General features: G+C 73.6%; 744 protein-coding genes, 10 tRNA genes, 6 rRNA genes, 1 other RNA gene, 24 pseudogenes and 1 riboswitch (2 of these 786 running past the window's edge). Of the genes and pseudogenes, 305 read left to right on the top strand and 480 right to left on the bottom strand.

Annotated features, from left to right (window positions below; translation table 11 throughout):
• A protein-coding gene (locus ACVWNX_RS22735; RefSeq protein ID WP_454409465.1) for a hypothetical protein crosses the window boundary here: on the top strand, window positions 1-173 show its 3' portion. 106 nt of this gene lie to the left of the window's left edge; the window shows 173 of its 279 coding nt (coding positions 107-279); its start codon lies beyond the left edge, outside the window; its stop codon occupies window positions 171-173.
• Entirely contained in the window at window positions 170-421 is a 252-nt protein-coding gene (locus ACVWNX_RS22730; RefSeq protein WP_454409463.1) for a type II toxin-antitoxin system RelE family toxin, read from the top strand. The genes ACVWNX_RS22735 and ACVWNX_RS22730 overlap by 4 nt, the downstream gene beginning before the upstream one ends.
• A gap of 228 nt (window positions 422-649) precedes the next feature.
• On the opposite strand, the gene ACVWNX_RS22725 is transcribed toward ACVWNX_RS22730, so the two are convergent.
• From ACVWNX_RS22725 to ACVWNX_RS22695, 7 genes are all read right to left on the bottom strand, one after another.
• The gene (locus tag ACVWNX_RS22725) at window positions 650-1,624 is read right to left on the bottom strand and encodes a CU044_5270 family protein (protein WP_454409462.1); all 975 of its coding nucleotides are present in this window, start codon (window positions 1,622-1,624) and stop codon (window positions 650-652) included.
• Window positions 1,617-2,216: an RNA polymerase sigma factor gene (locus tag ACVWNX_RS22720; protein ID WP_454409460.1), complete on the bottom strand. Its 600-nt coding sequence runs from the start codon at window positions 2,214-2,216 to the stop codon at window positions 1,617-1,619. The genes ACVWNX_RS22725 and ACVWNX_RS22720 overlap by 8 nt, the downstream gene beginning before the upstream one ends.
• Window positions 2,217-2,370: 154 nt before the next feature.
• Complete coding sequence (locus ACVWNX_RS22715; protein WP_454409458.1) at window positions 2,371-3,279, bottom strand: helix-turn-helix transcriptional regulator; 909 nt, start codon at window positions 3,277-3,279, stop codon at window positions 2,371-2,373.
• A gap of 84 nt (window positions 3,280-3,363) precedes the next feature.
• Window positions 3,364-3,648, bottom strand: coding sequence for a hypothetical protein (locus ACVWNX_RS22710; RefSeq protein WP_454409457.1), 285 nt, complete (start codon window positions 3,646-3,648; stop codon window positions 3,364-3,366).
• 287 nt (window positions 3,649-3,935) lie between these two features.
• Window positions 3,936-5,009 (bottom strand): LLM class flavin-dependent oxidoreductase, encoded by a 1,074-nt coding sequence (locus ACVWNX_RS22705; protein WP_454414890.1) that lies wholly within the window; start codon window positions 5,007-5,009, stop codon window positions 3,936-3,938.
• Window positions 5,010-5,513: 504 nt separating this feature from the next.
• Window positions 5,514-6,782: a hypothetical protein gene (locus ACVWNX_RS22700; RefSeq protein WP_454409455.1), complete on the bottom strand. Its 1,269-nt coding sequence runs from the start codon at window positions 6,780-6,782 to the stop codon at window positions 5,514-5,516.
• Between the two features lie 305 nt (window positions 6,783-7,087).
• Window positions 7,088-8,056, bottom strand: a complete 969-nt coding sequence (locus ACVWNX_RS22695; protein WP_454409454.1) for an aspartate racemase/maleate isomerase family protein — start codon at window positions 8,054-8,056, stop codon at window positions 7,088-7,090.
• Between the two features lie 248 nt (window positions 8,057-8,304).
• Between ACVWNX_RS22695 and ACVWNX_RS22690 the strand changes: the two genes are divergently transcribed.
• The 8 genes from ACVWNX_RS22690 to ACVWNX_RS22655 all read left to right on the top strand — a co-directional run bounded on the left by ACVWNX_RS22690 (window position 8,305) and on the right by ACVWNX_RS22655 (window position 16,276).
• The gene (locus tag ACVWNX_RS22690; RefSeq protein ID WP_454409453.1) at window positions 8,305-9,654 is read left to right on the top strand and encodes a DUF418 domain-containing protein; all 1,350 of its coding nucleotides are present in this window, start codon (window positions 8,305-8,307) and stop codon (window positions 9,652-9,654) included.
• A gap of 112 nt (window positions 9,655-9,766) precedes the next feature.
• The gene (locus ACVWNX_RS22685) at window positions 9,767-11,308 is read left to right on the top strand and encodes an amidase (RefSeq protein WP_454409452.1); all 1,542 of its coding nucleotides are present in this window, start codon (window positions 9,767-9,769) and stop codon (window positions 11,306-11,308) included.
• Between the two features lie 563 nt (window positions 11,309-11,871).
• Entirely contained in the window at window positions 11,872-12,741 is an 870-nt protein-coding gene (gene ehuB, locus ACVWNX_RS22680; protein ID WP_454414889.1) for an ectoine/hydroxyectoine ABC transporter substrate-binding protein EhuB, read from the top strand.
• On the top strand, window positions 12,738-13,427 hold the full coding sequence (ehuC, locus tag ACVWNX_RS22675; RefSeq protein WP_454409450.1) for an ectoine/hydroxyectoine ABC transporter permease subunit EhuC: 690 nt from the start codon (window positions 12,738-12,740) through the stop codon (window positions 13,425-13,427). The genes ehuB and ehuC overlap by 4 nt, the downstream gene beginning before the upstream one ends.
• 125 nt (window positions 13,428-13,552) lie before the next feature.
• A complete protein-coding gene (ehuD, locus tag ACVWNX_RS22670; RefSeq protein WP_454414888.1) occupies window positions 13,553-14,215 on the top strand; it encodes an ectoine/hydroxyectoine ABC transporter permease subunit EhuD in 663 nt (220 codons plus the stop codon).
• Between the two features lie 73 nt (window positions 14,216-14,288).
• A complete protein-coding gene (gene ehuA, locus ACVWNX_RS22665; protein WP_454414887.1) occupies window positions 14,289-15,044 on the top strand; it encodes an ectoine/hydroxyectoine ABC transporter ATP-binding protein EhuA in 756 nt (251 codons plus the stop codon).
• Window positions 15,045-15,383: 339 nt separating this feature from the next.
• Entirely contained in the window at window positions 15,384-16,133 is a 750-nt protein-coding gene (locus tag ACVWNX_RS22660) for an IclR family transcriptional regulator domain-containing protein (RefSeq protein ID WP_454409448.1), read from the top strand.
• A gap of 69 nt (window positions 16,134-16,202) precedes the next feature.
• Window positions 16,203-16,276: transfer RNA gene (locus ACVWNX_RS22655), tRNA-Lys, on the top strand.
• A gap of 129 nt (window positions 16,277-16,405) precedes the next feature.
• Here the strand turns inward: ACVWNX_RS22655 and ACVWNX_RS22650 are convergent.
• From ACVWNX_RS22650 to ACVWNX_RS22630, 5 genes are read right to left on the bottom strand one after another with little or no spacing between them, the layout of a single operon-like run.
• The gene (locus tag ACVWNX_RS22650) at window positions 16,406-17,200 is read right to left on the bottom strand and encodes a DUF2785 domain-containing protein (RefSeq protein WP_454409446.1); all 795 of its coding nucleotides are present in this window, start codon (window positions 17,198-17,200) and stop codon (window positions 16,406-16,408) included.
• Window positions 17,201-17,211: 11 nt separating this feature from the next.
• Window positions 17,212-17,718, bottom strand: coding sequence for a GNAT family N-acetyltransferase (locus ACVWNX_RS22645; RefSeq protein WP_454409444.1), 507 nt, complete (start codon window positions 17,716-17,718; stop codon window positions 17,212-17,214).
• On the bottom strand, window positions 17,715-18,560 hold the full coding sequence (locus ACVWNX_RS22640) for a serine/threonine-protein kinase (RefSeq protein WP_454409442.1): 846 nt from the start codon (window positions 18,558-18,560) through the stop codon (window positions 17,715-17,717). Before ACVWNX_RS22640 ends, ACVWNX_RS22645 begins: the two co-directional genes overlap by 4 nt.
• Complete coding sequence (locus tag ACVWNX_RS22635) at window positions 18,524-19,180, bottom strand: hypothetical protein (protein WP_454409440.1); 657 nt, start codon at window positions 19,178-19,180, stop codon at window positions 18,524-18,526. Before ACVWNX_RS22635 ends, ACVWNX_RS22640 begins: the two co-directional genes overlap by 37 nt.
• Entirely contained in the window at window positions 19,177-19,599 is a 423-nt protein-coding gene (locus tag ACVWNX_RS22630) for a hypothetical protein (RefSeq protein WP_454409438.1), read from the bottom strand. The genes ACVWNX_RS22635 and ACVWNX_RS22630 overlap by 4 nt, the downstream gene beginning before the upstream one ends.
• 201 nt (window positions 19,600-19,800) lie before the next feature.
• Here ACVWNX_RS22630 and ACVWNX_RS22625 point away from each other — a divergent pair.
• From ACVWNX_RS22625 to ACVWNX_RS22615, 3 genes and pseudogenes are all read left to right on the top strand, one after another.
• Window positions 19,801-20,019 (top strand): annotated as a pseudogene (locus tag ACVWNX_RS22625) (helix-turn-helix transcriptional regulator); the annotation flags it as partial.
• Window positions 20,020-20,211: 192 nt separating this feature from the next.
• Window positions 20,212-21,162, top strand: coding sequence for an XRE family transcriptional regulator (locus ACVWNX_RS22620; protein ID WP_454415049.1), 951 nt, complete (start codon window positions 20,212-20,214; stop codon window positions 21,160-21,162).
• Entirely contained in the window at window positions 21,159-21,971 is an 813-nt protein-coding gene (locus ACVWNX_RS22615) for a class I SAM-dependent methyltransferase (RefSeq protein WP_454409437.1), read from the top strand. The genes ACVWNX_RS22620 and ACVWNX_RS22615 overlap by 4 nt, the downstream gene beginning before the upstream one ends.
• Before the next feature lie 25 nt (window positions 21,972-21,996).
• On the opposite strand, the gene ACVWNX_RS22610 is transcribed toward ACVWNX_RS22615, so the two are convergent.
• The 4 genes and pseudogenes from ACVWNX_RS22610 to ACVWNX_RS22595 all read right to left on the bottom strand — a co-directional run bounded on the left by ACVWNX_RS22610 (window position 21,997) and on the right by ACVWNX_RS22595 (window position 26,558).
• The gene (locus ACVWNX_RS22610; protein ID WP_454409436.1) at window positions 21,997-22,464 is read right to left on the bottom strand and encodes a DUF3592 domain-containing protein; all 468 of its coding nucleotides are present in this window, start codon (window positions 22,462-22,464) and stop codon (window positions 21,997-21,999) included.
• Between the two features lie 91 nt (window positions 22,465-22,555).
• Window positions 22,556-23,158 carry a lytic polysaccharide monooxygenase auxiliary activity family 9 protein gene (locus ACVWNX_RS22605; RefSeq protein WP_454409434.1) on the bottom strand — a complete coding sequence of 201 codons (603 nt, stop codon included), beginning with the start codon at window positions 23,156-23,158 and terminating at the stop codon, window positions 22,556-22,558.
• 194 nt (window positions 23,159-23,352) lie between these two features.
• A pseudogene (locus ACVWNX_RS22600) lies at window positions 23,353-24,480 on the bottom strand (SPFH domain-containing protein); the annotation flags it as partial.
• A 386-nt stretch (window positions 24,481-24,866) separates the two neighbouring features.
• A complete protein-coding gene (locus ACVWNX_RS22595; protein ID WP_454409433.1) occupies window positions 24,867-26,558 on the bottom strand; it encodes a peptidoglycan-binding protein in 1,692 nt (563 codons plus the stop codon).
• A gap of 618 nt (window positions 26,559-27,176) precedes the next feature.
• On the opposite strand from ACVWNX_RS22595, the gene ACVWNX_RS22590 reads away from it, so the two are divergent.
• The 4 genes and pseudogenes from ACVWNX_RS22590 (at window position 27,177) to glxA (ending at window position 32,801) form a co-directional block, all read left to right on the top strand.
• A tRNA-Lys gene (locus tag ACVWNX_RS22590) sits at window positions 27,177-27,250 on the top strand.
• An 83-nt stretch (window positions 27,251-27,333) separates the two neighbouring features.
• Window positions 27,334-28,017: a FadR/GntR family transcriptional regulator gene (locus ACVWNX_RS22585; protein ID WP_454409431.1), complete on the top strand. Its 684-nt coding sequence runs from the start codon at window positions 27,334-27,336 to the stop codon at window positions 28,015-28,017.
• 292 nt (window positions 28,018-28,309) lie between these two features.
• Window positions 28,310-30,301 (top strand): annotated as a pseudogene (locus ACVWNX_RS22580) (glycosyltransferase family 2 protein); the annotation flags it as partial.
• Between the two features lie 562 nt (window positions 30,302-30,863).
• Entirely contained in the window at window positions 30,864-32,801 is a 1,938-nt protein-coding gene (glxA, locus tag ACVWNX_RS22575; RefSeq protein WP_454409429.1) for a radical copper oxidase GlxA, read from the top strand.
• 232 nt (window positions 32,802-33,033) lie between these two features.
• Here the strand turns inward: glxA and ACVWNX_RS22570 are convergent, their stop codons facing one another.
• The 6 genes from ACVWNX_RS22570 to ACVWNX_RS22545 all read right to left on the bottom strand — a co-directional run bounded on the left by ACVWNX_RS22570 (window position 33,034) and on the right by ACVWNX_RS22545 (window position 38,203).
• Entirely contained in the window at window positions 33,034-33,441 is a 408-nt protein-coding gene (locus ACVWNX_RS22570; protein WP_454409427.1) for an ATP-binding protein, read from the bottom strand.
• A 304-nt stretch (window positions 33,442-33,745) separates the two neighbouring features.
• The gene (locus ACVWNX_RS22565; protein WP_454414886.1) at window positions 33,746-34,750 is read right to left on the bottom strand and encodes a glycoside hydrolase family 6 protein; all 1,005 of its coding nucleotides are present in this window, start codon (window positions 34,748-34,750) and stop codon (window positions 33,746-33,748) included.
• A gap of 401 nt (window positions 34,751-35,151) precedes the next feature.
• Window positions 35,152-35,808, bottom strand: coding sequence for a class F sortase (locus ACVWNX_RS22560; RefSeq protein ID WP_454409425.1), 657 nt, complete (start codon window positions 35,806-35,808; stop codon window positions 35,152-35,154).
• Entirely contained in the window at window positions 35,805-36,479 is a 675-nt protein-coding gene (locus ACVWNX_RS22555) for a hypothetical protein (protein WP_454409423.1), read from the bottom strand. The genes ACVWNX_RS22560 and ACVWNX_RS22555 overlap by 4 nt, the downstream gene beginning before the upstream one ends.
• Window positions 36,480-37,055: 576 nt before the next feature.
• Window positions 37,056-37,835, bottom strand: a complete 780-nt coding sequence (locus tag ACVWNX_RS22550) for an HAD-IIA family hydrolase (RefSeq protein ID WP_454409422.1) — start codon at window positions 37,833-37,835, stop codon at window positions 37,056-37,058.
• 221 nt (window positions 37,836-38,056) lie between these two features.
• Window positions 38,057-38,203, bottom strand: a complete 147-nt coding sequence (locus ACVWNX_RS22545; protein ID WP_454409420.1) for a hypothetical protein — start codon at window positions 38,201-38,203, stop codon at window positions 38,057-38,059.
• Between the two features lie 407 nt (window positions 38,204-38,610).
• Here ACVWNX_RS22545 and ACVWNX_RS22540 point away from each other — a divergent pair, with 407 nt between their 5' ends.
• Window positions 38,611-40,350: an MFS transporter gene (locus ACVWNX_RS22540; RefSeq protein WP_454409419.1), complete on the top strand. Its 1,740-nt coding sequence runs from the start codon at window positions 38,611-38,613 to the stop codon at window positions 40,348-40,350.
• A gap of 246 nt (window positions 40,351-40,596) precedes the next feature.
• Here ACVWNX_RS22540 and ACVWNX_RS22535 read toward each other — a convergent pair whose 3' ends face one another.
• On the bottom strand, window positions 40,597-41,337 hold the full coding sequence (locus tag ACVWNX_RS22535) for an LPXTG cell wall anchor domain-containing protein (RefSeq protein WP_454409418.1): 741 nt from the start codon (window positions 41,335-41,337) through the stop codon (window positions 40,597-40,599).
• 937 nt (window positions 41,338-42,274) lie between these two features.
• Between ACVWNX_RS22535 and ACVWNX_RS22530 the strand changes: the two genes are divergently transcribed.
• Window positions 42,275-45,112, top strand: a complete 2,838-nt coding sequence (locus ACVWNX_RS22530) for a dienelactone hydrolase family protein (protein WP_454409417.1) — start codon at window positions 42,275-42,277, stop codon at window positions 45,110-45,112.
• A 224-nt stretch (window positions 45,113-45,336) separates the two neighbouring features.
• Complete coding sequence (locus tag ACVWNX_RS22525; RefSeq protein ID WP_454409416.1) at window positions 45,337-46,425, top strand: Gfo/Idh/MocA family protein; 1,089 nt, start codon at window positions 45,337-45,339, stop codon at window positions 46,423-46,425.
• Between the two features lie 478 nt (window positions 46,426-46,903).
• On the opposite strand, the pseudogene yidC reads toward ACVWNX_RS22525, so the two are convergent.
• Window positions 46,904-47,623 (bottom strand): annotated as a pseudogene (yidC, locus tag ACVWNX_RS22520) (membrane protein insertase YidC); the annotation flags it as partial.
• 472 nt (window positions 47,624-48,095) lie between these two features.
• Window positions 48,096-48,380, bottom strand: coding sequence for a DUF6412 domain-containing protein (locus tag ACVWNX_RS22515; RefSeq protein WP_454414885.1), 285 nt, complete (start codon window positions 48,378-48,380; stop codon window positions 48,096-48,098).
• A gap of 396 nt (window positions 48,381-48,776) precedes the next feature.
• On the opposite strand from ACVWNX_RS22515, the gene ACVWNX_RS22510 reads away from it, so the two are divergent.
• Complete coding sequence (locus tag ACVWNX_RS22510) at window positions 48,777-49,862, top strand: SEC-C domain-containing protein (protein ID WP_454409414.1); 1,086 nt, start codon at window positions 48,777-48,779, stop codon at window positions 49,860-49,862.
• A 120-nt stretch (window positions 49,863-49,982) separates the two neighbouring features.
• On the opposite strand, the gene ACVWNX_RS22505 is transcribed toward ACVWNX_RS22510, so the two are convergent.
• Complete coding sequence (locus ACVWNX_RS22505; RefSeq protein WP_454409413.1) at window positions 49,983-50,453, bottom strand: MarR family winged helix-turn-helix transcriptional regulator; 471 nt, start codon at window positions 50,451-50,453, stop codon at window positions 49,983-49,985.
• A gap of 77 nt (window positions 50,454-50,530) precedes the next feature.
• On the opposite strand from ACVWNX_RS22505, the gene ACVWNX_RS22500 reads away from it, so the two are divergent.
• Both ACVWNX_RS22500 and ACVWNX_RS22495 read left to right on the top strand, forming a co-directional pair.
• A complete protein-coding gene (locus ACVWNX_RS22500; protein ID WP_454409411.1) occupies window positions 50,531-50,851 on the top strand; it encodes an HGxxPAAW family protein in 321 nt (106 codons plus the stop codon).
• Between the two features lie 343 nt (window positions 50,852-51,194).
• Window positions 51,195-51,581, top strand: coding sequence for a very short patch repair endonuclease (locus ACVWNX_RS22495; protein ID WP_454409410.1), 387 nt, complete (start codon window positions 51,195-51,197; stop codon window positions 51,579-51,581).
• Between the two features lie 34 nt (window positions 51,582-51,615).
• Here ACVWNX_RS22495 and ACVWNX_RS22490 read toward each other — a convergent pair whose 3' ends face one another.
• Window positions 51,616-52,851 carry a DNA cytosine methyltransferase gene (locus tag ACVWNX_RS22490; RefSeq protein WP_454409408.1) on the bottom strand — a complete coding sequence of 412 codons (1,236 nt, stop codon included), beginning with the start codon at window positions 52,849-52,851 and terminating at the stop codon, window positions 51,616-51,618.
• Between the two features lie 213 nt (window positions 52,852-53,064).
• Entirely contained in the window at window positions 53,065-54,444 is a 1,380-nt protein-coding gene (locus tag ACVWNX_RS22485; RefSeq protein WP_454409406.1) for an SGNH/GDSL hydrolase family protein, read from the bottom strand.
• A 676-nt stretch (window positions 54,445-55,120) separates the two neighbouring features.
• Here ACVWNX_RS22485 and ACVWNX_RS22480 point away from each other — a divergent pair.
• Window positions 55,121-56,467 carry a DUF445 domain-containing protein gene (locus ACVWNX_RS22480; protein ID WP_454409404.1) on the top strand — a complete coding sequence of 449 codons (1,347 nt, stop codon included), beginning with the start codon at window positions 55,121-55,123 and terminating at the stop codon, window positions 56,465-56,467.
• Between the two features lie 344 nt (window positions 56,468-56,811).
• On the opposite strand, the gene ACVWNX_RS22475 is transcribed toward ACVWNX_RS22480, so the two are convergent.
• The 4 genes from ACVWNX_RS22475 to ACVWNX_RS22460 form a co-directional block, all read right to left on the bottom strand.
• On the bottom strand, window positions 56,812-57,573 hold the full coding sequence (locus tag ACVWNX_RS22475; protein ID WP_454409402.1) for a DUF1707 SHOCT-like domain-containing protein: 762 nt from the start codon (window positions 57,571-57,573) through the stop codon (window positions 56,812-56,814).
• Between the two features lie 485 nt (window positions 57,574-58,058).
• A complete protein-coding gene (locus ACVWNX_RS22470; RefSeq protein WP_454409401.1) occupies window positions 58,059-59,105 on the bottom strand; it encodes an ABC transporter ATP-binding protein in 1,047 nt (348 codons plus the stop codon).
• A gap of 173 nt (window positions 59,106-59,278) precedes the next feature.
• Window positions 59,279-60,379 (bottom strand): ABC transporter permease, encoded by a 1,101-nt coding sequence (locus tag ACVWNX_RS22465; protein WP_454409400.1) that lies wholly within the window; start codon window positions 60,377-60,379, stop codon window positions 59,279-59,281.
• On the bottom strand, window positions 60,372-61,187 hold the full coding sequence (locus ACVWNX_RS22460; RefSeq protein WP_454409398.1) for an ABC transporter permease: 816 nt from the start codon (window positions 61,185-61,187) through the stop codon (window positions 60,372-60,374). Before ACVWNX_RS22460 ends, ACVWNX_RS22465 begins: the two co-directional genes overlap by 8 nt.
• Before the next feature lie 2,043 nt (window positions 61,188-63,230).
• Here ACVWNX_RS22460 and ACVWNX_RS22455 point away from each other — a divergent pair.
• Window positions 63,231-65,588, top strand: a complete 2,358-nt coding sequence (locus ACVWNX_RS22455; RefSeq protein ID WP_454414884.1) for a transglycosylase domain-containing protein — start codon at window positions 63,231-63,233, stop codon at window positions 65,586-65,588.
• 183 nt (window positions 65,589-65,771) lie between these two features.
• Here the strand turns inward: ACVWNX_RS22455 and sugE are convergent, their stop codons facing one another.
• The 3 genes from sugE to ACVWNX_RS22440 all read right to left on the bottom strand — a co-directional run bounded on the left by sugE (window position 65,772) and on the right by ACVWNX_RS22440 (window position 67,033).
• A complete protein-coding gene (gene sugE / locus ACVWNX_RS22450; protein ID WP_454409397.1) occupies window positions 65,772-66,092 on the bottom strand; it encodes a quaternary ammonium compound efflux SMR transporter SugE in 321 nt (106 codons plus the stop codon).
• Between the two features lie 37 nt (window positions 66,093-66,129).
• Window positions 66,130-66,189, bottom strand: a riboswitch (guanidine-III (ykkC-III) riboswitch).
• Between the two features lie 65 nt (window positions 66,190-66,254).
• Window positions 66,255-66,557, bottom strand: coding sequence for a GroES family chaperonin (locus ACVWNX_RS22445; protein ID WP_454414883.1), 303 nt, complete (start codon window positions 66,555-66,557; stop codon window positions 66,255-66,257).
• Between the two features lie 143 nt (window positions 66,558-66,700).
• Window positions 66,701-67,033, bottom strand: a complete 333-nt coding sequence (locus ACVWNX_RS22440) for a DUF3618 domain-containing protein (RefSeq protein ID WP_454409395.1) — start codon at window positions 67,031-67,033, stop codon at window positions 66,701-66,703.
• A gap of 193 nt (window positions 67,034-67,226) precedes the next feature.
• On the opposite strand from ACVWNX_RS22440, the gene bcp reads away from it, so the two are divergent.
• Window positions 67,227-67,694 carry a thioredoxin-dependent thiol peroxidase gene (bcp, locus tag ACVWNX_RS22435; protein WP_454409393.1) on the top strand — a complete coding sequence of 156 codons (468 nt, stop codon included), beginning with the start codon at window positions 67,227-67,229 and terminating at the stop codon, window positions 67,692-67,694.
• 53 nt (window positions 67,695-67,747) lie between these two features.
• Window positions 67,748-67,831, top strand: a tRNA-Leu gene (locus tag ACVWNX_RS22430).
• Between the two features lie 93 nt (window positions 67,832-67,924).
• Here ACVWNX_RS22430 and rdgB read toward each other — a convergent pair.
• The 4 genes and pseudogenes from rdgB to ACVWNX_RS22410 all read right to left on the bottom strand — a co-directional run.
• Complete coding sequence (rdgB, locus tag ACVWNX_RS22425; RefSeq protein ID WP_454409391.1) at window positions 67,925-68,527, bottom strand: RdgB/HAM1 family non-canonical purine NTP pyrophosphatase; 603 nt, start codon at window positions 68,525-68,527, stop codon at window positions 67,925-67,927.
• Between the two features lie 144 nt (window positions 68,528-68,671).
• Window positions 68,672-69,061: a prefoldin domain-containing protein gene (locus ACVWNX_RS22420; RefSeq protein WP_454409389.1), complete on the bottom strand. Its 390-nt coding sequence runs from the start codon at window positions 69,059-69,061 to the stop codon at window positions 68,672-68,674.
• 128 nt (window positions 69,062-69,189) lie between these two features.
• The gene (gene rph / locus ACVWNX_RS22415; protein ID WP_454409388.1) at window positions 69,190-69,918 is read right to left on the bottom strand and encodes a ribonuclease PH; all 729 of its coding nucleotides are present in this window, start codon (window positions 69,916-69,918) and stop codon (window positions 69,190-69,192) included.
• A 175-nt stretch (window positions 69,919-70,093) separates the two neighbouring features.
• Window positions 70,094-70,348 (bottom strand): annotated as a pseudogene (locus ACVWNX_RS22410) (glucose PTS transporter subunit EIIB); the annotation flags it as partial.
• A gap of 126 nt (window positions 70,349-70,474) precedes the next feature.
• Between ACVWNX_RS22410 and ACVWNX_RS22405 the strand changes: the two are divergent.
• Complete coding sequence (locus tag ACVWNX_RS22405; RefSeq protein WP_454409386.1) at window positions 70,475-71,788, top strand: PTS transporter subunit EIIC; 1,314 nt, start codon at window positions 70,475-70,477, stop codon at window positions 71,786-71,788.
• Between the two features lie 73 nt (window positions 71,789-71,861).
• Here the strand turns inward: ACVWNX_RS22405 and ACVWNX_RS22400 are convergent, their stop codons facing one another.
• On the bottom strand, window positions 71,862-72,614 hold the full coding sequence (locus ACVWNX_RS22400; protein ID WP_454409384.1) for an MBL fold metallo-hydrolase: 753 nt from the start codon (window positions 72,612-72,614) through the stop codon (window positions 71,862-71,864).
• A 448-nt stretch (window positions 72,615-73,062) separates the two neighbouring features.
• Between ACVWNX_RS22400 and ACVWNX_RS22395 the strand changes: the two genes are divergently transcribed.
• Window positions 73,063-73,371: an NIPSNAP family protein gene (locus ACVWNX_RS22395; protein WP_454409382.1), complete on the top strand. Its 309-nt coding sequence runs from the start codon at window positions 73,063-73,065 to the stop codon at window positions 73,369-73,371.
• Here the strand turns inward: ACVWNX_RS22395 and ACVWNX_RS22390 are convergent, their stop codons facing one another.
• The 8 genes from ACVWNX_RS22390 to clpS all read right to left on the bottom strand — a co-directional run bounded on the left by ACVWNX_RS22390 (window position 73,372) and on the right by clpS (window position 82,477).
• A complete protein-coding gene (locus ACVWNX_RS22390; protein WP_454409380.1) occupies window positions 73,372-76,911 on the bottom strand; it encodes an nSTAND1 domain-containing NTPase in 3,540 nt (1,179 codons plus the stop codon).
• A 319-nt stretch (window positions 76,912-77,230) separates the two neighbouring features.
• The gene (locus tag ACVWNX_RS22385; RefSeq protein ID WP_454409378.1) at window positions 77,231-78,181 is read right to left on the bottom strand and encodes a PLP-dependent cysteine synthase family protein; all 951 of its coding nucleotides are present in this window, start codon (window positions 78,179-78,181) and stop codon (window positions 77,231-77,233) included.
• A 5-nt stretch (window positions 78,182-78,186) separates the two neighbouring features.
• Window positions 78,187-78,465 (bottom strand): MoaD/ThiS family protein, encoded by a 279-nt coding sequence (locus tag ACVWNX_RS22380; protein ID WP_454409376.1) that lies wholly within the window; start codon window positions 78,463-78,465, stop codon window positions 78,187-78,189.
• A gap of 173 nt (window positions 78,466-78,638) precedes the next feature.
• Entirely contained in the window at window positions 78,639-78,743 is a 105-nt protein-coding gene (locus tag ACVWNX_RS22375; RefSeq protein WP_445401394.1) for a putative leader peptide, read from the bottom strand.
• A 103-nt stretch (window positions 78,744-78,846) separates the two neighbouring features.
• Window positions 78,847-79,269 (bottom strand): M67 family metallopeptidase, encoded by a 423-nt coding sequence (locus ACVWNX_RS22370; protein WP_454409373.1) that lies wholly within the window; start codon window positions 79,267-79,269, stop codon window positions 78,847-78,849.
• 165 nt (window positions 79,270-79,434) lie between these two features.
• On the bottom strand, window positions 79,435-80,910 hold the full coding sequence (locus ACVWNX_RS22365; RefSeq protein ID WP_454409371.1) for an amino acid permease: 1,476 nt from the start codon (window positions 80,908-80,910) through the stop codon (window positions 79,435-79,437).
• Between the two features lie 632 nt (window positions 80,911-81,542).
• A complete protein-coding gene (locus tag ACVWNX_RS22360; protein ID WP_454409369.1) occupies window positions 81,543-82,148 on the bottom strand; it encodes a DUF2017 domain-containing protein in 606 nt (201 codons plus the stop codon).
• An 11-nt stretch (window positions 82,149-82,159) separates the two neighbouring features.
• On the bottom strand, window positions 82,160-82,477 hold the full coding sequence (gene clpS / locus ACVWNX_RS22355; protein WP_454409368.1) for an ATP-dependent Clp protease adapter ClpS: 318 nt from the start codon (window positions 82,475-82,477) through the stop codon (window positions 82,160-82,162).
• Window positions 82,478-82,583: 106 nt separating this feature from the next.
• Here clpS and ACVWNX_RS22350 point away from each other — a divergent pair, with 106 nt between their 5' ends.
• Both ACVWNX_RS22350 and ACVWNX_RS22345 read left to right on the top strand, forming a co-directional pair.
• A complete protein-coding gene (locus tag ACVWNX_RS22350; RefSeq protein ID WP_454409366.1) occupies window positions 82,584-83,912 on the top strand; it encodes a nicotinate phosphoribosyltransferase in 1,329 nt (442 codons plus the stop codon).
• A 262-nt stretch (window positions 83,913-84,174) separates the two neighbouring features.
• A complete protein-coding gene (locus ACVWNX_RS22345; protein ID WP_454409365.1) occupies window positions 84,175-84,762 on the top strand; it encodes an isochorismatase family protein in 588 nt (195 codons plus the stop codon).
• Window positions 84,763-84,769: 7 nt separating this feature from the next.
• Here the strand turns inward: ACVWNX_RS22345 and ACVWNX_RS22340 are convergent, their stop codons facing one another.
• Both ACVWNX_RS22340 and ACVWNX_RS22335 read right to left on the bottom strand, forming a co-directional pair.
• Window positions 84,770-85,372 (bottom strand): dihydrofolate reductase family protein, encoded by a 603-nt coding sequence (locus ACVWNX_RS22340; protein ID WP_454409363.1) that lies wholly within the window; start codon window positions 85,370-85,372, stop codon window positions 84,770-84,772.
• A gap of 204 nt (window positions 85,373-85,576) precedes the next feature.
• Window positions 85,577-86,275, bottom strand: coding sequence for a DUF998 domain-containing protein (locus ACVWNX_RS22335; RefSeq protein ID WP_454409362.1), 699 nt, complete (start codon window positions 86,273-86,275; stop codon window positions 85,577-85,579).
• Between the two features lie 211 nt (window positions 86,276-86,486).
• Here ACVWNX_RS22335 and ACVWNX_RS22330 point away from each other — a divergent pair, with 211 nt between their 5' ends.
• Window positions 86,487-87,065: a hypothetical protein gene (locus ACVWNX_RS22330; protein WP_454409360.1), complete on the top strand. Its 579-nt coding sequence runs from the start codon at window positions 86,487-86,489 to the stop codon at window positions 87,063-87,065.
• A gap of 323 nt (window positions 87,066-87,388) precedes the next feature.
• On the opposite strand, the gene ACVWNX_RS22325 is transcribed toward ACVWNX_RS22330, so the two are convergent.
• Entirely contained in the window at window positions 87,389-87,814 is a 426-nt protein-coding gene (locus ACVWNX_RS22325) for an ATP-binding protein (RefSeq protein ID WP_454409359.1), read from the bottom strand.
• Window positions 87,815-87,992: 178 nt separating this feature from the next.
• On the opposite strand from ACVWNX_RS22325, the gene ACVWNX_RS22320 reads away from it, so the two are divergent.
• Together ACVWNX_RS22320 and ACVWNX_RS22315 are read left to right on the top strand one after the other, a co-directional pair.
• Window positions 87,993-89,276: a Tat pathway signal protein gene (locus ACVWNX_RS22320; RefSeq protein WP_454409357.1), complete on the top strand. Its 1,284-nt coding sequence runs from the start codon at window positions 87,993-87,995 to the stop codon at window positions 89,274-89,276.
• Window positions 89,273-89,824, top strand: a complete 552-nt coding sequence (locus ACVWNX_RS22315; protein ID WP_454409355.1) for a GNAT family N-acetyltransferase — start codon at window positions 89,273-89,275, stop codon at window positions 89,822-89,824. The genes ACVWNX_RS22320 and ACVWNX_RS22315 overlap by 4 nt, the downstream gene beginning before the upstream one ends.
• Before the next feature lie 73 nt (window positions 89,825-89,897).
• Here the strand turns inward: ACVWNX_RS22315 and ACVWNX_RS22310 are convergent, their stop codons facing one another.
• The 3 genes from ACVWNX_RS22310 to ACVWNX_RS22300 all read right to left on the bottom strand — a co-directional run bounded on the left by ACVWNX_RS22310 (window position 89,898) and on the right by ACVWNX_RS22300 (window position 93,716).
• Window positions 89,898-90,587: an alpha/beta hydrolase gene (locus ACVWNX_RS22310; RefSeq protein ID WP_454409354.1), complete on the bottom strand. Its 690-nt coding sequence runs from the start codon at window positions 90,585-90,587 to the stop codon at window positions 89,898-89,900.
• A 166-nt stretch (window positions 90,588-90,753) separates the two neighbouring features.
• The gene (locus ACVWNX_RS22305; protein ID WP_454409353.1) at window positions 90,754-91,122 is read right to left on the bottom strand and encodes a hypothetical protein; all 369 of its coding nucleotides are present in this window, start codon (window positions 91,120-91,122) and stop codon (window positions 90,754-90,756) included.
• A 176-nt stretch (window positions 91,123-91,298) separates the two neighbouring features.
• A complete protein-coding gene (locus ACVWNX_RS22300) occupies window positions 91,299-93,716 on the bottom strand; it encodes an immune inhibitor A domain-containing protein (protein ID WP_454409351.1) in 2,418 nt (805 codons plus the stop codon).
• Window positions 93,717-94,152: 436 nt separating this feature from the next.
• On the opposite strand from ACVWNX_RS22300, the gene ACVWNX_RS22295 reads away from it, so the two are divergent.
• Window positions 94,153-94,572, top strand: coding sequence for a hypothetical protein (locus tag ACVWNX_RS22295; RefSeq protein ID WP_454409350.1), 420 nt, complete (start codon window positions 94,153-94,155; stop codon window positions 94,570-94,572).
• A 108-nt stretch (window positions 94,573-94,680) separates the two neighbouring features.
• Here ACVWNX_RS22295 and ACVWNX_RS22290 read toward each other — a convergent pair whose 3' ends face one another.
• On the bottom strand, window positions 94,681-95,502 hold the full coding sequence (locus tag ACVWNX_RS22290; RefSeq protein ID WP_454409348.1) for an RDD family protein: 822 nt from the start codon (window positions 95,500-95,502) through the stop codon (window positions 94,681-94,683).
• Window positions 95,503-95,907: 405 nt separating this feature from the next.
• Window positions 95,908-97,428 carry an RDD family protein gene (locus ACVWNX_RS22285; RefSeq protein ID WP_454409346.1) on the bottom strand — a complete coding sequence of 507 codons (1,521 nt, stop codon included), beginning with the start codon at window positions 97,426-97,428 and terminating at the stop codon, window positions 95,908-95,910.
• Between the two features lie 405 nt (window positions 97,429-97,833).
• On the opposite strand from ACVWNX_RS22285, the gene ACVWNX_RS22280 reads away from it, so the two are divergent.
• Window positions 97,834-98,319, top strand: coding sequence for an SsgA family sporulation/cell division regulator (locus ACVWNX_RS22280; RefSeq protein WP_454409345.1), 486 nt, complete (start codon window positions 97,834-97,836; stop codon window positions 98,317-98,319).
• A gap of 305 nt (window positions 98,320-98,624) precedes the next feature.
• On the opposite strand, the gene ACVWNX_RS22275 is transcribed toward ACVWNX_RS22280, so the two are convergent.
• Window positions 98,625-99,995 carry an FAD-binding oxidoreductase gene (locus ACVWNX_RS22275; protein WP_454409343.1) on the bottom strand — a complete coding sequence of 457 codons (1,371 nt, stop codon included), beginning with the start codon at window positions 99,993-99,995 and terminating at the stop codon, window positions 98,625-98,627.
• A gap of 97 nt (window positions 99,996-100,092) precedes the next feature.
• Here ACVWNX_RS22275 and ACVWNX_RS22270 point away from each other — a divergent pair, with 97 nt between their 5' ends.
• A complete protein-coding gene (locus ACVWNX_RS22270) occupies window positions 100,093-101,643 on the top strand; it encodes a tetratricopeptide repeat protein (RefSeq protein ID WP_454409341.1) in 1,551 nt (516 codons plus the stop codon).
• 444 nt (window positions 101,644-102,087) lie between these two features.
• Here the strand turns inward: ACVWNX_RS22270 and hppD are convergent, their stop codons facing one another.
• Window positions 102,088-103,242 (bottom strand): 4-hydroxyphenylpyruvate dioxygenase, encoded by a 1,155-nt coding sequence (gene hppD / locus ACVWNX_RS22265; protein WP_454409339.1) that lies wholly within the window; start codon window positions 103,240-103,242, stop codon window positions 102,088-102,090.
• 121 nt (window positions 103,243-103,363) lie between these two features.
• On the opposite strand from hppD, the gene ACVWNX_RS22260 reads away from it, so the two are divergent.
• The 3 genes from ACVWNX_RS22260 to ACVWNX_RS22250 all read left to right on the top strand — a co-directional run bounded on the left by ACVWNX_RS22260 (window position 103,364) and on the right by ACVWNX_RS22250 (window position 104,824).
• Entirely contained in the window at window positions 103,364-103,831 is a 468-nt protein-coding gene (locus ACVWNX_RS22260) for an Lrp/AsnC family transcriptional regulator (protein ID WP_454409337.1), read from the top strand.
• A 94-nt stretch (window positions 103,832-103,925) separates the two neighbouring features.
• Window positions 103,926-104,567, top strand: a complete 642-nt coding sequence (locus ACVWNX_RS22255) for an ArsR/SmtB family transcription factor (RefSeq protein WP_454409336.1) — start codon at window positions 103,926-103,928, stop codon at window positions 104,565-104,567.
• A 74-nt stretch (window positions 104,568-104,641) separates the two neighbouring features.
• Window positions 104,642-104,824 (top strand): hypothetical protein, encoded by a 183-nt coding sequence (locus tag ACVWNX_RS22250; RefSeq protein WP_454409335.1) that lies wholly within the window; start codon window positions 104,642-104,644, stop codon window positions 104,822-104,824.
• 141 nt (window positions 104,825-104,965) lie between these two features.
• On the opposite strand, the gene ACVWNX_RS22245 is transcribed toward ACVWNX_RS22250, so the two are convergent.
• The 4 genes from ACVWNX_RS22245 to ACVWNX_RS22230 form a co-directional block, all read right to left on the bottom strand.
• A complete protein-coding gene (locus ACVWNX_RS22245; RefSeq protein WP_454409333.1) occupies window positions 104,966-105,754 on the bottom strand; it encodes a S16 family serine protease in 789 nt (262 codons plus the stop codon).
• Between the two features lie 47 nt (window positions 105,755-105,801).
• Complete coding sequence (locus ACVWNX_RS22240) at window positions 105,802-106,443, bottom strand: IclR family transcriptional regulator (RefSeq protein WP_454409332.1); 642 nt, start codon at window positions 106,441-106,443, stop codon at window positions 105,802-105,804.
• A gap of 791 nt (window positions 106,444-107,234) precedes the next feature.
• The gene (locus ACVWNX_RS22235; protein WP_454409330.1) at window positions 107,235-109,025 is read right to left on the bottom strand and encodes a DEAD/DEAH box helicase; all 1,791 of its coding nucleotides are present in this window, start codon (window positions 109,023-109,025) and stop codon (window positions 107,235-107,237) included.
• A gap of 323 nt (window positions 109,026-109,348) precedes the next feature.
• A complete protein-coding gene (locus ACVWNX_RS22230; protein WP_454409329.1) occupies window positions 109,349-111,079 on the bottom strand; it encodes an MFS transporter in 1,731 nt (576 codons plus the stop codon).
• A 395-nt stretch (window positions 111,080-111,474) separates the two neighbouring features.
• On the opposite strand from ACVWNX_RS22230, the gene ACVWNX_RS22225 reads away from it, so the two are divergent.
• On the top strand, window positions 111,475-112,434 hold the full coding sequence (locus tag ACVWNX_RS22225) for an N-acetyltransferase (protein ID WP_454409328.1): 960 nt from the start codon (window positions 111,475-111,477) through the stop codon (window positions 112,432-112,434).
• 166 nt (window positions 112,435-112,600) lie between these two features.
• On the opposite strand, the gene ACVWNX_RS22220 is transcribed toward ACVWNX_RS22225, so the two are convergent.
• Both ACVWNX_RS22220 and ACVWNX_RS22215 read right to left on the bottom strand, forming a co-directional pair.
• A complete protein-coding gene (locus ACVWNX_RS22220; protein ID WP_454409326.1) occupies window positions 112,601-113,800 on the bottom strand; it encodes an alpha/beta hydrolase family protein in 1,200 nt (399 codons plus the stop codon).
• A gap of 326 nt (window positions 113,801-114,126) precedes the next feature.
• Window positions 114,127-114,657: a HEAT repeat domain-containing protein gene (locus ACVWNX_RS22215; RefSeq protein WP_454409324.1), complete on the bottom strand. Its 531-nt coding sequence runs from the start codon at window positions 114,655-114,657 to the stop codon at window positions 114,127-114,129.
• Between the two features lie 169 nt (window positions 114,658-114,826).
• On the opposite strand from ACVWNX_RS22215, the gene ACVWNX_RS22210 reads away from it, so the two are divergent.
• Window positions 114,827-114,901, top strand: a tRNA-Cys gene (locus ACVWNX_RS22210).
• Between the two features lie 237 nt (window positions 114,902-115,138).
• Window positions 115,139-115,705, top strand: coding sequence for a nucleoside/nucleotide kinase family protein (locus tag ACVWNX_RS22205; RefSeq protein WP_454409323.1), 567 nt, complete (start codon window positions 115,139-115,141; stop codon window positions 115,703-115,705).
• Between the two features lie 393 nt (window positions 115,706-116,098).
• Here ACVWNX_RS22205 and ACVWNX_RS22200 read toward each other — a convergent pair whose 3' ends face one another.
• From ACVWNX_RS22200 to ACVWNX_RS22155, 10 genes are all read right to left on the bottom strand, one after another.
• Complete coding sequence (locus ACVWNX_RS22200) at window positions 116,099-117,445, bottom strand: SUKH-4 family immunity protein (RefSeq protein ID WP_454409322.1); 1,347 nt, start codon at window positions 117,443-117,445, stop codon at window positions 116,099-116,101.
• A gap of 161 nt (window positions 117,446-117,606) precedes the next feature.
• On the bottom strand, window positions 117,607-119,925 hold the full coding sequence (locus ACVWNX_RS22195) for a xanthine dehydrogenase family protein molybdopterin-binding subunit (protein WP_454409320.1): 2,319 nt from the start codon (window positions 119,923-119,925) through the stop codon (window positions 117,607-117,609).
• Window positions 119,922-121,877 (bottom strand): (2Fe-2S)-binding protein, encoded by a 1,956-nt coding sequence (locus ACVWNX_RS22190; protein ID WP_454409318.1) that lies wholly within the window; start codon window positions 121,875-121,877, stop codon window positions 119,922-119,924. The genes ACVWNX_RS22195 and ACVWNX_RS22190 overlap by 4 nt, the downstream gene beginning before the upstream one ends.
• Entirely contained in the window at window positions 121,874-122,767 is an 894-nt protein-coding gene (locus ACVWNX_RS22185) for an FAD binding domain-containing protein (RefSeq protein ID WP_454409317.1), read from the bottom strand. The genes ACVWNX_RS22190 and ACVWNX_RS22185 overlap by 4 nt, the downstream gene beginning before the upstream one ends.
• 470 nt (window positions 122,768-123,237) lie before the next feature.
• Window positions 123,238-124,938, bottom strand: coding sequence for a beta-N-acetylhexosaminidase (locus ACVWNX_RS22180; RefSeq protein ID WP_454409316.1), 1,701 nt, complete (start codon window positions 124,936-124,938; stop codon window positions 123,238-123,240).
• Between the two features lie 256 nt (window positions 124,939-125,194).
• Window positions 125,195-126,037 (bottom strand): carbohydrate ABC transporter permease, encoded by an 843-nt coding sequence (locus ACVWNX_RS22175; RefSeq protein ID WP_454414882.1) that lies wholly within the window; start codon window positions 126,035-126,037, stop codon window positions 125,195-125,197.
• A 227-nt stretch (window positions 126,038-126,264) separates the two neighbouring features.
• Window positions 126,265-127,239, bottom strand: coding sequence for a carbohydrate ABC transporter permease (locus tag ACVWNX_RS22170; protein WP_454409315.1), 975 nt, complete (start codon window positions 127,237-127,239; stop codon window positions 126,265-126,267).
• Window positions 127,240-127,256: 17 nt separating this feature from the next.
• Window positions 127,257-128,594 carry an extracellular solute-binding protein gene (locus ACVWNX_RS22165; RefSeq protein ID WP_454414881.1) on the bottom strand — a complete coding sequence of 446 codons (1,338 nt, stop codon included), beginning with the start codon at window positions 128,592-128,594 and terminating at the stop codon, window positions 127,257-127,259.
• Between the two features lie 470 nt (window positions 128,595-129,064).
• Window positions 129,065-129,364 carry a DUF3039 domain-containing protein gene (locus tag ACVWNX_RS22160; protein ID WP_454409313.1) on the bottom strand — a complete coding sequence of 100 codons (300 nt, stop codon included), beginning with the start codon at window positions 129,362-129,364 and terminating at the stop codon, window positions 129,065-129,067.
• 81 nt (window positions 129,365-129,445) lie between these two features.
• A complete protein-coding gene (locus ACVWNX_RS22155; RefSeq protein WP_454409311.1) occupies window positions 129,446-130,015 on the bottom strand; it encodes a YqgE/AlgH family protein in 570 nt (189 codons plus the stop codon).
• A gap of 289 nt (window positions 130,016-130,304) precedes the next feature.
• Between ACVWNX_RS22155 and murA the strand changes: the two genes are divergently transcribed.
• Window positions 130,305-131,651, top strand: coding sequence for a UDP-N-acetylglucosamine 1-carboxyvinyltransferase (murA, locus tag ACVWNX_RS22150; RefSeq protein ID WP_454409310.1), 1,347 nt, complete (start codon window positions 130,305-130,307; stop codon window positions 131,649-131,651).
• A gap of 427 nt (window positions 131,652-132,078) precedes the next feature.
• Here the strand turns inward: murA and ACVWNX_RS22145 are convergent, their stop codons facing one another.
• From ACVWNX_RS22145 to ftsE, 13 genes are all read right to left on the bottom strand, one after another.
• The gene (locus ACVWNX_RS22145; RefSeq protein ID WP_156726700.1) at window positions 132,079-132,360 is read right to left on the bottom strand and encodes an HU family DNA-binding protein; all 282 of its coding nucleotides are present in this window, start codon (window positions 132,358-132,360) and stop codon (window positions 132,079-132,081) included.
• 489 nt (window positions 132,361-132,849) lie between these two features.
• Complete coding sequence (locus ACVWNX_RS22140; RefSeq protein ID WP_454409308.1) at window positions 132,850-134,268, bottom strand: NAD-dependent malic enzyme; 1,419 nt, start codon at window positions 134,266-134,268, stop codon at window positions 132,850-132,852.
• 529 nt (window positions 134,269-134,797) lie between these two features.
• Window positions 134,798-137,098: a HelD family protein gene (locus ACVWNX_RS22135; RefSeq protein ID WP_454409306.1), complete on the bottom strand. Its 2,301-nt coding sequence runs from the start codon at window positions 137,096-137,098 to the stop codon at window positions 134,798-134,800.
• 860 nt (window positions 137,099-137,958) lie between these two features.
• Window positions 137,959-138,747, bottom strand: a complete 789-nt coding sequence (locus tag ACVWNX_RS22130; RefSeq protein ID WP_454409304.1) for a zf-HC2 domain-containing protein — start codon at window positions 138,745-138,747, stop codon at window positions 137,959-137,961.
• Complete coding sequence (locus tag ACVWNX_RS22125; protein WP_454409302.1) at window positions 138,744-139,268, bottom strand: sigma-70 family RNA polymerase sigma factor; 525 nt, start codon at window positions 139,266-139,268, stop codon at window positions 138,744-138,746. The genes ACVWNX_RS22130 and ACVWNX_RS22125 overlap by 4 nt, the downstream gene beginning before the upstream one ends.
• A gap of 440 nt (window positions 139,269-139,708) precedes the next feature.
• Window positions 139,709-141,013 carry an acyltransferase family protein gene (locus tag ACVWNX_RS22120; protein WP_454409301.1) on the bottom strand — a complete coding sequence of 435 codons (1,305 nt, stop codon included), beginning with the start codon at window positions 141,011-141,013 and terminating at the stop codon, window positions 139,709-139,711.
• A complete protein-coding gene (locus ACVWNX_RS22115; RefSeq protein ID WP_454409299.1) occupies window positions 141,010-143,193 on the bottom strand; it encodes a bifunctional polysaccharide deacetylase/glycosyltransferase family 2 protein in 2,184 nt (727 codons plus the stop codon). The genes ACVWNX_RS22120 and ACVWNX_RS22115 overlap by 4 nt, the downstream gene beginning before the upstream one ends.
• A complete protein-coding gene (locus ACVWNX_RS22110) occupies window positions 143,193-143,942 on the bottom strand; it encodes a hypothetical protein (RefSeq protein ID WP_454409298.1) in 750 nt (249 codons plus the stop codon). Before ACVWNX_RS22110 ends, ACVWNX_RS22115 begins: the two co-directional genes overlap by 1 nt.
• A gap of 490 nt (window positions 143,943-144,432) precedes the next feature.
• Window positions 144,433-144,802: a transfer-messenger RNA gene (gene ssrA, locus ACVWNX_RS22105) on the bottom strand.
• A 182-nt stretch (window positions 144,803-144,984) separates the two neighbouring features.
• Entirely contained in the window at window positions 144,985-145,464 is a 480-nt protein-coding gene (gene smpB / locus ACVWNX_RS22100) for an SsrA-binding protein SmpB (RefSeq protein WP_454409296.1), read from the bottom strand.
• Between the two features lie 92 nt (window positions 145,465-145,556).
• Window positions 145,557-146,843: a S41 family peptidase gene (locus ACVWNX_RS22095; protein ID WP_454409294.1), complete on the bottom strand. Its 1,287-nt coding sequence runs from the start codon at window positions 146,841-146,843 to the stop codon at window positions 145,557-145,559.
• A gap of 240 nt (window positions 146,844-147,083) precedes the next feature.
• On the bottom strand, window positions 147,084-148,004 hold the full coding sequence (ftsX, locus tag ACVWNX_RS22090; protein WP_454409292.1) for a permease-like cell division protein FtsX: 921 nt from the start codon (window positions 148,002-148,004) through the stop codon (window positions 147,084-147,086).
• Window positions 148,005-148,061: 57 nt separating this feature from the next.
• Window positions 148,062-148,751: a cell division ATP-binding protein FtsE gene (gene ftsE, locus ACVWNX_RS22085; protein WP_454409290.1), complete on the bottom strand. Its 690-nt coding sequence runs from the start codon at window positions 148,749-148,751 to the stop codon at window positions 148,062-148,064.
• Window positions 148,752-149,171: 420 nt separating this feature from the next.
• On the opposite strand from ftsE, the gene ACVWNX_RS22080 reads away from it, so the two are divergent.
• On the top strand, window positions 149,172-149,363 hold the full coding sequence (locus ACVWNX_RS22080) for a hypothetical protein (protein WP_454409289.1): 192 nt from the start codon (window positions 149,172-149,174) through the stop codon (window positions 149,361-149,363).
• A 239-nt stretch (window positions 149,364-149,602) separates the two neighbouring features.
• On the opposite strand, the gene ACVWNX_RS22075 is transcribed toward ACVWNX_RS22080, so the two are convergent.
• The 4 genes from ACVWNX_RS22075 to ACVWNX_RS22060 form a co-directional block, all read right to left on the bottom strand.
• The gene (locus ACVWNX_RS22075; RefSeq protein ID WP_454409287.1) at window positions 149,603-150,649 is read right to left on the bottom strand and encodes a hypothetical protein; all 1,047 of its coding nucleotides are present in this window, start codon (window positions 150,647-150,649) and stop codon (window positions 149,603-149,605) included.
• A 426-nt stretch (window positions 150,650-151,075) separates the two neighbouring features.
• Window positions 151,076-152,182: a peptide chain release factor 2 gene (prfB, locus tag ACVWNX_RS22070; protein ID WP_454409285.1), complete on the bottom strand. Its 1,107-nt coding sequence runs from the start codon at window positions 152,180-152,182 to the stop codon at window positions 151,076-151,078.
• A gap of 119 nt (window positions 152,183-152,301) precedes the next feature.
• Window positions 152,302-153,534, bottom strand: a complete 1,233-nt coding sequence (locus tag ACVWNX_RS22065) for a serine/threonine-protein kinase (RefSeq protein WP_454409283.1) — start codon at window positions 153,532-153,534, stop codon at window positions 152,302-152,304.
• A gap of 137 nt (window positions 153,535-153,671) precedes the next feature.
• The gene (locus ACVWNX_RS22060; protein WP_454409282.1) at window positions 153,672-155,468 is read right to left on the bottom strand and encodes a serine/threonine-protein kinase; all 1,797 of its coding nucleotides are present in this window, start codon (window positions 155,466-155,468) and stop codon (window positions 153,672-153,674) included.
• A gap of 1,054 nt (window positions 155,469-156,522) precedes the next feature.
• On the opposite strand from ACVWNX_RS22060, the gene ACVWNX_RS22055 reads away from it, so the two are divergent.
• Window positions 156,523-159,702: an FHA domain-containing protein gene (locus ACVWNX_RS22055; RefSeq protein ID WP_454409281.1), complete on the top strand. Its 3,180-nt coding sequence runs from the start codon at window positions 156,523-156,525 to the stop codon at window positions 159,700-159,702.
• A 367-nt stretch (window positions 159,703-160,069) separates the two neighbouring features.
• Here ACVWNX_RS22055 and ACVWNX_RS22050 read toward each other — a convergent pair whose 3' ends face one another.
• A complete protein-coding gene (locus tag ACVWNX_RS22050; protein ID WP_454409280.1) occupies window positions 160,070-161,518 on the bottom strand; it encodes an FG-GAP repeat protein in 1,449 nt (482 codons plus the stop codon).
• Window positions 161,519-161,976: 458 nt separating this feature from the next.
• Here ACVWNX_RS22050 and ACVWNX_RS22045 point away from each other — a divergent pair, with 458 nt between their 5' ends.
• From ACVWNX_RS22045 to ACVWNX_RS22015, 7 genes and pseudogenes are all read left to right on the top strand, one after another.
• Window positions 161,977-163,380 (top strand): ABC transporter substrate-binding protein, encoded by a 1,404-nt coding sequence (locus ACVWNX_RS22045; protein WP_454409278.1) that lies wholly within the window; start codon window positions 161,977-161,979, stop codon window positions 163,378-163,380.
• A 7-nt stretch (window positions 163,381-163,387) separates the two neighbouring features.
• The gene (locus ACVWNX_RS22040) at window positions 163,388-164,746 is read left to right on the top strand and encodes a carbohydrate ABC transporter permease (RefSeq protein ID WP_454409277.1); all 1,359 of its coding nucleotides are present in this window, start codon (window positions 163,388-163,390) and stop codon (window positions 164,744-164,746) included.
• Entirely contained in the window at window positions 164,743-165,795 is a 1,053-nt protein-coding gene (locus tag ACVWNX_RS22035; protein WP_454409275.1) for a carbohydrate ABC transporter permease, read from the top strand. Before ACVWNX_RS22040 ends, ACVWNX_RS22035 begins: the two co-directional genes overlap by 4 nt.
• 270 nt (window positions 165,796-166,065) lie before the next feature.
• A pseudogene (locus tag ACVWNX_RS22030) lies at window positions 166,066-167,223 on the top strand (glycosyltransferase 87 family protein); the annotation flags it as partial.
• A gap of 338 nt (window positions 167,224-167,561) precedes the next feature.
• Entirely contained in the window at window positions 167,562-169,202 is a 1,641-nt protein-coding gene (locus ACVWNX_RS22025) for a glycosyltransferase family 2 protein (protein WP_454409274.1), read from the top strand.
• A gap of 269 nt (window positions 169,203-169,471) precedes the next feature.
• Window positions 169,472-170,530 (top strand): UDP-glucose 4-epimerase GalE, encoded by a 1,059-nt coding sequence (gene galE / locus ACVWNX_RS22020; protein WP_454414880.1) that lies wholly within the window; start codon window positions 169,472-169,474, stop codon window positions 170,528-170,530.
• Between the two features lie 203 nt (window positions 170,531-170,733).
• Window positions 170,734-171,624 carry an NAD(P)-dependent oxidoreductase gene (locus tag ACVWNX_RS22015; protein ID WP_454409272.1) on the top strand — a complete coding sequence of 297 codons (891 nt, stop codon included), beginning with the start codon at window positions 170,734-170,736 and terminating at the stop codon, window positions 171,622-171,624.
• An 82-nt stretch (window positions 171,625-171,706) separates the two neighbouring features.
• On the opposite strand, the gene ACVWNX_RS22010 is transcribed toward ACVWNX_RS22015, so the two are convergent.
• From ACVWNX_RS22010 to ACVWNX_RS21990, 5 genes are all read right to left on the bottom strand, one after another.
• Window positions 171,707-173,626: a glycosyltransferase family 2 protein gene (locus ACVWNX_RS22010; protein ID WP_454409270.1), complete on the bottom strand. Its 1,920-nt coding sequence runs from the start codon at window positions 173,624-173,626 to the stop codon at window positions 171,707-171,709.
• A complete protein-coding gene (locus ACVWNX_RS22005; RefSeq protein ID WP_454409268.1) occupies window positions 173,623-175,887 on the bottom strand; it encodes a CDP-glycerol glycerophosphotransferase family protein in 2,265 nt (754 codons plus the stop codon). The genes ACVWNX_RS22010 and ACVWNX_RS22005 overlap by 4 nt, the downstream gene beginning before the upstream one ends.
• Before the next feature lie 271 nt (window positions 175,888-176,158).
• Window positions 176,159-177,682: a hypothetical protein gene (locus ACVWNX_RS22000; RefSeq protein ID WP_454409266.1), complete on the bottom strand. Its 1,524-nt coding sequence runs from the start codon at window positions 177,680-177,682 to the stop codon at window positions 176,159-176,161.
• Window positions 177,679-178,293: a GtrA family protein gene (locus ACVWNX_RS21995; protein ID WP_454409264.1), complete on the bottom strand. Its 615-nt coding sequence runs from the start codon at window positions 178,291-178,293 to the stop codon at window positions 177,679-177,681. The genes ACVWNX_RS22000 and ACVWNX_RS21995 overlap by 4 nt, the downstream gene beginning before the upstream one ends.
• A 591-nt stretch (window positions 178,294-178,884) precedes the next feature.
• A complete protein-coding gene (locus tag ACVWNX_RS21990; RefSeq protein ID WP_454409263.1) occupies window positions 178,885-183,834 on the bottom strand; it encodes an NAD-glutamate dehydrogenase in 4,950 nt (1,649 codons plus the stop codon).
• Between the two features lie 636 nt (window positions 183,835-184,470).
• Between ACVWNX_RS21990 and ACVWNX_RS21985 the strand changes: the two genes are divergently transcribed.
• Window positions 184,471-185,031: a DJ-1/PfpI family protein gene (locus ACVWNX_RS21985; protein ID WP_454409261.1), complete on the top strand. Its 561-nt coding sequence runs from the start codon at window positions 184,471-184,473 to the stop codon at window positions 185,029-185,031.
• A gap of 634 nt (window positions 185,032-185,665) precedes the next feature.
• Here ACVWNX_RS21985 and ACVWNX_RS21980 read toward each other — a convergent pair.
• Together ACVWNX_RS21980 and ACVWNX_RS21975 are read right to left on the bottom strand one after the other, a co-directional pair.
• Window positions 185,666-186,328 (bottom strand): HAD family hydrolase, encoded by a 663-nt coding sequence (locus ACVWNX_RS21980; RefSeq protein WP_454409260.1) that lies wholly within the window; start codon window positions 186,326-186,328, stop codon window positions 185,666-185,668.
• A gap of 52 nt (window positions 186,329-186,380) precedes the next feature.
• Entirely contained in the window at window positions 186,381-186,890 is a 510-nt protein-coding gene (locus ACVWNX_RS21975) for a DUF6912 family protein (protein ID WP_454409258.1), read from the bottom strand.
• A gap of 340 nt (window positions 186,891-187,230) precedes the next feature.
• Here ACVWNX_RS21975 and ACVWNX_RS21970 point away from each other — a divergent pair, with 340 nt between their 5' ends.
• Window positions 187,231-188,043, top strand: coding sequence for an Rv3235 family protein (locus ACVWNX_RS21970; protein WP_454409257.1), 813 nt, complete (start codon window positions 187,231-187,233; stop codon window positions 188,041-188,043).
• A gap of 470 nt (window positions 188,044-188,513) precedes the next feature.
• On the opposite strand, the gene secA is transcribed toward ACVWNX_RS21970, so the two are convergent.
• Window positions 188,514-191,333: a preprotein translocase subunit SecA gene (secA, locus tag ACVWNX_RS21965; RefSeq protein ID WP_454409255.1), complete on the bottom strand. Its 2,820-nt coding sequence runs from the start codon at window positions 191,331-191,333 to the stop codon at window positions 188,514-188,516.
• 233 nt (window positions 191,334-191,566) lie between these two features.
• Here secA and ACVWNX_RS21960 point away from each other — a divergent pair, with 233 nt between their 5' ends.
• From ACVWNX_RS21960 to ACVWNX_RS21950, 3 genes are all read left to right on the top strand, one after another.
• Entirely contained in the window at window positions 191,567-192,205 is a 639-nt protein-coding gene (locus ACVWNX_RS21960) for a GNAT family N-acetyltransferase (RefSeq protein ID WP_454409254.1), read from the top strand.
• A gap of 359 nt (window positions 192,206-192,564) precedes the next feature.
• Window positions 192,565-193,743 (top strand): winged helix-turn-helix domain-containing protein, encoded by a 1,179-nt coding sequence (locus tag ACVWNX_RS21955; protein WP_454409252.1) that lies wholly within the window; start codon window positions 192,565-192,567, stop codon window positions 193,741-193,743.
• A gap of 253 nt (window positions 193,744-193,996) precedes the next feature.
• Window positions 193,997-194,311 (top strand): DUF6980 family protein, encoded by a 315-nt coding sequence (locus tag ACVWNX_RS21950; protein ID WP_454409251.1) that lies wholly within the window; start codon window positions 193,997-193,999, stop codon window positions 194,309-194,311.
• A 127-nt stretch (window positions 194,312-194,438) separates the two neighbouring features.
• Here ACVWNX_RS21950 and ACVWNX_RS21945 read toward each other — a convergent pair whose 3' ends face one another.
• The 6 genes and pseudogenes from ACVWNX_RS21945 to mtrA all read right to left on the bottom strand — a co-directional run bounded on the left by ACVWNX_RS21945 (window position 194,439) and on the right by mtrA (window position 202,843).
• Window positions 194,439-195,179: a response regulator gene (locus tag ACVWNX_RS21945; protein ID WP_454409249.1), complete on the bottom strand. Its 741-nt coding sequence runs from the start codon at window positions 195,177-195,179 to the stop codon at window positions 194,439-194,441.
• A gap of 212 nt (window positions 195,180-195,391) precedes the next feature.
• Window positions 195,392-196,087 carry a ribosome hibernation-promoting factor, HPF/YfiA family gene (gene hpf, locus ACVWNX_RS21940; protein ID WP_454409247.1) on the bottom strand — a complete coding sequence of 232 codons (696 nt, stop codon included), beginning with the start codon at window positions 196,085-196,087 and terminating at the stop codon, window positions 195,392-195,394.
• 347 nt (window positions 196,088-196,434) lie between these two features.
• On the bottom strand, window positions 196,435-197,277 hold the full coding sequence (locus ACVWNX_RS21935) for a ComF family protein (RefSeq protein WP_454409245.1): 843 nt from the start codon (window positions 197,275-197,277) through the stop codon (window positions 196,435-196,437).
• A gap of 470 nt (window positions 197,278-197,747) precedes the next feature.
• Entirely contained in the window at window positions 197,748-199,523 is a 1,776-nt protein-coding gene (locus ACVWNX_RS21930; protein WP_454409243.1) for an LpqB family beta-propeller domain-containing protein, read from the bottom strand.
• An 841-nt stretch (window positions 199,524-200,364) separates the two neighbouring features.
• Window positions 200,365-202,152: pseudogene (gene mtrB / locus ACVWNX_RS21925) on the bottom strand (MtrAB system histidine kinase MtrB); the annotation flags it as partial.
• 1 nt (window position 202,153) lies between these two features.
• Window positions 202,154-202,843 (bottom strand): two-component system response regulator MtrA, encoded by a 690-nt coding sequence (mtrA, locus tag ACVWNX_RS21920; RefSeq protein ID WP_454409241.1) that lies wholly within the window; start codon window positions 202,841-202,843, stop codon window positions 202,154-202,156.
• Between the two features lie 304 nt (window positions 202,844-203,147).
• On the opposite strand from mtrA, the gene ACVWNX_RS21915 reads away from it, so the two are divergent.
• From ACVWNX_RS21915 to ACVWNX_RS21895, 5 genes are read left to right on the top strand one after another with little or no spacing between them, the layout of a single operon-like run.
• Window positions 203,148-204,416, top strand: a complete 1,269-nt coding sequence (locus tag ACVWNX_RS21915) for a glycerophosphoryl diester phosphodiesterase membrane domain-containing protein (protein ID WP_454409239.1) — start codon at window positions 203,148-203,150, stop codon at window positions 204,414-204,416.
• Window positions 204,417-204,450: 34 nt separating this feature from the next.
• Window positions 204,451-205,149, top strand: coding sequence for a DUF4129 domain-containing protein (locus ACVWNX_RS21910; protein ID WP_454409238.1), 699 nt, complete (start codon window positions 204,451-204,453; stop codon window positions 205,147-205,149).
• Window positions 205,146-206,396: a DUF4350 domain-containing protein gene (locus ACVWNX_RS21905; protein ID WP_454409236.1), complete on the top strand. Its 1,251-nt coding sequence runs from the start codon at window positions 205,146-205,148 to the stop codon at window positions 206,394-206,396. Before ACVWNX_RS21910 ends, ACVWNX_RS21905 begins: the two co-directional genes overlap by 4 nt.
• Window positions 206,396-207,385 (top strand): AAA family ATPase, encoded by a 990-nt coding sequence (locus ACVWNX_RS21900; RefSeq protein WP_454409234.1) that lies wholly within the window; start codon window positions 206,396-206,398, stop codon window positions 207,383-207,385. Before ACVWNX_RS21905 ends, ACVWNX_RS21900 begins: the two co-directional genes overlap by 1 nt.
• 14 nt (window positions 207,386-207,399) lie before the next feature.
• Window positions 207,400-208,710: a DUF58 domain-containing protein gene (locus ACVWNX_RS21895; protein ID WP_454409233.1), complete on the top strand. Its 1,311-nt coding sequence runs from the start codon at window positions 207,400-207,402 to the stop codon at window positions 208,708-208,710.
• A gap of 154 nt (window positions 208,711-208,864) precedes the next feature.
• Here ACVWNX_RS21895 and rrf (ACVWNX_RS21890) read toward each other — a convergent pair.
• From rrf (ACVWNX_RS21890) to ACVWNX_RS21875, 4 genes are all read right to left on the bottom strand, one after another.
• Window positions 208,865-208,981 (bottom strand): 5S ribosomal RNA (gene rrf / locus ACVWNX_RS21890).
• A gap of 93 nt (window positions 208,982-209,074) precedes the next feature.
• Window positions 209,075-212,202, bottom strand: a 23S ribosomal RNA gene (locus tag ACVWNX_RS21885).
• 325 nt (window positions 212,203-212,527) lie between these two features.
• Window positions 212,528-214,055, bottom strand: a 16S ribosomal RNA gene (locus ACVWNX_RS21880).
• The 16S, 23S and 5S rRNA genes sit together here, the layout of an rRNA operon.
• 576 nt (window positions 214,056-214,631) lie before the next feature.
• Window positions 214,632-215,639, bottom strand: coding sequence for a stage II sporulation protein M (locus ACVWNX_RS21875; protein ID WP_454409231.1), 1,008 nt, complete (start codon window positions 215,637-215,639; stop codon window positions 214,632-214,634).
• Between the two features lie 100 nt (window positions 215,640-215,739).
• On the opposite strand from ACVWNX_RS21875, the gene ACVWNX_RS21870 reads away from it, so the two are divergent.
• A complete protein-coding gene (locus tag ACVWNX_RS21870) occupies window positions 215,740-216,798 on the top strand; it encodes an RDD family protein (RefSeq protein ID WP_454409230.1) in 1,059 nt (352 codons plus the stop codon).
• Window positions 216,799-216,819: 21 nt separating this feature from the next.
• Here the strand turns inward: ACVWNX_RS21870 and ACVWNX_RS21865 are convergent, their stop codons facing one another.
• The 8 genes from ACVWNX_RS21865 to ACVWNX_RS21830 form a co-directional block, all read right to left on the bottom strand.
• Window positions 216,820-217,434, bottom strand: a complete 615-nt coding sequence (locus ACVWNX_RS21865) for a hypothetical protein (RefSeq protein WP_454409228.1) — start codon at window positions 217,432-217,434, stop codon at window positions 216,820-216,822.
• 179 nt (window positions 217,435-217,613) lie between these two features.
• Window positions 217,614-219,071, bottom strand: coding sequence for an adenosylhomocysteinase (ahcY, locus tag ACVWNX_RS21860; protein WP_454409227.1), 1,458 nt, complete (start codon window positions 219,069-219,071; stop codon window positions 217,614-217,616).
• Between the two features lie 257 nt (window positions 219,072-219,328).
• A complete protein-coding gene (locus ACVWNX_RS21855; protein ID WP_454409225.1) occupies window positions 219,329-220,303 on the bottom strand; it encodes a cation diffusion facilitator family transporter in 975 nt (324 codons plus the stop codon).
• Window positions 220,304-220,549: 246 nt separating this feature from the next.
• Entirely contained in the window at window positions 220,550-221,812 is a 1,263-nt protein-coding gene (gene manA, locus ACVWNX_RS21850; RefSeq protein ID WP_454409223.1) for a mannose-6-phosphate isomerase, class I, read from the bottom strand.
• A gap of 97 nt (window positions 221,813-221,909) precedes the next feature.
• A complete protein-coding gene (locus tag ACVWNX_RS21845; protein WP_454409221.1) occupies window positions 221,910-223,136 on the bottom strand; it encodes an SIS domain-containing protein in 1,227 nt (408 codons plus the stop codon).
• A gap of 225 nt (window positions 223,137-223,361) precedes the next feature.
• On the bottom strand, window positions 223,362-223,532 hold the full coding sequence (locus ACVWNX_RS21840) for a Trm112 family protein (protein WP_454409219.1): 171 nt from the start codon (window positions 223,530-223,532) through the stop codon (window positions 223,362-223,364).
• Window positions 223,533-224,065: 533 nt separating this feature from the next.
• Window positions 224,066-225,433 (bottom strand): phosphomannomutase/phosphoglucomutase, encoded by a 1,368-nt coding sequence (locus ACVWNX_RS21835; protein WP_454409217.1) that lies wholly within the window; start codon window positions 225,431-225,433, stop codon window positions 224,066-224,068.
• Window positions 225,434-225,991: 558 nt separating this feature from the next.
• Window positions 225,992-226,414: a DUF3499 domain-containing protein gene (locus ACVWNX_RS21830; RefSeq protein ID WP_454409215.1), complete on the bottom strand. Its 423-nt coding sequence runs from the start codon at window positions 226,412-226,414 to the stop codon at window positions 225,992-225,994.
• 330 nt (window positions 226,415-226,744) lie between these two features.
• Here ACVWNX_RS21830 and ACVWNX_RS21825 point away from each other — a divergent pair, with 330 nt between their 5' ends.
• The gene (locus ACVWNX_RS21825) at window positions 226,745-227,194 is read left to right on the top strand and encodes a metallopeptidase family protein (protein ID WP_454414879.1); all 450 of its coding nucleotides are present in this window, start codon (window positions 226,745-226,747) and stop codon (window positions 227,192-227,194) included.
• A gap of 215 nt (window positions 227,195-227,409) precedes the next feature.
• Here ACVWNX_RS21825 and ACVWNX_RS21820 read toward each other — a convergent pair whose 3' ends face one another.
• The 3 genes from ACVWNX_RS21820 to ACVWNX_RS21810 form a co-directional block, all read right to left on the bottom strand.
• On the bottom strand, window positions 227,410-228,897 hold the full coding sequence (locus ACVWNX_RS21820) for a DUF5719 family protein (RefSeq protein ID WP_454409214.1): 1,488 nt from the start codon (window positions 228,895-228,897) through the stop codon (window positions 227,410-227,412).
• A complete protein-coding gene (locus ACVWNX_RS21815; protein ID WP_454409212.1) occupies window positions 228,894-232,757 on the bottom strand; it encodes a glycosyltransferase in 3,864 nt (1,287 codons plus the stop codon). Before ACVWNX_RS21815 ends, ACVWNX_RS21820 begins: the two co-directional genes overlap by 4 nt.
• A gap of 1,069 nt (window positions 232,758-233,826) precedes the next feature.
• Window positions 233,827-234,111: a WhiB family transcriptional regulator gene (locus ACVWNX_RS21810; RefSeq protein ID WP_454409210.1), complete on the bottom strand. Its 285-nt coding sequence runs from the start codon at window positions 234,109-234,111 to the stop codon at window positions 233,827-233,829.
• 756 nt (window positions 234,112-234,867) lie between these two features.
• On the opposite strand from ACVWNX_RS21810, the gene ACVWNX_RS21805 reads away from it, so the two are divergent.
• From ACVWNX_RS21805 to ACVWNX_RS21790, 4 genes are all read left to right on the top strand, one after another.
• Window positions 234,868-235,365, top strand: a complete 498-nt coding sequence (locus ACVWNX_RS21805; protein WP_454409208.1) for a cysteine dioxygenase — start codon at window positions 234,868-234,870, stop codon at window positions 235,363-235,365.
• Window positions 235,366-235,519: 154 nt separating this feature from the next.
• Complete coding sequence (gene cofD / locus ACVWNX_RS21800; protein WP_454409206.1) at window positions 235,520-236,503, top strand: 2-phospho-L-lactate transferase; 984 nt, start codon at window positions 235,520-235,522, stop codon at window positions 236,501-236,503.
• The gene (locus ACVWNX_RS21795; protein ID WP_454409204.1) at window positions 236,500-237,837 is read left to right on the top strand and encodes a coenzyme F420-0:L-glutamate ligase; all 1,338 of its coding nucleotides are present in this window, start codon (window positions 236,500-236,502) and stop codon (window positions 237,835-237,837) included. The genes cofD and ACVWNX_RS21795 overlap by 4 nt, the downstream gene beginning before the upstream one ends.
• A 521-nt stretch (window positions 237,838-238,358) precedes the next feature.
• Complete coding sequence (locus tag ACVWNX_RS21790) at window positions 238,359-239,372, top strand: DNA-3-methyladenine glycosylase family protein (RefSeq protein WP_454409203.1); 1,014 nt, start codon at window positions 238,359-238,361, stop codon at window positions 239,370-239,372.
• Between the two features lie 259 nt (window positions 239,373-239,631).
• On the opposite strand, the gene manB is transcribed toward ACVWNX_RS21790, so the two are convergent.
• Together manB and ACVWNX_RS21780 are read right to left on the bottom strand one after the other, a co-directional pair.
• On the bottom strand, window positions 239,632-240,714 hold the full coding sequence (gene manB, locus ACVWNX_RS21785; RefSeq protein WP_454409201.1) for a mannose-1-phosphate guanylyltransferase: 1,083 nt from the start codon (window positions 240,712-240,714) through the stop codon (window positions 239,632-239,634).
• A gap of 108 nt (window positions 240,715-240,822) precedes the next feature.
• On the bottom strand, window positions 240,823-242,322 hold the full coding sequence (locus tag ACVWNX_RS21780) for a peptidoglycan recognition protein family protein (RefSeq protein ID WP_454409199.1): 1,500 nt from the start codon (window positions 242,320-242,322) through the stop codon (window positions 240,823-240,825).
• Window positions 242,323-242,516: 194 nt separating this feature from the next.
• Here ACVWNX_RS21780 and ACVWNX_RS21775 point away from each other — a divergent pair, with 194 nt between their 5' ends.
• From ACVWNX_RS21775 to ACVWNX_RS21765, 3 genes are all read left to right on the top strand, one after another.
• Window positions 242,517-243,272, top strand: a complete 756-nt coding sequence (locus ACVWNX_RS21775; RefSeq protein WP_454409197.1) for a TIGR03089 family protein — start codon at window positions 242,517-242,519, stop codon at window positions 243,270-243,272.
• A 712-nt stretch (window positions 243,273-243,984) separates the two neighbouring features.
• Entirely contained in the window at window positions 243,985-245,877 is a 1,893-nt protein-coding gene (locus tag ACVWNX_RS21770; RefSeq protein WP_454414878.1) for an LCP family protein, read from the top strand.
• Between the two features lie 84 nt (window positions 245,878-245,961).
• Entirely contained in the window at window positions 245,962-247,950 is a 1,989-nt protein-coding gene (locus tag ACVWNX_RS21765) for an LCP family protein (RefSeq protein WP_454409195.1), read from the top strand.
• Window positions 247,951-248,045: 95 nt separating this feature from the next.
• Here the strand turns inward: ACVWNX_RS21765 and ACVWNX_RS21760 are convergent, their stop codons facing one another.
• Window positions 248,046-248,675, bottom strand: a complete 630-nt coding sequence (locus tag ACVWNX_RS21760) for a class I SAM-dependent methyltransferase (RefSeq protein ID WP_454409193.1) — start codon at window positions 248,673-248,675, stop codon at window positions 248,046-248,048.
• A gap of 37 nt (window positions 248,676-248,712) precedes the next feature.
• Between ACVWNX_RS21760 and ACVWNX_RS21755 the strand changes: the two are divergent.
• Window positions 248,713-248,982: pseudogene (locus ACVWNX_RS21755) on the top strand (transposase); the annotation flags it as partial.
• Window positions 248,983-249,062: 80 nt separating this feature from the next.
• Here the strand turns inward: ACVWNX_RS21755 and ACVWNX_RS21750 are convergent.
• Window positions 249,063-250,081, bottom strand: a pseudogene (locus ACVWNX_RS21750) (IS5 family transposase).
• Window positions 250,082-250,522: 441 nt separating this feature from the next.
• Between ACVWNX_RS21750 and ACVWNX_RS21745 the strand changes: the two are divergent.
• Window positions 250,523-251,989, top strand: coding sequence for an LCP family protein (locus ACVWNX_RS21745; RefSeq protein ID WP_454409191.1), 1,467 nt, complete (start codon window positions 250,523-250,525; stop codon window positions 251,987-251,989).
• 779 nt (window positions 251,990-252,768) lie between these two features.
• Here ACVWNX_RS21745 and ACVWNX_RS21740 read toward each other — a convergent pair.
• The gene (locus ACVWNX_RS21740) at window positions 252,769-254,103 is read right to left on the bottom strand and encodes an LCP family protein (RefSeq protein ID WP_454409190.1); all 1,335 of its coding nucleotides are present in this window, start codon (window positions 254,101-254,103) and stop codon (window positions 252,769-252,771) included.
• A 449-nt stretch (window positions 254,104-254,552) separates the two neighbouring features.
• Between ACVWNX_RS21740 and ACVWNX_RS21735 the strand changes: the two genes are divergently transcribed.
• Both ACVWNX_RS21735 and ACVWNX_RS21730 read left to right on the top strand, forming a co-directional pair.
• A complete protein-coding gene (locus ACVWNX_RS21735; RefSeq protein WP_454414877.1) occupies window positions 254,553-255,077 on the top strand; it encodes an acyl-CoA thioesterase in 525 nt (174 codons plus the stop codon).
• A gap of 196 nt (window positions 255,078-255,273) precedes the next feature.
• The gene (locus tag ACVWNX_RS21730; protein ID WP_454409188.1) at window positions 255,274-255,651 is read left to right on the top strand and encodes a VOC family protein; all 378 of its coding nucleotides are present in this window, start codon (window positions 255,274-255,276) and stop codon (window positions 255,649-255,651) included.
• Here ACVWNX_RS21730 and ACVWNX_RS21725 read toward each other — a convergent pair.
• The 5 genes from ACVWNX_RS21725 to ACVWNX_RS21705 form a co-directional block, all read right to left on the bottom strand.
• Window positions 255,643-256,188, bottom strand: coding sequence for a hypothetical protein (locus tag ACVWNX_RS21725; protein ID WP_454409186.1), 546 nt, complete (start codon window positions 256,186-256,188; stop codon window positions 255,643-255,645). The two genes, ACVWNX_RS21730 and ACVWNX_RS21725, sit on opposite strands and share 9 nt — an antisense overlap.
• 75 nt (window positions 256,189-256,263) lie before the next feature.
• A complete protein-coding gene (locus ACVWNX_RS21720; protein WP_454409185.1) occupies window positions 256,264-256,386 on the bottom strand; it encodes a hypothetical protein in 123 nt (40 codons plus the stop codon).
• A 199-nt stretch (window positions 256,387-256,585) separates the two neighbouring features.
• On the bottom strand, window positions 256,586-257,428 hold the full coding sequence (locus ACVWNX_RS21715; RefSeq protein ID WP_454409183.1) for a helix-turn-helix domain-containing protein: 843 nt from the start codon (window positions 257,426-257,428) through the stop codon (window positions 256,586-256,588).
• Window positions 257,425-257,967 carry a DUF6879 family protein gene (locus ACVWNX_RS21710; RefSeq protein WP_454409181.1) on the bottom strand — a complete coding sequence of 181 codons (543 nt, stop codon included), beginning with the start codon at window positions 257,965-257,967 and terminating at the stop codon, window positions 257,425-257,427. Before ACVWNX_RS21710 ends, ACVWNX_RS21715 begins: the two co-directional genes overlap by 4 nt.
• Window positions 257,964-258,167: a hypothetical protein gene (locus ACVWNX_RS21705; protein WP_454409179.1), complete on the bottom strand. Its 204-nt coding sequence runs from the start codon at window positions 258,165-258,167 to the stop codon at window positions 257,964-257,966. The genes ACVWNX_RS21710 and ACVWNX_RS21705 overlap by 4 nt, the downstream gene beginning before the upstream one ends.
• Window positions 258,168-258,490: 323 nt before the next feature.
• On the opposite strand from ACVWNX_RS21705, the gene ACVWNX_RS21700 reads away from it, so the two are divergent.
• Window positions 258,491-259,039, top strand: a complete 549-nt coding sequence (locus ACVWNX_RS21700) for a DUF5753 domain-containing protein (RefSeq protein WP_454409178.1) — start codon at window positions 258,491-258,493, stop codon at window positions 259,037-259,039.
• A gap of 97 nt (window positions 259,040-259,136) precedes the next feature.
• Here the strand turns inward: ACVWNX_RS21700 and ACVWNX_RS21695 are convergent, their stop codons facing one another.
• From ACVWNX_RS21695 to ACVWNX_RS21675, 5 genes are all read right to left on the bottom strand, one after another.
• The gene (locus ACVWNX_RS21695; protein WP_454409176.1) at window positions 259,137-260,126 is read right to left on the bottom strand and encodes a malate dehydrogenase; all 990 of its coding nucleotides are present in this window, start codon (window positions 260,124-260,126) and stop codon (window positions 259,137-259,139) included.
• A gap of 571 nt (window positions 260,127-260,697) precedes the next feature.
• On the bottom strand, window positions 260,698-261,834 hold the full coding sequence (locus ACVWNX_RS21690; protein WP_454409175.1) for an XRE family transcriptional regulator: 1,137 nt from the start codon (window positions 261,832-261,834) through the stop codon (window positions 260,698-260,700).
• 360 nt (window positions 261,835-262,194) lie between these two features.
• On the bottom strand, window positions 262,195-263,475 hold the full coding sequence (locus tag ACVWNX_RS21685) for an NADP-dependent isocitrate dehydrogenase (protein WP_454409173.1): 1,281 nt from the start codon (window positions 263,473-263,475) through the stop codon (window positions 262,195-262,197).
• Between the two features lie 220 nt (window positions 263,476-263,695).
• On the bottom strand, window positions 263,696-264,364 hold the full coding sequence (locus ACVWNX_RS21680) for a DUF3017 domain-containing protein (RefSeq protein WP_454409171.1): 669 nt from the start codon (window positions 264,362-264,364) through the stop codon (window positions 263,696-263,698).
• Window positions 264,354-265,217 (bottom strand): bifunctional methylenetetrahydrofolate dehydrogenase/methenyltetrahydrofolate cyclohydrolase, encoded by an 864-nt coding sequence (locus ACVWNX_RS21675; protein WP_454409169.1) that lies wholly within the window; start codon window positions 265,215-265,217, stop codon window positions 264,354-264,356. The genes ACVWNX_RS21680 and ACVWNX_RS21675 overlap by 11 nt, the downstream gene beginning before the upstream one ends.
• Before the next feature lie 512 nt (window positions 265,218-265,729).
• Between ACVWNX_RS21675 and ACVWNX_RS21670 the strand changes: the two genes are divergently transcribed.
• Entirely contained in the window at window positions 265,730-266,407 is a 678-nt protein-coding gene (locus ACVWNX_RS21670) for a hypothetical protein (protein ID WP_454409167.1), read from the top strand.
• A 183-nt stretch (window positions 266,408-266,590) separates the two neighbouring features.
• Here the strand turns inward: ACVWNX_RS21670 and purH are convergent, their stop codons facing one another.
• Window positions 266,591-268,171 carry a bifunctional phosphoribosylaminoimidazolecarboxamide formyltransferase/IMP cyclohydrolase gene (gene purH / locus ACVWNX_RS21665; protein WP_454409166.1) on the bottom strand — a complete coding sequence of 527 codons (1,581 nt, stop codon included), beginning with the start codon at window positions 268,169-268,171 and terminating at the stop codon, window positions 266,591-266,593.
• Entirely contained in the window at window positions 268,168-268,785 is a 618-nt protein-coding gene (gene purN, locus ACVWNX_RS21660) for a phosphoribosylglycinamide formyltransferase (RefSeq protein WP_454409165.1), read from the bottom strand. Before purN ends, purH begins: the two co-directional genes overlap by 4 nt.
• Before the next feature lie 444 nt (window positions 268,786-269,229).
• On the opposite strand from purN, the gene ACVWNX_RS21655 reads away from it, so the two are divergent.
• The gene (locus ACVWNX_RS21655) at window positions 269,230-270,159 is read left to right on the top strand and encodes a hypothetical protein (RefSeq protein ID WP_454409164.1); all 930 of its coding nucleotides are present in this window, start codon (window positions 269,230-269,232) and stop codon (window positions 270,157-270,159) included.
• A 95-nt stretch (window positions 270,160-270,254) separates the two neighbouring features.
• On the opposite strand, the gene ACVWNX_RS21650 is transcribed toward ACVWNX_RS21655, so the two are convergent.
• The gene (locus ACVWNX_RS21650; protein ID WP_454414876.1) at window positions 270,255-272,162 is read right to left on the bottom strand and encodes a cell division protein PerM; all 1,908 of its coding nucleotides are present in this window, start codon (window positions 272,160-272,162) and stop codon (window positions 270,255-270,257) included.
• A gap of 63 nt (window positions 272,163-272,225) precedes the next feature.
• Between ACVWNX_RS21650 and ACVWNX_RS21645 the strand changes: the two are divergent.
• Window positions 272,226-272,474 (top strand): annotated as a pseudogene (locus ACVWNX_RS21645) (helix-turn-helix transcriptional regulator); the annotation flags it as partial.
• Window positions 272,475-273,323: 849 nt separating this feature from the next.
• A pseudogene (locus ACVWNX_RS21640) lies at window positions 273,324-274,079 on the top strand (sigma factor-like helix-turn-helix DNA-binding protein); the annotation flags it as partial.
• A gap of 92 nt (window positions 274,080-274,171) precedes the next feature.
• Here the strand turns inward: ACVWNX_RS21640 and sucD are convergent.
• From sucD to ACVWNX_RS21615, 5 genes are all read right to left on the bottom strand, one after another.
• On the bottom strand, window positions 274,172-275,053 hold the full coding sequence (sucD, locus tag ACVWNX_RS21635) for a succinate--CoA ligase subunit alpha (protein ID WP_454409162.1): 882 nt from the start codon (window positions 275,051-275,053) through the stop codon (window positions 274,172-274,174).
• A gap of 18 nt (window positions 275,054-275,071) precedes the next feature.
• Window positions 275,072-276,250, bottom strand: a complete 1,179-nt coding sequence (gene sucC / locus ACVWNX_RS21630; RefSeq protein ID WP_387000095.1) for an ADP-forming succinate--CoA ligase subunit beta — start codon at window positions 276,248-276,250, stop codon at window positions 275,072-275,074.
• A gap of 336 nt (window positions 276,251-276,586) precedes the next feature.
• Entirely contained in the window at window positions 276,587-277,876 is a 1,290-nt protein-coding gene (locus ACVWNX_RS21625) for a vWA domain-containing protein (RefSeq protein ID WP_454414875.1), read from the bottom strand.
• 431 nt (window positions 277,877-278,307) lie between these two features.
• Window positions 278,308-281,391 carry a DUF5682 family protein gene (locus ACVWNX_RS21620; protein WP_454409160.1) on the bottom strand — a complete coding sequence of 1,028 codons (3,084 nt, stop codon included), beginning with the start codon at window positions 281,389-281,391 and terminating at the stop codon, window positions 278,308-278,310.
• A complete protein-coding gene (locus tag ACVWNX_RS21615; protein ID WP_454409159.1) occupies window positions 281,388-282,620 on the bottom strand; it encodes an ATP-binding protein in 1,233 nt (410 codons plus the stop codon). Before ACVWNX_RS21615 ends, ACVWNX_RS21620 begins: the two co-directional genes overlap by 4 nt.
• Before the next feature lie 179 nt (window positions 282,621-282,799).
• On the opposite strand from ACVWNX_RS21615, the gene ACVWNX_RS21610 reads away from it, so the two are divergent.
• Window positions 282,800-283,906, top strand: a complete 1,107-nt coding sequence (locus ACVWNX_RS21610) for an SWIM zinc finger family protein (RefSeq protein ID WP_454409157.1) — start codon at window positions 282,800-282,802, stop codon at window positions 283,904-283,906.
• Window positions 283,907-284,168: 262 nt separating this feature from the next.
• Window positions 284,169-285,782, top strand: coding sequence for a DUF5691 domain-containing protein (locus ACVWNX_RS21605; protein WP_454414874.1), 1,614 nt, complete (start codon window positions 284,169-284,171; stop codon window positions 285,780-285,782).
• A gap of 101 nt (window positions 285,783-285,883) precedes the next feature.
• Here ACVWNX_RS21605 and ACVWNX_RS21600 read toward each other — a convergent pair whose 3' ends face one another.
• A complete protein-coding gene (locus ACVWNX_RS21600) occupies window positions 285,884-286,300 on the bottom strand; it encodes a cobalamin B12-binding domain-containing protein (RefSeq protein WP_454409156.1) in 417 nt (138 codons plus the stop codon).
• Between the two features lie 647 nt (window positions 286,301-286,947).
• Here ACVWNX_RS21600 and ACVWNX_RS21595 point away from each other — a divergent pair.
• Window positions 286,948-287,784 (top strand): annotated as a pseudogene (locus ACVWNX_RS21595) (esterase/lipase family protein); the annotation flags it as partial.
• 792 nt (window positions 287,785-288,576) lie between these two features.
• Complete coding sequence (locus ACVWNX_RS21590; protein ID WP_454409155.1) at window positions 288,577-290,310, top strand: M23 family metallopeptidase; 1,734 nt, start codon at window positions 288,577-288,579, stop codon at window positions 290,308-290,310.
• Window positions 290,311-290,544: 234 nt separating this feature from the next.
• On the opposite strand, the gene ACVWNX_RS21585 is transcribed toward ACVWNX_RS21590, so the two are convergent.
• A complete protein-coding gene (locus tag ACVWNX_RS21585) occupies window positions 290,545-293,166 on the bottom strand; it encodes an ATP-dependent DNA helicase (RefSeq protein ID WP_454409153.1) in 2,622 nt (873 codons plus the stop codon).
• 94 nt (window positions 293,167-293,260) lie between these two features.
• Window positions 293,261-293,614 carry a hypothetical protein gene (locus ACVWNX_RS21580; protein WP_454409152.1) on the bottom strand — a complete coding sequence of 118 codons (354 nt, stop codon included), beginning with the start codon at window positions 293,612-293,614 and terminating at the stop codon, window positions 293,261-293,263.
• Window positions 293,615-294,379: 765 nt separating this feature from the next.
• Here ACVWNX_RS21580 and ACVWNX_RS21575 point away from each other — a divergent pair.
• Window positions 294,380-295,453, top strand: coding sequence for a C40 family peptidase (locus tag ACVWNX_RS21575; RefSeq protein WP_454414873.1), 1,074 nt, complete (start codon window positions 294,380-294,382; stop codon window positions 295,451-295,453).
• A gap of 138 nt (window positions 295,454-295,591) precedes the next feature.
• Here ACVWNX_RS21575 and ACVWNX_RS21570 read toward each other — a convergent pair whose 3' ends face one another.
• The 4 genes from ACVWNX_RS21570 to ACVWNX_RS21555 all read right to left on the bottom strand — a co-directional run bounded on the left by ACVWNX_RS21570 (window position 295,592) and on the right by ACVWNX_RS21555 (window position 299,758).
• Window positions 295,592-296,329 carry a hypothetical protein gene (locus tag ACVWNX_RS21570; RefSeq protein ID WP_454409151.1) on the bottom strand — a complete coding sequence of 246 codons (738 nt, stop codon included), beginning with the start codon at window positions 296,327-296,329 and terminating at the stop codon, window positions 295,592-295,594.
• A gap of 370 nt (window positions 296,330-296,699) precedes the next feature.
• Entirely contained in the window at window positions 296,700-297,521 is an 822-nt protein-coding gene (locus ACVWNX_RS21565) for a hypothetical protein (protein ID WP_454409150.1), read from the bottom strand.
• Between the two features lie 159 nt (window positions 297,522-297,680).
• Entirely contained in the window at window positions 297,681-298,466 is a 786-nt protein-coding gene (locus tag ACVWNX_RS21560; RefSeq protein WP_454409149.1) for a LuxR C-terminal-related transcriptional regulator, read from the bottom strand.
• Window positions 298,463-299,758: an ATP-binding protein gene (locus tag ACVWNX_RS21555; RefSeq protein WP_454409147.1), complete on the bottom strand. Its 1,296-nt coding sequence runs from the start codon at window positions 299,756-299,758 to the stop codon at window positions 298,463-298,465. Before ACVWNX_RS21555 ends, ACVWNX_RS21560 begins: the two co-directional genes overlap by 4 nt.
• Before the next feature lie 200 nt (window positions 299,759-299,958).
• Between ACVWNX_RS21555 and ACVWNX_RS21550 the strand changes: the two genes are divergently transcribed.
• The 4 genes from ACVWNX_RS21550 to ACVWNX_RS21535 all read left to right on the top strand — a co-directional run bounded on the left by ACVWNX_RS21550 (window position 299,959) and on the right by ACVWNX_RS21535 (window position 303,006).
• On the top strand, window positions 299,959-301,362 hold the full coding sequence (locus ACVWNX_RS21550) for a PspC domain-containing protein (RefSeq protein WP_454409145.1): 1,404 nt from the start codon (window positions 299,959-299,961) through the stop codon (window positions 301,360-301,362).
• Window positions 301,349-301,633, top strand: a complete 285-nt coding sequence (locus ACVWNX_RS21545; protein WP_454409143.1) for a hypothetical protein — start codon at window positions 301,349-301,351, stop codon at window positions 301,631-301,633. Before ACVWNX_RS21550 ends, ACVWNX_RS21545 begins: the two co-directional genes overlap by 14 nt.
• 222 nt (window positions 301,634-301,855) lie before the next feature.
• On the top strand, window positions 301,856-302,410 hold the full coding sequence (locus ACVWNX_RS21540; RefSeq protein WP_454409142.1) for a DoxX family protein: 555 nt from the start codon (window positions 301,856-301,858) through the stop codon (window positions 302,408-302,410).
• 131 nt (window positions 302,411-302,541) lie between these two features.
• On the top strand, window positions 302,542-303,006 hold the full coding sequence (locus ACVWNX_RS21535) for a hypothetical protein (protein WP_454409140.1): 465 nt from the start codon (window positions 302,542-302,544) through the stop codon (window positions 303,004-303,006).
• 76 nt (window positions 303,007-303,082) lie between these two features.
• Here ACVWNX_RS21535 and ACVWNX_RS21530 read toward each other — a convergent pair whose 3' ends face one another.
• The gene (locus ACVWNX_RS21530; RefSeq protein WP_454409138.1) at window positions 303,083-304,120 is read right to left on the bottom strand and encodes a helix-turn-helix domain-containing protein; all 1,038 of its coding nucleotides are present in this window, start codon (window positions 304,118-304,120) and stop codon (window positions 303,083-303,085) included.
• 110 nt (window positions 304,121-304,230) lie between these two features.
• On the opposite strand from ACVWNX_RS21530, the gene ACVWNX_RS21525 reads away from it, so the two are divergent.
• Window positions 304,231-305,133 carry an alpha/beta hydrolase gene (locus ACVWNX_RS21525; protein ID WP_454409136.1) on the top strand — a complete coding sequence of 301 codons (903 nt, stop codon included), beginning with the start codon at window positions 304,231-304,233 and terminating at the stop codon, window positions 305,131-305,133.
• Window positions 305,134-305,285: 152 nt separating this feature from the next.
• Here the strand turns inward: ACVWNX_RS21525 and ACVWNX_RS21520 are convergent, their stop codons facing one another.
• The 3 genes from ACVWNX_RS21520 to ACVWNX_RS21510 form a co-directional block, all read right to left on the bottom strand.
• Complete coding sequence (locus ACVWNX_RS21520) at window positions 305,286-305,903, bottom strand: hypothetical protein (RefSeq protein WP_454409134.1); 618 nt, start codon at window positions 305,901-305,903, stop codon at window positions 305,286-305,288.
• Window positions 305,904-306,044: 141 nt separating this feature from the next.
• Window positions 306,045-307,301, bottom strand: coding sequence for a cytochrome P450 (locus ACVWNX_RS21515; RefSeq protein WP_454409132.1), 1,257 nt, complete (start codon window positions 307,299-307,301; stop codon window positions 306,045-306,047).
• Window positions 307,302-307,707: 406 nt separating this feature from the next.
• Window positions 307,708-308,979, bottom strand: a complete 1,272-nt coding sequence (locus tag ACVWNX_RS21510) for a hypothetical protein (protein ID WP_454409130.1) — start codon at window positions 308,977-308,979, stop codon at window positions 307,708-307,710.
• A gap of 718 nt (window positions 308,980-309,697) precedes the next feature.
• Between ACVWNX_RS21510 and ACVWNX_RS21505 the strand changes: the two genes are divergently transcribed.
• The 3 genes from ACVWNX_RS21505 to ACVWNX_RS21495 all read left to right on the top strand — a co-directional run bounded on the left by ACVWNX_RS21505 (window position 309,698) and on the right by ACVWNX_RS21495 (window position 311,962).
• Window positions 309,698-310,003, top strand: coding sequence for a hypothetical protein (locus ACVWNX_RS21505; protein WP_454409128.1), 306 nt, complete (start codon window positions 309,698-309,700; stop codon window positions 310,001-310,003).
• 128 nt (window positions 310,004-310,131) lie between these two features.
• Window positions 310,132-311,523, top strand: coding sequence for an amidase domain-containing protein (locus ACVWNX_RS21500; RefSeq protein WP_454409126.1), 1,392 nt, complete (start codon window positions 310,132-310,134; stop codon window positions 311,521-311,523).
• Between the two features lie 34 nt (window positions 311,524-311,557).
• Complete coding sequence (locus ACVWNX_RS21495; RefSeq protein WP_454409125.1) at window positions 311,558-311,962, top strand: hypothetical protein; 405 nt, start codon at window positions 311,558-311,560, stop codon at window positions 311,960-311,962.
• A 51-nt stretch (window positions 311,963-312,013) separates the two neighbouring features.
• Here ACVWNX_RS21495 and ACVWNX_RS21490 read toward each other — a convergent pair whose 3' ends face one another.
• The 3 genes from ACVWNX_RS21490 to guaA form a co-directional block, all read right to left on the bottom strand.
• Complete coding sequence (locus ACVWNX_RS21490; RefSeq protein ID WP_454409123.1) at window positions 312,014-312,511, bottom strand: HAD domain-containing protein; 498 nt, start codon at window positions 312,509-312,511, stop codon at window positions 312,014-312,016.
• 318 nt (window positions 312,512-312,829) lie between these two features.
• Window positions 312,830-314,404: an alpha/beta hydrolase gene (locus tag ACVWNX_RS21485; RefSeq protein WP_454409121.1), complete on the bottom strand. Its 1,575-nt coding sequence runs from the start codon at window positions 314,402-314,404 to the stop codon at window positions 312,830-312,832.
• A 498-nt stretch (window positions 314,405-314,902) separates the two neighbouring features.
• Complete coding sequence (guaA, locus tag ACVWNX_RS21480; RefSeq protein ID WP_454409120.1) at window positions 314,903-316,489, bottom strand: glutamine-hydrolyzing GMP synthase; 1,587 nt, start codon at window positions 316,487-316,489, stop codon at window positions 314,903-314,905.
• A 415-nt stretch (window positions 316,490-316,904) separates the two neighbouring features.
• Here guaA and ACVWNX_RS21475 point away from each other — a divergent pair, with 415 nt between their 5' ends.
• Both ACVWNX_RS21475 and ACVWNX_RS21470 read left to right on the top strand, forming a co-directional pair.
• Window positions 316,905-317,297 (top strand): chorismate mutase, encoded by a 393-nt coding sequence (locus ACVWNX_RS21475; RefSeq protein WP_454409119.1) that lies wholly within the window; start codon window positions 316,905-316,907, stop codon window positions 317,295-317,297.
• 681 nt (window positions 317,298-317,978) lie between these two features.
• Window positions 317,979-319,163 carry an LAETG motif-containing sortase-dependent surface protein gene (locus ACVWNX_RS21470; RefSeq protein ID WP_454409117.1) on the top strand — a complete coding sequence of 395 codons (1,185 nt, stop codon included), beginning with the start codon at window positions 317,979-317,981 and terminating at the stop codon, window positions 319,161-319,163.
• Between the two features lie 99 nt (window positions 319,164-319,262).
• Here ACVWNX_RS21470 and ACVWNX_RS21465 read toward each other — a convergent pair whose 3' ends face one another.
• The 6 genes from ACVWNX_RS21465 to ACVWNX_RS21440 form a co-directional block, all read right to left on the bottom strand.
• A complete protein-coding gene (locus ACVWNX_RS21465) occupies window positions 319,263-320,912 on the bottom strand; it encodes a succinic semialdehyde dehydrogenase (RefSeq protein ID WP_454409115.1) in 1,650 nt (549 codons plus the stop codon).
• A 618-nt stretch (window positions 320,913-321,530) separates the two neighbouring features.
• Window positions 321,531-323,954 (bottom strand): serine/threonine-protein kinase, encoded by a 2,424-nt coding sequence (locus tag ACVWNX_RS21460; RefSeq protein ID WP_454409113.1) that lies wholly within the window; start codon window positions 323,952-323,954, stop codon window positions 321,531-321,533.
• A gap of 34 nt (window positions 323,955-323,988) precedes the next feature.
• The gene (locus ACVWNX_RS21455; RefSeq protein WP_454409111.1) at window positions 323,989-325,968 is read right to left on the bottom strand and encodes a serine/threonine-protein kinase; all 1,980 of its coding nucleotides are present in this window, start codon (window positions 325,966-325,968) and stop codon (window positions 323,989-323,991) included.
• Between the two features lie 76 nt (window positions 325,969-326,044).
• On the bottom strand, window positions 326,045-329,290 hold the full coding sequence (locus ACVWNX_RS21450) for a protein kinase (protein WP_454409109.1): 3,246 nt from the start codon (window positions 329,288-329,290) through the stop codon (window positions 326,045-326,047).
• Window positions 329,291-329,829: 539 nt separating this feature from the next.
• Window positions 329,830-331,998, bottom strand: a complete 2,169-nt coding sequence (locus tag ACVWNX_RS21445) for a serine/threonine-protein kinase (protein ID WP_454414872.1) — start codon at window positions 331,996-331,998, stop codon at window positions 329,830-329,832.
• Window positions 331,999-332,810: 812 nt separating this feature from the next.
• Window positions 332,811-334,520: a glycerol-3-phosphate dehydrogenase/oxidase gene (locus tag ACVWNX_RS21440; RefSeq protein WP_454409107.1), complete on the bottom strand. Its 1,710-nt coding sequence runs from the start codon at window positions 334,518-334,520 to the stop codon at window positions 332,811-332,813.
• Window positions 334,521-334,806: 286 nt separating this feature from the next.
• On the opposite strand from ACVWNX_RS21440, the gene ACVWNX_RS21435 reads away from it, so the two are divergent.
• Window positions 334,807-336,057 carry a nucleotide sugar dehydrogenase gene (locus ACVWNX_RS21435; RefSeq protein WP_454409105.1) on the top strand — a complete coding sequence of 417 codons (1,251 nt, stop codon included), beginning with the start codon at window positions 334,807-334,809 and terminating at the stop codon, window positions 336,055-336,057.
• Between the two features lie 138 nt (window positions 336,058-336,195).
• Here the strand turns inward: ACVWNX_RS21435 and ACVWNX_RS21430 are convergent, their stop codons facing one another.
• The 4 genes from ACVWNX_RS21430 to ACVWNX_RS21415 all read right to left on the bottom strand — a co-directional run bounded on the left by ACVWNX_RS21430 (window position 336,196) and on the right by ACVWNX_RS21415 (window position 341,079).
• On the bottom strand, window positions 336,196-337,320 hold the full coding sequence (locus ACVWNX_RS21430) for a GuaB3 family IMP dehydrogenase-related protein (protein WP_454409103.1): 1,125 nt from the start codon (window positions 337,318-337,320) through the stop codon (window positions 336,196-336,198).
• A gap of 114 nt (window positions 337,321-337,434) precedes the next feature.
• On the bottom strand, window positions 337,435-338,943 hold the full coding sequence (gene guaB / locus ACVWNX_RS21425; protein WP_454409102.1) for an IMP dehydrogenase: 1,509 nt from the start codon (window positions 338,941-338,943) through the stop codon (window positions 337,435-337,437).
• 281 nt (window positions 338,944-339,224) lie between these two features.
• Window positions 339,225-339,800: a sigma-70 family RNA polymerase sigma factor gene (locus ACVWNX_RS21420; protein ID WP_454409101.1), complete on the bottom strand. Its 576-nt coding sequence runs from the start codon at window positions 339,798-339,800 to the stop codon at window positions 339,225-339,227.
• A gap of 667 nt (window positions 339,801-340,467) precedes the next feature.
• The gene (locus tag ACVWNX_RS21415) at window positions 340,468-341,079 is read right to left on the bottom strand and encodes a response regulator transcription factor (protein ID WP_003948568.1); all 612 of its coding nucleotides are present in this window, start codon (window positions 341,077-341,079) and stop codon (window positions 340,468-340,470) included.
• Between the two features lie 523 nt (window positions 341,080-341,602).
• Here ACVWNX_RS21415 and ACVWNX_RS21410 point away from each other — a divergent pair.
• Window positions 341,603-341,944, top strand: coding sequence for a WhiB family transcriptional regulator (locus ACVWNX_RS21410; RefSeq protein ID WP_454409100.1), 342 nt, complete (start codon window positions 341,603-341,605; stop codon window positions 341,942-341,944).
• Window positions 341,945-342,082: 138 nt separating this feature from the next.
• On the opposite strand, the gene ACVWNX_RS21405 is transcribed toward ACVWNX_RS21410, so the two are convergent.
• The gene (locus ACVWNX_RS21405; RefSeq protein WP_454409099.1) at window positions 342,083-343,006 is read right to left on the bottom strand and encodes a LysR family transcriptional regulator; all 924 of its coding nucleotides are present in this window, start codon (window positions 343,004-343,006) and stop codon (window positions 342,083-342,085) included.
• Between the two features lie 100 nt (window positions 343,007-343,106).
• Between ACVWNX_RS21405 and ACVWNX_RS21400 the strand changes: the two genes are divergently transcribed.
• Window positions 343,107-343,775, top strand: coding sequence for an MOSC domain-containing protein (locus tag ACVWNX_RS21400; protein WP_454414871.1), 669 nt, complete (start codon window positions 343,107-343,109; stop codon window positions 343,773-343,775).
• 311 nt (window positions 343,776-344,086) lie between these two features.
• Window positions 344,087-344,860 (top strand): SDR family NAD(P)-dependent oxidoreductase, encoded by a 774-nt coding sequence (locus ACVWNX_RS21395; protein ID WP_454409098.1) that lies wholly within the window; start codon window positions 344,087-344,089, stop codon window positions 344,858-344,860.
• A 157-nt stretch (window positions 344,861-345,017) separates the two neighbouring features.
• Here ACVWNX_RS21395 and groL read toward each other — a convergent pair whose 3' ends face one another.
• The 3 genes from groL to ACVWNX_RS21380 all read right to left on the bottom strand — a co-directional run bounded on the left by groL (window position 345,018) and on the right by ACVWNX_RS21380 (window position 348,264).
• A complete protein-coding gene (gene groL / locus ACVWNX_RS21390; RefSeq protein ID WP_454409096.1) occupies window positions 345,018-346,640 on the bottom strand; it encodes a chaperonin GroEL in 1,623 nt (540 codons plus the stop codon).
• Between the two features lie 128 nt (window positions 346,641-346,768).
• On the bottom strand, window positions 346,769-347,077 hold the full coding sequence (gene groES, locus ACVWNX_RS21385; protein WP_454409095.1) for a co-chaperone GroES: 309 nt from the start codon (window positions 347,075-347,077) through the stop codon (window positions 346,769-346,771).
• Window positions 347,078-347,355: 278 nt separating this feature from the next.
• Complete coding sequence (locus ACVWNX_RS21380; RefSeq protein WP_454414870.1) at window positions 347,356-348,264, bottom strand: polysaccharide deacetylase family protein; 909 nt, start codon at window positions 348,262-348,264, stop codon at window positions 347,356-347,358.
• 420 nt (window positions 348,265-348,684) lie between these two features.
• Here ACVWNX_RS21380 and ACVWNX_RS21375 point away from each other — a divergent pair, with 420 nt between their 5' ends.
• Window positions 348,685-349,899 (top strand): class I SAM-dependent methyltransferase, encoded by a 1,215-nt coding sequence (locus ACVWNX_RS21375; RefSeq protein WP_454409093.1) that lies wholly within the window; start codon window positions 348,685-348,687, stop codon window positions 349,897-349,899.
• A 190-nt stretch (window positions 349,900-350,089) separates the two neighbouring features.
• Here the strand turns inward: ACVWNX_RS21375 and ACVWNX_RS21370 are convergent, their stop codons facing one another.
• From ACVWNX_RS21370 to ACVWNX_RS21360, 3 genes are all read right to left on the bottom strand, one after another.
• Window positions 350,090-350,596 carry a hypothetical protein gene (locus ACVWNX_RS21370; RefSeq protein WP_454409092.1) on the bottom strand — a complete coding sequence of 169 codons (507 nt, stop codon included), beginning with the start codon at window positions 350,594-350,596 and terminating at the stop codon, window positions 350,090-350,092.
• A complete protein-coding gene (locus ACVWNX_RS21365; RefSeq protein ID WP_454409090.1) occupies window positions 350,593-350,814 on the bottom strand; it encodes a hypothetical protein in 222 nt (73 codons plus the stop codon). The genes ACVWNX_RS21370 and ACVWNX_RS21365 overlap by 4 nt, the downstream gene beginning before the upstream one ends.
• Before the next feature lie 315 nt (window positions 350,815-351,129).
• Window positions 351,130-352,350, bottom strand: a complete 1,221-nt coding sequence (locus ACVWNX_RS21360) for a helix-turn-helix domain-containing protein (protein WP_454409089.1) — start codon at window positions 352,348-352,350, stop codon at window positions 351,130-351,132.
• Window positions 352,351-352,671: 321 nt separating this feature from the next.
• Here ACVWNX_RS21360 and ACVWNX_RS21355 point away from each other — a divergent pair, with 321 nt between their 5' ends.
• Entirely contained in the window at window positions 352,672-353,166 is a 495-nt protein-coding gene (locus tag ACVWNX_RS21355; protein ID WP_454409088.1) for an NUDIX domain-containing protein, read from the top strand.
• A gap of 89 nt (window positions 353,167-353,255) precedes the next feature.
• Here the strand turns inward: ACVWNX_RS21355 and ACVWNX_RS21350 are convergent, their stop codons facing one another.
• Together ACVWNX_RS21350 and ACVWNX_RS21345 are read right to left on the bottom strand one after the other, a co-directional pair.
• Window positions 353,256-354,515 (bottom strand): helix-turn-helix domain-containing protein, encoded by a 1,260-nt coding sequence (locus tag ACVWNX_RS21350; RefSeq protein WP_454409087.1) that lies wholly within the window; start codon window positions 354,513-354,515, stop codon window positions 353,256-353,258.
• A gap of 111 nt (window positions 354,516-354,626) precedes the next feature.
• The gene (locus tag ACVWNX_RS21345) at window positions 354,627-355,157 is read right to left on the bottom strand and encodes a DinB family protein (RefSeq protein WP_454409084.1); all 531 of its coding nucleotides are present in this window, start codon (window positions 355,155-355,157) and stop codon (window positions 354,627-354,629) included.
• 424 nt (window positions 355,158-355,581) lie between these two features.
• Here ACVWNX_RS21345 and ACVWNX_RS21340 point away from each other — a divergent pair, with 424 nt between their 5' ends.
• Window positions 355,582-356,442: a tetratricopeptide repeat protein gene (locus ACVWNX_RS21340; protein WP_454409083.1), complete on the top strand. Its 861-nt coding sequence runs from the start codon at window positions 355,582-355,584 to the stop codon at window positions 356,440-356,442.
• Window positions 356,443-356,484: 42 nt separating this feature from the next.
• On the top strand, window positions 356,485-357,729 hold the full coding sequence (locus ACVWNX_RS21335; RefSeq protein ID WP_454409082.1) for a glycosyltransferase: 1,245 nt from the start codon (window positions 356,485-356,487) through the stop codon (window positions 357,727-357,729).
• 28 nt (window positions 357,730-357,757) lie between these two features.
• Here the strand turns inward: ACVWNX_RS21335 and rfbD are convergent, their stop codons facing one another.
• From rfbD to rfbA, 4 genes are all read right to left on the bottom strand, one after another.
• Entirely contained in the window at window positions 357,758-358,714 is a 957-nt protein-coding gene (gene rfbD / locus ACVWNX_RS21330; protein WP_454409081.1) for a dTDP-4-dehydrorhamnose reductase, read from the bottom strand.
• Complete coding sequence (gene rfbB / locus ACVWNX_RS21325; protein ID WP_454409080.1) at window positions 358,711-359,691, bottom strand: dTDP-glucose 4,6-dehydratase; 981 nt, start codon at window positions 359,689-359,691, stop codon at window positions 358,711-358,713. The genes rfbD and rfbB overlap by 4 nt, the downstream gene beginning before the upstream one ends.
• On the bottom strand, window positions 359,676-360,299 hold the full coding sequence (rfbC, locus tag ACVWNX_RS21320) for a dTDP-4-dehydrorhamnose 3,5-epimerase (RefSeq protein WP_454409078.1): 624 nt from the start codon (window positions 360,297-360,299) through the stop codon (window positions 359,676-359,678). Before rfbC ends, rfbB begins: the two co-directional genes overlap by 16 nt.
• Window positions 360,300-360,441: 142 nt before the next feature.
• Window positions 360,442-361,371 carry a glucose-1-phosphate thymidylyltransferase RfbA gene (gene rfbA / locus ACVWNX_RS21315; RefSeq protein WP_454409077.1) on the bottom strand — a complete coding sequence of 310 codons (930 nt, stop codon included), beginning with the start codon at window positions 361,369-361,371 and terminating at the stop codon, window positions 360,442-360,444.
• A 341-nt stretch (window positions 361,372-361,712) separates the two neighbouring features.
• Between rfbA and ACVWNX_RS21310 the strand changes: the two genes are divergently transcribed.
• Window positions 361,713-363,161: a collagen-like domain-containing protein gene (locus ACVWNX_RS21310; RefSeq protein WP_454409075.1), complete on the top strand. Its 1,449-nt coding sequence runs from the start codon at window positions 361,713-361,715 to the stop codon at window positions 363,159-363,161.
• Window positions 363,162-363,447: 286 nt separating this feature from the next.
• Here the strand turns inward: ACVWNX_RS21310 and ACVWNX_RS21305 are convergent, their stop codons facing one another.
• Genes ACVWNX_RS21305 through tsaB form a run of 4 tightly spaced genes read right to left on the bottom strand, consistent with a single transcriptional unit; the run spans window position 363,448 to window position 366,215 of the window.
• The gene (locus ACVWNX_RS21305; protein ID WP_454409073.1) at window positions 363,448-363,765 is read right to left on the bottom strand and encodes a hypothetical protein; all 318 of its coding nucleotides are present in this window, start codon (window positions 363,763-363,765) and stop codon (window positions 363,448-363,450) included.
• Complete coding sequence (gene tsaD / locus ACVWNX_RS21300) at window positions 363,762-364,904, bottom strand: tRNA (adenosine(37)-N6)-threonylcarbamoyltransferase complex transferase subunit TsaD (RefSeq protein WP_454409071.1); 1,143 nt, start codon at window positions 364,902-364,904, stop codon at window positions 363,762-363,764. Before tsaD ends, ACVWNX_RS21305 begins: the two co-directional genes overlap by 4 nt.
• Window positions 364,897-365,544 (bottom strand): ribosomal protein S18-alanine N-acetyltransferase, encoded by a 648-nt coding sequence (rimI, locus tag ACVWNX_RS21295; protein ID WP_454414869.1) that lies wholly within the window; start codon window positions 365,542-365,544, stop codon window positions 364,897-364,899. Before rimI ends, tsaD begins: the two co-directional genes overlap by 8 nt.
• Window positions 365,545-365,561: 17 nt before the next feature.
• Window positions 365,562-366,215, bottom strand: a complete 654-nt coding sequence (gene tsaB / locus ACVWNX_RS21290; RefSeq protein WP_454409069.1) for a tRNA (adenosine(37)-N6)-threonylcarbamoyltransferase complex dimerization subunit type 1 TsaB — start codon at window positions 366,213-366,215, stop codon at window positions 365,562-365,564.
• A gap of 149 nt (window positions 366,216-366,364) precedes the next feature.
• On the opposite strand from tsaB, the gene ACVWNX_RS21285 reads away from it, so the two are divergent.
• Window positions 366,365-366,913: a hypothetical protein gene (locus tag ACVWNX_RS21285; protein WP_454409067.1), complete on the top strand. Its 549-nt coding sequence runs from the start codon at window positions 366,365-366,367 to the stop codon at window positions 366,911-366,913.
• 267 nt (window positions 366,914-367,180) lie between these two features.
• On the opposite strand, the gene ACVWNX_RS21280 is transcribed toward ACVWNX_RS21285, so the two are convergent.
• From ACVWNX_RS21280 to ACVWNX_RS21255, 6 genes are all read right to left on the bottom strand, one after another.
• Window positions 367,181-367,477 (bottom strand): hypothetical protein, encoded by a 297-nt coding sequence (locus tag ACVWNX_RS21280; RefSeq protein WP_454409066.1) that lies wholly within the window; start codon window positions 367,475-367,477, stop codon window positions 367,181-367,183.
• 119 nt (window positions 367,478-367,596) lie between these two features.
• Window positions 367,597-368,136 (bottom strand): tRNA (adenosine(37)-N6)-threonylcarbamoyltransferase complex ATPase subunit type 1 TsaE, encoded by a 540-nt coding sequence (gene tsaE / locus ACVWNX_RS21275; RefSeq protein WP_454409064.1) that lies wholly within the window; start codon window positions 368,134-368,136, stop codon window positions 367,597-367,599.
• Entirely contained in the window at window positions 368,093-369,481 is a 1,389-nt protein-coding gene (locus ACVWNX_RS21270; protein ID WP_454409062.1) for an alpha/beta fold hydrolase, read from the bottom strand. Before ACVWNX_RS21270 ends, tsaE begins: the two co-directional genes overlap by 44 nt.
• Window positions 369,478-370,773, bottom strand: a complete 1,296-nt coding sequence (gene alr, locus ACVWNX_RS21265) for an alanine racemase (protein WP_454409060.1) — start codon at window positions 370,771-370,773, stop codon at window positions 369,478-369,480. The genes ACVWNX_RS21270 and alr overlap by 4 nt, the downstream gene beginning before the upstream one ends.
• A gap of 70 nt (window positions 370,774-370,843) precedes the next feature.
• Window positions 370,844-372,319: an NAD(P)H-hydrate dehydratase gene (locus ACVWNX_RS21260; protein ID WP_454409059.1), complete on the bottom strand. Its 1,476-nt coding sequence runs from the start codon at window positions 372,317-372,319 to the stop codon at window positions 370,844-370,846.
• 412 nt (window positions 372,320-372,731) lie between these two features.
• A complete protein-coding gene (locus tag ACVWNX_RS21255; protein ID WP_454409058.1) occupies window positions 372,732-373,100 on the bottom strand; it encodes a holo-ACP synthase in 369 nt (122 codons plus the stop codon).
• Window positions 373,101-373,281: 181 nt separating this feature from the next.
• Between ACVWNX_RS21255 and coaA the strand changes: the two genes are divergently transcribed.
• Window positions 373,282-374,271 (top strand): type I pantothenate kinase, encoded by a 990-nt coding sequence (gene coaA / locus ACVWNX_RS21250; protein ID WP_454409056.1) that lies wholly within the window; start codon window positions 373,282-373,284, stop codon window positions 374,269-374,271.
• A gap of 58 nt (window positions 374,272-374,329) precedes the next feature.
• Complete coding sequence (locus ACVWNX_RS21245; protein ID WP_454409055.1) at window positions 374,330-375,271, top strand: DUF389 domain-containing protein; 942 nt, start codon at window positions 374,330-374,332, stop codon at window positions 375,269-375,271.
• Between the two features lie 116 nt (window positions 375,272-375,387).
• On the opposite strand, the gene ACVWNX_RS21240 is transcribed toward ACVWNX_RS21245, so the two are convergent.
• The 4 genes from ACVWNX_RS21240 to rplM form a co-directional block, all read right to left on the bottom strand.
• Window positions 375,388-377,325 carry a protein-arginine deiminase domain-containing protein gene (locus tag ACVWNX_RS21240; protein ID WP_454409053.1) on the bottom strand — a complete coding sequence of 646 codons (1,938 nt, stop codon included), beginning with the start codon at window positions 377,323-377,325 and terminating at the stop codon, window positions 375,388-375,390.
• Window positions 377,326-377,485: 160 nt separating this feature from the next.
• Window positions 377,486-378,859 carry a phosphoglucosamine mutase gene (gene glmM, locus ACVWNX_RS21235; protein ID WP_454409051.1) on the bottom strand — a complete coding sequence of 458 codons (1,374 nt, stop codon included), beginning with the start codon at window positions 378,857-378,859 and terminating at the stop codon, window positions 377,486-377,488.
• Window positions 378,860-379,162: 303 nt separating this feature from the next.
• On the bottom strand, window positions 379,163-379,684 hold the full coding sequence (gene rpsI / locus ACVWNX_RS21230) for a 30S ribosomal protein S9 (RefSeq protein WP_454409049.1): 522 nt from the start codon (window positions 379,682-379,684) through the stop codon (window positions 379,163-379,165).
• Between the two features lie 42 nt (window positions 379,685-379,726).
• Complete coding sequence (gene rplM, locus ACVWNX_RS21225; protein WP_385493593.1) at window positions 379,727-380,170, bottom strand: 50S ribosomal protein L13; 444 nt, start codon at window positions 380,168-380,170, stop codon at window positions 379,727-379,729.
• Between the two features lie 304 nt (window positions 380,171-380,474).
• Between rplM and ACVWNX_RS21220 the strand changes: the two genes are divergently transcribed.
• Window positions 380,475-381,344 (top strand): hypothetical protein, encoded by an 870-nt coding sequence (locus tag ACVWNX_RS21220; RefSeq protein ID WP_454409047.1) that lies wholly within the window; start codon window positions 380,475-380,477, stop codon window positions 381,342-381,344.
• A gap of 60 nt (window positions 381,345-381,404) precedes the next feature.
• On the opposite strand, the gene truA is transcribed toward ACVWNX_RS21220, so the two are convergent.
• The 31 genes from truA to rpsJ all read right to left on the bottom strand — a co-directional run bounded on the left by truA (window position 381,405) and on the right by rpsJ (window position 399,866).
• A complete protein-coding gene (truA, locus tag ACVWNX_RS21215) occupies window positions 381,405-382,277 on the bottom strand; it encodes a tRNA pseudouridine(38-40) synthase TruA (protein ID WP_454409046.1) in 873 nt (290 codons plus the stop codon).
• Between the two features lie 108 nt (window positions 382,278-382,385).
• Window positions 382,386-382,898 (bottom strand): 50S ribosomal protein L17, encoded by a 513-nt coding sequence (gene rplQ / locus ACVWNX_RS21210; RefSeq protein ID WP_454409044.1) that lies wholly within the window; start codon window positions 382,896-382,898, stop codon window positions 382,386-382,388.
• A gap of 398 nt (window positions 382,899-383,296) precedes the next feature.
• The gene (locus ACVWNX_RS21205; protein ID WP_003966937.1) at window positions 383,297-384,319 is read right to left on the bottom strand and encodes a DNA-directed RNA polymerase subunit alpha; all 1,023 of its coding nucleotides are present in this window, start codon (window positions 384,317-384,319) and stop codon (window positions 383,297-383,299) included.
• Between the two features lie 149 nt (window positions 384,320-384,468).
• Window positions 384,469-384,873: a 30S ribosomal protein S11 gene (gene rpsK, locus ACVWNX_RS21200; RefSeq protein ID WP_003948617.1), complete on the bottom strand. Its 405-nt coding sequence runs from the start codon at window positions 384,871-384,873 to the stop codon at window positions 384,469-384,471.
• A 64-nt stretch (window positions 384,874-384,937) separates the two neighbouring features.
• Window positions 384,938-385,318, bottom strand: a complete 381-nt coding sequence (gene rpsM, locus ACVWNX_RS21195) for a 30S ribosomal protein S13 (RefSeq protein ID WP_148010033.1) — start codon at window positions 385,316-385,318, stop codon at window positions 384,938-384,940.
• A 195-nt stretch (window positions 385,319-385,513) separates the two neighbouring features.
• Window positions 385,514-385,627 carry a 50S ribosomal protein L36 gene (gene rpmJ / locus ACVWNX_RS21190; protein WP_003974245.1) on the bottom strand — a complete coding sequence of 38 codons (114 nt, stop codon included), beginning with the start codon at window positions 385,625-385,627 and terminating at the stop codon, window positions 385,514-385,516.
• Window positions 385,628-385,705: 78 nt separating this feature from the next.
• Window positions 385,706-385,927 (bottom strand): translation initiation factor IF-1, encoded by a 222-nt coding sequence (gene infA, locus ACVWNX_RS21185; protein WP_003948620.1) that lies wholly within the window; start codon window positions 385,925-385,927, stop codon window positions 385,706-385,708.
• 207 nt (window positions 385,928-386,134) lie between these two features.
• Window positions 386,135-386,971: a type I methionyl aminopeptidase gene (gene map, locus ACVWNX_RS21180; RefSeq protein ID WP_454409042.1), complete on the bottom strand. Its 837-nt coding sequence runs from the start codon at window positions 386,969-386,971 to the stop codon at window positions 386,135-386,137.
• A 929-nt stretch (window positions 386,972-387,900) separates the two neighbouring features.
• Window positions 387,901-388,557: an adenylate kinase gene (locus ACVWNX_RS21175; protein WP_454409041.1), complete on the bottom strand. Its 657-nt coding sequence runs from the start codon at window positions 388,555-388,557 to the stop codon at window positions 387,901-387,903.
• Entirely contained in the window at window positions 388,557-389,870 is a 1,314-nt protein-coding gene (gene secY / locus ACVWNX_RS21170) for a preprotein translocase subunit SecY (RefSeq protein ID WP_454409040.1), read from the bottom strand. Before secY ends, ACVWNX_RS21175 begins: the two co-directional genes overlap by 1 nt.
• A gap of 190 nt (window positions 389,871-390,060) precedes the next feature.
• Window positions 390,061-390,516, bottom strand: a complete 456-nt coding sequence (gene rplO / locus ACVWNX_RS21165) for a 50S ribosomal protein L15 (RefSeq protein ID WP_351244500.1) — start codon at window positions 390,514-390,516, stop codon at window positions 390,061-390,063.
• A gap of 2 nt (window positions 390,517-390,518) precedes the next feature.
• Window positions 390,519-390,701: a 50S ribosomal protein L30 gene (gene rpmD / locus ACVWNX_RS21160; protein ID WP_005313525.1), complete on the bottom strand. Its 183-nt coding sequence runs from the start codon at window positions 390,699-390,701 to the stop codon at window positions 390,519-390,521.
• On the bottom strand, window positions 390,701-391,306 hold the full coding sequence (gene rpsE, locus ACVWNX_RS21155; RefSeq protein WP_016645168.1) for a 30S ribosomal protein S5: 606 nt from the start codon (window positions 391,304-391,306) through the stop codon (window positions 390,701-390,703). The genes rpmD and rpsE overlap by 1 nt, the downstream gene beginning before the upstream one ends.
• Before the next feature lie 40 nt (window positions 391,307-391,346).
• Entirely contained in the window at window positions 391,347-391,730 is a 384-nt protein-coding gene (gene rplR, locus ACVWNX_RS21150; RefSeq protein ID WP_454409039.1) for a 50S ribosomal protein L18, read from the bottom strand.
• A gap of 3 nt (window positions 391,731-391,733) precedes the next feature.
• Complete coding sequence (gene rplF, locus ACVWNX_RS21145) at window positions 391,734-392,273, bottom strand: 50S ribosomal protein L6 (protein ID WP_454409038.1); 540 nt, start codon at window positions 392,271-392,273, stop codon at window positions 391,734-391,736.
• Between the two features lie 24 nt (window positions 392,274-392,297).
• Entirely contained in the window at window positions 392,298-392,696 is a 399-nt protein-coding gene (rpsH, locus tag ACVWNX_RS21140) for a 30S ribosomal protein S8 (RefSeq protein ID WP_043443042.1), read from the bottom strand.
• A 238-nt stretch (window positions 392,697-392,934) separates the two neighbouring features.
• Window positions 392,935-393,120, bottom strand: coding sequence for a type Z 30S ribosomal protein S14 (locus tag ACVWNX_RS21135; RefSeq protein ID WP_003948630.1), 186 nt, complete (start codon window positions 393,118-393,120; stop codon window positions 392,935-392,937).
• 5 nt (window positions 393,121-393,125) lie between these two features.
• Window positions 393,126-393,683: a 50S ribosomal protein L5 gene (gene rplE, locus ACVWNX_RS21130; protein ID WP_454409036.1), complete on the bottom strand. Its 558-nt coding sequence runs from the start codon at window positions 393,681-393,683 to the stop codon at window positions 393,126-393,128.
• On the bottom strand, window positions 393,683-394,006 hold the full coding sequence (gene rplX, locus ACVWNX_RS21125) for a 50S ribosomal protein L24 (RefSeq protein ID WP_454409034.1): 324 nt from the start codon (window positions 394,004-394,006) through the stop codon (window positions 393,683-393,685). The genes rplE and rplX overlap by 1 nt, the downstream gene beginning before the upstream one ends.
• A gap of 2 nt (window positions 394,007-394,008) precedes the next feature.
• Window positions 394,009-394,377: a 50S ribosomal protein L14 gene (gene rplN / locus ACVWNX_RS21120; protein ID WP_003998823.1), complete on the bottom strand. Its 369-nt coding sequence runs from the start codon at window positions 394,375-394,377 to the stop codon at window positions 394,009-394,011.
• Window positions 394,378-394,475: 98 nt separating this feature from the next.
• Window positions 394,476-394,760: a 30S ribosomal protein S17 gene (rpsQ, locus tag ACVWNX_RS21115; RefSeq protein WP_282546404.1), complete on the bottom strand. Its 285-nt coding sequence runs from the start codon at window positions 394,758-394,760 to the stop codon at window positions 394,476-394,478.
• Window positions 394,760-394,984, bottom strand: a complete 225-nt coding sequence (gene rpmC, locus ACVWNX_RS21110) for a 50S ribosomal protein L29 (RefSeq protein ID WP_059079052.1) — start codon at window positions 394,982-394,984, stop codon at window positions 394,760-394,762. Before rpmC ends, rpsQ begins: the two co-directional genes overlap by 1 nt.
• Window positions 394,984-395,403: a 50S ribosomal protein L16 gene (gene rplP / locus ACVWNX_RS21105; protein ID WP_188276384.1), complete on the bottom strand. Its 420-nt coding sequence runs from the start codon at window positions 395,401-395,403 to the stop codon at window positions 394,984-394,986. Before rplP ends, rpmC begins: the two co-directional genes overlap by 1 nt.
• 3 nt (window positions 395,404-395,406) lie before the next feature.
• Window positions 395,407-396,249 carry a 30S ribosomal protein S3 gene (rpsC, locus tag ACVWNX_RS21100; protein WP_454409032.1) on the bottom strand — a complete coding sequence of 281 codons (843 nt, stop codon included), beginning with the start codon at window positions 396,247-396,249 and terminating at the stop codon, window positions 395,407-395,409.
• The gene (rplV, locus tag ACVWNX_RS21095; RefSeq protein ID WP_351244511.1) at window positions 396,249-396,596 is read right to left on the bottom strand and encodes a 50S ribosomal protein L22; all 348 of its coding nucleotides are present in this window, start codon (window positions 396,594-396,596) and stop codon (window positions 396,249-396,251) included. The genes rpsC and rplV overlap by 1 nt, the downstream gene beginning before the upstream one ends.
• A 49-nt stretch (window positions 396,597-396,645) precedes the next feature.
• Window positions 396,646-396,927 (bottom strand): 30S ribosomal protein S19, encoded by a 282-nt coding sequence (gene rpsS, locus ACVWNX_RS21090; RefSeq protein WP_010036728.1) that lies wholly within the window; start codon window positions 396,925-396,927, stop codon window positions 396,646-396,648.
• Window positions 396,928-396,939: 12 nt separating this feature from the next.
• Window positions 396,940-397,776, bottom strand: a complete 837-nt coding sequence (gene rplB, locus ACVWNX_RS21085; RefSeq protein ID WP_351244514.1) for a 50S ribosomal protein L2 — start codon at window positions 397,774-397,776, stop codon at window positions 396,940-396,942.
• Between the two features lie 38 nt (window positions 397,777-397,814).
• Window positions 397,815-398,231, bottom strand: coding sequence for a 50S ribosomal protein L23 (gene rplW / locus ACVWNX_RS21080; RefSeq protein WP_454409031.1), 417 nt, complete (start codon window positions 398,229-398,231; stop codon window positions 397,815-397,817).
• Window positions 398,231-398,887, bottom strand: coding sequence for a 50S ribosomal protein L4 (rplD, locus tag ACVWNX_RS21075; protein WP_454409029.1), 657 nt, complete (start codon window positions 398,885-398,887; stop codon window positions 398,231-398,233). The genes rplW and rplD overlap by 1 nt, the downstream gene beginning before the upstream one ends.
• Window positions 398,888-398,895: 8 nt before the next feature.
• Window positions 398,896-399,540, bottom strand: coding sequence for a 50S ribosomal protein L3 (rplC, locus tag ACVWNX_RS21070; RefSeq protein WP_351244520.1), 645 nt, complete (start codon window positions 399,538-399,540; stop codon window positions 398,896-398,898).
• Window positions 399,541-399,557: 17 nt separating this feature from the next.
• Window positions 399,558-399,866, bottom strand: a complete 309-nt coding sequence (gene rpsJ, locus ACVWNX_RS21065; RefSeq protein WP_003948644.1) for a 30S ribosomal protein S10 — start codon at window positions 399,864-399,866, stop codon at window positions 399,558-399,560.
• 741 nt (window positions 399,867-400,607) lie between these two features.
• On the opposite strand from rpsJ, the gene ACVWNX_RS21060 reads away from it, so the two are divergent.
• The 5 genes and pseudogenes from ACVWNX_RS21060 to ACVWNX_RS21040 form a co-directional block, all read left to right on the top strand.
• Window positions 400,608-402,011: a hypothetical protein gene (locus ACVWNX_RS21060; RefSeq protein WP_454409027.1), complete on the top strand. Its 1,404-nt coding sequence runs from the start codon at window positions 400,608-400,610 to the stop codon at window positions 402,009-402,011.
• A 419-nt stretch (window positions 402,012-402,430) separates the two neighbouring features.
• Window positions 402,431-403,360, top strand: coding sequence for a class I SAM-dependent methyltransferase (locus ACVWNX_RS21055; RefSeq protein ID WP_454409025.1), 930 nt, complete (start codon window positions 402,431-402,433; stop codon window positions 403,358-403,360).
• 172 nt (window positions 403,361-403,532) lie between these two features.
• Window positions 403,533-404,444 (top strand): hypothetical protein, encoded by a 912-nt coding sequence (locus ACVWNX_RS21050; RefSeq protein WP_454409023.1) that lies wholly within the window; start codon window positions 403,533-403,535, stop codon window positions 404,442-404,444.
• Between the two features lie 47 nt (window positions 404,445-404,491).
• Window positions 404,492-404,767 carry a hypothetical protein gene (locus ACVWNX_RS21045; protein ID WP_454409021.1) on the top strand — a complete coding sequence of 92 codons (276 nt, stop codon included), beginning with the start codon at window positions 404,492-404,494 and terminating at the stop codon, window positions 404,765-404,767.
• Window positions 404,768-405,223: 456 nt separating this feature from the next.
• Window positions 405,224-405,499, top strand: a pseudogene (locus tag ACVWNX_RS21040) (helix-turn-helix domain-containing protein); the annotation flags it as partial.
• A 761-nt stretch (window positions 405,500-406,260) separates the two neighbouring features.
• Here ACVWNX_RS21040 and ACVWNX_RS21035 read toward each other — a convergent pair.
• A complete protein-coding gene (locus ACVWNX_RS21035) occupies window positions 406,261-407,244 on the bottom strand; it encodes a helix-turn-helix domain-containing protein (RefSeq protein WP_454409019.1) in 984 nt (327 codons plus the stop codon).
• A gap of 161 nt (window positions 407,245-407,405) precedes the next feature.
• Here ACVWNX_RS21035 and ACVWNX_RS21030 point away from each other — a divergent pair, with 161 nt between their 5' ends.
• Window positions 407,406-408,917: an MFS transporter gene (locus tag ACVWNX_RS21030; RefSeq protein ID WP_454409017.1), complete on the top strand. Its 1,512-nt coding sequence runs from the start codon at window positions 407,406-407,408 to the stop codon at window positions 408,915-408,917.
• A gap of 165 nt (window positions 408,918-409,082) precedes the next feature.
• On the opposite strand, the gene tuf is transcribed toward ACVWNX_RS21030, so the two are convergent.
• The 15 genes from tuf to ACVWNX_RS20955 form a co-directional block, all read right to left on the bottom strand.
• A complete protein-coding gene (gene tuf, locus ACVWNX_RS21025; protein ID WP_454409015.1) occupies window positions 409,083-410,276 on the bottom strand; it encodes an elongation factor Tu in 1,194 nt (397 codons plus the stop codon).
• Between the two features lie 153 nt (window positions 410,277-410,429).
• Window positions 410,430-412,550, bottom strand: coding sequence for an elongation factor G (gene fusA / locus ACVWNX_RS21020; RefSeq protein WP_454409013.1), 2,121 nt, complete (start codon window positions 412,548-412,550; stop codon window positions 410,430-410,432).
• A gap of 39 nt (window positions 412,551-412,589) precedes the next feature.
• The gene (gene rpsG, locus ACVWNX_RS21015; RefSeq protein WP_073792897.1) at window positions 412,590-413,060 is read right to left on the bottom strand and encodes a 30S ribosomal protein S7; all 471 of its coding nucleotides are present in this window, start codon (window positions 413,058-413,060) and stop codon (window positions 412,590-412,592) included.
• A 2-nt stretch (window positions 413,061-413,062) separates the two neighbouring features.
• The gene (gene rpsL, locus ACVWNX_RS21010) at window positions 413,063-413,434 is read right to left on the bottom strand and encodes a 30S ribosomal protein S12 (protein ID WP_007823146.1); all 372 of its coding nucleotides are present in this window, start codon (window positions 413,432-413,434) and stop codon (window positions 413,063-413,065) included.
• A 359-nt stretch (window positions 413,435-413,793) separates the two neighbouring features.
• On the bottom strand, window positions 413,794-417,705 hold the full coding sequence (locus tag ACVWNX_RS21005) for a DNA-directed RNA polymerase subunit beta' (RefSeq protein ID WP_454409010.1): 3,912 nt from the start codon (window positions 417,703-417,705) through the stop codon (window positions 413,794-413,796).
• A 94-nt stretch (window positions 417,706-417,799) separates the two neighbouring features.
• Window positions 417,800-421,285 carry a DNA-directed RNA polymerase subunit beta gene (rpoB, locus tag ACVWNX_RS21000; RefSeq protein WP_454409008.1) on the bottom strand — a complete coding sequence of 1,162 codons (3,486 nt, stop codon included), beginning with the start codon at window positions 421,283-421,285 and terminating at the stop codon, window positions 417,800-417,802.
• Window positions 421,286-421,915: 630 nt separating this feature from the next.
• Window positions 421,916-422,299 (bottom strand): 50S ribosomal protein L7/L12, encoded by a 384-nt coding sequence (gene rplL, locus ACVWNX_RS20995; protein ID WP_454409006.1) that lies wholly within the window; start codon window positions 422,297-422,299, stop codon window positions 421,916-421,918.
• A gap of 131 nt (window positions 422,300-422,430) precedes the next feature.
• The gene (rplJ, locus tag ACVWNX_RS20990; protein WP_366114088.1) at window positions 422,431-422,967 is read right to left on the bottom strand and encodes a 50S ribosomal protein L10; all 537 of its coding nucleotides are present in this window, start codon (window positions 422,965-422,967) and stop codon (window positions 422,431-422,433) included.
• A 363-nt stretch (window positions 422,968-423,330) separates the two neighbouring features.
• The gene (locus ACVWNX_RS20985; protein WP_454409004.1) at window positions 423,331-424,200 is read right to left on the bottom strand and encodes a DUF1396 domain-containing protein; all 870 of its coding nucleotides are present in this window, start codon (window positions 424,198-424,200) and stop codon (window positions 423,331-423,333) included.
• 94 nt (window positions 424,201-424,294) lie between these two features.
• The gene (locus ACVWNX_RS20980) at window positions 424,295-425,209 is read right to left on the bottom strand and encodes a hypothetical protein (protein ID WP_454409003.1); all 915 of its coding nucleotides are present in this window, start codon (window positions 425,207-425,209) and stop codon (window positions 424,295-424,297) included.
• A gap of 200 nt (window positions 425,210-425,409) precedes the next feature.
• A complete protein-coding gene (gene rplA, locus ACVWNX_RS20975; RefSeq protein ID WP_454409001.1) occupies window positions 425,410-426,138 on the bottom strand; it encodes a 50S ribosomal protein L1 in 729 nt (242 codons plus the stop codon).
• Window positions 426,139-426,291: 153 nt separating this feature from the next.
• Window positions 426,292-426,726: a 50S ribosomal protein L11 gene (rplK, locus tag ACVWNX_RS20970; RefSeq protein WP_007384044.1), complete on the bottom strand. Its 435-nt coding sequence runs from the start codon at window positions 426,724-426,726 to the stop codon at window positions 426,292-426,294.
• A gap of 191 nt (window positions 426,727-426,917) precedes the next feature.
• Window positions 426,918-427,856: a transcription termination/antitermination protein NusG gene (gene nusG / locus ACVWNX_RS20965; protein WP_454409000.1), complete on the bottom strand. Its 939-nt coding sequence runs from the start codon at window positions 427,854-427,856 to the stop codon at window positions 426,918-426,920.
• A 91-nt stretch (window positions 427,857-427,947) separates the two neighbouring features.
• Window positions 427,948-428,235: a preprotein translocase subunit SecE gene (secE, locus tag ACVWNX_RS20960; protein WP_454408999.1), complete on the bottom strand. Its 288-nt coding sequence runs from the start codon at window positions 428,233-428,235 to the stop codon at window positions 427,948-427,950.
• A 112-nt stretch (window positions 428,236-428,347) separates the two neighbouring features.
• Window positions 428,348-428,420 (bottom strand) — tRNA-Trp (locus ACVWNX_RS20955).
• 239 nt (window positions 428,421-428,659) lie between these two features.
• Between ACVWNX_RS20955 and ACVWNX_RS20950 the strand changes: the two genes are divergently transcribed.
• Together ACVWNX_RS20950 and ACVWNX_RS20945 are read left to right on the top strand one after the other, a co-directional pair.
• Window positions 428,660-429,886, top strand: coding sequence for a pyridoxal phosphate-dependent aminotransferase (locus tag ACVWNX_RS20950; RefSeq protein WP_454408998.1), 1,227 nt, complete (start codon window positions 428,660-428,662; stop codon window positions 429,884-429,886).
• A 143-nt stretch (window positions 429,887-430,029) separates the two neighbouring features.
• The gene (locus ACVWNX_RS20945; RefSeq protein WP_454408996.1) at window positions 430,030-431,061 is read left to right on the top strand and encodes an adenosine deaminase; all 1,032 of its coding nucleotides are present in this window, start codon (window positions 430,030-430,032) and stop codon (window positions 431,059-431,061) included.
• 313 nt (window positions 431,062-431,374) lie between these two features.
• On the opposite strand, the gene ACVWNX_RS20940 is transcribed toward ACVWNX_RS20945, so the two are convergent.
• The gene (locus ACVWNX_RS20940; protein ID WP_454414868.1) at window positions 431,375-431,920 is read right to left on the bottom strand and encodes a TetR/AcrR family transcriptional regulator; all 546 of its coding nucleotides are present in this window, start codon (window positions 431,918-431,920) and stop codon (window positions 431,375-431,377) included.
• A gap of 207 nt (window positions 431,921-432,127) precedes the next feature.
• On the opposite strand from ACVWNX_RS20940, the gene ACVWNX_RS20935 reads away from it, so the two are divergent.
• Window positions 432,128-432,772, top strand: a complete 645-nt coding sequence (locus ACVWNX_RS20935; RefSeq protein ID WP_454408995.1) for an NAD(P)-dependent oxidoreductase — start codon at window positions 432,128-432,130, stop codon at window positions 432,770-432,772.
• The gene (locus ACVWNX_RS20930; RefSeq protein ID WP_454408993.1) at window positions 432,769-433,434 is read left to right on the top strand and encodes a GNAT family N-acetyltransferase; all 666 of its coding nucleotides are present in this window, start codon (window positions 432,769-432,771) and stop codon (window positions 433,432-433,434) included. Before ACVWNX_RS20935 ends, ACVWNX_RS20930 begins: the two co-directional genes overlap by 4 nt.
• 161 nt (window positions 433,435-433,595) lie before the next feature.
• On the opposite strand, the gene ACVWNX_RS20925 is transcribed toward ACVWNX_RS20930, so the two are convergent.
• The 7 genes from ACVWNX_RS20925 to ACVWNX_RS20895 form a co-directional block, all read right to left on the bottom strand.
• A complete protein-coding gene (locus ACVWNX_RS20925; RefSeq protein ID WP_454408991.1) occupies window positions 433,596-434,651 on the bottom strand; it encodes a UDP-N-acetylmuramate dehydrogenase in 1,056 nt (351 codons plus the stop codon).
• Window positions 434,652-434,742: 91 nt separating this feature from the next.
• Complete coding sequence (locus tag ACVWNX_RS20920) at window positions 434,743-436,239, bottom strand: DHA2 family efflux MFS transporter permease subunit (protein ID WP_454408990.1); 1,497 nt, start codon at window positions 436,237-436,239, stop codon at window positions 434,743-434,745.
• 129 nt (window positions 436,240-436,368) lie between these two features.
• Window positions 436,369-436,806, bottom strand: coding sequence for a MaoC family dehydratase (locus ACVWNX_RS20915; protein WP_454408989.1), 438 nt, complete (start codon window positions 436,804-436,806; stop codon window positions 436,369-436,371).
• 2 nt (window positions 436,807-436,808) lie between these two features.
• Window positions 436,809-437,261 (bottom strand): FAS1-like dehydratase domain-containing protein, encoded by a 453-nt coding sequence (locus tag ACVWNX_RS20910; RefSeq protein ID WP_454408988.1) that lies wholly within the window; start codon window positions 437,259-437,261, stop codon window positions 436,809-436,811.
• A gap of 164 nt (window positions 437,262-437,425) precedes the next feature.
• A complete protein-coding gene (gene rpmG, locus ACVWNX_RS20905) occupies window positions 437,426-437,590 on the bottom strand; it encodes a 50S ribosomal protein L33 (protein WP_003948671.1) in 165 nt (54 codons plus the stop codon).
• Between the two features lie 90 nt (window positions 437,591-437,680).
• Window positions 437,681-437,753 (bottom strand) — tRNA-Met (locus ACVWNX_RS20900).
• Window positions 437,754-437,803: 50 nt separating this feature from the next.
• A tRNA-Thr gene (locus tag ACVWNX_RS20895) sits at window positions 437,804-437,876 on the bottom strand.
• A 497-nt stretch (window positions 437,877-438,373) separates the two neighbouring features.
• Here ACVWNX_RS20895 and ACVWNX_RS20890 point away from each other — a divergent pair.
• Window positions 438,374-439,645 (top strand): amidohydrolase family protein, encoded by a 1,272-nt coding sequence (locus ACVWNX_RS20890; RefSeq protein ID WP_454408987.1) that lies wholly within the window; start codon window positions 438,374-438,376, stop codon window positions 439,643-439,645.
• A 669-nt stretch (window positions 439,646-440,314) separates the two neighbouring features.
• Window positions 440,315-440,971, top strand: coding sequence for an NAD(P)H-binding protein (locus tag ACVWNX_RS20885; RefSeq protein ID WP_454408986.1), 657 nt, complete (start codon window positions 440,315-440,317; stop codon window positions 440,969-440,971).
• 319 nt (window positions 440,972-441,290) lie between these two features.
• Here the strand turns inward: ACVWNX_RS20885 and ACVWNX_RS20880 are convergent, their stop codons facing one another.
• The 3 genes from ACVWNX_RS20880 to ACVWNX_RS20870 all read right to left on the bottom strand — a co-directional run bounded on the left by ACVWNX_RS20880 (window position 441,291) and on the right by ACVWNX_RS20870 (window position 442,819).
• Window positions 441,291-441,503, bottom strand: a complete 213-nt coding sequence (locus ACVWNX_RS20880; RefSeq protein ID WP_454408985.1) for a hypothetical protein — start codon at window positions 441,501-441,503, stop codon at window positions 441,291-441,293.
• A gap of 256 nt (window positions 441,504-441,759) precedes the next feature.
• Window positions 441,760-442,587, bottom strand: a complete 828-nt coding sequence (locus ACVWNX_RS20875; RefSeq protein WP_454408983.1) for a hypothetical protein — start codon at window positions 442,585-442,587, stop codon at window positions 441,760-441,762.
• 150 nt (window positions 442,588-442,737) lie between these two features.
• Window positions 442,738-442,819: transfer RNA gene (locus ACVWNX_RS20870), tRNA-Tyr, on the bottom strand.
• Between the two features lie 190 nt (window positions 442,820-443,009).
• Here ACVWNX_RS20870 and ACVWNX_RS20865 point away from each other — a divergent pair.
• Entirely contained in the window at window positions 443,010-443,498 is a 489-nt protein-coding gene (locus tag ACVWNX_RS20865) for a YajQ family cyclic di-GMP-binding protein (protein WP_454408982.1), read from the top strand.
• A 227-nt stretch (window positions 443,499-443,725) separates the two neighbouring features.
• Here ACVWNX_RS20865 and ACVWNX_RS20860 read toward each other — a convergent pair whose 3' ends face one another.
• From ACVWNX_RS20860 to ACVWNX_RS20805, 12 genes and pseudogenes are all read right to left on the bottom strand, one after another.
• On the bottom strand, window positions 443,726-444,121 hold the full coding sequence (locus tag ACVWNX_RS20860) for a YccF domain-containing protein (protein ID WP_454408980.1): 396 nt from the start codon (window positions 444,119-444,121) through the stop codon (window positions 443,726-443,728).
• A complete protein-coding gene (gene htpX, locus ACVWNX_RS20855; protein ID WP_454408979.1) occupies window positions 444,118-444,984 on the bottom strand; it encodes a zinc metalloprotease HtpX in 867 nt (288 codons plus the stop codon). The genes ACVWNX_RS20860 and htpX overlap by 4 nt, the downstream gene beginning before the upstream one ends.
• Before the next feature lie 381 nt (window positions 444,985-445,365).
• Window positions 445,366-447,015, bottom strand: coding sequence for an NADH-quinone oxidoreductase subunit N (locus ACVWNX_RS20850; RefSeq protein ID WP_454408977.1), 1,650 nt, complete (start codon window positions 447,013-447,015; stop codon window positions 445,366-445,368).
• Entirely contained in the window at window positions 447,012-448,598 is a 1,587-nt protein-coding gene (locus ACVWNX_RS20845; protein WP_454408976.1) for a complex I subunit 4 family protein, read from the bottom strand. Before ACVWNX_RS20845 ends, ACVWNX_RS20850 begins: the two co-directional genes overlap by 4 nt.
• A 6-nt stretch (window positions 448,599-448,604) precedes the next feature.
• Window positions 448,605-450,599 carry an NADH-quinone oxidoreductase subunit 5 family protein gene (locus tag ACVWNX_RS20840; protein WP_454408975.1) on the bottom strand — a complete coding sequence of 665 codons (1,995 nt, stop codon included), beginning with the start codon at window positions 450,597-450,599 and terminating at the stop codon, window positions 448,605-448,607.
• The gene (gene nuoK / locus ACVWNX_RS20835; RefSeq protein ID WP_454408973.1) at window positions 450,596-450,991 is read right to left on the bottom strand and encodes an NADH-quinone oxidoreductase subunit NuoK; all 396 of its coding nucleotides are present in this window, start codon (window positions 450,989-450,991) and stop codon (window positions 450,596-450,598) included. The genes ACVWNX_RS20840 and nuoK (ACVWNX_RS20835) overlap by 4 nt, the downstream gene beginning before the upstream one ends.
• A gap of 455 nt (window positions 450,992-451,446) precedes the next feature.
• Window positions 451,447-451,992: pseudogene (locus ACVWNX_RS20830) on the bottom strand (NADH-quinone oxidoreductase subunit J family protein); the annotation flags it as partial.
• On the bottom strand, window positions 451,989-452,672 hold the full coding sequence (locus tag ACVWNX_RS20825) for a NuoI/complex I 23 kDa subunit family protein (protein ID WP_454408971.1): 684 nt from the start codon (window positions 452,670-452,672) through the stop codon (window positions 451,989-451,991). The pseudogene ACVWNX_RS20830 and the gene ACVWNX_RS20825, both read right to left, overlap by 4 nt.
• A gap of 2 nt (window positions 452,673-452,674) precedes the next feature.
• A complete protein-coding gene (locus ACVWNX_RS20820; protein ID WP_454408970.1) occupies window positions 452,675-453,640 on the bottom strand; it encodes a complex I subunit 1/NuoH family protein in 966 nt (321 codons plus the stop codon).
• Window positions 453,637-454,992 (bottom strand): NADH-quinone oxidoreductase subunit C, encoded by a 1,356-nt coding sequence (locus ACVWNX_RS20815; protein WP_454408968.1) that lies wholly within the window; start codon window positions 454,990-454,992, stop codon window positions 453,637-453,639. The genes ACVWNX_RS20820 and ACVWNX_RS20815 overlap by 4 nt, the downstream gene beginning before the upstream one ends.
• Window positions 454,989-455,630: an NADH-quinone oxidoreductase subunit B gene (locus ACVWNX_RS20810; protein WP_454408967.1), complete on the bottom strand. Its 642-nt coding sequence runs from the start codon at window positions 455,628-455,630 to the stop codon at window positions 454,989-454,991. Before ACVWNX_RS20810 ends, ACVWNX_RS20815 begins: the two co-directional genes overlap by 4 nt.
• Complete coding sequence (locus tag ACVWNX_RS20805) at window positions 455,621-456,022, bottom strand: NADH-quinone oxidoreductase subunit A (RefSeq protein WP_454414867.1); 402 nt, start codon at window positions 456,020-456,022, stop codon at window positions 455,621-455,623. Before ACVWNX_RS20805 ends, ACVWNX_RS20810 begins: the two co-directional genes overlap by 10 nt.
• Before the next feature lie 555 nt (window positions 456,023-456,577).
• Here ACVWNX_RS20805 and ACVWNX_RS20800 point away from each other — a divergent pair.
• The 6 genes from ACVWNX_RS20800 (at window position 456,578) to rarD (ending at window position 465,280) form a co-directional block, all read left to right on the top strand.
• Entirely contained in the window at window positions 456,578-457,825 is a 1,248-nt protein-coding gene (locus ACVWNX_RS20800) for a sensor histidine kinase (protein WP_454408965.1), read from the top strand.
• A 514-nt stretch (window positions 457,826-458,339) separates the two neighbouring features.
• Window positions 458,340-459,686: a sensor histidine kinase gene (locus ACVWNX_RS20795; protein ID WP_454408963.1), complete on the top strand. Its 1,347-nt coding sequence runs from the start codon at window positions 458,340-458,342 to the stop codon at window positions 459,684-459,686.
• A gap of 383 nt (window positions 459,687-460,069) precedes the next feature.
• On the top strand, window positions 460,070-460,729 hold the full coding sequence (locus ACVWNX_RS20790; RefSeq protein WP_454414866.1) for a LuxR C-terminal-related transcriptional regulator: 660 nt from the start codon (window positions 460,070-460,072) through the stop codon (window positions 460,727-460,729).
• A gap of 229 nt (window positions 460,730-460,958) precedes the next feature.
• Window positions 460,959-462,914, top strand: a complete 1,956-nt coding sequence (locus tag ACVWNX_RS20785) for a 2-oxoacid:acceptor oxidoreductase subunit alpha (protein ID WP_454408961.1) — start codon at window positions 460,959-460,961, stop codon at window positions 462,912-462,914.
• Window positions 462,907-463,986 (top strand): 2-oxoacid:ferredoxin oxidoreductase subunit beta, encoded by a 1,080-nt coding sequence (locus ACVWNX_RS20780; RefSeq protein ID WP_454408959.1) that lies wholly within the window; start codon window positions 462,907-462,909, stop codon window positions 463,984-463,986. The genes ACVWNX_RS20785 and ACVWNX_RS20780 overlap by 8 nt, the downstream gene beginning before the upstream one ends.
• 415 nt (window positions 463,987-464,401) lie before the next feature.
• A complete protein-coding gene (gene rarD / locus ACVWNX_RS20775) occupies window positions 464,402-465,280 on the top strand; it encodes an EamA family transporter RarD (protein ID WP_454414864.1) in 879 nt (292 codons plus the stop codon).
• Between the two features lie 192 nt (window positions 465,281-465,472).
• On the opposite strand, the gene ACVWNX_RS20770 is transcribed toward rarD, so the two are convergent.
• Window positions 465,473-466,936 carry an MFS transporter gene (locus ACVWNX_RS20770; protein ID WP_454414863.1) on the bottom strand — a complete coding sequence of 488 codons (1,464 nt, stop codon included), beginning with the start codon at window positions 466,934-466,936 and terminating at the stop codon, window positions 465,473-465,475.
• A 147-nt stretch (window positions 466,937-467,083) separates the two neighbouring features.
• Here ACVWNX_RS20770 and ACVWNX_RS20765 point away from each other — a divergent pair, with 147 nt between their 5' ends.
• A complete protein-coding gene (locus ACVWNX_RS20765; protein WP_454408957.1) occupies window positions 467,084-467,584 on the top strand; it encodes a winged helix-turn-helix transcriptional regulator in 501 nt (166 codons plus the stop codon).
• 7 nt (window positions 467,585-467,591) lie between these two features.
• On the opposite strand, the gene ACVWNX_RS20760 is transcribed toward ACVWNX_RS20765, so the two are convergent.
• Window positions 467,592-468,152, bottom strand: a complete 561-nt coding sequence (locus tag ACVWNX_RS20760) for a hypothetical protein (protein WP_454408956.1) — start codon at window positions 468,150-468,152, stop codon at window positions 467,592-467,594.
• 689 nt (window positions 468,153-468,841) lie between these two features.
• Between ACVWNX_RS20760 and ACVWNX_RS20755 the strand changes: the two genes are divergently transcribed.
• On the top strand, window positions 468,842-471,196 hold the full coding sequence (locus ACVWNX_RS20755; protein ID WP_454408954.1) for a hypothetical protein: 2,355 nt from the start codon (window positions 468,842-468,844) through the stop codon (window positions 471,194-471,196).
• Window positions 471,197-471,359: 163 nt separating this feature from the next.
• Here ACVWNX_RS20755 and ACVWNX_RS20750 read toward each other — a convergent pair whose 3' ends face one another.
• The gene (locus ACVWNX_RS20750; RefSeq protein WP_454408952.1) at window positions 471,360-471,782 is read right to left on the bottom strand and encodes an SRPBCC family protein; all 423 of its coding nucleotides are present in this window, start codon (window positions 471,780-471,782) and stop codon (window positions 471,360-471,362) included.
• Window positions 471,783-472,013: 231 nt separating this feature from the next.
• Window positions 472,014-472,775: a CGNR zinc finger domain-containing protein gene (locus ACVWNX_RS20745; protein WP_454408950.1), complete on the bottom strand. Its 762-nt coding sequence runs from the start codon at window positions 472,773-472,775 to the stop codon at window positions 472,014-472,016.
• Between the two features lie 21 nt (window positions 472,776-472,796).
• Between ACVWNX_RS20745 and ACVWNX_RS20740 the strand changes: the two genes are divergently transcribed.
• The 6 genes from ACVWNX_RS20740 (at window position 472,797) to ACVWNX_RS20715 (ending at window position 479,349) form a co-directional block, all read left to right on the top strand.
• Window positions 472,797-473,261 carry a VOC family protein gene (locus ACVWNX_RS20740; protein WP_454408949.1) on the top strand — a complete coding sequence of 155 codons (465 nt, stop codon included), beginning with the start codon at window positions 472,797-472,799 and terminating at the stop codon, window positions 473,259-473,261.
• Between the two features lie 155 nt (window positions 473,262-473,416).
• Window positions 473,417-474,388, top strand: coding sequence for a M28 family metallopeptidase (locus ACVWNX_RS20735; RefSeq protein WP_454408948.1), 972 nt, complete (start codon window positions 473,417-473,419; stop codon window positions 474,386-474,388).
• 687 nt (window positions 474,389-475,075) lie between these two features.
• Window positions 475,076-476,146 (top strand): iron ABC transporter substrate-binding protein, encoded by a 1,071-nt coding sequence (locus ACVWNX_RS20730; RefSeq protein WP_454408946.1) that lies wholly within the window; start codon window positions 475,076-475,078, stop codon window positions 476,144-476,146.
• Window positions 476,147-476,249: 103 nt separating this feature from the next.
• Window positions 476,250-477,944 (top strand): ABC transporter permease, encoded by a 1,695-nt coding sequence (locus ACVWNX_RS20725; RefSeq protein ID WP_454408945.1) that lies wholly within the window; start codon window positions 476,250-476,252, stop codon window positions 477,942-477,944.
• Window positions 477,941-478,189, top strand: a complete 249-nt coding sequence (locus ACVWNX_RS20720) for a hypothetical protein (RefSeq protein WP_454408943.1) — start codon at window positions 477,941-477,943, stop codon at window positions 478,187-478,189. The genes ACVWNX_RS20725 and ACVWNX_RS20720 overlap by 4 nt, the downstream gene beginning before the upstream one ends.
• Window positions 478,186-479,349 (top strand): ABC transporter ATP-binding protein, encoded by a 1,164-nt coding sequence (locus ACVWNX_RS20715; RefSeq protein WP_454408941.1) that lies wholly within the window; start codon window positions 478,186-478,188, stop codon window positions 479,347-479,349. Before ACVWNX_RS20720 ends, ACVWNX_RS20715 begins: the two co-directional genes overlap by 4 nt.
• 114 nt (window positions 479,350-479,463) lie before the next feature.
• Here the strand turns inward: ACVWNX_RS20715 and ACVWNX_RS20710 are convergent, their stop codons facing one another.
• From ACVWNX_RS20710 to ACVWNX_RS20690, 5 genes are all read right to left on the bottom strand, one after another.
• Window positions 479,464-480,387, bottom strand: a complete 924-nt coding sequence (locus ACVWNX_RS20710; protein WP_454408939.1) for an ABC transporter permease — start codon at window positions 480,385-480,387, stop codon at window positions 479,464-479,466.
• Window positions 480,374-481,363: an ABC transporter ATP-binding protein gene (locus tag ACVWNX_RS20705; protein WP_454408938.1), complete on the bottom strand. Its 990-nt coding sequence runs from the start codon at window positions 481,361-481,363 to the stop codon at window positions 480,374-480,376. Before ACVWNX_RS20705 ends, ACVWNX_RS20710 begins: the two co-directional genes overlap by 14 nt.
• A 201-nt stretch (window positions 481,364-481,564) precedes the next feature.
• Window positions 481,565-482,872, bottom strand: coding sequence for a LolA family protein (locus tag ACVWNX_RS20700; RefSeq protein WP_454408936.1), 1,308 nt, complete (start codon window positions 482,870-482,872; stop codon window positions 481,565-481,567).
• Between the two features lie 516 nt (window positions 482,873-483,388).
• Window positions 483,389-484,399 (bottom strand): polyprenyl synthetase family protein, encoded by a 1,011-nt coding sequence (locus ACVWNX_RS20695; RefSeq protein WP_454408935.1) that lies wholly within the window; start codon window positions 484,397-484,399, stop codon window positions 483,389-483,391.
• A gap of 398 nt (window positions 484,400-484,797) precedes the next feature.
• Window positions 484,798-485,700 carry an HAD family hydrolase gene (locus ACVWNX_RS20690; protein WP_454408933.1) on the bottom strand — a complete coding sequence of 301 codons (903 nt, stop codon included), beginning with the start codon at window positions 485,698-485,700 and terminating at the stop codon, window positions 484,798-484,800.
• A gap of 392 nt (window positions 485,701-486,092) precedes the next feature.
• On the opposite strand from ACVWNX_RS20690, the gene fahA reads away from it, so the two are divergent.
• Complete coding sequence (gene fahA / locus ACVWNX_RS20685; protein WP_454408931.1) at window positions 486,093-487,451, top strand: fumarylacetoacetase; 1,359 nt, start codon at window positions 486,093-486,095, stop codon at window positions 487,449-487,451.
• Window positions 487,452-487,502: 51 nt separating this feature from the next.
• On the opposite strand, the gene recQ is transcribed toward fahA, so the two are convergent.
• Entirely contained in the window at window positions 487,503-489,689 is a 2,187-nt protein-coding gene (gene recQ / locus ACVWNX_RS20680) for a DNA helicase RecQ (RefSeq protein ID WP_454414862.1), read from the bottom strand.
• 251 nt (window positions 489,690-489,940) lie between these two features.
• Between recQ and ACVWNX_RS20675 the strand changes: the two genes are divergently transcribed.
• From ACVWNX_RS20675 to ACVWNX_RS20665, 3 genes are all read left to right on the top strand, one after another.
• Entirely contained in the window at window positions 489,941-490,525 is a 585-nt protein-coding gene (locus ACVWNX_RS20675) for a TetR/AcrR family transcriptional regulator (RefSeq protein ID WP_454408930.1), read from the top strand.
• 234 nt (window positions 490,526-490,759) lie between these two features.
• The gene (locus ACVWNX_RS20670; protein ID WP_454408928.1) at window positions 490,760-492,148 is read left to right on the top strand and encodes an MFS transporter; all 1,389 of its coding nucleotides are present in this window, start codon (window positions 490,760-490,762) and stop codon (window positions 492,146-492,148) included.
• Window positions 492,145-492,903 carry an SDR family NAD(P)-dependent oxidoreductase gene (locus ACVWNX_RS20665; RefSeq protein ID WP_454408927.1) on the top strand — a complete coding sequence of 253 codons (759 nt, stop codon included), beginning with the start codon at window positions 492,145-492,147 and terminating at the stop codon, window positions 492,901-492,903. The genes ACVWNX_RS20670 and ACVWNX_RS20665 overlap by 4 nt, the downstream gene beginning before the upstream one ends.
• A 118-nt stretch (window positions 492,904-493,021) precedes the next feature.
• Here ACVWNX_RS20665 and nuoN read toward each other — a convergent pair whose 3' ends face one another.
• Genes nuoN through ACVWNX_RS20595 form a run of 14 tightly spaced genes read right to left on the bottom strand, consistent with a single transcriptional unit; the run spans window position 493,022 to window position 509,081 of the window.
• Window positions 493,022-494,671 carry an NADH-quinone oxidoreductase subunit NuoN gene (gene nuoN, locus ACVWNX_RS20660; protein WP_454408926.1) on the bottom strand — a complete coding sequence of 550 codons (1,650 nt, stop codon included), beginning with the start codon at window positions 494,669-494,671 and terminating at the stop codon, window positions 493,022-493,024.
• A complete protein-coding gene (locus ACVWNX_RS20655) occupies window positions 494,668-496,269 on the bottom strand; it encodes an NADH-quinone oxidoreductase subunit M (protein WP_454408924.1) in 1,602 nt (533 codons plus the stop codon). Before ACVWNX_RS20655 ends, nuoN begins: the two co-directional genes overlap by 4 nt.
• A 5-nt stretch (window positions 496,270-496,274) precedes the next feature.
• Window positions 496,275-498,173 (bottom strand): NADH-quinone oxidoreductase subunit L, encoded by a 1,899-nt coding sequence (gene nuoL, locus ACVWNX_RS20650; protein ID WP_454408923.1) that lies wholly within the window; start codon window positions 498,171-498,173, stop codon window positions 496,275-496,277.
• Between the two features lie 14 nt (window positions 498,174-498,187).
• Window positions 498,188-498,487 (bottom strand): NADH-quinone oxidoreductase subunit NuoK, encoded by a 300-nt coding sequence (gene nuoK / locus ACVWNX_RS20645; RefSeq protein WP_454408922.1) that lies wholly within the window; start codon window positions 498,485-498,487, stop codon window positions 498,188-498,190.
• Window positions 498,484-499,296, bottom strand: coding sequence for an NADH-quinone oxidoreductase subunit J (locus tag ACVWNX_RS20640; RefSeq protein ID WP_454408921.1), 813 nt, complete (start codon window positions 499,294-499,296; stop codon window positions 498,484-498,486). Before ACVWNX_RS20640 ends, nuoK (ACVWNX_RS20645) begins: the two co-directional genes overlap by 4 nt.
• Window positions 499,293-499,994: an NADH-quinone oxidoreductase subunit NuoI gene (gene nuoI, locus ACVWNX_RS20635; protein ID WP_454408919.1), complete on the bottom strand. Its 702-nt coding sequence runs from the start codon at window positions 499,992-499,994 to the stop codon at window positions 499,293-499,295. Before nuoI ends, ACVWNX_RS20640 begins: the two co-directional genes overlap by 4 nt.
• Window positions 499,987-501,381, bottom strand: coding sequence for an NADH-quinone oxidoreductase subunit NuoH (gene nuoH / locus ACVWNX_RS20630; protein WP_454408917.1), 1,395 nt, complete (start codon window positions 501,379-501,381; stop codon window positions 499,987-499,989). Before nuoH ends, nuoI begins: the two co-directional genes overlap by 8 nt.
• Window positions 501,378-503,885: an NADH-quinone oxidoreductase subunit G gene (locus ACVWNX_RS20625; RefSeq protein WP_454408915.1), complete on the bottom strand. Its 2,508-nt coding sequence runs from the start codon at window positions 503,883-503,885 to the stop codon at window positions 501,378-501,380. Before ACVWNX_RS20625 ends, nuoH begins: the two co-directional genes overlap by 4 nt.
• Window positions 503,882-505,243 (bottom strand): NADH-quinone oxidoreductase subunit NuoF, encoded by a 1,362-nt coding sequence (gene nuoF / locus ACVWNX_RS20620; protein ID WP_454408913.1) that lies wholly within the window; start codon window positions 505,241-505,243, stop codon window positions 503,882-503,884. The genes ACVWNX_RS20625 and nuoF overlap by 4 nt, the downstream gene beginning before the upstream one ends.
• Window positions 505,240-506,043, bottom strand: a complete 804-nt coding sequence (nuoE, locus tag ACVWNX_RS20615; RefSeq protein WP_454408911.1) for an NADH-quinone oxidoreductase subunit NuoE — start codon at window positions 506,041-506,043, stop codon at window positions 505,240-505,242. Before nuoE ends, nuoF begins: the two co-directional genes overlap by 4 nt.
• Window positions 506,044-506,072: 29 nt before the next feature.
• The gene (locus tag ACVWNX_RS20610; RefSeq protein ID WP_454408910.1) at window positions 506,073-507,395 is read right to left on the bottom strand and encodes an NADH-quinone oxidoreductase subunit D; all 1,323 of its coding nucleotides are present in this window, start codon (window positions 507,393-507,395) and stop codon (window positions 506,073-506,075) included.
• Complete coding sequence (locus ACVWNX_RS20605; RefSeq protein WP_454408909.1) at window positions 507,395-508,135, bottom strand: NADH-quinone oxidoreductase subunit C; 741 nt, start codon at window positions 508,133-508,135, stop codon at window positions 507,395-507,397. The genes ACVWNX_RS20610 and ACVWNX_RS20605 overlap by 1 nt, the downstream gene beginning before the upstream one ends.
• On the bottom strand, window positions 508,132-508,686 hold the full coding sequence (locus ACVWNX_RS20600) for a NuoB/complex I 20 kDa subunit family protein (RefSeq protein WP_385494988.1): 555 nt from the start codon (window positions 508,684-508,686) through the stop codon (window positions 508,132-508,134). The genes ACVWNX_RS20605 and ACVWNX_RS20600 overlap by 4 nt, the downstream gene beginning before the upstream one ends.
• 35 nt (window positions 508,687-508,721) lie before the next feature.
• Window positions 508,722-509,081, bottom strand: a complete 360-nt coding sequence (locus ACVWNX_RS20595) for an NADH-quinone oxidoreductase subunit A (RefSeq protein ID WP_073792966.1) — start codon at window positions 509,079-509,081, stop codon at window positions 508,722-508,724.
• Between the two features lie 1,187 nt (window positions 509,082-510,268).
• On the opposite strand from ACVWNX_RS20595, the gene ACVWNX_RS20590 reads away from it, so the two are divergent.
• Window positions 510,269-511,207, top strand: a complete 939-nt coding sequence (locus ACVWNX_RS20590; RefSeq protein ID WP_454408908.1) for a C40 family peptidase — start codon at window positions 510,269-510,271, stop codon at window positions 511,205-511,207.
• A 180-nt stretch (window positions 511,208-511,387) separates the two neighbouring features.
• Here ACVWNX_RS20590 and ACVWNX_RS20585 read toward each other — a convergent pair whose 3' ends face one another.
• The gene (locus ACVWNX_RS20585) at window positions 511,388-512,671 is read right to left on the bottom strand and encodes a geranylgeranyl reductase family protein (protein ID WP_454408906.1); all 1,284 of its coding nucleotides are present in this window, start codon (window positions 512,669-512,671) and stop codon (window positions 511,388-511,390) included.
• Between the two features lie 100 nt (window positions 512,672-512,771).
• On the opposite strand from ACVWNX_RS20585, the gene ACVWNX_RS20580 reads away from it, so the two are divergent.
• Together ACVWNX_RS20580 and ACVWNX_RS20575 are read left to right on the top strand one after the other, a co-directional pair.
• The gene (locus ACVWNX_RS20580; RefSeq protein WP_454408904.1) at window positions 512,772-513,407 is read left to right on the top strand and encodes a GNAT family N-acetyltransferase; all 636 of its coding nucleotides are present in this window, start codon (window positions 512,772-512,774) and stop codon (window positions 513,405-513,407) included.
• Window positions 513,408-513,693: 286 nt separating this feature from the next.
• Window positions 513,694-513,987 (top strand): PASTA domain-containing protein, encoded by a 294-nt coding sequence (locus tag ACVWNX_RS20575; protein ID WP_454408902.1) that lies wholly within the window; start codon window positions 513,694-513,696, stop codon window positions 513,985-513,987.
• A gap of 323 nt (window positions 513,988-514,310) precedes the next feature.
• Here ACVWNX_RS20575 and ACVWNX_RS20570 read toward each other — a convergent pair whose 3' ends face one another.
• The 5 genes from ACVWNX_RS20570 to ACVWNX_RS20550 all read right to left on the bottom strand — a co-directional run bounded on the left by ACVWNX_RS20570 (window position 514,311) and on the right by ACVWNX_RS20550 (window position 519,762).
• Window positions 514,311-516,398: a hypothetical protein gene (locus ACVWNX_RS20570; RefSeq protein WP_454408901.1), complete on the bottom strand. Its 2,088-nt coding sequence runs from the start codon at window positions 516,396-516,398 to the stop codon at window positions 514,311-514,313.
• 171 nt (window positions 516,399-516,569) lie between these two features.
• On the bottom strand, window positions 516,570-517,265 hold the full coding sequence (locus tag ACVWNX_RS20565; RefSeq protein ID WP_454408899.1) for a demethylmenaquinone methyltransferase: 696 nt from the start codon (window positions 517,263-517,265) through the stop codon (window positions 516,570-516,572).
• A 106-nt stretch (window positions 517,266-517,371) separates the two neighbouring features.
• On the bottom strand, window positions 517,372-517,842 hold the full coding sequence (locus tag ACVWNX_RS20560) for an imidazolonepropionase-like domain-containing protein (RefSeq protein ID WP_454408898.1): 471 nt from the start codon (window positions 517,840-517,842) through the stop codon (window positions 517,372-517,374).
• Between the two features lie 8 nt (window positions 517,843-517,850).
• On the bottom strand, window positions 517,851-519,050 hold the full coding sequence (mqnC, locus tag ACVWNX_RS20555; RefSeq protein ID WP_454408896.1) for a cyclic dehypoxanthinyl futalosine synthase: 1,200 nt from the start codon (window positions 519,048-519,050) through the stop codon (window positions 517,851-517,853).
• 67 nt (window positions 519,051-519,117) lie between these two features.
• Window positions 519,118-519,762, bottom strand: coding sequence for a prepilin peptidase (locus ACVWNX_RS20550; RefSeq protein WP_454408895.1), 645 nt, complete (start codon window positions 519,760-519,762; stop codon window positions 519,118-519,120).
• An 839-nt stretch (window positions 519,763-520,601) separates the two neighbouring features.
• Between ACVWNX_RS20550 and ACVWNX_RS20545 the strand changes: the two genes are divergently transcribed.
• On the top strand, window positions 520,602-521,270 hold the full coding sequence (locus ACVWNX_RS20545) for a hypothetical protein (RefSeq protein WP_454408894.1): 669 nt from the start codon (window positions 520,602-520,604) through the stop codon (window positions 521,268-521,270).
• A gap of 367 nt (window positions 521,271-521,637) precedes the next feature.
• Here ACVWNX_RS20545 and ACVWNX_RS20540 read toward each other — a convergent pair whose 3' ends face one another.
• The gene (locus ACVWNX_RS20540; protein ID WP_454408893.1) at window positions 521,638-522,549 is read right to left on the bottom strand and encodes a menaquinone biosynthetic enzyme MqnA/MqnD family protein; all 912 of its coding nucleotides are present in this window, start codon (window positions 522,547-522,549) and stop codon (window positions 521,638-521,640) included.
• Between the two features lie 478 nt (window positions 522,550-523,027).
• Here ACVWNX_RS20540 and ACVWNX_RS20535 point away from each other — a divergent pair, with 478 nt between their 5' ends.
• Window positions 523,028-523,231 (top strand): cold-shock protein, encoded by a 204-nt coding sequence (locus tag ACVWNX_RS20535; protein ID WP_351246629.1) that lies wholly within the window; start codon window positions 523,028-523,030, stop codon window positions 523,229-523,231.
• 209 nt (window positions 523,232-523,440) lie between these two features.
• Here the strand turns inward: ACVWNX_RS20535 and ACVWNX_RS20530 are convergent, their stop codons facing one another.
• The 7 genes from ACVWNX_RS20530 to ACVWNX_RS20500 all read right to left on the bottom strand — a co-directional run bounded on the left by ACVWNX_RS20530 (window position 523,441) and on the right by ACVWNX_RS20500 (window position 530,951).
• Window positions 523,441-525,078 (bottom strand): alpha/beta hydrolase, encoded by a 1,638-nt coding sequence (locus ACVWNX_RS20530; RefSeq protein ID WP_454408891.1) that lies wholly within the window; start codon window positions 525,076-525,078, stop codon window positions 523,441-523,443.
• A gap of 153 nt (window positions 525,079-525,231) precedes the next feature.
• Window positions 525,232-526,587: a dicarboxylate/amino acid:cation symporter gene (locus ACVWNX_RS20525; RefSeq protein WP_454408890.1), complete on the bottom strand. Its 1,356-nt coding sequence runs from the start codon at window positions 526,585-526,587 to the stop codon at window positions 525,232-525,234.
• A gap of 535 nt (window positions 526,588-527,122) precedes the next feature.
• On the bottom strand, window positions 527,123-527,482 hold the full coding sequence (locus ACVWNX_RS20520; protein WP_454408888.1) for a DUF4229 domain-containing protein: 360 nt from the start codon (window positions 527,480-527,482) through the stop codon (window positions 527,123-527,125).
• 172 nt (window positions 527,483-527,654) lie between these two features.
• Entirely contained in the window at window positions 527,655-528,179 is a 525-nt protein-coding gene (locus ACVWNX_RS20515; RefSeq protein ID WP_454408886.1) for a GNAT family N-acetyltransferase, read from the bottom strand.
• 192 nt (window positions 528,180-528,371) lie between these two features.
• Window positions 528,372-529,535, bottom strand: coding sequence for an aminofutalosine synthase MqnE (mqnE, locus tag ACVWNX_RS20510; protein WP_454408884.1), 1,164 nt, complete (start codon window positions 529,533-529,535; stop codon window positions 528,372-528,374).
• A 109-nt stretch (window positions 529,536-529,644) separates the two neighbouring features.
• Window positions 529,645-530,100, bottom strand: a complete 456-nt coding sequence (locus ACVWNX_RS20505) for an Lrp/AsnC family transcriptional regulator (RefSeq protein WP_454408882.1) — start codon at window positions 530,098-530,100, stop codon at window positions 529,645-529,647.
• A 161-nt stretch (window positions 530,101-530,261) separates the two neighbouring features.
• Window positions 530,262-530,951 (bottom strand): UbiX family flavin prenyltransferase, encoded by a 690-nt coding sequence (locus ACVWNX_RS20500; RefSeq protein ID WP_454408881.1) that lies wholly within the window; start codon window positions 530,949-530,951, stop codon window positions 530,262-530,264.
• Between the two features lie 940 nt (window positions 530,952-531,891).
• On the opposite strand from ACVWNX_RS20500, the gene ACVWNX_RS20495 reads away from it, so the two are divergent.
• Window positions 531,892-532,494: a rhomboid family intramembrane serine protease gene (locus tag ACVWNX_RS20495; RefSeq protein ID WP_454408879.1), complete on the top strand. Its 603-nt coding sequence runs from the start codon at window positions 531,892-531,894 to the stop codon at window positions 532,492-532,494.
• 589 nt (window positions 532,495-533,083) lie between these two features.
• Here the strand turns inward: ACVWNX_RS20495 and mqnP are convergent.
• Together mqnP and ACVWNX_RS20485 are read right to left on the bottom strand one after the other, a co-directional pair.
• Window positions 533,084-534,007, bottom strand: coding sequence for a menaquinone biosynthesis prenyltransferase MqnP (gene mqnP, locus ACVWNX_RS20490; protein ID WP_454408878.1), 924 nt, complete (start codon window positions 534,005-534,007; stop codon window positions 533,084-533,086).
• A gap of 46 nt (window positions 534,008-534,053) precedes the next feature.
• Complete coding sequence (locus ACVWNX_RS20485) at window positions 534,054-535,505, bottom strand: menaquinone biosynthesis decarboxylase (RefSeq protein WP_454408876.1); 1,452 nt, start codon at window positions 535,503-535,505, stop codon at window positions 534,054-534,056.
• A gap of 89 nt (window positions 535,506-535,594) precedes the next feature.
• Here ACVWNX_RS20485 and ACVWNX_RS20480 point away from each other — a divergent pair, with 89 nt between their 5' ends.
• The gene (locus ACVWNX_RS20480) at window positions 535,595-535,990 is read left to right on the top strand and encodes a PLD nuclease N-terminal domain-containing protein (protein WP_454408875.1); all 396 of its coding nucleotides are present in this window, start codon (window positions 535,595-535,597) and stop codon (window positions 535,988-535,990) included.
• 193 nt (window positions 535,991-536,183) lie between these two features.
• Here ACVWNX_RS20480 and ACVWNX_RS20475 read toward each other — a convergent pair whose 3' ends face one another.
• Complete coding sequence (locus ACVWNX_RS20475) at window positions 536,184-537,125, bottom strand: CU044_5270 family protein (RefSeq protein WP_454408873.1); 942 nt, start codon at window positions 537,123-537,125, stop codon at window positions 536,184-536,186.
• On the bottom strand, window positions 537,122-537,769 hold the full coding sequence (locus ACVWNX_RS20470) for an RNA polymerase sigma factor (protein ID WP_454408872.1): 648 nt from the start codon (window positions 537,767-537,769) through the stop codon (window positions 537,122-537,124). Before ACVWNX_RS20470 ends, ACVWNX_RS20475 begins: the two co-directional genes overlap by 4 nt.
• A 348-nt stretch (window positions 537,770-538,117) precedes the next feature.
• On the opposite strand from ACVWNX_RS20470, the gene ACVWNX_RS20465 reads away from it, so the two are divergent.
• A complete protein-coding gene (locus ACVWNX_RS20465; RefSeq protein ID WP_454414861.1) occupies window positions 538,118-538,663 on the top strand; it encodes a hypothetical protein in 546 nt (181 codons plus the stop codon).
• A 101-nt stretch (window positions 538,664-538,764) separates the two neighbouring features.
• On the opposite strand, the gene ACVWNX_RS20460 is transcribed toward ACVWNX_RS20465, so the two are convergent.
• Window positions 538,765-538,974, bottom strand: a complete 210-nt coding sequence (locus ACVWNX_RS20460) for a DUF397 domain-containing protein (protein WP_454408871.1) — start codon at window positions 538,972-538,974, stop codon at window positions 538,765-538,767.
• Window positions 538,971-539,981, bottom strand: a complete 1,011-nt coding sequence (locus ACVWNX_RS20455) for a helix-turn-helix domain-containing protein (RefSeq protein WP_454408870.1) — start codon at window positions 539,979-539,981, stop codon at window positions 538,971-538,973. Before ACVWNX_RS20455 ends, ACVWNX_RS20460 begins: the two co-directional genes overlap by 4 nt.
• Before the next feature lie 77 nt (window positions 539,982-540,058).
• Here ACVWNX_RS20455 and ACVWNX_RS20450 point away from each other — a divergent pair, with 77 nt between their 5' ends.
• Genes ACVWNX_RS20450 through ACVWNX_RS20440 form a run of 3 tightly spaced genes read left to right on the top strand, consistent with a single transcriptional unit; the run spans window position 540,059 to window position 540,701 of the window.
• Window positions 540,059-540,292, top strand: a complete 234-nt coding sequence (locus ACVWNX_RS20450) for a hypothetical protein (RefSeq protein WP_454408869.1) — start codon at window positions 540,059-540,061, stop codon at window positions 540,290-540,292.
• On the top strand, window positions 540,289-540,426 hold the full coding sequence (locus tag ACVWNX_RS20445; protein WP_454408867.1) for a hypothetical protein: 138 nt from the start codon (window positions 540,289-540,291) through the stop codon (window positions 540,424-540,426). The genes ACVWNX_RS20450 and ACVWNX_RS20445 overlap by 4 nt, the downstream gene beginning before the upstream one ends.
• Window positions 540,423-540,701, top strand: a complete 279-nt coding sequence (locus ACVWNX_RS20440; protein ID WP_454408866.1) for a hypothetical protein — start codon at window positions 540,423-540,425, stop codon at window positions 540,699-540,701. The genes ACVWNX_RS20445 and ACVWNX_RS20440 overlap by 4 nt, the downstream gene beginning before the upstream one ends.
• Before the next feature lie 105 nt (window positions 540,702-540,806).
• Here ACVWNX_RS20440 and ccsB read toward each other — a convergent pair whose 3' ends face one another.
• From ccsB to hemL, 8 genes are all read right to left on the bottom strand, one after another.
• Window positions 540,807-541,883, bottom strand: coding sequence for a c-type cytochrome biogenesis protein CcsB (ccsB, locus tag ACVWNX_RS20435; protein ID WP_454408864.1), 1,077 nt, complete (start codon window positions 541,881-541,883; stop codon window positions 540,807-540,809).
• Window positions 541,880-543,763 (bottom strand): cytochrome c biogenesis protein ResB, encoded by a 1,884-nt coding sequence (resB, locus tag ACVWNX_RS20430; RefSeq protein WP_454408862.1) that lies wholly within the window; start codon window positions 543,761-543,763, stop codon window positions 541,880-541,882. Before resB ends, ccsB begins: the two co-directional genes overlap by 4 nt.
• A gap of 3 nt (window positions 543,764-543,766) precedes the next feature.
• A complete protein-coding gene (locus ACVWNX_RS20425) occupies window positions 543,767-544,489 on the bottom strand; it encodes a cytochrome c biogenesis CcdA family protein (RefSeq protein ID WP_454414860.1) in 723 nt (240 codons plus the stop codon).
• Window positions 544,490-544,652: 163 nt separating this feature from the next.
• Window positions 544,653-545,345 carry a TlpA family protein disulfide reductase gene (locus ACVWNX_RS20420; protein WP_454408861.1) on the bottom strand — a complete coding sequence of 231 codons (693 nt, stop codon included), beginning with the start codon at window positions 545,343-545,345 and terminating at the stop codon, window positions 544,653-544,655.
• Window positions 545,346-545,666: 321 nt separating this feature from the next.
• Window positions 545,667-546,953, bottom strand: coding sequence for a polysaccharide deacetylase family protein (locus tag ACVWNX_RS20415; RefSeq protein WP_454408860.1), 1,287 nt, complete (start codon window positions 546,951-546,953; stop codon window positions 545,667-545,669).
• Window positions 546,954-547,286: 333 nt separating this feature from the next.
• Entirely contained in the window at window positions 547,287-547,598 is a 312-nt protein-coding gene (locus tag ACVWNX_RS20410) for a hypothetical protein (protein WP_454408859.1), read from the bottom strand.
• Window positions 547,599-547,710: 112 nt separating this feature from the next.
• The gene (locus tag ACVWNX_RS20405; protein ID WP_454408858.1) at window positions 547,711-548,403 is read right to left on the bottom strand and encodes a histidine phosphatase family protein; all 693 of its coding nucleotides are present in this window, start codon (window positions 548,401-548,403) and stop codon (window positions 547,711-547,713) included.
• Window positions 548,400-549,728, bottom strand: coding sequence for a glutamate-1-semialdehyde 2,1-aminomutase (gene hemL / locus ACVWNX_RS20400; RefSeq protein ID WP_454408856.1), 1,329 nt, complete (start codon window positions 549,726-549,728; stop codon window positions 548,400-548,402). Before hemL ends, ACVWNX_RS20405 begins: the two co-directional genes overlap by 4 nt.
• A gap of 1,259 nt (window positions 549,729-550,987) precedes the next feature.
• On the opposite strand from hemL, the gene ACVWNX_RS20395 reads away from it, so the two are divergent.
• Window positions 550,988-551,602 (top strand): hypothetical protein, encoded by a 615-nt coding sequence (locus ACVWNX_RS20395; RefSeq protein ID WP_454408855.1) that lies wholly within the window; start codon window positions 550,988-550,990, stop codon window positions 551,600-551,602.
• Between the two features lie 918 nt (window positions 551,603-552,520).
• Window positions 552,521-553,879 carry a glycosyltransferase family 4 protein gene (locus ACVWNX_RS20390; protein WP_454408853.1) on the top strand — a complete coding sequence of 453 codons (1,359 nt, stop codon included), beginning with the start codon at window positions 552,521-552,523 and terminating at the stop codon, window positions 553,877-553,879.
• Window positions 553,880-554,054: 175 nt separating this feature from the next.
• On the opposite strand, the gene ACVWNX_RS20385 is transcribed toward ACVWNX_RS20390, so the two are convergent.
• The 3 genes from ACVWNX_RS20385 to ACVWNX_RS20375 all read right to left on the bottom strand — a co-directional run bounded on the left by ACVWNX_RS20385 (window position 554,055) and on the right by ACVWNX_RS20375 (window position 556,975).
• Window positions 554,055-554,741 (bottom strand): FMN reductase, encoded by a 687-nt coding sequence (locus ACVWNX_RS20385; RefSeq protein ID WP_454408851.1) that lies wholly within the window; start codon window positions 554,739-554,741, stop codon window positions 554,055-554,057.
• Window positions 554,738-555,859, bottom strand: a complete 1,122-nt coding sequence (locus ACVWNX_RS20380) for an LLM class flavin-dependent oxidoreductase (protein WP_454408850.1) — start codon at window positions 555,857-555,859, stop codon at window positions 554,738-554,740. The genes ACVWNX_RS20385 and ACVWNX_RS20380 overlap by 4 nt, the downstream gene beginning before the upstream one ends.
• 243 nt (window positions 555,860-556,102) lie before the next feature.
• Window positions 556,103-556,975 carry a TIGR03086 family metal-binding protein gene (locus tag ACVWNX_RS20375; RefSeq protein WP_454408849.1) on the bottom strand — a complete coding sequence of 291 codons (873 nt, stop codon included), beginning with the start codon at window positions 556,973-556,975 and terminating at the stop codon, window positions 556,103-556,105.
• Between the two features lie 83 nt (window positions 556,976-557,058).
• Here ACVWNX_RS20375 and ACVWNX_RS20370 point away from each other — a divergent pair, with 83 nt between their 5' ends.
• Window positions 557,059-557,904 (top strand): AraC family transcriptional regulator, encoded by an 846-nt coding sequence (locus ACVWNX_RS20370; RefSeq protein WP_454408848.1) that lies wholly within the window; start codon window positions 557,059-557,061, stop codon window positions 557,902-557,904.
• Window positions 557,905-558,050: 146 nt separating this feature from the next.
• Here ACVWNX_RS20370 and ACVWNX_RS20365 read toward each other — a convergent pair whose 3' ends face one another.
• Complete coding sequence (locus ACVWNX_RS20365) at window positions 558,051-558,806, bottom strand: hypothetical protein (protein WP_454408846.1); 756 nt, start codon at window positions 558,804-558,806, stop codon at window positions 558,051-558,053.
• A 296-nt stretch (window positions 558,807-559,102) separates the two neighbouring features.
• On the opposite strand from ACVWNX_RS20365, the gene ACVWNX_RS20360 reads away from it, so the two are divergent.
• The 3 genes from ACVWNX_RS20360 to ACVWNX_RS20350 all read left to right on the top strand — a co-directional run bounded on the left by ACVWNX_RS20360 (window position 559,103) and on the right by ACVWNX_RS20350 (window position 560,728).
• Window positions 559,103-559,441, top strand: coding sequence for a YnfA family protein (locus tag ACVWNX_RS20360; protein WP_454408844.1), 339 nt, complete (start codon window positions 559,103-559,105; stop codon window positions 559,439-559,441).
• Window positions 559,442-559,706: 265 nt separating this feature from the next.
• Complete coding sequence (locus tag ACVWNX_RS20355) at window positions 559,707-560,504, top strand: SDR family NAD(P)-dependent oxidoreductase (protein WP_454408843.1); 798 nt, start codon at window positions 559,707-559,709, stop codon at window positions 560,502-560,504.
• The gene (locus tag ACVWNX_RS20350) at window positions 560,501-560,728 is read left to right on the top strand and encodes a hypothetical protein (RefSeq protein WP_454408841.1); all 228 of its coding nucleotides are present in this window, start codon (window positions 560,501-560,503) and stop codon (window positions 560,726-560,728) included. The genes ACVWNX_RS20355 and ACVWNX_RS20350 overlap by 4 nt, the downstream gene beginning before the upstream one ends.
• A gap of 43 nt (window positions 560,729-560,771) precedes the next feature.
• On the opposite strand, the gene ACVWNX_RS20345 is transcribed toward ACVWNX_RS20350, so the two are convergent.
• Complete coding sequence (locus ACVWNX_RS20345; protein WP_454408840.1) at window positions 560,772-561,965, bottom strand: RtcB family protein; 1,194 nt, start codon at window positions 561,963-561,965, stop codon at window positions 560,772-560,774.
• A gap of 225 nt (window positions 561,966-562,190) precedes the next feature.
• Between ACVWNX_RS20345 and ACVWNX_RS20340 the strand changes: the two genes are divergently transcribed.
• From ACVWNX_RS20340 to ACVWNX_RS20325, 4 genes and pseudogenes are all read left to right on the top strand, one after another.
• Window positions 562,191-563,069 (top strand): DUF3558 domain-containing protein, encoded by an 879-nt coding sequence (locus ACVWNX_RS20340; protein ID WP_454408839.1) that lies wholly within the window; start codon window positions 562,191-562,193, stop codon window positions 563,067-563,069.
• A gap of 122 nt (window positions 563,070-563,191) precedes the next feature.
• Window positions 563,192-564,064: a DUF3558 family protein gene (locus tag ACVWNX_RS20335; protein WP_454408837.1), complete on the top strand. Its 873-nt coding sequence runs from the start codon at window positions 563,192-563,194 to the stop codon at window positions 564,062-564,064.
• 892 nt (window positions 564,065-564,956) lie between these two features.
• Window positions 564,957-565,790 (top strand): DUF4231 domain-containing protein, encoded by an 834-nt coding sequence (locus ACVWNX_RS20330; protein ID WP_454408835.1) that lies wholly within the window; start codon window positions 564,957-564,959, stop codon window positions 565,788-565,790.
• A gap of 110 nt (window positions 565,791-565,900) precedes the next feature.
• A pseudogene (locus tag ACVWNX_RS20325) lies at window positions 565,901-566,387 on the top strand (DUF2637 domain-containing protein); the annotation flags it as partial.
• 1,081 nt (window positions 566,388-567,468) lie between these two features.
• Here the strand turns inward: ACVWNX_RS20325 and ACVWNX_RS20320 are convergent.
• Together ACVWNX_RS20320 and lysS are read right to left on the bottom strand one after the other, a co-directional pair.
• Entirely contained in the window at window positions 567,469-567,678 is a 210-nt protein-coding gene (locus tag ACVWNX_RS20320) for a hypothetical protein (protein WP_454408834.1), read from the bottom strand.
• 466 nt (window positions 567,679-568,144) lie between these two features.
• A complete protein-coding gene (lysS, locus tag ACVWNX_RS20315) occupies window positions 568,145-569,878 on the bottom strand; it encodes a lysine--tRNA ligase (protein WP_454408832.1) in 1,734 nt (577 codons plus the stop codon).
• Between the two features lie 385 nt (window positions 569,879-570,263).
• Between lysS and argS the strand changes: the two genes are divergently transcribed.
• Together argS and ACVWNX_RS20305 are read left to right on the top strand one after the other, a co-directional pair.
• Window positions 570,264-572,039 carry an arginine--tRNA ligase gene (gene argS / locus ACVWNX_RS20310; RefSeq protein WP_454408830.1) on the top strand — a complete coding sequence of 592 codons (1,776 nt, stop codon included), beginning with the start codon at window positions 570,264-570,266 and terminating at the stop codon, window positions 572,037-572,039.
• A gap of 394 nt (window positions 572,040-572,433) precedes the next feature.
• The gene (locus ACVWNX_RS20305; RefSeq protein WP_454408828.1) at window positions 572,434-572,919 is read left to right on the top strand and encodes a beta-class carbonic anhydrase; all 486 of its coding nucleotides are present in this window, start codon (window positions 572,434-572,436) and stop codon (window positions 572,917-572,919) included.
• A gap of 21 nt (window positions 572,920-572,940) precedes the next feature.
• Here the strand turns inward: ACVWNX_RS20305 and ACVWNX_RS20300 are convergent, their stop codons facing one another.
• The 7 genes from ACVWNX_RS20300 to ACVWNX_RS20270 all read right to left on the bottom strand — a co-directional run bounded on the left by ACVWNX_RS20300 (window position 572,941) and on the right by ACVWNX_RS20270 (window position 581,150).
• Window positions 572,941-574,137: an aminotransferase-like domain-containing protein gene (locus ACVWNX_RS20300; protein ID WP_454408826.1), complete on the bottom strand. Its 1,197-nt coding sequence runs from the start codon at window positions 574,135-574,137 to the stop codon at window positions 572,941-572,943.
• Between the two features lie 123 nt (window positions 574,138-574,260).
• Window positions 574,261-574,995: a hypothetical protein gene (locus ACVWNX_RS20295; RefSeq protein WP_454408824.1), complete on the bottom strand. Its 735-nt coding sequence runs from the start codon at window positions 574,993-574,995 to the stop codon at window positions 574,261-574,263.
• A 529-nt stretch (window positions 574,996-575,524) separates the two neighbouring features.
• The gene (locus tag ACVWNX_RS20290; protein ID WP_454408822.1) at window positions 575,525-576,412 is read right to left on the bottom strand and encodes a hypothetical protein; all 888 of its coding nucleotides are present in this window, start codon (window positions 576,410-576,412) and stop codon (window positions 575,525-575,527) included.
• A 652-nt stretch (window positions 576,413-577,064) separates the two neighbouring features.
• Window positions 577,065-578,369 carry an ABC transporter permease gene (locus tag ACVWNX_RS20285; protein ID WP_454408821.1) on the bottom strand — a complete coding sequence of 435 codons (1,305 nt, stop codon included), beginning with the start codon at window positions 578,367-578,369 and terminating at the stop codon, window positions 577,065-577,067.
• Complete coding sequence (locus ACVWNX_RS20280) at window positions 578,366-579,289, bottom strand: ABC transporter ATP-binding protein (protein ID WP_454408819.1); 924 nt, start codon at window positions 579,287-579,289, stop codon at window positions 578,366-578,368. Before ACVWNX_RS20280 ends, ACVWNX_RS20285 begins: the two co-directional genes overlap by 4 nt.
• On the bottom strand, window positions 579,286-580,608 hold the full coding sequence (locus ACVWNX_RS20275) for an efflux RND transporter periplasmic adaptor subunit (protein WP_454408817.1): 1,323 nt from the start codon (window positions 580,606-580,608) through the stop codon (window positions 579,286-579,288). Before ACVWNX_RS20275 ends, ACVWNX_RS20280 begins: the two co-directional genes overlap by 4 nt.
• Entirely contained in the window at window positions 580,608-581,150 is a 543-nt protein-coding gene (locus ACVWNX_RS20270; RefSeq protein ID WP_454408816.1) for a hypothetical protein, read from the bottom strand. The genes ACVWNX_RS20275 and ACVWNX_RS20270 overlap by 1 nt, the downstream gene beginning before the upstream one ends.
• Before the next feature lie 305 nt (window positions 581,151-581,455).
• On the opposite strand from ACVWNX_RS20270, the gene ACVWNX_RS20265 reads away from it, so the two are divergent.
• From ACVWNX_RS20265 to ACVWNX_RS20250, 4 genes are all read left to right on the top strand, one after another.
• A complete protein-coding gene (locus tag ACVWNX_RS20265) occupies window positions 581,456-582,112 on the top strand; it encodes a response regulator transcription factor (RefSeq protein WP_454414859.1) in 657 nt (218 codons plus the stop codon).
• Entirely contained in the window at window positions 582,109-583,431 is a 1,323-nt protein-coding gene (locus tag ACVWNX_RS20260; RefSeq protein ID WP_454408814.1) for a sensor histidine kinase, read from the top strand. The genes ACVWNX_RS20265 and ACVWNX_RS20260 overlap by 4 nt, the downstream gene beginning before the upstream one ends.
• Before the next feature lie 81 nt (window positions 583,432-583,512).
• Window positions 583,513-584,505 carry an NAD(P)-dependent oxidoreductase gene (locus ACVWNX_RS20255; protein WP_454408813.1) on the top strand — a complete coding sequence of 331 codons (993 nt, stop codon included), beginning with the start codon at window positions 583,513-583,515 and terminating at the stop codon, window positions 584,503-584,505.
• Between the two features lie 132 nt (window positions 584,506-584,637).
• A complete protein-coding gene (locus ACVWNX_RS20250) occupies window positions 584,638-585,075 on the top strand; it encodes a hypothetical protein (RefSeq protein ID WP_454408811.1) in 438 nt (145 codons plus the stop codon).
• Between the two features lie 348 nt (window positions 585,076-585,423).
• On the opposite strand, the gene hemB is transcribed toward ACVWNX_RS20250, so the two are convergent.
• The 6 genes from hemB to ACVWNX_RS20220 all read right to left on the bottom strand — a co-directional run bounded on the left by hemB (window position 585,424) and on the right by ACVWNX_RS20220 (window position 592,522).
• Window positions 585,424-586,419: a porphobilinogen synthase gene (gene hemB / locus ACVWNX_RS20245; RefSeq protein ID WP_454408809.1), complete on the bottom strand. Its 996-nt coding sequence runs from the start codon at window positions 586,417-586,419 to the stop codon at window positions 585,424-585,426.
• 282 nt (window positions 586,420-586,701) lie between these two features.
• Window positions 586,702-588,396 (bottom strand): bifunctional uroporphyrinogen-III C-methyltransferase/uroporphyrinogen-III synthase, encoded by a 1,695-nt coding sequence (locus ACVWNX_RS20240; protein WP_454408808.1) that lies wholly within the window; start codon window positions 588,394-588,396, stop codon window positions 586,702-586,704.
• Window positions 588,393-589,352 (bottom strand): hydroxymethylbilane synthase, encoded by a 960-nt coding sequence (gene hemC / locus ACVWNX_RS20235; RefSeq protein WP_454408806.1) that lies wholly within the window; start codon window positions 589,350-589,352, stop codon window positions 588,393-588,395. Before hemC ends, ACVWNX_RS20240 begins: the two co-directional genes overlap by 4 nt.
• The gene (locus ACVWNX_RS20230; protein ID WP_454408805.1) at window positions 589,349-590,902 is read right to left on the bottom strand and encodes a glutamyl-tRNA reductase; all 1,554 of its coding nucleotides are present in this window, start codon (window positions 590,900-590,902) and stop codon (window positions 589,349-589,351) included. The genes hemC and ACVWNX_RS20230 overlap by 4 nt, the downstream gene beginning before the upstream one ends.
• Window positions 590,899-591,705 (bottom strand): redox-sensing transcriptional repressor Rex, encoded by an 807-nt coding sequence (locus tag ACVWNX_RS20225; RefSeq protein WP_454408804.1) that lies wholly within the window; start codon window positions 591,703-591,705, stop codon window positions 590,899-590,901. Before ACVWNX_RS20225 ends, ACVWNX_RS20230 begins: the two co-directional genes overlap by 4 nt.
• A 538-nt stretch (window positions 591,706-592,243) precedes the next feature.
• Entirely contained in the window at window positions 592,244-592,522 is a 279-nt protein-coding gene (locus ACVWNX_RS20220) for a glutaredoxin family protein (protein WP_454408802.1), read from the bottom strand.
• Window positions 592,523-592,775: 253 nt separating this feature from the next.
• On the opposite strand from ACVWNX_RS20220, the gene ACVWNX_RS20215 reads away from it, so the two are divergent.
• The 3 genes from ACVWNX_RS20215 to ACVWNX_RS20205 all read left to right on the top strand — a co-directional run bounded on the left by ACVWNX_RS20215 (window position 592,776) and on the right by ACVWNX_RS20205 (window position 596,662).
• Entirely contained in the window at window positions 592,776-593,765 is a 990-nt protein-coding gene (locus ACVWNX_RS20215) for an HAD family hydrolase (RefSeq protein WP_454408801.1), read from the top strand.
• A 312-nt stretch (window positions 593,766-594,077) separates the two neighbouring features.
• Complete coding sequence (locus ACVWNX_RS20210; protein ID WP_454408800.1) at window positions 594,078-594,944, top strand: ECF subfamily RNA polymerase sigma factor, BldN family; 867 nt, start codon at window positions 594,078-594,080, stop codon at window positions 594,942-594,944.
• A 413-nt stretch (window positions 594,945-595,357) separates the two neighbouring features.
• The gene (locus ACVWNX_RS20205; RefSeq protein WP_454408798.1) at window positions 595,358-596,662 is read left to right on the top strand and encodes a DUF5667 domain-containing protein; all 1,305 of its coding nucleotides are present in this window, start codon (window positions 595,358-595,360) and stop codon (window positions 596,660-596,662) included.
• 90 nt (window positions 596,663-596,752) lie between these two features.
• On the opposite strand, the gene ACVWNX_RS20200 is transcribed toward ACVWNX_RS20205, so the two are convergent.
• The 11 genes from ACVWNX_RS20200 to ACVWNX_RS20150 form a co-directional block, all read right to left on the bottom strand.
• Window positions 596,753-597,829, bottom strand: coding sequence for a lysophospholipid acyltransferase family protein (locus ACVWNX_RS20200; protein WP_454408796.1), 1,077 nt, complete (start codon window positions 597,827-597,829; stop codon window positions 596,753-596,755).
• A 39-nt stretch (window positions 597,830-597,868) separates the two neighbouring features.
• Window positions 597,869-598,927: an NAD-dependent epimerase/dehydratase family protein gene (locus tag ACVWNX_RS20195; protein WP_454408794.1), complete on the bottom strand. Its 1,059-nt coding sequence runs from the start codon at window positions 598,925-598,927 to the stop codon at window positions 597,869-597,871.
• A gap of 340 nt (window positions 598,928-599,267) precedes the next feature.
• Window positions 599,268-599,366, bottom strand: coding sequence for a 30S ribosomal protein bS22 (locus tag ACVWNX_RS20190; RefSeq protein WP_003948845.1), 99 nt, complete (start codon window positions 599,364-599,366; stop codon window positions 599,268-599,270).
• A gap of 139 nt (window positions 599,367-599,505) precedes the next feature.
• Window positions 599,506-599,715 (bottom strand): helix-turn-helix domain-containing protein, encoded by a 210-nt coding sequence (locus ACVWNX_RS20185; protein WP_351249121.1) that lies wholly within the window; start codon window positions 599,713-599,715, stop codon window positions 599,506-599,508.
• 129 nt (window positions 599,716-599,844) lie between these two features.
• Entirely contained in the window at window positions 599,845-600,660 is an 816-nt protein-coding gene (locus ACVWNX_RS20180; RefSeq protein WP_454408792.1) for a phosphatase, read from the bottom strand.
• 76 nt (window positions 600,661-600,736) lie between these two features.
• Window positions 600,737-601,909 (bottom strand): acetoin utilization protein AcuC, encoded by a 1,173-nt coding sequence (locus tag ACVWNX_RS20175; RefSeq protein WP_454408790.1) that lies wholly within the window; start codon window positions 601,907-601,909, stop codon window positions 600,737-600,739.
• A gap of 37 nt (window positions 601,910-601,946) precedes the next feature.
• The gene (locus tag ACVWNX_RS20170; RefSeq protein WP_454408789.1) at window positions 601,947-602,591 is read right to left on the bottom strand and encodes an HAD family hydrolase; all 645 of its coding nucleotides are present in this window, start codon (window positions 602,589-602,591) and stop codon (window positions 601,947-601,949) included.
• Between the two features lie 95 nt (window positions 602,592-602,686).
• A 5S ribosomal RNA gene (gene rrf / locus ACVWNX_RS20165) occupies window positions 602,687-602,803 on the bottom strand.
• 93 nt (window positions 602,804-602,896) lie between these two features.
• Window positions 602,897-606,024: ribosomal RNA gene (locus ACVWNX_RS20160) — 23S ribosomal RNA — on the bottom strand.
• 325 nt (window positions 606,025-606,349) lie between these two features.
• Window positions 606,350-607,877: ribosomal RNA gene (locus tag ACVWNX_RS20155) — 16S ribosomal RNA — on the bottom strand.
• A 635-nt stretch (window positions 607,878-608,512) separates the two neighbouring features.
• On the bottom strand, window positions 608,513-609,469 hold the full coding sequence (locus ACVWNX_RS20150) for a GlxA family transcriptional regulator (protein WP_454414858.1): 957 nt from the start codon (window positions 609,467-609,469) through the stop codon (window positions 608,513-608,515).
• Window positions 609,470-609,664: 195 nt separating this feature from the next.
• Between ACVWNX_RS20150 and ACVWNX_RS20145 the strand changes: the two genes are divergently transcribed.
• Window positions 609,665-610,270 (top strand): cysteine hydrolase family protein, encoded by a 606-nt coding sequence (locus ACVWNX_RS20145; protein WP_454408788.1) that lies wholly within the window; start codon window positions 609,665-609,667, stop codon window positions 610,268-610,270.
• A gap of 4 nt (window positions 610,271-610,274) precedes the next feature.
• Here the strand turns inward: ACVWNX_RS20145 and ACVWNX_RS20140 are convergent, their stop codons facing one another.
• Window positions 610,275-611,300, bottom strand: a complete 1,026-nt coding sequence (locus ACVWNX_RS20140; RefSeq protein WP_454408786.1) for an ArsR/SmtB family transcription factor — start codon at window positions 611,298-611,300, stop codon at window positions 610,275-610,277.
• A 297-nt stretch (window positions 611,301-611,597) separates the two neighbouring features.
• On the opposite strand from ACVWNX_RS20140, the gene ACVWNX_RS20135 reads away from it, so the two are divergent.
• Window positions 611,598-613,085 carry an MFS transporter gene (locus tag ACVWNX_RS20135; RefSeq protein ID WP_454408784.1) on the top strand — a complete coding sequence of 496 codons (1,488 nt, stop codon included), beginning with the start codon at window positions 611,598-611,600 and terminating at the stop codon, window positions 613,083-613,085.
• Window positions 613,086-613,563: 478 nt separating this feature from the next.
• On the opposite strand, the gene proC is transcribed toward ACVWNX_RS20135, so the two are convergent.
• From proC to ACVWNX_RS20115, 4 genes are all read right to left on the bottom strand, one after another.
• Window positions 613,564-614,376 (bottom strand): pyrroline-5-carboxylate reductase, encoded by an 813-nt coding sequence (gene proC, locus ACVWNX_RS20130; protein ID WP_454408783.1) that lies wholly within the window; start codon window positions 614,374-614,376, stop codon window positions 613,564-613,566.
• Between the two features lie 158 nt (window positions 614,377-614,534).
• Window positions 614,535-615,314, bottom strand: coding sequence for an ABC transporter permease (locus ACVWNX_RS20125; RefSeq protein ID WP_454414857.1), 780 nt, complete (start codon window positions 615,312-615,314; stop codon window positions 614,535-614,537).
• 237 nt (window positions 615,315-615,551) lie between these two features.
• Window positions 615,552-616,337: an ABC transporter ATP-binding protein gene (locus ACVWNX_RS20120; protein WP_454408782.1), complete on the bottom strand. Its 786-nt coding sequence runs from the start codon at window positions 616,335-616,337 to the stop codon at window positions 615,552-615,554.
• Window positions 616,338-616,595: 258 nt separating this feature from the next.
• Entirely contained in the window at window positions 616,596-617,075 is a 480-nt protein-coding gene (locus tag ACVWNX_RS20115) for an EamA/RhaT family transporter (protein WP_454408781.1), read from the bottom strand.
• A 221-nt stretch (window positions 617,076-617,296) separates the two neighbouring features.
• Here ACVWNX_RS20115 and ACVWNX_RS20110 point away from each other — a divergent pair, with 221 nt between their 5' ends.
• Window positions 617,297-619,681 carry a protein kinase domain-containing protein gene (locus ACVWNX_RS20110; RefSeq protein ID WP_454414856.1) on the top strand — a complete coding sequence of 795 codons (2,385 nt, stop codon included), beginning with the start codon at window positions 617,297-617,299 and terminating at the stop codon, window positions 619,679-619,681.
• 814 nt (window positions 619,682-620,495) lie between these two features.
• Here ACVWNX_RS20110 and ACVWNX_RS20105 read toward each other — a convergent pair.
• The 5 genes from ACVWNX_RS20105 to ACVWNX_RS20085 all read right to left on the bottom strand — a co-directional run bounded on the left by ACVWNX_RS20105 (window position 620,496) and on the right by ACVWNX_RS20085 (window position 626,109).
• Complete coding sequence (locus ACVWNX_RS20105) at window positions 620,496-620,813, bottom strand: SH3 domain-containing protein (RefSeq protein WP_454408780.1); 318 nt, start codon at window positions 620,811-620,813, stop codon at window positions 620,496-620,498.
• A gap of 238 nt (window positions 620,814-621,051) precedes the next feature.
• Entirely contained in the window at window positions 621,052-622,902 is a 1,851-nt protein-coding gene (gene ilvD / locus ACVWNX_RS20100) for a dihydroxy-acid dehydratase (protein WP_454408779.1), read from the bottom strand.
• A gap of 404 nt (window positions 622,903-623,306) precedes the next feature.
• Window positions 623,307-623,939, bottom strand: a complete 633-nt coding sequence (locus tag ACVWNX_RS20095) for a TetR/AcrR family transcriptional regulator (protein WP_454408777.1) — start codon at window positions 623,937-623,939, stop codon at window positions 623,307-623,309.
• Window positions 623,936-624,856, bottom strand: coding sequence for a sugar phosphate isomerase/epimerase family protein (locus ACVWNX_RS20090; RefSeq protein WP_454408776.1), 921 nt, complete (start codon window positions 624,854-624,856; stop codon window positions 623,936-623,938). The genes ACVWNX_RS20095 and ACVWNX_RS20090 overlap by 4 nt, the downstream gene beginning before the upstream one ends.
• 287 nt (window positions 624,857-625,143) lie before the next feature.
• On the bottom strand, window positions 625,144-626,109 hold the full coding sequence (locus ACVWNX_RS20085; protein WP_454408774.1) for a Ppx/GppA family phosphatase: 966 nt from the start codon (window positions 626,107-626,109) through the stop codon (window positions 625,144-625,146).
• Window positions 626,110-626,182: 73 nt separating this feature from the next.
• Between ACVWNX_RS20085 and ACVWNX_RS20080 the strand changes: the two genes are divergently transcribed.
• Complete coding sequence (locus ACVWNX_RS20080; protein WP_454408772.1) at window positions 626,183-627,301, top strand: hypothetical protein; 1,119 nt, start codon at window positions 626,183-626,185, stop codon at window positions 627,299-627,301.
• 826 nt (window positions 627,302-628,127) lie between these two features.
• Here the strand turns inward: ACVWNX_RS20080 and ACVWNX_RS20075 are convergent.
• The gene (locus ACVWNX_RS20075; protein WP_454408770.1) at window positions 628,128-630,440 is read right to left on the bottom strand and encodes a BACON domain-containing protein; all 2,313 of its coding nucleotides are present in this window, start codon (window positions 630,438-630,440) and stop codon (window positions 628,128-628,130) included.
• An 840-nt stretch (window positions 630,441-631,280) separates the two neighbouring features.
• Between ACVWNX_RS20075 and radA the strand changes: the two genes are divergently transcribed.
• Together radA and disA are read left to right on the top strand one after the other, a co-directional pair.
• The gene (gene radA, locus ACVWNX_RS20070; protein WP_454408768.1) at window positions 631,281-632,690 is read left to right on the top strand and encodes a DNA repair protein RadA; all 1,410 of its coding nucleotides are present in this window, start codon (window positions 631,281-631,283) and stop codon (window positions 632,688-632,690) included.
• A gap of 68 nt (window positions 632,691-632,758) precedes the next feature.
• Window positions 632,759-633,883: a DNA integrity scanning diadenylate cyclase DisA gene (gene disA, locus ACVWNX_RS20065; RefSeq protein ID WP_454408766.1), complete on the top strand. Its 1,125-nt coding sequence runs from the start codon at window positions 632,759-632,761 to the stop codon at window positions 633,881-633,883.
• Window positions 633,884-634,355: 472 nt separating this feature from the next.
• On the opposite strand, the gene ACVWNX_RS20060 is transcribed toward disA, so the two are convergent.
• A complete protein-coding gene (locus ACVWNX_RS20060; protein WP_454408765.1) occupies window positions 634,356-635,249 on the bottom strand; it encodes a hypothetical protein in 894 nt (297 codons plus the stop codon).
• Between the two features lie 418 nt (window positions 635,250-635,667).
• Between ACVWNX_RS20060 and ACVWNX_RS20055 the strand changes: the two genes are divergently transcribed.
• From ACVWNX_RS20055 to cseC, 6 genes are all read left to right on the top strand, one after another.
• Entirely contained in the window at window positions 635,668-636,525 is an 858-nt protein-coding gene (locus ACVWNX_RS20055; protein ID WP_454408764.1) for a hypothetical protein, read from the top strand.
• Window positions 636,526-637,016: 491 nt separating this feature from the next.
• Complete coding sequence (locus tag ACVWNX_RS20050) at window positions 637,017-637,964, top strand: HhH-GPD family protein (protein WP_454408763.1); 948 nt, start codon at window positions 637,017-637,019, stop codon at window positions 637,962-637,964.
• 335 nt (window positions 637,965-638,299) lie between these two features.
• Window positions 638,300-638,839 carry a SigE family RNA polymerase sigma factor gene (locus ACVWNX_RS20045; protein ID WP_454408761.1) on the top strand — a complete coding sequence of 180 codons (540 nt, stop codon included), beginning with the start codon at window positions 638,300-638,302 and terminating at the stop codon, window positions 638,837-638,839.
• Between the two features lie 164 nt (window positions 638,840-639,003).
• A complete protein-coding gene (locus ACVWNX_RS20040) occupies window positions 639,004-639,705 on the top strand; it encodes a hypothetical protein (protein WP_454408759.1) in 702 nt (233 codons plus the stop codon).
• A 22-nt stretch (window positions 639,706-639,727) separates the two neighbouring features.
• Entirely contained in the window at window positions 639,728-640,438 is a 711-nt protein-coding gene (cseB, locus tag ACVWNX_RS20035; RefSeq protein ID WP_454408758.1) for a two-component system response regulator CseB, read from the top strand.
• Window positions 640,439-640,443: 5 nt separating this feature from the next.
• A complete protein-coding gene (cseC, locus tag ACVWNX_RS20030) occupies window positions 640,444-641,775 on the top strand; it encodes a two-component system sensor histidine kinase CseC (protein WP_454408756.1) in 1,332 nt (443 codons plus the stop codon).
• A gap of 504 nt (window positions 641,776-642,279) precedes the next feature.
• Here cseC and ACVWNX_RS20025 read toward each other — a convergent pair.
• The 5 genes from ACVWNX_RS20025 to ACVWNX_RS20005 all read right to left on the bottom strand — a co-directional run bounded on the left by ACVWNX_RS20025 (window position 642,280) and on the right by ACVWNX_RS20005 (window position 648,007).
• Complete coding sequence (locus tag ACVWNX_RS20025; protein WP_454408754.1) at window positions 642,280-646,020, bottom strand: tetratricopeptide repeat protein; 3,741 nt, start codon at window positions 646,018-646,020, stop codon at window positions 642,280-642,282.
• A gap of 69 nt (window positions 646,021-646,089) precedes the next feature.
• The gene (locus ACVWNX_RS20020; protein WP_454408752.1) at window positions 646,090-646,419 is read right to left on the bottom strand and encodes a trypco2 family protein; all 330 of its coding nucleotides are present in this window, start codon (window positions 646,417-646,419) and stop codon (window positions 646,090-646,092) included.
• Window positions 646,420-646,608: 189 nt separating this feature from the next.
• On the bottom strand, window positions 646,609-646,827 hold the full coding sequence (locus tag ACVWNX_RS20015) for a DUF397 domain-containing protein (RefSeq protein ID WP_454408751.1): 219 nt from the start codon (window positions 646,825-646,827) through the stop codon (window positions 646,609-646,611).
• 119 nt (window positions 646,828-646,946) lie between these two features.
• Window positions 646,947-647,168 (bottom strand): DUF397 domain-containing protein, encoded by a 222-nt coding sequence (locus tag ACVWNX_RS20010; protein ID WP_454408750.1) that lies wholly within the window; start codon window positions 647,166-647,168, stop codon window positions 646,947-646,949.
• Window positions 647,168-648,007 carry a helix-turn-helix domain-containing protein gene (locus tag ACVWNX_RS20005; protein WP_454414855.1) on the bottom strand — a complete coding sequence of 280 codons (840 nt, stop codon included), beginning with the start codon at window positions 648,005-648,007 and terminating at the stop codon, window positions 647,168-647,170. Before ACVWNX_RS20005 ends, ACVWNX_RS20010 begins: the two co-directional genes overlap by 1 nt.
• Window positions 648,008-648,111: 104 nt before the next feature.
• On the opposite strand from ACVWNX_RS20005, the gene ACVWNX_RS20000 reads away from it, so the two are divergent.
• The 6 genes from ACVWNX_RS20000 (at window position 648,112) to ACVWNX_RS19975 (ending at window position 650,504) form a co-directional block, all read left to right on the top strand.
• Window positions 648,112-648,366, top strand: a complete 255-nt coding sequence (locus ACVWNX_RS20000; RefSeq protein WP_454408749.1) for a hypothetical protein — start codon at window positions 648,112-648,114, stop codon at window positions 648,364-648,366.
• 2 nt (window positions 648,367-648,368) lie between these two features.
• Complete coding sequence (locus ACVWNX_RS19995; RefSeq protein WP_454408747.1) at window positions 648,369-648,644, top strand: hypothetical protein; 276 nt, start codon at window positions 648,369-648,371, stop codon at window positions 648,642-648,644.
• Entirely contained in the window at window positions 648,641-649,063 is a 423-nt protein-coding gene (locus tag ACVWNX_RS19990; RefSeq protein ID WP_454408746.1) for a hypothetical protein, read from the top strand. Before ACVWNX_RS19995 ends, ACVWNX_RS19990 begins: the two co-directional genes overlap by 4 nt.
• 13 nt (window positions 649,064-649,076) lie before the next feature.
• Window positions 649,077-649,844: a radical SAM protein gene (locus ACVWNX_RS19985; RefSeq protein ID WP_454408745.1), complete on the top strand. Its 768-nt coding sequence runs from the start codon at window positions 649,077-649,079 to the stop codon at window positions 649,842-649,844.
• 79 nt (window positions 649,845-649,923) lie between these two features.
• Window positions 649,924-650,298 (top strand): hypothetical protein, encoded by a 375-nt coding sequence (locus ACVWNX_RS19980; protein WP_454408744.1) that lies wholly within the window; start codon window positions 649,924-649,926, stop codon window positions 650,296-650,298.
• Window positions 650,295-650,504 carry a hypothetical protein gene (locus ACVWNX_RS19975; protein WP_454408742.1) on the top strand — a complete coding sequence of 70 codons (210 nt, stop codon included), beginning with the start codon at window positions 650,295-650,297 and terminating at the stop codon, window positions 650,502-650,504. Before ACVWNX_RS19980 ends, ACVWNX_RS19975 begins: the two co-directional genes overlap by 4 nt.
• 72 nt (window positions 650,505-650,576) lie before the next feature.
• Here ACVWNX_RS19975 and ACVWNX_RS19970 read toward each other — a convergent pair whose 3' ends face one another.
• Complete coding sequence (locus ACVWNX_RS19970) at window positions 650,577-651,269, bottom strand: M23 family metallopeptidase (protein ID WP_454408740.1); 693 nt, start codon at window positions 651,267-651,269, stop codon at window positions 650,577-650,579.
• 725 nt (window positions 651,270-651,994) lie between these two features.
• Between ACVWNX_RS19970 and ACVWNX_RS19965 the strand changes: the two genes are divergently transcribed.
• On the top strand, window positions 651,995-654,880 hold the full coding sequence (locus tag ACVWNX_RS19965) for an NACHT domain-containing protein (RefSeq protein ID WP_454408739.1): 2,886 nt from the start codon (window positions 651,995-651,997) through the stop codon (window positions 654,878-654,880).
• Window positions 654,881-655,029: 149 nt separating this feature from the next.
• Here ACVWNX_RS19965 and ACVWNX_RS19960 read toward each other — a convergent pair whose 3' ends face one another.
• Complete coding sequence (locus tag ACVWNX_RS19960) at window positions 655,030-657,558, bottom strand: ATP-dependent Clp protease ATP-binding subunit (protein ID WP_454408737.1); 2,529 nt, start codon at window positions 657,556-657,558, stop codon at window positions 655,030-655,032.
• Between the two features lie 444 nt (window positions 657,559-658,002).
• Here ACVWNX_RS19960 and ACVWNX_RS19955 point away from each other — a divergent pair, with 444 nt between their 5' ends.
• Window positions 658,003-659,016 carry an SCO3374 family protein gene (locus tag ACVWNX_RS19955; RefSeq protein WP_454408735.1) on the top strand — a complete coding sequence of 338 codons (1,014 nt, stop codon included), beginning with the start codon at window positions 658,003-658,005 and terminating at the stop codon, window positions 659,014-659,016.
• Here the strand turns inward: ACVWNX_RS19955 and ACVWNX_RS19950 are convergent.
• From ACVWNX_RS19950 to ACVWNX_RS19900, 11 genes are all read right to left on the bottom strand, one after another.
• Window positions 658,989-659,330: a histone-like nucleoid-structuring protein Lsr2 gene (locus tag ACVWNX_RS19950; protein ID WP_454408733.1), complete on the bottom strand. Its 342-nt coding sequence runs from the start codon at window positions 659,328-659,330 to the stop codon at window positions 658,989-658,991. The two genes, ACVWNX_RS19955 and ACVWNX_RS19950, sit on opposite strands and share 28 nt — an antisense overlap.
• 228 nt (window positions 659,331-659,558) lie before the next feature.
• Complete coding sequence (locus ACVWNX_RS19945) at window positions 659,559-660,155, bottom strand: amino-acid N-acetyltransferase (protein WP_454408732.1); 597 nt, start codon at window positions 660,153-660,155, stop codon at window positions 659,559-659,561.
• A gap of 9 nt (window positions 660,156-660,164) precedes the next feature.
• Window positions 660,165-660,653 (bottom strand): BlaI/MecI/CopY family transcriptional regulator, encoded by a 489-nt coding sequence (locus ACVWNX_RS19940; RefSeq protein ID WP_454408731.1) that lies wholly within the window; start codon window positions 660,651-660,653, stop codon window positions 660,165-660,167.
• A 154-nt stretch (window positions 660,654-660,807) separates the two neighbouring features.
• Complete coding sequence (locus tag ACVWNX_RS19935) at window positions 660,808-660,984, bottom strand: hypothetical protein (protein WP_454408729.1); 177 nt, start codon at window positions 660,982-660,984, stop codon at window positions 660,808-660,810.
• Between the two features lie 19 nt (window positions 660,985-661,003).
• Window positions 661,004-661,894, bottom strand: coding sequence for a serine/threonine-protein kinase (locus ACVWNX_RS19930; RefSeq protein WP_454408727.1), 891 nt, complete (start codon window positions 661,892-661,894; stop codon window positions 661,004-661,006).
• A 262-nt stretch (window positions 661,895-662,156) separates the two neighbouring features.
• Window positions 662,157-662,954 (bottom strand): type III pantothenate kinase, encoded by a 798-nt coding sequence (locus ACVWNX_RS19925; RefSeq protein ID WP_454408725.1) that lies wholly within the window; start codon window positions 662,952-662,954, stop codon window positions 662,157-662,159.
• 5 nt (window positions 662,955-662,959) lie between these two features.
• Window positions 662,960-663,988, bottom strand: a complete 1,029-nt coding sequence (gene nadC, locus ACVWNX_RS19920; protein WP_454408724.1) for a carboxylating nicotinate-nucleotide diphosphorylase — start codon at window positions 663,986-663,988, stop codon at window positions 662,960-662,962.
• Window positions 663,989-663,991: 3 nt separating this feature from the next.
• Window positions 663,992-666,361 (bottom strand): L-aspartate oxidase, encoded by a 2,370-nt coding sequence (locus ACVWNX_RS19915; RefSeq protein ID WP_454414854.1) that lies wholly within the window; start codon window positions 666,359-666,361, stop codon window positions 663,992-663,994.
• A gap of 245 nt (window positions 666,362-666,606) precedes the next feature.
• Window positions 666,607-667,563 (bottom strand): pantoate--beta-alanine ligase, encoded by a 957-nt coding sequence (panC, locus tag ACVWNX_RS19910; protein ID WP_454414853.1) that lies wholly within the window; start codon window positions 667,561-667,563, stop codon window positions 666,607-666,609.
• 331 nt (window positions 667,564-667,894) lie between these two features.
• Window positions 667,895-668,818, bottom strand: a complete 924-nt coding sequence (locus ACVWNX_RS19905; RefSeq protein WP_454408723.1) for a Rossmann-like and DUF2520 domain-containing protein — start codon at window positions 668,816-668,818, stop codon at window positions 667,895-667,897.
• 215 nt (window positions 668,819-669,033) lie between these two features.
• The gene (locus ACVWNX_RS19900) at window positions 669,034-669,261 is read right to left on the bottom strand and encodes a hypothetical protein (RefSeq protein WP_454408721.1); all 228 of its coding nucleotides are present in this window, start codon (window positions 669,259-669,261) and stop codon (window positions 669,034-669,036) included.
• A 321-nt stretch (window positions 669,262-669,582) separates the two neighbouring features.
• Between ACVWNX_RS19900 and ACVWNX_RS19895 the strand changes: the two genes are divergently transcribed.
• On the top strand, window positions 669,583-670,704 hold the full coding sequence (locus ACVWNX_RS19895) for a DUF5937 family protein (RefSeq protein WP_454408720.1): 1,122 nt from the start codon (window positions 669,583-669,585) through the stop codon (window positions 670,702-670,704).
• A 799-nt stretch (window positions 670,705-671,503) separates the two neighbouring features.
• On the opposite strand, the gene ACVWNX_RS19890 is transcribed toward ACVWNX_RS19895, so the two are convergent.
• Together ACVWNX_RS19890 and ACVWNX_RS19885 are read right to left on the bottom strand one after the other, a co-directional pair.
• Window positions 671,504-672,181, bottom strand: coding sequence for a response regulator (locus tag ACVWNX_RS19890; protein ID WP_454408718.1), 678 nt, complete (start codon window positions 672,179-672,181; stop codon window positions 671,504-671,506).
• Window positions 672,182-672,468: 287 nt separating this feature from the next.
• Entirely contained in the window at window positions 672,469-673,698 is a 1,230-nt protein-coding gene (locus ACVWNX_RS19885; protein WP_454408717.1) for a sensor histidine kinase, read from the bottom strand.
• A 316-nt stretch (window positions 673,699-674,014) separates the two neighbouring features.
• Here ACVWNX_RS19885 and ACVWNX_RS19880 point away from each other — a divergent pair, with 316 nt between their 5' ends.
• Entirely contained in the window at window positions 674,015-675,178 is a 1,164-nt protein-coding gene (locus ACVWNX_RS19880; RefSeq protein WP_454414852.1) for an SAM-dependent methyltransferase, read from the top strand.
• Between the two features lie 97 nt (window positions 675,179-675,275).
• Here ACVWNX_RS19880 and ACVWNX_RS19875 read toward each other — a convergent pair whose 3' ends face one another.
• Window positions 675,276-676,448: an NADH-quinone oxidoreductase subunit D gene (locus ACVWNX_RS19875; protein ID WP_454414851.1), complete on the bottom strand. Its 1,173-nt coding sequence runs from the start codon at window positions 676,446-676,448 to the stop codon at window positions 675,276-675,278.
• A 220-nt stretch (window positions 676,449-676,668) separates the two neighbouring features.
• Here ACVWNX_RS19875 and ACVWNX_RS19870 point away from each other — a divergent pair, with 220 nt between their 5' ends.
• Window positions 676,669-677,181, top strand: coding sequence for a PH domain-containing protein (locus ACVWNX_RS19870; protein WP_454414850.1), 513 nt, complete (start codon window positions 676,669-676,671; stop codon window positions 677,179-677,181).
• Between the two features lie 14 nt (window positions 677,182-677,195).
• Window positions 677,196-678,749 (top strand): PH domain-containing protein, encoded by a 1,554-nt coding sequence (locus ACVWNX_RS19865; RefSeq protein WP_454408715.1) that lies wholly within the window; start codon window positions 677,196-677,198, stop codon window positions 678,747-678,749.
• Window positions 678,750-678,802: 53 nt separating this feature from the next.
• On the opposite strand, the gene ACVWNX_RS19860 is transcribed toward ACVWNX_RS19865, so the two are convergent.
• Window positions 678,803-679,063, bottom strand: a complete 261-nt coding sequence (locus ACVWNX_RS19860; protein ID WP_454408713.1) for a DUF7848 domain-containing protein — start codon at window positions 679,061-679,063, stop codon at window positions 678,803-678,805.
• A gap of 242 nt (window positions 679,064-679,305) precedes the next feature.
• Here ACVWNX_RS19860 and ACVWNX_RS19855 point away from each other — a divergent pair, with 242 nt between their 5' ends.
• The 3 genes from ACVWNX_RS19855 (at window position 679,306) to ACVWNX_RS19845 (ending at window position 680,620) form a co-directional block, all read left to right on the top strand.
• Window positions 679,306-680,142, top strand: coding sequence for a helix-turn-helix domain-containing protein (locus ACVWNX_RS19855; RefSeq protein ID WP_454408711.1), 837 nt, complete (start codon window positions 679,306-679,308; stop codon window positions 680,140-680,142).
• Entirely contained in the window at window positions 680,135-680,338 is a 204-nt protein-coding gene (locus ACVWNX_RS19850) for a DUF397 domain-containing protein (protein ID WP_454408709.1), read from the top strand. The genes ACVWNX_RS19855 and ACVWNX_RS19850 overlap by 8 nt, the downstream gene beginning before the upstream one ends.
• 84 nt (window positions 680,339-680,422) lie before the next feature.
• On the top strand, window positions 680,423-680,620 hold the full coding sequence (locus ACVWNX_RS19845) for a DUF397 domain-containing protein (protein ID WP_454408707.1): 198 nt from the start codon (window positions 680,423-680,425) through the stop codon (window positions 680,618-680,620).
• Between the two features lie 20 nt (window positions 680,621-680,640).
• On the opposite strand, the gene ACVWNX_RS19840 is transcribed toward ACVWNX_RS19845, so the two are convergent.
• The 3 genes from ACVWNX_RS19840 to ACVWNX_RS19830 all read right to left on the bottom strand — a co-directional run bounded on the left by ACVWNX_RS19840 (window position 680,641) and on the right by ACVWNX_RS19830 (window position 682,150).
• Window positions 680,641-680,934 (bottom strand): hypothetical protein, encoded by a 294-nt coding sequence (locus ACVWNX_RS19840; RefSeq protein ID WP_454408705.1) that lies wholly within the window; start codon window positions 680,932-680,934, stop codon window positions 680,641-680,643.
• A gap of 116 nt (window positions 680,935-681,050) precedes the next feature.
• The gene (locus ACVWNX_RS19835) at window positions 681,051-681,455 is read right to left on the bottom strand and encodes a hypothetical protein (protein ID WP_454408703.1); all 405 of its coding nucleotides are present in this window, start codon (window positions 681,453-681,455) and stop codon (window positions 681,051-681,053) included.
• Entirely contained in the window at window positions 681,452-682,150 is a 699-nt protein-coding gene (locus ACVWNX_RS19830; protein ID WP_454408701.1) for a TetR/AcrR family transcriptional regulator, read from the bottom strand. The genes ACVWNX_RS19835 and ACVWNX_RS19830 overlap by 4 nt, the downstream gene beginning before the upstream one ends.
• Before the next feature lie 195 nt (window positions 682,151-682,345).
• Here ACVWNX_RS19830 and ACVWNX_RS19825 point away from each other — a divergent pair, with 195 nt between their 5' ends.
• A complete protein-coding gene (locus tag ACVWNX_RS19825) occupies window positions 682,346-682,990 on the top strand; it encodes a dihydrofolate reductase family protein (protein ID WP_454408700.1) in 645 nt (214 codons plus the stop codon).
• 102 nt (window positions 682,991-683,092) lie between these two features.
• Here ACVWNX_RS19825 and ACVWNX_RS19820 read toward each other — a convergent pair whose 3' ends face one another.
• Window positions 683,093-683,791: a TetR/AcrR family transcriptional regulator gene (locus tag ACVWNX_RS19820; RefSeq protein WP_454408698.1), complete on the bottom strand. Its 699-nt coding sequence runs from the start codon at window positions 683,789-683,791 to the stop codon at window positions 683,093-683,095.
• Between the two features lie 98 nt (window positions 683,792-683,889).
• Between ACVWNX_RS19820 and ACVWNX_RS19815 the strand changes: the two genes are divergently transcribed.
• Entirely contained in the window at window positions 683,890-684,579 is a 690-nt protein-coding gene (locus ACVWNX_RS19815) for a DUF4386 domain-containing protein (RefSeq protein WP_454408696.1), read from the top strand.
• 145 nt (window positions 684,580-684,724) lie between these two features.
• Here ACVWNX_RS19815 and ACVWNX_RS19810 read toward each other — a convergent pair whose 3' ends face one another.
• Window positions 684,725-685,105 (bottom strand): VOC family protein, encoded by a 381-nt coding sequence (locus tag ACVWNX_RS19810; protein WP_454408694.1) that lies wholly within the window; start codon window positions 685,103-685,105, stop codon window positions 684,725-684,727.
• A 309-nt stretch (window positions 685,106-685,414) separates the two neighbouring features.
• Here ACVWNX_RS19810 and ACVWNX_RS19805 point away from each other — a divergent pair, with 309 nt between their 5' ends.
• Window positions 685,415-686,065 (top strand): DUF6518 family protein, encoded by a 651-nt coding sequence (locus tag ACVWNX_RS19805; protein WP_454408692.1) that lies wholly within the window; start codon window positions 685,415-685,417, stop codon window positions 686,063-686,065.
• On the opposite strand, the gene ACVWNX_RS19800 is transcribed toward ACVWNX_RS19805, so the two are convergent.
• From ACVWNX_RS19800 to ACVWNX_RS19780, 5 genes are all read right to left on the bottom strand, one after another.
• Complete coding sequence (locus ACVWNX_RS19800) at window positions 686,040-686,891, bottom strand: hypothetical protein (RefSeq protein ID WP_454408691.1); 852 nt, start codon at window positions 686,889-686,891, stop codon at window positions 686,040-686,042. The genes ACVWNX_RS19805 and ACVWNX_RS19800 overlap by 26 nt on opposite strands.
• Before the next feature lie 343 nt (window positions 686,892-687,234).
• Complete coding sequence (locus ACVWNX_RS19795) at window positions 687,235-689,286, bottom strand: hypothetical protein (RefSeq protein WP_454408689.1); 2,052 nt, start codon at window positions 689,284-689,286, stop codon at window positions 687,235-687,237.
• Between the two features lie 71 nt (window positions 689,287-689,357).
• Window positions 689,358-690,410: an ABC transporter substrate-binding protein gene (locus ACVWNX_RS19790; RefSeq protein WP_454408688.1), complete on the bottom strand. Its 1,053-nt coding sequence runs from the start codon at window positions 690,408-690,410 to the stop codon at window positions 689,358-689,360.
• A 121-nt stretch (window positions 690,411-690,531) separates the two neighbouring features.
• On the bottom strand, window positions 690,532-691,212 hold the full coding sequence (locus ACVWNX_RS19785) for an ABC transporter permease (RefSeq protein ID WP_454408686.1): 681 nt from the start codon (window positions 691,210-691,212) through the stop codon (window positions 690,532-690,534).
• Window positions 691,209-692,039: an ABC transporter permease gene (locus ACVWNX_RS19780; RefSeq protein ID WP_454408684.1), complete on the bottom strand. Its 831-nt coding sequence runs from the start codon at window positions 692,037-692,039 to the stop codon at window positions 691,209-691,211. The genes ACVWNX_RS19785 and ACVWNX_RS19780 overlap by 4 nt, the downstream gene beginning before the upstream one ends.
• 321 nt (window positions 692,040-692,360) lie before the next feature.
• On the opposite strand from ACVWNX_RS19780, the gene ACVWNX_RS19775 reads away from it, so the two are divergent.
• The 6 genes from ACVWNX_RS19775 (at window position 692,361) to ACVWNX_RS19750 (ending at window position 696,892) form a co-directional block, all read left to right on the top strand.
• A complete protein-coding gene (locus tag ACVWNX_RS19775) occupies window positions 692,361-693,575 on the top strand; it encodes an ABC transporter ATP-binding protein (protein WP_454408682.1) in 1,215 nt (404 codons plus the stop codon).
• Window positions 693,576-693,689: 114 nt separating this feature from the next.
• The gene (gene folP / locus ACVWNX_RS19770; protein ID WP_454408681.1) at window positions 693,690-694,550 is read left to right on the top strand and encodes a dihydropteroate synthase; all 861 of its coding nucleotides are present in this window, start codon (window positions 693,690-693,692) and stop codon (window positions 694,548-694,550) included.
• Window positions 694,547-695,149: a nuclear transport factor 2 family protein gene (locus ACVWNX_RS19765; protein ID WP_454408679.1), complete on the top strand. Its 603-nt coding sequence runs from the start codon at window positions 694,547-694,549 to the stop codon at window positions 695,147-695,149. The genes folP and ACVWNX_RS19765 overlap by 4 nt, the downstream gene beginning before the upstream one ends.
• 139 nt (window positions 695,150-695,288) lie before the next feature.
• Window positions 695,289-695,648, top strand: a complete 360-nt coding sequence (folB, locus tag ACVWNX_RS19760) for a dihydroneopterin aldolase (protein WP_454408678.1) — start codon at window positions 695,289-695,291, stop codon at window positions 695,646-695,648.
• Window positions 695,645-696,286 (top strand): 2-amino-4-hydroxy-6-hydroxymethyldihydropteridine diphosphokinase, encoded by a 642-nt coding sequence (gene folK, locus ACVWNX_RS19755; RefSeq protein WP_454408676.1) that lies wholly within the window; start codon window positions 695,645-695,647, stop codon window positions 696,284-696,286. The genes folB and folK overlap by 4 nt, the downstream gene beginning before the upstream one ends.
• Before the next feature lie 111 nt (window positions 696,287-696,397).
• Window positions 696,398-696,892 (top strand): DUF3180 domain-containing protein, encoded by a 495-nt coding sequence (locus ACVWNX_RS19750; RefSeq protein WP_454408674.1) that lies wholly within the window; start codon window positions 696,398-696,400, stop codon window positions 696,890-696,892.
• 170 nt (window positions 696,893-697,062) lie between these two features.
• Here ACVWNX_RS19750 and folE read toward each other — a convergent pair whose 3' ends face one another.
• From folE to dacB, 6 genes are all read right to left on the bottom strand, one after another.
• Window positions 697,063-697,668, bottom strand: a complete 606-nt coding sequence (gene folE / locus ACVWNX_RS19745) for a GTP cyclohydrolase I FolE (RefSeq protein ID WP_454408673.1) — start codon at window positions 697,666-697,668, stop codon at window positions 697,063-697,065.
• 226 nt (window positions 697,669-697,894) lie between these two features.
• The gene (gene ftsH, locus ACVWNX_RS19740; protein ID WP_454408671.1) at window positions 697,895-699,931 is read right to left on the bottom strand and encodes an ATP-dependent zinc metalloprotease FtsH; all 2,037 of its coding nucleotides are present in this window, start codon (window positions 699,929-699,931) and stop codon (window positions 697,895-697,897) included.
• A 265-nt stretch (window positions 699,932-700,196) separates the two neighbouring features.
• Window positions 700,197-700,757 carry a hypoxanthine phosphoribosyltransferase gene (gene hpt / locus ACVWNX_RS19735; protein ID WP_454408669.1) on the bottom strand — a complete coding sequence of 187 codons (561 nt, stop codon included), beginning with the start codon at window positions 700,755-700,757 and terminating at the stop codon, window positions 700,197-700,199.
• Between the two features lie 43 nt (window positions 700,758-700,800).
• Window positions 700,801-701,913 carry a tRNA lysidine(34) synthetase TilS gene (tilS, locus tag ACVWNX_RS19730; RefSeq protein WP_454408667.1) on the bottom strand — a complete coding sequence of 371 codons (1,113 nt, stop codon included), beginning with the start codon at window positions 701,911-701,913 and terminating at the stop codon, window positions 700,801-700,803.
• A gap of 258 nt (window positions 701,914-702,171) precedes the next feature.
• Window positions 702,172-703,305, bottom strand: coding sequence for a zinc-dependent metalloprotease (locus tag ACVWNX_RS19725; RefSeq protein ID WP_454408665.1), 1,134 nt, complete (start codon window positions 703,303-703,305; stop codon window positions 702,172-702,174).
• Between the two features lie 1,025 nt (window positions 703,306-704,330).
• On the bottom strand, window positions 704,331-705,887 hold the full coding sequence (dacB, locus tag ACVWNX_RS19720; RefSeq protein ID WP_454408663.1) for a D-alanyl-D-alanine carboxypeptidase/D-alanyl-D-alanine endopeptidase: 1,557 nt from the start codon (window positions 705,885-705,887) through the stop codon (window positions 704,331-704,333).
• Between the two features lie 228 nt (window positions 705,888-706,115).
• Between dacB and ACVWNX_RS19715 the strand changes: the two genes are divergently transcribed.
• Together ACVWNX_RS19715 and ACVWNX_RS19710 are read left to right on the top strand one after the other, a co-directional pair.
• On the top strand, window positions 706,116-706,607 hold the full coding sequence (locus ACVWNX_RS19715) for an inorganic diphosphatase (protein WP_454414849.1): 492 nt from the start codon (window positions 706,116-706,118) through the stop codon (window positions 706,605-706,607).
• 562 nt (window positions 706,608-707,169) lie between these two features.
• Window positions 707,170-708,807 carry a threonine/serine exporter family protein gene (locus ACVWNX_RS19710; protein ID WP_454414848.1) on the top strand — a complete coding sequence of 546 codons (1,638 nt, stop codon included), beginning with the start codon at window positions 707,170-707,172 and terminating at the stop codon, window positions 708,805-708,807.
• A 55-nt stretch (window positions 708,808-708,862) separates the two neighbouring features.
• On the opposite strand, the gene ACVWNX_RS19705 is transcribed toward ACVWNX_RS19710, so the two are convergent.
• Window positions 708,863-709,606, bottom strand: coding sequence for a DedA family protein (locus ACVWNX_RS19705; RefSeq protein ID WP_454408662.1), 744 nt, complete (start codon window positions 709,604-709,606; stop codon window positions 708,863-708,865).
• Between the two features lie 225 nt (window positions 709,607-709,831).
• On the opposite strand from ACVWNX_RS19705, the gene ACVWNX_RS19700 reads away from it, so the two are divergent.
• Window positions 709,832-710,197 carry a YbjQ family protein gene (locus ACVWNX_RS19700; RefSeq protein ID WP_454408660.1) on the top strand — a complete coding sequence of 122 codons (366 nt, stop codon included), beginning with the start codon at window positions 709,832-709,834 and terminating at the stop codon, window positions 710,195-710,197.
• A 141-nt stretch (window positions 710,198-710,338) separates the two neighbouring features.
• Here ACVWNX_RS19700 and ACVWNX_RS19695 read toward each other — a convergent pair whose 3' ends face one another.
• Window positions 710,339-711,097: a MerR family transcriptional regulator gene (locus tag ACVWNX_RS19695; RefSeq protein ID WP_454408658.1), complete on the bottom strand. Its 759-nt coding sequence runs from the start codon at window positions 711,095-711,097 to the stop codon at window positions 710,339-710,341.
• Between the two features lie 166 nt (window positions 711,098-711,263).
• On the opposite strand from ACVWNX_RS19695, the gene ACVWNX_RS19690 reads away from it, so the two are divergent.
• Window positions 711,264-712,676 (top strand): glutamate decarboxylase, encoded by a 1,413-nt coding sequence (locus tag ACVWNX_RS19690; protein WP_454408656.1) that lies wholly within the window; start codon window positions 711,264-711,266, stop codon window positions 712,674-712,676.
• 65 nt (window positions 712,677-712,741) lie between these two features.
• Here the strand turns inward: ACVWNX_RS19690 and ACVWNX_RS19685 are convergent, their stop codons facing one another.
• From ACVWNX_RS19685 to ACVWNX_RS19665, 5 genes are all read right to left on the bottom strand, one after another.
• The gene (locus ACVWNX_RS19685; protein WP_454414847.1) at window positions 712,742-713,614 is read right to left on the bottom strand and encodes an ABC transporter permease; all 873 of its coding nucleotides are present in this window, start codon (window positions 713,612-713,614) and stop codon (window positions 712,742-712,744) included.
• A gap of 62 nt (window positions 713,615-713,676) precedes the next feature.
• Window positions 713,677-714,606, bottom strand: a complete 930-nt coding sequence (locus tag ACVWNX_RS19680) for an ATP-binding cassette domain-containing protein (RefSeq protein ID WP_454408655.1) — start codon at window positions 714,604-714,606, stop codon at window positions 713,677-713,679.
• Window positions 714,607-714,862: 256 nt separating this feature from the next.
• Window positions 714,863-715,504 carry a PadR family transcriptional regulator gene (locus ACVWNX_RS19675; RefSeq protein WP_454408653.1) on the bottom strand — a complete coding sequence of 214 codons (642 nt, stop codon included), beginning with the start codon at window positions 715,502-715,504 and terminating at the stop codon, window positions 714,863-714,865.
• A gap of 218 nt (window positions 715,505-715,722) precedes the next feature.
• On the bottom strand, window positions 715,723-717,189 hold the full coding sequence (locus ACVWNX_RS19670; RefSeq protein ID WP_454408651.1) for an aldehyde dehydrogenase family protein: 1,467 nt from the start codon (window positions 717,187-717,189) through the stop codon (window positions 715,723-715,725).
• Between the two features lie 66 nt (window positions 717,190-717,255).
• A complete protein-coding gene (locus tag ACVWNX_RS19665) occupies window positions 717,256-718,143 on the bottom strand; it encodes a helix-turn-helix domain-containing protein (protein WP_454408649.1) in 888 nt (295 codons plus the stop codon).
• Window positions 718,144-718,427: 284 nt separating this feature from the next.
• Between ACVWNX_RS19665 and ACVWNX_RS19660 the strand changes: the two are divergent.
• Together ACVWNX_RS19660 and ACVWNX_RS19655 are read left to right on the top strand one after the other, a co-directional pair.
• Window positions 718,428-718,766 (top strand): annotated as a pseudogene (locus ACVWNX_RS19660) (ATP-binding protein); the annotation flags it as partial.
• Window positions 718,767-719,009: 243 nt separating this feature from the next.
• Window positions 719,010-719,129: pseudogene (locus ACVWNX_RS19655) on the top strand (ATP-binding protein); the annotation flags it as partial.
• Between the two features lie 338 nt (window positions 719,130-719,467).
• Here the strand turns inward: ACVWNX_RS19655 and ACVWNX_RS19650 are convergent.
• Window positions 719,468-719,689, bottom strand: coding sequence for a DUF397 domain-containing protein (locus ACVWNX_RS19650; RefSeq protein WP_454414846.1), 222 nt, complete (start codon window positions 719,687-719,689; stop codon window positions 719,468-719,470).
• A 347-nt stretch (window positions 719,690-720,036) separates the two neighbouring features.
• Between ACVWNX_RS19650 and ACVWNX_RS19645 the strand changes: the two genes are divergently transcribed.
• Complete coding sequence (locus tag ACVWNX_RS19645; protein WP_454408647.1) at window positions 720,037-722,730, top strand: FUSC family protein; 2,694 nt, start codon at window positions 720,037-720,039, stop codon at window positions 722,728-722,730.
• A gap of 196 nt (window positions 722,731-722,926) precedes the next feature.
• Here ACVWNX_RS19645 and ACVWNX_RS19640 read toward each other — a convergent pair whose 3' ends face one another.
• Window positions 722,927-723,187 carry a bL28 family ribosomal protein gene (locus tag ACVWNX_RS19640; protein ID WP_454408645.1) on the bottom strand — a complete coding sequence of 87 codons (261 nt, stop codon included), beginning with the start codon at window positions 723,185-723,187 and terminating at the stop codon, window positions 722,927-722,929.
• 93 nt (window positions 723,188-723,280) lie between these two features.
• On the opposite strand from ACVWNX_RS19640, the gene rpmG (ACVWNX_RS19635) reads away from it, so the two are divergent.
• Window positions 723,281-723,445 (top strand): 50S ribosomal protein L33, encoded by a 165-nt coding sequence (gene rpmG, locus ACVWNX_RS19635; RefSeq protein WP_454408643.1) that lies wholly within the window; start codon window positions 723,281-723,283, stop codon window positions 723,443-723,445.
• A 128-nt stretch (window positions 723,446-723,573) separates the two neighbouring features.
• A complete protein-coding gene (locus ACVWNX_RS19630) occupies window positions 723,574-723,828 on the top strand; it encodes a type B 50S ribosomal protein L31 (RefSeq protein ID WP_454408642.1) in 255 nt (84 codons plus the stop codon).
• A gap of 136 nt (window positions 723,829-723,964) precedes the next feature.
• Here the strand turns inward: ACVWNX_RS19630 and ACVWNX_RS19625 are convergent, their stop codons facing one another.
• Complete coding sequence (locus ACVWNX_RS19625) at window positions 723,965-725,380, bottom strand: DUF2786 domain-containing protein (protein WP_454414845.1); 1,416 nt, start codon at window positions 725,378-725,380, stop codon at window positions 723,965-723,967.
• Between the two features lie 570 nt (window positions 725,381-725,950).
• Between ACVWNX_RS19625 and ACVWNX_RS19620 the strand changes: the two genes are divergently transcribed.
• The 4 genes from ACVWNX_RS19620 to istB all read left to right on the top strand — a co-directional run bounded on the left by ACVWNX_RS19620 (window position 725,951) and on the right by istB (window position 733,347).
• Complete coding sequence (locus tag ACVWNX_RS19620; protein ID WP_454408640.1) at window positions 725,951-727,663, top strand: bifunctional 3'-5' exonuclease/DNA polymerase; 1,713 nt, start codon at window positions 725,951-725,953, stop codon at window positions 727,661-727,663.
• A gap of 140 nt (window positions 727,664-727,803) precedes the next feature.
• Window positions 727,804-729,252 carry an HNH endonuclease gene (locus ACVWNX_RS19615; RefSeq protein WP_454408639.1) on the top strand — a complete coding sequence of 483 codons (1,449 nt, stop codon included), beginning with the start codon at window positions 727,804-727,806 and terminating at the stop codon, window positions 729,250-729,252.
• Window positions 729,253-729,644: 392 nt separating this feature from the next.
• Window positions 729,645-731,693, top strand: a complete 2,049-nt coding sequence (locus ACVWNX_RS19610) for an LCP family protein (protein WP_454408638.1) — start codon at window positions 729,645-729,647, stop codon at window positions 731,691-731,693.
• A 70-nt stretch (window positions 731,694-731,763) separates the two neighbouring features.
• A complete protein-coding gene (istB, locus tag ACVWNX_RS19605) occupies window positions 731,764-733,347 on the top strand; it encodes an IS21-like element helper ATPase IstB (RefSeq protein WP_454408637.1) in 1,584 nt (527 codons plus the stop codon).
• Between the two features lie 29 nt (window positions 733,348-733,376).
• Here the strand turns inward: istB and ACVWNX_RS19600 are convergent, their stop codons facing one another.
• On the bottom strand, window positions 733,377-733,796 hold the full coding sequence (locus tag ACVWNX_RS19600) for a pyridoxamine 5'-phosphate oxidase family protein (RefSeq protein ID WP_454414844.1): 420 nt from the start codon (window positions 733,794-733,796) through the stop codon (window positions 733,377-733,379).
• 292 nt (window positions 733,797-734,088) lie between these two features.
• On the bottom strand, window positions 734,089-736,071 hold the full coding sequence (locus ACVWNX_RS19595) for a serine/threonine-protein kinase (protein ID WP_454408636.1): 1,983 nt from the start codon (window positions 736,069-736,071) through the stop codon (window positions 734,089-734,091).
• A 928-nt stretch (window positions 736,072-736,999) separates the two neighbouring features.
• Here ACVWNX_RS19595 and ACVWNX_RS19590 point away from each other — a divergent pair.
• From ACVWNX_RS19590 to ACVWNX_RS19565, 6 genes are all read left to right on the top strand, one after another.
• Window positions 737,000-738,427 (top strand): polysaccharide lyase 6 family protein, encoded by a 1,428-nt coding sequence (locus tag ACVWNX_RS19590; protein ID WP_454408634.1) that lies wholly within the window; start codon window positions 737,000-737,002, stop codon window positions 738,425-738,427.
• A 110-nt stretch (window positions 738,428-738,537) separates the two neighbouring features.
• Window positions 738,538-739,611: a CdaR family transcriptional regulator gene (locus ACVWNX_RS19585; protein WP_454408633.1), complete on the top strand. Its 1,074-nt coding sequence runs from the start codon at window positions 738,538-738,540 to the stop codon at window positions 739,609-739,611.
• Between the two features lie 199 nt (window positions 739,612-739,810).
• Window positions 739,811-740,938, top strand: a complete 1,128-nt coding sequence (locus ACVWNX_RS19580; protein ID WP_454408632.1) for a glycerate kinase family protein — start codon at window positions 739,811-739,813, stop codon at window positions 740,936-740,938.
• 227 nt (window positions 740,939-741,165) lie between these two features.
• Complete coding sequence (locus tag ACVWNX_RS19575; RefSeq protein WP_454408631.1) at window positions 741,166-742,593, top strand: GntP family permease; 1,428 nt, start codon at window positions 741,166-741,168, stop codon at window positions 742,591-742,593.
• Between the two features lie 59 nt (window positions 742,594-742,652).
• Window positions 742,653-744,710 (top strand): PhoX family protein, encoded by a 2,058-nt coding sequence (locus ACVWNX_RS19570; RefSeq protein ID WP_454408629.1) that lies wholly within the window; start codon window positions 742,653-742,655, stop codon window positions 744,708-744,710.
• Between the two features lie 138 nt (window positions 744,711-744,848).
• Window positions 744,849-745,220: a cupin domain-containing protein gene (locus ACVWNX_RS19565; protein ID WP_454408627.1), complete on the top strand. Its 372-nt coding sequence runs from the start codon at window positions 744,849-744,851 to the stop codon at window positions 745,218-745,220.
• A gap of 5 nt (window positions 745,221-745,225) precedes the next feature.
• Here the strand turns inward: ACVWNX_RS19565 and ACVWNX_RS19560 are convergent.
• The 3 genes from ACVWNX_RS19560 to ACVWNX_RS19550 all read right to left on the bottom strand — a co-directional run bounded on the left by ACVWNX_RS19560 (window position 745,226) and on the right by ACVWNX_RS19550 (window position 747,354).
• Window positions 745,226-746,040 (bottom strand): IS5 family transposase gene (locus tag ACVWNX_RS19560; protein ID WP_454408625.1). Its coding sequence is split into 2 segments (ribosomal slippage): window positions 745,226-745,711 and window positions 745,714-746,040, totalling 813 coding nucleotides; the frame shifts between segments, so codons are not numbered across the junction.
• Window positions 746,041-746,133: 93 nt separating this feature from the next.
• Window positions 746,134-746,691: an EF-hand domain-containing protein gene (locus tag ACVWNX_RS19555; protein ID WP_454408623.1), complete on the bottom strand. Its 558-nt coding sequence runs from the start codon at window positions 746,689-746,691 to the stop codon at window positions 746,134-746,136.
• 207 nt (window positions 746,692-746,898) lie between these two features.
• On the bottom strand, window positions 746,899-747,354 hold the full coding sequence (locus tag ACVWNX_RS19550) for a hypothetical protein (RefSeq protein WP_454408621.1): 456 nt from the start codon (window positions 747,352-747,354) through the stop codon (window positions 746,899-746,901).
• A 105-nt stretch (window positions 747,355-747,459) separates the two neighbouring features.
• Between ACVWNX_RS19550 and ACVWNX_RS19545 the strand changes: the two genes are divergently transcribed.
• A complete protein-coding gene (locus tag ACVWNX_RS19545; protein WP_454408620.1) occupies window positions 747,460-749,412 on the top strand; it encodes a translation initiation factor 2 in 1,953 nt (650 codons plus the stop codon).
• Between the two features lie 47 nt (window positions 749,413-749,459).
• On the opposite strand, the gene ACVWNX_RS19540 is transcribed toward ACVWNX_RS19545, so the two are convergent.
• Window positions 749,460-751,478 (bottom strand): tetratricopeptide repeat protein, encoded by a 2,019-nt coding sequence (locus ACVWNX_RS19540; protein ID WP_454408618.1) that lies wholly within the window; start codon window positions 751,476-751,478, stop codon window positions 749,460-749,462.
• Window positions 751,479-751,907: 429 nt separating this feature from the next.
• Here ACVWNX_RS19540 and ACVWNX_RS19535 point away from each other — a divergent pair, with 429 nt between their 5' ends.
• The 5 genes from ACVWNX_RS19535 to ACVWNX_RS19515 all read left to right on the top strand — a co-directional run bounded on the left by ACVWNX_RS19535 (window position 751,908) and on the right by ACVWNX_RS19515 (window position 757,542).
• Window positions 751,908-753,215, top strand: a complete 1,308-nt coding sequence (locus tag ACVWNX_RS19535; protein ID WP_454408616.1) for a sensor histidine kinase — start codon at window positions 751,908-751,910, stop codon at window positions 753,213-753,215.
• Between the two features lie 86 nt (window positions 753,216-753,301).
• Window positions 753,302-755,506: an MMPL family transporter gene (locus ACVWNX_RS19530; protein ID WP_454408614.1), complete on the top strand. Its 2,205-nt coding sequence runs from the start codon at window positions 753,302-753,304 to the stop codon at window positions 755,504-755,506.
• A gap of 153 nt (window positions 755,507-755,659) precedes the next feature.
• Entirely contained in the window at window positions 755,660-755,866 is a 207-nt protein-coding gene (locus tag ACVWNX_RS19525) for an MbtH family protein (protein WP_062754308.1), read from the top strand.
• A 4-nt stretch (window positions 755,867-755,870) separates the two neighbouring features.
• Window positions 755,871-756,824, top strand: a complete 954-nt coding sequence (locus ACVWNX_RS19520) for an ATP-binding cassette domain-containing protein (RefSeq protein WP_454408613.1) — start codon at window positions 755,871-755,873, stop codon at window positions 756,822-756,824.
• A gap of 4 nt (window positions 756,825-756,828) precedes the next feature.
• Window positions 756,829-757,542 carry a 4'-phosphopantetheinyl transferase family protein gene (locus tag ACVWNX_RS19515; protein WP_454408611.1) on the top strand — a complete coding sequence of 238 codons (714 nt, stop codon included), beginning with the start codon at window positions 756,829-756,831 and terminating at the stop codon, window positions 757,540-757,542.
• Window positions 757,543-757,556: 14 nt separating this feature from the next.
• On the opposite strand, the gene ACVWNX_RS19510 is transcribed toward ACVWNX_RS19515, so the two are convergent.
• Window positions 757,557-758,255 (bottom strand): AfsR/SARP family transcriptional regulator, encoded by a 699-nt coding sequence (locus tag ACVWNX_RS19510; RefSeq protein WP_454408609.1) that lies wholly within the window; start codon window positions 758,253-758,255, stop codon window positions 757,557-757,559.
• Window positions 758,256-758,795: 540 nt separating this feature from the next.
• The gene (locus ACVWNX_RS19505; RefSeq protein ID WP_454408607.1) at window positions 758,796-759,839 is read right to left on the bottom strand and encodes a hypothetical protein; all 1,044 of its coding nucleotides are present in this window, start codon (window positions 759,837-759,839) and stop codon (window positions 758,796-758,798) included.
• A 463-nt stretch (window positions 759,840-760,302) separates the two neighbouring features.
• On the opposite strand from ACVWNX_RS19505, the gene ACVWNX_RS19500 reads away from it, so the two are divergent.
• The 7 genes from ACVWNX_RS19500 to ACVWNX_RS19470 all read left to right on the top strand — a co-directional run bounded on the left by ACVWNX_RS19500 (window position 760,303) and on the right by ACVWNX_RS19470 (window position 766,955).
• Window positions 760,303-761,232: a 3-oxoacyl-[acyl-carrier-protein] synthase III C-terminal domain-containing protein gene (locus ACVWNX_RS19500; protein ID WP_454408606.1), complete on the top strand. Its 930-nt coding sequence runs from the start codon at window positions 760,303-760,305 to the stop codon at window positions 761,230-761,232.
• A 28-nt stretch (window positions 761,233-761,260) separates the two neighbouring features.
• Window positions 761,261-762,658 carry a preATP grasp domain-containing protein gene (locus ACVWNX_RS19495; RefSeq protein WP_454408604.1) on the top strand — a complete coding sequence of 466 codons (1,398 nt, stop codon included), beginning with the start codon at window positions 761,261-761,263 and terminating at the stop codon, window positions 762,656-762,658.
• A gap of 14 nt (window positions 762,659-762,672) precedes the next feature.
• Window positions 762,673-763,962 carry a diaminopimelate decarboxylase gene (gene lysA, locus ACVWNX_RS19490; protein WP_454408602.1) on the top strand — a complete coding sequence of 430 codons (1,290 nt, stop codon included), beginning with the start codon at window positions 762,673-762,675 and terminating at the stop codon, window positions 763,960-763,962.
• Window positions 763,963-764,030: 68 nt separating this feature from the next.
• Window positions 764,031-764,303, top strand: a complete 273-nt coding sequence (locus ACVWNX_RS19485) for an acyl carrier protein (protein ID WP_454408600.1) — start codon at window positions 764,031-764,033, stop codon at window positions 764,301-764,303.
• 68 nt (window positions 764,304-764,371) lie between these two features.
• Window positions 764,372-765,181: a beta-ketoacyl-[acyl-carrier-protein] synthase family protein gene (locus ACVWNX_RS19480; RefSeq protein WP_454408599.1), complete on the top strand. Its 810-nt coding sequence runs from the start codon at window positions 764,372-764,374 to the stop codon at window positions 765,179-765,181.
• Window positions 765,178-765,810, top strand: coding sequence for a hypothetical protein (locus ACVWNX_RS19475; protein ID WP_454408597.1), 633 nt, complete (start codon window positions 765,178-765,180; stop codon window positions 765,808-765,810). Before ACVWNX_RS19480 ends, ACVWNX_RS19475 begins: the two co-directional genes overlap by 4 nt.
• Complete coding sequence (locus ACVWNX_RS19470) at window positions 765,807-766,955, top strand: acyl-CoA dehydrogenase family protein (protein ID WP_454408596.1); 1,149 nt, start codon at window positions 765,807-765,809, stop codon at window positions 766,953-766,955. Before ACVWNX_RS19475 ends, ACVWNX_RS19470 begins: the two co-directional genes overlap by 4 nt.
• A 26-nt stretch (window positions 766,956-766,981) precedes the next feature.
• Here ACVWNX_RS19470 and ACVWNX_RS19465 read toward each other — a convergent pair whose 3' ends face one another.
• Complete coding sequence (locus ACVWNX_RS19465; RefSeq protein WP_454408594.1) at window positions 766,982-767,629, bottom strand: LuxR C-terminal-related transcriptional regulator; 648 nt, start codon at window positions 767,627-767,629, stop codon at window positions 766,982-766,984.
• A 271-nt stretch (window positions 767,630-767,900) separates the two neighbouring features.
• On the opposite strand from ACVWNX_RS19465, the gene sbnA reads away from it, so the two are divergent.
• The 3 genes from sbnA to ACVWNX_RS19450 all read left to right on the top strand — a co-directional run bounded on the left by sbnA (window position 767,901) and on the right by ACVWNX_RS19450 (window position 785,042).
• Entirely contained in the window at window positions 767,901-768,881 is a 981-nt protein-coding gene (gene sbnA / locus ACVWNX_RS19460) for a 2,3-diaminopropionate biosynthesis protein SbnA (protein WP_454414843.1), read from the top strand.
• Window positions 768,882-768,990: 109 nt separating this feature from the next.
• Window positions 768,991-776,985, top strand: coding sequence for an amino acid adenylation domain-containing protein (locus ACVWNX_RS19455; protein ID WP_454408592.1), 7,995 nt, complete (start codon window positions 768,991-768,993; stop codon window positions 776,983-776,985).
• Complete coding sequence (locus tag ACVWNX_RS19450; protein WP_454408590.1) at window positions 776,982-785,042, top strand: amino acid adenylation domain-containing protein; 8,061 nt, start codon at window positions 776,982-776,984, stop codon at window positions 785,040-785,042. Before ACVWNX_RS19455 ends, ACVWNX_RS19450 begins: the two co-directional genes overlap by 4 nt.
• A 272-nt stretch (window positions 785,043-785,314) precedes the next feature.
• On the opposite strand, the gene ACVWNX_RS19445 is transcribed toward ACVWNX_RS19450, so the two are convergent.
• The 11 genes from ACVWNX_RS19445 to bldG all read right to left on the bottom strand — a co-directional run bounded on the left by ACVWNX_RS19445 (window position 785,315) and on the right by bldG (window position 803,174).
• Window positions 785,315-785,388, bottom strand: a tRNA-Thr gene (locus ACVWNX_RS19445).
• Between the two features lie 93 nt (window positions 785,389-785,481).
• On the bottom strand, window positions 785,482-787,155 hold the full coding sequence (locus ACVWNX_RS19440) for an alpha/beta hydrolase (RefSeq protein ID WP_454408588.1): 1,674 nt from the start codon (window positions 787,153-787,155) through the stop codon (window positions 785,482-785,484).
• Between the two features lie 116 nt (window positions 787,156-787,271).
• Window positions 787,272-788,525 carry a DNA polymerase III subunit delta' gene (locus ACVWNX_RS19435; protein WP_454408586.1) on the bottom strand — a complete coding sequence of 418 codons (1,254 nt, stop codon included), beginning with the start codon at window positions 788,523-788,525 and terminating at the stop codon, window positions 787,272-787,274.
• A 278-nt stretch (window positions 788,526-788,803) separates the two neighbouring features.
• Window positions 788,804-792,244, bottom strand: coding sequence for a dTMP kinase (gene tmk, locus ACVWNX_RS19430; RefSeq protein WP_454408584.1), 3,441 nt, complete (start codon window positions 792,242-792,244; stop codon window positions 788,804-788,806).
• Window positions 792,245-792,436: 192 nt separating this feature from the next.
• Window positions 792,437-795,295 (bottom strand): type I DNA topoisomerase, encoded by a 2,859-nt coding sequence (gene topA / locus ACVWNX_RS19425; RefSeq protein ID WP_454408582.1) that lies wholly within the window; start codon window positions 795,293-795,295, stop codon window positions 792,437-792,439.
• Between the two features lie 458 nt (window positions 795,296-795,753).
• The gene (locus tag ACVWNX_RS19420; RefSeq protein ID WP_454408580.1) at window positions 795,754-795,951 is read right to left on the bottom strand and encodes a hypothetical protein; all 198 of its coding nucleotides are present in this window, start codon (window positions 795,949-795,951) and stop codon (window positions 795,754-795,756) included.
• Between the two features lie 417 nt (window positions 795,952-796,368).
• Window positions 796,369-797,934, bottom strand: coding sequence for a DUF7059 domain-containing protein (locus tag ACVWNX_RS19415; RefSeq protein ID WP_454414842.1), 1,566 nt, complete (start codon window positions 797,932-797,934; stop codon window positions 796,369-796,371).
• A gap of 587 nt (window positions 797,935-798,521) precedes the next feature.
• Window positions 798,522-799,109, bottom strand: coding sequence for a small secreted protein (locus ACVWNX_RS19410; protein ID WP_454408579.1), 588 nt, complete (start codon window positions 799,107-799,109; stop codon window positions 798,522-798,524).
• A 350-nt stretch (window positions 799,110-799,459) separates the two neighbouring features.
• Window positions 799,460-801,916, bottom strand: a complete 2,457-nt coding sequence (locus ACVWNX_RS19405) for a sodium-translocating pyrophosphatase (protein ID WP_454408577.1) — start codon at window positions 801,914-801,916, stop codon at window positions 799,460-799,462.
• A gap of 414 nt (window positions 801,917-802,330) precedes the next feature.
• Window positions 802,331-802,735: an ATP-binding protein gene (locus tag ACVWNX_RS19400; RefSeq protein WP_454408576.1), complete on the bottom strand. Its 405-nt coding sequence runs from the start codon at window positions 802,733-802,735 to the stop codon at window positions 802,331-802,333.
• Between the two features lie 97 nt (window positions 802,736-802,832).
• A complete protein-coding gene (gene bldG / locus ACVWNX_RS19395) occupies window positions 802,833-803,174 on the bottom strand; it encodes an anti-sigma factor antagonist BldG (RefSeq protein WP_454408574.1) in 342 nt (113 codons plus the stop codon).
• Window positions 803,175-803,368: 194 nt separating this feature from the next.
• Between bldG and ACVWNX_RS19390 the strand changes: the two genes are divergently transcribed.
• The gene (locus ACVWNX_RS19390) at window positions 803,369-805,885 is read left to right on the top strand and encodes a DEAD/DEAH box helicase (protein WP_454408572.1); all 2,517 of its coding nucleotides are present in this window, start codon (window positions 803,369-803,371) and stop codon (window positions 805,883-805,885) included.
• A 308-nt stretch (window positions 805,886-806,193) separates the two neighbouring features.
• Here ACVWNX_RS19390 and ACVWNX_RS19385 read toward each other — a convergent pair.
• From ACVWNX_RS19385 to ssd, 7 genes and pseudogenes are all read right to left on the bottom strand, one after another.
• Window positions 806,194-806,415 (bottom strand): annotated as a pseudogene (locus ACVWNX_RS19385) (Rv3654c family TadE-like protein); the annotation flags it as partial.
• Window positions 806,416-806,549: 134 nt separating this feature from the next.
• A complete protein-coding gene (locus tag ACVWNX_RS19380) occupies window positions 806,550-807,068 on the bottom strand; it encodes a TadE family type IV pilus minor pilin (RefSeq protein ID WP_454408571.1) in 519 nt (172 codons plus the stop codon).
• Window positions 807,055-807,342 (bottom strand): DUF4244 domain-containing protein, encoded by a 288-nt coding sequence (locus ACVWNX_RS19375; protein WP_454408570.1) that lies wholly within the window; start codon window positions 807,340-807,342, stop codon window positions 807,055-807,057. The genes ACVWNX_RS19380 and ACVWNX_RS19375 overlap by 14 nt, the downstream gene beginning before the upstream one ends.
• 146 nt (window positions 807,343-807,488) lie before the next feature.
• Window positions 807,489-808,040, bottom strand: a complete 552-nt coding sequence (locus ACVWNX_RS19370; protein WP_454408568.1) for a type II secretion system F family protein — start codon at window positions 808,038-808,040, stop codon at window positions 807,489-807,491.
• Between the two features lie 364 nt (window positions 808,041-808,404).
• Entirely contained in the window at window positions 808,405-809,271 is an 867-nt protein-coding gene (locus ACVWNX_RS19365; protein WP_454408566.1) for a type II secretion system F family protein, read from the bottom strand.
• 206 nt (window positions 809,272-809,477) lie between these two features.
• Window positions 809,478-810,638: a TadA family conjugal transfer-associated ATPase gene (locus ACVWNX_RS19360; RefSeq protein WP_454408564.1), complete on the bottom strand. Its 1,161-nt coding sequence runs from the start codon at window positions 810,636-810,638 to the stop codon at window positions 809,478-809,480.
• Window positions 810,635-812,038: a septum site-determining protein Ssd gene (ssd, locus tag ACVWNX_RS19355; protein WP_454408562.1), complete on the bottom strand. Its 1,404-nt coding sequence runs from the start codon at window positions 812,036-812,038 to the stop codon at window positions 810,635-810,637. The genes ACVWNX_RS19360 and ssd overlap by 4 nt, the downstream gene beginning before the upstream one ends.
• A 999-nt stretch (window positions 812,039-813,037) precedes the next feature.
• On the opposite strand from ssd, the gene ACVWNX_RS19350 reads away from it, so the two are divergent.
• A complete protein-coding gene (locus ACVWNX_RS19350; RefSeq protein ID WP_454408561.1) occupies window positions 813,038-813,880 on the top strand; it encodes an HAD family hydrolase in 843 nt (280 codons plus the stop codon).
• 526 nt (window positions 813,881-814,406) lie between these two features.
• Here ACVWNX_RS19350 and ACVWNX_RS19345 read toward each other — a convergent pair.
• Window positions 814,407-815,228 carry a Fic family protein gene (locus ACVWNX_RS19345; protein WP_454408559.1) on the bottom strand — a complete coding sequence of 274 codons (822 nt, stop codon included), beginning with the start codon at window positions 815,226-815,228 and terminating at the stop codon, window positions 814,407-814,409.
• A gap of 100 nt (window positions 815,229-815,328) precedes the next feature.
• Between ACVWNX_RS19345 and ACVWNX_RS19340 the strand changes: the two genes are divergently transcribed.
• On the top strand, window positions 815,329-816,333 hold the full coding sequence (locus tag ACVWNX_RS19340; protein WP_454408557.1) for an ATP-binding protein: 1,005 nt from the start codon (window positions 815,329-815,331) through the stop codon (window positions 816,331-816,333).
• Between the two features lie 211 nt (window positions 816,334-816,544).
• Here ACVWNX_RS19340 and ACVWNX_RS19335 read toward each other — a convergent pair whose 3' ends face one another.
• Window positions 816,545-817,819: a polysaccharide deacetylase family protein gene (locus ACVWNX_RS19335; RefSeq protein ID WP_454408556.1), complete on the bottom strand. Its 1,275-nt coding sequence runs from the start codon at window positions 817,817-817,819 to the stop codon at window positions 816,545-816,547.
• Between the two features lie 510 nt (window positions 817,820-818,329).
• On the opposite strand from ACVWNX_RS19335, the pseudogene ACVWNX_RS19330 reads away from it, so the two are divergent.
• The 6 genes and pseudogenes from ACVWNX_RS19330 to ACVWNX_RS19305 form a co-directional block, all read left to right on the top strand.
• Window positions 818,330-819,238, top strand: a pseudogene (locus ACVWNX_RS19330) (carbonic anhydrase); the annotation flags it as partial.
• Window positions 819,239-819,746: 508 nt separating this feature from the next.
• The gene (gene acs / locus ACVWNX_RS19325) at window positions 819,747-821,705 is read left to right on the top strand and encodes an acetate--CoA ligase (protein WP_454408554.1); all 1,959 of its coding nucleotides are present in this window, start codon (window positions 819,747-819,749) and stop codon (window positions 821,703-821,705) included.
• A gap of 358 nt (window positions 821,706-822,063) precedes the next feature.
• Window positions 822,064-823,458, top strand: a complete 1,395-nt coding sequence (gene nhaA, locus ACVWNX_RS19320; RefSeq protein WP_454408553.1) for a Na+/H+ antiporter NhaA — start codon at window positions 822,064-822,066, stop codon at window positions 823,456-823,458.
• A 117-nt stretch (window positions 823,459-823,575) separates the two neighbouring features.
• Window positions 823,576-824,061, top strand: coding sequence for a phage holin family protein (locus ACVWNX_RS19315; RefSeq protein WP_454408551.1), 486 nt, complete (start codon window positions 823,576-823,578; stop codon window positions 824,059-824,061).
• Window positions 824,058-825,002 carry an alpha/beta fold hydrolase gene (locus tag ACVWNX_RS19310; RefSeq protein ID WP_454408549.1) on the top strand — a complete coding sequence of 315 codons (945 nt, stop codon included), beginning with the start codon at window positions 824,058-824,060 and terminating at the stop codon, window positions 825,000-825,002. Before ACVWNX_RS19315 ends, ACVWNX_RS19310 begins: the two co-directional genes overlap by 4 nt.
• Window positions 825,003-825,136: 134 nt before the next feature.
• Entirely contained in the window at window positions 825,137-825,328 is a 192-nt protein-coding gene (locus tag ACVWNX_RS19305; protein ID WP_454408547.1) for a hypothetical protein, read from the top strand.
• Window positions 825,329-825,982: 654 nt separating this feature from the next.
• Here the strand turns inward: ACVWNX_RS19305 and ACVWNX_RS19300 are convergent.
• The 3 genes from ACVWNX_RS19300 to nth form a co-directional block, all read right to left on the bottom strand.
• On the bottom strand, window positions 825,983-827,185 hold the full coding sequence (locus ACVWNX_RS19300; protein WP_454408545.1) for a MarP family serine protease: 1,203 nt from the start codon (window positions 827,183-827,185) through the stop codon (window positions 825,983-825,985).
• Between the two features lie 144 nt (window positions 827,186-827,329).
• On the bottom strand, window positions 827,330-828,109 hold the full coding sequence (locus ACVWNX_RS19295; protein WP_454408543.1) for an NUDIX hydrolase: 780 nt from the start codon (window positions 828,107-828,109) through the stop codon (window positions 827,330-827,332).
• 93 nt (window positions 828,110-828,202) lie between these two features.
• Window positions 828,203-829,207, bottom strand: coding sequence for an endonuclease III (gene nth / locus ACVWNX_RS19290; protein ID WP_454408541.1), 1,005 nt, complete (start codon window positions 829,205-829,207; stop codon window positions 828,203-828,205).
• 182 nt (window positions 829,208-829,389) lie between these two features.
• On the opposite strand from nth, the gene ACVWNX_RS19285 reads away from it, so the two are divergent.
• Complete coding sequence (locus tag ACVWNX_RS19285; RefSeq protein WP_006382668.1) at window positions 829,390-830,064, top strand: Crp/Fnr family transcriptional regulator; 675 nt, start codon at window positions 829,390-829,392, stop codon at window positions 830,062-830,064.
• A 416-nt stretch (window positions 830,065-830,480) separates the two neighbouring features.
• On the opposite strand, the gene ACVWNX_RS19280 is transcribed toward ACVWNX_RS19285, so the two are convergent.
• From ACVWNX_RS19280 to ACVWNX_RS19265, 4 genes are all read right to left on the bottom strand, one after another.
• Complete coding sequence (locus ACVWNX_RS19280) at window positions 830,481-831,323, bottom strand: MBL fold metallo-hydrolase (protein ID WP_454408538.1); 843 nt, start codon at window positions 831,321-831,323, stop codon at window positions 830,481-830,483.
• Window positions 831,320-832,201, bottom strand: coding sequence for an NUDIX hydrolase (locus ACVWNX_RS19275; RefSeq protein WP_454408536.1), 882 nt, complete (start codon window positions 832,199-832,201; stop codon window positions 831,320-831,322). The genes ACVWNX_RS19280 and ACVWNX_RS19275 overlap by 4 nt, the downstream gene beginning before the upstream one ends.
• 275 nt (window positions 832,202-832,476) lie before the next feature.
• Window positions 832,477-832,950 (bottom strand): RidA family protein, encoded by a 474-nt coding sequence (locus tag ACVWNX_RS19270; protein ID WP_454408534.1) that lies wholly within the window; start codon window positions 832,948-832,950, stop codon window positions 832,477-832,479.
• Window positions 832,947-833,108, bottom strand: coding sequence for a DUF4177 domain-containing protein (locus ACVWNX_RS19265; RefSeq protein ID WP_385484375.1), 162 nt, complete (start codon window positions 833,106-833,108; stop codon window positions 832,947-832,949). The genes ACVWNX_RS19270 and ACVWNX_RS19265 overlap by 4 nt, the downstream gene beginning before the upstream one ends.
• 70 nt (window positions 833,109-833,178) lie before the next feature.
• Here ACVWNX_RS19265 and ACVWNX_RS19260 point away from each other — a divergent pair, with 70 nt between their 5' ends.
• Entirely contained in the window at window positions 833,179-834,168 is a 990-nt protein-coding gene (locus tag ACVWNX_RS19260) for an ArsA family ATPase (RefSeq protein ID WP_454408532.1), read from the top strand.
• Window positions 834,165-835,910 (top strand): ArsA family ATPase, encoded by a 1,746-nt coding sequence (locus tag ACVWNX_RS19255; protein ID WP_454408531.1) that lies wholly within the window; start codon window positions 834,165-834,167, stop codon window positions 835,908-835,910. Before ACVWNX_RS19260 ends, ACVWNX_RS19255 begins: the two co-directional genes overlap by 4 nt.
• A gap of 639 nt (window positions 835,911-836,549) precedes the next feature.
• On the opposite strand, the gene ACVWNX_RS19250 is transcribed toward ACVWNX_RS19255, so the two are convergent.
• Window positions 836,550-836,912, bottom strand: a complete 363-nt coding sequence (locus ACVWNX_RS19250) for a WhiB family transcriptional regulator (RefSeq protein ID WP_454408530.1) — start codon at window positions 836,910-836,912, stop codon at window positions 836,550-836,552.
• A gap of 585 nt (window positions 836,913-837,497) precedes the next feature.
• Between ACVWNX_RS19250 and ACVWNX_RS19245 the strand changes: the two genes are divergently transcribed.
• Window positions 837,498-839,738, top strand: a complete 2,241-nt coding sequence (locus ACVWNX_RS19245; protein ID WP_454408528.1) for a transglycosylase domain-containing protein — start codon at window positions 837,498-837,500, stop codon at window positions 839,736-839,738.
• A 340-nt stretch (window positions 839,739-840,078) separates the two neighbouring features.
• Here the strand turns inward: ACVWNX_RS19245 and ACVWNX_RS19240 are convergent, their stop codons facing one another.
• Window positions 840,079-840,543: a GatB/YqeY domain-containing protein gene (locus ACVWNX_RS19240; RefSeq protein ID WP_454408526.1), complete on the bottom strand. Its 465-nt coding sequence runs from the start codon at window positions 840,541-840,543 to the stop codon at window positions 840,079-840,081.
• Between the two features lie 210 nt (window positions 840,544-840,753).
• Here ACVWNX_RS19240 and ACVWNX_RS19235 point away from each other — a divergent pair, with 210 nt between their 5' ends.
• Window positions 840,754-841,689, top strand: coding sequence for a metallophosphoesterase (locus ACVWNX_RS19235; RefSeq protein WP_454408524.1), 936 nt, complete (start codon window positions 840,754-840,756; stop codon window positions 841,687-841,689).
• A gap of 97 nt (window positions 841,690-841,786) precedes the next feature.
• Window positions 841,787-841,860, top strand: a tRNA-Pro gene (locus tag ACVWNX_RS19230).
• Window positions 841,861-841,954: 94 nt separating this feature from the next.
• Here the strand turns inward: ACVWNX_RS19230 and ACVWNX_RS19225 are convergent.
• From ACVWNX_RS19225 to ACVWNX_RS19160, 14 genes are all read right to left on the bottom strand, one after another.
• Window positions 841,955-843,169, bottom strand: coding sequence for a site-specific integrase (locus ACVWNX_RS19225; protein ID WP_454408522.1), 1,215 nt, complete (start codon window positions 843,167-843,169; stop codon window positions 841,955-841,957).
• A 64-nt stretch (window positions 843,170-843,233) separates the two neighbouring features.
• The gene (locus ACVWNX_RS19220; protein ID WP_454408521.1) at window positions 843,234-843,443 is read right to left on the bottom strand and encodes a helix-turn-helix domain-containing protein; all 210 of its coding nucleotides are present in this window, start codon (window positions 843,441-843,443) and stop codon (window positions 843,234-843,236) included.
• Between the two features lie 187 nt (window positions 843,444-843,630).
• Window positions 843,631-844,842, bottom strand: coding sequence for a DUF3631 domain-containing protein (locus tag ACVWNX_RS19215; protein ID WP_454408256.1), 1,212 nt, complete (start codon window positions 844,840-844,842; stop codon window positions 843,631-843,633).
• 116 nt (window positions 844,843-844,958) lie between these two features.
• Window positions 844,959-845,873, bottom strand: coding sequence for a bifunctional DNA primase/polymerase (locus ACVWNX_RS19210; RefSeq protein ID WP_454408519.1), 915 nt, complete (start codon window positions 845,871-845,873; stop codon window positions 844,959-844,961).
• 100 nt (window positions 845,874-845,973) lie between these two features.
• Window positions 845,974-846,162 carry a hypothetical protein gene (locus tag ACVWNX_RS19205; protein ID WP_454408517.1) on the bottom strand — a complete coding sequence of 63 codons (189 nt, stop codon included), beginning with the start codon at window positions 846,160-846,162 and terminating at the stop codon, window positions 845,974-845,976.
• 149 nt (window positions 846,163-846,311) lie between these two features.
• Window positions 846,312-846,785: a hypothetical protein gene (locus tag ACVWNX_RS19200; RefSeq protein ID WP_454408516.1), complete on the bottom strand. Its 474-nt coding sequence runs from the start codon at window positions 846,783-846,785 to the stop codon at window positions 846,312-846,314.
• Between the two features lie 212 nt (window positions 846,786-846,997).
• A complete protein-coding gene (locus ACVWNX_RS19195) occupies window positions 846,998-849,115 on the bottom strand; it encodes a hypothetical protein (protein WP_454408514.1) in 2,118 nt (705 codons plus the stop codon).
• A 1-nt stretch (window position 849,116) separates the two neighbouring features.
• A complete protein-coding gene (locus ACVWNX_RS19190; protein WP_454408513.1) occupies window positions 849,117-849,902 on the bottom strand; it encodes a hypothetical protein in 786 nt (261 codons plus the stop codon).
• Between the two features lie 847 nt (window positions 849,903-850,749).
• Window positions 850,750-851,106 carry an RRQRL motif-containing zinc-binding protein gene (locus ACVWNX_RS19185; RefSeq protein WP_454408511.1) on the bottom strand — a complete coding sequence of 119 codons (357 nt, stop codon included), beginning with the start codon at window positions 851,104-851,106 and terminating at the stop codon, window positions 850,750-850,752.
• On the bottom strand, window positions 851,103-852,194 hold the full coding sequence (locus ACVWNX_RS19180) for a DUF2637 domain-containing protein (protein WP_454408510.1): 1,092 nt from the start codon (window positions 852,192-852,194) through the stop codon (window positions 851,103-851,105). The genes ACVWNX_RS19185 and ACVWNX_RS19180 overlap by 4 nt, the downstream gene beginning before the upstream one ends.
• A complete protein-coding gene (locus ACVWNX_RS19175) occupies window positions 852,191-852,661 on the bottom strand; it encodes a Pycsar system effector family protein (RefSeq protein WP_454408508.1) in 471 nt (156 codons plus the stop codon). The genes ACVWNX_RS19180 and ACVWNX_RS19175 overlap by 4 nt, the downstream gene beginning before the upstream one ends.
• Entirely contained in the window at window positions 852,658-853,053 is a 396-nt protein-coding gene (locus tag ACVWNX_RS19170; RefSeq protein ID WP_454408506.1) for a hypothetical protein, read from the bottom strand. The genes ACVWNX_RS19175 and ACVWNX_RS19170 overlap by 4 nt, the downstream gene beginning before the upstream one ends.
• Window positions 853,050-853,307, bottom strand: coding sequence for a DUF6284 family protein (locus tag ACVWNX_RS19165; protein WP_454408505.1), 258 nt, complete (start codon window positions 853,305-853,307; stop codon window positions 853,050-853,052). The genes ACVWNX_RS19170 and ACVWNX_RS19165 overlap by 4 nt, the downstream gene beginning before the upstream one ends.
• Before the next feature lie 737 nt (window positions 853,308-854,044).
• Complete coding sequence (locus tag ACVWNX_RS19160) at window positions 854,045-854,170, bottom strand: hypothetical protein (protein ID WP_454408503.1); 126 nt, start codon at window positions 854,168-854,170, stop codon at window positions 854,045-854,047.
• Between the two features lie 18 nt (window positions 854,171-854,188).
• Between ACVWNX_RS19160 and ACVWNX_RS19155 the strand changes: the two genes are divergently transcribed.
• From ACVWNX_RS19155 to ACVWNX_RS19140, 4 genes are all read left to right on the top strand, one after another.
• Window positions 854,189-855,043: a GntR family transcriptional regulator gene (locus ACVWNX_RS19155; RefSeq protein WP_454408502.1), complete on the top strand. Its 855-nt coding sequence runs from the start codon at window positions 854,189-854,191 to the stop codon at window positions 855,041-855,043.
• Window positions 855,040-855,768 (top strand): HAD family hydrolase, encoded by a 729-nt coding sequence (locus ACVWNX_RS19150; RefSeq protein WP_454408500.1) that lies wholly within the window; start codon window positions 855,040-855,042, stop codon window positions 855,766-855,768. The genes ACVWNX_RS19155 and ACVWNX_RS19150 overlap by 4 nt, the downstream gene beginning before the upstream one ends.
• Before the next feature lie 335 nt (window positions 855,769-856,103).
• Window positions 856,104-856,436 (top strand): type II toxin-antitoxin system PemK/MazF family toxin, encoded by a 333-nt coding sequence (locus tag ACVWNX_RS19145; RefSeq protein WP_454408499.1) that lies wholly within the window; start codon window positions 856,104-856,106, stop codon window positions 856,434-856,436.
• Window positions 856,437-857,136: 700 nt separating this feature from the next.
• Window positions 857,137-858,894, top strand: coding sequence for a hypothetical protein (locus tag ACVWNX_RS19140; protein WP_454408497.1), 1,758 nt, complete (start codon window positions 857,137-857,139; stop codon window positions 858,892-858,894).
• On the opposite strand, the gene ACVWNX_RS19135 is transcribed toward ACVWNX_RS19140, so the two are convergent.
• Window positions 858,834-861,191, bottom strand: coding sequence for an ATP-binding protein (locus tag ACVWNX_RS19135; protein ID WP_454408496.1), 2,358 nt, complete (start codon window positions 861,189-861,191; stop codon window positions 858,834-858,836). The genes ACVWNX_RS19140 and ACVWNX_RS19135 overlap by 61 nt on opposite strands.
• A 232-nt stretch (window positions 861,192-861,423) precedes the next feature.
• Here ACVWNX_RS19135 and ACVWNX_RS19130 point away from each other — a divergent pair, with 232 nt between their 5' ends.
• A complete protein-coding gene (locus ACVWNX_RS19130; protein ID WP_454408495.1) occupies window positions 861,424-861,966 on the top strand; it encodes a hypothetical protein in 543 nt (180 codons plus the stop codon).
• 282 nt (window positions 861,967-862,248) lie between these two features.
• A complete protein-coding gene (locus tag ACVWNX_RS19125) occupies window positions 862,249-863,541 on the top strand; it encodes a lipase family protein (protein ID WP_454408494.1) in 1,293 nt (430 codons plus the stop codon).
• Between the two features lie 125 nt (window positions 863,542-863,666).
• On the opposite strand, the gene ACVWNX_RS19120 is transcribed toward ACVWNX_RS19125, so the two are convergent.
• Window positions 863,667-864,404 (bottom strand): hypothetical protein, encoded by a 738-nt coding sequence (locus ACVWNX_RS19120; protein ID WP_454408493.1) that lies wholly within the window; start codon window positions 864,402-864,404, stop codon window positions 863,667-863,669.
• Between the two features lie 539 nt (window positions 864,405-864,943).
• Here ACVWNX_RS19120 and ACVWNX_RS19115 point away from each other — a divergent pair.
• The 5 genes from ACVWNX_RS19115 to ACVWNX_RS19095 all read left to right on the top strand — a co-directional run bounded on the left by ACVWNX_RS19115 (window position 864,944) and on the right by ACVWNX_RS19095 (window position 869,178).
• Window positions 864,944-865,477: a hypothetical protein gene (locus ACVWNX_RS19115; protein ID WP_454408492.1), complete on the top strand. Its 534-nt coding sequence runs from the start codon at window positions 864,944-864,946 to the stop codon at window positions 865,475-865,477.
• Window positions 865,478-865,604: 127 nt separating this feature from the next.
• Window positions 865,605-866,447 carry a DUF4097 family beta strand repeat-containing protein gene (locus ACVWNX_RS19110; RefSeq protein WP_454408490.1) on the top strand — a complete coding sequence of 281 codons (843 nt, stop codon included), beginning with the start codon at window positions 865,605-865,607 and terminating at the stop codon, window positions 866,445-866,447.
• Between the two features lie 133 nt (window positions 866,448-866,580).
• On the top strand, window positions 866,581-867,633 hold the full coding sequence (locus ACVWNX_RS19105) for an ATP-binding cassette domain-containing protein (protein WP_454408488.1): 1,053 nt from the start codon (window positions 866,581-866,583) through the stop codon (window positions 867,631-867,633).
• Window positions 867,630-868,418 (top strand): ABC transporter permease, encoded by a 789-nt coding sequence (locus ACVWNX_RS19100; protein WP_454408486.1) that lies wholly within the window; start codon window positions 867,630-867,632, stop codon window positions 868,416-868,418. Before ACVWNX_RS19105 ends, ACVWNX_RS19100 begins: the two co-directional genes overlap by 4 nt.
• Before the next feature lie 157 nt (window positions 868,419-868,575).
• Window positions 868,576-869,178, top strand: coding sequence for a YwqG family protein (locus ACVWNX_RS19095; RefSeq protein WP_454408484.1), 603 nt, complete (start codon window positions 868,576-868,578; stop codon window positions 869,176-869,178).
• Here the strand turns inward: ACVWNX_RS19095 and ACVWNX_RS19090 are convergent.
• Complete coding sequence (locus ACVWNX_RS19090) at window positions 869,165-869,929, bottom strand: CbtA family protein (RefSeq protein WP_454408482.1); 765 nt, start codon at window positions 869,927-869,929, stop codon at window positions 869,165-869,167. The genes ACVWNX_RS19095 and ACVWNX_RS19090 overlap by 14 nt on opposite strands.
• A 20-nt stretch (window positions 869,930-869,949) precedes the next feature.
• On the bottom strand, window positions 869,950-870,171 hold the full coding sequence (locus ACVWNX_RS19085; protein ID WP_454408481.1) for a CbtB domain-containing protein: 222 nt from the start codon (window positions 870,169-870,171) through the stop codon (window positions 869,950-869,952).
• Between the two features lie 629 nt (window positions 870,172-870,800).
• Here ACVWNX_RS19085 and ACVWNX_RS19080 point away from each other — a divergent pair.
• Window positions 870,801-871,532 carry a histidine phosphatase family protein gene (locus ACVWNX_RS19080; protein WP_454414841.1) on the top strand — a complete coding sequence of 244 codons (732 nt, stop codon included), beginning with the start codon at window positions 870,801-870,803 and terminating at the stop codon, window positions 871,530-871,532.
• A gap of 164 nt (window positions 871,533-871,696) precedes the next feature.
• Window positions 871,697-872,548: a hypothetical protein gene (locus ACVWNX_RS19075; protein ID WP_454408480.1), complete on the top strand. Its 852-nt coding sequence runs from the start codon at window positions 871,697-871,699 to the stop codon at window positions 872,546-872,548.
• 245 nt (window positions 872,549-872,793) lie between these two features.
• Here ACVWNX_RS19075 and lysA (ACVWNX_RS19070) read toward each other — a convergent pair whose 3' ends face one another.
• The 3 genes from lysA (ACVWNX_RS19070) to ACVWNX_RS19060 all read right to left on the bottom strand — a co-directional run bounded on the left by lysA (ACVWNX_RS19070) (window position 872,794) and on the right by ACVWNX_RS19060 (window position 875,973).
• A complete protein-coding gene (lysA, locus tag ACVWNX_RS19070) occupies window positions 872,794-874,299 on the bottom strand; it encodes a diaminopimelate decarboxylase (protein WP_454408478.1) in 1,506 nt (501 codons plus the stop codon).
• On the bottom strand, window positions 874,296-874,634 hold the full coding sequence (locus tag ACVWNX_RS19065) for an SAV_915 family protein (protein ID WP_454408476.1): 339 nt from the start codon (window positions 874,632-874,634) through the stop codon (window positions 874,296-874,298). The genes lysA (ACVWNX_RS19070) and ACVWNX_RS19065 overlap by 4 nt, the downstream gene beginning before the upstream one ends.
• A gap of 889 nt (window positions 874,635-875,523) precedes the next feature.
• Entirely contained in the window at window positions 875,524-875,973 is a 450-nt protein-coding gene (locus tag ACVWNX_RS19060; RefSeq protein ID WP_454408475.1) for a DUF7848 domain-containing protein, read from the bottom strand.
• 217 nt (window positions 875,974-876,190) lie between these two features.
• Between ACVWNX_RS19060 and ACVWNX_RS19055 the strand changes: the two genes are divergently transcribed.
• On the top strand, window positions 876,191-877,144 hold the full coding sequence (locus tag ACVWNX_RS19055; protein WP_454408473.1) for a helix-turn-helix domain-containing protein: 954 nt from the start codon (window positions 876,191-876,193) through the stop codon (window positions 877,142-877,144).
• Complete coding sequence (locus ACVWNX_RS19050) at window positions 877,062-877,238, top strand: DUF397 domain-containing protein (RefSeq protein WP_454414840.1); 177 nt, start codon at window positions 877,062-877,064, stop codon at window positions 877,236-877,238. Before ACVWNX_RS19055 ends, ACVWNX_RS19050 begins: the two co-directional genes overlap by 83 nt.
• A 130-nt stretch (window positions 877,239-877,368) precedes the next feature.
• Here the strand turns inward: ACVWNX_RS19050 and ACVWNX_RS19045 are convergent, their stop codons facing one another.
• Window positions 877,369-877,581, bottom strand: coding sequence for a hypothetical protein (locus ACVWNX_RS19045; RefSeq protein WP_454408471.1), 213 nt, complete (start codon window positions 877,579-877,581; stop codon window positions 877,369-877,371).
• Between the two features lie 172 nt (window positions 877,582-877,753).
• Here ACVWNX_RS19045 and ACVWNX_RS19040 point away from each other — a divergent pair, with 172 nt between their 5' ends.
• The 6 genes from ACVWNX_RS19040 (at window position 877,754) to ACVWNX_RS19015 (ending at window position 883,563) form a co-directional block, all read left to right on the top strand.
• Entirely contained in the window at window positions 877,754-878,647 is an 894-nt protein-coding gene (locus ACVWNX_RS19040; RefSeq protein WP_454408469.1) for a haloalkane dehalogenase, read from the top strand.
• A gap of 92 nt (window positions 878,648-878,739) precedes the next feature.
• Entirely contained in the window at window positions 878,740-879,339 is a 600-nt protein-coding gene (locus tag ACVWNX_RS19035; protein ID WP_454408468.1) for a cysteine hydrolase family protein, read from the top strand.
• 207 nt (window positions 879,340-879,546) lie between these two features.
• On the top strand, window positions 879,547-879,951 hold the full coding sequence (locus tag ACVWNX_RS19030) for a TOBE domain-containing protein (RefSeq protein WP_454408466.1): 405 nt from the start codon (window positions 879,547-879,549) through the stop codon (window positions 879,949-879,951).
• A 76-nt stretch (window positions 879,952-880,027) separates the two neighbouring features.
• Window positions 880,028-880,888 (top strand): molybdate ABC transporter substrate-binding protein, encoded by an 861-nt coding sequence (gene modA / locus ACVWNX_RS19025; RefSeq protein WP_454408465.1) that lies wholly within the window; start codon window positions 880,028-880,030, stop codon window positions 880,886-880,888.
• A 155-nt stretch (window positions 880,889-881,043) separates the two neighbouring features.
• Window positions 881,044-883,077: an ABC transporter permease gene (locus ACVWNX_RS19020; protein WP_454414839.1), complete on the top strand. Its 2,034-nt coding sequence runs from the start codon at window positions 881,044-881,046 to the stop codon at window positions 883,075-883,077.
• 222 nt (window positions 883,078-883,299) lie between these two features.
• Window positions 883,300-883,563 (top strand): chaplin, encoded by a 264-nt coding sequence (locus ACVWNX_RS19015; protein ID WP_454408464.1) that lies wholly within the window; start codon window positions 883,300-883,302, stop codon window positions 883,561-883,563.
• 147 nt (window positions 883,564-883,710) lie between these two features.
• Here ACVWNX_RS19015 and ACVWNX_RS19010 read toward each other — a convergent pair whose 3' ends face one another.
• Together ACVWNX_RS19010 and ACVWNX_RS19005 are read right to left on the bottom strand one after the other, a co-directional pair.
• Window positions 883,711-884,577 (bottom strand): tyrosinase family protein, encoded by an 867-nt coding sequence (locus tag ACVWNX_RS19010; protein ID WP_454408462.1) that lies wholly within the window; start codon window positions 884,575-884,577, stop codon window positions 883,711-883,713.
• 19 nt (window positions 884,578-884,596) lie between these two features.
• Entirely contained in the window at window positions 884,597-885,019 is a 423-nt protein-coding gene (locus ACVWNX_RS19005) for a tyrosinase family oxidase copper chaperone (RefSeq protein WP_454408460.1), read from the bottom strand.
• Window positions 885,020-885,460: 441 nt separating this feature from the next.
• Between ACVWNX_RS19005 and ACVWNX_RS19000 the strand changes: the two genes are divergently transcribed.
• Window positions 885,461-887,008, top strand: a complete 1,548-nt coding sequence (locus ACVWNX_RS19000) for an alpha/beta hydrolase (RefSeq protein ID WP_454408458.1) — start codon at window positions 885,461-885,463, stop codon at window positions 887,006-887,008.
• A 96-nt stretch (window positions 887,009-887,104) separates the two neighbouring features.
• Here the strand turns inward: ACVWNX_RS19000 and ACVWNX_RS18995 are convergent, their stop codons facing one another.
• From ACVWNX_RS18995 to ACVWNX_RS18975, 5 genes are all read right to left on the bottom strand, one after another.
• Window positions 887,105-887,605 (bottom strand): hypothetical protein, encoded by a 501-nt coding sequence (locus tag ACVWNX_RS18995; RefSeq protein ID WP_454408457.1) that lies wholly within the window; start codon window positions 887,603-887,605, stop codon window positions 887,105-887,107.
• A gap of 137 nt (window positions 887,606-887,742) precedes the next feature.
• The gene (locus tag ACVWNX_RS18990; RefSeq protein ID WP_454408455.1) at window positions 887,743-888,243 is read right to left on the bottom strand and encodes a DUF5949 family protein; all 501 of its coding nucleotides are present in this window, start codon (window positions 888,241-888,243) and stop codon (window positions 887,743-887,745) included.
• A gap of 176 nt (window positions 888,244-888,419) precedes the next feature.
• Window positions 888,420-888,704: a hypothetical protein gene (locus ACVWNX_RS18985; protein WP_454408453.1), complete on the bottom strand. Its 285-nt coding sequence runs from the start codon at window positions 888,702-888,704 to the stop codon at window positions 888,420-888,422.
• A gap of 357 nt (window positions 888,705-889,061) precedes the next feature.
• Window positions 889,062-889,574 carry a hypothetical protein gene (locus ACVWNX_RS18980; RefSeq protein WP_454408452.1) on the bottom strand — a complete coding sequence of 171 codons (513 nt, stop codon included), beginning with the start codon at window positions 889,572-889,574 and terminating at the stop codon, window positions 889,062-889,064.
• A 265-nt stretch (window positions 889,575-889,839) separates the two neighbouring features.
• Window positions 889,840-890,079, bottom strand: a complete 240-nt coding sequence (locus ACVWNX_RS18975; RefSeq protein ID WP_454408451.1) for a chaplin — start codon at window positions 890,077-890,079, stop codon at window positions 889,840-889,842.
• Window positions 890,080-890,417: 338 nt separating this feature from the next.
• Here ACVWNX_RS18975 and ACVWNX_RS18970 point away from each other — a divergent pair, with 338 nt between their 5' ends.
• From ACVWNX_RS18970 to ACVWNX_RS18925, 10 genes and pseudogenes are all read left to right on the top strand, one after another.
• A complete protein-coding gene (locus ACVWNX_RS18970; protein ID WP_454408449.1) occupies window positions 890,418-891,683 on the top strand; it encodes a DUF3344 domain-containing protein in 1,266 nt (421 codons plus the stop codon).
• Window positions 891,673-892,266 (top strand): annotated as a pseudogene (locus ACVWNX_RS18965) (glycosyltransferase family 4 protein); the annotation flags it as partial. The gene ACVWNX_RS18970 and the pseudogene ACVWNX_RS18965, both read left to right, overlap by 11 nt.
• 522 nt (window positions 892,267-892,788) lie before the next feature.
• Window positions 892,789-893,361: pseudogene (locus tag ACVWNX_RS18960) on the top strand (glycosyltransferase family 4 protein); the annotation flags it as partial.
• A gap of 1,430 nt (window positions 893,362-894,791) precedes the next feature.
• Window positions 894,792-895,619: pseudogene (locus ACVWNX_RS18955) on the top strand (sugar transferase); the annotation flags it as partial.
• Window positions 895,620-895,654: 35 nt separating this feature from the next.
• Window positions 895,655-897,094 (top strand): O-antigen ligase family protein, encoded by a 1,440-nt coding sequence (locus tag ACVWNX_RS18950; protein WP_454414838.1) that lies wholly within the window; start codon window positions 895,655-895,657, stop codon window positions 897,092-897,094.
• Complete coding sequence (gene murJ / locus ACVWNX_RS18945) at window positions 897,091-899,391, top strand: murein biosynthesis integral membrane protein MurJ (RefSeq protein WP_454408448.1); 2,301 nt, start codon at window positions 897,091-897,093, stop codon at window positions 899,389-899,391. Before ACVWNX_RS18950 ends, murJ begins: the two co-directional genes overlap by 4 nt.
• A 160-nt stretch (window positions 899,392-899,551) precedes the next feature.
• A pseudogene (locus tag ACVWNX_RS18940) lies at window positions 899,552-900,220 on the top strand (polysaccharide deacetylase family protein); the annotation flags it as partial.
• Window positions 900,221-900,459: 239 nt separating this feature from the next.
• The gene (locus ACVWNX_RS18935) at window positions 900,460-901,647 is read left to right on the top strand and encodes a glycosyltransferase (protein ID WP_454408447.1); all 1,188 of its coding nucleotides are present in this window, start codon (window positions 900,460-900,462) and stop codon (window positions 901,645-901,647) included.
• A gap of 199 nt (window positions 901,648-901,846) precedes the next feature.
• Window positions 901,847-902,503, top strand: a complete 657-nt coding sequence (locus ACVWNX_RS18930; protein ID WP_454408445.1) for a lipopolysaccharide biosynthesis protein — start codon at window positions 901,847-901,849, stop codon at window positions 902,501-902,503.
• The gene (locus ACVWNX_RS18925) at window positions 902,500-903,771 is read left to right on the top strand and encodes a GNAT family N-acetyltransferase (RefSeq protein WP_454408444.1); all 1,272 of its coding nucleotides are present in this window, start codon (window positions 902,500-902,502) and stop codon (window positions 903,769-903,771) included. The genes ACVWNX_RS18930 and ACVWNX_RS18925 overlap by 4 nt, the downstream gene beginning before the upstream one ends.
• Before the next feature lie 307 nt (window positions 903,772-904,078).
• Here the strand turns inward: ACVWNX_RS18925 and ACVWNX_RS18920 are convergent, their stop codons facing one another.
• Window positions 904,079-905,500: a glycoside hydrolase family 26 protein gene (locus ACVWNX_RS18920; RefSeq protein ID WP_454408442.1), complete on the bottom strand. Its 1,422-nt coding sequence runs from the start codon at window positions 905,498-905,500 to the stop codon at window positions 904,079-904,081.
• A 169-nt stretch (window positions 905,501-905,669) separates the two neighbouring features.
• Between ACVWNX_RS18920 and ACVWNX_RS18915 the strand changes: the two genes are divergently transcribed.
• The 3 genes from ACVWNX_RS18915 to ACVWNX_RS18905 are packed head-to-tail and all read left to right on the top strand — an operon-like array spanning window position 905,670 to window position 908,760.
• The gene (locus ACVWNX_RS18915) at window positions 905,670-906,947 is read left to right on the top strand and encodes a carboxylate--amine ligase (protein ID WP_454408441.1); all 1,278 of its coding nucleotides are present in this window, start codon (window positions 905,670-905,672) and stop codon (window positions 906,945-906,947) included.
• Complete coding sequence (locus tag ACVWNX_RS18910; protein ID WP_454408440.1) at window positions 906,947-908,218, top strand: NAD(P)-binding domain-containing protein; 1,272 nt, start codon at window positions 906,947-906,949, stop codon at window positions 908,216-908,218. The genes ACVWNX_RS18915 and ACVWNX_RS18910 overlap by 1 nt, the downstream gene beginning before the upstream one ends.
• 38 nt (window positions 908,219-908,256) lie before the next feature.
• Window positions 908,257-908,760, top strand: coding sequence for a tetratricopeptide repeat protein (locus ACVWNX_RS18905; RefSeq protein ID WP_454408439.1), 504 nt, complete (start codon window positions 908,257-908,259; stop codon window positions 908,758-908,760).
• Between the two features lie 26 nt (window positions 908,761-908,786).
• Here the strand turns inward: ACVWNX_RS18905 and ACVWNX_RS18900 are convergent, their stop codons facing one another.
• From ACVWNX_RS18900 to ACVWNX_RS18890, 3 genes are all read right to left on the bottom strand, one after another.
• The gene (locus tag ACVWNX_RS18900; RefSeq protein WP_454408437.1) at window positions 908,787-909,845 is read right to left on the bottom strand and encodes a chaplin; all 1,059 of its coding nucleotides are present in this window, start codon (window positions 909,843-909,845) and stop codon (window positions 908,787-908,789) included.
• Between the two features lie 143 nt (window positions 909,846-909,988).
• Window positions 909,989-910,246, bottom strand: coding sequence for a chaplin (locus ACVWNX_RS18895; protein WP_454414837.1), 258 nt, complete (start codon window positions 910,244-910,246; stop codon window positions 909,989-909,991).
• 368 nt (window positions 910,247-910,614) lie between these two features.
• Window positions 910,615-911,025 carry a rodlin gene (locus ACVWNX_RS18890; RefSeq protein WP_454408436.1) on the bottom strand — a complete coding sequence of 137 codons (411 nt, stop codon included), beginning with the start codon at window positions 911,023-911,025 and terminating at the stop codon, window positions 910,615-910,617.
• Window positions 911,026-911,343: 318 nt separating this feature from the next.
• On the opposite strand from ACVWNX_RS18890, the gene ACVWNX_RS18885 reads away from it, so the two are divergent.
• The 14 genes and pseudogenes from ACVWNX_RS18885 to ACVWNX_RS18820 all read left to right on the top strand — a co-directional run bounded on the left by ACVWNX_RS18885 (window position 911,344) and on the right by ACVWNX_RS18820 (window position 922,604).
• On the top strand, window positions 911,344-911,796 hold the full coding sequence (locus ACVWNX_RS18885) for a hypothetical protein (RefSeq protein ID WP_454408434.1): 453 nt from the start codon (window positions 911,344-911,346) through the stop codon (window positions 911,794-911,796).
• Window positions 911,797-911,999: 203 nt separating this feature from the next.
• Entirely contained in the window at window positions 912,000-912,413 is a 414-nt protein-coding gene (locus ACVWNX_RS18880) for a rodlin (protein ID WP_454408433.1), read from the top strand.
• A 654-nt stretch (window positions 912,414-913,067) separates the two neighbouring features.
• Window positions 913,068-913,475, top strand: coding sequence for a rodlin (locus ACVWNX_RS18875; RefSeq protein ID WP_454414836.1), 408 nt, complete (start codon window positions 913,068-913,070; stop codon window positions 913,473-913,475).
• 128 nt (window positions 913,476-913,603) lie between these two features.
• Window positions 913,604-914,737 carry a PucR family transcriptional regulator gene (locus ACVWNX_RS18870; protein WP_454408432.1) on the top strand — a complete coding sequence of 378 codons (1,134 nt, stop codon included), beginning with the start codon at window positions 913,604-913,606 and terminating at the stop codon, window positions 914,735-914,737.
• A 46-nt stretch (window positions 914,738-914,783) separates the two neighbouring features.
• Complete coding sequence (locus tag ACVWNX_RS18865) at window positions 914,784-915,128, top strand: DUF6191 domain-containing protein (RefSeq protein WP_454408430.1); 345 nt, start codon at window positions 914,784-914,786, stop codon at window positions 915,126-915,128.
• Window positions 915,118-915,957, top strand: coding sequence for a helix-turn-helix domain-containing protein (locus ACVWNX_RS18860; RefSeq protein ID WP_454408428.1), 840 nt, complete (start codon window positions 915,118-915,120; stop codon window positions 915,955-915,957). The genes ACVWNX_RS18865 and ACVWNX_RS18860 overlap by 11 nt, the downstream gene beginning before the upstream one ends.
• Before the next feature lie 121 nt (window positions 915,958-916,078).
• On the top strand, window positions 916,079-916,714 hold the full coding sequence (locus tag ACVWNX_RS18855; RefSeq protein ID WP_454408426.1) for a class I SAM-dependent methyltransferase: 636 nt from the start codon (window positions 916,079-916,081) through the stop codon (window positions 916,712-916,714).
• 360 nt (window positions 916,715-917,074) lie between these two features.
• On the top strand, window positions 917,075-917,281 hold the full coding sequence (locus ACVWNX_RS18850; protein ID WP_454408424.1) for a hypothetical protein: 207 nt from the start codon (window positions 917,075-917,077) through the stop codon (window positions 917,279-917,281).
• Window positions 917,265-917,789 (top strand): DUF6879 family protein, encoded by a 525-nt coding sequence (locus tag ACVWNX_RS18845; protein WP_454408422.1) that lies wholly within the window; start codon window positions 917,265-917,267, stop codon window positions 917,787-917,789. Before ACVWNX_RS18850 ends, ACVWNX_RS18845 begins: the two co-directional genes overlap by 17 nt.
• Entirely contained in the window at window positions 917,779-918,627 is an 849-nt protein-coding gene (locus ACVWNX_RS18840; protein ID WP_454408421.1) for a helix-turn-helix domain-containing protein, read from the top strand. Before ACVWNX_RS18845 ends, ACVWNX_RS18840 begins: the two co-directional genes overlap by 11 nt.
• Window positions 918,628-918,763: 136 nt before the next feature.
• Window positions 918,764-918,994 carry a DUF397 domain-containing protein gene (locus tag ACVWNX_RS18835; protein ID WP_454408420.1) on the top strand — a complete coding sequence of 77 codons (231 nt, stop codon included), beginning with the start codon at window positions 918,764-918,766 and terminating at the stop codon, window positions 918,992-918,994.
• 97 nt (window positions 918,995-919,091) lie between these two features.
• Window positions 919,092-919,550, top strand: a pseudogene (locus ACVWNX_RS18830) (hypothetical protein); the annotation flags it as partial.
• Window positions 919,551-919,641: 91 nt separating this feature from the next.
• Complete coding sequence (locus ACVWNX_RS18825) at window positions 919,642-921,519, top strand: S9 family peptidase (RefSeq protein WP_454414835.1); 1,878 nt, start codon at window positions 919,642-919,644, stop codon at window positions 921,517-921,519.
• Between the two features lie 164 nt (window positions 921,520-921,683).
• Window positions 921,684-922,604: an SURF1 family cytochrome oxidase biogenesis protein gene (locus ACVWNX_RS18820; protein ID WP_454408419.1), complete on the top strand. Its 921-nt coding sequence runs from the start codon at window positions 921,684-921,686 to the stop codon at window positions 922,602-922,604.
• Here the strand turns inward: ACVWNX_RS18820 and ACVWNX_RS18815 are convergent.
• A protein-coding gene (locus ACVWNX_RS18815) for a hypothetical protein (protein WP_454408417.1) crosses the window boundary here: on the bottom strand, window positions 922,574-922,746 show its 3' end. It continues 1,498 nt past the right edge of the window; the window shows 173 of its 1,671 coding nt (coding positions 1,499-1,671); its start codon lies off the right edge, out of view; it ends in the stop codon at window positions 922,574-922,576. The genes ACVWNX_RS18820 and ACVWNX_RS18815 overlap by 31 nt on opposite strands.

Genomic DNA, 922,746 nt, shown 5'->3' with positions numbered 1-922,746 from the left:
CGTTCGACCGGGAGATCGGGGCCGCGCCGATCACCGATGTCCCCCTCATCGCGGCCCGCTGGTCGCTGCCCCCGGAAGCCCGGGACGAGGAGGAGGCCATGCTCCAGCGGCTCAAGAGCGGCGACTTCGGCGGTTTCACCGGCCTGGACGGATCGATGGAGGCAATCAGTTGAGCGCGGGCCCCTACCGGGTGCAGTACTCGGACGTGGCACGCGCATCCGTGGCGGCCCTCCCCTCGGGGGTCCGCCGGTCCTTCGACACGGAGGTCCGCAAACTCGCGACGGATCCGTACGGCGCCGGGTCAAGAGCCATCAAGGAGCAGGACTACCGCCAGGCGTTGGTGGGGGGCTGCGTCGTCTCCTACTACGTCTCGACCACCGTCCGCATCGTTTCCGTCACCCGGGTCCAGGGACCGCCCTGATCCGGTACGACGAACGGTGCTGGTGCGTGAAGGCCCGGCAGCACGGCTTGAGGCCGCCTTGGCGGACGCGCACCCGCCAGGGCGGCCTCCGCGGCGGAGGGGTCCGCTTTCCCCGGCCCCCCGACCGGGGAAAGCGGACCCGGCCCCGTGACGCAGTCGGGTCGTCCACCGGCCGGGGGTCTCAGCCGCGCGGGACCCACCGGCTCCACGACGGCTCGGCGGGCGCGCTCAGGAGGTCTGACCGGGCTTGTCGACGATCCTGGAGACGTTCGCGACGGCGCTGATCAGGTCGCCCTTCTTGACGTTCTTGACCAGGCCGTTCCAGGTGAACGACTCGGCGGCGACGATCCGGCTTCCCAACGGCTCGTACGACTTCGGGTCGAGCAACACTTCGTGCCGCTTGCGATCGTTGAGGTCACCTGTCTTGGGGCGGATGAAGGTCACGGCGATCGCCTTGCGGCCGAGCGCGTCCTTGACCAGGCGATCGGCGGTCCGCACCCCCGGGATCCGGGCGAGCGCCCGGTACAGGGCCGCGTGCACGTCCACCGGCATCGCGGCGGAGTTGCCGAGCAGCACCCGGATCTCGGTGAAGTCCCGCTCCGCCTGGGTCTTCCCCTTCGGGTGGATGATGCTCTTCGCCCGCAGGGTGCGCAGCAGGGCCTCCGGGTCCTGCGGGAGCGAGTCGAGGAGCGCGTACCACTCCTGCGGGGTGCGCTCGTCGTCCTTCAGCTTCATCTTCCTGATCGTCATCTCGCCCTTGAAGGGCGAGACGAAGGCCACCTTGGCGCCGTCGTAGCGAATCCACTTGGTGCTGGCGATGCTTGAGCCGATGGTGAGGTGGCCCGCTCCGTGGGAGTCCTTCGTGTAGACCCACTGGTCCGGCCGGGGCTCCGGACGCCGGGTGCCCTCGATGGCGGTGGCGGCGGCCTCCAGGACCGCCGCCGCGTTGTCCAGCCGGAGTTCCCCGCCGCCGGGCGGGTTCCCGTCGCCCGACGGGTTCCCGGTGAGCTGGGTCAGGGTGAGCGCCACGGCCACCACGGCGGCGGTGGAGGCGGTGACGGCGGCCCAGCCGCCGAGTCGCCGCCCGCGCCGGGCGGTGCCGGTGGTCTCGTCGAGCAGCCGGTCGCGACCGGCCACGAGGTCGGCGCGGGCCGGGGTCGGGGCGTCCGCGCGGAAGGCGCGCACCGTCGTCATCTCATCCATGGCTGATCGCCTCCGTGGCGTCGTATGCGAATGCGGGGTCGGCGCCCAGCGCCGAACGGACCTTGCGGCGGGCCCGGTTGAGGCGGGAGCGGACCGTGCCGAGCGGGATGCCGAGTGCCTCCGCGACCTCGGCGTAGCCGAGGTCGGCCCAGGCCACCAGCAGCAGCACGTGCCGGTCACCGGCGGAGAGCGCGGCGAGCGCTCCCGCGAGGGGGCCCCGGGTCGCCTCGGCGACGACCCGGCTGTCGGCCCGCTCCACCCAGGACTCGGCCACCGGGTCGGTGCCGGTCCGGGACAGTGCCCGCAACGCCCTCACCTCGGAACGGCGTTGCTTGCCGATGAGCCGGGCGGCGATGCCGTACAGCCAGGGCCGGGCGTTCCCGCGTGTCAGGTCGTAGCGGGCGCGGGAGCGGAAGGCGATCAGGAAGGTCTCGGCGGTGAGGTCGTCGGCGCTCCCGTCGCCGAGCCGCCGGGCGACGTAGCGGTGGATGTCGGGCGCGTACCGGTCGTAGAGGAGCGTGAAGGTCTCGGGGTGTTCCAGGGACCGGCGGACGACGTCCGCGTCGCCCTCGTCCGGGGGCGGTCCGTTCACTTGGTCTCCGGGATGCGGATGCGTGTCGGTGTGCACGCCCCTTGTTGCCCGTTGGGCCGGAAACGGTTCACGCGTCGGTCGTCGGGGGTGGTCCGGCCCTGTTCCCGGACGGGGAGGCACCCGGTCCCGTGCCGGGCTCCCGGTCCCGGAACGCCTACGCGGCGATCGCCAACCGCCGCTGGATGGAGGGGACTTCCCCCTCGGTCGCCGTCGCGCGCTCCAGGGCGAAGGCGGCCTGCGGGTTCTTCTGCACCAGGTCGAGCCAGTCGCCGACCGTGGCGTCGCCGGGCACGGTGACGATCCTCGCCGGTCTCGGGCGGGCGTAGGTGGACAGCACGCTGGCCAGGAACTGGTCGGCCGCGGTGATGAGGACGACGTCGTGGCCGATGGTCGAGACGCGTTCCATCACGCCACGGGCGGGCTCGGCCGGGTCCGCGACGACCAGGACGTGGGACCCGTCCTGGTCCTTGGTGTGGTCGAGGCCCGCCAGGAAGTTCATGAACCCCGGGATGTGGCGGTGGAGGTCCTCGATCACCTTGTCCCGGCCCGCCTGGAAGCCCGGGGTGTCGGCGGCGGTGAAGTGGAGGGTGACGGCGTTGGCGAGCGCCACGTCGATCTCCGCCGTCTCGGCCCTGGTGGGGTACGCGGCCCCGTCGTCGAGGCCGTGCGTCGCGAGCCACTGGTTGACCTCGCTCCACAGCCAGGCCCGTGACCTGCCCACCGTGCCCTCGGCGGTCGGGAAGGGCTCGCCCTTCGCCTTGCGGTCACCGGCGATCCACTGGCTGACGTTCTGCCGGGTGCGCCCCGTCCGCTCGGCGATCTCGTGGACGCCCACCAGATCGCGGTCCAGTCGGAGCGCCCGCAGGTGCGGCACGACGGCGCGGGCGGCGGCCACCGCGTCCAGGGCCGCCCGCAGGGCGGAGTCGCCGGAGCCGGTGACGCTCAGCAGGTCGACGCCACCGGCCCGGGCCAGCAGCGCGTCGCAGCGCTCCAGCAGGGCGTCGACGGCGGCCCGGTCGTCCACGTCCACACCGGAGACGACGAAGGTGAAGTCGTAGTCCATGGTCGGTCGGCCCCCTAGGTCGTCGCCACGTTCCCAGACCTGTTGACATCCGTCAACGGTGGAATCGGGGCGATGGGAAGGAAATCACCGCGACCGGTCCCGCCGTTGCCGGGCGGGGCCCCGGCGGGGCGGTTCGGGAGGAGGGGAGGGGCAGCGTGACGCCAGGCGGTCGATCTTGCGGGCGTGGTGCCCCTCGCTCCGGGGGGAGCCCGCGACCGGGATGACGGTGCATCCGGCGCCGCACGGACAGGAGAGTTTGCCCCAGTGGCCTCCCCGTTGGAGCGTCCACCCCCGGCCCACCCACTTCTCCAGGATCCGGCGCACGTCCTTCTTGGAGTGGTCGGAGGGCTTCAGTTCGCGACCCGCCATCCCGGCGACCACCCCCGCTCACGGCCGGGGAGCGGTGGAGCCGAGCGGGCGCGGGCGTGGGCCACGGGGGTTCGGGCTCCTCCGGCGTCGGCCGCGCGAGGGCCGGACTCCCCCACGGGCGGGATCACCCACGCCCCGGAGCGAGTGACGCTCCGGGGCCGGGACTGGCGTCCGCACGATACTCCAACCGGTGGACGTTCCGTCAGGTCGCACGGGGCGGCCCACCGGTGCACCGGTCCGCTCCCGCTCCGGCCGGTCCGGAGCGGTCAGCCGTCAGCCGTCAGCCGTCAGCCGCGCGGCAACCCGTAGGCGTCGGCGATGAGTTCGTAGGAGCGGAGCCGGGCCGCGCCGCCGTGGGCGTTGGAGACCAGCATCAACTCGTCGGCGCCGGTGCGCTTCTGGAGTCCGTCCAGTCCCGCCCGAACCTCGTCGGCCGTGCCGTGCACCACGTCCGCGTTCCAGGTCTCGACGAACTCGCGCTCCATGGGGGTGTACGGATGGTGCTCCGCCTCCTCCGGGGTGGGCACCAGGCCCGGGCGGCCGGAGCGCAGCCGGAGCATGCTGAGGGCGGCCGTCATCACCTGGCGACGGGCCTCGCGGGCGTCGTCGGCGGCGAGGGCGGAGACCCCGATCAGGGCGTAGGGCTCGGAGAGCGTCGCGGAGGGCCGGAACGCCTCGCGGTAGAGGTCGAGCGCGGGGATGGTGTTGCGGGCCGAGAAGTGGTGGGCGAAGGCGAACGGCAGCCCGAGCGAACCGGCGAGACGGGCGCTGAAGCCGGAGGAGCCGAGCAGCCAGACCGGTGGCCGGTGCGGGGACTGGGTTCCGCCGGGCGCGGTGGCCTGCACCGGGCCGGGGACGGCGTGGATCCGGGCGTAGGGGTGGCCGGGCGGGAAGTCGTCGTCCAGGAACCGGATCAGTTCGGCGGCCTGCCGGGGGAAGTCGTCGGCGCCCTCGCCCGGCAGGTCGGTGCGGCGCAGCGCGGCGGCGGTGGCGCCGTCGGTGCCCGGCGCGCGACCCAGGCCGAGGTCGATCCGGCCGGGGGCCAGCGCCTCCAGGGTGCCGAACTGCTCGGCGATCACCAGCGGGGCGTGGTTGGGCAGCATGACGCCGCCCGAGCCGAGGCGGATGCGGCGGCTGTGCGCGGCGAGGTGGGACAGGATCACGGCGGGGGACGAGGACGCCACCCCGGGCATGGAGTGGTGCTCGGCCACCCAGTAGCGGTGGAAGCCGCGCCGCTCGGTGGCGCGCACCAGGTCCACGCTGGTGCGCAGCGCGTCGGTGGCGGTGTGTCCGGCGCCGACGGTCACCAGGTCCAGCACCGACAGCGGGACGGGGGCGGTGCCGTACCGGACGCCCACGATGCCCTCGGCCTCGGCGGGGGTGAGGAGGTCGGCGGGGCTGGCGGGGACCGTTCCCTCCGTCCAGGGACCACCGGGACCACCAGGACCACTGGGGCTTCCGGGGCCACCGGGGCTTCCGGGGCTTTCCGGGGTTCGGGGACCGCCGGGGGTCTCCGGCCTCCGGGGGCCACGGATGCCGTCCGGGCCGCCGGGGCGGTCGTCCGGCGCGCCCCGCGTGCCGTGCGTGCCGTGCGGATGTCCTTCGCCGTCGCCGTTCGCCGCCACTGCCCCTGTCACCTGTGCCCTCCCGGGGAGCCGCGCACCGGGCGGCCCCGTCGTCGTCCTGCGTCCGGGGCCTGGTCCTGGTCCCGTCCTCGACAGGGCACAACAGGAGGGTGACTCCGGTTGTTCCCCGGTTCCGCGTCCGTCCGCCGGTCCGTCGCCACCCGCCGGTTCCGTCGCCGCTCGTCACCGTCCGCCGGTCCGTCGGCCCCGCTCCTCCCCGTCGCCCCGGACCCCGCCGGATCAGATCGCGTACTTCCAAATCACCAGCATGTGCGCCCCGTACCAGGCGCCGAAGAGGCCCCCGGCCGTCAGCACCGGGACCAGTCTCCGGCGCGGCAACCGGCTCAGGGCGAGCGCCAGCGGCACCAGGAGCAGCAGCGCGGGGACCAGCAGCCGGGGTTTGGAGTGGTAGAAGTTCGACTGGCCCAGCGTCAGCACCAGCATCGCCGTCCCGTACACCAGCAGCGGCGGCCAGCCGCCCCGCCACCAGGCCAGCGCGGTCAGCGCGCAGGCCGCGAGGAGCAGGAACGCGATGCTGAGCGGCACCCAGCCGTCCCCGCCCAGCAGGGTGTCCACCAGGAAGCCGACGGTCGCGGCGCCGTTGTCCCACCGGGTGCCCCAGCCCGCCTCCTGGACGACGAAGTACCCGTCGAAGCGGCCGGTGCGGTGGGCCACCCACAGCAGGTACGCGGGGGTGCCCGCGCAGGCCAGCGCCAGTCCCGCCAGCGGCCGCCAGCCGGGGCGGCGGGTGCGCCGGAGTTCCGCCACCACCGCCACCGCGAGGGCGAGGGCCAGGGCGGCGGCGGCCGGGCGGGTCAGTCCGGCGAGCAGTCCGAGGGACCCGGCCGTCAGCCAGGAGCCCCGCCGGGCGGCGAGCAGCGCCCCGGCGGCCAGCGCCAGGAACAGCGCCTCGCTGTACGCCATGACGAGCGCCACCGCCATCGGCTGGGCCATCGCCACCAGCACCAGGGTGACGTCCGCCGCGCGCCGTCCGTGGAGCGAGGAGACCAGTCCGTGCACCGCGAACAGCGCCCCGAGGAAGGCGAGATGCGTGACCAGCAGCGCCGAGGAGTCCACGTCGAGCCCGGTGCTCCGGTGCAGGACGCGGACCAGCAGCGGATAGAGGGGGAAGAACGCGAGGTTGTTGCCGAGGGGTTCGCCGTCGGGGCCGTGGCTGATCCCGTCCGGGTAACCGGCGGCGGCGATCTCCGCGTAGAGCCTGCCGTCCCAGGACAGCAGCCGCTCCCGGACGGCGGAGCCGGTGCCACGGGCGGTGGTCATCGCGAACAGGGCGGTCAGATGGGCGGCGGTGGCCACGGCGTACACCGCGAGGACGGTCCGCGCGGTGCGGGGGTCGCGCCACACCGGGGCGGTGGCGCCGGTGGCGCCGGCGGGGGCCGGACCGCCGTCGTCCGGGGCGGCGGGGCCGGGGACGGGGAGGGAGTCACGCGGCCGGAGCGGGGACGGCGGTACGGCCCGGGGTATTCGGGGGCGGGTGTCGGCGGCCATCTGGTGTCTCCTCGCACGGTCGGCGTCCGCCATCCTCGCGCACCGCGCCGACCGGGCGCCGCCCGCCGTCCGGCCCCCGGAAGCCGTCGCGTCCCGAGGAGGCGCAGGTCAACGGGGAGGCGCGGGCGTCGGGGAGTCCGGGCGGGAGACAGGGAGGTGACACGCGTCACCTTGAGGGGTGGGCGGCCCGCCCCGGACGGCCGGGTCAGTCCACCGGGGTCCGGGGCGCCGGGCTCGGTACGCCGGGGTTCAGTACGCCGGGTCTGGTACGCCAGGTCCGGTACGCCGGGTCCGGTACGCCGGGTTCAGTCCACCGGGACCTGCACCAGGGGTTCGCGGGTGAAGAGCGCGCCGAGGCCGGGGGCGTTCACCCGGCGGTCCGCCAACCGCAGCGCCTCCCAGACGGTGACCTGGTTCGCGGTGAGCACCGGCTTGCCGATGAGCCGCTCCAGGGCGACGACGTGGGAGACGGTGGCCAGCGCGGTGCCGGGGACGAGGACGGCGCCCGCGTCGGGGTGGTCGGCGGCGCGGACCAGGGCGGCGAGCCGCCGCCCGGCGTCGGGGGCGTCCGACGCGCCGGGTGCGTCCGGCACGTCCGGTGCGTCTGGTGCGTCTGGTGCGTCTGGTGCGTCCAGCACGTCTGGTGCGTCCGGTGCGCTTGGCGCGTCCCGCCCGTCCGGTGCTCCCCGTCCGTCCCGGGCGCTCTGTCCGTCCCGGGCGTCCTGTGCGTCCCGCGTGCCCCGTCCGTCCTCCGTCACGGACACCACCGCCAGGCCCGACTCCGCCACCAGGAACTCGGTGAACCGCGCGGTCGGCCCCGGCCCGTACACGGAGGCGACCGCCACCCGGCGCGGCGCGAGTTCCGCCAGGGCGTGGACGAAGCCGAAGGAGGTGCTGGAGGCGGGCAGTCCGGCGGCCAGGGCCAGCGCGCGGACCTGGGCGTGGGCGCCCTCCGCGCCGAGCGCGAAGCCGGGGCCCGCCCAGACGACGGCCTCGGCGCCGGACAGCCGCAGTTCCTCGGCGAGCGCGGCGAGCCGGTCGCCGTCCGGCGGCACCGGGACGGCGTCCGTGGTGAGACCGGGGCCGTCCGGGCTGACGGGGGCGGTGAGGGCGGTGGGTCCCGTGGGGGCAGCGGGCCCGGTGGAGGTGATGGGTCCGGTGGGGGCGCCGTCGGCCCGGACGGCGTGGAGCCTGACCCCGCCGAGGAGCTGTTCCGCGCGGACGTAGTCGTCCGCCGCGGTCCCGCCCGGGTACAGGAATCCCAGTGAGGTCACGTCGTGCCTCCTTCGCGGCCGGGCGGGGGTGCGCCCTCCTCCCAGGATGCCCCGGGGGCGGGCCCGGCGCGACGGCCACCGGGGTGGCGCGCCGCCCGCGCACACCCGCGCACCACCCAGGCGCCGCCCGCGCACCGCCCGGGCACCACTTGGGGCTGACACCCAGGTGTCGGGTACATCCTTTGGTGTACGGCCGGTTCGTCGCTGATCACGACGTCCTCGCGCACCGGGGCCGAAACGATGGTCACATGACCGAGACACTGCCCTCCCGTCCGTCGGACCGGAGCGCGTCCGCCCCGCCGGAAGCGGCCCCCGGCACCTCCGGCCCCCCGGGTTCCCCCGGCACCTCAGACGCCTCAGACGCCTCCGGCACTCCCGACGCGTCCACCGCTTCCGGCACCCCGGCCACCACCGGCACGGCCGACCCGTCCGCTCCGAAAGCCGCCCCGACCGCGCGGGCGCGCAATCCGCTGCTGGACGTCCTGCGGGGGGTGGCGATCCTCGGCACCCTCGCCACCAACGTGTGGATCTTCGCCTCCCCGGGAGCGGAGGGCGGGGTCATGGCGGACACCGACGGCTCCTCGCCGGACTCCTTCCCGGAGATCGTCGAGAGCGTGGTGCGGCTGCTGGCCAACGGCAAGTTCCTGTCCCTGCTGACCGTGCTGTTCGGGGTGGGGCTCGCCATCCAGTACGCCTCGGCCGCCCGGCGCGGCCAGCCCTGGCCGGGCCGGTACAAGTGGCGGGCGCTGTTCCTGTTCGCCGAGGGGACGGTGCACTTCGCGCTGGTCTTCGCGTGGGACGTGCTCATGGGGTACGCGGTCACCGCGCTGTTCGTGGCCTGGCTGCTGACCCGCTCCCAGAAGGCCCGCGACCGGGTGATGTGGTGGGCCTTCGGCCTGCACCTGACGGCGATGACGGTCCTCACCGTCGGGCTGTTCCTGATCGAGGACGAGAAGCGGGACACCCGCGCCGAGCAGGACGTCATCGACCTGTACGCGCATGGCGGCTACCTCGACCAGATCGCCTACCGGATGGAGAACGTCCTCGAACTGCGGCTGGAGCCGGTGCTCTCCTGCGCGCTGCTGGTCTTCCTGTTCCTGCTGGGCGTGCGGCTGATGCGGGCGGGCGCCTTCGCCGCCGACGAGACCGGGCGCCGCATCCGGGGACGGCTGCTGCGCTGGGGGCTCGGCGTCGGCATGCCGCTGTCGGTGGCGCTGCCGCTGGCGGGCTCCGAGTTCATCCTGCTGGACCGGTACGTGGCCGGACCGCTGACCGCGCTCGGCTACCTCGGACTCATCGGCGTGCTCACCGAGCGGGCGACCCGCGCCGGCCGCGACGGTCCGCTGCTGCGGGGGCTGACCAACGTCGGCCGCACCGCCCTGTCCGGATACGTCCTGCAGAACGTGTTGTGCGTGCTGGTGGCGTACGGGATCGGGCTGGGCCTCACGCACCGGCTCGGGGACGACGCGTGGCCGTGGTACCCGCTGGGGCTGTGGGCGTTCGTGTGCGCGGTGCTGATGGTCGGTTCGTCGCTGTGGCTGCGGCGCTTCTCCACCGGTCCGCTGGAGGCGTTCCAGCGGTGGGCCCTGCGCCGCTGAACGGGTCCGTCCGGGACGTCCGCCGGGGCGTCCCGGACGGGGTGGATCGAAGCGTCCGGGGCTGGGTATGCCTGTCGCGGGACCGGGGGGCGTGGTGACCGGGAGGGGTGTCATGCGTCAGCTCGCGCGGCTGTCGGCGGTACGGATGCTGGAGGGGTACCGGACGGGTGAGTTCAGCCCCGTCGAGGTGACGGAGGCGGTGCTGCGGAGGGCCGAGGAGATCCAGCCCGCCGTCAACGCGTACGTCCGGCTGGACGCGGAACGGGCGCTCGACGCGGCCCGGGCCTCGGCCGGCCGCTGGCTGCGCGGGGAGCCCGCCGGGCTGCTGGACGGGGTGCCGGTGAGCGTCAAGGACATCCTGCCCCAGTACGGGGTGCCCACCCTGCGGGGCTCGCGCACGGTCGACCCGGCGGCCCGGCTCGCCGACGACGACGCCCCGGCGGTGGCCCGGCTGCGGGAGCACGGAGCCGTGCTCACCGGCCGGACGACCACCCCGGAGTTCGGCTGGAAGGGCGTCACCGACTCCCCGCTGACCGGAATCACCCGCAACCCGTACGCCGTGGACCGCACCCCGGGCGGTTCCAGCGGCGGCAGCGCGGCGGCCCTGGCGGCGGGCGCGGGGCCGCTGTCGGTGGGCACCGACGGAGGCGGCAGCGTCCGCATCCCGGCCGCGCTGTGCGGGGTCGTCGGGGTGAAGCCCACGTACGGGGTGGTTCCGGCGTATCCGGCGAGCGCGTTCGGCACCCTCTCCCATGTGGGTCCGATGGCCCGGGACGCGGCCGACGCGGCGCTGCTGCTGGACGTGCTGAGCGGCGCGGACCCCCGCGCCTGGGACCGGTCCGCGCCCGCCCGGGAGCCGTTCCGCCCGGTGGGCGACCCGGACCCGGTGGCGGGGGTGCGCGGGCTGCGGGTCGCGTTCTCGCCGACGCTCGGCGGACAGGTCGCGGTGCGGCCGGGGGTGGCCGCGGCGGTGCGGCGGGCGGTGGAGCGCCTCGCGGGCCTCGGCGCGTACGTGTCGGAGGCAGACCCTGACCTGGCCGACCCCGTGGACGCCTTCCACACCCTGTGGTTCAGCGGCGCCGCCCATGTGACCCGGGGGCTCGGCGCCGCGCAGGTGGAGCTGCTGGACCCGGGGCTGCGGGCGGTGCGGGCCGCCGGGGCGCGGGTGTCGGCGGCGGCGTATCTGGCCGCCCGGGACGTCCGGGCGGACCTGGGACGCCGGATGGGACTGTTCCACCAGCGGTACGACGTGCTGGTCACGCCCACCCTGCCGCTGACCGCGTTCGCGGCGGGCGTCGAGGTGCCGCCGGGCAGCGGGCTGCGGCGCTGGACGGGGTGGACCCCGTTCACCTACCCGTTCAACATGACCACCCAGCCCGCCGCGAGCGTCCCGGTGGGGCTGGACGCGGACGGGCTGCCGGTCGGCCTGCAGATCGTCGCCGCCCGGCACGCGGACCGGACCGTGCTGCGGCTGGCGCACGCCCTGTTCGCGGCGGGCGTCGCCGGGGTCCCCGCACCCTCCGGACCCGGTTCCGTGGACGCCCCCGCCCTCCACGACGGTCCGGCCCTCGGTGACGGCACCGCCCCGCACGGCGCTCCGGCCCGCCACGACGGCGACGGCACCCGGACCGGCGCCGACCACGCCACGGGCTGAACGGCCCGGGGGACGGGCCGGGCCGCACAGGGACGGAACGGACGACGGACCCGGGGACCGGACGAGGGCGGGCCGGGCGACAGGCCGGGGAGCGGGCCACGGTCCCAGGGGCGGGCCGGGCGGCAGACCGGGGAACGGTCCTGGAACGGACCGCCGCCGGACCGGGCGACGGATCGGGGACCCGGCCTGGGGACGGACCGGGGACGGACCGGACGGCAGACCGGGTAACCGGCCACGGTCCCAGGGCCGGGCCGGGCGACAGGCCGGGGTAACGGGTCCCGGCGCCGGACCGGGAACGGCCCCTGGAACGGCCCGGGGACGGGCCGGACGGCGGACCGGGGCGTGATCCCGTCCGCATGGGACGGGCGGAACCGGGTAGCCGCGCGCCCATGGCCCCACCGCAACGAGACACCCCGGCGCACGGACGCCCGCCCGGTACCGGTTCCGGTTCCCCCACCGGCACCGACCCCGGGCCGGGCGCCGCCCCCGGCTCCCGTACCGGCCCCGCCCGGCGCGCCTCCTCGGCCCGGGCCCCGGCGGCGGAACCGGAACCGGGGCCCGGGATACCCGGGCCCCGACCGCGTCGCCGGGCCCTGCTCGCCGGGGCCGCCGGGCTCGGCGCGGCCGGGGCGCTGGGCGCGGCGGGCTGCTCCCGGGTGCCCACCGGCGACACCCTGGCCCGGCTGCGCTCCCAGGGCTCGGCCCGCCTCGGGATCGCGGGCGAGGTGCCGTACGGGTACGTCGACGAGGAGGGCGAGTTCACCGGGGAGGCGGTGGAACTCGCCAGGATCATCTTCCGGCGGCTGGGGGTGCCCTCGGTCCGCCCGGTGCCCACCGACTTCGGCTCGCTGATCCCCGGGCTGAAGGCCCAGCAGTTCGACGTGGTCTCGGCCGGGATGTACATCAACCGGGAGCGCTGCCAACAGGTGATCTTCGCCGACCCCGAGTACCAGATGCTGGACGCGTTCATCGTCCGCCGGGGCAATCCGCTGGGGCTGCGCGACTACCCGGACGTGGTCCGCCGCCGGGCGCGGTTCGGGACCGGCGCCGGATACGCGCAGGGCGGCAACGCGGTCGCCGCCGGGTACCCGGAGCGGGACGTCGTCGTCTTCCAGGACCAGGTGGCCGGGTTGAACGCCGTGGAGTCGGGCCGGATCGACGCGTTCGGCGCCACCGCCCTGACCGCCCGGCAGGTCACCCGGCGCAGCCGCCGCGCCGAGGCCACCGGGGCGTTCGCCCCGCTGGTGGACGGGAAGCGGCGGGTCGACGGCGGCGGCTTCACCTTCCGCCCCGCCGACACCGCCCTGCGGGACGCCTTCAACCGGGAGATCCACGCGATGCGCGGGAGCGGCGAGGTCTTCCGGGTGCTGCGGCCGTTCGGCTTCACCAAGGCAGAGATGACCGACCTCACCGCCGCGGAGCTGTGCTCATGACCGGCGGACTCTGGCAGAACTGGATGCTCCCCGGCATCTGGACCACCCTCCAGCTCACGGCGTACAGCGCCGCCCTGGCCGTCGTCGTCGCCTTCGGGGCGGGCGCCGCCCGCGTCCACCGGCTGCGGACCGTGCGGTTCCTCGCCGGGTTCTTCATCGAGGTGTTCCGGGGCGCCTCCGCGCTGATCCTGATGTTCTGGCTGTTCTTCGTGCTGCCCCAGCTGACCGGCTGGTCGCTGGTGCCGATGTGGGCCGCCGTCCTCGCGCTCGGCCTCTGCTACGGGGCGTACGGGGCCGAGGTGGTGCGGGGCGCGCTGAACGCGGTGCCGTCCGCGCAGGCCGAGGCGGGGCTGGCGCTCGGCTTCACCCCCTGGCAGCGGCTGCGGCTGGTCCTGCTGCCGCAGGCGCTGCCCGAGATGCTCCCGCCGTTCTCCAACCTGCTGATCGAACTGCTGAAGGGAACCGCCCTGGTGTCGCTGCTCGGCATCGGCGACGTGTCGTTCGCCGCGTACCTGGTCCGGCTGGCGACCCAGGACAGCGCCCGGGTGTACGGGATCACCCTGGTGGTCTACTTCGTGATCGCGTTCGTCCTGGCCCGGGGCATGACGGCCCTGGAGCGCCGGGTCCGGGCGACCACCGGCCGGACCCCCGTACCGGCCGCCACGGACGGGGGCTCCCCCCGATGACCGCGCCCGTCACGTCCGCCGTGCCCACCGGTCCCGCCACGTCCACCGGGCCGACGGGCTCCCCCGAACCGACCGCGCCGACCGCGCTGGCCACGCCGACCGAGCCGACCGAGCCGACCGAGCCGATGGCCCGGCCGGACGCCTGGGACTGGTCCGCCGTGGCGGACTTCCTGCCGCACTTCCGGGACGGGGTCCTCACCACCCTCCAGGTGCTGGCGCTCGGCTCGCTGATCTCGTTCGCCCTGGGACTGGTGTGGGCGCTGGCGCTGCGCGCGCCGACCCGCTGGGTCCGCTGGCCGGTCGGGGCGCTGACCGGGTTCGTCCGGAACACCCCGCTGCTGGTGCAGCTGTTCTTCCTGTTCTTCGTGCTGCCGGAGTGGGGCGTCCAGTTCCCGGCGCTGACCACCGGCGTCCTCGCGATCGGACTGCACTACTCCACGTACACCGCGCAGGTGTACCGCGCGGGCATCGACGGCGTGCCCGCCGGGCAGTGGGAGGCGGCCCGCGCGCTGAGCCTGTCGCGCCGCAGGACGTGGACGGCGGTGATCCTGCCGCAGGCCGTGCGCCGGGTCGTCCCGGCCCTCGGCAACTACGTCGTCTCGATGCTGAAGGACACCCCGCTGCTCGCCGGGATCGGGGTGCTGGAACTGCTCCAGCGGGCCCGGCTGGAGGCGGCCGACACCTTCCAGTACACCGAGGCGCTGACCGTCGTCGGGATCGCGTTCGTCCTCATCTCCTATCCGTCCTCCCTGCTGATCCGCACCCTGGAGCGCCGCCTTGTCCACTGATGACTCCACCGCTTCCACCGCGTCCGCCGCGTCCACCGGGGGTCCCGCCGCCGACGGGCCGGACGGCGAAGGGCTGGTCCGGTTCGAGGGGGTCACCAAGCGGTTCGGGGACACGACCGTCCTCGACCGTCTCGACCTCACGGTCGGCCGGGGCGAGCACGTCACCCTGATCGGGCCGTCCGGCTCCGGCAAGACGACGATCCTGCGGCTGCTGATGACCCTGCTCGCCCCGGACGAGGGCCGGATCCGGGTGGGCGGGAGGTGGCTGACCCACGAGGAGCGCGGCGGGCGGCTCGTCCCGGCCCGGGAGAAGCACCAGAGGGAGGTCCGCAAGGACATCGGCATGGTCTTCCAGCAGTTCAACCTGTTCCCGCACATGAAGGTGCTGCGCAACCTCACCGAGGCCCCGGTGACCGTCCTCGGGCTCTCCCGGGACGAGGCCGAGCGGCGGGGCCGGGAACTCCTGGACCTGGTCGGCCTCGCGGACCGCTGCGACGCCTACCCGGGCCAGCTCTCGGGCGGCCAGCAGCAGCGGGTCGCCATCGCCCGGGCCCTGGCGACGCGCCCCCGGGTGCTGCTGCTGGACGAGGTGACCTCGGCGCTCGACCCGGAGCTGGTCGCCGGGGTGCTGGACGTGCTGCGGGACGTGGCGCGCTCCACCGACGTCACCCTGCTGTGCGTGACGCACGAGATGGCGTTCGCCCGGGACGTCTCCGACCGCGTGATGATGTTCGACCGGGGGCGGATCATCGAGTCCGGACCCCCGGAGCGGATCTTCACCGCCCCGGAACACGAGCGGACCAGGGAGTTCCTGCGGGCGGTGCTCTGAGCCGGACGTCTCGGCGCCTCCCCCAGGCCCCGTGCCACGGGCACCGCCACGGGCTCGCGCCCGGTCGCACCGGGGCTCCGGACGGCACCGGACCACACCTGACCGGACCCGGACCCGGACCGGATCGCACCGGACCGCCCCGGGTCACTCCGGGTCACTCCGACGAGGGGCGCGGACCATGCCACCGTCCCGTGCCGATGGACCATCGCCGCTGATCGGAGCGTTCGGACGGCGTCAACTCCGCTCCCCGATCTCCCCGAGACCCCCCTTCGGCACTGCCCCGGCGGCTATCGTGGACCGTGCCCAGCAGCATGACCGGGACCCGTCCAGGGGGACGCAGTGGCGCTTCAGCACGAGCCGACCGCCCCGTACCGCTCGGTGCAACGGGCCCTGCGGATACTCGATCTGCTCTCCCGGCGGCCCGGCGGGGTCACCGAGGCGGAGCTGTCCCGGGCGACCGCGTCCGGAGGTCCCCCGCTCACCGGACTGCTGCGGATGCTCCGCCGCGAGGGGTACGTCCTGCAGACCGCCGACGGGGCGTACGTCCCCGGTGCGGCCCTCGGCCGTCTCGGCGGCGGGCCCGGCGACGGCCGGGTCCCCCTCCAGGACACCCTCGACCGGCTGCGGACCACCGTCGGCGCGGCCGTGTACGTCGGCCGCTACCAGGACGGGGAGATCCGGGTCCCGCACCGCGCCGACGGCCCGGACACCCCCGGCGCCAACGAATGGGTGGACTTCCGGTCCTCCGGGCACGCCAGCGCCGTCGGCAAGTGCCTGCTGGGCCAGCTCGACGCCGAGGCCCGCCGCGACCACCTCGCCCGGCACCGGCTGCCCCGGCTCACCTCCCGGACCGTCACCGACGAACGCGTCCTGGTGACCCGGCTGACCTCCCAGCCCGCCACGGTCCCCGTCCTCGACCTCCAGGAGTACGCGGTCGGCACGGTGTGCGCGGCCGTCCCCCTGACGGCGGGCGCCGCCGTGGGCTGCCTGGCCCTCTCGCTGCCCGTCGAGCGCACCCATCTGCTGCGACCGGCGGCGGACGCCCTCAACACGGCGGCCGCCTCGGTACTGCTGGCGCTCACCCTCTGACCCCGTCGGCCCCGTCCACCGGCGGGCGGGAGCACCCCCGGGGACCGGGTATGATTTTCCCGTCAGCAGGCGCCGCTAGCTCAGTTGGTTAGAGCAGCTGACTCTTAATCAGCGGGTCCGGGGTTCGAGTCCCTGGCGGCGCACATGACCTGGGCGTCCTTCCTTCGGGAAGGGCGCCCAGTTGGTTTCCCCGGCCGTTTCCCTAGCGTTTCCGCTGGTGAGCGGGGGTACGTCCCCGCGAAAGCCCCGCGCCCACCAGCGGTGGTACGACGTCAGCCGAGGTACTTCACATCGCTCGCCAGCGCCTCGACGATCCCCCGCTTGACGCGCTCGCGGTGCGGGACCGGGAGCGCGGGCCGCTCCGGACACGGCGGGACCCCGAGGTCGACCAGGACGTAGAGCGCCCGCAGGGTGCGCAGCGCGTTGGAGACGTACGCCGGGGTGGGGCCCCTCGGCACGGACCGCAGCGCGGCGGCGACCCCGTCGAGCCAGCCGACGGAAGCGTCCTCGCCGAGTCCGGGGTGGGTGAGGGTCAGCGCGATGCCCCGGGCGAGCCGCTCGTCCTCCCGCTCGGCGTACAGGTGGTCGGTGGGCACCGTGAGCCGCGCGGCCGCGATGTCCAGCACCCCGACCGGATCGATCCCGGGATGGCGGCCGAGGGCACCCAGCAGATCGGCGCCGTGCGCCACGGCGTGCAGCCACCCCAGCCGGGCGTCGTACCCGCGCGGATCGCTCTCCGCCGGGTACCAGCGGGCGAACGCGTCCAGCCACTCCCGGCGGACGGCCCCCCGGCTGACGATCATGTCCAGGACCAGCGGCGCGAAGGCACGGGCCTCGGTCCGCGCGTCGGTGAGACGGGCCGCCATGGTGTCGCCCAGCCGGATCAGACGGTCGCCGTCGATGACGCCGCGCTCGATCCAGGTCTCCAGCACGACGTACGGATACCCGTCGCGGACCTCCGGATCAGGGTCCCCCAGACACTCCGCCAGCTCCGCGACGAGCGCGTCCGGATCACCCCCGGCGGGCAGCGCGCAGTCCTGTGCGCATATCTCGTACCAATCAGTCACGATCGGGGAGATTAGCCCGCTTCGGTGGGTGTGACCAGCGAATATCCAGGGCGACGGCATACCGCCGGTCGGATCTCGTACAGGGCGGAGCCCCTCTCCGTCCTGATGTGTGAGAACCCGGCTTTGAGGAGTACCCGTCCGGACGCGGGATTGTCCTGGTGGTGTTTGGCCCTCACCACCGTGAGGGGGCGGACGTCCTGGACGAGCGCCAGGAGGCCGGACACCGCCCGGGTGGCGTACCCCTTGCCCCAGGCATCCGGTCTGAGGAGGTAGCCCAGCGACCCCTCGTCGCGGACGACGCGCAGTTTGACCACCCCCACCAGACCGACAGCCGTCTCGACACCGAGGGCGAACCGGGTACGGGGAGACTGACCCACCGCTGTGACCGCGCTCTCCACGAAGGACCGCGCCTCGTCCGCGCCCATCGGCCCCCTGCCGAGGTACCTGACCGTCTCGGGGACGTAGATCCGTTGGACAGCCCCTTCGTCGCCCCGTCTCAGTTCCCGCAACCGGATCATCTGGTCACCCCGTCCAACGCGGCACCGAGTTCGGCCGCGGTGGGCCGATCGGCCGCACCCGACATCAGCACGGAACGGAGGACCTCCTGGAACCCGGGCCACGGTGACGCCTTCGTGAGGGGCAGCCTCCCCGTCGCGATGGCATCACGCAGACCATCGGGTCCGGCCGCCCTCCTGTCGACTCCGAACGCCCGGTAATCAAGCGGCCAGTCCCCGGTCGCGCAAGTCCACAACACTCCCGCCAGGGCGTACACCTCGGCGGAACGGGACGTGGTGACCGGCTGCGGCCCGGTGGAGATCCAGGCGGCAAGCTCCGGTGCCATCAGATGGACCATGGTCCCGGAGAAGGCCGTCCAGGGGCGGGTCCCCTCCCGGTGCGACCAGGCGAAGTCGATGAGCCTCACGCCCGCCACACCGTGGAGTCCGTGCGTGGGCTGCACATCTCCGTGGACCCACCCCAAGGCGTGGAGACCAGCGACCGCGCCGCACAAGTCGACCGCACCGGTCAAGGCGAGGGGGCTTCCCTCGTTTCCCGCCCGGACGCTTCGGAACAGCTCCCATGTCGACGGTCCGGTGAACCACGGGGAGACGAACCAAACGGCGCCATCCGCCTGCCCCGTCATCACGGTGTACCCCGGCAGCTGATCCAGGACGGACGCCTCACGTGCCGTCGCCTCGATGGCCTCCCCCGTCCCGGCCTTGATGACGACAGCCTCCTTCTCCCCGGTGGCCTTCCACACGGTGGCACCACGCCGACGGGTGACCTCCCTCAGCTCCACCGGTCCACAGACGGCTTCGGCAGCCCTCACCGCGTCCTGGGGGCAGGAAGCGATCTCGCCCATGCCCGTACCGCCTTCCAGTCACAGGGGACGTCGGCGAACACGTCCCGTCCGTCGTCCTCCGCGGTGGCCAGGGCCTCGGCGAGGACCGGTGTGTCCTTCAGGAACCACGGATCGCGGCCGCGCACCGCCGCCCGCACCGAGAGGAAGGAGAACGGAGAAGGCGGAACGCTCCGTCCCCGCCGGTCCCTCTCCTGGCCTCCCTCGGCGAACTTGCCGAACATCACGCCAACAGGACCGTAGAGGTTTTTGAGGGCCCAGTGCGGCCACGCCATCAACGCGGAGGGAGGGAATCCGGCGTTCTCCCCCATGATGACCACGTTCTCACAGGCGAGGGCCCCACCGGACCGGCCCGTCAGAGAACGCAGCCGCTCCGCCGCCCGCACTCCGCCGTGGAACAACTCCGCCTCGACCGCGTACGCGGATGCTCCAGGGACGATCTCGTAGACGGCCCAGACGGTCATACCCCCGGCGCGGGAAGGACCGAGGAACGGACAGTGCCGGGCCATCGCCTCGACGTAGTCCCGCACGTCGACGCTCCGTGGTGCCTCCGACCCGGACTCCACGAGGCGGAGCGCCCCGGCCGTGGGCCGGGACACTCCGCCCTCAGGCGCGGTGTTCACCCGTCGTTCCGCTCCGGTGCCGTGTCGTCCCCGTCGCCGGGGCCCGGGTGGGGCGCGCAGTCCCACACGGCGACCACGGTGCCGTCCCTCCAGTACCGTGCCAGGGCCCCGGTGTCCAACGTGCCGTCCACGTCCGTGAACCAGAGCTCGGGAAGCGGTCCGTACTCCTCCTCGTACTCCCGCACCCAGGTGACCGGGCCCTGACCGGACCGCTCTTGGTGGAAGAGCTCCCGTCCCGCGTGCTCACGGGTGAACTCCCGGTGCTCCGGAGCGTCCCCAGCGAGTAGGTGCCATACGGCGTCGATCGCACCGGAGAACATCTCAGGCGCGGTGAGCCCGGCGTCGAAGCGCCGACCGGCGATCCTGAAGAACCTTCCCAGCTCGACCTTTTCCAGGTCGCGTTCGGTGACACCAGTCATACGATTCCTCCCACAAGGCCGGGAGCACGCTCACCGGTAGAAGTCCGGGGCATGCGGGACAGGGATCCTCCTGTGGTTCCTCCACCGCGAAAGGAGGACGTGCTCCACGAAACCGCCTCCTGACGACCGGGAACAGAGCAGAATCGTGGAGTCGGTGCCGCATGCGTGCCGCACACCCCGGCGTGAGCTGGGGGAACACGGGTGGCAGACCCAACGGCGCAGAGGGGGCGGGCACCGGTGCCGGGTAGACGGACTCGGTTCATCCAGCGAAGGAAAGCCGTTGGCCACACCCAGGAGTCACTGGCCGAGGCCCTCGGGGTCGACCGCACGACGGTCGGGCGATGGGAGAGCGGGCGGGTCGCTCCTCAACCGTGGCTGAGGCCCGGACTCGCCCGGGTCCTCAAGGTCGACCTCGACGAGTTGGCGGCATTGCTCCCCACGGACACCCGTCCGAGCGGTCGAGTCGACTCAGCCCACGCGGAACACCCGGAACTCGCTGACGCACCGTCAAGATCCACGGCACCCGCTCCGGTGGGCGCGGGGCTGTTCGAGGCCGTGCGGACGGACGCCGCCGACTCCGCGTCGTTCATACGCTTCGCCAGCCTGACCAATGTGGACCCCCTCGCTCTGGAACAGATCGACGCTGACATCGCGCGGCTGGCCAGGCGTCTCGTCAGCCAGCCGGTCACCACGCTCTTCCCGGAGATCTCGACGTTGCGCCACACGGTGTTCACGCTCCTCCAAGGGCGTCAGCGGCCCGGCGAGACGCGTCGTCTTTACCTGGCCGCCGGGCGGCTGTGTGGACTGGCAGCACATGTCGCTCTCGATCTGGGTCAGTTCGCCGTCGCCACCACGCACACCCGTACGGCTTGGCAATGCGCCGAGTCCGCCGACGACAACGCGTTGCGGTCCTGGGTGCGTTCCGTCCAGTCCCTGCTGGCCTACTGGCAGCAGGACCACGATCGGGCCGCCGACTTCGCGTGGTCCGGCCTCCAGCACGCGCGGGCCGGTACGGTCAGAGCCCGGCTGCTGAGCCTGTCCGCGCGGGCCGACGCCGCCCGTGGCCACCGGCCGGAAGCCCTGTGGGCGATCGAGGCGGCCAAGGACGCACGGCAGGGGCACACCGATCCGCCCGAGCTACCCGGGGTCTTCGCCTTCCCCGAGGCCAAGCAGTGGACCTACGCCGGAACCACCTTGCTGACGGTCGGCGGCCGACGCCGGACGCGAGACGCGGTGGAGGCGTCGACGCGGGCGATCGTCGCCTACCGCACCGCTCCGGAAGAGGACCGTTCGTCGGGCGACTTGCTCGCGGCCCGCCTCGACCTCGCCACCGCTCACCTCGCCCATGGTGACCTCGACGCGGCGGGTGACGAACTGGCCGTGGTGCTGGACGCCCGGCCGGAACGGCGCACGGCGAGCATCTCCCGCCGGCTGCGCGCTTTCGGCGCCCTCCTGGACGGACCCGCCCACACAGGCTCGACGGCTGCCCGCAGCCTTCGCGACAGCGTCGAAGCGGCGGCTCGCCGTTCCCTCCCCACGGACCACCCGGAGAGCGTTCAGTGACCTCAGCGGAACCATGGAATCCCGACGTGACCGATCACGGGGTGCTGACCCGCGCCGCCTACGGCGATCAGCGGCATCTGGCCGCACGGCAGTCCCTCTACCGATGGCAGCGGCCGCGCCACGACCTGCCGGGCATCGTCGTCCGGGAACTGACGGGCGTCGACGGCCCGGTGCTGGACGTGGGATGCGGCAACGGACGGTACGTCGAGCGACTGCGCCGGGAGCGGCCCGGGGCACCGGTGGTGGGGCTCGATCTCGCCCCGGGCATCCTGGCCGGAATACCGGGGCCGGTGGTCGTCGCTGACGCCGCGGCGCTCCCGTTCCCCGACGACGCCGTCCGGGGCGTCCTGGCGATGCACATGCTTTACCACGCGCGGGACGTGCGCGGCACGGTCACCGAGCTGGCCCGGGTCCTGGAGCCGGGCGGCGTCCTGATCGCCTCGACCAACAGCGGCCACGACAAACCGGAGCTGGACGCGCTGTGGCGGCGGGCGGCGGGAGACGTGCTCGGCGTTCCGGACGGCCCCGCCCGGGTCTCGCTCAGCGCACGCTTCACCCTGGAAGACGCCCCCCGGATCCTCGGCGCGGCCTTCGACGACGTCCGGGTCCGGGAACTGCCCGGGGTGATCGAGGTCACCGACGCGGAGCCGGTCGTGGCACATCTGGGCTCGTACGCGGCCTGGGCCGGGCAGGTGGGCGTGCCGTTCGGTGAGACCGTCGACCGGGCCCGCGAACTGGTCACCGCCGCCATCCGGCGGGAGGGCCGGTTCCGTGTCACGTGTCTGGGCGGAATCCTCGTCTGCCGGTGACCGGACGGGACCGACGGCCGTCCCGTCAGCCCGCCACGGAGCTGGCGACCCAGATGAACACCCCGCCGAACGCGACGATCAGCCCGCAGAACGCCAGCAGCGCCACCGCGCCGAGGGTGTTGGCGACGGGGGACGGCCGGTCGGCCGTGGCCTTCTCCGGGTCCTCGGGGTCGTAGTGGACGGGGACGATGTCGCCCTCGACGATCAGCCGGGAGGCTCCGACCTCCTCGAACCGCACGGTGCGGCCGTCGGCGGTGGTGAACTCCAGGAGGTAGTGGTGGAGGGTGCTCGTCCGCTCGCCCCCGCGGACGCTCGTGTGGACGCGCAGGCATCTCGCCTCGGCGACCAGCCCGTCCCAGGCCCGGCTGCGGGCGCGGGCCCGCTGGACGACCGTCGCCGCGATGAAGACGGCCACGCCCGCGATGAAGAACGGAATGATGTAGAAGAACAGTTCCATGAGGGTCCCCCCGTGCTGGTTTCTCGTGTACGTCACGCGGCCACGGGTGACGTACGGGACCAGCCTAGGCGTGGGGGGTCACGGGGGGACCCGGGGAAGGTACGGATCACGTACCGGTGTCAGAGCGTCAGAACGTGACGTCCGAGCAGGCGTAGAACGCGTTCGGGGTGTCGTTCACCGTCCACACCGCGAGGATCACGTGGTGGCCGGACTTGCCGGAGGGCACCTGACCCGAGTGGGAGAGGGTCCACGGCGGACGCTGACCGTTGTACGGCACCGTCAGGAACGGGGTGGATTCGAGGGCCGCCCGGGTCAGCGGGGCGTTCTCGTTCCAGCCGTCCTTGGTGATGTAGTACTTGAAGTCGGTCGTGGCGTGCGCGGCGGTGAACTGCCAGCGGAAGTTGTAGCTCTGGCCGCCGGTCAGCTTGGTGGTGGGCCAGGCGTTGCCGTTGGGCTGCTTGGGGTGGTCGAGGGCGCTGAAGCCGCCGATGCCCGCGGAGCAGATCTTCCCGTCCTGCGGTCCGCGCGCGGGGAAGCCCTTGAGCCCCTCGACGCTCTGCGGCTCGTACTGGATCGAGCCGCAGCCCTTGACGATGCCGCCGTTGCCGCAGGCCTTCTGACGGCTCAGCGGCTGGTCGGTGTATCCATGGCTGCTCGCACTACCGGTGGCGAAGGACATCGCGCCGACGGTGGCGAGGCCGAGCATGGCCGCGTAGATCTTTTTTCGCATGCTGCCGCTCCTGAAGAACGTGGGGGTTCCGTGAGGCGTACGCACTGTTGCTGTGGTTTTGCGGTCTAGACCAAGTCCCAGGTTATGAGCGTTAGTTGAACATGTCCATACCAAGGATGGCGTCAATCCGGTCACCCGTGGTCACGGCCGTGGGAGAGTCCCGGAACGCCCCGGAACCCCCCACGGCCCCGCCGCTACTGGGGGTCGACCGCGCCCCGGCCGGTGTAGAAGGCCACCGTCAGGTCCTTCACCAGCGCCTTGCGCTCGTAGTCGTCCAGCTCGACCAGCCCCCGCACGGTGAGCCGGGTGACCGTGTCCTCGACGGAGTCCACCACCGAGGTCAGCACCGAGTCCCGGTGCTGCGCGTCGAGCGCCGCGATCCGCCGCCGCTGCATCGCCGCGGCGACCTCCGGGGCGTACTCGATCCGGGTGGGCTGCGCCGAGAACACCTCGATGCCCACCGGCAGGGCGTCCGCCGCGATCCGCCGGGTCAGGGCGTCCCCCACCGCCTCCGCGTCGCGCAGCGTCGGCGCGTCCTCGTGGAAGGCGTCGGCCGGCAGCTGGGACAGCACCCGGGCCATCGCCGCCTCGACGCACTCCCGCAGGTACTCCCGGTGGTCCTCCACGGCCAGCGCGGCCCGCGCGGTGTCCCGGATGCGCCACACCACCAGCACCACCACCCGCAGCGCCACCCCGTGGGCGTCCACCACCGGCATCGGCTCGCTGCGCCAGTGCCGCAGCCGGACGTCCACCCGGCGGCGCAGCAGCAGCGGGTTCACCCACACCAGCCCGGTGCGCCGGACCGACCCCCGGTACCGCCCGAAGAGGGTGAGCACCCACGCCTGGCCGACCCGGCCGCGCGCCAGCCCGCCGAAGCCGAACAGCGCGAGCGCCCCGGGCAGCGCGATCAGCGCCCAGTGCCCGGGGCCCAGCACGGCGGGGGCCCCGGCGGCGTCGGTGCCGGAACGGGAGGAGACGGCGTCCAGCGCCCGGCCCAGCGGACCGGCCCCGGTCCCGTAGCCGGGCAGCCCGAACAGGTCGACCGCCCCGGACGGCAGCGCGCCCGCCCACCACAGCCCGAGGACGAGCCCGACCGCCCCGACGGCTCCGCCGAGCACGCCGAGCACACCGGGCAGCGCCCGGCCCGGCCGGTCCACCAGCGTGGGATCGGGTGCCGGTACCGGCCGTCCGCCGTCCCCCCAGGCGTCCTCCGCCCGGGCCGCCCGGCCACGGGACCCGGTCGGCCGCCCGGCGCGGGCGGCGGGGGCGCGGTCCGCGGGACCGTCGGCACGTCCGCCGTCCCGGTCCGCGCCGGGCCGCTCGCGGTCGCGGTCGGCCGGGGCGGCGCCCGCCGGGGTGCGGGGCTGCTCGCCGGTGCCCCGGCGGCGGCCCACCACGGCGGGGGCCGCCGGGACGGGCGTTCCGGTGACGTCCTCGCGGAACAGCAGATGGACGGGGATCTCGGTGGTCGACTCGTTGTGGATCAGCCGCGCCGGACGGGGTCCCGCCTCCTCCGGGCGGACCGGGCGCGAGGGACGCGCGGGGCGTGACGTACCTGCCCCTGCCGCCCGGACCGGCTCCGGCGACGCGGGCGGCTGGGAGGCCGGAGCGGGCGCCGCCGACCGGGAGGACGGTGCGGGCGCCGTCGGCCCGGAGGCCGGGGCGGGCGCGGGGGGCTGGGGGGTCGCTGGACTCATCCGTGCCTCCGTCATGAGAAGAGCCGCCGCCAGGTCTCCGGCCCGGGGTAGCCGTCGGCGTCCCGGCCGCGCCAGCCCTGGGCGCGCTGGAACGCCTCGACGTTGCGCCGGTCGCTCTCGCCCCAGCGCGGTCCCGGACCCCGCGAGTAGTGCGCGCCGAACCCCTTCCGCTGGAGCTGCTTCCCCAGCCGGGTGACGTGCGCGTTGCTCTGCCCGGGGCGGAAGTGCCCCCGGCCGGGGAACGCCCGGTCGTCCGTGCCGGGCCGCGCCGAGGCGCCCGGACGGGAGCCGCCGCCACCGCCCGTGGGAGCGGTCCCAGCGGCCCGGGGGATGTCCCGGCCCTTGCCGCGCTTCAGATAGTCCCAGGTGGCGGGGCCGGGGATGCCGTCCGCGGCCGGGCCGGTCCAGCCCTGGGCGCGCTGGAACGCCCGGGTGGCCCCGCGGTCCGCGTCGCCCCAGTCCGGACCCGGACCGCTGCGGTAGAAGCGGGCGCCGCCGCGCTCCACCAGCATCCGGCCCAGCTCGGTGACATGGCGGTTGCGGGCGCCGGGGCCGAAGCTGGCCGCGCCGGGGAACGCCGTCCCGCCCGGCGGGGTGGTGGCCGTCGGACCCGACGCCCCGCCGCCGTCCGGCTTCACCCCCCGGTAGCGGTAGGGGACGTAGCGGTCCTTGTTGTTCCAGTAGGGGTAGGGGGTGGACCGCTTGACGGTCCTCGGCGGGGTCTGTTCGTAGGCGATGTAGTGCTGACGCGTGTAATCGGTCCAGCCGCCGAAGATCGTGACGTGTGATCCCCGGTTGGGGTTGGCCGGGTCGTGGAACAGCAGCATGTCGCCGGGCTTCAGCTGGTCCTTGGTGATCCGGTCGGCGAACCGCGCCAGACTGCCCGTCCACTCGTTGCTCTTGAGGCCCCAGACCATCGAGACGAACCCCGAGCAGTCCTGGCGGTAACCGTCGGGCCAGTACTTGGTCATGCTGTACGGGACCCGGGCGTCGACCCAGGTCTTGGCCCGTCTGATGATCTCGGCCCGGGTGACGGCGGGGTAGCCCGTCGCGACGGGCGTGGCGGACGGTTCCGGGGTGGTGGCCAGGGGGCCGAAGAGCGGGCTGACGGCACCCTGCGGAGCCGGGCCGCCCACCGCCCCCTCCACGTCGGCCGCCGCGTCGGGGGCGTCCACCCCACCGACGCCGTCCGGGGCGTCGACGCCGTTCGGGGCGGCCGGCCCGTCCGGCACGCCGTTCGGGTCGCCCGGGTCGACCCCGTCACCGGTGCCGTCCGTGCCGTGCCCGCCGTCCGCGTCCGTCGCGCCGGGGGCGGGGACCCCCGGGGCGGGGGCCGGGGCCGTCGGAACCGTCGGGGAGGCCGCCGTGACGCGCGGGATGTACGGGACGGCGGGGTCCTCCGGCGGGGCGGGGGCCAGCGCGGCCGCTCCGGCGCCGCCGAGGAACGCGGTGGCCTCCCCGGCCGGGCCGGTCCCCCGGTCCAGCGGGCGGTACTCGGCCGCCACCGCGGTCAGCTGCGAACCGCTGAGGACCGTTCCCGCCGCCGCCGCGAGGACCAGCGCCTGACGCCGCGCCCCGTGCGCCGCCGGGTCGCCGCCGAGCCGGACCGGCACTCCGCGCGCCGCGGCCCGCCGCCGGTCGGCGCAGCCCGGACAGTGGCAGTCGCTCGCGGGCGCCACCTCTTCGAAGACGGGAGCGTCCATTCGATTCCCCTCACACACCGGATTGACCTCCGCGCGCATCCGCACAGGGCGTCAGCTTCTCAACTGTCCGGACATATCGCATGTTGACCGCCAAATGATGCGCCGTCAGACATACAATATTTCAACACCATGAGGGTACGTCAGATTCCGCTTAGCTCGACCCGTGGGCAAGCCACAACACAAGGGTCAAAGGTCACTTGCGGGCAGGGTTGATCCAGAAGGGGCAAGTGTGATCAAGTGATAACGGAAGCGGCGTACGCACCGATCATTCCTGGACTTCCCCCCGGGTCCCCGACGGGCTCCGGCCCGCCCCCCGGAACCAGGGACGCGCCCGCGCCGCGCCACCCCGACACCGGACACCCCCCGTCCGGAGCCGGGCCCGCCACCCGCCCCCCGGGAACCGGACGCCCCCCGTCCGGACGGCGCGGCCCCGGCGATCACGACCCCGGGGCTCCCCCGCCCCGGGGTCGCCCCCGCCGGGCGTGATCCACGCCACCCACCAGGCCGGACACCACCCCCGGAGGCCGCCGGAGGGCCCGTGGGGCCGCCGGACCGGGCCGCCCCGAACGGTGGTCCGGACCACCGCCGGGCATCGGGTAGAGTTCTCCAGGTCAGCAGGCGCCGCTAGCTCAGTTGGTTAGAGCAGCTGACTCTTAATCAGCGGGTCCGGGGTTCGAGTCCCTGGCGGCGCACAGACACCACGAAGCCCTCCGGCATGGCCGGAGGGCTTCGTGCCGTTCCGGGCACCCGGCGCCCGGCCGCTACGGTGAGCCCCATGGCGCGCGACATACCGGAGCGGATCAAGAGGTTCATCATCGACCGACGGCTGCGCTCCGGCGCGGTGCTGCCGCCCGAGCCCGAGCTGATGGAGTTACTCGGCGTCAGCCGCAACTCACTGCGCGAGGCGCTCAAGGGTCTCCAGGCCATGGGAATCGTGGAGATCCGGCATGGTTTCGGCACCTATGTCGGACCGATGTCGATGGCCCCGATGATGGAAGGGCTCGTCTTCCGCACCGTCGCCGGGCACTACCGGGGCGAGGAGAGCCTGCTCCAGCTGCTGGAGCTGCGCGCGGCCCTGGAGACCGGTCTGGTCTCCCGGCTCGCCGGGCGGCTGCCCGCCGGGGACCTCGCCGAGCTGGAGGAGCTGACCGCCCGGATGGAGGTCCTCGCCGAGGCCGGGGAGTCCCTCTTCGAGACCGACCGCGCCTTCCACGCCACGCTGTACCGGGGACTCGGGAATCCGCTGCTCGGAGAGGTGCTCGAAGCCTTCTGGGAAGCCTTCCACCGGGTCCGCACCGATCTGGTCAAGGTCCCCCGCGACGCCCGGACCACCTGTCGCCAGCACCGGGAGATCCTCGACGCCGTCCGCTCCGGTGACGTCCTGCGCGCGGAACAGGCCGTACAGGACCACTTCGGGCACATCCGTGACCGTCTCAACGCCTCCCTCGCCAACGGCTGACCCGACCCCCGCGCACCCCGCCCCTCGGCCGTCCCCGCGCCCCGTCCGCCCCGGGCCCCGCAACCACTCCTGGTGAGCGCGCGACCACCCGGCGCCCCGGAGCCGGGCGGGGTGGGGGGACCCCGGTGTACCCGGGCGGACCAAGGGGGGCATCATGCAACCGGAAGGCCCTCGTCACTGTCTAAGGTGAGAGCGGCCGCCACTGGCGCGCCCGGCACCGGTAGGGGAACCGGACCGGGCGGAGGAGAACGAGGCAACACGCGCCCGGGGCGCGTGTTTGGGGGGATGACTCATGACGTCGCCGCCGTCAGGCGCGGGGCAGGACTTCGACCCGTCCGAGACGACACAGCTGCGCGTGGCCCGCACCGGCGGGCTGCGCCGCATCAAGAAGTCCCTGCCGCGCTACGACTACGAGCACTACAGCAGGCTCGCGGGTCCCCTCACCCAACCCGATCCCCACCAGCCGTACAAGGTGCGCTACCGCTCCCTGCTCTCCCAGGAGCCGCACCGGGTGCGCGCCGCGCTGATGCTGGGCGCCGCCCCGGTGGTCTCGCTGGTCCTGCTGTTCTGGCTGCTCCAGCCCGAGCACTGGACCGAGCGCGACCACCCCGCCTACGACTTCCTCCCCACGCTGGACGTCGTCATGCTGGTCTCGATCGGTCTGATCGAGTTCTTCCGCTGCATGAACGTCCTCTCCAACGCGCACGCCACGATCGTCGCCCGGGACCCCATACCCGTGGTCCCCGAGACCGGCACCCGGGTCGCCTTCCTCACCTCCTTCGTCCCCGGCAAGGAGCCGCTGGAGATGGTGACGAAGACGCTGGAGGCGGCGGTCAAGATCCGCCACCGCGGCGTGATGCACGTCTGGCTGCTCGACGAGGGCGACGACGACGCGGTCAAGGCGGTCTGCGAGCGGCTCGGGGTGCGCCACTTCTCCCGCAAGGGCGTCGCCAAGTGGAACACCGTCAAGGGCCCGCACCGCGCCAAGACCAAGCACGGCAACTACAACGCCTGGCTCGACGCGCACGGCGACGACTACGACTACTTCGCGTCGGTCGACACCGACCACATCCCGCTCCCCAACTACCTGGAGCGGATGCTCGGCTTCTTCCGGGACCCGGACGTCGGCTTCGTCATCGGCCCGCAGGTGTACGGCAACTACGACAGCTTCGTCACCAAGGCCGCCGAGTCCCAGCAGTTCCTCTTCCACGCGCTGATCCAGCGCGCCGGGAACGCGTACGGGGCGCCGATGTTCGTCGGCACCTCCAACGCGGTGCGGATCAAGGCCCTCCAGCAGATCGGCGGGCTGTACGACTCGATCACCGAGGACATGGCCACCGGGTTCGAGATCCACCGCCACAAGAACCCGGTCACGGGCAACAAGTGGCGTTCCGTCTACACCCCGGACGTGCTCGCCGTCGGTGAGGGCCCCAACGCCTGGACCGACTTCTTCACCCAGCAGCTCCGCTGGTCGCGCGGCACCTACGAGACGATCCTCACGCAGTACTGGAAGGGCTTCACCTCGCTGCCCCCGGGCAAGCTCTTCAACTACACGATGATGATCATCTTCTATCCGATGTCCGCGCTGAACTGGATCCTCGCGGCCCTCAGCTGCGCCCTGTTCCTCGGTCTCGGCGCCTCGGGCGTGAACATCGACCCGACGATCTGGCTGATGCTCTACGGCAACGCCTCCGCGCTCCAGATCGGCCTCTACGTCTGGAACCGCCGCCACAACGTCTCCCCGCACGAGCCGGAGGGTTCCGGCGGCGTCGCGGGCATGGTGATGTCGGCGCTGTCGGCGCCGATCTACGCCCGGTCGCTGATGGACGCGGTACTGCGGCGCAAGAGCAAGTTCGTGGTGACGCCCAAGGGCGACTCGGCCAGCCCCGACACCCTGTTCGGGACCTTCCGCATCCATCTGTTCTTCATCGCGGTCTTCGGCGCCTCGATGATCGCCTCGTTCTTCCTGGGCCATGCCCATCCCGCCATGATCATCTGGGCCTCGTTCGCCCTGCTGATCACCGCCGCGCCGATCTTCGCCTGGCAGTGGACGATGCGCCAGGACCGCAAGAAGGCCGCCGCCGGTCCCGCCGCCCCGGCGGCCGGGGCCCCGGACTCCCCCGCAGGTGCGGACGGCGGCGAGGGCCGGGACGACGGCCGGACCGGCGGGGAGCCCCCGGCCGGTGCGGGCGCCCCGCGCGGACGGCACGCGGCGGGCACCGGTCCGCACGTCCCCCAGCAGCGGCCCACCTGGGCCGCGGGTGACGACCAGACGATGCGCATCCCGGTCGCGCGCCCCCTCCCCCGGGAGGAGCCCCGGTGGACCCCGGAGGCCCGGGACGTCCACGACGCTCCGGCCGTGCCCGGCCCCCGGGACCCCGAGGACGTCCGGGACGCGCCCCGCGCCGATCCGACCGTCACCCAGCCGCTCTCCGACACCCACATCCTGCCCGGCTCGTACGGGGCGGACGAGGTGTACCGGACGCGCGGCGCGCACGGCCCGTCCGACGGGTACGGCGCGCGCGGGGTGTCCGACGGGTACGGGGTGCCCGGTGGGTACGGGACGCACGGGGTGTCCGGTGAGTACGGGGTGTCCGGGGCCTACGAGGTCCACGACCCGTACGGGACGCCCGGGGCGCCCGGCACGCACGGAACCCCGTACGCGCCCCCGCCTCCCCTGCCGGGCGGCGGCCCGGGGCCCGGCTCCGGGTTCCCCCTGCCACCGGCCAACTGACCGGCGCCGCACGTTCCCCGGGGCGCCGTCCCGTACCGCGCCCCGGCCGCCGTCCTCCGCACGTCCTCCGCCACCTCCCGCACACCACCTACCAGTCACATCGGGGTAAGCCGTGAAAGACCGTTCCAGCCGCCGCCGCGCCCGCCGCATCGCGATAGGCGCGGCGGTGGTGGTCGCCCTGACCGCCATGAACGGTCCGGCGCTCTACCGGTTCGGAACCGAGACGTACCACGAGTACAAGATCAACCAGCCGGAGTACAAGGCCGCCAACGGGCACTGGAAGATCGTCGAGTTCCCCGAGGAGTACCGCCAGAACACCGTCCACGCGGCGCTGCTGCACACCGGCAAGGTGCTGATGGTCGCGGGCTCCGGGAACAACCAGGAGAACTTCGACGACCAGCGGTTCGACACCCGGCTGTGGGACCCCGAGACCAACGAGATCAAGAAGATCGACACCCCGACCGACCTGTTCTGCGCCGGTCACACACAGCTCGGCAACGGCAACCTGCTGATCGCGGGCGGCACCAAGCGGTACGAGACGCTGGAGGGCGACGTCACCAAGGCGGGCGGGCTGATGGTCGTCCACAACGAGAACCCGGACAAGCCCATCACCGTCCCGGCGGGCACCCGCTTCGTGGGCAAGGACAACGGCAAGACGTTCATCTCCAAGGACCCGGTGGTCGTGGAGCGGGCCGAGAAGGTCTTCGACAAGGAGACCGGACGGTACCTGCGCAACCAGCCCGGACTGGGCCGGATCTACGTGGAGGCCGCCAAGAGCGGGGCCAAGTACGAGACGGGCTCCCAGGACAACTACCGGATCCAGGGGCTGAAGGGCGCCGACGCCCGCAACACCTACGGCCTGGCGGAGAAGCTCGCCCTGGACAAGAAGGACTTCCAGGGGATCAAGGACGCCTTCGAGTTCGACCCGGTGGCGGAGAAGTACGTCCCGGTCGACCCGATGAACGAGGCCCGCTGGTACCCGACGCTCACCACCCTCAGCGACGGCAAGGTGCTCAGCCTCTCCGGGCTGGACGAGATCGGTCAGCTCGTCCCCGGCAAGAACGAGGTCTACGACCCGGAGAAGAAGGACTGGACGTACACCAAGGGCGTACGGCAGTTCCCCACCTACCCGGCCGTCTCGCTGATGCAGAACGGCAAGCTCTTCTACTCCGGCTCCAACTCCGGTTACGGGCCCGCCGACAAGGGCCGGGACCCCGGGGTGTGGGACCTGGAGTCCAACAAGTTCACCAAGGTGCCCGGGCTGGGCGACCCGGACATGATGGAGACCTCGCAGACGGTGCAGCTGCCGCCCGCGCAGGACGAGCGGTTCATGGTGGTCGGCGGCGGTGGCGTCGGGGAGTCCCGGGACGCCAGCCGGAAGACCCGGATCGTGGACCTGCTGGCGGACGAGCCCCGCTTCGAGGACGGCCCCGAGCTGTCGGAGGGCACCCGCTACCCGCAGGCGTCGATCCTGCCCGACGACACCGTCCTGGTCTCGGGCGGCTCCTCGGACTACCGGGGGCGCGGCGACTCGGACGTCCTCCAGGCCCGGCTCTACGACGCCAAGGACGACACCATGAAGCGGGTCGCCGACCCGCTGGTCGGCCGCAACTACCACTCCGGTTCGGTGCTGCTGCCCGACGGACGGCTGATGTTCTTCGGCTCGGACCCGCTCTACGACGACAAGGCCAACACCAAGCCCGGCACCTTCGAGCAGCGCGTCGAGATCTACACCCCGCCCTACCTCTTCCGCGACGAGCGGCCCTCCCTCAGCGGCGGCCCCGAGACCGTGAAGCGGGGCGCGTCGGCGACCTTCGACACCCGGGACAGCTCCTCGCTGAAGGCCGCCCGGCTGATGCGGCCGAGCGCCTCCACCCACGTCACGGACATCGACCAGAAGTCGATCGCCCTGGAGCTGGAGAAGGGCGAGGGCGAGGTCACGGTGACGGTCCCGAAGAACCGCAACCTCGTCCCGTCCGGCTGGTACATGCTGTTCGTCACCGACGAGCGGGGCACTCCGAGCAAGGCCCAGTGGGTGCGGGTGCCTTAGGGGCTGTCTGACAATTCCCCCGCGGCGTCACGGCGCCCGGCACGCCCTCCCCCAGGCTTCGCCCGGGGGGACCCCCAGCCGCGTTGCCGAAAAGCCCTAGTAGCTCCGCTACGAGGACTCTCCGGCGCCTTGCGATCGCACGCACCGGACACCGCTCCTCACTCCACGGGGAATTATCAGACACCCCCTAGGCCCTCTCTTACGGACCGAGCCGTTCACCGGCTCTCCTCCTTCACCCGTCGCCTCCGTCCGGGCGGGTGAAGGACACCCACACGTCCTTGCCGTCGGCGGTGGGGACGGCGCCCCAGTCGTCCACGGTGGCGACCAGCAGCCACAGACCGCGCCCCCGCTCGCTGTCCCAGTCCGGCTGACGGACCACGGGCAGCTCGGGGCTGCGGTCGCTGACGGTGATCCGCAGCTCGGCGGCGGTGGCCCGGATCGTCAGCACGCACCGGGGGGACCCCGCGTGGTGCCGGACGTTCGTCAGCAGTTCCGTGACGCAGCCGGCGACCGGACCGCTGAGGCCGTGCCAGCCCCAGGACCGTATCCGCGCGGTGACGGTGCGCCGGACGAGGGCGAAGTCCCTTGGATCGACGGTCAGTTCCTCCCGGTACAGCCGTGTCGCTTCCGTGTCCGGCATGACGCCCATCGCCCCTCCAGCGGCGCCGTCCGCACGGCGCGTCGATCGGTCCCCACCACGCCGTCCCTCCGGACGGCACCGGAAACGACGACGGGCATCACTGTGGACCGGACGCTCCTCCCGGGGCAACGACTTCCGGGGAAGTGGGGGAACCGAGGTGCGCCGAGGGGCACTTGGGGGTGGGGAGGGGAGGGAGGGTGAAAGCCGGGGAGGGAGGGGCGGCCGGGCGGGAAGTGCGACGGAGGCGGGGTGTCCCGTCCGTCACTTCGCGGCGGCGAGGTGGGCGGGACGGCGGCCCCGGCCGTCACTTCGCGGCGGAGCGGGCGAGGCCCAGCGCGTAGTCGGGCCACCAGTCGCCCGCCTTGGGGCCGCCCTTGCACTCGCCGTCGGACTCGCCGGGGCGCTTGATCCACAGGAAGGCGTGGACCAGCGGGTCCCCCGTCCTGACGGTCGGCACCTCGCCGAGCGCGCGGCCCGGCGGGTTGCACCAGCGCTCCGACGGATCGCCTTCGGCGTAGGGGCCGTTGCCGTTGCGGCTGGTGTCGATCACGAACGGCTTGCCGCCGACCTTCGCGGACAGCTCCTTGCCGTAGCGGACGCTGTCGGCGGTGGAGTAGAAGTTGGAGACGTTCACCGCGAAGCCGTCCGCGTTCTGCACGCCCGCCCGCTTCAGCGGTTCGAAGATCTGGTCGGGCTTGCCCCAGCCCGCGTTGCCCGCGTCCACGTACACCTTGGTGGTGCCGGACGCCTTGAGCTTCTCGACCGCGCCCCACAGCAGGTGGTAGCGCTCCTCGTGGAACTCCTGGGGGGTGCAGCCGTCCACCAGGTGCAGGACCGCGTCGGGTTCCAGCACCACCGTGGTGGGGCGGTCTCCGATGCCCCGGACCACGCCGTCGATCCAGGCGCGGTAGGCGTCGGCGTCGGCCGCGCCGCCGCCGGAGTACTGGCCGCAGTCGCGGTGCGGGATGTTGTAGAGCACGATCAGGGCGTCCCGGTCGGCCTTCTCGGCGGCCCGGGTGATGGACCGCACCTCGGCCTCCGGGTCCTCGGGGCCTATCCAGTCGGCGGTGGGCTGGGACGCGATCTCCCGGATCAGCTCCGCCTCGTCGTCCTTGCCCTCCCGCTCGTAGGCGGCGAGTTGGTCGGCGGCCTTGCCCTCGGGGTTGACCCAGTACGGGTCCTTGCCCTTCGGCTGCTGGCCGACCGGCCGGGACGTGCCCTCCTCGGAACCGCTCCCGGACGAGAAGCACCCCGTCAGCAGCAGCGCCGCCGCCGCGACGGCGACCGACGCCCTCACCCTGCCGTACATCCGCTCCCCCTCGGTGCGCCGTTCCGCGCCCAATCCTGACATACGCGACCCGACGACTCCCGGGCCACCCGTCCCGGCAACGGGCCGGGGGCCGTTCCGGTTCCCGGTCGCCCGCCGACCGGGCCCGGCAGCCCCGCGCGTGGGTCCGTCCGACGGTCGGCCGTCGGTCCGGCAGCCCCGCGTGGGGGACCGGCCGTCGGTCCGTCAACCCGTCGTCCGGCCCGTCGTTTCCGTCGTCGCGTCGTCGCGTCGGCCCGGCAGCCCGGCAACCCGTCGTCCCTGCCGTCCGCCCGGCCGTCGGTCCGTCGCCCGGCCCGTCGTCGCGTCGTCCCGTCGTCGCGTCGGCCCGGCGGCGTGTCGTCCCGGCCGTCGGCCCGCCGGTCCGTGCGGCGGCCCGCGCGTCAGCCGCGCCGCGCGTCCGTCAGGTACGCGGACACCACGACGTTGGCGCTGTAGGTGCCGCTCGCCCGGTCGAAGGTGCCGCCGCAGGTGATCAGCCGCAGTTCGGCCCGGCCCGGCCGGTCGGGGCCGTACACCCGGGCCGCGTCGAAGCGGTCGCGTTCCACCATCCGCACGTCCTCGACGGTGAACCCGGCCGCCGTGCCGTCCGCGCGGTACACCCGGACCTCGTCGCCGGGCACCAGGGTCCGCAGCCGGTGGAAGACGGCCGGGGCGCTGCGGCCGTCGGCGTGCCCCACCAGCAGCGCCGCCCCGGCCGAGCCCGGCGCCGGTCCGGTGCCGTACCAGGCGACGGTGCCCGGCTGGTCCAGCGGCGGGGCCTCGACGGCGCCCGTCCGGTCCAGGCCCCGGGCGACCACCGGGGCCCGGACCCCCGCCAGCGGTACGTCCACCCGTTCGGGACGGGCCGGGGCGAGCGGGCGGTGCGGGGCGGGGAGTCCGCCGCCCAGCGGGCGTCCCACGGCGGCCACGTCACCGCGCACCGGTCCCGCCGGGCCGGTGGTCGGCACGGAGGTGATCTCCCGTCCCCACAGCCAGGCCCCGGAGAGCAGGACGGCCCAGGCCGTCACGGTGGCGAGACGGCCGGTGGCGGTGGTCACGAGGGTTCCCGGTCGCCGTCCGGGTGCCGGGCGCGCGTCCCGCGCAGCGCGACGACCAGTCCGGCGGCGCACACCAGGCCCAGTCCGACGAGGGCTTGGCGCAGTCCCGGCCCGGTGTCCTCCGGGTTCCCGGCCTCGGGGCCGGGCGCCCCGCCGCCGCCCGCGCCGACCGGGGCGGTGGGGGTGGCCGCCGGGAGGTCGCCGGGGCCCGCGACGCGGACCGCGCCGGGCGCCGGACGCTCGCGTCCGGCGCAGCTGACGGTGACGTCGTACGGTCCCGGCGGGGCGCCCGAGCGGAGCCGGGCCTCCGCGAACAGGCCGCCGCCCCGGGGGGCGGGGGCGAGGTCCGCCGGGGCGACGAACGCGGGGGACACCGCGCGCGCGGTGGCGGCCGGGCAGCCGGTGACGGTCAGGGTCACCTCGGTGCCGGGGAGGGCGGTGGCGGGGTGGACGGCGACGGAGGTCGCCGGTTCCGGCGCGGTGGCGACGGTGCCGGGGCCGAGGCCGGTGGCGACGGTGCCGGGGCCGGTGGCCGCGCTTGCGGTGCCGGTTCCGGTACCGGTTCCGGTGGCCGCGAGGGCGGCGGTGGCGGTGGCGGTGGCGGTCAGGGCCAGGGTCGTGAGGGTGACGAGCACCCCGGCGGAACGCTGTGCGAGCGGTCGAGTGCGCATCGTGAACCTCCTGGTGCCTCCAGGTTCACGCCCCGACCCCTCCCCCGCCTCGTGACCCCGCCCCCGCTCCTCCGTTCAGGCGACACATTCCGCCCGGCGGCCCGGGTTCCCCGCCGGGTCGCGTCCCGGTGTCACCGGGACGCGGGGCGGGGCCGGTGCGCGTTCCGTACCGACGCCGGGTGCCCGTTCCGACCGGTGCCCGTGCAGTTCCGGTGCCGGTGCCATGCCGGTGCCGGGTGCGGGTGCCATGCCGGTGCTGGGTGCGTCCACCGTGCCGGACGGGGTTCCGGGGCGGTGCGTCCGGGGTGCGGCCACCCGGTGGGGGTGCGCCCTTTGTCGCCGGGTGCGGGTCCGTCGGGGTTGCTCGCGCAGTTCCCCGCGCCCCTGACGGGGCGCACCGAAGGGGCGCGGGGAACTGCGCGGGTGACCCACCACCGGCCCGCGGCCGACAACGGACAGGCGGAAGCGCACCCGAAGGGGCGCGGGGAACTGCGCGGGTGACCCTCCACGACCGGAGGCCGGGAACCGCCGGGAGCGCCCCGCCCCGGCGCCCCGCCCCCGACGGATCCGAATCCGTCAGATCCGTTCGACGAGGTCCGCGATGGAGTCGACCACCGACGAAGGCCGGAACGGGAACTTCTCGATCTGGTCCCGGGTGGTGAGCCCGGTCAGCACCAGGAACGTCTGCATCCCCGCCTCCAGTCCGGCGAGGACGTCCGTGTCCATCCGGTCCCCGATCATCGCGCTGGTCTCGGAGTGCGCGCCGATCGCGTTCAGCCCGGTCCGCATCATCAGCGGGTTCGGCTTCCCAGCGAAGTACGGCTCCTTGCCGGTGGCCTTGGTGATGAGCGCGGCGACGGACCCGGTCGCGGGCAGCGGACCCTCGGTGGAGGGACCGGTCTCGTCGGGGTTGGTGCAGATGAAGCGGGCCCCGGCGTTGATCAGCCGGACGGCCTTGGTCATCGCCTCGAAGGAGTAGGTACGGGTCTCGCCGAGCACCACGTAGTCGGGGTCGTGGTCGGTGAGGACGTAGCCGATGTCGTGCAGCGCGGTGGTCAGACCGGCCTCGCCGATGACGTACGCGGTGCCGCCGGGCCGCTGGTCCTCCAGGAACTGGGCGGTGGCCAGCGCCGAGGTCCAGATGTTGCGGACGGGCACGTCGAGGCCCATCCGGGCGAGCCGCGCGTGCAGATCGCGGGCGGTGTAGATGGAGTTGTTGGTCAGCACCAGGAAGGGCCGGTCGGTGTCCCTCAGCTTCCTGATGAACGCGTCCGCGCCGGGAATCGGCACGCCCTCATGGATCAGGACCCCGTCCATGTCGGTGAGCCACGATTCGATGGGCTTGCGCTCTGCCATGTGCCGGTCTCCTGGGATTGGCGTGACTGCGGTGCTGGTTGGGGCCGCCGGAACGACACTGTGCCGACGCCGCCCAGGGTAGTCACCATGGCCGAATCCCGATCCCCCCGGTCACCGGCGGATCCACGTCCGTCCCGGTCGTGGATCCGCCGCCCGTGCGTCCCGGGTCCGCTCGCGCGCGTCGCGGGCCCGGTCGCGTACGCGTCCGCTCACGCGCGCGGTCAGCGGCGGCCCCGCAACTTGCCGAGCAGTCGCTGGGCCTGGGCCCGGCGCTGGGGGTCGGCCGCGGCGCGGCGCACCTCGGCCACCGCGCGCTGGCCCTGCGGGCTCCGCACGAACAGCATGATCTTGTTCAACAGTCCGGCCATCTTCGTTCCTCTCCGCTTCCTGTCCGCTCAACACCGGCCACGTCCCGTCGATTCCACCGACCGGGGGGGCGACCCCGCTCCGGGCCGGTGGAAGGACCGTATCCGTACCCGTGTCCTCGTCCCGCGCCTGCCCCGTGACGGGCCCTCGCTCACCTCCGGGGACGGAACCGTGTCCAGATGGTGAAGAACCACCGTCGGCACGCGCCGCCCCAGTCGGTACGAGCCGGTACGAGCCGGTCAAAACGGCTGGAAACCGTCGTGCGGGACCGGCCGGGTCCCCGTCCCGGGACGGTACAAGTGCCCTGGCCCGTGCCCCCTCCCGGGACCGGACCCGCCCCGGCGGCCCCGGCGCCGCCCGCACCCGCGCGTCCGCGCGCACCCGGCACCGACCCGACGGAGGAAGACCCGTGACGAGCAGCCAGCCACCCGTACCGGCGGGGCGGCGGCAGTGGGCCGGACTCGCCGTCCTCGCCCTGCCCACCCTGCTGATCTCGATGGACGTGACCGTCCTGTACCTGGCGGTCCCGCAGCTCAGCGCCGATCTCGGCCCCTCGTCCACCGAACTGCTCTGGATCATGGACGTGTACGGCTTCCTCATCGCGGGCGCCCTGGTGCCGATGGGCGCGGCGGGCGACCGCTACGGGCGGCGCCGACTGCTGCTGGCGGGCGCGGCGGTGTTCGGTGCGGCCTCCGTGCTCGCCGCGTACGCGGACACCCCGCAGACCCTGATCGCGGCCCGGGCCCTGCTCGGGCTCGCGGGCGCGACCCTGATGCCGTCCACGCTCTCGCTCGTCCGGGTGATGTTCGCCGATCCGGCGCAGCGCGGGATCGCGGTCGCCGTGGTCATGACGAGCTTCTCGCTCGGCACGACCATCGGCCCGCTGCTGGGCGGGCTGCTGCTGGAGTACTTCTGGTGGGGGTCGGTGTTCCTGCTGGGGGTCCCGGTGATGGTGCTGCTGCTGATCATCGGCCCGGTGCTGCTGCCCGAGTACCGCGACCCCGACAGCGGACGGGTCGACCCGCTGAGCGCGCTGCTGTCGGTGGCCTCGATGATCGGCGTGGTCTACGCCGTCAAGGAGACCGCCGCGCACGGCCCGGGGACGACCGCGCTGGTCGCCGGGGCGGCCGGGCTGGCGCTCGGCACCTGGTTCGTCCGGCGGCAGCTCACCCTCGCCGAGCCGCTGCTGGACCTCTCCCTGCTGCGGAACCGGGTCATCAACACCTCCCTCGGCACCTATCTGCTGGGGCTGTTCGCGATGGGCGGCGTCCAGGTGTTCATCGCCCTCTACCTCCAGGAGGTGCTGGGGCTCTCGCCGCTGCTGGCGGGGGTGTGGATGGTCCCGGCCTCCCTGGGGACGGTCGTGGGCTCGCTGCTCGCCCCGCTGCTGGTGCGGCGGTGGCGTCCGGCGGTGGTCGTCGCGGCGGGACTGGCCCTGGCGGCGGTCGGGTTCGCGGTGCTGGCCACGGCCGGGACGGACTCCCTGGCGGTGCTGGTGACGGGGTACCTGCTGGTGGCGCTGGGGCTCAGTCCGATGATCACGGTCTGCACGGACCTGGTGATCGGCACCGCGCCGTCCCGGCGGGCCGGGGCCGCGTCGGCGCTGTCGGAGAGCAGCGGGGAGCTGGGGGTGGCGCTCGGCGTCGCCCTGCTCGGCAGCCTCGGCACCGCCGTGTACCGGGCGGCGGTCGGGGACCGGCTGCCGCCGGGGCTGCCCGCCGGGGCCTCGGAAGCGGTGCGGGAGACCCTGGGCGGGGCCAGGGCGGTGGCGGCGGAGCTGCCGGGCGACCTCGCCGGCCCGCTGCTGACCGCCTCCCGCGAGGCGCTGACGGTCGGACTGGACGTGACGGCGGCGACGGCCGGCGTCGTCGTCCTGCTCACCGCCGGATGGGCGGGACGACGACTGCGGAGCGTCCCGGTCACCCGGCCGGGCGGAACGGACACCCCGGCCGGACCGAACCGGCCGGACTCCCCGAACGGGCCGACCCGATCGGCCGGATCAGACAGATCAGACGGATCAGACGGATCGGGTGGGGCGGGTGGGGCGGAGGCGCTGGACGGGCCGGACGGACCGGACGGATCCGTCGGGGGCCCAGCGGAGTCCGGGGCCGCCGAGGAGGAAGGGGAGACGGCCCGACGGACGGTGTGAGCAGTTCGGCGGGGGCGGTCCCGACGGACAGGCAAGGGGGGAAGGACGGATGGGGAGCCGGGCGGCAGACGGGCAAGGCCGACGGACGAGCCGGGCGCGGCGTACGAGCAAGGCCGACGGACAAGCAGGGCTCGGCGTACGGGCAAGGCGCGGCGTACGGGCCGGGGCAGTGGCTGCGGACGGACGGGCCCGGGTGAGGGCTACTGACGGACGGGACCGGGCGGGGGCGGCAGCCGGGGTAGGGGCTCAGCGGCCGGGGCCGGGCGGGTGGCGGCGTCGCATCGTCAGATAGAGGGCGGTCCCGGCCAGGAGCAGCGCCGCCGCCCCGGCGACCAGGGCGGAGGCGCGCTGCCCGGTCATCGCCAGCTCGTGCGGGGCGGGCACGGGGCTCGCGGTGCCGTACGGGCCGGTCGGGAACCCGTCGGGGGCGGTCGCGGCGGCGCCGGGGGACGGTCCGGACGACGGGGGGTCCGCCGGAGGGTCCGCCGGGGCGGTCACCCGGAAGGCGTGCCGGGGCGCCGCGCCCACCCAGTCGCCGTCGTCGCCCCGGCGGTGGACCACCACGGTGTCGGCGGTCACCTCGTCAGGTGCCGCGCCGGGGGCGAACGCCAGCCGCAGCCGGACGGTGAGGGTGCCGCGCGGGCCGACCGCGTACCCGGCGAAGCCGTCGTCGGGCACGGCCACGTGCTCGTCGCGGTCGGTGCGCGCGATCCGGGCGGGCCGCCAGCGGGAGCCGTCGTGCAGCTCCAGCCGGACGTCCCCGGGCCGCAGGGCCCGCCGGGCGTCCGCCAGGACGACGACCGGGTACACCGGACGGAACGCGGTGGCCGTGCGGTTGACGACGGTGAGCGACCATTCGGCGGGCGGCGCCCCGGACCGGTACGCGGCGGGGGCGCCCTCGGTCCGGACGGTCAGCGGGAACGCGTCGGGGCGGGCGCCGTCCCCGGGCAGCGGGAGGCTCCCGGCGGGTCCCGGGGCGGTGGGCACGGTTCCGTCCCCGCTCCGGGGCGGGGACCCGTCGGTGGACGTGGACGGGAGGGTCGCGGCGACCGCCGGGGGCGCGCCCGGGGCGGGGGTGAGGACAGGGGCCAGGGCGAGGACGAGCGCGAGGAGGGCCGTACGGAGGGGGCTGCGGAGGCCACAGGGCCCGTGGAGGTCACGGGGGCGGAGCGGACGGAACGGACAGGACGGGCTGGACGAGCGGGACGGGTAGGACCGGTAAGGCGGGTGGGACGGGTGCGGTGACGGGGTCATGGCGCGGCCTCCGGGTCGTGGCGTCGGAAGGTTTCCAGCGGGGCGCCCGGGGCGAACGGCGGTTCCCGCATCCCCACCCGTTCAGCGTCGGGCCGTCCCCTGAACACCGGGCCCGCGACCGGTGTTCGGGTGGTTCCGCCACCGCACCGCCGCACCGCCGCACCGCCGCACCGCCGCACCGCCGCACCGCCGCACCGCCGCACCGGGCGACGCGACCATCCCGGCCCGGGGTTCCGACCACCGGGCCGGGGGCGGGGAGGTGACCGCCCCCGGCGCGGGGCGTCTCCGCCGCCGGGCCGGTGGACCGGGCGACACGGCCGTCCCGCACCGGGCGTTCCGGCCACCGGGCCGATGGGCCGGGGACAAGGCTGCCCGCCCCGGTTGTTCCGCCGGGCCGGTGGGGCTGGTGGGACTGGTGTGGCTGGTGGGCCGATGGGGCCGGGCACCGCGACCGTCCCGCCCCCGGCAGTTCCGGCCAGGCCGGTGGGCCGGTGCGCCGGCGCACCCGTGCGCCGGCGGACCGCCGCCCGGGCGGCCCGGCCGCCCCCTCGCGGAACGGTTCCGCCGCCGGTCACCGCCCCGGGGAACGCAACCGTCCCGCCGTCCCGGCCGTCCTCCGGTGGGGGGTCCGTGCGCACGGACCCAGGATCGTGGACCAAGGGGGGATCACGTGATCCGTGTCTCGCGCGCCGGAGCCGCCACCGTGGCGGCCCTCGCGCTGACGGCGGGGGTGCCGGGACTCGCGTCCGCCGCGCCCGGTACGGCACCGGTGACGGCACCGGCCGCTCCGGTCGCGGGCGATGTCCCGTACGCCGGGGAACGGCTGCCGGAGGGCTGGCGAATATCCGGGACGGGGACCGGGCGGCAGTTGGTGTGGACCCCGGACGAACCCGTCCCGATCGGTGACTCCCGCGTCGAGTTCCACGCCGGTGACCGGCTGCTCGGCGTCCCCCGGTCCGACAGCCGGCAGAGCGTCTTCCGCCTCGACCTGGACACGGTCTCCCTCGATCCCGGCGCCGAGCTGAAGGCCGTCGCCAGCGGCCGCCGACTCGACCGGGCGGGCCGCGCGACGGACGGTTCCGGTACCGGGGCCGAATCCGGGTCCGGGTACGGCACCGGGGCCGAGGCCGGGCCCTGGGCGGCACAGGCCGCCCGGCCGCCCGCGAACCCCGTCGACCCGGGGGTGAAGGGCCGCTACCGCACCACCAGCGGGGAGTACGCCCTGCCGTCGGTGAAGCTGCCGGGGCTGCCGGAGAAGGTCGAGATGAAGGCGACCGTGGTCGGCCCCGTCGGAGCCACCGGCGCCCGGCCCGTCGTCCTCTTCCTCCACGGCCGCCACGCCACCTGTTACAAGGGCCGCGACGAAACCATCGACTGGCCGTGTTCCCGGGGCTACCGGCAGGTCCCCAGCTACCGGGGATACCTGCACGACCAGAAGCTGCTGGCCTCCCAGGGGTACGTCACCGTCTCCGTCTCCGCCAACGGGATCAACGGCCAGGACAACTCCCAGAGCGACTACGGGGCCCAGGCGCGGTCGTCGTTGGTGCGGCAGCACCTGGCGCGGTGGGCGGGCTGGGCGGCGCGTCCGTCCACGGCCCCCGCCGCCGTGAAGCGGCTGCCGAAGCGGAACCTGGACAAGGTGCTGCTGGTGGGGCACTCCCGGGGCGGCGAGGGCGTCAACCGCGCCGCCATGGACACCCTCCACCCCGCGCCCGCCGCCGTCGACGGCTACCGGGGACCCGTCCGCTGGAAGATCAAGGGCACCGTCCTCATCGGCCCCACGATCTTCGCCCAGAACCCGGTCCCCGACGTGCCCTCGATGACGATCCTGCCCGGCTGCGACGGAGACGTCTCCGACCTCCAGGGCCAGATCTACGTGGACGGGACCCGTCAGGTGGGCCGGGGCACCGCCCTGCACAGTTCGGTGTACCTCGTCGGCGCCAACCACAACTACTTCAACACCGAGTGGACGCCCGGCCAGGCCCAGGCGCCCGCCCAGGACGACTTCTGGACCGGGGGCGGCGACCGTGACCGCGTCTGCTCCCCCGGGACGGCCACCCGGCTGACGGCGCGGCAGCAGCAGAAGGCGGGCTCCACCTACATCGCCGCCGCCGCACGCCTCTTCGTCGCCGGCGACGACAAGGTCCGCCCCCTCCTCGACGGCACCCACCGCCGCGCCCCCTCCGCCGGACCCGCCCACGCCCTCACCCACGCCACCGGCGCCCACCGCCGACCCGCCGTCCTCCCCACCGACACCACCCGCGTCACCGGCGGACGGGTCTGCCACCAGGTGGACGAGAACGCCTCCCGGGCGTGCCTGTCCGGGGGGAGCGGCTTCTCCTCCCCGCACTTCGCCTGGTGGGCGATGATGTCGGAGCCGGGCCGGTACGCGGTCGCGGCCCGCTGGAGCCGTGCCGGGGCACCCGTCAAGGTCACCCCCGACCGCCCCTTCTCCGTCAAGGGCTCCGACGCGCTCGCCCTGCGCGTCATCGTCCCGCCCAACTCCACCGGCACCGCCTTCGACGTCCGCGTCACCGACACGAACGGACGCCGCGCCCACCTCGGCCGGGCCACCGTCGACGGAGTGCCGGGCACCTCGCGCACCACGTCCGGCTGGGCCCGCGAGACCCGGGTCACCCTGAAGCCCGCACTCCGCGCCGGACTCGACCTCACCCGCCTCAAGAACCTCGAACTCATCCCCCGCACCACCAAAGGACGCCTCTGGCTGATGGACGCCTGGGGCTGGCGCCCCGGCACCCCCACCGTCCGCCCCACCCCCCTCCCCCGGATCGACCTCGGTCACCTCACCGTGAAGGAGGGCGACACGGGCACCCGGACCGTACGGGTGCCGGTGAAGGTCTCCGGGCAGGGCGAGGGGCGGGTCAGGGTCTTCCTGCGGAGCACCCTCACCGGTGAGCCGACGTCCTGGACGGCGACCGTGCGGCCGGGGACCACGGGCCTCGACATCCCCGTCGAGGTGAACGGCAACACCCGGTTCGGGCTGGACGGGGAGTGGGTCGCGCACGCCAAGGCGGTGCGCGGCGCGGTGATCGGCTCCACCTCCGGATCGCTGCTGGTCGAGGACGACGACCCGCTGCCCCGGGTCACCGTGACACCGGTCGCCGACCGGGTCGTCGAGGGCCGTCCGCTGACCTGGCGGATCACCCTGTCGGAGCCCACGGACCTGGAGCACTCCTTCGTCAGTCTGATGGCGCAGCGGGTCACCCGGGGCACCGAGCTGTCCACCCGGGACGTCCCCGCCGCCTGGCTGATGGAGCACTTCGGCGTCGAACCGACCCCGGTCCTGCCGCTGTCGGGCGTCCCGTACGAGCCCCGGATCTGGGTGACGGTGCCGCGCGGGGAGGCAAGCACGGAGGTGTCCGTGCCGACGGTCAGGGACACCGTCGCGGAGTCCGAGGAGTCCGTCCGGCTGCGGGTGTTCACCCACGATCCGGAGGGCGAGACGCTGCCGGGCACGGCCCACACGGGCTCGGTACGGGACTCCTGACCGTCCGGCGCCGCGCGGCGCCCACCCGGACGGGTGCCGGACCGCCGGTCGGCGGCGCGGCACCCGGGCCCGGGACCACCCTCTCCGGTGGCCCCGGGCCCTTTCCGTTCCCGCCGCGTCGGAAGGCGTCCCTCCCCGTCCCGTCGGCCGGTGCCGGAGGCGTCCCGGTCCCGTCGCGCCGGTCGCCCTTGCGGCCGGGCACCGGCGTTGGTTGAGTGATCCACATGACGACAGCCGCCAGCCGTTCCCCCCTCCGTGTCGGGCTCATCGGCTACGGGGTCGCGGGCTCGTTCTTCCACGCCCCGCTGATCGCCGCCGACCCGGGGCTCGTCCTCGACACCGTCGTCACCGCGAACCCGGAACGCCAGGAGCACGTCCGGGCCCGGTACCCGCAGGCCCGCACGGTCGACGCGGTGGACGCGCTGTGGGCGCGGGCGGACGCGCTGGACCTGGTGGTCGTCGCCTCGCCCAACCGGACCCACGTCCCGTACGCCACCACCGCGCTGAACGCCGGGCTGGCGGTCGTGGTGGACAAGCCGGTCGCCTCCACGGCGGCGCAGGCCCGGACGCTGGCCGCGCTCGCCGAGGCCCGGGGGCTGGTGCTCTCCGTGTTCCAGAACCGCCGCTGGGACGCCGACTTCCTCACCCTGCGACGGCTGCTGGCGGGCGGCGAACTGGGCGAGGTCTGGCGGTTCGAGTCCCGCTTCGAGCGCTGGCGCCCCCAGCTGAAGGGCGGCTGGCGCGAGTCCGGGAACCCCGTCGAACTGGGCGGGCTGCTGTACGACCTGGGCAGCCATGTGGTGGACCAGGCACTCGTCCTGTTCGGCCCGGTGACCACCGTCTACGCGGAGACCGACGTCCGCCGTCCGGGCGCCGAGGCCGACGACGACACGTTCCTCGCCCTCACCCACCGCGGCGGCGTCCGCTCGCACCTGACCGTCTCCGCGACGACCGCCCAGCTCGGCCCCCGGTTCCGGGTGCTCGGCTCCAGCGCCGGATACGTGAAGTACGGCCTCGACCCGCAGGAGGCCGCGCTCCGGGAGGGCGCGCGGCCGGTGCCGGGCCAGCCGTGGGGCGTGGAGCCGGAGGCGATGTGGGGACGGGTCGGGTCCGGCGAGTCACCGCTGACCGGCGGGGGCCGCCCCGAGCCCAGCGAACCCGGGGACTACCCCGCCTTCTACGCGGCGGTCGGGGCGGCGGTGCGCGGCGGGGCGGCCAACCCGGTCAGCGCCTACGAGGCCGCCGACGCCCTGGACGTCCTGGAGGCCGCCCGCCGGTCCGCCGAACTCGGCGGACCGGTGGCCGTCGGGTGAGCGGTGGCCGTCGGGCGACCGGCCGGGCCCGGGTCTAACGGCCGCGCGAGCCGGACCTCTTCGACCTATTCGACCTCTTCGACCGCTTGGACGGATTCGACGGCTGGACTCGCTTGGACCGCTGGGCTTGCCGGGACGGCTGGGACACCTGAGACCCCTGAGCCTGGTCGGCCGACCCGGAGGACGGGGAGGACTGCGAGGGCTGCGAGGGCTGCGAGGACGGGGACGGCTCGGCGGATGTGGACCGCTCGGCCGTCGCGGCTGTCGCGTCCGACGCGTCCGGCACGGACCCTACGGACTTGGCGACCTGGGCGGACTTGGCAGGCTTGGCAGGCTTGGCAGGCTTGGCAGGCTTGGTGGACGACGTGGACTTGGTGGACGACATGGGCTTGGCGGGGGCCACGGACTTGGCGGGCGCCGAGGAGTCGGTGGGGGCCACGGACTTGGCGGGGGCCGGGGAGTCGGTGGGCGCCGGGGTCCGGTACAGGTAGGCCCGTTCGGCCACCGTCCACGCCGCGCTGGTGACCACGTACAGCGCGGCGGCCAACGGCACCACGGCGGCCGTCACCAGCGTCAGGAACGACACCAGCGGCAGGAAGCGGTGCACCGCGGCCATTCCGGGCAGCGCCCCGGCGTCCGGCGCGGCGACCGCAGGGGCCGCCGCGAGCTGGGCCTTCGTCAGCCGGTAGCCGAGCGTCGCGACGACCGCGACCACCAGGAACAGCACGAGGTAGACGGTCCCGGCGGCGCCGAGGAGCCCGCCGTCGGCGAGGGCGTCCGTCCAGCGGCCCCCGAGCGGGGCCCCGCCCAGCGAGTGGTCGAGCAGGGCGTTGGGCTCCCCGTCGATCCGGGAACTGGAGAACAGGTGGTAGAGCAGGAAGAACGCGGGCACCTGGAGCAGACTCGGCAGGCATCCCGACAGCGGGGACACCCGCTCCTTGGCGTGCAGGTCGAGGACGGCGCGCTGGAGCCGCTCCGGGTCGCGGCGGTACCGCGTACGCAGCTCCGCGACGCGGGGCGCGAGCGCCGCGCGGGCCCGCTGGCCACGGGCCGCGGCCCGGGACAGCGGATGGACGAGCAGCCGGACGATCGCGGTGAACAGGACGATCGCGGCGGCGGTGGCGGAGTCCCCGGACAACGGACCGAGCAACTCGGCGAGCCGGACGACGAGATCGGAGAACAGGGCGGGTACGGACACGGTGCTGGGCCTTCCTGACGGAACCGTCCGGGCGCGCTGGCGACCACGGGCACACAGCACGGCACACGGCGGCACACGGCACGAGCGCGCGTACGGGCACGCCGGTCCGCACGGGCACCCTGGCGCTCGGGGCACACGGGGTACGCGAGTGGACGGGTGCGGCGTGGTGGCCGGTACGGGCCGTGCCGGGCGCGGTCGCGGACGCGCGCGGACCGGACGGAACGGAGTGACGGGGTGATGGAGGCGGGGCGACGGCGCGGCGCTACCGGCCGCGTCGGCCCCGGCGGGGCGACGGCGGCGCGGCACCGGTCGGCGGACTCCACGGGCTGACGCCGGGAGAGCGCACGGCACGGACGCGGGCACGCCGTCGCGACGGTCCGTCAGGGTGTGCGGGGGCGCGGCGGCTCCCGGAAGGGGCGACGCGCGGTTCCGCGCCCGGGTGGAGGACCCGGGTCCGGGGGACGACCCCGGCTCAGACGGCCGTCAGGAGGGAGCGGCCGGGGGCCCGGGGGCGGGGACGGCCCGCCGCGTCGGGGTCGCGTTGCGGAAGGAAGGCGGTACGGCGTTCCCGCTCGCGCAGGGCGGTGCGCACCCGGGTGCGGGGCACGACGGGCACCAGCCGGGCGGCCAGCAGCGATCCGGCCGCGAAGGCCGTGACGGCGGCGGCGGTCGCCGCGAGGGCGACGGCGGCGGAGAGGCCGCCGGTGTCCGCGAGGTGGAGGAGCAGCAGTTCGAAGAGGGCGAGCAGCGGCACCAGGGCGAGCGACCACGACGCGCCCGGCGTCCACCGCCGGCCCCGTACCGCGAAGTCGCCCGTCCGCACGTCCCGTTCCTCCCCCGTCGTCCCGACGGACCCGCCGTCGCGGCGCGGCCCGTAGGAGCCGTTATACAGCCCACCGGCCGTCCGGACCACCGTACGGGACGGAGCCGGGTACCGGGGAGGGGCGCCCACCGGACCGTCCCGGACGGACGGGGACGGGCCGTGCTCCGGCCGGGACGGACGGGGACAGGCGCGCGGCGCGGCACGGCCCCGAGCGCGGGTACGGCACGGGCACGGGGGCACCCGGGCAAGGGACCCCGGGCACGGGTACGGGTATGTGCCGTGTTGGACAGCTCGCCCGCCCGGCGCGCGGGCCGCAGTACGGTGTGGGGCATGCGCCCCGACACGCCTGCCGAGCACGCTGGTTCCCCCGCTGCCCACGCCGCCGCCGACGCCGATCCCGCCGCCGCCCTCGACGCCGCCGACCACGTGGCGGAGGCGGACCGTCTGGAGCGCACCGCGGAGCGGTACCCGGAGGACGCCGAGCACCTGCTGTCGCAGGCCGCCGCCCATCTGGAACTGGCGGGCGAACGCGCCCGGGCCAGCGCGCTGTACGACCGGCTGCTGGCGTCCGACGGGCCGGGGACCCCGCTGGAGAACCCGGCGCTGGTGCGGGCGCTGAAGGCGGCCAACCTGTGGGAGTACGGCCACGAGGCGGAGGCGCGGGCCATCATCGACGGCGTCCGGGCGGCGGCCCCGCGCACCGTGGAGCCGTGGGTGATCGTGGCGGAGGCGCTGGAGGCCCACGACGAACTGCGGGACGCGCACGAGACGTTCACCCGGGCGGCGACCGTCCTGGTGGGCGGGGAGGGCGGCCAGGCCCCGGCGGGGGTGCTGCCGGTGCTGTCGGGACGGCACCGGGTGCGGCGGATGCTGGGGCTGCCGCACGACGCGTGGGACGCGCGGGCGGACGAACTGCACGGGGGGCCGGTGCCGCTGGACGAGCTGCACGACCCCAAGCGGGTGTGGTCGCTGGGGTCGGACAACCCGGCGGAGCTGAGGGCGGAGATCTCCCGGCTCCGCGCCGAACTGGGCGGCTACCGAGAGCGGTTGTCGCGCCCGTTCCCGGTGGCGGTGCTGCACTGGCCCGCCGACGAGCTGGCCGAACTGCTCGGGGCGTACCCGTCGCTGGCCCGGGAGTACCCGTCCCACGAGGAGCACCTGGCGACGGTGGAGGCCGCGCTGCGGGAACTCGCCGCCTCGGGCACCCAGAACCTGGGCATCGTCACGGCCACGGTCCCCTCGTACGAGGCGTTCGCCGCCTCCGAGGGCACCACCCCCGCCGACACCGCCCTCCTCCCCCAGTACGCCACCACGCTGGCCTCCCGGGGCCGCGCCCGCACCTGGCCCCCGAACGCCACGGACCCCTGCTGGTGCGGTTCGGGGCGGGGGTACGGGGAGTGCCACGGGACGGTGTGAGGGGCCCTGCGGGGGGGCGGTCCACGGAACTGTCACCGGGGCACCAGGCCCCTCCGGAACTCCCGCGAGACACCGGCCCGGACGCCCCGCACAGCTCCCGCGCCCCTCGCACGGGTTTTCCTAACAGGAATCCTCCAGGTACGCGTCGGCCAGCGCCCCGGCGCGCCGGAGCCAGTCGCCGATCACGGCCAGTTCCCCCGACGAGTAGTCGGCGCAGAGCGCGGTGAGCAGCGCGGCGTAGGGGTCGTGGACGGCCCGCACCCGTTCCGCGGCGTCCGGGACCGCGGTGACGAGCACCCGGCGCCGGTCGGCGGGGTCGGGTTCGCGGACCACGAAGCCGCCGCTCTCCAGCCGGTTGAGGATGCCGGTCACCGCGCCGGTCGTCACCCGGGCCCTCCTGGCCAGGTCCCCGGCGGTGACCGGGGCGCCACCGGCCTCCAGGACGTGGGCGAAGCAGACCAGGTCCTTGACGCTGATCCCCAGGTTGCGGGCGAACTCCTGGCGGCCGATGAGGTTGGTGGCGACGAGGTCGTCCAGCGCGCCGATCACGTCCGCGGCGCTGGCGGCGGGACGCGGGGTGCCCTGCTGCATTGAATTCCCTTAGTAGCTAAGATAGATTCCTCACTCGCTAAGAGATCTTACGGTCCCGACAGCGAGGGGGCGGACGCGTGAGCGGACAGCACGACGGCGGGCACACCGTCGCGGGATGGGCCGGGTTCACCGGCACCACGGTCGGGAGCCTGGTGATCGGCACGGGTGTCGTGGGATGGCGTCCGGGGATCTGGCTGGGACTGGCCGTCCTGGCCGCGACCGCCGCGCTGACCTGGGCCCTGCACCTCGCGGGCTGGGGCAAACCGCCCGGCCCGCGCCCCACCGGGCGCCGCCGGCTGACGGCCCGGGACCCCGCCGCCCGCGAGGGCCACCCGAACTGCCTCGGCTGCCGGCTCGCGGGGCGGAGTGGGGCGGGGACGGACTCGATGGGCCGCTAGCCGGCGTCCGGCGCCGTTCGCCGTCCCTCCGGCACTGGCGCGGGAACACCGTGCGGGGCGGAAAGGCGTAGGCTCCGGGGCCACCGTCCCGGACCGAACGGGACGCCGACGGCCCGCCCGCCGGACCGTCCCGACGACCCCGGAGGTCCAGACACCGATGCCGCCCGCCCCGGCCCCGAGCGCCTCCCCAGGCGGACAGAGGGGACCCGGCTCCTCCGGAACGGACGGAGGCCCGCCGTCCCCCCGTCCGCCGCACACCCCCGGGAGCCCCGCGGCGACCGGCGCGGAGGAGTGGCAACCGCCCGAGGGCTCGTGGGCGTCGTCCGCGGCGAGACGGCGCAACATGCAGGCGATCCGTGGCCGGGACACCACGCCGGAGCGCCTCGTCCGCGCGCTGGTACACGCCCGTGGACTGCGTTACCGGGTCTCGGCCAGACCGCTTCCGGACCTGCGCAGAACCGCCGACCTGGTGTTCCGTCCGTCGAAGGTCGCCGTGTTCGTCGACGGCTGCTACTGGCACGGCTGCCCGGAGCACTACGTGCGGCCGAAGACGAACACCGGCTACTGGTCCGACAAGGTGGCCGTGAACGTAGCGCGGGACCGGGACACCGACGCGCGGCTCCAGGAGGCCGGATGGCTCGTCCTCAGGTTCTGGGAACACGAGCCGCCCGAGGAGTGCGCGGTGCGGATCGCCGCGGAGGTCGAGCGGCGGCGTGCCCGCCCGGTCTGAGCGCCCGCCCCGGCCCGGGCGGGGGCGGGTTGACTCAGCCCCGGTCCGGCCCACCGCCCTCGGAGGCGTCCCGCTCGTCCGCCGCTTCGAGCACCTCCGCGATGGCCCTCCCCACGGCCGCGGCCACGGGCGGCGGAAAGGCGTTGCCGACCTGCCGGTAGCGGGCGGTCTTCCCGCCCTCGAACTTCCAGTCCGCGGGGAAGCCCTGGATGATCGCGGCCTGCTGCACCGTCAGCATCGGGCCCTGAGGGCGGAAGAGGTCACGGTCCTCGCTCTTCTTCTCTGCGCAGATATCGGGGTCGTTGGCCACGCCCAGACCGCTGACACCCAGCTCCAGCCAGGCCGTCTTGGCCCGGCTCGGCCCCAGATCGGCGCCACCGTGCTTCTTCGAACCGCCGACCAGGGTGGGCGCGATGCCGCCGCTCTTGTCCTGGAGTTCCGCGTGCCGCCGCGCCGCCTTGTCCCGCCACTGGTCGTACGCCGCGCGGGCCCGTTCCCCGTACGGTCCTCCGAAGTACGCGGCGTACCGGTCGCGCATCGTGTCCGCGAGGGCGTCCACCACGGGAACCGGGTCCTCGTGGGTCGCGGTGGGCCACTCGAACTTGAGGTCTCGGATGACGTCGTTCCGGAAGGCCACCAGGAGCGCGCGGGGGCGCAGCTGAGGGACGCCGAAGTCGCTGGCCTCCAGCACCTTCCACGGCACGACCGTGTACGGCTCGCCCGGGGTGTCCTCGTCGCCTTCGCGGGCGAGGCCACCCCGCTCCAGCCCCTCCCTGATCCACTCCCGGTATCCGTCGAACTTGGCGTCCATGATCCCCCGGACGTTCTCGATGAGGACCGCCCGCGGCCGGAGGTCCCGGACCAGCCTCAGCATCTCTGGGAACAGGTCCCGCTCGTCCTCGTCACCGAGTTGCTTGCCCGCGTGTGAGAACGGGGGGCACGGCACCCCCCCGGCCAGCAGGTCGAGCTCCCGTCCCGCCAGCGCCGCCCGGCCGCGTTCCAGATCCCGTTCCGGCCGGAAGTCCTTGACGTCCCGCACCAGGACGTCGCAATGCTCTTTCTCCCACTCCCAGCCCTTACGCTTCGCCACGTTGCGGACGAGTGTCTGTCCGGCCCACCGGTCGATCTCCACCAACGCGAGGTGCCGGAATCGGGCCTCGTGCAGACCGATCGCCTGGCCCCCCGCGCCGGCGCAGATCTCGATGGAGGTGAAAAATCCCCTCAGGGTGCCCGGGGAATCCTCCGGAACCCGCTCCTCAGCGCCCGCCATGCGTCCTCTCCTTTACCGCGATCCCGCTGACGCCCTACAGCGCCACCGTCACCGAGGGTGACAGACGCCACTGACAAACGCCGACTTCACAGTGTGCGGCATACCGCGCGCACCACACGCCACACGCGACGACGCTCCGGAAGCGGTGCTTCCATGGGCCCGGCTCCGGGCCGGGTCCCGAGCGGCGGGGAACGGGCTCCACCGCCCCACCCCTCACAGCTCCGCCGGCGCCCGCCCCCGCAGCGTGTCGATGTCGAGGGACTCGGCCAGCCGTTGGAAGCCCGCGTCGCTGAGGTGCAGGTGGTCGCCCGAGTCGTAGTGCGGGTGGAGGGCGGTCGGGTGGTACGGGTCGCGGACCGCGCGGTCGAAGTCGGCGACCGCGTCGAAGACGCCGCCCGCGCGGATCTCGGCGTTCACCGCCCGTCGGACCTCCTCCCGTTCGGGACGGTGGCCCCGGTGGCCGTGGAAGGGCATCAGGGTGGCGCCCACCGCGCGCAGACCGTGGGCGCGGGCCCGGACGGTCAGCTCCCGCAGCCCGCTGGTGATGCGGGTGGGGTCGGTGACCCGTGGGGGGCGCAGGATGTCGTTGATGCCGAGGGCGATCACCACCGCGCTGACCCCGCTGCGGTCCAGGACGTCCCGCTGGAAGCGGTGGGCACCGCTCGGGTTGGCGGCCGGGTCGCCGGGCCCGTCGGTCAGCACCCGGTTGCCGCTGATCCCGAGGTTCGCCACCGCGTAGCGGGGAGCGTGCGGGTGGGCGCGCAGCCGGTCGGCGAGGAGGTCGGGCCAGCGGGCGGCGGCGTCTGCGGTGGCGGTGACCCCGTCGGTGAGCGAGTCGCCGAACGCGACCAGCGTGCCCTGCGCGTCGCCGCCGCGGACGTCCAGCGCGACCGCGTACCGCCACACCGACGTCCGCTCGGCGTACGCCTCGCCGTCGACCGCCGCCGCGTGGTCGCCCCGGGCGAGGTACGAGGTCTGGCGGGACCTGGGGTGGCAGGTCGCGGGGCCCTCGACGACCGGGGCGTAGGTGGTGATCAGCACGTCCGCGTCGGCGGGCACCGCCAGCGGCACCGGGTCGGAGAGCACGTGGGCGCCCGGCGGGACGGCCACCGTCGGGCGGCCCCCGAAGGTCAGCCGTCGCACGGTGCCCTCGACGGCCGCCGCCGAGCCGGGTCCCGCCGCCAGGGCGAGCGTCGCGTGGGTGAGGCGCAGCGGGGCCGTCCCGTACAGGTTGGAGAGGGTGACCCGGGCGCCGGTGCCGCCGACGCTGGTGTGCACGACGTTGCGGACCGAGTGGTCGGAGAGATCGCCGGACGCGAGGTCGGACGGGTGGGGCTCGGGACCGACCGGCGCGGTGGCCCAGGTGGCGACCCAGCGCCCGGCCGAGGCGGAGTCCGCCGCGGGGTCCTGACCGGTGCGGGCGCGGGGACGGGACGCGGTGGGCGTACGGGGGCGGGCGTCGTCCCCGGCCGGGCCCGCCCCGGTCCACACCCCGCCGGACGCCAGCAGCGCGACTCCGCCGCCCACCGTGGTCAGCAGGACGCCTCGGCGGGTCCGGCGCGCCTCCGGTGCCCTGTCGGGACGCTCGGTCATACGGCGCTCGCTCCTCGGACGGGGAGCCCCCGTGGCTCCGGTGTGATCACCTCATCATGCGTCACGGGACGGACGCGCGTGCGGGGAGCCCGGTGAAACCCCGCTTCCGGTGGGCGGGCCCGTCCTCCGGCGCCCCGGGCGCCCCGTCCGTCGCCGTCCGCGCGCTCCGGGACGGCGCCTCCGGGAACTCATGGGACCTCCCGGGAGTACCTCAGGGAGGAGGAACCGGCGGACGGCCGGGAGCGGGGACCGGGCGACGGGCGCCCACCCGGCGGACGGGCCCACCCCGGCCCGGGCGCCGCACCACCCGGCGGACGGACCGCCGGGCGGACGGAAGGGCGGACGGACCACCCGGCGGCGGCTCCCCCTGCGGGGACAATGACCAGCAGGGATCACGGGCGGCTGCCGCCGGACGGACGGAACGGACCGGACCGGGCCATGGGTCCCGGGAGCACGACGTCTGACGGACCGGACCGTTCCGGCCCCGGGAGCACGGCGCCGGTCGGTCCGGACCGGCCCGTCGGGTCGGACGGACCGGCCCGACCCGGACGGACCGGGAGCACGGGGCCGGACGGACCAGGAGCACGACGCCGGAACGGACGCGGGACCGGAACGGGAAAGACGCGGGACCGGAACGGAACGAGAACGGGAACGGAAACGGGAGCGGATGGAGCGCATGGAACGACCCGAGGGGGCGCAGGAGCCCGGCGGTCCGGAACGGACCCGCCTGGCGGGCGGGGACACCGGCACCGGGCGGGGCGGCTTCGCGTTCGGCGCGGCCGACGCCGAGCGGCAGCGCGGGGTGCGGCGGATGAAGCTCACCGCGACCGGGCTGCTGGTCTTCGTCGCGGTGGTCTACGTCCTCGCCAAGTGGGCGCAGAGCAGCGGCGCGGGCGCCTGGACGGGCTATGTCGCCGCCGCGGCCGAGGCGGGGATGGTCGGCGCGCTCGCGGACTGGTTCGCGGTGACCGCGCTGTTCCGGCACCCGCTCGGGCTGCGCATCCCCCACACGGCGATCATCCCGACCAAGAAGGACCAGCTCGGAGCGTCCCTCGGGGAGTTCGTGGGCGAGAACTTCCTGTCCCGGGAGGTCGTCCGCTCCCGGCTGCGGGCGGTCGGGATCGGCGGTCGGCTCGGAAGCTGGCTGGCCCGTCCGGAGCACGCCGACCGGGTGACAGCCGAGCTGGCCACGGCCCTGCGCGGGGCGCTCACCGTGCTGCGGGACTCCGATGTGCAGGCCGTCGTCGGGGAGGCCATCACCCGGCGGGCCGACGCCCAGGAGATCGCGCCGGGCATCGGCAAGACCCTGGAGCGGATCGTCGCGGACGGCGGCCACCGGCGGCTGGTGGACCTGGTGTGCGTCCGCGCCCACGACTGGCTGGTGGAGCACGGCGACTCGGTGATGCACGCGGTGCAGGGCGGGGCGCCCGGCTGGACGCCCCGGTTCGTGGACCGCAAGGTCGGGGAGCGGGTCTACAAGGAGCTGCTGCGGTTCATCACCGAGATGCGGGACATGCCGGACCATCCGGCGCGGGGCGCCGTGGACCGGTTCCTCACCGACTTCGCCGCCGACCTCCAGTCGGACACCGACACCCGGGCCCGGGTGGAGCGGCTGAAGCGGGAGGTCCTCGCCCGTGACGAGGTGCAGGACCTGATCGCCTCCGCGTGGTCGTCGGTCCGGGCGATGATCGTCGCCGCGGCCGAGGACGAGCGCAGCGAGCTGCGGCTGCGGGTGCGCACCGCCCTGCTGTCGCTGGGGGCGCGGCTGTCCGGCGACTCCGCCCTCCAGGGCAAGGTGGACGGCTGGATCGAGGGCGCGGCGGTGTACGTGGTCAGCACCTACCGGGACGAGATCACCTCGCTGATCACGGACACGGTGGCGGGCTGGGACGCCGAGCACACCTCGCGCAAGATCGAGGCGCACATCGGCCGGGACCTGCAGTTCATCCGGATCAACGGCACGGTGGTCGGCTCCCTGGCCGGGCTGCTGATCTACACCCTGTCGCACGGACTGTGGCCGTAGCCCGTCTCTAACGGTCTGCCCCCTCCCCCGTGCCCGTCCCCCGGGGCGGCCTGAAACCCCGGCGGCCTCCCGTTCGAGGCCGACGGCCCGGCAGGACGGCCGGTCGACGGAGGCCGAGCTGGCCGGGCGGCCCGGCCCTGGCGGCTCGGCCTCCGGCGACCGGCCCCGTCAGACGCTCCCCGGGCGAACGGCCAGCCCATCGGGGGGCGGTCTCCACCGGGCGGTCCCCCGTCAAGCAGCCCCATGGACCGGTCCAGGGCAGCCCCGCCAGCCGGTCCCGACCCGCCCTCCCCCTGCCGGTCCCGACCGGACCTCCCCCACCGGGCGCGACGGGTCGGTCCCGGTCAGTCCCCGTCGGTCAGTTCGCCGCGGCGGCGGGCGGCGCGGCGCTCCAGCTTCTCGCGCCGCCGCTCGGCCTTCAGCCGTTCCTTCTCGGCGCGGGTGACCTTGCGGCGGACGCCGACCCCGCCCCAGAAGGCGAGCCCCGTGACGATGACGCGGGGCGCGCCGGGGGCGGGGAGGTCCTCCGGGTCGGGGTGGTCGAAGCCGCCCATGATCCCGATGCCGCGCACCACGACCTCGACGCCGGGCGGCACGATCACGTCGACGCCGCCCATCACGGCGACGCAGTTGACGACGATCTCGGTGTCCTGGAAGTCCGCGTCCCGCAGGTCGATCTCGGCCCCGCCCATCAGCACCAGGGCGTTGAACCTGCGGGGCGCGGTCCAGCGGCCCTTGCGCTCGAAGCCGCTCATCACCGCGACGCCCAGCGAGGAGGTGGGTTCGCCGCCGATCCGCGCGGGCCAGTCGACGGCTCCGGGGGCGGGCGACTTGACCATCGACACCCTGGACGCGGGCGTCGTCCCGGTGTCGGGGAGGTCCCGGACGAGCGGTTCGAGTTCGCCGTAGGTGCGGGCGGCGTAGGTGGCCTCCAGCCGCTCCCCGAACTCGTCCAGGTCGAGGCGCCCCTCCGCGACGGCGTCCCGCAGTCGTTCCACGATCCGTTCCCGGTCCGCGTCCGACGCCCGCAGCCGGGCGGGGCCGGGCGGCTCGTCGCGCGGAACGGGGGCGTTCACGGGTTCCCGTGCGGGATCGGCGTCCGTCATGCCCTCAGCCTACGAGCCCGGGCCCCCGCGCACGACGACGGACGACCCTGAACTGACCCGGAGAACGGGGCGCGGGGGCTTTCCCCGAGCGCACCGGACCGGTACCGTCCGCCGCCCGGTCACCGACCCCGTCGGCCCGGCGTCCGGGTCATGAGTCCCGGGTGTGTCCGGCCGGACAGATCCACAAGGTGCCGTTGCCGTTGGGCAGTGGCTGCATCTGTTGACCACATTGCGGACATTCCATCTCCAGCCTCCCTAGCTGTGGATGTGGTAGCCGCACCCGCATTCCCACTTGACGAGCTGCCCGTCCTTGGTTCCCGTCATGTATCGACCACACTGACGAGGGCACGCCATGCGCGCGACGTCACCGTCCAACTGCCGGTACGGGTTCCAGTACGACTGCCGGCCGCTCGCCGGGGACTGCTGGTCCATGGGGCTCAGGGTACGGCAGAACGCACGCCGGGGAGCGTCCTCCGGGGCCGCCGTCACGAGACGCCGGGCCCCGCCGCGTACATCCGGGCGATCACCGCCTCGATGTCCGGTTCCCGTACCGACAGGTCGGCCAGGGGGTACTCGGCGGCGATCCTGGCGACCAGGGGGGCCGCCGAGTCGTCCGAGGGGAAGGCGAGCCACTGGCGGGGGCCCTCGACCCGGACGACCCGGGCGGCGGGGCCGAGGTCGATCGGCGGGAGTTCCCGCTCCAGGTCGACCACCAGGGTCCGTTCGCTCCCGCCCGCCGCGTGGAGCCCGGCCAGGGAGCCGTCGTACATCAGACGGCCGTGGTCGATGACCATGACCCGGTGGCACAGCCGCTCGATGTCGGTGAGGTCGTGGGTGGTGAGCAGGACGGTGGTGCCGAGGTCCGCGTTGAGGTCCCGGAGGAACTCCCGGACCCGCGTCTTGGAGACGACGTCCAGCCCGATGGTGGGTTCGTCGAGGTACAGCACCTCGGGGTCGTGCAGCAGGGCGGCGGCGATGTCCCCGCGCATCCGCTGTCCCAGCGACAGCTGACGGACGGGCACCTCCAGCAGGTCCCCGAGCTGGAGGAGTTCCACGCAGCGGTCGAGGTTCTCGCGGTAACGGGCGTCCGGCACCCGGTACATGCGGTGCGCCAGCCGGTAGGAGTCGATCAGCGGCAGGTCCCACCACAGGGTGGTGCGCTGCCCGAAGACCACGCCGATCCGGCGGGCCAGCCGGGTCCGCTCCCGGGACGGGTCGACGCCCGCCACCCGGATGCGCCCGGAGCTGGGGGTGAGGATGCCCGTCAGCATCTTGATCGTGGTGGACTTCCCCGCGCCGTTGGGCCCGATGTACCCGACGACCTCGCCGCGCGGCACGGTGAACGACAGTCCGTCCACCGCCCGCACCTCGGTGCGCTCCCGGCGCAGGAAGCCGGTGCGGCGGCGGACGTCGAAGACCTTCGCGACCCCGTCCACGGCGATCAGGGGCTCTCCGTCCGGCGCCGGGGGTCCGGGGGGTCCGCCCGTCACGGGGCCGGGCTGCCCGGGGACGCTTCCGGTGCTCTGTGCCATGGTCTTCCCGTCCTGCCCTTTCTCATCGGTCGCTCTGCCTTGTTCCTCGTTCGGGCTTGCCTTGTCATGCCTTGACTTGTCTTGCCTTGCTTTGCCCCGTTTTGTCCGGACGGGGGTGGTGGACGGCGGACGGTGGACGACGGGCCAGGTAACGGCTCCTCCTCCCCCACCCCCTAGCTGCCGGTGCTGCGGTACGTGCGCAGTCCCGCCCGCCAGGCCAGCCCGGCGAGGGCGCAGCACGCCACGGCGACCAGTGGCGGGGCGAAGGCCAGCCAGCGCGGGAGGTCCAGCGGGTACGGGCGGTCGAGCAGGTACAGCGCGGGCAGCCAGTTGACGAAGGCGAGCGGGAAGACGAACGTCACCCCGCGCACCAGCTCCTGGGCGAAGACGGTCGGCGGGTACTGGAGCAGGGTGACCCCGCCGTAGGTGAACGCGCTCTGCACCTCGGCCGCGTCCTTGGCGACGAACTGGAAGGCCGCCCCGGCGACGAACACCGCGCCGAAGATCGCCGCCCCGCTCAGCACCATCAGCGGGACCATCAGCACCGCGAGCGGGTCCCAGTCGACGTCCACCGCGCCGAGCCCGTACCCGAGGACCAGCAGGCCCTGGGTGACCCGGCCGATCCGGCGCAGGGCGAAGCGGTCGGCGGCGACCTGGGCGAGCACCGGCGCGGGCCGGACGAGCAGCGCGTCCAGAGTGCCGTCCCGCACCCGCCGCCCGAGCCGGTCCACCGTGCCGAGCGCGAGGTCGACGAGGCCGAACGAGGTCGAGGCCGCCCCGTACAGCAGGGCGATCTCGGCGAGCGAGTAGCCGCCCAACGCGTCGACCTGGGTGAACATCAGCAGGATCGCGACGAAGTCGAGGACCGTGGCGGCGAAGTTGCCGAGCAGGGTCAGCGCGAACGACACCCGGTAGGCCATCGTCGAACGGATCCACATCACGGTGATCAGCCGGTAGGCGCGCAGTCCGTCCCGTAGCCGGTCCCGGCCGCCTCGGGCCGGGAGGGTGCCGGGGCGCGCCGTCCCGGCGCCGTCCGCGTCGCCGGGAGGGACGGGTCCGCGCGGCGGGACCGCCGTCCCGGGGCCCCGGGGTGCGGCGTCCGGAAGTCGGGCGCCCGGGGCTCCGGCGCCCGGAGATCCCGTGTCCAGGGGTCCCGTGTCCAGAGATCCCGCGTCCAGGGGTCCGGCACCCAGGGGCCCGGCGTCCAAGGACCCGGCGTCCAGGGGTGCGGCGCCCGGCGGACGGGCGCCCCGGGGATCGGCCGCCTCAGCCACCCTGGACCACCACCCGCCGGGTCGCGACCGACTGGAGCAGCCGTCCCAGCAGGAGCAGCGCCACCGCCCACCCTGCCTGGAACGCGTAGGCGCCGAGGAGTTCGGCACCGGGGTAGCGGCCCAGGAGCACATCGGCGGGCACCTGGATCAGCGCCGACCAGGGCAGCGCGCGGGCGACCTCCCCGAGGGCGCCCGGGAAGACGTTGAGCGGCAGCAGCATCCCGGAGAAGAAGATCCCGGCGAGGAAAGCGATCTGCGCCACACCCGCGCCGTCGAGCAGCCAGAACGCGGTCAGCGCGACCAGGTAGCGGATCGCGAAGCTGACGACCGCCCCGAGGAGGACGGCGAGCAGGAACGCCAGCCAGCGGCGCGGGTCCCCGGGCAGCACCAGCGGGAAGGCGAGCGCTCCGGCCACCATCGGGACGACACCCCGTCCGACCAGCTGGAACGCGGCCCGTCCCAGGTCTCCCGCGAGCCACCAGGACTGGAGGTCCACGGGCCGGTAGAGGTCGATGGCGATGTCACCGGTACGGATCCGCTCGATCAGCTCGTTCTCGAAACCGCCGCCCATCGTGGCCATCACGGCGAGCAGTCCCTGGCTGATCCAGACGAAGGTCAGGGCGTCCGAGACGTCGTAACCTCCGAGTCCCGGACGTTCGTCCCACAAAGCGACGAACGTATAGGCGAGAATGAAGCCGAAGACGGTGTTCGTGAACACCCCCGCGGCCGTGGCCGTGCGGTAGGTCGCGTAGCGGCGGAATCCACCGGCGCAGACTCCCGCGTACAACCGCCCGGTGTGCACGTACAACCCCTTCCGTCTCTGCGTCGTCTCCTGTTACGGGCCGAAGTCCACGACCTTAGTGTCCTGCGTCACACGTCACCACCGGGTTTCCGGTCCGGTGCGTGCCGGGTCACCGGCATCCGATCAGAAGTGCGAAAGTTGTGGACCGAAGGGGCGCGGAGGTTTACGGGGCGGGCAACCCTGTACGAACCTTTACGGGGCTTATGAGTCGTATGAGGCGTACGGGTCACATGTTCCCCGTGAGCACTCCACCGGTCGGTCGGCCCACCGGTCAGCCGGTCCAGCACGTCCGGCACGTCCGGTGCCACGACCGCGGTGGCGGGCGCGGCGACGGCGGCGGTCACCACCGTGGCGGCGACGACGGCGGCAGTAGCAGTAACGGCGACACCAGCAGCATCCGCAGTACCAGAAGTATCCGGCGCACAAAGTGAATCGGGAGTTCCGCGAACCATGAGCGACGAGCCGCAGCAGCACGATGAGGGGACTTCGGGCCCGCAGCCCGAACGCCCCGCGGCACCGCCGTCCGGCGCGGGTGGGCGGAGCTCCGGCGGCCCGTCCGGCGCCGCCGCGAAGCCCTCGGGCGGCGCGTCCGGCACCGGGGGCACGCCCTCCGGCCCCGCCGGACGGTCCGGTCGGCCCGGCGGCCCGGAGCGGCCCGCCCCGGCCGCGAGGCCCGGCGCCACCGGCCCGTCCGCCCCCGACGGCAAGACCCCCTTCGACGCCTTCGCCCGACGCCCCGCGTCCGCGAGCCGGCCCTCCCAGGGCGCGGCCCCGGGTGCCGGGGGCGCGCGGAAGGACGGCACCGGCCCGGGCGCGGGCGACGCGCGGAAGGTCGGCGCCGAAGGCGGCGGCCCCCGGAAGGACGCCCCCGCCGCGCGCGAGGACGGCCCGCAGCCGCGCCGGAACGCCCCCGGCGCCCGGAGCGGCGGCCAGGACGACGGCCCGAAGAGCGGCCCGGACACCCGGAAGCCCGGCACCCAGGGCGCTACCGGCGGCGCGGGCGCCAGCGGTTCCCGTGACGCCGGTGGCCCCACGACCGGCGCCTCCGGCGCGTCCGCCAAGGCGGGACGGCCGGACCAGGGCCAGCAGAACCAGAAGGGGCGGGGCCAGGACGGCGACCGCCCGGGCGCCCCGAAGCAGCGGGACGGCGAGACCCGGCGCAACGGGACGGGCGCCCCCGGCGCGACGGCCCCGGCCGCCCCGACTTCCAAGAGCGGCCCCGCGAAGCAGGACGGCCCGGTCGGCGGCACCGGCAAGGCCCCCGGTACGAGCACGGACCCCGGCACGGGCACGACCAGCGGCACCGCCAAGGCGACCGGCGCCGGACCCGGAACAGGAACCGGAACCGGCAAGTCCGGTCCTGGTTCGCTCTCCTCGCGCGAGCCGGGCGCCACCCTGCGCCGCCCCGGCAAGGCCACGGGCCCCGGTGTGGCCGGTGCGGGAGCCTCCGGAGCGGCGGCGGCAGGAGCGGCGGAAGCCTCCCGTACCGGCGGACCCGCCTCCGGCACCCCGAAGCGCCCGGGTGACACCGGCGGCGCCCCGAAGCGCCCCGGCGGCCCGAAGCGCCCCGGCGCCGAGGAGTCCCCGGCGGAACGCACCACCCAGCTCGGCACCGTCCGCCCCGGAAAGCCCGGCAAGCCCGGCGGCACCAGCGCCACTGGCAGCACCGGCAGCACCGGCAGCCCCAGTGGCGCCGGCAAGCCGAACAGCCTCAAGAAGCCCAACGGCCCCGGCGGCCCCAACGGCCCGGGCAGGCCCGGCGGCGCCTCCCCCGACGAGTCACCGGCCGAACGCACCACCCAGCTCCGCGCGCAGAAGCCGGCCGCCGCCCCCGGCGCCACCGACCGCACCACCGCCTTCGCCGCGGCGGGCGGCCCCGGTGGCCCCGCCGGAACCGGCCCCGGTGGTCCCGGCGGCCCGGGAGGCCCCGGCGGCGGAACGGGCGGCAAGAAGCAGAAGCGCAAGCGGCCCAAGCGCAAGGGCTGGCGCCGTCTGGTGCCGACCTGGCGGTTCACGCTGGCCGCGGCGTTCACCGTGCTGCTGCTGGGCATGGGCGCGTTCATCGCCGGATACATGATCGTGGAGATCCCCGCGGCCAACGCGGCGGCCACCAAGCAGAGCAACGTCTATCTGTACGCGGACGGCTCCCAGCTCGCCCGGGACGGCGAGGTCAACCGGGAGAACGTGCAGCTCGCGCAGATCCCGCTGGACGTCCAGCGCACCGTGCTCGCCGCCGAGGACCGCGACTTCCACAGCCAGTCGGCGGTGGACCCGAAGGCCATGGTCCGCGCCGGGTGGAACACCATGACCGGCAAGGGCAAGCAGTCCGGTTCGACGATCACCCAGCAGTACGTGAAGAACTACTACCTGGCGCAGGAGCAGACGCTCTCCCGCAAGGCGAAGGAGTTCTTCATCGCGATCAAGCTGGACCGCGAGCAGTCCAAGGACGAGATCCTGGAGGGCTACCTCAACACCAGCTTCTTCGGCCGCAACGCGTACGGCATCCAGTCCGCCGCCCAGGCGTACTACGGCGTCGACGTCGAGAAGCTCACCGTGGAGCAGGGCGCGTACCTCGCGTCGCTGCTGAACGCCCCGAGCGCGTACGACGTGATCGCCCACCCGCAGAACAAGCCGCAGGTGGAGGCCCGCTGGCGGTACGTCCTCGACGGCATGGTCAAGGAGGGCTGGCTGACCGACGAGAAGCGGGACGCGATGAAGTTCCCGATGCCCCGCGAGGCGAAGGGCTCCATCGGGATGTCCGGCCAGCGCGGCTACCTCGTCCAGGCCGTCAAGGACTACCTGTTCGAGAACGACATCATCAGCGAGGACGTCCTGAACGCGGGCGGCCACCGGATCACCACCACGCTCCAGAAGAAGAAGCAGGACGCCCTGGTCAAGGCCGTGGACGACCAGCTGATGTCCCGGGTGGACAAGAAGGCCCGCAAGATCGACAAGAACGTGCGCGCGGGCGGCGTCTCCATCGACCCGGCGACCGGCCAGGTCGTCGCGATGTACGGCGGCATCGACTACACCAAGCAGTTCGTGAACAACGCGACCCGCCGGGACTTCCAGGTCGGCTCGACGTTCAAGCCGTTCGTGTTCACCGCGGGCGTGGAGAACGACTCGGTGACCCAGGACGGCCGTCCGATCACCCCGAGCACCATGTACGACGGCACCAGCAAGCGTCCCGTGGAGGGCTGGAGCGGCGGCCGGTACGCGCCGGGCAACCAGGACTACGTCAACTACGGCCCGATCACCGTGCGGGAGGCCACCGACAAGTCGGTGAACTCGGTGTACGCGCAGATGGCCGTGGACGTCGGCCCCGCGAAGGTGGAGCGGACCGCGGTCGCGCTGGGCGTGCCGAAGAAGACCCCGGACATGCACCCGTACCCGTCGATCGCGCTGGGCGCGGCACGGGCCAGCGTCCTGGACATGACGGGCGCCTACGCCACCCTGGCGAGCCACGGCAAGCACCGCGACTACACCCTGGTCGCCAAGATGACCAAGGACGGTAAGCCGATCGCCCTGCCGAAGCGGACGGCCAAGCAGGTCGTCAGCCGGCAGGCGGCGGACACCACCACCTCGCTGCTGCGCAGCGTCGTCGACAGCGGTTCGGGTACGGCCGCGCTGGCGGCCGAGCGCCCGGCGGCGGGCAAGACGGGTACCGCCGAGAACGACAAGGCGGCCTGGTTCGCGGGCTTCACCCCGGACCTCGCGACCGTGATCGCGGTGATGGGCCAGGACCCGGTGACCGCCAAGCAGACCCCGCTGTACGGGGCGCTGGGCGAGACCCGGATCAGCGGTGGCGGTCCCCCGGCGCAGATCTGGGCGCAGTACACCAAGAGCGCGCTCAAGGGCAGCGAGCCGGAGGACTTCGAGCTGCGGATGCAGGACGGTTCCGACAAGCGTCTGGACCTGCCCGGCGCCTCCGGCAGCGCCGACCCGAGCGGCAGCCCCGACCAGGGCGGGGACGAGACCGAGGGCCCGGGCGAGGAGCGGCCCGGCGGCGGCGAGTCCACCCGGGGGAACACCCCGGACCCGGGCCAGTCGGCGGACCCCGGCACCACGGGCGGCGGCGGGACGACCGGCACCACCGGCGGCGGGACCACCACCGGCGGCTCCACCACCGGGGGAGGCACGACCGACGGGGGCACCACCACCGGCGGCGGCACCACCGACGGGGGCACCACGACCGGCGGTCCCACCACCGGGGGCGGCACCACCGGCGGTCCCACGACCGGTGGGCCCACCACCGGCGGCGGCACCTCGACGGGCACCACCACCGGTGGGCCCACCACCGGGGGCGGCACCACCGGCGGACCCGTCACCGGCGGCGGCACGACCGACGGGGGCACCACCACCGGCGGCGACACGCTGGGCGCCACCACCGGCGGAACCACCCAGTGACCGCCCGCTGAGCACCGGACGAGCACCGGACGAGCGTGGTCACCGGCCGTTGACCGGTCGGTGACCACGCCCCCGGCGCCCGGCACGCCCCGCGCGAACGGACACGACACGACCCCCGGGTACGGGTACCCGGGGGTCGTGTCGTGTCATGCCGTGTGCCGTGTCCGGCGCGCGGTGCGGGGCTCAGTGCCCGGAGGTGGCCTTCAGTCCGATGACGGCGACCAGCAGCAGGGCGATGAAGAAGATCCGCGCGGCGGTCGCGGGCTCACCGAGCATCACCATGCCGAGGATCGCGGCGCCGCCCGCGCCGATGCCGACCCACACGCCGTAGGCGGTGCCGATCGGGAGGGTCTTCGCCGCGTACGAGAGCAGGAACATGCTGGCGACGATCCCGGCGCCCGTGAACACACTGGGCCAGAGCCGGGTGAACCCCTCGGTGTACTTCATCCCGATCGCCCAGCCCACTTCCAGCAGACCGGCGATCGCGAGCAGGACCCATGCCATGACGGCACCTCCGTGGTTTCCATGACGGATCAACAGGGGTGCGTCGTCTTTGCGTGGCCCGGTACGGCGCGTCTCGTCGGGGTGGTCCCACCGTAGCAAAGAACGGCGGAGGGGCTGGTGACCCGGGTCACCGGCCAGGAAAGCCGGAAGACCGGGCGCGGGCTACAGATAGAGCCCGGTGGAGTCCTCCGAGCCCTCGAAGCGGTCGGCGGCGACGGCGTGCAGGTCCCGCTCGCGCATCAGTACGTAGGCGACCCCGCGCACCTCGACCTCGGCCGGGTCCTCGGGGTCGTACAGCACCCGGTCACCGGGCTCCACGGTGCGCACGTTCTGGCCCACCGCGACGACCTCGGCCCACGCGAGGCGCCGTCCGACCGCCGCCGTCGCGGGGATCAGGATGCCGCCGCCGGAGCGCCGCTCGCCCTCGGCGGTGTCCTGGCGCACGAGCACCCGGTCGTGCAGCATCCGGATGGGCAGCTTGTCGTGCGGGGGGTTCAAGTCCTTGTTGACGCTCACCCCCCGAACCTACCTGTCCGGGCCCCGGGTACGCCGGTGGGGTGGCGGGTCCGCCCCCGTCCGCTCCCGGCTCCCGGGGCACGTCCGGACGGTCAGTCCCCGCGCTTGCGGGAGCCGCCGAGGGTCAGCAGTCCGACGACCCCGACGACGACGATCGCGACCGGCACGATCCGCTCCAGCCGGGGGCCGCCGTCGTCGGTGGTGAACTTGCCCGTCACCCGGGAGACCGTCCGGTGGGCGCCCGCGTAGGCGCGGCCCAGGGTGCGGTCGACGGCGGCGGCGGCCTTGGCCTTGGCGTCCCCGGCGATCGTCCGGGGGTGGACGCGGACGCCGATCTCGTCCAGGGTCTCGGCGAGGCGCTGTCGGCGGCGTTCGATGTCCGCCTCGATCTGCGCCGGGGTCCTCGTATCCGATGTCTCCGACACCGCGCTGCCTCCGTGCTCGTCGTGTCCGGCGTGGGCGGGGACGTCCGGTCCGGCGGGAGCCGGAAGGCCCTGGGACGTCTCCGTAGGGGTACGTACGGTCAACAGTCTGTCAGCTTCCCGCGCGACCCACCCCACGGCACCCCCATTACGCTCGTTTCCGTACATCGCACCGAACCGCGAGGAGAGCCCCGACATGAGCGAGCGACTGCAGCCCGGCGACCCGGCCCCCGCCTTCACGCTGCCCGACGCCGACGGCCGGGAGGTGTCGCTGGCGGACCACCTGGGCCGCAAGGTCATCGTGTACTTCTACCCGGCCGCCCTCACTCCCGGCTGCACCAAGCAGGCCTGCGACTTCACCGACAACCTGGACTTCCTCGCCGGGCACGGCTACGACGTGATCGGGGTCTCCCCCGACAAGCCGGAGAAGCTGGCGAAGTTCCGGGAGGCGGAGGAGCTGCGGGTCACCCTGGTGGGCGACCCCTCCAAGGAGGTCCTGGCGGCGTACGGCGCGTACGGCGAGAAGAAGCTGTACGGCAAGACGGTGACGGGCGTCATCCGGTCCACGGTGATCGTGGACGAGGAGGGCAAGGTCGAGCGGGCCCTGTACAACGTGAAGGCGACCGGGCACGTGGCGAAAATCATCAAGGACCTGGGGCTGTAACGACCGCCGCCGCCCGCCGCCGCGGCCCCGCCCACTACGATGGGCGCGGACGAGCGGCCGTGGTGGAACTGGCAGTCACGCTGGGTTTAGGTCCCAGTGGGGTAACACCCGTGAGGGTTCGAGTCCCTCCGGCCGCACGACGAGGGCCCGTCCCGGCGAACGATGCCGGGGCGGGCCCTCTCGCGTGTCCCGGGGACCCGCGCGCGGTCAGGGTCCGTACGGCTCCGGACTCAGGGGAGCAGTTCGCGCAGCACGGGGACCAGCGCGCGGAACGCCTTGCCCCGGTGGCTGATGGCGTTCTTCTCGGCGGCGGTCAGCTCGGCGGTGGTGCGGGTGTCGCCGTCGGGCTGGAAGACCGGGTCGTAGCCGAAGCCGCCGGTGCCCGCCGGGGAGTGCCGCAGTACGCCCGTCAGCCGTCCCTCGACCACCCGCTCGGTGCCGTCGGGCAGGGCGAGCGCGGCGGCGCAGGTGAAGTGGGCGGCGCGGTGCGGGGCGTCGATGTCGGAGAGCTGGGCGAGCAGCAGGTCGAGGTTGGCCCGGTCGTCGCCGTGCCGCCCGGACCAGCGGGCGGAGAAGATGCCGGGGGCGCCGCCGAGGACGTCGACGCAGAGCCCGGAGTCGTCGGCGACGGCGGGCAGTCCGGTCGCGGAGGCCAGGGCGTGCGCCTTCAGCAGGGCGTTCTCGGCGAAGGTGACGCCGGTCTCCTTGACGTCGGGGATCTCCGGATAGGCGTCGGCGCCGACCAGTTCCAGGTCGAGCGCGGCTCCGGCGAGGATCTCCCGCAGTTCGGTGAGCTTGCCGGGGTTTCGGGTGGCGAGGATCAGGCGGGTCATGACGGGATTATGCCTGGTGGGGCGGGGTGGCCCGGAGCGGGGCGGCACCGCGTGGAGCGCGGGGCGCGGGTACCGGGCGCGGGGGGCGTGGTCCGCCACGCGTACGGTGGCGGACCGGCCGGGAGCCCCGTGCGGCCCGGAAGGCTAGGAGGTGCAGACCTCGGTCAGCTCGCCCGCCGCGTCGGCGACCGGGGTGATGTCGGGGGTCTCGTCGCCCTTCTCGATGGCGGTGCCGACGTTGTCGACGGCCTTGGCGAGGTCGTCCACGGCGTTGCCGACGTCCGCGTTGTCGGCGGTGTCCCCGATCTCGTCCAGGCTCTTCTCGATCTCGCGCAGCGACTCCTCGGCCCGGGTGGGGTCGGTGGCGACGTTCTCCATGGCCTGCTGGAGGTCGTTGACGCTGTCGGCTATCCGGTCGGCGGTCTTCACGCAGTCCAGCGCCTTGTCGAGGGCGCTGCAGCCGACGGTGACCGGGGCGATGAGCGTCACCCCGGCGATGGCGAGAGCGGTGATGGTGCGGCGGCGCGCGGCCATGTGGGCGTTCCCTCCCGAGAGTCGTGGACGGGCGGGCGGGCGTCGGGCCCGCCGCCCGTACTGGGGAACACGCCTGGCGGGCCGGTTTGGTTGCCACCACCGGCCCGCCGGATCACCGGCTCAACGGGTCACAGCCCGCCCAGGGCCTCGCGCTGGAGCCGGGCCAGCTCGTCGCAGCCGCCGACGGCCAGGTCGAGCAGGGTGTTGAGTTCGTCGCGGGCGAAGGGCTCGGCCTCGGCGGTGCCCTGCACCTCGACGAACCGGCCGTCGCCGGTGCAGACGACGTTCATGTCGGTGTCGGCCTTGACGTCCTCCTCGTAGCGGAGGTCGAGCAGCGGGACCCCGCCCACGATGCCGACGGAGACCGCCGCGACGGTCCCGGTGAGCGGCTGACGCCCGGCGCGGACCAGCTTGCGCTCCCGGGCCCAGCCGATGGCGTCGGCCAGGGCGACGTAGGCGCCGGTGATCGCGGCGGTGCGGGTGCCGCCGTCGGCCTGGAGGACGTCGCAGTCCAGGACGACGGTGTTCTCGCCGAGGGCCTTGAAGTCCACGACGGCGCGCAGGGAGCGGCCGATCAGCCGGGAGATCTCATGGGTGCGGCCGCCGATCCGGCCCCGGACGGCCTCGCGGTCGCCCCGGGTGTTCGTGGCGCGCGGCAGCATCGAGTACTCGGCGGTGACCCAGCCCTCCCCGCTGCCCTTGCGCCAGCGGGGCACGCCCTCGGTGACGGAGGCCGTGCAGAAGACCTTGGTGTCGCCGAAGGAGACGAGGACGGAGCCCTCGGCGTGCTTGCTCCAGCCCCGTTCCAGGGTGACGGGACGGAGCTGGTCGGGGGTGCGGCCGTCGATACGTGACATGGGCCCGAGCCTATCGCCCGCGTCCCGGGCGGAAGCGGGCGGTGGGCGCCGCCCGGGCCCGGGCGGCGGGCGCCGCCGACGGGCCGGGAACCCCTCCGGACGGACGGACGGCGCCGCCCGCGCGGGAGGGGGACCATCCGGTGGACCCCGGGGCTCCCGGAGGGCGGCGGGAGGGTCACATCATGTCCTCGATCTCCCCGGCGATGGGGTCGGCGTCGGTGCCGATGACGACCTGGACGGCGGTGCCCATCTTGACGACGCCGTGGGCGCCCGCGGCCTTCAGCGCCGCGTCGTCGACCTTCGAGGGATCGACGACCTCGGTCCGGAGACGGGTGATACAGCCCTCGACCTCTTCGATGTTCTCGATCCCGCCGAGCCCCGCGACGATCTTCTCAGCCTTGCTGGCCATGTTGCCTCCTGACGCCTCACTGACTGCTTTGTCACGTTAACCCACTGTTGGCCCAACTTCGCGAGCGGTGATCGGCTCCGTACCGAATGATGACGATCACGACGCGCCACCCGACCGGGTGGTGTCCGTCATCCCAGGAGGTCGCCCATGAGCGCGCAGAGCGCGGCAGCAGCAACCGGCCGGACGCGGTGGAACGCCCTGTTCCAGGGGCTGCAGAAGATGGGCCGCAGTCTTCAGCTGCCCATCGCCGTGCTGCCCGCCGCAGGCATCCTGAACCGGCTCGGCCAGCCGGACGTCTTCGGCGACGACGGACTCGGCTGGACGGACGTCGCGAAGGTGTTCGCGGCGGCGGGCGGCGCGCTGCTGGACTCCTCGCTGGGTCTGCCGCTGCTGTTCTGCGTGGGGGTCGCCATCGGCATGGCGAAGAAGTCGGACGGCTCCACGGCGCTCGCCGCGGTGGCCGGTTTCCTCGTCTACTACGCGGTGCTGCGGGCCTTCCCGGACACCTGTCCGCCGGGCGCGGACTTCTCCGGGGCGGGCATCTGGAGCGGGCTGTGCGTGGCGGAGGACGGCACCTCCGCCCAGGCGGGCTACCAGAACCCGGGGGTCTTCGGCGGCATCGTCATGGGCCTGCTCTCGGCCTACGTGTGGCAGCGGTTCCACCGCACCAAGCTGGTGGACTGGCTGGGCTTCTTCAACGGGCGGCGGCTCGTCCCGATCCTCATGGCGTTCATCGGGCTGGTCTTCGCCGGGCTGTGCGTCTGGGTGTGGCCGCCCATCGGTGACGCGCTCACCAGCTTCTCGCAGTGGCTGTCGGACCTCGGCGCCTGGGGTTCGGGCATCTTCGGGGTGGCCAACCGGGCGCTGCTCACGGTGGGGCTGCACCAGTTCCTGAACACGTTCGTCTGGTTCCAGTTCGGCGACTACACCAAGCCGGACGGCACGATCGTGCACGGGGACATCAACCGGTTCCTGGCGGGCGACCCGACGGCCGGACAGTTCACCACCGGCTTCTTCCCGATCATGATGTTCGCGCTGCCCGCGGCGGCCCTGGCGATCACCCACTGCGCCCGTCCCGAGCGCCGCAAGATCGTCGGCGGGCTGATGCTGTCGGTGGCGCTGACCTCGTTCGTCACCGGCATCACCGAGCCGATCGAGTACTCGTTCCTGTTCATCGCCCCGCTGCTGTACGCGATCCACGCGGTGCTCACCGGGGTGTCGATGGCGGTGACCTGGGCGCTCGGGGTGAAGGACGGGTTCAGCTTCTCGGCCGGTCTGATCGACTACGTGATCAACTGGAGTCTGGCGACCAAACCGTGGCTGATCATCCCGATCGGCCTCGGCTTCGCCGTCGTCTACTACGTGGTCTTCCGGTTCGCGATCATCAAGTTCGACCTCAAGACCCCCGGCCGGGAACCCGAGGAGGAGTCGGAGGCGGAGGACCGCGAGAACGTGAAGTAGCCCCGCTCCCCCGCTCTTCCCCCGCCGTCCCTCCCGGGCCGGGTCCGGCTCCGTCCGGTCCCGGCCCCGGGCGTCAGACGCTGTAGGTGACGCCGGGGGCGGCGAGGTCCACGGGTCCGGCGAAGACCTCGCGGGCGTCCAGCAGGTTGACCTGGGCGTCGGTCCACGGGGGGATGTGGGTGAGCAGCAGCCGCCCGGCCCGCGCCCGGTGGGCGGTCTCCCCGGCCTCGCGGCCGTTGAGGTGCAGGTCGGGGATGTTCTCCTTGCCCGCCGTGAACGCGGCCTCGCACAGGAACAGATCGGTGTCGGAGGCGAGTTCGTCCAGCGCCTCGCAGACCCCGGTGTCCCCCGAGTAGGTCAGGGCCCGGCCGTCGTGCTCGACGCGGATCCCGTACGCCTCGACGGGGTGGGCGACGCGTTCGACGCGGACGGTGAAGGGGCCGATCTCGAAGGCGCCGGGCTTGACCGTGTGGAAGTCGAAGACCTCGCTCATCGAGGAGGCCGAGGGGGTGTCGGCGTACGCGGTGGTCAGCCGGTGCTCGGTGCCCTCCGGGCCGTACACGGGCATGGGGCCGCACCGTCCGCCGTCGTGCCGGTAGTAGCGGGCGACGAAGTACCCGCACATGTCGATGCAGTGGTCGGCGTGGAGATGGCTGAGGAAGATCGCGTCGAGGTCGTAGAGACCGCAGTGGCGCTGCAGCTCGCCCAGGGCGCCGTTGCCCATGTCGAGGAGCAGCCGGAAGCCGTCGGCCTCGACGAGGTAGCTCGAACAGGCCGAGTCCGTGGACGGAAACGACCCCGAGCAGCCGACGACGGTGAGCTTCATAGGAGCTGGAACCTCCGCGCTGACAGGACTGGAGGGACGGGTGCGGCCCCTCCGGCGGGCGGAGGGGTGGGTCCCCGGGGTGGGGAACGGGTTGGTGCGGTCTGTCGAGCGTAAGGCGCGAAAGGGTCGGGCGCTCCCCCGTCACAGACCGTTGTGGGCGAACTCACCTGAGAGACGCTGCCATCCGGGTTACCGGGCGGTCGTCCGTCCGGCCGGGAGGCGTGAACCCGTCGGGATCCGCCCCGCCGTTTCGGACGGGAACCCCACGGCGGCCGCCCTCCCCCCTCGCCTCCGCCGTACGGTCCGAGGTGGGCGGCCCGGTCCAGTGGCGGGTCCGGGCGGGCCGTCGGACGCTTCCCCGGACCCCGGTTCCACGGCGCGGGCACCGCTCCGGCCGCTTCGCCGCGCGTACGCTGCGACCCGGGAACTCACCTCGGGAGGTACTCGTATGCCCAGGACCACCCAGCTGCGCACCTACACCGTCCGGGACGGCATGCTCGACGAATGGGTGGAGCGGTGGCGTACGGAAATCGTGCCGCTGCGCCTGGAGTTGGGCTTCGCCATCGGCGGTGCCTGGATCGACCGGGAGCGCAACCGGTTCCTCTGGCTCATCTCGTACGAGGGCCCGGAGACGTTCGCCGAACGGAACGCCCTCTACTGGGCCTCGCCGGAGCGGGAGGCGATGGGCCTCGACCCGGACGAGTACCTGGTGCGCACCGATGACCGCACGGTGGAGACGGTCGACCCGCAGGGGTGATCACGGGTTCGGCGGCAGCATGTGGTGGCGGCGCTCGTCGTCGTCGAGGACCCGGAAGACCCGGCCTCGGGCCTCCGCTTCGAGACGGTCGTAGTCGGGCTCGGCGGGCCACACCCGGGCGGTGCCGTCGAAGGAGCCGGTGAGCAGGCGGGTGCCGTCCCGGGACCAGGCGACCGAGGCCACCCGGTCCTGGTGCACACCGACGATCGCGACCTCCTCGAACGTGGCGGACGACCAGAGGCGCACCGTGCGGTCGTCGGATCCGGTGGCGAGGAGCCGTCCGTCCGGGGACCAGGCGATCGCTCGGACGCGGCCCTCGTGTCCCTTGAGGACCTCGACGCGACGGCCCGTGGTGGTGTCCCACACGGCGGCCGTCCAGTCCCCCGAGGCGGTGGCGACCCGGTCCTCGCCCGGGGACCAAGCGATGTCCTCGACGTAGTTGTCGTGCCCGCGCAGCACGGTGAGCTGTCGGCATTCGGCGACGTCCCAGAGGCGGCACGTGCGGTCGTCCGAGGCGCTGGCCAGGAGACGGCCGCTGGCGGACCAGGCGACCCCGCCGACCCAGTCCTGGTGCCCCTCCAGACGGACCAGCTCGACTCCGGTGCGGGCCGACCAGACCCGGACCGCGCCGTCGTGGTCCCCGGTGGCGACGCGGGCGCCGTCGGGGGACCACGCCACCGACTCGACCACGGGTCCCCGGTGGTCGAATCCGCTGGCCCGGTCTGCCAGGAGGAGACGGAACGCCCCGTCGTGGGTACTGATGGCCAGGCGGTCGTCGAGCGGCGACCAGACGGCGCTCCACACCCGGTCGGTCTGTTCGATGACGGGGGCGGCCGGGGCTCCGGTGACGGCGTCCCAGACCCGGACCGTCCCGTCGTCCGAGGCGGTGGCGACGCGGGTGTCGTCGTACGACCAGGCCGCCTGGTTCACGGGACCGAGGTGCCCGTGGAGGAGGAGGTGCTCGGCGCCGCTGGGGCGCAGGTCCCAGACGCGGCCCGTGCCGTCGGTGGAGCTGGTGGCGAGCCGGTCGCCGCCGGGCGACCAGGTCACGCCCCACACCGTGTCGGAGTGTCCGCGCAGGACGGCGATGACCTTCGCGTCATGGGCGTCGACGATCCGTACGCTCTGGTCGGAGGAGGCCGAGGCGAGCATCCGCCCGTCGGGCGACCAGGCGATGTTCCACACGTAGTCCGTGTGGCCACGGACCAGGAGCCGCTGGGCGCCGCTTCCGGCGTCGAAGACGCGCACGGTGTGGTCACCGGAGCCGGTGGCGACGAGACGCCCGTCCGGGGACCAGGCGACGCCTTCCACGAAGTCGGTGTGGCCGGACAGCGTCGTCACCGCCGTGCCGGTGGCCAGGTCCCACACGAGGGCCGTCTGATCGTGGGATGCCGAGGCCAGCCGTGTACCGTCCGGGGACCAGGCAAGGCCCCAGACGTCGTCGCGGTGTCCGCGCAGCTCGTGGCGGAGGTCTCCCGTCGCGGCGTCCCACACGTGTACCGTCCGGTCGCGCGAGCTGCCGGCGATCCACCGGCCGTCGGGGGACCAGGCGACCTGCCGCCCGATGTCGGAGGCACCGGTGAGCGGGCGCGCGGGCGCACCGGACGCGACGTCCCAGACCCGTACGACGCGGTCCCGGCCCGTGGTGGCGAGCCGGGAGGAGTCGGGAGACCAGGCCACGCCCTCGACCATCACGCCCTCGGACGGCAGGACCCGAACGGAGCGGCCCGACCCGGCGTCGAAGATCCGGGCGGTGCCGTCCCTGGAGGCGGTGGCCAACAGCGCCCCGTCCGGGGACCAGGCGATGTGCCGGACGGTGTCGGTGTGACCGTCGAGCTGGACGCGCAGATGGCTGGAGGCCAGGGCGGTCATCAGGCCGCGCCGGGCGGACGGGGTCGGCGCGCATTCGCCCAGCGCGGCCAGGCTCAGCAGCAGGGACTGTTCGGGCCGCTGCTCCACGGCGCCGAGGACGTGCTGACCGATGCCGTCCGAAACCCGGCGCAGGAACGCGAGGTCGCGCCGTTGCGAGGACTCGACGAGTGACCGCGCCGCCTCCGACGCCCGTCCGGTCTCCCGCAGCGCGAGCAGCCACCGCTGGGCCAGGGCGAGCCGCTCGCCGGTGAGCAGGTAGTCGGCGCCGCGCCCGGAGCGCTCCCAGTCCTCCGCCCACCGTTCGAGCTCCGCCCGGCGCCGCAGTTGTTCCGCACGGGCCTCGACCTCCTGCCTCAGGGGTGCCCACTGGCGGAACAGCGCCTCATGGGTGACCTGGGCGTAGGGCTCCTGCCCGGCACGGACGTCGGACATCAGCAGACGGGCCTCGACGAAGGCGTCCACGACACGTCGTTCCCCCGCCGTCAGCTCGGCCAGCGGCACCCGGCGCCGGGCCACCTCCTGGCCCCGGACGGTGACGAACCTCAGCAGCACCCGCAGCACGGACTCGACGCCCTCGCCCGTGGACCCGAGGTCCGCCACCACGTGGTCGGCCTGCCGGGCGAGGGCCCCGACCACACCGCCGTGGTCGCGGTACAGCTCCTCGGTGACCGTCTGGCCGGGGCCGGAGGCGAAGTACAGCTCCTGCAGCAGATAGGCGAGCAGCGGCAGGGCGTCGTCGGTGCCCGCGTCGTCGAGGACGGCCTCCACCACGCCGGGCTCGAAGGAGAGGCCGACGAGGGCGCCCGGCCGCTCGACCGCCTGGGCGAGCTGACTCCTGCCGAGCGCGCCGATGGCGACCGGGTGCTGGAAGAGGTCGGCGTGCCCCGTGGCGAGCAGCGGCCCCAGGAAGTCCACGCGCAGGGTGGCCAGGACACGGATCCTCGCGTCCCGGGTCACACAGAGGCGCAGGGCTTCGAGGAACTGGTTCCGTTCCCGTTCCCCGGCGAGGGTGATCAGCTCTTCCAGCTGGTCGACCACGACGAGCATCCGGCGGAACCCGCCGCCGCGCAGCCGGGACAGCTCCCCGAGCAGTGCGGCGGGGTCCTGCCTCAGGCGCCGCAGCACCGCGCCCACCGGCTCGTGCCGCCCGTCCGCCTCGGCGATCGCGGCGGCCACGGCCGCCAGCGGGTTGGGGCCCGGGGAGAAGACGGGGAGGACCGCCCAGCGCCGACCGCGCACCCGTGGCATCACCCCCGCCCGCACCAGCGACGACTTCCCGCTCCCCGAGGCGCCCACGAGGACGAGGAACCGGTCGGCGGGCCGGTCCCGCGTTTCGTGCAGCCGACGCGTCAGGTCCTCGGACTGGGCCTGCCTGCCGAAGAAGACGGCGGCCTCGTCCTCCACGAACGCGTCCAGCCCGGGGTACGGGACCCGGTCGCGGGGCCAGTCCGCCGACGGGGGCGCGGGGTTCTCCAGCCGGTGGACGGCGATCTGCGCCACCACCATGGTGACGATCAGCAGCCCGATGGCCGGAACCGCGACCCGCTGGAGCAGGTGCAGGAGCCACGGCACGTCGTCGGCGTTGGTGGCGTAGTTGGTGACGATCCCCAGCAGGCTCGCGACGAGCACCAGCAGGACCTGGACCAGGAGTTGCGCACGGTTCCTCATGACGCACCCGCAGTGCGCCGTAAACGCCGCAGCACTCCACGCCCCCGCTCCGCCGCCACCGGTACCGGGCGCCGGACCGCCGACGCCCGTGGACATCATCCGGGGCCGACCGGACGTTCTCAACAACCACCGGGAAAACCAGTCACGGCAGCGGTACCCGTCCCCTCTCGCGCTTCCCCGTTCCGGTGTGCCCCGCTGCGGGCGCCTGGTCGGGGGAGGCCGCGCGGGAACGGCCGCGGCCCGGCCGGGGCCCTGAGCGGGCGCCCTGCCGGGCCGTGGGGTGGAGCGGGGCCCCGGGGGATGTCCCGGGGCGGGGTGGTCAGGCCCAGAGCTGGCCGTGCAGCCGCTCGATGGCCTCCTCGGTGGTGGCGGCCGTGTAGACGCCGGTGGAGAGGTACTTCCAGCCGCCGTCCGCGACGACGAAGACGATGTCCGCGCTCTCGCCCGCCTTGAGGGCCTTGCGGCCGACGCCGATGGCCGCGTGCAGCGCGGCGCCGGTGGAGACGCCCGCGAAGATGCCCTCCCGCTGGAGCAGTTCCCGGGTCCGGGCCACCGCGTCGGCGGAGCCGACCGAGAACCGGGTGGTGAGGACGGAGGCGTCGTACAGCTCGGGCACGAACCCCTCGTCGAGGTTGCGCAGACCGTAGACCAGGTCGTCGTACCGGGGCTCGGCGGCGACGATCTTGACGTCCGGCTTGTGCTCGCGCAGATAGCGGCCGACGCCCATCAGGGTGCCGGTGGTGCCGAGGCCCGCGACGAAGTGGGTGACGGACGGCAGGTCGGCGAGGATCTCCGGCCCGGTGGTGGCGTAGTGCGCGCCCGCGTTCCCGGGGTTGCCGTACTGGTAGAGCATGACCCAGTCGGGGTGGGTGGCCGCCAGTTCCTTGGCCACCCGCACCGCCGTGTTGGAGCCGCCCGCCGCGGGGGACGGGATGATCTCCGCCCCCCACATGGCGAGCAGTTCCCGCCGCTCCCGCGAGGTGTTCTCCGGCATCACGCACACGATCCGGTAGCCCTTAAGCCGGGCCGCCATCGCGAGGGAGATGCCGGTGTTGCCGGAGGTCGGTTCGAGGATGGTGCAGCCCTCGGTGAGCCTCCCCTCCTTCTCCGCCTGTTCGATCATGTGGAGCGCGGGGCGGTCCTTGATCGAGCCGGTCGGGTTGCGGTCCTCCAGCTTGGCCCAGATCCGCACGTCCTCGGAGGGCGACAGCCGCGGCAGGCGGACGAGCGGAGTGTTGCCGACCGCGGCGAGCGGGGAGTCGTAGCGCATGCCGGTCAGGCCATCCCGCCGGCCACCGCGGGCAGGATCGTGATGTTGTCGCCGTCGGCGAGCTTGGTGTTGATGCCGTCGAGGAAGCGGACGTCCTCGTCGTTCAGGTAGACGTTCACGAAGCGGCGGAGCTGGTCGCCGTCCACCACCCGGGCCAGGATGCCGGCGTGGCGGGTCTCCAGGTCGGCGAGGAGGGCGGCGAGCGTGTCACCGGTGCCCTCGACGGCCTTCTCCCCGTTGGTGTAGGTGCGGAGGATGGTCGGGATGCGGACCTCGATGGCCATGGCGTGGGCTCCTGTCGGGATGCGAAGGGCGAGCGGGTGACCGGCGGACCGAGCGGACCTCGGCGGTGGGGCGGTGGGACGGGGCGCCGTGGTGGCGGGCGGTCCGGGGCTCAGCCGCCGGTCAGCGGCCACGGGGGCGCCCGCCGGGGCTCAGGGCCGGACGGCGGTGGGGGTCAGCACGGACAGATCGCGCTGTCGGACCGGCACAGGTCGACGTGCAGCCGCGCCACGAGCAGCGGCGTGCCCGGCGTCTTCTCGCTCACGTCAGGGGGAACCATGCGGTCATCGTATCGATTCCCGGTACGGCTCCCGGAAGAGTGTTTCGTATCGTGGACGTTTTTCGCCCGCGATACGGACATACTCCCGGAGCGGGGCGCCCGGTCAGTACGCCTCGACGACCCTGACCTCCTCCTCCGTGACCACACCGTCCACGATCCGGAACGAACGGAACTGGAAGGGCCCCGCGTCGTCCGCGTCGGCGGTGGAGACCAGGACGTAGTGCGCGCCCGGCTCGTTGGCGTACGTGATGTCGGTGCGCGAGGGGTACGCCTCGGTGGCGGTGTGCGAGTGGTAGACGATCACGGGCTCCTCGTCGCGGTCGTCCATCTCGCGGTACAGCTTGAGCAGGTCGCCCGAGTCGAACTCGTAGAAGGTGGGCGAGCGGGCGGCGTTGAGCATCGGGATGAACCGTTCGGGCCGTCCCGAGCCGACGGGTCCGGCGACGACCCCGCACGCCTCGTCGGGGTGGTCCTCGCGGGCGTGGGCCACGATCCGGTCCCGCAGCTCCTGGGTGATGGTCAGCATGCGCCCAGGATAAGCAGCGGCCCCTCCCGTACCGGAGTGCGGTACGGGAGGGACCGGATGTTGGACAGAACCCTTGCGGGGACCGGGTTGTGGCGTCCAGCCGCCGGTCCGTCCACCTACCCGCCGCCGTCTGGTGAGCCCGCTCCCCCGCGGGCGCGCCTCGGGTCAGTCGCGGGTCGCTCCCGCCCCCCGGCCGTCCCGGTGGAACGCCGCCGCGTCCGGGGTGCGCCGCTTGAGCACCAGATAGGAGACGCCGAGCAGCAGCGCCCAGACCGGGGCGCAGTAGAGCGAGATCCGGGCGTCCTCGTCGACCGCCATCATCGTGATCACCAGCCCGATGAAGAGCAGCGCGAACCAGCTGGTGTAGGGGGCGCCGGGGGCCCGGAAGGAGGAGCGCGGCAGCTCGCCCCGGTCGGCGCGGGCCCGGTAGCGGATCTGGCTGACCAGGATCATGATCCAGGCCCACATGCCGGAGATCGTCGCGAACGACACCACGTAGTGGAACGCCTCGCCCGGCCAGCGGTAGTTGATCCAGACCCCGACCATCATCAGCGCGGCGGAGAACGTCGTCCCAGCCAGCGGGATGCCGTTGGACGTCAGCCGGGTGAACAGCTTCGGGCCCTGGCCGTTGAGGGCCAGGTCGCGCAGCATGCGGCCGGTGGAGTACATCCCGGAGTTGCAGGACGAGAGCGCGGCGGTCAGCACGACGAAGTTCACGACGGCGGCGCCGAGCGCGAAGCCCATCTTCTCGAAGGCGGCGACGAAGGGGCTGACCCCGGGCTGGAACTCGGTCCAGGGCACCACCGACAGGATCATGATCAGCGCGCCGACGTAGAAGACGGCGATCCGCCACGGGACGGTGTTGATCGCCTTGGGCAGGTTCTTCTCGGGGTCCTTGGACTCCCCCGCGGTGACGCCGACCAGCTCCACGGCGAGGAAGGCGAACATCACGATCTGAAGGGTCATCAGGGTGCCGCCGACGCCCTCGGGGAAGAAGCCGCCCTGGTTCCAGAGGTGGGCGACGGTCGCGGTGTCGCCCGCGTCCGAGAAGCCGACGGTCAGGATGCCGGCACAGATGAGGATCATGCCGATGATCGCGGTGACCTTGATCATCGAGAACCAGAACTCCAGCTCTCCGAAGAGCTTCACGGAGATCAGGTTCGCCCCGTAGAGGACGAACGTGAAGACCAGCGCGGACAGCCACTGGGGGATGTCCCACCAGTACGTCATGTAGGTCGCCGCCGCGGTCACCTCGGTGATGCCGGTGACGACCCAGAACAGCCAGTACGTCCAGCCGGTCACGAACCCGGCGAACGGACCGACGAACTCGCGCGCGTACTCCGAGAAGGAGCCCGACACCGGTCGGTACATCAGGAGTTCGCCGAGCGCCCGCATGATGAAGAAGATGACGAGGCCCGCGAGGGCGTACGCCAGGATGAGGCTGGGTCCGGCCTTGGAGATGGCCTTGCCCGCGCCGAGGAAGAGCCCGGTGCCGATCGCTCCGCCGATGGCGATCATCTGGATCTGCCGGGCACCGAGCCCGCGCTGATAGCCCTCGCCGTGGCCGTCCGCCACGGAGGGGGAGCCGGTGGGGGGACGCGGAACGCCGTCGCCGTCCTTGCCGACCTGCGTCGAGGTCATGGTGGTGAACACCTTTCGCCGGGTGAGTGGGGGCCCGTCGGGTCCGGCAGATCTATCACGCGGCCGGGAGGGATCGACCGAGGCGCGTGTGAGCCGCGCCACAGGGAAAACCGGAGGAAGGGCCCCTCTCCCGGCAAACGCCGCGAGGGTGGTGACGGGATCGTTATGCGGATTTGAGCACCCGCTGAGCGAACACCCGGCCCGCACGGCACCCCCGGACGGCGGGGCGCGGAAGGGTACGGAGGGGTGCGGAGGGGTGCGGGCGGGCGGGTGGCGACGTTCCCCGCCGGTTCCCGGGCCGCCGCTCCGGCCGTTCCCCGCCTCGACCACCCCTCGCTCCGGCCGTTCCCGTCCCGGCCGTTCCCCCGTCCCATCGGTCCCCGCGCCCTGGATCGCCGCCGGACCCGTGTGACGGACCGCGGATGACGGCCGGGGCGCCCACAAGCCGCGACGGCCACGAGGACGCGGGCAGCGGGCAGCGGGCAGCGGGCAGCGGGCAGCGGGCAGCGGGCAGCGGGCAGCGGCACGGTGGCGCGGGGGCGCGGCGCGGAACAGTGGCGCGGGGGCGGCTCCTACGGCATCAGGGCGCAGGCGCGGGGGCCGGGCGTCACCGCGTCACCGACGCCGCCGTGTCACGGCATCAGGGTGGTGACCAGGGTCTCCTGGAGTCCGCCGAGCCACAGGTACGCCATCACCATCGGCTTGCGGGGGTCCTCGTCGGGCAGCCGGTAGAGCAGGTCGGCGTCGTCCTCGTCGGAGATCTCCAGCCGGGCGCCGATCGCGAGGCGGAGGTCGTTGAGAGCGCCGAGCCAGCGTCTGCTGTCCTCGGCGGTGAGCCGCAGCACCGCGCCGCCGTCCCCGGCCGGGTCGAGTCCGTCCAGGCAGCGGACCACCGCGAGGGCGTCCTCGCGCTTGCGGGCCCGCAGGTCGTTCTCGGTGAAGCGGCGGAACTCGGAGGAGCGCTCGACGAGTTCGGCGGCCTCCTCCGGGCGGGTGGGGGCGACGCCGGGGCCGCCGTAGGCGTCCGGGAAGAGCCGTCGCAGCACCGGGTCGGCGGGCGGCTCGGTGGGGCCGTCCACGAAGAGTTCCGCGAGCGGGTCGGCGGGGGCGTCGCCGCCCGGGCCGGGGCCGACCAGTTCCAGCAACTGGACGGCGAGCGAACGGATGATGGAGATCTCGACCTCGTCGAGCGCGACGGCCGCGCCGCCGCCCGGGGTCGGTTCGAAGTGTCCTGGCATGGAGTCAGTCGCTACTTCCGGTCCTGCTGGAGGGTGGCCCACAGCCCGTACCCGTGCAGGGCCTGCACATCGCGTTCCATCTCCTCGCGGGTTCCGCTGGAGACGACGGCGCGGCCCTTGTGGTGGACGTCCAGCATCAGTTTCGTGGCCTTGTCCTTGGAGTACCCGAAGTACGCCTGGAAGACGTAGGTCACGTAGCTCATCAGATTGACCGGGTCGTTGTGGACGAGCGTGATCCACGGGACGTCCGGCTCCGGTTCGGCGAACACCTCTTCCGCCGATTCGGGTTTATCGATCTCTAGGGGAGCTGGAGCCGTCACACCGCCCATGCTGCCACCTCGCGCGGACGTCCGCACGAACGCCCCCCGGGGAGCCGCCGGAGACCACCCGTTCCCGAAATCGTCAAACTGACGAAATGGGGGTAGCATCGCCGTCATGAACACTGCGGATCTCGGGCTGCCGGTGGACGTGCCGTCGACCGCGCTCTTCACGGACCACTACGAGCTGACCATGCTCCAGGCCGCACTCGCGGCGGGCACCGCCGAGCGGCGCTCCGTCTTCGAGGTCTTCACCCGACGGCTGCCGGAGGGGCGCCGCTACGGAGTCGTCGCGGGCACCGGACGGGTGCTGGACGCCGTGGAGAACTTCCGGTTCGACGAGCCCGTCCTCGGCTTCCTGCGCGAACGCGGCATCGTGGACGAACGGACCCTGGAATGGCTTGCGGAGTATCGTTTCTCCGGAGACGTCTGGGGCTACCCGGAGGGCGAGGTCTACTTCCCGGGCTCGCCCGTGCTGCGGGTCGAGGGCTCGTTCGCGGAGTGCGTGCTCCTGGAGACGGTCGTCCTGTCGATCCTCAACCACGACTCGGCGATCGCCGCCGCCGCCTCCCGGATGGCCTCCGCCGCCGGTGACCGGCCGCTGATCGAGATGGGCGCCCGCCGCACCCACGAGCTGGCCGCGGTCGCCTCCTCCCGCGCCGCGTACATCGGCGGCTTCGCCACCACCTCCGACCTCGCCGCGGGCTTCCGCTACGGCATCCCCACCGTCGGCACCTCCGCGCACGCCTTCACCCTGCTGCACGACAGCGAACGGGACGCCTTCCGCGCCCAGGTGGACTCGCTCGGCGCGGGCACCACCCTGCTGGTGGACACCTACGACGTGGCCGAGGCGGTCCGCGCCGCCGTGGAGATCGCCGGACCGGAGCTGGGCGCGGTCCGCGTCGACTCCGGGGACCTGCTCCTCGTGGCGCACCGGGTCCGTCAGCAGCTGGACGAGCTGGGCGCCGACCGGACCAGGATCGTGGTCACCTCCGACCTGGACGAGTACGCCATCGCCTCGCTCGCCGCCGCCCCCGTCGACGCCTACGGGGTGGGCACCCAACTGGTCACCGGCTCCGGTCACCCGACCTGTTCGATGGTCTACAAGCTGGTCGCCCGCGCCGCCTCCGCCGACCCGAAGGCCCCGCTGGTGCCCGTCGCCAAGCGCTCCAGCGGCGGGAAGACCTCGATCGGGGGACGCAAGTGGGCCGCCCGGCGGCGGGACGCGCTGGGCGTCGCGGAGGCCGAGGTCATCGGCACCGGGCCGGTCCCCGCCGACCTCGCGGACCGTCAGCTCCTGGTCGAGCTGATCAAGGGCGGCACGGTGCTCCACCGGGAACCCCTGGACACCGTCCGCGACCGGCACGCGGCGGCCCGCGCGGCGCTGCCGCTGTCGGCCACCCAGCTCTCCCGGGGGGACGCCGTCATCCCGACGGAGTACGTCTGAGCGGCGTGGCGTGATTCGACCGGCGCCCCCGGGGTACCTGCGACTACAGGACGCCCCCGTGACGCGCGGGACGCCCTGACCACGGCTCCGGGGAACGCGGACGGGGGAGGCGGACGCTTCGGCGCCCCCTCCCCCACCCGACCGGAACCGACCGCCCCGGCCCCCGGCCGGACCAACCGGACCAACCGGACCGATCGAGCAGACCGGCCGGACCGGCCCCACCGGCCGGACCCGCCGGACCGAACCGACAAGGACAACCGACATGCGCCGCGCCCTGATCGTCGTGGACGTGCAGAACGACTTCTGCGAGGGCGGCAGTCTCGCCGTCACCGGTGGCGCCGACGTGGCCGCCGCCATCACCGAGCTGATCGGGCAGGCGCCCGCGGGCTACCGGCACGTGGTCGCCACCCGTGACCACCACATCGACCCCGGAGCCCACTTCTCGGACCATCCCGACTACGTGGACTCCTGGCCGGTGCACTGCCTCGCCGGGACCGAGGGCGTCGGCTTCCACCCCAACTTCGCCCCGGCGGTGGCCTCCGGCGCGGTGGAGGCCGTGTTCGACAAGGGCGCGTACTCCGCCGCGTACAGCGGCTTCGAGGGTGCCGACGAGAACGGCGTCACCCTGGCCGACTGGCTGCGCGACCGGCAGGTGACCGAGGTGGACGTGGTCGGGGTCGCCACCGACCACTGCGTCCGGGCCACCGCGCTGGACGCGGCCCGCGAGGGCTTCCGGACGAACGTCCTGCTGGACCTCACGGCCGGGGTCTCCGCCGCGACGACGGAACGGGCCCTCAGCGACCTGCGCGACGCGGGCGTCACCCTGAGCGGGACGCCCGTCGTCGCCTAGGCCGTCCCTACGGCCTGGCGGCCGTCGTCGGCCGGTAGACGCACACGTGCACACCCGTGCCGCTGACCACGGTCGAGACGAGTTCGAACGCGCGCAGCGCTCCGTCGGTGGGGTAGATCGTCTTTCCGCCGCCGAGGAGCACCGGCATGATCATGAGCCGCAGTTCGTCGACCAGTCCCTCGGCCAGGAGGGTGCGGGCGAGCGAGAGGCTGCCCATCACCACCAGGTCCCGGCCCTCGGTGGCGCGCAGCCTCCGGATCCCCTCCAGCGCCTGGTCCCCCGGGATGAGGGTGGTGTTGTTCCAGGTCAGGTCGGATTCGCCCAGCGTGCCGGAGACGACGTGCTTGGGGACCGAGTTCATGTGATCGGCGAAGGGGTCACCGGCCCGCCCGGGCCACGCCGCGGCCATGACCTCCCAGGTGCGGCGCCCGAAGAGCAGGGCCTCGGTGTCGGCGGCCCACTCGGCGAGGGCGCCGCCCATCACCTGCGGGTCGAAGAACGGGTGGGTCCAGCCTCCGTGGACGAACCCTCCGTCGGTGTCCTCGTCCGGGCCGCCCGGGCCCTGCATGACTCCGTCCAGACTGACGAACTCACCCAGCACGATACGCATCGAACCGTCTCTCTTCCTTGCTCAGTTGATTAGTTGTTGATTACTGCTCAGCCGGGTCCGCCGCGCCCGTCGCGTTCGTCGCGTTCGTTGAGGGCCCGGCGGTCCCGGTGGTCTCTTCCGCCCGCCCGGCGAACGCGCGCGGGCCGGGACGGGGCGCCTGCCCGGGCCCGTGGGGCCCCGGGCGGACGGCGGACGGCGGTGTCGTCAGACGGTGCGGCGGTAGTGCAGGGCCACGTACGCGAGCAGCGCGAACATCACGGTCGTGCCGGTGGCTATGGTCACCGGGCCCGCCTGGCCGCCGCTCATCGCCCAGGCGTCGCCGGTCAGCTTCACGGTGGCGGCGACCCGGGAGGCGATGGCCAGCTTCCGGTTCCCGAGCCGGGAGAAGTGCCGGCCGAGCAGATAACCGGCCACGATCATCGAGACGAAGGTGACCGACCCGGCGAGCATGTGCCCGTACGCGTGCCAGCTCATCGTCTCCGGGATGCCCTCCGGCGTGCCCACGGGGAAGCCGTCCGCCGGGTCCATCGTCAGCAGCCCGGCGGCGACCATGCCGATGCCGATCGTCCGGACCAGCCGTGGGACCGCACGGCCGCCCGCCGTCCCCCGCATGACCCGGCGCAGTCCGGCCGCGCCGGCGGTGGCCAGGACTCCGGCGATCACGAAGTTCACGATCTGCAGCCAGCCGAGCGAGCCGGTGGCCAACTGGCTGAGCGGGTGCCGGGTCGGCTCGAAGCCCTCACGGGTGAGCACCTGGGCGATGGACACGCCCACCCACAGCGGACCGGCGACGGCGACGCAGGCGAGCAGTTCGCGGGTACCGACCGCGCCGCGCCGGTGGGCGGCGGAGGCCCGGCCGGTGGTGGCCGCGGTACGCGGGAGGCGGGTGGCGGTGGTGTTCACGGCGGGCTCCTTCGGGAGGCGGGCTTCGGGCTTCTTCTGTGGGGCTCACCTCTACGTCGATCGGCCGATGTGACAGGGAACGGCCGAATTCCCTGTCACATCACCGGGTCGGGGGCGGGCACGGAGCGCGCGCCGCCGCCGGGCGCGCCGCGTGGACCCGCCGCCCGGAAATTCCCCCGGCGGTCCTCACCGACCGTGCCAGGGTGGGGACATGACGGAGACCGGGACGAGGACGGCGGACGTGTTCGAGGGCGGGCCGGGGCCACTGCACACGTACCGGATACGCGGGCGGGGGCGGAGCGCGCTGGTGCTGTGGGTCGGCGGCACGGGTGAGGACCCCGACCGGGTGCTGACGCTGCCCGGCGCCGGACGGCGCCGGGTCCCCGTCTTCGTGACGGCCCGGCAGGCGCGGCGGTACGCGGAGCGGCGGGGCCGCGAGTCCGTCGTCCCCGGGGCCGACGTCCTCGACCTCGCCCCCGTCCAGCGCTGGCTGGCGGACCCGGCGCGCCGACGGCTGCCCCAGCGGGACGTCCTGGACGCGTGGAACTTCTTCGAGGACCTGGACCGGGGGGTCGGGGGCGCCGACCTGCCTCGGCAGGGCCCGGCGCACAACAGCGCCTACCGGAAACTGTTCGACGGCGAGTGCGCGAGGTGGACCCCGGACGAGCGGCGCGCGGTGCGGGAACTGCTCACGGCCGGAACGGAGTTGTGGGAATCCTGCCCGGTGGCCGTGAATCCCCCCTCCCCCGGCCGCCGACGGGACGAGGCCCGGGGACGTTCACGGGCCTGAGCGCCACGGGCGGCGAACGGGACGGACCCGGCGGGCACGGCACGAGCAGGCACATCCGCCGCGCCGACGGGGTACGCGGGCGTCGTGGCAGCCGTGGAGCGCCCGGCCCAGGACACGGGCCGTCACGCACCCGGCGCAGACGATCGTCCAGGCCCGCGCGCACCGGCGGTGCAGGGCCGACGGGCCGCCGCCGTCCGGCCGGGAGGCCAGGACGTCGTACCGCCGCCGGGCGCGGCGGTGCCACCAGCGCAGGGGGTGCGCGCAGTAGGCACAGCGGCGTGCGCTCCCGTCGGTGGCGCGTCCCGTGGAGCCCTCACGGCGGGTCACGCGGGCACCAGGAGCGCGCGGGCCGTCTTGCCGTTCTCCCCGGGGAGCCACGAGAGCGCGGCGAGGGCCCGGACGAGCGCCAGCCCCCGGCCACCCTCAGCGTCCGGCCCCACCGCCGTGTCCGGGGCGTCCGGCGGACCGGGCACCGGGTCGCTGACGTCCACCAGCAGGGCGCCGTCGGCGAGCACCGCGAGCCGCAGCCCCAGTGAACGGGCCGGGGCGGCTGCGTGGACCACGGCGTTCGTGGCCAGTTCGGAGACCACGAGGACGGCGGCGTCCCGGTCGCCCGGCCAGCCGAGCAGGTCCAGGGCCCGGCCCGACCGCCGCCGGACCAGGCCGACGGCCCGGGGGGTCAGCGGACAGGTCATCGACCATTCGCCGGTCACCGCGAGGTCGGCGGGCAGGTGGTGCGTACGGCCCATGGACCGCCCTTCCTGACAGGGGCCGACGCGAGCGGCCCGGGGAGTGGGGTGCGCTCAATGAAACGAGCCGTCCGACGGGCCCGGCAGGCAATCGGGAACCGGCTTCCGGGGCCACCGACCGGTAATTCCCGCACCCCACTCCGTCACGCGAACGGCCTCATGCGGCTACGTTGGGCGCATGGCGCGGAACGTCCTTCTGGCCGCCCGACTCAGGGAAGACGGCCGGACACAGCAACAGATCGCCGAAGCCCTCAACCGCCGCGTCGCCTCGCACACGGGGCGGTACGGAAAGCTCCTGGACCGGCACATCCGGAACTGGGTGACAGGAAAGACGACCTGGCCGCAGGCGAGATACCGGCGCGCCCTCGAAGAGGAATTCGGCTGTACGGTCGCCGAACTGGGTTTCTACCCGTCTCCTCCCAGGAAGGCGGCACCCAGCCAAGCCTCCGTGGAGGACACCGTGAAGCGTCGTCAGTTCACCGCCTCGGCAGGAGCCCTGGCGGCCACCACAGCGCTGCCCCGCACGACCACCTCGTCGACGCCACGCATCGGCATGACCGACGTCAACCGGCTCGAAGAAGCCTTCACTCAGGTCATCACCGATGACGACGCACGCGGCGGGGGCGCCCAACTGGAATCCAGAGCGATCGATTTCGCGAAAATCGCCATCGGCATGCAGGAGAACGGCGTCGCCAGCCAGCGGGTACGCCAGCGCCTGTACTACTTCGCGGCGGCCTTCACCGGAAGTGCCCTATGGGCCGCGATCGAGGATCAAGCGACCGAACGGGCTCGGAACCACCTCGACCGTGCGATCCGGCTGGCCGGAATGTCAGGGGCCGAAGACATCCAGCTCCGACTCTGGGGCCATGCGGCCTTTCTTTTCTCTCAACTGGGAAACCCGCACGACGCCTCAGCCGCCGAGCAGGCCGCCAAAGCATCACCACTGTGCCGTCGCGACCCCTTGTACCGCTCCTTGATCACCGCTCGCATCGCCGGTACCCAAGCACACATGGGTGAACGCACACTGGCCCGTCGCAGTGTGGAAGCGGCCGTCAAGGCATTCGACCGGGCAGAACCAGAAGCCCCTCGGGCACCCTGGATCGCCTTCTTCGACCGAGCCGAGCTGGAGGGCCTCTCCGGCCTCTCGATGGCGCGCCTCGGGTGTCATGACGAGGCGGAGGCACACTTCCACCGCACACTGGCCCAGCTCCGTCCAGGCTACGAACGCAATCGGAAGTACTACACCGCGCAACTCGCGCTGTGCCAGCTACGGCAGGGAGACGTCGAGCTGGCGTGCGCGACGGCGTCCGCCGCGTTCTCCGACAGGTCGGGAGCCCCGTCAACCGGACGCCAGCGGAAACTTCTGGCCGCCTTCGAGCGGGGGCTGACCCTCATCGCGCCGGACGCTCGGGCAACCACCACATGGCGGGAACACCAAACGGATGAAAGGAACTCCCGATGATCGACCTCAGGCATCACACGGCCGCCACCCTGCCCGAAATCCGACAGACCATCCTCGACATCCACATCGAGGTGCGGCATCGAGACTTCGGTCTCACCGGGCCCTTCTACACCGTGGAGCGGTATGACGAGCGGCTGGTGGCCTACGCGTCCCGCCCGGGTTGGAGCGCCGTCGTGGGATACGAGGACGGAGCACCCGTCGGATTCGCGTTCGGTATGCCGCTCGGACCGGACACCCAGTGGTGGAGGTCGATGACCACTCCCCTGCCCCCCGGATACACCGACGAGACCGGCTCCCGCACCGTCGCCCTGAACGAGATCGTCGTACGGAAGGAGTGGCGAGGGCAGGGGGTCGCCCAGTCGATTCACCGGGCGTGGCTGGAGCGGCGTACCGAGGAGCGGGTGACACTGCTGGTCAACCCGGCGGCGGGGGACGGCTCCGTCCAGGCGGTGTACGAGGCGTGGGGGTACGCGAAGGTAGGCGAGCAGCAGCCGTTCGCTGATTCACCGGTGTTCGCCGCGATGACCAGGCCAGTACGTACAGGCTGAACCCCAGTGGCCAAACGGCTCCGGCCCTCACGGACGCGCTCCTTCGCCAACGCGCGTCCGTGAGGGGACGGGTTCAGGATTCGCCGGCCGCCTTGAGGATGAAGTCGGTGATCTCGACGGGGCGGGAGGCCAGGGACGCGTGGCTGGCGTCGAGTTCGATGATCTCGCGGGGGTTCATCCGCTGGGACATCTTGTGCTGGTTCTCCGGGTTGATCATGCGGTCCTGGGTGGAGATCTGGTACCAGGTCGGCTTGTTGCGCCAGGCGGGGGCGGTGATCGCGTCGCCGAAGGTGCTGCCGAGGGGGGCCTTCTGGGTGACCGCGAGGACGAACGCCTCGTCCTCGGTGAGGTCCTGGCAGAAGCTCTCGTGGTACTTCTCCGGCTTGACCCAGAGGTAGCCGTCGGAGTCGGGCTCGATGTTCGGGAAGGCGGCGGGCGGGATCTCCTGGCTGATCTGGCCGGGGCTCTCGCCCGCGTCGGGGGCGAAGGCGGCGACGTAGACCAGGCCGGTGACGTTGGGCAGGTCGCCCGCCTCGGTGAGGACCGCCCCGCCGTAGGAGTGGCCGACCAGCAGCACCGGGCCGTCGATCTGCCTGACCATCTTGCGGGTGCGCTCGGCGTCCTCGGCGAGGGAGGTCAGGGGGTTCTCGACGGCGTGCAGCGCGGTGTGGCCGCGTCGCTTGAGTTCGAGGATGACCTTGCTCCAGTGGGCGGCTCCGCCCCAGAAGCCGTGCACGAGGACGATCGCGGGCGTGTCAGCCATGACGTGGGCCTTTCGGTGCGGTGCTGGTGCCGTGCTGTGCCGTGCCCCCGGTTCACCGTAGGACCGGGGCACCGGCCCCGCCACCGGACCCGCCACGCCCGGACCCGTCACCGGACCCGGGGCCCGCCACCGGACCCGTCGCCGTCATCCGCCCCGGGACGGGCCCTCAGGCGCTCCTCGGGTACGCGGGCGGGGGCCCGCCCCGGGCGGTGCGCAGCAGGCTGCGGATGGGGTGCCACAGCTCGGCCGCGTCGTCGGGGGCGGTGCGCCAGACCAGGCCGTCGGGGTGGTGCAGCACGGCGGTGACCTCGTCGGGGGTGGGGGGCTCGGCGTTGCCGCGCAGATAGACGGAGCGCAGACCCAGGTTGCGCAGCCGGGTGAGGGCGCGGGCCCGGTTGCGGGCGACGACCAGGACCCGGACCCGGTCCCCGCCGTCGGGGTCGGAGGGCGGCGCCCCGGGGGCGACCGGACTGGGCAGGTTCAGGGCCACGACCACGTTCCCGTCGGGCAGTCTGCAGAAACCTCCCGCGCTCATCCGGTCACGCTCCGTAGGACACCGCGACTCCCCTTGTGAGACGTCGCGTCAACAAGAACCGTATGGACGCACCTAAACACGAGCGGCCGCCACCCCGCTAGGGGTGACGGCCGATCATGGTTTGACCTGCGGAAACGGCGCCGGGCACGCGCCCCGGAGCGGTACCGGAGGCGTTACTACCGGGTGGAGCGGTCCACCTGGACGGTGATCGTCGAGCCGTCGCGCGGCTGCTTCACGATCTTGATCCGGGTGTTGGTGTCGGGCACCTTGACGCCGGCGCCCGGGGTGGCCGCGTCCCAGTAGACGCCCTTGCGGTCGTCGAAGACCGGGACGCCCCGGTGCGACGGGATCTTCGTCGGGACGCCCGCCTTGTGGAGCGTGAGGGCGTCCGAGCGGCGGTGGGTGAAGGTCGAGTCGAACGACTGGATGCGGTTGCGCATCACCGTGCCGTCGGCCCACTTCAGCGGCGCCGGGCTGGCGTCCACCGGGAGGATCAGGCCCTCGCCCGCGTGCTGGCTGGTGTTGTTGTCCTTCTGGGAGGTGTCCCAGAGCCAGATCAGCAGACCGCGCTGGTAGCGGTAGTGCTCCACCCAGTCCGGACGCTCCGGCGCGAAGCCGAAGTTGTACGGGCCGGTGGCCAGGGTGCGGTCGTACGAGACGTACTGGCGGTTCTCCGCTATGTAGTACTGCTCGTACTCGTTGGTGAAGGACTCGCCGATGCGGGAGAAGCCCTTGGTGGTCCAGCCGCCCGCGTCGGTCTCGGCGCCGTCGGAGAAGACGGTCGCGCCGTCCGCGGTGACCTTCAGCGCGTCACCGGTGAAGCCGAGGCCGCCGGTGCCGCCGTCGGTGGCGTAGCGCAGCCGCAGGTCGACCTTCTTGCCCGCGTAGGCGTTCAGCGAGTAGACGAGCGGCTTGTAGCCGCCGGAGACGCCGCTGAGCGCGGGGCGGTCGGCGCCGTCCCGGGAGAGCGGGCCGCCGTCGGCGGTGCCGTCCAGCGCGTTCCAGTTGGCGCCGCCGTCGGTGGACACCTCGGCGTACAGGTAGTCGTAGTTCGCCTCGATGTCCCACCAGCCCTGGAGGGAGAGTTCGGCGGTGGTGCGGCCGGTGAGGTCCAGCGAGCGGGTCAGGGTGTTCTGGAGGTCGTCGCCCTGGCCGCTCCACCACTGCCGGGTGCCCTCGGCGGGCTTGGTGACGGTGGTGGTCCGGGTCTTCTTCGGCAGCTGGACGACGAGCGCCTGCGGGTTCTTGGTGTTGTACGCCGCGACGCCGAGGCGGTGCGTCGACTTGGTCGCCGCGCGGGCCAGGTCGTAGTCGAGCCAGCCGAGCTTCAGCTTGTCCCAGGCGGTCATGTCGCCGGGCAGGTCGCCGATGGACTGCTCGCCGCGGCCGAGCCAGGAGCCGCTGGACATCAGCGACCAGTAGCCGGTGGAGTTCTCGCCGCCGCCGGAGGTGTCGTACAGGTCCGGCAGACCGAGGTCGTGGCCGTACTCGTGGGCGAAGACGCCGAGGCCGCCGTTCTCCGGCTGGACCGTGTAGTCGCCGACCCAGACGCCGGTGTCGCCGATCTGGGCGCCGCCCGAGCGGTTGTCGGCCGGGCCGGTGCGGCCCGCGTCGCTGCCGTACGCGTACCAGCGGTGCGCCCAGATGGCGTTGGGGCCCTCGGCGCCGCCGCCCGCGGACTCGTCCTCGCCCGCGTGGACCAGCTGGAAGTGGTCGATGTACCCGTCGGGCTCGTTGAAGTTGCCGTCCTGGTCGAAGTCGTACCGGTCCCAGGCGTCGTAGGCGGCGAGCTGCTCCTTGATCTGCGCGTCGGTGCGCCCGGCGGCCTTCTGGTCGCGGACCCAGGCGTTGACGCCGTCGCGGACCGCGTCCCAGACGTTGACGCAGTTGGACGAGCCGCAGTAGTTGGAGCCGTAGCGGGCCTCGTTGTAGTCGACCTTGACCCAGTCGGAGACGGTGCCCTCGACGGAGTAGCGACCGGAGGACGCCTTCTCGTAGTACGTCTTCAGGGACTCCTTCTGGCGTCCCTGGGCGTCCCGGCCGGAGCCGAAGTAGAGGTCCTCGAAGTGCGCGCGGTTGTAGTCCGCCTTCCACGCCGTCGAGTTGTCCTTCGCCCGGTCGGGCTGGGCGATCTTGTTGTGCGCCGGGCCGGGCGTGCCGCCGTACTTCTTGACGGGGGGCTTGGGGCCCTCCGGGCCGTCCGGGTCGTACTGGGTGGTGTCGTCGACCTTGTCGCCGAACTCCAGCAGGATCGTGAAGATCTTGTCGGTCTTCTCGCGGCCCAGCTCCACGTACTTCTTGTCGTCGAGCTTGACGACCTTCGAGGCGCCGCGCTTCTGGACGGTCGCCTCGCCCGCGAGGACCTGCTCCAGCGCGGCCTCGCGCTGCTCGGCCTGGGCCTCGCTGTAGGGGCCTTCGAGGTCGTGGTCGACGTGCCCCTTCGCCGGGGCCGGGTCGTGCCGGTCGGCGGCCGGGGCGGGGGCGGGGGCCCCCTGGTCCGGAGCGGCCAGGGCCGGGCCGGTGTACGCGGCCGCGGCCGCGGCGAACGCCACGGCCACGGCGGCGGCCCGGAACGTCCTGCTTCTTCTGGTCACGTGACGGTGTCCTCCCCTGCGCCCCGCGTGCGCGGCCGTCGGGGGGTCCCAGGGCAGGGAGGGCCGTGCGCGGTGTGCGCGTCACAAGTGCGGTCATTGGATCGGAGTTACAGAAGAAAAGACAGATCTTGACTTGAACACTTCAAAGCACTATGCAGGGCGACGAGTCCGTTATCCGAACACCCCGTACGCCGTCCGGCCACCCCGCACTACCCGAACCCCTTGGCGGGAAAGCCCAGTTGACGGATGGATGACCCCGTGCGCCCCCTCGTGCACCGGGTGCCGTGGGCAACGTCACGCTTACCGTTCGGACCCGGGGGGCATGGAGGCGGTGGAGCCGCCCGTGCCGGTCCCCCGTACGCTGCCACCGCGTCCGGGACCGACCGTGACCCGCCCGATCCGACCCCGTACCCGATCGTCCCGAGGACTGATACGGATGCCTCGTCCGACCGCCGCACAGATCGCCTACGGAACGGCCACCGTCGTCTGCTCGACGCTCGCCATGCTGCTGCTCTCCCGGACGACCTCGGGCATCGCGGTGACGGTGATCGCCATCGCCGCGCTGGGGCTCGGCCTGCTGGTGGCCGTCACCCTCCCGCTGTCGGCGTCCCGGACGGGGGCCGCTCCCGTCCTCGCCCGGGCCGCGGACCCCACCGACCGGTCCCGCGTTCCCGGACGGTCCGCCGGACGGACGACGCCGCCCGCCGCGCCCACCGCTCCCGGTGACACCGGGACCGACGCGGTGACGGTGTCCTCGGCGTCCTCGGCGCCTTCCGCGCGGGCCGGGGCCGTACGCCGGGACGTCACCGCCACGGCCGCCGCCAGCCCGCCGGAGCGGACGACCGGGCCCTCCTGAGGGGCGGGCCCTCCGGTGGGGCCGGTGGGCGAGCCCTTCGGCGGGGCCGGTGCCGGTCAGCCAGTCGGTCGGCCGGTCAGCCGGTCGGCCGGTCAGCCAGTCGGCCGGTCAGTCGGTGCCGACCTCGACCGTCTTCGCCGCCTTGTCGTGCAGGCCCTGTTTGTACGGCTTGTCGAAGAAGCTCCAGCCACCGGCGATCGCGGTCCACACACAGGCGCAGCAGAACGCGAACGGCAGCCACAGCACGGCCGCGCGGACCAGCGAGGTCTGCAGGGACGGGGTCGCGCCGTCGGAGAGGTTGGCGACCCGCATCTTCATCAGCCGCTTGCCGACCGTCTGCCCGGTACGGGAGATCATCACCGTGTCGTAGCCGATGTAGAGGACGGCCGCGAGCAGGGAACGCCCGAAGGACTCCCCGTACTCGACGCTGTCCGGGTCCACCGAGTAGTCCCCGACGCCGAACGCCCAGGACAGCAGGCCGACCACGATCCCGACGAGGACCATGTCGATCAGCCGGGCCACGACGCGCTTGCCGCTGTCGGCGAGCGGGGGCATTCCGGCGAGGGGGTCCGCGGGGCCGCCGTAGCCGCCGGTCCCGCCTCCGGCTCCGTAGGGGTCGCCGCCGTACGGGGAGCCGCCGCCCGCCGGGGGCGGTGGTGCGCCGTACGGGCTCTGGGGACCGCCGGGGGCGCCCGGGCCGTAGGGATCGCCGGAAGCGCCGGGACCGCCCGGGCCCGGTGGGCCGCCCGGTGCGCCCGGGGTTCCCGGGGGCGGTGCTCCGGGCGGGGGTTCACCGGGGCGGGGGGCGTCGCCCGAGGGGGGGTCGTAGGGGGAACCGCCCCGGGGGGTGTCGCCCCGTGACGGGGGCTGCTTGCTGAACGGGTCGTCTTCCGGCTGTCCGGGCCCGGGCCGCGGCGGTTCGCTGCTCATGGCCCGAGTGGACCGCGAACCCCGCGCACCCGCATCCGGCACGCATCCGTCCGGGCGACCGTCCGGGGGTCGGGACGGCCGTCCGTTCGCCGTCGGGGCGCCCGTCCGTTCGCAGTCCGTTCGCCGTCGGGACGTCTGGCCCGTTCGCCGTGGGGACGGCTGGCCCGTTCGTCGTCGGGACGGTTGCCCGTTCGTCGTGGGGACGGCTGACCGTTCACCGTCCCGGCCGCCGTCCGTTCGCCGTCGGGTCGGCCGTCCGCGCACCGTCCGGACGTCCACGCACCGTCCGGGCGTCCGGCCCCGCCCGTCACCACCGGGGTCCGCCCGTCACCACCCGGGGTCCGCCCCCCTCCACCCGGGACGGGGACGGACGCCGTACCGGGACGTGCGCCGGGGAGGGCAGGATCAGCGGGCGACGAACGTCCGGGCCGCCTTGTCGTGCCAGCCCTGGCGCCACGGGCGGTCGAAGACGGCCCACAGCGCGCCGACCGCTCCGATCAGCAGCAGCCCCGGCATGGTGAACACCAGGAACCGCCGCAACGCCGCCCCGAAGGAGGGCGGTTCGTGGCCCTCGATGTCCTCGACCCGCACTCCGCACAGCCGCTTCCCCAGGGTGCGGCCCCACTTGGCGGTGGGCAGCACCTCGTACACGATCCCGGCCAGCAGCAGCACCGCGAGGACGACTCCGAGGTACACGCCCGTCGTCCCGTCCAGGAGCCACACGGTGACCGTCCGGCCGGACAGCCGCGCCGCCTCGATCTTGTCGTCGAGGTGGTCGACGGCCCGGATGCCGAGCGGCACGGCGGCGGCGCCGGTGACCAGCGCGATGACCGCCGTGTCCAGCAGCCGGGCCACCAGCCGTCGGCCGAGCCCGGCGGGCCGGGACGCGGCCTGGGCCTGGGCGGCGGCCAGGAACGGGTCGGTGACCGGGGGCTTCCACGGGATGACCGGGCCCCCCTCACCCGGGGCCCCCGGACCGCCGGGGCCGCCCGGGCCGGTGGCGGCGGGCTGCGGCGCGGACGCGGCGGGGGGCTGGGCGAGCCGGTGCACCTGCTGGGCCCAGGAGGGCTGTTCGGGCAGGGGGGCGGGGGCGGCGGGCGCCGGGACGGCGGCCCGGGCGGGCGGCTCGGGGGTCCGGGGCCCGGGAGCCCCGGGGTTCGGGGGCCGGTGCCCGGGGGCCCCGGGTTCGGGGGCGCGGGGTCCGGGGGCCGGGGCGGTGGTGGCGGCCGGGAGGGCCGGGGGCCGGGGGGCCGCCGGGTGGGGCGGGGCCCCCGCCGACGGGAAGGGCGCCGCCTCGGGGGACGTCCTCGGGGCCGGGGCGGCGGGCGCGGCCGGGGGCGTCGTCTGCTGGTGCGGGACGGGCGCCGGGGCGGTGCCCGTGCGCGGCGCGCGCGGGAAGGTGACGGTGCCCCGGTCCGCCGGAGCGGGGGCGGCCGGGTCCCCGACGCCCTGGCCCGGCGCGGCGGGGAAGGCGGACGCGGCGGGAACCGTCGGCGCGGTCGGCGTCGCGGGGGCGGGCGGGGCGGTGCGGGGGTCGGGCACGGACGGGTCCGGCGCCCCCCAGGACACCTTGCGCTCCTGGTCGCCGTAGCCGGGGCCCTGGTGGGCGGGACCCCGGTGGGCGGGGCCCGGTCCCCAGGAGGGCGCGGGTTCCGGGTGGGCGGCGGCCGGGGCGGACGGCTCCTCGTCGAAGAAGACCGGTCCGGTCTCCTCCACGGGCGGGGCGGAGAGGGGCGGCGGTCCGGCCGCCGGGGCGGCCGGGCCGGTGGCGACGGCCGGGGCGGCGCCGCCGACGGGTGCGGGACGGCTGGTGCCGGGCACCCAGGCGGCCCCGTTCCAGTACCGGACGTAGCCCGGGATGGAGGGGTCCGGATAGTAGCCCTCGCGGGGCGTCTCTTCGCCGGGTGCCGGGGTTGGGGCGCTCATGTCCGTCGTCCCGTATCTCTCGGTGGTGGTGGTGAGGTCCCACATCTATCAGACCCGTGCCCGCGCCCGCCCGGGTCCGGCGTGACACACCCCTTTCCGGGCAACCCGTCCGGCGCGGCGGCCCCCTGACGCGTCGACGGACGCATCCGGACGGGTGACGCCGGGCGGCGCGGGTACGCGTCCCCCACGGCACCGGACACGGCACCGGCACCGGCACCGGCACCGGTCAGCACCGCACCGGACGGGCAGGGCGCCGGGTCGGGTCCGGCAGCGCGTCGGGAGGGCCGGAAGGGAGGGTCCGGGAAAGCCGCGAAAAAACTTTCCGGAAGTCGCGTAATGCTCCCGGGCGGGCGCGCTCTCCCTCGTGACGGACCCGCTCCGGGTCCGCGTGAGAGAGGACGAGACATGCACACCGTGGTGGAACGCGAACTGGAACTGCGACTGGTCCTGTCGCCCGAGCGCAGCATCCCCGTACCGGCCCGGCTGACCTACCGGCCCGACGATCCGTTCGCCGTGCACATCGCCTTCCACATCGGCAGCGAGCACCCCGTGAACTGGACGTTCGCCCGGGAGCTGCTGATCGAGGGGGTGTTCCGGCCGTGCGGGCAGGGGGACGTGCGGGTGTGGCCGACGAAGGTGGGCGGGCGCTCGGTCGTCCTGGTGGCGCTCAGCTCCCCGGACGGGGACGCCCTGCTGGAGGCGCCCGCCGCGCCGGTGTCGGCGTGGCTGGAACGGACCCTGCGGATCGTCCCGCCGGGCAGCGAGACCGGGCGCCTCGGCCTGGACGAGGAACTCGTCGCGCTGCTCGCGCCCACCCCGGGGCGGGGGACGGACGAGCTGTGGCCGCGCGACTCCGCCGCCGGTTCGGACGAGTGCCCGGAGACCGAGTGACCGGCCGCCGTCGTCCCGGGGGCGGGACCGCCGTGACCACGACCGGGACCACCGTGACCACGGCCGGGGGCGTCGCGACCACGGCCGGGCGGGAGCGCTGGCGGTGGTGGCCGTCGGAGCGGCGGGCCGGGAGCCGTCCGTCGGCGTCCGCCCCTGCCCCGTCACCACGCCCCGCCCCCGGCCCGGTCGCCACGGACCGCCCGGGTTCCGTCACTGCGGCCCGCCCGGGTTCCGTCGCCACGACCCGTCCGGGTTCCGTCGCGACGGACCGCCCGGGTCCGGGGAAAGGGTCGGCCCGGGTGCCGTCAGAACAGCTTGCCCGGGTTGAGGATGCCCAGCGGGTCGAAGGCGTGCTTGACCGCGCGCTGCGTCTCCAGCCCGACCGGGCCGAGTTCCCGGGCCAGCCACTCCTTCTTGAGGACGCCGACCCCGTGTTCGCCGGTGATGGTGCCGCCCAGTTCCAGTCCGAGCGCCATGATCTCGTCGAAGGAGGCGCGCGCCCGCCGGGCCTCGTCCGGGTCGGCGGGGTCGAAGCAGATGACGGGGTGGGTGTTGCCGTCGCCCGCGTGGGCGCACACCCCGATGGTCACCGCGTGCCGTTCGGCGATCCGGTCGACCCCGGCGAACAGCGCGGCGAGGCGACCGCGCGGTACGCACACGTCGTCGATCATCGTGCCGCCCTTGACGGCCTCCAGGCCGTGCAGGGCCAGCCGCCGGGCCTGGAGCAGCGCCTCGGACTCGGCGCGGTCGGCGGCCGGGACCACCTCGGTGGCGCCCGCCGCCTCGCACAGCGCGCCCACGGCGGCGAGGTCGGCGGCCGGGTCGGCGGTGTCGAAGGCGGCCAGCAGCAGGGCCCCGGTCTCCTCGGGCAGTCCCATCCGGGCGAGGGAGTTGACGGCGCGGACCGTGGTGCGGTCCATGAGTTCCAGCAGCGAGGGCGTGTGACCGGCGGCCATGATCCGGCAGACCGCGTCGCACGCGGCGGCGGCGGTCGGGAACTCGGCGGCGGCCACCAGCCGTTCGGGCGGCCGGGGCACCAGTGCCAGGACCGCGCCGACGACGATGCCGAGGGTGCCCTCGGAGCCCACGAACAGCCGGGTGAGGTCGTACCCGGCGACGCCCTTGGCGGTGCGGCGTCCGGTGCGCAGCAGCCGTCCGTCGGCGAGGACCACGTCGAGGCCGAGGACGTACTCGCTGGTGACGCCGTACTTCACACAGCACAGGCCGCCCGCCCCGGTGCCGATGTTGCCGCCGATGGTGCAGCTCTCCCAGCTGGACGGGTCGGGCGGGTAGGCGAGGCCGTGGGCGGCGGCCGCGCGGTCGAGGTCGGCGGTGACGACGCCGGGTTCCACCACGGCGATCCGGTCGACGGGGCTGATCTCCAGGACGCGGTCCATCCGGACCAGGGACACCACCAGGCAGCCGTCCACGGCGTTGGCGCCGCCGGAGAGTCCGGTGCGGGCGCCCTGCGGGACGACCGGGACCCGCAGGTCGGTCGCGGTGCGCAGGACGTGCTGGACCTGTTCCACGGTGCGCGGCAGCACCACGGCGGCGGGGCTGCCCGCCGGGCAGAAGCCCGCCGTGTCGCGGGCGTAGGAGGCGGTGACGTCCGGGTCGGTGAGGACCGCGTTCGCGGGCAGTCCCTCCAGCAGTCGGGAGACCAGTGCGCTGCTCATGATCCCAGCCTCGCACCCGGGGCCATCGGTGTGAACCCGGGCGCGCTCCCGGTCGCCCGCCGGGGCGGTGTCACGGGCGCGGGCCACAGTGAGCCGCATGAAGGCCGGTACAGCCAGCACAGCGAGCGCCGCCACCGGGACCGGATGGAGCGCGATCAAGGCCCTGGAGGACCCGGGGGCCGCGCCCCCGCCGCCGCCCTCCCGCTGGCGGCGGGTCCGCCGGGCGCTGCGGGCGGCGCTCGTCGCGGGGCTGGCCGTGGCGGGCGCGGCGGCGCTGGTGCTGTGGCCGCAGCAGCGGGCGGCGGGGCCGCCGCCCGCGCCGGGCCCCGGGGCGCGGGCGCTGAGCGCGGTGGAGGGCGGGGGCACCGCCACGACCGCCGAGTTGACCGCGCTGGTCGCGGAGCGGGAACGGCATCTGAAGGCGCACCCCGGTGACGACGCCTCGTGGACGGTGCTGGCCGCCGCCCTCACCGAGCGGGGGCGGCGGACGGGCGACTCGGCGGACTTCCCCCGCGCCCGGCGGGCCCTGGACGCGGCGCTGCGGGCCCGGCCGAAGGGCAACGCCCCGGCGCTGACCGGGCTGGCGGAACTGGCGGTCGCGCGCGGCGACTTCCCGGCGGCCCGCGCGTGGGGCGGGCGGGCGGTGCGGCTGGCGCCGAAGCGGTGGTCCGGCTATCCGCCGCTGATCGACGCGCACCGGGGGCTGGGCGACTTCGCCGCCGCCGGGACGGCCCTGGACGCGCTGCGGGAGCTGCGGGCGCCCGAGGCGGCGGTGTGGCTGGTGACGGGACGGCTGTACCAGGAGCGGGGGTGGCGGGAGGACGCGACCGCGCGGCTGACCGACGCGGCGGTGGCGGCCCGGACGCCCGCCGAGGAGGCGTGGGCGCGGCAGGCGCTCGGCGAGGTCGCCGGGGACCGGGGCGAGGCGGAGGGCGCGCTGCGGCACTTCGACGCGGCGCTGCGGGCCGATCCCGGGCGGTACGAGGCGCTGGCCGGGCGGGGCCGGGCGCTGGCGGCGCTGGGCCGGGGCGGGGCGGCCGTGGCCGCGCTGCGGGAGGCGTCGGCGCGGCGGCCGGTGCCGGAGTACGCGCTGGAGCTGGGGGAGTTGCACGAGGCGCGGGGCGAACGGGACGCGGCGCGGGAGCAGTACCGGGTCGCCCGGCAGCGGCTCCGCGACCGGGCCGGGCACGGGGTGCGCGCCGAGCTGACGCGGGCCCGGCTGGAGGCGGACCACGGGGACGCGGCGGGTCGGGAGGCGGTCGTCGCGGAGCTGGAGGCGGAGTCGCGCCGGGCGGTGCGGCCCGCCCTGCTGGACGCGCTGGGGTGGACGCTGTTCCGGGACGGCGACGCGGAGGGGGCGCTGGCGCGGGTGCGGGAGGCGCAGGAGAAGGGGCCCCGGGTGGCGCTCGTCTCGTACCACCGGGGGGAGGTCGAACGGGAGTTGGGGCGGGACGCGGCGGCGCGGCGGCACCTCGGGGACGCGCTGCGCTGGAACCCCGGCTTCTCGCCGCTGTTCGCGCCCCGGGCGCGGACGGCGCTGGCCGGGCTGGGGGCTCCGGCGCCGGGCGGGCCCCTCGAAACGCACGGCCCCGCGCAGCCGTTGACCTCGCCGTCGCCGTCGTCTTCGCCGTCGGAGGCCGGTAGCTGACGACACCGGAGGCCGGTGGCTGACGGGGCGGGAGGCCGGTGGCTGACGGGGCGGGAGGCCGGTGGCTGGCAGGTCCGGGGACGGGCGGCTGACGGGGTCGTGGGCGGGTGGCTGACGGGCCGTGGGCGGGTGGCTGAGGGGCCGCGGGTGGCTGAGGGGGCGCGTCCGGGCGGCTCACAGGCGGGGGCGAGGGCGGGGCTGGCCGGGCGGACGGTGGGGCTGGCCGAACGGTGCGCGGTGGGGCCGGACGGGGGCGCTCCCGCCGCCCCGGGCTCCTCGACGGGAGTCCGGGGAACGACGGGAGCCGTGGGGGTACCCGTGGGGGGGGTGCGGGGGTGGGGGGTCAGTGGGGGCGGAGGTGAGGGTAGGGGTGGAAGTACCGGTGGGGGTGGGGGTGGTGAGGGGGACGGGGGCGTCCGGGGTGGTGGCGGGGGACGGCCGGGGTCAGAGGTTGCCCCGCTTCTCCTGTTCGCGCTCGATGGCCTCGAACAGCGCCTTGAAGTTGCCCTTGCCGAAGCCCATCGAGCCGTGGCGCTCGATGATCTCGAAGAACACCGTCGGCCGGTCCTGCACCGGCTTGGTGAAGATCTGGAGCAGATAGCCGTCCTCGTCCCGGTCCGCGAGGATCTTCAGTTCGCGGAGGGTCTCGACCGGCACCCGGGTGTCGCCGACCCACTCCCCCAGCGTGTCGTAGTACGAGTCGGGGGTGTCGAGGAACTGGACGCCCGCCGCCCGCATGGTGCGGACCGTCTCGACGATGTCGTTGGAGGCGAGGGCGATGTGCTGGACCCCGGCGCCGCCGTAGAACTCCAGGTACTCGTCGATCTGGGACTTCTTCTTCGCGACGGCGGGCTCGTTGATCGGGAACTTGACCTTGAGCGTGCCGTCGGCGACGACCTTGGACATCAGGGCGGAGTACTCGGTGGCGATGTCGTCGCCCACGAACTCCTTCATGTTGGTGAAGCCCATGACCTTGTTGTAGAACGCGACCCACTCGTTCATCCGGCCGAGTTCCACGTTGCCGACGCAGTGGTCGATGGCCTGGAAGGTCCGCTTCGCGGGCGGGGCGACGATGGGCGCGGCGGCCGTGTAACCGGGCAGGTAGGGCCCCTCGTAGCCGCGCCGCTCCACGAGGGTGTGGCGGGTGCGTCCGTAGGTGGCGATCGCCGCGAGGACGACGCTCCCGTGCTCGTCGGAGACCTCGTGCGGCTCGGTCAGGCCCCGGGCGCCGTGCTCGACGGCGTACGCGTAGGCCGCCCGGACGTCGGGCACCTCGATGGCGAGGTCCACGACCCCGTCACCGTGCTCGGCGACGTGCTCGGCGAGGAAGCGGCCCCGGTCGGAGGACGCCTTGATCACCGAGGTGAACACGAACCGGGCCGAGCCGTTCTCCAGGACGTAGGAGGCGGTCTCCCGGCTGCCGTTCTCCGGGCCCGAGTAGGCCACGAGTTTCATCCCGAACGCGGTCGAGTAGTAGTGGGCGGCCTGTTTGGCGTTGCCCACGGCGAAGACGACCGCGTCCATGCCCTTCACGGGGAAGGGGTCGGCGCCCCGCGCGGTGGTGGGGGCGGGGTTCAGGTGCGCAGAAGTAGCTGCCATGTCCGCAGGCTCCCGCCGTTCCACAAGGTGCGCAATAGTTTGCGTTTTTAGTGGGCATTCTGCTTAGGCAGAAGCCAGTCAGACCGGCCTTTCTGTACAAGATGACCATGTGGGAGGTCTCATGGCGATCGATCATCTGGACGGTCGGCTGATCGTGCTGCTGGCCCGTGAACCCCGGATCGGGGTGCTGGAGATGTCCCGCCGCCTCGGGGTGGCCCGGGGCACGGTGCAGGCCCGGCTGGACCGGCTCCAGGCGAAGGGCGTCATCCGGGGGTTCGGCCCCCAGGTCGACCCGGCGGCGCTCGGCTACCCGGTGACCGCGTTCGCGACCCTCCAGATCCGGCAGGGGCAGGGGGCGGACGTCCGGGCGCACCTGGCGACCGTCCCGGAGGTCCTGGAACTGCACACCACCACCGGCAGCGGGGACATGCTGTGCCGACTGGTGGCCCGCTCGAACGCGGACCTCCAGCGGGTCATCGACCGGGTGGTGGGCATCGACGGGATCGACCGGGCCGCCACGGCGATCGTGATGGAGAACCCGGTACCGCTGCGGATCATCCCCCTGGTGGAGCAGGCGTCCCAGGAGTGACCGCACCGGACCCGGGAGGGACCGGAGACGCACGCAAAGAATTCTTTGCACAAAAGCTTTGCATCGAACTCTTTGCAAGGCTATCTTTGGACGCATGGACGAGAAGACGCCCCGGGAGCGCATCCCCGACGAGGTCGCCACCGACGAGACCGCCGTCGAACGCGGGCTGCGCCGGCTCGACGCCCGGACGCTGCGCGGTCTCGCGCATCCGCTGCGCATGGAGATGCTGAGCGCGCTGCGCCGGGGCGGTCCCGCGACGGCCTCCCAACTGGCCGCCCGGCTGGGCGAGTCGAGCGGGGCCACCAGCTACCACCTGCGCCAGCTCGCCGCGTACGGCTTCGTGGCGGACGCGCCGGACCGGGGCAAGGGACGCGAACGCTGGTGGCAGGCGGTGGACGAGGGCATCGACTTCGGACACGAGCTGATGTTCGACGCCGACCCGGAGACCAAGGGCGCGGTGGACGTCTTCCTGCACGAGCTGGCCAACACCCACGCCCGTGAACTGTCCACCTGGGTCGCCACCCGGGAGGAGTGGCAGGCGGAGTGGGCGGGCGCCACCGACATGAGCGACTTCACGCTACGGCTGACGCCCGAGCTGAGCCGGGAGCTGTCCCGGCGGATGCACGAACTCGTGGGCAGCTACCAAGGGTTGGCGGACGAGGACACCACGGTCGACGGCGCCCCGACCGCGCGCTTCCGGATACACCTCCACGCCTTCCCCCAGCGGGAGAGCTGATCCCGGGCGCCGCGATCCGGCAGCCCGAACACCGAACCCCGAACCCGAACCGCGAGCTCCGGGAGGAGACCGTCATGCACGCCGACATCCATCTGATGATGCATCACCAGCGCGCCGCCGAACTGTGGCGGGAGGCCGCTCCCCGACGGGCGTCCGCGCCCCGGGGGCCGGACCTGCGGACCCGGCTGGGCTGGGCCCTGGTCGAGGTGGGACTGCGGCTCGCCACCGCGCCCCGGCGACTGGGGCACAGCATGTGACCCGGCGCCGGGCCCGGCGCCCGGCAGTGGCTGGTGGCTCAGCGGCCCACGACCTGGCGACCTGGCGACCTGGCGACCTGGCGACCTGGCGACCTGGCGACCTGGGTCCGAACGGCCGGGACCCCTCGGCGAAACGGGGCCTCAGCAGCTGGGGACCTCGCCGCCCTTCTCCAGCGCCTTCAGGGAGTTCACCGCGCCCTTGAGGTCGGTGACCGGGATCAGTCGCAGCCCCTTGGGGAGGTCGGTCCGGGCGTCCCCGCACTCGGCCTTCGGGACGAGGAAGACCGTCGCGCCGTCGCGCCGGGCGGCCTGGGTCTTCAGCGAGACCCCGCCGACGGGCCCGACCTCGCCGTCCGGGGTGATCGTGCCGGTGCCCGCGACGGTCCGGCCGCCCGTGAGATCGCCGCCGCTCCCGTCACCGTCCAGCTTGTCGATCACGCCGAGCGAGAAGAAGAGGCCCGCGCTCGGTCCGCCCACGTCCTCCAGCCGCAGGGTGACCTCGACGTCCTTCGCGCTCTCCCCCAGATAGTTCAGCGCCGCCCGTACCGCCGTGGTCTGGGACTTCTCCATCTCCTGGGTGTTGTGCCGTTCGATCTCCCGGGTCGACTCCCCGTCCGGGTACACCGCGTCGCGCGGCATCACGGCCCGGTCCTCGCGGAACCAGCTGTCCCAGACCGTGCCGAAGCGCACCTCGGTGCCCGGGCCCGTCGCCTCGATCGTCGTCATCCGCAGCTGGCCCTCGGTCGCCCGGACCGGAGCGCCCTCGATGCTGATGACGGGCGTGCCGTCGTTCTTGCCGAGGACGTCCGCCGTGAGACCGGGCTGGGCGATGACGAACGGCAGCGGGGCGAAGAGCGCGGTGGCCACCAGGGCGACGACCGGGACCGCGCAGACGGCGGTGGCCTGAAGACGTGTGAGGCGTGAGAGCACCCTGCAACCTTACGGGCACGGGGTGCTCCCCCGGCGTCCCGGCGCCGTCAGCGCAGGGCGTCGGCCACCTCCCGGGCGGCGTCCACCACCCTCGGGCCGACCCGCTCCGGCACGGAGTCGGACAGCATGACGACGCCGACGCTGCCCTCGACCCCGGTCACCCCCAGCAGCGGAGCCGCCGCCCCGCTCGCCCCGGCCTCCAGCTCGCCGTGGGTGAGGGTGTAGCCGGGGTGGTCCAGCGGCCCCTGGCGGGCCGTGAGGATGGCCTTGCCCGCGGCCCCCCGGTCCAGCGGGTGCCGGAACCCGGTGCGGTAGGCGACGTGGTAGTCCGTCCAGGTCGGTTCGACCACCGCCACGGCGAGGGCCTCGGCGCCGTCGACCAGGGTGAGGTGGGCGGTGGCCCCTATGTCCTCGGCGAGGGCGCGCAGCGCGGGCAGCGCCGCCTCCCTGACGAGGGGGTGCACCTGGCGGCCCAGGCGCAGTACGCCGAGGCCCACCCGGGCCCGGCCGCCGAGGTCACGTCGGACCAGGGCGTGCTGTTCCAGGGTGGCGAGCAGCCGGTACACGACCGTGCGGTTCACCCCGAGCTTGGTGGACAGCTCCGTCACGGTCAGCCCGTGATCGGTGTCGGCGAGCAGTTTGAGGACGCGTAGTCCCCGGTCGAGCGTCTGAGAAGTCTCCGCGGTCACGACGCCCACTCCTTCGGTGATGAGGGGTCGCGGCGTCCTCCGTCGACGAGCGCCGCCCGTCCCGGGGCGATGCGTGGTGGAGGTTGCCGGCAGCCATGGCGACCCGGGGCCCGGGCGAAGCCCAGCGGCACACCGGCTGCGCTCCGCGGCGGCGCTGCCACGGGGCGTGTGCGTTGCGGGGACACTAGCGACCCGGTCCGCTGAGCGGAAGGCTCCGTCCAGAATCCGGTCCCCGACTGGCGGGTAGCGTCCGGTTGTTACCGGTTCGCCCGGTGGTTCGATACCGCTCCGACGCGATTCCGGCCGTCGTGGGACGGCGGGGGCGGCCGGTCCGGCGGGGGCGGGCACGACGGATGTCCCCTGGTGCCAGCGGTGCTGATGGGGTGCGGCTGGCCTGAGTGACCAGGGAGATCATCTGGTCGGGAGTGGCTGTGTACTCGGGAGTGACGGCGCACCGGCCCACGGGACGCGTGGAACTCCAGGGACGCACGGAACCCTGGGGGCGAGCGGGCCCCTGGGGGCGAGCGGGCCCCTGGGGGCGAGCGGAACCCTGGGGGCGAGCGGAACCCTGGGGGCGAGCGGAACCCTGGGGGCGAGCGGAACCCTGGGGGCGAGCGGAACCCCAGGGATGCACGGAAGAACCCCAGGGGCGGGAACCCCAGGGGCGTGCGGAACCCCGGGGAAGCACGGAACCCCGGGGGCGGGTGGGCCCCCGGGGTTCCCGGGACGCTACGGAACGCGGAACGCGGGCGGAACGCGCGGGTGGGACGCGGGACGGACGCGGGCGGGCGTCACCGCATCCGGGTGGCCCACTCCCGCACCTTGTCGACGCGCTGGCGGAGCTGGCCCGCCGTGGCCTCCGCGCTGGGCGGCCCGCCGCAGACCCGCCGCAGCTCGGTGTGGATCACCCCGTGCGGCTTGCCGCTCTGGTGCGAGTACGCGCCGACCAGGGTGTTGAGCTGGCGGCGCAGCTCCAGCAGCTCCTTGTGGGAGACCACCGGCCGCCGCTCGGCGGGCAGTTCCAGCAGATCGGCCTCGGTGTCGGGCTTCTTGCGGGAGTGCGCGATCTGCCGCGCCTGGCGCTTCTGGAGGAGCATCTGCACCTGGTCGGGCTCCAGCAGGCCCGGGATGCCCAGGTAGTCCTGCTCCTCCTCACTGCCGGGATGCGCCTGCATCCCGAACTCGGCGCCGTCGTAGAGGACCCGGTCGAAGACGGCGTCGGACTCCAGCGCCTCGAACGGCAGGCTGTCCTGTTCCCCGGTGTCCTCGTCCTGCTCCCGGTTCGCCTCCTCCATCTCCTTCTCGGACTCGGCGTACGGGTCCTCCTCGCCCTCCTTCTTCGGCTTGTCGAGGACGTGGTCCCGTTCCACCTCCATCTCGTTGGCGAAACCGAGCAGGTCCGGGACGGTCGGCAGGAACACCGACGCGGTCTCGCCCCGGCGCCGGGAGCGCACGAAGCGGCCGACGGCCTGGGCGAAGAACAGCGGGGTGGAGATCGTCGTCGCGTAGACGCCGACGGCCAGCCGGGGGACGTCCACGCCCTCCGACACCATCCGCACCGCGACCATCCAGCGGTCGTCGTTGTGGCTGAACTCGTCGATCCGGTCCGAGGCGCCCGAGTCGTCCGAGAGGACCAGGGTGGCCTTGTCGCCGGTGATCTCCCGGATCAGCTTGGCGTAGGCGCGGGCCGAGTCCTGGTCGGAGGCGATCACCAGACCGCCCGCGTCGGGGATGCCCTTGCGGACCTCGTTCAGCCGGCGGTCGGCGGCCCGCAGCACGTTCGGCATCCAGTCGCCGCGCGGATCGAGCGCGGTGCGCCACGCCTGCGAGACCGCGTCCTTGGTCATCGGCTCGCCGAGCCGGGCGGCGATCTCGTCCCCGGCCTTGGTGCGCCAGCGCATGTTGCCGCTGTAGGAGAGGAAGATGACCGGCCGCACGACGCCGTCCCCGAGCGCGCTGCCGTATCCGTACGTGTAGTCGGCGGAGGAGCGGCGGATGCCGTCGTTGCCCTCCTCGTAGGTGACGAACGGGATGGGGTTGGTGTCCGAGCGGAACGGCGTCCCGGTGAGCGCGAGGCGACGGGTCGCGGGCTCGAACGCCTCCAGGCACGCCTCGCCCCAGGACTTGGAGTCGCCCGCGTGGTGGATCTCGTCCAGGATGACCAGCGTCTTGCGCTGCTCGACGCGGTTGCGGTGCAGCATCGGCCGGACGCCGACGCCCGCGTAGGTCACGGCCACGCCGTGGTACTCGCGGCTGAGCGGACCGGCGCTGTACTCGGGGTCGAGCTTGATCCCGATCCGGGCGGCGGCCTCCGCCCACTGCTTCTTCAGGTGCTCGGTGGGCGCGACCACGGTGATCTGCTGGACCACGTGGTGGTGGAGCAGCCAGGAGGCGAGGGTGAGCGCGAAGGTGGTCTTCCCCGCGCCGGGGGTCGCGACCGCGAGGAAGTCCCGCGGCTGTTCCTGGACGTACTTCTCCATCGCCCCTTGCTGCCAGGCTCGCAGCTTGCTGGCGGTTCCCCAGGGGGCACGGTTGGGGAACGCGGGCGACAGGTGATGGGAGTGGGCGGCGGTGGTAGTCACGGTCTCCGGTTCGACGGTGGTCCGGGTGGCGGCGGGCCTGCTGACCCGCCCGCACGGGTATGACAACCGGGCCACCCTACCGGGGGCCGACGCCCGGTCCGGGCGGGACGGGGTCACCCCCACGGGGGTGAGACCCGCTTCACATCACGCGCCGGAACCACCCCTGACACGGCCCGTGCACGGCCTGCGCACGGCCCGGACCCGACGCCCGTCCAGCCCGTGCGCGGCCCCGCGCCCAGCCTCGCGCGGGGCCCGCGCGCGACCCCGTCCGGCTCCGGACGGCCGGTCGTCCGGAAAGCGACGGGAGAGCCGGTCCGGAAGCGTCAGCGGGGTTCCACGGGCCGTACCCGGGTGGCCACCCACACCCCCACCAGGGCCACCACCGCCATCGGTACGAACACCACCACGAAGGCCCCGGTCTGCGCCGCGCCCTGGCCCGCCGCGGCGGACGCCCCGTGCCCGGCGCCCACCGCGCCGCCGCCCAGCGCGGCGAACGCCGCCCCGCCCAGCGCGAGCAGCATCACGTTCGACAGCCCGTCCGAGATCTGGAGCGCCGCCGAGTTGCTCCCGGTCTCCCGGGGCGCCGACAGCTCCAGCAGCAGCACGCTGGTGGACGAGATCACCAGTCCCATCCCGAAGCACCCGAACGCCCAGGCGACCGCGATGATCCACACCGGCACCGCCGGGACCAGCACCGTCGGCGCGGTCGCGATGGCCGCCGCCACCAGCACCATCCCGAAGGCCATCAGCCGCTGGCGGTGGGAGGCCGACCGGCCCCGCGACTGCACGAAGCTGCCGAGCGCCCAGGTCGCCCCGCCCACCGCCAGGGACAGCCCCGCCATGGTCGGCGACAGTCCGCGCTGGGTCACCAGCATCAGCGGGACGAAGGACTCCGCCGCGATGAACGACCCCGCCGCCACCCCGCGCAGCAGCACCACCGAGGGCAGTCCCCGCGCGGCCCGGTACGTGCCGCGCGGCAGCAGGCCCAGCACCGCCGGGACGAGCAGGGCGAAGCCGAGCGCGGCCGGGAGCAGCGAGAGCCAGCGCAGGTCCTGGGCCGCGTACTGGAGCAGACCGGCCCCGGCCGAGATCATGAACGCCAGCCGGATCCGCCGCCCCTTGGGCTCCCCGGCCCCGGAACCCCGACCGCCCTCGCCCCGGCCGTCCCCGACCTGACTGTCGCCGACCTGCCTGTCCTCGACCTGGCCGTCCTCACCCCGGACCTCGTCGGACCGGACCTCGGCGGACCGGTCGCCGTCCCGGTCGTCGGCGGGCGGCGGGCCCGACGCCCGCTCGCGTATCCGCGGCAGCGCGAGCGCCAGCGGTATCAGGACCAGTACCGGGATGCCCAGGAACACCCAGCGCCAGCCCAGCTGCTCGGTGACCGTCCCGGCCGCCAGCGGCCCCACCACGGAGGGGATCACCCAGCTCGCCGCGAACGCCGCCATGATCGCCGGACGGAGCCGTTCCGGATACGCCCGGCTCACCACCACGTACAGGGCGACGATCACCAGTCCGCCGCCGAACCCCTGCACGGCCCGGCCGAGGATGAACGGCCACATCGACTGGGCCGTCCCCGAGAGCGCCAGCCCCGCCCCGAAGGCGAGGATCCCGGAGGTCAGCGGGCCGAGCGGGCCCCGCCGGTCCGCCCACTGGCCGGACAGCACCATGCCGAACAGGCTGGTGGTGAAGTAGCCGGAGAAGGCGAACGCGTAGAGCGAGACGCCGTCCAGTTCCCGGGCCGCCACCGGCATGGCCGTGCCCACCGCCGTCGCCTCGAAGGCGATCAGCAGCACCACCGAGACGATGCCGACGCTCAACGCCCGGTACGACCGCCCGAGCACCCCGTCCCCGTCCCGGACCGCGTCCCCCTTCCCGGCCCCGGGACCGACGCCGGGGCCGACCCCAGGACCGGCGCTCCCGTCCGGGACGGTGGCCGTTCCCGGCACGGCGGCCGTCCCGGACGGGGCGGCGGTCCCGGACCGGGGGCTCACCACATCGGTGCCGGAGCCGTCGGGCGCTGTCGTGTGATCACTGGGGTCGAAGGGACTCATGACAGCCAACGTAAGAGGTGAACCGGGGTGGTGGCCATTGCCGGGGGACAGGGATCGCCTCGGTCCTTGGTCGTACGACCCCGCCGGGACGTCCCTCCGCCCGGACGCCTCCGCCCCGGACGTCCCTCGCCCCGGGTCGGGCACCCCCGACCCCGGCCGTCCGGGCCGTGGCACGGACCCGGCGTCCCGAGCCACAGCCCCGGCTCGGCGTCCGGACCACACCCCAGGGCTCCGAGGGCTTCCGGACCATGACGCGGGCCGCGGGTCCGAGCCGTGGCAGGTGCTCAGGGGACGTCCGGACCGTGCGCGCTGTTACAGTGCTGATGTACCGCACCTCATGGCGGCCTCCCCGTTCGTTCCTTCACGGAGGCATCGTCGTGCCCGTTCATCCCGTTGTGCGTACCTTCCACCGCGAGGACCGCGATCAGCTCACCGATCTGGTCAACGCCCATGTCGCCGCCGTCGTCCCCGGAGCCGGGGTCTCGGTCAACACCGTCCTCAGCAGCCTCGAACGCCAGCCCGGCGAGTTCGTGCTCGACCCCTGGGTCGCCGAGCGGGTGACCCTCGTCGCCGAACACCGGCACCGCGTCGTCGGCGCCGCGCACCTGCTGCGCTACCGCGACGACCGGGAGGTCGGCGAGGACTACCGGGGCACCGGCCACCTCCAGTGGTTCATCCACCTCCCCGCTGACCCTGACGCCCCCTCCGACCGGTCCGGCGGCGAGGAGTCCGGTGCCGAGGGGGCCGCCGCCGGGCCGCACGGCGACCCGGTGGCCGACACCCTGATGTCCGCGTGCCTCGCCCAGCTCGCCCGCTGGCGGGTCCGGGCCCGGTACGCCGACGGGCAGCTGCCCTCCCCCGGGGTCTACGGGGTGCCCGCGCCCTGGCCGCACGTCCGCGCGACGCTGGAGCGCGCGGGCTTCGTCCACACCGGGGACACCGAGGTCCTGCTGCTGGCCACCGTCGCCGGTCTGCCGGACCCCGACCGGCCCGCGCCGCTCCCCGGACTCACCTCGCACCGGGTCCTCGGACCGCTCGGCACCCGGCTGACCGCCCGGATCGACGGGACGGACGTGGCGTACGTGGAACTGGACACCTCGCTCGACCGGCCCGAACGGCACGCCCGGCCCGGCGGCACCGCCGACCTCGCCGACTTCGCCCTGCCGGACGACGCGCACCCGGACCTCTTCCCCTGGCTCCTCGGCCGGGCCCGCGCCTGGCTGACCCTCTGCGGGATCGACCGGGTCCTCGCCTACGCCGCGCCGGACGAGACGGAGGACCTGGCGCTGCTCGCGGCCGGGGGCTTCCACGAGCTGACCCGGACGGCACGGGGCTGGGAGCACCGCCCGTCCTGATCTGCGGAAAGCGGACGGGGCCCCGCGCGACGCGGGGCCCCGCCTCGGATCGCTCCGGCACGCCCCGGATCACTACGGCGCGCCCCGGACCGTTCCCGCACGCCCCCCGCACCCCGGCGCGGTCGGCGCCGGGGTGCGGGGGGCGGCTGAGCTCGGGGCGATGGCGTCAGGGGTTGTAGAACTTCACCTCCGGGTTGCGGGGGCTGGGCCCGTCGAGGACGGGACGGTCGGCGCCGCGCAGGTGCCGGTCGAAGTAGGCGGCCACATAGGTACGGGTGATCTTGAGCATCCGGTCGGCGCCGAAGGGCTCGCGGTCGGGCAGCCCGTAGTGCTCGGAGAGGACCGGGGTGTCCGAGAAGCTGCCGTGGTTGGCACCGACGACGGTGATCCAGCGCTTCCAGCCGCCCAGCTTCGGCCAGGTCTCGTCCCAGCTGCGGTCGAGGCCGCCGGGCCGGTGGTACTCGTCGTCGGCGCCGAGCATCACGAACGGCCTGCCGTTCAGCCCCCGGGCGGGCAGGTCCTCCCAGAAGGCGCCGTCCATGTTGAGCCCCGCGCGGACCCGCTTGTCGCCCACCATCGCGGAGGCGGCCGCCGCGCCGCCTATGGAGTGGCCCGCCATGCCGATCCGCTTCTTGTCGATCGACTTGGCCTGCTTCCAGACCGGCTTGGCGGCCGTGAGGCGGTCGAGGAGGAAGGACACGTCCTTCGCCCGGGTCTGGGTGACCAGGGCGATCGGGACGCCGTTCTCGTCGACGGCCGTGCAGGAGGCGCAGGTCAGGGTGCGCCCGTCGGGCATGGAGACGCCGTACGACTCATAGGCGTGGTCCACGGAGGCCACCACGTAGCCCCGGCTCGCCAGGTCCTCCGCGAGGTTGGTCTGGGTGAAGCGGGAGGCGCCGAAGCCCGGCGACAGCACGACCAGCGGGTGCTTCCCCTTCGCCACCGGGACGTCGACCTTGCTGTGGGTCCGCATCCGGCTCATCTGCTTCGCCGGGGTGTCGTCGGTGCCGTCCGACATCCCGAAGCCCTTCAGCATCAGCCGGGCTTCCTTCAGCGTGGAGTACCGCGCGGGGGCGCCCTTGGCCTTGCGGGACGCCGGATAGTGCATCGTGACCATCAGCTCCCGCCCGTCGGCGGTGGGCACCCAGGGGTCGGTGCGCGCACGGTCGACGAGGTGCAGGACCGTGCTCCCCACCCCGTACTTACCGGTGGGCTTGGGGAGTTGAAGAGCGCTGGCGGGGGCCGCGGGGGCCGCCGCGCGGGGCTTCGACGACTCCTGGGCGACGGCCGTGCCCGCCAGGCCCAGGGGCGCGGCGAGGGACATCGCGAGGGCGGCGGCGGTGGCCGCCCGGCTCATTCGGATCATGGGGCCACGGTAGGGGCGGCGGCCGGAGCCCGCCATCACCCTGCGGTAGCGGATCGACCCCGAGACGACTCCCACCCCAGCCCGATGGACGGTCACCCTGAAGTATCGCCCCCACCCCGAAACGTCCCTGTGGCCAAAGGTGTTCGCCCCCTACGTCTTCCGACCCGCTACCGACGGCCTTCCGGCGCCCCTCTCCCTCCCCACGGGCCCCTCCGACCGGCCTCAGACGACCACGCGGCCCCACTCCTCCGTCTCCCCCGTCTCCCCGTCTCCCCGTCTCCCCGTCGGGAGTTGGGCCGCCTGCCCCTCCCCTCTCCCCTCTCCCCTCAACCACCGTCGTCTTCCAGCCACTCCAGCAGCTCCCCCGCGCCCCGGCGCACGGCGTCCTCGGGGTCCGTGAGCCGCTCGCGGACCGCCGCGAGGTACCGGGCGGGGCAGGGGACGGCGGACGGGACGGGCTCCGGGCCGGAGTCCCGGGCGGGGTGGTCCGGGCCGGAGTCCCGGGCGGGGTGGTCCGGGCCGGAGTCCGGGGCGGGGTCCGGCGCACCGTCCCCTCCGGCGAACGCGTCGTGGATCCCGGTCCGCAGCCATTCGGCGTCCTCGTCGTCGGCCCCGGCGACCGCCCGGGCCAGGAGTCCGACGGCGGCCGCCGTCCCCACCCGGGCCAGCGCCTCCGCCGTGCGGCGGATCACCGCCGTGTCACCGGCGTCCAGCAGCAGCCCCGCCAGCGCCCCGTCCGCCGTGGGCACCCCGGCGAAGGGGGCGAGGGCCCGTCCGGCACGGGCCCTCAGCGCCCACGAAGGGGACGCGGCCCCGGTCAGGGCCCGCCTCGGCACACCACGCGTCGTCCCGGTCACCGACGGACCGTCTCACACCCACGGTCACCGGGGCGGGGGCGGACACCCCTCGTTCCCGTGGTGTCCAAGGGGCCTTTGTGAACGGGGCATTGCGGTCCCGTGGCGTGACGCGATCACATCTTGAGCGGGGCCCGCCCCGCCTCGTACGGTGAGGGAGTCAACAGCACACGGCCGTGTGCCCGAGTGGTTTAGGGACTCGCCTGCAAAGCGAGTTACGTGGGTTCGATTCCCGCCACGGCCTCCATCCGCCCGAGCGGGCGGCACGACGGCACGGACCCACCTACCCGGGTCCGTGCCGTCGCCGTTCCCGTACCCGCTTCGCGTTCCCACCCGTAGCCACCGGCATCGCGTTCCCGTGCGGGTGCCGCCCGTTCCCGGTCCCGTCCCGGTCGGCCGGACGGGGACGGGCGTCGCGCGCCGCCCGTCGGACCGGGTCGAAAACCGATCGCCCGGCGCCCGGACGCGCTGGCACGCTGCCGCCATGGACCACAGTGACCGCGCCGAGGCGCTGCTCATCGGAGGACGGGCCGGGGTCGGCAAGACGACCGTGGGGTGGGAGGTGTCGGCGCTGTTGCGCAGCGCGGCCGTCGCCCACGTCGTCGTCGACGGGGACTTCATGGCGCAGGCGCACCCGGCCCCGGAGGGCGACCCGCGCCGTTCGGAACTCGCCGAGGCCAATCTGACCGCCGTGTGGGCCAACTTCGCCCGGCGCGGCTACCACCGGCTGGTGTACACCAACACCGTCAGCGTGCTGCCCGGGTCCACCGGCATGTTCCGGCGGGCCCTGGGCCCGGGGACGCGGATCGTCCGGGTCCTCCTCACCGCCTCCGACGCCACCGTCCACGAACGGCTGACGCGCCGGGAGATCGGCTCGGAGCTGGAACGGGAACTCGCGAACAGCGCCCGCAAGGCACGTCTCCTGGAAGGGGGTTCCGATCCGGACACGGTACGGGTGGCGACGGACGGGAGGACCGTCGCCGACATCGCGAGGGAGGTCGTGGCCGCCACCGGCTGGTCCGGAACCCGGGACCGGCCGCCCCGGCCGTGACGGCCCCGCCGTGACGGCCCCCGGCACGCTCCCCCGCGCGGGGCCGGTGGCGGAACGCCCGTGGTCGGTGGCCAGCCAGACGCCCAGCCCCGGCGCCCACGGCCGGCACCGGCCCGGTGGCACCCATGACCGGCACCGGACCAGGTACGCGGCCCCGCACCGCCGCCCGGCCCGCCGAGACCCACCGTCCGGCCCGCCGAGACCCACGGCCCGGCATCAGTGGACCGCGCCCCGGCGCCGGCGGGTCCGGCCCGGCCCGGCCCCGGAGCGCGGCCCGACGGCGGTACGTGTCCGGCGACGGCACGCGGCGGAGTGGAGCGGGGCGGACGACGGCGTCCGGCCCGGCTCCGTGCCGGGCGGAGCGCCCCCGGCGGCAGTGGGCGTCCGGCCCGGCTACCCCCATGCCCCGACCGGGGTCCGGGGCCCGGACGACCGGTGGAGGGCCGCGCCCCGGCCCGTCCGGTACGGCGTCCGGCGCCGGGACGGATCCGTCCAGACGGTGACCGGGGAACGGGCGGACACCGGGTCGGTGGCCTTCAGGACGGCGCGGACCGCGTCGGAGAGCAGGCTCCGGGCGGGCGTGGTGAGACGGCGGTCCTCCGCCTCGTCCAGGTACCGGGCCCGGTGGCACAGCCAGGTGGTGAACGCCAGGGTCGAGACGTCCGCGCTGAGGGGCAGCGGTCCGGGGTCGTGCCAGTGCCAGGAGAGGACCTCGCCGGTCGGACCGTCCACCACCACGTCCGTGTCCGGCGTGAGGTGGCCGATCGGGACGAGACGGGCCGCGCCCGGGGGCAGGCCGTCCGGGTCGCCGGTGACCGGATGGACCCGGCCGTGGTGGTCGGCGAGGGTGCGCAGCGGCTGCCGGGCCGAGACGTAGGGGCCCTCCCGCTCGGGGAGTCCGATGTCCCCGAGGAAGCGGCGGGTGGGCTCGTGGGTGAGCGCGGCGGGCAGGTCCGCGTCCTCGCAGCGGGCGACCGCCCCGGCGCCGAACTCGTCGGCCAGCAGCCGTCCCGGCAGGTCCAGCCGGAGGTGCAGACCGGGCGCGGGGACCCGGGCCAGCGGGCGTATCAGGGCCGCGATCCGCCAGAACACCGGGACCGGGGCGCCGTCCAGGCCCTCGCGGAACAGGGCGAGGAGGCCGTCCCGGCTCTCGGCCGCGGCGGACGGTCCGTAGCGGGCGCCCTCCCGGCCGCCGGGCGTCCCGTACGGGTCCGGGGGCTCCGCCGCCTCGCGCACCGCCCGTTCGAAGCGGAGCAGGGTGGGGAGGTCGGGGGCGAGCGGCTCGGCGGGGGCCGGGTCCCGGACGCCGTACCGGACGGTCCCCGAACGGAACGGATCAGGGCGGACGGGGCGCGGAGCCAGGTACGGAACGCCGGTGGCACCGTCCAGGACGACGAGGAACCCCGGTCCGTGCTCGCGGAGTTCACCGATGACGACGAGCGGTGCGTCCCCGGCTCCCGGCGGACGCCCCTCCTCCCCCGCCGGGTGCCACGGCGCCACCCGTTCCCCGCGCGGGTGCCCCGCTTCCGCCGGGGCTCCCCCGGCCGCCGGGACGGCCCCGGCCGTCGCGTCGGGTGGCGGCCCGGGCCACGCGGGGACGGCGCGCGGCGGGCCGAAGGTGAACAAGTGCCCCCGCCCCCGGGGCAGTCCGTCCCGGAGGAGGTGGCGCCGGGTGGCCCGGTGGGTGAGGGAGGGCGGCAGCTCCGTCCCGGTGAACCTGAGCGTCTCGGTCGTGGCCATGGAACCCCCCGTGGCGTGTCGACGAACGGCCGGGCCCACGGCGGCGGTCGCCCGGCCGTGACCCATCGCCTTCGACGGTACGCGCCACCACTGACAGCCACCCCCGACGAGGACGGTGGCGGGGACGGCGGCCCCCCGTCCCAGCGGACGGTGAGGGTCCGTCAGCCCGTCGGGCTGGTGACCACCGCGGCCTGGGGGCGGATCGGTAGCCGGGCCACCGGGCGGCCGGTCGCCGCGCGGACGGCGGAGGCGATGGCGGCGGGGCTGGTGACCACCGGCACCGCGCTGACGGCCTTCGCGCCGAACGGGGCGACGACGTCCCGTTCCTCGATCAGGCTGACGATCCGGATGTCCGGGGCGTCGAGGGCGGTGGGCAGGACGTACCCGGTGAGGTCGGGGTGGCGGACCAGGCCCCGGGGGGTGCGCAGGTTCTCGGTGAGGGCGGCGCCGAGGCCCTGGGTGACCCCGGCCTCGATGCGGGCCCTGAGCTGCGCCGGGTTGAGGACGCGGCCCACGTCCTGGGCGACCGCGAGTTCCACGACCCGGATGGAGCCGAGTTCGACGTCCACGTCGACGACGGCGCGGATCGCGCAGAACGCGAGGCCCACGAAGGCGTCGCCCTGGCCGTGCTCGTCGAGGGGTTCGGTGGGGTGCGGGCGGCACTGGGCGGTGGCCCACAGCTCCTTGCCGTCGAGGGCCTCGGTGACGGTGGTGGACAGCACCCCGTCATAGGAGGTGATCTTCCCGTCGGCGATCTGGAGGAGTTCGGTGGACATCCCGAACTTGTGGGCCAGCGGCTGGAGGAGCTGGGTGCGGACCATCTTGGCGGCCCGTTCCACGGCGCCGCCGGAGACCCAGGTGTGCCGTCCCCGGCAGGCCGCTCCGGCGGGCGGCTGGTCGGTGTCGACGGGGGCGATGTGCACCTCGTCGACGCCCAGGACCTCCTGGACGATCTGCCGGGCGAGGGTGCTGAAGCCCTGGCCGGTCTCGACGGCGGCGCAGATGACGGTGGCGGCGCCGTCCTGGACCTTGACGGTGGCGGTGGAGACCTCGTCGGTGCCCTCGGCGCCGAGCATGTGGACCATGCCGAGGCCGTAGCCGACGCCCCGGCGGACCGCGGAGGGGTCCCCGGCGCCCTCCGGGCCGCCGGGCAGCAGCCACTCGTCCTCGGGGGTGTCCATGGGCAGCGGCGGCAGCGGGGCCTCGCGGACGGCGGTGAGGAGTTCGGCGACGGGGGCCGGGCAGGTGACGGTCTGCCCGGTGGGCAGGACGTCCCCGGTGGCGAGGACGTTGCGCATCCGTACCTCGGCCGGGTCGGCGCCGAGCTTGCGGGCCAGCTTGTCCATCTGGGCCTCGTAGGCGGCGCACACCTGGAGGGCGCCCTCGCCGCGCACGTGCCCGGAGGGCGGGTTGTTGGTGCGCACCGCCCAGCCCTCGACGAACGCGTTGGGCACCACGTAGGGGCCGCACGCGAAGGAGACGGCGGCGGCCAGCGCCTCGGCGGAGGTGTCGGCGTAGGCGCCCGCGTCGAGGAGCACCTGTGCCTCGACCTTGACCAGGCGGCCCTCCTCGTCGGCGTGGTGGCGGTAGCGCAGCAGGGTGGGGTGGCGGTGGGCGTGGCCGAGGAAGGACTCCTCGCGGGTGGCGGTCAGCTTGACCGGGCAGCCCGTCTTCAGGGCGAGCAGTCCGAGGGGGAGCTGGAAGCCGGGGTCGTCGCGGTCGGCGGTGGCGCCGGGCACTCCGGTGACGACGACCTTGACGCGTTCGGGGTCGAGTCCGTAGCAGGCGGCGGCGAGGTCGCGGTCCCCGTGCGGGTCGGTGGAGGCCACGTACAGTTCGACGCCGCCGTCGGGGCGCGGCACGGCCAGTCCGGCCTCGGCGCCGATGGGGGCGGGGTCCTGGCGGCCGACCCGGTAGACGCCCTCGACGACGACGGCGCCGGTCGCCCCGGGGTCGCCGTGGCTCAGCGGGATGTGGCGGATGAGGTTGCCGTCGGGGTGCAGGGGTTCGGCGGAGAACGCCTGCTCGGGGTCGGTGACGGGGTCGAGGATCTCGTACTCGACGAGGACGGCGGCGGCGGCCATCCGCGCGGTGTCGGGGTGGTCGGCGGCGACGGCGGCGATGGGCTCGCCGTGGTGGCGCACGATCTCGGAGGCGAACACGGGACGGTCCTGGACGCGGCGTCCGTGGACGGTCCGGCCGGGGACGTCCTGGTGGGTGACGACGGCGCGGACGCCGGGCATCACGCGCGCGTGGGACGTGTCGATCGAGACGATGCGGGCGTGCGGGTGCGGGGAGCGCAGCACCGCCGCCCACAGCAGTCCCTCGGCCCACAGGTCGGCCGCGTAGGGGAAGGTGCCCTCGGTCTTGGCGCGCGCGTGGGGCGACGGCAGGGAGGAACCGATGCCGTGCGGCGGGCCGTCGGGGGCGGGCGCGGGACTGGCGGAGGTGGTGACCATGGACGCCGCTTCGTTGCTCACGCCGGGGCTCCGTCCTGGCCGTACGGCCCGTAGGGCTCGTGGGCCGCGGGGTTGACGCCGCCCGCGCCGGGGCCCGCCTGGTGCGGGATGCGGGGTTCCCCGGCGGCGCCGGGGACGGACGGGGCGCCGGGGAACCCGTCGCCGGGCTCCCCGGGGGGCGCGGCGGATCCGGGTTCCGGTTCGGCGGCGCGGGCCTCGCGTTCGGCGACGACCTCGCGGACGGCCTCCAGGACGCCCCGGTAGCCGGAGCAGCGGCAGAGGTTGCCGCAGAGCGCCTGGCGGGCCTCCCGGTCGGAGGGGTCGGGGTTGCCCTCCAGCAGGTCGTGCACGGTCATCGCCATGCCGGGCACGCAGAAACCGCACTGCACGGCGCCGCAGCGGGCCAGGGCCCGTTGGACGTCGGAGGGGTGGCCGTCGGCGGCGAGGCCCTCCACGGTGCGGATCTCGCTGCCCGCGGTGGTGGCGGCGGGCACCAGGCAGGAGGCGACGAGACGCCCGTCGACCTGGACGTTGCAGGCCCCGCACTCGCCCTGGGAGCAGCCGTCCTTGGCGCCCGCGAGGCCGAGCCGTTCCCGCAGCACGTAGAGCAGCGATTCGCCGATCCACGCCTCGGTGACGGGCCGCTCCACGCCGTTGACGCGCAGGGCGTAGGAGATCACGGGGTGTTCGTCGTGGTGGATGACGGGCAGCGGGTCCGCCGGGGGGGCGTCGGCTCCGGGGGGCGTCGGCTCCGGGTCGGTGCCGTCGCCCTCCCCGGACACGGGCTCCGGGGCACCGGCCCCGGACCCGCCGTCGTGATCGTGGTCGTGATCGTGGCCGTGCGGGTCGGCGTCGCCGGGGTGCTGGGCGTCACCAGGGTGCTGGATGTCGCCGGGGTGCTGGGCGTCGCCGTCCGCGTCTTCGGCCAGGTCGGAGGCGACGGCTTCCGACGGGTCCGGTGCGGGCTCCGGCTCCGGGGCCGTCTCCGGGGCGTCGTCGGCCGGTCCGGCCGTGGCGTCGGGGGCCACGGAGTCCGCGTGGTCCACGGGGCTCTGGGGAGGCGTTCCCGGGCCCGTGGCCGGTTCGGCGGGGTGGTGGGCCTCCGGGGCGTCGAACGCCTCCCGGGGGGCCTCCTCGCCGCCCTGGACGGGGAACGGGCCGTCGGGCGCCGGGTAGGCGTCGGGGACGGAGGGCGCGGGGTCCGGATGACCGGCGGCCTGGGGCGCCGCGTCCGGGCCGTGGCCGGGGGCGCCGGTGACGCCGTCGGGGGACCCGTGGTTCCCGGGGGCGGGCTCCGTGCCGTGCGCCGGGGTGCCGTACTCCGGGGCCGGGTCCGGCTGGGGCCAGGCGGGGTCCGGGCCGGTGGCCCAGGGCGCGGGGGCGCCGCCGGGCAGGGTGGCGGGCGGGGCGCCCCACTGGGAGGCCAGCGTGGAGGTGGTGAACTCGCCGGACTCGTCCGGCAGATCGCTCTCGGCCAGCGGGATGGACCACTGTCCGGTGGCGCCCTGGGTGGGCTGCGGGGCGCGCACCTCGTCCGGGAACGACCAGTGGGCGGTCTGTCCGGGGTCGTAGCCGCCGGTGCCGGACGCGGGGTGGCCCGGCGCGGGGTCGTGCCCGGACGGCGTCCCGTGGTCGTGCGCGGGGTCGTCGCCGGGTGCGGGGAAGTGGCCGGTGTCCTCGCCCTGGACGGGGAAGCGGCCGGTGTCGTACCCGGTGTCGTGGCCCGGTGCGGCGGGCCACTCGGCGGAGCCGTGCGGGACCCAGTCGGCGGCGCGGGGCCCGGCCTCCGGGGCGGTGGCGATCGGCGGCGGGACGTACCCGTGGCCGGGCGCGGCCAGCGGGGAGCCGCCCGGCAGGTCGAGGAAGCCCTCGGGGAGCTGGACGAAGGCGGTGGCGTCGGCGCCCGCCTCGGGGTCGTGGTCGCCGCGCGGGATCGGCTCCCAGCCGCCCGCGCCGCGCTGTCCTTCGGTCACGACAGTGCCCTCCCCAGTGCTCGTCGGGCCAGCACCGCGACGGTGCGCCGCAGGTGGAGTACGGCGGGCGGCAGCGGCGGCGAGACGCCGTCCGCGTCGGGCGCCGCGTCGGGGACGCAGGCCGCGGCCACGTACTCGCCGAACGCTTCGAGGGCCTCGGGGGCCAGGGTGCGGCTGCCGTCCCAGTCGATCAGGGAGGCCACCCAGCGCTCGGCGTCGAGGGGGCGCAGCGGCATCGGCGCGACGGCGCCCACCGCGCAGCGCACCCCGCGCCGGGCCGGGTCCAGGACCAGGGCGACGGAGGCGGTGGCGCGGCCGGGGCCGGTGCGGCCGGTGGCCTTGAGGAAGACCTGCGGGGCGTGCAGCAGCGGGACCCGTACGTAGCCGATGAGTTCGCCGCCGCCGAGCCCGTCCATGCCCGCGAGGAGGTGCGAGACGGGGATCTCCCGGCGGGCGCCGCCGGGTCCGGCGGCGACCACGGTGGCTTCGAGGGCGGCGAGCACGGGCAGCGCGTCGCCGGTCGGGGCGCCGGTGGCGATGTTGCCGCCGAGGGTGCCCGCGTTGCGGATCTGGGGCGGTCCGGCGGCGCGCGCGGCGGCGGCCAGGGCGGGGATCAGCGCGGCGAAGTCGGGGCGGCCCATGCGGGCGTGGGTGAGTCCGGCGCCGAGGAGGGCGTGCCCGTCCTGGTACTGCCAGCCACGGATCTCGCTGATGCGGCCGAGGCCGACGAGCGCGGCGGGGCGCAGCTGGCCGGAGTTGACCGCGGCCATCAGGTCCGTGCCGCCCGCGACGGGTACGGCGGCGGGCGTCCCGGCGAGTACCGCGACCGCTTCGTCGAGTGTGCCCGGCAGCGTCACGGAGCGCGCCGCCCGCGGTGCGTGCGTGGTCAAACCGGCTGTCCCTTCCCGCTGTCCCGCCCGGTCGTCCTGTGGGCCGTACGGTACGTGCTCACCGACCGGACGTGGCAACTCTGGCACATCTTCACCGGAGCCCGACGCGGGGGTCCGCTAGGAGGTTTTCCTCCGAACTCCGGGGGAATGGTCCAGTTTCTGGGCTTGTTGGCGACATGCTCGCGTTGCCACTCTTTTGGCGGGAGACCTCCGCCGTCGCGGTGGAGCCTGGTGGAGCGCGGCGGAAGGACGCCGTCCGCCCGGAACGACCGCGCCGGGGCCGGTCGGAGGCGGGCCGGAGGCCGTTCCGGGCGCGGTCCGGCACCGGACGGCCACCGGTCCGGGGGCGGCGGCGCGACGGCGGCGGCCCGTACGGGCGGCGCCTCCCGTCGCGCTCCGGACACGCCCCGGACACGCCCCCGAAACACCGCGGGGCGGTCACCCTGAGGTGACCGCCCCGGGCGGGAAACTCACACGTTCGGCGGCGGGCCCTCGATCGGACGGCCGATCAGACCGGGCCGGCGCTGCCACGGCAGCGGACCGCCGGGCGGCCGGTACTGGACGCCGAGCGCGTCCAGCCGCCGGTAGTGCTCCGTCATCCGGGCCTCGAAACCGGCGAAGTCCCGGTCGGCGGAGGCGGGCAGCTCGCTCCAGGCGACCTCGGCGAACGCGGCCAGCCGGGGGAAGACCTGGTAGTCGATCCGGGAGGCGCTCTCCATCACCTCGGTCCACACGTTGGCCTGGGTGCCGAGGACGTGCCGGGCCTCCTCGGGGGTCAGCTCCGGCGGCACCGGCTCGAAGCGGTAGACGTCCTCCAGGGTGCGGACGAAACCGATCGGCACCGGCTCCTCGGGGGCCCCGTGCTGGCGGTGGTCCAGGTAGACCTGCTGCTCCGGGCACATGACGACGTCGTGTCCGGCGCGGGCGGCGGTGATGCCGCCGCCGTAGCCGCGCCAGGAGGAGACCGCCGCGCCGGGCGCCAGACCGCCTTCGAGGATCTCGTCCCAGCCGATGAGACGGCGTCCCCGGGCGGCGACCCAGGTGTCGAAGTGGCGGATGAACCAGGACTGCAGCTCGTCCTCGTCCTTCAGCCCCAGTTCCTTCATCCGGGCCTGGGCGGCCGGGGACTCGCGCCACTGGTCCTTGGGGCACTCGTCGCCGCCGATGTGGAGGAAGGGCGCGGTCTCGGCCGGGAAGAGGTCGAGCACCTCCTCCAGGACGCCCTCGAAGAAGCGGAGGGTGTGCTCGGTGGGGGCGAGGACGTTGGGGCTGACGCCCCAGTTGTCCCACACGGTGAGGGCGGCGGTGTCGACGACGTCGGTGTTGCCCAGCTCCGGGTAGGCCGTGATGGCGGCCTGCGAGTGGCCCGGGATATCGATCTCGGGGATCACCCGGATGTGCCGGGCGGCGGCGTAGGCGACGATCTCGCGGATGTCGTCCTGGGTGTAGAAGCCGCCGTGCGGCTTGTCGTCCCAGAGCGGGGAGGCGCGGTGGCCCCACTTGGTGCGCGAGCGCCAGGCGCCCGCCTCGGTGAGCTTGGGGTAGCGCTTGATCTCGACGCGCCAGCCCTGGTCGTCGGTGAGGTGGAAGTGGAAGACGTTCAGCTTGTGCGCGGCCATCAGGTCCAGGTAGCGCAGCACGCCCTCCTTGGGCGTGAAGTGGCGCGACACGTCCAGCATCATGCCCCGCCAGCCGAACCGGGGCGCGTCCTCGACGGTGACCGGGGGCAGCGTCCAGACGCGCTCCGGGTCGAGCGGGGCGCGGCGGTGGGCGTCGGCGCCGAGGAGCTGGCGCAGGGTCTGGGCGCCCCAGAACACCCCGGCCGGGCCGCCGCCCTCGATCCGGGTGACGGGCGCGGCGACGGTCAGCCGGTAGCCCTCCTCCGGCAGCGCGGGGTCGAGGGCCAGGACCACGCGGTCGATCCGGCCGTCACCGCCGCCCTCCGCGCCCGGGTACGCCTCGCCCAGCGGGAGCCCGGTCGCCGGGCCCAGGTGGGTGCGCAGCCAGCGGGCGGTGGTCTCCGTGCCCGGCCCGGTCTCCAGCAGGGTCCCGGTGTGCAGCGCGAGGGGCTCCCCCTCGGCGCGCTCCCGCCGCAGCGGGGCGGGGATCAGGGCCCCGTCCGCCGTGGGGGCGTCCTTGGGGGTCCCGTCGGTCGCCTGGTCGTCCGTCATCACGTCACCCGTTCCCGAGTCGGTGGTGGGTCCGCTCGTGTTCGTCTGTCGTCTGTCGTTGGTTGTCAATCGTGGCCGCCGGTCGTCGGCCGCCGGTCGGCCGCCGTCCGTGGTCCGGCCGCCCGTCACGGGGCGTTTGGCCCTCGCGAGGGCCGTCACGGTCCCGGACGCTCCACGGCCCGGCGGGCCGCGGGGGCTCGCCGGGGGCGCGTGGAACGGTTCCGTCCGCCCCGGCGCGGGGCGGTGTGGACAGGTGTCAGTCCTTGACGGCTCCCCCCAGTCCGGACACCAGTCGGCGCTGGACCAGGACGAAGAAGACCAGGACCGGAATCGTCATCACTGTAGACGCCGCCATGATGCCGCCCCAGTCGTTCTCGTCCGGCTTGAAGAAGACGAGCAGCGCCATGGGCAGGGTGGACTGCGAGGTGTCGCTGATGATGAAGGACTTGGCGAAGAGGAAGTCGTTCCAGGCGGAGATGAACGAGAAGACGCTCGTCGCCACCAGGCCCGGGAAGACCAGCGGGAAGAGGATCTGCCAGAGGAACCGGCTGCGGCTCGCCCCGTCGAGGGCGGCGGCCTCCTCCAGGGCCTCCGGGACGGCCTTGACGAAGCCCCGCAGCATCCAGATCGCGAAGGGCAGCGAGAAGGCGATGTGCGGCAGGATCAGCGCGCCCAGGGTGTTGAGCTGGTTGAGGTCCCGCATCAGGAAGAACAGCGGGATCGCCAGGCCCTCGACCGGCACCATCTGCGCGACCAGGAACATGATCAGCAGGGTGGTGCGGAACTTGAAGCGGAAGCGCGTCACGGCGGTCGCCGCGAGGAACGCGATCACGGCGGAGACCAGGACGACGGTGACCGCCACGATCAGGCTGTTGAGGAAGTAGCGGCCGAACTCCTGCTGCCCGAAGAGCCGCTGGAAGGAGTCCAGCGAGGGGTTGAGCGTCCAGGGCCGGGGCTCCGTCGACTCGATCTCCCCGGCGGGCTTGAACGCCGACAGGACCATCCAGTACAGGGGGAACGCGACCACCACGGCGACGACCAGCGCCGTCAGCTCGGCGGCCAGCCGCCAGGGGCGGCGGATCAGCCCGGCACCGGGCAGCCGGCGCGGTCGCCCGGCCGCCGCGTCCTTGCCGGTGACCACGGCGGCCGGGGCCGCGTCCTTCGTGACGGTCGCGGTGGCCGCGTCCTTCACGGTGGTCCCGGCGGCCACGGCCTTCGCCGTGGTCCCGGCGGCCGGGGAACCGGCCGCGCGGTCCGCGGCGGTGGGCGCGGGGGCGTCCTCGCGCGGGGCGTCCGGGTGGCCTCCGCCACCCACGGCGGTGCCGCTCACAGTTCCTCCCCCTGGCGCCGCAGCAGCCGCAGATAGACGAGCGTGACCACCAGCAGGATCAGCAGCATGACCACGCCGATGGCGGAGCCGAGGCTGTACTGGGAGGACGCGAACGCCTTTTGGTACGCGTACACGTTGAGGACCATGTTCTGGCCGGCGATGCCGCCGCCGTTGGTCATCACGTAGATCTGGGTGAAGACCTTGAAGTCCCAGATGATGGACTGGATGGTGACGATCACCAGGATCGGGCGCAGCATCGGCGCGAGCACCGACCGCCAGATCCGCCACTGTGAGGCGCCGTCCAGGGAGGCCGCCTCCAGCACCTCGGTGGGCACCGCGCGGATGCCCGCGTAGACGGTGACCATCACGAACGGGAACGAGCACCAGACGACCTCGAACAGCACCAGCGCGAAGGCGCTGAACCGTCCGTAGGTCCAGGAGAAGTCGCCGAGTCCGAAGAGCTTGTTGACCGGACCGAAGTCGGGGTCGAAGAGGAACATCCACACCGTGGAGCCGGTGACCGCGGGGGTCGCCCAGGCACCGAGCGCCGCCATCATCAGGACGAACCGGGGCACCGCCCGGATCCGGGTGAGCAGCACGGCCAGCGCGCAGCCGACGGCGAGGGTGGACACCACGCAGGCCGTGGCGAACAGCACGGTGGCGAGGAGCACCTGCCAGAACTGTTCGTCGCGGAACAGGGTGACGTAGTTGTCCAGGCCCTTGAAGGTGGCCGGTTCGCCACCGCTGACCTGCGACTGGGTGTACTCCAGCAGGGATATCAGCCCGAGCTGGTAGATGGGGTAGGCGAGCAGCGCGGCCAGGATGACCAGGGCGGGCGCGAGGTACAGCCACGGGGTCCAGCCGGAGCGGCCGGGGCGCAGGGCCGACCCGCGGGCGCCGGACCGGTCAGGTCGGCGCCCGCGCCCGCGGGCCGCCACGGAGGGCTCGTCCACGGTGGTGTCGTGCGTCATGGGTCAGGACTCTCGGTTCAGCCTACGGAGGTGAAGGCGTCGTCCATCTTCTTCGCCGCGTCCTTGGAGGCCGCGTCGACGTCCTTGCGGCCGCTGACGACCTCCTGGAACATCGTCGGCAGCACCAGGGAGGCGTCGATCTGCCCCCAGGCGGGCGAGGCGGGGACGAACTTGGCGCCCGCGGCGAGGGTGTCGATGAAGGGCTTGATGAACGGCTTCTTGGAGGCCGCGTCCTGGCGGACGTCGGTGAAGGTCGGCAGGAAGCCCATCGCGTCGAACAGGCTCGCCTGGGTCTTCTTGCCCGCCAGTTCCTTGACGAGGTCCACGGCCAGGCTGCGGCGCTCGGTGCTCTTGAGGACGCCGAGGTTGTTCCCGCCCGCGAAGGCCGGGGCGATCTCGCCCTCCTTGACGCCGGGCAGCGGGACGACCGCGTACTTGCCCTTGACCTTGCCCGCCTCGACGGCCGCGTGGCTGAAGTCGCCGCCGATCGCCATGCCGGCCTTCCCGGACGCGAAGGCGGTGACGGTGTCGTTGCCGCCCATGCCCGCGCACTTGGCGGCCGGACAGTTGTCGTCGCCGAAGAGGGAGGTGTACGCCTTGATGCCCTTCTGGGCCTCGGCGCTGTTGAGGGCGGAGGTGTACTTGTCGCCGCTCTTGGTGGCGATCTCGCCGCCGTTGGACCACAGGAACGGCATGGCGCCGTAGGTGTAGGCGCCGCCGACCGCGAGGCCGTACAGCTCCGGCTTGGCCTTGCGGATCTTCTTGGCGGTGCTGATCAGCTCGGCCTGCGTCTTGGGGACGTCGAGCTTCAGCTCCTTGAGGACGTCCGTGCGGTAGTACAGGGCGCGGACGCCGACGAAGTAGGGGGCGCCGTACACCTTGCCGTCGACGGTGACCGACTCGCGGGCGGCGGGGGCGGTGTCCTTGCCGTCGTCCCAGGCGCCGAACTCCTTGGTGATGTCGGCGAGGCCGCCGTCCTTCACGTAACCGGCGGTGTCGGTGTTGCCGTACTCGATGACGTCCGGGGCGCTCTTCGGGTCGTTGAACGCGGCCTTGATCTTCTCGGCGCGGGTCTCGACGGGGATGTACTCGATCTTGACGTCGGCACCGTCGTTGGCCTTCTTGAACGCGGCGACCGCGTCGTTGACGACCTTCTCCTTGGGCCCGTTGTTGACCTCCTGGAAGAGCCAGACCCGCAGCGTGCCGGTCTTCTCGTCCTTGCCGGAGCCGCCGCCCGAGGACTGCGGGGCGCAGGCCGTGGCGGTGAGGGCGGCGACGGTCAGGGCGGCGAGGGCGGCGGACCGTCGGCGCTGGGCGGGCGTCGCCCGGTTCACGAACTTCTGCGGGAGCTTCATCGAGCGGTCCTCCGAGTTCACGTTGCAATATGTGCAACGAGTGTTTCGCGGTGCACAACACAACGGAGGCTAGGGCGGTTCCCGGGGTTCATCAAGGGTTCGACGGACGGTCTCAACCAGTCCGTGACCGGCGGAAGCAAGGGACGCAACGGAGTGGGGTGATTTGCGGCATTTTCCGGCCGACAGGTCTGGACCATTGGGGACAGGTCTCCCCGGCGCGAGGGTGTCGGGGGGTGCGGAGCGCCCGACCCGGAGCCGGGGGCGGACCTCCCGGCGCGGGGGCGGGGCGCGGGGGCGCGGCCTGGCGGGGGACGGATCACTGCGGCGTCATCCGGACCCGCGCACACGCCGGAGGGCGGGGCCGTCGGTGAGGACGGCCCCGCCCTCCGGGGACGCGGTCGCGCGAGGGAGCGGCGGACCGTCACGGCCTCGCGCGGGGCCGGTGACGGGAACGGGTCGGACCGGGCGGACTACTTCTTGCCCTTGCCGTCCTTGCCGTTCTTGTCGTTGCCGCCGGCGCCCATGGACTCGTAGATCTCCTTGCACATGGGGCACACCGGGTACTTCTTGGGGTCGCGGCCCGGCACCCAGACCTTGCCGCAGAGCGCGACGACGGGGGTGCCGTCGAGCGCGCTCGCCATGATCTTGTCCTTCTGGACGTAGTGGGCGTAGCGCTCGTGATCGCCGTCACCGTGCGAAGTCTGCGGCGTCGGCTCGACGAGGGTCCCCGTACCAGTCCCGCGCTCGGGCTCGGGCTCAAGAGTGCTCATAGCTGCCAAGGGTACTGAAACCCGGGGCTTTCCGGTCCCACGGGATCCGGGCGCGGACCGGCCCGGACGGGACCCCGCGGCTCAGTTGAGCGAGGGGTCGTCCGGGTAGGTCGCGATCATCGCCAGCTCGCCGCGCTGGCGCCGCAGCACCGCGCGCCACAGCCGTTCGGGGGTGGGCGAGGACACGTCCCCGGGCTCCGACTCCACCAGGTACCAGGCGCCCTCGCGGAGTTCGGCCTCCAGCTGGCCCGGCCCCCAGCCCGCGTACCCCGCGAAGATCCGCAGCGAACCCAGCGCGGCGGCCAGCAGCTCCGGCGGGGTCTCCAGGTCGACCAGGCCGATCGCGCCGTGCACCGGGCGCCAGCCCAGCGGGGCCGTCTCCCCCGAGCCGCCGGGGACGACCGCGAGGGCGAGCGCGGAGTCCAGCGAGACGGGCCCGCCCTGGAAGACGACGCCGGGTTCGCCCGCGAGCGCCCCCCAGTCCGCGAGGACGTCGCCGACGTCCACGGGCGTGGGCCGGTTGAGGACCACGCCGAGGGAGCCCTCCTCGTCGTGGTCGAGGAGCAGCACCACCGCGCGGTCGAAGTTGGGGTCGGCCAGGGCGGGCGTTGCCACGAGGAGCCGCCCTGTGAGCGAGGACACCTCGGTCATGCACGACATGATCCCGCATCCCGCTCCCGGGCGGGGGCCGACTCCCGTACCCGGCCGGGACCCGCCCCGGCGGCGGGCGGGCCCGGGACCCGCGAGGGCCCCAGCGCGCGGGCCGCGCGCCCCCGGGACGCGCCCCCGGAACGGTCACCCCCCGCGCACGTCCGACCCCGGTGCGTGTTGTGGCCGAGTCCTGACCAGCCCGAGGCCCCGACGGGCTTACGGAAGGGGGGGTTACGGCCATTACGCTTGCTGCTCGGCCCCTGCCCTTCTCACTCGGAACGCGAGATACATGACCGTCAACGACGATGTCCTCCTTGTCCACGGCGGAACCCCGCTGGAGGGCGAGATCCGTGTCCGCGGCGCGAAGAACCTCGTGCCCAAGGCCATGGTCGCCGCGCTGCTCGGCAGCGGTCCGAGCAGACTCCGCAACGTTCCGGACATCCGCGACGTCCGGGTCGTGCGCGGCCTGCTCCAGCTCCACGGCGTGACGGTCCGCCCCGGCGAGGAACCCGGCGAGCTGGTGCTCGACCCGACCCACGTGGAGAGCGCCAACGTCGCGGACATCGACGCCCACGCGGGTTCCTCCCGGATCCCGATCCTGTTCTGCGGCCCGCTGCTGCACCGGCTGGGCCACGCGTTCATCCCGGGCCTCGGCGGCTGCGACATCGGCGGCCGTCCCATCGACTTCCACTTCGACGTGCTGCGCCAGTTCGGCGCGCGCATCGAGAAGCGCGACGACGGCCAGTACCTGGAGGCGCCGCAGCGACTGCGCGGCACCAAGATCCGGCTGCCGTACCCGTCGGTCGGCACCACCGAGCAGGTGCTGCTGACGGCGGTGCTCGCGGAGGGCGTCACCGAGCTGTCGAACGCCGCCGTGGAGCCGGAGATCGAGGACCTGATCTGCGTGCTCCAGAAGATGGGCGCGATCATCGCCATCGACACGGACCGCACCATCCGGATCACCGGTGTGGAGAAGCTCGGCGGCTACACCCACGCGGCCCTCCCGGACCGGCTGGAGGCGGCGTCCTGGGCGTCCGCCGCGCTGGCGACCGAGGGCAACATCTACGTCCGCGGGGCGCAGCAGCGCTCGATGATGACGTTCCTGAACACCTACCGCAAGGTCGGCGGCGCCTTCGAGATCGACGACGAGGGCATCCGCTTCTGGCACCCGGGCGGCACGCTCAACGCCATCGCGCTGGAGACCGACGTGGCCCCCGGTTTCCAGACCGACTGGCAGCAGCCGCTGGTGGTGGCGCTGACCCAGGCGACCGGGCTGTCGATCATCCACGAGACGGTGTACGAGTCGCGGCTCGGGTTCACCTCGGCGCTGAACCAGATGGGCGCGCACATCCAGCTCTACCGGGAGTGCCTGGGCGGTTCGGACTGCCGGTTCGGGCAGCGCAACTTCCTGCACTCCGCGGTGGTGTCCGGGCCGACCCGCCTCCAGGGCGCCGATCTGGTCATCCCCGATCTGCGGGGCGGCTTCTCGTATCTGATCGCGGCGCTGGCCGCGCAGGGCACGTCCCGGGTGCACGGCATCGAGCTGATCAACCGGGGCTACGAGAACTTCATGGACAAGCTCCGGGACCTCGGGGCCAAGGTGGAGCTGCCGGGGAAGGCGCCGCTCGGCGGCTGACCCGGCCGGTTCCGGCGGCGACGCCAGCGGCCCGTGCGCTCCCCCGGTGCTCCGGGGGAGCTGCGGCGGCCGGCGGGCGGGGCCGTGGACGACGTGCAAGGCCGTGTGACGGGCCCTGGTGGCCCTGGACGGTCCCGGTGGTGTCCGGGGCGCTCCGGGGCCGCCGGGGCCCGTCCCGTGTCCGTCCATGACCGTCCGCGTCCATCTGTGTCCGACCGCGTCCGCCACTGTCCGTCCGCGTCCGCCTGTGTCCGTCCGCGCTCACTCATGCCCGTCGATGTCCGTACCTGCCGGAAACGGCAGGGGAAACGACGCGGGAACCGACAGCGGGCGGAGGCCGGGAACGCGAGGGGGCGGCACCCTGGCCCGGGTGCCGCCCCTTGCGCCTGTGTGCCCCGCGCCGTCTCCGGCGCGGGAGCGGGCCGCCTTACTTGCCCTTGGCGGCTTCCTTCAGCTTGGACCCGGCGGAGACCTTCACGCTGAACCCGGCGGGGATGTCGATCGGCTCACCGGTCTGCGGGTTGCGGGCGGTGCGAGCGGCACGGTGGGTGCGCTCGAAGGTCAGGAAGCCGGGGATGGTGACCTTCTCGTCGCCCTTGGCGACGATCTCGCCGACCGTCTCGGCGAACGCGGCCAGCACGGCGTCGGCGTCCTTGCGGGTCACCTCGGCGCGGTCGGCCAGCGCGGCCACCAGCTCACTGCGGTTCATGTTTGTACTCCCGTGTTCATCTTGCCGTTGAGGCGTGAGATCGAAGCCGATGCTGCCAGGGTCCTCGGTCGGGCCCCTGACCCGGGTCCGTCGCCAGACCCTCGCGCCCAGAGAGGCATCCTGCCCCCACCTGCGGCGGGAACGCCAATCCGGCACCCCTGGGAGTCACACGAAAAGCGCCACCGGTACGAAACGGTGACGCTCCGTTCGGTCCCGGAAGCGGAGCGCAGGGGGGTGCGCGGAGTGATCGTCCTGGCTGGCGCCGACCTCGTCACGCTGGTCACGCCCCCGCTGGGCGTTCAGCCTAGGGCGGACGGCGCCGGTCGTGGAGCGCGACGCGCCGGTGTCCGGGGGTGGGGGTTCCCGGGAGCTTCCGGGGGCTCCTGACCGCTCTTGAGCGCTCTTGGGGGTTCGCCGGACGGCGCGTGCGCGGGTGCGGGCACGCCGCGAGGGGCGCCCCGCGCGGGACGCCCCTCATCGGTGTTCCGTTCAGCGACCGGCGGTGGTGACCGCCTTCGCGGCGTGGCGCACCGCGCCCGCCACGGCCCCGGCGACCTTGTCGTTGAAGACGCTGGGGATGATGTAGTTCGGGTTCAGCTCGTCCTCGGTGACGACGTCCGCGAGGGCGCTCGCCGCGGCCAGCATCATGTCCGTGTTGACGGTGTGGGACTGCGCGTCGAGCAGACCGCGGAAGACGCCCGGGAAGACCAGCACGTTGTTGATCTGGTTGGGGAAGTCGGAGCGGCCGGTGGCGACCACCGCGGCGGTCTGCCGGGCGATGGAGGGCTCCACCTCGGGGTCCGGGTTGGCCAGGGCGAAGACGATCGCCCCGTCGGCCATGGCGGCCACGTCGTCCCCGTCGAGGACGTTGGGGGCGGAGACGCCGATGAAGACGTCCGCGCCGCGCACGGCCTCCTTCAGGGTGCCGGTGAGGCCCTCGGGGTTGGTGTTGTCGGCGATCCAGCGCAGCGGGGACTCGGCGTCGGCGGCGACGAGGTCCTCACGGCCGCCGTGCACCACTCCGTGGATGTCGGCGACGACGGCCTTCTTGACCCCGGCGGCCAGCAGCAGCTTGAGGATGGCGGTACCGGCGGCGCCCGCGCCGGACATCACCACGCGCACGTCGCCGATCGCCTTGCCGACCACCCGCAGGGCGTTGGTGAGGGCGGCGAGGACCACGATGGCGGTGCCGTGCTGGTCGTCGTGGAAGACGGGGATGTCCAGGGCCTCCCGCAGCCGCGCCTCGATCTCGAAGCAGCGGGGCGCGGAGATGTCCTCCAGGTTGATGCCCGCGAAGCCGGGGGCGATCGCCTTGACGATCTCGACGATCGCGTCGGTGTCCTGGGTGTCCAGGCAGAGCGGCCAGGCGTCGATCCCGGCGAAGCGCTTGAAGAGGGCGGCCTTGCCCTCCATCACGGGCAGCGCGGCCTTGGGGCCGATGTTGCCGAGGCCGAGGACGGCGGAGCCGTCGGTGACCACGGCGACGGAGTTGCGCTTGATGGTGAGCCGGCGGGCGTCCTCGGGGTTCTCCGCGATGGCCATGCAGACCCGCGCCACGCCCGGCGTGTAGACCATGGAGAGGTCGTCGCGGTTGCGGATGGGGTGCTTGGACTGCATCTCGATCTTGCCGCCGAGGTGCATCAGGAACGTCCGGTCCGAGACCTTGCCGAGGACGACGCCCTCGATGGTCCGGAGCTTGCCGACGATCTCCTCGGCGTGGGCGGTGGAGGTCGCGGCGATGGTGACGTCGATGCGCAGCTTCTCGTGGCCCGAGGCCGTGACGTCGAGGCCGGTCACCGAGCCACCGGAGGACTCGACGGCGGTCGTGAGCTGCGACACCGCGGTTCCGCTGGCCGGCACCTCCAGTCGGACCGTCATCGAGTAGGAGACGCTGGGCGCCGTTGCCATGCCGACTTCCTCTACTTCCCTCTGTTCCGCGTGCACGTCGTCGTGTCACGTGCACGCCACCCGGCGGGGCCGGGCGGCGCCTTCCGATGGTCGCACCTACTGTCGGGTACGTGCTAGCCGCCCCGTATTGCGGAGCTTTTGTTCACGGAGCCGGACCATTGTTTACGGAAGGTTTGTTCCAGAATACGGAAAACCGGTGGAACGCGGAGAGGTCCCCGTCACAGCCCGCCCGGCGGCACAGCCCGCCCGGCGGCAGGCCCCCGCCCGGCGGACGGGGCCCGGAACGGCGGAGAGGCCCGTGCCCCTGGTGTTTCCGGGGCACGGGCCTCTCGCGTGGTCTGGACGACACCGGCCCGCCATGCTCGCCTCGCGGCAAGTGGTCGCTCGTAGCGACGAAGGTTGGGCCCGGGGGCTTGGATCGGGCCGGTGTCACGTCCACGGTAACAAACGATCCCCGCAAGGCAATTCCCGTCGCCCAGGTCGGTCCCCGGTGGGGCCGAACGGGGGCCGGGGACCACCCGGGGGGAGGTCAGTCCCGCAGCAGGTCGGGGACGCCCTCGGCGTCGGGTTCGTCCCGGGGGCCGGAGACCACGGTGAGCCGCCGGGTGGCCCGGGTGAGCGCCACGTACAGCACCCGCAGCCCGGCGGGCGACTCGTCGGCGATCTCCGCCGGGGAGACCACGACCGTGGCGTCGTACTCCAGGCCCTTGGCCTCCAGGCTGCCGAGGGCGACCACCCGGTCGCCGAGTCCGGCGAGCCAGCGGGCGGCCTCGGCGCGGCGGTTCATGGCGACGACCACGCCGACCGTGCCCTCCACCTCCCCGAGCAGCCGTTCGGCCTCGGCCCGCACCGCCGTCCCCCACCGGGCGTCCCCGAGGGCCGCGAACCGGGGCGCGAGGCCGGTGGAGCGCACGGCGGACGGGGAGACCGCGCCGGGCATGGCCAGGGCGAGCACCCGGGAGGCCACCTCGGCGATCTCGGCCGGGTTGCGGTAGTTCACGGTGAGCGCGAAGCGGCGGCGGGGGCGGTGGCCGAGCGCCTCGTCCCGGGCCTCGGCCGCCTCGTCCACGTCCGACCAGGAGGACTGCGCGGGGTCGCCCACCACCGTCCAGGTGGCGTGCCGTCCCCGGCGGCCCACCATGCGCCACTGCATGGGGGTGAGGTCCTGGGCCTCGTCCACGATCACGTGCGCGTACTCGACGCGTTCGGCGGCCAGCCGCTCGGCGCGCTCGCGGCGGCTCTCCTCGCGGACCGGCATCAGCTCCTCCAGCCCGGTGAGCTGGTCCAGGGGGTCGGCCTCGCGGCGCTGGCGGGGGCGGGCCGGGGCGCCGAGCACCGCGTGGAGTTCGTCGAGGAGCGCCACGTCGTGGACGGAGAGCTCCTCGCGCTGGAGGGAGCGGGCCACCCGGCGGGTCTCCCCCGGGTTGAGGATCCGGCGGGACCAGCGGGCCAGCCGCTTCTCGTCGCCCATCGCCGCCAGCACCCGGCGGGGCGTCAGCTCGGGCCACCAGGCGTCCAGGAAGGAGAGGAACGAGTCCTCGGAGGTGACGTCCTCGTCGAAGGAGGAGCGCAGTTCCGCCGCCAGCTCCGGGTCGGTGTGCCGGGACGCCGAACCCGACTGGGACCACAGCGCGTCCAGCAGCAGCCGCCGTGCGCGCGGGCGCAGCAGGTTCACCGGGGCGGTGCCGCCGAGCGCGGCCTCCCGGACCCGGGCCAGCCGGTCGGCGTCGAGTTCCAGACGGCGGCCGTGGACGACCACCCGCAGCCGGTCGGTGCCCTCGGCCCGGGACTCCAGCGCCCCGCGCGCGGCCTTGCGCAGCACCCGGACCATCCGGGACGAGCCCTTGACCCGGGCGGTGGCCGGGGTGTCGTAGACGGTGGCCTCGGCCCCGTCCACCAGGGAGCCCAGCGCCCGGATGGCGACCTGGCCCTCCTCGCCGAGCGAGGGCAGCACGCCCTCGGTGTAGGCGACGAGCAGCGGGGTCGGGGAGATGATCAGGATGCCGCCGGAGTAGCGGCGCCGGTCCTGGTAGAGCAGGTAGGCGGCCCGGTGCAGGGCGACGGCGGTCTTGCCGGTGCCGGGGCCGCCCTCGACCAGGGTGACGGAGGCGGCGGGGGCCCGGATGACCAGGTCCTGCTCGGCCTGGATGGAGGCGACGATGTCCCGCATGGTGTGGCCGCGGGCCTGGCCGAGCGCGGCCATCAGCGCGCCGTCCCCGATCACCGGGAGTTCCCGGCCGTCCAGGCGGGCGGTCAGCTCGGGGCGCATCAGGTCGTCCTCGACGCCGAGCACCCGGCGGCCCTTGGAGCGGATCACCCGGCGGCGGACCACCCGGCCCGGTTCGACGGGCGTGGAGCGGTAGAAGGGCGCGGCGGCGGGCGCCCGCCAGTCGATGACGAGCGGGGTGTAGTCCGCGTCGAGGACCCCGATCCGCCCGATGTGCAGGGTCTCCGCGATGTCGGCGAGCTGCCGGGCGGGGTCGGCGGGGTCAGGGCTGACGGCGCCCTCGGCGGGTTCGACGGAGGTGTAGGCGCCGTCCGGGCCCTTCTCGCCGTCCTTGCCCTCCAACAGGTCGATCCGGCCGAACAGGAAGTCCTCGAACTCGCTGTTGAGGCGGTTGAGGTGGACTCCGGCGCGGAAGACCTGCGCGTCGCGTTCGGCGAGCGCGCCGGGGGTGCCGACCTGGCTGAGCCGGGCCGCGTCCCGCATCAGGAACTCGGCGTCCTGGATCTTCTCCTCAAGGCGTCGGTAGACCTGGTCGAGATGGTCCTGTTCGACACCGATCTCGCGTTCACGGACCGAGTCGAGAGCGGCGTGCTGAGCGGCCACCGGGCCCCCTTCTGACGTGCATGGCAGCCGTCCACCGTACGCCACCGAAGTGCGGGCGCGCCACGCGTCGTCCCGCCGGGGGCGCGGGTCCCCCCGGCCGGCCGCCGGGATCCGGGTCCGGGTGGCTCCCCGGGGCGGTGGGCGCCGGCCTCCCGGGGCCCGGCGGTCGGCTTCCCGTCCGGGTCGGTCGCTCGCGCAGTTCCCCGCGCCCCTTCGGTCCGCTCTGTCCGGGGCTCGTGGTCGTCTGCGGGTGCGCCGTGGTCGTTCGCGCAGTTCCCCGCGCCCCTGACGGGGCTGCCACCTGGGGTGCGTTGTTTCCCCGCGGGTTGTCGGGGGTTGGCCGCGCCGTTCCCCGCGCCCCTTTCGGGGCGCGTCCTGCGGGTGGGGCGTGGCTTCTGCCGGGCCCCGTCAGGGGCGCGGGGAACGGCGCGAGCAGCCACGACGGACCCGCACCGGACAACGCACCCGAACCGGAGCGCACCCGAAGGGGCGCGGGGAACTGCGCGAGCACCCGAAGCGCACCCGCACCGGCCAACGCACCCCAGCCAGGGCACGCCCTGCGTCAGGCGGGCCCCGTCAGGGGCGCGGGGAACTGCGCGAACGGCCACGACGGACCCGCGCGGGGCTCCGGTGGCGGGGACTCCGGACGGCGGGCCCGGACAGCGAGAAAGCCCGGAGACCGCCCCGCGTAACGGGTTGCGGAGGTTCCGGGCGTACGGAGTGGCGGGTGTACGGGGTGTGACGGGGCCCGGTCGCCGGTGGGCGGGGCGGAGGGACTCGGGGCCGGGACCAGGGCACGGAGCCGGGGGCTCAAGGGCGGCCGGGTGAGGGAGCCCGGGCCGCTGGAGGGGGTGCCGGGGCTAGACCCGGACCTTCACCAGTTCCTTTCCGTCCAGGGTGCGGACCTCGAAGTGGCTGATGTCGTCCCGGGCCATGGCCGCGCCCCCGTGCACGTACAGCGGGTGGCGGGCCTCCTTCCGGGGGGCGTCCGCGATCCCGTAGCCCCGGGTGGGCACGGACCAGGTGGTGACGGTCTCGCGGGCGCCGTCCTTGCCGACGGCGATCAGACTGCACTTGCGGGGGCCCTTGACGTTCTTCAGCTCCAGGACGGTGTGGGTGCCCCACGCCTTGCGTTCCAGGCCGATCGTGGCGGTGACCCGGGACGCCGGGCCGGTCGCCGCGATCTTCTCCTCCATGTGGTGGAAGAAGGCGTCCTCGGCGGGGCTCGTCGGGTGCGGGTCCAGGGCGGCGGGCGGACGGTCGTCCCGTCCGCCCGTGACGGTCACGGCGGCGAGCGGTCCGCCGACGATCAGCACCGCCGCCGCGGCCGCCAGGTACAGCCCCCGGCGCTTGGCGCGGACCCGGCGGACGGTGACCTCGCCGACGAGCCGTTCCGCGAGGCGCGGGGTCGGCCGCGCGCCGAGCGCGCCGCCGGTGTCCGGGGTGCCGCGCCGGGTGCCGGGGGCGCCGGGCAGGTCGGCGAGGGCCGCGAGCACCGGTTCCAGGCCCGCGAGTTCGTCCAGTTGTCCGGCGCACCAGGCGCAGACCGCGAGGTGGCCCTCGAAGGCGGCGGCCTCGCGCGCGTCCAGGACGCCGAGCGCGTAGGCGCCCACCGTCTCGTGGATGTCGTGGCCCTCGTCCGGTGTCATGCCGTCACCCCCCGCTCCTCCAGTGCCAGCTTCATCGAGCGGAGGGCGTAGAACACCCGTGACCGCACGGTCCCGCTGGGTATGCCGAGGGTCTGGGCCGCCTCGTTGACCGTGCGCCCCTTGAAGTAGGTCTCGACGAGGACCTCCCGGTGGGCCGGTGTCAGGTCGTCGAGCGCGTCCGAGAGTGTCATCAGCCACAACGCCTTGTCGATCTCGTCCTCCGCGGGGATGACCTCCAGGGGGGACGGCTCGACCTCCTGCGGCCGGGCCTGTCGGCTGCGGTGGCCGTCGATCACGATACGCCGGGCCACGGTCACCAGCCAGGGGCGTACCGAACCCGTCGCGTTCCCCAGTTGACCGGCGTTCTTCCAGGCCCGGATGAGGGTCTCCTGGACGACGTCCTCGGCCCGCTGCCGGTCCCCCGCGACCAGCCGCAGCACATAGGCGAGCAGGGGGCCCGCGTGTTCCCGGTACAGCGCGCGCATCAGCTCCTCGTCCGGCTCGGACGGGGGCTGGATCATTCGATGTCGGGCCCTCGGCGGGCGGTCATCGGCCACGGCTGAATCCTTGCGCACGCCTACCTCCGCTGTCCCCGATTCGCCCGGACAGGGTCCGGCCGCTCGTGTGCACCCGGGGATACGGGCGGGGACAGGAGCCCGTTCAGAACGGGGACCAAGTGGGGCTCTCCGTACGGGACTTGTAGCGTCCGGGTCACCCTGGGTGAGATCGGGGACGGAGTATGTCCGGCTATGGCGGGGCCTGTCGCCGGAGGGCCGGGTGGGGCGGACACCCGTTGGCGGGGCGGGTGTTTCCGGCCATCGCGCCGCCCGGGACGGAGCGGACGGCTGGTCGGTTGATCGAAATCAGGCCAGCCCGACGCCGGTTCCCGCCCACCGGGACGGCGGACGGGAACCGGGAGGTACGGGGACGGGACGGACGGGAACGGACGGACGGGCGGGCGTCAGTGGCGGCGGGTCCGGCGGGGGGCCGGGGTGGTGGGCCAGAGCCGGGGGCGGCGGCGGGCGGCCACGTCCTCCAGCCAGCCCACCGCGAGGATCGCCAGCGCGATCAGCGGCCAGACCAGGACCACCATCCACAGTTGGAAGGTGGCCGTGAGCACCCGCATCGACCCCTCCGTCATGAACGGGAGGTCGTACAGCTTGGAGATCATCGGGATGGTGGCGAGGATCAGGGTGTTGTGCCACAGGTAGATCGTCACGGCCCGGTTGTTGAACAGGGTGACGAGCTTGTCCCAGCGGGCCAGCCGTCCGGGCAGGTGCCGCCAGGAGGGCGCGTACACCAGGAGGATCGCGACCGCGCCGAACGACCAGGTGGCCTGGGCGAGCGGGATCTCGTTGAGGTCCATGCCGAACTCGGTCTGGTGGCCGGAGGCCCACCACAGTCCGAAGGCCATGACGAACGCGGCGACCGAGACGGTGACGTAGCGCGGCAGCCGCTGGAGGACGCCCTCCTCGTGGGCGAAGCCCAGCAGCCAGCAGCCCGCGTAGACGGAGAAGCCCTGGATCGCGTACCCGGTGGAGCCCGGGATCTCGACGAACCCGGAGCCGAACACGAAGGCCAGCCCCAGCGAGGCCGCCACGGTGCCCCAGGGCAGTCGGCGGAACGCCCACAGCAGCAGCGGCGAGGCCACCACCAGCCAGAGGTAGGTGCGCAGGTACCACAGGGGGGCCGCCGCCTGCATGGCCCAGGTGGCGTCCAGCAGTCCGCCGTCCTCGCCGAGGCTCAGCGGATAGACGGGCGAGCCCACGGGCAGCAGGTAGTTGAGGAGTTTGATCCAGCCCCAGTTGCCGGTCTGGTTCGGGTCGCTGCCCGGGTCCCAGCCCGCGAGGAACATCAACGGCACCAGGAACGCGCCGAAGAGCCACAGCGGCGGCAGCAGCCGTCGGATCCGGCCCTTGATCACGCCCCACGCGGGGCGCTTGAGGGAACGGGCCATCAGGGCGCCCGCGAGCGCGAACATCACGCCCATGGACGGGAAGACGATGGTCAGCCAGGCCCAGCCGTAGACGTGGTAGACGACCACCCGGACCAGGGCGAGGGTGCGCAGCAGATCCAGATAGCGGTCCCGGCCCGCGGCCCGCCCGGTGGCCGGGGCCGCCGCCTCGGCGGTGGGCTCCGGGTCGGTGACCGGGGCGGGCGGGCGCTGGGGAACGGGTGCCGCCTGGTGGGTGTCCCAGCCCCGGGTGACCCAGTCGGGCGCGCCGGTGGCGGGGCCCGGTCCGGGACCCTGCGGGGGGTACGTCATGCCACCGGCCTCCGGTCGCCGCCGGGGACGGGTTCGGCGGGGCGCGGGGCGCCGCCGGGGGCCGAGCCGACGACCCCGGTGCGGCGCAGCTTCTGCCAGCGCAGCCGTCCGCCGGTCAGCGCGGTGATCCAGGACTGGAGCAGCACCACGTACATGAGCTGCCGGTAGAGGATCTGCTGGAGCGGCAGCGAGACGAGGTGGACCATCTTCTCGCGGTCGAGCCGGAAGGCGTAGGCGGCGCAGGCGGCCTGGATGGCGAGGACGCCGAGCCAGGCGGTGACGGTCTTGCCGGTGGGCCCGAAGACCAGCCCGTACAGCAGGAACACGTCGATCAGCGGGGCGAGCAGCGGGCCGAGCACCATGAACAGCGAGACCAGCGGCAGTCCGACCCGGCCGAAGCGGCCGGAGGGTCCCCGTTCCACCAGGGCGCGGCGGTGCTTCCAGATGGCCTGCATGGTGCCGTAGGACCAGCGGTAGCGCTGGGACCACAGCTGCTGCACGGACTCGGGGGCCTCGGTCCAGGCGCGGGCCCTCTCCGCGTAGACGACGTGCCAGCCGTCGCGGTGCATGGCCATGGTGATGTCGGTGTCCTCGGCGAGGGTGTCCTCGCTCATCCCGCCGACCCGCTGGAGGGCGGTGCGGCGGAAGGCGCCGACCGCGCCGGGGATCGTCGGCATGCAGCGCAGCACGTCGTACATCCGGCGGTCGAGGTTGAAGCCCATCACGTACTCGATGTGCTGCCAGGCCCCGATGAGGGAGTCCCGGTTGCCGACCTTGGCGTTGCCCGCGACGGCGCCGACCCGGGGGTCGCCGAAGGGCTGGACCAGTTCGCGGACGGTGGACGGCTCGAAGACGGTGTCGCCGTCCATCATCACGATGAGGTCGTGGCTGGCGTTGGCGATGCCCCGGTTGAGGGCGGCGGGCTTGCCCGCGTTGAGCTGGCGCACCACCCGGACGTTGGGGATCCGCATGTCCTCGACGATGCGGGCGGTGCCGTCGGAGGAGCCGTCGTCGATGACCAGGATCTCGATCGGATGGTCGCTGTCGACCAGCGACCGGACGGTGTTCTCGATGCACTTGGCCTCGTTGTACGCGGGCACCAGCACCGAGACGGGTTCGGTGATCGCCGGTCCCCAGCGGAAGTTCCGGGCCCGGACCTTGCGGGCGTGCAGGAACGACAGCAGGAGCATCAGTCCGAAGCGGACGATGACGAGGAACCCGATCACCGCGAGACCGGCGGCGAGGACCGTGGTGAGGTGCTCGGCGGCCTGCACCAGCAGGATCCACGCCTTGCCCTTCCACAGGTCCAGACCGCTGACCGGGGTGTGGGCGCTGGGCATGCCGAGGGCCTGGGTCAGGTTGGTGAACTCGTACCCGTCGTCCTTGAGGTCCGGGATCATCCGGTCGAGCGCGGCGACGGTCTGCGAGCGGTCGCCGCCGGAGTCGTGCATCAGGACGATGGCGCCCTTGCCCGGCTTCGGCAGGGACTTGCGGATGATCGCGTCGACGCCGGGGCGCTTCCAGTCCTGGCTGTCGGTGTCGTTGACGACGGTGAGGTAGCCGTGGCCGCCGATGTACTGGGTGACCGGCCAGTTGCGGTTGTCGAAGGCGTGCGCGAACGACGAGTACGGGGGCCGGAACAGCGAGGTGCGGATGTCGGCGGCGCCCGCGAGGGCGAGCTGGTTCTGGGACAGCTCCCAGTCGATGCGCCGGGTGGACTGGAGCGACAGGTCGGGGTGGTTGAAGGTGTGCAGCCCGATCTCGTGGCCCTCGTCCACCATCCGCTGGACCAGCTCGGGGTGGCGGGAGGTCATGGTGCCGGTGACGAAGAAGACGCCGCGCGCGTCGTGCTTCTTCAGCACGTCGAGGACCTTCGGGGTCCACTCGGGGTCGGGGCCGTCGTCGAAGGTGAGGACGACCTTGTCGTCGGGGACGCCGTGGGTGCTGAGCTTGCCGCCCCGCACGTCGATGACGGGCTTGCCTTTCCGGATCGCGTCGGGCACCCGCTCGTTGGCGGTCGACGGGGCGATGCGGTGGTCGGCGAGGATCTCGCTGTGGACGTAGCCGCGCAGCATCAGCATGGCCATCAGCGCGGCCAGCACCAGGACGGGCAGCAGATAGCGCAGGGGAAGACGGCGGCGCCGGGGTCTGGCCCGACGGCCGCGGTTGCGGGAACCCATTACGGAGCGTCCTCCGGTGCCGCGAGGGGCTGGCCGTCGTCACCGGCCGGGGGCGGTGACGCGTCGGTCGGGGGCGCCGAGGGGCTCCCGGGCGTGGTGGGCGGGGTGGAGGCGGGGCCTTCGGTGGCACCGGGGTCCGCGTCGGGCCCGCCGCTGGGCGGGATCCGGGTGGGCAGCGCGGGGGCGGTGGAGCGGCCGGGCGCGCTGGCGGTGCGCGAGGGCTCCCCGGGCCCGGGGGCCTCGGCGGACTCCTCCGCGGTGGCGGTTCCGGCGCCCCCGCCGGTGACCGGGGCCCGGGAGCCGCCGGTGACCGGGGTCGTGTCCCGGGCGGGCGCGGACTCGGTGACGGCGGTGTCCGAGGGGGACGGATCGGCGCTGGTGGAGGCCGAGGGGCGGGCGGAGGCGGACTCCTCGGGACGCGGGGAGGGCTTGACCTTCCCGGCGGGCTCGGCCTGCGTCTCGGGGACGGGCAGCCAGGGCGCGCTGGAGTTTCCGGAGACGACCGTCGCCACGATGACGCACGCGTAGACCGCGCAGCCGGTGACGACGGCCATGCCTATCCGCCGGTACAGCCTGCTGCGGCGTCCGGTCTCGTCCACGAACACCGGACCGTCGGGTGACGCCTCCCCCGGCGAGGCCGCCGCGGCCTTCAGCTCGCCGAGCTGTCTGCCGAGGCCGTCCATCTGGACGGTGACCTCATTTGGATCATGCGTCTGCCCAGGTTGGGCGTCTTCTCGCCAACTTTCCATGCGTGCGCGCATCCCCCCACGAACTCCATGAGCGCGCCGACGGCGCTGAGCACACGCCGCTGTCACCAGGCCCCCACCCGGTCCGAGCGCCCCCACAACCACCGATGTGCTCAGGCGACGAATGTAGCGCACGTGAGCGAAGGTGGAGGATACAAGCCAGAACGTGGACACACACCCCGCCTCGCCCCCTGTCCGGAAACCGCCCCCCGTGTCCCTCCGGGCACGGGGGAAACCGGGCCGGACGGCCGGTCCGGGGCGGGGGGACGGCACCGGACCGTCACGGAAGCGGGACGGCACGGGACGCCGGAGGGCCGGTCGCGCCGGGCCCGGGTGGGCGTCCCGGAGGACATCGGTGCTCGTGGGAGGGGGTGCGGAGGCACCCGCCGGTTCACCGAGGGCACCGCCCGCCGTCCGGGGGAGGCGTCCACCGGGGCCGGAGAACGCGAAAGGGCCCCCGCACCGCTCGCGCGGTACGGGGGCCCTTTCAGGGATGTGGAGATGGCGGGAATCGAACCCGCGTCCAACGGTGCGGAATCAGGGCTTCTCCGTGTGCAGTCCGCTGCGCTTTTCTCGGCCCCGGAGATCACGCGGACAAGTCTCCGACGGGCTCAGTCACTGTGAGATTTCCTCCTCGACCCCGTGACCGGGCCTAGGAGTTTAGTTCCCTAGCTGATGCCAGGATCCGGGTCGGGAACACCCCCGGGCTGACACTTCGCAAGTCGCTACTTAGGCAGCGAGGGCGAAGGAATCGCGCTTGGTTTCGGCGATTATTGGTTGCGACATATGGTTTACGAGATCATTGCCGCTTCCTCGACACGCTTCCCCTGCTTCGACAGCCGCTGTCGAAACCGATCATCCCCATGTGTTTTTTTCAAGGTCCACACCCCGTCGCCCTCGCGGTGGGGTGCGATCACCATCGTACGGGAACAGCGCCGCGCGGTGCCAGCGCATTAACGGCGGGCCGGACCACGGGTGCCTGATCGCGGGACTGACCCGCGAGGTCGGGCCCCGGGACCGGGCTTCCAGGAGCCGGTCGCCGGGATCAGGCGCGCTGACGGCGGCGGGCCGCCGAGATCGCCCGGTCCGTCTCGCGGCGGTCCTGCTTCTCCCGCAGGGTCTGCCGCTTGTCGTACTCCTTCTTGCCCTTCGCCAGCGCGATCTCGACCTTCGCCCGGCCGTCCTTGAAGTACAGGGCGAGCGGCACGATCGTGTGGCCCGTCTCCTGGGACTTGGCGAACAGCTTGTCGATCTCGTCGCGGTGCAGCAGCAGCTTGCGCTTGCGCCGCGCCGAGTGGTTCGTCCAGGTGCCCTGGCTGTACTCCGGCACGTGCACGTTGTGCAGCCACGCCTCGTTGTCGTCGAGCTGCACGAAGCCGTCGACGAGGGAGGCCCGCCCCTGGCGCAGCGACTTCACCTCGGTGCCCGTGAGGACGAGACCGGCCTCGTAGGTGTCGAGCACGAGGTAGTCGTGCCGCGCCTTCTTGTTCTGCGCGATCAGCTTGCGCCCTTTTTCCTTAGCCATAGTGCGGACATTTTCGCACCACCCAGGGGGGTCGCGGCCAGCGAATTCACGGAGCGGAACGGGAAGGGTGGGTCGCGGGGGCCGCGAGGGGCTCAGGAGCCGCCGTCGCCCAGTCCGCTCAGCACCGTCTCGCCCCGCCGGGCGACCGGATCGTCCGCCGCACCGCCCGGCGGACCGTCCGCCGGGCCGGAGCCGGGGTCCGGGGCGCCGTCCGGGCCGGGGCCGTCGTCGGCCGCCTCCAGGTCGGGGGTGATGCCCTCGCCGTCGACGCCGCGCCCCGAGGGGGTGCGGTAGTGGCCCACGGTCAGCTCGGCGACCGAGCCGTCCGGCAGCGCGCTGGGGAGCTGCACCGCCCCCTTGCCGAAGGTCCGCGAGCCGACGACCACCGCGCGGCCCCGGTCCTGGAGCGCCCCGGTCAGCAGTTCGGCGGCGCTCATCGTGCCGCCGTCCACCAGGGCGACCACCGGGCGGTCGGTGTCGCCGCCGGGCCGGGCGTGGACGGCGCGCTCCTCGCCCCGGACGTCGTAGGTGGCGACCAGTCCGCCGTCCAGGAAGGCCGAGGCCGCCTCGGCCGCCTCGCTGACCAGCCCGCCGGAGTTGCCGCGCAGATCGAGCAGGATGCCCGCGCCGGGCGGGGCGGCGCGCACCGCGGAGCGGACCTCGGCGCCGGAGCCCTGGGTGAACGCGGCGACCTTGATCATGACGCGGGGGTCGGCGGCGGTGCCCAGCCGTTCCACCGTCACCGTCTCGGTGGTGAGGACCGTCCGGCGCAGGGTCCGTGTCCACCGCCGTCCGTCGCGCTGGAGCCGCAGCCGGACCTCCGTCCCGGCCGCCGCCGGGGTGCCGCCCCGGGCGGCGTCGTCCCCGCGCAGCAGGGCGACGACCTCGGTGACGGGACGTCCGTCGACGCGCGTGGAGCCGATGGCGCGGATCAGGTCCCCCCGGCGCACCCCGGCCCGTCCGGCGGGGCCGCCGGGGCGGACCCGGGTGACCTCGATCAGTCCGCCGTCGGCGCGCCGGGCCCAGAGGCCCACCCCGGTGTACTCGCCGTCGAGGGCGCGGGCGTACTCGGCGTACTCGCCCTCGGAGTAGACCGCGCCCCAGCGGTCGCCGCTGCGGCTGACGGCGCGCTCGGCGGCCTCCAGCACCTCGGAGGGCGACTTGCCGTCGGCGAGGGCGGTGACGGCCGCGTCCACGATCCGGTCGGGGTCGGCGGGGGCCGCCGGGCCCGCGGCGACCGGGCGGACCTCCTCGGCCGGGTCGGTGCCGGTCCAGGAACCGGCTGCGGCGCCGGTCACGAGCACGCTGGTGAACACCAAGGTCAGAGCCGCGCCACGGCGGACGCGGCGGGGATCGCTGAACAGGTCGGGGCCCGACATGCCGGTGAGTCTAGGACAACGCCGGGTATCGCACGGCGGGTTGACGGGACGGCGCCCGGGGTGAATGTCACACCGCGGGACTCCCCCCGCCCCTGGACACGAGCCCGCGCCCGGGGTCCCCGCCGTGGCGCGCGCACCGCGCCCGGGACGACGGCCGCGCCCCCCGTCGGCGGCGACGGGGGGCGCGGTGGGTGGTGACGGGGGACGCGGTCGGCGGTGACCGGAGACGCCGCCGGGCGGTCAGACCTTGAGGTATTTGCGGAGCGCGACGAACGCGGCGAGCGCGGGCATCAGCACGCTGATCGCGAGGATCAGCGGGAGCGTCTTCAGGACGGCGTCCCAGCCGATGAAGTTGATCAGGGTGAGCTTGTCGGCCAGCGCCAGCCCGTTGTCGATCATGAAGTAGCGGCCCAGCAGCAGGAATCCGCAGGCCACACCACCGCCGATGAGCCCGGCCACGGCGGCCTCCATGATGAACGGCGCCTGGATGTAGAAGCCGGACGCGCCGACCAGCCGCATGATCCCGGTCTCCCGGCGCCTGCTGAACGCCGAGACCCGCACGGTGTTGACGATCAGCATCAGCGCCACCACCAGCATCAGCGCCATCACCGCGAGCGCCGCCTTGCGCATCCCGTCGAGGAGTTCGAAGAGGCTGTCCAGCGTCTCCTTCTGGTCCTCGACCGAGTGGACCCCGTCCCGTCCGGCGAACGCGGTGGCCACGACCTGGTACTTCTGCGGGTCCTTGAGCTTGACCCGGTACGACTCCTGCATCTGGTCCGGGGTCAGCGTGGCGGCCAGCGGCGAGTCCCCGAACTGCTCCTTGTAGTGCTTGTACGCCTCGTCGGCCGACTCGTAGAGGACCTGGTCGACGACCGGCATCTTCTCCAGGTCGGCCTTGATGGCCTCCTTCTGCGCGCTCGTCACCGCGCCCTTGGAGCAGGCCGTCTCCTCGGTCTCGGCGTCGGTCTTGTTGCACAGGTAGATCGAGACGTTGACCTTGTCGTACCAGTAGCCCTTCATCGAGCTGACCTGGTCCTGCATCAGCAGGGAGCCGCCGAACAGGGCGAGCGAGAGGGCCACCGAGACGACGACCGCGAAGGTCATCGTCAGATTGCGGCGGAGACCGACGCCGATCTCCGACAGGACGAACTGGGCGCGCATCGCGTGCTTTCTGCCTTTCGGTACGTGATGTGTGTCGCGTACGTCGCGTACGTAGGGTCAGTGCTGGTAGCCGTAGACGCCGCGCGCCTGGTCGCGGACGAGACGGCCCTTCTCCAGCTCGATGACGCGCTTGCGCATCTGGTCGACGATGTTCTGGTCGTGGGTGGCCATCACGACGGTGGTGCCGGTGCGGTTGATCCGGTCGAGCAGCTTCATGATGCCGACGGAGGTCTGCGGGTCGAGGTTGCCGGTGGGCTCGTCCGCGATCAGCAGCTTGGGGCGGTTGACGAACGCCCGGGCGATGGCGACGCGCTGCTGCTCACCGCCGGAGAGTTCACCGGGCATCCGGTCCTGCTTCTCGCCGAGGCCGACGAGGTCCAGCACCTGGGGCACCGACTTGCGGATCTCGCCGCGGGAGCGGCCGATGACCTCCTGGGCGAAGGCCACGTTCTCGCCGACGGTCTTGTTGGGCAGCAGCCGGAAGTCCTGGAAGACCGTCCCCAGCTGGCGGCGCATGTGCGGCACCTTCCAGTTGGACAGCCGGGCGAGGTCCTTGCCGAGGACGTGCACCTGGCCGTGACTGGCCCGCTCCTCGCGGAGGATGAGCCGCAGGAAGGTGGACTTGCCGGAGCCGGATGACCCCACGAGGAAGACGAACTCGCCGCGTTCGACCTCCAGGGTCACATCCCTGAGGGCGGGGCGGTTCTGCTTGGGGTAGCTCTTGGAGACGTTGTCGAATCGGATCACGGATGCACCACGGGTCGCCGGGGGTAGGTGTCGTGACCATACGCGACGCGGGGGGACCGCCGCAGGCGACGGCGTCCGTTCCCTAGGTCCTTGCGCGGGTTTGTCGGTGAACGGGATGACCCGGGGGACGGCGATCGGCCGGGGCGCGGCCGGTTCCGTACGGTTCCGGACCGTCCCTGACCGGTTCCGCGTGGTGACCGGCCTCAGAGGGGGGCGGAGAAGAGGGCGGTGGGGGTGCGCCGGGGCGCGGACGGTCCGCCGGGAGCCGGGTGCGTGCCCCCGGAGACCGGGGGATACGCCGGGTCGCGCCGAAATCCCCGGAAGCTGGCACAGTGGTAAGGGGAACGCTCGCGTTTCCCTGAGCGTTGCGCGGAGAGAACGTCGTTGCGGCAGGCTCCGCCGCGCGGGAGGAGGAAGGGCATGACCTACGACCGATTGGTGTGCGCGAACTGCGCGGCCCCGGTCAGCGAGGGCCGCTGCCCGGTCTGCCGTGCCAGCAGGGAGCGCCTCCAGCAGGGCGGCCTCTGGTCCGGTGTGCACCCCGCGGCCCTGATCGCGCTGCTGGCCGTCCTGGTCACGGCGCTGGCCCTGCTGGCCCGCCAGTCGATGTGAGCCCGGTGTGAGCTCGGCGTGAGCCGCTGACGGCCGGTGGGCCGGAGCGGCGGCCGCCGTGAACGGAAACAGGGCCCGGAGCATCCGCTCCGGGCCCTGTCCATGGTGCTGGTGTTCCTCACCCGTGCCGTGCGTCCCCCGCGTCACACCCGGCCGGTGTGCGCGTACGGTCCGTCACGTCGGGTGACCGTCCGTCCTGACCCCGCCGGGCGCCAGGACGGTCGTCCCCTGGACGGGGATCAGGCGGCGCGGGTGCCCGAGGCGAGCCGGGGCAGCAGCCGGAAGCCGATACCGCCCGCGATCATCGTCGCGGCGCCGATCAGCAGGAACGTGGTCTCCATGGCGCCGGTCTCGGCCAGCTCGTCCTTGGGCGCGCCCTGTCCGGCCTTGCCCTGCCCGCCGCCGGCCTGTCCGACCGCCTCGGAGCCGGTGTCGGTCAGGCTGGTCTTGCCCTGACCCTGCGGGATCGGGCCGGAGCCGCTGTCGGGGCTGGTGCCGTCGCCGCCACCGGTACCGCCGGTGCCGCCGCTGACGCCCTCGCCGTCGTCACCACCGTCGTCGCCACCGGTGGTGCCGCTGGTTCCGGTGGAGCCGGAGTCGCCGCCGGTCGAGCCGCTGGTGCCGGTGGAACCACTGGTGCCGGAAGTACCGGAAGTTCCGCTGGTGCCAGAGGTACCCGAGGTGCCACTGGTCCCGGAAGTACCACTCGTACCGGAGGTGCCGCTGGTCCCGGAAGTGCCGGTGGAACCGCTGGTGCCGGAGGTGCCACTGGTGCCGGAAGTACCAGAAGTGCCGCTGGCGCCAGAGGTACCCGAGGTGCCACTGGTCCCGGAGGTTCCGCTGGTGCCGGAGGTGCCACTCGTACCGGAAGTGCCGGTGGAACTGGCGTCGCCACCGGTCGTCCCGCTGGTACCGGAGGTGCCGCTGGTCCCGGAGGTGCCGGAGGAACCCGCGTCGCCGCCGGTCGACGAACCGCCACCCGTGGTGGTGACCCCGTTCTCACCGCCGCCGATGGTGGTCTCGCCGGTGCTTCCGCCGGTGGTGGTCGTCCCGCCGTCACCACCGCCGATGGTGGTCCCGCCGTCGCCGCCGCCGATGGTGGCCTCGCCACCGGTGCCGCCCGTGGTGCCGGAGCCGCCGGTGGTGGTGTCGTCGTCCTGGGCACTGGCGCTGACGCCGGTGCTGTTGAGTGCCTGGGCGGCGCCCGCGGCGGTGAGGGAGGCCCCCGCCGCGATCAGCGCGCCCGCCGCGATCCGTGCCACACGGACCCGGGTCTTCTTGGTCATCTGGTTGCTACCCCCAGTAGCTCATCGTCGATGGAGCAGCGCCGGGGCGGTGGACGCCAGGGGGAAGTACCGCGCGGCGGCGTTTCCTCACGCGCCGCGCACCATCGCCCCCGTTCTCACACACGCCCCGAAGACACGCATGCCGCGTTCACCCTTCCCACTTTCCGGAAAGCCGTCAAGGCCATTGCGCGCACGATGCCCGAAATAAGGGCAGTTGGGGGCGGCACCTTTATATGACAGTGACGCAGAACACCGGCGGATACGACAACTGCCGCCCCGAAGGCGGCAGTCAGGCCCGGATTCCCGGGCCGGGCGCGCCCCCCGGCCTCCGGAGAAGGTTCCCGGAATTCATCCGGAAGAGGAAGGGAGGGCTCCGTCAGGGGCGGTTACCTTGTCGACAAATACGCAATCCCGTGAACGGGCGCGTCACTTCTCCCGCTGCTTGCGCCAGCGAATTCCGGCTTCCAGGAAACCGTCGATCTCGCCGTCGAGCACCGCCTGCGGATTGCCGACCTCGTGTTCCGTGCGGAGGTCCTTGACCATCTGGTACGGGTGCAGGACGTAGGAGCGCATCTGGTTGCCCCAGGAGTTGCCGCCGTCGCCCTTGAGCGCGTCCATCTTGGCCTGCTCCTCCTGGCGGCGGCGTTCGAGCAGCTTCGCCTGGAGGACGTTCATCGCGGTCGCCTTGTTCTGGATCTGCGAGCGCTCGTTCTGGCAGGAGACGACGATCCCGGTCGGCAGGTGCGTGATGCGCACCGCGGAGTCGGTGGTGTTGACGCCCTGGCCGCCGGGGCCCGAGGAGCGGTACACGTCGATCCGCAGCTCCGACTCGTCGATCTCGACGTGGTCGGACTGCTCGACCACGGGCAGCACCTCGACGCCCGCGAACGAGGTCTGGCGGCGCCCCTGGTTGTCGAAGGGCGAGATCCGCACCAGCCGGTGGGTGCCCTGCTCCACGGAGAGGGTGCCGTACGCGTACGGGGCCTGGACGGCGAAGGTGGTGGACTTGATGCCCGCCTCCTCCGCGTACGAGGTCTCGTACACCTCGGCCTTGTAGCCGTGGCGCTCGGCCCAGCGCAGGTACATCCGCTGGAGCTGCTCGGCGAAGTCGGCGGCGTCGACGCCGCCCGCCTCGGCCCGGATGTTGACCAGGGCCTCCCGGGCGTCGTACTCGCCGGACAGGAGGGTGCGGACCTCCATCTCGTCCAGCGCCTTGCGGACGGCCGTCAGCTCGCCCTCGGCCTCGGCGCGGGTGTCCGCGTCGTCCTCGGCCTCGGCCAGCTCGAACAGGACGGACAGGTCGTCGATCCGGCCGCGCAGCGTCTCCGCCTTGCGGACCTCCGCCTGGAGGTGGGAGAGCTTGCTGGTGATCTTCTGTGCCGCGTCCGGGTCGTCCCAGAGGGAGGGGGCCGCGGCCTGGTCCTCCAGCACGGCGATGTCCGCCCTCAGCTTGTCGAGGTCCAGGACGGCCTCGATCGACTCCATGGTCGAGGAGAGGGACTTGAGCTCTTCGGATACATCGACGACTGCCACGGCTCCAGCGTAACCGCTCGGGTCCCCCGCCGGGCCCGTCGGGCGCCCGGGCCGGGAGCGGGGCCCGCCCCGGGCGGGAGCGGGGCCCGCCGGGGGCCCGGGGCGGGGCGCGGCCGGGGCTACGGGGTGGTGGAGGTGCCCGGTGGGCGGGCGGGGGTGTCGTCGGTGACCGCCCAGGCGGTCAGTCCGGCCGCGGCGGCGAGCACCGCGGCGGCGGCCCCGAGCACCACCCGGCGGCGCCGGGTGACGGCCGCCCGGTTGCGGGCCGAACCGGGCCGGGGCGCCCCCGGGGTCCGGGGCACCCGCGCGGTGCCGTGCGCCCCGCCGTCCAGCTCGTCCGGCTCGGGCACCCGCATGCTGGTGTGGGTGTCCCGGTTGGAGTCGGGCGCGGGCCCGGAGACCAGCGGGACGGCCCCGCGCCGCACCGGCGGCGGTCCGCCGTCCCCGTCCGTCCCGGGCTCCTCCTCGGGCGGGGCGGACCCGTCCGCCTCCGCCGTCTCGGGCTCGTCCACGTCCAGCGGGGGCATCCCGGCCAGCGAGGGCAGCTGCTCCCGCAGCCGGGCGCAGAGTTCCGAGGCGCGCAGCCGGGAGGCGGGGGCCTTCGCCAGGCACTGGACGATCAGCTGCCACAGCTCGTCGGGGATGCCGGGCAGCGGGGCGACCCGCTCGGTGACGTGGCGGCGCAGCACCGCGCCGGGGTGGCCCCCGCCGAACGGGGTGAACCCGGCGAGCAGCTCGTAGAGCACGGTGGCGAGGGCGTAGATGTCGACGGCGGCGCGCGGCGGCAGGCCCTCGACGATCTCGGGGGCGAGGTAGTCCGGGGTTCCGATGATCTTCGTGGCGCGGACCAGGCGGGGCGCGTCGATGAGCTTGGCCACGCCGAAGTCGGTGAGCAGGGCGCGGTGGCTGCCGCCGGGGCCGAGGGGGCCCCGCATGTCGAGGAGGACGTTCTCGGGCTTGACGTCGCGGTGGACGATCCCGGCGGCGTGCGCGGCGGCCAGCCCGTCGGCCACGTCCGCGACGATGGCCACGGCGGCCTCGGGGGCGAGTCTGCGGTCCCGGTCGAGGCGGGAGCGCAGATCGGTGCCCCGGACCAGGTCCATGACGAGGGCGAGGTCGTCGCCGTCGACGACGAGGTCGCGGACGGCGACCACGTTGGGGTGGTGGAGCCCCAGCAGGGCGGTGCGCTCCTGGACGAAGCGGCCCACCAGTTCCTGGTCGGCCGCGAGGTCCTCGCGCAGGAGTTTGACGGCGACGGGACCCTCGGGCCCCTCGCCCAGCCACACCGTGCCGGCGCTGCCGCGGCCCAGGATCTGGTTCGCGGTGTACCGGCTGCCGATCTTCCGTGCCAAGGCTGCTCCTACGGACGCGTGTTGGCGACAAAACTACGCGGCCGGATCGGTGACCGGCACACCACGGGGCGGAATCACCCCCTGGATGTCGACAAGTCTCCAGCACCCGGCCGTCGTAACGGACCGCTCGGCTCCCGTCAGTTCCCGGTGCCGCCGCCCGAGCCGGAGCCGGAGCCGCCGGTCCCACCGCCGCTGTCGCCGCCCAGTTCGGCGAACCAGCCGGTGACCGTGCCGAACCAGTCGCTGAGCTGTTCCCAGTAGCCCTTGCCGGTGCCGATCCAGTCCTGGAGCGGGCTGAGCTCCCAGACCAGCCAGCCCGCCACGAACAGGATGAGGACCGTGAACAGGCAGCCCTTGAGGCAGCCGAGGCCGGGAATCCGCATCGGGCTGGCGCTGCGCCTCGGCTCGCGCGGCGGGCGCGGCTCGCGGGGCGCGGGCTCCCTGGGCGGGGCGTAGTGCTGCGGCTGCCGCTCCGGCACGGGGGCGGGGGCGTACCGCTGGGGCTGCGGCGGGGGCGGCGGCGCGTACTGCTGGGGCGGCGGGGCCTGGTGCTGCGGGGCCTGACGCTGGGGTGCCTGGTGCTGCGGAGGCGCCTGGTGCTGGGGCGCGTACCCCTGCTGGGGCTGCTGCCGCGGGGGCTGCTGGGGGCGCGGGGCGACCTGGCGCTGGGGGCGGCGGCGCAGCGGGTCCTCGTCCGGGTCGAGGTACTGGACCTGCGTCTGCTCGTTGCGGTCGCGGGCGGCCCGCAGCTGGTTCTGCCAGGGGTGCGGGTCGTCGGGTCCGCCGGGGGCGCGGTCGGGGACCGGCGGCAGCACCGCGGTGGGGTCGGCGGCGCCGCGCGGGCCGGTGTTCGGCAGCACCGCCGTCGGGTCGGCCGCGCCGGGGACGCCGCCCGGGGCGTACGGGAGGAAGCTGGTGGCCGCCTGGGGGTCGTGGACGCCGTCGAACGGGGCGGGGGCCCCGGTGTGCGGCAGCACGGCCGTCGGGTCGGCGGCGCCCGGCACCTCGGGGACGGCGGTGGGCGCCGGGTCCGGGGCGAGCAGCGCGCCCACGCCCTCGGCGGCGGCGATCTGCGCGGAGGTGGCGTGCACGCCGACGCCCGCGGCGACGGTGCGCAGGGCCCGGGCGAGGCCCTCGGCGCTGGGCCGCTCGTCGGGGTTCTTGCGCAGGCAGCGCTCTATCACCGTCCACAGCGGCTCGGGGACGCTGGACGGGCGGCGCGGCTCGGCGCTGAGGTGCTGGTGCAGCACTTCGAGGGCGGAGCCGCCGGAGAACGGGGGCCGCCCGGTGACCAGCTCGTACAGCAGGATCCCGGCGCCGTAGATGTCCACGGCGCTGGTCTGCGGACGGCCCTCCGCCGACTCGGGGGCGACGTAGGCGGGGGTGCCCACGAACTCGTGGGTGCGGGTGAGCCCCGGGGAGTCGGCGAGCCGGGCGATGCCGAAGTCGGTGAGCAGCGGGTGCATCTCGCCGTGCTCCTGCCGCAGCAGGACGTTGGCGGGCTTGAGGTCGCGGTGCACCACCCCGTCGGCGTGGCTGGCGGCGAGCGCGTCGGCGATCTGCGCGGTCAGCAGGGAGCCCGCGACCGGGGAGAAGGGGCCGTTGTCGCGCAGGTAGCGGTGCAGGTCCGGGCCCTCGACCAGGTCCATGACGAGCGCCAGCAGATCGCCCTCGACCACCAGGTCGCGGACCCGGACGATGTTGGGGTGGGTGAGCCGGAGCAGGACGGAGCGCTCGCGCAGGAAGCGCATCACGATGTCGGAGTCGTTGGCCAGCTCCTCCTTGAGGACCTTGATGGCCACGGTCTCGCCGGGCTGGCCGGGGACGGCCGCCTCGGCGCCCGCCGTCTCGCGCTGACGCGCCCGCCAGACGGTGCCGGTGGCACCCCGTCCGAGCGGCTCCTCAAGGAGGTACTTGCTTCCTACCGGCCGCACGTCATGCGCTCCTTGCTCCGCTCGGGGCCCTGGAGGCCCGGCTCTGGTTCGGTCCGGCCGAGCTGGTCGGTCGGGTGTCGGCCTCCCGGTCCGGTCGGACCGTCGGTCTGGGGTGTCTGGGGTGTCTGGGGTGTCTGAGTGGTGGGGGTGGTCGGGTGTCCTGCGGGGCGGGTGGTCGGGGGCGGGTGCTCCGGGTCGGACGTTATGGGTGGTGTACCGGTCCGGCCCGTGCCGTGACCGGTCGGAACCGGTCGGGCGGAACCGTTCGGCGGCCCCGGCCCCCTTCGGACTACCCGGGTCCGCCCCGCGTCATCCGGACCGCTCCGTCCGGCTCCACGGGGTACCGAGGACCCGGTCCGCCGCGCCCCCGTCTCCGGTGCCGCGCGGGCCCGGCCGGGGGCCCGGGGGCGCCGGGCGCTCCGCACCACTGTAGTGCCGACCGTCCTTCCCGCCCGGTTTCCGGGGTATCCGGGGGCCCGGACCGCACCGGGCGGCAGGCGTCCGCGTCCCGTTCACCGGCCGGGGGCGGCCCGGGGGCGGCCCTGTGGTGAGACGTGCGTCCGGGTCCGGATGGTTGCTCCCGGTCCGCCGGTTCCCGGGCGGCACGCTCCGGCGCTTCTCCGCGTCCGCGCGGGCGCGGACGTACGGACAGCCACCCGCGCACGGCGGACGGACGGCCACCGGCCGCCGTTGACCTGGGCACAGCGGACGGACGGCGCGGCGGTTGGACGGCGCGGAGAACGGAGGGCGCGGAGAACGGACGGAGACCGGAAAACAGTCCGGAGGAACGTCAATCGAACACGATCGGGCGCGAACCGGGCGGCAACGGGCACGTGACGATGCGGTAGGGGCACTGAACAGGAAGTTTTCCGAGCAGAGCCAGCCAATCAAGATCACGAACCGGTGGCGGCCGGGCGTGTTGTCGGTGGCAGGTGCGAGGATGCCCCCGTACTGGTCTACGTGCCCGCCGCGCGGTGGGGGGAATCACAGCACGGCCCCCGGTCGATCCGTTCGATCCGTGCCGGGCCGTCCGCAGAAGGGACCGCTGACGGCGATGCAGATCCGGTTGACCGTCCTCGGGACACGCCCCGAAAGCACGGGGCGCGCCACCGCGCGGGACGTCCTGGTCACCGCGCCCGGGGGCACCCCGCTGGCCGCCGTGGCCTCGGGTCTCGTCTCCGCCGTCGCGGGCGGCGACGGCCCGGTGGGCCTCTACGCGGGCACCCGGCGGCTCGATCCGCAGCGGGCCGTCATCGGGGAGCCGCCGCTGATCGACGGGGCGGTGCTGTCGCTCGGCGCCCCCGCCGCCGCTCCCCCCGACCCCGGCGCGGACGCCACCGGCGCCGTCGCCCAGCTGCGGGTGGTCGGCGGACCCGACGCGGGCGGGGTGCACCTGCTGCACGGCGGACCGGTCCGGATCGGCCGCTCCGCCGACGCGGAGATCCCCCTCGACGACCCGGACGTCTCCCGGCTGCACTGCGCGGTCACCCTCACCGAGGACGGCCGGGTGACCGTCGCGGACCTCGGCTCCACCAACGGCACCCGGCTCTACGGCGCCGCGCTCGGCCAGCGGCCCGTCCCCCTGGAACCGGGGGCGCCGCTGCGGCTCGGGGAGTCCACGCTGCGGCTCGCCGACCCCCGCGAGTCCCCCGCCCCGCTGCCCACCGCGCCGGACGGCGAGGGCTTCGTCAAGGTGGGCGGCGAGGAACCGGCGGACGGCGTTCCGGCCGCCGCCGTCCCGAGGGCCCGGAGCGGTGGACCGGCCGCCCCCGGACCGGCCGCCGGACCCGGCCACGGCACCACCGCGTGGCCGCCGCCGTCCCCGCACGCGCCCTCCCCCGACGGGCACCCCGCCGACGTCGGAACCGGGCCCGGACTCGGCCCCGGCGTCCCGGAGCACGGCACCGGCACCGGCACCGATTTCAGCACCGGTTTCGGTACCGGCCCCGGGTACGACCCGGGCTCCGGACGGGCGGAGGGACGCCGCCGGGGCGGGCTGTCCGCGTGGGCGCGGCGACTGCGCGGCGGGCGCGGCGCGGACCACGGCACCGACCCGTACGCCGACGACGACCTCCCGGGCGCCGTCCGGCCCGACGGGGTCACGGCCGGACCGGACGAGGTCACCGGGTACGGCGAGGGGACCTTCACCGTCGACCCGGCCGCCACCCCCGAACTGTGGCCGGACCCGGCGGCCCTGCTGCTCACCGCGCTCGGTCCCGGCCCACGGCTGTGGGAACGCGACCGCGAGCACCCCGAGGCCCTGACCGTCCGGCTCGGCACCACCGACCGGCCCGCCCCGGGCGGTACGGGCGTCCTCGCGGGCGTCCCGGTGACGGTCGCGCTGCGCGAGGTCGGGGCGCTGGGCCTCGCCGGGCCCCGGCCCCGGCTGACCGGGGCGGCGCGGGCGGTCCTCGCCCAGCTCGCCGCGCTGCACGCGCCGGAGACCCTGGAGATCGTGCTGCTCGGCGCGGACCGTTCCCGGCCGGTGGCCGAGCGGATCGCCGAGTGGGCCTGGCTCGGCTGGCTGCCGCACACCCGTCCCGGCCGGGGCCAGGACTGCCGGCTGCTGCTCGCCTACGACGCCGACCAGGCCGCCGCCCGCGCCGCCGAGCTGACCCGGCTCCTCGACGCCCCGGACGGCACCGGGGACGACCCGGCGGACGCGGTGCTCACCGTGCTCGTGGTGGACGGGGACCCGGGCACCCCCGCGACCCGGGAGGCGGTGGCCCGGCTGACCGCGCACGGCCCGGCGGCCGGGGTGCACGTGGTGTGCCTGGCCGAGACGGCCGCGCTGCCCGCGTCCACCGCCACCGGACCCGCCGGGACCCCGGCGCCCGGTCTCCACGAGGGGTACGCGGCGGCCGTCGCGGCACAGCCCGCGGTCGCCGGGTGCGGGGCCGTCGCCCTGCTCAGCGGGGACGTGGCCACCGAGGTCCGGCTGGTGCGGACCGCCGCCGGACGGGTCGCGGGCGAGGGCACCACGGCCTCGGTGGACGCCGTGTCGGACGCCTGGGCCGAACGGTTCGCCCGGGCGCTGGCCCCGCTGCGCGCGGAGGGCGTCGGCGGTCCGCGCAGCGCGGCGCCGCTGCCCCCGTCGGCACGGCTGCTGGACGAACTGGGGCTGGCCCGCGCCACCCCCGCCTCCCTGCTGGCCCGCTGGGCCGACGCCGCCGACGACCCGGAGGCCGCGGGCGGACGGGCCCGGGCCGTCCTCGGCGCCGGGACCCGGGGGCCGGTCGGGATCGACCTCGTCGGGGAGGGCGTCCATCTGCTGGTGGAGGGCCCGGCGGGCAGCGGGCGCACCGAGCTGCTGCGGTCCGTCGCCGCCTCGCTGGCGGCGGCCGAACGCCCCGACCGGCTCTCCCTGATCCTGGTCGACGGCCGGGACACCACCGGGGGGCCCACCGCGCCGCCGCCCGGCGCCGGACTCGCCGTCTGCGGGGAACTCCCGCACGTCACCACCCATCTGGAGGCCCACGACCCGGTCCGCATGCGGGAGTTCGCCCAGGCGCTGAGCGCGGAGCTGAAGCGCCGCGCCGAACTGGTCGGACTGCTGGACTTCGCCCAGTGGCACCAAGGGGAGCGGCCGGGCGGCCGGGTCGTCGCCCAGCGCGGTCCGCTGTCGCCCGTCCAGGAGTCCGGGGCGGGCGACCTCGACCCGCCGCCCAGCTCCACCCTGCGGCTGCGGCCCGCGCGGCAGCGCGCCGCCGCGCCCGGACCCGCGCTGCCCCGGCTGGTGGTCGTGGTGGACGACTTCGACGCGCTGCTCTCGCCCGCCCTCGGCTCCACCGGGCGGCCCTCGGCCGGGTCCGTGGTGCGGGCGCTGGAGGCGGTCGCCCGGGACGGCGAGCGGCTGGGCGTGCACCTGGTCGCGGGGACGACGGGCGGCGCCCGGGTCGAGGCGAGCGAGGCCGCGCGGCGCGCCGGGGCGCGGGTCGTCCTGGACGCGGTGCGGGTCGGCCCCGAGGAGCCCGGTCCCGGGCGGGGGTCGCTGCGCACGCCGGACGGCCGGGTGGTGGCGTTCCAGGGGGGCCGGGTCACCGGACGGATACCCCGGACGGCGACGTTGCGGCCCACCGTGGTGGTCGTGGAGTGGGAACGGATGGGCGACCCGCCCGCCCAGCGGTCGGTACGGGAGCTGGGCAACGGGCCCACCGACCTGGCCCTGCTGGCCAGCGCGGTGGAACGGGCCGCCCGCTCCGTCTCGGCGGAGGCGGTTCCCTCGCTGCTGTAGGGCCCCGCTCGCGTGGACCCCTGTCTCGCGGCCGGGAACGGAGCCGGACGGCACGGCGGATTCACCGGGGGCGCTGGCCGGTTCGTACCGGGGGCGCGAGCCGACCGGCCGCTTCGGCCGGACGGCGGTCCCCGGCACCCGGGCACCGGGACGGCCAGAGCCCGGGGCCGCCCGGTGGGCCGGTCAAGCCGGTGGGCCGGTCAAGCCGGTGGGCCGGTCAAGCCGGTGGGCCGGTCAAGCCGGTGGGCCGGTCAAGCCGGTGGGCCGGTCAAGCCGGTGGGCCGGTCAAGCCGGTGGGCCGGTCAAGCCGGTGGGCCGGTGCGCGGGGGCCGTGGCCCCGCGCGGCACCGGCGCGCGGCCTACGCGGTCAGCCCCCCAGCACCTCCCCGTACCCGGTGGCGGTGTGGGGTCGCAGGGCGAAGCCGAACGGGGTCAGCGACTTGCCCTTCGGGTTCTGCTCCGTGGCGCTGCTCGGGGCGAACCAGACGCCGCCCGGGTACCGCTCGCCCGCGTTCTCCCCGGGCGCGCTCACCGCCGTGTCCCACAGCCCGTCGAGGTTGTGGTCGCCGACGGTCACCTGGGCGCCGAAGCGGTCGCCCGCCTCGGCCGCGCCGGGCACGTTCGGGGTGCTCTGGCTGCGGGCCTGGCCGCCCCGGGGGCCCTGGGCGGTGCCGTTCATGACGACGTATCCGCCCGCGTCCTTCAGGCTGCCCACGTCCTCGCCGGGCACGCCGACCACCAGTTCCGGACGGTCGTCGGCGTTGAGGTCACCGGCGGCGAGCGCCGCGCCGAAGTCGTCGCCCGCCTCGGCGGCGCCGCCGACCCCCGGGCTGGACTGGGTGAAGCAGTCGTGCGCGGTGCCGAACGGCGCGCTCTTCGAGCCCTTGAGCAGCAGCACCGCGCCGCCGGACCGGTCGGCACAGCGCGTGGTGCCCACCTCGGGGTGGGGCTGGACGAGGCCGACCGCGAGGTCGTCGGTGCCGTCCCGGTCGAAGTCGGCGGCGGCGAGCGCCTCGCCCCGGTCGGAGTCGGTCCACCACTGGGCGGGCTTCGCCCGGTCGTCCCAGCGGGTGATGAAGGTGCCGGAGTCCTCCATGGCCCGCCAGGTGGTGGCGAGGTCGTCGCGCCCGTCGCCGTCGAAGTCGCCGGTGGCCAGGGCGCGGGTGGCGCCGCCCAGGGGGTAGCCGCGCAGGGAGGTGGTGGTCACCGGGGCTGCGGTGAGCGGGCCGGGACGGAACCGGAGCGTGCCGCTCTCCTCGCCCTTCTCCCCGTACACGAGGTCGGTGTCGCCGTCGCCGTCGTAGTCGCCGGTGGCGAGGGTGTGGCCGACGGCGCTGTACCAGGAGGTGCCCTTGGCCACGACGGTGCCCTGGACGTTCCACCCGTAGCGGACGACGGTGACGGTGCCCTCGTTCTTGTCCTGGTCGGAGGTGAGGGACTCGCCGCTGGCGCCGACGACGAGTTCGTGGACGCCGTCGCCGTCCACGTCGACGGGGGCCACGGAGGAGCCGAAGCGGTCGCCCGCCTCGGCCGTGCCGGGGACGCCCGGCTCGTTCTGGCTGATGACGCCGGTGGACGAGCTGGGGCTCTCCCGGCCGCCGAAGATCACGCTGATGAACCCGGCCTTGGCCTTGCCGTCCACCGTGCCGTTGGGCACGCCGACCGCGATGTCCGCGTATCCGTCCCCGTTGAAGTCGAACCTCGGGGCCACGGCGGGCCCGGCGGCGGCCGAGGCGCTCCCGGCGAGCGGCAGGGTCAGACCGGTGGCGGTGAGCGCCGCCACGGCGGCGGTGGCGGCGAGGGTGCGTACGCGCACGGGTAACTCCCTTGGTCGGAGAAGAGGACGCGGGGCGGAAGGCGTCCACCGCGTCCGGGGGTGTGACTCACGGGACGGGCGAAGAGTTGTGCGACGCGACGGCCGCCGTTCCCCGCGCGTCTTCGGGTGCGTTCCGGGTGGGGTGCGTGGTCCGGCTCGGGAACCGGGCGTTCGCTTCCGCCGGTTCTTCGTCCGGCTTTCCGTGGTGGTGGGTTGCTCGCGCCGTTCCGCGCGCCCCTTCGGGGCGCCCCCTGGGCGGGTGGGTACGGGGGGCGTCGGGGGCCTGCCGGGCGACGGGTCAGCGGGGGCGGCGCGTGTCGGCGGTACGTCACGAGGGCGTCACGATCGGTGAGTTCGGGGCGTTGGGTCCCTTGTCGGGCGAACCGCCCCGGCGTACACAGAGCCCACGGGAGCGTTCGCGAGCACGCGCCACGGCGCGTCAGGAGGACGGGGCAGTGATGCGCAGCACGGACAGGACGACCGGGAGCCGCCGTGACCGTCGGCTCCGGCCCGCCAGCCGTACGGGACGGCTCGCCGCCGTCGCCGTGGCCGGGGCGCTGACACTGGTGACGGCCGCCTGCGGCGGCGACGGGGAGGGCTCGGGCGGGAAGGACGGGGGCGGGGACCGGAACGCGTCCGGTCTGCGGCTGCCGGACCTGGACGGGAAGAAGCTCGACGTCGCGGCGGTCTGGACGGGGCCGGAGCAGGAGAACTTCAAGAAGGTGCTGGCGGAGTTCGAGGAGCGGACGGGCGCCGAGGTGACGTTCGTCCCCGCGCAGGACCCCGTCCTCAACTTCCTGGGCTCGAAGATCGCGGGCGGTGACCCGCCGGACGTGGCGCTGCTCCCGCAGGTCGGCGCGGTGCGGCAGGCCGTGGAGCGGAAGTGGGCCAAGCCGGTGGGCGAGGACGCCAAGCGGCAGCTCGCGAAGAACTTCGCCCAGGGCTGGCAGGACCTCGGGGCGGTCGACGGCGAGCAGTACGGGGTGTACTTCAAGGCCGCCAACAAGTCGCTGGTCTGGTACAACACCGCGGTCTTCGAGAACGCGGGCGCCGAGGAGCCCGCCACCTGGGACGAGTTCCTGGCGACCGCGCGGACGGTGTACGACTCCGGGGTGACCCCGGTGTCGGTCGGCGGGGCGGACGGCTGGGTGCTCACCGACTGGTTCGAGAACGTGTACCTGTCGCAGTCGGGCCCCGAGGAGTACGACCGGCTGGCCCGGCACGAGATCCCGTGGACGGACCCCTCGGTCAAGCGGGCCCTGACCACCCTGGCCGAACTGTTCGGCGAGGAGGACTACCTGGCGGGCGGCGCGGACGGGGCGTTGCAGACGGAGTTCCCGCGCTCGGTGGAGCAGACCTTCACCGGTGGCGACCAGCCGAAGGCGGGCATGGTCTTCGAGGGGGACTTCGTCGGCGTCAACATCGCCCAGGCGAAGGCCGAGGTCGGCACGGACGCCAAGGTGTTCCCGTTCCCGGCGGTCGGCGACGAGGCGCCGGTGGTCAGCGGCGGTGACGCGGCGGTCCTGCTGAAGGAGTCGGAGGCGGGCCAGGCCCTGCTGACGTTCCTGGCCTCCCCGGACGCGGCGCGGGTGTGGGCGGAGGAGGGGGGTTTCCTCTCCCCGAACAAGAACCTGGACCCGGCCGCGTACCCCAACGACGTGCAGCGGGACATCGCGAAGGCGCTGATCGGGGCGGGCGACGACTTCCGGTTCGACCTGTCGGACCAGACCCCGCAGGCGTTCGGCGGCACCCCGGGCAAGGGGATGTGGAAGGAGCTCCAGGACTTCCTGAAGGACCCGGACGACGTGGCGGGGACGCAGCGGAGACTGGAGGCCGCGGCGGACCGGGCGTACGAGGACTGATCCGGCGATGACGTCGGCGACGACGGACGGCACCGGTTCCGGCTCCGGCCCGGTGCCCGTCCGGCCCCCACGGCGCGGCGGGGCGCTCGGCACCCGCAAGGCGGTGGCGGCGCTGTTCCTGCTGCCCGCCGTGGTGCTACTGGGCGCGCTCGTGGTCTACCCGGTCGGGTACTCGCTGGTCCGCAGCTTCGTCGGGGACTCCGGCGGCGGTTTCGCCGGGCTGGACAACTACCGGGAGCTGTTCACGGACGACGGCGTCCGGACGGCGTTCCGCAACAACGTGTTCTGGATCGTGTGCGCCCCGGCGGTCGCCACCGCCCTCGGGCTGGTCTTCGCGGTGCTGACCGAACGGATCCGCTGGGGCACCGCGTTCAAGCTCGTGGTGTTCATGCCGATGGCGATCTCGATGCTGGCGGCGGGCATCATCTTCCGGCTGGTGTACGACCAGGACCCGGACCGGGGCGTGGCCAACGCGGTGTGGGTGGGCGTCCACGACACGTTCGCCGCGTCGTCGGCGTTCCCGAAGGCGCACCCGGGCCGTGAGTCGCCGCTGCGCGAGGCGGGCGGCGGGGCGTTCGTCACCCGGGAGCCGGTGCGGGCGGGCGAGCCGGTGGCACTGCCGCTGGTGGGGGTGGCCCCGGATCTGATGCCGGACGGGGCGAAGGCGGCGCGGGCGGCCCCCGCGGACCCGGCGAAGGTGACCGGGACGACCTGGCAGGACTTCACCCGGGGCGAGGGCGTGGGCACCCTGAACGGGGTGGACGGCGGGGAGTCGGGCTATCCCGGGATGCGGATCGAGGCGGTGCGGGACGGCACGGTGGTGGCCCGGACCGAGGCGGCGGCGGACGGGACGTTCACCCTGCCGAAGGAGGCGGACGGGGCGCTGCTGCGGCTGCCCGCCGACAACTTCCGGGAGCCCTACCGGGGGGTCGACTGGCTGGGCCCGGCGCTGGTGACCCCGGCGGTCATCGTCTCGTACGTGTGGATGTGGGCGGGCTTCGCGATGGTGCTGATCGCGGCGGGGCTGGCGAGCGTGCCCCGGGAGCTGCTGGAGGCGGCCCGGGTGGACGGCGCCACGGAGTGGCAGGTGTTCCGCCGGATCACGGTGCCGTTGCTCGCCCCGGTGCTCGCGGTGGTCCTGGTGACGCTGATGATCAACGTCCTGAAGGTCTTCGACCTCGTCTACGTCATCGCCCCCGGCTCCTCGCAGGACGACGCCAACGTGCTGGCGCTCCAGCTGTACCGGTCGGCGTTCAGCGACGGCAGACCCGGGGTGGCCAGTGCGATCTCGGTGGTGCTGCTGTTGCTGGTGATCCCGGTGATGGTCTTCAACATCCGACGGCTGCGACGGGAGGGCGGACGATGAGAGCGGACGGAACCGACGACGCCTCCGGGACCGGCGCCTCGGGGGAGCCCGCCTCCGGGACGGACGTCTCGGGGGAGTCCGGGGCTGGGGCAGCCGGGGCGGTCGTCGCGGGGCCGTCCGGTGTGGCGGACTCCCCCGGCCCGGCCCCGGACGCGGCGCGGGACCGGCGGGTCGGGGTCGCGGCGAAGGCCCGGCGGACTCCGGTCGCGGCGCGGCTGGCGCGGGCTGTGAGCGGTGGGCTGGTGCGGGTGTTCCTGCTGGTGACGGCGGTGTTCTGGCTGGTGCCGACGGTCGGGCTGCTGCTGTCCTCGCTGCGCGGGACGGAGGACCTGGCGGAGGGCGGCGGCTGGTGGACCGTCCTCACCGAACCCGCCCGGCTGACCGTCGACAACTACACCCGGCTGCTCGACGACTCCACGATCACCGAGGCGCTGCTGAACACCGTGCTGATCGCCGTGCCCGCCACGGTGCTGGTGGTGGTGATCGGGGCGCTCGCCGGGTACGCCTTCGCCTGGCTGGAGTTCCCCGGCCGCGACTGGTGGTTCCTCGGGGTGGTCGCCCTGCTGGTGGTGCCGGTGCAGGTGGCGCTGCTGCCGATCGCCCGGCTCTACGGGGACATCGGACTGTTCGGGTCGGTGACCGGGGTGGTGCTGTTCCACGTGGGGTTCGGGCTGCCGTTCGCGGTGTTCCTGCTGCGGAACTTCTTCGCGGAACTCCCCCGGGAGCTGCTGGAGGCCGCGCGCCTGGACGGCGCCGGTGAGCTGCGGCTGTTCGCCCGGGTGGTGCTGCCGCTCGGCGGGCCCGCCCTCGCCAGCCTCGGCATCTTCCAGTTCCTGTGGGTGTGGAACGACATGCTGGTCGCGCTGATCTTCACGGACGCGTCCAACCAACCCGTCACCGTGGCCCTCCAGTCCCAGGTGCGGCAGTTCGGGAACAACATCGACGTGCTGGCGCCCGGGGCGTTCCTGTCCATGGTGATCCCGCTGGCCGTGTTCTTCGCCTTCCAGCGGCAGTTCGTGACGGGGGTGACGGCCGGGGCGGTGAAGTAGCCCCCGGCCCTCCGCGCACACGGGACGGCCGACTCCCCCGCGTACCGGGGAACGCCCGGCTCCCCGCGTACGGGGGACGGCCGCGCGACGCACCAGGGAATTGCCGGGTTATCACCCGTTACGGGAAATACGCTCCCGTTGATGACCACTCAGACGACCGCGCCGGACGGCACCGGCGGCTCCGACGGCTCCCCGGTCCTCCCGACGGCCGCGCCCGGCCGTCACCTCCCCCTGGCGTACGCCGTCGGCTGGCTCGTCACCCGGGCGGCGATGGTCCTCGTCCTGGTCCACAGCGGGGCGGGGCTGCTGGGCTCCGGCGGGGTCCCCCGCGAGGTGTACGGACTGTACGCGCACTGGGCGGGACGACTGGCCGAGGGCAGCTTCCCGGTGGGCGATCCGATGTGGCAGTACCCGCCGGGCGCCGGACCGGTGCTGCTGGCGCCCGCGCTGGTGCCGGGGGTCAGCTACTTCGAGGCGTTCGTGGGGCTCACCCTGCTCGCGGACGCGCTGGTGCTGGCGGCCCTGCTGCGCGCGGGCACCCGTCCGGGGCGCGGCATCGGCGGCGCCCGGCTGTGGCTGTTCGGACTGCCGCTGATGCTGCATCTGCCGCTGGCCCGCTACGACGTCCAGGTCACCGCGTTCGCCGTGGTGGGCCTGTTGTCGCTGGCCCGGACGCCCCGGCTGGCGGGGGCCTGCGCGGCGGTGGGCGCGGCGGTGAAGATGTGGCCGGGGCTGGTGCTGCTGGGCACCCCGCCCGGCCGGGTCACCCGCCGGACCTGGGCGGCCGCCGCCGTGACCGGCGGACTGCTGCTGACCCTGCTGGCCGTCACCTTCCGCGAGCCGCTGGGGTTCCTGCGGGAACAGGGCGCGCGGGGGGTGCAGATCGAGTCGCTGGGCGGCACCGTGCTGGGCTTCGCGCGGCACGCGGGCTGGCGGGGCACCGTCCACTACCGCTACGGGGCGATGGAGTTCACCGGGCCGTACGTGACCTTGGTCGCCGTGGTCTCGCTGGCGCTGACCGCCGTCGCGGCGCTGCTGCTGGTGGCGTGGCGGCTGCGGGCCCGGCGCTGGACGGAGGCGACCGCGTTCGACGCGGCGCTCTGCGCGGTGCTGCTGTTCACCGTGACCAGCCGGGTGATCAGCCCCCAGTACATGGTGTGGCTGCTGGGGCTGGCGGCGGTGTGCCTCACCTCGCGCCACACCACCCAGCGGCCGGTGGCGGCGCTGGTGGTGGCGGCCACCGCGGTGAGCACGGTCGTCTACCCGATGGCGTACGGGGAGGTGATCGGCTCGACCTGGCCGGGCTGTCTGCTGATGCTGCTGCGCAACGGGCTGCTGGTCGCGGCGGCCGTCCTGGCACTGCGACGGCTGTGGCGGGCCACCACCGGCCCCCGGCCGGGCACCCCGGGGCCCGACGGTCACGCGGACCGCCCCGCACACGACGGCACGGTCCGTCCGGCGGACGACGGCACGGTCCGTCCGGGGACCGCCGTCTCCGTCCCGGCCCCGCCCGCCGGAGCCACGACCGGTACGGGCGCCGGTGCCGGAGCCGGTACGGGTGCGGGAACGGGCCCCGGAGCCGGGACGGTCGCCGGTGCCGGAGCCGGGACGGGAACGGCGACGGGCCCCAAAGCCGGAACGGGCCCCCGCGCCGAAGCCCGCGCGAGTACGGCCGCCGGACCCGGAGCCGGTGGTTCCCGTACCGGCCCGGCCGCCGGAGCCACGACCGGGACCGGGGCCGCGACCGGGGACCCGAGGGGAGCCGTGTGGACCACGCCCAGGTGAGCGTGGTGGTCATCGGCCACGACGACGCCCGGCACCTCGGCGACGCGGTGCGCTCCGCGCTCGACCAGGGGCCCGCCGTCCGGGAGGTCGTCGCCGTCGACGACGCCTCCACCGACGGCTCCCCCGGGCTGCTGGAGGCGCTGGCCGCCCGGGAACCCCGGCTGCGGGTGCTGCGCCGCGCCGTCAACAGCGGCGGCTGCGGCACCCCCCGCAACGACGGCCTCGCCGTCGTCACCGCCCCGTACGTGATGTTCCTGGACAGCGACGACGTGCTGCCGCCCCGGGCCGCCGGACGGCTCCTCGCCGCCGCCCGGGAACACGGCGCCGAGGTGGCGGCGGGGCTCTGCGTGCGCCGGGAGCTGCCGCACGGCCCGGACCGCCCCTGGCGGCCCAGGCTGTACGCGCCGCCCGCCGCGCCCGCCGTCCTCGCCCACCCCGCCGAGCGCCCGGAGCTGGTCCGCGACACGCTCTGCGTCAACAAGCTGTACCGCGCCGACTTCCTGCGCGCCCACGGCGTCCGCTTCCCCGACGGGCGCTACCCCTACGAGGACTTCGTGTTCGGCGCCCGGGTGCTCGCCGCCGGGCCCCGGATCGCGCTGGTCCCCGACGCGGTGTACGTCTGGCACGTGCGGCGCGCGGCGGCCCGGCCGTCGATCTCGCTGGACCGGGCGGGCGTCGGCAACTGGGAGGCCCGCGTCCGGGCGCACCGGGAGTCGGTGGAGGTGCTGCGGGCGGCGGGGCAGCCCGCCCTGGCGCGGGCCAGCCGGGCCGCGTTCCTCGATCTGTCGCTGCGGCTGTACGCCCGGGAACTCGACCGCCGCACCCCGGAGTACCGGGCGCGCTGGTGGGAGGGCACCCGCGCCTACCTGGAGACGTTCGACCCGGCCGACCTGGAGCCCGTGGACGGCCCCGGGCGGATCCTCGCCCGGGTGGTGCTCACCGCGCCGGAGCCCCGGGACCTGGAGCGGGTGCGGGAACTCGCCGCCCGTCCGGCCCGGTTGCTGCCGCCCTACGTACGCGCCGCCGACGGCACCCCCGTCTGGTCGGCGGCGACGCCCGCCCCGCTGGGCCGGGTGCTGGTCCGTCCGCTGCGGACGCTGCCGCTCGCGGTGGACGCCGTGCTGCTCCCCCGGGCCCGGGGGACGGTGCTCCGGCTGCGGCTGCACGAGCTGTACGGGCGGGTGGCGGCGGCCGGGCCCCCGGACGCGGAGGCCGAGTTCCGGGACCGGCTGACCGGACGGGTGGGCGCCCGGTGCGTCCCGGTGTTCGCCCCCGAGCCGGACGGCACCGCCTGGACGGCCGAGGCGCCGGTGCCGCTGCGGGGGCTGGCCGACGGGACCTGGGACCTCCGGGTGCGGCTGCGGTTCCCGGACGGCTCCGGGCGGGAGGTGACCGCCCACGCGGTGCGCGACCCCGGTCCGCCGCGCCGCCGGGTGCTGCCGAACGTCCGGCACGGGGTGCTGCTCGTCCAGCCGTACGCCACCCACGCGGGGGCGCTGGCGGTGCGGATCGCGCGCGGACCGGGCGGCGCGCTAGGGGTGCTGCGCCGCCGGGCGGCCCGGCTGCCGGGACTCCGCGCGCTCCTCCGGAACCGGACCGAACGGGCCCAACCAGCCTCCTGAGCACCGCTGTTCACCACCGCACCACCGCCACATCAGCCATGGGTGCCCCAAAGAGGGCTCTTGCGCGGCCTATTGACGCGAAGTCAGAATATGGGGAATCCGGTGACGCGTTGTCCCACGGCACAGCGCGGCGGCGGCGCGCTCTGACAGACTGCGCCCCGGACGCGTGAACGCCCTTCGCGCGTCCGTGCGATCCTTTCCCTCCCCCGCACACCTCCGCGCCCACTCCGCTGCGCGCACGACCACAGGACAGGGTGACCGAGCAGACCATGACCTGGCTGATCACCGGCGGTGCCGGCTACATCGGGGCGCATGTCGTCCGCGCGATGCGCGCGGCGGGCGAGCGGACCGTCGTCTACGACGACCTGTCCGCCGGGAACGCCCAGCGCGTACCCGACGGAGTGCCGCTGGTCGTGGGCTCGACGCTGGACCCCAAGCTGGTCGCCCGGGCGCTCAGCGGCCACCGGATCACCGGGGTCGTCCACCTCGCCGCCCGCAAGCGGGTGCCGGAGTCCGCCGAGCGGCCGCTGCGCTACTACCACGAGAACGTGGAGGGGCTGCGGGTGCTGCTGGACGCCGTGGTCACGGCGGGCGTGTCCTCGTTCGTCTTCGCCTCCTCCGCCGCCGTGTACGGGGCGCCCACCGCCGACCTCATCACCGAGGACACCCCCTGTCAGCCGGTGAGCCCCTACGGGGAGACCAAGCTCGCCGGGGAGTGGATGGTGCGGGCCGCCGGACGCGCCCACGGCATCGCCACCGCCTCGCTGCGCCACTTCGACGTGGCGGGCGCGGCCGTCCCCGAACTCGCCGACTCCACCGGCACCGGACTCGTCCCCCGGGTGATGGCCCGGCTCTCCGAGGGGCTGCCGCCGCAGGTCTTCGGCGCCGACCGCCCCACCCACGACGGCACCTGCGTCCGGGACCACGTCCATGTGGCGGACCTGGCCGAGGCCCATGTGGCCGCCGCGCGACGGCTCAGCGGCTCCCACGGCACCGGGGCCGGACTGACCCTCAACATCGGCCGGGGCGAGGGCGTCTCGGTGCGGGAGACGATCGCCGCGCTCACCGCCGCCTCCGGCCGCGACCTCACCCCGGAGGTGCTGCCCCGCCGGGCCGGTGACCCCGCGCGGCTGGTCGCGGGGATCGACCGGGCCGCCCAGGTCCTCGGCTGGCGCCCCCGGCGCACCCTGGACGACATCGTCACCTCGGCCTGGGCGGGCTGGCTGCGGGACCACCCCGAGGCCGACCGGCGGCGCGACCGCGAACTGGCGGGACACGGCCCGGCCCGGGGCGGCGCGCGGACCGCGCACGGGGCCCGCCAGCGCTGACGGGCCACCGGCTGAAGCCGACGGGCACTGACGGGCACTGACGGGCACTGACCTCAGGGTGCGTATCCCACCGGATAGTCGGTACTTGTGGGGACGGCGGGCGGCGACGAGCCTGGTGGGACGCCGTCCAGGCCGCGCACCGCGCCGGACGGACGCCCGGGCGCGCTTCCGCGGGCCCGGCCCCCAGCGCAGTGGAGTGAAGCATGCCCGCGAAACAGTCGGTCACCGTCGTCGGGCTCGGCCTGATGGGCCGGGCGCTCGCCGCCGCCTTCCTCGCCGCCGGTCATCCGACCGTGGTGTGGAACCGCACCCCCGACAAGGCCGCGCCCCTGGTGGCGAAGGGCGCGCGGCACGCCCCGTCGGTGACCGAAGCGGTCGCCGCGAGCCCCCTGGTCGTCACCTGTCTGACCACCTTCGAGGACACCCGTGCCGCCCTCGCCCCGGCCGCCGGGGCGCTGCGCGGCCGGGACCTCGTCACCCTCAACAGCGGCTCCCCCGCCGGGGCCCGCGCCACCGCCGGATGGGCCGCCGGGCACGGCGCCCGGTTCCTCGCCGGGGCCGTCAAGGACGTGCCCCCGGCCGTGGGCGCCGCCGGGACGCTGCTCTACTACAGCGGGGACGGGGCGGTGTTCGACGCGCACCGGCCGGTGCTGGAGGCGCTCGGCGGCGACACCGTGTTCCTCGGCGCGGAGCCCGACCTCGCCGCGCTCTACGAGATGGCGGTGGGGGCGATCCTGCTGCCCGCCCTGACCGGGTTCTTCCAGGGCGCCGCCGCCGTCCAGGCACGTGGACTGCCCGTCGCCTCGATGGTCCGCTTCGCGGGCAAGTGGCTCGACATGATCAAGGACCTGCTGCCCGGTTACGCCCGGGAGATCGACGCCCGCGACTACTCCGACCCCCAGTCCACCGTCGGGCTGTTCCTCGCCGGAGCCGCCCACGACGAGGAACTGGGCCGGGAACTGGGCGTGGAGACCGCCTGGCTGGCCCCGATGAACGACCTGGTGCGCCGGGCCGCCGAGGCGGGGTACGCGGACCAGAGCGTCTCCGCGCTCACCGAGGTGCTGCGCGGACCCGTGGACCGGACGGCCGTCTGACCGTCCGTCCGCGCGGGCGCGCGGGCGCGCGGGCTCACGTCCACAGGTCCGCACGGGCTCACGGGCTCACGGGCTCACGGGCTCAGCGCAGCAGCGGTGCCACCCGGCCGGCGACCGGGCGGGTCACCCGGGCGGTGACGCCGGTCGGAGTCCAGCCGATCTGGAGGCGGCCCGCGCCCCGGGGCTCGGGTTCGACGGTCACCAGGTGCGGGGCCAGCCCGTGCCGGTAGTCGATCCGGGCCCGCAGCGGGGCGAAACCAAGCGGCGCGAGCAGCAGTCCCGTGTTGCGCAGCCCCCGCTGGGCGAGGACGAGCACCGGGTGCCGCACCCCGGGGAAGCCACGCAGCGGGACGGGGGCCGCCGCGAGGTCCAGCCGCACCCGGCCCTCGAACACCCCCGGCCGCACCGGGTCGATCCGGAACGGCACCTCCAGCCGTCCCCCGCCGGGCGCCACCGCGAGCGTCGCGGCCTGCGGCCCGACCGGCAGCCGCAGCCCCGGGTCGTAGGTGCGGACCACCAGGTCCACGGCGGCGCCCGGGGCCCGGCGCAGCGAGAGGATCTCGTGCCGGAACAGGGCGCTGGGGAACGGGCTGGTGTCCACCCGCTGGTCGGCGAGGTCCAGTTCGCGGCGGCCCGTCGAGGACGCGGGCACCCGGTCGCCCCAGTAGACCCGGCCGCCGGGGCCCGCCGTCACGGTGCGGGGCGCCACGCCCTGGCCGAGCCCCCGGGCCGCCACCCGCGCCTCGGCGAGCCGTCCGTCCCGCACCAGTTGGAGCACCACCCGCTCGGCGCGGGGCAGCCGGGCGTACGCGGCGGGGGCGAGGGTCGCCAGATAGGGGTTGACCAGGTCGGCGAAGGCGGCCAGCCAGGCGTCGTCGCGGTACGGGAGGTCGCCCGCGTACATCCGGAAGTCGTGCTTGAGGAACTTGTAGTCCTTCTCGGGGCGCAGCCCGCCGTGGCCCGCCTCGGTGAGGAACGCGTCGATGAGCCGCTGGACGCGGACCCGGTCGCGGACGTTGCCGAGCAGATGCCGCTGGTTGGAGATGGAGGCGGCACCGGCGGCGGCGTGCGGGGTGACGTACCAGCGGTAGACGGGGTCGGTCAGCACGGTGAACTCGCGGGCCAGCCCGTACGCCTGGGCGGAGAACAGCTGGTCCTCGTAGTGGATGCCCTCCGGGAAGCGCAGCCGGTGCCGGTCGAGGAAGTCCGCCCGGTACATCTTGCTGGTCGCCAGGTGCTCGAAGAGCAGCCGGGGTTCGGCGGCGATGCCCGGGACGGTGCGCCGTTCGGCCACCAGGTGCGGCATCCAGGTGGACACCCGTCCGGTGTCGGTGCGCACCCGCTCCACCGCGCCCATCACGAAGTCCACCGGGCGCTCCCGGTGCGCGGCGAGCAGGGTGGCGACGGCGTCCGGCGGCAGTTCGTCGTCGCTGTCGAGGAACATCAGGAACGGGGCGCGGGCGATGTCCAGGGCCCGGTTGCGGGGGGCGCTGCACCCGCCGCTGTTCGCGGGCAGCCGCAGCACGGTGATCCGGTCGTCGGCGGCGGCCAGTTCCCGGGCGACGCGCGGGGTGTCGTCGGTGGAGTGGTCGTCGCTGATGACGATCTCGACGTTCCGGTGGGTCTGGCGGCGCACCGACTCCACGGCGCGCGGCAGCCGGGCCGCGTCGTCGTGGACGATGACGGTGACGGTGACGTCCGGCGCGGCGGGCGCGGTGGCGGTGCGCACGGCGTACGGGGAGCGCGGCGCGGGACCGGCGGCGTCGGTGACGGCGCCGGGGGCGGGGGCGGGGGCGGTGCCCGGGCTCGCGTCGGGGGCGGTGTCCGGGCCGTTGCCGGTACCGGGGGCGGCGTCGGGGGTGACGCCGGTGCCGGGGGCGGTGTCCGGGCTCGCGTCGGGGGTCGGGCCGACGGCGGACGAGGGGGTGTCCGGGCCGCCGGGGGGCGAGGGGGCGTCCGGGGGCGGCGGGGTGTCGGGTCCGGTGGCGTCCGGCGGGGTCATGTGGCGTCGGCCTCCTGGGGGGTGGGGACGGGGGGCCGCTCGTCGACCGGGACCACGGGCGGCAGCTCCGCCCCGGCCTCGCCGAGGAAGACCCGGCGCACCACGCGTTCGGCGGCCCGGCCGTCGTCGTAGGCGCAGAACCGGCGGCGGAAGGCGGCCCGGGTCTTCGCGGAGGCCGCGTCCCGCCAGGCGCCGGAGCGGATGACCTCGGTCAGCTCGTCCTGGGTGCGGACGACCGGGCCGGGCGCCTGGGCGGTCAGATCGAAGTAGACGCCCCGGGTCCGCGCGTAGGTCTCCCAGTCGTCGGCGTAGATCACCACCGGCCGGTCGAGGTTGGCGTAGTCGAACATCAGGGACGAGTAGTCGGTGATCAGACCGTCGGCGGCGAGCTGGAGGTCCTCCACCGGTTCGTACGCGGAGACGTCGACGACCCGGCCGTCCCGGCGCAGTCCGGCGAGTTGCGCGGGGGCCCCGGCGCCGCCGTAGAAGTAGTGGCCGCGCACCAGCAGCACGGTGTCCGGGCCGAGGTCGTCGGCGAGCGCCGCGAGGTCGAGCCGGGGCGTCCAGACCGCCTCGTAGTCGCGGTGGGTGGGCGCGTAGAGGAACGCGGTCCGGCCGCGCGGGATGCCGAGCCGTTCGCGGATCTCCCGGATCCGGGCGGGGGTGGCGCGGTACAGGGCGTCGTTGCGGGGGTAGCCGTGGTCCAGGGACTCGTACCGGGAGGGGTAGGCGCGCTCCCAGGTCTCGGTGGAGTGGGGGTTGGCGGAGACGCTGTAGTCCCATTTGTCGACCCGGGCCAGCAGCGCCCGGAAGTTGAGGCCCTTGGCGGCGGCCGGGTACTCCAGCTGGTCCAGGCCCATCCGCTTCAGCGGGGTGCCGTGATGGGTCTGGAGGTGGACGGCGTCCGGCCGTTTGACCACCGCGCCGGGGAAGTTGACGTTGTTGACGAGGTACCCGGCGCGGGCCATGACCTCCCAGTAGCGGGGGGTGCCGGGCACCACGTACGCGGTGCCCGGCGGCAGCAGCGGCACCCGGCCCCGGGCCACCACCCACACCCGGCGGACGTCGGGCGCCAGTTCGGCCAGCTGCGCGGCGACGGCCGCCGGGTTGCAGGCGACGCCCCGGTCCCAGTAGGCGGAGAACACCGCCAGGTCCCGCTCCACCGGCCGGTCGAGGTCCCGCCGGTAGCGGTGGTCGCGCAGCCGGGCGGCGGCCCGGCGACCGCGCCGCCGCAGTTCGCCGTGGACCTCGCGGCGCTTGTGGTTGACGCCCCGCACCACCCGGTACTCCTGGTAGGCGTCCCGGGCCAGCAGCCGGTAGCGGACCCCGTCGAGGCCGTCGGGCGGACGGTGGCCGGGCGGCCGGTGGCGGACGGTGGCCAGGGCGGCGCGGCGGAAGAACTCCCGGGCCACCGGCTCGGGCCCCTCGCCGCGCGCGACGGTCCGCAGCAGCTCGCGCACCATCACCCCGTACAGCGCGTCCCGGACGGCGGACGGCGCGCCGTCGCGGTCCAGCAGCCGCAGCAGTTCCTCGTACCGCTCCACGACCGCGTACCGCCCGTCGGGGGTGGGCGGCGGCAGGCTCGCGGGGCGCAGCCGCCGGTCCTCGACGGCGACCAGGTCGAGGGCGGCGATCCGGCGGGCCCGGACGAGGAGCGCGTACGCCAGGAACTCCGGGTCGGCCCCGGCCCACTCCGGGTGGGCCCGCCACAGCGCGGTGCGCGCCACGCGGGTGCCGAGCAGGGGGGTGGCCTCCAGCAGGTCCGGGCAGTCGGCGAGGGGCAGCGGGGCGCTTCCGGCGCGGGCCAGGAGGGTGCCGTCGGGGGACGGGTGGCCCACCCCGCGCCAGGTGGAGTGGACGTGGTCGAGGAGGAGGACGTCCACGTCGGAGGGCTGGGCGGCGGCGAGTTCGGCCACCGCCCGGGGCGCGCCCGCCGGGAGCCGGTCCTTGGCGGGGACCGCGTGCAGCCAGGGCGCGGTGGCCCGGTCCGCCCCGGCGGCCCGGGCGGCGGCGTCCGGGGTGCCGTCGGGCAGCGGCAGCGGGACGATCCTGGGGTCCCGCGCGGCGAACCGTTCCGCCAGCCGGTGGGCGGCGGCGTCGGTGGTCGCCACGATCACCTCGACGGGCGCGTCCGGGCCGTCCGCCAGCCCCGCGAGGGCGTCCTCCAGGTGCCCCTGGGTGTTCCTGCCGTACACCACCACGCTCAGCCGGGGCGGCGCGTCCGCCGCGCCCCGCACCGGACCGTTGCCGTTATCCGTCACCACGTGCCTCCTCGTCGTCCGGACCTCTTCTTCCCGGACCTCGTCCCCTTCGGACCGGGGCGCCGGGGCCAGGACCCGGTGTCCGGGACCTGGTGTCCGGGACCCGGTGTCCCCGGCCTGTCCTCCCCGGGTCCGGTGTTCCCGGCCCGTCCTCCCCGGGTCCGGGTGTCCCCGGCCCGCCCCCAAGCCTGCTCCGCGCTGCCCCGGCCCGGGGTCCCGGGGTCCCGGGGTCCCCGAGGACCGGGAGTCTCCGCCGCGCCCGTCGCCCGGCTCACGGTCCCACCCGGTACAGCGGCTCGCCGCCCGGGCCGACCGCGACCCGGTGGAGTCCGTCCCCGGGCCACCGGGGGCCGCCCAGCACCCAGCGCACCCGGTACCCGGCCAGGATCCGGGCCCGCTCCCGGCCGTCGGTGCCGGGGGCGTAGTACCGCTCGGTGTCGGCGGTCCGCCGGTCCTCGTCGGACAGCAGGACGTCCGGATAGCCGGGGGCGACGGTGTACGGGCCGTGCGCGGGGATCTGCCGGGCGGGCCAGCGCGACGCCATCACCACGTCCCCGTAGCGCGTCCAGGGGGTGATCCAGCGGTAGCCGTGCCACGGCTCCCGGGCCTTCTGGGCGATCGCCGGGGGCAGCAGGTCGCGGGGCACCGCGTAGCCGAGCGTCCCGGACTGCGCCCAGGCCCCGGCCGTCAGCGCCGCCGCCAGCGCCGCCGCGTACCCCGCCCGCCAGCGGCGCGGACCGTGGGCGAACGGCTCCAGCGCCGCCGCGAGTTGCGCGGGGACCAGCACCGCGGGCAGCGCCCGTCCCCAGGCGAAGTGGCCGCTCGCCCCGCCGAGGACGACGACCGCCAGCCCCAGGGCGAAGAACAGCGCCAGCGGATCGCGGCGGTCGCGCGACCACCGGGCGGCCAGCGCCGGCACCCCGAGCCCGGCCAGCCCGAACCGGACGGCGGTGTCCCGGTACAGCGACCGGTGGATCGGGTCGAGCCCGTCCGAACCGAGCAGTTCCAGCACGTCGTAGTACGGCCACAGCACGACCAGCGCCACCCCCAGGGCGGCGCTCCCGGCGAGCCGGAGCCACCCCGCCCGGCCGGGCGCGGGACGGGCCCCGGCCACCAGCGCCAGCGCCCCCAGCGCGGCGACCACCCCGGTGAACTGGTGCACCAGCGCCACCGTCCCCCACAGCGGCCCCAGCCACAGGAGCCCGGGCCCGGACGCACCGGCGGCGAGCGCCCGCCGCAGCCACGCCCACAGGTGGAAGGCGAGTCCGAGGGCGAGGGTGCTCGGGTAGGAGACGGTCAGCGCCAGCGAGCCGAGCCCGGTGAACCCGCTCCACGCGAAGACCCCGGTCCCCCACAGCAGGGTCAGGCACAGCACGGCCACCGGAACGGCCGCCGTGCGGTCGGTGAGGGTGCGGACGAACCGCCACACCCCGCTGAGCAGCGTCCCGAGCCCGATCAGCGCCGCCACCCGCAGCGCCCCGAAGGTGGACACCCCGGCGAGTTCGGCGCCCACCGCGAGGAGCACGGTCCACGGCGAGTAGTAGGGGCTCGGGGTGTCCGCCGCGACCAGCGGGTTGCCGGGGTGCGGAAGGTCGTGGCGGAGGCGTTCGAGGGTCGCGGCGTGCATCCCGAGGTCGCCGATCCACGGCAGCCGCGCGCCCACCACGACCAGCAGCACCACGAGCACGGCGGCGCTCCCCCAGGCCAGCCGCCGGGCCGCGGCGGCGACGTCCGCCGCGCGCGGGCCCCGGGCCGCCGGGCCGGAGGCCGTCGCGCGCTCCCGGAGCAGGGTCATCGTCCGGCGCGGGCGGCGCGCTCGGCGGGGCGGCGGCTGCCGGGGAGGGTGTCGGGGCCGGGGGTCGCGGGGCGGCGGGTCCCGGTCGGACGGGGGCGGCGGCGCGGGAACACCCAGGTCCGGTAGACCAGGAAGCGGAAGGCGGAGGCGAGGCCGATGGAGAGCGCCTTGGCCGCGTTGGAGGCGAGCGGGCCGGTCATCCCGGCGCCGTGGTAGGCGGCGGAGAACAGCACGCTCTCCAGGAACACGCCGAGTCCGCTGAAGACGAAGAAGAGGGTCACCTGGCGGGGGGTGCGGGCGGCCCGGTCCCGGTAGGCGAAGAACCGGAAGCCCAGGTAGTTGCCGCACATCGCGGCGCAGCTGGCCAGGACGGTGGCGGTCATCGGCCCGGTGCCGAGCGCGTGCAGCAGCAGGTTGAAGACCACGAGGTTCACCGCGACGCCGGTTCCCCCGACGATCCCGAACTTCGCGACCTCCACGGTGAGTCGGCGCAGCCGCCCGGGTCCGCCGGGCCGGGCCCCGGGGCGTCCCGGGGCGGACCGGGCGGCGGGGGGACGGGCGGGAGCCGGGCGATGGGGGCCGGGCGGGCTGCCGGAAACATGGACGGTCACGAACGCACCCCTCGGTCTGACAATCAGCTCCACCATAGACCCATAAGTCACAAATCCCAGTGATTGCACCTATTTGCCCACCCCGGCCCCGCCGAACGCGGTCCCGCGCGGGGTTCACCGCCCCACTCGCGCCGTTCCGGCCGGGGCCCACCGCCTTCCTCAGCCCGGTGGTGGGTCGCCCGCGCAGTTCCCCGCGCCCCTGACGGGGCCCGTAAGGTTCCCACCCACCCCCACCAGGGCGCCCCAAAGGGGCGCGGGGAACGGCGCGAGCAACCCCCGACAGCCCGCAGCGAACAACGCACCCCAGACACCAGCCCCGCCAGGGGCGCGGGGAACGGCGCGGCCAACCCCCGACGACCCGCAGGAAACAACGCACCCCAAGCGGCACCCCCTCAGGGGCGCGGGGAACTGCGCGAGCAACCCACCACCCACCCGCACCGGGCAGGGGCGGACCCCCAGGACCCCAAAAACGCCAACGGGCGCCCACCGCACCGAAAGGTGCGAGGGCGCCCGACCCCGGGGACCGAACCCCAGGGACGACCCCGGAACCGCCCGGGGCGAGGCGGGACCACCGGGGCGGCCCCGCCCCGGTCAGCTGTGCGTGCGCAGCAACGTCCGCATCGTCCGCATCGCCACCGAAAGGTTCGCCAGGTCGAAGTCCTCCGACCCCTGGATCTCCTCCAGCGTCGCCCGGGCCCGCCCGAGGATCGCCGCGTTGGTCTCCTCCCACGCCTTGAACCGCTCCTCCGGCGAGGAGGTCCCGTTCCCCGCCGACAGCACCTCGGAGGTCAGCGCCGCGTGCGCCGCGTACAGGTCCTCGCGGATCGCGGCCCGGGCCATCGACTGCCAGCGGTCGGCCCGGGGCAGCTCGATGATCCGGTCCATCAGCTGGGTGATCCGCAGCCGGTCCGCGAGGTCGTAGTACACCTCGGCGACCGCCAGCGGGTCCTTGTCCACCCGGTCCGCGACCGCGACGATGTCCAGCGTCGGGAAGGCGGAGGAGAACCCGGCGACCCGGGCCGCCAGTTCCTCCGGCACGCCCGCCCCGACCAGCTCCTCGCGGATGCCCTCGTACCACTCCAGGTCCGCGCCGCGCAGCAGCGTCGGCAGCTGCTCCCACACCCGGGCGACCCGGTCGCCGAAGAACTCGATGGTCCCGGCCAGTTCCAGCGGCTGGTGCCGGTTGTTCAGCAGCCAGCGCGTACCGCGCTCGACCAGCCGCCGCGAGTGCAGCCGGATCCGGGTGAGGACGTCCGCCGGGACCCGGTTGTCCAGCGCCTCGACCGCGTCCCACACCGCGCTCAGCCCGAAGATCTCCCGGGCCGAGAGCTGCGCCCGGACGATCTCCTCCAGGGACGCCCCGGTCTCCTCCCGCAGCCGGTGCAGGAAGGTCGACCCGCCGGTGTTCACCGTGTCGTTGACCAGCAGCGTGGTGACGATCTCCCGGCGCAGCGCGTGGCTGGCGATCCGGTCCCCGAACCGCTCGCGCAGCGCCGCCGGGAAGTAGGCGTGCAGCAGCCGCTGGAGGTACGGGTCGTCCGGGAGGCCGCCACGGATCAGCTCCTCCGCCGCGGTGATCTTCGTGTAGGCGAGGAGGACCGCCAGCTCCGGCTGGGTCAGCCCGCGGCCCTGGTTCAGCCGCTCCCGGATCTGCCGGTCGCTGGGCAGGAACTCCAGGCCCCGGTCCAGCTCGCCGTCCCTGGTGAGACGGCGCATGAACCGCTGGTGCGCCTGGAGCAGCGAGGCCGACTGGGCCTGCCCGTTGGCGAGCGCCACGTTCTGCGCGTAGTTGTTGCGCAGCACCAGACGGCCGACCTCGTCGGTCATCTCCGCGAGCAGCTTGTTGCGCTGCTTCAGGGTGAGGTCGCCGTCCGCGAGCACCGCGTTCAGCAGGATCTTGATGTTGACCTCGTGGTCGGAGGTGTCGACGCCCGCGCTGTTGTCGATGGCGTCGGTGTTGACCCGGCCGCCGTTCTCCGCGAACTCGATCCGGCCCAGCTGGGTCAGCCCCAGGTTGCCGCCCTCGCCGACGACCTTGGCCCGCAGCTCGGCGCCGTTGACGCGGATCGCGTCGTTGGCCTTGTCGCCGACCTCGGCGTGGGTCTCGGCGGTCGCCTTGACGTAGGTGCCGATGCCGCCGTTCCACAGCAGGTCCACCGGGGCCGTCAGGACCGCCCGCATCAGATCGGCGGGGGTCATCTTGGCGACGCCCGGGTCGATGCCGAGGGCCTGGCGGATGTGCTGGTTGAGCGGGATGGCCTTGGCCGTGCGCGGGAAGACCCCGCCGCCCGGCGACAGCAGCTCCTGGTCGTAGTCGGCCCAGGAGGAGCGGGGCAGCTCGAACAGCCTGCGGCGCTCCGCGAAGGAGACGGCCGCGTCCGGGTCCGGGTCGATGAAGATGTGCCGGTGGTCGAAGGCGGCCACCAGCCGGATGTGCTCCGACAGGAGCATGCCGTTGCCGAACACGTCACCCGACATGTCCCCGACGCCGACGGCGGTGAAGTCCTCGGTCTGGGTGTCGTGGCCCAGCTCCCGGAAGTGCCGCTTCACGGACTCCCAGGCGCCGCGCGCGGTGATGCCCATGCCCTTGTGGTCGTAGCCCGCGCTGCCGCCGGAGGCGAAGGCGTCCCCGAGCCAGAACCCGTACTCCCCGGCGACCCCGTTGGCGATGTCGGAGAACGTCGCGGTGCCCTTGTCGGCCGCGACCACCAGATAGGTGTCGTCCTCGTCGTGCCGGACCACCCCGCTCGGCGGCACGACCTCCCCGCCGACCAGGTTGTCGGTGATGTCGAGCAGCGCCGAGATGAACGTCTTGTACGAGGCCACGCCCTCCGCGAGCCAGGCGTCCCGGTCGACCGCCGGATCGGGCAGCTGCTTGGCGACGAACCCGCCCTTCGCGCCCACCGGCACGATCACCGTGTTCTTCACCATCTGCGCCTTGACCAGGCCGAGGATCTCGGTGCGGAAGTCCTCGCGCCGGTCCGACCAGCGCAGTCCGCCGCGCGCGACCTTGCCGTAGCGCAGGTGCACGCCCTCCACCCGGGGCGAGTACACCCAGATCTCGTAGGCGGGCCGGGGCGCCGGGAGGTCGGGGATCGCCTGCGGGTCGAACTTCATCGACACGTAGGCGTGGTGGCCGCCGTCCTCGCCGCGCTGGAAGAAGTTGGTGCGCAGGGTCGCCTTGATGACGGTGAGGAACGAGCGCAGGATGCGGTCCTCGTCCAGCGAGGCGACCTGGTCCAGGGCGCCGTCCAGCTCCTCCAGCAGACCGTCCGTCAGCTCCGTCCCGGCGCGCTGCCGCTCCGGCGACATCCGCGCCTCGAACAGCGACACCAGCAGCCGGGTGGTGTGGACGTTGTTGCGGAGGGTGTCCTCCATGTAGTCCTGGCTGAAGGTGGAGCCCGCCTGCCGCAGGTACTTGGCGTAGGCGCGCAGCACCGTCGCCTCGCGCCAGGTCAGCCCGGCGCTCAGGACCAGCGCGTTGAAGCCGTCGTTCTCGGCGGCGCCCGTCCAGGTCGCGGCGAACGCCTCCTGGAACCGCTCCCGGCCGTCCTCGCCGAGGTAGTCGCCGTTGCCGCCGCTCACCGACCTCGGCAGCCGCAGCCCGAAGTCGTAGATCCACGCGGTGGTCCGGTCGGCGCACCGCAGCTCGTAGGGGCGCTCGTCGATGACCTCCACGCCGAGCCGGTTGAGCACCGGCAGCACCGCCGACAGCGAGACCGGCTCACCGGTGCGGTAGATCTTGAAGCGGCGCTCCTCGGGGGCGCTGCCCACCGGCTCGTACAGGCTGAGCGAGAAGTCGTTCGCGGACCGCTTCAGGGCGTCGACGTGCCCGAGGTCGGCGACCGCGGCGCGCGGCGAGTGGTCGGCCTTGTACCCCTCGGGGAAGGCGTTGCCGTAGACGCGCAGCAGCTCCGCCGCGCGCTCCTCGCCGCACTCGGCGTTCAGCGCCTCCGCGAAGCCGTCGGCCCAGGACCGGGCGGCCTCCACCAGCCGCGCCTCCACGCGCTCCCGGTCCGCGTCGCTGAGCACCGGCAGCTCGGTGCCGGGGGCGACCCGCACCACGAAGTGCAGCCGGGACAGGATCGACTCGGTGTTCCACGCGGTGAAGTCGACGCTGGCCCCCGACAGCTCCTCCTTGAGGATGTCGATGATCCGCAGCCGCACCCCGGTGGTGTACCGGTCGCGGGGCAGGTACACCAGCGCCGAGTAGTAGCGCCCGTACTCGTCCTTGCGCAGGTACAGCCGCAGCCTGCGGCGCTCCTGGAGGTACAGCACGCTGGTGGCGATGGCCCGCAGCTCGTCGGGGGGCGTCTGGAACAGCTCGTCGCGCGGGTAGGTCTCCAGGATCTGGAGCAGGTCGCGGCCGTCGTGGCTGTTGGGCGAGAAGCCCGCGCCCTGGAGGACCTCCTCCACCTTGCGCCGCACCACCGGCACCCGGCGCACCGACTCCGTGTACGCGGCGGACGAGAACAGCCCCAGGAAGCGGCGCTCCCCGATGACGTTGCCCTCGGCGTCGAACCGCTTCACGCCCACGTAGTCCAGGTACGACGGCCGGTGCACGGTCGCCCGGCTGTTGGCCTTGGTCAGCACCAGCAGCCGGTGCTCGCGGGCCTTGGCCCGGGCGTCGGCGGGCAGCCTGCTGAACGAGGGGCTGACCGGGTGGTGGTCCTCGGCGCCGTGCCGGGGGTCGGCGCGGAGGATGCCGAGCCCGGTGCCCGCGACGGGCGCCAGCGAGTCGTCGTCCCGCAGGTCGTACTCGCGGTAGCCGAGGAAGGTGAAGTGGTCGGCGGCCAGCCAGCGCAGCAGCTCGCGGGCCTCGTCGACCTCCTGGTCGCGCAGGTCGTCCGCGGTGGGCTCGGTCGGCAGCTCGTCGGCGATGCGCAGCGCCGCCTCGCGCATCTTCTCCCAGTCCTCGACGGCCTCCCGGACGTCGGACAGGACGCGCAGCAGATCGGTGGTGATCTGCTTGAGGTCGGCGCGGTCGGTCTCCCGGTCGATCTCCACGTGGATCCACGACTCGACCAGCGCGTCGTGCGGCAGTCCGGCGCGCGAACCGCCGCCCCGGGCGCCGGGCAGGATCTCCAGCAGCCGTCCGGTGACGTCGCGGCGGACCACCACCTGCGGGTGAATCACCACATGGATGCCGCGTCCCTGCCGGGACAGTTCGTTGGTGACGGAGTCCACCAGGAACGGCATGTCGTCGGTGACGACCTCCACCACGGAGTGGCTGCTCGTCCAGCCGTTCTCCTCGACGGTGGGGGTGTGCACCCGGACGTTCGCCGTGCCCTGCGGACGGTTCTCGGCGAGCCGGTGGTGCGAGTAGGCGGCCCCGAAGACGTCGACCGGGTCGCGGTCGGCGAGGTCCTCGGGAGCGGTGTGCAGGTAGTAGCGCTGGAGGAAGGCGAGCAGGGTCTCCCGGTCCGGAGCCCCCTCCCCCGCCGTCCCGGTCGGCAGCGTGCCCCCGACCGGACTGTTCTCAGCTACCCGGGCGGCCCGTGTGAGCAGCTCGGCCTTGGCTTCGTCCAGCTTGGTCTGCATTGTCCTCTGGCTCCTGTCGCGCGCCGTTGCGTGACGTAGAAAAAGGTGAAGCGGCCCGGCGCCACGGACCGGGGTGCCCGGTCGGGGGTGACGTCGTGCCGCGCCGCGCGATCCGAGGGGCGGGAACAGCAGCCGGATCGGCCACGCTCGTGGTGGCCGGGCGCCCGTCCCGTGCGCGAGGACCAGCGACGGCCCGGGCACGGATGTCCTCCGCGTGCACCGGGCGCAGGGCAGGGGCTACGACGCCCCCGCGGGATATCGCGCTGATCACGGGTCCAGGCTATCGCCCCGGACGGGGGAGCCGTCATGAGCCGTATGTGTACAAAACCGGGGCCCGAACTTTGACACTCCGCACACCTCCTTCCGTGACGGCCCCGGCACCGGCCCGACACGGGCAGGGGGGCGCGCTCCGGCCGTGGTCAGCCGCCCGTCGTCCGCCCGGTGTCCGCCCCCGCGTGTCCCCCGCGCGCCCCCGGCGTTCCCCTGGTGACCCCTTGGCGGGGCTCCCCGGGAGCGGCAGCGTGAGCGGAAACACACCGGCACGGCCCCGGACGCGCGACAGCGACAGCGACAGCGACAGCGACAGCGACAGCGACAAGAACGACGAGTGGACAACAGGACGGAGTGAGGACCCCGATGCCAGCGAAGATCCTGATCGTGACGGGCGACGCAGCGGAGTCACTGGAGGTGCTGTACCCGTACCAGCGGCTCCTGGAGGAGGGGTACGAGGTCCACATCGCCGCCCCCGAGCGCAAGAAGCTGCGGTTCGTGGTGCACGACTTCGAGCCCGGGTTCGACACGTACACCGAGAAGCCCGGCTACACCTGGCCCGCCGACCTGGCGTTCTCCGAGGTGGACCCCGGTGAGTACGCGGCACTGGTGATCCCCGGCGGCCGGGCCCCCGAGTACCTGCGCGGCAACGGGGAGCTCCGCAAGATCCTCAAGGCGTTCTTCGACGCCGACAAGCCGGTGGCCCAGATCTGCCACGGCCCGCTGCTCACGGCGGCGATCGGTTCGCTGCGGGGACGCCGGGTCACCGCGTACCCGGCCCTGGAGCCGGACATGGCGGTGAACGGGGCGGAGTTCCAGGACGCGGAGGCCGTCGTGGACGGCACCCTGGTGTCCTCCCGGGCCTGGCCGGACCACCCGGCGTGGATGCGGGAGTTCCTGAAGGTGCTCAGGAACACCACGGAGTAGCCCTCGCCGGGCCCGGGGCTTCGGGCGTCCGCGCACCTCGCGGTGCGGGGGCGCCCGTTCGGGTTCTCCGGCTTCCCGCCGGTCTGGGTCGCTCGCGCAGTTCCCCGCGCCCCTTTCGAGGCTGCCACCTGGGGTGCGTTGTTTCCCCGCGGGTTGTCGGGGGTTGGCCGCGCAGTTCCCCGCGCCCCTTCGGGGCGCGTCCTTCGGGCGCGTCCTGCGGGTGGGGCGTGGCTTCTGCGGGCCCCGTCAGGGGCGCGGGGAACTGCGCGAGCAGCCACGACGCACCCGCACCGGACAACGCACCCCAACCGGAGCGCACCCGAAGGGGCGCGGGGAACTGCGCGAACAACCACGACGCATCCGCGGACAACCACGAGCCCCGCACAGAGCGGACCGAAGGGGCGCGGGGAACGGCGCGAGCGGCCACGACGTACCCGCGGGGGCACGGGCAAGTGGTGCGCGACCCGTCACCCACCGGTGGGACCCGAGCTTCGGGTACGGGGAACAGCGCACGTCGTCCACGGCACACGCCCGTACCCACGTCGATCCGCCCCGCGCGCACGCCCGCCGAACCCGCGTGAGCCCCGCGCACGCACCCCCAGGGGAACCGACTACGCACCCCCAGGGGAACCGACTACGCGAGGATGCGTTCCGCCTCGGCGACGGCCTCCGCCAGGGTGTCCACCACGGGCACCCCCATCCCCTCCAGGCTCTCCCTGCGGTGGGAACCCCCGGTGTACAGCACGGCCCCGGCCCCCACGGCACGGGCCGCCGCCGCGTCGTCCGCCGCGTCCCCGATCACCACCACCCGGGACGCCGTCACGTCCCCCAGCGCGTCGAGGTGGCGGGTCATCGCCGCGGCCTTGGTCCCGCCGGAGGGGCCCGTCCGGCCGTCCACCCGGGCGAACCACGGCTCGATGCCGAACCCCCGCACCAGCGGCACCAGTTCCTCGTGCCCGTACATGCTCAGCAGCGACTGGCTGCGTCCGGCGTCCCGCCAGCCCGCGAGGAGCCCGGCGGCCCCCTCGGTCAGCGCGCACCCGGCGAGCCGGTCGGTGTAGTGGCGGTGGAAGGCGTCGTCCATGGTCAGCCACTCGTCCTGGGTGGGTATCCGCCCCATCAGCCGCTCGTAGAACCGGGGCACCGGTACGCAGTACAGCTCCCGGTAGCGCTCCACGGTGATCGGCGGCAGCCCGATCTCCGCGAACGCGGCGTTGCTCGCCGCGACGACGGCGTCGACGTCGTGGAACAGCGTGCCGTTCCAGTCCCAGACGATGTGTGCTGACCGGTTCCCCATACCCGCCAACGTACCTCCCGCCACTGACAGCGAGCGGTCCGGTCACCCACGGTCACCGGTCGAGGAGGCCGGGGATCTCCTGCGTCGCGTACCAGAGCAGCTCGTGGTCCTCGGCCCCGTCCACCACGAACCGGGCGTCGTCGTCACCGAGGTCCGCGGCGCCGAGCGCCCCGGCCGCCGCGACGACGTCCGCCTCGGCCTCGTCGGAGTCCACGTGCACGGCGGCGGCCTTCGCCAGCGGCACGGCCCGCTCGATGCGGACCTCCCCCAGCGCCCCCGGATCGAGCCCCCGGTCCGGATCGGGCAGGGCGGTGCCGTCCGGCACGTCCACCGCGACGACGACCCGCCGCCGGGGGCAGCCCGGGTCGACCGCGAGCAGGCGCAGGGAGGCGGCGGCGGCCCGGTTGAGCGCCGCGTACTCCAGCTCCTCCAGGTCGTCCGAGACGTACCACTCGCGCAGCGCGGGGGTGACGGCGTACGCCGTGAGCGGGCCGGGCCCCAGCTCCCCCGTCCTGTGCGCCTCGGCGAGTCCGGGGAGGGTCAGGGGAACGTACACACGCATGGCTGGCCGCTTTCTGGGACGGGGCTCCCTCGTGCGGGGCTCCCGGAAGGCTGATCCACGGGGACCGGTTGACCCAGGATACGTGCGGGCGTCCCCGATCGGACCGGGCGGCGCCCGCGCCCGCCCGGCCCCGGGGTCGGCCCGCGCGCCGGTGCGCCGCCCGTCCGGCCCCGCCCACCTGCGCCGCCGCGTCCGGGCGTCCCCCTGATAGGTGAATCCGGGGCGGTCGCCTCCGGCGGGCCCCGGGCGTTGCGCCCCCGTTTCCCCGCCGCGTACAAGATCCGCACCAGAAGCTACCGCCGGGTAGCCCCGTCGGGGACCGGCGATCGGGGGTTCCACCATGCACAAGGTCATGAACCGGGCCGCCGAGGGGCAGCAGTCCGCCGCGCCCCTCCCGGCCTTCACCGTGCCCGCCCAGGGCGGCCGGGGACCCACCGGGGGCGGCGGCCGGGCCACCGGGGGCGAGGGCCGGGGAACCGCCGGGAGCGGCGGCCGGCCCTCCGAGGGCGGTGGTCAGGGAACCGCCGGGGGCGGCGGCCGGGACCCCTTCGGGGGTGACGGCCACGGGCCCTCCGGGCGCGGCGACCGAGGCCCCGCCCGGGGTGACGACCGGGAACCCGCCCGGAGCGGCGGCCGAGGACCGGCCCGGGGTGACGGCCAAGGACCCGCCGTCGCCCGTCCGGCCGCCCGCACCGGACCGCGCCCCGTCCCCCGGGCCGCCCGCTCCCGGCCGCCGGGCCGTCACGATCCGCGCCGCCCCCAGGCCACGGCGGCCGTCCGCGCCGCCACCGGCGGCGACGCCTCCCCGCCCCGGCCCACCGATCTGTTCGCGGACCGGCTGCTGGCCGTCCTCACCGGCCGCCGCCCGGTCCACTCGATGCTGCGGCACACGGCGGGCGGCGCCTACGACGAACTGGCCCGGCTCGCCGAACGCGGTCCGCTGCGCGGCCCGGGCCCCGCCCCCGTGGTCCGCGACGTCGGCTACTGCGTACCGCGCCCCGGAGCCGTCGAGGTGTTCGCCCGGATCGCCACCGGCGACCGGCTCAGCGCGATGGCGTTCCGGCTGGAACGGTCCGGGGACCGCCGCTGGCGCTGCACCGCCGTCGACCTGGGCCCCCGCCCGTCCCCCGGGTCCCCGCGACGGGAGAACTGAGCGGGACGGGGGACGGCGACAGCGGGAGGCGGGGCGGGAAGCCTTGGAGGCGGGCGGTCCCGACGACGGGAGGCCGCACGGGCGCCGACGCCCCGCGAGGGCCAGAGGCGGCAGACGGCAGACGGCAGACGGCAGACGGCAGACGGCAGACGGCAGACGGAGGGTGGCAGACGGAGGGTGGCGGGTGGCAGGGAACGCCGGAAGCCACCGGGCCGGGAAGCCACCGGGTACGGAAGGCCACCCGGCCGGACTCCGACGGGTCCGAACACATCCGGGACTCCGACGGGCTCGACGGGTCCGACGGGTCCGACGGGTCCGACGGGTCCGACGGGTCCGACGGGTCCGACGGGTCCGACGGGTCCGACGGGCTCGAACGCGTCCGGGCTCCGGCGGGAACGCGCGACGGGCCGGTCCCCGTCAGGGAACCGGCCCGTCGTCGTCCGCGCGCCGTCCGGCGCGCGGGGCACGCGTTACTTCTTGCGGCGGCGCCCGCCACGCTGCTGCTTGCGGCGCTCCGCACGGGTCAGACCGTCGGCCTCCGAACGGACCGGCTCGTCGTCACCCGTCTCGAAGTCGCCCTCCACGACACCGCCCTCACCGTCGACGGTGGGCGCCGAGAAGTGCAGGCGGTCCGGGCGCTGCGGGGCGTCGAGGCCCTTGGCGCGGATCTCGGGACGCGCGGCCGCGGGAACCCGGTCCTCGGCGGCGCCCTTCTCCAGGGAGGGCGCCGCGTCCTGCACCGGCACCTCCTCGACCTGCTGCTCCACCTGGACCTCCAGGTTGAACAGATAGCCGACGGACTCCTCCTTGATGCCGTCCATCATGGCGGTGAACATGTCGAAGCCCTCGCGCTGGTACTCGACCAGGGGGTCCTTCTGCGCCATCGCGCGCAGACCGATGCCCTCCTGGAGGTAGTCCATCTCGTAGAGGTGCTCACGCCACTTGCGGTCGAGGACCGACAGCACGACCCGCCGCTCCAACTCCCGCATGATCTCCGAACCCAGCTGCTCCTCACGGGCCTGGTACTGGGCGAGGACGTCGTCCTTGATGGAGTCGGAGATGAACTCGGCGGTCAGACCGGCCCGGTCGCCCGCCGTGTCCTCCAGCTCCTCCACCGTGACCTTCACCGGGTACAGCTGCTTGAAGGCGCCCCACAGCCGGTCGAGGTCCCAGTCCTCCGCGAAGCCCTCGGCGGTCTCCGCCGCGACGTACGCGTCGATGGTGTCGTCCATGAAGTGCTGGATCTGCTCGTGCAGGTCCTCGCCCTCCAGGACGCGGCGGCGCTCGCCGTAGATGACCTCGCGCTGCCGGTTGAGGACCTCGTCGTACTTGAGGACGTTCTTGCGGGTCTCGAAGTTCTGCGTCTCGACCTGCGACTGGGCGGACGCGATCGCGCGCGTCACCATCTTGTTCTCGATCGGGACGTCGTCCGGCACGTTCGCCATGGCCATCACCCGCTCGACCATCTGCGCCTTGAACAGCCGCATCAGGTCGTCACCGAGCGAGAGGTAGAAACGGGACTCGCCCGGGTCGCCCTGACGGCCGCTTCGACCGCGCAGCTGGTTGTCGATCCGCCGCGACTCGTGGCGCTCGGTGCCCAGCACGTACAGCCCGCCGAGCTCCTTGACCTCCTCGAACTCCGCCTTCACGGCCTCCTCGGCGCGCTCTAGGGCGGCGGGCAGCGCGGCGGCCCACTCCTCGACGTGCTCGACCGGGTCCAGACCCCGCTGGCGCAGCTCCGCCTCGGCGAGGTCGTCCGGGTTGCCGCCGAGCTTGATGTCCGTACCGCGACCGGCCATGTTCGTGGCGACCGTGACGGCGCCCCTGCGGCCCGCCTGGGCGACGATCGTCGCCTCCCGGTCGTGCTGCTTCGCGTTCAGCACCTCGTGCTGCACGCCCCGCTTGGAGAGCTGCTGCGAGAGGTACTCGGACTTCTCGACCGAGGTGGTGCCGACGAGGATCGGCTGGCCCTTCTCGTGCTTCTCCGCGATGTCGTCCACCACGGCCGCGAACTTCGCGACCTCCGTGCGGTAGATCAGGTCCGACTGGTCCTTGCGGACCATCGGGCGGTTGGTGGGGATCGGGACGACGCCCAGCTTGTAGATCTGGTGGAACTCGGCGGCCTCGGTCATCGCCGTACCGGTCATCCCGGACAGCTTGTCGTAGAGGCGGAAGAAGTTCTGGAGGGTGATCGTGGCGAGGGTCTGGTTCTCGTCCTTGATGTCCACCCCCTCCTTCGCCTCGATCGCCTGGTGCATGCCCTCGTTGTAGCGGCGGCCCGCGAGGATACGGCCCGTGTGCTCGTCGACGATCATGACCTCGCCGTCGATGACGACGTAGTCCTTGTCGTTCTTGAACAGTTCCTTCGCCTTGATGGCGTTGTTCAGATAACCGACGAGCGGGGTGTTCACCGACTCGTAGAGGTTGTCGATGCCGAGCCAGTCCTCGACCTTGGCGACACCGGACTCGTGGATCGCGACCGTGCGCTTCTTCTCGTCGACCTCGTAGTCGCCGGTCTCCTCGATGCCCTTGAGGGTGTTGCCCGCCTCGCCGCGCTTGAGGCGCTTCACCAGCTTGGCGAAGTCGCTGTACCACTTGGTGGCCTGGTCCGCCGGACCGGAGATGATCAGCGGCGTACGGGCCTCGTCCACCAGGATCGAGTCGACCTCGTCGACCACCGCGAAGTTGTGGCCGCGCTGCACCAGCTCGTCCTGCGACCACGCCATGTTGTCGCGCAGGTAGTCGAAGCCGAACTCGTTGTTGGTGCCGTACGTGATGTCGCACTCGTACTGCTCGCGGCGCTGCGACGGCGTCATGTTCGCCAGGATGCAGCCGACGGAGAGCCCCAGGAACTTGTGGACGCGGCCCATCAGCTCCGAGTCGCGCTCGGCCAGGTAGTCGTTCACCGTGATCAGGTGCACGCCCTTGCCGGAGAGCGCGTTCAGATACGTGGGCAGGGTGCCCACCAGCGTCTTGCCCTCACCGGTCTTCATCTCGGCGACGTACCCGAGGTGGAGCGCCGCGCCGCCCATGAGCTGCACGTCGTAGTGGCGCTGGCCCAGGACGCGCTTGGCCGCCTCCCGCACCGTCGCGAACGCCTCGGGGAGCAGGTCGTCCAGGGACTCGCCGTCCTGGTACCGCTGCTTGTACTCGTCGGTGAGGGCGCGCAGCTCGGCGTCGGAGAGGGAGACGAAGTCCTCTTCGATGGAGTTGACCTGGTCCGCGATGCGGTGCAGCTTGCGCAGGATCTTGCCTTCGCCTGCACGCATGAGCTTCTGGAGGACGGACACGGGGGTAGATCTCCTTGCCGGTCGGGCCTGGCACGGTCGGATTTCCGTTGGGCAACGGCCATCGTATGCGAGGACCGCGTCGCACCGGGAGGTCCGTGGCCACGACGGCCACCAGGACAACGGACCGGCGGCCCGGAAGGTGCCGCGCCTCCGCGCCAATTGTGATCAGTTGCTCACATCCACCCCGGTAAATCATCTGGCCGCCGCCCCGTCCGCCCGGGCATGATCCGGTGATGGAGCACGTCACCCTCACCACCGAACGCCTCTCGCTGCGTCCGCTCGCCCCCTCCGACACCGACGAGGTCTTCGCCGCCTGCCAGGACCCGGAGATCCAGCGGTGGACCGCCGTTCCGGTGCCCTACGCGCCCGAGGACGCCGTCACCTTCGTCCAGCGGATCGCCCCGCAGGCGTGGCGCGACGGCACCGAGTACGCGTTCGCGGTCCGGACGCGCGCCTCCGACGGCCGGGGCGAGGGTCCCCTGGTCGCCGTCATGGGCGTGCACCACCCGCGCGAGAGCACCCGGGAGATCGGCTACTGGACCGCCGCCGGGCACCGCCGCCGCGGCTACACCGTGGAGGGCGTGCTGGCCGTCGCCCGCTGGAGCTTCGAGGCCCTCGGCTGCACCCGGCTGGAATGGCGCGCCGAGGTCGGCAACACCGCGTCACGGGCCGTCGCGGAACGCGTCGGGTTCACCCTGGAGGGCACCCAGCGCGCGGGCCTCACCAGCCGGGGTGTCCTGCGGGACTGCTGGACCGGCGCCCTCCTCCCCCACGACCTCGGGCTCTCCGGGGCCCTCCCCTACCTGCCCGCCGGAAGCACCCCGGAGACGGCCGCCGCGGGCACCTCGGGGGGCGGCCCCGAAGGGGTCTAGTACGGAGCTGGAAAGGGGCCCTGGGTGGGAAGGGCCCGGGCGGAGGGCCTCGGACGCAACGCCGGGACGGCGGGCGGAGGGTTCCGGACGCGCCGCCGGGACGCCGAGGCCCGGGAAGGTGCCGCCGAGGTGCCGGAGAGCCCCGGAAGCCGCCGCCGAGGTGCGGAGGTCCGCAGTCCCGGAGTCCCGGAGGGGCGCCGCCGGAGAGGGAGCGCCGCCCCGGGCACCCCAGCCACCCCAGGGGTATCCCAGCCGCCCCAGGGTCGCCCCGACGCCGCCGGACGGGGCGCGGCGCACCCCGTCCCGCCGTCAGCGCCGCTGTCGGCGCGGTGTCAGTGCCGCCGTCTATCGTTCGACCCATGACCGCCCTGCCCCGTCCCGCCACCGAGCTCTCCGCCGACGAGGCCCGCCGGATCGCCCTGCGCGCGCAGGGCCTCCTGGGCGCCCCCGACCGCCGGGCGGGTGTCCAGGGGGTGCTGCGTCACCTGGGCGCCGTCCAGCTCGACACGATCTCCGTCCTGGCCCGCTCCCACGAACTGGTCCCGTACGCGCGTCTGGGAGCCGTCGGCCGCGCCGCCGTGGACCGCGCCTACTGGACGCCCGACGCCCAGGGCGCCCCCCGCGCCTTCGAGTACTGGTCGCACGCCGCGTGCGTCCTCCCCATCGAGGAGTGGCCTCACTTCGCGTTCCGCCGCCGCGCCTACCGCGACCGTCCGCACTGGGGCCACGACCTCCCGGACGGCGCCTACGAGCAGGTGGTCAAACAGCTCCAGGCCGAGGGACCCCTCACCGCGACGGAGCTCGGCGGCGCCAAGAACGGCGGCGAGTGGTGGGACTGGTCGGCCTCCAAGGTCGCCGTGGAGCGCGCCCTGATGCACGGCGAGGTGGTGTGCGTGGAGCGGCGCGGCTGGAAGCGGGTCTACGACCTCGCGGAACGCGCGATCCCGGACGCCCTGTTCCACGACGGGCTGGACGACCGCGCCTGTCTGCTGCGGCTGGTCCGGCTCGCCGGTGAGGCCCTGGGCGTGGGCACCCGCTCCGACATCGCCGACTACCACCGCCTCAAGGGCGAACAGGTCGACTCGGTGATCGCCGACTCCGGGCTGGTACCGGTGACGGTCGCCGGCTGGGACCGCCCCGCCTGGGCCGACCCCGCCGCGCTGGAGACCGCCCCGCGCGGGCGGCACCGCACCACGCTGCTGTCCCCGTTCGACTCGCTGATATGGGAACGCGCCCGGACGGAACGCGTCTTCGGCTTCACCCACCGGCTGGAGGCGTACGTTCCCAAGCCCAAGCGGGTGCACGGCTACTTCGCGATGCCGCTGCTCTCCGGCGGACGGCTCCTCGGCCGCGTCGACCCGGCCCGCGACGGCCGGGTGCTCGTCGCCAAGCAGGTGTCCCTGGAGTCCGCGAAGGCCGTCGCCCCCATGGCGCTGGCCCTGCGGGAGGCCGCGGAGTGGGTGGGCTGCGACGACGTCCGGGTGGAACGGGTGGACCGCCCGGAGTGGGCCGCCGCGCTGACCGCCGCGCTGCGCTGAGACCACGCGGCCCCGGGGGCGGGAGACTCGGGGCGGCCACCGGAGGCGGGCCCGGCACACGGCGGAGCCGACCGGTCGGCCGCCGCCCGGCCCGTTCCGCCGGACGGCCCGGCCTCCCGGGCCCCTTGGACAACACCGGTTCCAGCCGGGCCCGTTGCGCATCCGCCGGACCTCCACACGCCATCCGGCGACCAGCGCTGACCGTGATCTACTTCCGGGCGTACACCATGCCGAGGAACGGGGATCCGGGGCCGTGACCCACCACTGCTGCGAGGCGATGAGCCATCAGGTCGACGTACGCTGCGACCAGCACGACGATCCCTTCGCCTGCCCGGACGCGCTGATCGACTTCAACGCCACGTTCCAGGAGTACGGGCTGATCGTCCACGACGGCGGCACGTCGAGCGTCACCGTCGCCTTCTGCCCCTGGTGCGGACAGCGGCTCCCCGAGTCGCAGCGGGACCGGTGGCACGACGAACTCGAACGCCGTGGGATCGATCCGTCGGAGGACGAGGTTCCCGCCGTTTTCCAGGACGACCGCTGGCTCGCCGCCCCGCCTCGCGACTGACGCCCCGCCGCGCGGCCGACCGACCGGCAGCCGCCGTGGAGGCCGCGACCGGTGCGGTGAGCGAGGCGGATGAGACGGGCGGGCCCGGTGACGCGGACGGGCCCGGTGGTACGGCGAGGCCGTGGAGTCAGCGGATCTCCAGGATCTTCTCGCGCATCGCGTAGACCACGGCCTCCATCCGGGAGTGGAGCTGGAGCTTCTCCAGGATGTTCCGCACATGGTTCTTCACGGTGTTCTCACTGATGAACAACTCCTTGGCGATGTCCCGGTTGTTCATCCCCGTGGCCACCAGCTTGAGCACCTCCAGCTCACGGTCGGTGAGCCGGGGCGCGGGCACCAGCCGACGCTCGTCGGTGCGCTGGATCATCGACTTGAACTCGGTGAGGAGCTTCGACGCCATCGAGGGGCTGATCTGCGACTGCCCGTCCGCCACCGCGCGGATCGCGGTCGCGACCTCGTCCGTGGAGATCTCCTTGAGCAGGTACCCCGTGGCCCCCGCCTTGATCGCGTCGTAGAGGTCGGCCTCCTCATCGCTGATCGTCAGCATGATGATCTTCGCGCTGGGGGCCACCTCCTTGATGGAGGTGCACGCCTCGATACCGCCGCGTTTGGGCATCCGGACGTCCATCAGCACGATGTCGGGCAGCAGGTCCGCCGCCTTGTCCACGGCCTCCGCCCCGTCCCCCGCCTCCCCGACGACCTGGATGTCCTCCTCGGCGTGGAGCACGATCTCCAGCCCCCGGCGGAACAGCGCGTGATCGTCGACCACCAGCACCCGGATGGGTTCCCGGGGGGATTCCCCGGCCGGGACCATGCCGACGGCGCCGTGGGCGTCCGCGCCACGCATCGGTCCGAAGCTGTCCGCCATCGTTCCTCCCCCTGAAGGCCGTGGCCCGTCTGGGTGCCGCCCGGCTGCGCCGCCAACCCGGGGCGGCAGCAACCCGATTGACGTATCGGACATGATTTCATGCCCGGACGGCCCCGCGGTGACAGTGGCGTTCACCGACTCGTAGCACACAGGTGCCCCCGGGGGCGCACACGGCTCCCCGGGGGCACACCTTCCTCTGGGTCGGGGCCGGATCAGCCGCCCAGCGCGCCGCCCGCGCCCGCCGACTCGATCCGGGTGACCATCGTGTCCGTCGTCAGGTGGATGACGCCGTAGTCATAGGCGTGCCGCCGGTAGACGACACTGGGCTCCTTCGTCTCGGAGTCGACGAAGAGGTAGAAGTCGTGCCCCACCAGCTCCATCTCGTAGAGCGCCTGGTCGAGGCTCATCGGGGCCGCCACATGGGTCTTCTCCCGGACGACGAGGGGGCCGTCGCCCTGGACCTCCAGCGAACCGATCTTCTTGGTGGGCACCCCGCCGTCGGGCTCGTCGTCCCGGGCGATGGTGCCGTCCCCGTTGAGGTGCGCGGCGTCGGGAACCCGGTCGGCGACCTCGGCGGCGGAGAGACGGCCGTTGCCCCGGCGGGTGCGCCGCTTGTCGTGCTCCTTGCGCAGCCTCGCCTCGAGCTTGTCCGTCGCCAGGTCGAGTGCCGCGTACGGGTCGCTGGCCGCCGCCTCCGCCCGGATCACCGGGCCTCGGGTCCGGAGCGTGATCTCCACCCGGTCCGACCGGTCGGCCTGTCGGGGGTTGGGCTCCTTGGACACCTCGACGTCGAGGCTCATCACCTTGCCGTCGAGCTTCTGGATCTTGTCCAGCTTCAGCTTCTCGGCCACGTGCTTCCGGAACCGCTCGGGCACCTCGGTCTTGCGGCCCTTGACGACGATGTCCACGCAGAACTCCGTTCCCGGATGGCTCCGCCCGCTCGGCGGAGCGTCTCCCACTTGCACCAGGCCCCGGCGACTCCCGAGGCCACGGACTAGGTGACCTTCACCTCCTCCTCCGGGGGACTCCTCCCCCGAGGACAAGATCTCCACCCGTTCCCTCCACGGGATTCCGGAAATCCCGGACCCGGGAACTCACGAGCAGGACACGGCATTCCGATATACGGGGTCCGGCAACCGCCTTTCCCTCTCCATCGAACATATCCCGCCCGGACGGATGGCGTCACCCTCTCTGCCGCTTTCCCTCCGTTCTCCGCTCCGAACCTCTCACTACCTGCAACGAAGCGCGTTCCCCATCAGTTCCGGATCATTTCAAAACAATCCGGAGGGGCGGCCACCACGGCGGCAGTCAGATCCTTTACCCCCTTCACGGCGGATAATGCGCGAGCGGCTTCCGCCAATGAAGATCCGGTCGTCATCACATCGTCCACGATCACCACCCGTCCGCCTTCCACGAACAAAGCGTCACCTCCCGCGACCACGTACAGAGCGCCCCGCAGATTCGCCAGCCGCTCCCGTGGACCGAGCCCCACCTGGTCCACCACACCCGGCCGCTGCCGCAGGACCGGCACCACCCGCGCCGCCCACCCCGCCCGCCGCAGCTCCCCGGCGGCGGCCCGCGCGATCCGCGACATCGGATCGTGCCCCCGGGCCCGCGTCGCCGCACGGGAGGACGGCACGGGGACCAGGAGCAGGTCACGACCGGGACGGGACGGGAGGGGGGAGACGGAAGGGGAGGGCCGGGGGGAAGGCGGGAGCGGGAGGGGGGACGGGGCTTGGGGTTGGGGGTGGGATCGAGGAGGGAGCTGGAGACGGACGTGGGCGGGGTTCCGGGGGGCTCCCCCCACCCCCTCCCCTCCCCCCACCGCCCCCGCCAGCGCCTCGCCCAGCGGTCTCGCCAGGCCCAGCGCGCCGCGCTCCTTGTGCGCGAGCACCAGTTGGCGCACCGCGCCCAGGTAAGGCGCCGCCGCGCGTACCGACGGCAGTCCGGGCGGCTCCGGCCGCGGCCGTACCCGTTGTGGTACTCCGCCGCACAACCCGGTACGGCACCGTGCGCACAGAGCCGTACGAGGGGTACCGCAACCACCGCATCCTGTCGGCAGTACCAAGTCGGTGAAGTCCTGCCACCAGCGCCGCATGACTCCACTGTGCCAAGCGTCCGGGAAGTCGGCCACCCCTGTGGACAACGCCTTGTGGATAACTCAGGTCTACTGCTCTGACCTGCGAATACGCCAGATGGGTCGTCTATCGTCCCCATCCGGATCACCCTGAGTGCGCGATGGGCGCCCACCCCCGGCGGGACCACGCCCCGGGCCCGCCTTCCGGCCGCCGGACCTCCCGCCCGTCCGAGTGGGCCGTCCGGGTCCGGCAGGGGCCGACGGCATCCGGGCCGAGCGGGGAGCCGGACCGTCCAGGCCACCCCGGACACGGGCACCCCGGAAGCCCCGACCAACCAGACCGCCCCCAGCCGCCCCGGGGCACCCCGGACAACGAGACCGCCCCGACACCCCCGACACCCCCGACACCCAGCAGACAACCAGCCCGCCCCCGAGCCCAAGCCAAGTCAAGCCAAGTCCAAGTCCAAGTCCAGCCGTACGCCCCGGACGACTCACCCCGGGTAAACCGGCGAGCTCCCGGTCTTCAGCACCGTCCGCCAGGGCTCCCCCGGGGGCAGCCGGACGATCCCGTCGTCGGAGTGGGCGACCAGCGGGAGCCGGTCGTCGTCGCTCGCCGCGATCTCCTTGACCCCGGTGAGGCCGGGCAGCGTCCCGCTGGCGGGGGTGGAGCCGTCCGTGTGGACGTACCGGATCTGCTGCACCCCGCCGCTCTCCCGGCCGACCACGACCAGACGGCTGCCGCCCGCCCACGACATGGCGGTGACCTCCTCCAGTTGGGGCGCCACCGAGCGGGGGTCCACGACGGAGACGAGGGCCTCGGCACCGCCACGGGGCCCGTCGGACCGACCGGCGGGGTCCCCGCCGTACGACTCGCGCTGGACCCGGCCGATGCGCAGCGTCCGCTTGCCGTCGTCGCCCTCCACGAGGAGCGCGATGCGCACCCCGTCCGCAGCGATCCGGACCGCTTCGATCCGCTTGCCCTCCAGCGCCGCGATCTGCACCGGGACCGGCGTCCCCTCGCCCTTGGGCAGGACGTAGAGACGGGGGTCGTCCGGGTTCTTGTCGGCGATCCACAGATCGCCGCGACCGTCCCAGCTGGGTGTGGTGAGGCGGTCCTTCTCCGCCTTGGCCTTGCTGCGCAGGACGGGCTCGCCGAGGGTGGCCCCGGCGGCGAGCGGGCCGACGTAGAGGTTGCGGCCATCGAGCGAGACCCCGGCCGCCTCGTCCTCGTCCCGTGCCACGGCGGCCGTGCCGAGCGGCTGTTCCTGGGTGCCGAGGGGGCCCGGTACCGGCTCGGGGTCGGCGCCGGTGCTGACGCCGGGGAGCCGGACGAGCCGCTTCTTGGCGTCGATGAAGTACTGGTAGTCGGGACGCCCGGCGGTGCGGTGCGGTGCGATGGTCTCGGCGCGGTCCGCGGTGAGGCGGCAGAGCGGGGATCCGTCGGCGCGCTGGATCTCGACTTCCTCGATGCCGTTCGCGGCCCAGCCCTGGAGGGTGAAGATGAGCTGCGCGGCCATCTTGGTGCAGCGGGGCTGCCCGATGCCGTTGGCCGCGGGCTCCAGGGGCACCTTGAGGATGTTGTGGCTGTCGGGGGCCAGCGACTCGGTGCCGGTCTTGAGCCGCATCCGGCCGGGGAACGCGGACTGGACGACCGGGGAGAGCCACTGGGTCGGGCCCTCCATCAGCAGCCGTACCGTCTGGGTGACGGGATCGACCCGCTGGCGCACGTAGACTGGGTCGGCGACGAGGCGTTCCTGTCGCTGGCCGGGGGTGGTGTCGACGGCGAAGTAGTACTTGTTGACGGGCCGGTAGATGCGCAGGAAGTCGGACTCGCCGAGGACGATGCCCCGGGGCGGCCGGTCGATGCGCCACTGGTTGCCCGACGCCCGGTCCCTGACGAGGTGGACGGGCTGGCTGTAGGTGCCGCTGGCGGTCTTGTAGGCGTGCTGGACGTCGACGGTGGCGACCCGGGTGCCGGTGAGGGTGAAGACCCGGGCCCCTTCGTCGTCGGACGGCTCGGCGGAGGTGTTGGGGCCGTCCGCGAGCACGGAGGTCGACACTTCGGGGCGCCACTCCCCGGACGCCTCCTTGGTGAGGTACTTGCGGGCCATCTCGAACTGCGGGTCGTCGCTGGTCAGGGACTCCAGGAAGCCTTGGACGATCTCCGAGGGCCGGGCGTTCTCGCGGGGCGGCATGGCGAACACCCTGACCTGCGACTCGGGCAGTTGGGAGGCGTCGACGCCCCGGAGGTCGCCGCTGTCCGGCATGGAGGCGCACCCCGCCAGCAGGGCTCCGCAGCACACGAGCACCGCACCACGCCGCCAGGGTCCCGCGAGCCCCGCGAACACCACGCCACGCCGCCGGGGCCCCGCGCTCGGCGCACCGCGCCGCCGGGTCCTCCCCGCCGCCCGTCGCCGTCCGGACTCATCCACGGGACCCCTCCCGTCCGCTCTCCGCGCGGTCCGCCACCGCGCCCACCGCACCCGTCGTGCTCACCGTGCCCGGCCCTCCGGCTCCCGTCCGGTCGCGCCCGGGCCGTCCCGCCCCGGTCTCGCGCGCGCCCCCGGCGCCACCCGTCAACTCTTCATGTATCGCTTCACCTGTGCGGGGGACGACACGCGCCCCGCCACCGGGGAGCGCCGCGGGGTCCACCGAGGGACCGCACCGGGGTGGTGTGGACGGCGGAACGGAGAGGCCCGGTATCCCCGGCAGGACGGGACGCTCGCCCCCGCCACCGATCCCGCCGATCGCGACGGCACCGCTCGTTCCACCCGGGCCCCCGGCACCGCGTCCCCGGCCGCCCCCACCGGCTCCCGCGCCCCCGGCACCGGCGACCGGCTGCGCCGGAACGGACGTGAGCATGCCCCCGGCGGACGGCGTACCTCCGCCCACCAGGCCCCCCGCGCCGACACCGGCCGCCCCCCGAGGAGCAGCTCCGGAACCGGAACCGGCACCCCCGTCAACCCCACCCGCGCTCAGGGCACCCCCCACCGCACCACTCAACCCACCGACACCATGATCCTCACCGAAACCACCGAAACCGCGGTCCTCACCAAAGCCGTCCGCCGGACCCGGGACGCCCCCGCCCCCGCCCGAGGCCGCGGCGTCCCGGTTGCGCCGCGAGTCCTCCGGCTCCAGGGGTATGGGCGACCCGCGCAGCGCCTCGTCGGCGGTGCGCGGCAGGGTGAGCCGGAACTGGGAGCCGCCGCCCGGCTCGCCCCACGCCTGGAGCCAGCCGCCGTGCAGCCGCGCGTCCTCCAGGGCGATGGACAGCCCGAGGCCGGTGCCCCCGGTGGTGCGGGCCCGGGCCGGGTCGGCGCGCCAGAAGCGGCTGAAGACCCGGGTGGCCTCGCCGGGCTTGAGGCCGACGCCGTAGTCCCGGACGGCGACAGCGACCGCGCCGCCCGCGGCGGCGAGCCGGACCACGACGTCCCGGCCCTCACCGTGCTCGACGGCGTTGACGACGAGGTTGCGCAGCACCCGTTCGACGCGGCGGGCGTCGGCCTCGGCGACGACGGGCTGCTGGTCGCCGACGACCTGGACCCGGGTGCCCTTGCGTTCCGCGAGGGGTTCCGCGCCGCCGACGACCCGCCGGACGACCTCGCGGAGGTCTATCGGCTCGGCCTCCAGGGCGGCGGCGCCCGCGTCGAACCGGCTGATCTCCAGCAGATCGGCCAGCAGCGACTCGAACCGGTCGAGCTGGTCGGCGAGGAGTTCCGCCGAGCGCGCGGTGACGGGGTCGAAGTCCTGGCGTGCCTCGTGGATGACGTCGGCGGCCATCCGCACCGTGGTCAGCGGGGTGCGCAGTTCGTGGGAGACGTCCGACACGAACCGGCGCTGCATCCGGGAGAGCTCCTCCAGCTGCTGGATCTTGAGCTGGAGGCTCTGCGCCATCTTGTTGAACGCCTCGCCGAGCCGGGCGATGTCGTCCTCGCCGGTGACCTTCATCCGTTCCTGGAGGCGTCCGGCGGAGAGCCGTTCGGCGATGCCCGCGGCCATCCGGACGGGGGTGACGACCTGGCGGACGACGAGCCAGGCGATGGCGCCGAGCAGCACGACGACGAACAGCCCGGCGGTGGCCAGGGTGGTCTTGACCAGGCTGAGCGACTTCTCCTCCTGGGTCAGGGGGAAGAGGTAGTACAGCTCGTAGCGGTCGGTCTGGGGGCTGGTGAGCTGTATGCCGATGGCGAGGCCGGGCTGGGCGGGGCGGCCGTCGCTGTAGCGGATGCTGGTGTAGCTGCGGGAGGCGCCGGTGTGGGCGTCGACCCGGTCGCGCAGGCTCTGCGGGACGCTGGCGGAGGCGTCCACGTTGCCCGACCCCCGGGGCGCGCGGGCGCTGCCGGCGCCCGTGCCGGTGCCGCCCTCCTCAAACGGGGAGAGGGTGACGACGTGGAAGGCGCCCTGGCCGCTGGCGGACAGCTGCTGGACGAGGTCGTTGAGCCAGATCGCGGCGTTCTGCCCGGACGGGCCCTCGCCGCCGGTGCCGTCGGGGGCTGCTTCGAGGACGGACCGGGCGCGGGTCTCGGCGTCCTGGAACCCGCCGGTGGCCTGGCTCTGGGAGGCGTTGGCCTTGGCGTCGAGGAGCCCGTTGCGGACCTGGCCGATGACGACGAAGCCGAGCAGCAGCACCACGCCGAGGGACATCAGCAGGGTGGTGACGACGACCTTGAGCTGGATGTTGCGCCGCCACAGCCGCAGCGCGGGCAGCAGCGGACGGCGGACCCAGCGGGTGAGGAGCCGCAGGACCGGGCTGCCCTTGACGCCGCCCTGGAGCAGCGCGCTGTCGAGGAGGCGCCGGAGCCGGGCCCGGACGGGCCCGCGGCCGACAGGCCGCCGCGCCCCCGGGCCCGGGGTGCCGGGCGCGGGGGACGGGACGGCGCTGTCGCGGCCGGGCATGTCAGCTCGGCCCGGCCTTGTAGCCGACGCCGCGTACGGTCACCACGATCTCCGGGCGCTCCGGGTCCTTCTCGACCTTGGAGCGCAGCCGCTGCACATGGACGTTGACGAGCCGGGTGTCCGCGGCGTGGCGGTACCCCCAGACCTGCTCCAGCAGGACCTCGCGGGTGAACACCTGCCACGGCTTGCGGGCGAGCGCGACCAGCAGGTCGAACTCCAGCGGGGTCAGCGCGATGGACTGGCCGTCCCGCTTCACCGAGTGCCCGGCGACGTCGATGACGAGGTCGCCGATGGCGAGCTGTTCCGGCGCGGGCTCCTCGGAGCGGCGCAGCCGGGCCCTGATCCGGGCGACCAGTTCCTTCGGTTTGAAGGGTTTGATGATGTAGTCGTCGGCACCGGATTCCAGTCCGACGACGACGTCGACCGTGTCGCTCTTGGCGGTGAGCATGACGATCGGTACCCCGGATTCCGCCCTGATCAGACGGCACACCTCGATGCCGTCGCGGCCGGGGAGCATCAGATCGAGGAGGACCAGATCCGGCTTGGCCTCCCGGAAGGCGGCCAGCGCCTTGTCACCGTCCGCTACGAACGACGGCTCGAAACCTTCACCACGCAGCACGATGCCGAGCATCTCGGCCAGTGCTGTGTCGTCGTCGACGACAAGGACTCGTCCCTTCATAAACGACATCATCCCATTAGCTCATCGTTACCTGGCGTGACCTGACACACAGCCCGGCGCGTGCCGGGGCTGTGACGGTGGGCGACACGGCGCCCGTCCCCTTTCCTTCCCGCTCCTTTCCGCACCGCGCCTACGCTCCGTGTCCGCGTGTCCACGTATCCCGATCGACAGGTGAAGGTCTACCGGTCACGGGCCGTCCGGTCCACCCGGTGAGCCCGGTCCGCCCGGTCCGCCCGGGGGTGGGCCGTGGCACGATGGCTGCCGACCGGCCTCCGCGTCCGCGGAGCACGGCGAACCGCACGAACGAGGAGCGACGATGAACGACACTCCGGGCTGGGCCTCGCCCGGAGCCGCCCCCGGCGGCGACGACCAGGGCACTCCGCGCCCCGGCGAGCCCACGGACCGCCCGGCGGACGCCACCGGTCCGGCCTCGAAGTGGTCGAAGGAGCAGCCCCCGGCCGGTGACTGGTCCGCCCCCGGGGGCGGCCACGACCCGGCGCGCACCCCGCCCCCGCAGTCCGGCGGACAGCCCGGCTGGGGCGCCCCGCCGCCCGCGGGCCCCGGCGGCCCGGGCTGGGGCGGCTGGCAGGGCGCTCCCCGGTCGGCGAAGCCCGGGGTGATCCCGCTGCGTCCGCTGGGCGTCGGCGAGCTGCTGGACGGCGCGGTCTCCACGATGCGCACCTACTGGCGCACGGTCCTGGGGATCTCCCTCACGGTCGCCGTGGTCACCCAGGTCGTGGCCGTCCTCGTCCAGGGCACATTCCTGGACGATGTGGACACGGGCGCGCTGGACGACCCGAACGCCTCGCTGTCCGAGGTCGGAGAGGCCCTGACCGGGGCCCTGCTCGGCATCGGCGTGCTCCTGGTGATCACCCTGCTGGGGACGATCGTCGCCACGGCGCTGCTCACCACGGTGACGAGCCGCGCGGTCCTCGGCCGCCCGGTGTCGACGGCCGAGGCGTGGGCGGACGCCCGTCCGCAGCTGCCGCGCCTGCTGGGGCTGACGCTGCTGATGCTGCTGATCCCCACGGCGATCGTCTGCGTCGGGCTGCTGCCGGGCGTGCTGGTCGCCGTCACCGGCGGGGACGGGGCGGCGCTCACCGTCCTCGGCGGGCTGGCCGCGCTGGTGGTCTCCGTGTGGCTGCTGATCCGGCTCTCGCTGGCCTCGCCCGCCCTGATGCTGGAGAAGCAGGGCGTGGGCAAGGCCATGGGCCGTTCCCTGAAGCTGGTGCGGGGTTCCTGGTGGCGGATCTTCGGGATCACCCTGCTCGCCGCGGTCATCGCGAACGTCCTCGCGTCGATCATCGCCATCCCCTTCACGGTCCTGGCGACCGTCGCCGAGGGCGGAGCCTCGTCCGGGCTCCTCGCGGCCTCCGGCGAGGGCTGGACGTTCCTGATCATCAGCGGGGTGGGTTCGGTCATCGCGTCGACGCTGACGTTCCCCGTCACGGCGGGCGTCACCGTGCTGCTCTACATCGACCGGCGCATCCGCCGCGAGGGCCTCGACCTGGAGCTGGCGCGCGCGGCGGGCGTCCCCGGCCACGAGGCGCCCGGCGCCCCCCACCACCGGCCCCCGGGGAGCTGACCGGGTGGGCGCGACGGGGGGAACGTCCGTCCTCATGGCGCCGGTCACGGCCACGACCGCGACCGGCGACGACGGGCCGCCGCTGACGGTCCCGCGCGACCCGGCGCGGGAGGCCGCCGAGGACGAGCTGTCGAAGGAGATGTACCGGGAGCACGAGCCGAGCCTGGTGCAGCGCGCGCTGGACGCGTTCCTCGACTGGATCGGCGACCTGTTCGCGGCGGCGTCCGGCGCCACGCCCGGCGGGACCGCCGGTCTGGTGGTGGTGCTGCTGGCGGTGACCGCGCTGGTGGCGGCCCTGTGGTGGCGGCTGGGCACGCCCGTCCGCCCGCCCGTCTCCCCGTCCGCGCTCTTCGAGGACCGGCCGCGCACCGCCGCCGAACACCGTTCCGCCGCCGAGGCGCACGCCGCCCGGGGGCACTGGAACCAGGCCCTCCAGGAGCGCACCCGCGCCATCGTGCGCTCCCTGGAGGAGCGCGCGCTCCTCGACGCCCATCCCGGACGCACCGCCGACGAGGCCGCCGCGGACGCGGGCCGCGCCCTGCCCGGCCACGCCGACCGGCTCCGCGCGGCGGCCCGCTCCTTCGACGACGTGACGTACGGCGGCCGCTCCGCCGACCGCGCCGCGTACGAGCGGACGGCGGAGCTGGACACCGATCTCGCCCGTGCCCGGCCGCAGCTCACGGGGCCCGCCCCGGCGCCCGGCCCCGGCGGATTCCCCGGGAGCGCCGCATGACCCAGGCCACCGCCCCACCGGCGCCCTCCCCGGCCCCCGCCACCACCTCCCTCGCCCCGACCGCCCGTCAGCGGTGGCGACGCGTCAAGGGCCCGCTGATCGCGCTGGTGGCCGTCCTCGTCACCGTGATCGTCGTCGGTCTGCTGGGCTCCGGCACCGCACGCGGACGGCTCGACCCCCGCTCCGCCGAGCCCACCGGCAGCCGCGCCGTCAGCGCGCTCCTCGCCGAACGCGGCGTCACCACCCGGGTGATCACCACCCTCGACGAGGCCGTCGCCGCCACCGGCCCCGACACGACCCTGCTCGTCGCCCGCCCCGACTACCTCGACCACGCCCAGCAGCGACGGCTGCGCGCCGCCACCGAGGACGCCGGCGGACGCACCGTCCTGGTCGCCCCGGGGGCGACCATCGGCATCCTCGCCCCCGGTGTCACCTCCGACCCCGACCGCGCCCTCGACAAGACCCTCACCCCCCAATGCCGGCTGCCCGCCGCCGAACGCGCGGGCGATGCCGACACCGGCCTCTTCCGCTACCGCGTCACCGCCCCCGGGGCCCTGACCTGCTATCCGGACGACGGCCTGCCCACCCTGGTCCAGGTCCCGGAACCACGCCAGGACGGCGCGACCGCCGGAACTCCCCCCGCCGACACGGTCGTCGTCGGCGCCCCGGACCTCCTCTACAATGACCGGCTCGACGAACACGGCAACGCCTCCCTCGCGTTGGGCCTCCTCGGTTCCCGCCCGCATCTGGTCTGGTACCTCCCCTCCCTCACCGACGCCTCCCCCGACCGGGACGACCGCTCCTTCGCCGAACTCATCCCGTCCGGCTGGCTGTGGGGCACCCTCCAACTCGTCGTCGCCATGGTCGTGGTGGCCCTGTGGCGGGGGCGCCGCTTCGGACCGCTGGTCCCCGAACGCCTCCCCGTCGTCATCCGCGCCTCGGAGACCACCGAGGGCCGCGCCCGCCTCTACCGCCGGGCCGGTGCCCGCGACCGCGCCGCGGCCACCCTGCGGGCCGCCACCCGCACCCGTCTCGCCCCCCTCCTCGGTGTCCCGCCCTCCCGGGCGCACACCCCCGAATCCCTGCTGCCCGCACTGGCCGCCCGCACCGCGCGCGCCCAACCGCCCGGCAGCACCCCGGCCGACCCGCACGCCCTCCTCTTCGGCCCGCCGCCCGACGACGACGCGGCCCTGCTCACCCTCACCGACCAACTCGACGCCCTTGAAAGAGAGGTACGCGCTTCATGATGGACCCGACCACTGACAACGCCGGTACCACCGACGGTCCGCAGGACGCCCGCGCCTCCCTGGAGGCCCTGCGCGCCGAGATCGCCAAGGCCGTGGTCGGTCAGGACCCCGCCGTCACCGGCCTGGTCGTGGCCCTGCTGTGCCGTGGCCACGTCCTCCTCGAAGGCGTCCCCGGCGTCGCGAAGACCCTGCTGGTCCGCGCCCTCGCCGCCGCCCTCGACCTCGACACCAAGCGCGTCCAGTTCACCCCCGACCTGATGCCCGGCGACATCACCGGCTCCCTGGTCTACGACGCCCGCACCGCCGAGTTCTCGTTCCAGCCCGGCCCTGTCTTCACCCACCTCCTCCTCGCCGACGAGATCAACCGCACCCCGCCCAAGACCCAGTCGGCGCTGCTGGAGGCCATGGAGGAACGCCAGGTCACGGTGGACGGAACCCCCCGCCCGCTGCCCGACCCGTTCCTCGTCGCCGCGACCCAGAACCCCGTCGAGTACGAGGGCACCTACCCCCTGCCGGAAGCCCAACTCGACCGCTTCCTCCTCAAGCTGACGGTCCCCCTGCCCGACCGCCAGGACGAGATCGACGTCCTGCGCCGCCACGCCGACGGCTTCGACCCGCGCGACCTGCGCGCCGCGGGCATCCGCCCGGTGGCCGGCGCCGCCGCCCTGGAGACCGCCCGCACCGCCGTCGCCAAGACGACCGTCTCGCCCGAGATCGCGGGCTACGTCGTCGACATCTGCCGCGCCACCCGCGACTCGCCGTCCCTCACCCTCGGCGTCTCCCCGCGCGGCGCCACGGCCCTCCTGTCGACGGCCCGCGCCTGGGCCTGGCTCACCGGCCGCGACTACGTCATCCCCGACGACGTGAAGGCCCTGGCCCTGCCGACCCTGCGGCACCGCGTGCAACTGCGCCCCGAGGCGGAGATGGAGGGCGTCACCGCGGACTCCGTCATCAGCGCGATCCTCGCCCACGTCCCCGTCCCCCGCTGAACGGGACGGCACCCGTGGCCCCCACCGGACGCGCCGCCCTCCTCGCGGCCCTCGGCACCCTGCCCGTCGGCCTCTGGGAGCCGAGCTGGACCGGCGTCCTCGCCGTCAACGCGCCCCTGGCACTCGCCTGCGCCTGCGACTACGCCCTGGCCGCGCCGGTCCGCCGCCTCGGCCTCACCCGCTCGGGCGACACCTCCGTACGCCTCGGCGACCCCGCGGACGTCACCCTGACCATCACCAACCCCGGCGGACGCCTCCTGCGCGCCCGCCTCCGCGACGCCTGGCCACCGAGCGCCTGGCGCCCCGGCACCGAGTCCACCGCGTCCCGGCACCGCCTCACGGTCCCGCCCGGCGAACGCCGCCGGATCACCACCCGGCTGCTCCCCACCCGCCGGGGCGACCGCCACGCCGACCGCGTCACCATCCGCTCCTACGGCCCCCTGGGCCTCTTCACCCGCCAGGGCTCCCACCAGGTCCCCTGGACGGTCCGCGTACTGCCCCCGTTCCACAGCCGCAAGCACCTGCCGTCCAAACTGGCCCGGCTGCGCGAGATGGACGGCCGCACCAGCGTGCTGACCCGTGGCGAGGGCACCGAGTTCGACAGCCTCCGCGAGTACGTCCCCGGCGACGACACCCGCTCGATCGACTGGCGCGCGACCGCCCGCCACTCCTCGGTCGCCGTCCGCACCTGGCGCCCCGAACGGGACCGGCACATCCTGCTGGTCCTCGACACGGGACGCACCTCCGCGGGCCGCGTCGGCGACGCCCCCCGCCTGGACGCCGCCCTGGACGCGGCACTGCTCCTCGCCGCCCTGGCCTCCCGCGCGGGCGACCGCGTCGACCTCCTCGCCTACGACCGCCGCGTCCGCGCCCTGGTCCAGGGCAAGGCAGCGGGCCAGCTCCTCCCGGCCCTGGTGAACGCCATGGCCCCCCTGGAGCCTGAACTCATCGAAACGGACGCCCGGGGGATGACGGCCGCCGCACTGCGCGCCGCCCCCCGCCGCTCGCTGATCGTGCTGCTGACCGGCCTGGACACGGCCCCCGTCGAGGACGGACTCCTGCCGCTCCTCCCCCGGCTCACCCGACGCCACACCGTCGTGGTGGCCTCCGTCGCGGACCCGCACATCGCCACCATGGCCACCGGCCGCGGCACGGTGGACGCGGTGTACGAAGCGGCCGCCGCCGCCCGCACCCAGACGGAACGCCGGCAGACCGCCGACCGCCTCCGCCGCCATGGGGTCACCGTCGTCGACGCCTCCCCCGAGGCCCTGCCCCCCGCGCTCGCGGACGCCTACCTGGCCCTGAAAGCAGCAGGCCGCCTCTGACCCACCCTTTTCTCCGGGGGTCCGGGGCAGGACGGCCTGACTCGGACCCCACAGAACAGAGAAGCAAGAGGAGAACCCCCAGGGAAACGCGAAAAAGCCGTGTTTCCCGAAGAGAAAAACTTCTCTCCGGGACACACGGCTTCATGCAATTTTAGTTCGGCGGCGTCCTACTCTCCCACAGGGTCCCCCCTGCAGTACCATCGGCGCTGAAAGGCTTAGCTTCCGGGTTCGGAATGTAACCGGGCGTTTCCCTAACGCTATAACCACCGAAACACTACGAAACACACACCAAGCACACCCCATCTGTGGGAAGGGATGCTGGTTGTTCGTGGTTTCAGAACCAACACAGTGGACGCGAGCAACTGAGGACAAGCCCTCGGCCTATTAGTACCAGTCAACTCCACCGGTCACCCGGCTTCCATATCTGGCCTATCAACCCAGTCGTCTACTGGGAGCCTTACCCCATCAAGTGGGTGGGAGCCCTCATCTCGAAGCAGGCTTCCCGCTTAGATGCTTTCAGCGGTTATCCCTCCCGAACGTAGCCAACCAGCCATGCCCTTGGCAGGACAACTGGCACACCAGAGGTTCGTCCGTCCCGGTCCTCTCGTACTAGGGACAGCCCTTCTCAAGACTCCTACGCGCGCAGCGGATAGGGACCGAACTGTCTCACGACGTTCTAAACCCAGCTCGCGTACCGCTTTAATGGGCGAACAGCCCAACCCTTGGGACCGACTCCAGCCCCAGGATGCGACGAGCCGACATCGAGGTGCCAAACCATCCCGTCGATATGGACTCTTGGGGAAGATCAGCCTGTTATCCCCGGGGTACCTTTTATCCGTTGAGCGACGGCGCTTCCACAAGCCACCGCCGGATCACTAGTCCCGACTTTCGTCCCTGCTCGACCCGTCGGTCTCACAGTCAAGCTCCCTTGTGCACTTACACTCAACACCTGATTACCAACCAGGCTGAGGGAACCTTTGGGCGCCTCCGTTACTCTTTAGGAGGCAACCGCCCCAGTTAAACTACCCATCAGACACTGTCCCTGATCCGGATCACGGACCCAGGTTAGACATCCAGCACGACCAGAGTGGTATTTCAACAACGACTCCACAACCACTGGCGTGGCCGCTTCAAAGTCTCCCACCTATCCTACACAAGCCGAACCGAACACCAATATCAAACTGTAGTAAAGGTCCCGGGGTCTTTCCGTCCTGCTGCGCGAAACGAGCATCTTTACTCGTAGTGCAATTTCACCGGGCCTATGGTTGAGACAGTCGAGAAGTCGTTACGCCATTCGTGCAGGTCGGAACTTACCCGACAAGGAATTTCGCTACCTTAGGATGGTTATAGTTACCACCGCCGTTTACTGGCGCTTAAGTTCTCAGCTTCGCCACACCGAAATGCAGCTAACCGGTCCCCTTAACGTTCCAGCACCGGGCAGGCGTCAGTCCGTATACATCGCCTTACGGCTTCGCACGGACCTGTGTTTTTAGTAAACAGTCGCTTCTCGCTGGTCTCTGCGGCCACCCCCAGCTCAAGGCGCGAAGCCCATCACCAGAAATGGCCCCCCTTCTCCCGAAGTTACGGGGGCATTTTGCCGAGTTCCTTAACCATAGTTCACCCGAACGCCTCGGTATTCTCTACCTGACCACCTGAGTCGGTTTAGGGTACGGGCCGCCATAAAACTCGCTAGAGGCTTTTCTCGACAGCATAGGATCATCCACTTCACCACAATCGGCTCGGCATCAGGTCTCAGCCTATTGAGTAGCGGATTTACCTACCACTCGGCCTACACCCTTACCCCGGGACAACCACCGCCCGGGCTGGACTACCTTCCTGCGTCACCCCATCACTCACCTACTACCACCTCGGGTCACCGGCTCCACCACTCCCACCCACAGCAAAACTGGAGGCAGGCGGCTTCACGGGCTTAGCATCAGAGGATTCAATGTTTGACGCTCTACAGCGGGTACCGGAATATCAACCGGTTATCCATCGACTACGCCTGTCGGCCTCGCCTTAGGTCCCGACTTACCCTGGGCAGATCAGCTTGACCCAGGAACCCTTAGTCAATCGGCGCACACGTTTCCCACGTGTGTATCGCTACTCATGCCTGCATTCTCACTCGTGAACCGTCCACCACTGCCTTCCGGCGCGGCTTCACCCGGCACACGACGCTCCCCTACCCAACCCAGCGGGCGTTGGCCCTATATGCTGGATTGACACGACTTCGGCGGTACGCTTGAGCCCCGCTACATTGTCGGCGCGGAATCACTAGACCAGTGAGCTATTACGCACTCTTTCAAGGGTGGCTGCTTCTAAGCCAACCTCCTGGTTGTCTCTGCGACTCCACATCCTTTCCCACTTAGCGTACGCTTAGGGGCCTTAGTCGATGCTCTGGGCTGTTTCCCTCTCGACCATGGAGCTTATCCCCCACAGTCTCACTGCCGCGCTCTCACTTACCGGCATTCGGAGTTTGGCTAAGGTCAGTAACCCGGTAGGGCCCATCGCCTATCCAGTGCTCTACCTCCGGCAAGAAACACACGACGCTGCACCTAAATGCATTTCGGGGAGAACCAGCTATCACGGAGTTTGATTGGCCTTTCACCCCTAACCACAGGTCATCCCCCAGGTTTTCAACCCTGGTGGGTTCGGTCCTCCACGACCTCTTACAGCCGCTTCAACCTGCCCATGGCTAGATCACTCCGCTTCGGGTCTTGGGCATGCTACTCAAACGCCCTATTCGGACTCGCTTTCGCTACGGCTTCCCCACACGGGTTAACCTCGCAACACACCGCAAACTCGCAGGCTCATTCTTCAAAAGGCACGCAGTCACGACACAAGAAAGCAAGCTTCCCTGTGCGACGCTCCCACGGCTTGTAGGCACACGGTTTCAGGTACTATTTCACTCCCCTCCCGGGGTACTTTTCACCATTCCCTCACGGTACTATCCGCTATCGGTCACCAGGGAATATTTAGGCTTAGCGGGTGGTCCCGCCAGATTCACACGGGATTTCTCGGGCCCCGTGCTACTTGGGTGTCTCTCAAGCAAGCCGTCAATGTTTCAGCTACGGGGGTCTTACCCTCTACGCCGGACCTTTCGCATGTCCTTCGCCTACATCAACGGTTTCTGACTCACCTCACAGCCGGCAGACTGTAAAAGAGAGATCCCACAACCCCCTGCATGCAACCCCTGCCGGGTCTCACACATACAAGGTTTAGCCTCATCCGGTTTCGCTCGCCACTACTCCCGGAATCACGGTTGTTTTCTCTTCCTGCGGGTACTGAGATGTTTCACTTCCCCGCGTTCCCTCCACATGCCCTATGTGTTCAGGCAAGGGTGACAGCCCATGACGACTGCCGGGTTTCCCCATTCGGAAACCCCCGGATCAAAGCCTGGTTGACGACTCCCCGGGGACTATCGTGGCCTCCCACGTCCTTCATCGGTTCCTGGTGCCAAGGCATCCACCGTGCGCCCTTAAAAACTTGGCCACAGATGCTCGCGTCCACTGTGCAGTTCTCAAACAACGACCAACCACCCGTCACAGCCCGCCGAAACAGACCTTTACCGGGGTCGGCAACCGAAGACCCAGCCATCACGGCCGTGCCCTCAGACACCCAACAGCATGCCCGGCCCGTACCCGTCCGAAGATCACGCGTTCCACACTCCGAAGAGCAGTACTAGCGGCCTCCGGCCCGAATAACAGGCCGAATAGTCAACGTTCCACCCATGAGCAACCAGCACCGGACATTCGCCGGTGTACTGGCCTCTGACCGGGATCATCCGAAGACGACCACGGTAAGAAGTGCTCCTTAGAAAGGAGGTGATCCAGCCGCACCTTCCGGTACGGCTACCTTGTTACGACTTCGTCCCAATCGCCAGTCCCACCTTCGACAGCTCCCTCCCACAAGGGGTTGGGCCACCGGCTTCGGGTGTTACCGACTTTCGTGACGTGACGGGCGGTGTGTACAAGGCCCGGGAACGTATTCACCGCAGCAATGCTGATCTGCGATTACTAGCGACTCCGACTTCATGGGGTCGAGTTGCAGACCCCAATCCGAACTGAGACCGGCTTTTTGAGATTCGCTCCACCTCACGGTATCGCAGCTCATTGTACCGGCCATTGTAGCACGTGTGCAGCCCAAGACATAAGGGGCATGATGACTTGACGTCGTCCCCACCTTCCTCCGAGTTGACCCCGGCGGTCTCCCGTGAGTCCCCAACCGGCCGAAACCGTTGCTGGCAACACGGGACAAGGGTTGCGCTCGTTGCGGGACTTAACCCAACATCTCACGACACGAGCTGACGACAGCCATGCACCACCTGTACACCGACCACAAGGGGGGCACCATCTCTGATGCTTTCCGGTGTATGTCAAGCCTTGGTAAGGTTCTTCGCGTTGCGTCGAATTAAGCCACATGCTCCGCCGCTTGTGCGGGCCCCCGTCAATTCCTTTGAGTTTTAGCCTTGCGGCCGTACTCCCCAGGCGGGGCACTTAATGCGTTAGCTGCGGCACGGACAACGTGGAATGTTGCCCACACCTAGTGCCCACCGTTTACGGCGTGGACTACCAGGGTATCTAATCCTGTTCGCTCCCCACGCTTTCGCTCCTCAGCGTCAGTATCGGCCCAGAGATCCGCCTTCGCCACCGGTGTTCCTCCTGATATCTGCGCATTTCACCGCTACACCAGGAATTCCGATCTCCCCTACCGAACTCTAGCCTGCCCGTATCGACTGCAGACCCGGGGTTAAGCCCCGGGCTTTCACAACCGACGCGACAAGCCGCCTACGAGCTCTTTACGCCCAATAATTCCGGACAACGCTCGCGCCCTACGTATTACCGCGGCTGCTGGCACGTAGTTAGCCGGCGCTTCTTCTGCAGGTACCGTCACTTTCGCTTCTTCCCTGCTGAAAGAGGTTTACAACCCGAAGGCCGTCATCCCTCACGCGGCGTCGCTGCATCAGGCTTTCGCCCATTGTGCAATATTCCCCACTGCTGCCTCCCGTAGGAGTCTGGGCCGTGTCTCAGTCCCAGTGTGGCCGGTCGCCCTCTCAGGCCGGCTACCCGTCGTCGCCTTGGTGAGCCGTTACCTCACCAACTAGCTGATAGGCCGCGGGTTCATCCTGCACCGCCGGAGCTTTCCACCCGCCCCCATGCAGGGGCAGGTCATATCCGGTATTAGACCCCGTTTCCAGGGCTTGTCCCAGAGTGCAGGGCAGATTACCCACGTGTTACTCACCCGTTCGCCACTAATCCCCGGCCGAAACCGGTTCATCGTTCGACTTGCATGTGTTAAGCACGCCGCCAGCGTTCGTCCTGAGCCAGGATCAAACTCTCCGTGAATGTGTACCCGTAATCGGGTGAACACCACGAGAGCGGAACAAACCGGGGAGGAATATCCCCGACTGTTCACAGCGTCCTCGCTGTGTATTTCTTCAAAGGAACCTCATCACCAGACCGAGTGGTCTAGGTGACGGGGTATCAACATATCTGGCGTTGACTTTTGGCACGCTGTTGAGTTCTCAAGGAACGGACGCTTCCTTTGTACTCACCCCAGCCTCTCGGCTGAAGCTTTCCTCCGGGCGCTTCCCTTCGGTGTTTCCGACTCTATCAGATCTTTCCGATCCGATTTCCTCGGTGCTTTCCAGTCCAGCGCTTCCGCGCTTTCCTTTCCGGCGGCTCCGACTTTATCAGAGGTTTTCCGGCGGTTCGTACCACCGGATTCTGATGGAGTCAGAATGCTTTCCCGATATTCGCCACTCAGGACTCTTCGGGGAAGCTTGGTAGATCTTCCGGCCACCTTACAGGACTGAACCTGTTTCTAGGCAACTGTTCGAATCTACCTCCCCAGCGTCTCCGTGTCAACGGTTTTCCCTGGGGCGAGGAGGACACTAGCAGGTGAACGGGGGGCTCCGCACATCAGGCGGCGAGGGGGACGGAGGCGCTGCGCTCCTGGTCGTCCAGGTCGCCCGTCGCTCCTTCGCGGACCGCGCGGCGGCCCAGGATGTAGACGTAGGCGAGGAAGAGGAGCTCGGCGACGACGCCGATGCCCACGCGGGCCCAGGTCGGCAGGCCGGAGGGGGTGACGAAGCCTTCGATGGCGCCCGAGACGAAGAGCACCAGTGCCAGGCCGATCGCCATGCCCAGCGCGGCGCGGCCCTCCTCCGCCAGCGCGGTCCGGCGCGGGCGGGGGCCCGGGTCGATGACCGTCCAGCCCAGGCGCAGGCCCGTGCCCGCGGCGACGAACACCGCCGTCAGCTCCAGCAGGCCGTGCGGGAGGATCAGGCCCAGGAAGACGTCGAGCCGTCCGGCCGAGGCCATGAGGCCGATGCCCACGCCGACGTTCGCCATGTTCAGCAGCAGGATCCACAGCACCGGTACGCAGAGGAAGGCGCCCAGGACCAGGCAGAGCGCGGCGGCCTGGGCGTTGTTCGTCCAGACCTGTGCCGCGAAGGACGTCGCCGGGTCGCTGGAGTAGTACGTCTCGTACTCGCCGCCCGGGCGTGTCATCTCGCGGAGGTCGGCGGGGGCGCCGATGCTCGCCTGGACCTCGGGGTGGGCCGCTATCCACCAGCCGATGAGCACCGCGACGAGCGTGGAGAGAATAGCGGTGGGCACCCACCAGCGGCGGGTGCGGTAGAGCGCGGCGGGGAAGCCGTGCGAGAGGAACCGGGTCACGTCCCGCCAGGAGGCGCGTCGGGTGCCGGTGACGGTGGTGCGCGCGCGGGCGACCAGCTGGGTCAGACGGCCGACGAGCTGGGGGTCGGGCGTGCTGGACCGGATCAGGGAGAGATGGGTGGCGGCGCGTTGGTAGAGGGCGACGAGTTCGTCGGCCTCCGCCCCGGTCAACTTGCGGCGGCGACGCAGCAGGGCGTCCAGCCGGTCCCACTCGGCCCGGTGGGCGGAGACGAAGACGTCGAGGTCCATCGGATCAGCTGCTCCTCACCTTCTCGTACTGCGGCGACGCGCTTCAGCTTGGCAGACTGGCCGTTCCCGGAGCGGGTCAGGGCAGTGGAAGGTGGGAGAGATGAGTGATCTCGTGACGGGCGAGGCGGTGGCTCTGGAGCTGCGGCCCGCCAAGTTGCCGAGTCGTGCCCTGGCGGTGCTGATCGACCTGGTCGTCGCGCTCACGGTGTACGTCGGGGGGATGGTGGGGCTGCTCGCGGCGACCGCCTCGCTGGACGCGGCGGCGCGGGCGGCCGTGTCGGTGGCGGGGTTCGTGCTGCTGTTGGTGGGGCTGCCGATAGCCGTGGAGACGCTGAGTCACGGGCGGTCGCTGGGGAAGTTGGCGTTCGGGTTGCGGGTGGTGCGGGACGACGGGGGGCCGATCCGGTTCCGGCACGCACTGGTGCGGGGCGCGGTCGGGGTGATCGAGATCATCGTGACGTTCGGGACGGTGGCGGCGATCGCCTCGCTGGTGTCCGAGCGGGGGCGCCGGGTGGGCGATGTGCTCGCGGGGACGCTGGTGGTGCGGGAGCGGGTGCCCGGGGCGCGGGGCGGATACGTTCCGCCTCCCCCGCCGTGGTTGACGGGGCGGTTCGCCTCGCTCGATCTGTCGGGGGTGCCGGACGGGTTGTGGCTGGCGGTGCGGCAGTACCTGACGCGGATGTCGCAGTTCGACGAGCGGGTGGCCTGGGACATGGGGCGGCGGCTGGCCGACGAGCTGGTGGCGCGGACCGGTGCGGCGGTGCCGCCGGGGGTGCCGCCCGCCGCCTTCCTGGCGGCCGTCGTGTACGAGCGGCAGTCGCGGGACGCGGCGCGGATCGCCGGGGGCGGCGTGGAGGGGTTCGGGGCGGGGGGTCCGGGCTCTGCGGGGTTCGCGGGGGGCTCGGGGTTCGCGGGGGTTACGGGGGCTTCGGGACTCGCGGGGGGCTCGGGGGGGTCGGGGTTCTCGGTGCCTCCCGCTTCCCCCGCTTTCCCTGGTCCCCCCGCTTCCCCGGCGGTCCCGGCGTCCTCGTTCGGGGCGCCGGTCGCTCCGCCCGTGGTGCCGGGGGTTCCCCCGGTGGAGGCGGCGCCGGGGGGCGGGGGGTCGGCGTCGGGCGGTTCCGGCTCCGGTTCCGGGACGGGGTTCGCTCCGCCCTCCTGAGTCCGTGTGTCCGGGCGCGGGTCAGGGGAACGTCGACGGGGGCGTTTCCAGGTGTTCCAGCTCGATGCCCGGGGCGGACAGGACGACGTCGCCCGCGAGGTGGACGGTGTGCCGCTCGCCGGTGTCCAGGGCGGTGACCTGGTACTCGTCCACGGTCAGGGGGGCGTTGTCAGTGGGGTGTGTTTCGCTGTTCACCAGGGCCCAGGACTGGTCGACGGTGCGGGGTGCCAGTACCGGATCGGTGAGGGTCACGAGACGGACCCTGGTGACGGGGGACGCGGTGGTGAGCCGGAGGAGGCGGGCGGTGGCGACGAGGAAGGCCGGGGAGGTTCCGGCGAACGCGTGCGCGGGGGCGTTGCCCTCGGTGGCGTGGGCGCCGGTGGGGTCGGTGCGGACCCAGGTGACGCCGTCGAGCGCGCCGCCGCGGACCTGCCAGCCCCCGGCGTTGAGTTCGAGACGCAGCGGGCGTCCGAGGGCGTCCAGCGTGAGGTCGACGGAGCCGGAGTGGGCGCCGGAGGCGGTGACGCGTTGGGCGACGTAGCGCCAGCCGGAGGGGCCGGGGGCGCAGTGGAAGTGTTCTTCGCCGAGGGGGGTGTGATCGTGCGTGTCGTGGAGCGAATAACGGCCTCGGGGCATACGGGGTCCTGGTTCTCGGTGCGTTGAGTCCCGGCGGGCCGGTGGGCGTTCACCGGTCGTCGCCGTGGGCCGGTGATCCGGTCCGGCGCGGTACGGGGCAGGCCCCCGACACGGGGGTGCGGGGGCCTGCCTGTGCGTCGCTCGCCGGTGGTCCGCCGTCGCGGGCGGACCGGGGCGGGTCAGTACCGGTAGTGGTCCGACTTGTACGGGCCCTCGACCTCGACGCCGATGTACGAGGCCTGCTCGGGGCGGAGGGTCGTGAGCTTCACGCCGAGCGCGTCGAGGTGGAGCCGGGCGACCTTCTCGTCCAGGTGCTTGGGCAGCGTGTAGACGTCGGTCGGGTAGGCGTCGGGCTTGGTGAACAGCTCGATCTGGGCCAGGGTCTGGTCCGCGAACGAGTTGGACATCACGAACGACGGGTGCCCGGTGGCGTTGCCGAGGTTGAGGAGGCGGCCTTCGGACAGCACGATGAGGACCTTGCCGTCGGGGAAGGTCCAGGTGTGGACCTGGGGCTTGACCTCGTCCTTGACGATGCCGGGGATCTTGGCGAGGCCGGCCATGTCGATCTCGTTGTCGAAGTGGCCGATGTTGCCGACGATGGCCTGGTGCTTCATCTTGGCCATGTCCGCGGCCATGATGATGTCCTTGTTGCCGGTCGTGGTGACGAAGATGTCGGCCTTGTCGACGACCTCGTCCAGGGTGGTGACCTGGTAGCCGTCCATGGCGGCCTGGAGGGCGCAGATCGGGTCGATCTCAGTGACGATGACCCGGGCGCCCTGGCCTCGCAGGGACTCGGCGCAGCCCTTGCCGACGTCGCCGTAGCCGCAGACCACGGCGGTCTTGCCGCCGATGAGGACGTCGGTGGCGCGGTTGATGCCGTCGATCAGGGAGTGGCGGCAGCCGTACTTGTTGTCGAACTTCGACTTGGTGACGGCGTCGTTGACGTTGATCGCCGGGAAGAGGAGGGTGCCGTCGCGGTGCATCTCGTAGAGACGGTGGACACCGGTGGTGGTCTCCTCGGTGACGCCGCGGATCTCGGAGGCGAGCTCCGTCCACTTCTGGGGGCTCTCGCCGAGGGTACGGGTGAGGAGTTCGAGGATGACGCGGTGCTCGTCGGACTCGGCGGTGTCGACGGAGGGGACCTTGCCGTCCTTCTCGTACTCGACGCCCTTGTGGACGAGGAGGGTGGCGTCACCGCCGTCGTCGAGGATCATGTTGGGGCCGCCGGTGGGGCTGTCGGGCCAGGTCAGGGCCTGCTCCGTGCACCACCAGTACTCCTCCAGCGTCTCGCCCTTCCAGGCGAAGACGGGGACGCCCTTGGGGTCCTCCGGGGTGCCGTCGGGGCCGACGGCGATGGCGGCGGCCGCGTGGTCCTGGGTGGAGAAGATGTTGCAGGAGGCCCAGCGGACCTCGGCGCCGAGGGCGACCAGGGTCTCGATGAGGACGGCGGTCTGCACGGTCATGTGCAGGGAGCCGGTGACACGGGCGCCGGTCAGCGGGCGGGTCTCGGCGTGCTCGCGGCGGATGGCCATCAGACCGGGCATCTCGTGCTCGGCGAGGGTGATCTCCTTGCGGCCGTAGGCGGCGAGGGAGAGGTCGGCGACCTTGAAGTCCTGTCGGTTGTCGACAGTGGTCATGGAGAGCTGCTCCTCGTGATCGGGTCTCGGGTCGAGGTGGGTACGGCTGGTCTGCGCACGGCGGCCGGACGTTTCACCCGGCGCGCGGGGCGCAGCGCAGTCCGTCGGAGGCCCTCTCTCCCTCGGTCGGCCCGGCGTGCGGGCCGCCCGACCGCCATCAGCAGCGACGTCTGGCTCTGGTCACGAATCTAACACCGTGGGGCCCCGGGCCCCAGGGTGCGAGCGGGTTCGGCCGGATCTTGAGGGGTGGCGCGGGGTCAGTGCGCGGGGGTCGCGGGGCCGCCGGGGGTGGCGTCGGGGTCGGGGCCCTTGGCGGCGTCGGTCTCGCTGTAGAGGTCGGGTTCGAGGTAGATGACGCGGGCGATGGGGCAGGCGGCGCGGACGCGGGACTCGGCGGCGTCGATGGCGGTGGCGACGCGTTCGGCGGTGCTGTCCCGGGGGACGGCGATCTTGGCGGCGACGAGGAGTTCCTCGGGGCCGAGGTGGAGGGTGCGCATGTGGATGACGCGGGTGACGGTGGTGCCGTCGACCAGGGCGGTCCCGATGGCCTTGAGGTCGTCGGGGCCGGCGGACTCGCCGAGGAGGAGGGATTTGGTCTCCACGGCGAGGACGAGGGCGATGAGGATGAGCAGGACGCCGATGCAGAGGGTGCCGATGCCGTCCCAGAGGCCGTCGTCGGTGGCGAGGGAGAGGCCGACGCCGAGGAGGGCGAGGACCAGGCCGACGAGCGCGCCGAGGTCTTCGAGGAGGACGACGGGGAGTTCGGGGGCCTTGGAGCGGCGGACGAACTCCTTCCAGGAGAGGGTGCCGCGGACCTGGTTGGACTCCTTGATGGCGGTGCGGAAGGAGAAGACCTCGGCGACGATCGCGAAGACGAGGACGCCGACGGGCCAGTACCAGTGCTCGATGGGGTGGGGGTGCTTGATCTTCTCGTAGCCCTCGTAGATGGCGAACATGCCGCCGACTGAGAAGAGGACGATGGAGACGAGGAAGGCGTAGATGTAGCGCTCGCGGCCGTAGCCGAAGGGGTGCTGGGGGGTGGCTTCGCGCCGGGCGCGCCGTCCGCCGAGGAGGAGCAGGCCCTGGTTGCCGGAGTCGGCGAGGGAGTGGACGCTCTCGGCGAGCATGGACGAGGAGCCGCTGAAGACGAAGGCGACGAACTTGGCGACGGCGATGGAGAGGTTGGCGGCGAGTGCCGCGACGATGGCCTTGGTTCCGCCGGAGGCGCTCATCTGGTGGTGGTGTCCCTTCGCCCGGTCGGCGCCCGTGCGGTGGCGCCGGTGTCTGGTGGTGTTCCCGCGCCTGGTGTGACGGCTGTGGTGGTGCGGTGCCGTGTTCTTTGGTGCGGGCCGGGGCGGGACGCCGATGCGGGATCGTACGGGGCGGAGGGGGCCCGCGCAGCGGGTTGGGCACATGTGTCGCCCGTACGGGAGAACCGTTCGCCGTACGGGGGACGGAGGCGGGGCCGGGGGTCGGGGTCAGACGAGGACGGTGGCGCGGAAGAGGGTGCCGGTTCCGGTGGCCTCGACGGGTTCGTCGGCGGGGACGAAGACGGAGGTGCCGGGGGTGAGGGTCTCGGTGGTGGCGCCGCGCAGGGTGACCGTGCCGGTGGTGCAGAGCAGGATCTGGGGGGTGTGGGTGGTGAGGTCGCCGGGCGGGGCGGCTTCGGTGCGGGTGAGGCGGGAGAGGCGGAACTCGTCGATGGGGGTGTCGTAGACCTCTTCCTCACCGGGGGCGGCCTCGGGGCGCAGTACGGCGGGGTCGGCGGCTTCGAAGCGGACGATCCGGAGCAGTTCGGGGACGTCGACGTGTTTGGGGGTGAGGCCGCAGCGCAGGACGTTGTCGGAGGTGGACATGATCTCGACGCCGAGGCCGTGGAGGTAGGCGTGCGGGACTCCGGCGCCGAGGAACAGGGCCTCGCCGGGCTGGAGCCGGACGTGGTGGAGGAGGGTCGCGGCGAGGACGCCGGGGTCGCCGGGGAAGTGGTGGGCGAGGTCCGCGTAGGCGGCGTAGGCGGCGGCGCGGGCCGTGTCGGGGTCCGCCGCCACCGGGGTGGTGGCGACCGGGGTGCCGGGGGCCACCGGGGTGGTGGCGGCCGGGGTGCCGGGGGTGAGGGCGCGGGCCAACCGGGCGCACGCTTCGGCGGTCTCGGTGACGGTGGTGGCGATCCCGTCGCGGTCGGCGGTGAGGATCGCGGTGAGGACCTCGCGCAGGGCGGCGTCCTCGGGGGTGGCGCGCAGCAGGTCCACGTAGGGCTTGAGGGAGTCGACCGCCAGGGCTTCCAGGAGGTCGGCGGTGGCGTGCGGGGCGCGGAAGCCGCAGAGGCCCTCGAAGGGGGTGAGGGCGCAGATCAGCTCGGGTTTGTGGTTGGTGTCCTTGTAGTTGCGGTGGGCGGCGGTGAGGGGGATGCCCTGGCGCTCCTCGCGGGCGTGGCCCTCGCGGGCCTGGGCGAGGTCGGGGTGGACCTGGAGGGAGAGGGGGGCGCCCGCCGCGAGGATCTTGAGGAGGAACGGCAGATGGGGGCCGAAGCGGGTGACGGCGGGGGTGCCGAGGGTGCCGTGCGGGTCGGCGTCGATCAGGTCGGCGAGGGTGCCGCGCGGGGTGAGCGAGGGGGCCCCGGGGTGGGTCCCCATCCACATCTCGGCCTGGGGTTCGCCGGTGGGTTCCGTCCCGAGGAGGGCGGGGATGGCGGTGGGCGAGCCCCAGGCGTAGGGGCGGACGGGGTTGGCGAGGCGGTCCATGCGGTTCCTTCGGGGTGCGGATTCGGCGTCGGAGCCGCCGGGGTCCGCCGGGTGGCGGGCGTGGGAGGGGCGGCCGGGGCGGGGCCCCGGGTCAAGGTCAGGCCCCTGAGGCGAGCGCCAGGTAAACGGCGGCGAAATCCGTGACGGCGATCAGTTCCGCGAGGGCTTCGAGTTCGTCCCCGGGGCGGGCGCGGTCGCCGGGCGGGGGGCCGTCGGGGGTGGTGCCGTCGGTGTCCGGGCCGGTGGGCGCGGGGTCTTCGGGGCCGTCCGCGCGGTCGGCGGCGCCGGATTCGAGTTCGCTGACGGCGGTGTCGTGGCCGAGGGCGAGTTCGCGGGCGGCGGGGGCGGCGCTGAGGACGCCGGTGGGGCGGTCGCGCAGCAGGACGACGCGGGCGCGCAGGGCCTGGGCCTCTTCGACGCGGTCCCGGAAGAAGTCGTCGGGGTCGGCGCCCGCGGCGAGGTCGCCGGTGAGGAACGCGCCGTGGGCGGGGAGGGCCTCGGGGAGCTGGGCGGCGAGGGCGGGGCGGCCGGCGAGTTCGCCGATGGCGGCGGCGAAGCGGCGCCCGGCGGGTCCGGCCGAGGGGCCTTCGGTCCAGATCAGGGGGAGGGCCTCGGCGAGTTCGGCGGCGAGGGTCTTGGCGGGGTTGGCGTAGGTGGCGGTGGCGGGGCCGCAGCGTTCGGCGGTGCGGTCGAGGCGGTCGGCGACGCGTTCCAGGGCCTCGGTGGGGGCGGTGACGAGTCCGGTGCGGTCGAGGAGCATCAGCAGCGGGGTGAGCAGGGCCCACAGGGCGCCGGGGGAGGCGGCCGCGGCGGGTTCGTCCTCCTCGTAGGGGGCGGTCGCCATGGGGAGGGTGAGGCCGTGGACGCCGTCGACGGTCTCGCCGAGGGGGGTGCGGTCGGGGGCGACGGCGACGACGGTGCAGCCTCGGCGGTACGCCTGTTCGGCGAGGAGCGCGAGGCCGGGTTCGGTGCCGTCGGGGGTGGCGATGAGGAGGAGGTCGACGGGTCCGGCCCAGCCGGGGAGGGTCCAGCGCAGGGCGCCGGGGGCGGCGGCGACGCCGGTGGCGTCGAGGCGGACGACGGGGCAGCCGCCTCCGGCGAGGGTGCCGAGGACGTCGGCGGCGGCGTGGGCGGCGGCGCCGGGGCCCGCCATCAGGACGGCGCGGGGGCGGCCGTCGGGGCGGAGGTCGTCGACGCCCGCCTCGGTGGCGTGCCGGACGGCGGTGCGGACCCGGGCGCCCGCTTCGGCCGCGCCCCGCAGCAGGCGGCGCCGGTCGGCCCTGGCGAGTGCCTCGGGTTCGTCCAGCAGCGATTCGTCGAGCATGGGGGGCGACCTCCGATGCGCTGTGCGGTGGTGCGGGCTGCGGGCGGTCCGGCGGGCGTGCCGGGGCGGGGTACCGGGGCCGTCGGGTGCGGGGCGGCCCGGCGCGGGACGGCGGTGGCCGGGCCCGGAGGGCGGTGGCCGGGCGCGGGAGGCTGTGGTGGCCCTCCTGGGCGGCGGGTCCGCGGGGTGCGCCGGAGGCGCGGTGGCGGGCCTCCGGGCGGCGGCCTACTCGGGGCGGCGGGCCTCGTCCACGAGGAGGACGGGGATGTCGTCCCGGACGGGGTAGGCGAGGCCGCAGTCCTCGCCGGTGCAGATCAGCTCGGCCTCCGCCTCGGTGAGGGGGGCGTGGCAGGCCGGGCAGGCCAGGATCTCCAGGAGTCCGGCTTCGAGCGGCATGAGGGTGGTTCCTTCCGGCATGGGCGGGCGGGGGCGGGTCCCCGCCCGCTGGTCAGCGTACCGCCGTGGCCCGGGCGCCGCCGGGTCGGCGGGGTGCCCGTCCGGGGCGGGCTGTTCTGGCCCGTCCGGGTGGGGTGCGGGTGCGCTTCGGGTGCCCCGCGCCGTTCCCCGCGCCCCTTCGGGTGCGCTCCGGTTCGGGTGCGTTGTTCTGTGCGGGTGCGTTGGGGTTGTTCGCGCAGTTCCCCGCGCCCCTATTGGGTGCGCCCTGGCCGGGGTGCGTTGTCCGGTGCGGGTGCGCCGTGGTTGCTCGCGCCGTTCCCCGCGCCCCCTTCGGGTGCGTTGTTCGGTGCGGGTGGGTTGGGGTTGCTCGCGCCGTTCCCCGCGCCCCCTTCGGGTGCGTTGTTCGGTGCGGGTGGGTTGGGGTTGCTCGCGCCGTTCCCCGCGCCCCTTTCGGGTGCGTCCCGGTTGGGGTGCGTTGTCCGGTGTGGGGCGGGTACCGGACGGTTGTCGTCCGGTACCCGTGGTGGGCGGGGTCAGGCGCGGATGAGGGTCAGGACCTCGTCGCGGATCTTGGTCATGGCGGCCTCGTCGCGGCCCTCGGCGTTGAGGCGGAGCAGCGGTTCGGTGTTGGAGGGCCGGACGTTGAACCACCAGTCGGCGGCGGTGACGGTGAGTCCGTCGAGTTCGTCGAGGGTGACGTCGTCGCGGTCCTGGTAGGCGGCACGGATCGCGGCGAGCCGGGCGGCTTGGTCGTCGACGGTGGAGTTGATCTCGCCGGAGCCGGTGTAGCGGTCGTACTGGGCGACCAGTCCGGAGAGCGGGCCGTCCTGTTCGCCGAGGGCGGCGAGGACGTGGAGGGCGGCGAGCATGCCGGTGTCGGCGTTCCAGAAGTCGCGGAAGTAGTAGTGGGCGGAGTGCTCGCCGCCGAAGATCGCCCCGGTGTTCGCCATCTCCTGCTTGATGAAGGAGTGGCCGACGCGGGTGCGCACGGGGGTGCCGCCCTGTTCGCGGACGACCTCGGGGACGGACCAGGAGGTGATGAGGTTGTGGATGACGATGCCCTCGCCGCCGTTCTTGGCGAGTTCGCGGGAGGCGACCAGCGCGGTGATCGCGGACGGGGAGACGGGGTCGCCGTTCTCGTCGACGACGAAGCAGCGGTCGGCGTCGCCGTCGAAGGCGATGCCGAGGTCGGCGCCCTCGGCGCGGACCCGGGCCTGGAGGTCGACGATGTTCGCGGGGTCGAGGGGGTTGGCCTCGTGGTTGGGGAAGGTGCCGTCGAGCTCGAAGTAGAGGGGGACGAGGTCCAGGGGGAGGCCCTCGAAGACGGTGGGGACGGTGTGTCCGCCCATGCCGTTGCCCGCGTCGACGACGACCTTGAGCGGGCGGATGCCGTCGAGTTCGACGAGGGAGCGCAGATGGGCCGCGTAGTCCTTCAGGGTGTCGCGGCGGGTGAGGGTGCCGGGGGCGGCGGCCGGCGCGGGGGTCTCGCCGCTCTCGGCCCAGCCCTCGACGAGGACGCGGATCTCGGTGAGTCCGGTGTCCTGGCCGACGGGGGCGGCTCCGGCGCGGCACATCTTGATGCCGTTGTACTTGGCCGGATTGTGGGAGGCCGTGAACATCGCGCCGGGCAGGTCGAGGGCGCCGGACGCGTAGTAGAGCTGGTCGGTGGAGCAGAGCCCGATCTCGGTGACGTCCACGCCGAGGGCGGCGGCGCCCCGTGCGAAGGCGTGGGACAGTCCCGGGGACGAGGGCCGCATGTCGTGTCCGACCACGATCGCGTGAGCGCCCGTCACCTGGGCGAAGGCCGCGCCGAACAGTTCGGCGAGCGGTTCGTCCCACTGGTCCGGAACCACTCCGCGGACGTCGTACGCCTTCACGATGTGCGACAGGTCAACAGCCACGGCAAACCCTTCTGGAGGTCTCTGAGGTTCCCCAAACTACCCGTAGGGGGGTGGGCGGCGGCAGGCGGCGCGGGGGGTGGTGGGAGGTGGGACCGGTTTCGGCCGGAACGGTGTCGCCGCTGGTCGGGGGCGGGACGGTGGTCCGGCGGGGGTGCGGTGGGGCTCCGGCGCGGGCCGGGCGGCCGGGTGCCGCCGGAGGTGGCCTCTTGGTGCCCGGGGTGGCCTCTTGGTGCCGGAGGTCCGGTGGGAGGGCGGGCCCGGCCACCGGGGCCCAGCCACCGGGGCCGGTTGCGGGTGGGGTCCGGTCACCGGGTCCGGTGGGCGGGTGGACCCGGTCACCAGGTCCGGCGGCGGGTGAGGCCCAGTCGCCAGGTCCGGCGGCGGGTGGGTTCCGGTCGCGAGCCCGGGTCGGGAGTCCTGGGTCGGGAGTCTGGTTCAGGAGATCTGGCTCGGGGTCCGGGCCGTCAGGGGCTCGGGCCGGTGTACGGGCCGGAGGTCCGGGTCAGGGGCTCGGAGCGGGGGTCCGGTTCGGAGGGCCGGTCCGGGGCTGGGTCCGGGTCAGGAGTCCGGGGAGCGCAGGACGCGGAGGTGGCCCCGGCGGCCGACCTCGACGGGGTCGGCGCCGGACCGGCCGCCCGCCTCGGCGGAGCGTTCGTGCGGGCGGGCCGCCTCGCGGACGGCGTTGGCGAGGGCTTCGAGGTCGTCACCGGTGGGCCGGGCCGGGCCGCTGGCCTCGGCGAGCCGGACGACCTCCCAGCCACGGGGCGCGGTGAGGCGCTCGGAGTGCTCGGCGCACAGGTCGTAGCAGTGGGGCTCGGCGTAGGTGGCGAGGGGGCCGAGGACCGCGGTCGAGTCGGCGTAGACGTACGTCAGCGTCGCGACGGCGGGACGGCCGCACGCGGTGCGCGAACAGCGACGTACAGGGCTCACGATGATGGACGGTACCGCACTCTTGAGCGGGCCGCGACGACTCCTCCGCACGCCACCCCACCGTGTCGTGGCGTGAACACGACCCTCACGGTTTCCGATACCCGCCCCCGGACTTCCCGTATGACCTCAGGTCAGAAGGTCGGAGCGGGTGACGAGTCGTCAGCAGTAGGGGCATTTCCCTCGCCGGGCACCTGATCGCCGGGCGGAATAAATGATCATTACTGATCATGATCTTGGCTGGAATGGTCAACAAGTGACATGGCCTACATCGGGCCGCCGGGCGTGCCGGAGGACCGCTTCCCGGTCGGCGGCCGGTCCCGGTGACACGGGCCGGGCGGGCGGCGGCCACGCGGGGCCCCGGAGGACTACGCTTCGTCGGTGATGGACAACCCCGTGCCCCCCGACGCCGCGAACCGTGGTCCCCGTCGCCGTGACCGGCACGGCCGGGGGATGCGCGGCCCCGTGGCCCCGCCGCAGGTGCCGCTCGCCGCCAGCCGGGCCGAGCTGTTCACGGATCTGGTGCAGGACTCCGTCGAACGGCTGGAGCGGCGCTGGCCGCAGCTCGCGGACTTCGACTTCATGGTCCTGGAGGTGCCCCGGCTGGACCCCCCGGAGGGCGACTGGGGCGACGACCCGGTGCCGCTGGGCGGGATCGTCCCGGCGCGCGAGGGGCGGCGGGCCCGGGTGGTGGTCTACCGGCGGCCGGTGGAGATCCGCACCAAGGGGCGCGACGAGCGGGCCGCGCTGGTGCACGAGGTCGTGGTGGAGCAGGTCGCCGAGTTGCTGGGGCTCACCCCGGAGACCGTCGACCCCCATTACGACGAGGACTGAGCGGCCGGCCCCCGAGCCCGGGGAACGGTCGGTCCCGGTCTGGTGAAGCGGTCGTTCGCGGGGGCCGGTCCGGAGAGCCGACCCCACCGTTGCGCCGGTCCGGAGAGCCGATCCACCGGTCCGGCTGGACGGTCCGCCGGGACGGGACCGCCGCCGTGGAGGTGACCCGTCGCCCCTCCTGAGGCGCGGTCACCTCCGGACGGCCGGACGGGCGGTCACCTCTGGAGGATGGAGAGGTCCTCCTCCGCCTCCGGGACGAGGACGGTGCTCCGGTCGTCGGAGAGCGTCTGGACGGTGAACATCGGGACGCCGCCCCCGGGGACCTCCAGGGTGCGCGCGGCGTGCACGGGTCCGCCGGAGAGGGTCTCGACGGTCAGCGCGTACGTCCCCTTCAGCCCCTCGGGGACCAGTGGCCCCGTCGCCAGGGTGGTACCCCCGCGCACCGTGAACGTCTTGGTGACGGGGGTGCCGCCCCTGCTGCCCGCCGAGGCGGTGACCCGGACCCTGGCGTCCTCGCCGGGGGCGGTCAGGGCCAGCGAGGTGCCCTTGGCGCGGTTGTCGGCGGCCGTGGCCCGTCGCCCGACCGCGGTGCTCGCCGGGATGAAGGCGGTCTCCGCGCGGGCGCCCTCGCCGCGCACCACCCGCAGGGCGGCGACGACCGGGGCGCTGGTGCGGTCCTTGGGGGTGAGGAGCAGGGAGCCCGCCTCTCCCCTGGTGAGGTCCCCCAGGTCGACGGCGGCGGTCATCCCTGCCTTGACGTGCAGGCTCTCGTTTCCGGCGGGGGTGATCGGGCCGTTCGGGGAGGCGATGCGGACGGAGAGTTCGGCGTCCTGGTCGCCGGGCGCGAAGACGACGAGCCGGGCGGCCGTGACGTCGTCGGGGACGCCGGGCACCACCACGGCGGGGGCGGGGTCGGCGGACGGGGGAAGCCAGTCGGCGCCGTGCCGGGCGTGGGTGGCCCGTACGGCGGCGGCGACCCGGCCGCTGCGCACGGTGACGTGGACCGTCAGATCGCCCTGCGGCTCGTCGGTGAGGGTGGACAGCAGGACGGGCACGCTGGCGCGCGGCCGGACCTGGATGCCCTCGCCCAGGGCGGACACCAGGGCGCCGCCCCGTCCGTACAGCTCGATGTCCACGACGGCCGCCGCGTCGTCCGGGTTGGTCAGGTGGACGTAGTCGGTGCGGTCCTTGGCGGTGCTGGCGCCCGGCAGCCAGAACTCGGTGTCGGGGGCGGCGCAGGTGAGGCCGAGGAGGCCGCGGCCCTCGCCGCCGGGGACGACGGTGGTCTGCTGGACGGTCCAGCCGGGGGCCAGCCGTCCCTCGGCGGCGCCGATCAGGGCGGGGGCGTCGGCGTCCGACGTCACGGCGGTGACCGGGGTGCCGGGGGCCTTCGGGGCGAGCACCGGCGCGGGGCGGTCGCCGGGCTTCCCCGGGCCGCCGGACTTCGGGTCGGCGGGGCTCAGCCGGGCCCGGCCGCCGTCGGGTGCCCCCTCGGTCCCCGGGGTGTACGAGGTGTGGGCGGTCCTGGCGGGGCCGGAGTCGCCGGGGGCGGGGCAGAGCGCTCCGGAGCGCTCCACGGGGAGCCGCTCGGCGACCGGGGCCGCCCCGGCGCCGGTCTCCTCGGGCAGGGTCGCGGTGGCGAGCCCGGTGACGGCGGCCAGCGCGGCGGTGACGGCGAACAGGGACAGGGTGGTGCGCTTCACTGCTGGCTCCCGTCGGGGCGCTCGCGGTCGGTGCGGTACGGGAGCGGCGGCGCCCCGGCGCCGGGGCGCCCGTACCCGGGGGCGGGGCCGTCCGGGCCTTCGTGACGGTGGGCGGTGCCGGTGCCGTGTCCGGGCTCCGGGGCGTACGACCCGTACCCCGGTGAGCGGGCGGGGTTCCGGTGGTCCGGTCCCTCCGGTCCGTCCAATCCGTCCAATCCGTACGGGGTGTTCGGGGCGGGGGGCGACGGGTACGGGTCGCGGGCGTCCGGGCCGTAGGCGCCTCGGTCAAAGGCGCCCCGGCCGGGGACCTCTTGGTCGGGGGCGTCCCGGTCGGCGGTGCCCCGGCCGTGGTCACCCCCGTCGTGGGCCTCCCGGTCGTAGCCGTCCCGGTAGGGGTCACCGGGGGCGGGGCGCCGGGGTGGATTCGTTCCGGGGGCCGCCAGCGGGGGTGCGGAGGCGTGCCGTTCCGGGGTCTCCCGGGCGGGTCTCGGGGCGGGGACGGCGGGCTGTCCGGCGGCGGCCGGGGCGGGCGCCGGGGAGCGCGGGCCGTCGGGCGCGGGGGGCTGGTCGCCCAGCCGTCGGGCGTGGCGGCCCTCGGCTGCGGGCGCGGCGGCGGACGGTTCCCCGTCGGGGAGGTCGTCGTCCACGTCGCGGCGGCGGCCGGGCAGGGCGAGGACGACGAGGACGACGGCGAGCGCGCCCTGGGCCCACCGCCAGGCGGTGTGGGTGGCGGGCGGGACGTGGGTGACGTCGAGGCGTCCGCCGGAGGTGGGCAGGGCGAAGCCCTGGGCCCAGCCGTCGACGGTGACCCGGGTCAGCGGCTTCCCGTCGAGGGTGGCGCGCCAGCCGGGGGCGGCCCGGTCCGCGAGGCGCAGCACCCGGCCTTCGGGGCCGGGCGGGAGGTCGGTGTGGACCTCGACCGGACCGGCGGCGACCGGCAGCGGGTCGCCGGACTCCGGGACCACGGCGACGCGGGAGACCTGGCGGTCGACGCGCCACAGGGCGTTGCCGTCCTGCTGGCTGAGCCGGGACAGGCCGGGGGTGGTGTCGAGGACCCGGCTCATGGCGCGGGGGGCGCCGTCGCGGACGAGGACGTAGCGGACGGCGTATTCGCCGAGCTGGTCGGCCTGGTCGGCGCCGGAGCCCGCGACGAGGTGGGCGACGACGTCGTCGAGGCGGGGGTCCTCGGGGGCCGAGGCGGCGAGTTCGGCGTCGCCGAGGCGGGCGCCGGAGCCCCGGACGAGGGTGTGGGCGACGCGGGAGGTGCCGTCGCCGTCGATGACGAGGGTGCGGGCCTGGTCCTGGGTGCGGCTCTCCTCGGCGACGAACGCGGGCACCTGGACGGGGTCGCGGCGTTCGAGGGGGCCGTGCGCGCCGCCGATCAGCCAGCCCGCGGCGGCGAGGAGGGTGCCCCCGGCGGTGGCGAAGGCGATGAGCGCGGCGACCGGCTGGCGCCAGCCGAAGCTCTGTTCGGCGACGCGGTGGCGGGCGCCGTCGGCGCCGAGGACCGCGGCGCCGAGCAGGGCGAGGCCGTAGACGAGGGTCGCGGGGCCGGTCCACACGGTGCCGCCCGCGAGGACCGCGAGGACGAGACCGGCCAGCGCGGTGGTCCAGGCGGTGAGGACGCCGGTGCGGCGTTCGGTGCGCAGGAGGGCGGCGAGGGCCGCCAGGAGGATGCCGGTGAGCAGCAGGCCGCCGACGGTGCCGGGGCCGCCCGGGGAGGCGCCGAGCAGGTCGAGCGGGTTGGCGGGGGCGCCGTCGTACTCCAGCCCGGCTTCCTGGAGGAAGCCGGTGGGCGGCAGGGTCAGCGACCAGGGCGCGAGGACCAGCAGGGGGGTGGCGAGGGCGGCGAGGACGCGGGCGCCGTACGCGAGGGCGTCGCGGCGGCGCACGGCGAGCAGGGCGGCTCCGAGGACCAGCGCGAGGGGCCACACCACGGGGGTGAAGGCGGTGGCGACGGTCAGCAGCAGGGCGAAGGTCCAGGTGGCGCGCCAGGGGGCGCGGGTGGTGGAGCCGTGCGGCAGGGCGAGGCCGGAGGCGGTGACGGCGGTGCGGGCGAGCGGCGGCAGCAGTACGGCGAGCACGGCGGTGCCGATCCGGCCGCCCGCGACCGCGCCGGTGACGGCGGGCAGCAGCGCGTAGGCGACGGCCGCCCAGGCGCGCAGCAGCCGGGACATGACCAGGGGCCGGGAGGCGAGGTACGCGCTGGCGCCCGCGAGCGGTACGGCTCCGACGAGCAGGACGGTGACGGCGAGTCCGGGGGAACCGAACAGGACGCTTCCGAGCAGGGCGACGAGCGCCAGGTAGGGCGGCGCGGGCTGGGTGCCGCCGGTGCCGACGGGGTGCCAGGCGTCGGTGTAGCGGGCCCAGAGGTCGGCGGCGTCGGCGGGCGCGGGCAGCAGCGCTCCCCCGGCGAGGCTGCCGCCGAGCAGGGACCGGCAGGCGATCAGGGTGAGGATCAGCAGGACCGCGAAGAGCACGGGACCGGGTTTGCGGCCGACGCGCTTGAGGCGGGCGAACTGTTCGACTTCGAGGAAGTCGGCGTCGTCGCCGCCGGGTCCGGACTCGACGGCGCCGTGGCGGCCTCCGGAGTCGGGTTCGGAGCCCCGGACGAGGTTGCCGGTGAGCTGTTCGACGGCGGCGCGCAGGGTGGCGCCGGGCGGCGGGAACAGCGGTCTCAGCTCGCCCTTGTCGGCGCGGGAGCGGCCCCGGGCGCGGCGGGCGGCGAGGACGCGGCCGGGGCGCAGCAGGGTGGCGGCGAGTCCGGTGACCTCGTTGAGGGCGCGTCCGGGCACCTTGCCGACGAGGTAGGCGAGGGCGCGCAGGACGGTGCCGAGGACGAGTCTGACGAGGACCCAGGGCAGCGATCCGGCGGGGGTGTTGACGAGGAGGGCGTAGGAGGCGCCCGCCTTGTCGGTGCGGTGGGGGGAGCTGGTGCCACGGCCCGCGCAGTCGATGCCGCGACGTTCGCGGGAGGCGGCCTCGGCGTGCCGGACGACGGCCTCGGGGGCGACCAGGACGCGGTGGCCCGCGTGGTGGGCGCGCCAGCACAGGTCGACGTCGTCGCGCATCAGGGGCAGGTTGCGGTCGAAGCCGCCGAGCGCGTCGAAGACGTCGCGGCGGATGAGCATGCCCGCGGTGGAGACGGCGAGGGCGGGGTGGACGTGGTCGTGCTGGCCCTGGTCCTGTTCGCGGCGGTCGAGTCCCGTCCAGCGGCGGCCGCTGGGGGCGATGGTGACGCCGACCTCCAGGAGCTGGCGGCGGTCGTACCAGCCCCGGAGCTTGGGGCCGACGACGGCGACCTCGTGGCCGAGTTCGCGTTCGTTCTCGACGGCGCGCAGGAGGTGGGCGAGGGCGTCCGGTTCGGGGGCGCAGTCGTCGTGGAGGAGCCACAGCCACTGCTCGGGTTCGCCGTGGGGCAGGGCGGGCAGGTCGTAGGCGTCGTCGTGCCAGCTGCGGGTGACGGGGTCCCAGCCGCTGGGGCGCTTGAGGTAGGGCAGGTCGTCGGGGGTGAGGACGGGGGCGGTGCGCGCGACCTCGTCGACGGCCTGGCCGAAGCCGGTGCGGCGGGCGAGGTGGAGGACGCGGTCGGGGCCGAGGGCCTCGGTGACGAGCCGCGCGGAGTCGTCGGCGCTGCCGGTGTCGGCGGCGAACGCGTTCTGCACGGGGCGGGACTGGCCGAGGAGTCCGCTGAGGGCGTCGGGCAGCCACCGGGCGCCGTCGTGCGCGACGACGACGGCGGTCACGACGTGCCGGGGGTGCTCGGGCGGACTGGTCGGGTCGGCCAGGGCCGGTCGCGGGGACGCGGGGAAGCTGGCCGTGACGGCGGGGTGGCCTGTCGGCCGGCTGTGCAGGGACATCGAGGTGCGGGCCCCGGTTCGCTGGACTGTGGTCGACGCGCACGAGACTCCGGTGGCCGTGGGTCACGGGAGGTCGAGGGTCTCGGACGAGCGACCACATTAACGGCTGGGCGCCGGACCGGTCGCCGCCTGTGGACAACCGCCTGTGGATAACCGGGAACCCCGTCCGTGTCCCCCATACCGTGGCCGTGGGTGACGGGGAAAGAGGTGGTGGGGGCCCGGGACGGTCGGGGGGCGGGGCGTCCCGGCGTTGTGGGGACGCCCGGGAGCGGGGGGCTCGGGAGCACGGAAGGCCCGGCCGGTGGGGGTGGGTGGTGTAGCGGGTGGGGGTGCGAGTGCGCGGTGGTGGGATGGGAGTGGATGGGTGAGCGGGGGGCTCGGCACCACGGACGGGCGGCGGGGAGGAGGGCGCCGGGCCGGGCGCGGGTCAACCCCGGGGTGCCGGACCTGCCCGGCCACCCGGCGGTCGGCGCCCGGCAGTCGGCAGTCGGCAGTCGGCGCCCGGCAATCGGCAGTCGGCAGTCGGGGGCTGCCCGTGACAGTCGGACTGCCTAGGTCACCGGTGGCAACCCGGCCGCCGAAGCCGCCGGGGCCGGCAGAACCGTCAGGACCGGCGAACCCGCACCGCCGGGGCTGGCGAGCCTGCCGGTCCGCGTACCGCACCGGACTCGCGGCTCATCTGCCCCATCGGCTCTTCTGCCCCATCGGCTCATCGGGCTCATCGGGCTTCTCTGGCTTGTCCGGCTCATCGGAGCCATCCGGCTCGTCCGGCTCACCGGGTCCGTCCGGCCCGGAGGGTTCGCCCGGCCCGGAGGGTTCGCCCGGCCCGGAGGGTTCGCCCGGCCCGGAGGGTCCGTCCGGCTCACCGGGTTCGCCCGGCGCCACGAGGCCGCCCGGCCCTGCGGGTCCTCCGGCTCAGCGGGCCACGTCAGCCGGAGGGGCGGATCCGCCGGAGCCACCGGAGACGGCTGGAGGCGGCCGGATACCGGCGGAGCGGACGGAGGCGGCCGGAGCCGGGGAGGGAGGCACCCGGAGCAGCCGGGGCCACGGGACCGTGGTGGTCCGGGTGTCAGACCGCCGCCTTCTTGAGGCGGCGGCGCTCGCGTTCGGACAGCCCGCCCCAGATGCCGAAGCGTTCGTCGTTGGCGAGGGCGTATTCAAGACATTCGGACCGGACCTCGCAGGCCAGGCAGACCTTCTTGGCCTCGCGGGTGGAGCCGCCCTTCTCGGGGAAGAAGGACTCGGGGTCGGTCTGGGCGCACAGCGCGCGCTCCTGCCAGCCGAGTTCCTCTTCGTCCATGCCCTCGACGGTCTCCACTGATTCGATCAGCAGGTGCTGGAACAGCTCGGTCATGTAGCGCCCCTCGTCTGTTTTTGCGTCCCCTGTGATGCGGCCGCCGACCGTTCCCAGCCGAACGACACGAGTGAAATTACAAGTGTGCCGATCCGAGCCAGTCAAGCCGGGATCTGCTATTGGGCCCCTTATTCACTCTGCGGAACCAAGGGTATACGGTAAGTGTTCAAATCCGCATAAATCGTGACAGCACTCGACGTCCACTGCCGCTCGGGCCGTCTCACTAGGAGAGACGGGCCCGAACGGGGTCCCGTTGCCGCCACGGCGCGGAAGCGAAACGGATCACACGGGGGGCGCGGTACCGCAACCCCGGGGGTCGTGCGACGCGTTGCACGCGCCGTCCGGTCAACGCGCACGCAAACCTTTCGGCAACGGGCACCACTGGAACCGGTGAATCCCGGCCACTCGACCGGCGGCACGGTTGACATCGCAGGTGTGAACCGGTTGCCTGGTGGGCATGCTCGCGAACTTGGCGCTTTCCGTGACCCGCCCCGGGTCCCTCGGTGCTGCCCGCTCGCGCTGTAGCTGTTGTCTCCCCTGCTGTTGAGCCCACCGCGCTCCAGCCGCTCCACCGCCGCGTCCCGCCCCGCCCGTACCGCCCGCATCCCGGGCGCCCCGGCGCGCGGAACGTTCCCCCACCGTCCGTGACCCGGGCGGACCACGGCCGGACGGAGCCCCACGGGAAACCGTCACCGCGCACGGACCCCCGTACCCACCCCCCGCCCCCTCACCGCCGCCGAGGACACACCGCAGCCCATGAACAGCGACAGCGACCTCCAGATCGCGGGCGACATCCTTGAGGTGCCGCACCTCCTGCAGCCCGCGCGTGAACACCCCGTCACCGTGGCGGAGTTCGCCGGACTCGCCCGCTCCATCGCCGCCGACCGCGCCCAGTGGGAACACCTGGTGCGCTACGACGCCACCAGCCGCTGGTACCACCGGCTGCGCACCGGACCCGGCTACGAGGTGTGGCTGCTGTCCTGGGTGCCCGGCCAGGGCAGCGGACTCCACGACCACGGCGCGTCCAGCGGGGTGCTCACCGTGCTGGAGGGCGCCCTCACCGAGCACACCGGACGGACCTCGCGGACCCTGCGGCCGGGCGCGCAGCGGGTCTTCGCCCCCGGCTACGTCCACGAGGTCGCCAACGACGCGCTGGAGCCCGCGGTCAGTCTGCACGTCTACTACCCCGGCCTGACCGAGATGCCGATGCGCGCGGCCCGGTGCGCCGGAGCGAGCGCCCCGGCGACCGCCTGACCCCGGTGGGCGCGCGGGGCGACGGCGAACGCCTCGGGTCAAGGGCGGGACGGGGACGGGAGACGGGCCGGGGGAACGGGATCGCGCCACGGTGCGCGCCCGGCCCGGTGGGAGGCCGACGGGAGTGTCGGACCCGCCTGACAGACTGGCCCGCATGCGCATCGTGGTACTGGCAGGCGGCATCGGCGGCGCCCGGTTCCTCCGGGGTCTCAAGGAGATCGCGGAGGACCGCGGGGTCACCGACATCACCGTCATCGGCAACACCGGGGACGACATCCACCTCTTCGGTCTGAAGGTCTGTCCGGACCTCGACACGGTGATGTACACCCTGGGCGGCGGCATCGACGAGGAGCGGGGCTGGGGGCGCGAGGACGAGAGCTTCCGGGTCAAGGAGGAGCTCGCCGCGTACGGGGTGGGGCCCGAGTGGTTCGGGCTCGGCGATCGGGACTTCGCGACGCACATCGTGCGGACCCGGATGCTGGCCGCCGGATACCCGCTGAGCGCCGTCACCGAGGCGCTGTGCGACCGCTGGCGGCCGGGCGTGCGGCTGCTGCCGATGTCGGACGACCGCGTCGAGACCCATGTGGCGATCACCGTCCCGGAGGGCGAACCGGAGGCCGGTCAGCGCAAGGCGGTGCACTTCCAGGAGTACTGGGTGCGGCTGCGGGCCTCCGTCGAGGCGCACGCGGTGGTTCCGGTGGGCGCCGAGGAGGCCAAGCCCGCGCCCGGTGTGCTGGAGGCGGTCGCCGCCGCCGACGTGGTGCTCTTCCCCCCGTCGAACCCGGTGGTCAGCATCGGCACGATCCTCGCGGTGCCCGGGATCCGGGAGGCCGTCGCGGACGCCGGGGTCCCGGTGGTGGGGCTCTCCCCCCTCATCGGGAACGCCCCGGTGCGCGGGATGGCCGACAAGGTCCTCGCGGCGGTCGGGGTGGAGTCCTCCCCGGCGGCGGTCGCCGAGCACTACGGCTCCGGGCTGCTGGACGGCTGGCTGGTGCACACCTCCGACGCGGACGCCGTCGCGCGCGTGGAGGCCGCGGGCATCCGCTGCCGCGCGGTGCCGCTGCTGATGACGGACCTCGACGCCACCGCCCGGATGGCCGCCGCCGCGCTGGACCTCGCCGAGGAGGCGCGCGGATGAGCGCGGAGCGCGACGCGGCCCCCGGGTTCCACGTGTGGGCGGTGCCCGGCATCGGCGAGGTGGCCCCCGGGGACGACCTGGCGAAGCTGATCGCCGCCGCCGAACCGGGGCTGGCCGACGGGGACGTCGTCCTGGTCACCTCGAAGATCGTCTCCAAGGCGGAGGGCCGGATCGTCGCCGCCGCCGACCGCGAGGCCGCCATCGACGCCGAGACCGTCCGCGTGGTCGCGCGGCGCGGCGCGCTGCGGATCGTGGAGAACCGGCTGGGGCTGGTGATGGCCGCCGCCGGGGTCGACGCCTCCAACACCCCGGGCGGCACGGTGCTGCTGCTGCCCGAGGACCCCGACGCCTCGGCGCGGGCCCTGCGCGACGGGCTGTACGACGCCCTCGGGGTGCGGGTGGGCGTCGTCGTCACCGACACCTCGGGCCGCCCCTGGCGCTCCGGCCTCACCGACATCGCCATCGGCGCGGCGGGCGTCCGCGTCCTCGACGATCTGCGCGGCGGGGTCGACACCCACGGCAATCCGCTCGCCGTCACCGTCGTGGCCACGGCGGACGAACTCGCCGCGGCGGGCGACCTGGTCAAGGGGAAGACCGCCGGACTGCCGGTCGCCGTGGTGCGGGGGCTCGCGCGCGTCGTCCACCCGGACGACGACGGCCCGGACCCGGCCGTGGACCGGGGGGCACGGGCGCTGGTGCGCGAGGCCCGGGACGACATGTTCCGGCTCGGCACCTCGGAGGCGGTCCGCGAGGCCGTCACCGGGCGGCGCACCGTACGGGCGTTCACCGACGAGCCCGTCGATCCGGGGGCGGTGCGCAGGGCGGTCGCCGCCGCCGTCACCGCGCCCGCGCCGCACCACACCACGCCCTGGCGGTTCGTCCTGCTGGAGGACCCCGCGACCCGGCTGCGGCTGCTGGACGCCATGCGGGACGCCTGGATCGCGGACCTGCGGCGGGACGGCAGGTCGGAGGAGTCCGTCGCCCGGCGGGTGCGGCGCGGGGACGTGCTGCGCGGCGCGCCCTATCTGGTGGTTCCGTGCCTGGTCAGCGAGGGCGCCCACCACTACGGGGACGTCCGGCGGGACACCGCCGAGCGGGAGATGTTCGTGGTCGCGACGGGCGCGGGGGTGCAGAACCTCCTGGTGGCGCTGGCCGGGGAGCGGCTGGGCTCGGCCTGGGTGTCGTCCACGATGTTCTGCCGTGACGTGGTGCGCGAGGTGCTGGAGCTGCCCGCCGACTGGGACCCGATGGGCGCGGTCGCCGTGGGGCACCCGGCGACGGCACCGGCGGAGCGGGCGCCTCGCTCGGCGGAGGCGTTCATCGCGGTGCGCTGAGTCCGGACGGGTCCGGCGGTCTGGTGGTCCAGCGCTCCGGCGGTACGGCGGTCCGTCTGTCGGGTCGGCAGTCCACCTGTCGGACCGGCGGGTCGGCGGTCGGTCCGGCGGTCCGGCGGTCCGGCGGTCCGGCGGTCCGGCGGTCCGGCGGTCCCCCCATCGTCCGGTGGGCCGGGCGTCGGGTCGGCCGGGGCGGACCGTCGGTCATCGGATCGGCCCGGGCGGCCGGGTCGTCCGGGCGGGCGGGTCGTCGAGGCGGGCGGGTCGTCGAGGCGGGCGGGTCGTCGAGGCGGGCGGGTCGTCGAGGCGGGCGGGTCGTCGAGGCGGGCGAGGCACTATGGAAGGCGGTGGCGCGGCCGTCGGGTGTCGCTCCGGGCGCGCGGCGGCGGCCAGTGGCGGGCGGGTGCGCGGAACGCGGGGCGCACCCGGTCGTACAGGACGTAGGCGTGGACGGGGAGCACAGGAACGTACGGGGCACAGGGCCGTACAGGACACGGGAACGGGAGCGCGAGGCACCGGCGATGGCAGGACGTTTCGAGCAGCGGCCCACCCGGGTCACCGTGCGGGGCGGCGAGGTCGCCGTCCCCACCGGCCGGGGCGGGACGGGCCCCGCCGGGCGGAACCGGGTGTGGGTCCCGGACGGGCCGGTGGACCTGGGGCTGGTGCTCGGCCCGCTGCGGCGCGGGCCCGGTGACCCGACGTTCCGTGCGCTGCCGGACGGCTCGGTGTGGCGGGCCTGCCGTACGCCCGCCGGGCCCGGCACCCTGCGGGTGGCGGCTGTCGCGGCGGGGTTCGAGGGCACGACGTGGGGCCCGGGCGCCGACTGGCTGCTGGACCGGCTGCCCGAGTGGCTGGGCGCCGCCGACCGCCCCGGGGAGTTCGTGCCCCGGCACCGGCTGGTGGCGGACGTCCGGCGACGGCGGCCCGGGCTGCGGCTGGTCCGCACCGGGCTGGTCATGGAGTCGCTGATCCCGTCCGTGCTGGAACAGAAGGTGACGGCGGACGAGGCGTACCGGGCGTGGCGGCTGCTGGTGAGCCGCTTCGGCGAGCCCGCGCCCGGCCCCGCCGGGGACGGGGCCGGGGTGCCCCGGCTGTGGGTGACACCCCCGGCGGAGGTCTGGTCGCGGGTGCCGTCCTGGGAGTGGCACCGGGCCGGGGTGGACGACAAGCGCGCGGCCACGATCCTGCGGGCGGTCCGGGTCGCCGCGCGGCTGGAGCAGGCGGCCGGGATGGAGCCGGAGGCCGCCCGGCGGCGGTTGGAGACGGTCGCCGGAGTGGGGCCGTGGACCTCCTCGGAGGTGGTGCAGCGCAGCCACGGGGCCGCCGACTGCGTGACCGTCGGGGATCTGCACCTGCCCGGGATCGTGGGGCACGCGCTGGCCGGGGACCGGGACGCGGACGACGCGGCGATGCTGCGGCTGCTGGAGCCGTACGCGGGGCAGCGGCACCGGGCGGTGCGGCTGGTGCTGCTGTCGGGGCGGGTGCCCGCCCGGCGCCGGCCCCGGATGCCCCGCACCGACATCGGACGCTGGTAGTTCCGACGCCGGAGCCTTCGGCGCCGGGGTCTCCCACGCTGGCGGTTCCCACGCTGGGGGTTCCGGCACCGGCGGTTCCAGCGCTGGTGTTCCAGCGCTGGTGTTCCAGCGCTGGTGTTCCAGCGCTGGCGGTTACAGCGGCGGCGGTTACAGCGGCGTGGGGCAGTGCGGGTCGGCGCGGGGCAGTCCGGCGCCGGGCGGTGGGGGTCGGGGCGGGCGCCCCGGTCGGGGCGGGCGCCCTCTCCCCCGCCCCGCCCGCTCACTGGTCGGAGGAGAAGCGCACCGCCCCGGCGGGCAGGGCCGCGCCGCACCACACCCGGGCCCCGTCGCGCAGTTCGTTGTCGGGGCCGATGGTCGCGTCGTCGCCGACGACGGTGTCCCGCAGGGTGGTGCGGGCGCCGATCCGGGCGCGGGCGCCGACGAGCGAGTCGGTGATGACCGTCCCGGGGGCGATGACCGCGCCCGACAGGACGGTGCTCCCGCTGATCCGGGCGCCCGCGCCGACCCGGGCGCCGTGGCCGATGACGGTGCCGCCGGTGAGCTTGGCGTCCGCCGCGACCCGGGCGGTGGGCAGCACCAGCCGGTCGCCGCAGCGCCCCGGGACCGCCGGGGAGGGGGCGCGGCCCAGGACCAGGTCCGCGGAGCCGCGCACGAAGGCGCGGGGGGTGCCGAGGTCCAGCCAGTAGGTGGAGTCGACCATGCCCTGGAGGTGGGCGCCGGAGTCCAGCAGCCCGGGGAAGGTCTCCCGTTCGACGGAGACGGGCCGTCCGGCGGGGATGGTGTCGATGACCGCGCGGCGGAACACGTAGGCGCCCGCGTTGATCTGGTCGGTGACGATCTCCTCGGGGGTCTGCGGCTTCTCCAGGAAGGCGGTGACCCGGCCCGTCCCGTCGGTCGGCACCAGCCCGTACGCGCGGGGGTCGGGGACCTTCGTGAGGTGGAGGGAGACGTCGGCGCCGCTGGTGGCGTGGGTGGCGAGCAGGGCGCGGATGTCGAGGCCGGTGAGGATGTCCCCGTTGAAGACGGCGACCGGGTCGCCGGGCGCGGCCCGCAGCCGTTCGGCGGCGTTGCGGATGGCCCCGCCGGTGCCGAGGGGTTCCCGTTCGGTGACGTACTCCAGGTGGAGCCCGAGGGCGGAGCCGTCGCCGAAGTACGGTTCGAAGACCTCCGCGAGGTAGGAGGTGGCGAGCACGATGTGGTCGATGCCCGCGGCGCGGGCCCTCGCCAGCTGGTGGGTCAGGAAGGGCACCCCGGCCGCCGGGACCATCGGCTTGGGGGTGTTGACCGTGAGCGGACGCAGTCTGGTGCCCTTGCCGCCCACCAGGAGGATCGCTTCTGTCACCTGTCGTCTCTGCCTTCTGCCAGGGGCCGACCGGTCGCGTCGCCGGTCGGCCGGTGTGTGGACCGGCTCCGCCCGGCAGACGCGATCAGGGTGACGGTGGTTGCGTGATCAGCGTCCTTGCAGACGGGCCGCGGTGCTGCGGGCGGTGCCCAACTTGCCGTACAGGCGGGCTCCCGGGCACTCCGTGGCGAAGCCGTCGCGGTGCCCGGAGATCACATGGAGCCGAACCTTCTTTCCCTTTCGGTACAGATTGCCACCGCCCGAGGTCAGATATGTCTTGCCCCGGGGATTGGCCCCGTACAGACCCAGTTTCCAGGCCGTGATCTTGGCGACCGCCTTGACCGCGGCGGACGACGGGGTGGTGGTGCCGTAGGAGCCGAGCACGGCGATGCCCATGGTGTTGCTGTTGAACCCCAGGGTGTGGGCGCCGAGTACGGCCTTGCCGACTCCCCCGGCGCGGCCCTCGTAGATCGAGCCGCACTTGTCGACCAGGAAGTTGTAGCCGATGTCGCGCCAGCCGCTGCTCTGGACGTGGTAGCGGTAGATACCACGGATGACGGACGGTGCCTGAGCGCAGGTGTACGTGTTGCCGGTGGCGCTGTGGTGCACGAACGCCGCTTTGACGGACCCGGTGTACACGAAGCCGGACTCCCGCAGGCTCTCGTCGGCGCCCCAGTTGCGCCGGGTGACGATCGCGGGGCGGGGCGCGGTGTACCCGGCGGCGCTGGCCCGGGCCGGTTCGCCGGTGAGGGCGGCGAGCGGGGCGAACGTCCCGTACGGGGGGACGCCGGTCAGTCCGGGGACCCCGCCCGTGAGTCCGGGAACGCCCGTGGTGCCGGTGCCCGTGCCCGTGCCGGACGCGCCGGACGACCCGGGCAGGTCGTCGAGGCCGTCGGGGCCGGGGAGCCCGGGCGTGACGGGGAGTCCGTACGAGGCGCCGGACGGGCCGGGGAGGTCGTCGCCATTCCGGTCGTCGTCCCGGTCGTCGGGGGCGGGCGCGGGTTCGGGGCCGGGGTCGACGAGTTCGAGGCGCAGTCCGGCGGGGAGCGGCGCGGGGGCGGTCGTGCCCTGCGGGGCCTTGGCGCGCGGGCGGCCGGTGACGCGGACCTCGACGCCGTCGGAGTCGCCGACCCACAGCGGGGCGGTGGCGCCGCGGACCCGGCCGGAGCGGGCCTCGGCGGTGTCGGGGTCGGCGGCGTGGTCGTGGCCGTGGGTGTCGAGGGACCGCCAGCCGGTCCAGGTGCCGGTGCCGGTGCTCCGGGTGCGGACCTGGGCGTCGCCTTCGAGTTCGGTGCCGACGTCGTCCCAGATCACGCCGAGGAGTGAGAACGGGCGGACGGTGCGGCGGGTGAGGACCCGTTCGCCGGTGTCGCCGGTGTCCGGGGTGCGGCTCCGGTCGGTGGCGGGGGGCGCGAGCGGGAGGGACTGGGTGGCGCCGGGCACCGCGGAGGGGTCGGCGGGCCGTTGGGCGGCGGGCAGGGTCCGGGGGCCGGGTGGTGGGGCGTCCGTACCGCGCGGGGCGGCCTGGGCCCCGGCGGGGAGGGTGAGCGGGAAGGTCAGTGCGACCGCGCAGGTGACGCCGATGGAGGAAGCAAGGAATCCACGCATACGCCCGATAGTGAACATGAATATACGACTATGTCCATCCGGGAATTGACGGACCGTCCGATCGACCGGGATGGACCTCACCCGGGCGCGCGGACCCGTTCACCCAGGTGGACCCGGACCCGTTCACCCGGCCGGCCCCGGGCCCCTCCCCCGGCCACCCCCGCCCGGGAACCGGGGCGCGTACCCTTGCGCGCGTGAACGCCTCCGATCGCACCCCCGCCGACCTGCTGCGATCCGCGCTTGCCGCGGATCCGTCCCGCCCGCTGGTGACGTTCTACGACGACGCGACCGGGGAACGGGTCGAATTGTCCGTGGCGACCTTCGCCAATTGGGTGGCCAAGACCGCCAACCTCCTCCAGGGCGAACTGGCCATCGAGCCGGGCGACCGGGTGGCGCTGCTGCTGCCCGCGCACTGGCAGACCGCCGTCTGGCTGCTGGCCTGTTCCTCGGTGGGCGTCGTCGCGGACGTCGGCGGGGAGGCCGGGCGCGCCGATGTGGTGGTGGCCGGGCCGGACGCGCTGGAGGCCGCCCGGGCCTGCGGCGGGGAGCGGGTGGCGCTGGCGCTGCGACCGCTCGGCGGGCGCTTCCCGACGCCGCCGCCGGGGTTCTCCGACTACGCGGTGGAGGTGCCCTCGCAGGGGGACCGGTTCGTACCGTTCTCCCCCGTGGACCCCGAGGCGCCCGCACTGGTCGTGGCGGGTGCCGGGTACACGGGCGCGGAGGTCGTGGAGCGTGCGGTGGCCGACGCCGGACGGCTGGGGATCTCCGGGCCGGACGCCCGGGTGCTGTCGCTGCGCGGCTACGACAGCTGGGACGGGCTGGCGGCCGGACTGTACGGGCCGCTCGCCGCCGGGGGGTCGGTGGTGCTCTGCCGCAACGCGGACGCCCTCGGCGAGGAGGAGCTGGCCCGGCGCGTGGAGGTGGAGCGGGTCACCGCCACGGCCCGCTGACCGCCCGTCCGGTGCGCACCGCACGGGCGGCGCGCACCGCACCGGGCCGGACCCGCCTCCGTTCCCTCCGCCCCCGGCCCCGTCCACGCCCGCGCCCGCCGCGTACCCGCGCGCCCGGGCAGGGCCAGGCCGCAGGCCCGGGGCACGCCGGCTCGCCCGGCACCGTCGAGGGAGCCACCCGGAGGGCACCCCGGGATGACGCCCCGTCGACGCCCGGGCGACGCCCGGAGGGCCGTCGGAGAGGGCCGTCCCCGGGCTCCGCGCGCCGAACACCATCCGGAGCGCCGCACCGGAGCCGCCCGAAGCTCCTCCCCGGAGCGCCGCCCCCGGAACCACTCGGGGCGCCGCCCGGGCGTCGTCCCGGGAGCGCCATCCCAGAGTGCCCGCCCCGGAGCGTCCCCCCGGGCGCCCCGGGGGCCCGTCATCCGGCGGGCCGGAGGACGGGACTGACGGGTCCATACGGGACCGGGTGGCACCCGGTGACGCGCGCCCGTTCCCGTGCGACCCCGGGCAAGCCCAGCCCTTTACCCAGCTTTGCCCGGTTATAAGCGCGTGGAATGTGTCACCGCCGTCGCTCCGCGACCAATTGGACGGATAGTGTGAGCGATCCCGGTGCCTGCGGTCGTCACGCACCGAGCACTGAGTGACCGAGCTGCCGCGCGCCTTCGAGGGGGGTGGCGCCGCGTGGGGCCTGACGGAGGACGTTGACAGCGTGGACGCGCAAGGCCGTGGGGCGGGGGACGGTGTCGATCCCGCCGACCAGTGGGTGCTGAATCCGCAGACCGGTGAGTACGAACTCCGCTTGGACGCCTCCTCCGGGCCGTCCGCCGTGCCTCCCCCGAGGGGCGCCCGGCGCCCCGGGGGCCGACGCGCGCCGGGCCCCCGCACCCCCGTCGACGAACCGGACGGCACGCCGCCACGGCGTCGGCCGCCGACCGACCGGGGCACGGACCGCACCGGCAACCGGAGCGCGCCCGACGCCCGTTCCCGTGGCGAACGCGCCGGAGCCCCGCGCCGGGGCGAACGTCCCGCCGCGCCGCGCCGCGCCGAACCCGGCTCCCGTGACGTGCCCGGTCAGCGACGGCGGCGGGGAGCACCCCCCGAGCCCGCCGGACGCCGCCGGGGGCGTGCCGCCGAGCAGCCCCGCAAGTCCCGGGGCAAACGCATACTCGCCTGGACGGGCGGCACCCTCGCCGTCGTCCTCGTGGCCGCCGGGACCAGCGCGTACTTCTACCTGGAACACCTGAACGGCAACATCACCACCACCGACATCGGCAACGCGGGCGCGGGCGGCTTCAGCAAGGACAAGGCGTTCAACATCCTGCTGATCGGCACCGACAAGCGCACCGGCGCGGGCAACAAGGGCTACGGCGACGCGGGCAGCGCGGGCCACGCCGACACCACGGTGCTGCTGCACGTCTCCAAGGACCGCACCAACGCGACGGCGCTGAGCATCCCCCGCGACCTCATCACCGACATCCCCGACTGCCCGACCAAGCAGAAGGACGGCAGCGAGCGGATCGTCCCCGGGGAGACCGGCGTCCGCTTCAACACCAGCCTCGGCCAGGGCGGCCGCGACGCGGGCTGCGCCATGCGCACGGTCAAGGAGCTGACCGGCATCCAGCCCCACCACTTCATGCTGGCGGACTTCAACGCGGTGAAGACGCTCACCTCCGCGGTGGGCGGGGTGGACGTCTGCCTGGCCAAGGACGTCGACGACCCCAAGTCGCACCTCAAGCTCCCGGCGGGCGAGCACACCATCGAGGGGGAACAGGCCCTCGCCTTCGTCCGGACCCGGGGCAGCTTCGGCAACCGGGGCGACCTCGACCGCATCCAGGTGCAGCAGCAGTTCCTCGGCTCGCTGATGCGCAAGCTGAAGTCGAACGACACCCTGACCAGCCCCAGCCGGATGATCGACCTCGCCGAGGCGGCCACCGAGGCGCTGGAGGTGGACACCGGCATCGGCAGCATCAACAAGCTCAAGGACCTGGGCCTGGAGCTGTCGAAGGTCGACCCGAAGAACATCTCCTTCACCACCCTGCCGGTCCTCGACAACCCCGCCGAACGCGTCAAGGCGACCGTCGTGGTGGACACCGCCAAGGCGGACCCGCTGCTCTCGATGATCCGCGACGACGTGTCGCTGACCGAGGTCGAGAAGGACAAGAAGGCGAAGGCCAAGAAGGAGAAGGCCGAGCGGGCCGAGCTGCTGAAGGGCTCCAAGGCCGACCCGGCCGACATCCGGGTCAGCATCTACAACGGGGGCGCCCGGGCGGGCTCCGCTCAGGAAACTCTCACGTACTTGCAGAACACTGAGGGCGTGCTCAAGTCCAGCCAGCTCGGCAACGCGCCCGCGGACGTTCCCCGGACCCAGATCGCCTACGCCCCCGACCAGGCGGACCAGGCCCGTGCCCTGGCCGCCATCATGGGTCTGACCGGCTCGGCGATGAAACCCGGCGAGAGCGAGACGAACTCCCAGGGACTCCCCGCGATCGTGCTGACGCTCGGCCCGGACTTCAAGGGCGCGGGAGTACCGATCAGCTCTCCGAAGAAGGTGCCGGAGGGCGTCCAGAAGGTCGAGGCGGACAAGGCGGTCTGCGCGAAGTAACCCTTTGGGGGTCTCGGGCGTCTAACGGGATGCCGGGGTACTTCGGTGGCGTGCTGGGAGGGGTTGCGAATGGGGCGAAGTGGAATGCGTGGGGAGGAATCCCGTCCACGCGTCCGCCGGACCGGCACACCCGCCCGCGGGGGGACGGACCTCGCCGAGACGGACCCGGCCGCCGGTACCGGTACCGGCGCGGACCAGGCCGACGGCACGACGGACGGCGTCGCACAGGCGGGCGGTGGCGCGCCGGACGCGCGGGGCGGTGGAACCGCCGGGGACGGGGACGGGGGCGCCACGGGCGAGAGCGTCGCGGCGCTCGCACCCGACGGCACCGGCACCCCGACCGACGCCGGGGCCGACGACGCCCCCCGCCCGGGCAAGGACACGGGCGCCGGAACGAGCGGAAGCGCGGGCAAGGGCGGAAGCAAGCGCACGGGCAAGGGCAAGGGCGGCGAACGCGTGCCGCGCGGACGCCGTTCGGCGGCGGACCGGCGGCCCTCCGGCGGCGCGGGCTCCCGGCCCCGGACCGACGGCCGCCGGTCGGGCGGCGACGGGAGCGGCGGGAGCGGCGACGGCTCCCCGGCGGTCCGCGCGGGCCGTCGCAGACGGCGCGTGCTGCGCTGGTCGGCGATGCTGCTCGCGGTCGTCATACTCGGCACCTCCGGTGCCGGATACCTCTACTACCGCCATCTGAACGGCAACATCCGCAAGGAGAAGCTGAACATCGGGGCGCACGAGGACAAGGCCCCCAAGCCCACCCCGAACGCGGCCGGGCAGACCCCGCTGAACATCCTGCTGATCGGCTCCGACAGCCGCAACAGCAAGGAGAACCTGCGGCTCGGCGGCTCCCGGGACAGTGTCGGCGCGGCGCCGCTGGCAGACGTGCAGATGCTCGTGCACCTCTCCGCGGACCGCTCCAACATGTCCGTGATCAGCATGCCCCGGGACACCCTCGTCGAGATACCCGAGTGCACCGACCCCGACGGCGAGGTCCACCCGGCCAGCCAGGGGCGGGTGATGACCAACCAGTCCCTGGGGCGGGGCGGCGCGGGCTGCACCGTCGCCACCTGGGAGAAGCTCACCGACATCCACATCGACCACTTCGTCCAGGTGGACTTCGCGGGGGTGGTCTCCATGGCCGACGCGGTCGGCGGGGTGCCCGTCTGCGTCGACAAGAACATCTACTCCCACACCTCGGAGAACAAGGGCTCCGGCCTGAAGCTCCCCAAGGGCACCCACTCCGTCAAGGGCGAGCAGGCCCTCCAGTGGCTGCGCACCCGCTACGGCTTCGGCGACGGCAGCGACATCGGCCGGGCCAAGGCCCAGCACATGTACATGAGCTCGATGGTCCGGGAGCTGCGGGAGAACGCGACGCTCAGCAACCCCGGCAAGCTGCGCGCGCTCGCCGAGACCGCCACCCGGGCGCTCACCGTCGACGAGGGGCTGGACACGGTGATGAAGCTGTACGGGCTCGGCGACGAGCTGCGGAAGGTCCCGCCGGACCGGATCACCATGACGACGATGCCCTTCGACTACCTCGGCCCCCGGGTGGTGCCCAAGCCCGGCGACGCGGAGAAGCTGTTCCGGCTTGTCCGGGAGGACGTCGCGCTGGACGGCAAGGGCAAGAAGCGCAAGAAGGCCCGGCTGTCGGACGATCCGCCCGCGGCCGACGCGGAGATCGCCGTCCAGGTCGTCAACGGCACCCGGACCGAGTCCCTCGCGCCCGCGCCGGGCCGGGCCTCCACGGTGGCGGCGCTGCTGGCGGAGGAGGGGTTCGTCCGGTCGGCGGCGGACACCCAGCGGGCGGAGACCGAGGCGAAGACGACGATCCTGTTCCCCAGCGCGGAACTGGAGGGCGACGCGCAGCGGGTGGCGAAGAAGCTGGGCGTCCCGCTGTCGTCGGTGGAGCGGTCCACCGACGTGACCGGGGTGACGCTGGTCGTCGGAGCGGACTGGCGGGAGGGCACCGCCTACCCCGGGGGCGATGACGACGACTCCGCGCCGGATTCCGCGAACCTGCTGAACGGGGCGGACGAGAGCACCTGCATGGAGGTGAACCCCGCCTTCACCTACTAAGGCCTGTCTGACGATTCCCGTCGGCTTGGCGAGCGCCCGCCGAGCTGGCGGTCCGGAGGTGCTCCGAGCGTCCGGCGGGCATTGCCGGGCAGGACCTACGCACGGCGGGCCAGCAAGTGGGCGTCGAGGAATCCCCGTTCGGAGCCCGGATCGTGGAGCAGCCGAGCGAAGGGGACGAGCCCGGCATCGGCCAGCAGCTTGGCGAGGTGGTCGGTCGGCCAGCTGTAGGCAGGTGCCACCTTGTGGTCGAACTGGACAGGCTCCGGTGCGTCGGTCCCGAAGAAGGAGACCAGGAGCAGGCCGCCCGGGGCGAGGACGCGTACCTGCTCGGCGAGCAGCTCCGGCAGTTCTCCGGGAGGGGTGTGGATCACCGAGTAGTGGGCCAGTACGCCGCCGAGCGTGCCGTCCTCGATCGGCAAGGCCTCCATCCGCGCCTCTTGGAAACGCAGTGCCGGATGAGCCCGCCGGGCGTGGTCGACCATACCGGGGGAGAGATCGAGTCCGAAGGCGTCAAGGCCCAGTTCGTGCAGCATGGCCGTCAGGTGTCCTGGCCCGCACCCGACGTCCGCTACCCGCGGGTTGCCCGTCGCGCTCACCAGTTCGGCGAAGGTGCCGATCATGGCCCGGGTGAACGGCTGTGTCTCCAGCCGGTCTGCGAACAGTGATGCGTACAGCTCGACGACTCCGTCGTAGGCCGTCCTGGTCTCGTCCTGATGATTCGCCACAGGAGAGGACCCTATAGTCAGTCGGATAATCGCCTTCGTGGCAGGTCGAGGTGAGTTGACGGACGCGGCGCGGGAGCGGATGGAGCCCTTGTTGCCGCGGCTGGACGGGCGTGGTCGGCCGTGGCGGGATCACCGGCAGGTGGCCAATGGTGTGTTGTGGCGTTTGCGGACCGGGGCGCCGTGGCGTGACCTGCCGGAGCGGTATGGGCCGTGGCAGACCGTCTATGGGCGGTTCGCCCGCTGGGAGGCGGACGGCACGTGGGCCAGGCCGCTGGAGCACGTGCAGGTCCGTGATGACGTGGTGGGCCGGGGGCTAATCCTCTGGCTCCGCGAACCAGCCAGGTGATCATTTGCCAGACAGGCCCTAGGAGCTGTTTGAGGTTCGGATCATGTGGTTGGGGTGAGGTGTTTGAGCCACATGATCGATCCTCTGAGGTGGAGTCCCGCTTCGTAGCTTTCCGGGGATTTGTCGTAGCGGGTGGCGAGTCCGCGCCAGGTTTTGATCTTCTGGAAGCAGCGTTCAACGGTGTTGCGCTGGCGATACCGGTCCGGGTCGAAAGCGACGGGCCGACCACCAGCGGAGCCCTTCCTCTTCCGGTTGGCGGCTTGGTCGTTCCTCTCCGGAATGACCGCTGTGATACTGCGTCCTCGCAGGTAGGCGCGGTTGGCCTTGGAGGAGTACGCCTTGTCGGCGGCCACCGCGCCGGGCCGGGTCCGCGGGCGGCCGACCGGGCTGGCGACCCGGATCGCGCCGAGCACCGCCGAGAACTGCGGGCTGTCCGCGGCCTGGCCCGGGGTCAGGACGAAGGCAAGCGGCAGCCCACAAGCGTCGACCGCGATATGGATCTTGCTGCTCAGCCCGCCTCTGGACCGGCCGACCCGGGCTGCCTTCGCCCGGACCCTGGAGCGGTGCCGTGCCACAGCACGGTCCTGCTGCGTCCCGTCCTCCCTGCCCGCACCCGGTGCGGCCTGCGATGGATGACCCGCAGGACCGGTCCCTGCTCCGGCAGCGGGACCCCCTTTTCCTCGGTCAGGGCCTGTTCGAGAGCGTCCAGGGTCTCCCCGGCGACCGCCAGCCCGGCCGATTCGTGATGGGCCCGCACGATGGTGGAGTCCACACTGACCAGTTCCAGCCCGACCCGTCCACGTGCCGCCGCCTCGGCGATCAGAGCCTCCATCAGCGCCTGGAACACCCCGGCTTTCGCCCAGGCACTGAACCGCGAATACACAGTCGACCAGGGCCCGTACCGCTCCGGCACATCACGCCAGCCAGTACCGGCGCGGAACCGCCACAGCACCCCGTTGAACTGATCCCGCACCCGCCGGGGCAACGGACCGGTCGCCGCTACCGGCAGATGCCCCTCGATCAACGCCCACTCGGCATCCGTCACATCAAAACGCGCCACACGCGAGTTCTACCAGCCCCACCCGGCACACCACCAAGCCTTGAAAAGATCCGAACTCCAAACAGCCCCTAGGCGGGGTGCGCGGGGGCGGCGTCCGGGGACGGATGCGAGGACTGATGCGAGGGCTGATGCGAGGGCGGCGCCCGGGAGCGGGCGCGCGGGCAGGATCACGGGCGCGGTGTCCGGGACCCACGGGGCGTCGCCCGGACCGTCGTTCCGCGTCGGGACGGGCGCCCGGCGCGGCCGCCGGGAAGGGCGTTCCGGGGCGGGCGCGGTGTTCCCCGTCCTCCGGATTACCGCGAACGGGGGACACCGTCGCGCGCCGTACGGCCCGGTGGCTGGGCAGCATTTCCTATGGACGTACCGTCGCCTTGGCCGCACGGCCCCGGCCCGACGGTCACGTCCACCGAACCGCGCCCGTACCGCAGAGGTGTCGTCCCCGTGCCGCAGCCACCCCGCCGTCCCGTCCGCCCCGCGCCCAGGGGCCGGGGGCCCACCGCCGGGGCCGCGCCCGGGGTCCGGCGGCGGCGCCGCTGGGCGCGCCGGACGGTCACCGCGCTGTCGTTGACGCTGCTGGCGACGGCGGGCGTCGGGCACGCGCTGATGACGGGGATCGACTCGGAGATCCAGCGGGTGGACGCGTTCAAGGACATGAAGAACCGGCCACGCGCCGGGCACGGCACCAACTTCCTGCTGGTCGGCACCGACGGCCGGGACCGGATCACCCCGGCGGAGAAGGAGAAGTACCGGCTGGGCGGCGCCCCCTGCCACTGCACGGACACCATCATGATCGTGCACCTGTCGGCGGACCTGGACCGGGCGAGCGTGGTGAGCCTGCCCCGTGACTCGTACGCGGAGATGCCCGAGCACACCGACCGGACCAGCGGGAAGCGGCACGCGGCGCACCCGGTCCGGCTGAACGCCGCGTACGCGGAGGGCGGTCCGCAGCTGACCGTGCGCACGGTCGAGCACATCACGGGCGTGAAGATCGACCACTATCTGGAGGTCGACTTCATCAGCTTCATGCGGACGGTGGACGTGGTCGGCGGGGTCCGGATCTGCGCCGCCAAGCCGCTGAAGGACTCCGGGACCGGGCTGGACCTGGCGGCCGGTCCGCACGAGCTGAACGGCGGCCAGGCCCTCCAGTACGTCCGCTCCCGGCACATCGACGGCGCCGCCGACCTGGGGCGGATGCGGCGTCAGCAGACGTTCGTGGCCGCGCTGATCGCCAAGGCGACCTCCTCGGGGGTGCTGCTGAACCCGGTGCGGTTCCGGGACCTGGCGCGGGCCTCGCTGGGGTCGCTGCGCGCGTCGGAGCACTTCGGCACCGACGAGATGCTGACGCTGGGGCGGGCCATGCGGGGCTTCTCCCCCTCGTCGTCGGAGTTCACCACGGTGCCGATCGGGGACGTCTCGTACCCGGTGAAGGGCATCGGTTCCACGGTGAAGTGGGACGGGGCCAAGGCGGAGCGGCTGTTCGAGGCGCTGCGCGAGGACCGACCGCTCGCGGTGCGCAAGAAGAAGCGGAAGGCGAAGCGGGTGGAGGTGGCCCCGGAGCTGATCCGCGTCCAGGTCGAGAACGGCACCGCCCGGGCGGGGCTCGGCACCGAGGCGGACGCGGCGCTGCGCGGCACCGGCTTCCGCACCACGGGCCTCGCGGTGGACGCGGCGGACCGCTCCGTCGCGCGCACGGTGATCCACCACGATCCGCGCTGGGACCGATCCGCGCGGTCGCTGGCGACGGCGCTGCCGGGGGCCCTGCTGCGGGCCGAGCCGGGGCGCGGACCGGTGATGCGGGTGGTGGTCGGCGGCGACTACCGGGGGGTGACCCGGGTGCGGGCCGTGGACCCGGCGGACGCCGGGGAGTTCGGCGCGCTGTCCGGCGACGAGGTGACCTGCGGCGGCTGAACGCTCTTCCCTCCGGGGCGGGGTGAGCGGCCGATCCGGGCGGGACCCGGACGGGACGGGGTGCGCGGCCGGTCCGGGCCGGGGGCGCACGGGGCGGGGTGAGCGGCCGATCCGGGCCGGAGGCGGACGGGACGGGCGGCGGGGTACGGGCGGGTTCGGTTCGGCTGGTCGCGCGGTTCGCCGCGTCGTTGCGGGGGCGCTGGGTGGGGCCTCCCGGAGGTCCGGCGGTCGGCTTTCCGCCGGGGGAGGTCGCTCGCGCAGTTCCCCGCGCCCCTTACGGGGCCCGTTGCGAGACCTGTTCCCCGGTCGGGACGACGTACTCCGCCGGGGTGTGCCCCCGCAGGGGCGCGGGGAACTGCGCGACCGGCCCACCACCGGCTCGCGGCCGAAGGAGGAGAGGCGGGAGCGGGGGCGCGTGGAGCGGGCTTCGGACATGGGGTGGACGGCCGTCGGCCGTCGGGCGTGGGGCGGCCATCGGGGACGGGCACGGGGCGGGCGTCGGCGGGGACGGTGCCGGGCGTCAGCGTCGGCGTCGGGGACGGTGCCGGGCGTCGGCGTCGGCGTCGGCGTCGGCGTCGGCGTCGGGGACGGTGCCGGGACGCCGCGAGGGCGGACACCCGTCGTGGGTGTCCGCCCTCGTTCCGTCCGTCCCGTGCGGATGCGTCGTGCGGACGGCCGTGCGCGCGGCCGTCCCCGGTGGCGTGCGAGGGGGGCTGGCCTCGGCCGCGGCGGTGCGCCGGGGACGCCCAGGACCTGCGCGTGGCCGTCGGCCGGGTGGGTCAGTCGCCCTTGACGGTGATCGCGTCGCCGTTGTTCATCTGCTCCACCAGGGTCTTGATCTTGGCCTGGTCCCAGACCAGGTTGCTCCCCCGGTTCCCGGCGAGCGGGATGTTCATGGAGACGCCGTCGCCGCTGGTGACGCCCTTCATGCCCCAGAACATCTCGCCGAGGTCGAACAGGCCCATGTCCTCGTCCACGATGAGGGTGTCGAGGCCCGCGCCCATCGTCGGGTAGAGCTTGAAGGGGTTGAGGACCGTGGAGGGCGTCGCCGTCTGGCTGGCCAGCGCGGAGAGGAACTTCTGCTGGTTCTTGGTCCGGTCGAGGTCGCTGCGGCCGAAGGCGTAGCGGGTGCGGACGAAGGCGAGGGCCTCCTGGCCGTCCAGGGTCTGCTTGCCCGCCTGGAAGTCGGCGCCGGAGCGCTTGTCCTTGAAGCCCTTGTCCAGGGTCATCTCCACGCCGCCGACCGCGTCCACGATCTTGGCGAAGCCGCCGAAGCCGATCTCCGCGTAGTGGTCGATGCGCAGCCCGGTGTTGTGCTCGACGGTGCGGACGAGCAGTTCGGGGCCGTCCTCCGCGTAGGCGGCGTTCAGCTTGACCCGGCGGCCGGTCCCCTCGTACCGCTTGCCGGAGTCGGAGCCGACGAAGGTGGGGATCTCGACGTCGGAGTCGCGGGGCAGCGAGATCATCGCGTTCCCGCTGTCGCCGACGTGCAGGATCATCATGGAGTCGGTGCGCTTGCCCTTGGCGGAGCCGGTGTGGAGGTCCTTCTTCTCCTGGTCGGACATGCCCTCGCGGCTGTCGGAGCCGACGATCAGGTAGTTGGTGCCGTCGCCGTCCCGGGGCCGCTCGATGACCTTGGAGAGGTCGACCTCGCGGTTGAGCTTGGAGTCGGCCCAGAAGTAGGTGCCGACGGAGACCACGAGCAGGACGACGGCCAGGGTGAGCGCGCCGAGCTTGATCCGCCGCTTCCAGTCGGGGGCGGGACGGGGACCGCCGCCGGGGTGCTGGCCGCCGCCGCCCCGGCCGCCCCGGCCCCCGCCGCCCTGGGCGGCGCCGTAGACCTGGCCGGTGTTGTAGCCGCTGTCGTAGCCCTGCGGACCGCCGGGACCACCGGGGCCGCCCTGGCCGCCGCCCTGGCCGTCGTGACCGTAGCCGTGCTGCTGGGGCACGCCCCGGGGCGGTGCGGACGGACGCGGGGGGCCGCCCTGGCCGCCCTGACCGCGCTGGACGTGCCGCATCACTCGGGCGCTCTCGGGCCGCTCGTTCGCGCTGCCGCGGCCGTATCCTTCACCGTCGCGGCTCCGGCCGCTCCGCCCCTCGGGCCAGTCGTTCATGGACTCAAGTGTGCAGGCTCACAGCGGGGCTCTGACAGGGCGGACGAAAACTCGGGGCGGCCCTGTTGCAGAGCTGATGCATTCCGCACTGTTCGTGGTCATTCGGCGGCGCTCATGGACGTCCGGCGGGTGGTGGAGGTCACGGACGCCTCCCCCGGTCCACTGGCGCGCTGTGCGCGCTTCCCCAGGCCGCGCGCGCCCTTTCGAGGGGGCGCGCACACCGAATACGAGCGCCCGGCGCACGCCATACAGTGGAGAACATGACCGCACGACCCCCCGCCACGGAGCCCGGCGACCCCGGCACTCCCGGCGCTCCCGGCGCTCCCGGCACTCAAGCCGCTTCCGGTACCCCCGGCGCTTCGGACAACCCCGGTGACCCCGGCAACCCCGGTGCTTCCGGTGCCCGCACCGAAGTCCCCGGCGCCCCTGACACCCCCGGCGCCCCGGGCATCCCGGGCATCCCGGGCAAGCCCACTTCGGCCTCCCGGACGACGCTCAGCCACATCATGACCCACAACGACACCAACCTCCTGGGGACGGTGCACGGCGGTGTGATCATGAAACTGGTCGACGACGCGGCGGGAGCGGTCGCCGGACGCCACTCCGGCGGGCCCGCGGTGACGGCCTCCATGGACGAGATGGTGTTCCTGGAGCCGGTCAGGGTCGGGGACCTCGTCCATGTGAAGGCCCAGGTCAACTGGACCGGCCGGACCTCCATGGAGGTCGGCGTCCGGGTGCTGGCCGAGCGCTGGAACGAGTCGACGCCCGCCACCCAGGTCGGCTCCGCGTATCTGGTGTTCACGGCGGTCGACGGCGACGGCAAGCCCCGGATCGTCCCGCCCGTCGCACCGGAGACCGAGCGGGACCGCCGCCGCTACCAGGAGGCCCAGATCCGCCGCACCCACCGGCTGGCCCGCCGCGCGGCCATCCGCGAGCTGCGGGCCAACCGGATCGCCGAGGGCATCGTCGACTGAGCGGACCGGGCGGGCGGCGGCCGGGCGGGCACACGGGCGGACGCCCGGACGGACGGCCTGGCCGACGGCGCCCGGGCGGGCGGACGGCAGGCGGGGGACGGGTGCCGGGCACGCGGGCGCCGGGCGGCGGGCGCCGGGCGCCCGGCGCCGGGAAAACCCGTGGGGCGGAGCCCGGGTGCGGACCTAGGGTGCCCGCATGACTTCTCTGGTACGACACGTGACCCTCGACTGCGCCGACCCGTACGCCCTGGCCTCCTTCTGGGCCCAGGTGCTGGACGGACGGCTCGCGGACGACGACAACCCCGGCGACCCCGAGGCCCAAGTGCACTCCGCGAGCGTGGGGCTGCTGTTCATCCGCGTTCCCGACGGCAAGACGGTCAAGAACCGCGTCCACCTCGACCTCCAGCCCCAGGACCGCGGACGCGACGCGGAGGTCGACCGGCTGGTCGCCCTCGGCGCCACCCTGGTCGGCGATCTGCGCCGCCCGGACGGCACGGGCTGGGTCACCCTCGCCGACCCGGAGGGCAACGAGTTCTGCGTGGAGCGGAGCGCGGCGGAACGCGGATCAGCCTGATCCGGACGGCCCGGGCTCCGGGGACGGCCGGTCGCCGGGCCGGGGCCGTTCCGGTGGCCCGGGCTCCGGAGACCGTCCGACGGTGGGCAGGGGCCGTTCCGGGGACCGTCCGACGGCGGGCACCGGGCAGCGGAACTCCGGGCGGGTGCGGTGCGGCGAGCAGGCGACCAGGCTCACCGACAGGAACCGCCGGCCGCTGAGCCACCAGCCCCCGACCACGTCGTCCCCGGCGGCCAGCCGCTCCCGGGCGGCGCCCAGCCGGGCCGGGGCCGCCACCCGTTCCCACTCGGAGGCGAACTCCTCCAGGTGCGCGGCGAGTTGACCGGCGTACCACTCCAGCGCGGGACGGGCCTCGTCCCAGGTCCCGCTGACCCAGGAGGCGGGCTTCAGCAGCCAGTGGGCCACCTCCAGGGGCGGCAGCGGACTGTCCCGGAAGCCGGGGTGGACGTCCCTGCGGAGGCCGTCCCGATGGAGTTCGAAGCCGCTGCCCAGCCAGGTGTAGCCGTGGTGGTGAGGACGGCGGGGGTGTCGGTCCACGCGAGGTCTCGTCTCTCGTCGGGGTGCCCGGGGAGACGGGGGTGTCACCCGCGCCTCCCCGGCCCTGCGGATCGGTCAGCGACGACCGCAGCCGTCACCGTCGCCGCAACCACCGCCGTCGTTGCCGCCCTTGCCGTCGTCGTCCTCCGGATCGGCCTTGACCGGGACGGCCTTGACCGGGACGGGCGTCTGCCGCATGGTGACCTCCAGCGCGCGTACGCGACGCGGGGCGGTTCCCCGCGCCGCCTTGCGGGTGCGACCCCGTGTCCGGCCGGAGTTCCTTGGCGGGTGCGTCGGCCGGGCGCGGGGACGATTCGGACCCTAGGGAGCGCGGCCGGGACCTCGCCGACGGATTGAGCGCGATTGCCCGGACCGTTCGGGGCGTGAGGCCGATTGCTCACCCGGGCCCCAGCGGCCCCCTCGCCCGTGCGATCAGGCGCTGGGCCTGCGGTCCGTGCACCGCTGCCTCCACGAGCCAGTCCCACGCCTTCTCGTACACGCGGATGGTCTCGGCGTCGTCCAGCCAGAGTTCGGCGGCGATCGTCTCCACCACGACCACCCTCCGGTCGTAGATCCAGAAGCCGTGGGAGGGCGCGCGTCTCAAGGTGGCGGCCATCGGGATGATCCCGAGCGTCACGGTGTCGAGCCCGATCACGCTGACCAGCCTGTCCAGCTGACCGGCCATCACTTCGGGCGGGCAGATGCGCGAGTAGAGCGCTCCTTCCCACAGAAGGAAGTGGAACGTCCGGCCCGGCTCGTAGAGGGCCTGCTGCCGACGGAGCCTGGCGCGGACGGCGTCCTCGGTGTCCCTGGGCGTTTCCCTGAACTCCGCGGCCACGCTGAAGACGTTGTGCGCGTAGTCAGCGGTCTGGAGCAGCCCGGGAACGCGGACCACCTCCATGGCACGGAGGGTCCGGGTGGCCTCGGTCTCCAGGAGCCCCAGCTCCTGACGGGGGCGGTGCCCGCCGCCCAGTTGCCGCCGCCACGAACGGTAACGCGTCTCCAGGCCCTTGAGCTGCGCCGTCAGCTCGTCCGCGACTTCGGGGCGGCCGACGGCCCGGGCCCACGCGGTGAGGTCGGCGGGGGACGGCGTCTGTTTGCCGTTCTCCAGTCTGCTGACCTTCGAGCGTTGCCAGCCGAGCCGCTCGGCCACTCCCTTGCCGTCGAACCCCGCCTCGGTGCGCAGCTCCCGGAGCCGCGCACCGAGAACGGTCCTCGCTCTCTGATAATCAGTGCTCACGCACCGGAAGGTATCCGGCGGGAGAACTCCTCGGTGCGGATCGCGTGGTGCCAGGCCGCCTCCCGGATCTGGCATGCGCGGAGCACCCGCTGTGGGTCCTCGGTGACCTGGACGCCGAGGGTGGTGTCCTCGTCGTCGAAGTGGAACCGCGCCAGGACACGCGAGTCGAACAGCCAGAAGTCCGACTCGGGGAGCCCGAGTCTGACGGCCTCCCCTCGGCGCATGTTCCGGATGTCCTCCCCAGCTCGCACGTTGCTGAGGCCGCTGACCAGCAGGAACCTCTGCCCGTCGGTCGGTGGATCGTCCACGAGCCGGACCCGTTCGACGCGTTTGCCCTCGCTCACCCGGGTCCGGACGTTGCGACGCCACGGATTGTCCGGGTCGTTCGTGATGTCCTCACCGTCCCGCCAGCGGCGCCATCGGGAACCGGCACGGTCGGAGGCGTAGCCCTTGCGCGTTTCCAGCCTCCACGCGGAGTGTTCGAACTCCTCGAAGAGGTGGGAAACCGAGGCGAAGGGAACCAGCTCTCCCCACGTCATTCCTTCGGGCCGAACTTGACCAGCAGATCCCTCGGGACGATGACCAAGGTCTCGGACTCCTTGACGTCCCGCAACTGGGCGAGGTGCTCGGCGTTCCGCAGGGCATCCCCTTGGACGACGATCTCCCCCGTCTCCACCACTTCGTACAGCGTGGGGCAATCGCCGTCGTCCGAGGTCGTGCCAAGGAACCTGAGTGTCATCGCGCTTCCTCTCTCAGTGACCGGAGACCAGAGTGCGGCAGATCCCCCACCGGGTCCGCTCGATTGCGCGTGATTGCGGACGCGGACGCGGTTGCGCGGTGCGCTTGCTCGTTCCGGGCCGCGCCCTGCCCGTGGACGGCGACGGCTCGTCGGGGGAACGGCCCGCTTCCAGAACGGGTCATCGAACGGGCGGCCCCCAGCGCACCCGTCGAACGCCCGGGGTTCGCGGACCGATGTCTCCGGGGCAGGCTCTTCCCATGACAGCCTCCGCGACTCCCGCCCAGACGCCTTGGTCCACGGTTCTGCGAGACGGAACCGGCCCCGTGCAAGACGATGTCCTCCAACTGGTGCGACGTACCAGGGACTCCCGGCACTACTGCGCCGAAATGGTCTGGGGAGACCTCCAGACACCCGACTACGCCCGTGCCGTGTTGCGGCGGGTCGTGGAGTTCCTTGAGGTTCCCGACGACGTCGAGTCCGGAGTGGCGGCGCGCACCGCACGAGCCGCGCTCATCGGGCGGGACGGGCGGACCTATCACACCCTCCTCGGCGAGCAGGCTCTCCGCCGACGGTTCGGAGGCGTGGAGGTGATGCGAGGGCAGTTGACTCATCTCCTGGACGCCACCGCTTGGGACGGACTCCGGCTGGGAGTCATCCCCGCGCGTGCCGAGCTGGCCTCGCTTCCCGAGCACAGTTTCCACGTCTACGACGGAACGCGTGTCTCGGTGGAGACCGTCGCCTCGGAGCTGGACATCACCGACCCCGCTGAAATCGCCGTCTACGAGAAGGCGTTCGCGTGGCTCCAGCGGTCGGCCGTCTACGGCGATGACGCGCGGCGGCTGATCCGGGCGGAGCTGGACGCCCTGGGCTGAGCGGGCGCGCCGGGAGGACGAACGCCGCCGCCCCCGGACGGAGGGTCCGGGGGCGGCGGGGTGGTGCGCCGGGGTGGGCGTCAGACGGGGCCGGGGCTCAGATGAGGCCCAGGGCGCGGACCGCCTCGCGCTCCTCGGCCAGCTCCTTGACCGAGGCGTCGATGCGGGCGCGGGAGAACTCGTTGATCTCCAGGCCCTGGACGATCTCGTAGACGCCGTCCTTCGCGGTGACCGGGAAGGAGGAGATGAGGCCCTCGGGGACGCCGTAGGAGCCGTCCGACGGGATGCCCATGGAGGTCCAGTCGCCGTCGGCGGTGCCGTTGACCCAGGTGTGGACGTGGTCGATGGCGGCGTTCGCGGCGGAGGCGGCGGACGAGGCGCCACGGGCCTCGATGATCGCGGCGCCGCGCTTGGCGACGGTCGGGATGAAGGTGTCGGCCAGCCACTGCTCGTCGCCCACGACCTCGGCGGCGTTCTTGCCGTCGACGGTGGCGTGGAAGATGTCCGGGTACTGGGTCGCCGAGTGGTTGCCCCAGATGGTCAGCCGCTTGATGTCCGCGACCGTGGAACCGGTCTTCTTGGCGAGCTGGGTCAGCGCGCGGTTGTGGTCGAGGCGGGTCATCGCGGTGAAGCGCTCGGCCGGTACGTCCGGGGCGGCGGCCTGGGCGATCAGGGCGTTGGTGTTGGCCGGGTTGCCCACGACGAGGACCTTGATGTCGTCGGCCGCATGGTCGTTGATGGCCTTGCCCTGCGGCTTGAAGATGCCGCCGTTGGCCTCCAGCAGGTCACCGCGCTCCATGCCCTTGGTGCGGGGGCGGGCGCCGACCAGCAGCGCGACGTTGGCGCCGTCGAAGGCGACGTTGGGGTCGTCGCTGATGTCGATGCCCTGGAGCAGCGGGAAGGCGCAGTCGTCGAGCTCCATCGCGGTGCCCTCGGCGGCCTTGAGCGCCGGGGTGATCTCCAGGAGTCGCAGCCGGACCGGCACGTCCGCGCCGAGGAGCTGGCCGGAGGCGATACGGAAGAGCAGGGCGTAACCGATCTGGCCGGCCGCGCCGGTGACGGTGACGTTCACGGGAGTGCGGGTCATGGCGTTCTCCGTATGACAGCTGGCGGTGGGGCGTCCCTGCCCCGGATGCGGGACCCCGCGCGAGCGCCCGCGTGATCGATCAGTCGTCCAGATGATCGATCTCTTGGCGTCAAGAGAGATCCAGCGGTCAGGCTATCGCGCCCCGGGCGTCCCGGATGGGCCGGGCCGTGTGGCCCGGCCCACAGCCGTGGCGGGGGTGGCCGGTTCCTTGTCGTGAGGGGGTGTCGGCGCGTGGACGGCACCCCCGACGGCGTCACTGACGGCACCCCGACGGCACGTGGGCGACGCGGGGGCGGCACCCCGACGGCACGTGGGCGACGCGGGGGCGGCGCCCCGACGGCACGTGGGCGGCGGTGGCGGACGCGGGGCCGGGGAGACGGGAACGCGCGGCCCCCGGTCCGCAGCCCGACGGCACGAAGCGGCAGCGGAACGGCGGGGGGCGGGCCGGGGTGACGGCCGGGCGGCGGGAGGGCGGGCCGGAGCGGCGGAGAGGCGGCGGCGAGGCGGTGGAAACGGTGCCGTGCGGACGGTCCGGGCCGCCCGGACCGTCAGTCGGCGCGGCCCTTCACCGTCAGTCGGTGCAGCCCTTCGTGGTCCGGACGAGGGCGCACGCCTTGGCGTCGGTCGCGCCCTTGACCGCCACCATCGCGGTGTACGCGTCGGTGTCCGGCGAGGCGCCCACCAGGCTGCTCTGCTTCTTGGCGCCGGGCGCCGATATCTCGATGCTGTCGCCGCCCGCGGCCTGGGTGATCCGGGCCCAGGCCGCCTCGCAGGTCTTGCTGTAGCGGACCTCGACGGTGGACGCGCCGACCCGGATCGTGGTCGCGGTGCGGGCGTACTCGCCGCCGCAGCCCATGCGCTCCGGGTCCTTGCCGGTGCACGCCTTGCCGCTGCACTCGACCCCGGCCGGGAGCGGCTTGCGGCTCTCCGACGGGGAGGGGGACGGGGCGGCGGACGCCTCGTCGTCGCCGCCGAAGCCGCCGGTGAGGTAGAAGGCACCGGCGAGGAGGACGACCGCGCCGACGGCCCCGGCGAGGAACATCGTGGTGCGGCGGCGGGCCGCCGCACGGCCGCCGGGGCGTCCGGCGGGGTGCTGCGGGACGCCGTTGCCCGGGGGGCCGGACGGCGGGACGGGACCGCCCGCGCGGTGCCGGGCGGCGGGCCCGTTGGGCACGGCCCCGCCGAGGGGGCCCTGGTAGCGGACGCTCTGGAAGGTGACGTCGGCGCCCGGGGCGGCGGGCTCGCCGGGGGCCGGGGGGCGAGTGCCCCGGGCCGCGTGGGCGCCGCCCCGGGGACCGGGCACCGTGGGACGGCCCGGGCCCTGGCCGCCCGCGGCCTTGCGGGCGGCGGCCCGGCCCGTGGGGCCGTCGGTCTCGCCGAGGGCGGCGCGCGCCTGGGAGATCCGGATGGCCTCCATCGTCATGTCGTGGCGCATCTCGGAGCGGCTCCACGCGCGCTCGGCCAGTTCCCACAGCGTGGTCAGATGGACGGGGTTGGTGCCGGTGACCTCCGCGAGCGCCACGATGGCGCCCTTGGGGGCGAGCAGCCGTCCGTTCAGATAGCGCTCCCAGGACGTCTTGCTGTAGCCCGTGCGGTCCGCGAGGGCGGCGATGCCGAGCCCACTGCGGTCGACCAGCCCTCGGAGCTGCCCCGTGAACTCCTTGACCTGCGGGTCGAGCTCTTCCGGCAGATCCTTCCAACGAGGCATCGTGTCCCCCCTATCCCCCGAACGTACGTGGTACGCCGTCCGCATCACTACTGGTGCGCGTGAGCCCGCGAGCCCGTGCCCCATCCCGGGCCGGTTACCGACAGGGATGCCTTGGGCAAGGGTGTCAGTTCCCCAGCCGGGGGCGCACGGAAGCGTCCGGACTTTCCGGTTCACGCCGTTGCGCGCCGGAAGTCCACTGCTCGCGCGCCAGTCTCCCACCGTCGGGGGGGTCGGCGATACGGAACCTCGTGTTCGGTTTCGTCCGTCACGCTACCGTGCCGCGCCCCGCCCGTGGGCCCCGGCCGGGACGGCGGGCCACCGGGCGGGGGGCGCCCGGCGGCCGGTCCGGCCCGGGCTTCCTCAGTCGGACGACGCCCCGGACGAGGGCTCGGACGACGGCTCGGACAGCCCGGACGGGGACCCGGACGACGTCATCGCCGCGCGGAGTCCGGTGTCGAGGGCGTCCAGGAACTCCTCCGTGGTCAGCCACGGGGCGTCCGGGCCGATGAGCAGCGCGAGGTCCTTGGTCATCCGGCCGCTCTCGACGGTCTCGACGCAGACCCGCTCCAGGGTGCGGGCGAAGGCGACGACCTCGGGGGTGCCGTCCAGCCCGCCCCGGTGGACGAGGCCACGGGTCCAGGCGAAGACCGAGGCGATCGGGTTGGTGGAGGTCGGCTCGCCCCGCTGGTGGCGGCGGTAGTGGCGGGTCACCGTGCCGTGCGCGGCCTCGGTCTCCACGGTCCGGCCGTCGGAGGACATCAGCACCGAGGTCATCAGCCCGAGCGAGCCGAAGCCCTGGGCGACGAGGTCGGACTGCACGTCGCCGTCGTAGTTCTTGCACGCCCAGACGTAGCCGCCCTCCCACTTCAGGGCGGAGGCGACCATGTCGTCGATCAACCGGTGCTCGTAGGTGAGCCCGGCCTTCTCGAAGTCCTCGCTGAACTCGGCGTCGAAGACCTCCTGGAAGAGGTCCTTGAAGCGGCCGTCGTACGCCTTGAGGATCGTGTTCTTCGTGGACATGTAGACCGGGTAGTCCCGGGCCAGGCCGTAGCGGAAGGACGCGCGGGCGAAGTCGCGGACGGCGTCGTCCTGGTTGTACATGGCGAGCGCGACGCCGGGGCCGGGGTAGTGGTGCACCTCGTGCTCGATCGGCTCGGAGCCGTCGTCGGGCCGGAAGGTGACCGTCAGCGTGCCGGGGCCGGGCACCGTGAAGTCCGTCGCGCGGTACTGGTCGCCGAAGGCGTGGCGGCCGACGACGATCGGCTTGGTCCAGCCCGGGACCGGCCGGGGCACGTTGTCCAGGATGATCGGCTCGCGGAAGACGACCCCGCCGAGGATGTTGCGGATGGTGCCGTTGGGCGAGCGGTACGTCCGCTTCAGCCCGAACTCCTCGACCCGTTCCTGGTCGGGGTTGATCGTGGCGCACTTGACGCCGACCCCGTGCTCCCGGATCGCGTGGGCGGCCTCGACCGTCACCCGGTCGTCCGTGGCGTCGCGGTGCCGGACGCCCAGGTCGAAGTACTTCAGCTCGACGTCCAGGTACGGAAGGATCAGCTTGTCCTTGATGAGCCGCCAGATGACCCGGGTCATCTCGTCCCCGTCGAGCTCGACGACGGGATTGGCTACCTTGATCTTGGCCATGAGGCGGAACACCCCTCTCGCGCTTCGACCGGCCGGAGCGGGCACGGCCGCGCGAGGGCGCGCGGCGGCGCACGAGCGCACCGTTCAGTCGCTAAGTATCTCGTCGTCAAGATAGTCGAGGGGTGGACGGCGGTACAGACCTCGACCGCACCCCGTACGAACGGATGCGGTCGGATACGAACAGACGCGAACGGACGCGAACAGGCGCGGGACGGCCCCGCTACGGACTGACGGTGTAGTGGAGCACGTCGTCGAGGAACGGGACCACCAGCCGCGGCCTGGGCTGGATCATCAGCGACAGCAGGACGATGGCCCCGCCGAGCACCCCGTAGGTGATCAGGTCCGTGAAGCGGGAGCGGACCGCCAGCATCCCCACCGAGGGCAGCGCCCAGCGCAGCAGCGCGGCACCGAGCAGCGCGCACCCGACCAGGAGCGTCCCGGCCCGGACCACGTCGAGACCGGTGAGCAGCAGTCCGACGCCCGCCGTGCCGAGCACGACCAGCACCGGCCACTGACGGGCCGGGGCGGGGGCGCCGCCGGAGGCCGCCCGGCCGCCGCCCTCGGGGCGGGCGGTGTCCCGGGTGAAGGAGAAGCGGCGGTTGCGGACCTTGGTCACGGTGCGGCCGGGCAGCGGGTCCGGGCCCTGGGCCTGCGCCTGCGCCTGTACCCGCTTCTGGTCCCGAACGTCGTCCTGGCCCTCGCCTTGGCTCCGGTCCCGGTCCTGGCCATCGCCTTGGCTCTGGCCCTGGCTCTGGCCCTGGCCCTGGCCTGCGGAGGGCTCCGTCACGGGGGCGTCGCCGGGGGTCCCGGCGGGGCGGACGGGGCCGGTGGGCCCGGCGGGACCGTCGCCCGCCGGGTTCCCGGTGGCGCGGGGGGCGTCAGCCGACACCGTTCGCGTTCCGTTCGGCCGCCTCGACGACGTTGACGAGCAGCTGGGCGCGGGTCATCGGGCCGACGCCGCCCGGGTTCGGGGAGAGCCACCCCGCGACCTCGGCCACTCCGGGGTGCACATCGCCCACGATCTTGCCGTTCTCGTCCCGGGAGACCCCGACGTCCAGGACGGCGGCGCCCGGCTTCACGTCCTCCGGCTTGATCAGGTGCGGTACGCCCGCCGCGGCCACCACGATGTCGGCGCGGCGCAGATGGGCGGAGAGGTCGCGGGTGCCGGTGTGGCACTGGGTCACGGTGGCGTTCTCGGAGCGGCGGGTCAGCAGCAGCGGCATCGGGCGCCCGATGGTGACGCCCCGGCCCACCACCACGACCTCGGCGCCGTTGATCTCGACCCCGTGCTGGCGCAGCAGCCGGACGATGCCGTACGGGGTGCAGGGCAGCGGGCCCGGCTCGTTGAGGACCAGCCGCCCCAGGTTCGTCGGGTGGAGTCCGTCGGCGTCCTTCGCCGGGTCCATCAGCTCCAGGACGCGGTTCTCGTCGATGCCCCGGGGCAGCGGGAGCTGGACGATGTAACCGGTGCACGCCGGGTCCTCGTTCAGCTCGCGGACGACCGCCTCGACCTCCTCCTGGGTGGCGGTGGCGGGCAGTTCGCGCTGGATGGAGGCGATGCCGACCTGGGCGCAGTCGCGGTGCTTGCCCGCCACGTACTTCTGGCTGCCCGGGTCGTCGCCGACCAGGACGGTGCCGAGCCCGGGCGTCACGCCCCGCTCCTTGAGGGCCGCCACGCGGACGGCCAGTTCGGACTTGATCGCTGCTGCGGTGGCCTTGCCATCGAGAATCTGGGCGGTCATGGGCCCATCTTCGCGGATGGCACGCGCCCGGTTCCAATCCGGTCCGGTGGACCCCGGCCGTCCCGCCGGGCCCGTCCCGCCCGGTCCGTCCCGTTCCGGCCGCCGGGGGGGCGTCGGCGGGCCGGTTCCGGTCGGCGGCGGACCGGCGCGAGGACGGCGGATGGGCGGCGGGTGGCCGACGGGTGGTCGGCACGCGGCCGGGACGCGCGACCGGCGCGCGGTGGGGACGCGGTGGGGCGGGTGACCGGCGCGCGATCAGTGCTCGATGGGTACTCGTTCGGTGCTGGGACGGTGTCCGATCGCCCGGCGGTCGAATGTCACCGAACAGTGACCGGTGTTGCGCTTGCACAACAGTCGTCCGGTCCGGACTGGACAAATAAGGAGCGGCTAAACAAGCATGGGGCCCACAGTGCCGCGGGCAGTGTCGGGGGGTACGGCCGCATCTGTGAAGAGTTCCTTCCTCCGGGCCGATCCGCGTCGTCCCCAGCACTACGTACGGAGGAAGACCCGCCATGAGTTTCGGCGACCCGAACAACCCCTACGGGCAGCAGCCCCAGCAGCCCCAGGGCCAGCCCGGCTACGGACAGCCGCCGCAGCCCCCGCAGGGCCAGCCCGGCTACGGCTACCCGCAGCAGTCCGGGCAGCAGCCCGCCTACCCGCAGCAGCCGGCACAGCCCGCCTACGGCCAGCCCCAGCCCGGTCAGCCCGGCTACGGCTACCCGGCCGCCCCGCCGGTGTACCCGGGTGGCGCCGGGATGCCGATGACGATGCCCGGTCTGATGACGACGGCACGGGTGCTCCTGTTCATCCTCTCCGCGCTCCAGATCCTGATCGGTCTCCTGGTCGGCGTCGCGGTGGGCGCCGCGCAGGACCTCTCCAACGGCGTCGGCACCGGCGACGAGACCGACGGACTGGCCGGGCTGGGCTACGTGTTCGCCGCGCTGATCCTCGCCCTGGGCGCCCTCTCCATCTTCCTGGGCGTCAAGTTCTCCAAGGGCGGCTCCGGCATACGCATCACGACCATCGTGTACGCGGCGCTGATGATCCTCGGCAGCCTCGGCAACATCGTGAACGGCGGGGGCGGCGCCGCCACCTTCGGCGGCGTCATCTCGCTGGTGATGGCGGGCATCATCCTGGCCGCCATGGTGAACAGCCAGGCGTCCGCCTGGTTCAACCGGCCGCGCTACTGAGCGGCTGACGGCACGACGGCGGAGGGCCGGTCACCCCGTGGGGTGACCGGCCCTCCGCCGTCGCCGGTCCGGCGCGCGTCGGCCGTGAGCCGCAGGCCGTCCGGCGCGGTGCGGCCGTCGGACGTCCAGCGCCCGTCGGCCGTCACCGTGCGGACGCCCGTCGGGCGTCCGCCGCGGCGCGCGTCAGTGGAAGAAGTGCCGGGTGCCCGTGAGGTACATCGTCACGCCCGCCTTCTTCGCGGCCTCGACGACCTGCTCGTCGCGGACCGAGCCGCCGGGCTGGACCACGGCCCGGATCCCGGCGTCCAGCAGGATCTCCAGCCCGTCCGGGAAGGGGAAGAACGCGTCCGAGGCCGCGAACGCGCCCCGGGCCCGCTCGGCGCCCGCGCGCTCCACCGCGAGCTTCGCGGAGTCCACCCGGTTGACCTGGCCCATGCCCACGCCGACGGAGGCCCCGTCCTTGGCGAGCAGGATCGCGTTGGACTTGACGGCCCGGCAGGCCCGCCAGGCGAACGCCAGCTCGTCCAGCTCGCCCGGGGACAGCGGGTCGCCGGTGGCGAGGGTCCAGGAGGACGGGTGGTCGCCGTCGGCCTGGAGCCGGTCGGCGACCTGGAGGAGACGGCCGCCGTCGATCTGCCGGACCTCGACGGGCGCGGCCGGGCCCTGGTGGGCACGGAGCACCCGGATGTTCTTCTTGCGGGTCAGCACCTCCAGGGCGCCGTCCTCGTACTCGGGGGCGACGATGACCTCGGTGAAGACCTCGGCGACCTGCTTCGCCATCTCCTCCGTCACCGGCCGGTTGACGGCGATGACCCCGCCGAACGCGGAGAGCGGGTCGCAGGCGTGCGCCTTGCGGTGCGCCTCGGCGACGTTGGCGCCGATCGCGATGCCGCACGGGTTGGCGTGCTTGATGATCGCCACGCACGGCTCGTCGTGGTCGTACGCGGCCCGGCGCGCGGCGTCGGTGTCGGCGTAGTTGTTGTACGACATCTCCTTGCCGTGCAGCTGCTCGGCGTCCGCGAGGCCGCCGGTGCCGTCGGCGTAGAGCGCGGCGGGCTGGTGCGGGTTCTCGCCGTAGCGCAGGCTGCTGCGGCGCTCGAAGGTGGCGCCCAGGAAGTCGGGGAACTCCGAGTCGTCGACGGGCGCGTAGGAGGAGGCGAACCAGGAGGCGACGGCCACGTCGTAGGCGGCGGTGTGCTGGAACGCCTCGGCGGCCAGCCGCTTGCGGGCGGTCAGGTCGAAGCCGCCGCCGCGCACCGCGGCGAGCACGTCGGCGTACCGGTCGGGGCTGGTGACCACCGCGACGGAGGGGTGGTTCTTGGCGGCGGCGCGGACCATGGACGGCCCGCCGATGTCGATCTGCTCCACGCACTCGTCGGGCGAGGCGCCGGACGCCACGGTCTCCCGGAACGGGTAGAGGTTGACGACGACCAGCTGGAACGGCTCGACGCCCAGCTCCGCGAGCTGCGCGCGGTGGGCGTCGAGGCGGAGGTCGGCGAGGATCCCGGCGTGCACCCGGGGGTGCAGGGTCTTGACCCGGCCGTCCAGGCACTCGGGGAAGCCGGTCAGGTCCTCGACCTTGGTGACCGGGACCCCGGCGGCGGCGATCCGCGCGGCGGTGGAGCCGGTGGAGACCAGCTCGACGCCCCCCTCGTGCAGCCCGCGCGCGAGGTCCTCCAGTCCGGTCTTGTCGTAGACGCTGATCAGCGCCCGGCGGATCGCCACCTGCGCCCCCTCGGGGCTCTGGGTACCTTCGGCGGTCACGGGATAACTACCTTTCGTCCCTCGATCGAGTAACCGTCGCGGGCCAGCCGCCCGACGACCTCGACGAGCAGCTTGCGTTCGACTTCCTTGATGCGCTCGTGGAGCGCGGTCTCGTCGTCCTCGTCCCGGATCTCGACCACGCCCTGGGCGATGACCGGGCCGGTGTCGACGCCGTCGTCGACGAAGTGGACGGTGCACCCGGTGACCTTGGCGCCGTACGCGAGGGCGTCGCGCACGCCGTGGGCCCCGGGGAAACTGGGCAGCAGGGCGGGGTGCGTGTTGACGAACCGGCCGCCGAACCGGGCGAGGAACTCCTTGCCCACGATCTTCATGAACCCGGCCGAGACCACGAGGTCCGGCGCGTGTTCGGCGGTGGCCTCGGCGAGCGCCCGGTCCCACGCCTCACGGGTGGGGTAGTCGCGGACCTGCCGCACGAAGGTGGGGATCCCGGCGCGTTCGGCGCGTTCCAGCCCGGCGACGCCGGGGCGGTCGGCGCCGACGGCGACGACCTCGGCGCCGTAGCGCCCGGGGCCCTCGGCGGCGATGGCGTCGAGGAGGGCCTGGAGGTTCGTTCCTGATCCGGAGACCAGCACGACGAGGCGCTTGGCGGCCACGGGTGGGGGCCCTTTCTCGCGGGGGCTTCTTCGATGGTCCGGCTTCGATGGTCCGGCGCGTACGAGCCGGACGGTCCGCCGTCGTCCGTCCCGCCCCGCGCACGGCGTCCTGGACGTTCGTACGAAGGCGCGGCGTCCTCGGATACGGGGAACCCTACGAAGCGGCCGACCGGCAGCAACGATACCGGCAAGGGCGGTGTGACCCGGGGGACGGGGGGCTGCGGCAGGAACACGGGGGACGGGCCGTTCGTTGAGCGGGGACCGGGCCCGGGCGGCGCGGCGGCGCGCTCCGGATCGGGGGCCGTACGGTCGCGCGCTCCCACGGGGCCCGTACCATCACTGGGGTCCACAGCGGTCACGCCGATCCCGGCCGGGCCGTCCAGCCGGATCGGCGCGGACCGCGCGAGATCCACCGCGTTCCACCGAGGGGAAGTCGCACACCTGATGCCGGATCCGAGCCTCCGACTCCTGCCGCAGCACCCCTGGCCCGCGCCCGGGTCCACCCACGGCGTCGTCCTGCTGCGCGACCGCGGCCAGACCGGGCCCCAGGGCGCCTCCGCCCCGCACGACGGGACGGAATCCGGCGGCTCCCGGGGCTCCGACGGTTCCCAGGGCACCTCCGGGACCCCCGACGCGCGGGGCTCCGGCGGCGACCGGGACAACCCCTTCGCACCGCCGCCCGAGGGCACCCCCGACCAGCCCTGGCGGCCCCGTCCGCAGGAGGGCAAGGACGGAGGCGGGGACGACGACGGCGACCGGCGGAGCCCGTGGGGCGGCCAGTGGAGCGACCGGCAGCCCGGCCGCTCCGGCGGACGCTTCGGGGACCGCCCGGGTCAGCAGCAGGGCGGGGACGGCGGCGGCCCCCCGGCCGGAATGCGCTGGGACCCCACCGACCCCGCCCAGCGGCGGGCTCGGTACTCGCTGCTCACCGGTATGTGGGCGTTCTTCTTCGCCCTGTTCAGCTGGCCGTACGTGGCGCTGATGCTCGGCGCGCTGGCCGTGTACTGGGGCGTCAGCGCGGTGCGCGGCGGGCCGTCGCGCGGCCGGGACGGGTCCGGCGCGGCCTCGGGTTCCGGCGCGGGCTCCGGCTCGGGATCGGGCTCCGGGGGGTCCTCGGGCGGGACGGGTGCCCGGGCGGGGTCCGGCGGGGCCGGGTCCGGCGGGGTCACCGTGCGGTCGCTCAGCACCGCGGCGATCAGCGGACTGGTCACCGGCGGCCTGGCGCTGGCGATGGTCGCGGCGACGTTCACCGCCCAGCTGGTGTACCGGGACTACTTCGTGTGCGTCCGGGACGCGCTGACCGTTCCGCAGAAGGAGTCCTGCGAGAAGCTGCTGCCGGAGAGCCTGCGGCCGCTGCTCAGCACGAAGGACTGAACGGCCGCCGGGAGACCCGGCGGAACGGAACACGGCGGTGGCGCGGTCGGGAGACCGCGCCACCGCCGTTCCCGTTTCCCCAGGGTTGTCCGGGGTCATCCACCCGGCGCGGGGGCCGGTCGTCGCCGGAACCGGAGCAGGGCCAGGACGGCGGCCGTCGGAGCGGTCCACACCACGGCGGCCGGGGCCAGCTGCCACCAGAGGGGCCCCACCCGGGCGAGGGCCCCCGTGCCGAGCGCCCCGCCCGCCAGCACGGCGAGCACCCCGAGCACCGCCCCGCACCACACCGCGCCCTCCAGCGCCCGCAGCGCGCCGCGACGGCGCCCGCCGCCGGTCCGGGTCGCGGACCACGCCACGGCCGCCCCCGCCGCCAGCGGCACCACGAGCACCGTCCAGCGCGCCCATCCGGCGGCGTCCCCCGGCGCGGGCACCGCCGCGAGCAGCGGGAACGGCGGCAGCGGTCCGTCCGCCCCGGCCGTGAAGGGGGCGACCGGCCACGGCGAGCCGAACGCGAAGCCGGTGCCCAGCGCGTACCCGGCGGCCCACACCGCCGCGTTCGGCACCAGGGTCACGGCCAGCAGCGCCACGGTGAGCTGGCCCGAACCGGCCTGGGTGAGCGCCGGGAACGCGGCGCGGGCCTCGTCCCCGTGCCACAGCAGCGAGGCCCCGGTGAGCGCCGCGCCGCCGCCGGTCAGCACCAGCGCGCCGACCGTTCCGTGGAGCGCCCCGGCGCGGACGCGGGCGCGGAGCGCGGCGCCCCGGGGGTCGCCGCGCAGCAGCGGGACCCGGACGGCCCAGGCCGGGTGGGGCGGGGGCCAGACGCGGCGGGGGCGCCCGTACCCGGAGCGGATGCCCGCCGCCGCCGCGAGCCCCGCCAGGACGGGGACCCAGACGCCCGCGCTGAGCCAGTCGGGGCGCAGTTCGCCGCCGTGCGCGTAGCAGGCCGCGAGCAGGGCGATCGTCAGATAGCCGCCGACCAGCCCCGCCCAGACCACCGGGACGGCACCGGGCCGGGCCGCGTCCCGGGCGGCGCGGTGCACCAGCCACACGGGCAGGACGGTCAGCAGCAGCGGGGTGACGCCGACCGGGGTGGCCGCCCCGGTGAGGGTGTCGGTGCGGACCAGGTCGGCGCCGTGGGCGAGCAGCCACAGGGCGGCGGCCGTGTGCAGGGCGCCGTCCGGCCCGTCGTCCGGGTACGGGGAGATGATCCACGCCCCGAGGGAGAGCAGGGTGAAGGCGCTGAGGCCGAGGACGGCGGCCATCGCCCCGGCGGCCAGACACGCGCCGAAGGCGGGGGCGCCCTCCCGCAGGGGTGCGTAGGGCGGCGAGGGGAGGGGGGCGGCGTCCGGCCCGGTGGGGCGGGGTCCGGTGAGGCGGCCGGGGCGGGGCCCGTGGGGCGGGTCGGGACGGGGTTCCCCTGGCGGGGCGGGACGGGGGTCACCGGTCCGGGCGGGGAGGGAATCGGCAGGCCGGGCGGGGCGGGAATCGCCGGGCGGGGTGGCGGGGTGGGGTTCCCCGGTCCGGGGGGCAGGGTGGGGTTCCCCGGTTCGGGCGGCGGGACGCCGGGTGCCGAGCCGGACGGTCCGTCGGTCGCCCTTGCCGCTCTTGCCGCCGCCCTTGCCGCCGTTGTTGTCCCGGCTGGCGCCCTGGCCGCTGTCGCCTTTGGCGCCCTTGCTCTCGCGGCCGCCGTGGAAGCCGTGCCCGGCGGTGGTGGGTGTGGGCGCGGCCGGTGGCCGGGAAGCGGGGGTGGAGGCGGACGCAGGTGCGGGCGCGGAGGCAGGTGCGGGCGCGGACGCAGGTGCGGGCGCGGACGCAGGTGCGGGCGCGGACGCAGGTGCGGGCGCGGACGCAGGTGCGGAGGCTGGCGGAGAAGCGGAGGCGGGGACGGAAGCGGAGGCGGCGGGGACGGGGGCGGACGAGGCGGGGGCGGAGCTGGAGGTGGCCGGGTCGGCGGGTGGGGTCGGAGAGGCGGGGGTGGTCGCGCCGGGCGGGGTGGGGGGCATCCGGGTCACGCGCGCCATGCTCCCAACGACACGCGCTTTCTTCGCGTAACGGGCGATTACCGGATGTGTCGCCCAAAATACTTTTATGTTCTTTTCCGCTCGGCAGTACGGCTCCTGTCCGGCCCCGGCGTCCACGGGGGCGGACCGCCCGGGGGGCGGGAGCCCGTGGTGAAACGCTCCCCCGCCCCGCTGCCGTCCCCGAAGGAACGCCGACGGCTGCGCGAGGCGAAGGCCCTCACCCAGGAACAGGTGGCCGCCCGGGTGGGCGTCACCCGGGAGACCGTACGGTCCTGGGAGACCGGCCGCACCGATCCGCGCGGCCGCAAACGGGAGGCGTACGCGGCGCTCCTCGTCGAACTCGCGGCCCTGCCCGACGCCGCGCCCTCCGTTCCTCCCGCGCCCCCGGTTCCCCTGGCTCCTCTGGTTCCCCCTGTCCCCACCGTTCCCCCTGGGCCTCCTGGGCCTCCTGGGCCTCCTGGGCCTCCTGGGCCTCCTGATCCCCTGGATCCCTTCGCTGCCCACGTCCCTCCGGTGCCCCCCGTTTCCCCCACTCCGCCCGGCGCGACCGTCCCCGGCGCCTCTTCCGTCCCACCCGCCGACCCGGCCGCCTCCAGCTCCGCGCCCGCCCCCGCCCCCGCCTCCGTCCCCGCCTCCGTTTCCCCACCCGCCTCCGCCCCCGCTTCTCCGCCCGCGCCCACCCCCCTCGCTCCTTCCGCTCCCCTCGCGCCCCTCGTTCCCTCCGCGCCTTCCGTGGCCGCCATGGCCGCCGTTCCCGCTTCCGGAGGCGTCCCCGAAGGCTCCGTGCCCGGGGCTCCCGGCGCGGACAGCGGTTCCGGCGGAGCCGGCGGTTCGGGGGCGGCGGGAACGGGAGCCGGGCCGGGTCCCGGCGCCCGGGCCGGGGCGCCGCACGTCCCGTCCCGGCCGCCCGGCGGTCACGGGCCCCGTCCCGGCCGGGCGCACCGGCATCCCACCGGTCCCCCGTCCGGGGGCCAGGTCCGCCACCGTCACGCACCGCCCGGAGGGCAGTCGACCGTGAACGCCACCGCCACCCCCCTGCCCCTCGTGTTCGGCCGCCGTCACGCGGCGGACGGCTCCGTCGTGACCGTGACGCACCCCACCGGGCTCACCCCCGCCGAGGCGTTCGACCGGCTGTACGGGTGCAGCGCCCCCGCGCTGGTGCGGCAGACGTATCTGCTCACCGGGCGGCGCGCGCTGGCGCGGGAGTCGGTGGAGCAGGCGTTCCACCAGGCGTGGCGGCGGTGGCCGGAGGTCGCGGTGGACCGGGACCCGGCGGGCTGGGTGCGGGCGGCGGCGTACGAGTACGCGGTGTCCCCCTGGCACCGGTTCCGGCGCGCGCACCGCCAGCCGGAGCCGCCCCCGGCGCACCCCGACGACCGCGCGCTGCTGGACGCGCTGCTGGAGCTGCCGCCGTCCTACCGGCGGACCCTGCTGCTGTACGACGGGGTGGGGCTGGACCTGCCGGAGACCGCCGCCGAGACCGAGGCCAGCACCCCGGCCACGGCGAGCCGGCTGACCCGGGCGCGGGACAGCGTGGCCCGGCGGCTGCCCGCGCTCACCGATCCGGACGCGCTGCGCCGGGGGCTGGAGAACCTGGCGCGCGGCGAGCCCCTGCAACCGCCCCGGGTGGCCACCGTCCGGGACGACTGCGAACGCGACACCCGGTTCTGGACCCGGACCGCCATCGCGTTCACCGTGCTGATCCTGGGCGCCACCGCGCTGACCCTGCGCACCGCGCCCACCGCCTACGAGCCGCCCGAGGCGCCGCCGGAGACCGTGCGGGGGGTGCCGCCGAGGATGGGTCCGGGGCCCCTCACCGAGGACCGGGCCGCCCTGCGCGCGCTGCTGCGCGAGGCCCCGGGGCGGGGCCCGTACCGGGTGCTCCCCGAGCTGCGCTGAGCCGCGCCCGGCGCCCGGGCCCGGATGTGCCGAAACGCCGGTGGGCCCGCACCCCGGAGAGGGTGCGGGCCCACCGGCGGTGGAGCGGGGAACTACTTGAGCAGCTCGCGCGCCAGGGCGGCCGTCTCGGTCGGGGTCTTGCCGACCTTGACGCCCGCGGCCTCCAGGGCCTCCTTCTTGGCCTGGGCCGTGCCGGAGGAGCCGGAGACGATGGCGCCGGCGTGGCCCATCGTCTTGCCCTCGGGCGCGGTGAAGCCCGCCACGTAGCCGACGACCGGCTTGGTGACGTTGGCCTTGATGAAGTCGGCCGCGCGCTCCTCGGCGTCCCCGCCGATCTCACCGATCATCACGATCAGCTCGGTCTCGGGGTCCTCCTGGAACGCGGCGAGCGCGTCGATGTGCGTGGTGCCGATGATCGGGTCGCCACCGATGCCCACCGCGGTGGTGAAGCCGATGTCCCGCAGCTCGTACATCATCTGGTACGTCAGCGTGCCGGACTTCGACACCAGGCCGATGCGGCCGGGCTTGGTGATGTCGCCGGGGATGATGCCGACGTTCGACTGGCCCGGGGTGATGATGCCGGGGCAGTTCGGGCCGATGATCCGGGTCTTGTTGCCCTTCTCGACCGCGTACGCCCAGAAGGCGGCCGAGTCGTGCACGGCGATGCCCTCGGTGATGACCACGGCGAGCGGGATCTCGGCGTCGATCGCCTCGACGACCGCGTCCTTGGTGAACTTCTCCGGGACGAAGATGACGGTGACGTCGGCGCCGGTCTTGTCGATGGCGTCCTGGACGGAGCCGAAGACGGGGATCTCGGTGCCGTCGAAGTCGACCGAGGTGCCCGCCTTGCGGGGGTTCACCCCGCCGACGATGTTGGTGCCGTCACCGAGCATGAGGCGGGTGTGCTTCAGGCCCGTCGCCCCGGTCATGCCCTGGACGATGACCTTGCTGTCCTTGGTGAGGAAGATAGCCATGGCTGTGAACCTCGTCCCTTACTTCGCAGCCGCGAGCTCGGCGGCCTTGTCGGCCGCGCCGTCCATGGTGTCCACGCGCTGCACGAGCGGGTGGTTGGCGTCCGACAGGATCTTGCGACCCAGCTCCGCGTTGTTGCCGTCGAGGCGCACGACGAGCGGCTTGGAGACCTCTTCGCCCTTGTCCTTGAGCAGCTGGAGGGCCTGGACGATGCCGTTGGCGACCTCGTCACAGGCGGTGATGCCGCCGAAGACGTTGACGAACACGGACTTGACGTCCGGGTCGCCGAGGATGATCTCCAGACCGTCGGCCATGACCTGCGCGGAGGCGCCGCCGCCGATGTCGAGGAAGTTGGCGGGCTTCACGCCGCCGTGGTTCTCACCGGCGTAGGCGACCACGTCGAGGGTGCTCATGACGAGACCCGCGCCGTTGCCGATGATGCCGACCTCGCCGTTGAGCTTGACGTAGTTGAGGTTCTTGGCCTTGGCCGCCGCCTCCAGCGGGTCGGCCGCGTCCTTGTCCTCCAGGGCGGCGTGCCCCGGCTGGCGGAACTCGGCGTTCGCGTCCAGGGAGACCTTGCCGTCGAGGGCGATGACCCGGCCGTCGGCGACCTTGGCCAGCGGGTTGACCTCGACCAGGAGCGCGTCCTCGGCCTTGAAGGTGTCCCACAGGGTGACGAGGATCTCCGCGACCTGCTCCGCGACCTCGGCCGGGAACTTCGCCTGGGCGACGATCGCGCGGGCGGCCTCGATGGTGACGCCCTTGTTGGCGTCGACGGGGACCTTGGCGAGGGCCTCGGGGGTCTTCTCCGCGACCTCCTCGATGTCCATGCCGCCCTGGACCGACGCCATGGCGAGGAAGGTCCGGTTGGTGCGGTCGAGGAGGTAGGAGACGTAGTACTCCTCGACGATCTCGGGCGCGGTCTCGGCGATCATCACCTTGTGGACCGTGTGGCCCTTGATGTCGAGGCCGAGGATGTCCGTCGCGCGGGCGACGGCCTCGTCCGGGGTGGCGGCCAGCTTGACGCCGCCCGCCTTGCCACGGCCGCCGACCTTCACCTGCGCCTTGACGACAGACTTGCCGCCCAGTCGCTCGGTCGCCTCGCGCGCCGCCTCAGGCGTGTCGATGACTTCACCGGCCAGCACCGGTACACCGTGCTTGGCGAAGAGGTCCCTCGCCTGGTACTCGAACAGGTCCACGCGCGTCCGTCCCTATCGTGATCTCGCGGTTCGTTGTCTGCGTGGGCGTGCCGCGATGGGCAACGTGACTCCGCGGTCACTTGGGATGCGCACACGGTCGGCCGGGCACGCGGCATGTCCGTCTCGCAGGTTATCCCCGTCCGGTGGGGGACTTCCCGCCGCACGTGATCCGAAGCCGGTGATAACAGTCACAGGATGGCGCTCCCCGGCCGTGGGGTTCCGGCCGGGGAGCCTCGGCCGCCTCCCCCGACCCGCCCGGAACGAGGGGTTCCGGGGCCCCGGTGAGGGCCGGTGGCGGGGTGCGCGGCGGGCCGGTGACGGCCCCGGCGGAGTTCCTCAACCCGTGGGCGGCCGGTCCTCCGTTCCGGGGACGGGGAGCGGTCGGCCCTCCAGCGCGGCGGCCATGACCTCGGGGAACAGATCGGGGGTGCAGGCGAAGGCGGGCGCGCCGAGCGCGGCGAAGGCCGCCGCGTTCTCGTGGTCGTAGGCGGGGGCGCCCTCGTCGGACAGCGCCAGCAGCACCACCAGCCGGGTCCCGGACGCGGTGATCGCGGCGGCGCGTCTCAGGGTCTCCTCGCGGACGCCCCCGTCGTAGAGGTCGGAGATCAGTACGAGGACGGTGTCCGCCGGGCGGGTGACGTGCCGCTGGCAGTGGGCGAGCGCCCGGCCGATGTCGGTGCCGCCGCCGAGCCGGGTGCCGAAGAGGACGTCCACCGGGTCGGCCAGCGCGTCGGTGAGGTCCACCACGGAGGTGTCGAAGGCGATCAGCCGGGTGTCGAGCGAACGGACCGACGCCAGTACCGCACCGAACACCGACGCGTACACCACCGACGGCGCCATCGACCCCGACTGGTCGACGCAGAGGATCACCTCCTTGCCGGTGGCGGCGGAGGCCCGGGCACGGCCGATCAGCCGTTCGGGGACGAGGGTGCGCCGTTCGGGGAGGTAGTGCGCGAGGTTGGCGGCGATCGTGCGGTTCCAGTCGATGTCCCGGGGGCGCGGGCGCCGGGTCCGGGCGCCCCGGTCGAGCGCGCCCCGGACGGCGGCCCGGGTGGGCGCGGCGAGCCGGGCCTCCAGGTCCGCGACGACCCGGCGGACGACCTCGCGGGCGGTCTCCCTGGTCCGCTCGGGCATCGCCCGGGCGAGCGACAGCAGGGTGCCCGCCAGGTGGACGTCGGCCTCCACCGCTTCCAGCAGCTCCGGCTCCAGCAGCAGCGCGGACAGCCCGAGGCGGTCGAGCGCGTCCCGCTGCATCACCCTCACCACCGGGGCGGGGAAGCAGGCCCGGACGTCGCCCAGCCAGCGGGCCACGGAGGGCGCGGAGGCGCCGAGCCCGCCGGTGCGGTCGCCGTCACCGCCGCCCCGGCCGTCGCCGCCGGGGGCGGCCGGATGGTCGTAGAGGGCGGCGAGGGCGCGGTCCATGGTGGCGTCCCGGCCGTCCAGCGGGGGTCCGTCCGGGTCGGCCGCCGCCCCGAGGACCAGCCGCCAGCGCCGGGCGCCCTCGTCGTTCCCCTCTTGGGCCTCAGCGTGGGCCTCCTCATGGGCTTCCGCGTGGGGAGGACCCTCGTCGGGCTCCGCGTAGGCCCCTTCGGGGGGTTCTGGAGTGGTCTCGGGGGCGGTCTCCAGGGCGGCTTCCGGGGCGGAGGAGTGGACGGCAACCGGGCCGGGCTCCGGGACAGTGGCTTCCGCAGCGGAGGAGTAGGCGGCAACCGGGCCGGTCTCCGGATCGGTGGCCTCCGGGGCTGCCTCCGGGGCTTCCGGGGCTGCTTCCGGAGCGGGGAACTGGGCGGCGGCCGATTCGGTGCCCCAGGCGATGGCTCCGCCGGGCTGTTCACCAGCCGCCGTCCGGTCGCCGGGCGGGGCCGGGGCGGTGTCGGCGTCGCCCTGGCCGGGGCGCGGTGCCGGGTCCGGGACGGAGCGCCCGGCGGCCTCGGCGGTACCAGCGGCCTCGGTCCTCTGGGCGGCCTCGGCGCTTCCAGCGGTCTTCTTGGCGGTCCCGGTGGCCCCAGCAGTCCCAGCGGGCCCGGTGGTCTCGGCGGTCTCGGCGGTCTCGGCGGTCATGCGGGAGCCTCCTCGGACGGCGGCACGGACGGTGCTGGCGGCACTGCGGGAACGGACGGCGCCGGGGGCGCGGCGGACGAGATGGTGGAGGGCGTGGCATCGGTCTGCACAGCACCGGACTGAGGGACAGCGGGCGCAGAGGTGCCGGGCGTCGCGCCCCCGGACGGTGCGGCACCGGACGGCGAGGTGCCGGACGGCGGGGTGCCGAGGAGCAGGGCCAGGACCGGGGCGACCGCGTCGGCGCGGGCCGGATCAGGGTCCGGTCCGAAACCGGCGGGGTCTCGCCGGGCGGCGGCGGGACGGCCCCGGGCCAGCTCCCCCAGGGTCCGGCGGACACCCGTCCCGTACCCGGAGAAGGTGCGGCGCAGCAACGGCAGCACGTCCGTGAACGCCTCGGCGGAGACCCCACGGAGCCAGGTGTCGACCAGTCCGCGGAGCCGGACGTCGTGGACGAGGAGCAGCCCGCCGGACTCCCCGCCGAGGAACCCGTCCAGCCAGGCGGCGGCCCGCCGGGGCGGGGTGCCCGGCGACAGGGCGAGCCCCATCAACCGGGCGGCGGCCGGGTCGTCCAGTTCCCCGTCGTCCAGCAGCAGGCGTACGGCCCGGCCCCGGACGACGCCGTGCACCGCCTCCCGGGCGGCGAGCACGTGCAGCACGGCGTACCAACGGGCCCGTGGACCGTCCTGATCGGCCGGGCCGTCCGGGCCAGTGACCTCTCCGGGACCACCGGCCCGGACCTCTCGGACGGGGCCAGCCGAACGGGTGGCACCGGCGGAGGCACCCCCACTGGCGGGGACGGCCGGACCGGCGGGAGCGGCCGGGCGGGCGGAGCCGACCTGACCAGCGGGGTCGGCCGGACCGATAGGGGCGGCCGGACCGACGGAGGCGCCCGCGCCGGTGGGGACGGCCGGACTGACCGGAACGGCGGAGGCAGCCGGACCCGCGCGGTCGACGGGACCGGCGGGGTCGACGGCACCGGCAGGGCCAGCCGGGGCACCCGTGAGCAGTCCGACGGCGCCGTGCACCGCGTCCAGCCGGTTCCGGGCCCGGACGGCGGCCTCGTCGTCCAGGGAGACGCACCCGGGCGGCAGCCCCACGAACACCCGCGCGGCGATCCCCTCCGCGACCTTCCGGAGCGGCTCGGTACCGGTGCCCCGGACGTCGCCGTACCGCACCGAGCGGGCCAGCGCGGGCAGCGCGTCGGCGAGGCGGCCGACGTCGGTGTCCAGGGCGGCGCGGTCGGTCAGGATCCGCGTCACCACCGGCAGCGCCTCCCCCAGCCGGGCCAGCAGACAGCGTTCCGCCAGGGCGGTGACCTCGGTGAGGTCCCGGGCCACCAGGGCGTCCGCCCGGGCCCGCGCGGTGGCCGCGTCCCGGACGGTGTTCCCCCAGACGCCCGCCTCGGCCACCCGTACGTCCAGCTCGGGCTCCCAGCGCAGCCGCCAGGTCTCCCGGAAGGTGCCGGTGCCCGTGGGGGCGGCGGACGGTTCGCCCCAGGGGACGCCGAGCAGCCGCAGCCGGTGCAGCAGCACGCTGCGGGCGGCGTCGGTCCCGCCGCGCAGATCGAGGTCCCGGACGCGTTCCCCGGGCTCGGCCGGGAGCCGCAGCCGTCGCTGGAGCCGGGTGAGGTCGCGGCGCAGCGGCACGGCGGGCGCCCCGTCGGGCACCTCGCCGAGGGCGTCCCCGACGACGAGCCGGTCCTCGACGAGGGCCAGCGGGACGTCCGAGCCGTCGCACATCACCGCGCGGACGGCGTCCCGGGTCTCGGGCAGCCCGGGCAGCGGACGGCCGCGCAGCGCGGCGAGCGCCCCGGCGAGCCGGACCGCCTCGATGACGTGCGCGGACGAGACGGGACGGCCCTCCTCGCGGAGCAGCCCGGCGACCCGGGTCAGCCAGCGCTCCACGGGCCGGTCGGGGCTGCGGAACAGGTGCCCGTACCAGCCGGGGGACTCGACGCCCGCGCCGTAGCCCGCGTCCAGGGCGAGTCTGCGGTGGCTCCAGGGGACCCAGGTCAGCTCGACCCTGGTCCGGGGCAGTCCGCGCGTCCGGGCCCGGTCGGCGGCGACGGGGACGCGGGCGCGCAGCGCGGGCACGTGCCAGGCACCGCACACCACGGCCACGCCGTCCCCGAACTCGCGCCGGGCGGCCCGCAGCCGCAGCCGCATGTGGGCCTCCCGGACCGCTTCCCAGCTCCCGGCGCCGCCGGTCTCCCCGGTGGGGCCGATCGCGTCGGGGCCCGTCTCCCGCAGGGCGGTCATCGCCTCGGCCAGCGCCTCGAACGGGGCGAAGGGGTCGTCGGCCTGGGCCCTTCCGTCCCCGGAGCCGTCACTGACCGGACCGGTCGCGCCCCGGTGCTCGACGACGTCCTCCCACCACCGCTCGGGGTCGTCGTGCCCCGCCGCGGCGGCCAGGGCGGCGAGCGGGTCGGAGCGGACGTCGGAGCGGACGGGGGCCACGGATCCCGTCCCGGGAACGGCGTCCACCGCTCCGGGTACGGCCTCCACCGGCCCGGGGACGGCCTCCACCGGCAGGTGCGCGGCGCCCACCGGCCCGGGGACGACGGACGCGTCGACGGAACCGGACGCCCCCGCCGACCCTGAGGCCCCGGACACCCCGGCCGCCCCGGACGGATCGGTCGCCCCGGACGAACCGGCCGGGGCATCGGGGGCGTCCGGGTCGGGGACGGGGACCCGGGCCAGCGCATGGGCGGCGGGGACGTCGATGAACCGCACCGGCACCCCGTGCCGCAGGGCCCAGCGCAGTGCGACCCACTCGGGGGAGAAGTCGGCCAGCGGCCAGAACGCGGTGGCCCCCGCGACGGCCGCGGCGACGGTCCCCGGGGTGTCCGGCACGTACGCGAGCAGCGCCACCGGGGGCCGCATCGCGGGGTCGGCGGCCAGCCCCACCAGCGGGTCGGCCTCCGGCGGGCCCTCGATGAGGACGGCGGACGGGGCCGCCGCGTCCAGCGCCGCCAGCACGGCCCGGGCCGAGCCGGGGCCGTGGTGGCGGACGCCGAGCAGCAGCGGCCCGGCCCGCTCCGGCGGCGGGGCGGCCGCCGTGGGGGCGTCCGGGCCGGTCATCCGTCCGCCTCGCGGCAGGCGCGGTAGAAGTCGTCCCAGCCCACCCGTTCCCGGACCACCGTCTCCACGTACTCCCGCCAGACCACCCGGTCGGCCGCCGGATCCCGGACGACGGCCCCGAGGACCCCGGCGGCGAGGTCGGCGGGGCGCAGGACGCCGTCCCCGAAGTGGGCGGCGAGGGCGAGGCCCTGGGTGACCACGGAGATCGCCTCGGCGGTGGAGAGCGTGGCGGTCGGGGACTTCACCCTGGTGCGGCCGTCGACGGTGACCCCGTCGCGCAGTTCGCGGAAGACGGTGACCACGCGCCGGATCTCGTGGAAGCCGTCGGGCGGGGTCGGCAGCCCGAGCGCCCGGCCGAGCTGCTCGACCCGGCGGGCGACGATCCCCACCTCGGCCTCGGCGCTCTCCGGCAGCGGCAGCACCACGGTGTTGAACCGGCGGCGCAGCGCGCTCGACAGCTCGTTCACCCCCCGGTCCCGGTCGTTGGCGGTGGCGATGAGGTTGAACCCGCGCACCGCCCGCACCTCCTCGCCGAGTTCCGGGACGGGCAGGGTCTTCTCGGACAGGATCGTGATGAGCGAGTCCTGCACGTCGGTGGGGACCCGGGTCAGCTCCTCGATCCGGACGATCCGGCCCCCGGTCATGGCGCGCAGCACCGGCGAGGGCACCAGGGCCTCCCGGCCGGGGCCGTGGGCCAGCAGCCGCGCGTAGTCCCAGCCGTAGCGGACGGCCTCCTCCGGGGTGCCCGCGGTGCCCTGCACCAGGAGCGTCGAGTCCCCGCTGACGGCCGCCGCCAGGTGCTCCGACACCCAGGTCTTGGCGGTGCCCGGCGGTCCGAGGAGCAGCAGCGCGCGATCGGTGGCGAGGGTGGTGACGGCGACCTCGACGATCCGGCGCGGCCCGACGTACTTCGGGGTGACGACGGTGCCGTCGGGGAGGGTGCCGCCGAGCAGATAGGTGGCGACGGCCCACGGGGAGAGCCGCCAGCTCCCGGGACGGGGGCGGTCGTCGTGGACGGCCAGCGCGGCGAGTTCGGCCGCGAAGGCGTCCTCGGCGTGCGGGCGGAGCACCGACGCGTCCGGATCTCCGGTTCCGGATCCGTCGGCTCCCCGCCCGTCGGCTCCCGTTCCGGTTCCGGGTTCGGCTCCGGGTCCGTCGGGGGGTCCTCCGGGACCGTCGGCGGACGTGCCCGGAGCGGCGGGTGACGGTGTGGGTGCGGGCACGGACATACGACGGGTCCCCCTCCGGACCGGCGGTTCCGATCCGTCCTCCACGGTGCACCACGCCACTGACAACGCCGTCCGGCTGCCCGCCCGGAACCGAAGGAACCGCAGGTCAGGGCGGATTGTCAGTGGTGTCCCCTACCTTCGGGGCATTCGGTGCGACGACCGGGGCGGAGGTGCGGGGGATGCGCGGACCACGGGGGACGGGAGCGGGGACGAGAGCGGGGACGGCCACGGCGGCGGGCACGGTGACGGGTGCGGAGGGGCCGCCCGCGTCCGGTCCGGCCGAGGGGGCGGACCGGGGCGGTCCCGGACCCGTCGATCCGGTGGCGGCGCGGCGCCGGGCCGAGCGGCGGGCCGCCCGGATCACGGCCGGGGCCGGGGAGTTGGAGCGGCGGATCGAGGACGTGCTGCGCGGCGGGCTGGCCACGGCCGGGCCGGAGGGCCGCGCGGTCTGGGAGGAGACGGCCGCGCGGATGGTGGACGCGCAGGCGCCCGGGCTCGCGGCGCGGGCCCGGGAGTTGGCGGCGCTGCCCGGCTCGGGTCCCGGGTGGCAGGCCAGGATGCTGGAGGAGTGCGCGCTGCTGCGGCTGCTGGCCCTCGGCTGGCTCCGCCGGGACGCGCTCCCCGAGGCCCTGGCGGCCACCGTGCGCGCCCGGGTCGGACTGCCGTCCGTACCGGAGGGGGAGCCGGTACCGGACCGCTGGCTGGTGCTGGCGCACCACGACCACCGGGACGACCGGCTGACGACCCGGCACGTCTGGGTGCACGGCGCGGCGTCCGGACGGACGGGCGTGGTGCTGTCGTACACGGCGCCGGGGCGGACGCCCGCCCCCGCGCCGCCGGTGGGCGGGGTGCTGACGGCGACGGCGGTGCCGCGTCCGGGGACGGCCCTGCCCCGGCTGGAGCTGGACACGACGGACACCGTCCCCCCGCCCCCGGGCGGGACGGCGCCGGGGGGACGCCGTCCGACGGGCGGCCGGGTGCCGGACGCCCTCGCGGCGTACGGGGCGGCGGTGGCGGCCGACCCCTGGGCGGAGGAGGTGGCGGTGACCGTCGCGGAGGTGGTGCCGGTCCTGGCGGCGGGGGCGGCGGGGGACGGGCGGCTGGTCGATCCGGCGACCCGTCAGGCACTGCCGCTCACCCCGGGGTTCCGGCGGGGCGGGGGCCTGTGGCGGCTGGTCTCCCTCGCGGGCGGCACCGCCGTGACCGTGTTCGGGGAAGTGGGGCACCGGGGGTTCCGCCCGCTCGCCGCCTGGCTGCCGGACGGCCCGGTGGTGCCCCTGACCTGACCACCGGCCCGACCAACCGACCAACCGGCCAGCCGACTGGCGACTGGCGACTGGCGACTGGCGACTGGCGACTGGCGACTGGCGACTGGCGACTGGCGACTGGCGACTGGCGACTGGCGACTGGCGACTGGCGACTGGCGACTGGGACAACCGACCTACGGAGCGGGGGACACGGGAGGTGGACCGCGTGGGCGACCGAGGAGAACGGGCCGACCGGGAACGGCGGCGCGGGGAGGACGAACGTGAGGAGTGGGACGCCCTGGTGGTGACCGCGCTGCTCGGTACCGCGCGGCGCGCCGACGCGGGACGGGAGCCGTCCGAGGTCCTGGACGCCGCCGCCGCGCACGTCCTGCGGCGGCGGGCGGGCCTCACCCCCGCCCGGGCGGAGCCACCGCCCCCGGCGGCCCCCCGGGACCCCCGCCCGCCGACCCCACCCCCGGCGGCGCACCGGCTGGCGGAACTGCTCGCCGACGCCCCCCGCGCGGGCACCCCGGGCCGCCGGGCGGGCGCGCCGGACCTGACGGAGCTGCTGCCCCAGTGGCTGGCCGCCGCCAACGCCCACGGCTACGCGCCCCCGCCGCAGCTGCTGCCCGATCTGCTGGACGCGGCCCGCTCCCGTACCGATCTGCGCCCCGCCGCCCTCGTCTACGCCGGGTCGCGCGCCCGTTGGCTGGCCCGGCTCAACCCCGACTGGCGGTTCGCCCTGCGAGCGGCGCCGGGCCGGGGGGCGCCGTCGCCCGCCCCCACGGACCCGGCTCGGACGGCCCGGCTCTGGCGGGAGGGGCTGTTCGCCGAACGGACCGCCCTGCTCGACTCGCTCCGGGCGCGGGACCCGGACGCCGCCCGCGTCCTGCTCGACGGCACCTGGTCGGCGGAGCGCGCGGAGGACCGGCTGATGTTCCTCGACGCGCTCCGCACCGGACTGGGCCCGGCCGACGAGCCGTTCCTGGAGCGGGCGCTCGGCGACCCGGGCCGCTCCGTCCGGGCGACGGCCGCCGACCTTCTGGCGGCGCTGCCCGGTTCGGCGCTCGCCGCCCGGATGGCGGAGCGGGCGGTGTCCTGTGTGGCGCCGGACCGGCTGAACGGCTCCGGCACCGTCGTGGTGGAGCCCCCGTACGCGTGCGACCCGGCGATGGAACGGGACGGGGTCCTCGCCCGGCCTCCGGCCGGGCGGGGCGAGCGGTCCTGGTGGCTGGGCCAGTTGGTGGCGGCGGCCCCGCTCGCCGTCTGGCCCGGGCGGCTGGGCGTCCCGGACGCCCGGGCGGTGCTCGCGCTGCCGGTGGCCGACGACTGGCGGGAGGATCTGCACGCCGCGTGGTGCCGGGCGGCGGTGCGCCAACGGGACGGGGAGTGGGCCCGGGCCCTGCTCGGCGCGCCCGCCGCCCCGGGCGCGGGCGGGCCCGGGGCGGTGTCGCTGGCGGAGCGGGCGAAGCTGCTGGCCGTCCTGCCCGACGGCGAACGGGCCGACTGGGTGGCCGGGTTCATCGCGGCGCACGGACTGTCGGAGGCGTTCCAGCTCCTCGGCGGCTGCGCGGTGCCCTGGTCGCGCCCGCTGGGCCGGGCGGTGGTGGACGCGCTGAACATCGCCCGGGACGCGGGCGGTTACCCGTGGAGCTTCAGCGGGGTGATGGGCCTCGCGGAACGCTGTCTCGACCCGGACGAGGGGGAACGCCTCGCGGAGCTGACGGGACTGACGGCGACCCCCGACGAACCGGAGGACGCGGCGCCCGGCGCGGGGGGCTACTGGGCGGAGTCCTTCCAACGGCTCGCCGGAACGCTGCGGCTGCGCGCGGTGATGCTGTCCGAACTGGCCCCCGGACCGCCGGCCACCGCGCCCCGCCCCCCGGTCCGCCCGCCCCGCCCACCGGCCCCGTGAACCGTCCGCCCGTCCGCCCGTCCCGGCGGAACGCCCCCGGAGCGTCCGGGCCGGGGACGGGACGGCGACGCCACCCGACGGGCGTGGCCCCGGGCCCGCCGTCACGCCCCGCTGGACTCGCGGACGTTGGCCCGTACCCAGTCCACGATGGACGTGGTGGTGGCACCGGGGGTGAAGATCGCGGCGACGCCGAGTTCCCGCAGCGGCGGGATGTCGGCCTCGGGGATGATGCCGCCGCCGAAGACCTTGATGTCCTCCGCGTCGCGTTCCCTCAACAACTCGATGACCCGGGCGAAGAGGGTGTTGTGGGCGCCCGAGAGGATGGACATCCCGATCGCGTCCGCGTCCTCCTGGATCGCCGTGTCCACGATCTGTTCCGGGGTCTGGTGCAGCCCGGTGTAGATGACCTCCATACCGGCGTCCCGCAGCGCCCGTGCGATGACCTTCGCCCCCCGGTCATGGCCGTCGAGCCCCGGCTTGGCGACGACCACGCGGATCGGACCGGCTGTCACACCCATCACTGCCTCCCAGTACGTACGAGAACGAACCCGCCCGAGGGGCATGTACCCACGGTCACCCGCCGTGCGCCCGCCGTGTCCCGGTGTGCCGGGGTGTCCGCCGGAGACGGCCGGTGTCCCCCGGTCCCACGACCCCACGGACCCGGTCAGTGAACGAACGTTATCCCGGTGCCCGGTACGGCCGTCAGTTTCGTGACGTCGACCGAGGGGGAAATCACACGGTGGGACACGTTCACCGCGTCCGCCGTCGTGGCGCCCGTCCGGGCCCGCCGGGGCGACGGGCGCGCGGGAGCCACGGCGCACCGCCGTCCCGCCGGTCCCGCCTCGCCGCCGCGAGCCGTACGGGCCCGTCGGGCGCCGGGGCCGGGCCGTGGACGGCGACCGGCGCGGCCGGACGTTCCGCGCGGATCGCGGACCGGACGGCGGCGGACGGTACGGAAGCCGGGTTCCCCGAGGGCGCGCCCGGGACCGGAGCCGTTCCCGGACCGCCGACGGGAGGTCGGCCGATGAAGGTCACCCGGTTCGGACTCCCGGCATCCCTGCCACCCCTGACGCCCCTGGCACCCCTGTCGTTCCTCTCGTTCCTGCCTTCCCTGTCCCCCCTGTCCCCCCTGCCGCCGCTGGCGCGGAAGCTGCCGTTCCTCCCCGTGTCGCTGTCCCTGCTGCGGCTGCCGTTCCTCCCCGTGTCGCTGTCCCTGCTGCGGCTGCCGTTCCCCGCGCCCTCCCCGGGTGACGCGCCCGGCCCGGGCCCGGCGGCGCTGGTCAAGGCCACCGCGCTGGAGGCCGCCGTCCTCGGCGGACATCTGCTGCTCTACCCCTCGGGCATCGTCCGCGAGCACCACGACCCCGGCCCCGGCGGCCCGTCCGATCCCGGTCCGCCCGTGCTCCTGCTGCACGGCTTCGTGGACAACCGTTCCGTGTTCGTCCTGCTGCGCCGGGTGCTCGGCCAGGGCGGTCGGCGGGTCGAGGCGCTCAACCACTCCCCGCTGACCCGGGACATCCGGACCGCCGCCGAGGACCTGGGCCGGGCCGTCGAGGACCTGTGCGCGCGGACCGGACGGGACGAGGTCGACCTGGTCGGGCACAGCCTCGGCGGGCTGATCGCCCGCTACTACGTCCAGCGGCTCGGCGGGGACGTCCGGGTCCGGGTCCTGGTGACCCTGGGGACACCGCACTCGGGCACCCGGGCCGTACCGCTGATGGACGTGCACCCGGTGGTGCGGCAGATGCGGCCGGACTCGCCCGTGATCGCGGAGCTGGCCCTTCCGGCGCCCGGCTGCCGCACCCGGTTCGTGAGCTTCTGGAGCGATCTGGACCAGGTGATGGACCCGTTGGAGACGGCCCGCGTGGACCATCCCGACCTCCTCGCCCGCGAGGTGCGGGTCACCGGGATCGGCCATCTCGCCCTACCGGTGCACCCGTTGGTGACGGCGGGCGTCCGGAACGCCCTGGCCGCCGACCGACCGGATCCCCGGTCCGGCGAGCCCCCGGAGGGGCGCCCGGACGAACGCCCGGAACGGCGCCCCGCCCCGGAGGCCGGCACCCGGACGGCCAACCGGGTGAATGACCCGACGGACGACCGGGCGGACGGTCAGACGGACGGCCGGGCGGACGGCCGGGCGGACGGCCGGGCGGACGGCCGGGCGATCCCTCTGAGGAGCGCCCGGACGGGCATCCGCACGGGCGCCCGCACCGGGACGACACGACCGAGCACCCCCGGAAGTGTTACCGACGTCACATCCGATCCTCGCAACCGTGGCACCGACGGCCCCGCCGCCGCCTGACCCACCCACCGCCCCGCGCGCCCCGGAGCCCGCCCGGAGTCACCCCGGGCCGTCCGGACGCCTCCGCGCGGGTGCGATCCCGAACCGGCACCCGCTCCCCCTCCAAGGCCGTCGACACCCCTCCCGACCAGCCACCGCACCACCCCCCGCCACACCCCAAGCGCCCCTCACGCACCTCCCGCCCCCGTGTCGCGCATCCACACGCCCCCCTGTTCCCCTCCCCGGAAGCGCGGCGGCTCCCCGTGGGCACCCCTTTTCCAGTAAATCGAACGCCTTTCGAACGCAAGACCAAGGCTTTTTCGAGGCGTCGTCAAAAGGCGGCTGAATGCCCGTTTCACGACAACGGGAAACCCGGCGAAGATTGTCGGGGCCGCATACCGCCGGGTACAGTCGCCGCACTGTTCCGCCCCTCACTGGGCCCCCTTCCGTCAGCGGTTCCGCCGCCAGGTCCCAGCCCAGCTCAGCTCCTGTTTCCGAGCGAAAGAGAAGTTGGTGAACGACCGTCACCCGGCGGGGACCGCGACTCCCCCGGCAGTACCCCAGGAAGCGGCTCCGGCATTCGGGGCGTACGACCAGGGCGCGCAGCACGACGGTTACGGGGGGTACGACGGTTACGGCACCGGCTCCTACGCCACCACCACCGACTACGCGACGGACCCCCTCTTCGGGGACCTGACCGCGTCCACCGGAAGCACGGGCTACGACACGGGCTCCTACGACACCGGGTCCTACGACATCGGAGCCGCCGGGGCCACCGGGGCCTACGGCACCGGGACCACGGGGTCCTACGACACCGGCGGTTACGACACCGGGTCCTACGACACGGGCCAGTGGAACGGATCGACGACGACCTGGGCCCCGACCGGCGGCGACGGCGACACCGGGACCCACACGTCCCTGGACTACGCCGCGTACGCCGCGCAGCAGCCCTACGGCTCCGGAGACACCGGCTCGTACACCACCACCGGCACCTGGGACGTTCCGGCGTATCCCGGCACGCCGCTCCCCGACGCCGGGGACACCGGGCAGTGGGAGACCCAGCAGTTCGCGGGCGACACCTACGACACCCGGACCTTCGACCCCCAGGACTTCGCCGTCGGTCCCGTCTCCGACGCCGACACCGGCGCGTTCGACGCCACCGCCTGGAACACCGACGGCGCCTCCGCCCCGTACGACGCGCCCTACGGGGAGCCGTCCCCCTACGAGGAACCCGTCGAGCGGTCCGCGCCGGTCACCTTCGACCAGCAGGAGACCATCTGCGCGGGGATCGACACCTACGCGCTCCTCGCCGAGGCGGACGCGACGACCGTCCTGCCGGAACTACCGGAACTGACGGATCCGACGGGATCGGTGGAACCGGCGGGAGACCCGTCGGCCCCCGGTGGCCCGGGTGGACCGCCCCCCGCGAACGGGGCGGACGGCGTCCGGCTGGACATCGAGCCCGTGGTGCTGTCGCGCCGCGCGCCCGCCCCCGGTGGCCGTGGCCGCGCCCGCCGCCGCACCCCCGCCAAGCGTTCCGCGCTGCTGACCGTCGCGGTGCCCTCGGCCTGTGTGATGGGCGTGGCCGGGATCGCCGCCGGAGCCGTGACCATGACCGGCGACGCCGACGGCAAGGACGAGACCAAGACGACCGCCGCGCCGGAGGTCACCCCGGTCAAGCCGTCCGTCGCGAACAGCAAGCTCGACACCCAGATCGCGGGGCTCTCCGCCGACGCGGGCGACTTCGCGGACCGGGCCAGCCGGACCCAGGAGCGCATCGACCTGAAGGCCCGGCAGGAGGCCGACCGCAAGCGGGCCGCCGCCGCGGCCGAGCGCAAGGAGCGGCTGCGGCCCAAGTTCGCGCTGCCGGTGAAGCGCAACGGGCTCAGCGCCTACTACGGCCAGGCGGGCATCAACTGGATGTCCCTGCACACCGGCATCGACTTCCCGGTCGGCTACGGCACCCCGGTGATGGCCGCGACCGACGGGACCGTGCGGACGCAGATCAACTCCGCGTACGGGAACATGGTCATCGTGACCGCCAAGGACGGCACCGAGACCTGGTACTGCCATCTGTCGCGGTACACCGTCATGAGCGGTCCGGTGAAGGCGGGCGACGTCATCGCCTACTCCGGCGACTCCGGCAACTCGACCGGACCGCACCTGCACTTCGAGGTCCGTCCCGGCGGCGGCTCCCCGGTGGACCCGCTGTCCTGGTTCCGCAGTCACGGTCTGGACCCGACCTGATCCCGGCGCCCCACCACGTGGTCGGGGGGACGGTCCCGTGGTCCGGGGCCGTCCCCCCGGTCGTTCCTCCCCCGCGCTGACACGCGGCCCCGGCCCGTCGGCCGGGCCCGCCCTCAGCGGCGCACCACGCCGGGTACGCGTCGGAAGCCGTCCCCCGTCAGCACGTCACGACGTCACGCGTCCCGACGTCAGCACGTCATGCGTCCTGACGTCAGCACGCATGACGTCAGCACGTCAGAGCTTCTCGACGGGGGCGTAGCGCAGCAGCAACCGCTTCGGCTTGGTGTCGCCGAAGTCGATCGTGGCCTCGGCGTTGGCGCCGGAACCCTTCACCCCGACGACGGTGCCCAGACCGAACTGGTCGTGGGTGACCCGGTCCCCGGGGGCCAGCGCGACCACCGGCTTCTCCCCGGCCCGGCGGGTCGCGAACCCGGAGGCGCCGGACGCGGCGGTCCGCGAGCGGGTGGACGACAGCGATCCGCCGGTGCCCCTCGTCGCGGCGAGCGGGGAGGAGGCGGAGGGCGTGGGCGCGCCCGTCCGCTTCCAGCGCAGATGGGTCTCCGGGATCTCCTCCAGGAACCGCGAGGGCGGGTTGTAGGAGGGCTGGCCCCAGGCGCTGCGCAGGGTGGAGCGGGTCAGATAGAGCCGCTCCCGCGCACGGGTGATGCCCACGTACGCGAGCCGCCGTTCCTCCTCCAGCTCCTTGGTCTGGCCGAGGGCGCGCATGTGCGGGAAGACGCCGTCCTCCATGCCGGTGAGGAACACCACCGGGAACTCCAGGCCCTTGGCGGTGTGCAGGGTCATCAGGGTGATGACGCCGGAGCCGTCCTCCTCGTCGGGGATCTGGTCGGAGTCCGCGACGAGGGCGACCCGCTCCAGGAACTCCGCCAGAGTGCCGCCTGGAGCGGTCTCGCCCCCGGTCTCCCCGACCGCGTCGGCATCGGCATCGGCATCGGCGGCACCGTCCGCCGTCCCGGCGGCGGCGGAACCCGCGTCCGGCGCACCGGTGCCGGTGTCCGCCGCACCCCGCTCCTGTTCGAACTCCAGGGCGACCGCCGCGAGTTCCTGGAGGTTCTCGATGCGGGTCTCGTCCTGGGGGTCGGTCGAGGACTGGAGTTCGGCGAGGTAGCCGGTGCGCTCCAGGACGGCCTCCAGCACCGTGGCGGGGCCCGCGCCGGACTCCACCACCGTTCGCAGCTCCTCCATCAGCACGTTGAACCGCTTGACGGCGTTGGTGGAGCGGGCGGCCATGCCGTACGCCTCGTCCACCCGGCGCAGGGCCTGGGCGAAGCCGATCCGTTCGCGCTGCGCGAGCGCGTCGATCATCGCCTCGGCCCGGTCCCCGATGCCCCGCTTGGGGACGTTGAGGATGCGGCGCAGTGGGACGGAGTCCTCCGGGTTGGCGAGCACCCGCAGATACGCGAGGACGTCCCGGACCTCCTTGCGCTCGTAGAAGCGGACGCCGCCGACCACCTTGTACGGGAGGCCGACCCGGATGAAGACCTCTTCGAAGACCCGGGACTGGGCGTTGGTGCGGTAGAAGACGGCGACGTCGCCCGCCTTCGCGTCGCCCGCGTCGGTGAGCCGGTCGATCTCGTCCGCGACGAACTGCGCCTCGTCGTGCTCGGTGTCGGCGACGTAGCCGGTGATCTGCGCGCCCGCGCCCGCGTTGGTCCAGAGGTTCTTGGGACGGCGGCTCTCGTTGCGCTCGATGACGGCGTTGGCGGCGCTGAGGATGGTCTGGGTGGAGCGGTAGTTCTGCTCCAGCAGGATGGTCGTCGCGTCCGGGTAGTCCTCCTCGAACTGGAGGATGTTGCGGATGGTGGCGCCCCGGAAGGCGTAGATCGACTGGTCGGCGTCGCCGACCACGCACAGCTCGGCGGGCGGCAGGTCGTCCGCGCGCGGCGGCTCGTCCTCGGCGCGGGCGCCCCCGGCCGGGCCGACCAGCTCGCGGACGAGCGCGTACTGGGCGTGGTTGGTGTCCTGGTACTCGTCGACGAGGACGTGCCGGAAGCGGCGGCGGTAGTGCTCGGCGACGTCCGGGAAGGCGCGCAGCAGATTGACCGTCGTCATGATCAGGTCGTCGAAGTCCAGGGCGTTGGCCTCGCGCAGCCGGGCCTGGTACATCGCGTACGCCTGGGCCAGGGTCCGTTCGAAGCCGCCCCCGGAGTCCGCCCCGGTCTGGGCGGCGAAGTCCTCCTCGTCGATCAGCTCGTTCTTGAGCTGGGAGACCTTGGCGCTGAACGACTTCGGCGGGTACCGCTTGGGGTCCAGATCCAGGTCCCGGCAGACCAGGGCCATCAGCCGCTTGGAGTCGGCGGCGTCGTAGATGGAGAACGAGGAGGTGAAGCCGAGCCGCTTGGACTCCCGGCGCAGGATGCGCACGCACGCGCTGTGGAAGGTCATGACCCACATCGCGGCGGCCCGGGGGCCCACCAGGCGCTCGACGCGCTCCTTCATCTCGCCCGCGGCCTTGTTGGTGAAGGTGATCGCGAGGATCTCACCGGGGTGGGCGCCGCGCGCGGCGAGGAGGTGCGCGATGCGGTGGGTGAGCACCCGGGTCTTGCCGGAGCCCGCCCCCGCGACGATGAGCAGCGGGGACCCGGCGTGCGTGACGGCGGCGGCCTGCTGGTCGTTCAGCCCCTCCAGGAGGGAGGCCGGGTCGATCACGGGACGCGCGGCACCGTCGCGGTAGTGCGCGTCCCTCGGCGGCGGCCCGTCGAACCGGCCGCCGAACAGGTCGTCCGGGATCTCCTCCGGGCCCTGGTCCTCGGGCGGCGGGGGCTGCTCGTCCGGCGCGGGACGCGGGTGCTGGAATCCCGCCAGGAAGCTGTCGTCGAAAAGGCTGCTGCTCATCGCCTCCCGAGTCTAGGCGGACCCACCGACAGTCCCGGACCGGTCCGGGGAGCCCGTCCCGGCGGCGGGGCCGGCCTGCCCCGCCGGGAGGGGCTCAGGTCCACAGGACGGCGATGAAGACGTTCGTCATGGTGAGCCCGCCGACCAGGGCGAACAGTCCCTTGTCGACGCTCTCCTCGTCGCGCTTCACGTACACGAGGCCGAGAATCACCACGAGCAGCGCCAGCTTCACGCCGATCTTGATGTTGTTCACGGTGTTGCCGTCGGCCTGGTTGAGGCCGACGAGGGCGACGCCGGTGACGAGCATGGTGAGCGCGCCGTGGAGCATCGCGGTGGTGTAGCGGGCGCGGCCTTCGCCCATCGCCGTCATCTGGGTGAGGAACCCGCCCAGCAGGGAGGCGATGCCGATGATGTGGAGGCCGACGATCAGATGGATGAGTACGTCCATGGGGCGGACTCTAACCATGCCGCCGGGCCCGCCCGAGGCCAGGTGACCCTTAGCGGACCTGCGGTTTTCCCGGGCGGGCCCCCTCATTCCGCCGTTCCCTCCGATCCGGACGGATCCCCTGCGGGAGCGGACGCGATCCCGTTCCGGACACGGACGGTGGCCGCACGCCTACCACGTGTCCCGGTCACCGCCGACCCCTTCCGCCCCATCGGTCACACCCGCGCCGAAACCAGCTGGTCACCGCCTCGAACGGTCATGTCCGGTCGGCCGTCGCGGCACCCCCGGACACCTACGGACAATCAGTGACGTCACCGTCACTCCACACCGTCTCCGCCCTTACCGTCCTTTCCCAGCCCCCGCCGGACCGACCGGCGCCCCCTCGGCCGGTGCCGAGGGCCGGGGCCGAGGAGAGGAGCGCGCCCCGTGGCACCGCACCGCAGGAAGCCGAGGAGCCGTCGCCCGTCGTACGGCGGCGCGCTGCGCCGGGCCGTGACCCTCGCGCTCGCCGGGGCCGCGGCGGCGGGCGCCGCCACCGCCGCCGGGACGCTCGGCGGCACCGCCCGTGCCGACCCCGCCGCCCCCGGACCCGGCGCCCGGTCCGCCGAGGGACGCCCGGAGGGTGCCGGGGACGCGGGGGCCGCCACTGGGGCGCGGGACGGGGACGGGGACGGACCTTGGGCCGCCGACGGGAACGGGGCCACGGGCGGAGTCCCGGACGGGGACGGCGGCGGGGGCCGCGACGGCGACGGGCCCACGGGCGGGACCATCGGAAACGCCGAGGCCAACGGGAACGCCGAGGCCAACGGGGCCAGCAGGGCCACCGGGAACACCGGGAGCACCGGGAGCACCGGGAGCACCGGGAGCAACAGGACCGGCGGGGCCGCCAGGAACGCCGGGGCCGACGCGACCGCCGGGGCGGGTGCGAGCGACCCGGCCGCCGGGAGCGCGCGGGCCCGGGTGGACCGGCTCTACCGGGAGGCCGAGGCGGCCACCGAGCGGTACAACGGGGCGCGAGAACGGGCCCGGTCGGCGGGGGACGCGTTCGCCCGTCTCCAGGACGAGGCCGCGCGCCGTACGGACCGGCTGAACGCGGCCCGCCGGGCGCTCGGCGCGTTCGCCACCGCCCAGTACCGCGCGGGCGGGATCGACCCGGGCGTCCGGCTCGCGCTCTCCGCCGACCCGGACGACTACCTGGCGGACAGCGCCGTCGCGGACCGGGCGGGACGGCGCCAGGCCCAGGCGGTGGAGGCGGTGCGACGGGACGCGGCCGAACTGGCGCGGCTGCGCGGGCACGCCCGGCACGCCCAGGACCGGCTGCTGCGACGACGGGCCGAACTGCGCCGTCACAAGCGGGAGGTGACGGAGAAGCTGGGCGCGGCCGAGCGGGTGCTGTCCCGGCTCACCACGGCGGACCGGGCACGGCTCGCGGCGGCGGCCTCCGCCGCCCCGGCGGCGCCCGCCCCGGTTCCGGTCCCCGACGGCACCGCCTCCCCCCGGGTCCGCGCGGCGCTCGCCTTCGCCCGGGCGGCGCTCGGCAGCCCGTACGTCTGGGGGGCCACCGGGCCCCGCGCCTTCGACTGCTCGGGCCTCACCCAGGCCGCGTACCGGGCGGCGGGCGTCTCGCTGCCGCGCACCACGTACGCGCAGATCGACGCCGGACGCCGGGTGGGCCGCGAGGAACTGCGCCCCGGGGACCTGGTGTTCTTCTACCCCGGCGTCACCCATGTGGGGATGTACGTCGGGGACGGCCGGATGATCCACGCGCCCCGGCCGGGCTCCACGGTCCGGGTGGCCCCCCTGGACGAGATGCCCTTCGCGGGGGCGACCCGGATCGTCTGAGGTCCCCGGACGGACGGGACCGCACCGGGCGGGGCCGGGGTTCCCGAACGGACCGGGTCCGAACGGACCGGGGTTCCCGAACGGACCGGGTCCTCCCTGACGGCCGGGTGCCGGAAGGGCTGCCGGACGCCGGGCGGGCTACCGGTGCCGGACCCACACGTTCGGCTCCACCAGTTCGCCCCGGTCGGCCGGACGGTCGACGACGAGCGGGGCGAGGGCCCCGGGAACCACGTAGCTCCCGGAGGCCGGGAGGGCGAACCCGGCCCACTCCTCCCAGTCGGCGACCGAGCCGGTCATCGTCATCGAGCGCTCGGCCGCGCACAGCGTCCGGGCGCCCATCCGGTGGTGCGTCCTCAGCCACGGGTCCAGCGGGGTGCCGTCGGCCCGGGTCCAGCGCATGAACTCGGTCATCGGGGTCAGCGGGTAGCGGCTCTTCGTCGTCGGCCGCACCGGGGCGATCACCCGTTCCAGCCCCGCCCGTTCCCCGGCCTCGACGAGCCGTCCGAGCACTTCGGGCGCGAGCCCCCGGCCCCGCAGGTCGCCACGGACCTGGGCCGCCGCGATGACCAGGGTGTCGGCCCGGCCGCCCGCCTCGTGGAGTTCCACCGCCCGGGCCAGCGAGCCGTGGTAGCCGTCGGGCAGATCGGCGAGTGAGCCGTCCCAGCGCACGGGGACGCCCCACCCTCCGGCGACGATCCCGTCCTCGTCGTCGACCAGGAGGAGGTTCAGCTCCCCGAACCACCGCCGGACCCGGTCCGTCCACCGGTCGGCGACGGGGTCGTGGAGGACGAACCCGGGCCAGCCCTCGCGGAAGACCTCCTCCGCCCGCTCACGCAGATCGGGCCGGTCGTCGAAGAGATGGGTCCGTGGCTCCACAGCGGCGGAGCCTACGCCGCGCCGGGTACCGGACGCCCGGGGTTTTCGGCGCCCGCCGCATCCGGGTCCGGGGACCGGCCGGACCGGCCGTCCGCCGCCTCGGGGTCCGGGCCCGTCGCCGGGGCGGCCGGTCAGACCGGCCGTCGGGCGGTGGCCCAGCGGGTCAGTCCGTGGGCGGTTGGAGAGCTGGAGCTCGCGCGGGCGAGCCAGGGGCGTGAGAACACCGCGTCGCCCTCCTGGACCCGGAACACCGAGCCTCCGCGCGGCGCTCGCCTTCGCCCGGGCGGCGCTCGGCGGCCCGTACGTCGGGGGGTGAGGTCACCCGGCCACGGGGGTCACCGCCAACGGCCCGCGCCCTGAGGCCGGTCGGTCACCGCACGCGCACCCCGGCGGCCGGGCCCGCGAGCAGGGGTCCGAGCCGGACGACCTCGATGTCTATCTGGCCGTGGCCGTCCTCCCAGGCGGCGAGGGTCTCGCAGCCCGCCTCCTCCAGGCCCGACGCCCACAGCTCCGCCTCGGTCAGGGGCATCAGCCCCGTGTCCCCGTCGGTGCAGAAGTGCTTGAGGTGGTCACGGATCCCCGGGTGGTCCATCGCGGCCAGCCGCTCCTCCCACTCCTCGTCGGGATCGGCCGAGGACTCCATCAGGTCCTCGGGCCGGTGACCGGTGTCGAGGGCGGCCTTCAACGCGCCGAGGAGGGTTCCGTCGGAGACCAGACGGGGGAAGAAGACCGTCCAGGCGCCCCGGAAGGCGGGGTCGGCGAGGTCGACGCCGTACCGCTCCACCAGCGGGGCGAGGTCGGCGCCCAGGACCAGCTCCCCGGTGAGGCGGGCGGCGGCGACGGCGGCGGAGAAGTCCGCCGGGAGGGCCGATCCCGCGTCCCCGGCGGGGAACTCGAAGACCGAACCACTCGCGTCGAAGACCGGCGTCCGGACGGAGTCGTCGAACAGGGAGCAGTTCCAGACGACCGGCTCGGCACCGCTCAGGGCGGCGGGACGCACCCAGGCGGGGTCCCGTTCGAACTCGCTCTCGTGCATCAGGTTGCCGTGGGCGGAGGCGGCGTACACCGCGTCCGGGTCGTACGCGCTCAGCGGGCGGCCGAGCAGGACGGCGAAGGCGTCGGCGAGCCGTCGGTCCCAGTCGCCGTCCGGGGACGGCGGGGTGTCGGCGGGGGCGGAGGGTCCGTGCGTCATGGCGGCACCGTAGTGGCACCCTCTGACAAGACGGGCCGGGGACGACCGGGAACGGGGACCGGTCGGCCGCCGCGTCCGGGGGCCGGGCCCGGCCGGACCGGACGGACGCCACCGCACCGCCGCCGGTTCCGGGCCCGGTGCCGTCGCCGGGGCGGCCGGTCAGACCAGCCGTCGGGCGGTGGCCCAGCGGGTCAGTTCGTGGCGGTTGGAGAGCTGGAGCTTGCGCAGCACCGCCGAGACGTGGGACTCGACCGTCTTGACGGAGATGAACAGCTGCTTGGCGATCTCCTTGTAGGCGTAGCCACGGGCGATCAGCCGCAGCACCTCCCGCTCCCGCTGGGTCAGCCGGTCGAGGTCCTCGTCGACCGGGGGCGCGTCGGTGGAGGCGAAGGCGTCGAGCACGAACCCGGCGAGCCGGGGGGAGAACACCGCGTCGCCCTCCTGGACCCGGAACACCGAGTCGATGAGGTCGGTACCGGTGATCGTCTTGGTGACGTAGCCCCGGGCGCCGCCCCGGATGACGCCGATGACGTCGTCCGCCGCGTCCGACACCGACAGCGCGAGGAACCGCACCGGGGCCTCGGGGTCGGCCATCAGCGGGGCACAGCGGCGCAGCACCTCGACCCCGCCGCCGCCGGGCAGATGGACGTCGAGCAGGACCACCTCGGGGCGGGTCGCCGTGATCACGGTGACCGCCTGGTCCACGTCGGCGGCCTCCCCGACGACCTCGACGCCGGTCGTCTCGGTCCGGCCGATCTCGGCCTGCACCCCGGTGCGGAACATCCGGTGGTCGTCCACGAGCACCACCCGGACCCGGCGCCCGGGGCCGTCGCCGGAGGCGCCGGAGCCCCCAGTGCCGTCGGTGCCGTCGGTGCCGGACGGGCGGTACCGGCCGTCCGCGGACCCCGCCGCCGCCCGCTCGTTCGCTCCGGTCGCCTCGCTCATGACGTCCTCTCCGCCCTCTCCATCGTCAGTTCGACCTCCGTGCCCCCGCCGGGCACGGCGCGCAGCCGCGCGGTGCCGCCGTGGCGGTCCATCCGGCCGATGATCGATTCTCGTACGCCCATCCGGTCGCCGGGTACCGCGTCGAGGTCGAAGCCCGGTCCGCGGTCGCGGACCGACACGAAGACGCTGTCCGCCTCGACTTCCGCGTACACCTGGACCGCCCCGCCCTCGCCACCGTACTTGGCGGCGTTCACCATCGCCTCCCTCGCGGCCTGGGTCTGCGCGGTGAGCCGGTCGTCGAGCGGGCAGTCGCCGACGACCACGACCTCGATGGGGACGCCGTGCTTGTCCTCGACCTCGGCGGCGTGGCGGCGGACCGCGTCGGCGAGGCTGCCCGGTCCCTCGTCCTCCTCCGCGTCCCGCCCGGTGCCCTCCGGCTTGTAGAGCCAGGCCCGCAGCTCCCGTTCCTGGGCGCGGGCGAGCCTGCGGACCTCCCCGGCGTTCTCGGCGTTGCGCTGGATCAGGGTCAGGGTGTGCAGCACCGAGTCGTGGACGTGCGCGGCGACCTCGGCGCGTTCCTGGGCCCGGATGCGCATGGTGCGCTCCTCGGACAGGTCCTGCGTCATGCGGACCAGGTAGGGCCCGGCGAGCAGGGCGATGCCGACCAGGACGGCCAGCGACGCCTGGAGGATCGACCCGAGGTGGGCGGCGGACCCCTGGAGGACGAAGATGCCGGTGACCCCGGTGCCGACGAGGAGGACCCCGGCGGCGGACCGGGCGAGCGCGATGTTGCGGCCGCGGCGGGACGCCTCCGCCCAGCGGGCCCGCTGGGCGTTGTCGGCCTGCCGCCAGACCAGGGCCACGCCCGCGCCGACCAGCAGGGTGGGCCACAGGTACGCCTGGGCGGTGGTGCTGAGGTCGATGCTGCTGGCGAACATGACCGCCACCAGCACCAGGACCAGCAGCGCCAGGAGCTGTCCCCGGTCCGGCTTGCGGGCGACCAGCCGCCGCCGTCCGTCGGCGGAGACCTCGGCGATCAGCGGCGGGGGCCGCTCGGCGTCGATGCCGCCGACCCCGAGCGGGACGAAGAACCAGAACGCGGCGTAGAGCAGCGTTCCGAGGCCGTCGGCGGTCACCAGCCCCACGAAGACCAGGCGGACCCAGACCACGGGCAGCCCGAGGTGTCCGGCGAGCCCCCGGGCCACGCCGCCGAGCCAGCGGCCGTCGCCGCTGCGGTACAGCTTGCGCGGCGGGCGGGGTTCGTCGACGGTCACCGTCACGGCTTCGGGCATGCCCCGATCGTCACACGTCCGCCGGGGGACGGGCATCAGGGTCGGACCCTAAGACGCCCCTGACCGCGCCGCCGCCCCGCCACGGAGTTCCCCGCCGGGACCGGCGCCCGCCGTCCCGGAGGCCCCGACCGGTGGATCTCAGGGTCCGACCAGGGTCGCCACCGGTCCCGTCGCGCGTCCGCGCCCGTCACCATGGACCCATGACCGAGCAGCAGGACGCCCCCCGCGCCCCCGGCCGGGGTCCGGCGGTCGACGCACCGCACCCGCCGGACGGGCCGGGCACCCCGGGGACCCCCCACGGCGCGGACGGAACGGACACCGCTCCGTCCGGCCCGCCCGCCCGCTTCCGGCGCGACCGGACGCACAAGGTGCTCGGCGGGGTCTGCGCGGGACTCGGGCGGCACTGCGACATGGACCCGCTGATCTTCCGGATCGTGCTGGCGGTGCTGAGCGTCGCGGGCGGGCTGGGGCTGGTCTTCTACGGCTTCGTCTGGCTGTTCGTGCCCTTCGACGGGGACGACGAGAACGAGGCGCGCCGGATGCTGACGGGCCGGGTGGACGGCCCGGCGCTCGCGGGGATCGTCTTCGCGCTGGTCGGCTGCGGGGTGTTCCTGTCGATGCTGCGCAACGTCAGTCTGCTGACCTCCGGCGCCACCCTCGCCCTGCTGCTGGCCGGCGCCGGGTACTGGTCGCGGCACCGGGGGGACGCCGAGGACCCGGACCCGCTGGCCGCCCAGGCCGTCGCCGACGCCCCGCCGGAGACCACCGCCCCGCCCGCCCCCGAGTCGGGCTCCTGGTGGCGGGACCCGCTGGTCAAGGACGGTTCGCCGGGCAGCGGTACGGGGTACCTGTGGGCGCCCGAGGACCTGGTGTACGGGACGACCCGGGGCAAGGGCCGTCCGGGACGGGGCCGGAGCGGCGGCCGGGACGGCGCCGACGGCGACCGCGCGGACGGGCGGCGGGACGGCCGGGCGCTCGGCGGCTGGGTGACGCTCGCCGCGCTGATCACCGCCGTCGCGGTGACCTCCGGCCAGTGGGGGGCCGAGCCGGTGGCGGTGACGCTCCAGACCGGGCTGGGCGCCGCGCTCGTCGTCTTCGGCCTGGGCATCGCGGTGAGTTCCGTCGTCGGCCGCACCGGGCCGGGCACCCTGGTCCTCGCGGTGGTCACGGCCGGGCTGCTCACCGCGTCGAGCGCGCTGCCCGAGTCGATCACCACCACCTGGCTGCGCACCACCTGGACCCCGGCGAACGCCGCCCAGGTGGAGTCCGAGTACCTGCTGGGCACCGGCGTCGGCACCCTGGACCTGCGGCGGGCGACCCCGGCGCCGGGCGAGTCCGTGGCCTCGGACGTCTCGGTCGGCGCGGGACGGCTGAAGGTCGTCGTCCCGGACGACGCCCGGGTCTCCCTGCGGATCTCGGTGGGCCTCGGCGATCTGGACCTGCCCGGCGACAAGGCCAAGGACGTGGACATCTCGCCCGACCGGCAGCGCACGGTGACCCTGGAACCGGTGCGGAAGCCCGCCCCCGGCGAGGAACCGGGCACCCTCAGACTGACCCTCGACGTGGGTCTCGGACAGGCGGAGGTCGCCCGTGTCACGCCATGAGTTCCAGCCGGGCCGGCTGATCGCCGGAGCGGTCCTGGTGACGGGCGGCGCGCTGTTCCTCGCGGACGCCTCCGGGGAGGCCGACCTCCCCTGGTGGGCGATGCCCCCGCTGGTCGTCGGCGGCCTCGCCCTCGCGGCGGTGGCGGGCATCGTCACCATGCTGAGACGGAGCCGCCGCCGGGAGCGGGCGAAGGAGGGGGCGGCGGGGACCGGGTCCACCGGATCCGGGGCCACCGGGGCCGGGGCTGGTTCCGGGGCCGCCGCCGACTGACACCCGCCCGGTTCCGACTGACACCCGCCCGGTGACCACCGTCCCGCGACCGGACCCGGCGGAGGGTCGGCGTGGGTGTCGGTGTCGATGTCGACGTCCGGTACGGAATCGCCCGCCCGGCGTGTGAGTCACGTCACGCTCCCGTACGTATGGTCCTGTGCGAGGGGCCCGTACGGCCCTCGCGCACGTCTCCCGGACAGGAAGCGCGAAAGGCGGCGGACCATGACGCACGCGACGAGGGCGGGGACCGGTTCCACGGGCCCCTCGGGCGGGGACCACGACGGTGCCGGGGGACGCGCTCCCCGGCCGGACGGCGACGGCTGGCGGAAGGCCGCCCGGCGCTACGCGCTGCTGCCGCTGCGGCTGTTCCTCGGCGCGACCTTCGTCTACGCGGGCGTGGACAAGCTGACCGACGGCGCCTTCCTCCAGGAGAGCGGCGTCGGCTCGATCGGGGAGGTCATGAGCAACGTCCGGGACAGCGCCGCGCTGCCGTCCCTGGTGGACTTCGCGCTCTTCGACCCGGTGTCCTTCGGCTACGCCCTCGCGTTCGGGGAGATCGCGGTGGGGGTCGGCACCCTGGTGGGACTGCTGGCGCGGATCGCCGCGCTGGGCGGCGCCCTGATCTCGCTGAGCCTCTGGCTGACCGTCAGCTGGTCCACCACCCCGTACTACTACGGCAACGACCTCGTCTACCTGGTCGCCTGGACCCCGCTGCTGCTGGCGGGCGCCGCCGTGTTCTCCCTCGACGCGCGGATCGCGGCGGGCCGCGAACCGTGACCGGGAGGGTCCTCCGCCCGGAAGGAAACCGGGCGGACGGGCCTTTCCCCGGACCGGTGGGAAAAGTGCCGTCCCCGGCGAACGGGGACCCCGTACGGTGCGTCGTAGTGACGGACCCGAGGGGGGATCGCATGAACCGCGCCCGACTGTGGAGAACCGTTCCGGCGATGGCGGTGGCGGCCGCCCTGACCGGCTGTGCGACGCCCCTGGGCGGCGGCCCGAACTGCACGCAGATGGGCGCGGACTCGGGGATCACCCTCACCTGGCGGCCCGCCGACTTCGGGGAAGCGGACGCGGCGACCGTCCGGCTGTGCGTGGGGAAGGTCTGCGAGGACCGTTCGTCCGGCCGCCCCTCGGAGCCGATGGCCATGGCGCAGATACCGCTGGAGCAGGACGTGGGCGCCGTCACCGTGACAGTCCGGCTGACCGTCACCTCGGTGCGGGACGGCCGGGTCCTCGTCCGTGACACGGCCCGCCCCCGGCTGGCCAGGCACCAGCCCAACGGCGCCGGTTGCCCGCCCACCGCCTGGACCGCCGCCTTCCGCGTCCACCCCGGGAAGGGGCTGGTGTCCCCGAAGGGGATCTCCCTGCGGTGAGCGGGGTTTCCACCTGGTGGCTCCCGCCCGGGGAGGTCTCCCGTCCGGGGAGGGCGCCCCGCTGGAGGTCTCACCCCTACTCCTCCCCCACCCGCCAGAGCGTGAGCGCCACGGAGGCGCGGACGAGGCCGGTGGGGCAGGTGAGGTCGAACCCCAGGGCCGTGCCGATCTGTTCGAGGCGGCGGGCGACGCTGCTGTGGTGCAGATGGAGGAGGTCCGCGGCCCGCCGCAGGGAGCCGGTGGCGCAGTACGCGTCGAGGGTGTCCAGGTCGTGCGGGCTCCCGGCGACCCGGGCGAGCGCGACCACGTCGGGATGGGCCCGCGCCACATCCGGCGGGACCTCCGCGAGCAGGGCCAGCGCGCCGAGGTCGGCGTAGTGGACGGCCGGGCGGCGCCCGGTGGCGAAGCGCAGCGCGGTGCGGGCCTGCCGCCAGGAGACCTCCGGGCTCCCGGCGGCGCCGACCCCCGCGCGGGCGTCGGCCGGAAGGCCCCTGACGTCCACGGCGGACGCCAGCAGCACGCCGACGCCCCCGACGGACGCGGCCTTCACCGGACCGCCCGGACAGAGCAGCGCCCCGACCCGGTCGAGCGGCAGCGGCGCGCGGACGGCGACGGCCCGCACCGGGGCGGTGTCGCCGAAGCCCAGCAGCCGCAGGGCCCGGGCGCGGGCCGCGTCCTCGGTGTCCGGGCCGACGGCCAGTTCGACGAGCGCCGGGTCGGCCATGGTGGTGCGGGCCGGTCCGTACCGTTCGACGGCCGAGGCGACGGCGAGCGCCAGCCGGTCCAGCAGCACCTCGTCGAGCGCGTTCGACGGTCCGGCCCGCTCCAGCCAGACCGTGCCGATCTCCTCCTCGTCGAGGACGACGACCGCCGTCGTGGACGGGGCGGCGCCGGGGGGCCCGGTGGCGGTGGTGCCCTCGGGCGTGCGGCGGACCACCCGCCCCGTGCCGTGCAGTCCGATCCCCACCACGCACCCGGCGAGGCCCGCCGAGGCCCGGGCGAGCGCCGGGAGGTCCAGTCGGCGGCGCATCAGGGTGTCGTAGAACGTGACGACGCGGATGGCGCCGTGGGCGTGCGAGTCCAGGTGCGACAGCCGTTCCGCGAGGGCCTCCATACCGGACAAGGATAGGGATGGGGGCGCCCGCCGCGCGGTGCGTGGGACAGCCCGGAAACGCGACGCCCGGCGGCTGACCGGCCGGGGTGCCGACGCGCAGGATGACCGTCATGGATCCCGAACTCGAAGCGTTCGTCCCCCTGGTGCCCAAGCCGCAGTTCACCGACCCCGTCGCGGACCGCGAGAACTACGCCGCCCGCGCCACCGCGCTGCCCGCCCCGGACACCTCGGGGCTGGAAATGGAGAACCGGACCGTGCCCGCCGGGGAGGGGCGGGAGGTCCCGGTGCGGGTGTACCGCCCGCACGGGGCACGGGGCGCCGTGGTCTGGCTGCACGGCGGCGGCTGGATCATGGGCGACCTGGACACCGACCATCCCTTCGCGGCCCGGATCGCGTCCGCCTCGGGAGCGGCGGTGATCTCGGTGGACTACCGCCGCTCCCCCGAACACCGTTTCCCCGCCGCCCTGGACGACGCCTACGCCGTTCTGTCCTGGACCGCCGCGCACGCCGCCGGACTGGGCCTCGACCCCGCCCGGATCGCCGTCGGCGGACACAGCGCGGGGGCCGGACTGGCGGCGGCGACGGCGCTGCGGGCCCGGGACGAGCGGGGGCCCGCCATCCGTTTCCAGTTGCTGAACCAGCCGATCCTGGACGACCGCCACGACACCTGGTCCCGGCGGAACCTCGTCGACGTCCCCGCGCACGACCTCCACAGCCTCACCCGGATGTGGCGGCACTACCTGGGCTCCGGGGCGGTCACCCCGTACGCCGCCCCCGCCCGGGCCGGGGACCTGTCCGGGCTGCCCCCGGCCCACATCGCCACCGCCGAGTTCGACCCGCTGCGCGACGAGGGCGTCGAGTACGCGCTCCGGCTGCTGCGGGCGGGCGTCTCCGTCGAACTGCACCAGTGGCCGGGCACCTTCCACGGATCGCTGGCGGTGCTGTCCGCCGATGTGTCACGCCGTCAGCTCGCCGAACTCACGGGGGCACTGCGCCGCGCCCTGGCGGAGTGACGGCCCCCACGGCGGCGACGGCCGGTCCTGACCGGGGCGGGCGGGTGCGTTCCGCCGGTGTGGTGGTGCCGGTGCGTCCGGGCGGCGGGCCGGTGCGTCCCGGCGGCGGGCCGGTGCGTTCCGGCGACGGCCAAGGACGGCACCCGCCCTCGTCACCGACGGCCGCCGCGCCCGCGCCCGCCCTCGCGCCGGGCCCGGCGCCGTCCGCCCGTCAGAACGGCGGCCAGCTCGCCCACCGGCGAGACGTCGTGGCACGGATCGCCCCGGCCGCCCCGGCACCACCACACCGGCGGGCCCACCGGGGCCGGTTCGCCCTGGTACCAGTCCTTGGTGGTGCCCGGCGGCCGGGGATGGGTTCCGATCCCGTGCGCCGGGCAGACCGGCCAGACCCGGCGGAGCAGTTCCATGACGGTCTCCTGCGCCGCCTCCGCGACCAGGGCCAGGACCATCGCCGGATCGTCGGGCTCCCGCGCGCCGTCCTCCCCCGGACTCCACGAGTTGACGGCGCCACCCTGCCAGCGGCCGTCCGGCAGCGCCACGTAGAGCTGGTCTCCGGGCGCTTCGCTCCCGGCCGTCGGCTCCCAGCCCGGGGTGGACATCAGGACCAGCGCGTCCTGGCCCGGGAGGGCCGCCGCCAGATCGCGGTTGACCACGGCGAGCGCGGCCTCCGTCTCCGGCCACTCGCCGGGCCCGACCCGCACGGGCTCCGGGGGGTCCTCCCAGCCGGGAACGGCACGGAAACGGAAGTACGAGGAATCGGAGTCGGTCACCAGGGCATCGTCCCAGCCGCTCCGCCGTCCCGGCGGAGGATTTCCCTCCCGGCCGCGCCTGGGCGGACGGCGGTCGGCACGGAGTCGGAACCCCGGAGTCACCCGCCCCGAACGCCCCGGCCCGCGCCCGCGCGGCCCCGCTCAGCCGGACCCGGCGCCGACGGGCTCCGGACGACCGTCCCGCGACGGGGTGAAGGCGACCTCCAGGCTGGTCAGCCCACGGAAGTTGAGGCTCCGCTGCCAGCTCGGCGGGGCGCCGTCGAGCCGCCAGTCGGGCAGCCGGGTGAGCAGCGCCTCCAGGACGATCACGCCCTCCAGCCGGGCCAGCGCCGCGCCCAGACAGAAGTGCGGTCCGTATCCGAAGGCGACGTGCCGCCCGCCGGTCCGCTCGAAGTCGAGCGCGTCGGGGTCGGGGAAGGTCGCCGGGTCCCGGTTGGCGGCGCCGCACACCAGCAGCACCGCCTGCCCGGCGGCGATGGAACGCCCCGCCAGCTCCAGGTCGTGCCGGGCCCTGCGCAGCATCAACTGGACGGGGCTGTCGTACCGCAGCAGTTCCTCGACGGCCGCCGGGAGCAGTTCGGGCCGCTCGCGCAGCCGGTCGGCGGCCTCCGGGTGGTTCAGGAGGGCGAGGGCGGCGTTGCCGATGAAGTGGGTGGTGGTCTCGTGGCCCGCGATCAGCAGCAGGGCGCTGTTGGCGAGGAGTTCCTCGAAGTCCTGGTCCGGGTCGTCGATCCCGGTGGCCAGCAGCGCGCGCAGGGTGTGGGGCGCGGGCGGACCGTCGTCGCGGGTGAGGATCCCCCGGAGGTAGTCGAGCATCTCCGCCATGCTCCGGGAGGCGGCCCGGCTCTCGTCGGCGTCGATCCGGGAGTTGCCGATGGCCACGGCGACCGGGTCGGACCAGGCGGAGACCGCCGCCCGGTCCTCCTCGGGGACCCCCAGGAGGTCGCAGATGACCGCCAGGGGCAGCGGGCGGGCGAGGTCCGCGACGATGTCCAGCCGTCCTGCCGGGGCCGCGCGGGTGATGACCTCGTCGACGGCGAGGGATATCCGCTCACGGAGCTTCGCGACCGCCCGGGGTGTGAACGCCCTGCTGAGCAGGGCCCGCAGCCGGGTGTGGTCGGGGGCGTCGCTGTAGAGCATCTGACGGCTCAGGACCCGGGCCAGCGGCTGGAGTTCGACGGAGACCGCCTCGATGTCCGGGTAGCGCACCGAGGAGAAGCGCGGATCGCCCGCCGCGCCGCTGACCACGGCGTGCCCGGTCGCGACCCAGGCGCCCACCCGACGGTCCCAGAAGAGTTCGTCGCTCTGGCGGAGGTCCCGGTAGAAGTCGTAGAGACGGTCCTGGTTCTGGGGCCTCAGGGCGGACAGCAGCGACGCGGACGTCAGATGAGTGGACACCGCCGCACGGTAACACCGGGCGCACATGTGCCAAGTAAAGAAGGGCAGTTGAGCCCCACGGCTTCGGACCGGAGTCTCTCCGAAGCCTCTCCGGGGTCGCACCGGGGTCGCACCGGGACGACGGTTCGGGGGCCGGGCCCGGGGCCGGAGTGGGCCGGGGGCCGGAGTGGGCCGGGGCAGGCGGACGACCGGACCGGCCACCCGCCACCGCCCATCCAGGCCGCACGCCCCGCACGCCTCGCACGCCCCTTGCACCCTGGAAACCCCAGGAGCCCAGAAACCTCAGGGACCCAGCAACCCAGAAGCCTCAGGAGCCCTTGGAGTCCCGAGACCCCCGAGGCCCCCGAGAACCCGAGAACCCCAGAAGCCCTGGGAATCCGGAAGCCCCCAAGCCGTCTCCTGCGGACTAGTCCGCCGCGACCTCGATGGTCGTCCGGTTGGTCTCTATCCCCGCCGCCGTGATGACCTGCACCTCCACCGTGCCGGGTTCGACCTCGGCAGGCACCGGGACGGTGAGGACGCCGTCGGACGGGTTGGTGAACCCGCCGGGCACCGGGACCAGCGGTACGTGGACGTTGACCGCGCCGATCCGCACGACCAGCCGGGTCAGCGCCTGCGCGTCGTGCCCGCCGGGCGGGACGAAGCCCGCGCCCCGCACCTCGATGTCGTCGCCCGGACGGATCGGCGCGTCGAGGTCGCCCGCCTCCCGGGCCCGGACCACGGAGTGGATGACGGGACGGCCGCCCTCCGCGTACTTCCCGGCCAGATAGGTCAGCGCGGAGACGAGGACGAGGACGGCCAGCCCCCAGGGCAGGTCGGGGAAGCGTTCCGGGCGGCGGCCGAGGCGCACCGCCGTGAAGACCAGCGCCACGGTCGTCACCAGGACGTACTGGACGTCGGTGAAGCTGCCCCGGCCGGAGTCGTCGGTGAGGAGGTCCGCACCGCGCGGCCGCAGCGCCCGTACCTTCTGGAGCCGCTGCCCCAGCACCCGGACGGCGACCACCCGGCGGACCAGGACGGCGACCGCGCACAGCACCGCGACCACGGTGAGCGTCCCGGCGCCCCGGGCCAGCCCCAACCCGTCGATCAGGGCGTCCCGTTCGGTGTGCCCGGAGGCCCCGGCGAGCTGTCCGGACAGCACCAGCACCGCGTACCCGGCGAACAGCACCCACGCCCCGGCGACCGCGCGGGAGGTGGACAGCCGGTTGTCCTCGCCGATCAGCGGGGCGAGGACCCCGCCGCGCTCGCGGTGTATCCGGGCGGCGGCGGTGAGCAGCGCGGCGACCAGGACGGTGGCGACCAGCCCCGCGGTGCGGGCGGTGTTCCAGCCGGTGCCGAGCGCGGTGACCGTCTGCACGACGAGGACCGCCACGACGGCGCCCCACACCACGAAGAGGGTGCGCGGCCACAGGGCCGCCCGCCAGAACACGCTGGCGGCCCGGCCCCGGGCGGCCACCTCCCCTGCGGACTGGGTGAGTTCATCGGACACCCACTGCCGGGTGGCCCCGGCGGACCGGGCGACGGCGGCGGGCAGCCCCCGTCCGGCGGCCAGCGCGTCGCGCTGGTCGAGGAAGGCGCGGACCGCCCGCCGGTGCCCCTCCCGCGCCCCGTGCGGGCAGTCCCCGCAGGCGCAGCCGCCCTCGTGCGTACCCCGGCCCGCCGCCTCCGCTAGTGCCACCGCTCCCACTCCGTGCCCTCGTGTGTCCCGCGCTCACGCCCCAGCGCACGGGAGTCGACCCGGAGCGGACGCAAGTTCTGTGTGATGAGAGGGAATTGTGCCCTACTCGGACGGAGTCCGACGGATCGGTCACCCCGGAGGACGGACCGGGGCCGGACGGGGGGAACGAGCCGGGGCACGAGCCGGAGCCGGACCCGGGGTGGACCACCCGGACGGACGGCGGGCGGGTGTCCGGCTTGACCAAAGCGCGCGTTTTCCGCCGTGATCGCGTTCCGTACGGGTTCGTCCGGTACGGCACCGCCCGCGCCGCAGCCGTCCACCGCCTCCGGCGGGACGGTTCCCCGACGGCGACGGACGGACGGCCGACGGGTCCGGACGCGTACCGGATCCACTCGGCGACGCGCACCCCCACCCACACCGGGACGTACCCGAAGCCGTCTCCCGTCCCTAGCGCACCCCCTGAGAAACGAGGAGTCCCCTCCGCGCGGCCGAGTGCCGTACGGAGGAAGCCGTTCCACGGAAGACGTGACCCGGAAGCAAACCCGGAAACGCCGGAACGTCCGGAACCGATCACCGGACGGAAAACGAAGAATCCCCGGAAGCATCCGATATGAGTAACCCCAGGAATCACTCTGTGGCGAATTAACGACATGTCGATACCTTCAACCGGGTCGGCAGCGAAGCCGACACCGCGAAACGCGACCGGGAAGGACTCGTCTTGTCCACTCAGAGGATCGCATCGGGGCACTCGGTGCCGGGCCAGGGCTGGCAGAACTACAACAACGCGGGCATCTACCTCGACGTCGACACCACGTCGGCGCGCTTCACCGGAAGTCCGACCTACGTCACCTCCCTGGGAGGGGACGGAACGCACTGGGGGACGGTGGGCGCGTCGTCCGTCTACTCCCCCACCCAGAACGGATTCCGCGTGTACCTCCAGTGGAAGGACGGCAGCGTCCTCACCCCGGCGCACGCGACCCAGTACCGGTTCCACATCAACTGGATCGGCGTCGACGAGCCCTGACCGCCCCCGGCCCGCGAGTGGCGGCGCCCGGGGCGGGGGAGCCTGGGGCGGGTGCTACCGCGCGCGGGCCACCTCGGCCATGACGGCCGTCTTGAGCCGGGTCCAGCATCCGTTCTCGCACGTTCGACATGAAGGGCGAGCGACTTCGCTACACAACCAAGACCATCTACATATGGCCCGAAGATGACTCGAACCCCCCTCCTCTCACCTTCCCCCTCCGCCTAGCCTGGCCACAGGACATGCATATCTCGAACATCACGGGGGAATACTCAGTGACCCAATCGCGCACGTTATCCACTTTCGTCGCGGCCGGAATCACCCTGGCCTCAGTAGCCAACGCGGGCATCACGGCTGCGCAGCCCTCCGGGAGCGGCACCGCCCCGCCCGCAGTGTCCGACGCCACCAAGAAGCTCTTCGGGGACTTGGCGCAGGCCGTCATCGAACGGCGGACCGCTGCCCTCCTGGACGCGCCAGCACCCGCGGCCCTTAACTCGCCACTAGCCACACGCACCAAGGGGCCGGTTCACCTCAGTGCTGCCACCGCACGCGCGGAGAACGCGATCGTCAACGAACTCTCTTACGTGAAGCAGGATCTGGCCGAAGTGCCGGAGGCTTACACCGCAGCTCAGACCACTACCGCCGTCGACAGCGTTTCCGTCACGGGCAATACCGCCACGGCCACGGTGACCGAAAGCACCATGCTGACATATAAGCAGATAACCGGTAGTGAACCCCCCAACACCGAATTCGCAAGCGAGCACCGGTTCACTTACGCACTTGGCTCCGACGGCACCTGGGCTCTCACCACTTCCGAGCCGATAGCCGGAAGCGGACCCTCGCCGATCAACCAGGTAGTTGTGGACCCAGCCGATCTGGACATTCCCGTACCTCCCGACGAGCCGACCGTCGAGGACGGCACAGAGGACCCGAACGACCTGCCCGAGACCCCTCCTGACACCGGCGAAAAGGTGGTGGACATCGCCGGCCCAACACCAGCATCCGGCTCACAGCCCACCGTGAAGGGCAACAAAGTCAAGGCTGCTGCGGCCAGGTACGACTACGGCGCGATGACGCGGTACGCGGAGAAGCACTGGAAGAACTACAACCCCGCCTATCGAAAGTTCAACGAGAGGGGCGGCGACTGCACCAACTTCGTCAGCCAAGCATTGCGGGCGGGCGGATGGAAGAACAAGCGTGGATTTTATCGAAACAGCAAGTACTGGTGGTACAACTCCTACAATCAAACGTTTTCCTGGACCGGCGTTGACCACTGGGCAACCTTCGCCAAAAAGAGCGGCCGAACCTCGCTTCTCAGCAACCCCAGGAACCTCTCGAATGGTGACGTCCTCCAAGTGGACTTCGACCGACGGAACGGCAAGGACCACACCATGATGGTCACGTACCGGCCATTTAACGGGCAACCGTATCTGACCTACCACAGCACCGATACGAAGCGCCGTTCGCTGGGCAGCATCCTGAGGGCTTACCCCAACGCCAAGTACTACGCCCACAGGACGTGATGTGACCACGCTTCGGCCGTTCTCCTCCCGCCAGATGTCCCGCGGATTGACCGCCTTGGCACTCGCCTGGGGAGTGGCGGTATCGGCCACCGGATGCCTTTCCGCCGACGGCCCTGACAAGCCCGATCCCGACGCGCTCGACGAGTTCCTCCGCGCCTACGTGAACGAGCTGAACACCCGGGACTCCGACGGACTCGCCGAACTCCTCGGAGAGCCCCACGGCACCACGGACGCCCGCGCCCGGCTCGCGGAGTACGGCGGTCAGGACTGGCGGGTGACCTGGAGCCATCGCAGTGAGTTCGAAGGGGTCTACCAGGTCCGCATCAGAGGCACCGCCGACGACGGGCGGAAGCCGGTCCGGGTGAGCGAGGTCCTGGTCTGGTCGGACGGCCACTGGAGCATGACCCCGTTGGGCGGCTCCTCGCCGTCGAAGCCGTAGAAGCCGTCCCTCCTCCCACCCCGGCGATTCCCGTGGATCACCAGGGAAGCCTCAAACGGCCCGAAGCCACCGATCGAGCACAGCGAAGTCCTCGCTGGTGAGGCCACGGAACGACGCGACGTGGTGGAGGAGGACCGGGGCGGGGTGGTGGGTGGACACCCACTCTCGATCGGCGTCGGTGATCTCGTCGTCGACCCAGACGAACGGGCGTCCGTCCGCCCATGCCACCAGGGTCCGGGTCTTCCAGTGGAGCCCGAACCACTTGTCCTCGCGTTGATGCGCATCGGAGGTCTCAGGCCACGTCACTACCGGCAGGGGTGGCAGGCCGAGCAGCGATGCCAGGTGGGTGTTCGCCTCCCCCTCCCAGGTGGTGGCCCACACCAGCTCGCACGGCAGCGCCGCGAGGCGAGGACCGATGCGCGGGTCCAACCGTGTCAGATGCGAATCCGCCGTGGTGTTCGACGGTTCGCGCTGCGGACCGTCGCCGAACGGCAGGAGAGGCCCGTCGACGTCCAGGAACAGCAGCGGGCGTTCCTTGTGCTCACTCATGGCGCAGCATCCTCCCTCGGCGCGTTCTCGGGAATCTCCGCCGTTCCGACGGAACGAGGGCGTGTCCCAGTTCCATAGGGAACGCGACTATGCGCGTACTCGCATAAAGACCGGTCCGGGAGGGGCTGTCCGCGAGCGCGGGAGGGAAGCCCGGAGGCCACCGCCGCCACCGCCGCCACCGCCGCCAGCGCGTCACCGGTCACGTCCCGGCGCGTGGCGGGGGCGTCGGTGTCGTACGTCCGCCGACGGCCCACCCCGCCGGCGGGACGCGCCGAGCGGGGTGGGCCTTCCGTGGGGGGTCGTCAGCGGACTCCGTCGTCAGCGGGCGCCCCGGAAGAGGGGGTCCGCCGGACGCGGGGCGGGCAGGGCGGACGGGGCGGAGGCGCCGTCCGGGACCGGGTTCCGCGCACAGGTGACGTCCTTGGCCGGGAGTTTCCCGGTGACGAGGTAGCGGGTGGTGAGGTCGTCCGCGCAGGCGCTGCTTCCCCGGCCGTAGACGCCGTGGCCCTCGCCGTCGCGCACCACCACCAGCCGGGAGCCCTTCAGGTCCTCGCGCAGCCCCCGGGCCTGCGGCAGCGGTGTCTGGGCGTCCCACTCGTTCTGCAGGATCAGCGCGCCCACGCCGTTGTTCACCACGGTCGGCGGCTCGACCGGGTCCTTCCAGAAGGCGCAGGGCGTGGTGCCGGAGGCGTAGTCGCCGTAGAGCGGGTAGCGGGCCCGGTCGCGCTGGACGTCCGCGCGGTAGGTCTTGAGGTCCTTCGGCCAGGCGGCGTCGGCGCAGGTGATGGACCAGGTGGCCGACGCCTCGTGATCGGCCCACGGCTCCCGCTCCGGCAGGGCCCCGGGCGGGAACTCCCCGGCCGGGCGGCCCGCGATCACCTGTCGCACGTTGTCGACGACCTTCGTGGCGTCCCGCACCTGCGCGAAGAAGGGCCACAGCGCGTTCCGCAGCCCGTCCCCGTCGAGGGAGCCCGTCGACAGCCGGACGGGCTCCCGGTCCGCGGCGGCGATCAGCTTCCAGAAGGACGCGCGGACCTCCGCCGGGGTGTCCCCGAGCCGGTGGCGGTCCGGGTGCCGGGCCGCCCAGCGCGTCCAGCGGTCGAACTGCCGGTGCGACTCCGAGCCCCACGCCTGCCACTCGCCGCGCCAGACGTCCTTGGGGTCCACGGCGCTGTCGAGCACGATCCGCCCGGCGCGCCGGGGGAACATCTGGGTGTAGACCGCGCCCAGGTAGGTGCCGTAGGACGGACCGTAGTAGTGGGTCTTCTCCTCGCCGAGGGCCGCGCGGACCGCGTCCATGTCCCGGGCGGTGTTGCGGGTGCTGAAGTGGAGCAGGTCGTCCCCGTACTTCGCCCGGCACTTGGCGGCGAAGTCCCGGTTCAGCGTCACGCCCCGCTCGAAGGCGCTCTTCCCTCCCGGGTACGTGCCCTCCCGCTGCTCCAGGTCCAGCCCGCAGGCGAGCGAGGCGCTGCGGGCCACGCCCCGGGGGTCGAAGGCGATCCGGTCGTAACGGTCCTTCACTTCGGCGGGGAAGGCCGCGTCCATCGCGGGGACCGCCTCCACCGCGGCGCCGCCGGGGCCGCCCGTGTTGAAGAAGAGGGAGCCGAGGCGCTTGGCCGGGTCGGCGGCCGGGACCCGGGCCACCGCGATGCCGATCTTCTTCCCGTCCGGCTCGCGGTAGTCCAGCGGCACGGTGACCGTGGTGCACCGGACTCCGGCCGGGGTGGGGTTGTCGGGGTCCGGGGGGATGTCGCACGCCCGCCAGTCGAGGGCCCGTCCCGGTGACGGGGCACGGGTCGGCTCCGCCGCGGCGGCGGAGGCCGTGGTGAGGGCGGGGGACAGCCCCGTGAGGACCCCCACCGCCAGTACGGGGGCCAGGTTCTTCAGTCTCATGTCCGGTGACTCCTGTCGGACCGCCGGAACGCGTCGGAGCACGCGGAAGCGCGCGCCGCGACGTGGACGGCGGGATGCGAAGTGGTGGAGTTCCCGAGCATGTCGCCCGGTCCCGGGCCGTCACATCACTCCCCGGGGGCGCCTAGGGTCACCCGCCGGTCGGACACCGGGCCGCCCGCGCGTCACCCCCCGGCAGGAGCGCGTTCCGGCCACGCGCTGTCCGGTACGCCGTGCCCCGACGACCACGGTCGCACCCGTTCCTCCTATCTCGGGCGTTCCGGACACGTCCGTCCCGGAACCGCCGCGACCCGGGGCGCACCGCCGGGCCCCCGGGGTGCGCCCCGGGTCTGACGGGGGTGGGACCGGGGTCTGACGGAAGCGGGGCCGGCACCGGCGGGCCCGGGAACGGCGAACGCCCCCCGCCCGGCCGAGTGGCCGGACGGAGGGCGTCGCGTCGCTTCCGTGGGGAGCGCGGGCCCGGTCAGGGGCCCGGTGGGGTCACTCCCACTCGATGGTGCCCGGGGGCTTGCTCGTGACGTCGAGGACGACGCGGTTGACGTCCGCCACCTCGTTGGTGATGCGGGTGGAGATCCGGGCGAGGACCTCGTACGGCATCCGCGTCCAGTCGGCGGTCATCGCGTCCTCGGAGGAGACGGGACGCAGCACGATCGGGTGGCCGTAGGTGCGGCCGTCGCCCTGGACGCCGACGCTGCGGACGTCCGCGAGGAGGACCACCGGGCACTGCCAGATCTCGCGGTCGAGTCCGGCGGCCGTCAGCTCCTCGCGGGCGATGGCGTCGGCCTCGCGCAGCAGGTCGAGACGGTCGCGGGTGACCTCGCCGACGATCCGGATGCCGAGGCCCGGGCCGGGGAAGGGCTGGCGCTGGACGATCTCGTCGGGCAGCCCCAGTTCGGCGCCGACCATCCGGACCTCGTCCTTGAACAGCTGGCGCAGCGGCTCGACGAGCTGGAACTCCAGGTCCTCGGGGAGCCCGCCCACGTTGTGGTGGGACTTGATGTTGGCGGTGCCGGTGCCGCCGCCGGACTCCACCACGTCGGGATAGAGGGTGCCCTGCACCAGGAACTCGACGGGCTGGTCGTTCGGGGCCCCGGCGACGATCTCGGCCTGGGCCTGCTCGAAGACGCGGATGAACTCCCGGCCGATGATCTTCCGCTTCTCCTCGGGGTCGGTGACCCCGGCGAGCGCGTTCAGGAAGCGCTCGGAGGCGTCGACGACCTTGAGGGTGACCCCGGTCGCGGCGACGAAGTCCTTCTCGACCTGCTCGGTCTCGCCCTTGCGCATCAGGCCGTGGTCGACGTAGACGCAGGTCAGCTGGTCGCCGATGGCCCGCTGGACGAGGGCCGCGGCGACCGCGGAGTCCACGCCGCCGGAGAGCCCGCAGATCGCCCGCTTGGTGCCGACCCGCTCGCGGATCGCGGCGACCTGCTCCTCGATGACGTTGCCGGTGGTCCAGGTCGGCTCGATGCCCGCGGCGCGGTACAGGAAGTGCTCCAGCACCTGCTGGCCGTGGGTGGAGTGCATGACCTCGGGGTGGTACTGGACCCCGTACAGCTTCTTCTCGTCGTTCTCGAAGGCGGCGACGGGCACCACGTCGGTGGCGGCGGTGACCGTGAAGCCCTCGGGGGCGGCGGAGCAGGCGTCGCCGTGGGACATCCACACGGACTGCTCGGCGGGGGTGCCCTCGAAGAGGGTGGACCCGGCGCGGCCGACGTGCAGCGGGGTGCGCCCGTACTCGCGGGCGCCCGTGTTGTCCACGGTGCCGCCGAGGGTGGTGGCCATGAGCTGGAAGCCGTAGCACATGCCGAAGACCGGGACCCCGGCCTCGAACAGGGCGCGGTCGATCCGGGGGGCGTTCTCGGCGTAGACCGAGGAGGGGCCGCCGGAGAGGATGATCGCCGCCGGGTTCTTGGCGAGCATCTCCGCGACCGGCATGGTGCTCGGCACGATCTCGCTGTAGACCCGCGCCTCGCGGACTCGGCGGGCGATGAGCTGGGCGTACTGCGCGCCGAAGTCGACGACCAGGACGGTCTCGGGTGCGGCGGTCGCGGGAGTCGCTGGGGGCACGGGGAGCCTTCCGGCTGTGGAGCGGGTCTGCGGGGACGCGGGGCCCGGTGGGGGCCGCCACGGGCCCGTCGGGCGGGCCGGGCCGGAGCACGCGCCGCCGTCGGCGACACGGCTCCTGCCTCCGATTCTAACGGGGCCGGAACGGACCCCCGCGTCTCAGCATCCGGGCGGACCGCCGTCCCGGATTGACCGGGCCGGGCCGGGTGCGGGCATACTGGCCGCGTGACCCAGCACCTGACCTCCGTCTTTACCTATGGCACCCGGCCCGCCGGATGCCATGGTCGTGCTGCTTGATCACTTAGACGAGCACTTCCGAGGCGCCCCGGGCCGACAAGGCCCGGGGCGCCTCGTTCGTGTCCGGGCCGTACCGCCCGGGGCGCCGCCCCTCCACCACCTCGCGCCCCAGGAGCCACCGATGCCGCAGATCCCCTCCCCCGCCGCCACCGCCACCCGCGCCGACGCCGACGCCACCGTCACCCCCGCGACGACGGCCGCCGCCCCCGCCCGGGCCTGCGCGCCGACCCCGCTGACCCCCGCCGAGCGGACCGGCGCCCGTACCGAGGAGGCCGCCGCGACGATCGCGGCGGCCCGGGACCGCATCGACGCGATCGACGACCGGATCATCGGTCTGATGCAGGAGCGGGTCGCGGTGTCCGCCGTGATCCAGCAGACCCGGATCGCCTCCGGCGGGCGCCGGGTGAACCTCTCCCGGGAGATGGAGGTCCTCGAACACTTCCGCGGGGCGCTCGGCAGGCCGGGCACCTCGCTGGCGATGACGTTGCTCGAACTGTGCCGTGGCCGCATCTGAGTTCGACCCGCTCTCACCCGTACGGAGCGTGACCGGTGCGCGGCGGGCGTCGTTGGTCCCGGTGTCCGTGCCAGCCAGGGGCGGGCGAGCACCACGCGTGGCCCCGGCCGGAGCGATGAGACGTACGGATCGTGCCGTACGTCGTGGGACCTCGCTCCGGTGTCCGTGACCGGACGGCAGGGGACAGCAGCCCGGTCACCCCAGTGAACGGTCGACCCCGGGGACGCCCGGGGCCGGCCGTCTCCGGACCCGGACCGGTTCCGGTCCCGAAGGCCCCCACCGGGGCCCCACCCCGTACCCCCCTCCCGGCGGCGCCGCCCTCCCCCCTCCCGGCGCCGCCCCGAGCGGCGCTGACGCTGCCCTGACGTCACGCCGCCCCGAAGGCCCCGCGGCCCCGCACCGCGGGGCCTTCGCCGTGCCCGGGGACGGCGGAGGGCACCCCGGCGCACCGATCGGGCCATCGGCCCCGGCGTCAACGGGAAGCGTCAACAAGACCGGGCCTCCTGTCCCCGGAACGAATGAAGTGACCCACCCCACATAAGAAACCTGTGAGGTGAAGGACAACCATCGGCTGACACCACGGGTCACACCATCCGACACAACGGCCCCATCCGCGTCATGGACGCGGAGGCGGCCCCGTTGCCGCGGCCGGTCGCCGCGCCGAGACAGACGAGGTCTGGTATGAAGCTCCGCCGCGCCGCGGCCATCGCCGCGGCCGCCACCGTCATCGGCCCGGTGGCACTGCTGTCCGCACCGGCCGCCCACGCCACCGACACCACCGAGCCCAGCGCCTCGGCCAGCGTCTCCGCGAGCGCCTCGGAGACCCCCGACGGCACGCCCTCGGAGTCCGCCTCCACGAGCGCCTCCCCCGACCCCTCCACCAGCGCGTCCGCCTCCGAGTCCGCGTCGCCCTCGGAATCCGCGTCGCCCGGCGGGTCCGGCACGCCCAGCGGCGAACCCTCCGGCTCCGCGTCGGGCTCCCCGGCGCCCAGCGACTCCGCCGGGGCCTCGGACTCCCCCAGCGCCTCCGTCTCCGCGTCCACCCCGTCGTCCCCCTCGCCCAGCGACTCCGCCGACCCGGGCGAGCCGGGCGGGCTCCCGCTCTGCGCGCAGACCGACGAGGACTACGAGGAGACCGCCCTGCGGACCCGGCTGACCGGGCTGCCGGGGCGGATCGTGGCCGGGTCCGGCTGGCACGAGTTCACGATGACCACCACGAACACCTCGGCGGCGACCCTCAACGAGGTCGCGTTCTACGCCGAGGTCGAGAACTTCGAGATCGAGGACGTCGACAAGTTCCTCGCGCCGTACGTCTCGCTCCAGTTCTTCGACGAGGAGCGCGACCGCTGGAAGGAGATCCGCGACACCCACGACCTCGGCGACGGCGTCGTCGTGGAGTGGGCGGGCGACTACTTCGCCGGGGTCGACACCATGAAGCCCCGCGACTACCTCACCAGCAAGCTGCGGCTGGCGATCCGGGAGAACGCCCCCGTCGGCGACGGGTACGCGTTCGGCTCCGGCGGCTACGTCGACACCGTCAACGGCCGGAAGTGCGTCGCCGAGAGCTACGGCACCGATCTGTACTTCTCCGTGCTGAAGCCCGGCAGCTCCAACGAGAGCCCCGGCGAGGCCGAGCCCGGCACCGGCAACGGCAAGCCCAAGCCCGGCCCGGGCGGCGGCACCGGGACCGGCGCGGGAACCGCCCCGCAGGGCGCGGTCGACCCCCAGCCGGTCACCGGCAACCTCGCCGAGACGGGCTCCTCCTCGGTGCTGCCGGTCGTCGGCCTGGTCGGCGGGCTCGCCGTGGTCGCGGGCGCGGGCGCCGTCTTCTACGTCCGCAAGCGCAAGGCGGGCGACCGGGCGTAACCACCGCCCCACACACGTGGAGGACCCGCGCTCGGAGGGGGGTGCGGGTCCTCCACCCCTTTGCGCGGGATCGTTTCCTCCGGTGCCGGGGCGACGTCGTCAGCGCAACCGCAGGGCCCGCATCGCGCGCAGCCCCCGGTTCATGAACGCGGCGTACTGGGCGTCCGTCATCCCGAACGCGGGCGCCATCGGCAGCACCCGCTGCTCCGCGACGGTCTGCGCCTCGGTGTACTTGAGGATGCCCTCGGAGCCGTGGCGACGGCCGAGCCCGGAGTCCTTCATCCCGCCCATCGGGGACCGCGCGCTGCCGTAGGCCGCCGCGTACCCCTCGTTGACGTTCACGGTGCCGGTGCGCAGCCGGGCGGCGAGGGCCCGGCCCCGGCGCGCGTCCCGGGTCCACACCGAGGCGTTGAGCCCGTAGGGGGTGTCGTTGGCGCGGGCCACGGCGTCCCGTTCCTCGGTGAACCGGTACACCGACACCACCGGACCGAACGTCTCCTCCGCGTGGACGGCCATCCCGGGATCCACTCCGTCCAGGACGGTCGGCTCGTAGAAGTAGGGGCCGACGTCGGGACGGGCCGTCCCGCCCGTGACGACCCGGGCGCCCGCCGCCACCGCCCCGTCCACGTGCCGGATGACGGCGTCCAGCTGGCGCCGGGAGGCCAGCGAGCCCATGTCCGCCCCGTACGCCAGGGCGGTGCCGAGCCGCATCGCCCGGGTGCGGGCCGCGAACCGTTCCAGGAAGGCGTCCGCCACCGAGTCGTGGACGTACAGCCGCTCCACCGAGACGCAGAGCTGACCGGCGGACGAGAAGCAGGCGCGCACCGCACCGGCCGCCGCCCGCTCCACGTCGGCGTCGGCCAGCACCAGCATCGCGTTCTTGCCGCCGAGTTCCAGCGAGGCGCCGATCAGCCGCTCGGCGGCGCCCCGGGCGACCTCCCGGCCGGTGCGGGTGGAGCCGGTGAAGGAGACGTAGTCGGCGTGCTCCACCAGCTCCGGTCCGAGCACCGGGCCCTCCCCCAGCACCACCTGGAACGCCTCGGCCGGCAGCCCCGCCTCGATCAGCAGGTCCCGCGCCCACAGGGCGGTCAGCGCGGTCTGGGTGTCCGGCTTCATCACCACGGCGTTGCCCGCCAGGAACGCGGGCAGGGCGTCGCCCACGGACAGCTCCAGCGGGTAGTTCCAGGGCGCGATCTGGCCCACCACCCCGCGCGGCTGGCGCGCCTCGGTGACCTTGGTGAACACCGGCAGCGCCCCGGTGTGGCGGCGGGGCCGCAGATAGGCGGCGGCCCGGTGCCCGTAGTGGCGGGCGGCCACCGCCACCGCCTGGACCTCCTCGTGGGCGTGCAGCCGGGCCTTGCCGGTCTCCACCTGGATCAGGTCGAGGACCTCGGCCTGCCGGGCCAACAGCAGGTCGTGGAAGCGCAGCACCACCGCCGCGCGCCGTCGCACCGGCTCCGCCGCCCAGACGCGCTGGGCCGCGCGGGCCCGCTCGAAGGCGGTCGCCACGTCCCCGGGGGCGGACTCGGGCAGCTCGGCGAGGCGGGCGCCGGTGAGCGGGGTGCGGTGGGCGGTGCGTCCGGTGCCGGGGACGCCCTTGGTGAGCTGGGCCACCAGTTCAGGGGTGACCACGTCCTCGGCGGTGCGGACGCCCCGGGGGACGGGGGCCGTCGGGTTGCGCGGCCCTCCGGACCGTCCGGAGGGTCCGGGGGTGCTCGGGAGGGGCGCGGTGGCCTGCGAATCCGTCATATGAGCTGAGCGTAGGCGGCCGTGCCCGTTTTGGATACCCGACGGTAACCGGACGAAAGCGTTCCCGGGGGCGGGCTCCGGGGGGGCGCGGTACCGGGACGGGCGCGGTCCCGGGGGTGGGCGGTACCGGGGGTGGGTGGTCCCGAGGCGGGCGGTACCGAGGACGGTGGTCCCGGGGCTGGTGGTCCCGGGGCGGGCGGTACCGGTGCGGGTGCGTCGTGGCTGCTCGCGCCGTTCCCCGCGCCCCTGACGGGGCCCGCAGAAGCCACACCCCACCCGCAGGACGCGCCCCGAAAGGGGCGCGGGGAACGGCGCGGCCAACCCCCGACAACCCGCGGGGAAACAACGCACCCCAGGTGGCAGCCCCGAAAGGGGCGCGGGGAACTGCGCGAACGACCGACCCGGACGGGAAGCCGACCACCGGGCCCCGGGAGGCCGGCGCCCACCGCCCCGGGGAACCGCCCGGACCCGGATCCCGGCGGCCGGCCGGGGCGCCGGTTGCGCGGGGGGCCACCGGTTGCGCGGGCCTCCGGACCGTCCGGAGGCCCGTGGGTGCGCGGCAGCGGCCCGCCGGACGGAAGGGGAGCGCTCCCGCCCCGCCCGCCCGGCCCCCCGGGATCAGTACCGGAGGGTGCCCGCCGCGACGGCCAGCCAGGCCCGGGCCCGGCCCGCCCCGTCGGCGGGGGAGGACGCCCGGACCAGGGTCAGCCGGGTCTCGTCCTGCCACGCCAGATCGGCGGTGTACCGGCCGCCGCCCTTCTTCGGCCGGCCCGGTTCGGTCAGCTCCCAGCGGGCCGCCGGGAGTCCCCGGTGGGTGGCCCGGGTGACCGGGGAGCGGCGCTCCTTGCCCCGGGCGTGCTCCTCGCTCAGCGCGGGGACGGGACCCCCGGCGTGCGGGGCGTCGACCCGGACCGCGAGGCGTTCCGTGCCGTCCGGGGAGGCGTAGACGGCCCAGTCGCCCTGGCGCGAGCGGACGAACCCGGCGGGGACGGCCAGGGTGAACCCCTCGGGGTCCCGGACCGTCCGGTACCCGGCGGGCACCCCCCGGTCCGCGTCCCGGGTGGGCGCGGCGCTGGGGGTGCTGGCGGGGGCGAGGGCGGCCGGGGCGCTGGCCGCGCCGGAGGCCCCGGGGCGACCGCCGGGGCTCCGGCTGGCCCGGGGCGGTCGCAGCGACCGTTCGGTGGCCCGGGGGCGGGGGTCGTCGTCGGTGGGGATGGCCCGGGGGCCGCTGGTGGGGCCGGTGCCCAGGGGCGCGGGCGCGGCGGCGGCGGTCTCGGTGACGGTGGGCCCGGCGATCACCGGGCTGTCGTCGCGGTACCGCCCCTGGTCCAGCAGGAGCACCCCGCCCGCCACCACGGCCCCCGCCACGGCGGCGACCAGCACCGCCGCCAGGACCGTGCCGCGCGGCAGCCGGGCCTGGACGACGGTCAGCGCGGAGATCGCGGGGTCGCGGTCCCCGGGGCCCGCCCCGCCGGACGGCACCGGGTGCGGGACGGACACCGGGGCGACCGCCGTCGGGGCGGCCCCGGGGGCGTCCTCGGGGCGGGCCTCCGAGCCGGAAGCAGGGGCCATGGAACCGGGCGAAGGGGTCTTCGACAGGGGCGGAAGGGGGCCCGGCCCGGACGCCGGAGTGCCCAGGCCGGATGCCGAAGTACCCGGCCCGGGTGGCGGAGTACCCGGCACAGACGCCGGAGTGCCCGGCACGGATGCCGGGGCGTCCTGCCCGGGTGGCGGGCTGCCCGGCCCGGACGGAAGGCCCCCCGCCGGACCGGGCGCCGAGGCCCGCGCACCGGACGGAACGGCGGACGGCCGGGCGGGCGGAAGGACTCCGGGGACGGCACCGGGAACGACGCCGGGGACCGCGCCGGGGAGGGCGGACGATGGGTCGCCCGGAGTGACGGCCGGTGGAGCCCCGAGCGTCGGCGGAACCCCGGACGCGACGGTCGGCGCGGGGAACGGCGAGGGGGGCGGCGTCACAACCCCCGGCGCGGGGACCGGCGAAGGCGCGGGCGGAACGGCCGGGAACGGAAGGACGTCGGCCAGCGGCACGGCGGACGGAACGGGCAGGGCCCCGGGCGGGGCGGGGAAGGCACCGGGCAGGGCCCCGGACGGGGCGGGGAAGGCACCGGGCGGGGCGGGGAGCCGGGTGCCGTCGGTGGTGGCCGGGTGGGCGGGGGCGCCGTACCGGCCCCCCGCCAGGACGGCCCGCAGCAGCCGCTCCGCGTCCACCGTGCCGAGCCGTCGCGCCGGGTCCCGCTCCAGCAGCCCGCGCACCAGCGGGGTCAGCGGACCGGCCTGCGCGGGCGGACGGAACTCCTCGGCCACCACGGCGTGCAGGGTGCCGCTGATCGAGTCGCGGCGGAACGGCGAGTGCCCCGTGAGCACCGCGCACAGCAGCGCGCCCAGGGACCACAGGTCGGACTCCGGGCCGCCCGTCGCGCCGGTCATCCGCTCGGGGGCGCTGTACTCGGGCGAACCGACGAACACGCCCTCCTCGCTGAGGGTCCGGGAGCCGGGGACCCGTGCCACCCCGAAGTCGGTGAGGACGACCCGTCCGGTGTCCTCCTCCAGCAGCACGTTGTCCGGTTTGAGGTCCCGGTGCAGCACGCCGGCCGTGTGGGCGGCGGACAGCGCCCCGAGCAGGGCGAGTCCGACCCGGGCCGTCTCCCCCACCGGGAACGGGCCGTCGGCGCCCACCCGGTCCGCGAGCGAGCCGCCCGTCACCAGCTCCATGACGATGTAGGCGTCGTCCCCGTGCTCCACCACGTCGTGGACGACCACGACGTTCGGATGGCGCAGCGCCGCGACCGCCCGGGCCTCCCGCAGGGTGCGGGCCCGCACCCGGCGCGCCTCGGCGCCGCGCAGCGCGGGGTCGGAGTCGAGTCGTTTGACCGCGACGAACCGGCCCAGCAACTGGTCCTCGGCACCCCACACGGTCCCCATGCCGCCGCGCCCCAGTCGGGTGCGGAGCAGATAACGCCCGCCTATCAGGCGGGACTTGGCGCCCCCCGCGACCTCACCCCGGTCACCTTTGGTCCCCATGCGCCCATCATGCCGCACACCACCGGGGGTGCGGTCAGGATCCGTCCGGGTTCTCCCGCCAGCTCTTCAGCATCGTCTCGAACTGTGCGCGTGTGGTGGCCCAGCCCGCCTCGGGACCGGCCAGGTAGATCGCGTACTCGACGCCGTCCCGGCTGAAGTACGCCTGCTCGATCGCCCGGCGCGGACCCGCCGTGGTGTCCACGCCCCGGGAGACCCAGCGGAACTCCCAGTGGGCGCCCGGACGGTCCCGGAAGGTGTTGGCGACCAGTTTCTGCCGGGAGTAGTCCTTCAGCCGGGCGAGCTGCTTCTCCAGGTCCAGCAGATGGGCGTGGGGGCTGTCGTAGTCGGGGGCGGGGTCGATCCCGATCCGCAGCAGGTGTTCGCCGCCGTCGGGCGAGTAGTCGATCTGACCGTTCGTCACGGTCCGCTCCCAGCCCAGCGGGACGGCGAGGCTGAACCCCCCAGGGTCCTCCACCCGCTTCCAGCCCGCGGGCACCGAGCCCTCGTCGGCTCCGTCCCCGTTCCCGTCCTCGGCGCCGCTCCCGCCGGACCCGGAGTCGGTGTCCGGGTCCGTATCGGGTCCGGTGTCGGTGTCGGTGTCCGGCGCGGTGTTCCCGCCGTCCGGGCCGCCGGAGTCGGGGCCCTTGCTGAGGGTGTCCGGACCGGGCGAGGGCGTGCCGGAGGACTGCTCGGGCTTCGGCTCGGGCTTGGGCTTCGGCTTCGGGTCGCCGGTCGGCTTCACCGTGACGGGCGGGTCCTGGGACTCGGTCCCCCGGCCGTCGTCCACGTACCGCAGCGCCAGCGCGCCGCCCACGCTGAGCAGCACCACCGCGACGGCCCCGGCGAGCGCCCCGTACCAGCGGGGGCGGGACGACGACGGCCGCCCGGGCTCCTGGCCCACCACATGCGGCAGCGGAACGGGACCGGACGGGGTGAAGCCGCCGGGCGGGGCCCCGGGCGGGGCGGGGGTCCCCATGGGGGGCGTCCCGGTCAGGGGCGTCCCGGTGGGGGGCGTGACCGGGACGGAGGTGGTGGGCGCGGCGGACAGCGCGGCGGACGGCGGGGCGGCCGGGGGTTCGACGGACGGCGGGACGGCCGGGGGTCCGGCGGGCGGGGGCGGCGCGGCGAGCGCGGCGGCCGTCTCCGGGGGCACCACCCGGGTCGGGGTGTACCCGGCGGCGGGGCCGGTCTCCACCGGCTGGCGGCCCTCGGCCGCCTCGCCGAGCATCCGTTCCACCTCCTCGGCGCCGGGCCGGGCCTCCGGGTCCTTGCGGAGCAGGGCCTCGATCACCGGGGCGAGCGGTCCGGCGTGCGCGGGCGGCGCGGGCTCGTCGTCCACCACGGCCTGGAAGGTGCCGAGCGCGGAGGGGCGGCGGAACGGGGAGACGCCCTCGACCGCCGTGTAGAGGGTGGCGCCCAGCGCCCACAGGTCGGAGGCCGGACCGGGCTCCCCGCCGCGCACCCGTTCGGGGGCGAGGTAGTCCACGGAACCGACGATCTCGCCGGTTCTGGTCATCCCGCTGTCCCCGTCGACCTGGGCGATGCCGAAGTCCGTCAGCAGCACCCGGCCGTCGCTGGCGAGGAGCACGTTCGCGGGCTTGACGTCCCGGTGCAGCACCCCGGCGTCATGCGCGGCGCGCAGGGCCCGCACCACCCACAGTCCGGTGCGGGCGGCGTCCCTGGGGGGCACCTTCCCCCGGTCCTGGATCTCGTCGGCGAAGGAGCCGCCCTCGATCAACTCCATGACGATCCACGGACGTTCGTCGTGTTCGAGGACGTCGTGGACGGTGACGACGGCGGGGTGCGAGATCCGCGCGGCGGCCCGGGCCTCGGAGCGGGTGCGGTCCATCAGGACCGGCCGGTCGCGCTCGGAGGCGTACAGGGAGGCCGTCAACTCCTTGACGGCCACGGACCGGTGGAGGACCTCGTCGCGGGCCTTCCACACCCGGCCCATGCCGCCGCGGCCTATGCACTCCTGGAGCCGGTAGCGCCCGGCGAGCAGCACACCGTTCATCTGATTATCGTTCCCCCGTGGTGTGGTGACAGGCACCCAGGGTAAGGAGGCCGGGCGCCCCGGGGAACAGGTGGGGTCAGCCCTTGGCCTGGTACGTGGCGGCGGCCTGGTCGTACAACCGTGTCACCTTGTCCCGTTCGGCCTCAGGCCCGCGCAACTGGAGGACGTGGTAACGACCGTTGACGATGATCGCCCGGTTGCGGACGAAGAGTTCGCCGCCGCCGGAGTCGGTCCAGGTGAACTGGCCCTCGCCGCTGGTCTGACCGCCGACCTCGATGGTGCGCATCCCGCTGGACGTGGACCAGGTGGAGTCCCGGAACGGATCGAGTTCGCGCTGGTGCTCGCGCATGTAGACGAGCGGGTCCGGGCCGAAGTCGGCGACCGCGTCCCGGCCGGGCACCAGCAGCAGCTGGTACGTCCCGTCGGTGTAGACGATCTGACCACTGGCGTTGCGCGCCTGCCGCTCCCAGCCGTTGGGAACGGCGACCCGGAAGCCCTCGGCGTCCTTGCGGACGGTGAAGCCGTCCGGCACGGCCGGGACGGCGGGCCCCTCGTCGGCACTGGGCTTCGGCTTCGGCTTCGGCTTGGGCTTGGACGTCGGCTTGGACTTGTCGGAACCCTCGCCGCCCTTGTCGCCCTCGTCGGTGCCGTTCGTGTCGTCGTCCGATCCGCCGTCGGGGGCCGGGGCCCCCGCGTCGGTGTCCCGTCCGGCCTCGCCGCCGACCGAGCTGGTCCGCTGACCGCCCGCCTCGGTGCCGGACTCGGGCAGGAACACCAGCGCGTAGGTGACCACCCCGGTGAGTCCGGCCAGGACCAGCACCAGCAGGGTGCGGCCCAGCTTCGCCGGTGCCCCCTTGCCCCGGCGCTCGTCCCGGGCCGTCCGTCCGCCGCGCGGCGGGCGTTTGGCGGACCGTCCGGCGGGACGGACGCGCTCGGGGTCGGGCCCGGCGAGCGGAACCGTCTCCTCGAAGCGGACGTCCGCCTCCGCGAAGCCCTCGTCCGGCCCGGCGAAGCCGTCGTCAGGCCCGGCGAAGAGGGCCTCCGCCCCGGTGAACCCGGCGTCCTCCCCGGCGAACCCCTCGGGCGGGGCCGCCGCGGGCCCGGCGGCGTGCTTGCGGTGCCGTCGCGAGGAGGCGCCGCTCCGCTCGGAGCGCCGCTTGCGCCGTCGCAGCAGCTCGCCCCGGCGGCGCACGATCGGCAGCCGCCGGGGGTCGGGCGGCGGGGTCGCGATGACGAAGGTGCCCGCGTCCGGCTCGGGCGCCGACCGGACCAGGGAGCGCAGCCAGCCGCGCAGTTCCTCGAAGTCCGGTCGCTCGGTGGGGTCCTGCCGCAGCAGCGACTCCACGACCGGCCGCAGCGGTCCGCACTCCTCGGCGAAGGCGGGCGGCTCCGCGCACACCAGCTGGACGAGTTCGGCGGTGCTGTCCTCGGGGTAGGGGGCGTGCCCCTGAACGGCCCGGAAGAGCAGCGCGCCCAGCGCCCAGAGGTCGGTGGACGGTCCGATCGGCGCGGCGAGCTGCCAGTTCTCGTGGACCGGACCCGCCTGTTCGGGCGCCCAGCGCTCGGTGACCGGCCCGACGAGGGCCATCCGGGCCTGGCGCGCGCGCTCGGCGGCGATGGCGGTGGCCGGACCCCGGCGCGGGGTCGGGGGCCGCTCCTCCCAGCCGTCCGGGGCGGCGGCGGGCTCCGGGGCGGCGGGCGGCCCGGCGTCCGCGCCGTCCCGGGGCAGCGCCCCGTGCCAACCGGGGACGGGGGCCTGCGCGGGGGCGGCGCGGTGGACGCCGTACGGGTCGGTGATCCGCCCGTGCGGGGTGTCCGGGGCGGCGGCACCCGTCCCGGGGCCGCCCGGTCCGGCGGGCGGGAGGGCGCTCCGGCGCTCCTCGGTGACCCGGGCGGCGGCACGGGTCCCGGCCCGGTACGCGGCGATGGCCCCGGCGCGGGCGGCCCGGGCGTCGGTGCCGTCGGCGGGCAGCCGGGGACCGCTCGCGGGCGTGCCGCCGACACCGGTCCCGGGTCCGGGGCCTGACGGGGCGCCGGGCAGGGCGGGGGCGACACCGGGACCACCCGGCGGTACGGGACCACCCGGCGGTACGGAGCCGCCCGGCGGTACGAGGCCCCCCGGCGGTACCGAACCGGTCTGCGGAACGGGACCGTTGGGATGCGCGGGTCCGCCCTGGGAGTAGGGGGAGTACGGGGAGTGCTGGGCGTACGTGGGGGCGGCGGGGCCCTCGGGGGACGCCAGCGGGTCCGCCGGGGAACCGGGGCCCGGGGACAGCGGGTCCGCCGGGGGGCGGGCCGCCGCGCCGGTCGCCTCCGCCCAGGTCCGGCCGGGGCCGGACGCGGCGACCCGCTCACCGGAGGCGAACGCGCCACCGGGACCCGACGCACCGCCGGGCCCGAAGCCGCTCCCCGGACCGGACGGCGCCCCGCCGGAACCGGACGCGCCCACCGGACCGGACGGCGCGCCGCCGGGCCCGAACGCGCCCTCGGAGCCGGGCCGCTGACCGCCGGACCCGAACGCGGCACCGGACGGTACGCCGCCGGAACCGGTCGCCCCCACCGCGCCGGACGGCGCCCCGCCGGAACCGGACGCGCCGTCCGGACCGTAGCCGTTCCAGGGTCCGGCGACGGTCGCGCGCCCGCTGCCCGGGGAGCTGCCGAAGCCGCCGCCGTCACCGACGTGTCCGCGCGGGGTGCCGGGCTGCGGTCCGGCGCCCGGATCGGTGTCGGGGCGCGGATCGTAGCCGCACAGGGCCTCTTCGGCGGCGCCCGCCGCCAGCCCGGTCAGCATGACCCGTCCGTCGTCGAGGACGATCACCGTACGGGCGGTGATGTTGCGGTGGACCCAGCCGTGGGCGTGCAGCGCGCGCAGTCCGGTGAGGATGTCGGCGGCGACCTCGGCCGCGCGGTACGGGTTCAGCGGCTCCTCGTCCAGATACGTGGAGAGCGGCCGTCCGGCGACGAGTTCGCTGACGATCCAGAGCGCGCCGCCCTCGGCGAAGACGTCGAAGACCTGGTCGAGCCGGGGGTGATCGGGTATCTGCGCGGCGGCCTGGGCCGCCTCGATGGCGCGGCGGACGGCCGGATCGGTGGCGCGGGCCACGGCCGCCCGGCCGGACTCGCTCAGCGCGAAGCCCTCGGGCAGTCCGTCCGCGTCGAGCACCTCGGCCTCGACGATCTCCGGCAACGGCACCTGCCGGACCAGGACTTCCTGTCCGCTGTAGGTGTCGAACGCCCGCAGATAGGCCGCCTCGTACTCGTCCGGCGGCGCGAGCGGCAGGCGATAGCGGTCGGCGAGTACCCGCCCCGCGTAGTCGTCCACGGCGCTCCCCCTGTCCGGTGGTCCGGGTGTAGTCCGTACGGTCGGTCGGTTGCGTTCGTCGCGTGCCGCGTTCCGCCGCGCACGGTCCGCGACCCTTCACGATACGTGCCCTGGGCGTGGCGTCGAGTGGGGATGCCGGATCTCATAGGGCGTTCGGGCACGGCGGTGCCACGGAGCAGAGGATTCCGGCGAACGGCCCCCGGGGCAACCGGACGAAACCCTCCCCGGACCGGACGGATACGGCGCTCCGGACGGACGGGACGGGGCCGGAGGCGGTCCGGGAACCCGTCCGGAACGGTCCGGCGGCGGGCCGGGAACGGACCGGGGGCAGGTGGCGGAGGCCGGTCCGGGAGCGGCGCCGTCCGCCGGACCCGCGCCGGAACGGGCGCGCGACGGACGCCGGGGAACGCCCCGGACTGGGGGGTGACGGACGCGGCCCCGGGGTGACGGCTTCCGCCGTGGCCCCGGGGCCGTGGGCGCGCGGCCCCGGCGTGAGCCGCCGGCGCGCGGGAGGGGCGGGCCCGTGGGCCCGCCCCGGATCAGGACTTGGGCTGGAAGGTCCTGGTGAAGGTCTGCCAGGTCTTCTTGCGCTCGGCGCCGTCCCAGTCGGCGGCCTTCGCGGTGTACATGAGGGCGTACCCCTGACGGGAGTTCACCACGAAGCCGCGGTTGTTCACCCGGTACTTGGTGCCGCCCTCGACATAGGTGAACTCCCAGTCCGCGGCCTCCCAGCCGCGGTAGTCGACACCCGCGATGCGGACGCGCTCGTACTGCGCGCGCCGCATGGAGCGTTCCTGGTTCTTCCAGTCGGCGACGGCGTCGTCCTTGGGGGTGGTGGTCCAGCCGACGAGCAGCCGCTGGCCGTTCGGGCCGGTGAACCGGGCGCCGCCGAGGCCGTCGGAGGCGTACGACCAGCCCTCGGGGAGGCCGACGGCGAAGCCCTGGCCGTGCCGGTGGGTGGTGGCGGCCCCGGTGCCGGAGCCCTGGCCTTCCCCGCCGTCCTTCCCGGACCCGCCCTCGCCCTTGCCCTCGCCTTCTCCCTTGCCCTCGCCTTCTCCCTTGCCCTCGCCGTCGGTGCCCTCGCCTTCGGCGCCCCCGGTCTTGCCCTCGCCCTTGGCGGGGTCCCCGGCGTCGTCGTCCTCGGCGGGGTCCTCGCCCTCACCGGTGCCGGTGCCGGGCTTCTCGTCGGTGCCGCCGCTGGACCCGGTGTCCTCGGGGGCGTCGCCGTCCCCGGTGGGGTCCGGGGCGGTGCCGCCCTTGCCTCCGGTGTCCTGGGCGGCGGTCTCCTCGCCGCCCTCGGCACCCCCGCTGGCGGCGACCTTGTCGCTGCCCCGGTCGTCGCCGCCGGTGGAGGTGTCCCGCAGGGAGAGGGCGACGATGCCCGCGACCACCGCGAGCGCCACCAGCACGGCGATGACGACCAGGGTGCGACGGGGCATCACATCGCCGAGGGAGCCGCCGGGCGCCCCCCGGGAGCCCCGCCGCCCCGGGGCGGCGGTGATGTCGTGCGCACCCCCGAAGCCCCCCGGGGCCCCGGGTGATCCGGCGGCCGGGGCGGTCGCGCCGACCGCACCGGGCAGCGGACCGAACGCGCCCGGCGCGGACCCCGGCGCGTTCGGCCCGCCGAGGCCGCCCGGCCGGGCGGCCGGAGTCGTCGCGGAAGGCACGGAAGGTCCGGAGGGAGCGGCGGGGGCCCTGCCGGGCGGGCCGGGCGGCGGCGGCACGGCGGCGCGGGCCGGGCCCGCGGCGGCGGCACCGGCCGCGGCGGCTCCCGTGGCCGTGGCGGCGGACTTCCGGGCGGACCACTTCTTCCGCCCGTCCTTCCGTCCGTTCCTGCGGGCGTCCTCGCGTCCGGCCGGGGAGGGGGACCGGTCGTGACGGGCGGACGCGTCCTCCGGCACCACCGGCAGCGCGATGACCACCGTGGGGTCGGCGGCGGGCGGGACCGGGGTGTCGGGGCCGCTCAGCACGGCGTCCAGCAGGGCGCGGGCCCCGGCGTCGTCCAGCCGCTGTGCGGGGTCCTTCGCCAGCAGCCCGTAGATGACCTCCTCCAGCGGGCCCGCGTTCTGCGGCGGGTCCAGGGGTTCGGTCATCACGGCGGTGAGGGTCGCGATGGCGGAGCCCTTGTCGTACGGGGGGACGCCCTCCACCGACGCGTACAGCAGTCCGCCGAGCGACCAGAGGTCGGCGGCGGGTCCGGGCCGGTGGCCCCGGGCCCGCTCGGGCGAGATGTACGAGGGGGCGCCGACCAGCATGCCGGTGGAGGTGATGGACGGGTCGCCCTCGACCTGGGCGATGCCGAAGTCCGTGAGCACGACCCGGCCGTCGTCGGCGATGAGCACGTTCGACGGCTTCACGTCACGGTGCAGGATGCCCTCGTGGTGGGCGGCGCGCAGCACGTCGAGCACGGCGAGGCCGACCTCGGCGGCGCGGCGCGGGGTGAGGAGTCCGTCCTCCCGGATCACCTCCGCCAGGGACTTGCCCTCGACGAGTTCCATGACGATCCAGGGCCGGTCGTCCTCGTCGACCACGTCGAAGACGGTCACCGCGCTGTTGTTGCGGATGCGGGCGATGGCCTTGGCCTCCCGCAGGGTGCGGGTGATCAGCCGTCGCTTCTCGTCCTCGTCGATGCTGGTGGGGAAGCGGAGTTCCTTGACGGCGACGGTCCGGCCGAGGGTCTCGTCCTCGGCCCGCCAGACCGTGCCCATCCCGCCGCGCCCGAGGACGTCACCGAGCCGGTAGCGGCCCGCGAGGAGCCGTTCCCCGGCCGTCCCGGAGGAGGCGCGGGCGCCCGTCCCGTTCCCGTCGTCCCGGGGGCCGCCGGATCCGTAGCCGTCGCCCCGGGCCGCACCCCGTGGCCTCGGCACCGGGGCCTGACCGCCTCCGGAGGCGTCCGCTCCGCCGCCCCGGGCGGAGCCGGGCTCCGGGCCGGGCCGGTCCGCCGGTTGGCCGGAAAGCTCCGCCCCCGCGCGGGTGCCGTCGGCCGGGGACGCACCCGACCGCTCACCGGGCTTCTCGTCGTTCCGCTCCCCGGTCAGGGCGGTGGTGTCGTGCCGACGGGCCCCGCCCCTCTGCTCCGCGTCCGACATGCGTCCCCTCTGCAACCCGCCCTGACAGGGCCTTCATTGTCCCCCACCGGGTGAACCCCCGGCGCCCCGGGTCGCTCCGGGCCGCTGACGACCGGATCGCGGGAGGCCGCCGTCGGGCGCCTCCCCCGGGGAGGTGGCGGCGGCGCGAACGCCGCCCCCGCCGGGAAGCCTCCCCCCGTCCGGGTGTCCGGGGCAAGCCCCTCAGCCGGTGCGGCGGTCGCGGGAACGGGCCGGTTCCCCCCGGGGCGGGGCGAGTTCGGCCGCCCCGCCCCGGAGGGCGGGACGGCCGGACGGCGACGGGAACGGACGGCCGGAAAGGAGCGGCCGGGGCGACGGGGCGGAACGGCCGGGCGGCGAGCGGTGAACGCGCGGACGGTTGAGGGAACGGAGGGGCCGGGGCGCGGGACCGGGACCGGGCTCCCGGCCCCGCGTCAGCCCAGCGGGACGATGTCCGGGGCGCCGAGCCGGGCCGCGTCCGCCGTCAGGTCGTCGGGCTGGCGCTGGGACTCCCGTTCGGCCTCCACCCGCTTCTCGTAGTGCTCCACCTCGCGGGCGGTCTGGTCGGCGTCCCAGCCGAGCACCGGGGCCATCAACTCGGCGGCCTCCCGGGCGCAGCGGGTGCCCCGGTCGAAGGTCTCGATGGAGATGCGGGTGCGGCGGGTGAGGACGTCGTCCAGGTGCCGGGCGCCCTCGTGGGAGGCCGCGTAGACGACCTCGGCGCGCAGGTAGTCGTCGGCGCCGGTGAGGGGCTGGCCGAGGCCGGGGTCGGCGGCGATCAGGTCGAGCAACTCCTCGCTGAGCGAGCCGTACCGGTTGAGGAGGTGCTCGACGCGGACCACGTGGAGTCCGGTGCGGGCGGCGGTGCGGGCGCGGGCGTTCCACAGCGCGCGGTAGCCCTCGGCCCCGACCAGCGGGACGTCCTCGGTGACGCATTCGGCGACCCGTTGGTCGAGTCCGTGCACCGCCTCGTCCACGGCGTCCTTGGCCATCACCCGGTAGGTGGTGTACTTGCCGCCCGCGACGACGACCAGCCCGGGGACCGGGTGGGCGACGGTGTGTTCGCGGGAGAGCTTGCTGGTGGCGTCGGACTCCCCGGCGAGCAGCGGCCGCAGCCCGGCGTACACGCCCTGGACGTCGTCCCGGGTGAGGGGCACGGCGAGCACCGAGTTGACGTGTTCCAGCAGGTAGTCGATGTCGGCGCTGGAGGCGGCGGGGTGGGCCTTGTCGAGGTCCCAGTCGGTGTCGGTGGTGCCGATGATCCAGTGCCGTCCCCAGGGGATGACGAACAGGACGCTCTTCTCGGTGCGCAGGATGAGGCCGGTGGCGGCGTTGATGCGGTCCTTGGGGACGACGAGGTGGATGCCCTTGGAGGCGCGGACGTGGAACTGGCCGCGTTCGCCGACCATCGCCTGGGTGTCGTCCGTCCACACCCCGGTGGCGTTGACGATCTGCCGGGCGCGGACCTCGTACTCGCCGCCGCCCTCGACGTCCTGGACGCGGGCGCCGACGACCCGTTCGCCCTCGCGCAGGAAGCCGGTGACCCGGGCGCGGTTGGCGACCCGCGCCCCGTAGGCGGCGGCGGTGCGGACCAGGGTGGCGACGTAGCGGGCGTCGTCCATCTGGGCGTCGTAGTACTGGAGGGCGCCGGTCAGGGCGTCCTTGCGCAGACAGGGGGCCACCCGCAGGGCGTGACGGCGGCTCAGATGGCGGTGCAGCGGCAGGCCCCGGCCGTGGCCCCGGGCCATCGACATGGCGTCGTAGAGGGCGACGCCGGATCCGGCGTAGAGCCGCTCCCAGCCCTGGTGCTGGAGGGGGTAGAGGAACGGCACCGGCTTCACCAGGTGCGGCGCGAGCCGTTCCAGCAGGAGTCCGCGTTCCTTGAGGGCCTCCCGGACCAGGGCGAAGTCCAGCATCTCCAGATAGCGCAGTCCGCCGTGGATGAGCTTGCTGGAGCGGCTGGAGGTGCCCGACGCCCAGTCCCGGGCCTCCACGAGCCCGGTGGACAGGCCCCGGGTCACGGCGTCCAGGGCGGTGCCCGCGCCGACCACCCCGGCGCCCACCACCAGGACGTCCAGTTCCCGTTCGGCCAGGTCCGCGAGTGCCTCGGCACGCTCGGCCGGGCCCAGTGTCGCTGTCCTCACCACTGCCTCCCGTCACGTCCGGGGCCGGTCCTCCCTGGCGGGTGCCCGTGTCCCCTCCCCCCACACCTGCCCTCCGCGGTCCATCGTCACCCCGTACGCCGGTTCCCGCCGCGCGGGGGCCGCCGGTCGCCACCCGTCGTCCACCGGGGGCGACACACGGTGCGTCACGCCACCCAATACCGCACAACGGTCATATTTACTCCTAGTCTGACAGTGCGCTGGTCCACCTTGTCCACAGGGCTTGCGCGACCCTCCCGCTCCTGTTACTGGGAAGGACGCCCCCGCCATGCCCGCAGACCTCGCCGTCATCGGCCTCGGCCCGCTCGGACTGCCCCTGGCCCAGGCCGCCGTGAACGCCGGGATCGCCACCCTCGGCCATGAGCCGGCCCCCGCGCCGGACGGACGGCGGACGGCCGCACCGGCCCTCGACGGCGGCGCCCTCAGCACCGCGGAGGTCCGCCGGATGCTCGCGGGCGGCTTCACCCCCACCACCGACCCCAAGGGCCTCGGCCGGGTCCGCACCGCCGTGATCTGCGTCCCCGCCCCGCGCGGCGCCGACGGCTCCCCCGACCTCACCCGGGTGGGTGACGCCGCCCGGGTCCTGGCCGCCCGGCTGCGCCCGCACACCACCGTCGTCCTGGAGTCCCCCGTCCCCCCGGGCACCACCGAGGAGTTCCTGCGTCCCCTCCTCGAAGAGGGCTCCGGGCTGCGCGCGGGCCGGGACTTCCACCTCGCCTACTCCCCCAGCCGGGTGGACCCGGGCAACCGCAGCCACCCCTGGGCCGCGGTCCCCAAGGTCATCGGCGGCCTCACCCCCGCCTGCACGGAGTCCGCGGCGGCGTTCTACGGGCGCCTCACCGAGAAGGTCGTCCGCGCCCGGGGCACCCGCGAGGCCGAGACCGTCCAGCTGCTGGAGACCAACTTCCGGCACGTCAACATCGCCCTGGTCAACGAGATGGCCGTGCTCTGCCACGACCTCGGCGTCGACCTGTGGGACGTCATCCGCTGCGCCGAGACCAAGCCGTTCGGGTTCCAGGCGTTCCGCCCCGGGCCCGGGGTCGGCGGCCACGGGGTCCCCCAGGACCTCTCCGGCCCCCGGCACGCGGCCCGGCCGCTGCGGATGGTGGAGCTGGCCCAGGAGGTGAACGGCCGGATGCCCCGCTACGTCATCCAGCGGGCGGCCACCCTCCTCAACGAACACGGCAAGTCGGCGCGGGGCGCCCGGGTGCTCCTGCTGGGGGTCACCTACAAGCCCGACGTCCCCGACCAGCAGGGCTCCCCCGCCCGGGAGGTCGCCGTCCGCCTGATGGAACTGGGCGCCTCGGTGAGCTACCACGACCCGTACGTCCCCGCGTGGAACGTGCTGGACCGCCCGGTGCCGCGCGCCGACTCGCTCTACGAATCCGCCGCCGCCGCCGATCTCACCCTGCTCCTCCGGCACCACCGCACCTACGACCTCCAGGGGCTGGCGGTCAAGGCCCAGCTCCTCCTGGACACCACCGGCGCCACCCCCACCGGCACCGCGCACCGCCTCTGACCCGTGCGCCGTCCGGACGGCCCCGGCGGACCGTCATCGAACACCCGCACGAAAGCCCATACGGACGAAGGGGTACTCCCGACCCCGTTCATCGGGCCGGAAGTACCCCTCGCGCCGTGTCGCGCCGGGCGGGTGCCGTCAGCGCTTGTGCTGGGCGTCCGCGACCGTGACCTCGACCCGCTGGAACTCCTTGAGCTCGCTGTACCCGGTGGTGGCCATGGCCCGGCGCAGGGCGCCGAAGAAGTTCATGGAGCCGTCCGGGATGTGCGAGGGACCGGCGAGGATCTCCTCGGTGGTGCCGACGGCGCCGAGGTCCACCAGCTTGCCGCGCGGCACGTCCTCGTGGACGGCCTCCATGCCCCAGTGCCGCCCCTGGCCGGGCGCGTCGGTGGCGCGGGCCAGCGGGGAGCCGACCATCACCGCGTCGGCGCCGCAGGCGATCGCCTTGGGCAGGTCGCCGGACCAGCCCACGCCGCCGTCCGCGATCACGTGCACGTACCGGCCGCCGGACTCGTCCATGTAGTCCCGGCGGGCCGCGGCCACGTCCGCGACGGCCGTCGCCATCGGGACCTGGATGCCCAGCACGTTGCGGGTGGTGTGCGCGGCGCCGCCGCCGAAGCCGACGAGGACGCCCGCCGCGCCGGTGCGCATCAGGTGGAGGGCCGCGGTGTAGGTGGCGCAGCCGCCGACGATCACCGGGACGTCCAGCTCGTAGATGAACTGCTTCAGGTTCAGCGGCTCCGAGGCGCCCGAGACGTGCTCGGCGGAGACGGTGGTGCCCCGGATCACGAAGATGTCGACCCCGGCGTCCACCACGGCCTTGGAGAACTGGGCGGTCCGCTGCGGGGAGAGCGCGGCGGCGGTGACCACACCGGCGTCGCGCACCTCCTTGATGCGGAGGCCGATCAGCTCCTCCTTGATCGGCGCCGCGTAGATCTCCTGGAGCCGCCGGGTGGCGGTCGCCGTGTCCAGCTCGGCGATCTCGTCCAGCAGCGGCTGGGGGTCCTCGTACCGGGTCCAGAGCCCTTCGAGGTTCAGCACGCCCAGGCCGCCCAGCTCGCCGATGCGGATCGCGGTCCGCGGCGAGACGACCGAGTCCATGGGGGCCGCCAGGAACGGCAGCTCGAAGCGGTAGGCGTCGATCTGCCAGGCGATCGAGACCTCCTTCGGGTCGCGCGTGCGACGGCTCGGCACGACGGCGATGTCGTCGAAGGCGTACGCCCGGCGCCCGCGCTTTCCGCGCCCGATCTCGATCTCAGTCACTGTGTGGCCTTTCCCTCTGCGTTTCAGCGCCTTCCAGTATCCCCGACGGACGCGCCGAGGGCGGCTCCGGAGTCTCCCGGAGCCGCCCTCGGTGGCCGCTGTCCGCGCGCGGGGCTACTTGTTGCGGCTGTAGTTCGGTGCCTCGACGGTCATCTGGATGTCGTGCGGGTGGCTCTCCTTGAGACCGGCGGAGGTGATCCGCACGAAGCGGCCCCGGTCCTGGAGCTCCGGCACGGTCTGGCCGCCCACGTAGAACATGGACTGGCGCAGCCCGCCGACGAGCTGGTGGACGACGGCCGCGAGCGGGCCCCGGTAGGGCACCTGGCCCTCGATGCCCTCGGGCACCAGCTTCTCGTCGGAGGCGACGCCCTCCTGGAAGTAGCGGTCCTTGGAGAAGGACTTGCGGTCGCCGCGGGACTGCATCGCGCCGAGCGAGCCCATCCCCCGGTACGACTTGAACTGCTTGCCGTTGATGAAGAGCAGCTCGCCCGGGGACTCCTCGCACCCGGCGAGCAGCGAGCCCAGCATCACGGTGTCGGCACCGGCGACCAGGGCCTTGGCGATGTCGCCGGAGTACTGGAGGCCGCCGTCCCCGATCACCGGGACCCCGGCGGCCTGGGCGGCCAGCGACGCCTCGTAGATGGCGGTGACCTGCGGGACGCCGATGCCGGCGACCACCCGGGTGGTACAGATCGAGCCCGGTCCCACGCCGACCTTGACGCCGTCGGCACCGGCGTCGACGAGCGCCTGCGCGCCGTCCCGGGTGGCGACGTTGCCGCCGATGACGTCCACTCCGGACGAGTTGGACTTGATCTTGGCGATCATGTCGCCGACCAGCCGGGAGTGGCCGTGGGCGGTGTCCACCACGATGAAGTCCACGCCCGCCTCGATCAGGGCCTGGGCCCGCTCGAAGGCGTCCCCGGCGACCCCGACGGCCGCGCCGACGATGAGGCGGCCCTCGGCGTCCTTGGCGGCGTTGGGGTACTTCTCGGCCTTGACGAAGTCCTTGACGGTGATGAGGCCCTTGAGGACGCCGGAGTCGTCGACCAGCGGCAGCTTCTCGATCTTGTGGCGGCGCAGCAGCTCCATGGCGTCGGTGCCGGAGATGCCGACCTTGCCGGTGACCAGCGGCATCGGCGTCATGACCTCGCGGACCTGACGGGCGCGGTCCGTCTCGAAGGCCATGTCACGGTTGGTGACGATGCCGAGGAGCTTGCCGTTGCCGTCGGTGACGGGCACGCCGCTGATCCGGAACTTGGCGCAGATCGCGTCGGCCTCGGCGAGGGTCGCGTCGGGGTGCACCGTGATCGGGTCGGTGACCATGCCCGACTCGGAGCGCTTGACCAGGTCCACCTGGTTCGCCTGGTCGGCGATCGACAGGTTGCGGTGCAGCACGCCCACGCCGCCCTGGCGGGCCATGGCGATGGCCATCCGGGACTCGGTGACCTTGTCCATCGCGGCCGAGAGCAGCGGGATGTTCACCCGCACGTTCTTGGAGATGCGCGAGGAGGTGTCGATCTGGTCGGGGGCCATGTCCGAGGCGCCGGGCAGCAGCAGCACATCGTCGTAGGTCAGCCCGAGCGTGGCGAATTTCCCGGGTACTCCGTCGACGTTGGCAGTCATGACACCTTCCAGATGGCCTTGTCCGTGCGGGGTGTCCATGCTAACGGGAAGTGAACCGCTCCCATTCCCCGTTCGATCCTGTGCGACGGCCGTCCGACGGAGGGTGACCGGCCGGACCCCCGCGCCCCGGGCCGGACGCCGCCCGACCGGACCCTTGCCCGGCCTGGCCCGCCGCTCGGCCGGATCGCCGCTCGGCCGGATCGCCGCTCGGCCGGATCGCCGACCGGCCGGGTCACCGACCAGCCGGGGCACCGACCAGCCGACCCGCCGGACCGGCCGGGCTACTGCTCGGCGAGGGCGCGGAGCCTGCTGAGGGCGCGGTGCTGGGCGACCCGGACCGCGCCGGGGGACATCCCCAGCATCTGTCCGGTCTCCTCGGCGGTGAGTCCCACCGCGATCCGCAGCAGCAGCAGTTCGCGCTGGTTCTCGGGGAGGTTGGCCAGCAGCTTCTTCGCCCAGGCGGCGTCGCTGCTGAGCAGGGCCCGTTCCTCGGGGCCCAGGGAGTCGTCCGGCCGCTCGGGCATCTCGTCGGAGGGCACGGCGGTCGATCCGGGGTGCCGCATGGCGGCCCGCTGGAGGTCGGCGACCTTGTGCGCGGCGATCGCGAAGACGAACGCCTCGAACGGCCGTCCGGTGTCCTTGTAGCGGGGCAGCGCGAGCAGCACGGCGACGCAGACCTCCTGGGCGAGGTCCTCGACGAAGTGGCGCGCGTCACCGGGCAACCGGGACAGCCGGGTGCGGCAGTAGCGCAGGGCGAGGGGATGGACGCGGGCGAGCAGGTCGTGCGTGGCCTGCGCGTCACCGTCGACGGCACGGTGCACGAGCGCACCGATCACCGTGGGCTCGTCTTCGCGCATCGGTCCATGGTGCCCTGCCGTCCGTTCGTCCGTGGCACCGCGTCCGTCGTTGTGCACCGAAGCGTTATGAGCGGGTGCGTCGGTGCTCATCTCGCGGTTCCTCCCCTTCCGCTCGGCCGGTCCGTCCCCGAGGAACTCCACACCTCAAGGATGCGGCATCGGCGGGGAAACGGGGGCCGCACACCGTACGCACCGCGCGAACGGGCCGTTCCGGCGGGCTGACGGGGGCTGTTGGCGACGGCTTTCCGGTGGGCTCCGGCGGAGGTGGCCGGGGCGGCCGGGGCCCCCGGGCGGGGGCCCGCCCCGCCCGCTCCGGGCGGGCGGGGGGCGTGTTCCCGTGGCGTCGGACGCGCTCTCGGGCCCTTCCTTCCGGACCTCGCCGGGTCGGTGGCCCCGGCGCCCGACGGCCCCGCCGCGCGGCGGGCGCGGCTGCCGGGTCCCCCGGCCCCGGCCGGGGCCGGAGGGAGAGCGCCCAGGCCGTCTCTTGCGGATCCCGCCGGGCTCGCGGGCCCTGGCACGCGGGCCCGCCGCGCTGTCGTCGGCCGTCGGCGTCCCCCGGGCCCGGGGGGCCCGGGAGGTACCCCCACCGCGTGGGCTCCGTACTCCGCCTCGCGACCGCACGCGCCGGACCCCGCTCCCCGGTCCGGCCGGATCCGCAAGAAACGACCTAGCGGACGAGTCCCCACCGGAAGCCGAGCGCCACGGCGTGCGCGCGGTCCGAGGCGCCGAGCTTCTTGAAGAGCCGCCGGGCGTGGGTCTTGACCGTGTCCTCGGAGAGGAACAGCTCCCGGCCGATCTCGGCGTTGGAGCGGCCGTGGCTCATGCCCTCCAGCACCTGGATCTCCCGGGCGGTGAGGGTGGGCGCGGCGCCCATCTCGGCCGACCTGAGGCGGCGGGGGGCGAGCCGCCAGGTGGGGTCGGCGAGCGCCTGGGTGACCGTGGCGCGCAGTTCGGCGCGGGAGGCGTCCTTGTGCAGATAGCCGCGGGCTCCGGCGGCGACGGCGAGCGCGACCCCGTCGAGGTCCTCGGCGACCGTGAGCATGATGATCCGGGCGCCGGGGTCGGCGGAGAGCAGCCGCCGCACGGTCTCCACACCGCCGAGGCCGGGCATGCGCACGTCCATCAGGATGAGGTCGGAGCGGTCGGCGCCCCAGCGGCGGAGGACTTCCTCGCCGTTGGCCGCCGTCGTGACCCGCTCGACACCGGGCACGGTGGCCACCGCGCGGCGGAGCGCTTCTCGGGCAAGCGGGGAGTCGTCGCAGACGAGGACGGAAGTCATGACCGTCCTCCGCAGCTGATGGGCGTCACCTTGGGCCTCCAGGCTGGTACGGATCGTCACCTGTGCGGTTGACGCCCCCGGACGTGTGCCCGAGCGCCGTTTCCTCAACCGCCTCCGGACCACTCAACGACGGTCACCCGAAAGAGTTACGGGTCGCTCGACCCGCTTCGGCACTCTATGTGAGGGGGTCGACACGCCTTCGCCACCGCGCGTGACGCGCGGACCCGGCGGAGCCGGGCGGGACGGGACGGGCGCCTCCGGGACCCGGGCCGGGCGCGGCGGGGCTCGGCGGGGCGCGGCGGGCGCCCGGGCCCCGGCGGGCGGGGCGGCCCGCGGAGGACTCCTGAAAGCTTCCGTCAAGACCCATGCCCCATTTAGCGGCTTTTCTTCACTTTCACCGGTGTCTGAGGCTAGATTCGCAAAGAGTCATATTTTCATCTTCTTCGACAGTAGTTCTGCGTCGTGGGCACGATCCCGCGTCGGCACGGCCCCATCAGCTCCGCACGCCGTAAGGGGACACGCAATGGCAGATTTCTCCCGCCTTCCCGGACCGAACGCCGATCTGTGGGACTGGCAGCTCCTCGCGGCCTGCCGCGGGGTGGACAGCTCGCTCTTCTTCCACCCGGAGGGCGAGCGCGGCGCGGCGCGCAGCGCGCGCGAGAACTCGGCCAAGGAGGTCTGCATGCGGTGCCCGGTGCGGGCCGAGTGCGCCGCCCACGCGCTCCAGGTCCGCGAGCCCTACGGGGTGTGGGGCGGACTCACCGAGGACGAGCGCGAGGAGCTGATGGGACGGGCCCGCAACCGGCTGGTCCCGGCGAGCGCCGCCGCCGGCCGGGAGGGGCGCGACACCCCGGACGGGCACTGAGCCCGCCGGGTCCGCCCCCGTTTGGTGGAACGTTTCTTCACGGCTGCGGGGCGTTCCCGGGGACCCGGACCGGCCGGACCCGACGCCTTGCCCGTCGCGGGACGCCCGTCAGCAGGACGCTCGCCGACCGGGCGCCCGTCAGCGGGGCGCGACCCGCTCCAGCTGGTCGAGGGTGGCCGCGACCGCCGGGACCCGGGCCAGGTCCGGCAGGGTGAGCGCGACGATCCGCCGTCGCACCACGGGCTCCACCGCCACGGTCCGCACCCCCTTGGGCCGGACCGACTCCAGCGCCAGCGCGGGCAGCACCGCCACCCCGAGCCCCGCCCCGACCAGTCCGGTCACGGCCGGGTAGTCGTCGGTGGCGAAGTCGATCCGGGGGGTGAACCCGGCGCCCTCGCACACGTCCACCAGCTGACGGCGGCAGCGCGGGCAGCCCGCGATCCACGGGTCGTCGGCGAGTTCCTCGATCCGGACCGTGCCCGCGTCGGCGAGCGGATGCCCCTCCGGGACCAGACCGACCAGCCGGTCCGCGAACAGCGGCCGCACCGTCAGATCGGCCCACTCCTCCGGCAGCGCGACGTCCCCGGGCTCCCCGGGGGCGGCCCGGTCGGCGTAGTGGAAGGCGAGCGCCACGTCGCAGTCACCCTCGCGGAGCATCTCCACCGAGCGCGGCGGTTCGGCCTCCACCAGGGAGACCCGGGTGCCGGGGTGGGCGGCGCGCAGCGCGGCGAGGGCGGCGGGGACCAGCGTGGAACTGCCGCTGGGGAAGGACACCAGCCGGACCCGGCCCGCCCGCAGCCCCGCGATGGCGGCGACCTCCTCCTCGGCGGCGGTCAGCCCGGCGAGGATGCCCGTGGCGTGCCGGACCAGGGCCTCGCCCGCCTGGGTCAGCCGCATCTCCCGTCCGGCGCGGACGATCAGCGGGGTGCCGGCGGAGGTCTCCAGGGCCTTCATCTGCTGGCTGACGGCGGGCTGGGTGCAGCCCAGCTCACGGGCCGCCGCGGAGAAGGAACCGGTGGTGGCGACCGCGCGCAGGACACGGAGATGACGGGCCTCGATCACGTTCCCCATCCTAACGCGGCATAAGAGTTCCTTGGATGTCCAGCGGTTTAACCCTTCGACACTTTGACTCCGGGGGATTAGCGTGCGCCGCATGAAGGCCATGAAGGTTCTGTCACTGAACGTGGGACGGGCCCGGAACGTCCCGTACACGGAGCAGCCCGAGGGGCTGACGGGGATCGACAAGCGCCCGGTGCCGGGCCCGGTGCGGGTGAGCGAGCCGGGGCCGAAGGGGGTCGGGGGCAGCGGGCTGGCGGGGGACGCCGTCTGTCACCGCCGCCACCACGGCGGTACGGACCAGGCGGTGTACGCGTTCGCCCGGGAGGACCTCGACGACTGGGCGCGCGAGCTGGGGCGGGACCTGCCGTCCGGCTGTTTCGGGGAGAACCTCACCACCGAGGGCGTGGACGTCAACGGCGCGCTGATCGGCGAGCGCTGGCGGGTCGGTCCCGAGCTGCTGCTGGAGGTCAGCTCGTCGCGCGTCCCGTGCCGGGTCTTCGCCGAGTTCCTCGGGGAGCGCGGCTGGGTCCGCCGGTTCACCGCGCGGGCCGCCCCCGGCACGTATCTGCGGGTGATCACCCCCGGGGAGGTGCGGGCGGGCGACCGGGTGGAGGTGGTGACGCGGCCGGAGCACGAGGTCACCGTGGCGATGGAGTTCCGGGCCCTGACCACCCACCGGGAGCTGCTGCCCCGGGTGCTCGCCGCCGGGGACGCGCTGCACCCGGAGACCCGCGAACGGGCGCTGACGTACGTGGAGCGCTACGGCTCCTGAGCCGGGCGGACGGGACCGGGGAGCGGACGGTACCGGGCGGTCGGTCCGTGGCGGACCGGCGGTCGGTCCGTGGCGGACGGTCGGTGCCGGGCGGCGGCGGGCAGTGGCGGGCAGTGGTGCCGGGGAGCGGACGGGGCCCGGCGGTCGGTCCGTCCGGTGGCGGCGGGGCCATTGGGCCGGAGCGGGCCGGACGGGCCGGAGCGGGCGGGGCGCCGGAACGCAAGGGGGGGACGCCGACCGGGCCCGGTGTGAGCGGAACCGGTGCGTCCGGGTGGTGTCGGCGGGCGGGGGCGGATCACTACTGTGGGCCCATGACTACGGCTCTGATCACGGGTTCGACCGCGGGCATCGGGGCGGCGTTCGCCCGGCGCCTCGCCTCGGACGGCCATGACCTGGTGCTGGTGGCGCGGGACGCCGAGCGGTTGCGCGCCCAGGCCGCCGACCTCCACGACCGGCACGGGGTGGAGGCCGAGGTGCTGCGGGCCGACCTCGCCACCGACGAGGGCATCGAGGCGGTGGCGGCCCGGCTCGGCAACCCCCGGCGGACGGTGGACCTGCTGGTCAACAACGCCGGGTTCGCCAACAAGGGCCGCTATCTGGAGGTCCCGGTCGCCGACGAGCTGCGGATGCTGAAGGTGCACTGCGAGGCGGTGCTGCGGCTGACGTCGGCGGCGACGGAGGCGATGCGGGAGCGGGGCCGGGGGGCGGTCCTGAACGTGGCGTCCGTGGCGGCCTTCATCCCGCGCGGGACGTACGGGGCGTCCAAGGCGTGGGTGGTGCAGTTCACCCAGGGCGCGGCGCGCGACCTCGCCGGGACCGGGGTGCGGATGACGGCGCTGTGCCCCGGTTTCGTCCGCACCGAGTTCCACGAGCGGGCCGGGATGGGCACCGACTCCATCCCCGGATGGATGTGGCTGGACGCGGACAAGGTGGTCGCCGCCGGGCTGGCCGATCTGGCGCGCGGCCGGGTCGTCTCCGTCCCCGACCCCCGGTACAAGGCGCTGATGGGGCTCGCCAAGCTCGCCCCCCGGCAGCTGCTCGGCGGGTTCACCGCCTCGACCGGCCGCAAGTACGGGCCCCGGTAGCCGGAAGCCCGGGGCTTCCGGTACGCGCGCGGGCCCCGGCCCGGCCCCCTCGACGGGGGCCGGGCCGGGGCCCGTTCGACGTGGTGCGCGGCCGGCGGGAGCCGCCGCGACCGGCGGCCGGCGCCTGGTGACCAGGCGTCGGCCGCTCCGCGGTCGACTAGTGCGAGTGACCGTGGCCGTGACCGGCCTCGGCCTCGTCCTCGGCGGGCTTCTCGACGACCAGGGTCTCGGTCGTGAGCAGCAGCGAGGCGATGGAGGCGGCGTTCTCCAGCGCGGAGCGGGTCACCTTGACGGGGTCGATGACACCGGCCTTGACCAGGTCGACGTACTCCTCGGTGGCCGCGTTGTAGCCGTGTCCGGCCTCCAGGTCGGCGACCTTGGAGACGATGACGTAGCCCTCCAGGCCCGCGTTCTCGGCGATCCAGCGCAGCGGCTCGACGGCGGCGCGGCGGACGACGGCGACACCGGTGGCCTCGTCGCCCTCCTTGCCGAGGTTGCCCTCCAGCACCTTGGCGGCGTGGACGAGCGCGGAGCCGCCACCGGAGACGATGCCCTCCTCGACCGCGGCGCGGGTCGCGGAGATGGCGTCCTCCAGACGGTGCTTCTTCTCCTTGAGCTCGACCTCGGTCGCGGCGCCGACCTTGATCACGCAGACGCCGCCGGCGAGCTTGGCGAGGCGCTCCTGGAGCTTCTCGCGGTCCCAGTCGGAGTCGGTGTTCTCGATCTCGGCCTTGATCTGCGCGACGCGGCCGGCGACCTCGTCGGAGCTGCCGCCACCGTCGACGATGGTGGTGTCGTCCTTGGAGACGGTGACGCGGCGGGCGGTGCCGAGCACGTCCAGACCGACCTGGTCGAGCTTGAGGCCGACCTCCTCGGCGATGACCTGGGCGCCGGTGAGCGTGGCCATGTCGCCGAGCATCGCCTTGCGGCGGTCGCCGAAGCCGGGGGCCTTCACCGCGACGGCGTTGAAGGTGCCACGGATCTTGTTGACGACCAGCGTGGACAGGGCCTCGCCCTCGACGTCCTCGGCGATGATCAGCAGCGGCTTGGAGCCACCCGCCTGGATGACCTTCTCCAGCAGCGGCAGCAGGTCCTGGATGGAGGAGATCTTGCCCTGGTGGATGAGGATGTACGGGTCCTCCAGGACGGCCTCCATCCGCTCCTGGTCGGTCACGAAGTACGGGGAGAGGTAGCCCTTGTCGAAGGCCATGCCCTCGGTGAACTCCAGCTCCAGGCCGAACGCGTTCGACTCCTCGACGGTGATGACACCGTCCTTGCCGACCTTGTCCATGGCCTCCGCGATCAGCTCGCCGACCTGCGAGTCCTGGGCGGAGAGACCGGCGACGGCCGCGATGTCGGACTTCTCGTCGATCGGGCGCGCGGTGGCGAGCAGCTCGTCGGAGACGGCCTTGACGGCGGCGTCGATGCCCTTCTTCAGGGCGGCCGGGGAAGCACCGGCGGCGACGTTGCGCAGACCTTCCTTGACGAGGGCCTGGGCCAGCACGGTGGCGGTGGTGGTGCCGTCACCCGCGACGTCGTTGGTCTTGGTGGCCACCTCCTTGACCAGCTGCGCGCCGAGGTTCTCGTAGGGGTCCTCGACCTCGACCTCACGGGCGATGGTGACGCCGTCGTTGGTGATGGTCGGGGCGCCGAACTTCTTGTCGATGACGACGTTGCGGCCACGGGGGCCGATCGTCACCTTGACCGTGTCGGCAAGCTTGTTGACGCCGCGCTCAAGGGCGCGACGGGCGTCCTCGTCGAACTTCAGGATCTTCGCCATGGGAGCGGTTCAGCCCTCTCGGAGTACTGGAAGCGGTGAAACGAATCGCGCCCCCGGCGCCCGGCTCAGCGTCGCGGGCGGCCAGGGGCACGATTCACAAGCACAAGACGCGTCTTGGCTCGGGTGAACTACTTCTCGATGATCGCGAGCACGTCGCGGGCCGAGAGGACGAGGTACTCCTCGCCGTTGTACTTCACCTCGGTGCCGCCGTACTTGCTGTAGAGGACGATGTCGCCGACGGCGACGTCGGGCTCGACGCGCTTGCCGTCCTCGACACGGCCCGGGCCCACGGCCAGGACGACGCCCTCCTGGGGCTTCTCCTTGGCGGTGTCCGGAATGACCAGGCCGGAGGCCGTGGTCTGCTCGGCGTCGAGCGGCTGGACCACGATGCGGTCCTCAAGCGGCTTGATGGCAACCTTGGAGCTGGTGGTCGTCACGATCCGACCTCCCCCTTCGGAGATCTCATGGGGTCAATTTGATCTGGGGCGGCCAGGTCGATCCGTCGTCGCGGGTGCCGGACCTGCCTGTCGCTGCTGGCACTCGCCAGTGGAGAGTGCCAGGGTCGAGACTATGACCGCGATTAGCACTCGGTCAAGCGGAGTGCCAACGCGCCGCCCGTACGGGACCTCCGGCGGGCCTCTGTGACCATGCGCCTTCCCGTCCCGCCGCCCCGCCGCCCCGTCTCGTCACCCCGTCGCCCCGTCGCCCCGTCGCCTCAGAGGTAGTCCTCCAGTCTGGCCACGGCGTAGCCCTGGTCGGTGACCAGCTTCAGGAAGCGGCGCATGGTGTCGGGCATGGTGCCGCCCCAGTCCTCCCGGCCCCGGAAGTGGGTGAGGACGATGTCGCCGGGGCGGATCCTCCGGTCCCACTCGCGGTACTCCCAGCGGTCCGCGAAGACCTCCTCGTTCCACAGCGGCACATGGGCGATCCCGCACTCCTTGGCGGCGCGCAGGGTGGCCTCGTCGTAGTTGCCGTAGGGCGGCCGGAAAACGGTGGGCCGGGTGCCGTACCGCTTCTGGATGACGTCCTGCATGCCGCAGATCTGGCGCTTCTGCTGGGCGTAGGAGAGTCCCGGGAGGTACGGGTGGGTCAGGGAGTGGTTGTTGAGGGTGACCCCGGCGTCCCGCATCTTCCGGAAGTAGCCGTAGTCCTCCTTGACCAGGTAGTCGCTGAGGAACGCGGTGTAGGGCACCTGGAGTTCCTCCATCATCCTGATCAGCGCCGGGTCCTTCTCGGCGCCGTCGTCGATGGTGAGGAAGACGACCTTGTCCTTGGTCGGGACGGTGGTGAACACCGGCGGCAGGTCCTCGTGCCCCTGGACCTCGAACCCGGCGCGGGTGGTGATCGCCGGTTTGCGGGCGGGCGGGGGCGGGGCGACCAGCGGCGCCTTGGCGAGCCCCCAGCGCTTGGCGGTGGCGAGCCGGGCCGCCGCGAGGGTGCGCTCCCGGACGGCGGCCTCGGTGTCCTTCGCGTCCCGGGCACCGGCGGCCCGTTCGCCGGGGGCGCCGCCCGCCCGCCCGGAGGGGGAGGCGGAGGCGGACGGCTTCGCGGGGCCGGTGGGGTCGGTGCCGCAGCCCGTGACGGCGGTGGCGGTGATCCCCAGGGCGAGCGCGACGAGGAGCAGCCGGGACGGGGCGCGGCCGTGCGCGGGGCGACGGGGACGGCCACGCCCGGGGCGACCGGGGCGACCGGAGCGGTCGGGCTCGGGACGACCGGAACGGTCGGACTCAGGGCGACGGGGACGGGAGCGGTCGGGCCGGGGGGCGTCGTGGGACCGGGAGCCGGGGGGCCGGGAACCCTGGGGCTGGGGGTCGTGAGGCTGGGAACCCTGGGACCCGGGGCCGTGGGACTGGGAACCGTGGGACCCGGGGCCGTGAGGCTGGGGGCGGGCGACTCGTGCGGGTGCCCCCGGAACCTCGCGAGTGCTTTGTTCCTTTTGTCTTACTAGTCGCATGGAGCCGCATCCTGTCAGCGCCCCACGGCGCCCCCGGGCCGACACCGCCGCCGTCAGCGGACCGTCCACCGACTGGCCCACAATGGCCGGGTGAGCACCACCGACCCCCGCCCCGCGCCCGTGGCGCAGTTCGCCGCCCTCCTCACCGACGAGGGCCGCGCCCTGCTGGACGAGGTGCGCGGCACCGACCCCGCCGGGGAACTCGCCGTCGCCACCCGGCTGCGCCGTGACCACCCCGCCGAGCTGGTGAACGCCGCGCTCGGCCAGGCCCGGCTGCGGGAGCGGGCGGTGGCGAAGTTCGGGGCGGTGGACGCGGCCCGGATGTTCTTCACCCCGGACGGCGTCGAGCAGGCGACCCGGACCAGCGTGGCCGCGTACCGGGCGGAGCGGATGCGGGCCATGGGGGTGGCCTCGGTGGCCGACCTGTGCTGCGGGATCGGCGGGGACGCCATCGCACTGGCCCGCGCGGGCGTACGGGTGCTGGCCGTCGACCGTTCCCCGCTGACCGTCGCGGTGGCCCGCGCCAACGCGACGGCCCTGGGACTCGACGGGCTGATCGAGGTCCGCGAGGCGGACGTGACGGAGGTGTCGACCGATGGCCAGGACGCGGTGTTCGTGGACCCCGCGCGGCGCGGCGGCCGGGGCCGGATCTTCGACCCGGAGGCGTACTCGCCCCCGCTGAGCTGGGCGGTCGACGCGGTGCGCCGGGTGGGCCGGGGCGCGTTGAAGATCGCGCCCGGGGTGCCGCACGAGGCGGTGCCCGACGGGGTCGAGACCGAGTGGATCTCCGACCGGGGCGACCTCAAGGAGGCGGTGCTCTGGTTCGGGACGGGGGCGCCCGACTCCCGTCGCTCGACCCTGCTGCCCGGCGGGGCGACCCTGACGGCCGCGCTGGACGCACTGCCCCCGGACCCTCCGGTGCGGGCGGTCGGACGGTACCTGTACGAGCCCGACCCGGCGGTGATCCGGGCGCGGCTGGTGGCCTCGGTGGCCGAGGAGGTGTCCGGCGGACTGCTCGACGCGTCCATCGCGTACGTCACCTCCGACACGGCGCTGACGACCCCGTTCGCCACCGGGTACGAGGTGACCGATCACCTCCCGTTCAACGTCAAGCGGTTGAAGGCGCTGCTGAGGGAGCGGGGCGTCGGCGTCCTCACCGTCAAGAAGCGGGGCTCCGCCGTCGAACCGGAGGAACTGCGCCGCAAGGTGCGTCCCCAGGGCCCGAACGCGGCGACGGTGTTCCTGACCCGGGTGTCCGGGGCCCCGACCATGCTGATCGGCCACCCCCTGGCGGGCGGGGCCTGACGGTTCGTCGGGGGGCGCCCGTACCCGACGGCCGGTGATCGGCGGCGGGACCGGCGGGCCGTGGCGGCGCGGGTGGCGGGCCGTGGCGGCGGGACGCGGCGGTCCGGTCAGACGCGGGACACGCCCAGCGCCAGCGCGCCCAGCAGCGCCGCGACGGCCAGCACGCACAGCACCTGGTCGGTACGGGGGCTCACGCACCGCTCCCGTGCGCGGTGCGCAGCAGCCGGGCGACGGCTTCCGGCGGGCACAGGGCGGAACGGCCGTCCACCGGGTCCGGGGGCACCGCCCAGTAACAGCGGCCCGCCGCCGGGTCGGTGAGGCCGGGCGGCGGCACTCCGAGGAAGGCGCCGGGGCCGAGGTACCGGGCGCCGGGGACGGCACGGGCCGCCTCTTGGTGCGGGGGCCAGGCGCGGGCCGGGACCAAGGGATAGAAGTGTCCGGACACCCGGTCGCCGACGACCGGTCCCCGAACGGTCGCGGCGAGGTGGACGCGGACCCCGGCCGGTACCTCGGTGCCCGCCGCCGCGTGGACCAGCTCCGCCGGGACCCGGACCGCCCCGAACGCCCCACCGCACCGCACGACCGCGACCCCGCGCCGCACCCACTGTTCCCGCACCTCCGCCGTGCCCAGCACGACGGCGAGCGGCCGACGGCTCCCGGGCCCGGCCCCGCTCCACTCCGCCGTTCCGCCGTTCACTCGCCGCCCTCCGCCCGGACGGGACGGTCGCCCTCGTCCAGCGCGACGAGGTGAACCGCCTCCGCCGCCCGCCACGCCGCCCGCGACTCCCGGGCGGCCGGGCACCCGGAGGGCCCGGACAGACAGTCCGGGCAGGCCCCCAAGTGGGCCAGGAGGTCCCGCCAGGCCGCCCGTTCAGGGTCTTCGGCGACGTGGGTCACCTCCGTGCCCATGGGCACGAGGGCCGTGTCCCGTTCTCCAGTGCCACGGGTACGAGTCCACCGAGCGGAGAGGCCGGTGAGCGGTCGGGGTTCCGGCGGAGGGGTCTCCGTTCCGGCGGGATCGGGATGGTGGGTGGTGCCGTGCTGCACGACGGGGCTCCTCGCGGTCGGCCGGGCCCGGTCCGGTCTGGACGACCGTCCGGGCGAGGTGGTGGCCGACGGTAGGCGTCCCGTCACGCGCCATGGGGTACCGGTTGTGCCCGGTGGTGGAGGGGTACACCCGGTACCCCTCCACCCGTACCCTTCCGCCGCAGGGCGTCCGACCGCGACCGGTCAGGCGGGCACCCCGAGGGCTTCCGCGAGGGCGCGGGCGTCATCGCGGATCATCGCGTTGTCGCCGGTCGCGAGTTCGGCCACCGTGGGGCGGGCGAACGTGTTGAAGCGCACGGTCTCCGGTGACGTCTCGTACGCCTTCCTGAGCAGGTGGACGGTCGCCACGTTCTCGCCCTGGAGCCGGTGTGCCCGGGCCGACTCGATCAGGTGGAAGGCCCGGCGGGTCGCGGACGGCATGGGCGCGAGGTCGACCCGGGCCGCCGCCTCCACCGCCCGGCCGGGGCTGACCAGATCGGCGCACATGGTCACGGCGTAGGCGTCCACCATCCGACGGCCGAAGATCAGCCAGGGGTGGGTGTAGGCATCGCCCAGCCGCCGCGCGGCCGCGTCCGCCCGGTCCCAGGACCGTTCGGCCTCGCCCTTCCGTCCGGCCTTGGCGAAGGACAGGGCGACGGCGAGATGGAGCAGCCCCCATCGGGCCAGTTGCTCCGGCCCCTGGTCGGGGACCAGCAGGTCGGCCGCCCTCATCGCCAGGTCGACACGGGCCTCGTGCCGTTCCCCGGCGTCCCGGAAGACGTGGTTCATGTACCAGGAGGCGGCGGCCATGGAGCGGGGGCTGTCCGCTTCCTGGGCGGCGGCCATCGCCCGGTCACCGGTCAGCACCACCAGCTCCGGCGCGGGCTGGAAGCTGAGGTAGAGCTGGGTCAGATGGTAGGTCTGCGCCAGGGCTGCCAGAGCGCGGCGGCGGTCGGCACCCTCCAGCGCGCGGGCCGCGTACCGGCAGTCCGCGAGCAGCGCGGGCAGGACACGGGCCACGTTCGTCCGGTGGTCCCCCGGCCCGTGCCAGAGGCGCCATGCCCGCCGGACCCGCGTCTCCAGCGTCACGACCGGTTCGGGCTCCTCCGCCGTGTCGAAGCGGAAGGCGGTCAAGGCGTCCCGCACGGTGGGGAGGGCCGGATGGGCGGCCTTGGTGTAGGTGGCGGAGGCCACCCGCTCGTCCCCGGTCAACTCGGAGAGGTCCGGGACGCCGAGCGCCTCGGCCAGCCGCAGCAGCAGGGGGAGTCGGGGGACGTTCAACCGTCCGCGTTCCAGGGCCTTGACCCATTCCGCGGACCGTCCGACCAGACCGCCGAGGACCGGCCGGGACATGCCCCGGCGCTCACGGTGCAGACGAAGGCGCTGGCCGAAGGTGAGGAGGGGACTGTCGGAAGTGGCGGGCATCACGGGCTCCGTTCTGACTCGACATCTGGAACGGTAACTCCGCCTCCTCGTACGGGACACGGGACAGACGAGGCCGTACCCGGTGTCAGTACCGGGCAGACCGCGCCCGCGCGGGGAGCCTTCTCGGCGTTCGGCACGGCGATTCCCCGGCACGTGCCCAAGGACGTCCTCACGGATGTCCCGGACACCGGACGCATCCGCCTGCCATCCTGGCCGGATGGTGGACGAACTCCTGCACCGGGCAGCCGTACGCCGAGCCGGTCCCGGCAGGCTGGCGTGCCCGGGAGCGGCGAACGTCTCGTCCGCCCCTGCGGAGCAGCGGTGAGCCGGGCCACGCGCAGGGTGGACCACTGGAAGGACCCGGACGCGCCCAGGCCGACCAGCCGCAAGACCTCCGCCTCGGTGTTCGTCCGGGACGACGAGGGCCGGGTGCTGCTGCTGAAGCGGGTGGACAACGGGTTGTGGACGATCCCGACCGGCGGGGTGAAGAAGGGCGAGACAGTGGGCCGGGCCGCCGTCCGGGAGTGCCGCGAGGAGACCGGGCTGGAGGTCGAGGTGACCGGATTGGTCGGTGTGTTCTCGACCCCCGACCATGTGATCGTCTACTGGCACGGGGACCGGATGGACGAGGTCCGGCAGCCCATCAACGTCTGCCTGCGCGCCCGGGTCGTCGGGGGAACGCTCACCCCCGAACCGTCCGAAGCGGCGGACGTCCGCTGGGTCGCTCCCGAAGACCTCGACCGGTATCCGATCCACCCGGCCCTGCGCGCCCGCGTGGACCACGGCCTCACCGCCGACACCCCGTTCATCGACTGAGCCGCGCCCGGGACCGGGACCGGGGCCGCGCGAAGCCCGTCGCCCCCTCCGGACCGATGGCGCCGGACAGCGGTCACTGACGGGACCGATCAGCGGGGCGGTTCCCCGTCACCGAGGTGGAACCGCTCCGTCATACGCCGAAGGCGTTGCCGTGACGTGCCCCGGCCTCCGTGGGCGAGCGCGGTGAGCCCGCGCAGCGTCGCCCGCGCGATGGGGTGGTTCCGCACCAGCTGGGGAGCGGTCCGTTCGGCCCGTTCCAGTTCCTCCAGCGCCTTCGTCCGGTCCCCCGCCCACAGCCACGCCCGCGAGAGGTCCATGTAGTGGTGGCCCTGGCGGGACTTGGGGAGCGCCTCGACGAGTCGCGGATCGGCGCGCTCGTTCAGGGCGAGCGCCCTGGCCTGGTCCCCCGTCTCCAGCGCGACGCCGACCCGGTGGATCTGCACGTTCCCCCGGCTGAACGTCAGCGAGTGCCGGTCGGGCTCCGGTCCCGGGCCGGTCGCGGCGCGTCGGCTCGCCTCCGCCGCGTACCCGAGCCTCGTCTCCGCCTCGCCCGGGTCACCGCCCCGGGCGCACGACACCGCCGCGCGCAGTTGCAGCGTGCCCCAGACCCGCAGTGCCAGCGGGTCGCCCGCGTCGTAGCGGTCCTGGACCGAGGCCAGTGCCTTGTCGGACAGCCGTACGGACGAGTCCCAGTCCGCGGTCGCCCACATGTCCCAGACCCTCATCCAGTCGGCCACGGCGGGCATCAGCGGATCGCCGGACAGCCCCGCCGCCCACGCTGCCCGTTCGCATGCCATCGCGACCAGCTCGGCATGGCCCAGGGCATGGGCCGAGGTGTGGGCGAACTTGCAGGCCACCGCGTAGACGGCGAACGCCTCCTCGCGCTCCCTCCCCGTCGAACGTTCGGCCAGGGCGAGGGCTTCACGGAAGAAGTCCGGCAGGATGCGGAGGATCGCCACGTTCGCCGCCGCGTCGCGCAGCCGGTGAAGGCGCGTCATGTCCCGCCACAGCTCCCCCGAGGTGCGGGGGGTGCCGTCGAACACGGGGGTCAGGTCGTACCGGCGCAGCTCACGCAGGATCGAGGCGGCGGCCACCTGCCACTGGTTCTCCGGCGCATCGCCCAGGTACGGACGTTCCAGCAGTATGTTCGGGTGGCAGTGCAGCGCGGCGGCGAGCACGTTGATGAGCCCGGTCCGGTCGAGTTCGATCGCCCCGCGCTCGACTTTCGACACCCAGCCCTGGGTCCGTCGGACGGCGGCGGCCAGATCGGCTTGGGTCATCCCCAGCCGCAGCCGCTGCCGTCTGATCCGACGCCCGATCAGCTCCCGTCCGTCGACTTGGTACGGCATGCGCCCTCTCCGTTCCGGTGCCCGGACAGGAACGCTACCGGCGGCGGGCGTCCACCGCACCGCGTCTCGGCAACCCCTGCGGCGTCTCAACGTGGGGCGCCACCGCGCGGGTCACCGCTGGGCCGTGGTGTTCGCCCCGTCCAGCGCCTCCCGGATGATGTCCGCGTGCCCCGCGTGCTGGGCCAGCTCCCTGAGGAGCTGGAGCAGGATGCGGCGGGCGGACCAGTAGACGGTCTCCGGCGCCGACCACGGGAACCGGGGAAGGGGCACCCGCCGGTCGAGGTCCGGCACCGCGGCCAGGAACGCGTCGGTCCCGCGCGCGGCTGCGGCGTACCCCTCCAGCAGTCCGGCGAGCGTCTCGCCTTCGAGCACGCGGTGCTGGTCGGGGTCGAGCATGTCCTCCGGGAGTCGCCCGTCCCCCTCGGCCATGACCAGGGTCCACGCCCGCTCGACCTGGGTGAGGTGCTTGACGATCCCGCCCAGGGTCAGCTCGCTGACGGTGGTGCGTTCGGCGGCCTGGGCGTCGGTGAGGCCGCGCGTGGTGATCAGGAGCAGCTCCCGCTGTTCCGCGAACGCGAGCAGCAATTCACCCTGCTCGTTCGGGAGGGCGGACGGGACCGGGCTCTGCGGTGAAGTGGTCATGGAGCAACCATAGGGACCATATAGGTCAGTTGCTGTCCTCTATCGACCTCTTCCGTTCCGCCTCTTCCCGTTCCGCCTCTTCGCCGCCCGGCTCGGCGTACGGCACGGGGGCCGCCATCCGCCGGGCGCCAACGCACCACCGACCGGGCCCACCCTCACCCCGGCCGGACTCCGGCAAGCACCGGTCGGGCTCCGACTCCGGCCGGACTCCGAGGACCGACGCACCCCGACCCGGCCCACTCCGGCCCCGACCGGACCCGAGGACCGGCACACCCCGGCCCACCCCGCCCGGGCCGGACCGACCCGGTCCGCTCTGCGTACGTTCGAGTGGTCTGCGGAAGGACCGGGCGCCCGGGAGGTGACGGAGCGGCGGGCGCGTCGTTACCTTGGCCGCTCCACCCCCATACCACCTGAATGGTGACGAATGCGAAGAATCTGGGCAGGAGTCGGTGCGGCGGTCCTGGTCGGCGCGGGCGCCGCCGGGTGGGCCGTCGCGACGCACACGGACCTGCTGCCGGGCGGCACCGGCACCGCCTCCGCCACCTCGCACGCCTTCGACAACGTCGACAACGCCGGGCGCAAGACCGACGCCCTGCTGGAGTCCGGTCTGCTCCAGCTCCGCTACCAGGACCTCCGCACCGCCAAAGCCACCTTCGAACGCGTGCTGGAACTGGACCCCGGCAACAAGCTCGCCTGGTACAACCTCGGTGTCCTCGCCCAGCAGGAGAACCGCCGGGCGGACGCCCTCAAGGCGTACGACGCGGCGCTGAAGACCGATCCGGCGTACACCTCCGCGCTCTTCAACAAGGCGCTGCTGCTGGAGGCCGACGACCCCGGCGAGGCGCTCGCGCTGCTGCGCCGGGCCGTCCGCGCCGATCCGAAGGCGTCCACCGCCCACTTCCACATCGGCGCGGCGCTGGCCCGTCAGGGCCGGGACGCCCAGGCGCGGGACGCCTACCGCCGGGCCGTCGAACTCGACACCTCCCTGCGCCCCCACGTCCCCGAGCCCTTCCGGCCCGCCGCTCCCGCCTCCTCCGGCTCCTCGTCCGACCCGTCCGATCCGGACGCGGAGGACCCGGAAGACCCGGAGGACCCCGAGGGCACCGAGGACCCCGAGGATCCGGAGGACGCCGAAGACCGCCTGGACGCGGGGAAGCCCACCAGCACCTCAAGTGCTCCCGGCACGCCCGGCGCCACGATCACCCCCACCCTTCCAGGTCCCACGAGCCCCACGAGCACCGAGCGTTCCGAAGCCGCCGAGCGTTCCGCAACCCCGGGCAGGTAGCCGCAGATGACACCGTCCCCGTCCCCGACCCCCACATTCTCCGTGTTCACCCCGAGCCACCGGCCGCGCTTCCTGGACGAGTGCCTGGCCACCCTCCAGGCACAGTCCCGGCAGGACTGGGAGTGGATCGTCCTCCTCAACAACGGCGCCCGGTGGCGGCCCGAACGCCCCGACGAGCGGGTGCGGGTGGAGATCGCCGACGAGATCCGGGGGGTCGGCGCCGCCAAGCGCCGGGCCTGCGAACTCGCCCGTGGCGAGATCCTGGTGGAACTCGACCACGACGACCTGCTGACCCGCGACTGCCTGGCCGAGCTGGGCAAGGCGTTCGACGAACGGCCCGACGCGGTCTTCGTCTACAGCAACACCGCCCAGATCACCGAGGACGGCGGCCGGGACGACACCCGTTTCAACGAGGCGTACGGCTGGACGTACGAGGAGGTCGTCCTCGACGGCCGTCCGCTGCTGGCCGCCCGGACCATGGCGCCGACGCCGCACAACGTCTCGTACATCTGGTACGCGCCCAACCACGTGCGGGCGTTCCGCCGGGACGCGTACGCCAAGGTCGGCGGCTACGACGCCACCCGCTCGGTGCTGGACGACCAGGACCTGATGTGCCGGCTCTTCCAGGAGGGGGAGTTCCACCACGTCGAACGCTGTCTCTACCTCCAGCGGATGCACGCGGGGAACACCCAGCGCGACGCGGAGGTCAACGCGCACATCCAGCGCGAGACGGTCGCCCTCTACGACAAGTACGTGGAGGCCAACGCCCTGGCGTGGAGCGCCCGCAACGGGCTGCTGGCGCTGGACCTCGGCGCGGCCCACCGCAAGCCCCCGGGGTACCTGGGCGTGGACCAGCACCCCGGCGAGGGCGTGGACATCGTGGCGACGCTGCCCGACCGGCTCGACCTCCCGGACGGCTCGGTCGGGCTGATCCGGGCGGTGGACTTCCTGGAGCACGTGCCCGCGAAGGTGCCGCTGATCAACGAGCTGTACCGGCTGCTGGCCCCCGGCGGGATGCTGCTGACCATGACGCCCAGCTCCGACGGGCGCGGCGCCTACCAGGACCCCACCCACGTCGCGTTCTACAACGAGAACTCGTTCTGGTACTACACCGACGACCAGTACCGGACGTTCGTCCCCGAGATCGAGGCCCGCTTCCAGAGCTCCCGGCTGGTGACGTACTTTCCGACGGAGTGGCACTCCTCGAACGACATCTCCTACGTGGTGGCGAACCTGATCGCCATGAAGGAGGGCGCCACCCGCTGCGGCGGACCGCTGCTGGTCTGAGACGGCGTCCGGACCCCCGCCGGGGCCCTCACCCCCGCGCCGGGGTGGGGGCCCCGGCGCGTGCGGCGGCGGCGAGGTCCGCGAACCGGGGTTCCCGGAACGCCGCCGCCAGCTGTTCCCGCCAGTGCGGCTGCGGGGCGACCCCGGCGCGCGCCCAGCCGTCGTGCCCCAGCACCCCGTACACCGGCCGGACGGCGGGCCTCGGGAACGCCTCCGAGCCGACCGGACGGACCCGGCCGGGGTCGAGCCCGCCGAGCCGGTACGCCTCCCGGGCCAGCCCGTACCAGGTGGTGTGTCCGGCGGCGGTGCCGTGGTAGACGCCCGCCGGGGCCCGTCCGGCCAACGCGGCGGTGCCGAGCGCGACCAGTTGCCGGGCGAGCGCCGCCGACGAGGTGGGCTGGCCGTACTGGTCGGCGACCACGTCCACGGTGGGCCGCCGGGCGGCGAGTTCCAGCACGGTGGTGACGAAGTCCCGGCCGTGGCCGCCGTAGAGCCAGGCGGTGCGCACGGTGTAGCCGGCGCTCGGGAGCAGCGCGGCCACCGCCCGCTCCCCCAGCAGTTTGCCCCGGCCGTACGCGTTGAGCGGGCCGGTCGGCGCGTCCTCGGGGTGGGGGCGGCGGGCCCCGCCGGAGAGCACGTAGTCGGTGGAGACGTGCAGCAGGACGGCGCCGGTCCGGGCGCAGGCGCGGGCGAGGTGCTCCACGCCGGTGGCGTTGACGGCGGTCGCGGCGGCCTCGTGCGTCTCGGCGCCGTCCACGTCCGTCCAGGCGGCGCAGTTGACGACCACCCGGTGCGGGGCGACGGCAGCGCGCACCGCCACGGGGTCGGTGACGTCGAGCCGGTCGCGGGTCCGTCCGGTCGCCCCGGCGCCCGGGGTCGCGGCGAGCGCCGCCAGCACGTCCCGGCCGAGCTTCCCGCCCGCCCCGGTGACCAGCCACGACGTCGTCCCGCCGGGGGCCGCCGTCCCGCTGTCCGGCGCCGTCATCGCGGCACCGCTTCCGGGCGGGCGGTGAGGGGTTCCCACCAGGAGCGGTGGTGCCGGTACCAGTCGACCGTGGCGGCGAGGCCCGCCGCGAACGGGACCTCGGGGGCGTACCCCAGTTCCTCGCGGATCTTGGTGTCGTCGAGCGAGTAGCGGGCGTCGTGGCCCTTGCGGTCGGCGACCGGGACGACCCGGTCCCAGTCCGCGCCGAGCGCGTCGAGGAGCAGTCCGGTGAGCCCCCGGTTGCTGAGTTCCGTGCCGCCGCCGATGTGGTAGACCTCCCCCGCCCGGCCGCCGCGCAGCACGAGTTCCACGCCCCGGCAGTGGTCGGAGACGTGCAGCCAGTCGCGGACGTGGTGGCCGTCGCCGTAGAGGGGGACGTCCCTCCCGTCCAGCAGCCGGGTGACGAAGAGCGGGATCAGCTTCTCGGGGAACTGGTGGGGTCCGTAGTTGTTGGTGCAGCGGGTGATCACCACGTCCAGGCCGTGGGTGCGGTGGTAGCTGAGGGCGAGCAGGTCGGCGGCGGCCTTGGTGGCGGAGTACGGGGAGTTGGGCGCGAGCGGCCAGCGTTCCGTCCAGGAGCCGGTGTCGATCGAGCCGTAGACCTCGTCCGTCGACACCTGCGCGAACCGGCCCACCCGGTGGCGCAGCGCGGCGTCCAGCAGCACCTGGGTGCCGACGACGTTGGTGGACGCGAAGGGCCCGGCGCCCTCGATCGACCGGTCGACGTGCGACTCGGCCGCGAAGTGCACCACCGCGTCCTGACCCGCCATCACCTGGTCGACGGTGTCGGGGTCGCGGACGTCGCCGTGGACGAAGCGGTAGCCGGGGAGGCCCTCGACGCACGCCAGGTTCTCCCGGACCCCGGAGTAGGTGAGCGCGTCGAGGACCGTGACGCGCCCGGCCGGATCGGCGCGCAGCCGTCGGCGGACGAACTCCGAGCCGATGAACCCGGCCCCGCCGGTCACCAGGAGGCGCACACCGGCCCCCGTTCCCCGGTCCGCAGCCGCCGCCGGTGGGCGAGGCACTCCTCGTAGGACGGCAGCAGGCCCCGTCGTCCGGCCTCCGCCAGGGTGGGCGCGGCGGCGTCCTTCGCGGAGAGTTCGGGGACGGTCCCGGCCGGCCACTCGATGCCCAGCCCGGGGTCGAGCGGGTGGATCCCGAACTCCCGCTCCGGCGCGTACCCCTCGGAGCAGAGGTAGACGACGGTGGAGCCGTCCTCCAGGGCCAGGAAGGCGTGGCCGAGCCCTTCGGAGAGGTAGACGGCCCGGTGCTCCCGGTCGTCCAGGCGCACCGCCTCCCAGCGGCCGAAGGTCGGGGAGCCGGTGCGCAGGTCCACCACCACGTCGAGCACCGCCCCGCTGACGCAGGTCACGTACTTGGCCTGGCCGGGCGGGACCGCCGCGTAGTGGACGCCCCGCAGCGCACCGCGCCCGGAGCGGGAGCAGTTGGCCTGTTCCAGTCGCAGCGGATGGCCGGTCAGCTCCTGGAAGCGGTCGGCCCTGAACCACTCGTGGAAGCTGCCCCTCCGGTCCGTGAACACCTTCGGCCTGTCCACCCAGGCGCCTTCGATCCCCAGCGGTCTCATCCGTCGCGCTCCCGTCGTCCGTCCTGTTTCCGTGGTCCTGTCCGTGGCCCTGTCAGTCGTCCTGTCCGTCGTCCCGCTCCTCGCGGAACCGGTGTGGATGCCGACGCGGCCGTCCCCGCTCCTCGCGGCGCCTCCGCCACGGTCAGACGGCCGCCACGGGGTGGACGCGCGGACCGTCGGCGCGGGGCGGGGCGACGGCGGGCGGGCCGTCGTGGTCCAGCAGCTCCAGCAGATAGCGCCCGTACCCGCTGCGCAGCAACGGCCGGGCGAGGGCCCTGAGCTGGGCGTCGTCGATCAGCCCGGCCCGCCAGACCGCCTCCTCCACACAGCCGATCTTGAGTCCCTGGCGCTCCTCGACGACCCGGACGAACTCCGACGCCTGGACCATGGAGGCGAAGGTGCCGGTGTCCAGCCAGGCGGTGCCCCGGTCGAGCCGGGTGACCCGGAGTTCCCCGGCCTCCAGGTAGTGGCGGTTGAGGTCGGTGACCTCCAGTTCGCCCCGGGCGCTGGGCCGCAGCCCCCGGGCGACCTCCACCACGCGCTCGTCGTAGACGTACAGCCCGGGCACGGCGTACCGGGACCTCGGGCGGGCGGGCTTCTCCTCGATGGAGAGCGCCCGCCCGTGCTCGTCGAACTCGATCACGCCGTACGCCGAGGGGTTGGCCACCTGGTAAGCGAAGACGTGACCGCCGTGCGCATGGCCCTCCCGGGCCAGCCGGGTGGTCGGTTCGGCGCCGTGGAAGATGTTGTCCCCGAGGATCAGCGCGACGGACCCGTCCCCGATGAATTCAGCACCGAGCAGGAATGCCTGGGCGATTCCCTCCGGACGTTCCTGGGTGGCGTATTCGATGCGCAGTCCGAGCTGTCCGCCGTCGCCGAGCAGCGACCGGAATTGCGTCTGGTGTTCCGGGGTGGTGATGACGAGGACTTCGCTGACTCCCGCCAGCACCAGCGTGGAGAGCGGGTAATAGACCATCGGCTTGTCGAAAACCGGGAGGAGCTGCTTGGAGACGGAGCAGGTCAGCGGCCAGAGCCGTGATCCGGTGCCGCCGGCCAGGAGAATCCCACGCATGGCGTCACCGTAGGAGGAAACGCCGGGCCTCCTTCCCCCGACACGCGACGGTGTCCGGCGCCCGGCGGATTCCCGGGCGCCTTCCGTTCCGGGCGCCGCGCGGTCCGTCACTCCGCCGCCGCACCGCTCGGGTGACCTTTCCCGTCCCGTCCGCGCGTCGCGCGCGTTTCCGCGTTCCGCGTCCACCGAAAATGGCGCGTTCGTCATTCTCTACGAACTTCATACATACATGGCATGAGGTCAACGGTTTCCCCCTGCGGCAGCCGCCCGGTCCGCTGACCGCCTCTCGTGTGGGCGGTTGTGGCCCGCCTCCGCCATTTCCTCCCCGAAAGGAATTCCGGGTGAACCGTAGAACCATCGGCCGCAACCGGGTGAGAGCCATCACCATGGTTTCGGCCGGCACCCTGGCCGCCGTGCTCAACGTCGCGCCGACGGCGTTGGCCCTCGCCGACGCCGTCGAACGCTCGGGCACCCAGCACAGTCTGGGACTGCCCGGGCCGGGCGGCGCCTCGTCGACGGACGGACAGCACCATGGCTCCGGCCAGGCGGCCGTCCGCGCCCCCGAGGGCGGAGGCGGTGGGGGCGGCGGCGGAGGCGGCACCCCCGGCCCGCAGGGTCCCCAGGGCCGCCCGGGCGCCACCGGGCCCCAGGGACCGGCCGGAGCGCAGGGCGCCACCGGCCCGCAGGGCACCCAGGGCTCCACCGGGGCCCAGGGCTCCAACGGCGCGCAAGGACCGCAGGGCACCCAGGGAGCCAACGGCCAGAACGGCGCCAACGGCACCAACGGCGCTCAGGGCCCCCAGGGCAGCACCGGGTCCACCGGGCCCCAGGGCACGACCGGGGCGCAGGGTGCCACGGGCGCTCAGGGGGCCAACGGGACGCAGGGTGCCAACGGCGCCCAGGGTCCGCAGGGGGCCCAGGGAGCCAACGGCACCAACGGGACGGACGGCGTAGACGGCGCCCAAGGGCCCCAGGGTTCGCAGGGCTCGCAGGGCGCGCAGGGCTCGCAGGGAGCCAACGGCACGAACGGCACCGACGGCGCGGACGGTGCGCAGGGGCCCCAGGGCGCCCAGGGCGCCAACGGGACGCAGGGCTCCACCGGCGCGCAGGGGCCGCAGGGCACCCAAGGGGCTCAGGGAGCCAACGGCACCAACGGGACCGACGGCGCGGACGGCGCCCAAGGGCCCCAGGGCGCCCAGGGCGCCAACGGAACGCAGGGCTCCACCGGCGCGCAGGGACCCCAGGGCACCCAAGGCGCCGACGGCACCCAGGGACCGCAGGGCGCCCAGGGAGCCAACGGCACCAACGGGACGGACGGCGTGGACGGCGCACAGGGCCCGCAGGGTATCCAGGGTCCGCAGGGCATCCAGGGCGTCCAGGGCCCGTCGGGCATCCAGGGGCCGCAGGGTATCCAGGGGCCCCAGGGAATCCAGGGCGTCCAGGGAACCCAGGGCATCAACGGGACCCAGGGTCCGCAGGGCGTCACCGGGGCGCAGGGGCCGCAGGGCCCGGCGACGCTGAGCACCTATGTCATCAGAGGGCCGCAGGCCGTCCCGGTGCTCATCGGCCTGGGGGTGACCTCCACCGCCAACTGCCTGCCCGGGGACCTGGCGACCGGCGGCGGCTACGACACCTTCGGACTGCTCGGGACGATCAACGTCATCGAGAACGCGCCGATCCCCAAGGCCGCGGGCACCCAGGCCGGACCGCCCACCGGCTGGCAGACCCAGGCGTCCGTCACCGTGCTCGGCGGCGGCTTCCAGTCCTACGTGGTCTGCGTGGACCAGTAGGCACCCCGTGGGAACGGTGTGCCCCCGGCGGGACGGTGACGGACCGGCCGGGACGGCGGGTACGGGCCTGAGGGCCTGACGTCGTCCCCGAGCGGCCGGGTCCGCCCGCCCCCGCCGGGACCGGTGCGGTGGAGTCGTCGAGGACGGCTCCACCGCACGGCCGTCCGCCGTTCCGTACGCCCCCGCGCCCCGTGCGCCCGTACGTTTCCGCACACGTGCCGTGCCCCGCGCCCGTCGGAGCCGGGCCGACCCCGGCCGGGGCCGGTCGAGGTCGGTCGTCCGGTGGTCAGTCCACGCCCACCGAGGTGAACCGCCAGCGGTGGACGGGGCGACGGACCAGCCCGGCCGGGGGATCGGGCAGCTCCGGCGGCGCGACGGCGTCCCCGGACCCGGCCACCTGCCCCGGCTCGGGCCACCAGGTGATGACCAGGACCCGGTCGCCGGGCGCGGTGAACGTCTCGCGGCGCAGCGGCTCCCCGGCGGCGTGCCCGGTCGGCACCCCTTCGGGGTCCCGCGCGGTGGGGGTCTGGGCACGGGCCCAGTCGAGGAGTTCCCCGCCCCGCCCGGCGACGGCCGCCGCCTCCCACATCAGCGCGAGGGTCATGAGTAGAGGTTGTCCTTCGCCAGCTCGTGCACATGATCGTGGTCATGTGCGTGACCGTGACCGTGGCCGTGCCCATGTCCGTGCTCGTGGTCGACGGCCCCGGGAACGTGAGGGTCGGTGACCGGCAGCGAGGAGTCGGCGGACAGCTCCCAGTCGGAGGCGGCCCGGTTCCGGGCGACCATCTCCGCGCCGAGCGCGGCGACCATCGCCCCGTTGTCGGTGCAGAGCCCCGGCCGGGGCACCCGCAGCCGGATGCCCGCGGCCTCGCAGCGCTCGGCGGCCAGCGCCCGCAGCCGCGAGTTGGCGGCCACCCCGCCGCCGATCATCAGATGGTCCACGCCCTCGTCCTTGCAGGCCCGGACGGCCTTGCGGGTCAGCACGTCGACCACCGCCTCCTGGAACGAGGCGGCCACGTCCCGCACCGGCACCTCCTCGCCCGCCGCCCGCCTGGCCTCGATCCAGCGGGCGACCGCCGTCTTCAGCCCGGAGAACGAGAAGTCGTACGCGGGGTCCCGGGAGCCGCTGAGCCCGCGCGGGAAGGCGATGGCCTTCGGGTCGCCCTCCCGGGCGTAGCGGTCGATGACGGGCCCGCCGGGGAAGCCCAGGTTCAGCACCCGGGCGATCTTGTCGAACGCCTCGCCCGCCGCGTCGTCGATGGTCGCGCCCATCGGCCGGACGTCGGAGGTGATGTCGGAGGAGAGCAGCAGCGAGGAGTGGCCGCCGCTGACCAGCAGCGCCATCGTGGGCTCCGGCAGCGGTCCGTGTTCGAGCTGGTCGACGCAGATGTGCGAGGCGAGGTGGTTGACCCCGTACAGCGGCTTGCCGAGGGCGTACGCGTACGCCTTGGCCGCCGTCACCCCGACGAGCAGGGCGCCCGCGAGGCCGGGGCCCGCGGTGACGGCGACGCCGTCCAGGTCGGAGGCGGCGACCCCGGCCTCCTTCAGCGCGCGTTCGATGGTCGGGACCATCGCCTCCAGATGGGCGCGGGAGGCCACCTCGGGGACGACCCCGCCGAAGCGGGCGTGCTCGTCGACGCTGGAGGCGACGGCGTCCGCGAGCAGGGTGGTGCCCCGGACGACGCCGACGCCCGTCTCGTCGCAGGACGTCTCGATGCCGAGGACGAGGGGTTCGTCAGCCATGGGTGGTTCCGGTTCCTTCGGTGCCGGGCTCCGCTGGCGCGGGGGCCCCGGCGGGGGTGTCGGTGGTGGCGGCGGGGGGTTCGGCGGGAGCCCCGGCGGGGACGGCGTCGGCGACCACGGGGGCGGGGGACACGGCGTCGGGGGCGGCGTCCGGGGCGTTCATGGTGAGCCGCATGACCAGCGCGTCGACGTTGCCCGGCTGGTAGTAGCCGCGGCGGAAGCCGATGGGGACGAAGCCGAAGCGCTCGTACAGCTTCTGGGCCCGTTCGTTGTCGACCCGCACCTCCAGCATCACCTCCCGGCACTCGAAGGCGGTGGCGTGCTTCAGCAGATCGGTGAGGAGCCGGGCGCCGAGTCCGGTGCCCCACTGGTCACGGGCGACCGCGATGGTCTGGACGTCCCCGGTGGCACCGTCGTCCGCGCTCCCGGCGGACGCGTCCCCCGGTTCGCCGCCGCCCGCGGCGGCCAGGCCCGCGTAGCCGACGAGCCGTCCGCCGTCCTCGGCGACCACGTAGCGACGGGTCGCGCCGGGCCCCCGGGCATGGGCCAGCTCGGACCAGAACATCCCCCGCGACCAGGCGTCCTCGGGGAACAGCTCGCGTTCGAGCACCAGTACCGGGTCGATGTCCCACCAGCGCATCTCGCGCAGCTCGGCGGTCACTGGGGGGTGACCACCTTGTAGTTCTTCGGGACCTGGGCGTCGGGGCGGCGCAGATAGAGCGGGCGGGGCGGGTCCAGGGGGACGCCCGCGCGCAGTCGTTCGGCGGCGACCGAGGCGAGGGCGCCCGCGTCGGCGTGCTCCGGGTCGCGGCCGTCGGGGAAGGCGTCCGGGTAGAGCCGGGCGCCCGCGCCCACCACGGGCAGTCCGGCCAGTTCCGCCGCGATGTCGGCGGGCCGGTCCACGGCCGGTCCGGACACCCGGGTGCGGGCGTCCTGGTACCGGGCCCAGTAGACCTCCTTGCGACGGGCGTCGGTCGCCACCGCGAAGGGGCCGTCGAGCCCGGCGGCGTGGGCGATCCCGTCGAGGGTGCACACCCCGTGCACGGGGATCCCGAGGGCCAGCCCGAAGGTGTCGGCGGTCATCAGCCCGACCCGCAGACCGGTGTAGGGGCCGGGGCCCGTGCCGACGACGACCGCGGTCACGGCGTCCAGCCGCGTCCCGGCCTCGGCGAGGACCCGGTCCACCGCGGGGAGCAGCAGCTCCCCGTGACGACGGGCGTCGACCTGGGCGGAGGAGGCGACCACGGCGGTGCCGTCGTGCAGGGCGACGGTGACGGCGGGGGTGGCGGTATCGAGAGCGAGCAGCAGCACACAAACAGCCTACGGCTCCGGCGCCCGGGGCACGCCCGTCCCGGCCGACCGCGCGGTTGCTGCTACGGTCGGCCCTGCGACCCTCACGGACGGTGACCGTCCGTACGCGGGACGGGTCGGCCGGAGGCGGACGGCGAGAGGCGGGCGTGATGGCGGGCAGCAGCGCGGGGATCGTGGCCGGGCTCACCGGAGCGGCGCTCACCACGGTCGGGTTCCTGGCGTACCAGGCGGCGGCGCGGCTGCCGGACGGTCCGGCGGACCGGGGCCCCGGGGTGGCGGCGACCGTCTCGGCCCCGCCGCGCGACCCGGCCCGCCCGACGGTGCTGCCGCCGGGTTCGGGTGCCGGGCCCCGGGTGGTCTACGCGCTCTCCGACCACCGGGTGTGGCTGGTGGACGAGGGCGACGAGGTGCGGCGGACGTACCGGGTGACGCCCGGGGCGATCGAACCGGCGCCGGGCTCCTACCGGGTCACCTCCCGCACCGGCCGCACGGCCGGGTCGGACGGGGTCGGGATCGAGCACGTGGTGCGGTTCGCGGTCGCGGAGGGGATGAGCGTCGGGTTCAGCGCCGCGCTGAGCGGGGCGACGCCCGCCCCGGACCCCAAGCGCCGCACCGGCGGCATCCGCTCCTCGCGCCCGGACGGCAACGCCATGTGGGACTTCGCGGTCATCCACACCCCGGTGGTCGTGGTCCGCTGACCCGGGGGCCGTCCGCCCGTGGGCCCACCACGGCCCGGACGGCGGCTTCCGGCCCGGACGACGGGCGCGCGGTCAGCCTGGTGGTCGCGTCCAGCCCGGCGGGCTCGCACCCCGGCATGGGGCACGGCCAAGCCCGGTGGGTTCATGGCCAGCCCGGTGGGTTGCGGCTGAAGCTGATGGGTCTGCGGCCGAGGCCGGTGGGTCCGCGACCCGGACGGGGTCGTTCGTGGCCGGGACGGTGGGGTTCGAAGCTGCCGATGGGTCCGGTCAGGCCGCCCGGCTCCGCTGCCGGGGCGGGCCCTCGCGGGGCGCGCGCTCCGGACGGGCCGGAGCCGTCGCACCAGGGGTCGTCGCACCCGCCGCCGCACCGGGAGCCACCGCGCCCGGGGCCGTCGCGCCCGAGGGCACCGCCGCGCCGGAGGCGGTCGTACCGGAGGCGGGTGGAGCGGAGGCGGGTGGGGCGGTGGGCGGGACGGGTGGAGTGGAGACGGCCAGCGCCGCCGCGCCCGCGGCGAGCAGCACGCTCATCGGCACCGCCGCGCTCCCGCGATCCGTCGCCGACATGAGCGCCTCCTGGTGCTCCGGGGCAGTCCGGTTAGGCAGACCTCACCACCACTGGACTCCCATGTGACCACGGGCGGACGCCCCCGCGCAACATGTTCCCGACACCCTGTCGGAACGTGTCAGGAACCGTCCTCCGCCAGTCCGGCCAGCTCCCCGGCGGTCCACCGGCCGCCGTGTCCGCGCAGGGTGACCCGTCGGACCTCGTCCGTGGTGTCGCCCTGGGCGCGGTCGATCAGGACGTGCAGCCGCGTCTCGGACAGCTCCTCGACCTTGCCGTCGCCCCACTCCACCACGATCACCGACTCGGGCAGCGAGACGTCGAGGTCCAGGTCCTCCATCTCGTCCAGCCCGCCGCCGAGCCGGTACGCGTCCACGTGGACCAGCGCGGGGCCGCCCGTCAGGCTGGGGTGGACCCGGGCGATGACGAAGGTCGGCGAGGTGACCGCGCCGCGCACCCCGAGTCCCTCGCCGAGGCCCCGGGTCAGGGTGGTCTTGCCCGCGCCCAGCTCCCCGGTGAGCATCACCAGGTCCCCGGGGAGCAGCCGTCCGGCGAGGCGGACGCCCAGCTCCCGCATGCGTTCGGGGGAGGTCACCGTGATCGACGCGGTGACGGGCTCAGCCGTCGCCCGCGGTTCCGCCTGCTGCGCGCTTCGTTCCATAGCCGTCCACGGTAGTCCCTGGGCCGTCGGGGGCGGTCCCCGAGCCGTTCGCGGCGGCGGCCCCCGAACCGTCCCGGGTCGCCCCCGGCCCGTTCACGGCGGTCCCCGGGCCGGTGCGGACCGTCGTCCCCGCCGCAAGGGCGCCCACCCGCTCCAGCAGGGCGACCAGGTGACCGGTGACCGTCCCGGGGTGCTCCAGCATCACCAGATGGCCGCCGTCCGGCACCAGGACCAGCTCGGCGGTGGCGCCCAGCCGCTCCGCGACGGCCTCGCTGTGCTCGGCGGGGGTGATCAGGTCCCGGTCCCCGGCCAGCACCAGGACCGGCAGCCCGGTCAGCCGCCCGAGCGCCTCGCTCTTGTCGTGCTCGGCGAACGCCGGGTAGAACTCCGCGACCACCTCGAAGGGCGTGGACTCGATCAGCCGCTCCGCGAACCGCGCCACGGCCGGGTCCACGTCCCGCCCGGCGAACGAGTACCGCTTGACGATCCCCGCGAACAGGTCCGCGGTGGCCCGCCGGCCCCGTTCCACCAGCTCCGCCCGGTGGCCCAGGGTCCTCAGCACCCCGGGCAGCACCCGGCGCGCCGCGTTCACCCCGACGGCGGGCAGCCCGTAGCTGACCTCCGCGAGCCGTCCGGCGGAGGTGCCGACGAAGGCGACCGCAGCCACCCGCTCCCGGACCAGCCCGGGGTAGCGGTCCACCAGGGCCATGACCGTCATCCCGCCCATCGAGTGGCCGACCAGGACGAGGGGGCCCTCGGGGGCCGCCGCGTCGATGACCGCCTTCAGGTCGCGGCCGAGCCGGTCGATGGTGACGGGGTCGCCGGAGGCCAGCTGGGCGGCGCCGCGCGCGGAGCGGCCGTGGCCGCGCTGGTCCCAGTGGACGGTGCGGACCGCGCCGCGCAGGGCCGCCCGCTGGAAGTGCCAGGAGTCCTGACCGAGGCAGTAGCCGTGGCTGAACACCACCGTCACCGGGGGGCCGGACGCGGCCCGGTCGGCTCCGTCGGTCCCCTCGCCCGCGTCGGCCTCGTCCGCCCCCGCGACCGCGTCGGCCTCGTCGATCTCGTAGTACAGCTCGGTGCCGTCGTCCGCGACGGCCGTGCCCGGGGTGCCGCGCAGCTCCCCGTACGGGCCCGAGGCGTCCAGGGCGAGACGGGCCGCGCGGCGCACGCCCCGGCTCACCGTCAGCCGCTCGATCGCCACTCCGGCCGCCGCGCCCGCCGCGAGGACGCCCAGCGCGACGCCCGCGATCCCGGCGCCCTTGCGCCAGGTGACGCCGGTCACCGCCCGGACGGCGGCCTCAGCGGCGTCGGCCGCTCCGGCGGCGCCGGTGACGTCCCCGCTCACGCCGGGCCCGGCGGAACCGTGTCGCCGGGCCCGGCGGCCTCAGCGGTCTCAGCGGTCTCGATGCTCCTGTCGACCGCACCAGCCTCAGCCACCACGGCGACCCCACCAGTCCCGCCGGACGCGCCGGACGCGCCGGACTCACCGGAGGACACTCCCCGGTACACCCGGGGCACCCGCGCCCCGATCCGGGTGACGATCTCGTAGGCGATGGTGTCCGCCGCCTCCGCCCAGTCCTGGACGGTGGGCTCGCCCCGGTCGCCGGGGCCGAACAGGACGGCCTCCGCGCCCTCCTGGACCTTCCGGCCGCCGAGGTCCACCACGAACTGGTCCATCGCGATCCGTCCGGCGGCCCGCCGCCACACCCCGTCCACCAGCACCGGGCCCCGCCCGGAGGCGTGCCGGGGGACCCCGTCGCCGTATCCGGCGGGGACCAGCCCGAGGGTGGTCTCCTCCCCGGTGACGTACTGGTGGCCGTAGCTGACGCCGTGTCCGGCGGGGGTCCGCTTCACCAGGGCGAGCGAGGCGCTGAGCGTCATCACCGGGCGCAGCCCGAGCGAGGCGGCGGTCCCCAGCTCCGGCGCGGGCGGGACCCCGTACATGGCGATGCCGGTGCGGACCAGATCGAAGTGGGTGTCCGGACGGGTCAGCGTCGCGGGCGAGTTGGCGAGGTGCCGCACCTCGGGGCGCACCCCCTCCGCCTCGGCCTGGGCCACCATCCGGCGAAACGTTTCGAGCTGGGCGTCGACCGAGGGGTGGCCCGGTTCGTCGGCACAGGCGAGATGGGACCACAGCCCCACGATCCGCACGGTCCCGGCGGCCTCGGCGGACCGGGCGGCGGCGAGCAGTTCGGGCCAGTCGGCGGGCTGGCAGCCGTTGCGTCCGAGCCCGGTGTCGGCCTTCAGATGGACGCGGGCCGGACGGCCCGCCTCCCGGGCGGCGGCGGTGACCTCGGTCAGCGCCCACATCGCGCTCACCGACACGTCCACGTCCGCCTCGACGGCCGCCCGCCACGGGTCGCCCGGGGTCCACAGCCAGCACATCATCCGGCCGCCGACGCCCGCCGCCCGCAGCGCCAGCGCCTCCTGCGGGGTGGCGGTGCCCACCCAGGTGGCGCCCGCCTCGATCGCGGCCCGCGCGCAGGCCACCGCCCCGTGGCCGTACCCGTCGGCCTTCACGACGGCCATCAGGGCGGACCGGGGGGCCCGGGCCCGCAGGGCACGGACGTTGGCGCGCAACGCGTCCAGGTCGATCTCGGCGCGGACGCGGCTCGGCTGCGGTGGTGTCTGGCTCATCGCGCCGATTGTCTCAGAGACCCCGGTTCCCGCCCCTGCGCCGGTGCCCGGTCCGCCGGTGTGGGTCGCGTCACCCCGTCGGCGGCGGCGTTCCGGCCACCTCCGCCCAGGCGCCGGGCAGCGCTTCGGCGACCTCCTGGGCGGTCAGCGGGGTCCCCGCGGTCTTCGCCGCCCGGCGGGCCGCCAGCCCGTGCAGATAGGCCGCGACGGAGGCCGCGTCCACCGGGTCGAGGCCGGACGCCAGCAGCGAACCGGCCAGCCCCGACAGCACGTCGCCGCTGCCCGCCGTGGCCAGCCAGGGCGTCCCCATCGGGTTCACCCGCACCGGCCGGGCCGGGTCCGGCCCGGCGACCAGGGTGGTGGCCCCCTTCAGCAGCACGGTCGCGCCGAAGCGGGCCGCCAGCTCCCGCACCGAGGCCAGCCGGGCCGCCTCCACCCGGCCGCGCGAGACGCCGAGCAGCGCGGCGGCCTCCCCGGCGTGCGGGGTGAGCAGGGTGGGCGCCCGGCGGTCCCGGACCGCCACCGGGTCCAGCGGGCGCAGTCCGTCCGCGTCCACCAGCACCGGCACGTCCGCGTCGAGGACCTCCCGCACCACGTCGGAGGTGCCGGGCCCGTCGGGGAGTTCCCCGATGCCCGGCCCGACCACCCACGCCTGTACCCGGCCCGCCCGGGTCGGCGGCCCCTCGTGCACCAGCGCCTCGGGGAACCGGGCGATCACCGCGTCGGCGCTCCGCCCCACGTACCGCACCGCCCCGGCCCCGCCGCGCAGCGCCCCGGCGACGGCGAGGACCGCCGCCCCCGGGTAGCGGGCGGACCCGGCGACCACCCCGACGACCCCGCGCCGGTACTTGTCGCTCTCCCCGTCCGGCACCGGCAGCAGCCGGGCCACGTCCTGGTGCTGGAGCGCCTCCAGCGCCGGGACGGACGGCAGGTGCGGGCCGATCCCGATGTCCACCAGCCGGACCGTGCCCGCGAGCGCGTGGGCCGGGTCGACCAGCAGGGCGGGCTTGTACGTCCCGAAGGTGACCGTCGCGTCGGCGCGCAGCGCCTCCCCGCGCGTCTCGCCGCTGTCCGCCTCGACCCCGCTCGGCAGGTCCACCGCGACGACGAGGGCGCCCGCGCCGCGCGCGGCGCGGGCCAACGGGACGGCGTCGGGCCGCAGTCCGCCCCGGCCGCCGATCCCGGTGATCCCGTCGAGGACCAGGTCGGCGTCGGCGAGTTCGGCGAACGGATCGTCGGCGATCCGGCCGCCCGCGCCGGTGAGCGCGGCGAGCCCGCCCGGGTGGGCGCGGTCCGGGGCCAGCAGCACGGCGGCGACGCCCGCGCCCCGGCGGGCCAGCCGGGCGCCCGCGTACAGGGCGTCCCCGCCGTTGTCGCCCGCGCCGACGAGCAGGACCACCCGGGTCCCGTACACCCGGCCCAGCAGACCGCTGCACGCGGCGGCGAGCCCGGCGGCGGCCCGGCGCATCAACTCCCCCTCGGGCAGCCGCGCCATCAGCGCGGCCTCGGCGTTCCTGACGGTCTCCACGTGGTGAGCGGTACGCATGCCGTCGAGTCTGCCGCAGCCCGGGGCGGGCCGGAACGGCACACTGCGCCGCATGGCCCCCCGCGCGGTCGCCCACGACCGGCCGGACCTCACGCGCGGACGGGCCCGGCGGGATCGCGCCGGCCTCCCCGCGCGGGGGTCGTGGGGCCAGGCACAGGGACCCCGGGCCGGAGCCCAGGACAGGGAACCCGAGCCGGAACCGAGGGCAGGAGACCCGGGCCGGAACCCAGGGCAGGAGACCCGGGCCGGAACCCAGGGCAAGGGACCCGAACCGGAACCCAGGGCAGGAAACCCGGGCCGGAACCCAGGACAAGGGACCCGAGCCGGAACCCAGGGCAGGGAACCCGAACCGGAGCCCGGGGCAGGTGCCCCCGGACCGGAGCCCGGGACAGGTGCCCCGGACCGCCAGGGCTCACCCCTCCGCGATGACCACCGCCGACGCCACCCCCGCGTCATGGCTCAGGGACACGTGCCAGGCGCGCACCCCCAGCGCCTCCGCGCGGGCCGCCACCGTGCCGCGCGTCCGCAGCCGGGGGCGTCCGCTGTCCTCCACCCACACCTCGGCGTCCGTCCAGTTCAGCCCCGGCGGCGCGCCCAGCGCCTTGGCCAGCGCCTCCTTCGCCGCGAACCGGGCCGCCAGCGAGGCCGCCCCGCGCCGCTCCCCGCCCGGCAGCCACAGCTCGGCGGGGACGAAGAGCCGCTCCGCGAGCAGGGGCGTCCGCTCCAGGGAGGCGGCGAACCGGTCGATCTCCGCGACGTCGATGCCCACCCCGATGATCACCCGGTCACCGTATCCACCCGGCGCGGACCGGACCGGACCGCGCGCACCGCACTCGTCTCCATAACGGCGCAGCCTACGCGCGGCGCCGGGGCGGACGGCCGCGACGGTCCGGCCCCACGGCGGCACCCGGAGTGACGTACCCCACCCCCCACTCGCGCCGCGCAGCCGTGACAATTGCCGGGTGATCTCCCCGGTCTCCTCGCCGCCCCAGCACGCCCCCCGGCCCCGGCCGGAGGCGTCCCCGTACCTCGACCTCACCCGGGCGGAGTGGAGCGCCCTGCGCGACAAGACGCCGCTGCCGCTGAGCGCGGCGGAGGTGGAGGAACTGCGCGGCCTCGGCGACGTCATCGACCTGGACGAGGTCCGGGACGTCTACCTCCCGCTGTCCCGGCTGCTGAACCTGTACGTGGGCGCCACCGACGGGCTGCGGGGGGCGCTGAACACCTTCCTCGGGGAACAGGGCTCCCAGGCCGGGACGCCGTTCGTGATAGGCGTCGCCGGATCGGTGGCGGTCGGCAAGTCCACCGTGGCCCGGCTGCTGAAGGCACTGCTGGCGCGGTGGCCGGAGCACCCCCGGGTGGAACTGGTCACCACCGACGGGTTCCTGCTGCCGATGCGCGAGCTGCGGGCCCGTGGGCTGACCTCCCGCAAGGGGTTCCCCGAGTCGTACGACCGCCGGGCGCTCACCCGGTTCGTCGCGGACGTCAAGGCGGGCAAGGCCGAGGTCAGCGCGCCCGTCTACTCGCACCTCAAGTACGACATCGTGCCCGGGGAACGCCTCACGGTCCGCCGCCCGGACATCCTGATCGTGGAGGGGCTGAACGTCCTCCAGCCCGCGCTGCCCGGCCGCGACGGCCGCACCCGGGTCGGGCTCGCCGACTTCTTCGACTTCAGCGTGTACGTGGACGCCCGGGTGGAGGACGTGGAGCGCTGGTACCTGAGCCGGTTCCGGCAGCTGCGCGAGACCGCGTTCCAGGACCCGTCCTCGTACTTCCGCAGGTACACCCAGGTCTCCGAGGAGGAGGCGCTGGCGTACGCGGCCACCACCTGGCGGACCATCAACAAGCCCAACCTGGTGGAGAACGTGGCACCGACCCGGGGCCGGGCCACGCTGATCATCCGCAAGGGGCCCGACCACAAGGTGCAGCGGCTCAGCCTGCGCAAACTGTGACGGGAGCGGTCCGGGGCACCCCGTGGTGCGTCCGGGTGACCCGTGCCTATGGTGAGGCATGCTGCATCTGCGACTGATCACCCCGGCGGACCGCACCGACGAGGTGGTCAAGCTGATCGAGGGCACGGTCGGCACCACCCATCTGGCCGTGGTGAAGGGCGCCGCCCGCGAACCCGAGGGCGACGTGGTGATGTGCGACGTGGCCCGGGAGGCCGGGGACGAGCTGATCGGGGCGCTGCGGGAGGCCGGGATCGACGACTGCGGGTCGATCGCCGTGGAGAACATCGACCTGTCGCTGTCCCGGCGGGCCGACCGGGCCGAGGACGACGCCCCCGGCGAGGCCGCCGACGCCGTGCTGTGGGAACAGCTCACCGACGTCACCCACGAGGAGTCCACGCTCACCGTCACCTACGTGGCGTTCCTCTCCGTCGCCACGATGCTCGCGGCCTGCGGGGTGATGCTCGACAACGCCATCCTCATCGTGGGCGCGATGGCCGTCGGCCCCGAGTTCGGACCGCTCGCCGGGATCTCCACGGCCCTGGTGCAGCGGGCGCCCGCCCTGGTGGCCCGGTCGCTGTGGGCGCTGCTCGCCGGGTTCGCCCTGGCGATGCTCGCCACCGCCGGGTTCGCCTGGCTGATGGACGCCCTCGGGCTGTTCACCAAGGACATGGTCAAGGCGGACCGGCCCAACACCGCCTTCATCTGGCAGCCCGACTGGATGTCCTTCGTGGTGGCGTTCCTCGCCGGGATCGCCGGAACCCTCTCGCTGACCTCGGCGAAGTCGGGGGCGCTGATCGGCGTGGCGATCTCGGTCACCACCGTCCCGGCGGCGGCCAACGCGGCGGTCGCGTTCAGCTACCGCGACTACGGCCAGACGACCGGTTCCACCCTCCAACTGCTCGCCAACCTCGGGGGGATCATCCTCGCCGGGACCCTCACCCTGATCGCCCAGAAGTCGTTCTGGGCCTGGCAGCGCAAGGGCCTGCCCGGCCCGCGCTGAGACGGCCCGCGCACGACGCGGTGGGCGGCGGGGCCGGAGCCCCGCCGCCCACCGGTCGGTCACCCGCCGGCCGGTCGCTCAGCGATCAGCCGCCCAGCGGCCCCGCCGACCCTCCGTCACGCCTTCCACCAGGGACGGGAGGTGTCGCGCAGGACGTTCGTCCCGCAGTGCACCTCGCCGCCGGCCAGGTGGTAGGTGTAGTAGTCGTCCAGATAGGCGGTGGTGAACCCGGCCCCGGCGTACGCCGCGCGGACGGCCTCGCCGAAGACGTCCTTGCCGCCGATCACCGGACCCCACTGCCGGGGCGCCAGATAGCGGCTGTCGCTGAGGACCACGCCGTTGACCGCGCCCGGCAGGGCCGCGATGACGCCCGGCAGTTCCACCGGGGCCATCGCGGCGGGACCGTCCGCCGCGTCGGCGAGCCGGGGCGACGCCAGGGACCACTCACCGGCGCCGAGACGGCCCAGCCCCGCGTTCCCCCCGGCCGACGCCTCGATCCCGTCCGGCATCTCGTACTTGCCGTACAGCGCGGGCACCCGCACGATCTCCGCGTCGGTGATCCCCGTCTCCCGCTTCAGGATCTCCAGGTTGGCCGCTATCTTCTCGGCGGCCAGCACGTTGTTCTCCACGAACTTCCGGTCCGCCAGCTTCTCGGCGATGGTGGTCCGGGGCACCGTGACGCCCAGCCGGTCGGGGGCGGTGAACATCCGCTTGCCGCCGTGCCCGTCCGCATGGGCCTCGCGCAGCAGGTCGAGCCCGGCGGTGGGGTCGGCGAGCCCGAGGCGCCAGCCCCGCTCGGTGTCGGCGGGCAGGAACTGCACGAACTCGTCGACGTGTCCGACCGTCAGCCACGAGGTGTCGAGCCGCAGCGGGGCCTGCTGGCCCTGCGACTTCAGGAACGTGCTCATGGACTTCGCGGGACGGCCCACGCCCCGCTCACCGTCGTTCCACTCCCCCATGATGATCCGCCCGGCCGGGTAGGACTTCCCGTTGTGGGTGTACGGGGGGATGGTCTCCAGGTTGCCCATGGAGTTGAGGGTGTCCGACTGGTCCCGGGCGTAGGGGCCCTTCATCTGGACGACCCCGGTGCCCGGTCCGCGCAGCTGGGTGTAGAGCGTCCGGCCTCCCGGGCGGTCCTGCGCCGAACGGATCATCACCCGCAGGGCGTGCTGGCGGCCGTCGGCGCCGGTCATGCTGACGTACCCGGGCTCCACGAAGTCCTGCGCCCAGATGTCGTCGGTGTCGAGCGTGCGCACCGGCTTGGTGATCCCGGCCGCCCGGACCTCGCGCCGGAGGCCCTCGACGAACCGGTGCTGCTCCTCCACCCCACCGGGCACATAGGCGTCGCGCACCTTGCTGACCAGCACCTCCTTGGCCTTCTGGAGGTGATGGTGGGTCAGCACCGGCGCGGTGCGCAGGGTGACGTCGTCCCGGCTGGTGGTGCCGCCCGAGGTGACGGACAGCCGCACCCGGACCGTGCCGTCCCAGCGCGCCGCGTCCCGGATGACGTCGGTGGCCTCGACCCCGATCTCCACCCCCCGGCGCAGCTCGGCCGCCGAGAGCTTGGTGGTGGGCTTGAGATGGACCCAGTCCCCGCCGCGCTTGACGAACAGCCGGGCCTTGGCGGCGTCGCCGCGCACGGTGACCGTGCCGGTGGCGCCGTTGGCGAGCCCCGGCAGCGGCACGGTCCTCAGCCGGGCGAGGTCGGCGGCGTCCCGGGCGCCGTTCAGTACGGTGTCGGCCGCGTCGTGGCAGGTCGCCAGCTTGGCCTCGGACAGGTCCCGGCCCCGGGCGTCCTTGGTCGGGCAGCGGCGTTGGTCGTCGTCGATGTTCGGCAGGACCACCGCGCCGCGCCCCCGCGTCCAGGTGTTCTCGCCCCGGACGTCGGAACCGCCCGTGACGTCCACCCGGCCGTCGCGGTTGACGTCCGCCCGCAGATCGGCGCGCGGCGCCTGGGCCGTGGGCGCGGCGGTGGCCTGCGCGGTCATGGTCCCCAGCAGCGCCCCGGCGACTCCGGTGGCGACGGCGGTGGTTCTCCAGCGTCGAGTACCCATTGAGGGCCCCTCCTCGTGTTTCTCTCCTGGCCTTCGCCGGGAAAGAAGCGCTGGGAGGGGCCCGGGTTGAGCTCCGGGGCGGACCCGTCGCGATCAGAGCCGTCCGATGGACGACGGAACGTGACGGACCGTCGGAAGTGAACGGAAGAACGTCCGGAACTCAGCCCAAGGAGGACTTGACGACATCGGCGAGACGGCCCGCGACCGCGTGCGCCTGGTCGATGTCGGCGGCCTCGACCATCACCCGCACCAACGGCTCGGTGCCCGAGGGACGCAGCAGCACCCGGCCCGTCTGGCCCAGCTCCCGCTCGGCCTCGGTGACCGCGGCCGCCAGCTCGGCGGAGGTCGCGACCCGGGACCTGTCCACGTCCGGCACGTTGATGAGGACCTGCGGCAGCCGCTCCATGACGGAGGTCAGCTCGGCGAGGCTGCGGCCGGTCTCGGCGACCCGCGCGGCGAGCATCAGCCCGGTCAGGGTGCCGTCCCCGGTGGTGGCGTGGTCCAGGATGATGACGTGCCCGGACTGCTCGCCGCCCAGGGCGTAGCCGTGCTCCTTCATCGCCTCCAGGACGTACCGGTCGCCCACCCCGGTCTGCACCACGGCGAGCCCCTCGCGCTCCATGGCGAGCTTGAAGCCCAGGTTGGACATCACGGTGCCGACGACGGTGTCGGAGCGCAGCCCGCCCCGCTCCCGCAGCGCCAGCGCCAGCACGGCGAGGATCTGGTCCCCGTCCACCTCGGCGCCGGTGTGGTCGACGGCAAGGCAGCGGTCGGCGTCGCCGTCGTGGGCGATGCCGAGGTGCGCGCCGTGCTGGACCACGGCGGCCTTCAGCAGCTCCAGATGGGTCGAGCCGCAGCCGTCGTTGATGTTGAGCCCGTCGGGTTCGGCGCCGATGGTGACGACCTCGGCCCCGGCCCGGGCGAACGCCTCCGGGGAGACCCGGGCGGCGGCGCCGTGGGCCTCGTCCAGGACGACCTTCAGCCCGTCCAGCCGGTTGGGCAGCACCCCGATCAGATGGGCCACGTACTGGTCGAAGCCCTCGTCGTAGGAGCGCACCCGGCCGACGCCCGCGCCGGTGGGACGGCGCCAGCCGGCGCCCGCCCCGCCCTCGCAGGAGGCGTACGCGGTGTAGCGGGCCTCGATGCGGTTCTCCAGCTCGTCGGCGAGCTTGTGACCGCCCCGGGCGAAGAACTTGATGCCGTTGTCGGGCATGGCGTTGTGGCTGGCGGAGAGCATCACCCCGAGGTCGGCGCCGAGCGCCCCGGTGAGATAGGCGACGGCGGGCGTCGGCAGCACCCCGACCCGCAGCACGTCGACACCGGCGCTGGCGAGGCCCGCGACCACGGCGGCCTCCAGGAACTCCCCGGAGGCCCGTGGGTCCCTGCCGACCACCGCGACCGGGCGATGGCCCTCGAAGCTCCCCGCTTCGCCGAGCACGTCGGCCGCCGCCACGGAGAGTCCGAGCGCCAGCTCGGCCGTCAGATCCGCGTTGGCGACACCGCGCACGCCGTCCGTGCCGAAGAGTCGTCCCACAGGTGTCCTCCGAACATTCGCGCCCCTCACCAAGAGGCACCGGAAATCATCCGAACCTACAGATCCGGGCGGGGAGGGCCCCTCCCCGCCCCTCGCGCCCGGGTCCCCCCCATCGGAACCGCCGAACAGATGGGGCGGGCACGCACACACATCCGAACACACCGGGCCGCCGGTACGGTTATCGGCCCGGTGCTCCCGACACCTGTATACGCCCCGAACGCCCGTAAAACGAACGCCCCGGCTGCACAGAGGCGTGCCGCCGGGGCGAACGGGTGGTGCTGAGCGGTCCAGTCCCGCCGGGGACTAGCGCTTGCTGTACTGCGGGGCCTTGCGGGCCTTCTTGAGACCGGCCTTCTTGCGCTCGACCGCACGGTCGTCGCGGCGCAGGAAGCCCGCCTTCTTCAGCGCGCCGCGGTTGTTGTCCACGTCGGCCTCGTTCAGGGCGCGGGCCACGCCGAGGCGCAGGGCACCGGCCTGACCGGAGACGCCGCCACCGGCGATCCGGGCGACGACGTCGTAACGACCGTCGAGCTCCAGGACCTTGAACGGCTCGTTGACTTCCTGCTGGTGCACCTTGTTGGGGAAGTAGTCCTCAAGGGTGCGACCGTTGATCTTCCACTTGCCGGTGCCCGGAACGATCCGGACGCGGGCGATGGCGTTCTTGCGACGGCCCAGGCCGGCGGCCGGCTGCGGGTCGCCGAAGCGGCCCGCGAGGCTCTCGGAGGTGTAGTCGCCCTCGACGGAAAGCTCCGTCTCGGTGGTGTACTGCTCGATGTCGACAACCTCGGTGTCGTCGAGAGGCTGCTCAACGGTGGTCTCGGCCACGATTCTCCTCAGATTCTGTTTCGTCTTAGGGGGTGGCCGGAACTACTGCGCGACCTGGGTGATCTCGAACGGCACCGGCTGCTGGGCAGCGTGCGGGTGCTGGTCGCCCGAGTAGACCTTCAGCTTCGAGAGCATCTGACGGCCGAGGGTGTTCTTCGGCAGCATGCCCTTGACGGCCTTCTCGACGGCCTTCTCGGGGTTCTTGGCGAGCAGCTCGTCGTAGCGGACGGAGCGCAGACCGCCCGGGTAACCGGAGTGGCGGTACGCCATCTTCTGGGTCTTCTTGTTGCCGGACAGGTGCACCTTGTCGGCGTTGATGATGATGACGAAGTCACCGGTGTCGACGTGCGGGGCGTAGATCGGCTTGTGCTTGCCCCGGAGAAGGGACGCGGCGGTCGACGCCAGACGGCCCAGGACGATGTCCTGGGCATCGATGACGTGCCACTGGCGGGTGACATCGCCGGGCTTGGGGCTGTACGTACGCACGGTTCGTAGCCTTCGATTCTTCAGTGAGTGGGTCCTGACAAGGCCACCGAAGACGATCACGACAGCCATGGCCGCACATCGGTGACGCATACCGAGTGCTTGCCGCTGGTCATCAGCCCGGTGGACCGGTGTAAGGGCCCCTCACGTGAGAATGAGCAAGCCAATACACATAACGAACCAGAAGAATACCCACCACCCCCCGGACGGGTCAAAACGATCTCCCGGTTGCCCGACGGACCACCCGGTGTGCCCACCCTGACCCGGGCACGTCACTCCCGGCGACCCCGCCAGTACACTGCGGGCCATGAGTTTCGGGCAGGGGGGACCCGCACACGGCCCCGACGGACCACGCGCACCCTGGGACGACGGCGGACCGGGCGGCTCCACCCCGGACTGGGCGGCCCTGGCGGACGTCTCGGCGTCCCGGGGCCGCCGCAAACGGCTGTTCCTGGTCGTCGGCGCCGTGCTCTCCAGCGTCGCGGTCGGCGCGGTGGTCGCCCTGGCGATCGTCAACACGGACGGATCGGGCGGCGACGAGGCCGCCCCCAGCACCCCGGTGAGCGCCTCCACCAGCGCGAGCGGCGCCCCGGCCCCCTCCTTCGCCGCGACGACGCCCCCGCCGCCGCCGGACCCCAAGGACTTCATCTCCAGCGCGGCCAAGGACAAGGCCCCCATCAGCGCGGACAGCCTGTTCCCCGGCCCCGAGCTGACCATGGGCGGCACGGTGTACCGCCGGGGCGCCGACGCCAGCACCACCGACTGCGCGAGCGCGGCCCGGGGCGACCTCGCCCGGCTGCTCACCGAGCAGGGCTGCACCCGGCTGATGCGCGCGACCTACGCCAAGGACGGGGTCGCGGTCACCGTGGGCGTCGCCCTCTTCGACACCTCCGCGCGGGCCGCCGAGGTCAGGAAGCGCGCCGACAAGGGCAACCTGCTCGCCCTGGGCGGCTCCGGGGTCTCCCCCTTCTGCACCACCGCCGTCTGCCGGACCACGGCCAACGCCTACGGGCGCTACGCGTACCTCACCGTCGCCGGACACACCGGCGGCCGGAACGTCACCGAGGCGGACCGCGCGGTCTTCCGCACCGGCGACGACCTCGCGGAGTTCGCCTTCCGGCAGATCATCCGCCGGGGCGAGGCCCAGGCGTCGGCCGCCGCCGAACGCCCCCTGTGACCCCGGGCGCGGCCCGGTCTCACCGGACGGTCCCGGTGCCGGGGGCGCCCGGTCAGCCGGTCAGCAGCAGCCCGCGGCCGCCGCGCCGGCCGGGGGCAGGGTGCGCCGGTTGCGGGCCTCCCGGCCGCGCGCGGCCAGCAGCTCGTCCGCCGGGTAGCCGACCTCCTCCAGGGTGAGCCCGTGCGGCCGCACCACGTGCACCGCCGAGTCCCGCACCCCGGCGGCCAGCACCTTCGCGGGCCACTCGGGCCCCCGGTGCCCGTCCCCGACGAACAGCAGCGCCCCGATCAGCGAGCGCACCATGTTGTGGCAGAACGCGTCGGCGCGGACCGTCGCGGTGACGATCCCGTCGGCGCCGCGCTCCAGCCGCAGCTCCTGGAGGGTGCGGATGGTGGTGGCGCCCTCCCGCCGCTTGCAGTAGGCGGCGAAGTCGTGCTCCCCGAGCAGCCCCCGCGCGGCCTCGTTCATGGCCTCGACGTCCAGCGGCCAGTCGTGCCAGAGGACGTGTCCGCGCAGCAGCGGGTCCACTCCGCCCGGGTGGTCGGTCACCCGGTACGCGTACCGCCGCCAGACGGCCGAGAACCGCGCGTCGAACCCGGCGGGCGCCTCCTCGGCCCGCCACACCCGGACGTCCTTGGGGAGCCGTCCCGCGAGCCGCTTCAGCAGCTTCTCGCGGTGCTCCGCCCAGAGCCCGGCGGGCAGGTCCACGTGGGACACCTGGCCCCGGGCGTGCACCCCGGCGTCGGTGCGGCCCGCCACCGTCAGCTCGTGGACGGTCTCCCCCGACCGGGTCACGGTCCGCAACGCGTCCTCCAGCACGCCCTGGACGGTCCGCTGCCCCCGGGCCTGCTTGGCCCACCCGGAGAACTCCGTGCCGTCGTACGACAGGTCCAGCCGCACCCGGACGTACCCGGGCTCCACCTCGTCACTCACAGTCCCATCCTCCCAGCGAAGAGCCGTCCGGCCACCGTCCGGACCACGGCAGACGAAAGCGGGCCCGCCCCCGAGGGGCGGACCCGCTTCCCGAACACGCGCGAAGCGTCAGGCGTCCTTGGACTCGCCCTCGGCGTCGGCGGGCTTGGCGTCCTCGACGGCCTCGGCCGCGGGGGCCTCGGCGGCGTCCTTCTTGAGGGCGTCCTCCTTGACGGCGCGCTTGGTCGCCGCCTCGGCCTCACCGGTGGCCTCCTGGGCCACGGTCAGGGCCTCCACCAGCTCGATGACCGCCATGGGCGCGTTGTCGCCGCGACGGTTGCCGATCTTGGTGATACGGGTGTAGCCACCCGGGCGGTTCTCGTAGCGCGGGCCGATCTCCGTGAAGAGCGTGTGCACGACGCTCTTGTCGGTGATGACCTGGAGCACCTGGCGGCGGTTGTGAAGGTCGCCCTTCTTCGCCTTGGTGACCAGACGCTCGGCGTAGGGCCGCAGACGACGGGCCTTGGCCTCGGTGGTGGTGATGCGGCCGTGCTCGAAGAGCGACTTGGCGAGGTTCGCCAGCAGCAGCTTCTCGTGCGCGGCGCTGCCGCCCAGACGGGCACCCTTGGCGGGCTTCGGCATGGTGTTTCTCCTTGTGTGCTGCACCGGCCGTGTCAGGTACCGATGACAGTTCCCGCGAGGCGGACGCCCCGCGGAAGGGTGTGTTCAGACCGGGAGCCGAGACTCCCGGCAAGCCGCATCGAGCCCGTCCGGCGCTTGAGGACAAGGCCGAAGGCCGGGCCCGAACGGATACGGCCCACCGGAGCCGAAGCCCACGGCGAACCGCGTCCAGCCCGTCCGGCGCTTGAGGACAAGGCCGGAGGCCGGGCCCGAACGGATACGGCCCACCGGAGCCGAAGCCCACGGCGAACCGCGTCCAGCCCGTCCGGCGCTTGAGGACAAGGCCGGAGGCCGGGCTCGAACGGCAACCGCCCACCGGCGGGACACCCGGAGAACCGGGCCGCCCCGCCGGACGGCGACTAGTACTGCTCGGTCTCGACGAACCCGGCGTCCGCGTCGTCGTCGGCGCCGAAGGCGTCGGCGGCGGCGGTCGGGTCGAATCCGGGCGGGCTGTCCTTGAGGGCCAGGCCCATGCCGGCCAGCTTCGCCTTGACCTCGTCGATGGACTTCGCACCGAAGTTGCGGATGTCCAGCAGGTCCGCCTCGGAGCGGGCGACGAGCTCACCCACGGAGTGGATGCCCTCGCGCTTGAGGCAGTTGTAGGAGCGGACGGTGAGTTCCAGCTCCTCGATCGGCAGCGCGAGGTCGGCGGCGAGGGCGGCGTCCGTCGGGGACGGGCCCATGTCGATGCCCTCGGCGTCGATGTTCAGCTCGCGGGCGAGACCGAACAGCTCGACCAGGGTCTTGCCCGCGGACGCCATGGCGTCACGGGGGCGCATGGCCTGCTTGGTCTCGACGTCGACGATGAGCTTGTCGAAGTCGGTGCGCTGCTCGACTCGGGTCGCCTCGACCTTGTAGGTGACCTTGAGGACCGGCGAGTAGATCGAGTCGACCGGGATGCGGCCGATCTCCTGGCCGACCTGCTTGTTCTGCACGGCGGAGACGTAGCCGCGACCGCGCTCGACGGTCAACTCCATCTCCAGCTTGCCCTTGCCGTTCAGCGTGGCGAGGACGAGGTCGGGGTTGTGCACCTCGACACCGGCCGGGGGCGCGATGTCGGCGGCGGTGACCAGACCCGGGCCCTGCTTGCGCAGGTACATCACGACCGGCTCGTCGTGCTCCGAGGAGACGACCAGCTGCTTGATGTTGAGGATCAGGTCGGTGACGTCCTCCTTGACGCCCGGCACGGTGGTGAACTCGTGCAGGACCCCGTCGATCCGGATCGACGTGACCGCCGCGCCGGGGATCGAGGAGAGGAGGGTGCGGCGCAGGGAGTTGCCGAGGGTGTAACCGAAGCCCGGCTCCAGCGGCTCGATCACGAACCGGGAACGGAACTCGTCAACGACCTCTTCGGTCAACGAGGGACGCTGAGCGATCAGCATGTGGGGATCAGATCCTTCTGTCGTGGACGCCCACTATTTGACGTCCGACGGGTACCGCGTACAGACAAGGGTACGGGCGACACACCCCCCGAAGGCGGTGTGTCGCCCGAAGCCCGGCATCGACCACGGGTGCGCTGGGCGCACCTGGGTCAGACGCGCCTCCGCTTCGGGGGGCGGCAGCCGTTGTGCGGGGTGGGGGTGACGTCCTGGATGGAGCCGACCTCGAGCCCGGTCGCCTGGAGCGAGCGGATCGCGGTCTCACGGCCGGAGCCGGGGCCCTTGACGAAGACGTCGACCTTGCGCATGCCGTGCTCCTGCGCGCGGCGCGCGGCCGACTCGGCGGCCATCTGCGCGGCGAACGGGGTCGACTTGCGGGAGCCCTTGAAGCCGACGTGGCCGGCGGAGGCCCAGGAGATCACGTTGCCCGTGGGGTCCGTGATCGAGACGATGGTGTTGTTGAACGTGCTCTTGATGTGGGCGTGCCCGTGAGCGACGTTCTTCTTTTCCTTGCGGCGCACCTTCTTGGCAGCGCCCTGACGACCCTTGGGGGGCATCTCTATCTCCTACGGGAGGTGGTCGGTCCTACAGCGAAGACCGCTGACGAGCGTCCGCTGCGGACTACTTCTTGCCCGGCTTCTTCTTACCGGCGATGGCGCGACGCGGGCCCTTGCGGGTGCGGGCGTTGGTGCTGGTGCGCTGTCCGTGGACGGGCAGGCCGCGGCGGTGGCGCAGACCCTGGTAGCAGCCGATCTCGACCTTGCGGCGGATGTCCGCCTGGATCTCGCGACGGAGGTCACCCTCGGTCTTGAGGTTGGCGTCCACGTACTCGCGGATCTTGACCAGCTCCTCCTCGGAGAGGTCGCGAACGCGGGTGTTCGGGTTCACACCGGTCTCGGCCAGCGTCTGCTGGGAAAGGGTCCGGCCGATGCCGAACACGTAGGTGAGGGCGACCTCCACACGCTTTTCGCGCGGGATGTCAACACCGGAAACGCGTGCCATTCAATGGCTCCAGTTGATTCTTCGGAGGTCTTCCGCAGGACGATTCCCCTCCGCCGACCCCCGAGGGGGTGGTACGGAGCGGGTCCCCGGCCTCCGACCGGGGGTGTCGGACCGCTGACGGTCCGGGTCCTGCGTATGTACACGTCGTGCTTGCGTCGCGCGAGTTCTGCGAAGTGCAGAGGGTGCGGTCGTGCGTCAGCCCTGGCGCTGCTTGTGGCGCGGGTTGTCGCAGATGACCATGACCCGACCGTGACGGCGGATCACCCTGCACTTGTCGCAGATCTTCTTGACGCTCGGCTTGACCTTCATGGGTGTGAGGTTCTCCGGGTCAGTGCCACCACCCCGGACCCGGACCGTACGGTCCGTGACCCGGGGTGCGGGCAAGATCTACTTGTAGCGGTAGACGATCCGGCCACGCGTCAGGTCGTACGGAGACAGCTCCACCACGACCCGGTCGTCAGGGAGGATACGGATGTAGTGCATCCGCATCTTGCCGCTGATGTGTGCCAGGACCTGGTGGCCGTTCTGGAGCTCGACCTTGAACATGGCGTTCGGAAGAGACTCGACGACAGTGCCCTCGATCTCGATGGCACCTTGCTTCTTGGCCACGCTTCGCCCTTCGAATCGACTACCTTGGCCGGCCTCGCTCACCCCGCCGTCCGCATGAGGACACACGGGTACACGAGAGCCGACGAGTCAGTCTACGTCAGCGCTCCAGGAAACACGAATCGGGGAATGATGCCCCATGACGGAGATCCCTAAGCGCCACGACACGGGGCACCGCCCCGATGGACCCGCACGTCACGGGCCCGGACGTCAGCCCAGCGGGTCCGGGGCGGCCGTGACCCCGTACTCGGCGAGCTTCGCCCTGCCGCCGTCGGGGGCGGTGAGCACCAGCGGGCCCTCCTCGGTGAGCGCCACCGAGTGCTCCCAGTGCGAGGACCAGCTGCCGTCCGTGGTGACCACGGTCCAGTCGTCCTCCAGCACCGCGGTCTTCGGCGTGCCGAGCGACACCATCGGCTCGATCGCCAGGCAGAACCCGGGCACCAGCTTGGGGCCCTTGCCCCGGCGGCGCTCCACGTAGTTCAGCAGGTGCGGCTCCATGTGCATCTCGGTGCCGATGCCGTGCCCGCCGTAGTCCTGGACGATCCCGTACTTCCCGCCGCCGACGCGGGGCTGGCGGCGGATGTACGTCTCGATCGCCCGGGAGACGTCGACCAGCCGGTTGCCCGCCTTCATCGCGGCGATCCCGGCCCACATGGACTCCTCGGTCACCCGGGACAGCTCGACCAGCTCCGGGGCGTGACCGGAGCCCACGAACGCGGTGAACGCGGCGTCGCCGTGCCAGCCGTCGATGATCGCGCCCGCGTCCACCGAGATGACGTCCCCGTCCTTGAGGACCACCTCGTCGCTCGGGATGCCGTGGACGACGACCTCGTTCACCGAGGTGCAGATGGTGGCGGGGAACCCGCCGTACCCGAGGAAGTTCGAGGTGGCGCCGTGCTCGGCGATCACCTTGCGGGCGACCTCGTCGAGGTCCTTGGTCGTCGCCCCGGGCACCGCGGCCTCACGCGTGGCCGCGTGCACCGCGGCCACGACCAGTCCCGCCGCCCGCATCTTGGCGATCTGGTCGGGGGTCTTGATCTGCACCATGGCGGCGGGGGCCTTTCTCCAACGTTTCAGCGGTCTCCCCCCACGATACGGACCCCCACGCCTCCCCGTTCCCCTCCCCGGCCCCCGCCCCCCGGCACGGAACGCCCCCGAAGACCGCGCGGCCCACCGGGGCCTCCACTGCGGCCACCCACCACCGGCCCCCGGCCGTGGCCACCCACCACCGTGGCCGCTCACGCGGTTCCCCCGGCCCCGGGCCCCGCCCCGCGAGGCCCACCAATCGTTCCCACCATGGCCGCCTGCGGGCGGTGGGGGCCCTCGCGCCCCTCCGGCGCACTGCCGCCCCCGGGTCCGTCGTGGCCGATCGCGCCGTTCCCCGCGCCCCTACGGGTGCGTCCCGGCGGGCGTGCGGTGTGCGGAACGAGCGCGACCCGGGAGTGCGGGGGGGGGCTTTCCGCCGTTGGTACCGCGCGGGTGCGTCGTGGGCTGATCGCGCCGTTCCCCGCGCCCCTTCCCTCCGTGGGTCTTCCGGCCGTCGCCGTCTACCGGTGCGTGGGGGCTGAGCGCGCCGTTCCCCGCGCCCCTGCGGGGCCCCGTTCCGGGCCCCGGCCCCGCCAGGGGCGCCCTTCAGGGGCGCGGGGAACGGCGCGAGCAACCCCCCACCACCCGCAGAAGAAAACGACCCGAGAACCCACGGCGGTAAGGGGCGCGAGGAACTGCGCGAGGAACCCCCACCACCCGCAGGAGGAAACGACCGGGGGCCCACGGCGGGAAAGGGGCGCGGGGAACTGCGCGAAGAGCCCGCCACGGGCCGGAGGCCGACAGCGGCGAGGCGGGAGCCCGGGGCACCGGTCCGGGCCCGGGCGCCCCGGAAAAGCGACCGGGCCCCGGCCGGAACGCGGGGGCGGTGAGCCCCCGGGTCCCGGGCCGGGGCCCGGACACGGAGCGTGGTGACGCCGTACCGCGAGGTACTACGCGTCGCGAACCTTCAGCGCGGCCATCGCCCGCGAGGTGACGTCCTCGACCTTCCCGAGCGCGGAGATGGTCACGACCAGCCCCTGCTCCCGGTAGTAGTCGATGATCGGCTCGGTCTGCGTGTGGTAGACCTCGAGCCGCTTCCGCACGGTCCCCTCGCTGTCGTCCTCACGCTGGTACAGCTCCCCGCCGCAGGTGTCGCAGACACCCTCGGTCTCGGGCTTCTTGTACGTCACGTGGAACACGTGGCTGGAGTCCTTGCGGCAGATGCGCCGTCCGGCGATCCGCTTGACCACCTCGTCCTCGGGGACCTCGAGGTCCAGCACCGCGTCCAGCTTCATGGACTCGGCGGCGAGCGTCTCGTCCAGGGCCTCGGCCTGGGAGACGTTCCGCGGGAACCCGTCGAGCAGGAACCCGCCCTCGGCGTCCGGCTGCTCCATGCGGTCCTTGGCCATCCCGATGGTGACCTCGTCGGGAACCAGGTTGCCGGCGTCCATGAACGCCTTGGCCTGCTTGCCCAGCTCCGTGCCCTGGCTGATGTTGGCACGGAAGAGGTCGCCCGTGGAGATGTGCGGGATCGACAGGTTCTTGGCGAGGAACGCGGCCTGCGTACCCTTGCCCGCACCGGGCGGCCCGACGAGGACGATTCGCATCAGCGGAGGAACCCTTCGTAATTGCGCTGCTGGAGCTGGCTCTCGATCTGCTTCACCGTCTCGAGTCCCACGCCGACGATGATGAGGATGCTGGTGCCACCGAACGGGAAGTTCTGGTTGGCACCGAAGCCTGCCAACGCCATTGTCGGCACCAGAGCGATCAGCCCCAGATACAGCGAACCCGGCCAGGTGATCCGGTTGAGTACGTAGCTCAGGTACTCAGCGGTCGGTCGGCCAGCCCGGATGCCCGGGATGAAGCCACCATACTTCTTCATGTTGTCCGCGACTTCCTCGGGGTTAAACGAGATGGCCACGTAGAAGAAGGCGAAGAAAACGATCAGCACGAAGTACGTGACGATGTAAACCGGGTGGTTACCCGTGCTCAGGTTGCGTTCGATCCACGTCTTCCAGTCCGACGTGCCGCCCGCGAACTGGGCCACGAGTGCCGGGATGTACAGCAGTGACGAGGCGAAGATGACCGGGATCACACCCGCCTGGTTGACCTTCAGCGGGATGTAGGTGGAGGTTCCGCCGTAGGAACGGCGGCCGATCATCCGCTTCGCGTACTGGACCGGGATGCGCCGCTGCGCCTGCTCGACGAAGACGACGAGGGCGACCATCACCAGACCGACGAGGATCACGGTGGCGAACTCGATCCAGCCGTCGGCCAGCGAGCCCTGCTCCTTGATCGCCCAGAGGGAGGCGGGGAAGGTGGCGGCGATCGAGATGAACATCAGGATCGACATGCCGTTGCCGATGCCGCGGTCGGTGATCAGCTCACCGAGCCACATGACGACGGCGGTACCGGCGGTCATCACGATGACCATGGTGATGGTCACGAAGATCGACTGATCGGGAACGATCTCTCCCGCGCGGGCACAGCCCTGGAACAGGGTGCCGGTGCGCGCGGTGGCGACCAGGCCGGTGCCCTGGAGCACGGCCAGCGCGATGGTGAGGTATCGGGTGTACTGGGTGATCTTCGCCGTACCGGACTGGCCCTCCTTCTTGAGGGCTTCCAGCCGGGGGATGACCACTGTCAGCAGCTGGAGAATGATGCTCGCCGTGATGTACGGCATGATGCCGAGCGCGAAGACCGTGATCTGGAGCAGCGCGCCACCACTGAGCATATTGACCAGACCGAACAGACCCTGGCTGGTTTTGGCCTGGTCCACACAGAACTGGACATTCTCGTAGTTGACGCCGGGAATCGGCACATGGGTGCCGATCCGGTAGATCACGATGATGCCGAGCGTGAAGAGCAGCTTCTTGCGCAGGTCGGGCGTCTTGAACGCCCGGGAGAACGCGCTGAGCACGGTGCCTCCTGCGACCCCCGCGCACGTGCGTCAGAGGTGACGGTCTTGAGGTTTCGACAAAGGAGTAAGGAAGAACAGATAGACAACAACGCTCGCCACCTTACCGGCGAGCGTAGGCCCCGTGGAACGACCAACCGGGGATACCCCTTTTGTGGGGTATCCCCGGTGGGATCGCTCAGTTCACCGTGGCTCAGACGAGCTCGGTGACGGTACCGCCGGCGGCGGTGATCTTCTCCTTGGCGGAGCCGGAGACGGCATCGACCGTCACCGTCAGCGCCACGGAGACCTCACCCTGGCCGAGGACCTTGACGAGGCTGTTCTTGCGGACGGCACCCTTGGCGACCAGGTCGGCAACGGTGACCTCCCCACCCTCGGGGTAGAGGGCGGCGAGCTTGTCCAGGTTCACGACCTGGTACTCGGTCCGGAACGGGTTCTTGAAACCCTTCAGCTTCGGGAGACGCATGTGGAGGGGCATCTGGCCACCCTCGAAGCGCTCCGGAACCTGGTAACGGGCCTTGGTGCCCTTGGTACCACGACCGGCCGTCTTACCCTTCGACGCCTCACCACGACCGACACGGGTCTTCGCGGTCTTGGCGCCGGGGGCGGGACGGAGGTTGTGGACCCGCAGCGGGTTCTGCTCCGCCATGATTAGTCGACCTCCTCGACCGTCACGAGGTGGCGGACGGTGTGCACCATTCCGCGGAACTCGGGGCGGTCCTCCTTGACGACCACGTCGTTCAGGCGCTTGAGCCCGAGCGAACGCAGGGTGTCACGGTGGTTCTGCTTGCTGCCGATGTACGACTTCGTCTGCGTGATCTTGAGGCGGGCCATTACGCACCCGCCCCGGCACGCGCACGGAGCAGGGCCGCGGGGGCCACGTCCTCGAGGGGCAGACCGCGGCGGGCCGCGATCTCCTCGGGACGCTGGAGGCCCTTGAGGGCCGCCACGGTCGCGTGCACGATGTTGATCGCGTTGTCGGAGCCGAGCGACTTCGACAGGATGTCGTGGACGCCGGCGCACTCGAGCACCGCGCGCACCGGGCCACCGGCGATAACGCCCGTACCGGGGGAAGCCGGCTTGAGCAGGACGACGCCCGCAGCCTTCTCGCCCTGGATCGGGTGGGGGATGGTGCCCTGGATGCGGGGGACCTTGAAGAAGTGCTTCTTGGCCTCCTCAACACCCTTGGCGATGGCGGCCGGCACCTCCTTGGCCTTGCCGTATCCGACACCCACGGTGCCGTCACCGTCGCCCACCACGACCAGCGCGGTAAAGCTGAAGCGACGACCACCCTTCACAACCTTGGCGACGCGGTTGATCGCGACAACGCGCTCAACGTACGCGGTCTTCTCGGCGGCAGCTGCGCCGCCGTCACGGCCCTTCCGGTCCCGCCGCTCGCCGCCACCGGCACCGCCACCGCGGCGCTGGGGTCCAGCCATGGGAATTACCTCTCTCTGTTTCCGCTAGCTACGAGCCGGCTTAGAACTTGAGCCCGGCCTCGCGGGCGGCGTCGGCCAGGGCGGCGATGCGCCCGGCGTACTGGTTGCCACCGCGGTCGAACACGACGGCCTCGACACCGGCGGCCTTGGCGCGCTCGGCGACCAGGGAACCGACCTGCTTGGCCTGTGCCGACTTGTCGCCCTCGCCACCGCGGATGCTGGTGTCCAGGGTCGACGCGGACGCAAGGGTGTGACCCTTGAGGTCGTCGATGACCTGAGCGACGATGTGGCGGTTCGAGCGCGTCACGACCAGGCGCGGACGCTCGGCCGTACCGGAGACCTTCTTGCGGATCCGGATGTGGCGGCGCTTGATGGCGGCGCGCTTGTACGCGTCACCCTTGGCGATCTTCGTGCCGTATGCCATGGGTTACTTACCCGCCTTTCCGACCTTGCGGCGGATGACTTCGCCCTCGTACTTGACGCCCTTGGCCTTGTACGGGTCGGGCTTGCGAAGCTTGCGGATGTTGGCCGCGACCTCGCCGACCTTCTGCTTGTCGATGCCCTCGACCGAGAGACGGGTCGGGGACTCCACCTTGAAGGCGATGCCCTCGGGCGCCTCGACCGTGATCGGGTGGCTGTAGCCCAGCGCGAACTCCAGGTTGGAGCCCTTCGCCTGGACGCGGTAGCCGACACCGCTGATCTCGAGCTTCTTCACGTAACCCTGGGTCACGCCGGTGATCATGTTCGCCACCAGCGTGCGGGACAGGCCGTGGAGGGCCTTGTTCTGCCGCTCGTCGTTGGGGCGGGTCACCTGGAGGGTGCCGTCCTCGCCCTTCTCGATCGCGATCGGGGCCACGATCGTGTGGGTCAGGGAGCCCTTGGGACCCTTCACCAGGACCGTACGGCCGTCGATGGTGACGTCCACGCCGGCGGGAACCGTGATGGGGAGCTTGCCAATGCGCGACATAGCTGTTTCCTCCGTTCCCTTCCGCTACCAGACGTAGGCGAGGACTTCCCCACCCACGCCCTTCTTGCCGGCCTGCTTGTCGGTGAGGAGCCCGTGCGACGTGGAGATGATCGCCACGCCCAGGCCGCCCAGCACCTTCGGCAGGTTGGTGGACTTCGCGTACACCCGGAGACCGGGCTTGGAGATGCGCTTGATCCCCGCGATGGAGCGCTCACGGTTGGGGCCGAACTTCAGCTCCAGGACGAGGTTCTTGCCGACCTCGGCGTCCTCGACCTTCCAGCCCGTGATGAAGCCCTCCTGCTGGAGGATCTCCGCGATGTGCGACTTGATCTTGCTGTGCGGCATGCCCACGGAGTCGTGGTACGCCGAGTTCGCGTTACGCAGACGGGTCAGCATGTCTGCGATCGGATCAGTCATGGTCATGAATTGGCCTTCGGCCTCTCTCGCCGGGGTTTCCTGTATGCGCCATCCCTCTCCCCACACTGGGGCGGGACGGGTGCGGCGCGGGGACCTACGGCGTAGTAAGCGTTGTCAGCGGGCACGAGGCCCGCATGTGTGACGGGCGGCAGACGCCCAACCCTCCTAGCCTAAGCCATGGAGGGCCGGGCCCCTGCCGACCCGATGCCTACCGAGAGCGTCCGGTGGTTCCCGAAAGGGGGAACTACCAGCTGCTCTTGGTCACGCCCGGCAGCTCGCCGCGGTGAGCCATCTCACGAAGGCACACGCGGCAGAGGCCGAACTTGCGGTAGACGGAATGCGGACGGCCGCAGCGCTGGCAGCGGGTGTAGCCACGCACACCGAACTTGGGCTTGCGGGCGGCCTTGGCAATCAGAGCCTTCTTCGCCATCTCGCTCACGCCTCCTTGAAGGGGAAGCCGAGGTGACGAAGGAGCGCGCGGCCCTCAGCGTCGTTGGTCGCCGTGGTGACCACGGTGATGTCCATACCCCGGACACGGTCGATCTTGTCCTGGTCGATCTCGTGGAACATGACCTGCTCCGTGAGACCGAAGGTGTAGTTGCCACGGCCGTCGAACTGCTTGGGCGACAGGCCGCGGAAGTCGCGGATGCGCGGCAGCGCGAGCGACAGGGTGCGGTCCAGGAACTCCCACATGCGGTCACCACGGAGGGTGACGTGGGCGCCGATCGGCTGGCCCTCACGCAGCTTGAACTGCGCGATGGACTTGCGGGCCTTGGTCACGGCGGGCTTCTGACCGGTGATCGTGGTGAGGTCCTTGATGGCACCCTCGATCAGCTTGGAGTCGCGGGCGGCGTCGCCCACACCCATGTTGACCACGATCTTCACGAGGCCGGGAACCTGCATGACGTTCTCGTAGGAGAACTCCTCACGCAGCTTGCCGATGATCTCCTCGCGGTACTTCGTCTTGAGACGCGGGATGGTGGTGGTCGTCATCAGATGTCCTCACCCGTCCGCTTGGCAACGCGGATCTTGTTGCCCTCGTCGTCGAAGCGGTACCCGACGCGGGTGACGACCTTCTTGCCGTCCTTCTCCACGACGAGCTGGACGTTGCTCACGTGAACCGGCGCCTCGGTGGTCACGATGCCGCCGGCCTGGGAGCCACGCGCCGTCGGACCGGCCTTGGTGTGCTTCTTGACCCGGTTGACACCCTCGACCAGGACGCGGTCCTCGCGGGGGAAGGCCGCGATGACCTTGCCCTGCTTGCCCTTGTCCTTGCCGGTGATGACCTGAACCAGGTCGCCCTTCTTGATCTTCATGCTTACAGCACCTCCGGCGCGAGCGAGATGATCTTCATGAACTTCTTCTCGCGCAGCTCACGGCCGACCGGGCCGAAGATACGGGTGCCGCGGGGGTCGCCGTCGTTCTTGAGGATGACGGCGGCGTTCTCGTCGAAACGGATGTACGAGCCGTCGGGACGGCGGCGCTCCTTGACGGTGCGAACGATGACGGCCTTGACGACGTCACCCTTCTTCACGTTGCCGCCGGGGATCGCGTCCTTGACGGTGGCGACGATGACGTCGCCGATGCCCGCGTAGCGACGACCGGAGCCACCGAGAACGCGGATGCAAAGGATTTCCTTCGCGCCCGTGTTGTCGGCGACGCGCAGTCGCGACTCCTGCTGGATCACGTCTATCTCCTGATTGTCTGCCGGTTCCCCGGGGGCCGCTTGCGGCGGCCCCCGGAGCCTGGCGGAACGGGACTCGAAGGGTTACCCCTCCGAGCTGATTACTTGGCCTTCTCGAGGATCTCGACGACGCGCCAGCGCTTGGTGGCGGACAGCGGCCGGGTCTCCATCAGGAGGACGCGGTCGCCGACGCCGGCGGCGTTCTGCTCGTCGTGCGCCTTGAGCTTGTTCGTACGGCGGATGACCTTGCCGTACAGGGCGTGCTTGACGCGGTCCTCGACGGCGACGACGACGGTCTTGTCCATCTTGTCGCTGACGACGAGACCCTCGCGGGTCTTGCGGAAGCCGCGGGCGGCGGTCTCTTCAGTCACGTTCTTCTCGCTCATCAGGCGTTCTCCACCGTCTCGATGCCGAGCTCACGCTCGCGCATGAGGGTGTAGATACGGGCGATGTCCTTGCGGACGGCCTTGAGCCGACCGTGGTTCTCAAGCTGGCCCGTCGCCGCCTGGAAGCGGAGGTTGAACAGCTCTTCCTTGGCCTCGCGGAGCTTGTTGAGGAGCTCCTCGTTGCCCAGCTCGCGCAGCTCGGACGCCTTGGTACCGGCCGACATCACGCTTCACCTGCCTCGCGCCGGACAATGCGGCACTTCATCGGAAGCTTGTGAGCAGCGCGGGTAAGCGCCTCACGCGCAATCTTCTCGTTCGGGTAGGACAGCTCGAACATCACCCGGCCCGGGTGAACGTTCGCGATCCACCACTCGGGGGAACCCTTACCGGAACCCATGCGGGTCTCGGCGGGCTTCTTGGTGAGCGGACGGTCCGGGTAGATGTTGATCCAGACCTTGCCGCCACGCTTGATGTGGCGGGTCATCGCGATACGAGCGGCCTCGATCTGACGGTTCGTCACGTACGCCGGCGTGAGGGCCTGGATGCCGTACTCGCCGAACGCGACGGTCGTCCCGCCCTTGGCCTGACCACGCCGCTTGGGGTGGTGCTGCTTGCGGTGCTTGACCCTACGGGGGATCAGCATGGGTCAGCTCTCCGTTCCGGTGCTCTCAGCGGCCGGAGCGGCGGTCTCGGCGGGAGCCTCGGCCTTGGGGGCCTCAGCACCGGCGGACTGCTGCTGCGGCCGACGGCCACGGCCACCGCGCTCGCCACCGCGGCCACCACGGCCGGCGGGACGGTCGGCGCCACCACGGGCCGGACGGTTGCCGGCGCGGGCGGCGGCGTTCTCGGCGCGGACCTCGGCGATGTTCTTGACGTCGCCCTTGTAGATCCACACCTTGACGCCGATGCGGCCGAAGGTGGTCTTGGCCTCGAAGAAGCCGTAGTCCACGTTCGCGCGGAGCGTGTGCAGGGGCACACGGCCCTCGCGGTAGAACTCCGAGCGGGACATCTCGGCACCGCCGAGACGGCCACCACACTGGATCTTGATGCCCTTGGCGCCCGCCTTCATCGCCGACTGCATGCTCTTGCGCATGGCACGACGGAAGGAGACGCGGGAGGACAGCTGCTCGGCGACGGCCTGGGCCACCAGCTGAGCGTCCGTCTCCGGGTTCTTGACCTCGAGGATGTTCAGCTGGACCTGCTTGCCGGTCAGCTTCTCCAGGTCACCGCGGATGCGGTCGGCCTCGGCGCCGCGGCGGCCGATGACGATGCCGGGACGCGCGGTGTGGATGTCCACCCGCACACGGTCACGGGTGCGCTCGATCTCCACCTTCGAGATGCCGGCGCGCTCCATGCCGGACGTCATCATCCGACGGATGGCGACGTCTTCCTTGACGTAGTCCTTGTACAGCTTGTCGGCATACCAGCGGGACTTGAAGTCCGTGGTGACGCCGAGCCGGAACCCATGCGGGTTAACCTTCTGGCCCATTACCGGGTTCCTTCCTTGCTGCTGACGACCACGGTGATGTGGCTGGTCCGCTTGCGGATCCGGTAGGCGCGGCCCTGGGCACGCGGACGGAACCGCTTCAGGGTCGGGCCCTCGTCGACGAACGCCTCGCTCACGAAGAGCGAAGAGGCGTCCGTGTGGTCGTAGTTGTGCGCGGCGTTGGCGATGGCGCTGTCCAGCACCTTGCCGACCGGCACGCTCGCGGCCTGCGGGGCGAAACGCAGGACCGCCTGAGCCTCCGTGGCGTCCATGCCACGGATCAGGTCCACCACGCGGCGGGCCTTCATGGGCGTGACGCGGATGTACCGCGCCTGGGCCCTGGCTTCCATGGTTGTCCCTTCAGTGTCTGACACGTTCGTCATGGTCGTTCACCCCGCTTTAGCGGCGCTTCGACTTCCGGTCGTCCTTGACGTGACCCCGGAAGGTGCGGGTCGGCGAGAACTCGCCGAGCTTGTGGCCGACCATCGACTCGGTGACGAACACCGGGATGTGGGTCTTGCCGTTGTGCACCGCGATCGTGTGGCCGAGCATGGCCGGGACGATCATCGAGCGGCGGGACCAGGTCTTGATGACGTTCTTGGTGCCTGCTTCGTTCTGGGCGTCCACCTTCTTGATCAGGTGGTCGTCGACGAAGGGCCCCTTCTTGAGACTCCGCGGCATCTAAACCCGCTCCTAGCGCTTCTTGTTCGTCTTGCGGCGGCGGACGATGTACTTGTTCGACGCCTTCTTGGGCGAACGAGTACGACCCTCCTTCTGACCCCACGGGGAGACCGGGTGGCGACCACCGGAGGTCTTGCCCTCACCACCACCGTGCGGGTGGTCGACCGGGTTCATCGCCACACCGCGAACGGTCGGGCGAACGCCCAGCCAGCGCTTGCGGCCGGCCTTGCCCCAGTTGATGTTCGACTGCTCGGCGTTGCCGACCTCGCCGACGGTGGCGCGGCAGCGCACGTCGACCAGGCGGATCTCGCCGGACGGCATCCGGAGGTGCGCCATGGCGCCCTCCTTCGCCAGCAGCTGCACGGAGGCACCGGCGGAGCGGGCGAACTTGGCGCCGCCGCCCGGACGGAGCTCGATCGCGTGGATCGTGGTACCGACGGGGATGTTGCGCAGGGCGAGGTTGTTGCCCGGCTTGATGTCGGCCCCGGGACCGTTCTCGACGCGGTCGCCCTGCTGCAGGTTGCGCGGGGCGAGGATGTAGCGCTTCTCGCCGTCCGCGTAGTGCAGCAGCGCGATGCGCGCGGTGCGGTTGGGGTCGTACTCGATGTGCGCGACCTTCGCCGGCACGCCGTCCTTGTCGTGACGACGGAAGTCGATCACGCGGTAGGCGCGCTTGTGTCCGCCACCCTGGTGGCGAACGGTCACACGACCGGCGTTGTTACGGCCGCCCTTGCTGTGCAGAGGGCGGACCAGCGACTTCTCCGGCGTGGACCGCGTGATCTCGACGAAGTCGGCGACGCTGGAGCCACGACGGCCCGGAGTCGTCGGCTTGTACTTGCGGATACCCATTTCTCAGTCCTCGTCCGATATCGGACCAGGGCGCTCCGTTAGGAGGCCTGGCCGAAGATGTCGATACGGTCGCCCTCGGCGAGGGTCACGATGGCGCGCTTGGTGTTGGCACGCTTGCCGAAACCGGTGCGGGTGCGCTTGCGCTTGCCCTGGCGGTTGATCGTGTTGACCCCGGTGACCTTGACCTCGAAGACCGCCTGGACGGCCTGCTTGATCTGGGTCTTGTTGGCCCGCGGGTCGACGACGAACGTGTACTTGTTCTCGTCGAGCAGCGCGTAGCTCTTCTCGGAGACGACCGGCTTGAGCAGCACGTCACGGGGGTCCGTGAAGGACTTGCTCAGCGGGGTCTCAACGGTGTTCTTGCCCTCGGTGGCGTGGCGCTTCGCCTTGGCGATGCGCGCGGCCTTGGCGGCCTTGGCCGCCTTGGGGGCGATGCTCGGGTGACGCGTAGCCATCAGGCGTCACTCCCTTCGGTCTCAGTGGCCGTGGCGGGGCCGGACACGAAGGACTCGAAGGCGGCCTGGGTGAAGACCACGTCCTCGGAGCGGATCACGTCGTACGTGTTCAGCTGGCCCGGCTCCAGGATGTGCACCTGGGGCAGGTTGCGGGCGGAGAGCCACGCGGCCTCGTCGGCGCGGTCGACGACCAGGAGCAGGTTCTTGCGCTCGCTGATCTTGCCGAACAGCGTCCGGGCGGCCTTCGTGGACGGGTCCGTGCCCTCGATCACGCCGGTGACGACGTGGATGCGCTGGTTGCGGGCCCGGTCGGTGAGGGCACCGCGCAGGGCGGCGGCCTTCATCTTCTTGGGCGTCCGCTGGGAGTAGTCGCGCGGCACGGGGCCGTGCACGACGCCACCACCGGCGAACTGCGGAGCGCGGGTCGAACCCTGGCGGGCGCGGCCGGTGCCCTTCTGGCGGTACGGCTTGCGCCCACCGCCGCGGACCTCTCCGCGCCTCTTGGTCTTGTGCGTGCCCTGACGGGCAGCGGCCAGCTGGGCGACGACGACCTGGTGGATCAGCGGAATGCTGACCTTGGCGTCGAAGATCTCCGCGGGGAGTTCGACGGTCCCGGTCTTGTCGCCAGCGGGCGAAAGGATGTCAATGGTGCTCATCGGTTACCTCAGGCCCCCTTGGCCGCGGTACGGACCAGGACGAGGCCGCCGTTCGGACCGGGAACCGCGCCCTTGATGAGCAGCAGACCCTTCTCCGCGTCAACGGCGTGGACGGTCAGGTTCTGGGTGGTGACCCGCTCGTTGCCCATGCGGCCCGCCATGCGCAGGCCCTTGAACACGCGGCCCGGGGTGGCGCAGCCACCGATGGAGCCCGGCGAGCGGTGCTTGCGCTGGGTGCCGTGTCCGGCGCCGAGGCCACGGAAGTTGTGGCGCTTCATGACACCGGCGAAGCCCTTGCCCTTGCTCTTGCCGGTGACGTCGACCTTGACGCCCGCCTCGAAGGTCTCGGCGGTGAGCTCCTGGCCGAGGGCGTACTCGCTGGCGTCAGCGGTACGGATCTCGACGAGGTGGCGGCGCGGGGTGACGTCGGCCTTGGCGAAGTGGCCCTTGAGGGGCTTGTTCACCTTGCGCGGGTCGATCTCGCCGAAGGCGATCTGGACCGACTCGTAGCCGTCGGCGTCATTCGTACGGACCTGGGTGACGATGCAGGGTCCGGCCTTCACCACGGTCACGGGGACGACACGGTTGTTCTCGTCCCAGACCTGGGTCATGCCGAGCTTCTCGCCCAGGATTCCCTTGATCTGCTTGGTCATCTCGTTACACCGACCCCTCAGAGCTTGATCTCGATGTCGACCCCGGCCGGGAGGTCGAGTCGCATCAGAGAGTCAACGGTCTTGGGCGTCGGGTCGAGGATGTCGATCAGGCGCTTGTGCGTGCGCATCTCGAAGTGCTCGCGCGAGTCCTTGTACTTGTGCGGCGACTTGATGACGCAGTACACGTTCTTCTCAGTGGGCAGCGGCACCGGGCCCGCGACCGACGCACCAGTGCGGGTCACCGTCTCGACGATCTTCTTCGCCGAGGAGTCGATGACCTCGTGGTCGTAGGCCTTGAGCCGGATGCGGATCTTCTGTCCCGCCATGGCTACTTCGTAGTCCTGTCTGCTAGTGAACGCTCTGGCACCCCGGAGAGTCGTTCCGGTTCCCTCCTCCGACCCACGCGGTCGGGCGTGTCGCGGTCCCGCTGACAGGGATGTCCCTTGGAGGACGTCCCATCGAGGGGATCGCGGTACGGGACCGCGGGTCGGGGGCGAAAACCACCCACCGGGCGCCTGGCCGGCATCGCGCTGACACTTCCCGGAAGATTCCCGTACGTCCGCCCCAGCGCTGCCTGACGGCAGATAAGGGCGACGAGTACTGTGGGACTCGCTTCCGGTCCTCCCGGCGGGAGGCGCGCAGCATCGATACTCAACCGAGCAACCCCGACAGTCTGCCATACGGGGCATGACCCTGGCCAATCGAGCCGTAGAGAGTACCCCACGGCACGGAGCGCCACACACGTCCCGCCGCCCGCCCTGCCGGGAGCGACGGCCCCGGGGGCCCAGACGCCGCCCCGGACCCCCTCCGACCTGCTCCGGAGCCCCGCCGGTCCGGCCCTGACGGGTCCCGTCGGCCTCCGGGCGCGCCCCCGGTCCGACCGGAGCGGAGACCGCCGGGGCGCCCCCTCTCCCTCTCCGGCCCGCCCGCTCCCGGACGGCGGAACCACCCGGACGCCCGTGAACCGTGACGTTCCCGACAGCTCCCCTCCCCGCCCGCCGGCCTCCCCCGGGCGGCCGTCATAGTGAGCGCTTCACTGTGTTACCGAGCAGATACGGGGACGAACCATGGGGGCCTGGACGAGGACGGCGGCCGGAGCCGTCGCCGCGATCGCCGCGCTGTCGCTGACCGCGTGCGGAGAAGGGGACGGGGACCCGGGGGGCTCGGAGAAGCCCGCCCGGAGCGAGGGACGGGACGGCGGGAAGAAGGAGGGGGACGGAGCGAAGGGCGGGAGCCCGTCGCCGGAGCCGTCCGTGGCACGGGCGGAGCGGAAGCCCCTGCCCGCGGCCTTCGACAACACCAAGGGCTGGGTGCTGGAGGAGCCGGAGGGCGCCGGGACGTTCACCGGCGACCCGGCCATCGGACCGGACAGCGGTCTGCTGCTGGCCCAGACGAACTCCGCCGACGGCGCCACGACCCGGGTCGTGGCGTACGACGGGCGCACCGGCGCGCTCCGGTGGAGCGGGAAGCCGGTGGCCCGGCCCGAGCCCGAGTCGAGCGCCCCGGGATACGAGGACGTCGAGCTGTTCGTGGTGCGCGAGGGCGGCGAGGAGTACGCCGTGCTCGCCGTGACGGGATCCGAGGGCGGCGACGGGGTGACGAAGGAGAAGGACGTGACCCGCGTCGCCGCGTATCCGACGTCCGGGTCCACCGACGGCGGGAAGGCGGTGGCACCGGTCCGGGTCACCGACCTGCCCGGGGTGGCCGCCGAGGAGATCACGGCGGCCCGGCACCGCGGCATCGTCCTGGTGGCCGCCGACGATGCCAAGACCGCGGCGAACGCGGTGACGGGCGAGGTGACCGAGTACCAGGACGAGGGCGAGGAGATCGGAGCGCCCGGGTCCTGCTGGAAGGACTCGTTCTCCTCGTGCGAGACCAACTCCACGGTGGTCGGGCACACCCCGGCGGGCGTGCTGGTGGACGGGGCGCACGCCTTCTGGTCGGGCGACTGGTACAGCGAGGACTTCGCCCCGGCCACGACGGTGCGGGACGACGGCACGAACAGACTGGAGGCGTCCGGGACGCCCGAGGGGCAGGTGCTCGCGCCCTGGCCGGTCAAGGGCGGCGACTGGCCGGACTTCAAGGGGGAGCACGAGTGGATCTGGGCGGTCCACGACGGGCGGACCGGCAAGGTCCTGGCCTCCGTCGGCTGTGAGCACCCGGAGAAGCCCACGGAGATGTGGCAGTCGACGGACGGCCGGTACGTCGCCGTGGACTCCGTCGTCCTCGACCTCCGGGAGAAGCGGGGCCACTGCTTCCAGGAGACCGACGACCGCGAGCGCGTCACGTTCGACTTCGTGGACGGGGACGGCACGGCGTACGGGAGGGCCGGAAGCCGGTACGACGGCACCGAGGTGTCCGTGGACCTCTCCACCGGGAAGGTGTCCCCCCTGCCGGAGGACACGGTCCTGCCCGATCTGATCAGCCCCGACCTGGCGGTCGTCGGCGAGGAGGTCTTCCCGCGCGGATGAGCGGTCCCGTCCGGGCCTCGGGGGGCGTCCGGCTGACCAAGAAAGCCGGCGCCCTGCCCCGCCCGCGCGGGGAGGCCGACGCGGGCCGGACGGGCGGCGGGGCGCGCCCGGCGGAACGCGCCCCGCCGGGCGGGGGCCTCCGCCCGCACGTCAACTCAGGGATATCCATGATCCGTTCGGGGAATGGATCACGCGTCCGAAGCCCCGTACCGGCCCCCACACCGGTGCGGGCACCACCCCTGCCCCGCACCGCCTCCGCACCCGCACCCGCACCCGCACCCGCACCCGCACCCGCAGCAACCTGACGCCCACCCCCCTGGCACCGACTGGCACCGACTGGCACCGACTGGCACCGACGCACGCGTACGACCCAGAGCACGTCTTCCCGGCCGTTCCGATGTCCGAAAGGCTCCTCTCCCTTGCGCGCACAGACGCCGACCTCCGTCCCCGAGCCCTCCCCCACCCTGCTCGAACGGTTCCCCGCCCTCCAGCGCGGACTGGACCGGCTGGAGCGCAGACCCACCGCCTACGGTCTGGCGATGTGGGCGACCGGGTTCCTCAAACCGGTCTTCCTCGACCACATGATCACCCCCCAGCCCCGGGCCGAACTGGCGCCCGTGCGGAAGCTGTTGGAGGAGGGGCGCAAGGGGTACGCCGAGCGGCTGACCGGGTTCCTCGACCACGCCGAGCACCTCGCCCGCATCCCCGTGGACGGGCTGGAGCGGGCGTCCACCCCCTACTGGGGCAACACCTGGCTGCCACCGATGGACGCGCTCGCCCTGTACGGGATCCTCGCCGAACAGCGACCGGCGCGGTACCTGGAGATCGGCTCCGGCAACTCCACCAAGTTCGCCCGGCGGGCGGTCAGCGACCTGGGGCTGCCGACCCGGATCACCTCGATCGACCCCCGGCCCCGGGCCCGGATCGACGACCTCTGCGACGAGGTGGTCCGGGTGCCGCTCCAGGACGCGGACCACGCGGTGTTCGAGGAGCTGGAGGCCGGTGACGTCCTCTTCCTCGACGGCTCGCACCGGCTCCACATGGGGTCGGACGTGATGGTCTTCTTCTTCGAGCTGCTCCCCCGGCTGAAGCCCGGGGTGCTGATCCAGGTGCACGACATCATGCTGCCGGGGGACTACCCGGAATCCTGGCGGTGGCGGCTGTACTCCGAGCAGTACCTGCTGGCGGCGCTGCTCACGGCGGCGCCCGAACGGTTCGGGGTGCTCCTGCCGAACGCGTTCGTCCACGGCGACCCCGAGCTGCGGGAGGTGCTGCGGCCCCTGTGGCAGCGGCTCGGGGTGACCCGGCACTTCGCGCCCGCCTCCTTCTGGTGGCGGCACCAGGGCTGACGGCACGGCGCACGGGGCCGGCCCCCGGTCCCGTGCGCACGCTTCGGCGGCCCGGTTCCCCTCTTGGACCCGGGCCGCCGAAGCGTCAACCACAACACCCCGATTAGCTCGAATTACTGAACGATCATCGAACTATCACTTGGAGTGACCGGCCTTCCCTACGCTCCGGATCATGGTCACCACCTCTCACGAGGCCGCCCACCGGATCTTCCAGGAACGCCCCGAGCTGCTCGTTCCGGTCTTCCGCGTCCTGGGCGTCCCCTTGTCCGACAAAGCCGTGGTCGAGGCCCTGACGGGCGACGCCACTGAGATCAGGGCCGTGGAACGCCGGGTCGACAGCGTGCTGCGCGTCGAGTCCTCGGACGGCACCAGATTCCTCCTCGCCATCGAGGCCCAGCACCGCCGCGACCCCGACAAGGCCGCGAGCTGGACGTACTACCTGGCGTTCCTCCAGGCCAAGTACGACCTTCCCGTACTGCTCCTGGTCGTGTGCCGCGACCGGGCCACGGCGAAGTGGGCCACCGGACCGTTCCGGACGGGTATCGAGGGCTGGACGGCCCTGAGCACACACCCCATGGTCCTCGGCCCCGACAACGTCCCCATCATCACCAGCCCGTCCGAAGCGGCGAAGAACCTGGCGCTCGCCACCTTCGCCGCGATGACCCATGGCAGGCACCGGGACATCACCCCGATACTGGACGCACTGGCCACTGCTCTCGGCAGGGCCGAGGACGACACCGCCGTCTACTTCCGCGAACTACTGGAACTCGGCCTGGGCGACACCCCGGCTCGCGAAACCTGGAGGAGCATGATGAGCGTCGGCACCTACTTCCCCGGCCGGGGCACGATCATCGAGGAGACCTTCCTCAAAGGCAAAGCGGAGTCGCTCGTCGACGTCCTGGAGATGCGCGGCCTGACCGTCACCCCTGAAACCCGGGAGCGCATCACCACCACCACCGACGCGCCCACCCTCACCCGCTGGCTCGCCACCGCCCTCACCGCCACCACCGTGGACGAACTGTTCGCCAACGAACCGGACGCTCCGTTCCAGACAGAAGCCCCCAGCCAGGACGCGGGCGCGTAACCGATCCCTCACCAGGAAACCCCGGCCGAGAGACCCGAAGGAGCATGATGAGCGTCGGCACCTACTTCCCCGGCCGGGGCACGATCATCGAGGAGACCTTCCTCAAGGGGGAAACGGAAGGCCGGGCGAAAACGCTCGTCGACGTCCTGGAGATGCGCGGCCTGACCGTCACCCCCGAAGCCCGCGAGCGCATCACCACCACCACCGACGCGCCCACCCTCACCCGCTGGCTCGCCACCGCCCTCACCGCCACCACCGTGGACGAACTGTTCACCGGTACCGACGCGGAACCCCCGGCGGAGAGCCCCGGCGACAGCACGTAGCCCAGGCCGCCCGGGGCTCCGGCCACCCCCACCAGGCACACCCTGTACCGGACGAAGGGCCCGTACGACCGATCGTGGTCGTACGGGCCCTTCGGCGTCGGAGGAGCGCTCCGGCCCTCCCGCCCCCGGCCCGCCGCCAGCCGGAGCCCGGTCGCCCGGCCTTCGGCGCGAGCGGCGGTAACCCCCCTGCCCACAGGGTCAGTTGAAGCGGAGAAACCACCCCACCCCACCCGACCGGACAGCAACCCATCCCCGCGTAACCCGTCCGGGTGATAGATCGGTGAGAAGTTCGCGTCGGGTCCGCTTTTCGGAGAGGGTTCCCTCGACCACACGGCGCACGTACCCCGTACATGCGTCGGCCCCCGGCCGGGACTGGCATCCCGAACGAGGGCCTACCACCTGAGGAATGACAAGTTCCTCGATGGCTACCGACTGAGGAATCTAGAGGCTTCCCCAATGGCTGACACGCAGCTTAACGCCCCGACCGCGCACCCGCCCCTCGTTCCCGGAACCCGTCGCGGAATCATCAAGGTCGCCGCCTCCCGATCGGGTGACGGCGTTCAGCTGGGGCACCACCTCACCCGGCACCAGGCACTGTCCTGCACCGCGATCGGGCTCGTGGCGCACCTCCTGTCGCTGCCGGACGGCACCCCCGCCGACATCCGCAGCCTCGCCGCCCGCTTCCCCGAGGGCCGTGACCGGATCGCCTCGGCCCTGCGCGAACTGGAGAGGCACGGCTATCTGCGACGCGTGCGCGAGCACCTCCCCGACGGCACCTGGGTGACCCGCACCCAGGTGTACGAGGCCCCGCCGACGCACCGCCCCGCACCGGCACCGGCACCGGAGATCACCGTCCCGCCCGCACCGAAGCCCACCACCAGCCACCCCGCGACACCCACCACGGTCACCCCGGGCCCCGCTCACCTCACGGTCCCCGCACCCACCGCACCCACCGCACCCACCGCACCCACCGCACCCACCGCACCCACCAAGCGACGCACCCCGCCCCCGCTGCCCGCCCCCACCGCCCACGCCCCAGGACTGCACCGCCAGGCCGCCGAACTGCTGGCGTCCCTGCGGACGGTGGACCCCCGGCTCACCCTCGCGGAACGGGACGTGCGACGGCTCGCCCCGGCCGTCGCCACCTGGCTGGAGCGCGGCGCGCACCCCGACGCCGTCCGGACCGCCCTCACCACCGGCGTCCCGGCGGACCGGCTCCACCACCCGGCCGGATTCGTCGCGTACCGCCTCACGGCCTTACTGCCGCCGCCCCTCCCCCAGCGCCCCACCGGCCTCCCGGCACCACTCCCGTTCCAGACCTGCGAGGGCTGCGACCGCGCGTTCCGCGCCCCGGCCCCGGGCCGCTGCCGCGCGTGCGCACCCCCCACGGGCGCCCCACCGGTGCCCAGGGCAGGAACGGCAGGCTGGACCATTCCCGCACAGGGCCTCCCCCTCCCCCCGACTGAACATTGCCCGGGGCCTCCCCGCCCGGTTCACCGTCGCCGGGAAGACGAACCGCCCCGAGCCGCATCCCCTTCCCCCCGCAGATACCGTCCCGGTGACGTCCCCACCGCCCTGCGGAACGCCGCGAGGAACGCGCTCGGTGTCGCGTAGCCGACGGTGTGGGCGACCCGGGAGACGGGCTGGCCCTCGGCGAGCAGCGGCAGGGCCGCGCTCAGCCGGGCGTGGGCGCGCCAGCGGTCGAAGGTCAGCCCGGTGTCCCGGACGAACAGCCGGGACAGGGTCCGTCGGCTCGCCCCGACCGCCCGCGCGTGCGCCTCCAGACCGCGCGGGTCCGCCGGATCGGCCAGCAGGGCGTCGGCCACCGCGCGGGCCCGGTCGTCCACCGGGAGGGGCAGGTCGATCGGGGTGGCGGGCAGCGGACGCAGCAGGTCCCAGACCACGGCCTCGGCCCGCAGCCGGGCGCCGTCGGTGAGGTCGTCGCGGCCCAGATGGATCATCAGATGGGCCAGCAGTCCGTCCACCGCGACCGGGGTCGGCTCCGCCCAGTCCAGCGGACAGCGGTCCCGGGCGAAGTAGAGGCCGCAGAGCACCGCGTCGCGGGTCGCGCCGGTGCGGTGGAGGACCCCGGCGGGCAGCCACAGCGCCCGGTCGCGCGGCAGCACCCAGGACGCGTCCCCGACCCCGACGCCGAGCACCCCGCGCCGGGCCCACACCAACTGGTGGTGGTCGGGGTGGCGGTGCGGCAGGAACCACTCCCCCCGCACCAGGGGAAAGGCTCCCACGACGATGGCGCCCACCCCCTCGGGAACGGTCCCGAAGACGTCCCGGACCGTCGTCTCGGAGGCTGAGGCGCCACGGGCCGGTCCGCGCCCATCCCCCTCGTCCGCACCCGTGCCCATGCCCGCACCCCTGCCCGTACCCGTGCTCACCGCCGTGCCCCTGCCCATGCCCGTGCCCGTGCTCACCGCCGTGCCCGCGTCCGTGCTCACACCCGTGCCGAAGTGCCCGTCCATGCCCACATCCACATCCACGTCCCCGACCACGTTCGCCGTCCTCCCCCGCCCGTCGGCCTCCGCCCATCGGCCTCCACCAGCTCAGGCTATGTCCCCAACCCGCTACGGCCTGGCCCGGTAGCGCATCGCGGCCAACCAGAGCCCGTACATAGCGTCGGACCATGTCGAACGACCATCCCGCGACGGCCCCTGTCCACCGCTCCCCCAGCCCGCCACGCTCCGGGTTCCTCCCCCGGTCCGGCCGCCCGCCCGGCCGGACCGGGCGGCGCGGGCCCGCCCTCGCCGTGCTCTGCCTCGTGCAGTTCATGCTCGTCCTGGACGACACCGTGGTGAGCGTGGCGCTGCCCAGCCTCCGGGACGAACTCGGCTTCGGCACGGCCGGGCTGGTCTGGGTCGTCAACGGCTACTTCCTCGCCTTCGGCGGACTGCTCCTGCTGTTCGGCCGGATGGGTGACCTGCTGGGCCGTCGGAGGGTGTTCCTCACCGGAGTGACGCTCTTCGGGGCGGCGAGTCTGCTGTGCGGGCTCGCCCAGGAGCCGTGGCAGCTGGTGACCGGGCGGTTCGTCCAGGGGGCGGGGGCCGCGATGGCCGGTCCGGCCGCCCTCGCGCTGATCGCGCTGCTGTACCCGGAGCCCGGCGAACGCGCGCGGGCCTTCGGGGTCTGGGGCGGGATCGCGGGGCTGGGCGGCACCCTCGGTGTGGTGGTCTCCGGGGCGCTGACCGGGCTGGCGTCCTGGCGCTGGGTGTTCCTGATCAACCTGCCGGTGGTGCTGGTGACGGTGGTCCTGCTGCCGGCGCTGGTCGGGGAGAGCCGGGCCCTACGGCCGTCCCGGCTGGACGTACCGGGCGCGCTCCTGGGCACCGGGGCCGTGGTGTCCCTGGTCTACGGGCTGCTCAGGGCCGGTGAGGCGGGGTGGGGCGACCGGGGCGCGACGGGAGCGCTGGCGCTCGCGGGGGTGCTGGCCGTCGGGTTCGCCGGCTGGGAGCGCCGGACGGACGAGCCCCTGGTGCCGCCGTCGTTCCTGGCCTCCCGGTTCCGGCTGGTGGCGAACGGGGCGGGCCTGCTGTACTCCGCCGCGCTGTACGCGATGTCGTTCCTGCTGATGCTGCGGTTGCAGGGCGGGCTCGGTTACGGACCGCTGACCGCGGGGGTCGCGTATCTGCCGTTCGGGGCGGGCGTCCTCGCCGGGATGTGGCTGTCCTCGCGGGTGGCGGCCCGGTTCGGGACGCGTCCGGCGCTGGTCGGCTCGTTCCTGGTGACGGCGGCCGGGGTGCTGGCGCTGGCCGGGATCGCCCCGGGCGACGGATACGCCTCCGGGGTGCTGCCGGGGATGCTGCTCACCAGCCTCGGATGCGGGCTGAGCCTGCCCTCGCTGGCGGTCGCGGCGCTCACCGGCACCAGCGGGGAGGACGCCGGGCTGGGCTCGGCGGTGCTGAGCTCGGTGCAGCAGATCGGGGGCGCGGTCGGGCTGGCGGTGCTGGTGTCGCTGGCCGCCCGGGGCCACGGGACGGGCACGGTGGATGCCACGGCGGACGGCTATCCGCTCGCGTTGACGGTGGCCGGGGCGCTGATCGTCGCCGGGGCCGCGCTGCTGGCCGTCCTGCTCGGCGAGGCCGAGGGCGAGGGGAAGGCGAAGGGGAAGGGGAAGGGGAAGGCCCGGCGGGAACCGTAGCCGGACCCAGGCGGGACCCGGACCCGGGCGGGACCCGAGCCAGGGAGGGACCCGAGCCAGGAAAGGACCCGGGGCCAGGCCCGATCCGGTGACCGGAAAAGGCAGAGGGCCCGTACGACCACACGGGTCGTACGGGCCCTCCGAGGTGCGCTGACGCGCGTCAGGTCACTTGTTGATCTTGACGACCTGGCCGGCGCCGACGGTCCGGCCACCCTCACGGATGGCGAACTTCAGGCCCTCTTCCATGGCGACGGGCTGGATGAGCTCCACCGTCATCTGGGTGTTGTCGCCCGGCATGACCATCTCGGTGCCCTCGGGGAGGGTCACGACGCCGGTCACGTCCGTCGTACGGAAGTAGAACTGCGGGCGGTAGTTGTTGAAGAACGGGGTGTGACGGCCACCCTCGTCCTTCGACAGGATGTACGCCTGCGCCTCGAACTCGGTGTGCGGGGTGACCGAGCCCGGCTTGATGATGACCTGGCCGCGCTCGACGTCCTCGCGCTTGATGCCGCGGAGCAGCAGACCGACGTTCTCACCGGCCTGGCCCTCGTCGAGCAGCTTGCGGAACATCTCGATGCCGGTGACCGTGGTGGTGGTCTTCTCGGTCTTGATGCCGACGATGTCGACGGTCTCGTTGACCTTGAGGACACCACGCTCGATGCGACCGGTGACGACGGTGCCACGACCGGTGATCGTGAAGACGTCCTCGATCGGCATCAGGAACGGCTTGTCGACGTCGCGCTCGGGCTGCGGGATGGACTCGTCGACGGCCTTCATCAGGTCGAGGACGGTCTGGCCCCACTCCTTGTCGCCCTCGAGGGCCTTGAGCGCGGAGACCTTGACGACCGGCAGGTCGTCGCCCGGGAACTCGTACTCGGAGAGCAGCTCACGGACCTCGAGCTCGACGAGCTCCAGGATCTCCTCGTCGTCCACCATGTCGGCCTTGTTCAGGGCGACGACGATGTACGGAACGCCGACCTGGCGGGCCAGGAGCACGTGCTCCTTGGTCTGCGGCATCGGGCCGTCGGTGGCGGCGACCACGAGGATGGCGCCGTCCATCTGCGCGGCACCCGTGATCATGTTCTTGATGTAGTCCGCGTGACCGGGGCAGTCGACGTGGGCGTAGTGACGCGTCTCGGTCTGGTACTCGACGTGCGCGATGGAGATGGTGATACCGCGCTGGCGCTCCTCGGGCGCCTTGTCGATCTGGTCGAAGGCCGAAGCCTCGTTCAGGTCCGGGTACGCGTCGTGCAGCACCTTGGTAATGGCGGCCGTGAGGGTCGTCTTACCGTGGTCGATGTGACCGATGGTGCCGATGTTGACGTGCGGCTTAGTCCGCTCGAACTTCGCCTTCGCCACTGGGGTCCTCCTGGGAGTGGTTCTGTACGCCTTACTTCATCGGCGCCAGGTGATCTTTGCTGGAAAGCCCGGTGCCGGGGGGGGCACCCGCCATGGCTGTGGCGGGCACCCCGGTGGCTCCGGAGTCAAGCCTAAAGCGTGTACTCGGCTGAGTTACTCGCCCTTGGCCTTCGCGATGATCTCCTCGGCGACGTTCCGCGGAACCTCGGCGTAGGAGTCGAACTGCATCGAGTAGCTCGCGCGACCCGACGTCTTGCTGCGGAGGTCGCCGACGTAGCCGAACATCTCCGACAGCGGGACCAGGCCCGTGACGAGCTTGGCACCGTGGCGGTCTTCCATGGACTGGATCTGACCGCGACGGGAGTTGATGTCGCCGATGACGTCACCCATGTAGTCCTCGGGCGTCGTCACCTCGACCTTCATCATCGGTTCGAGCAGGGCCGGGCTGGCCTTGCGGGCGGCCTCCTTGAAGGCCATCGAACCAGCGATCTTGAAGGCCATCTCGGAGGAGTCGACCTCGTGGTAGGCACCGTCGAGGAGGATGACCCGGACACCCGTGAGCGGGTAGCCGGCGAGCACGCCGAACTCCATGGCCTCCTGGCAGCCGGCGTCCACGGACGGGATGTACTCCCGCGGGACACGGCCACCGGTGACCTTGTTGACGAACTCGTAGCCGTCGCCCTCAAGCGGCTCCAGCGCGATCTGCACCTTCGCGAACTGACCGGAACCACCGGTCTGCTTCTTGTGGGTGTAGTCGAGCCGCTCGACGCCCTTGCGGAGCGTCTCGCGGTACGCGACCTGCGGCTTGCCGACGTTGGCCTCGACCTTGAACTCGCGGCGCATGCGGTCGACCAGCACGTCGAGGTGCAGCTCTCCCATGCCCGCGATGATGGTCTGGCCCGTCTCCTCGTTGGTCTTCACACGGAAGGACGGGTCTTCCTCGGCCAGACGCTGGATGGCGACACCCAGCTTCTCCTGGTCGCCCTTGGACTTCGGCTCGATCGCGACCTCGATGACCGGGGCCGGGAAGTCCATGGACTCCAGGATGACCGGGTTCGCCGGGTCGGCGAGGGTCTCACCGGTGGTGGTCTGCTTCAGACCCATGACGGCGACGATGTCACCGGCACCCACCGACTCGATCTCCTCACGCTTGTTGGCGTGCATCCGGTAGATCTTGCCGATGCGCTCCTTGCGGCCCTTGACCGAGTTCTGCACCTGCGAGCCCGACTCCATGCGGCCGGAGTACACCCGGACGAAGGTGAGCTTGCCGAGGTGCGGGTCGCTCGCGATCTTGAACGCGAGCGCGGCCAGCGGCTCCTCGTCGGAGGGCTTGCGCTTGATGACCTCGTCCGGGTTGGACACCGACTGGCCTTCGATGGCCTCGATGTCCAGCGGGGAGGGCAGGTAGCGCACGACCGCGTCGAGCAGGGGCTGCACGCCCTTGTTCTTGAACGCGGTACCGCAGAACACGGGGGTGATGGTGGTGCCCTCACCCTTGCCGGAGGCGATCGTGATCCGACGGACGGCCGCGTAGAGCTGCTCCTCGGTGGGCTCGGTGCCCTCCAGGTACAGCTCCATCATGGCGTCGTCGTTCTCGGCGACGGTCTCCAGGAGCTTGGCGCGCCACTCGTCGGCGGTCTCGACGTGCGTCTCGGGGATGTCGACGACGTCGTAGGCCTCGCCGAGCGCGGTCTCGGCGGACCAGACGAGCGCCTTCATGCGGACGAGGTCCACGACGCCCTGGAAGCTGGCCTCAGCGCCGATGGGGAGCTGCATCACGATCGGGGTGGCGCCGAGGCGGTCCACGATCATGTCGACGCAGCGGTGGAACTCGGCGCCCGTGCGGTCGAGCTTGTTGACGAAGCAGATGCGCGGCACGCCGTAGCGGTCCGCCTGACGCCAGACAGTCTCGGACTGGGGCTCGACACCGGCGACACCGTCGAACACGGTGACGGCGCCGTCGAGGACGCGGAGCGAACGCTCCACCTCGACGGTGAAGTCGACGTGACCCGGGGTGTCGATGATGTTGATCGTGTGATCGACGTCCTCGAGCGGCCAGTGACAGGTGGTGGCGGCGGAGGTGATCGTGATGCCACGCTCCTGCTCCTGCTCCATCCAGTCCATGGTGGCAGCACCGTCGTGGACCTCACCGATCTTGTACGACACACCGGTGTAGTACAGGATGCGCTCGGTGGTCGTCGTCTTGCCCGCGTCGATGTGAGCCATGATGCCGATGTTGCGCACCCTGGCCAGGTCAAGCGAAGTGGTAGCCATAAGGCTCAGTCTTCTCTCGGTTCTCGATGGGGAAAGCGACTACCAGCGGTAGTGCGCGAAGGCCTTGTTGGACTCGGCCATCTTGTGCGTGTCCTCGCGCTTCTTCACCGCGGCACCGAGGCCGTTGGAGGCGTCGAGAAGCTCGTTGAGCAGACGCTCGGTCATCGTCTTCTCCCGGCGGGCGCGGGAGTAACCGACGAGCCAGCGCAGCGCCAGGGTGTTGGCACGACCGGGCTTGACCTCGATCGGAACCTGGTAGGTGGCGCCACCGACACGGCGGGACTTGACCTCGAGGGTCGGCTTGATGTTCTCCAGCGCGCGCTTGAGCGTGATGACCGGGTCGTTGCCGGTCTTGTCGCGCAGGCCCTCCATGGCGCCGTACACGATGCGCTCGGCGGTGGAGCGCTTGCCGTTCAGCAGCACCTTGTTGATGAGGGAGGTCACCAGAGGAGAACCGTAGACCGGGTCGATGATGACCGGGCGCTTCGGGGCGGGGCCCTTACGAGGCATTCTTACTTCTCCTTCTTGGCGCCGTAGCGGCTGCGGGCCTGCTTGCGGTTCTTGACACCCTGGGTGTCCAGGGAACCACGGATGATCTTGTAGCGAACACCCGGCAGGTCCTTCACACGGCCACCACGCACGAGCACGATGGAGTGCTCCTGCAGGTTGTGTCCCTCACCCGGGATGTAGGCCGTGACCTCGATGCCCGAGGTCAGACGCACACGCGCGACCTTACGGAGGGCCGAGTTCGGCTTCTTCGGGGTGGTCGTGAACACACGCGTGCAGACGCCGCGGCGCTGGGGCGAACCGTCCAGTGCGGGCGTCTTGTTCTTCTCGACCTTGTCCTGCCGGCCCTTACGGACCAGCTGCTGGATCGTAGGCACTACTTCTCCGGTTTCTGTGTGCCGATCATGAAGCTAACCTGGAACGTCACCGACCCACGCGGTCGGGTGTGTCGGATTCCGCGGTTCCGTCCGACGGACGGAGGAGCGCGGATCACGGTGGCCGCCTACGACCACCCGCACGGTTGAGGACACGCACGGGGGCCAGGGCACACCCCAGGCACAAGGTATGAGCGTACCGACCGTCCCCAGCGTGGTCAAAATGATATTGGTCCGGTCGTTTCCGGACCGGGGACGTACTCCGCGGTCACCGCTGTGACCAGCGGAAAAGCCCGGAGGGCGGACATCCCCTGGGGAATGCCCGCCCTCCGGCGGTGTGCGTACGCGGACGCACGGAACGGCTACTGGTTGTAGGGACCGTAGTCGTAGTCCTCCAGCGGGACGGCCTGGCCGGACCCGGTGCCGAAGGGCGAGTAGTCGATGTCGTCGTAACCGACGGCCGAGTACATCGCGGCCTTCGCCTCCTCGGTCGGCTCGACCCGGATGTTCCGGTAACGGGACAGACCCGTACCGGCCGGGATGAGCTTACCGATGATGACGTTCTCCTTGAGGCCGATCAGGGAGTCGGACTTGGCGTTGATCGCCGCGTCCGTCAGGACCCTGGTCGTCTCCTGGAAGGAGGCCGCCGACAGCCACGACTCGGTCGCCAGCGACGCCTTGGTGATACCCATGAGCTGCGGACGGCCGGAGGCCGGGTGACCGCCCTCCTGGACCACGCGGCGGTTCTCGGTCTCGAACTTCGACCGCTCCACCAGCTCGCCCGGGAGCAGCTCGGCGTCGCCGGACTCGATGATCGTCACCCGGCGGAGCATCTGCCGGATGATGATCTCGATGTGCTTGTCGTGGATCGACACGCCCTGCGAGTTGTAGACCTTCTGGACCTCGCCGACCAGGTGGACCTGCACGGCCCGCTGGCCGAGGATGCGCAGCACGTCGTGCGGGTTGGTCGCACCGTAGGTGAGCTTCTGGCCCACCTCGACGTGGTCGCCCTCGCGGACCATGAGCTTGGCGCGCTTCGAGATCGGGTACGGCATCTCGTCGCTGCCGTCGTCCGGGGTGACGACGATCTTCTTGGTCTTCTCGGTCTCCTCGATCCGGACGCGGCCGGCCGCCTCCGAGATCGGGGCGACACCCTTGGGCGTACGGGCCTCGAAGAGCTCGACGACACGCGGCAGACCCTGGGTGATGTCGTCACCGGCCACACCACCGGTGTGGAAGGTACGCATCGTCAGCTGGGTGCCGGGCTCACCGATGGACTGGGCGGCGATGATGCCGACCGCCTCGCCGATGTCGACCAGCTTGCCGGTGGCCAGCGAACGGCCGTAGCACATGGCGCAGGTGCCGACGGCGGACTCGCAGGTCAGGATCGAACGGGTCTTGACCTCCTCGACGCCGTGGTGCACCAGCTGGTCGATCAGCACGTCGCCGAGGTCCACGTTGGCCGGGGCGATGACCTTGCCGTCGATGACGACGTCCTCGGCCAGCATCCGGGCGTAGACGCTGGTCTCGACGTCCTCGGTCTTGCGCAGCGTGCCGTCCGCCCCGCGCTCCGCGATCCGCAGCTTCAGACCGCGCTCGGTGCCGCAGTCCTCCTCGCGGATGATGACGTCCTGGGAGACGTCCACGAGACGACGGGTGAGGTAACCCGAGTCGGCGGTCCGCAGCGCGGTGTCCGCCAGACCCTTACGGGCACCGTGGGTGGAGATGAAGTACTCCAGCACGGACAGACCCTCACGGAACGACGCCTTGATGGGCCGCGGGATGGTCTCGTTCTTGGCGTTCGACACCAGACCGCGCATACCGGCGATCTGACGCATCTGCATCATGTTTCCGCGCGCGCCCGAGTTCACCATCATGAAGATCGGGTTCGTCTTCGGGAAGTTGTCGTTCATCGCCTCGGCGACCTTGTTGGTCGCCTCGGTCCAGATCTTGATCAGTTCCTGAGTGCGCTCTTCCTTGGTGATGAGACCGCGCTCGTACTGCTTCTGGACCTTCTCGTCCCGCGACTCGTACTCGGCGACGAGGGCCTTCTTGGCCTCGGGCACGACCACGTCGGAGATGGCGACGGTGACGCCGGAGCGGGTCGCCCAGTAGAAGCCGGCCGCCTTCAGGTTGTCGAGCGTCGCCGCCACGATGACCTTGGGGTAGCGCTCAGCGAGGTCGTTGACGATCTCGGAGAGCTGCTTCTTGCCGACCTCGTAGTCGACGAACGGGTAGTCCTCGGGCAGCAGCTCGTTGAAGAGCGCGCGGCCCAGGGTCGTCCGCAGCCGGAAGGTGTCGCCCTGCTGCCACTCGCCGCCGAACCCGTCGGGGCCCGCCTCGCCGGCCGGCGGGGTCCAGCCGCGCGGCGGGATGGTGCCCACCGGGAAGCGGATGTCCACCCGGGACTGGAGGGACAGCTCGCCCGCGTCGAAGGCCATGATCGCCTCGGCGGCGGACGCGAAGGACCGCTCCTCGCCCTTGACGTCGCGCATCTCGCCGTCGGTGGTCAGGAAGAACAGACCGAGGACCATGTCCTGGGTCGGCATCGTGACCGGACGGCCGTCGGCGGGCTTGAGGATGTTGTTCGAGGACAGCATCAGGATGCGGGCCTCGGCCTGCGCCTCCGCGGAGAGCGGCAGGTGGACGGCCATCTGGTCACCGTCGAAGTCCGCGTTGAACGCGGTGCAGACGAGCGGGTGGATCTGGATGGCCTTGCCCTCGACGAGCTGCGGCTCGAACGCCTGGATGCCCAGACGGTGCAGGGTCGGGGCACGGTTCAGCAGCACCGGGTGCTCGGCGATGACCTCTTCGAGGACGTCGTACACCACGGTGCGGCCGCGCTCGACCATGCGCTTGGCCGACTTGATGTTCTGCGCGTGGTTCAGGTCGACCAGGCGCTTCATCACGAACGGCTTGAAGAGCTCCAGCGCCATGGCCTTGGGCAGACCGCACTGGTGCAGCTTGAGCTGCGGGCCGACGACGATCACGGAACGGGCCGAGTAGTCGACGCGCTTGCCGAGCAGGTTCTGACGGAAGCGGCCCTGCTTGCCCTTGAGCATGTCGGAGAGCGACTTCAGCGGACGGTTGCCCGGTCCGGTGACCGGACGGCCGCGGCGGCCGTTGTCGAACAGCGCGTCGACGGCCTCCTGGAGCATCCGCTTCTCGTTGTTCACGATGATCTCGGGGGCACCGAGGTCAAGGAGACGCTTGAGGCGGTTGTTCCGGTTGATGACCCGGCGGTACAGGTCGTTCAGGTCGGAGGTCGCGAAGCGGCCACCGTCCAGCTGCACCATCGGACGCAGGTCCGGCGGGATGACCGGGACGCAGTCCAGGACCATGCCCTTGGGGCTGTTGCTGGTCTGCAGGAACGCGGAGACGACCTTGAGCCGCTTGAGGGCACGGGTCTTCTTCTGGCCCTTGCCGGTGCGGATGATCTCGCGGAGGCGCTCGGCCTCCTCCTCCAGGTCGAAGGACTCCAGGCGCTTCTGCAGCGCGGCGGCGCCCATCGAGCCGTCGAAGTAGGTCCCGAAGCGGTCGCGCAGCTCGCGGTAGAGCAGCTCGTCGCCCTCCAGGTCCTGGACCTTGAGGTTCTTGAAGCGGGTCCACACCTCGTCGAGGCGGTCGATCTCGCGCTGGGCGCGGTCGCGGAGCTGCTTCATCTCGCGCTCGGCGCCCTCGCGGACCTTGCGGCGGACGTCGGCCTTGGCGCCCTCGGCCTCCAGCTCGGCGAGGTCGGTCTCCAGCTTCTTGGCGCGGGCCTCAAGATCGGCGTCACGCCGGTTCTCGATCTGCTGGCGCTCGACGGAGACGTGGGCCTCCAGCGACGGGAGGTCGCGGGTCCGGCGCTCGTCGTCCACGTACGTGATCATGTACGCGGCGAAGTAGATGACCTTCTCGAGGTCCTTCGGCGCGAGGTCCAGCAGGTAGCCCAGGCGCGAGGGGACGCCCTTGAAGTACCAGATGTGGGTGACGGGGGCGGCGAGCTCGATGTGGCCCATCCGCTCGCGGCGCACCTTGGCGCGGGTGACCTCGACGCCACAGCGCTCACAGATGATGCCCTTGAAGCGGACGCGCTTGTACTTGCCGCAGTAGCACTCCCAGTCCCGGGTCGGACCGAAGATCTTCTCGCAGAAGAGTCCGTCCTTTTCGGGCTTCAGGGTGCGGTAGTTGATCGTTTCGGGCTTCTTGACCTCGCCGTGGCTCCACTGGCGGATGTCATCCGCGGTCGCCAGGCCGATCCGAAGCTCGTCGAAGAAGTTGACGTCGAGCACTATGCGTCAATCCCTCTCAGGGTTGTGTCTTGTGGTCTGAACGGGGTCCGGGGCTGCGGCCGGGATCACCAGGCGGTGATCCCGGCCGGACCCGTCAGACCTCTTCGACGCTGCTCGGCTCGCGCCGGGACAGGTCGATGCCGAGTTCTTCCGCCGCGCGGAAGACGTCCTCGTCGGTGTCGCGCATCTCGATGGACATGCCGTCCGAGGACAGCACCTCCACGTTGAGGCACAGGGACTGCATCTCCTTGATGAGCACCTTGAAGGACTCGGGGATGCCGGGCTCGGGGATGTTCTCGCCCTTGACGATGGCCTCGTAGACCTTCACGCGACCGGTGACGTCGTCGGACTTGATGGTCAGCAGCTCCTGGAGGGCGTACGCGGCGCCGTAAGCCTCCAGCGCCCACACCTCCATCTCACCGAAGCGCTGGCCACCGAACTGGGCCTTACCACCCAGCGGCTGCTGGGTGATCATCGAGTACGGACCGGTCGACCGGGCGTGCAGCTTGTCGTCGACCAGGTGGTGCAGCTTGAGGATGTACATGTAGCCGACCGAGATCGGCTCCGGGAACGGCTCGCCGGAGCGGCCGTCGTACAGCTGCGCCTTGCCGGACGGGAGGACCATGCGGTCGCCGTCGCGGTTGGGGATGGTGTGCTCCAGCAGACCGGCGAGCTCGTCCTCACGGGCACCGTCGAAGACGGGCGTGGCGACGTTGGTGCGCGGGGCGACCTGGTCGGCCTCGATGGCCTGGAGGCGCTGCGCCCAGTCGTCGGCGAGTCCGGAGACGTCCCAGCCCTGGCTGGCGAGCCAGCCGAGGTGGATCTCCAGCACCTGTCCCGGGTTCATCCGGGACGGGACGCCGAGCGGGTTGAGGATGATGTCGACCGGGGTGCCGTCCTCCAGGAACGGCATGTCCTCGATCGGCAGGATCTTGGAGATGACGCCCTTGTTGCCGTGGCGTCCGGCGAGCTTGTCACCGTCCGTGATCTTGCGCTTCTGGGCGACGTAGACCCGGACCAGCTGGTTGACGCCGGGCGGCAGCTCGTCGCCCTCCTCGCGGTCGAAGACGCGGACGCCGATGACCTTGCCGGTCTCGCCGTGCGGGACCTTCAGCGAGGTGTCGCGGACCTCACGGGCCTTCTCGCCGAAGATCGCGCGGAGCAGGCGCTCCTCGGGGGTCAGCTCGGTCTCGCCCTTGGGCGTGACCTTGCCGACCAGGATGTCTCCGGCGATGACCTCGGCGCCGATGCGGATGATGCCGCGCTCGTCGAGGTCGGCGAGGACCTCCTCGGAGACGTTCGGGATGTCCCGGGTGATCTCCTCGGGGCCGAGCTTGGTGTCACGGGCGTCGACCTCGTGCTCCTCGATGTGGATCGAGGAGAGGACGTCGTCCTGGACGAGGCGCTGCGACAGGATGATCGCGTCCTCGTAGTTGTGGCCCTCCCACGGCATGAACGCCACGAGCAGGTTCTTGCCGAGCGCCATCTCACCGTTCTCGGTGGCGGGGCCGTCGGCGAGGACCTGGCCCTCGATCACGCGGTCGCCCTCGGAGACGACGACCTTCTGGTTGACCGAGGTGCCCTGGTTGGAGCGCGAGAACTTGGCGATCCGGTACGTGGTGTACGTGCCGTCGTCGTTGGTGACGGTGACGTAGTCGGCCGAGACCTCCTGGACGACACCGTCCTTCTCGGCCTTGATGACGTCACCGGCGTCGGTGGCGCAGCGGTACTCCATGCCGGTGCCGACGAGCGGCGCCTCGGCCTTGATGAGCGGCACCGCCTGGCGCATCATGTTGGCGCCCATGAGCGCGCGGTTGGCGTCGTCGTGCTCCAGGAAGGGGATCATCGCGGTGGCGACGGACACCATCTGGCGCGGCGAGACGTCCATGTAGTCGACGTCGGTGCCGGGCACGTAGTCGACCTCGCCGCCACGGCGGCGGACCAGGACGCGGTTCTCGGCGAACCGCAGCTCGTCGGTCAGCTGCGCGTTGGCCTGCGCGATGACGAAGCGGTCCTCCTCGTCGGCGGTCAGGTAGTCGACCTCGTCGGTGACCTGGCCGTCGACGACCTTGCGGTACGGGGTCTCCACGAAGCCGAACGCGTTGACGCGGCCGTAGGAGGCGAGCGAGCCGATCAGACCGATGTTCGGGCCTTCGGGCGTCTCGATCGGACACATGCGGCCGTAGTGCGAGGGGTGCACGTCACGGACCTCGAAGCCCGCCCGCTCACGGGAGAGACCACCCGGGCCGAGCGCCGACAGACGGCGCTTGTGGGTGAGACCCGACAGCGGGTTGTTCTGGTCCATGAACTGCGACAGCTGGCTGGTGCCGAAGAACTCCTTGATGGAGGCGACGACCGGCCGGATGTTGATCAGGGTCTGGGGCGTGATCGCCTCGACGTCCTGGGTGGTCATGCGCTCGCGCACGACGCGCTCCATACGGGCGAGACCCGTACGGACCTGGTTCTGGATCAGCTCGCCGACGTTGCGCAGACGACGGTTGCCGAAGTGGTCGATGTCGTCGGTCTCGACGACGATCGTCCGGCCGGACTCGCCGACCGTCTCGGTCTCCCCGGCGTGCAGCTTGACCAGGTACTTGATGGTCGCGATGACGTCGTCGGTGGTGAGCACGCCCGCGTCGAGCGGCTCGTCGGCGCCGAGCTTCTTGTTGACCTTGTAGCGGCCGACCTTCGCCAGGTCGTAGCGCTTCGGGTTGAAGTAGAGGTTCTCCAGCAGGGTCTGGGCGGCCTCACGCGTGGGGGGCTCGCCCGGACGCAGCTTGCGGTAGATGTCGAGCAGCGCGTCGTCCTGGCCCTGGGTGTGGTCCTTCTCCAGGGTGGCGCGCATGGACTCGTACTCGCCGAACTCCTCCAGGATCTGCTCGGTGGTCCAGCCGAGGGCCTTGAGGAGGACGGTGACGGACTGCTTGCGCTTGCGGTCGATGCGGACGCCGACCATGTCGCGCTTGTCGATCTCCATCTCCAGCCAGGCACCCCGGGACGGGATGATCTTGGCCGAGAAGATGTCCTTGTCGGACGTCTTGTCGATGGAGGAGTCGAAGTAGACGCCGGGCGAGCGGACCAGCTGGGACACCACGACACGCTCGGTGCCGTTGATGACGAAGGTGCCCTTGTTGGTCATGAGCGGGAAGTCGCCCATGAAGACCGTCTGGGACTTGATCTCGCCGGTCTCGTTGTTGGTGAACTCGGCGGTGACGAAGAGCGGCGCGGCGAACGTGAAGTCGCGCTCCTTGCACTCGTCGATGGAGTTCTTCGGCGGCTCGAAGCGGTGGTCGCGGAAGGTCAGCGACATCGACCCGGAGAAGTCCTCGATCGGGGAGATCTCCTCGAAGATCTCCTCCAGACCGGACTTGGTGGGGACGTCCTGTCCGCTGTCCAGAGCCGCCTCTACACGAGCCTTCCACGCGTCGTTGCCGAGCAGCCAGTCAAAGCTCTCGGTTTGCAGCGCAAGAAGGTTCGGAACCTCAAGGGGCTCCTTGATCTTTGCAAAGGAGATGCGCAGCGGGGCGGTGCTGGCGCCGTTGTTCGTATTCGCGGTCGAGGCAGTGCGCGAGGCGGCCAAGAGGGGGTCCTTCCGAGGGCTCGGACTCACTACGCGCGTACCGGTCCCCCGCCTGGACACCACGGCACGTCATAACGGAATCCCAGGTCAGGACCGGTAGACGACTCGATGCTCAAGCGTGGGCATGCCCCTGGTGACGGGCAGGAGGCAGCTAACAGGCAGCGCAAAGGGTCAGTGTAGCCACAAGGCTCACTGATGTCCAGTGCGAGTTCACTGCCACCTTCTGTGCTCTCCACACCTGCTGTCCGTCACGTCCTCGACGCACATCGATCCTGCCCTCTTCGCCACCGATCCATGCCTCGGATCCGGATCGTCGTGACGACGCGTCCTGAGAATTGCGCGCTGCGTGCGGTTCGTCAAGGCCCCCTCGTCCGAACCGAGTGCCGCGATCGTCACGTCGCCGCCTCCGCGGGGCGGGCCGTCACCAGGGCCACCGCGAGCACAACGAAGATCACCATACTCGTCGTCACGCGCCGCGCAAGCAGCCCTTCGGACGAGGGACGGAACGCCGAACGGCGACCACCCACTTGGGTGATCGCCGTTCGACGCGTCCGCGTTACAGCGGAGGGAGTGCGGGGGGCGCCACGGGGGCGCCGCGTCCGCGGGGAGTCCGTCGGGACTCCCGTGGGGTCACTTGACCTCGACGGAGGCGCCGGCGGCCTTGAGGGACTCGGCGGCCTTCTCGGCGGCTTCCTTGGCGACCTTCTCGAGGACCGGCTTCGGGGTGCCGTCGACGAGGTCCTTGGCCTCCTTCAGACCCAGGGAGGTCAGCTCGCGCACGACCTTGATGACCTGGATCTTCTTCTCGCCGGCGCCGGTGAGGATGACGTCGAACTCGTCCTGCTCCTCAGCGGCCTCGGCGGCCGGGGCACCGGGGACACCGGCGGCGACGGCGACCGGGGCGGCGGCGGTGACGTCGAAACGCTCCTCGAACGCCTTCACGAACTCGGAGAGCTCGATGAGGGTCATCTCGTCGAACTGGGCAAGCAGGTCGTCCTGGCTGAGCTTCGCCATGATGGGCGATCCTTCCACTAATTCGGCTGGTGCCGGATGTACATGTCAGGCGGGCGTACGTCGGCCCGCGGTGACCGTCCCCGTCCCCGGCGCTTGCGCGTCAGGCGGCGGCGGTCAATGTGCGAGCCGAATTACTCGGCACCGCCCTGCTCGCCCTCGGCCTTCTTGGCACGAAGCGCCTCCGCGGTGCGGACGAACTTCGAGGGAAGCGCCTGGAAGAGCGCGGCAGCCTGGGACTGCTTGCCCTTCATGGCACCCGCCAGCTTGGCGAGCAGAACCTCGCGGGACTCGAGGTCCGCGAGCTTCTTGATCTCGTCGGCGGACAGCGCCTTGCCGTCAAGGACACCGCCCTTGATGACGAGATTCGGGTTGTCCTTGGCGAAGTCACGAAGACCCTTCGCCGACTCCACCGGGTCACCGGTGACGAAGGCGACCGCCGTCGGACCGTTGAACAGGTCGTCGAGCGTCGAGATCCCGGCCTCATTGGCAGCGATCTTGGTCAGCGTGTTCTTCACCACGGCGTACTGGGCGTTCTCACCGAGCGAACGGCGCAGCTGCTTGAGCTGTGCCACGGTGAGACCGCGGTACTCGGTCAGCACGGCGGCGTTCGAGCTGCGGAACTTGTCCGTCAGCTCGGCAACCGCGTCAGCCTTGTCGGGCCTCGCCATGAGCCTCGGCCTCCTTCCGGGTGATTCGGACCGCGCGGACCCGAAGGAGGACTGGGAAAACAGAACGCCCCGGCGCAGGGGCACGGGGCGTAGCTCTACCGGAGCGGAAATCCGTCCAGGAGCAGTTCCACGATCACCTGCGCGGGTCGTCCGCAGTTCAGCGGATCCTTCGGCCACCGCGACCCGGATGGGCACGCGGCAACGACCAGCGGTCTTTGGCTTCTCGGGAAGAGTACGGGAAGCGGCGCGCGCCACGCAAATCGGCCACCGCGGGCGCTCGGGGCGCCCGTGGTGGCCGTCGGCTCATCCGGTCCGGACGCCCGCCGGGGCGGGCTCAGCGACCGGTGCGGGGAGTGCGGGAGGTCAGGGCGCCGTCTCCAGCTCCTCCAGGCCCTCCATGTCCTCCATGCCCTCCATCTCCTTGGCCAGCTCCGCCAGGTCCATGACCTCACCGGCGGGCGGGGCCTTGACCGTGACGGGCTCGTTCACGTTCTCGAAGGTGACGGTGGCGTCGAGCTTGCCCTTCTGGGCGTCGCCCTGCATCCGGAACTGCTTGGTGCGGTTCTCCTCGCCGATCCAGAGGTCCATGGTGAATTCCTTGACGCCGAGTTCCTCGTACTGCTTGAGGCTCTTCTCGCGCTGCTCACGGACTTCGGCCTTCTCGTCCTCGAAGGACTTCCGCATCTCGTCCATGCCGACCGTGCCCCGGTAGTGGGTGGTCTTCTCGCCGTCGATCGTCTCGGAACCGATCTTCTTGACGTCATCGGCGGCGGAGAGGAACGCGGCCTCGGCGGCGGGGTTCTGGGTGGCCTGGCCGGGCACGGCCGGCGCTCCCGCACCGGCCTCCTTCTCCAGGCCCTTCATGTCGAACTTCATGTACTTCTTGCCGTCCATCTCGGGCGACGGGGCGCCGCCCCCGATGTACATGGCCTCGTCCACCAGGATGATCTCGCCGGACTGGTCGGCGCCCTCACCGGTGAACTTCATGCTGAGGGCCATCGGCTTGAGGTTCATCTTGGCGGTGCCCTCGACCTTGCCCGTCCCGGGGTAGGAGCCCTTGAGCCGGTAGCCGAGCGAGGTGATCTTCTCGCTGCTCTCGGCCGCCGCCTTGACCGCCGCGACGGGCGACAGGTCGGAGGAGCCGCCCGCCTCGTCCTTGGCCCCGCACGCGGCCGTGGACCCCGCGAGGGCCATCACGACGACAGCGGTCGCGATGACCTTCGACTTCTTCATGACGCGCATTCCCCACCCCTGAAAAACATGAACTTCGTATGACTTTTCGCTTGGAGCAGGGAGCGTACCGGACCTCAGTGACAACAGCCGTCTTTTATGTACCACCAGTAACTGAAGCCCCAGGGTCCACTAGCTCCCCGTAGTCAACGGTGTCCTCGGGCGGTGGGGCGGCCGGGGCCCTCACCGGGGCCCCGAAGTCCCGGTAGTGCGCGGTGACCCGCAGGTCACCGGTGGTCGTCCGGCTCCGCTCGGCGCGTTTGACCAGCAGCCCCGTCCGGTCCGTCCACACCTCGATCCGCACCTCGGAGATCCCGGCGGCCCGTAGCTCACGGCGTAATCCCGCCGCCCGCCCGGCGGACGGTCCCCTGGTCGGCAGCTCCCCGGGGCGGACGGTTCCGGTGTAGCGGGTCGCGGTGACGCCGCCGACCGTCTCCCGGCCCGTCTCCCGGGTGTCCGGGGCCATCAGCAGCAGCTCCACCGAACGGCCGGGGCCGACGTCCGCCGCGCCGCCGTCGTCGTGCCGTATCCAGTGCCGTCCGCCCGCCCGGTCCGCGAAGGCGTCGCCCATCCGCGCGTAGTACACCCCGTCCACGAACCGCGCCTCGGTGGTCTCCGTGCCCAGCTTCCGCAGGGTCCCCGCCAACTCGCCCCCGGTGTAACGGATGCCGAGGGTGCCGTTGAGCCCCCCGGACCAGCCGAGCGTCCCCCGGGTCTCGGTGGAGACCCGGCCGTCCAGCTCCATCACGGCCCGCACCCGTGCCGAACCCGCCTCCCGGGTGCGGTCGGCGGCGGCCCTCAGTTCCCGCAGCACCCCGACCGGGACGCTCGCGGAGGGCTCCGGGGCCGCTCCCGCGAAGGGCGAGCGGGCCGACAGCGCGAAGAGGGCGCAGCCCGTGCCGAGCAGCAGCGGCCCCAGCGAGAGCGCGCAGAGCGACAGCAGCCGGTGCCGACGGCGGGCCAGCCGCTCCCCCGCCCCGTCCGGGCGCGTCCCGTGCCCCGTGCGACCCATGCCCACCCCCCCCCGTACGCGTGTCACTGGGCCGCACGCTAGCGCAGCCCGGGCCCGGTGCGGAGGGGGCGGGCGAACGGGGTCCGGAGCCCCGGGAAGCCCGGGACCCCGGAGCCCGGGAACGCGGACGGGCCCCCGGTCCGCCGGAGAGTCCGGCGGGCCGGGGGCCCGTGAGGTCACGCGGTCGCGTGCCCGGTCGCTCAGACGGCGGCCGGGTCCTCCTCGACGAGGAGGTTGCGGGTGCGGTTGGAGTCGACCGGGACGCTGGGGCCCACCGTGGTGCTGATGGCGGCCTTCTTGATGTAGCGGCCCTTCGCGGCGGACGGCTTCAGACGGAGGATCTCCTCCAGCGCGGCGCCGTAGTTCTCCACCAGCTTGGTGTCGTCGAAGGACACCTTGCCGATGATGAAGTGCAGGTTCGAGTGCTTGTCGACGCGGAACTCGATCTTGCCGCCCTTGATCTCGGTCACGGCCTTGGCCACGTCCGGGGTCACGGTGCCGGTCTTCGGGTTCGGCATCAGACCACGCGGGCCGAGGACGCGGCCGAGGCGGCCGACCTTGCCCATGAGGTCCGGGGTGGCGACGACGGCGTCGAACTCGTTCAGGCGCTGGCCCTTGGAGATCTCGTCGATCAGCTCGTCGGAGCCGACGATGTCGGCGCCCGCGGCACGCGCGGCCTCGGCACGGTCACCGGTCGCGAAGACCAGGACCCGGGCGGTCTTGCCGGTGCCGTGCGGGAGGTTCACGGTGCCACGGACCATCTGGTCCGCCTTGCGGGGGTCGACGCCGAGCCGGAAGGCGACCTCGACGGTGCCGTCGAACTTGGACGTGGAGGTCTCCTTGGCCAGACGCACGGCCTCGAGCGGGGCGTAGAGCTTGTCCCGGTCGATCTTGGCGTCAGCGGCGCGGAGAGACTTGCTGCGCTTCACTTCTGCTCCTGTACAGAGTGTCGTCGGACGGCTCGGCCGTCTGACGGGAACGGAGTCGTGGTACGGACCGGCGCGGGCCCTTCCACTTCACTGAAAGGTCGTACGGGGTCGTACACGACCGGGCGCGGACGCTCGGGCGGGTACGGGAGGGGGTCAGCCCTCGACCGTGACACCCATGGACCGGGCGGTGCCCGCGATGATCTTCGCGGCGGCGTCCAGGTCGTTGGCGTTGAGGTCGGGCATCTTGGTGGTGGCGATCTCGCGGACCTGCGCCTGGGTGATCTTGGCGACCTTGGTCTTGTGCGGCTCGCCGGAGCCCTTCTCCACGCCCGCAGCCTTGAGGATCATCTTCGCGGCCGGCGGGGTCTTGGTGATGAAGGTGAAGGAACGGTCCTCGTAGACCGTGATCTCCACCGGGATGACCCAACCGCGCTGCGACTCGGTCGCGGCGTTGTAGGCCTTGCAGAACTCCATGATGTTGACGCCGTGCTGACCCAGCGCGGGGCCGACCGGCGGAGCCGGGTTGGCGGCACCGGCCTGGATCTGGAGCTTGATAAGCCCCGTGACCTTCTTCTTCTTGGGAGGCATTGCTCTCTCCGGGTCCTAGTGAGAGGTGTGAGACTCCAGCCGATCATCCGGATGGAGGCATACCGCACAACGATAACGGGTATCGCGGCGCGGGAAAAACCGACAGGTCAGAACGGTCGGCTGGACCGTTCCGACCTGGTCGGAAACCTTGGGGCCCCGAGGCGGCTTCCGCCGCCCTCCGGGGCCCGGGGTCAGTTCTTCTGGATCTGGTCGAAGCTGAGCTCGACCGGGGTCTCGCGACCGAAGATCTCGACGAGGCCCTTGACCTTCTTGGAGTCGGCGTTGATCTCGTTGATCGTGGCCTGGAGGGTGGCGAAGGGGCCGTCGGTGACGGTGACCGAGTCGCCCACCTCGAAGTCCAGGACCTGGACCTCGACCTTGCGCTGCGGCGCCGGGCGGCCCTCGGCGTCGGCGGCCTCGCGGGCGGCCTTGGCCTCGGCCTCGGGGGCGAGCATCTTGACGATCTCGTCCAGGGTCAGCGGGTACGGGTCGTAGGCGTTGCCGACGAAGCCGGTGACACCGGGGGTGTTGCGGACGACGCCCCAGGACTCGTTGGTGAGGTCCATCCGGACCAGGACGTAGCCGGGAAGCTTGTTCTGGCGGACGTTCTTGCGCTCGCCGTTCTTGATCTGGACGATCTCTTCCTCGGGCACTTCGGCCTGGTAGATGAACTCCTCGACGTTCAGCGAGACGGCGCGCTGCTCCAGGTTGGCCTTCACGCGCTTCTCGTAGCCCGCGTAGGTGTGGATCACGTACCACTCGCCGGGGAGCGTGCGCAGCTCCTCGCGGAGCGCGGCGACGGGGTCGACCGGCTCGGCCTCCTCGACGGCCTCGTCCTCGGCGTCGGCCTCAGCGGCCTCGTCCTCGTCGGCGTCTTCGTCGGAGGCGTCCTCGTCGGACTCCTCGTCCCCGGCCTCGTCGGCGTCCTCAGCCTCGTCCTCGTCGCCCTCGGCGTCTTCGTCCTCGACGTCGTCCTCGGCGGCCTCGTCGTCGGCCCCGGACTCCTCGGTGTCCGCGTCCTCGACGTCCTCGACCGCGGTCAGCTCGTCCTCGGTGGGCTCGGCGGACTCCAGGGACTCCGCAGCGACCTCATCGGACTCGACGGCGTCGTTCAGGTTCGGGTCAGACACGGTGGCTGCTTCTTCCTGGTTACAGAGGGGTGGAACAACGCGAAAGGGACGCCGAGGTCGGCGTCCTTCGCTGGGGGCTGTGCTTCCGGCATCAGCCGAAGACGTACTTCGCGACTCGGTCGAGACCCAGGTCCAGAACGGTCACGATGCCGATCATGATGACCACGAAGATGATCACGACGGTCGTGTACGTGGTGAGCTGCGAGCGCGTCGGCCAGACGACCTTGCGCAGCTCCGCGACGATCTGGCGGTAGAACAGCGCGAGACGGCCGAAGGGGCCCTTCTTGCCGCGCTTGCCGCCCTTGCGCGCCTTCTTCTCCGTGTCCGGAGCGTCGTCCTGAGCATCAGGCATGTCGATGGAGCCCACGGCGTCCGTCACTCGTCCTCACCTGATTCCCGGGTCGGCCTGCCGCGCCCGGTTGAGCCGCACGGCGGTGCATTGCGTACGTACTTGGCAAACATCCACTCCCCCGACGAGGGGGAGTGTCTTGCAGGGCCGGAGGGACTTGAACCCCCAACCGCTGGTTTTGGAGACCAGTGCTCTACCAATTGAGCTACGACCCTTTGGCTGGCCCCAACGTACCGCATCGGACCGGCCGCGGTGTGTGCGGTCGATGATCGCGGTTGGTGTTGGCCAACGAGGTGAGAGTGTACGTGATTCCCGGGGCGGGCGTCGAACAGAAAGGCCCGGGGCGGGTGATGGCCGTGTCCGCGGGCGGCGCCGGGGGCGGTGCTCCGGGGCCGTCGCCCACAGGGTGAAACCCGTTTACCGGGCCGGTTGCCGGTCTGGAACCATGGGCCCCATGAGCGCTGCAACCTCTCCGTCCGAACGCCGGGTCTCGGCCCGCGTCGGCGCGATCTCCGAGTCCGCCACCCTCGCCGTCGACGCCAAGGCCAAGGCCCTCAAGGCCGCCGGTCGCCCGGTGATCGGCTTCGGGGCCGGGGAACCGGACTTCCCGACGCCGGACTACATCGTCGAGGCCGCCATCGAGGCGTGCAAGAACCCGAAGTTCCACCGCTACACCCCGGCCGGGGGGCTGCCGGAGCTGAAGGCGGCCATCGCCGCGAAGACGCTCCGCGACTCCGGCTACGAGGTCGAGGCGGCGCAGGTCCTGGTGACCAACGGCGGCAAGCAGGCGATCTACGAGGCGTTCGCCGCGATCCTCGACCCGGGCGACGAGGTCATCGTCCCGGCCCCGTACTGGACCACCTACCCGGAGTCGATCCGGCTCGCGGGCGGCGTCCCGGTCGAGGTGGTCACCGACGAGACCAGCGGCTACCGGGTGACGGTCGAGCAGCTGGAGGCGGCCCGGACCGAGCGGACCAAGGTGCTGCTGTTCGTCTCGCCGTCCAACCCGACCGGCGCCGTCTACAGCGCCGAGGACACCGAGGCGATCGGCCGCTGGGCCCTTGAGCACGGGCTGTGGGTGCTCACCGACGAGATCTACGAGCACCTGGTGTACGGCGACGCGGTCTTCACCTCGCTGCCGACCGTGGTGCCGGAGCTGCGCGACAAGTGCGTCGTCGTCAACGGCGTGGCGAAGACGTACGCCATGACCGGCTGGCGGGTGGGGTGGCTGATCGGCCCCAAGGACGTCGTCAAGGCCGCGACGAACCTCCAGTCGCACGCCACCTCCAACGTCTCCAACGTCGCCCAGGCCGCCGCGCTCGCCGCGGTCTCCGGGGACCTGACCGCGGTGGCCGAGATGCGGGAGGCGTTCGACCGGCGCCGTCGCACGATCGTGCGGATGCTGAACGAGATCGACGGCGTGCTGTGTCCGGAGCCGGAGGGCGCGTTCTACGTGTACCCGTCGGTGAAGGGGCTGCTCGGCAAGGAGATCCGGGGCCGCCGCCCCCAGGACAGCGTGGAGCTGGCCGCGCTGATCCTGGACGAGGTCGAGGTCGCGGTGGTCCCCGGCGAGGCGTTCGGGACCCCCGGCTATCTGCGGCTGTCGTACGCGCTCGGTGACGAGGACCTGGTCGAGGGCGTCTCCCGGATCCAGAAGCTGCTGGCCGAGGCCACCGACTGACCGGTCCGGACGGGCTCGCGGCACGTGTGCCGCGTCACAGGAGGCGGGTTCCCACCTGGTGGGGACCCGCTTCCGCGTTCGGGCAAGCACCCGAACGGGGAAAGCCGCTACCGGGCGCCCGTCGGGTACGGCAAGATCCTGGGATGGAGCACGTTCGAGACCTCGGCGCCCTGCCGAAGGCGCATCTGCATCTGCACTTCACGGGTTCGATGCGGCCCGGCACCCTGTTGGAACTGGCCGACAAGCACGGGGTGCACCTGCCCGCCGCGCTGACCGGGGCCGAGCCGCCGGTCCTGCGGGCCACCGACGAACGCGGCTGGTTCCGCTTCCAGCGGCTGTACGACATGGCCCGGTCCTGTCTGCGGGACCCGGAGGACATCCAGCGGCTGGTGCGGGAGGCCGCCGAGGAGGACCTGCGCGCGGGGTCCGGCTGGCTGGAGATCCAGGTCGACCCGACCTCGTACGCCCCCCGGCTCGGCGGGCTGATCCCGGCGCTGGAGATCATCCTGGACGCGGTGGAGACCGCCTCCCGGGACACCGGGCTCGGGATGCGGGTGCTGGTCGCGGCCAACCGGATGAAGCACCCGCTGGACGCCCGGACCCTGGCCCGGCTCGCGGTGCGCCACGCGGACCGGGGCGTCGTGGGCTTCGGGCTCTCCAACGACGAGCGCCGGGGGATGGCCAGGGACTTCGACCGGGCGTTCGCCATCGCCCGCGAGGGCGGGCTGCTGTCCGCCCCGCACGGCGGCGAGCTGACGGGCCCCTCCTCGGTCCGGGACTGCCTGGACGACCTGCACGCCGACCGGGTGGGGCACGGGGTGCGGGCCGCCGAGGACCCGAGGCTGCTGAAGCGGCTCGCGGACCGGGGGGTGACCTGCGAGGTCTGCCCCACCTCCAACGTGGCGCTCGGGGTCTACGACAAGGCCGAGGACGTCCCGCTGCGGACGATGTTCGACGCGGGGGTGCCGATGGCGCTCGGCGCGGACGACCCGCTGCTGTTCGGGGCCCGGCTGAACGAGCAGTACGAGATCGCCCGGAACGTGCACGGGTTCTCCGATCCGGAGCTGGCGGAGCTGGCCCGGCAGTCGATCCGGGCGTCGGCGGCACCGGCGGCGGAGAAGGCGCGGCTGCTCGGCGGCGTTGACACGTGGCTGACCTCGGGGCCGGTGGGCTGACCTGGGCGGTTGCCGATCAGTCCGGCAGCCCCAGTCCGGTTGCCGACCAGTCCGGCGGCCGATCAGTCCGGCGGGTGTCCGTAGGGCAGGTGTCCGTGCGGCGATGTGGTCGTGGGGCGGCTGGTGGCTGGCCGGGGCGGTCGGCGCGGTGGGGCGCCGCTGGGCGGGGCGGTCGCGGGATGGCTGGCGGCTGGGCGGGACGGGGCGGCGCGGTGGGGCGGCGGCGGGCCGGTGACCGGCCGGGGCGGGGGCCTGGCGACGGGGTCGGGCCCCGTCCGTCTTCGCGGCGGCGGGCGGGCGCGGCCCGGTGCCGTCAGAGCAGCCCGGTGAGCAGGGTGCGGGCGGTGGCGCGGGCGAAGTCGTCCAGGGAGCTGGGCGGCTTCCCCGACTCGGTGGCGTCGTAGACGAAGGCGCGCTGGCAGCAGGCGCCCATCAGCAGGGCCGCGGCCGCCCCGGCGTCGGCGTCCGCCCGGACGCGGCCCGCCCGCTGCTCGGCGCGGAGGTACTCCGCGAGCGCCTCGACGGGGAGGTGGGGGCCCGCGCCGATCCGGCGGAGGGCCTCCTCGTGACGCCGCTTCAGCCGCTGTTCGGCGAAGAGCGAGGCCGCGATGGGGAAGCTCTGCTCGTAGAAGAGGGCGGCGAGCCGGGCGATCGCGGTGAGGTTCTCCTCCACCCCGGCCGGGCCGGGGTCCCGGGCCAGGCGTTCCATCAGCGGGCCGAGCGGGGGCAGCCGCTCCTGGAGGACGGTGACGAAGATCTCCTCCTTGCCCGTGAAGTACTTGTACAGGGCCGCCTCGGAGCAGTCGGCGGCGCGGGCGATCTCCTTGGTGGTGGCGCGGGCCATCCCGACGGACAGCATCAGCGCGTGGGCGGCGTCGAGGATGCGGACCCGGGCGGGAGGGCGCGGGGTCTTCGGATCGCCCGGGACGTCCGGGGCGGCGGACCCGGAGGCGGCGGGCTCGGGGGGCTGGGGGCTGGGCACGGGCGCTCCGCTGCGGCTTGACGGGGTGGTGCGGACCTCTCCACTCTAGGGGTGAGTGAATACTTACCCACCCAGGAGGGGCTCATGAGGATCACGGTGTTCGGCGCGACCGGCGGGGTCGGACGGGAAGTCGTCCGGCGGGGACTCGTCCTCGGCCACCACGTCACCGCCGTGGTGCGCGACCCGGCCCGGCTGACCGTGACGGCGGACGGCGCCGACGGCGTCCTGGAGGTGGTCGGCTCCGACCTCACCGATCCGGACGGGGTGCGGACGGCCGTCGCCGGACGGGACGCGGTGCTCTCCGCGCTCGGCCCCCGCGACCGCCGGGACCCGGGCGTCACGGCCCGGCTGACCCGTGCGGTGCTCACGGCGATGGCCGCCGAGGACGTCCGGCGGCTGCTGGTGGTGAGCGCCTCCCCGCTCGGCACCGCGCCGCCCGGCGAACCCCTGACCGACCGGGTGCTGGGGGCGGTGGTGAACCGGGTCTTCCGCTCCGCGTACGACGATCTGCGGGCGATGGAGGCGGCGCTCGCCGCCAGCACCGCCGAGTGGACCGCCGTCCGGCCGCCCCGGCTGCTGGACGGGCCGGGAACCGGCGGCTACCGCACCTCGGTGGGCGGGAACCCGCCGTCCGCCCGGAGCATCCGGCGCGCGGATGTCGCCCATGCCATGCTGGCGCTGATCGACGACCGCGCGACGGTCCGGCAGGCGGTGGGGGTGGCGGATTGACCTCGGGAGCGGCGGGGGCGACGGGGACGCCCGGCGGGCCGGGAAGCGGCGGGGAGCGGCGAACGGGCGCGGAACCGGGCCCCGGACGGGGAGCGGTCGGCGGGGGCGACGCCCCGGTCATCGGGTTGCGGCGGCTGACCGAGGCGGACTTCCCGCTGCTCGGGAGCTGGCTCGCGCATCCGCACGTGGCCCGCTGGTGGCACCACGATCCCTCCCCCGAGGCGGTGGAACGGGACTTCGGGCCCGCGGTCCGGGGCGAGGAGCCCTCCCAGGAGCTGCTCGCCCTGGCGGACGGCGTACCGGTGGGCCTGGTGCAGCGGGTGCGGTTCGTGGACTATCCCGAGTACCGGGACGAGCTGGCCACCGTGGTGGAGGTGCCCGAGGGCGCGTACACCGTCGACTACCTGATCGGCCCGCCCGAACGGGTGGGGCGGGGGCTGGGGCCGCTGGTGATCGCCGCCGCGGTGGCGGAGCTGTGGCGCCCGCCCTGGTCCGCGGTGTGCGTGATCGTCCCGGTGGTCGCGGGCAACCGCCGGTCCTGGCGGGCCCTGGAGCGCGCGGGGCTGCGCCGGGTGGGCAGCAGCCCGCTGGAGCCGGACAACCCGGCGGACGATCCGCTGCACCACGTCTACCGGATCGACCGGCCCGCGTCGGCGGGGTGACCCCGGGGACGAGGGGAACCTCAAGCTACGGGAGTGAATCCGGGGGCGAGGGCGCCCCGGAGTTCGGAAGCACCCCCGGAGGCGGGGGCCTCAAGGCGCGGGAGTGGTCCCCGGGGCACGGGGAGGCCCACCGAGCGGCCCCGGCCCCCGGAACTCCGGGGTCAGATCCGGGCGCCCACCAGCACCGGTTCGTTGACGAGGGTGACGCCGAACGCGTCCCGGACCCCGGTGACCACCTCGCGGGCCAGCGCCAGCAGCTCCCCGGTGGTGGCCGTGCCCCGGTTGGTGAGCGCCAGGGTGTGCTTGCCGGAGATGCGGGCGCCGCCGGTGCCGTACCCCTTGGTGAACCCGGCGCGGTCGATCAGCCAGGCGGCGGAGGTCTTGGTGAGGCCCTCGCCCGCCGGGTAGGCGGGCGGGACGGCGTCCGGGCCGAGCCGTAGCGCGACCCGCTCGCGGAAGGCGGCGAACTCGGCGTCGGTGAGCAGGGGGTTGGTGAAGAAGGACCCGGCGGACCAGGTGTCGTGGTCCTCGGGGTCCAGCACCATGCCCTTGCCCGCGCGGAGCTTGAGGACCGTCTCCCGGGCCCGCTCCAGCGGCACCCGGTCGCCCACCGCCACCCCGAGCACCCGGGCGGTCTCGGCGTACCGGACGGGCGCCGACAGTCCGTCCGCGTCCTCCAGGGCGAACCGGACGCGCAGCACGACGTACCGGTCGGGGTCGGCCTTGAAGCGGCTGTGCCGGTAGGAGAAGGCGCACTCCTCGTTGGTGAGGACGACGGTCTCGTCCGCGCGCCGGTCGTAGGCGACGACCTCGGTGACGACGGAGGCGACCTCCTGACCGTAGGCGCCGACGTTCTGGACCGGGGTGGCGCCCGCCGAGCCGGGGATGCCCGCCAGGCACTCGATCCCGGCGAGGCCCGCGTCCACCACCCGGGTCACCGCGTCCGTCCAGACCTCGCCTGCGGCGAGTTCCAGCCGGGTGCCGTCCAGGTGGAAGCCCCGGGTGGCCACCCGCAGGGCGGTCCCGGCGAAGCCCTGGTCGCCGATCACCAGGTTGCTGCCGCCGCCGATCAGGAGCAGCGGGGTGCCGGCGGCGTCGGCGGCCCGGACCGCGTCGATCACCTCGGCGTCCGTGGTCGCGGTGATCAGGGTGGTGGCGGGGCCGCCGAGCCGGAACGTCGTCAGCGGGGCGAGCGGGGCGTCGTGGGTCTGGAGCACCCGACAAGACTACGGGGCGCGGGGCGGCGGTCCCCGGCGGACGGTCGGGACCCCTCCCCCACCGGGCCCGGACGCCCCGGGGCGCGGGGTTTCAGACCCCGGCCGGTTCGCGGTCCCCGTCCTTGCCGCGTCCGTCCCCGTCCCCGGTGCCGGTGCCGGTCCGGGCCCGGGCGGCCGGGCCCGTCGCGGGGGCCGGGTCGTCACCCGCCGGGGTCCGGCGGGACGGGACGGTGAGCACCGCGAGGGCCGCCAGGCCCACCGAGACGACGCCGATCCACAGCGCGGGGACCAGTCCGTCGACGAACCGCCGTCCGGTCCCGAAGCCGCCGTTCGCGGAGAAGACCGAGGCCAGCAGGGCGACGCCGAGCGCCCCGCCGACCTCCCGCAGCGCGTTGGCGGCGCCCGCGGCGATGCCGCGCTCCTCGGGGCGGACGCTGGACATCAGCAGGCTCGCGGCCGGGGCGAAGTAGAGGGCCATGCCGACCCCGCCCACGATCAGCGAGGGGAGGTGGGCCGGGTACCCGGCGTCCGGGGCGACGGTCACCGCGAACAGGGACAGTCCGAGGGCCTGGAGGAACAGCCCGGTGGCGACGACGGGACGGGCCCCGATCCGGTCGGAGAGGTGTCCGGCGAACGGCGCGACCAGCAGCGGCATCGCGGTCCACGGCAGCATCCGGACCCCGGTCTCGACCGGCGAGTAGCCCATCACGCCCTGGAAGTACTGGCTCAGCAGGAAGATCGAGCCGAACATCCCGAGGAACATCAGCAGTCCCGCCGCGTTGACCCCCGCGAAGGCCCGGCTCCGGAAGAGCCGCATCGGCAGCATGGGGCGCGCGGCGCGGCGCTCGTACCCGACGAAGGCGACGAGCAGCAGCGCCCCGCCGACCGCCGAGGTGAGCACGTACGGGTCGGTCCAGCCGTGCGCGTTGCCGTCGACGAGGGCGTAGACGATCCCGAACAGGCCCAGGCTGGCCAGCAGGGTGCCGGGCACGTCGAGGCGGGCGCCCGGGGCGCGGGACTCGGCCAGCCGCAGCCGGGCGAGCGGCAGCAGGACCAGTCCGACCGGCACGTTCAGCCAGAAGATCCACTGCCAGGAGGCGTACTCGGTGAGCGCGCCGCCGACCAGCGGTCCCAGGGCGACGCCGAGTCCGTTGGCGGCGCCCCAGATCCCGAGCGCCGCCCCGCGCCGGGCGGCGGGCACGGCGGCGGTGAGCAGGGTCAGGGTGAGCGGCATCATGACGGCGGCTCCGGCGCCCTGGACGGCGCGGGCGGCGATGAGGCCGCCGGTGCCGGGGGCGAGGGCCGCGGCGGCGGAGGCGGCGGTGAAGACGCCGAGTCCGACGGTGAAGAGCCTGCGGCGGCCGAACCGGTCGCCGAGGGCGGCGCCCAGCATCAGCAGCACCGCGAAGGTCAGCGTGTAGGCGCTGACGGTCCACTCCAGCTCTTCGAGTCCGCCGCCGAGGTCCTCGCGGATCGCGGGCAGGGCGGTGGTGACGACGAGGTTGTCCAGCGAGGCCATGAATCCGGCGGCGCTGGTGATCACGAGGGTCCACGCGGTGCCGCCGCGACGGACGGTCTGCTGGTCCATGGTTCTCCCCTGCTACCTGGTACCAGGGGGAGCGACGGGCGGGTGCCGCTCCCCGGACGGGCCCGGACGCGCCGTCGGCCGCCGTCCGGGGGGGGACGGCGGCCGACGGGACGCGCGGGCGGGACGGGCTCAGCCGAGCCGTACGACCGCGCGGGACATGCCCAGCACCTTCTGTCCGGCGGAGGTGGCCACCAGGTCGACCCGGACCTGACGGTCGTCGAGCTTGGCGGCGACCTTGCCGGTGACCTCGATGGTGGCGCCCTGGTCGTCGTCGGGGACGACGACGGGCTTGGTGAAGCGCACGCCGTACTCGACGACCGCGCCGGGGTCGCCGGTCCAGTCGGTGACCACCCGGATCGCCTCGGCCATGGTGAACATGCCGTGCGCGATGACGTCCGGCAGTCCGACGCCCTTGGCGAAGCGCTCGTTCCAGTGGATCGGGTTGAAGTCCCCGGAGGCCCCCGCGTAGCGCACCAGGGTGGCACGGGTCACCGTGAAGGAGGCCGCGGGCAGTTCGGTGCCGACCTCGACGTCGTCGTAGGAGGGCGTGGTGGTGTTCGTGGTCATGGTCACGCCCCCTCGGCCGCGCGGGACACCAGCTTCGTCCAGGCGGTGACCACGTGCTCACCGGCCTCGTCGTGGACTTCGCCACGGATGTCCAGGATGTCGTTGCCCGCGAGGGACTTGACGCCCTCGATGGTGCTGGTGACGGTCAGCCGGTCCCCCGCCCGGACGGGCCGCCGGTACGCGAACCGCTGGTCGCCGTGGACGACCCGGCTGTAGTCGAGGCCGAGCTGGGGGTCGGCGATGACCTCTCCGGCGGCCTTGAACGTGATCGCGAAGACGAAGGTCGGCGGGGCGATCACGTCCGGGTGGCCGAGCGCCTTCGCGGCCTCGGGGTCGGTGTACGCGGGGTTGGGGTCTCCGACCGCCTCCGCGAACTCCCGGATCTTCTCCCGGCCGACCTCGTACGGCTCGGTGGGCGGATAGTTCCGCCCCACGAAGGACTGATCGAGCGCCATGGGCGCGGCACCTCCTGGTCTCCGGTCCCGCCGCCCGGCGCGGTGCGCGGCACGCCGTACCGCGTGCCCCCCGCCCGGACGCCACGGGACTCGCGTGGCTACTGCGGTACAACGACACGAGGCCGCCCCCGGAACGTGGGGACGGCCTCGTGTACGAGCCTTGGTTATCGCGTCTCGCGGTGCGCGGTGTGCGCGTTGCAACGCGGGCAGTGCTTCTTCATCTCCAGTCGGTCCGGGTTGTTACGCCGGTTCTTCTTGGTGATGTAGTTCCGCTCCTTGCACTCCACGCAGGCCAGCGTGATCTTCGGGCGGACGTCGGTGGCAGCCACGTGAGTGCTCCTTGACGAACGGATAGAAAGGTATTAACGCAAGAAAGAGTAGCCGATCGAAGGACCGACCCCGCAATCGGCTACTGTCAGTAGCGGTGACCGGACTTGAACCGGTGACACAGCGATTATGAGCCGCTTGCTCTACCGACTGAGCTACACCGCTTTGATGTGCGGTGGACCCCCGTCCGAAGACGGGAGACCGTTGCACACCAGAGCCCCAAAACGGAATCGAACCGTTGACCTTCTCCTTACCATGGAGACGCTCTGCCGACTGAGCTATTGGGGCGAGCGATGAAGACATTACACGGTCGCCCGCCGTTCGCCCAAATCCGTTTCCCGACGGGCACGCAAGGGGGTCGACGGCCGTTTCCCCCGGTGCGCCCCGGCCGCCCCGGAACGCCTGTCACCGGCCGTTTCCCGGGCCCGCGCCGACCCCCGCTCCGGCCTCGCGCCCGGGCTCGCACCCACCTCGCTCCGGCGCTCCTGGTGCCGGTGCGGATGCCGTTCCCGGTCTCCGGTCAGTTCCGGTCTCCGGTCCGTTCCCGGTCCGTCCGGCCCGGTCCGTCGGCGTCCCGGGGACGGGCCGGGAGCGCCGGGCGGACGGGAGGGCCGGACGGGGAGGCGCGGGCCGGTCGGGGACGGCCGGTCGGGGGGCGCGCGTCCGTCGCACCACAATCCGTACGACTATTGCGCTCCTCCCCGGAGCGCACGGGCCGCCGCCCTACGCTCGACTCACGCTGTGTGATCACGCAGGCCGTCCCGGCCGAGCACTCAGGGAGAGCGATGCCCGACAGCCAGCCGCAGCAGCCGCCCTCCGGTTCTCCCCGGCCCTCCGGCGGCGCGGGCGGGGGCGGCGGGGGCGACGCCACCGGGCTGCTGCTGTGCGGGGCCCGGCTCGTGGACGGCCGGACCGTCGACGTCCGGGTGGACGGCGGCCGGATCGAGGCGGTCGGCACCGCGGGCAGCCTCACCACGGCCGCCGCCGCCCGGGTCGACCTCGGCGGGTACCTGCTGCTGCCCGCGCCCGCCGAACCCCACGCGCACGGCGACACGGCCCTGTCCGCGGACACCGGGGGCCCGGTCTCGTACGACGCCCGGGACGTCCAGCGGCGGGCGACGGAGGCCGCGCTGCTCCAGCTCGGGCACGGGGCCACGGCGCTGCGCAGCCATGTGCGCGTGGGGGACGTGCCGGGGCTCGGCGCGATGGGGGCCGTGCTGCGGGCCCGGCGGGCGCTGCGGGGGCTCGCCGACCTCTCCGTGGTGGCCATGCCCCGGCTGCTCACCGGGGTCGCCGGGGCGGACGGGCTCGCGCTGCTGCGGGACGCGCTCGGCATGGGGGCCTCCGTGGTGGGCGGCTGCCCCGACCTCGACCCCGACCCCACCGGGTACGCGCAGACCGTGCTGGAACTCGCGGCCGAACACGGCCGCGCCGTCGACCTCCACACCGACGGGGACGATCCGGCGCGGCTGGCCCGGCTCGCGGCGATGGCGGGCGGACTGCGGCCCGGGGTCACCGTCGGCCCCCTCGGCGGGCTCGCCCGGCTGCCCGCCGAGACCGCCGGACGGGTCGCCGACCGGCTCGCGGCGGCCGGGGTCACGGTGGTCTGTCTGCCGCAGGGCGGCTGCGGGGGCGCCGAGCGCCGGGAGACCGCGCCGGTGCGGCTGCTGCGCGCGGCGGGGGTGCGGGTGGCGGCGGGCAGCGGGGCGCTGCGGGACGTCGGCAACCCGGTGGGGCGGGGCGATCCGCTGGAGGCCGCGTTCCTGCTGGCCTCGCGGTACGGGCTGCGGCCGGACGAGGCGTACGCGGCGGTGTGCGGGGAGGCCCGGGAGGCGCTCGGGCTGCCCGGGGTGCGGGTGGAGGCGGGCTTCCCCGCCGAGTTGCTCGCGGTGCGGGGGGAGCGGCTGGGGGCGGTGCTGTCCCTGGGGTACAGCCGGGTGGTCGTCCACCGGGGGCGGGTGGTGGCCCGGACCAGCGCGGTGCGGGAGTACTGCGACTCGGCCGCGGCGGCTGCGCTGGACCTGCCCCGGCAGGGGCGCCCGCCCGCCCGGGGGTGACCCCGGGGCGGACGGTGCCCCTGAGGCGTCCCCGGGCGGGCGGCCCCGGGACGCCCGGGTGGGCGGGCGGCCCTGCGACGCCCGGGTGGGCGGGCGGCCCTGCGACGCCCGGGTGGGCGGGCGGCCCTGCGACGCCCGGCGGGGGGCCGGGACGGCCCCGGCGCCCGGGTGGAGGGGCGGCCCCGAGGGGCGGGGAGACGGGCCCGCTGCCCGCGCCGGGGCCCGGATCGGCCCTGGGGCGCCCTGGATCGGCCCCTGAGCGCTCCGGGCGGAGGAGCGGGGACGGCTGGCTCCCCGGCCGGCGGGCGGGGAGCCGCTCCGGGTGGAGGAGCCCGCTCCGGGTGGAGGAGTGAGGCGACGGCCCGGACGGACGGGTGCACGCGGGAAGGCCGGAGGAGGGGAGGCCGGACGAGCGGGAACACGGCCCGGGTGGACGGGTGGGAAGCCGGACGGGCGGGGAGACGGCTCGGGGCTGCGGGCGGGAAAGGCGGACGGGCAGGGAGGCGGCTCGGGGTTGCGGCCGGGGACGCCCGGCGCTCCCCCGGGCGGGATGCCACGGCGGGGTGACCCGGGCGGGCCCAACGGGCTTTCCCCCGGGGGCGGGACACGGGGCGCGCGGGGCGGGGTGCCGCGGTCGCCGGGGGTGGGGCGGGGGCGTACCGTCGGGATATGCGCACTGTCATCGCCGGAGGCCACGGTCAGATCGCGTTGCGGCTGGAGCGGTTGCTCGCCGCGCGGGGCGACGAGGTGGTGGGGCTCGTCCGACGGGCCGAACACGCGGACGACCTACGGGCGGCCGGGGCGGAACCCGTGGTCTGCGACCTGGAGTCGGCGACCGTCGAGGAGGTCGCCGGGCATCTGGCGGGCGCCGACGCCGCCGTGTTCGCGGCGGGCGCGGGACCGGGCAGCGGCGCGGCCCGCAAGGACACCGTGGACCGGGCCGCGGCGGTGCTGCTCGCGGACGCGGCCGAACGCGCGGGCGTGCGGCGGTTCGTGGTCGTCTCGGCGATGCGGGCCGATCCCGGACACCCGGGCGACGAGGTGTTCGACGCGTATCTGCGGGCCAAGGGCGCGGCCGACGTCGACGTGCTGGGACGGACGGGGCTGGACGCCACCGTGCTGCGGCCGGGCGCGCTCACGGACGACCCGGGCACCGGACGGGTCCGGCTGGAGGCGTCCACCGGGCGGGGCGCGGTGACACGGGACGACGTCGCCGCCGTGCTGGCCGAGTTGCTGGACACCCCGGCGACGGCGGGGCTGACGCTGGAGCTGATCGGAGGTCAGGTGCCGGTGTCCGTGGCGGTGAAGGGCGTCGCGGGCAACTGAGCGTCGTCCTCGGGCGCGGGGTGCGGGGCGCCTGGGGTGCGGGTGCCCCGGGCTCGGGGCCAGGGACGCCTTCGGGCGGGGGACGCGGAGGCGGGCGTCGTCCGGACGCGGGGCGGTGGGTTCCAGGGGCCGGATCGCTGGACGCCCGGGTTTGGGGCGGCTGACGTACAGGTCTGGGGGCGCGCTGCTGGCGCACGGGTCTGGGGGCGTGCTGTTGGCGTACGGGTCCGGCAGCATGCCGGCGTACGGGTCCGGCGGCTGACGGGCGGGCCCGGCGATCCGGGCCCCGCGCGTTCCCCGAAGGCCCGTGGCCCGGGGTTCAGAAGAGGGGCAGTTGCCCGGGGAACTCCGGCACCACGTAGCCGTCCAGCTGGGGTTGGGCCGCCCCGATGCCCGCGGGTGCGCGCGAGCCGGGACAGGACAGCAGGGAACCGGCGCCCCGCGCCCCCGGTGGGTCGTGCCGGGCGAAGCGGCCCGCCACGACGGCGATTTCACGGCGGCACTCGGGGCACGCTCTGCGACGCGAGGACATCCCACCAGTGTGCCCCGGACCACTGACAACGGTCTTCGGCACGCCCCTGCGGCGTCCGCCGGGTGGGCGGGGCGTGCGGCCCATGCCGTCAGGGGGCCGCTCGTCCCCTCCGGCGGCCGGGGGCGGCGTGAGGCGGACTCCCCTCCGGGGCGACGAGGGCCGCCGGGAGGGGTCCCCACGTCCGTGGCGGCACGTGGGGACCCCGCTCTCCGGCATGCCCGCGGCCGGGGTCAGCGCACGTCGGCGGGTACGCGGATCAGCGCACGTCGACGTGGTCGGCCGCGCTGGTGGCGACACCGGTCGTGGAGTTGCCGTAGTACACCCAGCGGTAGGAGCCGTCGACCGAGGCGGTGACCGTGGTCCTCAGCGCGCCGGTGCGGCTGGTGGTGGCCTTCTTCACGGTCTTGAAGGTGTCGGTGCCGTTGGCCCGGAACTGGAGGCTGACCTTGCGGTCGGCGTAGGGGCCGTACTTCTTGGTGTTCCAGTCCGCCCGGGTCAGCTTGCCGGTGACGGTGATCGCCCGGCCCCGGGCGACCGGCTCCGGCGAGGCGTTGGCGGTGACCTTGGCGGCGCGCTGGAGCCGGGCGGTCACGGACTTGGTCTCCAGTTCCTCGGCCTTCAGGTTGCCGTTGGCCTTCCACAGCTGGAGTAGGAAGGCGGTCTTCCAGGTCCTGGCGTCGCCGTTGGAGTCGACGTGCTCCTGGGAGGGGTGCGGGTCGATGTGGAGACGGCCCTCGCAGCGGGCGCGCTGCGGGCCGAGCTCGTAGCAGGTGTAGCTCGCCGCCCCGATGTAGTTGTCCCCGGTCTCGGCCGCCCTCCTGATGTCGCTGTGGTACAGGAAGGGGTCCGTGCTGTAGCGGGAGGCGTCGTCGGTGCCGTACCCGGGCGGCAAGTCGATCTTGAAGCTGACGGACGGCTGCACCACCTTCGAGGTGCCGACGACGATCGGCCGCCCCTTGTTGACGACGATGTCCGACACGGTGATGCCGGTGTCCGCCGCCTGGGCCGTCGGCGCGTTCAGCAGGGAGAGCCCCAGCGCGCCTATGACCGTGACCGCCGCGACGGTTCGTCTGCTCGTCTTCATGCACACCTCGTCAGGAGGACGCCGTTGTGGGAGGGCGGCAGCCTATCTGACGGGTTCATGCCTGTTCAGAGGGGATGCGGGCATGCGGGGATACGAAAGAACCCCCTGATCCGCTGCGAAAGCGAGATCAAGGGGTTCTCTTACCCAGTGTGGCGGCGCCAGGATTCGAACCTGGGAAGGCTGAGCCGGCAGATTTACAGTCTGCTCCCTTTGGCCGCTCGGGCACACCGCCTGGGATGTCGCTGGAGAGATCGGCGTTACCGCTGTTCTCCCTGGCGACGACGTAAACGATACCCGATCCACGGGGGTGCTCCGCCACTCGATTGAGCGGCACTCCGGGCGGGAGCGGTGGCTAGGCTTTGCGGATGCGGTCCGGGCCCCGCGGCCGCTCCCACGCACCCCGACTCAAGGAGCCACAGCACATGGCCGACTCCAGTTTCGACATCGTCTCGAAGGTCGAGCGGCAGGAGGTCGACAACGCCCTCAACCAGGCCGCGAAGGAGATCTCCCAGCGCTACGACTTCCGCAACGTCGGCGCGTCGATCTCCTGGTCCGGCGAGAAGATCCTGATGGAGGCCAACTCCGAGGACCGGGTGAACGCCATCCTCGACGTGTTCCAGACCAAGCTGGTCAAGCGCGGCATCTCCCTCAAGGCGCTCGACGCGGGCGAGCCGCAGCTCTCCGGCAAGGAGTACAAGATCTTCGCCTCCATCGAGGAGGGCATCTCCCAGGAGAACGCCAAGAAGGTCGCGAAGATCATCCGGGACGAGGGCCCCAAGGGCGTCAAGGCCCAGGTGCAGGGTGACGAGCTGCGGGTCAGCTCGAAGAGCCGGGACGACCTCCAGGCGGTCCAGGCCCTGCTGAAGGGCCAGGACTTCGACTTCGCGCTCCAGTTCGTCAACTACCGGTAGTCAGCGACCACCGGCAGTCCGCCGGGACGGCGCCCCGGGCGGCTCCCGGCCGGGACGGTCTCCAGGCCGGGAAGCCGCTCGCCCGCCGACCCGTGCCGCGCCCCGTGGCTCCGGGCGTGTCCCACGGCCCTCGCCGCGTCCTTCCTGGACGTGGCGGGGGCCGTCGGCGTACCGGGGCGGCGGGCGCCGGTCGGTACGGGGCGCCCGTCACCGTCACCGGGCCGATGTCACCAGCGGCCCGCGAACGGCTGGTCGGTGCTGACGATCTCCTTGCCGAGGGGCATCAGCGAGACCGGTATCAGCTTGAAGTTGGCGAGCCCCAGGGGGATGCCGATGATCGTGACGCACTGGAGGACACCCGTCACGATGTGCGCCAGCGCCAGCCACCAGCCCGCCAGGACCAGCCACAGGACGTTGCCCACGCAGGACGGGGCGCCCGCGCCCGGACGTTCCACGACCCGCTGCCCGAAGGGCCACAGGGCGTAGACCCCGATCCGGAGGGCGGCCACCGCGAACGGGATGCCGATGATGGTGATGCAGAGGAGGAAGGCCGCCAGCAGATAGCCCAGGAAGAGCCAGAAGCCGCTGAGCACGAGCCAGATGATGTTGAGGATGGTCTTCACTGGTGTCGTCCTGCCATCTGTTCGAGGCGGGCGATGCGCTCCGCCATCGGCGGGTGGGTGGAGAACATCTTGGAGAGGCCCCCCTGGCCCGGTCGGAACGGGTTGGCGATCATCATGTGGCTCGCCGTCTCGATGCGCGGCTCGGGCGGCAGGGGCCGCTGTTTCGTCCCGGCGTCCAGCTTGCGCAGGGCGCTCGCCAGGGCGAGCGGGTCACCGGTCAGCTGGGCTCCGGAGGCGTCCGCCTCGTACTCGCGGGAACGGCTGATCGCCAGCTGGATCACGGACGCCGCGAGCGGCCCCAGGATCATGACCAGCAACATGCCGAGCAGGCCCGGGCCCTCGTCGTTGTCGGAGCGGCCGATCGGGATCAGCCAGGCGAAGTTGACCAGGAACATGATCACCGAGGCGAGGGCGCCCGCCACCGAGGAGATCAGGATGTCGCGGTTGTAGACGTGGCTCAGCTCGTGGCCGATGACCCCGCGCAGTTCGCGTTCGTCGAGGAGGCGCAGGATGCCCTCGGTGCAGCACACGGCCGCGTTGCGCGGGTTGCGGCCGGTCGCGAAGGCGTTGGGCGCCTCGGTGGGCGAGATGTAGAGCCGTGGCATGGGCTGCCGGGCCTGCGTCGACAGCTCGCGGACCATCCGGTAGAGCGCGGGAGCCTCGAACTCGCTGACCGGGCGGGCGCGCATCGCGCGTAGAGCCAGTTTGTCGCTGTTCCAGTAGGCGTACGCGTTGGTGCCCAGGGCGACGAACACGGCGACGATCAGTCCCGTGCGCCCGAAGAGGCTTCCGATGACGATGATGAGCGCCGACAGCCCTCCGAGGAGGACGGCGGTCTTCAGCCCATTGTGTCGGCGGTGCACAGTAAGCCCTCCTGGTGGTGCGGCAGGGGAACCCTCTGCTCCTCGGCGCTCCGCTGCGGTGGTGCCGCCGAGGCCCTTCTCTACGGTCCAGTGGACCCTCCCGTACTGGTCAACGCCAGGCGGACGGGTCTGGTTCCCCGGCGCCGGGGGCCGGGCGTGTCGGCCGACCGGGTGACGGTCCGGGGCCCCCGCGACCCGCCGGACGGGCCGTGGGGCGTCGGCGGGACGGGGCCGACGGGTGTCGGCGGGCGGGGCGGATCAGTGTCGGCGGGGGCGGCGGGACGGGCGCGCGGCACCGGCACCGCCTCGCCCGTCGCCCCGTTCGTCGGCCCGGACGGGCCGGGGCGGGGTGGCGGGGCGGTGCCGGGGCGTTCCGGCGGGTCAGAACAGGACCGTGTCCGAGAAGCGGAGGACGAGCTGGGGGGCTCCGGACAGGACGAGGCCGAGGACGGCCGTCAGGACGATCGCGACGGCCAGCGGGGCCGGGACGGCCGCGGTGCCCGTCGCGGCGGCCACGGGGGCCGTCACGGGCGCTCCAGGGGCACCCGGGACGGCGGGAACGCCCGAGGCGCCGGACGCTCCCGTGGTCTCCGTGGCCCCGGTGGCGGCCGGGCGGAACAGGAACGCCGTCCAGCGCAGGTAGTAGTACAGCGCGATGACGACGTTCAGGGCCATCACCACGGCGAGCCAGCCGAGGCCCGCGTCGACCACCGACGAGAAGACGGTGACCTTGGCGAACAGCCCGACGATCCCCGGCGGCAGCCCGGCCAGGCAGAGCAGGAAGAACGCCAGGGCGAGGGCGGTCAGCGGGCGCTCGGCGTACAGGCCCCGGTAGTCGTCGAGACGGTTGAGGGGCCGGGTGCGGGCCACCAGCGCGACGACCGCGAAGGCGCCGAGGTTCACGGCCGCGTACATCAGGGCGTACGCCACGGTGGCGCCGACGGCCCGTTCGCCGTCCTCCGCGTAGGCCGCCGCCGCGATCGGGACCAGCAGGTAACCGGCCTGCCCGACGGAGGACCAGGCGAGCAGGCGCACCGCGCCGTACGCGCGCGTGGGGAGCTGCCGCAGGGCCGCCGCGTTGCCGATCGTCATGGTGAGCGCGGCGAGGACGGCGAGCGCCGGGCCCCACAGCTCGGTGTACGGCGGGAAGGCGATGACGGTGACCAGGATCAGTCCGGTGAAGCCCACCGCCTTGCCGACGACCGACAGATAGGCGGCGACGGGCAGCGGCGCGCCCACGTAGGTGTCCGGCACCCAGAAGTGGAACGGTACGGCGGCGGCCTTGAAGGCGAAGCCGACGAGGGTGAGGGCGACGCCCGTCTGCGCGAGGGTCGCGAACTGGCCGTCCACGCGCGCGAGGGCGTCCGCGATCTCCGTGAGGTACATGCTGCCGGTGGTCGCGTACACGAAGCTGACGCCCATGAGGGTCACGGCGGTCGCGGCGACGGACGACAGGAAGAACTTGAGGGCCGCCTCGGAGGACATCCGGTCGGCGCGCTTCAGTCCCACCAGGGCGAACGCGGGCAGTGAGGCCACTTCGAGGGCGACGACGAGGGTGGCGAGGTCACGGGCGGCGGGCAGCAGCGCGGCGCCCGCGGCGGAGCACAGCAGCAGGAACCAGTACTCGCCGTCGGGCAGCACCCGCGCGCGGGAGGTGCCGTCCGCCCGGTCCGCGCCGTCCGCGTCGTCCTTGAGCAGCGTCACCGAGAGGAGGACCGCCACCAGGGCGCCGCCGATGACCAGGAGCTGGACGGCCAGGGTGAACTGGTCGGCGGTGTAGCTGCAGGTGTCCGGGGCGGACCGGCGGCAGAAGGTGCCCCGGTCGTCGCCGACGAGCGGCAGCAGGGACAGCGCGGCGAGGGCGAGGGCTCCGGCGGAGGCCCAGCCGAGGAGGCTCTTGCGGCGCTCGGGCACGAAGAGGTCCGCCACCAGGACGAGCAGCGCGGCGACCGCGGTGATGGTGGGCGGCGCGATGGCGACCCAGTCGACGGACTGGACGAGCTTCGCGCCGTCGGGGGCGGCGACGGTCACGACTTGCCTCCTGCCAGGAGCTGCTGCACGGCCGGGTCGGTGAGGCCCAGCAGCAGGGCGGGCCAGAGTCCGGCGAGGACGGTGAGGGCGACGAGCGGGGCCCAGGCGGCGTACTCGTGGCGGCGCACGTCCGGGAAGGCGGGGGTCCCGGAGCCGGTGGGCTCCTCGGGGACGCCCATGCAGAGGCGGCGGACGACGACGAGGAGGTACGCGGCGGTGAGCAGGGTGCCGAGCCCGCCGAACGCCATGAAGACCAGGTACGCGGGGCGGTTGAGCCCGTCGGCGGGGTCGAAGGCGCCGAACAGGGCGAGCATCTCGCCCCAGAACCCGGCGAGTCCGGGCAGTCCCAGGGAGGCGACGGCGCCGAAGGCGAACAGCCCGCCGAGGCGGGGCGCGGTGCCGTAGAGGGCGCCGCCGGTGTCCCCCGCGAGGGTGTCGAGGTCGGTGCTGCCGGTGCGGTCCTTGAGGGCGCCGACCAGGAAGAACAGCAGGCCGGTGATGAGGCCGTGGGCGATGTTGGCGAAGAGGGCGCCGTTGACCCCGGTGGGCGTGAGGGTGGCGATGCCGAGGAGGACGAAGCCCATGTGTCCGACGGACGAGTAGGCGATCAGCCGCTTCAGGTCGCCGCCCGCGCCGGGCCGGGCGAGCGCCAGACAGGCCAGGGACCCGTAGATGATCCCGACGACGGCGAACGCGGCGAGGTACGGGGCGAGGACGTGCGCGCCGTCGGGGGCGGCGGGGAGCAGGATGCGGACGAAGCCGTAGGTGCCCATCTTGAGCAGGACGCCCGCGAGCAGCACCGAGCCGACGGTGGGGGCGGCGGTGTGGGCGTCCGGCAGCCAGCTGTGCAGCGGCCACATCGGCGTTTTGACGGCGAATCCGATGCCCACCGCCAGAACGGCGATGACCTGCGTGGACGTACTGAGCGAGCCGCCGTTGTCAGTGGCGAGTGCCACCATGTCGAAGGTGCCCGCCCTGAGCCCGATCAGGAGCAGGCCGAGCAGCATGACCACGGAACCGAGCAGGGTGTAGAGGACGAACTTCCAGGCGGCGGCCGCGCGGCCGTCGCCGCCCCAGCGGGCGATGAGGAAGTACATCGGGACGAGGACCATCTCGAAGGCGAGGAAGAACAGCAGCAGGTCCAGCACGGCGAAGGACGCGAGGGTGCCCGCCTCCAGGACGAGCACCAGGGCGGTGAACGCCTTCGGGGACGGGCCCGAGGGCGGCTTCCCGTAGCTGTACAGAGCGCAGAGGAAGGTCAGCAGCGCGGTGAGGACCAGGAGGGGGAGGGAGATGCCGTCGACGCCGAGGTGGACGCGGACGTCCAGCGCGGGGATCCAGCTGATGTCGGTGGTGGCCTGCATCTTCGACGGCTGGTCGTGGTCGAAGCCCAGCGCGAGGACCAGGGCGGCGAGGAGGACCGCGCCGGTGACGGTGACGCCGTGCCGCAGCACCGCCTGTTCGGGGGACTTCCCCTTCAGTCCGGGCGGGGCGGGCAGCAGGGCGGCGACCGCGCCCAGGAGCGGGCCGACCACGACGAACGCCAGGAGGAACTGCATCACGGACTCGTTGATATCGATCACTGCGGTTCACGCTCCGGCGGTGGCGACGAGGACGGCGGCGATCGCCAGGACGACGGTGCCCGCGAGCAGCACGCTGAGGTAGGTCTGCGTGTTGCCGGTCTGGGCGCGGCGCGTGGCGGCGCCGAGCCAGCGGGGCAGGGCGGCCGCGCCCCGGACGTAGGTGTCGACGACCTCGCGGTCCAGGAAGCGCACCAGCCGGGCACCCGCGAGGACGGGCCGGACGAACAGCGTCCGGTAGACGGCGTCCAGGTGGAAGCCGGTGGCGGCGTGGCGGTGCAGCGGGCCGAGCAGCACCCGTCCGGGGTCGGCGGCGTCGGGCGTGGCCTCCAGGTACCCGTAGGCCCGTTCGTGGGTGGCGAGGGCCTCCGCCTCGACGAGCGAGCCGTCGGCGTCGGGGTGGGCGGGCGCCGGGTCGAGGGGGACGCGGGTCGCGGCGGCGGTCTGACGCCAGGTGCCGTACACCAGGAGTCCGCCGACGAGGGCGGCGCCGGTGCCGAGGACGGAGGTGGTGAGGGTCGGGGTGAGGGAGGCGCCGCCGAACCAGTCGGGCAGTACGCCCGCGGCGAGTCCGAAGCCGAGGGAGGGCACGGCGAGCACCCACAGCACGGTGGTCATGGGCAGCGGCTGCCTGCCGTGGTCGGGGACCTCGTCGGTGCCCCGGCCCCGGAAGGCGAGCAGCCACAGCCGGGCCGCGTAGGCGGCGGTGAGGAGGGCGGTGAGGAGTCCGGCGGCGAGGACGGTCCATCCGGCGGCGGTCGGGACGCCCGCGGTGTCGCCGTGGGCGGCGTGCTCGGCGCCCACGAGGACGGCCTCCTTGGAGAAGAAGCCGCTGAAGGGCGGGATCGCGGCGAGCGCGAGCAGCGCCACGGTCATCGTCCAGTAGGCGTCCGGTACGCGGGCGCGCAGATTCCGCATCCTGGACATGGCGGCCAGGGAGTTGGTGCCCGCGGCGTGGATGACCACGCCCGCCCCGAGGAACAGCAGCGCCTTGAAGGCGCCGTGCGACAGGAGGTGGAAGACGGCGGCCCCCGGGTCGGCGACGGCGAGCGCGCCGGTCAGATAGCCGAGCTGACCGATGGTCGAGTAGGCGAGGACGCGTTTGATGTCGTCCTGGGCGAGCGCGGCGAGCGCGGAGCCGACCATCGTCACCGCGGCCATCACGGCGAGCACGGTGAGCGCGGCGGCCGAGGCGGCGAAGACGGGCAGCAGCCGGGCGACGAAGTAGATACCGGCCGCGACCATCGTCGCCGCGTGGATCAGCGCGGAGACGGGCGTCGGACCGGCCATCGCGTCGGGCAGCCAGGTGTGCAGCGGGAACTGCGCCGACTTGCCCGCCACGCCCGCGAGCAGCAGCAGCGCGATCACCGTGGGGTGGTCGAGCCCGCCGTCCGCGACGGTGGCCAGCACGGTGGAGATCCGGAACGAGCCCGCGTCCACGGCGAGCGCGAACAGTCCGATCAGGAAGGGGACGTCACCGAGCTTGGTGATCAGGAACGCCTTCAGCGAGGCGGACCGGGCCTCGGGGGTCTCCCAGTAGTGGCCGACCAGGAAGTACGAGCAGACGCCCATGACCTCCCAGCCCACCAGCAGCACCATCAGATCGCCCGAGTAGACGACGAGGAACATCGCGGAGGTGAACAGGGAGACGAGGGCCGCGTACGAGGGGTAGCGCGGGTCGTGGCGCAGATAGGCGGTGGAGTAGATCTGCACGCAGGTGGCGACCACGCCGACGAGCACCGCGACGAGCACGGCGAAGCCGTCGAGGCGCAGCGCCAGGTCGACGGGGACCGAGCCGGTGGGGGTGAGCTGGGTCGCCGCCTCGATGGTCCGCCCGCCGCCCTGCCGGGCGGCGACGAGCACCGCCAGGACCAGCGCGGCCAGGGTGGGCAGCACCGCCAGGGGGCGGACGAAGCCGGGGGCGGTGCGGCCGAGGGACAGTCCGGCGACCGCGCCGAGGAACGGCAGCAGGGGGACGAGTACGGCGAGGGTCGTGGTGGTCACGCGGCGGCCTTAGGGGTGGGTGCCGTGATGGGGGCCGCCGGGGCGCCGTCCGGACCGCCGTCCGGGCCGGGGCCGGTCTCGGCGGTGTCGCGGAGCTTGTCGATGGCGGAGGTGCCGCGGTTGCGGTAGACGGCGAGGACGATCGCCAGGCCGATGCCGATCTCGGCGGCGGCGATGGCGATGATGAACAGGGTCAGCGCCTGGCCGGAGTGGAGGGTGTCGCGGGCGGCCTCGCTGAGCCAGACGTCGAAGGCGACGAGGTTGAGGTTGACGGCGTTGAGCATCAGCTCCACGGACATCAGGACCAGGATCGCGTTGCGGCGGGCGAGCACCCCGTACAGGCCGATGCAGAAGAGGAGGACGGAGAGGACCGCGGGATAGGCGAGGTGCATCAGTCGGTCTCCGTCCGGGGGGTTCCGGGTGCCCCGGGGGCCACGGACGGGTCGGCGGCGGGCGCGGTCGGTTCCGTGGCGGGAGCGGTGGCCCCCTCGGCGGGTGCCGTCGGTTCCGTGGCGGGAGCGGTCGGCAGCGTGGCGGATGCCGTCGGTTCCGTGGCGGGAGCGATGGGCCTCGTGGCGGGGGCCGTCGGTTCGGTGGCGGATGCCTCGGCTTCCCCGGCGGGTGCCGTCCGCCGGGTGGTGGGCGTCGTCGGCTCCTGGGCGGGCGGGGTGGCCGGGGTCGGCTCGGTGGCGGAAGCCGGCTCGGTGACCGGCGCGGACCCGGTGGCCCCGGCGGTCGGGGCCGGGTGGGTGGCCGCCCTGGCCCGGGGGGCGGTGCCCCTGGTGAGGGGGCGGGGCGCGTGGGGCCGGGGGACGGCCGGGGCGGCGGGCTCCTCGGGGATCCCCTTGCGGCGCGACAGGACGATCGCGCCGACCAGCGCGGCGAGCAGCAGTACCGAGAGCGCCTCGAACGGGAGGACCCAGTGCTGGAAGAGGCTCGCGCCGATCGTCCCGGTGGAGCCGTGGACGGTGCCGTCCAGGGCGAGGCGGGTGGTGCGGAACGCGTCCACGACCACCCACACCAGGGTGACCGCCGCGGCGACCGCGACCGCCAGGGCGACCCAGCGGTTGCCCGAGTCGGCGTCCGGGGAGCGGCCGATGGGGGCCCTGGTGAGCATCAGCCCGAACAGCAGCAGGACGACGACGGAACCGAGGTAGATCAGGACCTGCACCCACGCGATGAACTCGGCGGTGAGCAGCAGGTACTCCACGGCGATCCCGCCGAGGGCGACCACCAGCCACAGCGCGGCGTGCACCAGTTGCTTGGTGGTGACCGTGATCACCGCGGCGCCGAGGGTGACCACGCCGACCAGCAGGAAGGCGATCTCGACGCCCGTCGGGGAGAGGAACCCCTCCTGGGCGGTCCGGGCGGCGAACGTCGTGACGGGGCTCACCGGGTTCCCTCCTGCCCGGGGGCGGCGGTGTCGTCACCGGCGGCGTTCCCGGTTCCGGTGTCGCTTCCGGTCCCGGAGTCGGTGACGTTCCCGGGGCGGGCGGCTTCGGCCACAGCGGCGGCTTCGGCTTCGGCTTCGGCGGCCAGCTTCTCCGCGGCCTTGCGGGCGGCGGCCAGTTCCTTCGGCTCCTCGGCGGCGGGGTCGAGCGCGGGCGGCGCGGGCACCGTCCACATCCACTCGCGGAGCTTGTCCCGCTCGTGGGTGAGTTCGCGGATGTCCGTCTCGGCGTATTCGAACTCCGGGGACCAGAACAGCGCGTCGAAGGGGCAGACCTCGATGCAGATGCCGCAGTACATGCAGAGCGAGAAGTCGATGGCGAAGCGGTCGAGCACGTTGCGGCTGCGTTCCCGGCCGCCGGGGGCGGCGGGCGGCACCGTCTCCTTGTGGGAGTCGATGTAGATGCACCAGTCGGGGCACTCGCGGGCGCACAGCATGCAGACCGTGCAGTTCTCCTCGAACAGTCCGATGACGCCCCGGGTGCGGGGCGGCAGTTCGGGCTGGACGTCGGGGTACTGGGCGGTGACCGACTTGCGGGTCATGGTCCGCAGGGTGACGGCCAGCCCCTTGGCGAGACCGGATCCGGGGAACGCGCGTGGAGCGTCCTTCGGCGACTGCGCCATGATCACATCACCACCTTGACGACGCCGGTGAGGGCGATCTGGGCGAGGGCGAGGGGGACGAGCGTCGTCCAGGCGAGGCGCTGGAGCTGGTCCTCGCGCAGCCGGGGGTAGCTCACCCGCAGCCAGATGACGACGAAGGCGAGCACCGAGACCTTCAGCAGGGTCCACACCCAGCCGAGGTCGTCGGCGCCGAACGGCCCGTGCCAGCCCCCCAGGAAGAGGACGGTGGTCAGCGCGCACAGCACGACGATCCCGGCGTACTCGGCGAGCAGGAAGAGCGCGAACCGCAGTCCGGTGTACTCGGTGTAGGCGCCGAAGATGATCTCGGAGTCGGCCACCGGCATGTCGAACGGCGGCCGCTGGAGCTCCGCGAGCCCCGCGATGAAGAACACCAGCGCGCCGGTGAGCTGCCAGGGCAGCCACCACCACTCGAACGCGTCGACGATGCCGGGCAGCGAGACCGTTCCGGCCGCCATCGCCACGGAGGCGGCGGCGAGCAGCATCGGCAGCTCGTAGGCGAGCAGCTGGGCGGCCGTGCGCAACCCGCCGAGCAGCGAGAACTTGTTCGCCGACGCCCAGCCGGCCATCAGCGAGCCGAGCACGCTAACGCCCATGATCGCGAGGGCGAAGAACACGCCCGCGTCCAGCACCACCCCGACCGCGCCCTCCCCCGGTCCGACCGGGACGACGACGAGGACGAGGAGGTACGGGAGCAGCGCGACGGCCGGGGCGAGCTGGAAGATCCGCCGGTCGGCCCGCGCGGGGACGATGTCCTCCTTCTGGGCGAACTTGACGCCGTCGGCGACGAGCTGGGCCCAGCCGTGGAAGCCGCCCGCGTACATCGGGCCGAGACGGCCCTGCATGTGCGCCATCACCTTGTGCTCGGTCTGTCCGATGACCAACGGCAGGACGAGGAAGAGCGCGAAGACGACGAGGAGTCGCAGGGCGACGTCGAGCACGTCGTTCACTGCGGGCCTCCTGGGGTGCCGGCGTCGGGATCGGAACCGGAATCGGGACCGGGATCGGGATCAGGCGTGGGGCTGGGGCTGGGGTCTTCGGGGGCGGGGGCCGTGGACTCAGCCGGTTTCGCGGTTTGGGCCGGTTTGGCGGGTTCCGTGGGGCCTGTGAGGTCCGTTGCATCGGCGGACGTCGTCGGTTTCCCGGTTCCGGAGCGCCGGGGCGGGGGTTCCGTTCCGTCCTCGTCGAAGGCCGGACGCGCGTGGTGCCAGGGCGCGTCGGAGCCGCGCGGGGTCCTGGAGCCGTCCGGGGTCCGGATGGGCGAGGCCGCCCCCGGGGCTCCTTGGTCGCCCCGGATGTCCTGAGCACCCTGAGCACCCTGGGCGTCCCGGAGGGTGGACTCCCCTGGGGCGGAGCCCTCTTCCACGGGTTCCACCGGCTCTCCCGCATCGGGCCGATCCGCTGCGGACGCCGTACCGGCGGCACGCTGCGAAGCCGAACCCGCGGAGGCGGAACGGCTCCTGCGGGCCGGTCGCGCCGTGGGACCGGAGGCGTCCGGGGTGACGGCACCCGGGGTGGCGTCGGTACCAGCTCCGGGGGCGGTCCGGGCGGCCGGGCCGGAAGCGTCCGGGCCGCCGGTCGTCGTCTCCGGAGGCGTTCCGGTCGTGTCGCGCTGGCTCGCCGAACCGGCGGTGACCGTCCGGGCCCGGCGCACCGGGCGCTCACCGGCGGCGCGCCCGGCGGCTCCGGCGCGTCCCGCCGCGCCCGCACGCCCCGCGCCCCGGGCCGGGGCGGGCGGCAGCGTCCCCTTGAGGGGCCCCCACTCATTGGGGTCGGGCACGCCCGGCGGCAGCATCTGACGGCGCTTCGGTCCGCCGTGCTCGGCCTCTCCCGGCTCCTTGGCGCCGGGCCACGCCTTGACCACCCGGGCGGCGAGGACGAAGTCCTTGCGCAACGGGTGTCCCTCGAACCCCTCGGGCAACAGCAACGGGTCCAGCCCCGGATGGCCGGTGAAGCCGACGCCGAACATCTCGTGCGTCTCCCGCTCGTGCCAGGCCGCGCCCGCGTACACGCCGACGGCGCTGGGCAGGGCGGCGGCGTCGCGCGGCACGGTCGTCCGGACGAGCAGTCGGCGCACCGGGTCGAGCGCGACGACGTGGGCCGCGACCCGGAACCCGGCGTCGGCCTCGTCGACGGCGCTCAGCCAGTCGAAGAAGGTGCAGCCCAGGACCGACCGGGCGGTCTCCAGCGCGGTGAGCCAGTCGGCGGCGGGAACGTCCACGGTGAGGACGTCGTAGGACTCGTCGGCCACGGCCTCCGGTCCGAACAGTTCCGTGGCGGGCGCGGGCAGCCAGCCGGTCATCCGGCGTTCCCCTTCCCGGCGGGCGGCCGGACGAGATCGCTCTGGAGCGCGGCGGCAGACGGACGGCCACCGGTCGCGTACCGCTCCCCCAGGGACTCGCGGGCGATCTTCTCCTGGAGCTTGAGGATGCCCTGGAGCAGCGCCTCCGGACGGGGCGGGCAGCCCGGCACGTAGACGTCGACGGGGATGATCTGGTCGACGCCCTTGGTGACGGAGTACGAGTCCCAGTACGGACCGCCGCAGTTGGAGCAGGCGCCGAAGGAGATGACGTACTTGGGTTCGGGCATCTGCTCGTACAGCCGCTTGACGGCCGGGGCCATCTTGTCGGTGACGGTCCCGGAGACGATCATCAGGTCGGCCTGGCGGGGGCCGGGCGCGAAGGGGATGACTCCCAGCCGGATGAAGTCGTGCCGGGACATCGACGCGGCGATGAACTCGATGGCGCAGCAGGCGAGCCCGAAGTTGAAGACCCACAGGCTGTAGCGGCGGCCCCAGTTGAGGACCACCTTCATGGGCTCGGGCGCGAGCCGGGCGAGCGTACCGAGCCGCCGGGGCTCGGGCAGCGGCACCGGTCCGGACGCCGACGGGGGGACGGGAGCGGCGGAGCCCGCGGCGGACGCGGGCGGGGTCACGTCCATGTCAGGACGCCCTTCTTGTACGCGTAGAGCAGGCCCACGGCGAGGAAGCCGAGGAAGACGAACATCTCGACGAGCGTGGTGGACCCGTACCCCGGGTCCGCGAACACGGTGGCCCACGGGAAGAGGAAGATCGAGTCCACGGCGAAGATCACATAGAGGAACGAGTACACGTAGTAGCGCACTTGGGTGTGCGCCCAGCCCTCGCCGACGGGGTCCACACCGCACTCGTAGGTGAGGAGTTTCTCCGGCGTCGGCACGACCGGGCGCAGCAGCCGCCCGGCGCCGAAGGCGACCGCCACGAAGAGCACACCCACCAGGGCGAGCAGTCCCACGACGGAGTACGACTGGAAGTAGCTCTCCGAGCCCTCCGCCAGAACGGTCGGTTCCGGCACGTCCACCCCTCGCTCCCTGCCTCGTGCGCCCGTGGCCGCCCGGACCCCGGCGCCGGGCGGCGGAGCGGGCGGGACGCCAGTGGTGCGCGGTGTTCTCGACGTTCACTGCGTTCTCTACGCACGGGAGTCTAGGCCCTGCTAAGGGGACGGTAAGCAGCCCGCCACTGGTCGGACGCCGCCGCGCGGGGTCACGGACCGGTTACCGGTGGGTTCGGTCGGGTCCGCGGGTTGGTCCGGGGGCCGGGGCGCGGCCGGTTCGGGGGCGGGGCGTGGCCGGTTCGGGGGCGGTCCGGTGGGGCGCCGTTCGGGCCCGGCGGACGGTTCCGGCACCGGGGGAGGCCGTTCGGTGCGCCGGGTACCGCTCGGCGCGCTGCGGGGAGGCCGAGAGGAGAGGAGGGGAGGGGAAGGAGAGGGGGAGGGGTGTGGTCGGGGTCTCACGTCCCGGCTGTCGGGGACCAAGGTTGGGGGTCAGAAACCGAGGGTGGGGTTATCCACAGCTTGAGAAGGCGGCGCACCACATGGCGCCGACCCACGGTGACCAGGCACGCTCTAGACATGACCGCACGAATGACCCCATTCACCCGGAGCCGGGGCGTGACCGACGCGTCCCACCCGGTGGCCGGTGCCGAGGGCGCCGACGAGGCCCCGCCCCCCGTGCGCCCGGCGTACGCGGCACAGACCTGGCAGGAGATCACCCATCTGCTGCTGAACCTGCCGCTGAGCCTGCTGGGCTTCGTGTACATGGTGGCGGCGCTGTCGATCGGCGCGGCCCTGTCGGTCACGGTGATCGGGCTGCCGTTGCTGGCGCTGGGCCTGTCGGGCGCCCGCCGGTTCGGACAGGCCGAACGGGCCCGGACGCGAAGACTGCTGAAGGTCCGTGTCGACGAACCCAGCCCGCTGCCGTTGAAGGGGCGTTCGATGGCGGGCCGGCTGCGGATATGCCTGGCGGACCCGGTGGGCTGGCGGACCGCTCTCTACGGGCTGATACGGATGCCGTGGGGAGTGTTCACCTTCTCCGTGACACTGATCTCGCTGGTCGCGCTGTGGCCGGTGCTGCCCTACATCGCGCGGGCGCTGGCCAACGCCGACCGGATGATGGTGCGCGGGCTGCTGGCGCCGTCCGACGAACTGGAGCGGCGCATCGCCGAGCTGGAGTCGGACCGGGGTGTCGTGGTCGACACGGCCGCCGCCGATCTGCGCCGCATCGAACGGGACCTCCACGACGGCGCCCAGGCCCGGCTCGTCAACCTGGCGATGGGGTTGGGGCTGGCGAAGGAGAAGCTGCTGGAGGACCCCGACATGGCCGCGGTGATGGTCGAGGAGGCGCACGGCGAGGTGAAACTCGCGCTGCAGGAGCTGCGGGACCTGGCCCGGGGCATCCACCCGGCGGTCCTCACCGACCGAGGGCTGGACGCCGCACTCTCCTCCGTGGCCACCCGCTGCACGGTGCCCGTGCGGGTGACGACGGATCTGGGCAGTCGTCCGGCGGCGGCGATCGAGGGCATCGCGTACTTCACCGTCTCGGAACTCCTCCAGAACGTCAGCAAGCACAGCAAGGCGCGGTCCGCCGCGGTGGAGGTGTGGCGGTCCGGGAACCGGCTGCTCATCCAGGTCACGGACGACGGGGTAGGCGGCGCGAGCCTCGACGGCGGGACGGGGATGGCCGGGCTAGCCGACCGGCTGGGCGCGGTGGACGGGCTGTTCGTGGTGGACTCCCCGGCCGGGGGGCCGACGACGGTCACCGCCGAGTTGCCCTGGCGGGACCGCGAACCCACGAGTGCCACGGGCCGGGGCGGGAAGTAGGGCGCGCCGCTCTCCGCCGTGGGCCTCAAGGGCCAGGCAAGGCCGCTCGGGGAACCCACGGGTGCCGGATCCGGATCGGCGGGGTGTCCGACCCGGCCGACCCAGTGCCCCGGGACGGCCACGGGGACAGGGCACAACAGAGCCCTGGAGCTGGGGACGGGGAGAAGGGGAGGGAGGGGAGGGAGGGGAGGGGGTGGGGGCGGGGGCCCCGAGTGGAGAGCACCTTCCTGAGGCTCAAGACGGTCAAGCCGCTCAGGGCCGTCAAGCACCCCCGGCGAGCGTCCCGACCCGTGTGGCGACGGGGCGGTCGGGGGCTGGCCGAGCTCCGGGGGTGGGGAAAACCCCCGGTCGGAAACGGAGACGTGCCACATGGTGCGGGACGGCCGGTGCGAGGAGTCTGGAGGTACTGCGGCGGGCCGCCCGGACGGGCGGTCGGCGGGCGGGAGCGGGACGACACCGTGGCCACGCCGGGCAGACGGGACGAGCAGCGGGACCGACGAGAAGGACGGCGAGGATGGCCACGGAGTACGGGCAGGAGTACGGGCGGCGGGATCGTCTCGGTCTCCCTGAGGAGGGGCGGCGGCATCTGCTCCCGGCGGGGCTGCGGGCACCGTTCGAGGCGCGGACCTGGCGCGAGTTCGGGTACGTCCTGCTGAGTCTGCCGCTCAGCATCGTCATGTTCGTCTTCGCGGTGACGATGCTCTCGCTGGGGGCGGGGCTCCTGGTCACCTTCCTCGGCGTACCGGTCCTCGCCGCGACGCTCTCGGCGGCCCGGGGTTTCGCCGCGCTGGAGCGGGGCCGGGCCCGGACGCTGCTCGGTATGGAGATCGGGAACGCGGAGCCGCTGCGGGCGGCCCGGCCGGGGTTCATGGGGTGGGTCGGCGCGGTCTTCAAGAGCGGCTCCTCCTGGCGGAACCTGCTGTACATGGTGCTGCACTTCCCCTGGGCGGTGTTCGCGTTCTCGTTGGCGGTGACGCTGTGGGCGGTCTCCCTGGGGCTGCTGAGCTACCCCCTGTGGCACTGGACGTTCCCCACGTACCTGGACCAGGACGGCATCCTGCTGGTGTCCGCCGGGGAGCGGACGGTCGCCGTCGACAACGTCTTCGAGGTGACGATGACGTCGCTGGTCGGCCTGGCATTGACGCTGGTCACCCCGTGGGTGGTCAGGGGCCTGACGATGGTGGACCGGCTGTTGGTGCTGGCGCTGCTGAGCCCGTCCCGGCTGGTCTCGCGGGTGGTCGAGCTGGAGTCGGACCGGGGTGTCGTGGTCGACACGGCCGCCGCCGATCTGCGCCGCATCGAACGGGACCTCCACGACGGCGCCCAGGCCCGGCTCGTCAACCTGGCGATGGACCTCGGGCTCGCCAGGGAGAAGCTGGCGGAGGACCCGAAGGCCGCCGCGCGGATGGTGGACGAGGCGCACGGCGAGGTGAAGACGGCGCTGCAGGAGCTGCGGGACCTGGCCCGGGGCATCCACCCGGCGGTCCTCACCGACCGAGGGCTGGACGCCGCACTCTCCTCCGTGGCCACCCGCTGCACGGTGCCGGTGACGGTCGAGGTGGACCTGCCCGCTCGTCCGGCGCCCGCGATCGAGGGCATCGCCTACTTCACCGTCTCGGAACTCCTCCAGAACATCAGCAAGCACAGCCGGGCGTCCCGGGCCACCGTGGAGGTGTGGCGGGTGGAGCACCGACTGCTCATACAGGTCACGGACAACGGGGTGGGCGGGGCGAGCGTGAGCGGTGGCTCGGGGCTCGCGGGGCTCGCGGAACGGCTCGACGCGGTGGACGGCATTCTGGTCATCGACTCCCCCGCCGCGGGACCCACCAGGGTCACGGCGGAGCTCCCCTGGCGCAGCTGACGCCACTGGGCGCCCGGTCCGGTCCAGTGCCGCACCGGACCGGCCGGACCGGGGTTGCAGGGGCGCCGCCGGACCGGGACGGTACTGGTTCCGGTCCCGGTCCGACCACCCGTGGGCCCACGGGGCTCCACCCCCACCCCACCCCCTCCCCCGGCCTGTCCCGCCCCACCACCACCCCACAGCCGTTCCCCTCCCGCCTCCGAAGCGCCGGCCCCGGAGGACCCGGTCCTGGAAGGGGATCGGATGGCCTGGCCGAAGCGTGCGCGCGTGCCGTGCGCCGGGTCGTACGGGGCGCCCCGTCACTCTGGGGAGTGGTTTGCTGGGATGCTGGTCCCACGGAAAAGCACGCATGACATGGGGGCCGGGAGAGCGTGGAGACAAGGGTGAAGGTCGTCATCGCCGAGGATTCGGTCCTGCTGAGGGAGGGCCTGACCCGGTTGCTGACCGACCGGGGGCACGACGTGGTGGCGGGTGTGGGGGACGCGGAGGCGCTGATCAAGACGATCACGGACCTCGCGGCGGCGGGAGAGCTCCCGGACGTGGTGGTGGCGGACGTGCGGATGCCTCCGACGCACACCGACGAGGGGGTGCGCGCGGCGGTGCGGCTCCGCAAGAGCCACCCGGGCCTCGGGGTCCTGGTGCTCTCGCAGTACGTGGAGGAGCAGTACGCGACCGAGCTTCTCGCGGGGTCGAGCCGGGGTGTGGGGTACCTGCTGAAGGACCGGGTGGCGGACGTCCGGGAGTTCGTGGACGCGGTGGTGCGGGTCGCCGGGGGCGGTACCGCGCTGGACCCGGAGGTGGTGGCGCAGTTGCTGGGCCGCAGCCGCAAACAGGACGTCCTGGCGGGGCTGACCCCCCGGGAGCGCGAGGTGCTGGGGCTGATGGCGGAGGGCCGGACGAACTCGGCGGTGGCCCGGCAGCTGGTGGTGAGCGACGGTGCGGTGGAGAAGCACGTCAGCAACATCTTCCTGAAGCTGGGGCTCTCACCGAGTGAGGGGGATCACCGGCGGGTGCTGGCCGTGCTCACCTACCTGAAGTCGTGAGCGTCTGACAACCTGAAGCGGACACGGGTAAGCGAACGGGAGCGTTGTCGACCAGAGACGAGACGGGGTAAGCGATCGTGGTAGGGCAACGTACGGCCCGGGCCGTCTCAGAAACGCGTCCATCATACGAACGGCGGAGGGTAGGCGACCCTTACCGACGTAGGGTGGTCGGCGGTAAGACGGACGCACCAGCCTTACCGGAGAGCCGCGCCGAGGGAGGTCCAGTTCAGTGACCAGCCAGGTCAGTAGCCCAGCCGAGCCAGCCGACGGGACCGTCGTGGAGCATGTGGGTGAGCAGCGCTCACCGTCGACCGCAGCGCCGGGTGGTGAGAAAGAAGTCCGCAGGCTGGACAGGGTGATCATCCGCTTCGCGGGTGACTCGGGCGACGGCATGCAGCTGACCGGGGACCGGTTCACCTCGGAGACGGCGTCCTTCGGCAACGACCTGTCGACGCTGCCCAACTTCCCGGCCGAGATCCGCGCGCCCGCCGGTACCCTGCCGGGCGTCTCGTCGTTCCAGCTGCACTTCGCGGACCACGACATCCTGACCCCGGGCGACGCCCCGAACGTGCTCGTCGCGATGAACCCGGCCGCGCTGAAGGCGAACATCGCGGACGTTCCGCGGGGCGCGGAGATCATCGTCAACACCGACGAGTTCACCAAGCGGGCCATGCAGAAGGTGGGGTACGAGACGTCCCCGCTGGAGGACGGTTCGCTGGACGGCTTCAGCGTCCACCCGGTGCCGCTGACGACGCTGACGGTCGAGGCGCTGAAGGACTTCGACCTGTCGCGCAAGGACGCGGGCCGCAGCAAGAACATGTTCGCGCTGGGGCTGCTGTCCTGGATGTACCACCGTCCGACCGAGGGCACCGAGAAGTTCCTGAAGACGAAGTTCGCGAAGAAACCGGAGATCGCGGCCGCGAACATCGCCGCGTTCCGCGCGGGCTGGAACTTCGGCGAGACGACCGAGGACTTCGCGGTCTCGTACGAGGTCGCCCCGGCGTCCAAGGCGTTCCCGACCGGGACGTACCGGAACATCTCCGGCAATCTGGCGCTGTCTTACGGACTGGTCGCCGCCGGTCAGCAGGCGGACCTCCCGCTGTACCTCGGGTCGTACCCGATCACCCCCGCCTCGGACATCCTGCACGAGCTGTCCAAGCACAAGAACTTCGGCGTCCGCACCTTCCAGGCGGAGGACGAGATCGCGGGGATCGGCGCGGCGCTCGGCGCGGCGTTCGGCGGCTCCCTCGCGGTGACGACGACCTCCGGCCCGGGCGTGGCGCTCAAGAGCGAGACGATCGGTCTCGCGGTCTCGCTGGAACTGCCGCTGGTGATCGTGGACATCCAGCGCGGCGGGCCCTCCACCGGGCTGCCGACCAAGACCGAGCAGGCCGATCTGCTGCAGGCGATGTACGGCCGCAACGGAGAGGCGCCGGTGCCGATCGTGGCGCCGTGCACCCCCGGCGACTGCTTCGACGCGGCGATCGAGGCGTCCCGGATCGCGCTGGAGTACCGCACCCCGGTGTTCCTGCTCAGCGACGGCTACCTGGCCAACGGCTCCGAGCCCTGGCGGATCCCGGAGCCGGGTGAGCTGCCCGATCTGCGGACGCGGTTCGCCCAGGGGCCGAACCACACGCTGGACGACGGCACCGAGGTGTTCTGGCCGTACAAGCGGGACCCCGAGACGCTGGCGCGGCCCTGGGCCGTGCCCGGCACGCCCGGTCTGGAGCACCGGATCGGCGGCATCGAGAAGCAGGACGGCACGGGCAACATCTCGTACGACCCGGCCAACCACGACTTCATGGTCCGCACCCGGCAGGCCAAGATCGACGGGATCAGGGTGCCGGACCTGGAGGTCGACGACCCCTCGGGCGAGGCCCGGCTGCTGGTCCTCGGCTGGGGTTCCACCTACGGTCCGATCACCGCGGCGGTGCGGCGGCTGCGGGCGGCCGGGGAGAACGTCGCCCAGGCCCATCTGCGTCACCTCAACCCGTTCCCGGCGAACCTCGGCGAGGTGCTGGCGCGCTACGACAAGGTCGTCGTCCCCGAGATGAACCTCGGCCAGCTGGCCATCCTGCTCCGCGCCAGGTACCTGGTCGACGCCCAGTCCTTCACCCAGGTCACGGGGCTGCCGTTCAAGGCGGAGCAGCTCGCGACGGTTCTCAAGGAGGCCCTCGATGGCTGAGACCACCACCGGTGCCACGGGAGGTCTCCCCTCCCTCTCCCTGGTCCCGAAGGCCACGGCCAAGCAGTCCATGAAGGACTTCAAGTCGGACCAGGAGGTCCGCTGGTGCCCGGGCTGCGGCGACTACGCGGTCCTCGCGGCGGTCCAGGGCTTCATGCCGGAGCTGGGGCTGGCGCGGGAGAACGTCGTCTTCGTCAGCGGCATCGGCTGCAGCTCCCGTTTCCCGTACTACATGAACACGTACGGGATGCACTCCATCCACGGGCGGGCGCCCGCCATCGCGACCGGGCTGGCGTCCTCGCGGCGGGACCTGAGCGTCTGGGTGGTCACCGGTGACGGCGACGCGCTGTCGATCGGCGGCAACCACCTGATCCACGCGCTGCGGCGCAATGTGAACCTGAAGATCCTGCTGTTCAACAACCGGATCTACGGTCTCACCAAGGGCCAGTACTCGCCGACCTCCGAGGTCGGGAAGATCACCAAGTCCTCGCCGCTGGGTTCGCTGGACGCGCCCTTCAACCCGGTGTCGCTGGCGATCGGCGCGGAGGCGTCGTTCGTGGCCCGGACCGTGGACTCGGACCGTCAGCACCTCACGAGCGTGCTGCGGCAGGCCGCCGCCCACCCCGGTACGGCGCTGGTGGAGATCTACCAGAACTGCAACATCTTCAACGACGGCGCGTTCGAGGTGCTGAAGGACCGCGAGCAGGCCCAGGAGGCCGTGATCCGGCTGGAGCACGGGCAGCCGATCCGGTTCGGGGTGGACGACGCCAAGGGCGTGGTCCGGGACCCGTTGACCGGGGACCTCCAGGTGGTCGAGGTCACCGAGGAGAACCAGAGCCGGATCCTCGTCCACGACGCGCACAACCCGTCGCCGACGACCGCGTTCGCCCTCTCCCGGCTGGCCGACCCGGACACCCTGCACCACACCCCCATCGGCGTCTTCCGTTCCGTGGACCGGCCGGTCTACGACACCTTGATGGCCGACCAGCTCGACGCGGCCGTGGAGCGGTACGGCAAGGGCGATCTGTCCTCGCTGCTCGCCGGTGGCGACACCTGGACGGTCGTCGGCTGACGCCCCGGGCGTCCCCCGGCCGACCGCGCCGGTGAAGGGCCCGGTGCCACGACGGCGCGTTTCCGCGCCGCGGCACCGGGCCCTTCCGCGTGTCCGCCCGGGCCCGTTCCTCCGCCCCCCGGGGCTGTCATGACCGTATCCCGGTACGGGCATGACAGTCGGGGGTGCCCGGCGCTACCGTCGTGAGGTTCGCGCCGTCCGGGCGCGACCGGGGTCACGAGGAGGAGCCTTGGCGGCGTCTGAAGCGGGGTCCGTCCCAGCGGCCCGTGCGGGGGCGGAACGGGCCCCGGGCCCCTCCCGGGTCTCCGGGACGGCACCCGGGGGAACGGGCGGCGGGCCGGGGACGGGACCGGACCCGGACGGCGGACCGGGGACGGGGCCGGACGGCGACGCCCAGCGGGAGCACCGGTTCGGGCTGCTGAACGGGGTCGCCTCGTACGCCATGTGGGGGCTCGTCCCCCTGTTCTGGCCGCTGCTCAAGCCCGCCGCGTCGGTGGAGATCCTCGCCCACCGGATGGTGTGGTCGCTGGCGTTGGTGGCCCTCGCGCTGCTCGTCGTCCGGCGCTGGGCGTGGACCCGGACCCTGCTGCGGCAGCCCCGGAAGCTGGCGCTGATCACGGTCGCTGCGGCGCTCATCACCGTCAACTGGGGCGTGTACATCTGGTCCGTCAACAACGGGCAGGTGCTGGAGGCGTCCCTCGGCTACTTCATCAACCCGCTGGTCTCCATAGGCATCGGGGTGCTGCTGCTGAAGGAGCGGCTGCGGCCCTGGCAGTGGGTGGCGGTCGGCACGGGTGTCGCGGCGGTCCTGGTGCTCGCCGTCGGATACGGGCGGCCGCCGTGGATCTCGCTCTGCCTGGCGTTCTCCTTCGCCCTGTACGGGCTGGTGAAGAAGAAGACCGGCCTCGGCGGACTGGAGTCGCTGACCGCCGAGACCGCCGTGCAGTTCCTGCCCGCCCTCGGCTATCTGCTGTGGCTGGGCTCCCGGGGCGAAGGCACCTTCGGCACCGAGGGCGCGGGGCACGCGGCGCTGCTGGCGGCGACCGGCGTGGTCACCGCCGTCCCGCTGGTGTGCTTCGGGGCGGCGGCGATCCGGGTCCCGCTCTCCACGCTCGGTCTGCTCCAGTACCTGGCGCCCACCTTCCAGTTCCTGCTGGGCGTCCTCTACTTCCACGAGGCGATGCCGCTGGAGCGGTGGATCGGGTTCGCCCTGGTGTGGGCGGCCCTGTCGATCCTCACCGCGGACGCGATACGGACCGCCCGCCGGGCCCGCCGCCGACTCGCCCTGGGCTGACCGGCTGGACCCGGGCTGACGGGCTTCCCCCGGGCTGACGGATCGGCCCCGGGCTGACGGCTCGCCGCGCTGGCCTGCTCTCCCGGGCTGACGGCGGGCGCGGACCCCGTCCCGTCGGGGACGGGGTCCGCGTGGCGTCCGGAGCGCGCCGGGCGTGGTCGGGGCCCATCCCGTCCGGAGCGCCGGTCGTGGTCAGGACCGGACGTCCACCCGGGGCGCGGGCGGCGACGGAACCGCCGCCGGTACCGGAGCGGCGGCCCTCCCCGGTCGCGCCGACCGCCGCTCCCGGCGCACCCCGTACACGGCCAGGGCCAGACCCGTCACCGCCATCCCCAGCGGAACGGTCAGCGCCCAGCGGAACGCCGCGAGCCGTTCCTCCGGGCCGCCGCCCGCCGTCATGGCGACCCCGTACACGGCGGTCACCGCCGAGATCCCGATGGCCGAACCGAACTGCGCGGCGGTGGTGAACAGTCCGCCGGCCAGGCCCTGTTCCGAGGCGTCGACCCCGTCCGTCGCCACCAGGGTCAGCGGACCGTAGACCAGGGCGAAGGCCACCCCGGCGAGCAGCAGCGCGGGCAGCATCGCGAGGTACGGCCAGTCCGGCCCCAGCGGCAGGATCGTCCCGTAGGCGAGCACCACCACCGCGAACCCGCCGAGCACCACCCGCGCGTTGCCGAACCGCCGGACCAGCGGCGGGGTCAGCGTCGGCGCGAGGACCGCGTCCACTCCCATGGCGACGAGTGCCAGTGCCGTCTGGAGCGAGGACCAGCCGCGCAGTTCCTGGAGGTAGAGGGTGAGGACGAACTGGAACCCGAAGAAGGCGCCGACGAAGAGCAGCACCCCGAGGTCCGCGCGGACCATCGCGTCCCGGCGGAGGATCGCCAGCCGGACCAGTGGACGGGCGGCCCGGCGCTCGACGGCCGGGAAGACCGCCGCGCACAGGAGGCCCACCGCGAAGGCGGCGACGGTCAGCGGCCAGCCTTCGAGTCCGTGCTCCAGCCGGACCACTCCGTAGGCGGTGCCGAGCATCGCCCCGGCCGCCGTCACCGCGCCCGGCAGGTCGAAGGCCGCTTCCCCCGTGGTGCGCGGCGGCCGGGGCGGATCGGCCGGGACCAGTCGGACGGCGGCCGTCAGCAGGAGCGCCGCGAACAGGACCGGTGCGAAGAACACCCATCGCCAGCCCACCGCGGTGAGCAGTCCGCCGATCACCAGCCCGAGGGAGAACCCCGCGGCGCCGGTGCCCGCGAAGACCATCAGCGCCATCGTGCGGCGCGGGCCACGCTCGTACGAGGTGGTGATCAGGGAGAGCGCGGCGGGGGTCATGAACGCGGCGGCCACCCCGGTCACGAACCGGGCCGCGACCAGTGCCCAGCCCTCGGTGGCGAAGCCGCCGAGTCCGGAGAAGGCGAGGAAGACGGTGAGCCAGAGCAGGAACATCCGGCGGCGGCCCAGCAGATCGGCGGCGCGACCGCCGAGCAGGGTGAAGCCCGCGTAGCCGAGGACGTAACCGCTCATCACCCAGGCGGCCGTGCCGGTGCCCAGGCCGAGGTCGGCGCGGATCGCGGGGATCGCGACGCCGAGCATGGCGACGTCGGCGCCCTCCAGGAACATCGTTCCGCAGAGGACGAGCAGCAGGGCCCGTTCCCGTCCGCTCATCCGGGAGGTTCTGTCCACGCCCATCGCGAGGCTCCTTCGGGACGTCGTCGTACGGCACGCGCCCATGGCCCGCGCCCGGTTCGGTTACTGACCAAGGGGTCGGTTCCCTCTTGTAACCAAGGTGATCGTGCGGCATCCTCGGAGCTCATGGAAGAAGGCACTTCGAAGTCACCCAGTTACCCCGGGGGCACCGTGGACGGCGCCGGGCCGTCGGCGTCCGTGGCCTGTCCGCCGATCGCGGCCGACCCGTTCCAGTGGGACACCCGCGAGGACTGCGAGGTGCGGCAGATCCTGGACCGGATCGCGGACAAGTGGTCGCTGCTGGTCATCGCCCTGCTCGACTGCCACCGGATGCGGTTCACGGAGCTGCGCCGGGAGATCGACGGCATCAGCCAGCGCATGCTGACGGTGACCTTGCGTCAGCTGGAGCGGGACGGGTTGGTGCTGCGCACGGTCTATCCCGTGGTGCCGCCGCGCGTGGAGTACGAACTCACTTCGCTGGGGCGCACCTTGCACGAGACCGTCCGTCCGCTCGTGGAGTGGACGGAACGCCACCGCAACGAGGTCGCCGCGGCGCGCGCCGCGTACGACGAACGGAGCCTTGCGGAGGGGGCCGCCGCGCCGGGCCCGGGGGGCGAGAGGGGCTGAGGGGTGGTCAGGGCTGGTCGGGGCGGGGGGTGACTTCGTCGATGTCCGCCAGGACAGCCCGCGCATCCTCTACGTTCCGCTGCAAGAGGGCACGAGCGAACTTTCCAGGGTCCCGCAGATAGCGAGCCCTGCCCGGCTCGGTGGTGAAGGCGCTCTCGGGGACAGCGTCCTGCCCTTCTGGAATGAACTTCAGGATCTCCTCGAACGCCGCGACGGAGTAGGCCACCGCGTCACGCAGCTTGTAGTGCTCGGGCTCAGGAGAGTTGAGCAGCTGGATTCCGGCAGACTCAGAGACTCGGTAGGCGACGTCGAGGAACTCGTCAGGAGCGACGATCTGAGAAGGGCGCGGACCTCCGAACGCGGGCGGCGGTGGCGGAATCTCCTCAGAGAGACGGAAGGAGAACCGACGGACCCTGCCGCACTGCTGGCAAGCCCCCTCGTACACCGTCACCAGATCATCACCATGCTGCTCCAGCCGGTGCTGGCGGTCGAAGTCAGCAGATCCGCACTCACACGGGTGGAGATCCATGTATAGGTGCGCTTCGAACGATGAGCGAGCGGTCAACATGACATGATCTTAAAGGGTGTTCGGCTGATCCGCAGAGGAAGAGCACGGGGGAAGGGCGTCAAATGGACGAGTTGGACGATCCTCGTTGGCTGATGGACACGGCCTGGTCGGCCGCCGACGCTTCCAGCACGGAGCGGCTACGATCACAGCAGTTGACGCTACTGGAATCCGCCCGTGCGGAACTGGAGTCCGTGGCCTCTGCGGTCATGGGCGAACGGTTCGGGTCTGTCCGGCCAGCAGGCGAGGCGGGAAGCACGCCCGACCGTTTCATCCTGGAGGATGTGCAGGGGCAGACAGCGACGATCCTGATCGACGCCATGCCGATGCCGTCAGGCACGGTAGCCGAAACTGCGGTGAACACCTCCTCCCACAACTATGCGATCCAGCTATCCGACCGTTTGTCCCCGAAACGACTCAACACTGTCCTCGCCTATCAGGTGGGGGAACTCATCGCGGCTAAGGACCGATCGCTTAAATCGATGCTCCCCGTACGAGAGAGCCTCTTGACCCGCGAGGCAGAGGTTGAGCATCGACATGAGCTCTCAAGTCAAGATCACGGGCGCATCGGACAGTTGAACTGGTTCGCACAGCGCGCTTTGGACCCGGGTCTTTCGGAACAACAGCGCAGGGAATCCCGCGCAGAGCTCTCCACCCTGATCGATCTCTCTGGCCTACGCCCCCTCGCACCGATGTCCGAGCGAGGAAAGCATCATTCAGAATCCCAGGCTGCCCGAAAGCGTCGCTACGTCTCCAAGCGTTTCCTCTCCTCACAGGCTGAGCATCTGATCGGTGAGCTCGCCCGCCCCCTGGAAGACCTCTCCCCCGCCGACGCCGCCGCGCTCGTCGCGGGGCGGGAGGCGGTGGCTCGGGCGGAGCGGGAGGTCTCGGCGTTCGTCGGGGGGCGGGCGGTGGAGCTGCCCATGCCCGGGTTCGACCAGAACGGGCTGCCGCTGCCCCGGGACGGGCTGGAGGAGTGGGCCGTCGGGTGGGCCGGGAAGCGTGTGGTGGTGAGCACCCGGGTGGTGGGGGAACTCGCGCGGGACCGGGCGGACGGGCTGCCGCCCCCGCTGCGGCAGGTGGTGATCGGCGGCGGGGCGAGCCTCGCGGGCCGGAACGGCGAGGCCCTGCTGGTGGACGACGTGGGGCGGTGGCACCTCGATCTGGGCGTCGGGCTCGTGCAGTCGGCGGACCAGGACCGGAACCTGGCGCAGACGATGGGGGTGAGCACGTACGCGGCGGTGAAGGATCCACGGGACCGGGTGCCGGTGAGCGCCGTCCGTGGCTGGGAGGACCAGTTGGCGGTCCAAGGGGACGTGGTGAACGGGCGGGCCCGGTTGCGGCTCGGGGACGGCGGGACACTGTTCGCGGAGATCGTCCCGAAGGACTGGGAGGGCCGGGACCCGTTGTGGGTGGCCTGCGACGGGCCGCCCGTGGTCGCGACGGGGCTGACCACGGAGCTGGTTCCGGGCATGGCGCGCGGGGTGAACGGCGTGGAGAGCCGGAGCGAGGCGCTTCGGCTGCTCGGTACGCGTCTCGGGGAGCTGGCGGCCCAGGGCACCGAGGGCGCGGCGGAACTGCGCGGACTGCTGGTCCGGGCCGAGCGCGGCGGCGCGGACACCGCGACGGTGTGCGGCCTGCTGGAGTCGTCGCCCTTGGGCGCCGCGCTGCGCACCGGCCCGGACGGGTCGCCCGATGAACGGCTGGGCAACTGCTTCACCGCGCTGGACGCCACCCGGAAGTGGGAACGGGCCCGGGAGGAGGCCCCGGGACGGGCCCTGATGGGCGACGAGGTCGCGGAGGGGCGCTTCAACGCCGGTGGCGCCCAGCACTGGATCATCGCCGGATCGGGCGGCACCGGTGTCGCCAACGCGGAGATCATCCTCCAGGAGAACCCGGACGCCCGCGTCACCATCATCGGCAACGGCATGCCCCCGGCCCTGGAGCACCAGGTCCAGTACCCGGAGCTGCTCCGGGACCACGGGGAGGGCAGCCCCGACCCCCGCTTCCGCTTCGTCAGGGCCGAACTCGGGGAGGTCCGGACCGCGCCCGGGCCGGACGGCGAACCCGTCTTCGAGGTCCCCTACCGCGACGAGAACGGTCAGCCGCAGGTGGTGCGGGCGGACGGCTACGTCGCCAACCTCGGCCGGAGCAACCCGCTGCCGCCCGCCGTCCAGTCCCTCGCCGACGAGGTGCGCGACCGGGGCGGGCGGATCAGCGGGGACCTGCTCTTCGACCGCGACGACCAGTACATCGGGTACGGGATCACCTTCGCCGTCGACGGGCACGAGCACCGGGTGGACGTCGACGGCGCCGCTTCCTGGCAGCTCCCCCGCGAACTGTTCCCGCCGGAGACGGGGTTGCAGGCCGACCTGATGCGGATGGGGGCCCGGGCGCTGCCCGCCGAGACCGGCAACGCCGCACCGGGCTTCGCCCCCGTCGCCCGGCAGAGCGCCCTGCGGGCCCGGGCCGTCGCCCAGGAGCGGGCGGGCGATCCGGACGCCGTGCGCCGACGGAGCACCATCCCCGAACGCTGGCGGCCGCCCCGGCGGGGAACCGGGCCCGCCACCGCCGAGCCGTCCGCGCCCACGGGTCCCACCGCTCCACCGCGCGGCAACGACCCCCGGGAGCGCACCGCGCCCGACGCCCCGGCGCCAGCGACCACTCCGACAGCCTCCCCCGCACCCGACGCCCCGGCGCCGACGACCGCTCCGACGGCCTCCCCCGCGCCGGGGACCGCCCCCGTGCCCGCACCCGCGAACCCGCCCGCCGCCCCGAAGTCCGGACCGCCGAAGCCCGGCGCCCCGAAGCCGGACACCCCGGCGGTGGACGCCCCGCCCCCACGGACCCCCGCCTGGACGGGTCCGGCCCTCTGGCACGCGGGCATCCCCCGCGCCACCGGCCCCCGGCCCGCGCCGCCCGCGCCCACCGACCGGCCGCCGCGCCCCCGGACGCCCCCCGAGCGCCCCCGGCCGACCCCCGAGCGCCCCCGGCCGACCCCCGGCACGGGAACCGGGACCGGAACCGGAACCGGGATCGGGGACTGAGCGGAGCCGTACGCGCTCCGACCAGGCCCCGCGCGGGTCGGCCGCCCCGACGGCTCACAGTCACCCGCCCCGTCCGGTCGCCCCCGTTCCCGTTCCCGCTCCCGTCCTGGCTGGTCCTCGCACGCGACGGGGCACCCGGAACAGCCCCGGTGCCCCGTCCCCGTCATCCGGGGGCGGGCCTGGTGTCCAGTTCCCCGGCCACGCGGTCCATCACCGTCCGCCAGTGCGTCCGGCGGGCCTCGCGCTCCGCCGCGGACGCCATGTGGTCCTGGTGGAAGCGGAGCACCGAGCGTCCGTCCGGCGCGGGGCTGACGGTCAGCTGGACGACGGTGGTGTCGTGGGTGAGCCGGATCCGTTCGACCGGGCGGAAGCCGCGCACCTCCCCGGTGGTCCCGTCCGCCGTCCGGTACGGGTCGCCCGCCCGGGGCGGCCGGTCCGGACCGGCACCGAGCCCGGTGCCCTCGCCGAGCCAGAGCGCGTACCCCTCGGGGCTGGTGACGAATCTCCAGACCTCGTCCGGTGGCTGGGGCAGGGTGCGTGACACGCCGATCTGCCAGCCCGCGTCACGGGTGAGTCCGGTGGGCATCGGGGTTCCTCCTCGGTGATCGGTGGCCGGTGGCCGGTGGCCGGTGGCCGGTGATCGGTGATCGGTGGTAAGCGGCCGATGGTCGGTCCTCGACTCCCGGTGTCCAGCTCCCGACTCCCGGTGTCCCGGTCGCCAGCTCCCGGCCCGCGGTCGTTCCGCTCTGCGGTCGTTCCGCTCGCCGTTCGGTCTTCGGCAGGCCGTCGGTCAGTCGGTCAGTCGCCCGGCCGTCGGTCAGTCGCTCTTCGGGCGCGGGGCCGCCGAGGACGCGGGGGTGCCGGGGTCGGGCGCCGTCGTCCCCCGCGCGCGGTGGGCGCGGACCTTGTGCCGGTTGCCGCAGCGTTCCATGGAGCACCAGCGGCGGCGCCCCGGTCGGGAGGCGTCGACGAACAGCAGGTAGCAGTTGTCGGTGGCGCACTCCCGGACCCGGTCGGCGTGCGGGCCGGTGAACAGTTCGATCGCGTCCCGGGCGACCGTGGACAGCAGTCCGGCCACGGTGGCGCCGGGCGCCCAGGCCCGTTCCCCCTCCGGGGTGAAACGGATGCCGAGGGGGGCGTGCCCGGCGGCGGTGTTGACGGTCGCGAGCCGTGCCGGGTCGGGTGGGCCGCCGTGCGCCCGGTCGGCGGCGAGTCCGTACAGGGTGTCGCGGAACGCGCGGACGGCGGTGAGTTCGTCCTCGGTGACGGGGAGGGCGAGCCCGTCGGGGAGGCGGCTGAGGGCGAGCCAGCGGTTGAGGTCGCCGGGGGCGTTCAGCGACTCGTACCGGGCGAGGCGGCCCGGGCCCCCGGTGAGGACCAGTTCCAGGCAGAGCGCGCCGGGGTCGAAGCGGAAGGCCGTGCCCTCCGGCCCGTGCAGGGTGAAACCGCCGCCCGCGCGCTGTTGGTGGTACCTGAGCCCGTACGTGCCGGGGCGCGGTTCGGGGGGCGGGGCTCCGTCCAGGGTGCCGTCCGCCGTTCCGGTCCGTTCCGTCCGTGTGCCGCTTGCCCTCCCAGTCATGTAACCAATATAAGTGGTTACATGACTTCACGCACTCCCGCCCTGCACTGGAAGCTCGTCGTCGACGCGGCGGACCCGCACGCGCAGGCCGCCTTCTGGGCCGAGGCGCTGCACTACGAGATCGAGGACAACAGCGCCCTCATCGACCGGCTGCTGGGGTTCGGCGCGGTGGACGGGGAGCAGACCGTCGAGGCGTGGGGGCGGCGCGCCTGGCGGGACCTCGTCGCCGTGCGGCACCCCGACGACCCGGTCGACGGCGACAGCGGGGGCGGGCTCGGCCGCCGGGTGCTCTTCCAGCGCGTCCCGGAGCCGAAGACCGTCAAGAACCGGCTACATATCGACGTGCACACGTCAGGTGGTGCGCGGGACGGGGAGGAGGCCCGGCTGGTCGCGCTCGGGGCGTCCGTCATCCAGCGGGTCACGGAACCCGCAGGTGGATGGGTGGTCATGGCCGACCCGGAGGGCAACGAGTTCTGTCTGCACTGAGCGGGCGACCGGGGCCGCGACCCGGCCCCGGTCCGGCTATCGGACGGTTCACCGATAACCGAACACCCGTGTCCCGATATCGCCCTTGAGGGAATCTCATATTCCGCTGACCATCGGGCTCCCCCCGTTCCCCCACGGAATCCGGAGCCCCCCGCATGCCGCCCACCCCCACCCGGCGCACCGCCGCCCGGCGCGCCCTGTCCGCCGCGCTGGTCGCCGGTACCACCCTCCTCGCCAGCGGATTCGTCACCGGAGCGACCGCCGCGAGCACGGCCGCGAGCGCCGCCGCGGCGGCCCCGGATATACCCTTGGCCAACGTCCAGGCGCATCTGAACCAGTTCCAGTCCATCGCCACGGCCAACGGCGGCAACCGGGCACACGGCCGGCCCGGTTACCGGGCCTCGCTGGACTACGTCAAGGCGAAGCTGGACGCCGTCGGGTACACCACCTCCATCCGGACGTTCACCTCCGGCGGCCGCACCGGCTACAACCTGATAGCCGACTGGCCCGGCGGCGACCCGGACCGGGTGGTCATGGCGGGCGCCCACCTCGACAGCGTCACCTCGGGCGCGGGGATCAACGACAACGGGACCGGTTCGGCCGCCGTGCTGGAGACCGCGCTCGCCGTGGCCCGCGCCCAGTACCAGCCGGCCAAGCACCTGCGGTTCGCCTGGTGGGGCGCGGAGGAGCTGGGACTCGTGGGCTCCCGCAACTACGTCAACGGGCTGTCCGCCGCCCAGCGCGCCACCATCGAGGGATACGTGAACCTCGACATGGTGGGCTCCCCCAACCCCGGCTACTTCGTCTACGACGACGACCCGGTCATCGAGGGGACGTTCAAGGACTACTTCGCCACGCTCGGCGTCCCCACCGAGCCGGAGACCGAGGGGGACGGCCGTTCCGACCACGCGCCGTTCAAGAACGCGGGCATCCCGGTCGGCGGACTGTTCACGGGCGCCGGGTACGCCAAGTCGGCGGCCCAGGCCGCGAAGTGGGGCGGAACCCAGGGCGTCGCGTTCGACCGCTGCTACCACCGCGCCTGCGACAACCTCTCGAACGTCTCGGCCACCGCCCTGAACCGCAACAGCGACGCCCTCGCCCACGCCTTGTGGGCCCTGTCCTCCTGATCCGCTCCCCCGGGCCGGGGGACGGCCCCACCCGGGGCCGCCTCCCGCCGACCGGCCCACCCCGGCCCACCTCGACCGGCCCACCCCAGCCGACCCGCCCGGCCCACCCCGGCGGAACTCACCCGGCCCACCCGGCCCGCCCTGCCCGCCCCACCCCCGTCCGACCCGCCCCGACCCGACCGCGCCGACCGTCCGCCCCCACCCGCTCCACGGACGGGCCCGGCGCACCCGCCCCACCCACCCCGCCACCGCTCCCCACCCGGGCCCGGCCGTCCCCGGCCGCTCCCGGACGGCGGTGCGGAGGCCGGGCGGGCCCACCGGGCCGGGAAGCCCGTGGCGACGGGCCGCCGTCCGAGGAGCGCCCACCTCCCCGGGCCAGCGGCCCCGCCACCCGGCGGGACGCCGTCGAAGTGACGCGACGGCGCCCCGCCCCGGCCGGGGGCCGTCCCGCCCCGAAGCGGGACCGCCCCCGGCCCCACTCCACCCCCGCCTCACCCCACAACCCACTCAAATGCACATCAGAAGCCCAGATGTCAATGCCCGACAATCATCAATCAGGGCTAGATAAGGTCTTTTTTTGGCTGAAAATTGACAGTAAGGCAAGCCTGACTTTATTCATGGGTCGTCCGAGAACGTTCCCCGAAGGCCGTCGACGTGCTGGCCCCGGGTTCTGCCCTGGAGGCCCCCATGCGCCGTCCGCTCACCCGGCGAGGCACCGCCCTCGCCCTGTCCGCCCTGCTCCTGCCCGCCCTCGCCGCCTGCGGCACGGGTGACGGCGACGGGAAGAAGGGCGATGCCAAGGAGGACGGCGGCGCCAAGGCCGCCTCCGCCGACACCCTGGTGATCTACTCCGGCCGCAACGAGGAGCTGATCTCCCCCGTCATCGAGAAGCTGGAGAAGGCCACCGGCACCAAGGTCGAGGTCCGCTACGGCGACAGCGCCGAACTGGCCGCCCAGATCCTCGAAGAGGGCGACCGCACCAAGGCCGGGCTGTTCTTCTCCCAGGACGCGGGCGCGCTCGGCGCGCTCTCCCAGGCGGGGCTGCTGGCCGAGCTGCCGCAGAAGTCGCTGGAGAAGGTCGACAAGGCGTTCCGCGGCACCGAGGGCGACTGGGTCGGCGTCTCCGGCCGCTCCCGGGTCATCGCGTACAACCCGGAGCTGGCCGACAAGGCCCCCGACAGCGTCAAGGACCTGACGAAGCCCGAGTGGAAGGGCAAGGTCGGCTACGCCCCCACCAACGCGTCCTTCCAGGCGTTCGTCACCGGCATGCGCGTCCTGGAGGGCGACGCGGCCACCCTGAAGTGGCTCAAGGGCCTCAAGGCCAACGGGGCCAAGCAGTACGACAAGAACAGCGCGATCCTCGACGCGGTCGACTCCGGTGAGGTCGCCCTCGGTCTGATCAACCACTACTACTGGTACGAGAAGGCCGCCGAGGTCGGCGCCGACAAGGTCACCGCGAAGATCCACTTCCTGCCGGGCGGCGACCCGGGCGCGCTGATCAACGCCGCCGGGGTGGGCGTCCTCAAGGAGGGCGGCCAGGGCTCCGCCGCCGAGAAGGCCGTCGACTACCTGCTCTCCGACGAGGCGCAGAAGTACTTCGCCGAGGAGACCAAGGAGTACCCGCTGGCCTCCGGCGTCACCTCCACCGTGAAGGACCTCCCCTCGCTGGAGTCCCTGGAGGCCCCCGAGATCGACCTCGGCGAGCTGGAGTCCCTCCAGGAGACCCTGACGATGCTCAAGGACGCGGGCATGGTCTGACGGAGACCCGGACCGACACCACCACCGGGCCTCCCGGCCACCGGGTTTCCGGACCACCGGAACCCTTTGGACCACCGGAACCCCTGGACCTCTGGATCTCTGGGTGACAGACAGCGTGACCGCGCGGACCCCCGCGCGTGAACAGGACGCAGCCGCTCCGGCGCACGCGGGTACCTCCCGCGCGCCCCGGGGCGGCCCCGTCCGTTTCCGCGACCGTCCCGGGCGGCGGCCCCTCCGTCCCTGGCGGCGCGCCCCCGGCACCGGCCGCACCGGTGCTTCCGGCACCGGCCGAGCCGGACGGCGCACCCCGCCCCCGGTCCTGCTGCTGCCCGCGGCGGCCGCGGCGCTCCTCGCCCTGCTGCCGCTCGGCTACCTCGGCGTCCGCGCCCTGGAGCACGGCTGGGGCTACGCCTGGGACATCGTCTCCGAGCCCCGCACCCTGGAGCTGCTCGGCCGCAGCCTCGGACTGACCGCGATCGTGGTGACGGCCTCGCTGGTGCTGGGGATCTCGCTGGCCTGGCTGACCGTACGGACGGACCTGCCGGGGCGGCGGGCGTTCGGGGTGCTCGCGACGCTGCCGCTGGCGGTGCCCAGCTACGTCGCGGCCTTCACCTGGATCTCGGCGGCGCCCTCGCTCGCGGGGCTGGCCGGTGCGTCGATCACCCTCACCTTCGCCTGCTTCCCTTACGTGTACCTGCCGGTGGCGGCGGTGCTGCGCGGGATCGATCCGGCGCAGGAGGAAGCGGCGCGGTCGCTGGGCAGCGGGGCGGGGCGGGCGTTCCTGCGGGTCACCCTGCCGCAGCTGCGGCCCGCCGCGGCGGGGGGCGCGATCCTGGTGGCGCTGTACGTCCTGTCGGACTTCGGCTCGGTGTCGATCACCCGGTACGACACCTTCACCCGGGCCGTGCACACCTCGTACCAGGCGAGTTTCGACCGCACCCCGGCGGCGGTGCTCGGCTGTGTGCTGGTCGCCATGACGGTGCTGCTGGTGGCGGCCGAGAACCGGACCCGGGGCCGGGCCGGGCACGCCCGCACCGGCCGGGGCAGCGCCCGGCCGCCGGTGCGGCTGCGGCTCGGCGGCTGGACGGCGCCCGCGCTGCTCTGGTGCGGCGCGGTGGCCGCCGCCTCGGTCGCCTTCCCGGTGCTGACCCTCGGGTACTGGCTGACCGTCGGCAGCTCCGGCTTCGACGGCGAGCGGTTCTGGTCGGCGACGCTGGCGACCGTGACGGTCGCCGCCGTGGGCGCCGCCGTCACCACCCTGCTGGCGCTGCCGGTCGGGGTGCTGTCGGCCCGGTACCGGGGGCGGTTCGCCCGGCTCCTGGAACAGTCCGTGTACGCGGGCCACGCGCTGCCCGGGATCACCGTCGGGCTGGCGCTGGTGTTCTTCTCGGTGCGGTACGCGTATCCGCTGTACCAGGAGTTCCCGCTGCTGATCGCCGCGTACGTGGTGCTGTTCCTGCCGGTCGCGGTGGCGTCCGCGCGCGCGGCGGTGCTCCAGGCGCCGCCCGTGCTGGAGGACGTGGCCCGTTCCCTGGGACGGGGTCCGCTGGGGGTGCTGCGCGAGGTGACCGTGCCGCTCGCCGCGCCCGGCATCGGGGCGGGAGCCGCCCTCACCTTCGTCGTGATCATGAAGGAGCTCCCGGCGACGCTGCTGCTGCGGCCGACCGGGACGGACACCCTCGCGACCCGGCTGTGGACCGAGACCGGCGCCGGGGCCTTCGCGGGCGCCGCCCCCTACGCGGCGGCCATCGTCCTCATCGCCGCCGTCCCCTCCTACCTCCTCGGAAGGCGCTCATGACCCAGGTGCTCCCGGCCGGCCCGTTCCTGGTCGGCCCGTTCCCGTCCGACGCGTCCCCGTCCGGCCCGTCCGGGTCCCCCGCGTCCACGTCCCGCCCGCTCCCGTCCGGCCCGTCCGCCGCCCTCGCGTCCGCGTCCCCCGCGCTCCCGTCCGGGGCGTTCGCGGCCGGGGCGTTCGCGGCCGGGGCGTTCGCGGCCGGGGCGTTCGCGGCCTCCGCCCCCGTGTACCCGGGCGGGTCCCGGTGACCGGGCTGCGCGTCACCTCGCTGTCGGCCTCCTACGGTGGCGAACGGGTCCTCGACGGGCTCGACCTGACCGTGCCCGAGGGCGAGGTGGCGGCCCTGCTCGGCCCCTCCGGCTGCGGCAAGACGACCCTGCTGCGGGTGATCGCCGGGTTCCTCGCCCCGGACGCCGGTGAGGTGTCGGTCGGGGGCCGGACGGTCAGCGGACCCGGTGTCCGGGTGGCGCCGGAGCGGCGCGGGGTGGGGCTCGTCCCCCAGGAGGGGGCGCTGTTCCCGCATCTGAGCGTGGCCCGCAACGTGGCCTTCGGACTGCGCGGGGTCCCCCGGGACGAACGGCGGACCCGCACCACGCAGGCGCTGGAGCTGGTGGGCCTCGGCGACCTGGGCGGGCGGATGCCGCACGAGCTGTCCGGCGGTCAGCAGCAGCGGGTGGCGCTGGCCCGCGCGCTGGCGCCCCGGCCCGCGCTGGTGCTGCTGGACGAGCCGTTCAACGCGCTGGACAGCGGGTTGCGGGCGGGCCTGCGCTCCGACGTACGGGCCGCGCTGCGGGCCGCCGGGGCCACCGCCCTGCTGGTCACCCACGACCAGGAGGAGGCCCTGTCGTCCGCCGACCGGGTCGCGGTGCTGCGGGCGGGCCGGGTCGTGCAGTGCGCGACCCCCGAGGAGCTGTACGCCCGGCCCGTCGACCCCTGGGTGGCGTCCTTCGTCGGCGAGGCGGTCCGGCTGCCCGCGACCCTGGACGCCCGGGACCCCGGACGGGCCGTCACCACCCTGGGAACGGTCACGGTCACCAGCCCCACGGACCCCACCAGCCCTACGGACCCCACCGGCAGCACCGGCAGCACCGGCACGGTCGTCCTCCGGCCCGAGCGGCTGCGGCTGACCCCGTCCACCGGGACGGACCACCGCGACGGAGACGGCAGCGGGACCCTTACCGGAACCGGAGACCGGGACGGGGACGGGGACCGGAACGGGGCCGGGCACGCGGCGGGGGCGCCCGGCCGGGTCACCGAGGTCCGCTTCCACGGCCATGACGCGCTGGTCCTCGTCGACGTCCCCGGCACGGGATCCGTCACCGTACGGCTGCCCGGTCCGGTCGGGGTGCGGCCGGGCGACCCGGTGCGCGTCCGGGCGGCCGGGGAGGGCACCTTCCACCGGGGGTGACGCGCCCGGGCGCCCGGGAACGTCCAAGGGACCGCGCACGCCGGGGCGCACCCACGCACCGCCCGCGCCCCCGCCCCGGCAGCCCGGGACGTCCCGTCCGGGCGCCCCGCGCGGCTACGCCGTGACGTCCCGGGTGGTGAACCTCGCCCACGCGGCGGACCCGAACACCGCCGCGTACAGCGTCTGGACGCCCAGGTTGCGCAGGATGTCGTCCCAGTAGACCGGTTCCCGCATCACGTCCGCGAAGGACAGCCAGTAGTGCGAGAACAGATACGGGTGGGCCGCCTCCAACTGCGGGATCTGGTCGAGGATCTGCACGGTGATCAGCAGCCCGACGGTGGTCGCCATCGCGGCGATCCCGCTGCCGGTGAGCGTGGAGACGAACAGCCCCAGCGCCGCGACCCCCAGCAGGGACACCGCCACCAGCAGCGCGATGAACAGCGCCCGCGCCAGTCCCTCGCCGAAGCCGATCCGGGTGCCCGAGATGGTCGTCAGATCGCCGAGCGGGAAGAGCAGCGCCCCGGCCGTCAGCCCGGAGACCGCCACCACCCCCGTGGCCACCAGGCAGAACGCGGTCGCCGTCGCGTACTTGACCAGCAGCAGCCGACCGCGGCCCGCCGGGGCGACCAGCAGATAGCGCAGGGTCCCGGCGCTCGCCTCGCCCGCGACGGCGTCCCCCGCGACCACGCCGACGGCCATCGGCAGGAAGAACGGCAGGGTCGCGGCCAGCCCCGCGAAGACCAGGAAGAGCCCGTTGTTGGTGACCTGCGCGACGAACGCGGGGCCGCCCCCGGTGGAGCCGCCCGCCCCGCCGTCGCCGCTCTCCAGCCGGACGGCGGTCCCGATCAGGACCGGCACGGCCGCGAGCACCGCCAGCAGGGCCAGGGTGCGCCAGCGGCGGAACGTGATGCCCAGTTCGGAGCGGAGCAGCCCGAACGTCCATCCCCGGCGGACGGCCCTCTCCCGTTCCCCCGGTGCCGTCCGGGTGCCCGTCCCGGGCCGTGCGGCCGACCGGTCGGCGGTCTCAGGGAGCGACATCGAAACCCTCCCCGGTGAGCGCCACGAACACGTCCTCCAGCGAGCCGCGTTCCACGACGAGCCCCCGCACCCGCACCCCGGCCGCCACCAGCGCGGCGGTTACCTCGGCGACCTCGCCGCCGGGCGGTTCGGCCGTGACGCGCGGGCCGTCCGCCGCCGTGCGCACGACGGTGTCCACGACGACGTCCACGAGACCCCGTTCCCTCAGGACCCGTGCCGCGTCCCCCGGGTCGGGGGTGGTGACGACGAGTCTGCCGCGCGCCCCGGCGGCCAGTTCGGCGACCGGGCCCTGGGTGATCAGCCGTCCCCGGGCCATCACCGCCGCATGGGTGCACACCTGCTCGATCTCGTCGAGGAGGTGTGAGGAGAGGAACACCGTGGTGCCGTCCGAGGCCAGTTCGCGCACCAGGGTCCGGATCTCGCGCATGCCCTGCGGATCGAGCCCGTTGGTGGGCTCGTCCAGGACGAGCAGCGCGCGGGGGCGCAGCAGGGCGACGGCGAGTCCGAGGCGCTGCTTCATCCCGAGGCTGTAGGCGCGGGCCTTCTTGTGCGCGGCGGCGGTGAGCCCGACCCGGTCCAGGGCGGCGGCGACCCGGGCGCGGCGGGTGCGCGGATCGGCGGTGGGGTCGGCGGCGTCGTAGCGGGTGAGGTTGTCCCGCCCGGTGAGGAAGTCGTAGGGGGCGGGGCCCTCGATCAGGGCGCCCACCCGGGGGAGGACGGCGCGGGCCGCGTCGGGCATGGGCCGTCCCAGCACCCGTGCCGTGCCCCCGGTGGGTTCGACCAGGCCCATCAGCACGCGGATGGTGGTGGTCTTGCCGGAGCCGTTGGGGCCGAGGAAGCCGAAGACCGCGCCCCGGGGCACGGTGAGGTCCAGCCGGTCGACGGCGAGTTGCCCGCCCCGGTACCGCTTCGTGAGGCCCCGCGTCTCGATCACCGCATCCGGGAGCCCCCCGGCCGACTCAGCCACCGCGCCCACCTCCACCCCTGACGCTACCCGCCCCCGCGCCGCCCACCCCGGCCGGACCGGGTCCGCCACGGGCACCCGCCCCGGACGGCCCGCGCGTGCCCGGTCCGTCCGTGCCCGCCGCCACCGGGGGGGGCGGGCACGGACGGACGGGTCCGACGACGGCCGACGGACGACGGGAGCCGGGCGACCGGCGACGGGCGAACCGCCGTACTACTGGTCGGCGTTGGCCGCCTTGACCAGCGCGTCCTTGGTGACGGCGCCCACGTACACCGTTCCCTCGTCGGTGATCAGGGCGTTGACCAGCCGCGTGGAGTACACCGTGCCGGAGCCGAACGAACCGGAGACCTGGTCCCCGAGGGAGTCGAGGAACTGCTGGGCCTCGTCCGGAACGTCCTCGTTCCCGGCGCCCCGGTCGTCCCCGGCGGAGTCCGCGCCGCCGGGCGTACCGATCCGGGCGATGGTGCTCCAGCCCTTGCCGAGGGTCTTCAGCTCGCCGTCGCCCTCGGCGGCGGCGCCGATGCCCGGCAGGCCGAAGCCGTCGAACCGTCCGCCGTCCCCGGTGTTGACCTCGTCCTCGTCGTACCCGGCGACGTGCTCCTCCCCGGCCTCCCCGGCCTCGGTGACCTTCGTCCCCTTCGGCGGGGTGAAGGAGAACGTCGAGGCGTCGGGCTTGGCGAAGTCGACCTTGGTGAAGCTCACGTCCACGACCGCGCTGCCCCCGGCGGCGGGCACCAGCGTGAACTTCAGCGGGACGCCGGTCTCGGCGTCGACCGCGATCTGCACCGAACCGACCGTCGATCCGGCCTGCTCCGGCTTGACGACGAGCTTGTAGGCGTCCCGTCCGGCGACCCGGACGCTGCCGTCCACCTCGACCGAGGTGGTCCCCTCGGCGGCGTCGAGGACCTCCGACGCGAACTCGGCCGGGGTGGCCGGAACGTCCGCCCCGCCCTTCCCGTTCTTCCCGGGGGCCTTGCCGTCACGGGCTCCGGAGGGGGCGTCCTCGGCGTGGTACGCCTGGTTGGAGCCGCTGTCGTACGCCCAGACCTCGCCGCCGTTACGGATGAGGCTGTACTCGGAGCCCTCGCCGAGGACGGACAGCTTGGCGCGGTCGGGGCCGTCCACCGCGACCCGCAGGGTGTGGGTGCCCGAGACGAGTTCCGTCAGCCTGGCCTTGGGGTCGGCCGTGGACTCCCCGCCACCGCTCGGGCCGAGGGAGCCCAGCATGCCGCCGAGGTCCGGCAGCCCGAGGTCGGTGCTGATCTTCACGGTGCCGGAGAGCCGTTCGGTGTCCGAGCCCGCGATCCGTTCGATGAGCTGCTGCGCGCTGATCTCCGGCAGGTCCGGGTCGTTCGAGTCGGCGAGCGCGGGAACGAGACCGATGGTCGCCGCCGCCACACCCACGACCGTCACGGGGACGGCGTACCGGGCCGCCCGGCGGCGTGCCGCACGCGACCGCGCGGGCCGTGCGCTCCCGTCGGTGTCAGCGGCGGGAGTCTGGTCGGATTCGTACGGTGCCATGTGTGCCCTACCTCCGTGGTCGGCGGCGCCTTCCGTATCCCTTGATGGGTCCACCCCGCGCCGCCATTCTCACCCGAACTGCTCAGGAGTGGTCTTCCTCCATGACACCAAACCGGGGGCCGTCGGACGTCAGACCTCGGAGCCAACTTGGCGTACTGCCGGGGTATGACACGACCCCCCTCGGGATTCCCCCTCCCGTAGGGGACGACACCCCCGGTGTGAGGGGTGACACCGGGACGGCACGGGGACACACCCACCGGGACCAGGACGAAGCGGTTGCCTGGACGGGCGGACGGCGGGCGACCGGACGGACGGGCACGGGGTGACGGGGCGCGCGGGGCCGGCCCACGCGGAGGACTCTGCCCACGCGGGGGTACGGGCGCGCGGAGTCAGCCCGCGCGAGGGTCACGGGATGCGCGTCGGGCGCGGAACGCGCGTCGGGCGCGGAACGCGCGTGGGGTACGGGGTGCGCGTGGGATACGGGGTACTCGCGGGGTACGGGGTGCGCGGCGGAGGTCAGCCCGCGCGGTGCACCACGGCGTCGCACAGCTCCACGAGCGCGGACTTGGCGTCGCACTCGGGCAGCGGGGCGAGGGTGGCCCGCGCGTCCTGCGCGTACCGCACGGTGTCCCGGCGGGCCTGCTCCAGCGCGGGGTGGGCGCGCAGCAGGGTCAGCGCCTCGCGGTGCCGGGCGTCGTCGGTGAGGTCGGAGTCCAGCAGTGCGCACAGGGCGACGTCCGCCGGGTCGCCGAGCCGCTGGGCGCGCTCCCGCAGCCGCAGCACCGGCAGGGTGGGGATGCCCTCGCGCAGGTCGGTGCCCGGGGTCTTGCCGGACTCGTGGGAGTCGGAGGCCACGTCCAGGACGTCGTCGGCGAGCTGGAAGGCGATGCCGAGCCGCTCCCCGTACTGGGTCAGCACGTCCACGACGGTGTCGTCGGCGCCCGACATCATCGCGCCGAAGCGCCCGGCGACGGCGATCAGGGAGCCGGTCTTGCCGCCGATCACATCGAGGTAGTGGTCCACCGGGTCCCGGCCGTCGCGGGGGCCCGCGGTCTCCAGGATCTGTCCGGTGACCAGCCGCTCGAACGCCTCGGCCTGCACCCGGACCGCTTCCGGCCCGAGGTCGGCGAGGATGTGGGAGGCCCGGGCGAACAGGAAGTCGCCGGTGAGCACGGCCACCGAGTTGCCCCAGCGGCTGTTGGCGCTGGACACCCCGCGCCGGACCTCCGCCTCGTCCATCACGTCGTCGTGGTACAGCGTCGCCAGGTGCGTCAGCTCGACGACGACGGCGGCGGGGACGATCCCCGGGGCGTCCGGGTCGCCGAACTGGGCCGCCAGCAGCGCCAGCAGCGGACGGAACCGCTTGCCGCCCGCGCGGACCAGGTGCTGGGCGGCCTCCGTGATGAAGGGCACCTCGCTCTTGGTGGCGTTGAGCAGCCCCTCCTCGACGGCAGCCAATCCGGCCTGGACACCGGCTTCGAGAGCCTGGTCCCGCACGCTCAGCCCGAAAGGCCCGACGACGGTCACGAGGGGGTCTCCTGTCTGCTGACGATCACTAGGTCGTACACACGGTTTGTCGATGTGTCGCTGCCCTCACTCAAGTCAGCGTATCCGGTCCCCTTTCGATCACTGTGAGCCCCCGCCCGCCCGAGGCGGTCGGGACGCGATCGACGAGGCCGCCTTTTTGATCAGCTCATCGGATTTCGACCAAGGAGTGCGGGAGTCCGACGAAAGGGGGGAAACACCGACCCGTGGACAAGGTTCCCATCCCCTCCCGGCACCCCCGCCACCGGCCCCGATCCCTGCGCACGGCATGAGCGCGGGCGCGGGGTCCACGTCCGGGCGCCCTCGGCTCACGCCCCGCTCACACCCCGCGCCCGACCGTCAACCGCACAAAGCAAACAGAAAGAAGCAAAGAACACACATCACCCGAAATGATTGACATCCGGGTGGGGACCACCGTGCGCCGCCGCCCGCGCCCGGGGCCGGGACTGGCTGACGATTTCCGGCCGGGGTCCCTCCGCGGTCCCGTAGAGCCGCTCCAGGACCACGGCCACGCCGTGGTCGTCGTTGGAGACGGTGATCTCGTCCGCGACGGCCTTCAGCTCCTCGTGCGCGTTGGCCATGGCGACCCCGTGGCCGGACCACAGGAACATGGGGATGTCATTGGGCATGTCCCCGAACACGAGGGTCGCCTCCGGGGCGGTGCCCAGCAGCGCGGCGGCCCGCGCCAGGGCGGTGGCCTTGGTGATGCCGAGCGGCTGGAGCTCCACCGCGCCGGGGCCCGCCATCGTCACCGTGACCAGGTCCCCGACGACGGCGCGGGCCGCCGCCGCCAGCTCGTCCTCGTCCAGCCCGGGGCGGTGCATCAGCACCTTGGTCAGCGGCCGGGACCACAGTGCGTCCCGGTGCGGCGCCCGCACCCCCGACAGCGTCGGATGGATGACCGTGAACCCCGGTTCCATCAGCATCAGCCCGTCGACGCCGTCCTGGTTGACCGCCGCGTAGACGGACCCCACCTCCGCCTCGACCTTGCCGAGCGCGACCTCCGCGATCTCCCGGTCCAGGGTCACCGACCACACGATCCGGCCGGTTCCGGCGTCGTACAGCTGGGCGCCCTGGCCGCACACCGCGAACCCCCGGTGGCCCAGCCCGCGCAGCACCGGGACGACCTGCGGAACGGGCCTGCCGGTGGCCACGATGTGCGTCGCGCCCGCGGCGACGGCGAGGGACAGGGCCGCGGCGGTGCGCGGCGCGAGGGAATCGTCCGTGCGCAGCAGGGTGCCGTCGAGGTCGGTGGCGATGAGGGTGAAAGCAGGTGCGGGCATGACCCCGAGAATACGGACGCGGCGCGTCCAACGGGCGCACGGCGGGCCGGAGATGACGGGAGCGGGCTCCGTACGGTAATGGGGCCTGACGGCACATCAGACCCGTTCTCCGTCCACTCCCGGCCGACCTCCCCCACGGCCCCGAACACCCCTGCGCACCGGGGCCCCGAAGCGCCCGTCTGTGCGACCGGGGCGGCGGGTTCGGAGCGGGGCCGTGACCGGTGGGGGGCGGTCGCCGTTACGCGTCCCGGGCCCCGTCGCGGAACCGGCGGGTCCGGTCACGCCTCCGGCCGCCCGTCCGGGCGGGGAAGACGTGGTCTCCCGTCACTGACCCATGCCCCCGGCTCCCACGTAACGTGTGCCCCAACCACACGGGAAGTGAGGCAGCAGCGATGCCCGACCAGCACGAGCGCGACCCGCTCGACCGTCCCCAGGGCGACCCCTTCGACCTCACCGGGGGCGACCCCTTCGGCCCGCACAACCTTCCGTACGGCGTCTTCTCCCCGAACGGCCCGCACGGCTCCGGTGGACCCGGCGGCTCCGGTGCCTCCGACGGCACGGACAGCACCGGCGGCACTGGCGGCGCGGACGGCGCGGCGGACGGCCGCCGGGTGGGCGTCCGGCTCGGCGACCACGTCCTGGACGCGGGGGCGGCGGCCGCCGCGTTCGGCTCCCCCCACGCGGAACTGCTCGCCCGTCCCACGCTCAACCCGCTGCTGGCGGCGGGCCGGGGCGTCTGGAGCGAGGTGCGGGCCGCGCTGACCGGATGGCTGACCGCGCCCGAGCACCGGGAGACCGTCCGGCCGCTGCTGCGTCCGCTCTCCGAGGTGACGCTCCACCTCCCGTTCGAGGTCGCGGACTACGTCGACTTCTACTCCTCCGAGCACCACGCGCGGAACGTGGGCCGGATCTTCCGGCCGGACGCCGAGGACTCGCTGACCCCCAACTGGAAGCACCTGCCGATCGGTTACCACGGCCGTTCGGGCACCGTGGTGGTCTCCGGCACCGACGTCGTCCGGCCCCGGGGGCAGCGCAAGGGCCCCCAGGACCCCGCCCCGGTGTTCGGGCCCTCGGTGAAGCTCGACATCGAGGCGGAGGTCGGGTTCGTCGTGGGCGTCCCGTCCCGGCAGGGCACCCCGGTCGCCCTGGCCGACTTCCGGGAGCACGTCTTCGGGCTCTGTCTGCTCAACGACTGGTCGGCGCGGGACCTCCAGGCGTGGGAGTACGTACCGCTGGGTCCGTTCCTCGGCAAGTCCTTCGCCACCTCGGTCTCCGCCTGGATCACCCCGCTCGACGCCCTGGACGGCGCCCGCACCGCACCACCGCCGCGCACCCACCCCCTGCTGCCCTACCTGGACGACTCCCCCGGCTCCCCCGACGCGTCCGGCGGCCCCGGCGGCTACGACCTGCGCATCAGCGTCGCGATCAACGGCCGGACGGTCTCGGAGCCGCCGTTCGCCACCATGTACTGGACCGCCGCCCAGCAGCTCGCCCATCTCACCGTGAACGGCGCCTCGCTGCGCACCGGCGACCTCTACGGCTCCGGCACCGTCAGCGGGCCCCGCGCCGACCAGCGCGGCTCCCTGCTCGAACTCACCTGGAACGGACGGGACGCCCTCGACCTCCCGGACGGCCCGCGCGCCTTCCTCCACGACAAGGACGAGGTCGTCCTCACCGCCTGGGCCCCCGGCCCGGACGGCGTCCGGATCGGCCTCGGCGAGGTCCGCGGCCGGATCGTCGGCGACGGCTGAGCACCGCCCCGGGGCCCGTCCGCCACGCCGGGCGGGACGGGCCCGGGCCGGTCACCAGCCGAGGTCGTCGTCGGGCTCGGCGCCCCAGTCGAACCCGTCGTCGTCCACGGCGGAGGACGGCTGGGGCGAGCGGGACGTCTGGGACGTCCCGGCCGGGCGGGGTGACGGCGCCGACCGCGACGGCGCGGACGACCGCGACGGCGCGCTGACGGACTCCGGGGCCTCACCCGTCCCCGAGGCGGCACCCGCACCGGCACCAGCACCCGCGCTGACGCCGGGCCCCGACGGACCGGTGGCGTCCCCGGACGGATCGGCTGAGGGCGAGGGGAGCACCGGGGACACCGGGGACGACGCGTCCGGGGAGCCGCCGGCCGCCGCCAGGGCGGCGAGGACGCCCTCCCCGTAGGTCGCCAGCTTCTTCTCGCCCACCCCGCTGATGCCGCCCAGCTCCGCGACGGACGTCGGCGCGGCCATGGCGATCTCCCGCAGGGTGGCGTCGTGGAAGACGACGTACGCGGGCACGCCCTGTTCCCGGGCCTGCTCGGCCCGCCAGGCGCGCAGCGCCTCGAAGACCGGCAGCAGGGCGGCGGGCAGGTCCACGGGGGCCTTCGCCCCGCGCTCGCCCTTGGGCGCCGTCCTGGTGCGGGTGGTGGGCCGCTTGGGCTCCTTGCGCAGCGGTACCTTCCGTTCGCCCCGCAGCACCGCGCCGCTGTCCCCGGTGAGCACCAGGGTGCTGTACTCGCCCTCCACCCCGATCAGCTCCATGGCCAGCAGCTGCCGCATCACGCCCCGCCACTCGGCCTCGGTCAGCTCTTCGCCGATCCCGAACACCGACAGCTGGTCGTGGTCGAACTGGATGACCTTGGCGGTCCTGCGGCCCAGCAGGATGTCGACCAGGTGGACGGCCCCGAACTTCTGCCGCCGCTCGCGGTCCAGCCGGACGATCGTGGAGAGCACCTTCTGCGCGGCGACCGTGCCGTCCCAGGTCTCCGGCGGGGACTGGCAGGTGTCGCAGTTGCCGCACGCCTCCCGGTCGGGCTCCTGGCCGAAGTACCGCAGCAGCCGCGCCCGGCGGCACTCCACGGTCTCGCACAGCGCCAGCATCGCGTCCAGATGGGCGGTGGACCGGCGGCGGAACGCCTCGTCGCCCTCACCGGACTGGATCATGCGGCGCTGCTGCACCACGTCGTTGAGCCCGTACGCCATCCAGGCCGTGGACGGCTGTCCGTCCCGGCCCGCGCGACCGGTCTCCTGGTAGTAGCCCTCGACGGACTTCGGGAGGTCCAAGTGGGCGACGAACCGGACGTCGGGCTTGTCGATGCCCATGCCGAAGGCGATCGTCGCGACGACCACCAGACCGTCCTCGCGCAGGAACCGGGACTGGTGCTCGGCGCGGACCCGGGCGTCGAGACCGGCGTGGTACGGGACGGCCGCGATCCCGTTGCGCACCAGGAACTCCGCCGTCTTCTCCACCGAGGAGCGCGACAGGCAGTACACGATGCCCGCGTCGCCCTGGTGCTCCTCCCGCAGGAACGCCAGCAGCTGCTTGCGCTGCTCGGCCTTGGGCACGATCCGGTACTGGATGTTCGGGCGGTCGAAGCTGGCCTCGAAGTGGCGGGCCCCGGGCATCCCGAGCCGCTCGGTGATCTCCCGGTGGGTGGCGGCGGTCGCCGTCGCGGTGAGCGCGACGCGCGGGACGTCCGGCCAGCGCTCGCCGAGGACGGAGAGCGCGAGGTAGTCGGGGCGGAAGTCGTGGCCCCACTGGGCGACGCAGTGCGCCTCGTCGATCGCGAAGACCGAGACCTTCCCCCGGGCCAGCAGATCGAGGCTGGAGTCCAGCCGGAGCCGTTCGGGGGCGAGGTACAGCAGGTCCAGCTCGCCCGCGAGGAACTGGGCCTCGACCACCCGGCGCTCGTCGAAGTCCTGGGTGGAGTTGATGAAACCGGCCCGGACGCCGAGCGCGCGCAGCGCGTCCACCTGGTCCTGCATCAGGGCGATCAGCGGCGAGACCACCACCCCGGTACCCGCTCTGACCAGCGCGGGCACCTGGTAGCAGAGCGACTTGCCGCCGCCGGTGGGCATCAGCACCACGGCGTCCCCACCGGCGATCACATGTCCGATGACCGCTTCCTGGTCGCCACGGAACGCCTCGTACCCGAACACCCTCCGCAGCGTCTCCAGCGCGCGGCCGTCACCGTGCCCGGCCGCGTCCGCGCCCCCGGTCTCCGTCGCCTCCACCGTCTCCGTCACCCCGGTCACCCGATCCCCGTCAGCCTTGTCGGCCTTGCCAGCCCCGTCGGCCTTGTCGGCCTTGTACGTCTCGTCCACCTCGACCACGCACCCCACGATAGGCGCACCCGCCGACAGCGTGACGAGTTATCCACAACCCGGCCCCCGGTGCGGCCCCGCGTCCACCGGCGGCCGACCGACGGTCGGCGGCCGTCCCACGATAATTGACCGATCGTTCCCGATAGCCCTATGGTCACCTCATGGCCAGGACCAAGGAATTCGATCCGGACGCCGCCCTCCAAGCCGCCCTGGAACTGTTCTGGCGGCGCGGCTACGAGGCGACGTCGATGGCGGACCTCGTCGAACACCTGGGCATCGGCCGCGCCAGCGTCTACGCGACCTTCGGCAGCAAGCGCGAGCTGTATCTGAAGGCACTGGACCGGTACGCCGAACTGCGCGACCCGCCGATCCTCGCCGAGCTGTCCCAGCCGGGACCCGCGCTCCCGGCGGTCCGGGCGCTGGTGCGGCGCTTCGCCGCGGAGGCCGCCTCGCCCGAGGCGCGGCTGAACGGCTGCTTCGTCACCAACACCGCGGCCGAGCTGGCCCCCCACGACCCGGCGGCGGCCCACCGGGTCGAACTGAGCTGGGAGCACGTCGAGACCCCGCTGCACTCCGCGCTGGTACGGGCCCAGGCCCAGGGCGAGCTGCCCGGGGACCGCGATCCGCGCGCCCTGGCCCGCATGCTCTTCGTGATGCTCCAGGGCCTGCGGATCGTCGGCAAGGCGTCGGAGAACCCCGCCCGGGTACGGGACGCGGCCGAGCAGGCGCTGACCCTGCTGGACTGAGGCACGCCCACCGTCGCGCCACACCGCCACCCCGCCCCGCGCCCCTTCCCTCCGACCAGCGCGCCGCCCGCGCCACTCCACCCCGGCCGCCGCGCCCGCTTCAGCCACCACACCCACCCCACCCGCCTCAGACACCACACCCGCCCTAGCCACACCGCCCATCACAGCCCCAGAGGCCCCACACCCATGGCCAAATACTGGACCGATCGGTCAAGATTAGACGGAGGGCAGGACATGACCGCCCCCTGTGCCGCCCACCGCACCGCCCACCGCACCACCCGCCGACAGCGCCACGCCTTCGTCCTGCTCGGCGGCGTCCAGACCACGCTGATCCTCACGTTCACCTCGATCGCCGTACCGCTGCCCCTCATCGAGCGCGAGCTCGGTCTGCGGCACGCCGACGTGATCCTGCTCAACGCCGCCTACGGACTGTCCTTCGCCGGACTGCTGCTCTTCGGCGGACGTCTCGCCGACCGCCACGGCGGGCGGCCGGTCCTCATCGCGGGGCTGGCCCTCTTCGGCGTCTCCTCGGCCGCCGCCCTGCTCGCGCCCGGCCTGGGGAACCTGCTCGCGGCACGCTTCGCGCAAGGCGCGGGAGCCGCCCTGGCCGCCCCGGCCGCCATGGCCGTGCTGCGCGCCCTCTTCCCCTCCACCGCCGCGTACCGGGGGGCCATGGCCGTCTGGGGCGGGCTCTCGGTGCTCGGCGCGACCGCCGGCAACCTGCTCTCGGGGGTCATCGTCACCCTGGTGTCCTGGCGGTGGACCTTCGCGGTGCCGCTGGTGGTGGCGGTGGCGGCCCTCGCCCTCGCACCCCGGTTGCCGCCCGGCCCCGCCCCCGGCCGGGACAGGGGCCTCGACCTCCCGGGCGCGCTGCTCGCCACCACGGGGATCACCGCCACCAGCTACGGGCTCGTCGCCACCCACTCCCTGCCCTGGTCGTCCGGCGGCGTGCTCGTTCCGCTGCTCGGCGGGACCGCGCTCCTGGTCGCGTTCCGGCACGTCGAGCGCCGCGCCCGGGACCCGCTGCTGCCGCCCCGCTTCCTGCTCGACCGGCAACGGGGCACCGCGCTCGCGGCGGTCGCGCTGAGCGCCTGCGCCACCTCGATGACCTTCCTGGTCCTCTCGCTCCACCTCCAGCAGACGCGCGACTGGTCACCGCTGCGCACCTCGGCGGCGTTCGTCCCGTTCGCCGTCGCCCTGCTCGTCGCGGGCCGCGCGGCCGGACCGCTCGTCGACCGGTACGGGGCCCGGACCGTCACCGCCGCCGGGCTGGGCACCGGCGCGGTCGGGCTCGTCCTCCTCGCGCTCACCGGGACCGACGTCCACGTCCCCTACGGCTACGGGCTGCTCCCCGGGCTGGTCCTGCTCCCGGCCGGGGCGGGGGCCTGCTTCGCGGGGGCCGCCGTGCTCGCCACCGAGGGCGTGCCGCGCCAGGACGGCGGACTGGCGGGCGGGGTGCTGAACACCGCGATGGAGTTCGGCCCGACCGTGCTGCTCGCGGTGCTGCTCGCGCTCGGCGACGACGCCGCCGCCCTGGCCGCGACGGGGGCCGCGCTGGCCGCCGTCGCCCTGCTGAACCACCGTGTCCGATCGTCCACCACCTCCGAGGAGTCACCACGATGAACCGTTTCCCCGGCAAGACCGTCCTCGTCACCGGCGCGGGCTCCGGCATCGGCCGCGCCGTCGCGCTCGCCTTCGCGGCGGAGGGCGCGTCCGTGGTCGTCGCGGGACGCACCGCCGCGCCCCTGGACGGGACGGTCGCCCTGATCGAGGCGGCCGGTGGCACGGCCGCCGCCGTCACCGTCGACGTCACCGACTCCGACCGGCTGCGGAACCTGGTGCGGGAGACCGTCGCCCGCTTCGGCGGTCTGGACGTCGCGGTCAACAACGCCGGGATACTCCGGGGCACCGGACCCGTCGCGGAGGTGAGCGAGGAGGACTGGGACGCGGTGCTGCGGACCAACGTCACCGGTGTCTGGCTGGCCATGAAGCACCAGATCGCGCACATGAGGGAGAACGGCGGCGGCACCATCGTCAACGTCTCCTCGAACCTGGGCGCCCACCGGCGGATCCCGAACGCCGCCGCGTACATCACCTCGAAGGCCGCGGTGTCGGCGCTCACCCGGGCCGCCGCGCTCGACCACGTCCACGAGGGGGTGCGCGTCGTCGCGGTCAGCCCCGGCGCCGTCGACGCCCCGATGTCGCTGCTGCCCGGCGAGACCACGGCGGACCGCGCCGAGCGGATGCGGACGGAGACCCCGCTCGGCCGGGTCGCGGAGGCGTCGGAGGTGGCGGCGGCGGTGCTGTACCTCGCCTCCCCGGCGGCGGGTTCGGTGGTGGGCGCCGAACTGGTCATCGACAGCGGCGCCTCGGCCTGACCCCGTCGGACCCCGCCCGGCTCCGGACCGCACCGCACCGCACCGGACGCACCGACGGCCCGCCGGGGGGCGGGCCGTCGGTGTTCCTGTCGGTGCGGGGCCGGGCGGCCCCGGCGGGTCAGCGCACGAACACCCCCGCCTGTCCGGCGAGGCTGAGGAAGTACTGCGGCGCGACGCCCAGCACCAGGGTGACCGCGACGCCGACGGCGATGGCCGAGGAGGTCAGCACCGAGGGGACCGCCACCGTGGGGCCCTCCGGGTGGGGCTCGCTGAAGAACATCAGCACGATCACCCGGATGTAGAAGAACGCGGCGATCGCCGAGGACAGCACGCCGACCACGACGAGCGCGCCCGCGCCGCCCTCGGCGGCGGCCTTGAACACGGCGAACTTCCCGGCGAAGCCGGAGGTCAGCGGGATGCCCGCGAACGCCAGCAGGAAGACCGCGAAGACCGCCGCGACCAGCGGCGAACGCCGTCCGAGCCCGGCCCACTTGGACAGGTGGGTGGCCTCGCCGCCCGCGTCCCGCACCAGGGTGACCACGGCGAAGGCGCCGACGGTCACGAAGGAGTAGGCGCCCAGGTAGAACAGGACCGAGGAGATCCCCTCCGGGGAGGCCGCGATGACACCCGCGAGGATGAATCCGGCGTGGGCGATGGACGAGTACGCCAGCAGCCGCTTCACATCGGTCTGGGTGATGGCGATGATCGCGCCCGCCAGCATGGTGAGGACGGCGACGCCCCACATCACCGGCCGCCAGTCCCACCGCAGCCCCGGCAGCACCACGTACAGCACGCGCAGCAGCGCGCCGAACGCGGCGACCTTGGTGGCGGCGGCCATGAAGCCGGTGACGGGCGTCGGGGCGCCCTGGTAGACGTCGGGCGTCCACATGTGGAACGGCACCGCGCCGACCTTGAACAGCAGGCCCATCACCAGCAGCGCCGCGCCGACCAGGAGCAGCGCGTCGTTGCCGGTGGTCTGGGCGAGGACGGGGGTCAGCTCGCCGACCGTGCCGTCGACGACCCGGGCGATCGTGGCGTACGACACCGAGCCCGCGTACCCGTACAGCAGGGCGATGCCGAAGAGGGTGAACGCGGAGGCGAAGGCGCCGAGCAGGAAGTACTTGACGGCCGCTTCCTGGGAGATGAGCCGCTTGCGGCGGGCCAGCGCGCACAGCAGGTACAGCGGCAGGGAGAAGACCTCCAGGGCGATGAACAGCGTCAGGAGGTCGTTCGCGGCGGGGAAGACGAGCATGCCCGCGATGGCGAAGAGGGCGAGCGGGAACACCTCGGTGGTGGTGAACCCGGCCCGGACGGCGGCCTTCTCGCCGTCGCTGCCGGGGACGGCCGCGCCCTGCGCGGCGAAGGAGTCGACGCGGTTGCCGTGGGCCGCCGGGTCGAGGCGCCGTTCGGCGAAGGTGAAGACGGCGACGATGCCGGTCAGCAGGATGACGCCCTGGAGGAACAGGGCGGGTCCGTCGACGGCGATGGCGCCCATGGCGGCGATGCCCGCCTTGGTGGTGGCGTACCCGCTGGCGGCGAGGGCCACGACCGCGGCGAAGGCGGAGGCCAGCGCCACCACCGACAGGAAGAGCTGGGTGTGGTACCGGGCTCTGCGCGGGACGGCGGCCTCCACCAGGATGCCGAGCACCGCCGCGACGATGATGATGAGGACGGGCGAGAGCTGTCCGTACTCGATGTTGGGCGCGTCGATCTTGTTGAGGGGATCGGCCGCTGTTGTCCACAGGCTGTGGACGGCTGATGCGCTCACTTGGCCGCCTCCACCTCGGGCTCGGGGTCCTTCTTCTGGACGTCGGACATGGTGTGCTGGACCGCCGGGTTGACGATGTCCGTGAGCGGCTTCGGGAAGACGCCCAGGAAGATCAGCAGCGCGATCAGCGGGGTGATCACCACCAGCTCGCGGACCTTCAGGTCGGGCATGGTGGCGACCTCGGGCTTCACCGGGCCGGTCATCGTCCGCTGGTAGAGGACGAGGACGTACAGCGCGGCGAGGACGATGCCGAGGGTGGCCACGATCCCGGCGACCGGGTAGCGGGCGAAGGTGCCGACCAGCACCAGGAACTCGCTGACGAACGGCGCGAGCCCCGGCAGGGAGAGGGTGGCGAGCCCGCCGATCAGGAAGGTCCCGGCGAGGACCGGGGCCACCTTCTGGACGCCTCCGTAGTCGGCGATGAGCCGGGAGCCGCGCCGGGAGATCAGGAACCCGGCGACGAGCATCAGGGCCGCCGTCGAGATCCCGTGGTTGACCATGTAGAGGGTGGCGCCGCTCTGCCCCTGCGAGGTCATCGCGAAGATGCCGAGCACGATGAACCCGAAGTGGGAGATCGACGCGTACGCCACCAGGCGCTTGATGTCGCGCTGGCCGACCGCGAGCAGCGCCCCGTAGACGATGCTGACCAGGGCCAGCACCAGCACCACCGGGGTCGCCCACTCGGACGCCTCGGGGAAGAGGCCGAGGCAGAAGCGGAGCATCGCGAAGGTGCCGACCTTGTCGACGACCGCCGTGATCAGCACCGCGACCGGAGCGGTGGACTCGCCCATCGCGTTGGGCAGCCAGGTGTGCAGCGGCCACAGCGGCGCCTTCACCGCGAAGGCGAAGAAGAAGCCGAGGAACAGCAGCCGTTCGGTGGTGGTCGCCATCTCCAGCGAACCGCTGGCGCGGGCCGCGGCGATCTCCTGGAGCGAGAAGCTCCCGGCGACCACGTAGAGGCCGATCACCGCGGCGAGCATGACCAGCCCGCCGACCAGGTTGTAGAGCAGGAACTTGACCGCGGCGTACGACCGCTGGGTGGCCGCCGCCTTGTCGCCGCCCTCGTGGGCGCGGTCCCCGAAGCCGCCGATGAGGAAGTACATCGGGATGAGCATGGCTTCGAAGAAGACGTAGAAGAGGAAGACGTCGGTGGCCTCGAAGGAGAGGATCACCATCGCCTCTACGGCGAGGATCAGGGCGAAGAAGCCCTGGGTGGGGCGCCAGCGGGAGTCGACGCGGTCATTGGGGTATCCCCTGCTCGAAGAGCTTGGGGAAGGGTCGGCGTCGTGCCAGCCCGCCAGGATGATGAACGGGATCAGCAGCGCGGTGAGCCCGATCAGGACGACGGCGATGCCGTCCACCCCGAGTTCGTAGCGCACCCCGAAGTCGCTGATCCAGGAGTGGGATTCGGTGAGCTGGTAGCGGTCGCCGCCGGGGTCGAAGCGGACCGCGACCACGACCGCGAGGGCCAGGGTGACCAGGGAGACCAGCAGCGCGAGCCATTTGGCGGCGGTGCGACGGGCGGCGGGGACCGCGGCGGTGGCGATCGCGCCGATCGCCGGGACCGCCGCCACCGCGGTGAGCAGGGGAAAGGACATCGCTATCAGACCGCCCTCATGAGCAGGGTCGCGGCGATGAGGACGGCCGCGCCGCCGAACATCGAGACCGCGTACGAGCGCGCGTAACCGTTCTGGAGCCTGCGCAGCCGTCCGGACAGCCCGCCGAACGAGGCCGCCGTCCCGTTGACCACCCCGTCGACCAGGGTGTGGTCGACGTAGACCAGGGAGCGCGTGAGGTGCTCGCCGCCGCGCACCAGGACCACGTGGTTGAAGTCGTCCTGGAGGAGGTCGCGGCGGGCGGCGCGGGTGAGCAGGGAGCCGCGCGGGGCGACCACCGGCACGGGCCTGCGGCCGTACATCAGGTAGGCGACGCCCGCGCCGAGGACCAGCGCGACCACCGTGGCGACGGTGACCGTCAGGGCGCTGATCGGCGGGTGGCCGTGCTCGGTGGCCCCGGTGACGGGCTCCAGCCAGTGCTGGAAGCGGTCGCCGACGCTGAACAGGGCGCCCGCGAAGACCGAGCCGAAGGCCAGGATGATCATGGGGATCGTCATGGACCTGGGGGACTCGTGGGGGTGCGGCGGGTTGCCGTCCGCGTCGGGCTGCCAGCGCTTCTCGCCGAAGAAGGTCATCAGCATCACGCGGGTCATGTAGAACGCGGTGATGACCGCGCCCAGCAGGGCCGCCGAGCCGAAGATCCAGCCCTCGACGCCGCCCTTGGCGAACGCCGCCTCGATGATCTTGTCCTTGGAGAAGAAGCCGGACAGTCCGGGGAAGCCGATGATCGCGAGGTAGCCGAGGCCGAAGGTGACGAAGGTGACCGGCATGTACTTCCGCAGGCCGCCGTACTTGCGCATGTCGACCTCGTCGTTCATCCCGTGCATCACGGAACCGGCGCCGAGGAACAGTCCGGCCTTGAAGAAGCCGTGCGTCACCAGGTGCATGATCGCGAAGACGTAGCCCAGCGGGCCGAGTCCGGCGGCCAGCACCATGTAGCCGATCTGCGACATCGTGGAACCGGCGAGGGCCTTCTTGATGTCGTCCTTGGCGCAACCGACGATCGCACCGAAGAGCAGGGTGACCGTGCCGACGATCGCCACGACCAGCTGGGCGTCCGGGGCGGCGTTGAAGACCGCGCCGGAGCGGACGATCAGATAGACGCCCGCGGTGACCATGGTCGCCGCGTGGATCAGCGCGGAGACCGGGGTCGGGCCCTCCATCGCGTCGCCCAGCCAGGACTGCAGCGGCACCTGGGCGGACTTGCCGCAGGCGGCGAGCAGCAGCATCAGGCCGATCGCGGTGAGCGTGCCCTCGGAGGTCTCGCCGACCGCGCCGAGGACCGGGCCGAAGGCGAAGGTCCCGAAGGTGGTGAACATCAGCATGATCGCGATGGACAGCCCGATGTCACCGACCCGGTTGACCAGGAACGCCTTCTTGGCGGCGGTGGCCGCGCTGGGCTTGTGCTGCCAGAAGCCGATCAGGAGGTAGGAGGCGAGGCCCACGCCCTCCCAGCCGAAGTACAGCAGCAGGTAGTTGTCGGCGAGCACCAGCAGGAGCATCGCCGCGAGGAACAGGTTGAGGTAGCCGAAGAAGCGGCGGCGCCGCTCGTCGTGCTCCATGTAGCCGATCGAGTAGAGGTGGATCAGCGTGCCCACCCCGGTGATCAGCAGGACGAAGGTCATCGACAGCTGGTCGAGCTGGAAGGCGATGTCCGCCTGGAAGCCCTCGACGGGGATCCAGCTGAAGAGGTGCTGGTGCAGCGTGCGGTCGTCGGCGTCCCGGCCGAGCAGACCGGCGAAGAGCACCGCGCCGATCACGAACGACCCGCCCGCGAGGGCGGTGCCGAGCAGATGGCCGGTACGGTCCAGCCGACGGCCGCCGCAGAGCAGCACCGCCGCTCCGAGCAGGGGCGCCGCGACCAGCAGCGCGATCAGGTTCTCCATGGTCCGGGGTCCCCTTACAGCTTCATCAGGCTGGCGTCGTCGACCGAGGCCGAATGCCGGGAACGGAACAGCGACACGATGATCGCCAGCCCGACCACGACCTCGGCGGCGGCGACGACCATCGTGAAGAAGGCGATGATCTGGCCGTCGAGGTTGCCGTGCATCCGGGAGAAGGCGACGAGCGCGAGGTTGCAGGCGTTGAGCATCAGCTCGACGCACATGAACACCACGATCATGTTGCGCCGGATCAGCACGCCGGTGGCCCCGATGGTGAAGAGCAGGGCCGCCAGGTAGACGTAGTTGACCGGGTTCACTTGGCCGCCTCCTCGGGCCGGTTCCGCTCCAGTCGGTCCTCGGAGCGGCGTTCGATGGCCCGCAGGTCGTCGAGCGCCTCCCGGGACACGTCACGGATCTGGCCCCGCGCGCGCAGCGTCTGGTTGACGGTCAGCTCGGACGGGGTGCCGTCCGGGAGGAGACCGGCGATGTCGACGGCGTTGTGCCGGGCGTAGACGCCCGGGGCGGGCAGCGGCGGGAGGTGCTTGCCCTCGCGCACCCGCTGTTCGGCCAGCTCGCGCTGGGTCTTCGCGCGCTCGGTGCGCTCCCGGTGGGTGAGCACCATGGCGCCGACGGTCGCCGTGATCAGCAGGGCGCCGGTGATCTCGAAGGCGAAGACGTACTTGGTGAAGATGAGGGCGGCGAGCCCCTCCACGTTGCCCCCGGCGTTGGCGCGGGCCAGGCCCTGGGACTCGGTGAGGGCGGCGTTGCCGATGCCCGCGACGAGCAGGATGCCGAAGCCGAGGCCGCACAGGGCGGCCAGCCAGCGCTGTCCCTTGATGGTCTCCTTCAGGGAGTCCGCCGCGGTCACGCCGACGAGCATGACCACGAAGAGGAACAGCATCATGATCGCGCCGGTGTAGACGACGACCTGGACGATGCCGAGGAAGTACGCCCCGTTGGCGAGGTAGAACACCGCCAGGACGATCATGGTCCCGGCGAGACAGAGGGCGCTGTGCACCGCCTTGCGCATCAGGATCGTGCACAGCGCGCCGATGACGGCGACCGTTCCGAGCACCCAGAACTGGACCGCCTCGCCCGTCGACGTGACGGCGGCGAGCTGGCTCACGACTGGCTCCCTTCGGCCCGCGCCGCCGCTCCGGAGCGCGGTGCCGACGGCTCCGGCACCCCGTTCCCGCCCGCCGGGGACGACGAGGCCGCGTCGTCCTCCGGCTTCTCGCCCTGGGAGACGGCCGTCTGACGGACCGTGCCCGGGGCCGCGTGCGTGACCAGGCCCTTGTAGTAGTCCTGTTCGTCGGTGCCCGGGAAGATCGTGTGCGGGCTCTCGACCATGCCCTCCTCCAGACCGGCGAGGAGCTGTTCCTTGGTGTAGATGAGGTTCTCGCGGCTGCTGTCGGCCAGTTCGAACTCGTTCGTCATCGTCAGCGCCCGGGTGGGGCACGCCTCGATGCAGAGCCCGCAGAGGATGCAGCGGGCGTAGTTGATCTGGTAGACGCGGCCGTACCGCTCGCCCGGCGAGTAGCGCTCCTCGTCGGTGTTGTCGGCGCCCTCCACGTAGATGGCGTCGGCGGGGCAGGCCCAGGCGCACAGCTCGCAGCCGACGCACTTCTCCAGCCCGTCCGGGTGGCGGTTGAGCTGGTGGCGGCCGTGGAAACGGGGGGCCGTGGTCTTGGGCTGCTCCGGGTACTGCTCGGTCAGCCGCTTCTTGAACATGGCCTTGAAGGTCACGCCGAAGCCCGCCACGGGGTTCTGGAACCCCTGCCCGGCCGCCTGGGTGCCGTCCGGCTCCTGGGGTCGCTCAGCCATCGGACCCCTCCTTTCCGTCGGTGGTCCCGCCCACGGGTCCGTCACTCACAGTGTCCGATCCACCACTGACAACCAGCTCCCGCTCCCGGCGCGGACGCCTGCGCGGCACCGCGGGGAGTTCCTGGCCGGGCAGCGGCGGCACGGGGAACCCGCCCGCCATCGGGTCGAACGCGACCGGTACGGCGGCCTCCTCGGCGGCGGCCTTCGCCCGGCCCCGGTCGCGGAACATGTCCACCAGCACCGAGAGCAGCAGCAGGGTGATCACGGCGCCGCCGACGTAGAGCGCGATCTCGGCGAAGTCGTAGTCCTCGTTGCGCAGCGTCCGCACGGTGGCGACGAGCATCAGCCACGCCACCGAGACCGGGATGAGGACCTTCCAGCCGAGCTTCATCAGCTGGTCGTAGCGGACCCGGGGCAGCGTGCCCCGCAGCCAGATGAAGAAGAACAGCAGCACCTGGACCTTGAGGACGAACCAGAGCATCGGCCACCAGCCCTGGTTGGCGCCCTCCCAGAAGGTGCTGATCGGGTACGGCGCCCGCCAGCCGCCCAGGAACAGCGTCACCGACACCGCGGAGACCGTCACCATGTTCACGTACTCGGCGAGCATGAAGAGCGCGAACTTGATGGACGAGTACTCGGTGTTGAAGCCGCCGACCAGGTCGCCCTCGGACTCCGGCATGTCGAAGGGGGCGCGGTTGGTCTCGCCCACCATGGTGACGATGTAGAGCAGGAACGACACCGGCAGCAGCACCACGTACCAGCGGTCGGCCTGCGCCTCCACGATGGTGGACGTGGACATCGAGCCCGAGTAGAGGAACACCGAGGCGAACGCGGCGCCCATGGCGATCTCGTAGGAGATCATCTGGGCGCAGGAGCGCAGTCCGCCCAGCAGCGGGTAGGTGGAGCCGGAGCTCCAGCCCGCGAGGACGATGCCGTAGATGCCGACCGAGGCGACCGCGAGGATGTAGAGCATCGCGATCGGCAGGTCGGTGAGCTGCATCGTGGTGCGCTGGCCGAAGATGGAAACCTGGTTGTCGGCCGGGCCGAAGGGGATCACCGCGATCGCCATGAACGCCGGGATGGCGGCGACGATCGGCGCGAGGACGTACACCACCTTGTCGGCGCGCTTGACGATGACGTCTTCCTTGAGCATCAGCTTGACGCCGTCGGCGAGCGACTGGAGCATCCCCCACGGACCGTGCCGGTTGGGGCCGATCCGCAGCTGCATCCAGGCGACGACCTTGCGCTCCCACACGATGGACAGCAGCACGGTCACCATCAGGAAGGCGAAGCAGAACACCGCCTTGATCACCACGAGCCACCACGGGTCGCGGCCGAACATGGACAGGTCTTCCAGCGCGAGCGGCGTCCACGTCTGAGGCGTCATGACTCCACCTCCGTGACCTCCTGCGGGCCAGGCGCCACGGCCGGGCCGATGCGGACGAGGGCGCCGGGCAGCGCCCCGGTGTCGGAGGCGACGCCCCCGCCGGCCGAGTTGAGCGGCAGCCACACCACCCGGTCGGGCATCCGGGTGACCACCAGCGGCAGCGCGGTGCTGCCGGTGGGCCCGGTGACGGTGAGGACCTCGCCGTCGGTGACGCCCGCCTCGGCCGCGGTGGCCGCCGAGAGCCGGGCGACGGCGGCGTGCCGCGTTCCGGCGAGGGCGTCGTCGCCGTCCTGGAGGCGGCCCCGGTCGAGCAGCATCCGGTGACCGGCGAGCACGGCTTCCCCTGCCGCCGGGCGGGGCAGCGCGGCGGCGGTGCCGTCCGGGTCCCCGGCGCGGGGGCCGTCCCAGCCGCCGAGGCGGTCCAGTTCGGCGCGGAGGGTGCGCAGGTCCGGCAGGCCCAGGTGGACGTCCATCGCGTCGGCCAGCATCTGCAGGACGCGGGCGTCGGTGGGCGCCACCTGGCGGGTCATCTGGTCGGGCTTGAGGGCGGCCTCGAACGGACGGCCGCGGCCCTCCCAGTTGAGGAAGGTGCCGGCCTTCTCGGCGACCGCCGCCACCGGCAGCACCACGTCGGCGCGGTCGGTGACCTCGCTGGGCCGCAGCTCCAGGCTGACCACGAAGGCGGCCTCGTCGAGCGCGGCGCGGGCGCGGGCCGGGTCCGGGAGGTCCGCGACCTCCACCCCGCCGACCAGCAGCGCGCCGAGCAGTCCGCCCGCGGCGGCCGTCACGATCTCCCCGGTGTCCCGGCCCTGGCGGTGCGGGAGTTCGGCGAGTCCCCAGGCGGCGGCGACCTCGTCGCGGGCCCGGGGGTCGGTGGCCGGGCGGCCGCCCGGCAGCAGGGTGGGCAGGGCGCCCGCCTCGACGGCGCCGCGCTCCCCGGCGCGGCGCGGGATCCACACCAGCCGGGCGCCGGTGGCGGTCGCGGCCCGGACGGCGGCCGTCAGACCGCCCTTGACGCCCGCGAGGCGTTCGCCGACGAGGAGGACGGCGCCCTCGGTACGCAGCGCCTCGGCGGCTCCGGTGCCGCCCGCTTCCAGGCCGATGCCGGTGGCGAGGGCGTCCAGCCACTCGGCCTCGGTGCCGGGGGCGGCGGGCAGCAGGGTGCCGCCCGCCTTGGTGAGGCCCGGGGTGGCGTGGGTGGCGACGGCGAACACCTGCTGGCCGTGGGTCCGCCACGCCTTGCGCAGCCGCAGGAAGACCCCGGGGGCCTCCTCCTCGGACTCGAAGCCGACGAGCAGGACGGCGGGGGCCTTCTCCAGGGCGCGGTAGGTGAGTCCGGTGCCGTCGAGGTCCCGGCCGCGCCCGGCGACCCGGGCGGCCAGGAAGTCGGCCTCCTCGGCGCTGTGGACGCGGGCGCGGAAGTCGACGTCGTTGGTGTCGAGGGCGACCCGGGCGAACTTGGCGTACGCGTAGGCGTCCTCGACGGTGACCCGGCCGCCGGTGAGGACCCCGGTGCGGCCCCGGGCCGCGGCGAGGCCGCGGGCGGCGGCGTCCAGGGCCTCGGGCCAGCTGGCGGGGGCCAGTTCGCCGGTGGCGGGGTCACGGACCAGCGGGTGGGTGAGCCGGTCGGGCCGCTGCGCGTAGCGGAACCCGAAGCGGCCCTTGTCGCACATCCACTCCTCGTTGACCTCGGGGTCGTCGGCGGCGAGCCGCCGCATGACCTTGCCGCGCCGGTGGTCGGTGCGGGTGGCGCAGCCGCCGGAGCAGTGCTCGCAGACGCTCGGCGAGGACACCAGGTCGAAGGGGCGGGAGCGGAACCGGTAGGCGGCGGAGGTGAGCGCGCCGACCGGGCAGATCTGGATGGTGTTGCCGGAGAAGTAGGAGGAGAAGGGGTCGCCCTCGCCGGTGCCGACCTGCTGGAGCGCGCCGCGTTCCACCAGCTCGATCATCGGGTCGCCCGCGATCTGGTTGCTGAAGCGGGTGCAGCGGGCGCACAGCACGCAGCGTTCCCGGTCGAGGAGGACCTGGGTGGAGATGGGGACGGGCTTCTCGTAGGTGCGCTTGCGGCCCTCGAAGCGGCTGTCCGCGGAGCCGACCGAGACGGCCTGGTTCTGGAGCGGGCACTCGCCGCCCTTGTCGCAGACGGGGCAGTCCAGCGGGTGGTTGATGAGCAGCAGCTCCATCACCCCGCGCTGGGCCTTCTCGGCGACGGGCGAGGTGAGCTGGGTGCGGACGACCATCCCGTCGGTGCAGGTGATGGTGCAGGACGCCATCGGCTTGCGCTGGCCCTCGACCTCGACGATGCACTGGCGGCAGGCGCCCGCGGGGTCGAGGAGGGGGTGGTCGCAGAAGCGGGGGATCTCGATGCCGAGGAGTTCGGCGGCGCGGATGACGAGGGTGCCCTTGGGGACGCTGATCTCGACGCCGTCGATGGTCAGGCTGACGAGGTCCGCGGGCGGCGCGGCTTCGCCGCCCCCGGAGGGAGCGCTCGTGGTGACCGTCATGCGTTCACCTCCGTGGGGTCGGCGGGCCGGTCGGCCCAGACGGTGGAGCGGGCGGGGTCGAAGGGGCAGCCCCGGCCGGTGATGTGCTCCTCGTACTCGGCGCGGAAGTGCTGGAGCGACGAGAAGATCGGCGACGCGGCTCCGTCGCCGAGGGCGCAGAACGACTTGCCGTTGATGTTGTCGGCGATGTCGTTCAGCTTGTCGAGGTCGCTCATCACGCCGTGGCCCGCCTCGATGTCGCGCAGCAGCTGGACCAGCCAGTAGGTGCCCTCCCGGCAGGGGGTGCACTTGCCGCAGGACTCATGGGCGTAGAACTCGGTCCAGCGGGTCACGGCGCGCACCACGCAGGTGGTCTCGTCGAAGCACTGGAGGGCCTTGGTGCCGAGCATGGACCCGGCGGCGCCGACGCCCTCGTAGTCGAGGGGGACGTCCAGGTGCTCGTCGGTGAGGATCGGGGTGGAGGAGCCGCCGGGGGTCCAGAACTTGAGGCGGTGTCCGGGGCGCATCCCGCCGCTCATGTCGAGCAGTTGGCGCAGGGTGATCCCGAGGGGCGCCTCGTACTGGCCGGGTCCGGCGACGTGGCCGCTGAGCGAGTACAGGGTGAAGCCGGGGGACTTCTCGCTGCCGAGCGAGCGGAACCATTCCTTGCCCCGGTTGAGGATCGCGGGAACCGAGGCGATGGACTCGACGTTGTTCACCACAGTGGGGCAGGCGTAGAGGCCCGCCACGGCGGGGAAGGGGGGTCGCAGTCGCGGTTGGCCGCGGCGTCCTTCCAGCGAGTCCAGCAGCGCGGTCTCCTCGCCGCAGATGTACGCGCCGGCGCCGGCGTGGACGACGATGTCGAGGTCCAGGCCGCTGCCGAGGACGTCCTTGCCGAGGTAGCCCGCGTCGTACGCCTCGCGGACCGCTTCGTGCAGTCTGCGCAGCACGGGGACGACCTCGCCGCGCAGATAGATGAAGGCGTGCTGCGAGCGGATCGCGTAGCAGGCGATGACGATGCCCTCGATGAGGGAGTGGGGGTTGGCGAAGAGGAGCGGGATGTCCTTGCAGGTGCCCGGTTCGGACTCGTCGGCGTTGACGACGAGGTAGTGGGGCTTGCCGTCGCCCTGCGGGATGAACTGCCATTTCATCCCGGTGGGGAAGCCCGCGCCGCCGCGTCCGCGCAGACCGGAGTCCTTGACGTAGGCGATGACCTCGTCGGGGGTCATGGCGAGGGCCCGGCGCAGTCCCTCGTAGCCGTCGTGCCTGCGGTAGACGTCCAGCGACCAGGACTTCTCCTCGTCCCAGAAGGCCGACAGGACCGGTGACAGCAGTTTCTCCGGGTTGCTGTGGCTGATCTCCGGCGCCAAGGTCATCACTCCCCCTCCTCGGTGACCGGTCCCGCCGGGTGCGACGGGTCGGATGACGGTGCGTCCTGTGGTGCGTGGTGCGTGGTGGGCTGTCCGGGGCCGGGGGCGCCGGTGGTCCGGGAGGCGCGCGGGGCGACCACCCGGGCGGTGGGTTCGCCCTTGGCCAGCCGCAGTCCGATGAGGGAGGCGGGTCCGGCGCCACCGGTGGCGTCGACGGCTCCGGGGCGCTCGTCGGGGAATCCGGCGAGGATCCGGGAGGTCTCCTTGAAGGAGCAGAGCGGGGCGCCCCGGGTGGGTTCGACGGTGGCGCCCGCGCGCAGGTCGTCGACGAGGCGCAGGGCGGACTCGGGGGTCTGGTTGTCGAAGAACTCCCAGTTCACCATGACGACGGGGGCGAAGTCGCAGGCCGCGTTGCACTCGATGTGTTCGAGGGTGACCTTGCCGTCGTCGGTGGTCTCGCCGTTCTCCACGCCGAGGTGACGCTTCAGGGTGTCGAAGATGGCGTCGCCGCCCATGACGGCGCAGAGGGTGTTGGTGCAGACGCCGACCTGGTACTCGCCGCCGGGCTTGCGCCGGTACATGGAGTAGAAGGTGGCGACGGCGGTGACCTCGGCGGTGGTGAGGTCGAGGACCTCGGCGCAGAAGCGCACCCCGGTACGGGTGACGTGGCCGTCCTCGGCCTGGACGAGGTGGAGCAGCGGCAGCAGCGCGGAGCGGGAGTCGGGGTAGCGCCCGATCAGCTCGGCCGCGTCCGCCTCCAGCCGGGCGCGGACCTCGGCCGGGTAGTCGGGGGCGGGCAGCTGGGGCATCCCCAGGCTCACCTCTTGCGGTGTGGCGGTCACCGGTCGACGCCTCCCATCACGGGGTCGATGGACGCGACGGCGACGATGACGTCGGCGACCTGGCCGCCTTCGCACATGGCCGCCATGGCCTGGAGGTTGGTGAAGGACGGGTCGCGGAAGTGGACCCGGAAGGGGCGGGTGCCGCCGTCGGAGACGACGTGCGCGCCGAGTTCGCCCTTGGGGGACTCCACGGCGGCGTACACCTGTCCGGCGGGGACCCGGAAGCCCTCGGTCACCAGCTTGAAGTGGTGGATCAGGGCCTCCATGGAGGTGCCCATGATCTTCTTGATGTGGTCGAGGGAGTTGCCGAGTCCGTCCGGTCCCTGGGCGAGCTGCGCGGGCCAGGCGATCTTCTTGTCCGCGACCATCACCGGGCCGGGCTCCAGCCGGTCCACGCACTGCTCGACGATCCGCAGCGACTGGCGCATCTCCTCCAGCCGGATCAGGAACCGTCCGTAGGAGTCGCAGGTGTCGGTGGTCGGGACCTCGAAGTCGTAGGTCTCGTAGCCGCAGTACGGCTGGGACTTGCGCAGGTCGTGCGGGAGTCCGGCGGAGCGCAGCACGGGGCCGGTGGCGCCGAGGGCCATGCAGCCGGTGAGGTCGAGGTGGCCGACGTCCTGCATCCGGGCCTTGAAGATGGGGTTCCCGGTGGCGAGCTTGTCGTACTCGGGGAGGTTCTTCCGCATCTTCTTGATGAACTCGCGCAGGTGGTCGACCGTGCCGGGGGGCAGGTCCTGGGCGAGTCCGCCGGGCCGGACGTACGCGTGGTTCATCCGCAGGCCGGTGATCAGCTCGTAGATGTCGAGGATGAGTTCGCGGTCGCGGAAGCCGTAGATCATGATCGTGGTCGCGCCGAGTTCCATGCCGCCGGTGGCGATGCAGACCAGGTGCGAGGAGAGCCGGTTGAGCTCCATGAGGAGCACCCGGATGACGCTGGCCCGGTCGGGGATCTCGTCCTCGATGCCGAGCAGCTTCTCGACCGCGAGGCAGTACGCCGTCTCGTTGAAGAACGGCGTCAGGTAGTCCATGCGGGTCACGAAGGTGGTGCCCTGGGTCCAGGTCCGGTATTCGAGGTTCTTCTCGATGCCGGTGTGGAGGTAGCCGATGCCGCAGCGGGCCTCGGTGACGGTCTCGCCGTCGATCTCCAGGATCAGCCGGAGCACTCCGTGGGTGGAGGGGTGCTGGGGACCCATGTTGACGATGATGCGTTCGTCGTCGGCCTTGGCCGCGGACTGGACGACCTCGTCCCAGTCGCCGCCGGTGACCGTGTAGACGGCTCCTTCGGTCGTTTCCCTCGGGAACGCAGATGAAGTGGTCATCAGGAGTACGACCTCCGCTGGTCGGGAGCCGGGATCTGGGCGCCCTTGTACTCGACGGCGATGCCGCCCAGGGGGTAGTCCTTGCGCTGCGGGAAGCCCTGCCAGTCGTCCGGCATCATGATCCGGGTGAGCGCGGGGTGGCCGTCGAAGACGATGCCGAAGAAGTCGTACGTCTCGCGCTCGTGCCAGTCGTTGGTGGGGTAGACCCGGACCAGCGAGGGGATGTGCGGGTCGGCGTCGGGGGCGGAGACCTCCAGCCGGATCAGCCGGTTGTGGGTGATCGACCGCAGGTGGTAGACGGCGTGCAGCTCGCGGCCCCGCTCGCCCGGGTAGTGCACCCCGCTGACGCCGGTGCACAGTTCGAAGCGGAGCGCCGGGTCGTCGCGCAGGGTCTGGGCGACGCGCACCAGGTGCTCGCGGTCGACGTGGAAGGTCAGCTCGTCGCGGTCCACGACCGTCTTCTCGATCGCGGTCTCGGGGACGAGGCCCTGTTCCTCCAGGGCGCCCTCCAGTTCGTCGGCGACCTCGTCGAACCAGCCGCCGTAGGGGCGGGTGGCCGCGCCGGGCAGCCGCACCGAGCGGACCAGTCCGCCGAAGCCGGAGGTGTCGCCGCTGCCCCCCGCGCCGAACATGCCGCGCTGGACCCGGACCTCCTCCCCGTGGTCGCCGCGCTGGCCCGGCAGGTTCTGGGCGTTCAGCTCCTGTTCCGGGTTCACGCCGTTGCCCTCGGCCCCGCTCATCGCAGCAGCCCCTTCATCTCGATGGTGGGGAGCGCCTTGAGGGCCGCCTCCTCCGCCTCGCGGGCCGCCTCCTCGGCGTTGACGCCGAGCTTGGAGGTCTGGATCTTCTCGTGGAGCTTGAGGATCGCGTCCAGCAGCATCTCGGGCCGCGGCGGACAGCCGGGCAGATAGATGTCGACGGGGACGACGTGGTCGACGCCCTGGACGATCGCGTAGTTGTTGAACATGCCGCCCGAGGAGGCGCAGACCCCCATCGAGATGACCCACTTGGGGTTCGGCATCTGGTCGTAGACCTGCCGCAGCACGGGCGCCATCTTCTGGCTGACGCGTCCGGCCACGATCATCAGGTCGGCCTGGCGCGGTGAGCCGCGGAACACCTCCATGCCGAAGCGCGCCAGGTCGTAGCGGCCCGCGCCCGTCGTCATCATCTCGATCGCGCAGCACGCGAGGCCGAAGGTGGCGGGGAAGACGGACGCCTTGCGCACCCAGCCCGCGGCCTGTTCGACGGTGGTCAGCAGAAAACCGCTCGGCAGTTTCTCTTCGAGTCCCATTGGTGACCCCTAGACCCTTCTGTCCCTCGCGGTTTTCAGTCCCATTCCAGGCCGCCGCGCCGCCATACGTACGCGTACGCGACGAAGACGGTGAGCACGAAGAGCAGCATCTCCACGAGCCCGAAAAGCCCCAGGGCGTCGAAGCTGACGGCCCACGGGTAGAGGAAGACGATCTCGATATCGAAGATGATGAAGAGCATCGCCGTCAGGTAGTACTTGATCGGGAACCGTCCGCCCCCCGCGGGGGTCGGCGTCGGTTCGATACCGCATTCGTACGCTTCGAGCTTCGCCCGGTTGTACCGCTTTGGACCGATAAGCGTGGCCATGACCACGGAGAAGATCGCAAAGCCTGCCCCGAGGGCTCCCAGTACGAGGATGGGCGCGTAAGCGTTCACCGCTCCTCGCTCCTCTCAGTCGGCATTGACTGCTTCGGCGGTCCCCCCGCGGTCACGGGACCGGGGAGGCGCTGGACCCGCCACCCGCTCCCCACCCGCCCACCGGGACCCACGGAACTCTCGCGCTCCGTACGCCTCGTGAGCCTCCGCGAGCCCGGGGAACCCTCCGCGTCACCCCCGGAGCGCCCACCAAGATCGCTTTCATGTGAAGCAGGTCACAAGCCCAACTGCGGTGCATCCTATGCCTGTGGGTCTGTGATCTGCGACACGGGGTACTTGATCGGCTTTGTGATCTCCACCACCCGGCGAAGGATCATCAAGTCGGATGAGCGGTGATCTTCGTACGCGAAGCGGCGGCACGGTTACGAGACGTGACAAGTCGGCTCGTCGGCGCAGGTGAAACGGGGTTCGCACTATCAAGTGGAACGCCGTTCGGGCAAATTCGTGCTGGACGCAACGGCTTGATAATGGAGTCCCGTTCACAACGGCCCGCTTCGGGGCCCGCACTGTGAACGCGATGTGAACACCCGTCGGCCGCATGCGACTACGTGCCCCGATTCACGAACGGAACGCGGACCGAACGCCATGGAACGCCCCATACGGGACATCGGCGACGGAGGCCCCGGACGGAACCGGGTGACCCCGTCCGGCGTCCTCACCCCACGGCCCGCGCCCATGACCCGCGTCCCGGCGGGCGGTTCCGGCGGGCGCTCCGGCGGGCGGCCCTGACGGACGGACACGGCGGGCGGCCCGGCGGGCGGTCCCCGTGAGGCCTCCCGGCGGAAGCCCGCGACGGAAGCCCCCGGCGCGCACGGCACCGACACCCGGAGCACCGGACCACTGGACCACTGGACGCTGGACGCTGGACGCTGGACCGACGGGATCCGGCCATGGCGGGCGCGCGCACGGACGCCGTCCACCGGGCGGCCACCTCCGTGACCTCCGTCACACCTCATCACCCGTGAGGCTTAGCGGGCTTGGCCATCTTTCACATCGGGTGGTAGGCGCCGGGCAATTCGGACGTAAACAAGAAACCGCGTGATCAGGGCATGATCGCCAGCGCCCGTATTGTCCGTTACGGCGTCAATAAAGGCCGACACTCCCGGGGTTCGCACGGGTGGGGCGGCAACTGTGGCGCAGACCACGTTTCTTGAAGGTAACGGTGCCCCCCTGATAGCGGTTGTCCCATGGCCAACACCGCTCACATACCCAGCCACCGGAAGCCCCGCAGCAGCAGCACCACGAAGCTGCGCGCCGGAGTGGCCGGTGGCGTCCTCAGCACCCTCGCGGTGGCCGGTACCGCCGGGTCGGCCGCGGCGGCGCCCGCCGCCGAGCCCGTGGCCGAGACCGTCGGACTCCCCATCCTCTCCTCCGACCTGTCCGTACAGGTCGTGCGCTCCGCGAGCGCCACCCAGCTCACCGCCGCGTCCTACGAGTTCCAGGCGCAGCAGGAGCAGGTGCGCGACCAGCGGGACGCCGCCGTCGAGCAGGCCGCCAAGCAGGCGAAGCAGGACCGTGCGGAGGCCGTCCGCAAGGCCGCCGCCAAGAAGGCCGAGGAGCGGGCCGCCGCCGCCGAGCGCGAGGCCGCCGCCGAGCGGGCCTCCCGCACCGCCGAGCGCACCACGCTCAAGACCGCCTCCGCCGCCGCGGACTCCGACGGCTCCGGGACCTCCACGGGTTCCGGCTCCGGGGCGTCCACGGGGTCGACCGGTTCCTCCTCCGGCTCCACGGAGTCCGGCGGCGGCCAGACCGCCGCCCCGGCCCCCTCCAGCGGCAGCCTCTCCGCCGTCATCTCGTTCCTGCGCGCCCAGGTGGGCGACGCGTACGTGATGGGCGGCACGGGACCCAACTCCTGGGACTGCTCGGGTCTGGTGCAGGCCGCCTTCAAGCAGGCGAACATCAGCCTGCCGCGCACCTCGCAGCAGCAGTCGACGGCCGGCACCCAGGTCAGCCTCTCCAACCTCCAGGTCGGCGACATCCTCTACTGGGGCGCCGCCGGTTCCGCCTGGCACACCGGTGTCTACATCGGCAACGGCCAGTACCTGGACGCGGCGAACCCCGCGAAGGGCGTCGTCATCCAGGACCTGTCGGGCTACCCGGCGGACGGCGCGGTCCGCGTCCTCTGAGCACCACCGCTCGCGACCTCCGCGCACGCGTACGCGAAAGGGGGCCCCACCCGGGAAGGGTGGGGCCCCTTTCGTGTGGGCGGGGCCGGGGCGGGGAGGGCTCCGCGAGGTAGTGGCCGCCGCGTGCGCGCGGGAGGGGGCCGTCGGCCTCGTGGGTGGCGGCCCCTCCCGGGTGCGGGGTCAGGCGCGGGGGGCCACCTTGCTGAGGCCGTTGATGATGCGGTCCATCGCGTCGCCGCCCGTGGGGTCGGTCAGGTTGGCCAGCATCTTGAGGGTGAAGCGCATCAGCACCGGGTGGGTGAGGCCGCGCTGGGACGCCAGCTTCATGATCTTCGGGTTGCCGATGAGCTTCACGAAGGCGCGGCCCAGGTTGTAGTAGCCGCCGTACGTGTCCTTGAGGACCCTCGGGTACCGCTGGAGGGCGAGTTCACGCTGAGCGTCCGTCGTCCGGGAGTGGGCCTGGACGATGACGTCGGCCGCGATCTGCCCGGACTCCATCGCGTACGCGATGCCCTCGCCGTTGAACGGGTTCACCAGTCCGCCCGCGTCCCCGACGAGCAGCAGCCCCCGGGTGTAGTGCGGCTGGCGGTTGAAGGCCATCGGCAGCGCGGCGCCCCGGATCGGGCCCGTCATGTTCTCCTCGGTGTAGCCCCACTCCTCGGGCATCGAGGCGCACCACGCCTTCAGCACCTCGCGCCAGTCCAGCTCCTTGAAGGAGGCGGAGGTGTTGAGGACGCCCAGGCCCACGTTGGAGGTGCCGTCGCCCATCCCGAACACCCAGCCGTAGCCGGGCAGCAGCCGGTCCACCGGGCCGCGCCGGTCCCACAGCTCCAGCCAGGACTCCAGGTAGTCGTCGTCGTGGCGGGGCGAGGTGAAGTACGTGCGGACGGCGACGCCCATCGGACGGTCGTCGCGGCGGTGCAGGCCCATCGCCAGGGACAGCCGGGTGGAGTTGCCGTCGGCGGCGACCACGATCGGGGCGTGGAAGGTGACGGGCCGCTTCTCGTCCCCGAGCTTCGCCTCGACGCCCGTGATCCGTCCGGTCCTCGGGTCCGTGAGCGGCGCGCCGACGTTGCAGCGCTCGTACAGCCGGGCGCCCGCCTTCTGCGCCTGGTTGGCGAGCTGCTCGTCGAAGTCGTCGCGCTTGCGGACCAGTCCGTAGTCCGGGAAGGAGGCGAGTTCCGGCCAGTCCAGCTCCAGCCGGATGCCGCCGCTGATGATCCGCAGCCCCTTGTTGCGGAGCCAGCCCGCCTCCTCGGAGACGTCGATGCCCATCGCGACCAGCTGCTTGGTGGCGCGCGGGGTGAGGCCGTCGCCGCAGACCTTCTCCCTGGGAAACGCGGTCTTCTCCAGCAGCAGGACGTCCAGACCCGCCTTGGCCAGGTAGTACGCGGTCGTCGACCCGGCCGGTCCGGCCCCGACGACGATCACATCTGCGCGGTGTTCGGAGAGCGGCTCGGTCACGTCGGGTTCTCCCCAGGGAGTCGGAATTCTGCGTGCCGACGGGCACGGGACACGTGCAGTCTATGAGGCGGAACCGACCAGCCAGCCGAAGGGCCGTCCTGTGAGCCACCCCGCACGCCCCGCCGTTCCGCACTCCGCCCCGCGCGCCGCGACGTCCGCCGCGCCCTCGGCGGGCGCCGTCCACGCGCCGCCGCCCGCCGTGGGGTTGCGGGTGCCGACGCACGAGGACGCCCATCACTGGCACCGGGTGTTCGACGACGCCGAGGTGATGGAGTTCCTGGGCGGGGCGGCCGAGCGGTCCGCGTACGAGGAGATCACCGCCCGTCAGCGGCGCCACCACGCGGAACTCGGCTACTGCCTCTGGACGGTGACGGCCGCCGACCGGTTGGCGCCCCCCGGCGCCGACCACGACGGCCCCCGCGGGACCCGGGGAACCGACGGGACGGTGCTCGGGTTCGTCGGCGCGCAGCCCTGGCCGCGCGCCTGGGGGCCGGTCGGGGAGATCGAGATCGGCTGGCGGCTGGGCCGCGCGTACTGGGGCCGGGGGTACGCCACGGCGGCGGCGCTGATCGGGCTGGACGCGGTCCGCGCGGCCGGGGTGCGCCGGGTGGTCGCGGTGGTGGACCCGCTCAACGCCCGTTCCGTGGCGGTGACCGAACGGCTGGGGATGACCCGGGCCGAGGACGCCGAGAAGCCGGACGGGCAGCGGGTGCGCGTCTATCGGATGGAGCTGTGACGGTCCGTCCTCCCCGGTGACCCGTGGCCGGTGGCCGGTCGTCTTCGGCCGGTGGCGGTGGTCGTCGGACGGTGACGGTGGCCGGTGACGGTGGCCGGTCGCTGTCGGTGGTCAGGGAGGGCGTACGAGTGGTGAGGGGGGCGCGTCCTCGTTGACGCGCCCCCCTCGGGTGACGTCACGCTCCGCGTGCACGCGGTCGCCGAGGTTCCGGTGGCCGCGACGGCGGAGCTACCCTGGCGGTACCGCTGGGGGTGAGTTCGTGCGGAGGACGCCCAGGACACACGAGGTGAGGGTGCCCCGGTTCGTCGGTCTGATGGCCGTGGACGCGAGGGCCGCCGCCGACGCGTACGGCGTCCTCCTCGCCACCCCCGACCGGCCCGACTTCCCCGCCGTCGTCGTCGACCACGTCGTCCGTCAGTACCCCGCGCCCGGGACCGAAGTGCCCCGGGGCTCCGCCGTCACCGTCTGGTTCGACTTCGGCCCCGGTGAGGGCGAGGGCGGCGCGGGGGTGCGGGAGCCCCGCCGTCCCGTGCCCTCACCGCACGGCGAGGGCCTCGAACGCGCTCCCTGCGGGGCCTGAGAGCGCCCGTCCGGTCGGCCGGTCGGCCGTCTGGGCCCGGTCGGCTGCCCCGACCGTTTGCCCCGGTCGGCTGCCCGTCTGTCCCGGTCGGCTGCCTGTCCGGTCGGGCGACTGTCCCGCTGTCCGGTCGGCGGCTGTCCGGTCCTGGGCGGCCGTCTTCCCTCGTCCGGCCCTTCGCCCGCTCATCCGCTCGCCCGCCCTCCGTGCCTCGGGGCGCCCGGGGTGCCCCGCGCGCCTGCCCCCGGGGCCCGGACGCCTCATGCGGGCGTCCCGGTGGCCCCGGACAGCTCAGGCGCCCCGGGCGGCTCAGGCGCCCCGTGCGGCTACGAGCGGGACGGGGGCGGCGCGTCCGGCGAGTTGCCGGACTCCGAAGAAGCCTCCGTGCCCGGCGGCGGAACGGCGGCCGGAGCGGACGGGCCGGCCGTCCCCCCGGCGGACGGAGGCGGCGTCGGCGCGGCGGACGGAGGCGGCGTCGGTGTCGGTGTCGGCGCGGCGATCAGCCGGACCAGCAGCGCTCCCACGACCAGTCCCCCGGCGACCCACGGCAGCGCGAAGAACAGGGCGTCCGAGACCTCGGTCCCGAAGTGGCTGGACTGGCCGCCGCCTCCGTACAGGCCCATGCCGCCGGACCACTCGAGGCCCAGCCCGCCGAACGCGACGAGCGTCACGAACAGTCCGAGGAACAGGGCGCCCGCCAGGACCCGGTCCGGGGCCCTGGTGTGCCGCCGGGCCGCGAGGACGCCGAGGAACAGCGCGCACAGCGCGCCCGCCGCGAGCGAGCCCGCGACGGCCCAGCCGCCGACCGCGTCACCGAGTTCGGTGAGCCCGAAGCCGTCCCGCTCGTACCGGACGCCCGAGCCCGTCTCGGTCCGCGCGGACGCGCCCCAGGCGAAGGCGGCCCCGCTGACCGCGAAGTTCAGCAGCATGAGCAGCGCGACGAGGTGGCCCGAGAGCTCGTCCCCGAAGAAGGGGCTCTCGTCGAAGTCGTCCGCCTGGAGGTACACCACCGCGAGGACGGCCGCGGCCAGGGCGAGGGTGAAGGCGAGCGCCCGCAGCGCCGTGCCGAACGCCGTCGCCAGCCGGGCCAGCGCGGGCCGGGCGGCGAGCCAGGAGGCGTGTTCGTCGCGGCTGAGGACGGCCGCCGACACCACCGCCGTCAGCAGCAGCGTGCCGGGCACCGCCAGCAGCGAGCCGGACGCCTCGACGTCGTGGAGGGCGGGCCGGGCGAACAGGGCGAGGACCAGCGTCCCGGCCGTGACCAGGGCGGTGACCCGGGCGGCGGCCTCCAGCCCGGCGGTGTCGCCCCGGGCCCAGGGGGACGCACCCGGGACGCCCGACCAGGGACCGTCCGGGGCGGGTTCCCGGGGCGCGCGCAGCAGCCGTCCGCGCAGCGCGCGCAGTCCGGCGTAGAGGGCGAGCAGCCACAGCAGCAGCACGGAGAGCGGGGTCAGGGAGAAGGAGCCCTTGCCCGGGCTCACCTCGCCGAACATCCCGCCCCCGGTGGCGTGGCTTTCGTCCGCCGGGACGTACTCCCCTTCGTAGTCGATCCCCCCGTCCAGGAGGGAGTCCGGCCGGACCCGGTGGTCGACCGAGTCGTTCCGCTCGATCGTGACGTCCCCGCCGACCGACTGGAGGACGACCGCGAGGGCGATGCCGAAGCGGTCCCCGAAGCCCACGGTGTCGTCGTCCGTCGCGCTCTGGCCGTAGGTGGGCGCGGCGAGCGCGAACGCGGCGACCAGCAGCAGCACCAGCGGCAGCAGCGCGGTCTGGACGGCTCCGCCCCAGTCGCCCCGGGTGGTGCGGCGCAGGAACGCCGAGGGGGCGCCGGAGGGCGGCGGGGGCGGCAGGACGTGACCGGGCGGGAAGGCGGCGCCCCCGGCGACGGACGGCGGGGCGGCGGCGGGGTGCGGAGGCGGCGCGCTGGACGCGACCAGTTCGGGGGCGCCGAGGGCCTGTCCGGCGGGCGGGGCGGGCGGGACCGGCGGCGAGGGCGGGCCGGGAGGATTCGGTGGCGTGGGTGGAGCGGGCGGGGTGGGTATCCCGGACGGGGCGGCGGGCGTCCCGGCGGGCCCGGGGGACGCGGGAGGCGTCACGGGCGCGGGCGGCCCGGTGGGCGGAGTCGGCGGAGCCGCCGGGGACTTGAGCAGGGCGTCGGACGGCCCCCTCGGGACGGACGGCGGGGAAGCGGGCGCCGGGGGCGCGGGCGGCGCGTCGGGCGCCGCCGGGGCGTCAGGGGCGCCCGGGGCGTCAGGCGTGCCCGGGGCGTCAGGGCTGGCCGAAGAGCCGGGCGCGCCCGGGGCGGTGGCCGTCGGCGGGGCGTCGGGCAGGGGTGGCCGTTCCCGCCCGCAGCGCATGCAGAAGCGCCCCTCTTCGCTCGCGGGTGTTCCGCAGTACGGGCAGTAGGACGCCATGGGGCACGCTCCGTCGTCCGGGGCCGGGCTGTGAGCACCACGCTACGGGGGCGATCACGTAGTCAACGGACACATCTTCGATGCCATTGGTTCCCGTCATCCAGTCTTCGGGGCGGAGAAGTCCCCGGCCCGCTCCGGTGCGACGGGGCGGGCCGGGCGTCCGTCGGGGCGTCAGACGGCCTTGAAGCCCCGGTGCAGGGTGACGATCCCGCCCGACAGGTTGCGCCAGGCGACCTTCGACCAGCCCGCGTCCTGGAGCATCGCGGCCAGCTCCGGCTGGTCCGGCCAGTCGCGGATGGACTCGGCGAGGTAGACGTACGCCTCGGGGTTCGAGGACACCGCGCGGGCCACCGGCGGCAGCGCCCGCATCAGGTACTCGGTGTAGACGGTCCGGAACGGGGCCCAGGTGGGGTGGGAGAACTCGCAGATCACCACGCGTCCGCCGGGCCGGGTGACCCGCAGCATCTCGCGCAGGGCCCGCTCGGTGCCGTGGACGTTGCGCAGCCCGAAGGAGATCGTCACCGCGTCGAAGGTGTCGTCCTTGAAGGGCAGTCGGGTGGCGTCGCCCCCGGTGAGCGGCAGCCAGGGGTGGCGCCGCTTGCCGACCCGGAGCATGCCGAGCGAGAAGTCGCAGGGCACGACGTACGCGCCCGCGCGGACGAACGGGAGCGAGGAGGTGGCGGTTCCGGCGGCCAGGTCGAGGACCCGCTGCGCGGGCCGGGCGTCGACCGCCTTGGCGACCTCCCGCCGCCAGATGCGGTCCTGCCCGAGGGACAGGACGTCGTTGGTCAGGTCGTAGCGGTCCGCGACGTCGTCGAACATCGAGGCGACCTCGTGCGGCTGTTTGTCCAGGGATGCGCGCGTCACGGGCCCATTGTGGCAGGGGCTCCGTACCCGGCCCGCTCCGGGCGGCCCCTCGACACGCCCCGCCGGACGCCCGGGCTCCGCCCCCCGGGTCGGGTGGGTGGTCCGGCTACCGCCTGCGGTGGACGATCCGGCCCGCGCACACCGTGAGCAGGCACTCCCCGGTGTCCGGGCCGTCCGGACCGCCGGTGAACGCGGTGAGGTCCGCGCGCGCCGACTCGCCGAGCGGGGGCGTCGGTTCACCGGCGGCGCGCACCGTCACCCCGGCGCGCTCGGCGGCGGCCCGCAGCGCGGGGTCGGTGACCTGGGGGGCCGTCACGGCGGTGCCGCCCGCCGTGAGGACCGCGTGCACCCGTTCCCGGGGCGAGGGGGCGGACGGCAGCGGCCCTCGGTGCGTCCGGCCCGGGCCGAGCGTCCCGGGCCAGGAGCGGATCCTGGCCTCGGGGAACCGTTCCCGCAGGACGTCCAGCGGGCCGACGGCGGCGATCCGGTCGCCGCGCACCGCGACCGCGCCACCGGGCAGCGCGGGGCCGCCGTCCCAGGAGAGGACCAGGTCCCGGCCGGTGTGGAGGGTCAGCACGCGGCGCCTCAGTCGGTGGGGAGGAGCTTCAGCTCCGGGTGGGCGGTGCCCCCCGCGATGGCGGTGGACGAGATGTGGGACTGCACCCGCTCGTCGACCGGGTCGTGCGCCGGGTCGTCGTGCACCACGAGGTGCTCGTAGGTGGTGGCGCGCTGCGCGGGGACCCGTCCGGCCTTGCGGATCAGGTCGATGATCTCCAGCCGGTTGGAGCGGTGCTTCGCCCCGGCCGAGGAGACCACGTTCTCCTCCAGCATGATCGAGCCGAGGTCGTCGGCCCCGTAGTGCAGGGAGAGCTGGCCGACCTCCTTGCCGGTGGTCAGCCAGGAGCCCTGGATGTGGGCGACGTTGTCGAAGAACAGCCGGGCGACCGCGATGATCCGCAGGTACTCGAAGATCGTGGCCTGGGTGCGGCCCTTGAGGTGGTTGTTCTCCGGCTGGTACGTGTACGGGATGAAGGCCCGGAAGCCGCCCGTCCGGTCCTGCACGTCCCGGATCATCCGCAGGTGCTCGATCCGCTCGGCGTTGGTCTCGCCGGTGCCCATCAGCATGGTGGAGGTGGACTCCACGCCCAGCCCGTGCGCGATCTCCATGATCTCCAGCCAGCGCTCGCCGCTCTCCTTGAGCGGGGCGATCGCCTTGCGCGGCCGGGCGGGCAGCAGCTCCGCCCCGGCCCCGGCGAAGGAGTCGAGCCCGGCCGCGTGGATGCGGGTGACCGCCTCCTCGACGGAGACCCCGGAGATCCGCGCCATGTGCTCGACCTCGGAGGCGCCGAGGGAGTGGATGACGAGCTGCGGGAACTCCTTCTTGATCGCGGCGAAGTGCCGCTCGTAGTACTCGACCCCGTAGTCGGGGTGGTGACCGCCCTGGAACATGATCTGCGTGCCGCCCAGTTCGACCGTCTCCGCGCAGCGGCGCAGGATGTCGTCGAGGTCGCGGGTCCAGCCCTTGTCCTTGTCCTTGGGGGCCGCGTAGAAGGCGCAGAACCGGCACGCGGTGACGCAGACGTTGGTGTAGTTGATGTTCCGCTCGATGATGTACGTCGCGATGTGCTCGGTGCCCGCGTAGCGCAGCCGCCGGGCCGCGTCGGCGGCGGCGCCCAGGGCGTGCAGCGGCGCGTCCCGGTACAGGTCGAGGGCTTCCCCGGGGGTGATCCGGCCACCGGCGGCGGCGCGGTCGAGGATGGGCTGGAGGCCGGCCTTCTCGGTCACCGGGTCGTCCCTTTCGCAGGTGGTGGGCGGTCCGCCCCAGCCTACGCCCCGGCCCCGCGCCGCACCGTCAGGCCCCGTACCCGCCCAGCAGGACCCCGAGCAGCGCCCCGGTCAGCAGGAACGGTCCGAAGGGGATCGCGGTCCGCCGGGTCGCCCGGCGCCGCAGCACCAGCGCGGCCCCGTACAGCGCGGCCAGGAGGAACCCGGCGAACGTCCCGAGGAACACCGCGCCCCAGCCGTACCAGCCGAGCGCGGCGCCCAACGCCAGGGACAGCTTGACGTCCCCGAAGCCCATGCCGTCCGGGTTCACCAGGAAGAGGACGAGATAGCCCGCGCCCAGCGCCAGGGAGCCGAGCAGCGCGCCCGGCCAGTCGCCCGCGCGGCCGGGCAGCAGGGCGGCGGCCCCGAGCAGCGCGGGCACGGCGGCGGCGAGCGGCAGGGTCAGCGCGTCGGGCAGCCGCTTCACCGCGAGGTCGACCAGCGCCAGCAGCACCCCGAACGGGGCGAGCAGCAGCCAGACGACGGCCTCCGGGCGCGGTCCGGTGGCCGCCGCGAGCAGCGCGCAGACGGCCGCCGTCAGCAGGGCGGCCGTCGGGGTGCCGGGTCCGAACCGGCCGTCGGCGCAGCGCGCGGGTCCGGTCCGGCCGGGCTGGGCCGGACCCGGCCGACTGTCCCGGCCCCCGGCCCACCGCGCCCGATCCGACCGGTCCACCTGGTCTACCCAGTCCGACCGACCTGCCCGGTCCGCCCGACCTGCCCGGTCCGCCCGGTCCGCCCGACCCGCCCGGTCTGCTTGGTCCGCTTGGTCCGCCCGACTCGATCGGTCCGGACGGACTGACCGGACCGACCGGACCTCCCGGACCGCCCGGCCTCCGGCGCACCGCGCCGGGCCGAGCCAGCCGCGCGCCCCGGCGGCGAGCGGGCGGCCGTGCGGGCAGTCGGCCCGCCAGGGGTCGCCGGGCTCCACCGCCAGCCGGTACGCGGCCCGGGGCACCAGCGTCCCGGCGGCGGCGCCCCACAGCGCCGCGCCCACCGTCACGGCCACCGCGCCCGCGTCCGTGCCCATGCCGCCCATGTCCCGTTCCCCCGTTCCCCGGTCCATCGCGCCGGTCGGGCGCGCCGTTCCGCGCCCCGAGGGGCGACGGCCGAGCGGCACCCCGCCGCTCGACGCCCCGCCGCCCGGTGTCCTGCCGTTCCGTACGCCGGGTCCACCGGTCCGCCTGGCGGCGGGGAGGGACGCGGGTCGCGTCGGACCGTGCGGCCCCCAGCCTGCCATCCGCCGGGGGACCGGCCACCCGGCCGGACGGGGACGGTGGCCTGAACTCCCCGCCTCCTGGCCGAAGTCCAGTGGTAGCGCCCCGGGCCGGACCCGGAACCGTGTACGGACCACCGCCGTCATCGTCCACGAGCCCGACCGGACGGGGACGGGCGGCACCGGAGGGGAGACGGCGGGTGGGCGCGACACCAACGGGACCAGCGGGACCAGCAGGACCGGCGGGACCAGTGCGACTGGCAGGACCAGCGGGACCGGGCCCCGGCCGGGGGCGGCCGGTGGGGCCCACCGCGCGGACCGGGCTCACGGCCCTCGCCCTCGCGCTGTCCCTGGCCGCGACGGGGTGCGGGGGAGGCTCCGGTGAACGGGCCGCGCACCCGTCCGGCACGCCGGGCGCCTCCCGCGCGGCGACCGCGCCCACCGCGAGCGCCCCCGTGAACACGGTCCGCCCCGACATCGTCCTGCCCGGTGATCTGACGGAGCGGTACGAGGGCTGGGTCACCGGCGACTCCGCGAAGGACCTGGTGCTGGGGGACGCGGGCCAGGCCCAGGGCGCGGTGCTGGACGCGCTGGTCCGGGGGCGGGCGACGACCGGGGCGGTGGAGTTCTTCTTCGCCGGGGACGCCCTCTCGGCGGTGCGCGCGTACGTGCGCGACGGCGCGGCGACGGGCACCCGGCCCACCGGGTCCGTCCGGTACCACGACCCGGAACTGACGATGCCCGTCCCGGACCCGGACGCCCCCCGGAAGGGGTTCGCCTCGCTGTCCTTCTGCGCCGACGAGTCCGGGCTGCTCCCCCGGGACCGCGCGTCGGGCGGGACGGGCGCGCCTCCGCGCGGCCCGGAGGCGCACGTCCGGTACGACCTCCGGCTGCGCCTCAGCGACCGGGGCGTATGGCGGACGCACTCCCTCGCCACCGAACGCGGGGAGAAGACCTGCGCGCCCTGAGCGCCCCCCTCACAGCCGCGCGCGCCCCTTTTCGGGGGGCACTCGCCAAAGACCGGACGAACCCCCAACAGGCCGCGCGGTAAAACGGGTTGACGCCCGCAGCTCGTTGATCCCGCAAATGTCGCGCATTTGACGGAGGCATCGGCGCGGGAGAACGGACCGGTCGAACGGGACCGGTCGTTCTCCGCTCCGGGCTCGATGGAGACGGGTGACCGGACGGCGAAATCGCGGTGACGTCCCGTCGAATTCCCAGGCGCTTTGGGATGGCTAAAGCGATTCACGCGGAATCGGCACGCCTTCCCCGGGAAAGCCGGTACCGTCCGGTTCCGCCGGGTCCCGTTTCGGGGACCCCGTTCGGGAGCCCGTCTCAGGAGTCCAGGAGCCGTACCCGGACGTCCGCCGGGAAGCCGGTGGTGGGGCCCACCCGGCGGGCGAACTCGGCGACCGCCGCCAGCTGCGGGGCGGCGAACCGGAAGTCCAGGGTGCGGAAGTACCGTTCCAGCACCTCCGCGTCGAACGCCTCCCAGCGGGCGGCCTGTTCCGCGACCTTGGCGACCTCGTCCAGCGACAGGTCACGGGAGGCGAGGAACGCCTTGTGCACCTGGCGCACGGTCTCCGGCTCCCGCTCCAGGTACTCCCGGCGGGCCGCCCAGAGGGCGAACACGAAGGGCAGCCCCGTCCACTCCTTCCACAGCGTCCCCAGGTCGTGGACCTGGAGCCCGAGCCGGGGCGCGTAGTGGAGGTGGGCCCGCAGCGCCGCGTCCCCGATCAGCACCGCCGCGTCCGCCTCCTGCATCATCACGCCGAGGTCCGGCGGGCAGGTGTAGTAGTCGGGCCGCACCCCGAAGCGCTCGGCCAGCAGCAGCTGGGCGAGGCGCACCGAGGTCCGCGAGGTGGAGCCGAGGGCGACCCGGGCCCCGTCCAGCCGGTCCAGGGGCAGCTGGGAGACGATCACGCAGGACATCACCGGCCCGTCGCAGCCCACCGCGATGTCGGGGAGCGCGACCAGGTCGTCGGCGTTCCTGAGGAACTCGACCAGGGTGATCGGGCCGACGTCCAGCCGCCCCTCCACCAGGTGCTCGCTGAGCTTCTCCGGGGTGTCCTTCCTCAGCTCCAGGTCGAGGAGGGTCCCGGTGCGCGCCAGCCCCCAGTAGAGGGGGACGCAGTTCAGGAACTGGATGTGCCCGACCCTGGGCCGGACGCGGCCGGCGCCGGGCCGCGCCGCGGAGTCCGGCGCGAGGTCCGGGGCGGGCGGGGGCGCGACGGGAGAATTGTCCACATCGCGAGGCTAGCCCCCGGGGGCGTGCGACGGGCGCAGGGGGGCGCCCGGTACGGTGTGCCGCACCACACCGGGTGCCCTCCGGGAGCACCCGCGACCCCGCACCGGTCCGCGTCACCCACCGGGAAGCGCCCTCGCGCCGCCCCGGCACCACCCCCGCGACCGCGCCCCCGACCGCTTCCGCCCACTCCGGGACCGCACCCCGGACCGGGTCACGGACCGCTCCGCCCAGGGCTCCCCGCCGCCGAGGCGCCGTCAAGGCGGACACCCCGGCTCAAACATCCGGGTGACGTGATCTTGGCCTCTATCGCTTTCCACGAACACCGTGCTAAGCTCAACGCAAGTTGCAGTTTGGTTTCCCTTGCAGTACAGAGCCTGCGGAGCATGTGACCCGCAGGCTTTCGTCGTTTTCAGACTTTTGCAGTTGTTACAACAGCAGGTTCTGGAGCAGGGCAACCCTTTGGCCCAAGGAGGGCTTATGGCTACCGGAACCGTGAAGTGGTTCAACGCCGAAAAGGGCTTTGGTTTCATCGCCCAGGAAGGCGGGGGCCCCGATGTCTTCGTCCACTACTCCGCGATCAACTCGTCCGGCTTCCGCTCCCTCGAGGAGAACCAGGCCGTGAGCTTCGACGTCACGCAGGGCCCGAAGGGTCCGCAGGCGGAGAACGTCACCCCGCTGTAGTGGGGTTTCCCGGGCGCAGCCCGGGGACGATCCGGAACGGATAGCAGTACCCAAGGAGCCCCGCTCCCCCGCGTCGCAAGACGCGACGGGAGGCGGGGCTCCTGCCTGTCCGGGGCCGGGTCCGGGGGTCCCGGGGGTCCCGGGGGTCCTCAGACGGCCGGAGGGTGGCCGGAAGGCGCCCGGCCGGACCTCGGACGCCCGGACGGGCCTCAGGTCCCCGGCGGGCCGACCGGGTCCCCGGGATCGGCGGGGCAGGAGCGGTCCCCCACCGGCAGGTCCCCCTCCAGGAAGAACGCGTTCACCACCCGTCGTACGCAGGTCGACGAGACGTAGCCGCCGTGCCCCTCCCCCCGGTTGTCCAGGACCACGGCGGGGTCGCCCAGCCGACGGGCGGTCTCCACCGTCCAGCGGTAGGGCGTCGCCGGATCGCCCCGGGTGCCGACCAGCAGGAGGCGCGGGGTGGGCACGTCGTGGATCGAGCGGATGAAGTCGCTGCCCGGCGGATGGCCCGCGCACTGGAGCACCTGCCCCAGCTGCGCCGGGCCGAAGACGGGGGACGCGGCGGTGTAGTCGGCCAGCAGCCGCGCGTACGCGTCCCCGGTGAGGTCCTCGGCGGTCAGCCGGTCCGGGTCGTCGGCGCAGTTCACGGCCGTCAGCGCGGCCTCGGCGTTGTCCGCCGGAACCGGCGGCGGGGGCTCGGGCGCCGCCCGGGGGCCGCTGTCCCGTCCGCCGTCCGCCGCGACCGGGACGGGCATCGCGGTCGCCAGCAGCGGGATCGGGTCGTCGTCCCGGATCAGCGTGTTCAGGGCCTGGGCCAGGGAGGGCCAGGTGGACCGGCTGTAGAGGGCCGCCGAGAGGGCCGCGACCAGGGTGTCCGCGGTGAACAGTGACCCGTCGTAGAGGGTGATCGGCTCGGCCTCGATCCGGTCGACCAGCAGGGCCGCGCTCCGCTTGGCCTCCCGGGCGTCGTCGCCGAGCGCGCAGTCCGGGCGGGTCGCGCACCAGGTGGCGAAGTCGTCCAGGGCCGTCTGTCGGCCCTCCGCGATCACCAGGCCCTGTTCGACGAGCGGCTCGGTGAGGGTGTCCACCCCGTCCAGGACCATCCGGCCGACCCGGTGCGGGAACTCGGCCGCGTAGGCCGCGCCGAGCCGGGTCCCGTAGGAGAAGCCCAGGTAGGACAGCTTCTCGTCGCCGAGTGCCTGCCGGATGACATCGAGGTCGCGGGCGACGTTCACGGTCCCCGTGTACGGCAGGACGGGCCCCGAGGCGTCGCGGCACAGCGCGTAGTGGGCGTCGGCCTCGCGGATCACCGCGTCCGGGTCCTCGCCGCCGGTGAACACCGGGGGCGGGCTGTCGGCACAGCTCACCGGGGAGCTGCGGCCCACCCCGCGCGGGTCGAAGGTGACCACGTCGTAGGCGTTGGTGAACTCGTTGAAGGTCCGGCCGAACGCGGCGAGCGTGCTGATCCCCGGGTCACCGGGACCGCCGAAGTTCAGCAGCAGCGAACCCCGGGGCTCCTCGGCGGTGGAGGCGATCCTGGCCAGCGCGATCTCCAGGGTGCCCTTGCCGGGATCGGCGTAGTCCACGGGGACGGTGACCTCGGCGCAGGTCATGTCCTCCGGGTTGAACGGCAGGTCCGCGCAGGGGTGCCAGACGGGACGCTGGTCGCGGAACCGCGACGGCTCCGCGAGGTCGGCGGAGACCGCCGCCGCCGTGGTCCCCGTCGCCGTGGTGCTCGCGTTCGCGCTCGCCGGGACGGCCAGCGCGAGCAGCGCCATGGTGAGGGCCGCGGTCTTGGCCCGCGACGCGCCGGACACGCCCATCGCGCCCTCCAGGGGAAGGAGCACTCCCCTCACCATAGGAGCGCGCCCCCGCTCCCGCCCGGTGACCAGGCCCGGGATCCGCGTCTCGGGGCCCCGGCCCCGGAAACGCCCGCGGGGGCCCGCCGGTGAGCTGCGGGCCCCCGCGGGGACTGGACGGCCCGGAGGCCGGAGGGTGGATCAGGCGACGGCGGGTGCCGGACCGCCGTCACGCGGGGTGTCGCTCACGCCGACCGGCTCCCGGTCCACCGGGGACGCGGAGGCGTTGTCGTACGCGTCGTGGTCGAGGATGTTCTCGCGGGCGGCGACCAGTACCGGGACCAGCGCCTGACCGGCCACGTTGGTGGCGGTGCGGATCATGTCCACGATCGGGTCGATCGCCAGGAGCAGACCGACGCCCTCCATGGGCAGGCCCAGGGTGGAGAGGGTCAGGGTCAGCATGACCGTGGCGCCCGTCAGACCGGCCGTGGCGGCCGAGCCGACCACCGAGACGAAGGCGATGAGCAGGTAGTCGGTGATGCCCAGCTCGACCTTGAAGATCTCCGCGACGAAGATCGCGGCGATGGCCGGATAGATCGCGGCGCAGCCGTCCATCTTGGTCGTGGCGCCGAACGGCACCGCGAAGGACGCGTACTCCTTCGGCACGCCGAGGCGCTCGGTGACCCGCTGGGTCAGCGGCATGGTGCCCACGGAGGAGCGGGAGACGAACGCGAGCTGGATCGCGGGCCAGGCGCCCTTGAAGAACTGGACCGGGTTGACCTTGGCGACCACGGCGAGCAGCAGCGGGTAGACGCCGAACAGCACCAGGAGGCAGCCGATGTACACGTCGGCGGTGAAGACCGCGTAGTCGGCGATCAGGTCCCAGCCGTAGGTGGCGATGGCGTAGCCGATGAGGCCGATGGTGCCGATCGGGGCGAGGCGGATGACCCACCACAGGGCCTTCTGGAGCAGCTCCAGAACGGCCTCGCTGAGGCTGAGGATCGGCTTGGCGCGGTCACCGAGCTTGAGGGCGGCGATACCGGCGACGGCGGCCAGGAAGACGATCTGGAGGACGTTCAGCTCGGTGAACGGGGTGATCACGTCGGTCGGGACGAGTCCGGTGAGGAAGTCGATCCAGGAACCGGTGACCTTGGGCTCCCCGCCGTCCTTGGGGGTGAGGCCGGTGCCGGAGCCGGGGTCGGTCACCAGACCGATGACCAGGCCGATGCCCACCGCGATCAGCGAGGTGATCATGAACCAGAGGAGGGTGCGGGAGGCCAGCCGGGCGGCGTTGTTGACCTTCCGGAGGTTGGTGATCGACACCAGGATGGCGAAGAACACCAGCGGGCCCACGGCGAGCTTCAGCAGCCCGACGAAGATGCCGCCGACCTTCTCCAGGGTGGTGAGCAGCCAGGAGACGTCGAACTCGCGGGCCACCCAGCCGAGCAGCACGCCGAGTACGAGGCCGAGGAGTATCTGTGCCCAGAAGGGCACCGGGAACCGCCGCGAGGCCGGGCGTTCCGGCTTCGACGATGCGTTCGTGGCGGGGACGGACACAGGGACACACTCCCTTGGGGGTGAAGGGGACGGGGCTGTACTGAGCGCGGCGCTGCCCTGCGGGAACGGGTGCCCGGGTGTTCCCGGGAGGGCGGGGAGCGCCTGGGGGGTCGGCGGTCGCGCGGTTCGGGGCGCGGGCGCGTCGGGGGACGCGTCCGGCGGGGAACTCAGAAGCGGCGACAGGCCACGAGCGGTTGGCGACAGGCCGCGGACAGACAGCGACACAGGTCCACGTGCAGGCGCGCCACGAGCGGGACGCCCGTGGTGGTCACGGGCGACTGACCCATGACGGAGCGGCGCGCGGCGGTGGACTTCATGCCGCACACGTTAACACTTGTCCTTTGAGGCCCTCAAAGCCCCGCTTTGACCCGAGCACCCGGCACCGCGCTCTCGGTTCCATGCCCTCATCGTCCCCAACACCCCCCGCGCGCACACCACATGGAACGGGCCGGACCCCCGCGATCGCGGGGGTCCGGCCCGTTCTCCTGAGACGTACCTCACGCCCCCGTGGGGCGCGGGGAGCCGTGCGGGGCGGTCAGCCGGCGGCTCCGGACGCCTTGGGCGCCTTGGACGCCTTCGCGGTCCCGGTGGCGCGGGCGGCCTCGACGGCGTCGGCCTCGGCCTCGTCGATCAGGTGGTCCTCCTGGTCGGCGGAGCGCTGGAACCCGGCCTTCGCCCGGTCCACCCGGGCGACGATCTGCCCGGAGGCGAGGTCCCGCTGGCCGCGCAGCACCACGAAGCTGATCGGGGCGGAGATCACCAGGGACAGCAGCAGGATCCACAGCCCGTTGGAGTCACCGAGCCCGCGGGGCAGCAGACCCGCGTAGACGAAGCCCCAGACTGCCGCGAAGCAGGCCACGAAGATTCCCAGGCGCATCAGTGTGTAGCGGAGCATGATCCGACTCTTCCGTATCCGGCGGTGGGCGCGTCCCCGCGCCCCTCCCAGTGAAGCACTCCGCCCGGCGGGCCCCTCGGCCGGGTCGTCGCGGCCGGGCCGGGACCACCCGGCCGGTCGGACCGGGACCGCCTCCGGACCGAGGCGCGGCGGGGTCGCGGGGCGGGGTCGCTCAGGCCAGCGCGAGCAGCATGACCGTCTCGTCCCGGTCGTCGCCGGGCGCCACCCGGACCGCCCCGGGCACCCGTCCGACCTCCTGGTAGCCGCAGGACGCGTAGAACCGCTCCAGCCCGAGGCCGCCCCGGCAGCTGAGCCGGACGGCCTCCAGCCCGGGCGTCACACGCGCCAGGTCGGCGGCGGCGGCCATCAGGGCGCGGCCGTGTCCGGCGCCCTGATGGCCGGGATGGACCATCACCGTGTAGAGCCAGGCCCAGTGGGCCATCAGCTGGTGCTGGTTGAGGGTGAGGAAGGCGACGGCGACCAGCGCGCCCCGCTCGTCGCGGCCGGTGAGCATCCGGGACCGCCCCTCGGTCACGGCGGCGAAGTGCTTGGTCACCTCGGGCCGGACGTGCTCCGGGGTCACCGGGGGGACGAACCCCACCGCGCCGCCCGCGTTGGACACGTCCACCCAGAGCGCGGTCAGCTCCTCGCCGAGTGCGGCGTCCAGGACGGGATCAGTCACGAAGGTAAGGGTCATGGATAAATACTAACCATTACGTGGGCGGGATTCGGACACCCTGCGCGAGTACCGGCCGTCCAGGCCCGGTCCGGGCCGTCGGGTCCGGGTCCGGGCCGTCGGGTCCGGACCCCGGGAACGCGGAAGCCCCCCGCGCGCTCGTCGCGCACGGGGGGCTCGGGGGGCTCAGGGGCCGGGCTCGCGGTTCCCGGCTCAGATCCGCATCGGCTGCGGCGACTCCCGCCGCCCCGCGTCGGGACCGTCGTACTCGCGGATGACCTCGTAACGGGTGTTGCGCTCCACCGGACGGAAGCCCGCGTCGCGGATCAGCTCCAGCAGGTCGTCGCGGGTCAGCTTGGCGGGCGTGCCGAAGTTGTCCGCGTCATGGGTGATCTTGTACTCGACCACCGAGCCGTCCATGTCGTCGGCGCCGTGCTGGAGGGCGAGCTGGGCGGTGTGCAGACCGTGCATCACCCAGAAGACCTTCACGTGCGGGACGTTGTCGAACAGCAGCCGGGAGACCGCGAAGGTCTTCAGGGCCTCGGCGCCGGTCGCCATGGTGGTCCGCTCCTGGAGGCGGTTGCGGACCTTGCCGTCCCTCACGTCCACGAAGTCGTGCTGGTAGCGCAGCGGGATGAAGACCTGGAAGCCGCCGGTCTCGTCCTGCAGCTCGCGCAGCCGCAGCACGTGGTCCACCCGGTGCCGGGGCTCCTCGATGTGCCCGTAGAGCATGGTCGAGGGCGTCTTCAGCCCCTTCTCGTGGGCGAGCCGGTGGATGCGCGACCAGTCCTCCCAGTGGGTGCGGTGGTCCACGATGTGCTGGCGGACCTCCCAGTCGAAGATCTCCGCGCCGCCGCCGGTCAGCGACTCCAGGCCCGCGTCGATCAGTTCGTCCAGGATCTCGCTCGCGCTCAGCTTGGAGATCGTCTCGAAGTGGTGGATCTCGGTGGCGGTGAACGCCTTCAGCCCCACGTGCGGCAGGGCCTCCTTGAGCGCCCGCAGCGAGCGCGGGTAGTAGCGCCACGGCAGGCTGGGGTGGAGGCCGTTGACGATGTGGAGTTCGGTCAGGTGCTCCGACTCCATCTCCTTGGCGAGCTTCACCGCCTCCTCGATGCGCATCGTGTACGCGTCCTTCTCCCCCGGCTTGCGCTGGAAGGAGCAGTACGCGCAGGAGGCGGTGCACACGTTCGTCATGTTGAGGTGGCGGTTGACGTTGAAGTGGACCACGTCACCGTTCTCGCGGAGCCGGACCTCGTGGGCGAGGCCGCCGAGCCAGGCCAGGTCGTCGGAGTCGTAGAGCGCGATCCCGTCCTCGCGGGTCAGCCGCTCCCCGGCGAGGACCTTCGCCTCCAGTTCGCGCTTGCGTCCGACGTCCATGTCCCTGTCTCTCCCGCCTGCCCGCCGCGCCCACGGCGACCGCTGTGACTGTCGTGCGATGTGTGTCGTACGTGCGTGTACGTGCTCGTGCCAGGCCGTCCCTTACGGACTAGACCTGCTCGGGGAGGTCCCCGACCCGGTTCTCCCACTTGGTGGAGAGCACGATCGTGGTCCGGGTCCGGGAGACGCCCTTGGTGCCCGACAGCCGACGGATCGTCTTCTCCAGTCCGTCGACGTCCCCGACCCGGACCTTGAGCATGAACGAGTCGTCGCCCGCGATGAACCAGCAGTCCTCGATCTCGTCGAGGTCCCGCAGCCGCTGGGCCACGTCCTCGTGGTCGGCCGCGTCGGACAGCGAGATGCCGATCAGCGCGGTGACCCCGAGGCCCAGCGAGGCGGAGTCCACGGTGGCGCGGTAGCCGGTGATGACCCCCGCCGCCTCCAGCCGGTTGATCCGGTCCGTCACGCTGGGGCCGGAGAGCCCCACGAGACGGCCCAGTTCGGCGTAGGAGGCCCTGCCGTTCTCCCGCAGGGCCTGGATGAGCTGCCTGTCCACGGCGTCCATAGATCCGAAGCCTTTCATTATTCAGCGGTCCCGCGAGTTTATGTCTGAGATCGAAGGCGCGTGAGCCGGACACCCTGCGAATCTCACTTGCTGGGCATCCGATGGCCGGAACCGCCCCGGGAAGGTCCGGGAGAGCGGCGGTCCGGCGGCTCCCGCCCGGGTCAGGGGGTGGTGGGCGCGGACCGCGCCGCGGCGCCCAGCTCCCCGTCCCACCGCCGGTACAGCCCGTGCGGCACCCCGGCCGCGTCGAGGGCCCGTCCGGCGACGAAGTCCACCAGGTCCTGGATGTGGGTGGCCCCCGCGTAGAAGGCGGGCGAGGCGGGCAGCACCACGGCGCCCGCGTCGTCCAGCGCCACCAGGTGCCGCAGGGTCTGTCCGTTCAACGGGGTCTCCCGGACCGCGACGACCAGCGGCCGCCGTTCCTTGAGCGTGACGCTCGCGGTCCGCTGGAGGAGGTCCTTCGACAGTCCGAGGGCGACCCCCGCCACACAGGCCGTGGACGCCGGGACGATGATCATGCCCCGGGCCGGGTACGAGCCCGAGGACGGTCCGGCGGCCAGGTCCCCGGCGGGCCAGTACCGCACGTCCGCCAGGGACGGCGGATCGAACGCGCCGGTCTTGCCGTCGGCGCCCAGGGCCAGCCAGCGCGCGAGGTCCTCGCGCCAGTGGGCGTCCCGGAAGGAGATCCCCGTCTCGTCCAGCAGGGTCAGCCGCGAGGCGCGGGAGACCACGAGGTCCACGCTCTCGCCCGCCGCGAGCAGCGCCCGCAGCAGGGCCGCGGCGTACGGCGTTCCCGACGCGCCGGACACCCCCACGATCCAGGGGCGCCTGCTCTTCTCTGGCTGGTCCACGCCTTCGAGCCTATCCGGCCGTCCGGCGCGGTCCGCCCCCGGTGGGGCGGGGCGGTCCGCCCCGGGGGCGGACCGTGGCGGGTCGGACCGTGGCGGGTCGGCACCGGGGGCGGACCCTGCCGGGTCGGGGGCCGGGGCGGGGGCCGGGGCGGGTGGGTCCGGCACCGAGGCCGGCGCCGGGGCGGGCGGGCCGGTGGGGGCTGGCCGCGCGGTTCCCCGCGTCCCTGAGGGGGTGCCCGTCTGGGCCGGTGGGTCCGTGCGGGTGCGTCGTGGCTGTTCGCGCAGTTCCCCGCGCCCCTACGGGGGCTGCCTGCTCGGGCTGTGGGCTTCTGCGGGCCGGTGGGGGCTAGTCGCGCCGTTCCCCGCGCCCCTAGCGGGACGCCCCTGGCGGGGCGCTCCTGGCGGGGCGCTCCTGGCGGGGCGTTCCTGATGGGGCGTGACCCGGGTCGGGGGCGCCCCGTAGGGGCGCGGGGAACTGCGTGAACGGCCACGACGGAGCCGAGGAAGACAGCGCACCGTTCGGGGCAGGGCCTGAGGGGCGCGGGGAACTGCGCGGGGAACCACGACGGGGCGAAAGGAGACAGCGCACCGTTCGAGTCGGGCGGGCCGGGCGGGCGGACCGGGACGGGGCGGGGCGTGCCCCGGCGGACGGGGGCGGCGCGTTCCGGGTGGGAGCGGTCCGGTACGGGCGGGGAACGCGGGCGGCGGGCGGGACGTTGGAGGTGCACGGGGGCGTGCCCCTGGGCAGTCTCCGGAGGACCGCGCGGCCCGCCGCGCGCCGGGAGCGTCCGGCGGGGGCGCCCGCCGCGACGAAGGCCCCGGCGGGGCGGCACGGCACCGGTCCGTGGAACACGGGACGGACGACGGTCCCCGGTCCGCCGTGGGCAGGGGACGGTACCCGGTCCGCCGCGGACCACCGGACAGGGAGGGAAGAGGACCCATGGCGCTGGACACCCGCAAGCCCGGCTCGGCGTACGCCGGGACCCTGCCCGCGGTGAAGCTGATGCTGCTGTGGGTCGGGTTCCTGTGGGTCCTGGAGGCGGTGGACACCGTCCTCGGCCACTCCCTGGACTCCTACGGGGTCACCCCCCGGGTCGCCGGTGAGCTGCGGGACGTCATCCCGGCGGCGTTCCTCCACGCGGGGTGGGACCACCTCGCGTCCAACACGGTCCCGCTGCTGGTCCTCGGGTTCCTCACCGCGCTGGCGGGGCTGGCCACGTTCCTCGGGGTGAGCCTCACGGTCATCGTGGTCAGCGGGCTCGGCGTCTGGCTGACCTCCCCGCCCGGCACGGTCACCCTCGGTGCCTCGGGCGTGGTCTTCGGGCTGTTCGGCTATCTGCTGGTGCGGGGCCTGGTGGACCGCCGGGTGCGGGACCTCGTCATCGGGGTGGTGGTGGCGGTGCTGTACGGGTCGCTGCTGTGGGGCGTGCTGCCCACCGACTCCGGGGTCAGCTGGCAGGGGCATCTGTTCGGGCTGGCGGGGGGCGTGCTGGCGGCTTTCGTCTTTCGCCGAAGCCGGGCCGACGGGGGTCCCGTCGGCTGATCCTCGGCTCGCGCCCGGTCCGGGGGCCTGCCGGTCCCGTCCGGGGTGGGGCCCGTGCCCGGCCCGGGGGCTTTCCGCCGTCGGTGCCGCGCGGGTGCGTCGTGGCCGTTCGCGCAGTTCCCCGCGCCCCTCAGGCCCTGCCCCGAACGGTGCGCTGCCTTCTTTCGCTCCGTCGTGGTTCCCCGCGCCCCCAGGTCCTGCCTCGAACGGTGCGCTGTCTTCCTCGGCTCCATCGTGGTTCCTCGCGCAGTTCCCCGCGCCCCTACGGGGCGCCCCGGACCCGGGTCACGCCCCAGCCAGCACCCCCGCCAGGAGCGCCCCGCCAGAGACGCCCCGCCAGGGGCGCGGGGAACTGCGCGGCCAACCCCCACCGGCCCGCAGAGGACCACGACCCCAAGCGGGCAGCCCCCGTAGGGGCGCGGGGAACTGCGCGAACAGCCACGACGCACCCGCACGGACCCACCGGCCCAGGCGGGCACCCCCTCAGGGGCGCGGGGAACCGCGCGAACGGCCACCGCGGACCCGCGCGGACCTACGCCCCGGGCGCCCCGCAGGGGCCACGTACCGCGTGGGGAGGCGGGGCGCGGGGTCAGACGGTGAGGCCCCGCGCCACCAGGTCCAGCAGCGCGCAGGCGAACAGCGCGATCCCGATCAGCCCGTTGACGGTGAAGAACGCCCGGTTCAACCGGGACAGATCGTGCGGCCGGACCACCCGGTGCTCGTAGCCGAACGCCACCGCGACCACCCCGAGCCCCAGCCAGAGGAAGACCCCCCCGTCCGTGGCGAGCGCGTACCAGACGAACAGCGCCATCGTCACCGCGTGACACACCCGCGCCCCCCACAGCGCGGCGGGCACCCCGAACCGGGCCGGGAAGGACAGCACCCCGTGCGCCCGGTCCGACTCCACGTCCTGGCAGGCGTAGATCAGGTCGAAGCCGCCGATCCAGATCCCGACCGCGAGACCCAGCAGCACCGCGTCCCAGGACCAGGAGCCGGTGACCGCGAGCCACGCGCCGACCGGACCCATCGCCTGGGCCAGCCCCAGGATCGCGTGCGGGTAGTGGGTGAACCGCTTCCCGTACGGATAGACCACCATCGGCACCACCGCGACCGGGGCGAGCACCAGACAGAGCGGGTTGAGCAGGGCGGCGGCGCCGAGGAAGACGACGAGCGCGACGGCCGCCCCGGTCCACGCCGAGCGCACCGACACCGCGCCGGTGACCAGCTCCCGGCCCGCCGTGCGGGGGTTGCGGGCGTCGATCTCGCGGTCGATGATCCGGTTGGCGGCCATCGCGAAGGTCCGCAGGCCCACCATCGCCAGGGTGACCAGCAGCAGGGTCGTCCACTGGACGGAGCCGCCGTCCCGGTACATCGCGGTCAGCGCCGCCATGTACGCGAAGGGCAGCGCGAACACCGAGTGCTCGATCATCACCAGCCGCAGGAAGGCGCGGACCCCGCCGCGCTCCCGTCCGGCCGGACCCGTCCCGGCGGCGACGCCCCCGGCCGCCGACATCAGCGGCCCCCGCCCGGACGCGGGCGGGCGGCGCGGTGCGTACGGCTCACAGTCCGTACTCCTTCCAGCGGCGGTCGACCTTGGCGGCCGTCTCCGGGTCGGAGGAGACCATCTCGGGCCAGCCGCCGTCGCGGGTGTACCCCTCCTCAGGGAGCTTGCGGGTGGCGTCCAGGCCCAGCTTGCCGCCCCAGAACTTCTGGTAGGAGGCGTGGTCGAGGTGGTCCACCGGCCCCTCGACCAGGCTGATGTCCCGGGAGTAGTCGACGTTGCCGAGCGCCCGCCAGGCGACCTGCTCCAGGTCGTGGACGTCGCAGTCGGCGTCCACCACCACGATCAGCTTGGTCAGCGACATCATGTGGGCGCCCCAGATGGCGTGCATCACCTTCTGGGCGTGCTTGGGGTACTTCTTGTCGATCGCGACGATCGCGCAGTTGTGGAAGACGCCCGCCTCGGGCAGGTGGTAGTCCACGATGTCCGGGACGACGATCTTCAGCAGCGGCAGGAAGAACCGTTCCGTGGCGCGGCCCAGCGGACCGTCCTCGGTCGGCGGGCGGCCGACCACGATCGACTGGAGCAGCGGGCGCCGGCGCATGGTGACGCAGTCGATGGTGAGCGCCGGGAAGTCCTCCTGCGGGGTGTAGAACCCGGTGTGGTCGCCGAAGGGGCCCTCCGGGAGCGTCCGCCCCGGCTCCAGCCAGCCCTCCAGCACCACCTCGGCCTGCGCCGGGACCTGGAGCGGGACCGTCTCGCAGTCCACCATCTCCACCCGCCTGCCCTGGAGGAACCCGGCGAGCAGGTACTCGTCGATGTCCCCGGGCAGCGGCGCGGAGGAGGCGTACGTCACGGCCGGGGGACAGCCGAAGGCGATGGCGACCGGCAGCCGCTCCCCGCGCCGGGCGGCCACCTGGTAGTGGTTGCGGCTGTCCTTGTGGATCTGCCAGTGCATCCCGATGGTGCGCTTGTCGTGGCGCTGGAGCCGGTAGAGGCCCAGGTTGCGCACCCCGGTCTCGGGGTCCTTGGTGTGGGTGAGCCCCAGGTTGAAGAAGGAGCCGCCGTCCTTGGGCCAGGTGAACAGCGCGGGCAGCGCGTCCAGGTCGACCTCGTCGCCCTTCAGCACGACCTCGCGCACCGGGCCGTCCTTGACCTTCTTCGGCGGCACGTGGGACATCGCGCCGAGCTTGCCGAACGCCTCCCGCACCCCGGTGAAGCCGTTGGGCAGCTCCGGCTTCAGCAGCCCGCCGATCTTCTCGGTGATCTCCGCGTAGGACTTCAGTCCGAGGGCCTTCAGCAGTCGGCGGTCCGTCCCGAAGACGTTCATCGCCAGCGGCATCGAGGAGCCCTTGACGTTCTCGAAGAGCAGCGCCGGACCCTTGGCCTTCTGCACCCGGTCGACGATCTCGCCGACCTCCAGGTACGGATCGACCTCCGCCTTGATCCTCTTGAGATCGCCTTCGCGTTCGAGCGCCCTGAGCAGAGACCGGAGATCGTCGTAAGCCATGCTGTCCAGTATCCGGTACCGGTTACCCTGGCCCCGTCACCGGGGCCGATACCACGGTCCGCCGCCACTCGCTGGGGAATCACGCCACCATGCTCAGGGTTCTGCCGTCGCTCCTCGTCCTGGCGCTCTGGATCTACGCCTTCATCGACTGCCTGAACACCCCGGAGGAGGAGGTCAAGCACCTCCCCAAGGTGGTCTGGGTGATCATCGTGCTGCTCTTCGGCCCGGTGCTGGTCGGTCCGATCGCCTGGCTGGTGACGGGGAAGGTCCGCAAGGGCGCGGCGGCGGGACGCCCCGGGCGCGGCGGACGCCCCCAGTGGGTGGCGCCCGACGACAACCCCGAGTTCCTGAAGTCCCTGGGCGAGGAGAACCGCCGCCGGTCGGCGGCCCCGGAGCCCGACTCCGGTCCCGGGGCGGACGGCACGCCGGAGCGGCGGGACGGGGACCGCCCGGACCCCGAGGACGGCCCCGCGAAGGAGAAGTAGGCGGACGGTCGTCCCGCCGGAGGCCGGACGGTCCTCCCGCCGGACGACCGCCCCGCCGGACGACCGGCCGGCGGGACGACCGGCTCCGGGCCCGGAAGGGCCCGGCCGGGGGTTCGGGGCCGCTGTCACCGGCTCCGAACCCCTTTACCGTTTGCCGTCCTCCCCCCTGGTCCGGGTCGGGGCGCGGCGTCCGTCAGGGGCGCTGCTCGACCTTGTCCACGACCTCGCGTTCGAGGATCGCCGCCGTACCGGCCAGGTCGCCCTTCTCCAGTCCGTCCTGGGTGTCCCGGGCGGCCACCACCCGCTCGCCCTGGTACTCCAGGGTCTTCGGGTTGAAGATCAGCTGCCGGTCGAACCCGTCCTCGTCCGCACGGCTGACCCCGATGCCGGAGCGGCCCGCCGCGTCCTTGACGCCCTTGACCACCTCGACGCCGGGCAGCTTGGCGGCGGCCCGGTAGAGCGCGGCGGCCTGCGCGGGCGGCAGCAGCGACTCCCGGGACAGGTCGCCGACGAAGGTGAACGCCTGCTCGTGCTTCGGGTTGTCGCCCTGCTTGTTCTTGTACAGCCACTTCAGCATGGCGTCGGGGTCGGTCGGCAGGGTCTGGAGACGGCGGTAGTTGGTGGCGGTGGTGTCACCGGGGGCGTCGGGGCCCAGTTCCTCTCGCCCGTTCCGGTTCTTCTCCACCAGCAGGCCGGGGCGCTTGCCGTCGACCGCGTGCCAGACCTCGCGGTCGTGCAGCGGCTCCAGCTCCGGCTTGTCCGCCTTCAGGCCCCAGGCGGAGTAGCCGACCCGGCTCTTGACGTAGACGTACTGGTCGTCGCGGATGTCGTCCGGAACGTCGCGCTTGGCGGCGGCCAGGGCGATGTCCTCCAGCAGCCGCGCCGCCTCGCCGGGCGCGGGGGCCGGGGTGGCGGTGGTCCTGTCGGCGCCGGACGGCAGCGCGACCAGCACTCCGCCGACGATGGCGGCGGCCGCCGCGGCGACCAGCACCGGCCGCAGCCAGGGGCGGCCCGGACGGCTTCCGGCGGCCTTCTCGTTCCGCTGCCGCTCTTCCTGCCGGATCTCGGTCATCAGATGCTCCTTGAGGAGTCGGTGACGGCCCGGCGGAAGGTCGTGCTCGGAAAGTTCACTCATGGCGTTCCCTCCTGGGTGGGCCCGGCCGCGGGGACGCGGCCACCTCTCATCTGTCCGTGGCCCGCGAGGGGTTCCCGGCGGACCGGGACCTCCTCGCGGGCGGTCGCGACGGCCGCCGCGAGCTTCTTGCGGGCGCGGGAGAGCCGGGAGCGCACGGTCCCCACCGGGACGCCGAGCGCCGCCGCCGCCGAGGCGTAGTCGAGGCCCGACCACACGCACAGCGCCAGCACCTCCCGCTCCGCGCGCCGCAGCCTCGCCAGCGCGGCCCGCACCAGCGCGAGCTGTTCCGCGTCGTCGATGCGCTCGGCGAGTTCGTCCGCGAAGTCGGGGACCGCCTCGGCGCGGGGCAGCCGGGCCACCGCCGCCGCGTGTCTGCGGGCGGTGCGCCGGGTGTTGCGGGTGACGTTGGTGGCGACGCCCAGCAGCCAGGGCCGCAGCGACCCGCCCTCCGGGTCGATCCTGCCCCGCAGCCGCCATGCCTCCAGGAAGGTCAGTGAGACGACGTCCTCGGCCGCGACCCAGTCGCCCGTCAGCCGGAACCCGTGGTTGTAGACGGAGCGGGCGTACGTGTCGAAGAGCTCGCCGAACGCGTCGGCGTCACCCTCCCGTACGCGGGCCCTGGTCCGCCGTGTGTTGGTGTCCACGTCCCCCACCTGTCCGCCCGGGGGACCGGGTTCCCGTCCGTCCGGGACCGGACCCGTGACGTGGCTCACGGGGGCCCGCCACCGACCACGGGGCGCGCCGCCGTCTCGTGGCGTTCCGGGACCGAACGTTTCATGGCACTACATGTCACCACACGACGGAAGGCGTCCGCCGGGGTGGGGGACGCCTTCTCCTCTGTTCCCGGTGGACCGAGCGCGGTGCACGAGCACGTCGTCCCGGAGGATGACCATGGTTCCGCCGCGCGGCTGATCGCGGGGCGTGGTTCTCGTTCCCGTGACCGTCCGGGTCAGCCGCGCGGGCTGACGACGCGCGTCGAGGGCCGTTCGATGATGAGTCGCATGAGCATTCGCCCGCCCTCCCCCGTCGCATCCGTTGCCCCACCGCGTTGGGCGGTCCGGGCGGCTCACCTGACCGCGCTGGTCGTCCTGCCGAGCGGGCTTCTCCGCATCGTCTGGGCGCTCGGACATCCCGCTGGGTACACCGAAGCGGGCTTCGTGCCGTTCGAAACGTTCAGCGCCAAGGTGTGGATGCTGACGCTCAGTGTGGTCAGCGAGCTGGTCGCCCTCTTGGTCATCGGTCTGGTGCGTCCGTGGGGTGAGGTCGTACCGGGCTGGATACCGCTGATCGGAGGGCGACGCGTCCGGCCCATGGCCGCCGTCGTGCCCGCCTTCCTCGGCTCAGCGGCTCTGACGCTGCTCTGGTCCACCATGCCCTGGTGGTGGGCGCACCCGCACGATGACATGACACCCACCGGGAGCCTGGTCATCGGCATCCTCTACCAACCGCTGGTCCTCTGGGGGCCGCTGACCGCGGCCGTCGCCTTCTCCTACTACCGTCGCCATCGCGCCGCGCCGCGCCGGGCTTCGGTCGGCTGAGACCGTGGCCCATGCCGTGAGGCGGACGTCGGCCTCCATCCACGTCAGGGCTGAAAGGGGGGCGGACTCGGCTGACCGGCTACCGAAGGCTCAACCACCGCTCAAGCCGACGCGCCCTCACCACGAAGCCCCGCGACGAACGCGGACCAGGCCCCGGAGTCGAGCGAGAGCACGGGGCCGGTGCGCCACTTGGTGTCACGGACGGCCACCTCGGTCACCTCACCGGTGGGGTGGGGTCGGGAGCACCGGGCTTCCACACAGTTCCCATCCGACACTGAATACGACGACACGATCCACGTTTCAGTGCTCATGATTCCTTGTAGTCCCTCGCTGCGTCGGCCAAGGCTTGACGGGTCGCGTCCTCATCAAGCGCCGCTGCCCAGATTCCCTTGAACGCTTCCTCATGCTGCCGCACCTCCTCCGGCTTGTCGAAGTACCAGCCACCGCTGAAGTTCTCTCCGTACACGGTGGTCGGTTCATGGATCGCGCCGCCGGGGGTGGCCGGGAACCGCAGGATCACGAAGTTGCCGGTGTAGAGACCCGGATGAGGCCCCACTCCCAGTGGAACCAGCCGCACCGAGACCCTGGGCAGTCGGGAGACGTAGACGATGTGGGCCAACTGCGTCGCCATCACGTCCGGTCCGCCCATGGGCATCCTGATCGCCGCCTCGGACAGTACGGCGGAGAACGTGAACGGCGGCAGCTGCCGTGTCAGGATCAGTTGCCGCTTCTGACGGAACGCGACCCGCTCGTCGACCTCTTCGGAAGACAGGTCCGGGCGGTGCGAGCGCATGACGGCCGCCGAGTAGTCAGCGGTCTGGAACAGCCCGGGGACCAGGGAATCCTCGTAGGTGGAGATGTGGTCGGCGCTCTGTTCCATCCCCGCGTACCCCGAGGTGTAGCCAGGCACACTGCCGCTCTGCCACCACCCCGCCGTACGACTCTCCCGGGCCAGCGCGACGAGCGCCTCGATCAGTTCCGGAGGCGCTCCGTAGAACCCGCAGAGGACTTCTACATCCGGTGCCTTCATCGGCGTCTGCCCGGTCTCCATCCGCCAGATGGTGACCTCGGACTTGTCGATCCGTTTCGCCGCCGCCCGCAGCGTGATACCGGCCGCCTCCCGCAGCGCTCTGAGGTTCCGCCCCACCTGGCGCTGCGGTACCGATGATCCCCGCATCCCGCGCCCCCCTCTTCTTTCTTCCTTGCATTCGCGGTGAAAGGTCCGCGCCCTCGTGGTGAAAGGTCCGTCTCCCCATCGCGAAAGATCGAACTCACTTTCGGTCACTTTCCCTTGGCCGACCGTCACGAAGTGTTGCATGGGGTTGTGTCTCACGGAAGGGTGAAATCACTCCCCGTAAGCGGGAGTTGACCATACGCGCACAATCGAGGAGTCGCATGGACGAGGAAGAACGAGGAGCCCTCGCGGACGCCAGACGGAGGGAGGCCGACGAGATCCGCCGTCTCCTGGTCACCGAGGCCGCCGCGACCGGCGTCCACGTCCGCGCCACCGTCCAGTCCAGGCCCGGTGACACCCGCCTCTGGATCAACCCGGGGTGGCTCAGCCTCACCGAGGCGAAGACCGTCGCCCGGGCGCTCGGTGCCTACCGTCGGTCCCGGGAGGTCACGTGAACCGCCGCCGTCACCGCCGTCGCCGGAGCCAGACCACCCCCGACGGCGTCTTCTGGGGCGGCGTCCTCACGCTGTGCGTCTGGGGCGGTCTCGTCGTCGTCATCGTCCACGGCGCGGTGGAGGGGTTGTCGTGACGAGGGCGGAGGACGCCCCCGTCGGGAGCATCGTGGTGGACCGGCTGCTCGGGCTGGTGGGCGCCGTCCTCGGACAGACCGCCGTCCGGGGAGCGGTACGGCTGGGGCGGCCCGGGGGCACCGCCTGGTACGCCCCGTACGCGCGGCTCCGTCCCGCCGGGCCCGAGGAGGTCCGCCGCTTCCGGGCGCTGGAACGGCACCACCGCACTGCCCTGCGCGGACTCGCCCGGAACCCGGGGCCCGGCCCGGCGCGGGTCCGGGACCGTGGGTACTGAGGAACACCCGGGCAACGGGGGCACGGGCCCGACGCGGACCGGGCGGGAAAAGCGCGGGGCCCGTCCGGCGGACCGGACGGGCCCCAGCGGGGAGAGAGCGGTGGCTCAGACGCCCGCGTAGGAGTGCTTGCCGGTGACGAAGATGTTGACGCCGTAGTAGTTGAACAGCCAGCAGGCGAAGGCCAGCAGCGCCAGGTACGCGGCCTTGCGGCCCTTCCACCCGGCGGTGGCGCGGGCGTGCAGGTAGCAGGCGTAGGCGACCCAGGTGATGAACGACCAGGTCTCCTTGGGGTCCCAGCCCCAGTAGCGGCCCCAGGCGTCACCGGCCCAGATGGCGCCCGCGATGATCGTGAACGTCCAGAGCGGGAAGACCGCCGCGTTCACCCGGTAGGCGAACTTGTCGAGGCTGGCGGCGGAGGGCAGCCGCTCCATCACCGAGGTGGCGAAGGTGCCGGGCGTGCCGCCGGTCGCCAGCTTGTTCTCGTAGGAGTCGCGGAACAGGTAGAGGACCGTCGTCACGGCGCCCACGTAGAACACGGCCCCGCAGAGGATCGCGGTGGAGACGTGGATGTACAGCCAGTACGAGTGGAGGGCGGGCACCAGCTGCGCGCTCTCGGTGTACAGGACGGTGATGGCGAGGCCGAGGTCCAGCAGGACGGCGGTGGTCAGCGGCAGACCGATCCAGCGGACGTTCTTGCGCATCGCCAGGAAGCCCAGGTACACGGCGGTCGCCACGCACGAGAACGTGATGTTGAACTCGTACATGTTGCCCCAGGGGGCGCGCTGCACGGAGAGGGCCCGGGTGAGGACGCCGCCCGCGTGGACGACGAACGCCAGGACGCTGAACGCCACCGCGATCCGTCCGTACAGGTCGCCCTTGAAGGTGCCGCCCGCCGCGCCCGGACCGTCGGGCACGTCCCGGGTCCCGGCGGCGACCCGGGTGATCACCTTCGGCCGCTCCAGGGTGGTGGTCCCGGCGGACGACTTCACGGTGACGGCGGGGGCCGGGGCGGCGGCCCGCTGGGTGAGCAAGGCGGCGGTGCGGCCGACCTTGCTGCGGCTGCCGAAGATCCACTCCGCGATGTAGGCGAAGAAGGCCAGCGTGTAGACGGCCATCGCCGAATAGATCAGCACATTGCTGATGTTGGCGAGGTTTTCGTTGGTCGCTGCGGCGAGAGTCACTTCTCTGCCCCTTCGGCAGGAACGGCTGGGGTCGTGGGGGTGGGAGCGGTGGGGGCGGTGGCGTCCGTGGCGGGCGGGGGGACGGTTCCGGTGCCGTCGCCCGGTCCGTCCGGGGCCCCGGCGACGGATTCCGCGCGGGGGGCGGTGGGCGCCAGGTCGTGCAGGGCTCCGGCGAGTTCGGCGAGTTCCTCGGGGACCTTCGCGGACTCGCTGCGGCCGAGTCCGGCCATCTCCACGACGGTGATCCCGTCCGGGCCGGTGACGGCCCGCACCCAGACCCGGCGGCGCTGGATGAACAGGGAGGCGGCGAGTCCGGCGATGGCGGTGATCGCCCCGCCGAGGGCCCAGCCGCTGCCGGGCTCCCGGGCGATCTGGAACCCGGCCCACTCCTGGATCTCCTTCTCGAAGGTGATCGACCCGGCGCCACCGGGGAGCTTCATGGTGTCGCCCGGGAGCAGCCGCTTCTTGAGCAGCTCGCCGTTCTTGTCCTTGAACTCCTTCATCTTCGTCCGGTCCAGCTGGTAGACGCTCTGCGGAATGCCCGCGTTGACCCCGAGGGAACCGTAGTAGGCGGAGAGCGCGAGGACCGGGAAGTCGAGGGCCGGGAAGGTCGAGAACATCTGGCCCTTGCCCGCCCCGGCGAAGGTCGGCACGAAGAACGCGTTGAAGCCGAGCTGCTGCTTCTTGCCGTCCTTGTCGCGGTAGCCGTCCATGACCTTGATCGCGCCGGACGAGGTGACGTTGGCGTCCATCGGCAGCAGCGGCACCGCCTCGCTGAAGACCACCTTGCCGCGCGGGTCGCGGACCGTCACCACGGGCGCGTACCCGTGGGAGACCAGGTACACCTTGGTGCCGTCGATCTCCAGCGGCTTGTTGACCTCGATGGTCGTCTTCTTCTCCGGCCCGTCCACGCCCTCGCTGTAGGTGACGTCGGCCTTGAAGCTGCTCGCGGTGCCCTTGGACGGTCCGCTGCGCTGGTAGGTGCCCTCGAACTTGTCGAAGCGGAAGCTGAACGGGGTGAGGTCGTCCGGGCCGAAGAGGTTGCCGGACTTGAAGTCGTCGTACTGGGTGAGCGTGTTGGAGAAGCCGCCGCCCGGCAGGATCAGCTTGTTGCCCTCGTGGCGCAGCAGCTGTCCGGCGGCGAACGCCACCAGCATCACGATCAGCGCCACGTGGAAGGCCAGGTTGCCGGCCTCCCGGAGGTAGCCCTTCTCGGCGGCGACGGCGTCCCCGGTGACGTGCGCCCGGAACCGTCGGCCGCGCACCAGGGCGAGCGCGGCCTCCCGCACCGCCTCCGGCTCGGCCTCGGTGCGCCAGGTGGTGTACGCGGGCAGCCGGGTCAGCCGCTTGGGGGCGCCCGGCGGACGGCCCCGGAGCTGGCCCACGAACTGCCAGGTGCGGGGGACGATGCAGCCGATCAGCGAGACGAACAGCAGGATGTAGATCGCGGAGAACCACACCGAGCTGTAGACGTTGAAGAGTCCGGTCGCGTCGTAGAAGGAGGCGAGGGCGGGGTTCTTCCCCCGGAGGTCCTCGATCCGGAAGTCGTCGGTGCCGCGCTGCGGGATCAGCGAGCCGGGGATCGCCGCCAGCGACAGCAGCAGCAGGAGGAGCAGGGCGACCCGCATCGAGGTGAGCTGGCGCCAGAACCAGCGCGCCCAGCCGATCACGCCCAGCGCGGGGAGGTGGGGGGCGTCCTCGCGGGGCGCGGTGGTGAGCTGCGCCCCGGCGGCGCCGAGGTCGTCACCGCCACCGGACGTCGTCGAGGTGCCGTCGGACGCCACGGAGGTGCCTTCCGGCGGCGCGGAGGCGTCGTCTCCGTGCGCCTCGGAGGTGCCGTCGGCCGGGGCGTTCCCGGGCGTGGCCTTGGTGTCGCTCATCGTTCAGATCCCCACCGAGAAGCCGCTGGACCAGACCTGCATGTGCTGGACCATGGTGTTCCAGACACCGGTGAGCAGGAGCAGACCGGTCACGATCATCATTCCGCCGCCGATCCTCATCACCCAGACGTAGTGCCGCTTGATCCAGGCGAAGGCGCCCATCGCCTTGCGGAAGGCCACGGCCGCGAGGATCAGCGGCAGTCCCAGACCGAGGCAGTACGCGACGGTCAGCGCCGCCCCGCGCCCCGCGTTGGCCTGTTCCAGGGCGAGCGTGTTGACGGCCGACAGGGTCGGTCCCATGCAGGGCGTCCAGCCGACGCCGAACATCGCGCCGAGCAGCGGGGCGCCCGCGAGTCCGGCGGCGGGCTTCTTGTGGAAGCGGAACTCCCGCCGGGTCAGCCAGGGCATCCCGCCCATGAAGAAGAAGCCCATCAGCACCATGAGGGCGCCGAGGACCTTGGTGATGATCTCCTGGTTGGCCAGGAGGTTCTCCCCGGCGTAGCCGAAGAGCGCGCCGCCGGAGACGAAGACCGCGGTGAAGCCGAGGACGAAGAGCGAGGCCCCGGCGACCATCCGGCCGCGCTTGGCCTCCGCGAGGTCGGTGCCGCCGATGCCGGTGACGTAGCTGAGGTAGCCGGGGACCAGCGGCAGCACGCACGGCGAGAAGAAGGAGACGAGCCCGGCGAGCAGCGCGATCGGCAGGGCGAGCAGCAGCGCCCCGCTCATCACGGTCTGGTTGGGGCCCACCACCGCCTCGGCGAGGTACAGCGGCGCGGTGGCCGACAGGTCGGCGAACGTCCCCGAGGGCGACCCGGCGGACGCCCCGGCGAGCGGCTCCGCGAGCGGCGTCCCGGCGGTGAGGGCTCCGGCGGTGAAGGAGGTCACCGGGTCACTTCTCCGCGATCACGGGGGCGATCATCTTCCGCAGCTTCTCCTCGCTGAGCGGGGTGAGCGCGCGGGCGGCGACCCGGCCCTCCCGGTCGAGCACCAGGGTGGAGGGGATCGACTGCGGGTTGAGCGTGCCCTTGGGGAAGCGGAGCATCAGCTTGCCCATCGGGTCGTACAGGCTCGGGTAGGTGACGCCGAAGCTCTCCTCGAACGCCTTCGCCGGGCCCTGGCTGGTGTCGCGGGTGTTGATGCCGACGAACTGGACGCCCTTCGCCCCGGTCTCCTCGGAGACCTTCTGGAAGCCGGGGGCCTCCGCGCGGCAGGGCGGGCACCAGGAGCCCCAGACGTTGAGGACGACGACCTTGCCCTTGTAGTCGGCGAGGTCCAGTTCCTCGCCTTCGAGGGTCTCGCCGTCGATCTTCGGACCGTCCTTGCGGTCGGCCTTCGCGACGGTGGAGATGCCGTCCTTCCCGGCCACGAAGTTGGTGCCGCCGGCCCCTCCGGCGGTGCCGCCGGAACCGCACGCGGTGAGCAGCAGGGCGGCGCCCGTGGCGGCGGCGGTGACCGCCGCGATCCGGCCCCGGCGCCCGGCGGCGCTCCGGACGGCGGCCCCGGGACGGGAGTCCTCCGGCCGCTGGCGGAGGGTGCGGGGTGCTGCGGCTGGGCTCTGCTGGGCACGGCGGACGGCACTCATGTGAAAAGTTTCGCATGCCCGTTTCGGGGATCTTCCGCACCCCCCTGGCGGGGTTGAACGCCCATTTCAGAGGGGGTGAGCAGGGCTTTCGGCCAGGGTTCGCCCGCTGTCCGGAACGGCATGGCCACGGGGTGGCGGAACGCGTCCCTCCCGGTCCCGGGCGCGTCGGCGGCGGACCGCCGGAACACGTCGCCCGTGGCCGGACGGAACGCCGTCCGTCGCCGGACGGGACACGTCACCCGTCGCCGGACGGAACGCGCCACCCGTCGACGCGCGGAAACGTGTCACCGGCGGCGTCACCGGACCGCGTCCCGCCGGGACCTACCCCGGGGTGCCGGACGGCTTCCGCTCCGGGTTCCCCTTCTTCTCCTCCTTGAGGTAGCCGCGCCAGCCGCCGACGGGCTTCTGGCCGACCTCCAGGGCGCGCAGCCGGTCGAGGACCTCGGGCCGCTGGGCGTCCAGCCAGTCCACGAACTGCCGGAAGGAAACGATCCGGACGTCCTTCTTCCCGGCGATCCGCTTGACGGTGTCCTCGACGGCGTCCATGTAGATGCCGCCGTTCCACTGCTCGAAGTGGTTGCCGATGAAGAGGGGCGCGCGGTTGGTCCCGTAGGCGCGGCGGAACCCGGCGAGGAAGGCGCCGGTCGCCTGCTCGCGCCAGCGGGCGCGGTGCCGGGTCGGGCCGTTGGTCGCGTTCCCGGACTGGTTGACCATGATGTTGTAGTCCATGGACAGGACCTCGAACGAACGGCCGGGGAAAGGTATCGCCTGGAGCGGGAGGTCCCACAGTCCGCCGCGCTTGCCGGGCCAGCGCTGGGTGCCGCCGGGCGAGGAGGAGTCGTAGCGCCAGCCCAGTTCGCGGGCGGCGGGCAGCAGGTTGTCGCGGCCCAGCAGACACGGGGTGCGGGCCCCGATCAGCTCCTTGTCGTAGTCGAAGGGCAGCGAGGGGAGGTCGTCCCAGCCGGTGTGGGTGCGCCACTCCTTGACGAAGGACGTGGCCTGCTCGATCTCGCTGCGCCACTGGGCGGACGTCCAGTGCTCGACGGAACCCCGGCCCGCGCAGAAGTGGCCGTTGAAGTGGGTTCCTATCTCATGGCCCTCGCGCCAGGCGCGGTCGACGTACTTCAGGGTCGACCGGATGTTCTCGTCCTTCAGATAGCCGATGTCGGACGCCCCGACGGCGTTGTTCGGCGGCCGGTAGAGCCGCTTCTTCGACTCGGGCAGCAGATAGATCCCGGAGAGGAAGAAGGTCATGTGCGCGTCGTGTTCGCGGGCGAGATCGAGGAATCGCGGGAACAGCCCGTTGCCGACCTCTCCGGCCCCGTCCCAGGAGAAGACCACGAACTGCGGCGGGGTCTGTCCGGGCTCCAGCGGGACGGGCGCCGGGGGCTGGCGCGGCTGCTTCCCGGTGAAGGAGGTGGACCCGTCCCCGATGGGCCTGGCCTTCGGAGACGCCGGACGGCTCCGCTCCGGCCCGGGTTCCCGCCCGCCCCGGTCACGGCCGCCACCACCGTCACCGTCCCCGCCGGAAGAGCATCCCGCGAGCCCGAGGGCGGCGAGCGCGCCCGCTCCCGCCCCGATCATTCCCCGTCGGCCGATGTCCCGCATGGAAACCCCTGTGATCACTTGATCGCTTGATCGATTTGCGTCCCCCAAAGACGCGTCCTGTTTTTTCGGACGCCTCTTGAGAGCACATATCGAACAGATGGGTTCCCTTTGAGGGAGATTTCGATTGTTTCTTTACCGAGAGAGATCGCTAATGATCATGCCTGGCTTCCGTGAACGATCACCACGGGTTCGCCGCGCGGGTTGAGCACACGGGCTCACCACGGGAAACCGGAAGTCCGGGAGGGCCGGAGGCGCGGGAGGTCCGGGAAGCCGGAGGTCCGGGAAAGCCGGGAACCCCGCCCGGCGGGTGGCGGGCGGGGTTCCGGGGCCTGTTCATTCGTGCGGCAGCTGCCCGAGGAAGTCGGTGAGGGCGGGGGCCGAGGGCGGTGACTCCCCGCCGAGGTGGCGCCGGTAGTGGTCGGCGACCAGCCTCCGCAGCTCCGCCTCGTCCGGCTCCTCGCCGGTCAGCTCGAAACGCACCCCGTGGGGTCCGCCGACGAGGCGCAGCGGCCTGGCCGTCGCGTCGAACCCCCGGCCGTACTCGTCGGGCCGCTCCCACCACGCCTCGGCGAAGGCCAGATCCTTGAGGACGTACATGTACGACTCGTCGTCGAAGACGACCAGGGGCCCCATCGGTGCGGTCATGGGAGGAGTATGACTCCCGCCGACCGCGCCCACCGGGCCCCCGAGCCTTTGGGCCGCCCCGGGCCCCGACCCTCCGGTTCCGGCCCTCCGGGACCCGGCCCGCCCCGGGGGGCTACGCCCCGAACGCCTTCGCCGCGCCCTTGACCTTCTTGGCGCCCGCCAGCAGATGCGGCGGCACCAGGTCCCGGGCGGGCTCGGAGTAGCCGACCGAGACGATCCGGTCGCCCTCGTAGGTGAAGCTGGTCAGCGAGGCGAGGGTGCACTGGCGCCGTCGCGGGTCGTGCCACAGGTGGCGGCGCTCCACGTAGCTCCGCACGATCCAGATCGGCAGCTGGTGGCTGACGAGCACCGCCTCGTGCCCCCGGGCGGCGTCGCGCGCCGCGTCCATCGCCCGCAGCATCCGCACCACCTGGTCGATGTACGGCTCGCCCCAGGACGGCCGGAACGGGTTGACCAGGTGCCGCCAGTTGCCGGGCCTGCGCAGCGCGCCGTCGCCGACGCCGAAGGTCTTGCCCTGGAAGACGTTGCCCGCCTCGATCAGCCGCGCGTCGCTGCCCAGGTCGAGCCCGTGGGACTTGGCGACCGGCGCCGCCGTCTCCTGCGCCCGCTCCAGCGGCGAGGCGGAGACGAAGGTGACGTCCCGGTCCGCGAGGTGCTCGGCGACCCGGTCGGCCATCTCCCGTCCCAGCCCGGACAGGTGGTACCCGGCGAGGCGCCCGTAGAGGATGCCCTCGGGGTTCTCGACCTCCCCGTGCCGGACCAGGTGGACGATCGTGCGGTCCGTCCCGGCCGTCGTCCCGCTCACGCCGCGCCCCCCGCGACGGCCTCGGCGGCGGCACGGGCGGCGGCGGGCAGCGCCGCCGCGATCCGCTCGATCGCGGCGTCGTCGTGGGCGGTGGACACGAACCACGACTCGAACGCGGACGGCGGCAGGTACACGCCGTGCGCGAGCATCGCGTGGAAGAACGCGTTGAAGCGGAACGACTCCTGCCGCTTGGCGGCCTCGTAGTCGTGGACCTCCTCCTCCGTGAAGAACACGGAGAACATGGTGCTGGCGCTCTGGACCCGGTGCGCGACGCCCTCCTTGGTCAGCGCCTCCGTCACCAGGGCGCGGACCCGGTCGGCGACCGTGTCGAGGGTCGCGTACGCGGCGTCGTCCAGCAGCCGCAGCTGCGCCAGTCCGGCCGCCGTCGCGACCGGGTTCCCGGAGAGCGTGCCCGCCTGGTACACCGGCCCGGCGGGGGCCAGCGCGGCCATGACGTCCGCCCGGCCGCCGAAGGCCGCCGCCGGGAAGCCGCCGCCCATAACCTTGCCGAAGGTCATCAGGTCGGGCGCCACCCCGTCCACCCCGAACCATCCGGCGCGGGAGGTGCGGAAGCCCGTCATCACCTCGTCCGAGACGTACAGCGCGCCGTGCTCGCGGCACAGGTCCCGCAGTCCGGCGTTGAAGCCCTCGCGGGGCGGCACCACGCCCATGTTGCCGGGGGACGCCTCGGTGATCACGCAGGCGATCTCACCGGGGTGCGCGGCGAACGCGGCCCGGACGGCGTCCAGGTCATTGTACGGCAGGACGATGGTGTCCCCGGCCTGCGCGCCCGTCACGCCCGGGGTGTCCGGCAGCGCGAAGGTCGCCAGACCCGACCCGGCGGCGGCGAGCAGCGCGTCCACGTGGCCGTGGTAGCACCCGGCGAACTTGACCACCTTGGCGCGGCCGGTGAAGCCCCGCGCGAGCCGGATCGCCGACATCGTGGCCTCCGTCCCGCTGGACACCAGCCGGACCTGGTCCACCGGAGCCACCCGGGCGACGATCTCCTCCGCGAGGGCCACCTCGCCCTCGCCGGGCGTCCCGAAGGACGTGCCCCGGCCGACCGCCTCCCGCACCGCGTCGACCACCTCGGGACGGGCGTGTCCGAGGATCATCGGCCCCCACGAGCACACCAGGTCCACGTACTCGCGGCCGTCGGCGTCGGTCAGGTACGGGCCCCGTCCGGACACCATGAACCGGGGCGTGCCGCCCACGGCGCGGAAGGCACGCACCGGGGAGTTCACGCCCCCCGGCGTCACCTGTGCCGCGCGGTCGAAGAGCGACTGCGAAGCCGGGGCTTCATACCGATAGGGTTGTTGGCTCATAACCTGCGGTTCCCTAGGGCCGAATGGGGTGGACGCCCCCCAGACTAGAAGAAAGCCCCCGCCCCCCTCGCCGGGGGCGGGCCCTGGAACCCCGGCCGCGCACCGCGTCCCGTTCCCCGGTCGTCCGCCCGGGTCCCCACCAGTCTCCACCCCGGCCCCGGGCCCCGCCCGCCCGGGCCCGTGCCGACCGCCGTCGCCGGGGCGGGCGCACCGGGCGGACGGCCGCCGCGGTCGCCCCGGACGGATGACCCGGGAGGGCGGCGGGGGCGGCGGTCCGGGTCCCGTGGAGGGCCCGCCCGGCAGACGGCGACCGCGCTCCGGGGGCCTTCGGCGGGCGGGGTTCTCCCGGCCGTTCCGGGGCCCGCCCGGACTCTCCGGGGCTCCTCGCAAACCAGCGGGACGGTTCGGCGGGACGGTTCGTCTGGAGGTGCCCGCGCGGACGAACCGAGTCCCCGCGGGACTTTCCCGGTGGCCACCGCACGGAGTTGCCCGGGACGTTCCCCTCGCGTTCCGGCGGATGTTCCGGTGGTGTTCCGGCGGGTGTTCCTGTATAGGGTTCCCGAACCGGCGGGAAACGGGTCGGAATTCGCTGGTTTTTTCCCCGGTGTTACCGACCGGTGTTCCCGGCCGGCCGGACTTCCGGCACCCCGCGCGCCTTCCCTTTGGGTTTCGCGGGCGATAGGCGCCGGGCGGCGCCCCGCGTGAACGCCCCTGGAGCCCCGCCCCCAGCTGGCCGGGTGCGCGAGCACGCCCCGGGTGAACCGCGCGGCGGTGACGGGGAGTCCCCGGGGACTCGAAGGACAAGGGTTCCGGGCCGGGGGGCGCGGGAGGCGCGAATCGTACCCTCCGGCGGTCCCGCCGAAAAGACCCTCCGCCCCCGGCCCGTCGTTTTCACCGCACTCCGGCCGACCGGACTATTCCCGGCGGAACTCCACCCGCGCTTTCGGGCCGACCTCGCTCTTATCCCCTTTGGAGTTTGCCCGTCGGGTATATCCTTCGGTGACCCGGAGATACGGTCGCGACCGCCTCCGGCCGCCCCACCCCATGAGCGGGGTCCATGATCCGTAGACTACCCGGGCAGCCCGAAGCCGGGGCATGATACGGGCAGCTCGCACGGTCGTGGTGGCGGAGACCTCCGACGCCCGTGCCGGGGTGTTTCACGGCACGTTTCGGCGCGTGGGCGTGGGGGAGGTCACTGACACGATGATCGGGTCGCGCGGCTGCTGTCGCGCGCCGGGGAAAAGCAGTCGGGTGGAGATATGCATCGCGGTGGTGGACTGGGCGAGGGGACCGGCGACCTCGGCCCCCGGCGTGCCCGGCGGGGAAGGCACCGGCGCGAGGCGGAGGCCGCGGGGGCGCAGCTCCCCGGCGGGGGACACGTCCCGTTGGGCGGGGGCGGCACGGAGCGGGCGCACACGGGAAGCGGGAGCGGGCGCGTGGGGGTGACCTACAAGTACTTCGGCGCACCCGACGGGGCCACCGCCGCGCGGGTGCCGATCTCGATGCGCCCGGAGGAGCTGGGCGGTGACGAGCTCGGCATGGGCGGGATGTTCACCAAGATCAAGCCGGAGACGATGGCCGCCATGGTCCTCACCGGCATCCAGGGCATACCCCTGCACAAGGTCCCCCCGCTGGAACTCGTGGTCCTCCACCCCGACTACGCCGTCGTCAAGCTCCCCATGACGGTAGTCGACCCGCTGCGCGGCGTGGGCGAGGAGGCGGTCGGCGCCGCCGCGTTCATCTGGTCCACGGTTCCCGACCGCGGCGGCCCGCGCGACGCGTTCAACGTCTACCAGCTCCTCCACGAGTGGCAGGACTTCAGCCACCGGCTGCACGAGGCGGGCCACCAGCCGTACTGTCTCGTCTGGCCCTGACCGGTCCACCGGTCCGCCCCTCCCACCGGGTCCGCCCTCCCACCCGGTCCGCGCCTCCGGCCCGGTCAGTACCTTCCGCCCGGTCCGTTCCTCCCGCCGGTCCTCGCCCGTCCGAGGCCCTCGCCTTTCGCGGTCCTCGCCGTCCGAGGCCCTCGCCTTTCGCGGTCCTCGCCTTTCGCGGTCCTCGCCTTCGCCGTCGGTCCCTTCCGCCGACCGCGCCCCTCTCGGCCGCCGCGCCCCCCTCGCGGTCAGTCCCTTTCGCTGGCCGCGCCCTTTTCGGCCACCTCGCCGCTCCCTCTCGCCGGTGCGCCTTCACCGACGCGTCGCCGCGCATCGCCGCGCGCCGGTGCGCCCCTCCGCCGGTCTCCGGTCCGCCGTCGGGCGACTCCCGCTCGTCCCGCCCGTGGGTACGGCGGCAGGACCCGTCCCCGGGGCACTAGCGCCCGGAACCCCCCTTTCCGTACAGGGGTGTTGGCCCTTCACCACGCGCGACGCGCCCGACGGGCGCCCGGGCGGCTCGTAACCCCTCCCCCGCGCGGGGCGTTCCAGGGGTGCGCGCCGCGCGCGGGACCGGGCGTGCGAAGCGGCGGTACGCGCACGCGCACGGTGCGTGGCGCGGGTGGTCATCGGGAGGAATCACGTGGAACGGCCGGAGTATCCGAACGGGGCCACGGAAAGCGTTCCGGACGGCGGGCGGGAGGGCGGCGGACCGGACGGCCGACCGAGTGTCCGACCGGGCGGCGGACCGGACGGCGGGCCGGACCCGGACGACGGGCCGGACTGCGGGCCCGACTGCGGGTCGGGTCGGGTCCGTCGGGCTGGTGGAGTCCGTCGGGCTGGTGGAGTCCGGCGGCCGGGCGGCGCGGCCACGCCGTCCGCGCGTGGCCCGGCGTCCGCGCCCCGGCGGGAGGTCCGGTCGTGAGGATCGTCTTCCTGCTGCACAACGCGTACGCGATCGGCGGCACCATCCGCACCACCTTCAACCTGGCCGGGGCGCTCGCCGACCGCCACGAGGTGCGGATCGTGTCGATGATGCGGCACCGGGAGCGGCCCCGGTTCGCCCTTCCGCCCGGGGTCGGGCTCGTCCCGCTGGTGGACCTGCGCCCGGGCCACGGCGACACCGGGCTGGCCGAGTACGCCGAACCCGCCCGGGACTTCCCCGTCGAGGACAAGCGGCACCACCAGTACAGCCGTCTGGTGGACCTGCGGGTCCGCGCCTTCCTGAAGCGCTGCGACGCGGACGTCGTCATCGGCACCCGGCCGGGGATCAACGTCTACCTGGCGCTCTTCGGCCCGGCCGACGCCCTGCGCGTCGCCCAGGAGCACCTGCGGCACGACGCGCACGGCAAGCGGCTGCGCGGGGTGCTCGCCCGGCACTACCGCACCCTGGACGCGCTGGTGACGATGACCGAGGCGGACGCCGCCGTCTACCGGGCGCGGATGCGGCTGCCGGGCGTCCCGGTCGTCGCGGTCCCGAACCTGGTGCCCGACCCGGGCGTCACCCCGTCCGACGGTTCGGCGAAGGTGATCGCCGCGGCGGGGCGGCTGGCCAAGGGGAAACGGTTCGACCTGCTGCTCGACGCGTTCCGGGTGGTCAGCGACAAACGGCCCGACTGGCGGCTGCGGATCTACGGGGGCGGGGCCGGACGGGAGCGGCTGCAACGGCGCATCGACCGGCTGGAGCTGGCGGACCGGGCGGTGCTGATGGGGCCGCGCTCCCCCATCGAGCCCGAGTTCGCCAAGGCGTCCCTGCTGGTCAGCGCCTCCGACGCGGAGTCGTTCGGGATGACCCTGGTGGAGGCGATGCGCTGCGGGGTGCCGGTGGTCAGCACGGACTGCCCGTTGGGTCCGGCCGAGATCGTCCGGGACGGGGTCGACGGGCGGCTGGTGCCGGTCGGCGACGCCGACGCCCTGGCCTCGGCGGTGCTGGAGCTGATCGACGACGACGCGGGGCGGCGGGCGATGGGCGTCGCCGCGCTGGAGGGGGCCCGGCGGTACGACCCCGGGCCGATCGTGGCCCGCTACGAGGCGCTCTTCGCGGAGCTGGGCACCACCCGCACCCGCCGGGGCTGGCAGCGCACCCGCGCCCGGTACACCGCCTCCCTCCTCCGCAGACGGCGGACACTGGCGCGGAGGGTACGAAGGGTGCGGAGGCTGGGAGGGCTGCTGCGGGGGCTGGGGCCGCAGATGCCCCTGGGACTGCGGTGGACGCGGGGCGCGCGGTGGGCGTGGAGGCTGTCAGGGTCCCGGGGCACGCGGGGTCCCCGGGAGCGCTGACAGCCGGGGTCGGTCCGTCCGGACACCGGTCCGTCCGGCGGATCGACCCGCCCGGGCATCGGCCCGTCCGGCGGATCGACCCGCCCGGACACCGGCCCGTCCGGACGGGGATCCTCCCGCCCGGACGTGGGTCTTCCGTCCCGGACGCGGTGCTTCCCGCCCGGACGGGCGCCGCTCACCTGGGCCGGAGGGCGGCGAGCTGCTGTTCGAAGGGGACGAGTCGGTCCCTCAGGGAGCCCGTCCCGAGCGGTCGGTCCTCGACGGAGCCGACCGTCCTCGGGGCCGCGCCCCCGCCCGTGCCGGGGGCGCCCCGGTCCTGCGGGGGCACCGTCCCGGCGGTGGCCGGGGTCCGGGGCGCCACCAGGGCGGCCAGCTCCCCGGCGGCCCGGTCGACGCGTTCGGCGAGCCCTTCCGCCCCGAAGTCCTCGGAGGCGGCGTACACCCCGGTCGGGACGACCACGGCCCGCAGATAGCCGAAGAGCGGGCGCAGCGCGTGGTCGAGGACCAGCGAGTGGCGGCCGGTGCCGCCGGTGGCCGCGATGAGCACCGGCTTCCCGGTCAGCGCGTCCTTGTCGATCACGTCGAAGAACGACTTGAACAGACCGCTGTAGGAGGCCGAGAAGACCGGCGACACCACGATCAGCGCGTCCGCGTCCGCCACCGACCCCAGGGCCGCCTCCAGGGCGGGCCCGGGGAAGCCGGTGACGAAGTTGTGCGCGATCTCGACGGCGAGGTCCCGCAACTCGACGACCTCGACGTCCGTCCCCGGCGCGCGCCGTACGACCGACTCGGTGAGGCGGTCGGCGAGCAGCCGGGTGGACGAGGGGACGCTCAGTCCCGCGGAGACGACCACCAGCTTCACGCGCTCCTCACCTCCTCCTGCTCCTTCTGGTCCTCGCGGTCCTCGGCGTTCCGGGCGGCGAGGCGGGTGGCGTGGACGGGCGCCTCCGGGACGTTCGCGGGGCGGTTCCTGGCGAACTCCTCGCGCAGCACCGGGACGACCTCCTCGCCGAGCAGGTCGAGCTGTTCCAGGACGGTCTTCAGCGGCAGGCCCGCGTGGTCCAGGAGGAACAGCTGGCGCTGGTAGTCGCCCGCGTACTCGCGGAAGGACAGCGTCTTCTCGATGACCTCCTGCGGCGAACCGACGGTCAGCGGCGTCTGCTGGGAGAACTCCTCCAGCGACGGGCCGTGCCCGTAGACGGGCGCGTTGTCGAAGTAGGGGCGGAACTCCCGCACCGCGTCCTGCGAGTTCTTCCGCATGAACACATGGCCGCCGAGACCGACGATCGCCTGTTCGGCCGTGCCGTGCCCGTAGTGGGCGTAGCGCTCGCGGTACAGCTCCACCATCCGCTGGGTGTGCTGCTTGGGCCAGAAGATGTTGTTGTGGAAGAAGCCGTCACCGTAGTAGGCGGCCTGCTCCGCGATCTCCGGCGAGCGGATGGAGCCGTGCCAGACGAAGGGCGGCAGCCCGTCCAGCGGGCGGGGCGTCGAGGTGAACGACTGGAGCGGCGTACGGAACTTGCCCTCCCAGTCGACCACGTCCTCCCGCCACAGCCGGTGCAGCAGCGCGTAGTTCTCGATGGCGAGCGGGATGCCCTGCCGGATGTCCTGGCCGAACCACGGGTAGACCGGGCCGGTGTTGCCCCGGCCCATCATCACGTCGACGCGGCCGTTCGCGAGGTGCTGGAGCATCGCGAAGTCCTCGGCGATCTTCACCGGGTCGTTGGTGGTGATGAGGGTGGTCGAGGTGGAGAGGATCAGGTTCTCGGTCCGGGCGGCGATCCAGCCGAGCATGGTCGTCGGCGAGGAGGGGACGAACGGCGGGTTGTGGTGCTCGCCGGTCGCGAAGACGTCGAGACCGACCTCCTCGGCCTTCAGCGCGATGGCCGTCATCGCGTTGATCCGCTCGTGCTCGGTGGGGGTGCGTCCGGTCGTCGGATCCGGAGTGACATCCCCGACGGTGAAGATCCCGAACTGCATGGCTGCTCACCCTTCGGAGGTTCTGATGGTTGATTCTTCAACTACATCGATCAGAACCGTACCCCACGGCGAGGTATTCCCGCACCCCGGGCCCGCCCGGGTCGCGACCCCGGGCGGGCGCCTTCCGGCCACCTCAGCCACCGCCCCTCCCCCGTCCCTCCCGGGCGCCACGGAACCGGGACGGCCCCGGTGGGCGCGCCTCCGCGTCCACCGGGGCCGTCCCGGTTCCGGTTCCGGCCGCCGTCACGCGGTCCCGGGGGCCGGTGGGGTCCAGCCGGGGTCGCGTCCCGTCACGGCGAGCAACCGTTCGAACGGTCCGGCCCCCTCCGGCGGGTCCACCGGCTCGCCGAACATCCCCATCGCCCGGGCGGTGGGCGCCATCCCCGCCACCGCGCCCTCCAGCACCCGGACGACCCCCGCCCCGTCCGGATCGGGGTCGAACGGCGCGCCGACCGCCCGAGCCAGGTCCCATCCGTGCACGGCCAGGTCGAGCAGGACCATGGAGCCCACCGTCCGCGCGGGCAGGTCCATCGCCCCGGTGGTGCCCTCCTCCGCGCCGGGCAGCGACCACGCCCGCACCAGCTCCGTCACCGCCCCGGCGAACCCCTCGCGCCAGTCGGGGCCGACGGCCACCCGGTCGGGCGTCGCCGAGAAGTCGGACGGCTTCTTGAGGGCCAGCTCGCGGAACTGCGTCACCACGTGGAACAGGTGGTTCACCAGCTCCCGGACGTCGTAGTCGGCGCAGGGGGTCGGGGCGTCGAGCGTCCCGGGTTCCTTGGACCGCCCGGGTTCCCCGGACCCGCCGGGGGCCCCGGGTCTCCCGTCGGGGAGCGCCCGGACCAGTGCCACGGCCTGTCGGCCTGCGGAGGCCAGCAGGGCGCCCAGCGGGGGTCCGGCCGGGACGGCGCCGGGGAGGGGCGGGGCGGGCCGGGCGGAGCCCGGGAGGGGAGCGGGTCCGGAGCCCGGGGCGGCGTGGGAGCCACGGTCGGCGTCGGGGACGGCGGCCTCGGGGACGGCGGGGGCCTCGGGAGCGGGTTCGGAGCCGGAGCCGGAGCCGGTTGCGGGTTCGGCGTCGGAGGCGGGTTCGGAGCCGGGCGCGGGGTGAAGATCACTCATAGGTTCACCGTAAGAAAGCGCCACGGCCCCGGCTTGAACAAACACGACAGCTCTGAGCGAACCCCCGCGCATACGCTCTCCCCATGCCAGCGCCACGCCATGACACCAGGGGCATCGTCAACGCCGCCGACCTGCTCAGCCGCGTACGCTTCCGCCGCCACGAGCCCGCCCCCGCACTGCGTCCGTACCTGGAGCACTACTGGCTGATCGACTGGGACCTGCCACGGCCCTACGCCACCCACGTCGTCCCGCACCCCTCCGTGAACGTCGTCTTCCAGCGGTACGCCGACCGGGAGCCGTTCGCGGAGGTGGCGGGCGTCGGGCTGGACCTGTTCACCCAGGACCTGACCTCGGTGGGGCGGGTCTGCGGCGTCCAGTTCCGTCCGGGCGGCTTCCGGCCGTTCGCCCCCTGGGCCCCCGTCGCCGAGTGGACCGGACGCCGCCTCTCCCTCGCGGCGGTCTTCGGCCCGCCCGCCCACGCCCGGGCCCCGGCGACGGTCACCGTCCCGGACGCCGTCCTCGCCCCCGACGACGACCTGGAGCGGGTGGCGGCCCTCGACGCCTTCCTCCTGGGGCTCGGCCCGGACGGCCGGGGTCCGGAACCCGATCCGCAGGCCACCCTCGCGATGACGCTGGTGGACCTCATCCGCCGGGACCGGACGATCCGCCGGGTCGGGGACTTCGCCCGGGACCAGGACCTGCCGGTCCGGACGCTGCAACGGCTCTTCGCCGGGTACGTCGGGGTCGGCCCCAAGTGGGTGATCCTCCGCTACCGCATCCACGAGGCGCTGGAGCGCGCCGAGGACGAGCGGGCGGTGGACTGGGCGGGGCTCGCGGCCGACCTCGGGTACGCGGACCAGGCCCATCTGGTCCGCGACTTCACCGCGACCGTGGGCGTCCCCCCTACGGCCCACCACGCCCCGCACTGAGACGCCGGGCCGCCCGGGGCCCGGCGACCGGCCCGCCCGGCGACCGCGCGGCGCGCCCGAGCCGGTGGGCGCGGGGGCGGCCGGGGGCCCGGGGCCGGGGGGCCGGACCTCGGTACCGGACCTCCGGGCGGGCCTGGCGGTGGAGGTCAGAAGGCGTAGACGTCGCCCGTGTCCAGCACCAGCACCTCGTGCGCGTGGTTGTCCGGGTTGGCGTCCCGCGTCCCGCCGCTCCAGGGGGTGTCCATCCGCAGGGTCACCTCGTCGGGCTCGCCCCGGAGCCGGACCCGGACCTCTACGGGTTCGCCGGGGGCGCCCGCCACCAGCCCTCCCGTCCGGCACAGCACGGAGGAGCGGCCCGCGCGGACGCACCGCTGCGGCAGGTCCTGCTCGTCCGCGAGCGGCACCGACCAGTCGAGCCGGGTCGTCGCGTCGGGGACGTCGGACGGTCCGAAGTTCTGCGGGGTGAACGTCAGGGTCACCCGTCCGGCCGCGAGGAACGCCGATCCGTGCTGGGCGAGATCGGCCTCCGGGACCTCGACGGCCGGTGCTTCGGGCGTCGGCTCCCCGGTGACCGGCACCTCGGGGGTCGGTGCTCCCGGGGTCGGCACCTCGGGGGTGGGCGCCCCGGTGGTCGGCGCTCCGGAGACGGGGTCGCCGGGCGCCGGGGCGCCGGGCGTGGGGGGAGCGGTCGTCGAGGGACCGGCCGTCGGAACGGCGGTCGTCGGGTCGGCGGCCGTGGGGGCCCCGGTGGTCGGTTCCCCGGTCACCGGGGGTTCCGTGAGCGCCGGTCCCGCCGTCGACGGCACGGTCAGGGCCACGGGCTCCGCCGCCCGCGCGGGCGGCGGAGGCGGCCAGCCCCGCGCCGTGCCGACGACCGCGCCGCACAGGACGGCGGCCGTCACGACCGCCACCGTCCTCGTCCCCCGTCCCCTCAGATGTCCGCGTGTCACACCGCTCCTCCCGCCAAGCACCGAAGCCGGTCCGGGACCGGAACCGCGACCCGGGCCGGAGCCGCGACCCGGGCCGGAGCCGGAGTCCGATCCGGCACCGGGGCGATCCGAGGCCGGACGGTCCGGCCGGGCCACCGTCGACGTCGACGTCCTCGGCCGCCCACGCCCTCCCGATGTATCCCCCGCCTCCTCCGTCCCAGGCGCCACCCAACAGGTGACGCGCCGCGGTGGCGTGGCAGCCTGGGGTCATGCTCACCGCCCGCTCCGCCCTGCTCTTCGCCGTCGCCGCCCTCTTCGAGATCGGCGGCGCCTGGCTGGTCTGGCAGGGCGTGCGGGAACACCGGGGCTGGGTGTGGATCGGCGCCGGGGTCATCGCCCTGGGCGCCTACGGGTTCGTCGCCACGCTCCAGCCCGACGCCGAGTTCGGCCGGGTGCTCGCCGCGTACGGGGGCGTCTTCGTCGCGGGGTCGATCCTCTGGGGCATGGTCGCGGACGGCTACCGCCCCGACCGGTGGGACGTGACGGGCGCGCTGGTCTGTCTGGCGGGCATGGCGGTGATCATGTACGCGCCCCGCAACGGGGGCTGAGGCGGTCGCGGCGCCACGGGGGCGGCCCGGCGGGTGCCGGGCCCGGCGTGCGTGGGTGCCCGACGGGTGACGGGGGGCCGCTCGGCGGGGGACGTCCGTACAGGTCGGCGGATGACATCCGTGCAGGTCAGAACGGGGTACGGCAAGGTCCGGCCAAGAGGCCGACGAAGTTATCCACAGGCCCGAACGGCCCGGGCCGGACCCACCTATCCTGAGTGCGGCGACGCAGCCGCGCCACCAGCCGTCCCAGGTCGAGGAGCCCCGCATGCCCCGCACGGACACCCGTTCCCTCCCCCACGGCACGCCCCCGCCCGGGCGCACGGCGGTGGTGACCGGAGCGAGCGGCGGCATCGGCGCGGCCACCGCCCGGCGCCTCGCCGCCGACGGGTTCCACGTGGTGCTGACCGCCCGCCGCGAGGACCGGATAGCCGCCCTGGCGAAGGAGCTGACCGAGGCGGGACACCACGCGACGGCCCATCCGCTGGACGTCACCGACCGCGCGGCGGTGGAGTCCTTCGCCGCCTCCCTGGAGCACTGCGCGGTCCTGGTGAACAACGCGGGCGGGGCGCTCGGCGCCGACCCGGTGGCGACGGGCGACCCCGAGGACTGGCGCCGGATGTACGAGACGAACGTCCTGGGGACCCTGCACGTCACCCAGTGCCTGCTGCCCGCCCTGGAGGCGAGCGGCGACGGCACGGTGGTGGTCGTCTCGTCCACGGCGGGGCACGGCACGTACGAGGGCGGCGGCGGGTACGTCGCCGCGAAGCACGCGGAGCACGTCCTCGCGGAGACGCTCCGGCTGGAGATCGTGGGCCGCCCGGTGCGGGTCGTCGAGGTGGCGCCCGGCATGGTCAGGACGGAGGAGTTCGCGACGACCCGGTTCCGGGGCGACCGGGAGAAGGCCGCGAAGGTCTACGAAGGGGTGGCCGAACCGCTGACCGCGGAGGACGTCGCCGACACCATCGGCTGGGCCGTCGGCCGTCCCAGTCACGTCAACATCGACCTGCTGGTGGTGCGCCCGCGCGCCCAGGCGTCCAACACCAAGGTCCACCGGGTCCGATGACTCCCGGACCGGACCGTCCCGTCTCTGGCGCCCGGGCGTCCACGCCCGGGTCCGGGTCCGTCCCGGTGCCCCCGGCCCCGGCCGGGGACACCGCCGCGGACGTCCGCCGCCGTGCCGAGGAGAAGCGCACCGAGCGCCAGGTCTGGTGGTACCTGGCCTACTTCCTCTTCGGCATCCATCTGGTGGCGTTCGTCATGATCTTCGCCGTCCGCCACGGGAAGTGAGGGACGGGGCGGGGCGCTGGCGCCACCCCGCCCCGTCCCTCCCTCATCCCTTCACGCACACGACCTGCCGCAGCTTGGCGACGACCCGCACCAGGTCCTCCTGCTGCTGGATGACCTGCTCGATCGGCTTGTAGGCGGCGGGGATCTCGTCCACCACCCCCACGTCCTTGCGGCACTCGACCCCACGGGTCTGGTCCTCCAGGTCGCGCACCGAGAACCGTCGCTTGGCCGCGTTGCGGCTCATCCGGCGGCCCGCCCCGTGGGAGGCGGAGTTGAACGACTTCTCGTTGCCGAGTCCGCGCACGATGTAGGAGCCGGTGCCCATCGACCCGGGGATGATCCCGTAGTCACCGGATCCGGCGCGGATCGCGCCCTTGCGGGTGACCAGCAGGTCCATCCCGTCGTAGGTCTCCTCGGCCACGTAGTTGTGGTGGCAGGAGATCTCCCGCTCGAAGGTGACGCCCGCCTTGCGGAACTCCCGGCGGACGACGTCCTTCAGCAGCGCCATCATCAGCGCGCGGTTGTGCTTCGCGTACTCCTGCGCCCAGAACAGGTCGTTGCGGTAGGCCGCCATCTGCGGGGTGTCCGCGACGAAGACGGCGAGGTCGCGGTCGACGAGTCCCTGGTTGTGGGCGAGGGACTGGGCGACCCCGATGTGGTGGTCGGCGAGTTCCTTGCCGATGTTGCGGGAGCCGGAGTGCAGCATCAGCCACACCGAGTCGTCCGTGGCGACGCACACCTCGACGAAGTGGTTGCCGCCGCCGAGCGTCCCCATCTGCCGGACGGCGCGGTCCTGGCGGAAGCGCACCGCTTCCGCGATGCCGCCGAACCGGGTCCAGAAGTCGTCCCAGCCCGCCGTGGCCAGCCCGTGGAAGCGGCCCGGTTCGACGGCCTCGTCGTGCATGGCGCGGCCGACCGGGATGGCCTCCTCGATCTTCGAACGGAGCCGGGAGAGGTCGCCGGGCAGGTCTCCGGCGGTCAGCGAGGTGCGGACCGCCGACATCCCGCAGCCGATGTCGACCCCGACGGCGGCCGGGCAGACGGCGCCCCGCATCGCGATCACCGAGCCGACCGTGGCGCCCTTGCCGTAGTGCACGTCCGGCATCACGGCCAGGCCCTCGATCCAGGGCAGGGTCGCGACGTTCCGGAGCTGGCGCATCGCCACGTCCTCGACGCCGACCGGGTCGGCCCACATCCGGATGGGCACCCGGGCCCCCGGAAGCTCTACGTACGACATATCCTCCCCATTCCCCCGTAAATAAAGAAAAGTCACCAAACGCAAATAACGGAGCCAAGGTCAACGAAAGGGATGACGGACCGGCGTCCACGGCCGTGCGTGCGATACACATTGTGTCGGTCGGAGCGTCCCCCGCGGCAAGCGAATAAGCCCCCTCGGTGGCCCGGGGAGCCCGCCGCGTTCCCGCGCCGTCCGGCGCGCACCGCGTCGAGAGGAGCCATCACCGTGCAGCGGAAGGCGTACGTACCGGGCGTCGCCGTACTCCTCGCGGCCCTGCTCACGGGCTGCACCGGCGGCTCCACCACGGACGACGGGCCGGAGGACGACAAACGCGGCGGACCCGGCGCGACCGCGCCCACCGCCGAGCCCGGCCGTCACCGCACCCTGCCGGAGCCCTGCGGCGCGTTCGGCCGGGGCACCCTCGATCCGCTGCTCCCCGGCGTCAAGGAGATCCCGGACGAGGAGCGGCGGGAGAAGGCGTACGAGGGCACCGCGACCGCGACGTACGACACCGACCGCCGGGTCGGCTGCCGCTGGAAGGCCGAGTCCGTCGACGCCACCCACCATCTGCTGGTGGACCTGGAACGGGTCGTGTCCTACGACGGCGAGGTCAGCGACGAGGACCGCGCCCAGGAGGTCTACGAGGCGAAGGAGGCCGAAGCGGACCTCCCGGCCCCGAGCACCGCCTCCGACGACGAGGACGAGGACGGCGCGGACGGGGACGGGGACGACGGTACGGACGGGGCGTCCGGCTCGCCCTCCGCCCCGCCTGCCTCCGGCTCCTCCTCCACCGCCTCGGCCCCCGCCGGTTCCGCCACCGCCCCCGACGGCGGGACGACGGCCAGCGGCGACGAGGACGACGCCGAGCCGCTGCCCCGGGTCCTCGACGACCTCGGCGACAGCGCCTTCGTCGACGACGCGCTCACCACCTCCGGCTCCGCCCAGCACCGCGAGGTGACTGTGGTGTTCCGCACGTCGAACGTTGTCGTGACCATCGGGTACGAGGCCCAGCCGACGCTCTCCGGTGAACGGCCGGACAGCGAGGACATGCAGGACAGGGCGCGGAAGCTGGCCGACCGGCTGGTCGAGCTGCTCAGCGAGTGACCGCCGTCCGGCCCCGGCCGGACCCTCCGCCACGGACCCGTCCCGCACCCGTTCGGCGTACCGTGACCCCTCGGACCACCCCTCAAGGCCCACCGATCCACCGCGTCACGAGCGAAGGAACCATGCACCGACCAGCACAGCGACTCACCCGCGTCCTCGTCTGCGCGGCCACCGCCACCGTGATCGTCGGCGTGGCCGGCTGCTCCTCCGACTCCGGCGACGGCGCGAAGAAGAAGGAGGAGGGGAAGCCCACCGCCTCCGCGTCCTCCAGCGCCGCGACCAAGGCGCCGACCGTCCCGAAGGCCAGGTACGCGAACCTGCCGGACGCCTGCGAGACCCTCACCAAGAAGACGCGCGGGGAACTCGTGCCGAAGGCCCGGGCCGGGTCGGCGGGCTCCTCCAACGACGCGTCGACCCGTGGCACCTGCTCGTGGAGCAGCCTCGACAACAACGGGGTGGCGGGCTCCCAGTTCCGCTGGCTGAACGTCTCGCTGCTGCGCTTCGACTCCGACCAGACCCGTGGTTCCGGGTCGAAGCTGGCCACGGAGCACCTGCTCAAGCAGGTCCGGGAGGCCCAGGCGACGAAGGACGCGCGCAAGCTCACCACCACCCCGGTCGAGGGCACCGGTGAGGAGGCGCGGCTGGTCGCGTACGACCTGAAGAAGAAGGAAGGGACCTTCAAGCACCAGACGGTGGTGGCGCGGGTCGAGAACGTCGTGGTGACGCTCGACTACAACGGCGCGGGTCTCGCGGGCGAGGGGACGCCGAGCGCGGACGTCCTCGCCTCGGCGGCCCGGAAGGCGGCCAAGGAGGCCGTCGCCGCGGTGGTGCAGGCCAACGGGAACGCCGCCGAGGGCACCGACGGGGACGCCGACGGGGACAAGGCCAAGACCTCGGACGAGGACTCCGGCCAGGGTTCCGGCACCGGCGGGAAGGCCGACGGCTCAGAGGGCAGCGGTACCGCGCCGGACCAGCCGAAGAAGAAGGGCGAGTAGTCCCGCACCATCTCACCCGTACCTCACCCTCACCTCATCCGCACATGTGTGCCACTCTGTTGCGCGCGACGGCTGTTTCCGGACGGCGGCGCGGACGCGCGGCGGCACAGCCACGTATCAGCTGTGTCAACAACGTTGCGGGCCAATGCACCTAGCGCTTCGAGAAGGTCTCTCGCCGTCCCGATGGCGTTGGTCCAGCAGGCGCCGGTACGGGTACCCGGCGCCTGCTTCAAGATCTCCGCAAGGCTTCTGGCGATCTACGCAAAGGCAGTTGAAATCGCTCGAGTGGTGTGACGATGCACGCTCGGAGCGAGGCGCCAAGCACGTGGATGGACTCGTCGAATTCGAGCGGGGGCGGCCTTCGCTTAGCGGAGTCCCCCAGGCATTGACACCGCCGACAAGCTCCACTCATTGCAGGACTTCCTCCACGAACACGGTGAGCGGCATCACAGTGCTTACGCTGCGGTAACAGTCAAGCGATGAGACGAGGGACTTCAGTCAGTCCGGATCGCCGGTAGGCCAGTGGCCGCTGATGCTGTAACCGATCATCACCATGAGCCGCCCGCTTCTCGTGGAAACCTCGCAGCTGTCCGGATGGACTGCTTCGCCATCGTCGTGCCTCCATGAGATACGTGGGGAGGCGCTCAGCCGCGACGAAGCGCTAGGACATCGACTGTTCCCGGACGCTCCGCATCGTCCCGGCCACGGGGCATGTGAGAGCCAGCGTTCTATCGACTCACACCTCGGCGACTTTTAGCCAAGTGTTTGTAATAAGATGTTCGACTGTTGCCTGACCTAATTAGGGTGACTGCCGCGCTCGACACGGATCAAGCCGAGGTCACCTGCAGCGCAAGTAACGACTACGTCCGCATACACACGGGGGAGAAGCACTGTGGCTCGACTGCCCGAATCGCAAGTCACCGCACTGGAAAGCGATTACCGCGAGAAGAGCAGGGCCTACGACCACGCCCTGGAAAATCTGAAGGCCACCCGCTTCCAGCGGCGGATGTACTACCTGGTCGCCTTCGGTTCCATGGTTCTGACCAGCCTTCTCGGCTACACGGTCATCATCGGGCTCTGGGAAGAGAAGCCGACCTTCACTCGGTGGGCAGGGCTCATCATCGTGGCAGTCTTGTGGATCAGCGCGGGCGTCATGCTGATGAAGAACCGGAAAGCTAAAGTCGACCACACGTCCGAACTGCGCAAAATGCTCGCGGAGAAGCAGAACGCCGCTGCGGCGCTCCCCCTTGACTCCGAGGCCGCGCTGCGGATCTACCGGGAGTCGACTCTTGAGCTGATGGACGCATATCGGATCAGGGCAACCCGCAACCGGCGCGTCAACAACGCGCTCCAAGCCCTCATCATCGCCGGGTCGATCGTCGCTTCAACCCTGGTCGCCATGGACCACAACGTCACCCCGCTGAACCTGGCAGCCACCATCCTCAGCGCGACGGTCGGTGTGAGTGCTGGACTGTCGGGCTACTTCAAGTTCCGTGAGCGGGGATTCAACTTGCAGTCCACCGCAGACGAACTCGAGAAGCACTACACCGCAGTCCAGTTCCACCTCGACGAGTACGAGACCGTCGATCCCTCCCTCACGCCCGAGGAGGGAGAGAAGGAAAGGCTGCGACGGTTCGCGCGTCTCGTGGAAAAGATCAAGGAAGAGCAGCGCAAGCGGGAGCTGCAGCTGGAGCAGTCACCTGAGCAACAGCGGAGCCAGGGATAGGATCTTCGTCTGCAACAGGATCATTGCAGCGCAGGGCAAGACCGCGTCCAACCTCTGCTGAAGCCACCAGTACGGGATAGCTACACTCCCAACAAACAAGCGACATAACGATCCGCATCCCGTTCCCGTTGCTACGGCAGACGGCCTGGCTGCTGACGCTGGCGACGATCGCCTTCAACGGCGCGGCGGCCTGGCCCGATCCGCTGGGCGTCGGCATGCACGCGGTCATCCCGGTGCTGTTCGTGGTCTCCGTCGAGGCGGCCCGGCACGCGATCGGACGCATCGCGGACATCACCGCCGACAAGCACATGGAGGGCGTCCGGCTGACCCGCTGGCTGCTCTCCCCGCTGCCGACGTTCCTGCTGTGGCGGCGGATGAAGCTGTGGGAGCTGCGCAGTTACGACCAGGTGATCCGGCTGGAGCAGGACCGGCTGGTCTACCAGGCCCGGCTGCGCTCGCGGTTCGGGCGGGCCTGGCGCCGCAAGGCCCCGGTGGAGTCGCTGATGCCGCTGCGGCTCGCGCGCTACGGGGTGCCGCTCGCCGAGACGGCCCCCGCGGGCCTCGCCGCGGCGGGCATCGAACCCGCCGTGATCCCGGCGGCGGTGGCCTCCGCCACCCCGTCCGCCCCCTCCGCCCTGGCGACCCCGTCCGTCCCGTCCGTCCCGTCGGTGTCGTCAGCCCCGTCAGCCCCGTCAGCGCTTTCCGGCCCTTCCATACCGACCGGTTCGTCCGTACCGGCCGGCCCGTCGGGTCCGTCCGGTCCGTCCGGTGCGTCCGGTCCGGGGACGGCGCCCGCGCTCGCCCGTGAGCCGGAGCGCCGGCTCGAAGCGCCCCGTGGGAACGGCGCCCCGGCACCGTCCGACCGGCGCGGCGCGCCCCGGCACCACCCGGACGACCACCGCGACGGTCACCCGGACGACCGGTCGCGGCAGCACGCGCAACCGCACCCGGACGGCCACCGGCCGGGCCCGGAGGACGGTTTCGGCGAGCCGGACGGCTACGGTCCGGACGGCAGCCCGTGGTTCAAGTCGTCCCCCCAGCGGCCCTACGAGGGCGGCTACGACCCCGCGTTCGAGCCGGACGAGGACCCGTGGTCCGACGGCGGATGGCCGGAGGACCCGTGGCTGGAGGACCCGGCGCGCTGGGACGATCCCGACCGGGTCCGTCCCGGATACGCCGTCCCCGAGCCGCCGCGCCCGGGCTTCCACGTCCCGGCGGGCCCGGTCCAGACCCGTCCGCTCGGCCACGGCACCGTCCCGGCACCGGCCCGCACCCGGGAGGCGGCACCGGCCCAGGACCCCGTACGGGTCGCCGGGCCGGACCCGGCCCCGGAGGCCGGTCCCGGCCACCGTGCCGACGGCGGGGCGCCGGACCACCCGGTCGACCTCGCGCGGGCGGCGGGGGAAGCGGCCGGGAGCGGTCCGGGAGCACCGGGCGACGCCCCGAGGTTCCCCGACGGGATGTCCCGGGAGGACGCCTACTACCAGGTCTTCCGCAGCGCCACGAAGGAGCAGGGCGGCATGCCGACCCCGGCCGGGTTCGGCGCCGACCTCCAGGCCACGTACGGCGCCGAGGAGAGTGACGCCGCACTCAAGCGCTACGTGAAGTCCTTCGGCGAACGGCTCAACGCCGAGCTGACCGAGGAGCACATCGCCTAGCGCCTCGCCCAGCGCGTCCCTCAGGGCCGTGCCCCGCCCTTCCTGAAGGCTGGTTCTCCCCACAGGCCCACCGCCACCCCGACCACGAGGAGTCCGGCGTACACGGCGGCGGGCAGGTCGAACCAGGTGGGCAGGAGCCCCAGCCGACGGTCCGCGACGTAGGGACCGAAGAAGCCGAGGGCGCCCTGGACACCGACGATCCAGCCGACGACGCAGAGGAATTTCTTCATGTCCTCCACGATTCCGCCGGAACCGGCCGGAATCGTCGTGCGGGGGACGGAACCGGCGCTACACCGAAAGGTGCAGCGGGACGCGGTGCGGTGCCCTGCGCGCCGCCGGGCCCCTCGGCCGGGACGCCCGGACGCCCCGCCCCGGCCACGCCACCGCACCCGCACCCGCACCCGCACCCGCACCCGCACCGCCGACGCACGGCCGACGCACGGCCGACGCACGGCCGAGGCCCCGGTGACCACGGGATTCCGTGGTCACCGGGGCCTCGAAAGCCCGGCGGGCGGACGGCCCGACGGCCGGACACCCGTACCGACCAGACCGGCAGACGGACCGACAAGCCGACCGAAGACGGACCGGCAGGCCGCCCGAAGGCGGACCGGCGGACGGACGCCCCGGACCCGCCGACGGCCGGTCGGCCGGTCAGCCGGTCAGCCGGACGACCGGCAGCAACCCGACCGGTCCGGCTCAGCCGCCGAGCAGCGTCCGCACCCGGTCCGCGCCCACCGCGAGCAGCAGGGTGGGCAGCCGGGGTCCGGTGTCCCGGCCGACCAGCAGGCGGTACAGCAGGACGAAGAACTCGCGCTGGGCGAGCTTCAGTTCGGCGGTCGGCTTGGCGTCCGGCTCCAGTCCGGCGAGGACCTTCGGCACCCCGTAGACCAGCCCGGTGAGCCCGTCGAGCGACCAGTTCGCGTCGAGTCCGTCGAGCAGCAGCCGCAGCGAGTCGCGCCCCTGGTCGTCCAGGGAGGCGAGCAGCGCGGTGTCGGGCTCCTCGCGGACCACGGTCCGGGCCTCGGCGGGCACGTGCCGCAGGATCCAGGACTCGGCCCGGTCGAAGCGGGGCCGCACCTCGTCCAGCGAGGCGAGCGGGCGCTCCGGGTCGAGGTCGCGGAGGATCCGCAGCGCCTGGTCGGCGTGGCCGCCGGTGATGTCGGCGACCGAGGCGAGGGTGCGGTAGGGCAGCGGGCGGGGGGTCGCCGGGAGCGGTCCGTCGGCGGTGCCGACGGACCGCGCGTGGGCGGCGGCGTCGGCGGGCAGCACCGAGCCGTCCGCGACCTTGGCGCCGAGCTTGTCCCACTCGTCGTAGAGCCGCTGGATCTCCTGGTCGAAGGCGATCTTGAACGACTGGTTGGGGCGCCGTCGGGCGTACAGCCAGCGCAGCAGCTGCGGTTCCATGATCTCCAGCGCGTCGGCCGGGGTGGGCACCCCGCCCTTGCTGGACGACATCTTGGCCATGCCGGAGATGCCGACGAAGGCGTACATCGGGCCGATGGGCTGCTTCCCGCCGAAGACCGCGCCGACGATCTGCCCGCCGACCTGGAACGACGACCCCGGCGAGGAGTGGTCGACGCCGGACGGCTCGAAGACGACGCCCTCGTAGGCCCAGCGCATCGGCCAGTCGACCTTCCACACCAGCTTGCCCCGGTCGTAGGAGTCCAGCCGGACGGTCTCCTCGTGGCCGCAGGACTCGCAGACGTAGGCCAGCTCGGTGGTGTCGTCGTCGTAGGACCGGACGGTGGTGAGGTCCTTCTCGCAGCCGCCGCAGTACGGCTTGTACGGGAAGTACCCGGCGGCCCCGGAGGAGCCGTCGTCCTCGGCGGCGGCGCCGGAGCCCTCGGCGGCCTCGACCTCGGCCTCGTCCAGCGGCTTCTGCTGCTTCTTGGGCGCGGTCTTCTTGGTGCGGTACTGGTCGAGGATGGCGTCGATGTCGGCGCGGTGGCGCACCGCGTGCAGGATCTGCTCGCGGTAGGCGCCCGAGGTGTACTGGGCGGTCTGGCTGATGCCGTCGTAGCTGACGCCGAGGTCGGCGAGGGCACCGGTCATCGCGGCCTTGAAGTGCTCGGCCCAGTTGGCGTGCGGGGAGCCCGCGGGGGCGGGCACCGAGGTCAGCGGCTTGCCGATGTGCTCGGCCCAGGAGGCGTCCACGCCGTCGACGCCCGCGGGGACCTTGCGGTAGCGGTCGTAGTCGTCCCACGACAGCACGTGGCGGACCTCGTGGCCCCGGCGGCGGATCTCGTCCGCGACCAGGTGCGGGGTCATGACCTCGCGGAGGTTGCCCAGGTGGATCGGGCCGGAGGGGGACAGGCCGGACGCGACGACGACGGGTTTCCCGGGGGCGCGGCGCTCCGACTCCTCGATGACGTCATCCGCGAAACGGGAGACCCAGTCGGTGGTCTCGTTGCTCTGAGCCACGATCGGCACGTCCTTCTTTCCCAGTGTTCCCAGTGTTCCCAGTGTTCCCAGTGCCCGGTTCCCGGCTCACCGCGCGCCCCGGACGACCGGTGCCACCGTGCGTCCGGTGCGTCCCGGGGGAGCCCGTGAGGGCGGTGGGCCGGTGCGCGCCGACCGGCCGCCGGAGGGCGTCCGGCGGGGTCCGCGGGCCCCGGGTGACCCGGCCCGCACGGGCGTGCGAGGGCCGTTGTGCCCATTCTCCCAGTTCCCGCGCTCCGGGCGAAAACGCCTTATCAGCGGCACCGGCCCGCGTGGGATACTGGGCCCGGCCGGTTTCCCGGCCCCGGGGCGGCGGCCCGCCCCCGGGAAGCACCTTCCAGACAGCTCCGGAACCCGAGCAGAACGGCGCCCATCCATGGCTTCGGTCACGTCCCTTTCCGCTTCCGTCCACCAGCGTCTCGCGACGGCACTCCAGGCAGCCCTGCCTCAGGCCGGTGCCGTCGATCCGCTGCTGCGCCGGAGCGACCGGGCCGACTTCCAGGCCAACGGCATCCTGGCCCTCGCGAAGAAGGCCGGGACCAACCCGCGCGAGCTGGCCGGGAAGGTCACGGACGCGGTGCCCGCCGACGGGCTGTTCGCCGGGATCGAGGTGTCGGGTCCGGGCTTCCTGAACGTCACGCTCACCGACCGGGCGATCACGGAGAACCTCGCGGCGCGCCTCGCGGACGACGAGGGCCGTCTCGGCGTGCCCTACGCCGGGGACCCGGGCACCACGGTCATCGACTACGCGCAGCCGAACGTGGCCAAGGAGATGCACGTCGGCCATCTGCGGTCGGCGGTGATCGGCGACGCGGTGGTCCGGCTGATGGAGTTCACCGGCGAGTCCGTGGTGCGCCGCCACCACATCGGCGACTGGGGCACCCAGTTCGGGATGCTCATCGAGTACCTGATCGACCACCCGCACGAGCTGGACCACCGGGCCGACGAGGCCGCCGAGGGCAGCGCGGCGATGTCGAACCTGAACCGGCTGTACAAGGCCGCGCGGGCGCTGTTCGACACGGACGAGGACTTCAAGGCGCGGGCCCGCCGCCGGGTGGTCGCGCTGCAGTCGGGCGATCCGCGCACCCGTGAGCTGTGGCAGCGGTTCGTGGACGAGTCGAAGATCTACTTCTACTCGGTCTTCGACAAGCTGGACATGGAGATCCGGGACCCGGACGTGGTCGGCGAGTCCGGCTACAACGACATGCTTGACGAGACCTGCCGGCTGCTGGAGGAGTCGGGCGTGGCGGTCCGCTCGGAGGGCGCGCTGTGCGTGTTCTTCGACGACGTCAAGGGCCCGGACGGGCAGCCCACGCCGCTGATCGTCCGCAAGTCGGACGGCGGCTACGGCTACGCGGCGACCGACCTGTCGGCGATCCGGGACCGGGTGTTCGGGCTGAAGGCGTCCACCCTGCTGTACGTGGTGGACGCGCGGCAGGCGCTGCACTTCCGGATGGTCTTCGAGACGGCCCGGCGCGCGGGCTGGCTGGGCGACGGCGTGCGGGCGGTGCAGCTGGCGTTCGGCACGGTGCTCGGCGCGGACGGCAAGCCGTTCAAGACCCGTGAGGGCGAGACGGTGCGGCTGGAGGACCTGCTGGACGAGGCGGTCCAGCGGGCCACGGCGGTCGTCCGGGAGAAGGACGTCCAGGGTCAGCTGTCGGAGGCGGAGATCGCGGAGCGGGGTGCCCAGGTGGGCATCGGCGCGGTGAAGTACGCCGACCTGTCGACGTCCGCGAGCCGTGACTACAAGTTCGACCTCGACCAGATGGTGTCGCTGCACGGTGACACCAGTGTGTACCTCCAGTACGCGTACGCCCGGATCCGTTCGATCCTGCGCAAGGCGGGCGAGGGGGCGACTGTCGCGGCCCGTCCGGAGCTGGCGCTGGAGGACGCCGAGCGGGCGCTGGGGCTGCACCTGGACCAGTTCGGCGACACGGTGGCGGAGGCGGCGGCCGAGTACGCCCCGCACAAGCTGACCGCGTACCTGTACCAGCTGGCCTCGCTGTACACCACGTTCTACGACAAGTGCCCGGTGCTGAAGGCGGACACGGACGAGCGGCGCGAGAACCGGCTCTTCCTGTGCGAGGTCACCGCGGCGACCCTGCGCCGGGGCATGGAGCTGCTGGGCATCCGCACGCCCGAGCGCCTCTGACCCACGGACGGCGGACCGGCCGGACCGGCGGGACCTGGCGGATCGGCGGGACCTGGCGGACCTGGTCCGGTCGGCCCGCCGCCCGCGCACGTCACGCACCGCGCGTCACGCACCGCCGCCCGCGCACCGGCACACCGCACACCGGCGCACCGGCACACCACGCGTCGCGAACGGGGTCACCGCCCACCACGGGCGGTGACCCCGCCGCCTTTTCGCCCGCCCCCGTCAACACGTCTGTTGCGGGGGCGTTTCCGTGTCCGCCGATGGGTTTCCGCGTTGACGGGAATTCCCGCACCCCGGAAAAGGGCCGCTACTGTTTCCCCGCCAACAGCGGTACGGCGCCCCGGATTTCCGGACGCGCGCCGTTCATCACGCGAAAAGCGAGGCCACCGACATGTCCGTGACCGATGAATTCCTGGAGAACAACGCGACCTTCGCGACGACGTTCTCCGGCCCCCTCGCCCTCCCCCCGCGACGGCGACTGGCCGTCGTCGCCTGCATGGACGCCCGGATGGACATCTACTCCATCCTCGGCCTGCGCCCCGGAGACGCGCACGTCATCCGGAACGCGGGCGGTGTCGTCAGCGACGACGTGATCCGTTCGCTGGTGATCAGCCAGCGGCTGCTGGGCACCCGCAGCGTCATGCTGATCCACCACACGGACTGCGGAATGCTCACCTTCACCGACGACGAATTCAAACGGGACATCGAGAAGGACACCCTCATCCGTCCTTCCTGGTCGCCGGAATCCTTCACCGATCTGGAGGAGGACGTACGGCAATCCGTCCGCCGTATCGAGGGGAGCCCCTTCGTCCCGCACACCCGCAGCCGTGGATTCGTGTTCGACGTGGCGACGGGCCGCCTCACCGAGGTGGAGTGACCATCCCGGACGGGCGGCGTCTCACACGGGTTTCCGCAGCACCCCGGCGAGCCGCTCCAGCCCCACCCGGATCTCGTCGGGGGTGTGGGTGACGAAGCACAGCCGCAGGGTCGCCGGGTCGGGGGCGTCGCAGTGGAAGGGCGCCCCCGGCACGTACGCCACGTCCCGGGCGACGGCCTCCTTCAGCAGTTCCCCGGTGTCCGAGCCGTCCGGCAGCCGCGCCCAGACGAACATCCCGCCCTCGGGACGGGTCCACGAGGACCCCTCGGGCAGCGCCCCGGGCAGCCCGTCGAGCAGCGCGTCCCGCCGCTCCCCGTAGGCGGCGGCGACCGTCCGGACGTGGGCGTCCAGGTCCCGGTCGGCGAGGTAGCGGGCGGCGGCCAGCTGGTTGACGGTCGGGGTGTGCAGATCGGCGGCCTGTTTGGCGATCGCGCAGGCGCGCAGCAGCGTGGCGGGCGCCCGCAGCCAGCCCAGCCGCAGCCCCGGCGCCATCACCTTGGAGAAGCTGCCGAGCAGGGCGGTGCGGTCGGCGGCGCCGTCCAGGGAGGCGATCCAGGGCACCCGCTCCCCCTCGAACCGCAGCTCCCCGTACGGGTCGTCCTCCACCAGCCACAGTCCGCGCCGCGCGGCGACCTCCGCGACGGCGGCGCGGCGGGCGAGGGGGACGGTCCGTCCGGTCGGGTTCTGGAAGGTGGGCACCGAGTAGAACAGCTTGGGCCGCAGCAGGGCGGTGAGACGGTCCAGTTCCCCGGGGTCGACGCCGTCCTCGTCGCCCGGCACGGCGACCACCCGGGCGCCCGCGAAGGAGAACGCCTGTATCGCCGCGAGGTAGCAGGGCCGTTCCACCAGCACGGTGTCCCCGGGGTCGACGAGCGCCTGGGCGAGCAGCGAGAGCGCCTGCTGGGAGCCGGTGGTGACGATCAGGTCGTCGGGGCCGGTCGGCAGCCCCCGGTCGGCGGTGCGGCGGGCGAGCGCCGCGCGCAGGGTGGGTTCGCCCTCGGTGGTGGCGTACTGGAGCGCCCGGGCGGGGGTCTCGGCGAGGACGTCCCGGAACGCGGCGGCGACCCCGGCCCCGTCGAAGAGTTCCGGCGCGGGCAGTCCGCCCGCGAAGTTGATCATCCCCGGGCGGCCCACGACGGACAGGATGTCCCGGACCGGCGAACCGCCGACGGCGGCGGCTCGCGCGGCGAACGGGGGCGGGGCCACGACAGCGCTCACGGCTACTCCTGGAGTACGGGGCCCGGGGGCCCGGCGGGATGGTGGCCGCACACCCTAGCGGGGTAGCTGCTGCCTACAGCCACCGTTCCGCGATCCGGACGGCGGCCGGTGCGACCGTGCCGGTCAGACCGCCGTCGCCCCCGTCCCGGCCGTGGACCAGCGCGTCCCCGGCACCAGGTGCTCCAGGTACCCGGCGTCGGAGACCTTCACGGTGATCTCCGCGTACGGGTGGTCCTCCAGCGGACGGCCGTCCAGCAGCCGCCAGGTCCGCCAGTAGTCGAGGTCGGCCGGGGCGTCCCAGGTCGCCATCTCCTCCAGGCCGGGCTCCCACTCCTCCGGGTCGACGGCCGCCACCTCCCGCCACACCGGCACGTTGCGCAACGGTCCCACCTCGTACCCGACGACGATCTCCGCCGCCCGGCGGGCGAGTTCGTCGCTGTCGCTGAGGGTGCGCACGTACGCGGAGACCCCGTCCCGGCCGGAGCCGCCGAGGTCGTAGACGTCGGCGGCCCGCCGCCGGGGCTCGCGCACGGTCACCCCGTCCCCGTCCAGCAGATAGCCGTCGTCGCTCACCCTCACCAGCCGTCCGGCGAGGCACCCGTGGAGGTCGCGCAGCTCGGGCGCGAGCCGCAGGTCCGCCACGGCGTCCGGGTCCGGGCGCCGTCCGGTGGGGCGCGCGTCCGCCCCCGGCTCCCCCGGGCCGTCCCCGGCCAGCCGGAACCACGCCTCGGCCAGCAGCGCGACGGGAAAGGCGTGGTCACGGGGGACCCGGACGGCGTCCGCGCTGACGAGGTGTATCCGGCCGCGGAGGACGGCTCCCTCGACGCCGTCGACGGACACGGTGAACAGATCGGTCATGGAAGTCCCATTTCACCCAGGCCACGGGTGATCACCGCCGACCACCACAGCCCAGACATTAACCGGCCGTACGGTCCGTCAGATCCGTTGTCCGCTCCCCGGGTTCACCGCTCCCGAAGATGACGGACGGTACACGGTGGCCCGGCCCCGCCAGCCGGAACGGACCCTCCCGGTCCCGGCCGGACACCCGACCGCCCGGCCGGGAGACGGTGGACGGGACGGGAGCACCCACCCGTCGCCATTGCGTCAGAAAAGACCGGAACCCGTTCCCGCACGTCCCCGCAGGTGTGCGAATCCGGACAGCGGTTTCCCTTGATCGCGTTCGCGATCAAGGCGGAGCGCGCCCCCGACGGCCGGACGGCCGGGCAGGGAAGGTGGTACGGACCACGGCACGTGGTCTGTACCTCACTCACCGTCACCCGTCCGGACGCGGCCGGACGGGTCGGACGGGTCCGGGCGGAGTCGGACAGGGGCGTGCGGGTCCGGGCGGAGCCGGAAGGAACCGGAACCGGACGGACGGCGCCCCGGCTCACATGTACGGCAGTTCCCCGCGGCGCAGCCGGTGCTCGATGTCGTCGCCCCGGACCGTCAGCGCGACCAGGATCGCCCGCTGGTCGTCCGGCGCGGCCGGGTCGAACCACACCACCGCCCGGTCCCCGGAACGGGGCTGGTGTCCCGGGTCGAAGAGCGCTCGTTTGGTCACCCAGCGGTCGGCGCCCGCGCGGTCGGAGAACAGCACCACGAACTCGACCTCGAACCGGTCGTCGACCTCCGTCCCGGTCGGGGTGGAGTCGGTCACCTGGCCGGGCACCCGCAGCCCGGTGTGGATGACCTCCCAGGCCCGGGCGTCGCGCCGCCGCCGGGCCGCGTGCCGGTGGACCGTCCACCCCAGCCGCAGCGCGAACACCACGACGAGCAGCGCCGGTACCCACCACTGCGCGGTCCACGCGACCCAGGCCCCGGTGTGCCACTCGTCGTCGCCCAGGCCCAGCCCGTCGACGAACACGCCCTCCTTCGGGGGGCGCACCCACCGCTCGCGCGCCCCGAACAGCACCCCCAGCCCGACCCCGAGGTACGCCAGGGCCATGAAGTACAGGGGGCCGTAGTACTCGCCGCGCCGCGCGAGACAGACGTCCCCGCCGGTCAGCCGCACGATGGGGGCGGCCACCAGCCCGGCGAGGAAGGCCCACAGGAAGACCGGGGTGTCGTTCACCGGGTACAGATCGGTGGAGAGGTACACCGACCCCAGGGGATAGGCCGCCATGTCGGCGGCCCCGTACCCGCACAGCGCCCACAGTCCGCCGTACAGCAGGAGCACCGCCCACAGCGAGGGCCCCAACGGAGCGCCCGGGCGGTCGCGTTCGGACCGTCGCCGTTCCTCCTCGCGCCGCGCGGCGGCAGGATCGACCGTACTCATCCGCCCATACCTCCCCCTGCCCCACCGCGGGGGGCGCGCACCGCCGCGCGCCCCCGCCCCAGGATTACCGCCGCCGCAGGCCGTGTACACCTCCGGGGACGGGCACGTCCGGTTTACGGCGACGGGGGTACCGCATCCCGGCCGTACCGGACGGGCCGGGACGGGACGGAACGGGCCCGCGAACCGTACCGGACGGGACCGGGTCGTACGGCCCGCGGCCCCGGGCCCGTCCACCCTGCCCCGCCCCGCCCGGGAGCGGTACGGGGCGGGGACGGGACGGGGCGGACGGGCCCGCGAGCCGTGACGCCGCCCCAGGCAGGCCCGGCCCCCGGCCGCCGCCAGCGGGGCCGGAGACCCGGGATCGGGGCCAAGGGCCAAGGACAGGAGGCAGGGCCAAGAATAGGAGGCAGGGGCCGGGGCAAGGGCCAAGCCCCAACCCTGGTCCCGGGTTGGGCCCAGGGCCAGGGTTGGGGCCGGGCCCAGGGCTGGGGTTGGGGCAGGGGACCTGGGCCAGGAGCCCGGAGGCGGGGCCCCAGGCCCGGGGGCCTCAGGCCCGGGGGCCCCAGGCCCGGGGGCCCCAGGCCCGGGGGCCCCAGGCCCGGGGGCCCCAGGCCCGGGGGCCCCAGGCCCGGGGGCCCCGGACCCCGGGGCCTCAGGGCGCGGCCAGCGCCTCCGTCGGGGCCAGCCGGGCGGCCCGCACCGCCGGGTACAGCCCCGCCAGCCCGCCGATCACCAGCGTCGCCGCGACCCCGCCCGCCACCGCCCACGGCGGGACGACCGTCGGCCACCCCTGGTAGACCGCGTACCCGGAGGTGACCGAGGAGCCGAGGACCGCCCCGCCCAGCCCGCCGAGCGCCGACAACAGCAGCGACTCCGCGAGGAACTGGGTGCGGATCTGCCCGCGCGTGGCGCCCAGCGAGCGCCGCAACCCGATCTCGGCCCGCCGCTCCAGCACCGAGATGACCATGGTGTTGGCCACCCCGACCCCGCCGACGAGCAGCGCCACCGCGCCGAGTCCCAGCAGCAGCCCGGTGAACGCCTCCCCCGCCGCCTCGCGGGCGGCGAGCGCGTCGGAGGGCCGGGAGACGTCGACCTCGTCGGGGTGCTCCGGGTTGGCGGTCGCCCCGAGCACCGTCTGCACCTGGGGCACCGCCGCGTCGGCGGACCGGGTGTAGATGGTGGTCGGGTGCCCGTCGAAGCCGAGGTACTCCTTCCCGGCCCGCCAGCCGATCAGCGCGGCGGTGTCCAACTCCGGCGCGAGCGGCGCCGGTTCGAGGACCCCGATGACGGTGAACCACCGGCCGCCGACGAGCACCCGGGTGTCCGGTCCGATCCGGCCCAGGCCGAGCCGGGCCGCCGCGTCCGCCCCGAGGACGACCGCCGGGTAGCGGGCGGTCGCCCGGTTGAGCCAGGTCCCGGCGCGCAGCCGGGCGCCGACCGCGCTCCGCAGGTCCTCGCGGGCCGCGTAGACGGCGAGCCCGTTGGTCTCCGCCGAGGGGACGCGGTCGTTGCGGTAGACCTTGGCGTCCGGGACCTTGCCCACCGCCGAGACCGAGTCCACCGGACCGATCCGGGCCACCATCGCCTCGGCCGTCAGCGGCAGCGCGGCCTGGTCGCCCAGCATGGTGTCGCCGGGGGAGACGGTCAGCAGATTGGTGCCCAACGCGTCCAGGGTGCGGTCGAGTTCGGCGCGGGAGGAGGACGAGATGCCGACCACCGCGACCATCGCCGCGATCCCGATCGCGATGCCCAGCGCGGACAGGAACGCCCGCAGCGGCCGGGTCCGCAGCCCCACCGCGCCGACCTTCAGCACATCACGGGCCGCCAGCCGCGCGGGCCGCAGCCGGGGCCGCGCCGCGACCCCCTCGGAACCGCTCCCGGACCCGCTACCGGGCCCGGCTCCGGACCGGCGGCCGTTCGCGCGCCGCCGGGACCTTGTCGGGACGGTGACGCTCATCGCGGCACCTCCGCCGTCCACGGGGAACCCCCCGGCGGCCCCCCGGCCCCCGGGACGCGCCCTCCGACCCCCGGCGCGGCCCCGTCGGGCCCGGGGGACGCCCCCGGGACGGGCCCGTCACCCCTCGCGGAACCCCCCGGGGAGGCCCCCGGTACGGCCCCGTCGGCCTCCGCCGGGAAGCCGCCCGAGGAGCCCCCCGGAAAACCCTGGGGGAAGGTCCGCGCGACGGCCCGCGAAGGGGCCCGCGCCGGACCGTCCCGGAGCTCGTCCGCGACCATCCGGCCGTCCCGCATCAGCACCCGCCGGGGCAGCGCCCGCGCGATCTCCCGCTCATGGGTGATGACCACGACCGTGGTGCCCGCCGCGTTCAACTCCCTCAGCAGGTCCATCACCCCGGCACCGGACCGGGAGTCGAGCGCCCCCGTCGGCTCGTCCGCGAGCAGTAGCGCGGGCTCCCCGACGACCGCCCGCGCGATGGCGACCCGCTGCCGCTCCCCGCCGGACAGTTCGTGCGGCTCGTGGTCCAGCCGGTGGCCGAGGCCCACCCGGCGCAGCACGGCCGCCGCCCGCCGACGCCGCTCCCCGGCCCGCGGCCCGCCGTACAGCAGCCCGTCCGCGACGTTGTCGAGGGCGGTGGTCCCGGCCGCCAGGTGGAAGTGCTGGAACACGAACCCGATCCGGGTGGCCCGCAGCGCGGACAGCCGCGCGTCGGACAGCTCCCCGACCGGGTAGCCGTCGATGACCACCCGCCCGGAGGTGGGCCGGTCGAGGGTGCCGAGGACGTTCAGCATGGTGGACTTGCCGGAGCCCGACGGCCCGACGATGGCGACGAGTTCGCCCGGGGCGATCCGCAGCGACACCTCGTCGAGGGCCCGCACCCCACCGGGATAGGTCCGGGTCACCCGGTCCAGGAGGATCATTCGGGCACCCCCACCCGGGTGGATTCGGAGATCCCGCCGCCGCTGATCTCGACCCGGCCGTCCGCGAACAGCCCGGTCTCCACCGGGACGTAACGGGTGGTGTCCCCCGTGACGACCTCCACCCCGAAGCCGCCCTCGGCGAGCGCGAGCAGCGCGGCGACCGGGACGGTGAGCACGTCCTTCCGGGTCCCGGCGGTGAACTCCACGTCCACGGCGGCCAGGACGTAGCGGTCGGCGGCCCGGCGGGCCCCGGCGCCGGTCAGCGAGACGAGGACCTCGGCCGTGGTCTCGGCGTCCTCGTTGCCCTCGCCGGGCGTGATGACGGTGGTGACCCCGTCGACCTCGCCCCGGACGGTCCGGCCGTCCGGCAGCACCACACCGACCTCCGTGCCCTTCTTCGCCCGCCCCTGGTGCTCGGGGTCGATCTCGACGGTGACCACCTTGTCGGTGCCGGTGTACGCGAGCACCTGGGCGCCCGGGGTGAGCGCGGCGCCCTCCTCCGCCTCGACGGCGTCCACCCGGACCCGTCCCGGCGCGAACACGACCCGGCCGAGGTCCACGCGCCCGGTCTCCTCGGTCCCGAGGTCCTCCTGCCACTCCTTCACGGCGGCGGCGGTACGGTCGCTGAACTCGTCGTCGACGGTGAACCCGTCGTACCCGAGGGCGGCCAGGTTCTTCTCCAACTGCCGTACGTCCTCGCCCTCGACGCCCTCGCGCAGCGCCCGGTACGCGGGCTTCGCCCCGTACAGCAGCACCACGGGCGCCCCGTCCACCTCGTACAGCGTCTGTCCGCGCCGGAGCGTGCTCCCCGCGCGCGGGGCGTCGGTGAGGGTCCCGGCGGTGCGGGCGACGGCCGTCCGGGAGGTCCCGAAGCCGAGCGAACCGTCCTCGGTGCGGCTGTCCTTCAGGTCCCGGCGGTCGACCCGGACCGACTTCGGCGGCAGCCGGTCGTCGGCGCCGTCGTCCCCGCCACCGCCGTCCCGGCCCACCAGCCCGAACCAGCTCTGCGCCGCCACCCCGCCCGCGACCAGCACGGCGAGCGCGGCGAGCCACCGCCCCCGGCGGCCCCGCCGCGCCCGCCGCGCGGCCCCCGGCCCGACCGCACCGCCCCCGGCCGCCTCCACCCCCTCCACCGAGCCCGGCGCGTCCGGCGAGCCGCCCGAGCCCGGCGCATCCGGTACGTCCGGCGCGTCCACCGAGCCCGCCGATCCCACCGATCCCCCCGAGCCCTGGACGTCCAGGGCATCCGGGGAGGCCATCGGGCCGGACGAGGTCACCGGGTCCGACGAGGTCACGGCGTCCGCCGTCTCCCCCGCCATCAGCCCTCCTTCCCGTTCAGCATCCCGCCGCCGCCCTTGCCCAGCCGGGGCTTGCACTTCTTCTCGGCCGCCATGAAGTCGGGGTCCTCCACCATCTCCGGGTCCAGCCGCATCCCGCCGTTCTCCGGGTCGGGGAACTCCTCCACCCCGTTCTCCCGCATGCACTTGGCGTAGTCGCGCATCCGGTCCATCGCCTTGGGGTCGCCGCCCTTGCCGACGCCCTGCGGCGCGTACTTCCGGCAGGCGGCCATCGCCTCGTCCACCTTCGACCGGTCGACGTCCTTCATCGCCCCGCCGTCGATCCGCACCCCGCCGTCCGGCTCCGGGTCCTCCACCTCGACGCCGTTCTCCCGCAGGCACTCGGTGAGCTTCAGGGCCGCCTTCTCCGGGCTGAGTTCCGGACCCGCCGCCCCGCCCGTCTTCTTGCCGCCGCCCGCCGTGGCGACCTTCTCGCCGGTGCCGCCCGCGCCGCAGCCGACGAGCAGCAGCGCCAGCGCCACCGCCGGTACCGCCGCGCACGCCCTCCGTGTCCCGGATCGCATCGTGTCGTCTCCTCGTGATCGTCCGCTCCGGTCCGTCGCCCCGGCCCCCGTGTGCCGGGGCGACGGGCCTCCGACACCGCCGAGCAAACGCGACGGCCCGTTTCCCGGGCGTTTCCACCACCACCGCACCGGGTACCGCACGCCCGCCGGACGGCTAACAGCGGGGAAACACCCGGCCGGGGACGATGACCGGAGCGACGGACCGCCCACCCGACGGAGCCCACCACCCCACGGAACGGGGCGCGTTGGACGGCGAGGGGGACGGACAGCGGACGGACCTGGCCGGGAAGGGCGGAGGACGACGGATGCGGTTACTGGTGGTGGAGGACGAACCGATGCTCGCGGACGCCATCGCGGAGTGGCTGCGCGGGGAGACCCACGCGGTGGACGTCGCCCACGACGGCGCGGCCGCCCTGGAACGGATCACGGTCCACGCCTACGACGTGGTGGTCCTCGACCGGGACATCCCGGCCGTCCACGGCGACGAGGTCTGCCGCGAGGTGGTCGCCTCCGGCGCCACCGCCCGGGTGCTGATGCTGACCGCCGCCGCCGAGGTCGCCGACCGGGTCGCCGGGCTCTCCCTCGGCGCGGACGACTATCTGACGAAACCGTTCGCGTTCGCCGAACTCTCCGCCCGGGTGCACTCGTTGGGCCGCCGCTCCCGTCCCGCCGCGCCCCCCGTGCTGCGCCGCGCCGGACTCACCCTGGACCCGGGCCGCCGCGAGGTGTTCCGCGACGGACGGTACGTGCCGCTGTCCCCGAAGGAGTTCGCCGTGCTGGCGGAGCTGCTGCGCGCCGACGGGGCGCCCGTCCCGGCCGAGACCCTGCTGGAGAAGGTGTGGGACGAGCACGCCGACCCGTTCTCCGGGGTGGTGCGGCTGACCGTCCTGAAGCTGCGCCGCAAACTCGGGCCGCCCCAGACCGTGGAGACGGTGACCGGCGTCGGGTACCGCGTCCCGTGACCACCACCAGCGGCCATCGCGCCCACCGCCTCCGCCCCCGCTCCCTGCGCGCCCGGCTCACCCTGCTGTACGGGGGGCTGTTCCTGGTCGCCGGGCTGGTGCTGCTGACCCTGACGTACGTCCTGTTCGACAAGCGCGCCTGGGCGCCCGCCCCCGATCTGGTCTCCCGGCAGGACGTGGTTGTCCCCAAGGGCTCCGGGGCCACGCCGCCGGTCCCGCCGCCCGCCACGGCCCCCGACACCCGGGTGCGCACCGGGGACGGCGCGCTGGTCAGGGCCCGGGACGCGGCCGCGGTGCTCACCCAGGAGAAGGAACGGCTGCGGAGCGCCGCCGCGACCGCGCTGCTCACCCGGGGCGGGATCGCCCTGGTGGTGGTCGGCGGGGCGGCGGCCGGGCTGGGCTGGCTCGTCGCGGGACGACTGCTGGCCCCGCTGCACCGGGTCACCGACACCGCCCGGCGGATCGCCCGGGCCCCGGCGGCGGGGCGCGGACTGCACGAACGGATCGCGCTCGGCGGCCCCGACGACGAGGTGAAGGCCCTCGCCGACACCTTCGACACCATGGTCGAGCGGCTGGACCAGTCCTTCGACGGCCAGCGCCGTTTCGTCGCCAACGCCTCGCACGAACTGCGCACCCCGCTGACCCTGGGCCGGGCCCTGGTCGAGGTGGCGATGCACCGCGCGGGGGCGTCCGAGGACGTCCGCCGACTGGGGAGCACCCTGCTGGAGATCAACGCCCGGCACGAACGCCTCATCGGGGGGCTGCTGATGCTCGCGTCCTCCGAGAACCCGGTGGCCGAACGGGCCCCCGTCGACCTCGCGGACGTGGTGGACCACGTCGTGGCCCAGACGGCGGCGGAGGCCGGACGGACGGGCGTCACGGTCCGCCACTCGGTCGGCGAGTCCCCCACCACGGGGGACGCCCTGCTGCTGGAGCGGCTGGTGCACAACCTGGTGGAGAACGCGATCCGCCACAACACCGGTCGGGGCGGGCTGGTGGAGATCACCGGCGGCCCGCTGCCCCGCCCCCGTGGCGGCGGGCCGGAACGGATCGGGCTCACGGTCGCCAACTCGGGCCCGGTGATCCCCGCCTACGAGGTCCCGACCCTGTTCGAACCGTTCCGCCGCCGGGGCGCCGAACGGCTCGTCGGGGCCAAGGGCGCGGGCCTCGGGCTGTCCATCGCGCGGTCCGTCGCCCGCGCCCACGACGGCGAGATCACCGCCCGCCCCCGGCCGGACGGTGGGCTGACGGTCACCCTCGCCCTCCCGGCCGCCGACCGGGGGGACCCACTGACAACGGGGTGCGTAGCTGACCAATAAGTCGGTACTTGTGGGCGCGCCGGGCGTTGCGCAGAATTCAGTCACCAGAAAAGAATTCCGCACCCCCCGAGGAAGCCCCTGATGCCTGAATTCACCGGAACCTCCGAAAAAACCGGGAACCCCGGGAACCCCGGAAACCCCGGGAATCCCGAGAACCCGGAAAGCGCCGCGGAAAACCCTGGGGAGCGGACGGACTCGGGCACCCCGGCGGTCCCCGCCACGGTCTCGGTCATCGGCCTGGGGCTGATGGGGTCCGCGCTCGCCGCCGCCCTCCTGACGGCGGGGCACCGGGTGACCGTGTGGAACCGCACCCCCGCGAAGACGGGCCTCCTGACCGCGCGGGGCGCCGTTCCCGCCGCCTCCCCGGAAGCGGCGATAGCGGCGAGCGAGCTGACGGTCCTGTGCCTCACGACGAACGAGAACGTCACCGCGCTGCTGGAGCCGCTCGGCGACGCGCTGGCCGGACGGGCCCTCGCCAACCTCACCAACGGCTCCCCCGAGCAGGCCCGGGAGCTGGCCGCCCGGGTGACCGACCGGGGCGGCGTCTACCTCGACGGCGGCATCATGGCCGTCCCCCAGATGATCGGCACCCCCGCCGCCTACGTGCTCTACAGCGGCGACGAGACGGCCTACCACCGGCACCGCGCCACCCTGGCCGCGTTCGGCGGCACCCGCTGGACCGGCACCGACCCGGGCAACGCGGCCCTGTACGACCTGTCCCTGCTCACCGGCATGTACGGCATGCTGATGGGGGTCTCCCAGGCGTTCGCGACGATCCGCTCAGCGGGCCTTCCGGCCGGGGACTTCGCCCCGCTGCTGGAGGACTGGGTCACCGCGATGACCCAGGGCCTGGTCCCCGGCATCGCCCGGGCCCTGGACTCCGGCGACCACCTCACCGACGTCGCCAGCCTCGCCGTCAACCAGGCCGCGTTCGGCAACCTGCTGGACACCTACCGCGCCCAGGGCCTCTCCACCGCCCTCTTCGAGCCGCTGAGCGCGCTCCTCGACCGGTCGGTCGAGGAGGGCCACGGGGCCGACGGACTGTCCCGGCTCTCGGAACTCCTGCGGAAGTAACGCCCCCGGGGACAAACGGAACGTTTACGGGTCGGCGCGAATACGTCAGCGGAGATGAATTCCATGGACACCGTTCGCACGGGCTGATTGCATTCCCCTCGTTCACCGGAATCCCCGAAAGGAAACAATCCCATGCGGGTACGGAAGACCGTCGGCGCGCTCCTCGGCTCCACCGCGCTGGCCCTTTCCCTCCTGTCCGTCGGCGCGACCACCAGCTCCGCCCAGACGACGCAGACGTTCCAGTACCACTCCGTCACCACCGCCAACGGAGTGAAGGTCACGATCCGGTCGGGCACCGAGCAGATCGGCACCGTCGAATGGCGTAAGGACGCCGACGGCGCCCTCCCCGGCAACGCGCTGGAGGTCCGCGACTTCGGCGACAACACCGTCGAGGTGGTGGCCCGCCTGAGCAACGGTCAGACCGCCTCGACGGTGAACCAGTTCGACAACTTCGACCGGGTCCTCGTGCCGGGCCCCGACGGCAGGCAGCTCCGCCTGACGGTCTCCCCGGTGCGGGGTAACGGCTCCCCGTTCCCCGGCGCCGTCCCCGCCTACCAGGTGACCACCTGACGCCCGCCCGGCAGGCCCTGACGAGCACCACCACCGGCAAGCCCGCGCCCGGCCACGCCCAGACCGGCGGCGACCTGCCCGAGGGCGGCGGCCGGACGTTCTGGACCTGCTACGGCACCAGCGCCTCGGACGTCCGCTCTAACGCCGTCGACGTCACCGCCTGACCCCGGCCCCGCACCGGCGGCCCCTCCCCCCTTGACGGCCCCGGACGCGGAACCGCCCCCCACACCACGGGTGTCCCGTGGCACACCCCGTGCCACGGGACACCCGTGCGGAACGACCCGGCCCCGGTGCCGCGCCCCACGGGCGGCACCGGGGCCGGGCCCGCGTGCGAAGGGAGGGACGGCGTCAGCCCCGCAGCCCCCGCGCCACCTCGGTGGCCCAGTAGGTGAGGATCACGCTCGCCCCGGCCCGCTTGATCCCGAGCAGCGACTCCACGATCGCCCGCTCCCGGTCGATCCAGCCCTTCTCGGCGGCGGCCTCGACCATCGCGTACTCCCCGGAGATCTGGTACGCGGCCACCGGCACGTCCACCGTGTCCGCGACCTTCGCCAGCACGTCCAGGTACGGCCCGGCGGGCTTGACCATGACGATGTCGGCGCCCTCCGCCAGGTCCAGCGCCAGCTCCCGCAGCGACTCCCGGACGTTCGCCGGGTCCTGCTGGTAGGTGCGGCGGTCACCGGTGAGGGAGGAGCCCACGGCCTCCCGGAACGGTCCGTAGAACGCGGAGGCGTACTTCGCGGTGTACGCGAGGACCGCCACGTCGTCCCGGTCGATCTGGTCGAGCGCGTCGCGGACCACGCCGATCTGGCCGTCCATCATCCCGCTGGGGCCCACCACATGGGCCCCGGCGTCCGCCTGGACCTGCGCCATCTCGGCGTAGCGCTCCAGCGTCGCGTCGTTGTCGACCCGGCCCCGGGCGTCGAGGACCCCGCAGTGCCCGTGGTCGGTGAACTCGTCCAGGCACAGGTCCGACATGACGAGCAGCTCGTCACCGACCTCGGCCCGCACCGCGCGCAGCGCCACCTGGAGGATGCCGTCCGGATCGGTCCCGGCAGTGCCGAGCGCGTCCTTCTTCGCCTCCTCGGGGACCCCGAACAGCATGATCCCGGAGACCCCGGCGTCCGCCGCCTCGACGGCGGCCTTCCGCAGGCTGTCCAGGGTGTGCTGGTACACACCGGGCATCGACCCGATCGCCACGGGCGCGTCGACGCCCTCCCGCACGAACGCGGGCAGCACCAGGTCGGCGGGGTCCAGCCGGGTCTCGGCGACCATCCGGCGCATCACCGCGGTCGACCGCAGCCGCCGGGGCCGCGCCCCGGGGAAAGAACCGTACCTACTCACGATCTCCAGCTCCGTACCTCGACGGCCCGGGTCGTGTCCCGGACCGGTCCTCGGCGCCCGGCGCACCCGTCCCCGCGAAGGCCGACGGCCCGGGCGCACCGGTCCCGCCGCGCACGCCCCGCGACGGTCCGGCCCCCGTCACGGCGGCCCGGCCCCGTCCCGGCCGTCCGGGCGGACCCGGCACCGGGCGTCCGCTCTCCCAGGGTCTCCGGGTTCTCCCCGGCCCCGGACCACGGGGCCGAACCCACGGCCCGAGCCACGGGGCCGGCCCCACGGCCCGGACTACGGGGTGACGCGTCTGCGCCGGGCCCCCGGCCGCCGCTCGCTGGGCCGGGTCACGTGCTCCCCGGCCTCCGTCGCGGCGTCCCGCCGGGCCGCGCCGAAGTCGGCGAGCGCGGCGGCCAGCTTGTGGACGGACGGCTCGGGGGCCATCACGTCCACCCGCAGCCCGTGCTCCTCCGCCGTCTTCGCGGTGGCCGGGCCGATGCAGGCGATGACGGTGACGTTGTGCGGCTTGCCCGCGATCCCCACCAGGTTGCGCACCGTGGAGGACGAGGTGAACAGCACCGCGTCGAACCCGCCGCCCTTGATGGCCTCCCGGGTCTCGGCGGGCGGCGGCGACGCCCGCACGGTCCGGTAGGCCGTGACGTCGTCCACCTCCCAGCCGAGTTCGATCAGCCCGGCCACCAGCGTCTCGGTGGCGATGTCGGCGCGCGGCAGGAACACCCGGTCGATCGGGTCGAAGACCGGGTCGTAGGGCGGCCAGTCCTCCAGCAGCCCGGCGGCGGACTGCTCCCCGCTGGGCACCAGGTCCGGCTTGACGCCGAAGGCGACCAGCGCGGCGGCGGTCTGCTCGCCGACCGCGGCGACCTTGATCCCGGCGAAGGCGCGGGCGTCGAGCCCGTACTCCTCGAACTTCTCCCGGACCGCCTTCACCGCGTTGACCGAGGTGAACGCGATCCACTCGTAGCGTCCGGTGACCAGGCCCTTGACGGCCCGTTCCATCTGCTGCGGGGTGCGCGGCGGCTCCACGGCGATCGTCGGCACCTCGTGCGGCACCGCGCCGTAGGAGCGCAGCTGGTCGGAGAGCGAGGCCGCCTGCTCCTTGGTGCGCGGCACGAGGACCCGCCAGCCGAACAGCGGCTTGGACTCGAACCACGACAGCCGGTCGCGCCGGGCGGCGGCGGAACACTCGCCGACCACGGCTATCACCGGGCGGCCCCCGTCCGGCGCGGGCAGCACCTTCGCCTGCTTCAGGGTCTGCGCGATGGTGCCGAGCGTCGCCGACCAGGTGCGCTGGCGGGTGGTCGTGCCGCCCACCGTCACCGTCAGCGGGGTGTCGGGCTTGCGGCCCGCCGCGACGAGTTCACCGGCCGCGGCGGCCACCGTCTCCAGGGTCGCCGAGACGACCAGCGTCCCGTCCGAGGAGCCGACCTCGCCCCAGCAGCGGTCGGAGGCGGTGCGGGCGTCCACGAACCGCACGTCGGTGCCGCGCTCGTCGCGCAGCGGGACCCCCGCGTAGGCGGGCACCCCGACGGCGGCGGCGATCCCGGGGACCACCTCGAAGGGGACCCCGCCGGAGACGCAGGCCAGCATCTCCCCGGCCGCGTAGGCGTCGAGGCCGGGGTCGCCGGGCACCGCCCGCACCACCCGCTTGCCGCCCCGCGCGGCCTCCATGACAAGATTGGCCGTGTCCCTCAACACGGGACCACCGACGGCAGTTGACGCCCCGTCAGCGGCCTGGTCCGGTGCGCCCGAGGGCGACCGGGTCGAGGCCGCGTCCAGGACGGTGACACCCGCCCTGGCGTGCGCCCGGATCACATCGAGCACATCGGGCTCGGCGATCAGTACGTCCGCGCCCGCGAGCGCCTCCACGGCGCGCAGGGTCAGCAGCCCCGGATCACCCGGTCCGGCACCCAGGAAGGTGACGTGCCCGTGTGTGGGAACGGCGGAATGGTTCGAGGCGGTGGGGCTCAAAGTGCTCGCTCCCCCATCAGACCGGCCGCGCCCTTGGCCAGCATCTCCGCCGCGAGTTCGCGGCCGAGCGCCATGGCCTGCTCATGCGTCGAGGGCACGGGACCGGTGGTGGACAGCTGCACCAGCGTGGAACCGTCGGTCATCCCGACGACTCCCCGCAGGCGCATCTCCTTGACAATCTGCCCGTCGCCCAGCAGGTCGGCCAGCGCTCCGACGGGAGCGCTGCAGCCGGCCTCCAGGGCGGCGAGCAGGGAACGCTCGGCGGTCACGGCGGCCCGGGTGAGCGGGTCGTCCAGGACCGCGAGCGCGGCGACCAGCGACGCGTCGTGCGCGGCGCACTCGATCGCCAGGGCCCCCTGGCCGGGGGCGGGCAGCACGGTGTCGACCGACAGGAAGTCGGTGACCTCGTCGATCCGGCCGAGCCGGCGGAGCCCGGCGGCGGCCAGCACGACCGCGTCGAGTTCGCCGTCCCGGACGTATCCGATGCGGGTGTCGACGTTGCCGCGGATGGCGACCGTCTCGATGGTCGTGCCGTGATCACGCGCGTAGGCGTTCAGCTGCGCCATCCGGCGCGGCGAGCCGGTGCCGACGCGGGCGCCGTCCGGCAGTTCGGGGAAGGTGAGTCCGTCCCGGGCGATCAGGACGTCCCGGGGGTCCTCGCGCGGGGGGACCGCCGCCAGCACGAGGCCCTCGGCGGGCGTCGTCGGCAGGTCCTTCAGCGAGTGCACGGCGAGGTCGACCTCGCCGCGCAGCAGCGCCTCGCGCAGCGCGGCGACGAAGACGCCGGTGCCGCCGATCTGCGCCAGGTGCTCGCGGGAGGTGTCGCCGTAGGTGGTGATCTCGACGAGTTCGACCTCGCGTCCGGTCGCCTCCCGGACCGCCCGGGCCACGAGTCCGGACTGGGCCAGGGCGAGCTTGCTGCGCCTGGTCCCCAGCCTCAGTGCCTTCTCAGTCATGCGCGGTTCCTGCCGTTGGTGACGTTCGGGGGGACACCGGTGGCGTCGCGGGGTACGCCGATCGTGCCCTGGGGGGTGCCCGTCAGGCCGGGGACGTCGGCGAGGCGGGTGAGGGGGACGGACCCGGGGATCCCGTCGGACGCGCCCTCGCGCGGACCGTCGGCGTCGCCCCGGGGGCGGTCGGCGCGCGAGACGGCGGCGACGGCCTCCGGGTCCAGGTCGAAGAGGGTGCGCAGGGCGTCCGCGTACCCGGCGCCGCCGGGCTCGGCGGCGAGCTGCTTGATCCGTACGGTCGGCGCGTGGAGCAGCTTGTCGACCACGCGCTTGACGGTCTGGGTGATCTCCGCGCGTTCCTTGTCGGCGAGGCCGGGCAGCCGCCCCTCCAGCCGGGCGATCTCCCCGGCGACCACGTCGGCGGCCATGGTGCGCAGCGCGACCACGGTGGGGGTGATGCGCGCGGCGCGCTGGGCGGCGCCGAAGGCGGCGACCTCGTCGGAGACGATCGCGCGGACCCGGTCCACGTCGGCGGCCATCGGGGCGTCGGCGGAGGCCGCGGCGAGGGACTCGATGTCCACCAGCCGGACCCCGTCGAGCCGGTGCGCGGCGGCGTCGACGTCCCGGGGCATCGCCAGGTCGAGCAGGGCGAGCGGGGTGGACGGGGCGCCGGAGACGGCGTCCTCGACGGTCCGCGCGGCGACGGCGTCGGCGACGTCCCGTTCGGTCAGCACCAGTCCGGCCGCCCCGGTGCAGGAGACCACCACGTCTGCACGTGTCAGCTCCGTGGGGACCCGGTCCATCGGGACGGCCCGGGCGGCCACCCCCGTGCCGCCGGGTTCGGTGAGGATCGCGACGAGACGGGCGGCGCGCTCCGGGGTGCGGTTGGCGACGACGACCTCGCCGACGCCCGCGCGCGCGAGGGTGGCGGCGGCCAGCGAGGACATCGACCCGGCGCCGATGACCAGGGCGCGACGGCCCGCGGCCCAGGCGGCGAGCGCCCCGGCGGCCCCGTCCTCGCCCTCCCCGGCCCCGGCGAACTGCTGGAGCCCGAAGGTGACGAGGGACTGTCCGGCCCGGTCGATCCCGGTCTCGGAGTGGGCGCGCTTGCCGACCCGCAGGGACTGCTGGAAGAGGTCGTTGAGGAGCCGTCCGGCGGTGTGCTGGCCCTGGGCGACGGCGAGGGCGTCCTTGATCTGCGCGAGGATCTGCCCCTCCCCGACGACCATCGAGTCCAGTCCGCAGGCCACCGAGAACAGGTGGTGGACGGCGCGGTCCTCGTAGTGGACGTAGAGGTGGGGGGTCAGCTCGTCGAGGCCGACCCCGCTGTGCTGGGCGAGCAGGGTCGACAGCTCGGCGACGCCCGCGTGGAACTTGTCGACGTCCGCGTACAGCTCGACGCGGTTGCAGGTGGCGAGGACGGCGGCCTCGGCCGCGGGTTCGGCGGCGAGGGCGTCCTGGAGCAGCTTGCCCTGGGCGTCCCGGGACAGCGCGGCGCGTTCCAGGACGCTCACGGGCGCGGTGCGGTGGCTCAGCCCGACGACGAGGAGGCTCATGCGGGCATCACGGCGGGCACGTCCCCGTCGGGTCCCTTGCGGGGGGCGCGGGCGGGCGCGGCGGCCGGGGCCGTCCCGTCCCCGGCGCTCCGCGCGGCCGGGGCGTCGTCGGCGGGGGCGTCCGCCGCCTCGGCGAGTTCCTCCCCGGCCTTGCGCTGCTCGTGGAAGGCGAGGATCTGGAGCTCGATGGAGAGGTCGACCTTGCGCACGTCGACGCCGTCCGGAACGGTCAGGACGGTCGGCGCGAAGTTGAGGATGGACGTCACCCCGGCGGCGACGAGCCGGTCGCAGACCTGCTGGGCGGCTCCGGCGGGGGTCGCGATCACCCCGATGGAGACCCCGTTGTCCTCGATGATCCGCTCCAGCTCGTCGGTGTGCTGGACCGGGATGCCCGCGACGGGCTTGCCCGCCATCGCCGGGTCGGCGTCGATGAGCGCGGCGACCCGGAACCCCCGGGAGGCGAACCCGCCGTAGTTGGCGAGCGCGGCGCCGAGGTTTCCGATGCCGACGATGACCACGGGCCAGTCCTGGGTCAGGCCCAGCTCGCGGGAGATCTGGTAGACGAGGTACTCGACGTCGTAGCCGACCCCGCGGGTGCCGTAGGAGCCGAGGTAGGAGAAGTCCTTGCGGAGCTTGGCGGAGTTGACGCCGGCGGCGGCCGCCAGCTCCTCCGAGGAGACCGTGGGCACCGAACGCTCGGACAGCGCGTTGAGAGCGCGGAGGTACAGCGGAAGCCGGGCGACGGTGGCCTCGGGAATCCCTCGGCTGCGGGTCGCCGGTCGGTGTGTTCGGCCAGTTGCCACGGTGCTCCTGCGGGTAGAGCGGGGCTGTGGGCGGCCGAGAGTGCCGGGACCGCCCCGTCGACAGAAGGCTATGTCTTTGTGAACGCGTGCACAAAGATGGTGTCCGATTTGCCCGGCCAACGTGACCGGGGTCACGCACACTCGGCGCGCGATCCGGGAACCGGCGCGCGAGGGCGCGGAACGCTCACCTGAAGGGGGCAAAGCGGTACACACTCCTCAACACAACCCCGCCCCCGAAGCCGAACCGACGTCAGCGGACATCCGAACAGCCACGATCGTAACCCGGGTTTTAGCCCTAAAGTGCCCGCTCGGTCCCGAATCGCCCCCCACTCGCGCCCCTTCCCGGCCAACCCCCGCCCGCCCCACGGGAATCCACCACCCCGACCACCCCGACCACGCACGGACACCCACGCTCCCCGGGCACCCGCCCACACGACTCGCACCGGGCACCGGGCGACGGGCGACGGGCGACGGGCGACGGGCGACGGGCGACGGATAACGATTGACCGCTGACCGCTGACCGCTGACCGCTGGCGCCTCAGCCGGTCAGCGCCCGCCGCAGCCGCTCCTCCTTCACCCGCCAGAAGTCGTGCTGCTCGCCGTCCACCAGCACCACCGGGATCTGCTCCCAGTACAGGCGGTACAGCTCCGCGTCCTCGGTGATGTCCTTCTTCTCCCAGGAGGCCCCCACCTCCCCGCACACCTTCTCGATCACGGCCTGCGCGTCGTCGCACAGATGGCAGCCGGGCTTGCCGATCAGCGTCACGACACGCTCGGCGGGCGGCTTCTTCTGGGCACGTCGGAAGAGAGGACTCATGGGGCCATTCTCCCGCCCCGCCCGCTCCCGCCCGGCCCGCGCCCGGCCCGCCGCACCCACCGGCCGGAGCGGACGGACCCGGCCAGGGACCGGGGCAGGACCCGGGGGACGACTCCGGAACGACCCCGGGGCGGACGCGGGGCGGACCCGGGCGGACCAAGAAAGACGGCGGGACCGGACCCGTCACCCGCCGTTCACCCCGCCGGTTCCGGGCGGGCGGGGCGCCCCCGAACAAACTGGCTATGCTCACCGCATGGCCGCTCTTCGATGGCTCACCCCCCGTAGGCGCTCCGCCACGGCACGGAGCGTGCTGGCAGGCGAGGCGTCCGCGGAGGCCGCCCGCAAGTCCGCGCAGGACCTCGATCAGGACGCCCCGGACCTCGACGCCCTGGACTCCCTCGAAGTCCCCGACTTCCCCGACGACGGGGAGCGCGAACCGGCGGAACCCGAGTTCCCCGTGGTGGGCGACCAGCACGCCGCCGCCTTCTTCGACCTCGACAACACGGTGATGCAGGGCGCCGCCCTCTTCCACTTCGGGCGCGGGCTGTACAAGCGGAAGTTCTTCGACACCCGCGAGCTGACCCGCTTCGCCTGGCAGCAGACCTGGTTCCGGCTGGCCGGGGTCGAGGACCCCGAGCACATGCGGGACGCCCGCGACTCCGCGCTCTCCATCGTCAAGGGCCACGGGGTCGCCGAGCTGATGTCCATCGGCGAGGAGATCTACGACGAGTACATGGCCGACCGCATCTGGCCCGGCACCCGCGCCCTCGCCCAGGCCCATCTGGACGCGGGCCAGAAGGTGTGGCTCGTCACCGCCGCCCCCGTCGAGATCGCCACGGTGATCGCCCGGCGGCTGGGCCTGACCGGCGCCCTCGGCACGGTCGCGGAGTCGGTCGACGGCGTCTACACCGGCCGGCTCGTCGGCGAACCCCTGCACGGCCCGGCCAAGGCCGAGGCGGTGCGCGCCCTGGCCGCGGGCGAGGGCCTGGAACTGCGCCGCTGTGCCGCGTACAGCGACTCGCACAACGACATCCCCATGCTGTCCCTGGTCGGCCACCCCTACGCGATCAACCCGGACGGCAAGCTCCGCAAGCACGCCCGCGCCCACGACTGGCGGCTGCGCGACTACCGCACCGGACGCAAGGCCGCCCGGGTCGGCATCCCCGCCGCGGCGGGCGTCGGCGCGGTCGCGGGCGGCACCGCGGCGGCCATCGCCCTGCACCGCAGGGCCGCCCGCCGCTGAGCCCTCCCCCGGTCGGTTCCGCCGCCCGTCGCCCGGCCCTCCGCCGCCCGGGCCACCCGCCAGAAACCGCCACAACGCACCCCCACCCACCCGCCAAACGGTCCATCTCTATAACCAAGCGGTCACTCTCTGACGGTCGAACGAACACCAAGCGAAACCAGAACCGCTGTATTCGATGATTTGAGCAACTCGGTGTAGCACCGCCTATACGAAGCGTTATTCTCCTCAGACGCAAGCCGGTACCCACACGTCGCCACGACGGGTGAACGGTCCCGCACTGCACGTGATGCAAGCTCTGCCTCTGGGAGTCCCGTGTACCCACACGTCGGGGTTGACGCCTCGGGCCTGGCTACGCTGCGCGCAACGGTCCTCGACCACCTGCGCGGCTTCGTCCCCACCGCGTACGCCGTCCCCGCATACGCAGTCCCCGCACCACCCGCGCCATCCGTCCGCCGTCTCACCGAGCGCCTCCGCCCCACCGCCCGCGCTCCCCGCACCGCCGTCCCCGCCACACCCGCCACCGGCCGCTGCTACGCGCTGGCCGACGGCAGCCCGGCCACCGTCAGCCGCCGGGGCCGCGGCACCACCGCCACGGCCACCACCACCGCCCGGCGCCCCGCCGCGGACAGCGACAGCGCCCGCATGATGGAACTGGTCGAACGCGCCCAGTCCGGCGAGGCCGAGGCGTTCGGCAGGCTGTACGACCAGTACAGCGACACCGTCTACCGCTACATCTACTACCGCGTCGGCAGCAAGGCCACCGCCGAGGACCTGACCAGCGAGACGTTCCTGCGCGCCCTGCGCCGGATCGGCACCTTCACCTGGCAGGGCCGCGACTTCGGCGCCTGGCTGGTCACCATCGCCCGCAACCTGGTCGCCGACCACTTCAAGAGCAGCCGCTTCCGCCTGGAAGTGACCACCGGCGAGATGCTCGACGCCAACGAGGTCGAGCGCAGCCCCGAGGACTCCGTCCTGGAGGCCCTCTCCAACGCGGCGCTCCTCGAAGCGGTCCGCCGTCTCAACCCGCAGCAGCAGGAGTGCGTGACGCTCCGCTTCCTCCAGGGCCTGTCGGTCGCCGAGACCGCCCGGGTCATGGGCAAGAACGAGGGCGCGATCAAGACCCTCCAGTACCGGGCGGTCCGCACCCTCGCCCGGCTCCTCCCGGACGACGCCCGCTGAACCCGGCGCCCCGGCGCACCCCGGCCCCGGCGCACCCGCCGCGCCCCGCATCCGCCCGCCCTCGTCACCCTTCGCCCGTCCCCGCCCATCCGCCCCGTCCGTCCCCGCCCGCCCTCCGGACCGCCCCGCCCGGCACCCGGCGGCCCCCGCCCCACCGGACCCGCCCACCCCGCGCGACGCCCCGGCACGGTACGCGATGACCAACTCACCCACCGTGAGGGACATTTGACCGGAACGACCGGCCCCCGGCCGTCCGTAACCGAAATACCGCGCCACTCGTTGTCCGGGATACCGGCTCCCTGTGGTCACCCCCCGACCGCCGCCGCTCACTCGAACGAGTGGAGGCCCCCGGGGAGTGGAACCCCCAGGACCCCCTGGGGAGTCGACCGTCATGACGAGAGGAGGTGCCGCCAGTGATCGCGAACGTATCGGCGCACCGGCGGGCGAACGCCTTCGCCCAGGCCCTGGAGGAGTCGGGCCCGCGGGTGCCCGACCAGGCCGCCCCGTCCCCGGCCCCCGGCGAGCAGAGCACACGGTCCGAACACGACCGCTTGCTCACCCTGGCGAACGGCCTCGCCGCCCTGCCCCGCCCGGCCCTGGACCCCGAGGTGAAGGTCGTCCAGCGCGCCCAGCTCGTGGCCGCCATGGAGGCCATGCTCAAGGAGGGCGCGGGCGGTGAGGCGACGGACCCTTCGGTGCCCGAGCAGCGGACCCGCACGGGGACGAAGGGCGCCCACCGGGCCGGACCGCTGCGGAAACTGCGCCCCCGGACCCGGCTCACCAAGGGCCTCGCCGCGGGCGGACTCACCGTGAGCGTCGCCGCGGGCGCCCTCGGGGGCGTGGCCGCCGCCAGCGGCGACGCCCTCCCCGGTGACACCCTCTACGGACTCAAACGCGGCATGGAGGACGTCAAGCGCGGCCTCGCCGACAGCGACACCGACCGGGGCGAGCTCTACCTCGACCAGGCGTCCACCCGGCTCAACGAGGCCCGCCGGCTGATGGACCGCGGCCGCGGCGGCCACCTCGACCACGAGTCCGTCGGCGAGGTCCGCCGCACCCTGAACGGCATGCGCCACGACGCCGCCGAGGGGCACCGGCTGCTGCTCGCCGCCTACGAACGGGACGGCTCCCTCGGCCCGATCCAGTCGCTCTCCTCCTTCTCCCGCTCCCACGGCGAGAGCTGGAGCGCGCTCCGGGACTCCCTGCCCGTCCAGCTCGGCGACGTCAGCCAGGAGGTCAGCTCCGTCTTCGAGGCCATGGAGCAGGAGGTCGAGCCGCTGCGCTCGCTGCTGCCCCCGCCCCCCGCGCCCCGCACCACCCCCGGCACCGGTAGCGGCACCGACGGCGGCTCCCCCTCCGGACGGACCCCCGACCGTCCCGGCGGCGGCTCCCCGTCCGCCCGTCCCAGCGAGGGACAGAGCGGCGGCACCGCCCGGGAACGCGGCACCACCACCGGAGAACGCCCCGCGCCCTCCGCCCCGTCCTCCGACGGCAGCGGAAACCCCACGGGCACCGGCAAGGGCGAGAAGGAGAAGGACGAGGGCCTCATCGGCGGCCGCGCCGGCGACCTCCTCGACCCGGACCACGGAGGGTCCGACGGACCCTCCTCCTCGTCCGGCAAGCCCTCCACCACCCCCGAGCCGGACGTCACCGTCCCCCCGCTGCTGCCCGGCCTCATCCCCGGACTCGGCATCGAGGACGAGGACACCGGCCGCTGACGAGCGGTCGTCACCCCGGAGGCCGCCGGACCGGACACCCGGTCCGGCGGCCTCCGGGGTCCGTTCGGAAGGACTCAGAAGGACAAGGACTCAGAAGAACACCGACCGCCGCCGCACCAACAGCTTGTACAAGGTGTGCTGGATCTGCTCCCGCACCTGGTCGGTCAGGTTGAACACCACCATCGGATCCTCCGCCGCCTCCGGCGGAAGGCCGTCCGTGGGAATCGGCTCCCCGAACTGGATCGTCCACTTCGTCGGCAGCGGCACCGCCCCCAACGGCCCCAGCCACGGGAACGTCGGCGTCAACGGGAAGTACGGCAACCCCAGCAGCCGCGCCAGCGTCTTCGCGTTGCCGACCATCGGATAGATCTCCTCGGCCCCCACGATGGAGCACGGCACGATCGGCACCCCCGCCCGCAGCGCCGTCGACACGAACCCGCCCCGCCCGAACCGCTGCAGCTTGTACCGCTCGCCGAACGGCTTCCCGATGCCCTTGAACCCCTCCGGCATCACCCCCACCAGCTCGCCCCGCCCCAGCAGCGTCTCCGCGTCCTCCGCGCACGCCAGGGTGTGCCCCGCCTTCCGCGCCAGCTCGTTGACCACCGGCAGCGCGAACACCAGGTCCGCCGCCAGCAGCCGCAGATGCCGCGCCTCCGGATGCCGGTCGTGGACGGCCACCTGGAGCATCAGCCCGTCCAGCGGCACCGTCCCGGAGTGGTTCGCGACGATCAGCGCGCCGCCCTCCAGCGGAACGTTCTCGATGCCCCGCACCTCCACCCGGAAGTACTTCTCGAACACCGGCCGCAGCAGCGACATCAGCACCTGATCGGTCAGCTCCCGGTCGAACCCGAAGTCGTCGACCTCGTACTCCCCGGTCAGCCGCCGCCGCAGGAACGCCAGCCCCCGCCCCACCCGCTCGTCCCAGCTCCCCGGCCGGGGCCCCTCGCCCGCCCCCTCCGGTCCCGGCTCCCCGGCCGCGTCCGGCGCCAGCTCCACCCCGGGCAGCGCGGTGACCTCCCCGGACCCCCCGGACGGAGCCGAGGGGGACGACGGGGACGGTGACGACGCCCCCGGACGCCGCCCACCGGACGGCCCCCGACGGGCCGGGCGCCCCTCCCCCGGGCGCGAACGGTCCTCGTCGAACGGAATGACCTTGGCGTCCGCCATCCTGCTGCGCTCCTCGTTCCGCGCCCGGAGGCGCCCTGCTCAGATCCGGTCGGGTCCCGCCACCACGGGCGCGGACGTCACACGCTCCGCGACCCGGTCGACCGCCCCCGCCACCACCGAGGGCGGCAGCAGCCCGGGGCCCCGGCTCCGCGCGAAGTCCGCGAACGCCTCCGCCGTCGTGTACCGGGGACGGTAGCCGAGGGTCTCGCGCAGCTCGCGGGTGGCCACCACCCGCCCGTGCGTCAGCAGCCGCTGCCGCTCCGCCGGGAACTCCGGGACGCCCAGCGTCCGCAGGACCGGCCCCAGCCAGCGCACCGCGGGCGACGGCGCCGGAACGGTCGGGGCCCCGAGCCTGCGCGCGCACTGCGACAGCAGCAGCACCCCGTCCCCGGCCACGTTGAACGTCCCCGTGGCGCGGTTCCCCGGCCCGGGCTCCGCCACGGCGGCCAGCAGCGCCCCGACCACGTCGTCCTCGTGGGCGAACTGGAGCCTCGGATCGTGACCGAGGACCGTCGGCAGCACCGGCAGCCCGAAGTACCCCGCCAGCGGGCCGTCCGCCCCGGGCCCCAGGACGTCGGCGCACCGCAGCACGCACACCGCGACGTCGGGCCGCCGCCGGACGAAGCCCCGTACGTACCCCTCGACCTCGACGACGTCCTTGGCGAACCCGCCGCCCGGCACCGACCGGGGCGGCGTCCGCTCGGTGAACACCGCCGGATCGCGCGGCGCCGCCCCGTAGACCTCCGTGGACGACTTCACCACCATCCGGCGCACGGCGGGCGACTTCTGACAGGCACCGAGCAACTGCATCGTCCCGATGACGTTGGTCTCCTTGCGCCCGGCCCGGCCACCGCCCGCCGACGGGACCCCGGACACGTCCAGATGGACGACGGTGTCCACGGCGTACTCGGCGAGCACCCGCCCGATCGCCGGACGCCGGACGTCCGCGCGGACGAACTCCGCGCCCTCCGGCGGACGCGGGGGCCGGACCGCGTCCACGGCCACCACCCGCTCCACCTCCGGGTCCCGCAGCACGGCGCGGACGAACCGACCGCCCAGCCGCCGGGCCGCCCCGGTCACCAGCACGACCTTGCCCATGTCCCGCGCCCGCCTTCCGCCGCCGCGCCCGGCCCCGCCCGCCGCCGCTGCGACGGCCGCACGACCGGGTCCCCCGTCGGCCACGGTAGCGGGTCGTCCGCCCAGACGTTCGACCACCCGGCCCGGCGCCCCCTCCGGAACGGCGAACCCCCCGGACCGGCCCCGGACATGGCAGTGGCCCCTCCACCGGAGTGGAGGGGCCACGGAGTACGCCACACAACGCGGCGCCGCGTGAAGCAGTTCCCGGAGGGGGCCCGCTGGCCTCCGTCCCGAGTGGCCGGGGAGCACGCTCCCAGGACACCGGACGGCGGTCGCCGACCGCTCCTCCCCGTAAGGGGAACTACTTCTTGTTGCGACGCTGCACGCGCGTGCGCTTCAGCAGCTTGCGGTGCTTCTTCTTCGCCATCCGCTTGCGCCGCTTCTTGATTACAGAGCCCACGTCAACCCTCGCTCACTTCTTGGACAACCCCTGCGTGGCAGGGACAATCACTCGGTGCGGGGCTGCATTGGGGCCCACACGACCTACGAGGGGCTAGCCTACCCCGCCCGAGTGCCAAGCCTGTAATCGAGGCCGACGCTCAGGCGGTGTCCACCCCCACATAGGAGTCGCGCAGATACTCGTGCACGGCGTTCTCCGGAACTCGGAAGGACCTCCCCACCCTGATCGCGGGCAGATGACCGCTGTGCACCAGCCGGTACACGGTCATCTTGGACACGCGCATCACCGAGGCGACTTCCGCCACGGTCAAGAACTGGACCTCGCTCAGAGGCCGATCGGCAGCAGCCATGATCACACCTGAACCTTCCACACATGACGGGCACCGGCTTCCCCTCCGGTGACTCCTCGTCGCTGTGCGCTCACTCCCCAGATTAGGGGCGGGTGATGCGAGTGGGGAAGAGGAGCAGCGATCGGCGGCCTACTGTGACAGACACGCTCGTTTGAGTACATAGCGAGTAAGCGGCCGGTAGTAAACAGACCGCGCAGCGTCATCGAGTGGCACCACCACCGATACCCGCCCCTCGGCCTGCCCGACGAACAGCGCGGGATCGTCGGAATCCCCCAGCCCGATGGTGTCGAACCCCAGCTGACCTGCCCCGCAGACCCAACCGTGGTCCCCCACCACCAATCCGGGCAGGGGTCCGTCCGAGCCCGCGCAGGCGGCCAGTGCCACCCGCACGGGCAGGGGGGAATGCGTGTGCGCGCCGGTCTCACGCCCCGCGCGGACCGCGTCGCGTTCCCGGACCACAGCCACGCCCCGTACGTAGTCGAGCCGATGTCCCCGTAAGCCGAACCGGGTCGTTATGTCGATAGAGCCACCCGCACCCGGGGTGAGGACTTCACAGCCAACCGCCGACAGGGCACCGGCCAAACTGGCGTAGAACTCCAGTAGTCGGCCCGGGTGCCCGGTGCCGAACAGCACCGCTTCCCGGCGCTCGGCGGCGAGCCCGATCCGGGCGGCGAACGCGTCCAGCGCCGCGACGGTCCGCCCCGGGTCGATGACGTCCGGCCCGGTCCGGCACTCCGGATCGGCCGACACCCCGCACCGCTCCGCCATCAGGGCCATCACCCGCGCCTCGGTCCACTCCCCCGACGGGTCCAGGCCGAGCAGTACCCGGGGGTCCCGCTCGGCGAAGAGCCGGTACCGCCGCAGGCTCCCCTCCCGGGTGGTCCCGACCTCGCCGGCGAGCCCCGCCCCCACCACGTACCGCCGCAGCCATCCCGCATCCGTCACCCCACCATGGTCGGCCGCCGGACCCCGCCCCGTCCGCGGAACGCCCGCCGCCCCCACGGACGGCCCAACCCCGCCGTCAGGGCAGCAGCCCCCGCAGCGGGAACACCGACCGCCGGGCCGCGAGCACCGCCTGGTCGAGCCGGTCGGCCGGGTCGTAACCGGCGTCCCAGTCGGCCCACTTCACGGGCGACCGCCCGTCGGTCATCCGCCGGGGCGCGGGCGTCCGGGTCTTCGCGAACACCTCCCGCCGCCACTCCTCCGGCACCGGGGCCGCCGGGTCGACGGGCTCCCCGGCCGCGATGCCCACCAGATGCGTCCAGGACCGGGGCACGACCTCGACCACCGCGTAACCACCGCCGCCCAACGCGATCCACCGCCCGTCGGCATGCTCGTGCGCCAGGTCGTGACAGGCTTCCTGGACGGCCCGCTGGGCGTCCAGGGAGACCGCGAGGTGCGCCAGCGGGTCCTCGAAGTGGGTGTCGGCCCCGTGCTGCGTCACCAGCACCTGCGGCCGGAAGTCGGCCAGCAGCTCCGGCACCACCGCGTGGAACGCCCGCACCCATCCCTCGTCCCCGGTCCCGGCGGGCAGCGCCACGTTCACCGCCGACCCCTCCGCCTCGTCGGCGCCGGTCTCCTCGGGCCACCCGGTGCCGGGGAACAGCATCCGCGGGTGCTCGTGCAGGGACACGGTCAGCACCCGGGGGTCGGACCAGAACGCGGCCTGCACCCCGTCCCCGTGGTGGACGTCCACGTCCACGTACGCGACCCGCTCGGCCCCCAGCTCCAGCAGCCGGGCGATGGCGAGGGCCGCGTCGTTGTAGACGCAGAACCCGGCCGCGGCGGCGGGCATCGCGTGGTGCAGTCCGCCCGCGAAGTTCACCGCGTGCAGCGCGTCCCCCCGCCACACCGCCTCGGCGGCCCCCACCGACTGTCCGGCGATCAGCGCGGACACCTCGTGCATCCCCGCGAACGCCGGATCGTCCAGCGTCCCCAGCCCGTAGGACCCGTCGGCGGACGACGGGTCGGCGGACACCGCCTTCACCGCGTCGATGTAGTCCTGCCGGTGCACCAGCCGCAGCGTGGACTCACCGGCCGGCCGGGCGGCGACCACCTCGGCCCGCCGGTCCAGCCCGAAGGCCCCCACCAGGCTCCGTGTCAGGTCCAGCCGGACCGGGTTCATCGGGTGATCCGGTCCGAAGTCGTAGCCCGTCACCGCTTCGTCCCACATCAACCGCGCGCGCCCGCTCATGCCCGTCACCGTATCGGTCCGCCCCCGGGGCCGTCGCTCAGGCCAGCAGCCCGTACAGCTCCCCCATGTCCCCGAAGAGCCCGGTGACGTCCCCGAGCCGCTCGGCGGACGTCATCGCCGTGTACCCGTAGACGTCCATCCCGGCCGCCCTGGCCGCCCGTACGCCCAGCGGGCTGTCCTCGACGACCACACAGCGCTCCGGCGCGACGCCCATCCGCCGCGCGGCGTGCAGGAAGAGGTCCGGCGCGGGCTTGCCCCGGCCCACGTCCTCGGAGCTGAACACCCGCTCCGGGCCGAACCACTTGTCGAGCCCGGTCACCCGGTGCCCCGACGCGATCCGCTCATGGCTCCCGGAGGACGCGAGGCAGTACGGCACCCCGTCCGCCACCAACCGCTCCAGCACGGCGACGACCCCCGCCACGGGCTCCAGCTCCCGTGCGAACCCGGCGGCGGTCCGCGCCTCCACCTCCTGGTCGAACCCCTCCGGCAGCCGCCGCCCGGTCCGCTCCGCGATCAGGTCGTGCACCCGGTGCACCGCCGCCCCCATGTAGTCCCGCACGGACTCCTCGTACGTGGTCGGATGCCCCAGTTCGGTGAGGTACCCGGCCAGGATCCGGTTGGCGAGCGGCTCGCTGTCCACGAGCACACCGTCGTTGTCGAAGATCACCAAGTCGTAGCGCATGCCCACGACCCTAACCCGCCCCTGAAAACGCGAAAAAGCCGTGTGTCCCGAAGAGAAGAAATTCTCTCCGGGACACACGGCTTCATGCAATTTTAGTTCGGCGGCGTCCTACTCTCCCACAGGGTCCCCCCTGCAGTACCATCGGCGCTGAAAGGCTTAGCTTCCGGGTTCGGAATGTAACCGGGCGTTTCCCTAACGCTATAACCACCGAAACACTACGAAACACACACCAAGCACACCCCATCTGTGGGAAGGGATGCTGGTTGTTCGTGGTTTCAGAACCAACACAGTGGACGCGAGCAACTGAGGACAAGCCCTCGGCCTATTAGTACCAGTCAACTCCACCGGTCACCCGGCTTCCATATCTGGCCTATCAACCCAGTCGTCTACTGGGAGCCTTACCCCATCAAGTGGGTGGGAGCCCTCATCTCGAAGCAGGCTTCCCGCTTAGATGCTTTCAGCGGTTATCCCTCCCGAACGTAGCCAACCAGCCATGCCCTTGGCAGGACAACTGGCACACCAGAGGTTCGTCCGTCCCGGTCCTCTCGTACTAGGGACAGCCCTTCTCAAGACTCCTACGCGCGCAGCGGATAGGGACCGAACTGTCTCACGACGTTCTAAACCCAGCTCGCGTACCGCTTTAATGGGCGAACAGCCCAACCCTTGGGACCGACTCCAGCCCCAGGATGCGACGAGCCGACATCGAGGTGCCAAACCATCCCGTCGATATGGACTCTTGGGGAAGATCAGCCTGTTATCCCCGGGGTACCTTTTATCCGTTGAGCGACGGCGCTTCCACAAGCCACCGCCGGATCACTAGTCCCGACTTTCGTCCCTGCTCGACCCGTCGGTCTCACAGTCAAGCTCCCTTGTGCACTTACACTCAACACCTGATTACCAACCAGGCTGAGGGAACCTTTGGGCGCCTCCGTTACTCTTTAGGAGGCAACCGCCCCAGTTAAACTACCCATCAGACACTGTCCCTGATCCGGATCACGGACCCAGGTTAGACATCCAGCACGACCAGAGTGGTATTTCAACAACGACTCCACAACCACTGGCGTGGCCGCTTCAAAGTCTCCCACCTATCCTACACAAGCCGAACCGAACACCAATATCAAACTGTAGTAAAGGTCCCGGGGTCTTTCCGTCCTGCTGCGCGAAACGAGCATCTTTACTCGTAGTGCAATTTCACCGGGCCTATGGTTGAGACAGTCGAGAAGTCGTTACGCCATTCGTGCAGGTCGGAACTTACCCGACAAGGAATTTCGCTACCTTAGGATGGTTATAGTTACCACCGCCGTTTACTGGCGCTTAAGTTCTCAGCTTCGCCACACCGAAATGCAGCTAACCGGTCCCCTTAACGTTCCAGCACCGGGCAGGCGTCAGTCCGTATACATCGCCTTACGGCTTCGCACGGACCTGTGTTTTTAGTAAACAGTCGCTTCTCGCTGGTCTCTGCGGCCACCCCCAGCTCAAGGCGCGAAGCCCATCACCAGAAATGGCCCCCCTTCTCCCGAAGTTACGGGGGCATTTTGCCGAGTTCCTTAACCATAGTTCACCCGAACGCCTCGGTATTCTCTACCTGACCACCTGAGTCGGTTTAGGGTACGGGCCGCCATAAAACTCGCTAGAGGCTTTTCTCGACAGCATAGGATCATCCACTTCACCACAATCGGCTCGGCATCAGGTCTCAGCCTATTGAGTAGCGGATTTACCTACCACTCGGCCTACACCCTTACCCCGGGACAACCACCGCCCGGGCTGGACTACCTTCCTGCGTCACCCCATCACTCACCTACTACCACCTCGGGTCACCGGCTCCACCACTCCCACCCACAGCAAAACTGGAGGCAGGCGGCTTCACGGGCTTAGCATCAGAGGATTCAATGTTTGACGCTCTACAGCGGGTACCGGAATATCAACCGGTTATCCATCGACTACGCCTGTCGGCCTCGCCTTAGGTCCCGACTTACCCTGGGCAGATCAGCTTGACCCAGGAACCCTTAGTCAATCGGCGCACACGTTTCCCACGTGTGTATCGCTACTCATGCCTGCATTCTCACTCGTGAACCGTCCACCACTGCCTTCCGGCGCGGCTTCACCCGGCACACGACGCTCCCCTACCCAACCCAGCGGGCGTTGGCCCTATATGCTGGATTGACACGACTTCGGCGGTACGCTTGAGCCCCGCTACATTGTCGGCGCGGAATCACTAGACCAGTGAGCTATTACGCACTCTTTCAAGGGTGGCTGCTTCTAAGCCAACCTCCTGGTTGTCTCTGCGACTCCACATCCTTTCCCACTTAGCGTACGCTTAGGGGCCTTAGTCGATGCTCTGGGCTGTTTCCCTCTCGACCATGGAGCTTATCCCCCACAGTCTCACTGCCGCGCTCTCACTTACCGGCATTCGGAGTTTGGCTAAGGTCAGTAACCCGGTAGGGCCCATCGCCTATCCAGTGCTCTACCTCCGGCAAGAAACACACGACGCTGCACCTAAATGCATTTCGGGGAGAACCAGCTATCACGGAGTTTGATTGGCCTTTCACCCCTAACCACAGGTCATCCCCCAGGTTTTCAACCCTGGTGGGTTCGGTCCTCCACGACCTCTTACAGCCGCTTCAACCTGCCCATGGCTAGATCACTCCGCTTCGGGTCTTGGGCATGCTACTCAAACGCCCTATTCGGACTCGCTTTCGCTACGGCTTCCCCACACGGGTTAACCTCGCAACACACCGCAAACTCGCAGGCTCATTCTTCAAAAGGCACGCAGTCACGACACAAGAAAGCAAGCTTCCCTGTGCGACGCTCCCACGGCTTGTAGGCACACGGTTTCAGGTACTATTTCACTCCCCTCCCGGGGTACTTTTCACCATTCCCTCACGGTACTATCCGCTATCGGTCACCAGGGAATATTTAGGCTTAGCGGGTGGTCCCGCCAGATTCACACGGGATTTCTCGGGCCCCGTGCTACTTGGGTGTCTCTCAAGCAAGCCGTCAATGTTTCAGCTACGGGGGTCTTACCCTCTACGCCGGACCTTTCGCATGTCCTTCGCCTACATCAACGGTTTCTGACTCACCTCACAGCCGGCAGACTGTAAAAGAGAGATCCCACAACCCCCTGCATGCAACCCCTGCCGGGTCTCACACATACAAGGTTTAGCCTCATCCGGTTTCGCTCGCCACTACTCCCGGAATCACGGTTGTTTTCTCTTCCTGCGGGTACTGAGATGTTTCACTTCCCCGCGTTCCCTCCACATGCCCTATGTGTTCAGGCAAGGGTGACAGCCCATGACGACTGCCGGGTTTCCCCATTCGGAAACCCCCGGATCAAAGCCTGGTTGACGACTCCCCGGGGACTATCGTGGCCTCCCACGTCCTTCATCGGTTCCTGGTGCCAAGGCATCCACCGTGCGCCCTTAAAAACTTGGCCACAGATGCTCGCGTCCACTGTGCAGTTCTCAAACAACGACCAACCACCCGTCACAGCCCGCCGAAACAGACCTTTACCGGGGTCGGCAACCGAAGACCCAGCCATCACGGCCGTGCCCTCAGACACCCAACAGCATGCCCGGCCCGTACCCGTCCGAAGATCACGCGTTCCACACTCCGAAGAGCAGTACTAGCGGCCTCCGGCCCGAATAACAGGCCGAATAGTCAACGTTCCACCCATGAGCAACCAGCACCGGACATTCGCCGGTGTACTGGCCTCTGACCGGGATCATCCGAAGACGACCACGGTAAGAAGTGCTCCTTAGAAAGGAGGTGATCCAGCCGCACCTTCCGGTACGGCTACCTTGTTACGACTTCGTCCCAATCGCCAGTCCCACCTTCGACAGCTCCCTCCCACAAGGGGTTGGGCCACCGGCTTCGGGTGTTACCGACTTTCGTGACGTGACGGGCGGTGTGTACAAGGCCCGGGAACGTATTCACCGCAGCAATGCTGATCTGCGATTACTAGCGACTCCGACTTCATGGGGTCGAGTTGCAGACCCCAATCCGAACTGAGACCGGCTTTTTGAGATTCGCTCCACCTCACGGTATCGCAGCTCATTGTACCGGCCATTGTAGCACGTGTGCAGCCCAAGACATAAGGGGCATGATGACTTGACGTCGTCCCCACCTTCCTCCGAGTTGACCCCGGCGGTCTCCCGTGAGTCCCCAACCGGCCGAAACCGTTGCTGGCAACACGGGACAAGGGTTGCGCTCGTTGCGGGACTTAACCCAACATCTCACGACACGAGCTGACGACAGCCATGCACCACCTGTACACCGACCACAAGGGGGGCACCATCTCTGATGCTTTCCGGTGTATGTCAAGCCTTGGTAAGGTTCTTCGCGTTGCGTCGAATTAAGCCACATGCTCCGCCGCTTGTGCGGGCCCCCGTCAATTCCTTTGAGTTTTAGCCTTGCGGCCGTACTCCCCAGGCGGGGCACTTAATGCGTTAGCTGCGGCACGGACAACGTGGAATGTTGCCCACACCTAGTGCCCACCGTTTACGGCGTGGACTACCAGGGTATCTAATCCTGTTCGCTCCCCACGCTTTCGCTCCTCAGCGTCAGTATCGGCCCAGAGATCCGCCTTCGCCACCGGTGTTCCTCCTGATATCTGCGCATTTCACCGCTACACCAGGAATTCCGATCTCCCCTACCGAACTCTAGCCTGCCCGTATCGACTGCAGACCCGGGGTTAAGCCCCGGGCTTTCACAACCGACGCGACAAGCCGCCTACGAGCTCTTTACGCCCAATAATTCCGGACAACGCTCGCGCCCTACGTATTACCGCGGCTGCTGGCACGTAGTTAGCCGGCGCTTCTTCTGCAGGTACCGTCACTTTCGCTTCTTCCCTGCTGAAAGAGGTTTACAACCCGAAGGCCGTCATCCCTCACGCGGCGTCGCTGCATCAGGCTTTCGCCCATTGTGCAATATTCCCCACTGCTGCCTCCCGTAGGAGTCTGGGCCGTGTCTCAGTCCCAGTGTGGCCGGTCGCCCTCTCAGGCCGGCTACCCGTCGTCGCCTTGGTGAGCCGTTACCTCACCAACTAGCTGATAGGCCGCGGGTTCATCCTGCACCGCCGGAGCTTTCCACCCGCCCCCATGCAGGGGCAGGTCATATCCGGTATTAGACCCCGTTTCCAGGGCTTGTCCCAGAGTGCAGGGCAGATTACCCACGTGTTACTCACCCGTTCGCCACTAATCCCCGGCCGAAACCGGTTCATCGTTCGACTTGCATGTGTTAAGCACGCCGCCAGCGTTCGTCCTGAGCCAGGATCAAACTCTCCGTGAATGTGTACCCGTAATCGGGTGAACACCACGAGAGCGGAACAAACCGGGGAGGAATATCCCCGACTGTTCACAGCGTCCTCGCTGTGTATTTCTTCAAAGGAACCTCATCACCAGACCGAGTGGTCTAGGTGACGGGGTATCAACATATCTGGCGTTGACTTTTGGCACGCTGTTGAGTTCTCAAGGAACGGACGCTTCCTTTGTACTCACCCCAGCCTCTCGGCTGAAGCTTTCCTCCGGGCGCTTCCCTTCGATGTTTCCGACTCTATCAGATCTTTCCGATCCGATTTCCTCGGTGCTTTCCAGTCCAGCGCTTCCGCGCTTTCCTTTCCGGCGGTTCCGACTCTATCAGACTCTTTTCAGTGCCTGACTCCCAGTCAGCGGGGCTTGTCTTCGCGGCTGTTGGGCCGTTCCGACGAGTGAGACTTTAGCGGATTCCCGGCCCGTCCCGTTAATCGGGGCGGGCCCTCACGGGGAGCGGAATCCTCATTACGTAAAAACGCATACGGAGAAGACGATGACGGATCATCGCTGCTTGATGTGTTGGTACGGAATGGCCGTCCGGGGACCGACCGTGGTCGGCGCTCACGCTGGACAGCTCGGAGAACATTACGGACCGGGCCGGGGGGTGTCAAATCACGGGTGGGGGGCCGTCGGGGGCCTGAAGGAGGCCCGGTAGGCGCGGGGGCTGGTGGCGAGGCGGGCGGCGAAGTGCTGGCGCATGGTGACCTCGCTGCCGAACCCGGCGCGGCGGGCGACCTCGGGCATGGGCAGGTCGGTGCGTTCGAGGAGTTTGCGGGCGGCGGCGAGGCGCTGGTCGAGGAGCCAGCGGGCGGGGGTGGTTCCGGTGGTGGCGGCGAAGTGGCGGGCGAAGCCCCGGGGGGACATGCCGGCGCGGCGGGCGAGGTCGGCGACGGTGAGGGGTTCGTCCAGGTGGCGCAGGGCGTGGGCGCGGACGTCCGCGAGGGCGTCGGCGTCGCGGTCGGCGCGGGGGGTGGGGTGGTCGATGAACTGGGCCTGGGTGCCGGTGCGGAACGGGGCGGTGACCATGGAGCGGGCGATGGTGGCGGCGGTCTCCGCGCCGTGGTGTTCCCGGACCAGGTGGAGGCAGAGGTCGATGCCGGCCGCGGTTCCGGCGGAGGTCCAGATGCCGTCGTCCTCGGTGAAGAGGGCGTCGGGGGTGAGGGTGACGGCGGGGTGGCGGGCGCGGAACTCGTCGGCGAGGTGCCAGTGGGTGACGGCTCGGCGGCCGTCGAGGAGTCCGGCCTGGGCCAGGGTGAAGGCGCCGCCGCAGAGGGCGGCGATGGTGGTGCCACGGACGTGCGCCCGGCGCAGGGCGGTGAGGACGGGTGCCGGGGCGGGGGCGAGGTCGTCGAGGCCGGGGACGACGACCAGGTCGGCGCCGGGGAGCCAGGCCGGGGTGCGGTCGGGGGTGAGGGTGAGGCCGCCCCTGAGGGGGACGGGGGCCGGGTCGGCGGCGACGCGGCGGAGCTCGAAGGCGGGGACGCCCCGGTCGGTGCGGTCGGTGCCCCAGACCTCGGTCGCCACGCTGACGTCGAAGGCGCGGACGCCGGGGAAGACCAGCAGGGCGATCCGCTGGGTTCCGGTGCGCGTTCCTGAGGTGGGTCCCGGGACGGTTCCGGTGGCGGGCCCGGGGTGAGGGGCCTCGGTGAGGTCTTCGGGGCGGTCTTCAGGGTGGAGGGCCTCGTTCACTCTGGCAGTAAACCATCGAACGATGGCATGCGGACCGCTGGGACCGGGTGGCCGGAGGGCGGCAGCATCGAGGGCATGGAGATCACGGAGAACGCGGCGCTGTTGGTGGTTGACGTGCAGAAGGGGTTCGAGGAGGTGGAGTGGTGGGGCGCGCGGAACGAGCCGGGGGCCGACGGGCGGATCGCGGCGCTGATCGACGGGTGGACGGCGACCGGACGGCCGGTGGTGTTCGTACGGCACGACTCCGTGTCGCCGGGGTCCCCGTTGCGACCGGGGCGGCCGGGCAACGACTTCCAGGAGTACGTGGCGGAGCGGCGGGGGAAGGCTGCCGTCGAGCTGTTGGTGACGAAGACGGTGAACTCGGCGTTCTACGGGACGCCGGACCTGGACGCGTGGCTGCGGGAGGCCGGGATCGGGCAGCTGACGGTGGTCGGCACGCAGACGAACATGTGCGTGGAGACCACGGCGCGGATGGGCGGCAACCTGGGGTACGACGTGCTGTTCGTCCTGGACGCCACGTACACGTTCCCGCTGGAGGGGCCGTTCGGGTGGCGGCTGGAGGCGGACGAGCTGGCGCGGGCGACGGCGGTCTCGTTGCACGGCGGCGGGTTCGCCCGGGTGGTGCGGACGGAGGAGGTGCTGGGTGCGCTGGGTGCCGCCGTGGGCGGTCCGGTGGGGTGAGCGGTCAGCGGGGCGGGGGGTCCTGGGCGGCCAGGAGGGCGTCGGCGGCGCGGGTCCGGTAGTAGAGGACGGAGCGGCCCGCGCGGCGGCGTTCGACGAGGTGGGCGTCGAGGAGCACCTTCAGATGGCGGCCGATGGTGCCGAGGGCCTGGCCGGTGAGGGCCACGAGGTGGGTGGTGCTCTTGGGGGTGTCGAGGAGGGTGAGGACCGTGGCGCGTACCGGGCCGAGGAGACGGGACAGGGCTTGGGGGGCGGCGGTCGCGGTGGGAGCGGAGGTCGCGGTGGGGTGAGTGGGGTGGGGGTCGAGGAGGGGGCCGGTGCAGGGGTAGGTGACGGCGTGGCTGTGGGCGTTCCAGGAGACCCAGGTGTGGGCGGGGGTGACGGGGACGAGGACGAGCCGGGTGCCGGTGAGGTCGCGGGGTGGGTACTCGTGGACGTTGACCTGGAGGCGGCCCTCGCCGAGCCAGCGCAGTCCGGGGCGCAGTCCGTTCAGCGCGGTGGCCCAGCCGCCCCGGGTGAGGTGGCGGAGCCGGGCGATGACGTCGGCTTCCAGGACGCGGCGGCGTCGGGGCCAGGTGGGCAGGACGGTCTCGGTCCAGACCCAGTGGAGGAGGTCGGCGGTGCGGTCGGCGAGGTCGGAGCGGTGCAGGAGGGGCGGGAGCGGGCCGGGGAGGGAGCGGGTGAGGTGGGAGCGGACGGCGTCGGGGGCGGCGGCGCGGACGGCGGCCAGCTCGGTGGTGAAGGCGGGGGTGGCCGTGTCGGTGACGGTGAGGTCGCCGGTGGGGGTGGGGGTGAGGTAGTCGGCGAGCCAGTGGCGGCCCAGGGCGGCGCGGATCAGCCGGGCGGTGACCGGGTCGGCGGCCAGTCGGGCCCGGTAGGCGGGGCGGTGGGCGGCGAGCCACGCGTGGTCGCCGGGGTGGGTGGCGGTGCCGCGTTCGAGGCTGATGAGGGCGGCGGTGGTCTCGGAGAGCGGGGAGATGACGAAGCGGCTCGCGGCGAGGGTGTCCGCGGGGACGTGCCACCAGCCCATGGGGTCCCTTTCGGTTTCGGTCGGGTGGGGGTCCCTTTCAGTGGGGCCGGGATCCCTTTTCGGTCGGGTGGAGTGCCTTTTCGGTGGGGTGGGGTGCCTGGTCGGTCGGGTGGGGTGTGTGGTCGGTGGGGTGGGGTGTGTGGTCGGTGGGGTGGGGTGTGTGGTCGGTGGGGTGTGTGGTCGGTGGGGTGGGGGTGCTGTTCGGATGGTGGTGCGCGGGGGCGCGTTCGCGGGGCTTGGTTTCGCGTGGGGGCGAAAGAGTAAGGGGGTGGGGGCGCGGGTGCCCAGACTCCGGGGATGCGGAGCTATCGGGAGTTGTTCGGGGTGCCGGAGTTCACCCCGCTGTTCGTGACGAGCGCGCTGCACGTGGCGGCGTCGACGGTGGGCGGGCTGGCGCTGGGGGTGCTGGTCTACGGGGCGACGGGCTCGCCGCTGCTGGCGGCGCTGAGCATGTTCGGGGCCTCGTTGGCGCAGGTCGTGGGGGCGGCGGTGCTGATGTCGGCGGCGGACCGGCTGCCGCCGAGGGCCGCGTTGGTGGGGCTGGCGGCGCTGTTCGCGGTGGGCACGGCGGTGCAGGCGGTGCCGGGGATGCCGGTGTGGGGGTTGTTCGCGGTGCTGCTGGGGCTGGGGACGGCCGGGGCGCTCGGCGGCGGGGTGCGGTACGGGCTGCTGAACGAGGTGCTCGCCCGGGACGGGTTCCTGCTGGGGCGGTCGGTGCTCAACATGGTGACCGGGCTGGCGCAGGTGGCGGGGTTCGCGGTGGGCGGAGTGCTGGTGGCCGTGCTGTCGCCGCGCGGGACGCTGCTGCTGGGGGCCGGGCTGTACCTGGGTTCGGCGGTGGTCGCGCGGTGGGGGTTGCGGGCGCGGGCGCCCCGGGCGGCGGGGCGGGCGTCGGTGGCGGAGACCTGGCGGACCAACCGGTTCCTGTGGTCGTCACGGCCCCGGCGGATCACCTACCTCGCGCTCTGGTTGCCGAACGGGCTGGTCGTGGGGTGCGAGGCGTTGTTCGTCCCGTACGACCCGGAGCGGGCGGGGTGGTTGTTCGCCTGCGCGGCGCTGGGGATGTTCGTGGGCGACACGGTGGCGGGGCGGTGGGTGCCGCCGGGGTGGCGGGTCCGGGTGGACGTGCCGTTGCGGCTGTTGCTCGCGGTGCCGTACGCGGTGTTCCCGTTCGGGCCGTCGTTCCCGGTGGCGTTGGTGGCGGTGGGGGTGGCGTCGGTGGGGTTCTCGGCGACGCTGCTGTTGCAGGAGCGGTTGATGGCGCTGACCCCGAGGGAGGCGTCCGGGCAAGCGCTAGGGCTGCACGGCGCGGGGATGATGACGGCGCAGGGGGTGTGCGCGGCGCTCGCGGGGGCGCTCGGGCAGTGGCTTCCGCCGGAGGTGGCGATGGGCGTGCTGGCCGGGGCGTCGGTGGCGGTGACCGTGGTGCTGGTGGTCGCGGCGCGGGCGGACCGGGAGGGGGACGGGGATGGGGGCAGAGCCGGGGGCAGGACCGGAACTGGGACCAAGAGGGGGGCCGGGGTCAGTAGGGGGCCGGGTGGTCCGGACGGCACGGGTGGTCCGGACGGTACTGGGGGCGAGGTCGGGGCCAAGACCGGTGCCAGCGCTGGGGTCGGTACGTGGCCGGGTGGTGGTCCGGGCGGCACCGGAAGTGATCCGGACGGCACCCGGGGCGGTCCGGACGGCTCCGGGGGTGGTGGAGTGGCCGGGTCGGGGCGGCCTGGTAGGCGGCGCCGGGTGCGGGGGTCCCTGGATGGTGTGGGCGGCGGGGCTGCCGAGGGGTGAGGAGGGTGGGGCCGGTGTCCCGCCCGGGTGCCGGTGAGCCGGAGCCGGTGGGTTCCGGGGCCCGGTTCCGGTGTCCTCGGGCCCGTGCCGTGGGTGACGGTCTGGTCTCCCGGGCCGGGGCCCGCGTATCGGTGGCCGGGGCCCCGGGCCCCGGCCACCGGGGCCTGGCGCCTGGTGCCCCCCGAGGGCTCCGGGGCTTGGTGCCCGAGGGCTCCGGGCCGGTGTGGAGCGTCGCTGTTCCGGGACCGGACCGGGCGGTGCCTGGAGACCGGTGTGGGACGTCGTCCTCCGGGGCCCGGGCGGACGTCGCGCTCCGGGGCCGGGCGTCGGTGCCCGGAGGTTGGTGTGCCCGGGCCCGGGCCCGTGCCGTGGGTGTCGGCGACGGTGCCTGCGTGGCGGTGTCCCGGGGCACCCCCTGGAGCCGGCCGGGGGCCTGCGCGGCTCGGTCGCGTCGGGGAGCGGCCCGGGCCCGGGGCGGTCAGGTGTTGGTGCCGGAGGCGAGTTCGCGGCTGCGGTCGCGGGCGGCTTCGAGGGCGGCGATCAGGGCGGCGCGCACCCCGTGGTTCTCCAGTTCGCGGATGGCGTTGATGGTCGTCCCGGCGGGCGAGGTGACGTTCTCGCGGAGCTTGACGGGGTGTTCGCCGCTGTCGCGGAGCATCACGGCGGCGCCGATGGCGGCCTGCACGATCAGGTCGTGGGCCTTGTCGCGGGGCAGGCCGAGCAGGATGCCCGCGTCGGTCATCGCCTCGACCAGGTAGTAGAAGTACGCGGGGCCGGAGCCGGAGAGGGCGGTGGCCGCGTCCTGCTGGCTCTCGGGGACCCGGAGGGTCTTGCCGACCGCGCCGAAGATCTCCTCGGCGTGGGCGAGGTGCCGGGCGGTGGCGTGGGTGCCCGCCGAGATCACCGACATCGCCTCGTCCACCAGGGCGGGGGTGTTGGTCATGACGCGGACCACGGGGGTGCCCTCGGGGAGGCGCTCCTCGAAGAAGGTGGTCGGGATGCCCGCCGCGCCGCTGATGACCAGGCGGTCGGCCGGGAGGTGGGGGGCGAGTTCGTCGAGGAGGGCGCCCATGTCCTGCGGCTTCACCGTCAGGATGAGGGTGTCCGCGGTCTTGGCCGCCTCCTGGTTGGTGACGGGGGTGACGCCGTAGCGGGCGCGGAGTTCCTCGGCGCGTTCGGGGCGGCGGGCCGTGACCAGGAGGTCGGCCGGGGGCCAGCCGGACCGGATGACGCCGCTGAGCAGGGCCTCGCCGATCTTTCCGGTACCGAGGACTGCGACTTTCTGGGGCATGTCGGGGCCTTCCGCAGGGGCGTTCTCGTTGCCGGTCATCCTCGCAGAGGGACCCGTCCGGAGGTCGGGGCGTCTCATGGGCGGGGACCGGCCGGGGGGCGGCGTGACCTGGGGCGGGGCGTCCGGCGGGGGCGGTGCGGACGGCCGGGGGGGGCGGTTCAGGCGGTGCGGCGGCGGAGGGTGGCCGCGCCGAGGGCCAGCACGAGCAGGGCGCACCCGGCGACGACGCCGACGTCCCGGACGAAGTCGGCGGTCACGGTGGAGTGGCGGAGGACCTCGTTCATCCCGTCCACCGCGTACGACATGGGGAGCACGTCGGAGACGGCCTCCAGGACGGGGTGCATGGCGGAGCGGGCGGTGAACAGTCCGCAGAGGAGCAGCTGGGGGAAGATCACCGCGGGCATGAACTGCACGGCCTGGAACTCGGAGGCGGCGAACGCCGAGACGAACAGGCCGAGGGCGGTGCCGAGGAGGGCGTCCAGCAGGGCGACGAGCAGCAGCAGCCACGCCGAGCCGACGACGTCCAGGCCGAGGACCCACAGGGCGAGGCCGGTGGCGAGCAGGGACTGCGCGACGGCCACGGTGCCGAAGGCGAGGGCGTAGCCCGCGATCAGGTCGGCCTTGGCCATCGGCATGGCGAGCAGGCGTTCGAGGGTGCCGGAGGTGCGTTCGCGCAGGGTGGCGATGGAGGTCACCAGGAACATGGTGATCAGCGGGAAGACGCCGAGGAGGGCGGCCCCGATGGCGTCGAAGGTGCGGGGGCTGGCGTCGAAGACGTAGCGCAGCAGCAGGAGCATCAGGCACGGGACGAGCAGCATCAGCGCGATCGACCGGGGGTCGTGGCGGAGCTGGCGCAGGACCCGGGCGGCGGTGGCGAGTGTGCGGCTGGCGTTCACGGGAGGTCTCCTTCGGGCGCGGTGGGCGGTCAGGGGGGTCAGGGGCCGTTGGGTGCGGGTGGTCCGGCGGCGGGCGGTCGGTGGGCGGGGCGGTCGGTGGGCGGATCGTCCCCGGTGGGCGGGTGGCGGGTCGTCAGGTGGTGGGTCGCCGTGCGGTCCGGTGGCGCCTCGGGCGGTGGGCGGAGGGGTCGGGCGGCGGGCCCGGTGACCCGGTGACCCGGTGACCCGGTGGCGGATCGTCCGGCGGTGGGCCGTCCGGCGGTCCGGGGACGGGTGGGGTCAGGGGGGCGGGGCGGGGGTGCCGGTGTTCAGGGGGGCGACCAGGGTGAGGAACGCGGCCTCGGCGGAGTCGGTGCCGGTGCGGGCGCGGAGGGCGGCGGGGGTGTCGTCGGCGATGAGGTGTCCGTCGCGCAGGAGCAGCAGCCGGTGGCAACGTTCGGCCTCGTCCATGACGTGCGAGGAGACCAGGATCGTGGTGCCGCGGTCGGCGGCGAGGTGGTGGAAGAGGTCCCACAGGTCGCGGCGGAGCACGGGGTCGAGCCCGACGGTGGGTTCGTCGAGGACGAGGAGTTCGGGGGTGCCGAGGAGCGCGACCGCGAGGGAGACCCGGCCGCGCTGGCCGCCGGAGAGGGCGCGGGCGAGGGAGTCGGCGTGGGAGGTGAGGGCCACGTCGGAGAGGGCGCGGGTAACCCGTTCGCGGCGGCGTGCGGCGGCGGCGCGGCCGGGTTCGAGGACCGCGGCGAAGTAGTCGAGGTTCTGGCGGACCGTCAGGTCGTCGTAGACGGAGGGCGCCTGGGTGACGTAGCCGACGCGGGAGCGCAGGGTCGCCGATCCGGCGCGGTGACCGAGGACGTCTAGGGTGCCGCTGACCTTGGCCTGGGTGCCGACGATCGCCCTCATGAGGGTGGACTTGCCGCAGCCGGAGGGGCCGAGGAGGCCGGTGATCCGCCCTCGGGGGACGGTGAACGCGAGGTCGTGCAGCACGGTGCGGGGGCCTCGGACGACCCGGAGGTCCACCGCCCGGATCGCCTCGGCGGGCGGGACCACCGGAGCCGCCGGAGCCACCTGAGCCGCCGGGGCTGACGGTGCTGACGGTGCTGACAGTGCTGACGGGTCTGACAGGGCTGACGGGCCCGGGGCGCCCTTCGGCGCTTTCTCCGGGGTCCCCTTCCCGGGTTTATTCATCATGTGATGAATAGTCCTCCCGATGGTTCCCGTCCGTCAAGCGGTGGGGGCCTTTCCCCGGGTACGAGTGCGGTTCCGTCCAGGCGCGGGAGCGCGTCCGTCCGGGAACGGGCGCGCTCCCAGGCGGAGGCGGACGGTTCAGGAACGGCGCTTGGACGGGTCGCCCGCCCGGCGCGCGGTACGGCGCTCGTGGCGGGCGCGCTCCGCCTCGTACTGGGCCCGGGCCCGCTTCTCGCCCGGGGCCTCGACGAAGGAGCGCAGGAAGTACGCCAGCAGCCCGCCGAGGAAGCCGAGGGTCAGCACGCCCCGCCCCGAGGACGGGTCGGCGGGCTCCGGGGCGCGGCCGAACCCGTCCCAGGTGCGGCGGAACGCGAGCGCCGAGCAGAGCGCGAACGCCCCCGTGAACAGGGCGTTCACCAGGGCGCCCACCCGCGCGGCGGCCAGGCCCTCGTAGGCGAGGCGCAGCAGCAGACAGCCCGCGAAGGCGGCGGCGAGGGAGCCGACGGCGACCCCGGCCCGGCGCAGCGCGTAGCCGCGGTCGCGGCGCACCCAGCTGGTGCCGAAGAACGGGAGGGGGGCGGGGCGGGGGCCCTGGGCGGCCGGGGGGTGCTCGCTCACCGGGCGATTATCACCAGCGGGCGGCCACGCGCCCGGCGTACGACCCGGAGCGGGCGGCCGGGTCACACGCCCGGGTGACACTTCCCGCCCCTCCTACCGGCCGGTACCCCCGCACAACCTCCACCCGGCACCCCCGCGATCACCCGTGCCCACCCGCCGACCCGCTAGTTTGTTCACCGGTGGTGGGATCTGCGGACCGTGGACGGATGAGGTGGGGAGTCGTGCAGCTCCGGGGCGGGGACCCTGAGGAGATCGGCGGCTACCCGGTGGAGGCCCGCCTGGGTTCGGGCGGCATGGGCACCGTCTTCCTGGCCCGTACGGGCTCGGGGCGGCCCGTCGCCATCAAGCTGATCCATCAGCACTTCGCGGGCGACGAGGAGTTCCGCATCCGGTTCCGCCAGGAGGTGTCGGCGGCCCGCCGGGTGAGCGGGGTGTTCACGGCGGCCGTCGTGGACGCGGACCCCGAGGCGGCCCGGCCGTGGATGGCCACCGCCTACATCTCGGGCCCCACGCTCGCGCAGCGGATCACCGACGACGGGTCGCTGCGCGGCGCCGAACTGCGGACCCTCGCCATCGGGTTGGCGGAGGCGCTGCGCGAGATCCACCGGGCGGGCGTCATCCACCGGGACCTGAAGCCGTCGAACGTGGTCCTCTCCCCCGACGGCCCCCGGGTCATCGACTTCGGCATCTCCCGCGCCTCGGACAACCAGACGCTCACCATGACCGGGCGGGTGATAGGGACCCCGCCGTTCATGTCGCCGGAGCAGTTGCGGACGCCGCGCGCGGTCGGGCCCGGGTCGGACGTCTTCTCGCTGGCGACGCTGCTGGTGTACGCCGCGACCGGGCAGGGGCCGTTCGACGCGGACAGCCCGTACATGACGGCGTACCAGGTGGTGCACGAGGCGCCCGATCTGCGGGCGGTGCCCGGGGTGCTGCGGGCGGTGGTGGAGCCGTGCCTGGCCAAGGAGCCCCAGGGGCGGCCGTCCGCCCATGAGCTGCTGGTCGCGCTGCGCGATCTGCCGGAGGACCTGGGGACCGGGTCCGCGCCGACCGCCGAGCAGAAGACGCTGCCGGGGAAGAACCCGGTGCCCGGAGGCCCGTCCGGGACGGGCGGAACCCCGGACGGCTCGGACGGCACGGACGGCACGGACGGCACGGACGGCACGGACGGCGTGGCCACGGACGGTGGGAACGCGGGTGCCGGGGGCACCGGCACCGGCGCTGGTTCCGGGGCCGCCGGGTCCGGCGGCGCGGGTTCCGCTTCCCGTTCCGGTTCCCGGCGGAGGCGGGCGCCCCGGCGGGGTCGGCGGGCCCTGCTCGTGGCCGCCGTCACCGCGCTGGCCGCCGCGCTGACCGCGACGGGGGTGGCGCTGTTCGGGCTGGACGGCGGCGGGGACGAACCCGCCCCGACCGGCGGCGGCAGCGGGTCGAGCGCCGGGAGCCGGGCGCTCACCGGGGCCGCGCTCCCCGCCGGGTTCGCGCCGTGGCGCGCCAAGGTGCGCGGCGGACAGCAGCTCGGTGACGAACTGCGCTGCGTGGCCCGGGCCGGGGAGCTGTTCTGCGGGGGCGGCGGGGTGGTCGCGGCCCGGCTGCGGGCCTCCGACGGCGAGGTGCGCTGGCGCCGGACGTACCCCGGGGTGCCCATGCAGGGGCTGCATCTGATCGGAGTGACCGGGGGGCCGGGCAAGGGGCTCGCGGGCCGGGCCGTCCTCGGCTACCACCTGCCGAAGACGGGGTCCGACCGGACCGAGGTGGTGGCGCTGGACGCGGCGAGCGGCAAGGAGCTGTGGCGGACCCGGGTCGGCACCAAGGCCACGTATCTGCTGCGGGAGCCGCAGCACGCGGTGCTCACCGGGACGACCGTGCTGACCGTGGACCCCGCCTCCAGCCGGTTCGAGGGGCGTTCCGCGCGGGGCGGGCAGCGGGTGTGGACGACTCCGCTGCCCAACGGCTCCTGGTGCGCGCCGTTCCTGGCGGGCGGGCGCACGTACGCGATGTGCGCCCCCTCGGCGCAGGTGGCGCTGGGGCGCCCCGGCGAGCTGGTGTTCCACACCCTGGACCCCCGGAACGGGAAGCTCGGCCCGGCGGTGGCGGCGGACGGTCAGCTGCGGCCGGTCGGCGCCCTCGACGGCGGGCTGCTGCTGGTGCGGGAGGCGGCGGGCAGCTCCGGGACGGGCTTCTCGCAGGTCGTGCGGCTGGACATGGCCACCGGTCGCCGGGAGTCGCGCCCCATCAAGGGCTACGGGGGCGCGATGCCGGGGCTGGCGGACGGCAGGCTGTACTTCACCTCGCCCACCGGGGAGGTCAGCGCGGTGGACCCGCGGACCGGACGGCGGTTGTGGCGGGTGCGGACCGCGGCGGAGTGGGCGTCCACGCCCGTCGCGGCGGACGGCACGCTGTACGTGGGGTCGGCGACCGGCCGGGTGACCGCGCTCGACGCCCGCGACGGCGACGAGCTGTGGTCGACGGACTCGCACGCGGGGAGTCCCGGTGGGTTCACCGGGTCGAGTGCCCGGCTGACCCTGGTGGGGCGGGCGCTGGTGGTGGCGGCCGGGGACAACACGCTCTCCGCGTTCGACGTGGCCAAGCCGCCCCGCAGCGGCTGACCGTCCGGCCCCTCCCCCGCCCTCTCGGGCTCCCCGCCCCGTCCCGGCTCCCCGCCCCGTGCCGGCGGCCCGTCGCTTCCCCGGGCTCCCGGCCCGTCCGGTGCGGCCCTCATCCGTGACGGGGACGGTTCCCGGACGGGACGGGGACGGTCCCCCAGGTGGTGCCGGGTCGGGGTCCTCCGGTCTCCGGTCCGGCGCGGGCGCGCGGGGCTTGCTCGCGCCGTTCCCCGCGCCCCCTCCGGGTGCGTCCTGGCCGGGGTGCGCTGTCCTGTGCGGGTGCGCTGTGGCCGTTCGCGCAGTTCCCCGCGCCCCTTGGCTCCTGCCTCGGACGGTGCGCTGTCTTCCTCGGCTCCATCGTGGTTCCTCGCGCCGTTCCCCGCGCCCCTTCGGGGGCTGCCTCGGACGGTGCGCTGTCTTCTTTCGCTCCGTCGTGGTTCCCCGCGCAGTTCCCCGCGCCCCTCCGGGGCGCTCCCCGGGGCGCTCCCGGGAGGGGTCGCTACGGGCCCCGTCAGGGGCGCGGGGAACGGCGCGGGCACCCCAACGGACCCGCACGGAACAACGCACCCCGGCCAGAACGCACCCGATGGGGGCGCGGGGAACGGCGCGAGCACCCACAGCGCACCCGCACAGGACAGCGCACCCCGGCCGGGACGCGCCGATAGGGGCGCGGGGAACTGCGCGAGCGGCCACGGACGACCCGCGCGGAACCGGCGACCGGAGGACCCGACAACCGGAGGGCCCGGCGGGCGCCCCGAAGGCGGCGGTGGAGCCGTCGGGCGGGCGGGCCGTCAGTGGTGGACGGCGACGGGCGTCGTCAGGAGCACTCGGGACGGATGAAGCCGTCGCTGCCGGTCTGGACGTAGGCGTCCGAGACGTAGCGTCCGCTGCCGACCTTGTTCCAGACGTTGGTGGTGCCCAGCGGACCGGTGATGGTGGTGCCGCGCTTCTGGCAGCTGATGGCGACCCGGGTGCCGCCCGGGATCTGGACGACCACCGGGTACGAGAGGCCGGGGCCGCTGCGCGCGTTGACGGTGGCGACGACCAGATAGGTGGTGGCCCGCGCGGACTGCGTGGTGGCCTCGGTACCCGACTGATCGGGACCCGCGGCGATTGTCGTGATCTTTTCGCTCATGTGTTCCTCCCCCGAGGAGCGTGGATGGGCGGTTTCCGGACACGGGTGATGCCCCGTGGGTACCGGTGTCCCTCCCCCTGCGTCGTCCCATCCCTGTGGGACACAAGGGAAGACGCCCCTCACGGGTGCGCAGTTGCACCGTGAGGGGCGTAGGTGGGGCCCGTTTTTCGGGGGATTCCCGGAACGGCGACGGACGCAGACGCGCGCCCGCCGGACGCCCCGGGACCAGCGGCGACCGCTAACCCAGCTTGTTCACGTCACGCACCGCGCCCTTGTCGGCGCTGGTGGCCATGGCCGCGTAGGCACGCAGCGCGGCCGAGACCTTGCGCTCGCGCTGCTTCGGCTCGTACACACCACCGAGCGCTTCGCGCCGCGCGGCGAGGGTGTCCTCGTCCACCAGCAGTTCGATGGAGCGGTTCGGGATGTCGATCCGGATGCGGTCGCCGTTCTCGACCAGGGCGATCGTGCCGCCGGAGGCCGCCTCGGGCGAGGCGTGGCCGATGGAGAGCCCGGAGGTGCCGCCGGAGAAGCGGCCGTCGGTGACCAACGCGCAGACCTTGCCGAGGCCCCGGCCCTTGAGGAACGAGGTCGGGTAGAGCATCTCCTGCATGCCCGGGCCGCCCTTGGGGCCCTCGTAGCGGATGACGACCACGTCTCCGGGGGTGATCTCCTTGCGGAGGATCTTGTCGACGGCCTCGTCCTGGGACTCGCAGACCACGGCCGGGCCCTCGAACGTCCAGATGGACTCGTCCACGCCCGCGGTCTTCACGACGCAGCCGTCGACGGCGAGGTTGCCCTTCAGCACGGCGAGGCCGCCGTCCTGGGAGTAGGCGTGCTCGACGTCGCGGATGCAGCCGAGGGCGGCGTCGGTGTCGAGGGTGTCCCACCGCTCGGACTGGGAGAACGCCTCGGCGGAGCGGCGGCAGCCGGGGGCGGCGTGCCACAGTTCGAGGGCCTCGTCGGTGGCGCTGCCGCCACGGATGTCCCAGGCGTCCAGCCACTCCTTGACGGAGCGGGAGTGGACGGTGTGGACGTCCTCGTTGAGGAGTCCGCCCCGGTACAGCTCGCCGAGGATCGCGGGGATGCCTCCGGCGCGGTGCACGTCCTCCATGTAGTACGTGGTGGTGGGCGCGGCGTTCGGGGCGACCTTGGCCAGGCAGGGGACCCGGCGGGAGACCGCGTCCATGTCGGCGAGGCCGTAGTCCAGCTCGGCCTCCTGGGCGGCGGCCAGCAGGTGCAGGATCGTGTTGGTGGAGCCGCCCATGGCGATGTCGAGGGCCACGGCGTTCTCGAACGCGGCACGGGTGGCGATGTTGCGCGGCAGGACGGACGCGTCGTCGTCCTCGTAGTACCGGCGGGCCAGCTCCACGACGGTGGCACCGGCCCGCTCGTAGAGGGCGCGCCGGGCGGTGTGGGTGGCGAGGACGGAGCCGTTGCCGGGCAGCGACAGGCCGATCGCCTCGGTGAGGCAGTTCATCGAGTTGGCGGTGAACATGCCGGAACACGAGCCGCAGGTGGGGCAGGCGTTCTCCTCGATGCGGAGGATGTCCTCGTCGGAGACGTTCTCGTCGACGGCGTCGGCGATGGCGTTGACCAGGTCGAGCTTGCGGACGGTGCCGTCGACCAGGGTGGCCTGTCCGGCCTCCATCGGACCGCCGGAGACGAAGATCGTGGGGATGTTGAGGCGCAGCGCGGCCATCAGCATCCCGGGGGTGATCTTGTCGCAGTTGGAGATGCAGATCAGGGCGTCGGCGCAGTGGGCCTCGACCATGTACTCGACGCTGTCCGCGATCAGGTCGCGGGAGGGCAGCGAGTAGAGCATGCCGCCGTGGCCCATGGCGATGCCGTCGTCCACGGCGATGGTGTTGAACTCGCGCGGGACGGCTCCGGCGGCCTTGATCGCCTCGCTGACGATCCGGCCCACGGGCTGGAGGTGGGTGTGGCCGGGGACGAACTCGGTGAACGAGTTGGCGACCGCGATGATCGGCTTGCCGATGTCCTCGCTGGCTACCCCGGAGGCCCGCATCAGGGCGCGGGCGCCCGCCATGTTGCGGCCGTGGGTGACAGTGCGGGACCTCAGCTCGGGCATCGTCGCTCGCTCCTTCGGGTGCCCCGCGCGCGGCTGCGCGGGACCGGTTTCAAGGCAGGTTTGGCGGTGCCGAGCCTACGCCTCGCCTCCAAGATCCGGACAGAATGTTCCGGTATGTGAGACGGGCATCTCGGCGGACGGTCGGCCGCCCGGAGTGCGCCGGGGGCTCGGACAGCGGCGGGCGCGCGGGTGGGCGCCCGGGCCGGACGGGGTGGTCCGGTACGGGAAGTGTGTCATGGGCCGGGGGACGGACGGGGGGCTTCGCGTCCGGGCACTGAGCCCGGCCCCGGCCGTACGTCGGGGGCGCCGGGTGCGGACGGGCCCGGGGCTCTCGGGTCCCGGCCGGGCCGGAGATCGGGGGGCCGGGCCGAGGAGGCGGTGACCCGGGGCGGCGGAGGAGGCCGTCAGGTCGGCAGTGCCGGGCCCGGGGCGGTCAGATAGCGCTGGAGGGTGGGGGCGACCATGGCGACGATCTCCTCCGGGTCGGCGCTGGCCAGCGGCTCCACCCGGATCACGTACCGCAGGATCGCGATCCCGATCATGTGGGAGGCGGCCAGTTCGGCGCGGAACCGGGGGTCGGGCACGTCCAGCTCGCGGGCGACCCGCTCCAGCAGCTGCCGCAGGACGATGCCGCGCAGCACGGTCGCGGCGGCCTCGTGGGTGAGGGCGGAGCGGACCACGGCGAGCAGCGGGGCGCGGGTCACCGGGTTCTCCCAGACCCCGAGGAAGTGCCGGGCGAGGCGTTCGCCGATGCCGTCGGCGCCGGAGCCGATGACCGAGGCGACGGTGAGCGCCGGTTCCAGGGAGACCTCGATGGCGGCGGCGAAGACCTCGTCCTTGGTGCCGAAGTAGTGGTGCACCAGGGCCGGGTCCACCCCGGCGGCCTTGGCGATCCCCCGGACGGAGGTCTTGTCGTAGCCGCGCGCCGAGAACTCCTCGCGGGCGGCGCCCAGGATGCGCTCGCGGGTGTCCGGACCGCCGGTGGCGGCGGACCGGGCGGGGCGGCCCCGGCGGCGGGGGGCGGCGGGCTCGGTCACGGGCGCGGCGCTCCCCGTCCCCGGGACGGGTCCGGATCGTCGGCGGCCCGGGTCCCCGGGGCAACGGGGCCCGCCGGAACGGACGGGACGGACGGGACCGCGGAGGCGGCCGGGCGGGGGCCGAGGTGGCGCCGGGCGAAGGCCAGGGTCTCCGCGAGGTCGGCCTCGCGTTCGGCGTTGGACATCGCCCGCCGGGTGTTGACCTCGGCGACCACATGGCCGTCGAAGCCGCTGGCCACCAGGTGCTCCAGGAACGCGGCGCAGGGCTGGTCGCCCCGGCCGGGCACCAGGTGCTCGTCCTTGGCGGAGCCCAGGCTGTCGGCGAAGTGGACGTGGGCCAGCCGTCCGCCCATCCGGTCGGCCATCGCCAGCGGGTCGGAGCGGGAGGTCGCCGCGTGGCTGAGGTCGAGCGTGAAGTGCCGGTAGTCCTCACGGGTGACGTCCCAGTCGGGCGCGTAGGCGAGCACCTCGCGGTCGCGGTAGCGCCAGGGGTACATGTTCTCGACCGCGAACCGGACGTCCGTCTCGTCGGCCATGCGGTCCACGCCCCGGACGAAGTCCCGGGCGTACTGGCGCTGCCAGCGGAAGGGCGGGTGCACCACGACGGTGGAGGCGCCGAGCCGCTCGGCGGCCTCGCGGGCGCGCCGGAGCCTGGTCCAGGGGTCGGGGGACCACACCCGCTGGGTGATCAGCAGACAGGGGGCGTGCACGGCGAGGACGGGCACCCCGTGGTGGTCCGACAGGGCGCGCAGGGCCTGGACGTCCTGGCTGACGGGGTCGTTCCAGACCATGACCTCGACGCCGTCGTAGCCGAGGCGCGCGGCGACCTCGAAGGCCGTCGCCGTCGACTCCGGGTAGACCGAGGCCGTCGACAGGGCGACCTTCGCGTCCGGAACTCGCGCCCGCTGTTCTGCCACGAGCACAGGGTACGGGGTCGGGGGCGGGCGTCCGGGCCGGTCCGGGACCGCCCCGAGCGGGTTCCGGACGGACGGCCGGCAGACGGGCGGCGGGCGGACGGATGGCAGACGGCCAGCCGGCGGGCGGACGGCAGACGGCCGACCGGTGGACAGCCGGACGGACAGCCGGACGGTCGGTGGACAGCCGGACGGTCGCGGACGGGTTCCGTCGGGCTGGCTCGTGTCAGCCCGCGCGGGTCCGGGGCGGCGCCGGGCCCGCGCGGGAGGGTGCGGGCCCGTCGGCGGCGTCAGGGCAGCTCGGTGGTGGGGTGGCTGGGCGGCTGGGAGCTGGGGAGGTGGTCGAGGTGGCGCAGGATGACGCCCTCGCGCAGCGCCCAGGGGCAGATCTCGACCGTCTCCAGTCCGAGCAGGTCCAGCGCCGCCTCGGCGACCAGCGCGCCGGCCAGCAGCTGTCCGGCCCGGTTCTCGGAGACCCCGGGCAGCCCGGCCCGCTCGGCGGAGGTCATCGCGGCCAGCTTCGGCACCCACGCCTCCAGGGCGGAGCGCCGCAGCTCCCGCTGCACGTACTCGCCGTCGGCGGCGCGCGCGGCGCCCGCGATCCGGGCGAGCTGCTTGAACGTCTTCGAGGTGGCGACCGCGTGGTCGGCGCCCCCGAAGCGGGTGAACTCGCTCACCGTCCGGGCGATGCTCGCCCGCACGTGCCGTCGCAGGGCCCGGACGTCCGCCGGGTCGACGGGGTCGCCGGGCAGCCAGCCCGCGGTGAGGCGTCCGGCGCCCAGCGGCAGCGACACGGCCGCGTCGGGTTCCTCGTCTATGCCGTACCCGATCTCCAGGGAGCCGCCGCCGATGTCGAGCACCAGCAGCTTCCCGGCGGACCAGCCGAACCAGCGGCGGGCGGCCAGGAACGTCAGCCGGGCCTCCTCCTCGCCGCTGAGGACCTTCAGCTCGACGCCGGTCTCCTCGCGGACCCGGCGCAGCACCTCGTCGGCGTTGCTCGCCTCGCGCACGGCGGAGGTCGCGAACGGCAGCAGCTCCTCGACGCCCTTGTCCTCGGCCGCCTGGATCGCCTCGTGGACCGTGGAGACCAGCCGTCCGACGCCGTCGGGGCCGATCGCCCCCCGCTCGTCCAGCAACTGGGCGAGCCGCAGCTCCGCCTTGTGGGAGTGCGCGGGCAGCGGGCGCGCACCGGGGTGCGCGTCCATCACCAGCAGATGAACCGTATTCGAGCCCACATCCAGGACACCAAGTCTCATGAGCGCCAACGCTACTGCGCGCGGGGCCCGGGACCGGCCACACGGGGCGGCTCCGCCCGCATACCCTTGATGCGTGGCAAAGACGAAAAAGGCGAAGCGCGAGGAATCGACCGGTCCGTCCGCCCCGGACCGGACGACCGGTGGCGCGGGTGCCGACGGGCGGTCGGGCGGGTCCGGTGCGTCCGGTGCGTCCGGTGCCGCCGACGGGTCCGGTGGGCTCACCTGGCTCGGTGAGCCGGGCGGGCCGGAGCGGCGGACGAAGTCCGGCAAGGCGGGAAAGACCGGCAAGGCCGGGAAGGCGGAGAAGTCCGGCGGGACCGGGAAGCCGGGGAGGTCCGGGCAGGCAGCCGCCGCCACGGGCGGGGCCGGGCGGACGGGCGCCGGGGTCCCCGACGAGAAGGGCCTCGACTTCGCGCGGGCCTGGGTCGAGTTCCCCGATCCCGCCGACGACGAGCAGGTCTTCCGGTGCGATCTGACCTGGCTCACCTCCCGCTGGAACTGCGTCTTCGGCAGCGGCTGCCAGGGCATCGAGGCGGGCCGCGCGGACGACGGCTGCTGCACGCTCGGCGCCCACTTCTCGGACGAGGAGGACGAGGCCCGGGTCGCCGGGTACGTGGCGAGGCTCACGCCCGACATCTGGCAGTTCCACGACATCGGGACGCGTCCGGAGGCGGCGGGCGGCGGCTGGACCCAGGAGGCGGACGACGAGCCCGGCGGGGACCGTCAGACGCGCCGCTGGAAGGGGTCGTGCATCTTCCAGAACCGTCCCGGCTTCGCGGGCGGCGCGGGCTGCTCGCTGCACATCCTCGCGCTCCGGGAGGGCCGCGAGCCGCTGGAGACCAAGCCGGACGTCTGCTGGCAGCTGCCGGTCCGCCGGACGTACGAGTGGATCGACCGGCCGGACGACACCCGGGTCCTCCAGGTGTCGATCGGTGAGTACGACCGCCGGGGCTGGGGTCCGGGCGGCCACGACCTGCACTGGTGGTGCACCTCGGCGACCTCCGCGCACGGCGCGGGCGACCCGGTGTACGTCACGTACCGGCCGGAGCTGACGGAGCTGATGGGCAAGGAGGGGTACGACCGGCTGGCCGAGCTGTGCGAAGAGCGGCTCGCCTCGCGGCTCCCGCTGGTGGCTCCGCACCCCGCCGATCCGCCCCGGCCGCCCGCCGCGCCCCGGAACGCCACCGGCTGAGCCGCCCACCGCCCGCCGCCCGCCGCCCGCCGCCCGCCGCCCGCCGCCCGCCGCTGGAACGCCAGCCTGGCGGTCCGGTGGCGGTGTGCGGCCCGGCGTCCGGCCCGATGGCTCGGGCTCGGCGTTCCGGTGCTCGGCGGCTCGGCCCGGTGGCGCGAGCGCGGGCGTTTCCGGGCCTGGCGTTCCGGGGGCGGTGTCCGGCCCGGTGTTCCAGAGCCGGTTTTCCTGGCTCGGTGTTCCAGGGTCGGTGCCGGGCTCTGCGGATCTGGCCCCGCGATCCGGGGCGGTGGATCGGGGCCAGCGATCCCGTGTCCGGCCCCGGCGGCCCTGAGGCTGACCGTCTTGGGGCCGGGGGCCTTCACCGAGCCCGGCGGCGTCGTCCCGCGCGGTCCCGACCCGGACGGCCCGTCCCGACCCGGGCCGATCCCGTCTGACCGACCGGCCGGTCAGACGGATCGACCGATCGACCCGATCCGTCCGGACGGTCCGACCCGTCCGGGGTCCCTGACCTGCCCAGGTCCGTGCCCCATCCGGGGCCTGATCCGTCCAGGGCCGATCCGTGCGAGGCCCTGCTCTGCCCCGCCCAGGTCCGCGACCCGCCCGGCCCCTGATCCGCCCGGGGCCGATCAGACCAGGGCCCCGACCCACGCGAGGTCCTGACCCGCCCGGTCCGTGACGCGTCCGGGCCTGGCCGCCCGGGGTCCCGACCCGCCCGAGCCCTGACCGCGCGGCCCCTGATCCGTCCGGGGGGGGCCGACCCGTCCGGGGACCTGGTCCGTCGGGGCTCCGACCCGTGCCGGGCGCGGGCCGGGCCCGTTCGTCGGGGCTACGACCCCCCGGTGCCCTCCGTGCCGCCGGAGCCGCCCGTCCCGCCCGTGGCGTCGGACCCGCTGGTCCCGCCGGTCCCGGTGGTGCCGCCGGAGGCGTCCCCCTCGCCGGAGGCGCCGCCCGTGCCGCCGGGCTCTCCCGTCCCGCCCGCGCCACCGCCGTCGGAGCCGCCCGAGCCGCCGGACGCCGTCGCGTCCCCGGTGCCGCCGGAGGTCCCGCCGGACGTGCCGTCGGAGCCGCCGGACGCGGTGTCCCCGCCGCCCGTGCCGCCCGTCCCGTCGGTGCCTCCGGAGCCCCCGGTTCCGCCCGGGTCCCCCGTTCCGCCGCCGGAGCCGCCCGCCCCGGAGGAGCCCGGGTCCCCCGAGGAGCCCTGGGTGCCGGAGGAACCGGGGGCGGACGGTGCCGGGCCGCCGCCCGGGCCGGGAGTGCCGCCCGGGGCCGGGCGGGAGGGGGAGGGCGCGCCGGGCGGGCGGGTGCCGTCGGGGCGCTCCGGGGCGCCGGGCTCTGCCGGGCGGGACGCCGTTCCGCCGTGGCCCCGGACGATCACCACCGCGCCCTTCGAGACGGCCCCGGCGGGCCCCACGGCGATCCGCGCGGTCCAGGGGCCGTCGGGTTCGGCGTCCCGGTCGACGCGGACCTTGAGGGTGACCGTCGCGCCCGGGGCGAGGGTCCCGGAGGCGCGGGACGGCCGCAGCCAGTCGGCGGACGTGACGACGGCCCAGCGCACCGGGCCGTCCCCGGTGGCGGTGAGCGTGACCAGGGTGGTGTCCCCGTCGGGGCGGGCGGTGACGCGGAGCCCGGCCGCCGCGCCGGTGCCGCTCCCGCCGCCGGACCGCACGACCTCGACGGACACTCCCTCCGAGGCGCCGGAGGGACCGGCGAAGGCCCCCGGCGCCTCCCCGCCCCGGACGGTGGCGCCCGGGACGCGCACCCCGGCGACCCCGGCCGCTCCGCTCCCGCCCGGGCCGGAGTGAGTGCCGTCCGGACCGCCCTGGTCCTCCGCGTAGGAGGCCCAGAGGGCGAGGACGGGGGCGGCGACGACCGTCGCGACGACGGTGGTGGTGACGGCCCGGGCGCGCAGCCGGTGCCGTCGGGCGCTGTGGTCCTTGGGGTCCAGGGGGAACCCCCGGCGGTCGAAGCGCGGAGTGGCGCTCCGGGCGCGGGGGGCGTGCGCCATGGCGGCGCGGACGGCGGCGCGGGGCGCGGTCAGCACGGGGAGGGCGGCGGGGGTGACGGTGGTCCCCGGCCAGGCGTCGGATCCGGCGCGGGCGGCGGTGGCACGGCACTGCGGGCAGTCGTCCACGTGCCGGACGAGCGCGCCGCGCAGGGCGGTGCCGAGCGGGACCTGGCCGCCGTCGGCGATCCGGGCGGCGCCGGGGCAGGAGCCGGTGCGGACGACGGTGAGCGCGGCCCGGGTGCGTTCCACCTCGCAGGCCGCCGCCGCCAGCAGTTCCCGGGCGGTGGCGGGGGCGAGGCCGAGGACGGCGGCGACCTCCACGTCGGTGAGCCGGTGCCGGACGGCGAGTTCCAGCGCCTCGCGCTGTTCGGGGGTGGTCCCGGCGGCCTCGGGCCAGGCCAGGAGGGCGAGTTCGCGGTGCCGGTCGCGGGCCTCGTCGTCAAGGGCCTCGCGGGCCTCCTGGTCAGGCGCGGTCGTCGCGCCGGGGGTGGCCGTCGCGGGCGGGGCGCCGCCTTCGGGACCGGGGCGGACGGCAGCGGAGTGGACGGCACCGGGTCCGTCCGGGCCGGGCCGGTCGGGGTGGGGGGCGCCGTCCGGGTGGGCGGTGCCTTGACGTTTCTGCTGGGCCGCCGGGCGGTCACCGGTCACGGTCCCGGCGGCCCGGTCGGCCCCGGTGGAGCCCTCGGCGCCGGACTCCCACGGCAGGGCCTCGCGGCCGGTCCCCTTCCCGGTACCGGTCCCGATGCCGGTGCCGGTCCCGGTGCCGTTCCCCTTCGCCTTCCCGTTCCCCTTGGCCCTGGGCTTCTCCTTCGTCCCGGCCTTCTCCTTCTCCGCGCGGCGCCGCAGACACGTCCAGCGGGCGAGGGCGTACAGCCAGGCCCGGTGTTCGGCCTCGGCGGCGGGGCTCCGGGCGCCGCGCCGTTCGGCCAGCGCGAGGACGGCGCCGACGGCGTCCGTCGCGGCGTCGTGGTCGCACAGGACCGACAGGCAGTAGGTGAACAGCCCGTCGAGGTGCGGCTCGTGGCGCGCGGGTGGGCGGGCGGCCGTCTGGTGGGCGGTCCGTCGGTGCCCGGCCCTCGGTGCCCGGTGTGCTCCGGTGGTGCGGGCGGGATGGCCCGTCCTGCTGCTCGTCACCCGTGCGACCGTAGGCGGCTGTCCAGGGACCTTCCGGCGCGTTGGGGACTTTTCACCCTTACGGGTGAGAAGACTGCGCGGAGGGAGACGGCGGGCGGGGACGGAAGGAGCCACGGACGGGGCGCGCGGGGGCTCGGAGGACGGCGTGCGCGGGGTGGACGAGGGGGGTGCCCGACGGGGTGCCGGGCGCCGGGCGGCGACACCGGGGGCGCGGCACCCTGCCGGGGCGCGGCCCGGCAGGGTGCCCACCGGGACGCGGCCCGACGGCGGGCGGGAGTGCGGCCCGGCCACCGCCCGGGTCGGGCGGTGGCACGGCCCGGGGACGCCCAGCCCATCCGGAGGTGCGGCCCGGCTGACGCCCGGGGAGGCCGGGGCGTCTGGGGGCCCGGGGCCAGGGGCCCAGCCAGAGGTGCGGCCCGGCTGGCGCTCAGAGGTCGGGCGGCACCGCCCGGCCGCCGCCCAGCCCTCCCGGAGGTTCGACCTGGCTGACGCCCGGGGGCGATCTGGGGGTGCCCGAGGGTTCGACCGAGGGCACGGCCGGAGGTCGCCCGGAGGTCAGCCGGGACCCGGCCGGAGGTTCGGCCCGGGGGCGGGCGGCCGGAGGTACGGCTCGGCCGGGGGGCCGACGGCTGACGCCCAAGGTCCGGGCGGGGCACCAGCCGAACCCGGCCCGCCCGGGGACCCACCCGGGACCCTCCCGGGACCCACCCAAGGCCCCGCCCCAGGACCCACCCGGGCCGCGAGCCGGACCCCCGCCCGCCGGGAGCCGGACCCCGCCCGCCGGGACCCGGTGGGCCCGGCCGGGCCCACGCTGTCGGTGGGGGCGGTTACCGTTCACGCATGGCTGCCCGTACGAAGACCGCGAAGGACCGGCCGTCCTACCGCTGCACCGAGTGCGGCTGGCAGACGGCCAAATGGCTCGGCCGCTGCCCCGAGTGCCAGGCGTGGGGAACGGTGGAGGAGTACGGCGCGCCCGCCGTCCGCACCACGGCGCCGGGCCGGGTCACCACCTCCGCCGTGCCGATCGGCGAGGTCGACGGACGTCAGGCCACCGCGCGCACCACCGGCGTCCCCGAGCTGGACCGGGTGCTGGGCGGCGGGCTGGTGCCGGGGGCCGTGGTCCTGCTGGCGGGGGAACCGGGCGTCGGCAAGTCCACGCTGCTGCTGGACGTGGCGGCGAAGTCGGCGAGCGAGGCGCACCGCACCCTGTACGTGACGGGTGAGGAGTCCGCGAGCCAGGTGCGGCTGCGGGCGGACCGCATCGGGGCGATCGACGACCACCTCTACCTCGCGGCGGAGACGGACCTGTCCGCCGTCCTCGGCCACCTCGACGCGGTGAAGCCGTCCCTGCTGATCATGGACTCGGTGCAGACGGTGGCGTCGCCGGAGATCGACGGCGCCCCGGGCGGCGTGGCCCAGGTCCGGGAGGTGGCGGGCGCCCTGATCCGGGCCTCCAAGGAGCGCGGGATGTCCACCCTGCTGGTGGGGCACGTCACCAAGGACGGCACCATCGCGGGCCCCCGGCTGCTGGAGCACCTGGTCGACGTGGTGCTGCACTTCGAGGGCGACCGGCACGCCCGGCTGCGGCTGGTGCGCGGGGTGAAGAACCGGTACGGGACGACCGACGAGGTCGGCTGCTTCGAGCTGCACGACGAGGGCATCACGGGCCTGGCCGACCCTTCGGGCCTCTTCCTGACCCGGCGGGACGAGCCGGTGCCGGGCACCTGTCTGACCGTCACCCTGGAGGGCCGCCGTCCGCTGGTCGCGGAGGTGCAGGCGCTCACGGTCGACTCGCAGATCCCCTCCCCCCGGCGCACCACCTCGGGTCTGGAGACCTCGCGGGTGTCCATGATGCTGGCGGTGCTGGAGCAGCGCGGCCGGATCAGCGCGCTGGGCAAACGGGACATCTACTCGGCGACGGTCGGCGGGGTGCGGCTGTCGGAGCCCGCCGCGGACCTCGCGGTGGCGCTGGCGCTGGCTAGCGCGGCCAGTGACACCCCGCTGCCGAAGAACCTGGTGGCGATCGGGGAGGTGGGGCTGGCCGGTGAGGTCCGCCGGGTGACGGGGGTGCAGCGACGGCTCTCGGAGGCCCACCGGCTGGGCTTCACCCACGCCCTGGTCCCGACCGATCCGGGGAGGGTCCCGTCGGGCATGCGGGTCATCGAGGTCTCGGACATCGGCGACGCGTTGCGTGTACTGCCGCGCGGCCGTCGTGGAGAGGCCCCACGGGAGGCGGAGGACCGCCGGTAGACTTTGCCCCGGTCTCGCCCGTCCGTACGAACACCGGGCACCCCCAGACCCGTGACCGGAGGAGAGCAGTGGCAGCCAACGACCGGGCAGCGGCTCCCGGAAAGTCCGGCGGGAGTTCCGGTGCCGACGGCCTGATGCGCGCCGCGCTGAGCGCGGTGGCGCCGGGCACGGCCCTGCGCGACGGCCTGGAGCGCATCCTCCGGGGCAACACCGGCGGGCTGATCGTCCTCGGTTCGGACAAGACCGTCGAGGTGATGTGCTCGGGCGGTTTCGTGCTGGACGTCGAGTTCACGGCGACCCGGCTGCGGGAGCTGTGCAAGCTCGACGGCGGCATCGTCATCGACAAGGACATCACCAAGATCCTGCGGGCGGGCGTGCAGCTCGTCCCGGACCCGACGATCCCCACCGAGGAGACCGGCACCCGGCACCGCACCGCGGACCGGGTCAGCAAGCAGGTCGGCTTCCCCGTGGTGTCGGTCTCCCAGTCGATGCGGCTGATCGCGCTGTACGTGGACGGTCAGCGCCGGACGCTGGAGGACTCGGCGGCGATCCTGTCCCGGGCCAACCAGGCGCTGGCCACGCTGGAGCGCTACAAGCTGCGGCTGGACGAGGTCGCGGGCACGCTGTCGGCGCTGGAGATCGAGGACCTGGTGACGGTCCGCGACGTGAGCGCGGTCGCGCAGCGGCTGGAGATGGTGCGCCGGATCGCGACCGAGATCGCGGAGTACGTGGTGGAGCTGGGCACCGACGGCCGGTTGCTGGCGCTCCAGTTGGACGAGCTGATCGCGGGCGTGGAGCCCGAACGGGAGCTGGTGGTGCGGGACTACGTGCCCGAGCCGACCGCGAAGCGGTCCCGCACGGTGGACGAGGCGCTCTCCGAACTGGACGCGCTGACCCACGCGGAGCTGCTGGAACTGTCCACGGTGGCCCGCGCGTTGGGGTACACCGGCTCCCCCGAGGCGCTGGACTCGGCGGTGTCGCCCCGGGGCTTCCGGCTGCTCGCGAAGGTGCCGAGGCTGCCGGGCGCGATCATCGAGCGGCTGGTGGAGCATTTCGGCGGACTCCAGAAGCTGCTGGCGGCGAGCGTGGACGACCTCCAGGCGGTGGACGGGGTCGGCGAGGCCCGCGCCCGCAGCGTCCGCGAGGGGCTCTCCCGGCTCGCGGAGTCGTCGATCCTGGAACGGTACGTCTGACCCGGACGGCACGGGGCCGGAACGGTACGCGGCCGGGACGGCCCGTCCGGTCCGGTCCGGCGCGCACGGTCCGGCACGGCACGGCACGTCCGGCTTCCGGGGGCGGTTCCAGGTGGCGACGGGCGGCGGCGGGTGGCCCCGGACGGCCTCCGGACGGCGCGTTGACGGTCCGTGGACGGCTACGGACCGCCCGCGAACCGCTCACGGAATGACCGTTAGACCCCTTTCGCCCCCTCGGTCGGGAGGGGGGACGCTGGCGGGATCCCGCCAGTTCGCCTGAGGTCCGGGGCGCTTCCCGGAACCCGTCCGGGCACCCGGTCCGCGCCCTCCCCGCCGCACCCGTGCCACCCCGCCGACCGACGGGTGACGGACGCGGGGCACGAGCCGGACGGACGCCCCCGCGCCCCGCTCCCAGTGGGCGCCGGAGGGGCGGAGGGAGCGACGGGACGGGACGGACGGGAACGGTGGCCGCTCAGTCGCGGCGCAGGACGAACGAGGTCGGCGCGACGGTGAAGCCCCGGGCCTCGGCCGCGACCAGATAGGTGTCCGGGGCGGCCTTCCCGCCGGACGGCGTCGCGCACTCGGGGGCGCTGCGCTCGCGGTCCCACTCCAGCGTCCGGGTGACCGACGACTTGGCGGGCACCTTCAGCAGCAGGCTGCCGGAGCCGTCCGGGCAGTGCGCGGAGGACCAGACGTCCTCGTCGTCATCGGCCTGAGTGATCGTCACCACGGCCTTGGCGGGCCCGAGATCGAGCTTGCAGGTGATGTCGGAGGTGTTCTCGGCGGTCAGCCGGAGCTCGGGGTCCTTCCCCGGACCGTAGGCGTTCTCGGCGCTGCCCAGCTTCAACCGGACGGAGGAGGAGGTGCAGTCGGGCAGGCTGGACCCGGCCGGGACGCGCTCGCCGGAGCCGGAGCCCGAGCCACCGGAACCGCCCGCCGCCGCGCCGCCACCGGACGCCGCGTCACCGTCCCCGTCGCCACCACCGGAGCCGGAGTCCGCGCCCGACGATCCGTCACCGTCGCCGCCGTCACCGCCGCCGGTCCCCCCGGAGCCGTCGCCGTCCCCGCCCGTGGTCCCGGAGCCGCCGCTGCCGCCGGACGCCGCGCCGCCGGAGCCCGCCTCGTCGCGCCCGCCGGGCTTCTCGCTGATCGCGGGGCCCGAGCCGGAGGGGCCGGGGGTGATGGACTCCACCGGGTTCTTGTCGCTGGAACCGCCCGCGGCGTCCCCGTCACCGCCCCCGCCGCGCGAACTGACCATCCAGACGACCAACAGCGTCAGCACGGCCGCCAGGCTCAGCAGAATGGCCCTCCGTCGCCAGTAGATGGTGGAGGGAAGCGGCCCGACCGGATTGCGCAGAGATCCCACGGCGGCAACTGTACGAGAGATCGGGGCCCCGTCTGGCCCCACCCGCCGCCCTCGGCCCAACTTTTCCGGATCATCATTCGAGCAGACGGACCGTCACCGTCCGGCCGAACCCCGCCCCGACCTCGTCCCGGCCCCGCCCTGACCCCGCCCTGACCCCAGTCTTTCGCCCGGGTACACGCCCGGGTACGCGCCCTGACGACCGCCGGACGGAACGGTCCGGGCCCGTCCCCGGCTCCAACTCCCCACCGGGACGGGCGCGGAGACGGACGTCCCGGTCCTCCCCGCCCGGTGCGCGGGAGCGCTGCGGCGACGCCCCGTCCGCTGTCAGAGCTGTCAGAGCTGTCAGAGGGGCGCCCTACGCTCGCCCCGATCACGTCGTCCGGCCGCCGACACGGCCACACCCTCCGGGAGCACGACCATGACACAGCCCGCTCACCCCGCCCCCGACGCCACCGGCGCCACGGATGCGCCCGGCACCCCCGACTGGGAGTCGTCCCTCGCCCAGGGGTACGGGGTCCTCCTGGGGCACCCGCTGACGGAGCACGACCCGGACGCGGAGTACGGGGCCTTCTACGGGGGCGACTGGCTGGACGAGACCGAGGTGGACCGGGACGCCTCCTGGCTGGCCCCCGCCGCGCTCGCCGGACGGGAGACGGTCAGCCACGACACGATCCTGCTGCTCGACGAGACCGGCTTCGACCCGCCGCGGTTCGACGCGAGCCGGTCGTTCTTCGAGGTCTTCCCGGACGAGGCGCCCGCCGTCCTCGCCGGGGACCTGGCCGCCGCCGGGGCCGCCGGGGCGGGCGCGGTCCGGGGCGACGAGCTGGCCCGGCTGCTGGACCGGCACGGCCTCGGCCCGGCGGAACTGCCCACGGCGGCGTGGCGGGTGCGGCAGGCCCGGATCGCCTCCGACGGCACCCTCCTCGGCGCGCTGAGGGCCGCGACGGGCGTCCCCGGCGGGCCGGACGGGCTCGTCCCCCATGTCGCGGGCCCGTGGCGGATGGAGTCGGCCCGCGAGGCGGACCGGACGGTGGCGGCCGTGGCCCACCCCGGGCTGCGGGCGCATCTGCGGACGTTCTGCGAACCCGGTTCGCACACCCTCGACCACCAGACGGAGCGGACGGGGGAACGCGACGGGAGCGGGCACCGGGCCGGGGAGTGGAACGGCGTGGGGACGCTGGTGACCCAGTGGCTGGGGGCCGTCGACCAGTACGAGATATCGGTGGTCCGGCTCACGGGCCCCACCGACGGCGACCGGGACGGCCGGGCGGGCTGAGCCCCGCGCACCCCGCGCACCCGGACGACCCGCGCCCGGGGCGTCCCGGTCCCGCCACTCTCTCCCCGGGATGTCACCGGCCCCGGCGCCCTTTCCCCAGGGCGTCGCAGGTCCCGTCACTCCCTCCCCGGGACGTCGCCAGTCCCGTCACCCTCCCCAGGACGTCGCCAGTCCCGTCCCCTCTCCCCAGGACGTCGCAGGTCCCGTCCCCTCTCCCCGGGACGTCGCAGGTCCCGTCACTCTTCCGGGGTGTCCCCGGCTCCGGGCGCACCCCTTCCGGGGGTGCGCCCGCTCCCCCGGGGCGCGGGCCGAGCGGGGGCGGGGAGCCCGTCCGCCCGACCGCCCCGGCGCCCCCGGGAACCGTGCGGCGGACCGGTCCCCGCACGGGTCGGGCGCCCCGGCGTCCGGTACGGGGCCCGGGGCCGACCCGCCCCCGCTCGGCGGCATATCCCCGATCGCCCCCGGGGGGCCGTGGCAGGATCGGCGGTGCCATGACTGTGCCGACGAAGCCCACGCCCCGTACCGCCCCCGACCCCCGTACCTCCCCGGAGGGCCCGCTCCACGCGCCCCCCGCCCTGCACGAACCGGTGATCGCGTGGTTCGAGGACCACGCCCGCGATCTGCCGTGGCGCCGCCCCGAGGCGGGTCCCTGGGGCGTGATGGTCAGCGAGTTCATGCTCCAGCAGACCCCGGTCACCCGGGTGCTGCCGGTGTACGAGCAGTGGCTCGCCCGCTGGCCGCGCCCCGCCGACCTCGCGAAGGAACCGTCCGGCGAGGCGGTACGCGCCTGGGGACGGCTCGGCTACCCCCGTCGCGCGCTGCGGCTGCACGGCGCGGCCGTCGCCATAGCGGAACGGCACGGCGGGGACGTGCCGACGGAGCACGCCCAGTTGCTGGCGCTGCCCGGGATCGGCGAGTACACGGCCGCCGCGGTGGCGTCGTTCGCCTACGGGCAGCGGCACGCCGTGCTGGACACCAATGTGCGCCGGGTGCTGGCCCGGACGGTGAGCGGCACCCAGTACCCGCCGAACGCCACGACCGCCGCCGAACGCCGTCTCGCCCGCGCCCTGCTGCCGGAGGACGAGGCCACCGCCGCCCGGTGGGCCGCCGCCTCGATGGAGCTGGGCGCGCTGGTGTGCACGGCCCGCAACGAACGCTGCGAGCGGTGCCCGGTGGCGGCGCTGTGCGCGTGGCGGCTGGCGGGCAAGCCGGAGCACGAGGGCCCGCCCCGGCGCGGCCAGACCTACGCGGGCACGGACCGCCAGGTGCGGGGCAAGCTGCTGGCGGTGCTGCGGGAGGCGACGGTGCCGGTGCCGCAGTCGGTGCTGAACCGGGTGTGGGACGAGCCGGTGCAACGGGCCCGGGCGCTGGACGGACTCGTCGCGGACGGACTGGTGGAGCCGCTGCCGGGCGGACTGTACCGACTGCCCCACGTCTGACGCCCCCGCGCCACCCGCGCCCCGCGCCCCTCACCCGGTCCCGCACCGGACCGGTCCGCGCGGACCGGCGGTACCGCCACCGGAATGTCACGGCGGTACCGCCGAGGGGCTCCACGTCCGCCACATACGTCCCGGACAAATCACCACGAAAACCAGTTAACGAGTGCCTCCCTTACAACCTGCCTACATCTGTTACACAACTGAGGGGCAGCCGTGCGTCCCCCGCGCGCTGGCCCGCACAGTGCCGTGACAACTCCTCCGTAACTTCGGTGTCGTGCCGCTGAGGCACACCTGGGGAGACAGCGGCCGGTGGCCGGATCGGAGGCGACGGGGACATGGCGCACGGCGAGGTGCTCGAATTCGAGGAGTACGTCCGCACGCGACAGGACGCCCTGCTGCGCAGTGCCCGCCGCCTGGTGCCCGACCCGGTGGAAGCGCAGGACCTGCTCCAGACCGCCCTGGTCCGCACCTACGGCCGCTGGGACGGCATCGCGGACAAGCGGCTGGCCGACGCGTACCTCCGGCGCGTCATGATCAACACCCGCACCGAGTGGTGGCGCGCCCGCCGTCTGGAAGAGGTGCCCACCGAGCAGCTCCCGGAGCGCAGCATCGAGGACGGCACCGAACAGCACGCCGACCGCGCGCTGTTGATGGACATCATGAAGGTTCTGGCACCCAAGCAGCGCAGCGTCGTCGTGCTGCGACACTGGGAGCAGATGTCCACGGAGGAGACGGCCGCCGCCCTCGGCATGTCGGCCGGAACGGTCAAGAGCACGCTGCACCGCGCCCTCGCGCGGCTCCGCCAGGAGCTGGAGGCCCGGGATCTCGACGCACGCGCGCTCGAACGTGAGGAGCGGGAGCGTTGCGCGGCCTAGCGAAACGGTTCGGGGTGGGGCGCGGCAGCGCCGCCCCGGACACCGCGGGGCGCCCGGCGCCGGGGGACGACGTCCCCCGGCCACGGTGGCGGCCCGGGTGGCCGGACACCCCGGACACCACCGTCCACCCGGACGATCCGGCCGGCTCCGCCGCGCCAGACGCCATGTCCGACGCCATGTCCGACGCCGCGCCCTCCGCCGCACAGGCGGGGCGCGGCGCCGTCGTGCGCGCGCTGCGGACCGGGGGCAGGATCGCGGCCGGGCTCGCCGCCCTGGGTGTGGTCGGCGGGCTCGGGGCGCTCGCCGTGTCCTGGTCCACCGGCGGCACCGGCACCCGCGACGAGGGCCCCGTCCACGAGGAGGTCACCGAGAAGCGGGTGGTCCTCCCCTCGGCCTCGCCCAGCCCGGCCCGGACGCGGGTGAACGCCGTGCGGCTGCTGATGGACGATCCGCGGGTGAGCCGGGAACTGAAGGAGGACCTGCGGCCCTGCACCGGGGGCGCCGACAGCTACCCGCTCGACGTCATCTACGGCGACCTCACCGACAGCCCCCGCGACGACGTCGTCATCAACGTCCTGACCTGCGGGGACAGCGTCGGCATCGCCACCTACGTGTACCGTCCCGACGGGGAGGGGTACGCGAACGTCCACCGGTCCGAGGACTCCCCGGTCTACGCCGAGATCGACCGGGGCGACCTGGTCGTCACCCGGCAGGTCTACCACGACCGGGACCCGGTCGCGGTGCCCTCCGGCGAGGACGTGGTCACCTACCGCTGGAAGGCCGACTCCTTCGAGGAGCGGGCCCGCACCTACAACGACTACAGCGGAACGACGGGCAGCGCGTCCCCCGTTCCCCCCGGCAACTGAGAGCGACGGATACGGATCACGGATGGCAGAGCAGACCCACGTCCTCTTCGTCGAGGACGACGACGTCATCCGCGAGGCCACCCAGCTCGCGCTGGAGCGGGACGGCTTCGCGGTCACCGCCATGCCCGACGGGCTGTCCGGCCTCGACGCGTTCCGGGCCCGCCGTCCCGACATCGCCCTGCTCGACGTGATGGTGCCCGGGCTGGACGGGGTGAGCCTGTGCCGCCGCATCCGGGACGAGTCCACCGTGCCGGTGATCATGCTCTCGGCGCGGGCCGACTCCATCGACGTGGTCCTGGGCCTGGAGGCGGGCGCCGACGACTACGTCACCAAGCCCTTCGACGGCGCGGTCCTGGTCGCCCGCATCCGGGCGGTGCTGCGCCGCTTCGGCCACGCCAGCGGGGTCGGGGGCGCGGCTCCCGGCGAGAGCGGGCCGTCCACCGTCGGCGGGGTGCTGACCTTCGGCGACCTGGAGATCGACACGGTCGGCATGGAGGTGCTGCGGCGGGGCGAGCCGGTCGCGCTGACCCCGACCGAGATGCGGCTGCTGCTGGAGTTCTCGGCGGCGCCGGGCACCGTGCTCTCCCGTGACAAGTTGCTGGAACGGGTCTGGGACTACGGCTGGGGCGGCGACACCCGGGTGGTGGACGTCCATGTCCAGCGGCTGCGCGCCAAGATCGGCCAGGACCGCATCGAGACCGTGCGCGGCTTCGGTTACAAGCTGAGGGCCTGACCGACATGCGGGGCAAGTTGCGCGGACTGAACCTGAGGACGGGTCTGCGCTGGAAGCTGAGCGCGGCGATCACCCTCGTCGGCGCCTTCGTGGCGCTCGCGCTGAGCCTCGTCGTCCACAACGCCGCCCGGGTGTCCATGCTGGACAACGCGCGTGACCTCCAGGACGAGCGGGCCCAGTTCGCGCTGCGCAGCTACGAGGCGTCCAAGCGGCTCCAGTTCGGGGCCCGGGTGGACGATCCGGACATCCCCGAGGAGCTGCGGGCGATGGCCGCCGAGGGGCGCCGCGCCACCTACGTCTCCTCGGACCACTCCGACGGCAACCCGGACATCTGGGCGGCGGTCCCGCTGGCGGACGGCCGGGTGCTCTCGCTGCGCAGCCCCTTCCAGGACCGCAGCGCGACGATCATGCGGGACCTGGACCGGGCGCTGATCATCGGTTCCATCGCGGTGGTGCTCGGCGGCTGCGCGCTCGGGGTGCTCGTCGGCGGACAGCTCTCCCGCCGGCTGCGCAAGGCCGCGGCGGCGGCCGGGCAGGTCGCCCAGGGCAACACCGAGGTGCGGGTCGTCGAGGCGATCGGCGGCGTGGTCCGGGACGAGACGGACTACCTGGCGCGGTCGGTGGACGCGATGGCGGACGCGCTGCGCCAGCGGCTGGAGGCCGAGCGCCGGGTCACCGCCGACATCGCGCACGAGTTGCGCACCCCCGTGACCGGGCTGCTGACGGCGGCCGAGCTGCTGCCCCCGGGGCGCCCCAGCGAACTGGTCCGGGACCGGGCGCAGGCCATGCGGACCCTGGTGGAGGACGTGCTGGAGGTGGCGCGGCTGGACAGCGCCACCGAGCGCGCCGAGCTGCACGACATCCGGCTCGGGGAGTTCGTGGCCCGCCGGGTCGCGGTCCGGGACAGCGAGGTGCGGGTCCGGGTCCTCCACGACTCGGACGTGACCACCGACCCGCGACGGCTGGAGCGGATACTCGGCAACTTGCTCGCCAATGCCGCCAAGCACGGGCGGACGCCCGTCGAGGTCACCGTGGAGGGGCGGGTGCTGAGGGTGCGCGACCACGGGCCGGGCTTCCCCGAGGAGCTGCTGGCCGAGGGGCCCAGCCGGTTCCGCACCGGCAGCAGTGACCGTGCCGGGCACGGGCACGGGCTGGGGCTGACGATCGCGGCGGGGCAGGCGCGGGTGCTGGGGGCGCGGCTGTCGTTCCGCAACGTCCGCGCGCCGGGTTCGCCCGAGGGTTCGCCCGCCGAGGGGGCGGTGGCGGTGCTGTGGCTGCCCGAGCACGCGCCCACCAGTACGGGGAGCTTTCCCATGCTTCCGCCGCGCGACGGCTGACCCCGCGACGGCTGGCCCCGCGCCGGGCGGGTCCGGCGCGGTGCGGTGCCCGGGGCCTCCCGGGGGTTCGTCGTCGGCCTCCGGTCGTGACCGGTTGCTCGCGCAGTTCCCCGCGCCCCTGACGGGGCCGTTCCGGCGGGCGCGTTCTCCTGTGCGGGCGCGGCCGGGGCCTCCCGGGGGTTCGTCGTCGGCCTCCGGTCGTGACCGGTTGCTCGCGCAGTTCCCCGCGCCCCTGACGGGGCCGTTCCGGCGGGCGCGTTCTCCTGTGCGGGCACGGCCGGGGCCTCCCGGGGGTTCGTCGTCGGCCTCCGGCGGTGGTGGGTCGCTCGCGCAGTTCCCCGCGCCCCTTCGGTGCGCTCCGGTGCGGGTGCGCTCGGGCGGGTGCGCTCGGGCGGCGGAGAGCCCCGGCCGGTCTCCGCCGAAGCCCACATCCGCTGGACCTTCATCACCCTCATGACCCGCCGCCTGGCCAAGACAGACCAGCAACAGCCCACCCGCAAACGGTCAACCAGGGGAATCAGGCAGACCCGGGTTCTCTCGCAGCCACCGGCGCACTTCCTCCGCCTCGGACCAACGCCCGCGTTCGACGAGCAACTGAACCTGCAGTTCCAGCACGCCACGGAGTGGCGGAAACAACGTGGGCATCGCGGAAATATGGGCAGCGTACAGTCGCACAGCCTCCCCTGAAGCATGCAGTGCCGCAGAGGAAGCACCAATCTTCGTTAGCACGAAGGCCAGGAGCGACAGCGAGGTGGCGAGGTCGGGTTCGTGGGCGGCGGGGCTGTCCGCCGCCAGCCGACGCCGGATCTCCACCGCCTCCTCGGTGACCGCCAGGGCCTCCGCCCAACTCCCCACCTCCGACAGGTACGTGCCGAGGTTGGACAGCGAGGTGGCGAGGCCGGGTTCGTGAGCGGCGGGACTGTCCGCCGCCAGCCGACGCCGGATCTTCACCGCCTCCTGCTCCGCGGTCAGGGCCTCCGCCCGGCTCCCCACCTCCGACAGGTACGTGCCGAGGTTGGACAGCGAGACGGCGAGGCCGGGTTCGTGGGCGGCGGGGCTGTCCGCCACCAGCCGACGCCGGATCTCCACCGCCTCCTCAGTGACCGCCAGGGCCTCCGCCCAACTCCCCACCTCCGACAGGTACGTGCCGAGGTTGGACAGCGAGACGGCGAGGCCGGGTTCGTGAGCGGCGGGACTGTCCGCCACCAGCCGACGCCGGATCTCCACCGCCTCCTGCTCCGCGGTCAGGGCCTCCACCCAACTCCCCACCCCCGACAGCCGAATGCCGAGGTTGGACAGCGAGGCGGCGAGGTCGGGTTCGTGAGCGGCGGGACTGTCCGCCACCAGCCGACGCCGGATCTCCACCGCCTCCTCAGCGACCGCCAGGGCCTCCGCCCGACGCCCCACCTCCGACAGCAGAACGCCGAGGTTGGACAGCGAGGCGGCGAGGTCGGGTTCGTGAGCGGCGGGACTGCCCACCGCCAGCCGACGCCGGATCTCCACCGCCTCCTCAGCGACCGCCAGGGCCTCCACCCAACGCCCCACCTCCGACAGCCGAATGCCGAGATTGGACAGCGAGACGGCGAAGTCGGGTTCGTGAGCGGCGGGACTGCCCACCGCCAGCCGACGCCAGATCTCCACCGCCTCCTCAGCGACCGCCAGGGCCTCCACCCAACGCCCCACCTCCGACAGCAGAACGCCGAGGTTGGACAGCGAGGCGGCGAGGTCGGGTTCGTGAGCGGCGGGACTGTCCGCCGCCAGCCGACGCCGGATCTTCACCGCCTCCTGCTCCGCGGTCAGGGCCTCCGCCCGGCTCCCCACCTCCGACAGGTACGTGCCGAGGTTGGACAGCGAGACGGCGAGGCCGGGTTCGTGAGCGGCGGGACTGCCCACCGCCAGCCGACGCCGGATCTCCACCGCCTCCTCAGCGACCGCCAGGGCCTCCACCCGGCTCCCCACCCCCGACAGGTACGTGCCGAGGTTGGACAGCGAGACGGCGAGGCCGGGTTCGTGAGCGGCGGGACTGCCCACCGCCAGCCGACGCCGGATCTCCACCGCCTCCTCAGCGACCGCCAGGGCCTCCACCCAACGCCCCACCTCCGACAGCCGAATGCCGAGATTGGACAGCGAGGCGGCGAGGCCGGGTTCGTAGGCGGCGGGGCTGTCCGCCGCGAGTTGCCGGCTGGTGTGGGTGAGGTCGGTGGTGAGGCGGAGGGCGAGCGCGGCGGTGATGTGTGAGGGGCGCGGAAGAGCGGTGGTGGCGGTCTGGAGGGCTTGGTGGGTGAGGGGCGTGTTGTCGAGGGCGGTGTTGAGGTGGTGGAGGACGTGGTCACTGTCGGTGGCGCGGCCGGTGTTGTAGTGGGCGATGGCGGCGCGGGCGAGGACGGTGACGAGTTGTGCCTGCTGGCCCGGGCCGGCGGTGGCGAGGAGTGGGGCCAGGGGCAGGTTGTCCTTGATCAGGGTTCGGGAGGCGTGGTATTCGGCGATGCGGTCGGGCTGGAGGGAGCCCCAATAGTGGTCGCCGTCGGCTGGGTACAGGGTGCGCAGCCAGGCCGCGGTGCTGTCGGCCTTGTCGGGGGGCAGGCCGGGTGTCTGCCGGGCGGCTCGTTCGGCTTCGGCGTGGTCGGCTGCTCCGCACAGGGCGGCGATGGCGACGGCGCGGCTCAGAACACGTGTCGGTAGATCGAGTTCGAAGGCGGGGGTGTCGGCGCTGTCCTTCCAGAAGCGGGCTTCGTGGCCGAGGAGGGTTTGTTCGAGGTCTGTGCCGGAGGGTGCGTCGACGGGGTCGGGTCCGTGCTGGAGCAGGCCGACCAGGGCAGCCAGGTGGAGGGTGAGGACGTTGTCGTAGCGGGGATGGTCGAGGTCGTCGGCCGGGTGAAGCAGGGCGGCGACGGCGGGCCAGTCGTGTGCGGGCAGGTTGGGGAGATGGGCCAGCCGTCGGGCCAGGTCGTGGGCTGCGTGGGTGAAGGCGGTGCGGCGTTCCTGGACGGGCCGGCTGGTGGGGATGAGTGGGTCGAGTGGGGTGATCGGGGCGGCTTCGAGGAGTTCGCGCACGGTGGGGGTGGCGTTGAAGGCGTCGGTGCGCCATTCGCCGTCGGAGCGGGCGATCAGCAGTAGCCGGACGCGGTGGCGGGAGCGGTGTATGTGGGTGATGAGGCTGCGCAGGAGGCGGGGGCGGGTTTCGGCGTAGTCGACGACGAGGAGCAGGGGGAGGGAGGTTGTCAGGGTGGTGAGGTCTGGGGGGTGGGTGCCGGGGGTGGGGGTGTCGCTGAGGTCGGAGTGGAGGTGTCCGGTGGCCCAGCCTTGGTGGCTGAGGAGGTCGGCCAGGCGGCGGGCCAGGCGGGTCTTGCCCTGTCCGCCAGGACCGGTGATGACCCTCAGTGCGACGGTGTTGGGTCCGGTGGTGCACCAGGTGATCAGGTCGGCGAGTTCGCTCGTGCGGCCGTGGAAGGTGACGGTCTCGGCGTCGGCACGCAGCAGGGCGGCCGGGGTGCGGTGGTTGCGTTCGGCGGCGGCGGGCTTGAGAAGGGTGGCGGGTTCGACCGGTTCGAGTGCCGGTTCCCAGCCGGTGTGCCGGCCGACCAGTTCGCGGAAGTCCTCATCGGCGAGGAGGGCCGCGGCGGGAGTGGCGGTCAGGCGGGTGCCGCCGGTGGCTTGTCGGTCCTTCCGGACCACCCCGCACAGCAGGTCCTGTCCCTGGCCGTCGTCGGCCAGGACTGCGGCACCGGAGACACCCGACCAGATGGTCCCCGACCTGACCGGGTTGGCGGAGCTGGGCAGGGGGGTGGTGCTGGTGATCTCATAGCGGGAGGCCAGGCTCCCCGTGCCAGGTGCGATATGCCCGGTGAGCTGCTCATCCAGCCGCTGCCCGGCATCGTCCTTCTGCAGCCGGGGGAAACCGGTGAGAGCGACCGGTTGAGGGCGGGTGCCGATGAACAGACCGTAGCGCTGCGGCGGGCGCGTGAGTACGTCGGTGAGGGACTCCGGTACCGGCCAGTCGCCCGTGTCGTCGGTGACCTCGATCAGTGCCGCGTCCACCGCGGCGTCCTGGCGCTGCCAGCGCACCTTCGCCTCGAAGTGCTGCTCGACGCCGGTGTCGGGCCGGCAGATCGTCACCGCACCGGGAGCGGCGGCATCCCGGCCGTCCACGACATGGGCTGCGGTCAGCACCAGCCGCGGGGCAACCAGATATCCCGACCCGAACCCCTTCGTGTCCTTCCCCGCCTTGCGCACGCGAATCTGCACCCTGCGGTCGAACTCCACCCGCCCCCCCCTCAGAACGCGCCGGGTCTCCTGCGGTGTCCGCCCCGGCGGCTACTCCTCGTCGCTGACGTCGATGTCGCCGCCACCGGGCTGGTGCGCGGTCAGGTTCACCGTCAGCCGATGAGTGCCTGCGGTACTGCTCTCCTTCTTGCCGCCGAGGCTGACCACGCTCCAGCGCAGACCACCGTCGACACCCTTGGTTCCCGTCAGCTCCAGACCGAGCTCCAGCGTGATCTCCCCCAGCGTGAACAGCACCCCCTTGTCACCGCCCCCTGCCGGATCAGCGATCCGATCCTGAGCCTCGGCGATCTGGTCCCGCAGCAGAGTGATCGCGTCCGCCAGATCCATCCACTCCCCGCCCGAACCACTCGCGTTACTCATCGCAGCCCCTCCCGTCTTCCCAGCCCTGTGGCCGGACCAGTATCCGTCCCAGCGGTCCCCACGTCCCGCAAAGGCCGAACCTTCCAGAGGCCAGCCTCCCGGCTACGGCGATACATACGGACGGGAGCCCTGCCGCGTTCCCGTGCGGGAGGTACGGCAGGGCTCGTTGCCGTGCGGTGGGGCCGAGGGCTACAGGGTGCTGAACCCGTCCGCCTTGACGCCCGTCACGAAGGAGGCGAAGACGTGGGCGGGGAGGTGCAGGACGGCTCCGCCCGGGTTCTTGGAGTCACGGACGGGGACGGTGCCGGTCGCGGACGCGTGCGCGGGGGCCCACTCGACACACTGACCGCCGTTCGGGGCGCTGTACGAGGACTTGGTCCACTGGGTGTTGGTGAGGTCAGCGTTCATCTGGGAATCCTTCCCCCCGCTACGGCGATGAGAACGGGCCCCGTCGCGCTCCCCGTAAGGGGAGGGGCGACAGAGCCCGTTGTCGTGCGGTAGGGCCGAGCCGTTCGGCTCGCGCCGGGCTAGCGCGCGTTGAACCCGTCCGCCTTGACGCCCGTCACGAAGGAGGCGAAGGCGTGGGCGGGGAGGTTCAGGACGGGGCCGCTCGGGTCCTTGGAGTCACGGACGGGGACGGTGCCGGTCGCGGACGCGTACGCGGGCGCCCACTCAACACAAGCGCCGCCGTTCTGAGTGCTGTAAGAGGACTTGACCCATTGCAGCGAGAGGGAGTTGGTTCCGGCCATCACAGAATGCCCTTCCGTAGCCGTTCGATCATGGCGACAGACTCCGCTTGGGACGCTGCCTCAGTCTGTAGCCGATGGTAGTTCCTCATCAGTGGCAGCACGGAGGACAAGTCACGGTCCAGATGTCCTAGGGTCTGGGACTCCGCGTAAGCCATCAGAGAGCGGTCGGCCATCGTCAAGAGGTAGACCAGTCGGCTGAAGGGCTTCCGCTCCGCCATGGAGAACGGAGCGATCTGGAGCGAGGTGTTCGACTGTCGGGCGAACTCGACCAGTCGCGCCAGTTGAGCGTCCATGACAGCGGGCCCGCCGATGGGGTTACGGACACAGCTCTCATCCAGGACGACGAAGATGATCGGCGCTGGCGCCCGGACGAGAGCGGCTTGCTGCTCCATCAGGAAGCTGACTCGCTCCTCCGCTTGTTCGGGTGTGATGTCGCCTCGCTCGACGACCCCGTCCGCCAGCGTCTGCGCGTACTCCCTGGTCTGGAGCAGCCCAGGGATGAGACCAGATTCGAAGATCCGGATTTCGGCCGCTCGTGCCTGGAAACTGACGTACTCCGGGTAGCCCTCCAACAGGCTGCCGTGCTGCATCTCGCGCCAGAGACTTTCGAACGTGGGCGTCGCGCCTGTCACGCCGAGGGCTCGATCAGCAGCCTTCGCGAAGAGCAAAGAAGGTGTTTTGCGCGTAGTTTCAACGCCCGAAATATGACCGCTGGAAATGCCCATATGGTCCGAAAGGTCACCTTGAGTCCAACCTCGCGCCTCGCGTGAGCTGCGAAGACGCGCACCGAACGCCGCCTGAGGAGATGCATCCGGGTTCAACTCTTTACGGTTCACCATCCGTTGCCCAACCTGTTCCGTCTCGACAGCCACGTTGATTGAGTTCAGACCCTAGGCCACTCTCAGTGCTCCCGGTAGCGGTTTCACTACTGAGAGGAGTGGCCATGCCTGGTGAGGTCTCGGCGCCTAAGGACCTGCCGCTGGAGCAACTCCGTGTCGGCACCCTCGCGTACGACACCCAGCGGAAGGCCATCGGAGTGGTCATGGACGTGACCTGGGGCCCCGTCTACCTCCGCCCACCCAATGGCGGCATCGAGTGGTGCGCGTGCCGCGAGGACGTGCGTCCGGCGACGGTCACGGACCGACTGCGTCCCGCGTTGCGCGAGTTGAACGTACGTAGCACTCGCGGAGGTTTGTAGGGGTGGGCAAGCGGTTTCGTCATATCGAGTGGAGCCTGCGACGTTTGGAGTTCTGGGGGGCCAGTGCGTATGCACAGTGCGTTTCCGGTTCGCCCCAGTGCAATGCGGTTCCGCCCAAAGGTCCGGAGTTCCGTACGGCCGAGGGCGCGGCGCGGTGGATCGAGGTTCACTTCCGCGAGACCGGCCATCGTCGCTACGACCGGGCGCTGTTCGAGACGGTGCAGTGGGACCCGCCGGAGGACGTCGACCCGCGTACCTTGCCGGGGGTCACGACGTGAGCCAGCCCCCCGAGTTGTCGCCTCAGTACCGGGCTCAGGTGGTGGCCGAGTGGTCGTCGGTCTACGGGGACTGGGACACCCGGATGGTCCTCGGGACGTTCACCAACCCGTACCCGGGACGGGTCCTGCGCTGGCTCCGCAAGCAGGCGTTCCGTATCGCGGACGGCCTCGATCCGGACCCCGACGGCGGGCCCATCCACCTGGACGCGCTGAACGAGATCCCTTTCCCTGACCACGAGTTCCCCGGTGACGCACCCACCCGTCTGCGCTCCTGGGCGCTGTACGAGGACCACTCCCCCGCGATACGACGACTGCGTGCCGGGGAAACGGTCCAGGTCGTCGCGGCGGAGTACGGCGAGCGCTACGTACTCACCGCCTGGTCCGACACCGCCACCGAACCCCCAACCTTGACACAGTGACAAGGAACGACCCATGACGCTGGTTGATGAACCACCCCCGCCCCGACAGCCGTTCCCCGGGATCACCGTGCTGGAGCTGGAGATCACCGGGCGCTGCACCCGGCACTGCGCGCACTGTCTGTCCGAGCCGGAGCCGTGGGCCGCGCCCGGGACGATGACCCCCGACGACTGGCGCCGCGTCATCACCGACGCCGCCGCGCTCGGCGTTCCGCACCTGCGGTTGATCGGTGGGGAGCCGACGCTCCACCCCCACTGGACCGGGTTCGCGGACCTCGCGCTGTCGTCGGGGATGACCGTCGAGCTGTACAGCGACCTCGTCCAAGTCCGGGAGGAGTGGTGGGAGTTGCTCACCCGGCCCGGTATCGGGGTCACCACCGGGTATCACAGTGACTCCGCCAACCAGCACGAGTACCTCACCGGGTACCCCGGGAGTCACAGCGACACCCACCGCACCATCCGGCAGGCCGTCCAGCGCGGGGTCCGGGTCCGGGCGCGGATCACGGACACCTTTCCCGGGCAGCGCATCCGCTGGGCCCGCGCAGATCTCCAGGCGATGGGCGTTACCCGAGTCACTTTAGATCGTTATCACACGGGGGCACGCAACCCGGTCTCCGGAACGGACCCCGGACCGGGGCTGGATGAGACCCACGCCCACCACGCACGAGGACGCCTCACCGTCCACCCCAACGGCAACCTCACCAGTTGCGCACTCACCCCGGAGGCCCCCACCGGAAACCTCCGGCACACCCCACTCACCGCACTACTGACCACCACCACCTGAAACACAAACGCCCCGGGCGGACCGCGCCAACGGTCCACCCGGGACTCGCCAAGACAGCTAATAGGGAGCTGACCGACGTATGCGTAAGCGTATCTGCCATGCCCTCGTATGGGTGCTCATCCACCTCCCCCTCACCCGGCGAAGCCGTCCCGGGCGGCACACCGCCGAACACCTGGCCAGGACCGAACCCGCATCCGGCCCCGCAGCCGTCCCCGTGCCCGCACCGGCACCGGACCCGGACCCGGATGCGAGCCCCTGGCGCCGCCCCTGGACCGGCCCCAGCTCCGCCGAGGCCCTCGCGATCTTCCGCGCTGAAGAAGCCCGGTACCTGAACCCGGAGCAACGCGAACGGTTCTACGCGACGGCCTTCGCGGAACGCGGCTACGACTACCCCTACCTCGCACGAGGCGTCCACCAAGCCACCGGGACGAGGACCGGGACGGCCGCCGCATGATCCGCGACGCGCTCCTCCACGACGGGCCGCCCGCCGAGACCGGCGCCCACTGCCACGTCTGCGGACGCTGGACCACCGCCCCCGTCGTCATCGGCTACACCAGCCGCACCAGCACCGACGGCGATACCGGCTACGTCACCCACCACGCCTGCCCCCACGACATCAGTGACGGTCAGCGCACCGCCGACCACACGGCGTCGCACTGACCCCACACGCGGGAGCCCCCGCCCTCCGCGCGGTGACGCGGTGGACGGGGGCTCCGGCTTGTGGCGCTCGGGTCAGAACGAGACGCCGACGCTCTTGAGGAACACGGCCGGGTTGATCGAGGAGCCGTAGTTCGGGGTGGTGCGGATCTCGAAGTGCAGGTGCGGGCCGCTGGAGTTGCCGGTGTTGCCGGACAGCGCGATGACCTGACCGGCGTTGACCTGCTGGCCGATCTTCACGTTGACCTTGGACAGGTGGGCGTACTGGGAGTACTTGCCGCCCGCGTGCTTCACCACGACGGCGTTGCCGTACGCGGGACCGTCGCCGCCGCCGTTGGGGCCCGCCTTGACGACGGTGCCCGCGCTGACGGACTTGACGGGGGTACCGGTCGGGACGGCGAAGTCCTGGCCGGAGTGCTTGCTGGCCCACATGCCACCGGCCTGCGCGTAGCTGGCGGAGAGCGCGTAGGAGCTGAGGGGCTTGACCCAGCCGGTCGTCTTCTTGACGGCGGTCGGCTTGGCGGTCACGGCCTTGGCCTTGGCGGCGGCCTTCGCCTGGGCGGCGGCGGCCTTGGCCTGCGCGGCGGCCTGGACCTTGACGGACTCGGCGACGGTGCTGGGCAGGGCGGTGACGGCCTGGCCCGGCGTCGCAGCGGCCGCGACCCCGGCGCCCAGTGCGACCGAGACTCCGAGACCCGTGGCGACGACAGCCGTCCGGGCACGCAGCAGGGACGAACCGGACTTGAGGGACGTGGTGCGCTGGGACATACGGGTAAACCTCCGGGTTGGGGGGTGCTCGTCCGGTGGGCCGCGCGGGCCGCTGTGACGCTCTCGGAAGCGAGGCGTGCGGGCCGTGGGGTGCGCGGTCCTGGATGAACACGGGACGACCCGGCCGTACGTCGACGTACTCCGCCGGGTGCCCTTCATTGGTAACCCGCCCCCCGGTACCGACTCAAACCCCCCTATTACTAGGCAAGGTCGTACACAAACGTCACATCCTGAGGGTCTTGACAGGTTTCAGCTCCCATCGGCTCTAAACGGGATTTTCTTTGGAAAAACCCCGTGATGGCTGGTTTAGGGTGCCGCGCCGTCGGGACGGAGGCCCCCGAAACCCCCCTTCCGGCATCCGAGGGAGAGCGGACGGGCACGCTCCGTCACCACACGCGCCCGCCCCGCCCACGTCCGGCGGACCGGTGACGGGCCCGTCGCCGACCCCGGGGAAACCATCGACTATTTCCCCTAGTACCGGACAAAACGCCTGTGCCCCATGTCACCGGAGGGCAAGATCCAGCACCCCCGGAATGTGACCCGGGCTACCCTCGGCGGAGCGTTCCGGGCACCTCGGCGCACCCCGATCCGGGGTCGTCCGGGGGCCGTTCGGGGCCGGGAAGGTGACCCAGGGCACACGTTCCGGGCCCCCGGACCCCACCACGGCGCGCACCCACTCGCTCAGGGCTCACGGCCCCTGACGCACGGCTCACGGGGGAGACCGGATGGACCCGTCGGTACTGGGCGCGCGCCTCGCGTCCAGCGCGCTCGCCCCGCTGGTCAGAAAGCTGTTCATGGCCGAGGGGCCCGGCGCCGGGCTGGTCGACCGGCCGGTGCGGCTCTCCTCCTACGTCTCCTTCCGGGGCGAGCGGCGGACCCTCTCCGACGCCCAGGTGCGCCGACTGGCCGGGCGGCTGGTGCGGGAGGCCGTCGCCTCGCCCGGGGAGCGGCCCTTCCCCGCGTCCGAGGAGGACGCCGTCACCGAGGCCCTGGCCCGGACCCTGCTGGCCCTCGGCGACCTCGACATGGACGACGTCCAGGCCGTCCGGCTCGGCCACCGGGAACTCGCCCGGAGCCTCTACGCCGGGGCCGAACGGGCCCATGGCCGGGCCCCGGACCACCATCTCTCCGCCGACGCCTCGGTGTTCCTCTCCTCCGCCGTCGAATGGGCCTGTCTGCACGTCCTCCAGTTCTTCACCCAGCGCTCCACCTTCGTGGCCCGCACGCTCCTCGCCCAGAGCCGGGCCCAGGCCGAGACGCTCGCCAAGCTCGACGAACTGATCACCCGGTCCCCGCGCCCCGACGCCCGGCACGCCTCCTTCGAGCGCCGCTACCTCGCCCACCTCGCCACCAAGCACGGCAAGCTCACCATCTACGGCATCGATCTGACCTCCACCCCGGGCGTCTGGCCGCTGGACACCGCCTACCTCAGCCTCACCTCCACCGAGACGGCCGGTGCCCGCCCCGGCGACGGCCAGGACCCCGCCGAACGCCCCGTGGTCCACCGCGCGGACCGGGTCCTCGCCACCCACCCCCGGGTGCTGCTGCGCGGGGTCGCGGGCTCCGGGAAGACCACCCTCGTCCAGTGGCTCGCGGTCTCCGCCACCCGCGCCGAACCCGACGGCCCGCTGGCCCATCTGCACGGGCTGATCCCGTTCGTGCTGCCGCTGCGCACCCTCACCCGGCACGGCGAACGGCTCCCCGGCCCCGAGCGGTTCCTGGCCGCCACCGGCTCCCCGCTCGGCGGCGCCCAGCCCGAGGGGTGGGCCGACCACGTCCTGACCACCGGACGCGCGCTGGTCCTCGTGGACGGCGTGGACGAGGTCCCGGACGCCGAACGCGACCGCGCCCGGGGCTGGCTGACCGACCTGGTCGCCGCCTACCCGGGCAACCGCTGGCTGGTGACCTCCCGTCCCTCCGCCGTCCGGGAGGACTGGCTCGCGGGCGACGGCTTCGCCGAACTCACCCTCTCCCCCATGAACCGCGCCGACGTGGCCGCCTTCATCACCCGCTGGCACACCGCCGCCCGGCACGGCGCCGACGCGCCCGGGCGGGACCTCCTGGACGGCTACGAACGGCAGCTGCTCACCGCCGTCACCACCACGCCCGGCCTCGGCCGCCTCGCCACCAACCCCCTGATGTGCGGACTGCTCTGCGCCCTGCACCGGGACCGGCGCGGCTACCTCCCGCACGGCCGCAAGGAGCTGTACGAGGCCGCCCTCGCCATGCTGCTGTCCCGCCGGGACCGCGAACGGGACGTCCTCGCCACGGTCCGGCTGGAGCTGCGCCAGGAGCCGCAGACCCAGCTCCTCCAGCGGCTCGCCTACTGGCTGATCCGCAACGGCCGCACCGAACTCGACCGGGACCGCGCCGAGGCCCTCGTCGGGGACGCCCTGCCCGCCGTCCCCGAGGCGGCGGCCCTCGGCGACGCCCGCGCCGTCTTCGCCCACCTCCTGCTCCGCAGCGGACTGCTGCTGGAGCCCTCCCCGGGCGCGGTCACCTTCGTCCACCGCACCTTCCAGGACTACCTGGGCGCCCGCCGGGCGGTCGAGGAGTGGGACGTCGGCCTCCTCGTCTCCCGCGCCGCCGACGACCAGTGGGAGGACGTCATCCGGATGGCCGTCGCCCACGCCCGCCCCCGGGAGCGCGCGGAGATCCTCGACGGACTGGTCGCGGCGGGCGACGCCGCCGAGGGCCGCGCCCGCGCCCGTATCCATCTGCTGGCCGCCGCCGCCCTGGAACACGCCACGGAACTCGACCCGGCGGTCCGGGAACGGATCGGCCACCGGGTCAACGCGCTCGTCCCCCCGCCGGACCCGGAAACCGCCCGGGAACTCGCCGCCGTCGGCCCGCTCGTCCTCGATCTCCTTCCCGCGCCCGGGGAATTGGGCGAGGAGGAATCCCTCATGGCCGTCATCACCGCCTCGCACGTGACCTCCGACGCGGCGATTCCCTACCTGTCCCGGTACGCCCGCGAGACGCCGTTCCTTTCCATCCGCTCCCAACTCGTCTGGTCCTGGCAGCGTTTCGACACCGCCCGGTACGGGGCCGAAGTCATCGCCCGGCTCGATCCGGAAGGACTGTTCTTCACGGCGCAGAGCGCGGCGGAGCTACGGTTCCTCGGAGAACTCGGCGGACGCCCCTGGGTACAACTGTGGGCGGGGATCGAACCGAATGTCATCGCGGAGTACGTTTCGCGTTATCGACCGGTGTCGGTGTCCATGGACGTCACCGCCGCTCTCGCCCGCGCGCCCTGGGAGTTGCTCCAGTCGCTGGACGGTCCGGAGCACCTCGCTTTGGCGCTCTTCGGCATCTCCGTCTCCCCGGACGACTGGCGGGAAATGGCGAAGGTCCCCCGCCTCAGGGAACTCGTGGTGAGGATGCCGGAACTCACCGCGATCACCGACCCCTTCGTCCTGCCGGAACTCCGGGAGCTGACCCTGATCGGACGGGTGCCCGTACGGCCCGTCGACGTTTCGGCGTTTCCGCTCCGATTCCCCCGGCTCACCCGGCTCACGATTCATCCGACCGGTGAGGGCGAGGTCACGCTGAGCGGACTGGAGGAACTGCCGGAACACGTGGAAGTGGTCCGCTTTCCCGGCTCCTCGTGAGCCCGGGCCGAGTCCGGCTGAGTCCGGCCGAGTGCGGGCTGAGTCCGGGTACGGAAAAGGGGCCGCCCCCGGGCCTTTCGGCTCGGGGGCGGCCCCTCGACTGCTGCGTAGCGCTCCGCGTGCGGTCCGTCCCGGGCGGGGACGGGGCCTCACGCCTCCTTGCTGAGGTTGGGACCCGCGCTGCCGCCGGTGGCCTGCTCGATCGGCGGGGCGTCCGGCAGGGCCGCCTTCTCCTCGCCACGGAAGGTGAAGGCGATCTCGTCGCCCTCGCCCTCGGTGTCGACGACCACGATGTGACCGGGGCGCAGCTCACCGAAGAGGATCTTCTCGGAGAGGATGTCCTCGATCTCGCGCTGGATGGTCCGGCGCAGCGGCCGGGCGCCCAGCACCGGGTCGTAACCGCGCTTGGCGAGCAGCGACTTGGCGGTGGAGCTCAGCTCCAGGCCCATGTCGCGGTCCTTCAGGCGCTCGTCCACCTTGGCGATCATCAGATCCACGATCTGGATGATGTCTTCCTCGGTGAGCTGGTGGAAGACCACCGTGTCGTCGACACGGTTGAGGAACTCCGGGCGGAAGTGCTGCTTCAGCTCGTCGTTGACCTTGGCCTTCATCCGGTCGTACCCGGTCTTGACGTCGCCCTGGGCGGCGAAGCCCAGGTTGAAGCCCTTGGAGATGTCCCGGGTGCCGAGGTTGGTCGTCATGATGATGACGGTGTTCTTGAAGTCCACGACCCGGCCCTGGCTGTCGGTGAGACGGCCGTCCTCCAGGATCTGGAGCAGGGAGTTGAAGATGTCCGGGTGGGCCTTCTCGACCTCGTCGAAGAGGACGACGGAGAACGGCTTGCGGCGCACCTTCTCGGTGAGCTGGCCGCCCTCCTCGTACCCGACGTAGCCGGGGGGCGAGCCGAAGAGCCGCGAGACGGTGTGCTTCTCGCTGAACTCCGACATGTCGAGGGAGATCAGCGCGTCCTCGTCGCCGAAGAGGAACTCGGCGAGGGTCTTCGACAGCTCGGTCTTGCCGACGCCGGAGGGGCCCGCGAAGATGAACGACCCACCGGGGCGCTTGGGGTCCTTCAGACCCGCCCGGGTGCGCCGGATCGCCTGCGAGAGCGCCTTGATGGCGTCCTTCTGGCCGATGACCCGCTTGTGGAGCTCGTCCTCCATCCGCAGCAGACGCGAGGACTCCTCCTCGGTCAGCTTGAAGACGGGGATGCCGGTGGCGGTCGCGAGGACCTCGGCGATCAGCTCGCCGTCGACCTCGGCGACGACGTCCATGTCGCCGGCCTTCCACTCCTTCTCCCGCTTGGCCTTCGCGGCGAGGAGCTGCTTCTCCTTGTCGCGCAGGGAGGCGGCCTTCTCGAAGTCCTGCGAGTCGATCGCGGACTCCTTGTCGCGGCGGACGCCGGCGATCTTCTCGTCGAACTCGCGGAGGTCCGGCGGCGCGGTCATCCGGCGGATGCGCATCCGGGATCCGGCCTCGTCGATCAGGTCGATCGCCTTGTCCGGCAGGAAGCGGTCGGAGATGTACCGGTCGGCCAGCGTGGCGGCCTGGACCAGGGCCTCGTCCGTGATGGAGACCCGGTGGTGGGCCTCGTAGCGGTCGCGCAGGCCCTTGAGGATCTCGATGGTGTGCGGGAGCGAGGGCTCCGCGACCTGGATGGGCTGGAAGCGGCGCTCCAGCGCGGCGTCCTTCTCCAGGTGCTTGCGGTACTCGTCGAGCGTGGTCGCGCCGATGGTCTGGAGTTCGCCACGGGCGAGCATCGGCTTGAGGATGCTGGCCGCGTCGATGGCGCCCTCGGCGGCACCCGCGCCGACGAGCGTGTGCAGCTCGTCGATGAAGAGGATGATGTCGCCGCGGGTGCGGATCTCCTTGAGGACCTTCTTCAGGCGCTCCTCGAAGTCACCGCGGTAGCGGGAGCCGGCGACCAGCGCGCCCAGGTCGAGGGTGTAGAGGTGCTTGTCCTTGAGGGTCTCGGGCACCTCGCCCTTGACGATGGCCTGCGCCAGGCCCTCGACGACGGCGGTCTTGCCGACGCCGGGCTCGCCGATGAGGACCGGGTTGTTCTTGGTGCGGCGGGACAGCACCTGCATGACCCGCTCGATCTCCTTCTCGCGCCCGATGACCGGGTCGAGCTTGGACTCCCGGGCGGCCTGCGTCAGGTTGCGGCCGAACTGGTCCAGCACCAGGGACGTCGACGGGGTGCCCTCGGCGGGTCCCCCGGCGGTGGCCGTCTCCTTGTTCTGGTAGCCGGAGAGCAGCTGGATGACCTGCTGCCGCACCCGGTTCAGATCGGCGCCCAGCTTGACGAGGACCTGGGCCGCCACGCCCTCGCCCTCGCGGATCAGGCCGAGCAGGATGTGCTCCGTGCCGATGTAGTTGTGGCCCAGCTGGAGGGCCTCCCGGAGCGACAGCTCCAGGACCTTCTTGGCACGGGGCGTGAAGGGGATGTGCCCGGACGGGGCCTGCTGGCCCTGGCCGATGATCTCCTCCACCTGCTGGCGGACCGCCTCAAGAGAGATCCCGAGGCTCTCCAGGGCCTTAGCGGCGACACCCTCACCCTCGTGGATCAGGCCCAGGAGGATGTGCTCAGTGCCGATGTAGTTGTGGTTGAGCATCCGGGCTTCTTCCTGAGCCAGGACGACAACCCGCCGCGCGCGGTCGGTGAACCTCTCGAACATCGTTAATCGCTCCTCAGAGCGGTCAGGCAGTGAAAGGGGTCGGTCCCCTCCCTGTCCTTCCGCAGCTTAGTCCCGCAAGCGGGGACCGCTCATTCCAACTGCCGACACCCGTGCGTGGCCTCCTGACCGCGAACGCCGACATCTGCTCCAACCCGATGGTGCGAGACGATGTTCCCGCAGGCCAGGCAGTTTCCCCCGCCATCTGTACGCCGATGGCGAACGGGAAGCTCCCGGGCCTCGCGTGTCGCCCCTCCCCACTAGGGATGTCTTACCCGCGGGCGGGGACAGTCCATGCGGAGTGGCACCCTTCCCTCCGCTACGGGCGAACAAGGGGACGCCGCCCGTAGTGGTCCGCACCCCTCCGAAGGGCCCCGGAGGGCGACCGTGGGGCGCGGCGCGGCGACCGTGCGTAACCGCCGTCCCGGTCCGGCTGTTCTTCCCGTCATGACCCCCGCCGTTCCGCGTCCGCGCCGCCCGCTCCCGCAGGGCGACCCGGTCCGCCAGTGGTACGAGAACGTCCTCGGCTGGCCGACGGTTCCCGGGGACCGTCCGACGGCCCCGGACGGGACGTCCGCACTGCTGGTCACGGGGGTGCGGTTCGACGTGCTGGAGATGCCGTCGGAGGCGGCCCGGGGGGTGCTGGCGCGACCGCTGCGGACCGGTCCGGTGGCCCGCCACGGCGGACGGACCCGGTTCCTGGTGGCCGTGGGCGGCGCGGAGGAGCTGCCGGGGCTGCTCGACTGGCTGGAATGGGGGGCGCTCGCCGGGGAGCTGGGCCTCACCGCGATCGGCGCGGGCGGCCTGATCGAGGCGCCCTGGCCGCCGGGGCGGCCGGTGACCGGCCGGTGGACCCCCGTGGAACGGGGAGGGACCGGACGGTGCGGGCCACGGGGGCCGGAGGGGCCACGACCGCTGCCGCCCGTCGACGGGGCCTGGCCGGACGGACCGCACTGGCCGGACCGACCGCACGAGCCTGACCGGCCGCACGGACCGCACGAGCCTGACTGGCCGCACGGACCGAACGGGTCCGACTGGCCACACGGGTCAGACGGGTCAGACGGGCTGGACGGACCACACGGGTCAGACGGGCTGGACGGGTCAGACGCGGCGGACCGTCTCGCCGGGCCTGGCGGACTCGCCGGGCCGGGCGAGCGGGTCGGACGGGGCGAGCCCGGTGGTCCCGGTGGGCGCGTGGGCCCGTGGGGCCCGGGGCCCGTGGGCCCGGAGGACCAGGCGGGGGCCGCCTGCTGGCTGCGGCCCCCCGAGCCGGGGAGTGCGGTGGAGCCGTCGCTGCCCGCGCCGCGCCCCCTCCTCGCTCGCCCCGCGCGCCAAGGCGCGCGGGGGGGCGGTGGGGGCGCCCCCGACCTCGTACGGCTCGTGGACGCCGCGGCCACGGAGTGCCTGCGGGTCCGCTTGGGCCGGACGCGCGATCAGCGGTGCGCGTCGTCGTACGCCTGACGGATGTTCGCCGGAACGCGACCGCGGTCGTTGACCTCGTAGCCGTTCTCCTTGGCCCAGGCGCGGATCTGGGCGGTCTCCTGCCCGCTGCCGCCCGTCGAGGCGGCGCGGCCCTTGCCACGGCCGCCGGCCGAACGGCCGCCGGTGCGGCGCCCGCCCTTCACGTACGCCTCCAGCAGACCGCGCAGCTTGTCCGCGTTGGCGGTCGTGAGGTCGATCTCGTAGGTCTTGCCGTCCAGAGCGAACGTCACGGTCTCGTCGGCCTCGCCACCATCGAGGTCGTCGACAAGAAGGACCTGAACCTTCTGTGCCACCGGATTTTCCTTTCATCGATAACCTGCGGGTCGGTCCCCGCGGCACCCGCCGCCGTTTCGCCGTCCCTTGTTATATGCAGTACAGCAGTACGTCGGAAAGCAAACCGCTTTTGCCGGAAAAACACAAACCCCTGGACGGGACGGGCCCTCCCAAGAAGCCCGGAAACATGCGCGTTTCGGACATAGGGCACGAGGGGAACCGTCGTGGGGAATACGATGTCCGACCGATCACAGATGCAGAAGCATCCGACTGTTGCCCAAGGTGTTCGGTTTCACTCGTTCGAGTCCGAGGAACTCGGCGACGCCCTCGTCATAGGAACGCAGCAGCTCGCCATACACATCCGAGTCGACCGGAGTCTCACCGATCTCGACGAAGCCGTGCTTCGCGAAGAAGTCCACTTCGAAGGTGAGGCAGAAAACACGCCGAACACCGAGCCAGCGGGCGGTCTGGAGCAGCTTCTCCAGCACTTGATGGCCCACGCCCGACCCCTTGAGCGCGGGGTTCACGGCGAGGGTGCGCACTTCCGCGAGGTCTTCCCACATCACGTGCAACGCCCCGCAGGCGACGAGCTGGGCGTTGTCGTCGCGTTCCGCGACCCAGAACTCCTGGATGTCCTCGTAAAGCGTGACCGTGGCTTTGTCCAGCAGGATGCCCTTGTTGACGTACGCGTCAAGGAGTCGGCGCACCTGCGGGACATCGGTGGTGCGGGCCCGGCGGACGGTCACCGCTTTCCTCTCGGGGACGGCCGGTGCGGCGGACCCGGTTTCCGGAACATTCACCGGTGAGGGCGGCACTTCGGGTACTCGGGGATCGTCTGCTGGCATGAACGGACGCTATCGCCCGTCCTCCGTGTTCCGCCCGGGGGGCTCACTCCCCGGGACCGGTTCCGTCGCGGGCTCGTTCCCGGCCTCCCCGTCGGCGTCCCCGTCGGCGTCCCCGCCGGTGTCGCCGCCCTCCGGGTTCTCCACGGGCGCGGGGCGGGGCGGGGGCGGGTTCTCGGGGCCCTGCACCATCCGCACGGCGTCGCTGAGGGCCTCGCGCTGTTCCGGCGACATCATGCCGAAGAAGGCGACGAGGGCGGCGGCGGGATTGTCGCTCTGCGACCAGGCGTCGTTCATCAGCGCGGCCGAGTACGCCGCGCGGGTCGACACCGCCTCGTACCGGTAGGCGCGCCCCTCCGCCTCGCGGCGCACCCAGCCCTTCTGGTGGAGGTTGTCCAGCACGGTCATCACCGTGGTGTAGGCGATGGTCCGGTCCCGCTGGATGTCCTCCAGGACCTCCCGGACGGTGACGGGCCGGTTCCACTGCCAGACGCGCGTCATGACCGCGTCTTCTAGTTCTCCCAGGGGGCGAGGCACAAGCCGCACCATATATGGAGAAATCGCCCCGGGCGCGTTCTGTCGCTCCCCCATCGGCGGGGCGCCACGGACGGGTGTGGCGCCCGGTCCGCCGACGGACCGGGCACGGGTGCCGCCCTCAGTCGTTGGAGGCGGCGCTCTGACGGGACCGCTCGGCCTGCCGGATGGCGTAGTCGACCGCCGCGTCCTCCTTGGCCTTCTTGTCGCCGCCCTGGGTCTTCACGATCGTCACGATGAGCGCGGTGAAGAACAGGGCCATCACCGTCGGGGGCAGCAGCGCGGAGACGTAGTCCATGGGGTCAGGGTAACGAGCGCTACCCCGCGGCCCGCCGCTGGGGCGGGTCGGCGGGCGGCGCGGGTTCCGCGTCCGGCTCGGCGGGGTCGGCGGGCCGGGCCGGGGCGGCGGGCTCGCCGGAGGGCGCCGGACGGCGGCGGGGCGGGAAGACCTCGGCCGGGGTCGGCACCGGGCGGTGCGGCGCGGGGGTCCCTCCGGGGCGCTCCCCGGGCGGGCGCTCGGGGCGCTCGGCGGGGGCGTCCTCGTCCCGCGCGCGGGGGGCGACCAGTCCGCCGGGCAGCGCCGTCAGCCGGGCCCGGGAGACCGGGGCGCGGACGGCCGGAACGGGGACGGCCGGGGCACGGACGGCCGGGACGGAGACGGCCGGGACGGAGACGGCCGGGACGGAGACGGCCGGGGTGGGACGGGCCGGAACGGGGCGGGCCGGGGTGGAGCGGGCCGGGACCGGTACGCGCCCGGCGGCGGACGGGACGGGGGCGGGGACGGGGACCCGGACCACCGGCACCGCGCGGGCGGCGAGCCGGGCGCGGACGGCGCGCTCCGCGAGGACGCGGCAGCGCTCCAGGAGCGCGGCGGCGACCGGGTTGCCCCGGAGCGCGCGCAGCGCGGCGAGGTCGTCGGGGGCGGGCTGGTACCCGGCCGCGAGCGCCTCTTCGAGGAGGTCGAGGTAGCCGGTCGCGGAGCCGGGCAGGGCGGCGCGGTAGCGGTCCAGGTCGTCGACGAGGAAGGCGCGCAGCCGGGCGCCCTCGCGTGCCGCCTCGTCCACCGATTCGGCGAGGTGGAGGCAGTCCTGGACGTCCTGGGCGGATGCGGGACGGGGGTGGACGGCGAGGGCGAGGGCGCGGCGGAGCACATGCAGCTCCCCGGCGCCGAACGCCATGCCGCCACGGGATCCGTAGGGCGTGGGCATGGGGCGACGATACGCGCTAATCGGACAAAACTCGCCTAACGCCCATGCTGTGGCGTGGCACGGCGGGGCCTCGTCCGGACCCCGTCCGAACCTTGGCGGGACCTTGGCAGGACCTCGGCGGAAGGTCGCCGGGTGGTCACCGGGTGCCCGTCGGTGACCACCGCGCGCCGCCCCGGCCGGGCGGGTCCGGTCGCGGCCGTACGCTCCCCGTCCCGTCCGTCCGCGTCCGTCCGCGTCCGTCCACCCGGGCGGGCGGGCCCGGTCACATCCGTGAGACGTTCCGTTCGTAGACCAGGCGCAGTCCGATCAGGGTCAGCCAGGGCTCGTGCTCGTCGATGACGGACGCCTCGCCGAGGACCATGGGGGCGAGGCCGCCGGTGGCGATGACCGTGACGTCGTCCGGGTCGGTCGCCAGTTCCCGTGCCATCCGGGTGACCACTCCGTCGACCTGTCCGGCGAAGCCGTAGAGGATGCCCGACTGCATGGCCTCCACGGTGTTCTTGCCGATCACGCTGCGCGGCCGGGCCAGCTCGATCTTGCGCAGTTGCGCACCGCGCACGCCGAGCGCCTCCACCGAGATCTCGATGCCGGGGGCGATGACCCCGCCCGCGTACTCCCCGCGCGCGGAGACCGCGTCGAAGGTCGTCGCCGTGCCGAAGTCCACGACGATCGCCGGGCCGCCGTAGAGGTCCACGGCGGCGACCGCGTTGATGATGCGGTCGGCGCCGACCTCCTTGGGGTTGTCCATCAGGATCGGCACCCCGGTCTTGATGCCGGGCTCCACGAGGACGGCCGGGACGTCGCCGTAGTAGCGCCGGGTCACCTCGCGCAGCTCGTGCAGCACCGAGGGGACCGTGGAGCAGATCGCGATGCCGTCGATGCCCTCGCCCAGCTCCATCCCCAGCAGGGGGTGCATGCCCATCAGCCCCTGGAGGAGGACCGCCAGTTCGTCGGCGGTGCGACGGGCGTCGGTGGAGATGCGCCAGTGCTCGACGATCTCCTCCCCGTCGAAGAGGCCCAGCACGGTGTGGGTGTTGCCCACGTCGATCGTCAGCAGCATGGCGTCTACTCCGTTCCGGCGTCCGCGCCGGGTCCGGGGGCGTCGTCGTCGCCGGAGTCCGCTCCGGCCTCCCGCAGGTCCAGGCCGATGTCGAGGATCGGCGAGGAGTGGGTGAGCGCGCCCACCGCGAGGAAGTCCACGCCGGTGTCGGCGTACGCGCGGGCGTTGTCGAGAGTGAGGCGGCCGGAGGACTCCAGCAGCGCGCGCCCCTTGACCAGGGCGACGGCCTCGGCGGTCTCACCCGGCGTGAAGTTGTCGAGCAGGATCAGGTCGGCGCCCGCCTCGACGACCTCGCGCAGCTGGTGCAGGGTGTCCACCTCGACCTCGACGGGCACCTCCGGGAACGCCTCGCGGACCGCGGCGAACGCCTGGGCGACCCCGCCCGCGGCGACCACGTGGTTGTCCTTGACCAGGGCCGCGTCCGACAGGGACATCCGGTGGTTGACGCCGCCGCCGCAGCGGACCGCGAACTTCTCCAGGGAGCGCAGCCCCGGGGTGGTCTTGCGGGTGTCGCGGACCTTGGCGCCGGTGCCCTCCAGGACGTCGGCCCAGGCGCGGGTGGCGGTGGCGATGCCGGAGAGGCGGCAGAGCAGGTTGAGGGCGCTGCGCTCGGCGGTGAGCAGGTCGCGGGTGCGGGCGGTGACGCTGAGCAGCGGCTGTCCGGCCGTCACCCGGTCGCCGTCCTCGACGTGCCGTTCGACCTCGAACTCGTCGGCGCAGACCAGCGAGAGCACCGCCTCGGCGACCCGCAGTCCGGCCACCGTGCCCGCCTCGCGGGCGGTGAAGTCGGCGGTCGCGACGGCGTCCTCGGGGATGGTCGCCACGGTGGTGACGTCGACGCCGCCCGCCAGGTCCTCCTCGACCGCGAGGTGGGCGATGTCCTCGACCTCGACGGGGTCGAGTCCGGCGGCGGACAGCAGCTCCGCGAGCGCCGGGTCCAGACCGCACTCGGCCTCGTGGCCGGGGCCCGCCCCGCAGCCGCAGCCGTCGCCGCAGCCCGCTTCGGGAAGGAGGGGAAGGGTGGTGTCGCTCACGGCTCAGTGCTCCTGGGGAGGGGGTGTCGGGCGGACGGACGGGGGCTGCGGAGACCGGGCGGGCGGCCGGGCCGGGGACCGCGGGGCGCCCCCGGGAGAGCCGTCGGCCGGTGCGGGCGCGGCGCCAGCGTACGCGTCCCGGCGGGCGGCGCGGTCGCCGGGCCCGCTCCGGGCGGCGTCCGGCGCGGTGACCTCGGCGGGGGCCTGGGCGGTGCCCTCGGCGGTGACCTCGGCGGGGGCCTGGGCGGCGCCCCGGGACGGCTCCGGAGCGGTGACCGGGGCGGTCTGCGGGGTCGCGCCCCGGGCGGTGCCGGGAGCGGTGACCGGGGCTGACGTGGCGGGGGCCTGGGCGGTGCCAGGGGCGGTGCCCTGGGCTGGCGCGGCGGGCTTCGGGTCGGTGGCCGGGGCGGTGACCTCGGCGGGGGCCTGGGCGGCGCCCGGGACGGTGTCCCCGGCTGGCGCGGCGGGCTCCGGGGAGGCGGCCCGGGCGGGCTCCGGGAGGGTCGGGCCGAAGCGTTCGGTGGGGGTGGCGGTGAGGACGGGGGTGCCGTCCGGGCCGAGGCGGGCCACGAGGTGGTGGCGCCAGCGGTCGTCGGCGTCGGCGTGGTCCTCGCGCCAGTGGCAGCCCCGGGTCTCCTCGCGGCGCCGGGCGGCGGCGACCAGGACCCGTGCCACGGTCAGCAGGTTGGTGGTCTCCCAGGCGTCCACGCCGGGCTCGGCGGTCTTGCCGTGGCCGGACGGGGCCTCGTGGGCGGCGTCCCGGGCGGCGTCCCGCAGCCCGTCGAGGTCGTGGGCGGCGCGGGCGAGGGAGTCGGCGGAGCGGAGCACCCCGGCGCCCTCGGTCATGATCCGCTGGAGCCGGAAGCGGTCCTCCGGGGCGAGCAGCGGCTCCCCGGCGGGGTCGGCGCCGTCCGCGCGGGGCACCGGGGGCCGGTCCTCGCGGGCGGGCCCGGCCGGGCGGTCCTCGCCGGGCCCGGACGGTCGGCCTTCGTGGGCGGGCCGAGCCGGGTGGCCTTCGTGGGCGGGCCCGGACGGGTGGCCCTCACCGACGGGCAGGGTCGGGCGCCCCTCGTGGACGGGCCCGGACGGGCGGTCCTCACCGGGCCCGGACGGTCGGCCTTCGTGGGCGGGCCGGGACGGACGGCCCTCGCGGGCCACGGCGTCGGCGATGCGCTCCGCGTAGACGAGTCCTTCGAGCAGCGAGTTGGAGGCCAGCCGGTTGGCGCCGTGGACGCCGGTGCAGGCGACCTCGCCGCAGGCGTAGAGGCCGGGGACGGTGGTGCGGCCGTCGGCGTCGGTGCGCACCCCGCCGGAGGCGTAGTGCGCGGCGGGGGCGACCGGGAGGGGTTCGGTGACCGGGTCCAGGCCGTGGGAGCGGCAGGCGGCGAGGATCGTCGGGAAGCGCCGTTCCCACATCTCCGCGCCGAAGTGGCGGCCGTCCAGGTACATGTGGGCGGTGCCGTGTTCGCGCATCCGCCGGGTGATGGCCTTGGCGACGATGTCCCGGGGGGCCAGTTCGGCGAGTTCGTGCTGACCGAGCATGAAGCGGACGCCGTCGGCGTCGACCAGGTGGGCGCCCTCGCCCCGGACCGCCTCGGAGACCAGCGGCTGCTGGCCCTCGGCGTCGGGGCCGAGGAAGAGGACGGTGGGGTGGAACTGGACGAACTCCAGATCGCTGACCTCGGCCCCGGCGCGCAGCGCGAGGGCGACGCCGTCCCCGGTGGAGACGGCCGGGTTGGTGGTGGCCGCGAAGACCTGGCCCATGCCGCCGGTGGCGAGCACCACGTGCGGGGCGTGCACGGCGCCCACCCCGTCGTGCTGGCCCTCGCCCATGACGTGCAGGGTGACGCCGGCGGCCCGGCCCCGGTCGTCGGTGAGCAGGTCCAGGACGAGCGCGTTCTCGACGGTGGGTATGCCCCGGGCGCGGACCGCGTCGACCAGGGCGCGGGAGATCTCGGCGCCGGTGGCGTCACCGCCCGCGTGGGCGATGCGGCGGCGGTGGTGGCCGCCCTCGCGGGTGAGCGCGAGGCCGCCGGAGGCCGACTCGTCGAACCGGGCGCCGGTGTCGATGAGTCGTCGCACCGCGTCCGGGCCCTCGGTGACCAGCAGCCGGACGGCGTCCTCGTCGCAGAGTCCGGCGCCCGCGACCAGGGTGTCGTCCAGGTGCTGGGCGGGGGTGTCGCCCTCGCCGAGGGCGGCGGCTATGCCGCCCTGCGCCCAGCGGGTGGAGCCGTCGTCCAGCCGGGCCTTGGTGACCACGACGGTCTCCAGTCCGGCGGCGGCGCAGCGCAGCGCGACGGTGAGCCCGGCGACGCCGGAGCCCACCACGACGACGTCGGCGGTGAGCGCCCAGCCGGGGGCGGGGGCGCGCAGCCGGGCGCGGGGGGCGGGGGCGTCCGCAGGGGCGGGTGCGCCCGCCGGGGGCGGGGTGCCGTGCGGGACGGGGGCGTCGTGCAGGGCCGAGGTGCCGTCCAGGACAGGAGTGCCGTCCGAGGCGAGGGCGTCTGCCAAGGGCTGGGTGCCCTGCGGGGCCTGGGTGCCGTGCGGGACGCGGGTGCCGTCCCGGTCCGGGGTGCCCGGGTCCGGGGTGGCGGCCTGTGGGCGGGAAGGTTCGCGGGTCACGAGTCGGCTCCCGGGGTGGCGGACCCGTCGGTGGGCGCGGGGGTCCCGAAGGTCAGGGGCAGGTTGTCGATCAGGCGGGTGGTGCCGACCCGGGCGGCGACCGCGAGGACGGCCTCGCCGGTGTGGTCGTCGGGGATCTCCGTGAAGTCGGACGGGTCCACCAGCGCCAGGTAGTCGAGTTCCAGGGGCGGGGTGAGCCGGGCGGCGGCGTCCAGACAGAGCCGGGCGGCGGCGCGGACGGCGGCGGGCCCCGCCGGGGCGGCCCGGGCGACGGCGTGCGCGTCGGCCGCCGCGCGGGACTCCCCGAGCGCGTCCAGGGCGGCGGCCCGGGCGGGGGTGCTGGGCGCGAGGTCGGCGCGGGCGCGCAGCGCCTCCTGGGCGGCCTGCCGGTCGCGGCCCGCGAACAGCGCCCTGGAGAGGGAGAGCGCGGTGCGGCGTTCGGCGGCGGAGAGGTAGCGGTTGCGGCTGGAGCGGGCGAGTCCGTCGTCCTCGCGGACGGTGGGGACGGCGACGACCTCCACCCCGAAGTCCAGGTCCCGGACCATGCGCCGGATCAGCGCGAGCTGCTGGGCGTCCTTCTGCCCGAACAGCGCCACGGCGGGGCGGGTGAGGTGGAGGAGCTTGGCGACGACGGTGAGCATCCCGTCGAAGTGGCCGGGGCGGGTGGCGCCCTCCAGCCGTTCGCCCATGGGTCCGGCGGTGATCCGCACCTGGGGCGCGCCGTCCGGGTAGACCCCGGCGGCGGTGGGCGCGAACACCGTGTCGGCGCCCGCCCCGGCCGCGAGTTCCACATCGGCGTCGAGGGTGCGCGGATAGCGGTCGAGGTCCTCGCCCGGTCCGAACTGGAGCGGGTTGACGAAGACGGTGACGACGACCTCGCCGTCCGGTCCGGCCAGCTCGCGGGCGGTGCGGATCAGGGTGGCGTGGCCCTCGTGGAGGGCACCCATGGTCATCACGACGGCACGGCGGACGGCGGGGGCGGGCGCGGCCAGCCCGTCGGCGGCGCGGACCAGCCGGACCGTCGGCGGGACCGGGCGGCCGGGGGCGGCGTCCCGGGCGGGGCCGGCGTCCTGAGCGGGGCCGGTGTTCGCGTCGGGGGCGGCGTCCCGGGCGGGGCCGGTGTTCGCGTCGGGGGCGGCGTCCCGGGCGGGGCCGGTGTTCGCTTCGGGGGCGGGGGTCCCGTTCGGGTCGGGGGCGCGGTGGGGGGCGGGGGCCGGTTTCGTGTCGGGGGCGTCGTGGGGAGTGGAGGCGTCGTCCGGGGCGGGGGCCGCGTGGGGGGCGGGGTCACTCATGGGTGGTGCCTTCCGTGTCGCCCGCGAGGACGTCGAGCAGGTCCTCCGCGAGTTCGGGGCGGAGCAGCCCGTGGGCCAGCGCCCGGTCGGCGGTGGCGCGGGCCATCGCCAGATAGCCGGGGACGGTGCCGGGGGCGTGCGCGCGCAGTTCGGCGATGTGCGCGGCGACCGTTCCGGCGTCCCCGCGCGCGACCGGGCCGGTCAGGGCGGCGTCACCGAAGCGCAGGGCGTTGTCGAGGGCGGCGCCCAGCAGCGGGCCGAGCATCCGGTCGGGGGCGGAGACGCCCGCCGCGCGCAGCAGGTCCATCGCCTCGGCGACCAGGGTGACCAGGTGGTTCGCGCCGAGGGCGAGCCCCGCGTGGTACAGCGGGCGGGCCTCCTCCTCGATCCACTCGGGTTCGCCGCCCATCTCGATGACGAGGGCCTCGGCGGCGAGCCGCAGCTCCTCGGGGGCGGTGACCCCGAACGAGCACCCGGCCAGCCGCTGGACGTCGACGGGGGTGCCGGTGAAGGTCATCGCCGGGTGCAGGGCCAGCGGCAGCCCGCCCGCGCGCAGGGCGGGGTCGAGGACCCGGACGCCGTAGCGGCCGGAGGTGTGCGCGAGGAGCTGTCCGGGGCGGACCGCCCCGGTGGCCGCGAGTCCCTCGACGAGGCCGGGCAGGGCGTCGTCGGGGACGGTCAGCAGGACCAGTTCGGCGCGGGCCAGGACCTCCTCGGGCGTCACCAGGGGGACGTCCGGAAGCATCTTCTCGGCACGCCGCCGGGAGGTCTCGGAGACCCCGGAGACGGCGACCGGACGGTGCCCGGCGAGCTGGAGCGAAGCGGCCAGCGCGGGGCCCACCCGGCCGGCTCCGACGACGCCCACGGTGAGCCGCGCGGGGCGCTCGGCGGGGTCGGGGGGAAAGGGTGCGTTCACGCGACGACGGCCTTCCGTTCCAGTCCGCTGCTGGGTACCGGACGATTTCTCGTCATGTTAACGCGATCGGGGGCCACGGCTCCGTGCCGTCCACAGGCTGTGGGCGGCCGCACACCCGTGCGGAGGCGCTCGCCGCGCGGGCGGGGCCGCGTACGCGGCGGTCGGCCCCGGGGCCCGGGGCCGTACGGCCGCCGGGTCCGTACGAGCCCCGGTCCCTACCGCTGTCGGCCCGCGCGGCGGCCGAGGGGTGCTCTCAGCAGTGCGGCCAGGGCGGTGCGCCAGCGGCGGCGGGCGGGGCGTTCCTTGATGACCGCGTGGAAGCGGGCGTACTCGCGCAGTTCGGCGACGGTCCGCCAGTCGTGGCGGCCGGGGGCGGGGGGATACGGCTCCCCGTTCCGCCGGGCCCGGTACAGGTCCAACGCGTACTGCTGGGTGATGCTCATGACGTGACCCCCATCGTCCGTGCGCTTTATGGCTTCTTTTCGGCTTTTGTCCCAGCGGAGGGGAGACGGGTGCCGTTCCGTCGTGTGTCGTGTGTCGTGTGTCGTGTGTCGTAGGTCGTCGTCCGGCGTCCCGGATCGGCGCGGGGTGGCGCCGGTCGGCCCGTACGGGCCGGGTGCGGCCGGGGCGGCCGGGTGTCGTCGTGGTCCCGGCGTGGTCCCGACACCTACGAGACTGCTCCGGTCGCGCTCCCCCGTCACGTCGATTGACACGCGCCGTCAATCGACGGGGACGGCGTACGGAACCGGGTGCACCATGGGCCCATGAGCGTGCGCATCGACATCGCGGGGCTGCCGTCCGAGCGGATCGTGTTCGAGCCGTCCCCCCTGGCCGAACTGGGCATGGCGCTGCACGCCCTCTCCGAGCCGGGCCACCACCCCGGGCTGCACGGCTGGACGACGGCCGCCTCCGCCGCCCTCAAGCCGGACCTCGCCGACCGGCTCTGCGAGGCGGACTTCCTGTGGCGGACGACCTTCTCCGACGTCCTCATGCCCTTTGCGGGGGTGCGCGACGGACGCCCCGCCCACCCGGGCGCGACCCTCGCCGAGGACCTGGACCTGCTCGACCGGCTGGACGACGAGCGGTTCGTGGACGCCGCCCTGGAGTTCACGTGCAGCCAGGGCTACGACACGGGGCGCCCGTCCCCGCTGAGCGACCCCGCGCGGGCCGCGGAGTCCCTGGAGCTGGCGGCGACCCGGGGGCCCCGGCAGACCGACTTCACCCGGCGGCTGCTGGCCGACCCGGGAACCGTGCGGACCTGGCTCCGCCGTCTCCTGGAGGACTGCGACGAGGCGTTCTTCGCGGACACCTGGCGGCGCGTCCACGGCCAGTTGGCGGCCGACGCCCGGCACAAGACGGAGCTGCTGCGCCGCAAGGGGCTCGCGGAGGCGCTGACCGCCGTCTCACCGGCGATCTCGGTGGACGAGGACGGTCGCCGCGTCGTCCTCGACAAGCTCGCGCAGGGCACCACCACGGCGGTGGACCCGGCCGTCGGCCAGGGGCTCGTCCTCGTTCCCTCGCACTTCGGCTGGCCGCATCTGCTGGCGCTGCACGCGCCGGGGTGGCGGCCGGTCATCCAGTACCCGGTGGCGACGGGGGCGCTGCCCGCGCCCGCCTCGGTGGAGGTGCTGGAACGGCGGCTGGACGCGTTGGCGCATCCGGTGCGGCTGCGGTTGTGCCGCAACATCGCGCGCTCTCCGTACACCACGGGGGAGTTGGCGCACTCGCTGGGGATCAGCGCGCCGGAGGTGTCCCGGCACCTCGCCGTGCTGAAGAAGGCGGGGCTGGTCAGTACGCGGCGGCGCGGGCGGTACGTGTTGCACCAGCTGGACGTGACGGTGGTGGCCCGGCTGGGGTCCGACTTCCTGGAGGGCATCCTCCGCTGACGGTTCCCCGCGCCCCTTTCGGTGCGCCCCCCTGGCCCGGGCACGCTGTCCGGTGCGGTGCGCTTCGGGTGCCCGCGCCGTTCCCCGCGCCCCTTTGGGTGCGTCCCGGCTGGGGTGCGTGGTCCGGTGCGGGTGCGCTGGGGGTTCGCTCCCGCAGGTCCGCTTCCCGGCGCGGGGACGTCCGTGGCCGTTCGCGCAGTTCCCCGCGCCCCCTTCGGGCGCGTCCCGCCTGGGGTGCACTGTCCGGTGCGGGTGCGCGGTGGGTCCGCTCCCGCAGGCCCCTTCCCCGGCGCGGGCCGTCGTGGGTTGCTCGCGCAGTTCCCCGCGCCCCTGACGGGGTGCGTCCCGGCCCGAGTACGTGGCCCCGCACCGGACCACGCACCCCCACCGAAGCGCACCGAAAGGGGCGCGGGGAACGGCGCGAGCAACCGACCACAACCCGCACCCGGAAGCGGACCCCAGCAGCGAACCCACCAGGTACCCGCAAGGACAACGCACCCGACCCAGGGCGCACCCATCAGGGGCGCGGGGAACTGCGCGAGCAGCCGACCACGACCCGCGCCCGGAAGCGGACCAGCGGACCAGCGGACCAGCGGACCAGCGGAAGCCAACCCACAGCGCACCCACACAGGACAACGCACCCGCCCCAGAGCGCACCGAAGGGGCGCGGGGAACTGCGCGAGCAACCACAGCGCACCCGCACCGGACAGCGCACCCGGGCCAGAGCGCACCGAAAGGGGCGCGGGGAACTGCGCGGGCACCCGAAGCGCACCCCGCACCGGACCCCCACCCGGACGGGTCAGAGCGGACCGCCCCCCGCCCGGACCAACCCGGTCTCGTACGCCAGTACGACAACCTGCACCCGGTCCCGCAACCCCAGCTTCGTGAGGATGCGCCCCACATGCGTCTTCACCGTCGCCTCGGACAGCACCAGCCGCGCCGCGATCTCCCCGTTGGACAGCCCCTGCGCCACCAGCACCATCACCTCCCGCTCCCGCTCGGTGAGCCGCTCCAGCCGCTGGTTGCGGGGCTGCGTCCCGGTCTCCGGGAGCATCGGCGCGAACCGGTCCAGCAGCCGTCGCGTGGTGGACGGCGCGACCACCGCGTCCCCGCTGTGCACGGACCGGATCGCCGCGAGCAGCTCCCCGGGCGGCACGTCCTTGAGCATGAAGCCGGAGGCCCCCGCCTTCAGCCCGGAGAACGCGTACTCGTCGAGGTCGAAGGTGGTGAGGATCAGGACCTTCGGCGGGTTCTCGCCCTGGCAGATCCGGCGGGTCGTCTCGACCCCGTCCAGCTTCGGCATGCGCACGTCCATGAGGACGACGTCCACCTTTGTGGCGCGCAGCACCTCCAGCGCCTCGACCCCGTCGCCCGCCTCCGCGACGACCTCCATGTCCGGCTGGGCGGCGAGCACCATCCGGAAGCCGGTGCGCAGCAGCACCTGGTCGTCGACGAGCATCACCCGGATCGCGGACATGCGGGGGACTTCCCTTCCTGGACGGCTCGGGGAGAGCCGTGGAGCCGTACGGACACCTGCACCGGCGCACCGAGAACCCACCGGTGCGCCGACCTTTTCACGAACCCGGACCCGGGAGGTTCACCGCGCCGGGCGCCGGGGGGCCGGGGGGCGGGGGGACCAGGTCCACGCCCGGGGGTTCACCGGGCCCACACCAAGGGGCCCGGGGGTTCACCGGGCCCACACCCAGAGGCCCAGGGGTTCACCGGGCCAACAACCCCGGGGGTCCCCCACCAGACCCGGAGGGTTCACCGCGCGGCCTTCAGCGGCAGCAGCACGCTGATCCGGAACCCGCCGCCGGGCCGGGGCCCCGCGTCCAGGGTGCCGCCGACCATGCCGACCCGTTCCCGCATGCCGATCAGCCCGTGGCCCTGGCCGTCGGCCCCGCCGTCCTCGTACAGCTCGTGCGGGGCGCCCTTGCCGTCGTCCTCCACGAGCAGTCCCAGGCCGTCGTCGAAGTAGACGAGCCGGACGCTGGCGCCCGCGTTGGGGCCGCCGTGCTTGCGGGTGTTGGTGAGCGCTTCCTGCACGATCCGGTACGCGGTCAGCTCCACCCCGCTGGGCAGCGGCCGGGGCGTGCCCTCGATCGCGAAGTCGACGGGGAGCCCGGCCGTGCGGCACTGCTCCACCAGGTCGCCGAGCTGTTCGACGTCGGGCTGCGGCACGTACTCGCCGGACTCCTCCGGCTCCCCGGTGCGCAGCACGCCGAGCAGTCGGCGCATCTCGGCGAGGGCCTGGCGGCCGGTGCCGGAGATCGTCTCCAGGGCCTTGCGGGTCTGGTCCGGCGCGGTGTCCAGGACGTAGGCGGCGCCGTCGGCCTGGACGACCATCACGGAGACGTTGTGCGCGACGACGTCGTGCAGCTCGCGCGCGATGCGGGCCCGTTCGGCGGCGACGGCGACCTTGGCCTGTGCCTCCCGTTCCCGTTCCAGCCGGGCCGCCCGCTCCTCCAGCTGGGCCAGATAGGCGCGGCGGGTGCGGATGGAGTCGCCCAGCACCCAGGCCAGCATGAACGGGACCATCAGGAAGACCACGAAGAGCGCCTGCCGGAACACGGTCTGGTCGGGGTCCGGCCAGCGCAGCACCGACAGCGGCGCCGCCGCGATGGCCGCTACCAGCGCGACCCGGGAGGCCCACCCCGCGCCGTCCGCCGCGACCGTGTAGACGATCACCAGCAGGGCGAAGTCGGACAGCATCGTCGGCACGCCGAACGCGACCTGGCCGAGTCCCACGACGATGCCGAGGACCAGCATCCGCTCGGGGAGCCGTCGGCGCAGCGCGACGACCAGCGACAGCAGCAGCGACACGATCACGGCCGGGGCGCCGAGCACCGCGCCCGCCGCCTCGGTGCCCGGCTCCGGCTGCGGATCGCCCGCCGTGCCGATCAGTCCCGCCAGGTTGAGCCCGAAGAGGACGACGGCCCAGAAGGCGTCGACCCCGGTCGGGTGTCTGCGGAGGAAGTCGTAGAAGCGCTGCACATACCCCAGAGTAGGTAGCCGGGTGACGTTCCCGGGTCAACCGGAGGTCCCATCCCCGCCGCCCGCTCATACTCCCCAGGGTGGAGGTCCCGCCCGTCCGCGCGGGCCGGACGCCGCCTAGCCTGTCGTCGTGACGGACGAGACGAGCCACCCGGCGGACCGGACGGCGGGCGACCCGGGCCGGGCGCCGGACCACCACGGCCGACCGGCGGACCGGCGGACGGGCCACCCCGACCGACCGGCGCACCGGACGGCGGACCGACCGGCCCCCGGAGGCCCCGCCCCGCGCGGCTGGCGGGCGGCCACCGAGGAGGCCCTGTACGGGCCGCGCGGCTTCTACCGGCGGCCGGAGGGCCCCGCCGGGCACTTCCGGACGTCCGTGCACGCCTCGCCGCTGTTCGCCGGGGCGGTCGCCCGGCTGCTGTGCCGGGTGGACGGGGAACTGGGCCGTCCCGCCGAGCTGGCGTTCGTGGACCTGGGCGCGGGCCGGGGCGAACTCGTCGCCGGAGTGCTGGCCGCGCTGCCCCCCGAGGTCGCCGCCCGGACCCGCGCGGTCGCCGTGGAACGCGCCGACCGGCCCACCGGCCCCGGCGCCCCCGCTCACCGGATCGAGTGGCGTGCCGAGCCGCCCACCGGGGTACGGGGCCTGCTGTTCGCCAACGAGTGGCTGGACAACGTCCCCCTCGACATCGCGGAGACCGACGCCGACGGCGTCCTGCGCCAGGTGCTCGTCACCCCGGACGGCACCGAGTCCCTGGGCGCCCCGCTGCGCGAGGCCGCGGCGGCCGACGCCGACTGGGCCGACCGCTGGTGGCCCCTCCCGGCCGCCGGGGACGACGGGACGGACGGTTACGGGGACGGGGACCAGTACGGGTACGGGTACGGGTACGGGTACGACGGGACGGACCGGGACGGGGTCACGGACGACGGCCCCACCGACAACGCCCACCGGAACCGGAACGGGGATGGGGACGGGGATGGGTACGGGAACACGACCCTGGACGGAAGGGCCGACCGCCCCGCGCCCGGGCTGCGGGTCGAGATCGGCCGGACCCGGGACGCCGCCTGGGCCGCCGCCGTCGCCACCCTCTCCGCCGGGCTGGCGGTAGCCGTCGACTACGCCCACGACCGAGCGGCCCGCCCCCCGTACGGAACGCTCACCGGTTTCCGCGCGGGCCGGGAGGTGCCCCCGGTGCCCGACGGCTCCGGCGACGTCACCGCGCACGTCGCGCTGGACTCCTGCGCGCTGCCCGGCGCCGAGACGGCCTCGCAGCGGGCCGCGCTGCGGGCGCTCGGGGTCAGCGGGGAGCGTCCGCCGCTCGCCCTCGCCTCCCGGGACCCCGCCGGGTACGTCCGCGCCCTGGCCCGCGCCGGGGAGGCCGCCGAGCTGACCGCGCCGGAGGGGCTCGGCGGCTTCGGCTGGCTCCTCCAGCCCGTGGGCCTCGCCCCCGGCGTCCTGGACCGGGTCCGGGTCCCGTAGCGGGTCCGGGCCCCGGTCCGGGCACCGCAGAGGGCCCGGGTTCCGGACCAGGCACCGCAGAGGGCCCGGGTCCCGTAACCGCTCCCGCACCGGGGACCTACTTGTCGACGTCCCCGACCACGAAGAAGAGCGACCCCAGGATCGCCACCATGTCCGCGACCAGCGTCCCCGGCAGCAGTTCCGTCAGCACCTGGATGTTGTTGAACGACGCCGACCGCAGCTTCAGCCGGTACGGCGTCTTCTCGCCCTTGGAGACCAGGTAGTAGCCGTTGACGCCGAGCGGGTTCTCCGTCCAGGCGTAGGTGTGGCCCTCCGGCGCCTTGAGCACCTTCGGCAGCCGCTGGTTCACCGGGCCGGGCGGCAGCTCCGCGATCCGGTCCAGGCAGGCGTCCGCGAGGTCCAGCGCGTTGTGCGTCTGCTCCAGCAGGCACTCGAACCGGGCCAGGCAGTCGCCCTCCTCCCGGGTGACCACCTTGAGGACGTCCGTCAGCTCCCCGTACGCCAGGTACGGCTCGTCGCGCCGCAGGTCGAAGTCGACGCCGGACGCGCGCGCGATCGGCCCGGTCACCCCGTACGCGTGCACCGCCTCCGGGGTGAGGACGCCGACGCCCCGGGTGCGGCCCCGGAAGATCTCGTTGCCGAGCACCAGCCGGTCGTAGACGTCCATCCGCGACCGCACCGAGGCGATCGCCGCCCGCGCCCGGCCGGTCCACCCGGCGGGCATGTCCTCCTTGAGGCCGCCCACCCGGTTGAACATGTAGTGCATCCGGCCGCCGGAGATCTCCTCCATGACCGTCTGGAGTTCCTCCCGCTCCCGGAAGGCGTGGAACACCGGGGTGATCCCGCCCAGTTCCAGCGGGTAGGAACCGAGGAACATCAGATGGTTCAGCACCCGGTTCAGCTCGGCGAGCAGCGTGCGCGTCCACACCGCGCGTTCGGGGACCTCCATGCCGAGCATCCGCTCGACGGCCATGACCACCCCGAGTTCGTTGGAGAACGCGGACAGCCAGTCGTGGCGGTTGGCGAGCATCACGATCTGCCGGTAGTCGCGCGCCTCGAAGAGTTTCTCCGCGCCCCGGTGCATGTACCCGACGACCGGTTCCGCGTGCCGGATGCGCTCGCCGTCCAGCACCAGCCGCAGCCGCAGCACGCCGTGCGTGGAGGGGTGCTGGGGGCCGATGTTGAGCACCATGTCGGTGCTCTCGGCGGCACCGCCGATACCGACCACGGTCTGCGTCGTCGGGCCGGTCGTCGCGGGCCCGGACGTCATGGGTGTCATGGCCCCAGTCTCCCTTACGTACGCTTGCCGCATGGAGACGGGGAGCGCGGGGCGGGGCGCGGAGACGCGGGACGGCACCGGGGACGGCACCGAGGGCGGGTCCGGCCTCGGTGACGAGTCCGGAACCGGAACGGGCATCGGGGACGGGAACGGGGAAGGCGACGGGGACGTAACCGGGACGGCGGCCGAAGCCGGTCCCGTGACCGGAACCGTGACCGCGTCCGGAGCCGCGTCCGGAGGGACGACGACGGCCACCGACGGCGAACCGGTCTGGACCGGACTGCCCCCCGGCCTGCTCCGGATGCGACGGCTGCTGCTGGTGGTGTGGATGCTGCTGCTGGCCGTGGGGGGCGGGGTGCTGCTCGGCACCCTCGCCGGACCGGTCTGGGCCTCCTTCGCCGCCCTGCCGCTGGGCCTGCTGCTGTGGGGCTGGCCGCTGCTGGCCCGCAACTGGCGCTCCTGGCGGTACGCGGAACGCTCCGACGACCTGCTGATCAGCAGGGGCGTGCTCTGGCACGAGCAGACGGTGGTCCCGTACGGGCGGATGCAGCTCGTCGAGGTGACCTCCGGACCGGTCGAGCGGCGCTTCGGACTCGCCAGCGTCCAGTTGCACACGGCCGCCGCCGCCACGGACGCCCGCATCCCCGGTCTGCTGCCCGAGGAGGCCGAACGGCTCCGGGACCGGCTCACCGAGCTGGGCGAGGCCCGATCGGCGGGCCTGTGAACGAGCAGCGGCCCATGGACCCGTTCGCCGCGCCGCCGGAAGAGGACGACCGTCCGGAGCCCGGCCGACCGGAAGCCGACCACCCGGGGAACGGCCCGGAGACCGACCCGGCGAACGGTGCCGACCGGCCGGAGGGCCGCACCCGACCGGAACCGGAACCGGAGCACCGGGAAGGCCCGGCGGGCGACCGGCCGGAACCCGGGGACGACCACCGCCCGGAACCCGGAGGCCCGGACGACCACCGCCCGGACCCGGAAGCCCCGGCGGACGACGACCGCTCGGAACCGGTGGAACGGCGGCTGCACCCCGTCACCCCGCTGCGCCGCGCCTGGGCGCCCATCGCGATCCTCATCGGCTGGGCCGCCCACGACCCCGACGCCGCCCACCAGCGGGTCACCTCCCTCGACACGGTCGTCCTCGCCGCCTCGCTGACCGGCCTTCTGACCCTCGCCGCCCTCTACGGCGTGCTGACCTGGTGGTACACCCACTTCGCGGTCACCGAGAGCGAACTGCGCATCCGGACCGGACTGCTCTTCAAGCGCACCGCGCACATCCGGCTGGACCGCATCCAGGCCGTGGACGTCACCCAGCCCCTGCTGGCCCGGGTGGTCGGCGTCTCCAAGCTCAAGCTGGACGTCATCGGCACCGAGGACAAGGACGAGCTGGCGTTCCTCGGTGCCGTGGAGGCCCGGGCGCTCCGCGCCGAACTGCTGGCCCGCGCCGCCGGGTTCGCGCCCGGCCAGGCCCGGGAGGTCGGGGAGGCGCCGGTCCGCGAACTGCTCCGGGTCGCGCCCCGCCAGCTCGCCCTGTCCCTGGCCCTCAGCGGCGGCCCCTGGGTGGCGCTGGCGGCAGCGGTGACCCTGCCGACCGGGATGTGGTTCCTCACCCACAGCCCCTGGCCGGTCCTCGCGGTCGGGCTGTCCGTCGCGGGCGTCGCGATCAGCAGCTCGGTGGGCCGGTTCGTCAAGGAGTACGACTGGACGGTGGGCGAGTCCCCCGACGGCCTGCGCATCGACTACGGGCTGCTGGACCGGGTCCACGAGACGGTGCCGCCCGGCCGGGTGCAGACCGTCCGGATCGAGGAACCGCTGCTGTGGCGGCGGCGCGGCTGGGTCCGGGTCGAACTGGACGTGGCCGGCTCCTCCAACTCCCTCCTCATCCCGGTCGCCCCGCGCGCGCTGGCCGCCGAGGTCATCGCCCGGATACTCCCCGGGGTGACGGTCCCCGAGGAACTGTCCCGCCCGCCGCGCCGGGCCCGCTGGTGCGTCCCCCTGTGGTGGCGCGGTTACGGCCTGGCCGTCAGCGACACCGTGTTCGCCTCCCGGCACGGGCTGCTGCGCCGCAGCCTCTCCCTCGTCCCGCACGCCAAGGTGCAGAGCGTCCGGCTCCTCCAGGGCCCGTGGATGCGGCGGCACCGGGTGGCGGACGTCCACGTGGAGACCGGGGCGAACAAGAGCGTGCCGGTGCGGCTGCTGGACGCCGACGAGGCACGGACCCTGTGGGAAGCCCAGGCGGAACGCTCCCGGACCGGCCGCCGCACCGCCCGCCCGGACCGCTGGATGGCCTGACCGCTGGATGGCCTGACCGGCCCGCCGCCCGGCGCCCGTCGGCCCCGCCCGGGTCACCCGGCCCCCCAGCGCTCCATGCGCCAGGACCGGTGGGTGACCTGGGTGTACTCGATGTGCCCGGGGTGGTCCCGCAGATGCCGGAACGGCCACTCCTGGGCCACCGCCAGCGGGCCCGTACCCCCTTCCGCGCCGCACTCCCGGGTGGCGCACCGGAACCGGTGCAGCACCCGGGGCTCGGTGACCCCCTCGGGGTCCTCGACGGCCCGGCAGAGCGTCCAGTAGACGAGCCGCCGCCCGTCCGGAGCCGCGTTCACCGCGCCCCGGCCACGGCCCGGAACTCTCCAACTCGGCTTCCTGGAAGACCTGTTAGGGTCACTCCCCATTCGCGTGGGTTCACGAAAACCCCGGCGCCCGCATGCGTTCTCACGAAAGTGTGCTCTTCGGACACAATCCCGCTCCTCTCCGTAGCCGCTCCGCTACCAAGGAGCCACAGGGTCACCCATAGTTGGGAACCGCTCAACTTGTCACCTGTGAAGAGAGGGTTGGTGAAGGTCGGTTGAACCGTAAAGAGCTGGACCCCGAGACATCACCCCAGGCGGCGTACGGGGCACGTCTGCGCAGCCTGCGCGACGATCGCGGGTGGACCCAGGAGGAGCTGGGCGAGCGCGCCGGGTGCTCCGGCGCCCACATCTCGGCGGTGGAAACCGGCCGCCGTCCTCCTACTCTCAAGTTCTCGAAGAACCTGGACCGCGCCCTGGGCACGCGGAACGCGACGTTCGAGAACCGCTGGCTGGAACTGCGCAAGGGGTCGATGCTGGCGGGGTTCCCTCAGTACACCGGGCACGAGGCACGGGCGGTTGAGATCCGGGTCTACGAGATCGGAGTCATCCCCGGGTTGTTGCAGACTCCGGAGTACTCCCAGGCGTTGGCCGCCAGTGCGGTGCAGCGCGGGTCCATCACTCCCGTGCAGGCCGAGGAGCGTCTCTCGTACCTGGCCGAGCGCCAAGAGTCGTTGACGCGACTCCGGCCACCGATGGTCTACGTAGTGATGGACGAGAGCTGCGTACGCCAGCAGGTCGGCAGCCCGGAGATCATGGCCGCACAGCTGGAGCGTTTGGAGGAGTTCGCGGCCCTCCCCAACACCATGCTCCAGGTGGCACCATTCGAGATGGGCGAGCGCCGCCCGTTCGACCTTCCGCTCTACTTGCTTTCCATGGCCGACCGGTCGATGTACGCCTACGCCGAGTCTCAACTACAGGGCTTCTTCGAGCAGGAAAGCGAGTTCGTCCTGCCCTTGTTGACGGCCTACCATCAGCTTCAGGGCGAGGCACTCTCCCAAGGTGCTTCCATGGCCCTGATCCGGCAGGCGATGAAAGGGAAGATCCGTGAGTGAGCCCCGCTGGTACAAGTCCTCCTACAGCAACAACGGTGGCGCCTGCGTTGAGGTGGCCGCAAACCTCGCTGCCACCCACGGCACGGTCCCCGTACGCGACTCCAAGCGCGCCGACAGCCCCGTCCTCGACCTCCCCGCCCCCGCCTTCACGGCCTTCGTGACGGGCGTCAGGAACGACGGGTTCGGAACGGTCTGACGACCCGGCCCACCGGGTAGCGATGCGGAAAGGCCCCACCGCGCACGCGGTGGGGCCAACAGCCCCGCACCGAGGAGAGTCCCCGTGACGACGCCCGAGACCCCCCACTGGCAGAAGTCCTCGTACAGCGAGAACGGCGGCGTCTGCGTCGAGGTGGCCGTCAACCTCGCCGCCACCCGCCACACCGTCCCCGTACGCGACTCCAAGAACGCGAACGGACCCGTCCTCGACCTCTCCGCCCGCGCCTTCACGGCCTTCGTCACGAGCCTCAGGACGACGTAACCACGGGTACCGGCAACCGGTCAGCCGAAGTTCTCCCGGAAGGTCTCCGAGAAGGCGGACCGTACGGCGGGCTCGACGGTCTCCCAGTGGAGGTCCCGTTCCCCGGCCTGGTCCGCCAGCTCGTCCTTCACCTCGTCCCAGTTCCAGTGGAACCAGAAGTCGACGTCGTCGACGACCGACTCCCAGCCGCCCGACTCCCGGTACGAGGAGTCACCGGCCCGCCCCTCGGCCTCCTCGCGCGCCGTGCCGACGAGTTCCGCCAGGGCGGCCGACGCCCCGGTGTCCGCCGCGCCGCTCGTCACGTCTTCGCCCATGCCGTCGCCCCCACCGATCCCACGGGCCGCGCGTCGCGCCCGTGCGCCGAGATCCACTGATCGTCCAACGGGGCGGAGAATAGGCGCCTTCGACCCGGTCCGCCACCGGATCCGCGCTATCCGGCACCCGCCGCCGCCAGCGCGCCCACCGGCAGGAGCAGCATCCACTGCGGCAGCCGCAGCAGGGGCCTGGGCCAGCCCGCCGAGAGCGTGACGACGAGGAAGACGACCGTGTAGGCGGCGAAGTGCGCGGCGACGAACCAGGCCACCGCGCCGGTCGCCGCGCCGGTCGCCGTGGCGTCGCCCGTCGCGTCGTCCGCGAAGGCGCAGACGGTGAGGGCGACGGCGGAGAGGACCAGGTCGACGCTGACCATGTGCCACACGGCGTGCAGGGCGCGCCGGGGTTCGTCCGCGAGCCCGGAGGACAACAGCGGGAGGACGACGTCCCGGCGTCCGGCGACGATGTGGATCAGGGCGACGCCGAACGCGGTGACGCCCGCCGCGAGGTACCAGCCGTTCACCGGACCCCACTCCCTCCGGCCGTCCCCGCCGACCCCTGAGGCCCTGCCAACCCCTGAAGCCCCGCTGCCCCCTGAGGCCCGGCCACCCCAGGGACCCCAGCCGTCGCCTCCCGGACCTCGACGCCCCGGGCGACGACGGCGGCGAGCCGGTCGGCCAGCAGGGGGTCCGGGTCCTCCCCGACCAGTCCGACGTGGAAGAACACGGCGCCCGCCAGGGTGTCCAGGAGCAGGTCCACGGGCGGACCGGCGGCGACCTCCCCGCGCGCCACGGCCCGTTCGAAGACGACCAGGAGCCGCGCCTTGGACGGGGCCAGGAACTCGCCCCGGATGCGTTCCCTCAGCTCCGGGTCGGCGGCGAAGTCAGCGAGCAGTCCCGGGAGCGCGGCCGCGGCGGCGGGCGAGCGGAACTCGTCGACCAGGCCGCGCAGCAGCGCGGTGAGGTCACCGGTGAGGGTCCCGGTGTCGGGGACGGGGGTGTGGTCGGTGGTGGTGAAGACGGCTTCGTAGACCAGCTCCGGCTTGCCCCGCCAGCGCCGGTAGACGGTGTCCTTGCCGACGCCCGCGCGGGCGGCGACCGCGCCGATGGAGGTGGCCGCGTAGCCGAGCCCGGTCACCAGCTCCACGGTCGCGGAGACGATCGCCTCGTGCGAACGGGGGTCCCTGGGGCGCCCTCGGGAGGACGGGGAGGAGTTCATACGATTTACGATACGGGTCGACCCGTTTGGTAAACAACCCCTCGCGGACCCTCGTGTCGGAACACCCCGGGCGGGACCGATGAGTTCTGCTGGCCCGGACGGTCACCCCACCGTCACCACCGACCACCACCGACCACCACCGACCACCACCGACCACCACCGTCGACCACCGGACCACCACGCGAGGACGGGCACATGACACAGCTGCTGCGGGTGCAGAACTTCACGGTCTCCAGCGACGGGATCGGCGCCGGGGAGGACCAGACGCTGGAGAGGCCGTTCGGGCACGCCGACCCGGGGCGGCTGTTCTCCTGGGCGGGGGCCACGGCGAGCTGGCCGATGCGCACCGCCCCCGGGGGCAGCCGGGGCCTGGACGACTACTTCACCCGGGACTTCAACCGGGGCATCGGGGCCGAGATCATGGGCCGCAACAAGTTCGGGCCGCAGCGCGGGCCCTGGCAGGACCACGAGTGGCAGGGCTGGTGGGGCGACGAACCCCCGTTCCACACCCCGGTGTTCGTGATGACCCACCACGAGCGCCCCTCGTTCACCCTCTCCGACACCACGTTCCACTTCGTCGGCGGGAAGCCCGCCGAGGTCCTGGAACGGGCCCGGGAGGCGGCGGACGGCCTGGACGTCCGGCTCGGCGGCGGGGTCACCACCGTCCGCGAATTCCTGGACGCGGACCTCGTCGACGCCCTGCACGTGGTGGTCGCCCCGGTGGAACTGGGCACCGGGCTACGGCTCTGGGACTCCCCCGACGAGCTGCGCGACCGGTTCCACCTGGAGGTGATCCCCAGCCCCAGCGGAGTGACGCACCACCTCTTCTGGCGGAAGTGACCGGGCGGGGACGACGGCGGGCGGGGCAGCGGGGCGCGACAGTCGGCGGGCGGCCGGGCGGGGCGCGCGTCGTGAGCCCCCGGCGACCGGCCCCCTCCCCCGTCAGCGACGGGCGCGGTCGAGGCCGTCCAGGAGCAGGTCGAGGGTGAACTCGAACTCCGTCTGACTGTCGCACCAGCCGAGCGTCGGGTCGTCGGCCTCGTGCAGCTCGGCCGACACCATGGCCGTGAGGTGCGGAAAGGCGTCGGCCATCGCGGCGAGTTCCTCCTCGGCCGCCGCATCGCCGCCGGTGCCGCAGTCGGCGTCACCGGCGGCCGGGGCCGGGCTGAACAGCTCCTGGGTGAACCCGAGCGCCATGCTGCCGAGCGCGTGCAGCGCCCGGTGGGCGAGGCGGTAGGAGAAACCGCCCCGGATCATGATCGCCAGCACCTCTTCGAAGTAGCCGTACAGCTCGACCGGGACGGCCCGTCGCGAGCCGATGAGCCCCGGGGCCCATGGGTGACGGAGCATCACCTCGCGCGCGGTCAGACACCGGCCGCGCAGCTCCGAACGCCAGTCGCCGTCCTCCCGCGCGGACCGCGCGGTCTCCGACCTGACCTCCGCGACGACGGCCTCCACCAGCCCGTCGAGCAGCCCTTCCTTGCCCGGCAGATGGTGGTAGAGCGACATCGCCTCCACTCCGAGGGAGGAGCCGAGGCGGCGCATGGTGACCGCGCCGAGACCCTCGCCGTCCGCCAGCCGCAGGGCCGCCGCCAGCACGCGCTCGCGGCTCAGGGACTTCCGCGCCGGTCTCGGGGTCACGCCCACGTACTCCTCAGATCTCCTCGGTCACACTCTTGCCGTCACCTTACAGCGTATGGTGTCCTTACGCGGTAAGGCTCCTCTCACCTGGAGATGTGATGGCTCTCGCCGCCCCCTCTGACACCGGTTCGGCCGTGCGGCCCGACCCCGTCAGCGCTCGTGTCACCGGTCTGCTCTACCTCGGTCTGGCCATCAGCGGGATGGTCAGCTTCCTGGTCATCCGCCCACGGCTCTTCGACCCGGACGACCCCGCCGCCACCCTCGCCCGGCTCCTCGACCACGAGACCCTCGCCCGGATCGGCATCGCCTCGGAACTGGTGCTCGTGGTGACGCAGGCGCTCACCGCGCTGTGGTTCTACCGGCTCTTCAGACGGGTCGACCCCTTCACCGCCGGGGCGATCGCCGTCTTCGGCACCGTCAACGCCGTGGCCATACTCGGCAGCGCGGCGTTCCTGGCCACCGCCCTGGACACCGCGCTCGACCCGGTCGGCGAGGACACCAGCCAGCTCATGTACCTCATCAGCGAGAACCTCTGGAGCGTCGGCGGCCTCTTCTTCGGCCTCTGGCTCATCCCGATGGGCCTGGTGGCCCTGCGCTCCGGCTGGACACCGCGACCGCTGGGCTGGCTCCTCGTCGCCAGTGGAGTCGGCTACCTGCTGAACACCTTCCTCACCCACCTCGCCCCGTCCGCCGAGCTGCTCGCGGAACTCGTCGTCCTGCCCGCCACGGTCGGAGAGTTCTGGATGATCGGCTGGCTGCTCTTCCGTGGTCTGCGCCGCCGTACCTGACGCGCGCACGGACCGTTCCGGGTGAGCCCCCCCCGGCGGGCCCTGGCCACGCCGGGGCCACCCTGCGGCCATGTCAGGGCGCACCAGGGCCGCGCCGGGAGCGCATCAGGGCCGCACCCGGGGCCACACCGGGGGCGCGGAGCCGTCAGAGCGGCTTGATGCGGCTCTTGAGCAGGCAGAACTCATTGCCCTCGGGGTCAGCGAGGACATGCCACTGCTCGTCGCCGGTCTGGCCGATGTCGGCCCGGCGCGCCCCGAGCTTGAGGAGGCGTTCGAGTTCGGCGTCCTGGTCCCGGTCGGTGGGGTTGACGTCGATGTGCAGCCGCGACTTCCCCGGCTCCGGCTCGGCCCTGACGCTGAAGAAGAGCGTCGGCTGCGAACCGCCGAACCCGTCGCGCGCCCCGATCTCGACGCTGCCGTCGTCCTCGCGACCGAGCACGACGAAGTCCAGGACCTCGCACCAGAACCGCGCCAGCGCTTCGGCGTCGCGACAACCGAAGACGAGTTCACCGATACGACAGGCCATGGACGGAACCTTCTCTCCTGAGGGGACTACCAGGGCGACCACGCGAAACCCCCGGGCTTCCCTCGCAGGGGACGCGCGGGGGAACGCGATCGATCGAGACCGTACCGGGTGAAACGAGCGGGTACGACACGTTTTCCGGGGCGCCGCCGCCTCGCCCGGCCGGACAGCCGGACGGGGACCACGGGCCGCCCGGCGCGGCGGGCGGCGGGGCGGCCGGGAACCGCGTCACGCAGGGCGGACGACCGTCGCCCGCCTGGAACCCTCCCGCGCTATACACCGAGCGTATACATCGCATGTATAGTCCTGGCCATGGCTACTGTGACCGCATCCCGTGGCGACGCCACCACCACCGCCACCGTCACCGTCCTCGCCGCGACCGTCGCCTTCGGACTGCTGCTCGGCTGGGCGACGTACGGCCTGCACGGAACGACACCCGTGGTGGACCGGATGACCAACTCGACGTCCACCTGGATCATCTGGACGGCCGTGGCCGGTGCGCTGATCCGTGACCGACGGCTCGCCGTCTGGGGCGGGGCGTTGATGATGCTCGCCACCTGCGGCGGTTACTACGCGGCGTCCGCTCTCGGCGACGACTTCGGGAGCGGAGCGCTCGGAACCGCCGCCGTGTGGTCGGTGGCGGGGCTGGTCGGAGGGCCCCTGCTGGGATGGGCGGGGTGGACGGTACGACGAGGACGGGGCGACCTGCGGCCGATAGCCGGGGCGGTCATCGCGATGGTGGTGCTGGGCGAGGCGGGCTGGCTGGGGCTGGGGCTCCGCTACTGGGGAGAAGCGGTCGCCTTCCTGACCGTCGGCGTGCTGCTGACCGCCTTCCTGACCGTCTACCTGGCACGCACCGGGGCCCGCCGGTACTGGCTGTGCGCCGTGCTCGCTCCCGTGGGCGGCCTCGTCTTCTACCTCGCCGAGCGGACCATCCTCAACGCCCTGCTCGACTCGGTGTGACCCCTAGGCCGTCTCTTACGGACTGGGCCGGGGACGCCAGCGAGGCGGTCACCACGGTCCGCTCCGCGAGCCCGGCCGCCCGCGCCCCGTCGCCGACGACCTCGGCCAGCCACACGGCCGCGTCCACCGACCACTCCGGCACCCGGCAGACGAACCGCAGCACGCCCCGCTCGCGGCGCTTGTCGTACCCGTGCCCGCCGTCCACGTCCGCCAGCCCGGACAGGTCGACCGGCCCGCCGACCGCCCCGGCCCCGCCGAGGTCCCCGAGCCGCTCCCCGACGGCGTCGCGCACCGCCGCCTCCTTCCCCGGCAGCCCCGGCCCGGCGGCGAGGGTGACGCTCACGGGAACCGAGACGGACGGATCGGTGAGGGCGAACCACTCCCGCATCGCCCGGAAGTCGTCGGAGGCGTCACCGGCCAGCTCCCCCAGCGGGAGGACGGCGTGCAGCCCGGTGAACCGGACGTGCCCGATCCGGTGCACCGCGTCCGACAGGACGCGCGCCAGGTGGAGGAGCGGCAGACGCGGCTCCCGGACGTCGTCCGGGATCTCCGCCGACATCCACGCCAGCTCCCGGACCCGGCCGTCGGGCGTCCAGTCCCCGCCCGCCAGGGCGTCGGCCCAGCGCCCCGGATCCTGGACGATCCGGGCCTCGCCCCACTCCCGGTGCGCGTAGGTCCAGCCCCCCGTGGAGTACCAGCCGTACGCCTCCGCCCGGCGCATGGCGAGGCCGTACAGTTCGCCGCCGTGGTCGTCGGACGTGAGGTGCGACGCCCACGGATGCCGGTCGAGCACCCCGTGCAGGGCGACGAGCGTCTCGTAGTACACGCGATGACCTTTCCGCACGCGCCGATCGGACGCGTGACCGTGACCGGCGTCCGTAACCGGTGTCCGTGACCGGTGTCCGTCGGCGGGACCCCGGGCCGGGAAGTCCGGCCCGGGGCGGGACGGCCAGGCCGTCCTTACGGACCAGACGCTGCGGAACAGCGACTTCGTCTCAGTGCTCACCGCCCCGCCCGTTCGCTCAACTGTTTTGATCCGCAGGCGGGTTCGGAGCTGAAGGGGCACCAGGTGGGACGGACCGTCCACCGCGTCGGGGAGCCCGTGTGACGGGCCCGGAAACGCGACGGCTCCCCGGGCGGAACCGGGGAGCCGTGGTGTTCCAGGAGCCTCAGGCGCGCAGCGCCGAGCGCAGGCCCTCCATGTCGATCGGCTCGGTCTCGTCGTGCGCGGTCAGGTCGACGACCTGCCCGACGCCCCGCTCGGCGTCGCCGGACGCCTTGAACTCCGCCTCGGACTCGGCCTTGTGCAGGGCCAGCGCCTCCTCGCCGACGACATCGGCGAGGTCCTCGTTCTGCACGGCCTCCAGCGCGGCGCGCGCGGGGGCGCTCTTGTTGCCGAAGAAGTCGAAGCCGCCCTGCGGGGGCCGGGGCCTCCGCACGATGGGCCTCGGGACGACGGTGGCCGCGCGGGGCGCACCGTGCTGAGCGGGCACGGCGGCCCGGGCGGGAGCCCCAGCGGCCGGGGCCGGAGCGCCAGCGGCCGGGCCGGGAGCCCCAGCGGCCGGGGTGGTGGCGGGTGCCGCCGCCTGGGCGGGAGCCGGAGCCGGGGCGGGAGCCGCCGGGGCGGGCGCTGCTGTCGGTGCGGGCGCGGCCGATGCCGATGCGGGCGCGGAAGCCGGTGCGGGCGCGGGTGTTGCCGCCGGTGCGGACGTGGGAGCCGGTGCGGACGCCGCCGGTGTGTTCGCGGGCGCCACTGCCGAGGCGGGTGCGGGCGTCGCCGGTGCCGGGGCGGGCGTGGGAGCCGGTACGGACGCCGCCGGTGCCGGTACGTGCGCCGCCGTCGGCGCCGGTACGGGCGCCGTCTGCGCGGTGACAGCGGCGTTGACGGGCACGGTTCCGGCCCGCTCATGGCCGCCATCGGCGACCGGGGGCTTCACCGGCGCGTTCCCGGGGGCGGCGGCCGGGACCGGCGCCCCGCCCCGCTGGGGCCTGGCCTGAGCCTGACCCTGGGTCCGGGCCTGAGCCTGGGGCTGCCCCTGGGGACGGGCCTGCTTGGGCGGAACCGTGACCGGGGCCTGCTTGACCGGGGCGGGGAGCTGCTTGACCTCGGCGGCCTTCGCCGGGGCCGCCTTCACCGGGGCGGTGGCGGCCGGAACCGTGGCGGCCGGGGCAGGCGCAGCAAGCGCAGGAGACGGCGTGGCGGACGACGGGGTGCCGTCAGCCACGGAGTCCTCGGAAGCGGTGACGTCCTCGGACCCCACCGCGTCCCCGGAACCCGCAGCGCCCTCCGACCCGTCGTCGGCCTTCTCGGTACCGTCCGTGCTCTCCGTGCTCTCCGTGCCGTCGACCGCACCGCCCTTGTCCGCCGGACCCTCCGGACCGGTGGCCGCCGGACCGGCGACGGACCGACCACCGGCGGACGTACCCGTCTCGGACCGACCGGCGACGGACGAACCAGTGGCGGACGAACCAGTCGTGGACGGACCAGTCGTGGACGGACCAGCGGCGGACGGACCGTCGCCGGACGGACCGGTGGTCGCCGGACCAGCGGTCGCCGGACCGGCGACGGGCGGGCGGACGAGGCCCTTGAGCGCGTCGTTCGCCCTCGCGTACAGCTCCTCCGTCGCGACCGGCGCGAGCTCCGGCGCGCCCCCGGTCCCGATGACCTTCGCCGTGCCCGCCATCGCCCTGGTGGCCGCCCTCGGAGGCGCCGTGACGGCCGGGATGGACATGGACGAGGCGGCCGGGGCGGACGGAGCGGCCGGGACGGCGCCCATCGCCAGCTTGCGGCGGCCCTCCAGCGCGCTGGCCCGCTGGGTCTCGGCGGTGGCGTACCGGCGCAGCAGCTCGGCGTGTTCGTTGCGCAGCGCGGCGAGTTCGGCGCGCTTGGCGCGCAGGCGCCGTTCCAGCTTGCCGCGCACCGCCCGCGCCGACTCCAGGTCGCCCTCCAGCTCGGCCACGCGTTCCTCGAAGCGCCATTCGTCACCCGCGCGGGCGCGCGACAGGTCCGCGACCTGCTTGCCCGCCGCCCGGTCCCAGCTCCGCATCACGACCGAGCCCGCGACGGCCGCCGCGGCGGCTCCCGCCGCGAGCCCGCGCAACACCGCGGTGTCGGAGAGGAACAGGGCGCCGACAGCGCACAGGACGGAGGCTCCGGCGACCACCGTGGGAGGGAGGAGCCGGTGCAGGGGTGGGGAATGGCGGTGGCGTCCACGAGGCATAGCGAGAAACTTACCGCGCGTGGGGGAATGTTGCCGACCCGCCCGCACGAAATCGTGGCGCCACCCGCCCTTTACTTCTTGAGCAACCCCTTCGACTCCAGATAGTCCTTCGCCACATCGGCCTCCTTCTGGCGCTCGGCGTCGACCTTGCGGTTGAGTTCCACAAGATCATCCGTGGTCAGCGTGTCGGTCAACTTCCCGAGCGCGTCGGCTATGTCGGCGTCCCCGGCGTCCTTGGCGTTGACCACCGGAAGGACGTTGTCGGCGTTCTGGAGCTTCTTGTCGTCCTTGAGGAGGACGAGGTCGAAGCTCTTCAGGGTGGCGTCGGTGGTGGTGGTCAGGACCAGTTGGGCGGATCCGTTCTTGACGGCCTGCTTGGACTGGACGGTGCCCACGCCCTTGGGGTCCACCCCGGCGACGTCGATGCCGTAGACCTTCTTGAGGCCGGGTGCGCAGAAGGGCCGCTTCTCGCATTCGTCCCCGGCCGCGATCGTGACCTTCTCGCCGCTCTTCCCGAGATCCGAAAGAGACGTGAGCCCGTGTTTCTCCGCGAATTCGGCGCTCACGGCGAAGGCGTTCTGGTCGACGGCCTTCCCGGCGGGCAGGACCTTCAGACCGCGCGGTTCGGCGAGCTTCTTCAACTCGGCGACGGTCGCGTCGACATCGCTGGACGCCACCGGCTCGGCGTCCGGCCCGTTTTTGTCCACGTTGAGGAATTCGGCGAGCGTCGCGGCGTATTCGGGGACGACGTCGATCGTGCCCTTCTCCAGCGCGGGTTCGTAGATCTCGCGGTTCTCGACGGTCTTCACGGACGCTTCGTATCCGGCGTCGTCGAGGATCTGCTTGTAGAGCTGGGCGAGAACCTTCGCCTCGGTGAATCCGGCGGCTCCGACGACCAGGGAGCCCTTGTCCCCGTCCTTTCCGCCATCGCCCTCCAGGCTGTCGCCGCCGCACGCGGACAGCCCCGCCGTCAACGCGGTGACGGCCAGCGCGGCGAGGGCCGTCCGCGCTGTTCGGCGGGGTGTTCGACGCCGGGGGGACCCCGTGGCGGAGGGTGTGCCGGAGGCGGCCGACCCGGTGGGGCTGGGGTCGCGGATTCCGTCGTGGTGGGTGCTGGTGTTCATGTCGACCGTCCTTTTCGCTTTCGCGTTCGCGGGGTTCGGGGTTCTCGGGGTGTTCGGGCGAGGGGACCGGAAGGCGGCTCGTTTCCCGTTCGCAACGGGGCGCGGGGCCGGAGGGGGCCGCTCAACGGGCCGGGCGGGTCCGGCCGCGCATCGGGTCGCACAGCCGCCCGGCGAGCACCAGCACGCCTTCCACGAGCAGGGCGAGCACCGCCACCAGGAAGGCGCCCGCGACGACCTGCGGGGTGTCCTGGAGGCTGAACCCGGCGGTGATGATCCGTCCGAGGCCGCCCTCCCCGGCCATGGCGGCGAGCGTCGCCGTCGCCACGATCTGGACGGCCGCCGACCGTATCCCGGCGGTCACCATCGGATAGGCCAGCGGGAGTTCCACCCGGGCGAAGAGCTGGCGGCCGCTCATCCCCATGCCCCGGGCCGCCTCCACCACGGACCGGTCCACCTCCCGGACGCCCAGGTAGGCGTTGGTGAGCAGCGGCGGCACCGCGAACAGCACCAGGGCGATCAGGGTCGGCGCGTCCCCGTGGGTGCCCAGCGGGGTGAGGGTGAGCAGCACCAGCACGGCCAGGGTGGGGACGGCGCGGCCCACGTTGGCGAGGTTGACGGCGAGGGCGCCGCCCTTGCCGAGGTGGCCCAGCCAGAGGCCGAGCGGCAGCGCCAGCGCGCAACTGGCCAGCAGACAGACGCCGCTGAAGTAGAGGTGTTCCGCGAGACGGCGCCAGACGCCGCGCTCGCCCTGCCAGTGGGCGGCGGTCGTCAGCCATTCGTACGCCCCGGTGATCGCGTTCACGCCGCCCCGACCGCCTTCCCGGTGCCGGTTCCGGCACCGGCCTCCGTACCGCCGCTCCCGGTTCCGGTGCCGCTCCCGGTACCGGAGGGACGGCTCCCCGTGGTCGCGCCGCCGGCACCCGGGGCACGCCGTCCGCCGCGCGGGGCCCCGGCGGCCCGGTCCGCCCGGCGGGTCCACGGGGTGAGCAGCCGTTGCGCGCCGAGCAGCAGCAGATCGGCGGCGAGCGCCAGCAGCACGCACAGCGTCGAGGCGGTGAGGACCTGGGCCTTGAAGCTGGTGTCGAGGCCGTCGAGGATCAGTCCGCCCAGCCCGCCGTACCCGACGATGGCGCCGACCGTGGTGAGCGCCACCGTGGCCACCGTGGCGATCCGGACGCCCGCGAGCAGCGCGGGCAGCGCCAGCGGCAGTTCGACCTCCCACAGCGCCCGCACGGGCCCGTAGCCCATGCCCCGGGCGGCCTCCCGGACCTCCTCGGGGACGGCCTCCAGGCCCATCAGGACGTTGCGGACGAGGATCGTGAGGGAGTACAGCACCAGTCCGGTGACGACGAGCGCCGCCGACAGCCCGAAGAAGGGCAGCAGCAGCGAGAACATCGCCAGCGAGGGGACCGCGTAGAGCACCGTGGTGACCGCGAGGACCGGGGCGGCCAGCGCCTTCCAGCGGTGCGCGAGCAGGGCCAGCGGCACCGCCACGGCGGTCCCGATCAGCACCGACACGGCGGTGATCGCGAGGTGTTCGACCGTCGCGTCCACCAACTCCGGCGCCCGGGAGCGCAGGTACTCCCCGCAGATCCAGTCGTTCGTCACCAGACAGCCGCGCGCGCTCATCCGGCTCCCGCCCCCTCCCCCGTGTCGCTTCCCGGCCGTTCCGGCCGCCTCCGGCCGTCCCCGGCCGCCCCTGTCCGTTCTCCGGCCGTCTCCCCGGCGGACGTTCCCGCCCGGCCCGGCCGTCCGGTCCGTCCCCTTCCGCGGCCCGGCCCGTCCCCTTCCGTCCCGTTCCCCGCCCGAAGATCCTCGAACGTGCGTCTGTCACCCTTGGGTACCCGGTCGCACGGACGACCCTAACCCCGGCCACTGACATCCGGCGGATCGCGCCATACCGACGCAACATTCCGGCCACACCGCACCACACCGACCCGAGGGGGACCCATGATCCGGTTCGAGAACGCGGGCAAGCGCTACGCCGACGGCACGGTCGCCGTGGACGACCTGTCGTTCGAGGTCGCGGCGGGCGAACTAGTCACCCTGGTGGGCCCGTCGGGCTGCGGCAAGACCACCACCATGAAGATGGTGAACCGGCTGGTCGAGCCGACGTCCGGGCGGGTCCTGCTGGACGGCGCGGACGTCGCCGACGGGGACCCGGTGGAGCTGCGGCGCCGCATCGGGTACGTCATCCAGCAGGTGGGCCTCTTCCCGCACCGCACGGTCCTCGACAACACGGCGACCGTCCCGCACCTGCTGGGCGTGCGGAAGGCGAAGGCCCGGGAGCGCGCCGCCGAACTGCTGGAACTGGTGGGCCTGGACCCGGCCACGCACGGCGACCGCTACCCGGACCAGCTCTCCGGCGGACAGCGGCAACGCGTGGGCGTGGCGCGCGCGCTGGCCGCCGATCCGCCGGTGCTGCTGATGGACGAGCCGTTCGGGGCGGTGGACCCGGTGGTCCGCGAGCGCCTCCAGGCGGAGTTCCTGCGGCTCCAGCGCACCCTGCGCAAGACCGTGCTGTTCGTCACCCACGACCTGGAGGAGGCCGTCGGGCTCGGGGACCGGATCGCCGTCTTCGGACAGGGCCGTCTGGAACAGCTCGACACCCCGGCGGCGGTGCTGGGCGCCCCCGCGAACCCCTACGTGGCCGACTTCGTGGGCGCCGACCGGGGGCTGCGGCGGCTGTCGGTGACCCCGGTCGAGGAGGGCGACCTGGAGCGCCCCCCGGTGGTGCGGCTGGACGATCCGCTGCCCCGGGAGCTGGACGCGCCCTGGGCGGTCGTCCTGGACGGGGACGGCGTCCTGCACGGCTGGATATCCGCCGGGCACGCGCGCGGGGGCTCCGGAACGGTCCGCGAACACGTCCGCCGGATGGACGCCTGGCTGCCGGTGGGCGCCTCCCTGAAGCGCGCGTTCGCGACGATGCTCCAGCACGACGCGGGGTGGATCGCCGTCCTGGAGGAGGACGGCGCGGGCGCGGACGGCGGGACCACCGGCGGCACGGCGTCCAGGAACGGCGGGGCGGGCCGCCCCGGCCGCTTCCTGGGGGTGCTCACCCCGGCCCGGCTGCACGAGGCGCTGCGGCGGTCCACGGCCGCCGAGCCGCTGGCGGTGGACCGGGCGTCCGTGGCGGTCGAGACGGTCCCCGGCCCCGGGCGCTGACCGGCCACCGGCCCGGACGGCGCCCCGTCCGTCCGCGCGGGTCCGTCACCCAACGCCCCGGATCGTCACCCGTCCGGGGGAACGGCACCGCCCGGGCGGGCCTACGCTGGAAACATGAAGCACCTCCAGGACCGCGGACGGGTCGCCGGACTGCCCGACTGGGACCGCTGCGCGGTCATGGGCGTCGTCAACGTCACCCCCGACTCCTTCTCCGACGGGGGCCGGTGGTTCGACACCACGACCGCCGTCAAACACGGCCTCGACCTGATCGCCCGGGGCGCCGACCTCGTCGACGTCGGCGGCGAGTCCACCCGCCCCGGGGCGGCACGGGTCGACGAGGACGAGGAACTGCGCCGGGTCGTCCCCGTGGTGCGCCAGCTGGTCGCAGAGGGCGCCACGGTCTCCGTGGACACCATGCGCGCCTCCGTCGCCGAGGCGGCGCTCACCGCGGGCGCCGCGCTCGTCAACGACGTCAGCGGCGGACTCGCGGACCCCGCGATGGTCCCCGTGGTCGCCGCCGCGGGCGCCCCCTTCGTGGTGATGCACTGGCGCGGCTTCCTGGAGGGCCCCGCCGTCCGGGGCGTCTACGCCGACGTGGTCACCGAGGTGGTGGACGAACTGCGCGCGCGGGTGGACGCCGTCCTGGCCGGGGGCATCGCCCCGGACCGGATCGTCGTCGACCCGGGCCTCGGCTTCTCCAAGGACGCCGACCACGACCTGGCGCTGCTCGCCCGCCTCGACCGGCTGCGCGCCCTCGGCCACCCGGTGCTGGTCGCCGCCTCCCGCAAGCGCTTCCTCGGCCGGGTCCTCGCCGGGGACGGCGGCGCCCCGCCGCCCGCCCGGGAACGGGACGCCGCGACGGCCGCCGTCTCCGCGATCGCCGCGCACACCGGCGCCTGGGCCGTCCGGGTCCACGAGGTGCACGCCAGCGCCGACGCCGTCCGGGTGGCCCGCGCCGTCGAGGGCGCGCGATGAGCCCCACCAGGAACCTCGGCGCCGCGGGAGCGCCCGAGGGCCCCCGCCGTCCCGACGGCTCCCGCCCCGACGCCCCCACCCCGGCCGAACGGGCGCGCCGGGAGCGGGACGAGGTCGAACGCGTCCACGCGGGCTACTACGAGGCGCTGGAGAACGGCGACTTCGGCGCCCTGTCCGACCTCTGGCTCGACGAGCGGGACCTGGCCGGACCGGCGCCCGTCATCACCTGCGTCCATCCGGGGTGGCCGCTGCTCAGCGGACGCGGCGAGGTGCTGCGGTCCTACGCGCTGATCCTGGCGAACACCTCGTACATCCAGTTCTTCCTCACCGACGTCGAGGTCTCCGTGCACGGCGGCACCGCCCTGGTGACCTGCACGGAGAACATCCTCAGCGGCGGCCCCGACCCGGACGGCGACGGTCCCGGCCCCCTCGTCGGGGAGCTGGCGGTCGCCACCAACCTGTTCCTGCGCACCCCGCAGGGCTGGCGGCTCTGGTCGCACCACGCCTCGCCGGTGCTGGCGGAGGGCGGCGGGGGAGCCGACGGCGCCCCCGACGAGGACGGCGACCCGGCCGGCGAACCGGGCGGGTCACCCGCCTGACCCCGGCGGCAGCGGCGGACGGGGGCCTCGCGCACCCCGCGACCGGGGAGTGTCGGCGGGCCCGGGTAGCCTCGATCGAGGCCACCGCGGCCGGGCCCCCGGGGCACCGGCCGCAGCAACCGACGACTGGAGGATGGGCGTGGATCGTGTCGCACTGCGCGGCCTGAGGGCCCGGGGACACCACGGGGTGTTCCCCCGCGAACGCGAGGAGGGCCAGACCTTCCTGGTGGACGTCGTCCTGGGCCTCGACACCCGCCCGGCGGCGGCCGGCGACGACCTGGAGAAGACCGTCCACTACGGCATCGTCGCCGAGGAGGTCGTCGCCATCGTCGAGGGCGAGCCGGTCAACCTGGTCGAGACGCTCGCCGAGCGCATCGCCACCGCCTGTCTGCGCCACGAGGCCGTCCAGGAGGTCGAGGTGTGCGTCCACAAGCCGGACGCGCCGATCACCGTCCCGTTCGACGACGTCACCGTCACCATCACCCGGAGCCGCGGATGACCTCCCGTCCCGAGGAGTCCCGCGCCGACGCGTCCCGTCCCGGCGGGGCCGGGCCCGATCCCACGGTCCAGCCGGTGCCCGCCGAGGTCACCGAGCGGGTCGACGCCGCCGACACCACCCTCAGCAACCCCCGGCTCGCGGTGCTCTCCCTCGGCGGCAACCTGGGCAACCGGCTGGAGAACCTCCAGGGGGCCGTGGACGCCCTGGAGGACACCCCCGGGCTGCGGGTCACCGCCGTCTCCCCCGTCTACGAGACGGAGCCCTGGGGCGTCGAGCCCGGCTCCCAGCCCTCGTACTTCAACGCCGTCGCCGTCGTGCGGACCACCCTGCCGCCCGACTCGCTGCTGGAGCGGGCCCAGGCCGTGGAGGAGGCGTTCGAGCGGGTCCGCGAGGAGCGCTGGGGCCCGCGCACCCTCGACGTCGACATCGTCGCCTACGCCGACACCGTCTCCGACGACCCCCGGCTCACCCTCCCCCACCCCCGCGCCCACCAGCGCGCCTTCGTCCTGGTGCCCTGGCACGACGTGGACCCCGCCGCCGAGCTGCCCGGGCACGGGACGGTCGCGGCGCTGCTCGCGGAGGTCCCCCGGGAGGGCGTCACCCTCCGCGCCGACCTGGAACTCCGGCTGCCCGAGTAGTCGTTAAGGTCGGACAGAAGCGCCACGCGCCGGGCGGCCCGACGACCGCCCGGCCCGGCGCGCCGGACACCGGAGCGACGCCCGCCCCGACCGCCGTACCGAAGGGACGACGTGAATCAGCTGCGCATCAGGACCCTGCTCGGTCTCTTCCTCGGAGCCGGAGTGGTGTCCTGGGCGGGAGCCCGCCTCTGGGACTCCATCGGCACCCTGCCCGGTGTGCCGCTGGCCGCGCCCATCGTGCTCGCGGCCATCGCGGTGGTCCTCACCGCCACCGCCCTGTCCCTGCGCTCCCGGCTGCGCGCCCAGCGCGACCGGGAGCCCGGGGCGAAGGGCGTCGATCCGCTGATGGCCGCCCGGGCCCTGGTCTTCGGACAGGCCAGCGCGCTGGTCGCGGCCCTGATCTCCGGGGTGTACGGCGGCGTCGGGGTCTTCCTGCTGGGCTCCCTGGACGTCCCCGCCCGGCGCGACCAGGCCGTCTACGCCGGGTTCTCCGTCGCCGCCGGGATCGCGGTGATAGCGGCCGCGCTGTTCCTGGAGCGGATCTGCAAGCTCCCCGAGGACGACGACACCCCGCACCCGCCGGGCACCGAGGCGCGCGGCGTCTGACCCACGGCGCGACGCGCCACCCGTACGACACGACCGTGCGGCGGACCCGGGAAGGGCCCGCCGCACGGTCGTCCCGCCCTCAGCGGGTCGGCTCGGAGGAGCGGCGTCCCGGCGTATCGACCGGAACAGCCGAAGCAGCCGAAGCGAACGGATCAGCCGGAACGAACCGATCAGCGCGCCAGGATCAGGCTCATCGCCTCGGCGCGGGTGGTGGCGTTCCGCAGATGGCCGCGGACGGCGGAGGTCGTCGTCTTGGCGCCCGGCTTGCGGATGCCCCGCACCGACATGCACATGTGCTCGGCCTCGATCACCACGATCGCGCCCCGGGCCTCCAGGATGCGCATCAGGGAGTCCGCGACCTGGGTGGTCAGCCGCTCCTGCACCTGGGGGCGGCGGGCGTAGACCTCGACCAGCCGGGCCAGCTTCGACAGCCCGGTGATCTTGCCGGACTCGGCGGGGATGTACCCGATGTGGGCGACCCCGTGGAACGGCAGCAGATGGTGCTCGCAGAGGCTGACGATCTCGATGTCCTTCACCAGGACCATCTCGTCGTGCCCCAGGTCGAACGTGGTCGTCAGCACGTCCTCGGGCCGCTGCCGCAGCCCCGCCAGGATCTCCTTGTAGGCGCGGGCGACCCGGGCCGGGGTGTCCCGCAGGCCCTCGCGGTCCGGGTCCTCCCCGACGGCGAGCAGCAGCTCCCGGACGGCGGCCTCGGCGCGCTTCGCGTCGAACTCGCCTATCGTGCCCTCGCCGTCCAGCGTCACCGGGTCGGTCATGGTCTGCCTCGTTCCTTAGCCGTACGGACGTGTCAGCCGTACCGACGTGTACATGCGGGTACGTGCGAGGCACACGGATATGCCGCGCCCCCCAAGACTAACGAGAGGAGCGCGGCGCGCATTCCGTGACCGGAGCCACCCCGGCCCGCCCCGGAAACGGCCGTGACCGGGGCCGATGGGCCCCGGTCACGGGTCGAACGGGTGGGCGCGTCGGCGCCCGGAACCGTCAGCTGTCGGCGGCGCCGTCCTCGCGGGGCGAGGGGGCCTCCACCGGGGCGGCCGGGGCCGCGTCCTTCTTGGTGGTCAGCGACGGGGTCGCCGCGCCGTTCGTCAGCGACAGCTCCTTGGGGGAGAGCACCGGCGGACGCGTCGAGGGCGTGCGCCGCGAGGAGCCCGTCCACGCCGGACGCGCCGGACGCTTGACGATGGTGGCGAAGACCTCGGCGATCTCCTCCTTGCCCAGGGTCTCCTTCTCCAGCAGCTGGAGCACCAGGTTGTCGAGGATGTCGCGGTTCTCGACCAGGATCTCCCAGGCCTCGTTGTGCGCGTTCTCGATGAGCTTCTTGACCTCTTCGTCGACGAGCGCGGCGACCTCTTCCGAGTAGTCGCGCTGGTGCGCCATCTCCCGGCCGAGGAACGGCTCGGTGTTGTCGCCGCCGAACTTGATCGCGCCGAGCCGCTCGGTCATGCCGTACTGCGTGACCATCGCGCGGGCGGTGGTCGTGGCCTTCTCGATGTCGTTCGCGGCGCCGGTCGTCGGGTCGTGGAAGACCAGCTCCTCCGCCGCGCGCCCGCCCAGCATGTACGCGAGCTGGTCGAGCATCTCGTTGCGCGTGGTGGAGTACTTGTCCTCCTCGGGGAGGACCATGGTGTAGCCGAGGGCCCGGCCCCGGGACAGGATCGTGATCTTGTGGACCGGGTCGGAGTTCGGGGAGGCCGCCGCGACCAGGGCGTGTCCGCCCTCGTGGTACGCGGTGATCTTCTTCTCCTTGTCCGACATGATCCGGGTCCGCTTCTGCGGGCCCGCCACGACGCGGTCGATGGCCTCGTCCAGCATGTGGTTGTCGATCAGCTTCTTGTCGCTGCGCGCGGTGAGCAGGGCGGCCTCGTTGAGGACGTTGCTCAGGTCCGCGCCGGTGAAGCCGGGGGTGCGGCGGGCGACGGCGGCGAGGTCGACGTCCGGCGCGACGGGCTTGCCCTTCTGGTGGACCTTGAGGATCTCCAGACGGCCCTGCATGTCGGGGCGGTCGACGGCGATCTGCCGGTCGAAGCGGCCCGGACGCAGCAGCGCCGGGTCCAGGATGTCGGGCCGGTTGGTGGCGGCGATCAGGATGACGCCGCCCTTCACGTCGAAGCCGTCCATCTCCACCAGGAGCTGGTTCAGCGTCTGCTCGCGCTCGTCGTGGCCGCCGCCGAGACCGGCGCCGCGGTGCCTGCCGACCGCGTCGATCTCGTCGACGAAGACGATCGCCGGGGCGTTCGCCTTGGCCTGCTCGAAGAGGTCGCGCACCCGGGAGGCGCCGACGCCGACGAACATCTCGACGAAGTCGGAACCGGAGATCGAGTAGAACGGCACCCCGGCCTCGCCCGCGACGGCGCGCGCCAGGAGCGTCTTGCCCGTTCCGGGGGGACCGTAGAGCAGCACGCCCTTGGGGATCTTGGCGCCGACGGCCTGGAACTTCGCGGGCTCCTGGAGGAACTCCTTGATCTCGTGGAGCTCCTCGACGGCCTCGTCGGAACCGGCCACGTCGGCGAAGGTCGTCTTCGGGGTGTCCTTGGTGATGAGCTTGGCCTTCGACTTCCCGAAGTTCATCACCCGGGAGCCGCCGCCCTGCATCTGGTTCATCAGGAACAGGAAGACCACGACGATCAGGACGAAGGGCAGCAGGGAGAGCAGGATGCCGACGAAGGGGTTGTCCTTCGAGGGCGAGACGGTGTAGCCGTCGGGGATCTGCTTGTCCTGGTACTTGGCCTGGAGGTCGGCGGCGAGGTCGGCGCCCTGGTCACCGATGTAGCTGGCCTGGACCTTGGTCTGGCCCTCGACCTTCTGGCCGTCCTTCAGGGTGATCTTGATCGTCTGGGAGTTGCCCGTGGTGAGCTGGGCAGACTTCACCTGGTTGTTGCTGATGGCCTGGATGACCTGGCCGGTGTCCACCGTCTTGTAGCCGCCGGACGAGCCGACGACCTGCATCAACACGACCACGGCGAGGACGGCCAGCACGATCCACATCACGGGCCCACGGAAGTATCGCTTCACGTCCATCCATACGGAGCGGTGCCGCCCCGTCCCTCCTGCCATAGTGAGTTTGATAAAGACTGTTCTTCGGACGGTACCCCAGCATTGTCACCCGAAGCCGCAGCGTGCTGGTGCCAAATCCCCGGCGTTACCGCCTCCGTTTGCTCCAACGGCGGGAACGCCCCGGGGGTTCCCGGGGCTTCGCCCGTACGGTCCCGGGGCGGGGCCCCGGCACCGTACGGGGACGGGCGTCCGGCCCCGGGCGGACCCGGGGGACGGCTCCCGTCGCGGGTCAGCCGCCGTAGACGTGGGGCGCGAGCGTCCCCACGAACGGCAGGTTGCGGTACTTCTCCGCGTAGTCGAGGCCGTAGCCCACGACGAACTCGTTGGGGATGTCGAAGCCGACCCACTCGACGTCGATCGCGACCTTCGCGGCCTCCGGCTTGCGCAGCAGCGTGCACACCTTGAGGGACGCGGGCTCGCGGGAGCCGAGGTTGGAGATCAGCCAGGACAGGGTCAGTCCGGAGTCGATGATGTCCTCGACGATCAGGACGTGCTTGCCCTTGATGTCGGTGTCGAGGTCCTTGAGGATGCGCACCACCCCGGAGGACTGGGTGCCCGCGCCGTACGAGGACACCGCCATCCAGTCCATCGTGACGGGGGTGGACAGCGCGCGCGCCAGGTCCGCCATCACCATCACGGCGCCCTTGAGGACGCCGACGATGAGAAGGTCCTTGCCCGCGTACTCCGCGTCGATCTTCGCGGCCAGCTCCGCCAGCTTCGCGTCGATCTCTTCCTTGGTGATGAGCACCGACTGGAGGTCGGTGCCCATGTCTTTCGCGTCCACCCGCATCACTTTCGGTCGTCCGGGCCACCGGGCCCGTGCGGGTCCCGGCTCAGCTCTGCCGGATCACCAGTCTGCCACCCTGGCGCTGGGCCACGACCCGGCCGGGCAGATTGATGGCCCCCTGCCCCCGCCAACCGGTGATCAGCCGGTCGACCTCCTCGATGTGCCGGGCGAAGAGCGAACCCGCGGGAGCGCCCGCGTCGATGGCCGCGCGCCGCAGCACCCGGCGGCGCACCGCGGGCGGCAGCGCGTACAGCTTGGCGCACTCCAGGAGTCCGGCCGGGTCGCGGACCGCGCTGTCGGCGCGGGCGGCCCAGGCGTCCAGGGCGTCGGCGTCGTCGCGGGAGAGCTGGGCCGTCCGGGCGAGGGCCTCGACGACGCCCTTGCCGAGCGCCTTCTCCAGCGCGGGCAGCCCCTCGTGGCGCAGCCGGGAGCGGGTGTAGGCGGGGTCGGTGTTGTGGGGGTCGTCCCACACCGGAAGGTGCTGGACGAGGCACGCCTTGCGGGCGGTCTGCCGGTCGAGGGCGAGGAACGGGCGACGGTAGCGGCCGTCCTCGCCGGAGACGGCGGCCATCCCGGACAGCGAGCGGATGCCGGAGCCCCGGGCGAGGCCCAGCAGCACCGTCTCGGCCTGGTCGTCGCGGGTGTGGCCGAGCAGGACGGCGGCGGCGCCGTGGCGCTCGGCGGCGGCGTCCAGGGCGGCGTAGCGGGCGTCCCGGGCGGCGGCCTCGGGGCCGCCCTCCCGGCCGACGGTCACGCTGACGGACTCGACGGGGTCGAGGCCGAGGGCGGTGAGCCGGGCGGCCACCTCGGCGGCCCGGGCGGTGGAGCCGGGCTGGAGCCCGTGGTCGACGGTGACGGCGCCCGCGCGGACCCCGAGCCGGGGGGCCTCGAAGGCGAGCGCGGAGGCGAGCGCCATGGAGTCGGCGCCGCCGGAGCAGGCGACCAGGACCAGGAGGGGGGGCGCTTCGGCGCCCGGGGAGGGCGTGAGCGCGGGAGCAGGCCCGGGCGCGGGGGTCGTCCGGGGGGCGCCCGGCGCGCGCTGGGGGGCGCGGGGCGGGGGCGTACTGGCCGGGGGGCGCGGATCGTGTTCGGTGAGCAGGTCGTGGAGGACGCGGCGGACCGCCAGGCGTATCGCCGCGACCGCAGGATGGGGACCCATGTCCGGTTCCCTTCGTGAAAAGTTCGGGGGGCGGGGAGCGCCCGTCCCGGGGGTCCGGGGGCGCGCCCGTGATCGTGGTGCCGTTCGGGCCCCTGACGACCGGGACGGGTCGCTGTCGCGCCGCGCACCCGGTCACTCAGGGTGTGTCGATGGTGACAGAGCCGAGTCGTTCCCCGAGCATTGCACGCCTGTCCGGGACCCACGGTCCCTCGGACGGGTGATTGCGAGGGCGTCGCCCTGCCGTCGCCCGCCCGGGGTTCACGCCTCCGCCCTGCCGTGCACCCGGGCGATCCAGTCCGCCGGTTTACCGATCTCCGCCTTGGTGGGCAGGGTGTTCGGGGAGGTCCACGCACGGTTGAAGCCGTCCATCCCGACCTCCTCCACCACCGCGCGCACGAAGCGTTCGCCGTCGCGGTACTGACGCAGCTTGGCGTCGAGGCCCAGCAACTTGCGCAGCGCCTGGTCCAGTCGGGAGGCGCCCTTGGCCCGGCGCTGCTGGAACTTCTCCCGGATCTCCGCCACCGACGGCACCACGGCCGGGCCGACCCCGTCCATCACGTAGTCGGCGTGGCCCTCCAGCAGCGACATCACCGCCGTCAGCCGTCCCAGCACCTCGCGCTGCGCCGGGGTCTGCACCAGTTCGACGAGCGAGCGCCCGCCGTCGTTCTCCTCGCCCTCCGGGCGGCCCCCGGCGAGCGACTGCGCCGCCTCCCTGATCCGCTCCAGGAACGTCATCGGGTCGACGTCGGTCTCCGCCAGGAACGTCTGGATCTCGCCCTCCAGATGGTCCCGCAGCCAGGGGACGGCGGTGAACTGGGTGCGGTGGGTCTCCTCGTGGAGGCAGACCCAGAGCCGGAAGTCGCGCGGGTTCACGTCCAGCTCGCGCTCCACGTGGACGATGTTCGGCGCGACCAGCAGCAGTCGGCCGCCGCCGTTCGCCCCGGCAGGGAGGTCCCGGGTGGCGGGGGCGAAGGTCTCGTACTGGCCGAGCACCCGGGAGGAGAGGAAGGACAGCAGCATCCCCAGCTCCACGCCGGTGACCTTGCCGCCGACGGCGCCCAGTACGGCACCGCCCGGGGTGCCGCCCCGGCGGTCCTGCATCTTCTCCAGCAGGGGCTTGAGGATCTCGCGGAACCCGGCGACGTTCGCCCGGACCCAGCCCGGGCGGTCCACCACCAGGACGGGGGTGTCGTGCCCGGCCGGGGCGTCGGGGTCGCCCATCCGGGTGTAGCCCCGGACGTGCTCCTCCGACGCCTTGGCGTGCGCGCGGAGTTCCGCGACGATCGCCCGGGCCTCGTCGCGGGTGACCTCGGGGCCCGGCCTCACCAGGCGGGTCGCGGTCGCCACCGCGAGGTTCCAGTCGACCATCTCCGCACCACCGATGCTCGTCATGCGTCAACCGTACGGGAACGGGGCGGGGTCCCGTGCGGGTGCGCCCTGGCCGTTCACGCCGTTCCCCGCGCCCCTTCCGGGTGCGCGTCCTGGCCGGGGGGCGCTGTCCTGCGCGGGTGCGCTGTGGGTACTCGCGCAGTTCCCCGCGCCCCTATTGGGTGCGTCCCGGCTGGGGAGCGTTGTCCTGTGCGGGTGCGCTGTGGTTGTTCGCGCAGTTCCCCGCGCCCCTGATCGGGTGCGTCCTGGCTGGGGGGCGTTGTTCCGCGCGGGTGCGTTGGGGTCCTTCGCGCAGTTCCCCGCGCCCCTATCGGGCACGTCCCGGCTGGGGGGGGCGTTGTCCTGTGCGGGTGCGCTGTGGTTGTTCGCGCAGTTCCCCGCGCCCCTGATCGGGTGCGCCCTGGCTGGGGGACGTTGTTCCGCGCGGGTGCGTTGGGGGCTTCCGGCGGGCTCGGGTCGTGGTCAGTTGCTCGCGCCGTTCCCCGCGCCCCTGACGGGGCGGCCTTGGCGCTCGTCGGGGGCGCCATAGGGGCGCGGGGAACTGCGCGAGCGGCCCGCCACGGTCCGCGGCCGACAACGGCGACGCGGGAGCGAACCCGTCCCAGCCAGAGCGCACCGTCAGGGGCGCGGGGAACTGCGCGGGTGGCCACGGCGGGCCCGCAGCCGAAGACGAACCGTAGGAGGCAGCCCCGGAAGGGGCGCGAGGAACGGCGCGGACAACCACAGCGCACCCGCACGGGACAACGCACCCTGGGCTGGACGCACCCGGATAGGGGCGCGGGGAACTGCGCGAACAACCACAGCGCACCCGCACGGGACAACGCTCCCTGGCCGGGACGCACCCGATCAGGGGCGCGGGGAACTGCGCGAAGGGCCACAGCGCACCCGCGCAGGGCAGCGCACCCCGGCCTGGACGCACCCGGAAGGGGCGCGGGGAACTGTGCGAGCACCCCGGCGGACCCGGGCGGTGCGGCCGGGGTGCGGGGCGAGGGCCTCAGGGGGCCCGGTGGAGCGGGGCGCCGGAGGGGTCAGGCGCAGCCGCAGGCGGCGAGCGTCGCGGCCATGCGGTCGAGGCGCCCCTGGGCCACCGCGGGGTCCGTCGGCGGGCCGTCCGACAGGAACGCGAACGCGAGCAGCCGCCCGTCCCGGTCGACGACGGTCCCGGCGAGCGCGTGGACCCCCGTCAACGTGCCGGTCTTGGCCCGGACGAACCCCGTGGCCGCCTCGCCGGAACCGGAGGAGTAACGATTTCTCAGGGTTCCGGTGAACCCGGCGACCGGCAGCCCGGTGAGGGCCGGCCTCAGCGCCGGACGGTCCGCCCGCGCGGCGGCGGCGAGCAGCGCGGTGAGCGTCGCGGGCGGCAACCGGTCGGCCCGGTCCAGCCCGCTGCCGTCGGCGAACCGCGCCCCGCCCAGCGGCACCCCCACCTCGCCCAGCCGCCGCTTCACCGCGGCCTCCGCGCCCCGGAAGCCCGCGTCCTCCCCGGACGCCAGCGCCACCTGCCGCGCCAGCGCCTCCGCGAGGTCGTTGTCGCTGTGCGTCAGCATCCGCTCCACCAGGACGCCCACCGGCGGGGAGCTGACGGCGGCCACCTCCCGGGCGGCCGGTGCGGCCTTCGTCCCGCCGGGCGCGCCGACCACCTCGACGCCCCGGTCGGCGAGCAGTCCGGCGAACCGGTCGGCGGCGTCCCGGGCGGGCCGCTCGGAGCGGGGCGCGGGTCCGCTGGAGGAACCGTCGAGGCGGCCCTCGTCCACCATCAGGGCGGTGACGGTCGCGATGTTGTCGTTGCGCCCGATGGGGTGAACCGGGGGCCCTGAGTAGAGGGAGGTGTCGTACCCGAGCCGCACCTTCCGGTCGCCGCTCCGCTCCAGCGCCGCGGCGGTGCGCTTCGCGAGGTCGCGCAGCGAGGCGTTGCCCCGGGCGTCCTTCCGGGCGGTGAGGGTGGGGTCGCCGCCGCCGACCAGGACGAGGCGGGCGGGCTTCCCCCCGGAGGCGGGTTCGAGGACGGTCCGGGTGGTGATCTGGTGGCCGGGGCCGGGCGCGGTCAGCGCGGCGACGGCGGTGGCGACCTTGGTGGTGGAGGCGGGCGTCAGGGCCTTGCCGGGGTCGTGCCCCCAGAGCCGTTCGCCGGTCGCCACGTCCACCACGGAGACCCCGGTACGGGTTCCGGGAGGCGCCTCGGCGACCAGCGGCCCCAACCGCTCGCCGAGGGCCGCGCCGCGCGGCGGCGCCTTCGCGGTCCCGGTGGTGCCCAGCGCGTCGAGGACCGCAGGGGCGTGCGGCGCCTTTCCGGGCGCCCGGGCGCCCGCGCCCCCTCCCGGGGCTTCGTGATGTGCGCCACCCCCGTCCCGGAGGGCGGCGGCCCGCTCGCGTTCGGCCCTACGCTGGCCCGATGCGTCCCAGGGGCCCGCGACGGCCAGGGACCCGGCCGCCAGCGCCAGACCGGTCACCGCGGCCACCGCCGTGACCTGCCAGGTCCTGAGGCCCACCGGCCGCAGCGCGCGCAGTCCGGCGAGCGCTGCCTTCCGGCGCTCCGCGAGTCCCCCGGTGAACGGCGACGACTCCGGCTCCGGCAGCTCAGGCACGACCGACCAGCCCCTTTCGCGATCACACACTTGCGTGAGGGACACTTAATCACTGCGTCTCGCCGGGGGTACGACTCCCGGTGGACCCCGCCCGCCATCCGGGCGGGGACGGGGGGCCGTACGGCGGTAGCCGACCCGGGGCGCCACCGTGCGGGACCACCTCCGGGTGATCCGCGCGGGCGATGCGGCGTACACCCACAATATGTGCTGATCATGGAGGAGCCACCGGTGGAGTTCGACGTCACGATCGAGATTCCCAAGGGTTCGCGCAACAAGTACGAGGTGGACCACGAGACCGGGCGCATCCGTCTCGACCGTCGGCTTTTCACGTCGACGAGCTACCCGGCGGACTACGGGTTCGTGGAGAACACGCTCGGCGAGGACGGCGACCCGCTGGACGCCCTCGTCATCCTGGACGAGCCGACCTTCCCGGGCTGCCTGATCCGCTGCCGCGCGATCGGCATGTTCCGGATGACCGACGAGGCGGGCGGCGACGACAAGCTGCTCTGCGTCCCCGCGTCGGACCCGCGCGTGGAGCACCTGCGGGACATCCACCACGTCTCCGAGTTCGACCGCCTGGAGATCCAGCACTTCTTCGAGGTCTACAAGGACCTGGAGCCGGGCAAGTCGGTCGAGGGCGCCGACTGGGTGGGCCGCACCGACGCCGAGGCCGAGATCGAGCGTTCCTACACGCGCTTCAAGGAGCAGGGCGGCCACTGACGGCCCCACCCGCTCGTCAGCGGGCCGTGCGCTCCCGGACATCCGGGGCGCACGGCCCGTTTCGGTGTGGGCACGCATACTGAGCGTGGGGACGACCCCCGGCGCCCGCCGGGTCTCGCGCGCCCCTGTCGTGGGTACGCGCCCCCCGACGCGGTACGGACCCCGGGCCCCGGGCACACCTCCGGCCCGCGATGGGACGGGAGTGACGGGTGGGGCGGTCACCGAGCAGACGGAACGGGGCAGGGCCAGCAGGACCAGCAAGACCTGTAGGGCGGGTAGGGCCGGGTAGGCGGATGGGAAGGGCGGCGGGGAACGGCGCCGAGCGGAGAGGGGCACGGTGAGCGAGCGGAGCACCCCGGGCGGGCACGACGCCCCGGAACCGGTGCGGCCGGACGACGCCGCGCCCGTACCCGACGGCTCCGGAACCGTGCCGGAGGACGGCTCCGGGCCCGTTCCCGGCCACACCGGACCCGAACCCGTACCGGACGGACCCGAACCCGTACCGGACGGCTCAGGGCCTCTACCGGACGGCTCCGGCCCCCTGCCCGGCTACACCGCGCCCGTGCCCGTCGACGCCAAGCCGGTGTCCGACGAGGCGCACAGCGCCTTCAGCGCGCCGCCCGGGCTCGCGGCGCCCCCGGCGGGGGACGAGGACTCCCAGACGACGTCCGAGTTCGCGGTCCCGGAGGGCGTGCCCGAGCCGCCCGCCGCCGGAGAACCGGAGGGCTCGGCGTTCAGTCCGCCGCGCACGTACAGCGCCCGCAGCGCGCCGCCCGCCTTCACCCCCGCCGGGGGGACGCCCCGGACCGAGCTGTCCGAGGTCCCCTGGCAGGACCGGATGCGGACCATGCTGCGGATGCCGGTCACCGAGCGGCCCGCGCCGGAGGCGGTGCAGCGCCACGAGGACGACGCCGGACCCGCCGTGCCCCGAGTGCTCGACCTGACCCTGCGCATCGGGGAACTGCTGCTGGCGGGCGGCGAGGGCGCCGAGGACGTGGAGGCCGCGATGTTCGCGGTCTGCCACGCGTACGGGCTCGACCGCTGCGAGCCGACCGTCACGTTCACCCTGCTGTCCATCTCGCACCAGCCCTCGCTGGTGGAGGACCCGGTGACGGCGTCCCGCACGGTCCGCAGGCGCGGCACCGACTACACCCGGCTGGCCGCCGTGTACCGGCTGGTCGACGACATCAACGACCCCGGGCACGAGGTGTCCCTGGAAGAGGCGTACCGACGGCTCGCGGAGATCCGCCGCAACCGCCACCCGTACCCCGGGTGGGTGCTGACGGCCGCCAGCGGACTGCTCGCGGGCGCGGCGTCGGTGCTGGTCGGCGGCGATCTGATCGTGTTCGTGGCGGCGGCGGTCGGCGCGATGCTCGGGGACCGGCTGGCCTGGCTGTGCGCGGGGCGCGGGCTGCCGGAGTTCTACCAGTTCATCGTCGCGGCGACGCCGCCCGCCGCGATCGGGGTGGCGCTGACCCTGGCCCACGCGGACGTCCGGGCCTCGGCGGTGATCACCGGCGGGCTGTTCGCGCTGCTGCCCGGACGGGCGCTGGTCGCGGGCGTCCAGGACGGGCTGACCGGCTTCTACATCACGGCGGCGGCCCGGCTGCTGGAGGTCATGTACTTCTTCGTCGGCATCGTCACGGGCGTGCTGCTGGTCCTGTACTTCGGGGTGCGGCTGGGCGCCGAGCTGAACCCGGACGCGGCGCTGCTCGTCATCGAGCGGCCGCTGTGGCAGACCCTGGCGTCCATGACGCTGACGCTGGCGTTCGCCGTGCTGTTGCAGCAGGAGCGGTCGACCGTGCTCGCGGTGACGCTCAACGGGGGCGTCGCCTGGGTGACGTACGGGGCGCTGCACTACGCGGGCGGGCTCTCCCCGGTGGCGTCCACGGCGGTCGCGGCGGGGCTGGTGGGGCTCTTCGGACAGTTGCTGTCGCGGTACCGGTACGCCTCGGCGCTGCCGTACGTGACGGCCGCGATCGGACCGCTGCTGCCGGGTTCCGCGACCTACTTCGGGCTGCTGGGCATCGCGCAGAACGAGCTGGACGCGGGGCTGGTGTCGCTCACCAAGGCGGCGGCGCTGGCCATCGCCATCGCCATCGGGGTGAACCTCGGCTCGGAGGTGTCCCGGCTGTTCCTGCGGGTGCCGGGGGCGGCGTCGGGACGGCGCCGGGCCGCCAAGCGGACCCGGGGGTTCTAGGCCGCCTCTTGAGAGGCGGCCCGGGCCCGGGTCCGGGAGGGCGCCGGGCCGGGGGTCAGCGGTTGGCGTGACGGCCCTGAGGGGTGGGGTCCTCCGGGTGATCGGGGCGGCCGGGGCCGTCGGGGTGCTCCAGGGGCGCCGTCGGCGTCGCCGTCGTGGTCCCGGCCGCCGCGTTCCGGCGGGAGCGGGACCGGGCGCGCAGGAACTCGACCGCGATCGGGACGACCGACAGCAGCACGATCCCGATCAGCATGGCCTCGATGTTGTCCCGGACCAGCTGGTGCCGTCCCAGCCAGGCGCCCAGCAGGGTGACCCCGGCGCCCCACAGGACGCCGCCGAGGACGTTGAAGGTGATGAACGAGCGGTACCGCATCCCGCTGACGCCCGCGACGATCGGCGTGAACGTCCGCACGATGGGCACGAACCGGGCCAGGACCAGCGACTTGGGGCCGTGCTTCTCGAAGAACTCGTGCGCCTTGAGGACGTTCTCCTGTTTGAAGAAGCGGGAGTCCGGCCGGTTGAAGAGCGCGGGGCCCACCTTCTTGCCGAACAGGTAGCCCACCTGGTCGCCCACGATCGCCGCGACGCAGATCAGGAGGCAGACCAGCCACAGGTCCATGGTGAGCGCCCCGGTGGTGACCAGGAGGCCCGTGGTGAACAGCAGGGAGTCCCCCGGCAGGAAGAAGCCGAAGAAGAGGCCCGACTCGGCGAAGACGATGATCAGCAGCCCGTAGACGCCGAACTCGTTGAGCAGGAAGTCCGGGTCCAGCCAGCTGGGTCCGAGAGCGAGCGTCGTCACGGTCTCGTGCTCCTGAGGGTGAGGGAGGGGGGCGGACGGGCGCGGTGCGGACCTCCGGTGCCGGTCCCACCGCGGTGCGCCCGGGTTGTCAACGCGGGACGGGCCCCTGACGTTTCGCGGCTCGCCGAAGTCCCCTGGGGGAGTCTGACGACACCCCCTAGGATGCGCCCCGCGCCCGCCGGGGCAAAGCTGTGCGTAGGGATCAGGACAGAGGAGGAGCGCGGGATGGGCATCGAGGAGTACGGGGGCGGGCTGGACGCCGGATCGGACGTCCTGGTCGTCACGACGAACGACGTGCCGGGCTACCGGGTGGACCGGGTGATCGGGGAGGTCTTCGGCCTCACCGTGCGCTCGCGGCACCTGGGCAGCCAGATCGGCGCCGGGCTGAAGTCGATGATCGGCGGCGAGCTGAAGGGGCTCACCAAGACCCTGGTGGAGACCCGCAACCAGGCGATGGAGCGACTGGTCGAACAGGCCCGCGTCCGGGGTGCCAACGCGGTCCTGATGTTCCGCTTCGACGTGACGGAGGCCGCCGACGTCGGCACCGAGGTGTGCGCGTACGGCACGGCCTGTGTGATCTCCCCGTTGTGACGCGACGGGCCGCCCCAGGCGGCCCGTTCCGGTGCGCGACCGGATGGCGTCGCGGGCAGCGGTGCTGGTCAGGAGGGGTGGGTAAGGGGCGTCGCCCCTGGGCGGACGCCCCTTACCCACCCGGCCGTCCGGCGGGACGGCTCACAGGTGCCGGGTCGCGTTGGCCAGCATCGCGTCCCGCATGTAGGGGGCGAGGCCCGGTTCGATCGCCTCGTAGGTGGCGGTGAACCGCTCGTCGGCCACGTACATCTCGCCGAGCGCCGCGTGCATCTCGTAGCCGCAGGCGTAGGAGTTGTCGGAGATGAACCGGCGGTGCTCCTCGGCCACCTCTATGGCCTCCCCGGAGTCGGCCGCCACCCCCCGGACGAGCAGATCGCCCATCCGGCGGTGGATCGCGTCGAAGCCCCGGGCGACCCGGGTCCAATCCTCCTTGGTCCAGGCGCCGGTGCGGCGCCTGGACTCGCGGTAGGCGTCGGTGCCGCCCCAGCGCTCCTCGGCCTCCGCCTCGTGCGCCCCGGGGTCGAAGTCCCCGAAGACCTCGAACTTCTCCTCCGGCGTCAGGTCGATGCCCATGCTGCGTGCCTCCATGGCGGTCTCGACCGCGGCGGCCATCCGCCGCAGTCGCTCGATGCGGACGGTGAGCAGGCCGTGCTGACGCCGCAGGTGCTCGCGCGGGTCCGCGTCCGGGTCGTCCAGCAGTACGGCGATCTCGTCCAGCGGGAAGCCCAGCTCCCGGTAGAAGAGGATCTGCTGGAGCCGGTCGAGGTCCGCCTCCGTGTAGCGGCGGTGGCCCGCCGGGCTGCGTTCACCCGGTGGGAGCAGCCCGATCTCGTCGTAGTGGTGCAGGGTGCGCACGGTGACGCCGGTGAACCCGGCGACCCGGCCCACGGAGTGGCCCATGGCTCACGCCCTCCTTCCGTCCCGGGGTGCTCCGGTACGTCCTCCACGGTGCCTCCTCACGTCGCGTGAGGCGCAAGCCGGTCCTACGGTGGTCGGTGGGCCCCTCGGCGCGGCCCCCGTGGGAGGTCCCGTGGCCCACGGCCCCCCACCGCCGCCGGAGGCCGCCGTGTCCCTGCACCGAGGTGCCGACCAGTCCGCCGGGCGCTCCCTGGCGGTGAACCCGTTCTACGGCGCGGCGGACCCGGTGGGCGGGATGGTCGAGGAGCCGCCCGCGCACCGGCTGCCGGACGGTCCGATGCCGCCGATGACCGCGTACCAGCTGGTCCACGACGAGCTGATGCTCGACGGCAACGCGCGGCTGAACCTCGCCACGTTCGTCACCACCTGGATGGAGCCCCAGGCCGGGGTGCTGCTGGGCGAGTGCCGCGACAAGAACATGATCGACAAGGACGAGTACCCGCGCACCGCCGAACTGGAGCGGCGGTGCGTGGCGATGCTGGCCGATCTGTGGCACGCGCCCGACCCGGGCGCCGCCGTCGGCTGCTCGACCACCGGGTCCAGCGAGGCGTGCATGCTCGCCGGGATGGCGCTGAAGCGCCGCTGGGCGCTGCGCAACGCCGACCGCTACCCGTCCCGCGAGGCCCGTCCCAATCTGGTGATGGGCGTCAACGTGCAGGTGTGCTGGGAGAAGTTCTGCGCGTTCTGGGAGGTCGAGGCGCGGCAGGTGCCCATGGAGGGCGAGCGCTTCCACCTCGACCCGGAGGCCGCCGCCGCGCTCTGCGACGAGAACACCATCGGCGTGGTGACCGTCCTCGGCTCCACCTTCGACGGTTCCTACGAGCCGGTGGCCGGGGTGTGCGAGGCCCTGGACGCCCTCCAGGAGCGCACCGGGCTCGACGTCCCGGTGCACGTGGACGGCGCCTCCGGGGCGATGGTCGCGCCCTTCCTCGACCCGGACCTGGTCTGGGACTTCCGGCTGCCCCGGGTCTCCTCGGTCAACACCTCGGGGCACAAGTACGGGCTGGTGTACCCGGGGGTGGGCTGGGCGCTGTGGCGGTCGGCCGCCGAGCTGCCGGAGGAGCTGGTGTTCCGGGTGAACTACCTGGGCGGTGACATGCCGACGTTCGCCCTGAACTTCTCCCGTCCGGGCGCGCAGGTCGTGGCGCAGTACTACACCTTCCTGCGGCTGGGCCGGGAGGGCTACCGCGCGGTGCAGCAGTCGACCCGGAACGTGGCCCGGGGGCTCGCCGAACGGATCGACGCGCTGGGCGACTTCCGGTTGCTGACCCGGGGCGACGAGCTGCCGGTGTTCGCGTTCACCACGGCGGACGACGTCACCGCGTTCGACGTGTTCGACGTGTCGCGACGGCTGCGGGAGGGGGGCTGGCTGGTGCCCGCGTACACCTTCCCGGCCCATCGGGAGGACCTGGCGGTGCTGCGGGTGGTGTGCCGCAACGGTTTCTCGGCCGATCTGGCGGCCCTGTTCGCAGCGGACCTGGAACGGCTGCTGCCGGAGCTGCGGCGGCAGAGCGGCCCGGCGGTGACGGACCGGGCGGCGGCCACCGGGTTCCACCACTGAGGCAGCCGGCCGGGCCGCCGGGTGACCCGGTGGCCGCCCGGCGTCGCGACCGCCGCCCGCCACGGCTACCGGCCGAGCGCCCCGAACCGCCGTACCGCCAGCGGGAAGAACACCGCGAGCAGCGCCAGCGGCCAGAGCACCGCGAGCGCCCCGGCGTGGTGGGCGGCCCAGGAGGGGTCGGCCGCCCCACCGGCCGTGGCGGGCCCGCCGAACAGCTCCCGCACCGCGGTCGCCGTGGCCGAGAGCGGGTTCCACTCCACGGCGGCGCCCAGCCACGACGGCATCGACCCGGGCGTCGCGAACGCGTTGGACAGGAAGCCGAGCGGCCAGACGAGGATCTGCACGGCCTGCACCAGCTCCGGCCGCCCGGCGACCAGCGCCAGGTGGATGCCCGCCCACAGCATCGCGAACCGGAGCAGGAGCAGCAGTCCGAGGGCGGCCAGGAACTGCCCGGCCGTGCCCTGGGGCCGCCAGCCCACGGCGAGGCCGACCAGGAGCATCACCGCGAGCGCGGCCGCCGACTGGAGCATGTCCGCCGCCGAACGCCCCACCAGGACCGCCGCGTCGGCCATCGGCAGCGAGCGGAAGCGGTCGACCACCCCCTTCTCCAGGTCCCGGGTGACCGCGACCATGGTCGACTCCAGGCCGAACGCCATGGCGAGGACCAGCATCCCGGGCACCAGATAGGTCATGTAGTCGCCGGTCACCGCGCGTCCGCCGCCCACCAGGTAGCCGAACATCAGCAGCAGCATCACCGGGAAGACCAGCCCCACGACCACCTGCACCGGCCGCCGCGCCCAATGCGCCAGCTCCCGCCGGGTCATCGTCCAGCAGTCGGCCAGCACCGGCCCGATCCGGCCACCGCCCGTCGTCTTCGTCTTCGCCGTTGCCGCTGCCACTGCCACTGCCGTTGCCCCTGTGGTTCCCGTGGTCACCATCGCCGCCTCCGTCGTCGCCGTCGTGGCCTTCGTCGTCTCCGTCTCCGTCTCCGTCCGGGTGGTCATGCCGCCCCCTCCGTCAGCCGCAGGAACACCTCGTCGAGGGTGGGCCTGCGGATCGCCATGTCCTCCGCCCGGACGCCGGCCTCCTCCAGCGCGCGCACCGCGCCGGTCAGCGCGGCCATCCGGTCCTCGACCGGCACGCTCACCAGCCGCCGGTCCGGATCGGTGGACCCTCCGCCGGGCAGCAGCCGCGCCGCCGTCTCCAACTGGTCCGGGTCCCGTACGACGACGTCCAGCCGGTCGCCGCCCACGCGCGCCTTCAACTCGTCGACGGTGCCGTCGGCGATCACCCGGCCGCCGTCCACCACCGAGACCCGGTCCGCCAGCTGGTCGGCCTCCTCCAGGTACTGGGTGGTGAGCAGGACGGTGGTCCCGTCGCCGACCAGGGCGCGCACCGACGCCCACACCTCGGCCCGCCCCCGGGGGTCGAGGCCGGTGGTCGGCTCGTCCAGGAAGAGGATCCCCGGGTCGGTGATCAGGCTGGCGGCGAGGTCGAGACGGCGTCGCATCCCGCCGCTGTACCGCGTGACGGGCACCCGGCCGGTGTCCGCGAGCCCGAACCGCTCCAGCAGTCCGGTGGCGCGGGCCTTCGCGCCCCGGGCCCCGAGGCGGTGCAGCCGTCCGAACATCTCCAGGTTCTGCCGTCCGCTCAGTTCCTCGTCGAGGGCGGCGTACTGGCCGAGGAGGCCGATCTCCCGGCGGACGGCGTCCCGGGCGGTGCGCACGTCGTGTCCGGCCACCGTGACGTCGCCCTCGTCGTGCCGCAGCAGGGTGGCGAGGACGCGCACCAGGGTGGTCTTCCCCGCGCCGTTCGGGCCTAGGACCGCGTGGACGGTGCCCCGGGCGACGGTCAGGTCGACGCCGTCCAGCGCCCGCTTCGCACCGAACCGCTTCCGCGCCCCCCGCACCACGATCGCGCTTCCGCTCATGGAACCCCCTTCGCTAGTCAAGCTTGACCACTGGGACGGGGAAGGTACTTCCCGGAGGGAGGTCTAGTCAAACTTGATTACCGACTCCCTCTTTACTGGAGGCCGGGACAGAGGGAACCAGGGGCGAGAGGCGCGGGGACCGGACCGGGCCGGGCCGGGCGCCCGGGAGCGACCGGGACGGCGCTGCCGGGCGCCCGGGAGCGACCGGGACGGCGCTGCCGGGCGCCCGGGAGCCACCGGGGCGGCGCGGCCGACGTCAGCGGCGGTCCCCGGGGTGGACCTCGCCCGTGGCGTACGGGTTGACGTCGCCCTCGCCCAGGACGCCCACGTACGGTTCGCCCTCGCCCGCGAAGACGTAGGCCCCGCCTTCGAGGCGTTCGATGAGCCCCCGGGTCCACTCCGCCCCGGCGTCCGCCGAGTGGAGCCAGAAGTTCATGATCTCCCCGATGTGCTGGAACTGGCCGGGGCCCTTCTCGGGCTCGTAGTACTCCAGGACGGAGGACCGCCACCGTTCGATCGACTCGATCCGCCGCCGGAGCAGGGCCACGGCCTCGTCCCGGGACAGGTCCACGATCAGGCCGAGCGCCGCCGACAGGACGTCCGGCTTCTGGTCGTAGGAGGTGAGGGCGGAGCGCAGCAGGGTGAAGTACTCCTCGTGGCCGCTCGGGGTGACCTCGTACTCGACCCGGGGCGGGCCGCCGACCGTGGAGGGCGCCACCTCGTGGGCGAGCAGCAGTCCCTGCTTCGCCATCTGCTTCAGGGCGTGGTAGATCGAACCGGGCTTGGCGTTGGACCACTCGTGGGCGCCCCAGTACTCCAGGTCGTTGCGGACCTGGTAGCCGTGGGCCCGCCCGTGCTGACGGACCGAACCGAGAACGAGCAGCCGGATCGCTGACATCCCACACCCTCACTGAAGCTCGCCGAACGACTGGTCAACTTTGACCAGAGTAGCCCGCTTCCGCGCGCCCCACCCGGAGACGGCACGGAACCGGCCGCCGGGTTCGACGGGCGCGGTACCGGACGACGGACGGGCGCCGGACGGACGGGAACGGGACGGACAGGTGCCGGACGGACGGGAGCGGAACGGACGGGAGCGAGACGGCCCGGCCGGTCGGGTCAGAACGGGAAGGGCCGTCGTTCGCGCTGGACGGAGATCCACCGCCAGCTGGTGAACGCCTCCACGGCGGCCTCGCCGCCCAGCCGCCCCGGCCCGGAGTGCTTGCGGCCGCCGAAGGGGACCAGCGGATCGTCCTGGACGGTGCTGTCGTTGACGTGGAACATCCCCGTGTCGACCCGGCGGGCGAAGGCCACCCCGCGCTCCGCGTCCGCCGTGTGCACGGCCCCGCCGAGCCCGTAGGGGGTGTCGTTGACCAGCCGGACGGCCTCGTCCTCGCCGTCGAAGGGGACCAGCAGTGCGACCGGGCCGAAGATCTCCTGCCGCAGCAGCGGGGAGTCGGCGGGCAGCCCGGTGAGGACGGTCGGCTCGACCAGGTTGCCCACCGTACGGCCGCGCACCAGCGCGGTGGCGCCCTCGGCGAGCGCCTGGTCCACCAGGTTGGTGAGCGCCTCGGCCTGGAAGTCGTTGATCACCGGGCCGATGTGGGTGTCCGGATCGCGCGGGTCGCCGGTGCGCAGCGCCCGCACCCGGGCGGTGAACAGCCGGGTGAACTCCTCCTCCAGCCGTCGGTCGACGAGGATCCGGTTGGCCGCCATGCAGACCTGGCCCTGGTACACGTACCGGCTGAACACCGCCGCGTCCACCGCGTGCGCCAGGCCCGCCTCGTCCAGGTCGTCCAGCACCACCAGGGCGCTGTTGCCGCTGAGTTCGAGGACGCTTCTCTTGAGGTGGCCCGCGGTGACGGCGGCGACGTGACGGCCCACCCGGTCGGACCCGGCGAACGACACCACCTGGGGCACCGGGTGCTCCAGGAGCGCGTCGCCGATCTCCGCGATGTCGGTGACCAGGACGTTCAGCAGTCCGGCGGGGAGCCCCGCCGCCTCGAAGATCCGGGCGACCAGCGTGCCGCCGACGATCGGGGCGTTCTGGTTCGGCTTGACCACCACCGCGTTGCCCAGGGCGAGCGCCGGGGCGACGGACTTCAGGGTGATCAGGAAGGGGAAGTTGAACGGGCTGATGACGGCGACCACGCCCACGGGGACGCGGTAGACGCGGTTCTCCCGGCCCTGGTCCGTGGACGGAGCGATGTGCCCCTCGGGTCTCATCGTCAGGTGTATCGCCTCGCGGAGGAACTCCTTGGCCAGGGAGACCTCGTGGAGCGCCTTGGGGCGGGTGCCGCCGAGCTCGTCGATGACGGCCTCGACGATCTCCCCCTCCAGCTCCTCGGTGATCCGCAGCGCGCGTTCCAGCACGGCGCGACGCGCGTAGGGACCGGCCTCGGCCCATGCGGGCTGCGCCCGCTCGGCGGCCCGGTACGCGGCGTCCACCTCGGCGCGGGTGGCGACCGTGAGGGCGGCCAGCTTCTCGCCGTTGTAGGGGTTGAAGTCGATGATGTCCCAGGATCCGCTGCCGGTCCGCCACTCACCGTCGATGTACTGGTGGGCCAGGTCAGTGAAGAAGGACATGTGATCCCCAACCGCAGAGGCGAGCGCAGGCAGCGATGCCTGAGGTGTCGTCATCGTACTTGTGTCTTACGACAATTGGAGCAGACCACGGAGAAGATCGCGGGTGTCCGACGGGTCCGGGCTGTCCGCCCTGAGCTGTTCCATCACCTTCGCGTACTGCACGACCTCGTCGGGCTTGTCCACGTAGAGGGCACTGGTGAGCTGTTCCAGGTAGACGACGTCCGAGAGGTCCGACTCGGGGAAGCTCAGCATGGTGAAGCTGCCGCTCTCGCCCGCGTGCCCGCCGAAGCCGAACGGCATCACCTGGAGGGTGACGTTGGGCCGCTCCGAGACGTCGATCAGGTGCTGGAGCTGTCCGCGCATCACCTGCCGGTCGCCGTAGGGCCTGCGCAGCGCCGCCTCGTCCAGCACCACGTGGAAGCGCGGCGCCCGCTCGGAGACCAGGATCTTCTGCCGCTCCAGCCGCAGCGCGACCCGGCGGTCCACGTCGGCCCGGCTGGCGCCGCCGCGCTCCACCACCGCGTGCGCGTACGCCTCGGTCTGGAGCAGTCCGTGCACGAACTGCACCTCGTAGACGCGGATCAGCGAGGCCGCGCCCTCCAGCCCCACGTAGGTCTGGAACCAACCGGGCAGTACGTCCGAGTAACTGTGCCACCAACCGGCGACGTTGGCCTCCCTGGCGAGGGCGAGCAGCGGACCGCGCTCCGCGTCGTCGGTCACTCCGTACAGGGTCAGCAGATCCTCGACATCCCGAGCCTTGAAGCTCACCCGTCCCAACTCCATGCGGCTGATCTTCGATTCGGAGGCACGGATCGCGTACCCGGCGCGCTCCCGGGTGACCCCGCGCGACTCCCGCAGCCGTCTCAGCTGAGACCCCAGCAGGATGCGCCGCACCACCGAGCCTCCCCCGGCTGGCCCGCCCCGAGGAGTCCCCCACGACTCGTCTGCGGTCACTTCGCTCAGCCTCCCCAACGTCTTTCCAGGGGGCGAAGTCTGCCACTAAAACCTTCCACCCCGTACTCATTCGGTTACAGAAAGCAGAAAGAGGGCGACGGGGGCGAGAAACGCAAGACAAGAAGTCCCGGGAAGAAATCATCGTCAAGACACATGGTCCCGCGCACAACGGGCGCGTGCACGTGCATCTGCCCTTGCATCTGCTGAACGCATTCGGAACCATGGTCGAGCACCACCCTGAACCGGAGTACCGCTACGGCCGCGAATCCACGGGAGTGCCTCGCATGGGGACGAACGGATCGACCATGCTGGAGCCGTTAAGGCAGGGGCTTCCCCCCATCGACCCGACGGCGGTCTCCAGTGCCGCGTCTTGTGCCCTGTCCGCCCACTACGAGGCGGTCGGCGAGGCGCGGCGGTTCACCCGGAGCACCCTGGTCGAGTGGCGGGCCGACCACCGCTTCGACGACGTCTGCCTGGTCGTCTCGGAACTCGTCACCAACGCCCTGCGCCACGCGCTGCCGAGGGACGTCCGGCCCGGCGACGACCCCTTGGTACGGCTGCACCTGATGCGCTGGTCCCAGCGACTGGTGTGCGCCGTCCGCGACCCCAGTGAGGAGTCGCCCGCGCCCGGTCGCTCGGGCGCGGGCGGCCAGGGGGGCGCACCGGGGGCCACGGGGCGGGCGCGGACGCCGGGGCCCGGGGACGTTCCGGGACTCGGCGACGTTCCGGGACTCGGGGACCTTCCGGAGTTCGGGGGCGTACCCGGCCTCACAGACGTGCCAGGGCTGGCCGACGTCACCGGGCTCGGGGACGTCTCCGGGCTGGGCGGCGTGCCGGGACTCGGGGACGGGGAGCGGCCGGAGGAGTCCACCGCCGAGTCGGGGCGCGGGCTGTTCCTGGTGGACGCGTTCAGCGACGGCTGGGGGTGGCACCCGCTGTCCGGGGCTCCCGGCGGCAAGGTCGTCTGGGCGCTGTTCCGGCTCTGACGCGGGTCGCGACCCCGTCTCCGGCCGTCCGCGTCCGGGGGCTCAGACCCGTCCGCGCCCGGGCCGCCGGACGCGGCCCCGGCACCGGCCCGGGGAGCCCGGGCACCGCCCGAGATCCTGCCCGCCCGCGTGCACGTGCACGCGGGATATGTCTCTGCGTGGTGGACGACCGATGCGCCGGGGCCACGGCCCCGCATCCGTCCGGGTTCGCCCCGTACGGACCGGACGGTTCGGTTTCCGTCCGCATACAGTCGGAAACGGTCCCGTACGGGCGTTCCGAGCCCCTCAGGTCCACCCCGTCCGGACGGTCCGCGCGAGCGTCCGCCGGGTGCCGGAGGTCAGGAACCCGCTACCAGGTGGTCGAACTCGCCGTCCTTGACGCCGAGCAGCATCGCCTCGATCTCCGCGCGGGTGTAGACCAGCGCGGGCCCTTCGGGGAAACGGGAGTTGCGCATGGCGACCTCCCCGTCCGGCAGCCGGGCGAACTCCACGCACGAGCCCTGTGAGTTGCTGTGCCGGCTCTTCTGCCAGACCACCCCTCGAAGCTGTGTGGCGGCCATGCCGTTGTACACGTCATGCACAGGTCGCTCCCGGTGACACAGAGGCTGATGTGGCGTTTGCTGCAACGGTCAACTGCCCCGGATCATAGCCTTGTTTCACATGCACGTGCGCGGGCGTCTGCACGTGCATGTGAGCTGAGGGCGGGAGGTCGGCCGGGCCGTCCGGAAACCGTCGGGAACCGGCCACGGCCCCGTCGGCCCCCCGGCGGGAACCCCCGACCGGCGGGCGCGCACGGCACCGGCCCGCCGGTCCGGACCGTCCGCGCGGCCACCCACCCGGGGGTGGGACGCGCCCCACGCCGTCGACGTTGCCCGGCGGGCGGCGTCCGGCTCCCTATCCTGGCGCCGTGAGCTGGCTCCGGGCACTTCGGGTGTCCGTCCGATCGGGGCTGACCGTCGAGCGGAAACGGCTGGAACCGCTCCTCGCCCTCCGCGCCGCCACCGGCCTCGCCCTGGTCATCGCCCTCGGGCTGTGGACCCTGGGGCCGGTCGCCGCGGTCAGTTCCGCGTTCGGCGCGTTCCAGGCGGCCATCGCCACCTATCAGCGGAGCTGGCGACCGCGGCCGGAACTCGCCGTCGTCTCCGGGGTGAGCCTCGCGGTCTCCAGCTTCCTCGGCTACCTCGCCCGCCCCCAGCTCGGCCTGTTCGTGGCGCTGTTGGCCGTGTGGACCTTCCTCGCCGGGCTGACCTGGGCGATCGGCCCCACGATCGGGCTGCTGGCGTCCACCAACGTGGCGATCGTGCTGATCACCGTCACCCTGCCGACCTCGGTCGCCCAGGCCGCCGCGCACGCCGCGATGATGGCCCTCGGGGGTCTGGTCCAAGCCACTCTGGTGGTGCTCTTCCCCGTCCGCCGGTGGGGCGACCGGCGGGACGCCCTCGCGGACGCGCTGGCCGCCGAGGCCGACTACGCCCGGCGGCTGCGGCACGATCCGGTGGCGCCCTTCGACCCGCGCCCCCTGATGGAGGCCCGCGACGCCGCCGCGGTGACCCCCCGTCAGGCCCGCCGCCGCCCCGCCGAGCTGCATGGCCCCCGGCCGCTCGCCGAACGCGTCCGGCCGGTCCTCGCCGCCCTCGCGGACCCCTCGCTCGGGGTGGGCACCGAGGGTCCGCAGCGGGACCGGGTGCGCGAACTCCTCGCCGCGGCGGGCGCCGTCCTGGACGCCACCGCGCACGCCGTCCGGACCGCCGAGCCGGTGCGGGCGCCCGCCTGGGCGGTGGCCGTCTTCCGCTCCCCCGACACCGGGACGGTCCTGTCCGGCGCGGCCCGCCGGGCGGCGCTGCGGCTCGGCACGCTGCTGGACGAGATGGCGGCCCTCGCGGAGACCGCCGGGACGGGGGGTGCGGGGAGTCCGGGGGGTTCGGAGGCTGTGGGGGGTGCGGGAGGCGTGAAGGGTTCGGAGGGTGACCGGGGGGCTGGAGGTGCCCGGGAGGTCGCCGGAGGCGGGGGGAGCGGCGCCGGGTTCTTCCGCCGCCGGCGGGCGTCCGGGGTGGGCGGAGAGTCCTGGGCGTCCAGGGTCGGCAGGGCGGACAGGGCGGGCGGGGCATCCGGGACGGACAGCGCGGGCAAGGCGGGCGGGGCGGGCGAGGCATCCGGGACGGACAGGGCGAGTGGGAGGTCCGCGACGAGCGGGACGGGCGGGGCGTCCAGGGCGGGTGGGGCGGGCGACGGGCTGGTGCGGCCCTCGTTGGCGGCGCTCGTCCCGGTGGCCGTCACCGCCGTCCGCCGGGAACTGCGGCGGCGCTCGCCCGTGCTGCGGCACGCGGTGCGGGTCACCGTCGTCGTCTGCGCCGGATACCTGGCCGGGGCGCACCTCCCCCTGGGACACGGCTACTGGGCGCCGCTGACCTCGGTGATGGTGATGCGTCCGGACTTCTCGGAGACGTACGCGCGGGCCGTCGGCCGGTTCGGGGGCACCCTGCTGGGCGTCGCCCTGGCCACCGCGCTGGTGCGGTCCGCCCGGCCGGGCGACCTCGTCCTCGGGGCGCTCGCCGTGGTGTGCGCCGGGCTGATGTACCTGCTGCTGCGGACCGGGCAGTTCGCCGCCCAGACCTGTCTCGCCGCGTACGTCGTCCTGCTGCTCGGCATGGGCGGCGAGCGGTGGACCCAGACGGTTCCGGAACGCGTCGTCCTGACCCTGGTCGGGGGGCTCCTCGCGATGCTGTCGTACGCGGTCTACCCGGCCTGGGAGACGCCCCGGCTGCGGTACCGCCTCGCCGACTGGCTGACGGCGGTGGGACGGTACGCGGCGGCGGTCCTGGACCGGTACGCGGCGGTCCCGGACGAGCCCGGACGGCACCGTGCGTCCGGGCCGTCCGGACAGCCCGGACGCACGGTGCCGGTGGAGTCCGGGGGGACGGGTGAGGTCGACGGAGCGGACCGGGCGGGTACGCGGGGTGGGGTGGGCGAGCCGGGCGGGACGGGTGGGACGGACGCGTCGGGGGCGCCGGGCCGGGCGGAGGGAGCGGCCGGGGACGGCGGATCGGTGCGCGGGGCGCTGCTCGACGCCCGGACGGCACGGGCCGCGTGGCAGGACTCCGTGGCGCGCGCCGCCGCCGAGCCCGTGCGCCACCGGGGACTGGCGCCCGAGCGCGCGGAGGCGGCCGGGGAGGCGCTCGGCCGGGTGGGACGCGCGGCCATGCTGCTGGAGGCCCACCTCCCGGAACGCGGCCCCGACCCCGTCCCCGGCGCGGCCCGGCTGGCGGAGGCCCTGCGCACCGCGACCGACGGGGCGGCGCGCTCGGTACGGGAACGACGGGTGCCCGACTGGCGTCCGCTGCGGGAGGCCCTCGCGGAGCTGGAGCGGGGAACCCGGACGGAGGCCGGTACGGGAACGGATACGGGGGCGGGGAGCGGGAGGGAGACGGGCACGGGGGCGGGGGCTCCGGAGGACGGGGCGACGGGCGGGCCCGGGGGCGGACCGGAGCACGCCGACGAGGTCGTCCGGCACGGGGCGCGACTGCTGAGGGCGGCGCTGGAGGACTTCTCACGGGCGCTGGACCCGGACGCCGAGCCGTCGGCGGTACGGGAGGACGGGTAGTCCCGTACCGGGCGCGGCGCGCGGACGGCTCGCCCGGCCGTGCGGGGAGGACCCGTCCACCGGTCTCCTGGACGCGGGCGGACAGGCGGGCGGACCGGAAGCCCCTGGGGAGGGAGGCCGGACCCGGAAGCCGCTCCCCGCACGTCTGACGTCCGGTCCCCGGGTCCCCGGACGTCGGGCGTCCGAGGAGCGGACGTCAGTCGCGCACCCCCGGGGGGCGGACACGGGCCCCGGCGGCCTCGACGCCGACGCGGTCGGCCGTGCGGATGCCCTCCGCGCTCAGCCACAACCGCAGCCGCAGCCGCAGCCGCAGCCACACGTACCGGCCCTCGCCGGGCAGCCAGTACCGCTCGCGCCGCACACGGGGATCGAAACGGCGGGACGTGCGGTGGCGCGCGTGCGGGACGCGGCTGCCGAAGCCGGGCTCCGCGCTGGTCGGCGCGCGGTGGGCGGACATGGGTGACTCCTTCCGGGGACGGGCACGCCGCCGGTCGGCAGCGCACGCCGGAGCACACTTGAAAACGGTATTCATTTTCAGTACAGTCGGGGCATGGCTCGCAACGAACTCCGCCCGGTCATCAAGCTCAGGTCGACGGCGGGCACGGGCTACACGTACGTGACCCGCAAGAACCGCCGGAACGACCCCGACCGGCTGACCTTGCGCAAGTACGACCCGGTCGTCGGGCGCCACGTCGAGTTCCGCGAGGAACGCTGACCCCGGCCCTCCCCGCCCCAGGCCCCCGACACCGCCTCCACCCGTCCGCCCGTCCACCCGTCCACCCGTCCACCCACACGCATCCCCTCCACCCCCGTTCCGCTTCGGACCGGAAAGGACACAGCACCATGAAGCCCGGCATCCACCCCCCGTACGGGCCGGTCGTCTTCCGCGACCGGGCGGCGGGCCACGCCTTCCTCACCCGTTCCACCGCGACCAGCGACAAGACGATCGTCTGGGAGGACGGCGTCACCTACCCCGTGGTCGACGTGGAGATCTCCAGCGTCAGCCACCCCTTCTACACCGGCACCGCGCGCGTCCTGGACACCGCGGGGCGCGTGGAGCGCTTCGAGCGCCGGTACGGGCGGCGCGAACAGCGCTGACCACGGCGCGGCCACTCCGAGTACTCGCCCCGGAGCCGACCCTCCCCGGCCCCGGGGCGAGCCGCCCGGTGGCCACGGACCGGCCCCGGCCGCCCGGCCCGTGGACTGATCCGCGACGCCGGGCGCCGGGTCCGCGTCAGTCCCGCCCCGGTCCGACCTCCCGACCCGGCTCGTCCCGTCCGCCCGGTCCACCGCGCCCCCCGAAGGACGCCCGGTCCGCCGCGCGGACGCCCTCGTGCCAGCCCGCCTCGTCGGTGACCCCGCGCAGCCGGGTGCTCTCGGTGCGCGGGAACATCCGGTCCGTCCGGTCCGCCACGGCCACCTCGCGGGCGGCCAGCACCGGCAGCGAGTCGGGGACGGTGGCGGTGACCCGGCGGGCCGTCGCGGTCAGCCGGTCGCCCACCCGATGGGCGTACGCGGCCAGGAACGACTGCCGGAAGGTCTTCGTCCGCTTCCGTCCGGCGGCCCGCTGCCCGCCCTCCGCGCGGGTCATCGCCGCCGTCGCCTGCACCAGCAGCGAGGTGTACAGCAGCTCGACGGCGTCCAGGTCGGAGCCGAAGCCGACCACCGTGGAGAACCCCAGGTCGGCGTTCCAGACGGCACGGCAGTGGTTGGCCGTGGCGACGGTGTCCAGCAGCACCGCCTTGACCGTCTCGTAGGGGGCGTCCACCCCGATCCGCCGGGCGCCGGGCGCCGCCCCCTCGGGAGCGCGGGCCGCCAGCAGGGCCTCGTCCACGCTGTGCCGCGCCATCAGCTCCTGCGCCTTGGCGCTGAGCGCCTCCGCCTCCTCCGGGAACGTCGTGGCCTCCGCCTTGGCCAGCAGCCCCCTGATCCGGGTCAGGGTCTTCGACTCCCCGGCGGTGGGCGGGGGCAGCGCGTCGCCGGGGGCGGGGCCGACCGGTTCCACGGCGGGCAGCCGCAGCAGCAGCCGGTACAGCTCCAGTACGGCGGTGGCCCAGGAGAAGCGGTCCGGGTGGTCGCGGAGGGATCTGACGTCCGCGTCACCGCCCGTGTCCCCGTCACCGCCCGTGCCGCCACCAGCACCCGGGCCGCCTGGGCCGCCCGGGCCACTGCGGCCAGCCCGCCCGTCCGGCCCGGTCGAACCGTCCGATCCGGGCGAGCCGCCCCGTCGTCCACGTCCTCCAGGTCCGCCCCGGCCGCCTTGGCCGCCTTGGCCGTCCTGGCCGTCCTGGCCGTCCTGTCCGCCCCGGCCACCACGTTCGCCGCGCGCGTCCGGGCCGGGCGCCCCGCCCGGGTCGCCCGCGCCGGACGGCCCGTCCGTGGCGCGCAGGGTCGCGAGCTGCGCGTCCCAGCGCGGGGGCAGCCGCTCGTAGCGGGCGGTCTCGCGGACGATCAGCCGGACGGCCAGCCGCACGTGCGGGCCGTCGAGGTCGCGGCGGACCAGCCGGACGACGTCGGCGGGCTGCCAGCCGCGCCGCCACGCGTCCCGCAGGAAGCCCTCGCCCCGGCGGACCAGTTCCCCGTCGGCGTCCGGGGCGGCGGCGAGCAGCGAGGCCCCGGTGTCGAGGCCCGCGTCGCCGTCGGCGTACAGGGCGACGGCGAACGCCCGGTCGACCGGGCCGCCATGCTCTCCCCCGGTTCCGCCGCCCGCCCCGGTTCCACCGTCGGCGGACTTCCCGTCGGCACGCCTCCCGTCGGCACGCCTCCCGTCGGTGGGCTCATCCCCGGCGGGCTCTCCGCTGGAGGGCTTTCCGCTGGAGGGCTTTCCGCTGGCGCCCCTCCCGCCACCGTTGCCGCTTCCGCCGCTTCCGCCCTTTCCGTCCCTGGCACGGCCGCGCCCCGCCGTCACCGGCACGCCCCCGTCGTACGCCGCCCCATCGGTGTCCCTCCTTCCGGTGGTCGCACCCGTTCGCGACCACCCTCCAGGATGGTCGCAGCCTCCGCGCCGCGCCTGGCGCCCGCGCCCGGTCCGGCCGCGACCGCCGTCCGCACGCCCTCCCGGAACCCTCTCCGCGAAATGTTGTCCACACCCTGTGGACAACATTTGGACCCGCCCCCACCAGGGGCTCCGGACACCCCGGCGCCCCGCCACCGCGCCCCGCGCCCACCACGGCCCCGAGGCTCACGGGCGATGTCAGTGGGCGGTGCGAGACTCGATGACGTGATCGAGCGGTGGGCGCTGACGCCGACCGAGGGCGGCGGCGCCGAGCTGGCCCCCCTCGGTGACGACGGGCTGCCCACCGCGTCCCCCGTGCGCGAACCGGACCTGGTGGCCGCCGTCCGGTCCCGGCCGTCGGTGACCCGGTGGATCTGGCGCTCGACCGCCGAGGTCCACCCCCGGCTGCTGGCCGCCGGGGTGCACGTCCCCCGGTGCTACGACGTCGAGACCGCCGAAGGGCTCCTCCTGGCGCACGAGGGCCGCCACGGCGAACCCCGCTCGGCCGCCGCCGCCTGGGCGCGGCTGCACGACCGGCCCGTACCGCCCGACCCCCCGCAGCGGTCGGCGGAGCCCGGTGCCCAGTCCTCGCTGTTCGACCCCCGCCCGGCGCCACTGCCCTTGACGGAACTCCTGGAGGTGTACGCGGCGCAGTGGCGACGGCACGGGGCCACCGCCCGCCCCTACCGGATGCGGCTGCTGACGGCGGCGGAGTCGGCGGGCACCCTGGTCGCCTCGGAGATGAACGCGACGGGGCTGCCCTGGCGCGCGGACGTCCACCGCGAGGTGCTGCGCGAGCTGCTCGGGGAGCGGTACGCGGGCGGGGAGCCGCGACGGCTGGCGGAGCTGGCGGACGAGATCTCGGCGGCGTTCGGACGACGGGTGCGGCCGGACCTCCCGGCGGACGTGGTGAAGGCGTTCGCGGGCGCGGGCGTCAAGGTCCGCTCCACCCGCCGCTGGGAGCTGGAGGGCGTCGACCACCCCGCCGTACGGCCGCTCCTGGAGTACAAGAAGCTCTACCGCGTCTGGGTGGCGCACGGCTGGTCGTGGCTGGCGGACTGGGTGCGCGACGGACGGTTCCGCCCCGAGTACCTGTCCGGCGGGACGGTCACCGGACGCTGGGTCACCAACGGCGGCGGCGCCCTCCAGATCCCCAAGGTCATCCGGCGCGCGGTGGTCGCCGACCCGGGCTGGCGGCTGGTGGTCGCCGACGCCGACCAGATGGAACCCCGGGTGCTGGCCGCGATCTCCCGGGACCCCGGGCTGATGGAGGTCGCGAGCCGCGCCACCGACCTCTACCAGGAGGTGTCCGAACGGGCCTTCTCCGGCGACCGCGAGCAGGCCAAACTCGCCGTGCTGGGCGCGGTGTACGGCCAGACGTCCGGCGACGGCCTGCGCAACCTCGCCGCGCTGCGCCGCCGCTTCCCCCGCGCGGTGGCGTACGTGGACGACGCCGCGCGCGCGGGCGAGGAGGGCCGTCTCGTACGGACCTGGCTGGGGCGCACCTGCCCCCCGGCCGCCGGTTCGGGGGACGCGGACCGCGAGGAGGCGGGCCTCCCCCAGGCCGTGGAAACCCCGGACCCGGCGGACGCCACGGACGCCGCCGACGGCGAGGGCGCGTTCGTCCCCGGCTACGCCTCGACCAACACCCGGGCGCGGGGCCGCTTCACCCGCAACTTCGTGGTCCAGGGCAGCGCGGCGGACTGGACGCTGCTGCTGCTCGCCGCGCTCCGGGCGGCCTGCGTCGACCTCAAGGCCGAACTGGTGTTCTTCCAGCACGACGAGGTCATCGTCCACTGCCCCGCCGAGGAGGTCGACCGGGTCACCGAGGCGATCCGCTCCGCCGCCGCCACCGCCGCCGAGCTGACCTTCGGCCCGACCCCGGTCCGCTTCCCGTTCACCACGGCGGTGGTGGAGTGCTACGCGGACGCCAAGTGACGCCGCCCGGGGCGGAGTCGGGAGCGGGCGGCGCCGGACGCCCCGTCCGGAGGCGCGCCCCGGGACCGGACCCGGAGGCCGCACCGGAAACCACGGCCAGGGCCGACGGGGGCTTCAGCGCCCGGCGTTACGGTTCGGGCATGACGCTGAGCGAGGTGACCCGGGCCGAGGTCGTGCGGGCGATCGAGGAGCACGACCGTCTCGGACGCGGGGAGTTCCTGCGGCGGTACGGATTCGCCCCCGCCCGCACCTACCTGCTGAGGTACGAGGGGCGGCTCTACGACTCCAAGGCGGTGCTCGGCGCGGCCCACGGCTTCCTCCCCGGGCGCGCGCCGCTGGGCCGGGCGGACTTCTCCGGCGGCGCCTCGCACACCGTCCGGATCCTGCGGGGCCTGGGCTTCGAGGTCGTGGCGGCGGACGGGTCCCCCGGCCCGGAACGGGCGCCCCGGGACGGAGCACGGGGGGAAGCGGCCCCGGACGCCCGGCACGGAGCGGGCACGTCCGTCGGAGAGGACGCCCGGCACGAAGCGGGCGCGTCCGTCGGGGAGGACGCCCTGCTGGCCCGCGTCACCGGACTGCGGGTCGGCGCCACCCCCGCGGGCCCCTCCCTGCACCAGCCCCTCACCCTGCTCTGGGGCATCGGCCGCGCGCACCACGGCGGAGAACGGCTGCTGCCCTGGAACGAGACCGAGGACCGGCTGGGACGGATCCTCGCGGCGTACGGACGTCCCGGACAGCGCGACCGGGCGGACTACCCGGTCGCCGCGCTGCACCGCGCCGGACTGTGGGACGTCGACGTCGAGGGTCCCGTCCCCACGGCGCACGGGGACGCCGGGCTCCGGCAGTGGTTCGCGGGACGGCGGCCCGACAACGGCCTCACCGCCACCGCCCACGCGCTGGTGCGCCGCTCCGGTCTCGCCCGCATACGGATCGTCAGCCATCTCCTGGACACGTACTTCGACGACCTGGACGACCACGCGCCACTGCTGCGCGCGGTCGGGCTGGACGGCGACGGGCTGGCCGACGACCTCGCCCCCGGGTCCCCCGCCCGCCCGGGAACGGCCGGGACGGGGACGGGCGCCGAGGCCACCGGGACCGACGACGGGACCGCCGGAACCACCACCGACGCGGGCACGGGTGCGGGCGACCCTCCCGCGTACGAGACGGCGCCCCCGCACGACCCCGTGGTCCTGGCCGCTCGGTACGAGCACTTGTGCCGTCTCGTCGAGGACCGGGAGCTGGAGCGGCGCGACGGACGCGCGCCCCGGACCCGGAACACCCCGGTCCGTTCGGCGGCGGCCCGCAGGGCGGTCCTCGACCGCAGCGCAGGCCGCTGCGAGAACCCCGGCTGCGCGGGCCAGCCCGTGGACACGACGGACCGGGGGCAGCCGATCCTCGAAGTCGACCACGTCGACCCCCTGGGAAGCGGTGGGCGCGACCATCCCTCCGTGATGGTCGCCCTCTGCCCCAACTGCCACGCCGTCAAGACCCGGGGCAGCACCCGGGACGCGCTCGCGCGGACCCTGCTCGCGGTGGCCGCCGCACGGCACCGCGCGACCCTGACCCGCCTCTCCCGTCCGTCTTCCTGACCGCCTTTCCGCCCGCCTCACCGGCTCGCGCACCCCGGCCGTGACGCCCCATCGGCCCCGCCCCGCAGCCCCACCCCCGGCCCCCGTCCACCCCCTCGTGTACGGACCTGCTCGCGAGGCATGAAAGGTTGTATGAAAAAAGCGGTTCTTTTGCGTTGCGTTTCTCACGTCCGACTCTTCTGGACACCTCTCCCGACGCACATGGCACGCTCTGATACTTCCGACAGGGGCGGAAGGTCACGGAAGAGACACAGCGGGACGCGCGCCCCGGGCTGACCAAGGCGGACGACGGAACCCGGTCTTCACCGGTTCCGCACAACCCGGACGGTCGCCCCGGCATCTCCACGGGGGGAGAGCGCCGCACAGGACAGCGCAGAGGAGCCAGGCGGGATATGAACGCGCACCACCGCGGGGGGCAGGACGGGTTCGACGCTGCGGACATGTGGGTGCGCAACCCGCAGACCGGCACGTACGAACTCCGTCTCGACGACGCGTCCGACGCGTCCGAGGCGTCGGAGACGTCCGGGGTGTCCGGAGCGTCCGAGGCGGCGCTGTCGACGCCGCCGGTACCGCCGGCACCGTCGAGGCACTCGACGACCGGCCCCGGGTACCGCTCCGCTCCGGCCGACGGCCATCCGGTCCCCCGTCAGCGCCGCCGCGCCCGGCACGGACACGACGAGCCGGGCCCCGCCGGAGGCGACGACCACGGCCGGGACCGTGACCACGACCGGGATGGCCAGGACGGCGGCGGACCGAGCCGGAACCACGACGCGGCCACGGACACGGACACCGACGCGGACCGCCGGGACCCCGACGGGGGCCGTCGCGGAAGCCGCGCGAGCCGTTCGCGGTCCGCGTCCCGCGCGGAGGCGGGCGGCCGGGGCGGCGGCGGGACGCGGGGGCGGGGCAGGTCCCGGTCCGGACCGGGCGCGCGGGGCGGCGCCGACACGGACGGCGAGGCGACCTCCGGCAGGCGCAAGCGGAAGCCGAAGCCCTCCCGGAAGCGGAAGGTCCTGATGTGGACCGGCGGCGTCCTGGGCGTGGCGCTCATCGGCACCTCCGCCACCGCGTACTACGTGTACAAGCAGCTCGACGGCAACATCGAGAAGGTCGACGTCGGCGACGCGGTCACCGGCAAGCAGAAGCTAGCCGGTTCCCCGCTGAACATCCTGCTGCTGGGCACCGACAAGCGCACCGGCAAGGGCAACCGGGGTTACGGCGACAAGGGCAGCGCGGGCCACGCCGACACCACGTTCCTGTTCCACGTGTCCGCCGACCGCACCAACGCCACCGCGCTGAGCATCCCGCGCGACCTGATCACCGACATACCCGAGTGCCCGACCAAGCAGAAGGACGGCACCGAGAAGCTCATACCCGGCACCCCGAACACCCGCTTCAACAACTCCTTCGGGCAGCAGGGGCGGGACCCGGGGTGCACCGCGCGCACGATCACCGAGGTGACCGGGATCAAGCCGGACCACTTCATGATGGTGGACTTCAACGCCGTGAAGACGCTGACCACGGCGCTCGGCGGGGTGGACGTCTGCCTGGACAAGCCCGTCGTGGACAAGGACGCGGCACTCGATCTGCCCGCCGGGCCTCAGAAGGTGGCGGGCGAGGAGGCGCTCGCCTTCGTCCGCAGCCGGGCGGCCACCAAGAACGGCAGTGACCTCGACCGCATCGAGATGCAGCAGAAGTTCATGGCCTCGATGATCCGCAAGGCGAAGAGCGACTTCATCGGCAGTCCCACGAAGATGTACAAGCTCGCGAACGCCATGACCAAGAACCTCACCGTGGACACCGGCATCGGCACGGTCCCCAAACTCACCTCGCTCGCGAAGGAGTTGGGGAAGATCGACATCAAGAACATCAGCTTCACCACCATCCCCGTGATCGACAACCCGGCCGAGCCCAAGCCCATCACGGTCGTCGTCGACCCCAACCGGGCCCCCGCCGTCCTCGACGCCATCAAGAACGACGTCTCCCTGACCGAGGTCAAGAAGAAGGCGAAGACCGCCAAGGACAAGGCGAAGGCGAAGGAGGAGGCGGTCCTCAAGGGGCCGCGCGCCGAACCCTCCGAAGTCAGCGTGGAGGTCTACAACGGCGGCGGGTTGAGCGGCGCCGCGCGGGCCACCGTCGGCTGGCTGGTGGACACCAAGGGCGTGGCGAACGCCGTCAACAAGAACAACGCCCCCGCGAAGGCCGCCCGGACGACCCTGGAGTACGGACCGGACCAGGCCGACCAGGCCCGCACGGTCGCCGACTTGATGGGACTGCCCGCCAAGGCCCTGGACGAACGGCCCGACCGGGGGGCGGAGCAGCCCATGACGTTGACCCTCGGAGCTGACTTCAAGGGCGCGGGCATCCCCGTGAAGCCGTCCGGCGAGCCCCCCAAGGACGTGAAGAAGGTGCAGGGCGACGCCGAGATGTGCGGCTCGTAGCACAACGTCCCCCGGAACGACAGTGGTGACGACCCGCTCCATCGGGTCGTTAGCGGGGCATGCGGTCGGTTTGCGCCGATTGCCACGCCCCCACCGTCATCTGGAGGAGCCGTTGCTCGGTCCCGCCCCGTCCGTTCCGTCCAAACCGGACAGCAAACCGGACATCAGGAGTTACGCCGCCTCGTCCATCGGTTACGCCCTGTTCGCCACCCGCTGGCTCCAAGCCCCCCTGTACTTCGGGCTGGTCGCCGCCCAGGGCGTCTACGTCTACAAGTTCTTCAACGAGTTGTGCCATCTGATCGCCCATGTCATCAGCGGCCAGGCGGACGAGACGTACGTGATGCTCGCCGTCCTCAAGCTGGTCGACGTGGTGATGATCGCCAACCTGCTGATCATGGTGATCGTCGGCGGCTACGAGACCTTCGTCTCCCGCATCGGCCTCCAGGGCCACCGCGACCAGCCGGAATGGCTGTCGCACGTCAACTCCAACGTCCTGAAGGTGAAGCTGGCGACCGCGATCGTCGGCATCTCCTCGGTGCACCTGCTCCAGATGTTCGTGGACGTCTCGCACACCTCCCAGCACTCCCTGCTGTGGGGCACGGTGATCCACATGGCGTTCATCCTGTCCGCCGTGCTCCTCGCGTACATGTCGGGGCCGATGGAGTCCCGGGGCCGTCACGGTCATGACGACCACCTCGACCCGTACGGCGGGGACGACGACGGCGCTCCCGCCGCCCGGCGCGCCCTGCGCAAGCGGTACGGCAAGCGCCCGGTGCTCCACGGCCACGACGGGCACTCCGTCCCGCCCCGCCGGGCGGCCGCCGAGGGCGCGACGGCCACCGGGGCCACCGCCGGGGACGGGACGGCCGTCGGGTGGACCGGGACCGGTGCTCCGACGGACCGGTCCGCGCCCCCGCCCACGTCCGCACCGGCCGCCGCCGAGGGCGGTGGACCCGGGGCGCGCCCGGTCCGCCGGGGCGCCGTCCCCGCGCAGCTCTCCCGCTCCCGGGGCCCCGCCCCCGCGCCCGTTCCGGCCACCACGGAGGAGCGGGTCCGGGCCGCCGGGTTCCCCGCCCGCAAGGCGCTGGAGGACTTCGGCGGGGACCACACCCGTTCGCCGGAGTGGCGGACGGTGACCCGGCTCGGCACCCTCGGCTTCGTGGCGGACCACGGCAACGCGGTGTTCCTGGGCCCGCCCGGCACCGGCAAGACCCATCTGGCCATCGCCCTCGGCGTCCGGGCCTGCCACGCCGGGCACGAGGTGCTGTTCGCGACGGGCGGCGAGTGGGCCGCCCGGCTCGCCGCCGCCCGCTCGGCCGGACGGCTCGCCGAGGAGCTCTCCCGCCTCGACCGGTACGCGGTGCTCGTGGTGGACGAGATCGGGTACGTGCCGTTCACCCCGGACGAGACGCAGTTGCTGTTCCGGCTGGTCTCGCACCGCTACGAGCGGGGTTCCCTCGTCGTCACCAGCGACAAGCCGTTCACCCGCTGGACGGAGGTCTTCGGGGACACGCCCGTGACCACCGCGCTGCTGGACCGCCTCGCCCACCACGCCGACGTCGTCACCCTCCAGGGCGGCAGCTACCGGCTGCGGGGCCACGGCGGTCACGGCCGTGACCGGGCCACCGCCGCGTACACCCCCGACGGCCGCTGAGCGGCCGCCGCGCTCCGGACGGCCGGCGGCTACTCTCCGGCCGTCGGCGTCCCGGCGCGGACGGTGCCCATGGCCCGGGTGACCGTGATCTCGATGACGACCCGCTGGGGGTTCGGCCTCGGCGTCCGGTAGCGCCCGGCGTACCGGGCCTCGGCGTCGGCGACCGACTCCGGGTCGTCCCGCACCACGGCGGGCCCCTCCAACGTCGACCAGCGGCGTCCGTCCACCTGTCCGACCGAGGCCCGCGCCCCGGCGCCCGCCTCCCGGACGTTGCGCACCTTGCGGCTGGCCGCGCTGGAGATGACCCGGGCGATCCCGGCCTCCGGGTCGTAGGTGACGCCCACCGGCACCAGGTGGTGGGAGCCGTCGGGGCGGGCCGTCGACAGGAAGCAGAGGTGGCGCTCCCGCCAGAAGTCGAGGAACGCGGGCGTCTCCCGCAGCCGCCGCACGAGCGGGACCCGCCGGGCCTCCCCGGACGCGGAACCACCCGCCGGGACCACCCCGGTGGCGGACCCGGCGCCGGACCCGGTGCCGGACTCCGCCCCGACGGCGGGTTCGGACCCGGGAACGTTGACGGGCTCGGACGGGGTGCTGGTGGACATGACGCGGTACTCCGGGGTGGTGCGGGGGCGGACGGGACGGGGTGAACGGGAGTCGGGCGGCGGACGGGTCGGAAGCGACGGACGGGAAATCCGGTGGCGGGTGGCCGGTGGCCGGTGGCGGGTGGCCGGTGACGGGTGTTCAGGACTCGGCGGGGTAGACCTTGGTCACCTTCCCCTTGGTGTCGGCCTGGAGGTATCCGCTCCCGTAGCCGTCGGAGAAGTAGACGGACAGGGTGGAGGGCGTGCCGAAGGTGGCGCTGGGGCCGTTGACCAGCAGGTACCGGGAGGTGGGCCGGTCGACGTTCAGGTCCTTCCCGGCCCGCTCCAGCAGCGCGGGCACTACGTCCCAGTCGAACCCGGTGATGTCCATGGGCTGGTCGCCGCCCATGAGGGTGCCGCCGACGGGGAGCTTGGTGATCCCGGTGGCCCGGTAGACGTAGCGGTCGAACTTCTTGTCGCTGCCCTTGACCATGACGGTGGCCGTGACGTGCTCGGGGTAGACGTTGAGGTCGCCGAACCGGTCCGATCCCGTCTCCTCGCGGAGCGCGCCGACCGCGCGCCGGATGCCGTCCGGAGTGAGCAGGTCCCCGCCCTCGTCCCCGCCCTTGTCGCTGCCGCCGTCGCCTTCCCCGCCGCCGTCGTCGCCGTCGCCGTCGCCGTTCCCGCCCGTGGTCCGCTCCGGAGTGCGGGCGGCGGCCGACGACGGCGTCTTCTCCGTCCCCCCGGCCGGACCGGCGGACGCGGTCCGGGCGGACGGCCCCGTCCGCTCCGCGACGACGTCCTCACCGCCACCGCCCCCCAGGGGCACCAGCTTCCACAGCACCGCCCCGGCCACCAGCACGCCCACCACGGCGACGGCGACCGCGACCCGGCGGCGCGCCCGCCCCTGCCCCGGCCGCCCGCCACCGGGCGCGGCGGAACCGACGGACCCGGTGCCCACGGTGGCCTTGTACGGGTGGGCGTACGGATCGCCGAGGGGCGCGGTGGGCGGCCCGAACGGCGCGGTGGGACCACCGGTGCCGTCGTACGCACCGGGACCGCCCGCCCCTCCGTACGCACCGGCACCGCCCGGCACGCCCGCCGCACCGTACGCGCCGGGCGGGGGCGTGAGCCGGTAGGAGGTCACGGGACCGGCCGCCCCGGACGCCGACGGGTCCGGCGCGCCGGACGCGTCGGGCACGGCGGGCGGCGGAGGCGCGAACGGACCGGCCCCGGCCCCGGCGTACGGAGGGGCGGCCCCCGGAACGGAACCGGGAACGGCCCCGGGGCCGGACGGACCGGCGGCGAGCGCCGCGACCGCCAGCATCCGGTCCATCTCCTCGGGCCCGGGCCGGACGGCGGGGTCCTTGGCCAGTACGGCGACGAGCACCGGGGTCAGCGGACCGGCCTGGACGGGCGGCGGCAACTGCTCGTTGAGGACGGCGGCGAGCGTCGCGAGCGTGGTGGCCCGGCGCAGCGGATGGTGCCCCTCGACCGCCACGTACAGCATCATCGCCAGCGACCACAGGTCGGAACCGGGCCCGCCGCGCTCCCCGGTGATCCGCTCGGGGGCCATGTAGTCGGGCGTCCCGATGATCGAACCGGTGGCGGTGAGGACGGTGGACTCGCGGATCGCCGCGATCCCGAAGTCGGTGAGGACGGGACGGCCGTCGGGCCGCAGCAGCACGTTCGCGGGCTTGACGTCCCGGTGCTGGATGCCGACGGCGTGCGCGGCGGACAGCGCGGCGAGCAGTTCCCGGCCCAGCCACGCCGCCTCCGCGTGCCCCATCGGCCCGCGCTCCAGCCGGTCCTGGAGCGAACCCCCGGTGACCAGTTCCATCACCAGCCAGGGGTAGGTGTCCTCGCCGCCGTCCACGACGTGGTGGATGGTGACGACGTTGGGGTGCTCGACCCTGGCCAGCGCGCGGGCCTCGCGCAGCACGCGGGCCCGCAGCAGCCGCGCCGCCTCCGGGTCGTACTCGGCGAGGCCGGGGTCCGGGGGGCGCACCTCCTTCAGGGCGACGGCCCGGTCGAGGACGAGGTCCCTGGCCCGCCACACCATGCCCATGCCACCGCCGCCGAGCCGCGCCTCCAGCGCGAAGCGCCCGTCGATGACCCGTCTTCCGGCATCCCCACCGCTCATGGCCCGGAGCATACGAGACGAGCGTCCTGGCGCCCCGCGCGGTGCCGGGACGCGGCCGATCCCCGCGCGGCATCCGGACGGCACCCCGGGGACCGCCCGGGGGCCACCCCGGGACGCCGCACCCCGGAGGCGGGCACGGACACCGTCCCCGGGGCGGGCCCGGACAGGATCCGCGGGGCGAGACCGGACGGACCCGGAGGCGGTCCCCGGGGCGAGACCGGGCGATCCCCGGGGGCGGTCCCGGGAGGCCGGAAGGCCGGAAGGCCGGAAGGCCCAGGGGGCCGGAAGGCCCAGGGGGCCCGGGGGCCCAGGGGGCCCGGGGGCCCAGGGGGCCCGGGGGCCCAGGGGGCCCGGGGGCCCAGGGGGCCCGGGGGCCCAGGGGGCCCGGGGGCCCAGGGGGCCCGGGGGCCCAGGGGGCCCGGGGGCCCAGGGGGCCCGGGGGCCCAGGGGGCCCGGGGGCCCAGGGGGCCCGGGGGCCCAGGGGGCCCGGGGGCCCAGGGGGCCCGGGGGCCCAGGGGGCCCGGGGGCCGGTCCCGGAAGGTGGTGTCCCGCGCACCGCGACGGGCCGGGGCGCCAGCCGGGTGACACCCCACCCGTAATCACCCGACGCGTTCGCGCGAACTCGTAGAGTGAGTGAGCGCGTTGACCTCCGTCACCGCCAACGTCCCGCCACCCGAACTCCCTTGACCTCCCTCGGCGCTCGCCGCGCCCGACCAGCGGCCCGGAGAGCCGAGTCCGCCGAGTCCCCGAGCCCCCCGCGACCCCCTCCCCGGACCGCGGGGCCCGAAGCCCCCGGCCCCGGGCCACAGAGGAACGGGAAACCCCGGAAACCGGGAACCCGACCGTGAACGAAAGGCTCTGACCAGCAGGAGTCCGGAGTTCCGGAGACCCTCTGGCGCCCGCCCCCACCCCTTCCACAGGAGGCACCATGCAGCGACGCACCTTCCTCACCAGCAGCCTGCTCGGGGCGGCGTTCGCCGCCGCCCCGGCGACCGGGCTGTTCCCCGCCGCCACCGCGACGGCCGCGCCGACCGTCAGCACCCTGGCCGACCTCCAGCGGGCGATCGACGCGGCGGCACCCGGCGACCGGATCGTCCTGGCGAACGGCACCTACACCGTCCCCACCGGCAGCCCCCTGCGGATCTCCGGCAAGAACGGCACCAGCGCCGCGCCCATCACCATCGTCTCGGAGAGCCGGGGCGGCGCGGTCCTCCAGGGCGAACGGGGCTTCGTCCTCAGCGACTCCAGCCACATCGTCCTCAGCGGTTTCGCCTTCCGGCAGCGCACCACCCTGGAGATCCCGGCCAGTTGCCGGTGGATCCGGCTGACCCGCAACGACTTCCGGTTCACCGAGGGCGCCGACCTCGACTGGGTGGTCGTCCGGGGCGACGACGTCAAGGTCGACCGCAACCACTTCCACGACAAGGCCGCCCAGGGCATCTTCCTCGTCCTCGACGGCTCCGGCTCCGCCGTGGCCCAGCGGCTGCACGTGTTCCGCAACCACTTCGCCCGGCACTCCTACACCGGCGACAACGGGGGCGAGGCGATCCGGCTGGGCGACAGCGCCCGGGCCTTGGCGGACGCGAACGCGATCGTGGAGTACAACCTCTTCGAGCGGTGCGACGGCGACCCCGAGGCGGTCTCGGTGAAGTCCTCCGCCAACCTCATCCGGTACAACACGCTCCACGACAGCGTCGGCGGCATCGTGCTGCGGCACGGCAACGGCTCGACCGTGGAGGGCAACCACCTCGTCGGCGGCACCAACGGCATCCGGATCTACGGCAACGACCACCTCGTCCTCAACAACCACCTCGCGGGCCTCACCGACCGGGCCCTGGTGATCGGCAGCGGCACCACCCGCGACCACCACCCCGGCGAGACCGCCCAGCAGCGGCGCGGCAACGACGCCTGCGACCGGGCGGTCATCGCGCACAACACCCTGGTGGACAACAAGCGCACGATCTCCGGCGAGTCCCGGACCCACGGGCCCCGGGACGTCGTCCTCGCGGACAACCTCCTGGTCGCCTCCTCGGGCACCCTGGTGTCGCTCTCCGCGACCAGCGGCTTCACCTGGCAGAGCAATCTGCTGTGGGGCGCGGCGGCCAACGGCGACATCCCCCAGAGCGGCTTCTTCCGCGCCGACCCGCGCCTCCAGCAGGGCACCGACGGGGTGTACCGGCTCACCCCGTCCAGCCCCGCCATCGGCGCCGCGACCCTGACCGGCACCTCCGTCACCGAGGACGCCGACGGCCACCCGCGCGGCACCACCCGTGACATCGGCGCGGACGAGTACACGACCGCCGCCCCGCTCCGCCGCCCCCTCACCGCCACGGACGTGGGCCCGAACGCCTCGTAGGGCACGACGGGCGGCAACGGCGGGCGGGCGGCAGCGGCGGACGGGCGGCAACGGCGGGCGCCCGGGCCCGGCACCCCGCCGGGCCCGGGCCCCGGAGCTATATTCCGGGGATGCTCCCGGATGCCGTCGCCCAGTCGATCGTCGATGACGTCGTGACCCGTCTCGGCGTCAGGGTGAACGTCATGGACGACCACGGCGTGATCGTCGCCAGCAGTGACCGCGCCCGGGTCGGCTCCGTCCACGAGGGAGCCGTCCGGGTGCTGCGGACCGGGGCGCCGCTGTCCCTGACCCGCGAGGAGGCCAGCGCCCTGGGCGGCACCCAGGCCGGGGTGAACCTGCCCCTGCGGGTGGAGGACCGGATCGTGGGCGTGGTCGGCGTCCGGGGCGAACCCGACGAGGTGGGGGAGATCGCCCGCGCGGTCACCCGGCTCGCCGAACTGATGACGATGCGGGAGACGTTCGCGGGCGAGACCGGCTGGCGCCACCAGGTGCGACGGCAGCTGGTCGGCGACCTGCTGGCCGGACGGCTCACCGAGGAGGGCTGGCGGCAGGGGCAGCAACTGGGCGGGTGCCGCGTCGAGGCCCCCTACGCCCTGTTCGCGGTGCGCGGCGACGCGCTGCCGGACCCCGAGGGGGAGCCCCGCGCGCCGTACCGGCTGGTGGCGGCCGACGAGCGGTCCACCCTGATCGCGCCGGACGCGACGGGCACGGTCTGGGTGGTGACCGGGGGCGGCACGGAGCCGGGCGCGGTGCGCGGACGGCTCGCCCGGCTGTGCGGGGAGGACCCGTCCGCCGGTCTCCTGGACGCGGGACGGGCCACGGACTTCCCCGAGCTGCGGGAGCGGGCCGGACGGGCCCGGCTCGCCCTGCGCCACCGGTTCACCGGGGAGCGGCGGCTGGCGGACCTCGAACTCCCGGTGCTGCTGGCCCGGCTCGACCCGGACGTCCGGACGGCGACGGCGGAACGGGTCCTCGGGCCCCTCTCCACGGAGCTGCGCCGGACGCTGCGGGTCTACTTCGCCCACGACCGGGGCGTCGCCGGGGCGGCCGACCGGCTGCGGATCCACCGCAACACCCTCGCCTACCGGCTGACCCGGATCACCGAGCTGACCGGCCGGGACCCCCGGGTCTTCCAGGACGCCCTCGTCCTCCAGGTCGCCCTGCACCTGGTCGACACGGACTGACGCCGACCGACGCCGTCGCGGTCGCGGTCGCGGTCGCGGCCGACCACAGCGTTGTGCGCGGTGCACAAACCGGGAGGACGAACGACAGGCGGATTCCGTTCACCGTGCCGATATCCGGGCGGGGACGGAGTGCCTAGAGTTCCGACACGACTCACCGAGAGTCCGGTATCACACTTTCCTACGGAAAGGTCCCCTCCCTGTGCGTGTCGTCCTCGCTCCCGACTCCTTCAAGGGCAGCCTGTCCGCCGCGGCGGTCTGCGCGGCCATGGAGACCGGGGTCCTCCGTGCCGCTCCCGACGCCGAGGTCGTCCGGGTGCCGATGGCCGACGGCGGCGAGGGAACCCTCGACTGCGTCGGGGCGGCCACCGGCGGCGAAGAGGTCCGCCTCGTCGTCAGCGGCCCCCTGGGGGACCCCGTCACCGCCCGCTACCTGCTCAGCCCCGACCGGTCGTCCGCCGTGGTGGAACTGGCCGCCGCGTCCGGGCTGCCGCTGGTCCCCCCGGACCGGCTCGACCCGCTGCGCGCCGACACCACCGGCACCGGGGAGCTGATCGCCGACGCGGTCCGCCGGGGCGCCCGGTCCGTCCTGGTCTGCGTCGGCGGCAGTGCCAGCACCGACGGCGGCACCGGACTGCTGCGGGCCCTGGGGGCCCGGTTCCACGACGCCTCGGGAGCCGAACTCCCGCCCGGCGGCGGCGCCCTCACCGACCTCCACCGGGCGGACTTCGACGGGCTGTCCGACGCGGTCCGCGCCACCCGGTTCCGGATCGCCTGCGACGTGACCAATCCGCTGACCGGCCCACGGGGCGCGGCGGCGGTCTTCGGTCCCCAGAAGGGCGCGGGCCCCGCCGAGGTCGACCTCCTCGACCGGGGGCTGAGCCGGTTCGCGGACGTCCTGGCCGCCCAGCTCGGCACCGCCGTCCACGCGCTGCCGGGCGCGGGCGCGGCGGGCGGCACCTGCGGGGGCATGCTCGCCGTCCTGGACGCGGTGGCCCTGCCCGGTTGCGAACTCGTCGCCCGGACCGTCGGCCTCCCCGACGCCCTGACCGGCGCCGATCTGGTCCTGACCGGCGAGGGCCGCCTCGACCGGCAGAGCGCGGACGGCAAGGTCGTCTCCCTGGTCGCCCGGCTGGCCGCCGAGCGGGGCGTCCCCGTGGTGGCCCTGGCCGGGCAGGTCGTCCCGCCCCTGGCCGCGCTGCACGACCTGGGCCTGACCTCGGCGTTCAGCATCGCCGACGGGCCCCGGACGCTGGACGCCATGCGCGGGTCGGCGGCGGAGCTGCTGACGGCCGTCACCGAACAGGTCCTCCGGCTGCGCCCGTCCTGAACCCCGGACGCCGCCCACCGCGTCCACCCCTCCCCGGCCCGCTCCCCTCCCCAGGCGCACCCCCACGCACCCACAGCTCCACCCCTCACCCCACGCGCCCGCGCCCCGCGCACACCCGCACCCCCGCACGCACCCCCCGCACCGGACCGCCCCCACAACCGGGCCGTCGGCCCGGCCCGGACCCGTCCCCCGGGCCATCCGTCCCGTCGTCCTCCCGTAGGAGTCCCATGAGCACCACCGGCCCCGCGCTGCTGACCGCCCTGGCGGTGAGCATCGCGCTGATCGTCCTGCTGTGCGGACGGTTCCGTCTGCACCCCTTCCTCGCCATCGTGCTGTCGACCTATGTGTTCGGCCTGCTGGCCATGGGCATCGGCGCCGCCACCGACGCCGACCAGAAGTTCGTCGACGACCTGGCCGGAACCATCGCCGAGGGCTTCGGGAGCATCCTCGCCAGCATCGGCCTGGTCATCCTCTTCGGCACCGTCATCGGCAAGGTGCTGGAACGGACGGGGGCGGCCGTCACCCTGGCCGAGGGCGTCCTCAAGGTGGTCGGCAAACGGCATCCGGCCCTCGCCATGTCGCTGATGGGCTGGGTGGTGTCGATCCCCGTCTTCTGCGACTCCGGCTACGTGGTCCTCTCCCCGCTCCAGCGCTCCATCGCCCGCAAGACCGGCAAGAACCCGGTCGTCCTCGGCACCGCGCTCGCCACCGGCCTGTACGCCTCCCACACCTTCGTCCCGCCCACCCCGGGCCCGATCGCCGCCGCGGGCAACGTCGGCATCGGCTCCGACGGCCTCATCTGGGTCATCCTCTTCAGCATCCCGGTGTCCCTGGTCGCCGCCCTCGCCGGACTCGCCTGGGCGCTGCGCCGCACCGGAAACCTGGAGAGCAAGCTCCCCGACGCGCACCAGACCTTCGAGGAGTACAAGTCCCAGTTCGAGCGGCTGCCGAGCATGGGCCGGGCGCTGGCCCCGATCGTCGTCCCGATCGTGCTCATGGCGATCGGCTCCGTCTCCGCCTTCCCCTCCGGTGACGGGACCCTGGTCGACGGCGCCCTGGGCGCCTTCCTCACCGACCTCGGCAGCCCGGTGAACTCGCTGCTCATCGGGGTGCTCCTGGCCCTGGGCCTGCTGCCGCCCAAGCGGGACGCGAAGGCCCTGACCACCTGGGTCGCCGAAGGACTCGTGGACGCCGCGCCCATCCTGGTGATCACCGGCGCGGGCGGTGCCTTCGGCGCGGTCATCAAGGGCACCCCGATCGCCGACTACATCGCCTCCCTCATAGGCGACGGCTCCTCGGTCAGCGGCGTCACCGCGCTGCTGGTGCTCTTCGGCCTCGCGGCGCTCCTGAAGACCGCGCAGGGCAGCAGCACCGCCGCCCTGATCATCACCTCCACGCTCGCCCAGCCGCTGCTGCCCGCCCTGGGCCTGGACGGCACCCTCGGCTCCATCCCGATCGGTCAGGTCATGGCGGTGATGGCGATCGGCGCCGGAGCCATGGTCGTCAGCCACGTCAACGACTCCTACTTCTGGGTCGTCTCGCAGTTCTCCGGGATGGACGTGAAGACCGCCTACCGCGCCCAGACGGCCGCCACGCTCGTCCAGGGACTCACCGCGCTCGCCTTCGTGCTCGTCCTCGGCGCGGCACTGCTGTAACGGCCGCCACCGGCGAGCCGCCCCCGACCCGGATTCGACAGGACCCCAGGGAGACCCCCGTGCGCAGACAGCTTCCGTTGGTGACCGGCACCCCCCACCCGGGTGGCCGCTCCGCCCTCACCTGCCGTTACCGCTGCGGTGACGCCTGCTTCCAGGAGGTGCCCAACACCAGCGGCAACCCCTACGCGGGCGACGTCATCGCCGACGCCCTCACCCGCCGGACCGCGCTGCGCGCCGCCGCCGTGGTGACCGTGACGGCCGCGGTCGGGGGCGCGGCCGTCACCGGCGGCGGCTCCCCGGCCGCCGCCGCGCCCGGCGCGCACGCCCCGCACGGCCGCCCCGGCGGGCGGGGCGACGGGGCCCGGGGGCTGCGGTTCACCCCGGTGCCGCCCAACACGGACGACGCCGTGGTGGTCCCCCCGGGGTACGCGCAGGGCATCGTGATCCGCTGGGGCGACCCCGTCCTGCGCGGCGCCCCCGCCTTCGACGGCGCCCGGCAGAGCGCCCGGGCCCAGGAGCGCCAGTTCGGCTACAACAACGACTTCCTGTCGCTGCTGCCGCTCGCCGAACCCGGCCGGTGGCTGCTGGTGGCCAACCACGAGTACACCAGCGAGTGGCTGATGTTCCACGGATACGACCCGGCGAACCCCACCCGGGAACAGGTGGAGATCTCCTGGGCCGCCCACGGGCTGTCCGTGGTGGTCGTCCGGGAGGAACGCGGTACGGGCGCGCTCGTCCCCGTCCCCGGGCACCGCCTCAACCGGCGGATCACCGTGCGGACGCCGTTCCTGGTCACCGGCCCGGCGGCGGGCTCCCCGCTGCTGCGGACCGCCGCCGACCCGTCCGGCACCCGGGTGTCCGGGACCTTCAACAACTGCGCGGGCGGCGAGACGCCGTGGGGCACCACCCTGCACGGCGAGGAGAACATCAACATGTACTTCGCCCACGGCGGCCGGGCGACCGACCGGCGCTACGGGCTCCCGGCCGGCGCCACCGAACGGAAGTGGGAACGCTTCGACGACCGGTTCGACGTCACCAAGGAGCCGAACGAGCCGCACCGGTTCGGCTGGGTCGTGGAACTCGACCCGTACGACCCGGACTCCACCCCGCGCAAGCGCACCGCGCTCGGCCGGTTCAAACACGAGGGCGCGCAGCCCCGCCTCACCCGGGACGGACGGCCCGTGGTCTACATGGGCGACGACGAACGCTTCGAGTACCTCTACAAGTTCGTCTCCTCGAAGCGGATGCGCGCGGGCGCCTCCCGGGCGGCCCGGGAGCACAACCTCTCGCTGCTGGACGAGGGCACCCTGTACGTCGCCCGGCTCACCGGCGACAGCCCGGGCGAGGTCGACGGCGGCGGGGCCCACCCGGCGGACGGGGAGTTCGACGGCGCCGGGACCTGGATCCCGCTCGCCACCGGCGACACCTCCCACGTGCCCGGGATGACCGCCGACGAGGTGTACGTCTTCACCCGGCTGGCCGCCGACAGGGTGGCGGCGACCACCATGGACCGCCCCGAGGACGTCCAGCCCTCCCCGCGCACCGGACGGGTCTACGCCGCGCTGACCAACAACTCCGAGCGCGGCAAGCCCGGCAGGCCCGGCGCCGACGAGGCCAACCCCCGGAACCTCAACAAGCACGGCCAGGTCCTGGAACTCGCGGAGGCCGGGGACGACCCGGCCGCCGGGACGTTCTCCTGGCGGCTCTTCCTGGTCGCGGGCGACCCCCAGGACCCGGCCACGTACTTCGCGGGCTTCCCCAAGGACCGGGTCTCGCCGATCTCCTGCCCCGACAACATCACCTTCGACCCCCACGGCAACATGTGGATCTCCACCGACGGCAACAACCTGGGCTCCAACGACGGACTGTTCGGCGTCGCCACCCGGGGCCCGCGACGGGGCGAGCTGAAGCAGTTCCTCACCGTGCCGGTCGGCGCCGAGACCTGCGGCCCCGTCGTCCAGGAGCGGCGGGTGCTGGTCGCCGTCCAGCACCCCGGCGAGACCGACGGCGCCACCGCCGAGCGTCCGGGCAGCACCTGGCCCGAGGGGCCCGGCGAGCTGGTCCGTCCCGCGGTGGTCGCGGTGTGGCGCCGCGACGGGGGGCCCGTCGGCGGGTGACCCCACCGGACCGCGACCCCGGCCGCCCCCGTTCCCGCCCCCCGGCGGACGGGGGCGGCCGGTCACCGCGCGTCCGCGTCACGGGGCGGGCGTAGGCTGGAGAGGGACTCGGGACCTTCCCGCCGAAGGCGGTTGATCATGACCGGACTGGTGATCCGGAGTTTCGACTCCGCTGACGAGACACGTCCCTTCGGGGACGGCAAGGGCAGGCTGGACCTGCTGGAGACGACCGGCGGCCCGGTCGGCCGGGCGGTCTTCGAACCCGGCTGGCGCTGGTCGGAGCACATCAAGCCACTGGTGGGCACGGACAGCTGCCAGGAGGCCCACACCGGGTACGTGCTGAGCGGCCGGATCAAGGTCGTCATGGACGACGGCGAGACCGTCGAGGCGGGCGAGGGCGCCTTCCTCCAGGTCGCCCCCGGTCATGACGCCTGGGTCCTGGGCGACGAGCCCTGCGTCCTGCTGGACTGGACCGGGTACGGCGAGTACGCGAAGCCCCGGGGGTCTTAGAACTCCTATCGGAATGACTTCAGGCGTCGCCAGCAGATGAGTGCGCATCCGAGGGTGAGGAAGGCTTCGTGGATGTCGTCGCGTATCTCCCAGCGGATCCGCAGGCGACGGAACCAGTGCAGGTGAGCGAACGCACGCTCCACGACCCAGCGTTGGGTGCCCAGGCCGGAGCCGTGCCCGGTGCCGCGGCGGGCGACGACCGGTTTCACGCCGAGGGCCCGCACGAGGCGGCGGTACTTGTCGTGGTCGTAGCCGCGGTCGCCGAGTACGACGTCCGGGCGGCGGCGTGGCCGACCGCGCTTGCCGCGCACGGGCGGCACTGCTTGAAGCAGCGGCACGAGCTGAGTGACGTCGTTGCGGTTGCCGCCAGTCAGGGTGACCGCGAGCGGGATGCCGGTGGCGTCCGTGATCAGGTGGTGCTTGCTGCCGGTTCTGCCCCGGTCAACAGGGCTTCGTCCGGTCTTGACGCCCCCTTTAAAGCTCGGATGTGGGAGCCGTCGACCGCCGCCCGGGAGAAGTCCAGGGCGTTCGCACCGCGGAGCTGGGCCAGGAGAACCTCGTGCAGCCGGGGCCAGACCCCGGCCTCGGTCCACTCCGCCAGGCGGCGCCAGCAGGTCATGCCCGAGCCGAAGCCGAGTTCCTGCGGCAGGTGTTCCCAGGCGATCCCGGTATGGAGCACGAACAGAATGCCCTGGAACACCAGCCGGTCCGGATGCCGCTTGCGCCCCGGGTGACGGGCCCGGCGTTCCACCCTGGGCAGCAGCGGCTCGATCACTGCCCACAACTCGTCATCGACATCCCACGGCCTCGGCCGAGCCACCCCACACCCCCGGATCAACGTTCCCCGAGTGATCCAACCACCTCGAAGATCATTTCGTTAGGAGTTCTTAGCCCCCTCTCCGGACCCCGCGGCTCAGCCGAAGTCGACGCCCATCAGCCAGTTGCCGGGCGCACCGGGATCGCGGCTGGACCAGTACTCGACGACCGCCGAGACGAACTCCTCCCGTGACAGCACGCCGTCCCCGTCACGGTCGAGGTGACGGAAGGCGTCGTCGACGACCTCCCGGGTGGCCCGGGGGAAGTGCCCGCGCAGGAAGCAGTAGTACTCGTCGGGGGTCACCACGCCGTCGCCGTCCGCGTCGGCGACGGTCAGGAAGACCTCCGCCAGGGCGCCCACGGTGGCCCGCCCCGCCTCCGGATCGTCGGCCAGGGACAGGGTCGACTCCACGAACGCGGCCTTGGACATCCGCTCCTCGCCCTCCCGCAGACGGGGCAGGTGCAGGTTCCGCCAGATGGCCACGTACGCGTCCACGATCCGGCGCTCCTCGTCGGAGTCCGGCGGGTGCCCGAGTTCCGCGGCACACCGCCGCCCCATCAACACATGGTCGTCCTCGGTCAGTCCGCCGTCACCGTCCACGTCGAACTGGTCGAAACCCTGAAGGATCTTACGGATCAACAGGTCCTGTGCCATCAACTGCCTCCTCCTCGTCGAGCCCCCGCAAGGGAAGGATCGACGGGCCCGGCCCACCCGAAACACACGAACTCCCGTTCCCCACGCGAACAGTTCCGTTCCACAGCGCGACGCGGAACGGGCCGACAGGGACACGGGACTCCGGACTCCACCGGCCACCACTCGCCGCCCACGCCCACCGCCCACCGCCCACGGGACAAGGAGAGATCACCGGGGCCGACAGCACTCCCGCGCCACCGAGACGAAGGCGAGCTTCGCCCGCTGGAGTTCGTCCGGCCGCTCATGACGCCGCAGCCCGTCGACGAGGTGCCGGGCCGCGTCAGCGACCTCGGAGGGCCCCTCCAGGAGCACTCCGCCCAGCGCGCGTTGCAGCGCGACGTCCCCGTCGGCCCCGCCCCGCCCGGTCCGTTCGGCGAGGAGCCTCGCCTCCGCCGCCCCCAGGAACTCCGCGTAGACCTGCCGCCGCAGAGCGGACTCCCGGTGCTCCGCCTCGGCCCGCAGGGTCATCCGCACGGACTCCAGCACCGCGTCCGCCTGCCGGTCGCCCGCGTGCCGGGCCGCCTCCGCCTGCCGGAGACCGGCACCGCGCGCGTACCAACCCGTGACGACACTGCCCGCGAGCGCGGCCCCCGCGGCGATCAACGCGATTCCCCAGTCACCCATGCCCCCATCCTTCCCACCGGTCGCGGCACGACGGGCGCCGACGCCGGATGTGCGTCACGAATCACCTCCGAAGGCCCTCGAACACCACAGCGATAGGATCGGCCCATGTCGCCCGACGACGCGAAGGAGCCCACTCCGACCTGCGGAAACCACGACTTCCGGAAACCGGCCACCGATACACTGGACGATTGCGACGGGCGACGGGCGACGGGCGACGGGCGACGGGCGACGGGCGACGGGCGACGGGCGACGGGCGACGGGCGGACCGTCCTGTTCGCGGCGCGGTCGGCGGTGGCGCTCCACCGACTGTTCGACGTGCTCCCCGTGTTCTCCGGTGACGACCGGATCACCCGGCTGTTCACCCTGGTTCCCGGATCGGACTTCGGAACGGACGCCCTGCGCGCGATCGAGACCCGCCACGGCCGCACGGTCCCGTGGAGCGAGGCGTGCGCCCGCTCGTTCGACCTGATCGTCGCCGCGAGCCCGAAGGGCGACCTGCGGTCGCTGCGCGGTCCACAGGTCCTGCTGCCGCACGGCGCGGGCTTCAACAAGTCGATCCCCGGCGAGGGTTCGGCCGACTCGGCGTCCGGACTGGACCCGGCGTTCCTGCGGCGCGACCCCGACGACGCCCCGATAGCCCTGCACGCCCTGGCCCACCCCGACCAGGTCGCCAGGGCGGGCGCCATGACCCCCCGGGCCGCCCGGCGCGCGAAGGTCGTCGGCGACCTGACCCTGGAACGCGTCCTCGCCTCGGCCCCGCTGCGCGACCGCTACCGGGCGGCGCTGGGCACCGGGGCCCGTCGGCTCCTGGTCCTGGCCTCCACCTGGGGGCCGGACTCCCTCATCAGACGCCACCCCGGACTGCCCGCGCGGCTCGCGGCCCGACTGCCGTACGACGAGTACCAGTTGGCGCTGGTGGTCCACCCCAACGAGTGGGACCTGCTCGGAACGCACGAGCTGACCGAACAGCTGGCGCCCGCCCTCGACGCCGGAACGGTCCTGTCGGCGCCCTACGAGGAGTGGGCCGCCGTCCTGATCGCCGCCGACGCCCTGGTCACCGACCACGGATCGGCGGCCCTGTACTACTGCGCCGCCGGTGACCGTCCCGTGGTGGGCGTCCAGGGGAAGAGCGGCGAACTGATCCCCGGCAGCCCGATGGACGTGCTCCTCGACCGGATACCCCGCTGGGACCCCGCCGGGGACGACATCGCCGAAGCGCTGCGGGCGTACCGGCCGGGCACCGGATTCGCCGCGGCGGCGGCCGCGTTCGCGCACCCCGGTGACCGCTCCGGGGACGCCGTGAACCGGCTGCGCACCGAGGTCTACGCTCTGCTCGGACTGGCCCCGCCCACGCACGGCGCCGCGCCCCGCCCGCTGCCCGCGCCGACGTCCGCCGTCCGCGTCCCCACCGCGTTCGACGTGGACGTGACGCCCACCGCGACCGGCGTCCGGATCACCAGACGCCCGGCGGGCACCGGGCCACCGGGCCACCACCTGGCCGTGGAGCACGGCGCCGCCGCCGAACGCCTCTGCCGCTCGGCGGGCCTGCTGCTGCGCCGCCCGCTCCCGGCGTCCCCCGCCCCGCGTCCCGCCCCGGTGGACCTGGCCTGGACCGCCGACGGCTGGACCCGGCACACCCTGTCCGCCTACCCGAACTGCCGCACCGCGGCGGCCGTACTGCCGTCCGGCACGGGTCTGCTGAGGGTCCGCGGCCACGAGGAGGCGTACGCCGTCCGCGCCGAACCGCGCGCCGAGGGCGGCAGGGTCGTACGGATCGACCCGGCCGTGGCCCTGTCGGCCGCCCACGCGTTCCTGCTCGCCCGGGAAACCGCCCGGCACGCCCCGGACACCGTCCCGGACGCCCGGGAAACCGTGCCGAACGCCCGGGGAACCGCCCCGGGCACCCAGAAACCCGCCCCGGACACCCGCACGACGCCGCCACTGACGCCGCCTCCAACGACAACGCTGCCGCTGACACTGGACTGCGTCATCGGAGACCGGACGTTCCGCGTCACCGTCCGACCGGCCGGGGAAACCGAAGCCACCCAGGTGATCTGAACGCCCGGACGCCCCGGGCCCGCTCCCCCGCCCGCGCGCCCGTCCGGCTAGGCCAGACCGGCGCGCCGTCGGAGGTCCAGGGCGGCCGTGCGGTGCTCCGCAGCCTCCGTCGGACGCCCTTCGGCCGCGTCCAGCTCGGCGAGGGCGTCGTGCACGCGGGCGAGTTCGAAGCCCGAGCGCCGTCCGTCGGCGCGGTCGAGGGCCCGCCGGTACAGCTCACGGGCCTCGTCCGACCGGCCGAGGTGGCTCAGCACACCGGCGAGGGCGAAGGCCGCGCGTCCGGTGAGCCGCTCCCGCCGCTGTTCCACGAACCCGGCGTGCGCCTCGGAGAGCAGTTCCAGCGCGGCGGCCCAGTCGCCCGCCTTCGCGCTCGCCTCCCCCATCCGATAGGTCTGGAGCAGGACGCCGTAGGGGTTGGGGATCGCCCGGTGCAGTTCACGGGAGGCGGCGAAGTCGGCCAGGGCGGCGCCCCACTCGCCACGGACGCCCTTGAGCGTGCCCCGGTGCTCGACCAGCGAGGCGGCGAGCTTGCGGTCCCGCGCGGAGTCGTCCAGCAGCCCGAGGGCGGACCCGGCCCGGTCGAGCTGGTCCTGCGCCGCACCCGGCTCCCCCGACTCCCAGAGCGTCCGGGCGAGTTGGCAGCGGGTGCGCACCAGCCACCCGGCGTCCCCTCCGTACCGGACGGCCGAGTCCACGGCGCGCCGGAAGACCTCGACGACCTCCGACTGGTGGGGGTGGTCCAGGGCGTGCGTCCACACCGGCTCGGACAGGGCCACGGCCTCGGCGTCCATCCCCTGGTCGTGGGCGAGCCGCGAGCACGCGAACAGTACGTGGCGCTCCTCCGCCAGCCAGCGCGCGGCGCGGACGGCGCGGGCGGCGCGCTCCTCGTCCGTCCCGGCCGTCGCCGGGTCCTCCAGGGGTCCGTCCGGCACCCCGGGGAGCGGGTCGCGGAGCTCCACGACGGTCAGTCGCCGACCCGCGGCGAACCGGTCCGCCAACTGGGCCTGCCGGACCCACCACCGCACCGCCCGGGCCCGGGCCTCGGCCGCCTCCCCGGCGGCGGTCTCCTGGACGGACCGGCGCAGGGCGTGCCCGCGCTGCGGTTCCGGGAGCCGCAGCGCACCGGACACCGTCCGCGACAGCGCGCTGGTGTCCAGTAATCCGGCCCGGTCCAGCTCCTCCAGGGCGTCCTGGCAGACGTCCGGCCCCAGCCCGGAGAGCGCGGTGGCGGAGTGGAGGGTGAACGTCCCGCCGGGGTGGTGCGGCAACAGCCGGTAGAGCAGGGAAGCCGGGCGGGACAGCCCGGAGTAGGCGGTGTCCCAGATGTGTTCCACGCCGTCCACGCCCTTCTCGTCGATCTCGGCCCGGAGGTCGTCGAGGACGCGGGAAAGCGGACGCAGCCGGTGGGCGCGCACCCACCGGCCCGCGACGTGGAGCGCGGCGGGAAGGCCGCCGCACAGCCGGGCCACCGCGCGGGCCGCCTCCGGGTCGGCGGTCAACCGGTGGTCACGGACGATCAGTTCCAGGAGTTCGGTCGCGGCCCGCTCCTCCAGCGGGGGCAGCGCCAGCCCCACGGCGGCCCCGGGTTCGAGGTCGTGCAGCGGGCCGTGGCTGGTGACGATGACGACGCTGTCGCCGGACGCGGGGAGGAGCGGCACGACCTCCGAGGCGTAGCGCGCGTTGTCCAGCAGGAGGACGAGTTTCGCGCCGGAGGTCCGGCTCCAGTACTGGCGGCAGCGGGCCGCGTACCCGGTCCGCACCTCGTCGGGTGCCACGTCCAGCGAGTCCAGCAGCTGGGAGAGGACGTCACCGGGGTCGAGCGCGCCGTCCACCCGGAACTCGTCGAGGTCGGCGGAGAGGACGCCGTCGGTGAAGGAGGAGCGGTCGAGCAGGTCCCGGGCGATCAGCCGGGCCAGTTCCGTCTTCCCCAGACCGCCGGTGCCGCTCAGCGCGAGGACCAGCGGACGCGAACGGCTCCGCCACTCGCCGACGGCGCGCAGGGCCCGCTCCCGCTCGTCGGTCCGGTTGACGAAGTGCACCGGCTCCGGCGGAAGTTCGACCCTCACACAGCCCCCTCGACCATCCACGGCGTCCTGCCGCGCACGCTGTCTGCCACCCCGCACTCTAGCCCCGGTCCCTCACGGAACCGGGGCCGTTCGGGAGACGCGTCCCCCCGCGCGGCGCGCCGGGGCGCAGCGGCGAGGCACCGGCGCGGACGAGGTCGGCTGCCACCGTGCCTCGGACACAAGCGGTGCCGTCTTCGAACTGCCTGCCGCACCGGCTGTTGTGAACCTGCGAAAGGGCTGGTCGGGGCGGTCCCCTCACAGCCGGACGTGACCAGGGTGTTCACCGTCAGGTCATGGAGGCGGGCCACATGGCGAGCGCGAGGCCGGGCCGGTCGGCAAGAGGGGTACTAGCACCCCTGAGATCAGTTCGGCTCATCGCCATGCTGAGAACACAGCGAGACAGCGGCACGTGTGAAGTGAGGGCAGGAAATGAACGCACGCGGAATCGAGAAGACCGGTCAGAGCCCAGGTGGTTCCGTGACGATGATGCTGCGGGGCGTGGCCCTGACAGGGGTGGCGATCTACGAGGCGCTGCTGATCCTGTGGGTGTCGCTCGTCGTCTGCCTCTGCTTCGTCGGTATCGGAATCCCGCTCCTGCCGGGCGCGCTGAACGCGGTCCGCAAGGACGCGCGAACCCAGCGCAGGCTGGCCGGGGAATGGTCCGGCATCCGGGTCGAGTCCTCGCACCTGCCCGAACCGGCCGCGGCCCCCGGCCCGGCCTGGAAGCGGGCCCATCGGATGCTCGGTGACGGCCACACCTGGCGGGACCTGCTCTGGGCCCTGGTCAACCCGCTGGTCGGCCCCCTGATGGCGCTCCTCCCCGCAGCCGCGGTCGTGGGCGGACTCTGGGGCCTGAGCCTCACGTTCCTGTGGGACAGCCTGCCCGAGTCCTGGAACAGCATCTGGTTCACCTTCATCCCCGTGAACAGCCAGCCCATGGCGATCCTGGCGGGGGCCCTCGGCCTCGTGGAGCTCGCGGCCGGCCTGGTCCTGCTGCCCCGCCTGATGCTGCCGCTGCACGGCCGCTGGGTGCGCCTGATGCTGGGCTCCACCCGTGCCGCGCTGACCAACCGTGTCGAGCACCTCGCCAGCACCCGTTCCGACGCCATGGACATGAACGCCACCGAACTGCGCCGGATCGAGCAGGACCTGCACGACGGTGCCCAGGTGCGTCTCGTGGCCCTGGGCATGACCCTCTCCGCCGCCGAGTCCCTGGTCGAGCGGAACCCCGAGGCTGTACGCGCCCTCCTCGCCGAGGCCAAGGACAACTCGGCCAAGGCCCTGAACGAACTCCGCGACCTGGTGCACGGCGTACACCCGCCGCTGCTCGCCGACCGGGGCCTGGTGGACGCCATCCGGACCCTCGGCCTGGAACTCCCCCTGCGAGTCCACGTCACCGGCTCGATTCCCGGCCGACCGCCGGCCCCGGTGGAGTCCGCCGCGTATTTCGCCATCGCCGAACTGCTCAGCAACGTCACCAAGCACGCCAAGGCGTCCGAGGCCACCGTCGACATCCGGTACTCCGACCACAGCCTGCGGGTCGCCGTCCACGACGACGGTGTCGGCGGCGCCGACACCCGCAACGGCACCGGCCTGGCCGGGGTCGAGCGCCGACTGGCCGCCTTCGACGGCCTCCTCGTGGTCACCAGCCCGCTGGGCGGCCCCACTTCGGCCGCCTTCGAGATCGCCTGCGAACTCCTCAGCGGTTCCGCGACCGACGACGTCCCGACGACCTGACCCCCGGCCCCGCCCCGGGCGCCAGCTCCGCTCCAGGAAACGACATGTGCCCGACGCTCTTACCATCGACCTAAGGACCTCTCGACATGCCGGTCAGCAATCGCCACTTCGCCTCGCGGATGGGGCGCTGGGGCGCCACCCATCCGTGGACGGCCATCCTCCTCTGGCTGATCGTGGTCGTGGGCGCCTTCTCCATGGGCACCGTGATCGAGACCAAGCAGGCCACCAACCAGGACCTGCTGGTCGGCGAGGCCGCCGAAGCCGCCCGGCTCATCGAGGAGAACGGGCTGCGGAACCCCGCCGCGGAGAACATCCTGATCGGCACCCGCGCCGGCCAGGCGACCACCGCGCAGACGACCGAGCGGACCGCCGCGGCGACCGAGCTGCGCCGACGGCTGGCGGCCCTCCCCGAGGTCGCCTCGGTGAGCGACCCGATCGACTCGCCGAACGGCAGGGCACTGCTGCTCCAGGTCTCGATGAAGGGTGACGCCGACACCGCCGCGGACCGGGTGACCCCGCTCCTGACAGCCACCGCCGACGCCCAGAAGCAGCACCCCGGCCTTCTCATCGCGCAGGCCGGCGACGCGTCCGTCAAGCACGACTTCCAGGAGTGGCTCGCCAAGGATCTCCAGAAGGCGACCGTGATCAGCGTCCCCGTGACCCTGGCGATCCTGCTCCTCATCTTCGGCGCGCTCGTCATGGCCGGTGTGCCGGTACTGCTCGGCCTGATGGCGGTCGCCTCGACGATGGGCCTCTGGGCCCTGGCCTCCCATCTCGTGCCGGACCCCGGCATGGTGACGGACGTCATCGTCCTGATGGGCCTCGCGGTCGGTGTCGACTACTGCCTCTTCTACCTGCGCCGCTACCGCGAGGAGTGCGCCAACGGCTACGACCCGGCCTCCGCGGTCGGCATCGCGGCCGCCACCTCCGGCCACTCCGTGATGGTCTCCGGGATCGCGGTGATCGTCTCCGCCGCGGGCCTCTACCTCTCCGGTGACGTGATGCTGGCCTCCATGGCCACCGGAGCGATCATCGTGGTCGCCGTCGCGATGATCTCCGCGGTCACCGTTCTCCCCGCCCTGCTGGTCAAGCTCGGCCGTGCCGTCGACCGCCCCCGCGTCCCGCTCGTCTGGCGGCTCTCGCAGCGCAACGGAACCCCCCGTGTGTGGGGATTCCTCCTCCGCCCCGCCACCCAGCGCCCGCTGATCTGCCTCGTCGTCGCCGTCGGCGGCCTGGTGGCCCTGGCGCTGCCCGCCCTGGACATGAACCTGAAGGCCACGCAGGTCGACGACTTCCCCCGCTCGCTGAGCACGATGCGGACCCACGACCGCCTGGTCGACGCGTTCCCCTCCACAGCGAACACCGACACCGTTGCCGTACGGGTTCCGGCCGGCGAGAACGAACAGCTGCGCACCCGGATGACCCGGCTGTCCGAGTCCGTCCGGCAGGACCCCCTGTTCGCCACGGACAGCCCGCCCCGGATCCGCTACTCCGCGGACGGTCGCGGCGCGGTCCTGGAAGCCGGCACACCGACCGCCCCGGGCACCGACCCGGCCCGTGACTCCGTCACCCGTCTGCGCGCCGACCTGGTACCGGACGCGCTGCGGGGCGTGCCGGGCGTCGAGTACGCCGTGGGCGGGGCGCAGGCCGAGGACATGGACTACACGTCCAACCTCACCAGCCGGCTGCCACTGGTGGTCGGGGGCGTGTTCGCGCTGACCTTCCTGATCATCCTGCTCGCCTTCCGCTCGGTGGTCGTGGCCATGACCACCGTGGTGCTGAACCTGCTGTCCGTCGCCGCCTCGTTCGGCTTCCTCTGCCTGGTCTTCCAGCGGAACTGGGCCGAGGACCTGCTGGACTTCACCTCAACCGGGCACGTGGTGTCCTGGGTGCCGATCCTGCTGTTCGTGATCCTGTCCGGGCTCTCACTCGACTATCACGTCTTCGTGGTCAGCCGGATCAGGGAGAGCGTGGTCGCCGGCATGACGACGAAGAACGCGGTGGTGGACGGGATCACCCGCACCGCCGGTGTGGTGACCGGGGCTGCGGCGGTCATGGTCGCGGTGTTCGCCACCTTCGGCACGCTGACCTTCATCGAGATGAAACAGATCGGCGTCGGTCTCGCGGTGGCGATCGTCATCGACGCGACGATCATCCGGATCTACGTCCTGCCCGCCGCGATGACCCTCCTCGGCCGGGCCAACTGGTGGCCGTCGCGGACTGGTCGTTCCAGCGGCCTCCCCGAGCCGCAGCGCTCCGCGGAGACGTTCCAGGACACGGCCCGCGTCTGATCCGTACGCGGTGGGTCGGCGGCCCGGTCGGGGCGGGGACTTCACGGTACCCGCCCCGCGCCCCCGATCAGCCGTCCGTCAGCCTCGCGTCAGTGCCCATCAAGCATAGTGGTCAGGGAAGTTGACCACGGCGGACAGACAGGAGCACCGTAGATGAGCAACCCCTTCGACGATTCCGAAGGCACCTTCCATGTGCTGGTCAACGACGAGAACCAGCACAGTCTGTGGCCGTCCTTCGCCGAGGTGCCCGCGGGCTGGCGTCCGGTGCTGAGCGATGCCGCTCGCGAGGACGCCGTGCGCTACGTGGAGGAGAACTGGACCGACCTCCGGCCACTGAGCCTCGTCGAGCACGGGGCCTGATCCCGTGACGGCTCACGCACCGGCGGCGATCGAGGCCGAGGGTCTCCGCAAGAACTACAAGGACCACGAGGTCCTCAAGGGGATCGGCCTCCACGTCCCCGCGGGCACCGTACTAGGGCTCCTCGGCCCCAACGGGGCCGGCAAGACGACGACCGTCCGCATCCTCAGCACGCTGCTGCGGCTCGACGGAGGACGCGCCGCGGTGTGCGGCATCGACGTGTCGAAGCACCCCCGCGAGGTGCGCCGGAGGATCGGTCTCTCGGGCCAGTACGCCGCCGTGGACGAGGAACTGTCCGGACGGGAGAACCTGGTCCTGCTCGGCCGACTGCTCCATCTGGGCACCCGGGCCGCCCGCGCCAGGGCCGAGGAGATGCTGTCCCGGTTCGATCTGACCGGTGCGGGCGACAAACCGCTGCGGGAGTACTCGGGCGGCATGCGGCGCAGGCTGGACCTGGCGAGCACCCTGGTGGGCAGCCCGCAGGTCATCTTCCTGGACGAGCCGACGACCGGTCTCGATCCGAAGAGCCGACTGGGTCTGTGGGCCGTCGTACGGGAGCTCGTGGCGGAGGGTGTCACCGTCCTGCTGACCACGCAGTACCTCGAAGAGGCCGACGAGCTCGCCGACCACATCGCGGTGATCGACAAGGGCCGGGTGGTCGCCGAGGGCTCCGCCGACGAACTCAAGCGCAAAGTGGGCGAGGAGCGCCTGGAGATCACGGTCACCGACCCCGCCGACATCCCCGCGGCGCTGACAGCGCTGAACGGGGTACTGACCGGAGAACTGACCCGGGACGACCAGAGGGGGGTCCTCGGCATCGAGCTGAGGGACGGACTGGCCGGCATCGCCAGTGCGGCGGCCGCACTGCACCATGCGGGCATCCCTGTGTCCGACTTCGCCCAGCGGCGGCCCTCGCTGGACGAAGTGTTCCTGACGCTGACCGGCCACCAGGCGGCGTAGCCGGATGCCGGAGCGGGCAGCGGTCACCTGCCTGGTGCTGTGGGCGCCCGCGCTCGACCGCGCCGAGCTCCGCGGGCTCATGTCGGCCGAGGAGCGGGCCCGGTACGAGCAGTTCTCGGAACCCTCCGACCGGGCGCGTTTCGCCTCGGCGCGGGCTCTGGTCCGGACCGCGATGGGCCGCGCCACCGGTGTCGCCCCGGGCCTCGTGCCGTTCGACCGGAAGTGCCGGTACTGCGGCGGCCCGCACGGGAAGCCGCGGGTCCCCGGCGCGACCACGAGGTTCTCGCTCTCCCACTCCGGCGGCCTCGTGGGCCTGGCGCTCGCCGAGGGCGCCGAGCCGGGCATCGACGTGGAACGGATCTCCGCCCGGCGGGTCGGACGGCTCGCGCCTCGCGTGCTGTCCGCCAGGGAGCTACGGGACCTGGAGGCCGTGCCGTCCGGGGAGAGGTCGGCGGCTTACCACACCTACTGGACGCGCAAGGAGGCGATCCTCAAGGCCGTTGGCCGGGGAATCTCGTCCTCCTTGCGGGGCATCTCCGTGTCCGGACCGGACGCCCCGGCGGAACTGACCCACGGGAACGGCGACTTCGCCCCGTCGGACATCGCCATGTCCGACCTGCGGCCGGGCCCCGGGTACACGGCGGCCCTCGCCGTCGAGACCCGTGGGCCCATCGACCTGGTCGAGCGGCACCTGGCAGATCCGCTGGACGTTCTCTGATGGCTCCGGACCGGTCACCGGCCGCCGAAGGCCAACCCCGCGTCTATCGCCGGGTCCTGCATGAGGATGGCCTCCTGGATCCGCCGCATCTTCTTCCTGGGCTCCAGGCCCAGTTCGGTGTTCAGCCAGGCACGCACCCGCTGGAAGACGGCCAGCGCGTCGCCCTGCCGACCCATGCGGTAGAGCGCGAGCATCAACAGCTCCGCCATCCGCTCCCGCTCGGGGTGCTCGCAGGCCAGCTGCTCCAGCGCGCTGACGACGGCGGCCTCCCGGCCGATGCTCAGCCTCGCCTCGTAGAGGTCCTCCAGCGCGCCGAGCCGACGGCCGGCGAGCCGGTTCGCGTAGGCGGTGCACCTGAGTCCGCCGGCCACGTCCGCGAGCGCCTGGCCGCGCCAGAGGCGGAGCGCCTCGTCCAGGATCCGTGCCGCCTCGTGCGGCGAGACGTGGAACAGTGCGGAGCCCCGGGTGGCCAGGCCGTCGAACCGGTGCGCGTCGACGGCGTCCGGCGGGAGATCGAGGAGGTACCCGTTGGCCGAGGTCCGCACCAGCAGGTTGCCCGGCACACCGGTCATGCTCTCCAGGGAGATCCGCAGTCGGCGCATGTTGGCCTGGAGCGCGTTCTTCGGGTTCTTGGAATCCTGGTCGGTGGAGAGTTCCTCCATCAGGAGGTCGACCGATACGACCTCTCCGGGAGTGAATGCCAGAACCGCCAACAGGGTTCGCACACGGTTCGCCCCGAGATTACGGGCATGGCTTCCCACCGTCACCTGCGTCGATCCGAGAAGCTCTACCGAGAGTGGCGCATCTACCGGATGGTAAGATTTCACTTATCCCCGTCCAAAGGCTTCGATCACTAAATGGTCGACCTGCGTTCCGCTTCCGATGACACTCGCTCAGAGGCGGTGTCGGCTGCAATCCGAGCGAGCCGAGGAAGGGATGGACGTAGCATTTGGATGCGCCGAGCACTGACCGAACGCAAGAAATCCCCCCGGACACTGCGGTTGTTTGGAGCGGCTCGTGGCCTTCATCGCTGCTGGTCGGCCACGACAGGCCGATCCAGCCCCCAAACCTCAATCTTCTCAAATTGAAACCTAGCATGCACCATTCGAACGGGGCTTCCCTCGACTGGCCGAAAGGTCATTCTTTCCCAAGATCTTGACAGCCCGTCAATAATTGCCGTTCGGGGCGCGGGGGCACTCGTCGCGCGGAGCCGACCGGGCCCGGGGCGCCCGGCTACGGGCGCCCCGAAAACATCACAGCAGGTCGATCCGCCGACCGGCGCCCAGGTCCAGCGCCGTGCGGTGGACCGCGTCGATCAGCCCGACGTCGAGGATGGACATGCCGAACGGGTTGCTCACCACATAGCCGCTCTTCGGCCGAATGGCCGGAACCTGACCGAGCAGCACTTGACCGAGCGTGCCCTCGATGGACCGGCCGGCCCCGCGCTCGGGAGCCCCCTCCGTACCCGGCCGGGTCACCTTCCCTTCCTGGAGCAGGCTGCCCAGGATCCGCCGCGGGTTCTCCTCGATCAGGTCGAGGTCGTCCCCGTAGACGGCCTGCGCCCCGAGGAAGACCTCCTCGGTGAGGTCGCCGAGGGAGACGTGTGCGACGAAGCTCCCCGGGGCGAACAGGTCCGCACCCAGGTACGGATCGCTGCTCGTGGTCAGCGTGACGGTGACGGGCGTGGCCCTGATGGCCTCGGCGGCCGTGCCGGCGACCGTCACCTTCAGCTGCGGATGCTTCCCGCCCGCCCAGACGACCAGCTCCGCCGCGCGGTCGGCGGACAGGTCGAAGACGACCACCGTGCGCACGTCGGGGAAGGCGCCCACCAGCAGGTCCAGATGCGCACGGGCCAGGGCCCCCGTGCCGATGAGCGTGATGCCGTCCCACCGCTCCGGGCCGAGCGCCCGCAGACTGACCATCGTGTACGCGGCGGTACGGACGGCGCTCAGGTAGCCGGCCTCCGCTATCAGCTTGGGCCGGGCGGTCTCCGGGTCGAAGACGAAGCTCAGCCCGCCGGCCCGCTCGATCCCCTTGGAGGGGTTGTTCACCGCGGCGTTGATGAGCTTCATGCCGTACACCGAACCCTCCTCCCGGTGCAGGGCTCCCAGCATCGCGATGGCGCGGCTGTAGGCGCCGTCGCTGTTGGTCCAGGACAGGTAGCCCTCGGCCGGGATCTCGGTGCGTCCCGCGGCTTGGACACGCAGGACGTCCGCGGCGACCTGGACCGGGTCCAGCTTTTCCAGGCAGGCGAGTACGGCCGGACGGCTGAGAAAGATCAGGCTCTCCTGGGACATGGGTTTTCCTCACCTCTGGGAATCGGGACGCGCTCCAGCGCCATGACACGACCGCAGCAAGAAACCAACTACATGAGGGCCGGTCGACGGTACCTGCCGGTGAAGGAATGGTTCCGGATTCGCGGAGTGCACACGGACCCCGGCCGCGTCCTGCGACGGACTATCGCAGAGTAGCCGACCATCTCCATTTGCCAGTAGGGAAATTAATGCGAGTCTCATGCGTTGTGGAAGTGGAGGCGCTCGCGGGAAACCGGCCGATCCCGACCACCGAATGCTGTCAGCGCTCGGTCAGCGGCATGTCAATTCGGCCTACTAACTTGATCAGCGTCCCCTTGGAGCGCACGGCTCGGGGGATCAGGTGTGCATGGGGATCGCCCGAACGGTCAAGACAACGGTGGTCCGCATTCAGCGCTCCGTGCCGACCTGTTCTTTCGACGACCGCGCTGAGAGGAGCAGGCCAGCCGTGACCTCGCTGACCGAAGTATCAAGCCACTGGCCCACCCAGGTTTCCCTCACAAGCCGCCAGGAGGCGCTGGGCCTGACCGATACGGAACTGCGCCGCTACGGGAGAGGCTTCGGCCTGTCCGACATCTGCTGGGACGACACCGAATCCGAGACGCAGAGCCTGCTGGCCGCCGTCCAGAAGCTGTCCCTGCTGCGCGGCCGGGAGGACCGGGTCCGCTATGTGCTCCGGGCCAAGACCCAGCGGTTCACGTCGCCCTACCCGCTGAGCCCGCTGCACGAAGTGCGCCGCGAGGCCGGCCTGCGCCACGCCAGGACCTTCGCCCTGACCGAACAGGCCTGCGCCTCGGGCCTGCTCGCCGTCGACGTGGCGGGCATGCTGCTGGCCGAGGAGGAGGACCCCGACGCGCTGGCCCTGGTCCTGGTCGGGGAGAAGGCCCACGGCCAGATCTCCCAGGTCCTCGACGGCATGGGCATCACCGGCGAGGGAACCGCGGCGGTGCTGGTCTCCGCTCACGGCACCAGGGACCGGGTCCTGGGGTTCGCGACCAGGACCGTGTCGGTGGGCGACCCCGGACTGTCCATGGTCGACGAGGCATTCGTCCGCTTCCGGGAGATGTACGCCGACGTCCTCATGGAGGTCGTCGGCAGCGCGCTGGACCAGGCCCGCCTCGCCGCCGAGGACATCAGCCTGGTGCTCCCCCACAACGTCAACCGGATCGCCTGGGTCAGGCTCAGTGACCGGCTCGGCGTACCCGTGGACCGGATATTCCTGGACAACATCCCGCGGACCGGGCACTGCTTCGGCGCGGATCCCTTCATCAACTACGCCACCGCTACCGAACTCGGGCGGCTCGACCCCGGCGACCACTACCTCATGGTCTCGGTCGGGCTCGGAGCGAGCTTCGCCGCGATGGTCGTGGAGCACTGACGTGAACCCACAGCGAGAGGGGCTCGAGGTGACCGGCACGGAATTCAACCGGCGACTGAAGTCCGCGGTGGCCGACGACCCGTCGGGCGCCCTGGTCTTCCTCGGCAACTTCGAGGTCGAGGAGCAGTGGGCCCGCGGCGAGACCGGGCTGCCCCGGCTCTCCTCCGCGGGCAACACCGCCGTGGTCAACCGCATGGACGAGTTCGCGCTGCTGCTCGGCGATGTCGACGACCACGTCGTCCTGAAGACCGAACCCGACCCCGGTTACCTGGCCTACCTCCGGGAGCTCGGCATCGGCCTTCCCACCGTGCACGTGGTGCAGGGCCAGCACCCCGGGAACACCGTCACCCAGGACGCCCTGACCGACCCCCGGCTGCTGGCCGTCCTGGGCGAGCTCGGCGCGCAGGGCGCCCTGCTGTCCCCGCACGGCGTCTCGGCGTGGGAGGAGGACCTCGCGGGCAAGGCGGGCATCGCCCTCGCCGCGCCCTCCGCAGAGCTGTGCAAGGCCGTCAACAGCAAGGTCTACAGCCGCCGCGTCGCCGACGAGCTGGGCCTGCGCCAGCCGCGCGGCTGGGCCTGCGAGACCCCCGGCGAACTGCGTACCGCCGTCGCCGCAGCCGCCGAACTGCTGGACGCGGGCGCCACGATGCTCCTCAAGGAGGCCTACGGCGTCTCCGGCAAGGGCATCGCGGAGATCGAGAGCACCCGGCGCCTGGAGCGGACGGAGCGGATGGTCGCGAACTCCGCGCGGAAGTCGGGCACCGAGGACATCGCGTTCGTCCTGGAGGAAAAGGTGGCGAAGGTCACCGACCTGAACTACCAGTTCACCATCGCCCGCGCCGGAGCCGTCCGGCTCGACTTCGTCAAGGAGGCCATCACCGAGAGCGGCGTCCACAAGGGGCACCGCTTCCCGCCGCGGCTGACGGCCGCGCAGCACGAGGTGATCGACGCGACCGCCGGGCTGCTCGGCCGTCGGCTCGCCGACGACGGCTTCTTCGGCGTGGTCGGTGTGGACGCCATGCTCGACCCCGATGGCGGGACGTACCCCGTGATCGAGATCAACGCCCGCAACAACATGTCGACCTACCAGGTACGGCTCCAGGAGCAGCTGCTCGGCGAGGGCCGCCTGGCCCTCGCCCGGCATTACCCGCTGGTCCTTGAGCGGGCGCTCCCCTTCGACACCCTGCGGCAGGTGCTCGGCGACCTCCTGCTCGACCGCCCCGGCGGCAGCGGCCTGGTCGTCAACAACTACGCCACGGTCAACGCCGGTTCGTCGGCCGGCAGCCCGTTCAACGGCCGTCTCTACGGTCTGGTCATGGGCGGTTCGCCCGAAGAGCTCACCGCGCTGGACGAAGCTGTCAGCGCGCGGCTCGGACCCGTCGGAGCGCTGGGCGCCTCCGGGGTCCGGCGCTCCGCCCGCCCCTAGGGGAAAGGACAGAAATGACAGTCGAGTCAGCCCAGTTCCAGGTGCAGGGTCTCCGTATCACCGACCTCGTCGCCGAGTTCGGAACACCCCTGTACGTCTACGACGGCGAGGCCCTGCGCTCCCGGATCACCGCACTGCGTGAGCTCATGCATCCGCGCCTTGAGTTCTTCTACTCGCTGAAGGCCAACCCCAACGTCTCGGTGTGCGCGCTGCTGCACGCCCACGGGGCCCGGGCGGAGGTCTCCTCGATGGCCGAGCTGCTCACCGCGCGCAAGGCCGGCGTACAACCCCGCGACATCGTCTTCCTCGGCCCGGGCAAGAGTCGCGCCGAGCTGACGGAGTGCCTGGACCAGGGCATCCTCGCGATCATCTGCGAATCGCTCCCCGAGCTGGACCTGATCGAGGAGATCGCCGCGGAGCGCGGTGTGGTGGCCCCGGTGGCGCTGCGCGTCAACCCCGGCTTCGCGGTCAAGGGCTCCGGCCTCACCATGGGCGGCAAGCCTCGCCAGTTCGGCATCGACGAGGCCCAGCTGCTGGCCGCCGGACCGCTCGGCAAGCAGTTCGACCACATCCGGCTCATGGGCGTACAGGCGTACATGGGCACGCGCATCCTCAGCGAGGACGCGATCGTGGAGAACACCCGCCGCATCCTGGAGATGGCCGGGCGTATCGCCGACCACCACGCCTTCGACCTGGGCATGGTCGACGTCGGCGGGGGTCTGGGCGTCTCCTACTTCGACGGCGAGCGCGACCTTGACCTCGGGGTGCTGGCGGAGACCGTCAACCCGGTCCTGGACGCCTTCGCGCAGAGCCACCCGACGACCCGGCTGATCATGGAGTTGGGCCGGTACCTGGTGGCGGAGAGCGGGACGTACGTGACCCGCGTGCGCTACACCAAGACCTCGCTCGGCGAGAACTTCGCCGTCGCGGACGGCGGCACCAACCACCACATGGCCGCCGTGGGCATCGGTTCCTTCGTCAAGCGCAACTTCCCCATCCGGCTGCTCAACCGCTACGACGAGCCCGCCACGGAGATCTGGAACATCACCGGTCCCCTGTGCACGCCCAACGACACGCTGGGCAAGAAGGTCGGCCTCCCGACGCTGCGCGAGGGCGACCTGATAGGCGTCGAGCGTTCCGGGGCGTACGGGCCGACCGCCTCGCCCGTGAACTTCCTGAGCCACGGCTACCCGGCCGAGGTACTCGTCAACGACGGCCGCGCCCACCTGGTGCGTACGGCCGACAGCGCCGAGGACCTGCTGGCCAAGCAGCACCTGCTCGACCTGACGCCAGCCGACCACTAGGCCGGCTCTTCCGGATCCCGCCACCGACCTCCCGCACACCGCACCGACGCCGAAAGGGCGCTATCCACATGACCGAGATCACCGAGACCACGGCCCGCCCGCGGGTCGTCAGCGCGATCACCGAGGCCCTCGGGGCCGTCCTCCAGCGCGACTTGGGCGACCTGGCCCCCGACACGAAGCTCTTCGAGACCCTGGGCCTGGACTCGACCGGGGTGCTCGACCTGCTGCTGCGCCTGGAGGAACTCCTCGGCGCGGAGTTCGACACCGACGAGCTCGAAATGAGCCACTTCGCCACGGTGCGGTCGCTCGCCGACTTCATCACCACCGAGCTCGGCCGCTGACGATGTCGCTCGCGGCAGCACCACCGGCCGACGCTGATACGCGGCCGGCCCTCCGCACGGGTCTCGCGGTGACCAAGGCCGTCCACCGGACCTTCGGCCGCGGAACCACCGCGCTCGGCCAGGACGCCGAGCGGCGGTTCTTCCCCAGCCACACCGGGCACGCCGGTGTGGCCCTCCGCGAGGAGCTCCTGGACACCGCGGTGGGTAACACCTTCGAGCACATGGGCGCCGAGCTGCTCGCCGAACTGGGCGAGCAGCCGGAGACCGACCTCGTGGTCCTCGCCTACTCCACACCGGACCTCCTGCCGACCCTGCTCACCGCGCCCACGCTGACGGAGCGGCTGCCCGGTCGGCCGCTGCTCCTCGGGGTGGCCGACCAGGGGCCCTCGGCCCCGTTCAGCGCCCTCGCGCTCGCCCGGAACTACGCCCGCCGACACGGTTTCCGGCGGGTACTGGTCCTCGCCTTCGACCAGCACGTCATGCCGTACGACGTGCCGGGCTCCGGCCCGCGCGGGCTGGCCGGGGACGGCGCGGTCGCCCTGGTCCTGGAAGCCTCCGAGGACAACTGCCGGGTACGCCAGATCTGCGGGCTGAGCCCCCGGGAGGTGCCCGAGCGGCTGGCCGCGCTGATCCGGGAACTGGACCCGGAGGGCACCGCCGAGGTGGCGGCGGGTCCCGGTATCGATCCGGCCTGGAAACCGCCGACAACGGCGGCCTCGGTGCGCCGGGCACCGGAGGGCTACCCCTGCACGTCCGTGCTGGGCACGCTCGCCGAGCGCCTTCCGGCGGCCGGTGGGGGCGCGGCGCTGCTCGTCGAGTACGACCCGGTCCTGGGGGACCTGTCGGTCTGCAGGGTCGATCCGGCGGCGGCGGCATGACGGCGACGGATCACGGACCGGTGCCCGTCGCCCGGCCGTCGGCACCGCCCGTCCAGGACGTGGCGCGCCGGGAGGGCCTCGCGCCCGCCCTGCGCCTGCTCCTGCGCGGGCACGGCCCTCGCTCGGCGCCCCTCGGACCGTCCGGGTTCGCCCTGCTGCCCGAGGACCGGGCGGCGGGGTGCGCGGTCCTGCGCCGCTACCCGCTCACCGGGGGCCCGGTCGTGGTCGTCCGTGGCCCGCGGCCCGCTCCCGAAGGCGGGGGCGGCGCCCTCGACCAGAGCGAGCTGCTCCGGCTCCGCCTCGGGGTGGCCGAGGGCCTGCGCGATGCCTGCGTCGACCACCTGGCCACCCGGCCGAGCGGCGAGAGCACCGTCCTGATGCAGCCCATGGTCAAGGGGCAGCTGGCCGAGGCGCTCGCGCAGCAGCTGGAGCTGTCCGCCCTGCTGGATTCCGGCACCCGGCCGCAGGGCCCGTTCCTCCGGAACGTGCACGGGCAGATCACCCGCAACGGGCGGTCTCTGCTGCGGCTGCTCGGCGCGTACGGATACCTCGCGGACGGGCCGGGAGCGGTGGCGGAGGCCTCCGAACTGCTGGCCGACATCCACGACCCCGTGAAGGAGGACAGGTGAGCGAACTGGACGGTCGGCTGACCGCCTTGCGCGGACAGGCCCGCGAATGGGCGGCCGACTTCCGCGCGGCCGCACTGGAACTGGACCGGGACCCCGAGCTGATCAAGGACTACCTCGACCTGCCGGGAGTGCGGTTCCTGAGCACCTTCGGCGTACCCGCCGCCTTCGCGACGGAACCGCCGGCCGTGGGCCCTTACCGCTTCGACGGCACGAACGGCCAGGAACGGGCGGTGATACTGGAGGAGTTGGCCGCCGGTGACCTCGGCATGACCCTGGCCGCGCCGGGGCCGTCCATGTCGGGCGTCCTCGTCGCGAAGCTCGGCGACGAGGAACAGCGGGAATGGTTCTTCGGCCGGATGACCGCCGCCCCGACCTGGACGTGCTTCGCGCTGACCGAGCCCGATCGGGGATCAGACGCCTCCGCGCTCGGCACCTCCCTGCGCGAGGAGGACGGCGAGCTGCGGCTGACCGGCGCCAAACGGTACGTCGGCAACGCCACCCGCGCACGGTACGCCACCGTGTTCGCCCGTACCCGGCCCGGTCCGCTCGGGGTGACGGCGGTCCTGCTCGACACCGAGTCCGAGGGGTACCACGCCGAGCCGCTGGACAGCCTCGGGATCCGCGGAGCCCGGATCGGGCAGATCACCCTCGACGGGGCGGTCGTCGCCCGCGACCGCGTCCTCGGCCGGCATCGGTCGCCCGCCCGGCGCGGGATCTGGGCCTCCGTCCAGGTGTTCAACGAACTCCGGCCGACGGTCGCGGCACTGGCCCTGGGCGTCGCGGGGGCTGCCCACGCCTATGTACGGGAGCACCGCGCCGGAGCGCGCGGCGGGGACCGGGACCGCATCGAGGTGCTGGGCCGGCGCATCGACGCCACCAGGGCACTGGTCCGCCGGGCGGCGTCGGCCGTGGACGCGACCGGAGACGGGTACCTCGCCTCCGCGGCGAAGGCCCGGGCCTGCGCGCTGGCGGAGGAGACGACCCTGGCGGCCTGCGAGTTGCTCGCTCCCGCCGCCCGGCTGTCCCATCCGCTCCTGGACAAGCTGGTCCGGGACGCACGAGGAGTCGAGTTCATGGAGGGGACCCGGAACATCCAGCACCTCAACCTGTTCCAGGGGCTGAGGTCCGGGAAAGTCGGCGCGTGAACGCCGTACGGGCTCCCCGCGGGTGGTCAGACCCTGTTCAGGTACGTCAGGACGGCCATGACCCGGCGGTTGTCGTCCTTCGACGGCGGCAGGTCCAACTTGGCCAGGATGTTGTTGATGTGTTTGGCCACCGCCTTCTCCGTGATCACCAGCCCGGCCGCCACGGCCGCGTTGGACCGGCCCTCGGCCATGTACCCGAGAACCTCGCGCTCACGATCGGTGAGTCGGGAGATCTGCTGGTCCTGGGAGTTGTGGCTCATCATCCGGGACACCACGTCCGGGTCCATGACCGTTCCACCCGCGGCGACCCGGTGCAGCGCCTCGATGAACTGGGAGCTGTTGAACACCCTGTCCTTGAGCAGGTAGCCGACCCCGCCCTCGCCGTCGGCGAGGAGTTCCCGCGCGTAGAGCTGGTCGACGTACTGCGACAACAGCAGGGAGGGCTGGCCGGGACGGCGGCGGCGGGCGTCGAGGACGGCCCGCAGCCCCTCGTCGGTGTGCGTGGGGGGCATCCGGATGTCGACGAGGGCGATGTCCGGTTCGTGTTCGGCGAGCGCCCGGGTGAGCTCGGGACCTGTACTGACCGCGGCAACGATCTCGAATTCGTTCAGCTCTAATAGTCGCGTCAGCCCCTCGCGGAGCAGGAACTGGTCTTCCGCGAGCACCAGACGCATGCCGTTTCCCCCATTGATCCCCGTCAGCCCCGGCCCGGTCGGGACAGGGCTCCGGGGGCCACAAGCTAGCAACGCCCGGTTGGGACGGGCAAGCAAGGCGCGACAAGCGGTCAGCGCCTGGTCAACTGATTGTCAGCGGCGTTTGGCAAGCTTTCGGAGTCCGATACCGAAAGGACATTTGACCACTCATGGCCGATGACGACATCGCAGCAGCAGGCGATCCGGCCTGGTTGACGACCTCCGCCGGACACATCGACGTGGAGAGTGTCCCATTCAAGTCATATCCGCCCCACATGAATTCAATGCCACCGAACTCTACGTCGATCTCGCATCCGTTGTCGGTGAACGTTTGATCCTGAAGTGCGAGGGATTCAATTTCGCCGGCTCGATCAAACTCAAGGCAGCCCATGCGATGGTCTCCGCCGCGGAACGCGCTGGAGACCTCCGCCCTGGCTCGACCATCGTGGAGAGTTCCTCGGGCAATCTGGGCGTGGCGCTCAGCATCGTCGCCTGCAACCGGGGTTACCGCTTCATCTGCGTCACCGATTCCCGCTGCACCCTCGCCTCGCGCCAGCTCATGCAGCTCCTGGGCAGCGAGGTGCACGTGGTCACCGAGCCGCACCCGGTCGACGGCCTGCTCGGTGCCCGCATCCAGCGGGTCCGTGAACTGTGCGCGGGAGTCAGCGATTCCGTCTGGCTCAACCAGTACGCCAACCCGAACAACTGGATGGCCCATCACCAACTGACCGGCCCGGAGATCCTGAAGGCGTTTCCCGATCTCGGCGTCCTGTTCGTCGGCTCCGGCACCACCGGGACGCTCATGGGATGCGCGCGCTACATGCGGGAGCACAAGCCTTCGGTGCGGATCGTCGCGATCGACGCCGCCGGTTCCGTCACCTTCGGCGGTCCGTCGCGGACCCGCATGATCCCCGGTCTCGGAACGGGCGTACGGCCGCAACTGCTCGACGAGTCCTACGTGGACGACGTGGTCATCGTGCCGGAGACCGACACCATCCGGTCCTGCCGGCAGCTGGCCCGGCGCGGGTTCCTCTTCGGCGGCTCCACCGGGACCGTCGTGAGCGGGGCCACCGCGTGGCTGGCCGAGCACCCCCTCGCGACGGACGCCTCGGCCGTGGCCATCGCCCCCGACCTGGGAGAGCGCTACCTGGACACCGTCTACCAGGACCAGTGGGTGAGCGACCTCTACGGTCCCGGGGTCCTCCGGGAGGCGGTGGCGGCCGAGAGCCACTGACCCCTCCTCCGTCCCGGCGCCCGGGTCGCTCCGCACCGCGCGTCCCGCGCCACCGGGCGGGCGTCGTCCTCACCGGCACACCTTGTCCGCAGCACTCATGGAGATCGTCATGACTTCGCCCGCCCTTCCTGACCTGCCCCTGACGGGGGCCCAGAAAGGCATCTGGTTCGACGAGCGGCTGTCGAGCGGTCGGCTCGCGTACAACATGGCCGACTACCTGGACGTCAGCGGGCCGCTCGACGAGCCGCTGCTCCGGCGCGCGCTGCGGGTGGTCCTGGACGAGGCGGAATGCGCCCGTGCGCGCTTCTTCGACGTGGACGGACTGCCGGTGCAGCGGATCGAGCCGCTGGACGGGCTTCCACTGGAGGTACGGGACGTCAGCGGAAGCCCGGACCCGGTCGCCGAGGCGCTGAAGCTGATGGACGAGGACCTGCACCGGCCGTTCGAGCTCGTCGGCGGGCTGCTCTTCCGTACGGTCCTCTTCCGCGTGTCCAAGGGCCGCACCCTGCTCTACCTGGCCATGCACCACCTGCTGTCCGACGGCTACAGCCGGCTGGCGGTCTACCGGCGCCTCAGCGAGGTCTACGGGGCGCTGAGCGCCGGCGAGGAACTGCCGGGGGACCCGCTGCCCCCGCTGGACCTGCTGCTCCGGGAAGAGGCGGAGTACATGGAGTCGCCGGCCCTGGAACGCGACCGCCGCTTCTGGGAGGCCCACCTCGGCGGCGGGGCGGAACCGGTCAGCCTCGCTCCCGGTGACCCCGTCCCGGGCACCGGCTTCCTGCGCCGCACCCATGAACTCGACGAGGCCGCCGCCCGGCGCCTGCGGGCCGCGGCCGCCGCCGCCGGGGTCACCTGGCCCACCTTCGCCATCGCCGCGACCGCGGCCTACGTGGGCAAGGCCGCCGGCCGTGCCGACGTGCTCCTGACCCTCCCCATGACCGCGCGGCTGACCGCCACCGCGCGCAAGGTGCCCGGCATGGTGGCCAACTACCTGCCGCTCCCGGCCCGCGTCGGGCCCGCGGTCACGGTCTCCGAACTGCTGGGCAGCACCTCGAAGGCGGTCGCCCGCGCCCTGCGCCACCAGCGCTACCCGGCCGAGCGCATCCGCCGCTCCCTCGGCATGCACGCCGACCGGCGGCCCTTCGGCCCCTTCGTCAACGTGCTGCCGCAGACACCGGAGTTCCGGCTCGGGGTCTGTGAGGCCCGGCTGCACAACCTCTCCACCGGCATCGTCGACGACCTCATGATCACCGTCCTCGACGGTGCCGACGGCAGCCTCGAACTACACATGAACGGCAACCCCGAGCGGTACTCCGAGTCCGAGGTGGTGGACCATCTGCGCCGTTTCAGCGCGTTCATGCAGAGCCTCGCCGCCGTCGACCCGGCCACGCCCCTGGGTCGCGTCGACCTCCTCACCGAGCGGGAGCGCGACGCCCTCCTGGCGGTCGGCACCGGACCCCACCGCGAGACGCCGACGGGGGACGTGGTGGAGCTCGTACGGAAGTTCGCCGCCGCCACGCCCGCCGCCCTCGCGGTCACGGACGGCACGACGGACGTCTGCTACTCCTCGCTGGCGATCTGGGCGGACGAACTCGCCGAGACGCTCGCCACGGCCGGAGTCGGCCCCGGCACCCTGGTCGGCGTCCTCGCCGAGCCGGGCGCCGCCTTCGTCGGCGCCGTCCTGGGCGTCCTCGGCGCGGGTGCGGCCTGGGTCCCTCTCGACGTACACGCGCCGGCCGCCCGCATCGACGGCCTGATCGCCGACGCGCGGATCGGCCACCTGCTCGTCGGGCCCGGTCTGCGGGGCCTGGCCGCGGAGCTCGGCGGCGGCAGCGTACGAACCCACCCGCTGCCCGGCGGCCTGACCCCGTACCCGATGCCGCTGGACGGGCTGCGTGCGCCGGTCGGCGCCCCGGACGACCTGGCGTACGTCATCTTCACGTCGGGCTCCACGGGCAGGCCCAAGGGCGCCATGGTCCACCGCGACGGCATGCTCAACCACCTCTGGGCCAAGGTCGACGACCTGGGGCTGACCTCCGCCGACCGGGTCGTGCAGAACGCCCCCGTCACCTTCGACGTGTCGGTCTGGCAGATGCTGGCCCCGCTCGTCGTCGGCGGCACCGTCCACGTGGTCCCCCGCGAGGTCGCCGCCGACCCCGACGCCCTCTTCGCCACGGCCGACAACGGCCACGTCACCGTCCTGGAGGTCGTCCCCACGCTGCTGCGCGCGGCCCTCGACCATGAGGACACCGCCCCTGGCGCGCTGGCCGCCCGGAACCTGCGCTGGCTCGTCGTGACCGGCGAGGCCCTCCCACCGGACCTCTGCGCGCGCTGGTGGCAGCGCTTCCCCGAGGTCCCGATGGTCAACGCCTACGGGCCCACCGAGTGCTCGGACGACGTCACGCACGCCGTGCTGCGCGTGAACGACCCGATCGGCGTGCGCGTGCCCATCGGCGGCCCGGTCCGCAACACCCGGCTCCACGTCCTCGGCGACGACCTGCGGCCCGTGGCCCTCGGCGCGATCGGCGAACTGTACGTCGGAGGCGCGGGCGTCGGCCGCGGCTACCTCCTGGACCCGGTCAAGACCGCCACCACCTTCGTGGCCGACCCGTTCGCGCCCGTACCCGGCAGCCGTGTATACCGCACCGGCGACCACGTGATCCGGCGCCCGGACGGGCAGCTGGAGTTCCTGGAGCGGCGCGACCACCAAGTGAAGATCCGCGGCCACCGTGTCGAGCTCGGCGAGATCGAGGCCGTGCTGCGTTCCCTTCCGCACGTCGTCGACGTCGCCGTCACCGCCGTCAAGGACCCCGGCGGCAGTACCCGCCTGGTGGCCTACCTGGTCGCTCCCGACACCGAACCGGCTTCCGTCCGGGACGCGTTGGCCAACCTGCTGCCCTCTTACATGGTTCCCGCCAGCTGGATCCCGCTTCCGTCGCTGCCGCTGACCGCGCACGGCAAGGTCGACCGCCGCGCGCTGCCCGCGCCGGTCGGGCCGGGCACCGCCGCGTCCCCGGCTCCCGTTCCGGCCACTACGGCCGGGCAGCGCGGCCACCTCCCCCGCAACCCCGCCGAGCAGGTGCTTCGCGAGATCTTCGCCCAGGTCCTGGGCCTCGAGACGGTGGGCGCGGACGACGCCTTCTTCACTCTGGGCGGAGACTCGATCAGCTCCATCCAGGTGGTCAGCCGTGCCCGGTCCCGGGGCATCGTCCTCACCCCCCGCGACGTCTTCTCCCTCAAGACCCCCGCCGCGCTCGCCGCCCTCGTGGCGACCGCCACCGGCGCGACCGTGCCGACCGCCGCCGACCCGACGGCCGCCGAGGACGGAGTCGGCGAGGTCGAGCCGACTCCGATCATCGCCCAGCTCGCCGAGGACCTCGGCGAACTCTCGGGGCCCGCAGGGCAGTTCAACCAGCACGTCCTGCTCCGGGTGCCCTCCGCGATGACGGCCGACAACCTCGTCCCCGCCCTGCGGGCGCTGCTCGACCGGCACGACGCGCTGCGTCTGACGGTGACCGAGCCCGCGCCCGGCATCTGGTCGTTGCACACCGCCGAGCGCGGCTCCGTGGCCGCCGAGCAGCTGATCAGCGTCGTGGACGCCTCCGGCGCCACCGGCGATCCCGACACGCTGGAACGGCTCGTCGCGGCCGAGGCCGACACCGCGCGAACCCGGCTCTCCCCGACCGATGGGGTCATGCTCCAGGCCGTGCTCCTCCACGGCGGCCCCGGCCCCACCTCGCACCTGCTGCTGCTCGCCCACCACGCCGTCGTCGACGGCGTCTCCTGGCGCGTCCTGACCGGCGACCTGGAAGCGGCCTGGACCGCCACCGCGGCCGGCCGCACGCACGACCCGGAGCCGGTCGCGACCTCCTACCGCCGCTGGGCCACCACCCTCGCCGAGCAGTCCCGCACGTCCGCGCGCATCGCCGAACTGCCCTACTGGCAGGCACAGTGCGAGGACGAACCGTCCGTGATCGGCAGCCGCCCGCTCGACCCGTCCAGAGACACCTACGGCACCGCCCGGCGACTGCGGCTGGAACTGCCCGCGGACCAGACCGCGGCCCTGCTGACCGCCGTGCCCGCCGCCTTCCACGGCGAGATCAACGACGTCCTGCTCGGCGCGCTCGCCCTGGCCGCCGCCGACTGGCGCGGCCGCTCCGCGCCGCACTCCGCGCGTCCGCTCCTGATCGAACTCGAAGGGCACGGCCGCGAGCAGATCGTCGACGACGTCGACCTCTCCCGTACCGTCGGCTGGTTCACCACCGTCTTCCCCGTCCGCCTCGACATCGGCGACCTGGACCGGGAGGAGGCACGGGCCCCGGGTCCCGCCCTCGCCACCGCCGTCAAGCGGGTCAAGGAGCAACTGCGCGCCATCCCGGACCGCGGGATCGGCTACGGCCTGCTGCGCCACCTCAACCCGCGCACCGCCCGGTCGCTGGCCGCGGTGCCCGTCCCGAGTCTCGGCTTCAACTACCTCGGCCGGTTCCGCGTCGACGGGACGGCCGGACCCTGGACCCACGCCGGCGGCTCCTCGGTCGTCGCCACCGGCTTCCACCCGGACACCCCGCTGCGCCAGGTCCTGGCGGTCACCCCGGTGACCGAGGACCACGCCGACGGCCCGCGTCTGGTCGCCGACTGGCTGTGGGCGGACGGGCTCCTCGACGAGACGGAGGTCCGTGAGCTCGCCGAGGCCTGGTTCACGGCCCTGCGCGCCCTCGTGGCCCACCTGGAGCTGCCAGGAGCCGGCGGCCACACCCCCTCCGACCTGCCCCTGGTGGCGCTGAGCCAGGAGGAGATCGACGGGATCGAGCACGCCGAGGACGCTCCGGAGGGCACCGCCGTCACGGACGTGCTGCCGTTGACGGCGATGCAGCGCGGCATGCTGTTCCACACCGAGTTCGACCGGCAGGGGACCGACCTCTACACCCTTCAGGTCGCGGCCGACCTGATCGGCGCGGTGAACGCGGACGACCTGGAGCGCGCCCTGGCCACCCTCGTGGAACGGCACCCCGGCCTCGGCGGGGCCTTCCACCACCGGGACTCGGGCGAACCGGTCTCGGTACTGCGCGCGGGAGTCCGGGTACCCCTGCGCCACGTCGACCTGTCCGGGCTCGCGCCCGCCGAGCGGCGGGCCGAGCTGGACCGGCTCGCCGAGGCCGACCGGCTCCTGCGCTTCGACATGACCCGCCCGCCGCTGATGCGATGGGTGCTCGTACGGCTGGACGGCGAGCGTCACCGCCTCGTCTGGACCCTGCACCACATCCTGGTGGACGGCTGGTCCATGCCCGTCCTGGTGCGCGAACTGCTCGCCTGCTACCAGGGCACCGCCGGAACCCTCCCGCCGGCCGTTCCCTTCCGCGCCTACCTCTCCTGGCTGGCCGGTCAGGATCGCGACGCGGCCAAGGCGGCGTGGGCCGCCTCGCTCACCGGGCTGGAGGAGCCGACCCTGTTGTGCGGAGCGGCACCCGACCGGCTGCCGGTCGACCCGGAGTCCGTGCCCCTGCGGCTCACCGCCGAGGAGACCGCCGGGCTCACCGGCTTCGCCGCGCGCCAGGGCCTGACCACCAACACCGTGTTCCAGGGCGCCTGGGCCGTGCTGCTCGGCCGGCTCACCGGCCGCTCCGACGTGCTGTTCGGGGCGACCGTGTCCACCCGGCCGGCCTCGCTGCCGGGCGTGGAGCGCATCGTGGGGCCGTTCCTGAACACGCTGCCGGTCCGGGTGGCCCTCGCCCCCGGCGAGCCCGTCGGAACGTTCCTGCTGCGGCTCCAGGACACCCAGTCCGCCCTGCGGGACTTCGACCACCTCGGGCTCGCGGAGATGCTCACCGGCAGTCCGGCGCTGGCCGCGTACGGTGAGCCCTTCGACACCGCCCTCGTCTTCGAGAACTTCCCCCTGTCCGAGGCCGCCAGCAGCGTCGCCACCGACCGGGGCGGACCGCGGATCGGCGACGTCACGGCCCGCGACGCCCGCCACTACCCGCTCAGCATGGTCGTCCTGCCCGGCCGGGAGATCGAGGTCCGCTTCGACTACGCGCCCGACCTCCTGACCCGTGACGAGGTCGCGGCCGTCGCACAGCGCTTCCGCGGGCTGCTCCTGGACCTCGCCGCCGCACCCGGCCGGGGCATCGGCCAGCTCGACGTCCTGACCGGGGACGAGAGCGCGCTGCTGCGCAAGTGGAACGACACCACGAGCGCCACCGACGTCGGCATCCCCGGCGGAGTGGTGGAGCGGGTACGCGAGTTCGCGCAGACCTCCCCCACCGCCACCGCCGTGGCGGACGGGGCGCACGAGGTCTCCTACGCCTCCCTCGTACGCTGGTCGGACGAGCTGGCCGAACGGCTGACCGCCGCCGGGGCGGGCCCCGGCTCCCTCGTGGCGGTGCTGGCCGGACCGGGCGCGGCCTTCGTCGGCTCCGTGCTGGGCGTCCTGCGGGCGGGTGCGGCCTGGGTGCCGCTGGACGTCGGCGCCCCGGTGGCCCGCACCGCCTCGCTGGTCTCGGACTCCGGGGCCCGGTGCCTGCTGGTGGGCCCGGGGTGCGAGAGCCTGGCCGCCGAGGTGGTGAGCCTGGTCGGCAACGGCCTGAGCGTCCTGGAGACGGCACCCGGCTTCGAGGACGTACCGGAGGCCCCGGACGGTCCCGCGCGTCCTCCCGGCCTCCCGGACGACCTCGCCTACGTGATCTTCACCTCCGGGTCCACGGGCAGGCCCAAGGGCGCGATGGTCCACCGCCTCGGCATGGAGAACCACCTCCTGGCCAAGGTCGAGGACCTCGCGCTGGGCGCCGGGGACCGGGTCGTGCAGAACGCCCCCGTCACCTTCGACGTGTCGGTCTGGCAGATGCTGGCCCCGCTCGTCGTCGGCGGCACCGTCCACGTGGTCCCCCGCGAGGTCGCCGCCGACCCCGACGCCCTCTTCGGCGTCGTGTCGGCCGAGGACGTCTCCGTCCTGGAGGTCGTTCCCTCCCTGCTCCGGGCCGCCCTGGACGCCTGGGACGCGGCGGGCGCCGCCGCCGACGCGGGCGGGCTGCGCCGGCTCGTGGTCACCGGCGAGGCGCTCCCCGCCGACCTGTGCGACCGCTGGTGGGGCTGGTTCCCCGCCATCCCCCTGGTCAACGCGTACGGCCCCACCGAGTGCTCGGACGACGTGACCCACGCCGTGCTGCGCGCGGAGGACCGGCCCGATGCCCGGGTGCCGATCGGCGCGGCCGTCCGCAACACCTTCCTCTACGCCCTGGGTGACGAGCTGCGCCCGGTACCGGTGGGCACGGTCGGCGAGCTGTACGTCGGCGGGGCCGGCGTCGGCCGCGGCTACCTCGCCGCCCCCGCCAGGACCGCCGCCACCTTCGTCGCCGACCCCTTCGCCGGGACCCCCGGCGCCCGGATGTACCGCACCGGCGACCACGTGGTGCGGCGGCCGGACGGACAGCTGGAGTTCGTGGAGCGCCGTGACCACCAGGTCAAGGTGCGGGGCCATCGGATCGAGCTCGGCGAGATCGAGGCCGCCCTGCGCGCCCTGCCGCGGGTGACCGACGCCGTGGTGGCCACCCTCAAGGATCCGTCCCAGGCCACCCGCCTCGTCGCCTACGTCGTGGCACCGGACGCCGACGGCCTCGCGGGAACCCGGGCCGCCCTCGCCGAGGTGCTGCCGGAGCACATGGTCCCGTCCGTCTGGGTCGCACTGCCCGGACTGCCGCTGACGGCTCACGGGAAGGTGGACCGCAAGGCCCTCCCCCACCCGGCCGGAGCGGCCGACACAGCGGCCGTCGGCGTCCGGCGGGAGGGCCGCGACCCGGTCGAGCTGGCCCTGTGCGAGGTGTTCGCCGAAGTGCTCGGAGTCGACGCCGTCGGCATCGACGACAACTTCTTCGCCCTCGGCGGGGACTCCATCAGCTCCATCCGGGTCGTGGGCAAGGCCCGCGCCCACGGCATCGTGATCACCCCCCGGGACGTCTTCGGGCACCGCACCCCCCTCGCCCTCGCGGCCGTCGTCGCGGCCTCCGAGCCCGACGTACCGGCGCCCCGGCCCGCCGCCGCGCCGCAGGCACCGCTCCTGGAACTGAGCGACGACGAGATGGACGAACTCGACACTGAGCTGGAGTCATGAGAGAGCACATGGTGAAATCCGCGCGAAAGAGCGAGTTCCTGCCGCTCGCACCGCTGCAGCAGGGCTTCCTGTTCCACGCGGACTTCGTGGAACAGGGCCTCGACATCCATGTGCTGCAGCTGGTGGCCGACCTCGACGGCCCCCTGGACGAGGACCGGATGCGGGCCGCGCTGGGCGGGCTGCTGGAGAACCACGCCGGTCTGCGGGCCTGCTTCCGGACCCGCCGCAACGGCGAACCGGTCCAGGTCGTCCCGCACGACGTCGACGTGCCGTGGGAGACGGTGGACCTCTCCGCCCTCGCCGGGGACGAGCGGCCGACCGAGCTGGAACGGATCACCGAGGCGGACCGGGCCCGCCCCTTCCGCCTCGACCGCCCGCCGCTGCTGCGCTGCACCCTCGTCCGGCTGGGCGGGCAACGGTTCCGGCTGCTGCTGACGGCCCACCACATCGTCCTCGACGGCTGGTCGATGCCGATCACGCTGGACGAGCTGTTCACCCGTTACGCGACCGGGGAGGCGGGCGCCGCCGCCCTCCCCGCACCGCACTACCGCGACTACCTCGCCTGGCTCGCACGGCAGGACCGTGACGCCGCCCGCGACGCGTGGCGCTCCGCCCTGGCCTCGGTCGACGAGCCCACTTGCGTCGCCCCGCCCGACCCGACCGGCACGCCGTCGCTCCCCCGGGCGGTGAGCACCGTCCTCGGCCCCGAGGAGACCGCACGCCTCACCGAATGGGCCCGCTCCCGCGAGCTGACCCTGGGCACCGTGGTCCAGGGCTGCTGGGGGGTTCTCGTCGGCCATCTGACCGGCCGCACCGATGTGGTGTTCGGCATGGTCGACTCGGGGCGCCCCGCCGAACTGCCCGGCGTCGAGTCGATGGTCGGCATGTTCGCCAACACGCTGCCCGCCCGCGTGCGCCTGGACTCCGCGCGCACCGTGGCCGAGCTGCTCACCGGCTTCCAGCACCAGCAGAGCGAGCTGCTCCCGCACCGCCACCTCGGCCTCGCCGACGTACAGGAGCTCGTCGGTGTCGGCAGCCTGTTCGACAGCGCCGTGATGTTCCAGAACTACCCCAGGACCGACGGCGCCGCGTTCACCGCGCTGACCGGTCTGGTGCTGCGGCACTCCGACATCCGCAACGCCACCGAGTTCCCGCTGAGCCTGGTCGCCCTGCCCGGTACCGAACTGGAGCTGACGGTCCAGTACCGTCCGGAGCTCTTCGAGGCCGAGGAGGCCGACCTGCTGGTCCGCCGCCTCGCCTCCCTGCTCGCCCGGGTGCCGGCCGCCGCGGACCTGCCACTCGGCCGTCTCGAACTGATCGAGCCGGAGGAACGGGAACTCGTCCTGCGGACGTACAACCGGACCGAGGCGCCGGCACCGGCCGCGCCGCTCCCGGAGCTGATCGCCGACCGCGCCGCCGCGGACCCCGACCGGGTCGCCGTGGAATGCGCGGACGACTCCCTGACGGCCGCCGCCCTGGAGGACCGCGCCGACCGCCTCGCCCGGCTGCTGATCAGCCGGGGCACCCGGACCGGCGGCCTGGTGGCCCTCGCCCTGCCCCGCTCCGCGGACCTGGTGGTCGCCGCCCTGGCCGTGCTCAAGACCGGCGCCGCGTACCTGGCCATCGACCCCGACCACCCGAGCGACCGCATCGGCCTGATGCTCGACGACGCGGCGCCCACCGTGCTGCTGAGCACCACGGACACGGCGAAGACCCTGCGCTGGACGGGCGCCACCGTCCTGCTCGACGACGGGGACACCGCGGCGGAAGTGCTCGGGCAGCCCACCGGCCCGCTCTCCGACGCCGAACGCGGCGGGAGCCTGAGTCCGGACCTTCCGGCGTACGTCATCTACACCTCTGGCTCGACGGGACGCCCCAAGGGCGTCGTGGTCCCGCACGGCGCCTTCGGCAACCTCGTCGACGACATGGCCCGCCGCGTGGCCGTCACCGGGCGGGACCGCCTCCTCGCCGTGACGACCTTCGGGTTCGACATCGCGATGCTGGAGCTGTTCGTCCCCCTGGTCGCGGGCGCCGGCCTCGTCCTCGCGGACCGGGCCACCGTCCAGGACCCGGCGGCCCTCGCGGCGGCGATCACCGCCAGCGGCGCGACCGTCGTGCAGGCCACGCCGAGCCACTGGCAGGCACTCGTCGCCACCGCCCCCGAATGCCTCGCGGGCCTGCGCCTGCTGACCGGCGGGGAGGCGCTCGGCGAGCCGCTGGCCGCCGCGCTCGTGGAGGCCGCCGACACCGTCTTCAACGTCTACGGTCCCACCGAGACCGCGATCTGGTCCACCTCCTCCGTCCTCGACGGCACCCGCCCGGGCGCCCCGTCCATCGGCCGGCCCATCGCGAACACCCGGGTCTACGTCCTGGACCAGGCGCTGCGGCCGGTCCCCCGAGGAGTCGTCGGCGAGCTGTACATCGCCGGTACCGGGCTGGCGCACGGCTACCTGGGCCGCCCCTCGCTGACCGCCGAGCGCTTCGTCGCCGACCCTTACGGGCCTGCGGGCGCCCGGTTGTACCGTACGGGCGACCTGGTCCGCTGGGGTTCCGACGGGCTGCTCGACTACGTCGGCCGGGTCGACCACCAGGTGAAGGTGCGCGGCTACCGCATCGAACCCGGCGAGATCGAGACCGTGCTGACCGAGCTGCCCGAGGTCGCCCGCGCCGTGGTCGTCGCCCGCGAGGTCGGCCCCGGCGACACCCGGCTCGTCGCCTATCTGGTGCCGGAGGCGGACGTCGGCGGGGGCGCGCCGACCCTGGACACCGCGGCCGTCCGGGAGCGGGTCAAGGACGCGCTGCCCGACTACATGGTCCCCTCGGCTCTCGTGCTTCTCGACACCTTTCCGCTGACCCCCAGCGGCAAGATCGACCGCAGGGCGCTGCCCTCACCCGAATGGGAGCGGGCCGTCGGCCGGGAGGCCGACGGCCCCGTCGAGGAGATCCTCCGCGGACTGTTCGCCGACGTCCTCGGGCTGCCCGACGTGGGCGTGGACGACGACTTCTTCGCGCTCGGAGGCCACTCCCTGCTGGCCACCCGGCTGGTGAGCCGGGTACGCGGCGCCCTCGGCGCGGAGCTGTCCGTACGATCCCTGTTCGATCACCCGACCCCGGCCGCGCTCGCGGCCCGGCTGGACACCACGCCCACGGCCCGCACGCCGCTGCGCGCCCTGCCCCGGCCCGGCTTCCTGCCGCTGTCGCACATGCAGCGCCGGATGTGGTTCCTCAACCGTCTGGACCCCGAGGCCGGCGGCTACCACGTCTCCCTGGCCGTCCGGCTGCGCGGCGAGCTCGACGTCGCCGCCCTGCGGGCCGCCCTGGCCGATGTGAGCGAGCGCCACGAGGTGCTGCGGACCGTCTTCCCGAGTGTCGGCGAGGAGCCGGGGCAGGTCGTGTGCGACGCCCGGGAATCCCGCCCCGAGCTGGAGCCCGTCCCCGTACCCGGCGGCGAGTCGGCCCTGGACGCGCTCCTGGACGCGGAGGCCGATCGTCCCTTCGACCTGACCCGCGAGCTGCCGCTGCGCGCCCGGCTCTTCTCGCTCGGCGAGCGGGACAACGTCCTGCTGCTGGTCGTCCACCACATCGCCTTCGACGGCTGGTCCGTCCCGGTGCTGGCCGCCGACATCGCCCGCGCCTACCGTGCCCACGCCGCGGGCGAACTGCCCGGCCGGGCCGGACTCCCCGTCCAGTACGCCGACTTCTGCCTCTGGCAGGAGCGGGAGCTGGGCTCCGAAGAGGACCCGGACAGCCTGCTCCATCGCCAGCTGGCGTACTGGACGGAGGCCCTGCGCGGCATACCGGAGGAACTGGCCCTGCCCAGCGACCGTCCGCGCCCGCCGATCGCGAGCCACGCGGGCGACGTCGTGCCGTTCACCGTCCCGCCCGGGCTCCACGAGCGGATCACCCGCCTGGCCCGCGCGTCAGGGGTCAGCCCCTTCATGGTCGTCCAGGCCGCCCTCGCCGCCACCCTCGGCAAGCTGGGGGGCGGTACCGACATCCCGCTCGGCTCGCCCGTCGCGGGCCGCACCGACGAGGCGCTGCACGACCTGGTCGGTTTCTTCGTCAACACGCTCGTGCTGCGTACCGACACCAGCGGAGACCCCACCTTCCAGCAGCTGCTGTACCGCGTCCGCGAGACCGACCTGGGCGCCTTCCAGCACCAGGACCTGCCCTTCGAGCGGCTGGTGGACGCGCTGAGCCCGGCTCGCTCGCTGTCGCGGCAGCCCTTGTTCCAGGTGATGCTGGCCTTCCAGAACACCGATCGGCCGACGTTCGACCTCCCCGGCCTGGAGTCGGAGTTCGCCGGATCCGGCTCCACGGCGGCCAAGTTCGACCTCGTCTTCGAGTTCACCGAGGCCGGCCCCGGTGAAGGACTGGCCGGACGCCTTGAGTTCGCGACGGACCTGTACGAACGCGGCACGGCGCGGCTGTTCGTCGACTCCTTCCTCCGCCTGCTCGAAGCGGCCGTCACCACCCCCTCCGCACACCTCAGCCACCTGGACATCCTGGACCCGCGGGAGCGGAGACGGCTGTTGGACGACTGGAGCACCGGCTTCCGTCACGCCGTGGAGTCCACCGACACCGTGCCCGGCCTCTTCGAGTCCTGGGCCGCCCGCCGAGCCGGGCATCCCGCGTTCGTCTCCGACGAGGTCACACTCGATTACCGGGAGCTGGACGAGCGGGCCAACCGCCTCGCCCGCGAACTCCTGGCCCGGGGGGCGGGTCCGGGACGCTTCGTGGCCCTGGTGCTGCGTCGCTCGCCCGAACTGCTGGTCTCCGTGCTGGCGGTGCTCAAGTCCGGCGCCGCGTATCTGCCCGTCGACCCGGCCTATCCCGTCGACCGCGTCACCCACATGCTGACCGACTCCGGAGCGCACCTGCTGGTCACCTCGGCTGCCGTGCTCGACTCCGGAGTCCTGCCACCGGAGACCTCCGCAGGGGCGCGGTGCCTCGTCCTGGACGACCCGGACACCGGCACCCTGATCGCGGGCCACTCCGCGGCCGGACTCGACGACACCGAGCGCGGCCACCCGCCGACCCCGCGGGACCCGGCGTACCTCATCTACACCTCCGGTTCCACGGGCCTGCCCAAGGGCGTGCTGGTCTCCCACGGCACCGCGACGGCCCTGGCGGCCGACCACCGGGAGCGTTTCGGCCTGGGGCCGCACACCCGGGCCCTGCAGTTCGCCTCCTTCAGCTTCGACGCGGCCGTCTGGGAGATGTGCGTCTCCCTGCTGGTCGGCGGCGCTCTGGTGCAGGTTCCGGACGACCGGCGGGCCGGCCTGCCGCTGGCCGAGTTCATCACCCGGCACCGGGTCAACCTCGCCGTGCTGCCGCCCGTGGTCATGGACGCCTTCCCCGAGGAGGCGCACCTGCCTGAGGAGCTGCTGATGATGGTGGCGGGGGCGGCGATGGCCCCGGAACTCGCCGAGCGCTGGGCCCCGGTCACCAAGCTCCACAATCTCTACGGCCCGACCGAGAACACCGTGTGCACCACCGCGAGCGACCGGATCACCGGCGGCCGCCCGCCGATCGGTCGGCCCGTCGCCGGCCACCGCGTCTACGTCCTGGACCGACACCTGGCCCCCGTCCCGCCCGGAGTCGTCGGTGAGCTCTACGTGGGCGGCACGAGCCTCGCCATCGGCTATGCGAACCGGCCCGGCGTGACCGCCGAGCGGTTCGTCGCCGACCCGTACGGCCCGGCGGGATCACGTATGTACCGGACCGGCGATCTCGTACGCTGGCGTGCCGACGGCGCCCTCGACTACACCGGCCGGGCCGACCACCAGGTGAAGCTCCGCGGCTTCCGCATCGAACCCGGCGAGATCGAGAGCGTGCTGTTGGAGCACCCGCGGATCGCGCGGGCCGTGGTGGTCGCCCGGGAGGACCGGCCGGGCGACCAGACCCTCGTCGGCTATCTGGTGACCGTCCCCGGCGCCACCGTCGAGGACGGCGAGGTACGCGACCGGCTCGCCCGGCGGCTGCCCGACCACATGGTGCCGTCCGCGCTGGTCACCCTGCCCGAACTGCCGGTGACCGTGAACGGCAAGCTCGACCGGGACGCGCTGCCCGCGCCCGGCCCGCGTGCGGCGGCCGGCCGCGAAGCCGTCACCGAGACCGAGAAGGCGCTGGTCCGGACCTTCGCCGACGTGCTCGGGCTCGACGCCCTCGGCGTCGACGACGACTTCTTCGCCCTCGGCGGCAACAGCATCGGCACCGTCCAGGTGGTGGCCCGGGCCGCGAAGAGCGGGCTCGAACTCACCGTGGCCGAGGTGTTCACCCGGCGGACGGCCTCCGCGCTCGCCGCCCTGGTGGACGGCCGCGCGGCAGGAGCGGAACACCTGGCCCGGCAATTGCGGACCGGCTCGCTCGGCGAGGACCCGCGGGACGCGTTCGCCCCCGTGCTCGCGATCCGGCCGACCGGCTCGCTGCCCCCGCTGTTCTGCGTGCACGGCGGGCTGGGCACGAGCCTGCCCTATCTCGGGCTCGCCGGGTACCTCGACGAGCGACGGCCGGTCATCGGACTCCAGGCGCCGCAGGTGAGCGGGGCCGAGCCGGCGCCGAGCATCGAGGCGCAGGCCGAGTCGTACCTGGAGCGCATCCGGGAGGTGCAGCCCGAGGGCCCGTACCACCTGCTGGGCTGGTCCTTCGGCGGTCTGCTCGCCCACGAACTGGCCGTCCGGCTGCGGGCCGACGGCGACGAGGTCGCCTACCTCGCCAATCTGGACGCCTTCCCCTACGACCACACGCTCGACGGGCCGCTGCCCGACCGCGACGAACTGCTCGGCCGCTTCCTGGAGTACCTCGGGGAGGGCCCGGAAGCGGCGGCCGGTGAAGCCCTGGACCCGGCCGCGGTCGCCGGAGTGCTGCGGCGCCATGGCGGTGCCTTCGGCTCTCTGACCGAGCAGGACATCGAGCGCCTGGTGACGGTGATGCGCCACCACGTCGAACTCGCCGAGCGCTACGAACCCGGCTGCTTCGACGGGGACATGACGCTGTTCGTCGCGACGTCCGGGCGCTCGGCGGCGGACACGAGGACCGCCGCCGACCGCTGGCGCGGTCATGTCGCCGGAGCCGTCCGGATCCACGCGCTCCCGCACGCCCACGAACATCTGATGCATCCGGAACCGCAGGCGGAGGTCGGTGCGATCGTCGACGCGGAGCTGCGGCGGATCGACCCGCGCTCCCGAGGAGAGGCAGCCATGGCCACAAGCACGCGCAATCCGGTCGTGGAGGTCGCACATGCCCCCGCATCCCCTCCCGCGGTCACGAACGGCCGCCCCGTCACGGAGACGTTCGCGCTGGCGGGCAGGCGGCTGCGCCATCTGCGCCGTACACCGGGGCGGCTCGTCGGGATCGTGCTCAATCCCCTGGTGATGCTGCTGGCGGTGGGCTACCTCTTCAAGGACGCGATCGTGGCGCCCCAGGGGGGTGACTACCAGGAGTACCTGATGGCGGGTATCGCGGTGCAGGTCGGTCTGGCCGGCATCGGGCCGACCGCGATCAGCATCGCCATGGACCTGCGGGCCGGACTGATGGACCGGTTCCGCTCCCTGCCCATCTCGCGGGCAGCGGTGCTGGTGGCGCATGCGCTGGCCGATCTGCTGATCGGCCTCGCCGTCCTCGCGGTGATCACGCTGGTGGGTCTGGCCATCGGCTGGCGTCCGCACGGCGACCCGCTGTCGGTGGCGGCCGGTTTCGCCGTGGCCGGCGGGTTCATCTTCGTCATGGTCTGGGTCGGCATCACCCTCGGGATGATGGTCAAGAACGTCGAATCCATCGACTCGATCGGCGCCCTGGTCCTGGTCGTCTGCACCTTCCTGTCGAACGCGGTCTTCCCGGCCGCCGCGATGCCGGCCTGGCTCCGCCCGGTCGTCGAGTGGAATCCGATCAGTGCCGTGGCCGACTCCTGCCGCCACCTGTGGGGCAACCCCACCGCGAACAGCACGGGCTTCCCCGGCGAGCACCCGCACCTGGTCGTGTCCATGTGGTTCGCCGTGCTGCTGGTCGGCACGGTGTGGACCAGCCTGAGCCGCTTCCGCCGGGCGGCCGTGTAACCACTGGCCCACCACCCACACGTCCGCGCAGGGCCTACGAGGCTCCGGATCTCCGCCCCCGGCGGGCCGGAGCCTCAGGCGCGTCCGCGGGACTCGTCGCTCACTGGGAAATCAGGGGTTGTGACGGCCCGTCACGACGAAGGCCGCCGAGCAGCCAACTGAGACTGGAACTGAGACTACGGATACCCGGGCCGCTCGCGCCCGGCGGCGCCGACGCGTCCGCTGAAACGAAAAACCCCAGGTCACGGCGAGTGATCACTGAGGTTCTTCAGAGCCGCCTTCGGGATTCGAACCCGAGACCTACGCATTACGAGTGCGTTGCTCTGGCCATCTGAGCTAAGGCGGCTGGTGCGTGCACCACGAGGTGATGCGCGACGGGGAAAGTCTACACAGTTCCCGGGGGTGGTCCGACCACCCCTGGGTGGGGGTGGTCGGAGGGCTAGGAGCAGCGTTTTCCGTCGGTGGGCGGGGTGCCGGTGAGGAGGTAGCGGTTGATCGCCGTGTCGACGCAGGTGGAGCCCCGGCCGTACGCGGTGTGGCCGTCGCCGTCGTAGGTGAGGAGGGTGCCGGAGGCCAGTTGGTCGGCGAGGGAGCGGGACCAGCGGTAGGGGGTCGCCGGGTCGCGGGTGGTGCCGACGACGAGGATCGGGGCGGCGCCCCGGGCCTCGATGCGGTGGGGGGCGCCCGTCGCGGGGACCGGCCAGTACGCGCAGCTCAGCGAGGACCAGGCGAGGCCCGTGCCGAAGAGGGGGGAGGCCCGTTCGAAGGCCGGCAGTGCCGCCGCGACCTCGGCCGGGGAGGATGCGGCCGGGGGCAGGTCGAGGCAGTTCACGGCGGCGTTGGCGGACATCAGGTTCCCGTAGGCGCCGTCGGCGTCCCGTTCGTAGTACGCGTCCGACAGGGCGAGCAGTCCGGTGCCCTCGCGCCTGGTCATCGCGGCCGTCAGGGCCGTCCGCAGCCGGGGCCAGGACGCCTCGTCGTACATCGCCGCGATCACGCCCGTCGTGGCCAGCGCCTCCCCTAGGTCGCGGCCCTTCTCGGAGGTGGGGACGGGCTCGCGGTCCAGCTCCCGGAAGAAGTTCCGCAGCCGCGGCCCGGCGCCTTCCGCCGAGCGGCCGAGGGGGCAGGACTCCCGTCGGACGCAGTCCCGGGCGAACGCCGCGAACGCCGTCTCGAAGCCCGCGGTCTGGTCCTCGTTGACGCGTCGCGCGGACAGCGACGGGTCCAGCCCCCCGTCCAGGACGAGGCGGCCGACCCGGTTGGGGAAGAGTCCGGCGTACGTCGCGCCGAGGAACGTTCCGTACGACGCTCCCACGTAGGTGAGCCGCCGGTCGCCGAGGGCGGCGCGCAGCAGGTCCATGTCGCGGGCCGCCTCGACCGTGGAGACGTGCGGCAGCACCCGCGCGGAGCGGCGCTCGCAGCTCCGGGCGAACTCCTTCAGCGAGGCGACGAGCGCGTCCCGTTCCCGCTCGTCGTCCGGGGTGACGTCGGCCCTGGTGTGGGCGTCCATGCGGGCGCCGTCCAGACAGCGCACCGGTTCGCTGCCCGCCACCCCGCGCGGGTCGACGGCGACCATGTCGTACCGCGCCCGGACCTCCTCGGGATACCCGAGGCCCGCGAACGACCGGAGGTAGCCGACCGCCGAGCCGCCGGGACCGCCCGGGTTCACCAGCAGGGAGCCTAGGCGGCGCCCCGGTCCCGTCGCCTTCTTACGGGCGACCGCGAGCCGTACCTCGCCCGCGCCGGGGCGTCCGTAGTCCAGGGGGGCGCGCAGGGTCGCGCACTGGAAGCCGGACGGTTCGCACGAGCGCCAGTCCAGCCGCTGCCCCTGGTACGGGGCGAGCGCCCCCGGGAGGACCGTCCGGGGCAGGGCGCCGCCCGCCAGGGACACCTCCGGGGCGGAGCCGTGCACCGCGCAGCCCGGCAGCAGCAGGGCCGCGACCGCCAGCAGGGCACCGGCGGCGCGCCGCCCCCGGGGACGGCGGCCCCGCGCGGGCGGACGGCCGGGGGCCGGCCCCCGGGGCGGGCTCCCCGGAACACGGCCGGACGGGGACGGGGGGCCGACCTCACCGATGGGGCGCGGGGGGCGGTCGCGGCGGATGCTCGTGCGCATCCTTTGAGATTACTTTGAGCTATTGATTGATTACCCAGAGTTCTTCGGGAATGGCTCGTACGAGTGAACGGACCAGGCGGTGGATGCCAGCCGGGGCCGTCGCGGGGCGGGCGGGGTCAGCCCGCGCGGAGGGCCATCGTCATCGCCTCGACCGCCAGCAGGGGGGCGACGTTGGCGTCCAGGGCGTCCCGGCAGGCCGAGATCGCGTCGATGCGGCGCAGGGTCGCCTCGGGGGTGCCCTCCCGGGCCAGCCGTTCCAGGGTGTCGCCCGCCCCGGCGTTGGCGATGGCCAGCCGGGAGCCGAGCTGGAGCGCGAGGACGTCGCGGTAGAAGCCGGTCAGCTCGGTGAGGGCGAGGTCCAGGCTGTCGCGCTGGGTACGGGTCCGGCGGCGCTTCTGCCGGTCCTCCAGGTCCTTCATCACGCCCGCCGTGCCGCGCGGCATCCGACCGCCCTGCGCCGCGCCGAGCGCCGCCTTCAGCTCCTCGGTCTCCTTGCCGTCGAGTTCCTCGGAGCGCTGCTTGGCGTCCTCGGCCGCAGCGTCGACCAGTTCCTGCGCGGCGCGCAGACAGCCGCCGACCTCCGACACCCGCAGCGGGAGCTTGAGGACCGCGGCGCGCCGTTCGCGGGCGCGCGGGTCGGTGGCGAGACGGCGGGCGCGGCCGATGTGGCCCTGGGTGGCCCGGGCGGCCGCCGCCGCGGCCTCGGGTTCGATCCCGTCGCGGCGCACCAGGACGTCCGCCACCGCGTCCACCGGCGGGGTGCGCAGGGTGAGGTGGCGGCAGCGGGAGCGGATCGTCGGGAGCACGTCCTCCAGGGAGGGCGCGCACAGCAGCCAGACGGTGCGCGGCGCGGGTTCCTCCACCGCCTTCAGCAGGACGTTCGCCGCGCCCTCGGTGAGCCGGTCGGCGTCCTCCAGGACGATCACCTGCCAGCGGCCGGTCGCCGGGGAGAGCTGGGCCCGGCGGACCAGGTCACGGGTCTCCTTGACCCCGATCGACAGCAGGTCGGTGCGGACGATCTCGACGTCCGCGTGCGTGCCGATCAGGGTGGTGTGGCAGCCGTCGCAGAAGCCGCAGCCGGGGGCCCCGCCGAGTGCGCGGTCCGGGCTCACGCACTGGAGCGCGGCGGCGAACGCCCGCGCGGCGGTCGTCCGGCCGGAGCCGGGCGGGCCGGTGAAGAGCCACGCGTGGGTCATCCGGGAGCCCTCCGGAGCGGCCCCCTCGGATGCGCGGCCGTCCAGGCCGCCGGGGCCGTCCGGGCCGCCGGAGGACGCGGCCCCGGCGGTCACGAGCGCGTCGGCGTCCCGGGCGGCGGCCTCCAACTGCCCGCTCACCCGTTCCTGGCCCACCAAGTCGTCCCATACGGTCATGGGTTCCGCCGCCTTACGTCCGTCCGCTGCGTCATGCGTTCCGTCGTGCGTTCCGTCTCGTGTCCGCCGTGACGACCGTGTCCGTCGTGACGGCTGGGTCCGCCGTGACGGCTGGGTCCGCCGTGACGGCCGTGTCCGTCGACGCGCTTCGTCCGGGGACGTGCCGCCCGCGCGTCGTCCACCCGTCCGTCCGACCGGGGCCCGCTGCGTGGACCGGACGCAGCCCGCCCGTCCGGTCCATTGTGGACGAGGCCACCGACAGTCCCGGGGCGCCGCCGTCAGCCCCGGTGGCCGCCCCAGCCGTCGTGACGGTCGCCGGAGCGGTCGTCGCGGTGCGGGCCGAGGAGTTCGTCCGCGAGGCTCGGCAGGTCGTCCAGCGGGGTCTCCTCCGCCCAGTCGGACCGGCGGCGGGGGCGGCCCTGCTCGTCCAGCTGGGGCAGTTCCGCCGTGCGGTCGTTGGGGCCCAGAGTGTTCCTCTCGGAAGCCGGGTCCGGCTCCGGGTCCTTGCGGGCCCAGGAGGGGCGGGCGGGGCGTTCGTCGCGGAAGTAGCCGGGGGGCACCCGTCCGGCGGAACCCGGTCGGACGGCGTCCTCGGGCACCTGCGGCAGCACCGCCGTCTCGTCCTCGGAGCCGTCCGGACGCACCGGGGGCAGCACCGCCGTCTCGTCGGTCGCCGCGGACCCGGGGACGCGGGGCAGCGTCGTCGTGTCGTCGTCGGCTCCGGCCGGGGGGCCGGGGCGCCGGGACGCGGTGGGAGCGGACCCGGGCGTCACGACCGGGGTCTCGACGGTCGGCTCGTCGTCCGGCGTGGTGCCCCGGCCCCGGGCGGCTTTCCGGGCCTCCTCGGCCTGACGGGCCCGGGACGCCTTCCGCGCTTCCTCCGCCTCACGGGCCAGCAGGGCCTCGCGGGCTTCCTGGGCCTCTCGGGCCGCCCGCGCTTCCCGCGCCTCACGGGCCGCTTCCGCCTGTCGCGCCTCTTCCGCCCGGCGGGCCTCCGCCGCCCGCTCGGCCTCCTCGGCGATACGGGCCTCCTCGGCGGCCCGGGCTTCCTCCGCGCGGCGGGCCTCTTCGGCGCGGCGCGCCTCCTCCGCCTGACGGGCCTCCTCGGCGCGGCGCGCCGCCTCCGCGGCCTCCGCCGCGCGCCGGGCCTCCTCCGCCTTCAGCAGGGCCTCCTCGGCCTTGCGCTGGCGCTCCAGCCGACGGGCCTCCGCCTCGGCCTGGAGCCGGGCCTCCTCCTCCGCCTCGCGGCGCTTGCGCTCCTCCTCGGCCTTGCGGACGGCCTCCTCGGCGAGCCGCTTGCGCTCGGCCTCCTCGGCGGCGAGCCGGGCCTCCTCCTCACGGCGGCGCGCCTCCTCGGCACGCCGACGGGCCTCCTCGGCCTGCCGTTCGGCCTCCCGGCGCTGGGCCTCCTCCAGCTCGCGCCGCTTGCGCTCCTCCTCCTCGGCGCGCAACTTGGCGAGCTGCGCCTGGCGCTCGCGCTCCAGGCGCTCCTCCTCGGCCTTGCGCGCGGCCTCCTCCTCCGCCTTGCGGCGGGCCTCCTCCTCGGCGGCCCGGCGCGCCTCCTCCTGGGCCTTGACCTCGGCCTCGGAGAGCGGCAACAGCACGTCGAGACGGTTGCGGAGCACCGTGGTGACGGCCTCCGCCTCCTGGCCCGCGTCGACCACCAGATAGCGGCCGGGCGCGGCGGCGGCGAGGGTGAGGAAACCGGAGCGCACGCGCGCGTGGAACTCCAGGGGCTCCGATTCGAGCCGGTCCGGGGCCTCCGTGAAGCGTTCGCGGGCGGCCTCGGGGTCCACGTCGAGCAGGATCGTCAGATGCGGGACGAGCCCGTCGGTGGCCCAGCGGGAGATCCGGGCGATCTCGGTGGGCGAGAGGTCGCGGCCCGCGCCCTGGTAGGCGACGGACGAGTCGATGTAGCGGTCGGAGATCACCACGGCGCCCCGGGCCAGCGCGGGACGGACCACCGTGTCCACGTGCTCGGCGCGGTCGGCGGCGTAGAGCAGGGCCTCCGCGCGGTGGGAGAGTCCCGCGTCGGAGACGTCCAGGAGGATCGAGCGCAGCCGCTTGCCGACCGGGGTGGCGCCCGGTTCGCGGGTGACGACGACCTCGTGGCCCTTGGCGCGGATCCAGTCGGCGAGCGCTTCGGCCTGGGTGGACTTCCCGGCGCCGTCGCCGCCCTCCAGGGCGATGAAGAACCCGGTCGGGGCGGGGGCCTGGGAGGGGTCGGAGCCGAGCAGCGCGTCGCGCAGGTCCTGGCGGAGCGGCACGCCCGCGCGGTCGTCGGCGCGGGCCAGCACCAGGGCCGCGACGGGCAGCAGCAGCGCGCCGACCAGCATCAGCGCGAACGCGGCGCCGCCGTGGTCGAAGACGAACTTGCCGCTCTCCAGACGGTGCGGTCCGATCAGCGCGGCGACCACGGGGGCGAGCACCGCGCCCAGCGCGACGGCCACCCGGGCCACGGCCTGGAGGTGCTCGGTGGTGCGGGCCCGGCGGTACTCCTCGGTCTCCAGGTCGAGCAGGGCGTGCCCGGTGTTCGCGGCGACGCCCGCCGTGGTGCCCGCGAGGGCCAGGATCAGCAGGACGGTGGTGACGTCCGGGACCAGCCCGGCGGCGAGCAGGGCGGCCCCGGTGGCCGCGATGGCCAGCGCCAGCAGCCTGCGCCGGGAGAGCCCGGGCAGCACGGCGGGGCCGAGCCGGATGCCGAGGACCGTGCCGCCGGTGAGGGCCAGCACCTGGAGCCCGTACAGCACGGGACCGCCACCGAGGTCGGCGGCGTGCGGCGCGGCCACGCCCACGGCGGCGGCGACCGCGGCGGCGACGGCCGCACAGGCCAGGACGAGCAGTCCGGTCGCGCCGGTGCGGCCCTGGTCGGGGCCGGTTCCGGTGCGGGGGCGGCGCAGTCCTTCGAGGGGGGAGCGCGGGCGCGGGGTCGGGGTGGCGGGCAGGGTGAGGAACCAGACCACGGAGAGCGAGGCGGCGAAGAGTCCGGCGGCCGCGTACGAGGCCAGGGCCGCCTGGTGGGCACCGAACCAGTCGACGCCCGCGCCCAGCAGGTTGCCGACCAGGGTGACCGCGACGAGGACCGCGGCGGCCAGCGGGACGGCCACGAAGGAGGTCCGCAGGGACAGGCTCCGCAGCGCCTCCAGCCGGTCGGGCAGCGGACGGACGGCGGCGCCCTCGGGCGGGGGCGGGGGCAGCAGGGCGGGGGCCGCGCTCTCCCGGCAGACCGTCCACACCCGCTCGGCGACACCGGTCACGAAGACGGTCACCAGCAGCAGGGTCAGGGCGTTGCCGGGCGTCCAGTCGAGCCACAGCGGGGCCACGATCAGCAGGGCGGCGCGCAGTCCGTCGGCGACGACCATGGTCCAGCGGCGGTCCAGATAGCCGCCGGGGGTGATGAGCGAGGTGAGCGGGCCGAGCAGGACCGCGCCGGACAGCAGGGTGGCGAGCACCCGGACCCCGAGGACCGCCGCGACGGCCAGGGCCGCGCCCCGGTAGCCGCCGCCGAGGGAGGCTTCGGAGACCGCCGTCTGGAGCGTCAGGAGCACCAGGACCAGCAGCGCGAGCACGTCCGCGACGCCGCCGACGAGCTGGGCTCCCCAGAGGCGCTTGAGCGGGACGTTGTGCAGCAATCCGCGGATCGCCCGCTCCCGGGAATCGGCGACCAGGGCGGTGTCGGAGGCCGGCTTCCCGGCCGTTGGCTGCTCGGCTCGCGTCATCCCGACAGCCTATCCGCCCCCGCGGACACCGGTATCCGAGCGCGGCTCCGGGGGCGGCCACCGGTCATCTGTGCGACCGGAGCGCTGAGGGGCGCCCCCTCGGTGGGGGCGCCCCTCAGCGGTGCGATGCGGTGCCGTCGGCCTCGGTGCGGTGGCCGTCGGCCTCGGTGGCCGTCGGCGCCCGGTGGGCCGTCAGCCCTCGGTGCCGGTGTCCGTCTTCGCGGTCGCGGCCTTGGCGGCCGTCGCCGTCTTCTTCGCGGCGGTCGTCTTCTTCGCGGCCGTCTTCTTGGCCGTCGTCTTGGCCGCCGCCGTCTTGGCTGCCGCCGCCGTCTTCTTCGCGGGCGCCTTCTTGGCCGGGGCCTTCTTGACGGCCTTCTTCGCCGTCTTCTTGGCGGGGCCCTTGGCCCGCTTCTCGGCGAGCAGCTCGTAGCCCCGCTCGGGGGTGATCTCCTCGACGCTGTCGGCGGCCCGGAGCGTCGCGTTGGTCTCCCCGTCGGTGACGTACGGGCCGAAGCGGCCGTCCTTGACCACCACGGGCTTGCCGCTGACCGGGTCCTCGCCCAGTTCCTTCAGGGGCGGCTTCGCCGCGGCCCGGCCCCGCTGCTTGGGCTGGGCGTAGATCGCGAGCGCCTCGTCCAGGGTGATGGTGAAGAGCTGGTCCTCGGAGGTGAGCGACCGGGAATCGGTGCCCTTCTTGAGATACGGCCCGTAACGGCCGTTCTGCGCGGTGATCTCGACGCCCTCGGCGTCCGCGCCGACGACCCTCGGCAGCGACATCAGCCGGAGCGCGTCCTCCAGGGTGACGGTGTCCAGGGCCATCGTCTTGAAGAGGGACGCGGTGCGCGGCTTGACGGCGTTCTTGCCGGTCTTCGGGGTGCCCTCGGGGAGCACCTCGGTGACGTAGGGGCCGTAGCGGCCGTCCTTGGCGACGATCTGGTGGCCGCTGACCGGGTCGGTGCCCAGCTCGAAGTCGCCGCTGGGCTTGGCCAGCAGCTCCTCGGCGTAGGCGACGGTCAGCTCGTCGGGCGCCAGGTCGTCGGGCACGTCGGCGCGCTGGTGGCCCTCGGCGTCCCGCTCGCCGCGCTCGACGTACGGGCCGTAGCGGCCCACGCGCAGCACGATGCCGTCCCCGACGGGGAACGACGACACCTCGCGGGCGTCGATGGCGCCCAGGTCGGTGACGAGTTCCTTGAGGCCGCCGAGGTGGTCGCCGTCGCCGTTGCCCGCCTCGGCGGCGCCGCCGTTCCCGGCCGGGCCCTCGCCGAAGTAGAACCGCCGCAGCCACGGCACGGCCTGGGCCTCGCCGCTGGCGATGCGGTCGAGGTCGTCCTCCATCTTGGCGGTGAAGTCGTAGTCGACGAGCCGCCCGAAGTGCTTCTCCAGCAGGTTGACCACGGCGAACGACAGGAAGGACGGGACGAGCGCGGTGCCCTTCTTGAAGACGTAGCCGCGGTCCAGGATCGTGCCGATGATCGACGCGTAGGTGGACGGCCGGCCGATCTCGCGCTCTTCCAGCTCCTTGACCAGGCTGGCCTCGGTGTAGCGGGCGGGCGGCTTGGTGGCGTGGCCGTCGACGGAGAGCGCGTCGGCGGAGAGCGGGTCGCCCTCGGCGACCTGCGGCAGCCTGCGCTCGCGGTCGTCGAGTTCGGCGTTGGGGTCGTCGGCGCCCTCGACGTACGCCTTGAGGAAGCCGTGGAAGGTGATCGTCTTGCCGGAGGCGGAGAACTCGGCGTCCCGGCCGTCGGCGGCGGTGCCGCCGATCCTGACGGTGACGGAGTTGCCGACCGCGTCCTTCATCTGGGAGGCGACGGTCCGCTTCCAGATCAGCTCGTAGAGCCGGAACTGGTCGCCGGTCAGACCCGTGGCGGCCGGGGTGCGGAAACGATCACCCGACGGACGGATCGCCTCGTGCGCCTCCTGGGCGTTCTTGACCTTGCCCGCGTAGGTGCGGGGCTTGTCGGGCAGGTAGTCGGCCCCGTACAGCTGGGTGACCTGGGCGCGGGCGGCGGCCACGGCCGTCTCGCTGAGGGTCGTCGAGTCCGTTCGCATGTAGGTGATGAAGCCGTTCTCGTACAGCTTCTGGGCGACCTGCATGGTGGCCTTGGCGCCGAACCCGAGCTTGCGGCTCGCCTCCTGCTGGAGGGTGGTGGTGCGGAACGGGGCGTACGGGGAGCGGCGGTACGGCTTGGACTCCACCGAGCGGACCGCGAACCGGGTCTGCTCCAGGGCGGCGGCCAGCGCGCGGGCGGCGGCCTCGTCGAGGTGGAGGGTGTTGGCGCCCTTGAGCTGCCCGAGCGAGTCGAAGTCACGGCCCTGGGCGACGCGCTTGCCGTCGACGGAGGCGAGCCGGGCGACCAGGGTCGCCGGGTCGGAGGCGTCCCCGGCGCGGCCGGTGCCGAAGGTGCCGGTGAGGTCCCAGTACTCGGCGGAGCGGAACGCGATGCGCTCGCGCTCCCGTTCGACGACGAGCCGGGTGGCGACGGACTGCACACGGCCCGCCGACAACCTCGGCATGACCTTCTTCCACAGGACGGGCGACACCTCGTAGCCGTAGAGGCGGTCGAGGATGCGGCGGGTCTCCTGGGCGTCGACCAGCTTCTTGTTGAGCTGGCGCGGGTTGGCGACGGCGTCGCGGATCGCGTCCTTGGTGATCTCGTGGAAGACCATGCGGTGGACGGGGATCTTCGGCTTCAGCACTTCCTGGAGGTGCCACGCGATGGCCTCGCCCTCGCGGTCCTCGTCGGTCGCGAGGAAGAGTTCGTCGGACTCGCTGAGCAGGTCCTTGAGCTTCTTGACCTGGGCCCGCTTGTCGGCGTTCACCACGTAGATGGGCTGGAAGTCGTGTTCGACGTCCACCCCGAGGCGGCGCACCTCGCCCGTGTACTTCTCCGGGACCTCGGCGGCCCCGCTGGGCAGGTCCCGGATGTGCCCGACGCTCGCCTCGACGACGTAGCCGGGGCCGAGGTAGCCCTTGATCGTCTTCGCCTTGGCAGGCGACTCGACGATCACGAGTCGGCGGCCGCCCTGTGCGGTCTCGCTGGTCGGGGACAACTTCGCTCTTCTCTCCGGTCGGCGCTCGATGACGCTGCGTTACGTCTCGTTGGCGGGTGCGGAACGGATGTCCGCACGCTGTCGCTGCGGAGTGTGACGGTACATCCCGCCCTCATGTCAAACGGGAAAAGCCCGCAACGGCCACTCGAACGGTAACCCGACTACCACCTTTCCTGCCGCCCGGAGTGCCGAGCAGGTGCGCCGGGCGTCGAACGGGGGCGCGCGGCACCCGTTCGACGGCGGGTGCGGGGCGGGGCCGGGCGGCGGGTACGGGGCCGGACGCGGCGGGGTGCGGGCGGGCCCGGACGGTCCGGGGCGGGGACGGGGACGGGGACCGGCGGCGAGGGGTGCGGGCGGACCCGGGTGCCCCGGGTGGGGACGGGACGGCCCACGGGTGCGGCGGGGCCCGGCTCCGGACGCGGAACGGTCCGGTTCGGTCCGGCTCCGTTCCCTTCCGTTCAGAGACGGGTGAGGCACCAGCCCGCGAGGAGCAGGGCGAGGGTCCCGGCCGTGGTCGCGGCCGTCACGGAGGCGGTGCGGCCCACGCCCTCCGCGACCGGCAGCCCCCGGTACAACCGGGTCCCCGTCCACACCAGCAGCCCCGCCCCGAACAGGGCGAACACGGTTCCCGCGAAGATCGTCGGCGTGCTTTCCATGCTCCCAGCCTCCCGTTGCCCGGCCCCCGGCGGTGGGAGGCTGACAGGCGGGAGCGTCGGCGTGGCGAACCGGGGGTGAACGGGGGCCGCCCGCCCGGGTGAAACCGTCGCGCGGGCCGTGACCAAGGGCGCGCGTTCCCGTTTCCGGCCCGTGCGTTCGCGGGCCGGGGCCGGTCCGTCAGCGGCCCGCGTCTCCGGGAGGAACGGGACGCGTACCTCCGGGACGGGGTCGCGTACCTCCCGGACGGGGGCGCGCGGGCCGCTGACGGGGGCGCTGGCGGAAGGGACCGGTGGACGGACCGGGCCGGTCGCCCGGTGGACTGACCGGGCGGGGCGTCAGGGGGCCGGGACGGAACGGGTCGGCCCCAGACGAGGCCGGGACGGAACAGGTCGGCCCCCTGACGCCGGGCAGGGGGCTCAGGCGCGGCGGCCCGGGCCCGGCTCCACCGGCTCCAGGAAGCCCTGTTCGACCAGCGAGCGGATCTGGGCGGGGGTCCGCGAGCGGAGGACCACCGGGTCCTCGCCGAGGAGCTGGGCGATGGCGTCGAGGATGCGTCCGGCGCTCATCGAGCCGTCGCACACCCCGGCGAACCCGGCGCCCACCGTGTCGACCCGGGTGGCCCGGCGCACGCCCCGGTTCTGCCGCAGCACCACGTGCTCCGGGTCCTCCGCGCCGGGCAGCCCGACCTGCTCCTGCACCACCTCGTCCGCCAGCCGGAAGTGCCCGGCGAGCAGGGCGGCGTCATCGTGGGCGCGCAGATAGTCCTGGCGCTCGAAGTGGGCGCGGACGGCGTCCCCGAGGGGCTGTTCCACCGGGTGCGGCCACTCCTCGACGGTGATCGAGGGACGCTCCGCGTCCGTGCGGCGCAGGGTGATCCAGCCGAATCCGACGGCCCGGGTGCGCAGTTCCGCGAACTCGTCGAGCCAGGCGTCGTAGCGGGCGGCGTACGCGGCCGGGTCCGTGCGGTGGTCGCCCGCGTCCCGCAGCCACAGCTCCGCGTACTGGGTGACGTCCTGGACCTCGCGCTGCACGATCCACGCGTCGCAGCCGGGCGGCACCCAGGAGCGGAGCCGTTCCGTCCACTCCTCGCCCTCCACGTGCTGCCAGTTGGCGAGAAACTGCGCGTACCCGCCGGGGTTCAGCCGCTCCCCGGCCCGTCGGACCAGTTCCCGGCAGAGCGCGTCCCCGCGCAGTCCGCCGTCACGGTAGGTGAGCCGGGCGCCGGGCGAGATCACGAACGGCGGGTTGGAGACGACGAGGTCGAAGGTGCGGTCCCCGACCGGTTCGAACAGCGATCCCTCCAGCAGTTCGGCGGCGGGCGCCCCGGAGAGGGCGAGGGTGAGCCGGGTGATGTGGAGGGCGCGCGGGTTGAGGTCGGTGGCGGTGACCCGGGTGGCGTGCCGGGAGGCGTGCAGCGCCTGGACGCCCGAGCCGGTGCCGAGGTCCAGCGCGGAGCCGACCGGGGTGCGCACCGTGATCCCCGCGAGGGTCGTGGAGGCGCCGCCCACGCCGAGGACGACGCCCTCGGCGGCGGGGGCGCCGTCGGCCCCGGCCGCTCCGGAGGCGCCGCCGACCGCGCATCCGAGGTCGGAGACGATGAACCAGTCCTCGCCGTCGGGCCCGCCGTACGGGCGGACGTCGACGCTCGCGGCCAGTCCGTCCCCGGCGCCCCCCGCGTCCCCGGCATCCCCCGCGTCCCCGCTGTTCCCGTCCACCGGGACCAGCCAGCCGGCGGCCTCGCACTCCGCGACCGGCAGGACGTCCACGAGCCGGGCCCGGGGCACCGGCCGTTGCAGCAGGAACAGCCGGACGAGGGCCTCCAGGGGGCCGTCGCCCCGGCTGGCGCGCAGCGCGGGGACGGTCTCGCCACGGGCCAGGGCGGTGTAGGCGGGGGCGCCGAGCAGGTCGAGCAGACCGTCGGCGGTGAAGTCGGCGGCGAGCAGGGCGCTCCGGAGCCGGGCCGCGGCACCGGCACCGTCCACCGCCGTCCCGGTGGCCGGGGCGCCGGCGGCCGGGGCACCGGCCGTCGTCGTGCCCGCCTCCGGGCCGTCGGGCGCTCCGGAGGGGGTTCCGGGGGCGGGGAGGTCAGCAGGTCCGTCGTACACAGGCAGCCGCGAGAGAGTCACCCGCCCATTGTCCCCCTCGGGGCGGACGGGGCGGAGGCGCGGCGTGTCCTGCCCCGTCCGGGCCCTGCCCTGCCCCGTCCGGTCCTGCCCGGTCCTGTCCTGCCTTGCCCTGCCCGGTCCTGTCCGGTCGGCCACCGGCCACGGCCGACCACGGTCAGGTACGGCCGGGCGGGGCGGCGGGTGGCCTGGGGTGGCTGGGGGTGGCCGCAGGTTGCCGGGGGCGGGGGCCGGGGGACGGGGACAAGCCACCGACCGTGGCCGGGCGCGGTCGTGAGTCAGCCGTCGCCCGGCCTGGAGTGGCGGCCTCCCCCGGCCAGGGCTCGACCGGCAAGGGGCTTCCCCGGCCAGGGGCTCGTCCGCCGCCCGGCCATGGGTCGGCCGCCGCCCACGGCCGGGCGAGGCCAGGGATCAGCCGCCGACCACGGCCGGGCGCGGGTCAGGGGTCAGCCGCTGGCCGCGGCCGGGGAGGCGCCCGTGGCCTTGCAGCTCTCCTGCTTCTGCATGGCCTTGCCGACGTCGCCCTCCTCCAGCGTCTTGAGGGCGTCGCTCCCGCTGCGGCTCAGCTTGATCAGTTCCCCGGCGACCTCGTCGAGACCGCTGGCGAACTCGCCCTGGTCCTCGGTGTCGAGCCCGTCGACCTGCTTCTTCAGACCGGCGTAGGCGGTGGAGATCTGGTTGAGTTCCTTGACCGCGTTCTGCTGCTTGGTCTCGCCCTCGTCGACGGGCGGCGGCCCGGCCTTCTGCACGGCCGCGCCGATCGCCTTGTAGGCGTCGGACATGTCCTGGAACGCCTTGGAGTCCGTCGACTTGACGTCCTCGGGCTTGCTGTTGTCGGCGGTCTGCGCCTGGATCGCCGTGTTGGCGCCCTCGATCTTCTTCGCCTGCGGCTGGACGGCGTCGCAGACCGTCTTCGCCCAGTTGTCGAGCTTCTCGTTGCCGTCCTCGCCGCATCCCGACAGAGCCAGTACGAGTACCGCACCGCCGGACAGTGCGACCGCGAGCTTCTTGTTCACCGGATCGGTCCCTTCCATGGCCTCTCGGCCCCGGAACATACACGGCGGCCGGTGGAGGGCCGGTCGCGGGCCATCCCCTGCGCCCGCTATTGAAGCCATTTGCACCAAGAGGCGCGGGGGTCCGGGGAGAGAAGACTCACGGCGGCTCCGGTGGCTCCGGCGGGGGCGGGGCCGACGGCTCCCGAGGGGCCTCGGGGGCGGTTCCCGGCGGGGCGGGCGGACGGCTCCCGGCGGGGCGGCGGGACGGCCCGGGGAGGGGCGGTGCCGGGGAGCGGACAGAATCTCCTCCGCTGTCCGGGGCTGGAGGCGTCCTCCCGGGGTCCCAGAGCCGTCCTCCCGGCCCTGGAGCCGCCCCACCGGGACCGGGGTCAGCCCAACAAGTCGGGCCCTCCCACGCGTTGGGGCGCGCGCGGCGAACCTCCCGGGCCCCCGCCACCGCCCCCGGTGCCGTCCTCGGCGTCCTCTTCGGTGTCGTCCTCCCTGGTGACGCCCCGGCGGACGGCGAGCCGGACCGCGAGGACGATCACCGCCAGCGCGAGTCCGGCGATCAGCGCGCGGAGCGCCGGACTGGCGCCGTCCCCGTGGCCGAGGGTGACGACGGCGGGCGCGACGAGCAGCGCCACCAGGTTCATCACCTTCAGCAGCGGGTTGACCGAGGGCCCCGCGGTGTCCTTGAACGGGTCGCCGACCGTGTCCCCGATCACCGTCGCCTCGTGCGCGGCGCCGCCCCGGCCCCCGTACGCGCCGTCCTCGACGAGCTTCTTGGCGTTGTCCCAGGCCCCGCCGGAGTTGGCGAGGAACACCGCCATCAGGGTGCCCGTGCCGATCGCCCCGGCGAGGAACGCGCCGAGCGGGCCGACCCCGAGGGTGAAGCCGATCGCGACCGGGGCGAGGACGGCGAGCAGTCCGGGGGTGGCGAGTTCGCGCAGGGCGTCCCGGGTGCAGATGTCGACCACCCGTCCGTACTCGGGCCGCTGGGTGCGGTCCATGATCCCGGGCTTCTCCCGGAACTGCCGCCGCACCTCCTGGACGACGGCGCCCGCCGACCGGGACACCGCGCTGATCGCCAGCCCCGCGAACAGGAACACCACCGCCGCCCCGGCGATCAGTCCGACCAGGTTGTTGGGTTGCGAGACGTCCATCACCAGGTCCAGCGGGCCGCCGGGGCCGACCCGCGCGCCCACCCCGGCCGCCGCCGTGGCGATCGCGTCGCGGTACGCGCCGAAGAGGGCCGCCGCCGCGAGGACCGCCGTCGCGATGGCGATGCCCTTGGTGATCGCCTTGGTGGTGTTGCCGACGGCGTCCAGTTCGGTGAGCACCCGGGCGCCCGCGCCGCTGACGTCCCCGGACATCTCGGCGATGCCCTGCGCGTTGTCGGCGACCGGTCCGAAGGTGTCCATGGCGACGATCACCCCGACCGTGGTCAGCAGTCCCGTCCCGGCGAGCGCGACCGCGAACAGCGCCAGCGCGACGGACGTCCCGCCGAGCAGGAACGCCCCGTACACGGTGAGGCCGATGAGCAGCGCGGTGTACGCGGCCGACTGCATGCCGAGCGAGACCCCGGAGAGGATCACGGTGGCCGCGCCGGTCCGGGAGGTCCGGACGACGTCCCGGACCGGACGCCGGGTGGTCTCCGTGAAGTAGCCGGTGAGCTGCTGGATCAGCGCGGCCAGCACGATGCCGATCGCGACGGCGGTCAGCGCGAGGAGCCGGGGGTCGCCGTCGTGGGCCCGGACACCGGCGTCGGTGACGCCCGCGAGGTCCGCGTACGAGGAGGGCAGATACGCGATCACCGCCGCCGCCACGAGGACCAGCGAGGTCGCCGCGGAGACGAGGAACCCCCGGTTGATCGCCGTCATCCCGCCCCGGTCGCCCGGACGGGGCGTCACCGCGAGGATCCCGATCACCGCGGTGACCACCCCGATCGCGGGCACGACCAGCGGGAACACCAGTCCGGCGTCCCCGAAGGCCGCCGTGCCCAGGATCAGCGCGGCGACGAGGGTGACCGCGTACGACTCGAAGAGGTCGGCCGCCATGCCCGCGCAGTCCCCGACGTTGTCGCCCACGTTGTCCGCGATGGTCGCGGCGTTGCGGGGGTCGTCCTCCGGGATGCCCTGCTCGATCTTGCCGACCAGGTCCGCGCCCACGTCGGCGGCCTTGGTGAAGATGCCGCCGCCGACCCTCATGAACATGGCGATGAGGGCGGCGCCCAGGCCGAAGCCCTCCAGCACCTTCGGCGCGTCCGCCGCGTACACCAGGACGACGGAGCAGACGCCGAGCAGTCCGAGGCCGACCGTGAACATGCCGACGACCCCGCCGGTGCGGAACGCGATCCGGGTCGCCCGGCGCCGGGCGGCGGCGTCCCTCCCGGGCCCGCCGTTCCTCCCGGACGCGCCCTCGTGCCCGGGTTCGCCGTCCGGTGGGGCGGCCTCCCGGGCGGCCGCCGCGACCCGTACGTTGCTGCGGACGGCGAGCCGCATCCCCGCGTATCCGGTGGCGGCCGAGAACACCGCGCCGACCAGGAAGAACACGGACCGTCCGGCGCGCTGGTTCCAGTCGTCCGCGGGCAGCAGGAACAGCAGCAGGAACACGGCCGCCGCGAACAGCGCGAGGGTGCGCAGCTGCCGGGAGAGGTAGGCGTTGGCGCCCTCCTGCACGGCGGCGGCGATCGCCCGCATCCGGTCGGTGCCCTGGCCAGCCGCGAGGACCTGACGGACCAGGACCGCGGCCACCAGCAGGGCGGCCACCGCGACGGCCGCGACCGCCACGACGATCAGCCGGTTGTCATGGGTCAGGACCGCGGCGGCGGAGGGGGTGGGCACCATTCGTCCTCCGTCTCACACGGTTCACACCATTCGCGGTGTTCATCCGGATCTGCGGGAGAACGTAACGGCTGGGACTCCGTCACGGGAAAGGGCTCGGGTGTGTCCCGGTTTTTGCCTCCACGGGGGCGCCCGTTCGGGTGGCGACAGGGGACGGGAGGGGAAGCGAGAACGCCCGTCCCCTCGGCCCGCCAGAGGGAACGGGGGCGGAGGACGTGAGAGGCCCCTCGGCCGGAACGGAACGGAACGGCTGAGGGCGCGCGGGAGGCTGCCCAGCCGGAACGGAAACGAAGGGCCGGGGGGCACTCAGCCGGAACGGGACGGAGAGCCCGGGGCTACTCGGCCGGAACGGGCGGAGGGCCGGGGGCGGGGGCCACTAGGCCGGGGCAGACCGGAACGGAGCGGAGGGCCGACCGGCTACTCGGCCGGGACGGGCCAGGTCATGCGGAGGGAGCCGCCGGACGCGTCGGCGGTGACCTCGACGTCGTCCACCAGGCCGCTGATCACCGCGAGGCCCATCTCGTCCTCGCTCTCGGCGCCCTCGCCGGAGGCGGCGGAGGCCGGGCCGGAGCGGGGGGCCTCGTCGCCCACGACGATGGAGAACCGCTTCTCCTCGTCGATCAGCCGCACCTGGACCGGCGCGTCGATGCCCGCGCTCTGGTGGAGGCCGACCGCACGGGTGCACGCCTCGCCGACGGCGAGCCGCACCTCGTCGAGCACCGCCTCGTCCACGCCGGCCCGACGGGCGACAGCCGCCGCGACGAGCCGGGCGGTGCGCACGTGTTCGGGGAGCGCGCTGAAGCGGAGTTCCACGGTTGCCATGCATCCCCCTCGGGCGGGCCGACGTGCTGTGCGGGGGACCGGGCCCGGGGCCCGGTCCCCCGGGGTCGTACTGCCCGGGGCGTGCCCGGGCCCTGCGTCAGTCGGTGGCGGCGACGGCTTCCTCGACCGAACCGTGGATCGGGAACACCTTGGTCAGACCGGTGATGCGGAAGATCTTGAGGATGCGCTCCTGGTTGCACACCAGGCGCAGCGAGCCCTCATGGGCACGCACCCTCTTCAGGCCGCCCACCAGCACGCCGAGTCCGGTGGAGTCGAGGAAGTCGACCCCCTCCATGTCCACGACGAGGTGGAAACTGCCGTCGTTCACCAGCTCGACCAGCTGCTCCCGCAGCTTGGGCGCGGTATACACATCGATTTCGCCACCGACCTCGACGACCGTACGATCGCCGACGGTACGGGTCGACAGGGACAGGTCCACGGATCCTCCAGCACCTTGCTATCGAGCGGTCGCCCCTAGGGACACCTCGGCTTGAACCCCCGGGACGGATCGCCAGCCGCGTGGGCATTCAATCATGGAGCACCCCCCGTGACGGTGGGGACGACCAAAGCCGCGGAAGCCCCGAGGGCGCCTGACAGTGATTGTCCACCAGACCAGTGACACACTCGGTGCCAATGGCCGATTCGACTCATCCTCCCCGACGTCCCGGTCTTCCTGGCCCTTCCGGACCGGGAGCCGTCACCGGTGACGCCCCGGACGCCGTCCTGCGACGTCTCGCCGCACGACAAGCCCGGGCCTCCCGCATCACTCATACGGAGCACTTGCCCCCGCGCGCGGGCCGCCATGCCGAGTGGCCCGAGGGGATTCGTCCCGAGGTGACGGCCGCGCTGCGGGCGGCGGGCGTCGACCGTCCCTGGGCCCACCAGGCGACCGCCGCCCGGCACGCCCTGGACGGCGAGTCGGTCGTGGTCGCGACCGGCACCGCCTCGGGCAAGTCCCTGGCGTACCTCGTCCCGCTGCTGTCGGCGATGCTCGACGGCTCCGAGGCCCCGAACGGGCGGGGGGCCACCGCCCTGTACCTGGCGCCGACGAAGGCGCTCGCCGCCGACCAGCACCGCGCGGTGCGCGAGCTGGCGGCGCCCCTCGGCAAGGCGGTCCGCCCGGCGGTCTACGACGGCGACACACCGTTCGAGGAACGCGAGTGGATCCGCCAGTACGGCACCTACGTCCTCACCAACCCGGACATGCTGCACCGGGGCATCCTGCCCGCGCACCCGCGCTGGTCCTCGTTCCTGCGGGCGCTGCGGTACGTGGTGATCGACGAGTGCCACACCTACCGCGGCGTCTTCGGCTCGCACGTGGCCCAGGTGGTGCGCCGACTGCGCAGGCTGTGCGCCCGGTACGGCTCCGAGCCGGTGTTCCTGCTGGCCTCCGCGACCGCCGCCGACCCGGCCACCGCGGCCCGGCGGCTGACGGGCGTACCGGTGCGGGAGGTGGCGGACGACGCCTCCCCGCGCGGCGAGGTGGTGTTCGCCCTGTGGGAGCCGCCGCTCACCGAGCTGCACGGGGAGAAGGGCGCCCCGGTGCGCCGCACCGCCACCGCCGAGACCGCCGACCTCCTCACCGACCTGGTCCGCGACGGGGTGCGCACCGTCGCCTTCGTGCGCTCCCGGCGCGGCTCCGAGCTGATCTCGATGATCACCCAGGAGCGGCTGGCCGAGTCCGACCGCGCGCTGGCCCACCGGGTCGCGGCCTACCGGGGCGGTTACCTCCCCGAGGAGCGCCGGGCCCTGGAGCGCTCCCTGCACTCGGGTGAGCTGCTCGGACTCGCCGCGACGACCGCCCTGGAACTGGGGGTGGACGTCTCGGGCCTGGACGCCGTCCTGATCTGCGGCTACCCCGGCACCCGGGCCTCCCTGTGGCAGCAGGCGGGCCGGGCGGGACGCTCGGGGGAGGGCGCCCTCGCCGTCCTCGTCGCCCGGGACGACCCCCTGGACACCTATCTCGTCCACCACCCCGAGGCCCTGTTCGACCGCCCGGTCGAGTCGACGGTCCTCGACCCCGACAACCCGTACGTCCTCGCGCCCCATCTGTGCGCCGCCGCCGCCGAGATCCCGCTCGCCGACGAGGACCTGGCCCTGTTCGGCCCGGCCGCGCCCGGGCTGCTGCCGCAGTTGGAGGCGGCGAAGCTGCTGCGGCGGCGGACGGCGGCCTGGCACTGGACCCGCCGGGAGCGGGCCGCCGACCTGGCCGACATCCGGGGCGGCGGCGGAACCCCCGTACAGATCGTGGAGGACGGCACGGGGCGGCTGCTGGGCACGGTGGACGCCTCCGCCGCCCACACCTCCGTCCACGAGGGCGCCGTCCACCTCCACCAGGGGCGCACCTATCTGGTGCGGCGGCTCGACCTCGACGACTCCGTCGCCCTGGTGGAACCGGCCTCGCCCACCTACTCCACCGTCGCCCGGGACGTGACCTCGGTGGCGGTGCTGGAGACCGACACCGAGGTGCCCTGGGGGGACGCCCGGCTCTGCTACGGGTCCGTCGAGGTCACCCATCAGGTCGTCTCCTTCCTGCGCCGTCGGCTGATCACCGGGGAGGTGCTCGGCGAGACCAAGCTGGACCTGCCGCCCCGCACCCTGCGCACCCGCGCGGTGTGGTGGACGGTCACCGAGGACCAGTTGGACGCCGCCCGGATCGGGCCCGAGCAGCTCGCGGGGGCCCTGCACGCGGCCGAGCACGCCTCGATCGGGCTGCTGCCCCTGTTCGCCACCTGTGACCGCTGGGACATCGGCGGGGTCTCGGTGCCGCTGCACGGGGACACCCTGCTGCCCACCGTCTTCGTGTACGACGGGCACCCGGGCGGGGCCGGGTTCGCGGAACGGGCCTTCCACACCGCGCGGGAGTGGCTCACCGCGACCCGGGAGGCCATCGCGGCGTGCGAGTGCGCGGCCGGGTGCCCGTCCTGCGTCCAGTCCCCCAAGTGCGGCAACGGCAACGAGCCGCTCCACAAACGGGCCGCCGTGCGACTGCTCACCACCCTCCTCACCGACGCCGTTCCGGGGTCGTCCGCCGTTCCGGGGTCGTCCGCTACCCCGGCTTCGTCTGCTGCCCCGGCTTCGTCCGTCGCGACGGCTTCGTCCGCCGCGACGGGCCCGTCGTCGGTTCCGGCGCCCCGGCCCGGGATCTGATCCGGTTTCGCCAGGCGGCCGGTGGCCGGTCCTGCCCGTCCGGGGTGCTGGGGGCGGCAAGGACGTGTCCGGGAACGCCGGGGATGCTGAGGGGGCTTAGGGGCCGTCCGGGAACGCCGGGAGCGCGCTGGGGATGCCGAAGGGGCCGCGGGAGCGTCCGGGAGTGCCGGGTGTGCTGGGGGCGTGTCCAGGGGCGCCGGGGCAACCGGGGGCGTGTCCGGGAGCACCGGGGGGACCGGTGGGGTCCACGGGCCCGCGCGGGCCCGGCCCTCGGCGGTGAGCGGCCCGCTTCCCGCCGTCACCCGTACCTCGACGACCTCCCCGGCGAGCGCGCACTCCACGATCCGCGCGCCGTTCGCCCCGGCGACCGTCCGGGCGCGGGCACAGGCCGCCTGCTGGCCACCGGCCCAGCGGTCCGCCGCCGCGAGCGCCGCGAGGTCGGCCGCCCCGGCGGCCCGGTGCCGCGTCACCACGGCCTGGCCCACGGCGAGCAGGGCGACGAACACCACGCTCAGCGCCGCGACGCCCATCACCGCCCACACCGTCGCCGAGCCCCGGTCCACGGCCCGGCCGCAGCCCGCTCGGGCACGGCCGGAGCCCGCCCCCGCTTCTCCTCCCGCTCCTCCCGCCGTCGGCCTTCCTGTCCTAGGGCGTTTCGCCGTCCTCACCGGAGTGCCTCCTCCGCCGCCGCGACCGCCGTGTGCCGCAGTCGCAGGGGCACCGCGTCCGGGCCGGGGGCCGGGGCGGCGACCTCCACCCGGACCAGACCCCCCGTCCGGCGCACCGACACCTGGGCGCCCTCCGGTGCCGCCTGCCGGGCCGCCGCCACGACGGCGGGGTCCGGGTCCTGGCGGGCAGCGGCCCGGGCACCGGCCCGGGCCGCGTCCACACACTGGATCTGGGCAGCGGCCGCCAGCAACGCCCACACGAGCCCCATCGTGAACACCACCAGGACCGGCAGGACGACGGCCGACTCCGCCGTCACGAAGCCCCGGTCGGTCCGGGCGACCCGAGCACCCCGGGCGGTCCGGCCGCCCGGGTCGGTCCGGGCGACGCCCCGGTGGGTCCGCGACACCCTCGCCGCGCCGCGCGCCCCGCACCGGGTCACCGTCCGTGCCGACACCCGGGTCCGTTCCGGTTCCCGCCCCCGGGTCCGGGTCCGGGTCCCGTCACGGGTGGACATCGAGGGCCCGTTCCACCAGTCCCTGCAGGGCCGCCCGCACCTTCTGGCTGGTGAGCACCTTGTACAGCAGACCCGCGAACCCCACCGCCGCGATCAGTCCGACCGCGTACTCCGAGGTCACCACCCCCCGGTCGGTGCCGCGTCCGCCCATCGGGCTCCGTACCGCCCCGGACGCGGCGCGGACTCCCGCCCTCACCCGTGCGAGCAGCTCCGCGCTCGACTTCCCCCTCGTCTTCGTCTTCGCCTTCGCCTCTGCGTTCGTCTTCCTCGTCATCTCAGCCCCCGTCGCGCTCTCTTGTGCGTTCCGGTGTTCCGGAACGCCTGGTCCATGCGGCGTCCCGTCCGGCGCGCCGCTCTCTCTCAGCTCTGATCACCCGTCAGTTGGTGTCACTGGTCAGCCGTCGTTCCCGCTCTCCTCCCTCAGCCGCCTCCCCCGCTCAGCAAGCGGCCCGCCAGGCCGATCACCACCGGCAGGACGCCGATCACGATGAACGCGGGCAGGAAGCACAGCCCGACGGGTGCCGTGATCAGCACTCCGGCCCGACGGGCGCGGGCCGCCTGGATCCTGCTGCGGCGGGCCCGGACCTCGGCGGCGTACCGGGCCACGGGCGCGGCGGCCGGGGCACCCGATTCCCCGGCGCGTTCCAGCAGCCGGGCCAGCCGGTCCCCGTCCGGCAGCGCGGTCAGCCCGCGCCAGGCGGTTTCGGGCGCGGCCCCGAGCCGGATCTCCGCGGCCCCGGTAGCGAGGGCCGCCCCCGCCGGGCCGCCGAGCGACTCCCCGACCGCGCGCGCCGCCAGCACGGGGTCCGCGCCCGCCGCCACGCAGGCCGCCAAGAGGTCGGCCGCCAAGGGCAGTCCGGCGTCCGTGGACGACGATCCCGGCGACGCGGCTGATCGGCGTGCGCCGTCGAGACGGCGGACGGCGACGGCCATCAGCACCCCGAGCAGCACTCCGGCCACCCCTTCGGCCAAGAGGTATCCGAGGCACCAACTCCCCGCCGACACCACCCAGCGGCGGGTTACGGACCCACCAGGCAGGCGCGGTGCCGACGCCGTTCCGGCGAGCGGTGGACGGCGACCGAAGCGGCCCTTCGCTCCCGTCAGCGATCTCCGGGGTGACGTCCACCCGGTCTCCCGGTCCGGTGTCCGCCCGGGAGGCCCGAGCGTTTCCTCCAGCCGGGCCCAGCGCACGACGGCCCGTTCACGATGGCCCTTCACCACGGTCCCCCTGCTTCCCCGGTTCTCCCGGCTCCTCGGATTCCTTCGGTTCTCCCGGATACCTCGGCTCTCTGACCTTTCCGGCCTCTCGGGCTTCTCGGGTCATGGGCGCGGAGGCTCATTCCTCCGCGCTCCGGATGATCCGCAGCGCCCACCAGATCCCCACTCCCTCCAGCACCGTCCCCGTCACCAGGCAGCCCAGCCCGGGGGCGGTGTGCAACAGGACCGTCAGCGGGCTCGCTCCCAGGGCCCAGCCGAACAGCAGTCCCGCCAGGGGCAGTCCGGCGAGCATCAGGGCGGTGGCGCGGGCGGCGGCGCAGCCCGCTCTCAGGTCGCCGCGCCGGTCCCGCTCGGCGCGCAACGCCGTCTCCACCCGTTCGAGTCCGGTGGCGAGACCCGCGCCCTGGTCCACCGCCACCCGCCAGCACGCGGCGAGCCCCCGCAGTCCCTCCGCCCCCGGTTCGTCGGCCGCCGAGGCGAGCGCGGCGGGCACGTCCCCGCCGAACCGGGTGGCGGCGAGGACCCGTTCGCGGCTCCGGCCCAGTCCGCCGCCGGGCGCCCTCGCCAGGGCCGACAGCGCCTCCACCGGCTGGTGTCCCGCCCGGACCTCGCCCACCAGCGCCCCGCACAGGGCGATGACCTCGTCCGCCCGTCGTTCGGCGGCGATCCGCCGGGCCCGCGCGTCTCCGGTACGCCGCGCCAAGGGCACCGCGAGGGCCGCGAGCAGCACCGGTACGGGGGACCGTCCGACGAGGGCCACGGCCGCTCCGGCGGCCAGGACCCACGCCCCGGGGCCGACGCGCCCCCGGAACCGTCCGGCCCACCGGCGCCCCGCGCCGACGGCCGCGTCGAGCGACCGGACACGGACCCCAGCCGCCCCGGCCACCCCGGCCACCCCGGCCACCCTGGACACCCCGGCCGCCCCGGCCGCCCCGGCCGCCCCGGCCGTCCCGGCCGCCTTGGCCGTCCCGAGCGGGCCGGGCACCTCAGGCGTCCCAAACGCACCCGCCGCCCTTCCAGGCGTACCCCTGAGGACCCGTATCCGGCGGGCGGACCTGGTCCGGTGTTCCCGGGCCCCGCCCACGGCCACCCCCACGGCCATGACCCCGCACACCACGAGCGCCCAGAGCCCGACCGGCCAACCGGACGCCGCCGGAAGGGGCGTCAGCGCGGGCGGGAGCGCCATCCCGTTCACCGGGGCTCCCCGAGGAGTTCCCGCAGCCTCGGCCAGCCGCGTTCCCGGGTGAACCCCTGGGGCGCCCAGCGCAGCGCGGGGGCCGTCACCACGAGCCCCGACGGCTCCCGGTCCAGGACCCTCACCTCGGCGATCCGCCGCCGTCCCCGCCGGTCGCGCACCAGGTGGATCACCACCGACACGGCCGCCGCCAACTGGCTGTGCAGCGCGGCGCGTCCCAGTCCCGCCGCGGTCGCCAGGGCCTCCAGCCGGGCGGGGACGTCGGCGGCCGTGTTGGCGTGGACCGTTCCGGACCCGCCCTCGTGGCCGGTGTTGAGGGCGGCGAGCAGATCGAGCACCTCGCCGCCCCGCACCTCGCCGACAACCAGCCGGTCGGGACGCATCCGCAGGGCCTGGCGGACCAGGTCCCGCAGGGTCACCAGCCCCGCGCCCTCCTGGTTGGCGGGGCGGGCCTCCAGCCGGACCACATGCGGGTGGTCGGGCCGCAGTTCGGCCGAGTCCTCGGCGAGGACGACCCGCTCGTCGGCCGGAACGAGTCCCAGCAGCGTGCTCAGCAGCGTCGTCTTGCCGGTGCCCGTGCCGCCGCTCACCAGATAGGACAGCCGGGCGTCGAGCAGTGCCCGGAGGACCCGGTCGCCTCCCGGGGGCACCGTCCCGGCGGCTTCCAGCTCCGCGAGGGTGAACGCCCGGGGCCGGACCACCCGCAGCGACAGACAGGTCGATCCGACGGCGACGGGCGGCAGCACCGCGTGCAACCGCGTGCCGTCCGGCAGCCGGGCGTCCACCCATGGACGGGCGTCGTCGAGGCGGCGGCCCGCCGTCGCGGCGAGGCGCTGGGCGAGGCGCCGCACGGCGCCCGCGTCGGGGAAGCCGATGCCGGTGAGCTGGAGGCCGTGCCCCCGGTCGGCCCAGACCCGGTCGGGCGCGGAGACCAGGACGTCGGTGACCTCGGGATCGGCGAGCAGCGGATCGAGGGGGCCCGTGCCCACCAGTTCGGAGCGCAGCCGCTCGGTGGTGCCCAGCAGTTCGGCGTCCCCGAGGACCACGGACTGGGCCCGCAGCGCCTCGGCGACGTGCGCGGGTGTGGCGTCCAGTCCGCCCCGGGCGAGCCACTGACGGACCCCGTCGAGGAGGCGTTCGCCGATCACCGCGTTCACCGCCCGGCCCCTTCCGTGCCGGGGGCGGGGGTGACCCGCTCCCAGAAGGCGGCGCAGAACCGGGCGAGCGGGGCCCGTGGATCGTGCCCCGGTGGACGGCCGTCCTCCTGAGCGGCCGACAGGCCCCGTTCCCTGGGCAGTTCACCCGCGTACGGCAGCCCTAGGAGCCGTGCGGTCCCGGCGCCGTCGGGGCCGCCGCGCACCCGGCGGCCCACCGGGACGACCACCCTCAGGTCCCTCAGCACGGGCCGGACGGCTGCCGCGACCCGCCCCGCCGCCGCGACCGCGCGGAGCCCTCCGGGGACGACGAGGAGCCCGATGTCCACCTGGGCGAGCGCCTGCGCCGATCCCTCGTCGACCCGGCGCGGCAGGTCCACGACGACGGTTCCGCTCCGGCGCCTGGCCGCGGCCAGTACCGCGCGGACCGCCGGGGGCGGCACCCGGACGGGGTCGCCCTGGTCCCAGCTGAGGACCCGCAGTCCGTGCAGGGCGGGCAGGGCCTCCTCCAGCGCGCCGCCGCCGACCCGGCCCCGGGAGTCCGCGAAGGCGGGCCACCGCAAGCCCTCCGTCCCCTCGACGCCGAGGAGCACGTCCAGTCCCCCGCCGAGCGGGTCGGCGTCGACCAACAGGGTGCGCCGCCCCGCCCGGGCCGAGGTGAGGGCGAGGGCGCAGGCCAGGGTGGAGGCCCCGGCACCACCGCTGCCGCCGAGCACTCCGACGGTGAGGGCGGGCCGTTCCGCGCCTTCGACGACATCGGCGATCCGGTCGACGAGCCAGGGCTCGTCCGCCGGGAGGACCAGCGCGTGGTCCGCGCCGATCTGGACCGCGTACCGCCAGCGTTCGGGATCGGCGGGCGTCCGGCTCACCAGCACCACGTCCCGCCTGCGCGCCGCCCCGCGCACCCGGGGCACCGCGTCCTCACCGACGATGACCAGGGGCGCGGACTCCCAGCGGGCCGTCCCCGGCGCCCCGGACCGCACCTCCGCCCGGGCGCCCGCCGCCGCGCACAGCCGCAGCAGGTCGTCCAGGAGCTCCGGGTCCTCGGTGAGCACCAGCGGACCCCGGGGTTCCCGGCGCGCGTCCGGGGGCTCGGACTTCCCCCGCGCCCGCCGTCCGCCGGGGCGGACCGACGCCCCCGGCGGACGACCGGCCGCCGCCGGGGGCCCGCCCTCTCCGGGAGGCCGTCGCTCCACCCCGCCGACCGCCGGACCCCTGCCCGGCACGCGCCCCTCGTCCCCTCCGCCCCGCCGGACGTCCGACGGGGGCCCGGTCCGGCCTGCCCCGGTCCGGGCTCCTCCGGGCCGCCCCGCCGGGAATCCGTCCTCCGCGCCGGGCCCGTACCCCCTGGTACCGCCCGCTCCGGTCCTGTCGTCCATCCCCGCGCCCCTCCCGATGTCCATGCGTCGTCCCCGCCGTCCTCGTCGTCCTCGTTGTTCTCGTCGTCCTCGTTGTTCTCGTCGTCCTCGTTGTTCTCGTTGTTCTCGTCGTTCGCTCTTCCGGCCCTGGCCGGAGCCCCGGCCCGCCCCTGGTCGGAGCACAGGACCGGAGCCCGGCCCTTGACCCGGCCGGAACCCCGGTTCCGATCCCGGACCGCGCCATGACCTCGGTCCTGGACCCCCCGGCCGGACCCGCGCACCGGCCCTTGCCCGGGCTCCGGGGCAAGGGCCGGGACCGACCCCAGCCCGGTCCGGGGCCAGGTCCGCTCCGGGGTCCGGCTCCGGGTCCCGGAGCCGGACCGGTCGTCCTCGGCCATCCGCATGACACGGAGCACGGCCGTTCCCGAGCCGCCGTGCGCTCACGGACGTGTGCGCACGGGTTTCCCCTCGGCGGCCGTTCCCGGGGTCCCGGGGCCGTACGGCCCCGGGAATCCCGTGTCCGGAGTTCCCTTCTCCGCGATACGCGGGCCGTCCGATTCCGGCCAGTCGGACCGCGTACCGGCGGGCCGTGGGAACTCCGTGGCCGACCGCGCTGGAATCACGATGCGCGGAACCCGGAAATCGTGTGGATCTTGGTCAAAAACCGTGGACAAGCCCCGCCCTGTGAATAACTTCGTCACTCGAACCGGTGACGGCGAGGACAGAAGCCCTTCCTCCACGACACAAAGAACCGTCACCGAGCGTGAAGGGTTCGGGAGGAGGTGAAACGGGGAGCGGCGCACGCCGACGGGGCGCCCACGGCCGTACGGCAGCGCGGAGCGCCCGGATCAAGCGGAAATAGGGGACCAAATCGGTCCGGACATGCGACGACCCCCGCCGGGGGGGAGAGCGGGGGTCGTCCCCACGGCCGACTCGGGGGGGGGAGGAGTCGGACCGGGTTAGCACGGTCGCGAACGATCCGTGACTTCCATGGTGTACCCGAAGGCCCTCTCAGGCAAACCCACACGCCGCCGCTTAGGCCGAATGGTGGGCGCCTATGCTCAAGCCGTGGAAAACCACTCGATGCCCCGCACAGCCGCCTTCTTTGACCTGGACAAGACGGTCATTGCGAAGTCGAGCACGCTCACCTTCAGCAAGTCGTTCTATCACGGCGGTCTGATCAACCGGCGGGACGTGCTGCGCACCGCCTACACCCAGTTCGTGTTCCTCGCCGGAGGCGCCGACCACGAACAGATGGAGCGCATGCGCGAATACCTGTCCGCGCTCTGCCGGGGGTGGAACGTACGACAGGTGAAGGAGATCGTCGCCGAGACCCTGCACGACCTCATCGACCCGATCATCTACGACGAGGCCGCCTCCCTGATCGAGGAGCACCACACGGCGGGACGGGACGTCGTGATCGTCTCGACCTCCGGGGCCGAGGTGGTGGAGCCCATCGGTGAACTGCTCGGCGCCGACCGGGTGGTCGCCACCCGGATGGTCGTCGGGGACGACGGCTGCTTCACCGGGGAGGTCGAGTACTACGCCTACGGACCCACCAAGGCCGAGGCGATCCGGGAACTGGCCGGCACCGAGGGGTACGACCTCTCCCGGTGCCACGCCTACAGCGACTCGATCACCGATCTGCCGATGCTGGAGGCGGTCGGGCACCCGCACGCCGTGAACCCCGACCGCGCGCTGCGCCGCGAGGCGATCGCCCGCTCGTGGCCGATCCTGGACTTCCACCGGCCCGTCCGGCTCAAGCAGCGCATCCCCACCCTGAAGGTGCCGCCGCGCCCCGCGCTGGTCGCCGCGGCGGCGGTGGGAGCGGCCGCGGCGGCGGGGCTCGTCTGGTACGCCAGCAGGCGCCGGGCGGTAACCGTCTGACCCGGGGGGCGGAGAGGGGCCGAGAAGGCCAGCGGGGGACGGTGACGAGCGGGCCGCGACGGACGGAACGGTGGGCGCGGACAGGTCCTCCGGACAGGCCCAGCCGGGTCCGGACACCATGGATTCCGGCCCGGCGCACCGCTCCACACCCCGCCCGTTTCCGCACCTTTTGAGGGTGAAAGTAAAGAAGTAGGGCGAAGGGTTCCGCTTCTCGGCGGACAGGAGTACAAAGGAGTCAACGGCCCGCGAGACCAAGGACATCCGAGAGGATCACCTTAGAAGCAACCGTGGCCCCACGGACCGAGCATGGAAACCGGGCACCCACGCGACGTCGACCCGTCGATTACGGGCCAGCCGCACCAGGTGACGGGCGAAGTCCCCGACCTGATGGGCAACCTTCGAGGACGCTTGGTAACCGGGTGGACATGCCAGCGGCGGTACGGGAACCCGTGCCGCCGCAACCCTGTCCGGGCTCCGCCCCCGCGCCCCGGTCGGACCCGGGCGACGCCCCCACGCGACGCCCGACTCAGGCGGCGCCCCGCTGGAGCGCCTCGCACACCGCCGTCGACTCGCGCACACCCAGCTCCACCGACCGTCCGCAGTGCGCGATCCAGTCGGCCACCCCCTCCGGGGTACCCGACACATAGCCCGCGAGAGCGGCCTCGTACGCCTCCCGGCCCTGCTCGGCGTGGCCCACCTCGGCCGGACAGACGCCCTTGGGGTCCAGCCCGCCGCCGAGCAGCACGATCCGCTCGGCCGTCCGCGCGACGAGCCCGTTGAACGAGACGAAGGGCCGCAGCGCCATCAGTTCGCCGTGCACCACCGCCGCCGTCACCAGGGCGGGGGCCGAGCCGCCCGCGACGATCAGCCCCGACAGCCCGTCCAGCCGGGCCGCGACCTCGTCGGCGGCGGGCGGCGGTCCGCCCAGGGCCTCGTCCACCGGCTCGCCGGGCCGCCGGGGCCGCCCCACCGAGTCGGCCCGGTCGGCCGCCGCCACCAGATGGAGCCGGGCCAGCACCCGCAGCGGGGACTGCCGCCAGACGGACAGCAGTTGGCCCGCCTCGGCGGCGAGCCGCAACGCGGCGCCGACCGTCCGGGCCCCGTCGTCCCCGCTGAAGTCGCCGCGTCTGCGCACCTCCTCCAGCGCCCAGTCCGCCCCGGCCAGCGCGGCCGAGGCGCGGGCGCCCCGCAGCGCCGCCTCCGCCGCGACCTCCTGGGCACGTCTGCGCATGACGCGGTGGCCGTAGACGCGGTCCACCGCCACGCGCACGGCGGCCACGGAGTCAGCCACCCCGGGCAGTTCCCCCAGAACGGCGAGCGGATCGGCGTGCGCACCTGTCGTACTCATGAGTACGACCCTACGCACCCCGGGGCGGGCCCCACGAAGGAGTGGTCTTCTTCACGTCCGGCGGGGACGGTCCGGCACCCGCCCACTAGGCTTACTGAACATGAAAACTGCTTTCGTTGGGAAGGGCGGCAGCGGCAAGACCACCCTGTCGTCGCTCTTCGTCCGGCACCTCGCCGCCACCGGCGCGCCGGTCATCGCGGTCGACGCCGACATCAACCAGCACCTGGGCGCCGCCCTCGGCCTCGACGACGAGACCTCGGCCCGGCTGCCCGCGATGGGCGCGCGGCTGCCGCTCATCAAGGACTACCTGCGCGGCTCGAACCCGCGGATCGCCTCCGCCGACACCATGATCAAGACGACGCCCCCCGGCGAGGGCTCCCGGTTGCTGAGGGTCCGCGAGAACAACCCGGTGTACGACGCCTGCGCCCGTCCGGTGGACCTCGACGGCTCCCCGGTGCGGCTGATGGTCACCGGGCCGTTCACGGAGGCGGACCTCGGGGTGTCCTGCTACCACTCCAAGACCGGCGCGGTGGAGCTGTGCCTCAACCACCTGGTCGACGGTCGCGACGAGTACGTGGTGGTCGACATGACGGCGGGCTCCGACTCGTTCGCCTCGGGCATGTTCACCCGCTTCGACATGACGTTCCTAGTCGCCGAACCCACCCGCAAGGGCGTCTCCGTCTACCGCCAGTACAAGGAGTACGCGCGGGACTTCGGGGTGGAACTGCGGGTGGTCGGCAACAAGGTGCAGGGCCCCGACGACATCGACTTCCTGCGCCAGGAGGTCGGCGACGACCTGCTGGTGACCGTGGGCCACTCGGACTGGGTGCGCTCCATGGAGAAGGGGCGTCCGCCCCGGTTCGCCCTTCTGGAGGACGTCAACCGCGCCGCCCTGCGCACCCTCCAGGAGGCCGCCGACGCCACCTACGGCGCCCGGGACTGGGAGCGGTACACCCGGCAGATGGTGGAGTTCCACCTGCGCAACGCGACCTCCTGGGGCAACGAGCGCACGGGGGCCGACCTGGCCGCCCAGGTCGACCCCGCGTTCGTGCTGCGCGAGCAGTCCCCGGCGGACGTGGCCACCGCCGCCGTCCAGCCCGTCTGAGCCGTCCGGCCCGTCCCGTCCGTCCGTCCGGCCTGCCCGCCCCGTCCCGCCTGTCCGGCCCGCCCGTCCCGTCCCGCCTATCCGGCCCGCCCGGTCCCTCCCGTCCCGTCCGGACGTCCGGGGCCCGTCCAGGTCACCGTGACCGTCCGGGCAACCGGCCCGTCCGGTCCGGGGAGGCGTCGACCCCCTCGGACCGGGCGGGCCGGGCCGTTCAGCGCTCCGCGGCGGGCGCGCCCGGGACTCCCTTGGGGGCGGGTGCGGGGCGGGCCGACAGATAGGACGCCCAGCCGCCCTTGGGGGCCTGGCCGACCTTCAGGGAACGGAGTTTGTCGAGGGCCGCCGGATCCTGGGCGTCCAGCCAGTCGGCGAGTTGACGGAAGGACACGCACCGCACGTCCTTCTTGTTGCACACCGTCTCGATGGTCTCCTCGATGGCGCGCATGTAGGTGCCGCCGTTCCAGGACTCGAAGTGGTTGCCGATGATCAGCGGCGCGCGGTTGCCCTCGTAGGCGCGGTCGAAGCCCTGGAGGAGACCGTCGCGCATCTGGTCGCCCCAGTACTCGTGCATCGACGGATCGCCCTGCGAGGTGGTGCCGGACTGGTTGACCATGAAGTTGTAGTCCATGGTCAGCGTCTCGAAGGACCGCCCGGGGACGGGGACGAGCTGCATCGACAGATCCCACAGCCCCTCCTTCTTCCGGGGCCACACCTGGTCGTTGACCCCGCTGGTGTCATAGCGGAAGCCCAGTTCGCGGGCGGCCTTGGTGAAGTTCTTCCGCCCCTCCAGGCAGGGGGTCCGGGCCCCGATCAGCTCCTTCTCGTAGTCGAAGGGCAGCGGTTCGGCGTCCTTCAGGCCGGTGTTGGTCTTCCAGGACGTGACGAAGGACTTGGCCTGGGCGATCTCGCTCTTCCACTCCTCCACGGACCACTGCCCGACGCCGCCCCCGCTGCCGCAGAAGTGGCCGTTGAAGTGGGTGCCGACCTCGTTGCCCTCCAGCCAGGCGCCGCGCAGTTGCTCGACGGTGTCGCTGATCCCCTCGACGTCGTTGAAGCCGATGTCGGAGCTGCCCGCGTTGTGCTGCGGCGGGTCGTACAGCTTCCGCTTCTCCTCCGGGAGCATGTACACCCCGCTGAGGAAGTAGGTCATCGTGGCGTTGTTGGCCTTCGACACCTTCCGGAAGTGGGAGAACAGCCGCTGGCCGTCCTCGCCCGCGCCGTCCCAGGAGAAGACGACGAACTGCGGCGGGCGCTGACCGGGTTTCAGCCGCTCGGGACGGGCGAGTTTCGGCTGGGCGCCGGTGAAGGCGGTGGAGCCGTCACCGATGAGCCGGACCGCGTTCTTGGGCGCGGCGGCCGCGGGCGGCTCCTTCTCCCGGGGGGCGGTCCGCTCGGCACGGGCGCCGTCGGTGTCGCCGCAGCCGGACAGGGCCACGGCGCAGGCCGCGGTCACGGCGAGACCCACGGCGATCCTTGGGGTGGCGGCCATCCGCCCACCTTCTTCCTGTACGACAAATCTGGGCGCGGTCAACGTCGCACGGGAGCTTCAATAGTTTTGTATGACAAGCCGATGAAATTACCCATTCACCCCTCCAGGTGAATGGATGCGCCTTTTGATGCAGGTGTTCGGTCTCGTTCTTTACTCTGAATTACGATCCGTTTACCGAGAGTTGATTCATCCCGCCGCTGCAACGCCGTGACCCCACGGCCGCGAGCCCGCCCCACCCCCTCCCCTCCGGAGGGATCGGGGCCCCTGTCCGCGACCGCGCCGCCCCGGAGGAGACGGGACATGCCAGCACCCACACCCGGCCACCACCACCCCATGGACCCCCGGTCCACCGCCAGCCACCACGACCTCCACCACGCGGCGCCGAGCGCCCCCACCGGCGAGACCCACCGCCCTGCCCGCACCCACCCCCCGCACAGCCCGCCGCCCGCGCACGCCCTCGGCCACCAGAGCCACCCGAACCGCACAGACCGCCCGGACCGCCCCGGGCACCTGGAGCACCCCAACCCCCCTGGCCACCCCACGCACTCCAGTCACACTGGACACCCCGCGCACCCCGACCGCACCGGCCACCCCGGGCACCCCGGGCACCCCGGGCACCCGCTCGCCAGTGGCATCAGCGCCTTCCAGCGGCACACCGCTCCCCTGGTCCGGGGCGAGCTGGCCAGACTCGCCCGGGAGGGGCAACGCCCCTCACAGCTCTTCCTCGCCTGCGCCGACTCCCGGCTGGTCACCTCGATGATCACTTCAAGCCGACCGGGCGACCTCTTCGTGGTCCGCAACGTCGGCAATCTGGTGCCCCGCCCCGGAGCCGAACGCGGGGACGACTCCGTCGCCGCCGCGATCGAGTACGCCGTCGAGGTGCTGCGGGTCCGCTCGGTCACCGTCTGCGGCCACTCCGGGTGCGGCGCCATGCAGGCCCTGCTCACCGCCGAGGCCGAGTCCGCCGGGTCCCCGACGACGGCCGCCCCCGACGACGCCCCCACCGGTTCGGCGTCCGGCGCCGCGTCCAGGCGGCCCGAGGCACCCGACGCCCGCACCCCGCTCCGCCGCTGGCTGCGTCACGGGCTGCCCAGCCTCGAACGGATGCGGACGGCCTCCCCCGCACCACCCCGGCTGTGCGGCCGTCCGCCCGCCGACGCCGTCGAACAGCTCTGCCTCACCAATGTGGTGCAGCAACTCACCCATCTGCGGGAACACGAGTCCGTGGCCCGACGGCTCGCGGACGGCTCCCTCGCCCTCTACGGCATGTACTTCCACGTCGGCGAGGCGCAGTCCTATCTCCTGGACCCGCCCGAAGTGACGTTCGCGCAGGTCACCGAGGTGGAGGAGACGACGGGCCGCTCCCCCGGGGCCCACAGCGCGGGCGCCACGGCCACCGCGCCCGTCCAGCGCTTCTGACTCCGAACCCTGACCCTGGACGCCACGCCCCTGCCCGGGCCCCGGGCTCCTGGTCCCTGGCCAGGGACCCAGCCCGGGACCCTGACCCACCCCGGACCGGGACCCGGGACCCGGGACCCGGCCCACCGTCCGGGGGTGCCCCACCGGACGCGCCCCCGGACGCCCCTCTCCACGCCTCAGGGCGTCCTCCCGCCCACTCCCCGAGGGCCCCGCCCCCTCACCCACCCACCACCCCGGTGACCCGTCCCCCACCCCGGGACGACCTCCGGACACCCCCACGACCGGCGCGCCGCGACCCCCGCGGCGCGCCCCGCGCACCACCCTTGACCGGGCCCGATCGACCCCCTCCGGACCCCGTGGACGGCACCCCCGTCGCCTCCGCTTCCTCCGGAGAGGTACGCCACACAGGTCTAAACCAATTTCCGGCCAGCCCTTGTCAGCGGCCCCTTGGTTCTGGTGAGCTGTGGCGCGGGACACAGCGGACCGACTCCTGGGAAAGGGAGACGTCGTGAGCAACGAAAGCCTGGCCAATCTGCTGAAGGAAGAACGCAGATTCGCGCCTCCCGCCGAGCTGGCGGCCAACGCCAATGTCACCGCGGAGGCGTACGAGCAGGCCAAGGCTGACCGGCTCGGCTTCTGGGCCGAGCAGGCCCGCCGTCTGAGCTGGGCGACCGAGCCCACCGAGACCCTCGACTGGTCGAACCCGCCGTTCGCCAAGTGGTTCCAGGACGGCAAGCTCAACGTCGCGTACAACTGCGTGGACCGCCATGTCGAGGCGGGCAACGGCGACCGGGTCGCCATCCACTTCGAGGGCGAGCCGGGCGACGGCCGCGCCGTGACGTACGCGCAGCTCAAGGACGAGGTCTCGCAGGCCGCCCACGCGCTCACCGAGCTGGGCGTCACCGCGGGCGACCGGGTCGCGATCTACCTCCCGATGATCCCCGAGGCGGTCGTCGCGATGCTCGCGTGCGCGCGCGTCGGCGCCGCGCACTCCGTGGTCTTCGGCGGCTTCTCCGCCGACGCCATCGCGGCCCGCATCACCGACGCCAGCGCCAAGGTGGTGATCACCGCCGACGGCGGCTACCGCCGGGGCAAGCCGTCCGCCCTCAAGCCCGCCGTCGACGACGCGCTCACCCGGGTCGAGGGCGTCGAGAAGGTCCTCGTCGTCCGCCGCACCGGCGAGGACGTGGCGTGGACCGAGGGCCGCGACGTGTGGTGGCACGAGATCACCGGCCGCCAGTCCACCGAGCACACCCCCGAGGCGTTCGACGCCGAGCACCCGCTGTTCATCCTCTACACCTCGGGGACCACCGGGAAGCCCAAGGGCATCCTGCACACCTCCGGCGGCTACCTCACCCAGGCCGCGTACACCCACCACGCCGTCTTCGACCTCAAGCCGGAGACCGACGTCTACTGGTGCACCGCCGACATCGGCTGGGTCACCGGCCACTCGTACATCACCTACGGTCCGCTCGCCAACGGCGCCACCCAGGTCATGTACGAGGGCACCCCGGACACCCCGCACCAGGGCCGGTTCTGGGAGATCGTCCAGAAGTACGGCGTGACGATCCTCTACACCGCTCCCACCGCGATCCGCACCTTCATGAAGTGGGGCGACGACATCCCGGCCAAGTTCGACCTGAGCAGCCTGCGGGTGCTCGGGTCGGTCGGCGAGCCGATCAACCCCGAGGCGTGGATCTGGTACCGCAAGCACATCGGCGGCGACCGCTGTCCGATCGTCGACACCTGGTGGCAGACCGAGACCGGCGCCATGATGATCGCGCCGCTGCCCGGGGTCACCGAGACCAAGCCGGGCTCCGCGCAGCGCGCGCTGCCGGGCATCGCCGCGACCGTCGTGGACGACGAGGCGAACGAGGTGCCCGACGGAGGCGGCGGCTACCTGGTGCTCACCGAGCCGTGGCCGTCGATGCTCCGCACCATCTGGGGCGACGACCAGCGTTTCCTCGACACCTACTGGTCCCGCTTCGAAGGCCGCTACTTCGCGGGCGACGGCGCCAAGAAGGACGAGGACGGCGACATCTGGCTGCTCGGCCGGGTGGACGACGTGATGCTGGTGTCCGGACACAACATCTCCACCACCGAGGTCGAGTCCGCGCTGGTCTCGCACCCCTCGGTCGCCGAGGCGGCGGTCGTGGGCGCGGCGGACGAGACGACCGGTCAGGCCATCGTGGCCTTCGTGATCCTGCGGGGCAGCGCCGACGCCGGGGACGAGAACCTGGTGGCGTCGCTGCGCAACCACGTGGGCGCCACGCTCGGCCCGATCGCCAAGCCCAAGCGGGTGCTGCCGGTGGCGGAGCTGCCCAAGACCCGGTCCGGCAAGATCATGCGCCGACTGCTGCGCGACGTCGCCGAGAACCGCGAGCTGGGTGACGTCACCACGCTGACCGACTCCTCGGTCATGGACCTCATCCAGACCAAGCTCCCGGCCACGCCCAGCGAGGACTGAGCACCGGCGGTCCGGTCACCCGGACGCCCCTTTTCTGCGTAAAGTAACGATCACCCGATACGCCCGTCGGACCAGCAGGTAAGCTGTCCGTCGCGTCAAGGTCACGTCAAGATCGAGCGGACGGCGGACGAGCCACCACGGTCGTCCCCGCCCCACGAGGGAACCCACGTCCGTGGGAGCCCTCGTCCCACCGGGAGCCACACTCCACCGGGAGTCAGATCCCTCCGGAGTCACCCCTCCGGGACGGTCCTCGACGCGACGAGAACGAGTACCACAGGTGTGCCGGGAAGTCTGGTCGGCAACGCAGTCGGCGACCCGTCGACTGGGTTCGTCGCACACGACCTGGAGGTCCGCACCCGTGGCCGCGCCCAGCACCCCCCGCAAGCTCCTCGGACGACTCTCCCTCCCCGAGCGGAACTTCGTCGCGGAAGCCCTGCGCACCGAGACCGTCGGCGGGGTGCTGCTGCTCATCGCCGCCATCACCGCCCTGGTCTGGGCGAACACCCCGCTGCGGGAGAGCTACGAGACGGTCCGGGACGCCCACTTCGGACCCGCCGCGCTCGGCCTCGACCTGTCCGTGCAGCACTGGGCCGCCGACGGCCTCCTGGCGGTCTTCTTCTTCGTCGCCGGGATCGAGCTCAAACGCGAACTCGTCGCCGGTGACCTCCGCGACCCCAAGGCGGCGGTGCTGCCGGTGGTCGCCGCGCTGTGCGGCATGGCCGTGCCCGCGCTGGTGTACACCGCCACCGCCCTCGGCGGCGGCGGATCGCTGGACGGCTGGGCGGTGCCCACCGCCACCGACATCGCCTTCGCGCTCGCCGTGCTCGCCGTCATCGGCACCTCCCTGCCCTCCTCGCTGCGCGCCTTCCTGCTGACCCTCGCCGTGGTCGACGACCTCTTCGCCATCCTGATCATCGCGGTCTTCTTCACCAGCGAACTGGACTTCGCGGCCCTCGGCGGCGCCTTCCTCGGCCTCGCCGTCTTCTGGCTGCTGCTGCGCAAGGGCGTGCGCGGCTGGTACGTGTACGTGCCGCTGGCCCTGGTGATCTGGGGCCTGATGTACAACAGCGGCGTCCACGCCACCATCGCCGGCGTCGCGATGGGCCTGATGCTGCGCTGCACCCGCCGCGAGGGCGAGGCCCACTCCCCCGGCGAGCACATCGAGCATCTGGTGCGGCCCGTCTCCGCGGGGCTCGCCGTGCCGCTGTTCGCGCTGTTCAGCGCGGGGGTGTCGGTCTCCGGCGGGGCGCTCACCCAGGTGTTCACCCAGCCCGAGACCCTCGGGGTCGTCCTCGGCCTGGTGGTCGGCAAGGCGGTCGGCATCTTCGGCGGCACCTGGCTGACCGCCCGCTTCACCCGGGCCTCGCTCAGCGACGACCTCGCCTGGCCGGACGTGTTCGCGGTCGCGACCCTCGCGGGCATCGGCTTCACGGTCTCGCTGCTGATCGGCGAACTGGCCTTCGCCGGGGACCCGGCGCTCACCGCAGAGGTCAAGGCGGCCGTCCTGGTCGGCTCCCTGATCGCGGCCGTCCTCGCCTCCGTCCTGCTGAAGGTCCGCAACGCCAAGTACCGCGCGCTGTGCGCGGACGAGGAGCGCGACGACGACCTCGACGGCATCCCCGACGTCTACGAGCAGGACAATCCGGAGTACCACCTGCGGATGGCCGCGATCTACGAGCGGAAGGCCGCCGAGCACCGCAGGCTCGCGGAAGTGACGGCCGGGGCGGGCGCCGGGGGCGACGGTCCGGCATGATCTGACATCGAAGCGTCATCGCCGCACGTGCGGCGGGGTCGCCGACCGCTCCGGGGCCACACGGACCCGGAGCGCCCGCCGGACCAGACGGGACACACCGGAGAGAGGGAGTACGCGATGAGCGCACCGGAGGCCCCCGTGGGCGCCGACCGCAGCCTCGGCAACCTGGTGGCCAGCGCCACCAGCGAGATGTCGGCGCTGGTGCACGACGAGATCGCGCTGGCCAAGGCCCAGCTGCGGCAGGACGTCAAGCGCGGCGCGGTCAGCGGGGGCGCGTTCATCGCCGCCGGAACCGTGCTGCTGTTCTCCCTGCCGATGCTGAGCTTCGCGCTCGCGTACGGCATCCACGCCTGGAGCGGCTGGCACCTGTCCGTCTGCTTCCTGCTGTCGTTCGCGGCGAACGTGCTGGTCGCCGTGGTCCTCGCGCTCGTCGGCGTGGCGTTCGCCAAGAAGGCCAAGAAGGGCAAGGGGCCGCAGAAGGTCGCCGCCTCCGCCAAGCAGACCGCCGCCGTGCTCCAGCACGCCAAGCCGCACCCGCGCCCGGCGGCCGGGGACGACGGGTTCCGCGACGAGCCCGGGCTTGTGGCACGCTCGTCCTCATGACCCACCCGGCCACCCCCTCGTCCCAGCCGCCCTCGGTCGTCCGGATCGAGGGCCCCTGGACGCACCGCGATGTCGCCGCCAACGGGGCGCGCTTCCACATCGCGGAACTCGGCGAGGGGCCGCTGGTGCTGCTGCTCCACGGCTTCCCCCAGTTCTGGTGGGCCTGGCGGCACCAGCTCGTGGCCCTCGCGGACGCGGGGTTCCGGGCGGTGGCCATGGACCTGCGCGGGGTCGGCGGCAGTGACCGCACCCCGCGCGGCTACGACCCCGCGAACCTGGCCCTGGACATCACCGGGGTGGTCCGCTCGCTCGGGGAGCCGGACGCCGCGCTCGTCGGCCACGACCTCGGCGGCTACCTCGCGTGGACGGCCGCCGTGATGCGCCCCAAGCTGGTGCGGCGGCTCGCCGTCTCCTCGATGCCGCACCCCCGCCGCTGGCGTTCGGCGATGCTGTCGGACGCCCGGCAGACCGTGGCGGGCTCCCACATCTGGGGGTTCCAGCGGCCCTGGCTGCCGGAACGTCAGCTGCTCGCGGACGACGGCGCCCTGGTGGGACGTCTGATCCGGGACTGGGCCGGGCCCCGGCAGGACGAGTTCACCGACCCCGTGGTGGACACCTACCGGCGCGCCATGTCCATCCCGTCCACCGCGCACTGCTCGATCGAGCCGTACCGCTGGATGGTGCGCTCGCTGGCCCGTCCGGACGGGTTCCAGTTCAACCGCCGGATGAAGCGGCCGGTCCGGGTGCCCACGCTCCATCTGCACGGTTCGCTCGACCCGGTCATGCGGACCCGGAGCGCCGCCGGGTCCGGCCAGTACGTGGAAGCGCCGTACCGGTGGCGGCTGTTCGACGGGGTCGGGCACTTCCCGCACGAGGAGGACCCGGTGGCGTTCTCCACCGAACTCGTCAACTGGCTGAAGGACCCCGAGCCCGACCGCTGACCGGCGTCCGCCGACCGGTCTTCGGTCAGCGGTCGGTTGACCGACGGTCAGTCCGCTGCCATGTGCCCCGCGCATAGGCCGATTGGGCCCGTGCGGGGCGGTTACCGACCTTGGGGGCCGGGCACACGTCCGGTATGGGCTGGACGCACGACCACAGTGACGCAGCACGGGAAGGCCGCTCGGGGACCGGATCGGGGTCCCTGCCACGGAGCGGTGCGCGCAGAGCGGCGGGCGAGCGGCCCGCCGGGCAGGCGATCGGCATTCCGCGCATTCTGCGGCGCCGGGCCCGCTGGGTCTCGGCGCGGTTGCGCCACCCTCGCGGCTGACCGTCCGGTCGGGGTGGCAGGGTCCTCCTGACGCTACGCACTCCGGCTCACGGGCCGGTGGGCGCCGTTCGCGCAGTTCCCCGCGCCCCTTTCGGGCGCCCCCGGTCGTTCTTCCGGCGCGGGCACGCCGTGGTTACTCGCGCAGTTCCCCGCGCCCCCTTCGGGCGCCCCCGGTCGTTCTTCTGGTGCGGGCACGTCGTGGCCGCCCGGGCCCGGTCCGTTCTCCGGTGCGGGCACGCCGTGGTCGCTCGCGCCGTTCCCCGCGCCCCTTTCGGGGCGCTCCCTGGGTGCCACGTGCCCCGTCAGGGGCGCGGGGAACTGCGCGGGCGACCCACCACGACCCGCAGAAGAAACCGCACCGCCAGAGGCACCCCCCAGGGGCGCGGGGAACGGCGCGAACAGCCCACCACGGCCCAGCGGCCGGGGAACGGAGCGGCGGGAGCGGACCCCCGCGTACCCGCACCCCGAGAACGGACCAGGGGGCGCCCGAAGGGGCGCGGGGAACTGCGCGAGTACCCCCCACCGGCCCGCGAGCCGGACAACGAGCCGGGACGCACGCGCAAGGGGGCGCGGGGAACGGCGCGAGCGGCGCCCCACCGGCCCGCGGGCCGGTGGACGGACCGCCAGCGACCGACCGCCCACCGAGCCGGACGGCTACAACGCACAGCCCTCGCTGTCCACCTGCTGGTTCGCCGCGCGCCCCATCCGGATGTCGTCGCGGACCTCGTCCGCGGTGAGCGCGTACCCCGTGTCGGGATCGTCCAGCGACTTCGCGAAGATCACCCCGTACACCCGCCCGTCGGGCGTCAGCAGGGGCCCGCCGGAGTTGCCCTGACGCACCGTCGCGTACAGCGAGTACACATCGCGGCGGACGGTCCCCCGGTGGTAGATGTCGGGCCCGTTCGCGGTGATCCGGCCCCGGACCCGCGCGGGACGGACGTCGTACGCGCCGTTCTCGGGGAACCCGGCGACGATCGCCCCCGCCCCGCTGCGCGCCTCGCGGTCGGTGACGAACTCCAGCGCGGGCGCCTTCAGGTTCGGGACGTCGAGCACGGCGATGTCGCGCCGCCAGTCGTAGAGGACGACCTTCGCGTCGTACAGCTTGCCCTCGCCCCCTATCTGGACGGTGGGCTCCTCGACCCCGCCGACCACATGGGCGTTGGTCATGACGCGGCGCTCCGCGAAGACGAACCCGGTGCCCTCCAGGACCTTGTCGCAGCTCTGCGCGGTGCCCAGGACCTTCACGATGGAGCGTTTGGCGTGGGCCGCGACCGCGCTGTTGGCCAGCTTGGGGTCGGGCGGCCGGACCTCCTGGATGGGCTCGTTGGAGAACGGACTGAAGACCTGCGGGAAGCCGTTCTGGGCGAGCACGGACGAGAAGTCCGCGAACCAGGTGTCGGCCTGGTCGGGCAGCGCGCGGGAGACCCCGAGGAGCACCTTGGAGCCGCGCACCTCCTTGCCGACGGTCGGCAGGGTCGTCCCGGCGAGCGCGGAGCCGATCAGCCAGGCGACCAGCAGCATCGCCACGACGTTGACGAGCGCGCCGCCCGTGGCGTCGAGGGCGCGCGCGGGCGACCAGGTGATGTGCCGGCGCAGCCGGTTGCCGAGGTGGGTGGTGAACGCCTGCCCGACGGAGGCGCAGACGATGACGATGACCACGGCGACGACGGCCGCGGTCGTGCTGACGTCGGCGTCGTCGGTGACGCCGTCCCAGATGACCGGCAGCAGATAGACGGCGACGAGTCCGCCCCCGAGGAAGCCGATCACCGACAGGATGCCGACGACGAAGCCCTGCCGGTAGCCGACGACGGCGAACCACACGGCCGCCACCAGCAGCAGGATGTCGAGCACATTCACCGTTTCACGCCTCGCCTTGCCTCGCCGTCCGTCGTCGTCCGCCGGGCCGGGGCCGGGCGGGCGCGGGAGCCGTCCGGGGCCCCGGGATTGATCACCAGAACGCACACCTTGCCATGTGACGTGCGCTTTCGGTCGCCCACTGTGTCACGCGTGCCAGTCGAGGGGGACCCGCCGGGAGCGGTCCCAGGGGCGTTCCCAGCCGGAGAAGTGCAGCAGCCGGTCGATGACCCCGGCGGTGAACCCCCAGACGAGGGCCTTCTCCACGAGGAACGCCGGGCCGGTGTGGCCCAGGGGGTGCACGGCGGTGGCGCGTTTGGCGGGGTCCGTGAGATCCGCCACGGGAACCGTGAACACCCGGGCGGTCTCCGCCGGGTCGACGACCCCGACCGGGCTGGGCTCGCGCCACCAGCCGAGGACGGGGGTGACCACGAAGCCGCTGACGGGGATGTAGAGCTTGGGGAGCACCGCGAAGATCTGGACCCCGCCGGGGTCCAGCCCGGTCTCCTCCCACGCCTCCCGCAGCGCGGCCCGCACCGGGCCGTCGCCCTGGGGGTCGCCGTCGCCGGGGTCGAGCGCGCCGCCGGGGAAGGCGGGCTGGCCCGCGTGGGAGCGCAGCGAACCGGCGCGCTCCATCAGCAGCAGTTCGGGACCCCGGACGCCCTCGCCGAAGAGGACCAGGACGGCGGACTGGCGGCCCGCGTCGTCCTCGGGCGGCAGGAACCTGCTGAGCTGCGGGGGTTCGACGGTCTCGGCGGCCCGTACGACGGGGGCGAGCCAGGCGGGCAGCCCGTCGCCGCTGACCTCGACGGCCCGCCCGACGGCGGGGCCGGCCCCGGGGAGCGCTCCCCCCGGGCGCGCGGGGCCGTCCGTCGCCTGTCCGTGTCCACGGCCGCCGCCGGTCTTGCCGTCACCCGTGCGCGTCATCGGCACCCCCGTCCCTGGGGGCACAACGCGTACCCACCCCCGCATCGTTCCGCCCCGGGCGCGGGAAAGCGCCGGGAGTGCGCGCGGGAGCCGTCATCCCGCCCGTCCGGGGGCCGTGGCGCCCAGCGGGGGCGCGGGCACGCCGCCCGCTTCGAGGTAGGACCGAGGCGGGTTCAGCCGCTGGCCGGGGTAACCGCCCTTCTCGTACTTGAGCAGCTTGGCGGCCTTCTCCGGGTCCGTCTCGCCCTCCCCGTAGGAGGGGCAGAGCGGGGCGATGGGGCAGGCTCCGCAGGCGGGCTTGCGGGCGTGGCAGATGCGTCGGCCGTGGAAGATCACCCGGTGCGAGAGCATCGTCCAGTCACTCTTGGGGAACAGCTCGCCGATCGCCTTCTCGACTTTGTCGGGGTCGGTCTCCTCGGTCCACTTCCAGCGCCGCACCAGCCGTCCGAAGTGGGTGTCCACGGTGATGCCGGGCCGCCCGAAGGCGTTGCCGAGGACCACGAACGCGGTCTTGCGGCCGACGCCCGGCAGCCGGACCAGCTCCTCCAGGGTGCCGGGCACCTCCCCGTCGTGGTCGTCGCGCAGGGCGGCGGCCAGTCCGACGATCGACTTGGTCTTGGCGCGGAAGAACCCGGTCGGCCGGATCAGCTCCTCCACGCGCGCGGGGTCGGCCGCCGCGAGGTCCTCGGGCGTCGGGTAGGCGGCGAACAGGGCCGGGGTGGTCTGGTTCACCCTCAGATCGGTGGTCTGCGCGGACAGCACGGTGGCCACCAGCAGCTGGAAGCTGTTCTCGAAGTCCAGCTCGGGGTGCGCGTAGGGGTAGACCTCGGCCAGCTCGCGGTTGATCCGCCGGGCGCGCCGGACCAGGGCGGTGCGGGACTCGGGGCGCGCCGGACGTCCCGCCGGGGCCACCCGGGTCGCCCGGGTCGTCGCCGAGGGGCGCACGGTGGCGGCCCGGGCCTTCCCTGACCGCGAACCACCCGCCCGTTTTGTCGCTTTCGATCCATCCGTGGGCGATTGTTCGCCCACAGCGGAATCACTCCCTGACACCACCCGCGCAGCCCCCTTGGCCTGTGCTCTCACCGGCGACTTGGACACCCGGCCAGCCTAAAGCCCGGCACCGACATGCGCCCGGGACCTGGAAGATCGGCGCCCGATTGGCCCCCACGGGCACTGCGTGGGACGTACGTACGGCAGACTTGTGACTGATCACACTGTTTGGACCGTCCGGCAAGATGGGGAGCACAGACCCCTGAGTCAGGTCGACAAGGAGAGAACTCGTGGACGACGTTCTGCGGCGCGCCCCGCTCTTCGCGGCGCTCGATGACGAGCAGGCCGCGGAGCTGCGCGCCTCCATGAGTGAGGTGACCCTCGCGCGCGGTGACGCCCTCTTCCACGAGGGCGACCCCGGGGACCGCCTGTACGTGGTCACCGAGGGCAAGGTGAAGCTCCACCGGACGTCCCCGGACGGCCGCGAGAACATGCTGGCGGTGCTCGGCCCCGGCGAGCTGATCGGCGAGCTGTCGCTGTTCGACCCGGGCCCCCGCACGGCCACCGCCACCGCGCTGACCGAGGTCAAGCTGCTCGGCCTCGGCCACGGCGACCTCCAGCCCTGGCTGAACGCCCGCCCCGAGGTGGCCGCCGCGCTGCTGCGCGCCGTCGCCCGACGGCTGCGCAAGACCAACGACCAGATGTCCGACCTGGTCTTCTCCGATGTGCCGGGCCGGGTCGCCCGCGCGCTGCTCGATCTGTCGCGCCGCTTCGGCGTGCAGTCGGAGGAGGGCATCCACGTGGTGCACGACCTCACCCAGGAGGAGCTGGCCCAACTCGTCGGCGCGTCCCGCGAGACCGTCAACAAGGCGCTGGCCGACTTCGCCGGGCGCGGCTGGCTGCGGCTGGAGGCCCGCGCGGTGATCCTGCTGGACGTCGAACGGCTGGCCAAGCGCTCGCGCTGACCCCGTCCGCGCGGAACGGTCCACGGCCGTTCCGACACGTGTCACACGGGCGCCCCGCAGACCTCACCGTCGCGGGGCGCCCGCCGCGTTCCCGGGGGTCCCCGGACGCCCCGGCGGTCGTCCGCGACGCCCCGGGACAGCGGCGGGGAGCTCCACGGCGCCCACAGCGGCGTGACGGGCCTCCTGGCCGGACGGACACCCGTCATCCGGCCGGGAAGGCGCCGCACGGGCACCCCGTCGACCGGGAAGGGCCCTGGAAGGCCGTCTGACCGCCCGAGGGCCGGTGCGGGACGCTTGTGAGACCCGCTGACACCATCCGGGCCCCCGGAGCCGCTGAGCGCGCCTTCCGGCCCTTCCCTCCCCGCGCCCGCTCCGGGACCGGGAACGGCCGGAGCCGGAGGGACGGAACGCCCGGGTCAGGGAAGCGGGGGGATCAGCCCGTGCTCGCGCAGGTACTCCAGCTGCGCCCGTACCGACAGCTCCGCCGCGGGCCACAGCGAGCGGTCCACGTCCGCGTAGACCCGGGCCACGACCTGGGCCGCCGTCCGGTGGCCGTCCTCCACCGCCGTCTCGACCTGGGCCAGCCGGTGGGCGCGGTGCGCCAGGTAGAACTCCATGGCGCCCCGGGCGTCCTCCAGGACCGGCCCGTGTCCCGGCAGGACCACGGTCACCCCGTCGTCGACGGTCAGCGACCGCAGTCGGCGCAGCGAGTCGAGGTAGTCGCCGAGCCGGCCGTCCGGATGGGACACCACCGTGGTGCCCCGGCCGAGGACGGTGTCCCCGGTGAGGACCGCCCGGTCGGCCGGGAGGTGGAAGCACAGCGAGTCGCCGGTGTGCCCCGGCGTGGGCACCACCCTCAGTTCCAGACCGCCCGTGGTGATCACGTCCCCGGCGGCCAGCCCCTCGTCCCCGAGCCGCAGCGCCGGGTCCAGGGCCCGCACCCGGCTGCCGGTCAGCTCCGCGAAGCGGCCCGCGCCCTCCGCATGGTCGGCGTGGCCGTGGGTCAGCAGGGTCAGGGCGACGCGGCGGCCGGTCCGTTCGACCTCCGCGACGACGGCCCTCAGGTGCCCCTCGTCCAGCGGCCCGGGGTCGACCACCACGGCGAGCGCGGAGTCCGGCTCCGCGACGATCCAGGTGTTGGTGCCGTCCAGCGTCATCACCGACGGGTTCGGCGCGAGGACGTTCACCGCGCGCGTGGTGGCCGGTCCGGAGACCACCGCGCCGCGCGGCTGGCCGGGAAGGGCCGCGGCGTCGGTCACCGGGTCCCCTCCCCGTCGGGCGCCGTGGCGGGCACCGCCTTGGCGAACTCCTCGTGCCCCGGCCAGGTCAGCAGCACCCGGTCGCCGTCCAGCCGGGCCCGCGCGAGGACGGGCGTCAGATCGCGTTCCGGCGCGGCGGCCAGCGCCCCGGCGGCGGTGCGGTACCCGGCCAGCTGGCGCAGGGTGGCGATGGTCGGGGGCATCATCGTCAGCTCGCCCCGGTCGTAGCCGTCGGCCGCCCGGGACGGGGCCGTCCACACCGTCCGGTCCGCCTCGGTGGAGGCGTCCCGGGCGTGCTGTCCGGGCGGGAGCGCGGCGACGAAGAACCAGGTGTCGTAGCGGCGCGGTTCGAACTCCGGGGTGATCCAGCGCGCCCAGGCGCCCAGCAGGTCCGCACGCAGTACGAGGTCCCGCCGTTCCAGGAAGTCCGCGAACGAGGTCTCCCGGGCCACCAGGGCGGCCCGGTCGGCCTCCCAGTCCGGGCCGGAGACGTCCGCGACCACCGCGTCCGGGGCGGGCCCCGCGAGCAGCACCCCGGACTCCTCGAAGGTCTCCCGGACGGCCGCGCACACGATCGCCTGCGCGGTGGCCTCGTCGGTGCCGAGCCGGGAGGCCCACCACGCGCGCGGGGGCCCCGCCCACCGGGGTTCCCGCTCGTGGTCGCGGGGGTCCACGCCACCGCCCGGATACGCGTACGCGCCCCCGGCGAAGGCCATGGAGGCGCGGCGGCGCAGCAGATGGACGTGGGGCCCCTCGGGGGTGTCCCGCAGCAGCATCACGGTGGCGGCCCGGCGGGGCGGCACGACGTCGAGGGTGCCGTCCGCCAGCGCGCGGATCCGGTCCGGCCACTCCGGTGGGTACCACTGCCCGTTCGCCATGGCGGGAGGCTATCCCGGGGGGCGCGGATGTTCGAGGGCGAGCGCCCCTCACCGTCCGGCGAGCGCCCCTCCGCCCCCGCCGGACGCCCCGGTGGTCCGGACCCCCGACCGGCACTCCGCCGGAAGGCGCCCGGTGGCCGTCGGCGGAAGCCGGTGACCGACGGCGGACGGCCCCGACGGCCCTTCCGGAGGGACGACCTCGGAGGGGCGGCCCTCAAGACGCACGGTCCTCAAGACGCACGGCCTTCAGGGGCACGGTCCTCAGAGGCACGGCCTCAGTGGTCGGGGAGCAGCTCCACGAGGACCTCGACCTCGACGGGCGCGTCCAGCGGGAGCACCGCGACGCCGACCGCGCTGCGCGCGTGGACGCCCTTCTCCCCGAAGACCTCGCCCAGCAGCTCACTGGCCCCGTTGAGGACCCCGGGCTGTCCGGTGAAGTCCGAGGCGGACGCCACGAACCCGGTGACCTTCACCACCCGGGCGACCCGGTCCAGGTCACCGGCGACGGACTTCACGGCGGCCAGCGCGTTCAGCGCGCAGGTCCGGGCGAGGCCCTTCGCCTCCTCGGCGGTGACCTCGGCGCCGACCTTGCCGGTGACCGGCAGGGTGCCCTCGACCAGCGGCAGCTGCCCGGCCGTGTACACGTACGCCCCGGTCCGCACGGCGGGCTGGTAGGCGGCGAGCGGCGCGGCGACCTGCGGCAGCGTCAGTCCCAGCTCCGCCAGCCGCGCCTCGACGGCCCCGCTCACTCGGACTTCTCGCGCTTCAGGTAGGCGACGAGCTGCTCGGGGTTCGGGCCCGGGACGACCTGCACCAGTTCCCAGCCGTCCTGCCCCCAGGTGTCGAGGATCTGCTTGGTGGCGTGGACGAGCAGCGGCACGGTCGAGTATTCCCACTTCTTGGTCATGCGGCGACTGTATCCGCTGGGAAGGGCGGCCTCCTGCGTAGGCCGTCGCGCCAGTGGTTAGGCTCGCTGTGTGAGCAGGTTCCAGGTCGTCAGCGGCAAGGGCGGTACCGGCAAGACCACGGTCGCCGCGGCATGGGCGCTCGCGCTCGCGAGCGAGGGCAAGCGCACCCTCCTGGTGGAGGTCGAGGGCCGTCAGGGCATCGCCCAGCTCTTCGAGACGGAGCCGTTGCCCTACGAGGAGCGCAAGATCGCCGTGGCGCCGGGCGGCGGCGAGGTGTTCGCCCTGGCCATCGACCCGGAGCTGGCCCTCCTGGACTACCTCCAGATGTTCTACAAACTCGGCGGCGCGGGACGGGCCCTGCGCAAGCTCGGCGCCGTCGACTTCGCCACCACCATCGCCCCGGGTCTGCGGGACGTCCTGCTGACCGGCAAGGCGTGCGAGGCGGTCCGCCGCAAGGACCGGGCGGGCCGGTTCGTCTACGACCACGTGGTGATGGACGCGCCCCCGACGGGCCGGATCACCCGCTTCCTCAATGTGAACGACGAGGTGGCCGGACTCGCCCGGATCGGGCCGGTGCACCACCAGGCGCAGGCCGTGATGCGGGTCCTCAAGTCCCCGCAGACGGCGGTCAACCTGGTGACGCTGCTGGAGGAGATGCCCGTCCAGGAGACCGTCGACGGCATCGCGGAGCTACGGGGCGCGGGGCTCCCGGTGGGCCGGGTCGTCGTCAACATGACCCGGCCGAGGCTGCTGGACGACGCCTCCCTGGCGCTGGTGCGCGGGACGGGCGGGCGGATCCCGCGCACGGCCGTCGCGCGCGCCCTGTCGACGGCGGGGCTGGGCGGCGCCCGCAAGGGCGGCAACGCCGAGCGCCTCGTCGACCCCCTCCTCGCGCAGGCCGCCGAGTACGCGGAACGGGAGGCCCTGGAGCACGCCCAGCGGGCCGTCCTGGCCGACTGCGGCCTCCCGGTGGGGGAACTGCCGCTGCTCGCCGGGGGAGTGGACCTCGCGGGCCTGTACCGCCTCGCCATGGACCTGAGGAAGCAGGACGCCGTATGACGCCATCCGAGGGCCCCCCGGAACCCGCGACGGGCACGCCCCGCCCGGCGCCGACGTCGGGTGTCGTGTCGACCGGACCCCGGGGGCGCGGCCCGCGCGCGGAGCGGACGCTCGCCGTGGACCCCCTCCTGGACGATCCGCGCACCCGCATCGTGGTGTGCTGCGGCGCGGGCGGCGTGGGGAAGACGACCACGGCGGCGGCGCTCGGGCTGCGGGCCGCCGAACGGGGCCGCAGGGTCGTGGTGCTGACCATCGACCCGGCCCGGCGGCTGGCGCAGTCCATGGGCATCGACTCGCTCGACAACACCCCGCGCCGGGTGAAGGGCGTCGAGGGCGCGGCGGGCGGCGAACTGCACGCCATGATGCTGGACATGAAGCGCACCTTCGACGAGATCGTCGAGGCGCACGCCGACCCGGAGCGGGCCGCGGCGATCCTGGCGAACCCCTTCTACCAGTCCCTGTCGGCCGGTTTCGCGGGCACGCAGGAGTACATGGCGATGGAGAAGCTGGGGCAGCTCCGCGCGCGCGACGAGTGGGACCTGATCGTCGTGGACACCCCGCCCTCGCGCTCCGCGCTGGACTTCCTGGACGCCCCCAAGCGGCTCGGTTCCTTCCTGGACGGCAAGCTGATCCGGGTGCTGATGGCCCCGGCGAAGGTCGGCGGCCGGGCCGGGCTGAAGTTCCTGAACGCCGGGATGTCGATGATGACCGGCGCCCTGGGCAAGCTGCTGGGCGGTCAGCTGCTGCGGGACGTGCAGACGTTCGTGGCGGCCATGGACACCATGTTCGGCGGCTTCCGCACGCGCGCGGACGCCACGTACCGGCTGCTCCAGGCGCCCGGGACGGCGTTCCTGGTGGTGGCCGCGCCGGAGCGGGACGCGCTGCGGGAAGCGGCGTACTTCGTGGAGCGGCTGGCCGCCGACGACATGCCGCTGGCGGGCCTCGTCCTCAACCGGGTGCACGGCAGCGGGGCGGCGCGGCTCTCGGCGGAGCGGGCGCTCGCGGCGGCGGAGGCGCTCGACGAGTCCCCGGACGATCCGGGGACGGATCCTCCGGGGGCGGACGGGCCCCTCCTGGACGGCCTCGTGGACGGCCTCGTGGACGACCACGGGGACGGCCTCGTGGACGACCACAGGGACGGCCTCGTGGACGACCACAGGGACGGACCCCTGGACGACCACCCCGACGCGCGCGGGAACGGCCTCGTGGAGGACCGGGCGCGGGACCGGCCGGGCGCCCCCCGAGCGGAAAATCTTGCCGGGTCCGGCATTGTCGATCAGATGGGCGGGAAGGCTGGTCCTCGGAGCGACGTGGCTCCCCCCGAGACCCCCCGGCTCCACAGCGGCTCCCCCCACCACTCCCACCCCGAGCACCCACGGCCCGCACCGCACTCCGGGTCGTCCCCGACCCCCGACCACGCGCGTGGCGCGAGCGGCACGCCCGACCCCGACGGTTCCACCGGCTCCCCCGGCGCGGACCGTGCGCGCGGTGGACCCGGCCCGGGCGGACCCGAACGCCTCACGGCCGGACTGCTGCGGCTGCACGCCGAGCGCATGCGGTTGCTGGCCCGCGAGCGGCAGACCTGGGACCGGTTCGCCGCGGTCCACCCCGAGGTGCCCGTCACCGAGGTGGCCGCGCTCCCCGGCGACGTGCACGATCTGGCGGGCCTGCGCGACATAGGCGAACGGCTCGCCGCGGTCCCGGACGCGCCGGACGCCCCCGGCGGCCCCGAGGACGCCTGAGGGCGGTCCGCCGCCCCGGCGGCCGTCCGACGAGGACGGCACCCCCTGGCGGGCGCCACGCACGACGGCACCGACGAACGGCGCGACACGGACGACGCCGCACCACCGACGGGCGGACGACCCACCACCGGCGAGCGGACGACCCACCACCGGCGAGCGGCGGAAACGCGCGGGACGAGGAAGAGAGCGGGAACGACGACGGCACGGGCGCGGTCGGCACACATGACGGGAACGGAAAGGGACGGGGGACGACGACGGGCATGACGACACCGGGTCCCGGCCCTGTCCGCTCTCGCCGCCCGGTAGGGCGACCCGGAACGATCACGGGAGGCGAGGCAACCCGCCACCCGGAACCGCCGTCTTCCCTCACGCAGCACTCCGGCGCCTCCCCCGGCACCGTCCGACCCCCCGACCGTCGCGCGTCACGTCCTGCGGACGCCCCGCCGGCACGGCGGCCACGCACAGCGGGCCATGTGGGCGCGCCCGCGTACCGGGCCGGGCACGGTCCACGCACGCACAGCCGTGTCCACCCTGTCCACACACAGTGGACGCGCGTCCACTCATTGACGGAGCCGAGCACCCGACAACTCAGCCGAACGAGTGACACTCGAATGAGCGAAGACGGGGTGCTGATGTTGTCTACCCGACCGCCGCGTAGTTCTCGTACCCCACCGTGTCCCGCACGTCGTCCACGTCGTCGAGGTGCACGGGCAGCAGGCCCGCCCCTCGTTCGTACTCCGTGCGCGCGGTCTCCAGCAGTCGGCGCCAGGACGTGACCGTCGGGCGCCTGCGCAGCAAAGCGCGGCGTTCCCGCTCGGTCATGCCGCCCCAGACACCGAACTCGACACGGTTGTCCAACGCGTCTGCCAGGCACTCCGTGCGCACCGGACATCCGGTGCACACCGCCTTGGCCCTGTTCTGCGCTGCTCCTTGTACGAACAGTTCGTCCGGATCGGTAGTGCGACAGGCCGCCTGCGCACTCCAGTCGGTTACCCAGCCCATACCGGCGCCGTCCTCTCCCGAATTCGAGGCTCCCCCACGGCGGCAGCGGCATATTCACCGCCGCCAGTTGAGGACGTTACGGAAGGCTGGCACAGCGCAACACCCCCTTCGGGCCCAATCTTGAATGGCCCGAACGGACTATGCGTACGCGGCAGATCACCCAACGGAGTGACGCCGAGACATGCGTGACGTACGCCGCGAAGGGGGGCGGACAGGGTGGGCGCCGCACGATCGGCGGGGCCGGAACGACTCCGGCGACCGCTTCGACGACCGCTCCGGGACGCGGGGCGGACCCGCGCACGACCGTCGCCGTCACCGTCGACACCTCGCCGCCGTCGACACTGACGGCGACCCCTCGAATGCGCCACATCGGACGCGGAGCGACACAGGGGGCCGATACGGACATTACCCTCCATCGCCCGGCAGACCGTCGGAACCTCCGCGCGCGGCGGGGGAACTTTCGGAAGACGGGAGGGGTTTGACCATGCGAAGGGTTGATGCCCGGCCGTACCGCTGTGACAGTTGCGAGCAGCTTAGGCCAAGGCATATACGTGTGTCCGGCGAATCAGAACGTAGGCTGCCCCCATGCCAAACAAGCGCTCGGGCGGTGGGCTGTCCCCCACGCAGCAGGCCGCCAAGTTCCTCGGTGTCAGCGTGCTCGCTGGAGTGGTGCTGGCCGGTATCGCGCTGCCCGCGGCGGGCGCGCTGGGGCTCGCCGCCAAGGGTTCGGTCGAGGGGTTCGACGAGATCCCGGCGAACCTGAAGCGACCGCCGCTCAGCCAGCGCACCACGATCCTCGACGCCGACGGCGGCCACATCGCGACGGTCTACTCCCGCGACCGGACGGTGGTGAAGCTCAAGGACATCTCGCCGTACATGCAGAAGGCGATCATCGCGATCGAGGACTCCCGGTTCTACGAACACGGGGCGATCGACGCCAAGGGCATCCTGCGCGCCCTCAACGAGAACGCGCAGAGCGGCGGCGTGGCCCAGGGCGCGTCCACGCTCACCCAGCAGTACGTGAAGAACGTCTTCGTGGAGGAGGCGGGCGACGACCCCACGAAGGTCGCCCAGGCCACCCAGCAGACCATCGGCCGGAAGATCCGCGAGCTGAAGTACGCGATCCAGGTCGAGGAGGAGCTGGGCAAGAAGCGCATCCTGGAGAACTACCTCAACATCACGTTCTTCGGGCAGCAGGCGTACGGCATCGAGGCCGCCTCGCAGCGCTACTTCTCCGTCCCCGCCAAGAAGCTCGACGTGTCCCAGGCCGCGCTGCTGGCCGGCATCGTCCAGTCGCCCAGCCGCTACGACCCGGTGAACGACGAGGCGGAGGCCACCAAGCGGCGCAACGTCGTCCTCCAGCGGATGGCGGACGTGGGGGACATCAGCCAGGCCGACGCCGACAAGGCGAAGGCGAAGGACCTGGGCCTGAAGGTGAAGCGCCCGCAGAACGGCTGCATCACCGCCGTCAACGGCGGCGGCTTCTTCTGCGACTACGTGCGCAACGTCTTCCTGAACGACCCCGCCTTCGGCAAGACCAAGGCGGACCGCGCCAAGATCTGGAACCGCGGCGGCCTCACGGTCCGCACCACCATGGACCCCAAGGCGCAGAAGTCGGTCCAGGACTCGATCAAGAAGCACGTCTACCAGAGCGACAAGGTCGCCACGGCCATGTCCATCGTGGAGCCGGGGACGGGCCGCATCCTCGCCATGGGCCAGTCCCGCCCGTACGGCCTGGGCAAGAGCGAGACGGTGCTGAACCTCTCGGTCGACAAGGACATGGGCGGCGGCGCGGGCTTCCAGCCGGGTTCGACGTTCAAGCCGATCGTCGCCGCGGCGGCCATAGAGAACGGCATGCCCGCGACGAAGGTCTACAAGTCGCCGTACGAGATGGACTACCCGAGTCCGGTGGACGCCTGCGGCGGCAAGAAGTGGCTCAACCTCGCCGACGAGAAGCTGGAGAACGAGAACGAGTCCGAGGTCGGCCCGTACGACATGAAGGAGGCGACCGCGAAGTCGGTCAACACCTACTACGTCGAGCTGATCAGCGAGCTGGGCATCTGCCCGGTCACCACCCTCGCCCGGCAGATGGGCGTCGAGCGCGCCGACGGCGGCCGGATGACCCAGGCCCCGTCGATCGCCCTGGGCACCCAGGAGGTCTCCCCGCTGACCATGGCGAGCGCGTACGCCACGTTCGCCGCCCGGGGCACGTACTGCACCCCGGTGGCGATCCGGTCGATCACCGACGCCAACGGGAAGTCGCTGCCGGTCCCCAAGACGGAGTGCTCGCGGGCGATGTCCCAGCGGACCGCCGACACCGTGAACACCCTGCTCAAGGGCGTGGTCGAGGACGGCACCGGCCAGGAGGCCGGGCTGGGCTCCCGGGCGAGCGCGGGCAAGACCGGTACGACGGACTTCCGGTACGCGGCCTGGTTCGTCGGCTACACGCCGAACGCGGCGGGCGCGGTCTGGGTCGGTGACCCGGCGCACAAGCAGCGGATGGTCAACATCACCATCGGCGGTCAGTACCACGACAAGGTCTTCGGTGGTCAGGTCCCCGGCCCGATCTGGCGGGACGCCATGGGCGGCGCGCTCGTCGGCAAGCCCGCGCCCGCCTTCGACCTGGTCAACATCCCCGACCCGCCGCGCAAGGACCGTGAGGACGGCGAGGGCGACGAGGACGGTGACGGCGACCGCGAGGACGGCAGGCCCGGCGAGGGCCTGATCGGCGGGGTCCTCGGCGGCCCCGAGGGCGGCCCGGGCGGCCGCGGTCCGGGACTCCCGGGCGGCGACGCGCGTGGTGGCCCCGGCGGCGGCAACGACTGACGCGACCGCCACGGGGAGCACCCCCGAGGACGACGGATGGGGCGGGGCCCCTCACCGGTTCGGTGAGGGGCCCCGCCCCATCCGTCTGTCATGCGCTGGTACGGGTCCGCCATGTGCTCGTACGGGTCGGCCACCGGTCCCGGTCAGGCCGCCTGTCCGGTCGGCCATTGGTCCCGGTCCGGTGGGCTACCGGTCCCGGTCCGGTCGGCTACCGGTCGCCGGTTCGGTCGGCCGGAGCTTCCCGGCCGGCGTACGACCACCGCGCGGGCGTCCGCGTTCCGTCAGCCGGACGTGGACGCGGACGTGGACGCGGACGTGGACGCGGACGGGACCGGGGGCGTCAGCCCGCGAGGAGCTGCTTGACCAGGGCGGCGACCCGGCCGCCCTCCGCCAGACCGGCGACCTTCGGGTTGACGATCTTCATGACCTGACCCATCGCCCGGGGACCCTCGGCACCCGCCGCGCGGGCCTCCGCGACGGCCTGGCCGACGATCTCGCGGAGTTCGTCGTCGGTGAGCTGCTTGGGCAGGTACCCGGCGAGGAGTTCGCCCTCCGCCTTCTCCCGCTCGGCCTGCTCGGTCCGGCCGCCCTGGGCGAAGGCGTCGGCGGCCTCCCGCCGCTTCTTCGCCTCCCGGGCGATCACCTTGCGCACCTCCTCGTCGGACAGCTCACGGGCCTGCGTCCCGGCGACCTCCTCCTTGGTGATCGCGGTGAGGGTCAGCCGGAGCGTCGCGGAGCGGAGTTCATCGCGCTCGCGGATGGCGGTGGTGAGGTCTTCCTTGAGCTTGGACTTGAGCGTGGTCATGGGGGGATTGTCGCAGGCGGGACGGGGCGACCGCCCGGTCATTTCCAGGACACCGCGTCGGAGCCCCCGCCGGGCCCTCGTCCGGACCGGGCGGCCGATCCCGGGAACGGGCCGCTCACCGGACCCACGGACGGAACGGCGTCACCGGCCGTACGGCCGGATGATCACACCGATAGCGGAAGAGTTGTTCGAGTCTGACACGATGGGGACATGCGCGCGCGTTATGGAGTCCCCCTCGGCATCGCGGCGGCCGGGGCCGCCGGTCTGCTCTACTCGGCGGGTTTCGAGGCCCGTTCGTACCGCCTCCGCCGGGTGACCGTCCCGGTGCTGCCCCGGGGCATGAGCCCGCTGCGGGTCCTCCAGGTGTCGGACATCCACATGGTGAGCGGCCAGCGCAAGAAGCAGCGGTGGCTGCGGTCGCTCGCGGGGCTGCGCCCGGACTTCGTGATCAACACCGGCGACAACCTGTCGGACCCCGAGGGCGTCCCCGAGGTCCTGGACGCGCTCGGCCCCCTGATGGAGTTCCCCGGGGCATACGTGTTCGGCTCGAACGACTACTACGGACCGAAGCTGCGCAACCCCGCTCGGTACCTGATCGAGAAGACCCGGGGCAAGCACGGTCTGAACGGCAACCCGCCCGCCGTCGGTGTGATCCACAACCCGTGGGAGGGGCTGCGGGACGCCTTCGACACGGCGGGCTGGCTGAACCTCACCAACACCCGGGGCACCCTGAAGCTGCCGATCGGCCAGGGCGTGGAGATCGGACTCACCGGGCTGGACGACCCGCACATCAAGCGGGACCGCTACGCCGAGGTGGCGGGCGGCCCCGACCCGTCCGCCGACTTCTCGATGGGCGTCGTCCACGCGCCGTACCTGCGGACGCTCGACGCGTTCACCGAGGAGGGCTATCCGCTGGTCCTGGCGGGGCACACCCACGGGGGCCAGCTGTGCGTGCCGTTCCACGGGGCGCTGGTCACCAACTGCGACCTGGACACCGACCGCGTCAAGGGCCTCTCCACGCACACCGCCGGGGGGCGCACCGCGCACCTCCACGTCTCCGCGGGCTGCGGCACCAACCGGTACACCCCCGTCCGGTTCGCCTGCCCGCCGGAGGTGTCCCTGCTGACCCTGGTCCCCGCCTCCTGACCCGGGCGGGGGCGCCCGCCGGGGGCCGGTGAAGCGGATTTCGTCTCCGGCTCCCGGTGGGCTAAAGTAATCGACGTCGCCGCAGCGCGGAGACAATCGGGGTGTGGCGCAGCTTGGCAGCGCGCTTCGTTCGGGACGAAGAGGTCGTGGGTTCAAATCCCGCCACCCCGACGCTGGTCAGAGGGCCTATCGCATGATTGCGATAGGCCCTCTGTCATGCCCGGGGGGCCAAACAGGGGGCCAAAGGCTTCCTCAAGCCGCTACGTCACCTTCCCTCGGCGAAACCCCCGCCCTCACCGTCGCCGTCACCACCGTCGAAGATCACGTCCATCGCCTCAGCGCCCTTGGTGATCACGGGGCGCAACTGCTTGCGGTAGACCACCTCGGTGGTGGTCTGGCTGGTGTGTCCGACCAACAGGGCGATGGTCTCCAGCGGGACACCGTGATCGGACAGCAGGGACACGAAGCTGGTCCGCGTCTCCCGGGTCGTCCACTCGTGCGGCACCAGGTCGACGCCCGGCACCTTGGCCGCCCTCGCGAGGATGGCCCGGAAGTCGCGGCGGACGTTGGCCGCGTCCAGTGGTTCGCCGCCACGGGTCGTGAAGACGAGACCCGCCGGGTCCCACTCCCTCCCCCTCGACGCACGCTCCTGCTTCTGCCACCGCATGTGCTCTTGGAGCACGTCGACCACCATCCTGGGCAGGGCGATGGTCCTGCGGCTCTTCCTGGTCTTCGTCTCGCCGTGCTTGCGGACCGAGCGCCACACCGCGACGTGCGGGGGAATCCCGTCCTTCGTCTCCAGGAAAACGTGGTCCCAGGTGAGGGGCCGCGCTTCCTCGGTGCGCACTCCGCTGAGGAACGACAGGACGAGGTAGGCGTACAGCCGCGACGGTCGGGCGGCGACGAGTACGGCCTTCGCTTGTTCCAGGTTCAGCGCCTTGCTCGGGCGTCCGGGCCGCCCCTCCGGGGCGGTGACGAGCAGGGCGACGTTACGGGCGGCCTTGTCCCTGCGTTGAGCCTGCTCGGTGGCCCGGCGCAGGATGGCGAGCAGGTCGCGCAGACTCCGCGTCGCGAGGAACTCGGCCCGGTCGTCCAGCCAGTCGTCGACCTCGTCCGCGCTGAGATCCCTCAACTTGGCCTTGCCGATGAACGGGATCAGGTGCTTGGTCGCCATCGACCGGTTCTTGCCGATGGTGCCCTTCTCGTCCCGCCCCTTGAGGCCGCGTTCCAACCAGTCGTTCACCGCGTCGGCCACGGTGTAGTTGACCGGGGCCCTGACCCCTGACTGGACCTCCTTCTTCAAGTCGCGGATCTTCTGGCGCACTTCGGTCTTCGTCTTGCCGTAGACCTTCGGCCGACGGCGCTTGCCGTTCGGGGCGTACCCCAAGGACACCGCCCCGACGTAGCTCTTCTTGGCCGGGTCCCAATAGATCGTGTCCGCGCCGTGGCCCGCCTTGGCGCGCTTCGTCGTCTCGGTCATGTTGCGCTGGGCCTCCATGGAGAGGGGCCGCGCTGGAGAGCGCGGCCCCTTGAAGATGCGGTGATCAGGCTGCGGATTCGGCTTCGTCCTTGAGGAGTTCGATGTACTCCGTGATGTACTCGGGCGGCACCAGGCGGCGGCGCCCGATCGTGACCGTCCGGAGGCGGCCGAGACGGATCTCCTCGTAGAGAGTCGACCGCCCGATCCGCAGGGTCACGGCGGCTTCTTCCGGTAGGTAGAGGGCCTGTTCCACATGTTCGACAGCAACGGTCATCGCGTTGGCTCCCTCGGCAGGGTTCGGGCCGTCCAGCCCTCTTCTGAGAGGTCCGCTACCTCCGCTACTGCCGCTACCGTGCAGGTCAGGGGCCTGTTGGTGGTAGCGGATGGGGTAGCGGTAGCGGATAGGGGTCTGGGTTCCCGCTGGTGTGCGGGGCCCGGACACCAGGGTGGCGCGGAGGGGGTCAGGGGGTGGTGGTAGCGGGTTGGGTAGCCGCTACCGGGAGGGTGTCCGCTACCGGTTCGGTGCCGTTGACCTGCGGGGTAGCGGCGGTAGCGGTGGTAGCGGACTCGTCGGAGCGGGGCGGGCAGTAGCGGAGCCAGGCGTCCGCGAGGTCGGCCGCGTAGTAGCCCTTGGACACGGTGCGGGGGCCGGTCTTGATGTTGCGGGAGCGGATGGGCTGGTTGTCGGCGGTGACGTAGTCGCTGAGCATGCGGGCGAGGGTGCGGGGGGTGAGGGGTTTGCCGTCGAGGTCGGCCCAGGGGGCGTCGTCCAGCGCGGTCAGCCGGTCCACCAGGTCGGCGCTGAGCAGCCGTTCGGCGTCCCCGAACGCGTCGCGCAGATCGGCCAGCAGCCGGATACCGGTGCTGGCTTTGTCCCCGGTGCTGGCGGCGGTGACGAGGGCGACGCATGCGGCGCGGGCGCGGGCGGGCCAGTCGCCGCCCGCCGCGTCGGCGACGGCGATGAGGGGTTCCCAGACGTCGGCGGGGCGGTCGGTGATGCCTTCTGGCATCTCGGGCCACGCCCCGGCGATCTGGTCGCGGACGGTGTCGGCCCACTCGGCGAGGCGGTCGCGGAGGGTGTGGCCCTCGGCGACGTGGATGCGCTCGCGGAACGGTTCGACGGTCTCGTTGGGGGCGCGGCGGCGCATGCGGACGACGACGGAGCGGGTGAGGATGGTGTCGGGGAGGTCCCCGAGTCCGGCGGTGGCGAGCGCGGCGTAGACGGGGAACGGCTGGACGACCTGTGAACTCCCGTCGCCCACGCACCGGTACACCACCCCGGACCGCCGGTGCCCCGCGTTGATCAGCCCCCGCAGGTCCTCGTTCCCGGAGGCCCGGGGCCCGAACACAGTGTCGATCTCGTCCAGCAGGACGACGGGCCGGGCCTCGGTGTCCGACACCGACCGGAACAGCGCGGCCGGGGACACATCGGTGGTGATCATCGGCCGGGGCACAAGGGTCTGGATGATCTCCAGCGCGCGGGTCTTGCCGGACCCGGGCTCAGGGGACAGGAACGCGATCCGGGGGGTGGACTCGAACGCGTCCAGGAGGTGCGTGTGGGCGTTCCAGAGGCTGACGGCGGTGAACACGTGCTCGCTGGGGAACACGTTGAACCGGCGGTGATGCGCGTCCACCGCGTCAAGGACCGCAGCTCCGTCAATAGGCATGGACATGGGGTGGTCCTTCTGAGTCGGGCCGGTCAGGTCAGGGCGAAGAGCAGAGGGGACGCCCTTGCGGGCGGCGTTCCCCGGGGCGCCTACGGCCTGCCGGGGCGCGGGCTGGTTGGCGGTCACGCGGTGGTTCCGGCGGCGGCGAGGCCGCGTGTGACGGCGCGGCGGGCGTAGGGCTCGGGGACGCCGACGGTGACGGCGGCGGCCACGATCTCGTCCCCGATCCGGTCGAGTCCGCACGGGCCGGGGCACCGGGCGTGCTGGGCGGCGAGGAACTTCGCGACGCCGTACGCCTGTGATCCGGCTCCGGTCTCGGTGTGGTCGCGGACCCTGCGTGTCCCGGTGTCGAGGCCGGTGCGGACGTAGCCAGCGGTGTGGCGGCACCCGGTGGCCACCGTCCGGTCCCACCGCGCGGCGGCGCAGACGGAAGAGGCCACCCGGTCGCGGGCGGGGGTGGCGTCTTCCCTGACGACGAGGGCGCGGACGGACTCCGGGAGCGCGGTGACGGGGCCGGTGCCGGGGGCGATCCAGCGGGCGTACTGCATCCGCGACTTCACGTCCACCCCGGCCCGGACGGCGTTCGAGGACGGCATCGCGCCCCGGTAGATCCAGTGCTCGCCCCGGGTGGTGGGGACGGTGCGGGTGGGGGGCAGGGTCAGGCGGGCCCACGCGACGGCGGCGGCCGAGTCGAGGTCCACCACCGTCAACCCCCCGGCCCCGGCCCCGCCGGGGTGGTAGGCGACCCCGGCGGCGGACCGCCACACGGACGCCCACGCGGGCGAGCCGAGAACGGCGGGGTCGGTGGTGGCGGCGGCCCACCCGTGGCACGGCCGGGCGCACTGGCAGGGGCCCGGGGTCAGCATGTTCGGGCGTCCGCCGCATGCGAGGTCGCGGCACGTGTCGCAGTTGCCGACGGGGAGTTTGCCCGCGCGGAGCGGCAGCACGGGCACCCCGGCCGTCGCGAGTCGGAGTGCGGTGGCCAAGGGGCCGGGAACCCGGTCGGGGGGTCGCGGGCGGGGGGTCGGTTGGGTCATGCTGGAGTCCTCCAGTTCATTGGGTTGTGCTGGATGAGGGCGGCCCCGGTCTTTGGCGAGAGGGGGCCGCCCTCGGTGTTGGGTGGGATGAGCCGTCGCTCTACAGGGTCGGGATGCTGTTGACGAGGGCGGTGGTGAAGTCGGTGATGGGTCCGGCGGCGCCGGTGGAGGCGAGGAAGAACCCGAACCCGGTGGCGGTGAGGGCGGAGCCGATGCCGAGGGCGCGGATGCGCAGGAGGAAGAAGAGGACGAGTCCGAGGAGTAAGACGAGGGAGACGTTCACGACCATTTGCGGTCTCCGATCAGTGGCGGGTCAGTCGCCGGTCGGGGGTTCGTAGTACGGGTCGCAGTCGGTGCAGATCGTCAGTTCGCCGGGCCAGTCGGGGTTGGGGATGATCCCGTCGTCGCAGTCGTCACGGGCGCAGGCCATGAGCCCTCCTAGCGGTGGTTGGTGGTGCCGTTGGCGCGGCCGAAGAGGCCGCTGGCGGTGATGTTCTGGGTGATGTGGGTGGAGGTGGCCGGGGCCCGTCGGGTGGTGCGGAGGACGACGGGGGCGGCGATGACGGCGGCGACGATGAGGGCGGCGGCGGACCACAGGGCGTGGGTCATGGCGATGAGTCCCGGGGCGGCGTAGGAGAGGCCGACCCCGGCGGCGGCGATCCCGCCGCCGACGGTCGGGGCCAGCAGGGCGGTGGTGCGTGCCCATGTGGGGATGGGCTGGGGTGCCGGAAGCGGAACCGGTGTGGGGGTGGTGGGCGGGGTGTAGGCGAGGGTGCGGACGCCGTTGGGGAGGGTGACCAAGCTGATGCCGGGCGGGATGTCCGCAGGGAGGATCAGGGGGTGTTCGGCGGGCGGGCGGGGTGTGGCCCGGAGGGTGGGGGTGGTGATCTCGTACGGGGCGGGTTGGTGCACAACGGGGTCCTTTCGACGGGCTGGGCGGCACTCCGTAAGAGGGGTGCCGCCCGGTGGTCTGCTTGTCGTGGTGCTTGTCGTGCTGCTTGTCGTGTGGGGTGTCGCTTGTCTTGTCTTGTCGCTTGTCGTCCCGCAGGTCAGACACCGTTTCCGGGGTGCTGAGGGCCGCTCGGGGTGTGTTCGCGGGAGCGGGGCGGCAGGCGACAGGGTGGTCAGTCGTTGGTGGGGGTGCCGGGGGCGTGATGGTGGTGGATGTAGCGGGTCTTGGTGCCGCTGCCGATCCGGACGGCGGTGCCCTCGTCGGTCCATTCCTTGAGCCAGCCGACGACGGTCTGCCGACTCGTGCCGTGGGTGTCCGCGAGGGCGCGGGCGATGGCTGAGGCACCGGTTCCCTCGCGTCCGGCGGCCAGGAGGACGGCGAGCGCGGCGGCGCGGGCTTCGCCGCCCGGTTCGTTCCGGAACGCCGACAGGTTCAGGCCGGTGCTCCGCTCGGGTTCGGGTCCGGCCGGTGTGCCGGGTTCGGGGGTGGTGCCGAACCGGGCGTCGATCTGGTCCATGAACGCCCGCACCGCCGCGTCCTCATCCGCCCCGGCCGGGGCCGCGGGCGGCTTTCCGGTGCGGTGCGCGGACAGGTTCAGCCCGCCCGCCTGGGGTGCCGCCGTGGCTGGGGTGGGGCGGGTGGTGGCCGGGGCGGTGGTGTCGCGCATCCATGCGGTGCGGTCGGGGTCCCAGCGGTTGGTGTAGGCGTCTCCGGCGGCGGTGGCGGAGACGTCGTCGAGCTGGGGGTGGCGGTCGCTGGTGGCGTGGACGATGTCGGTGATCTGGTTGGGCAGGATCCGCCAGGACTTGAACAGCCCGCCCGTGGACTCGGGGGTGCCGAGGAATCCGGCGCCCTTGTAGGGGGCCTGGTCCACGCGCAGGCCCCGGGTGCCGGGGAACAGCTTGGACAGGTCCATGCCCTCGGTCTCGCCGCCGGTCAGCGCGACGCGGACCTTGGCTTCCCGCCGGATCATCAGGTTCCCGAGGACGGAGCCGGTGGCGCCGAGAGCGGTGAGAACGGTGCGGGCGCCCATCGCGCGGGCGATCCGGATGACCTCCAGGATCTTCTCCCCGAGCTTGCGCAGCTCCCGGTCGGTGCTGGCGAGGATCTCCGCGCCCTCGTCGATCACGAGCATGATCTGAGGGATCTGCGGGCTGACGGGGAGCAGGTCGGTGTTCGCCCTGGCCATGAGGTCCTGGTAGGCGGTCTTGCGGTGCTTGGCGATCCGCACGGCCGCGTCCAGCATGGCCGTGGCCTCTTCCGGGGAGGAGGCGAGCCAGTCGACACCGGGCCGGACCCCGTCGGCGGGGGTGCCGTCGGGGTGGAACGCGGGGCGGACCCACGGCAGCCCGGCGCTCCCGGCGTTGAGGTCGATCACCCAGGTGAGGACGTCGGTGGCGCGGGCGAAGCCCGCGAGGACCGTGTGGACCATGTTCGTCTTGCCCGACCCGGTCGGCCCGACGACGAGCGCGCACTGCTCGCGCAGGTAGACGCGGACCGGGTCGGCGTTGGTGCGGAGCCCCCAGGGCAGTCCGGTGTGGAGGGACAGGGGGCTGTAGTCGGTGGGGTAGGCGACCTCTTCGGCCAGCACGTTGACGGTGGTGACGTCGATGAGGACCCGGCCCTGGTCGATGCCGGGAGAGGCGGTGGCGGTGCAGCCGTGCGGCAGCCGCGCGTCGGCGGACAGACGCGGCGCATGCTGCGCGACCTTGCCGTACGTCACCCCACCCGGGGGGAGCTCGGCGTCGATGGTGAACCCTGTTCCCGTCGGCCACATCTCGACGGCGAGGACGCGCAGGGTGATCCCGCACACCCGCTGGACCCGCTCCACCCACTCCGCGGCGATCGCCCGCCGCTCGGCGGACAGTTCGCGGGAGACCTGCCGGTGCGCGGCGTCGAGAGCTTCGAGTTCGCGGGCTTCCTCGTGGAGGAGGGTGGAGCGGGCGGCGGCGCCGATGCCGACGCCGAGGGTGGCCAGCGATCCGAGGGCGGCCCAGGTCAGGGGCCCGGTGGTCATGGCCCATGCGGTCCACCCGGCGCCGGTGAGCCAGGACGCGGCCCGCATGCCGGTGGTGCGGGCGGAGAGCCGGTCGCGGAGGCTGGTGACGGTGTGGCCGACGGCTCCGGCGGCACCGACGGCCAGCGCCCACGCGGGGGGCATGCCGGTCGCGGCGCCGGTGGTGGCGACGGCGAGGGCTCCGGTGGTGGCGGACAGGGCGCCGGTCACGGGTCCGTGACCGGCCGCCCAGTCCCACACCGGCCCCTTGGAGGCGGCGGTGTTGGCAGCCATGTCAGACGTTCCAGCCCTTCTCCGCCTCGGGCCCGTTGCGCGGGTCCTCGTGCCGGGCGATGTCCTGCTCGTGTGCCTGCCGGAACAGCGGCCCCAGGTCCTCCGCGACCGCCACCGCGCTCATCAGGGAACCGAAGATCGCGTCGAACCCGTCCGCGACCTCCTTCTCCAGCGGGAACTCGCTGTCGGCGCGCTCCGCGAGGATCCGCATCACGCTCGCCACCGACGTCAGCGCGGCGGGCAGACCCTCGACCATCGCCAGGATCTCCATCGCCGACCCCGGGTCGTACTGCTGCGCGGCCGCCTCCATCTCCGCCGCCGACTCCTCGAACCTGAACCCGGAACTCTCCATACCGCTGTCTCCTCCGGTTGTGGGGACAGGACCCTGCGGACGCTCCGCCTGGTCCCCGACCTCGTCGTCCTCGTCGTTCTCCGTACGGGCCGCCTCGTCCCGGGCGGCCCGCTCCTCCCACGCGGTGCGCAGCAGAGCCGCGTAGAGCCGTCGGCCGGGGTACTGGAGCCACTCCCAGCCCAGCCGACGTCCGAGCGGGGTGGTCAGCAGACCGACCACCCCGAGCGCGGCGGCCAGCACCGCAGCCAGCAGCCGCCGCCCCTGGAACCGCCACGCCGACCGCCGCAACGCAGACCGCATCTGCTTCTGCGCGGCCGCCGACCGCAGCGCCGCCCGCTTGTCCTCCACCTGTTTGGCCGCCCGGCGGTCGCGGCCCGCCCGCCCGCGCTCCACCAGACCGGCCTTCACCGCACCGGTCCGGGTCAGCCCACCCACCACACCCCGACCGGCCCCGCCCCTCCCCCTGGACCGGGAGGACGAGGACAGGCCGGGGGTGGTGGGCTGGTGGCCGGGGCCAGCGACGGACGCCGAACCCACCGACCGGCCCGACCGGGCCGCCTTGGCGAGGGTTTTGGCGTTCCGGCGGGCGTCCGCGATCTCACGGCGGGCCCGGACCGTCTCCGCCCGCCGCTCCGCCCGCGAACCCGCCCCGGCCCGCCGCCCCGCACGCGCCTCCCGGACCCGCGACAACGCACCAGTCCCGGACCCCGGACCAGAAACCCCGGCCCGCGCTCCACGCCCGGGACGCGAAGCCAGCCCGCCAGTGGCCGGCCGACCGCCCCGGTTGAAGACACCACCCCCGCCGCTCCGGGCGGACCGGGACAGCCCGCCAGCAGCGGAGGACTTCGTCAGACCGGCAGACCGGCGCGGGGAAGGCAGGCGCCCAGCACCAGCCCCCCGACCGCCCGTCCCGGCCCCGGCCTTGGCCGCCGTCCCCCCGGCGCGGGTCCCAGACCCCCCGGACGACCGGGAGGACGTCGGCGCGGGGGTGGCCTTGCGGGCAGCGCGGCGACGGCGGGCGGTCACTGCCGCGCCGACGGCCACCATTCCGGTCGCGGCAGCCGCGAACCCCACCGGACCACCCGCCAGCGCCGCCGCAGCCAGCGACGCGGCCGTCGTGTTCGTCCCCGCCAACGCCAGCGGAACCACCGGCCACCCACCCGCCGTATGCCCCACACCAGCACCAGCGGACTCGGCCGCTCCCGCAGAAGGCAGCACAGGCTCAGGCACGGCCGGGTCCGGGGCCGGGAGATCAGAACTGACCACCGGAGTGATCGTCGTGTCAGACATGCCAGGAACTCCCTTCAGCACAAAGACGGGTGTCGGCGCAGGTCACGCAGGTGCCGAGCGAGGTGGCGATGACGTATCCGGCGTCCCGCCCGCAGGCGGGGCAGGTGCGGCGGGCCCGCATCGCGGCGGCCAGCGCCGCCCGGCGGCCCGGCGTCATCGGACGCACCGGGCGGGCCAGGTCGATCCGGTAGAGGTAGGCCACCAACGGCCCCCGACCACGGCGGCGGGGGCGCTGGAGTTCCGCGGCGACGTCCTGCCCGCCGGGGCGGAGCCCGGCGGCGCGGAGCTGGCGGCGGGTCGCGAGTCCGTCCGGGGCGAGGCGCCAGCGGTAGACGGGGAGGGCGGTCACCGGGCGATCGCGAGCGGGGCGCCGCCCGTGCCCGGGTCGCGGTGCTCGGCGTAGCGGCCGGAGACCCACCCGACCGACCAGCCGCACAGCTCCGCAGCGGTCCGGACCGCCAGGCCCTCGGCATACGCAGCGGCGACAATCCGACGGGCGTGCTCCTCGGGCTGCTTCTCGGTCACCGGCCCACCGGACAGCAGCGCGGCCCGCTCCCGCGCCTCCCGCTCCTGGTGTTCACGGGCCCGCTCCGCCTGTTCACGAACCTGGGCGGCGTGTTCACGGGCCGCCCGTTCGGCCTCTTCCTCGGCCTCGCGGCGGGCAGCGGCCTCCCGTTCCAGGCGCTCGGCGGTCCGGCGCTGTTCAGCCTCTCGCGCCCGGTGTTCACGCTCCCGCTCCACCTGTTCACGAACCTGGGCGGCATGTTCACGGGCCTCCCGCTCCGCCCGCTCCCGGGCCTCCCGCTCGGCACGCTCGGCGGCGCGGGCGGCGTGTTCACGGTCGGTCTGTTCGCGGGCGAGGCGGGCCTCGTGCTCGCGCTGTTCACGGGCGAGCGCGGCGGTGTGTTCGCGTTCCTCGCGGGCCCGGCGGTCGGCGGCCTCCCGCCGCTCCAATCCGGCCCGCTCCCGCGCCTCCCGCTCACCCCGGGCCCGCTCGCGTTCGGCCCGCTCCTCGGCGTTCAGGCGGGTCACGGCGGCGGCGATCGCCCGCCGGTAGGAGAGGCTGGTCTCCGCGGTCACGATCAGCAGCATGGGCGCCACCGCGTGGACAGCCACCCCCACCAGGTCGCCTTTCAGAGCGGAGTCGGCGATGTTGAGGGCGAGGGTCATGAGGCCGGTCATCCACCGCAGCACCACCGGCCACCGGCCACCGTCCGCGCCCAACCGGGCCAGGACGTCATCTAGCTTCACCACGATGACCACCGCCGCGTCCACCACGACCGGCAGGATCGGCGCGGTCCAGTCCCACTCGTCAGCCGTGTGCGCGGCCATCAACGGGGTCACGGTCAGAACGGAGTAGAGCATCGCCCCACCCACGATCATCCACGTCCCCACCGACAACGCACGCTCCGCTGAACGAATCTGGGCAGTGTTCATCCAGCACCACCCCCCGCCCCCGGGATGCCTGCCGCGAGAGCGACGAGGACCCCGCCGACGGCGGCCAGGTGAACCGCCCGCCGCAACCGCAGCGACTTCGCCCACGCGATCCGCGACAGCGCGGCCAGGTCCTGAACACGCTGGTCGACGCTGAGGTAGGCGCGGAGCTGGGCCGGGTTGAGGCGGGCCCAGCACGGAAACCCGCTCACCGCCGCCCGGGGCAGCACCGGGCGGACCACCCACAGCGCCAGCAGCGCGGACGCGAGCAGGCACCCGACCCCCACCGTCTCCATCACCACGGCCACCACCGGCAGCCCGCCCCGGCCCGTGCTGGTGGACAGGCCCACCAGCACGCCGGAGAACCCCAGCAGCAACGACGCCTTGGTGTCGGTGCGGGCGATCTCCGCCCGCACCTCCAGCAGCCCGTCCGACAGGGCCGCGTCCACACGGCTCGGGGTCGACGTCATGCGGCGGCCCCCGTCCCGGCGGTGTTCTGCCCGGTGCGCCATGCGGTCGCCTCGGCGTCGGGCAGGATGCGGCTGGCGATCAGGTGCACACGATGCCCGTGGACCGTCGCGTCAGCGGTGACGTACTCGAAGACGCGGCAACCGAACGTCGGCTCCACAAGCGTCCGGACGGACGCGCCCCCCTCGGTGAGGGCCAGGGACCAGGCACGGACCGCGTCCGCGTCCGGCAGCCTCAGCCGCACCTCGAACCCGCCCGACCGGTCGATGATCACCGTCGACACCGGCAGCCCCGGGTGCCTCGACAGCACACCCCGCGCCACCCCGGCCGCAGCCGCGAACGCGTGCTCGTCGGCCTCGATCTGCTCCAGCAGACGCGACGCAATCCCGCTCACGCCGCACCCCCGAACCCAGCCGTCCGGTGGGCGAGCGCGGCGCGGGCGGCGAGCACCCGGCGCCGGGCCCGCCGCTCACGCCGCACCGACCACTCAGACACCGGACGGTCCAGCCCCGCGATCTCCACGTCGAGCAACTCCAGCTCCGCCGAGATCAGCGGACCCTCCACCTCGATCGCGTCCAGCTCTACGTCCGACGGCTCACCGTCGAACGCCAGCCCCGCACTAGACACGGGGAGGATGATGGGTTTCATGGGTCGTTGTCTCCTTCGCAGTGGGACGGCCCGAAAGCGGCCCCGGTGCTCGAACACCGGGGCCGCACGGTCGAACAGGTCTTCCGGTTACTCGCTGACGGCTGTCACCAGTCGCCAAAGGTGCAGACGACGGAGCAGCCCGACACACGGCAGTCGTGGGCCCGGACCTCCCGAGCGCGCCGTGCGCCTTCGTCCGCGCGGCTGTTATGCCAGCGCACGGGCGCGGCCCCAGCGGTCAGCTCCTCACAGCGCGGGCAGCCCTCGACACGGCGACCAAAGTTCGGCCCGTGCGTGTGTTTCGTGGTCATGAACGCTCCTCCAAAAGAGGGACCACCGCCCTCGACCGCGAAGCGGCGTGGCGGGCCGCAGACAGCGGCCAGGTCGTAGGCATGGGCCGGGTTCTCCCGACTCCCCGCACCCCCGCCCGTACGACCACCGCACGGAGTGCGGCGCCGGACGGGCGGGAGAGGCAGTCGGCCGCGACGTCAAGACCGCCGCGAAACCAAGAAGAGAAGGACCGGGAAACGGATCAGGGCGCTCGCCCGCCGGTCCATCACGGCGGCGCCCAACGATGTCTTCGGTACACCGGACCCCCTGGGGTCGAAGGAACAAGGACTGCTGCAAGGGGGACCTCGTCCCCACCCTCCGGCCGTTGCTCGCGGTCACCGGGCCACCTCGCCAGTCGGGCCGAAACCCTGTTCCACCTGGCCTTTAGCGGGATTGCAGCGTCCCCGCCCTCAGCGTTGAAGCAGCCCAAAGAAGGCCCCTCCATCGCCTTCGTTTCTCGTTCCGGCGACATGCTCAACATAGGCAACCTGCTCAAGCAGGTCAAGAGAGTCGAGCAACCCGGGATTGTTGGACATGTGCCCTAGCATGGAGTCATGAGCCTCGACCCTGACGACCCGCGCCCCCCGTATCAGCAGGTCAGCAGCGTTCTGCGCGCCGCGATCCTCACCCGGAAAGAAGGCTTCGTGCCGGGGGACAAGCTCCCGTCCGGACCCGAACTCGCGCGGCGCTACAGCGTGGCGCGCGGCACCATCGACAAGGCCCTCGACCTTCTGCGAGGCGAAGGGCTGATCGTCACGCGCCAGGGCAGTGGCAGCTTCGTACGGGAGCGCACCGAGCGGCCCGTAGGGCTCCGCCCACACCTCGAAGCTGCCTTCGAGGAGTCCGCCGTCACGATCGACTTCGCCGGGTTCTCCAGCGAGACGCTGCACAGCGCCTTGCAGGAACCACTGGACAAGGTCCGGTCCGGACGGCTGGCGCCGGAGTCCATCACGGTTCGCCTGCTGCTGCCGGACGCCACGGCGCCCATGGGCATCCCCGCCACCGTGGACGGTCTGCGCGACGAAGAGGCATTGCGCAAGCGGGCCCACAACATCGGGGTCACCCACGCGGGCGGCATCAAGCACTCCGTCGAGGTGCTGGCCGACTACGGCCTGGTGAAGTCGGCCCGGGTCGAGGTCCGGGTGCACCGCGCGTCCAGCCTCTTCAAGCTCTACATCCTGAACGGGCGGGAAGCGTTCTTCGGTTTCTACCCGCTCCGGGAGCGGACCCTCACCTACGAGGGGGAGCCGTACTCCTTCTTCGACGTCACGGGGAAGGACACCACGCTGTTCAACCACTCGTCCGGACCCGACGACGCCTCCATCGGGTCGCAGTACGTCCAGCAGGCCCAACGCTGGTTCAACAGCGTGTGGGACACCATCGCCTACGACCGGGAGGCTCAGGCATGACGGCGTTGGCAGAGGTGCTCCGGCCCGCCCGGCACGTTCTCCTCGACTTCGACGGCCCGGTGTGTTCGGTCTTCGCCGGGCTGCCCGCGCCGGAGGTCGCCCGGCTCCTCCACGGCGCGCTGGCCAAGGAAGCCGAGGACCTCCCCGCAGAGTGGGGAACCGAGTCCGACCCCTTCGTCCTGCTCCACTCTGTCGCTGACGAGCGGTCGGCGTTGACGTCGCTGGCCGACGGGTACCTGGGCCAGCTCGAAGAAGAGGCGGTCAGGGTCGCTCGCCCCACACCGGGCGCGGAAGAGCTGCTCCAGGCGTGCCGGGAAACCGGCCGCGCCGTGTGGATCGTCAGCAACAACGCGGGGGCGGCCATCACGGAGTACCTCTCCACGCACCGGCTGGACCGGCTCGTGGCCGGGGTGTTCGGCCGGGTGCCCGGCGCCCCGTCCTTGATGAAGCCGAACCCGCGGTTGCTCCACGACGCCATCCGGGCGGCGGGTGCGACCGCCGCCGAGTGCGTGTTCATCGGGGACGCCGCACGGGACGTCGAGGCCGGGACGGCGGCGGGCATGCCCACCATCGGATACGCCAACAAGCCGCACAAGCCAGCGAAGCTGGCCGCTGCCGGGGCCGTCGTGGTGACGGAGTCGATGACGGCTCTCGCCCACGCCGTACGGGCCGCCGGACGTCCTGACGGGGGGCCAAACAGGGGGCCAAACGCCGTGGCCCCGTAGGGACGGCTCCGGACGTCAGTGGACTCCCGTGGAGGGAGCCGAGCAGGGCGGAACACCCGGTCCAAGGCCAGACCGGGCGGTAATCGCGTTCGGGACGAAGAGGTCGTGGGTTCAAATCCCGCCACCCCGACAGCTGAAACACCAGGTCAGGGGCCTGATCCGCGAGAGTGGGTCGGGCCCCTGAGTGGTTTCCGGGAACTCTCGACGGAGAGAGCCGCACGGCTGGAAGATGTCGTCCAGCCCGCGTGGCGGGGGTGTGCCGTCTGGCGGAACACCAGTGAGCCGGTGATGTGGCGGGTCGGCGAGGCCGATCTCCTCATGTGTCTGGAGGACTTGTGCGACGTGGCGAAGTCTGGTGGGTGCAGTTCGACGAGCGGAGGCTGGTCGTCCTGCTGTCGGGAGACGACACGTCCGGGATCCGGGTGATGCAGGTCGTCCCTCCCGCGGGGGTCGACCTCAGCGGTCTGGGCATCGAAGTGACGGTCGGGGCCGATGAAGGGCTGCCGTTCGAGGGCGTGTTGCGGCTCGCGGTCCCGCGTCCGGGCTTCACGCCGTGCACCTGGCTGACCACCGTGCCCCGGGATGACCTGATAGAGCGGGCGGCCGTCCTGTCCGCCGCGAAGCTCGGCGAGATCGACGACGCCCTCCGGCTCGGTGGACTCGGGTAGACGGGGAAGGAGCCGACGTCCGCGACGGCGTGGGCGGTCCCGGGCGGGAGGATCGAGACACCTGCCTCGGCGCCTCTCACCACCGGGATCACGGTCTATGGCCGGAGTACCGGACAGCGGTTCCAGGGATCGTCGCGAGGAGCTGGCCCGGGGCGGCCGGTGCCCCCACGTCTGGCGGGGTGCTCAATGCGGCGGGGCGCGTCGGCCTCGGTTTCCGGTGGTGCGGCGCCATCCGCGCGGAGTCCCCCGCCGACGTCCTGGCGGGCGAGGGGTGCGCTTCGTGGGAGGCGCCGCCGCTCCCGGAAGCCGACTGGTGGTGGAGGAGCTCCGGGGCCTGCTCGGGGGGTGAGAGCGGAGGGGGCACGGGCCGCGTCCGGGGGCTGAGAGCGGCTTCGGTGCGGAGGCGCGCTCGGGGCCGCCGGGACTCTCTCGTACCGGCGCTCCTCCGGCAAGTAGCCTTCCGGGGGAAGAGGGTGAGGGAAGGTTGCCGAGCGACCAGAAGGCTGCTAACAGTCGAGCCGGAGAGCCGGAGAGCCGGAGAGCCGGAGAGCCGGAGAGCCGGAGAGCCGGAGAGCCGGAGAGCCGGAGAGCCGGAGAGCCGGAGAGCCGGAGAGCCGGAGAGCCGGAGAGCCGGAGAGCCGGAGAGCCGGAGACCGTTGGGCGGGTTGGGGGCGGTGCCGCCTTCGGGCGGAGGTGCGCGATGGAGGGCGACGGGCGCGTTCTCGTTCCCGTGGGGACCGGGGCCGCGCGGTGGCGGACCTTCGGCGGCGAGCGCGTCGTGGTGGTCGCCGCGCGGACGGTGACCTCGTTGGTGCGGGTGCTGGACGTGGTGCCCGGGATCGTGCGGGACGATCCGCGGATCACCGTGGTGTTCGCGTACGACCCGACGTCCGCCTTCAACGACGGTGTGCTCGATCTGCTCCGGTCGCTGGGCTGCCGTACGCTTCCGTGGCCCCAACTCGCCGAGATCGCGCCCGATCTGCTGATCTCCGCCTCCGAGAACGTCACGGTGCCGCCCGGTGACTATCCGGTGGTGGTGCTGCCGCACGGGATCGGGTTCCAGAAGTGGGTCCCCGACTCCGCCGGACCCGGCACCCGGCTCTCCGGGCTGGTCCACGACGATCTGCTGACGGCGCGGCGCGCCTGGCTCGCGGTGTCCCACCCCGACCAGGAAGCCCAGTTGGCGGCCGCCCACCCCGGCACGGTCGGACGGACGGTGCTCATCGGCGACCCCTGTCTGGACCGGATCGCGGCGAGCGTCCGATGGCGGGAGCGCTACCGCGCGGCCCTCGGCGTGGCGCCCGGTCAGCGGCTGGTGCTGGTGACCTCGACCTGGGGCGGGGAGTCACTGGCCGGAACGTGGCCGGGGCTTCCGGCGGAGCTGCTGGCGCGGCTTCCGGCCGACGAGTTCCGGGTGGCGCTGGTGCTGCACCCGAACGTCTGGTCCGGTCATGGGGCCTGGCAGGTCCGGGTCATGCAGCACAGCGCCCTGGAGGCCGGTCTGATCGCCGTCGACCCCACGGACGGCTGGCAGCAGGCGCTGGTCGCCTCGGACCTGGTGATCGGGGACCACGGGTCCGTGACCCTGTACGGGGCGGCGCTCGGACGGCCCGTCGCGCTCGGGGCGTTCGGGTCGGAGGCGGTTCCCGGGACGGCCGGACACGCGCTCCGCTCGGCGGCGGAGCGGCTGACGCCGGACCGGCCGCTGCGGCCGTGGTTGGAGGAGGTCATGGCCGGTCACCGGGCGGACCGGTTCGCCGGGGTCCGCGCGGCCGCCTTCGCGGAGCCCGGTCAGGCCCTGCCGAGGCTGCGGGAACTGGTCTACCGCCTGCTGGAGCTCCCCGTCCCGGCCGGGCGGCCGGAGCGCGGGCCGCGCGCCTTCCCCGTCCCCGTTCCGGACACCGCCCGGGCGCGGTCGCTGATGGTGCGCACCTCCGTCGTCCGGGACTCCGGGGACGGGCTCCGGGTGGACGTCGACCGGTTCCCCGCCGCCCTGGTCGGGGAGGAGGCCGAGAGCGGGACGGTGTTCTGGCACCTGGCCTGCGACGTCGACGAGCCGGACACCCGGCTCACCGAGAGCGCCGCCGTCGTGTGCTCGACGTCGGAGGTCCTGCCGCCCGAAGCCGGACGGCGACGGGTGACGTCCCTCCTGGCCGATTTCCCCGGGGCGCGGATCGCCGCGCTGCCCGGGGAGGACGGTTGCGTCGTCGGCACGCGCGACGGACGGTTCACGCGCGTCGGCGCCGTGGAGGGGCCGCACCCCGATCCCGGTACGGCCGCGGCGGCGGTCTACGCGCGGCTGCGCCTCGGTCTGCCGCTGGACCGCGCCACGGTGGTGCTGGCGCACGGCGCGCTGCGGCGGACGCTGCTGCTGCGTCCGCTGCCGCCGTCCGGCGGTCAGCCGGTGGTGAGCCGGGCCAGGACCACGGCCGCCCGGGGGCTGCCGCCCTCCTCGTAGACCGCGAGGGCGCGCCGCAGACTGCTCCGTACCGCCTCGGGGTCGTCCAGCAGGTCCGCCAGGTCTTCCAGGGCCTGGGCCTCGTAGTGGGACGCCCCGACCCGGCGCAGTTCCCCGACGGCCCTGGTCAGGGCCGCCACGGCCGCCTCGTCCGCGCCGGTCCGGGCCAGCACCCGGCCGGTGTCGGCGAGGGCCCGGGCCGCCATCCGCTCGTCGCCCAGGGAGCGGAACGCCTCCCCGGCCCGGGCGAGGGCGGTGAGCGCCGTGGCGTGGTCGCCGGTCGCGCTCTGCGCACGGCCCAGGAAGTAACGGGCCAGGGTCTCGCCGCGTCCCTCCTCCGGCTCGCCGCGCCCTTGCCGGGCCTCGGTGTTGAGCGCGAGCGAGGTGCGGTACGCGTCCACCGCGCGGGCCGGGTCGCGCGGGTCCCAGTACCGGCCGAGGAACTCCTGGACCGACGCCTGGAGTTCCACGTGCCCCGATTCCACGGCGAGCCGTTCGGCGGTGGCCAGCTGTTCCCCCGCCCGCTCGTCCTGTCCCAGGTCGAGCAGCGGACGGGACAGCAGGCTGCGCAGCCGGGCCTCGGCGGCCGGGTTCCCGTCGCGCCGGGCCGCCTCCGCGCCGAGTTCCAGGGACTCGCGCCAGTCCGCGAGGTGCCGGTGGTGGAGGAAGAGGACCGTGAACGCCTCGGCGATCTCCCACACCTGACGGTCGAGGCCGAAGCCGGACGCGGCCCGGAGCACGGCGAGGACGTTGGCCCGTTCGGCCTCCAGCCAGTCGATCGCCGCCCGGCCGGGGTCGGCGGCGTCGGCGAACGGTCCCGGGGCGGTGACGGTGTCCGGGCCCGTCATGCCGTCTTGGCCGGTGTCGGTGCCGGTGTCGGTGTCGGTGCCGGTGTCGGTGCCATTGCCGGTGCTCTGCGTGGTGTCGGTGCCTGGGCCGGTGCCCGTGACCAGGCCGGACGGTGTGACCGGCGGATCCGTCGGGTGGCCGTCCGGGCGGGCGATCCGGAGGCGGTCGGCCCGGACCGCGAGGTCCGCCGCGGCGGTCAGCGCGCGGTAGTGGTCGGTCACCCGGCGGACCGTCTCCCGTTCCGCGCCGGGCGCTTCGAGGGCGCGGGCGGTGTCCCTGGCGTGCAGCCGGACCAGGTCGTGCAGGGCGTATCTGCGGTCGTCGCGCACCGAAAGCAGACTGGCCGCCTCCAGTACGTCCAGCGCTTCCCGCGCCTGGTCCACCGTCCGCAGCCCGGCGGCGGCCGCGGCGACGGCGGCGCCGAAGCTGGGGACGGGCAGCCGGCCGAGGGCCCGGTACATCCGGGCGGCCTCCTCGGGGAGGTCCCGGTAGGTCACTTCAAGGGTCGCGGACACGGTGCGCTCCTCGTGGGCTGAGGACACGGTGATACGGCTGAGGCGGCTCTGTTCGTCGGAGAGTTCGGCGACCAGCGCGCCGATCGTGAGGCGACGGTGGGTCAGCAGCCGGGCGGCGCAGATCCGCAGGGCGAGCGGCAGTCCGCCGCAGAGTTCCGCCAGCCGGGCCGCGGCCTCCGGTTCGTCCCCGGTCCGGGTGGGGCCGCACAGGGCCGACAGCAGTTCCAGGGCGCTGTCGGCGTCGAGGACGTCGAGCGGGAGCAGGGACGCCCCGTCGAGGACGAGTTCACCCAGGCGCCAGGTGCTGGTCGCCAGCACCGCGCTGCCCGGCCCCTGCGGCAGCAGGGCGGTGACCTGGGCGGGGCGCGTCACGTCGTCCAGCACCACCAGCATCCGGTGCCCGGCGGACAGGTCGCGGTAGAGGGCGGTGCGGTCCGCGAGCCCCGCGGGGAGGTACTGGTCCCGCACGCCCAGGGCGCGCAGACAGATCGCGAGCGCTTCGGAGACGTCCCCGCCGGTGCCCGCGCGCAGTGCCGCGAAGTCGACGAAGATCTGTCCGCCGGGGAAGCGCGGACGGTTGTCGTGGGCCCATCGGCAGGCGGCGGCCGTCTTGCCGATGCCGGGGAGTCCGCTGAAGACGCCGATCGGGCAGGCCGCCCCGGAGCCGCCGGGGCCGTCCGGACCGCCTTGGCCGTCGGGCGCGAGTAAGCCGTCCAGTTCGGCCAGTACCCGCTGGCGGTTGACGAAGCCGCGCGGCGGGCGCGGGACCTGGTCGGGGCGCCGGTTCGCCGGGGTTTCCCGGCCCTCGTGGTAGTTGAAGGTGATGCCGCCGTGGACGACACCGGCCTGGACCAGCTGGCCTTCGACGTCGCCCGACAGACTGTTCGCGATCCCTTCCGCCGCCGGGCGTTCCGCACCGCCGCGCCCGCTCATGGACCACCGCCTCCCGGGATCTCCAGACCGTGATCACGGTACTGGATCCGGTTCGGGGAAGGGCGTGTTCCGCCTCCGGGGGCCGTCGGGTCCCCGGAGTGGAGCCGTCGGAAGCGGGCCGTCGCCGGGGCGGTGCGCGGCGGGTTTCCGGGCACCGCCCCGGGGAGCCCGGTACGAGCGGGCGAGCGGGCCTAGGGTGGAGTCCTCCGACACCGAGCGAGGGAGTCCCGGCATGGACCCGATCACCGCGGCGGTGCTCGCCGCCCTGGCAGGCGGCATCAGCGGGGAAGCCGGGCGTCAGGCGTGGCAGGGGCTCAGCACGTTGGTGCGGCGGCCGTTCGGACGGGCCGGGGCCCGGGACGAGGTCGCGGACGGAGACGGTGCCGGGGGCGGAGACGGTGCCGGGGGCGGGGTGGCGGAAGGGGCCGGAGGGCGGGACGGGGGCCTGGACGGGGGCGGAACGCCTTCGGTCAGTTCCGGTGAGCGGGAGGCCGCCGCGCTGGAGGCCGATCCCGCCGACCCCGCGCACGCGCAGGCCCTGGCCACCGCCCTGGGCGTACGGGCCGCCCTGGACGGGGAGTTCCGCGCGCTGCTCGACGAGTGGTGGCGGCGGACGCGGGACGAGCTGCCGCGCGGCGACACCGTCGAGAACAGCGTCACCGGCGACGTCCGGGGCGGGACGGTGCTCCAGGGCCGCGACTTCACCGGCCCCATCACCTTCACCACGTCCCGCCCCGACAGCGCCGGTTCCGGTTCCGGTTCCGAAGGGAACTGAGAGTCCGTCGGCACGTCGTCGGCCGTTCGGCACGTCGTCAACCGTTCAGGGCCTTCGTGCGCTCTCCCTCCGCGCCCGGTTGCTTTCGCTGGCTTTCGTCAGCCTTCGGCGAGCGGGCGCGAAGTGGCCGAATCAGCCTTAAGGGGGCTTCTGACGCGAGGGTCGGCAGATTACCGTTCGGTACGTCGCGTGACGGCCGTTCCGGGGGTGCCACCCCGTCGGCGCGCGGCCGCGGGGCGGTCGTCACGGGAGTCCGAACGCCGTCTGCGAAGGGAACCCTCCGTGACCTCAGCGAGGTCGACCCGGGCGCGCCGTACCGCGCGCCGGGCCACCGCCGTCACCGTCACCGTCCTGACCGCCGCCGTCTTCTCCGCCACCCTCACCGGGTTCACCGCTCCGGCCCCGGAGCCGAGCCTGCCCGTGGAGACCACCGAGGCCGCCGAGGCCGCCCGGGCCGCCGCCCACCCGGCCACCGCCGCCACCGCCGCCGACCGCGCCGCTGCCGGACGCGCGCCGCGCCCCGCGCCCGGCAGCGGTCGGCTGCTGAAGGCGGTGGACCTGCCCGCCGAGGCCCGGCCGCACGGTGGGCCGGGCAAGAGCGTCGAGTACGCGTCCACCGGCGCGCACGGGGGTCGGGTGACCGTTTCCGGACTGGTCTTCGCCCCCGCCGGGAAGCCTCCGAAGGGCGGCTGGCCGGTGGTCTCGCTCGCGCACGGCACCGTGGGCAGCGCGGACGTGTGCGCTCCGAGCCGGGTGGAAGCCCTGACGTTCGGCCGTGATCCCGAGGTGCGGGGCTGGCTGGACCGGGGGGTCGCGGTCGTGGCCACCGACTACGAGGGGCTCGGCACGTCCGGTCCGCACCCCTATCTGCACGGCCGCAGCGCGGCGTACGGCACGATCGACATCGTGCGCGCGGCCCGTCAGGCACGGATCGGGACCTCGGGCCGCTGGGTGGCCTCCGGCCAGTCGCAGGGTGGCCACGCGGCGATCAACGCGGCGCTGTACGCCACCCGTTACGCCCCGGAACTCGACTTCCGGGGTGCCGCCGCCACCGCCCCGCCGACCACGATGACCCGGCTCGTCCTCGACCGCTCGGACTCGACCTCGGACGAACGGGCCGCGCGCACCTCGCTGTACCCCCTGATCACCGAGGGGCTGCGGGCGATCGACCCGGGGCTGGACTTCGACCACCTGTACTCCGAGCGGGGCCGGGAGTTGATCCCGACGGCCCGCACCAAGTGCTCCCTGGATGTGTTCCTCCAGGTCAGGCAGTCGGGACTGGGCGACAGCACGGTGTGGAAGCAACGCCCCGAGACCGAACCCGCGTTGCTGAACGCGCTGCGGAGGCACGTCGACACCCCGGTCGCCCGGCTGGACCGTCCGCTCTTCATCGGACAGGGCGCGCGGGACGAGATCGTGCAGGCGGGCGTCACCTCCGACTACGCGGAGGACCTCCGGCGGGCCGGGTCGGACGTGACCTACCGGGAGTATCCGACGGCCGGTCACATGACCGTTCCCGTGGTCGCGGCCGCCGACCTCACGGCGTGGGTCGAGCGGCGGCTCGGACTGCGCTGAGAGACTCTCGTCGGGCGGGCCTCCGGAGGTTCGGAGGCCCTCCCTGGAGTGGCTGACCGGTGGGCGCGGAGCGTCTCCGCCCCCGCCGGTCGCGCCTCATCGGGGTCGGCGACGGGCCGTCCGGGTCACCTCGCCCACACGGGGGGTGCGAAGGGGCCGGTCGGGGCGACCGCGACCGGTGTGAAGACGGTCTTCCCCGGCGCCACCTGGCCGACCAGGCCCAGCGAGCCGCCGGGGAGGCGCAGGTCGATGACGAACTGAGTGCCCTTGCCCCACCGCTTCACCCCGTGCAGGACCTTGTCGTAGTAGCCGTCCTGGTTCAGGACCTGTCGGACCCGGGCGGGCGTCAACCGCTTCACGGGCTTGAGGGCCCGGGCGATCCGGGCGGCGTGCAGGGGAGCCTCGCACCGCTCCACGACGTTCAGCGACGGCTTCCCCGGGGCGGGACGGGTGTCCGGGAGGCCGATTCCCTCGGGGGCCTTGGGCGCGGTCGTGGGCGCGGTGCGCGGCGCCTTCGTCGTCGGCGCCTTCGTCGTCGGTGTCTTCGTGGCGGTCGGACGGTCCGGCTGGGGCCAGGAACACGGCTGGCCCACCCAGTGGATCAGATAGAGGAATTCCAGGTAGGGGTTGGGAAGGGTCGGGACGGAGGACGGCACGGTGCTGGGGTCGCGGATCAGGAGCCTCGGGTCGACGGGGACGGTCGCGGTGGTGCGGGTGGTGTCCTTCCGCGCGGTGTCGGCATGGGCCGCCCCGGCGCCGAGGGCGGTCAGCGCCAGCGAGGCGACGACCGTCGCCGTGACGGCGCGCCGGGGGCCGCGAGCCGTGCGGCGGGAACGGTGGGTGGCGGGTGTGGCATGTGTCATGGGCACAGTTTTCGATCCGGGGCGGCGGACGGCATGAGTGCGGATACTCAGACGGGCCCGGGGGACGGGCGGGTTCCCGCCATCCCCGGCCAGCCGCTTCCACCGCTTCCGCCGCCCCGCCGTTCGCGGGGCTTGCGCCGCTACCGGCGATTGCGCCGTTCCCGGCGTTCCCGCGCTCCACGCCGCACACCGCGCGTCCCGACGCTTCCAGCGCTTCTGCCGCTCCGGTCCGTCCTCGCCCCGGCGGCGGTGGCCACTGTCCGGCACCACCCAGCACCGCCCGGCGCCATGTGGTGCCGTCTGACGCCACGTGGCACCACATGGCACACCCCGCTCGAACGGTTGGTGCCACGTGATGCCAAGTGGCACCACATGGCACCACCTCGCACCCACATGGGGCCACGCGAAGGCATGGCGCCACCCTCCACCACATCACCCGCTCGACATTTCCGCAGGTAGACGACCCGTGCGCCACCACGTCACCACAGTGGCGCCATTCAGGGTTGCGCTTGGCGCCACAGTGATGCCATGATGGCGTTATGGACCTCACCCCGTATGTCGACTCCCTCCGCCGCGAACTCGCGGTCGCCGCCGAAGCGGGCGGGAAGGACGCTCGCGAGCTGGCCGAGAGGCTCACCGCTCCCCTGGAGTCGGCGACCCGGCTGACGATGCTGAACGTGCTCTCCGCCGCGATGGACGAGATCACCCGCGAACTGGCCCCCGGCTCGGTCGACGTACGGCTGCGCGGTCTCGACCCCGACTTCGTGGTGACGCCGCCGTCCACCGACGGCCCCGCCCTGGCACCGCCCGCGCCCGCCGAACCGTTCACGGCCCCCGCCCCGGTCGCGGGTCCGGCCGAGGGCGAGGAGGGCGGCACCGCCCGCGTCAACCTGCGACTGCCCGCCCACCTCAAGGCGCGGGCCGAGGAGGCCGCCGGCCGTGAGGGCCTGTCGGTCAACGCGTGGCTGGTGCGGGCCGTGTCGGCGGCGGTCGACGGCGGGGCCCAGCCCCGGCAGCCGCAGCCGGGCCGGGCCCACTCCATCGGACAGAGCTTCACCGGCTGGGCGCGCTGACCCCGCCGCGACACCCCGCATCACCCCGCATCACCCCGCACGGCGCTACACCGCACCGCACTGACCTTCGCCCACACCACGTCCCACCTGCGGGGACGACTCCATGACTCACGAGGACGGGACACCCATGCCTTCTTTCGACACCCCCGCGCCGATCTCCGTCACCGCTCACGTCGAGGCCGGTTCCATCCAGTTCGCCGCGGGTGACCGCTTCGACACCACCGTCGAGGTCCGGCCCCGCGACCCGGAGAAGAGCCTGGACGTGCGGACCGCCGACCAGACCGAGGTCACCTACGCCGGTGGCGTCCTGACCGTCAGGACCCCCAAGGCCAACCTGCTCGGCCGCACCGGCACCGTCGACGTCACCGTCGAACTGCCCGCCGGGTCCCGCGTCGACATGACCGGCGCCTGGGCCCAGGTCACCGGTCACGGCCGCCTCGGCGAGGTCCGGGTGAAGACCTCCTCCGGCGACGTCCGCCTCGACACCACCGGCCCGCTGCGGCTGAAGGCGTCGCACGGCTCCATCGCCGTGGACCGCGTCGAGGGCACCGCCGACATCTCCACCAGCTCCGGCAGTCTGCGCGTCGAACTGATCGACGGCGCCGCCGTCCTGAAGAACTCCCACGGCACCACCACCGTCGGCGCCGTGACCGGGGAGCTGCGGGTGAGCGGCTCCAACGGCGACATCGAGGTGCGCCGCGCCGAGGACTCGATCACCGCCACCACCGCCCACGGCACCCTGCGGGTCGCCGAAGTGGCGCGGGGCACGGTCCAGTTGGAGACCTCCTACGGCGCCATCGAGGTGGGCGTCCGCGAGGGCACCGCCGCCTGGCTCGACGTCAGCGCGACCTCCGGCCAGGTCCGCAACGCCCTCACCGCCTCCGACACCCCGGAGACGACCGAGGAGACCGTCAACATCCGCGCCCGCACCCGCTACGGCAACATCGACATCCTCCGCGCCAAGTCCTGACCCGCCGCGCCAGCGGGCCCGCGCCTCCCGCCCCCACCTCACCGCCGGGCCCGCCCTTCTCCTCCCCACTTCTCCCCCTTCTCCTTCGCCCCTGCGGTCCCCCGCTCCTCAAGCCTCCGAACGGGAGAGCTCCATGGCTTCCTCTGTCATGCCCACGCCCAGGCGAAACGGCGACCACGCGCCGCGCGCCGCCGCCGTCTCCGCCACCGGACTGCGCAAGTCCTACGGCGACAAGACCGTCCTCGACGGCATCGACCTGGACATCCCCACCGGATCGGTGTTCGCCCTGCTCGGCCCCAACGGCGCCGGCAAGACCACCACCGTCCAGATCCTGTCCACCCTCGTCGCCCCCGACGGCGGACAGGCCCGGATCGCCGGACACGACCTCGCCGCCTCGCCCCAGCGGGTCCGTGCCGCGATCGGCGTCACCGGACAGTTCTCCGCCGTCGACGGGCTCATCACCGGCGAGGAGAACATGCGCCTCATGGCCGATCTGCACCATCTGCCCAAACGCGAGGGCCGCCGCGTCACCGCCGAACTCCTCGAACGCTTCCAGCTCACCGAGGCCGCCGGGAAGCCCGCCTCCACCTACTCCGGCGGGATGAAGCGCCGCCTGGACATCGCCATGACCCTCGTCGGCGGTCCGCGCATCATCTTCCTCGACGAACCCACCACCGGCCTCGACCCCCGGTCCCGTCACAACATGTGGCAGATCATCCGCGAACTGGTCGCCGAGGGCGTCACCGTCTTCCTCACCACCCAGTACCTGGAGGAGGCCGACCAGCTCGCCGACCGCGTCGCCGTCCTCAACAACGGGAAGATCGCCGCCCAGGGCACCCCCGAAGAGCTCAAGCGCCTGATCCCCGGCGGTCACGTCCGGCTCCGCTTCACCCACCCCGCCGCCTACCAGAGCGCCGCCCACAAGCTCCACGAGGCGACCCGCGACGACGAGGCCCTCTCGCTCCAGATCCCCAGCGACGGCAGCCAGCGCGAACTCCGTTCCCTCCTCGACTGGCTCGACGCCGCCGCCATCGAGGCCGACGAACTCACCGTGCACACCCCCGACCTGGACGACGTCTTCTTCGCCCTCACCGGCAACTCCCCGTCCGTCACCGCCACCACCGCCACCACCGCCACCGCCCAGCCCGGGTCCGGTCAGCACCAGTCCAAGGAGAACGCCCGATGAGCAACCTGACCCTCGCCGTGCGGGACTCCTCCACCATGCTCCGCCGCAACCTGCTGCACGCCCGCCGCTACCCCTCCCTCACCCTCAACCTGCTCCTCACCCCCATCGTCATGCTCCTCCTCTTCGTCTACGTCTTCGGAGACGTGATGAGCGCGGGCATGAACGGCGCCCCGGACCGCGCCGCCTACATCGCCTACCTCGTGCCCGGCATCCTGATGATGACCATCGGCGGCACGGTCGTCGGCACCGCCGTCTCCGTCTCCAACGACATGACCGAGGGCATCACCGCCCGCTTCCGCACCATGGCCATCCACCGGGGCTCCATCCTCATCGGCCACGTCATCGGCAGCGTCATCCAGTCCGTCGCCAGCGTCACCCTGGTGGCCGCCGTGGCCGTCGCCATCGGCTTCCGCTCCACCGACGCCACCGCCCTGGAGTGGCTCGCCGCCTTCGGCCTGACCGCCTTCATCGCCTTCGCCCTCACCTGGATCGCCGTCGGGATGGGCATGGTCAGCCCCAGCGCCGAGGCCGCCAGCAACAACGCCCTCCCCCTCGTCGTCCTCCCCCTCATCTCCAGCGCCTTCGTCCCCGTCGACGCCATGCCCGGCTGGTTCCAGCCCATCGCCGAGTACCAGCCCTTCACCCCCGCCATCGAGACGCTCCGCGGACTGCTCCTCGGCACCGAGATCGGGCACAACGGCTGGCTCGCCCCCGCCTGGTGCGTCGCCCTCACCGTCCTCGGCTACTTCTGGTCCAAGTCCACCTTCGACCGCGGCTCCAAGTAGCCCCCGGCGCGGGCCCGGCATCGCACCGCCCCGGCCGCCCCGTCCTCCAGCCCCCACCGCCCGGTTCGCACGGGCGGCGGGGGCTGGAGGCGTGGGGCGGCGGGCGTCCCGGAGCCCCTCGGCGTCGGTGTCAGTGCCCCGTCGTACGCTCCCCGGTATGGCTCATACGCTCATGGTCTACGACGGTCCCGCCGAGGCCGCCGCGCCGACCGCCCGCACCGGTGGCGTCCCCCTCGTGCCCGCCTGGTTCGTCTGGCCGCGCTGTTCGTCCTGCGAGGGGCCGCTCCAGTTCCTCGCGCACCTGCCCGTCGGGGCGGGCGTCCTGTCCGTGTTCATCTGTGCCAACGACCCGGGCCTGTGCGAGGAGTGGGACGCCTTCGAGGGCGGCAACCGGGCCTTCCTGTTCCCGGCCGCCGGGCTCGCCCCGGCGGAGGTGCCGGACGGGGGAGAGACCCTGCTGGGGGCCGTGTCGGCGATCCGCGTAGAGGTCGTCGAGGAGGAGGCGTACGACGACGCGCGCGACGCGTACGCCCGGCGCGTCGGACGGGGCCGTACCGTCCTGGGTTCGCTGGGCGGCGAGCCCGGCTGGTACTACCCGGACCAGTGGCCGTCCTGCCCGGACTGCGAGCGCCGGATGGACTTCGCGGCGCACCTGGAGGAGGGGCACGAGGAGGAGACCGCCGCCAACTTCGGCGGCGGTCTCGGCTACGTCCTGGTCTGCGCGCCCTGTTCACGGGCGGTGTTCCTCACCCAGGGGTGACGGACGCCTCCCGGGCGGCGCGGCGGCGGTCCGGGTCGAGGACCCGTTCCGCGAGTTCGCCGAAGAGCAGCCCGAACGCGGTCCACAGGGTGGCCTGGACGGCGAGCGCGGCGATCCGGAACTTCCACACCACCGTCGCCGGGAAGTCCGTCGGCATCTCGTCGACGGACGGCAGGAACGCGTACGCGAGCCCCACCACCAGCACCAGGAACGCCGCCGCCGCGACGGTCGCGTTCCAGGTGCCGAGCCGGGGCGCGAGCCGCTGGCCGAGGATCACCGCGCCGACGGTGAGCAGCACGCTCAGCACGAGCATCAGCAGGTACAGCGTGGTCCGCCGTCCCACGCTGTCGTCGGCGCCCACGGCGGGCGGGTTGGCGGGGTACTTGAGGAAGGGGACGACGTACACGGCGACGAGTCCGGCGACGGCGAGGAGCAGGGCCGTGGCGCGCGGCGTGAACCGCCCGATCCGGCCGAGCGCGAAGCAGTACGCGAGGGACGCGAGCCCGCCGAAGGCCACCCCGTACACCAGGATGCCGGTGGCGAGGCCGCCGGTGGCCTGGAGGTCCCGGCTGACCAGCGGTTCCTCCTCGGCACCGTGGTCGTGGCCGGAGGCGTGGGCGTCCTCGTAGGCGATGGCCGCGTCGACCTGCGGCTCACCGAGGAAGTACGCGACGAGGAGGGCGAGCACGCCCGCGGCGAGTCCCGCGAGCATGCCCCGGACGAGGAGTCGTCTGACGGTGCTGGAGTTCATGGGTGCGGTGTCCGGCCCCGTCAGTGGCAGGGGTAGCCGAGCAGATGGCGGGCGTCGTGCACCCACTCGTGGACGCCCTCCCCCGACACCAGTGCGACGGCGCCCTGTTCGGCGCCGATGAAGTACAGCAGGATCAGCATCAGGACGCCGCCCAGCACGGCCCAGGGCGCGATGTCCCTGAGCGGCAGCTTGGCGGGGGTGAGGGCGGGTGTGGCTGTCGGTTGGACGACGGACTGCGCCATGGCAGGACCTCCAGGGGAACTCGCGTCCCGGCTCGGTGGTGCGGAGGACGAGGACCTCGGGTCTGACTCACCCGGCCCGCCCCGGGGGGCGCGCGGGCTCACAGTGGCGCGACCGTGCCGGAGTCCCACCGGCTTCCGTCGTGCCCTCGTCTGTACTGTCGTGTGCGTACTGCTGGATGTGCGTTGCTGGGTGCGTACGGGCACGTCGATGTGCCGGTGTACACACGTGGTGTCGCGATCGCTACGGTCTTCCCGTTCGCGCGCTCCCCCTTCTTCCTCCATCATCCGCTATCGGCCCGATATCGCCTGATGTCAAAGGAAGTTGAAGACGCAAGCGCGACGTGAAGGTACCGCGTCCCGGTGACCCGGGGAAGAGGGTCGTGACGTGGTGTTCGCCCCTTCCGGACGGCGGGCGGCGGTCCTCCGCCGGACGACGGTCCGCTCGCCGCACGACGGTCCGCTCGCCGGACGGCGACCCGCCGCCGGACGACGACCTCCCGCGAGCCGGGCGGACGGACGGACCCCAGCGGGCGGATGGGGCGACCGGACGGACGAGCGACTGACCGACGACAGGCGACCGGGCGGACGCGGACGTGGACGTGGACAGCGAAGAGGAGCGGACGGACGACATGGCGACGACGACAAGGGTGACCCTGGTGACTCCCGTCATCGGACGGGACCTGAGGGAGGCCCGGTTCGCCGGGGACGGCCCGCTGGACCCGGCAGCGCTCACCCGCGCGCGGACAGCGGGACACGCCCTCCCGTACGCCCCGCGCTGGTTCCGCTCCCCCACCGCCCGCTGCCACGAGACGGCCCGCGCGCTGAGCGACGGCGCCGCACGCACCGGGGCCGGGGCGGGGACGGGGACCTCGACCGCACCGGACGCACCGGACCCCGTGAGTGCCCCGGCCGTCCCAGCCGCACCAGACTCACCGGCCGCCGCCCCAGTCGCACCGGCCAACGCACCGCACGGACGGGCCGACGCAGCCGGACCCGAGGCCCCGGCCGCCCTCGCCGCCCTGGACGTGGGCCGCTGGCGGGGCCGCACCCTCGCGGAGGTCGCCGCCGCCGACCCGGCCGCCCTGGCACTCTGGACCGGCGACCCGGCGGCGACCCCGCACGGCGGTGAATCCCTGCGTGACCTGCGGCTCCGCGTCGGCGACTGGTTGGACGGGCTGACCATCGAGGGCGGCCGGGTGCTCGCCGTCGTCGAACCGGACGTCGTCCGCGCCGCCCTCGCCCACGCGCTCGATCTGCCCGGCCCCGCGTTCTGGCGGCTGGACGCGGCGCCCCTGACCGCCGTCGAGCTGAGCGGCCGGTCCGGCCGCTGGAACGTCCACCCGGGCCGCCCCCTCGGCTGACCCTCGCCGCCCCTTCGGCTTCGACCCCACAGCGACCCGACGACAGGGCGGGCCACGGGCACGGGACGCGAGCGCGAGCACCCGGAAAAGCGCTGGCCCGGCGTGGACGCCCGCCGAAGACTGGGTTCCCCACCCGCCCGGTGAAGAAGGAGCCCACACGCCCCATGTCCCGACCGACGCCCCCCGCTCCCCCCACCACCCCCCAGCCCCACGCGTCCTCCGTGCCCACCGCGCCCACCACGCCCCACCCCACCGTCCCGCTCCCGGACCTGACCGCGCCGGGCACGGTCACCGTCACCACCTGGAGCACCGACGGCCCGGCGGCGACCCGGCGCGTCCTCGGAGCCGTGGCCGCCGTCTGGATAGCGGAGCCGGAGACCCGTCCGCTGGCGTACGCGGTCTGCGTCACCACCGACGGCACCGCGCTGCTGCACTACGCGCGCTGGCCGGACGACCGGTCGGCGGCGAGCGGTCCCGTCCCGTACGAGGAGGCGGTGCGCGCCACCGCGCCGGAGGCGGAGCGCCTCACCCACGGTGCGTACCACCGCTACCGCACCGGCCCGCGCACCGAGGGGGACGACCGTACGGCGGGCTGTCTGGTGGCCGTCACGATCGGGTTCGACGCACCGGACGCGCACCGCCAACGCGACTGGACGGACGCGATGTTCGCCGCGACCGCCGGGGACCCGTACGACCGCGCGGGGGTGATCGCCGCCCACTTCCACACCGCCGCCGACGGCGTCGGCGTACTCAACCTCGCGGAGTGGGAGAGCGAGGCCGCCCACCGGGCCGCCTTCGAGGGCGCCCCGGACACGGCCACGGAGGAGGCCGAGCGAGAGACCGCGCGGCACGCCGATCGGGAAGACCAGCAGGAAGACCGGCGGGAAACGGAACAGGAAGCCGAGCGGGAAGCGGCCTGGGCGAGAGTCCTCGACTACCCCGGTCTCACCGGAAGTCAGGTGGTCCGCCACCTCCCCCTGCTCACCCTCCCCGCCGAATCCACCACCACCCCCTGACCGACCGGCTGGCCGAAGCCGTTCGCGGTGCGTCCGTCCGTCCCGGGCCCCACACCCGGAACGGACGGACCGCACCCGTCCACTGGACGCGTGCCCCACGCACGCGCCGGACGTCCCACCGAAGCCAGGAGTTGGAGTCGAGTCAGGCGGAAGTCGACGGAGAACGACCGGAAACGAAGAGAAGGGGAGAGGAAGGGGACGAGGAGAAGGAGACGACCGCCGCTCACCCCTCCCCCCCGTCCCGTCTACACCCCCACGTCCCGTCCGAGCAGGTCGTCCAGGGACTCGCGCCGTACCAGCAGCCGGGCCCGGCCGTCCCGGACGGCGATCACGGGCGGCCGTCCGACGAGGTCGTAGGCCGACGCCATCGACAGGTGGTACGCCCCGGCCACCGGGACGCCCAGCAGATCGCCGGGCCGGACGTCTCCGGGCAGCACGGCGTCGGAGGCGAGGACGTCCCCGGCCTCGCAGTGCCGCCCCACCACCGTGACCAGCGCGGGTTCGGCACGGGAGGCGCGGCCGACGAGCCGGGGCGCGTAGCGGACGCCGTACAGCGCGGGGCGCGGGTTGTCGCTCATCCCGCCGTCCACGGCGACGAAGTGCCGGGTGCCGGTGCGCTTCACGGCGAGCACCCGGTACAGGGCGACCCCGGCGGGTCCGGCGACCGCCCGGCCCGGTTCCACGATGAGCCGGGGCACCTCGATCCCGGCGGCGGCGCAGCCGCTGGCCAGTTCGGCGCGGACCTTGCGGGCGAGGGCGGTGAGGTCGAGGGCGTCCTCGCCGGGCCGGTAGGCGATGCCGTGTCCGCCGCCGATGCCGAGTTCGGTCAGCACCAGCCCGTGGCGCCGCCGGAGGCTCGCCATCAGCCCGACCATCCGGCGGACGGCCGCCAGGTACGGCTTGACGGTGGTGATCTGCGAGCCGAGGTGGGTGTGGAGTCCGGTGAGGCGCAGCTGCGGCTGGTCGAGGACGCGGGCGATGACGTGCTGGGCGGAACCGTCGGTGAGGGAGAGGCCGAACTTCTGGTCCTCGCCGCCGGCGCGGACCTTCTCGTGGCCCCCGGCGACGATCCCGGGCGCCACCCGCACCATCACCTTCTGGGAACCGTCCGGCCCGACGGCGGCGGCGAGCCGGGCGACCTCGGACGGGCTGTCGATGACGATCCGGCCGACGCCGAGCCGTAGCGCGGTGTCGAGGTCACGGGGGCTCTTGGCGTTGCCGTGCAGCACGATCCGCTCGGCGGGGAAGCCGCTGGTGACGGCGAGTTCGAGTTCCCCGGCCGAGCACACGTCCAGCCCGAGGCCCTCCTCCCGCACCCAGTGGACCATCGCCCGGCACAGGAACGCCTTGGCCGCGTAGACGACGTCCGCCCCGGGCTCCGGGAACGCGGCGCGATAGGTGCGGCAGCGCACCCGCACCTCGGCCTCGTCGAGGACGTACGCGGGGGTGCCGAACCGTTCCGCGACCTCCGTCAGCGCGACCCCGCCGACCGCGAGGTCACCGCGGGCGAGGGCCCTGACCGAACCGGGCCACACGGACAGCCCACCGGAACCCACCGCACGACCACCGACGGACGACGCCCCGAAAGCGACAGCGGACGGCAGCGCGGAAGCGGCGGCGGGCAGGACCCCAGAAGCACCAGGAGCACCAGGAGCACCAGCGGACGACGCCCCGGGCGCGACGACGGACGGCAGCGCGGGGCCGGAAGTGGACGGCGGCGACGCGGGGACGGCCGCGTCGTCAACGCTCATCGCGTCCCTCCGCCCACGGTCAGCAGCACGCCGGACGGGGCCGCTTCGGCCGTCGCGTCGGCCACGGGACGGGCGACCAGGACGGGGTCGACGGTGATCCGTCCGATCCCGAGCGGAGCGGCGAGCGCCAGCAGCGCGGGGACCGCGAGCCGCACGGCGGGGTGCCCCGCGCCCAGGGCGGCGGCGAGCCGGTCCACCGTGGTGAACCCGACGGCCGTCCGCTCGCCGAGCGGTGTCCGGAACCACCGCGCCACCGTCCCGCCGGACCCCGGGCGCACCGGCACGTACAGCACTCCGGACGGCCCGCCGCCCTCCTCCGACCGCGGACCGCCCACCCGCCCCGCACCGGCGCCACCACCGGACTTGCCACCGAACCGGTCGCCGGACCGTCCACCCTCCGGCACCCCGTCCCCACCGGCCCCCGACGGAGACAGGAACCCGGACGTCGACACGGCTACGGATACGGATACGGAAGGGAAGGGGAGGGCCGCCGGACATCGGGCGGCTCGGGGTCGCGGTCCGCGCGCAGCGCGCCCCCACCGGGACGGTCGGCACGCGGACGGGCGGCGGTGCGGGGGCGTTCGGCCATGAGCGGGTTCCTCCGGGGCTCCGGACGGGCGGCGACGGTTCGCCGGGGACGGTGGTGGCGCCCCCGGGCCCACGTGGAGGCGGGCCCGGGGGGGCCTCCGGCGACGGTATGCCCGGCCCCGGCCCCCGGGGACCTCCCCTGACGCCACACTGACGGCCCGGGAGCGGACGTTGACACGGGCCATACGCGGACGGTGGAAGCGTCTCCACCACCTGCCTCAAACCAACCCGGCCCGACGGCGACGGCGACGGCGTCAGTCCAGCGTCAGGACGGCGCCCCCCGGAACACCGCCGCCACGATCACCGCCAGCAGTCCGGCCACCGACGAGGTCATCAGCACCCCGCCCCAGAACGCCCCGTCCAGCCCCTCCCGACGCGGAACGACCCAGACGGCCCGGACGCCACGGGCATCACGAACAGGACGGATGCGACGGACATGGCGGACGCACCGAACGCCCCGGACCCGACGAACGAGACGGACCAGGCTCAGCCGTCCCGACCACGCCCCGCACCCACCGGCCACCGGGGACCTGTACCCACCGGCCACCGGGGTCCCTCCCGCACCAGGCACCAGAGCCCCGTTCCCGCCGGGGACGGGACCCCCGTGCCCACCGGGAACGGGCCGAGGGGCCGCCGTCATCGCTCCGGCACCTCCTCCGGCTCCAGCGCCGCGTAGTCCGTGAACGTCCGCCGGTAGCGCAGGTGCCGGGTGTCCCGCACGTGCCGCCGCAGCCAGTCCTCGACGTCCGCCGGGTGGCCGCACGCCCCCGACTCCGCCCCGCAGTCCGCCTCCTCGCCCGACACGCACCGCGCCGCGTACTCCGGTTCCGCCGTCGGGTCCTGGGCGATCGCGAACGGCACGTACCGGAACACCCGGCGCAGCCTCCGCACCCCGGCCCCGGTACCGGTACCGGCCCCGGCGCCGACCTCCGCCCGGCGCCGGGAGCTCTCGTTGGCCGCCCGCAGTCCGGCGCTCATCCGCTCCCGTCCGGTCAACGGCCGCAGTTCCGCGAAATCCGCCTCCCACCCCCGGCCGCCGCCGACCGGTCGCAGTAAGGCGTAGGGCCCCGACTTCGTCTGATACACCCCCACTTTTCTTCGAACGCGATCGAACACAACGGCACCGCCGACCAATCCGGTGCCGTCGCTTTCCCCTTGCTCCACCATTCCCGCTCCGTAAGCCGAACCCGTCCTCCCTCGACGGATACTCAATTACTGTTCGTATGGGCAGCGTTGCGCATCGCGGCGACGCGGCTCAACGCTGCCCGTGTTCCACTGATCCATGTCACGGAAGGGGCGCCCTGTGAGCCTGCGGAACGCCACGGGCGAGACCGGAACCATCACCACGGCCGGAATGTTCGGAGAAGTGCTCCGACACTTCCGCAAGTCCGCCGACTACACCCAGGAGGACTTGGCCGCCGCCATTCCGTGCGACCGTTCCCTGGTGACCCGGGTCGAGTCGGCCACGAGGGTCCCGCAGGACAATTTCGCACGCAGGTGCGACGATTTGCTGGCGACCGGGGGCGTACTGATAAAGCTGTGGGGCAAGGTCGACTGGTACCCGGCCGTCGAGCACCCCGACTGGTTCCGGCGGCGGGTCGAGATGGACGCGCTGGCGATCGCGCTGTACGAGTACCAGGCGCAGTACGTCCCGGGGCTCCTGCAGACCCCGGAGTACGCGCAGGCCCTGTTCTCCCGCGTGGCGCACCGGGGCGGGGCGACCGTCGAGGAACGGACCCGGGCGCGGCTCAGCCGGCAACAGCGTTTCCTGTCCCTGAACGGCCCCTTGTACGTGGCCGTGCTGGACGAGAGCTGTCTGCGCAATACCGTGGGAGGCAGGGCCACGATGCGGGCCCAGTTCGAGCATCTGCTGGCCGTGGGGCGGCTTCCGAATATCCGTGTCCAGGTCGCCCTGGCGGATGATTCCCGTCTCGTCCGACCCAGTACTTCCATGTCGCTGATCACTCTTCCCGGCGGCGAGAACTGGGTCTACTCGGAGTCGCTGGACGGGGGTCATCTCACCGATGAACCAGCGCTATTCGCGCGGCACAGCCAGACCTATGATGTGCTCAGGGCCGATGTGCTGTCGGCTCCGGAATCCGCCGCCTGGATCACCGAGGTATCGGAAGGGTACGACCTTGATGAGCAGGCACGGTCTCACGCGGGTGGCGTGGATCAAGAGCAGCCGCAGCGCGGAGACCAGCGGCAACTGCGTCGAAATCGCCCCCGGTATCCCCGACTTCGTTCCCGTGGGTGACACCAAGGCCCCCCATTCCCCCGCACTGATCACGAGCCGCACCGCCTGGACGGCTTTCGTGACGGGAGTGAAGGACGGCGGCTTCCCCGTCTGACCCGGACCCAGGCAGGGCCCCGGCACCGCTCCCCGTACGGCTGCCGCGTCCGCCCCCGTCACGGACGAGCTGCACCCCCATCACCCCCAAGCGCCCCCAGCGCCACCACCCCCGGCCCCCAAAGAACGGATCAGGTGGGCACCGTCCGCCCCGGAGCCCACACCGACTGCCCCTCCCGTCGCAGGTCCCCGGACACGGTCAGACCGCCCTCGTAGAGCCAGGTCTCCTGATCGTCCGCGAAGTCCTCGTAGGGATACTGGAGTTCACTGGCGACCCCGAAGCGCACCTCGGTCTCGTCGACGTCCAACGGCCGGTGTCCCGCGAGCGGGTTCGCACGGTCCACGGCGCGGGACGCTACACCGGACCACCGGCACCGCCCCGGACACGACCCCGGACACGGCCCGGCCAGCCGACCACCCGGGATCACACGGGACCACACAGATCACCCGGATCACACCACCCACACCACCCACACCACCCACACCACCCACACCACCCACAGGAGAGAAGAGCAGATGACGACGACCCCGGCGGGCGACGAGGAGCGTTACCGGAAGCACCGGATCGAGGTCGAGGGGCTCGACATGGCCTACGTGGAGGAGGGCGAGGGCGATCCGATCGTCTTCCTCCACGGCAACCCGACCTCGTCGTACATCTGGCGGAACGTCATCCCGTACCTGGCGGACCAGGGCCGCTGCATCGCACCGGACCTGATCGGCATGGGGGACTCCGCGAAGCTCCCCGACAGCGGGCCCGGTTCCTACCGGTTCGTCGAACACCGCCGGTACCTCGACGCGTTCCTCGACGCCCTCGGGGTGCGGGAGCGGGTGGTCCTGGTCCTCCAGGACTGGGGGTCGGCCCTGGGGTTCGACTGGGCCCGCCGCCACCCCTCGGCCGTCCGGGCCATCGCCTACACGGAGGCGTTCGTGGCACCGATCCCGTCCTGGGACGACTGGCCCCCGGAAGCCGTCGCGCTCTTCCGGGCGATCCGCTCCCCCGAGGGCGAACGGATGGTCCTGGACGGGAACCTCTTCGTCGAGGAGATGCTGCCCGCCGGGGTGCTGCGCGGACTGACGGACACGGAACGGGCCGTGTACCGGCGGCCCTACGCGGAACCGGGCGAGTCCCGCCGCCCCACGCTGACCTGGCCGCGCGAGGTCCCGGTCGCGGGCGAACCCGGCGACGTCCACGACGCGATCACCGCCTACGGACGATGGCTGGCCACCGCCCCGGTCCCCAAGCTGTTCCTGGAGGCGGTCCCCGGGGCCATGTTCGCGTCACACCGCGCCCTCGCCCGGTCCTGGCCGCACCAGACGCACGTCCGGGTCACGGGCGGCCACATGATCCAGGAGGACGCCCCCGACGAGGTCGGCACCGCCCTCGCCGACTGGCTGCGGCAGCTGCCCTGACCCCGCGCGGGCCACCCGCCATACCTCCCCACCGTCCCCACCACCACCGAAAACCGGACACCAACTCCCCATCCCCCCACTACCGTGCCCCCATGACCACGATCACCGCCACGTCCGCCACACCCGCCACACCCACCCCGCCCGCCGCCCTCCGAGTCCCGGCGCTCCTCGTCATCGACATGCAGAACACCCTGGTGGGCATCGCGCACCGGGCCGCCGGGACGGTCGCCGTCATCGCGGACCTGTGCGCACGGGCCAGAGCCGCCGGGATACCGGTCGTCTTCGTGCAGCAGCGGGACGAGGAGCTGGTGCCCGGCACGGAGGGCTGGCGGATCGCCCCGGAGCTGGGACCGCGCGACGGCGACCTGGTGGTCCCCAAGGCGTCCCCGGACGGCTTCCTGGACACGGACCTGGAGCGCGCGCTCCGGGACCGGGGCGTCACGGAGGTCGTCGTCACCGGCTTCGCGACCGAGATCTGCGTGGACACGACCGCCCGCCGGGCCCTCGCCCAGGGGTACGACCTGCTGCTGGTCGAGGACGGCCACACCACCTCCGTCCGCGACGACTCCGGCCCGATCGCCCCGCCGGACCGCTCGCTCGCCCACCACAACGAGCTCTTCCGCAACCTCCGCTTCCCGGGCCGCCTCGTCCGCGTACTGCCCGCCACGGAGGTCGACTTCACCGCCCCCTGACCCCGCCCGACCACCACCGGGGCACGGGACGGGCACCACGGACCACGGCGGCGGGCCACCGCGCGGCGCCCCGCCCCACCCGGCGGGCCACCGCGCACGCCCCGCCCCACCCCGGCGGGGCAGCGTCCGGCGAAGGAACCGCATCCACCAAGCGATGTCACCCAATAGGGTTGCATTTACCACCCAGCACTCCCTAACGTGACGCACATGCCGTCTTCGTACACCATCGGGCAGGCCGCCCGTCTCCTGGGCGTCAGCCCCGACACCGCCCGCCGCTGGGCCGACGCCGGGCGCGTCGCCACCCGCCGGGACGAGGGCGGTCGCCGGGTGATCGACGGCGAGGACCTCGCCGCGTTCTCCGTGGAGCTGGCGCAGAGCGGTGCCGGGGCCGACGAGGAGGAGACGTCCCACACCTCCGTCCGCAACGCGTTCCCCGGCATCGTCACGGCCGTGAAGCTCGGTGACGTCGCCGCGCAGGTGGAGATCCAGGCGGGCCCGCACCGGCTGGTCTCCCTGCTCACCCGCGAGGCCGTGGAGGAACTGGGCCTGGAGGTCGGCGCCCGGGCCACCGCCCGCGTCAAGGCCACCAACGTCCACGTCGACCGCGACTGAACCCCGTCCCCCCTCCCCGACGCCGTGGCCGAGCGAGCCCCCGGCGACCCGCCGGAACGCCCCCTAGGAGCAGTCCATGTCCCGCCCCGTCCGTGCCCCGCGCCGCCGTCCCCTCACCCGGGGCGGCTCCGCGCTCGCCGCCACCGCCGCGCTGCTGCTCGTCCCGCTGCTCGCCGGCTGCGGCGACGGGGACGAGGGCAAGGGCGACCCCAAGAGCGACAAGAGCGACGCGAGCGGCGCGGGGAACGCGACCGGCAAGGCGCCGGGCGCCTCCGCGAAGCTCACCGTGCTGGCCGCCGCCTCCCTCACCGACGTGTTCGGGACGGTGGAGAGCGCGTACGAGAAGGCCCACCCCGGGGTCGCGCTCACCTTCTCCTTCGGCGGCTCCCAGGAGCTGGCCGCGCAGGTGCGCCAGGGCGCCCCCGCCGACGCGATCGTCACCGCCGACACCAAGACGATGGACTCCCTGCGCGCCGAGACCGGCACCCCGTCCGTCATCGCCCGCAACCGCCTGGTCATCGCCGTCCGCGAGGGCAACCCCGACCGGGTGGACGATCTGAAGGACCTCGCGGACCCGGAGCTGAAGGTCGTGCTCGCCGCGCCCGAGGTGCCCGTCGGCCGCTACAGCCGCGAGGTGCTCGACGGCCGGGACGTCACCGTGAAGCCGGTCTCCGAGGAGCCGAACGTCCGCGCCGTGCTCAGCAAGGTCGAACTCGGCGAGGCCGACGCGGGCATCGTCTACAAGACGGACACCGACTCCGCCCCGGACGAGGTCGACGCGATCGCCATCCCCGACGACCAGAACGCGATCGCCCGCTACCCGGCCGCCGTGCTCAAGGGCTCCGAGGACACCGCCGCCGCCCAGACCTTCGTGGAGTGGCTCTCCTCCCCGGCCGCCCGGAAGATCCTCCAGGACGCGGGCTTCCAGAAGCCGTGATCCGGGTGCCACGCCCCCTCCGCCGGTCCGGAACGGGTCACCATCCCGTCCCGGACCGGCGAACCCGGCGCACCCAGCGAACCCGGGAAAGCCGGGAAACCCGGGGAAGCCAGGGGCCCCGGAGAACCCCGCGGACCCGACCGCCCCGGCCGCCGCTGGCCCTCGCGCTGCCCGCGCTGCTCGCGGTCGCGTTCCTGCTGGTCCCGCTGGTCGGGGTGCTCGCCCGCACCCCGTGGCACGAGCTGGGCGGCCATCTGACCGCGCCGGAGTCCGTCACCGCGCTGAAGCTGTCGCTGGTGGTCTCGCTGAGCGCGCTCGGCGTCTCGCTGGTGCTCGGGGTGCCGCTCGCCTGGCTGCTGGCCCGGGTCCCGTTCCGGGGCAAGGCCCTGGTCCGGTCGCTGGTGCTGCTGCCGATGGTGCTGCCGCCGACCGTGGGCGGCGTGGCGCTGCTGCTCGGCTTCGGACGGCGGGGGCTGCTGGGGCCCTGGCTGGAGGACTGGTTCGGCGTGGTGCTGCCGTTCCACACGGCGGGCGCGGTGGTCGCGGCGGCGTTCGTCTCCATGCCGTTCCTGGTCATCAGCCTGGAGGGCACCCTCGCCGCGCTGCACACCCGGTACGAGGAGACGGCCGCCTCGCTCGGCGCCGGTCCGCTGCGGGTGTTCCGGACGGTGACCCTGCCGATGGTCGCGCCGGGACTGGCCGCCGGTGCCGCGCTGACCTGGGCCCGCGCGCTGGGCGAGTTCGGCGCGACGATCACCTTCGCGGGCAACCTCCCCGGCACCACCCAGACCCTGCCCCTCCAGGTGTACCTGCTGCTCCAGAACGACCCCGCCGCGGCCACCTCGGTCTCCCTGCTGCTGCTCGCCGTCGCCCTGGCGGTCCTCGTCGCCCTACGGGGCCGCTGGACCACCACCCCCGCCCGCACCGCACGGCCCGCCCGCACCGCCCTCCGTTCCCCCGACGACCCCCCGGAGACGGACCCCGAGCCGCCCCACACCCCACCGAACCCAAAAGCCTCCCAGGCACCCTCAGCACCCCCCACACCCCCCGCACCTCTCGCACCCTCCGCACCCTCCGCACCCTCCGCACCCTCCGCACCCTCCGCACCCTCCGCACCCCGGCGGAACACCCGCCTCGACGCCCGCGTCACCGGTTTCACCGACCTCGTCCTCACCGCCCCGGGCGGCACCACCCTCGCCGTCGTGGGTCCCAACGGCGCCGGGAAGACGACCCTGCTGCGGGCCCTGCTGGGACTGCCCACCCAGTCCCGCGCCCAGCTCTCCCTCGGTGACGGCGACCTCACCGACGCGCCCCCGCACCACCGCCACACCGCCTGGGTGCCCCAGGAACCGGCCCTGTTCCCGCACCTCACCGCACTCGCCAACACGGCGTACGGCCCCCGCGCGCAGGGCGTGCCGCGCGCCGAGGCGCTGCGCCGGGCGCGGGAGTGGCTGGACCGGCTGGAGGTCGGCCACCTCGCCGGACGCCGACCGGGCGAGCTGTCCGGCGGGCAGGCGGGCCGGGTCGCCCTGGCCCGCGCCCTGGCCGCCCGCCCCCGGCTGCTGCTGCTGGACGAACCCCTCGCCGCCCTCGACCAGACGACGCGCGGCCGGGTCCGGCACACCCTCCGCCGCCATCTGGACGCCTTCGACGGGGTGTGTCTGATCGTCACCCACGACCCGGTGGAGGCGGTCTCCCTCGCGGACCGGGTGCTGGTGCTGGCGGACGGACGGGTCGTCCAGGACGCGCCGCCCGCCGAGGTGGCCCGGCACCCCCGGTCGGCGTGGGTGGCACGGATGCTCGGCGCCAACGCCTGGCCCGGCGAGACCACCGCCGACGGGCTGGTCACCGCCGGGGGGACCCGGGTGGTCGCCGCCGAGCCGCTGCCACCGGGCACCCCGGCGCTCGCCGTCATCGCCCCGGAGGCGGTGGCGCTGCACCGCGAGCCGCCGTCCGGCTCGCCGCGCAACGTGTGGCGGGGCACGGTCCGGGAGATCACCGCCGTGGGCTCCCGGCTGCGGGTCCTGGTGGCCTCGGGCCCGGGGGACGGCCCGGCGGAGGCCGGCGGCGGGGCGCCCGACCTGATCGCGGAGATCACCCCGGCCGCCGCCGCCGAGCTGGGACTGCGCGACGGGACCCCCGTCCTCACCAGTGTGAAGGCCACCGAGGTCACCCTCGTCGCCCGGTGAGCGCGCCCCCGGGGACGGCTGGACGGACGGCACGCGGAGGCCCGCCGGGACGGGTGCGGGAACGGTTCGCCCGACCGGGCGAACGGAACCGGCGGCCGTCCCCGGGACGGGGACCGGCAGACCGTGACCCGGACCGCCTCCCGCCGTTGAAGGGGGCGTGCGGGCGTCATCACCCCCGGCGCACCGCACGCACACCGCACCACCCAACTGAAGGAGTACGTGATGTCTCGCATGGCGAAGGCGGCCGTCCTGGCCGTCGGCACGGGCGCCGTGATGCTCGGCGGCGCGGGCATGGCCACCGCCGACTCGAACGCCGCCGCCGAGGCCGTCGGGTCCCCGGGTGTCCTGTCCGGCAACATCGTGCAGATCCCCCTGAACGTCCCGGTGAACATCTGCGGCAACACCATCGACGTGGTCGGCATCCTGAACCCCGCGTTCGGGAACACCTGCGTCAACGGTGGCGGCCCGGTCGGCTACGGCTACTGAGCACCGCGTACGGCGACTGAGGTCCCGTGCGGAAGCCCCCGTCAGCATCCTCGGCCTGACGGGGGCTTCCGTGTGCCCGGCCCCGGACCCGGCTCCGGCACGGCGGCACCGCCCGGACCCCGCCGGGGCTTCCGCGCGCCGTACGGGTCAGGAGTAGCGGTAGAGCCGGGCGTGCCCCTCCATCGCGGCCGGGGTGACGTTCCACGGCGGCATCGGCTCGTTCCGCGCCACGATCCGGCCGCGCTCCAGCGAACCGAAGCCGGGCGGTTCGGCGGGCTCGTAGCGGCCGTCGGGATGCGCCTTGCGCCAGCGCGACCACAGCAGGTCGACGAACGAGTGGTGCAGCCAGAACACCGGGTCGTTGACGGACGCCCCGCCGAGCATCGTCCCGCCGACCCAGCGGTGCACCCGGTTGTGGTTGCGCCAGCGGCCGTCCCCGACCCGGACCGCCGTCCAACCCTCCAGCCCGTTGCGGAAGCCGGAGCGCGCGGTGGAGTTCCACGGTTCGACGTCGTACGCCGTCTCCCGCAGGGCGGTGCCGAGTTCCTCCTTCGACGGCAGCGCGAAGGGGTCGGCGGGGCGGCCCAGGTCCCGGGCGAGGAAGTCGTCGTCGGTGACGTTCTCCCGGACGACCCAGCCGTTGTCGCGGGCGAACGGACCGGTCGCCACCCGGCGTTCACGGCCCCGGCCGGTGCCGCCGAGCAGGTCGTCCGTCCAGGGCGAGGCGACCGGGGAGCGGGCGGCCGTCCAGTCCCAGTACGGGACGGTGACCCCGGGCGCCTCCTTCTGGAGCGCGCGTTCGAACTCCAGCAGGAACTTGCGGTGCCAGGGCAGGAACGACGGGGCCATGTGGGCGACCCGGCGTCGGCTGTCGCCGTCGGACACGTAGTAGTCGATGTGGACGCGGACGAACTCGTCGTAGCGGCCCTTGCGTTTGAGGGCGAGGACCGCGTTCACGAACCGCCGTCGCTCCGCCGCGGTCAGCCTGGTCACGTTCTTGCGGGTGGGGACCACGCGCGCTGCCTCCCGGGGTTCAGGCGCCGTGGGCGGAGGGGGAGGCGGCGAGCCGGGCGCCGCCCAGCTCGTCCACCGCCGCCCGGGCCGCCTCCAGCGGGGTCGGGTACGAGACGTAGTGGTCCACCACGGTGAGGTAGCCGCCGTCGGCACGGCGCATCAGCGGCAGCGGACGCCCGTCCACCGTGACCCGTACGGTGTCCGCCGCGTGGGCGCGCTCCCGGCCCGCCGCGGCGACGGAGGTGAGACGGCCCCGGAGGCGGCGGCCCCGGTAGGTCTCGTCGAACAGCACCTGGTGCGCCGGGGCGCCGGGCCCGGCGGGGGCCCGGGGACGGCGCTCCCGGCCGTCCGCCAGGAGCAGCGGGCCGAGGGCCGCGGCGGTGCCCCCCGCCACGGCCGTGACGAACAGCGCCCTCAGCAGGGCGCGACGGGTCCCTCGCACGGTGACCTCCCGGGTCGGGTCGGCGTTGCCCCCTGCCCAACGCGCGGGGCCCGCCGAGGGCACGCACCGGGCGGGCACGGGTGCCCGCCCGGCGGGGACGGAGGAGGACACCGGGCGGGGGTCCGGGGCGCACCCGGCGGAACGAGGGGCGCACCCGGCGGGGACGGGAGGCGCACCCGGCGGGGACGGGTGCCCGCCCAGCGGGAACAGGGGGCCACCCGACGGGGACGGAGAAGGACACCGGGCGGGGGTCGGAGGCGCGCCCGGCGGGAACGGGGGGACTCACCCAGCGGGAACGGGGAGCGCATCAGGCGGGAACAGGGGGCCACCCGGCGGGTACGGAGGGGCGCACCGGCAGGAGTCGGGGGCGCGTCCGGCCCGTTACGCGTTCACCATGTGACGGTAGAGGCGTCGCCATGTGCGGCCGGGACAGTGGCGCGCATGAGCGTGCACACCCGATCCCCCGGGGGACGGCGACCCCTGGCCGGGGCCCTGACCCTGGCCCTGGCCACCACCGCCGCCGTCCTCACCACCCCGGCCGCCTCCGCGACGGCGACCGCCGCGAAGCCCACAGCGACCGCAGCTACCGCGACAGCCACAGCGGCCACAGCGGCCACAGCGGCCACAGCGGCCACAGCGGCAGCCAAGACCCCGACCGTCGACTGGGGCCCCTGCCCCAAGGCCGAGCCGCCGTTCCCCGACTACTCCGCGCGCACCGAGTGCGGGACGGTCCGGGTGCCGGTGGACTGGTCGAAGCCGAAGGGCCCGAAGGTCGGCGTCTTCGTCACCCGGCACCGGGCCACCGATCCGGCGCGCCGGATCGGCGTGCTGGTGTCCAACCCGGGCGGTCCCGGGAACCCCGGCAGCGAGGACGCCCTGTACCCGGACGACCCGGTGTACGGCTACTCCGCGGACATGCTCCGGCGGTTCGACGTCGTCGGCTTCGACCCCCGGGGCGTGGGCGCCAGCGCCGGGGCGCGGTGCGACGAGACGCTCCCGGGCGTCACTCCGGAGAGTCCGCGCGACGCGGCCGGTTTCGCCCGGCTGCGGGCGGACAACGCCGAACTGGCGGCGAGCTGTCTGAAGCTGACGGGCCCGCTGGCCGGACACCTGGACGGCGAGAGCGTGGCCCGTGACGTGGACGCGATCCGCGCCGCCCTCGGGGAGCGCCGGATCAGCTTCCTCGGCCACTCGTACGGCACCTTCATCGGGGAGCGGTACGCACGGCTGTTCCCGGGCAACGTCCGGGCGCTGGCGATGGACAGCGCGGTGGACCCGGAGCGGTCGGACGTCGAGCGCTACCTCCGGGACGGCGCCGTGACCCTGGAGGAGACCCTCGACAAGCTGGCGGCCTGGTGCGCGAAGGACCCGTCGTGCGCGCTGCGCGGCCACGACGTGAAGGCCGTGGTCCGGGAGCTGTTCGCCCGCGCCGACGCCGGGACCCTCCGCAGGCCGGGGCCGAACGGTCCGACCCGGACCAAGGTGGACGCCGAGCGGCTGTCCGAGATGCTCGACTGGATGCTGCGCGGCTGGACCCCCGAGACGTCGACCGACGAACTGGCCGCCCTGCGTTCGGGCAAGGGAGAGATCCGTTGGATCACCGGCGGCTCGAACGTCCTGGCGCGGCTGGTGCTCTGCCGGGACTACGACTTCCGGATCCGTGACGTCGCGGAGTACCGGGCGATCCGGAAGCGGGTCGCGAAGGCCGCCCCGCACGTCCGGATCGGCGCGCAGTCCCTGGAGACGGTGCTCGCCTGCCAGGGCTGGCCGCTGCCGCCGAAGCCGGAGCCCGCGCGGGCGAAGGGCACCCCGCCGCCGGTCCTGGTGGTCAACGCCACCCAGGACGCGGCGACCCCGCTGCCGGGGGCGCGCCGGATGGCCCGGTCCTTCCCCGGGGCGGAGCTGCGGGTGGTGGACACCGTGGGGCACTGGCTGTACCGCACGGGTCTGCCCGCCAAGCGGATGATCGACGACTTCCTGACCCGCTGACCGTCCGTCCGCGTTCCGTTCCCACCCCGGGACGGTCCGGGACGGTCCGGGACGAACGCCTTCGGGGAACGTACGCGTACGTTCCCCGAAGGCGTCTCAGTGCGCGAGGAGGTGGGCGGCGGGGGCGGTCCGCAGCGGCGGGGTCTGGAGTCCGGTGACGGGGAGGGTCGCGGCGGGCAGTCCGAACGCGTCGGGCCGGGGCGCGGTCAGCGGGGCGTCAAGCGTCAGTCCGGGCGTCCCGGCGACCGCGTCGGGTCCTCCGGCGAGCGCCCGGACGCGGTCCGCCTCCCCGCCGAACACCCGGGGCACCAGCGAGTCCACCTCGGCGCCCGGCAACGGCACGCTGAACGGGACGACGGGCACGATCCCGGACGGCATCAGCCGCCCCTCCACGTACCGGGGCCCCTCCACCGCCCCGGGCACCGGCACCGGCAGTTCGGCGCCCACCCGGGGACCCGTGAGTCCGAGCGCGTGTTCGAGGCCCTCCATCGGCAGGGACACGGGGACCCGTTCCCCGGCGACGGCGGATCCGCTTCCGGCGGCGACGGCCGCGCAGGCCAGTAGCGCGGTGAGGCTTCCGCGCGAGGTCGACTTCATGACAACCGCCCCTCTCTTCGGGCCGAGCGCTCCTGGACTCGGAGCACCCCTGTTAACGAGGGAGCGGAGCGGTTCGCAGCGGGTTTCCCCCGGAAGGGTCATCGGACCGGTGCGGGGTGGACGACCGGCGGGGCCGCTCAGCGCAGGCTGCGCGCGGGGAGCAGACAGTGGGCGGCCCCGGCGAGCATCTCCATGTCCCCGGCGAACGCGGAGAGCGTCTCCTCGCTCATCGGCATCCCGGGGGTGCCCTGCGGCCAGGGCCGGGTCGCGAACAGGAAGTACGCGTGGCCCCGCGCGCGGACGGCGGCGAGCCACTCCGGCGGGACGAGGCACTGGGCGTTGAGGTGCGGCATGTTGACGACGGCCTGTCCGGCCTCGACCAGCAGCGAGACGGGGAAGCTGGGCTGGGTCGTGCCGTCGGCGACGGGGCCGCCGACGGGCAGGCCGGTGTTCTCCAGCAGCGTGCGCACGGCGGCGGCGGAGCCCTCGGGGCCACCGGGTCCGTCACCGAGGGTGTAGGCCAGCAGGAAGGCGAGGTCGCCCCGTTCTTCGGGGTGTTCCCCGCTCCAGGCCATGACGGCGAGGGTGCCGAGTTCGGCCGGGTGGAAGGGGCGCTTTTCGGTGGGGGTTGAGGTCACCTCGGCACCGTAGCGACATGCGGCGCGCGGCCGGGGGTCCGTGTCACCCGTCCGAGCGACGCGGTCAGCGGGATCACACGTGAGGGGACGCGCGCGGGGCGCGGTACGGGCGCGGAGCCGGTCCGCGCGCCCGTACCGTACCGGGGCACGCCCTCGCGCGGACCGGGCGGAACGGGCTACTTGCCGACCGGGAGTCCCCCGAGCAGCGATCCGGTCTGGGAGCCACCGGCGTTCAGCCGCTCGGTGGTGGTCTTGACGTTGTTCATCAGGGTGCCCTCCCGCTCGGTGTCGATGGCGTTGGTCTGCAGGGCGCGCGCGTCGAACGTGGACTGGCTGGTGAACGTCTCCAGGGCTCCGTTGAGGCTGGTGGGCGTCATGTCGGAGGCGGCGAACGCCGGTGCGGCGGCACCGACGAGGGCGAAGGACCCGGCGACGACTGCGGCGGCCTTGAGGGGCTTCATCCGTGTTCCTTTCTTCGGCGACCGTGGGCCACCTGTGGGGAGGCGTACTGCCGCGTTGACTAACGACCCCCGTCCGGACCGGAAACCCCCGGTACGTGAATTCTCCACAACCCCCACTCGAAGGGGTTTCCCGGCCGCTTCCCACACCCTCCAGGGAATTTCTTCCAATCATTTTGTATGAAGAATTTATCTTCTTCGTTCACCCTTCCTCCGACCCCGATTCCCCCCCTCTTCTCCCCGGACACGGAGAAGCCCGTCGGGGCCGGTCCCCTCCGGAAGGGACCGGCCCCGACGGGCCGGGGTGCCACCCGCGTCAGCGCGGGACGGCGGTCACCGGGGCCGCCGGGGCCGCCGGGATCAGCGGCCGATGGCGGGCAGCGTGGCGGCGCCGGGAATCGTCGGCAGCCCCGGGATCGCCGGAACGCCCGGGAGGCTCGGAGCACCCGGGATCGTGGGGATGCCCGGGGCGCCCGGGATCGTGAGCGCGCCCGGGATGGTCGGCGCGCCGGGGATCGTGGGGATGCCCGGCAGGGTCGAGGCGCCGGGGGCGGTCGGGGCGCCCGGGACGGTGGGCAGGGTCGGGAGCTGGGAGGCTCCGGCGGCGGGCGGGGCGATCCCGGCGATCTGCGCGACGATGGCCTGGGCCTGCGCGGCGACCGCCGACGGATCACCGGAGGCGGCCGCCTGGACCAGCGCGTCCACGGCGGTCTGGAGGGCGTCCTTGCTGTCGTTGTCGGGCAGCGGGGCGGCGTGGGAGGAACGGTCGGCCGCGTCGGAGGTGTCCGAGGCGAAGGCGGGAGCGGCGGCGCCGGTGAGGAGGGCGGCGCACAGCGCGGTGGTCCCGAGGCGTCGCGCCAGTGGAGCGCGCATGAGGGTTTCCCTTTCGGTGGGGGTCGGAACTCCCCCACCGTCGAATCCCCTCCCGCGCGCCGCAACCGCGCGGTGCCCGTTCGGGTCACCGGGACGCGCACCCGTGTCATCGGGGCGCGCGGGCGGGTGGGACGCGTCCCGTACGGGCACGTCGCCACGGCGGCGGGCCCGGGAACGGACGAGCACGGCACCACGGTGGCGGGCCCGGGAACGGACGAGCCGCCCGGCCCCCGGGCGGGGCGGGCGGCTCAAGGGCGACGGAACGTCAGCTGTTGACGCAGGTGTTGCCGAAGGCCGGGTTGAGGATGCCGATGACGTCGATGGTGTTGCCACAGACGTTCACCGGGATGTGCACCGGAACCTGGACGACGTTGCCCGAGAGCACACCGGGGGACCCCACGGCGGCACCCTGGGCGCCCGCGCTGGCGGCGGCGACGCCCGCGGTGCCGGCGACGGCCGCGGCGGCGACGGTGGACAGGACAAGGGCCTTCGCGGTACGGGACATGAGAAGTACTGCTCCTAGGTCGTTGGTGACGCACCGGGCGGGGATGCCCGGCCCAGGGCTCAACGCCGGACCGCGCCCCGGGTTCCGCACCCGGAAGGGTGATCTCCGGACCGGTCGGCTCTTCGACACCCACGGGAGTGCCGAACACATTCCCGGTCCGGGTGAATCCGACACACTGACTTACGCGGTATCAGCAGCAAATAAGCTCGGCGGTTAGAGTGGCCGCACTCGCCAGCTCGGCCGAATCGTCCGCGAGAGTCACACGTTATCGAAGTGCGATGGTCATACTGCCTTCCGACGGGTTCAGCGAATTACCTCCCGAAAGGGCAATGCCGGTCATGCGCAATTCCCTCGGTGCCGTCCTGCGACGGCTCGCCCCGCCCCCGACGACGGTAGGTGTCCTCTCCCTCTGCGCCGTGACGGCGGTGGGCGGACTCGCGGCCGCCCCGGCCGTCCACGGCGCGGCGCCCCTCGCCGCGCCGCGCGGCCCGGCCGCCGACCACGACACAACGGCCACCACCCCCACCCTGCCCTCCTCCGTCCCCACCGCCCCGCCCGCCTCACCAGGCCGCGACACCCGGGCCGAGGAGGCCGAGAAGGTGCCGTTCGCCCAGCGGTTCCACGCCGTGCAGCACGGCGGCATCGTCCGCGCGGCGAACGTCTCCATCACCTGCCGCTCCGGCGAGTCCTCGACCGCGTCGGACGGCGGGAAGGCGGTGTCCTGCGCGGACGCCCGCGCCGGGAAGGCGACCGCCGCCAACGACGGGTTCGACATGTTCTACGCGGACGTCGACTCCGACGACAACACCTACAACTCCAGCCGCGCCGAACTGCGCGTGCCCAGCGGCGCGAAGGTCTCCTACGCGCGGCTGTACTGGGGCGGCAACCTGCGCGTCGGCGAGCAGAAGCCGTCCCGCGACAACGACCGGGTGCTGGTCGCCGAACCGGAGGGCCAGTACAAGGAGGTGCTCGCGGACAGCGTCGTGGGGCACCGGACCGCGGGCGGCGCCGACGCGTTCCAGGCGTCGGCGGACGTCACCGCGCAGGTGCGCGCGGGCGGTTCGGGGACGTGGACGGTCGGCCAGGTCAACGTGGCGATGGGCAACTCCGGGGCCGGCGCCTGGGGCGGCTGGACGCTCGTCGTCGCCTACGAGAAGCAGAGCGAACCGCTGCGGCAGCTCGCGCTCTGGGACGGCTTCGCCTACCTCGGCGAGGGCCACCACGAGGCGGCCGTCCGGCTCGACGGGGTGACCGTCCCGTCGGGCGGCGGCGGCACCGCCGGGTTCGTCGCCTACAACGGGGACGCCGGGACCACCGGGGACGCGCTGACCGTGTCGGTCGGCAGGCGCGCGGGCACCAGCCTGAAGGACGCCCGCAACCCGTCCGGCGACCTCCTCAACTCGACCGTCGCCGAGCCCGGCACCCAGGCCAAGCGGGACCCGTCCTACGCCGGGACCCTCGGCTACGACTCCGACGTCCTCGACCTCGGCGAGGCCGTGGCGGCCGGTGGCGGACGGCTCGACCTGCGGCTCACCGCCGAGAAGGACGCCGCCTGGGCCGGAGTCCTGTTCGCCGCGGTCGACACCGACGCCGATGCCCGCTGACCGGGGCCGGACCGGGCCCCCTCGGGTCCTGCACGTGACCCAGCCGGTGGACGGCGGGGTGGCCCGGGTCGTCCTCGACCTGGTGCGCGCCCAGACCGCCGGGCCGGACCCCGCCGCGCGGGTCACGGTGGCCTGCCCGGCGGACGGGCCGCTCGCCGGGGCGGTGACCCGGGCGGGCGCCGACTGGCTGGACTGGCCCGCGACCCGTTCCCCCGGCCCCGGGCTGCGCCGCGAAGTCCGTTCACTGGCAAGGCTGTTGGAGACGGTCCGGCCCGATCTGGTGCACGCCCACAGCGCCAAGGCCGGACTGGTCGTCCGGCTCGCGCTGCGGGGCCGGACGCCGACCGTGTTCCAGCCGCACGCCTGGTCGTTCGAGGCGGTCGGCGGCCCGCTCGCCGCGCTCAGCCGCCGCTGGGAGCGGTACGGGGCGCGCTGGGCGCACCGGATCGTCTGCGTCAGCGAGGCGGAGCGCCGCACCGGGGCGGCGGCCGGGGTCCCGGGGCGGTGGGCCGTGGTGCCCAACGGGGTGGACACCGACCGCTTCCGGCCCGGGGGCGGTTCCGGGGCTCCCGGGCCGGTCCCGGGGCTCGTGTCCGTTCCGGGGCTCGTGGCCGGGTCCGTTGCCGGGCAGGTTCCGGGGCTCGTGGGCGGGTCCGCTGCCGGGCCGCTCGTGGGCGGGAACGCGGCCGGGGCCGTTCCTGGGCCGGTTCCCGGGTCCGGGCTCCCGGCCGGGGCCGCTGGCGGGGCGCTCGGGTCCGAGCATGCGTCCGGGGCCGTTCGTGGATCGGTTCCGGGGTCCGGGGCCGTTCCCGGGGCCGTTCCGGGGTCTGTTCCCGGGGCCGGATCCGTTCCCGGGCCTGGGCCTGGGTCCGGGTCCGGGCCTGGGTTTGGGAACGGGGTCGTGGCCGGGTCCGTGCCCCTGCCTGGGCCCTCGGCCTCGCCGTCGTCCTCGCCCGCGCCTGTGCCCGCGCCCGGGGCTGTCGGTGACCACGGTGACGGTGACCATCCCGGGGACGGGGACGGCGCGGCGGGCGGGGGCTGCGGCCGGGACGGGGGCGCGCGGGAGCGCGGTGCGGCGCGGCGCTCGTTGGCCGCGCTCGCCCAAGTGCCGCCGGACGCGCCCCTGGTCGTCTGCGTGGCCCGGCTGTGCCGTCAGAAGGGGCAGGACGTGCTGCTCCGGGCGTGGCCGGGGATCGCCCGGGCCGTCCCCGGGGCCCGGTTGGTCCTTGTGGGTGACGGACCCGACCGGTCCGCGCTGCGCGCCGCCGCACCCGAACGGGTGATCTTCACGGGGCCGGTGGACGATCCCCGCCCCTGGTACCGGGCCGCCGACCTGGTCGTCCTGCCGTCCCGGTGGGAGGGCATGGCGCTGGCCCCGCTGGAGGCGATGGCCTGCGGCCGCCCCGTGCTCCTGACCGAGGTGGACGGCGCCCGCGAGAGCCTGCCCCCCGAACACGCCCCGTACTGTCTCGTGCCTCCCGGGGACCCCGGCGCGCTGGCGCGCGCGACCGCCGGACTGCTGCTCGACGCGGAGCGGCGCGCGGCGCTCGGCCGGGCGGGTCGTCGGCACGTCCTCACCACCCACGATGTGCGGCACTCCGCCCGGGCCGTCGCGGCCGTGTACCGCGAACTGCTCGGTGCGGAGCGCACCCAGTGCAGGGAGTCCATCACCTCGTGACCGCGGAAAGCATCGTTCCCCCGCCCGTGGGGCAGCCGCGGTCGGGACGCGGCGCCGCCCCCCGACCGTCGGCGCCCGCCCGATCCACGACGGCCGCCCGATCCACGACCACCACCGGGTCCACGACGACCACCCGGGCGACGAGCACCACCGGCTCCAGGGCCACCCCCGGACCGACGGCGGCCGGCGGGTCCGGGGCGGGCGTCAAGTCCGTGGCCGCCAAGTCCTCGACGGCCGGGGCCGCGACGGCGGCCGGGGCCCCGGGGTCCGCCCGGCCGCTGCCGTCCGGACGTCCGGCACCGGGCCGGGCCGCCGTGCCCGCCCGGCACACCGGAGCCGTCTCGGTGCTCGCGCCCCGGCGGCCCTCCGGTGGTCCGGCCCCCGTCGCGGGACCGCGCCGGGTCCGGCGGCGCCGGGACGTCCCCCTGTTCGCGGTGGACGCCGCCGGGGGGCTGCTCGCCGCGCTGGCGCTCGACCCCGGACAGCGCCATCCGCTGCTGCTGGCGGCGCTCGCGGCCGGGGTCGGCGGCTGGCACGCGCGGGCGGCGCGCCGCCACCGGGCGCTGACCGTGCCGCTCGCCCTGGCGGAGACGCCCGCGCTGTGCGGACGGACCGTCCTGGCCTGGGCGGTGCTCGGCGCGCTGCTGGCGGCGCTCGCTCCGGAACGGGCGCTGCCGTGGGACGCCTTGACGCTGGGCTGCGCCGCGCAGGCGCTGACGTCGTGCGCCGGGCGTGCCGTGGTGTACGCGCGCCGCCGGGCGGGGCTGGCGCGCGGACCGCTGCCGGTGCTGGTGGTCGGGGACGCCCGCGCGGTGCTGCCCGTGGCGGCGGCGCTGCTGCGGCGGCCCGGGTGCGGGGCGCGGCCGGTCGGGCTCGTCGCCTCCGGCCCCGCGCCCGGAACCCACCCGTTCGTGACGGCCCCGGGTCACCCGTCCGTGAGCCCGCCTGGGTCCCCGTCCGCCGGGTCCTCGTCTGCCGGATCTCCGTTCGCCGGGTCCTCGTCTGCCGGATCCCCATCCGCCCGGTCCTCGTCTGCCGGGTCCCCATCCGCCGGGTCCTCTCCTGCGGGCTCCGCGTCCGTGGGGTCCGCGTCCGTCGGTTGCGCGCCTCCCGGTTCGGGGTCCTCCGGTTCGGGGTCCCTTGGTTCCGTGCCCGCCGGTTCCGCGTCCGTCGGTTCCGCGCCCTTCGGGCATCCGGCCGCCGGACCGGGGGGCGGGGCGGCGGGGACCGGGTCCGGTTCCGGCTGGTCCGGGGTTTCCGGGCCGGGTGGATCGGGGTCCGCAGGGGGGTCGACGGCGTCCGGATCGTCCGGGGTGACCAGGGCGAACGGAGCGGCTGGGGCACTTGGGGCGACCGGGGCGACCGGGGCGACCGGAAGGTTCGCCGTCGGTGGGGCGGCCGGTGGCGGGACCGCCGGGGCCGGAGTCGGGGCCGGGCCGCCGGTGCTGACCACCCCCGAGGAGGTGCGGCGGGCGCTGGTCCGGCACGGAGTGCGCCATGTGCTGGTCGCCGGGACCGAGGCGCACCGCGTCCACGCCCCGCTGCTGCGGATGCTGAGCGGACTGGGCCGGGAGCTGTGGCAGATCGTCCCGTCCCCGCCGGGCGCGGGCGCCGCCGACCAGCGCGCGCCCCGGCTCGCGGGCTTCCCCTGCGCCCCGCTCGCACCGCGCTCGCCCCGTCGGGTCCCGGTCCGCAAACGCGCCCTCGACATGGCGGTGTCCGGCACGCTGCTGCTGCTCTCCGCGCCGCTGCTGGCGCTGTGCGCGCTGGTCATCCGGGTCAGCGACGGCCCCGGCGTGCTCTTCCGGCAGGAGCGGATCGGCCGGGGCGGACGCCCGTTCACCCTGCTGAAGTTCCGCACCCTGCGGCCCGCCGACTCCCGCGAGGCGGCCACCCGGTGGAACGTCGCCGACGACAGCCGGGTCACCGCGCCCTGCCGGTTCCTGCGCCGTACCTCGCTCGACGAACTGCCCCAGCTGTGGAACGTGTTCCGCGGCGACATGAGCCTGGTCGGCCCGCGCCCCGAACGCCCCTACTTCGTCGGCCAGTTCTCCCGTCTCTACGAGGGCTACGCCGACCGCCACCGGATGCCGACCGGGATCACCGGGCTCGCCCAGGTCGAGGGGTTGCGCGGGGACACCTCGATCGAGGACCGGGCCCGCTTCGACAACGCCTACATCGACACCTGGTCGCTGTGGCAGGACGTCTGCATCCTGCTGCGCACGGCGGCCGTTCTCGTCCGTCCCACGGGGAGCTGACCTTGTCCGAGCCCGCGTCCGCAGCCCCCGGCACGGTGGCCGTCCCGGCCGTCGCCGCGCCCGCGTCCCACCGCGCCGGGGCCGCCTCCCCGGCCGCCGCGCTGTACGCCCTCCTGGTCCGGTACGCGCCCGTGCTGCCGGTGCTCGCCCTGCTGGCGCTGCTCACCCTGCCGGTCACCGACGGGCGGGCCGCCGCCACCGGGCAGGGCGCGGGCTGGACCCCGGCCGACGCGATGTCCGGGGTGCTCGTGCTGATCGGGGTGCTCGGCGCGGTGCGCCGGGCCCGGCGGCCGCTGAGCCGGACCGCCGCGCTCGTCCTCGGGCTGCCGGTCGCCGGGATCGCCGTCGCCGCGACCGGCGCCGCCGACGCGATGGCGGGCGTCACCGGACTGAGCCGCTACCTCCAGGTGTTCGTCCTGGTCCCGCTGGCGGTGCTGCTGCTGGTCCGCGACCGCGCCGACCTCCGCGTGGTGGCCTGGGGGTTCGTCGGACTCGCCCTGGCACAGGGCGGGATCGGGGTCCACCAGTACGCGACCGGGACCGGCGCCTCGTACATGGGCGCCGACATCCGCGCGGTGGGCACCTTCGGGCCGACCGATGTGATGGGCATGGCCACCGTCGTCTCCTACGGGGTGATCTGCGCGGTGGGGCTGGCGCTCGGCGCCCGACGGGGCGTGCGCGATGCCCGGCGGGGCCCCCGGAACGGGCAGGGGGCGCGGGGTGACGCCGTGCGCCGGATCGTCGCGCTGGCGTGCGCGGTGCTGCTGCTCGTTCCGCTCGCGCTGTCGTTCAGCCGGGGCGCGTGGATCGCCACCGCCGTCGCGGTCACCGCGCAACTGCTGTTCTCCGGGGTGCGCCGGGCGCTCGCCGTGTTCGCCGTGGCGACCGCCGCCGCGGTGGTGCTGGTCGGCGGGGCCGGGCTCGGCACCGCCCTGCTCCAGGAGCGCCTCGGCAGCATCACCCAGGTCGCGGACGCCCCCGACCAGTCGGTCACCGACCGGTACACGATGTGGGCGGCGGCGGTCGGCATGTGGCGGGAACGGCCGGTCACCGGGGTCGGGTTGAAGGACTTCCCCGCCCACCGCGACGGCCACGCCTCGCTCGCCCTGTCCTCCGGCAGCGACACCGCGGGCGCGGGCTCCGGCTATCTGCGCCAGCCGCTGCTCTCCCCGCACAACATGTACCTGCTCGTCCTCAGCGAACAGGGGCTCCTCGGACTGACCGGTCTGCTCGGCGGCTGGACCGCGCTGCTGGTGCTCACGGTGCGGCGGCTGCGCGCGGCCCGGCGCCGGGAACGGGACGCGACCGTCCCGGGCGCCGATCCGGGCACCGACTGCGGGCTGCTCGCCTGCGGACTGCTGGTGTGGCAGCTGGTGGACTTCGGGTACGCGGACATCGGCGGGCCCTCGACCGTGCTGACCGCCGTCTCGCTCGGCGTCGTCGCCTGGTGGGCGCTCGGGACGGACCCCCGGTGAGCCCCGCGCGCGAGGCGGTCACGCCCCTCGGCGACGGCCCGGCGGTCCCGTCCGCCGGCGCGGGCGCCCCGGCGGGCGACGGGGCCCTCGTCCCGTACCCCGCCGGATCGGGCACCCCCGCCGGGGACGGCACGCCCGCGCCCCGCGCCCCCGCGGACCCACCGGTTCCCGCCGCTTCGACGACGGTCCGGCCCGGTGGGCCCGGCCCGCTGAAGGGCACGGGGGGCAAGGGCACCGAGGGTGCCGGGGGCGCTAAGGGTGCCGGGGGCGCCAAGGAGGACGGCGACAGCGGCGACGGCGACGGCGACGGCGACGGCGCGGACGAGCGCGGGGACGGGGACGGAGGCGGCGGAAGCGGGCGGTTCCTGGCCCGGGCCGCGCTGCTGACCGGGGTGCTCACCGCGGCGGGTGCCCTGCTGGGGCTGTTGCGGGACCAGACGCTGGCGCACCTGTTCGGCGCGGACGGGGCCACCGACGCGTTCCTGGTCGCCTGGACGGTCCCCGAGTTCGCCTCGACGCTGCTGATCGAGGACGGGATGGCACTGGTGCTCGTCCCGGCGTTCAGCGCGGCGCTCGCCCAGCGCGCGCGGGGCGCGGGCTCCGGCGCGGACCCGGTACGGGCGCTGGTGCGGTTCTCGCTGCCCCGGCTCGGACTCGTCCTGGGGGCCCTCGCGCTGCTCGTGGTGGTCGGGGCCCCGGTACTGGTGGACGTGCTGGCCCCCGGGCTGCCCGATCCGGCGCTCGCGGTCGACTGCACCCGGCTCACCGCGACCTGTCTGCTCTCCTTCGGGCTGTGCGGCTACTGCGGCGCGGCGCTACGGGCGCACGGACGGTTCCTGGTGCCCGCGGCGATCTACATCGCGTACAACACCGGGATCATCACGGCGATGTTCGTCCTGGGCGGCCGGTGGGGGGTGCGGTCGGCCGCCGTGGGGGTGGCCGTCGGCGGCTGTCTGATGGTCGCGGTGCAGGCGCCGTCCCTGTGGCGACGCCTACGGGACGTGCCCCGGAGCGCCCGAGGCACCCAAGACACTCGGAGCACCCGAGGCACCGGGCGCCCCAGCGGCACGGAGGGTACCGACGGCTCCGTGGGCACCAGCGGTGCCGGGAGCCCCACGAGCACCGCAAGCACCGCAAGCACCGCAAGCACCGCAAGCGTGCGGCTCGCGGGAGGCGCGGGGGGCGCGCTGATCGCGTCCGTGCTGCTGTTCGGGGTCTGCCGCCAGTCCCAGGTGCTCATCGAACGGTTCCTCGGCTCCTCGCTGCCCGCCGGGGCCATCTCGCACCTCAACTACGCCCAGAAGGTGGCGCAGATGCCGATGGTGCTGTCGTTGATGCTGTGCACCGTCACCTTCCCGGCCGTGGCGCGGGCCCTCGCGGACGGGGACACCGACCGGGCGCGGCGCCGGGTCGAGCGGGATCTGACGCTGGCCGCCGCGGCGGTGCTGATGGGGGTCGCGGCGATCGTCGCGGCGGCCTCCCCGCTCGTCGAACTCCTCTTCCAGCGAGGCGCGTTCACCTCCGACGACACCGCCGCGACTGCGGGCGTCATGCGGGTGTACGCGCTGGGGCTGCTGGGCCACACCCTGGTCGGCGCGCTGATCCGCAGCTACTTCTCGGCCGGGCGCCCCACCTGGTACCCGCTGTTCGTCATGGCCCTCGGGGTCGGGGTGACCGCCGTGCTCGGCGCGCTGGCGGTCGGTCCGTTCGGGGTGCGCGGCATCGCCGCCGCCAACGCCACCGGCATCACCCTGACCGCCGCCCTGCTGCTGTACGGCACCGGTGAGCGGAACGTGCCGGTCCGCCGTCGCGGGGTCGCCCTCCAACTGGCGCGCACGGTAACGGCGGCGGGCTGCGCGACCGGAGCGGGAACGCTGGCCGCCGGATGGGCCGAGGGCCCGCGCGCCGCGATCGGCGGGGCCGGTGGCGCCCTGTTCGCGGTGACGGCCGCCGCGCTGACCGTGGTGCTGGTGTTCCCGCTGGCGCTCCGGGCACTGGGCGGCCTGCCGGGACGGGACACCGACACCCCCGACGGCCCGGGCACCCCCCGGGCCTCCCGCGCGTCCCACGCCACCCGCACTGCCGGCACCCCCCACGACCACACGGGCGCGACCACCACCCCAACCACCGTTTCCCCCGCCCCCGCCGCCTCCCTCCCGACCTCCACGACCTCCACCACCGCCGTCTCCCCCACCGCCCCCGCCCCTCCCACGCCCCCCACCGCCCCCACCCCCCTCATCGCCCGCGCCGCCCGCACCCTCCGCGCCGTCACACGAAAGGGCACCGATGCGCGCTGACCAGCCCCGCCCCCGGACCGACCCCCCGCACCGAGCCGCCCCCGCGCCCGGCCCCGTGGCCCCCGGCGCCGCCACCCGGGCCGCGCCCCGCCCCGGCCCCGCCGCCCAGTTCTGGGACGCGCTCGCCACGCGCCCCGCGCACGCGCCGGAGTGGATCGCCATGTACCACTCGGTCACCCGGACCGGCGACGACCCGTACCGCATCACCGTCACCCCCGAGCGCCTCGACGGACAGCTGCGGCGGCTGCGGCGGCGCGGGCTGCGGGGGGTGAGCGCCCGGGAGCTGGTGGCCGCGCGGGCGCGCGGCCGGGCGCGCGGGCTGGTCGCGCTGACCTTCGACGACGGATACGCCGACTTCCTCGACCACGCGCTGCCCGTGCTGCGCCACTGGGGGTGCGGGGCGACCCTGTTCGTGCTGCCGGGGCGGCTCGGCGGCGACAACGCCTGGGACCCGCTCGGCGTCCGGAAGCCGCTGCTCACCGCCGACGGGGTGCGCGCGGCGGCGGCGGCCGGGATCGAGATCGGCTCGCACGGGCTGACCCACCTCGATCTGACCCGGGCCGACGACGCCACCCTGCGCGCCGAGACCCTCGACAGCCGGACCCTGCTGCGGGAGCTGACCGGTACCGAGGTCACCGGCTTCTGCTACCCGTACGGCACCGTGGACGCCCGGGTGGTCGCTGCCGTCCGCGCCGCCGGTTACCGCTACGGCTGCGCCATCGCGCCCGGTCCGCTCGCCGGTGAACTCGCCCTGCCCCGGGTGCACATCGGCCAGGAGGACACCGGAGTGCGGCTGGAGCTGAAACGGCTGCTCAGCCCGGTGCGCCGCCCCATGCCGTCGTACGCCGGGGCGCCCGTCACCCCCGCGCGCCCGGCGCCCGAACCGGCGCGCGGCAAAAGACCCGGGCCCCCGTCCGGGGCCACCGCCAGCGTCCACGCCCCCGACACGCCCCCGGTCACCCGGACGACCGTCCGCGCCGCTTCCCGCACCGCCCGCCGCACACCACTCACCCCCGGGCGGACCGCCGCCCCGGGACGGGCCACCGCCCCCGGCCGACCGGAGTCCTCGTGAAGGCCCTGCACGTCATCACCGGCCTCGGGGTCGGCGGCGCGGAACAGCAACTGCGCCTGATGCTCCGTCACCTCCCCTTCCCCTGCGACGTGGTGACGCTCACCAACCCCGGTCCGGTCGCCGACGGGATGTCCGCCGACGGGATCCGCGTCACCCACCTCGGAATGACCGGCAACCGCGATCTGCGGGCCCTGCCCCGGCTGGTCGCGCACATCCGCTCCGGCGGCTACGACCTCGTCCACACCCACCTCTACCGAGCCTGCCTCTACGGCCGGATCGCCGCCCGGGTCGCCGGGGTGCGGGCCGTCGTCGCCACCGAGCACTCCCTCGGGGAGGGCCAGATGGAGGGCCGTCCGCTCACCCCCGGGGTCCGCGCGCTGTACCTCGCGGGCGAGCGCCTCGGCCACGCCACCGTCGCCGTCTCCCCCACCGTCGCCGAACGGCTGCGCCGCTGGGGGGTGCCCCGCCAGCGGATCCACGTCGTCCCCAACGGCATCGACCCGGACGCGCTGCGCTTCGACCCGGACGCCCGGCGCCGGATCCGCGCCCGCTACGGACTGCCCGAGGACGCGTTCGTCGTCGGGGCGGTCGGCCGACTGGTCCGGGGCAAGCGCTTCGACCAGCTCGTCACCGCGCTCGCGGCGCTCCCCGACGACGTCCGGCTGCTCGTCGTCGGCGCGGGCCCGGAGGCGACCGCGCTGCGCCGCACCGCCCGTCGCGCCGGAGTCGCCGACCGCGTGGTCCTCACCGGCGAGGCCCGCCCCGCCGACCCCGGCGAAGCCCTCGCGCCCACCCCGGGCCCCCGGCCCGGCCCCCACCCGCGCACCACGGCCGACCCCGCCCCGGACCCCACCGCCCCCGGACTGCCCGCCCTGCTCTCGGCGATGGACGTCCTGGCGTCGCCCTCCCCCGAGGAGGCGTTCGGACTCGCCGTGCTGGAGGCCCTCGCCTCCGGACTGCCGGTGCGGTACGTGGACTGCCCCGCCCTGGACGACCTGCCGCCCGGCGCGGCCCCCGGCGCGGAACGGCTCGCCCCCGGCCCCGGCCCCTTCGCCGAGGCCCTGCGACGGCTCCGGGACGCGGGCCCCGCCGAACGCGTCGTCCCCCCGGCCGTCGCGCACTACTCGATCGCCCGCAGCGCCGAACGCCTCACCGGGGTCTACGCCTCGGTCGTCCGCCCCTGACCACCGCTCCGGCGCCCGGAGGCCCCCGGACGACGAGAGCCGCTGACGCACCCGCGCACCGCGAACCTCGCCCGCCCGGACCGCGCACACGAAGAACACCCGCACCACGAGCCACGCACCACCCGTCACGAGCCACCCACCACACGAACAACGCACCACGCACAACGCACCACCACAGACCAGGGAGACACCGAGAGACATGACCGACGACGACACCCCCGGCGCCCGCCCCCGCCGCCCGGCCCGACTGGCCCGGCTGCGGCGCCTGCCCGTCTGGCTGCTGATCCCCGGCTGCGCGCTCGCCGGAGCCGTGGCGGGCGGCGCCTACGGCAAGCTCAGGCCGCCCGAGTACACCGCGACCAGCTACGTCATCGCCGTGCCGACCGAGAAGTCCGACCCGGCGACCGCCCTCGGCTTCGCCCAGGCGTACGGCCGGGTGGCCACCCAGCTCGCGGTGCTCGGCGACGCGCAAATCGCCGCCCGGGTCCCGGTCGCCGAACTGCGTTCCAGCGTCCGCGCGGCGACCTCCCCGGAGGCCCCGATGGTCGCCATCTCGGCGACCGCCGCCCGGCCCGCGCGGGCCGCCGACATCGCCAACGCGGTCTCCCGGGCGCTGACCATCAACGCCAACCAGACCGAGGAGCGCACCCACGTCCAGCTCCTCCAGTTCTCCCGGGCGACCCGGCCCGGCACGCCCAGTTCGGCCGGTCCCGTGGTCACCACCCTGGTCGGCGCCAGCGCGGGCGGACTGCTCGGCGGGCTGGCCCTGCTGGTCCGCCCCCGGCGGCGCGCCCCGGAGCCCGGGGTGCCCGCGCCGGTGCCCGCCCCGGCCCCGGCGGCGGACCTCCAGCGATGACCCCGTCGGCCACGGCGGCCGGGACGGCGGCCCCCGCCCGCCGCGCCCCGGCCGCCGCCCCGGGCCCGGTCGTCGAGGTCTGCCGGGACCCGGCCGCGTTCGACGCCCTCGCCGACGAGTGGGACGCGCTGTTCGCCCGCGGCCGGGCCGCGACCCCGTTCCAGCACCACGCCTGGCTGCGCTCCTGGTGGACCTCGTACGGCCGCCCCGGACAGCTGCGGGTGGTGCTGGTCCGGGACGGCGGGGACCCGGACGCGGGGAACGGCCGGGAAGGCGGGAGGGGCGGGGAGCTGATCGCGGCGGCCCCGCTGACCCTGGTCCGCCGTCCGCTGCCCGCGCTGGTGCCGCTCGGCGGGGCCGTCAGCGACTACGCGGACGTGCTCCTGGACGACCGCCGCGCCGCCCCCGCCGCCCGCGCCCTGGCCGCCGGGATCGCCACGGCGGCCAAGGGGGCGGTGGTGGACCTGCGGGAGGTCCGGCCGGGCGCCGCCGCCGACCGGGTGTACGCGGCCTGGAACGGACCGAAGCGGCGGCTGGACGACTCGCTGTGCCTGGAGCTCCCGGCCGCCCCCATGGACGAACTGGTCGCCCGGCTCGCCCGCCCCCGCGCCCAGCGGGTCCGCGCCAAGCTCCGCAAGCTGGACGCCCTCGGGGTGCGGGACCGGGTGGTGCCCGCCGCCGAGGTGCCCGCCGCGCTGCGCGCCCTGATCGAACTGCACCGGCTCCAGTGGCGGGGCCGCAGCGTGACGGCGGAGCACCTGCGGCCCCGGTTCGCCGCGCACCTGGAGCGCGCGGTGGTGCCGATGGTCCGCTCGGGGCACGCGGCGGTCACCGAGTTCCGGCTGGCCGGTGCCCCGGGGGAGCCGGACGAGGTGGTCGCCGTCGACGTGACCCTGCTGGCACCCGGTCTCGCCGGGGCCTACCTCTACGGGGCGCACCCGGCGCTGCGAGAACGGCGGGTGGACGTGGCGTCGATGCTGCTGCGCTCCGGCGCGCGCCTGCTCACCGGGGAGGGCGCCGCGCCCGGTCCCCCGGTGCTGAGCCTGCTGCGCGGCGACGAGCCGTACAAGCACCACTGGCGGCCCGAACCGGTCGCCAACCGGCGGCTGCTGATGGCCGGACGGTGGTCCGCACCGCTGCTGACCGCCGCGCTGGGCGACGCCTGGGCCCGCGACCGGGTCCGGCGGGCGCGCCGCGCCCGCCGGGAACGGGCCGCCGCCCGGGCCGCCTCGGAGGGAGGGGGGACACGTGACGGCGGCGGGCCCTGAGGGACCCGCCGCCGTGCTCCGGCCGGCGCTCCGGCCCCCGGCCCGGTGTCCCCACCGGACTCGGACCCGCCGCCCGGTCCCGGACGGACACCCGCCGGGACCGGCCGTGCACCAGGCACCAGACGGACATCAGGCACCGGACGAACACCGGGGACCAGACGAACACCCAAGACCAGACGAACACCCGGCACCGGACGAACGTCCAAGACCGGACGGGCGACACCCGGTCCCGGACGGACACCCGCCGGGACCGGCCGTGCACCAGGCACCGGACGGGCACCCGGGCACCCGCCCCCCAACGCCCCGCCTAGGAAGCCCCCGGCCCCCCGGCCCACCCGGCCGGACCGGCCCAGCCCGGCCAGCCACCCGGGTCAGCGGACCCTCCGGAGCCCCGGGAAGCCCCGGAAGCCCCCGTGCCGCCGGAGATCCCGGCGGCCCCGGGCACCCCGGGAACCTCCGCGACCCCGGGCACCCCGGAGACGTCGGAGACATCGGGGACGCACACCGGCTCCTCCAGCCACTGCTCCAGCCACGCCCCGAGGTCGACGGACACGCACCCGGGCTCCGGGGACTCCGGCTCGGCGGACGGTTCCGGCCCGGCGGGCTCCGGCGGGACGGGCGGCTCGGCGGGCGGCGCGGGCGGCTCGGGCGGGGTGACGACCGGCGGCTCCTGCGGCGGCACCGGCGGCTCCGGCAGCGCCTCGGACATCAGCTCCCGGTAGACGGCCGCGGCCCGCGGATTCGCCGCGCACTGCCACACCCCGTGCGGGCAGTAATCGGTGATGGTCTGGTAAACGGGCGGATGCCGTTCCATCCACTGGAGCATGCTCCGCATGTATTCGGCGTTGTCGCCGTTTCGGAACAGCCCCCATTCCGGATAGGAAATAGGCTTTCCGTGGGCCCGCGCGAAGTCCACGTGGTGCTGGAGTCCGAACGGTTCGCTCACCTGCTCGTCGAAGGTGACGCCGCCGGGCTGGTCGTACGAGTCCATTCCGATGATGTCGACCGTGTCGTCACCGGGGTAGCACGCCGTCCAGCCGATGGCGTCGCGTCCCCGGCTCGGCGCGAAGTCGAAGCGGAACGCCTGGCCCGGCACCGAACGCATGGTGGTGACGATCCTGTTCCAGTACCTCTTCCACATGACCGGGTCCGGTCCGCAGCGGTGGCCGTACGTGGTGCCGTTCATCTCCCAGCCGAGCACCAGGACCGTGTCCTGGAGGCCGAGGTCCACCAGCCGCTGGGCGAGCATCCGGAAGTGCAGGTCGTTCCAGCCGATGGCGCCCCGCCACAGGTCGGAGCGGACCTGGAAGTCACTGAGCCGCTGTTCGTTGCGGGCCGACATCGGCACGTTGAGGACGAATATCCGGTCGGGCCCCGCCTGCTTCCACCCCGCCCAGTCGGCCAGGAAGTCGACCTGGCCCTCGATGCCCGCCCAGCTGTCGCCGGGCAGGTAGGTGTGGCCGACGCGCAGCTCCGCGCCGCCGAGCCACTGGCTCAGCTCCGCCATCCGGGCCACTCCGCGCGGCCCGTAGTCCAGGTAGGCGCCGAACGGGGGCCGCTCGGCGGCCGGGGCCGCCTCGTCGACGGCGGGGGCGGCCGTGGCGGCCGGGGCCGCGACCACCGCCCCGGTGACGGCGAGCGCCACCAGGGCGACCACCGCGGACGCCCGGGACACGAGCGGGGCGAGCGCTCTGCGGAACCGGGACGCCCGGTGTTTCTGATAGGCCATGTGCCGCTCCTAGGGGAATTCTCTGCTCGCCTTTTCGGCCTTCCTCGCCCCCGCCTTGAGAAGCTTCCGAGAAACCGGCCCACAAGTATTCCTATTGCGCCGAACGGGGATTCAACCCCGGTGCGGCACCCATCCGCCCGCTTGGGTGAGTGAATCGTGGAGGCAAGCCGTGTCGCTGCTGGACCCGGACGTTCCCGCCGTACTCCTGCGCATCGACCGGAACCCCTTCCACCACGGCACCCTCGGCGCGGTGCGCTCGCTGGGGCGGGGCGGCGCGGAGGTCCACGTGGTCGCGGACTGCGCGGCGAGTCCCGTCCGCCGCTCCCGCTATCTGCACCGGGCGCACCGTCCCCCGCCGCCCGGCGCGGACCCGGCCGCCGTCGCCGAGGTGCTGCGCGAGGTCGCCTCGGTCGTCGCCCGCCCGGCGGTGCTGGTGCCGCTGGACGACGCGGGCGCCATCGCGGTGAGCCGGGCGCACCGGGACCTCGCCGGGCCGTATCTGCTGCCGGGCCGTCCGGGCGCCCCCGCCGAACAGGTCGCGGACAAGGCCCGGCTGGCCGAGGTGTGCCGGGCCCTGGACATCCCGCACCCGACCACCCTCGTCCCCGACAGCCCCCGGGCGGCGGCCGGGGCCGCCGAGCGCCTGGGACCGCCGGTGATCGCCAAGTGGAGCCGTCCCTGGCTGCTGCCCCCCGGCGCCGGACTGCGCTCCACCCTGCTGCTGCGCTCGGCCGCCGAGGCCGCCGCCCTGTACCGGCGCTCCGCCGAGGCGGGCAGCCCCCTGCTGCTCCAGGCGTACCTTCCGCCGGGCCCGCGCCGCGACTGGTTCTTCCACGGGTACGCCGACCGGAGCGGAACCGTGCGGGGCGGCGGCTGCGGACGCAAACGGCGTTCCTGGCCGCCGCGCGCCGGGCTCACCTCCGTGGGCCGCTGGACCCCCAACCCCCGGCTGGAGGAGGCCGCCGGGGAACTCGTCCGGGCGCTCGGCTACCAGGGCGTCCTGGACCTCGACTTCCGTCACGACCCGGTGGCCGACGCGTACCACCTGCTGGACTTCAACCCCCGGCCGGGCGCCCAGTTCCGGCTCTTCGCGGACGGCCGGGGCATCGACGTGGTCCGCGCCCTGCACCTGGACCTGACCGGGCGCCGGCTGCCCGACCCGGCGCCGCTGCCCGGCCGCTCGTACGTGGTGGAGAACTACGCCCCGCTGGCCGCCCTGACCGCCCCGCTGCGTCCCGGCCCCGCCGAACTGGCCTGGTGCGCCCGGGACGATCCGGCCCCGGGCCGGGCGATGGCCCTGCTGTGGCCCCGGCACGCCGCCGCCCGCGCCCTGCGCCGCGCCCTCCCCCGACCACGCCCCGACCCACCCCACGCCCCCCGCGCACCACATGCCCCGCACACCCCGCACACCCCGCACACCCCGCACGAGAAAGAGAGCAACCTCTGATGGACGACCTCCTGGTGGTGGGGGCGGGCCCCTACGGCCTGTCGATCGCCGCGCACGCCGCGGCCGCCGGACTGAACCCCCGGGTCTTCGGCCGCCCGATGGCCGCCTGGCGGGACCACATGCCCCCGGGGATGTTCCTCAAGTCGGAGCCCTGGGCCTCCCACCTCTCCGACCCCGGCCGCCGTCACGGTCTGGACGCCTACTGCGCGGAGCGCGGACTGCCCGCCCGGCACGGCGTCCCGCTCCCGGTGCGGACGTTCGCCGCGTACGGGCTGTGGTTCGCGGACCGGGCGGTGCCGGGGGTGGACGAGCGGACCGTCCGGACCGTCAGCAGCTGTCCGGGCGGCTTCGAGGCGGTCACCGAGGACGGCGAGCGGGTGCGGGCCCGGTCGGTGGCGCTGGCCGTCGGGGTGCTGCCGTTCGTGGACCTCCCCGCCCCGCTGGCCCCCCTCGGCCCCGAGCACGTCACCCACAGCGGCCACCACGCCGATCTGACCCGCTTCCGGGACCGGGACGTGACGGTGATCGGCGCGGGCCAGGCCGCCCTGGAGACCGCCGCGCTCCTCGCCGAACAGGGCACCCGGGTCCGGGTGCTGGCCCGGGCCGGTTCCCTCGACTGGAACGGGCTGCCGCCCGCCTGGCGGCGCCCCTGGTGGCAGTCGGCGCGGGCCCCGCACAGCGGTCTGGGCTGCGGCTGGCGCAACTGGTCGTACAGCGAGCTGCCCGGGGCGTTCCGACGGCTGCCGGAGGCCACCCGGGCCCGGATCGCGGCGACCGCGCTGGGCCCGGCCGGGGCGTGGTGGCTGCGGGAGCGGTTCGAGGGGGCGGTGGAGGTGCTGGCGGGTCACGAGACGGTCCGCGCGGCCGTCACCGGGGGCCGGGTGCGACTGGAGGTCCGGGGCCCGTCGGGCGCGGTGGAGCCGCTGCTGACGGACCACGTGATCGCGGCGACGGGCTTCCGCGCCACCCGCGAGCGGCTGCGCGTCCTCGCCCCCGATCTGCGCGACGCCCTGCTGCCCTGCGCGGACGGCTCCCCGGCGGTGGGCCGGGAGTTCGCCTCGTCCTGGCCGGGCCTGTTCCTGGCCGGGCTGGTCACCGCCTCCGCCTTCGGCCCGGCGATGCGGTTCGTGTACGGCGCCTCGTACACCGCGGACCGGCTGGTGCGGGGCGTGCGACGGCATCTGCGCCGTCATCCCCTGGAGGCCGGGCAGCCGCTGGTCCCGGCGCCGGGCCGCCCCACGGCCCGCGACGGCGCCCCCGCCCACCCCTGACCGGACCGACGGACCCGACCGGCTGGGAGGATGCCCCGATGAGCGACGACGGGACACGGGACGCCCTCCTGGCCGAGGCGGTCCGGCTGCGGGAGGACGGACGGCGCGAGGAGGCCCGCGCCCGGCTGCTGGAGCTGTCGGCCGCGCACCCGGACGACGCGGAGGTCGCGTACCAGACGGCGTGGGCGCACGACGTGCTCGGCCTGGAGGCGGAGGCCGTCCCGCACTACGAGCGGGCGCTGGCCCTGCCCGGCCTCGACGGGGAGGACCGCCGGGGCGCGCTGCTCGGCCTCGGCAGCACCTACCGGGTGCTCGGCCGCTACGAGGACGCGGTGACGACGCTGCGGGCGGGCGCCGGGGAGTTCCCCGACGAGGGCGCCCTGCGCGCGTTCCTGGCGATGGCCCTGTTCAACACCGGCGCCCACCACGAGTCGGCGCGGCTGCTGCTGGAGCTGCTCGCGGAGACCAGCGGGGACCCGTCGGTGCGGGCGTACCGGGAGGCCATCCGGCACTACGCCCGGGACCTCGACGCGTTGGCGTGAGGTCCCGGGCGTAGGGGGTGTCTGGATCAGCGCCGGGCGGCCCGGCGGTAGAGCACCCCGCCGCCGAAGAGCAGCGCGGCGGAGGCGGCGGCGATGCCCAGGGTGGTGTCGCCCGCCCCGGTGTCGGCGAGCACGGGGGCGACCGGACGGGCCCGGTGCTCATGGGCGGGGACGACCCTCGGCGGCACGGTGCGGCCGGGGCGTCCGGGCGGGTTGGGGGTCTCGGTGTGCGGGGCCTCGCGGGGCGGGGTGACGGTGACCGGCGGCACGGTCGGCGGCCCGGGCGGCACGGTCACCACGGGCGGGGGCCCGACGGGCGTCGCGACGTTGGCGCAGCTGTTGCCGAACACCGGGTTGAGCAGCGCGACGACGTTCACCGTGTTGCCGCAGAGGTTGACCGGGACGTCCACGGGGAGCTGGCCGAGGTTGCCGGAGAGCGCGCCGGGCGAACCGACGGCGGCACCCGAGGCGCTGCTGCCGCCCGCGGTGGCGACGGGACCGGGGTGCGTGCTGCGGCCCGGCTTGGCGTGCTTGGCGGACTTGGCGTGCTTGGCCGACTTCGGGGGCGCGGCGTGCTTGGGTCCGGTGCGCTTGGGGGCCGCGTGCCGGGCGCCCTGTCCGGACGGCGCGGGGGCCGCCTCACGGGCGGGGGCGGTCCGCTGGGCGGGCAGCTCCCGGGCGGACGGACCCTGGGCGGACGACGGGGTCCCGCTCCCGTTCTGGGCGGCGGCGCCCGGTCCAGGGTCCTGTGACCAGGGCCCGCCGGGGGCGTGCGGGTCGTAGGGGGAGCCGGGCGGGTAGTCGACGGCGCCCGGGTGCGGGCCGCCGTGGGCGACCGTGGGCCCGGTCTCGTTGACGGCCTGGTTGCCGAAGGCCGGGTTGAGGACGGAGGCACCGTTGACGCTGTTGCCGCTGACGTTCACCGGCACCGTGATGGGCGCGGAGACGGTGTTCCCGGAGAGCACCCCCGGTGAGCCGACCGCCGCGGCGCTCGCGTCGGCGGCGAGCGCCTGACCTCCTGGCAGGGACAGGATGCTCGTCGCGGCCGCGGCCGTGAGCACGCCCTTGCTGAGGGCCTGTCGCATGGAAGGGGTCTCCGTTTCGCCGAAGGGACTGGGCGCGCGGGCGCCCGAGAGGGCGCCGGCCCCCGGACCGCGCGAGCGGTTCCGGAGGGCCGGCGGACGGCACGGCCCCGGAGGGCCGCGCCGTCACGGGAGTGCCGTTCGCGTCAGCCGTTGACGCAGACGTTGCCGAACGCCGGGTTCAGCAGCCCGATGATGTTGATGCTGTTTCCACAGACGTTCACCGGGATGTGGATCGGGACCTGGATCACGTTGCCGGACAGCACGCCGGGCGAGCCGACAGCGGCGCCGTTGGCGTTGGAGTCGGCGACCGCCGGGGAGGCGGCCCCCATGGCCAGGAGGAGTCCGGCGACCACGGCCGCCGTCTTCTTGAGCTTCACGTGTTTTCCCTTCTCTACGGTCAGGCCGATGTGTCGGACGAACCGAGCGGGCCCGGATTTCGGGAAACCGCGCCATGACCGATGGACTGCCCAACGATCAGGAGCGGACGAGGAAACCGCGAGCGGCGCTCTTTTCCACGACATTCACCCGAACAACCCGAATCACCCGTACCACGGGGCACGGGGAGGGTCGTCGGGGCCGGTGAAACGTACGGGGCCGGAATTCCCGGGAAAGGGAGGGCGCGGGCCCGGGGAGAAGGGCGGGAGGGAGGGGAGGAAGAGGAGGGAAGGGGCCGGGTGGGCCGTGCGGCGCCGGACGCCGCGCCTCCCGGACGGGAGGGCGGACGACCGGTGCCGTACGGCCCGCGCGGCGGTCTCGCGACCGGTGCGGGTCAGCTGTTGCCGACGCCGTTGCCGGAGAGGACCGGGATGTCGCTGAGGATGTGCGACAGCGGCTCGTCGCCCTTGATCTGCGAGGAGTTCTCGGCGCACTGCTGGTTCTGCGGGGAGGAGAGGACGTTGACGTCCTGCACCGTGATCGGGATGAGGCCGATGAGGGAGCCCAGGTTGGCCTTGACCGGCACGCCGAGGCAGAGCTTGTTGAGCGAGCCCTGGACGGCGCCGAACTGCGGGCTGCCGTCGCCGTGGGTCTTGGAGTTGCCGTAGGCCTGGGTCGACCCGTTTCCGTTGACGGTGGTGGTGCCGCCGTCGTTGCCGATGGCCATCGCGGGAGCGGCGGTGGCGGCGGCGACGCCGACGACGGAGGCGGCGACACCGGCCGCGGCCATGACCTTCTTGAGCATGCGAGTGTTCCTTTTCTGACCTGGTTGCTGGTGCCTGCTGGACAACTGCCGCGCACCGGAATAGTTGCGGGTCTTCACCCGGTCGGCCCGGGTCACCCGCACGGCGCAACGGATCGGCGCCTTCGGGGCCGTGTGACGGGTTGACGACGGAAATCGGAAATCCGCGCGTCACATGCCCCGGGCGGAGCGCGTCTGATTATCCTTTCGGCCGGTTCTGTCCAGAACGCTGCGCCGCCCGCGGAACCTCGGGAAGACCGGAATTCCTCCGTCCCCGGGGAATCCGTCCGGGGCGGGCTCGAAAGGGATTCCGTGAAGCGCGTGATCGACGAGAAGGACACCTCCCCGGAGGGCTCCGGACGCCCCGGGCGCTCCGGGGACTCCAGGGGCTCCGGAGGCTCCGGGTGGTCGGAGCGGGAGCTGCGGCTCGTGGAGCGGCTCGCCGCCGTCCACGAGGAACTCGACGCGCTGCACAAGGAACGGGCGGCGCTCGTCGCCTATGTGTCGCGGCTGCACGCGGGACGGGTCAGCGCCCCCGATCCGGCGGGGGTGCGCACCGTGCGGATCGACACCGCGGCGGGCCGTCTGACCTGGCGGATCGCCCCGGACGACGCGGACCTCGTCACCGAGGACGGCGGAGCGGGCGGGGACGGCGGCGACGGGGAGCGCCCGGCGGCGCGGGGCGACACCGTGACCCGGCTGTCGTTCCTGCATCTGCACCGGCGCCCCAACCGTCCGGTGCGGCTCAAGGAGGCGGGCGCGTCCTCCTCGTGAGGCCCGCTTCATCCATCGGAGTGAAGGGCAGCAACCAAGACCTGCGGCGGAAGTTGGGCAGGGGGCTCCGGGACGGGCTGAGCGCCACGGGACCGGCGCTTCCGGTGGTCGCCACCGTGACCACCCCGGGAAGCGACACAGCGAATCACGACGCGCGGCTGACGCCCAGCTCGCGAACAGAGACGTACTGAAGGGGAATTCCCGTGCTCAAGAAGGTCATGGCCGCCGCCGCCCTCTCCGCCGCCGCCATCGGCGCCTCCGCCGCCACCGCCGCCCCGGCGATGGCCATCGGCAACGACGCCGGCACCACCACCGTCAACGGCAACGGCGCCACCCAGGCGTACGGCAACTCCGCCACCCACGGCAACTGGAGCCCGCAGTTCGCGCTGGTCCAGGGCTCGCTGAACAAGCCCTGCATCGGTCTGCCGGCGAAGGTCAACGCCGGTTCGCTGATCGGTCTGCTGGTCCCGATCACCGTCCAGGACCTCAACGTCCTGTCCTCCCCGCAGAACCAGCAGTGCGTGGAGAACTCCTCGCAGGTCAAGGGCGACGAGCCGCTGTCGCACCTGCTCAGCGACATCCCGGTGCTCTCGGGCAACGGCGTCGGCAACAACTGATCCTCCGCCGCACCGCACCGGAGCGGGCCGCCGTGACACCACGGCGGCCCGTTCCGCGTTCCCGGGCCCGTTCCGGTCGGCGCGCGGATCGGCGTGCGGGGCGGTGTCCGTCCGGCTCACCGGGGCCAGATCTCCCGGTGGACCAGCGCGTCCCACTCCGGGTCGGGGCGCCCCGGCACCGTCCGGCCCGTCCGTCGCCACTCCCGCGCCAGCCGCAGGTACTCCGGCTCCGGGCCGCCGGGACCCGATGGCCCGGGGCCGGGCCGTGGTGGTCCGGGGGGCCTCGACGACCGGGCCGGACCGGGCGCTCCGGCCGGTCCGGCTGGTCCGGGTGACCCCTGTGGCCCCTGCGGCCCCTGCGGTCTCTGGGGTGCCTGCGGTCTCTGGGGTCCCGGTGGGCGGCGGCTGACCGGGATCAGTCCGCGCCGCCAGCCGCCGTCCCCGCCGTCCCGTTGACCGGGTTCGTCCCGTCCGTCGTCCTGTGCGTCCGTCATGCCCTTCCAACGCGTGGACCGGCGTCCGTGACATGGGTGGCGCCCCCGGTGCGCGCGGGCGCTCCGCCATTCGGGTCAACTGGCGCAACCCCCGCCTCGAACACGCAGTTGATCATCATGCGGCTCCGAGACCCAGGGGCCCGCTCTCGAAAGGGTGAGAATCATGAAGAAGCTGTGGGCAGCCGCGGCCGTCGCCGCCTCCTTCGCCGGGGTATCGGCTGCCGCCGCCCCCGCCATGGCGATCGGCAACGACGGTGGCACCACCACCGTCAACGGCAACGGCGCCACCCAGGCGTACGGCAACTCCGCCACCCACGGGGACTGGAGCCCGCAGTTCGCGCTCATCCAGGGCTCCCTGAACAAGCCCTGCATCGGGCTCCCCGCGAAGGTCAACGCCGGTTCGCTGATCGGGGTCGTCCCGATCACGGTCCAGGACGTCAACGTCCTGTCCTCCCCGCAGAACCAGCAGTGCGTGGAGAACTCCTCGCAGGTCAAGGGCGACGAGCCGCTGTCGCACATCCTGGAGGACATCCCGATCCTGTCGGGCAACGGCGCCGGCAACAGCTGATCGCGTCCCTCCCGGACCACGAAGGGGCCGACCGCGCACGCGGTCGGCCCCTTCCGCGTGCCCCGCCACGGACCCGGACGGCGACCCCGTGAGAGAGTCGTCACCGGATCAGCAGAACGGGGGCGCCCATGACCACGGCCGGAACGACCGCGTACGACCCGCCCGCCACCGCCGCCGACCGCGCGGCGGACGCCGGTCCCGCCGACCTCCCCGGCCTCCTCGACCTCGACGGATACGCCAGCGTCCTCACCGACGTCGCCGCCACCGGGCGGCGGCTCACCCGGGACGAGCTGACCGCGCGGCGCGCCCTCGGGGAACGGGCCGCCGAGGCGGGGCTGCGCATCCGGCCGCTGATCGCCGCGCACCTCGCCGCCACCCGCGCCCACTGGCCGCTGACCGGCGGCTCCCCGGACCGGGTCCTCGCCGCCGTCGAACAGGCCGTGGACGCGGTCGCCGAGGGGTACGAGCGGGCCCAGCGGCTCGCCGTCCGGCAGGAGGCCGCGGCGCGGCGCGAGTTCGTCGACGACCTGCTGTACGGGCGCAGCGACCTGGGACGGCTCGCCGCCCGCGCGGAACGCTTCGGACTGCGGTTCTCCTCCACCCACGCGGTCGCCGTCGCCGCGGGACCCGTCCCGTACGAGGAGGGGGACTCGGTGCCCCGGCGGGTGGAGCAGGCGCTGATCGCCCGGTTCGGGGACCGCGGGGTCCTCGTCACCACCAAGGACGGGCTGCTGGTGTGCGTGGCGCCCGGGGACCAGGACGACGCCCTCACCCACTTCGCCAAGCAGGCGTACGCGGCCACCGGGGGCTCCCGGGTCGCGGTGGGACGGCCCCAGCCCGGGGTCGGCGGGGTGGTCCACTCCTACGAGGAGGCGCTGAACGCCCTGGACCTCGCGGAGCGGCTCGGTCTCGAAGGGCCCGTGCTGCGCGCCGCCGATCTGCTGGTCTTCCCGGTGCTGACCCGTGACCGGCAGGCGATGACCGAGCTGGTGCACCACACGCTGGGGCCCCTGGAGCGGGCCCGGGGCGGGGCGGGGCCGCTGCTGGAGACGCTGACCGTCTACTTCGACGCGGGGTGCGTCACCGCCGAGGCGGCGCGGCGGCTGTCGCTGAGCGTGCGGGCGCTCAGCTACCGGCTGGCCCGGGTCCACCAGCTGACCGGCGCGGACCCCGCCGACCCCGTCCAGCGCTACACCCTGCAGACCGCGGTGATCGGCGCCCGGCTGCTGGACTGGCCGGGACGCCCCTCCGCCACCCCTTGAGGCCCAACCCGCTTCCGTTCGAAGGTCGTTCGGGCACACTGGACGGATGGGGTTCGTCTTCTTCATGACGCTGCCGGGGCTCGTCATCGTGCTGACCGTGATCGCCTTCGTGGACCAGCTCTTCCTGCGCGCGGGACGGGCCGGACTGCTGCCGTGGCGGAACGGGGGCCGGGCGGGACAGATCTCCTCCACCGGATTCGAACAGTTGCACGGGGCGTTGTCGCCGGGGAAGCAGGACGAGCTGAAGGAACGGCAGTCCGCGCTGGTGCTGCGCGACGACGAGGACGACGGCGCCCCGCCGCACCGCACCCGCATCGACCTGGACGGCGGCGTCGCGGTGGTCCGGGCGCCCGGCCAGGAAGCGCGGGGCAGGGGCAGTTTTGATCTTTGAGCCCGAACGGCTGGGTCAGTCCGGGTCGGACCTGGCGGAAGCGCTGCGGAGCCTGCGGAAGCGGGCCGGGAGGACTCAGAGCTGGCTCGCTCGCCGCTGCGACATGTCGCAGACCAGGGTCAGCGACATGGAGAGCGGGAACGTCACCCCCACCCTCGTTGAGGTGGAGTCGGTCCTCGAAGCGCTGGGAACCGATGGTCCGACGGCCTCAAGGGTCATCGAGTCGGTTCGCGCGGCGAACACCGAGTGGCAGGACAACCGGTCCTCACTGCGCCGGGGTCTCGACAAGAAGCAGAACGAGTTGGCCGGGCTCGAAGCGGTCACGACGGAGTTCCGCTTCTTCCTGCTCTCCGCCGTCACGGGGCTGCTGGCCACGCCGGAGTACGTGCGCGCCAGCATCGCGGACGTCCCCGGAGACCAGTCCAGGGTCATCGCGAGGAAACTGGAACGCCAAAGCGTCCTCCACGACCCGTCGAAGTCGTTCACGTTCCTGCTGACGGAGCAAGCCGTCCGCTGGCCGCTGCTACCGGGCCCCGCCATGAGGGCGCAGCTCGACCGGCTGTCCTCGGTCTCCCGTATCCCGAATGTCCGGCTCGGGGTCATCCCCCTCGCGGGCCGCGTCCCGGAAATGCCGCTGAACACCTTCACGGTCTACGACCGGCGGCTGGCGACCGTGGAGACCGGCACCGGCGCGTTGATCCTGCGGGACCACCGCGATGTGAACGCGTACCGCGAGGACTTCGACAGGTACGAGTCGTACGCGGCGTTCGGAGACGAGTGCCGGGAACTCCTGGGCCGGTGGTCCGCGTTCTTCGCCGCCCCGGCCTGAGCGGCTCGCCGACCGGCGGTCTCCGTTCCGCGGAGAGGGCGGAGGGCGGACGGCACGCGTGGACCGGTCGCCGTTCCCTACGTTGGGGGTGGGCCCCTTCGCCATGAGAGGAACCGTCTGCATGTCGTCGACGCTGGCTGAGTCCTGGGAGCGCTACGCGGCCACCAGCAAGCCCCGTAGGGCAGTCAACGGGCGCGGGGAATCGAGCTGGCTCAACTGGACCCAGTACGCCGATCACGGCCCGGACGAGACCGTTCTCGGACCGGTGGCGGGGCGGAAGGTACTGGAGCTGGGATCAGGCAGCGGTGACAACCTCGCCCACCTCGTCACCCTCGGGGCCAGCGGCGTGGGGATCGACGTCGCTCCGTCCCGCGAAGCCGTCGCGCGCGAGCGCTGGGGCGATCTGCCCGGTGTGGAATTCCGTACGGCTGAGGCCGTCGCGTTCCTGGAGCGTGCGACGGAGACGTTCGACGTCGTGCTCTCGATCTTCGGTGCCGTGTGGTTCACGGCTCCCGACGCGTTGATGCCGCTCGTACGGGAACGCATGTCCCTCGGCGGGGTACTGGCGTTCTCCCACCTTCCCCCGGGGAGCCAAGAGCTACAGCCCGGCAAGGCGGGAATGCGACACGACCACACCCCGGACGAGTGGAGGAGCCTTCTTGTGGGGCACGGCTTCTCCGATGTGCGTGTGTCCTTGATCGACCCGCCCGGGGCCAAGGCGGTGGGCACGATGCTGGTTCGCGCCCGAGCGGCCTGACGACGCGGCCGTACGCCTTTCTCAGGCAGTCGCGGCAAGGTGCCCTGGTGGAGAGGGTGGTCCCGCCGATGCTCAGGGCCCTGGCGACGGCCGTGACGCTCTCCCCGACGGCGCCTGGATCTGGTGGTTCGACGACAAGGGCGGGGACGGGTCTTGCCTCTGCTTGAGAACGTCCGTCCAGTCCCGCGCGCCGCTCCCGCGTGGCCTGGCCGCCTGACTCCAGCCCCTCCGGCGCCCTCCCGAGGGGCTTCTTTATGCGACAACGCGAATATTGGCGTTCCCGCGTAGACGCCCAACTGCCCAGGCTCGTAACGTCTTCTCGACCAGCCCGCGCGAGGGCCGGAACGAGGGGGTTCCACCATGGCTCGTGAAGATCTGACCCGCCTTACCGGCGGCGGCAACGGCAACTGCGACAACAAGGACTGCCCCAACGTGTACCGGGCCGCTGATGGCTCCATTGTGGTCCAGGGGGACACCGACGCCACATTCCAGCCCCCGGCCGGTGAGGCCCTGGTCCGTATCCCCGAGAACGTCTTGAGGGAGGCTGTCCGTGTTCTTGGATGGTGACGAGTGGGGCCGGTATTTCGACTCCTTCACTCAGGACGCATGGCGGTTCGAGGCGCAACCCACGTACTCGATGCCGTCCGAGCGAGCGAACGTCGAACGGTTCCTTCGCGGTGAGCCCAAGCCCGAGCGACACAATGCCCTCTGGCATGAAGACGTTCGCACATACAGAGCTACCGGCCGGACCATCGGCCGTGTGCGCATAGTCCGTCAGCCATTGACGGACTATCAGCGCTACCAGTTCGCCTGGGGCGTCCCCGACAACATCGCGGCCGGAGAGGACATCAGGGTCCTCGACGTGACGCATGAAGACTTCGGTCTTCCCCTCGCCGGTCAGGACTGGTGGATGTTCGATGACCTGAAGCTCGTACATCTGAACTTCCGGCCGGACGGTACGCAGATCAACCGCGAGGTGTTCGACGGGGATCTGACCCCGTACCGGGAATGGCGGCGCATCGCCGTCGAAAATTCCGTACCTTTCGAGGAGTACGTGAAGACGCTTGACGCTTGAGCCTGAAAGGCTGGGCCAGTCCAGATCCGACCTGGCCGAAGCACTACGCGCGGAGCGACGGCGGGCCGGTCTCAGTCAGACCGCGCTCGCCAAGCGCTGCAACATGTCTCAAACCAAGATCAGTAACATTGAAAGCCGTAAGCTCACACCTACCATTGTTGACGTAGAGCTGATCCTTGAAGCCCTTCAAGCCGATGGAAAGCTAGCGAGAGACATTTCGTCGCTCGCCCGGTCGGCCAACACCGAGTGGCAAGACGACTGGTCCTCGCGGAGGCGGGGGCTCGACAAGAAGCAGAACGAGCTGTCGCGGCTTGAGGTAGTCACTGCCGAGTTCCGGTTCTTCCTGCCCACCATGATTACGGGACTCTTGGCCACGCCTGAGTACGTGCGGGCCAGCCTCTCCCGCAATTCGGGCGACATGAGCAAGACCATCGCCAAGAAGCTGGAACGGCAACGAGTGCTCATGGATCCGTCCAAGCGGTTCACGTTCCTGCTCACGGAACAGGCCGTGAAGTGGCCTATGGTCTCTCCACTTGAAATGACCATGCAGCTAGACCGTCTGGTATCACTCTCCCGCATTCCCACAGTGCGTATCGGCGTCATCCCGAACGGGCTGGTCGGCCCTGTAGGGGTAAACCCACTCAGCGTATTCACAGTTTACGACCATCGGTTGGTCACCGTGGAAACACCTACTGGCGCAGTCTTGTTGCGCGACCATCGCGACATCGCAGAAATCCGAGAGCACTTCGACAGGTACGAAGAGCTTGCCGTGTTCGGAGATGATTTCCGGTCGCTCCTCAGCGAGTGGTCCGGGATCTTTACCCGACAACGCGAATAACGCTAGAGGTTCCCCTTCGGCAGGTCGAGGATGTAACTGTGCCGACGGAACGGCCGGGCGGCACGGAGCGGGCGCGGAAGAGGTCTTGATTCCGGTCTGAGCCCGCCCCCACCGATCTCACAGGAAGGGCACACCCATGCCCGGAACCGACCTGTACAGCCTGCCCGTCGAGGGAGCCGCGTTCTTCAAGGCGTGCGGGGGCAACACGCATCCGGACGGCGAGTCCTGCGCCACGCTGGCGAAGATCGGCCCCGACGCGTGGGCACTGGGCGACGACAAGCGGCCCGATCTGGTCCCGTTGCGCTTCACCACCTCCGAACTGACCGCCGCCGGTATCGACCCGGCCCGTTTCACCGTCTCGGCCTGATCGGCTCACCGACCGGCGGTCTCCGTTCTCCGGAAGGGCGGAGACCGCCTTCGGCCGCTCGGGACACGACGGACGACACGACGGACAGGACGGGCGGTTGCACTACCACGGTTATCTGTGGACCGGCGCCAAGCAACGCTTCGACGAGGAGGCCCTGCGGCGTCCTCCGCATCCCGTTCCGCCCCCGGTGGGCGGCAGGCCGGAGCTGGTCCAGCGGCACAGGGAGGTGACGGCGGAGTTCCCGGTCGTGGAGTTGCCGCCGCTGGAGACGGCGTACTGGCTGGTCAAGCCGGGGCGGCTGGTTCGCGGCAGCTGGGAGGAGCCGGGAGCGGCGGCGGTCTGGCTCGGGGAGCGGTTCACCGAGTACGCGCCCCGGTTCGGGTCGGGGTCGGACCGTGACGGTGGACGGCTGGCGGCGCTCGTCGAGTCGGCCGCCCGACGGCTCGGCCGGGGCGGGGACGTGACGCATGGCTTCTACCTCGAACGGCCCGCGTTCCTGTCGCTCGCCCTGGTGTGCTGTTCGCCGAACCGCGCCGTCCCGGAGCTGGAGTGTCCGGCCCGGTCGCCGTCCGTCCCGGCCCGGTCGCCGTCCGGTCCGCGCCGGGTGGCGGCTCCGGCCGCGCACAATGGACGGCATGACTGACGAGATGCCCGACTGGGAGAAGCGGTTCCGCGCGGCACGGGTCTCCCTGCCCGGATGGGCCGAGGACGCTCCGGGGCGGGCCCTGTTCGTGTCCAACGCGACGGGGACGTACGAGCTGTACGCGTGGGACCGGGACTCCGGGGAGCAGCGCAAGGTGACCGAGCGCGCCAACGGGACCACCGACGGCACGCTCTCCCCCGACGGCGCCTGGATCTGGTGGTTCGACGACAAGGACGGGGACGAGTTCGGGATCTGGCGGCGGCAGCCGTTCGGCGGGCGGCCCGCCGGGCACACCGGGCCGGACGAGCCCGCCGTGCCGGGGCTGGACGCCTCCTACCCGGCCGGGCTGGCGATCGGCCGGGACGGCGGCCCGGTGGTCGTCGGGCGGTCCACCGACGAGGACGGTTCGACCATCCACGTGGTGCGCGGCGACGGGCCGCCCGTCGAGGTGTACCGGCACCGGCAGTCCGCCGGGGTCGGCGACCTCTCGCACGACGGGACGCTGATCGCCGTCGAGCACACCGAGCACGGTGACGCCATGCACTCCGCGCTGCGGGTGATCCGGCCCGACGGGACGACCGTCGCGGAGCTGGACGACACCCGGGGCGGCACCGAGGAGCTGGGTCTGGAGGTGCTCGGCTTCGCGCCGGTCGCCGGGGACACCCGGCTGCTCGTCGGCCATCAGCGGCGGGGCCGCTGGGAGCCGATGGTGTGGGACGTGGCCAGCGGCGAGGAGCGGGACCTGGCGCTGGACCTGCCCGGTGACGTGTCCGCCGAGTGGTACCCGGACGGCTCCGCGCTGCTCGTCGTCCACGAGTTCGAGGCCCGGGGCGAGCTGTGGCGCCATGACCTCGCCACCGGGGCGCTGGAGCGGATCGACACCCCGCGCGGCACGGTCTCCGGGGCCACCGCCCGGCCCGACGGCAGCGTCGAGTACTTGTGGTCCTCGGCCGCCGAGCCGCCCGTGGTCCGCTCCACCAGCGGCGCGGTGGTGCTGGACCCGCCGGGGCTGCGCGCCCCCGCCTCGGTGCCGGTGGAGGACGTGTGGGTGGAGGGGCCCGGCGGCCGGATCCACGCGCTCGTCCAGCGGCCCGCCGGGGCCCGGGGGCCGCTGCCGACCGTCTTCGACATCCACGGCGGACCGACCTGGCACGACAGCGACGCCTTCGCGGCCGGGCCCGCCGCCTGGGTCGACCACGGGTACGCGGTCGTCCGGGTCAACTACCGGGGGTCCACCGGCTACGGCCGGGAGTGGACCGACGCGCTCAAGCACCGGGTGGGCCTGATCGAGCTGGAGGACATCGCGGCGGTCCGGGAGTGGGCCGTCACCTCCGGGCTCGCGGACCCGGCCCGGCTGGTGCTGACCGGCGGCTCCTGGGGCGGGTACCTCACCCTCCTCGGCGTCGGCACCCGGCCCGCCGACTGGTCGGTGGGGATCGCCGCGGTGCCCGTCGCGGACTACGTCACCGCCTACCACGACGAGATGGAGGCGTTGAAGGCGCTGGACCGGACCCTCTTCGGGGGCACCCCCGAGGAGGTCCCCGAGCGGTGGACCGCCTCCTCCCCGCTCACCTACGTCGACGCGGTGAAGGCGCCGGTGTACGTCTCGGCCGGGGTCAACGACCCCCGGTGCCCGATCCGGCAGATCGACAACTACGTCGACCGGCTGCGGGCCCGGGACGCGGTGCACGAGGTGTACCGGTACGACGCGGGGCACGGTTCGCTGGTCGTGGACGAGCGGGTGCGGCAGGTCCGCAAGGAGCTGGACTTCGCCCGGGTCCATCTGGCCGGGGCCGACGCCACCGTTGGGCCCGACGCCACCGCCGGGGCCGACGCTCCCGGGGCCGCCACCGCCGGGTCCGGCGTCCCTTCGGAGGCGTAGTCCCCCTTCCTCCCCCGTCCGGGGCCGGTTCTCCGGGGTGCCCTCCCCGGTCCGTCGCCCGGGCCGGGGAGGTCCGCCTTCCCGGCCCGGGAGGGTCCGCCCTCCCCGGCCCGGGAGGGCACCCCCTTGCCGTCGGGGGCGGCGCGGCCCCGTACCGTGGGGGCGTGTACCGGTTTCTGCTGACTCCGCGCTGGTGGGCGATCAACGTCTTCGTCGTGCTGGCGATCCCGTTCTGCCTGTTCATGGGCTCCTGGCAGCTGGGCCGGTTCGAGGACCGCGTCGAGGACCACAAGACCGCCGCCGACCGCGCCGGGGCCGACGCCCAGAAGCCCGCCCGGCCGCTCGCCGGGCTGCTGCCCGTCACCAAGGAGACGTCCGGCGACCGGGTGACGGCGACCGGCCGGTACACCGAGCAGTTCCTCGTCCCGGACCGCTCCCTCGACGGGAAGTCCGGCCACTACGTACTGGGGCTGCTGCGGACCGGGGACGGCCCCGTGCTGCCGGTGGTCCGGGGCTGGCTGCCCGGCGCCGCCGACGCCTCGGCCGCGCCCCCCGCGCCGCGCGGCGAGGTGACCGTCACCGGTGCCCTCCAGCCCTCGGAGAGCGCCAGCAGCGACGGGGCCCGCACCGCCGGTGGGCTGCCCCCCGGGCAGATCGGCATGATCAGCGCGGCGACCCTGGTGAACCTGGTCCCCTACGACGTCGAGAACGCGTGGGTGACCCTGGACCCGGCCGACTCCGGGATGACCGCCGTGCCCGCCGCCGCCCCGGAGAACACCGGGCTGGACCTGAAGGCGTTCCAGAACCTCGGCTACACCGGCGAGTGGTTCGTCTTCGCCGGGTTCGTGGTCTTCATGTGGTTCCGGCTGGTCCGGCGGGAGACCGAGGCCGCCCGGGACGCCTCCCTCGGCATCGTCACCGAGCCCGGTCCCGTCCCCGCTCCGGGACCGGACGCGGACCGGGGCCCGGCGGCGAGCGCCGAGGCCCCGGAACCGGGACCGGACACGGACCCGGGACCGGACGCGGAAGACGCGGACCCGGTCGCGGCCGTCGGTCAGGACGTGGGCAGGGCTCCCGTGAAGTAGACGGTTCCCGCGCAGGCGTCGGGGACGACCACCGAGGTGGTGGGCACGCCCGGTTCCGCCGTGTACGCGACCGTGACGCTCCCGTCCACCGGGAGTTCCTCCTGGCCCGCCAGCTGCGGTGCCGCGCCGCCGCCCGTCTCCG

Source organism: Streptomyces sp. JNUCC 64 (assembly GCF_054484115.1).
This window is presented reverse-complemented; position numbering and strand designations above follow the sequence as displayed.

Excerpts from the sequence above, each read along its gene's own strand:
- ACVWNX_RS22725 (WP_454409462.1), bottom strand. The coding sequence starts at position 1,624 with ATGGATGAGATGACGACGGTGCGCGCCTTCCGCGCGGACGCCCCGACC.
- ACVWNX_RS22715 (WP_454409458.1), bottom strand. The coding sequence starts at position 3,279 with ATGGACTACGACTTCACCTTCGTCGTCTCCGGTGTGGACGTGGACGAC.
- ACVWNX_RS22710 (WP_454409457.1), bottom strand. The coding sequence starts at position 3,648 with ATGGCGGGTCGCGAACTGAAGCCCTCCGACCACTCCAAGAAGGACGTG.
- ACVWNX_RS22700 (WP_454409455.1), bottom strand. The coding sequence starts at position 6,782 with ATGGCCGCCGACACCCGCCCCCGAATACCCCGGGCCGTACCGCCGTCC.
- ACVWNX_RS22690 (WP_454409453.1), top strand. The coding sequence starts at position 8,305 with ATGACCGAGACACTGCCCTCCCGTCCGTCGGACCGGAGCGCGTCCGCC.
- ACVWNX_RS22685 (WP_454409452.1), top strand. The coding sequence starts at position 9,767 with ATGCGTCAGCTCGCGCGGCTGTCGGCGGTACGGATGCTGGAGGGGTAC.
- ehuC (WP_454409450.1), top strand. The coding sequence starts at position 12,738 with ATGACCGGCGGACTCTGGCAGAACTGGATGCTCCCCGGCATCTGGACC.
- ehuD (WP_454414888.1), top strand. The coding sequence starts at position 13,553 with ATGGCCCGGCCGGACGCCTGGGACTGGTCCGCCGTGGCGGACTTCCTG.
- ACVWNX_RS22645 (WP_454409444.1), bottom strand. The coding sequence starts at position 17,718 with ATGATCCGGTTGCGGGAACTGAGACGGGGCGACGAAGGGGCTGTCCAA.
- ACVWNX_RS22640 (WP_454409442.1), bottom strand. The coding sequence starts at position 18,560 with ATGGGCGAGATCGCTTCCTGCCCCCAGGACGCGGTGAGGGCTGCCGAA.
- ACVWNX_RS22630 (WP_454409438.1), bottom strand. The coding sequence starts at position 19,599 with ATGACTGGTGTCACCGAACGCGACCTGGAAAAGGTCGAGCTGGGAAGG.
- ACVWNX_RS22605 (WP_454409434.1), bottom strand. The coding sequence starts at position 23,158 with ATGCGAAAAAAGATCTACGCGGCCATGCTCGGCCTCGCCACCGTCGGC.
- ACVWNX_RS22595 (WP_454409433.1), bottom strand. The coding sequence starts at position 26,558 with ATGGACGCTCCCGTCTTCGAAGAGGTGGCGCCCGCGAGCGACTGCCAC.
- ACVWNX_RS22585 (WP_454409431.1), top strand. The coding sequence starts at position 27,334 with ATGGCGCGCGACATACCGGAGCGGATCAAGAGGTTCATCATCGACCGA.
- ACVWNX_RS22570 (WP_454409427.1), bottom strand. The coding sequence starts at position 33,441 with ATGCCGGACACGGAAGCGACACGGCTGTACCGGGAGGAACTGACCGTC.
- ACVWNX_RS22565 (WP_454414886.1), bottom strand. The coding sequence starts at position 34,750 with ATGTACGGCAGGGTGAGGGCGTCGGTCGCCGTCGCGGCGGCGGCGCTG.
- ACVWNX_RS22555 (WP_454409423.1), bottom strand. The coding sequence starts at position 36,479 with ATGCGCACTCGACCGCTCGCACAGCGTTCCGCCGGGGTGCTCGTCACC.
- ACVWNX_RS22550 (WP_454409422.1), bottom strand. The coding sequence starts at position 37,835 with ATGGCAGAGCGCAAGCCCATCGAATCGTGGCTCACCGACATGGACGGG.
- ACVWNX_RS22545 (WP_454409420.1), bottom strand. The coding sequence starts at position 38,203 with ATGGCCGGACTGTTGAACAAGATCATGCTGTTCGTGCGGAGCCCGCAG.
- ACVWNX_RS22525 (WP_454409416.1), top strand. The coding sequence starts at position 45,337 with ATGACGACAGCCGCCAGCCGTTCCCCCCTCCGTGTCGGGCTCATCGGC.
- ACVWNX_RS22510 (WP_454409414.1), top strand. The coding sequence starts at position 48,777 with ATGCGCCCCGACACGCCTGCCGAGCACGCTGGTTCCCCCGCTGCCCAC.
- ACVWNX_RS22505 (WP_454409413.1), bottom strand. The coding sequence starts at position 50,453 with ATGCAGCAGGGCACCCCGCGTCCCGCCGCCAGCGCCGCGGACGTGATC.
- ACVWNX_RS22495 (WP_454409410.1), top strand. The coding sequence starts at position 51,195 with ATGCAGGCGATCCGTGGCCGGGACACCACGCCGGAGCGCCTCGTCCGC.
- ACVWNX_RS22490 (WP_454409408.1), bottom strand. The coding sequence starts at position 52,851 with ATGGCGGGCGCTGAGGAGCGGGTTCCGGAGGATTCCCCGGGCACCCTG.
- ACVWNX_RS22485 (WP_454409406.1), bottom strand. The coding sequence starts at position 54,444 with ATGACCGAGCGTCCCGACAGGGCACCGGAGGCGCGCCGGACCCGCCGA.
- ACVWNX_RS22480 (WP_454409404.1), top strand. The coding sequence starts at position 55,121 with ATGGAACGACCCGAGGGGGCGCAGGAGCCCGGCGGTCCGGAACGGACC.
- ACVWNX_RS22475 (WP_454409402.1), bottom strand. The coding sequence starts at position 57,573 with ATGACGGACGCCGATCCCGCACGGGAACCCGTGAACGCCCCCGTTCCG.
- ACVWNX_RS22470 (WP_454409401.1), bottom strand. The coding sequence starts at position 59,105 with ATGGCACAGAGCACCGGAAGCGTCCCCGGGCAGCCCGGCCCCGTGACG.
- ACVWNX_RS22455 (WP_454414884.1), top strand. The coding sequence starts at position 63,231 with ATGGGCGCGTTCATCGCCGGATACATGATCGTGGAGATCCCCGCGGCC.
- sugE (WP_454409397.1), bottom strand. The coding sequence starts at position 66,092 with ATGGCATGGGTCCTGCTCGCGATCGCCGGTCTGCTGGAAGTGGGCTGG.
- ACVWNX_RS22445 (WP_454414883.1), bottom strand. The coding sequence starts at position 66,557 with ATGCTGCACGACCGGGTGCTCGTGCGCCAGGACACCGCCGAGGGCGAG.
- bcp (WP_454409393.1), top strand. The coding sequence starts at position 67,227 with ATGAGCGAGCGACTGCAGCCCGGCGACCCGGCCCCCGCCTTCACGCTG.
- rdgB (WP_454409391.1), bottom strand. The coding sequence starts at position 68,527 with ATGACCCGCCTGATCCTCGCCACCCGAAACCCCGGCAAGCTCACCGAA.
- ACVWNX_RS22420 (WP_454409389.1), bottom strand. The coding sequence starts at position 69,061 with ATGGCCGCGCGCCGCCGCACCATCACCGCTCTCGCCATCGCCGGGGTG.
- rph (WP_454409388.1), bottom strand. The coding sequence starts at position 69,918 with ATGTCACGTATCGACGGCCGCACCCCCGACCAGCTCCGTCCCGTCACC.
- ACVWNX_RS22405 (WP_454409386.1), top strand. The coding sequence starts at position 70,475 with ATGAGCGCGCAGAGCGCGGCAGCAGCAACCGGCCGGACGCGGTGGAAC.
- ACVWNX_RS22400 (WP_454409384.1), bottom strand. The coding sequence starts at position 72,614 with ATGAAGCTCACCGTCGTCGGCTGCTCGGGGTCGTTTCCGTCCACGGAC.
- ACVWNX_RS22395 (WP_454409382.1), top strand. The coding sequence starts at position 73,063 with ATGCCCAGGACCACCCAGCTGCGCACCTACACCGTCCGGGACGGCATG.
- ACVWNX_RS22390 (WP_454409380.1), bottom strand. The coding sequence starts at position 76,911 with ATGAGGAACCGTGCGCAACTCCTGGTCCAGGTCCTGCTGGTGCTCGTC.
- ACVWNX_RS22385 (WP_454409378.1), bottom strand. The coding sequence starts at position 78,181 with ATGCGCTACGACTCCCCGCTCGCCGCGGTCGGCAACACTCCGCTCGTC.
- ACVWNX_RS22380 (WP_454409376.1), bottom strand. The coding sequence starts at position 78,465 with ATGGCCATCGAGGTCCGCATCCCGACCATCCTCCGCACCTACACCAAC.
- ACVWNX_RS22375 (WP_445401394.1), bottom strand. The coding sequence starts at position 78,743 with ATGGTTCCCCCTGACGTGAGCGAGAAGACGCCGGGCACGCCGCTGCTC.
- ACVWNX_RS22370 (WP_454409373.1), bottom strand. The coding sequence starts at position 79,269 with ATGCTGACCATCACCCAGGAGCTGCGGGACCGGATCGTGGCCCACGCC.
- ACVWNX_RS22365 (WP_454409371.1), bottom strand. The coding sequence starts at position 80,910 with ATGACCTCGACGCAGGTCGGCAAGGACGGCGACGGCGTTCCGCGTCCC.
- ACVWNX_RS22360 (WP_454409369.1), bottom strand. The coding sequence starts at position 82,148 with ATGCCAGGACACTTCGAACCGACCCCGGGCGGCGGCGCGGCCGTCGCG.
- clpS (WP_454409368.1), bottom strand. The coding sequence starts at position 82,477 with ATGGGCGGTGTGACGGCTCCAGCTCCCCTAGAGATCGATAAACCCGAA.
- ACVWNX_RS22350 (WP_454409366.1), top strand. The coding sequence starts at position 82,584 with ATGAACACTGCGGATCTCGGGCTGCCGGTGGACGTGCCGTCGACCGCG.
- ACVWNX_RS22345 (WP_454409365.1), top strand. The coding sequence starts at position 84,175 with ATGCGCCGCGCCCTGATCGTCGTGGACGTGCAGAACGACTTCTGCGAG.
- ACVWNX_RS22340 (WP_454409363.1), bottom strand. The coding sequence starts at position 85,372 with ATGCGTATCGTGCTGGGTGAGTTCGTCAGTCTGGACGGAGTCATGCAG.
- ACVWNX_RS22330 (WP_454409360.1), top strand. The coding sequence starts at position 86,487 with ATGACGGAGACCGGGACGAGGACGGCGGACGTGTTCGAGGGCGGGCCG.
- ACVWNX_RS22325 (WP_454409359.1), bottom strand. The coding sequence starts at position 87,814 with ATGGGCCGTACGCACCACCTGCCCGCCGACCTCGCGGTGACCGGCGAA.
- ACVWNX_RS22320 (WP_454409357.1), top strand. The coding sequence starts at position 87,993 with ATGGCGCGGAACGTCCTTCTGGCCGCCCGACTCAGGGAAGACGGCCGG.
- ACVWNX_RS22315 (WP_454409355.1), top strand. The coding sequence starts at position 89,273 with ATGATCGACCTCAGGCATCACACGGCCGCCACCCTGCCCGAAATCCGA.
- ACVWNX_RS22310 (WP_454409354.1), bottom strand. The coding sequence starts at position 90,587 with ATGGCTGACACGCCCGCGATCGTCCTCGTGCACGGCTTCTGGGGCGGA.
- ACVWNX_RS22305 (WP_454409353.1), bottom strand. The coding sequence starts at position 91,122 with ATGAGCGCGGGAGGTTTCTGCAGACTGCCCGACGGGAACGTGGTCGTG.
- ACVWNX_RS22295 (WP_454409350.1), top strand. The coding sequence starts at position 94,153 with ATGCCTCGTCCGACCGCCGCACAGATCGCCTACGGAACGGCCACCGTC.
- ACVWNX_RS22290 (WP_454409348.1), bottom strand. The coding sequence starts at position 95,502 with ATGAGCAGCGAACCGCCGCGGCCCGGGCCCGGACAGCCGGAAGACGAC.
- ACVWNX_RS22285 (WP_454409346.1), bottom strand. The coding sequence starts at position 97,428 with ATGAGCGCCCCAACCCCGGCACCCGGCGAAGAGACGCCCCGCGAGGGC.
- ACVWNX_RS22280 (WP_454409345.1), top strand. The coding sequence starts at position 97,834 with ATGCACACCGTGGTGGAACGCGAACTGGAACTGCGACTGGTCCTGTCG.
- ACVWNX_RS22275 (WP_454409343.1), bottom strand. The coding sequence starts at position 99,995 with ATGAGCAGCGCACTGGTCTCCCGACTGCTGGAGGGACTGCCCGCGAAC.
- ACVWNX_RS22270 (WP_454409341.1), top strand. The coding sequence starts at position 100,093 with ATGAAGGCCGGTACAGCCAGCACAGCGAGCGCCGCCACCGGGACCGGA.
- hppD (WP_454409339.1), bottom strand. The coding sequence starts at position 103,242 with ATGGCAGCTACTTCTGCGCACCTGAACCCCGCCCCCACCACCGCGCGG.
- ACVWNX_RS22260 (WP_454409337.1), top strand. The coding sequence starts at position 103,364 with ATGGCGATCGATCATCTGGACGGTCGGCTGATCGTGCTGCTGGCCCGT.
- ACVWNX_RS22255 (WP_454409336.1), top strand. The coding sequence starts at position 103,926 with ATGGACGAGAAGACGCCCCGGGAGCGCATCCCCGACGAGGTCGCCACC.
- ACVWNX_RS22250 (WP_454409335.1), top strand. The coding sequence starts at position 104,642 with ATGCACGCCGACATCCATCTGATGATGCATCACCAGCGCGCCGCCGAA.
- ACVWNX_RS22230 (WP_454409329.1), bottom strand. The coding sequence starts at position 111,079 with ATGAGTCCCTTCGACCCCAGTGATCACACGACAGCGCCCGACGGCTCC.
- ACVWNX_RS22220 (WP_454409326.1), bottom strand. The coding sequence starts at position 113,800 with ATGATCCGAATGAGCCGGGCGGCCACCGCCGCCGCCCTCGCGATGTCC.
- ACVWNX_RS22205 (WP_454409323.1), top strand. The coding sequence starts at position 115,139 with ATGGACCACAGTGACCGCGCCGAGGCGCTGCTCATCGGAGGACGGGCC.
- ACVWNX_RS22200 (WP_454409322.1), bottom strand. The coding sequence starts at position 117,445 with ATGGCCACGACCGAGACGCTCAGGTTCACCGGGACGGAGCTGCCGCCC.
- ACVWNX_RS22180 (WP_454409316.1), bottom strand. The coding sequence starts at position 124,938 with ATGACGGACGACCAGGCGACCGACGGGACCCCCAAGGACGCCCCCACG.
- ACVWNX_RS22170 (WP_454409315.1), bottom strand. The coding sequence starts at position 127,239 with ATGACGCACGACACCACCGTGGACGAGCCCTCCGTGGCGGCCCGCGGG.
- ACVWNX_RS22165 (WP_454414881.1), bottom strand. The coding sequence starts at position 128,594 with ATGAAGCTCCCGCAGAAGTTCGTGAACCGGGCGACGCCCGCCCAGCGC.
- ACVWNX_RS22160 (WP_454409313.1), bottom strand. The coding sequence starts at position 129,364 with ATGAGCACTCTTGAGCCCGAGCCCGAGCGCGGGACTGGTACGGGGACC.
- ACVWNX_RS22155 (WP_454409311.1), bottom strand. The coding sequence starts at position 130,015 with ATGACCGAGGTGTCCTCGCTCACAGGGCGGCTCCTCGTGGCAACGCCC.
- murA (WP_454409310.1), top strand. The coding sequence starts at position 130,305 with ATGACCGTCAACGACGATGTCCTCCTTGTCCACGGCGGAACCCCGCTG.
- ACVWNX_RS22145 (WP_156726700.1), bottom strand. The coding sequence starts at position 132,360 with ATGAACCGCAGTGAGCTGGTGGCCGCGCTGGCCGACCGCGCCGAGGTG.
- ACVWNX_RS22140 (WP_454409308.1), bottom strand. The coding sequence starts at position 134,268 with ATGGCAACGGCGCCCAGCGTCTCCTACTCGATGACGGTCCGACTGGAG.
- ACVWNX_RS22130 (WP_454409304.1), bottom strand. The coding sequence starts at position 138,747 with ATGACACCGGACGAGGGCCACGACATCCACGAGACGGTGGGCGCCTAC.
- ACVWNX_RS22125 (WP_454409302.1), bottom strand. The coding sequence starts at position 139,268 with ATGATCCAGCCCCCGTCCGAGCCGGACGAGGAGCTGATGCGCGCGCTG.
- ACVWNX_RS22120 (WP_454409301.1), bottom strand. The coding sequence starts at position 141,013 with ATGACGTACCCCCCGCAGGGTCCCGGACCGGGCCCCGCCACCGGCGCG.
- ACVWNX_RS22115 (WP_454409299.1), bottom strand. The coding sequence starts at position 143,193 with ATGGGTTCCCGCAACCGCGGCCGTCGGGCCAGACCCCGGCGCCGCCGT.
- ACVWNX_RS22110 (WP_454409298.1), bottom strand. The coding sequence starts at position 143,942 with ATGGAAAGTTGGCGAGAAGACGCCCAACCTGGGCAGACGCATGATCCA.
- smpB (WP_454409296.1), bottom strand. The coding sequence starts at position 145,464 with ATGGCTAAGGAAAAAGGGCGCAAGCTGATCGCGCAGAACAAGAAGGCG.
- ACVWNX_RS22095 (WP_454409294.1), bottom strand. The coding sequence starts at position 146,843 with ATGTCGGGCCCCGACCTGTTCAGCGATCCCCGCCGCGTCCGCCGTGGC.
- ftsX (WP_454409292.1), bottom strand. The coding sequence starts at position 148,004 with ATGCGCGCCCAGTTCGTCCTGTCGGAGATCGGCGTCGGTCTCCGCCGC.
- ACVWNX_RS22080 (WP_454409289.1), top strand. The coding sequence starts at position 149,172 with ATGACCTACGACCGATTGGTGTGCGCGAACTGCGCGGCCCCGGTCAGC.
- ACVWNX_RS22075 (WP_454409287.1), bottom strand. The coding sequence starts at position 150,649 with ATGACCAAGAAGACCCGGGTCCGTGTGGCACGGATCGCGGCGGGCGCG.
- ACVWNX_RS22055 (WP_454409281.1), top strand. The coding sequence starts at position 156,523 with ATGCAGATCCGGTTGACCGTCCTCGGGACACGCCCCGAAAGCACGGGG.
- ACVWNX_RS22045 (WP_454409278.1), top strand. The coding sequence starts at position 161,977 with ATGCGCAGCACGGACAGGACGACCGGGAGCCGCCGTGACCGTCGGCTC.
- ACVWNX_RS22040 (WP_454409277.1), top strand. The coding sequence starts at position 163,388 with ATGACGTCGGCGACGACGGACGGCACCGGTTCCGGCTCCGGCCCGGTG.
- ACVWNX_RS22035 (WP_454409275.1), top strand. The coding sequence starts at position 164,743 with ATGAGAGCGGACGGAACCGACGACGCCTCCGGGACCGGCGCCTCGGGG.
- galE (WP_454414880.1), top strand. The coding sequence starts at position 169,472 with ATGACCTGGCTGATCACCGGCGGTGCCGGCTACATCGGGGCGCATGTC.
- ACVWNX_RS22015 (WP_454409272.1), top strand. The coding sequence starts at position 170,734 with ATGCCCGCGAAACAGTCGGTCACCGTCGTCGGGCTCGGCCTGATGGGC.
- ACVWNX_RS22010 (WP_454409270.1), bottom strand. The coding sequence starts at position 173,626 with ATGACCCCGCCGGACGCCACCGGACCCGACACCCCGCCGCCCCCGGAC.
- ACVWNX_RS22000 (WP_454409266.1), bottom strand. The coding sequence starts at position 177,682 with ATGACCCTGCTCCGGGAGCGCGCGACGGCCTCCGGCCCGGCGGCCCGG.
- ACVWNX_RS21990 (WP_454409263.1), bottom strand. The coding sequence starts at position 183,834 with ATGCAGACCAAGCTGGACGAAGCCAAGGCCGAGCTGCTCACACGGGCC.
- ACVWNX_RS21985 (WP_454409261.1), top strand. The coding sequence starts at position 184,471 with ATGCCAGCGAAGATCCTGATCGTGACGGGCGACGCAGCGGAGTCACTG.
- ACVWNX_RS21980 (WP_454409260.1), bottom strand. The coding sequence starts at position 186,328 with ATGGGGAACCGGTCAGCACACATCGTCTGGGACTGGAACGGCACGCTG.
- ACVWNX_RS21975 (WP_454409258.1), bottom strand. The coding sequence starts at position 186,890 with ATGCGTGTGTACGTTCCCCTGACCCTCCCCGGACTCGCCGAGGCGCAC.
- ACVWNX_RS21970 (WP_454409257.1), top strand. The coding sequence starts at position 187,231 with ATGCACAAGGTCATGAACCGGGCCGCCGAGGGGCAGCAGTCCGCCGCG.
- ACVWNX_RS21960 (WP_454409254.1), top strand. The coding sequence starts at position 191,567 with ATGGAGCACGTCACCCTCACCACCGAACGCCTCTCGCTGCGTCCGCTC.
- ACVWNX_RS21955 (WP_454409252.1), top strand. The coding sequence starts at position 192,565 with ATGACCGCCCTGCCCCGTCCCGCCACCGAGCTCTCCGCCGACGAGGCC.
- ACVWNX_RS21945 (WP_454409249.1), bottom strand. The coding sequence starts at position 195,179 with ATGGCGGACAGCTTCGGACCGATGCGTGGCGCGGACGCCCACGGCGCC.
- ACVWNX_RS21935 (WP_454409245.1), bottom strand. The coding sequence starts at position 197,277 with ATGCGGCGCTGGTGGCAGGACTTCACCGACTTGGTACTGCCGACAGGA.
- ACVWNX_RS21930 (WP_454409243.1), bottom strand. The coding sequence starts at position 199,523 with ATGCCGGACAGCGGCGACCTCCGGGGCGTCGACGCCTCCCAACTGCCC.
- mtrA (WP_454409241.1), bottom strand. The coding sequence starts at position 202,843 with ATGATGTCGTTTATGAAGGGACGAGTCCTTGTCGTCGACGACGACACA.
- ACVWNX_RS21915 (WP_454409239.1), top strand. The coding sequence starts at position 203,148 with ATGAACGACACTCCGGGCTGGGCCTCGCCCGGAGCCGCCCCCGGCGGC.
- ACVWNX_RS21910 (WP_454409238.1), top strand. The coding sequence starts at position 204,451 with ATGGCGCCGGTCACGGCCACGACCGCGACCGGCGACGACGGGCCGCCG.
- ACVWNX_RS21905 (WP_454409236.1), top strand. The coding sequence starts at position 205,146 with ATGACCCAGGCCACCGCCCCACCGGCGCCCTCCCCGGCCCCCGCCACC.
- ACVWNX_RS21900 (WP_454409234.1), top strand. The coding sequence starts at position 206,396 with ATGGACCCGACCACTGACAACGCCGGTACCACCGACGGTCCGCAGGAC.
- ACVWNX_RS21875 (WP_454409231.1), bottom strand. The coding sequence starts at position 215,639 with ATGGACCTCGACGTCTTCGTCTCCGCCCACCGGGCCGAGTGGGACCGG.
- ACVWNX_RS21870 (WP_454409230.1), top strand. The coding sequence starts at position 215,740 with ATGAGTGATCTCGTGACGGGCGAGGCGGTGGCTCTGGAGCTGCGGCCC.
- ACVWNX_RS21865 (WP_454409228.1), bottom strand. The coding sequence starts at position 217,434 with ATGCCCCGAGGCCGTTATTCGCTCCACGACACGCACGATCACACCCCC.
- ahcY (WP_454409227.1), bottom strand. The coding sequence starts at position 219,071 with ATGACCACTGTCGACAACCGACAGGACTTCAAGGTCGCCGACCTCTCC.
- ACVWNX_RS21855 (WP_454409225.1), bottom strand. The coding sequence starts at position 220,303 with ATGAGCGCCTCCGGCGGAACCAAGGCCATCGTCGCGGCACTCGCCGCC.
- manA (WP_454409223.1), bottom strand. The coding sequence starts at position 221,812 with ATGGACCGCCTCGCCAACCCCGTCCGCCCCTACGCCTGGGGCTCGCCC.
- ACVWNX_RS21845 (WP_454409221.1), bottom strand. The coding sequence starts at position 223,136 with ATGCTCGACGAATCGCTGCTGGACGAACCCGAGGCACTCGCCAGGGCC.
- ACVWNX_RS21840 (WP_454409219.1), bottom strand. The coding sequence starts at position 223,532 with ATGCCGCTCGAAGCCGGACTCCTGGAGATCCTGGCCTGCCCGGCCTGC.
- ACVWNX_RS21825 (WP_454414879.1), top strand. The coding sequence starts at position 226,745 with ATGGACAACCCCGTGCCCCCCGACGCCGCGAACCGTGGTCCCCGTCGC.
- ACVWNX_RS21815 (WP_454409212.1), bottom strand. The coding sequence starts at position 232,757 with ATGTCCCTGCACAGCCGGCCGACAGGCCACCCCGCCGTCACGGCCAGC.
- ACVWNX_RS21810 (WP_454409210.1), bottom strand. The coding sequence starts at position 234,111 with ATGACCGAGCTGTTCCAGCACCTGCTGATCGAATCAGTGGAGACCGTC.
- ACVWNX_RS21805 (WP_454409208.1), top strand. The coding sequence starts at position 234,868 with ATGAACAGCGACAGCGACCTCCAGATCGCGGGCGACATCCTTGAGGTG.
- cofD (WP_454409206.1), top strand. The coding sequence starts at position 235,520 with ATGCGCATCGTGGTACTGGCAGGCGGCATCGGCGGCGCCCGGTTCCTC.
- ACVWNX_RS21795 (WP_454409204.1), top strand. The coding sequence starts at position 236,500 with ATGAGCGCGGAGCGCGACGCGGCCCCCGGGTTCCACGTGTGGGCGGTG.
- ACVWNX_RS21790 (WP_454409203.1), top strand. The coding sequence starts at position 238,359 with ATGGCAGGACGTTTCGAGCAGCGGCCCACCCGGGTCACCGTGCGGGGC.
- ACVWNX_RS21780 (WP_454409199.1), bottom strand. The coding sequence starts at position 242,322 with ATGCGTGGATTCCTTGCTTCCTCCATCGGCGTCACCTGCGCGGTCGCA.
- ACVWNX_RS21765 (WP_454409195.1), top strand. The coding sequence starts at position 245,962 with ATGCGTGGGGAGGAATCCCGTCCACGCGTCCGCCGGACCGGCACACCC.
- ACVWNX_RS21740 (WP_454409190.1), bottom strand. The coding sequence starts at position 254,103 with ATGAACGACTGGCCCGAGGGGCGGAGCGGCCGGAGCCGCGACGGTGAA.
- ACVWNX_RS21730 (WP_454409188.1), top strand. The coding sequence starts at position 255,274 with ATGACTTCTCTGGTACGACACGTGACCCTCGACTGCGCCGACCCGTAC.
- ACVWNX_RS21720 (WP_454409185.1), bottom strand. The coding sequence starts at position 256,386 with ATGCGGCAGACGCCCGTCCCGGTCAAGGCCGTCCCGGTCAAGGCCGAT.
- ACVWNX_RS21710 (WP_454409181.1), bottom strand. The coding sequence starts at position 257,967 with ATGACGTGGGGAGAGCTGGTTCCCTTCGCCTCGGTTTCCCACCTCTTC.
- ACVWNX_RS21705 (WP_454409179.1), bottom strand. The coding sequence starts at position 258,167 with ATGACACTCAGGTTCCTTGGCACGACCTCGGACGACGGCGATTGCCCC.
- ACVWNX_RS21695 (WP_454409176.1), bottom strand. The coding sequence starts at position 260,126 with ATGACCCGCACTCCCGTGAACGTCACCGTCACCGGCGCGGCCGGCCAG.
- ACVWNX_RS21690 (WP_454409175.1), bottom strand. The coding sequence starts at position 261,834 with ATGCCTCGTTGGAAGGATCTGCCGGAAGAGCTCGACCCGCAGGTCAAG.
- ACVWNX_RS21685 (WP_454409173.1), bottom strand. The coding sequence starts at position 263,475 with ATGGCCAAGATCAAGGTAGCCAATCCCGTCGTCGAGCTCGACGGGGAC.
- ACVWNX_RS21675 (WP_454409169.1), bottom strand. The coding sequence starts at position 265,217 with ATGACCGCCCAGATTCTCGATGGCAAGGCCACCGCAGCAGCGATCAAG.
- ACVWNX_RS21670 (WP_454409167.1), top strand. The coding sequence starts at position 265,730 with ATGAGTTTCGGCGACCCGAACAACCCCTACGGGCAGCAGCCCCAGCAG.
- ACVWNX_RS21655 (WP_454409164.1), top strand. The coding sequence starts at position 269,230 with ATGCCGGATCCGAGCCTCCGACTCCTGCCGCAGCACCCCTGGCCCGCG.
- ACVWNX_RS21650 (WP_454414876.1), bottom strand. The coding sequence starts at position 272,162 with ATGCCCCCCACCCCGCCCGGCGCGACCACCCCCGCCTCTCCGACCCCA.
- sucD (WP_454409162.1), bottom strand. The coding sequence starts at position 275,053 with ATGGCTATCTTCCTCACCAAGGACAGCAAGGTCATCGTCCAGGGCATG.
- ACVWNX_RS21620 (WP_454409160.1), bottom strand. The coding sequence starts at position 281,391 with ATGACCGGCCCGGACGCCCCCACGGCGGCCGCCCCGCCGCCGGAGCGG.
- ACVWNX_RS21615 (WP_454409159.1), bottom strand. The coding sequence starts at position 282,620 with ATGTCCGTGCCCGCACCCACACCGTCACCCGCCGCTCCGGGCACGTCC.
- ACVWNX_RS21610 (WP_454409157.1), top strand. The coding sequence starts at position 282,800 with ATGCGCGGACCACGGGGGACGGGAGCGGGGACGAGAGCGGGGACGGCC.
- ACVWNX_RS21600 (WP_454409156.1), bottom strand. The coding sequence starts at position 286,300 with ATGGGTGTGACAGCCGGTCCGATCCGCGTGGTCGTCGCCAAGCCGGGG.
- ACVWNX_RS21585 (WP_454409153.1), bottom strand. The coding sequence starts at position 293,166 with ATGAGCAGCAGCCTTTTCGACGACAGCTTCCTGGCGGGATTCCAGCAC.
- ACVWNX_RS21580 (WP_454409152.1), bottom strand. The coding sequence starts at position 293,614 with ATGGACGTACTCATCCATCTGATCGTCGGCCTCCACATCATCGGCATC.
- ACVWNX_RS21565 (WP_454409150.1), bottom strand. The coding sequence starts at position 297,521 with ATGACGCACGGACCCTCCGCCCCCGCCGACACCCCGCCGTCCCCGGAC.
- ACVWNX_RS21560 (WP_454409149.1), bottom strand. The coding sequence starts at position 298,466 with ATGAGCGAGGCGACCGGAGCGAACGAGCGGGCGGCGGCGGGGTCCGCG.
- ACVWNX_RS21555 (WP_454409147.1), bottom strand. The coding sequence starts at position 299,758 with ATGCCCGAAGCCGTGACGGTGACCGTCGACGAACCCCGCCCGCCGCGC.
- ACVWNX_RS21550 (WP_454409145.1), top strand. The coding sequence starts at position 299,959 with ATGACCGAGCAGCAGGACGCCCCCCGCGCCCCCGGCCGGGGTCCGGCG.
- ACVWNX_RS21540 (WP_454409142.1), top strand. The coding sequence starts at position 301,856 with ATGACGCACGCGACGAGGGCGGGGACCGGTTCCACGGGCCCCTCGGGC.
- ACVWNX_RS21535 (WP_454409140.1), top strand. The coding sequence starts at position 302,542 with ATGAACCGCGCCCGACTGTGGAGAACCGTTCCGGCGATGGCGGTGGCG.
- ACVWNX_RS21530 (WP_454409138.1), bottom strand. The coding sequence starts at position 304,120 with ATGGAGGCCCTCGCGGAACGGCTGTCGCACCTGGACTCGCACGCCCAC.
- ACVWNX_RS21525 (WP_454409136.1), top strand. The coding sequence starts at position 304,231 with ATGGATCCCGAACTCGAAGCGTTCGTCCCCCTGGTGCCCAAGCCGCAG.
- ACVWNX_RS21500 (WP_454409126.1), top strand. The coding sequence starts at position 310,132 with ATGAAGGGCGAGCGACTTCGCTACACAACCAAGACCATCTACATATGG.
- ACVWNX_RS21495 (WP_454409125.1), top strand. The coding sequence starts at position 311,558 with ATGTCCCGCGGATTGACCGCCTTGGCACTCGCCTGGGGAGTGGCGGTA.
- ACVWNX_RS21490 (WP_454409123.1), bottom strand. The coding sequence starts at position 312,511 with ATGAGTGAGCACAAGGAACGCCCGCTGCTGTTCCTGGACGTCGACGGG.
- ACVWNX_RS21485 (WP_454409121.1), bottom strand. The coding sequence starts at position 314,404 with ATGAGACTGAAGAACCTGGCCCCCGTACTGGCGGTGGGGGTCCTCACG.
- ACVWNX_RS21475 (WP_454409119.1), top strand. The coding sequence starts at position 316,905 with ATGCCGCAGATCCCCTCCCCCGCCGCCACCGCCACCCGCGCCGACGCC.
- ACVWNX_RS21470 (WP_454409117.1), top strand. The coding sequence starts at position 317,979 with ATGAAGCTCCGCCGCGCCGCGGCCATCGCCGCGGCCGCCACCGTCATC.
- ACVWNX_RS21465 (WP_454409115.1), bottom strand. The coding sequence starts at position 320,912 with ATGACGGATTCGCAGGCCACCGCGCCCCTCCCGAGCACCCCCGGACCC.
- ACVWNX_RS21460 (WP_454409113.1), bottom strand. The coding sequence starts at position 323,954 with ATGGGGACCAAAGGTGACCGGGGTGAGGTCGCGGGGGGCGCCAAGTCC.
- ACVWNX_RS21455 (WP_454409111.1), bottom strand. The coding sequence starts at position 325,968 with ATGAACGGTGTGCTGCTCGCCGGGCGCTACCGGCTCCAGGAGTGCATA.
- ACVWNX_RS21445 (WP_454414872.1), bottom strand. The coding sequence starts at position 331,998 with ATGGGCACGGTCTGGCGGGCCGAGGACGAGACCCTCGGCCGGACCGTC.
- ACVWNX_RS21435 (WP_454409105.1), top strand. The coding sequence starts at position 334,807 with ATGCCCGCAGACCTCGCCGTCATCGGCCTCGGCCCGCTCGGACTGCCC.
- guaB (WP_454409102.1), bottom strand. The coding sequence starts at position 338,943 with ATGACTGCCAACGTCGACGGAGTACCCGGGAAATTCGCCACGCTCGGG.
- ACVWNX_RS21420 (WP_454409101.1), bottom strand. The coding sequence starts at position 339,800 with ATGCGCGAAGACGAGCCCACGGTGATCGGTGCGCTCGTGCACCGTGCC.
- ACVWNX_RS21415 (WP_003948568.1), bottom strand. The coding sequence starts at position 341,079 with ATGACTTCCGTCCTCGTCTGCGACGACTCCCCGCTTGCCCGAGAAGCG.
- ACVWNX_RS21410 (WP_454409100.1), top strand. The coding sequence starts at position 341,603 with ATGGCAGATTTCTCCCGCCTTCCCGGACCGAACGCCGATCTGTGGGAC.
- ACVWNX_RS21400 (WP_454414871.1), top strand. The coding sequence starts at position 343,107 with ATGAAGGTTCTGTCACTGAACGTGGGACGGGCCCGGAACGTCCCGTAC.
- ACVWNX_RS21395 (WP_454409098.1), top strand. The coding sequence starts at position 344,087 with ATGACTACGGCTCTGATCACGGGTTCGACCGCGGGCATCGGGGCGGCG.
- groL (WP_454409096.1), bottom strand. The coding sequence starts at position 346,640 with ATGGCGAAGATCCTGAAGTTCGACGAGGACGCCCGTCGCGCCCTTGAG.
- ACVWNX_RS21360 (WP_454409089.1), bottom strand. The coding sequence starts at position 352,350 with ATGCCCGCCACTTCCGACAGTCCCCTCCTCACCTTCGGCCAGCGCCTT.
- ACVWNX_RS21350 (WP_454409087.1), bottom strand. The coding sequence starts at position 354,515 with ATGCCGTACCAAGTCGACGGACGGGAGCTGATCGGGCGTCGGATCAGA.
- ACVWNX_RS21345 (WP_454409084.1), bottom strand. The coding sequence starts at position 355,157 with ATGACCACTTCACCGCAGAGCCCGGTCCCGTCCGCCCTCCCGAACGAG.
- ACVWNX_RS21340 (WP_454409083.1), top strand. The coding sequence starts at position 355,582 with ATGCGAAGAATCTGGGCAGGAGTCGGTGCGGCGGTCCTGGTCGGCGCG.
- rfbD (WP_454409081.1), bottom strand. The coding sequence starts at position 358,714 with ATGACGGCGCCGGACAGCGGGACGGCGGCCCCCGGCGGGACGACGTCG.
- rfbC (WP_454409078.1), bottom strand. The coding sequence starts at position 360,299 with ATGAGACCGCTGGGGATCGAAGGCGCCTGGGTGGACAGGCCGAAGGTG.
- rfbA (WP_454409077.1), bottom strand. The coding sequence starts at position 361,371 with ATGCGTGGGATTCTCCTGGCCGGCGGCACCGGATCACGGCTCTGGCCG.
- ACVWNX_RS21305 (WP_454409073.1), bottom strand. The coding sequence starts at position 363,765 with ATGACCCTCGCGCTGATGTGGGAGGCGGCGGCCGTCGCCGGGCGGGGC.
- tsaD (WP_454409071.1), bottom strand. The coding sequence starts at position 364,904 with ATGGCTGACGAACCCCTCGTCCTCGGCATCGAGACGTCCTGCGACGAG.
- rimI (WP_454414869.1), bottom strand. The coding sequence starts at position 365,544 with ATGCGCTGGTGGGACATCGACCCGGTACTGGTGCTCGAACGCGAGCTG.
- ACVWNX_RS21285 (WP_454409067.1), top strand. The coding sequence starts at position 366,365 with ATGGCGGGCAGCAGCGCGGGGATCGTGGCCGGGCTCACCGGAGCGGCG.
- ACVWNX_RS21280 (WP_454409066.1), bottom strand. The coding sequence starts at position 367,477 with ATGTCGGCGACGGATCGCGGGAGCGCGGCGGTGCCGATGAGCGTGCTG.
- tsaE (WP_454409064.1), bottom strand. The coding sequence starts at position 368,136 with ATGGAACGAAGCGCGCAGCAGGCGGAACCGCGGGCGACGGCTGAGCCC.
- alr (WP_454409060.1), bottom strand. The coding sequence starts at position 370,773 with ATGAGCCAGACACCACCGCAGCCGAGCCGCGTCCGCGCCGAGATCGAC.
- ACVWNX_RS21260 (WP_454409059.1), bottom strand. The coding sequence starts at position 372,319 with ATGCGTACCGCTCACCACGTGGAGACCGTCAGGAACGCCGAGGCCGCG.
- ACVWNX_RS21245 (WP_454409055.1), top strand. The coding sequence starts at position 374,330 with ATGCTGCATCTGCGACTGATCACCCCGGCGGACCGCACCGACGAGGTG.
- ACVWNX_RS21240 (WP_454409053.1), bottom strand. The coding sequence starts at position 377,325 with ATGGGTACTCGACGCTGGAGAACCACCGCCGTCGCCACCGGAGTCGCC.
- ACVWNX_RS21220 (WP_454409047.1), top strand. The coding sequence starts at position 380,475 with ATGAGTTTCGGGCAGGGGGGACCCGCACACGGCCCCGACGGACCACGC.
- rplQ (WP_454409044.1), bottom strand. The coding sequence starts at position 382,898 with ATGCCGAAGCCCGCCAAGGGTGCCCGTCTGGGCGGCAGCGCCGCGCAC.
- ACVWNX_RS21205 (WP_003966937.1), bottom strand. The coding sequence starts at position 384,319 with ATGCTGATCGCTCAGCGTCCCTCGTTGACCGAAGAGGTCGTTGACGAG.
- rpsK (WP_003948617.1), bottom strand. The coding sequence starts at position 384,873 with ATGCCCCCCAAGGGTCGTCAGGGCGCTGCCAAGAAGGTGCGCCGCAAG.
- rpsM (WP_148010033.1), bottom strand. The coding sequence starts at position 385,318 with ATGGCACGCGTTTCCGGTGTTGACATCCCGCGCGAAAAGCGTGTGGAG.
- rpmJ (WP_003974245.1), bottom strand. The coding sequence starts at position 385,627 with ATGAAGGTCAAGCCGAGCGTCAAGAAGATCTGCGACAAGTGCAGGGTG.
- map (WP_454409042.1), bottom strand. The coding sequence starts at position 386,971 with ATGGTGCAGATCAAGACCCCCGACCAGATCGCCAAGATGCGGGCGGCG.
- ACVWNX_RS21175 (WP_454409041.1), bottom strand. The coding sequence starts at position 388,557 with ATGCGAATCGTCCTCGTCGGGCCGCCCGGTGCGGGCAAGGGTACGCAG.
- rplO (WP_351244500.1), bottom strand. The coding sequence starts at position 390,516 with ATGGCGGAGCAGAACCCGCTGCGGGTCCACAACCTCCGTCCCGCCCCC.
- rpmD (WP_005313525.1), bottom strand. The coding sequence starts at position 390,701 with ATGGCCCGCCTCAAGATCACGCAGACGAAGTCGTACATCGGCAGCAAG.
- rpsE (WP_016645168.1), bottom strand. The coding sequence starts at position 391,306 with ATGGCTGGACCCCAGCGCCGCGGTGGCGGTGCCGGTGGCGGCGAGCGG.
- rplR (WP_454409039.1), bottom strand. The coding sequence starts at position 391,730 with ATGGCATACGGCACGAAGATCGCCAAGGGTGACGCGTACAAGCGCGCC.
- rplF (WP_454409038.1), bottom strand. The coding sequence starts at position 392,273 with ATGTCGCGCATTGGCAAGCTCCCCATCACGGTTCCCGCCGGCGTGGAC.
- rpsH (WP_043443042.1), bottom strand. The coding sequence starts at position 392,696 with ATGACCATGACTGATCCGATCGCAGACATGCTGACCCGTCTGCGTAAC.
- ACVWNX_RS21135 (WP_003948630.1), bottom strand. The coding sequence starts at position 393,120 with ATGGCGAAGAAGGCTCTGATTGCCAAGGCCGCCCGCAAGCCCAAGTTC.
- rplE (WP_454409036.1), bottom strand. The coding sequence starts at position 393,683 with ATGACGACCACCACCATCCCGCGTCTCAAGACGAAGTACCGCGAGGAG.
- rplX (WP_454409034.1), bottom strand. The coding sequence starts at position 394,006 with ATGAAGATCAAGAAGGGCGACCTGGTTCAGGTCATCACCGGCAAGGAC.
- rpsQ (WP_282546404.1), bottom strand. The coding sequence starts at position 394,760 with ATGAGCGAGAAGAACGTGACTGAAGAGACCGCCGCCCGCGGCTTCCGC.
- rpmC (WP_059079052.1), bottom strand. The coding sequence starts at position 394,984 with ATGTCGGCCGGTACCAAGGCGTCCGAGCTGCGCGAGCTGGGCAACGAG.
- rplP (WP_188276384.1), bottom strand. The coding sequence starts at position 395,403 with ATGCTGATCCCCCGTAGGGTCAAGCACCGCAAGCAGCACCACCCCAAG.
- rpsC (WP_454409032.1), bottom strand. The coding sequence starts at position 396,249 with ATGGGCCAGAAGGTTAACCCGCATGGGTTCCGGCTCGGCGTCACCACG.
- rplV (WP_351244511.1), bottom strand. The coding sequence starts at position 396,596 with ATGGAAGCCAGGGCCCAGGCGCGGTACATCCGCGTCACGCCCATGAAG.
- rpsS (WP_010036728.1), bottom strand. The coding sequence starts at position 396,927 with ATGCCGCGGAGTCTCAAGAAGGGGCCCTTCGTCGACGACCACCTGATC.
- rplB (WP_351244514.1), bottom strand. The coding sequence starts at position 397,776 with ATGGGTATCCGCAAGTACAAGCCGACGACTCCGGGCCGTCGTGGCTCC.
- rplW (WP_454409031.1), bottom strand. The coding sequence starts at position 398,231 with ATGGCTACGCGTCACCCGAGCATCGCCCCCAAGGCGGCCAAGGCCGCC.
- rplD (WP_454409029.1), bottom strand. The coding sequence starts at position 398,887 with ATGAGCACCATTGACATCCTTTCGCCCGCTGGCGACAAGACCGGGACC.
- rplC (WP_351244520.1), bottom strand. The coding sequence starts at position 399,540 with ATGACCAAGCAGATCAAGGGAATCCTGGGCGAGAAGCTCGGCATGACC.
- rpsJ (WP_003948644.1), bottom strand. The coding sequence starts at position 399,866 with ATGGCGGGACAGAAGATCCGCATCCGGCTCAAGGCCTACGACCACGAG.
- ACVWNX_RS21060 (WP_454409027.1), top strand. The coding sequence starts at position 400,608 with ATGGGGGCCTGGACGAGGACGGCGGCCGGAGCCGTCGCCGCGATCGCC.
- ACVWNX_RS21050 (WP_454409023.1), top strand. The coding sequence starts at position 403,533 with ATGGTCACCACCTCTCACGAGGCCGCCCACCGGATCTTCCAGGAACGC.
- ACVWNX_RS21045 (WP_454409021.1), top strand. The coding sequence starts at position 404,492 with ATGAGCGTCGGCACCTACTTCCCCGGCCGGGGCACGATCATCGAGGAG.
- ACVWNX_RS21035 (WP_454409019.1), bottom strand. The coding sequence starts at position 407,244 with ATGGACGGGCACTTCGGCACGGGTGTGAGCACGGACGCGGGCACGGCG.
- ACVWNX_RS21030 (WP_454409017.1), top strand. The coding sequence starts at position 407,406 with ATGTCGAACGACCATCCCGCGACGGCCCCTGTCCACCGCTCCCCCAGC.
- fusA (WP_454409013.1), bottom strand. The coding sequence starts at position 412,550 with ATGGCTACCACTTCGCTTGACCTGGCCAGGGTGCGCAACATCGGCATC.
- rpsG (WP_073792897.1), bottom strand. The coding sequence starts at position 413,060 with ATGCCTCGTAAGGGCCCCGCCCCGAAGCGCCCGGTCATCATCGACCCG.
- rplL (WP_454409006.1), bottom strand. The coding sequence starts at position 422,299 with ATGGCGAAGCTCAGCCAGGACGACCTGCTTGCCCAGTTCGACGAGATG.
- rplJ (WP_366114088.1), bottom strand. The coding sequence starts at position 422,967 with ATGGCGAGGCCCGACAAGGCTGACGCGGTTGCCGAGCTGACGGACAAG.
- ACVWNX_RS20985 (WP_454409004.1), bottom strand. The coding sequence starts at position 424,200 with ATGAAGAAGTCGAAGGTCATCGCGACCGCTGTCGTCGTGATGGCCCTC.
- ACVWNX_RS20980 (WP_454409003.1), bottom strand. The coding sequence starts at position 425,209 with ATGGGTCGCACGGGGCACGGGACGCGCCCGGACGGGGCGGGGGAGCGG.
- rplK (WP_007384044.1), bottom strand. The coding sequence starts at position 426,726 with ATGCCTCCCAAGAAGAAGAAGGTCACGGGGCTTATCAAGCTCCAGATC.
- ACVWNX_RS20950 (WP_454408998.1), top strand. The coding sequence starts at position 428,660 with ATGAGCGCTGCAACCTCTCCGTCCGAACGCCGGGTCTCGGCCCGCGTC.
- ACVWNX_RS20945 (WP_454408996.1), top strand. The coding sequence starts at position 430,030 with ATGGAGCACGTTCGAGACCTCGGCGCCCTGCCGAAGGCGCATCTGCAT.
- ACVWNX_RS20940 (WP_454414868.1), bottom strand. The coding sequence starts at position 431,920 with ATGCTGTCCGTCGGGATGGCCCGCGCCACCACCAAGGAGATCGCCCGC.
- ACVWNX_RS20935 (WP_454408995.1), top strand. The coding sequence starts at position 432,128 with ATGAGGATCACGGTGTTCGGCGCGACCGGCGGGGTCGGACGGGAAGTC.
- ACVWNX_RS20920 (WP_454408990.1), bottom strand. The coding sequence starts at position 436,239 with ATGGACCAGCAGACCGTCCGTCGCGGCGGCACCGCGTGGACCCTCGTG.
- ACVWNX_RS20915 (WP_454408989.1), bottom strand. The coding sequence starts at position 436,806 with ATGACCACGAACACCACCACGCCCTCCTACGACGACGTCGAGGTCGGC.
- ACVWNX_RS20910 (WP_454408988.1), bottom strand. The coding sequence starts at position 437,261 with ATGGCGCTCGATCAGTCCTTCGTGGGGCGGAACTATCCGCCCACCGAG.
- ACVWNX_RS20890 (WP_454408987.1), top strand. The coding sequence starts at position 438,374 with ATGCCCGACAGCCAGCCGCAGCAGCCGCCCTCCGGTTCTCCCCGGCCC.
- ACVWNX_RS20885 (WP_454408986.1), top strand. The coding sequence starts at position 440,315 with ATGCGCACTGTCATCGCCGGAGGCCACGGTCAGATCGCGTTGCGGCTG.
- ACVWNX_RS20880 (WP_454408985.1), bottom strand. The coding sequence starts at position 441,503 with ATGTCCTCGCGTCGCAGAGCGTGCCCCGAGTGCCGCCGTGAAATCGCC.
- ACVWNX_RS20875 (WP_454408983.1), bottom strand. The coding sequence starts at position 442,587 with ATGAAGACGAGCAGACGAACCGTCGCGGCGGTCACGGTCATAGGCGCG.
- ACVWNX_RS20865 (WP_454408982.1), top strand. The coding sequence starts at position 443,010 with ATGGCCGACTCCAGTTTCGACATCGTCTCGAAGGTCGAGCGGCAGGAG.
- nuoK (WP_454408973.1), bottom strand. The coding sequence starts at position 450,991 with ATGCACCTCGCCTATCCCGCGGTCCTCTCCGTCCTCCTCTTCTGCATC.
- ACVWNX_RS20825 (WP_454408971.1), bottom strand. The coding sequence starts at position 452,672 with ATGGCGCAGTCGCCGAAGGACGCTCCACGCGCGTTCCCCGGATCCGGT.
- ACVWNX_RS20815 (WP_454408968.1), bottom strand. The coding sequence starts at position 454,992 with ATGACCGGCTGGCTGCCCGCGCCCGCCACGGAACTGTTCGGACCGGAG.
- ACVWNX_RS20810 (WP_454408967.1), bottom strand. The coding sequence starts at position 455,630 with ATGGACGTGACCCCGCCCGCGTCCGCCGCGGGCTCCGCCGCTCCCGTC.
- ACVWNX_RS20800 (WP_454408965.1), top strand. The coding sequence starts at position 456,578 with ATGACCGCACGAATGACCCCATTCACCCGGAGCCGGGGCGTGACCGAC.
- ACVWNX_RS20795 (WP_454408963.1), top strand. The coding sequence starts at position 458,340 with ATGGCCACGGAGTACGGGCAGGAGTACGGGCGGCGGGATCGTCTCGGT.
- ACVWNX_RS20780 (WP_454408959.1), top strand. The coding sequence starts at position 462,907 with ATGGCTGAGACCACCACCGGTGCCACGGGAGGTCTCCCCTCCCTCTCC.
- ACVWNX_RS20770 (WP_454414863.1), bottom strand. The coding sequence starts at position 466,936 with ATGAGCGGACGGGAACGGGCCCTGCTGCTCGTCCTCTGCGGAACGATG.
- ACVWNX_RS20765 (WP_454408957.1), top strand. The coding sequence starts at position 467,084 with ATGGAAGAAGGCACTTCGAAGTCACCCAGTTACCCCGGGGGCACCGTG.
- ACVWNX_RS20760 (WP_454408956.1), bottom strand. The coding sequence starts at position 468,152 with ATGTTGACCGCTCGCTCATCGTTCGAAGCGCACCTATACATGGATCTC.
- ACVWNX_RS20755 (WP_454408954.1), top strand. The coding sequence starts at position 468,842 with ATGTCCGAGCGAGGAAAGCATCATTCAGAATCCCAGGCTGCCCGAAAG.
- ACVWNX_RS20750 (WP_454408952.1), bottom strand. The coding sequence starts at position 471,782 with ATGCCCACCGGACTCACCCGTGACGCGGGCTGGCAGATCGGCGTGTCA.
- ACVWNX_RS20745 (WP_454408950.1), bottom strand. The coding sequence starts at position 472,775 with ATGACTGGGAGGGCAAGCGGCACACGGACGGAACGGACCGGAACGGCG.
- ACVWNX_RS20740 (WP_454408949.1), top strand. The coding sequence starts at position 472,797 with ATGACTTCACGCACTCCCGCCCTGCACTGGAAGCTCGTCGTCGACGCG.
- ACVWNX_RS20735 (WP_454408948.1), top strand. The coding sequence starts at position 473,417 with ATGCCGCCCACCCCCACCCGGCGCACCGCCGCCCGGCGCGCCCTGTCC.
- ACVWNX_RS20730 (WP_454408946.1), top strand. The coding sequence starts at position 475,076 with ATGCGCCGTCCGCTCACCCGGCGAGGCACCGCCCTCGCCCTGTCCGCC.
- ACVWNX_RS20720 (WP_454408943.1), top strand. The coding sequence starts at position 477,941 with ATGACCCAGGTGCTCCCGGCCGGCCCGTTCCTGGTCGGCCCGTTCCCG.
- ACVWNX_RS20710 (WP_454408939.1), bottom strand. The coding sequence starts at position 480,387 with ATGTCGCTCCCTGAGACCGCCGACCGGTCGGCCGCACGGCCCGGGACG.
- ACVWNX_RS20700 (WP_454408936.1), bottom strand. The coding sequence starts at position 482,872 with ATGGCACCGTACGAATCCGACCAGACTCCCGCCGCTGACACCGACGGG.
- ACVWNX_RS20690 (WP_454408933.1), bottom strand. The coding sequence starts at position 485,700 with ATGCCCGCACCTGCTTTCACCCTCATCGCCACCGACCTCGACGGCACC.
- fahA (WP_454408931.1), top strand. The coding sequence starts at position 486,093 with ATGCCCGACCAGCACGAGCGCGACCCGCTCGACCGTCCCCAGGGCGAC.
- ACVWNX_RS20675 (WP_454408930.1), top strand. The coding sequence starts at position 489,941 with ATGGCCAGGACCAAGGAATTCGATCCGGACGCCGCCCTCCAAGCCGCC.
- ACVWNX_RS20670 (WP_454408928.1), top strand. The coding sequence starts at position 490,760 with ATGACCGCCCCCTGTGCCGCCCACCGCACCGCCCACCGCACCACCCGC.
- ACVWNX_RS20665 (WP_454408927.1), top strand. The coding sequence starts at position 492,145 with ATGAACCGTTTCCCCGGCAAGACCGTCCTCGTCACCGGCGCGGGCTCC.
- ACVWNX_RS20655 (WP_454408924.1), bottom strand. The coding sequence starts at position 496,269 with ATGTCCTTTCCCCTGCTCACCGCGGTGGCGGCGGTCCCGGCGATCGGC.
- nuoL (WP_454408923.1), bottom strand. The coding sequence starts at position 498,173 with ATGGAGAACCTGATCGCGCTGCTGGTCGCGGCGCCCCTGCTCGGAGCG.
- nuoI (WP_454408919.1), bottom strand. The coding sequence starts at position 499,994 with ATGGCTGAGCGACCCCAGGAGCCGGACGGCACCCAGGCGGCCGGGCAG.
- nuoH (WP_454408917.1), bottom strand. The coding sequence starts at position 501,381 with ATGACGCCTCAGACGTGGACGCCGCTCGCGCTGGAAGACCTGTCCATG.
- ACVWNX_RS20625 (WP_454408915.1), bottom strand. The coding sequence starts at position 503,885 with ATGACGGTCACCACGAGCGCTCCCTCCGGGGGCGGCGAAGCCGCGCCG.
- nuoE (WP_454408911.1), bottom strand. The coding sequence starts at position 506,043 with ATGCCCCAGCTGCCCGCCCCCGACTACCCGGCCGAGGTCCGCGCCCGG.
- ACVWNX_RS20610 (WP_454408910.1), bottom strand. The coding sequence starts at position 507,395 with ATGACCACTTCATCTGCGTTCCCGAGGGAAACGACCGAAGGAGCCGTC.
- ACVWNX_RS20605 (WP_454408909.1), bottom strand. The coding sequence starts at position 508,135 with ATGAGCGGGGCCGAGGGCAACGGCGTGAACCCGGAACAGGAGCTGAAC.
- ACVWNX_RS20600 (WP_385494988.1), bottom strand. The coding sequence starts at position 508,686 with ATGGGACTCGAAGAGAAACTGCCGAGCGGTTTTCTGCTGACCACCGTC.
- ACVWNX_RS20590 (WP_454408908.1), top strand. The coding sequence starts at position 510,269 with ATGGCCAACACCGCTCACATACCCAGCCACCGGAAGCCCCGCAGCAGC.
- ACVWNX_RS20570 (WP_454408901.1), bottom strand. The coding sequence starts at position 516,398 with ATGGCGTCCTACTGCCCGTACTGCGGAACACCCGCGAGCGAAGAGGGG.
- ACVWNX_RS20535 (WP_351246629.1), top strand. The coding sequence starts at position 523,028 with ATGGCTACCGGAACCGTGAAGTGGTTCAACGCCGAAAAGGGCTTTGGT.
- ACVWNX_RS20520 (WP_454408888.1), bottom strand. The coding sequence starts at position 527,482 with ATGCTCCGCTACACACTGATGCGCCTGGGAATCTTCGTGGCCTGCTTC.
- ACVWNX_RS20515 (WP_454408886.1), bottom strand. The coding sequence starts at position 528,179 with ATGACCCTTACCTTCGTGACTGATCCCGTCCTGGACGCCGCACTCGGC.
- mqnE (WP_454408884.1), bottom strand. The coding sequence starts at position 529,535 with ATGGACGTCGGACGCAAGCGCGAACTGGAGGCGAAGGTCCTCGCCGGG.
- ACVWNX_RS20505 (WP_454408882.1), bottom strand. The coding sequence starts at position 530,100 with ATGGACGCCGTGGACAGGCAGCTCATCCAGGCCCTGCGGGAGAACGGC.
- ACVWNX_RS20495 (WP_454408879.1), top strand. The coding sequence starts at position 531,892 with ATGGCGCTGGACACCCGCAAGCCCGGCTCGGCGTACGCCGGGACCCTG.
- mqnP (WP_454408878.1), bottom strand. The coding sequence starts at position 534,007 with ATGTCGGCGGCCGGGGGCGTCGCCGCCGGGACGGGTCCGGCCGGACGG.
- ACVWNX_RS20485 (WP_454408876.1), bottom strand. The coding sequence starts at position 535,505 with ATGGCTTACGACGATCTCCGGTCTCTGCTCAGGGCGCTCGAACGCGAA.
- ACVWNX_RS20480 (WP_454408875.1), top strand. The coding sequence starts at position 535,595 with ATGCTCAGGGTTCTGCCGTCGCTCCTCGTCCTGGCGCTCTGGATCTAC.
- ACVWNX_RS20475 (WP_454408873.1), bottom strand. The coding sequence starts at position 537,125 with ATGAGTGAACTTTCCGAGCACGACCTTCCGCCGGGCCGTCACCGACTC.
- ACVWNX_RS20465 (WP_454414861.1), top strand. The coding sequence starts at position 538,118 with ATGAGTCGCATGAGCATTCGCCCGCCCTCCCCCGTCGCATCCGTTGCC.
- ACVWNX_RS20460 (WP_454408871.1), bottom strand. The coding sequence starts at position 538,974 with ATGAGCACTGAAACGTGGATCGTGTCGTCGTATTCAGTGTCGGATGGG.
- ACVWNX_RS20455 (WP_454408870.1), bottom strand. The coding sequence starts at position 539,981 with ATGCAACACTTCGTGACGGTCGGCCAAGGGAAAGTGACCGAAAGTGAG.
- ACVWNX_RS20450 (WP_454408869.1), top strand. The coding sequence starts at position 540,059 with ATGGACGAGGAAGAACGAGGAGCCCTCGCGGACGCCAGACGGAGGGAG.
- resB (WP_454408862.1), bottom strand. The coding sequence starts at position 543,763 with ATGAGCGACACCAAGGCCACGCCCGGGAACGCCCCGGCCGACGGCACC.
- ACVWNX_RS20425 (WP_454414860.1), bottom strand. The coding sequence starts at position 544,489 with ATGAGCGGGGCGCTGCTGCTCGCCCTGCCGATCGCGCTGCTCGCCGGG.
- ACVWNX_RS20420 (WP_454408861.1), bottom strand. The coding sequence starts at position 545,345 with ATGAGTGCCGTCCGCCGTGCCCAGCAGAGCCCAGCCGCAGCACCCCGC.
- ACVWNX_RS20415 (WP_454408860.1), bottom strand. The coding sequence starts at position 546,953 with ATGCGGGACATCGGCCGACGGGGAATGATCGGGGCGGGAGCGGGCGCG.
- ACVWNX_RS20410 (WP_454408859.1), bottom strand. The coding sequence starts at position 547,598 with ATGACCGCACCGATGGGGCCCCTGGTCGTCTTCGACGACGAGTCGTAC.
- hemL (WP_454408856.1), bottom strand. The coding sequence starts at position 549,728 with ATGAGCCAACAACCCTATCGGTATGAAGCCCCGGCTTCGCAGTCGCTC.
- ACVWNX_RS20395 (WP_454408855.1), top strand. The coding sequence starts at position 550,988 with ATGCATCGCGGTGGTGGACTGGGCGAGGGGACCGGCGACCTCGGCCCC.
- ACVWNX_RS20380 (WP_454408850.1), bottom strand. The coding sequence starts at position 555,859 with ATGCAGTTCGGGATCTTCACCGTCGGGGATGTCACTCCGGATCCGACG.
- ACVWNX_RS20375 (WP_454408849.1), bottom strand. The coding sequence starts at position 556,975 with ATGAGTGATCTTCACCCCGCGCCCGGCTCCGAACCCGCCTCCGACGCC.
- ACVWNX_RS20370 (WP_454408848.1), top strand. The coding sequence starts at position 557,059 with ATGCCAGCGCCACGCCATGACACCAGGGGCATCGTCAACGCCGCCGAC.
- ACVWNX_RS20360 (WP_454408844.1), top strand. The coding sequence starts at position 559,103 with ATGCTCACCGCCCGCTCCGCCCTGCTCTTCGCCGTCGCCGCCCTCTTC.
- ACVWNX_RS20355 (WP_454408843.1), top strand. The coding sequence starts at position 559,707 with ATGCCCCGCACGGACACCCGTTCCCTCCCCCACGGCACGCCCCCGCCC.
- ACVWNX_RS20350 (WP_454408841.1), top strand. The coding sequence starts at position 560,501 with ATGACTCCCGGACCGGACCGTCCCGTCTCTGGCGCCCGGGCGTCCACG.
- ACVWNX_RS20345 (WP_454408840.1), bottom strand. The coding sequence starts at position 561,965 with ATGTCGTACGTAGAGCTTCCGGGGGCCCGGGTGCCCATCCGGATGTGG.
- ACVWNX_RS20335 (WP_454408837.1), top strand. The coding sequence starts at position 563,192 with ATGCACCGACCAGCACAGCGACTCACCCGCGTCCTCGTCTGCGCGGCC.
- ACVWNX_RS20320 (WP_454408834.1), bottom strand. The coding sequence starts at position 567,678 with ATGAAGAAATTCCTCTGCGTCGTCGGCTGGATCGTCGGTGTCCAGGGC.
- argS (WP_454408830.1), top strand. The coding sequence starts at position 570,264 with ATGGCTTCGGTCACGTCCCTTTCCGCTTCCGTCCACCAGCGTCTCGCG.
- ACVWNX_RS20305 (WP_454408828.1), top strand. The coding sequence starts at position 572,434 with ATGTCCGTGACCGATGAATTCCTGGAGAACAACGCGACCTTCGCGACG.
- ACVWNX_RS20295 (WP_454408824.1), bottom strand. The coding sequence starts at position 574,995 with ATGACCGATCTGTTCACCGTGTCCGTCGACGGCGTCGAGGGAGCCGTC.
- ACVWNX_RS20290 (WP_454408822.1), bottom strand. The coding sequence starts at position 576,412 with ATGAGTACGGTCGATCCTGCCGCCGCGCGGCGCGAGGAGGAACGGCGA.
- ACVWNX_RS20285 (WP_454408821.1), bottom strand. The coding sequence starts at position 578,369 with ATGAGCGTCACCGTCCCGACAAGGTCCCGGCGGCGCGCGAACGGCCGC.
- ACVWNX_RS20280 (WP_454408819.1), bottom strand. The coding sequence starts at position 579,289 with ATGATCCTCCTGGACCGGGTGACCCGGACCTATCCCGGTGGGGTGCGG.
- ACVWNX_RS20275 (WP_454408817.1), bottom strand. The coding sequence starts at position 580,608 with ATGGCGGGGGAGACGGCGGACGCCGTGACCTCGTCGGACCCGGTGACC.
- ACVWNX_RS20270 (WP_454408816.1), bottom strand. The coding sequence starts at position 581,150 with ATGCGATCCGGGACACGGAGGGCGTGCGCGGCGGTACCGGCGGTGGCG.
- ACVWNX_RS20265 (WP_454414859.1), top strand. The coding sequence starts at position 581,456 with ATGCGGTTACTGGTGGTGGAGGACGAACCGATGCTCGCGGACGCCATC.
- ACVWNX_RS20255 (WP_454408813.1), top strand. The coding sequence starts at position 583,513 with ATGCCTGAATTCACCGGAACCTCCGAAAAAACCGGGAACCCCGGGAAC.
- ACVWNX_RS20250 (WP_454408811.1), top strand. The coding sequence starts at position 584,638 with ATGCGGGTACGGAAGACCGTCGGCGCGCTCCTCGGCTCCACCGCGCTG.
- hemC (WP_454408806.1), bottom strand. The coding sequence starts at position 589,352 with ATGACTGAGAAGGCACTGAGGCTGGGGACCAGGCGCAGCAAGCTCGCC.
- ACVWNX_RS20230 (WP_454408805.1), bottom strand. The coding sequence starts at position 590,902 with ATGAGCCTCCTCGTCGTCGGGCTGAGCCACCGCACCGCGCCCGTGAGC.
- ACVWNX_RS20220 (WP_454408802.1), bottom strand. The coding sequence starts at position 592,522 with ATGAGTCCTCTCTTCCGACGTGCCCAGAAGAAGCCGCCCGCCGAGCGT.
- ACVWNX_RS20215 (WP_454408801.1), top strand. The coding sequence starts at position 592,776 with ATGGCCGCTCTTCGATGGCTCACCCCCCGTAGGCGCTCCGCCACGGCA.
- ACVWNX_RS20200 (WP_454408796.1), bottom strand. The coding sequence starts at position 597,829 with ATGGCGGACGCCAAGGTCATTCCGTTCGACGAGGACCGTTCGCGCCCG.
- ACVWNX_RS20195 (WP_454408794.1), bottom strand. The coding sequence starts at position 598,927 with ATGGGCAAGGTCGTGCTGGTGACCGGGGCGGCCCGGCGGCTGGGCGGT.
- ACVWNX_RS20185 (WP_351249121.1), bottom strand. The coding sequence starts at position 599,715 with ATGGCTGCTGCCGATCGGCCTCTGAGCGAGGTCCAGTTCTTGACCGTG.
- ACVWNX_RS20175 (WP_454408790.1), bottom strand. The coding sequence starts at position 601,909 with ATGAGCGGGCGCGCGCGGTTGATGTGGGACGAAGCGGTGACGGGCTAC.
- ACVWNX_RS20170 (WP_454408789.1), bottom strand. The coding sequence starts at position 602,591 with ATGCGCTACGACTTGGTGATCTTCGACAACGACGGTGTGCTCGTGGAC.
- ACVWNX_RS20145 (WP_454408788.1), top strand. The coding sequence starts at position 609,665 with ATGGAGATCACGGAGAACGCGGCGCTGTTGGTGGTTGACGTGCAGAAG.
- ACVWNX_RS20140 (WP_454408786.1), bottom strand. The coding sequence starts at position 611,300 with ATGGGCTGGTGGCACGTCCCCGCGGACACCCTCGCCGCGAGCCGCTTC.
- ACVWNX_RS20135 (WP_454408784.1), top strand. The coding sequence starts at position 611,598 with ATGCGGAGCTATCGGGAGTTGTTCGGGGTGCCGGAGTTCACCCCGCTG.
- proC (WP_454408783.1), bottom strand. The coding sequence starts at position 614,376 with ATGCCCCAGAAAGTCGCAGTCCTCGGTACCGGAAAGATCGGCGAGGCC.
- ACVWNX_RS20105 (WP_454408780.1), bottom strand. The coding sequence starts at position 620,813 with ATGAGCGAAAAGATCACGACAATCGCCGCGGGTCCCGATCAGTCGGGT.
- ilvD (WP_454408779.1), bottom strand. The coding sequence starts at position 622,902 with ATGCCCGAGCTGAGGTCCCGCACTGTCACCCACGGCCGCAACATGGCG.
- ACVWNX_RS20085 (WP_454408774.1), bottom strand. The coding sequence starts at position 626,109 with ATGAGACTTGGTGTCCTGGATGTGGGCTCGAATACGGTTCATCTGCTG.
- radA (WP_454408768.1), top strand. The coding sequence starts at position 631,281 with ATGGCTGCCCGTACGAAGACCGCGAAGGACCGGCCGTCCTACCGCTGC.
- ACVWNX_RS20055 (WP_454408764.1), top strand. The coding sequence starts at position 635,668 with ATGACACAGCCCGCTCACCCCGCCCCCGACGCCACCGGCGCCACGGAT.
- ACVWNX_RS20050 (WP_454408763.1), top strand. The coding sequence starts at position 637,017 with ATGACTGTGCCGACGAAGCCCACGCCCCGTACCGCCCCCGACCCCCGT.
- ACVWNX_RS20045 (WP_454408761.1), top strand. The coding sequence starts at position 638,300 with ATGGCGCACGGCGAGGTGCTCGAATTCGAGGAGTACGTCCGCACGCGA.
- ACVWNX_RS20040 (WP_454408759.1), top strand. The coding sequence starts at position 639,004 with ATGTCCGACGCCATGTCCGACGCCGCGCCCTCCGCCGCACAGGCGGGG.
- cseB (WP_454408758.1), top strand. The coding sequence starts at position 639,728 with ATGGCAGAGCAGACCCACGTCCTCTTCGTCGAGGACGACGACGTCATC.
- cseC (WP_454408756.1), top strand. The coding sequence starts at position 640,444 with ATGCGGGGCAAGTTGCGCGGACTGAACCTGAGGACGGGTCTGCGCTGG.
- ACVWNX_RS20020 (WP_454408752.1), bottom strand. The coding sequence starts at position 646,419 with ATGAGTAACGCGAGTGGTTCGGGCGGGGAGTGGATGGATCTGGCGGAC.
- ACVWNX_RS20015 (WP_454408751.1), bottom strand. The coding sequence starts at position 646,827 with ATGAACGCTGACCTCACCAACACCCAGTGGACCAAGTCCTCGTACAGC.
- ACVWNX_RS20010 (WP_454408750.1), bottom strand. The coding sequence starts at position 647,168 with ATGGCCGGAACCAACTCCCTCTCGCTGCAATGGGTCAAGTCCTCTTAC.
- ACVWNX_RS20005 (WP_454414855.1), bottom strand. The coding sequence starts at position 648,007 with ATGGTGAACCGTAAAGAGTTGAACCCGGATGCATCTCCTCAGGCGGCG.
- ACVWNX_RS20000 (WP_454408749.1), top strand. The coding sequence starts at position 648,112 with ATGCCTGGTGAGGTCTCGGCGCCTAAGGACCTGCCGCTGGAGCAACTC.
- ACVWNX_RS19985 (WP_454408745.1), top strand. The coding sequence starts at position 649,077 with ATGACGCTGGTTGATGAACCACCCCCGCCCCGACAGCCGTTCCCCGGG.
- ACVWNX_RS19980 (WP_454408744.1), top strand. The coding sequence starts at position 649,924 with ATGCGTAAGCGTATCTGCCATGCCCTCGTATGGGTGCTCATCCACCTC.
- ACVWNX_RS19975 (WP_454408742.1), top strand. The coding sequence starts at position 650,295 with ATGATCCGCGACGCGCTCCTCCACGACGGGCCGCCCGCCGAGACCGGC.
- ACVWNX_RS19970 (WP_454408740.1), bottom strand. The coding sequence starts at position 651,269 with ATGTCCCAGCGCACCACGTCCCTCAAGTCCGGTTCGTCCCTGCTGCGT.
- ACVWNX_RS19965 (WP_454408739.1), top strand. The coding sequence starts at position 651,995 with ATGGACCCGTCGGTACTGGGCGCGCGCCTCGCGTCCAGCGCGCTCGCC.
- ACVWNX_RS19960 (WP_454408737.1), bottom strand. The coding sequence starts at position 657,558 with ATGTTCGAGAGGTTCACCGACCGCGCGCGGCGGGTTGTCGTCCTGGCT.
- ACVWNX_RS19955 (WP_454408735.1), top strand. The coding sequence starts at position 658,003 with ATGACCCCCGCCGTTCCGCGTCCGCGCCGCCCGCTCCCGCAGGGCGAC.
- ACVWNX_RS19945 (WP_454408732.1), bottom strand. The coding sequence starts at position 660,155 with ATGCCAGCAGACGATCCCCGAGTACCCGAAGTGCCGCCCTCACCGGTG.
- ACVWNX_RS19940 (WP_454408731.1), bottom strand. The coding sequence starts at position 660,653 with ATGACGCGCGTCTGGCAGTGGAACCGGCCCGTCACCGTCCGGGAGGTC.
- ACVWNX_RS19935 (WP_454408729.1), bottom strand. The coding sequence starts at position 660,984 with ATGGACTACGTCTCCGCGCTGCTGCCCCCGACGGTGATGGCCCTGTTC.
- ACVWNX_RS19930 (WP_454408727.1), bottom strand. The coding sequence starts at position 661,894 with ATGCCCACGCCCTACGGATCCCGTGGCGGCATGGCGTTCGGCGCCGGG.
- ACVWNX_RS19925 (WP_454408725.1), bottom strand. The coding sequence starts at position 662,954 with ATGCTGCTGACGATCGACGTGGGCAACACCCACACCGTGCTGGGCCTC.
- panC (WP_454414853.1), bottom strand. The coding sequence starts at position 667,563 with ATGACCATGGGTGCCCTCCACGAGGGCCACGCCACCCTGATCCGCACC.
- ACVWNX_RS19900 (WP_454408721.1), bottom strand. The coding sequence starts at position 669,261 with ATGAGCATCACCCAGCAGTACGCGTTGGACCTGTACCGGGCCCGGCGG.
- ACVWNX_RS19895 (WP_454408720.1), top strand. The coding sequence starts at position 669,583 with ATGAGCGTGCGCATCGACATCGCGGGGCTGCCGTCCGAGCGGATCGTG.
- ACVWNX_RS19890 (WP_454408718.1), bottom strand. The coding sequence starts at position 672,181 with ATGTCCGCGATCCGGGTGATGCTCGTCGACGACCAGGTGCTGCTGCGC.
- ACVWNX_RS19875 (WP_454414851.1), bottom strand. The coding sequence starts at position 676,448 with ATGACGTCCGGGCCCGCGACGACCGGCCCGACGACGCAGACCGTGGTC.
- ACVWNX_RS19865 (WP_454408715.1), top strand. The coding sequence starts at position 677,196 with ATGGACCCGTTCGCCGCGCCGCCGGAAGAGGACGACCGTCCGGAGCCC.
- ACVWNX_RS19840 (WP_454408705.1), bottom strand. The coding sequence starts at position 680,934 with ATGGGCGAAGACGTGACGAGCGGCGCGGCGGACACCGGGGCGTCGGCC.
- ACVWNX_RS19830 (WP_454408701.1), bottom strand. The coding sequence starts at position 682,150 with ATGAACTCCTCCCCGTCCTCCCGAGGGCGCCCCAGGGACCCCCGTTCG.
- ACVWNX_RS19825 (WP_454408700.1), top strand. The coding sequence starts at position 682,346 with ATGACACAGCTGCTGCGGGTGCAGAACTTCACGGTCTCCAGCGACGGG.
- ACVWNX_RS19815 (WP_454408696.1), top strand. The coding sequence starts at position 683,890 with ATGGCTCTCGCCGCCCCCTCTGACACCGGTTCGGCCGTGCGGCCCGAC.
- ACVWNX_RS19810 (WP_454408694.1), bottom strand. The coding sequence starts at position 685,105 with ATGGCCTGTCGTATCGGTGAACTCGTCTTCGGTTGTCGCGACGCCGAA.
- ACVWNX_RS19805 (WP_454408692.1), top strand. The coding sequence starts at position 685,415 with ATGGCTACTGTGACCGCATCCCGTGGCGACGCCACCACCACCGCCACC.
- ACVWNX_RS19795 (WP_454408689.1), bottom strand. The coding sequence starts at position 689,286 with ATGCCTCGTGGACGCCACCGCCATTCCCCACCCCTGCACCGGCTCCTC.
- ACVWNX_RS19790 (WP_454408688.1), bottom strand. The coding sequence starts at position 690,410 with ATGAACACCAGCACCCACCACGACGGAATCCGCGACCCCAGCCCCACC.
- ACVWNX_RS19780 (WP_454408684.1), bottom strand. The coding sequence starts at position 692,039 with ATGAGCGCGCGCGGCTGTCTGGTGACGAACGACTGGATCTGCGGGGAG.
- ACVWNX_RS19775 (WP_454408682.1), top strand. The coding sequence starts at position 692,361 with ATGATCCGGTTCGAGAACGCGGGCAAGCGCTACGCCGACGGCACGGTC.
- folP (WP_454408681.1), top strand. The coding sequence starts at position 693,690 with ATGAAGCACCTCCAGGACCGCGGACGGGTCGCCGGACTGCCCGACTGG.
- ACVWNX_RS19765 (WP_454408679.1), top strand. The coding sequence starts at position 694,547 with ATGAGCCCCACCAGGAACCTCGGCGCCGCGGGAGCGCCCGAGGGCCCC.
- folK (WP_454408676.1), top strand. The coding sequence starts at position 695,645 with ATGACCTCCCGTCCCGAGGAGTCCCGCGCCGACGCGTCCCGTCCCGGC.
- folE (WP_454408673.1), bottom strand. The coding sequence starts at position 697,668 with ATGACCGACCCGGTGACGCTGGACGGCGAGGGCACGATAGGCGAGTTC.
- ftsH (WP_454408671.1), bottom strand. The coding sequence starts at position 699,931 with ATGGACGTGAAGCGATACTTCCGTGGGCCCGTGATGTGGATCGTGCTG.
- hpt (WP_454408669.1), bottom strand. The coding sequence starts at position 700,757 with ATGCGGGTGGACGCGAAAGACATGGGCACCGACCTCCAGTCGGTGCTC.
- tilS (WP_454408667.1), bottom strand. The coding sequence starts at position 701,913 with ATGGGTCCCCATCCTGCGGTCGCGGCGATACGCCTGGCGGTCCGCCGC.
- ACVWNX_RS19725 (WP_454408665.1), bottom strand. The coding sequence starts at position 703,305 with ATGACGAGCATCGGTGGTGCGGAGATGGTCGACTGGAACCTCGCGGTG.
- ACVWNX_RS19700 (WP_454408660.1), top strand. The coding sequence starts at position 709,832 with ATGGGCATCGAGGAGTACGGGGGCGGGCTGGACGCCGGATCGGACGTC.
- ACVWNX_RS19695 (WP_454408658.1), bottom strand. The coding sequence starts at position 711,097 with ATGGGCCACTCCGTGGGCCGGGTCGCCGGGTTCACCGGCGTCACCGTG.
- ACVWNX_RS19685 (WP_454414847.1), bottom strand. The coding sequence starts at position 713,614 with ATGGTGACCACGGGAACCACAGGGGCAACGGCAGTGGCAGTGGCAGCG.
- ACVWNX_RS19680 (WP_454408655.1), bottom strand. The coding sequence starts at position 714,606 with ATGAGCGGAAGCGCGATCGTGGTGCGGGGGGCGCGGAAGCGGTTCGGT.
- ACVWNX_RS19675 (WP_454408653.1), bottom strand. The coding sequence starts at position 715,504 with ATGTCAGCGATCCGGCTGCTCGTTCTCGGTTCGGTCCGTCAGCACGGG.
- ACVWNX_RS19670 (WP_454408651.1), bottom strand. The coding sequence starts at position 717,189 with ATGTCCTTCTTCACTGACCTGGCCCACCAGTACATCGACGGTGAGTGG.
- ACVWNX_RS19650 (WP_454414846.1), bottom strand. The coding sequence starts at position 719,689 with ATGGCCGCCACACAGCTTCGAGGGGTGGTCTGGCAGAAGAGCCGGCAC.
- ACVWNX_RS19640 (WP_454408645.1), bottom strand. The coding sequence starts at position 723,187 with ATGTCCGCCCACCGCGCGCCGACCAGCGCGGAGCCCGGCTTCGGCAGC.
- rpmG (WP_454408643.1), top strand. The coding sequence starts at position 723,281 with ATGGCTCGCAACGAACTCCGCCCGGTCATCAAGCTCAGGTCGACGGCG.
- ACVWNX_RS19630 (WP_454408642.1), top strand. The coding sequence starts at position 723,574 with ATGAAGCCCGGCATCCACCCCCCGTACGGGCCGGTCGTCTTCCGCGAC.
- ACVWNX_RS19615 (WP_454408639.1), top strand. The coding sequence starts at position 727,804 with ATGACGCTGAGCGAGGTGACCCGGGCCGAGGTCGTGCGGGCGATCGAG.
- ACVWNX_RS19610 (WP_454408638.1), top strand. The coding sequence starts at position 729,645 with ATGAACGCGCACCACCGCGGGGGGCAGGACGGGTTCGACGCTGCGGAC.
- ACVWNX_RS19595 (WP_454408636.1), bottom strand. The coding sequence starts at position 736,071 with ATGAGCGGTGGGGATGCCGGAAGACGGGTCATCGACGGGCGCTTCGCG.
- ACVWNX_RS19590 (WP_454408634.1), top strand. The coding sequence starts at position 737,000 with ATGCAGCGACGCACCTTCCTCACCAGCAGCCTGCTCGGGGCGGCGTTC.
- ACVWNX_RS19585 (WP_454408633.1), top strand. The coding sequence starts at position 738,538 with ATGCTCCCGGATGCCGTCGCCCAGTCGATCGTCGATGACGTCGTGACC.
- ACVWNX_RS19575 (WP_454408631.1), top strand. The coding sequence starts at position 741,166 with ATGAGCACCACCGGCCCCGCGCTGCTGACCGCCCTGGCGGTGAGCATC.
- ACVWNX_RS19565 (WP_454408627.1), top strand. The coding sequence starts at position 744,849 with ATGACCGGACTGGTGATCCGGAGTTTCGACTCCGCTGACGAGACACGT.
- ACVWNX_RS19555 (WP_454408623.1), bottom strand. The coding sequence starts at position 746,691 with ATGGCACAGGACCTGTTGATCCGTAAGATCCTTCAGGGTTTCGACCAG.
- ACVWNX_RS19550 (WP_454408621.1), bottom strand. The coding sequence starts at position 747,354 with ATGGGTGACTGGGGAATCGCGTTGATCGCCGCGGGGGCCGCGCTCGCG.
- ACVWNX_RS19545 (WP_454408620.1), top strand. The coding sequence starts at position 747,460 with ATGTCGCCCGACGACGCGAAGGAGCCCACTCCGACCTGCGGAAACCAC.
- ACVWNX_RS19535 (WP_454408616.1), top strand. The coding sequence starts at position 751,908 with ATGAACGCACGCGGAATCGAGAAGACCGGTCAGAGCCCAGGTGGTTCC.
- ACVWNX_RS19530 (WP_454408614.1), top strand. The coding sequence starts at position 753,302 with ATGCCGGTCAGCAATCGCCACTTCGCCTCGCGGATGGGGCGCTGGGGC.
- ACVWNX_RS19525 (WP_062754308.1), top strand. The coding sequence starts at position 755,660 with ATGAGCAACCCCTTCGACGATTCCGAAGGCACCTTCCATGTGCTGGTC.
- ACVWNX_RS19515 (WP_454408611.1), top strand. The coding sequence starts at position 756,829 with ATGCCGGAGCGGGCAGCGGTCACCTGCCTGGTGCTGTGGGCGCCCGCG.
- ACVWNX_RS19505 (WP_454408607.1), bottom strand. The coding sequence starts at position 759,839 with ATGTCCCAGGAGAGCCTGATCTTTCTCAGCCGTCCGGCCGTACTCGCC.
- lysA (WP_454408602.1), top strand. The coding sequence starts at position 762,673 with ATGACAGTCGAGTCAGCCCAGTTCCAGGTGCAGGGTCTCCGTATCACC.
- ACVWNX_RS19485 (WP_454408600.1), top strand. The coding sequence starts at position 764,031 with ATGACCGAGATCACCGAGACCACGGCCCGCCCGCGGGTCGTCAGCGCG.
- ACVWNX_RS19475 (WP_454408597.1), top strand. The coding sequence starts at position 765,178 with ATGACGGCGACGGATCACGGACCGGTGCCCGTCGCCCGGCCGTCGGCA.
- ACVWNX_RS19465 (WP_454408594.1), bottom strand. The coding sequence starts at position 767,629 with ATGCGTCTGGTGCTCGCGGAAGACCAGTTCCTGCTCCGCGAGGGGCTG.
- ACVWNX_RS19455 (WP_454408592.1), top strand. The coding sequence starts at position 768,991 with ATGACTTCGCCCGCCCTTCCTGACCTGCCCCTGACGGGGGCCCAGAAA.
- ACVWNX_RS19450 (WP_454408590.1), top strand. The coding sequence starts at position 776,982 with ATGAGAGAGCACATGGTGAAATCCGCGCGAAAGAGCGAGTTCCTGCCG.
- ACVWNX_RS19440 (WP_454408588.1), bottom strand. The coding sequence starts at position 787,155 with ATGCGCACGAGCATCCGCCGCGACCGCCCCCCGCGCCCCATCGGTGAG.
- ACVWNX_RS19435 (WP_454408586.1), bottom strand. The coding sequence starts at position 788,525 with ATGACCGTATGGGACGACTTGGTGGGCCAGGAACGGGTGAGCGGGCAG.
- tmk (WP_454408584.1), bottom strand. The coding sequence starts at position 792,244 with ATGACGCGAGCCGAGCAGCCAACGGCCGGGAAGCCGGCCTCCGACACC.
- ACVWNX_RS19420 (WP_454408580.1), bottom strand. The coding sequence starts at position 795,951 with ATGGAAAGCACGCCGACGATCTTCGCGGGAACCGTGTTCGCCCTGTTC.
- ACVWNX_RS19410 (WP_454408579.1), bottom strand. The coding sequence starts at position 799,109 with ATGGAAGGGACCGATCCGGTGAACAAGAAGCTCGCGGTCGCACTGTCC.
- ACVWNX_RS19405 (WP_454408577.1), bottom strand. The coding sequence starts at position 801,916 with ATGGTGCCCACCCCCTCCGCCGCCGCGGTCCTGACCCATGACAACCGG.
- ACVWNX_RS19400 (WP_454408576.1), bottom strand. The coding sequence starts at position 802,735 with ATGGCAACCGTGGAACTCCGCTTCAGCGCGCTCCCCGAACACGTGCGC.
- ACVWNX_RS19390 (WP_454408572.1), top strand. The coding sequence starts at position 803,369 with ATGGCCGATTCGACTCATCCTCCCCGACGTCCCGGTCTTCCTGGCCCT.
- ACVWNX_RS19380 (WP_454408571.1), bottom strand. The coding sequence starts at position 807,068 with ATGTCCACCCGTGACGGGACCCGGACCCGGACCCGGGGGCGGGAACCG.
- ACVWNX_RS19375 (WP_454408570.1), bottom strand. The coding sequence starts at position 807,342 with ATGACGAGGAAGACGAACGCAGAGGCGAAGGCGAAGACGAAGACGAGG.
- ssd (WP_454408562.1), bottom strand. The coding sequence starts at position 812,038 with ATGGACATCGGGAGGGGCGCGGGGATGGACGACAGGACCGGAGCGGGC.
- ACVWNX_RS19350 (WP_454408561.1), top strand. The coding sequence starts at position 813,038 with ATGGTGGGCGCCTATGCTCAAGCCGTGGAAAACCACTCGATGCCCCGC.
- ACVWNX_RS19345 (WP_454408559.1), bottom strand. The coding sequence starts at position 815,228 with ATGAGTACGACAGGTGCGCACGCCGATCCGCTCGCCGTTCTGGGGGAA.
- ACVWNX_RS19340 (WP_454408557.1), top strand. The coding sequence starts at position 815,329 with ATGAAAACTGCTTTCGTTGGGAAGGGCGGCAGCGGCAAGACCACCCTG.
- ACVWNX_RS19335 (WP_454408556.1), bottom strand. The coding sequence starts at position 817,819 with ATGGCCGCCACCCCAAGGATCGCCGTGGGTCTCGCCGTGACCGCGGCC.
- ACVWNX_RS19315 (WP_454408551.1), top strand. The coding sequence starts at position 823,576 with ATGAGCGCACCGGAGGCCCCCGTGGGCGCCGACCGCAGCCTCGGCAAC.
- ACVWNX_RS19310 (WP_454408549.1), top strand. The coding sequence starts at position 824,058 with ATGACCCACCCGGCCACCCCCTCGTCCCAGCCGCCCTCGGTCGTCCGG.
- ACVWNX_RS19305 (WP_454408547.1), top strand. The coding sequence starts at position 825,137 with ATGGGCTGGACGCACGACCACAGTGACGCAGCACGGGAAGGCCGCTCG.
- ACVWNX_RS19295 (WP_454408543.1), bottom strand. The coding sequence starts at position 828,109 with ATGACGCGCACGGGTGACGGCAAGACCGGCGGCGGCCGTGGACACGGA.
- ACVWNX_RS19275 (WP_454408536.1), bottom strand. The coding sequence starts at position 832,201 with ATGGCGAACGGGCAGTGGTACCCACCGGAGTGGCCGGACCGGATCCGC.
- ACVWNX_RS19265 (WP_385484375.1), bottom strand. The coding sequence starts at position 833,108 with ATGACCAAGAAGTGGGAATACTCGACCGTGCCGCTGCTCGTCCACGCC.
- ACVWNX_RS19255 (WP_454408531.1), top strand. The coding sequence starts at position 834,165 with ATGACGCCATCCGAGGGCCCCCCGGAACCCGCGACGGGCACGCCCCGC.
- ACVWNX_RS19250 (WP_454408530.1), bottom strand. The coding sequence starts at position 836,912 with ATGGGCTGGGTAACCGACTGGAGTGCGCAGGCGGCCTGTCGCACTACC.
- ACVWNX_RS19245 (WP_454408528.1), top strand. The coding sequence starts at position 837,498 with ATGCCAAACAAGCGCTCGGGCGGTGGGCTGTCCCCCACGCAGCAGGCC.
- ACVWNX_RS19240 (WP_454408526.1), bottom strand. The coding sequence starts at position 840,543 with ATGACCACGCTCAAGTCCAAGCTCAAGGAAGACCTCACCACCGCCATC.
- ACVWNX_RS19235 (WP_454408524.1), top strand. The coding sequence starts at position 840,754 with ATGCGCGCGCGTTATGGAGTCCCCCTCGGCATCGCGGCGGCCGGGGCC.
- ACVWNX_RS19225 (WP_454408522.1), bottom strand. The coding sequence starts at position 843,169 with ATGACCGAGACGACGAAGCGCGCCAAGGCGGGCCACGGCGCGGACACG.
- ACVWNX_RS19220 (WP_454408521.1), bottom strand. The coding sequence starts at position 843,443 with ATGACCGTTGCTGTCGAACATGTGGAACAGGCCCTCTACCTACCGGAA.
- ACVWNX_RS19215 (WP_454408256.1), bottom strand. The coding sequence starts at position 844,842 with ATGTCCATGCCTATTGACGGAGCTGCGGTCCTTGACGCGGTGGACGCG.
- ACVWNX_RS19210 (WP_454408519.1), bottom strand. The coding sequence starts at position 845,873 with ATGACCCAACCGACCCCCCGCCCGCGACCCCCCGACCGGGTTCCCGGC.
- ACVWNX_RS19205 (WP_454408517.1), bottom strand. The coding sequence starts at position 846,162 with ATGGTCGTGAACGTCTCCCTCGTCTTACTCCTCGGACTCGTCCTCTTC.
- ACVWNX_RS19195 (WP_454408514.1), bottom strand. The coding sequence starts at position 849,115 with ATGGCTGCCAACACCGCCGCCTCCAAGGGGCCGGTGTGGGACTGGGCG.
- ACVWNX_RS19180 (WP_454408510.1), bottom strand. The coding sequence starts at position 852,194 with ATGAACACTGCCCAGATTCGTTCAGCGGAGCGTGCGTTGTCGGTGGGG.
- ACVWNX_RS19175 (WP_454408508.1), bottom strand. The coding sequence starts at position 852,661 with ATGACGTCGACCCCGAGCCGTGTGGACGCGGCCCTGTCGGACGGGCTG.
- ACVWNX_RS19165 (WP_454408505.1), bottom strand. The coding sequence starts at position 853,307 with ATGAAACCCATCATCCTCCCCGTGTCTAGTGCGGGGCTGGCGTTCGAC.
- ACVWNX_RS19160 (WP_454408503.1), bottom strand. The coding sequence starts at position 854,170 with ATGTCCAACAATCCCGGGTTGCTCGACTCTCTTGACCTGCTTGAGCAG.
- ACVWNX_RS19155 (WP_454408502.1), top strand. The coding sequence starts at position 854,189 with ATGAGCCTCGACCCTGACGACCCGCGCCCCCCGTATCAGCAGGTCAGC.
- ACVWNX_RS19150 (WP_454408500.1), top strand. The coding sequence starts at position 855,040 with ATGACGGCGTTGGCAGAGGTGCTCCGGCCCGCCCGGCACGTTCTCCTC.
- ACVWNX_RS19140 (WP_454408497.1), top strand. The coding sequence starts at position 857,137 with ATGGAGGGCGACGGGCGCGTTCTCGTTCCCGTGGGGACCGGGGCCGCG.
- ACVWNX_RS19135 (WP_454408496.1), bottom strand. The coding sequence starts at position 861,191 with ATGAGCGGGCGCGGCGGTGCGGAACGCCCGGCGGCGGAAGGGATCGCG.
- ACVWNX_RS19130 (WP_454408495.1), top strand. The coding sequence starts at position 861,424 with ATGGACCCGATCACCGCGGCGGTGCTCGCCGCCCTGGCAGGCGGCATC.
- ACVWNX_RS19120 (WP_454408493.1), bottom strand. The coding sequence starts at position 864,404 with ATGACACATGCCACACCCGCCACCCACCGTTCCCGCCGCACGGCTCGC.
- ACVWNX_RS19115 (WP_454408492.1), top strand. The coding sequence starts at position 864,944 with ATGGACCTCACCCCGTATGTCGACTCCCTCCGCCGCGAACTCGCGGTC.
- ACVWNX_RS19110 (WP_454408490.1), top strand. The coding sequence starts at position 865,605 with ATGCCTTCTTTCGACACCCCCGCGCCGATCTCCGTCACCGCTCACGTC.
- ACVWNX_RS19105 (WP_454408488.1), top strand. The coding sequence starts at position 866,581 with ATGGCTTCCTCTGTCATGCCCACGCCCAGGCGAAACGGCGACCACGCG.
- ACVWNX_RS19100 (WP_454408486.1), top strand. The coding sequence starts at position 867,630 with ATGAGCAACCTGACCCTCGCCGTGCGGGACTCCTCCACCATGCTCCGC.
- ACVWNX_RS19095 (WP_454408484.1), top strand. The coding sequence starts at position 868,576 with ATGGCTCATACGCTCATGGTCTACGACGGTCCCGCCGAGGCCGCCGCG.
- ACVWNX_RS19090 (WP_454408482.1), bottom strand. The coding sequence starts at position 869,929 with ATGAACTCCAGCACCGTCAGACGACTCCTCGTCCGGGGCATGCTCGCG.
- ACVWNX_RS19085 (WP_454408481.1), bottom strand. The coding sequence starts at position 870,171 with ATGGCGCAGTCCGTCGTCCAACCGACAGCCACACCCGCCCTCACCCCC.
- ACVWNX_RS19080 (WP_454414841.1), top strand. The coding sequence starts at position 870,801 with ATGGCGACGACGACAAGGGTGACCCTGGTGACTCCCGTCATCGGACGG.
- ACVWNX_RS19075 (WP_454408480.1), top strand. The coding sequence starts at position 871,697 with ATGTCCCGACCGACGCCCCCCGCTCCCCCCACCACCCCCCAGCCCCAC.
- lysA (WP_454408478.1), bottom strand. The coding sequence starts at position 874,299 with ATGAGCGTTGACGACGCGGCCGTCCCCGCGTCGCCGCCGTCCACTTCC.
- ACVWNX_RS19040 (WP_454408469.1), top strand. The coding sequence starts at position 877,754 with ATGACGACGACCCCGGCGGGCGACGAGGAGCGTTACCGGAAGCACCGG.
- ACVWNX_RS19035 (WP_454408468.1), top strand. The coding sequence starts at position 878,740 with ATGACCACGATCACCGCCACGTCCGCCACACCCGCCACACCCACCCCG.
- ACVWNX_RS19030 (WP_454408466.1), top strand. The coding sequence starts at position 879,547 with ATGCCGTCTTCGTACACCATCGGGCAGGCCGCCCGTCTCCTGGGCGTC.
- modA (WP_454408465.1), top strand. The coding sequence starts at position 880,028 with ATGTCCCGCCCCGTCCGTGCCCCGCGCCGCCGTCCCCTCACCCGGGGC.
- ACVWNX_RS19015 (WP_454408464.1), top strand. The coding sequence starts at position 883,300 with ATGTCTCGCATGGCGAAGGCGGCCGTCCTGGCCGTCGGCACGGGCGCC.
- ACVWNX_RS19000 (WP_454408458.1), top strand. The coding sequence starts at position 885,461 with ATGAGCGTGCACACCCGATCCCCCGGGGGACGGCGACCCCTGGCCGGG.
- ACVWNX_RS18995 (WP_454408457.1), bottom strand. The coding sequence starts at position 887,605 with ATGAAGTCGACCTCGCGCGGAAGCCTCACCGCGCTACTGGCCTGCGCG.
- ACVWNX_RS18985 (WP_454408453.1), bottom strand. The coding sequence starts at position 888,704 with ATGAAGCCCCTCAAGGCCGCCGCAGTCGTCGCCGGGTCCTTCGCCCTC.
- ACVWNX_RS18980 (WP_454408452.1), bottom strand. The coding sequence starts at position 889,574 with ATGCGCGCTCCACTGGCGCGACGCCTCGGGACCACCGCGCTGTGCGCC.
- ACVWNX_RS18975 (WP_454408451.1), bottom strand. The coding sequence starts at position 890,079 with ATGTCCCGTACCGCGAAGGCCCTTGTCCTGTCCACCGTCGCCGCCGCG.
- ACVWNX_RS18970 (WP_454408449.1), top strand. The coding sequence starts at position 890,418 with ATGCGCAATTCCCTCGGTGCCGTCCTGCGACGGCTCGCCCCGCCCCCG.
- ACVWNX_RS18930 (WP_454408445.1), top strand. The coding sequence starts at position 901,847 with ATGACCGACGACGACACCCCCGGCGCCCGCCCCCGCCGCCCGGCCCGA.
- ACVWNX_RS18925 (WP_454408444.1), top strand. The coding sequence starts at position 902,500 with ATGACCCCGTCGGCCACGGCGGCCGGGACGGCGGCCCCCGCCCGCCGC.
- ACVWNX_RS18920 (WP_454408442.1), bottom strand. The coding sequence starts at position 905,500 with ATGGCCTATCAGAAACACCGGGCGTCCCGGTTCCGCAGAGCGCTCGCC.
- ACVWNX_RS18910 (WP_454408440.1), top strand. The coding sequence starts at position 906,947 with ATGGACGACCTCCTGGTGGTGGGGGCGGGCCCCTACGGCCTGTCGATC.
- ACVWNX_RS18905 (WP_454408439.1), top strand. The coding sequence starts at position 908,257 with ATGAGCGACGACGGGACACGGGACGCCCTCCTGGCCGAGGCGGTCCGG.
- ACVWNX_RS18900 (WP_454408437.1), bottom strand. The coding sequence starts at position 909,845 with ATGCGACAGGCCCTCAGCAAGGGCGTGCTCACGGCCGCGGCCGCGACG.
- ACVWNX_RS18890 (WP_454408436.1), bottom strand. The coding sequence starts at position 911,025 with ATGCTCAAGAAGGTCATGGCCGCGGCCGGTGTCGCCGCCTCCGTCGTC.
- ACVWNX_RS18870 (WP_454408432.1), top strand. The coding sequence starts at position 913,604 with ATGACCACGGCCGGAACGACCGCGTACGACCCGCCCGCCACCGCCGCC.
- ACVWNX_RS18865 (WP_454408430.1), top strand. The coding sequence starts at position 914,784 with ATGGGGTTCGTCTTCTTCATGACGCTGCCGGGGCTCGTCATCGTGCTG.
- ACVWNX_RS18855 (WP_454408426.1), top strand. The coding sequence starts at position 916,079 with ATGTCGTCGACGCTGGCTGAGTCCTGGGAGCGCTACGCGGCCACCAGC.
- ACVWNX_RS18850 (WP_454408424.1), top strand. The coding sequence starts at position 917,075 with ATGGCTCGTGAAGATCTGACCCGCCTTACCGGCGGCGGCAACGGCAAC.
- ACVWNX_RS18835 (WP_454408420.1), top strand. The coding sequence starts at position 918,764 with ATGCCCGGAACCGACCTGTACAGCCTGCCCGTCGAGGGAGCCGCGTTC.
- ACVWNX_RS18825 (WP_454414835.1), top strand. The coding sequence starts at position 919,642 with ATGCCCGACTGGGAGAAGCGGTTCCGCGCGGCACGGGTCTCCCTGCCC.